This is a genomic window from Methylomonas sp. HYX-M1 (genome assembly GCF_040741385.1).
GTDB lineage: Bacteria > Pseudomonadota > Gammaproteobacteria > Methylococcales > Methylomonadaceae > Methylomonas > Methylomonas rhizoryzae.
Genome location: NZ_CP160405.1, coordinates 1,956,096 through 2,878,841 on the forward strand (window position 1 = coordinate 1,956,096; position 922,746 = coordinate 2,878,841).

805 protein-coding genes, 1 tRNA gene, 7 pseudogenes and 1 CRISPR repeat array (2 of these 814 running past the window's edge) are annotated in these 922,746 nt (G+C 53.6%); of the genes and pseudogenes, 393 read left to right on the plus strand and 420 right to left on the minus strand.

What is annotated here, in order from left to right; genetic code table 11:
• The 11 genes from AB0A83_RS08950 to AB0A83_RS09000 all read right to left on the minus strand — a co-directional run.
• Positions 1–152 carry the 5' portion of a F0F1 ATP synthase subunit alpha gene (locus AB0A83_RS08950; RefSeq protein WP_367156041.1) on the minus strand. Its footprint begins 1,282 nt before the window's first position, so the window shows 152 of its 1,434 coding nt (coding positions 1–152); the start codon lies at positions 150–152; its stop codon lies beyond the left edge, outside the window.
• Positions 142–900, minus strand: a complete 759-nt coding sequence (locus tag AB0A83_RS08955) for a F0F1 ATP synthase subunit delta (RefSeq protein WP_150047939.1) — start codon at positions 898–900, stop codon at positions 142–144. The genes AB0A83_RS08950 and AB0A83_RS08955 overlap by 11 nt, the downstream gene beginning before the upstream one ends.
• 25 nt (positions 901–925) lie before the next feature.
• On the minus strand, positions 926–1,192 hold the full coding sequence (locus tag AB0A83_RS08960) for a F0F1 ATP synthase subunit C (protein ID WP_150047940.1): 267 nt from the start codon (positions 1,190–1,192) through the stop codon (positions 926–928).
• A complete protein-coding gene (locus AB0A83_RS08965; protein WP_150047941.1) occupies positions 1,189–1,890 on the minus strand; it encodes a F0F1 ATP synthase subunit A in 702 nt (233 codons plus the stop codon). Before AB0A83_RS08965 ends, AB0A83_RS08960 begins: the two co-directional genes overlap by 4 nt.
• 32 nt (positions 1,891–1,922) lie before the next feature.
• On the minus strand, positions 1,923–2,198 hold the full coding sequence (locus tag AB0A83_RS08970) for an AtpZ/AtpI family protein (RefSeq protein ID WP_150047942.1): 276 nt from the start codon (positions 2,196–2,198) through the stop codon (positions 1,923–1,925).
• 2 nt (positions 2,199–2,200) lie between these two features.
• Positions 2,201–2,611 (minus strand): F0F1 ATP synthase subunit epsilon, encoded by a 411-nt coding sequence (locus AB0A83_RS08975; RefSeq protein ID WP_150047943.1) that lies wholly within the window; start codon positions 2,609–2,611, stop codon positions 2,201–2,203.
• Positions 2,608–3,981 (minus strand): F0F1 ATP synthase subunit beta, encoded by a 1,374-nt coding sequence (gene atpD, locus AB0A83_RS08980; RefSeq protein WP_150047944.1) that lies wholly within the window; start codon positions 3,979–3,981, stop codon positions 2,608–2,610. Before atpD ends, AB0A83_RS08975 begins: the two co-directional genes overlap by 4 nt.
• 181 nt (positions 3,982–4,162) lie before the next feature.
• On the minus strand, positions 4,163–6,643 hold the full coding sequence (hypF, locus tag AB0A83_RS08985) for a carbamoyltransferase HypF (protein WP_367156042.1): 2,481 nt from the start codon (positions 6,641–6,643) through the stop codon (positions 4,163–4,165).
• A complete protein-coding gene (hypE, locus tag AB0A83_RS08990; RefSeq protein ID WP_367156043.1) occupies positions 6,643–7,680 on the minus strand; it encodes a hydrogenase expression/formation protein HypE in 1,038 nt (345 codons plus the stop codon). The genes hypF and hypE overlap by 1 nt, the downstream gene beginning before the upstream one ends.
• A gap of 104 nt (positions 7,681–7,784) precedes the next feature.
• Positions 7,785–7,934, minus strand: coding sequence for a type II toxin-antitoxin system HicA family toxin (locus AB0A83_RS08995; protein WP_367156044.1), 150 nt, complete (start codon positions 7,932–7,934; stop codon positions 7,785–7,787).
• 2 nt (positions 7,935–7,936) lie between these two features.
• Positions 7,937–8,308, minus strand: a complete 372-nt coding sequence (locus tag AB0A83_RS09000) for a type II toxin-antitoxin system HicB family antitoxin (RefSeq protein ID WP_367156045.1) — start codon at positions 8,306–8,308, stop codon at positions 7,937–7,939.
• A 22-nt stretch (positions 8,309–8,330) separates the two neighbouring features.
• Between AB0A83_RS09000 and AB0A83_RS09005 the strand changes: the two genes are divergently transcribed.
• A complete protein-coding gene (locus AB0A83_RS09005) occupies positions 8,331–8,585 on the plus strand; it encodes a type II toxin-antitoxin system Phd/YefM family antitoxin (RefSeq protein ID WP_367156046.1) in 255 nt (84 codons plus the stop codon).
• A gap of 94 nt (positions 8,586–8,679) precedes the next feature.
• The gene (locus tag AB0A83_RS09010; RefSeq protein ID WP_367156047.1) at positions 8,680–8,877 is read left to right on the plus strand and encodes a hypothetical protein; all 198 of its coding nucleotides are present in this window, start codon (positions 8,680–8,682) and stop codon (positions 8,875–8,877) included.
• Positions 8,878–9,098: 221 nt separating this feature from the next.
• Here AB0A83_RS09010 and AB0A83_RS09015 read toward each other — a convergent pair whose 3' ends face one another.
• The 4 genes from AB0A83_RS09015 to AB0A83_RS09030 all read right to left on the minus strand — a co-directional run bounded on the left by AB0A83_RS09015 (position 9,099) and on the right by AB0A83_RS09030 (position 14,559).
• Positions 9,099–9,860, minus strand: coding sequence for a hypothetical protein (locus AB0A83_RS09015; RefSeq protein WP_367156048.1), 762 nt, complete (start codon positions 9,858–9,860; stop codon positions 9,099–9,101).
• Between the two features lie 596 nt (positions 9,861–10,456).
• On the minus strand, positions 10,457–11,359 hold the full coding sequence (locus AB0A83_RS09020; RefSeq protein ID WP_232056830.1) for a VPLPA-CTERM sorting domain-containing protein: 903 nt from the start codon (positions 11,357–11,359) through the stop codon (positions 10,457–10,459).
• A 73-nt stretch (positions 11,360–11,432) separates the two neighbouring features.
• Positions 11,433–12,173 (minus strand): hypothetical protein, encoded by a 741-nt coding sequence (locus AB0A83_RS09025; RefSeq protein ID WP_367156049.1) that lies wholly within the window; start codon positions 12,171–12,173, stop codon positions 11,433–11,435.
• Positions 12,174–12,279: 106 nt separating this feature from the next.
• The gene (locus AB0A83_RS09030) at positions 12,280–14,559 is read right to left on the minus strand and encodes a cytochrome-c peroxidase (protein WP_367156050.1); all 2,280 of its coding nucleotides are present in this window, start codon (positions 14,557–14,559) and stop codon (positions 12,280–12,282) included.
• Positions 14,560–15,038: 479 nt separating this feature from the next.
• Here AB0A83_RS09030 and AB0A83_RS09035 point away from each other — a divergent pair, with 479 nt between their 5' ends.
• From AB0A83_RS09035 to AB0A83_RS09045, 3 genes are all read left to right on the plus strand, one after another.
• Positions 15,039–15,299, plus strand: coding sequence for a hypothetical protein (locus AB0A83_RS09035; protein WP_367156051.1), 261 nt, complete (start codon positions 15,039–15,041; stop codon positions 15,297–15,299).
• Between the two features lie 156 nt (positions 15,300–15,455).
• Entirely contained in the window at positions 15,456–16,028 is a 573-nt protein-coding gene (locus AB0A83_RS09040) for a DUF2452 domain-containing protein (RefSeq protein WP_367156052.1), read from the plus strand.
• Between the two features lie 175 nt (positions 16,029–16,203).
• The gene (locus tag AB0A83_RS09045) at positions 16,204–16,623 is read left to right on the plus strand and encodes a transposase (protein WP_367156053.1); all 420 of its coding nucleotides are present in this window, start codon (positions 16,204–16,206) and stop codon (positions 16,621–16,623) included.
• Between the two features lie 318 nt (positions 16,624–16,941).
• Here AB0A83_RS09045 and AB0A83_RS09050 read toward each other — a convergent pair whose 3' ends face one another.
• A complete protein-coding gene (locus AB0A83_RS09050; protein ID WP_367156054.1) occupies positions 16,942–17,667 on the minus strand; it encodes a hypothetical protein in 726 nt (241 codons plus the stop codon).
• 180 nt (positions 17,668–17,847) lie between these two features.
• Positions 17,848–18,723: a Fic family protein gene (locus tag AB0A83_RS09055; RefSeq protein ID WP_367156055.1), complete on the minus strand. Its 876-nt coding sequence runs from the start codon at positions 18,721–18,723 to the stop codon at positions 17,848–17,850.
• Positions 18,724–19,046: 323 nt separating this feature from the next.
• On the opposite strand from AB0A83_RS09055, the gene AB0A83_RS09060 reads away from it, so the two are divergent.
• The 3 genes from AB0A83_RS09060 to AB0A83_RS09070 are packed head-to-tail and all read left to right on the plus strand — an operon-like array spanning position 19,047 to position 22,171.
• On the plus strand, positions 19,047–19,820 hold the full coding sequence (locus tag AB0A83_RS09060; RefSeq protein WP_190303291.1) for a hypothetical protein: 774 nt from the start codon (positions 19,047–19,049) through the stop codon (positions 19,818–19,820).
• A 3-nt stretch (positions 19,821–19,823) separates the two neighbouring features.
• Positions 19,824–20,378 (plus strand): hypothetical protein, encoded by a 555-nt coding sequence (locus AB0A83_RS09065; RefSeq protein WP_367156056.1) that lies wholly within the window; start codon positions 19,824–19,826, stop codon positions 20,376–20,378.
• Positions 20,379–20,392: 14 nt separating this feature from the next.
• Positions 20,393–22,171, plus strand: a complete 1,779-nt coding sequence (locus tag AB0A83_RS09070; RefSeq protein WP_367156057.1) for a bifunctional UDP-sugar hydrolase/5'-nucleotidase — start codon at positions 20,393–20,395, stop codon at positions 22,169–22,171.
• 184 nt (positions 22,172–22,355) lie between these two features.
• Here AB0A83_RS09070 and AB0A83_RS09075 read toward each other — a convergent pair whose 3' ends face one another.
• Together AB0A83_RS09075 and AB0A83_RS09080 are read right to left on the minus strand one after the other, a co-directional pair.
• Positions 22,356–24,599, minus strand: coding sequence for a PAS domain S-box protein (locus tag AB0A83_RS09075; protein ID WP_367156058.1), 2,244 nt, complete (start codon positions 24,597–24,599; stop codon positions 22,356–22,358).
• A gap of 13 nt (positions 24,600–24,612) precedes the next feature.
• Positions 24,613–26,265, minus strand: a complete 1,653-nt coding sequence (locus AB0A83_RS09080; RefSeq protein WP_150047987.1) for a thiamine pyrophosphate-binding protein — start codon at positions 26,263–26,265, stop codon at positions 24,613–24,615.
• A 363-nt stretch (positions 26,266–26,628) separates the two neighbouring features.
• Between AB0A83_RS09080 and AB0A83_RS09085 the strand changes: the two genes are divergently transcribed.
• A complete protein-coding gene (locus tag AB0A83_RS09085; protein ID WP_150047988.1) occupies positions 26,629–28,545 on the plus strand; it encodes a methyl-accepting chemotaxis protein in 1,917 nt (638 codons plus the stop codon).
• 136 nt (positions 28,546–28,681) lie between these two features.
• Here the strand turns inward: AB0A83_RS09085 and yeiP are convergent, their stop codons facing one another.
• The 4 genes from yeiP to trxB all read right to left on the minus strand — a co-directional run bounded on the left by yeiP (position 28,682) and on the right by trxB (position 31,849).
• Entirely contained in the window at positions 28,682–29,248 is a 567-nt protein-coding gene (gene yeiP / locus AB0A83_RS09090) for an elongation factor P-like protein YeiP (protein WP_150047989.1), read from the minus strand.
• 3 nt (positions 29,249–29,251) lie between these two features.
• Positions 29,252–29,977, minus strand: a complete 726-nt coding sequence (locus tag AB0A83_RS09095; protein WP_150047990.1) for an arginyltransferase — start codon at positions 29,975–29,977, stop codon at positions 29,252–29,254.
• Positions 29,974–30,669: a leucyl/phenylalanyl-tRNA--protein transferase gene (gene aat, locus AB0A83_RS09100; RefSeq protein WP_367156059.1), complete on the minus strand. Its 696-nt coding sequence runs from the start codon at positions 30,667–30,669 to the stop codon at positions 29,974–29,976. Before aat ends, AB0A83_RS09095 begins: the two co-directional genes overlap by 4 nt.
• 223 nt (positions 30,670–30,892) lie before the next feature.
• Complete coding sequence (trxB, locus tag AB0A83_RS09105; RefSeq protein WP_150047992.1) at positions 30,893–31,849, minus strand: thioredoxin-disulfide reductase; 957 nt, start codon at positions 31,847–31,849, stop codon at positions 30,893–30,895.
• Positions 31,850–32,027: 178 nt separating this feature from the next.
• Between trxB and AB0A83_RS09110 the strand changes: the two genes are divergently transcribed.
• From AB0A83_RS09110 to AB0A83_RS09165, 12 genes are all read left to right on the plus strand, one after another.
• A complete protein-coding gene (locus tag AB0A83_RS09110; RefSeq protein WP_367156060.1) occupies positions 32,028–34,346 on the plus strand; it encodes a DNA translocase FtsK in 2,319 nt (772 codons plus the stop codon).
• A gap of 5 nt (positions 34,347–34,351) precedes the next feature.
• The gene (locus AB0A83_RS09115) at positions 34,352–34,555 is read left to right on the plus strand and encodes a hypothetical protein (protein ID WP_367156061.1); all 204 of its coding nucleotides are present in this window, start codon (positions 34,352–34,354) and stop codon (positions 34,553–34,555) included.
• Complete coding sequence (locus AB0A83_RS09120) at positions 34,555–34,821, plus strand: SemiSWEET transporter (RefSeq protein ID WP_150047995.1); 267 nt, start codon at positions 34,555–34,557, stop codon at positions 34,819–34,821. Before AB0A83_RS09115 ends, AB0A83_RS09120 begins: the two co-directional genes overlap by 1 nt.
• A gap of 12 nt (positions 34,822–34,833) precedes the next feature.
• Complete coding sequence (gene cobO / locus AB0A83_RS09125; RefSeq protein WP_150047996.1) at positions 34,834–35,370, plus strand: cob(I)yrinic acid a,c-diamide adenosyltransferase; 537 nt, start codon at positions 34,834–34,836, stop codon at positions 35,368–35,370.
• Between the two features lie 66 nt (positions 35,371–35,436).
• Positions 35,437–35,841 carry a ketosteroid isomerase-related protein gene (locus AB0A83_RS09130; RefSeq protein WP_150047997.1) on the plus strand — a complete coding sequence of 135 codons (405 nt, stop codon included), beginning with the start codon at positions 35,437–35,439 and terminating at the stop codon, positions 35,839–35,841.
• Between the two features lie 153 nt (positions 35,842–35,994).
• Entirely contained in the window at positions 35,995–36,357 is a 363-nt protein-coding gene (locus AB0A83_RS09135) for a hypothetical protein (protein WP_150051896.1), read from the plus strand.
• A 247-nt stretch (positions 36,358–36,604) separates the two neighbouring features.
• The gene (locus AB0A83_RS09140) at positions 36,605–36,931 is read left to right on the plus strand and encodes a cold shock domain-containing protein (RefSeq protein WP_150047998.1); all 327 of its coding nucleotides are present in this window, start codon (positions 36,605–36,607) and stop codon (positions 36,929–36,931) included.
• 31 nt (positions 36,932–36,962) lie between these two features.
• The gene (locus AB0A83_RS09145; protein ID WP_150047999.1) at positions 36,963–37,607 is read left to right on the plus strand and encodes a DedA family protein; all 645 of its coding nucleotides are present in this window, start codon (positions 36,963–36,965) and stop codon (positions 37,605–37,607) included.
• 3 nt (positions 37,608–37,610) lie between these two features.
• Entirely contained in the window at positions 37,611–38,693 is a 1,083-nt protein-coding gene (locus tag AB0A83_RS09150) for an AI-2E family transporter (RefSeq protein WP_150048000.1), read from the plus strand.
• Between the two features lie 35 nt (positions 38,694–38,728).
• The gene (locus AB0A83_RS09155; RefSeq protein WP_232056831.1) at positions 38,729–39,460 is read left to right on the plus strand and encodes a DUF3530 family protein; all 732 of its coding nucleotides are present in this window, start codon (positions 38,729–38,731) and stop codon (positions 39,458–39,460) included.
• Between the two features lie 30 nt (positions 39,461–39,490).
• Complete coding sequence (locus tag AB0A83_RS09160; RefSeq protein WP_150048002.1) at positions 39,491–39,724, plus strand: TIGR02647 family protein; 234 nt, start codon at positions 39,491–39,493, stop codon at positions 39,722–39,724.
• A gap of 83 nt (positions 39,725–39,807) precedes the next feature.
• Positions 39,808–41,538, plus strand: a complete 1,731-nt coding sequence (locus AB0A83_RS09165) for an ATP-binding SpoIIE family protein phosphatase (protein ID WP_150048003.1) — start codon at positions 39,808–39,810, stop codon at positions 41,536–41,538.
• A gap of 1 nt (position 41,539) precedes the next feature.
• On the opposite strand, the gene mutM is transcribed toward AB0A83_RS09165, so the two are convergent.
• From mutM to AB0A83_RS09180, 3 genes are read right to left on the minus strand one after another with little or no spacing between them, the layout of a single operon-like run.
• Positions 41,540–42,352, minus strand: coding sequence for a bifunctional DNA-formamidopyrimidine glycosylase/DNA-(apurinic or apyrimidinic site) lyase (gene mutM / locus AB0A83_RS09170; RefSeq protein ID WP_367156063.1), 813 nt, complete (start codon positions 42,350–42,352; stop codon positions 41,540–41,542).
• A 5-nt stretch (positions 42,353–42,357) separates the two neighbouring features.
• On the minus strand, positions 42,358–42,981 hold the full coding sequence (gene hflD, locus AB0A83_RS09175) for a high frequency lysogenization protein HflD (protein ID WP_150048005.1): 624 nt from the start codon (positions 42,979–42,981) through the stop codon (positions 42,358–42,360).
• Positions 42,982–43,039: 58 nt separating this feature from the next.
• Entirely contained in the window at positions 43,040–44,242 is a 1,203-nt protein-coding gene (locus AB0A83_RS09180) for an EAL and HDOD domain-containing protein (protein WP_150048006.1), read from the minus strand.
• A gap of 128 nt (positions 44,243–44,370) precedes the next feature.
• Between AB0A83_RS09180 and AB0A83_RS09185 the strand changes: the two genes are divergently transcribed.
• The 3 genes from AB0A83_RS09185 (at position 44,371) to erpA (ending at position 47,291) form a co-directional block, all read left to right on the plus strand.
• On the plus strand, positions 44,371–44,580 hold the full coding sequence (locus tag AB0A83_RS09185) for a heavy-metal-associated domain-containing protein (protein ID WP_150048007.1): 210 nt from the start codon (positions 44,371–44,373) through the stop codon (positions 44,578–44,580).
• Between the two features lie 48 nt (positions 44,581–44,628).
• A complete protein-coding gene (locus AB0A83_RS09190; RefSeq protein ID WP_150048008.1) occupies positions 44,629–46,872 on the plus strand; it encodes a heavy metal translocating P-type ATPase in 2,244 nt (747 codons plus the stop codon).
• Positions 46,873–46,958: 86 nt separating this feature from the next.
• Positions 46,959–47,291, plus strand: a complete 333-nt coding sequence (gene erpA, locus AB0A83_RS09195; protein WP_150048009.1) for an iron-sulfur cluster insertion protein ErpA — start codon at positions 46,959–46,961, stop codon at positions 47,289–47,291.
• 147 nt (positions 47,292–47,438) lie between these two features.
• Here the strand turns inward: erpA and AB0A83_RS09200 are convergent, their stop codons facing one another.
• The 18 genes and pseudogenes from AB0A83_RS09200 to parC all read right to left on the minus strand — a co-directional run bounded on the left by AB0A83_RS09200 (position 47,439) and on the right by parC (position 69,226).
• Entirely contained in the window at positions 47,439–48,524 is a 1,086-nt protein-coding gene (locus AB0A83_RS09200; protein ID WP_150048010.1) for a chemotaxis response regulator protein-glutamate methylesterase, read from the minus strand.
• A gap of 8 nt (positions 48,525–48,532) precedes the next feature.
• The gene (locus AB0A83_RS09205; RefSeq protein ID WP_150048011.1) at positions 48,533–49,033 is read right to left on the minus strand and encodes a chemotaxis protein CheD; all 501 of its coding nucleotides are present in this window, start codon (positions 49,031–49,033) and stop codon (positions 48,533–48,535) included.
• Positions 49,030–49,872: a protein-glutamate O-methyltransferase CheR gene (locus tag AB0A83_RS09210; RefSeq protein ID WP_150048012.1), complete on the minus strand. Its 843-nt coding sequence runs from the start codon at positions 49,870–49,872 to the stop codon at positions 49,030–49,032. The genes AB0A83_RS09205 and AB0A83_RS09210 overlap by 4 nt, the downstream gene beginning before the upstream one ends.
• On the minus strand, positions 49,859–50,419 hold the full coding sequence (locus AB0A83_RS09215; protein WP_150048013.1) for a chemotaxis protein CheW: 561 nt from the start codon (positions 50,417–50,419) through the stop codon (positions 49,859–49,861). The genes AB0A83_RS09210 and AB0A83_RS09215 overlap by 14 nt, the downstream gene beginning before the upstream one ends.
• 11 nt (positions 50,420–50,430) lie before the next feature.
• Positions 50,431–53,667, minus strand: coding sequence for a methyl-accepting chemotaxis protein (locus AB0A83_RS09220; protein ID WP_367156157.1), 3,237 nt, complete (start codon positions 53,665–53,667; stop codon positions 50,431–50,433).
• Between the two features lie 303 nt (positions 53,668–53,970).
• A pseudogene (locus AB0A83_RS09225) lies at positions 53,971–54,531 on the minus strand (PAS domain-containing protein); the annotation flags it as partial.
• Positions 54,532–54,668: 137 nt separating this feature from the next.
• Positions 54,669–56,873, minus strand: a complete 2,205-nt coding sequence (locus tag AB0A83_RS09230; protein WP_150048014.1) for a chemotaxis protein CheA — start codon at positions 56,871–56,873, stop codon at positions 54,669–54,671.
• 4 nt (positions 56,874–56,877) lie between these two features.
• Positions 56,878–57,171, minus strand: a complete 294-nt coding sequence (locus AB0A83_RS09235) for a lipid asymmetry maintenance protein MlaB (RefSeq protein WP_150048015.1) — start codon at positions 57,169–57,171, stop codon at positions 56,878–56,880.
• Positions 57,172–57,250: 79 nt separating this feature from the next.
• Positions 57,251–57,619, minus strand: coding sequence for a response regulator (locus AB0A83_RS09240; RefSeq protein WP_150048016.1), 369 nt, complete (start codon positions 57,617–57,619; stop codon positions 57,251–57,253).
• 12 nt (positions 57,620–57,631) lie between these two features.
• The gene (locus AB0A83_RS09245) at positions 57,632–58,720 is read right to left on the minus strand and encodes a methyl-accepting chemotaxis protein (protein WP_150048017.1); all 1,089 of its coding nucleotides are present in this window, start codon (positions 58,718–58,720) and stop codon (positions 57,632–57,634) included.
• Positions 58,721–58,910: 190 nt separating this feature from the next.
• Positions 58,911–61,790 carry a bifunctional [glutamate--ammonia ligase]-adenylyl-L-tyrosine phosphorylase/[glutamate--ammonia-ligase] adenylyltransferase gene (gene glnE / locus AB0A83_RS09250; protein WP_367156064.1) on the minus strand — a complete coding sequence of 960 codons (2,880 nt, stop codon included), beginning with the start codon at positions 61,788–61,790 and terminating at the stop codon, positions 58,911–58,913.
• 229 nt (positions 61,791–62,019) lie between these two features.
• The gene (gene bfr / locus AB0A83_RS09255; RefSeq protein ID WP_150048019.1) at positions 62,020–62,487 is read right to left on the minus strand and encodes a bacterioferritin; all 468 of its coding nucleotides are present in this window, start codon (positions 62,485–62,487) and stop codon (positions 62,020–62,022) included.
• A gap of 111 nt (positions 62,488–62,598) precedes the next feature.
• On the minus strand, positions 62,599–63,384 hold the full coding sequence (locus AB0A83_RS09260) for an exodeoxyribonuclease III (protein WP_150048020.1): 786 nt from the start codon (positions 63,382–63,384) through the stop codon (positions 62,599–62,601).
• A 30-nt stretch (positions 63,385–63,414) separates the two neighbouring features.
• Positions 63,415–64,005, minus strand: a complete 591-nt coding sequence (locus tag AB0A83_RS09265; protein ID WP_367156065.1) for a membrane integrity-associated transporter subunit PqiC — start codon at positions 64,003–64,005, stop codon at positions 63,415–63,417.
• Between the two features lie 5 nt (positions 64,006–64,010).
• Positions 64,011–65,036 (minus strand): MlaD family protein, encoded by a 1,026-nt coding sequence (locus AB0A83_RS09270; RefSeq protein ID WP_150048022.1) that lies wholly within the window; start codon positions 65,034–65,036, stop codon positions 64,011–64,013.
• Positions 65,033–65,815, minus strand: coding sequence for an ABC transporter ATP-binding protein (locus AB0A83_RS09275; RefSeq protein ID WP_367156066.1), 783 nt, complete (start codon positions 65,813–65,815; stop codon positions 65,033–65,035). Before AB0A83_RS09275 ends, AB0A83_RS09270 begins: the two co-directional genes overlap by 4 nt.
• Positions 65,816–65,825: 10 nt before the next feature.
• Positions 65,826–66,965, minus strand: coding sequence for an MlaE family ABC transporter permease (locus AB0A83_RS09280; protein ID WP_367156067.1), 1,140 nt, complete (start codon positions 66,963–66,965; stop codon positions 65,826–65,828).
• Positions 66,966–66,988: 23 nt separating this feature from the next.
• Entirely contained in the window at positions 66,989–69,226 is a 2,238-nt protein-coding gene (parC, locus tag AB0A83_RS09285) for a DNA topoisomerase IV subunit A (protein WP_367156068.1), read from the minus strand.
• A 340-nt stretch (positions 69,227–69,566) separates the two neighbouring features.
• Between parC and AB0A83_RS09290 the strand changes: the two genes are divergently transcribed.
• The 3 genes from AB0A83_RS09290 (at position 69,567) to AB0A83_RS09300 (ending at position 71,657) form a co-directional block, all read left to right on the plus strand.
• Complete coding sequence (locus tag AB0A83_RS09290) at positions 69,567–70,223, plus strand: PEP-CTERM sorting domain-containing protein (protein WP_150048026.1); 657 nt, start codon at positions 69,567–69,569, stop codon at positions 70,221–70,223.
• Between the two features lie 92 nt (positions 70,224–70,315).
• Positions 70,316–70,954, plus strand: a complete 639-nt coding sequence (locus tag AB0A83_RS09295) for a hypothetical protein (protein WP_150048027.1) — start codon at positions 70,316–70,318, stop codon at positions 70,952–70,954.
• A 205-nt stretch (positions 70,955–71,159) separates the two neighbouring features.
• On the plus strand, positions 71,160–71,657 hold the full coding sequence (locus tag AB0A83_RS09300) for a cytochrome P460 family protein (RefSeq protein ID WP_367156069.1): 498 nt from the start codon (positions 71,160–71,162) through the stop codon (positions 71,655–71,657).
• Between the two features lie 212 nt (positions 71,658–71,869).
• Here AB0A83_RS09300 and AB0A83_RS09305 read toward each other — a convergent pair whose 3' ends face one another.
• Positions 71,870–72,814, minus strand: coding sequence for a histone deacetylase family protein (locus AB0A83_RS09305; RefSeq protein ID WP_367156159.1), 945 nt, complete (start codon positions 72,812–72,814; stop codon positions 71,870–71,872).
• A gap of 115 nt (positions 72,815–72,929) precedes the next feature.
• On the opposite strand from AB0A83_RS09305, the gene AB0A83_RS09310 reads away from it, so the two are divergent.
• From AB0A83_RS09310 to ppdK, 3 genes and pseudogenes are all read left to right on the plus strand, one after another.
• Entirely contained in the window at positions 72,930–73,382 is a 453-nt protein-coding gene (locus tag AB0A83_RS09310) for an NUDIX hydrolase (protein ID WP_150048030.1), read from the plus strand.
• A gap of 642 nt (positions 73,383–74,024) precedes the next feature.
• Positions 74,025–74,189 (plus strand): annotated as a pseudogene (locus AB0A83_RS09315) (transposase); the annotation flags it as partial.
• 455 nt (positions 74,190–74,644) lie between these two features.
• Complete coding sequence (gene ppdK / locus AB0A83_RS09320) at positions 74,645–77,377, plus strand: pyruvate, phosphate dikinase (protein WP_367156070.1); 2,733 nt, start codon at positions 74,645–74,647, stop codon at positions 77,375–77,377.
• Positions 77,378–77,396: 19 nt separating this feature from the next.
• Here ppdK and AB0A83_RS09325 read toward each other — a convergent pair whose 3' ends face one another.
• Positions 77,397–78,650, minus strand: coding sequence for a diguanylate cyclase (locus AB0A83_RS09325; protein WP_150048032.1), 1,254 nt, complete (start codon positions 78,648–78,650; stop codon positions 77,397–77,399).
• 230 nt (positions 78,651–78,880) lie between these two features.
• Here AB0A83_RS09325 and AB0A83_RS09330 point away from each other — a divergent pair, with 230 nt between their 5' ends.
• From AB0A83_RS09330 to thiE, 4 genes are all read left to right on the plus strand, one after another.
• Entirely contained in the window at positions 78,881–79,381 is a 501-nt protein-coding gene (locus AB0A83_RS09330) for a transcriptional repressor (RefSeq protein ID WP_150051900.1), read from the plus strand.
• A 211-nt stretch (positions 79,382–79,592) separates the two neighbouring features.
• The gene (locus AB0A83_RS09335) at positions 79,593–81,557 is read left to right on the plus strand and encodes a BRCT domain-containing protein (RefSeq protein WP_367156071.1); all 1,965 of its coding nucleotides are present in this window, start codon (positions 79,593–79,595) and stop codon (positions 81,555–81,557) included.
• The gene (locus AB0A83_RS09340; RefSeq protein WP_367156072.1) at positions 81,554–82,336 is read left to right on the plus strand and encodes a hydroxymethylpyrimidine/phosphomethylpyrimidine kinase; all 783 of its coding nucleotides are present in this window, start codon (positions 81,554–81,556) and stop codon (positions 82,334–82,336) included. The genes AB0A83_RS09335 and AB0A83_RS09340 overlap by 4 nt, the downstream gene beginning before the upstream one ends.
• On the plus strand, positions 82,333–82,953 hold the full coding sequence (gene thiE / locus AB0A83_RS09345) for a thiamine phosphate synthase (protein ID WP_150048035.1): 621 nt from the start codon (positions 82,333–82,335) through the stop codon (positions 82,951–82,953). Before AB0A83_RS09340 ends, thiE begins: the two co-directional genes overlap by 4 nt.
• A 74-nt stretch (positions 82,954–83,027) precedes the next feature.
• Here thiE and AB0A83_RS09350 read toward each other — a convergent pair whose 3' ends face one another.
• Together AB0A83_RS09350 and AB0A83_RS09355 are read right to left on the minus strand one after the other, a co-directional pair.
• On the minus strand, positions 83,028–84,065 hold the full coding sequence (locus AB0A83_RS09350; protein WP_367156073.1) for a hypothetical protein: 1,038 nt from the start codon (positions 84,063–84,065) through the stop codon (positions 83,028–83,030).
• Positions 84,066–84,115: 50 nt separating this feature from the next.
• Complete coding sequence (locus AB0A83_RS09355; protein WP_367156075.1) at positions 84,116–84,745, minus strand: hypothetical protein; 630 nt, start codon at positions 84,743–84,745, stop codon at positions 84,116–84,118.
• Positions 84,746–85,066: 321 nt separating this feature from the next.
• Between AB0A83_RS09355 and AB0A83_RS09360 the strand changes: the two genes are divergently transcribed.
• Positions 85,067–86,098, plus strand: a complete 1,032-nt coding sequence (locus tag AB0A83_RS09360) for a helix-turn-helix transcriptional regulator (protein ID WP_150048038.1) — start codon at positions 85,067–85,069, stop codon at positions 86,096–86,098.
• Between the two features lie 34 nt (positions 86,099–86,132).
• Here AB0A83_RS09360 and AB0A83_RS09365 read toward each other — a convergent pair whose 3' ends face one another.
• Genes AB0A83_RS09365 through AB0A83_RS09375 form a run of 3 tightly spaced genes read right to left on the minus strand, consistent with a single transcriptional unit; the run spans position 86,133 to position 88,768 of the window.
• Positions 86,133–87,692 (minus strand): SPOR domain-containing protein, encoded by a 1,560-nt coding sequence (locus AB0A83_RS09365; RefSeq protein WP_367156076.1) that lies wholly within the window; start codon positions 87,690–87,692, stop codon positions 86,133–86,135.
• Positions 87,693–87,737: 45 nt separating this feature from the next.
• Positions 87,738–88,469, minus strand: coding sequence for a class I SAM-dependent methyltransferase (locus AB0A83_RS09370; RefSeq protein WP_150048040.1), 732 nt, complete (start codon positions 88,467–88,469; stop codon positions 87,738–87,740).
• Positions 88,466–88,768: a DUF1244 domain-containing protein gene (locus AB0A83_RS09375; protein WP_150048041.1), complete on the minus strand. Its 303-nt coding sequence runs from the start codon at positions 88,766–88,768 to the stop codon at positions 88,466–88,468. The genes AB0A83_RS09370 and AB0A83_RS09375 overlap by 4 nt, the downstream gene beginning before the upstream one ends.
• A gap of 119 nt (positions 88,769–88,887) precedes the next feature.
• On the opposite strand from AB0A83_RS09375, the gene AB0A83_RS09380 reads away from it, so the two are divergent.
• The 5 genes from AB0A83_RS09380 (at position 88,888) to AB0A83_RS09400 (ending at position 91,427) form a co-directional block, all read left to right on the plus strand.
• Positions 88,888–89,211 carry a hypothetical protein gene (locus AB0A83_RS09380; RefSeq protein WP_367156077.1) on the plus strand — a complete coding sequence of 108 codons (324 nt, stop codon included), beginning with the start codon at positions 88,888–88,890 and terminating at the stop codon, positions 89,209–89,211.
• Between the two features lie 84 nt (positions 89,212–89,295).
• Positions 89,296–89,841, plus strand: coding sequence for a septation protein A (locus tag AB0A83_RS09385; RefSeq protein WP_150048043.1), 546 nt, complete (start codon positions 89,296–89,298; stop codon positions 89,839–89,841).
• The gene (locus AB0A83_RS09390) at positions 89,841–90,143 is read left to right on the plus strand and encodes a YciI family protein (RefSeq protein WP_150048044.1); all 303 of its coding nucleotides are present in this window, start codon (positions 89,841–89,843) and stop codon (positions 90,141–90,143) included. Before AB0A83_RS09385 ends, AB0A83_RS09390 begins: the two co-directional genes overlap by 1 nt.
• Positions 90,140–90,415, plus strand: coding sequence for a BolA family transcriptional regulator (locus tag AB0A83_RS09395; RefSeq protein ID WP_150048045.1), 276 nt, complete (start codon positions 90,140–90,142; stop codon positions 90,413–90,415). Before AB0A83_RS09390 ends, AB0A83_RS09395 begins: the two co-directional genes overlap by 4 nt.
• 4 nt (positions 90,416–90,419) lie before the next feature.
• On the plus strand, positions 90,420–91,427 hold the full coding sequence (locus AB0A83_RS09400; RefSeq protein ID WP_367156078.1) for a peptidylprolyl isomerase: 1,008 nt from the start codon (positions 90,420–90,422) through the stop codon (positions 91,425–91,427).
• Between the two features lie 82 nt (positions 91,428–91,509).
• Here AB0A83_RS09400 and AB0A83_RS09405 read toward each other — a convergent pair whose 3' ends face one another.
• Entirely contained in the window at positions 91,510–92,157 is a 648-nt protein-coding gene (locus tag AB0A83_RS09405; RefSeq protein WP_367156079.1) for a response regulator, read from the minus strand.
• The gene (locus AB0A83_RS09410) at positions 92,154–93,515 is read right to left on the minus strand and encodes a sensor histidine kinase (RefSeq protein ID WP_367156080.1); all 1,362 of its coding nucleotides are present in this window, start codon (positions 93,513–93,515) and stop codon (positions 92,154–92,156) included. Before AB0A83_RS09410 ends, AB0A83_RS09405 begins: the two co-directional genes overlap by 4 nt.
• A gap of 172 nt (positions 93,516–93,687) precedes the next feature.
• Here AB0A83_RS09410 and AB0A83_RS09415 point away from each other — a divergent pair, with 172 nt between their 5' ends.
• Both AB0A83_RS09415 and AB0A83_RS09420 read left to right on the plus strand, forming a co-directional pair.
• A complete protein-coding gene (locus AB0A83_RS09415) occupies positions 93,688–94,119 on the plus strand; it encodes a regulator (RefSeq protein ID WP_367156081.1) in 432 nt (143 codons plus the stop codon).
• A gap of 21 nt (positions 94,120–94,140) precedes the next feature.
• Complete coding sequence (locus AB0A83_RS09420) at positions 94,141–94,647, plus strand: DUF2380 domain-containing protein (RefSeq protein WP_150048050.1); 507 nt, start codon at positions 94,141–94,143, stop codon at positions 94,645–94,647.
• A 50-nt stretch (positions 94,648–94,697) separates the two neighbouring features.
• Here the strand turns inward: AB0A83_RS09420 and AB0A83_RS09425 are convergent, their stop codons facing one another.
• On the minus strand, positions 94,698–95,504 hold the full coding sequence (locus AB0A83_RS09425; protein WP_150048051.1) for a response regulator: 807 nt from the start codon (positions 95,502–95,504) through the stop codon (positions 94,698–94,700).
• A 52-nt stretch (positions 95,505–95,556) separates the two neighbouring features.
• Here AB0A83_RS09425 and AB0A83_RS09430 point away from each other — a divergent pair, with 52 nt between their 5' ends.
• The 24 genes from AB0A83_RS09430 (at position 95,557) to AB0A83_RS09545 (ending at position 120,206) form a co-directional block, all read left to right on the plus strand.
• The gene (locus AB0A83_RS09430; RefSeq protein ID WP_150048052.1) at positions 95,557–96,123 is read left to right on the plus strand and encodes a DUF447 domain-containing protein; all 567 of its coding nucleotides are present in this window, start codon (positions 95,557–95,559) and stop codon (positions 96,121–96,123) included.
• Positions 96,120–96,845, plus strand: a complete 726-nt coding sequence (locus AB0A83_RS09435; RefSeq protein WP_367156082.1) for a (5-formylfuran-3-yl)methyl phosphate synthase — start codon at positions 96,120–96,122, stop codon at positions 96,843–96,845. Before AB0A83_RS09430 ends, AB0A83_RS09435 begins: the two co-directional genes overlap by 4 nt.
• A 226-nt stretch (positions 96,846–97,071) precedes the next feature.
• Complete coding sequence (locus tag AB0A83_RS09440) at positions 97,072–98,433, plus strand: flippase (protein ID WP_367156083.1); 1,362 nt, start codon at positions 97,072–97,074, stop codon at positions 98,431–98,433.
• Positions 98,434–98,566: 133 nt separating this feature from the next.
• Positions 98,567–99,736 carry a DegT/DnrJ/EryC1/StrS aminotransferase family protein gene (locus tag AB0A83_RS09445; protein WP_150048054.1) on the plus strand — a complete coding sequence of 390 codons (1,170 nt, stop codon included), beginning with the start codon at positions 98,567–98,569 and terminating at the stop codon, positions 99,734–99,736.
• Positions 99,703–100,686 carry a hypothetical protein gene (locus AB0A83_RS09450; protein ID WP_367156084.1) on the plus strand — a complete coding sequence of 328 codons (984 nt, stop codon included), beginning with the start codon at positions 99,703–99,705 and terminating at the stop codon, positions 100,684–100,686. The genes AB0A83_RS09445 and AB0A83_RS09450 overlap by 34 nt, the downstream gene beginning before the upstream one ends.
• Before the next feature lie 312 nt (positions 100,687–100,998).
• Positions 100,999–101,310, plus strand: a complete 312-nt coding sequence (locus tag AB0A83_RS09455; RefSeq protein WP_150048056.1) for a hypothetical protein — start codon at positions 100,999–101,001, stop codon at positions 101,308–101,310.
• Positions 101,307–102,242 carry a ketoacyl-ACP synthase III gene (locus AB0A83_RS09460; RefSeq protein ID WP_367156085.1) on the plus strand — a complete coding sequence of 312 codons (936 nt, stop codon included), beginning with the start codon at positions 101,307–101,309 and terminating at the stop codon, positions 102,240–102,242. Before AB0A83_RS09455 ends, AB0A83_RS09460 begins: the two co-directional genes overlap by 4 nt.
• Entirely contained in the window at positions 102,242–102,475 is a 234-nt protein-coding gene (locus AB0A83_RS09465; RefSeq protein ID WP_150048058.1) for an acyl carrier protein, read from the plus strand. Before AB0A83_RS09460 ends, AB0A83_RS09465 begins: the two co-directional genes overlap by 1 nt.
• Before the next feature lie 52 nt (positions 102,476–102,527).
• Positions 102,528–103,199 carry a sulfotransferase gene (locus AB0A83_RS09470; RefSeq protein ID WP_190303294.1) on the plus strand — a complete coding sequence of 224 codons (672 nt, stop codon included), beginning with the start codon at positions 102,528–102,530 and terminating at the stop codon, positions 103,197–103,199.
• A 66-nt stretch (positions 103,200–103,265) separates the two neighbouring features.
• A complete protein-coding gene (locus tag AB0A83_RS09475) occupies positions 103,266–104,723 on the plus strand; it encodes a glycosyltransferase (RefSeq protein ID WP_367156086.1) in 1,458 nt (485 codons plus the stop codon).
• Positions 104,724–104,732: 9 nt separating this feature from the next.
• The gene (locus tag AB0A83_RS09480) at positions 104,733–105,674 is read left to right on the plus strand and encodes a glycosyltransferase family 2 protein (RefSeq protein ID WP_150048060.1); all 942 of its coding nucleotides are present in this window, start codon (positions 104,733–104,735) and stop codon (positions 105,672–105,674) included.
• A 7-nt stretch (positions 105,675–105,681) separates the two neighbouring features.
• Positions 105,682–106,437, plus strand: coding sequence for a glycosyltransferase (locus tag AB0A83_RS09485; RefSeq protein WP_367156087.1), 756 nt, complete (start codon positions 105,682–105,684; stop codon positions 106,435–106,437).
• Between the two features lie 35 nt (positions 106,438–106,472).
• On the plus strand, positions 106,473–107,453 hold the full coding sequence (locus tag AB0A83_RS09490) for an NAD-dependent epimerase/dehydratase family protein (protein WP_367156088.1): 981 nt from the start codon (positions 106,473–106,475) through the stop codon (positions 107,451–107,453).
• A gap of 2 nt (positions 107,454–107,455) precedes the next feature.
• The gene (locus AB0A83_RS09495; RefSeq protein WP_150048063.1) at positions 107,456–108,487 is read left to right on the plus strand and encodes a glycosyltransferase family 4 protein; all 1,032 of its coding nucleotides are present in this window, start codon (positions 107,456–107,458) and stop codon (positions 108,485–108,487) included.
• Positions 108,484–110,358 carry a nucleoside-diphosphate sugar epimerase/dehydratase gene (locus tag AB0A83_RS09500; RefSeq protein ID WP_150048064.1) on the plus strand — a complete coding sequence of 625 codons (1,875 nt, stop codon included), beginning with the start codon at positions 108,484–108,486 and terminating at the stop codon, positions 110,356–110,358. The genes AB0A83_RS09495 and AB0A83_RS09500 overlap by 4 nt, the downstream gene beginning before the upstream one ends.
• 265 nt (positions 110,359–110,623) lie before the next feature.
• Positions 110,624–112,072: an efflux transporter outer membrane subunit gene (locus AB0A83_RS09505; protein WP_367156089.1), complete on the plus strand. Its 1,449-nt coding sequence runs from the start codon at positions 110,624–110,626 to the stop codon at positions 112,070–112,072.
• A complete protein-coding gene (locus tag AB0A83_RS09510; protein WP_367156090.1) occupies positions 112,069–113,247 on the plus strand; it encodes an efflux RND transporter periplasmic adaptor subunit in 1,179 nt (392 codons plus the stop codon). The genes AB0A83_RS09505 and AB0A83_RS09510 overlap by 4 nt, the downstream gene beginning before the upstream one ends.
• Positions 113,240–116,377 (plus strand): efflux RND transporter permease subunit, encoded by a 3,138-nt coding sequence (locus tag AB0A83_RS09515; RefSeq protein WP_367156091.1) that lies wholly within the window; start codon positions 113,240–113,242, stop codon positions 116,375–116,377. Before AB0A83_RS09510 ends, AB0A83_RS09515 begins: the two co-directional genes overlap by 8 nt.
• A 41-nt stretch (positions 116,378–116,418) precedes the next feature.
• Complete coding sequence (locus tag AB0A83_RS09520; RefSeq protein WP_150048068.1) at positions 116,419–116,697, plus strand: hypothetical protein; 279 nt, start codon at positions 116,419–116,421, stop codon at positions 116,695–116,697.
• A gap of 2 nt (positions 116,698–116,699) precedes the next feature.
• Positions 116,700–117,494, plus strand: coding sequence for a TonB family protein (locus AB0A83_RS09525; RefSeq protein WP_367156092.1), 795 nt, complete (start codon positions 116,700–116,702; stop codon positions 117,492–117,494).
• 55 nt (positions 117,495–117,549) lie between these two features.
• Complete coding sequence (locus AB0A83_RS09530) at positions 117,550–118,245, plus strand: MotA/TolQ/ExbB proton channel family protein (RefSeq protein ID WP_150048070.1); 696 nt, start codon at positions 117,550–117,552, stop codon at positions 118,243–118,245.
• Entirely contained in the window at positions 118,229–118,639 is a 411-nt protein-coding gene (locus AB0A83_RS09535) for a biopolymer transporter ExbD (protein ID WP_150048071.1), read from the plus strand. Before AB0A83_RS09530 ends, AB0A83_RS09535 begins: the two co-directional genes overlap by 17 nt.
• Before the next feature lie 91 nt (positions 118,640–118,730).
• Positions 118,731–119,294 carry a thioredoxin family protein gene (locus tag AB0A83_RS09540; protein ID WP_367156093.1) on the plus strand — a complete coding sequence of 188 codons (564 nt, stop codon included), beginning with the start codon at positions 118,731–118,733 and terminating at the stop codon, positions 119,292–119,294.
• A gap of 405 nt (positions 119,295–119,699) precedes the next feature.
• Entirely contained in the window at positions 119,700–120,206 is a 507-nt protein-coding gene (locus tag AB0A83_RS09545) for an EF-hand domain-containing protein (protein ID WP_150048073.1), read from the plus strand.
• A gap of 138 nt (positions 120,207–120,344) precedes the next feature.
• On the opposite strand, the gene AB0A83_RS09550 is transcribed toward AB0A83_RS09545, so the two are convergent.
• The 5 genes from AB0A83_RS09550 to AB0A83_RS09570 form a co-directional block, all read right to left on the minus strand.
• Positions 120,345–121,331, minus strand: coding sequence for a GTP-binding protein (locus AB0A83_RS09550; protein ID WP_150048074.1), 987 nt, complete (start codon positions 121,329–121,331; stop codon positions 120,345–120,347).
• Between the two features lie 55 nt (positions 121,332–121,386).
• Entirely contained in the window at positions 121,387–124,557 is a 3,171-nt protein-coding gene (locus tag AB0A83_RS09555) for an efflux RND transporter permease subunit (RefSeq protein WP_367156094.1), read from the minus strand.
• On the minus strand, positions 124,550–125,926 hold the full coding sequence (locus tag AB0A83_RS09560; protein WP_150048076.1) for an efflux RND transporter periplasmic adaptor subunit: 1,377 nt from the start codon (positions 125,924–125,926) through the stop codon (positions 124,550–124,552). Before AB0A83_RS09560 ends, AB0A83_RS09555 begins: the two co-directional genes overlap by 8 nt.
• Complete coding sequence (locus AB0A83_RS09565) at positions 125,919–127,208, minus strand: TolC family protein (protein WP_232056834.1); 1,290 nt, start codon at positions 127,206–127,208, stop codon at positions 125,919–125,921. Before AB0A83_RS09565 ends, AB0A83_RS09560 begins: the two co-directional genes overlap by 8 nt.
• 99 nt (positions 127,209–127,307) lie before the next feature.
• Entirely contained in the window at positions 127,308–127,649 is a 342-nt protein-coding gene (locus AB0A83_RS09570; RefSeq protein ID WP_150048077.1) for a hypothetical protein, read from the minus strand.
• A gap of 316 nt (positions 127,650–127,965) precedes the next feature.
• Here AB0A83_RS09570 and AB0A83_RS09575 point away from each other — a divergent pair, with 316 nt between their 5' ends.
• The gene (locus AB0A83_RS09575) at positions 127,966–128,103 is read left to right on the plus strand and encodes a hypothetical protein (protein ID WP_190303295.1); all 138 of its coding nucleotides are present in this window, start codon (positions 127,966–127,968) and stop codon (positions 128,101–128,103) included.
• A gap of 55 nt (positions 128,104–128,158) precedes the next feature.
• Here the strand turns inward: AB0A83_RS09575 and AB0A83_RS09580 are convergent, their stop codons facing one another.
• Both AB0A83_RS09580 and AB0A83_RS09585 read right to left on the minus strand, forming a co-directional pair.
• Positions 128,159–128,923, minus strand: a complete 765-nt coding sequence (locus AB0A83_RS09580) for an ABC transporter permease (RefSeq protein ID WP_367156095.1) — start codon at positions 128,921–128,923, stop codon at positions 128,159–128,161.
• Positions 128,920–129,825 carry an ABC transporter ATP-binding protein gene (locus AB0A83_RS09585; protein ID WP_150048079.1) on the minus strand — a complete coding sequence of 302 codons (906 nt, stop codon included), beginning with the start codon at positions 129,823–129,825 and terminating at the stop codon, positions 128,920–128,922. The genes AB0A83_RS09580 and AB0A83_RS09585 overlap by 4 nt, the downstream gene beginning before the upstream one ends.
• Before the next feature lie 115 nt (positions 129,826–129,940).
• Here AB0A83_RS09585 and ppx point away from each other — a divergent pair, with 115 nt between their 5' ends.
• A complete protein-coding gene (ppx, locus tag AB0A83_RS09590) occupies positions 129,941–131,437 on the plus strand; it encodes an exopolyphosphatase (protein ID WP_150048080.1) in 1,497 nt (498 codons plus the stop codon).
• Complete coding sequence (locus AB0A83_RS09595) at positions 131,437–132,702, plus strand: hypothetical protein (protein WP_150048081.1); 1,266 nt, start codon at positions 131,437–131,439, stop codon at positions 132,700–132,702. The genes ppx and AB0A83_RS09595 overlap by 1 nt, the downstream gene beginning before the upstream one ends.
• Here AB0A83_RS09595 and AB0A83_RS09600 read toward each other — a convergent pair.
• Entirely contained in the window at positions 132,699–132,953 is a 255-nt protein-coding gene (locus AB0A83_RS09600) for a Rho-binding antiterminator (protein WP_150048082.1), read from the minus strand. The two genes, AB0A83_RS09595 and AB0A83_RS09600, sit on opposite strands and share 4 nt — an antisense overlap.
• A gap of 158 nt (positions 132,954–133,111) precedes the next feature.
• On the opposite strand from AB0A83_RS09600, the gene gspE reads away from it, so the two are divergent.
• The 10 genes from gspE (at position 133,112) to AB0A83_RS09650 (ending at position 159,851) form a co-directional block, all read left to right on the plus strand.
• On the plus strand, positions 133,112–134,818 hold the full coding sequence (gene gspE / locus AB0A83_RS09605) for a type II secretion system ATPase GspE (RefSeq protein ID WP_367156096.1): 1,707 nt from the start codon (positions 133,112–133,114) through the stop codon (positions 134,816–134,818).
• 189 nt (positions 134,819–135,007) lie between these two features.
• The gene (gene dhaL / locus AB0A83_RS09610) at positions 135,008–135,652 is read left to right on the plus strand and encodes a dihydroxyacetone kinase subunit DhaL (RefSeq protein ID WP_367156097.1); all 645 of its coding nucleotides are present in this window, start codon (positions 135,008–135,010) and stop codon (positions 135,650–135,652) included.
• 341 nt (positions 135,653–135,993) lie between these two features.
• Positions 135,994–146,025, plus strand: coding sequence for an amino acid adenylation domain-containing protein (locus AB0A83_RS09615; RefSeq protein ID WP_367156098.1), 10,032 nt, complete (start codon positions 135,994–135,996; stop codon positions 146,023–146,025).
• Positions 146,022–150,656, plus strand: a complete 4,635-nt coding sequence (locus tag AB0A83_RS09620) for an amino acid adenylation domain-containing protein (protein WP_367156099.1) — start codon at positions 146,022–146,024, stop codon at positions 150,654–150,656. Before AB0A83_RS09615 ends, AB0A83_RS09620 begins: the two co-directional genes overlap by 4 nt.
• A gap of 163 nt (positions 150,657–150,819) precedes the next feature.
• A complete protein-coding gene (locus AB0A83_RS09625) occupies positions 150,820–153,393 on the plus strand; it encodes a TonB-dependent receptor (RefSeq protein WP_232056835.1) in 2,574 nt (857 codons plus the stop codon).
• Between the two features lie 55 nt (positions 153,394–153,448).
• The gene (locus AB0A83_RS09630; protein WP_367156100.1) at positions 153,449–155,059 is read left to right on the plus strand and encodes an MBL fold metallo-hydrolase; all 1,611 of its coding nucleotides are present in this window, start codon (positions 153,449–153,451) and stop codon (positions 155,057–155,059) included.
• Between the two features lie 53 nt (positions 155,060–155,112).
• On the plus strand, positions 155,113–156,093 hold the full coding sequence (locus tag AB0A83_RS09635; protein WP_150048088.1) for a sulfotransferase domain-containing protein: 981 nt from the start codon (positions 155,113–155,115) through the stop codon (positions 156,091–156,093).
• A 107-nt stretch (positions 156,094–156,200) separates the two neighbouring features.
• Entirely contained in the window at positions 156,201–157,049 is an 849-nt protein-coding gene (locus tag AB0A83_RS09640; protein WP_150048089.1) for a cupin-like domain-containing protein, read from the plus strand.
• Between the two features lie 37 nt (positions 157,050–157,086).
• On the plus strand, positions 157,087–158,409 hold the full coding sequence (locus tag AB0A83_RS09645; RefSeq protein WP_367156101.1) for a PepSY-associated TM helix domain-containing protein: 1,323 nt from the start codon (positions 157,087–157,089) through the stop codon (positions 158,407–158,409).
• The gene (locus AB0A83_RS09650; RefSeq protein WP_150048091.1) at positions 158,409–159,851 is read left to right on the plus strand and encodes a methyltransferase domain-containing protein; all 1,443 of its coding nucleotides are present in this window, start codon (positions 158,409–158,411) and stop codon (positions 159,849–159,851) included. Before AB0A83_RS09645 ends, AB0A83_RS09650 begins: the two co-directional genes overlap by 1 nt.
• A 63-nt stretch (positions 159,852–159,914) precedes the next feature.
• On the opposite strand, the gene AB0A83_RS09655 is transcribed toward AB0A83_RS09650, so the two are convergent.
• From AB0A83_RS09655 to AB0A83_RS09665, 3 genes are all read right to left on the minus strand, one after another.
• Positions 159,915–160,133, minus strand: a complete 219-nt coding sequence (locus AB0A83_RS09655) for an MbtH family NRPS accessory protein (protein ID WP_150048092.1) — start codon at positions 160,131–160,133, stop codon at positions 159,915–159,917.
• Between the two features lie 308 nt (positions 160,134–160,441).
• Positions 160,442–160,954, minus strand: coding sequence for an RNA polymerase sigma factor (locus tag AB0A83_RS09660; protein ID WP_150048093.1), 513 nt, complete (start codon positions 160,952–160,954; stop codon positions 160,442–160,444).
• Positions 160,955–161,026: 72 nt separating this feature from the next.
• Positions 161,027–161,215: a hypothetical protein gene (locus AB0A83_RS09665; RefSeq protein ID WP_367156102.1), complete on the minus strand. Its 189-nt coding sequence runs from the start codon at positions 161,213–161,215 to the stop codon at positions 161,027–161,029.
• Positions 161,216–161,856: 641 nt separating this feature from the next.
• Between AB0A83_RS09665 and AB0A83_RS09670 the strand changes: the two genes are divergently transcribed.
• From AB0A83_RS09670 to AB0A83_RS09695, 6 genes are all read left to right on the plus strand, one after another.
• Entirely contained in the window at positions 161,857–163,545 is a 1,689-nt protein-coding gene (locus AB0A83_RS09670) for a cyclic peptide export ABC transporter (protein WP_150048095.1), read from the plus strand.
• Between the two features lie 140 nt (positions 163,546–163,685).
• Complete coding sequence (locus tag AB0A83_RS09675) at positions 163,686–166,076, plus strand: penicillin acylase family protein (RefSeq protein ID WP_367156103.1); 2,391 nt, start codon at positions 163,686–163,688, stop codon at positions 166,074–166,076.
• Between the two features lie 148 nt (positions 166,077–166,224).
• On the plus strand, positions 166,225–167,193 hold the full coding sequence (locus tag AB0A83_RS09680) for a FecR domain-containing protein (RefSeq protein WP_150048097.1): 969 nt from the start codon (positions 166,225–166,227) through the stop codon (positions 167,191–167,193).
• 232 nt (positions 167,194–167,425) lie between these two features.
• Positions 167,426–170,032 (plus strand): EAL domain-containing protein, encoded by a 2,607-nt coding sequence (locus tag AB0A83_RS09685; protein ID WP_150048098.1) that lies wholly within the window; start codon positions 167,426–167,428, stop codon positions 170,030–170,032.
• Positions 170,033–170,209: 177 nt separating this feature from the next.
• Positions 170,210–171,610 (plus strand): argininosuccinate lyase, encoded by a 1,401-nt coding sequence (gene argH / locus AB0A83_RS09690; protein WP_150048099.1) that lies wholly within the window; start codon positions 170,210–170,212, stop codon positions 171,608–171,610.
• Between the two features lie 65 nt (positions 171,611–171,675).
• Positions 171,676–172,089: a hypothetical protein gene (locus AB0A83_RS09695; protein WP_150048100.1), complete on the plus strand. Its 414-nt coding sequence runs from the start codon at positions 171,676–171,678 to the stop codon at positions 172,087–172,089.
• A 203-nt stretch (positions 172,090–172,292) separates the two neighbouring features.
• On the opposite strand, the gene mutS is transcribed toward AB0A83_RS09695, so the two are convergent.
• On the minus strand, positions 172,293–174,887 hold the full coding sequence (gene mutS, locus AB0A83_RS09700; protein ID WP_367156104.1) for a DNA mismatch repair protein MutS: 2,595 nt from the start codon (positions 174,885–174,887) through the stop codon (positions 172,293–172,295).
• 275 nt (positions 174,888–175,162) lie between these two features.
• Between mutS and AB0A83_RS09705 the strand changes: the two genes are divergently transcribed.
• From AB0A83_RS09705 to AB0A83_RS09750, 10 genes and pseudogenes are all read left to right on the plus strand, one after another.
• Positions 175,163–175,432, plus strand: coding sequence for a hypothetical protein (locus AB0A83_RS09705; protein ID WP_367156105.1), 270 nt, complete (start codon positions 175,163–175,165; stop codon positions 175,430–175,432).
• 97 nt (positions 175,433–175,529) lie between these two features.
• Positions 175,530–177,944: an EcoAI/FtnUII family type I restriction enzme subunit R gene (gene hsdR, locus AB0A83_RS09710; protein ID WP_367156106.1), complete on the plus strand. Its 2,415-nt coding sequence runs from the start codon at positions 175,530–175,532 to the stop codon at positions 177,942–177,944.
• Positions 177,945–177,983: 39 nt separating this feature from the next.
• Entirely contained in the window at positions 177,984–179,735 is a 1,752-nt protein-coding gene (locus AB0A83_RS09715; RefSeq protein ID WP_367156107.1) for an N-6 DNA methylase, read from the plus strand.
• Positions 179,732–180,787 (plus strand): YhcG family protein, encoded by a 1,056-nt coding sequence (locus tag AB0A83_RS09720; protein ID WP_367156108.1) that lies wholly within the window; start codon positions 179,732–179,734, stop codon positions 180,785–180,787. The genes AB0A83_RS09715 and AB0A83_RS09720 overlap by 4 nt, the downstream gene beginning before the upstream one ends.
• Positions 180,787–182,766 (plus strand): restriction endonuclease subunit S, encoded by a 1,980-nt coding sequence (locus AB0A83_RS09725; RefSeq protein ID WP_367156109.1) that lies wholly within the window; start codon positions 180,787–180,789, stop codon positions 182,764–182,766. The genes AB0A83_RS09720 and AB0A83_RS09725 overlap by 1 nt, the downstream gene beginning before the upstream one ends.
• Before the next feature lie 90 nt (positions 182,767–182,856).
• A complete protein-coding gene (locus tag AB0A83_RS09730) occupies positions 182,857–183,060 on the plus strand; it encodes a hypothetical protein (protein ID WP_367156110.1) in 204 nt (67 codons plus the stop codon).
• A complete protein-coding gene (locus AB0A83_RS09735) occupies positions 183,057–183,263 on the plus strand; it encodes a hypothetical protein (protein WP_367156111.1) in 207 nt (68 codons plus the stop codon). The genes AB0A83_RS09730 and AB0A83_RS09735 overlap by 4 nt, the downstream gene beginning before the upstream one ends.
• A gap of 8 nt (positions 183,264–183,271) precedes the next feature.
• A complete protein-coding gene (locus AB0A83_RS09740; protein ID WP_367156112.1) occupies positions 183,272–185,005 on the plus strand; it encodes an AAA family ATPase in 1,734 nt (577 codons plus the stop codon).
• Complete coding sequence (locus tag AB0A83_RS09745) at positions 185,002–185,859, plus strand: hypothetical protein (protein WP_367156113.1); 858 nt, start codon at positions 185,002–185,004, stop codon at positions 185,857–185,859. Before AB0A83_RS09740 ends, AB0A83_RS09745 begins: the two co-directional genes overlap by 4 nt.
• Positions 185,860–185,952: 93 nt before the next feature.
• Positions 185,953–186,194: pseudogene (locus tag AB0A83_RS09750) on the plus strand (HU family DNA-binding protein).
• 173 nt (positions 186,195–186,367) lie between these two features.
• Here AB0A83_RS09750 and AB0A83_RS09755 read toward each other — a convergent pair.
• Positions 186,368–187,780, minus strand: a complete 1,413-nt coding sequence (locus AB0A83_RS09755) for a PLP-dependent aminotransferase family protein (RefSeq protein ID WP_367156114.1) — start codon at positions 187,778–187,780, stop codon at positions 186,368–186,370.
• Between the two features lie 164 nt (positions 187,781–187,944).
• Here AB0A83_RS09755 and ilvE point away from each other — a divergent pair, with 164 nt between their 5' ends.
• The 4 genes from ilvE (at position 187,945) to AB0A83_RS09775 (ending at position 190,552) form a co-directional block, all read left to right on the plus strand.
• Entirely contained in the window at positions 187,945–188,820 is an 876-nt protein-coding gene (gene ilvE, locus AB0A83_RS09760) for a branched-chain-amino-acid transaminase (protein WP_367156115.1), read from the plus strand.
• Positions 188,820–189,323 (plus strand): DinB family protein, encoded by a 504-nt coding sequence (locus tag AB0A83_RS09765; protein WP_367156116.1) that lies wholly within the window; start codon positions 188,820–188,822, stop codon positions 189,321–189,323. The genes ilvE and AB0A83_RS09765 overlap by 1 nt, the downstream gene beginning before the upstream one ends.
• A gap of 165 nt (positions 189,324–189,488) precedes the next feature.
• Entirely contained in the window at positions 189,489–189,983 is a 495-nt protein-coding gene (locus AB0A83_RS09770; protein WP_367156117.1) for a cupin domain-containing protein, read from the plus strand.
• A gap of 29 nt (positions 189,984–190,012) precedes the next feature.
• Positions 190,013–190,552 (plus strand): hypothetical protein, encoded by a 540-nt coding sequence (locus AB0A83_RS09775; RefSeq protein WP_367156118.1) that lies wholly within the window; start codon positions 190,013–190,015, stop codon positions 190,550–190,552.
• Between the two features lie 578 nt (positions 190,553–191,130).
• Here the strand turns inward: AB0A83_RS09775 and AB0A83_RS09780 are convergent.
• The 10 genes from AB0A83_RS09780 to AB0A83_RS09825 form a co-directional block, all read right to left on the minus strand.
• On the minus strand, positions 191,131–192,129 hold the full coding sequence (locus AB0A83_RS09780) for a two-component system response regulator (RefSeq protein ID WP_367156119.1): 999 nt from the start codon (positions 192,127–192,129) through the stop codon (positions 191,131–191,133).
• Between the two features lie 3 nt (positions 192,130–192,132).
• Positions 192,133–197,079: a response regulator gene (locus tag AB0A83_RS09785; protein WP_367156120.1), complete on the minus strand. Its 4,947-nt coding sequence runs from the start codon at positions 197,077–197,079 to the stop codon at positions 192,133–192,135.
• A gap of 590 nt (positions 197,080–197,669) precedes the next feature.
• Positions 197,670–199,718 (minus strand): glycogen debranching protein GlgX, encoded by a 2,049-nt coding sequence (glgX, locus tag AB0A83_RS09790; RefSeq protein ID WP_367156121.1) that lies wholly within the window; start codon positions 199,716–199,718, stop codon positions 197,670–197,672.
• Positions 199,719–199,974: 256 nt separating this feature from the next.
• Complete coding sequence (locus AB0A83_RS09795) at positions 199,975–201,300, minus strand: HD domain-containing phosphohydrolase (RefSeq protein ID WP_150048110.1); 1,326 nt, start codon at positions 201,298–201,300, stop codon at positions 199,975–199,977.
• A 326-nt stretch (positions 201,301–201,626) separates the two neighbouring features.
• The gene (locus tag AB0A83_RS09800) at positions 201,627–203,969 is read right to left on the minus strand and encodes a molybdopterin cofactor-binding domain-containing protein (RefSeq protein WP_367156122.1); all 2,343 of its coding nucleotides are present in this window, start codon (positions 203,967–203,969) and stop codon (positions 201,627–201,629) included.
• Positions 203,970–203,980: 11 nt separating this feature from the next.
• Positions 203,981–204,433 (minus strand): (2Fe-2S)-binding protein, encoded by a 453-nt coding sequence (locus tag AB0A83_RS09805; RefSeq protein ID WP_150048112.1) that lies wholly within the window; start codon positions 204,431–204,433, stop codon positions 203,981–203,983.
• 75 nt (positions 204,434–204,508) lie between these two features.
• Entirely contained in the window at positions 204,509–205,342 is an 834-nt protein-coding gene (locus AB0A83_RS09810) for an XdhC family protein (protein WP_232056839.1), read from the minus strand.
• A 45-nt stretch (positions 205,343–205,387) separates the two neighbouring features.
• Positions 205,388–206,017, minus strand: a complete 630-nt coding sequence (locus AB0A83_RS09815) for an NTP transferase domain-containing protein (RefSeq protein ID WP_367156123.1) — start codon at positions 206,015–206,017, stop codon at positions 205,388–205,390.
• Positions 206,018–206,061: 44 nt separating this feature from the next.
• Positions 206,062–207,708, minus strand: coding sequence for a methyl-accepting chemotaxis protein (locus AB0A83_RS09820; protein ID WP_150048114.1), 1,647 nt, complete (start codon positions 207,706–207,708; stop codon positions 206,062–206,064).
• A 3-nt stretch (positions 207,709–207,711) separates the two neighbouring features.
• Complete coding sequence (locus tag AB0A83_RS09825) at positions 207,712–208,350, minus strand: hypothetical protein (RefSeq protein WP_150048115.1); 639 nt, start codon at positions 208,348–208,350, stop codon at positions 207,712–207,714.
• A gap of 252 nt (positions 208,351–208,602) precedes the next feature.
• On the opposite strand from AB0A83_RS09825, the gene AB0A83_RS09830 reads away from it, so the two are divergent.
• The 12 genes from AB0A83_RS09830 to AB0A83_RS09885 all read left to right on the plus strand — a co-directional run bounded on the left by AB0A83_RS09830 (position 208,603) and on the right by AB0A83_RS09885 (position 230,411).
• A complete protein-coding gene (locus AB0A83_RS09830; protein ID WP_367156124.1) occupies positions 208,603–211,251 on the plus strand; it encodes an MMPL family transporter in 2,649 nt (882 codons plus the stop codon).
• A gap of 697 nt (positions 211,252–211,948) precedes the next feature.
• Positions 211,949–213,967, plus strand: coding sequence for a TonB-dependent siderophore receptor (locus tag AB0A83_RS09835; protein WP_232056841.1), 2,019 nt, complete (start codon positions 211,949–211,951; stop codon positions 213,965–213,967).
• A 156-nt stretch (positions 213,968–214,123) separates the two neighbouring features.
• Entirely contained in the window at positions 214,124–216,133 is a 2,010-nt protein-coding gene (locus AB0A83_RS09840; RefSeq protein ID WP_367156125.1) for a TonB-dependent receptor plug domain-containing protein, read from the plus strand.
• A gap of 38 nt (positions 216,134–216,171) precedes the next feature.
• The gene (locus AB0A83_RS09845; protein ID WP_190303298.1) at positions 216,172–216,693 is read left to right on the plus strand and encodes a YfiR family protein; all 522 of its coding nucleotides are present in this window, start codon (positions 216,172–216,174) and stop codon (positions 216,691–216,693) included.
• Entirely contained in the window at positions 216,690–221,780 is a 5,091-nt protein-coding gene (locus AB0A83_RS09850; protein WP_367156126.1) for an EAL domain-containing protein, read from the plus strand. The genes AB0A83_RS09845 and AB0A83_RS09850 overlap by 4 nt, the downstream gene beginning before the upstream one ends.
• A complete protein-coding gene (locus AB0A83_RS09855; protein ID WP_150048122.1) occupies positions 221,777–222,616 on the plus strand; it encodes an HDOD domain-containing protein in 840 nt (279 codons plus the stop codon). The genes AB0A83_RS09850 and AB0A83_RS09855 overlap by 4 nt, the downstream gene beginning before the upstream one ends.
• Positions 222,617–222,762: 146 nt before the next feature.
• Complete coding sequence (alaC, locus tag AB0A83_RS09860) at positions 222,763–223,947, plus strand: alanine transaminase (RefSeq protein WP_150048123.1); 1,185 nt, start codon at positions 222,763–222,765, stop codon at positions 223,945–223,947.
• A gap of 36 nt (positions 223,948–223,983) precedes the next feature.
• A complete protein-coding gene (locus tag AB0A83_RS09865; RefSeq protein WP_150048124.1) occupies positions 223,984–225,294 on the plus strand; it encodes a homoserine dehydrogenase in 1,311 nt (436 codons plus the stop codon).
• Positions 225,295–225,297: 3 nt separating this feature from the next.
• Complete coding sequence (gene thrC / locus AB0A83_RS09870; RefSeq protein ID WP_150048125.1) at positions 225,298–226,392, plus strand: threonine synthase; 1,095 nt, start codon at positions 225,298–225,300, stop codon at positions 226,390–226,392.
• A gap of 52 nt (positions 226,393–226,444) precedes the next feature.
• A complete protein-coding gene (recJ, locus tag AB0A83_RS09875; RefSeq protein WP_150048126.1) occupies positions 226,445–228,190 on the plus strand; it encodes a single-stranded-DNA-specific exonuclease RecJ in 1,746 nt (581 codons plus the stop codon).
• A gap of 6 nt (positions 228,191–228,196) precedes the next feature.
• A complete protein-coding gene (locus tag AB0A83_RS09880; protein WP_367156127.1) occupies positions 228,197–229,720 on the plus strand; it encodes an ArnT family glycosyltransferase in 1,524 nt (507 codons plus the stop codon).
• A gap of 1 nt (position 229,721) precedes the next feature.
• Entirely contained in the window at positions 229,722–230,411 is a 690-nt protein-coding gene (locus AB0A83_RS09885) for a phosphatase PAP2 family protein (RefSeq protein ID WP_150048128.1), read from the plus strand.
• A gap of 26 nt (positions 230,412–230,437) precedes the next feature.
• On the opposite strand, the gene glp is transcribed toward AB0A83_RS09885, so the two are convergent.
• Positions 230,438–231,676, minus strand: a complete 1,239-nt coding sequence (gene glp / locus AB0A83_RS09890) for a gephyrin-like molybdotransferase Glp (protein ID WP_150048129.1) — start codon at positions 231,674–231,676, stop codon at positions 230,438–230,440.
• Positions 231,669–232,205 carry a molybdopterin-guanine dinucleotide biosynthesis protein B gene (mobB, locus tag AB0A83_RS09895; protein ID WP_150048130.1) on the minus strand — a complete coding sequence of 179 codons (537 nt, stop codon included), beginning with the start codon at positions 232,203–232,205 and terminating at the stop codon, positions 231,669–231,671. The genes glp and mobB overlap by 8 nt, the downstream gene beginning before the upstream one ends.
• Before the next feature lie 73 nt (positions 232,206–232,278).
• On the opposite strand from mobB, the gene AB0A83_RS09900 reads away from it, so the two are divergent.
• The gene (locus AB0A83_RS09900) at positions 232,279–232,773 is read left to right on the plus strand and encodes a molecular chaperone DnaJ (RefSeq protein WP_150048131.1); all 495 of its coding nucleotides are present in this window, start codon (positions 232,279–232,281) and stop codon (positions 232,771–232,773) included.
• Between the two features lie 398 nt (positions 232,774–233,171).
• Positions 233,172–234,161, plus strand: a complete 990-nt coding sequence (rpoS, locus tag AB0A83_RS09905; RefSeq protein ID WP_150048132.1) for an RNA polymerase sigma factor RpoS — start codon at positions 233,172–233,174, stop codon at positions 234,159–234,161.
• A 124-nt stretch (positions 234,162–234,285) separates the two neighbouring features.
• Here rpoS and dnaQ read toward each other — a convergent pair whose 3' ends face one another.
• The gene (gene dnaQ / locus AB0A83_RS09910; RefSeq protein WP_150048133.1) at positions 234,286–234,999 is read right to left on the minus strand and encodes a DNA polymerase III subunit epsilon; all 714 of its coding nucleotides are present in this window, start codon (positions 234,997–234,999) and stop codon (positions 234,286–234,288) included.
• Between the two features lie 12 nt (positions 235,000–235,011).
• A complete protein-coding gene (gene ppk1 / locus AB0A83_RS09915; protein ID WP_150048134.1) occupies positions 235,012–237,096 on the minus strand; it encodes a polyphosphate kinase 1 in 2,085 nt (694 codons plus the stop codon).
• Between the two features lie 123 nt (positions 237,097–237,219).
• Between ppk1 and cysM the strand changes: the two genes are divergently transcribed.
• From cysM to truA, 4 genes are all read left to right on the plus strand, one after another.
• Positions 237,220–238,110, plus strand: a complete 891-nt coding sequence (gene cysM / locus AB0A83_RS09920) for a cysteine synthase CysM (protein ID WP_150048135.1) — start codon at positions 237,220–237,222, stop codon at positions 238,108–238,110.
• A gap of 80 nt (positions 238,111–238,190) precedes the next feature.
• Positions 238,191–239,513: a 23S rRNA (uracil(1939)-C(5))-methyltransferase RlmD gene (rlmD, locus tag AB0A83_RS09925; RefSeq protein ID WP_150048136.1), complete on the plus strand. Its 1,323-nt coding sequence runs from the start codon at positions 238,191–238,193 to the stop codon at positions 239,511–239,513.
• Positions 239,510–240,037 (plus strand): L,D-transpeptidase, encoded by a 528-nt coding sequence (locus tag AB0A83_RS09930; protein ID WP_150048137.1) that lies wholly within the window; start codon positions 239,510–239,512, stop codon positions 240,035–240,037. Before rlmD ends, AB0A83_RS09930 begins: the two co-directional genes overlap by 4 nt.
• 2 nt (positions 240,038–240,039) lie before the next feature.
• On the plus strand, positions 240,040–240,843 hold the full coding sequence (truA, locus tag AB0A83_RS09935; RefSeq protein WP_150048138.1) for a tRNA pseudouridine(38-40) synthase TruA: 804 nt from the start codon (positions 240,040–240,042) through the stop codon (positions 240,841–240,843).
• Positions 240,844–240,925: 82 nt separating this feature from the next.
• Here the strand turns inward: truA and AB0A83_RS09940 are convergent, their stop codons facing one another.
• The 3 genes from AB0A83_RS09940 to AB0A83_RS09950 form a co-directional block, all read right to left on the minus strand.
• On the minus strand, positions 240,926–242,107 hold the full coding sequence (locus tag AB0A83_RS09940; RefSeq protein WP_150048139.1) for a pyridoxal phosphate-dependent aminotransferase: 1,182 nt from the start codon (positions 242,105–242,107) through the stop codon (positions 240,926–240,928).
• Positions 242,108–242,325: 218 nt separating this feature from the next.
• Complete coding sequence (gene mtaB, locus AB0A83_RS09945) at positions 242,326–243,612, minus strand: tRNA (N(6)-L-threonylcarbamoyladenosine(37)-C(2))-methylthiotransferase MtaB (protein ID WP_367156128.1); 1,287 nt, start codon at positions 243,610–243,612, stop codon at positions 242,326–242,328.
• 19 nt (positions 243,613–243,631) lie between these two features.
• On the minus strand, positions 243,632–244,861 hold the full coding sequence (locus tag AB0A83_RS09950) for a nucleoside recognition domain-containing protein (RefSeq protein ID WP_367156129.1): 1,230 nt from the start codon (positions 244,859–244,861) through the stop codon (positions 243,632–243,634).
• Between the two features lie 421 nt (positions 244,862–245,282).
• On the opposite strand from AB0A83_RS09950, the gene AB0A83_RS09955 reads away from it, so the two are divergent.
• Genes AB0A83_RS09955 through AB0A83_RS10055 form a run of 21 tightly spaced genes read left to right on the plus strand, consistent with a single transcriptional unit; the run spans position 245,283 to position 276,552 of the window.
• A complete protein-coding gene (locus AB0A83_RS09955; RefSeq protein WP_150048142.1) occupies positions 245,283–245,870 on the plus strand; it encodes a DUF4255 domain-containing protein in 588 nt (195 codons plus the stop codon).
• A complete protein-coding gene (locus tag AB0A83_RS09960) occupies positions 245,867–246,646 on the plus strand; it encodes a carboxypeptidase regulatory-like domain-containing protein (protein WP_150048143.1) in 780 nt (259 codons plus the stop codon). The genes AB0A83_RS09955 and AB0A83_RS09960 overlap by 4 nt, the downstream gene beginning before the upstream one ends.
• A gap of 60 nt (positions 246,647–246,706) precedes the next feature.
• On the plus strand, positions 246,707–248,890 hold the full coding sequence (locus AB0A83_RS09965) for a phage tail sheath subtilisin-like domain-containing protein (protein WP_150048144.1): 2,184 nt from the start codon (positions 246,707–246,709) through the stop codon (positions 248,888–248,890).
• 32 nt (positions 248,891–248,922) lie between these two features.
• The gene (locus AB0A83_RS09970) at positions 248,923–249,384 is read left to right on the plus strand and encodes a phage tail protein (protein WP_150048145.1); all 462 of its coding nucleotides are present in this window, start codon (positions 248,923–248,925) and stop codon (positions 249,382–249,384) included.
• A gap of 16 nt (positions 249,385–249,400) precedes the next feature.
• Complete coding sequence (locus AB0A83_RS09975; protein WP_367156130.1) at positions 249,401–251,359, plus strand: hypothetical protein; 1,959 nt, start codon at positions 249,401–249,403, stop codon at positions 251,357–251,359.
• Positions 251,352–251,864, plus strand: coding sequence for a phage tail protein (locus AB0A83_RS09980; RefSeq protein WP_367156131.1), 513 nt, complete (start codon positions 251,352–251,354; stop codon positions 251,862–251,864). The genes AB0A83_RS09975 and AB0A83_RS09980 overlap by 8 nt, the downstream gene beginning before the upstream one ends.
• Positions 251,861–253,114 carry a hypothetical protein gene (locus AB0A83_RS09985; protein WP_367156132.1) on the plus strand — a complete coding sequence of 418 codons (1,254 nt, stop codon included), beginning with the start codon at positions 251,861–251,863 and terminating at the stop codon, positions 253,112–253,114. The genes AB0A83_RS09980 and AB0A83_RS09985 overlap by 4 nt, the downstream gene beginning before the upstream one ends.
• A 23-nt stretch (positions 253,115–253,137) precedes the next feature.
• The gene (locus tag AB0A83_RS09990) at positions 253,138–253,305 is read left to right on the plus strand and encodes a hypothetical protein (protein ID WP_367156133.1); all 168 of its coding nucleotides are present in this window, start codon (positions 253,138–253,140) and stop codon (positions 253,303–253,305) included.
• A 14-nt stretch (positions 253,306–253,319) separates the two neighbouring features.
• Positions 253,320–254,366, plus strand: coding sequence for a phage late control D family protein (locus tag AB0A83_RS09995; protein ID WP_150048147.1), 1,047 nt, complete (start codon positions 253,320–253,322; stop codon positions 254,364–254,366).
• Entirely contained in the window at positions 254,363–255,004 is a 642-nt protein-coding gene (locus AB0A83_RS10000) for a phage baseplate assembly protein V (protein ID WP_150048148.1), read from the plus strand. Before AB0A83_RS09995 ends, AB0A83_RS10000 begins: the two co-directional genes overlap by 4 nt.
• Before the next feature lie 5 nt (positions 255,005–255,009).
• A complete protein-coding gene (locus tag AB0A83_RS10005; protein ID WP_150048149.1) occupies positions 255,010–256,683 on the plus strand; it encodes a hypothetical protein in 1,674 nt (557 codons plus the stop codon).
• A 2-nt stretch (positions 256,684–256,685) separates the two neighbouring features.
• A complete protein-coding gene (locus tag AB0A83_RS10010) occupies positions 256,686–257,081 on the plus strand; it encodes a GPW/gp25 family protein (RefSeq protein WP_150048150.1) in 396 nt (131 codons plus the stop codon).
• 20 nt (positions 257,082–257,101) lie between these two features.
• Positions 257,102–259,279, plus strand: a complete 2,178-nt coding sequence (locus AB0A83_RS10015; protein WP_150048151.1) for a putative baseplate assembly protein — start codon at positions 257,102–257,104, stop codon at positions 259,277–259,279.
• 7 nt (positions 259,280–259,286) lie between these two features.
• The gene (locus AB0A83_RS10020) at positions 259,287–261,740 is read left to right on the plus strand and encodes a phage tail protein I (protein WP_367156134.1); all 2,454 of its coding nucleotides are present in this window, start codon (positions 259,287–259,289) and stop codon (positions 261,738–261,740) included.
• Between the two features lie 51 nt (positions 261,741–261,791).
• Complete coding sequence (locus AB0A83_RS10025; protein ID WP_150048153.1) at positions 261,792–262,709, plus strand: hypothetical protein; 918 nt, start codon at positions 261,792–261,794, stop codon at positions 262,707–262,709.
• 15 nt (positions 262,710–262,724) lie between these two features.
• A complete protein-coding gene (locus AB0A83_RS10030; protein WP_150048154.1) occupies positions 262,725–264,425 on the plus strand; it encodes a hypothetical protein in 1,701 nt (566 codons plus the stop codon).
• A gap of 32 nt (positions 264,426–264,457) precedes the next feature.
• Positions 264,458–268,216: a hypothetical protein gene (locus AB0A83_RS10035; RefSeq protein WP_367156135.1), complete on the plus strand. Its 3,759-nt coding sequence runs from the start codon at positions 264,458–264,460 to the stop codon at positions 268,214–268,216.
• 5 nt (positions 268,217–268,221) lie between these two features.
• On the plus strand, positions 268,222–269,850 hold the full coding sequence (locus AB0A83_RS10040; protein WP_367156136.1) for a hypothetical protein: 1,629 nt from the start codon (positions 268,222–268,224) through the stop codon (positions 269,848–269,850).
• Positions 269,843–271,819, plus strand: a complete 1,977-nt coding sequence (locus AB0A83_RS10045; protein ID WP_190303303.1) for an ATP-binding protein — start codon at positions 269,843–269,845, stop codon at positions 271,817–271,819. Before AB0A83_RS10040 ends, AB0A83_RS10045 begins: the two co-directional genes overlap by 8 nt.
• A 3-nt stretch (positions 271,820–271,822) precedes the next feature.
• Complete coding sequence (locus tag AB0A83_RS10050) at positions 271,823–275,587, plus strand: DUF4157 domain-containing protein (protein WP_367156137.1); 3,765 nt, start codon at positions 271,823–271,825, stop codon at positions 275,585–275,587.
• Complete coding sequence (locus tag AB0A83_RS10055; RefSeq protein ID WP_150048159.1) at positions 275,587–276,552, plus strand: tetratricopeptide repeat protein; 966 nt, start codon at positions 275,587–275,589, stop codon at positions 276,550–276,552. The genes AB0A83_RS10050 and AB0A83_RS10055 overlap by 1 nt, the downstream gene beginning before the upstream one ends.
• A gap of 470 nt (positions 276,553–277,022) precedes the next feature.
• Here AB0A83_RS10055 and purB read toward each other — a convergent pair whose 3' ends face one another.
• The 5 genes from purB to AB0A83_RS10080 are packed head-to-tail and all read right to left on the minus strand — an operon-like array spanning position 277,023 to position 282,019.
• Positions 277,023–278,393, minus strand: coding sequence for an adenylosuccinate lyase (purB, locus tag AB0A83_RS10060; protein ID WP_367156138.1), 1,371 nt, complete (start codon positions 278,391–278,393; stop codon positions 277,023–277,025).
• A gap of 51 nt (positions 278,394–278,444) precedes the next feature.
• Positions 278,445–279,137 (minus strand): HNH endonuclease, encoded by a 693-nt coding sequence (locus tag AB0A83_RS10065; RefSeq protein ID WP_367156139.1) that lies wholly within the window; start codon positions 279,135–279,137, stop codon positions 278,445–278,447.
• Between the two features lie 2 nt (positions 279,138–279,139).
• Complete coding sequence (locus AB0A83_RS10070) at positions 279,140–280,480, minus strand: AAA family ATPase (protein WP_367156140.1); 1,341 nt, start codon at positions 280,478–280,480, stop codon at positions 279,140–279,142.
• Positions 280,467–281,567, minus strand: coding sequence for a tRNA 2-thiouridine(34) synthase MnmA (mnmA, locus tag AB0A83_RS10075; RefSeq protein WP_367156141.1), 1,101 nt, complete (start codon positions 281,565–281,567; stop codon positions 280,467–280,469). The genes AB0A83_RS10070 and mnmA overlap by 14 nt, the downstream gene beginning before the upstream one ends.
• Positions 281,564–282,019 (minus strand): NUDIX hydrolase, encoded by a 456-nt coding sequence (locus AB0A83_RS10080; protein WP_150048164.1) that lies wholly within the window; start codon positions 282,017–282,019, stop codon positions 281,564–281,566. Before AB0A83_RS10080 ends, mnmA begins: the two co-directional genes overlap by 4 nt.
• Positions 282,020–282,143: 124 nt before the next feature.
• Here AB0A83_RS10080 and clpS point away from each other — a divergent pair, with 124 nt between their 5' ends.
• Positions 282,144–282,467 carry an ATP-dependent Clp protease adapter ClpS gene (gene clpS, locus AB0A83_RS10085; RefSeq protein ID WP_150048165.1) on the plus strand — a complete coding sequence of 108 codons (324 nt, stop codon included), beginning with the start codon at positions 282,144–282,146 and terminating at the stop codon, positions 282,465–282,467.
• 10 nt (positions 282,468–282,477) lie between these two features.
• Complete coding sequence (gene clpA, locus AB0A83_RS10090) at positions 282,478–284,760, plus strand: ATP-dependent Clp protease ATP-binding subunit ClpA (protein ID WP_150048166.1); 2,283 nt, start codon at positions 282,478–282,480, stop codon at positions 284,758–284,760.
• 39 nt (positions 284,761–284,799) lie between these two features.
• On the opposite strand, the gene infA is transcribed toward clpA, so the two are convergent.
• Entirely contained in the window at positions 284,800–285,018 is a 219-nt protein-coding gene (infA, locus tag AB0A83_RS10095) for a translation initiation factor IF-1 (RefSeq protein ID WP_013819653.1), read from the minus strand.
• A 237-nt stretch (positions 285,019–285,255) separates the two neighbouring features.
• Between infA and AB0A83_RS10100 the strand changes: the two genes are divergently transcribed.
• From AB0A83_RS10100 to AB0A83_RS10120, 5 genes are all read left to right on the plus strand, one after another.
• Positions 285,256–285,879, plus strand: coding sequence for an inorganic pyrophosphatase (locus tag AB0A83_RS10100; protein ID WP_150048167.1), 624 nt, complete (start codon positions 285,256–285,258; stop codon positions 285,877–285,879).
• A 48-nt stretch (positions 285,880–285,927) separates the two neighbouring features.
• Positions 285,928–286,719: a TOBE domain-containing protein gene (locus AB0A83_RS10105; RefSeq protein WP_150048168.1), complete on the plus strand. Its 792-nt coding sequence runs from the start codon at positions 285,928–285,930 to the stop codon at positions 286,717–286,719.
• Positions 286,720–287,358: 639 nt separating this feature from the next.
• The gene (gene ald / locus AB0A83_RS10110; protein WP_150048169.1) at positions 287,359–288,465 is read left to right on the plus strand and encodes an alanine dehydrogenase; all 1,107 of its coding nucleotides are present in this window, start codon (positions 287,359–287,361) and stop codon (positions 288,463–288,465) included.
• A 23-nt stretch (positions 288,466–288,488) separates the two neighbouring features.
• Positions 288,489–289,388 (plus strand): LysR substrate-binding domain-containing protein, encoded by a 900-nt coding sequence (locus AB0A83_RS10115; RefSeq protein WP_150048170.1) that lies wholly within the window; start codon positions 288,489–288,491, stop codon positions 289,386–289,388.
• Between the two features lie 208 nt (positions 289,389–289,596).
• Entirely contained in the window at positions 289,597–293,517 is a 3,921-nt protein-coding gene (locus AB0A83_RS10120; RefSeq protein WP_367156143.1) for an amino acid adenylation domain-containing protein, read from the plus strand.
• A gap of 307 nt (positions 293,518–293,824) precedes the next feature.
• Here AB0A83_RS10120 and AB0A83_RS10125 read toward each other — a convergent pair.
• From AB0A83_RS10125 to AB0A83_RS10135, 3 genes and pseudogenes are all read right to left on the minus strand, one after another.
• A pseudogene (locus tag AB0A83_RS10125) lies at positions 293,825–295,636 on the minus strand (patatin-like phospholipase family protein); the annotation flags it as partial.
• Between the two features lie 25 nt (positions 295,637–295,661).
• The gene (locus AB0A83_RS10130; protein ID WP_367156144.1) at positions 295,662–297,077 is read right to left on the minus strand and encodes an Nramp family divalent metal transporter; all 1,416 of its coding nucleotides are present in this window, start codon (positions 297,075–297,077) and stop codon (positions 295,662–295,664) included.
• Between the two features lie 145 nt (positions 297,078–297,222).
• Complete coding sequence (locus AB0A83_RS10135) at positions 297,223–298,713, minus strand: RimK family protein (RefSeq protein WP_150048173.1); 1,491 nt, start codon at positions 298,711–298,713, stop codon at positions 297,223–297,225.
• Between the two features lie 116 nt (positions 298,714–298,829).
• Here AB0A83_RS10135 and AB0A83_RS10140 point away from each other — a divergent pair, with 116 nt between their 5' ends.
• Positions 298,830–299,921, plus strand: a complete 1,092-nt coding sequence (locus AB0A83_RS10140; protein ID WP_150048174.1) for a DUF2817 domain-containing protein — start codon at positions 298,830–298,832, stop codon at positions 299,919–299,921.
• The gene (locus AB0A83_RS10145) at positions 299,921–301,045 is read left to right on the plus strand and encodes a peptidase C39 family protein (protein WP_367156145.1); all 1,125 of its coding nucleotides are present in this window, start codon (positions 299,921–299,923) and stop codon (positions 301,043–301,045) included. Before AB0A83_RS10140 ends, AB0A83_RS10145 begins: the two co-directional genes overlap by 1 nt.
• A gap of 95 nt (positions 301,046–301,140) precedes the next feature.
• Here the strand turns inward: AB0A83_RS10145 and AB0A83_RS10150 are convergent, their stop codons facing one another.
• Positions 301,141–301,632 carry a DUF4124 domain-containing protein gene (locus AB0A83_RS10150; protein ID WP_150048176.1) on the minus strand — a complete coding sequence of 164 codons (492 nt, stop codon included), beginning with the start codon at positions 301,630–301,632 and terminating at the stop codon, positions 301,141–301,143.
• 411 nt (positions 301,633–302,043) lie between these two features.
• Between AB0A83_RS10150 and AB0A83_RS10155 the strand changes: the two genes are divergently transcribed.
• From AB0A83_RS10155 to AB0A83_RS10170, 4 genes are read left to right on the plus strand one after another with little or no spacing between them, the layout of a single operon-like run.
• Positions 302,044–304,143 (plus strand): flagellar hook-length control protein FliK, encoded by a 2,100-nt coding sequence (locus AB0A83_RS10155; protein WP_367156146.1) that lies wholly within the window; start codon positions 302,044–302,046, stop codon positions 304,141–304,143.
• A 46-nt stretch (positions 304,144–304,189) separates the two neighbouring features.
• A complete protein-coding gene (locus tag AB0A83_RS10160; protein ID WP_150048178.1) occupies positions 304,190–304,795 on the plus strand; it encodes a nitroreductase family protein in 606 nt (201 codons plus the stop codon).
• A gap of 21 nt (positions 304,796–304,816) precedes the next feature.
• Complete coding sequence (locus AB0A83_RS10165; RefSeq protein ID WP_150048179.1) at positions 304,817–305,851, plus strand: class 1 fructose-bisphosphatase; 1,035 nt, start codon at positions 304,817–304,819, stop codon at positions 305,849–305,851.
• Between the two features lie 6 nt (positions 305,852–305,857).
• Positions 305,858–306,562 carry a helix-turn-helix domain-containing protein gene (locus AB0A83_RS10170; RefSeq protein ID WP_150048180.1) on the plus strand — a complete coding sequence of 235 codons (705 nt, stop codon included), beginning with the start codon at positions 305,858–305,860 and terminating at the stop codon, positions 306,560–306,562.
• A gap of 79 nt (positions 306,563–306,641) precedes the next feature.
• Here AB0A83_RS10170 and AB0A83_RS10175 read toward each other — a convergent pair whose 3' ends face one another.
• The 7 genes from AB0A83_RS10175 to amrB all read right to left on the minus strand — a co-directional run bounded on the left by AB0A83_RS10175 (position 306,642) and on the right by amrB (position 314,609).
• Positions 306,642–307,274, minus strand: a complete 633-nt coding sequence (locus AB0A83_RS10175; RefSeq protein ID WP_150048181.1) for a bifunctional 4-hydroxy-2-oxoglutarate aldolase/2-dehydro-3-deoxy-phosphogluconate aldolase — start codon at positions 307,272–307,274, stop codon at positions 306,642–306,644.
• 209 nt (positions 307,275–307,483) lie between these two features.
• On the minus strand, positions 307,484–309,304 hold the full coding sequence (edd, locus tag AB0A83_RS10180) for a phosphogluconate dehydratase (RefSeq protein ID WP_150048182.1): 1,821 nt from the start codon (positions 309,302–309,304) through the stop codon (positions 307,484–307,486).
• 47 nt (positions 309,305–309,351) lie between these two features.
• Complete coding sequence (locus AB0A83_RS10185) at positions 309,352–310,716, minus strand: OpgC family protein (protein WP_150048183.1); 1,365 nt, start codon at positions 310,714–310,716, stop codon at positions 309,352–309,354.
• 116 nt (positions 310,717–310,832) lie between these two features.
• The gene (pgl, locus tag AB0A83_RS10190; RefSeq protein WP_150051919.1) at positions 310,833–311,543 is read right to left on the minus strand and encodes a 6-phosphogluconolactonase; all 711 of its coding nucleotides are present in this window, start codon (positions 311,541–311,543) and stop codon (positions 310,833–310,835) included.
• A 32-nt stretch (positions 311,544–311,575) separates the two neighbouring features.
• Positions 311,576–313,045, minus strand: a complete 1,470-nt coding sequence (zwf, locus tag AB0A83_RS10195; protein WP_150048184.1) for a glucose-6-phosphate dehydrogenase — start codon at positions 313,043–313,045, stop codon at positions 311,576–311,578.
• Positions 313,046–313,291: 246 nt separating this feature from the next.
• Positions 313,292–313,855, minus strand: coding sequence for an AmmeMemoRadiSam system protein A (gene amrA, locus AB0A83_RS10200; protein WP_332095593.1), 564 nt, complete (start codon positions 313,853–313,855; stop codon positions 313,292–313,294).
• Positions 313,833–314,609 carry an AmmeMemoRadiSam system protein B gene (gene amrB / locus AB0A83_RS10205; RefSeq protein WP_150048185.1) on the minus strand — a complete coding sequence of 259 codons (777 nt, stop codon included), beginning with the start codon at positions 314,607–314,609 and terminating at the stop codon, positions 313,833–313,835. Before amrB ends, amrA begins: the two co-directional genes overlap by 23 nt.
• Positions 314,610–314,761: 152 nt before the next feature.
• Here amrB and amrS point away from each other — a divergent pair, with 152 nt between their 5' ends.
• Positions 314,762–315,847 carry an AmmeMemoRadiSam system radical SAM enzyme gene (gene amrS, locus AB0A83_RS10210; protein ID WP_150048186.1) on the plus strand — a complete coding sequence of 362 codons (1,086 nt, stop codon included), beginning with the start codon at positions 314,762–314,764 and terminating at the stop codon, positions 315,845–315,847.
• 346 nt (positions 315,848–316,193) lie between these two features.
• Here the strand turns inward: amrS and AB0A83_RS10215 are convergent, their stop codons facing one another.
• A complete protein-coding gene (locus AB0A83_RS10215; protein ID WP_190303305.1) occupies positions 316,194–316,358 on the minus strand; it encodes a hypothetical protein in 165 nt (54 codons plus the stop codon).
• 178 nt (positions 316,359–316,536) lie between these two features.
• Between AB0A83_RS10215 and yfbR the strand changes: the two genes are divergently transcribed.
• A complete protein-coding gene (gene yfbR, locus AB0A83_RS10220; protein ID WP_150048187.1) occupies positions 316,537–317,142 on the plus strand; it encodes a 5'-deoxynucleotidase in 606 nt (201 codons plus the stop codon).
• Here the strand turns inward: yfbR and AB0A83_RS10225 are convergent, their stop codons facing one another.
• The 3 genes from AB0A83_RS10225 to AB0A83_RS10235 all read right to left on the minus strand — a co-directional run bounded on the left by AB0A83_RS10225 (position 317,143) and on the right by AB0A83_RS10235 (position 323,403).
• A complete protein-coding gene (locus AB0A83_RS10225; protein WP_232056843.1) occupies positions 317,143–321,468 on the minus strand; it encodes a transporter substrate-binding domain-containing protein in 4,326 nt (1,441 codons plus the stop codon).
• Between the two features lie 128 nt (positions 321,469–321,596).
• Entirely contained in the window at positions 321,597–322,652 is a 1,056-nt protein-coding gene (locus tag AB0A83_RS10230; RefSeq protein WP_367154029.1) for an HD domain-containing phosphohydrolase, read from the minus strand.
• A 187-nt stretch (positions 322,653–322,839) separates the two neighbouring features.
• Entirely contained in the window at positions 322,840–323,403 is a 564-nt protein-coding gene (locus tag AB0A83_RS10235; RefSeq protein WP_367154030.1) for a cytochrome c, read from the minus strand.
• A gap of 125 nt (positions 323,404–323,528) precedes the next feature.
• Here AB0A83_RS10235 and AB0A83_RS10240 point away from each other — a divergent pair, with 125 nt between their 5' ends.
• Together AB0A83_RS10240 and AB0A83_RS10245 are read left to right on the plus strand one after the other, a co-directional pair.
• Positions 323,529–325,193 carry a putative transporter gene (locus AB0A83_RS10240; protein ID WP_367154031.1) on the plus strand — a complete coding sequence of 555 codons (1,665 nt, stop codon included), beginning with the start codon at positions 323,529–323,531 and terminating at the stop codon, positions 325,191–325,193.
• Positions 325,193–325,789, plus strand: coding sequence for an alpha-ketoglutarate-dependent dioxygenase AlkB (locus AB0A83_RS10245; protein ID WP_367156160.1), 597 nt, complete (start codon positions 325,193–325,195; stop codon positions 325,787–325,789). The genes AB0A83_RS10240 and AB0A83_RS10245 overlap by 1 nt, the downstream gene beginning before the upstream one ends.
• A 49-nt stretch (positions 325,790–325,838) precedes the next feature.
• Here the strand turns inward: AB0A83_RS10245 and AB0A83_RS10250 are convergent, their stop codons facing one another.
• The 5 genes from AB0A83_RS10250 to AB0A83_RS10270 all read right to left on the minus strand — a co-directional run bounded on the left by AB0A83_RS10250 (position 325,839) and on the right by AB0A83_RS10270 (position 335,108).
• Positions 325,839–328,139 carry an acyl-CoA dehydrogenase gene (locus AB0A83_RS10250; protein ID WP_367154032.1) on the minus strand — a complete coding sequence of 767 codons (2,301 nt, stop codon included), beginning with the start codon at positions 328,137–328,139 and terminating at the stop codon, positions 325,839–325,841.
• A 40-nt stretch (positions 328,140–328,179) separates the two neighbouring features.
• On the minus strand, positions 328,180–330,486 hold the full coding sequence (locus tag AB0A83_RS10255; RefSeq protein ID WP_150048193.1) for a 3-hydroxyacyl-CoA dehydrogenase/enoyl-CoA hydratase family protein: 2,307 nt from the start codon (positions 330,484–330,486) through the stop codon (positions 328,180–328,182).
• Positions 330,483–331,622, minus strand: coding sequence for a thiolase family protein (locus AB0A83_RS10260; protein ID WP_150048194.1), 1,140 nt, complete (start codon positions 331,620–331,622; stop codon positions 330,483–330,485). Before AB0A83_RS10260 ends, AB0A83_RS10255 begins: the two co-directional genes overlap by 4 nt.
• Positions 331,619–333,958 (minus strand): alpha/beta fold hydrolase, encoded by a 2,340-nt coding sequence (locus AB0A83_RS10265; RefSeq protein ID WP_150048195.1) that lies wholly within the window; start codon positions 333,956–333,958, stop codon positions 331,619–331,621. The genes AB0A83_RS10260 and AB0A83_RS10265 overlap by 4 nt, the downstream gene beginning before the upstream one ends.
• 220 nt (positions 333,959–334,178) lie before the next feature.
• Entirely contained in the window at positions 334,179–335,108 is a 930-nt protein-coding gene (locus tag AB0A83_RS10270) for a LysR family transcriptional regulator (protein WP_232056618.1), read from the minus strand.
• Between the two features lie 69 nt (positions 335,109–335,177).
• Here AB0A83_RS10270 and AB0A83_RS10275 point away from each other — a divergent pair, with 69 nt between their 5' ends.
• Entirely contained in the window at positions 335,178–335,777 is a 600-nt protein-coding gene (locus AB0A83_RS10275; protein WP_367154034.1) for an FMN-dependent NADH-azoreductase, read from the plus strand.
• A gap of 22 nt (positions 335,778–335,799) precedes the next feature.
• A complete protein-coding gene (locus tag AB0A83_RS10280; RefSeq protein ID WP_150048197.1) occupies positions 335,800–336,663 on the plus strand; it encodes a pirin family protein in 864 nt (287 codons plus the stop codon).
• A gap of 872 nt (positions 336,664–337,535) precedes the next feature.
• Here AB0A83_RS10280 and AB0A83_RS10285 read toward each other — a convergent pair.
• The 14 genes from AB0A83_RS10285 to AB0A83_RS10350 form a co-directional block, all read right to left on the minus strand.
• The gene (locus tag AB0A83_RS10285) at positions 337,536–337,793 is read right to left on the minus strand and encodes a type II toxin-antitoxin system RelE/ParE family toxin (RefSeq protein WP_367154036.1); all 258 of its coding nucleotides are present in this window, start codon (positions 337,791–337,793) and stop codon (positions 337,536–337,538) included.
• A complete protein-coding gene (locus AB0A83_RS10290; protein WP_367154038.1) occupies positions 337,783–337,980 on the minus strand; it encodes a hypothetical protein in 198 nt (65 codons plus the stop codon). Before AB0A83_RS10290 ends, AB0A83_RS10285 begins: the two co-directional genes overlap by 11 nt.
• A gap of 54 nt (positions 337,981–338,034) precedes the next feature.
• Entirely contained in the window at positions 338,035–338,736 is a 702-nt protein-coding gene (locus AB0A83_RS10295; RefSeq protein WP_367154039.1) for a hypothetical protein, read from the minus strand.
• A gap of 155 nt (positions 338,737–338,891) precedes the next feature.
• Positions 338,892–339,647 (minus strand): DNA cytosine methyltransferase, encoded by a 756-nt coding sequence (locus tag AB0A83_RS10300; protein ID WP_367154040.1) that lies wholly within the window; start codon positions 339,645–339,647, stop codon positions 338,892–338,894.
• Positions 339,648–339,734: 87 nt separating this feature from the next.
• Complete coding sequence (locus AB0A83_RS10305; RefSeq protein ID WP_367154041.1) at positions 339,735–340,862, minus strand: zonular occludens toxin domain-containing protein; 1,128 nt, start codon at positions 340,860–340,862, stop codon at positions 339,735–339,737.
• Between the two features lie 194 nt (positions 340,863–341,056).
• Positions 341,057–341,389, minus strand: coding sequence for a hypothetical protein (locus AB0A83_RS10310; protein ID WP_367154043.1), 333 nt, complete (start codon positions 341,387–341,389; stop codon positions 341,057–341,059).
• 1 nt (position 341,390) lies between these two features.
• A complete protein-coding gene (locus tag AB0A83_RS10315; RefSeq protein WP_367154044.1) occupies positions 341,391–342,953 on the minus strand; it encodes a hypothetical protein in 1,563 nt (520 codons plus the stop codon).
• A gap of 117 nt (positions 342,954–343,070) precedes the next feature.
• The gene (locus AB0A83_RS10320; protein ID WP_367154045.1) at positions 343,071–343,289 is read right to left on the minus strand and encodes a hypothetical protein; all 219 of its coding nucleotides are present in this window, start codon (positions 343,287–343,289) and stop codon (positions 343,071–343,073) included.
• Positions 343,286–343,522, minus strand: coding sequence for a hypothetical protein (locus tag AB0A83_RS10325; RefSeq protein ID WP_367154046.1), 237 nt, complete (start codon positions 343,520–343,522; stop codon positions 343,286–343,288). Before AB0A83_RS10325 ends, AB0A83_RS10320 begins: the two co-directional genes overlap by 4 nt.
• 169 nt (positions 343,523–343,691) lie before the next feature.
• The gene (locus tag AB0A83_RS10330; protein ID WP_367154048.1) at positions 343,692–343,994 is read right to left on the minus strand and encodes a hypothetical protein; all 303 of its coding nucleotides are present in this window, start codon (positions 343,992–343,994) and stop codon (positions 343,692–343,694) included.
• Positions 343,969–345,399 (minus strand): replication initiation factor domain-containing protein, encoded by a 1,431-nt coding sequence (locus AB0A83_RS10335; protein WP_367154049.1) that lies wholly within the window; start codon positions 345,397–345,399, stop codon positions 343,969–343,971. Before AB0A83_RS10335 ends, AB0A83_RS10330 begins: the two co-directional genes overlap by 26 nt.
• Positions 345,389–345,580: a hypothetical protein gene (locus AB0A83_RS10340; RefSeq protein ID WP_367154050.1), complete on the minus strand. Its 192-nt coding sequence runs from the start codon at positions 345,578–345,580 to the stop codon at positions 345,389–345,391. The genes AB0A83_RS10335 and AB0A83_RS10340 overlap by 11 nt, the downstream gene beginning before the upstream one ends.
• 8 nt (positions 345,581–345,588) lie before the next feature.
• Positions 345,589–345,723 carry a hypothetical protein gene (locus tag AB0A83_RS10345; RefSeq protein ID WP_367154051.1) on the minus strand — a complete coding sequence of 45 codons (135 nt, stop codon included), beginning with the start codon at positions 345,721–345,723 and terminating at the stop codon, positions 345,589–345,591.
• 15 nt (positions 345,724–345,738) lie between these two features.
• Complete coding sequence (locus tag AB0A83_RS10350) at positions 345,739–346,020, minus strand: hypothetical protein (protein ID WP_367154052.1); 282 nt, start codon at positions 346,018–346,020, stop codon at positions 345,739–345,741.
• 12 nt (positions 346,021–346,032) lie between these two features.
• On the opposite strand from AB0A83_RS10350, the gene AB0A83_RS10355 reads away from it, so the two are divergent.
• The gene (locus tag AB0A83_RS10355; RefSeq protein WP_367154053.1) at positions 346,033–346,362 is read left to right on the plus strand and encodes a hypothetical protein; all 330 of its coding nucleotides are present in this window, start codon (positions 346,033–346,035) and stop codon (positions 346,360–346,362) included.
• Positions 346,359–346,697, plus strand: a complete 339-nt coding sequence (locus AB0A83_RS10360; protein ID WP_367154054.1) for a hypothetical protein — start codon at positions 346,359–346,361, stop codon at positions 346,695–346,697. Before AB0A83_RS10355 ends, AB0A83_RS10360 begins: the two co-directional genes overlap by 4 nt.
• Before the next feature lie 99 nt (positions 346,698–346,796).
• Here AB0A83_RS10360 and AB0A83_RS10365 read toward each other — a convergent pair whose 3' ends face one another.
• Positions 346,797–348,758: a methyl-accepting chemotaxis protein gene (locus AB0A83_RS10365; protein WP_367154056.1), complete on the minus strand. Its 1,962-nt coding sequence runs from the start codon at positions 348,756–348,758 to the stop codon at positions 346,797–346,799.
• A gap of 130 nt (positions 348,759–348,888) precedes the next feature.
• Positions 348,889–349,938 (minus strand): hypothetical protein, encoded by a 1,050-nt coding sequence (locus AB0A83_RS10370; RefSeq protein ID WP_367154057.1) that lies wholly within the window; start codon positions 349,936–349,938, stop codon positions 348,889–348,891.
• Between the two features lie 144 nt (positions 349,939–350,082).
• Here AB0A83_RS10370 and AB0A83_RS10375 point away from each other — a divergent pair, with 144 nt between their 5' ends.
• Positions 350,083–350,508: an HIT domain-containing protein gene (locus AB0A83_RS10375; RefSeq protein WP_150048200.1), complete on the plus strand. Its 426-nt coding sequence runs from the start codon at positions 350,083–350,085 to the stop codon at positions 350,506–350,508.
• Here AB0A83_RS10375 and dmeF read toward each other — a convergent pair.
• Positions 350,494–351,486 (minus strand): CDF family Co(II)/Ni(II) efflux transporter DmeF, encoded by a 993-nt coding sequence (dmeF, locus tag AB0A83_RS10380; protein ID WP_150048201.1) that lies wholly within the window; start codon positions 351,484–351,486, stop codon positions 350,494–350,496. The two genes, AB0A83_RS10375 and dmeF, sit on opposite strands and share 15 nt — an antisense overlap.
• Positions 351,487–351,630: 144 nt before the next feature.
• Between dmeF and AB0A83_RS10385 the strand changes: the two genes are divergently transcribed.
• From AB0A83_RS10385 to xseA, 3 genes are read left to right on the plus strand one after another with little or no spacing between them, the layout of a single operon-like run.
• A complete protein-coding gene (locus AB0A83_RS10385; RefSeq protein WP_150048202.1) occupies positions 351,631–352,062 on the plus strand; it encodes a YeeE/YedE family protein in 432 nt (143 codons plus the stop codon).
• A complete protein-coding gene (locus AB0A83_RS10390) occupies positions 352,059–352,472 on the plus strand; it encodes a DUF6691 family protein (protein ID WP_150048203.1) in 414 nt (137 codons plus the stop codon). Before AB0A83_RS10385 ends, AB0A83_RS10390 begins: the two co-directional genes overlap by 4 nt.
• Positions 352,469–353,806, plus strand: coding sequence for an exodeoxyribonuclease VII large subunit (gene xseA / locus AB0A83_RS10395; RefSeq protein ID WP_367154059.1), 1,338 nt, complete (start codon positions 352,469–352,471; stop codon positions 353,804–353,806). The genes AB0A83_RS10390 and xseA overlap by 4 nt, the downstream gene beginning before the upstream one ends.
• A gap of 36 nt (positions 353,807–353,842) precedes the next feature.
• Here xseA and AB0A83_RS10400 read toward each other — a convergent pair whose 3' ends face one another.
• A complete protein-coding gene (locus AB0A83_RS10400; RefSeq protein WP_367154061.1) occupies positions 353,843–357,721 on the minus strand; it encodes a DUF1631 family protein in 3,879 nt (1,292 codons plus the stop codon).
• A gap of 634 nt (positions 357,722–358,355) precedes the next feature.
• Here AB0A83_RS10400 and yjgA point away from each other — a divergent pair.
• Positions 358,356–358,901 carry a ribosome biogenesis factor YjgA gene (gene yjgA / locus AB0A83_RS10405; RefSeq protein WP_150048206.1) on the plus strand — a complete coding sequence of 182 codons (546 nt, stop codon included), beginning with the start codon at positions 358,356–358,358 and terminating at the stop codon, positions 358,899–358,901.
• A gap of 43 nt (positions 358,902–358,944) precedes the next feature.
• Here yjgA and AB0A83_RS10410 read toward each other — a convergent pair whose 3' ends face one another.
• From AB0A83_RS10410 to AB0A83_RS10420, 3 genes are read right to left on the minus strand one after another with little or no spacing between them, the layout of a single operon-like run.
• On the minus strand, positions 358,945–361,737 hold the full coding sequence (locus tag AB0A83_RS10410) for a PAS domain S-box protein (RefSeq protein WP_367156161.1): 2,793 nt from the start codon (positions 361,735–361,737) through the stop codon (positions 358,945–358,947).
• A gap of 32 nt (positions 361,738–361,769) precedes the next feature.
• Positions 361,770–362,438 (minus strand): TMEM165/GDT1 family protein, encoded by a 669-nt coding sequence (locus tag AB0A83_RS10415; RefSeq protein WP_367154062.1) that lies wholly within the window; start codon positions 362,436–362,438, stop codon positions 361,770–361,772.
• A 55-nt stretch (positions 362,439–362,493) separates the two neighbouring features.
• A complete protein-coding gene (locus AB0A83_RS10420; protein WP_150048209.1) occupies positions 362,494–363,423 on the minus strand; it encodes a ZIP family metal transporter in 930 nt (309 codons plus the stop codon).
• 303 nt (positions 363,424–363,726) lie between these two features.
• On the opposite strand from AB0A83_RS10420, the gene AB0A83_RS10425 reads away from it, so the two are divergent.
• A complete protein-coding gene (locus AB0A83_RS10425; RefSeq protein WP_150048210.1) occupies positions 363,727–364,263 on the plus strand; it encodes a J domain-containing protein in 537 nt (178 codons plus the stop codon).
• Positions 364,264–364,295: 32 nt separating this feature from the next.
• Here AB0A83_RS10425 and AB0A83_RS10430 read toward each other — a convergent pair whose 3' ends face one another.
• The 8 genes from AB0A83_RS10430 to nirB form a co-directional block, all read right to left on the minus strand.
• A complete protein-coding gene (locus AB0A83_RS10430; RefSeq protein WP_367154063.1) occupies positions 364,296–366,008 on the minus strand; it encodes a VWA domain-containing protein in 1,713 nt (570 codons plus the stop codon).
• Entirely contained in the window at positions 366,008–367,528 is a 1,521-nt protein-coding gene (locus AB0A83_RS10435; protein ID WP_367154064.1) for an AAA family ATPase, read from the minus strand. Before AB0A83_RS10435 ends, AB0A83_RS10430 begins: the two co-directional genes overlap by 1 nt.
• A 12-nt stretch (positions 367,529–367,540) precedes the next feature.
• Positions 367,541–367,897 carry a cupin domain-containing protein gene (locus AB0A83_RS10440; RefSeq protein ID WP_150048213.1) on the minus strand — a complete coding sequence of 119 codons (357 nt, stop codon included), beginning with the start codon at positions 367,895–367,897 and terminating at the stop codon, positions 367,541–367,543.
• Between the two features lie 29 nt (positions 367,898–367,926).
• On the minus strand, positions 367,927–369,837 hold the full coding sequence (locus AB0A83_RS10445; RefSeq protein WP_367154066.1) for a DmsC/YnfH family molybdoenzyme membrane anchor subunit: 1,911 nt from the start codon (positions 369,835–369,837) through the stop codon (positions 367,927–367,929).
• Between the two features lie 224 nt (positions 369,838–370,061).
• Positions 370,062–372,263, minus strand: coding sequence for a molybdopterin oxidoreductase family protein (locus AB0A83_RS10450; protein ID WP_367154067.1), 2,202 nt, complete (start codon positions 372,261–372,263; stop codon positions 370,062–370,064).
• 23 nt (positions 372,264–372,286) lie between these two features.
• Positions 372,287–373,204, minus strand: a complete 918-nt coding sequence (locus tag AB0A83_RS10455; RefSeq protein WP_150048216.1) for a PhzF family phenazine biosynthesis protein — start codon at positions 373,202–373,204, stop codon at positions 372,287–372,289.
• Positions 373,205–373,207: 3 nt separating this feature from the next.
• Positions 373,208–373,540, minus strand: coding sequence for a nitrite reductase small subunit NirD (gene nirD / locus AB0A83_RS10460; protein WP_367154069.1), 333 nt, complete (start codon positions 373,538–373,540; stop codon positions 373,208–373,210).
• Positions 373,540–376,080 carry a nitrite reductase large subunit NirB gene (nirB, locus tag AB0A83_RS10465; protein WP_150048218.1) on the minus strand — a complete coding sequence of 847 codons (2,541 nt, stop codon included), beginning with the start codon at positions 376,078–376,080 and terminating at the stop codon, positions 373,540–373,542. The genes nirD and nirB overlap by 1 nt, the downstream gene beginning before the upstream one ends.
• Positions 376,081–376,553: 473 nt before the next feature.
• Here nirB and AB0A83_RS10470 point away from each other — a divergent pair, with 473 nt between their 5' ends.
• Together AB0A83_RS10470 and AB0A83_RS10475 are read left to right on the plus strand one after the other, a co-directional pair.
• A complete protein-coding gene (locus AB0A83_RS10470; RefSeq protein ID WP_150048219.1) occupies positions 376,554–378,032 on the plus strand; it encodes an MFS transporter in 1,479 nt (492 codons plus the stop codon).
• Between the two features lie 2 nt (positions 378,033–378,034).
• The gene (locus AB0A83_RS10475) at positions 378,035–378,613 is read left to right on the plus strand and encodes an ANTAR domain-containing response regulator (RefSeq protein WP_150048220.1); all 579 of its coding nucleotides are present in this window, start codon (positions 378,035–378,037) and stop codon (positions 378,611–378,613) included.
• Between the two features lie 184 nt (positions 378,614–378,797).
• Here AB0A83_RS10475 and AB0A83_RS10480 read toward each other — a convergent pair whose 3' ends face one another.
• Positions 378,798–379,418: an outer membrane protein assembly factor BamE gene (locus tag AB0A83_RS10480; protein ID WP_367154070.1), complete on the minus strand. Its 621-nt coding sequence runs from the start codon at positions 379,416–379,418 to the stop codon at positions 378,798–378,800.
• Between the two features lie 159 nt (positions 379,419–379,577).
• Here AB0A83_RS10480 and fur point away from each other — a divergent pair, with 159 nt between their 5' ends.
• Genes fur through lolD form a run of 3 tightly spaced genes read left to right on the plus strand, consistent with a single transcriptional unit; the run spans position 379,578 to position 381,948 of the window.
• The gene (gene fur / locus AB0A83_RS10485; protein ID WP_150048221.1) at positions 379,578–379,994 is read left to right on the plus strand and encodes a ferric iron uptake transcriptional regulator; all 417 of its coding nucleotides are present in this window, start codon (positions 379,578–379,580) and stop codon (positions 379,992–379,994) included.
• Between the two features lie 12 nt (positions 379,995–380,006).
• Positions 380,007–381,254: a lipoprotein-releasing ABC transporter permease subunit gene (locus AB0A83_RS10490; protein ID WP_150048222.1), complete on the plus strand. Its 1,248-nt coding sequence runs from the start codon at positions 380,007–380,009 to the stop codon at positions 381,252–381,254.
• The gene (gene lolD / locus AB0A83_RS10495; RefSeq protein ID WP_150048223.1) at positions 381,247–381,948 is read left to right on the plus strand and encodes a lipoprotein-releasing ABC transporter ATP-binding protein LolD; all 702 of its coding nucleotides are present in this window, start codon (positions 381,247–381,249) and stop codon (positions 381,946–381,948) included. Before AB0A83_RS10490 ends, lolD begins: the two co-directional genes overlap by 8 nt.
• On the opposite strand, the gene AB0A83_RS10500 is transcribed toward lolD, so the two are convergent.
• Together AB0A83_RS10500 and AB0A83_RS10505 are read right to left on the minus strand one after the other, a co-directional pair.
• Complete coding sequence (locus tag AB0A83_RS10500) at positions 381,945–382,625, minus strand: 4'-phosphopantetheinyl transferase superfamily protein (protein ID WP_150048224.1); 681 nt, start codon at positions 382,623–382,625, stop codon at positions 381,945–381,947. The genes lolD and AB0A83_RS10500 overlap by 4 nt on opposite strands.
• A gap of 68 nt (positions 382,626–382,693) precedes the next feature.
• Positions 382,694–383,425, minus strand: a complete 732-nt coding sequence (locus tag AB0A83_RS10505) for a response regulator (protein ID WP_190303107.1) — start codon at positions 383,423–383,425, stop codon at positions 382,694–382,696.
• A 572-nt stretch (positions 383,426–383,997) separates the two neighbouring features.
• Between AB0A83_RS10505 and AB0A83_RS10510 the strand changes: the two genes are divergently transcribed.
• Genes AB0A83_RS10510 through AB0A83_RS10525 form a run of 4 tightly spaced genes read left to right on the plus strand, consistent with a single transcriptional unit; the run spans position 383,998 to position 388,415 of the window.
• Positions 383,998–384,711, plus strand: coding sequence for a response regulator transcription factor (locus AB0A83_RS10510; RefSeq protein ID WP_232056620.1), 714 nt, complete (start codon positions 383,998–384,000; stop codon positions 384,709–384,711).
• Positions 384,712–384,739: 28 nt separating this feature from the next.
• Positions 384,740–386,509 (plus strand): ATP-binding protein, encoded by a 1,770-nt coding sequence (locus tag AB0A83_RS10515; RefSeq protein ID WP_367154071.1) that lies wholly within the window; start codon positions 384,740–384,742, stop codon positions 386,507–386,509.
• 44 nt (positions 386,510–386,553) lie between these two features.
• A complete protein-coding gene (locus tag AB0A83_RS10520) occupies positions 386,554–387,783 on the plus strand; it encodes a hypothetical protein (protein ID WP_150048228.1) in 1,230 nt (409 codons plus the stop codon).
• Positions 387,753–388,415 carry a methylamine utilization protein gene (locus AB0A83_RS10525; protein WP_367154072.1) on the plus strand — a complete coding sequence of 221 codons (663 nt, stop codon included), beginning with the start codon at positions 387,753–387,755 and terminating at the stop codon, positions 388,413–388,415. Before AB0A83_RS10520 ends, AB0A83_RS10525 begins: the two co-directional genes overlap by 31 nt.
• Before the next feature lie 17 nt (positions 388,416–388,432).
• On the opposite strand, the gene AB0A83_RS10530 is transcribed toward AB0A83_RS10525, so the two are convergent.
• Complete coding sequence (locus AB0A83_RS10530; RefSeq protein WP_367154073.1) at positions 388,433–389,248, minus strand: spondin domain-containing protein; 816 nt, start codon at positions 389,246–389,248, stop codon at positions 388,433–388,435.
• Between the two features lie 438 nt (positions 389,249–389,686).
• On the opposite strand from AB0A83_RS10530, the gene AB0A83_RS10535 reads away from it, so the two are divergent.
• Positions 389,687–390,607 carry a DUF882 domain-containing protein gene (locus AB0A83_RS10535; protein WP_150048231.1) on the plus strand — a complete coding sequence of 307 codons (921 nt, stop codon included), beginning with the start codon at positions 389,687–389,689 and terminating at the stop codon, positions 390,605–390,607.
• Between the two features lie 82 nt (positions 390,608–390,689).
• Here AB0A83_RS10535 and AB0A83_RS10540 read toward each other — a convergent pair whose 3' ends face one another.
• Positions 390,690–392,408 carry a murein L,D-transpeptidase gene (locus AB0A83_RS10540; protein WP_367154074.1) on the minus strand — a complete coding sequence of 573 codons (1,719 nt, stop codon included), beginning with the start codon at positions 392,406–392,408 and terminating at the stop codon, positions 390,690–390,692.
• A 537-nt stretch (positions 392,409–392,945) separates the two neighbouring features.
• Here AB0A83_RS10540 and rpe point away from each other — a divergent pair.
• Together rpe and AB0A83_RS10550 are read left to right on the plus strand one after the other, a co-directional pair.
• Positions 392,946–393,620, plus strand: coding sequence for a ribulose-phosphate 3-epimerase (gene rpe, locus AB0A83_RS10545; RefSeq protein WP_190303318.1), 675 nt, complete (start codon positions 392,946–392,948; stop codon positions 393,618–393,620).
• A 288-nt stretch (positions 393,621–393,908) separates the two neighbouring features.
• Positions 393,909–394,406 carry a peroxiredoxin gene (locus AB0A83_RS10550; RefSeq protein WP_150048234.1) on the plus strand — a complete coding sequence of 166 codons (498 nt, stop codon included), beginning with the start codon at positions 393,909–393,911 and terminating at the stop codon, positions 394,404–394,406.
• Positions 394,407–394,456: 50 nt separating this feature from the next.
• Here AB0A83_RS10550 and AB0A83_RS10555 read toward each other — a convergent pair whose 3' ends face one another.
• Positions 394,457–395,689, minus strand: coding sequence for a dicarboxylate/amino acid:cation symporter (locus AB0A83_RS10555; RefSeq protein ID WP_150048235.1), 1,233 nt, complete (start codon positions 395,687–395,689; stop codon positions 394,457–394,459).
• A gap of 111 nt (positions 395,690–395,800) precedes the next feature.
• Here AB0A83_RS10555 and AB0A83_RS10560 point away from each other — a divergent pair, with 111 nt between their 5' ends.
• On the plus strand, positions 395,801–396,298 hold the full coding sequence (locus AB0A83_RS10560) for a YchJ family protein (RefSeq protein WP_150048236.1): 498 nt from the start codon (positions 395,801–395,803) through the stop codon (positions 396,296–396,298).
• A 32-nt stretch (positions 396,299–396,330) separates the two neighbouring features.
• On the opposite strand, the gene AB0A83_RS10565 is transcribed toward AB0A83_RS10560, so the two are convergent.
• A complete protein-coding gene (locus AB0A83_RS10565) occupies positions 396,331–396,798 on the minus strand; it encodes a peroxiredoxin (protein ID WP_367154076.1) in 468 nt (155 codons plus the stop codon).
• A gap of 3 nt (positions 396,799–396,801) precedes the next feature.
• Positions 396,802–397,338, minus strand: a complete 537-nt coding sequence (locus AB0A83_RS10570) for an ACT domain-containing protein (protein ID WP_150048238.1) — start codon at positions 397,336–397,338, stop codon at positions 396,802–396,804.
• Positions 397,339–397,616: 278 nt separating this feature from the next.
• Between AB0A83_RS10570 and AB0A83_RS10575 the strand changes: the two genes are divergently transcribed.
• From AB0A83_RS10575 to AB0A83_RS10615, 9 genes are all read left to right on the plus strand, one after another.
• Complete coding sequence (locus AB0A83_RS10575; RefSeq protein WP_150048239.1) at positions 397,617–398,621, plus strand: cytochrome-c peroxidase; 1,005 nt, start codon at positions 397,617–397,619, stop codon at positions 398,619–398,621.
• Positions 398,622–398,741: 120 nt separating this feature from the next.
• Complete coding sequence (locus tag AB0A83_RS10580) at positions 398,742–399,665, plus strand: sensor domain-containing diguanylate cyclase (protein WP_150048240.1); 924 nt, start codon at positions 398,742–398,744, stop codon at positions 399,663–399,665.
• 151 nt (positions 399,666–399,816) lie between these two features.
• Positions 399,817–401,721 carry a GumC family protein gene (locus AB0A83_RS10585; RefSeq protein WP_367154078.1) on the plus strand — a complete coding sequence of 635 codons (1,905 nt, stop codon included), beginning with the start codon at positions 399,817–399,819 and terminating at the stop codon, positions 401,719–401,721.
• A 92-nt stretch (positions 401,722–401,813) separates the two neighbouring features.
• Positions 401,814–403,925 (plus strand): sodium-translocating pyrophosphatase, encoded by a 2,112-nt coding sequence (locus tag AB0A83_RS10590; protein WP_150048242.1) that lies wholly within the window; start codon positions 401,814–401,816, stop codon positions 403,923–403,925.
• Between the two features lie 18 nt (positions 403,926–403,943).
• Positions 403,944–405,191: a hypothetical protein gene (locus AB0A83_RS10595; protein WP_150048243.1), complete on the plus strand. Its 1,248-nt coding sequence runs from the start codon at positions 403,944–403,946 to the stop codon at positions 405,189–405,191.
• Positions 405,192–405,219: 28 nt separating this feature from the next.
• Complete coding sequence (locus tag AB0A83_RS10600) at positions 405,220–405,345, plus strand: hypothetical protein (RefSeq protein ID WP_269473478.1); 126 nt, start codon at positions 405,220–405,222, stop codon at positions 405,343–405,345.
• Entirely contained in the window at positions 405,300–405,644 is a 345-nt protein-coding gene (locus tag AB0A83_RS10605; RefSeq protein WP_150048244.1) for a hypothetical protein, read from the plus strand. Before AB0A83_RS10600 ends, AB0A83_RS10605 begins: the two co-directional genes overlap by 46 nt.
• A gap of 154 nt (positions 405,645–405,798) precedes the next feature.
• Positions 405,799–406,461, plus strand: a complete 663-nt coding sequence (locus tag AB0A83_RS10610; RefSeq protein ID WP_269473509.1) for an RHS repeat-associated core domain-containing protein — start codon at positions 405,799–405,801, stop codon at positions 406,459–406,461.
• 23 nt (positions 406,462–406,484) lie between these two features.
• The gene (locus AB0A83_RS10615) at positions 406,485–406,877 is read left to right on the plus strand and encodes a hypothetical protein (RefSeq protein ID WP_150048246.1); all 393 of its coding nucleotides are present in this window, start codon (positions 406,485–406,487) and stop codon (positions 406,875–406,877) included.
• A 232-nt stretch (positions 406,878–407,109) separates the two neighbouring features.
• Here AB0A83_RS10615 and AB0A83_RS10620 read toward each other — a convergent pair whose 3' ends face one another.
• The 3 genes from AB0A83_RS10620 to AB0A83_RS10630 form a co-directional block, all read right to left on the minus strand.
• On the minus strand, positions 407,110–407,505 hold the full coding sequence (locus AB0A83_RS10620) for a TraK family protein (RefSeq protein WP_367154080.1): 396 nt from the start codon (positions 407,503–407,505) through the stop codon (positions 407,110–407,112).
• Positions 407,506–408,099: 594 nt separating this feature from the next.
• Positions 408,100–409,071, minus strand: coding sequence for a DUF3391 domain-containing protein (locus AB0A83_RS10625; protein WP_367154082.1), 972 nt, complete (start codon positions 409,069–409,071; stop codon positions 408,100–408,102).
• A 29-nt stretch (positions 409,072–409,100) separates the two neighbouring features.
• Entirely contained in the window at positions 409,101–410,315 is a 1,215-nt protein-coding gene (locus tag AB0A83_RS10630; RefSeq protein WP_150048248.1) for an HD-GYP domain-containing protein, read from the minus strand.
• A 253-nt stretch (positions 410,316–410,568) separates the two neighbouring features.
• Between AB0A83_RS10630 and AB0A83_RS10635 the strand changes: the two genes are divergently transcribed.
• The 3 genes from AB0A83_RS10635 (at position 410,569) to fba (ending at position 412,415) form a co-directional block, all read left to right on the plus strand.
• Positions 410,569–410,970: a hypothetical protein gene (locus AB0A83_RS10635; RefSeq protein ID WP_367154083.1), complete on the plus strand. Its 402-nt coding sequence runs from the start codon at positions 410,569–410,571 to the stop codon at positions 410,968–410,970.
• A gap of 68 nt (positions 410,971–411,038) precedes the next feature.
• Complete coding sequence (locus AB0A83_RS10640; protein WP_367154084.1) at positions 411,039–411,143, plus strand: PEP-CTERM sorting domain-containing protein; 105 nt, start codon at positions 411,039–411,041, stop codon at positions 411,141–411,143.
• Positions 411,144–411,392: 249 nt separating this feature from the next.
• The gene (fba, locus tag AB0A83_RS10645; protein WP_367154085.1) at positions 411,393–412,415 is read left to right on the plus strand and encodes a class II fructose-bisphosphate aldolase; all 1,023 of its coding nucleotides are present in this window, start codon (positions 411,393–411,395) and stop codon (positions 412,413–412,415) included.
• A gap of 58 nt (positions 412,416–412,473) precedes the next feature.
• On the opposite strand, the gene AB0A83_RS10650 is transcribed toward fba, so the two are convergent.
• Both AB0A83_RS10650 and AB0A83_RS10655 read right to left on the minus strand, forming a co-directional pair.
• Positions 412,474–413,367 (minus strand): hypothetical protein, encoded by an 894-nt coding sequence (locus AB0A83_RS10650; RefSeq protein ID WP_150048251.1) that lies wholly within the window; start codon positions 413,365–413,367, stop codon positions 412,474–412,476.
• A gap of 172 nt (positions 413,368–413,539) precedes the next feature.
• Positions 413,540–414,907, minus strand: a complete 1,368-nt coding sequence (locus tag AB0A83_RS10655; RefSeq protein ID WP_150048252.1) for a cytochrome P450 — start codon at positions 414,905–414,907, stop codon at positions 413,540–413,542.
• An 84-nt stretch (positions 414,908–414,991) separates the two neighbouring features.
• Here AB0A83_RS10655 and AB0A83_RS10660 point away from each other — a divergent pair, with 84 nt between their 5' ends.
• The 6 genes from AB0A83_RS10660 to AB0A83_RS10685 all read left to right on the plus strand — a co-directional run bounded on the left by AB0A83_RS10660 (position 414,992) and on the right by AB0A83_RS10685 (position 419,644).
• The gene (locus AB0A83_RS10660) at positions 414,992–415,666 is read left to right on the plus strand and encodes a transaldolase family protein (protein WP_150048253.1); all 675 of its coding nucleotides are present in this window, start codon (positions 414,992–414,994) and stop codon (positions 415,664–415,666) included.
• Positions 415,667–415,787: 121 nt separating this feature from the next.
• Positions 415,788–415,937 carry a hypothetical protein gene (locus AB0A83_RS10665; RefSeq protein ID WP_367154086.1) on the plus strand — a complete coding sequence of 50 codons (150 nt, stop codon included), beginning with the start codon at positions 415,788–415,790 and terminating at the stop codon, positions 415,935–415,937.
• A gap of 570 nt (positions 415,938–416,507) precedes the next feature.
• Complete coding sequence (locus tag AB0A83_RS10670) at positions 416,508–416,594, plus strand: RHS repeat-associated core domain-containing protein (RefSeq protein WP_232056866.1); 87 nt, start codon at positions 416,508–416,510, stop codon at positions 416,592–416,594.
• Positions 416,595–417,662: 1,068 nt separating this feature from the next.
• Positions 417,663–417,968 (plus strand): hypothetical protein, encoded by a 306-nt coding sequence (locus AB0A83_RS10675; RefSeq protein WP_367154087.1) that lies wholly within the window; start codon positions 417,663–417,665, stop codon positions 417,966–417,968.
• Positions 417,969–418,190: 222 nt separating this feature from the next.
• Complete coding sequence (locus AB0A83_RS10680) at positions 418,191–418,757, plus strand: hypothetical protein (protein ID WP_367154088.1); 567 nt, start codon at positions 418,191–418,193, stop codon at positions 418,755–418,757.
• A 638-nt stretch (positions 418,758–419,395) separates the two neighbouring features.
• Positions 419,396–419,644 carry a TNT domain-containing protein gene (locus AB0A83_RS10685; RefSeq protein ID WP_150048255.1) on the plus strand — a complete coding sequence of 83 codons (249 nt, stop codon included), beginning with the start codon at positions 419,396–419,398 and terminating at the stop codon, positions 419,642–419,644.
• Positions 419,645–419,820: 176 nt separating this feature from the next.
• Here the strand turns inward: AB0A83_RS10685 and AB0A83_RS10690 are convergent, their stop codons facing one another.
• Positions 419,821–420,819 (minus strand): IS5 family transposase, encoded by a 999-nt coding sequence (locus AB0A83_RS10690; protein WP_367154089.1) that lies wholly within the window; start codon positions 420,817–420,819, stop codon positions 419,821–419,823.
• Positions 420,820–421,043: 224 nt separating this feature from the next.
• Here AB0A83_RS10690 and AB0A83_RS10695 point away from each other — a divergent pair, with 224 nt between their 5' ends.
• The 6 genes and pseudogenes from AB0A83_RS10695 (at position 421,044) to AB0A83_RS10720 (ending at position 426,050) form a co-directional block, all read left to right on the plus strand.
• Complete coding sequence (locus tag AB0A83_RS10695; RefSeq protein ID WP_367154090.1) at positions 421,044–421,250, plus strand: hypothetical protein; 207 nt, start codon at positions 421,044–421,046, stop codon at positions 421,248–421,250.
• Positions 421,251–421,665: 415 nt separating this feature from the next.
• Positions 421,666–422,364 (plus strand): annotated as a pseudogene (locus tag AB0A83_RS10700) (RHS repeat-associated core domain-containing protein); the annotation flags it as partial.
• The gene (locus AB0A83_RS10705) at positions 422,361–422,813 is read left to right on the plus strand and encodes a hypothetical protein (protein ID WP_367154092.1); all 453 of its coding nucleotides are present in this window, start codon (positions 422,361–422,363) and stop codon (positions 422,811–422,813) included. The pseudogene AB0A83_RS10700 and the gene AB0A83_RS10705, both read left to right, overlap by 4 nt.
• Before the next feature lie 782 nt (positions 422,814–423,595).
• A complete protein-coding gene (locus AB0A83_RS10710) occupies positions 423,596–424,234 on the plus strand; it encodes a hypothetical protein (protein WP_367154093.1) in 639 nt (212 codons plus the stop codon).
• A 574-nt stretch (positions 424,235–424,808) separates the two neighbouring features.
• The gene (locus AB0A83_RS10715; RefSeq protein WP_367154094.1) at positions 424,809–425,234 is read left to right on the plus strand and encodes a hypothetical protein; all 426 of its coding nucleotides are present in this window, start codon (positions 424,809–424,811) and stop codon (positions 425,232–425,234) included.
• A gap of 285 nt (positions 425,235–425,519) precedes the next feature.
• A complete protein-coding gene (locus AB0A83_RS10720) occupies positions 425,520–426,050 on the plus strand; it encodes a transposase (protein ID WP_367154095.1) in 531 nt (176 codons plus the stop codon).
• 410 nt (positions 426,051–426,460) lie between these two features.
• On the opposite strand, the gene AB0A83_RS10725 is transcribed toward AB0A83_RS10720, so the two are convergent.
• Entirely contained in the window at positions 426,461–426,718 is a 258-nt protein-coding gene (locus tag AB0A83_RS10725) for a group II intron maturase-specific domain-containing protein (protein WP_150048258.1), read from the minus strand.
• A 290-nt stretch (positions 426,719–427,008) separates the two neighbouring features.
• On the opposite strand from AB0A83_RS10725, the gene AB0A83_RS10730 reads away from it, so the two are divergent.
• The gene (locus AB0A83_RS10730) at positions 427,009–427,521 is read left to right on the plus strand and encodes a hypothetical protein (RefSeq protein ID WP_232056623.1); all 513 of its coding nucleotides are present in this window, start codon (positions 427,009–427,011) and stop codon (positions 427,519–427,521) included.
• Here AB0A83_RS10730 and AB0A83_RS10735 read toward each other — a convergent pair.
• Positions 427,508–429,322, minus strand: a complete 1,815-nt coding sequence (locus AB0A83_RS10735; protein WP_367154096.1) for a putative bifunctional diguanylate cyclase/phosphodiesterase — start codon at positions 429,320–429,322, stop codon at positions 427,508–427,510. The two genes, AB0A83_RS10730 and AB0A83_RS10735, sit on opposite strands and share 14 nt — an antisense overlap.
• 164 nt (positions 429,323–429,486) lie before the next feature.
• On the opposite strand from AB0A83_RS10735, the gene tgt reads away from it, so the two are divergent.
• Positions 429,487–430,596, plus strand: a complete 1,110-nt coding sequence (gene tgt, locus AB0A83_RS10740) for a tRNA guanosine(34) transglycosylase Tgt (RefSeq protein WP_150048259.1) — start codon at positions 429,487–429,489, stop codon at positions 430,594–430,596.
• Positions 430,597–430,634: 38 nt separating this feature from the next.
• Here the strand turns inward: tgt and AB0A83_RS10745 are convergent, their stop codons facing one another.
• Positions 430,635–431,042, minus strand: a complete 408-nt coding sequence (locus AB0A83_RS10745; protein WP_367154098.1) for a bacteriohemerythrin — start codon at positions 431,040–431,042, stop codon at positions 430,635–430,637.
• 127 nt (positions 431,043–431,169) lie between these two features.
• Entirely contained in the window at positions 431,170–431,430 is a 261-nt protein-coding gene (locus AB0A83_RS10750; RefSeq protein ID WP_150048261.1) for a hypothetical protein, read from the minus strand.
• A 252-nt stretch (positions 431,431–431,682) separates the two neighbouring features.
• Here AB0A83_RS10750 and AB0A83_RS10755 point away from each other — a divergent pair, with 252 nt between their 5' ends.
• Complete coding sequence (locus AB0A83_RS10755) at positions 431,683–433,275, plus strand: phosphatidylserine/phosphatidylglycerophosphate/cardiolipin synthase family protein (protein WP_150048262.1); 1,593 nt, start codon at positions 431,683–431,685, stop codon at positions 433,273–433,275.
• A gap of 156 nt (positions 433,276–433,431) precedes the next feature.
• Here AB0A83_RS10755 and AB0A83_RS10760 read toward each other — a convergent pair whose 3' ends face one another.
• The gene (locus AB0A83_RS10760) at positions 433,432–434,352 is read right to left on the minus strand and encodes a TetR/AcrR family transcriptional regulator (protein WP_367154099.1); all 921 of its coding nucleotides are present in this window, start codon (positions 434,350–434,352) and stop codon (positions 433,432–433,434) included.
• A gap of 59 nt (positions 434,353–434,411) precedes the next feature.
• On the opposite strand from AB0A83_RS10760, the gene AB0A83_RS10765 reads away from it, so the two are divergent.
• The 10 genes from AB0A83_RS10765 to AB0A83_RS10810 all read left to right on the plus strand — a co-directional run bounded on the left by AB0A83_RS10765 (position 434,412) and on the right by AB0A83_RS10810 (position 448,425).
• Positions 434,412–435,134, plus strand: coding sequence for a VacJ family lipoprotein (locus tag AB0A83_RS10765; RefSeq protein WP_367154100.1), 723 nt, complete (start codon positions 434,412–434,414; stop codon positions 435,132–435,134).
• A gap of 239 nt (positions 435,135–435,373) precedes the next feature.
• Positions 435,374–436,027 (plus strand): TetR/AcrR family transcriptional regulator, encoded by a 654-nt coding sequence (locus AB0A83_RS10770; protein ID WP_367154101.1) that lies wholly within the window; start codon positions 435,374–435,376, stop codon positions 436,025–436,027.
• Positions 436,024–437,490, plus strand: a complete 1,467-nt coding sequence (locus AB0A83_RS10775; protein WP_367154102.1) for an efflux transporter outer membrane subunit — start codon at positions 436,024–436,026, stop codon at positions 437,488–437,490. Before AB0A83_RS10770 ends, AB0A83_RS10775 begins: the two co-directional genes overlap by 4 nt.
• Positions 437,487–438,614 carry an efflux RND transporter periplasmic adaptor subunit gene (locus AB0A83_RS10780; protein WP_367154103.1) on the plus strand — a complete coding sequence of 376 codons (1,128 nt, stop codon included), beginning with the start codon at positions 437,487–437,489 and terminating at the stop codon, positions 438,612–438,614. The genes AB0A83_RS10775 and AB0A83_RS10780 overlap by 4 nt, the downstream gene beginning before the upstream one ends.
• Positions 438,615–438,754: 140 nt before the next feature.
• Positions 438,755–441,859: an efflux RND transporter permease subunit gene (locus AB0A83_RS10785; protein ID WP_367154105.1), complete on the plus strand. Its 3,105-nt coding sequence runs from the start codon at positions 438,755–438,757 to the stop codon at positions 441,857–441,859.
• 96 nt (positions 441,860–441,955) lie between these two features.
• On the plus strand, positions 441,956–442,960 hold the full coding sequence (gene hlyD / locus AB0A83_RS10790) for a secretion protein HlyD (protein WP_367154107.1): 1,005 nt from the start codon (positions 441,956–441,958) through the stop codon (positions 442,958–442,960).
• Complete coding sequence (locus tag AB0A83_RS10795; RefSeq protein ID WP_150048274.1) at positions 442,957–444,690, plus strand: ATP-binding cassette domain-containing protein; 1,734 nt, start codon at positions 442,957–442,959, stop codon at positions 444,688–444,690. The genes hlyD and AB0A83_RS10795 overlap by 4 nt, the downstream gene beginning before the upstream one ends.
• Positions 444,687–445,817 carry an ABC transporter permease gene (locus AB0A83_RS10800; RefSeq protein WP_367154110.1) on the plus strand — a complete coding sequence of 377 codons (1,131 nt, stop codon included), beginning with the start codon at positions 444,687–444,689 and terminating at the stop codon, positions 445,815–445,817. Before AB0A83_RS10795 ends, AB0A83_RS10800 begins: the two co-directional genes overlap by 4 nt.
• 2 nt (positions 445,818–445,819) lie before the next feature.
• The gene (locus AB0A83_RS10805; protein ID WP_367154112.1) at positions 445,820–446,926 is read left to right on the plus strand and encodes an ABC transporter permease; all 1,107 of its coding nucleotides are present in this window, start codon (positions 445,820–445,822) and stop codon (positions 446,924–446,926) included.
• Between the two features lie 50 nt (positions 446,927–446,976).
• Entirely contained in the window at positions 446,977–448,425 is a 1,449-nt protein-coding gene (locus AB0A83_RS10810; protein WP_367154114.1) for an efflux transporter outer membrane subunit, read from the plus strand.
• A 395-nt stretch (positions 448,426–448,820) separates the two neighbouring features.
• Here AB0A83_RS10810 and AB0A83_RS10815 read toward each other — a convergent pair whose 3' ends face one another.
• From AB0A83_RS10815 to AB0A83_RS10835, 5 genes are all read right to left on the minus strand, one after another.
• Positions 448,821–449,318 carry a transposase gene (locus tag AB0A83_RS10815; protein ID WP_367154115.1) on the minus strand — a complete coding sequence of 166 codons (498 nt, stop codon included), beginning with the start codon at positions 449,316–449,318 and terminating at the stop codon, positions 448,821–448,823.
• Positions 449,319–449,691: 373 nt separating this feature from the next.
• Positions 449,692–450,273, minus strand: a complete 582-nt coding sequence (locus AB0A83_RS10820; protein ID WP_367154117.1) for a cytochrome c3 family protein — start codon at positions 450,271–450,273, stop codon at positions 449,692–449,694.
• Complete coding sequence (locus AB0A83_RS10825; RefSeq protein ID WP_367154119.1) at positions 450,274–450,858, minus strand: hypothetical protein; 585 nt, start codon at positions 450,856–450,858, stop codon at positions 450,274–450,276.
• Positions 450,859–451,408: 550 nt separating this feature from the next.
• Positions 451,409–452,329, minus strand: coding sequence for an EamA family transporter (locus AB0A83_RS10830; protein ID WP_367154120.1), 921 nt, complete (start codon positions 452,327–452,329; stop codon positions 451,409–451,411).
• Positions 452,326–452,976: a glutathione S-transferase family protein gene (locus AB0A83_RS10835; RefSeq protein WP_367154121.1), complete on the minus strand. Its 651-nt coding sequence runs from the start codon at positions 452,974–452,976 to the stop codon at positions 452,326–452,328. Before AB0A83_RS10835 ends, AB0A83_RS10830 begins: the two co-directional genes overlap by 4 nt.
• Between AB0A83_RS10835 and AB0A83_RS10840 the strand changes: the two genes are divergently transcribed.
• Positions 452,975–453,148, plus strand: coding sequence for a hypothetical protein (locus AB0A83_RS10840; protein ID WP_367154122.1), 174 nt, complete (start codon positions 452,975–452,977; stop codon positions 453,146–453,148). The two genes, AB0A83_RS10835 and AB0A83_RS10840, sit on opposite strands and share 2 nt — an antisense overlap.
• Positions 453,149–453,513: 365 nt before the next feature.
• Here AB0A83_RS10840 and AB0A83_RS10845 read toward each other — a convergent pair whose 3' ends face one another.
• Positions 453,514–453,642, minus strand: coding sequence for a 2OG-Fe(II) oxygenase (locus AB0A83_RS10845; RefSeq protein ID WP_197737355.1), 129 nt, complete (start codon positions 453,640–453,642; stop codon positions 453,514–453,516).
• Between the two features lie 525 nt (positions 453,643–454,167).
• Between AB0A83_RS10845 and AB0A83_RS10850 the strand changes: the two genes are divergently transcribed.
• The 6 genes from AB0A83_RS10850 to AB0A83_RS10875 are packed head-to-tail and all read left to right on the plus strand — an operon-like array spanning position 454,168 to position 460,074.
• Positions 454,168–454,812, plus strand: coding sequence for a DUF3047 domain-containing protein (locus AB0A83_RS10850; RefSeq protein ID WP_150048291.1), 645 nt, complete (start codon positions 454,168–454,170; stop codon positions 454,810–454,812).
• 2 nt (positions 454,813–454,814) lie between these two features.
• Complete coding sequence (gene arsS / locus AB0A83_RS10855) at positions 454,815–455,777, plus strand: arsenosugar biosynthesis radical SAM (seleno)protein ArsS (protein WP_367154123.1); 963 nt, start codon at positions 454,815–454,817, stop codon at positions 455,775–455,777.
• Positions 455,778–455,811: 34 nt separating this feature from the next.
• A complete protein-coding gene (locus AB0A83_RS10860; protein WP_367154124.1) occupies positions 455,812–457,962 on the plus strand; it encodes an FAD-dependent oxidoreductase in 2,151 nt (716 codons plus the stop codon).
• Positions 457,959–458,642 (plus strand): TIGR04283 family arsenosugar biosynthesis glycosyltransferase, encoded by a 684-nt coding sequence (locus AB0A83_RS10865; RefSeq protein ID WP_367154125.1) that lies wholly within the window; start codon positions 457,959–457,961, stop codon positions 458,640–458,642. The genes AB0A83_RS10860 and AB0A83_RS10865 overlap by 4 nt, the downstream gene beginning before the upstream one ends.
• A gap of 1 nt (position 458,643) precedes the next feature.
• Positions 458,644–459,435, plus strand: coding sequence for a sterol desaturase family protein (locus AB0A83_RS10870; protein ID WP_367154126.1), 792 nt, complete (start codon positions 458,644–458,646; stop codon positions 459,433–459,435).
• 3 nt (positions 459,436–459,438) lie between these two features.
• Positions 459,439–460,074, plus strand: coding sequence for a TIGR04282 family arsenosugar biosynthesis glycosyltransferase (locus AB0A83_RS10875; RefSeq protein WP_367154127.1), 636 nt, complete (start codon positions 459,439–459,441; stop codon positions 460,072–460,074).
• A 185-nt stretch (positions 460,075–460,259) separates the two neighbouring features.
• Here AB0A83_RS10875 and ssb read toward each other — a convergent pair whose 3' ends face one another.
• Both ssb and AB0A83_RS10885 read right to left on the minus strand, forming a co-directional pair.
• Positions 460,260–460,727: a single-stranded DNA-binding protein gene (gene ssb, locus AB0A83_RS10880; protein WP_150048302.1), complete on the minus strand. Its 468-nt coding sequence runs from the start codon at positions 460,725–460,727 to the stop codon at positions 460,260–460,262.
• Between the two features lie 37 nt (positions 460,728–460,764).
• The gene (locus AB0A83_RS10885) at positions 460,765–462,150 is read right to left on the minus strand and encodes an MFS transporter (RefSeq protein ID WP_367154129.1); all 1,386 of its coding nucleotides are present in this window, start codon (positions 462,148–462,150) and stop codon (positions 460,765–460,767) included.
• A gap of 300 nt (positions 462,151–462,450) precedes the next feature.
• On the opposite strand from AB0A83_RS10885, the gene AB0A83_RS10890 reads away from it, so the two are divergent.
• The 5 genes from AB0A83_RS10890 to AB0A83_RS10910 all read left to right on the plus strand — a co-directional run bounded on the left by AB0A83_RS10890 (position 462,451) and on the right by AB0A83_RS10910 (position 469,250).
• Complete coding sequence (locus tag AB0A83_RS10890; RefSeq protein ID WP_150048304.1) at positions 462,451–462,831, plus strand: hypothetical protein; 381 nt, start codon at positions 462,451–462,453, stop codon at positions 462,829–462,831.
• Positions 462,832–462,847: 16 nt separating this feature from the next.
• Positions 462,848–466,309, plus strand: coding sequence for an exodeoxyribonuclease V subunit gamma (gene recC, locus AB0A83_RS10895; RefSeq protein WP_367154130.1), 3,462 nt, complete (start codon positions 462,848–462,850; stop codon positions 466,307–466,309).
• 162 nt (positions 466,310–466,471) lie between these two features.
• Positions 466,472–466,705 (plus strand): FeoA family protein, encoded by a 234-nt coding sequence (locus AB0A83_RS10900; RefSeq protein WP_150048308.1) that lies wholly within the window; start codon positions 466,472–466,474, stop codon positions 466,703–466,705.
• The gene (feoB, locus tag AB0A83_RS10905) at positions 466,702–469,020 is read left to right on the plus strand and encodes a Fe(2+) transporter permease subunit FeoB (RefSeq protein ID WP_367154131.1); all 2,319 of its coding nucleotides are present in this window, start codon (positions 466,702–466,704) and stop codon (positions 469,018–469,020) included. The genes AB0A83_RS10900 and feoB overlap by 4 nt, the downstream gene beginning before the upstream one ends.
• Positions 469,017–469,250, plus strand: a complete 234-nt coding sequence (locus tag AB0A83_RS10910) for a FeoC-like transcriptional regulator (protein ID WP_150048312.1) — start codon at positions 469,017–469,019, stop codon at positions 469,248–469,250. The genes feoB and AB0A83_RS10910 overlap by 4 nt, the downstream gene beginning before the upstream one ends.
• 35 nt (positions 469,251–469,285) lie before the next feature.
• Here the strand turns inward: AB0A83_RS10910 and AB0A83_RS10915 are convergent, their stop codons facing one another.
• The 3 genes from AB0A83_RS10915 to AB0A83_RS10925 all read right to left on the minus strand — a co-directional run bounded on the left by AB0A83_RS10915 (position 469,286) and on the right by AB0A83_RS10925 (position 471,227).
• Entirely contained in the window at positions 469,286–469,573 is a 288-nt protein-coding gene (locus tag AB0A83_RS10915; protein WP_150048314.1) for a hypothetical protein, read from the minus strand.
• Positions 469,574–469,618: 45 nt separating this feature from the next.
• A complete protein-coding gene (locus AB0A83_RS10920; RefSeq protein WP_150048316.1) occupies positions 469,619–470,569 on the minus strand; it encodes a YncE family protein in 951 nt (316 codons plus the stop codon).
• A 61-nt stretch (positions 470,570–470,630) separates the two neighbouring features.
• Entirely contained in the window at positions 470,631–471,227 is a 597-nt protein-coding gene (locus AB0A83_RS10925) for an SRPBCC family protein (RefSeq protein ID WP_150048318.1), read from the minus strand.
• 127 nt (positions 471,228–471,354) lie between these two features.
• Between AB0A83_RS10925 and sbcB the strand changes: the two genes are divergently transcribed.
• Both sbcB and AB0A83_RS10935 read left to right on the plus strand, forming a co-directional pair.
• A complete protein-coding gene (sbcB, locus tag AB0A83_RS10930) occupies positions 471,355–472,785 on the plus strand; it encodes an exodeoxyribonuclease I (protein ID WP_367154133.1) in 1,431 nt (476 codons plus the stop codon).
• A gap of 217 nt (positions 472,786–473,002) precedes the next feature.
• Positions 473,003–473,416, plus strand: a complete 414-nt coding sequence (locus tag AB0A83_RS10935) for a hypothetical protein (protein WP_232056626.1) — start codon at positions 473,003–473,005, stop codon at positions 473,414–473,416.
• A 42-nt stretch (positions 473,417–473,458) separates the two neighbouring features.
• Here the strand turns inward: AB0A83_RS10935 and ppsA are convergent, their stop codons facing one another.
• Positions 473,459–475,855 carry a phosphoenolpyruvate synthase gene (ppsA, locus tag AB0A83_RS10940; RefSeq protein WP_150048322.1) on the minus strand — a complete coding sequence of 799 codons (2,397 nt, stop codon included), beginning with the start codon at positions 475,853–475,855 and terminating at the stop codon, positions 473,459–473,461.
• Positions 475,856–476,158: 303 nt separating this feature from the next.
• Here ppsA and AB0A83_RS10945 point away from each other — a divergent pair, with 303 nt between their 5' ends.
• On the plus strand, positions 476,159–478,261 hold the full coding sequence (locus tag AB0A83_RS10945) for an IPT/TIG domain-containing protein (protein WP_367154134.1): 2,103 nt from the start codon (positions 476,159–476,161) through the stop codon (positions 478,259–478,261).
• A 267-nt stretch (positions 478,262–478,528) separates the two neighbouring features.
• On the opposite strand, the gene AB0A83_RS10950 is transcribed toward AB0A83_RS10945, so the two are convergent.
• The 13 genes from AB0A83_RS10950 to efp form a co-directional block, all read right to left on the minus strand.
• Entirely contained in the window at positions 478,529–478,819 is a 291-nt protein-coding gene (locus AB0A83_RS10950; protein WP_150048326.1) for a hypothetical protein, read from the minus strand.
• Between the two features lie 459 nt (positions 478,820–479,278).
• On the minus strand, positions 479,279–479,752 hold the full coding sequence (locus AB0A83_RS10955; RefSeq protein WP_269473480.1) for a YaiI/YqxD family protein: 474 nt from the start codon (positions 479,750–479,752) through the stop codon (positions 479,279–479,281).
• A gap of 401 nt (positions 479,753–480,153) precedes the next feature.
• Positions 480,154–480,660 (minus strand): DUF4410 domain-containing protein, encoded by a 507-nt coding sequence (locus tag AB0A83_RS10960; protein WP_190303109.1) that lies wholly within the window; start codon positions 480,658–480,660, stop codon positions 480,154–480,156.
• A 1,239-nt stretch (positions 480,661–481,899) separates the two neighbouring features.
• Positions 481,900–482,838, minus strand: coding sequence for a hypothetical protein (locus tag AB0A83_RS10965; RefSeq protein WP_367154136.1), 939 nt, complete (start codon positions 482,836–482,838; stop codon positions 481,900–481,902).
• Positions 482,839–482,954: 116 nt separating this feature from the next.
• Positions 482,955–483,635 carry an NrdJb gene (locus tag AB0A83_RS10970; protein ID WP_150048338.1) on the minus strand — a complete coding sequence of 227 codons (681 nt, stop codon included), beginning with the start codon at positions 483,633–483,635 and terminating at the stop codon, positions 482,955–482,957.
• Between the two features lie 143 nt (positions 483,636–483,778).
• Entirely contained in the window at positions 483,779–484,510 is a 732-nt protein-coding gene (locus AB0A83_RS10975) for a DUF3800 domain-containing protein (RefSeq protein ID WP_150048340.1), read from the minus strand.
• 17 nt (positions 484,511–484,527) lie between these two features.
• Positions 484,528–486,678, minus strand: coding sequence for an adenosylcobalamin-dependent ribonucleoside-diphosphate reductase (locus AB0A83_RS10980; RefSeq protein WP_150048342.1), 2,151 nt, complete (start codon positions 486,676–486,678; stop codon positions 484,528–484,530).
• A gap of 269 nt (positions 486,679–486,947) precedes the next feature.
• Positions 486,948–487,148, minus strand: coding sequence for a hypothetical protein (locus AB0A83_RS10985; RefSeq protein WP_367154138.1), 201 nt, complete (start codon positions 487,146–487,148; stop codon positions 486,948–486,950).
• Positions 487,149–487,237: 89 nt separating this feature from the next.
• Positions 487,238–487,834 carry a PilZ domain-containing protein gene (locus AB0A83_RS10990; protein ID WP_150048344.1) on the minus strand — a complete coding sequence of 199 codons (597 nt, stop codon included), beginning with the start codon at positions 487,832–487,834 and terminating at the stop codon, positions 487,238–487,240.
• 16 nt (positions 487,835–487,850) lie between these two features.
• Positions 487,851–488,729 (minus strand): flagellar motor protein MotB, encoded by an 879-nt coding sequence (locus AB0A83_RS10995; RefSeq protein ID WP_150048346.1) that lies wholly within the window; start codon positions 488,727–488,729, stop codon positions 487,851–487,853.
• A gap of 2 nt (positions 488,730–488,731) precedes the next feature.
• Complete coding sequence (locus AB0A83_RS11000; RefSeq protein ID WP_150048348.1) at positions 488,732–489,484, minus strand: MotA/TolQ/ExbB proton channel family protein; 753 nt, start codon at positions 489,482–489,484, stop codon at positions 488,732–488,734.
• A 210-nt stretch (positions 489,485–489,694) separates the two neighbouring features.
• Entirely contained in the window at positions 489,695–490,672 is a 978-nt protein-coding gene (epmA, locus tag AB0A83_RS11005) for an EF-P lysine aminoacylase EpmA (protein ID WP_150048350.1), read from the minus strand.
• Positions 490,669–491,241 (minus strand): elongation factor P, encoded by a 573-nt coding sequence (efp, locus tag AB0A83_RS11010; protein WP_367154139.1) that lies wholly within the window; start codon positions 491,239–491,241, stop codon positions 490,669–490,671. Before efp ends, epmA begins: the two co-directional genes overlap by 4 nt.
• 74 nt (positions 491,242–491,315) lie before the next feature.
• Between efp and epmB the strand changes: the two genes are divergently transcribed.
• The 6 genes from epmB (at position 491,316) to AB0A83_RS11040 (ending at position 496,205) form a co-directional block, all read left to right on the plus strand.
• Entirely contained in the window at positions 491,316–492,302 is a 987-nt protein-coding gene (gene epmB / locus AB0A83_RS11015) for an EF-P beta-lysylation protein EpmB (protein ID WP_150048353.1), read from the plus strand.
• Between the two features lie 80 nt (positions 492,303–492,382).
• The gene (locus tag AB0A83_RS11020) at positions 492,383–492,649 is read left to right on the plus strand and encodes a hypothetical protein (protein ID WP_367154140.1); all 267 of its coding nucleotides are present in this window, start codon (positions 492,383–492,385) and stop codon (positions 492,647–492,649) included.
• Entirely contained in the window at positions 492,616–493,515 is a 900-nt protein-coding gene (locus AB0A83_RS11025; protein WP_367154141.1) for a response regulator, read from the plus strand. Before AB0A83_RS11020 ends, AB0A83_RS11025 begins: the two co-directional genes overlap by 34 nt.
• 5 nt (positions 493,516–493,520) lie before the next feature.
• On the plus strand, positions 493,521–494,438 hold the full coding sequence (locus AB0A83_RS11030; RefSeq protein WP_150048356.1) for a diguanylate cyclase: 918 nt from the start codon (positions 493,521–493,523) through the stop codon (positions 494,436–494,438).
• Positions 494,439–494,512: 74 nt separating this feature from the next.
• Entirely contained in the window at positions 494,513–495,238 is a 726-nt protein-coding gene (locus tag AB0A83_RS11035; protein WP_150048358.1) for a sulfite exporter TauE/SafE family protein, read from the plus strand.
• A 10-nt stretch (positions 495,239–495,248) separates the two neighbouring features.
• Positions 495,249–496,205, plus strand: coding sequence for a sigma-54-dependent Fis family transcriptional regulator (locus AB0A83_RS11040; protein WP_150048360.1), 957 nt, complete (start codon positions 495,249–495,251; stop codon positions 496,203–496,205).
• A gap of 65 nt (positions 496,206–496,270) precedes the next feature.
• Here AB0A83_RS11040 and AB0A83_RS11045 read toward each other — a convergent pair whose 3' ends face one another.
• From AB0A83_RS11045 to lepA, 8 genes are read right to left on the minus strand one after another with little or no spacing between them, the layout of a single operon-like run.
• Positions 496,271–497,014 (minus strand): PP2C family serine/threonine-protein phosphatase, encoded by a 744-nt coding sequence (locus AB0A83_RS11045; RefSeq protein WP_150048362.1) that lies wholly within the window; start codon positions 497,012–497,014, stop codon positions 496,271–496,273.
• A gap of 4 nt (positions 497,015–497,018) precedes the next feature.
• Positions 497,019–497,780 carry a pyridoxine 5'-phosphate synthase gene (pdxJ, locus tag AB0A83_RS11050; protein WP_150048364.1) on the minus strand — a complete coding sequence of 254 codons (762 nt, stop codon included), beginning with the start codon at positions 497,778–497,780 and terminating at the stop codon, positions 497,019–497,021.
• A 31-nt stretch (positions 497,781–497,811) separates the two neighbouring features.
• Positions 497,812–498,507 (minus strand): DNA repair protein RecO, encoded by a 696-nt coding sequence (gene recO / locus AB0A83_RS11055; protein WP_150048366.1) that lies wholly within the window; start codon positions 498,505–498,507, stop codon positions 497,812–497,814.
• 5 nt (positions 498,508–498,512) lie between these two features.
• Positions 498,513–499,400, minus strand: coding sequence for a GTPase Era (gene era, locus AB0A83_RS11060; RefSeq protein WP_150048368.1), 888 nt, complete (start codon positions 499,398–499,400; stop codon positions 498,513–498,515).
• Complete coding sequence (gene rnc / locus AB0A83_RS11065) at positions 499,397–500,080, minus strand: ribonuclease III (protein ID WP_150048370.1); 684 nt, start codon at positions 500,078–500,080, stop codon at positions 499,397–499,399. The genes era and rnc overlap by 4 nt, the downstream gene beginning before the upstream one ends.
• The gene (locus AB0A83_RS11070) at positions 500,077–500,454 is read right to left on the minus strand and encodes a DUF4845 domain-containing protein (RefSeq protein ID WP_150048372.1); all 378 of its coding nucleotides are present in this window, start codon (positions 500,452–500,454) and stop codon (positions 500,077–500,079) included. The genes rnc and AB0A83_RS11070 overlap by 4 nt, the downstream gene beginning before the upstream one ends.
• A gap of 31 nt (positions 500,455–500,485) precedes the next feature.
• The gene (lepB, locus tag AB0A83_RS11075) at positions 500,486–501,262 is read right to left on the minus strand and encodes a signal peptidase I (RefSeq protein WP_150048373.1); all 777 of its coding nucleotides are present in this window, start codon (positions 501,260–501,262) and stop codon (positions 500,486–500,488) included.
• Positions 501,263–501,274: 12 nt separating this feature from the next.
• Positions 501,275–503,074: a translation elongation factor 4 gene (lepA, locus tag AB0A83_RS11080; RefSeq protein ID WP_367154144.1), complete on the minus strand. Its 1,800-nt coding sequence runs from the start codon at positions 503,072–503,074 to the stop codon at positions 501,275–501,277.
• A 330-nt stretch (positions 503,075–503,404) separates the two neighbouring features.
• Between lepA and AB0A83_RS11085 the strand changes: the two genes are divergently transcribed.
• Positions 503,405–504,082, plus strand: a complete 678-nt coding sequence (locus AB0A83_RS11085) for a hypothetical protein (protein WP_367154146.1) — start codon at positions 503,405–503,407, stop codon at positions 504,080–504,082.
• A gap of 36 nt (positions 504,083–504,118) precedes the next feature.
• Here AB0A83_RS11085 and corA read toward each other — a convergent pair whose 3' ends face one another.
• Genes corA through AB0A83_RS11105 form a run of 4 tightly spaced genes read right to left on the minus strand, consistent with a single transcriptional unit; the run spans position 504,119 to position 509,935 of the window.
• A complete protein-coding gene (corA, locus tag AB0A83_RS11090) occupies positions 504,119–505,108 on the minus strand; it encodes a magnesium/cobalt transporter CorA (RefSeq protein ID WP_150048379.1) in 990 nt (329 codons plus the stop codon).
• Positions 505,109–505,166: 58 nt separating this feature from the next.
• Positions 505,167–507,059 carry a proton-conducting transporter membrane subunit gene (locus AB0A83_RS11095; protein ID WP_367154147.1) on the minus strand — a complete coding sequence of 631 codons (1,893 nt, stop codon included), beginning with the start codon at positions 507,057–507,059 and terminating at the stop codon, positions 505,167–505,169.
• Positions 507,056–509,611 (minus strand): YbcC family protein, encoded by a 2,556-nt coding sequence (locus tag AB0A83_RS11100; RefSeq protein WP_367154148.1) that lies wholly within the window; start codon positions 509,609–509,611, stop codon positions 507,056–507,058. The genes AB0A83_RS11095 and AB0A83_RS11100 overlap by 4 nt, the downstream gene beginning before the upstream one ends.
• Before the next feature lie 42 nt (positions 509,612–509,653).
• A complete protein-coding gene (locus tag AB0A83_RS11105; RefSeq protein WP_150048384.1) occupies positions 509,654–509,935 on the minus strand; it encodes a hypothetical protein in 282 nt (93 codons plus the stop codon).
• Here AB0A83_RS11105 and AB0A83_RS11110 point away from each other — a divergent pair.
• From AB0A83_RS11110 to AB0A83_RS11130, 5 genes and pseudogenes are all read left to right on the plus strand, one after another.
• A complete protein-coding gene (locus AB0A83_RS11110) occupies positions 509,934–511,580 on the plus strand; it encodes a SulP family inorganic anion transporter (RefSeq protein WP_150048386.1) in 1,647 nt (548 codons plus the stop codon). The two genes, AB0A83_RS11105 and AB0A83_RS11110, sit on opposite strands and share 2 nt — an antisense overlap.
• Before the next feature lie 4 nt (positions 511,581–511,584).
• A complete protein-coding gene (locus AB0A83_RS11115; protein ID WP_232056629.1) occupies positions 511,585–513,087 on the plus strand; it encodes an ATP-binding protein in 1,503 nt (500 codons plus the stop codon).
• Positions 513,088–513,093: 6 nt separating this feature from the next.
• Positions 513,094–513,621: a response regulator gene (locus AB0A83_RS11120; protein WP_367154150.1), complete on the plus strand. Its 528-nt coding sequence runs from the start codon at positions 513,094–513,096 to the stop codon at positions 513,619–513,621.
• 12 nt (positions 513,622–513,633) lie between these two features.
• Positions 513,634–514,035, plus strand: a pseudogene (locus tag AB0A83_RS11125) (sigma-54 factor interaction domain-containing protein); the annotation flags it as partial.
• Between the two features lie 318 nt (positions 514,036–514,353).
• A complete protein-coding gene (locus AB0A83_RS11130) occupies positions 514,354–514,488 on the plus strand; it encodes a helix-turn-helix domain-containing protein (protein WP_367156162.1) in 135 nt (44 codons plus the stop codon).
• Between the two features lie 13 nt (positions 514,489–514,501).
• Here AB0A83_RS11130 and AB0A83_RS11135 read toward each other — a convergent pair whose 3' ends face one another.
• On the minus strand, positions 514,502–514,909 hold the full coding sequence (locus AB0A83_RS11135) for a DUF2750 domain-containing protein (RefSeq protein WP_232056630.1): 408 nt from the start codon (positions 514,907–514,909) through the stop codon (positions 514,502–514,504).
• A gap of 423 nt (positions 514,910–515,332) precedes the next feature.
• Between AB0A83_RS11135 and AB0A83_RS11140 the strand changes: the two genes are divergently transcribed.
• Positions 515,333–515,539, plus strand: a complete 207-nt coding sequence (locus AB0A83_RS11140) for a hypothetical protein (RefSeq protein WP_150048388.1) — start codon at positions 515,333–515,335, stop codon at positions 515,537–515,539.
• Positions 515,540–515,680: 141 nt separating this feature from the next.
• On the opposite strand, the gene AB0A83_RS11145 is transcribed toward AB0A83_RS11140, so the two are convergent.
• Positions 515,681–516,202, minus strand: coding sequence for a PepSY domain-containing protein (locus AB0A83_RS11145; protein ID WP_150048390.1), 522 nt, complete (start codon positions 516,200–516,202; stop codon positions 515,681–515,683).
• Positions 516,203–516,249: 47 nt separating this feature from the next.
• Positions 516,250–516,885, minus strand: coding sequence for a LuxR C-terminal-related transcriptional regulator (locus tag AB0A83_RS11150; protein ID WP_150048392.1), 636 nt, complete (start codon positions 516,883–516,885; stop codon positions 516,250–516,252).
• A gap of 225 nt (positions 516,886–517,110) precedes the next feature.
• Between AB0A83_RS11150 and AB0A83_RS11155 the strand changes: the two genes are divergently transcribed.
• From AB0A83_RS11155 to galE, 5 genes are all read left to right on the plus strand, one after another.
• Positions 517,111–519,108 (plus strand): alpha/beta hydrolase family protein, encoded by a 1,998-nt coding sequence (locus AB0A83_RS11155; RefSeq protein ID WP_367154151.1) that lies wholly within the window; start codon positions 517,111–517,113, stop codon positions 519,106–519,108.
• Positions 519,109–519,458: 350 nt separating this feature from the next.
• A complete protein-coding gene (gene fabA / locus AB0A83_RS11160; RefSeq protein ID WP_150048396.1) occupies positions 519,459–519,974 on the plus strand; it encodes a 3-hydroxyacyl-[acyl-carrier-protein] dehydratase FabA in 516 nt (171 codons plus the stop codon).
• A gap of 11 nt (positions 519,975–519,985) precedes the next feature.
• Complete coding sequence (gene fabB, locus AB0A83_RS11165; protein ID WP_367154152.1) at positions 519,986–521,206, plus strand: beta-ketoacyl-ACP synthase I; 1,221 nt, start codon at positions 519,986–519,988, stop codon at positions 521,204–521,206.
• A gap of 45 nt (positions 521,207–521,251) precedes the next feature.
• Positions 521,252–522,109, plus strand: coding sequence for a tRNA 2-thiocytidine(32) synthetase TtcA (gene ttcA / locus AB0A83_RS11170; protein ID WP_150048400.1), 858 nt, complete (start codon positions 521,252–521,254; stop codon positions 522,107–522,109).
• Positions 522,110–522,127: 18 nt separating this feature from the next.
• A complete protein-coding gene (gene galE, locus AB0A83_RS11175; protein WP_367154154.1) occupies positions 522,128–523,174 on the plus strand; it encodes a UDP-glucose 4-epimerase GalE in 1,047 nt (348 codons plus the stop codon).
• A 76-nt stretch (positions 523,175–523,250) separates the two neighbouring features.
• Here galE and kdsB read toward each other — a convergent pair whose 3' ends face one another.
• From kdsB to prmB, 8 genes are read right to left on the minus strand one after another with little or no spacing between them, the layout of a single operon-like run.
• Positions 523,251–524,015 (minus strand): 3-deoxy-manno-octulosonate cytidylyltransferase, encoded by a 765-nt coding sequence (gene kdsB / locus AB0A83_RS11180; protein WP_367154155.1) that lies wholly within the window; start codon positions 524,013–524,015, stop codon positions 523,251–523,253.
• Positions 524,012–524,203 carry a Trm112 family protein gene (locus AB0A83_RS11185; protein WP_150048406.1) on the minus strand — a complete coding sequence of 64 codons (192 nt, stop codon included), beginning with the start codon at positions 524,201–524,203 and terminating at the stop codon, positions 524,012–524,014. The genes kdsB and AB0A83_RS11185 overlap by 4 nt, the downstream gene beginning before the upstream one ends.
• Entirely contained in the window at positions 524,196–525,197 is a 1,002-nt protein-coding gene (gene lpxK, locus AB0A83_RS11190; protein ID WP_367154156.1) for a tetraacyldisaccharide 4'-kinase, read from the minus strand. Before lpxK ends, AB0A83_RS11185 begins: the two co-directional genes overlap by 8 nt.
• Entirely contained in the window at positions 525,194–525,628 is a 435-nt protein-coding gene (locus tag AB0A83_RS11195) for a biopolymer transporter ExbD (RefSeq protein ID WP_150048410.1), read from the minus strand. The genes lpxK and AB0A83_RS11195 overlap by 4 nt, the downstream gene beginning before the upstream one ends.
• Positions 525,628–526,242 (minus strand): MotA/TolQ/ExbB proton channel family protein, encoded by a 615-nt coding sequence (locus tag AB0A83_RS11200; protein ID WP_150048412.1) that lies wholly within the window; start codon positions 526,240–526,242, stop codon positions 525,628–525,630. Before AB0A83_RS11200 ends, AB0A83_RS11195 begins: the two co-directional genes overlap by 1 nt.
• A gap of 33 nt (positions 526,243–526,275) precedes the next feature.
• Positions 526,276–527,430: an MFS transporter gene (locus AB0A83_RS11205; protein ID WP_150048414.1), complete on the minus strand. Its 1,155-nt coding sequence runs from the start codon at positions 527,428–527,430 to the stop codon at positions 526,276–526,278.
• A complete protein-coding gene (gene aroC, locus AB0A83_RS11210) occupies positions 527,430–528,518 on the minus strand; it encodes a chorismate synthase (RefSeq protein ID WP_150048416.1) in 1,089 nt (362 codons plus the stop codon). Before aroC ends, AB0A83_RS11205 begins: the two co-directional genes overlap by 1 nt.
• A gap of 2 nt (positions 528,519–528,520) precedes the next feature.
• A complete protein-coding gene (gene prmB, locus AB0A83_RS11215) occupies positions 528,521–529,450 on the minus strand; it encodes a 50S ribosomal protein L3 N(5)-glutamine methyltransferase (protein ID WP_150048418.1) in 930 nt (309 codons plus the stop codon).
• Between the two features lie 72 nt (positions 529,451–529,522).
• On the opposite strand from prmB, the gene AB0A83_RS11220 reads away from it, so the two are divergent.
• The 3 genes from AB0A83_RS11220 to AB0A83_RS11230 all read left to right on the plus strand — a co-directional run bounded on the left by AB0A83_RS11220 (position 529,523) and on the right by AB0A83_RS11230 (position 534,176).
• The gene (locus AB0A83_RS11220) at positions 529,523–530,401 is read left to right on the plus strand and encodes an HDOD domain-containing protein (RefSeq protein ID WP_367154158.1); all 879 of its coding nucleotides are present in this window, start codon (positions 529,523–529,525) and stop codon (positions 530,399–530,401) included.
• Between the two features lie 20 nt (positions 530,402–530,421).
• Positions 530,422–530,859 (plus strand): DUF1810 domain-containing protein, encoded by a 438-nt coding sequence (locus AB0A83_RS11225; protein WP_150048422.1) that lies wholly within the window; start codon positions 530,422–530,424, stop codon positions 530,857–530,859.
• Between the two features lie 179 nt (positions 530,860–531,038).
• Positions 531,039–534,176, plus strand: coding sequence for an EAL domain-containing protein (locus tag AB0A83_RS11230; RefSeq protein ID WP_150048424.1), 3,138 nt, complete (start codon positions 531,039–531,041; stop codon positions 534,174–534,176).
• A 291-nt stretch (positions 534,177–534,467) separates the two neighbouring features.
• Here AB0A83_RS11230 and AB0A83_RS11235 read toward each other — a convergent pair whose 3' ends face one another.
• From AB0A83_RS11235 to AB0A83_RS11245, 3 genes are all read right to left on the minus strand, one after another.
• Complete coding sequence (locus AB0A83_RS11235) at positions 534,468–535,583, minus strand: HupE/UreJ family protein (protein ID WP_367154160.1); 1,116 nt, start codon at positions 535,581–535,583, stop codon at positions 534,468–534,470.
• The gene (locus AB0A83_RS11240; RefSeq protein ID WP_367154161.1) at positions 535,570–536,805 is read right to left on the minus strand and encodes a hypothetical protein; all 1,236 of its coding nucleotides are present in this window, start codon (positions 536,803–536,805) and stop codon (positions 535,570–535,572) included. Before AB0A83_RS11240 ends, AB0A83_RS11235 begins: the two co-directional genes overlap by 14 nt.
• A 75-nt stretch (positions 536,806–536,880) precedes the next feature.
• A complete protein-coding gene (locus tag AB0A83_RS11245; RefSeq protein WP_150048430.1) occupies positions 536,881–538,539 on the minus strand; it encodes a DUF4331 domain-containing protein in 1,659 nt (552 codons plus the stop codon).
• A gap of 738 nt (positions 538,540–539,277) precedes the next feature.
• On the opposite strand from AB0A83_RS11245, the gene AB0A83_RS11250 reads away from it, so the two are divergent.
• The 3 genes from AB0A83_RS11250 to AB0A83_RS11260 all read left to right on the plus strand — a co-directional run bounded on the left by AB0A83_RS11250 (position 539,278) and on the right by AB0A83_RS11260 (position 545,250).
• The gene (locus AB0A83_RS11250; RefSeq protein WP_150048432.1) at positions 539,278–541,824 is read left to right on the plus strand and encodes a hypothetical protein; all 2,547 of its coding nucleotides are present in this window, start codon (positions 539,278–539,280) and stop codon (positions 541,822–541,824) included.
• Between the two features lie 13 nt (positions 541,825–541,837).
• Complete coding sequence (locus AB0A83_RS11255; protein WP_367154162.1) at positions 541,838–543,715, plus strand: GMC family oxidoreductase; 1,878 nt, start codon at positions 541,838–541,840, stop codon at positions 543,713–543,715.
• 728 nt (positions 543,716–544,443) lie between these two features.
• The gene (locus AB0A83_RS11260; protein ID WP_150048436.1) at positions 544,444–545,250 is read left to right on the plus strand and encodes a GntR family transcriptional regulator; all 807 of its coding nucleotides are present in this window, start codon (positions 544,444–544,446) and stop codon (positions 545,248–545,250) included.
• Here AB0A83_RS11260 and AB0A83_RS11265 read toward each other — a convergent pair.
• Positions 545,234–546,193 (minus strand): PfkB family carbohydrate kinase, encoded by a 960-nt coding sequence (locus AB0A83_RS11265; protein ID WP_367154163.1) that lies wholly within the window; start codon positions 546,191–546,193, stop codon positions 545,234–545,236. The two genes, AB0A83_RS11260 and AB0A83_RS11265, sit on opposite strands and share 17 nt — an antisense overlap.
• Positions 546,194–546,357: 164 nt before the next feature.
• Between AB0A83_RS11265 and AB0A83_RS11270 the strand changes: the two genes are divergently transcribed.
• From AB0A83_RS11270 to AB0A83_RS11285, 4 genes are all read left to right on the plus strand, one after another.
• A complete protein-coding gene (locus AB0A83_RS11270) occupies positions 546,358–547,188 on the plus strand; it encodes a hypothetical protein (RefSeq protein ID WP_150048440.1) in 831 nt (276 codons plus the stop codon).
• 283 nt (positions 547,189–547,471) lie between these two features.
• Positions 547,472–547,714 (plus strand): hypothetical protein, encoded by a 243-nt coding sequence (locus AB0A83_RS11275; RefSeq protein WP_367154164.1) that lies wholly within the window; start codon positions 547,472–547,474, stop codon positions 547,712–547,714.
• Between the two features lie 82 nt (positions 547,715–547,796).
• The gene (locus AB0A83_RS11280; RefSeq protein WP_150048442.1) at positions 547,797–548,060 is read left to right on the plus strand and encodes a PepSY domain-containing protein; all 264 of its coding nucleotides are present in this window, start codon (positions 547,797–547,799) and stop codon (positions 548,058–548,060) included.
• 378 nt (positions 548,061–548,438) lie between these two features.
• Entirely contained in the window at positions 548,439–549,272 is an 834-nt protein-coding gene (locus tag AB0A83_RS11285; RefSeq protein ID WP_367154165.1) for an FkbM family methyltransferase, read from the plus strand.
• Positions 549,273–549,596: 324 nt separating this feature from the next.
• On the opposite strand, the gene AB0A83_RS11290 is transcribed toward AB0A83_RS11285, so the two are convergent.
• A complete protein-coding gene (locus AB0A83_RS11290) occupies positions 549,597–550,067 on the minus strand; it encodes an Lrp/AsnC family transcriptional regulator (RefSeq protein WP_150048446.1) in 471 nt (156 codons plus the stop codon).
• A gap of 161 nt (positions 550,068–550,228) precedes the next feature.
• On the opposite strand from AB0A83_RS11290, the gene leuA reads away from it, so the two are divergent.
• A complete protein-coding gene (gene leuA, locus AB0A83_RS11295) occupies positions 550,229–551,956 on the plus strand; it encodes a 2-isopropylmalate synthase (RefSeq protein ID WP_367154166.1) in 1,728 nt (575 codons plus the stop codon).
• 200 nt (positions 551,957–552,156) lie between these two features.
• Here leuA and AB0A83_RS11300 read toward each other — a convergent pair whose 3' ends face one another.
• Entirely contained in the window at positions 552,157–553,740 is a 1,584-nt protein-coding gene (locus AB0A83_RS11300) for a PAS domain-containing methyl-accepting chemotaxis protein (RefSeq protein ID WP_150048450.1), read from the minus strand.
• 408 nt (positions 553,741–554,148) lie between these two features.
• Between AB0A83_RS11300 and AB0A83_RS11305 the strand changes: the two genes are divergently transcribed.
• The 6 genes from AB0A83_RS11305 to AB0A83_RS11330 all read left to right on the plus strand — a co-directional run bounded on the left by AB0A83_RS11305 (position 554,149) and on the right by AB0A83_RS11330 (position 561,111).
• Entirely contained in the window at positions 554,149–554,859 is a 711-nt protein-coding gene (locus tag AB0A83_RS11305; protein ID WP_367154167.1) for an EF-hand domain-containing protein, read from the plus strand.
• A gap of 131 nt (positions 554,860–554,990) precedes the next feature.
• Positions 554,991–556,310: a hypothetical protein gene (locus AB0A83_RS11310; protein ID WP_367154168.1), complete on the plus strand. Its 1,320-nt coding sequence runs from the start codon at positions 554,991–554,993 to the stop codon at positions 556,308–556,310.
• 146 nt (positions 556,311–556,456) lie between these two features.
• Positions 556,457–557,944, plus strand: coding sequence for an efflux transporter outer membrane subunit (locus AB0A83_RS11315; protein WP_232056632.1), 1,488 nt, complete (start codon positions 556,457–556,459; stop codon positions 557,942–557,944).
• Positions 557,931–559,208, plus strand: a complete 1,278-nt coding sequence (locus AB0A83_RS11320; RefSeq protein ID WP_367154169.1) for an efflux RND transporter periplasmic adaptor subunit — start codon at positions 557,931–557,933, stop codon at positions 559,206–559,208. Before AB0A83_RS11315 ends, AB0A83_RS11320 begins: the two co-directional genes overlap by 14 nt.
• A gap of 2 nt (positions 559,209–559,210) precedes the next feature.
• Positions 559,211–559,912: an ABC transporter ATP-binding protein gene (locus tag AB0A83_RS11325; protein WP_367154170.1), complete on the plus strand. Its 702-nt coding sequence runs from the start codon at positions 559,211–559,213 to the stop codon at positions 559,910–559,912.
• Positions 559,906–561,111 carry an ABC transporter permease gene (locus tag AB0A83_RS11330; protein WP_150048460.1) on the plus strand — a complete coding sequence of 402 codons (1,206 nt, stop codon included), beginning with the start codon at positions 559,906–559,908 and terminating at the stop codon, positions 561,109–561,111. Before AB0A83_RS11325 ends, AB0A83_RS11330 begins: the two co-directional genes overlap by 7 nt.
• 142 nt (positions 561,112–561,253) lie before the next feature.
• On the opposite strand, the gene AB0A83_RS11335 is transcribed toward AB0A83_RS11330, so the two are convergent.
• Positions 561,254–563,377 carry a YgiQ family radical SAM protein gene (locus tag AB0A83_RS11335; RefSeq protein ID WP_150048461.1) on the minus strand — a complete coding sequence of 708 codons (2,124 nt, stop codon included), beginning with the start codon at positions 563,375–563,377 and terminating at the stop codon, positions 561,254–561,256.
• 950 nt (positions 563,378–564,327) lie between these two features.
• Between AB0A83_RS11335 and AB0A83_RS11340 the strand changes: the two genes are divergently transcribed.
• Positions 564,328–568,098: a PKD domain-containing protein gene (locus AB0A83_RS11340; protein WP_367154171.1), complete on the plus strand. Its 3,771-nt coding sequence runs from the start codon at positions 564,328–564,330 to the stop codon at positions 568,096–568,098.
• Between the two features lie 333 nt (positions 568,099–568,431).
• Here AB0A83_RS11340 and AB0A83_RS11345 read toward each other — a convergent pair whose 3' ends face one another.
• The 3 genes from AB0A83_RS11345 to AB0A83_RS11355 all read right to left on the minus strand — a co-directional run bounded on the left by AB0A83_RS11345 (position 568,432) and on the right by AB0A83_RS11355 (position 573,094).
• On the minus strand, positions 568,432–568,578 hold the full coding sequence (locus AB0A83_RS11345) for an antitoxin (protein WP_150048465.1): 147 nt from the start codon (positions 568,576–568,578) through the stop codon (positions 568,432–568,434).
• A gap of 266 nt (positions 568,579–568,844) precedes the next feature.
• Positions 568,845–569,960: a YncE family protein gene (locus tag AB0A83_RS11350; protein WP_367154172.1), complete on the minus strand. Its 1,116-nt coding sequence runs from the start codon at positions 569,958–569,960 to the stop codon at positions 568,845–568,847.
• A 65-nt stretch (positions 569,961–570,025) separates the two neighbouring features.
• On the minus strand, positions 570,026–573,094 hold the full coding sequence (locus tag AB0A83_RS11355) for a cytochrome c3 family protein (RefSeq protein WP_367154173.1): 3,069 nt from the start codon (positions 573,092–573,094) through the stop codon (positions 570,026–570,028).
• Between the two features lie 363 nt (positions 573,095–573,457).
• Here AB0A83_RS11355 and AB0A83_RS11360 point away from each other — a divergent pair, with 363 nt between their 5' ends.
• From AB0A83_RS11360 to AB0A83_RS11385, 6 genes are all read left to right on the plus strand, one after another.
• A complete protein-coding gene (locus AB0A83_RS11360) occupies positions 573,458–576,085 on the plus strand; it encodes a vanadium-dependent haloperoxidase (protein ID WP_367154174.1) in 2,628 nt (875 codons plus the stop codon).
• Complete coding sequence (locus tag AB0A83_RS11365) at positions 576,082–577,167, plus strand: Ig domain-containing protein (protein WP_190303113.1); 1,086 nt, start codon at positions 576,082–576,084, stop codon at positions 577,165–577,167. The genes AB0A83_RS11360 and AB0A83_RS11365 overlap by 4 nt, the downstream gene beginning before the upstream one ends.
• 7 nt (positions 577,168–577,174) lie before the next feature.
• A complete protein-coding gene (locus AB0A83_RS11370) occupies positions 577,175–577,699 on the plus strand; it encodes a hypothetical protein (protein WP_150048472.1) in 525 nt (174 codons plus the stop codon).
• A 593-nt stretch (positions 577,700–578,292) separates the two neighbouring features.
• The gene (locus AB0A83_RS11375) at positions 578,293–578,556 is read left to right on the plus strand and encodes a YceK/YidQ family lipoprotein (RefSeq protein ID WP_197737356.1); all 264 of its coding nucleotides are present in this window, start codon (positions 578,293–578,295) and stop codon (positions 578,554–578,556) included.
• Positions 578,557–578,747: 191 nt separating this feature from the next.
• On the plus strand, positions 578,748–578,963 hold the full coding sequence (locus tag AB0A83_RS11380) for a DUF2905 domain-containing protein (protein WP_150048476.1): 216 nt from the start codon (positions 578,748–578,750) through the stop codon (positions 578,961–578,963).
• Between the two features lie 76 nt (positions 578,964–579,039).
• A complete protein-coding gene (locus AB0A83_RS11385; protein WP_150048478.1) occupies positions 579,040–579,816 on the plus strand; it encodes an HAD family hydrolase in 777 nt (258 codons plus the stop codon).
• Positions 579,817–579,941: 125 nt separating this feature from the next.
• Here AB0A83_RS11385 and AB0A83_RS11390 read toward each other — a convergent pair whose 3' ends face one another.
• From AB0A83_RS11390 to AB0A83_RS11400, 3 genes are all read right to left on the minus strand, one after another.
• On the minus strand, positions 579,942–580,583 hold the full coding sequence (locus AB0A83_RS11390) for a response regulator transcription factor (protein WP_150048481.1): 642 nt from the start codon (positions 580,581–580,583) through the stop codon (positions 579,942–579,944).
• An 88-nt stretch (positions 580,584–580,671) separates the two neighbouring features.
• Positions 580,672–581,289 (minus strand): NUDIX domain-containing protein, encoded by a 618-nt coding sequence (locus AB0A83_RS11395; RefSeq protein ID WP_150048483.1) that lies wholly within the window; start codon positions 581,287–581,289, stop codon positions 580,672–580,674.
• Positions 581,286–582,392, minus strand: a complete 1,107-nt coding sequence (locus AB0A83_RS11400) for a sorbosone dehydrogenase family protein (RefSeq protein WP_367154175.1) — start codon at positions 582,390–582,392, stop codon at positions 581,286–581,288. Before AB0A83_RS11400 ends, AB0A83_RS11395 begins: the two co-directional genes overlap by 4 nt.
• A gap of 108 nt (positions 582,393–582,500) precedes the next feature.
• Between AB0A83_RS11400 and htpX the strand changes: the two genes are divergently transcribed.
• From htpX to AB0A83_RS11415, 3 genes are all read left to right on the plus strand, one after another.
• Complete coding sequence (htpX, locus tag AB0A83_RS11405) at positions 582,501–583,376, plus strand: protease HtpX (protein WP_150048487.1); 876 nt, start codon at positions 582,501–582,503, stop codon at positions 583,374–583,376.
• Positions 583,377–583,420: 44 nt separating this feature from the next.
• Positions 583,421–583,648 (plus strand): DUF2835 domain-containing protein, encoded by a 228-nt coding sequence (locus AB0A83_RS11410; RefSeq protein WP_150048489.1) that lies wholly within the window; start codon positions 583,421–583,423, stop codon positions 583,646–583,648.
• A 284-nt stretch (positions 583,649–583,932) separates the two neighbouring features.
• Positions 583,933–584,121, plus strand: a complete 189-nt coding sequence (locus tag AB0A83_RS11415) for a (2Fe-2S)-binding protein (protein ID WP_150048491.1) — start codon at positions 583,933–583,935, stop codon at positions 584,119–584,121.
• A 171-nt stretch (positions 584,122–584,292) separates the two neighbouring features.
• Here the strand turns inward: AB0A83_RS11415 and AB0A83_RS11420 are convergent, their stop codons facing one another.
• Positions 584,293–584,739, minus strand: coding sequence for a beta/gamma crystallin domain-containing protein (locus AB0A83_RS11420; RefSeq protein ID WP_367154177.1), 447 nt, complete (start codon positions 584,737–584,739; stop codon positions 584,293–584,295).
• 506 nt (positions 584,740–585,245) lie between these two features.
• Between AB0A83_RS11420 and AB0A83_RS11425 the strand changes: the two genes are divergently transcribed.
• From AB0A83_RS11425 to AB0A83_RS11440, 4 genes are all read left to right on the plus strand, one after another.
• A complete protein-coding gene (locus AB0A83_RS11425; RefSeq protein ID WP_150048495.1) occupies positions 585,246–586,289 on the plus strand; it encodes a DUF2235 domain-containing protein in 1,044 nt (347 codons plus the stop codon).
• Between the two features lie 198 nt (positions 586,290–586,487).
• Positions 586,488–587,057 (plus strand): hypothetical protein, encoded by a 570-nt coding sequence (locus AB0A83_RS11430; protein ID WP_367154178.1) that lies wholly within the window; start codon positions 586,488–586,490, stop codon positions 587,055–587,057.
• A gap of 158 nt (positions 587,058–587,215) precedes the next feature.
• The gene (locus AB0A83_RS11435; RefSeq protein ID WP_232056633.1) at positions 587,216–588,091 is read left to right on the plus strand and encodes an endonuclease/exonuclease/phosphatase family protein; all 876 of its coding nucleotides are present in this window, start codon (positions 587,216–587,218) and stop codon (positions 588,089–588,091) included.
• 305 nt (positions 588,092–588,396) lie between these two features.
• Positions 588,397–588,936, plus strand: a complete 540-nt coding sequence (locus tag AB0A83_RS11440; RefSeq protein ID WP_150048498.1) for a hypothetical protein — start codon at positions 588,397–588,399, stop codon at positions 588,934–588,936.
• Between the two features lie 58 nt (positions 588,937–588,994).
• Here AB0A83_RS11440 and gspM read toward each other — a convergent pair whose 3' ends face one another.
• The 7 genes from gspM to gspG are packed head-to-tail and all read right to left on the minus strand — an operon-like array spanning position 588,995 to position 593,444.
• The gene (gene gspM / locus AB0A83_RS11445; RefSeq protein WP_367154179.1) at positions 588,995–589,501 is read right to left on the minus strand and encodes a type II secretion system protein GspM; all 507 of its coding nucleotides are present in this window, start codon (positions 589,499–589,501) and stop codon (positions 588,995–588,997) included.
• Positions 589,488–590,660, minus strand: coding sequence for a type II secretion system protein GspL (gene gspL / locus AB0A83_RS11450; RefSeq protein ID WP_150048502.1), 1,173 nt, complete (start codon positions 590,658–590,660; stop codon positions 589,488–589,490). The genes gspM and gspL overlap by 14 nt, the downstream gene beginning before the upstream one ends.
• Positions 590,653–591,558: a type II secretion system minor pseudopilin GspK gene (gene gspK / locus AB0A83_RS11455; RefSeq protein WP_367154180.1), complete on the minus strand. Its 906-nt coding sequence runs from the start codon at positions 591,556–591,558 to the stop codon at positions 590,653–590,655. Before gspK ends, gspL begins: the two co-directional genes overlap by 8 nt.
• On the minus strand, positions 591,558–592,145 hold the full coding sequence (gene gspJ, locus AB0A83_RS11460; protein ID WP_150048506.1) for a type II secretion system minor pseudopilin GspJ: 588 nt from the start codon (positions 592,143–592,145) through the stop codon (positions 591,558–591,560). The genes gspK and gspJ overlap by 1 nt, the downstream gene beginning before the upstream one ends.
• A complete protein-coding gene (gspI, locus tag AB0A83_RS11465; protein ID WP_367154181.1) occupies positions 592,142–592,510 on the minus strand; it encodes a type II secretion system minor pseudopilin GspI in 369 nt (122 codons plus the stop codon). Before gspI ends, gspJ begins: the two co-directional genes overlap by 4 nt.
• Positions 592,500–593,009 carry a type II secretion system minor pseudopilin GspH gene (gene gspH, locus AB0A83_RS11470; protein ID WP_150048510.1) on the minus strand — a complete coding sequence of 170 codons (510 nt, stop codon included), beginning with the start codon at positions 593,007–593,009 and terminating at the stop codon, positions 592,500–592,502. The genes gspI and gspH overlap by 11 nt, the downstream gene beginning before the upstream one ends.
• Positions 593,010–593,012: 3 nt before the next feature.
• Complete coding sequence (gene gspG, locus AB0A83_RS11475; RefSeq protein ID WP_150048512.1) at positions 593,013–593,444, minus strand: type II secretion system major pseudopilin GspG; 432 nt, start codon at positions 593,442–593,444, stop codon at positions 593,013–593,015.
• 155 nt (positions 593,445–593,599) lie between these two features.
• Between gspG and AB0A83_RS11480 the strand changes: the two genes are divergently transcribed.
• The 3 genes from AB0A83_RS11480 to AB0A83_RS11490 are packed head-to-tail and all read left to right on the plus strand — an operon-like array spanning position 593,600 to position 595,429.
• A complete protein-coding gene (locus tag AB0A83_RS11480; RefSeq protein ID WP_150048514.1) occupies positions 593,600–594,088 on the plus strand; it encodes a CDP-archaeol synthase in 489 nt (162 codons plus the stop codon).
• A gap of 16 nt (positions 594,089–594,104) precedes the next feature.
• Positions 594,105–594,863, plus strand: a complete 759-nt coding sequence (locus tag AB0A83_RS11485) for an endonuclease/exonuclease/phosphatase family protein (protein WP_150048516.1) — start codon at positions 594,105–594,107, stop codon at positions 594,861–594,863.
• Positions 594,860–595,429, plus strand: a complete 570-nt coding sequence (locus tag AB0A83_RS11490; protein ID WP_367154183.1) for a CDP-alcohol phosphatidyltransferase family protein — start codon at positions 594,860–594,862, stop codon at positions 595,427–595,429. Before AB0A83_RS11485 ends, AB0A83_RS11490 begins: the two co-directional genes overlap by 4 nt.
• Positions 595,430–595,439: 10 nt before the next feature.
• Here the strand turns inward: AB0A83_RS11490 and AB0A83_RS11495 are convergent, their stop codons facing one another.
• Genes AB0A83_RS11495 through AB0A83_RS11510 form a run of 4 tightly spaced genes read right to left on the minus strand, consistent with a single transcriptional unit; the run spans position 595,440 to position 605,538 of the window.
• Positions 595,440–599,051, minus strand: coding sequence for a PAS domain S-box protein (locus AB0A83_RS11495; protein WP_367154184.1), 3,612 nt, complete (start codon positions 599,049–599,051; stop codon positions 595,440–595,442).
• Positions 599,048–601,600, minus strand: coding sequence for a PAS domain S-box protein (locus AB0A83_RS11500; RefSeq protein WP_367154185.1), 2,553 nt, complete (start codon positions 601,598–601,600; stop codon positions 599,048–599,050). Before AB0A83_RS11500 ends, AB0A83_RS11495 begins: the two co-directional genes overlap by 4 nt.
• A complete protein-coding gene (locus AB0A83_RS11505; RefSeq protein WP_367154186.1) occupies positions 601,581–604,394 on the minus strand; it encodes a PAS domain-containing protein in 2,814 nt (937 codons plus the stop codon). Before AB0A83_RS11505 ends, AB0A83_RS11500 begins: the two co-directional genes overlap by 20 nt.
• A gap of 22 nt (positions 604,395–604,416) precedes the next feature.
• The gene (locus AB0A83_RS11510) at positions 604,417–605,538 is read right to left on the minus strand and encodes a two-component system response regulator (RefSeq protein WP_150048524.1); all 1,122 of its coding nucleotides are present in this window, start codon (positions 605,536–605,538) and stop codon (positions 604,417–604,419) included.
• A 443-nt stretch (positions 605,539–605,981) separates the two neighbouring features.
• On the opposite strand from AB0A83_RS11510, the gene hldE reads away from it, so the two are divergent.
• Positions 605,982–607,412, plus strand: a complete 1,431-nt coding sequence (gene hldE / locus AB0A83_RS11515; protein ID WP_367154188.1) for a bifunctional D-glycero-beta-D-manno-heptose-7-phosphate kinase/D-glycero-beta-D-manno-heptose 1-phosphate adenylyltransferase HldE — start codon at positions 605,982–605,984, stop codon at positions 607,410–607,412.
• Between the two features lie 199 nt (positions 607,413–607,611).
• Here hldE and nqrM read toward each other — a convergent pair whose 3' ends face one another.
• The 8 genes from nqrM to AB0A83_RS11555 form a co-directional block, all read right to left on the minus strand.
• Positions 607,612–607,806 (minus strand): (Na+)-NQR maturation NqrM, encoded by a 195-nt coding sequence (gene nqrM, locus AB0A83_RS11520; RefSeq protein WP_150048527.1) that lies wholly within the window; start codon positions 607,804–607,806, stop codon positions 607,612–607,614.
• Positions 607,807–607,896: 90 nt separating this feature from the next.
• Positions 607,897–609,117 (minus strand): NADH:ubiquinone reductase (Na(+)-transporting) subunit F, encoded by a 1,221-nt coding sequence (gene nqrF, locus AB0A83_RS11525; protein ID WP_150048529.1) that lies wholly within the window; start codon positions 609,115–609,117, stop codon positions 607,897–607,899.
• A 12-nt stretch (positions 609,118–609,129) separates the two neighbouring features.
• The gene (gene nqrE / locus AB0A83_RS11530; RefSeq protein ID WP_150048531.1) at positions 609,130–609,738 is read right to left on the minus strand and encodes an NADH:ubiquinone reductase (Na(+)-transporting) subunit E; all 609 of its coding nucleotides are present in this window, start codon (positions 609,736–609,738) and stop codon (positions 609,130–609,132) included.
• The gene (locus tag AB0A83_RS11535; protein ID WP_150048533.1) at positions 609,738–610,406 is read right to left on the minus strand and encodes an NADH:ubiquinone reductase (Na(+)-transporting) subunit D; all 669 of its coding nucleotides are present in this window, start codon (positions 610,404–610,406) and stop codon (positions 609,738–609,740) included. Before AB0A83_RS11535 ends, nqrE begins: the two co-directional genes overlap by 1 nt.
• Before the next feature lie 8 nt (positions 610,407–610,414).
• Positions 610,415–611,275 carry a Na(+)-translocating NADH-quinone reductase subunit C gene (locus AB0A83_RS11540; protein ID WP_150048536.1) on the minus strand — a complete coding sequence of 287 codons (861 nt, stop codon included), beginning with the start codon at positions 611,273–611,275 and terminating at the stop codon, positions 610,415–610,417.
• The gene (locus AB0A83_RS11545; RefSeq protein WP_150048538.1) at positions 611,268–612,467 is read right to left on the minus strand and encodes an NADH:ubiquinone reductase (Na(+)-transporting) subunit B; all 1,200 of its coding nucleotides are present in this window, start codon (positions 612,465–612,467) and stop codon (positions 611,268–611,270) included. Before AB0A83_RS11545 ends, AB0A83_RS11540 begins: the two co-directional genes overlap by 8 nt.
• The gene (locus AB0A83_RS11550) at positions 612,468–613,814 is read right to left on the minus strand and encodes a Na(+)-translocating NADH-quinone reductase subunit A (RefSeq protein ID WP_150048540.1); all 1,347 of its coding nucleotides are present in this window, start codon (positions 613,812–613,814) and stop codon (positions 612,468–612,470) included.
• Between the two features lie 187 nt (positions 613,815–614,001).
• Positions 614,002–614,730, minus strand: a complete 729-nt coding sequence (locus AB0A83_RS11555; RefSeq protein ID WP_150048542.1) for a metallophosphoesterase — start codon at positions 614,728–614,730, stop codon at positions 614,002–614,004.
• A 106-nt stretch (positions 614,731–614,836) separates the two neighbouring features.
• On the opposite strand from AB0A83_RS11555, the gene ispG reads away from it, so the two are divergent.
• The 6 genes from ispG to dhaK all read left to right on the plus strand — a co-directional run bounded on the left by ispG (position 614,837) and on the right by dhaK (position 625,456).
• Complete coding sequence (ispG, locus tag AB0A83_RS11560; RefSeq protein ID WP_367154189.1) at positions 614,837–616,057, plus strand: flavodoxin-dependent (E)-4-hydroxy-3-methylbut-2-enyl-diphosphate synthase; 1,221 nt, start codon at positions 614,837–614,839, stop codon at positions 616,055–616,057.
• 263 nt (positions 616,058–616,320) lie between these two features.
• On the plus strand, positions 616,321–617,262 hold the full coding sequence (locus tag AB0A83_RS11565; protein WP_150048546.1) for a hypothetical protein: 942 nt from the start codon (positions 616,321–616,323) through the stop codon (positions 617,260–617,262).
• Positions 617,263–617,265: 3 nt separating this feature from the next.
• Positions 617,266–618,384 (plus strand): flavin monoamine oxidase family protein, encoded by a 1,119-nt coding sequence (locus tag AB0A83_RS11570; protein WP_367154190.1) that lies wholly within the window; start codon positions 617,266–617,268, stop codon positions 618,382–618,384.
• Between the two features lie 238 nt (positions 618,385–618,622).
• The gene (locus AB0A83_RS11575) at positions 618,623–623,215 is read left to right on the plus strand and encodes a PAS domain S-box protein (RefSeq protein WP_150048550.1); all 4,593 of its coding nucleotides are present in this window, start codon (positions 618,623–618,625) and stop codon (positions 623,213–623,215) included.
• A gap of 425 nt (positions 623,216–623,640) precedes the next feature.
• Positions 623,641–624,456, plus strand: coding sequence for an HAD-IIA family hydrolase (locus AB0A83_RS11580; RefSeq protein WP_150048552.1), 816 nt, complete (start codon positions 623,641–623,643; stop codon positions 624,454–624,456).
• A 13-nt stretch (positions 624,457–624,469) separates the two neighbouring features.
• Positions 624,470–625,456 (plus strand): dihydroxyacetone kinase subunit DhaK, encoded by a 987-nt coding sequence (gene dhaK, locus AB0A83_RS11585; protein WP_367154191.1) that lies wholly within the window; start codon positions 624,470–624,472, stop codon positions 625,454–625,456.
• A gap of 379 nt (positions 625,457–625,835) precedes the next feature.
• On the opposite strand, the gene AB0A83_RS11590 is transcribed toward dhaK, so the two are convergent.
• The 8 genes from AB0A83_RS11590 to AB0A83_RS11625 form a co-directional block, all read right to left on the minus strand.
• Positions 625,836–628,193: a calcium-binding protein gene (locus AB0A83_RS11590; RefSeq protein WP_367154192.1), complete on the minus strand. Its 2,358-nt coding sequence runs from the start codon at positions 628,191–628,193 to the stop codon at positions 625,836–625,838.
• Between the two features lie 419 nt (positions 628,194–628,612).
• Positions 628,613–629,209, minus strand: coding sequence for a hypothetical protein (locus tag AB0A83_RS11595; RefSeq protein ID WP_367154193.1), 597 nt, complete (start codon positions 629,207–629,209; stop codon positions 628,613–628,615).
• Between the two features lie 272 nt (positions 629,210–629,481).
• Positions 629,482–630,408, minus strand: coding sequence for a hypothetical protein (locus AB0A83_RS11600; RefSeq protein ID WP_367154194.1), 927 nt, complete (start codon positions 630,406–630,408; stop codon positions 629,482–629,484).
• 601 nt (positions 630,409–631,009) lie between these two features.
• The gene (locus AB0A83_RS11605) at positions 631,010–631,204 is read right to left on the minus strand and encodes a hypothetical protein (RefSeq protein ID WP_232056635.1); all 195 of its coding nucleotides are present in this window, start codon (positions 631,202–631,204) and stop codon (positions 631,010–631,012) included.
• A gap of 163 nt (positions 631,205–631,367) precedes the next feature.
• Positions 631,368–631,772: a transposase gene (locus tag AB0A83_RS11610; protein WP_367154195.1), complete on the minus strand. Its 405-nt coding sequence runs from the start codon at positions 631,770–631,772 to the stop codon at positions 631,368–631,370.
• 265 nt (positions 631,773–632,037) lie between these two features.
• Complete coding sequence (locus tag AB0A83_RS11615) at positions 632,038–632,259, minus strand: hypothetical protein (protein ID WP_367154196.1); 222 nt, start codon at positions 632,257–632,259, stop codon at positions 632,038–632,040.
• The gene (locus tag AB0A83_RS11620; protein ID WP_367154197.1) at positions 632,256–632,477 is read right to left on the minus strand and encodes a hypothetical protein; all 222 of its coding nucleotides are present in this window, start codon (positions 632,475–632,477) and stop codon (positions 632,256–632,258) included. Before AB0A83_RS11620 ends, AB0A83_RS11615 begins: the two co-directional genes overlap by 4 nt.
• 279 nt (positions 632,478–632,756) lie before the next feature.
• Positions 632,757–633,053, minus strand: a complete 297-nt coding sequence (locus AB0A83_RS11625; RefSeq protein ID WP_150048582.1) for a hypothetical protein — start codon at positions 633,051–633,053, stop codon at positions 632,757–632,759.
• A 217-nt stretch (positions 633,054–633,270) separates the two neighbouring features.
• Between AB0A83_RS11625 and AB0A83_RS11630 the strand changes: the two genes are divergently transcribed.
• Positions 633,271–634,482 carry a glutaredoxin family protein gene (locus AB0A83_RS11630; RefSeq protein WP_367154198.1) on the plus strand — a complete coding sequence of 404 codons (1,212 nt, stop codon included), beginning with the start codon at positions 633,271–633,273 and terminating at the stop codon, positions 634,480–634,482.
• 56 nt (positions 634,483–634,538) lie between these two features.
• Here AB0A83_RS11630 and AB0A83_RS11635 read toward each other — a convergent pair whose 3' ends face one another.
• The 9 genes from AB0A83_RS11635 to AB0A83_RS11675 all read right to left on the minus strand — a co-directional run bounded on the left by AB0A83_RS11635 (position 634,539) and on the right by AB0A83_RS11675 (position 642,641).
• Positions 634,539–634,670, minus strand: coding sequence for a hypothetical protein (locus AB0A83_RS11635; protein ID WP_269473481.1), 132 nt, complete (start codon positions 634,668–634,670; stop codon positions 634,539–634,541).
• A gap of 150 nt (positions 634,671–634,820) precedes the next feature.
• Positions 634,821–638,165: an NAD-glutamate dehydrogenase domain-containing protein gene (locus tag AB0A83_RS11640; protein WP_367154199.1), complete on the minus strand. Its 3,345-nt coding sequence runs from the start codon at positions 638,163–638,165 to the stop codon at positions 634,821–634,823.
• A gap of 21 nt (positions 638,166–638,186) precedes the next feature.
• Complete coding sequence (locus AB0A83_RS11645; RefSeq protein ID WP_150048588.1) at positions 638,187–638,612, minus strand: ATP-binding protein; 426 nt, start codon at positions 638,610–638,612, stop codon at positions 638,187–638,189.
• A 15-nt stretch (positions 638,613–638,627) separates the two neighbouring features.
• Positions 638,628–638,960 carry an STAS domain-containing protein gene (locus AB0A83_RS11650; protein WP_150048590.1) on the minus strand — a complete coding sequence of 111 codons (333 nt, stop codon included), beginning with the start codon at positions 638,958–638,960 and terminating at the stop codon, positions 638,628–638,630.
• A gap of 297 nt (positions 638,961–639,257) precedes the next feature.
• Positions 639,258–640,961 carry an urease subunit alpha gene (gene ureC / locus AB0A83_RS11655; protein WP_367154200.1) on the minus strand — a complete coding sequence of 568 codons (1,704 nt, stop codon included), beginning with the start codon at positions 640,959–640,961 and terminating at the stop codon, positions 639,258–639,260.
• Positions 640,958–641,275, minus strand: coding sequence for an urease subunit beta (locus AB0A83_RS11660; protein ID WP_367154201.1), 318 nt, complete (start codon positions 641,273–641,275; stop codon positions 640,958–640,960). Before AB0A83_RS11660 ends, ureC begins: the two co-directional genes overlap by 4 nt.
• A gap of 347 nt (positions 641,276–641,622) precedes the next feature.
• On the minus strand, positions 641,623–641,925 hold the full coding sequence (gene ureA, locus AB0A83_RS11665; protein ID WP_150048596.1) for an urease subunit gamma: 303 nt from the start codon (positions 641,923–641,925) through the stop codon (positions 641,623–641,625).
• 63 nt (positions 641,926–641,988) lie between these two features.
• Positions 641,989–642,381 carry a type II toxin-antitoxin system VapC family toxin gene (locus tag AB0A83_RS11670; protein WP_190303321.1) on the minus strand — a complete coding sequence of 131 codons (393 nt, stop codon included), beginning with the start codon at positions 642,379–642,381 and terminating at the stop codon, positions 641,989–641,991.
• On the minus strand, positions 642,381–642,641 hold the full coding sequence (locus AB0A83_RS11675) for a hypothetical protein (RefSeq protein WP_367154202.1): 261 nt from the start codon (positions 642,639–642,641) through the stop codon (positions 642,381–642,383). The genes AB0A83_RS11670 and AB0A83_RS11675 overlap by 1 nt, the downstream gene beginning before the upstream one ends.
• A 115-nt stretch (positions 642,642–642,756) precedes the next feature.
• Here AB0A83_RS11675 and AB0A83_RS11680 point away from each other — a divergent pair, with 115 nt between their 5' ends.
• The gene (locus AB0A83_RS11680; protein ID WP_150048600.1) at positions 642,757–643,008 is read left to right on the plus strand and encodes a type II toxin-antitoxin system Phd/YefM family antitoxin; all 252 of its coding nucleotides are present in this window, start codon (positions 642,757–642,759) and stop codon (positions 643,006–643,008) included.
• Complete coding sequence (locus AB0A83_RS11685) at positions 643,005–643,265, plus strand: Txe/YoeB family addiction module toxin (protein WP_367154203.1); 261 nt, start codon at positions 643,005–643,007, stop codon at positions 643,263–643,265. The genes AB0A83_RS11680 and AB0A83_RS11685 overlap by 4 nt, the downstream gene beginning before the upstream one ends.
• A gap of 665 nt (positions 643,266–643,930) precedes the next feature.
• Here the strand turns inward: AB0A83_RS11685 and AB0A83_RS11690 are convergent.
• From AB0A83_RS11690 to AB0A83_RS11710, 5 genes are all read right to left on the minus strand, one after another.
• Entirely contained in the window at positions 643,931–644,269 is a 339-nt protein-coding gene (locus tag AB0A83_RS11690) for a transposase (protein ID WP_367154204.1), read from the minus strand.
• 65 nt (positions 644,270–644,334) lie between these two features.
• Positions 644,335–644,550, minus strand: coding sequence for a hypothetical protein (locus AB0A83_RS11695; protein WP_197737357.1), 216 nt, complete (start codon positions 644,548–644,550; stop codon positions 644,335–644,337).
• A 14-nt stretch (positions 644,551–644,564) separates the two neighbouring features.
• A CRISPR array of direct repeats spans positions 644,565–647,710; the repeat unit is 36 nt; unit sequence GCTTCAATGAGGCCCCGGCGGGAGGCCGGGGAATGC.
• Positions 647,711–647,925: 215 nt separating this feature from the next.
• The gene (gene cas2 / locus AB0A83_RS11700) at positions 647,926–648,222 is read right to left on the minus strand and encodes a CRISPR-associated endonuclease Cas2 (protein ID WP_367154205.1); all 297 of its coding nucleotides are present in this window, start codon (positions 648,220–648,222) and stop codon (positions 647,926–647,928) included.
• Positions 648,222–649,943, minus strand: coding sequence for a CRISPR-associated endonuclease Cas1 (gene cas1, locus AB0A83_RS11705; protein ID WP_367154206.1), 1,722 nt, complete (start codon positions 649,941–649,943; stop codon positions 648,222–648,224). The genes cas2 and cas1 overlap by 1 nt, the downstream gene beginning before the upstream one ends.
• Before the next feature lie 7 nt (positions 649,944–649,950).
• Positions 649,951–650,157, minus strand: coding sequence for a hypothetical protein (locus AB0A83_RS11710; RefSeq protein WP_367154207.1), 207 nt, complete (start codon positions 650,155–650,157; stop codon positions 649,951–649,953).
• Positions 650,158–650,228: 71 nt separating this feature from the next.
• On the opposite strand from AB0A83_RS11710, the gene AB0A83_RS11715 reads away from it, so the two are divergent.
• Complete coding sequence (locus AB0A83_RS11715; RefSeq protein ID WP_367154208.1) at positions 650,229–650,537, plus strand: ribbon-helix-helix protein, CopG family; 309 nt, start codon at positions 650,229–650,231, stop codon at positions 650,535–650,537.
• Entirely contained in the window at positions 650,525–650,872 is a 348-nt protein-coding gene (locus AB0A83_RS11720) for a type II toxin-antitoxin system PemK/MazF family toxin (RefSeq protein WP_367154209.1), read from the plus strand. The genes AB0A83_RS11715 and AB0A83_RS11720 overlap by 13 nt, the downstream gene beginning before the upstream one ends.
• Positions 650,873–650,929: 57 nt before the next feature.
• Here AB0A83_RS11720 and AB0A83_RS11725 read toward each other — a convergent pair whose 3' ends face one another.
• From AB0A83_RS11725 to cas7u, 4 genes are read right to left on the minus strand one after another with little or no spacing between them, the layout of a single operon-like run.
• The gene (locus tag AB0A83_RS11725) at positions 650,930–651,853 is read right to left on the minus strand and encodes a hypothetical protein (RefSeq protein ID WP_367154210.1); all 924 of its coding nucleotides are present in this window, start codon (positions 651,851–651,853) and stop codon (positions 650,930–650,932) included.
• Positions 651,837–654,722, minus strand: coding sequence for a type I-U CRISPR-associated helicase/endonuclease Cas3 (gene cas3u / locus AB0A83_RS11730; protein ID WP_367154211.1), 2,886 nt, complete (start codon positions 654,720–654,722; stop codon positions 651,837–651,839). The genes AB0A83_RS11725 and cas3u overlap by 17 nt, the downstream gene beginning before the upstream one ends.
• On the minus strand, positions 654,712–656,154 hold the full coding sequence (gene csb2 / locus AB0A83_RS11735; protein WP_367154212.1) for a type I-U CRISPR-associated protein Csb2: 1,443 nt from the start codon (positions 656,152–656,154) through the stop codon (positions 654,712–654,714). Before csb2 ends, cas3u begins: the two co-directional genes overlap by 11 nt.
• 3 nt (positions 656,155–656,157) lie before the next feature.
• Positions 656,158–657,372 (minus strand): type I-U CRISPR-associated RAMP protein Csb1/Cas7u, encoded by a 1,215-nt coding sequence (gene cas7u, locus AB0A83_RS11740; RefSeq protein WP_367154214.1) that lies wholly within the window; start codon positions 657,370–657,372, stop codon positions 656,158–656,160.
• Positions 657,373–657,523: 151 nt separating this feature from the next.
• On the opposite strand from cas7u, the gene AB0A83_RS11745 reads away from it, so the two are divergent.
• Entirely contained in the window at positions 657,524–657,802 is a 279-nt protein-coding gene (locus tag AB0A83_RS11745; protein ID WP_150048622.1) for a hypothetical protein, read from the plus strand.
• Between the two features lie 145 nt (positions 657,803–657,947).
• On the opposite strand, the gene AB0A83_RS11750 is transcribed toward AB0A83_RS11745, so the two are convergent.
• The 9 genes from AB0A83_RS11750 to AB0A83_RS11790 all read right to left on the minus strand — a co-directional run bounded on the left by AB0A83_RS11750 (position 657,948) and on the right by AB0A83_RS11790 (position 663,740).
• Complete coding sequence (locus AB0A83_RS11750) at positions 657,948–658,229, minus strand: type II toxin-antitoxin system RelE/ParE family toxin (protein ID WP_150048623.1); 282 nt, start codon at positions 658,227–658,229, stop codon at positions 657,948–657,950.
• Complete coding sequence (locus AB0A83_RS11755; protein ID WP_150048625.1) at positions 658,229–658,468, minus strand: type II toxin-antitoxin system Phd/YefM family antitoxin; 240 nt, start codon at positions 658,466–658,468, stop codon at positions 658,229–658,231. Before AB0A83_RS11755 ends, AB0A83_RS11750 begins: the two co-directional genes overlap by 1 nt.
• 607 nt (positions 658,469–659,075) lie before the next feature.
• Positions 659,076–659,255 (minus strand): HigA family addiction module antitoxin, encoded by a 180-nt coding sequence (locus tag AB0A83_RS11760; RefSeq protein ID WP_367154216.1) that lies wholly within the window; start codon positions 659,253–659,255, stop codon positions 659,076–659,078.
• The gene (locus AB0A83_RS11765; protein ID WP_367156186.1) at positions 659,171–659,380 is read right to left on the minus strand and encodes a transcriptional regulator; all 210 of its coding nucleotides are present in this window, start codon (positions 659,378–659,380) and stop codon (positions 659,171–659,173) included. The genes AB0A83_RS11760 and AB0A83_RS11765 overlap by 85 nt, the downstream gene beginning before the upstream one ends.
• Positions 659,381–659,411: 31 nt before the next feature.
• Entirely contained in the window at positions 659,412–659,666 is a 255-nt protein-coding gene (locus AB0A83_RS11770) for a type II toxin-antitoxin system RelE/ParE family toxin (RefSeq protein ID WP_150048629.1), read from the minus strand.
• 84 nt (positions 659,667–659,750) lie between these two features.
• Positions 659,751–660,719: a helix-turn-helix transcriptional regulator gene (locus AB0A83_RS11775; RefSeq protein ID WP_367154219.1), complete on the minus strand. Its 969-nt coding sequence runs from the start codon at positions 660,717–660,719 to the stop codon at positions 659,751–659,753.
• Between the two features lie 265 nt (positions 660,720–660,984).
• On the minus strand, positions 660,985–661,527 hold the full coding sequence (locus AB0A83_RS11780) for an MOSC domain-containing protein (RefSeq protein WP_367154221.1): 543 nt from the start codon (positions 661,525–661,527) through the stop codon (positions 660,985–660,987).
• Between the two features lie 886 nt (positions 661,528–662,413).
• The gene (locus AB0A83_RS11785) at positions 662,414–663,187 is read right to left on the minus strand and encodes a ParA family protein (protein WP_150048635.1); all 774 of its coding nucleotides are present in this window, start codon (positions 663,185–663,187) and stop codon (positions 662,414–662,416) included.
• A 64-nt stretch (positions 663,188–663,251) separates the two neighbouring features.
• Complete coding sequence (locus AB0A83_RS11790; protein WP_150048637.1) at positions 663,252–663,740, minus strand: zinc ribbon-containing protein; 489 nt, start codon at positions 663,738–663,740, stop codon at positions 663,252–663,254.
• 90 nt (positions 663,741–663,830) lie between these two features.
• On the opposite strand from AB0A83_RS11790, the gene leuS reads away from it, so the two are divergent.
• The 3 genes from leuS to holA are packed head-to-tail and all read left to right on the plus strand — an operon-like array spanning position 663,831 to position 667,972.
• The gene (gene leuS / locus AB0A83_RS11795) at positions 663,831–666,419 is read left to right on the plus strand and encodes a leucine--tRNA ligase (protein WP_367154223.1); all 2,589 of its coding nucleotides are present in this window, start codon (positions 663,831–663,833) and stop codon (positions 666,417–666,419) included.
• A gap of 4 nt (positions 666,420–666,423) precedes the next feature.
• Complete coding sequence (lptE, locus tag AB0A83_RS11800) at positions 666,424–666,942, plus strand: LPS assembly lipoprotein LptE (protein WP_150048641.1); 519 nt, start codon at positions 666,424–666,426, stop codon at positions 666,940–666,942.
• Between the two features lie 4 nt (positions 666,943–666,946).
• Positions 666,947–667,972, plus strand: a complete 1,026-nt coding sequence (gene holA, locus AB0A83_RS11805; RefSeq protein WP_150048643.1) for a DNA polymerase III subunit delta — start codon at positions 666,947–666,949, stop codon at positions 667,970–667,972.
• 27 nt (positions 667,973–667,999) lie between these two features.
• Here holA and AB0A83_RS11810 read toward each other — a convergent pair whose 3' ends face one another.
• Positions 668,000–670,105, minus strand: a complete 2,106-nt coding sequence (locus AB0A83_RS11810; protein ID WP_367154226.1) for a putative bifunctional diguanylate cyclase/phosphodiesterase — start codon at positions 670,103–670,105, stop codon at positions 668,000–668,002.
• A 323-nt stretch (positions 670,106–670,428) separates the two neighbouring features.
• Here AB0A83_RS11810 and grxD point away from each other — a divergent pair, with 323 nt between their 5' ends.
• Positions 670,429–670,740 (plus strand): Grx4 family monothiol glutaredoxin, encoded by a 312-nt coding sequence (gene grxD / locus AB0A83_RS11815; protein ID WP_150048647.1) that lies wholly within the window; start codon positions 670,429–670,431, stop codon positions 670,738–670,740.
• 37 nt (positions 670,741–670,777) lie between these two features.
• Here the strand turns inward: grxD and rnt are convergent, their stop codons facing one another.
• On the minus strand, positions 670,778–671,404 hold the full coding sequence (gene rnt, locus AB0A83_RS11820) for a ribonuclease T (protein ID WP_150048648.1): 627 nt from the start codon (positions 671,402–671,404) through the stop codon (positions 670,778–670,780).
• A gap of 91 nt (positions 671,405–671,495) precedes the next feature.
• On the opposite strand from rnt, the gene AB0A83_RS11825 reads away from it, so the two are divergent.
• Positions 671,496–672,281, plus strand: a complete 786-nt coding sequence (locus tag AB0A83_RS11825; RefSeq protein ID WP_150048650.1) for a VacJ family lipoprotein — start codon at positions 671,496–671,498, stop codon at positions 672,279–672,281.
• 76 nt (positions 672,282–672,357) lie between these two features.
• On the opposite strand, the gene AB0A83_RS11830 is transcribed toward AB0A83_RS11825, so the two are convergent.
• Complete coding sequence (locus AB0A83_RS11830; RefSeq protein WP_367154229.1) at positions 672,358–673,215, minus strand: PHP domain-containing protein; 858 nt, start codon at positions 673,213–673,215, stop codon at positions 672,358–672,360.
• Positions 673,215–674,867 carry an ABC transporter ATP-binding protein gene (locus tag AB0A83_RS11835; protein ID WP_232056867.1) on the minus strand — a complete coding sequence of 551 codons (1,653 nt, stop codon included), beginning with the start codon at positions 674,865–674,867 and terminating at the stop codon, positions 673,215–673,217. The genes AB0A83_RS11830 and AB0A83_RS11835 overlap by 1 nt, the downstream gene beginning before the upstream one ends.
• A gap of 474 nt (positions 674,868–675,341) precedes the next feature.
• Here AB0A83_RS11835 and AB0A83_RS11840 point away from each other — a divergent pair, with 474 nt between their 5' ends.
• Complete coding sequence (locus tag AB0A83_RS11840; protein WP_150048656.1) at positions 675,342–675,548, plus strand: hypothetical protein; 207 nt, start codon at positions 675,342–675,344, stop codon at positions 675,546–675,548.
• A 52-nt stretch (positions 675,549–675,600) separates the two neighbouring features.
• On the opposite strand, the gene AB0A83_RS11845 is transcribed toward AB0A83_RS11840, so the two are convergent.
• On the minus strand, positions 675,601–676,065 hold the full coding sequence (locus tag AB0A83_RS11845; protein ID WP_367154230.1) for a Spy/CpxP family protein refolding chaperone: 465 nt from the start codon (positions 676,063–676,065) through the stop codon (positions 675,601–675,603).
• 189 nt (positions 676,066–676,254) lie between these two features.
• On the opposite strand from AB0A83_RS11845, the gene AB0A83_RS11850 reads away from it, so the two are divergent.
• The 3 genes from AB0A83_RS11850 (at position 676,255) to AB0A83_RS11860 (ending at position 678,889) form a co-directional block, all read left to right on the plus strand.
• Positions 676,255–676,944 carry a response regulator transcription factor gene (locus tag AB0A83_RS11850; RefSeq protein WP_150048660.1) on the plus strand — a complete coding sequence of 230 codons (690 nt, stop codon included), beginning with the start codon at positions 676,255–676,257 and terminating at the stop codon, positions 676,942–676,944.
• Between the two features lie 2 nt (positions 676,945–676,946).
• Positions 676,947–678,428: an ATP-binding protein gene (locus AB0A83_RS11855; RefSeq protein WP_367154232.1), complete on the plus strand. Its 1,482-nt coding sequence runs from the start codon at positions 676,947–676,949 to the stop codon at positions 678,426–678,428.
• Between the two features lie 104 nt (positions 678,429–678,532).
• The gene (locus AB0A83_RS11860) at positions 678,533–678,889 is read left to right on the plus strand and encodes a hypothetical protein (protein WP_150048664.1); all 357 of its coding nucleotides are present in this window, start codon (positions 678,533–678,535) and stop codon (positions 678,887–678,889) included.
• Positions 678,890–678,961: 72 nt separating this feature from the next.
• Here the strand turns inward: AB0A83_RS11860 and AB0A83_RS11865 are convergent, their stop codons facing one another.
• Positions 678,962–679,228, minus strand: a complete 267-nt coding sequence (locus AB0A83_RS11865; protein WP_150048666.1) for a hypothetical protein — start codon at positions 679,226–679,228, stop codon at positions 678,962–678,964.
• Between the two features lie 381 nt (positions 679,229–679,609).
• Here AB0A83_RS11865 and AB0A83_RS11870 point away from each other — a divergent pair.
• A tRNA-Phe gene (locus tag AB0A83_RS11870) sits at positions 679,610–679,685 on the plus strand.
• Positions 679,686–679,848: 163 nt separating this feature from the next.
• On the opposite strand, the gene AB0A83_RS11875 is transcribed toward AB0A83_RS11870, so the two are convergent.
• From AB0A83_RS11875 to rpmH, 19 genes are all read right to left on the minus strand, one after another.
• Positions 679,849–680,007 (minus strand): hypothetical protein, encoded by a 159-nt coding sequence (locus AB0A83_RS11875; protein ID WP_367154235.1) that lies wholly within the window; start codon positions 680,005–680,007, stop codon positions 679,849–679,851.
• 601 nt (positions 680,008–680,608) lie between these two features.
• Positions 680,609–681,214, minus strand: coding sequence for a hypothetical protein (locus AB0A83_RS11880; protein ID WP_367154237.1), 606 nt, complete (start codon positions 681,212–681,214; stop codon positions 680,609–680,611).
• A gap of 20 nt (positions 681,215–681,234) precedes the next feature.
• Entirely contained in the window at positions 681,235–681,687 is a 453-nt protein-coding gene (locus tag AB0A83_RS11885; protein ID WP_367154239.1) for a Panacea domain-containing protein, read from the minus strand.
• Positions 681,688–681,876: 189 nt separating this feature from the next.
• On the minus strand, positions 681,877–682,560 hold the full coding sequence (locus AB0A83_RS11890) for a hypothetical protein (RefSeq protein ID WP_367154240.1): 684 nt from the start codon (positions 682,558–682,560) through the stop codon (positions 681,877–681,879).
• Positions 682,541–682,999 (minus strand): hypothetical protein, encoded by a 459-nt coding sequence (locus tag AB0A83_RS11895; protein ID WP_367154241.1) that lies wholly within the window; start codon positions 682,997–682,999, stop codon positions 682,541–682,543. Before AB0A83_RS11895 ends, AB0A83_RS11890 begins: the two co-directional genes overlap by 20 nt.
• A gap of 4 nt (positions 683,000–683,003) precedes the next feature.
• Positions 683,004–683,387: a hypothetical protein gene (locus tag AB0A83_RS11900; protein ID WP_367154243.1), complete on the minus strand. Its 384-nt coding sequence runs from the start codon at positions 683,385–683,387 to the stop codon at positions 683,004–683,006.
• Positions 683,384–684,925, minus strand: coding sequence for a YfjI family protein (locus AB0A83_RS11905; RefSeq protein ID WP_367154244.1), 1,542 nt, complete (start codon positions 684,923–684,925; stop codon positions 683,384–683,386). The genes AB0A83_RS11900 and AB0A83_RS11905 overlap by 4 nt, the downstream gene beginning before the upstream one ends.
• A complete protein-coding gene (locus AB0A83_RS11910; RefSeq protein ID WP_367154245.1) occupies positions 684,922–685,359 on the minus strand; it encodes a DNA primase in 438 nt (145 codons plus the stop codon). The genes AB0A83_RS11905 and AB0A83_RS11910 overlap by 4 nt, the downstream gene beginning before the upstream one ends.
• Entirely contained in the window at positions 685,353–685,508 is a 156-nt protein-coding gene (locus tag AB0A83_RS11915) for a hypothetical protein (RefSeq protein WP_367154246.1), read from the minus strand. The genes AB0A83_RS11910 and AB0A83_RS11915 overlap by 7 nt, the downstream gene beginning before the upstream one ends.
• Positions 685,509–685,517: 9 nt before the next feature.
• A complete protein-coding gene (locus AB0A83_RS11920) occupies positions 685,518–685,730 on the minus strand; it encodes a helix-turn-helix transcriptional regulator (RefSeq protein ID WP_367154248.1) in 213 nt (70 codons plus the stop codon).
• 120 nt (positions 685,731–685,850) lie between these two features.
• Positions 685,851–686,666, minus strand: coding sequence for a hypothetical protein (locus AB0A83_RS11925; protein WP_367154250.1), 816 nt, complete (start codon positions 686,664–686,666; stop codon positions 685,851–685,853).
• A gap of 12 nt (positions 686,667–686,678) precedes the next feature.
• The gene (locus AB0A83_RS11930; protein WP_367154252.1) at positions 686,679–689,810 is read right to left on the minus strand and encodes a type I restriction endonuclease subunit R; all 3,132 of its coding nucleotides are present in this window, start codon (positions 689,808–689,810) and stop codon (positions 686,679–686,681) included.
• Entirely contained in the window at positions 689,807–692,293 is a 2,487-nt protein-coding gene (locus AB0A83_RS11935) for an N-6 DNA methylase (protein WP_367154254.1), read from the minus strand. The genes AB0A83_RS11930 and AB0A83_RS11935 overlap by 4 nt, the downstream gene beginning before the upstream one ends.
• Before the next feature lie 72 nt (positions 692,294–692,365).
• Entirely contained in the window at positions 692,366–693,679 is a 1,314-nt protein-coding gene (locus AB0A83_RS11940; RefSeq protein ID WP_367154255.1) for a tyrosine-type recombinase/integrase, read from the minus strand.
• A gap of 336 nt (positions 693,680–694,015) precedes the next feature.
• Positions 694,016–695,356: a tRNA uridine-5-carboxymethylaminomethyl(34) synthesis GTPase MnmE gene (gene mnmE, locus AB0A83_RS11945; RefSeq protein WP_150048686.1), complete on the minus strand. Its 1,341-nt coding sequence runs from the start codon at positions 695,354–695,356 to the stop codon at positions 694,016–694,018.
• A 2-nt stretch (positions 695,357–695,358) separates the two neighbouring features.
• A complete protein-coding gene (gene yidC / locus AB0A83_RS11950; RefSeq protein WP_150048688.1) occupies positions 695,359–697,062 on the minus strand; it encodes a membrane protein insertase YidC in 1,704 nt (567 codons plus the stop codon).
• Positions 697,063–697,064: 2 nt separating this feature from the next.
• Positions 697,065–697,289, minus strand: coding sequence for a membrane protein insertion efficiency factor YidD (yidD, locus tag AB0A83_RS11955; RefSeq protein ID WP_150048690.1), 225 nt, complete (start codon positions 697,287–697,289; stop codon positions 697,065–697,067).
• Complete coding sequence (rnpA, locus tag AB0A83_RS11960) at positions 697,271–697,639, minus strand: ribonuclease P protein component (RefSeq protein ID WP_150048692.1); 369 nt, start codon at positions 697,637–697,639, stop codon at positions 697,271–697,273. The genes yidD and rnpA overlap by 19 nt, the downstream gene beginning before the upstream one ends.
• Complete coding sequence (rpmH, locus tag AB0A83_RS11965) at positions 697,640–697,774, minus strand: 50S ribosomal protein L34 (protein ID WP_150048694.1); 135 nt, start codon at positions 697,772–697,774, stop codon at positions 697,640–697,642.
• 454 nt (positions 697,775–698,228) lie between these two features.
• On the opposite strand from rpmH, the gene AB0A83_RS11970 reads away from it, so the two are divergent.
• Positions 698,229–698,774 (plus strand): PAS domain-containing protein, encoded by a 546-nt coding sequence (locus tag AB0A83_RS11970; protein WP_150048696.1) that lies wholly within the window; start codon positions 698,229–698,231, stop codon positions 698,772–698,774.
• Positions 698,771–700,261: a methyl-accepting chemotaxis protein gene (locus tag AB0A83_RS11975; protein WP_150048698.1), complete on the plus strand. Its 1,491-nt coding sequence runs from the start codon at positions 698,771–698,773 to the stop codon at positions 700,259–700,261. The genes AB0A83_RS11970 and AB0A83_RS11975 overlap by 4 nt, the downstream gene beginning before the upstream one ends.
• Here the strand turns inward: AB0A83_RS11975 and AB0A83_RS11980 are convergent.
• Positions 700,250–704,251: a hypothetical protein gene (locus AB0A83_RS11980; RefSeq protein WP_367154258.1), complete on the minus strand. Its 4,002-nt coding sequence runs from the start codon at positions 704,249–704,251 to the stop codon at positions 700,250–700,252. The genes AB0A83_RS11975 and AB0A83_RS11980 overlap by 12 nt on opposite strands.
• Before the next feature lie 447 nt (positions 704,252–704,698).
• Between AB0A83_RS11980 and AB0A83_RS11985 the strand changes: the two genes are divergently transcribed.
• Positions 704,699–705,865: an aminotransferase class V-fold PLP-dependent enzyme gene (locus tag AB0A83_RS11985; protein ID WP_150048702.1), complete on the plus strand. Its 1,167-nt coding sequence runs from the start codon at positions 704,699–704,701 to the stop codon at positions 705,863–705,865.
• Between the two features lie 58 nt (positions 705,866–705,923).
• Here the strand turns inward: AB0A83_RS11985 and AB0A83_RS11990 are convergent, their stop codons facing one another.
• The 9 genes from AB0A83_RS11990 to AB0A83_RS12030 all read right to left on the minus strand — a co-directional run bounded on the left by AB0A83_RS11990 (position 705,924) and on the right by AB0A83_RS12030 (position 714,796).
• The gene (locus AB0A83_RS11990) at positions 705,924–706,445 is read right to left on the minus strand and encodes a DUF1003 domain-containing protein (protein ID WP_367154259.1); all 522 of its coding nucleotides are present in this window, start codon (positions 706,443–706,445) and stop codon (positions 705,924–705,926) included.
• Positions 706,417–709,149 carry a glucosidase gene (locus tag AB0A83_RS11995; RefSeq protein ID WP_367154260.1) on the minus strand — a complete coding sequence of 911 codons (2,733 nt, stop codon included), beginning with the start codon at positions 709,147–709,149 and terminating at the stop codon, positions 706,417–706,419. Before AB0A83_RS11995 ends, AB0A83_RS11990 begins: the two co-directional genes overlap by 29 nt.
• A complete protein-coding gene (locus tag AB0A83_RS12000; protein ID WP_150048708.1) occupies positions 709,139–709,726 on the minus strand; it encodes a cytochrome P460 family protein in 588 nt (195 codons plus the stop codon). Before AB0A83_RS12000 ends, AB0A83_RS11995 begins: the two co-directional genes overlap by 11 nt.
• 120 nt (positions 709,727–709,846) lie before the next feature.
• Positions 709,847–711,355 (minus strand): FAD-dependent oxidoreductase, encoded by a 1,509-nt coding sequence (locus AB0A83_RS12005; RefSeq protein ID WP_367154262.1) that lies wholly within the window; start codon positions 711,353–711,355, stop codon positions 709,847–709,849.
• Positions 711,345–712,163, minus strand: coding sequence for an SDR family oxidoreductase (locus AB0A83_RS12010; RefSeq protein WP_150048712.1), 819 nt, complete (start codon positions 712,161–712,163; stop codon positions 711,345–711,347). Before AB0A83_RS12010 ends, AB0A83_RS12005 begins: the two co-directional genes overlap by 11 nt.
• Before the next feature lie 143 nt (positions 712,164–712,306).
• On the minus strand, positions 712,307–712,789 hold the full coding sequence (locus AB0A83_RS12015; protein WP_232056638.1) for a DoxX family protein: 483 nt from the start codon (positions 712,787–712,789) through the stop codon (positions 712,307–712,309).
• A gap of 98 nt (positions 712,790–712,887) precedes the next feature.
• On the minus strand, positions 712,888–713,655 hold the full coding sequence (locus AB0A83_RS12020) for a DUF2063 domain-containing protein (RefSeq protein ID WP_367154264.1): 768 nt from the start codon (positions 713,653–713,655) through the stop codon (positions 712,888–712,890).
• The gene (locus AB0A83_RS12025) at positions 713,639–714,511 is read right to left on the minus strand and encodes a DUF692 domain-containing protein (RefSeq protein WP_367154265.1); all 873 of its coding nucleotides are present in this window, start codon (positions 714,509–714,511) and stop codon (positions 713,639–713,641) included. The genes AB0A83_RS12020 and AB0A83_RS12025 overlap by 17 nt, the downstream gene beginning before the upstream one ends.
• Before the next feature lie 9 nt (positions 714,512–714,520).
• The gene (locus tag AB0A83_RS12030) at positions 714,521–714,796 is read right to left on the minus strand and encodes a DUF2282 domain-containing protein (protein ID WP_150048718.1); all 276 of its coding nucleotides are present in this window, start codon (positions 714,794–714,796) and stop codon (positions 714,521–714,523) included.
• A gap of 479 nt (positions 714,797–715,275) precedes the next feature.
• Here AB0A83_RS12030 and AB0A83_RS12035 point away from each other — a divergent pair, with 479 nt between their 5' ends.
• The 3 genes from AB0A83_RS12035 (at position 715,276) to AB0A83_RS12045 (ending at position 717,231) form a co-directional block, all read left to right on the plus strand.
• Complete coding sequence (locus AB0A83_RS12035) at positions 715,276–715,611, plus strand: tautomerase family protein (protein WP_367154266.1); 336 nt, start codon at positions 715,276–715,278, stop codon at positions 715,609–715,611.
• Between the two features lie 140 nt (positions 715,612–715,751).
• Positions 715,752–716,174, plus strand: coding sequence for a hypothetical protein (locus AB0A83_RS12040; RefSeq protein ID WP_367154267.1), 423 nt, complete (start codon positions 715,752–715,754; stop codon positions 716,172–716,174).
• A gap of 169 nt (positions 716,175–716,343) precedes the next feature.
• On the plus strand, positions 716,344–717,231 hold the full coding sequence (locus AB0A83_RS12045; protein WP_150048724.1) for a 4a-hydroxytetrahydrobiopterin dehydratase: 888 nt from the start codon (positions 716,344–716,346) through the stop codon (positions 717,229–717,231).
• Positions 717,232–717,349: 118 nt separating this feature from the next.
• On the opposite strand, the gene AB0A83_RS12050 is transcribed toward AB0A83_RS12045, so the two are convergent.
• Positions 717,350–717,697 (minus strand): FUN14 domain-containing protein, encoded by a 348-nt coding sequence (locus AB0A83_RS12050; RefSeq protein ID WP_150048726.1) that lies wholly within the window; start codon positions 717,695–717,697, stop codon positions 717,350–717,352.
• Positions 717,698–717,827: 130 nt separating this feature from the next.
• Here AB0A83_RS12050 and AB0A83_RS12055 point away from each other — a divergent pair, with 130 nt between their 5' ends.
• From AB0A83_RS12055 to AB0A83_RS12075, 5 genes are all read left to right on the plus strand, one after another.
• On the plus strand, positions 717,828–718,436 hold the full coding sequence (locus AB0A83_RS12055) for a M15 family metallopeptidase (protein ID WP_367154268.1): 609 nt from the start codon (positions 717,828–717,830) through the stop codon (positions 718,434–718,436).
• 107 nt (positions 718,437–718,543) lie between these two features.
• Positions 718,544–718,909: a hypothetical protein gene (locus tag AB0A83_RS12060; protein ID WP_150048730.1), complete on the plus strand. Its 366-nt coding sequence runs from the start codon at positions 718,544–718,546 to the stop codon at positions 718,907–718,909.
• Between the two features lie 89 nt (positions 718,910–718,998).
• The gene (locus AB0A83_RS12065; RefSeq protein ID WP_150048732.1) at positions 718,999–720,198 is read left to right on the plus strand and encodes a methylated-DNA--[protein]-cysteine S-methyltransferase; all 1,200 of its coding nucleotides are present in this window, start codon (positions 718,999–719,001) and stop codon (positions 720,196–720,198) included.
• 516 nt (positions 720,199–720,714) lie between these two features.
• The gene (locus AB0A83_RS12070; RefSeq protein WP_367154269.1) at positions 720,715–722,415 is read left to right on the plus strand and encodes a methyl-accepting chemotaxis protein; all 1,701 of its coding nucleotides are present in this window, start codon (positions 720,715–720,717) and stop codon (positions 722,413–722,415) included.
• Between the two features lie 102 nt (positions 722,416–722,517).
• Positions 722,518–724,077, plus strand: coding sequence for a DUF4080 domain-containing protein (locus AB0A83_RS12075; protein ID WP_367154270.1), 1,560 nt, complete (start codon positions 722,518–722,520; stop codon positions 724,075–724,077).
• Positions 724,078–724,097: 20 nt separating this feature from the next.
• On the opposite strand, the gene mobA is transcribed toward AB0A83_RS12075, so the two are convergent.
• Positions 724,098–724,709, minus strand: coding sequence for a molybdenum cofactor guanylyltransferase MobA (gene mobA, locus AB0A83_RS12080; protein ID WP_367154272.1), 612 nt, complete (start codon positions 724,707–724,709; stop codon positions 724,098–724,100).
• A gap of 26 nt (positions 724,710–724,735) precedes the next feature.
• Between mobA and AB0A83_RS12085 the strand changes: the two genes are divergently transcribed.
• Genes AB0A83_RS12085 through AB0A83_RS12095 form a run of 3 tightly spaced genes read left to right on the plus strand, consistent with a single transcriptional unit; the run spans position 724,736 to position 726,236 of the window.
• On the plus strand, positions 724,736–725,197 hold the full coding sequence (locus AB0A83_RS12085; RefSeq protein WP_232056640.1) for a DUF302 domain-containing protein: 462 nt from the start codon (positions 724,736–724,738) through the stop codon (positions 725,195–725,197).
• 37 nt (positions 725,198–725,234) lie between these two features.
• Positions 725,235–725,633 (plus strand): hypothetical protein, encoded by a 399-nt coding sequence (locus AB0A83_RS12090; RefSeq protein WP_150048742.1) that lies wholly within the window; start codon positions 725,235–725,237, stop codon positions 725,631–725,633.
• Between the two features lie 42 nt (positions 725,634–725,675).
• On the plus strand, positions 725,676–726,236 hold the full coding sequence (locus tag AB0A83_RS12095; RefSeq protein WP_367154273.1) for a hypothetical protein: 561 nt from the start codon (positions 725,676–725,678) through the stop codon (positions 726,234–726,236).
• A gap of 135 nt (positions 726,237–726,371) precedes the next feature.
• Here AB0A83_RS12095 and AB0A83_RS12100 read toward each other — a convergent pair whose 3' ends face one another.
• On the minus strand, positions 726,372–727,904 hold the full coding sequence (locus AB0A83_RS12100; protein WP_367154274.1) for a sulfotransferase: 1,533 nt from the start codon (positions 727,902–727,904) through the stop codon (positions 726,372–726,374).
• Positions 727,905–727,945: 41 nt separating this feature from the next.
• Here AB0A83_RS12100 and AB0A83_RS12105 point away from each other — a divergent pair, with 41 nt between their 5' ends.
• Positions 727,946–728,122 (plus strand): hypothetical protein, encoded by a 177-nt coding sequence (locus tag AB0A83_RS12105; protein WP_190303121.1) that lies wholly within the window; start codon positions 727,946–727,948, stop codon positions 728,120–728,122.
• Between the two features lie 10 nt (positions 728,123–728,132).
• On the opposite strand, the gene AB0A83_RS12110 is transcribed toward AB0A83_RS12105, so the two are convergent.
• From AB0A83_RS12110 to AB0A83_RS12135, 6 genes are all read right to left on the minus strand, one after another.
• Entirely contained in the window at positions 728,133–730,751 is a 2,619-nt protein-coding gene (locus tag AB0A83_RS12110; RefSeq protein ID WP_150048748.1) for a DUF3570 domain-containing protein, read from the minus strand.
• A complete protein-coding gene (locus AB0A83_RS12115; RefSeq protein ID WP_150048750.1) occupies positions 730,738–730,950 on the minus strand; it encodes a DUF4266 domain-containing protein in 213 nt (70 codons plus the stop codon). The genes AB0A83_RS12110 and AB0A83_RS12115 overlap by 14 nt, the downstream gene beginning before the upstream one ends.
• A gap of 283 nt (positions 730,951–731,233) precedes the next feature.
• Entirely contained in the window at positions 731,234–731,758 is a 525-nt protein-coding gene (locus AB0A83_RS12120; RefSeq protein WP_269473482.1) for a TlpA disulfide reductase family protein, read from the minus strand.
• A 144-nt stretch (positions 731,759–731,902) separates the two neighbouring features.
• Complete coding sequence (locus tag AB0A83_RS12125) at positions 731,903–732,328, minus strand: hypothetical protein (RefSeq protein WP_150048754.1); 426 nt, start codon at positions 732,326–732,328, stop codon at positions 731,903–731,905.
• 32 nt (positions 732,329–732,360) lie between these two features.
• Positions 732,361–733,200, minus strand: a complete 840-nt coding sequence (locus tag AB0A83_RS12130; protein WP_150048756.1) for a hypothetical protein — start codon at positions 733,198–733,200, stop codon at positions 732,361–732,363.
• Between the two features lie 8 nt (positions 733,201–733,208).
• Positions 733,209–733,895: a VPLPA-CTERM sorting domain-containing protein gene (locus AB0A83_RS12135; RefSeq protein WP_367154275.1), complete on the minus strand. Its 687-nt coding sequence runs from the start codon at positions 733,893–733,895 to the stop codon at positions 733,209–733,211.
• 621 nt (positions 733,896–734,516) lie between these two features.
• Here AB0A83_RS12135 and AB0A83_RS12140 point away from each other — a divergent pair.
• Both AB0A83_RS12140 and AB0A83_RS12145 read left to right on the plus strand, forming a co-directional pair.
• The gene (locus tag AB0A83_RS12140; RefSeq protein ID WP_367154276.1) at positions 734,517–735,428 is read left to right on the plus strand and encodes a PEP-CTERM sorting domain-containing protein; all 912 of its coding nucleotides are present in this window, start codon (positions 734,517–734,519) and stop codon (positions 735,426–735,428) included.
• Between the two features lie 216 nt (positions 735,429–735,644).
• The gene (locus AB0A83_RS12145) at positions 735,645–737,174 is read left to right on the plus strand and encodes a sulfotransferase (RefSeq protein WP_367154277.1); all 1,530 of its coding nucleotides are present in this window, start codon (positions 735,645–735,647) and stop codon (positions 737,172–737,174) included.
• Positions 737,175–737,196: 22 nt separating this feature from the next.
• On the opposite strand, the gene AB0A83_RS12150 is transcribed toward AB0A83_RS12145, so the two are convergent.
• The 3 genes from AB0A83_RS12150 to AB0A83_RS12160 are packed head-to-tail and all read right to left on the minus strand — an operon-like array spanning position 737,197 to position 739,424.
• The gene (locus tag AB0A83_RS12150; protein ID WP_150048760.1) at positions 737,197–737,931 is read right to left on the minus strand and encodes a DUF3581 domain-containing protein; all 735 of its coding nucleotides are present in this window, start codon (positions 737,929–737,931) and stop codon (positions 737,197–737,199) included.
• A 15-nt stretch (positions 737,932–737,946) separates the two neighbouring features.
• A complete protein-coding gene (locus AB0A83_RS12155; RefSeq protein ID WP_150048762.1) occupies positions 737,947–738,270 on the minus strand; it encodes a rhodanese-like domain-containing protein in 324 nt (107 codons plus the stop codon).
• Entirely contained in the window at positions 738,261–739,424 is a 1,164-nt protein-coding gene (locus AB0A83_RS12160) for a pyridoxal phosphate-dependent aminotransferase (protein ID WP_150048764.1), read from the minus strand. Before AB0A83_RS12160 ends, AB0A83_RS12155 begins: the two co-directional genes overlap by 10 nt.
• Positions 739,425–739,534: 110 nt before the next feature.
• Between AB0A83_RS12160 and dksA the strand changes: the two genes are divergently transcribed.
• The 6 genes from dksA to AB0A83_RS12190 all read left to right on the plus strand — a co-directional run bounded on the left by dksA (position 739,535) and on the right by AB0A83_RS12190 (position 746,958).
• Positions 739,535–739,957, plus strand: a complete 423-nt coding sequence (gene dksA / locus AB0A83_RS12165) for an RNA polymerase-binding protein DksA (RefSeq protein ID WP_150048766.1) — start codon at positions 739,535–739,537, stop codon at positions 739,955–739,957.
• A 26-nt stretch (positions 739,958–739,983) separates the two neighbouring features.
• Positions 739,984–740,892, plus strand: coding sequence for a tRNA glutamyl-Q(34) synthetase GluQRS (gene gluQRS, locus AB0A83_RS12170; protein WP_367156163.1), 909 nt, complete (start codon positions 739,984–739,986; stop codon positions 740,890–740,892).
• A 146-nt stretch (positions 740,893–741,038) separates the two neighbouring features.
• Positions 741,039–742,937, plus strand: a complete 1,899-nt coding sequence (locus AB0A83_RS12175) for a GspE/PulE family protein (RefSeq protein WP_367154278.1) — start codon at positions 741,039–741,041, stop codon at positions 742,935–742,937.
• Between the two features lie 13 nt (positions 742,938–742,950).
• On the plus strand, positions 742,951–743,787 hold the full coding sequence (locus AB0A83_RS12180; protein ID WP_150048772.1) for an HDOD domain-containing protein: 837 nt from the start codon (positions 742,951–742,953) through the stop codon (positions 743,785–743,787).
• A gap of 387 nt (positions 743,788–744,174) precedes the next feature.
• The gene (locus AB0A83_RS12185) at positions 744,175–745,503 is read left to right on the plus strand and encodes a L,D-transpeptidase family protein (RefSeq protein ID WP_367154280.1); all 1,329 of its coding nucleotides are present in this window, start codon (positions 744,175–744,177) and stop codon (positions 745,501–745,503) included.
• Between the two features lie 429 nt (positions 745,504–745,932).
• Positions 745,933–746,958 (plus strand): zinc-dependent alcohol dehydrogenase family protein, encoded by a 1,026-nt coding sequence (locus AB0A83_RS12190; protein WP_367154282.1) that lies wholly within the window; start codon positions 745,933–745,935, stop codon positions 746,956–746,958.
• Positions 746,959–746,989: 31 nt separating this feature from the next.
• Here AB0A83_RS12190 and AB0A83_RS12195 read toward each other — a convergent pair whose 3' ends face one another.
• From AB0A83_RS12195 to AB0A83_RS12265, 15 genes and pseudogenes are all read right to left on the minus strand, one after another.
• Positions 746,990–747,346 carry a hypothetical protein gene (locus AB0A83_RS12195; RefSeq protein WP_150048778.1) on the minus strand — a complete coding sequence of 119 codons (357 nt, stop codon included), beginning with the start codon at positions 747,344–747,346 and terminating at the stop codon, positions 746,990–746,992.
• A gap of 42 nt (positions 747,347–747,388) precedes the next feature.
• A complete protein-coding gene (locus AB0A83_RS12200) occupies positions 747,389–748,564 on the minus strand; it encodes an NnrS family protein (protein ID WP_150048780.1) in 1,176 nt (391 codons plus the stop codon).
• Positions 748,557–749,360: a ferritin-like domain-containing protein gene (locus AB0A83_RS12205; RefSeq protein WP_150048782.1), complete on the minus strand. Its 804-nt coding sequence runs from the start codon at positions 749,358–749,360 to the stop codon at positions 748,557–748,559. The genes AB0A83_RS12200 and AB0A83_RS12205 overlap by 8 nt, the downstream gene beginning before the upstream one ends.
• A 487-nt stretch (positions 749,361–749,847) precedes the next feature.
• Positions 749,848–751,245 (minus strand): FAD/NAD(P)-binding protein, encoded by a 1,398-nt coding sequence (locus AB0A83_RS12210; RefSeq protein ID WP_190303123.1) that lies wholly within the window; start codon positions 751,243–751,245, stop codon positions 749,848–749,850.
• A gap of 105 nt (positions 751,246–751,350) precedes the next feature.
• Positions 751,351–753,099, minus strand: coding sequence for a family 2A encapsulin nanocompartment cargo protein cysteine desulfurase (locus AB0A83_RS12215; protein WP_367154285.1), 1,749 nt, complete (start codon positions 753,097–753,099; stop codon positions 751,351–751,353).
• On the minus strand, positions 753,086–754,003 hold the full coding sequence (locus AB0A83_RS12220; RefSeq protein ID WP_150048788.1) for a family 2A encapsulin nanocompartment shell protein: 918 nt from the start codon (positions 754,001–754,003) through the stop codon (positions 753,086–753,088). The genes AB0A83_RS12215 and AB0A83_RS12220 overlap by 14 nt, the downstream gene beginning before the upstream one ends.
• Before the next feature lie 322 nt (positions 754,004–754,325).
• Positions 754,326–755,192 carry a serine O-acetyltransferase EpsC gene (epsC, locus tag AB0A83_RS12225; protein WP_367156164.1) on the minus strand — a complete coding sequence of 289 codons (867 nt, stop codon included), beginning with the start codon at positions 755,190–755,192 and terminating at the stop codon, positions 754,326–754,328.
• Between the two features lie 50 nt (positions 755,193–755,242).
• Complete coding sequence (gene cysK / locus AB0A83_RS12230; RefSeq protein ID WP_150048792.1) at positions 755,243–756,220, minus strand: cysteine synthase A; 978 nt, start codon at positions 756,218–756,220, stop codon at positions 755,243–755,245.
• A 329-nt stretch (positions 756,221–756,549) separates the two neighbouring features.
• Positions 756,550–756,729, minus strand: a complete 180-nt coding sequence (locus tag AB0A83_RS12235; protein ID WP_150048794.1) for a YezD family protein — start codon at positions 756,727–756,729, stop codon at positions 756,550–756,552.
• Positions 756,730–757,022: 293 nt separating this feature from the next.
• Positions 757,023–758,110: pseudogene (locus AB0A83_RS12240) on the minus strand (IS5 family transposase).
• A 268-nt stretch (positions 758,111–758,378) separates the two neighbouring features.
• Positions 758,379–759,764: a hypothetical protein gene (locus tag AB0A83_RS12245; RefSeq protein ID WP_367154288.1), complete on the minus strand. Its 1,386-nt coding sequence runs from the start codon at positions 759,762–759,764 to the stop codon at positions 758,379–758,381.
• 566 nt (positions 759,765–760,330) lie between these two features.
• On the minus strand, positions 760,331–760,405 hold the full coding sequence (locus AB0A83_RS12250; RefSeq protein WP_367156165.1) for a hypothetical protein: 75 nt from the start codon (positions 760,403–760,405) through the stop codon (positions 760,331–760,333).
• 59 nt (positions 760,406–760,464) lie between these two features.
• On the minus strand, positions 760,465–760,602 hold the full coding sequence (locus AB0A83_RS12255; RefSeq protein ID WP_367154290.1) for a hypothetical protein: 138 nt from the start codon (positions 760,600–760,602) through the stop codon (positions 760,465–760,467).
• 203 nt (positions 760,603–760,805) lie between these two features.
• Complete coding sequence (locus tag AB0A83_RS12260; RefSeq protein ID WP_367154291.1) at positions 760,806–762,059, minus strand: glutamate-5-semialdehyde dehydrogenase; 1,254 nt, start codon at positions 762,057–762,059, stop codon at positions 760,806–760,808.
• Positions 762,060–762,139: 80 nt separating this feature from the next.
• Complete coding sequence (locus AB0A83_RS12265) at positions 762,140–762,886, minus strand: Mut7-C RNAse domain-containing protein (RefSeq protein WP_150048800.1); 747 nt, start codon at positions 762,884–762,886, stop codon at positions 762,140–762,142.
• A gap of 239 nt (positions 762,887–763,125) precedes the next feature.
• Between AB0A83_RS12265 and AB0A83_RS12270 the strand changes: the two genes are divergently transcribed.
• The 4 genes from AB0A83_RS12270 (at position 763,126) to AB0A83_RS12285 (ending at position 766,408) form a co-directional block, all read left to right on the plus strand.
• Positions 763,126–763,833 (plus strand): Crp/Fnr family transcriptional regulator, encoded by a 708-nt coding sequence (locus AB0A83_RS12270; protein ID WP_150048802.1) that lies wholly within the window; start codon positions 763,126–763,128, stop codon positions 763,831–763,833.
• A gap of 548 nt (positions 763,834–764,381) precedes the next feature.
• Positions 764,382–764,900: a hypothetical protein gene (locus AB0A83_RS12275; protein WP_367154292.1), complete on the plus strand. Its 519-nt coding sequence runs from the start codon at positions 764,382–764,384 to the stop codon at positions 764,898–764,900.
• 52 nt (positions 764,901–764,952) lie between these two features.
• Entirely contained in the window at positions 764,953–765,951 is a 999-nt protein-coding gene (locus AB0A83_RS12280) for an IS5 family transposase (protein WP_367154089.1), read from the plus strand.
• Between the two features lie 181 nt (positions 765,952–766,132).
• Complete coding sequence (locus tag AB0A83_RS12285) at positions 766,133–766,408, plus strand: hypothetical protein (protein WP_367154294.1); 276 nt, start codon at positions 766,133–766,135, stop codon at positions 766,406–766,408.
• Positions 766,409–766,462: 54 nt separating this feature from the next.
• Here the strand turns inward: AB0A83_RS12285 and AB0A83_RS12290 are convergent, their stop codons facing one another.
• The 6 genes from AB0A83_RS12290 to AB0A83_RS12315 form a co-directional block, all read right to left on the minus strand.
• Entirely contained in the window at positions 766,463–767,584 is a 1,122-nt protein-coding gene (locus AB0A83_RS12290) for a DUF484 family protein (protein ID WP_367154295.1), read from the minus strand.
• Between the two features lie 90 nt (positions 767,585–767,674).
• The gene (acnB, locus tag AB0A83_RS12295) at positions 767,675–770,257 is read right to left on the minus strand and encodes a bifunctional aconitate hydratase 2/2-methylisocitrate dehydratase (RefSeq protein ID WP_150051966.1); all 2,583 of its coding nucleotides are present in this window, start codon (positions 770,255–770,257) and stop codon (positions 767,675–767,677) included.
• Positions 770,258–770,497: 240 nt separating this feature from the next.
• Positions 770,498–770,851: a nucleotidyltransferase domain-containing protein gene (locus tag AB0A83_RS12300; RefSeq protein WP_367154297.1), complete on the minus strand. Its 354-nt coding sequence runs from the start codon at positions 770,849–770,851 to the stop codon at positions 770,498–770,500.
• Positions 770,844–771,254, minus strand: a complete 411-nt coding sequence (locus AB0A83_RS12305) for a nucleotidyltransferase substrate binding protein (RefSeq protein ID WP_150048810.1) — start codon at positions 771,252–771,254, stop codon at positions 770,844–770,846. The genes AB0A83_RS12300 and AB0A83_RS12305 overlap by 8 nt, the downstream gene beginning before the upstream one ends.
• A complete protein-coding gene (locus AB0A83_RS12310; RefSeq protein WP_367154299.1) occupies positions 771,251–771,781 on the minus strand; it encodes a Uma2 family endonuclease in 531 nt (176 codons plus the stop codon). The genes AB0A83_RS12305 and AB0A83_RS12310 overlap by 4 nt, the downstream gene beginning before the upstream one ends.
• A 23-nt stretch (positions 771,782–771,804) precedes the next feature.
• A complete protein-coding gene (locus tag AB0A83_RS12315) occupies positions 771,805–772,815 on the minus strand; it encodes an isocitrate/isopropylmalate family dehydrogenase (RefSeq protein WP_150048812.1) in 1,011 nt (336 codons plus the stop codon).
• Positions 772,816–773,144: 329 nt separating this feature from the next.
• Here AB0A83_RS12315 and AB0A83_RS12320 point away from each other — a divergent pair, with 329 nt between their 5' ends.
• Positions 773,145–774,059, plus strand: a complete 915-nt coding sequence (locus AB0A83_RS12320) for an ABC transporter ATP-binding protein (protein WP_150048814.1) — start codon at positions 773,145–773,147, stop codon at positions 774,057–774,059.
• A complete protein-coding gene (locus tag AB0A83_RS12325; protein WP_367154302.1) occupies positions 774,056–775,336 on the plus strand; it encodes a hypothetical protein in 1,281 nt (426 codons plus the stop codon). The genes AB0A83_RS12320 and AB0A83_RS12325 overlap by 4 nt, the downstream gene beginning before the upstream one ends.
• A gap of 196 nt (positions 775,337–775,532) precedes the next feature.
• On the opposite strand, the gene AB0A83_RS12330 is transcribed toward AB0A83_RS12325, so the two are convergent.
• Both AB0A83_RS12330 and xrtA read right to left on the minus strand, forming a co-directional pair.
• Positions 775,533–776,933 (minus strand): mannose-1-phosphate guanylyltransferase/mannose-6-phosphate isomerase, encoded by a 1,401-nt coding sequence (locus AB0A83_RS12330; protein WP_150048818.1) that lies wholly within the window; start codon positions 776,931–776,933, stop codon positions 775,533–775,535.
• Positions 776,934–776,978: 45 nt separating this feature from the next.
• Complete coding sequence (xrtA, locus tag AB0A83_RS12335) at positions 776,979–778,478, minus strand: exosortase A (RefSeq protein WP_367154304.1); 1,500 nt, start codon at positions 778,476–778,478, stop codon at positions 776,979–776,981.
• A gap of 110 nt (positions 778,479–778,588) precedes the next feature.
• Between xrtA and AB0A83_RS12340 the strand changes: the two genes are divergently transcribed.
• Together AB0A83_RS12340 and AB0A83_RS12345 are read left to right on the plus strand one after the other, a co-directional pair.
• Positions 778,589–780,175 (plus strand): acyl-CoA ligase (AMP-forming), exosortase A system-associated, encoded by a 1,587-nt coding sequence (locus tag AB0A83_RS12340; RefSeq protein WP_367154306.1) that lies wholly within the window; start codon positions 778,589–778,591, stop codon positions 780,173–780,175.
• A 6-nt stretch (positions 780,176–780,181) separates the two neighbouring features.
• Positions 780,182–781,417 (plus strand): pyridoxal-dependent decarboxylase, exosortase A system-associated, encoded by a 1,236-nt coding sequence (locus AB0A83_RS12345; RefSeq protein WP_367154308.1) that lies wholly within the window; start codon positions 780,182–780,184, stop codon positions 781,415–781,417.
• Positions 781,418–781,420: 3 nt separating this feature from the next.
• Here AB0A83_RS12345 and AB0A83_RS12350 read toward each other — a convergent pair whose 3' ends face one another.
• Positions 781,421–782,365 carry an alpha/beta hydrolase gene (locus AB0A83_RS12350; RefSeq protein WP_150048826.1) on the minus strand — a complete coding sequence of 315 codons (945 nt, stop codon included), beginning with the start codon at positions 782,363–782,365 and terminating at the stop codon, positions 781,421–781,423.
• 315 nt (positions 782,366–782,680) lie between these two features.
• Between AB0A83_RS12350 and AB0A83_RS12355 the strand changes: the two genes are divergently transcribed.
• Complete coding sequence (locus tag AB0A83_RS12355; RefSeq protein ID WP_150048828.1) at positions 782,681–782,887, plus strand: hypothetical protein; 207 nt, start codon at positions 782,681–782,683, stop codon at positions 782,885–782,887.
• A 231-nt stretch (positions 782,888–783,118) separates the two neighbouring features.
• Here AB0A83_RS12355 and AB0A83_RS12360 read toward each other — a convergent pair whose 3' ends face one another.
• Positions 783,119–785,149 carry a S53 family peptidase gene (locus tag AB0A83_RS12360; protein WP_190303125.1) on the minus strand — a complete coding sequence of 677 codons (2,031 nt, stop codon included), beginning with the start codon at positions 785,147–785,149 and terminating at the stop codon, positions 783,119–783,121.
• A gap of 270 nt (positions 785,150–785,419) precedes the next feature.
• Here AB0A83_RS12360 and AB0A83_RS12365 point away from each other — a divergent pair, with 270 nt between their 5' ends.
• Positions 785,420–787,012, plus strand: coding sequence for a SagB/ThcOx family dehydrogenase (locus tag AB0A83_RS12365; protein ID WP_150048831.1), 1,593 nt, complete (start codon positions 785,420–785,422; stop codon positions 787,010–787,012).
• On the opposite strand, the gene AB0A83_RS12370 is transcribed toward AB0A83_RS12365, so the two are convergent.
• From AB0A83_RS12370 to AB0A83_RS12490, 25 genes are all read right to left on the minus strand, one after another.
• Complete coding sequence (locus AB0A83_RS12370; RefSeq protein ID WP_150048832.1) at positions 786,991–788,298, minus strand: dicarboxylate/amino acid:cation symporter; 1,308 nt, start codon at positions 788,296–788,298, stop codon at positions 786,991–786,993. The genes AB0A83_RS12365 and AB0A83_RS12370 overlap by 22 nt on opposite strands.
• 125 nt (positions 788,299–788,423) lie before the next feature.
• Positions 788,424–789,107 carry a hypothetical protein gene (locus AB0A83_RS12375; protein WP_150048834.1) on the minus strand — a complete coding sequence of 228 codons (684 nt, stop codon included), beginning with the start codon at positions 789,105–789,107 and terminating at the stop codon, positions 788,424–788,426.
• Positions 789,108–789,209: 102 nt separating this feature from the next.
• Positions 789,210–790,151 carry an ADP-glyceromanno-heptose 6-epimerase gene (gene rfaD, locus AB0A83_RS12380; RefSeq protein ID WP_150048836.1) on the minus strand — a complete coding sequence of 314 codons (942 nt, stop codon included), beginning with the start codon at positions 790,149–790,151 and terminating at the stop codon, positions 789,210–789,212.
• Positions 790,152–790,164: 13 nt separating this feature from the next.
• Complete coding sequence (gene rplI / locus AB0A83_RS12385) at positions 790,165–790,611, minus strand: 50S ribosomal protein L9 (RefSeq protein ID WP_150048838.1); 447 nt, start codon at positions 790,609–790,611, stop codon at positions 790,165–790,167.
• A 40-nt stretch (positions 790,612–790,651) separates the two neighbouring features.
• Positions 790,652–791,575 (minus strand): hypothetical protein, encoded by a 924-nt coding sequence (locus AB0A83_RS12390; RefSeq protein ID WP_150048840.1) that lies wholly within the window; start codon positions 791,573–791,575, stop codon positions 790,652–790,654.
• Positions 791,576–791,603: 28 nt separating this feature from the next.
• Entirely contained in the window at positions 791,604–791,834 is a 231-nt protein-coding gene (rpsR, locus tag AB0A83_RS12395; RefSeq protein ID WP_150048842.1) for a 30S ribosomal protein S18, read from the minus strand.
• Between the two features lie 23 nt (positions 791,835–791,857).
• Positions 791,858–792,295 carry a 30S ribosomal protein S6 gene (gene rpsF / locus AB0A83_RS12400; RefSeq protein ID WP_150048844.1) on the minus strand — a complete coding sequence of 146 codons (438 nt, stop codon included), beginning with the start codon at positions 792,293–792,295 and terminating at the stop codon, positions 791,858–791,860.
• A 159-nt stretch (positions 792,296–792,454) separates the two neighbouring features.
• Positions 792,455–793,321 carry a hydrolase 1, exosortase A system-associated gene (locus AB0A83_RS12405; RefSeq protein WP_367154309.1) on the minus strand — a complete coding sequence of 289 codons (867 nt, stop codon included), beginning with the start codon at positions 793,319–793,321 and terminating at the stop codon, positions 792,455–792,457.
• A gap of 83 nt (positions 793,322–793,404) precedes the next feature.
• The gene (locus AB0A83_RS12410; RefSeq protein ID WP_367154310.1) at positions 793,405–794,226 is read right to left on the minus strand and encodes a hydrolase 2, exosortase A system-associated; all 822 of its coding nucleotides are present in this window, start codon (positions 794,224–794,226) and stop codon (positions 793,405–793,407) included.
• A 28-nt stretch (positions 794,227–794,254) separates the two neighbouring features.
• Positions 794,255–794,497 carry an acyl carrier protein gene (locus AB0A83_RS12415; RefSeq protein ID WP_150048850.1) on the minus strand — a complete coding sequence of 81 codons (243 nt, stop codon included), beginning with the start codon at positions 794,495–794,497 and terminating at the stop codon, positions 794,255–794,257.
• Between the two features lie 439 nt (positions 794,498–794,936).
• Positions 794,937–795,665, minus strand: a complete 729-nt coding sequence (locus AB0A83_RS12420) for an alpha/beta hydrolase-fold protein (RefSeq protein ID WP_150048852.1) — start codon at positions 795,663–795,665, stop codon at positions 794,937–794,939.
• A gap of 3 nt (positions 795,666–795,668) precedes the next feature.
• Positions 795,669–796,619 (minus strand): acetylxylan esterase, encoded by a 951-nt coding sequence (locus AB0A83_RS12425; protein ID WP_150048854.1) that lies wholly within the window; start codon positions 796,617–796,619, stop codon positions 795,669–795,671.
• Between the two features lie 102 nt (positions 796,620–796,721).
• Positions 796,722–797,027: an integration host factor subunit beta gene (locus AB0A83_RS12430; RefSeq protein WP_150048856.1), complete on the minus strand. Its 306-nt coding sequence runs from the start codon at positions 797,025–797,027 to the stop codon at positions 796,722–796,724.
• A gap of 64 nt (positions 797,028–797,091) precedes the next feature.
• Positions 797,092–798,753 carry a 30S ribosomal protein S1 gene (gene rpsA, locus AB0A83_RS12435; RefSeq protein ID WP_150048858.1) on the minus strand — a complete coding sequence of 554 codons (1,662 nt, stop codon included), beginning with the start codon at positions 798,751–798,753 and terminating at the stop codon, positions 797,092–797,094.
• Between the two features lie 90 nt (positions 798,754–798,843).
• Positions 798,844–799,509: a (d)CMP kinase gene (gene cmk / locus AB0A83_RS12440; protein ID WP_150048860.1), complete on the minus strand. Its 666-nt coding sequence runs from the start codon at positions 799,507–799,509 to the stop codon at positions 798,844–798,846.
• Positions 799,509–800,822: a 3-phosphoshikimate 1-carboxyvinyltransferase gene (gene aroA / locus AB0A83_RS12445; RefSeq protein WP_197737358.1), complete on the minus strand. Its 1,314-nt coding sequence runs from the start codon at positions 800,820–800,822 to the stop codon at positions 799,509–799,511. Before aroA ends, cmk begins: the two co-directional genes overlap by 1 nt.
• A 12-nt stretch (positions 800,823–800,834) precedes the next feature.
• Complete coding sequence (locus tag AB0A83_RS12450) at positions 800,835–801,710, minus strand: prephenate dehydrogenase/arogenate dehydrogenase family protein (RefSeq protein ID WP_197737359.1); 876 nt, start codon at positions 801,708–801,710, stop codon at positions 800,835–800,837.
• On the minus strand, positions 801,703–802,806 hold the full coding sequence (gene hisC / locus AB0A83_RS12455) for a histidinol-phosphate transaminase (RefSeq protein ID WP_367154313.1): 1,104 nt from the start codon (positions 802,804–802,806) through the stop codon (positions 801,703–801,705). The genes AB0A83_RS12450 and hisC overlap by 8 nt, the downstream gene beginning before the upstream one ends.
• Positions 802,807–802,812: 6 nt before the next feature.
• Positions 802,813–803,898, minus strand: a complete 1,086-nt coding sequence (pheA, locus tag AB0A83_RS12460) for a prephenate dehydratase (RefSeq protein ID WP_150048864.1) — start codon at positions 803,896–803,898, stop codon at positions 802,813–802,815.
• Positions 803,899–803,904: 6 nt separating this feature from the next.
• Positions 803,905–804,984 carry a 3-phosphoserine/phosphohydroxythreonine transaminase gene (gene serC / locus AB0A83_RS12465; RefSeq protein WP_150048866.1) on the minus strand — a complete coding sequence of 360 codons (1,080 nt, stop codon included), beginning with the start codon at positions 804,982–804,984 and terminating at the stop codon, positions 803,905–803,907.
• The gene (gyrA, locus tag AB0A83_RS12470; protein ID WP_150048868.1) at positions 804,984–807,578 is read right to left on the minus strand and encodes a DNA gyrase subunit A; all 2,595 of its coding nucleotides are present in this window, start codon (positions 807,576–807,578) and stop codon (positions 804,984–804,986) included. The genes serC and gyrA overlap by 1 nt, the downstream gene beginning before the upstream one ends.
• Positions 807,579–807,700: 122 nt before the next feature.
• Positions 807,701–808,420, minus strand: a complete 720-nt coding sequence (locus AB0A83_RS12475) for a dienelactone hydrolase family protein (RefSeq protein WP_150048870.1) — start codon at positions 808,418–808,420, stop codon at positions 807,701–807,703.
• 4 nt (positions 808,421–808,424) lie between these two features.
• Positions 808,425–808,922: a low molecular weight protein-tyrosine-phosphatase gene (locus AB0A83_RS12480; RefSeq protein ID WP_367154314.1), complete on the minus strand. Its 498-nt coding sequence runs from the start codon at positions 808,920–808,922 to the stop codon at positions 808,425–808,427.
• A gap of 352 nt (positions 808,923–809,274) precedes the next feature.
• Positions 809,275–811,140 carry a M48 family metallopeptidase gene (locus tag AB0A83_RS12485; protein WP_367154316.1) on the minus strand — a complete coding sequence of 622 codons (1,866 nt, stop codon included), beginning with the start codon at positions 811,138–811,140 and terminating at the stop codon, positions 809,275–809,277.
• A gap of 379 nt (positions 811,141–811,519) precedes the next feature.
• Positions 811,520–811,843 carry a hypothetical protein gene (locus AB0A83_RS12490; RefSeq protein WP_367154317.1) on the minus strand — a complete coding sequence of 108 codons (324 nt, stop codon included), beginning with the start codon at positions 811,841–811,843 and terminating at the stop codon, positions 811,520–811,522.
• A 556-nt stretch (positions 811,844–812,399) separates the two neighbouring features.
• Here AB0A83_RS12490 and AB0A83_RS12495 point away from each other — a divergent pair.
• The 9 genes from AB0A83_RS12495 to AB0A83_RS12535 all read left to right on the plus strand — a co-directional run bounded on the left by AB0A83_RS12495 (position 812,400) and on the right by AB0A83_RS12535 (position 818,585).
• Entirely contained in the window at positions 812,400–813,485 is a 1,086-nt protein-coding gene (locus AB0A83_RS12495; RefSeq protein WP_367154318.1) for a hydrogenase small subunit, read from the plus strand.
• 2 nt (positions 813,486–813,487) lie between these two features.
• Positions 813,488–815,284 (plus strand): nickel-dependent hydrogenase large subunit, encoded by a 1,797-nt coding sequence (locus AB0A83_RS12500; protein WP_367154320.1) that lies wholly within the window; start codon positions 813,488–813,490, stop codon positions 815,282–815,284.
• A 62-nt stretch (positions 815,285–815,346) separates the two neighbouring features.
• Entirely contained in the window at positions 815,347–815,550 is a 204-nt protein-coding gene (locus tag AB0A83_RS12505) for a hypothetical protein (protein WP_150048880.1), read from the plus strand.
• Positions 815,547–816,242 (plus strand): Ni/Fe-hydrogenase, b-type cytochrome subunit, encoded by a 696-nt coding sequence (gene cybH / locus AB0A83_RS12510; RefSeq protein WP_367154322.1) that lies wholly within the window; start codon positions 815,547–815,549, stop codon positions 816,240–816,242. Before AB0A83_RS12505 ends, cybH begins: the two co-directional genes overlap by 4 nt.
• 120 nt (positions 816,243–816,362) lie before the next feature.
• The gene (locus tag AB0A83_RS12515; protein WP_150048884.1) at positions 816,363–817,043 is read left to right on the plus strand and encodes a HyaD/HybD family hydrogenase maturation endopeptidase; all 681 of its coding nucleotides are present in this window, start codon (positions 816,363–816,365) and stop codon (positions 817,041–817,043) included.
• A complete protein-coding gene (locus AB0A83_RS12520; RefSeq protein WP_150048886.1) occupies positions 817,043–817,339 on the plus strand; it encodes a HypC/HybG/HupF family hydrogenase formation chaperone in 297 nt (98 codons plus the stop codon). The genes AB0A83_RS12515 and AB0A83_RS12520 overlap by 1 nt, the downstream gene beginning before the upstream one ends.
• Complete coding sequence (locus tag AB0A83_RS12525) at positions 817,336–817,752, plus strand: hydrogenase (protein ID WP_150048888.1); 417 nt, start codon at positions 817,336–817,338, stop codon at positions 817,750–817,752. The genes AB0A83_RS12520 and AB0A83_RS12525 overlap by 4 nt, the downstream gene beginning before the upstream one ends.
• Before the next feature lie 201 nt (positions 817,753–817,953).
• On the plus strand, positions 817,954–818,352 hold the full coding sequence (locus tag AB0A83_RS12530; RefSeq protein WP_367154323.1) for a putative toxin-antitoxin system toxin component, PIN family: 399 nt from the start codon (positions 817,954–817,956) through the stop codon (positions 818,350–818,352).
• Positions 818,349–818,585, plus strand: a complete 237-nt coding sequence (locus AB0A83_RS12535) for a toxin-antitoxin system HicB family antitoxin (protein ID WP_367154324.1) — start codon at positions 818,349–818,351, stop codon at positions 818,583–818,585. Before AB0A83_RS12530 ends, AB0A83_RS12535 begins: the two co-directional genes overlap by 4 nt.
• Positions 818,586–818,693: 108 nt before the next feature.
• Here the strand turns inward: AB0A83_RS12535 and AB0A83_RS12540 are convergent, their stop codons facing one another.
• The gene (locus AB0A83_RS12540; protein ID WP_367156166.1) at positions 818,694–819,230 is read right to left on the minus strand and encodes a transposase; all 537 of its coding nucleotides are present in this window, start codon (positions 819,228–819,230) and stop codon (positions 818,694–818,696) included.
• A gap of 185 nt (positions 819,231–819,415) precedes the next feature.
• Here AB0A83_RS12540 and AB0A83_RS12545 point away from each other — a divergent pair, with 185 nt between their 5' ends.
• From AB0A83_RS12545 to AB0A83_RS12595, 11 genes are all read left to right on the plus strand, one after another.
• On the plus strand, positions 819,416–820,255 hold the full coding sequence (locus AB0A83_RS12545; protein ID WP_367154325.1) for a hydrogenase expression/formation protein: 840 nt from the start codon (positions 819,416–819,418) through the stop codon (positions 820,253–820,255).
• Positions 820,252–820,473: a rubredoxin gene (locus AB0A83_RS12550; RefSeq protein WP_150048894.1), complete on the plus strand. Its 222-nt coding sequence runs from the start codon at positions 820,252–820,254 to the stop codon at positions 820,471–820,473. Before AB0A83_RS12545 ends, AB0A83_RS12550 begins: the two co-directional genes overlap by 4 nt.
• Positions 820,474–820,475: 2 nt before the next feature.
• Positions 820,476–820,937 (plus strand): [NiFe]-hydrogenase assembly chaperone HybE, encoded by a 462-nt coding sequence (hybE, locus tag AB0A83_RS12555; protein WP_150048896.1) that lies wholly within the window; start codon positions 820,476–820,478, stop codon positions 820,935–820,937.
• The gene (locus AB0A83_RS12560) at positions 820,934–822,094 is read left to right on the plus strand and encodes a nickel-dependent hydrogenase large subunit (RefSeq protein WP_367154326.1); all 1,161 of its coding nucleotides are present in this window, start codon (positions 820,934–820,936) and stop codon (positions 822,092–822,094) included. Before hybE ends, AB0A83_RS12560 begins: the two co-directional genes overlap by 4 nt.
• 56 nt (positions 822,095–822,150) lie before the next feature.
• Positions 822,151–822,492: a hydrogenase maturation nickel metallochaperone HypA gene (hypA, locus tag AB0A83_RS12565; protein ID WP_150048900.1), complete on the plus strand. Its 342-nt coding sequence runs from the start codon at positions 822,151–822,153 to the stop codon at positions 822,490–822,492.
• Entirely contained in the window at positions 822,492–823,319 is an 828-nt protein-coding gene (gene hypB, locus AB0A83_RS12570; RefSeq protein ID WP_367154327.1) for a hydrogenase nickel incorporation protein HypB, read from the plus strand. The genes hypA and hypB overlap by 1 nt, the downstream gene beginning before the upstream one ends.
• 62 nt (positions 823,320–823,381) lie before the next feature.
• Positions 823,382–823,585: an addiction module protein gene (locus tag AB0A83_RS12575; RefSeq protein WP_367154328.1), complete on the plus strand. Its 204-nt coding sequence runs from the start codon at positions 823,382–823,384 to the stop codon at positions 823,583–823,585.
• Positions 823,582–823,893 carry a type II toxin-antitoxin system RelE/ParE family toxin gene (locus tag AB0A83_RS12580; protein ID WP_367154330.1) on the plus strand — a complete coding sequence of 104 codons (312 nt, stop codon included), beginning with the start codon at positions 823,582–823,584 and terminating at the stop codon, positions 823,891–823,893. Before AB0A83_RS12575 ends, AB0A83_RS12580 begins: the two co-directional genes overlap by 4 nt.
• A gap of 24 nt (positions 823,894–823,917) precedes the next feature.
• The gene (locus AB0A83_RS12585; protein ID WP_367154331.1) at positions 823,918–824,145 is read left to right on the plus strand and encodes a HypC/HybG/HupF family hydrogenase formation chaperone; all 228 of its coding nucleotides are present in this window, start codon (positions 823,918–823,920) and stop codon (positions 824,143–824,145) included.
• Positions 824,142–825,290, plus strand: a complete 1,149-nt coding sequence (gene hypD / locus AB0A83_RS12590) for a hydrogenase formation protein HypD (protein ID WP_367154332.1) — start codon at positions 824,142–824,144, stop codon at positions 825,288–825,290. The genes AB0A83_RS12585 and hypD overlap by 4 nt, the downstream gene beginning before the upstream one ends.
• Positions 825,291–825,428: 138 nt before the next feature.
• Complete coding sequence (locus AB0A83_RS12595; protein ID WP_150048910.1) at positions 825,429–826,145, plus strand: hypothetical protein; 717 nt, start codon at positions 825,429–825,431, stop codon at positions 826,143–826,145.
• 60 nt (positions 826,146–826,205) lie between these two features.
• On the opposite strand, the gene AB0A83_RS12600 is transcribed toward AB0A83_RS12595, so the two are convergent.
• Positions 826,206–827,486, minus strand: a complete 1,281-nt coding sequence (locus AB0A83_RS12600) for an NAD(P)/FAD-dependent oxidoreductase (protein WP_150048912.1) — start codon at positions 827,484–827,486, stop codon at positions 826,206–826,208.
• Between the two features lie 163 nt (positions 827,487–827,649).
• On the opposite strand from AB0A83_RS12600, the gene AB0A83_RS12605 reads away from it, so the two are divergent.
• The gene (locus AB0A83_RS12605; RefSeq protein WP_367154334.1) at positions 827,650–828,849 is read left to right on the plus strand and encodes a cation:proton antiporter; all 1,200 of its coding nucleotides are present in this window, start codon (positions 827,650–827,652) and stop codon (positions 828,847–828,849) included.
• A 178-nt stretch (positions 828,850–829,027) separates the two neighbouring features.
• On the opposite strand, the gene AB0A83_RS12610 is transcribed toward AB0A83_RS12605, so the two are convergent.
• From AB0A83_RS12610 to AB0A83_RS12625, 4 genes are all read right to left on the minus strand, one after another.
• Entirely contained in the window at positions 829,028–830,770 is a 1,743-nt protein-coding gene (locus AB0A83_RS12610) for a DEAD/DEAH box helicase (RefSeq protein WP_150048916.1), read from the minus strand.
• 96 nt (positions 830,771–830,866) lie between these two features.
• Positions 830,867–831,859, minus strand: coding sequence for a heme A synthase (locus AB0A83_RS12615; RefSeq protein WP_150048918.1), 993 nt, complete (start codon positions 831,857–831,859; stop codon positions 830,867–830,869).
• Complete coding sequence (locus tag AB0A83_RS12620; RefSeq protein WP_150048920.1) at positions 831,860–832,702, minus strand: HDOD domain-containing protein; 843 nt, start codon at positions 832,700–832,702, stop codon at positions 831,860–831,862.
• A gap of 17 nt (positions 832,703–832,719) precedes the next feature.
• Positions 832,720–833,601, minus strand: coding sequence for a folate-binding protein YgfZ (locus tag AB0A83_RS12625; RefSeq protein WP_150048922.1), 882 nt, complete (start codon positions 833,599–833,601; stop codon positions 832,720–832,722).
• Positions 833,602–833,693: 92 nt separating this feature from the next.
• Between AB0A83_RS12625 and AB0A83_RS12630 the strand changes: the two genes are divergently transcribed.
• Positions 833,694–834,128, plus strand: a complete 435-nt coding sequence (locus AB0A83_RS12630; RefSeq protein ID WP_367154335.1) for a protein YgfX — start codon at positions 833,694–833,696, stop codon at positions 834,126–834,128.
• A gap of 54 nt (positions 834,129–834,182) precedes the next feature.
• Here the strand turns inward: AB0A83_RS12630 and AB0A83_RS12635 are convergent, their stop codons facing one another.
• The 4 genes from AB0A83_RS12635 to dapA all read right to left on the minus strand — a co-directional run bounded on the left by AB0A83_RS12635 (position 834,183) and on the right by dapA (position 840,028).
• The gene (locus AB0A83_RS12635; protein ID WP_150048926.1) at positions 834,183–834,425 is read right to left on the minus strand and encodes a hypothetical protein; all 243 of its coding nucleotides are present in this window, start codon (positions 834,423–834,425) and stop codon (positions 834,183–834,185) included.
• Between the two features lie 3 nt (positions 834,426–834,428).
• Positions 834,429–838,367 (minus strand): phosphoribosylformylglycinamidine synthase, encoded by a 3,939-nt coding sequence (purL, locus tag AB0A83_RS12640; RefSeq protein ID WP_367154336.1) that lies wholly within the window; start codon positions 838,365–838,367, stop codon positions 834,429–834,431.
• A gap of 72 nt (positions 838,368–838,439) precedes the next feature.
• Entirely contained in the window at positions 838,440–839,150 is a 711-nt protein-coding gene (gene bamC, locus AB0A83_RS12645) for an outer membrane protein assembly factor BamC (RefSeq protein WP_367154337.1), read from the minus strand.
• Positions 839,147–840,028 (minus strand): 4-hydroxy-tetrahydrodipicolinate synthase, encoded by an 882-nt coding sequence (gene dapA, locus AB0A83_RS12650; protein WP_367154338.1) that lies wholly within the window; start codon positions 840,026–840,028, stop codon positions 839,147–839,149. Before dapA ends, bamC begins: the two co-directional genes overlap by 4 nt.
• A gap of 225 nt (positions 840,029–840,253) precedes the next feature.
• On the opposite strand from dapA, the gene AB0A83_RS12655 reads away from it, so the two are divergent.
• From AB0A83_RS12655 to AB0A83_RS12675, 5 genes are all read left to right on the plus strand, one after another.
• Entirely contained in the window at positions 840,254–841,018 is a 765-nt protein-coding gene (locus tag AB0A83_RS12655; RefSeq protein WP_367154339.1) for an exodeoxyribonuclease III, read from the plus strand.
• A 203-nt stretch (positions 841,019–841,221) separates the two neighbouring features.
• Positions 841,222–843,231, plus strand: coding sequence for a TonB-dependent receptor plug domain-containing protein (locus AB0A83_RS12660; protein WP_367154341.1), 2,010 nt, complete (start codon positions 841,222–841,224; stop codon positions 843,229–843,231).
• An 11-nt stretch (positions 843,232–843,242) separates the two neighbouring features.
• On the plus strand, positions 843,243–845,348 hold the full coding sequence (locus AB0A83_RS12665; RefSeq protein WP_367154342.1) for a TonB-dependent receptor plug domain-containing protein: 2,106 nt from the start codon (positions 843,243–843,245) through the stop codon (positions 845,346–845,348).
• Positions 845,345–845,926 (plus strand): YfiR family protein, encoded by a 582-nt coding sequence (locus AB0A83_RS12670; RefSeq protein WP_367154343.1) that lies wholly within the window; start codon positions 845,345–845,347, stop codon positions 845,924–845,926. Before AB0A83_RS12665 ends, AB0A83_RS12670 begins: the two co-directional genes overlap by 4 nt.
• A 227-nt stretch (positions 845,927–846,153) precedes the next feature.
• On the plus strand, positions 846,154–848,142 hold the full coding sequence (locus AB0A83_RS12675) for a TonB-dependent receptor plug domain-containing protein (RefSeq protein ID WP_367154344.1): 1,989 nt from the start codon (positions 846,154–846,156) through the stop codon (positions 848,140–848,142).
• 177 nt (positions 848,143–848,319) lie between these two features.
• Here AB0A83_RS12675 and ftsH read toward each other — a convergent pair whose 3' ends face one another.
• The 9 genes from ftsH to lgt all read right to left on the minus strand — a co-directional run bounded on the left by ftsH (position 848,320) and on the right by lgt (position 856,509).
• Positions 848,320–850,254 (minus strand): ATP-dependent zinc metalloprotease FtsH, encoded by a 1,935-nt coding sequence (ftsH, locus tag AB0A83_RS12680; protein WP_367154345.1) that lies wholly within the window; start codon positions 850,252–850,254, stop codon positions 848,320–848,322.
• 66 nt (positions 850,255–850,320) lie between these two features.
• A complete protein-coding gene (locus AB0A83_RS12685; RefSeq protein ID WP_367154346.1) occupies positions 850,321–850,803 on the minus strand; it encodes a flavin reductase family protein in 483 nt (160 codons plus the stop codon).
• Between the two features lie 314 nt (positions 850,804–851,117).
• Complete coding sequence (gene lysS, locus AB0A83_RS12690; protein WP_367154347.1) at positions 851,118–852,617, minus strand: lysine--tRNA ligase; 1,500 nt, start codon at positions 852,615–852,617, stop codon at positions 851,118–851,120.
• A gap of 40 nt (positions 852,618–852,657) precedes the next feature.
• Positions 852,658–853,038: a hypothetical protein gene (locus AB0A83_RS12695; RefSeq protein ID WP_367154348.1), complete on the minus strand. Its 381-nt coding sequence runs from the start codon at positions 853,036–853,038 to the stop codon at positions 852,658–852,660.
• The gene (locus tag AB0A83_RS12700; protein ID WP_232056645.1) at positions 853,028–853,357 is read right to left on the minus strand and encodes an NYN domain-containing protein; all 330 of its coding nucleotides are present in this window, start codon (positions 853,355–853,357) and stop codon (positions 853,028–853,030) included. Before AB0A83_RS12700 ends, AB0A83_RS12695 begins: the two co-directional genes overlap by 11 nt.
• A 309-nt stretch (positions 853,358–853,666) precedes the next feature.
• Entirely contained in the window at positions 853,667–854,113 is a 447-nt protein-coding gene (locus AB0A83_RS12705) for a hypothetical protein (protein ID WP_367154350.1), read from the minus strand.
• Positions 854,092–854,508 (minus strand): HEPN domain-containing protein, encoded by a 417-nt coding sequence (locus AB0A83_RS12710; RefSeq protein WP_150048954.1) that lies wholly within the window; start codon positions 854,506–854,508, stop codon positions 854,092–854,094. Before AB0A83_RS12710 ends, AB0A83_RS12705 begins: the two co-directional genes overlap by 22 nt.
• A 48-nt stretch (positions 854,509–854,556) precedes the next feature.
• The gene (prfB, locus tag AB0A83_RS12715) at positions 854,557–855,654 is read right to left on the minus strand and encodes a peptide chain release factor 2 (RefSeq protein ID WP_150048956.1); all 1,098 of its coding nucleotides are present in this window, start codon (positions 855,652–855,654) and stop codon (positions 854,557–854,559) included.
• 63 nt (positions 855,655–855,717) lie between these two features.
• Positions 855,718–856,509 (minus strand): prolipoprotein diacylglyceryl transferase, encoded by a 792-nt coding sequence (gene lgt / locus AB0A83_RS12720; protein WP_150048958.1) that lies wholly within the window; start codon positions 856,507–856,509, stop codon positions 855,718–855,720.
• A 153-nt stretch (positions 856,510–856,662) separates the two neighbouring features.
• Here lgt and AB0A83_RS12725 point away from each other — a divergent pair, with 153 nt between their 5' ends.
• The 5 genes from AB0A83_RS12725 (at position 856,663) to AB0A83_RS12745 (ending at position 860,155) form a co-directional block, all read left to right on the plus strand.
• Positions 856,663–856,974 (plus strand): pyrimidine/purine nucleoside phosphorylase, encoded by a 312-nt coding sequence (locus tag AB0A83_RS12725; RefSeq protein WP_150048960.1) that lies wholly within the window; start codon positions 856,663–856,665, stop codon positions 856,972–856,974.
• Between the two features lie 197 nt (positions 856,975–857,171).
• Entirely contained in the window at positions 857,172–858,830 is a 1,659-nt protein-coding gene (locus AB0A83_RS12730; RefSeq protein ID WP_367154351.1) for an ATP-binding protein, read from the plus strand.
• A gap of 122 nt (positions 858,831–858,952) precedes the next feature.
• Positions 858,953–859,405 (plus strand): nucleoside deaminase, encoded by a 453-nt coding sequence (locus AB0A83_RS12735; RefSeq protein WP_150048964.1) that lies wholly within the window; start codon positions 858,953–858,955, stop codon positions 859,403–859,405.
• A gap of 111 nt (positions 859,406–859,516) precedes the next feature.
• Positions 859,517–859,840, plus strand: coding sequence for a hypothetical protein (locus AB0A83_RS12740; protein ID WP_367154353.1), 324 nt, complete (start codon positions 859,517–859,519; stop codon positions 859,838–859,840).
• Positions 859,841–859,873: 33 nt separating this feature from the next.
• Positions 859,874–860,155 (plus strand): hypothetical protein, encoded by a 282-nt coding sequence (locus AB0A83_RS12745; protein ID WP_367154355.1) that lies wholly within the window; start codon positions 859,874–859,876, stop codon positions 860,153–860,155.
• A gap of 128 nt (positions 860,156–860,283) precedes the next feature.
• Here the strand turns inward: AB0A83_RS12745 and AB0A83_RS12750 are convergent, their stop codons facing one another.
• Both AB0A83_RS12750 and AB0A83_RS12755 read right to left on the minus strand, forming a co-directional pair.
• On the minus strand, positions 860,284–861,168 hold the full coding sequence (locus AB0A83_RS12750) for a carbohydrate kinase (RefSeq protein ID WP_367154357.1): 885 nt from the start codon (positions 861,166–861,168) through the stop codon (positions 860,284–860,286).
• Positions 861,161–862,042: an HAD-IIB family hydrolase gene (locus AB0A83_RS12755; RefSeq protein ID WP_367154359.1), complete on the minus strand. Its 882-nt coding sequence runs from the start codon at positions 862,040–862,042 to the stop codon at positions 861,161–861,163. The genes AB0A83_RS12750 and AB0A83_RS12755 overlap by 8 nt, the downstream gene beginning before the upstream one ends.
• Positions 862,043–862,304: 262 nt before the next feature.
• Between AB0A83_RS12755 and trkA the strand changes: the two genes are divergently transcribed.
• Positions 862,305–863,675, plus strand: a complete 1,371-nt coding sequence (trkA, locus tag AB0A83_RS12760; RefSeq protein ID WP_150048970.1) for a Trk system potassium transporter TrkA — start codon at positions 862,305–862,307, stop codon at positions 863,673–863,675.
• A gap of 52 nt (positions 863,676–863,727) precedes the next feature.
• On the opposite strand, the gene AB0A83_RS12765 is transcribed toward trkA, so the two are convergent.
• The 8 genes from AB0A83_RS12765 to AB0A83_RS12800 all read right to left on the minus strand — a co-directional run bounded on the left by AB0A83_RS12765 (position 863,728) and on the right by AB0A83_RS12800 (position 868,542).
• The gene (locus tag AB0A83_RS12765; protein WP_150048972.1) at positions 863,728–864,276 is read right to left on the minus strand and encodes a hypothetical protein; all 549 of its coding nucleotides are present in this window, start codon (positions 864,274–864,276) and stop codon (positions 863,728–863,730) included.
• Complete coding sequence (locus tag AB0A83_RS12770) at positions 864,264–864,788, minus strand: hypothetical protein (RefSeq protein ID WP_150048974.1); 525 nt, start codon at positions 864,786–864,788, stop codon at positions 864,264–864,266. The genes AB0A83_RS12765 and AB0A83_RS12770 overlap by 13 nt, the downstream gene beginning before the upstream one ends.
• 18 nt (positions 864,789–864,806) lie before the next feature.
• Positions 864,807–865,184 (minus strand): VOC family protein, encoded by a 378-nt coding sequence (locus AB0A83_RS12775; protein ID WP_150048975.1) that lies wholly within the window; start codon positions 865,182–865,184, stop codon positions 864,807–864,809.
• Between the two features lie 45 nt (positions 865,185–865,229).
• A complete protein-coding gene (locus tag AB0A83_RS12780; protein WP_150048977.1) occupies positions 865,230–866,003 on the minus strand; it encodes a TIM barrel protein in 774 nt (257 codons plus the stop codon).
• Positions 866,003–866,878 carry an NAD(P)-dependent oxidoreductase gene (locus AB0A83_RS12785; protein WP_367154361.1) on the minus strand — a complete coding sequence of 292 codons (876 nt, stop codon included), beginning with the start codon at positions 866,876–866,878 and terminating at the stop codon, positions 866,003–866,005. The genes AB0A83_RS12780 and AB0A83_RS12785 overlap by 1 nt, the downstream gene beginning before the upstream one ends.
• A 3-nt stretch (positions 866,879–866,881) precedes the next feature.
• Positions 866,882–867,424: a nucleoside triphosphate pyrophosphohydrolase family protein gene (locus AB0A83_RS12790; RefSeq protein ID WP_150048981.1), complete on the minus strand. Its 543-nt coding sequence runs from the start codon at positions 867,422–867,424 to the stop codon at positions 866,882–866,884.
• 77 nt (positions 867,425–867,501) lie between these two features.
• Positions 867,502–867,990 carry a hypothetical protein gene (locus AB0A83_RS12795; protein WP_367154363.1) on the minus strand — a complete coding sequence of 163 codons (489 nt, stop codon included), beginning with the start codon at positions 867,988–867,990 and terminating at the stop codon, positions 867,502–867,504.
• A gap of 3 nt (positions 867,991–867,993) precedes the next feature.
• Complete coding sequence (locus tag AB0A83_RS12800; protein ID WP_150048985.1) at positions 867,994–868,542, minus strand: FMN-binding protein; 549 nt, start codon at positions 868,540–868,542, stop codon at positions 867,994–867,996.
• Positions 868,543–868,766: 224 nt separating this feature from the next.
• On the opposite strand from AB0A83_RS12800, the gene AB0A83_RS12805 reads away from it, so the two are divergent.
• Together AB0A83_RS12805 and AB0A83_RS12810 are read left to right on the plus strand one after the other, a co-directional pair.
• Positions 868,767–870,230: a hypothetical protein gene (locus tag AB0A83_RS12805; protein WP_150048987.1), complete on the plus strand. Its 1,464-nt coding sequence runs from the start codon at positions 868,767–868,769 to the stop codon at positions 870,228–870,230.
• Between the two features lie 62 nt (positions 870,231–870,292).
• Positions 870,293–871,483 (plus strand): cytochrome-c peroxidase, encoded by a 1,191-nt coding sequence (locus tag AB0A83_RS12810; protein ID WP_367154365.1) that lies wholly within the window; start codon positions 870,293–870,295, stop codon positions 871,481–871,483.
• A gap of 200 nt (positions 871,484–871,683) precedes the next feature.
• Here AB0A83_RS12810 and AB0A83_RS12815 read toward each other — a convergent pair whose 3' ends face one another.
• Positions 871,684–872,466, minus strand: coding sequence for a YwqG family protein (locus AB0A83_RS12815; RefSeq protein ID WP_150048991.1), 783 nt, complete (start codon positions 872,464–872,466; stop codon positions 871,684–871,686).
• A 753-nt stretch (positions 872,467–873,219) separates the two neighbouring features.
• Here AB0A83_RS12815 and AB0A83_RS12820 point away from each other — a divergent pair.
• The 7 genes from AB0A83_RS12820 (at position 873,220) to AB0A83_RS12850 (ending at position 885,194) form a co-directional block, all read left to right on the plus strand.
• A complete protein-coding gene (locus tag AB0A83_RS12820) occupies positions 873,220–875,091 on the plus strand; it encodes a thiamine pyrophosphate-binding protein (protein WP_150048993.1) in 1,872 nt (623 codons plus the stop codon).
• 11 nt (positions 875,092–875,102) lie between these two features.
• Positions 875,103–875,861: an SDR family oxidoreductase gene (locus tag AB0A83_RS12825; RefSeq protein WP_150048995.1), complete on the plus strand. Its 759-nt coding sequence runs from the start codon at positions 875,103–875,105 to the stop codon at positions 875,859–875,861.
• Positions 875,862–875,869: 8 nt separating this feature from the next.
• Positions 875,870–876,676 carry a citryl-CoA lyase gene (locus AB0A83_RS12830; protein WP_367154366.1) on the plus strand — a complete coding sequence of 269 codons (807 nt, stop codon included), beginning with the start codon at positions 875,870–875,872 and terminating at the stop codon, positions 876,674–876,676.
• Positions 876,673–877,476 carry a citryl-CoA lyase gene (locus AB0A83_RS12835; protein WP_367154367.1) on the plus strand — a complete coding sequence of 268 codons (804 nt, stop codon included), beginning with the start codon at positions 876,673–876,675 and terminating at the stop codon, positions 877,474–877,476. Before AB0A83_RS12830 ends, AB0A83_RS12835 begins: the two co-directional genes overlap by 4 nt.
• Positions 877,477–877,604: 128 nt before the next feature.
• Positions 877,605–879,761 (plus strand): TonB-dependent receptor plug domain-containing protein, encoded by a 2,157-nt coding sequence (locus tag AB0A83_RS12840; protein ID WP_367154369.1) that lies wholly within the window; start codon positions 877,605–877,607, stop codon positions 879,759–879,761.
• A gap of 57 nt (positions 879,762–879,818) precedes the next feature.
• Positions 879,819–880,766, plus strand: coding sequence for an ABC transporter substrate-binding protein (locus AB0A83_RS12845; RefSeq protein WP_367154371.1), 948 nt, complete (start codon positions 879,819–879,821; stop codon positions 880,764–880,766).
• 6 nt (positions 880,767–880,772) lie between these two features.
• Complete coding sequence (locus AB0A83_RS12850; protein WP_367154373.1) at positions 880,773–885,194, plus strand: EAL domain-containing protein; 4,422 nt, start codon at positions 880,773–880,775, stop codon at positions 885,192–885,194.
• Between the two features lie 21 nt (positions 885,195–885,215).
• On the opposite strand, the gene AB0A83_RS12855 is transcribed toward AB0A83_RS12850, so the two are convergent.
• The 9 genes from AB0A83_RS12855 to AB0A83_RS12895 all read right to left on the minus strand — a co-directional run bounded on the left by AB0A83_RS12855 (position 885,216) and on the right by AB0A83_RS12895 (position 894,213).
• Complete coding sequence (locus tag AB0A83_RS12855) at positions 885,216–887,039, minus strand: ABC transporter ATP-binding protein (RefSeq protein WP_150049007.1); 1,824 nt, start codon at positions 887,037–887,039, stop codon at positions 885,216–885,218.
• Positions 887,040–887,578: 539 nt separating this feature from the next.
• Positions 887,579–888,406 carry an NAD-dependent epimerase/dehydratase family protein gene (locus AB0A83_RS12860; RefSeq protein WP_367154375.1) on the minus strand — a complete coding sequence of 276 codons (828 nt, stop codon included), beginning with the start codon at positions 888,404–888,406 and terminating at the stop codon, positions 887,579–887,581.
• Between the two features lie 20 nt (positions 888,407–888,426).
• On the minus strand, positions 888,427–889,296 hold the full coding sequence (locus AB0A83_RS12865; RefSeq protein WP_232056647.1) for a sulfite exporter TauE/SafE family protein: 870 nt from the start codon (positions 889,294–889,296) through the stop codon (positions 888,427–888,429).
• Positions 889,297–891,744, minus strand: coding sequence for a cation-translocating P-type ATPase (locus AB0A83_RS12870; protein ID WP_150049011.1), 2,448 nt, complete (start codon positions 891,742–891,744; stop codon positions 889,297–889,299). It abuts the gene before it with no gap.
• Between the two features lie 68 nt (positions 891,745–891,812).
• Positions 891,813–892,427: a hypothetical protein gene (locus AB0A83_RS12875; RefSeq protein ID WP_150049013.1), complete on the minus strand. Its 615-nt coding sequence runs from the start codon at positions 892,425–892,427 to the stop codon at positions 891,813–891,815.
• A gap of 98 nt (positions 892,428–892,525) precedes the next feature.
• Entirely contained in the window at positions 892,526–892,774 is a 249-nt protein-coding gene (locus AB0A83_RS12880; RefSeq protein WP_232056648.1) for a hypothetical protein, read from the minus strand.
• A gap of 45 nt (positions 892,775–892,819) precedes the next feature.
• A complete protein-coding gene (locus AB0A83_RS12885) occupies positions 892,820–893,068 on the minus strand; it encodes a metal-binding protein (protein ID WP_332095485.1) in 249 nt (82 codons plus the stop codon).
• A gap of 87 nt (positions 893,069–893,155) precedes the next feature.
• Complete coding sequence (locus AB0A83_RS12890) at positions 893,156–893,392, minus strand: hypothetical protein (RefSeq protein WP_150049016.1); 237 nt, start codon at positions 893,390–893,392, stop codon at positions 893,156–893,158.
• Positions 893,393–893,946: 554 nt separating this feature from the next.
• Positions 893,947–894,213: a DUF2892 domain-containing protein gene (locus AB0A83_RS12895; RefSeq protein WP_367154379.1), complete on the minus strand. Its 267-nt coding sequence runs from the start codon at positions 894,211–894,213 to the stop codon at positions 893,947–893,949.
• A gap of 101 nt (positions 894,214–894,314) precedes the next feature.
• Here AB0A83_RS12895 and uvrD point away from each other — a divergent pair, with 101 nt between their 5' ends.
• The gene (gene uvrD, locus AB0A83_RS12900) at positions 894,315–896,486 is read left to right on the plus strand and encodes a DNA helicase II (protein ID WP_367154381.1); all 2,172 of its coding nucleotides are present in this window, start codon (positions 894,315–894,317) and stop codon (positions 896,484–896,486) included.
• Positions 896,487–896,566: 80 nt separating this feature from the next.
• Here uvrD and pyk read toward each other — a convergent pair whose 3' ends face one another.
• The gene (pyk, locus tag AB0A83_RS12905; protein ID WP_150049022.1) at positions 896,567–898,003 is read right to left on the minus strand and encodes a pyruvate kinase; all 1,437 of its coding nucleotides are present in this window, start codon (positions 898,001–898,003) and stop codon (positions 896,567–896,569) included.
• 9 nt (positions 898,004–898,012) lie between these two features.
• Positions 898,013–899,026: a type I glyceraldehyde-3-phosphate dehydrogenase gene (gap, locus tag AB0A83_RS12910; RefSeq protein WP_150049024.1), complete on the minus strand. Its 1,014-nt coding sequence runs from the start codon at positions 899,024–899,026 to the stop codon at positions 898,013–898,015.
• A gap of 191 nt (positions 899,027–899,217) precedes the next feature.
• Between gap and AB0A83_RS12915 the strand changes: the two genes are divergently transcribed.
• From AB0A83_RS12915 to AB0A83_RS12925, 3 genes are read left to right on the plus strand one after another with little or no spacing between them, the layout of a single operon-like run.
• The gene (locus AB0A83_RS12915; RefSeq protein WP_367154385.1) at positions 899,218–900,516 is read left to right on the plus strand and encodes a hypothetical protein; all 1,299 of its coding nucleotides are present in this window, start codon (positions 899,218–899,220) and stop codon (positions 900,514–900,516) included.
• Positions 900,517–900,529: 13 nt separating this feature from the next.
• On the plus strand, positions 900,530–900,985 hold the full coding sequence (locus tag AB0A83_RS12920) for a hypothetical protein (protein WP_150049028.1): 456 nt from the start codon (positions 900,530–900,532) through the stop codon (positions 900,983–900,985).
• Positions 900,982–903,234, plus strand: coding sequence for an ATP-binding protein (locus AB0A83_RS12925; RefSeq protein ID WP_367154388.1), 2,253 nt, complete (start codon positions 900,982–900,984; stop codon positions 903,232–903,234). Before AB0A83_RS12920 ends, AB0A83_RS12925 begins: the two co-directional genes overlap by 4 nt.
• A 278-nt stretch (positions 903,235–903,512) precedes the next feature.
• Here AB0A83_RS12925 and AB0A83_RS12930 read toward each other — a convergent pair whose 3' ends face one another.
• From AB0A83_RS12930 to AB0A83_RS12955, 6 genes are all read right to left on the minus strand, one after another.
• A complete protein-coding gene (locus AB0A83_RS12930; RefSeq protein ID WP_150049032.1) occupies positions 903,513–904,763 on the minus strand; it encodes an alginate export family protein in 1,251 nt (416 codons plus the stop codon).
• 28 nt (positions 904,764–904,791) lie between these two features.
• The gene (locus tag AB0A83_RS12935) at positions 904,792–906,546 is read right to left on the minus strand and encodes a nitrate ABC transporter ATP-binding protein (RefSeq protein ID WP_150049034.1); all 1,755 of its coding nucleotides are present in this window, start codon (positions 906,544–906,546) and stop codon (positions 904,792–904,794) included.
• A gap of 10 nt (positions 906,547–906,556) precedes the next feature.
• Positions 906,557–907,570 (minus strand): ABC transporter permease, encoded by a 1,014-nt coding sequence (locus AB0A83_RS12940; RefSeq protein WP_367154389.1) that lies wholly within the window; start codon positions 907,568–907,570, stop codon positions 906,557–906,559.
• 88 nt (positions 907,571–907,658) lie between these two features.
• Positions 907,659–909,053 (minus strand): CmpA/NrtA family ABC transporter substrate-binding protein, encoded by a 1,395-nt coding sequence (locus AB0A83_RS12945; RefSeq protein ID WP_150049038.1) that lies wholly within the window; start codon positions 909,051–909,053, stop codon positions 907,659–907,661.
• Positions 909,054–909,686: 633 nt separating this feature from the next.
• Complete coding sequence (locus tag AB0A83_RS12950; RefSeq protein WP_150049040.1) at positions 909,687–911,792, minus strand: TonB-dependent receptor; 2,106 nt, start codon at positions 911,790–911,792, stop codon at positions 909,687–909,689.
• A 66-nt stretch (positions 911,793–911,858) separates the two neighbouring features.
• The gene (locus tag AB0A83_RS12955; protein WP_367154390.1) at positions 911,859–913,205 is read right to left on the minus strand and encodes a HupE/UreJ family protein; all 1,347 of its coding nucleotides are present in this window, start codon (positions 913,203–913,205) and stop codon (positions 911,859–911,861) included.
• 355 nt (positions 913,206–913,560) lie between these two features.
• On the opposite strand from AB0A83_RS12955, the gene AB0A83_RS12960 reads away from it, so the two are divergent.
• The 3 genes from AB0A83_RS12960 to AB0A83_RS12970 all read left to right on the plus strand — a co-directional run bounded on the left by AB0A83_RS12960 (position 913,561) and on the right by AB0A83_RS12970 (position 917,144).
• Positions 913,561–914,445, plus strand: coding sequence for an NAD(+) kinase (locus AB0A83_RS12960; protein WP_150049044.1), 885 nt, complete (start codon positions 913,561–913,563; stop codon positions 914,443–914,445).
• 3 nt (positions 914,446–914,448) lie between these two features.
• The gene (gene recN / locus AB0A83_RS12965) at positions 914,449–916,125 is read left to right on the plus strand and encodes a DNA repair protein RecN (RefSeq protein ID WP_367154391.1); all 1,677 of its coding nucleotides are present in this window, start codon (positions 914,449–914,451) and stop codon (positions 916,123–916,125) included.
• Between the two features lie 155 nt (positions 916,126–916,280).
• Positions 916,281–917,144, plus strand: coding sequence for a PilZ domain-containing protein (locus AB0A83_RS12970; protein ID WP_367154392.1), 864 nt, complete (start codon positions 916,281–916,283; stop codon positions 917,142–917,144).
• Between the two features lie 67 nt (positions 917,145–917,211).
• Here the strand turns inward: AB0A83_RS12970 and AB0A83_RS12975 are convergent, their stop codons facing one another.
• Together AB0A83_RS12975 and AB0A83_RS12980 are read right to left on the minus strand one after the other, a co-directional pair.
• Positions 917,212–917,931 (minus strand): DUF2490 domain-containing protein, encoded by a 720-nt coding sequence (locus AB0A83_RS12975; protein ID WP_367154394.1) that lies wholly within the window; start codon positions 917,929–917,931, stop codon positions 917,212–917,214.
• A 396-nt stretch (positions 917,932–918,327) separates the two neighbouring features.
• Entirely contained in the window at positions 918,328–918,642 is a 315-nt protein-coding gene (locus AB0A83_RS12980) for a hypothetical protein (protein ID WP_150049052.1), read from the minus strand.
• Between the two features lie 162 nt (positions 918,643–918,804).
• On the opposite strand from AB0A83_RS12980, the gene def reads away from it, so the two are divergent.
• The 6 genes in view from def to AB0A83_RS13010 are tightly spaced (at most 41 nt apart) and all read left to right on the plus strand, a layout consistent with a single transcriptional unit that may run on beyond the window.
• Positions 918,805–919,332, plus strand: a complete 528-nt coding sequence (gene def, locus AB0A83_RS12985) for a peptide deformylase (protein WP_150049054.1) — start codon at positions 918,805–918,807, stop codon at positions 919,330–919,332.
• 9 nt (positions 919,333–919,341) lie between these two features.
• Entirely contained in the window at positions 919,342–920,256 is a 915-nt protein-coding gene (locus AB0A83_RS12990; RefSeq protein WP_150049056.1) for a quinoprotein relay system zinc metallohydrolase 2, read from the plus strand.
• A 25-nt stretch (positions 920,257–920,281) separates the two neighbouring features.
• The gene (locus AB0A83_RS12995; protein WP_150049058.1) at positions 920,282–921,109 is read left to right on the plus strand and encodes a quinoprotein dehydrogenase-associated SoxYZ-like carrier; all 828 of its coding nucleotides are present in this window, start codon (positions 920,282–920,284) and stop codon (positions 921,107–921,109) included.
• 41 nt (positions 921,110–921,150) lie between these two features.
• A complete protein-coding gene (locus AB0A83_RS13000) occupies positions 921,151–921,438 on the plus strand; it encodes a DUF2845 domain-containing protein (protein ID WP_232056649.1) in 288 nt (95 codons plus the stop codon).
• A 35-nt stretch (positions 921,439–921,473) separates the two neighbouring features.
• Positions 921,474–922,106, plus strand: a complete 633-nt coding sequence (cysC, locus tag AB0A83_RS13005; RefSeq protein WP_150049060.1) for an adenylyl-sulfate kinase — start codon at positions 921,474–921,476, stop codon at positions 922,104–922,106.
• On the plus strand, positions 922,103–922,746 hold the 5' portion of the coding sequence (locus AB0A83_RS13010) for a DHH family phosphoesterase (RefSeq protein ID WP_150049062.1). 316 nt of this gene lie beyond the right edge of the window; 644 of the gene's 960 nt are visible here — the first part of the coding sequence; its start codon is at positions 922,103–922,105; the stop codon falls past the right edge of the window. The genes cysC and AB0A83_RS13010 overlap by 4 nt, the downstream gene beginning before the upstream one ends.

The following is a 922,746-nucleotide window of genomic DNA, read 5'->3' on the forward strand; positions in this document are numbered from 1 at the left end:
AGGCCTGTGCTGCCGTCGTCGAAGCCGATCAACTCGTCCATGCGCGCCGACGGCAGGCCGCGGATCCAGGCAATGCCGTCGCCGATGCCGGCCACGCAGCCACGTTCCGAAAGGCGCAAACCGAATCGGTAGGGTTTGCCGCTATCGCTCATGGTTGGCTTGGCGTCTGAAAAACGCCAATTCGTCAGCCAGATTGGCGTGTAATTGGCATTCGCCGACCACAGCCCGCAGGCCGGCGATCAGACTGGGGTCCTGCTTGAAACTAAACTGTAACGGTTTTTCCGCAGCGACCGACAGGGCGCCGTTCAACTGTTGCTGCATTGCTTCCGGCAGCGGATGTGCAGTAGCGATGTTGACTGCCGAGGCTTCGATCAGCATTGCGGCGGCTTTGCACAGCGAGGTCCGCTCATCATCCGTCAGTTGAGCCAGGTCTTCGAGAAAAACCTCGGCGATGCGTAGCGTCAAATCCACCGAAGCCAGCCGCTGCAACAGCGTTGCCGTTTGCCCGTATGCGGCAACGGCGGCTTCGCGGGCCAAAGCCGCCTCCCGGCTGGCGATCCGGCTTTGGCTGCGGCTACGGTATTTGGCTTCTTCTTCGGCTAAGGTTTGCTGGAGTTTATCCAATGCGTCGGCGCGTAACCGCGCCAATTCCTCGTCCAGCTCGTGTCGTTCGGCCTGCTGCCGACTATCCCAATCGGCCAGTTTGGTTTGATATTCCTGACGCAATGTTTCGGCTTCACGTAAGGTTTGCTCGGCCTGTTCGGATTGCTGGCGGATGCGTTGCTGGCGTGCATCCAGCAATGTTAGAGCCGGCCGGTACAACAAGCGTTGCAATAGCCAGACCAGCACCAGAAAGTTCAGAATTTCCAGAACAAAGGTTGTCCAGTCGAATGACATCATTGGCCGTTTCTCCGCCGCACCGGTATCAGTTGAGGAAATATTCCAGCAACGGGTTGCGAAACAACACGATCAAAGCTATCACCAGACAGTAAATGGCCAGCGATTCGATCATCGCCAGACCGATGAACAAGGTACGAGTGATGGTTTTTTCCGCTTCCGGTTGGCGAGCCAAGGCCTCCAACGCGCTGGCAATGGCTTTGCCCATGGCGATGGCCGGCAACATGGTGCCGACGGCGATGACTAGGCCGGCCACGCAGGTGGAAATCAGGCTGAACAAATGCAAATCGGTCATGAACTGTGCTCCTGGGAGGATGGGGAATCGGAGGGGGCGCCTTCCAGCGCGCCGGCAATGTAGATCAGGGCCAGCATGCCGAAGATATAGGCTTGCACTACCGCTTCCACGACGTGCAGCATCAACAATGGCACCGGCACCAGAAAGCCTGCGATCAGCAACACTAGCAGGGCTGCCATCTCCAGGCTCATGATGTTGCCGAACAAGCGAATCGCCAAAGCCAGGGTGCGTGTCAGTTCACTGACGATGTGAAATGGAAGCAGGATAGGGCTGGGTTCCAGATAGTGGTGCAAATGGCGGCGCCAGCCATGGTCGCGAATGCCGAACCAATGGGTCGATCCGAATACCAGCAATGCCAGCGCCGATGTGGCGGACAGGTCGCGGGTGGGGGAATGCAATCCGGGAATCAGTCCAACCAGATTGGCGACTAAAACGAATAGCCACAACGTCGCGACGAACGGCAACACCCGCCGCACTGCCGCTGTCGGCAGCACCTCGGCAATCGCGGCCTCGATGGCCACCACTACCGCCTCGACGCCGGCTTGCAGCCGACCGGAGCCGTGCCGGTTGGACCAATGGTACAGCACGGCCAGTGCGGCAAAAGCCGCCATCACGCCCCAGGTGGTCAGTACCGTGCCGTTGACGGCCAGCGGGCCAAGACCAAGCGAAACGTCGTCAGTGTGATTGGCGGTGTACATTGCATCCTTTCCTTCGGCGCGGCCGGTTGGACTCAAACATGGTTCCGGATGAAGCGAATTACATTATAGCCGCCGACCGCGATGCCCAGCACAATCAGACTCACGGTCCAACGCACCGAGTAACCCTCCGCCAGACCATCCAGCCAGCGGCCTAAATAGGCTCCCAGCACAATGGGCACCGCCAATAGCAGGCCCAGCGTGCCGCCGTAAAACAACATGCCCAGCCAAGTTGCCGGGCGTTGGGCTTTGTCGTTCAGCCGGCGCAAGTCGCGGCGGGTATGCTCGATCAATTTTTGGCGAAAACCCATGGTTACAACCCTCCTGCCGCATGGCTGGTCAATTCTGCCAAGCGCCGCATCAGCGACCGCTCGATTTCGGATAAGGTCGCGCGCGCGGCATGAATGTCGGAATCGGCGCGGGTCATTTCTTCTGCCAGACGTTCGCACAATAGGTCGGGATCGTCGCCGAGAAAATAACGCACCGCGGTTACGGTCAACCGATTGTCGGCGAAACGCAGCACGCCGCCAGGCATGGTTAAATAATGCCAAGCGCCGTTCGCTTCTTGAAACCGCGCCAAGCCATAACGCAACACGGCCACGCAAGGGACGTGGTCGGCCAGCAAGCCGAAGCTGCCGCCGGCGTCGGCGCCGATGAATTGCCTCACGTCTTCGAAGCGCGCGCTGCCGTGGCTGTCCAGTAAATCCAGGCAGAAGGTTTTCATGCCGGCATTCCACCCTTCATATAACAGTCGGCTTCGTCGAGCCGGTCATATTGGCCGGCGATGAAGGCTTCGCAATCGGTAATCGTTTGTGCCAACGGGACTTTCACTCCCGGCAAGCCGGTGTGGTCGGCAACCGTGACAAACGGCTGGGTCAAATAGCGTTGCAGACGTCTGGCTCGTTGCACGATGCAACGATTTTCCTGTGACAGTTCCTCGATGCCGAGCATGGCGATGATGTCTTCCAAATCGCGGTAGCGGGCAAGATGCTCACGCACCGCCCGGGCCACTTGATAATGCCGCTCGCCAACGATGTGGCGATCCAATATGCGGCTACCGGAACGGAGCGGGTCGATGGCTGGGTAAATTCCCTTGGCTGCTTGTTGGCGCGACAAAATCACCACGCTGTCTAGATGGCCGAGTATGGTCGCCACTGCGGGGTCGGACATGTCGTCGGCCGGCACGTACACCGCTTGAACCGAGGTGATCGCGCCGGATTTGGTCGAGACGATCCGTTCTTGCAATGACGCCACTTCCGTCAACAAGGTCGGTTGATAGCCCACGGTGGCGGGCATCCGGCCCAACAAACCGGAGATTTCGCTCCCGGCCTGGACGAAACGGAAAATATTATCCATCAGGAACAACACTTCGCTATTGAGCGAGTCGCGCAAGTATTCGGCGTATGCCAAGGCAGTGTAGCCGACGTGAAATCGCACCCCCGGCGATTCGTCCATCTGCCCGTAAATCAGCAGCGCTCTGGGCAGAACGCCGGCATCCGCCATTTCTCGCCACAATTCGTGACCCTCGCGCATGCGCTCGCCGACGCCGGCGTATACCGACACGCCCCGATTGCCGCCGACGGCGTGCATGAATTCCATCATCAACACTGTTTTGCCGACCCCGGCCCCGCCGAACAGACCGGTTTTACCGCCGCGCACGAACGGACAAAGCAGGTCGATGACTTTGATGCCGGTTTCCAGAATTTTGCTGGAGGGCAAAGTATCCGCCAACAAGGGAGGCGGGGAGAGAATGTTGCGGAATGCCTTGGCCGGCAAGGATTGACCGCCGTCCAGCGGCTCGCCGAACAAATTCAGCATGCGGCCCAGGCAAGACGGATCGACCGGAATTTGCAGCGCGTCGCCGCTATCGAAAACTGGCATGCCTCGATACAGGCCGGAAACCGAATGCAGTGCGATGGCTCGGATCAGCGTCGGTTCCAGATGCTGAAATATCACCAGCACGTATCGGCCATCGCCGTTGATTACATCCAGCGCCTGGCCTATCGGTGGCAGGTAGTGGCAACGCACGTCGACCACAGGGCCTTGTGCCGCTTCGACGATCCCGACTTTAGGTTTGGTGTGGTCTGATGGCATAAGGGTCTCGTTTTTTCCGCCGCATGCCGGCAGGTAGGATACTTTAGCACTTTGGCGGCGCAACAAACTATTGACGGCGCGAACGGATAATCGGGCGGCGACGATTGCCGAAAATACCGTTGTCGCAGCGGAAAACCTCAATCGGTAGGCAACGGACAAAAGCGATTCGTTCGGGGTTTTCTCAATCGAGGCTGACGTTAGCGGCAGCAATCGTGGCTTGGCCTAATGCCAATCCGCCGTCGTTGGCCGGATAGCGGCGGGGGATTAAAACGGTCTTGCCCCGTTCCCGGAGTTGGTCGGCCACGATTTCCAGCAATAAGCGGTTCTGAAACACGCCGCCGCTGAGTACGCATGTATCGACGGCGTGGGTTTGGGACAGTTGCGCCATTACGGCCACGGTGGCGTCGGCCAGGCTGTGATGAATGCGGGCGGCGATTTGCGGCTTGGGACGTTGGTGCTGCAAGTCGTCGAGCACCGCGAGCCACAGGCCACGCCAGTTCAAAATCGAAATGCCGCATGTTTGTTCCGGGCACCAGCTGTCAGGGTAAGGTATTTGGCCGGCGAACGCCGCCGCCGCCAGGTTTTCCAAGGCAATCGCCGCCTGGCCTTCGTAATCGGCTCGCTCGGCATGCAAATCCAGAGCGGCGGCAAACGCGTCGAACCAGCGGCCGACCGAGCTACAGCGCGGCGCGTTCAGATTTTTGGCTATCATCGTATCCAAGGTAGCCAGCGGCTTGTTCGCCAAACCTTGCAAGAACGGCAGATTGCCGAATTCCGCCAGCAGTTCGTCCCAAACCAAATAATGCCGGAGCTGGGCATAGGCGTTGCGCCAGGGTTCGCGCATGGCTTGGCCGCCGCCGGGCAGCGCAATGGGCTGGAAATGGCCTAAGCGGGTAAAGCTGCGGTAATCGCCCAGCAAAAATTCGCCGCCCCACAGTTCGCCGTTCTCGCCCATGCCCAGCCCATCGAATATCGCCGCCAAGACCGGCGGCGCATCCAGCGCCACGCCGTGTTCGGCCAGGCAGGCGGCCAAATGGGCGTGATGATGCTGGACGGTCAAGCAGGGCAAGCCTTGCGCTGCCGCCAAGCTTTGGCCGTATTGACTGGACAGATAGCCGGGGTGTAGGTCTATCGCAACCCGTTCGGGCCGGAAGCCGTGCAACTGCCGGTACAGCTCGATGGCGTGGCGGTAATCGGTTTGTACCGCAGCATTTTCCAGGTCGCCGATATGTTGGCTGACCACGGCCTGGCCGGGTCTGAGCAGGCAGAAGCTGTTTTTCAACTCGGCGCCCATCGCCAGCACAGGCGCGGCCTGCTCGAAACCGGGCGGCAACGGCAAAGCTTGCGGCGCATAACCGCGCGCCCGCCGCAGTAGGCGGATCTCGCCGTCCATCTGCCGCGCCACCGAATCGTCCAGCCGGTTGACGATGTCGCGCTCATGCAGCAGAAAAAAATCGGCGATGCCGGCCAGTTTTTGCCGCGCATCGTCGTTATCGGTGCATTGCGGCTCGTCGCTGACGTTGCCGGAGGTCAGCAGGATGGGATCGTGCAACTCCTGCATCAACAAAGTATGCAACGGGGTGTAAGGCAGCATGAAGCCGAGTTTGGCGTCGCCCGGCGCCACGCCGCCGGCCAGCGCTTCGCCGCGGGCGCGCAGCAGCACGATGGGCGCGGCCCTGTCTTGCAAGGCAAGGTTTTCGGCCGCGTCGGCTGCGGCAAAGCGATGCACCATGGCTAAGTCGCGGGCCATCAGCGCGAACGGTTTGGCGTAACGGCGCTTGCGCTGGCGGAGGGAGTCGACCGCCGCGGCATTGGTCGCGTCGCAGGCCAAATGAAAGCCGCCCAGGCCTTTGATGGCGACGATGCGGCCCTGGCGGAGCAGTTCGGCGGTTTGCCGGATCACATCGTCCATGCTGCCCAAGTCCGGCGCCGATGCCTTTGCGTCAAGCCGTTGGTGCTGAGCTGGTCGATGCATAAGCGGCTTGACTTGGAACCGCGAATTGTCCCCTGCAGCCTTCGACAAGCTCGGGGCGAACGGAACCATCCTAGTTTCGCTGCCGGTGGCGCCGCACGCGGGTTCGCTGCTGTTCTCGGCCGCTTCCAGCCACAAGCTCGGCCCGCAAACCGGGCAGCAGTTGGCTTGGGCGTGAAAGCGGCGGTCGGCCGGATCGTCGTATTCGCGCTGGCAGTCCGGGCACATCGCAAAGGCCGCCATGCTGGTGTTGGCGCGGTCGTAAGGCACGGCGCGGACGATGGACAGGCGCGGGCCGCAGTGGGTGCAGTTGGTGAAGGGATATCGGTAGCGGCGATTGGTTGGATCGGCGATGTCGGCCAGACACTCCGGGCAGGTGGCGGCGTCGGCGGCGATAGGCGTGGCGATGCCGTCTCGCCGGCTGGCGACGATGCGGAATTCGTCCGGCGCGGCTTGATTCAAATCCCGGCATTCCAGCGCGTCCAACCTCGCCAACGGCGGCAGTTCGCGCGGAATCCGGGCGATAAACCGCTCCAAAGCCTCGGCGTTGCCGAAGGCATGAATCATCACGCCTTCACCGTCGTTCCAGACCTCGCCGGTCAAGCCGCAGCGGCGCGCCAAATGCCAAATCGCCGGCCGAAAACCGACGCCCTGCACCACGCCGCGGGCGCGGATGGCCTTGCCCGCCATCAGCAGATGCGCGGCAGTTGCTCGCCTACCGGCCAATCGACGATGCGCCGGCCGCCGAAAGCCGTGGTCATTTGCACGAAACGGTGTGGATCGGCCACGACTTCGCCGATGATGGCGGCGGCGCTGCCCAAGGGATGCCGGCGCATCGTCGCCAGCAGCGTCTCGGCCGCATCGGCATCGCAGATGCAGACCAGTTTGCCTTCGTTGGCGACATATAAAGGATCGAGACCGAGAATTTCGCAGGCCGCCTTGACTTGAGCCTTGACCGGAATCCGGGCTTCGTCGATCACGATGCCGACCCCGGACTGGCCGGCCAACTCGTTCAATACCGCCGCCAAGCCGCCGCGGGTCGGGTCGCGCAGGCAGCGGATCGCGCTCGGCGCCGCGTTCACCATATCGGCCACCAAACCATGCAACGCCGCCGAGTCGGAAACGATGCTGGTCTCGAACTGCAAGTTCTCGCGACTGGCCATAATCGCCACGCCGTGGTCGCCGATCGAACCGCTCAGCAGCACCGCGCAACCCGCTGCGGCGCAGTCGCCGGAAATCTCGACGCCGTCCGGCACCAGGCCGACGCCGGTGGTGGTGATGAACACGCCGTCGGCCTTGCCGCGCTCGACCACCTTGGTATCGCCGGTGACGATGGGCACGCCGGCGGTCTTGGCCGCCGCCGCCATGCTGGCGACGATGCGCTCCAGGTCGGCCAGCGGCAGGCCTTCTTCCAGGATGAAGCCCGCCGCCAGATACAGCGGTTTGGCGCCGGACATCGCCACGTCGTTCAGCGTGCCGTGCACCGCCAGCGAGCCGATGTCGCCGCCCGGGAAAAACAACGGCGAAATCACATGGCCGTCGGTACTGATCGCCAAACGGCCGGCCGGCACGTTGAACAAAGCCTGGTCGTTGCGGCGATTCAGCAAGTCGTTGTCGAAATGCTTGATGAACAACTGATCGATCAATTGCGCCATAGCGCGGCCGCCGCCGCCGTGGGTTAAATCGATTTGGCCGGATTTGAGATTGAGTGATTGGGAATGGGACATGGGTTTGTATTATTGATGATCTAACAAAACGCTTAGATGTACGCATCGGGTACCTTTAAGAGGTCGCGACAATTGGATTGCAAAAAAAGGTACGCGGTGCGTATTTACTTGACTGCATGAAATGGTACCGTGGTACATCTGCCGTCGGGAAGGCGAAATTGTTTATGCGAACCGCGTTGCCGAACTTCGGTGAATCCCAACAGTTCAAGCAAAACCACAACTTCGCGAGGTTTAAGAACAGGTATGTTTCCCATGCTTAAGCGACGACTACATTTTGAGTTCCAACAAACTCGGCTTGAAGTACCGGCTCGCCATCCTCAAGCAACATTGCAACGACTTCCCGAAGATTTTTATTGAGCTCGGCCAACGACTCCGCTTGGCTGTGAGCGCCTGTAAATCCTGGAATAAAACCTACATATAATCCAGTGTCGTGACATTTTTCGATAATTGCGGTGTAAGTTTTCATATTGGCAAAACTTGGCTTTATGTGAAATACCGTGGGCAAAATCTGCCCGCTACATCTTATCGGGTTCATCCGCCCGACGCCGTCGGTATCGCCAAGTTTGGCATATGACTCCTGTTTTTTGGGCATAAAAGACCGCTTGATTAATCGCACGATGGAATCCATGAATTGTTACGGGGCGTTTGATATGCCGCAAATTAGCGCCAACGATTTGAAAACTAAAGGCATTGCCGCGATCGAATCGGCGCTGGTCTATGCGCCGGAAACCGTGGTGTCGGTGCAGGACAAGGAGCGTTTCGTGGTGATGGACATCGCCGATTACCATTATTTACGCGAATGCGAATTGGATGCGGCGCTGGCGCAAACCCGCGCGGATTTGACGGCCGACCGCTTCACGCAGGAGTCTCCGGAAGCGCATCTGGCTAGGTTGGACGCGCTGTAATGGCGTATGCGTTGGCCTTTACCGAGCAATACGGCAAAAGCCTCGCGCTTTATTCAAGCCCCATCCGGAATTACGGCAGACGTATTTAAAAACCTTGCAGTCACTGCAGGCCAATCCGTTTCATCCGTCGTTGCGCCTGCATCCGTTACAAGGCAAGTTGGCTGGGCTGCATTCGGTTTTCATCCATTTGTCTTATCGCATGGCGCTGGAATTGTTGAGCGAGGACGGCCGGATTATTCCTGTCAATATTGGCGTTCACGACGCGGCGATTGAAGACCGTAGGCGTGCTTAGCGAATGGGAAGCGCAACTTGTACCCTATAGGATATCGGTCGCGAACGATACCTCTCAGTTTGTTCTTCCTGAGCGGAATGGGTTGTACATCCCGTCCTGAACGTTTTATCGGTTGGATTCCCGCGTGTACAGCGCAAAGCAATTCAAGAGCAGGTTCGCTATCTGGAGATATTTGATAGTGCTGTGGGTCCGACCGTATAGCCTAACCCACAGCTATGACGTTAAGTCGATTGTTTTTTTCGGGTAGCGCCGATCAATCCGAATAAGCCACTGGCGAATAACCAGATTGCCGCAGGCACAGGGACCGTTGCTGGCGCGATACTCAAAGTGCCAAACGTTGTTGTTTTTTGGGTTGCATCAGCACCAAAAAATCTCCCCCAAGTAAACCCGACTATATTGGTCGCATCCGGCAATAACTGCAGATCGCCCACCAGTGTGCCGGCGCTAGCCAGATTGTCCACAACATTGACCAATTGGGCAAAAGTCTGTTGCCCAAAGCCGGGATTGTTGTCGACAAGATTCCAAGTGCCTCCCACTTTTTTCAAATACCAATCTTGCGGTGTCAGGTAAGGGGAGGGGCCGTCAACAGTGGTGAGACGGAATGCACCGCTAAGGCCGATCTGGCCGACATTTGAATCGGAGGTGTCCATCGTGGTGGCCTGAAGAGTTCCGGCGGCTCCGTAGTTAATCTTCGTGGAATTCGTATTGATTGATGACACGAATGTGCCTGATCCTCCAGTAATTTCGCTGCCTCCCGTCGTTGAGGCGTCTAACGCCGTTGTATTAAAGGAAGCATCAAAAAAAGTTGTTGGATAATAACCCGATCTAAGAAAGCCGGAATCCCATGTCCCGTTCAGCGTAATCGTTGCGTTACCGGAGATCAGCGTTGCACTAGCGGTTTCAGACAGAAAAACAGAACTCGCCATTATTACAGCCAGACCAGCAATTTTTGTTTTTTGAATAACTTTAAAATTGTGTTTCATTTTGATCCCTAAAACTGTATTTAATAATTAAATTTTCCTTAAACAGTACTGCCAAGTCACCCATACGCAGGATTTCATCAATCCGCGAGAAAGATGTCCGGATGCCATATGTAACGGCTCTCAAATACAGGTAACCCGGTTGTCTGATGCGCCCTCGGCGTTCCGGAACCGCCTCGCGGCGGCTAATGACTGTTCTGGCGGAGCGTCTGGCGGCTTCCACGGATTGCCGGCGGTATCGGGTGCCGGGTGGGACGTATTTTTTACGGCAAACTTGCAGGAGTGGCTGCTGGGGACGCTGGTTCGGTATATCGATGTATTGCGGGCCACCCAACGGGAGGGCTGTTTCACAGAGATGCTTGGGTGGTGTTGTTTGACCATATACATTCCCGCGAGGTTAAGTTTTCCACCGAATCGCTGCTCTAAACAGCGAAGCTGTCTGTAATCGGCCTCGCGGCGGCAATCGCTGCCGGGCAGGGAATTCCTCATCCGGGTTTAACCCGAGACCGGCGGCGTCCAAGCAGTTTTGAGGTTACCGCGACAACGCGGAAACCGTAACTACTGTAAAAAACGCCGCCAAGATCTTAATCGGGCAACTTTCAGCTCGTCGCCGCGGTTTTTCTGCGCATACCGATCAAGCCGGCCAGGGCGCTGCCGAACAACCAAACCGCCCCAGGCACCGGCACCGGGCTGGAAGTGATGTCCAACACGTAACCGTCGTGCTGTTGATTCCAATGGAGGCCGCCGCTGCCGCCCAAGGCGATGGTGTAGACGACGCCGGCTTCGGCCAGGAAGGTAAACGCGTTGACGCTGTCGACGCTATCGTCGTAGCCTACGACGGTATCCAAACCGGTGTTGCCGAACGGGTTGGTAACGCCGACCGGAATTTTCAGCGGCGGCAGATAAGGCGTTCCGGCTTCGGCATTGTTCCATGGGCCGTGGTGGGAATAACCGGTTAAATTGGTCGCCATGCCTTCGAACACGGTAACGCCGAAATTGGCGATCGGGCCGTTAATCGCGGACAAATTAAGGTGTACGTATTGGGTGACTTCCGACTTGAATAAGCCGATGTCGGTATTGTGCTTCCAGCCGGTACCGGACGCGTCGCGCCAAGCACCGCCGGCGGTATCGATGTCGGCATATACGCCGTAGTCGTCGTAGGCATCTTGTTGCGATACTTCCAACGCGCCGCCCGCGCCATGCAGGGTTGCCGCCCAGTTCAAGATAGGCGCGCCGACGTAACCGAACGGCGCATCGCCGTTGCTGGTGCCTACCCAACCGGGGTTGGTATTGGCGGAGTTACCGCCCGATGTGCCGCCAAAGCCCCATACCCAACCGTCTGTGCCATTGTCGCCGGCATCCGTGGCCAAATAAGCGGTGTGGTGATTGTAGGTGTTGTACATCACGTGGGCGGAAGCGCTGGAAACGCAGGCGGCAGACAGCGCGGTTCCGGTCAGCAGCACTTTGATAACTTTGGTCAGACTGGCATGTTGTTTCGACATTGTTGATTTCTCCATTATGAAAATAGGCGCCCTGACAACCCGGGCAAAGCGCCGCTTATTGCGACAAAAGGTGTTAAGCGATGCGTGGTTTAACTCTTTGCCACATCGGTAGGGCGATTGCCGTGGCAAACAAATACCAAGCGCCCGGCAACGGCACGGGCGCCGTCTCGATGTAGGCGGATGTGCCGACGTCGACGTAAACCGCCTCGCTGTCGCCGGGGTTTAAGCTGAAGTTGTAAACCACCGCGCCGCTCAAGCCGTCGGCAGAAAAATAAGGGGTAGCGGCGTAGACCGAAAGCCCGTTCGCCCCGGAATCGAAGCCGCCAGTAGCGTTGAAATAGTCCAGTTGGATAGCGCTTTCGCTATAGTCCCCGCTGACCGACGTAGACAAGTCGTAACTCAAGGTCACTTGAATATCGAAGGAATGGGCTGAGCTGTTCAGGAAGGTCAAGTCGAACAACCCCAGGTAGTAAGCATCGGCGGAGCCGCTGCTCGTGGAGCCGGAAATCGCCATGGTTTTCGTGAAACTGCCCGGCCCTATACTGGCCGAATAATCGCCGCTGGCATCGATAGGGGTAAACGCCCCATTCACCGCCTCGGCGTCGTTGAGGTAGGAAAGGCTTTGATCCAGCGCATAACGGCCGCCGATCTGCAAGCCCTGCCAATCCTCCGCCACGCCGCTGGTATTGACGATGCTGTCTATCGTGAAGGTGACGGTAGCGTTGCTGCTGAAGGTATTGGCTTGCGCGTAAGGTGCCGCGCAAATCAATAATGCGGTGCCGGCCATCCACCGGCTGAACTCTTTTTTGCTCATAAACTCTCTCAAAAACTGCGGTACGGCGCATTCGGCACCGCACGACTAGGTCGGTAAAGCCGCTTACGCCCGCTGCCGAAAATGCGGCTGCGGGCGTAAGCGGGCTTTAGTCGGGTAAATGCTGCTCGAATGGCACTAACGGTTCGGTTAATCCGTTTGCACCGGTTGCCGGAATCGTCAACAGCTCGTCCTTGGCAAACGCGCTGCCCAAGGCATTGCCGGCGACCACCGCGACTTCGTCTCCCTGATGACCGTGCGGAATCGCGATTTCCGGATGGTCGAACGGTGCCCGCTTGTAGCGCACCCGCTCGTCGGTCAGGGTTTTCAAAAAGGCAACGATTTGCGCGCGGGACTGCGCGCTATTGCTTGCATTCAAGGCAATGGACGGCATGAAGTTATCCTGATCCGGATTTTGGTTGTTGCCCAAGCGGGAATAAAATTCCAACACTTGTTCCAAGGTCGCCATGCTGCCGTTGTGCATGAAAGGCCCGGTCAGCTCGACGTTACGCAGGGTCGGCACTTTAAACGCGGCTTTGCTTGAGACGGCCATTTTTGCCGTATCTTTGTTGGCATTAGCCGCGGTGATCGTCGGGATATACGCCGCTAAACTCGGATCGCTGATGCAATCCCGATTGCGGGCTTGCCCTTCGCGCGAGCCATCGACCTGCAAACCGTCCAGCGCGGTAAAAATGTCCGGCAGTTCAAAATTATCGTTGTAGCTGAACAAGGCTCTGAAATCGCAGACCTTTTGGTTATAAACCACCGAATCGACCACGGAGTCGTAATTGCCCAGTAGATATTGTTTGTATTGCGCCGCGTAAGACAAAGGATTGCCGAAACTATCGTTGCCGCCAACGCCAAGGTCGTTATTCGGGTCGGCCACGCCGGTATTGGCGAAACCGAAGTCGATCAGCTGGGTGCCGGTTCGTATATCCTGCCGCCCCACCACGTTGCCGTGCGGGGTAATACCGCCTTCCTGTGCCGGGTAGGGCGCTCCGGGGCTAATCGCCGGTCCCATCGCGGTCGGCCCGAACGGAATGCGGAAATGCTCGGGACCGAAGAAGGCGCCGTCGGTCGGCGTCACCAACGCCGAGTTGGCGGCAATCGCCGCATTGGTCAACAAAGGTCCCGAATGGCACAAATTACAGTGATTGCTTTCGAATTTTTGTAGCCCGGCCTTTAGGGTTGCAATTTCCGCCGCGCTGTAGCCCATGCCTTCCCAGGTCGGCTCCATAGTGACCGGGTCGCGCGGGCTCAGGTCGATGGGCGCCTGATCGGACACCAAGGTCGCCTCGTAAAGCTGCAGCGCCAAGCCGAAGAACATCGAAAAGTTGGCTTCCATTTGGTTATAGGCACTGCCGCCGGCGGCCGGCGCGCCGAATTCGCCTACCCGGCTATACGACCAATATTTGGGATTGAAAGCCGCCATCACCAGGGCTTTATAAGTGGTGTTCAGGCCTTTTTGGGTACCCGCCACCAACTGCAAAGGCGCGAACACACTATCTTCGCCGTGTACTTGCTGGGTTTGCAAAGGCTGACGCGACAGTAGTTTACGTCCGACGTCGGCCAAATTACGCCCGACGCAAGCCATTTCGGTATCGCTTTGCACCGTGGCCACGGCCTGCGAAGCCAGCGAGGAATTGATCAAATGCAAAGGCTGCTTGACGACGCTACGGGCATTTTTTTTGATCCACACCCCGGCCTCCGCATCGCGCTCGCCCCAGTTGCTGCTACCGTTGAACACGTTGTTCGCCCGTCCGTCCCAGAAGTTACGATGGTTGAATACCGCGTTGATCATGGTCGGGGCGTTGCGAGGCTCCACCCGGCGGGTTCCGGTATGATTGACGCTAAACAAGGGATCGGCGCTACGGCTACAGGTATCGTTACTGCCGCTAAAGCGCGACGCGGTCTTGAACTGACCGCTAAACGTGCCGGACGATGCGCCGACGTCGTCGGTTTGGAATTTGACCCCGCTAGCTTGGTGAATAGGGTCGTTGAATTGATAAAACGGAAAATCGCTTTGCGTCAAGGTATAGTTGGGGCCGCCGTCCGCGCCGGACGCCGTCGTTTCGAAGCTGTGGGCGGTCGCAAGAGTACCCTTGTCGCCCGGATTCAATTGGTTTTTAACCCGCCGATCCGCACCCGCGTTGAAATGGCAAGAGCCGCACGCCATGCCGTCGCTACCGACGTTCATCTCCCAGAACAAGGCTTTACCCAGCGCTACCGCGATATTTTTGTTGGTAACGATGGGATCGGAACCGTCCGTCAATCCCGGCACCGGCGGCACCGGCACGTCGATCAACGGCATGGGTTTCGGCCCGTGGGCGAACGAAACTTGCGACACCAGCAAGGCTCCGCTCAGCACCAGTTTGTTTGTAAAGTGCATTTGACACCTCGTGTTAAACAGGAAAACGCGTGTGCGACGTTTAGTTAAATATTCGATAACGGCAACCCAAAGTTGCCGGATTGATGTACTCGAGCTTGCGACCGGCCGGCTAGGCTATTCCGATACGATATATACGGGATTAATCGGTCGAGCAGCCTTACTAAAGCAACTACCTTGCCATCGGCTAAATTGGATATTATTTTATTTAAATCAATTGCTTAAATTGAATCTAGCCATTTTGAATCGAAATAAAGCAATAACTATGTTATTTGCCGCAAATTCCGGCATATCGCTATGGACATTGCCCTGATTGCGTTGATAAGGCGGCTGGACAACGTTTCGGGATTGCCGACGCTGGCCGCTGAATCGGGCGGAAGCGTTATGCGTTCATCAGGGAGGGCTTGGCGTAGTTCGGCGATTTTCAGAATGCGGAGCCGGCGCGCGGTTGGCGCTTGTTTCATTCGCTACTGTCGCTTGCCATGAACAGCAAGATGCTCAACCCGCGCGAAGTGGTTGAACCAGTCGAAGCGGCTTATCGCCAGAGCGGAGCGCCGCTGGTAGAGGTAGAAGGTTTTGTCAGGCAAATCATCGGCTGGCGCGAATACGTGCGTGGCGTGTATTGGGGGCCAAGATACCGGACTACGCGCTGGCTTTTTGCCCCCGGCAAGCTGAGCCGCCATCCGCGCCTGAGCATGGTTTACCGCAACCGGTTTGCGCCGCACGGCGATTCATCGCTATAGCCATGATACTTAGGGAGCCAATAAGAGTAGAAAAATCTCCTTCCCCCTCCGAGAGAAGCTAAAAATTCCCTTCGCGCGGGTATAGACGTCCAAATTCACTACGTTGACCAAACCTGCCGGAAACTGTTTTTGCAAACTTACCGAATACTTGGAAAGATGAATTCAACGATTAAACCGGCAAATCCGCAGGGCAAGGGCTTGGTAGCGCTATTGGACAGCTTGCAACAAGCCAAGCAGCAACTGGTCGTACCCGCCAAGAACCTTCAACAAATCAGCAGCGACTTGTTCACCTCGCTGTTCGTGTTAAACAGCCGGATTCGCTTCAAACCGACCGCCGGGCAAACCTATTGGCTGTACTTCAAGGATACCCAGTACCGGCTGTCGCTGATCGCGCCGGAGCAATGGTCGCCGGCCCGATCCGGCCGCTACATCGGGGCGTGCCAATTACAATCCGATTTAACCTGGACCTTGGCGTTATCCGCAGATTGCGCCGATGACAGCGCGTTCCTCCAGGAAATCGCCGACCGCCGCCGCCAACTCGAACAACAACTGCAACAAGCCGAAACCATAGACGCCGCCTTGCCGGTGTATCTGGAAACCCTGCCGTACTACTCCCGCGTCCTCGCCTCGGCACTGGCCTATTCGCTGAAACAATCGATGCAAAAATCCGGAATTTCCGGCTTGAGTTATCGGCAGGCGGAAAGATTGTTAGCTGGGCCGGCGGAATAATCCATCCGCTAGACGCGTTGAGGGCGTTGCGTTTAATCTAGTGCTGGAAGGCCTGAGTCGACCCATACGAGACAACAGACAAAGTTTATCCAATGCCCTGGGGTGAGCCAATTGCCGACAGTAGGATGGGTAGAGCGAAGCGAAACCCATCAAACGAAACGCCGATAGATGAGATATGACAGATTATCGTCGACATCGCCTCAAAGGCGGTTGTTATTTTTTCACAGTCAATTTGGCGCAGCGAAATCGGACTTTGCTAACCGATAAGATTGAACTGCTTCGCGAGTCTTTTCGTAACGTAAAAGATCAACACCCGTTTAATATCGACGCGATTGTTGTTTTACCGGAGCATCTCCATACTATTTGGACTTTGCCGGAAGGTGATGATGATTTTAGTTGTCGCTGGCGGCTCATTAAGACCCACTTTAGTAAACAGGTCGAAAAAGGCGAGCGAATTTCCAAAAGCCGCGAAAGCAAACAGGAGCGCGGTATCTACCCTAAGGGCACAAGTGGCAAAGACGGTTTTGGGAGCATCGAATTAGAAACGAGGACGACTTCGTCAAGCATGTCGACTATATTCATTACAATCCAGTAAAACACGGTTATGTCCGTTGTGTTGCCGATTGGCGATATTCTTCATTTCATGATTTCGTCAAACGCGGCATTCTCCCGACAAATTGGGCGGGCGGCATATATCCTGAATTGGATTTGGCGTAATCGATGGTGTTTTTGATGGGTTTCGGCTAGCGCCTCTACCCATCCTACGAGCTAGACACGTTGAGGCCGTTGCGTTTAATCTAGTGCCGGAAGGTTTGAATCGACCCCAAGAGGTCTTTGGGCATAAGTTGATTCAGTGGCTGCTTTGGTTACAACAACAGTAAGCTGTAAATGATTCCTGCCCCTCATTCATAGCTTACAAAAGCTTGTCAGGGGTATAGCGGATACCAAATGAAATCCAGTGAGCTTTGTCGGGATCAGATATCTGCAACCCAAAGGTCGCGTCGATCTGGAATAAATTAGGTATGACAGAGTAACGTACCCCAGTTTGCCCATAAGCATTGCCATGGTTATCACCATACGTTTCTGCAATACCAAGCCAATTGGGATGCAACTTTAGCTCTGCACCGATACCCCAAGATGCGGTATTCAGACCCGATGCCTTATCCTTTAACCAGCCAACATTAGCGTGGATGATCAATTTGTCGTCACTCAGAGAGACCGATAGCGGGATATAGGCATAGGTATTGCCAAGCTGGTTAGGGCCTGGATTGATTTCCGGATGCAGAATGGTGCCAATACCCAAACCCAAGCCCCAGTCATTGGTTTCAAGTCGCCGCAAAAGGGTTTTAGCCTGGAATACATAGTCATTTGTGGTGGACTCGCCTTCATATTTTGCCACCCCACCTCCAATAGTGAATTCAAGATTTCCGGTAGGATTGCAAGCTGGAAGTGCCCATATCTCTTGGCTATCCGGATAGATGCGCAACCAGCTCTCAAGCTGGCAACTACCTCCCGTTGTGAGCCGGGCGTCATCAGTAACAAACGGACGGGCAGCAAAGGCGAAGGCGGGAATTAATAGGGCTGCGCAGGCTAAGATTGTTGGCTTCATCGTAAAATTATATTTGAAACCATGTTTCATTTGTCTCAAAGCGAGGAAATTTATAGTCTGCCGGTCAGCTTTCTAGCCAATTGCGGACTGATTCTAGCGGCATGAGTAGAGACTGCTTTTGGCCGATAGCAACCCCCAAAAATTCAAAACGCCCAAAATCATTCCCGCTTCCGGACACCGGCAAATTGTTACCTTAATCCCCTGCCGACCTTATCTGGCCTTATAGCGTGCTTCCAGTTGGGTCAGTTTCTGTTCGAGATCGGGGGGTACTAGAAAAACGAAGGCATTTCCATATTTGCGCTTGCTCAGGATATGAAACTCGTCCGCCATTTTGAGCAAATCGGTGCGCGCGGTTTGGTAGCTGAGTTTATGGGCGGCCTGATGTTGCTGGATGGTGTAGATGGTCGTCGGGTGATCCAGGGCATGTCTCAGAATCGCCAACTGCCTGTGGTTTAATTTGCCTTGTAAAGCCGAGCCTTCCAGGCATTGCTCTATCTCGAATATCTCCGCCGCTTTCTTCTCCAGATATTGATGTAAAGCGGTTATGGCTTTTCTGATGACTTCCAGTTGATGAACGATGAAATACGTCAAATCGTTATCGTCGGTTTCGGAATAAAGATAGGCTCTGCCGTATTGCGCCGGCGCTTGCTTAATGATTTGCGATATGGAAATAAACGCCATCAGCCAATAGCCCTGGCTTGCCATGGACCAGTAAAACAACGCCCTGGCGGTACGTCCGTTGCCGTCCACGAACGGATGGTCGTAACCGATCATGAAATGCAGCACAATCGCCCGAACAACAGGGTGGATGAATTCCTGGGCGTCGGTATCGTTGGCGAAGGCGCATAGTTTGGCGACTCTGTCCGGCAGCTCGGCAGCATCGGGCGGGGTATGCAGCAACACCGAGGCGGTGGCATCGACCACGTGAATATCGTCACCGGCTTCCCGATACTGACCGGCTTTTTGGGCGTCATCCAAGGTGTTTTCGGTCAGGACATCGTGCAGATGCAGAATCATAGACTCCGTCAGCCGTTCGTTTTTGACCTCCCGGATAAACTGCATGGCATGGTAATTATTGAAGATCATCTGTCCATTCCCGCCATATCCGCGTCCCTTCAGTAGCTGAACTCAAGGCGCATATCTTGAAGGCCTTGCTGATAAGAATGCCGTCCCGCTCGTTTTCCGCTGGAAAAAATTGAACTGGGAGCTTGCGCGATGAGTAAGCGTATTGATGGCGCGAACTACTAACCGGCTTTATCGTGCGCCTCCCGAACTCAATGCCCCATTCCCGGTGTGCGTCGGACCGTGTAATACGTTTCATCGAATGTTCACGCCTAAATCATAAGCCCATCACAAAAAATCCCTAAGCTGGCCGCAGTTTCGATAGCTAACCGACCGGAGGGATTTTTATGTTTCGCACTTTACTGGCCTCAGCCTGCTTGGCGTTGTTGAGCGGTCAAGCTTCAGCCGCTTTAACCAGCGGTGATTTGGCGTTTACGGCGTTCAACGCCGACGAAGACGGCTGGGCGATGACGACGTTCGTCGATATCGCCGCCGATACCACCATTTTCTTCAGCGACAACGAATGGAACGGCAGCAGTTTTAACAGCGGCGAATCGTTTCATAGTTGGCACACCGGCAATAACGCGATTTCGGCCGGCACGGTGATTCGCTTTAGCAACATCGACCAAGCCGGCCGTTCGGTTTCGGTCGGAACGTTAAGCGGCAGCGGCAGCAATTTCGGAATCAGCGCTACCAGCGAAACCCTCTATGCCTATTTGGGCAGCGATTACAGCACGCCCGGCATTTTTCTAACCGCTATCTCCAGCGAGGGCGATGTCAATATCGTGCCGACCGGGTTGAGCGCCGGGGTCAACGCCGTGGTGTTGACCGATAGTAGCGATTATGCCGAATACATAGGTCCTAGAAGCGGCTTGAGCGAGTTCGCCGATTATGCGGCCTTGGTCAACGATGCGGCCAATTGGTCGATTTTGGTCGGCGGCGATCAATCCCTGCAAACACCCGATACCGCGAGTTTCAGCGTGGCGCCGGCCAGCGTGCCGTTACCGGGCACGATTTGGTTGTTCGGCAGCGTTTGCGCCGGTTTGGCGGCCATGCGCTCGCATAATAGCCGCTTGATCGTAAAAGCCAGCGACCGTTGCGTCGCCTCGGCCGGGAGATAGTTTATGAACTTGCAAAAAGTGTGTTTGGCCGGCTTGCTGAGCATGGCCGCGACTTGTGCGCAGGCGGCTACCTTGACGGCCGACGGCGCTTGGTACGCCTTCGACGTTGACGAATGGGCGTCTTTGTCCGGCGGATTGGAATGGATAGATTTGGACGGCGCAGCATTGAGTTTCGATTTTAATTTGACGGCTCCGGCGTATTTGCGGGTGGTCGACGCCGGTTTCGCCGGTGACCGCTTTCAAGTGTTCGACAACGGCGATTGGTTGGGAGAAACCTCGGTGCCGGCCGCCAGCTACCCGGACAGCGTCGCAGCCGATTTCGACGCAGCATACGCCAATACCGCTTACAGCCGAGCCGTGTATTGGTTGGACGCCGGCAGTCATAGCATTAGCGGTTTGCTGAGCGGGTCCGCTACCGACGATTCCGGGTTAAGCATCAATGCAACCTTAGGCGCGGTCAGTGTGACTGCGGTGCCGGTACCGGCTGCGGTTTGGTTGTTCGGCGCCGGTTTGGGCTTGCTGAGCGGGGTTTCCCGCGGCCGTATCGGCAAGCGTTAAGCGGGAGGACGAGCATGACGTTGAAAAATTTAACCGGCGCCGCGGCTTTGGGTTTGAGTTTGGGTTTGATAGGCAACGCTTGCGCGGCGCCTTCCACCAGCCCGATCAAAACCATCAAAATCGTGGCATTTAACGATTTTCACGGCCAATTGGAATCGCCCGGCAATTTTCGCCCTACGCCCAGCGGCTCGGCGAGCATTCCGGTCGGCGGCGTGGATTGGCTGGCCGGCTACGTAGCGGAGCTGCGAAGCCGCAACCCGGACAGCATCGTGGTATCGGCCGGCGATTTAATCGGGGCAACGCCATTGGTTTCGGCTTTGTTTCACGACGAAGCTACCATTGAAACCATGAATCGGCTCGGTTTGGCGCTGAATGCGGTCGGTAACCATGAATTCGACGAAGGTAAAGCCGAGCTGTTGCGTATGCAAAACGGCGGTTGCCACCCTAGCGATCCTAATTCTTGCCGCGGTGCCGATGTCGGCACTCCGGTGCCGTTCGAAGGCGCCAAATTCAAGTTTTTGGCGGCAAACGTGGTAGACGCGGCCAGCGGCAAAACCTTGTTCGCACCTTATGCGATTAACGTGATCGGCGGCGTGCGGGTGGCGTTTATCGGCATGACTTTGAAGGAGACGCCGACCATCGTTACCCCCAGCGGCGTAGCCGGCTTGAGTTTCAAAGACGAAGCCGCCACGGTCAACGCGCTGGTGCCCAAGCTGCGCGCGCGCGGCGTGGAAGCTATCGTGGTGTTGCTGCACCAGGGCGGTACCATACCGGTGACCCAAAGCGAATCGACCATCAATAACTGCGACGAGGGCTTGGACGGTTCGCCGTTGCAAGGCATCGTCAATCAACTGGACGACGCGGTGGATTTGGTGATTTCAGGGCATACCCATCAAGCTTATAACTGCCGCTTGCCTAATCGGGCGGGCAGGCTGATTTCGGTCACCAGCGCCAACGCGCAGGGCAGGGTGCTGACCGACATCGATGTCAGCATCAACCGCGCCAGCGGCGAGGTGGTCGACGTGCAAGCCAACAACATCGTCGTCGACCGGAGCAGCGCCGATGTGCTTCCGAATACGGATATCAAAGCGATTGTCGACCATTACAAAGCGATTGCTCAACCGGTGGCTAACCGGGTGATAGGCAGCATTAGCGCCGATATCACCCGTACCGCGACGGCGGCCGGCGAATCCGCGCTGGGCGATGTGATCGCCGATGCGCAATGGGCGGCAACGGCCGCCGTCGGTTTCGGCGAGGCGGTGGCGGCCTTTATGAATCCGGGCGGCATCCGCGCCGATTTGAGTTTCGCCTCCGGCGCCGCCGCGGAAGGCGACGGCAAGGTGAGTTACGGCGAGGCCTTTACCGTGCAGCCCTTCGGCAACAGTCTGGTGACCTTGACCTTGACCGGGGCGCAAATTCATACCTTGCTGGAACAGCAGTTTACCGGCTGTACCGAAGGTTATCCCGCGGGCGCTCCGGCTAGCGGTCAACCTTTCAACCGGATTTTGCAAGTATCAGCAAGTTTTAGTTACACCTGGCAGGAAAAAGGCACGGCATGCGACAACGTCGATCCGGCCAGCATCAAAATCGGCGGTATCGAGGTTGAGCCGGATGCCGGTTACCGGATAACCGTCAACAGCTTTATGGCCGACGGCGGCGACCAGTTTTACGTCCTGACCCAAGGCACCGACCGGTTGGGCGGCGCGTTGGATTTGGATGCTTTGGAAAGTTATTTCCAAGCGAATTCACTGGTTGCACCGGGGGGGCGCGATCGCATCGGTTGGTTGCCGTAACCGCCGACGCAGGAAAAAGAATTAAGGAAGCTCGTCATACCGGCAAGGAACGCCGGGTTCTATTTTGCAGCACCGTGCTAACGATAAGGTCAGACCGGTTTTTTCAAACCTCAGCTTACTCCCCAGGCCCGTCCGGCCCGCTTTCGGACGGGCTTTTTTTGTTTGGGCGCGAGCCCATGCCCGATTAAGCGGATTTCCAACGCAGCACGACCAAGGTGACGTCGTCGTGGAAGTTATCGCGTTGGCAAAAGTCGACTAATGCGGCTAACAGCGCGTCAATCACGGCTTGCGGTTCGGACTCGCGCTCGGCGGTCAGGATGTGTTTCACCCGCTGTATGCCGAAGAATTCCTGTTGCGGATTTTCGGCTTCTATCAAGCCGTCGGTATAAAACAATACCAGGTCGCCGTCGTTCAATTGCGCGGTTTGTTCGGCGAATTCGACGTGCTTTCGTACCCCGATCAGCAGGCCGTCCGCGTCTAATTCCGCGATGTCGGCGTTGTTGGATGGGCACAGCAACGGTGGCGGGTGGCCGGCATTGGCAAAGTGCATCAAGCGCCGGGATAAATCGATCTGCATGTAAAACAAGCTGATGAAGTAATCGGCGTGGTCCAAATCGTCGAACAAGAATTGATTCAACGCGGATAAGGAGGCGGCCGGCGAAGCCGGGCTGCCGGTCTGTACCCGCAATGCGCTGCGAGTTTCCGCCATAAACAACGATGGGCCTATCGAATGGCCGGATACGTCGGCGATGACGATATCGACATGTTCGGCGTCGCGATAGAAATAATCGTAGTAATCGCCGCCGACTTTATCGGCCGGCAAGCAAACGCCGGTTATTTCGAACTGGTCGGTGGCAATGGCCGAGCTTGGCAACAAATTGGCTTGGATGCGCTGGGCGATTTTCAACTCGTTTTGTGCGACGGCCAATTCGACCTGGGCCTGACGTATGCGTTGCTCCGCCGCTTTACGGCTGCTAATGTCGTGAATGAAGCCGCTGAAAATATAGCTGTTGCCGAGTTTCAGCGGGGAAATGCTCAGTTCCACCGGAAATTCGCTGCCGTCGCGGCGTACCGCGATTTGTTCGATTTGCCGGTTCAAGATTGCGCTTTGGCCGGTTTTTAGAAATTGCTGCATGCCTTGCCGATGCGCGGCGCGAAACCGTTCCGGGATGATGAGCCGGTCCAGGCGCCGGCCTATGGCTTCCTGCGCGGACCAGCCGAACAGGGTTTCGGCGCGTTGGTTCCAATCGGTGACCATCCCGTAAGCATCCATGATTACGATGGCGTTGATCGAGCTTTCCAAGATCAGACGGGTGCGCTTTTCCGATTCGATCAGCGCGTTCTGGTATTGCATGCGGGCGGTAATATCTCTGTCTACCCCGCGCCATTTCAGCAGTTTGCCGTTGGCGTCCGTCAGCGGCAGGCCGGTGGATTCGGTGATGACCAGATGACCGTCCTTATGCCGGTAATGGTTGACCAAGGCGTGAAAGGAGCGCTGGCTGTTGGAGAAGGTGGTTTGGGCTTGCTTGTCCTGGGCCGTCAGCAGTTCGGTGTAGTGTTTGCCGATGATTTGCTGTTGGCTTAACCCTAGAATTTGTTCGACCGCGACACTGCTGTACAGATAATAACCTTGCGGATCTTGTTCCCACAGCCATTCGCCGGATAACTCGGCCATTTGCCTGAAGCGTTGTTCGCTTTCTTCCAACGCCATTTCGGTGGCTTTTCGTTGGCTGACATCGTCTTCGATCGCCAAAAAATGGCTGATTTCGCCGCGGCTGTTACGGATTGCGCTGACGCTTTCGTGCACCCAGTACAAATGACCGTCTTTATGTTTGTTCAACATTTCGCCCTGCCACTCGCCGGATTCGATTAGCGCATTCCACATCGCCCGGTAATCGTCGCCGCTCATTTTGCCGGATTGCAACATGGACGGCCGCCGGCCCAATAGTTCCTCGGAGCTGTAACCGGTCATCACGGTAAATTTGGGGTTGACGTAGGCGATAACCCCGTCGCGGTCGGTAATCATTACGGCGTTGGCGCTTTGTTCCACTACCCGGCGCATCACCAGAAAATCGTTGCTGGATTTGAGCGCTTGAATCACCAGTACAAAATCCTCGTCGCTAGCCTGCGGTAATGGCGAAATCGACAGCACCGCCGGAAAAGACAGCCGCTGTTTGGTAATGACTTTGGCCCCGAAACAATTGTCGGAAGCTTTCAGATCGCTCAGGGCTTGTTGCCAAATCGCCAGCTCCCGGCTTTCCAAGATCGCGGTCAACGGTTGATCGGCGAGTTCCGCTTCCTGATAACCTAATAACTGCGCAGCGGTGCGGTTGACGCGGCGGATGCGGGCGTCGGCGGCTTCGCAGCCGCGGCGGCCGATCCGCACGATGAGCAGGTTGAAATTAAGCTGTTCGAGCAGATCTTCCATGTCGTATCCGGATTTAGGCGCCGGTTTTGACTTTGTCGTGCATATGTTCGGCCAAGCGCCGCATTGCCGACGAGGTATCGCTGGGCGCCAGGCGCACGTTGATGATGCTGGGCATGTCGCGTTGGGCGATGCTAGCAAGCAACGCCTGTTCGAAACTTTGTTCGGTGTCGGCGACGAAGCCTTGCAGCGGCCCGAACAACTGACCTAGTTGCTCGAAATGCCAATCGCTGATGTCGTTGAACGGCCCTTCCAGGATGAAGCGTTCGGTGTTGTAGCCTTGATTGTTGAACACGATTACGATGGGCGCTAAACCGTAGCGAGCGTGGGTGGCCAACTCGGTGCCGGTCATTTGAAAAGCGCCGTCGCCGACCAAGATCAGCGCGCGTTTGTCGGGACGGGCGATTTGCGCGCCCAAGGCGGCCGGTACCGCAAAACCCATCGTGGTATAAAAGCCGGAGGATAAAAATTCGCTTTGCTCGTGTACGCGTAAATCGATGGACGCGAACATACAGTCGCCGACGTCGCAAACCGCGATAAATTCCGGAGTAAGCGCTTGGTTCAAACGGCCTATCATGCGTTGCATGCTGATCCGCTTATCGGCTAGCGGAAAGTCCGGGGCGCCGACGGCAGTCGTTTTGGCGACGAAGCGTTCGTCGTTGGGAGCCAGCGCGGCGACCAAGGCCGGTAAAAAGTCGGCCAGCGCTACTTTGGGATAGCGGTGCGAGCTGATCACGACCTCGTCCTGAGCGGCCCGTATCATATGCCGCGGGTTAAGTTTGGCGGTATAAATGCCGGTGTCTATGTCGTTCAAGGTGACGCCCAGCATCAGGACCAGATCGGATTGTTCGACCACGTAACGCGCGTACTCGGTGCTCATGGCGCCTTCGTAGATGCCGAGGTAAGCCGGGTGGCGTTCGGCGATTACCGATTTGCCGGTCAAGGTAGCGGCTACCGGTGCGCCGGTACGTTCCACCAGTTCAAGTACTGCGGTTTGCAGGCCGCGCCGGTGCAGTTCGATGCCGGCGACGATGCTGGGCGAATCGGCTTGGGCCAGCAGGGTCAAGGTTTCGGCGACCGCTTCCGCCAGCGCAGTAGGATCGCTGGTAAAGCCGGGCACGGCTTCCACCGGCAAGGGGTAACCCAGCGCGCCGACCTGATCGCGCGGAATTTCGATATATACCGGTTTGCAATGACGTTTGGCGGCGGCGATGGCCTGGTCGATTTGTCTGAAAGCGATTACCGGGTCCGACAGGACCACGGTGGCGCAGGTGATGCGTTCGAAGATTTCCCGTTGAAAATTGAACGGGCCGAAGCGGTGGTGCAACAAGGGATCGTCGATTTGTTCCTGCACGCCCGGCGCGCCGCTAATCACCACGACCGGCGACGCTTCCGCAAAAGCGCCGGCAACGGCATTGACCGTATTCAAAGCGCCGACGCCGTAAGTGACGGCTAAAGCCCCCAAGCCGCGGCAACGCGCGTAGCCGTCCGCGGCGAAGGCGGCACTATCCTCTCGGGTGGTTCCTATGTGGCGTATCGGGCTTTTGACCAACAAATCGTAAAAACCGAGCACGTAGTCGCCGGGTATGCCGAACATGTCCGTTACTCCCGCGGCATAAAGCCGGTTGAGCAGGTATTGGCCGATGTTTTCCAAATTATTCTGATTCATGGCTATGTTCCCCCAGGCTGTGCGTGCCGGTTAGCTGAAACAGTATCTGCGTTCCAGTGTGTTGTGTAATGAATGCAATGCATAGCAACACGGTTGTTAGAGCCTATGCCGGCGTTCGTCTTTCCGGCAATGCCGATTTGCCGCTTCAGTATATGCAATGAACATTCGATGTGGGGATAAGTTCCGCCGGCGGTTCAGCTTGGGCAAGAACGGTTCTGAGGAGGGGGATTGTTGGGATATTCCCTGAAAGCTCAACTACACTAAAATTTCGCTTATCCGGGCTGTCTCGTATCGCTAAGGTGATTGATTCGCCGGAGAAGGGATCAACACGTCGCTCAGCATATCCTGAAGAAGGGGGGACAAATGACGGTTAAACAAAGATTGATCTCGTTGGCCGGCTCGGCGTTGCTTGGCATCAGCGCCATAGCCGTCGTCGGCTACGTGCAATTGGGTAAGGTTTATGACACGGCGAGTTATGCAGGGTTGAATACCGTGCCTACTTATCGGAGCTTTTTCGATATTTTGGGACAGTTGGACAATTTACGCGAACGTTCCTTGTTTCACGTCATCATTACCGATGAAGCCGGTATGGCCGGCGCGGAGGTGAAGATCAACGATGCGCGGGCCAAATTGGATCAAGCATTAGCGGCGTACACGACGACTGCTTGCGGCGGTGCAAATTGCATGTCGGACGAAAAAGAGCAGCAAATGTTTGACGAAGTTAAGTCCTTGTTAGCTGCTTACGATATTCAGCGGCTGAATGTGCAAAATTTGTCCAAGCAAAATCGCACTAAAGATGCGGAGATAGCCGTCAGGGAAAATTTGATGCCGGCGATCGAGCGGTTGCAGGCCGCAATCTGGAAAGAGCTGGACTATAACTCCGAATTAGCCAATCAGGCTTTAGCCGATGCGGCTGTCGTCGGCAGCAGCGCGACCGGAATTTCGATTGCTATCTGGGTGTTGGCTTTGTTGGTGATCGGCATGATGAGCTGGCTGATCATTGTCAATTTAATGCGTCAGCTGGGCGGCGAACCGGATGTGGCCGCGCAAGTGGCGAACAAGATTGCGGAAGGCGACCTTTCCACGTCCATTCAACTTGCGGGCGGAGATTGCACGAGTTTGATGTATTCGATGAAGGTCATGCAGGACGGTTTGAAGCAAATCATATCTGAAATCAAAGATTTGGTGGCTGCGGCCAATCAGGGAAATTTCGACGTCAAGATGGATTTGCAGGCTAAACAAGGGTACGCCAAAGAGGTGGCGGAATTGTTGAATCAGTTGTCGGGCACGGTAGATACCGCATTTAAGGATACCATAGAGGTGGCTCAAGCCATGGAAAACGGCGATTTGACCAAGACGGTCACCCGCGAATATCAGGGGGCTTTCGAGCAGGTGAAACTGGGCCTAAACAATACCGTGGAAAAATTGGCGCAGACGATCAGCGAGGTGGCCATGGCGGCGGAACAGCTCGGTAACGCGTCCGAACAAGTCAACGCTACTTCGCAAGCTTTGTCGCAGGCTTCCAGCGAACAGGCGGCCGGAGTCGAGGAAACCAGCGCCAGCATCGAGCAAATGGCGGCGAGCATCAACCAAAACAGCGAGAATGCCAAAGTCACCGACGGCATGGCCAGCAAAGCGGCCAAAGAAGCGCATCAGGGCGGCGAAGCGGTAAAGCTAACGGTAGAGGCGATGAATGCGATCGCCGCCAAAATCGGCATCATTGACGATATTGCCTATCAAACCAATATGTTGGCGCTGAATGCGGCCATCGAGGCCGCTCGCGCCGGCGACCACGGCAAAGGCTTTGCGGTGGTGGCGGCGGAAGTGCGCAAGCTGGCGGAGCGTAGCCAAATCGCCGCACAAGAAATCGGCGAGTTGGCACAGTCCAGTGTCAAAACCGCCGAAGCGGCGGGCGGCTTGTTGGCCGCCATCGTACCGAGTATCGTCAAAACTTCGGATTTGGTGCAAGAAATCGCGGCGGCTTCGCAGGAACAAGCGGCCGGGGTCAGCCAAATCAATTCGGCGATGGGGCAAATGAGCCAAATTACCCAGCAAAACGCTTCGGCTAGCGAGGAATTGGCGGCCACCGCCGAGGAAATGACGGCGCAAGCCGAACAACTGCAAGCGTTGATGAGTTTTTTTCAACTGGCGCAAAAGACCAGAGAATCCCGTCCGGTGCACGCCGCCACGCGCGCCGGAAAAATGGAAAATCATGCGTTGCTTGCCTCCGCAAGGCCGGGCTTTTTTCGCGACGATTTGAAAAATTTCGAACGCTTTTGAGCGGTTGGTTTAAGTGGTCGCTTGGATAAGGCGAGCGGCGCCTCGTTCCGCGGTGCCGGAACGAGGTTGGTTCTGCGATTGGGTAGGTACGCTCGACAAAGCCTTCAAAATAGCCAACTTTGCCGGCAAGCCGGTTTTATGCGCGCGACGAAAACTTGCCGGTTTCGGTATTGACCTTGATCATTTCGCCGCTTTCGATGTATTCCGGTACTTGTATTTCCAGGCCGGTCGACAGTTTTGCGGTTTTGGTGCGGTTGGTGGCGCTGGCGCTTTTCATGGCCGGCGGCGTTTCCACGACTTCGAGGGTAATCGTGGTCGGTAACTGGATGCCGAGTGCGCTATCGTCCATCAGCAACATGATGATGCCTTCCAGGCCGTCGGTTAAATAGTCGGTTTGGCCTTCCAGATCGTCGGCGGACAACGCATACTGCTCGTAGGTTTCGCTGTTCATAAAATAGTAGGTGTCGCCGTCCTGGTAAGAATATTGGACGTTACAGCGCGAACAATCCGCTGCCTTGAGCATGTCGTCGCTTTTATACGTTTCGTCCAGCTTTTGCCGGGTTTTCATGTGGGTGAAACGAATTTTGTACAGCGTGGTAGCACCGCGCGAGGTCGGATTGCGAACTTCGATATTTTTGACGACATAGGGTTCGCCGTTGATTTCTATCGCGGTCCCTTGCTTGAGTTCGTTGGCTTTAGGCACTGCTTAATCCTCGTGAGTAGGTTGATGGGGTTGAACGGGTTGCCAGCTATCGCCGATTAGGCCTTGCAGCGGCTGATATTGATTTTTGTAGCGCATTTTACGGCAGTCCGCGATCCAAAATCCCAGGTATAAAAAATCCAGATTACGGCGTTTTGCTTCTTCGATCTGCCAAAGCACCGCGTAAACCCCGGGGCTGTATGCGTCGAACTGCGGATCGAAAAAGGTATAAACCGCCGATAAGGCATTGGCAAACGCATCCACCACGGCGACCGCCGCCAGTTTGCCGTCGATCAAAAACTCCACGAACCAAGTGTTGCACCAGCTGCTGGTCAAGAAATGCAGATAGTCTTCGCGGGTAATCTCCGGCCGCAGGCCGCCGTCGTGCCGCCTGGCGAGGTAAAGCCGGTAAAGTTCGAAATGGCGCTCGGTAAATTCCGGTGTCTTGATGACAACCTCTGTGCCCAGATTGCGTTTTTGGCAACGCTTTTGCGGGCGGCTGGGCTTAAAGGCGGCAACCGGGATGCGCGTGGGTACGCAGGCGTTGCAGCCTGAGCAATGCGGGCGATAGACCTGCTCGCCGCTGCGGCGAAAACCCTTCGCCAACAATTGCTCGTACAGCTGCGAATTCATCGCGAAACGCGGATGAACCACAATGGATTGCGACAAACGGTCGTCGAAATAGCCGCAGGCGGATTCCGAGGTCAGCCAAAGCGGAAGCGCACTGTTCATGACGACTGCCAAGCGCTATCCGCGGCGGGGTTGCCGCACCAATCCGCGATCAGGTCGGTGAATTGGGTCCGAGGTATTGCCTGCGCGCCCAGGCTAAGCAAATGGCCGCTGCTGACTTGGCAATCGATTAGCCGGTATCCCCAGTCTGTCAGCTGTTGCACGAGCTGAACGAAGGCTACTTTAGACGCATCCCGCTGGCGGTGAAACATCGACTCGCCGAAAAAAACCCGGCCTATGGTTACCCCGTACAATCCGCCCGCCAATACACCGTCGTGCCAAGCTTCGACACTGTGCGCGTAGCCCAAACGATGTAATTCGCTGTACGCGGCCAGCATGTCTTGCGTGATCCAAGTACCTTGTTGTCCCTCTCTTGGCGCGGCGCATTCTTGCATTACCGTCGAGAAAGCCTTGTCGAAAGTGACGTCAAAAGCCTGCCGGCGCAGGGTTTTGCGCAGACTGCGGGATACCTGCAATTTATCGGGGAACAGTACCAGTCTCGGGTTTGGGGACCACCACAATATCGGTTCGCCCGGTCCGTACCAAGGAAAAATGCCGTGCCGGTAAGCATTCAACAAACGTTGCGGCGACAAGCAACCGCCGTAGGCTAATAAGCCCTCCGGATCGCTTAAGGCGAGAGCGAGGGGCGGAAACGCTTGGCCAGGATTACGGGAGTCGAGTTGGACGAGTTGCATGTCAAAGGCTGACGGAGAACAACGGGCTATCTGCGCCGTAGCGGCCTGGCGTGTTTCGCTTGGTTGTCACTGCAAACCGCCGCTCGCAGGGTTTACGGTCTGCCGATATACCTGAGTGCGCTGATAATGTGAGGGACATGATGTCGTTCGTGGCGAAAAACCGAGACTAAACCCGGCGGCCGCTCGTGTTTGCCGGACGCCGGGTTAGCGGATGCGGATGGTATTATCCGGCTAAATCGTCCAGGTATTTTTCGGCGTCCAGCGCGGCCATGCAGCCGGCACCCGCCGAAGTAATGGCCTGTTTATAAACCGAGTCCATTACGTCTCCGGCTGCGAATACGCCCGGTACGCTGGTGGCCGTGGCGTTACCGTTGATGCCGCTTTTAACCACGATGTAGCCGTTTTGCATGTCCAGCTGCCCGGTAAAAATATCGGTATTGGGCGTATGGCCGATGGCGATGAATACGCCGTGAACATCGATTTGTTGCGTTGCATCGCTGTCTACATTTTTGATCCGTACCCCGGTGACGCCCATTTCGTCGCCTAACACTTCGTCCAGGGTATGGTTCCATTCGATGCGCACGTTGCCGGAGTGAGCTTTTTCCAGCAATTTGTCCGCCAGGATTTTTTCCGAACGGAATTTGTCGCGCCTGTGAATAACCACGACTTCGGAAGCGATATTGGCCAAATACAAGGCTTCTTCCACGGCGGTGTTGCCGCCGCCTATGACCGCGACCGGTTTGTTGCGATAAAAGAAACCGTCGCAGGTGGCGCAAGCGGAGACGCCGCGGCCTTTGAAGTTTTCCTCGGACTCCAGACCCAAATATTTGGCGGAGGCGCCGGTTGCAATGATCAGGGCGTCGCAGGTATAAACCCCCGAGTCGCCGGTCAAGCTAAACGGACGTTGGCTCAGGTCTGCGGTGTGGATGTGGTCGAAGATGACCTCGGTATCGAAACGTTGCGCGTGGCGCAGCATTCTGTCCATCAATTCCGGGCCTTGCACCCCGTCTACGTCGCCGGGCCAATTGTCGACTTCCGTGGTGGTGGTCAATTGACCGCCTTGTTGCATGCCGGTAATCATCACCGGCTTCAGGTTTGCGCGGGCGGCGTACACGGCCGCGGTATAGCCGGCCGGGCCGGAGCCTAATATCAATAATTTGCAATGTTTAGCGTCAGCCATGTTAGAGGGCTCTCCAGGATGCGGTTTTGAGATGGGAAAATTATACGGACAAACGGCGGGCGTTAAAACCGCAAAGCCGCTATCGGCCGGGCCGGAATTACGCTGAGTTCAAGCGGAATCTGCTGTTAGTCGTCTATAATACTGTTTTATCGGGATTAAACTTTGAGAGCATTGAAACATGAGTGCTGTGGTGGAAGAGAAAAATACGCGCGGATATAGGGAAATTGCCTTGCTGGCATCTTCTTGCGGCGGGCTTTTTTTACTGATTGCTTTGCTGACCTTCAATTCCGACGATCCGGGTTGGAGTCATAGCACCTCGTACCAAGACATCAACAACGCCTGCGGTTTGTTCGGAGCCTGGTTGGCCGATTTCGTGTTGAGCTTTGTCGGCTTGATGGCGTATTTGATGCCGTTGATGATTTTTTGGATAGGCTACGTGCTGTATGCCTTGGACAGCATTCAAGCTACGCGTTGGCAAATGTTGCTGCGGGCGGGCGGCTTCGTCGCTACCGTGGTTTCGGGTTCGGCAATTTTCTTTTTGCATTTGCATTTTTTACGCAGCAAGGTCGATTTACCGGAAAGCCCCGGCGGAATTTTAGGCAGGGAAATCGGCGATAATTTGGTACATCTACTGGGTAATTCGGGTTCTACCTTGTTGTTGTTGGGCATGTTTATGACCGGGATTACCTTGCTTACCGGCTTGTCGTGGCTGAGTGTTATGAATTGGATAGGCAAATTTGCCTTATCCTCGGCCACCGCCGTCGGTCGGCAAGCGGTGGCGGTCCCGGCCCGAAATCGCGAACCGCAAGCGAAAAAACCGGCGGTGCCCAGAAAACGGCGGGATGCGGAACAGGAGGAGGATGGCGAGAGCAAAGCGCAACGCAACGCTATCCAAATCCTTAAAGCTTCTAGCCGGGAAACAACCGCCGATACCGGGAAAAGCCCCGAAACCGCTAAAAGCGGCAAGAAGAAAACGGTTAAACCGGCGGATTTCCCTGCCGAAGTCTACAGCAATGCCTTACCGCCGCTATCCCTGCTGGAAAAGCGTGAAATCAAAGTCAAGCGCTATTCCGACAGCGAGTTGGAAGATATTTCCCGCCAAGTCGAAGAAGTGCTGCAGGATTACGGTATCAGCGCCGAAGTGGAAGCGGTTCTGCCAGGCCCTGTAATCACGCGTTTCGAATTGCGGTTGGCCGCGGGGGTTAAAGTCAGCCGCATCAGCAGTTTGGCGAAAGATTTGGCGCGGGGCTTGTCGGTTACCAGCGTGCGCATCGTCGAAGTCATTCAAGGCAAGTCGGTGATCGGCTTGGAAATTCCCAATCAAGAACGGGAAATGGTGTCGTTGCGCGATTTGCTGGAATCGGACGATTTCGAACGGGCCAAGTCCAAATTGACCTTGGCGATGGGTAAAGACATTTCCGGCAACCCTATTGTCGCCGATTTAGGCAAGATGCCGCACGCTCTGGTAGCCGGCACCACCGGTTCCGGTAAGTCGGTTGCGATTAACACCATGATTCTGAGCTTGTTGTACAAAGCCAAGCCGGAAGACGTGCGCTTGATCATGATAGATCCCAAAATGCTGGAGCTGTCGGTATACGAGGGCATACCGCATCTGTTGACGCCTGTGGTTACCGACATGAAAGACGCGCAAAATGCCTTGCGTTGGGCGGTAGGCGAAATGGAGCGCCGGTACAAATTGATGTCCAGCGTGGGTGTGCGGAATTTAGCCGGCTACAACCATGCGGTTAAAGAAGCCGAAGCGAAAGGCCAACCGTTGCGCGATCCGCTGTTCAGGCCGGAAACACCGGTGGCACTGGAAGATTATCCGCTATTGAGCAGCTTGCCGAGTATCGTCATCGTCATCGACGAGTTAGCGGACATGATGATGGTGGTCGGCAAAAAAGTGGAAGAGCTTATCGCCCGATTAGCGCAGAAGGCCCGCGCCGCCGGCATCCATTTGGTGTTGGCGACTCAGCGTCCTTCGGTCGACGTGCTGACCGGATTGATCAAAGCCAATGTGCCGACCAGAATTTCGTTCCAGGTGTCCTCGCGCATCGATTCCAGGACCATCATAGACCAAGGCGGGGCCGAGGCCTTGCTGGGGAACGGCGATATGTTGTTTTTACCCTCGGGGACCAGTATTCCGCAACGCGCGCACGGCGCATTCGTCGACGATCACGAGGTTCATCAAGTGGTGGAGTTTTTGAAACAAACCGGGCCGGCCGATTATCTGGAGGAGATCACTCAAGAGCGCAACGATAACGGCGAGGTGGCCGGCGCGGAAAGTGACGGCGGAGAAATGGACAGTCTGTACGACGAAGCGGTGGCTTTCGTGACCCAATCGCGCAAAGCCTCCATTTCCAGCGTACAGCGGCGTTTCAAGATCGGTTATAACCGAGCCGCACGCATCATAGAAGAAATGGAAAACGCCGGCGTGGTCAGTCCGGCCGAGACCAACGGCACCCGGGAAGTTTTGGCGCCGCCGCCACCCCGTTGAGACTTATGCATCTGGCGCTTTTAGGCTTGCTCGCCGTTTTGGCAATATCGGCAACTGCCGGTTGGTTAATGGTTGGAAACAAACAACAAGACAAGCCGGTGCGAGTCATGATGTTCGTCGGCTATTTCTGGTTGCTGACTTTTTTACAGCTTTTGTTGCTTGCCGCAGGATATTTTTTAATGCACCGTATTGGAGGCGTGGGCGTTTGATGGGGATTGTTCCCGATTTGGTGGGTTATCTGGCGGCGATTTTAACGACTGTATCGTTCGTACCCCAAGCCGTATTAACCTTGAAAACGCGCGATACCGAGTCTTTATCGTTCGGCATGTACGGATTATTTACTTTGGGCGTGTTTCTATGGCTGATTTACGGCATATTTTTACGCGATACGGCGATTATTTGCGCGAACGCGGTTACCTTTTTACTGGCGGCCACGATCTTGGCCGTTAAAATCCAAAACCATTTTCGCCGTTGAGGCCTGATTAAAATGAAAACGAGAGAGCGGCGGCACGGCGTAGTGTTGGTCAATACCGGCGCAGGTAAGGGCAAGTCGTCCAGCGCGTTCGGCGTGGCGTTCAGAGCGGCCGGCTGGGGTATGCAGGTCTGCGTGATTCAATTCATTAAAGGCCAATGGCAAACCGGCGAACATAATGCGGCGCAACGCTTCGATAACATCGAATGGCACGCCTTAGGCGACGGCTTTACCTGGGATACCCAAAATCCGGAACAAGACATTAAAACCAGCCGGGAAATCTGGGAATTCAGCAAGCAAAAGATTACTTCCGGGCGTTATGATTTAGTGGTGTTGGACGAAATCAATTATTGCTGCGGATACGGATGGATCAGCGGCCAGGAAATTGCCGATTTCATCCGTGACGAAAAGCCGCATTGGCTGCATTTGATTCTGACCGGCCGGAACGTGGCGGCGGAAGTAGTGGCGGTCGCCGATACCGTAACGGAAATGCAGGCAGTCAAACATGCATTTCAAGCGGGTATCAAAGCCGAACAGGGCATCGAATTTTAGGCTGAAAAATTTTGGCGATTCTGGCAGAATCTGCGTCCTTTTAAACCTTATGGTACGAGCGTAAGCATGCAGCAAGCTAAACAACTAATCGAGAAATATTATCAAGCCTTCAACAATGGCGACATGGATACTTTCTTAAGTTTGTTGACCGATGACGTGGTGCACGACATCAATCAAGGATCGCGCGAACAAGGTAAGGAAGCGTTTGCCAAGTTTATGGACAAAATGAACCATCACTACCGCGAGCAGCTGGTCGATATGGTCGTCATGGCTAACGAGGACGGTAGCCGAGCAGCTGCGGAATTTGTAGTGTTAGGCGAATATTTGAATACCGACGAAGGCTTGCCGGAAGCGAACGGCCAGACATACCGTTTGCCTGCCGGTGCATTTTTCGACATACGCGACGGCAAAGTTGCACGGGTTACCAACTATTACAATCTTGGCGATTGGGTTGCTCAGGTGGAGTCATAACCTAAGCTGTCGTTTCGCTCGGAGTTCCGCGGGGCTAGGATCATTCGTTGCCGATGGCGCGAATCTGGCATAGAATCCGGCCCGCGACTTTTCGGATAGGCCGAACATAACAACTATAAGAGGAGAGCAACAATGAGTGAAACGCAGAAAACAATGAGTGAAACGCAGAAGTTAGTGATTGCCGTTGTCGGAGTATTTGTAGTCGGTTTCTTGTTGGTTGGGGCCAGTAAAGAGCAATCTAACGAACAAAAAGAGGCCGCTTCCCAGATTCGGACATTGGTGGCCATGCAGGAAATGGCCAATCAAAAATGCCCGAAACTGATACAGAATAAAACCGGTTCGCAGGTATTCTTTCCAAGCAAAACCGATACCGATAAAGAAACCTACGTGACTTTGGAATGGACCGGCGAACAGGGCGATAATTTCAAAACCGCAACTTGCACTCTTCATCAGCAGTTAGGCGGCGTGTCTAAATTGGTGATCGACGGCAAAGTGTTGATCGATAAAAAATTCTAATGTATCCCGGCGTTCCATTGATACTTGGAACGCCTATCCTCTCGATCGATAAGATCTGCGTTGCAGATAGCCTGTCTTCGGCGACAAAATTTAGTCACTCTTCCGGACGCTGGATGCCGGATTCGAAAAGATCGCAGTGGCGGTTCGTATCAATTCATTTTTCGATTTCTAAACGGCGCGGGGCGGTTATGTCATTGCCGCCAAGCGAATGTTTGGGGCACGGGTGCCTGAACTTATGGAGCAAGGTATGTCGGATAATTTTCAAAAAGGTGTGCTAAAAGCTTGGAAGGACGATAGAGGCTTTGGCTTCATTCAGCCCGAGGACGGTGACAAAGATATTTTCGTCCATATCTCCGCATTGAAAGGCATGGCCAGAAGACCGGTTAAGGGCGACGTCATACTGTACCAAGTTGGCCCGGATGCCGGGGGTAAGTTCAAGGCGGTCAATGCGCGTATTTTAGGTGTGGACACGTTGCGAACGCCGACTAAGGCGTCGAAAAAATGGCTATGGATAGTCGCTATTATTCTTGGCATGTTGAGCGCTGCTGTCGCCGCTTTGCATTTGTTCTATTAGAACTACTCACTATTATGGTTTTGGACTACCCATGGATTTATTGCAATTCATATTCGATATTTTAATTCATATTGATAGACATCTGGCTAATATCATAAGCGAATACGGAAATTTGACCTACGCGATATTATTCATTGTCATCTTCATCGAAACCGGTTTGGTGGTCATGCCGTTTCTTCCAGGAGATTCTTTGTTATTTGCGGCCGGCGCGTTTGTTTCCATCAGTTCGTTGGAGCTCGGTTGGTTGATAGGTTTGTTGTCGTTGGCTGCCATTGCCGGGGATACACTGAATTATGCCATCGGTCGAAGCTTGGGCAGAAAAGCTTACGATATAGGCTGGATAGACCGTAAACATTTAGACCAGGCCCAGGCTTTCTATGATACCTATGGTGGAAAGACTATCGTGTTGGCTCGCTTTGTGCCGGTAATCCGTACGTTTGCGCCATTCGTCGCAGGTATCGGCCGAATGTCGTACGGTTATTTCATTGTCTACAATATTATCGGCGGCGCTGCTTGGGTATCCATATGTAGTATTGCCGGATATTGGTTCGGTAATATCCCGGTAGTCAAGCAAAATTTTGAATTGGCTATATTGGCTATAGTGTTGGTTTCGATATTACCTATAATATTGGAAATTATAAAATCGCGGCGAGAATCGGCTTCCGAATCGGGGTGAAGCGTGAGCGACTCACAAAAATGGTTGTTGATTGCATTGGCAATAGGTTTATGCGGCTTGATTTACTTATTGATGCCGATTTTAACTCCGTTTGCCGTTTCCGCAGTTTTGGCCTATCTTGGCGATCCGTGGGTGGATCGTTTGGAGGTAATACAGTATCGAGGCTTTCGCTTAAACCGAACAACAGCGGTTTTATTGGTATTCGTCGCAATTTTTGCCGCTGCGACAACGCTGTTTTTGATTATAGTGCCTACCGTCGAATATCAAATTGAAATATTCATTCAAAAATTGCCGTCTTATTTACATTGGTTCAATCAGTCTATTGTTCCTATTTTACAAAAATATTTGGGTAAAGGCATAAGGCCCATCAAAATTGATCAATTATTGAATTTGGTGCGTGGATATTGGCAAGACGGCGAGGCGGTATCCCAGAGTATATTACAATCCGTTTCTCATTCCGGCGTCATTGTGATCGGCTGGGTAATGAATTTGATTCTTATACCCGTCATTACGTTTTATTTGTTACGCGATTGGGATGTATTGGTTGCGGGCGTACACGATTTGTTCCCGCGCCGTTCGGCTTCCGTAGTGGCTTTGTTGGCTAGGGAGGCCGACAACGTATTGGGCGCATTTTTGCGCGGCCAATTTTACGTGATGCTCTCATTGGCAGGTATTTACAGTGCCGGCTTATGGGGGGTGGGTTTGGATTTGGCATTACCTATAGGCTTAACGGCCGGCTTGATCAGTTTCGTGCCGTATATGGGGGCGGTTGTAGGAATTATTAGTGCATCGATTGCCGCGTTACTGCAATTTCAAGATGTGTTTCATTGGTTCTGGGTTCTTGCGGTCTTTGCCATCGGTCAGAGCATGGAAGGCATGCTGCTGACGCCGTGGCTGGTAGGCAATAAAATCGGGCTCCATCCAGTTGCGGTGATATTCGCAGTTTTAGCGGGCGGGCAGGTGTTCGGCTTTTTTGGAATATTGATAGCATTGCCGCTTGCGTCGATCATAATGGTGTTGTTGCGTCATGCTCATAAACACTACACCTACAGCGATTTCTATAGCGGTGGTTCCTCTTATTTGTGAGTTTTTGGCGTTCACGCCTTTTATTCTTGTATTGTGTGTCCGCCTTTGCATGGGCTGGCGATAGTATTCGGGAGCTTGATTACGCCGGCGAAATACAGCAAATTTTGCCCATAGAGCAGGTGGTATGGCTGACAGCGCTTGACCATAAGTTTTTAGGGTTATTTCTTGACGCGGAAAAAACCGATAACGCATATGCGGTTTTGATATTGCACGATATTGGTCAACATCCGGATAGAAAACAGGTCGTTCATTTATTGCGTACCGAGTTACCCCTGCACGGTTTTGCGTCCTTGTCGGTGCAGATGCCGCTACGAGAAATAGGCGCGGGAGCGGAGGAATACTATCCGCTGTTTGACGAGGCCAATGCCCGCATCCAAGCCGGATTGGCTTATCTGCGCGAGCGTGGCGCAAAAAATATCGCTATCGTTGGATACGGTTTGGGAGCGAACATGGCGGCCTATTCTTTAACGGTTTCGGCTAAAGGCGTGTCGGCTTTAATAGCGATTAGTTTAGGCTTGCCCGATGCTGCGCAGCCGCAAACAAACGTGCAGGAATTTCTGCAACGGTTTGCGTTACCGTTTTTGGACATCTATGCGGAATTCGATTTGCCTGCCGTGCTCTACTCGGCCAGACAGCGTCGCGTCTTGGCACGGGAAAACCCCGCGTATTGGCAAATTCGCTTGGATGGCTTGGATCACTCTTATAAGGAAGACACGCAGTTGTTAGTCAAAAGAGTGCTTAGCTGGTTGAAAACTAATATAAATTAATTCTTCAATATATAGCATTGGAATTTAATCATGTCCTTAAATCATGAAATCCTCGACGAACTTCGTCTTTTAACCTTGTTCAATCTCGCCTCTATTCAGGAGGGGATAAAGGTGCATAGTGATGCAGATCCGGACATGATTGCCGCCGCGGAACGGCTTTGGCATAAAAATTTGATTACTCAGAAAGATGGCGGATATTTAACCGATTCGGGTATCGAGGCTGTTGAATGTATTCAAAAAGCTATCGATATCTTAAGTAATTGATAATAAAATCCGCCTTCTCTTCTGCTCGCCCTGTCAATCGTAGAATATATACAGAAAATATGGAATTTACATGAATTCCTACAATGCATGCTTGGCCTACTGGAATGGAATATAACCTATCAGAGCTTGAATCGACTGTGCAAGTCTTGCTATTAGTCGACGACTGGGGTAAGGGTAATATTCAAACAATTGAATTTATTTCTAAATGTGGGTACCAGTGCAAGGTCGTTACAAACGTTAAAAAAATCGATATTTCAATTGCAGAAATTGCTTCGGTAAGTATTTTATTAATTTTAGCCGAGCGAAATCTAGCCGAATTAATTCCGTTCATTCGAAAAAGTCTAAGCTATTACCTACCGGTTGTTGCCATTGTTAACGATCCTGATGATATTAAATTGGCTGCTTATCGTTGCGCCGGCATTGAAAATGTACTTGCATTTCCGTTTCATAAGGAAATGCTGCTGCTGAGTTTGGAGAGTGCGCTAAGGCTGGCTGGAAATCTCCGGCTCAATAATCCTCAGCAGCTGGAGAGAGAAGGGCAAAAACCGCAGTTTTCCCAAGAACAGGAAATCGCTGCAAAAATATTTAGCAATATATTGCAAAGCAACTATTTCAATACTTCATCGGTAAAGTCCATTATTTCTCCGATGTCTTTATTTAACGGGGATGTTTTGATGGTGGAAAAAACCCCGGATAACAATCTTTATCTGTTGCTGGGCGATTTCACCGGACATGGATTTTCCGCATCGATAGGTGCTACCCCTGTGGCCGATATTTTTTACGGAATGTCGCGCAAAGGATTCGACTTGCTGGCTATCGTACAATCGATTAACAGCAAATTATGCAAAATGTTGCCGGCCAATATGTTTTTGGCGGCATCCGCGGTTGCGTTGTATCCGGAATCTAAGGTATTGAGTGTGATTTCCTGTGGTTTGCCGGAACATTATTTAATTAATACTCTTGACGCGAGCTATATTAAAATAAAGTCGAAAAATGTTCCTTTAGGAATTTTAGAAGAACAGCAATTTGTGGTTAAAAATTTTAGCGTGACCAATAACCACAGATTGTATTTGCTGACCGATGGCGTTTTTGAAGCCCGCAATCAATGTGCCGAGCAATTCGGCTCGCAACGCGTTTTAAATGCACTCACTACGAATCCTGATAATGGTTTGGATGCGTTGCAGACTAGTTTGAAGGAATACACGCTGGGATCGCAGCAGTCGGACGATATTTCGTTGGTGCAATTGTGCTGCATTGTTGACCAAGTTCCCTGGATACAGCCGGAATGCGAGATTGCCTCCAAACATATTGAGCCTTTACGGTGGCAAGAAAGCATGATGTTTGATATTAAGACATTACGTAGCGTTAATCCTGTTCCGATTTTTGTTAATTCGTTAATCGATATTCAATGTTTGCAGCAATATAGGCAGGCGATATTTATCATCGTCAGCGAATTGTTTGCCAACGCTTTAGATCACGGCTTATTAAAGTTAAATTCCGGGACTAAAAAGTCTCCGGATGGTTTTTTAGAGTACTATCAATTAAAAGAACGGCGCTTGCATGAAAAGGAAACCGGCTGGATAAAGATGTCCTTTAACCATGTGCCTAGAGAAAACGGGGGACGGTTGACGATAAAAGTTGTCGATAGCGGCGATGGCTTCGATTGGAAAACTCGCTCCCATCCGGCTTTGGATGAGAACATGGGGTTTAGTGGCAGAGGCGTTAAACTGGTCGAAGCGCTATGTAGTGAAGTGACGTTTCACGGCCGCGGTAATCGGGTTACGGCGGTTTTCGATTGGAAAAATAGCCATTAATTCAAGACTGGCAACGCGGGCAATAGTAACTTGCCCGCTGGCCTATCTTGACATGGCGTACCGGTTCCGAGCAAACCGGACACGCCAAACCCTGACGGCCGTATACGGATAAGGATTGTTGAAAATATCCGGGTTTGCCTTGGGCGTTTAAAAAATCTCTGAGTGTCGTTCCGCCCTGTTGAATCGCTTGTCGAAGTACGGATTGAATTGAGTCGATCAGCACTAAGCATTCTTGCTCCGATAGTGTGCCGGCAGCGCGGTTGGGATTTAACCCCGCATGAAACAATGCTTCGTTCGCATAGATGTTACCAACGCCGACGACGAGCTTGGCGTCCATGATCGCGCTTTTCAACGGCACTTGCCGGTTGTTTAGGCGCTTGTATAAATAGGTTACGTTAAAATCTGCAGATAAAGGTTCCGGACCCAGTTCGGCTAGCAAAGGGTGTGTGTCAGGCGCGGTTGTCCAGAGCACGGCGCCAAATCGACGCTGATCGTTAAAACGTAACACGGTGCCGTCGTCGAAAACGAAGTCAATGTGGTCGTGTTTGCCAACCGTGCAATCGGCTTGAGTAATTCGCAGATTACCCGACATGCCTAGATGCAGCAGCATGGTTCCGGCTTCGGTGTTGAAAAGCAAATATTTTCCGCGACGAGTTATTTCATGCAATGTCGCATTGCTCAGTAAATCCGGCAATTCAGCAGGCACCGGCCAGCGGAGTTGATGTTGGCGTATCTCAATGTGTTTGAAGCGTTTCGTGGTGACGTGCGGCAAAATGCCCAGTCTAGTGGTTTCGACTTCCGGTAGTTCAGGCATGCTTATTAAATTTGAGTCAACAAATTGCGGGCTTCGAGTTGTAACTTTTGTCGGGCAAACAAAAAATGCCAGCGACTGCCGCCGCATTGACGCCACAACAAGGCGGAACGAATTCCGGCTAGTAATAACGTGCGAATTTTATTGACCGTGGTTTGGTTGCTTAAGTATTGGTGATCGCCATTGATCATGATGCGGGGGGGCAAGGTGCTGATAGTAGCGTGATACAAGTCTGCCAAATTGGCCAGGACATTTTCGTGCATGATACCGAATTGTTCCGCTTGTGCTTGGGCTTTCAAGACGCCGGAACGGATGTGTTGCAGCATGTCAGGATTTTGCCCCAGTTGTTTTTGTAAATGTAGCAGTTGTGCTGCATAGCGGGCTTGTTCCGGGTTAGCTACCATACGGCTAGTCAGTTGAATCTCTAATTGTTCCAGACCGTGCTTTACTCCGGTGAGCCCGCCGAACACGTCTACTACGCTGTCGGCATCGATTTTGAGGATACTGGATATGCTAGAGATAGTGGCGGCATTATCCGAATTACCTGTGGTGGCGAGTTGTCTAACTAACGAGCAAGCCTGAGCAATTCCGGCTAGGGCAATAGTTTGGTTGGAAAGCGATTTTAACGGCATGAACTATAAACAAGAAAGGTGGAGTTTCGAACGGAGTAAATACTATCGGCTATAGCGGTCAATGTAATAGCGGATAGATTTGATTGGCCCACCATTGTACCGCTTCCAGATAGATCGCCGCGATACGTTGTGGCGGTATGGAGTGAAATCTCGGCTCTACATCGTTCCAGCGTTCATAGGCTAAAGCGTAGTCCAGGGCTGCACCGGCATGACCGGATTTGACCAATATTGCTTGAGTGATCGGTTCCGATATAGGTAGTTGCTCTAAAACTTTCTCCAAGGACATGTCCAATATGCTATCCAAGCCGGAGAGTAAGCCGACTAAAAAAAAGGTTTCAGGCTCCTGATTCAGTTCCAGTGCTAGCAATTCGCACATTTTGGCTCTTATCAAGATATTTTGTAATACCGATGTCGGTTTTGCCGACATGGCAGACAAAGTTAAAATATTAACCCAGCGTTTTATTTCTTTTAATCCTAATATCGTTAATGCTTGTTGTATGGATTTTATTTTATTAGGAAGGGCAAATGATGCTGAATTTATGTAGTGCAGCAGTTTATAAGTTAAGCCTGCATCGATAGTGATAATTTTGCTAATTTCATCGAAACCGACATTGGGTCTGTTAATGGCGTTTAGCAATTGAATGGCTGAAGTTTGGCTTACGCTTAAACGCTTGCCTTCGACAATATGCGGCTTGCTGAAGAAAAAGCCTTGAAATAATTCGCAACCCCAGTTACGTAATAGATTAAACTCTTCATGCGTTTCGATTTTTTCGGCAAGCAATTTCAGTTTATAGGGCTTTAGCTTCTCGATAAGTTCGTGCGACTTGTTTAATCCGTTTGCAAGAACGTCAATTTTAACGATATTGCAAAATTCTAAAATGGGTAGCCATTCTTGAGTCAATTCAAAGTCGTCTAGGGCAATAACATAGCCTTGTTGCGATAGTTCCCTTAAGTTTGAAATTAAGGCGGAATCGATAACAACGTTCTCCAGTACTTCTATTACTATCCGGTTTTTTGGTAGTTTTAATGGAGTTTTATCCAGAATATTTTGTTCTGTAAAATTAATAAAGGCCAAGTGTGGACCGACCAGGTCTTTTAGGCCTATTTCTAATAGCAAATCTGTAATTACCTGGTTGGTAGCCGATGTGGCGCCGTCTTTTTGAGATAAATCGAAGTCATTGCCGCGGAATAGAATTTCGTAAGCGTAGGTATTCAGGTTTTTATCGAGTATTTGCTGGCGGCCGATTAGGAAGTCCGTCATTGGGTTTACTTAACCAAGTGCGTTGAACTATGATGGAGAATGTCTGCCTTATATCATGCACAGCGAAAGATAGTCTATAAGCTGGCCGGTTGAGGCGATTTTTGAACCATTATGATTGGAGGATGGATATGACTGAGTCGATAGCTATAGCAGTGGGAGGCATGAAATGTGGAGGGTGCGAAAACACCTTGACTTCAGCCTTATCTGCCATTGACGGCGTGTTGGCGGTAAAAGCGTCACATCAAGAAAAAAAAGTCGAGGTCGAGTTCGATCCCGCCAAACTGAGTATTGAGTCGTTAGAGGACGCGATCGAAAGGGCGGGTTTCTCGATAGAATAGCCGGAATATGTTGGATGGTCTCTTGACGCGACTAGCAGAGGGTTGTGAATGAATTTAAAAAATGATAATGCCGATACCGAAGTGCGATTGTCGATCTTAGGCATGCGTTGCGCCGGCTGTATCGCTGCTGTGGAAAATGCATTGGCTGGGGTATCGGGGGTTGAGGCTGTCAATGTCAATTTTGCCGACCATTCCGCGACCGTGTCAGGAGCCGCCGACCCGGCGCAAATGAAACGTGCTTTAAAACAGGCGGGGTACGATGCCGCAATCATGGAAGGACTGGAAGATCCTGCCGATGAGGAAGCTCAAGAAGCGCAACGCTACAAATCTTTAATGCAAAAAGCCGCGGTAGCCGGAGCGTTAGGTGTCCCCTTGATGCTGGGCGCTCATCTTGATTGGTTTCCGGAAATCGGTAAAGCCGGAAGTAGCGGCTTTTGGGGGGGGGTATCTTTGCTGACGCTGGTAATCCTTTGGTATAGCGGAGGGCATTTTTTCAGCGGGGCACTGAAGTTAGCTCGCGTTAAGCAGGCGAATATGGACACCTTAATCGCATTGGGTACCGGTTCTGCATGGTTTTACTCCACTATTGTCATAGATTATTCAGATAGCCTGCCGAGTCTGTCCAATCACGCCTATTTCGAAGCGGCAGCCACTATCCTGGCTTTCATTAATCTGGGCAGTGCTCTGGAGACTAGGGCTAGAGGTAAGACATCTGCGGCAATTAGAGCGTTGATAGGTTTGCAGCCAAGGACTGCTCGCGTGTTGAGGGAGGGTGCGGAAATCGATATTCCTATCGACCAAGTAGGCTTGGGGGAGACATTACGGGTTAGGCCTGGAGAAAAAGTCGCCGTTGACGGGGTAGTGACGGAGGGGCATTCAACCATCGACGAGTCGATGTTGACCGGCGAATCACTACCGGTGGAGAAAACCGTGGGTAGCAATGTTTCCGCAGGGACAATTAATCAAAGCGGCAGCTTTTTGTTTACTGCCCTCCACATAGGGCGAGACACGGCGTTAGCGCAAATCATCCAGAGCGTACGCCAGGCTCAAAATAGTAAACCGGCATTGGCAAAGCTGGCAGACAAGATTTCGTCGATTTTTGTGCCTGTGGTCGTTTGCATTTCCGTCGTAACTTTTATCACATGGCTGTTAGTCGGGCCTGAGCCGTCGCTGGGATATGCTTTTGTCACATCGATGACGGTACTGGTAATTGCTTGCCCTTGCGCGTTAGGTCTGGCGACGCCGATTTCGGTGATGGTTGCAGTAGGACGTGCCGCCCAGCTAGGCATTTTGATTCGGAAAGGCGAAGCCTTACAAACTGCCGGAAAGTTGACTTGCGTTGTATTGGATAAGACCGGAACGGTGACTGTAGGGAAACCGGTATTGCAGGAAACCGTGGCAATTAACGGTTTTACTCAGACTCAAGTGTTGCAATACGCTGCCAGCCTGGAATCCGGCTCCGAGCACCCGCTGGCAGCAGCGATTTTAACAGCGGCTCAGGTTGCAGGTATTCAACCGGATAAAGTGCGAAAGTTTCATGCAGAGATTGGCCAAGGCATATCCGGCCGGATTGCTAATCAGGATTGTTTATTTGGGAACGCGGTTTTAATGGAACGGCACGGTCTCGACTATTCTCCGCTCGAGCAAGAACTTCAGCGTCTGGCCGAGTTAGGACAAACGCCGATGCTTTTGTCGGTTGACAATATCCTGGCCGGAATTATTTCGGTAGCCGATCCTATCAAACCCGATTCGGCCGAGGCGATAGCGAAGTTGCAGAGCAGTGGCATACGCATACTGATGGTGACGGGTGACAATCAGGTCACCGCACATGCCATTGCGGCTCAAGCAGGTATAAAAGAAATCCGTGCTCAGGTGTTACCAAAGGATAAAGCATCGGTAGTCCGGGAATTGCAACTTGCCGGAGAAATTGTCGGCATGGTGGGTGACGGCATTAACGATGCTCCGGCATTGGTACAAGCGGATGTCGGCTTTGCAATCGGTACCGGCACGGACGTTGCCATCGAAAGCGCTGACGTTGTGTTATTACGCGGTTCACTACTTCGAATACCGGAAGCGATGGCGTTGTCAAGGTTGGCCGTTAAAAATATAAAACAAAATTTACTAGGTGCCTTTTTTTATAACACAGTCGGGATTCCGATTGCTGCAGGGTTGTTATATCCTGTTTTCGGCATACTGCTGAATCCAATGCTAGCCGGTGCTGCCATGGCAATGTCATCAGTTACCGTGGTCAGCAATGCCAATCGTTTAAGATGGGCTCAACTGGTGGAATAGCAAAACGTTTTGAAAGATAGTCAGTTGACGGATTCTTGATTAAAATACTAGGTAAATAGCTTTTATTTGGCCACTAGAGAATTGACATGACTAATCCGATAGTTTTTACCGACAGTGCAGCCAGCAAAGTTGCTGGTTTGATTCAAGAAGAAGGCAACGACAATCTCAAATTGAGAGTTTACATTACGGGTGGGGGATGTTCCGGATTTCAATACGGTTTTACCTTTGATGAAGAGGTAAACGAAGACGATACGCTTGTTGTCAATGGCGGAGTAACCGTATTAATCGATTCAATGAGCATACAGTACTTGAACGGTGCTGAAATTGATTACAAAGAGGATCTGTCCGGAGCGCAATTTGTGATTCGAAACCCGAATGCGACCACGACTTGCGGCTGTGGCTCCTCTTTTTCGGCGTAATCGATTTTACGAAAATCATCGTAGGAGCGACGCCCTTGTCACGAATAGCCTTTCGAATCGCGACGGAGCGTTGCTCTCACATCAATGCTTTTGATTGGCTAGGGCGCTTGCCGAGCTTTCATGCACGTTAGCCCGGCTGTGCTTTAATCAACCGGAGAGATCTTGTTTGCCATAGCTTTCTATGATTCCGGCAATAGAACTTAGCGGTACTTCTCTCTGAACGGCGCCTAATCTTACAGCTTCTTTGGGCATGCCGTACACAACGCAACTGTGCTCATCCTGACCTACAGTTTGCGCACCGATGTTATACATTTCTTTCAAGCCGCGAGCACCGTCATCTCCCATGCCTGTCATGATGATGCCGAGTGCGTTTTTTCCGGCCCATTTTGCGACTGAACGAAACAGCACATCTACCGATGGTCGATGACGGTTTACCAAAGGACCGTTTTGCACATCAACAATATATTGCGCACCATTGCGTTTTACCGACATATGCTGTCCGCCTGGAGCGATCAATGCGCGCCCTGGAATTATCCTGTCTCCGCTTGCGGCCTCTTTTACCTCAATTTCGCATAGTGAATTTAAACGAGCGGAGAAAGCAGCCGTGAATTTTTCAGGCATGTGTTGAACAATGACGATGCCGGGACAGATACGCGACAAATGTGTGAGTACAACTTCCAGTGCCTGGGTTCCGCCTGTGGAGGTTCCGATAGCCACGATTCGATCGGTAGTGGAGGACATTGCTTGTACAGCCTGATAATCATTTGGTTTCGAAACGGGCTGGCTGCGGGCGGAACTCATGGTGAGTGATTTCATTCGCCGCATATCCGTTAATGATGCTGCTTTGATTGCGTGTATGATGTCGTTGGCTTCGTCCTCTAAAAAGCTTTTTAACCCTGCTTTGGGTTTAGTGACTATTCCTACGGCACCTGCTGCGAGCGCTTGTAACGTCGTTTCCGCGCCTTTTTCAGTGAGCGTCGAACAAATAACCACAGGAGTGGGCCGAACCGACATGATTTTTTTAAGAAAAGTGATTCCGTCCATACGCGGCATTTCTACGTCGAGAACTACAACGTCAGGCCAGTCTTGGTTCATTTTTGCCATGGCGAATATCGGATCCGATACCGCTCCAACGACTTCAATCGCTTCTGTTTTTTCCAACATTTGCGTGAGTACTTGGCGCACAACGGCAGAGTCATCTACTATCAAGGTTCGTATTTTCTGTACCGACATATCAAATCCTAGTGCATAGCAACATGTTGGAGCCAAACGTATCCACTCCAAACATCGAAAATTACGTTTCGATGGCCGGTACCGCCCAGGTGAGCGACTTTAATAGTGAATCCATGCTGCCTTAGCAAGCTTTGTCCGGCGGTAATATTTTTGTCAGGCACACTGAGTGTGGGATGTCTTTGGTGGGATGGGAATTGGTCGCCACCTCCGAATATTTTTACCTCGTAATCGTGCGGCCAGGTACTTGACTTGTCTAGTTCTTGCAGGAACAGCATGATGGCATCGCTTGCATAGCGTCCATCTAAATCGCTGGAATCTTTGACTAAAGACCGCAGCGGTAGCAGATAATGACACATGCCGCCAATTTGTAAGCGGGGATGCCACATGGTGATGGCTACACATGAGCCTAATAATGTTCGAATTCTCGTTTCCCGGTCTCCGAAATAAAATTCTCCAGGTTGCAAGAAGATATCGATGTAAGATTCCGGCTTTCGGAATTGAGTATTCATGCAGGCTTTTGATAAATCGACGGCGCAATTTGCTGTAAATTAGTTTTCATGCCGCTCAGAGATTCGGAGTGGCTGACAATAAAATATCCTCCGGGAATCAAATGATTTTGAATACGGTCGACTAGGTTTTGTTTGGTTGGTACGTCAAAATAGATCATGACGTTTCTTAAAAAAATGACGTCAAACAAACCAAGGTCAGGAAGCTTATCTATCAAATTTGCATATAAAAACTTGACATGTTTACACAGGCTTTCTTCAATCAAAAAAAAGCCATCGAATTCGGCGCTTCCTTTAAGGCAGTATTTTTTTAAAAAGGGTAGTGGGATTTTTTCTGCGGCACATATTGGATAAAGTGCCCGCCGAGCTTTTTCGATAATTCTTGTTGAAATATCTGTTCCTATGATTTCCCAGTTTGAATAAGGGCAATGCTCGGAAACTAGCATGGCCAATGTATAAGCTTCTTCTCCGCTTGAACTCGCTGCACTCCATAGCCGAAGCGGTTGGCCGGAACTGCGTGTGGGGAAAAAAACAGACTTTAAGAATTCGAAATGTTTTGGTTCTCTAAAAAAATAGGTTTCATTGGTAGTTAATAGATCTATCATCATAAAACTTTCGTTTTCAAACCCCGGCTTTCCAAGCGAGCGGAAATAATCAGAGTAATTATCAAATCCATAATATCGAATACGCTTGTCGAGTCTACCGGAGACTAATGCTTGTTTGCTATCGTTGAGTACAATCCCAGCATGTTTATATAAATAGTCTTTTACCCAAAGAAATTCATCTTGTCTTAGGTTTACGCTATTAAAATTTTGATGGCTATGAGAATTAGACGTCACCATGCATCGTATCGTCAATTATCGTTTTACTAAGATTTGCCATCTCATCAATTGAGAGAACTCGATTAACATTTAACAATATGACGAAACGCCCGTCACGTTTCGCCATTCCGCTTATAAAATCGGGTCTAATTCCGGTGCCGAAGCTAGGCGGTGGTTCGATTTCTTGTTGAGGTATTTCGACTACTTCATTGACGGCATCGACGATGATACCGATATCTTGTTGTGCGTTATCATCCGCAGCGTTAGTTGTTTCAACAATGACTATACCTGTTCGTTTTACTATGTTGGTATTGCCCTTTCCAAAACGTGCTTTTAAGTCAATAACGGGTACCACGCTACCCCTTAAATTAATGACTCCTCGAATGAAGCTAGGCATCATGGGTACTTCTGTAATATTACCGTAGTCGATAATTTCTTTAATATTTAAAATACCTAAAGCGTATATTTCTCCGCCAAGAACAAAGGTTAAATATTGGCCGACAGCGGTAGCACGCGGTTCGGAATGCATGGGTAATTGATTACCTGTCGTTGTGGTGATTGCAGACATTTGTAATCTCCTTAAAATCGTTCAAACTTTTTGAGGTCAAATTCTCCATCATAATTTTTTTCAGAAAATTGACGGCTCGCCGATGCTGGCGTTTTAAAGTTTTCGACACCACGTATCGATTTTTGAGGTGGACGAATTGATAAGTTATTTCCCTGCCCATTCCCAATTTTGAAAAAACTCATCAAACCTTGCAATTGTTCCGTTTGGCTGGTCATTTGTTCGGCTGTTGCGGCAAGTTCTTCGCTAGCGGATGCATTCTGTTGCGTTATCTGGTTCATTTGATTCATCGCAGTGTTAACTTGGTTGACTCCAGCTGATTGTTCTTGCGATGCGGCAGCGATTTCTTGAACTAAATCTGATGTTTTTGCAATACTGGGGACGATTTCATCAAGTAATTTACCCGCTATCTCCGCAGTTTTGACACTGTTTTCAGCTAATTCGCTAATCTCTTGTGCTGCAACCTGACTGCGCTCTGCTAGTTTTCTGACTTCTGCAGCTACTACAGCAAAACCTTTCCCATGATCGCCCGCACGTGCGGCTTCGATAGCTGCGTTAAGTGCTAACATATTGGTTTGATAGGCAATATCGTCGATGATTCCAATTTTTGCCGCAATATCTTTCATCGCAGCAACCGTCTGTTTTACCGCGACACCACCTTCATTGGCTTCTTTAGCCGCTTTTCCGGCCATTCCATCGGTAATTTTTGCGTTTTCAGCGTTTTGGCTGATGCTGGCGGCCATTTGTTCGACGCTTGCACTGGTTTCCTCGACACTGGCGGCTTGCTCGCTGGATGATTGAGAAAGCGATTGCGAGGTCGCACTGATTTGTTCGGCAGCATTGCCTAGTTGACCTGCGGCGTTTATAACTTCAGAAATGGTTTTAGAAAGCTTTGATATTGTATTGTTAACAGTCTCTTTAAACTCTCCTAAATTCCCTTTGTAATTTCCATCAATTGTTCGAGTTAAATCGCCTTGTTCCAATCCCATAATAACGTCAACCGCTTCATTCAAAGGAAGAATAACGCCGTCTAAGGTGTCGTTTACCCCTTGAACGATTTTTTGATAGTCACCGGAATGTTTGCTGGCGTCAGCCCTGGTTTGTAAGCGACCTTCCACAGCAGCCTGAGAGAGCATATTGGCATCGGCCACCAAGGCGTTAACCGCGTCTATACAGGTATTGAGGTTGTTTTTGATGACATTGAAATCGCCGTTATAGCTGTCGGTAATTTTCGGCGGAATGGCGCCTTTGGCGATGCGGTCGACATAATCGGCGGCTACGTTCAACGGGCCGATGACGGCGTCTAAGGTGTTGTTTACGCCCTGAACGATTTTGCGGTAATCGCCTTGATACTGTTGCGCATCAGCGCGGGTGGACAAACGTCCTTCTATGGCTGCTTGTTCCAAGGCGGCTGCTTCGGCCACCATATTACTAATTGCCTCGATACAGTTATTCAGATTATTTTTGATGGTATTGAAATCGCCGTTATAGCTGTCGGTAATTTTCGGCGGAATGGCACCCTTGGCGATGCGGTCGACATAGTCGGCGGCTACGTTCAACGGGCCGATGACGGCGTTCAGGGTGTCGTTCACGCCTTCGACGATTTTTCTGTAGTCGCCTTGATGGTTGCCGGCGTCGGCACGGGTCGAGAGTTTGCCTTCGACTGCTGCTTGAGACAGCATCACGGCATCGGCCACCAAGGCGTTAACCGCGTCTATACAGGTATTGAGGTTGTTTTTGATGACATTGAAATCGCCGTTATAGCTGTCGGTAATTTTCGGCGGAATGGCGCCTTTGGCGATGCGGTCGACATAGTCGGCGGCTACGTTCAACGGGCCGATGACGGCGTCTAAGGTGTTGTTTACGCCCTGAACGATTTTGCGGTAATCGCCTTGATACTGTTGCGCATCAGCGCGGGTGGACAAACGTCCTTCTATGGCTGCTTGTTCCAAGGCGGCTGCTTCGGCCACCATATTACTAATTGCCTCGATACAGTTATTCAGATTATTTTTGATGGTATTGAAATCGCCGTTATAGCTGTCGGTAATTTTCGGCGGAATGGCACCCTTGGCGATGCGGTCGACATAATCGGCGGCTACGTTCAACGGGCCGATGACGGCGTTCAGGGTGTCGTTCACGCCTTCGACGATTTTTCTGTAGTCGCCTTGATGGTTGCCGGCGTCGGCACGGGTCGAGAGTTTGCCTTCGACTGCTGCTTGAGACAGCATCACGGCATCGGCCACCAAGGCGTTAACCGCGTCTATACAGGTATTGAGGTTGTTTTTGATGACATTGAAATCGCCGTTATAGCTGTCGGTAATTTTCGGCGGAATGGCGCCTTTGGCGATGCGGTCGACATAGTCGGCGGCTACGTTCAACGGGCCGATGACGGCGTCTAAGGTGTTGTTTACGCCCTGAACGATTTTGCGGTAATCGCCTTGATACTGTTGCGCATCAGCGCGGGTGGACAAACGTCCTTCTATGGCTGCTTGTTCCAAGGCGGCTGCTTCGGCCACCATATTACTAATTGCCTCGATACAGTTATTCAGATTATTTTTGATGGTATTGAAATCGCCGTTATAGCTGTCGGTAATTTTCGGCGGAATGGCACCCTTGGCGATGCGGTCGACATAATCGGCGGCTACGTTCAACGGGCCGATGACGGCGTTCAGGGTGTCGTTCACGCCTTCGACGATTTTTCTGTAGTCGCCTTGATGGTTGCCGGCGTCGGCACGGGTCGAGAGTTTGCCTTCGACTGCTGCTTGAGACAGCATCACGGCATCGGCCACCAAGGCGTTAACCGCGTCTATACAGGTATTGAGGTTATTTTTGATGACATTGAAATCGCCATTATAGCTGTCAGTAATTTTCGGCGGAATGGCGCCTTTGGCGATGCGGTCGACATAATCGGCGGCTACGTTCAACGGGCCGATGACGGCGTTCAGGGTGTCGTTCACGCCTTCGACGATTTTTCTATAGTCGCCTTGATGGTTGCTGGCGTCGGCACGGGTCGAGAGTTTGCCTTCGACTGCTGCTTGAGACAGCATCACGGCATCGGCCACCAAGGCGTTAACCGCGTCTATACAGGTATTGAGGTTATTTTTGATGACATTGAAATCGCCGTTATAGCTGTCGGTAATTTTCGGCGGAATGGCACCCTTGGCGATGCGGTCGACATAGTCGGCGGCTACGTTTAAAGGCGATATGATTGCGTCCAACATTTGATTGATGCTGGTAGACAAGTGTTGCATATATCCTTCAATGCCGCTTATATCAATTCTATTCTTTAGAAGACCGTTAATAATATCTTGCGTTATACTTTCCACTTTTTTAATGGCTTTTTCCTCATCGGTTACGTCAAACCATTCCACTGCATATCCGGTAACTTTTCCTTTATTATTTTTTAGTGGAAATGCAGTCAGCGCGAACGACATATCGAGTACTGATATAGTGGTTTTATAAGGCATTTTATTGACATCAGCAAAGATGTCTTTTTGTTTGTTCGGATCTTTGTGGTATTGATCTATATTTTGTCCGATAAGATTATTCGGATCGAACCTGGGAAATATCTGTTCCAAAGTTGTTTTGTGGCGTTTGAGTAAATCAATAACCGCGGGATTGGCATAAGTTATGTTGCGATCTACATCGCAAGTCATGACAGGTACGGTCATTTCTTTAACAATAGAAGCATATCTAGCCGTTTCAACTTCCATTTTTTGATACTCGGTAGCCCACCAAAACTCCAACATCGCGCCGGTAAACTCACCGGTATCGCGGACAAAAGGAGTAAGCGTAAAGTGAAACTTATCCGGGCCTAAGTCGAGTATTTTTGCCCAGCTTTTCCGATTGCGCAGATCTTCGAGGACTGTTAGCGGTATTAGGGAAAAGTTTTTCAACGAGGTGCCGGCGATTGAGGAAATGTCAAAATTTGGAATATCCGCATCGAACGATGCTTTGAACTTTTTATACAGTTCTATTGCTGCTTTGCTGGCATGAGTTGCTATTAAATTGCCATCAAAAAAAATAACTCCGTTGCTACTGTTATCCAGAAATTCATGGAATAAGTCGGCAGCTATGGTCGATTTGCTTTTTTCAAAAATATTGAGTATGCCCATAAAACATCCTCCAAGGATGAATAGTAAACTTGTTATTGAATGTGTTTCACATTTTCGCCTCTCGTACCGTCATTTCTCAACTACATGATGTACAAAAGGAGCGTTAAGCCGCAATTTGCTAAATAATGAGCACAGAGTTAAATATTTTTGGAACTAATTGCTGCTTGCGCTTTTACGGAGACAAAATCCAATAGCGTAGCCACATCTAAAATCAGTGCAACTTTACCGCTTCCCAATATAGTGGAGCCTGCCACGCCTTTAATATGCGTGAAAAGCTTGCTAAGCGGTTTAATGACAGTTTGGAACTCCCCTAATAATTGGTCTACGATTAACCCGGCCTTATTGCCCGCATACTCTACAACTACGATATTTTCCCGTTTAGGGGTTTCTCCCTCAATTTCGAACAATTGACGCAGTTTGATTAGCGGCAGTACTTCACCTCTTAAATCTACATATTCGCGGTCTTCGGTATCTTCCGGCAGAGCAACGCACTCAAGAATTCTGTCGAGAGGAATGACGAAAGTAGACGAACCGACTCCTACCATAAATCCATCGATGATGGCTAGCGTCAAAGGTAGGTGGATTCGCATTGTGGTACCCAGCCCTAATTGACTTTCAACCTCGATACGCCCGCGCAAAGCGGTAACGTTACGTTTAACCACATCCATGCCGACCCCGCGGCCGGACAAATTCGATATTTGTTGTGCGGTTGAAAAGCCGGGTTCAAAAATTAAGGCATATACCTCTTGATCGCTCAAAACTGCATTGGGGGCAATAAGCTCGCGTTCTATGGCTTTAGCTAGTATGCGATCACGGTTTAGACCGCCACCGTCGTCCATAACCTCGATTACGATACTGCCTGACGCATGGTAAGCATTTAAGCCCAATCTGCCGCGTGGAGGCTTGCCGCGCTCTCTTCTTACTTCAGCTGTTTCGATGCCGTGATCCATGGAGTTGCGCACCAAATGCATGAGCGGGTCGCCGATTTTTTCTACAACGGATTTGTCGACCTCCGTATCGGCGCCGTTGATTAGCAATTCGATATCTTTCCCTAGCTCTTTACTAACATCCCTAACCACTCTATGGAATCGGCTGAATGTGGTTCCGATTGGTACCATGCGCAGTTGGAGAGCACTATCGCGTACTTCCTCAACAAGACGCATCATTTCACCGGTAGCTTCATGCAGGCGCGCTTCCCTTGTTTCCAAGGCTAGCAAATTGACCCCGGCACCGGCTATAACGAGCTCTCCAATTAGATCGATCAATACATCTAAGCGTTCGGCATCTACTCGAATACTTTGATTTTCTTTGGCTTTGTTATCCTTAATTTGTTTTTGTTTGTCCAGTGCCGCATTGACTATGGGTTGTTGTACGGCGTGTTGTTCAACCAAAATTTCGCCGATAGGCTGTTTGGGTTTTACCGAAAGCGCGTCATTTTCCGGAATTCTGTTTTCGCTAACTTGCTGGTTTAAGGCTTCTTGAAGTTCGCGGTGAGTCAGTGCCCCGCTTTTGACTAATAATTCGCCAAGAAACGCATCGTCTTCCGGTAACTCCTTGATCAAGGCTATGAAATCTTCAATTTTGCTATCCATCGGCAGGATGCGGATAATGCTGGTGTCTCTGACGAATTCAAAAACGTTTTCTATTTCTTCTTTGCCGGCATTACTTTGCAAATTGATTTCAAATCCCAGGTAGCAGGATTCAGGGTCCATTTTTTCCGCGTCAGGCAGGCTTTCGCTAAGGGTAGAAATTTGCCTGATAGAGCCCAAGGTGCCTAGATAGCGAATAAACGACAAGGGATCCATGCCGTCCCTCAACGAGTCGACGCCAAAGCGGATGGATAGGTGCCAATTGCCGTTTTCAAAGTCGCCGCTTCCCAGACTTACAACTTGGCTTTGGGGTTCGCTTACAGTAATGGGTTTGTTGCTTGTAGCCGGTTGCGTCAAAAATACTTGTAAGCCTGTTATCAATTCTTGACCCGTGGCGATCATGTCCGGATCGGTTTCCATTTGACCATCCGCAACTGCCCGGATAAGCAAGGTGATGTAATCGCAGCAGGGGAGCAGAGCGGCGATTAATTCCGAACTGACTGATATAGTGCCGTCGCGTAAGGCATCGAGTACGCTTTCTACGACATGGGTAAACGCTACTATATGGTCAAGACCAAATAAACCGGATGAGCCTTTTATGGTGTGTGCAGCTCGAAATATGGCGTTGATTCGCTCGCCGGCATCGGACCCGTCTTCTAGGCTGAGTAGACCGTCCTCCATTTCTTGCAATAATTCCAGGCTTTCTACAGTGAAAGTGATTAATGCTTCCCGCATTTCGTCATCGATACTCATACGGCTACCCCTCGTTGCGAGCTAACACTACTTGATCGCCGAATGAAGCGGTTAAATTGGTTAGTTCTAGTATTTCCAATACAGTTTTACTGTGAAAAATGAAATGAAGTTTTTTACTTGCTTTATTCGCTTCACGCTTAATCAAAATCAAAAGTTGCAGCCCGGCAGTATCCATTTCTACGATCTTGGACAAATCGATTTCCAATTCATTTTCCGAATTAAGAAAATTTAAAAGCTGCGGTTTCAGCTCTGCTGCAGTAAAAATCGTTAGTTCATCTTCTAAAGTCAGAGTTTGCATGGTATGTAATCGAAATTGACAATATTGAAGAAATAGCGATTTCAGGGCAGTCTGTAAATGGCTGCAACTCTTAAATTCGCTAAGGCAAAATAAGTTTAGATACGGCCGCTAACATTTGCGCCGGCTGAAAGGGTTTTACCACCCAAGCTTTAGCGCCGGCTGCTTGACCTTCCTGTTTCTTAGTTTCTTGAGATTCGGTGGTTAACATGATGATAGGAGTGAATTTATAGGCCGCTAGCTTCTTAACTTCTTTAACAAAGGTAATGCCATCCATATTAGGCATGTTCACGTCCGAAATGATCAGATGTACTTTCTGGCCGGTTAATTTCGACAAGGCGTCTTTGCCATCCACGCCTTCGATAACATCGTAACCGGCTCCGGTAAGAGCGATTTTTACGACCTGCCTGACTGACGCCGAATCGTCAACGATCAAAATAGTTTTCGACATAATTTGAAAATCCTAGAAAAATGTAATTTCGTCATTGGTGGTGGAAGAAGAATTCGTGCCCCCGTGCGCATGATGTTCGCTTTCCATCGTGTAGCTGCTTCTTAAAGCGTTCAGCATGGCGTTAATATTCAGGGGTTTCAGTTTTTCAAGTTCCGTGCTGTGGCTAGCGTTTACGTGATGCGGAAATTCGTTAATGCTATCGCGGACATGGGACAGAATTTGTCCTATGCGATCTTGAAACTGGAACTGAATCAGAGATTGATCGATTTCTTGTTTTATTTTTTGGGCCGATACACCTAAATGACTTGAATCATTTTGCAAGTTTTCGAAAATCGAGCGCAGATCTCCAAGTACCGATTGTATGTTGCTTCTTGCGGATTCGATGGAGTTGATCTCGTTTTCAGCACTTTTTTCCACCGCACTGAGCGCGGCATTCATCGCATTATTAATTTGGTCGACTTTCGAGCCTATCATTTTCCCGGTTTCCCCGGATTGGTTGGATAACTTTCTTACTTCGTCGGCTACCACGGCGAATCCTCTTCCCGCTTCTCCGGCTCGTGCGGCTTCGATTGCGGCATTTAATGCAATCAGATTGGTTTGGTCGGCAATCCTTGCCACTTCTTTGGCCATGTTTTTTAGCTCGTCTATAAAGCCGGCCAGCGAGCGTATACGCTCCAGAACCAGTGTGTTTTGTTTTAGCGAGAGTTCTTGTGAGTTGACCACTTCTTCCAGACGGCTATTGCTGGATAGAAAAATATCTTCGTGACGTTCGGAAAAGGTGCTGCCGGAAGATTTTAAAACGTTATCGAGGTTGCGGGTAATGACTGCGAATTGAGTGGTTAAGTCTCCGACTGCCTGTTCCATCTGTAGTCTGGAGTTCTCGATATGCTGTGACCATGTGGGGATAATGTCTTCTGCGAACGCGTTTACGCTCCGTAAATAGTGCTTTACGGTGTCGAGCACGTCCGTTTGCGAAGATTTGTTATCGGTTTCGGTACTCTGTTTGTATTGGTTTTCTGCGCTACTGCGACCCAACCAAAAACCGATACTTCCGGCAAATACGACTGCTAAGAGCGAGATTGCAATTTCGATGATAGACATGACTTCCTTAAAATTCGTGTCGACGGACTAAGCTAGCCTTGTGAGTAAGGCATATCAAGAACAATGAAGGCAAACTGTGATGCTTTCAGGCATTTACTTTTACTAAATAAAGCTAGCGGCTTTGCCAGTTGCAGCACAGGTGAGTTTAGGCGACAAACGGCAGAGTGCAACGTGCGGGGCTAGATCAGGCCTATGTTGTTCGGTTCAGCATGATGTGTTCCCAAATCGCATCGACTTTGCCGCGCAGCTTATCGAATTCTTGCGGGCTGGCCACAGCGCGTTCGCCTTGTAAAATTTGATGGTGGGCGAAATTTCGGTAGGCTTTGTATGCTTCTTTTAGGGCATGTGCGTCGTCCGAGTTCAAGAAGCCGTCTTGAGTCAGTGACTCCAGAATTCTGATGTTGTCGGTATAAATTGTTAACTTTGCGTTATGTTGTGCTCTAGCCAGTACCCCGAATTGGACCAAAAACTCAATGTCTGCCATGCCGCCTTTACTCTGCTTTAAGTCAAACGCGTCTGCGGATTCATCGGCGAGGTGAGTGCGCATTTTTTCCCGCATTTCCGCTACTTGCTGTTTCAGCTGTCGGGTGTCTCTAGGTAAGGCCAAAATGCGGGCCCGGATGCTTTGGTACTCTTCTTGCATGTTGACATCGCCGCTAATAAATCGCGCTCTAACCAGCGCTTGATGTTCCCAAGTCCAGGCTTGATTGCGCAGATAGTCCTCGTAATGGTCAATATGGGTGACCAACAGCCCGGAATCGCCGTTCGGACGCAAGCGAAGGTCGCATTCATAAAGTATTCCGGATAGCATTTTGGTGTCCAAAATATGCCGAATCTTTTGACCGAGCTGGATGTAAAACTGCGCACAGCTGATCGATTTGGGGCCGTCCGTCATCGCCAAATCGTCTTGGCATCGATACAAGAACACCAAATCCAAATCGGAGGCATAGCCTAATTCGATTCCCCCTAATTTACCGAAACCGATGACGCCGAATCCGCTGATTTGTTGCGCGGATGCGCCGGGCGGGCAGCCGTATTTGTCAATTGACATTGACCAAGCACGCATCACGACTTGATCTAATACGACCTCTGCGATCCATGTCAAATAGTCGCTAACCACCATCACAGGAATGACGCTCATGACGTCCGCTGCAGCGACGCGCAGAACGTTGATGTGCTTGAACTGGCGAAGAGCAATCATCAAGGCTTCGCTGTCGCGGCTCTCCAACTTATCCAGCTCGCGTTGCAGGTCTTGCGCTAGAGCCGCTTTGTTTAACGGCTGATAAAGCGCCGCAGGATCCAGTAATTCGTCGAATAAAATCGGATACTTACCCAGGTAATCGCAGATCCAAGAGCTGGCGGACGCCAAGCGTACCAGTTGGTTTAGCGCGTCCGGGTTTTCCGCAAGCAAGGCTAAATACACGCTACGGCCGGAAACCGCGGAAAACAACGCCAATACCCGTTTAAGCGTGACTTCGCGCGTTTCGATGTTGGCAATGGTTTCGAGAGCCAAAGGCATCAAGCGATCAAGAAAGTTGGCGCCTTTGTTGGTCAACTTTTTGACCGCGCTTGAGGTTTTGAAGTCTTGTAGGGCTTTAAAGGTGTCCTCTGCATCGATATAGCCGCATTCTCCCAGTAAGGCCAAGCAGCGTACCGGATCTACGCCGCTCCAGATTACTTTGGACGATTGGTGCTGACGATCTTGTTCGGATAAAGAAAATACCTGCTCGAAAATGCCGTGCACGCCTTGCCGAACACTATCCAATCGCGCCTTGAAGCTAGGCCAATCGTTATAACCCAACGAATAAGCCAGTATCATTTGATAGGCTTCTTGCTTGGGCAGATCGTGGGTTTGTTTGTCTTGGAACGCTTGGATATGATTTTCGACCTGACGCAAAAAACGATAGGCTTCTGTCAATAACGACACATCGTTGTGTGTCATCAGCTGTAGCTCGGCCAAGGATTTTAATACCGCCTGAATTTCACGTTGCTGCAAACGGGGTTCCCGCCCGCCGCGTATCAGTTGGAAGGCTTGGCCTATGAACTCGATTTCACGGATGCCGCCGGGGCCGAGTTTGACGTTATCCAAACGGTCTTTACGTTTGAGTTCTTGGGTGATTTGAAATTTGAGCGCACGCAGTTCTTCGAACGCACCGTAGTCCAAATAACGGCGATACACGAAGGGTTTGATGATGCCGGCCAGTTGTTGGCCGGTGACGAAGTCGCCCGCTACCTGACGCGCCTTGATCATGGCGTAACGTTCCCACTCTCGTGCTTGGGACAGATAGTATTTTTCCATGCCGTCGAAATCCATCAGCAATGGGCCGCTGTCTCCAAACGGACGCAAGCGCACATCGGTTCGGAATACAAAGCCGTCTACGGTGGTTTCATCCAGCAATTTGATCAAGGAGCGGCAGATTCTGGTAAAAAACTCGCCGTAACTGATTTCTTTTCTCTCGGTTAACAGGCCGTCTTCGGCAAACCCGAAAATCAAATCGATGTCGGACGAGAAATTCAGTTCGGCGGCACCGAGTTTCCCCATGCCCAGAACGACGATATTGAGAGGATGGCCGGCGCGGCTGATAGGCGTGCCCCAACGCTGACAAGCTTGCGCGTAACAAAAATCCAACCCCGAGCGGATGCAACAATCGGCTAGCTCGCTTAAATCGGCCAGCGTTTCGTCCAGGTCCGCCCAGCCGGCTAAATCCCGCCAGGCGATGCGCAGCATCTCTCGCCGCCTAAACTGTCTTAGGCGTTTAGCTAGCGCGGCTTCGGAGTCAACTTCAAATTGTGCCGTGGTCGAGGCATAGCTTTGGCGTCGTACGGGCGAGAATAGGTCGCCGCTTTCAACTAAATCCTTGATTATTGCAGGTTCTTTCAGCCAATTTTCCAATACGAACTGACTGCATAAGCATACTTTCGGCGCCGATTGTTTGATTCTTTCGTCTCGGCATATGTCAAGATCGGCTGCGGACAGGGTAGCGGCCAACTTGGCGTAAAGCGGCTCGGCATGTTCGCGTAGGGTAGCGGGCAGATCGGCGGGTATGGGTAACACGGTATTTTGCGGCATGGGGATAAGCGATCTCCGGAAATCAAGCGGAGCGAAGGCCAAGCGACCGAGTGTCGCGAAGACGAGGACCGGGACGCTAACATCAATGCGTTTAAGTTAAAAAGGGTAGGTGCGCATTGATTCGCATTGTTGGCGGCATCGGGTCGAATACATTCAACCCTGCATTTGCTACAAACGGCTTAACTTTACGGCGATGGTGCTGACAGGCCCCGGTTCGCTTGCTGCGGTGTTACATTTGCGATTGCAGATAGTTTTGCAAGCCGATATGGCTTATCAGGTTTAACTGCTGTTCCAACCAATGGGCATGGTCGTGTTCGGTATCGTCCAACATGGCGCGAAGAATTTCCCGGGTGACGTAATCTTGCACGGATTCGCAATATGCCATGACCTTACGCAGATGCTGCACGACGGACAATTCGACGTTCAGGTCGTTTTTCAACATTTCTTCGACGTCACGGCCTACTTGCAATGGATCGCGCTTGGTCAAATCCGGCGTCCCTTCCAAGAACAGAATGCGTTTGATCAGTGCGTCGGCGTGGTTGGTTTCGTCTTGAACTTCGTGAGCGATGCGCTCGGATAGTTTGTGATAACCCCAGTTTTCATACATGCGCGAATGCACGAAATATTGGTCGATGGCGGTCAGTTCGCCGGCGAGCAAGTCGTTGAGATGAGCGATAACTTGATCATTACCTTTCATAAAACCCCCTGAGTTTTAAATTTAGTTGGAATCCTCGTCTGGTGCGCCAGTGTAACATTTCGTTAACCATGCTTTGAGTGTGTTTTTGGTGTGATCACAGGAAACAGGCCGTCAGCGGTCGATAGTCCACTGGTAGTCGACGGTAAGCGGGGCATGATCGCTAAAGCGTTGTGCTTTATAAATACTGACGGCTGTAGCCGAGCGGGCAAGTTCCGGCGTCGAAATGTGATAGTCGATACGCCAACCGACATTCTTCGTCCAGGCTTGGCCGCGATTGCTCCACCAAGTGTAGCAAGCCTCGGTTGCATCCGGGTGCAGCCGGCGATAAACGTCCACCCATTCCAATTCGCTTAACACCTTGCCGAACCATTCGCGTTCTTCCGGCAGGAAACCGGAGTTTTTCCGATTGCCCCGCCAATTTTTCAAGTCTTGTTCTTTGTGGGCAATATTCCAGTCACCGCAGATCACGATTTGCCGCCCGGAGTTTCTCAGCTGTTGCAGATGCCGGAAAAAGCGGGCCATGACGCTGAACTTCACGGCTTGTCGTTCCTCGCCGCTGGAACCGGAGGGCAGATACAAGGAAATCACCGACAGATTACCGAAGCGGGCTTCCAAATAACGGCCTTCCGCATCAATGTCCGGGTAGCCCAGGCCTTCGATGATGCAATCCGCCGGTAAGCGGCTGTATAGGCCGACCCCGCTGTAACCTTTCTTGGCGGCATAATGAAAGTAACCGTGGTAATTGTCGGGATTTTGCATGTGCGCCGTCAGGTCAGCCGCTTGAGCTTTGAGCTCCTGCAGACAAACGAAATCGGCGTTTTGCATGGTCAACCATGTGTACAAACCTTTGTTGGCGGCCGAACGGATACCGTTTAAATTCAGGGAAATTATGCGCATGGCAAGTGAGGCCGACGGTGGTCGGTAGGGTTATCGGCGTAGCAGTGACTTTACATTATCCGCGAGTTTGCCGCTCAATTGGTTCAAGCAGGTATTCAAGGCGGCGACTTGATCTGCGGCCGTATCGCCGCGAACGAGTTGCGCGCAATTAAATGGTGTTTGCACTAACTGCTTGCCCTGTTGGCTGATCAGCCAATCGGCGTTCAGGATTGCCTGGTTCAGCCCATCCCTGTGAAATTGCAGCACGTTTAGCGCGATTTTATAAGTAGTTTGGTCGGCCAGCGGCGAATGCGGCGGCAGAACCTTGGCGCCTAACGCGTTTTGCAAGTCGATAGTCAGAACCCGGCCGATGTTGTCGTCCAAAGGCTCGGCCCAGCGGTTGAATTCATCTAAGCGGTAGCGGTTGTCAGCGGTTGCATAAACCAGTTGCGCTCGGTCCAAATACGCCGGAATTTTGATCGGCCCGAGTTCCAGCGTCACGAGCAAAAAGCCGGCCGCCTCTCGTTGATGCGGCATCGGCAGCGGTTCCAGCAAAAAAAAATTAGCGGCCGGAGTCGAGGCGCAGCCCCATAAGGCGAGTAACAATATCGGAAAACAGCGCGGCAGAGGTATTGGTTTCATGGTGGCTAGTCGTCCTTTCCTGTCAACAGTGCTTCGGGGTGCTGCTGCACATAGTCGCTTAAATCACGAATCGCCTTGGCAGCCTGTTTTAGCGCGTTCAGCGTGGCGTTCAGCGACGAATCGGGACCGACCGCATTTCCCATGCTCTGCAAGGAGCTTTCGGCTTGGTTCAATGTAGCGGCGGCGGCCGACAGAGTTTTGTCGGCGCTGAGCAAAATTTGCGGCAAGCCGGCATGCAACTGCGCAATTACTGCCTGGGTATCTTTAACCAAATGTTCCGAATTGACGATGGTGGCGTGGCTGTCGCGCAGCAAGGGTTCCAGATTTCGATTGAGAATGGCCAAGGTGGTTTCCACTTGTTGCAAGGTATTGGCCAGCGAGACTTGGGTTTTCTTCAAGTCTTCCGAAGCCAACAAGCTGCGGATTTCGTGCAGGCTTTCGGCGAAGTCGCGCACGATTTGATCCAGCGGCAACTCCTTGAGTTTTTCCACTACTTCTTCGGCCGTATTGCGCAATTCGTCGGCAGTAGTCGGGATGCCGGGAATTTCCATCAAATCCTGGTAATTGAGCCCGGCATACAGGGCCGGTTTGTTGGGATAGACGTCCAGATCGACATACAGCAAGCCGGTCAAAAAGCTTTGCAGCTCCAAACGGGCGCGAAAACCCAGAGCGACCAATTTGTCGAGTTGCGCTTTTCTGTCGTCTTCGTTTTCGGCGACGGGTAGAGGCGATGCGCCGGAGCCGCTGATCCGCTCGGGTTCTATTTCGATGACCACAGGCTTGAATAATTTGTCGCGCTTTTTATCGAATTGCAAGGCAATATCCGTGACTTGGCCGACTTTTACTCCTTGCATTTTAACCGGCGCGCCTATTTCCAGGCCGTTCAGAGAAGATTCGAAAAACACCACGTAACGTTGTTTTTCCGGGCTGAACAGACTTTCGCCGCCGAACAAAAACAGGCCGCTGATTAACAGCAGCACGGCGCCGATGGTGAAACCGCCGATCGCAGTGGGACTGATGGATTTACTCATGTATCGGTTTTGGCTGGGGCGGACTGCGCTATGCCGGTACCGCGCGTCAAAAAGCGTATGATACGCGGGTCTTGGGCGTGTTCGAGGATTTGTTTGGGCGGTCCTTGGGCCAACATGGTTTTTGCCTCCGCATCCAACAGCACCGAGTTGGTGCCGATTGCGAATATGCTCGGTAATTCGTGGCTGATGACGACTACCGTGGTCCCTAAAGCGTCGCGCAAGCTCACAATCAAATCATCCAACAAACGGGCGCTGATAGGGTCCAGGCCTGATGAAGGTTCGTCGAAAAACAAAATTTCAGGGTCCAAAGCCATGGCTCTGGCTAAGCCGGCGCGTTTTTGCATGCCGCCGCTCAATTCGGCCGGATAATAAGTTTCGAAGCCGGCCAAGCCGACCAAAGCCAATTTGTACGAAACCATGTCGGCGATTTCGGATTTACTCAATTCGGTAAATTCGTTCAACGGCAAGGCGACGTTTTCCGCTAGCGTCATGGAACTGAATAAGGCGCCGCCTTGGTATAACACGCCGATACGGCGCATGATGCGGTTGCGTTGTTCCGCGTTGGCTTGCCAAAGGCTTTGTTGCTCGTAGAACACGTCGCCTTGCCGCGGCGTTTTCAAACCGATCATATGCATCAGCAACGTGCTTTTACCGCAACCGCTGCCGCCCATGACGATGAAGATTTCGCCGCGCGCTATTGTAAAGTTCAAATCGCGCTGCACGATGTAATCGCCGTAGGCCATGGTCAGATTGGAGACGCTGATGTGGGGATAGGTCATGGTTGGACGGCTAGATACCCAATTGATTGCACAGCAGGGTGATGACAGAGTCGGCCACGACGATGTAGATGATGCTGTCGACCACCGCGGCGGTCGCCGCATCGCCGACGCCGGCGGCGCTGTTTTCGCAGCGCATGCCGCGCATACAGCCCGCGCTCGCGATCAACGCGGCGAATACCAAGCCTTTGAATAAGCCTATCGCCAAATCGTCCAATTGCACCGCTTTGCGGATTTCGTAATAGTACTGAGCCGGAGCAATGTCGAATATCGCCAAGCTGACGATAGCGCCGCCTATGATGCCCATTAAGTCCGCATACAGGCATAACAGCGGCATCATCAGTATCAAACCCAGCATGCGAGGAAAGATCAGAAATTCGATAGGGGAAAGGCCCATGGTCCGTAAGGCGTCGATTTCGCTATTGACCTTCATCATGCCCAATTGCGCGGCATAGGCGGCCCCGGTTCTGCCGGACATGATCACTGCGGTCATCAGCGTACCCATTTCCCTAACGGTGCCTAACGCCACCAAGTCGGCGATATAAATTTGCGCGCCGAACAAGGCCAGCTGCACCGCGCCGACGAACGCCAAGATCAAGCCGACCAATAAACTGATCAAACCGACGATAGGCAAGGCGCCGGGCCCGGCATCTTGAATGGCGATCAGTACGTCCAGCCAACGGAAACGGGCTTTTCCGCCGAATGCGGCAGCTGCAGCCAGCATCAATTCGCCAATGAATTGCACGAATTCGGCGGTATGGTTGGCAAAGTCCACAACGAAGCGGCCGATTTTAGCCGGTGTCGATTCGGGTAGCGATACGCGTTGCGCGTCGCTACGTTCCGGCACCGTCAGGGCGAGTTGCAACAAGGCCCGCAGGCTATCCGGCAATTCGTCCAGCTCGGTGTCTATACCTTTTCGACCGGTGAATTCCAGCAGTTTGAACAGAAAACAGGGCAGACGGCTGTCCCAAGTCGTGACGGTGACTTTAATCTTGAGCGCGCGAGGTTGTCGCCGAGTTAACTCGGCGACATGAGTGTGTATATCCGGAATAGCGCTGCCGGTTTGCCAGTAACCGCTCAAATGCACGATTAAGCTGCCATTTGCGGCGTTTTCGTAGTGAATTCCGGCAGTTAGGGTGGGCGATTCCGGCATGAGCTACACGTTGCTAGAGGGGCTCATTCGCTGGTTGTGTACAGGGCGTCGACTTTTTGAAAGCCTCTGGGCAGTAAATTGCCGCGATTGGCTCTATGACCTGTGTATTGGGCAATGTCCTGGGGTTTCAAGGTCAGGTGGCGTTTACCGGAGACGATTTTCAGTTCGCCGCCGGTTTTGAACGCACACACCGCGACCAGCGCATCTTTGCCGGCCGCCAAATCGGCTGGCGGAATTTGGATCAGCTTGTTGCCTTTGCCCTTTGCCAATTCCGGCAAATCTTGCGCCGGAAAAATCAATAATCTGCCTTGCAAGCTGGCGACGGCGAGCAGCTCGTGTTCGCTCGCAATCGCCGCCGGGCTTATTACACCGGACTTGTCGGATAAGCTCAAAACCGCCTTTCCGGCTTTGTTCTTGCTGAATAACTCCTTCAATTGCACGCGGAAACCGTAACCGGCGCTGCTGCACAGCAAAACCCAATCGTCCGGCTGACCGCTGAACACATCGGTAAACAACGCGCCGGCCGGCGGATTGAGCCGCCCGGTCAACGGTTCGCCTTGGCTGCGCGCGGAAGGGAGGTCGTGGGTGCTGATGGTGTAGACCCGGCCGGTCGAGTCGAGCAGGTAAGCCGCTTGCGTGGTGCGGCCTTTGGCCGAGGACAAATAGCCGTCGCCGGCTCGGTAACTCAGGCTTTCGACCTCGATGTCGTAACCTTTGGCCGCGCGTATCCAGCCTTTTTGCGACAAGATGACGGTCACCGGTTCGTTGGCTATCAATTCGCTGGCGTCCAAGGCCTGTGCTGCGTCGCGTTCAACGATGGGTGAGCGGCGCGCATCGCCGAATTTTTCCGCGTCCCGCTTGATTTCGCTGCGGATCAGCCGGTTCAATAGATGTTCCGAGCCCAAAGTCGCTTCCAACTGCAAACGTTCTTGTTCCAGTTCGTCCTGTTCGCCGCGGATTTTTATTTCTTCCAGCTTCGCCAAGTGACGCAATTTCAATTCCAAGATTGCTTCGGCTTGCAGGTCGGTCAATTCAAAGCGCGCCATCAACACCGGTTTCGGCTGTTCTTCGTGGCGGATAATGGCGATGACCTCGTCGATGTTCAGATAAGCGATCAACAAGCCCGCCAGGATATGCAGGCGCGCCAAGACTTTGTCGAGGCGGTGTTGCAAACGGCGGCGTACGGTTTCGGTCCGAAAACTCAGCCATTCGCTCAATATCTGTTTGAGGTTTTTGACTTGCGGTTTGCCGTTCAGGCCGATCATGTTCAGATTGACCCGGTAATTTTTTTCCAAATCGGTGGTTGCAAATAGGTGCGACATCACGGCTTCGACATCGATGCGCTTGGTTTTGGGGATGATCAACAGCCGGGTCGGATTCTCGTGATCGGATTCGTCGCGCAAATCCTCGATCATCGGCAGCTTTTTAGCCAACATTTGGGCGGCGATTTGCTCCAGCAGCTTGGCGCCGGAAACTTGGTGAGGCAGGGCGGTGATGACGATGTTGCCGTCTTCCCATTCGAATTTGGCGCGCATTTTTACCGAGCCGTTGCCGCAAAGATACAGCTTTTGCAGGTCGGCGGCCGAGGTAACGATTTCAGCGTCGGTCGGATAGTCCGGACCTTTGACGTGTTGCAGCAAAATCTCCATCGGCGTACCGGGATCGTCCAGTAGCTGCAAGCAGGCGTTGGCGACTTCGCGTAAATTGTGGGGAGGAATGTCGGTGGCCATGCCGACTGCGATCCCCATGGTGCCGTTCAATAGCACATTCGGCAGACGGGCCGGCAACAGCGCCGGTTCTTGCAAGGTACCGTCGAAATTATCCGCCCAGTCGACCGTGCCTTGTCCCAGTTCGCTCAACAAGGTTTGCGCGTATGCGGTCAGGCGAGACTCTGTGTAACGCATCGCGGCGAAGGATTTGGGATCGTCCGGTGAGCCCCAGTTGCCCTGACCGTCGATCAAAGGATAGCGGTAAGAAAAATCCTGGGCCATCAGCACCATGGCTTCGTAACAGGCGGAATCGCCGTGCGGATGGTATTTACCCAGCACGTCGCCGACCGTGCGGGCGGATTTTTTATATTTGGCTAACGCGGTCAGGCCCAATTCGGACATTGCATAGACGATGCGGCGCTGCACGGGTTTGAGGCCGTCGCCGATGTGGGGCAGGGCGCGGTCCAAAATGACGTACATGGAATAGTCCAAGTACGCCTTTTCGGTAAAGTCTTTTAGCGGGAATTGTTCGAAATTTTCTAAGACACCCATGGCGAATGATGAGAAGTTAAATAAGCGGTGTTGAGTAAGAGCCGCCGCGCTTCGGCAAGGGTTGGCGGCTTTCGGCCTGTCATTTTACGGCAGTTATTTGCTGTGATTAATCGATTGTTGCATTCAGGGCGATTTTTGACCTGTCGTCATGCCCGCCGGCCATGACGACAGGTTTGTCAGGCTTGACATTAAATACCTGTCATTGCTGTCAGTTTTATGGTTGGAAAGTTAAATGGCTCAAGTTTCCAAGCCTTGAATGCGGAATGCAAAAGGAGAGTGGCATAAATGCTGCTTAACAGCAACCTAAAACTCCAAATTGTTCATTTCAAAGGAAGTCCACGTGAAGATAGCGAAAACACCTCTAGTGCTGCCGGCTTTATTGTCGGTGTTTGCCATTCAACCGGCGGCCGCCAACGTATTAATCGATGACTTTCAAACCTACCAAGAAGTGATCAACGGCGTGGACGGGCCTGTTCACATAAGCGCGACACATACCGATTTAAGCAATTTGGAACGAAGTTTGTCGGCCGCTGCCAATTCGCCATACGAAACCTATGTTGGCATCGATAGCGGTAATTTGGTCGTCAGCACCAACGACCCCGGCTCCACCAGCAGCGCTTCGGTGTTTTATGCATTCGACAGCATAGATTTCTCGTCCATGGCTACGGCATTGTTGTTCAACGTGGACGCGAAAGATGCCGGCCCTATCGGCATCGAGTTTATCGTCAATGCCGGTTCGGTTCATGCGGTTCAAATGATTACGCTTGCCGGGCACTATGCATTCGATTTTGCCGACTTTAGCAATCCGTTAGCGTTTTCCAACGTGCAAAGCTTGGAAATCAAATTTTCCGGAAGTAATGCCTGGGATGCGGCATTTAGTTTGCTCGCCACCGATACCCGTACAGGCTCAACCGTTCCGGAACCGAATATCGCCTTGCTCATAGCAATAGGCTTTGCCGGTTTCGCCGCTAGACGTCAGTCTCAATCGACCATTTAAACCGCGACAATTCATTCATTTCACAGGAAACCTTTATGGCACTCAGCAAATCAAGAAAAACGACTCTCGCCGCATGGGCGTTTGCGATTTTTATGTCTAATTGCGCTAACGCTGGCGATTTCAGCCTAGACGGTTTTACCGATTGGCAATCGGTCAGCGACAAAGGCAATAGCCTAGGGGCTACAGTGGCAACATCCCCTGTATTGGCGGGTTCCGATCTAAGCAATGCCACCCGGACTTTTACGGTTTACGCGACGGATGGCAGCGTATTGAGCAGGCAAACAGTGTTGGCCGATAACGGCGTGTTGTTGATATCCAATTCGATCAAGTCGGCCGGAAGCGGCTCGGTGCAATGGACATTCGATGTGACTGACTTAACGGCGTTCGGCAATGCCATTAGTTTTGCCATAGACAACATCGACTTGTCGTTGGATCTGGAATTAGTGGCTAACGGCAGCTCCAGCTCCGGGGTGCGTTCCGTAAACGGCAGCGGGCAGCAGTTGTTTAAATTCGACGAATTTTCGGACGACTCGGTATTTTTAAACTTAACCAGTTTAAGTCTGAACTTTATCGGTCCTTATGGATTCGATGCCAATATCAGTCCGATAACGCTGGTTAACATTATCGAAAATTCAGGTGGATCGCCGGTTCCGCTGCCGTCCGCTTTTTCTTTGATGGGCGCCATGTTGATCGTTGCCGCCGGCGCTTCGCGTAAAAAACTCGCCGCTTGACCGCTAATCCCTTTCTTTATCTCCTTACAGCCGCGCCACTCGCCGATTAAAAATACCGGCGGGTGGTTGCGACAAGCATCCCCCGATACAGGATTTCCGCTCAAGTCAAGCGAAAATGGCAGTTTTAATGTTAGCCGATCTGCGCGTATCTGGTTAAAATTCCCAGCGCTTCAGTCAACTACTCATACGGATTTAGGAGATTTAGATGAAACCAAGCATGTTCGCAGCAGTTCTATTGAGTATTGCGGCACTCGGTGCCGCACCGTTTGCCGGCGCGGAATCGGTCCCGGCCAATCCGCCGCAACCGGAATTCGGCGCGTACAAAGACTGGCGGGTGATCGGTATTTCCCATCGCCTGGACAAAAAATTGGTGCGGGTGATTTTAGGCAACGATATTGCCATCCAGGCTGCGCGCAGCGGTAGCACCAAGTCTTGGCCGGACGGCACCATTTTAGCCAAGGTTGGTTGGAAAGAATCCAGCCATCCGAATTGGCCACAAGCCGTGGTACCGGGTGAATTCGCTGGGGCGGAAGCCATGGTCAAAGACAGTAAAAAATATGCGCAAACCGGCGGTTGGGGTTTCGGGCATTGGGTTGCCGACCGCCTGGAGATGCACGATCAAGAAAAATCCGCGACGTGTTTCGCCTGCCATACGCCGATGAAAGATGCCGATTACGTGTACACCGTACCGGCCATGAAATAAGTGAGACCTTTTGTGCTGCAAATTTCGGCATTTGTCCGCTTGAGCTGGGTAAGGGGTTAATAACCGAAAATTGAGGCGCCAGCACCATAAGCGCGTGCTCACCCGAACACAGTGGGCACGCGTGGTAATCTGATTAAACCTTAGGGCTAGCAAGCCGAATGAGCGGAGTCGGTTTGCTAGTGTGTTCTGCTCCGCCCGGCCAGAGCACCTATTCAATCCACCGATTCAAGCCCGGCCATTGCCGCCACGTGGGCGGCGACGCTGGCTGGCAAAGCCGTGAGGTTATAGCCGCCTTCCAACGCCGACAGCATGCGTCCATCGCAACAACTGTCGGCTATCTCGACTAATTGTTGCGTGACCCAGGCATAATCGGCTTCGTTCAAGCGTAATGAAGCCAAAGGATCGTCTTTATGGGCGTCAAAGCCGGCCGAGACCAACAGTAACTGCGGCCGAAATTTTCGCACCGCCGGTAAGATAATCTCTTGGTATTTCTCTCTGAAGGCCGTACCGTCGGTTCCGGTGGGCAAAGCCACGTTGACGATGTTGCCCGCGCCGTGCTCCGACGGATGGCCGCTGCCCGGATAATGCGGCCATTGGTGGCTGGAAGCGTACATCACCTGGGGTTGTTGGTAAAACGCCGCCTGGCTGCCGTTGCCATGGTGTACGTCGAAATCCACGATGGCGATGCGTTGTAAGCCATGGTGATGGCGGGCGTACTCGGCGGCAATCGCAACGTTGTTAAACAGACAAAAACCCATCGGATAATTCGGCATGGCGTGGTGGCCGGGCGGGCGCACCGCGCAAAAAGCTTTGTCGGCGTCGCCGCTCATCAGCCGGTCGATTGCATCGCAAACGCTGGCTACCGCTCTGAGTGCGGCTTGTTTGGAGCCGGGCGAAGCGACCGTATCGGCGTCGAAGTGGGTGTATCCTTCGCCCGGCATGCCGTTCAATACCCTGGAAATCATCGCCGGGCTATGAATCAACGCCAGCTTGTCTTCGATGTCGGCCGGAATCTCGGCAGTGGCGCGGCGCAAACTGTTGAACGGCGGCCGCTGCATGACACGCTCTATCGCCCGCAGACGCTCGGCGCATTCGGGGTGGCCGGGGCCGGTATCGTGCAGCAGAAAATCGCTATGGCTGTAGTAAAGCATGGTCATCACCTTTACTCCTTGACGGTCAGAACGAGGCGATAGCTTAGCTCAGCTTAACTGGTTAAACGTTGGTCTAGCGATTAAAATCTTTAACTCCTCCGTCCAACCCAGAGTCAGGATTATGCCTATACCCGTTACCCCGTTGCTTGCCGCCGATATTTTGATCGAATTGGTCGATCATCCGCAACGCCCGTTCGTGTTGATAGAACGTGGCTTCCCTCCCTATGGCTGGGCGGTGCCGGGCGGCTTCGTCGACGTCGGCGAAACGGTAGAGCGTGCCGCAATCCGCGAAGCCAAGGAGGAAACCGGCCTCGACGTGACCCTGATCGCCTTGCTGGGGATTTATTCCAACCCGGAGCGCGACCCGCGCAACCACAGCGTTACCGCCGTATACGTGGCGCAAGCGCACGGCACGCCGGTCGCCGGCGACGACGCGAAAAATTTCGGTTTGTTTAGCTTCGACAATTTGCCGGAACAACTGGCGTTCGATCACGCCATGGTACTTGCCGACTATCAAGCCTATATCAACAGCGGCCGGGTAGCGCCGTTGCGCATAACCGGAAAGGACGAATGATCCGAGTCAGCATTTCGTATCCTCATCATCCGGGCCGGACGCTACGACATGGATTTACGATCTGCAGACGCACACGCCGATGGCAATCCTGCTTGACGTCCGCCTGGGTTCAAGGGTAGGTTAGGGGCCGCGCTGTCCGGCTCTGAGCCTGCCTTCGTCGCAATGTGCCATTTTTTGTGGCTATTTGCATTCTGAGCTTGGAATCAAAGCCACTGGGATGTAATGTTAAGTCCAGTTTGGTTTGGTTGGATTTCAGTGCTCGGAAAATTCACCGTTCGGTAGGGCAAGGCATGATCGTCTTGTCCCGACCCTTTTCTGACTTCGGCGCCTTCGACTTTAATGATCGCAGTAAAATGCATACCTGTCGTTCAAGATTATTTGCAATGCTTGATTGGGAGAGTAGCGACAGCCCTTAGCTTCTTGGGTTATTCGCTCGTTTCTCCGGCAATGCAAACATTTTACTCATCCGAGCTTCGCTCAAAGTCGCCGCCGGGAACGTGAGCGACGTGGCCGAAGCCGGCCATTTGCTGCACGGAAGAACAATTCGTGCAGGGCGCGCCGGCTATCAAGGCTTGGACCAACCCCGAGATGCCGACCGAAAATCCACCGGCCTGTGTCATTGCGATGCGCCCTGGCAAACTGGCCAGCCGCCGGGCCAAAGTCGAGCACGTGTTTCGGGACATTAGAGCCCGGTTTGGTTACGCCAAAAATCGCTATCGCGGTTTAGCCAAAAACGCCGCTCGATTAACCTTTTTGACCGCGATTGCCAACGTGCTGTGCGGCGATGCTATGAACGTCGCTGCCTGATTGCGTCGGAAATTTGAAAATAGGCCAGGAAAGGGGCTTGTTTGCGAGAGCAACAGGCTGCTTTGATGAAAATACGCTCGATTATTGAAGTTTTTGACCCATCTTAAGAAATGCTGTCGCTCAAAACGACAGTTTTTCAGAGGTTCCTTAATCGTTCTATTTTTGTGTCATTGTCGATAGGCGACTATGACTGGTAACGATCAAATAGCTGTCATTGAAACAGATCGAATGATAGACCGCAATGGGTCGTAACAAACCGATTATGCTTCTCTCAACCAAACTATGAATTTTCCGGCGGCGAAATTCCAAGCGTTTGATTGACCCAATGATTATAGTCCGCGGCCGCTCTTGCAGCCATTAGTCAAAATGTCGGCTGATCTTGGCTCAAACGGCCGATATACCCTGCACAAACTACTATAATTCCCCCAGTTTCCCCTAACTTTCCGAGGTCAGTGATGAACCCGCAATTTAGCTTTGCATTTGATAAAGGTGATGGAAAAAACAAAGCATTACTGGGTGGCAAGGGTGCCAACCTGTGCGAAATGACCCAGTTGGGCTTGAACGTGCCGCCCGGGTTCGTGATCACCACGGCGACTTGTTTGCAATATCTGGAAAACAAGCAATTGCCGGCAGGCTTGATGGAGGAGGTGCGTTGGCAAATCGGCCAAATCGAGCAAACTACCGGCAAACAATTCGGCGGCGCCAGCGAGCCGTTGTTGGTCTCGGTGCGTTCCGGTTCGGCGATTTCCATGCCTGGGATGATGGACACGATCTTGAATCTGGGTTTGAACAAGCAGACATTGGCTGCCCTGATCGAGATGACCGACGACCCCCGTTTCGCATACGACGCCTACCGGCGCTTCATTCAATTGTTCGGCAAGGTCGCCTTGGGCGTGGAGGACGAAAAGTTCGACGTGCACTTCAATGCGGTCAAGCGCAACGCCGGTATCAAGGCGGACGTCGCGCTGAATGCCGATCAGTTGCAGGAAATCAGCGAGCTGTTTTTGCAAGTGGTACACGAGGAAACCGGGCAGCCGTTTCCGGAAGATGTGTACGAGCAATTGGAAATCGCTATTAAGGCCGTATTCAACTCTTGGTTGGGAAAACGCGCCATCGATTACCGGCGCGAATTTCACATCACGCCGGCTATAGCCAACGGCACTGCGGTCAACATCGTGACCATGGTGTTCGGCAACATGGGCGACGATTGCGCGACCGGGGTCGGTTTTACCCGTAATCCGGGTACAGGCGTCAACGAGATGTACGGCGAATACTTGGTCAACGCCCAAGGCGAGGATGTGGTGGCCGGGATTCGCACCCCCAAACCGGTGCACGAAATGGCCAAAGAGATGCCCGAACAATACCGGCAATTGGTGGAGTTGCGCAACAAGTTGGAAGCCCACTACCGGGAAGTGCAGGATTACGAATACACCATAGAACGCGGCGTGTTGTATTGCTTGCAAACCCGTAACGGCAAAATGAACGCGACGGCCATGGTGAAAACCTCCATCGACATGGTGCACGAGGGCTTAATCGACAAAGATAAGGCTTTGCTCAGAATCAATCCGGAACTGCTCGAACAGTTGTTGCATCCGCAATTGGCTTCCGACCACGGGCGCGAACCGATCGCCCGCGGTTTGCCGGCGTCGCCCGGCGCGGCCTGCGGCAAATGCGTATTCGACGCCGATACCGCGGTCAGATGGGGTAAGGCCGGGGAAGACGTGATTTTGGTGCGCGAAGAAACCAAACCCGAAGACATCCACGGCTTTTTCGCCGCGCAAGGGGTGTTGACCAGTCGCGGCGGCAAGACGTCGCACGCGGCCGTGGTGGCGCGCGGCATGGGCAAGGCCTGCGTGGCCGGTGCGGAAGATATTCGGGTGGACGTGCGCACCCGCTTGGCCGTGGTCGGCGACATACAAATCAGCGAAGGCGATTTGATTACCATAGACGGCGGTACCGGTTGTATCTACATGGGGCGTATTCCCACCATAGCGCCCAAGTTTTCCGAGGATCTGAAAACCTTGCTCAGCTGGGCCGACGACACCGCGCGCTTGCGGGTGCACGCGAACGCCGACACGCCGGAGATGGCGCGCTTGGCCGCCAGTTACGGCGCCAAGGGCATAGGTTTGTGCCGGACGGAGCGTATGTTCAATGCAGTCGACCGGCTGCCGTTGGTGATCGATATGATTTTGGCTAGAGATACCCAGGAACGGGAAGCCGCGTTAGCCAAGCTGTTTCCGATTCAGCGCGACGATTTCCGGCAATTATTCGAGGCGATGTCGCCTTATCCGGTGACCGTGCGCTTGCTGGACCCGCCGATGCACGAATTCCTGCCGAACGAACATCAGCTGTTGGAGGAAATCGACGCCCTGAAGCACTATTTGACCATCGTCAAAGGCCAAAGGGTTACCTTGGAAACCCTGCACGGCCATGCGGATTTGCCGGCGCCGTTCCACTTGTTGAACGAGGAAACCATACTGGAAGCGATTGGGAAAAAGGAAATGATGCTGGCCAAGGTGCTGGAATTGTTCGAGGTCAACCCGATGCTGGGCCATCGCGGCGTGCGCTTGGGCATGAGTTATCCGGAAATTTACCGGATGCAAATTCGCTCCATTCTGGAAGCTGCCGCTATCTGCACCAAACAGCGTATTCCGGTAGAGCCGGAAATCATGGTGCCGCAAGTCATTACCGCGCAAGAGCTTAAAAAAGTTAGGGAGTACGTCGATCAAATCCGGGCGGAAGTCGAAGCGCAGTACAAAATCGATTTGAACTTTAAATTCGGCACGATGATAGAGACGGTTCGCGCTTGTACCCGAGCCGATCGCTTGGCGGAATACGCGGCATTTTTCTCGTTCGGGACCAACGACCTGACGCAAGCGACGTTTTCGTTTTCGCGCGAAGACGCGGAAAACAAATTCCTGCCTTTATACGAAGATTCCGGTTTGTTGCAGGACAACCCATTCGAAACATTGGATATATTGGGCTTGGGTAAGCTGATGAAAATGGCCGTGGAATTGGGGCGAGAACAACGGCCGGATTTGAAAGTGGGGATTTGCGGCGAACACGGCGGCCATCCGCGTTCGATAAAGTTCTGTCATCAATTGGGTCTGAACTACGTGTCGTGTTCCGCGCCGCGGATACCGGTCGCCCGATTGGCCGTGGCGCATGCGGAACTGTCCGGCCGATAAAGGCCGGAGATGGTCAAACTTATTGCGTAGTCAACGGTTTACATGGTTCGTATCCGGCGTATTTTGCGACTTGATTACGGCCGGAGTGTTTTGCGGTATACAGGGCTTGATCCGCATACAGCATCAAGTCCGCGCAATTTCGGTCTTCTTTGGGTATCAACGTTGCCACGCCTAAGCTGATCGTGACGTAAGCGGATATTTTCGAATCCGGATGGGGTAAATGCATACTCTCTACCGCTTGGCGCATCACTTCCGCCAGCTGGTAGATTTGCTCGTTATCGCAGGCGGCGACTACGCAAAATTCCTCGCCGCCGTAACGGGCGATCAAATCGCCGGAGCGTCTGAAAAAACGGCGCAAGGTCTTGGCTACCGTGCGTAAACATTGATCGCCTTCGGCATGGCCTAAACTGTCGTTATAAGCTTTGAAAAAGTCTATGTCGATCATGATCATAGATAATGGATACCCGTGTCTGGCCGCGCGTTTCCATTCCTTGCGTAAAAAGGCGTCGTAATAACGCCGGTTAGGCAGCAGGGTTAAGGCATCCAGGTAAGCCAGTTGCAGGTGAGATTTTGCTTTGTGTAAGCGCTTGTTGAGTCTGGATTGCGTCCAATAGGCAAACAACACGGCAACCAAACCGGCAGCTGCGATGAGTAGATGCGCCCGTTTCAAACGCTCTATACGGTCGGCGACAAAGCTATCGATATTGGCGGCCGGAATACTGACGCTGATGCCGCTGCGAAGATTGCCGGCGGGAGGGCATGTTGAACAGTTTTGTTCCGATTCAAGCGGGGCCATATAGCGGTAATAGGCGACACCGCCGATGTCGCTTAGCGATTTATATTCGCTCCGGCCGTTTTGTAGGGCGTGTAAAGCAGTACGTTCCCATTCGTCGACGGTATTTTCCGGGAGCGAGGGCTCTAACCGGGTAATGTGAAACTGGATGCCCGAATGACCGTGCTCCAATTCGGCAAGTTGCTGGGTCATATAGCCGGGAGCAATGAGAGTAAGCTCGCCGACATCGGAGGCTATGATGGTGCTTTCGTTAGTTTGTAAATTAGGGTCCGGCGGATTTTGTGCGGTAACCGGTGCGTAAACGCCGCCGTGCCGGGCATTCCATTCGCGCATCAGCAGAATGTGATGAAAAAACATTTCAGCCTGTTTATAGGCAATCTTATCGGCGTACTGTTTGTCGTCTTCGGCTTGGTAATAATAAGCACTGCCTACAATGAGTAACCAAAGCGGTATAAACACCGCAAAACCAGCGTCTTTCATGGTTAACGTCGGTATCGAGTGAAATGGGCGTGAGTGGAATGGGGCGCCGGAAGGTGTTTTCCGGACACGGGGTTAATGCAACTCGAAGCGGATTGATTATAATTCCAGCGCTTTATCGGGTTCATGAGATCGGTATTAAGCAAAAATTTGTGCAGCGGAGTTTTACCCTAGGTGAAATATAGAATACGGGCGAATGTTCGCCGGATAAATGAATTGTGTCACTATTTCAAATGATAGACGGTCCTTTTTTTCCGGCCCTTAAGGCCGAACACGATCATGCCAAATGTATCAGCGACGCCTTGTCGGAGGCCGAGCGTCTCTGTTTGGCGCGCGGCGTGCAATTGACGCCTATCCGCTTGAAAGTGTTGGAATTGATTTGGCACAGCCACAAAGCCATTAAGGCTTACGACTTGCTTGATCTCATTCGGCCGATCAACGATGCCGCCAAACCCGCCACGGTGTATAGAGCGTTGGATTTCCTGCTGGAACACGGCCTGATCCACCGTATCGAAAGCTTGAATGCGTTTGTGGGATGCCGGCGTTCCGGAACTCAACACGATCAATTGTTGCTGATTTGCAGATGTTGTCAAAACGTCGAGGAAAGATTGGCGGCGCCGGTCTTTGCCGCATTGGCCGACGAACTCGAACTAGCCGGGTTCAAAGCGCAATACAAAACCTTGGAAATTCAAGGCTTGTGCAAAAATTGCCGAGAGGCGGATGCCGAACGCTGAGGCGCGATGATTGCGCTAAGCTTGATCTAAATCAAAACGATCGGGAGCCGCAACGGTAAAATTAAACCATGTCAATGTTTCCTACCGTTGACATGATCCTCTTGAAAGATAGGTATTTGGGCGGGATTATCCCGCCCTTTTTTATCTATGCCGCCGGGTGCATCGACTATAATGCACCGTCCGCTTTGCCTTCCTTTATATTGCTGCCGCCATGCTGAATCCCAGTCAAAAACAGCTGATTGCCCAGGCTGGTTTGAATTTTTCCCATTTAACCGAATCCGGGTTTTGTGCCATATGTCGGCAGCCTGACTCGGTAGAGTCTTTAAGCGACGCCGAGTTGGTGGAATTTCTGCAATTGGCTAATGCTTTGTACCGAGGCGGCGAACCGGCGGTAAGCGACGCCGACTACGATTTCGTGTTTTTGGCCCAATTGCAAAGCCGGCATCCTGAACATCCCTTATTGGAAAGCGTAGAGCCGGAGCCGGTTTTCGCCGGTAAAACCGTGGATTTGCCGGTTACCATGCTGTCTACCGATAAAGCCTACAGTCTGGAGGAAGTCGAACGATGGGCGGCGAGAATAGAGAAGGCGGCGCAAGAGCGCGCTATGGATTTTGCCGAATTGATCATCAAGGTGACGCCTAAACTGGACGGTTACGCCGCCTACGACGACGGACATACGTTGTATACGCGCGGCGACGGCCGTAAAGGCACCGACATTACCCGCGTGTTCGAGCGCGGCTTGCAAGTTGCCAATCGCGGCGAACGCGGTTTGGGGCAGGGGGAAATCGTAGTCAGTCGCGCCTATTTCGACGCCAAGCTGTCGGCCTTTTTCGACAATCCGCGCAACTTTCAAGCTAGCGTGATAAAAGAAAAGGAACTGGACGAACATGCCGAACAAGCGATTAAGGACGGGGCGGCGGTATTTTATCCCTTCGCATTGTTGCCCGGCTGGCAAGGAAGCTGGCTGGAGTTGCGGGCGAATTTCAACGATATCGTCAAATCGATTTGGCACACGCTGGATTACGACGTCGACGGAGTAATTCTGGAGATCGTCGACGAGGCGCTCAAGCAATATATGGGGGCAACCCGCCATCATCACCGTTGGCAATTGGCTTACAAAGAAAACCTAGCCAGCGCCGAAGTAAGAGTCGTCGACGTGATTCCGCAGACCTCGCGTTCCGGCCGGGTGACGCCGGTAGCGGAATTGGAACCCGTGCGGCTGAGCGGGGCGTTGTTGTCGCGCGCTACCGCGCATCATTACAAAATGGTTTTGGAAAAGGGTATTGGGCCGGGTACTCTGATCCGCTTGGCGCGTTCCGGCGAAGTGATTCCGAAAATAGAACAGGTATTGATTGCAGCCGAGCCCAAGGTTCCCGAACACTGTCCGAGCTGTCGGCATGAATTGATCTGGGACAACGATTACTTGGTGTGTCCCAATAATCTGGCGTGTCCCGCCCAAATTGCCAACAGCATGGAGCATTTTTTTCGGGTATTGAAAAACAACGACGGTTTCGGTGCTGCGACGATCAAAAAGCTTTACGAGGCAGGTATCCGCCGGGTGGACGAAATCTACGCGCTCACTGCCGCGCAATTCGAAGCGATGGGTTTTGGTCCCAAGCAGTCGATTAACCTGGTCGAGCAATTACAGCGCAGCCGCCTGGAAGCGGTCGAAGATTGGCGGTTTTTAGCGGCTTTTGGCGTATTTCGCATGGGGCTGGGCAATTGCGAACGTTTGCTGGCTCATTACCGGTTAAGCGATATTTTTGGATTATCGGAAAACGATATCGTCGGCGTCGAAGGTTTTGCGGAAAAAACCGCAGCGGTTATCACCGAAGGGTTCGCCGCTATCAAACCGTTATTCGACGCGCTGTTGATGATCGGCTTCAATTTGCAAGCAACCCAGCGAGATGCGTCCGGCCCGAGCGGTCGCCCGCTGGCGGGCAAAACCTTGGTGTTCACGGGTACCCTGCATTCCGGCAGCCGCGACGAGTTGAGCAAGCAAGCCAAAGCCAAAGGCGCCAAAGTCGGCAGCTCGGTTTCGGCAAAAACCGATTATCTGGTTGCCGGCGAAAACGTCGGGGCGACAAAATTGAATTCCGCCCGCGACAAAGGCGTGCAAGTGATCAGCGAGCAGGAGTTTCTCGAATTGCTGGCAAGTGAAGGGGAACAAGCATGAGCGAGCGTCCTGTCGTATTGTGTTTTTCCGGTCACGACCCTTGCGGCGGTGCCGGCGTGCAAGCCGATATCGAAGCGATAGTCAGTCACCGCTGCCACGCAGTCAGCGTCATCACTGCATTGACCGAACAGGATACCGGTAACGTTAAACGGCTGTTTCCGCAATCTGCGGAGCATCTATTGGCTCAGGCCCGCACGTTGCTGGCCGATGTTACCGTGTCGGCGATAAAGATCGGTTTGCTCGGTAGCGCCGGGATTGCCGAGGCGGTCGGGGAAATTTTGCAGGAGTGTCCGGGGGTGCCGGTCGTGTTGGATCCGGTTTTGGCCGCCGGCGGTGGCATGGATTTATCCGAACGGCGTTTAATAGAAACGGTGCTAAACCGCTTATTGCCGCTGACTACGATTGTGACCCCCAACAGTCCGGAAGCCAGAAAATTGGCCGGTTTGGATGATTTGCCCGCATGCGGGACATTTTTACAGGATAAAGGCGCAAACTATGTGTTGATCACCGGCACTCACGAAAATAGCGAACAAGTAGACAACCTGTTGTTCATGCCGGACGGCTTACGCGAAGTGTTTCATTGGCAGCGTTTGCCGCACCATTATCACGGATCCGGTTGTACCTTGGCGGCGGCGATTGCCGCTTTGTTGGCGCAGGGCCTGGATGTCTTCAATGCGGTGCTGGAAGCCCAAGACTTTGTCTGGCAGTCTCTGGAAAATGCCTATCGTACCGGACACGGGCAACATAATCCCGATCGTTTGTTTTGGATAGAGCCATGAAATTTCCGGCTCGCGGCTTATACGCAATTACCCAGAGCGAAGGCAAATCCCCAAGCAAAATCCTGGCCGAGGTGGAGGCGGCATTGAAAGGCGGTGCCGCCGTGGTGCAGTACCGGGACAAACATCGGCAAGATGCCGCGGCCTATCGATTAGCGACCGATCTGACCGCTTTGTGCCACGCGTTTCAAGTGCCACTGGTGATTAACGACAGTGTCGATTTGGCGTTGGCGGCCGGTGCCGACGGCGTGCATTTGGGTAAGGAGGACGGCGAACTCCATGAAGCGCGCCGCCGCTTGCCGCCGGGGGCAATTATCGGCGTGTCGTGCTATAACGATTTGCAAAAAGCCGAACAGGCCGCGCGGGCCGGGGCGGACTACGTGGCATTCGGACGTTTTTTTCCGTCCGGTAGCAAACCTCTGGCAACCAAGGCCGAGGTAGAGACGTTGCGGCTGGCCAAACAGCGTTTGTCGCTGCCTATCGTGGCGATAGGCGGGATATTGCCGGACAACGCCGGCCAGCTGTTGCAGGCCGGCGCCGACGTGTTGGCAGTGATAGGCGGATTGTTCGATTACGCACCGGAGCAGGCGGCGCGAGATTATTGTGCGTTATTTACCTAGTGCTTGGTTGAAGATCATTGTTTTGCGTGCCTTTTCTATGACCCATGTCTATGCATGGTGTAGCAAGCCTATTTTCAAACGACACGATGCCTTTGTTGCAAAAGCAAGCTTAAAATACCTGTAACGAACAGCCACACAGACGCGGGTAAAGGGACTGCGGGGACACGGGGATTGTCGGTCGGAGTCAGGCCAATCACTTCCAGTTGTACGCCACCTGTCTGCGACAAGGGGTCTTTAAAGTAAGCGGCACTTTGACCGAATTCACCGTACATTCCCATGGCCAGAGCCATTGAATACATTTCGACGGTAAATTCCTCGCCGACGTCAATACTCGATAAATCCAGTGTGCCCGTGTAAGGATCAAATTTGACCTTATGAAAATGGGAGCCATTTGTTGAATCTGTTTCTTCGGCATAGGTCATCGGCCCGGATTTTTCCAACGAGGTGAAGCTCGGGTAATAAAGGCCGCCATATTGGTCGTGGATGCCTGCATGTTGATGAAATTCGGCAAATGGCTTCTCACCTAATGTAAATTCGTCTGAATTGTCCCAAGCTCTAATGTCGGTTGTGAAATCGGCAATTCCAGTACCAAAGTCAAACTCGGTTTTCAATTCCGCCGCAGTGATCGTGAATTTTAATTGCGCATCGGCACTGTCCTTCCTGAAGCTTTGGATAAAAGTGGTGTCGCTCGCCACCCCCCATATCTCAGGATCTCTGAAGTTCTTATTATATTCTGCATAGGACAAATATAAGCCGGTGTTTTCTACGGCAGCTTGCGATACGCTTTTGGGGGCGTAGTTTCCGTATTCGACCAATTCTCCGGCTATGTTATCTCCATCAAGGTTTTCATCAATGACTTGTCCGGTAGTCTTGGGATCGTTAGGGTTAACTTGACTGGTAAAGTAATGCCGGAACTCTGATGGAATATTCGCCAGGAAAAAGGTTTGCGGTTGAAAACTCACTAAGCCATAGTTGTTAGTTATCATGGTTGGCTTTCCCAGAGGCGTAACGCCGGGTGTCGTTAAAGCCGAGGCGTCGGGAATGTTTCCGCCCAGCATTACTGCCATCGGAATTGCAATTTGTAAGTATTTCGCGTTTTTCTTTAAGGTCATAGTTGTTTCCAAAATTAAAAAGATGCAGTGCTTTAAGAAAACAGTTGAAGCTATTGATTGCGCGGTCCATTGCAATCACATTTTTTGTCCGTCAGACAATCTTCGTAGGCTTTTTGTAAATCGCCGATATTAAAAATCGCCCCGCCCTTGCTGGGATTCACGAAGTTATCCTTGGGATTGGATGGTTCTCCGTTGACGTAAGGGAATTTGATGTCGCTGCACTTATTACCGTCGCGAAGTAAATCGACTTTTACTCGGTGGTTTTGCTTGCAACCGGTGCCTTCGTCATCTATCCATTGACTATCCAGTTCAACCGTCCAGGTTTCGTAAGCGCCGCTGTTGTCCAAAACGCGATGCGGATTACTGGGGCTGCGTGACCCATAGACGTATATCGGGCCGGCGGCGGTCGATAGTTTGTCAATTTTAATGTTGTGATTCGGGCTGGTATTTTTGGCCTTGATCTGGGCCGTGCATTGCTTGGCATTGAACTCGGCCCGGACCGGCATAGCGGATGCCAGACACAGTACGCTCAGCAAACCGAAGGATAATGCCCCTCGTTTAAGCGGCGATAATCCAGCTGGTTTGATCTGGAACGGTAAGTAGGGAATGCCAACATTATCCAGTGGGGAATTGGCAATTCGAATGTTGGAATGTGTTGCCGTTAAAATACGAAAACTCATGATTGTGCTCCTGCATAATTTCACTTTATGTTTTATCGATTGGTTAATTTGGCTGGCACCATTTTTTTAAGATAGTTTTGCCCGTTAGAAAAAAACACCGTAATTTGTTACCGTTTTCATTCTATCTACCGGTGAAATCGCTGCTTATAATTGTTTTTAATGGAAATTTAATATGTAAAAGACTGGACGGTGATCCTATTCGGGATAGATTGCGGTTTTTTTGCTAGGAGTTAAACCGTGCGGACATATAAGCATTTGAAACGCCGACAGGAAAATCATCTGCGTTTGCTCTGTAGTCTAGGTTTGGATTGGAGGGTACTTATGCCGGATTTATTTCAGGCCTTGCGGACCTTAGTGCCATTCCCACAAGCCAGCTTCGTTTGCTATAACGACCGACTGCAAGGCTTGGACGGATTTTCCGATTGGTCTTTTCCCAACGCGGAGGACGTCCAAGCGTTACTGGTTTCCGAGTATTATCAAAAAGACCGTATGCAGGAACTGTTTTTGTCCGGTAGGGAAATCGCTAAGCTGCCGCTGATCAGTCGTTCGGAGCAATGGTTGCGGGTGGGTTGGCATGAGTACCTAGCGCACGAATTTTACCGCTGTATCACCCAGCCTTCACAGATGCATCACCATTTGCATTTAAGGCTGATGAACAAGGATGGCATCATAGGCATTTTGACCATCAACAGACCCAGCAGCGAAGCTGGTTTTAGCAAGTCCGAAGAAGATACCCTATGGCGGCTGATCCCATTTTTGACTCGTGCGATGGAGCAACCTGTTAGCGAATGGCGGAACAATTGGGTAGATGTCGAGCAGGGGTTGATTGTTTTCGAATCCGCTAAAGTCTTGTATGCGGACGGTTTGGCGCCCAAACTCCTGGATTATGCCTTGGAGCGTCGCCAGCAAACCGGCCGTGGTTGGTATATCCCTCCCCTTAACCCGCTCTTGCAGCAGATTCTGAAAACCTTGGCAGAAAAACTGCCTGCCCGGATTGACGATGATGCGGATGCCGAACCGGCTATCGTTCGTCGGTGTAATCGTTGGGGACGTTTCGAGTTCAGAGCGCGATGGTTGGAAGCTGCGGCAGTCGGCAAAAGCGGTATTTATGCCGCTACTATACATCGCTTGGCACCGTTGCCGCTTTGCTTTTCAATCGGCTTGAAAAATCAGCCGCTATCCTTACGCGAGTCTCAAGTAGCCTTGGCTCTGGCACTGGGCGATTCCCATGCCAAGATTGCCGACAAATTGAATATCAGCGAACGTACAGTGATTGGCCATTCGCAACATATTTATAACAAGTTGAAGGTAGCCAACCGAGTGGAATTGGTGGCGGCATTGATTAGCGGCTAGTTACGCCGAGGATGTAAACAATATGGCGGCGGGGTTAGTTTTTAACCTTGGCGACCCACACCGAGTCCAAATTCAAGGTCTTTTTGATTTTCGCCGCGTAGGCCGCCGCATCGTATTGGCTGTTAAAGCCGTCTACGCTGAGCCTATACCAAACTTCACCCTTGTTTTCGGTCTTGCTGACCTTGGCCGGCACGCCTTTGCCGGCGTATTCCTCCGCCTTCCGTTTGGCATACCAGTCTTGTTTGAAAGCGATGAGATTCACCGCCCAGTTTTCCGGCTCCGGAGCCGGTTTTTTCGGCGCCGGTTTAGCCGCCGCCGTTACCGGTTTGCCTTTTTCCAGCGCGGCAATCTTGTTTTGCAACGATTCGATGGCGGCGCCCATTTGCATGTCTTGATCGTTTAATTTGGCAAATTGATCGCCCAGTTCGCCGACCGGTTTATCCGCCCCGCTGCCGGCGGGTAACAATTTGCTAAGTTCGGCGATTTGCTGGGAATTGACGCTATTGGTTCTAGCCAATTCGTCCAGTTGGTTGCGCAACATTTCTTTCTCGGCGGCGTCGGCGGCCGGTGCGGCGACTACCTGAGCCTGTAGCGCCTGGTAGGCTTCGACTACTTGTCCGACTTGCGCTTTAGCCACGTAGCCCTGATAACCCAGACTGCCGCCTACTATCAAGGCCAATACGGCCAAGCCGTTGGCGACATAGGCGGAAACCGGTTTTTTTTCCAGTAATTGATCGATGTTGCGCTTGGCTTTACGTTGTTCGCTTTGTAGTTTTTCCAAGTCTTCCAGGCACGAGTGCAACTCTTCTTTGTCGCTTTTTAGATGTAGGTCCTGGGTGATATGTAGCTGTTTTTGCTTGAGTTCTTGTAGTTGTTTTTCCAGGCCGGCGATGATTCCGGCGTAATCTACCGACGGCGCAATTGGCGGATTAGGCGGGGTATTTTCGGCGCGAGGGAGGTTAGACGCCGCCGGAATTTGCGGGACTTGCGGCTGGTCTGGTTCAAACGATGCGGGTTCCTCCGCCGAGTCGTCGAATTCGGCAACGATGTCTTCTGTCTCGGCCGACTCGGGCTCAGCGGCTGCAACAATCTCCTCGGCCGTTAGCGCTAACTCGGCTGCGTCTCGGGATGAGGCTGCCGCGCTTGGCCGGTCGTCTGCGGTAATGTCGAAGTCGGCCATTAGAAAATCGGCATTGTCTTCGGCCGTAACCTCAGTATTGTGGGAAAATTCGTCGATCTCGACCATTTGCTCCAAGACGTCGTCGGCTTCCCGGGCTCGAAAGGCTGCTGAGTTTGGTTGCGGCGGTGTTTCGTCAAGCATGTCGTCCAAGTCTTCGCCGAATTCGTCGTATTCCGGATCATCGATAGTCCGGCTGCCGGCCGGGACATCGGCTTGTGCCGGGATGTCCTCTTCGAAGGCGGGTTCATCGGCGGCACTAAAGGCGTTTTCGTCCAACAAGCGATCGATGGCATCGCTATCGTCCGCCAAAGACGCCTTGGGCAGATCGGCGTCATCCAGGTTGAACATGGAGTCTAAGTCGTCGGCGAAGTCGTCGGCCGATTTGGAACCTGATTTGTCTAGCTTTTCGGCCATGGTGAACCTCGTACCTTAACTTCGCCGGGAGATGGCGGCGACGGATTACTTGATAGCGGTTATCAGCGCGTTGACGTCGTGGCGCAATTTCAATTCCGGGTTTCGAAAGCCGGCTTGTTTCAGCTGAGCCAATGCAACCCCCTCCCGCATAATGTGGTTTTCCGATTCGTCGTTGAATAAATGGATGATCCAGTGTTCCAACAAATCCAAGCGGTTGATTTCCGTTAATACTTTGAAATAACCCGCGACCTCGTTTTGGGTGTTGCGCGTATGCGCCGCAGCATCGTCCAGCGCGTACCGATCGCCGTTGACGAATAATCCGCCCGGCTTCAGCACCCGGTATATTTCCGGAATAACGGCCGCACGATAATCGGCCGCAAAATTGTGCAGGGTATAGGCCGAAGCAATCGCGTCCGCGCCGGCATTCGGCAACGCGCGTAATGCGGTTAGCGCGTCGTTCATGCAGAACTCCAGGCGGCCGCTTTGCTCCCAGGCATGTAAACTTTGCTTGGCTTGATCTTGCATGGTGGCTGCGCTGTCTATGCTGTATACCCGGGTGTTATTGCAGGCGGTTAATAGCGACAAGGTGGTTATGCCGGTACCGCCGCCCAACTCGACGATAAGCTGCGGTTGTTGCCGAGTTTCGCAATATTTCCCGATTTCCAAGCCCACTAAACGGCTCATTTCAGCCGCGTAAGGACAAATCAACTTCAGCATTTGATATTCCTGGCCGATGATGCCGGTGAACATCGAATCGTAATGGTTATCGGCTGTCATGATTGAGATTTTAGTTTTTGTTTGGCGTCGTAGGCGGCTTGTTGTTCCGGGGTCGCTTCGGTTTGGAAACGGGACTTCCATTCGCTGTAGGGCATGCCGTAGACGACTTCGCGGGCCGTTTCGTAATCGATGTCCAGACCGCGTTCCCGGGCGGCCGCGGCGTACCACTTCGCCAAGCAATTGCGGCAAAAATCCGCCAAAATCATTAAGTCGATGTTTTGGACCTCAGGGTGCTGTTGCAGGTGTTTGATCAGGCTGCGGAAGGTAGCGGCTTCCAGTTCGACGGCTGGTTCTTGCATGTTATGGCTCCCATCGTAAAAGCGGGCATTCTAGCAGCAAAGTATTTCCGCTCATGTACATTTAGCGATATTCTCACTACAATTGGCCTCCCGATCGACAGCTCTGCCGACAGCGAATTGTGAACCCCATCATCCACAGCTCATCGTTGACTCCGTACGCTGCCGGGTATTTGAAGGCGGAACAAACGGGTGCGGGGAAAAATCAGAACGGCGCCGTTAGCGATCCTAACGCAGTCGCGCAGCCGGGCAGTCAGCTGGTACCCGCTTCTACGCCGGATCAAATCAAAAATGCCTTGGAAAAGGCCGGTTTAAGCCAGGAAGACGGTTATTCTCAATCCAATCCGAAAGCGCGCAAAGCCGTATCGGCTTACAACCAAATCCGCGATCAAGCGGCATTGACGCAGCTCGAACAGACGATAACCCGTGTCGATTATTACGCGTGAACAGCTAAATCATGCCTTGCTACCGCGTTTTACAGCTTCTCAGCTAATTTACTAGATAATTAATCCATCTTTCATACAGTACTAATGAAGCCTATTTTAGAATTCTTCCCGATTATTCTGTTTTTTATAACTTATAAGTGGTACGACATTTATATCGCTACAGGCGTTGTCATTGCCGCGACCGTCGTGCAAGTGGCGATTTACTGGCTGTTATATCGTAAAGTGGAAACCATGCAGTGGATTACGCTGGGGTTGATTTTGGTGATGGGCGGAGCAACCCTGTATTTGCAGGACGAGCAATTTATCAAATGGAAGCTGACCATCATCGAATGGTTGTTCGGTGCAGCATTTTTAACCAGTCAATTCATCGGCAACAAAACCTTTATCGAACGCATGATGGGAGCGAGTTTGACGTTGCCTGCGGTTATCTGGAAACGCTTGAACGTAAGTTGGGCATTGTTTTTTATCGGGGTCGGTTGCTTGAATCTATACGTGATGAACCATTACGATACCGACGCTTGGGTTAACTTCAAAACATTCGGGGTTCCCGGTTTGATGTTGGTTTTCATCGTCGTGCAGATGATTTTCTTGTATAAGTATGCGCCTGAAGAAACAGAGGTGAAAAAATAATGCTGTATGCGATCGTGGGTGAAGACGTACCGAATAGTTTGGAGCGTCGTTTGGCGGCTAGGCCGGATCATTTGGCCCGTCTCACCGCTTTGCAAAGCCAGGGACGCTTGGTTCTGGCCGGTCCGTTTCCCGCCATCGACGGCGAGGAACCGGGCGCGGCGGGATTTTCCGGTAGCCTTATCGTTGCCGAGTTTTCCAGCTTAAGCGAGGCTAGGCAATGGGCCGATCAAGATCCTTATCTGACTGCCGGCGTATACGCCGGTGTAACCGTTAAACCTTTCAAACAAGTATTGCCAAAATGACAGCAAATTCCATCAAACAGCTACTCGATCAAGCGCTTAAACCTGAATTAATTGAAATCATCGACGATAGCGCCGCGCATGCCGGTCACGGCGGCAATCAGCGCGGCGGCGGACATTTCAATGTCACCGTCGTTTCCGACCAGTTCGAAGGTAAGTCGCTGGTACAAAGACATCAATTAGTTTATCGAATTCTCGGCGACATGATGAAAGAGGAGATTCATGCCCTGGGTATCAACGCGTTAACCCCCTCAGAAAATAACAAAGGAAATTAACTACATGAAACTGAAATTTATCCCATTAATTTTGGCCGGCGTTGCGTTGTTGCCGGGTTGTTCAGAAGATAAGAACAAGGATGCCTCAACCGCCCCAGTGGTAGCCAGAGAAGACGCCGTTGCGTCGGTAAACGGTGTTTATATCAGCAAAAAAACCTTGGCGACTTTGGAAAAAGAGATCGCGGAACGTAGCCAAGGCCAGAGTTTTCCAAAAGAGCAATTATTGGAAGAACTCATTCAACGCGAGCTGTTGATTCAACAAGCGCTGCAAAAGCAATTGGACAAGTCGCCGGAAGTGATGGAGCGCATGGAGACGGTCAAAAATTCGCTGTTGTCGCAAGCCGCTCTGCAGGACTATTTGAAAGCCAATCCGGTTACCGACGACGAAATCAAAGCCGAATACGATTCTAAAATGGCCAACATGGGCGAGGAATATAAAGCCAGCCATATTTTGGTCAAAACCGAAGACGAAGCGAAAAAATTAATCGCCGACCTGGAAAAAGGCGGGAATTTTCAAGAACTGGCTAAAAAGCACTCCATCGATCCCATGGGGTCCGAAGGTGGGGATTTAGGCTGGTTTACCGCAGACCGCATGGTGCCGCCGTTCTCTGAAGCCGTGATTGCGTTACAAAACGGTCAATTCAGCAAACAGCCGGTGCAAACTCAATTCGGTTGGCATGTCATTCTGCGGGAAGACTCCAGAGCATTGACGCCGCCGCCGTTCGATGCGGTCAAAGAACAAATCAGGCCGATGCTGCAACGGCAAAAAGCACAAAACATGATAGAAAATTTGCGTAAAACCGCGAAGGTTGAAGTGTTGTTGCCACCCGAGCCGGCTCCGCAAACTCCCGCTCCGGCCGCACCGGAACCGGCCACTAGCACAGCGCCCGCGGATAGCGCGGCCCCGGCCGAGTCCGGTGTAGAAGGTTCGTCGCAACCAGCGGCTCCGGAGGTTATTCCACCGGCGGAAGAGCCGCAATCCGGCGCGGAAAAAGCGCAACCTGCCGAATAACGACGGCTTAGGGTAGGGGAAAGCTATTCCTCTACCCGTTCTCTTCAAACCCTATTCCGGCACGGAGTCGGTTCAACCCGCGCTAGTCGCACTCGAGCAAATCGATCAGGTTTAGTTTTAAGGCAAATCGGGTCAACTCGATGTCGCTGGCGACATCCAATTTGCGCTTAATCAAATAGTGGCTGTTGCCGACTGTCTTAGCGCTGATATGCAGGCGCTCGGCGATAGTCTGATGCGAGTAACCTGCGATTAACAAGCGCAAAATTTCGAATTCGCGTACGCTTAGCCGTTCGAGGTTTAGCTTATCATGACCGATTTTTTCCATGGCCAGTGCTTGTGCAACATCAGGGCTCAATGCCGGTTTCCCGCGGTTGACGTCTAAGATGGCATTGACCAAAATTTCCGGCGAGCTACTTTTGCTGACGTAGCCCAAGGCACCGGCTCTGGTGGCTTGTAGGGCAAACGCCGGCTTGACGTGCATACTGAAGGCCAAAATTCTGGCTGCCGGTTCGGCCTGCTTGATGCGAGAGATCGCCGTCAATCCGCTGACTCCGGGCATGGCCACGTCTATCACTGCAACATCCGGACTGTGTTGGCGGTACAGTAGATACGCACTGTCACCGTCGCCGGCTTGTGCGACGATTTGCATGCCTTGGTGTTGATCCAGCAGGGTGCGATAGCCCTCGCGCACGATGGGGTGATCGTCCGCCAATAAAATGCGAATGCTCATCCGCTCGCTCCGGAGCTGGATACCGGCAAGCGGATTTCCACTATCAAACCGTGCGGTTGCGCCAGAGATAACGCCATTTGTCCTTGCAGCGTCCGCACCCGTTCTTTGATGCCGATCAGACCTATGCCGTCGGAAATAGGCAAAGGCAGCTTCGCCGCGACCCCGTCGTCCTGAATGCGTAGTTTGACTTGCCCGATGCCGACGTCCAGTTCCACCTCGACGTGTTTTGCCTCGGCATGTTTAACGATATTGGTTAAGCATTCTTGGGCCGTCCGTAACAGCGTGACCGCTATTTCGTTGGCAATAGGCATGCAGTCGCCGTGTATTTTCAAGGTATATTCGGTTTGGGTAGCGCAAATCGGCTTCCATTCGTCGATTATGCTGCGTAAATTGCCGGCTAGCCCTAAATGTTCCAGTTCCAAAGGCCGCAGGCGCCGTAAGGTTTCGCGCAAGCTCGCCATTAAACGATTCGAATAGCGGTTGATTTGCTCGGCTTGGATGCCGACTTGGGCGTGCTTGTCGGCGGGTAGGCGCTTGAGTGATGCGGCAACCGCATTGATCGCGGTCAAGCATTGCCCGAATTCGTCATGCAGTTCGTGTGCAAGACTAGTCCGTTCTTGTTCTTGTACGGCCATGAGTTGGCCTATCAGACGCTGCCGCTGTTGCTGCAATTGTTGTTGACTTTCCGCAAAGCGGTTGAATGCACCGGCTATGATTTGCCATTCGGTTTGCTTGAAAGCGGGTAGGCGTTGAGCGGCGAGCTCTTGGTATTGCCAACGTTCTAAGTTAGCGGCGATAGTGCGGGCCGGAGCGAAGATTCGATTGATGCTGATAAAAATCATGATGCCGGCCGCGATGATGCTGCTTGCCGAGAGTTGTAGCAAGCCGGCGATTTGCTGCCAGGCTCGCTCGATGAGGGTGGTGCTATCCGCCCACACTTGCAGCTCGGCGACTGCGCGCCGGTTTACGGCCAACTTTTTGCCAAGTGGGGCATCGGGATGAAACAGCCATTGATAAGCGCGGGTAAAAGCGGCGGGCACCTCAGCGGCGTGCGCTACGGCTCCGTTACATAGATATTTGACCGATTCCGAGCGGTAATCGCTTAACTTGATGCAAATGCCGGCCGCGGGGCTGCTCTGTTTCCATACCTCGAAATCCGGAAACGGTCGGTTATTGCCTAATCCCGAACGCTCGCGGTTGAGTTGCAGCGCCAATTGTGCCGTCAGCGTGTCGGCGATGCGCTCGAGTTCCGCTCTTTGTTGCCGGTGACTGTCGTACAGCGTATAGGCGGCGATGCCGCTCAAGCACAATAGGCTCACCGCGGCGATTCGGCTACATAGGTGTAATTGCAGATTCATAACCTACCTGGAATGAGTGGCTCAGCGGCGATTTTAGAAAGTTAGCGCATCTTTGAATATTGCCGGCAGCCTATCGGGCAAATTGCCCGTGTTTAGAAGGAGGATTTCGGCTTACGAATACAGGGCATTCGCTTAATCTGTCGCTGAATTCTTAATCAACCGGGAGCAACAGATGAACGAATTTACGTTCGACGACAGCCGAATCGATTGGCAAACCTTAGACGGTTTCGAGTATTTACACTATCGGATTTTAAACATCGACCCCGTGCACGGGGTGATAGACGTGTTATTCAAGTTTGCCGCCGGCCGGCAGATCGTGTTGCACCGGCACAAAGTGCTAAACCATACCTTGGTGATTCAAGGCGAGCATCGTTTGTATACGCCGTCCGGAGACCTGAAGGAAGTGCGCCCTCAAGGCAGTTACACGGTGAGTCCGGCTAGCGATGAGCCGCATCGGGAAGGCGGCGGTGCTATCGATGCGATAGTGCTGTTTAGCATACGCGGCACGGACTCAGTATTTTATCAAATATTGGACGACGAGCAGCAGTTGATAGCCGAGTTGGGTTGGCAGCAATTCGCCGACCTTTATCACGCACAAATTTAGTTCGCTAGCTAGGCAGGCTATATGAAAGCTTTTATCGGAGCGAAGATAGCGGCGATTATTATCGCGTTCCATGCTGTTGTCGGTTACGCGGGTGCCGAACCGCGCATCGCGGTGTTGAATTTCGAATTGCGCGATTATTCGGCGTTACCGTACCGCGAAGCGGAAAGAACGCGAGTGTCGGCTATACGTCCCATGCTGGAACGCAGGTTGGTCGAGGAGGGCATTGCGCGATCGACTGTTGTGCCGATAGAGGAATGGAACGCTGCCAACCCGAGTGTCGGTTATCTATTCGCACACAACGATGCCGCGGCAGACTTCGGCCGCAAGCTACAAACGGATTGGTTGGTGGTAGGCCAGCTCAGTAAATTGAGCGATATGGTTTCTTATCTGTTAGTGCATGTGGTAGACGTCCATAACCGGCGGTTGAGCGCGGATTATGCGCTGGAGCTGAAAGGCAGCCATGCCGGGGTGTTGCAACAAGGCATAAAACGGATAGGTTCGCAAATAACCCGTGTCGTAGCCGAATAAACCGGATAGCCGGGTGAGTTCGCTCGCGTAGCAATACGAGCGTAAGCAGCTTAGCCGGCTTCCAAAACCCGGTAAAGCATTTCCTTGACAGTTTGCGGATTGAAGGGTTTATCGCAGATCCCGGAGACGCCGGCTTTGTACACGTTGCTCAAGCGGGTCTCGTTGTCTTCGCTGGTCACCATTAATATCGGAATCAAGGTGTTGCCCAGGTCTTGCCGGATGTATTGAATCATGGCTTGGCCGTCCATGACAGGCATGTTGAAATCGGTGACGATCAAATCGAACGCATATTGGTCTTGGGCGAAAAGCTCCGCCCCCTGTTTGCCGTCTACTGCCTGGGTAATATTTTGAATCCCCATGTTGTTCAGAACCCGGCAAATATGTTTGCGGGCCAAAGCGCTGTCGTCCACTACCAATACCCGGATATTGTCGATGTCGTAGTGTTCCAGATTGATTTCTTGGGGGTCTATGAATTCTATCGTGGAGCGTAGCGCGTGTTTTAAATCCTCGTGGGCGAACGGTTTGGGCAGTATCGCCACGACGCCGGCTTGGCGAATGGTGTCCAGCACGTTAAAGCTGGTTTCGCTGGATACCAGCATGAACGGAATATGCTGTAAGGTTTCGTCGTGTTTGATGTGTTCCACCAATTCTATGGCGGTCATGTCGGGCAAATACAAGCTACTGATGATCAAATCCGGCCGGTGGAATTTCAAATTTTCCAGGGCGGCCGCGCCACTGGCCGCACCTTCGATACGGCTGATGCCTTCGCTTTTCAAATGCTGCAATATGACTTTCAGTTGAACGGTCGACGGCTCAATCAATAAAATTGCCAGATCGTGGATGTTGATGCTCTGCATGTAATGTTATTCTTTATTAATTGATTCTATGGAAGAGTAACCAATTTTTCGAATGATACAAGAAATACTAGTGACTAGTGTCGGTGCTTGCGGTACCGCGCATATCGCTCCGATGGGCGTTCATCTGGTGGAAAACCGTTTTCATATCTTGCCGTTCAAGCCTGCGGCCACCTTGGACAATATTTTAGCGACCCGATCCGCCGTGATTAATTGTTGTGACGACGTACGCATATTTGCCGGTTGTTTGACCGGCCGGCGCGATTGGCCGCTACAGCCGGCGGAATACGTGAAAGGCTATTATTTAACCAATACCTTGGCCCATACCGAATTGGAGTTGGAAGCCGTGGAAGACGACCCGGTCAGGCCGAGGTTGATCTGTCGTCCGGTTTATACCGTCAATCATCGGCCTTTCAAAGGATTCAACCGCGCCCAGTTTGCCGTGCTGGAAGCGGCGATTTTAATCAGCCGCTTGAATCTGTTGCCGTGGGACAAAGTCATGTCGGAATTGGCTTATTTGAAAATCGGTTTGGAAAAATGTGCGGGCGACAAGGAACGGCAGGCTTGGGAATGGTTGATGGAAGCGATAGAACACCATCGACAAAACACGGTGGCCTTATGACCGGCATGCTGGCGAGCGTTAACAGTCTGGACGAGGCGTTGCTGGTAGCACCGCTAGGAGTGGACATCATCGATTTGAAACAACCGGCACATGGCGCATTGGGCGCTTTGCCGGTAGCCGAAGTGGCACGCATCGTTACCGGTTTGCCCGCGGCTTGCGTCGTTAGTGCTACCGTCGGCGATTTGCCGATGGAACCGGCGGTATTGTTGCCTGCGGTGCAGGCCATGGCCGAGACCGGGGTGGATTTTATCAAAATCGGCTTTTTTCCCGGCGGTGATTGGCAAGCCTGTCTTACCGCTTTGTCTGCCGTGACCGAGCGACGCATTGCATTGGTCGCCGTATTGTTCGCCGACTCGCAACCGGACTTTGGCATCATTGCGCAATTACGTCAGGCCAGCTTTCGCGGGGTGATGTTGGATACTGCGGACAAGCGGCACGGTTCTTTGACCGAGGCGATGGATTTTGCCGCGCTACAGAAATTTACCGAAATTGCCCGCAATTACCATTTGCTTACCGGTTTGGCCGGTTCGCTCAAAGTCTCGGACATAAGCAATTTATTGCCCTTGCAAGCCGATTATCTGGGATTTCGCGGGGCGCTGTGCCTTTCGGATTGTCGTACCGAAAGCGTTGATGCTTCTAAAGTTATCGAAATTAAGAGCTTATTGCCTTCATTTTACCGAGCCGGCGCGAGCCTTTGTGGTCGCCATGCGGCTGAAAGATGAACATTATTAGCGGGTTTTCGTTGTTCTGACGTTCCATGCTCGACCGATTGTGGTCCAGCGATGGCTCGCGTTGTGTTGTTGAGTCCGCTGCGTTAGAATTTTCCGTTGCCTGCTCAGCAAGAAAGCATGAAATATCCAGTAACTAAAATTCCGTATTGTCAATTGCCGCTCACGAATAGGGTGTATCACCGCTTGCTACTCGATTTGTTGTTTCGGAATCAATAAATTGATAAACAAAATCCAAGCTTTTTTGGGGCGTAGTGCGCTGAGCAGAGAATTGTCGCTAAATGCAATGGGCAGCGTGTTAGTCAAATTAGGCGGCACCGGCTTAGCATTGTTGCTGACGATGTTGCTCGCTCGAGTAATGGGGGCCGAGGGTTACGGAATTTATTCCTATGCATTGTCATTAGTGCTTCTATTGACGGTGCCTGCGCAATTAGGTCTGCCGAATTTGTTGGTACGCGAAACGGCAAAGGCTCAAGCTAATGAAGACTGGCAGATCATGCGGGGGTTGTGGCGCTGGTCGACTGGGTTGGCCGGATTGCTGTCGGTATTAATTGCGGCCGTCGCCTGGGCGGTGCTGATCGTCTGGGCAGACTCGTTTAATCCCGAACAGAGAGCGACTTTGGTGCCAGCGTTATTACTGATACCTTTTATTACTTTGGGAAATTTGCGCGACAGTGCTTTACGCGGATTGCGTCACGTGGTTTTAGGTCAATTGTCTGAAACAGTGCTGCGCCCCGGCCTATTGTTAATCGTTTTGTTGATACTAGGATGGGTTTGGCAGGATTACCGCTTTACTTCCGCCCAAGTCATGGGGGTAAATTGCGCCGCGGCGGGCGCGGCATTTGTCATTATTTCGTTTTTGTTGAATCGGAAAACCCCGTCCGCTTTCTTGGACAGCCCACCTTGTTACCATAGTGGGCAATGGCTTAGGTCTGCATTGCCGTTAGCTTTTGTGGTCGGTATGTTCATGATCAACCAGCATGTATCGGTGTTGATTTTGGGCTACGTGTGTACGCCGACAGAGGTTGGGGTATTCAAAGTCGCTATTTCACTATCAAGCGTGGTGATATTCGCCTTACAAACCATCAATGCCATTTTGGCACCCTATTACGCCCGATTTTATACGCAGCGGGATATGCAGCGCTTACAGCGCTTGGTGATGTTGAGCAGTAGGGCCGTGTTGGCCTTTAGTTTGCCGGTAGTAGCGGTTTTAATAATATTTGGCGAATGGCTTTTGCAACATCTCTTCGGTCACGATTATGTCGTCGGCTATCAGGCCATGGTGATTTTAGCCCTTGGACAATTGGTCAACGCCGCTAGTGGTTCCGTGGCGTTGCTGTTGAATATGACGGGGCATGAACGGGACACGGCCAAGGTAATTGCATTGTTTGCCGTTTTGAATGTCGGTTTGAACACGGTATTGATACCCGTACTGGGTCTAATCGGCGCTGCTTGGGCATCCGCCGTCAGCACTACCTTGTGGAATCTGGTGCTGTTGTGGTTTGTTTATCGGCGTTTAGGCGTTGTGTCTTTTGCCTGGGCGCCATCTAAAATATTTTCCCGCAGTCAATCGAATTCTTAAGCGGTTTAACGTTTGTGTGGAAAACTTGAACTTCGGTCTTTGTTCTATCTCGTTTCGTCTGTTGCCTGTCGCTTTGCTGCTGGCTATAAATTGTTGAGTAACCTATTTTGCATTTTGCCAGCCGCCTGTGATCATGAAACCAATTAGGAGCATAACCGACCTTGCTATAAACGGCGCCGCACCTGCGTTCGATAGCCCTTTGCACGTAGGGCGACCCAATATCGGCAGTAAACAGGCTTTTCTGGATTATGTTGACGACATATTCGAGCGAAGGTGGTTCAGCAACAATGGACCGTTGTTACAAGCGTTCGAGCAGCGTGTTGCCGATTTTCTGCAGGTGAAACATTGCGTGGCGATGTGTAATGGCACGGTTGCCCTTGAAATTGCAATTCGCGCTCTCGGTCTTAGTGGCGAAGTCATTATTCCGTCTTATACCTTTATTGCCACCGCGCATGCCCTGCATTGGCAAGCCATCACGCCGGTGTTCGCCGATATAGACTCCAAAACGCATACGCTAGACCCGGACGCCGTAAGAAAAATGATTACCCCGCGCACCAGCGGAATTATCGGCGTGCACTTATGGGGGCGCCCGGCGGCAGTCTCCGAATTGCAGGAAATTGCCCAAGAATATCGCCTTAATTTGTTGTTCGACGCTGCACATGCCTTCGGTTGTTCGCATCATGGACAGATGATAGGCAATTTCGGTGCCTGCGAAGTATTGAGCTTTCATGCCACTAAATTTTTTAATACCTTCGAAGGCGGAGCCGTCGTAACCAACGACGATGATTTGGCGGAAACGATGAAACTGATGCGTAATTTTGGTTTTGCCGGATTCGATAATGTCATTTATCCCGGAACCAACGGCAAAATGACTGAAATTTCTGCGGCTATGGGCTTGGTTAATCTGGATGCGATTCAGGAGGTCGTGTCAGTCAACCGACGCAATTACCTGGCGTATTGCGAACAACTCGCGGGTATACCCGGTATCGAGGTAGTGCGTTACGCAGAGTATGAACGCAACAATTACCAGTATGTCGTTGTAGAGGTTACCGAACACAGCGCAGTCGGGCGAGACGAGATCATTGCCGCGCTGCATGCCGAAAATATTCTTGCGCGAAAATACTTTTGGCCCGGATGCCACAACATGCTGCCGTATCGACAGCTGTTCCCCCATGCCGGATTGCTGTTGGCTAATACTAACCAAGTCGCCAATCGAGTAATCGTATTGCCCACGGGTACCGGTGTCGGCCTGGACGAAATTAAGGTGATTTGTTCGGTCATCCGTCTGTTGTTGGAACAATGATGGAATATATCAAGTTAACTCAGCGCCTTTCTGTCGCCTCCATTGTAGATTTGTGCCGCGATATTTTGGCTGGCATCGGTACCGCGGTGCAGTATATCGACGGAGAATCGAACATTTCCGAGATTGCCGGGGTTGCGGACGGACGCTGCGTTGCGGCAAATACCGTGTGTTTTCTCGAGAAAGTGCCGCGGCAAACTTTGCCGGTAGCGCTCAAAAACGCCTTGGTGATTACTCGTCCGGACCTCGTATCTTCATTGACGGGTTGCAATCTTTTGGTTACCGCCGATCCCCGAGCATTGTTCATAGATTTGCTCGATCGGTTGATCGTCTACCCGGGATTCAACAGTTTTTCTTCGATAATCGATGCTGTGCCGATGATTGATCCTGAGGCAGAGATTCATCCGTGTGCAATCATTGAAGACGGTGTCGGCATTGGTGCTGGAACCCGTATTGCGGCCGGTTGTGTGATCAAGCGGGGGACTTTCATAGGCAAAGACGTTACGATTCGAGAAAATACCGTCGTTGGCTGCGACGGGATTGCGCTGTATAAGGCCTTGGATGGCAGGGTATTGCGTTTTCCCCATGTGGCTGGGGTGATCATAGAGGATCAGGTCGAAATCGGCGCCAATTGTGTGTTACCCAGAGGGGCGATGAAATGTTCCCGGGTCGGTAGTCAATCGGTGATCGGCAATCTTTGCAACTTGGGTCATGCGGTGCAGATCGGACGCAAGGTTTGGATGTCGGTAGGCTGCTTGATAGGCGGCAACTCGGTAATCGGCGATGGTAGTTCGTTGGGACTAGGCGTTAATGTCCGGGACAATCTGCAGATTGGTCAAAACTGCTCATTAGGGATGGGGAGCGTGGTGGTCAAAAACCTACCGGATGGAGATTCCGTTTTTGGGAATCCGGCCAAACGCATGCCACGCATCAAGGCCGGACCGGAACGGTAAGTATCAGAGTGAAAATTTATGTTAAATAGCGCGGTGGTCGAATTTACATTTAAAGGTAACCGAACATATGTCCAAGGTCCGGATTTGTTCAACGTGATGTTGGCCGGATTTCCGGATGGGCTCAGGCGGCAGATACGATTTTCCGCGCATGATTTCGTGCATACCCCGAATTGTATGTCACACCTTACGACGGATAAGTCTGATTTAGCGGGGCTTAGCGATATTAAAGCGCGGTGTCAATGCGAACTCGACGGGATTGATTATTGGATGGCATTAACTGCGTTACAAACAGATTCCGCCGTCGGAAAACGGATGCCATACGACGAAGAGCGGGTAACGTCGCAATGTCGAATCGAGGGGGATGGCATTTGGCTGATAGGCGAGAGCCCTTTTAGCTTCATAGAAACCCTGGTGTCGATGAACAAATACCTACACCAGCAATTATTTCCGGATGCGGTCGGAAAATGGATCTTTACCCGTATCGACTTGGATCAGGAGTCTGACGCACAAAGCGGACTGGCATTGCTATTGAAACATAATCTGAACTATCGCCTGACCAAAAGCGAAATCTTGTTGGACGGCAAGCGATTAGGGGATATTTACTTTTCGTTGGTAGCGGCATGATCGGTATTCAAGCCATAGGCACTTATATTCCCGTTCAACGGATCGATAATCGGGAGCGGCTAAGCCAGTTTGCCGTCGATGAAAGTTTTCTGCACGACAAAATCGGTATGTTGCGCTTGGCGGTCAAAGCGGCGGACGAGGAAACTTCCGACTTATGTTGCAAGGCGTTTGCCGATTTGCAGCGAAAAGTCTTGTTCGATTCTGATGAAATCCAATGTATCGTGGTTTGCACACAAAATCCGGATGGGCGCGGCTTACCGCATACTTCGGCCAACGTGCACGGCAAGCTGGGTTTGTCGGACAGCTGCGCCGCGTTTGACATTTCCTTGGGTTGTTCGGGGTTCGTCTACGGTTTGTCGGTGATTCAAGCCTTCATGCAGGCCAATGGATTTGAAAAAGGGATACTGTTTACCGCCGATCCTTATTCCAAAATCATCGATGCGCAAGACAAGAATACCAGTCTGTTGTTCGGCGATGGTGCCACGGCAACGTTGATCGGCGGTCGCCCGTTATGGCAATCCGGCCGTTTCGTATTCGGTAGCCGCGGCTGCGAGTCCAGTGCCATACAAGTGGAAGAAAACGGCAAACTGGCCATGAACGGACGCGGCGTTTTCTCGTTTTCCGCGACCGAGGTACCCAGCAGTATCAGACGGGCCTTATCGGATAATAACCTCACGGAAAACGACGTTGATTGTTATTTGTTACATCAAGGTAGTCGTTACATAGTCGACACTATCGCCAAAAAGTTAGGTGTGGCGCCCGATAAGGTGCCGTTCGGCGCTGCCGATTACGGAAATACCGTATCGTCATCCATTCCATTGCTGCTGAACGAAAGTGCCGCTGACCACCGCATAGTGGTCGTCGCGGGATTTGGCGTCGGTTTGTCTTGGGCTAGCACGGTATTGTTCAAAACTGAAATAGGAGCGGATTAATGAATGTGACCCACGAAGAGCTAATCGTATTATTGGAAAACGTCGGTACCTCAGTCGACCTTGCGCAGCTCAAGGGCGACGAATTGTTAGAGGAGGCTGGGGTGGACTCCTTGGAAGTAATGAATTTTTTATTGGAAGTCGAACAGAAGTTCGGCGTCAAAATTCCGGATGCGGATATCGACAAGTTGAATACGCTTAATGACGTACGCAATTATTTGCAGCAAAAGTCTTAACTGAAGCCATCCTGTCCGGTCAATAATTCAAACGCGAATCCGCCATCAAATCATGAAGGGTAAAATCGATACGGCATTCCATATTGGTTCGGCATGTGTTCGATCAATCGGAAAACGCAAAATCTTCGGTATAGGGAGAAACAAGACCGGCACCAGCTCGCTGACGGTTGCACTGCAATCCCTGGGGTTTGCAGTAGGCCGGCAAATTTGGGGCGAGCGCCTATTGAAAAGCTGGGCTGTGCGGGATTTCAAGCCGATTATTCGGTATTGCCACACCGCACAGGCTTTTCAGGATGTTCCGTTTAGTCTGCCATACACTTTTCAGGCCATGGACATGCGCTTCAAAGGTAGTAAATTCATTCTGACCGTGCGCGACAATCCGGAACAGTGGTACAACTCCTTGACCCGCTTCCACAAAAAAATGTGGGGTGAACAGGTGTTAAGCAGTTTGAGCGAGCTTAAGCACGTGGATTATTGCTATCCGGGGTTTGCTTACGACGCCAGAGCACTGGTGCATGACGTGTCCGAAGACGATCCTTACAACAAGGAAATCCTGATTCGGCATTACAATTTTCATAACGATGTCGTAATGGACTATTTTCGTAATCGCCCGGACGATTTGTTGGTTCTGAATGTCGCCGAAAAAGGGGCGTACAAAAAACTAGGTGATTTTCTGGAAGTTCCTTGTCCGGCGGATGATTTTCCGTGGGAAAATAAGACCTAATTCCAATTCAAACGATTCAACCGAACGGCTGGCCGGATTTTTGCCGCTGATTGACGGAGCAACCCCGTGCAAAAAACTTTCTTGAATATTGGCTGCGGTAGGCAACACATTACCGGCTTCGTCAACATGGATATCGTCAAGCCATACGATAGAAAACTGGATGCGCGTAAAGGCCTACCTTTCCCCGAATGCAGTGTCGACGGCATATATAGCGAGCATTTTTTCGAACATTTGACGCAAGCGGAAGGTTTGGGTTTTTTGCGCGAATGCCGGCGGGTGTTGAAACCCGGCGGCGTAGTGCGAATTGCAATGCCGGATCTGGATGACCTCGTCAGACGCTATACCTCGGAGGACTGGCGCGGTGACGGCGACATGTTCAAACTCGGCTTCGATTGGGTGGAAAATCGTTGCGAGATGATGAATATCGCGATGCGGGAATGGGGACACAAGCACGTTTATAACGAAGAAGAACTGGTCAGAATTGCCCGGTATGCCGGACTCGAACCGATAGGGCGCTGCCGCCACGGTTGCAGCGACATACCCGAGTTGGCAGGCAGGGAGACTCGCAATAGCTCGAAATTGATCATGGAATTCACCTTGCCTGCGCGTTCGTCCGAAAGCCGGCCATTGGTCAGTGTGCTGATTCCAGCCTACCGCGCCGATTATTTTCGGCAAGCGTTAACCAGCGCATTGTCGCAAACCTATTCACATCTGGAAATCATCGTATGCGACGATTCCGCCAACAACAGCATCGAATCAATGACGCGCGAACTTGCGCAACAAGACGGCCGGGTGACCTATATTCGAAACCAGCCGCCGCAGGGTGGTTTGGGCAATTATTTAAACTGCTTTGCCCGAGCTAACGGCGAATTCATCAAGTTTTTGAATGACGACGATGTATTGGAGCCTAACTGCATTGAAAAAATGCTCAACGTATTTGCCGCGCATCCCGGAGTAACCTTGGTGACCTCCAAGCGGGTGTTGATCGATAGCCGGGGAGAACGTTTGCCCGATCTGCCTGCCACTCAACGCTTGTGCCGTGAGGACAGCGAAATGGATGGGATCAGTTGCGCCAATGCGTTGATTGCCGGGCAAATTAATTTTTTAGGCGAGCCTTCCACTGCGATGTTCAGGAAAATCGATTTGGCTTGGGTTAAACCGCACTTTATGAGTATTGGCGGCTTGATAGGGATTGGGGCAGGCGATGTCGCCATGTGGCTTAATTTGTTGGGTAGGGGGAATGGCTACTACATCGCCGAACCGCTCAGTTACTTTCGACTGCACGAACAGCAACGACAACAAGACCCAGCGATTCAGCAACAAGGTCAGCAGACTTGGCGTAAGTTTATTTTTCAGGGGCGCCGCTTGGGTTTGATGCCGCATTTGCTGGTTTGGGGCATTCGTAGCAGATCCGCCGGTTCGAACGTGTGGCGGACCATGCAGATTGTAACGTCGCCGCTATTTCTGATTCAGTTGCGTGGCTATTTCAGGATTGCAAAAGAACGCTATTTGCGTCGAGGATAACGGTCTGCAATGCGGCAAGCCTCATCCTGTCCCGGTACGCCGGCAGTGGCCGTGTTATTGTCTACTTATAACGGCGAACGGTTTCTTGAAGCGTTACTCGACAGTCTCATTGCGCAAGATTATCCGCATCTGGGTATTTGGGTAAGAGACGACGGTTCCTCCGACCGCAGTTTGAGCGTGCTCGAGCGTTATGCGGCAGCCGGAAAAATTACACGTTTGTTGCACGGTGGCAACGTCGGCGTTGTCGACAGTTTTTTGGAGTTGTTGCGATCGGCTGGCGACGAATATGCCTATTACGCGTTTTGCGATCAAGATGATGTTTGGTATCCCGGTAAAGTAAGCGCTGCCGTACAAACATTGCAGTCACAGGAGGACGGCAAACCGTTGTTGTATTGCGGGCGGCTTGAATATGTAAACCCGCAACTGGCGCCTCTTGGTTTATCTCCGGTTCCGGCAAGGATGGGGCTGGGTAATGCATTAGTCGAAAACGTTGTAACCGGTTGCACTAGCGTAATTAATGCCCAGGCTCGCCGGGTTTTGCTGGAGCGGTGGCCGCCGACCGTGCAAATGCACGATTGGTGGTTGTATTTGGTAATTTCCGCAGTTGGTCGCGTCATATACGATTCGCGCAGTTTTATTCGATACCGCTTGCACGATCACAATACCATCGGCGCCACGCTCAATCCGCTACAAGCGTTTAGCCGCAAACTCATCCGTTTCCTTCGACGAGATAAAAGTGGGGTTTTTGCCGCATCCGCTCAAGCCGCGGCGTTTGCCGAAATATACGCAGATTTACTGAACCACGAGCAAAAAACACTGCTAGAGCGGTTCCTGCTGGGTAAGCGTTCGTTGTTTCGCAGGATTAACCTGTGCTGCAACAAGCGGGTGTGGCGGCAAGGCAGATTGGAAAATTTGTTACTCAAAGGCTTACTATTGTTCAATAGGTACTGATTTGCACATGGCCGTCGCACTCCAACCTCAATTACTCTCGCTTTCCGTGGTGAGTCACGGGCAAGCCGGTTTGCTTCAACACCTGCTCGACGATTTGCTGAAACTGCCGCAGCCGGAGCGTTTTGAATTGATTTTGACGCGCAATATTCCCGAGGTGTGGCCATTTGAAATCGATCGGCTACCGTTTTCGGTGAAAGTGATTGAAAATTCGCAGCCCAAGGGATTTGGTGCCAACCACAATGCCGCTTTCCGGGCAGCCGCCGGCGATTGGTTTTGCGTATTGAATCCGGACGTTCTATTGCCGGAAGATCCCTTTCCTGAATTGTTGAACAGTTTGCATCAGGCCGGAGCGGCATTGGCGGCACCTGTCGTATTCAATTCCGCGGGTAACAGGGAAGATAGCGCGCGAGCGTTTCCGACATTGAGTAGTCTGGCTGCCAAAGCCTTAGGACGCGATGGCGCGGTTTATTCTAGTGATCCGCAAAATGATGGGTCTCCCGACTGGCTGGCCGGAATGTTTTTATTGTTTCGTAGCGCCGATTTCGCAAAGATTGGCGGATTCGACGAAGGCTTTTATCTTTATTACGAGGATGTCGATATTTGTGCACGTCTGCGCAAGGCCGGTTTTAAGCTCGTGCTTTGTTCCGGAGCTAAAGTTATACACGATGCACAACGCAGCAGTCATCACAATTGGCGTTATCGCTACTGGCACCTTGCCAGCATGCTGCGTTATTTCCTTAAACATTGGTGGCGGTTGCCGTGATGAACGTGGCGATTGGCTCTGAGCAAAGTTCCGGCGTGAGTGAACGGCAACAGTCGATTGCATTAGTGACGGGTGCTGGCGGATTCATCGGCCAGCGCTTGGTTGCGGCGTTGCAAGAACACGGCTATATCGTGCGCACCCTAAGCCGAGGGCTTGGCGATGCGAATAACCCCGAGCATTTTGCGCTGGATTTAGCGATGGATGACTGTCCTGCTGGGTTATGCCTAGGCGTCAGCATGATATTCCATTTAGCCGGCAAGGCGCACGATTTGGCCGCACACGTCGCCAATGTATCTCAGTACCGGCACGTCAACGTCGAGGGTACCCGCAAGCTGCTGGAAGCGGCCAAACAGGCCGGGGTGCCGAGATTCGTTTTTTTTAGCAGCGTCAAGGCGGTGGGCGATGGCCAGCCGCAACCGATGGACGAAACCGTTTCCGCGCCGGCCGACGGCCCTTACGGCGAGTCCAAATACCAAGCCGAACAATTGGTATTGCATGGCGGTTATGTGCCGCATCCGCTGGTGATTCGCCCCAGTATGGTGTATGGCAACACCGACAAGGGCAATCTGCCGATGATGATCAAAGCCATTCGCCGTGGTCTGTTCCCACCGCTGCCGGATACGGGTAATCGCCGCTCTATGGTGCATGTCGACGATTTGGTGCGGGCCGCCATATTAGCCGCCGAATCCGCACAGACCGCCGGCAAGGTTTATATCGTGACCGACGGACACGCTTATTCCACCCGGCAACTTTACGATGAAATCAGGGCGGCATTAGGTAAAGCTCCGATCGCTTGGGCGCTGCCGTATGGTTTGTTGCACGGTCTGGCTAGATTGGGCGACGGCATCGGCCGCTTATTGCAGCGGCGGTTTCCGTTCGATAGCGCCGCCCTGGATAAATTGACCGGCTCGGCGTGGTATTCGTCGGCCAGAATAGAAGCCGACTTAGGCTTTCGACCAACAAAAAATCTACCTAACTCTCTTCCGGACCTGGTCCGATTCCTGGATTCCCTCTAAGCGTGTTATTACAGTTTTTTCTGGTTTTTGTCTTGTCGGTCGTATTGACCGGTCTGATTCGAAATTATGCGTTGTCGCGCAAGGTATTGGATATTCCCAATCAACGCAGTTCGCATAGTCTTCCTACACCACGCGGTGGTGGCTTGGCCATTGTGTTGAGTTTTGCCGTCGGCGTGGCCTTGCTTGCCGGTCGGCAGGCGATTTCAGCGCAAACCGTCTGGATATTGGCCGCCTGTCTGCCGGTTGCCGTGATCGGTTTTTTTGACGACCATAGCCACATACCCGCTCGCTGGCGGTTTTTGATACATGCCGTGTCGGCATTGGTGGCGTTGTATTTGATGCACGGTATGCCCTTGCTGTGGATTCCGGCGCCGTTGGACGGCTGGTTGCATCGCTTGTGGATGGACTGGCATTGGTTGGGCTATCCGGTGGGAGCGTTTTTGCTGGTGTGGTTTTTGAATTTGTTCAATTTCATGGACGGTACCGACGGCATTGCGGCTTCGGAAGCCTTGTTCGTATCGGCGGCATTGGCCGGCTACAGCTATTTTCCGGATCCCGGTTTAGCCGCGACTGCGCTGAGTTTAAGCGCCGCCGCTTTAGGTTTTTTATGTTGGAACTGGCCCAAGGCCAAGATTTTCATGGGCGATGTCGGCAGCGGTTTTTTAGGATTACTGCTGGGATTGCTGATACTGTGCGCTGCCCGGCAAGCAGGCGTATTGCTCTATTGCGGTTTGATTTTATTCGGCCTGTTTATTGTGGATGCCAGCTACACCCTGTTGTATCGCATGCTTAGCGGTCAGGTATGGCATCAAGCGCATTGCTCGCACGGCTATCAACGCGCGGCCAAACGTTACGGCCATTTAGCCGTGTTATTGAGCTGTTGGGGCATTAATCTGGCTTGGCTGTTGCCGATTTCCCTGCTGGTGTTTTTGAATCCAAGTTACGCATTGGCCGGTTTGCTGCTCGCTTATTCACCCTTGTTGGTTTTGGTACGCCTTTTGGAAGCCGGCCGCCCGGAAACCGCCTTACCATGAGTTTTAAATTTCGCTCCAGAACCACGATTTTTCTGCACGACCTTGCCATGGTGCCATTGGCTTGGTTCGGCGCTTATTGGTTGCGCTTTAATCTGCAGCAGATTCCGGACTTCTTTTTCTATTCGGCATTGTTGTTTTTGCCGCTGGTGATCGGCATTCAAGTGTCGGCATTTTGGTTTTTCGGCCTTTATCGCGGCGTGTGGCGTTTTTCTTCGTTGCCGGATTTGATCCGGATCGCCAAGGCCGTAGCCAGCGGCATATTTCTAATCGCCGGCGTACTGTTTTTATTCGATCGTTTACAAGGGGTGCCGCGCTCGGTAATACCGCTGTATTTATTGATATTGCTGGCTTTGTTGTCCATTCCAAGATTCGGTTACCGGTTCTGGAAAGAACGCGCGTTCATCGAACGCACCGGTCAGCGGGCTTTGATCATCGGCGCCGGCGCGGCCGGAGAAATGCTGGTGCGGGATTTGATTGCCAATCCTTACAGCGGTTACATTCCGGTGGTTTTCGCCGACGACGATAGCGCCAAGTTCCGGCGGGAAATCCGCGGCATCCGCGTGACCGGCACTGTGCAACAACTGCCGCAGCTGATCGCGCAATGGGACATCGAAGTGGTGTTGATCGCGGTGCCTTCGGCCAGCGACAAAGAGATGCGGCGCATGGTGGAAGTTTGCGAAACCTGCGGGGTGCCGTTTCAAACTTTGCCGTCGGTGACCGAATTATTGAGCGGTACGGTTGGCAAAGCCAATTTGCGGGCGGTATCCATCACCGATATTCTTGGCCGAGACCCGGTTAATTTGGATTGGCAACGCATCCAGCTCGGCTTGCGGGGCAAAACCATCATGGTCACCGGCGGTGGCGGCTCGATAGGTTCGGAACTGTGTAAACAATTAGCGAAAGTTCAGCCTAAATTATTGATTATATTCGATCAATGCGAATTCAATCTGTACCGGATAGACGCCGATTTGCAGCGCCTTTCCCCGCAACTGAGCAGGCTGGCGGTGCTGGGCGATGTGACCGACGCGCTGGCCGTGCGCCAGGTGATAGAGGACCAGCGCCCGGATATCGTGTTTCACGCCGCGGCCTACAAACACGTACCGCTATTGGAAGGGCAGGTGCGGGAAGCGGTGCACAACAATTTACTGGGTACCCGTAATGTCGCGGAAGCCGCCATTGCCTGCGGAGTCGGACGCTTCGTGTTGATTTCCACCGACAAGGCGGTCAACCCGAGCAATGTGATGGGCGCAACCAAGCGAGCGGCGGAAATATTGTGTCAAAACCTGGATAAACCCGGCTCTACCCGCTTTACCACGGTGCGTTTCGGCAACGTGCTGGATTCGGCCGGTAGCGTCGTGCCGCTGTTTCGCAGTCAAATTCAAGCCGGCGGCCCGGTCACCGTCACCCATCCGGAGATTACCCGCTATTTCATGACCATACCGGAAGCCTGCCAGTTGATCATGCTGGCGGAAACCGTCGGCCAAGGCGGCGAAGTGTTCGTATTGGACATGGGCGAGCCGGTCAAAATCGTCTATTTGGCCGAACAAATGATCCGCCTGAGCGGCAAGCTGCCGGGTAAGGACGTGAAAATCGAATTCGTCGGCTTGCGTCCCGGGGAAAAATTGTACGAGGAGTTGTTCCACGGCGAAGAACAGTTGCTGGAAACGGGATATGCGAAACTGCGTCTGGCCAAGGCCCGTATCTACCAAAACGACCTTTGGTTCGCGCAGATCGGCGCATTGACCGACGCTTGCCGGCAGCGAGACCAGCGACGCATCCTGGACTTGCTGCACGGCTTGGTACCCGAATTTAAAACGGTAGAAAAAATCGTTAGTTCGGAGGAAGATGGGGGCGGCCAAGAACCGCTGTAAACCCTGAATCCGGCGAGCGCCGATACCCCGGCGCGCAGCACAACAGGCCTCGTGGCGCAATGGCTGCGGATTGACAAACCGGAAAACCGATTGTTGATTCGCGACGGTTTTGACCGGAAATCCAAAAAAATTCAGCTTCCCGGAGCCGCGCGGCGCGGTCTACGCGGTGTCTGAAGTTCAGTTAAATAAGCTGTTTCTAAAAAAAGGGTGGGGAATTCGGCGGCTGAAACGTCTTAGATAAATAAGACGTTTGCATTGCCCGGTCATGAGAGTTGCCAATCGCCGCCAGAGACTCAATCGCCAAAGCCCTAATTCTACTCGGAACCGTTTATACGCCGCGAGCGCACGCCAGCAGCGTTGGGCTAGCGTCTGGGCGGCGGCCTTGCTGATCGCGGGCTGTCAGCCGGTTACGCTGCACGAGCGTAGCGATTTGCAATTTCTTTTCGGCGGACAGTGGCGTGCCGAAGATCCGGTTAATCAGGCTTTGCCGCCGTCTTGGCTGGCGATTTTCGACGATCCGAGCTTAACCGCCTTGGTGCTGGACGGATTGCAGCGCAATTTCGATTTGCAAGCCGCGGCGGCGCGGGTCGACGCGGCCCGCGAGCAGGCGACCATTGCCGGAGCCGGCCGTTGGCCGCAACTGTTTTTCCAACCGGATTATCAGCGTAGCGAAAATGCCGACGGCAGCGGTTATGCGCCTACCGGTTCGTTCAGCGCCTTATTCAGCCTCAATTGGGAATTGGACGTTTGGGGCAGGATCAAAGCCGGCCGGCAAGCGGCACTCGAAGACGCCGAGGCGCTGGCGGCGGATTACCGGGCCGCTCGTTTATCGCTGGCGGCCCGTATAGCCCAAGTCTATTTCGAATGGCTGGAAGCGCAATTGCAAACGCAGGTGGCCGCTCAGTCCGTTGAGGATCGTAGCGTGATAGTCGGCTTGATTCGCGGCCGTTTCGACAAAGGTTTGACCCGCGGCTTGGACTTGCGTTTGGTTTTGACCGATCTGGCCAACGCCCAAGCGCAGTTGGCGCAAGCCAAAAACGACCTGCAGACTCTGGGCCGGCAGCTGCAAAATCTGATTGCCCGCTATCCGGACGACAGTTTGCAAGCGGGCAAACACTTGCCGGAACCGCCGGTAAGCTTGGCTACCGGTTTGCCGGCCGAATTGCTGGAGCGCCGGCCGGATCTTGCGGCGGCGTTTCGGCGCTTGCGCGCGGCGGATTCGCGGCTGGAGAGCGCGCAAAAAGCCTTGTTGCCCCGGGTAAGCTTGACCGCCGCCGGCGGCAGCGTCAGCCCGGCCTTGACCGATTTGCTCGACCCGCGGGCCGCGGCCTGGAATTTCGCGGTCGGCCTGGCGCAACCCCTGTTCACCGGCGACCGTTTAGAAGCCCAAATTCGTTTGAACCAAGCCGGGGTGCGCGAAGCTTACAATCGCTACCAGAGCGTTGCCCTCAACGCCTTTCGTGAAGTCGAGCAGGCCTTGGCGGCGGAGTCGCGATTAAGGGAGCAGGAAAGCGCCTTGCGGGAGGCCGTGGAACAAACCGAATCCAGCCGCAAATTGGCGGTTTATTCCTACCAGCAAGGTTTGATTCAAATTTTGACCCTGTTGGATAGCTATCGCAGCACCTTGAACGCGCAAAGTGCGCATTTGCGGGTTAAACGCCAATTGTTGACCAACCGCATTACCTTGTTGCTGGCTTTGGGCGGTGCGGTGTGAGCTTGAAACGTTCTTCCGTCAAAACCTTATTGCCGGTTGCAGTGTTGCTGGGCGCGGTCGGCGCCGCCTGGGCCATGATAGAGCTGAGACCGGGACGGATAAGCCAAGATGCGCAAGCGATTTTGCCGGTCGTGCAGGTGTGGCGTGCCGAACCGCAAACCCTGCGCTTGACGGTCGAAACGCAAGGCGTGGTTACGCCGCGCGAGGAAATCGATTTGATCGCTCAAGTCGGCGGCCAAGTGCAAACCGTGCATCCGGCCTTGGCCTCCGGCGGGTTTTTCGCCGCCAACGAGGTGTTGGTGCGCATAGACCCGCGCGATTACGACTATGCCATCGCCGCCGCCGAGGCCGGCGTGGCCGAGGCGCAACGGGTGTTGATCAACGAAAAGGCCCAAGCGGAACAAGCGCTGAGCGATTGGCAGGCGCTAGGGCAGGGCGAAGCCGGCGATTTGGCCTTGCGCAAACCGCAATTGGCCGAAGCGCAGGCCAAATTGTCCGCGGCGCAGGCGGAATTGGCCAAGGCCGGATTGAACCGCAGTCGCTGCGATATCCGGGCGCCGTTCGCCGGCAGAGTGTTGAACAAGCGGATAGGCCGCGGACAGTTTTTAAGCCCCGGCAGCCCGGTCGCCCGCATCTATGCCAATGACGTTGCCGAAATCCGCCTGCCTATCGCCGTCGACGACTTGGCGTTTTTGGCTTTGCCGCTGACCAACCCCAAAAACCCGCAATGGCCGCAGGTTCGCTTGCAGGCTGAAATCGGCGGCCGTAGCTTGCAATGGCCGGCGCGCATCGTGCGTAGCGAAGCGGCCCTGGATAGCGACAACGGTCAACTGTTTTTAATCGCCCAGGTGGACGATCCCGAGCGGGCCGTGGCCACCATGCCGCTATTTAGCGGGCTATTCGTGCAAGCGCAAATCGAGGGGATTACCCGCGACAAGCTGTTCGTACTGCCGCGCGCCAGTATTAACAATTTGCAGCAAGTCAAGTTGGTGAATGCCGACCGACGTCTGGAGTTGCGCCAAGTCCGAGTGCTGCGTAACCAAGGCGGTAACAGCATCGTCAGCACGGGACTAACGGCCGGGGAGCGGGTGGTGGTTTCCGAATTGCCGCTGGCGGTAGCCGGCATGCAAGTGCAGATTGCCGACGACGGGGACAGTGGGGTGTTGCATGACTAGCGCAGAGCCGGTAAAGCCGTTTTCCGGCGTATTGGCTTGGTTTGCCGGCAACCCGGTCGCCGCCAACTTGTTGATGTTGCTGATTCTGGCCGGCGGCATGATCGGGTTGCGCAGCGTGGACAAGGAAGTGTTTCCGCGTTTTAGCCCGCACCAAATCGAAGTCAAAGCGGAATTTCCGGGCGCGGGACCGGCCGAAATCGAACAATCGGTCTGCATTCCCATCGAAGAGGCGCTGCACGACCTGCCGGGCATCAAGCGCGTGCGCGGCACAATCTTTGCCCAGCTCTGCAAAGTAGAGGTGGAAATTCTGCCCGGCCGCGACCGCGATCAAATGCTGGCGCTGATCCGCGGACGCATACAAGCGATTTTGCGTCTACCCAAGGAATTGGAAACCATAGAAGTCGCCTTGTCCGGCCGCGAAGGCGACGACGGCGTGATTTGGGTGGCCTTGCACGGCGATACCGACGCCTTCGAGTTGCAGCAGTTCGGCGAAGGCATACAGCAGCAATTGGCCGCCATCCCCGGCGTGAGCCGGGTGCGCAATTACGGCGAAATCGGCTACGAAATCGGCATAGAAGTGTCGCCGGAGCGGTTACGCAAATACCGCTTGAGCCTGGGCGAAGTGGCGCAAGCGGTGCGCGCCGCATCGGTGGACGCGCCGGGCGGGTTGATCAAAAATCCGGACGGCGAGTTGCTGCTGAGAGTGCATGCCAGGGCCAGATCGGCCGACGCCTTGCGCGATCTGGTACTGAAAACCCTGCCGGACGGCAACCATCTGCGTTTGGCGCAGGTGGCGACGATACACGACGGTCTGGAGGAAAGGCTTTTTACCTGGCGGCACAACGGGCAAACCGCGCAAGGCTGGGAGGTGCACACCGAAAGCGACAGCGTGCAAGTGGCCCGCCAAGTCAAAGCGACGGTCGAGTCCATCCGGGCCGGCTTGCCGGAAGGTTTGCGCCTGATTTGCTGGTGGGACGATTCGCAAGCCTACGACGAACGCATAGCGACCTTGTCTGAAGACGCTCTTGGCGGATTCGTATTGGTGTGTCTGGTATTGACCCTGTTTTTACGCGCACGGGTCGCCTTGTGGGCCGGCGTGGGCATATTGACCTCGGTGCTGGGGGCGTTCTGCCTGATGCCGCTGCTGGACGTGTCGTTGAACATGCTGTCTTTATTCGGTTTTTTGCTGGCGATGGGGGTGCTGGTCGACGACGCCATCATCATCGGCGAAAGCATACACAGCCGGCAAGCCGAGGCCGGCGAGGCGCCGCTGCTTGCGGCAGTCAATGGCGTCAAGGCGGTCGCCTTGCCCGTCACTTTATCGGTGCTGGTGGTATTGGTGGCTTTTTTGCCGGGGTTGAATCTGCCGGGCTGGGCCGGGCAGATGATGAAACCGATCTGCGTCATCATGATTTTGACCTTGCTATTTTCCGTGATCGAAGCCTTATTGATTTTGCCGGCGCATCTGGTCGCGCCGATCCGGCAGGATGCTGCGCCAACCCGCTTGCAGCGGCTAAGAGCCAGGTTGAACCGGGGGCTGGACGATTTTGTGGTCAACATCTATCGGCCGCTGCTGGAGGTCGCGCTGGATTGGCGGTATTTGACGGTGGCGCTGTTCGCCGCGTTGCTGATCTTGAGTTGGGCCTTGGTGGCCGGCGACCGGGTACGGCAATCCATCAATCCGGACGTAACCAAGGACAGTTTTTGGGTGTCGATGCAAATGCCGCAAAGCACGTCTTACGCCGAGATGCAAGCCTTGGCCGGCCGGGTGGAACAAGCCTTGTTCGAGTTGCGGGCCGAATGGGACGCCAAGCTCGCCGGGTCCGGCCGCGGCAGCCTAGGGGAGCAAGGCATCATCGTCGGCGTCGAAACCATGGTTTGGGAACATATGGGCGGCATTTGGCTGGAGTTGTCCGCGCTGGGCCGGCAACACGTGCAGGTGGAACCGTTCATTCGGGATTGGCGGCAACGCATCGGCGACCTCGGTCAAGGTAAAGTCGATTTCATTTTTAAAGAAGGCGATCAAGCCTACGACATCGAGTTGACGCTGGGCGCGGACCGGCCTGAGTTATTGACCGCCGCAGCCGCCGAGCTGGAACGCTCGATCAAGGCTTATCCCGGCGTCTACGACGTGGTGGACTCGGCCGAATCGGGCAAGCCGGAAATCCACTTGCAGCTGAAGCCGGGCGCCGAGCGTCTGGGTTTGCGGCTGGAACCCTTGGCTCAGCAGGTACGGCACGCTTATTACGGCCAAGAAGTGCACCGTTTCATCCGCGGGCGCAAGGAAGTCAAGGTCATCGTGCGCTACCCGTTGGAGCACAGGCGATCTTTAGAGCAACTGCACAACCTGCCGGTCACTCTGCCTAACGGCAGTAGCGCGCCGCTGAGCAGCGTGGCCGAAGTGGCGCTGGTGCAAGGCAATGCCCGGATCAGCCGCGAAGATCGGCAGCGGGTGTTGAGCATCCAGGCCCGGGTCGATCCGACCCTGGGCGATGCTAATGCGCTGTATGCCGTCCTGGAAAAGCAATGGCTTCCGGCATTGGAAACGCAATTTCCCGGATTATCCGCCCGTACCGGCCAGCAACGTCAGGAACAGCAAGCGATGCTGGCGGCGTTCGGCGAGCACACCGTATTGGCTTTGCTGCTGATCTACGTGTTGATCGCGGTGCCGTTTCGATCTTACAGCAAACCCTTGATCTTTTTATTGGCCGCGCCGGTTGCCTGGAGCGGCGGGGTGTTGGCGCATTGGGCGTTCGGTTTGCCTTTATCCATGGAGTCCCTGGTCGGCATGGTGGCCGCCAGCGGCGTGGTGGTCAACGACAGTCTGGTGCTGCTGGATCATCTGCGCCAGCACGATGCCGGCGGAAAAAGTACCGAGCAGATGATCGTAGAAGCCTGCACTTTACGGTTTCGGCCGATTTTCCTGGCTTTTTTGACCAACTTTGCCGGTTTTTTGCCGACTTTGCTGGAAACCAGCCCGCAAGCCCAGTTCTTGGTGCCGATGACGCTGTCCTTGTCCGCCGGTTTGTTCGTCGGCATGGCGGCCAGCTTGATACTGACGCCGGTTTGTTACGCCGCATTGGGCGCAGGCGGCAAGCCGGCGGCGAAAATAGCCGAAGTTCGACCGTAACGGGGTAAACCGGATAACGGCGTTTTTAAGGGGGATATAGCATGCATAATCGTTTCAGTTCCGAGCATTCCGCACCGGAACCCTTGCCGGTACCGGACGCAGCGTTTCCCGCGGCGCGTTACTTTCAGGTGCACTTCGAATATTTGCAGCAGCAATTTCAACAGACGTTAAGCGCGTTGGAAGCTCTGCAATACCAGGTGCATCAATTGGAGCGGCGATTGGCGCAGGAAAACGCTAACCCGGCGCGCATTAAAAATTCCGCAGCGCATGCGGATTATCTGCCCAAGCCGGCTAAGCGCTTAAAAAAAGAGGCGCGATAGCCATGGGGCAAGCCGTACTTAATTGGCTCGCGAGGCTACGCGAGCAACGCATTTATTTGCTGGACGTATCCGCCTTGCCCGAGCCGGACAATAGCTGGTCGGTTACCGTGCCTCATACGGCCGTTTCATTACGCCGTTCTTTGGCCTTAACGGCGGTAGCCTTACTGGTCGCGTTGCTGCACGCTTATTTATTGTTTTGGTACGCCACTCGGCCGCAGCCCTTGCCGTTTTCCGCCGCCGCACCATTGCCGATGATCGCCATGGAATTGTCGGCGCCGCCGGCACCGCAAGCCGTGCAGGCGCCGCAACCGCCCAAACCGGAAACGCCCAAGGAAGCCAAACCCAAACCGGCTAAACCCAAAATCAAGCCCAAACCCAAAGTCGCTCAGGCCGACGACGCACCGAAACGCAAACTGGTTGAACCACAAGCAGAACAGCCACAACCGCAAAGTGTCGCGGCCGCGGCCGTGCCTACCCCGGTGCAGCAAGCCCCGGCCGCCCCCAGAAACGACGTCTACCAGCCGGTGGACAGCAACGCCGCCTATTTAAACAATCCCAAACCCGATTATCCGCTGTCGGCCAGACAGCGCGGTTGGCAGGGGACCGTGGTGTTGCGGGTACTGGTAGCTGCGGACGGCAGGGCCGAGCAGGTGAATGTGCAGCGTTCCAGCGGACACGAAGTGCTGGACGAGTCGGCGCTGGATGCCGTCCGCGATTGGCGCTTCGTACCGGCCAAACGCGGCGACGTGGCGGAGCCAAGCTGGGTCAGCATACCCATCGTGTTCAGTTTGCGTTGAACGCCGTGCGTGCGTAGCGCGCAACAGAGTTTTTTTCGAAATACAGGAGCATCGTATGAATTTTTCCGAAACCGCCATCGTCGATGGCACATTATGCGTCTTGGGGTGTTTTTCCCTGCTGACCTGGAGCGTCATCTTGCTGAAAGCCGGCGAGGTTGTCTGGCATCGCTACCGCAACTACCGCTTGCTACGGTCGTTCGAGCCGACCGCGTTGCACAATCCGGTGGTTGCGTCGGAAACCTTGGCGCAAATCGATGCCGATACCCCGGTAGGGCGTTTGTGGCAGGCCGGATACCAGACCTATCACCGGGCCTTGCACAAAACCCAGGCGCCGACCAAGTACAATCCGGCATGGCACGAGCTGATAGAGCGGGCTTTGAAACAGCAATTGCAAAAGGAAAAAGCCCGCTTGGACAGCGGCTTGGGCTGGTTGGCCAGTATAGGCACGTCCGCACCCTTCGTCGGCTTGTTCGGCACGGTCTGGGGGATTATGCATGCCTTGAAGGACATCAGCGCCCAGGGCAACGCCAGTCTGGAAGTGGTTGCCGGTCCCATCGGCGAAGCCCTGATCGCCACCGCGCTGGGTTTAGCGGTGGCGATACCGGCGGTGATCGCCTACAACTTTTTCCTGCGTCACAACCGCCGCTTAATCGCCCGCCTGGAGCATTTCGCCACCGATTACTTGCTGGCGTGCATTGAAAACGATTTGACCCGCTTGCATACGGAGATTGCCCATGTCCATGCAGCTTAACGACGACGAAGAGGGGGGTGAATTGAGTGAAATCAACGTCACGCCGCTGGTGGACGTCATGCTGGTTTTATTGATCGTGTTTATCGTCACTGCGCCGCTATTGACCCAAGTGGTCAAAGTCAAGCTGCCGAAAACCGAGCAAACCGAACCGACTCCGGATAAACACGTAGCCATTCTGGCGGTGACGGCGAGCGGCGAAGCCGAACTGGACGGCAAGGCCGTGCCCCTGGAGGCTTTGGAAGGCGAATTGAAAACCCTGCAGCAAATCGACCCGGATATCAGCATACAACTGCAAGCGGATAGGGGAGCAATCTTCGATTCGGTCGCCAAAGTCATGGCCAGCGCGCAACGTTCCGGGATCGGCAAGTTGTCGTTTGTGACGGTGGAGCAATGAGGCTGGTTTAGCCGAGCTGTCATTGTGCTTAGCCAAGTTCGCGTTGAGCGGACTATACTGATGCTTTTTCATAGGCTAGGGGAGAAGCTATATGGCTGCAACACCGTCTTCTATGCTGCCTTTGGGTACGTCGGCACAGCATTTTTATTTGCCGGATACCGTCACGGGCGCGCAATACGGCTTGTCGGAACTGAAGGGGACAAACGGTACCCTGATCATGTTTATCTGCAACCATTGTCCTTACGTGTTGCACGTCAAGGATCAGTTGATCGACATTGCCCGGCATTATGCGGACTGGGGAATCAATACTATTGCTATCAGTTCCAACGACATCGAGAGTTATCCGCAAGACGCGCCGGACAAGATGCGGGACATGATGGCCGAATGGGGCAATCCGTTTGCGGCCTATTTGTACGACGAGAGCCAAGCAGTGGCCAAAGCGTATCAAGCGGCCTGTACCCCCGATTTGTACTTGTTCGACGCCGAATTGCGTTGCGTGTACCGCGGGCGCTTGGATACCTCTACGCCTAAAAACGATATTCCGCCAAGCGGGGAGGATTTGCGCCAGGCTCTGGATGCGCTGCTTACCGGCCAGCCTATCAATCCCAATCAATATCCCAGCATCGGCTGCAACATTAAATGGAAAGACGCTTGAGCGTTTGCCGCTCCTTCTTTTAGCCGGCGCGTCGATACGGCCTTTCGAACGCGGTGTTTTGCCTGAGCAAGGCCGCACTGTCGACAATCGACCGGTACCGGGATTGCGTTAGGTGAAGCGGCTTAAGCCGCCGATTTGTTGGGGGGGCGGATTTAAATGGCGCGCTCGGCCGGCAAGGCGGAGCCGTCATCCTCATTTATCGAATGGCTCCGCAAGCCGTTACAAATCTTTACTCGATTTTACCTAAGCTAAGAATCCTACCGGCCGGCCGCGTACTAGAATCCTGTCGCGCGTTAGGTTTGGGCAACTCCCCCGTCCCTCAATCGACATGCGCCGCGTTGTTCCGCACTGAATTGGCAGTGCGGACGGCGTGCCTAAAACGCCCTTACTTAAGAGGTAAATACAATGACAAAACGATGGATAGCAACAGCAGGTTTGATGGCATTGGGGCTGATGGCGCAACCGGTGATGGCCGGCGGTTCGCAAACCGATCGCGCCACCGAATTTGCCGCTGCCGATACCGACAGCAGCGGCGGCTTGACGCTGGCCGAAATGCAAACCTATTTCTCCGCCAAGATCGAAACCCGCTTTACCGAGTTGGATACCGACAGCGATTCCGCACTGAGCTTAGAGGAGTTTACCGTCAACGAAACCGACCGTAGTTTGGCTTTCGCCACCGAATTGTTCAATTTGGCCGACGCCGATAACAGCACCTCGCTGGATTTGGACGAATTCACCGACATTGCGCCTAACAACAGCAACGGCGAAATCATCCGATATTTTGCGATGCTGGACCAAGACAGCGATTTATCGGTTAGCGAAGCAGAGTACACTGGCAGCCGTAAATCCGGTATGGGCCCGTTTGGTAAAATGAGCAAAAACAGCGGTAGACGCGGATTCGGCCGGCATTAAGCCGCGAAGTTTCGGTTTTAACCGTCTATGCCGGAAACGTAACGCGATTTGCCGATTGCATCCGGCCGAGTTGGTGCCACAACGCTTTGCGCCGCGCGTTAGCCTTAAGGTTATACGTGCGGCGTTTTTATGTGCGGATTAGGGACAATGCAGTTTGATTGCGTTGGCGTCGATAAATTCGCCGAAGAGAGTGGTTAACGTGTGCGCCAAAGGCCGGACATCGCCGCTGACTATGCAAACCAAGCGGCTGCGCCGATCGGAACCGGCTTGGATTGACAAGGTTTGCGGCGGATACAACCGCCCGGCTGCCGCCTGCACGGCAAACGGCGGCGCAGCGTCGTTCGGCGGAAAAATCACGGCTTTGATGCGTAGTAACAGGTCGCCGTGTTTCGCCAGCACGGTCGTCAAGCACTGTTGGAATTCCGGCCATGGCGGAGTGTTGGAAAAGTACAACGATAGACTTTGAAAGCCGTGCTCAGTAATAGCCGTAGCGTCCGGCATGCGCCGAAACAACGGTTTGTTGTAGGCGCTTAGGCGGTCGGCGGCAAAATGCTGCCGGTCCACCAGCCAGCGCGGCGTAGCCGGCGCCAAAAGTTGCAGCGCTTGGTCGACGGCGGCTTGTTGTTCGGTATCGGCCAGATCGGCATGAGTCAACAGCAAATAGTCCGCCCACACCACTTGCGCCCGCGCTTGCGGATAGCGTTGCAGTTGGTCGCAAGCAGACGGGATAGCCACGGTAGTGATGACTCGATCCAGCCGGTAATGCTTGCTCAGCCAGGGTTCGCGTAACAAGGTATCCAGGATGGGTTCCGGGCTGGCGACGCCGCTGGTTTCTATCAGTATGCGTTCGAAAGGTTTGTCCGCCGCTTGCTGCCAGGTCAGCCACAAGTTTTTCAAGGTCGGCGCCAGCGCGCCTTTCACCTGACAACACAAGCAGCCGCCGGACAACAGCGTTAGCGGCAGCTGTTGCCGCGCTAGCAAATCCTGATCCACCGGCGTCTCGCCGAACTCGTTAATCAGCAAGGCGGATTTCACCCCGTCCGCCAGTAAGCGATTCAGCAGCGTGGTTTTACCGCTGCCGAGGAAGCCGGTGATCAGCGTGACGGGAATTTTGGCGGTATGCATGAAATAGTGGGGTTGCAATAAGCATTCGATTTTAAGCGAAGAAGTAGTAAGGCCTCTATTTTTGGACAGGTGCTGAGTAATTACCGCCTTTTTTACATTTCTCTTGCGCTTGCAATACCAAGCTGTAAATCACCGGAAATACCAAAAGGCTTAAGACCAGCACGGTCAACATCCCGCCCAAGGCCGGTGCGGCGATGCGTTGGGCGACGTCCGCGCCGGTGCCGGTGGACCACATAATCGGGAACAGGCCGAAAATGTTGGCCAGCGAAGTAATCGCCACCGGCCGCACCCGCATGGCGGTAGCGGTTTCGCATGCCGCTCTGATTTCTTCCGCGTTTAAAGGCGCTGATTTTTGCGCCCTGAGTCCGGCGATTTCGATGTCGATGAAACTCAACACCATCACCCCGGTTTCGGCAGCGGTACCGGCTAATGCAATCAGGCCGACGTAGACCGTTACCGATAAGTTGTAGTCCAGCCAATATACCAGCCAGACGCCGCCGATCAGACTGAACGGTATGGTCAGCATGACGATGGCCGGTTCGCTGATATTGCGGAAGGTGCAATACAACAATATGAATATCAACAGTAAGGTAATGGGTATCACGATACGTAAACGTTGCGCCGCCCGTTCCATGTATTCGAATTGGCCTGACCAGGCTACCGAATAACCGGGCGGTATCGCGACTTTTTCGGCCAAGGTTAACTTGGCCTGTCCGACGTAGCCGCCGATATCCGAGGTTTTCAGGTCGACGTAAACCCAGGCGTTGGGCCGGGCATCCTCGGTTTTGATCACATCTGTACCGCGTTTGAAGCCGATGTCGGCAACCGCCGTCAACGGTATTTGGCTGCCGGTCGGGGTCGGAATCAACACCCGCCGCAAGGCTTCCATGTTGTCGCGCAAGTCGCGTGGATAACGGAGATTGACCGGATAACGCTCCAAGCCTTCCACGGTTTCGGTGATGTTCATACCGCCGATGGCGCTTTGAATGACATCTTGCACGTCGCCGACCGTCAAACCGTAGCGTGCCGCGGCCTGACGGTTGATGTCGAAATCCAGGAAATAGCCGCCTACCGCTCGGTCGCCGTAAGCCGACAGCGTATCCGGCAGGGTTTTGATCGCCTGTTCGATTTGTAACGACAGCGACTGCAACACATTCAGATCCGGTCCGGACACCTTGATGCCGACCGGAGTTTTAATGCCGGTGGAGAGCATGTCGATACGGGTCTTGATCGGCATGGTCCAGGCGTTGGCCAGGCCGGGAAAGCGAATGGCCTTATCCATTTGTGCCATCAATTGCCGCGTGGTTTTGCTTGGGTCCGGCCACTGGTCTTGCGGTTTGAGCTGTATCGTGGTTTCCACCATCATCAGCGGCGCGGAGTCGGTGGCGGTTTCGGCTCGGCCGATCTTGCCGAATACGTGCTGCACTTCCGGAAAGGTTTTGATGATTTTATCGGTCTGCTGCAACACTTCCTTGGCCTTGGTAATGGAGATGCCCGGAAAGGTGGTGGGCATATACAATATATCGCCTTCGTCCAGCGGCGGCATGAACTCGCTGCCGATTTTCGACAAGGGGTACAAGGTGGACAACATCAACAAAACCGCGATCGACACCGTAGCGACGCGCCAGCGCATCGCCCATTTCAGGATCGGCGCATGCAGCGCATGCAGAATGCGGTTGATTGGGTTACGTTGCTCGGGAATGATAGTGCCGCGCACGCAATAGCCGATCAATACCGGCACCAGGGTAACGGTCAGGATTGCCGCCGCTGCCATCGCATAGGTTTTGGTATAGGCCAAGGGACTGAATAGCCGGCCTTCCTGCGCCTGCATGGTGATGATCGGCAGGAAGGACACGGTAATCACCAATAGCGAGGAAAACAGCCCGGAACCGACTTCCCGCGAGGCGTTGCCTATCACGTGCCAATGCTCCTGCCGGGTCAATGCGGCGCGTTTTTTCTCGGCCGCTGCCGCCAAATGTTTATGGGCGTTTTCCACCATCACCACGCCGCCGTCGACCATGTCGCCTATCGCCAGCGCGATACCGCCCAGCGACATGATGTTGGCGTTGATGCCTTGCCATTTCATCACGATAAAGGCCATCAATAGACCCAACGGCAGGCTCAGCACAATCACCAGCGACGAGCGCAGATGCAGCAAGAATAGCGCGACCAGGCTGCAAACGATCAACAACTCCTGAGTCAAGGCCTCTTTCAAGGTGGCGACCGCGCGTTCGATCAGACTGCCGCGGTCGTAGACCGGGACGATTTCCACGCCTTCCGGCAGACCTTGTTTGAGTTCGTCCAGCTTTTTGCGCACGTCTTCTATGGTTGCCAGGGCGTTTTCGCCGAAACGCATCACCACTACGCCGCCGGCGACTTCGCCTTCGCCGTCGAGTTCGGTGACGCCGCGGCGTAGTTCCGGGCCAATCTGCACATGGGCAACGTCCTGCAAACGAATCGGTGTACCGTTGGCATTGACGCCCACCGGTATCGCATTTAAATCGTCTATCGATTTGATGTAACCCAAGCCTCTGACCATATATTCGGTTTCCCCGGCTTCCAACAAACGCCCGCCGACATCGTTATTCGAACGCTTGATTGCCATCATGACCGTGGATAAGGAAATGTCGTAGGCCTGCAACACATTGGGATCGACTTCCACCTGGTATTGCTTGACGTAACCGCCGACCGAGGCGACTTCCGATACGCCGGGCACGGTTTGCAAGGGATAGCGCAAATACCAGTCCTGGATGGAACGCAGTTGCGCCAGATCGTGCTTGCCGGTTTTATCGACCAGCGCATATTCGTAGATCCAGCCGACGCCGGTGGCATCCGGCCCCAAGGTTGGGCTGACGCTTTGCGGCAAGCGGTTTTTTACGTAATTGAGATATTCCAGCACCCGCGACCTTGCCCAATACATGTCGGTGCCGTCCTCGAATATCACATAGACGAACGACAAGCCGAAAAAGGAGTAACCGCGCACGACCTTGGCGTGAGGTACCGCCAGCATCGCGGTGGTCAAGGGATAAGTGACCTGGTTTTCCACGACTTGCGGCGATTGGTCGGCGTAATCGGTAAAAATGATGACTTGTACGTCCGACAAATCCGGAATCGCGTCCAGCGGCATTTGCCGGAACGACCAAAGGCCGCCGATTGCCAGGACGATAGCCGCCAGCAAGACTATGAAACGGTCTTTCAGCGCGCTATTGATGATGAAATCAGTCATGGTCATGCGCTCCCGATTCCATGGGCAAACTATTGACGTCGGGTGTTGGTGGCGCGGACGGCTCCAGCATTTTGGCAGTGGCTTCGCGCAATTTCGATTCGGAGTCGATCAGAAACTGAGCGGAGGTCACGACTTGTTCGCCAGCCTTCAGACCTTCAAGTATGGCAACATCGCCATTGGATGCCAGGCCCAGCGTGACCTCCCGCGGTTCGAACTTGCCGGGTGCGCGGACTACAAACACTTGAGTACCCGCCCCGGAGCGGACTACGGCTTCGGCGGGAATCGCCAGACTCTCCATCTGCTTGCTTGCCAGGATGGTCACGTCGGCAAACATGTCCGGTTTCAATAGCAAATGGGCGTTATCGAATACCAGCCGCACCTTGATGGTTCGAGTTTTGGCTTCCGCGTACGGGTAAATAAACGCCAAACGGCCTTTGAAGGTGCGGCCCGGGATACCGGCCAGCTGCATTTCTACCGCATCGTTTTCCTTGATCCAGGGCAGTTCGTATTCGTAGATTTCCGCATAGACCCAAACCTTGGACAAGTCGGCGATCATGTACAGCTCGGTTTCACGGGTTACGTATTGGCCTTCGCGGGCGCCGATGTTGATGACGATACCGTCTGCCGGGGTATGAATGTGAAGGCTCTTTTTAATGGTACGGCTGTCGGTCAACTCGTGCAGTTGATGTTCGGGCACGTCCAGCAATTTCAAACGTTCTCGGGCACTATTGACCAAATCTTGAGCACCGCGGCGGATTTCTTCGATCGGGCTGCGTTCCAGCACTTTCAGGTTGTTTAATGCCAGTAGGTATTCCTGTTGAGTGGCTACCAGTTGCGGCGAATAAATGCTCAATAAATCCTGATTCTTCCTGACCCATTCGCCGGTTTTATCGGCGCGTAACGTTTCTATCCAGCCTTCGGTTTTAGGATGCAGCCGTACAATCCGCTCTTCGTCGTAAGCGACCCGGCCCACGGCGCGCACTACATGGGTGAGCCGGGTCATTTTGGCAATTGCGGTCCTCACGCCTATGTTTTGCACGGTCACCGCATCGATGGTTAGGGCTCCTGCCGGCTCGCCGGTTTGCACTTGGTCTTCGGCATAAACCGGCAGATAATCCATACCCATGTTGTCCTTGGCTGGAACCGGGGAGGTCATCGCCGGATTCATGGGATTGCGATAAAACAGCACTTTCGGTTGGTTACTCGCGTGCTTGTCGGCATAGGCCGGTCCGTGCTCCGTGCTCCTAGCACCTTGGGCCGGCATTGGCGGCGTCGCCTGTGGTCGTTCCGAGTGTACGGCCAGCCAATAGCCGCCGGTCAATCCTATCGTCAGCGCCAGCGTAGCCGTTAACCATAGCGGCTTATTCATAGATGTCGTCCTCGCCCACAGTCGCGCACAGTTGCGCCAGCGCTTGATGAGCTTCCGTAAACGTTTTCCAGTATTGGGTTTCGTATTCGAACAAGGTGATTTGGCTGCGCACCAGATTCAGGAAATCGACGTTATTGACCTGATAGCCGGCCAGCATGGATGCGACCGTCTGCCGGGCCAGCGGTATGATGCCGGTATCGAACAAGACGAATTGTTGTTTGGCACGCAGGTACTCGCTATATGCTTGGCTGATTTCAGCGCGAATCCCGTTCCAGCGGTCTTGCAGGGCGTAGCGTTGCTGCAGCCATTCGCTGGTCCGCTGATCCACGGCTTTGGCTTGTTTGCCGGCGGCGAAAATCGGCACATTCATGCTGACGCCCAAGCTCAACAAGTCCGAACGCCGGCTGCCGTCGAGCATGTTGTTGCGGGCGCCGTAGCTGGCTTCGACATTGAAATCGGGCAGAACCTCTTTCCGGGCCAACTCCAGTTTGGATTGCGCGGCGTCTAGGCCTTTACGTTCGCTGGCCAGCATCGGTCGTGCGACGTGTGCTTGTTGATAGAGTAGGTCTTCGGGCTTGAGCTCCGGCAGTTCTAGCGGAATCGCGCGCGGAATTTGCAGCGCACTGTTGGCGGGTTGGTCCATCAGGGCGTTGAGTTTGGCCGCGGTGCCGCGCCGTATGGCGGACAAATTGATTTGTTGTTCCAGTAGTTTGGATAATTCCAATTGAGCCAGCAACACGTCCTGCTGCAAACCCTCGCCGACTTCGTATTTGCTGCGGGCAATGTCGACGAATTGCTGTAACAGCTTGTGGTTGTTGTCGACGATGTCCAGCGTCCGATCCAGATAAAAAATCTGCCACCATAGGGTTTGCACGTCGCTTAACAAACGTAAGCGCAATTCATCGGCATTCAGTGTGGCAGCCTCGGCTTCGTGCAGCGCAGCTTGCTCGCGTAACGCCAGTTTGCCGGGAAACGGGATGCCTTGGGACAGTCCGAAACCAATTTGCGTCATGTCTTCGGTCCGGGTGCTGAAGCTGTCGGTCGGCAGACTCATTGCATTGAAGCTGATTTGCGGGTCCGGCAGGCTGGCTTCCTGCGATGGTATGGCTGCCATCGCCTCGGCGCGAGCCTTGATTTGCGCCAGGTTGGGATTGTCCTGCACCACCTTTCGAGTGGCTGCTTCCAGGGTCAACAGCGTTTGCTCGCCGGCAGCGGCAATGCTGCAGACGCACATCAAAGCTGCCGCATACCAGGCAGGCTTCAGACTATAAAACAATGTCATGATGGTCCTCACTCGGTTGATAACAACGAGGACCCGACCGCCTCAATCACAGTCGAGCCTATCGTTTGCGATGGGTGCGAAACGACGCACCCGCAGAACCTAGCGAGAAAGAATAGGCGGTTTTACAGCCGGGGGAGATAGCAACGAAAGCAGTGCGGTGGTTGCCTTATCGTTAAAAAGGTCAGGACTGTGGATTAGGGTGAAGCCGAACGATGGAGTAATGGCGCAATCCAGGCAAATATGAAAACCGCAGCCGGCAACGTGCGCCTTGTCCGGCTGGCAATGACCGGCATGCAGCGAACCCGGACTGCCGTCGGCATTCAACTCTTCGCCGGCAACGATCAACTGGCTTGTGAGTTCGGAATAATGGGCAAAGACCAAGCCCACCGGCACGACTGCCAGCAACACGACAAGGACTGAAGGTAACCACTGCTTCAACATAATGCTTGCAAGTTTAGCGGAGGATGACTGTTAACGTGCAGTTTTTTCCTCACGCTTATCCAGTCCTGGCATCGGCTGAAATTTCCGAGCTTCATCTCTTTTCTTTGCCTCGATGGTGTGACGTTAGCCTTTGCTAATGCCGTGAAATTAGCCATGGCCTAAAACTTGTGCCTGCCTTGGCTTGTCGAACGGCGCGAGGCTGCGATATTTGCAGCCTTGCGGTTCGGCGATTGCACCGATAGCGGGCCGATCCGCCGAATATTTTGTGTTCAGGTCAAACGTCCGCCGCCGTTGGGCGTGTCGGGAGGGTAAGGGTATGGCGAGGTTGATAGTAGAAATCGTGATGCTGCTGAGTTTACTGGGCGGCTTGTTTTTTGTGACTCAGGTATTGGCGAAGGAACATAGGCAGGAGTTATCCGATAAAAAGCGGGAGGGTTCCGAGCCTAAGCCTTGAGGGCGACATTTTGACAGGGCTTTGCAAAAAGCCCTGTGCCGACAAAGCGGCAGTATCAGTTTTTAATGCCTATGCCTTTTTGCAGCAAAAACAAGCTGAGTAAGGTCAAAAAGCTGATAAAGCCGCCGGTGATTTGAAAGGCCAGGCCTATGTCCACGTCGCTGACGCCGATCAAGCCGTAACGGAAAGCGTTGATCATGTACAAAATCGGATTGCCTTGGGCGATGGTTTGCCAAATCGGCGGTAGCATGGCCAGGGAATAAAATACCCCGCCCAGGTAGCTTAGCGGCGTCAATACGAAGTTGGGAATGATGGAAATGTCGTCGAAACTGTCGGCGAACACGGCGTTGATGAAGCCGGCCAACGCGAACAGTGTGGCCGTCAAAATCAATACGGCAATGGTAATGCCCCAGTGCAAGACGCCGACGTGGGTAAACAACACCGAAATGCCGGCCACTACCGCGCCTACCATCACCCCGCGGGCAATGCCGCCGCAGACGTAACCGGTCAAAATCACCCCGTTGGATACGGGGGCGACCAGCAGTTCTTCGACGTGGTGTTGAAATTTGCTGGAATAAAACGAAGAGACCACGTTGGAATAGGAATGGCTGATCACCGACATCAAGATCACGCCGGGTACGATGTAATCCATATAACTCACGCCGAGCACCGTGCCGATACGATCGCCGATCAATTTGCCGAAAATCAGGAAGTAGAGTGCGGTCGTAATCGCCGGCGGCAACAAGGTTTGCGGCCAGATGCGGGTGAAACGGCAGATTTCCTTGTACAAAATAGTCCTGAAAGCGACGGAATTCTTCATTGCACCAGATCGATAAATAATTGTTCCAGACGGTTGGATTTGTTTTTCAGACTCAAGACGTCGATGTCCGCTGCCGACAGTTGTTGAAACAAGCGGTTCAAACCCAAGTGTTTCGGCACGGCTACCTCCAGGGTATGCGGGTCGGTCAATTCGATGCGGTAGCCGTCGATTTGCGGGGCGGCCTGCAATTCGCCGGCGATATCGAATACGAAGTGGTCGGTGTGCATGCGGCCGAGCAGGGCGCTCATCGCGGATTGCTCGACGATTTGGCCGTCGTCGATGATGGCGATGTTGCGGCACAGACTTTCGGCTTCTTCCAGATAATGGGTGGTCAGAATGATGGTGGTGCCGTCCTTGTTAACGTCTTGCATCATTTGCCACATGGCGCGGCGGATCTCGATATCCACGCCGGCGGTAGGTTCGTCCAAAATCAACAACTTGGGCGAATGCACCATGGCGCGGGCTATCATCAGACGGCGTTTCATGCCGCCGGACAAGCGGCGGGAGATGGTGTCGCGCTTGTCCCACAAATCCATTTGTTTCAAACAGCTTTCCACTTTGGGCAAGGCCTGTTTACGGGGTATGCCGTAATAGCCGGCCTGGATCAACACCACGTTTTTGACGGTTTCGAATTGATTGAAGTTGACTTCTTGCGGCACCAAGCCAATACAGCTTTTAGCCAGCGCGTTGGCCTTGTCCAAATCGTGGCCGTAGATGTTGACCTCGCCGCTGGTCTTGGTGACCATCGAGCTGATGATGCCTATCAAGGTGGATTTACCGGCACCGTTCGGGCCTAATAAGGCGAAAAAATCGCCGCTTTCTACCTCCAGGTCCACGCCGCGCAAGGCTTGGAAGCCGTTTTTGTAAGTCTTTTTAAGATTCCGGATGGATAAAGCCTTCATGGGGTAGTTTATAATGCCGCAACGATGAAACTGCGCCGCTAACTTAAGGGCCGCGAAAAAGACAACGGATTTTATCAGAAATCATACCTCCGGGCCTTCGAACAGGAATACCGCATTGCCAAATGCCATACCCTCCCATGTTGCCGCCGTCGATCTCGGCTCCAACAGTTTTCATATGATTATCTGTGCATTGACTGACGGCAAGTTGCAAATCATAGACCGCTTGAAGGAAATGGTGCGGTTGGCAGCCGGCATGAATGCTCAAAAAGTGCTGGATAAGGACACTCAAGAGCGGGCCTTGATCTGTTTGGAACGCTTCGGACAAAGAATCAGCAATTTTCCGCCGCACAGCGTGCGTATCGTCGGTACCAATACTTTGCGGCAGGCCAAAAATGCGGCGGAATTCATCGCCAAAGCCGAGCAGGCCTTGGGCCATCCGATCGAAATCATTTCCGGCATAGAAGAGGCACGGCTGATTTATCAAGGCGTCGCCCATAGTCTGGCCGGCAGCGGCAACAAACGCTTGGTGATGGATATAGGCGGCAGCAGCACCGAATACATCATAGGACAGGGCGCCGAACCGTTACAGAAAGAAAGCCTGAACATGGGCTGCGTGACCGTCAGTCAAGAATTTTTCAAAGACGGTGCGATTTCCAAAAAAGCCTTTCGCAAAGCCACTTTGTTTGCCGGGCTGCAATTGGAACCCTTTCAAGACACCTACCTCAGCGACAATTTCGACGAAGCGATAGGCGCTTCCGGCAGCTTGAAAGCGATCAGCGCCGTCTTGCAGACCCAGGGCTATAGCAATAACGGCATCACCATGGACGGCTTGGAAAAATTGGTCGGCTATTTGTTCACGCTGGAAAATATCCAGCAAGCCGTGTTGCCGGCCTTGAGCGTGGAACGCAAACCGGTGTTTTTAGGCGCGGTTGCCATTGTCTATGCCACTTTCAAAATTCTGAACATTCAGCAAATGACGGTGTCGGACGGCGCGTTGCGCGAGGGTCTGATCTACGATTTGTTGGGTCGGATTTACAACGACGATATTCGTACCCATACCAGCACGCTGATGGCCGAGCGTTACCATACCGATCGCCGCCATGCCGCCCAACTGAAAGACACTTTGCATTATCTGGTCGGCCAGCTCAGCCATCATCCCTGCTTCGAGGATAATCCGGATAGCGTGCACTTTTTGGAATGGGCGGCCGATTTGCACGAAATCGGCCTTGAGATTGCGCACAGCCAATACCACAAGCACAGCGCCTACATTGTCGAGAACGGCGATTTGGCCGGTTTTTCCAAGCAGGACCAGCTGTTGCTGTCGCGCATGATACGCACGCACCGCAAAAAGTTCAGCATGGCGCGCTTTGAAGACTTACCGACGCCCTGGCAGCGCAATGCGCCTATTTTAGCCATACTGCTGCGTGTGGCTTATCTGTTACACCGTAACCGGCATACGCTGCGCCCGGATTTTACTATCGCTATTTCCGGCAAGAAAATCGCGTTGGAGTTTCCGCCCCAATGGCTGGAGCAATCGCCGTTGACCTACGCGGATTTGACCCAGGAACAGGTTTACCTGAAAGAGGCCGGGTTCGAGTTAACGTTTGAGTAATGCTGCAACGGGAAAAACGGCTGGGATTGTTGAAGCGGTTAGCGGCAATCGGCTTGAGTTTGGCGGTTTTGTTCAACCTTCTGTTGATGTTTGCGATCGACGACACGCCGCTGCTGGAAGTGCCGCACGCTTGGAATAGGGACGATATAGAGCGGGCCAAACAGCTGTTGCAGTTGAGTCCTGAAGAACGCGAAGGCAGCAAAACCATTGTGTTGGATCAAAAGGACATCAACATTGCCGCTAGTTATCTGCTGAATCATTTTGTCGAAAACACCGTGGCAATTCAGATGGGCGCTAATCTGGTTTGGGTGCAAATCGCCGTTTACGTTCCCAAAACCGTGTGGGGACGTTATCTGGATTTCAGCTTCAAATTGCGGCAAACCGAGCAGGGCATTCGCATCAAGTCGCTCAAAATCGGCGAAATCTCCATCCCCGACAGCGCGGCCAACCTGATATTACCGTGGCTGGGACATCTGCCGCCATTTAATCAATATTGGCAACTCGGCGCGCAATACGTACAAGAGGTGCAATTTATCGAGCACGGCGTGCAAATTCGCTATTTGGGTGCCATGGTCGAAGCCGCCAAACAACTAGCCCGCAGTAAACACCGCGACTATCCGAATCTGGATTTTTACCAGCAGCAAATCAACGAAATCGTATTGCGCCACGATCCGGCCTGGCGCTTATCGCTGGCGGAATTATTGCAACCCCTGTTCGAAAGCGCCTATCGACGGTCGGACGCCGAAACCGCGATTCGGGAAAACCGTGCTGTGATCATTGCGGTCGGCAGTTACATCTTCAAACAGGACTTGCGCGGCTTTCTGCCGTTAGGCCTGGTGTATGCCAAAGACTACCCGGTGTACGCTTATAAGCGCGTCGACATTCCGCAGCACTTTATCGCCTCGGCTTTGCTGGCCACCGTGGACGCTAAATTATTGAGCGAACGCATAGGCGTGGACAAGGAATTGAGCGACGCCGAAACGGGCAGCGGTTTCAGTTTCATCGACTTATTGGCCGACCGCACCGGCACCCGCTTCGGCGAACTGGCGATTGCCAGTCCGCAAACCGCCCGGGCTTTTCAAGCCAAGATGGCCGGGATCAGCGATTACCAACAGGTGGTACCGGATATTCAAGGCCTACCGGAACAACTGGAACAACAAGCGTTCGCCGCACGTTTCGGCAATACCCAAAGTCCTTTGTATCAAGCCATGCTGGCGGAAATAGACAAGCGTATTGCCGAGCTGCCTTTATACGGCTTGCGTTAGCTAAGGCGCAGCTCTTGGAAGCGGGCGTTTTCGGTCAATACCGTCAGTTTGCTTACCCGGTTCAGTTCTATGCGTTGCTCCGGCGCCGGGCCCAGTACCAGCATTTCCCGGCGTTCGGGGGTGGTTTCGGTAGTCAGAGCAATGCCTTCCAGCATGGTGCCGTCGACCAAGTTCAGCTTGAGCCGGTAGCGATAGAGACAGGCTATCTCGATATAGTCGTGTAGCGCGCAAGGTATCGGCGAGGACGCCATAGTAGCCTCCGGTGTGTTCCAGGTTTAGGCAGGTCGTGCCTAGCCGGGTTTATTGTAAAACGGCCGACTCTGCGCGTACCGAACGTTATAATGGGTAAATCCGCCGCGCTCCGGCTATCGATCGGCGGCGGCTTCGATCACTATAGCGAGACCTTGCGATGGAAACGACTCCGGCTCCGGAAAAATACGCCGAATTTTTAAACGCGCTGAAGCGTAACGGCAAACTGTCCGACAGCGATCTGGCTAAAGCCCGGCGCATGCAAAAGGCGCAACAGGACGATTCCTTGCCCAAAATGTTGATCAAGCTGGGACTGTGTTCCGACAACGATGTCGCGGAAACCTTTGCGCAAACCCACGGCTTGCCGCGCTTAAAGCCGGAGCATTATCCGCCGCAATCGCCGTTGGACCAACAAGTGTCGCTGCGTTTTCTGAAAAATTACCACGTAGTTGGGCTGCAAGCCGAAAACGGCACTCTGGACGTCGGAGTCATGGATCCGGAAAACGACTATTTGCTTCAGGCTTTGCAATTGGCGACCGGTAAACAAATCCGTTTACACGTCGGCCAATTGTCGGAAATCGATGCCGCGCTGGAAATTCAGTACGGCGAAGGCAAGTCGCAAATGGATAAACTGATGGACGGCCTGAACGTCGAACAGGAAGACAACGAAGACCTGGAGCATCTCAAGGATTTGGCCAGCGAGGCGCCCATCATCCGCATGGTCAACTTCATTTTGCAAAAAGCCGTGGAAAGCCGGGCGTCGGACGTACACATAGAGCCGTTCGAACAAAGCCTGAAAGTGCGCTTGCGCATAGACGGCGTGCTGCAGGACATCGATTCGCCGCCGGTGGCGTCCACCGCCGCGGTGTTGTCGCGGATCAAGATCATGGCCAAATTGAACATTGCCGAGCGCCGCTTGCCGCAAGACGGCCGCATCAAATTGCAGATGGTGGGTAAAGAGCTGGATTTGCGGGTTTCCACCATCCCGACCTTATACGGGGAAAGCGTGGTAATACGTTTGCTGGACAAGGAAAATGCGGTGCTGGATTTCGCCGCTTTGGGCTTTGTCGGTAAACAGGCGGACAACTTCATGCAAGTGCTGGCGCAGCCGCACGGCATCATCTTGATCACCGGGCCGACCGGTAGCGGTAAATCGACCTCGCTGTACGCGGCGCTGAAGACCTTGAATACTTCCGAACGCAAGATCATCACCGTGGAAGATCCGGTCGAGTATCAGTTGGAAGGTATCAATCAAATCCAGGCCAAGCCGCAAATCGGCCTGACGTTTGCCTCGGCCTTGCGCTCGATCGTCCGCCAAGACCCTGACGTGATCATGATAGGCGAGATGCGTGATTTGGAAACCGCTAAAATCGCCGTGCAATCGGCCTTGACCGGCCACTTGGTGTTATCCACCTTGCACACCAACGACGCTGCGGCGGGTATTACCCGCTTGCAGGACATGGGCCTGGAGGAATATTTGCTGAGTTCGACCATTAACGGCATTTTGGCCCAACGTTTGGTCAGGCGTTTGTGTCCGTCTTGCAAACAGGCTTATCCGGTGTCGGATACCATGGTAGAAGAAATGCAGTTGCGCCGCTGGCAGCCGGAAGGCGAGATTCGGCTATACAAACCGGTTGGCTGTCCGGCTTGTAACGGCATCGGTTACAAAGGCCGCTTGGCCATCATCGAGTTTCTAACCATGAGCGACACGATACGCAAGCAAATCATGAAACACGACGAAGCCTTCGTGATCCAACAGCAGGCGATCGAGGAAGGCATGCAAACCATGTACGACGACGGCGTCGGCAAAGCCCTGCAGGGCTCGACCACGCTGGAGGAAGTATTGAGAGTGACGACCGAAACTTAGTCGGAATTCGGCCGGAAAAACTATACGGCGTGCGAATTTATTCGCGGCAACACCGCTTGGAGCGGATTAATGCGGCCTTACAAAGGCAGGCGGGCTTAGGCTGAATGGATACTTTCAAGTGAGGCTGTGCGCCGGATTGAGTTGTAACTCGGTATCATGCCTGCTGTTTTACCAATCACCGGAGTTTTTATGTCTATCAGCCCTGCATTGTTTCCCGATTTGATCGATACGGTCGCGCTTGTTATCCAACAAAACGCCGAGGAAGTGACGGCCTTGGACCAAGCGATCGGCGACGGCGATCACGTGTTCAATCTGCAACGCGGCATCCAGGTCTTACAAGAACACCGCAAGGAAATCGCCGAATTGGATTGGCCCTCGGCGTGGCAGAAAATCGGCACGATAGTCATGGCCGCTATCGGCGGAGCGTCCGGTTCTTTGTACGCCACCTTGTTCATCCATTTGCACAAGCACAGCAAGGCTTCAAACTGCGATTTAAACCACTTTGCCGACGCTTTTGTACAGGCAATAGAAGCGGTCAAGCAACGCGGAAAAGCCGATGTCGGCGAGAAAACCATGCTAGACGTATGGGTGCCGGTTGCGGCGGCGTTGCGGCAAGACGTCTCTGCCGGTAAATCCGTCGACGCTATTCTGGATCACCTTTGCCAAGTGGCGGCAGACGGCGTCGAAGCTACCCGCGATATGCCTGCAACCAAAGGTAGGGCGTCGTTTTTAGGCGAACGTAGCGTGGGGCATATCGACGCCGGCGCGAAAACCGCACAACTCATCATCCAAGCCGTTGCCAAGGTGTTGGCTGCGCAGCATTCATCGGTTTAATGGCGAGCCGGCATAAGAGAAAGCCTAGCTTGGCTGTTAGGCGAAATCCTGTGCCGGTTATAACGTAAGCCTTTTCAAATTATTGTACTCGGCGGATCAGGGTTAGAGAGCCTTTAGGCGATTCCTGCAATTTTGTCCGCTGGATGCGCTAACCGTAAAAGCTCTTGGCGACGAGAGGGATTTAGTTTTTCCGTTCCGGTCAGTCGTTCGAATCTCCTGAAGTCAACCTGGGGATTTTTTAGTGAGGTAATCAATTTTTCCAGTCGTCTCCAACGCAATCCTTTCGGCTGCAGTTTAGGCTGTGTTGCCGGCAAATTCGGGATGCGGCGTTCGATGGGTGAATGGCTATAAAACCTGAGCGTTTGCGTCCCGATGGGTGTATCGATCTTGAAAGACCTGGAGGCGAAGTGTTAGAGCTGAATTCTTGTTCGGATGCCGGCGGCTATGGTTCCGAGATATTGTCCGACGCCACCTCGTTAGCGGAGGTTTTGCAAAATCGAGCGGCATTGCACCCGTTACGCACGGCTTACACCTTTTTAAATTTCGGCGCGGGGGCTCAAGATGAGGTGAGCTACGGCGAATTGGATAGGCGGGCGCGTTGCTGGGCCGCCCGTTTACAGGCTATGGATATGCAAGGCCGGCGCGCGCTACTGCTATACCCGCCGGGTTTGGACTACATCGTCGCCTTCTTCGCATGCTTGTACGCCGGTTGTATAGCGGTACCGGCCTATCCGCCCGGCAGTCGGCGCCACATGCCGCGTTTGCGCGCCATATTGCACGACTGCGATGCAGCTTCGTTGCTGGCGACTCGCAAAGTGGCGGATGAAGTGTGCCGTTATTCGGCCACGGACGGCGAGTTTGACAAATCGGCTTGGTTGTTGACCGACGGCGAGCCCGGCGCGGACGCAAGCGACTGGTGCCGTCACAGGGCTAGTCCTGCCGACGTAGCGTTTTTGCAATACACCTCCGGCTCCACCGGCGAGGCCAAAGGCGTGGTGATCAGCCACGCCAATTTGCTGGCCAATCAAGCCTTGATTCGTCAACGTTTCGGCCACGACGAAAACGCTACCGTCGTCGGCTGGTTGCCGCTATACCACGACATGGGTTTGATCGGTAACGTGATGCAACCTTTGTACTGCGGCGCTCATGCGGTACTGATGGCGCCGCTGGCGTTTCTGGAGAAACCGCTACGCTGGCTGCAGGCGATAGCCGACTACCGGGCGCATACCAGCGGCGGACCGAATTTTGCCTACGACTTGTGCGTGCAAAAAATCGCCGAATGCGACGCCGCCGGCTTGGACTTGAGTAGTTGGCGCTTGGCGTTCAACGGCGCGGAGCCGGTCAACGCGAAAACTTTGGCCGATTTTGCCGGCAAGTTTGCGGCCTGCGGTTTCGACCGGCGCGCCTTTTACCCCTGTTACGGTCTGGCCGAAGCGACCTTGCTGGTAAGCGGCGGCGTCCGAGGCGCCGCTCCCAGGTTTCAGGCCTTCGCCAAATCCGCGTTGGAGCAACGCATCGCCCAACCCGTGTCGGTCGATGACGCCGATGCCCGGCTCATCGTTGCCTGCGGCCGGCCTGAGCGTAAGGAAGACCTGAAAATCGTCGATCCCGACAGCGGCGTGGAGTGCCGGGCAGGGCAGATCGGTGAAATTTGCTTGAGCGGCCACGCTATTGCTGCCGGTTACTGGCAAAAGCCGCAGGCCGATGCGCAGACTTTCGTCAGCGATGCCGGCGGCAAGCGCTGGCTGCGCACCGGCGACCTGGGATTCGTCGACGGCGGCGAGTTGTTCGTCTCCGGCCGCTTGAAGGATCTGATTATCGTCCGCGGCCGCAATTACTACCCGCACGACTTGGAACGTGCCGCCGAAGACGCTTGCGATGCATTGGTGCCGGCCGCGACGGTAGCCTGTTCGCTGCAGGCCGACCGGCGCGAACAGTTGATTCTGTTAGCGGAATTGCGCCGCGACCGCTTGCGTCAACCTAACTTCGAGCGCGAATTTACCGCGATTCGTAGCCGCTTGAGCGACGAATGCGGCGTGCAGCCCGACAGGATTATCCTGCTAAAACCCGGCTCGCTATTGAAAACCAGTAGCGGCAAAGTGCGGCGCCAAGCCTGTTGCCAGGCATACGGCTCCGGGCAGTTGGCGATCGTTGCCGCAGACGGCGAAATCGAAATCAAGGCTTCGAATTCCGGGCCGGACGCCGGTAACGATACCCGGATGTTGCTGCGCTTGAGCTTGAAAGCGCTGGAACAAAACACCGGGCAAGCGCTGTTAACGGCGCATTTGGCGCACAAAATTGCCGAGTTGGCGGCGTTGCCGGCCGGCATGGTCGATGCCGGCGCGCCGTTGACCAGTCTAGGCTTGGATTCCTTGAAGGCCGTTGAGACTAAATACTTCATCGACGAACTGTTAGATATCGATCTGCCGCTCGACCACTTGTTGGGCGACTCCAGTTTGTGCGATGCGGCCGAACTCGCCTTGCAGTTGCTCAAGCGGAATGAGGCAACACCGCAATCCGACGCGCAAACCGAACAACCGGTCTGTGCGATGTCCTTTAACCAGAGAGCGCTCTGGATGCGGGCCAACATCGAAGACGAAGCGGCGTTGTATCGCTTGACCGCCGCATTGCAAATATTCGGGCCGTTGGACAATGCGGCGTTGGCCAACGCCTGGATGGCACTATGCGAACGTCACGATCAACTGCGTTGCGGGTTCGGCTTGGACGAGCAATTGCAACCGGTCAGAAAGCCAACTACCGGAGCACCCGCACCGCTGGAACGTAAAAATTGTACGGATGAGGCTGAGTGCGAGCGCCATTTGCGGGTTTTTAACGAATCGAGCTTCGATTTGCAAAACGGCCCCCTGTTACGGGCTGCCGTGTTCAGCTGTAGCGAACACGAGCATGTCTTGGCATTTGTCGTTCACCACTTGATCGTCGATTTTCGTTCGCTGCAAGTGTTGTTGCAGGAACTAGCCGAGTTATACGCGGCCCAACGGGAAGGTGCAACCAAGCACTTGCCGACGCCGTCCGCCGCTTACAACGACTTCGTGCTTTGGCAACGCCGCTATTTGGCGAGTCCCAGCGCCGAGTGCGACCTGGCTTACTGGCGGGAGCAATTATCCGGCGACTTGCCGAGCTTGGGGCTACCGAGCGTATCAACACCGACACCGTCTTATCGGGCCGGCAGCGAAGTATTGACGCTGTCGGCCGAAACGCTGGCCGGTTTGAAACGGCTTGCCGCGGACTGTCGCACCACGCTTTACGCCGTATTGCTGACCGCGTTCAAGACCTTGCTTTATCGTTATAGCCACCAAAACGATTTGATTGTCGGCTCGCCTACCTTGGGCCGCCCTCAACAGCGTTTTGCCAATACGGTCGGCTATTTCGTCAATCCGCTGCCACTCCGTAGCCGACCGGAAGGTCATTTAAGGTTTTGCGCTTACTTGGCGCAAGTGACGCGAACGGTGGTGGAAGGGTTGGCGCATCAATATTATCCGAACGGCGTGCTGCTGGACAATCTGAGAAAAGAGAATGTCGCTGCTGATGCGCTCTATCGGGCCTTCTTCGTTTTACAGGATGCAACCGATAGCGTGGCGGCGGCGATGGCGCTAGGCAAGACCGGCCTGCCGATTCGTTGGGCTGGCTTGCGCGCCGATGGTCTTGCCTTTCGCGACGGCAGCGAAGAGTTCGATCTGACCCTGTTGGCGGCCGAAACGCAGGGCGAGTTATCGCTGTCTTTTCGTTACCGACTGTGCATATTGGAATCCGCAACCGTTGCGCGGATGACTAAACATTTTGAAACGCTTATTCGCGGCGTGTTAGACAATCCGGATTGCCGGCTAGGCGAATTGCCATTTCTGACAGAGACGGAGTACCGCGATCTGGCGGCCTGGAACGCGACCGAGCTTGATTGCCCGCAACGCTGCTGTCTTCACCACCTGTTCGAAGCGCAAGTCGATAAGACCCCGGATGCCGTTGCCTTGCGCTTTGAAGATAACCACCTCACCTACGCCGAACTGAACGCCCAAGCCAACCAACTGGCGCACTACCTGATCGAACGGGGCGTCGGGCCGGACGTGCTGGTCGGTATTTGTCTGGAACGCTCGCTGGCGATGGTGATCGGCTTGCTGGGGATCTTGAAGGCCGGCGGGGCTTATGTGCCGCTCGACCCCAGCTATCCGGCCGAGCGGCGGGCGTTGATACTGGCCGATGCCGGCGTCACGTTGTTATTGACCCGCGAAGCATGCTATGCGGAATTTGCCGACTCTGCGGACTTGACGGCGGCAAGAGACGGAGTCATCTATCTCGACCGCGACAGTTCGGCCATGGCCGGCTATCCCGCGACCAACCCTAAGCTGAGCCTGCATCCCTTGCATTTGGCCTACTTGATCTACACCTCCGGCTCCACCGGCCGCCCCAAAGGCGTAGCGGTGAATCACCGCAACGCGGTGCATTCCACCTGGGCTCGGCTGACGGGCTATGCCGACCCGGTCAACGCCTATCTGCTGCTGTCCTCGTTTGCTTTCGACAGCTCGGTGGCCGGCATCTTCTGGACCCTGACGCAAGGCGGCTGCTTGTGCCTGCTCTCTGACGACAACAGTAAAGACCCGGCAGCCCTGGCGGCCCTGATCGAGCAACAGGGAATTTCCCATCTGTTAGCCTTACCCTCGCTGTATGCGCTGCTCCTGGAGCAATCGCCGCAAGCCTTAAGCAATCTGCAAGTAGCCATCGTTGCCGGCGAGGCCTGTCCGACCGACGTGGTCAAACGCCACCTGGCCGTGCTGCCCGGCGCCAAACTCTACAACGAATACGGCCCGACCGAAGGCAGCGTCTGGAGCAGCGTCTATCAAGCCGGGGCGGATGATCTGGATCGGCCCCTAGCGATTGGCCGGCCCATCGCCAACGTCCGCCTTTACAACCTGGACCGGTCGCTCAACCCGGTCCCGGTCGGCGTAGCCGGCGAACTGTACATCGGTGGCGCCGGCATTGTGCCCGGTTATTGGCAACGCCCCGATCTGACCGCCGAACGTTTCCTCCCCGATCCCTTTGGCCCGGCCGGCGGCCGGCTGTACAAAACCGGCGATCTGGTCCGCTATCGCGCCGACGGCGCACTGGAATTCCTGGGCCGGATCGACCACCAAGTCAAGCTCCGAGGTTTCAGGATCGAACTGGGGGAAATCGAAGCGCACTTGCTCAAGCAAGTGGAGATCAAGGATGTGGTCGTCATTGCCAGAGAAGATCACCCCGGCGACAAGCGCTTGGTGGCGTACGTGGTGCCGCACGCGGCGGCGGCCGATACCGAAGCCGAGCAGGCCATGGTCGAGCGCCTCAAAGCCCGGCTCAAACATCAACTGCCGGACTACATGGTGCCCGGTGCTTTCGTGGTGTTGGACGCCATGCCGCTGTCCGCCAACGGCAAGCTGGACCGGAAGCAATTGCCGGCGCCGGATCTGAGCGAACAACTGAAAAAGGCCTATGTAGCGCCGCGCAGCGAAACCGAGCAAGCACTGGCACAAATCTGGCGAACCCTGCTGCGGGTGGAACGCATTGGCCGGCACGACCACTTTTTCGCACTGGGCGGCGACTCGATTCTCAGCATTCAAGCCGTCAGCCGCGCCCGCCAAGTCGGGCTGGTGTTTACGCCCAAGCAGTTGTTCGAGCGGCCGAGCTTGGCCGAATTGGCCGAAGTGGTGACGCATTGCGGTCAGACGCTGGCCGAACAGGGCTCGGTTAGCGGCAACGTACCTTTGACGCCGATCCAGCACTGGTTTTTCGAACAGGATTTCGTCCGGCCGCAGCATTGGAATCAGGCCTTGCGTTTGCGGATCAAGCCGGGTTTGACACCTGAACTCTGTGCCGCTGCGTTGAACAGTTTGATCGCTCACCACGATGCGCTGCGGCTGCGTTTCGAACAGGTCGGCCTGACTTGGCGGCAAGCCCATCAAGCGGACAAGCGGAACGCGGTATTGACCGTGGTCGATCTGTCCGCGCTGCCGGATCGGCAACGTCAGGCCACTATCGCCGCGCAAGCCGCCGCTTGCCAAGCCTCGCTCGATTTGGCGCAGGGCCCGCTGCTACGAGCCGTTTGGTTCGACTTGGGCGGCGGCGAGCGGGAACTGCTGATAGCGATCCACCATCTGGTGGTCGACGGTGTTTCCTGGCGCATCCTGCTTGAAGACCTGGATAACGCCTGTCGGCAGGGCCTTGCGCAGCAAACGCTTAGTCTGTCGACAAAAACCAGCGCGTTCAAACACTGGGCCGAACGGCTGGCGCAGCGGGCCGTAAACGGCGATTTCAACGGACAAGCCGAATACTGGTTGGACCCTCGCTACCGGCAGGCGCAAAGTCTACCGGTCGATTATCCGACGGGCGCCAATCGGGTCGAGCTGGAAGACAGCGTCGAATGGTGCTTGGATGCCGAACAAACCCGGGCCTTGTTGAACGAGGTCCCGACGGCCTACCGCACCCACATCGATGAGGTACTGTTGACCGCGTTAGTGCTTGCCTTGGGTGATCAAATCGACGTTACAACTCCCACTTATCTGTTGATCGACCGCGAAAGCCACGGCCGGGAACACCTGGCTGACGACCTCGACGTCTCGCGCACGGTCGGCTGGTTTACCAACGTCTATCCATTGCTGTTGACCGTTGAAGCGGACGACACGCCAATTGACGCACTGAAACGCATCAAAGAACAGCTGCGCGCCGTACCGGAAAACGGACTCAGTTACGGCGCGTTGCGTTACTTGTCGGCCGACGCCGACCTGCGCCAAGCCCTGAATGCGCAACCGGCGGCCCGCGTCATCTTCAATTACCTGGGACAACTCGATACCGCCTTGGCCGGTGACGCTCTGTTCGAAGCCAGTGTCGATACATCCGGTCCGAGCCGCGATTCGCGCGGCGAACGCCCGCACGAACTTGACGTTGTTGCGCACATCCAATCCGGCCAACTGCACTTCAGTTGGCGTTACAGTCGGGAACGCTATCGCCGCGCCACACTGGAACGCTGGGCCGACCGCTACCTGACCCACCTGCAAACGTTGATAGCACATTGCCGGCGCGCCGATGTCGGCGGTTATACGCCCAGCGATTTCCCGCTGGCCGGGCTGGACCAAGTTCAGCTGGATGAGTTGGCGTTCGCACCGCGTCAAGTGGACGACCTCTACCCGTTGACCCCGTTGCAACACGGGCTGTTGTTCCACAGCCGTTACCAACCGGACACCCAGGCTTACCGCATTCAATTGGCGTGCCGGCTCAACGGGCCGTTGCACACGACCGCCTTCCGGCAGGCCTGGCAACACCTGCTGGCGCGCCACGCCATCCTGCGAACCGGGTTTATCGAGCAAGGCCTGCCGCAACCGTTGCAACGCGTCGAACGCCACGCGAGCGTACCGATCACCGAACACGACTGGCGTAACTTAAGCGCAGAAGAACAGCAAATCCGTTGGCAAACCTTACAAGCCGATGATCGTTGCCAAGGCTACGATTTCGAACGCCCCCCCTTGATGCGGGTCAATCTGGCGGCTTGCGGGGACGAGCGTCACTACCTGCTCTGGAGCTATCACCACGTCTTGCTTGACGGCTGGAGCAGCCCGATTCTGGTCGAAGAGCTGTTCCATCTATACCGGTCACTCGCCGAAGGCCGCGCCGCCGAGTTAGCAGCCACGCGGCCGTTCCGCGACTATGTCGCCTGGCTGCAACGCCAAGATCAAGTCGCCGCCGAACATTACTGGCGAACGCAACTGGCGGGGTTCGAAGCGGCTACCGTTCTCGGCGTCGACCAATCTCCCCACAGCAAAGGCTCGGTCGGCCCGTTGCATCCGCAAGACCTCTGTCTGAGCGATGCGCTCAGCGCTCGCTTGCAAGACTACGTCAAACAACGGCGTTTAACCCTCAACACCCTGGCTCAAGCCGCCTGGGGTTTGCTGCTCAGCCACTATAGCGGGCGGCGCGATGTCGTGTTCGGCGTCACGGTCGCCGGCCGGCCGGCGGAACTGGCCGGTATCGAACGGCAAGTCGGGCTGTTCATCAACACGGTACCGATGCGGCTCAAGCTGGAGCCGGAGCAGAAACTGAGCGACTGGTTGCAAACCGTCTTCGAGCAAGGCCGACTTCAAAGCCGATACGACTACGCAGCACTGGCACAGATTCAAAACTGGTCGGACATTGGTCGCGGTCAGGCCTTGTTCGACAGCCTGCTAGTATTCGAAAACTACCCGCTCGACCAAGCCCTGCTGGAAATCGGCGGGCCGTTACGCATCGATCAAGTTGCCGGGCAAGACCCGACCAATTACCCGTTGACACTGGCCGTGTTTCCCGGCCCGCAACTGCGCCTGACACTGCACTACGATGCTGACCGCTTTCCCGGGGCGGTCGCGGCGCGGATGCTGGAACACTTGCAACACCTGCTAAACGCCTTCGCCGAACAACCCGAGGCCCGATTGGCCAATCTGCCCAGCCTGACCTCGGCCGAACGCCGACAAATCCTGCATGATTGGAACGCCACAGAAGTTGCCTACTCGCAAGAGCGCTGCATCCACCACCTGTTCGAAGCACAAGTCAAGCAAACCCCGGACGCCATCGCGCTGAGCTTCGAAGGCGAGAGCCTGAGCTACGCCGAACTGAACGCCCAAGCCAACCAACTGGCCCACTACCTGATCGAACGGGGCGTAGGCCCGGACGTGTTGGTCGGCATTTGCCTGGAGCGCTCGTTGGCGATGGTCGTCGGCCTGCTGGGCATCCTGAAGGCCGGCGGGGCGTATGTGCCGCTCGACCCCAACTATCCGGCCGAAAGGTTAGCCTTCATGCTGGCCGACATCGCACCGGTCGTGATCTTGACCCAAGCGAAATTTGCCGAATTGGATTTTGCCGGGGCTCCAGTGCTCAGTCTGGATAGCGATTGGACGCAGGTCGCGGCGTATTCCGCCGGCAATCCCCGTCCCAACCTTCAACCGAGCAACCTGGCCTATTGTATCTATACCTCCGGCTCTACCGGCCAACCTAAAGGCGCCGGCGTGCCGCATCAAGGCATTTTGAATCGATTGCAATGGATGCAGGCCGAATACGGTCTGGACAGCAAGGATGCAGTCCTGCAAAAAACCCCGTACAGTTTCGATGTGTCGGTCTGGGAATTCTTTTGGCCGTTGATGACCGGCGCCCGATTGGTCGTGGCACCGCCCGAGTTGCATAAAGACAGTCAAGGCTTGATCGAATTGATTCGCCGCGAACGTATTACCACGGTCCACTTCGTACCGTCGATGTTGCAAGTCTTCGTCGACACGCCGGGCGCCGAACGCTGCACCGGCCTGAAACGGGTGGTGTGCAGCGGCGAAGCACTGCCGGCCGATCTGGTACAGCGCTTCCAACAAAAACTGCCGGCCGGGTTGCACAATCTGTACGGCCCAACCGAAGCCTCGGTCGACGTCAGCTACTGGGCTTGTCCGCAAGATTGCCGGGAAACCGCGATTCCCATCGGCAAACCGATTAGCAATCTCCGTCTGTACATTCTCGATCGAAGTCTGAACCCGGTGCCGATTACTACCCCCGGCGAACTGCACATCGCCGGTATTGGCCTAGGCCGGGGCTACCTAAACCGTCCCGATTTAACGGCGGAAAAATTCATTCCGGATCCGTTCGGCCCGGCAGGCAGCCGCCTATACAAAACCGGCGACCTGACGCGCTACCGCCCGGACGGCAACATCGATTATTTGGGCCGTATCGACCACCAAGTCAAGATCCGAGGTTTCAGGATCGAACTGGGCGAAATCGAAGCCCAATTGCTTAAGCAGCCGGAGATCAAGGACGCGGTCGTCATTGCCAGGGAAGATCACCCCGGCGACAAGCGTTTGGTGGCGTATTTGACCTCGAACGATGACAGTGCGTTGTCCATTGGCGACCTTCGCGCCATTTTGGCCGAAGCCTTACCCGATTATATGCTGCCTAGCGCCTTTGTCATTTTGCCTTTGATGCCTTTATCCGCCAATGGCAAGTTGGCACGCGGCGCTTTACCTGCCCCTGATAGGGAGGCTGTGATCAGCCATCGCTACGAAGAGCCGCAAGGAACAAAAGAAATCGCGTTGTCTTGTATCTGGAAGGATCTGTTGGAACTGGAGCGCGTTGGCCGCAACGATCATTTTTTCGAATTGGGAGGTCATTCGCTGATGGTGCTGACACTGGTCGAACGATTACGTCGGCTAGGCTGGCTGCTGGAGCCGCGGGCGGTTTTTGCCTATCCGACATTGTCTGTTTTGGCGGAAACGATAGTCGATTACCAAGACAATAGTCCGGCTTTTGATATGCCGCCCAATTTGATACCCGAGCATTTCGGGCAGTCGTTAAACCTAGCGTATTTTGAGGAGTTTCGGGTATGAGCTTGCAGGAAGTTTTTGCAGAGATGCAGAAAAAAAATATCGTCGTCAGCGAGTTGGATGGCGAATTAGTCATTCGTGCACCGCAAGGCGCTGTCGATCAGGCATTAATGTCCACATTAAAAACGCATAAGCAGGATTTGTTGATTGCAATAAGAAACGGCGTTGTGATGGACAGGCATGCATCGGGAACGCCGAAAATAACCCCGGATATGCTGCCGTTACTCAGCTTCACCCAGGATGAGATCGATTTGATCGTGGCTAGCGTTGCGGAAGGGGTGGCCGGAATTCAGGATATTTATCCTCTGGCGCCGTTGCAGGAAGGTATTTTGTTTCACCATTTGCTGGAAACCAGGGGCGATCCGTACATCACTCGCTCCGTCATCGTGTTCGATAATCGCGCGCGTCTGCAAGGCTTCTTGGAGGCACTGCAGACGGTGATTGACCGACACGACATTTTACGCAGTTCGATACGCTGGAACGGTTTGTCGCAGCCAGTTCAGGTCGTGCATCGCCATGCCGTGCTGACCATTGAAGAATGGGCCCCTGAACCTAAAGAACGGATTTACCAATGCTTGATGGAACGCACCGATCCTCGCCGGCTCAGGATGGATTTGCAGAAGGCTCCGCTGTTGGCTGGCTTTGCCATTAAGGATAGCCAATCGGATGAATACTGGTTTGCGATGCTCAACCATCACATGGTGGACGATAACTATACGCTTCAGCTTATTTTGTCGGAAATCCGCTTGATACTTGAAGGTCGGCCCGAGCAATTGCCAGCCATACAACCCTACCGGAACTTCATCGCCCGTATGCGTGCGCTTTCTCAGGCGGATCATGAAAGCTATTTCCGGCGGCAGCTTGGTGACATCGACGAACCGACCGCGCCATTCGGGGTGCTGAATGTGCAAGGCAGCGGCGGACAAGTCGAAGAAGCTGTTCTATCGCTGGAAGCGGAATTGGCGCAACGCGCCCGCAACAGCGCCCGGCAACACGGCGTTACTCCGGCAAGCTTGTTCCATATGGCGTGGGCTTTGGTGTTGGGACAATGCAGCGGCCGTGATGACGTGGTATTCGGCACGGTATTGTCGGGCCGGTTGCAAGGCGGTGGCATAGGAGCGGACAGTGCGGTCGGCATGTTTATCAATACTTTGCCGATACGGGTTTCACTGACCGGCCGGACTGTGCGCGACATAATCGGCAGCATCTACGACAATTTGAACGAATTATTGATGCACGAGCATGCCACTCTTGCGCTGGCGCAGCGTTGTAGTGCTGTCCCGGCATCGTTACCCTTGTTCACCGCGCTACTCAATTACCGGCACTCCAGGATCGTTGCGGTATCCGATCAATCGGCGCTGCTGGAGTGGGAAGGGATGCGTGTGATTAGCAGCGAAGAGCGTACCAATTATCCGCTGACGCTGTCGGTTGACGATTTGGGGCAAGGTTTTAATCTTACCGTGCAATGCGTGAGCGGTATCGGTCCGGAACGTATCGGCATTTATGTTTGTACCGCCATCGACAGTTTGATAACGGCATTGGAACAGTGCCCCCAGCAAGCGGCGAATACTCTCTGCATTATGCCTGAGGGTGAACGACGGCGAATCTTGGATGATTTTAACGACACCGCTGCCGAATATTCCACCGAACAAGAGTTGCACGCGCTGTTCGAGGCGCAAGTGGGAAAAACGCCGGACGCGGTTGCGCTGGTGTTTGCAGAGCAGGCTTTAAGTTACGCTGAACTTAACGCCAAAGCCAATCAGATCGCTCATTATCTACGCTCCAAGGGCATAGGGCCGGATGTGCCGGTCGGCCTTTGCGTCGAACGGTCATTGGAGATGGTGGTCGGCATGCTGGGTATACTGAAGGCGGGTGGAGCTTATGTTCCGCTTGATCCCCACTATCCCAAAGAGCGCGTCGACTATATGTTGAAAGATGCGCGGATTGCCGTACTACTGACTCAACAGCATCTAGCGGCGGAATTAGCCTTCGGCATCAAGGATACGACTTATCTGGATGCCGATTGGCCCGCCATCCAACAATATTCCGTTGATAACCTTACGCAGTATGGCCACTCGCTGAATTTGGCTTACATGATCTATACCTCCGGTTCTACCGGACAACCCAAAGGCGTGATGGTCTCGCATTGTAACGCGCTGCAATCCACCGTTGCGCGGTTTACTACTTATCGCGCACCTGTTACCTGTTATTTGTTGCTGTCCTCGTTTGCCTTCGACAGTTCTGTGGCAGGACTGTTCTGGACGCTGGGGCAGGGCGGTTGTTTATGCTTGCCGGAAGATGAGGTCGCCAAAGATCCGGTTGCATTGACTGAATTGATCACGCGGTATCGGGTGTCGCATTTGCTAGCCTTGCCGTCGTTTTATGGTTTGCTGGTGAAACAAGCCGGAATCCGCTTAGAAACCCTGAAAACGGCTATCGTTGCCGGAGAAGCGTGTGCAATCGACGTGGTTAACCGGCATTACGCAATGTTGCCGAATGTACCGTTATATAACGAATACGGCCCGACCGAAGGTTCGGTTTGGAGCAGCGTATACCCTATCAGCCAGAACGATTTGGACCGGCCGGTATCGATAGGCCGGCCGATCAGCAACGTTCGACTTTACATTCTGGATCGCTACGGTCATCCGGTTCCTATTGGAGTTCAAGGCGAACTTCATATCGGTGGCGCAGGTGTGGTGCGTGGTTATTGGCGGCGGCCTGAATTGACCGCGGAAAAATTTATCCCCGACCCGTTTCAAGCGGCTGGCGGCAGGCTCTACAAAACCGGCGATTTGGCGCGTTACCGGCTTGACGGCAACCTCGAATTTTTAGGGCGTGTCGATCATCAGGTGAAAATCCGTGGCTTTAGGATCGAATTGGGGGAGATCGAGGCCCGTCTGATGGCGCAGCCGGATGTAGAGGACGCTGTAGTTTTGGCTAGTGAACCTCAGCCCGGAAATAAGCAATTGACGGCTTACGTTGTCGGTAATGCCTCTACAGAAAGGTTACGGGAAAATCTCAAATCCGCGTTACCCGATCATATGGTGCCGAACGCATTTGTGTGGCTGGAGCGGATGCCATTGACCGCAAACGGTAAGCTGAATCGTAACGCATTATTGTCGGCGGCAGCCAAAGACAAGGTGTCCGACATTCGGGCCGATACGCCTGTTTCGGAAACGGAAATTAAGCTGGCGGAAATTTGGTCCGGTTTATTGGGTGTCGAACAGATTGGCAGACATGACGATTTCTTCGATTTGGGCGGCCATTCCTTGCTTGCGATAGAACTGGTTTCAGCCATTCAAACAAATGTGGGTGTCGACGTTGCGCTGGTGGATTTGTTTGAATGCTCGACCCTGGTAGCCCAGGGCGAGTTAATCGACGGCAGTAGAAAAGACGATAAATTGCTCGATTTGGAGGCCGAAGCGAAACTAGATCCTGAAATTCGGCCAACCGCTTCGACAGCCGTCCCCGTAGTCGAGGCGCAAGCGATGCTGTTAACCGGTGCGACCGGTTTTCTCGGTACATTTTTACTGGCTGAATTGTTGGAGCAAACACGGGCCAACATCTATTGTTTGATCAGGGCTGTCAATGAAGGGGAAGCACAAGTCCGGTTGCAACGCCAGATCGGCCGTTATGCCCTGCAAGACCGAATCGATTGGAGCCGGGTTATTGCGGTGTGCGGCGATTTGGCGGAGCCTCGGCTCGGCTTGTCGGTATCTCGTTATGAAGAAATTGCCGGGCGGGTTGACGCTATTTATCACAACGGGGCGCAGGTCAACTTTGTCCAACCTTACCAAGCGTTAAAGGCCGCCAACGTATTAGCGACTGAAGCAGTGCTGCGTCTGGCTTGTTACGGCAAAGCTAAAGCAGTTCATTATGTTTCAACCTTATCGGTGTTTAGCGAAACCTCTTTCAATAATCCGTATGGCCATGGGGAGCAGGACGAGCCGGCATCCGGTGCAGACTTGGCTAATGGTTACGCCCAGAGCAAATGGGTGGCGGAAAAGTTGGTGAGATTGGCTAAGGACAGAGGGATTCAGGTAACCGTGTATCGGCCGGCGACCGTTGCCGGCGATAGCCGTAGCGGTGTTTGGAATACCGAAGATTATTTGTGTCGCTTGATTAAAGGTTGCATTCAGATCGGTTACGCCCCCGCAGAGCACCTACGTATGGATATGGCTCCCGTCGATTACATGAGCCGCGCCATGGTCGCATTGTCGTTGCAACCGAGTTCGGTTGGCGGTTGTTTTCATCTAAATCATCCTATCCCGCCTTATTCCGATGAACTGGTCAATGGGTTTAGCCGCTTGGGATACCGGCTGCATCGCATTCCTTATCGCGACTGGGTGAATAAGTTGCTTGAGATTGGCAAAACTCAGTCCAACGATTTTGCTTTATTGCCGTTGCTGCCGATGTTTTCGGAGCAAAAGCAAGATGATGCATCGGCGTTGTTGGAAGAGGATGCGATTCGCTACGATTGTAGAGCAACGCAAAGCACGTTATCCGAGTTAGGGATTGAGTGTGCTTCGCTAGATGACGAGCTACTAGGCCGTTATCACACATATTTTAGTCGGAATGGATTCATTAGGGAGCCTGACTATTACCATGGAAATTACTATAGCAATGGTTGCTGAATATGATTTGATCAAAACGATATGTATAGGTGGGGTAAAGTTTGCAGTAGCGCGTCTACCTTATTGTAAATGTAAAGCTTGTACTGACAACAACATACTGTAATTATTGATTTCGATTTTTAAAATTATTTTCAAACAGGACATATTTAAGGAAAACCACCGAATGGTTCACAATAAAAAAAATAACTTTTCGCCTAATAAAATTGTAATTAATCCAATATATAATATTAAAAATCGCTTTATAAAAGGAATGATTGTGTTAACGTTTCTTTATACTGATCCGGCGTCATCTGAACAAGTTGCAGGCGTAAAAATACAATTCGACATGCCTTCAAGCGATTTGGCATCCGCATTGAATAGTTTCGCAGAAAAAACTAGTATTGAGTTAATATATCCGGCTTACATTGTGCTAGATGAAAAATCTAAACCTGTTAAAGGGTATTATAGTATACAAGATGGTCTTAAGGAGTTGTTGCGGGGAACGGGGGTGGTTTATCGTTTGACGGGAGATAACAGTATTACTTTAGCTAAGGAAACTGTTTCCGAGCCTCAGTCGAGTAAAACGATGGAGGTAATCACCGTGACGGGTAAAGCTGTTCATGATGCTAGCAATCCTTACAACAAGGAGTATGCCGTATCCCATGCTAGTGCGGCCACTAAAACCGATACGCCGATTATGGAAACGCCTGTTTCCATACAAGTGTTGCCGCGAGCCGTAATGGACGATCAAAAAAGTTCACGCGTCGCGGATGCGCTGGAAAACATCAGCGGGGTGCGTCCGCAGTCGTCTTTGGGGTCGGGAGACGGATTTATTGTCCGCGGCTTTCGCACGGGTAATATCTATCGTAATGGTGTTTTGAGTAACGAAGGGGGATTCGGCAGCTTCGACACGGGAAATCTGGAAAGTATCGAGGTACTTAAGGGACCGGCCCAACTCTACGGCCGGACTGAGCCGGGCGGGTTGATCAATATTAATACCAAGAAACCTTTGGATACACCCTATTACTCGCTTGAACAACGATTCGGATCGTACGATTTATACCGTACCCAGTGGGATGCAACCGGTCCCATCAACGCTGATAAAACCCTGCTTTATCGTTTTACAGGTGCTTATCAAGACAATAAATCATTTCGGGATTTCGTTACCTCCGATCGGGTTTTGGTTAATCCCAGCATTACTTGGAGGCCAACCGATGCACTGGATGTTACCGTCGATGTCGAAGGGACAAATAAGAATGCGATGGCTGATTTTGGGATTCCGGTCATCGGTAATCGTCCTGCGGCTATTCCTATTAGCCGCAATTTGGGAGACCCGAATACTCCTTTAAGTGAACAGTCCAGTGTAAAAATAGGTTCAGAAATAAATTATCGTTTTAACGATAACTGGGCAATACATAATCGTTTTTTAGCGAGTTTGGCCGATGGAAATACAACGCAAGTCACTCCCGCGCCGGCGTTCAATGATGCTGTCGCACTAAATCAAGTTACCGGAATGATGAGTCGGAATATATTCAGGCAAACTAGTAGTCGGGAAGTGTATTCCACTAATTTGGATATCACGGGTAAATTCGACATCGGAGAAACAAAGCATGAAGTGTTAGGCGGCTTTGACTTTTATCGAGCATTCGATAAATACAACGTAGACGGAAGATGGAAGATTCCAGATCCGGCATTGGCAATCAATATTTATAACCCGTATCCTAGCTACGGCATTCCGCAAAGCACTTTCGACACTGCGCTGTCGACGTCCGATTACTTTGCTGGCGTGATAGGTAATAATCATGCGGTCACGTACAACAGTTGGTATGGTGCATACTTCCAGGATCAAATCACCATTTGGGATCGGCTGCATATCATGGGTGGCGGCCGCTACGATTGGGCTGAAACTGGTAGGGCCAACGCTTCCAATTTCGCAGATGCCGAACATCAGCTTGAAAATCTGGTCCGTGCCGACGGAGCGCTCATCCGTAAAGACGAAGGATTTAGTCCTCGTGTCGGCATTCTCTATCAACCCTGGCAACAGCTGAGCGTTTACGGCAACTGGACAACCTCGTTTGGCGCCAACAATGCCAACTCTGCCGACGGAAGAACATTCGATCCGCAAACCAGCGAACAGTTTGAAGCAGGCATCAAGACACAATTGTTCGATCAGCGGTTTCTAGCCACTCTCGCCTACTACCATCTGACTAAAGACAATATCTTGGTTAATGACCTGAGTACGTCGGATCCATTTGACAAAATAGCCAACCTGCAACGCAGTCAGGGTATTGAGTTGGATATGACAGGACGTGTGACGGAGGCGTTGAGCCTGATCGGTAGCTATGCCTTTACCGATGCACGCGTTATTAAAGACTTCGGCGGAGACACGGCAGGTAACCGTCTTAGTAACGTACCCGAGCATTCGGGAAGTATGTGGCTCAGATATGATCTTAACGGTTATGGCGCCCTGAACGGTTTGAGTTTTGGCTTGGGCGGTGTTGCTGTCGGGCAACGTGAAGGCGACAACGCCAATTCCTTTCAGATGCCCGGTTATGTGCGGATGGATACTTTCGCCGCTTACAGATGGGACACTAAAAGTGCCCGTGTGACGACTCAACTTAGTGTCCGTAATTTGCTGGATAAACAATATTATGCGTCTACCGATCCTACCGACTCCGCTGCTAACGTCGCTCCCCGGCTTGGTGTTTATCCGGGAGAGCCGTTGACGGTCGTGGGGTCCCTTCGGGTAGAGTTTTAGTAACAACGATGGTGAAAAGCGGTCAATCTGTTTGTTGTAGTCGGAGAAAGCTGGCATGAACCACAAACTTATATATCGCCTCGCCGACTCGACGGCGGTGGAAGCGCTAGTCGACAAGTGGGTGGCTTGGCCGCATACTTTTTCTCCGGTGCCGTACAGCTTGCATATGCTGAATTACCAAAAGAAAAACTTGAGTTCATATCTACAAAAGCCCGGCATTCACGTCGAATCCAGCGCTAATCCAAAGCTATTGGGTGGACCGTTTGTCAATGTTCCGGTCGAACGGACAGCCGAGATAGAGCAAATGCTGGAGCGGATGGACAAAGAGCACGGTGCCACTCAGCAAATGGCGCAGGATTTGATCGCTTTTCAAAACCTGCTGGATAAAGAAGCCACGGGCCAGAGTCTGGAACCGTATTATGCGGTGCTGCCGGAGTCGTTGCGCGGCTTTATCGAATTGCTGTACGACTATAACAATCGGCCTATTGTGCGTTGTATTGAAAGCTTGTTTTACAAAAGTACGCATTACAAAAAGCACTTGCAATCGTTGCACCTCTTTACCCAAACTCATGATCGCGCTAGGGCCTATTACATGAGCACGCCGCGCCTGCCAACGGACGATAGTATCGAATGGACTATACCGTTTGCGAGGACAGAGATCGACGAACTGTTTAAACTGGATAACCAGCCTCAACCTTTGAGTTATATCCGCGAGCTATTGGGACTCGATGCCGGAGACGACAAAAAATTGATCAGCCTATTGACCGACCGGCCCCCTTACATGGCGGAAAAATGGCAGGGCAGTGGTATTCGGGTTCGCTATTTCGGTCATGCCTGTGTATTGATCGAATATAACGACGTTGCGATTCTGATCGATCCTTTTATAGCGATACAACCCAGTCAGGGCGGCATAGAACGTTACACGTTTCAGGACTTGCCGCCCTATATCGATTATGTGTTGGTTACCCACGTTCATCACGATCACTGCGTGTTTGAAGCGTTGCTACGCCTTCGTCATAAAATCGGTATGTTAGTGGTGCCTAAAAGTTCCGGCATATTCTACGGCGACATATCGATGAAACTGTTGGCTCGGGAACTGGGCTTCTCCAAAGTCACGGAAGTTGATCCGTTAGATAGTTTTTCGTTTTCCGGCGGTGCTTGCATTGCGGTGCCGTTTCTCGGCGAACATAACGACTTGCCGTTTGCTAAAAGCGGCTACCTGATTTGTGCCGGTCCGCAACGCTTGCTGTTTGCCGCCGATTCCAACTGCCTTGACCGGCGCATGTACGAAAATCTGAGTGCGGAGTACGGCCCGATCCAAACCGTTTTTTTAGGCATGGAATGCATAGGTGCGCCGTTATCCTGGGTATACGGGCCGCTGCTGCCGAAATTACCCGAGCACAAGCATTGCCAGTCGCGGCGTTCCAAAGGCAGCGATGCTCATGCGGCTTTGAACTTGTTGGATGCAGTCCAAGCGGAGCGAGTTTATATCTACGCGATAGGCCGCGAACCCTGGCTGCAATATTTCATGGCATTAGAGCCGGAAGATGACGATCTTTATATTAAAGAAATAAGTAAAGTGTTGGAAGCTTGCGAACGTAAAGGTTTTGCCGATGCGCGAAGGTTGTACGGCAAGGATCAAATTTATTTGGGTGGTGAGCTTTAAATAAAGCAAACCACCGTTTTCCATGAATATAAACTTATAGGTCGCTTAAATAAATGGATCATTATCTTTATTATAAAAGAAAGCAGCTATCCAGATCTTATTTGTTGGCAACCGAATATACGAGTATTATTAAGGGCTATGTTCCCGAAGATAAACTCCCTTCTAATATTGAATACTTATCGAAGTGGATTGAATATCAATTCCTTCCGCATTATTTCGGCTATGTTCCGGTATGGCGTAGTTTTGTGCGAAAATTTTCCGGCAAGAGAACTCTGCCGGATTTCTGTGTTGTTGGACCTATAAAGAGTGGCACTAGTGATTTGGCAGTCAATATCATGTTGCATCCGAATGTGATACCTCCATTAGTTAAAGAATGTTTCTCTGCCGATCTTGAAAAATGGCGCATGTATTATCCCACAGAACGACAAAAGAGAAAACTTGCATCTAAATATGGAATTGCATTAACTCCGTTTTTGGCTCCTTATCTTCATTGGATGGAGCTGATTTATAATCTTTCTAAGGAACGACCGGAAACAAAAGTTGTTTTAACATTAAGAGATCCCGTTAAAAGATTTTATTCTCAATGGAAATGGGAAGTATATATGGCCGGAAAAAAACGCTCGGATAATTTATATTTTTTAAATTCGTTTCCGGCGTATGTGGATAAGGCGTTATCGGTTTTTCCGGATTATCCTATGTTTACTACTTGTGCTTGCGATCCAGTGCAAACAAGCATTTATTATAAGGCAGTTAGTTATTGGATAGAGTGTTTTGGGAAAAATAACGTATTAGTGTTGGATGCGCAAGATTATTTTTCAGATAGCAATAACTTTTTAAACAAAATATATGGCTTTGTTGGATTGCCTAATTTTGCAACCCCTCAGTTTAAAGATAGAGTCAATGAAAATCCTGTTGTACTGCCGCCGGCCGATGATGAAAGTGTTGGTAGATTATATGAATTTTTCGAGCCATATAATAAAAAACTTTGGAATATATTAGACAATGAATTTGATTGGGATGTTAAAGCGCAGTAGATAATATACCTAGACTATAACGCATCTAGCTATCAATAAGTGCTCTCACCCATTTTAAGTATGGGGCATATTGATGTCAGTATGATTGAATAACAGGAGGTTGAAAAATGTATTTGAGTGAAGAATTGCCATTACAGGTGGACAGAGTTAATGCGCCGTCGATTGAAGAGTTTAATAGATTATACGCTGAACCAGGTAAGCCCGTATTGATAACGGGGGTTGTTTCCGAGTGGGATGCCTGTTCGCTTTGGAATTCTCAATATTTTAAGTCAATTGCCGGTGAACGTTCAGTTCCTGTCAAACGCATGCGTAACGGCGCCTATCTCGGAGCGCACTCAGAGTTAATGAAACTGGCGAATTATTTGGAACTGGTTCATAAGGAGCCGATTGGTAATGAAAGAGTTTATTTAAGCGAACAAAGTGTAGAGAGTATTTTGCCGGAAGTCGTTGGCGACTTTACGGTTCCTGCTTACATTGATTCCACAAAATTCGTCGCGGTTTGTTATATCGGTAGCAACGTGCATTCGCAAATTCATTTTCACCCTTTCGGTAAGGCGTTACTGTGTCAGGTTTCAGGAAGCAAACGGGTAAAACTTTTCGCTCCAAATCAAACTCCTTACCTGTATCAGAAATTGCATTTTAGTAAGATTGAAGGAGAGCCGGTTGATTTAGAGAAATACCCCTTATATCAAAAAGCCGTATATTACGAATGCGAAGTTAAAGCGGGAGAAATGTTGTTTTTTCCAATTTACTGGTGGCATGGCGTGGAAACAACGGAATTCAGTTCTGCGGTCGTTTTTTTCTGGGATGATTCTCGAAAGTCGAGATGGTTACCTCCGGAGGGAATTCCCTGGAGATATGTACCATTGTTTGAACTAATGTCATGGCTCTTCAAAGGAAAACGTATGTTAAATGGCATGATGAAATCTGTTCGTGGAGATGCGCGGCGCTCTTAAATAGAAGAACGAAGCCAAATGAAAAGAGGATATTTCGATGCCTACGATGACAATAGATAAATTCAATGCTCGACGATTAGCCCGACTGAAAGCGCGCCGTAAGCTGTGGCTTGATGTTCATTTATATCTCGGTTTATTCGTCGGGGCTATATTGGCTGTTGTCGGTCTAACTGGTGGCATTCTGGTGTTTTATCAGGAAGCTCAGGAAGTCTTGAATCCGGAGTTGGCTATTGTCTTAGTTCCACCCGAAAATCAGAAAAAATTATATGCTTTGGACGAAATTATCGCGGCGGCAGAGTCAGTCAAGCCGCAGGGCGGTCGTCTTTTTAAAGTGTACTATCCCCGCAAGCCGGATGTCGCTTACAAGCTGCTGTACTTCGCCAAGGAGGCACAGCAGGCGAATAACGGCGACGGTTATTATAATTTCGTTGATAACGGTTATTACATCTTCGTTGATCCTTATACGGGTCAGGTCAAAGGTATACAGCTTTGGCATCCCAAGGGACGCTATTGGGGGCGACCCTTGGTTAGTTTCATTATGCAGTTGCATTGGTGTTTGTTGCTAGGCAAAACCGGCAGCATTATCAACGGTATCTTGGCGGCCTTCTCGATTATTTCACTGTTAACGGGTCTGATTGTTTGGTGGCCGCTGACTGGCAAATTCATGCAGGCATTAACCTTCAAGCTTCGGCCAGGGTCTGTACGTTTTAACTTCGATCTGCATAAAACCGTCGGCTTTTACGCAACTATTGTGCTCATGCCTGTATTATTTTCCGGTATTTACATGAATTTGCCAATTCAAATGAATGAACTAGTCAAACTATTTTCACCAGTCAATCGGCCCGATGTATTTAGCACTGTTCCGGCAGAGGTTCACAGCGGCGTGCCGCAAGCGGGTCAACAGCCGATAAATGCCGCGGACGCGGAAGCTATTGTGCAGAAAGGTTATCCGGCCGGTAAATTGTGGATGCTGAATGCACCGAAAAATCGTGAGGACGTCTATGTTGTAATGAAACGTGACCTAACTGAATTAAGCCGGTTTATCGGTTATCGTGATTTCGCTATCGATCAATATAGCGGTGATATTGTTAATATCTATGATAGAGGGACAGGCAGTTTTGGTGATGTTTTTATAGATTGGCAATGGCCATTGCACAGTGGTCATGCTTTCGGTTGGACGGGGCGGATTTTAGTGCTTTTTTCCGGCTTGGCATGCCCGGTTTTGTATGTAACCGGAGTAATTCGATGGCTACAAAAGCGCAAAGCCAAACAACTGAAGAAAGACAAAATAAACTGTCATATTACTGCAGAATATGAAATTGACCAATTAAAACACTGTCGGATATCAACATTTGAATAATGGGTTTTTCAATGTATCAATGTATTCTTTGTCATGGAGATTTGGATGATTCATCTCCATCTATCGTAATGTGTTCTGATTGTGGAATCAGTTATCCTATTATTGACGATATTAATATTTTTCTATTGCCGGATCCTTTTTCATCGTTGCAAGGTTTTGTCATGGAAATGGAAGAAACTCGGCATTCATTTGAAAAAATTATTCGGAATCTGGATGATTTTGAACAATATTATAATGCAATGGATCTATCGGACAGAATAGCGATGACTAAAAATGGGTTGTCAGGGAATACCAGTTTTTTGGAAGAATCCTGTCTACCTATTATGAATTTTTTACAAAACCTGCCTAGTCAAGATAATACCCTGGCTTGGAGCTCTGTAAAATCTGGTTTCACATTTCATGATATGTTGCCTTATTTTTATCAAGATTGGTCAGGGATGCCTGATTTATCTGAAGTAAAAGCTTTATTTAATGGAACTATTGCCCGGCATTGTAAAGATAGAGATTCTGTTGCGGTTTTAGGAGCCGGCGCTTGTGGATTATTATATAGTGTTGCCGAACGCTTTCGAGTGTCTTATGCGGTTGATTTATCTTTACCGACGCTATTAACTGCCAAAAAATTGATCGAAGGTGAGCCGTTGGCTTTTCATTTGGAGAAAGCCGACTGGCAACAGATTAATTTAACACCGCCGGAATCGACAGAAAACGATATTCGTTATATTGTTTCTGACGTCATGAACATGCCGTTTAATAGCGACTCGTTGTCTGTGGTTATTACTCAATATGTGCTCGATATTGTCAGCAATCCGAAACGATTATCAGCAGAAATTTATCGAGTATTGAAGGCAGATGGTTTATGGATCAATTTTTCAAACCCTTTTAAGGTACCAGGAGATCCGACAGAATTAGATCGAAGAAGAATAAATGAATTGCCTGATTTTTTTAGAAAAATGGGGTTTGATGTGGTTGATATGGGGATTGAGCGTTTTAGCTTGCTAAATTTAGAAAAGCTTTTCCCTGAGACTGGAAATACTAAACAGTTGGTGCATTTTTTTACCTTAAGGAAAATTCATACCGAACAGAATTCATTTAATACCGAAAAACCGATTCAACGATTTTTTAGAGCAAATGAAGCTGTTTGGTGTGAAGTACCCAGAATTGTAATGGATCGCGAGTTGTTTTTTGTCAGAAAAAAGTCATTCGATCAACTAGGTCGTGCTAGTGAACATATAGAAATAAGTGTGGCAGGGCAATCGTTTTCTATTCCTTCAGATATTGCGATGTTATTGGAAAAAATATTTGAATATTGTAATGGAAAAAATAATTTAAAAATGTTGCTAAGCATTTTGCAAAAAAATGGAATTTATTTAAATGAAGAAGAATTTTTACAATTGATTTACATGTTAAACGTGCAGCATTACTTAATCGAACTCAATGGATAGGACGGCTTATTATTATCTCGATCCGAAAACTGAAAAAAGCACGCATCCTTGCGCTTCTCGAACTTATTCCAACCCATCCTCCCGCATATGCTGCCGCAAGCTCAGCGGCCGCATGTCTGTCCAAACTTCCTTGATGTAATCCAGACACTTCTGCTTAGGGCCTTTGGGGCCGACGGCTCGCCAGCCGGCGGGAATGTCCTTGTATTCCGGCCAAATGGAATACTGCTCTTCATGATTGATTACGACTTGATAAATAGTGGTGTCTTCTTCGTCCCAACTCATTGTTGTCTCCGGTGTATGAGGTATTAATTCGCCGCATAAAATAGGCTTTAACGGCGTGTATCGGCTGACAGTCGGCTAGACAGATCAATCTACCCTAGCTCGGACTATAGGTTTGCTAAAAAAATAACTTCCCGAAATGACTTTTCCTGTTATGAGCGGCATGTGCATGTGGTCGGATTTTAGGCGCTAAGCGGCGTCATCGCTTCCTCCGTCATTTTTTAACGCGCCGACTGGGCTGGTCGGAAAGCTGGATGGCCCTATCGTTACCCTGCGTAGTGTAGTTAAGACGACTGACTAGTCCAATGTCCTCATATGTCGTTTAATTCGAGTTGGCGTCGCTTAAATTGCTGTTTGCAGTGCAATAAGGCCCGCGCCAGCAATTTCTCCACCGCGCTTTCGCTGATCGCCATTTCCTTGGCGACTTCCGGATAGGTCATCCCGTATACCCTGTTTAGGATAAAAGCTTCGCGCGCCCGTTCCGGCAGGCGTTCGACAATGGCAGAAAATATGGCTAGTTTTTCGTCGACTAACGATAGGTGCTCGGTAGACGGCGTTTCCAGTGCCGGCATTAGGGTCGGGTCGGCGTTGTTCTGATATTTTTCGACTACTTTGCGGTGCTTGATGTGGTCGTAGGCTAAATTGCGGGCGGTACGAAATAGAAATCCGCGCGGATGTTCGATGACTTGTTTCTGAATTTCACGCGAAAAGATGATGAAGCATTCTTGAACCAATTCTGCAGCGATTTCGGGACAATCTACGATGCGCGCTAGATGCTGTTGCAGTTCGGCTTGATGGTCTTGATAGATCGATTCTAGGGTCATTGCTCAATTCCTTATGCGGTTGACGGGTGGGCGGCTTAGTTGTTTGCCCCGGATTGCAAGTTGGCGACAGCCTTAATCCCTCTCTTTATCTTGCATTTTATTTTTTCCAGCGCCGGGGTGGTCAACGTAAACTTCACCATCGCTAAAGCAAGCTTTGCGCCAAATGTTAATCATTAGCATTACAGCGACGGAGTTTAAACTCCAAGCTGGTTGTGCCGCTGATTGAGGGATATGACCGGTTTTTATGGCGTTAATTAACATAGTTTATTTCGCTGTCTCGGTTTGGTTAATCCGATTGCAAATCGAACTGGGGGTTTTGTTTCTTATTGCCGTCTTACTCTAAGGCGATGGTGGGCGTGATGCGCCGTTGCTACTGCTTATTTATGAAAGTCATTGTGGGAGCGACGCCCTCGTCGCGACGAAGGCGTCGCTCCCACCGAAAAACTTTCATTTGCCGGGGGGATGCCGCTTTTTCATGAGCGTTAGGATGGTTACAAATTAATTCCCTGTTTCGCGTTGCAAGGATGTTCGCGTTCGTTCTGAGCAAAGTAAGCCCCCTTCGGGCGCGGGGGGTTAACAAGAAACAGGGAAAGGCTGCTATGGAGTTAATCTTGCTGTTTCTTGAGAGCTTGTCGAAAGATGGACGGGAAAATCGGAGCATCCACCGCGCCAAACCGTTCATGCATCGACCGAGCTGGGCACGCACGGTTTGGCAGGAACAGTCATTTCGCGAAGCAATTTTTAGCGAGATCCAGAGAGAAGACCCGTGTTGCTAACGCTTTCAGTAGTAGGGGGCATTAAGGCGTTCTAAGTGCCCAAGATTTTGCTAGCTGAATCCGGTTAAAGCATGAGCGTTGCATCAGTGTTGCGTTTTTTCACGACATAGAGTTTTCGAAAAGAAAATGTGGACATTTTTATGGCGGTCGTCGCCGCTTACCCTTTTGTTTGTCATGTTGACCGGAATCGTCAGCGGTTTGAGCAATGCCGGTTTAATCGCGTTCATTAATGGCGTATTGGCAGGTAAGTCCGAAGTATTTTTCGGTCATGCGGGGTTTGCCGGTCTGGTGGCAGTGGTGTTATTGAGCCGATTCGCCTCTCACTACGGATTGAATCGTTTCAGCACCCGGCTCGTGAAGAACTTGCGGTTACGCATTGCCGGTTTGATATTGCAAGCGCCTTACCCGGTATTGCAAACCATAGGTAAGCCGGCCTTATTGAGCCATTTGACCGAAGACGTGGTCAGCATTGCCGGCGCCAGCGAGTTGTTTCCGGTGATCTGCATCAACTTTGCGATCGTGGCGGGTTGTATGAGCTATTTAACCTGGTTGTCCTGGCAGTTGGCCGCGGTGCTGGCTTCGGCAATCGGTTTCGGCGTTTTGAGCTTCGGTGTATGTAACCGGTTTTCGCAGTGCCGTTTACGCGCGGCTAGGGAGGAATATGACGGACTTAGTCGCGGGTTCAGCGGCTTGACCGAAGGCGTGCGGGAATTGAAGTTACACCGCCGCCGCGCGCAGGGGTTTATGTCCGGCGCGTTGGAAGCGCATGCCGAAGGTTATCGCCGGCATTCCTTGGCGGCAATCGGTCATTTTTTGCTGATCAACCAATGGATACAGTTGTTGTATTACCTGACGATTGCGGCCATTTTGTTTGTGTTTCCGCATTGGCAAGCGCTGAATACGGAGGTCGTCGGCGGCTACGTTTTGGTTTTTCTATTCATGATGTCGCCGTTGACCGTTTTAACCAACAGCATACCGACCTTCGCCAGAGCCAAGGTGGCTTTGCAAAAGGTGACGGCTTTGGAGCGGAGTTTGGCGCAATCTTGCAGTTCGATCAGCGCAGGGATGCCGCAACAGCCCGAGTTTGAACACTTGATATTGAGTGGGGTGACTCACCAGTTTCATAGGGAAAAAGAAAATCGCAGTTTTACCCTGGGACCTATCGATTTAACCATCAGGCCCGGCGAATTAATTTTTTTGGTGGGCGGGAACGGCAGCGGTAAAACCACCTTAGCCATGCTGTTGATGGGGCTATATCATCCGGAACAAGGCGGCGTGTTCTGGAATGGGACGCGGGTGGATGCCGGCAACCGGGATGCGTACATGCAAAACTTTTCGGTCATATTTGCCGATTTCCATTTGTTCGACGAACTGTACGGAATCGATAGCCAACCGCATCAAGCGTTTATCGCCGACTATCTGGAACGTCTACAACTCAATCATAAGGTTGAAATCGCCAACGGGCGCTTTTCCTCGGTAAACTTGTCGCAAGGTCAGCGCAAACGCTTGGCTTTGTTGACCGCTTATTTGGAAGACCGGCCGATTTATATCTTCGACGAATGGGCTGCAGACCAAGACCCGGAATTCAAGCAGATTTTTTATACCGAATTGCTGCCGGCATTAAAGGCGCGCGGTAAAACGGTGGTGGCGATTACCCACGACGACAAATATTTCCGGCTGGCGGACCGTTGCATCAAATTGGAAGACGGGCAAATCGCTGCGATAGAGTATCCGCAGGTGCCGGACGAACGGGCGATTCAGCCGGTCGATCCCGCGCTTGGGGCTTGGTCGGAAATCACTCCCCTCAATTCTTAGGGACGATTTTTCCGACCAAATTCTAAAATGCAAAAGCGGTATTTTATCTCCTCATCCCGGACTACTTTCGGAGTGGAAAGACACTGTCTTTCGCGCGGAAGAGTGACTCTTATCGTTAACTGTTGTTCTCGACAACCATCATGACAAAGACCTACAAAGCCTGGCAAACAGTGTTAGTCGCCGTTGCATGCGCGACCGTTCTGGCGGCCGCAGCCGCCTATCTATGGCTGCGCCAGTCGTTACCTGCAGCGGACGGCGAGCAAGCACTGTCGGGCTTGGCCGAGCCGGTCCGGATCGAAACCGACAACTTGGGCGTACCCAGGATAATTGCAGCCGGCCGTAGCGATGCCGTCCGGGCCTTGGGTTATTTGCATGCCGGGGACCGTCTGTTTCAAATGGATTTGATGCGGCGCAAGAATGCCGGGCGCTTGGCCGAATTGTTCGGTGCTATCGCCGTCGGCAGCGACGTCAAGGCAAGAACCTACGGTTTTAATATGCGCGCCAAGCAGGTGTTGCTTAAATTGCCGGCAGCGCAACGCAGTTATTTGGAAGCTTATGCCGCCGGGGTTAACGACTATCTGCAACGCGCGCGGGCTTTGCCGTTTGAATTCGATGTATTGGCCTACCGGCCGGAGCCTTGGCAGGCGGAGGACAGCTTGCTGGTGATCTTCGGCATGTTCGACAATTTAACCGCCTGGGCGGAACAATACGAGCGCATGCTGACCGTCATGGACCAGGCCTTGCCGGCGGAGGTGGTGACATTTTTAACCCCGGACAGCGACCGTTACACCGACGCCTTGCAACAACATGCGCCGGCGCGGGTACCCTCCGGACCGTTGCCGATAGCGGCCTTGCATGCCTTGCTGAGCGAAAGTTTGCCGGCCGGCCGGGCCTTGGCGCACGCGCCCGAAGAAACTATGCCCGGTTCCAATGCCTGGGCGGTATCCGGCGCCAAAACCGCGGACGGCCGGGCCATCGTTGCCAACGATATGCATCTGGGCATTAACGTTCCCAATATCTGGTATCGGGTACAGCTCGAATACCCCGGCGTGCTGGCCGCCGGCGTGTCTTTGCCGGGAACCCCGTGTTTGGTGGCCGGCAGCAATCAGCATGTGGGCTGGGGCTTGACCAATCTGGCCGGCGATTTTCTGGATTTAGTGTTGCTGGAGGGCGATACGCAACGGGCCGGGCAATACCGGGTCGGCAGCGAATGGCGGAATTTCGAGCAGCGCCGCGAATTGATCCGTATCAAAGGCGAGGCCGATAAAGAATTGCTGGTGGAAGAAAGCCTGTGGGGGCCGGTGGCGCAACAGCCTTTACTGGGTCAAAAAGCGGCGATTCACTGGACGGCTTTGGATGTCGATGCGGTTAATCTGGACATATTGGAGTTGGAACAAGCCGGCGGTCTGCAGCAAGCCATCGCCGTCGCCAACCGGGCAGGCGGTCCGCAATTGAACGTGTTGCTGGCCGACTCCACGGGCCACATCGCCTGGACCCTGACCGGCAAATTGCCGTTACGCCGTTCCGGCGACGGTTCAATCGCCCGCTCGTGGGCCGACGGCGATGCGGCCTGGTCGGGATATCTCGCCGCCGCGGACATGCCGAAAAGCGTCGATCCGGCCGCCGGCTTTTTGCTGTCCGCCAACGATAGGCGCTTTGGGACCGAACTGCCGTATTCGGTGGGACGCAACTTTGCCAGCGGTTATCGGGCTTACCGCATCGATCAGCGCTTGCGGCAAATGAGCCGATTCGACGAATGGTCTTTATTCAATCTGCAGCAGGATACCTACAGCGAGTTTTATACCTATTACCAACAATTGGCGCTTAGCGTATTAACGCCGGATAAAACCGCCGGCAACGCCGAGTTGAACGGCTTGCGCAATTATTTGTTAAGCTGGAACGGTAGGGCCGATACCGATAGCTTGGGTTTGCCGCTGCTGATCGAATTTCGCAAACAATTGATAGCGTCGGTTTTTAGCCCGTTTTTGCAGCGCTGCCGGCAATTGGAACCTGATTTCGAATACAGCTGGAACTATGTCGATACGCCGCTGCAGGCGTTGCTAGACAGCCGTCCTCCGCAATTAGTGCCGGAACCGGCACAACACGATTGGCAAACTTTTATTTTGAGCCAATTGACCGCTGCAGCCGCCAATTTGCAAGCCGCGCATCCGGCTGTAGCATTGGCGGCCCTGAATTGGGGCGAGGTTAACCGGGCCGAGTTTTCCCACCCATTCGCTAAAGCTTTGCCGGCTTTGTCAACGCTGCTGGACATGCCGCGGCAAGCCTTGGCCGGATGCGGCGGCTATTGCGTGCGGGTAACGGGCGCGCGTTTCGGCGCCAGCGAGCGGCTGGTGGTGTCGCCCGGCCGTTTCGCGGAAGGCATTTTGCATATGCCGGGCGGACAATCCGGTCATCCTTTATCCGCTCACTACCGCGATCAGCAGCCCTATTGGCTGACCGGGTTGCCGTTACCGTTCGCGGCCGGAAATTCGGTGCATACCATGACGTTGCGTCCGCCCGGGACGCAATAGCCCCGCAGGCTGCTTTTCGCCCGGTGCGATTTGGCTAAACTAACCGGGAGTCAAGACCATCAGGCGGGAACGTGAAACGCGGCCCGCGCGAGCGGTGAGGCTCATCGCTAGGGCTTTCAGAGTGAACCAGTAAACGAAGTTAACGATTATGAACAACAATACCGAGCAAACCGATGCGGACGATAGTGTAGACGAGCAGGCGGCCGATTGGTTTGTCCTGTTGCGCTCGGAACGCGTTACCCGAGGCGACGAAGCCGAGTTCTTGCGTTGGTTGGAGCAGGCCGAGGCCCATAAAACTGCGTTTTACGAAATTTGTGAGATGTGGGGCGATGACGCCTTGCTGGAAAGCCTGACCACCAGTGCGGCCCGGCACGCGATAGCACCGGTTAAAAAAAAACGCTGCATTAACACTCGGCCGGTTGTGCCGGCTTTAGCGGCCGGCGTGCTAGTCGCGGCTTTATTGTGGGAGCCGGCGCGGATATATTTCGGCGCGGACTATTCCGTAGCGGTAGGGCAAACCCAGACCGTGCAATTGCAGGACGGTTCTAAAGCGATACTGAATAGCGGGAGCGCGCTGGCGGTAACGATGGATCAGAGTCAGCGCTCGGTGCGCTTGCTGAAAGGCGAAGCCTATTTCGAAGTAAAACCCGATCCCGATCTGCCGTTTGTGGTTCTAGGCCGGCGTTCGGCCACCCGCGTGCTGGGGACGCGCTTCATCGTCGATAGACACGGCGATTCCGACGAAATCAAAGTGTTGGCCGGTCGGGTGGAGGTTGCGGAAAACCGGCGTTGGAAACAACCCGTGGTTTTAAGTTCCGGTCAAGCGGTGACGGTGTCCGCTAACGCCATCGGCGAGCCGCAAAGCTTGTCTTCGACTTTATCCACCTCATGGATCAACGGATTTCTGGTGTATCAAAACGAAACCTTGGAAAACGTCGTCGGAGCCATCGGCCGTTATAGCCGAGCCGTCGTGGTATTTAAAGACGATTCCTTACGCACGCTGAAAATTAACGGCCGGCTGAACATTCGCGACAGCCGCGCCATGTTGGGCACGCTGCAAAGCACCCTGGGATTAAAAATGAGGTTTTGGGGCGACTGGTTGGTGGTGATCGGTTGATCCCGGCAATGCTTCGATGCGTTCCAGTCGTGCCGGCTCCGTTGCCTGTTCCGCGTTTGTCGCCGGCCGGACGGCGCTGTCAGCCCGGACTCGAAGTTTGTGAAAATGTGAAATCCATACCACAATGCTGCTAAGGTAGGGCTAGCTAATTTCCTTACTGCGGTAGAGTTTTCACCTCTTGGTCTCGGTTCGATTGATGGCCAAATACTTCAGCTTATAGAAATGGTGTGCTATGTGGCAGTGGGTTGCGGAATCGTTTGGTTTGAACGGCTTAATCCCCCATGGTTTTTGCATTCAATGGAACCCGGTCTTGCTGTGGACCCTGGTTGCATCCGATTCAGCCATTGTATTGGCGTATTTTTCCATTCCCTATGCGATCTGGCATTTCGTGAAAATGCGGCCGGACATTCATCACCGCAAGTTGTTTGTCCTGTTCGGATTATTCATCGTCGCTTGCGGCGTGACCCACGCCTTTGACGTCATCACCATTTGGCGTCCAACTTATTGGGCGAACGCCTTTGCCAAAGTGTTTACCGCATTGATTTCGCTCAGTACCGCCGTGTTGCTTTGGCGAATCATGCCGGCCGCGCTAGGCCTGCCGTCCACCCGGCAATTGGAACAAGCGAAAGCGGCCCTGGAAACGTTGAATGCGCAATTGGAACAGCGCGTCATCGAACGGACTGAGGCGTTAGCCGGCTCGAATGCGCAATTGCAGACCACATTGCAAGAACTGACAGAGCTCAATCAACTCTTGCATCGAGAAAAAGCGCTCTTGCGCAGCTTGCTCGACAATATACCGGATCATATTTTCATCAAGGCTTGCGACGGAATTTACCTCGATTGTAACCGCGCTTTCAGCGATTTTTGCGGCGTATCGGCCAACGAAGTCATAGGAAAAACGGATCGTGATTTTTATCTTGGCGGCCCATCGGCCGTGCCGGCCAACGACCAAGAGGTTCTTAACGCTGCAAGCGCAATCGTCAGCGAAGAATGGCTGGTGTCGTCCGGCGGCGTGCACTGTTGTTTCGAGACCTTAAGAATTCCCTTTCGTGACGGCCGGGACGGCGTATTGGGGCTTATCGGCGTTAGGCGCAACATTACCGAACGCAAGCACGCGGACCTCAAATTGCAATTGGCCGGCAAAGTATTCAGTCATGCGCGCGAAGGTATCATGATCACCGATGCCGGCGGCGCCATCCTCGAAGTCAACGAAACTTTCAGCCGGATCACGGGTTATAGCCGCGACGAGGTGCTCGGCAAAAACCCGCGCGTCATGCAATCCGGCCGGCACAATGCGGACTTTTACGCCGCAATGTGGCAGGCATTGCAGGAAAAAGGCCATTGGTACGGCGAAATTTGGAACCGGCACAAATCCGGCACCGTGTTTGCCGAAATGTTGACTATTAGCGCAGTCAACGACGCTGCCGGCAAAATCCAAAATTACGTGGCCTTGTTCACCGACATTACCCAGATGAAGGAACACCAGTTTCAACTGGAATATATTGCCCATTACGACGCATTGACCAACCTGCCGAACCGGGTGTTGTTGTCCGATCGCCTGGAACAGGCAATGATGGCCAACCATCGCCGCCATTGCATCTTGGCTGTGGTGTATTTGGATCTGGACGGATTCAAAGCGGTCAACGATAGTTACGATCATCATATCGGCGACGAATTGTTGATTGTGGTATCGCAACGCATGAAAGCTACGCTACGCGACGGCGACACGTTAGCCAGAATCGGCGGCGACGAATTTGTCGGCATTTTGGTCGATCTGGAGCAAATCGACGATTGCGAACCGATCCTGCAGCGATTATTACAAGCGGCTGCGCAACCGGTGTGGGTCAACGAAATGTCGTTGCAGGTCTCGGCCAGCATCGGCGTGACTTTTTATCCGCAGGACGAGGTCGATGCCGACCAGTTGATCCGCCACGCGGACCAAGCCATGTACATTGCGAAACAAAGCGGAAAAAACCGTTACCATTTTTTCGACATAGAGCGCGACGCGGCACTCAAAACCCGGCAGGAACGCTTGCAAGACATTCGTCAGGCTTTGGACAGCAATGCCTTGCGGTTGTATTACCAGCCTAAGGTCAATTTATTGACCGGCGGCGTGGTCGGTGCGGAGGCCTTGATTCGTTGGCAGCATCCCGAGCGCGGCTTAATCTTGCCGGCGGACTTTTTGCCGGTCGTTGAAAATCACCCGCTTAGTGTGGAACTGGGCGAGTGGGTGATTTGCACGGCACTCGGCCAAATCCGCGCCTGGCGCGAAATCGGTCTGGATTTGCCGGTTAGCGTTAACTTGGGGGCCAGGCAATTTCAGCAAGCGGATTTCGTTTGCCGGCTCTCGGGCTTACTGGCCCAATTTCCCGACGTGCCGCCGTCTTCGTTGGAGCTGGAAGTATTGGAGACCAGTGCGCTGGAGGATTTGGCAGCGGTATCGGAAAAAATCAAAACCTGCCGGGAAATGGGGGTGCGGTTTGCACTGGACGATTTCGGAACCGGATTCTCGTCGCTGACCTATTTACGTCATCTGCCGGTCGACACCTTAAAAATCGATCAGAGTTTCATTCGCGACATGCTGAACGACAAAGACGATCTGGCCATAGTCAACAGCGTAATCGGCCTTGCGGATACCTTTAACCGGCAGGTTATCGCAGAAGGCGTGGAAACTCAGCGGCATGCGGAGCGCTTGCTGGCCCTGGGCTGCCATTTGGCCCAAGGCTACGGCCTCGCCAAACCGATGAGCGCCGAACAACTGCCCGGCTGGGCGGTGCAGTGGCGCGCGCATTATCTTGCCCAAGGTGTCAGCGCGCCGGCAGAAGGGCCGCAAACATAGCGCAAATCAGAGGCCGAACGAAGCGGGCATGCATCCGTCAAGCGTCCGGAGTTTGATTCTCTAAAAAAGTGTTCAAGTCAATCGGCTTATTTGCGACTAACACGAAACGGCGTCAGGTTCGCACCAAACGGGATGTGCCCGGTATAATCCGGATTTTGTTTTGATAATCGTCCAATCATGAGTAGCGTAAATACCGAGAAATTATCCAGCGCCCGTTTTGCCGAAGCCACTGACGCATTCGTGGAGGAATTCACCGCCTCGGTGAGTTTCGATCAACGCATGGCGCTGCAGGATATTCAAGGTTCGCTGGCGCATGCGGCCATGTTGCATAAGATCGGCATTTTGAGCGACGCCGAGTTGGCCGCTATTCGGCAAGGCATGGCGCAAATTCAAGCGGAAATTGCGCACGGTGACTTCGTTTGGTCTATCAAGCAAGAAGATGTGCATATGAACGTCGAGGCGCGCTTGACCGATTTGATCGGCATCGCCGGCAAAAAATTGCATACCGGCCGCTCCCGTAACGACCAGGTCGCTACCGACATTCGCCTGTATCTGCGTGATGAAATAGCGGCAATTATGAGGCAATTGGAGCGCCTGCAAACCGCATTGCTGGATAAAGCCGAACAGGAAGCCGCTACCATCATGCCGGGCTTCACCCATTTGCAGGTCGCGCAACCCGTGACGTTCGGCCATCATTTAATGGCTTGGTTCGAAATGTTGGCCCGCGACAAAGAACGTCTGCACGATTGCGTCAAACGCATCAACGTGATGCCTTTGGGGGCCGCGGCGCTGGCTGGTACCAGTTATCCGATAGACCGCTATATGACTGCCGATTTGCTAGGGTTTTCCCGTCCGTCCAACAACTCCTTGGATTCGGTCAGCGACCGCGATTTCGCCATCGAATTTTGCGCGGCGGCAAGTCTGATCATGTTGCATTTGTCGCGCTTTTCCGAGGAGCTGGTGTTATGGGCCAGCGCTCAGTTCGACTTCATCGATATTCCGGACGCTTTTTGTACCGGTTCCTCCATCATGCCGCAGAAAAAAAATCCGGACGTGCCCGAGTTGGTGCGCGGCAAATCCGGGCGGGTGACCGGACATTTGATGTCGCTGTTGATGCTGATGAAAAGCCAGCCTTTGGCCTATAACAAGGACAATCAGGAAGACAAAGAGCCCTTGTTCGATACGGTCGATACCTTAATGAATTGTTTGCGGGCGTTTGCCGATATGGTGCCGCACGTGCAAGCCAAGCGTGAAAATATGTACCGTTCGGCGAAACGCGGTTTTGCCACGGCGACCGACCTTGCCGATTATCTGGTGCGCAAGGGCATGGCGTTTCGGGATGCCCACGAGGTAGTCGGTCAGGCGGTGCGCTTGGGTTTGGATAGCGAACGCGATTTGTCCGAATTAAGTTTGCCGGAACTGCAAGGCTTTTCTCAGACTATCGGTCCTGAGGTTTTTGATATTTTGACGCTGGAAGGTTCGGTCGCTTTGCGAAATCACATAGGCGGTACTGCCCCGGAACAAGTCAGAAAAGCGATAACGGCCGCACGCGCGTCAATGTCAGCGGCGTTCGGTTAAGAACTTTTTAAGCCGGCACGCGCACACTCTTGCTCAAAATAAATCCTAACGAGAAGGAGAGTGACATGTTAAAAATCGTTTTAATGTTTACCGCCGTGGTGTCGTTGATTTTTTCCGCCTGGGCCAGCGCCGACGGGGGTGGCCACCATCACGGTCATCACCATGGACATCACCATGGTCACCACGGCCACCATCACAATCATTGGCGTCACCATGGCGGAGTAGTTCGCGAATATGTTCCGGTAGAACGCGTGTATTATGGTGCGCCGGTGCCTTATTATGCGCCGCCGGTCGTTCAATATGCGCCGGTTCCGATACCCGCTCCGCGGATCGGTTATTACGACCAACGCACCGGCACCGGTCTGGTGGGCGGTGTAGTCGGTGGGGTAGTCGGTTATGAATTGGGTGGGGGCGACCCTTTGGCGACCGGTATCGGTGCGGCGGCCGGCGCATTGATCGGTAACGGCGGCTATCGGTAATACGGTTGGCTTGCCGAGGCGGTTGCCTGCGAAAGCGACTCAACTGATCGGCTGTTTTGTCCGGCTACCGGTGCTGGAAAAAGCTCGCAGGGCGTCATCTGCGGTTCTTTTTCCAGCTTTGTCGCTGAACAAAAATTCGGCGACATTCGGGGATGTTTATTTAAGGCAATCGCCTTAGCTCAATGCGTTTCGGATGTTGAAAGTTACATGTCTTTCAGCATCTTCTTCATCCGATAGAGCGTGTCTAACGCTTGACGCGGACTCAAATTGTCCGGTTCAAGCTGTTCCAGTAACACTACGGCCGGATGGCATTCCCGGCTGGTGAACAAATCGAATTGGTCGATTTCGCTGCGGTCCTGCTGTTCGATATAAGCCGTGTTTTCCAATTGCGCCAGTTTTTGTTTGGCATTGATTATCACCGATTGCGGCACGCCGGCCAAGGCCGCGACTTGTAAGCCGTAGCTCTGGCTGGCCGGGCCGTCTTTCACCGCGTGTAGAAATACGATCTTGTCGCCGTGCTCCATCGCATCCAAATGAATGTTGTGGATGCCGGTTTGCTCCTCGGCCAGCGTGGTCAGTTCGAAATAGTGGGTCGCGAACAGGGTAAAGGCTTTGACGTTGCGGGCCAGGTAATCGGCGCAGGCCCAGGCCAGCGACAAGCCGTCGAATGTGCTGGTGCCGCGGCCGATTTCGTCCATCAAAATCAGACTGTTGGCGCTGGCGTTATGCAGGATGTTGGCGGTTTCCGACATTTCCACCATGAAGGTGGAGCGGCCGCTGGCCAAGTCGTCGGAAGCGCCGATGCGGGTGAAGATTTTATCGATCGGCCCGCAACTCAAAGATTGCGCCGGCACGTAGCAGCCGATGTGCGCTAGTAGCACGATCAATGCGGCCTGGCGCATGTAAGTCGATTTACCGCCCATGTTAGGACCGGTGATGACCAGCATGCGCCGGTCGCCGGAAAAATCCAGGTCGTTGGCGACGAAGGGAATGCTGGACAGTTGCTCGACCACCGGATGGCGGCCGGCGACGATGTGGATGCCGGGCTCCTGGGTCAACACCGGCTGGCTCCAGTCCAGGGTTTCGGCGCGCTCGGCAAAGTTGACCAGCACGTCGAGCTCGGCCAACGCGCTTGCACATTGTTGCAAATCCAGCAAGGCTTCGCCCAGCGTGCCCAGCAAGTCGTCGTACAGGGCTTTTTCGAAGGCCAGCGATTTTTCCCGCGCGCTGAGTACCTTATCCTCGAACGACTTCAATTCCGGCGTGATGTAGCGCTCGGCGCCCTTCAGCGTTTGTTTGCGGGTGTAATGTACCGGCACCTTGTCAGCTTGGGCGTTGGAAATTTCGATGTAATAGCCGTGCACCCGGTTGTAATTGACCTTGAGATTGGCGATGCCGGTGGCGGCCCGCTCACGTTGTTCCATGTCGATCAAAAACTGGTCGGCGTTCTGGCTGAGGTTGCGCAGTTCGTCGAGTTCGGCGTTGAAGCCCGGCGCGATGACGCCGCCGTCGCGGATCAATACCGGTGGGTTGTCGATGATGGCGCGTTGTAGCAAGTCGACCAATTCCGGATGTTCTTTGAGTTGCTGGCGTAAGGCTTCTAAATGCGGGTTGTCACTGCCGGCCAGTTTTTGTTGTAGTTCCGGCAATACCGCCAAGGTCAGGCGCAGGGTCAACAGGTCGCGCGGTCTGGCCGATTTCAACGCAATCCGCGAGCTGATGCGCTCGATGTCGCCGACTTGGCGCAGGCTGGTTTGCAGGTCGCGATACAACTCGTGGTCGATCAGACTGGCGATGCAGGCGTAACGGCCGTTGACCACCGCCTGGTCGCGTAACGGCCGATGCAGCCAGCGCCGCAAACAGCGGCTGCCCATCGCGGTGGCGGTTTTGTCCAGTACGCCGAGCAGGGTGTATTGCAGTTGGCCGCTGGGGTGGCTATCCAGCTCCAGATTGCGGCGGCTGGCGGCGTCCAAGCTGATGCTGTCGTCGGCGTGCTCGACGGCGATGCCCTGGATGTGGGGCAGGGCGTTGAACTGGGTGTCGCGCACGTATTGCAACAGACAGCCGGCCGCGCAAATCGCCGCCGGCAGTTGCTCGCAACCGAAGCCCTTCAAGTCGTGGCAGTTGAATTGCTTCAAAATCAATTGCCGGCAACTGTCCAATTCAAAATGCCAGGGCGGCCGTTTGCACAGGCCCTTGCGCTCCTTGATGGCGGCCGGCAAGGCCAGATCTTCGCTGAATAGCAATTCGGCCGGATTCAAGCGCTCGATTTCCGCCAGCAACTGGCTGTCGTTTTCCAGTTGTTGCAACACGAACTTGCCGCTGCTCAAATCCAGGCAGGCCAGCCCAATCGATTTGTCGAAGCGGGCCAAGGCTAGCAACAGGTTATCCTTGCGATCTTCCAGCAGAGCCTCGTCGGTGACCGTGCCGGGCGTGACGATGCGCACCACCTTGCGCTCGACCGGTCCCTTGGATTTGGCGGGGTCGCCGATCTGCTCGCAAATCGCGATCGATTCGCCCTGTTTCAGCAAGCGGGCGATGTAATTTTCGGCGGCATGATACGGAATGCCGGCCATCGGAATCGGCGCTCCGGCTGAACTGCCGCGCGCGGTCAAGGTAATGTCCAGCAATTGCGCGGCGCGTTTGGCATCGTCGTAAAACAACTCGTAAAAATCGCCCATCCGATAAAACAACAATATCTCGGGATGCTGCGCCTTGATGCGCAGGTATTGCTGCATCATGGGGGTGTGTTGTGTTTTATCGTCTTGCTTGGTGCCTTGTATTTTCTGGATGTTCATTTATAAGAATATGATATATAAGTAATATTTCGTATTTTCTGTTGTCATTTCATTGTCGACACTTACCCGCACTTTACCGGTTGGTATGGTTTTTAGTATGGTTTTTTTCGGGTGATACTCGCGCCATTATTCGTTACAGGAAACCCATGCCAAAATGGAACCGCTAAAGCTTTGCTACCTGGACAGCATATGGCTTTTGCTGATTACCCTGGACTGCATTTGTCTTGCCATGGTAGGGGTGAGAACTTGGTTTTATAGATACAGAAGCAGCGTTGGTGGGTGCCTTCTATGTCATTTCCATCAGCTATTGTCGCCTTGGAGGCTTTGAAAAACCAGCGTGGTTCTGGCAGGGTTCTACATTAGAAGCAAAGCAAGCGAAATCAAAGGTAAAAGCCTTAGCGTTAAAACAAGAGGCGGCAAATTCTGAAAACGCTTATACAGTACGCGTGCTGTGCGATGAATATTTAGCCGGACATGTTTGCCGTCACAGAGCCCCAAAAGGCTCAGCTGAAATTACAAGACCTAAATTGACTGTGGCTTATTGAGCGCCGCATGATTTACGACGTATATCACCCACCTTGTTGGTTGAGTTAGACAAAAGCACCGATTAATTAGAGTCGTTTAAACCGTAAGGAAAGTCGCTTGGACAAACTAACCCTCAGCGAACGCGATATCTGCACCAAATTCATCACGCCAGCGATCCAGCAAGCAGGCTGGCAGCAGCATCAATTTCGTGAAGAAGTGCAACTTACCGATGGCCGCGTCATGGTGCGCGGCAAACTGGCGGCACGGATCAAAAATCCCGAGGTCAAGGGTGGGCCAAAACGAGCCGATTATGTGCTGTATGCAAAACCCAATCTTCCCATAGCGGTTATAGAAGCCAAACAGGCTAAATTTTCAGTAGGGCATGGCATGCAGCAGGCTCTGGCTTATGCCGAATTACTGGATGCCCCGTTTGCCATCAGCAGTAACGGTAACGGGTTTCTGCTCCACGATCGCACGGGACTCACTCAGCCCGTGGAGCGAGAACTTGCCCTGGAGCAGTTTCCCAGTCAGGATGAACTATGGGCCGTGCATCAACAATGGAAAGGCTTAACCGATTCTGCCGCCGTCAAGCTGATCGAGCAACCCTTTCACAGTGACGGCAGTGGCCGCGAACCTCGTTATTACCAGCGTGTCGCCATCAACCGGGCGATAGAAGCTATTGCCAAAGGCCGGCAACGGGCATTGTTGGTGATGGCCACAGGCACCGGCAAAACGTACACCGCATTTCAAATTATCTGGCGCTTGTGGAAGGCCAAAGCCAAAAAACGCATTCTATTTCTTGCCGATCGTAACATCCTGGTCGATCAGACCATGCAGCAAGATTTCGCCCCCTTCGGCGAAAACATGCACAAAATCGGTAATCGGGAGGTGAAGAAAAATTACGAGATTTATCTCGCCCTCTATCAGGCCGTTACCGGTAAGGAAGAATGGAAACAAATTTACCGGCAGTTTCCGGCCGATTTTTTCGATCTGATTGTCGTCGACGAATGCCATCGCGGTAGTGCGGCTGATGACTCGGCTTGGCGCGAAGTCCTGGACTATTTCACAGCCGCTACTCACCTAGGCTTGACCGCCACGCCGAAAGAAACCAAGGACGTCAGTAACATCCACTACTTCGGCGAGCCGATCTACACCTATTCGCTGAAACAAGGCATAGAAGACGGTTTTCTTGCTCCCTACAAAGTCATCCGTATCGTTACCGATGCCGATGCCCTGGGCTACACGCCGGAAAAAGGCAAAATCGACAAAAACGGCCAGGCCGTTGAACAGCGCCAATACAACACCAAGGACTTCGATCGCAATCTGGTTCTGGAAAAACGCACCCATTTGGTTGCCGGCAGGATATGGGAATACCTGAAAAATACCGACCCCAAAGCCAAGACTATCGTCTTCTGCGACGATCAGGATCATGCCGAGCGTATGCGTCAGGAACTGGTCAAACTGATTCCCGCCGCGGCCAGCAACCGCCGCTATGTGGTGCGTATCACCGGTGACGACAATGAAGGCAAGGCGCAACTGTCTTATTTTATCGATAACGACGAGCCTTATCCGGTCATCGCCACCACCTCCAAGCTATTGACCACCGGTGTCGATGCCAAAACCTGCAAATTGATCGCCATCGATCAAACCATCAATTCCATGACCGAGTTCAAGCAGATCATCGGGCGCGGCACCCGTCTGCGCGAGGATTATCACAAGCTCTACTTCACCATCATGGACTTCAAGGGCGCGACTCGGTTGTTTGCCGACCCGGATTTCGATGGTGATCCCGTGGTTATTTATGAACCCAAACCCAACGAGCCTGTGGTTCCGCCAGACCCGCCGCCCACCATTACCGAACCGACGCCACCAACCTATGTGTCCGGCGAGGAAGAACCCGGCGTTGGCGGAGGAACCGGTGGCGAGGGTCGCGTCAAATACGTGTTGGACGACATTAACGTACAGGTAGCCGTTGAACGTTCGCAATATTTGGATGCCGACGGTAAGCTGATTACCGAGGACTATCGTGTTCTTCTCAAGGAAGACATCAAAAAATCCCTGCAAGCACAATTCGGTTCCTTAACCGACTTTCTGCGCCGCTGGTCGGAAGCCGAGCGCAAGCAAGCCATCCTGGAAGAACTCAAAGATCTCGGTATCCCGCTGGAAGTCTTGCAGCAGGCCGTCAGCAATGGCGAACAACTAGATGCTTTCGACCTGGTTGCGCACGTGGCATTTAACCAAAAACCATTGACCCGCCGCGAACGTGCTAATCAGGTCAAAAAACGCGACGTATTTTCAAAATACGGCGATCAAGCTCGCGCCGTGCTCGAAGCCTTGCTGGAAAAATTCGCCGACCACGGCATTCAAGACATTGAAGACAGCAAAGTGCTGGAATTGCCGCCATTCGACCAAATCGGCACCAAAACCCAAATTCGCCGTGGCATATTCGGCAGCGCGGAAAATTTTGCGCTTGCCGTCCATGAACTGGAAAATGCGCTGTATCAAGAAGCCACACAACAAAAGTCGGCTTGAGCTATTGCCGCCGACGTATTTCAATATAAGCACTAAAACATGAATCTAAGCAGTACCATCAAATCCATTCAGGACATCATGCGCAAGGACGACGGCGTCGACGGCGACGCGCAACGTATCGGCCAATTGACCTGGATGCTGTTTCTCAAAGTATTCGACCAACGCGAAGAAGAATGGGAAGACGACAATGCCGACTACCAATCGCCATTGCCGGAAAATCTCCGTTGGCGCAATTGGGCTGCCTATAAAACCGATGACCAAGGCAAGAAGAAACCGCAAATCCAGGCCAGCGAACTGATCGCTTTCGTCAACAACCAGCTGTTTCCCACGCTGAAGGAAATAGACGCGGCGGACGGCCCCACCCAAAAAGTCATCAAGCAGGTTTTCGAGGATTCCAACAACTACATGAAATCTGGCCCGCAAATGCTGGCCGTCATCGAAAAGCTGGAAGAAGCCATCAACTTCCACGACTTCAAAGCCCGTATCCACTTGGGTGATGTCTACGAACAGCTGCTCAGCGACCTGCGCGGCGCCGGTAATGCCGGAGAGTTCTATACGCCTCGGGCCATCACGCAGTTCATGGTGCAAACGCTCAACCCCAACCTGGCGAAGCGCGAAACCGTGCTCGATCCGGCCTGCGGCACCGGTGGTTTTTTATCCGCCGCCATCGACCACTTTCTTCGCCAACTGAGCGATAAATCCGGTTCCGACGATAAACGCGCAATCGAGGATCTGATTCGCGGCATGGAGAAAAAGCAGCTGCCACATCTGCTGTGTACCACCAACATGTTGCTGCATGGTATTGAAGTACCCAGCCAAATTGAACGTCACAACACCCTGGGTAGGGCTTGGAACGACTGGAACGCCAACGAAAAAGTCGATTGTCTGGTCACTAACCCACCGTTTGGCGGTTACGAAGACAACGGCGTGGGTTCCGATTATCCCGGCGATCTGAAAACCCGCGAAACCGCGGACATGTTCATGGCCTTGATCATCAAAAAACTGCTGAAGGAAGACGGCCGCGCCGCCGTGGTATTGCCGGACGGCTTTATGTTTGGCGATGGCATCAAGGGCAAACTCAAAGAACTGCTGCTGAGCGAGTGCAACCTGCATACCGTGATTCGCCTGCCCAAAGGCGTATTTGCGCCTTACACCACCATCAAAACCAATCTGCTGTTTTTTAACAAAGGCAAGCCGACCGAAACCATCTGGTTTTACGAACATCCGTATCCGGCTGGCTACAAAAGCTATTCCAAAACCAAACCGATCCGCCTGGAAGAATTCGAGGCCGAAAAAGCCTGGTGGGGTAAGGCGGACAACGATTTCGCCGACCGGGTAGAAAGCGAGCAGGCCTGGAAAGTCGACTTTAAAACCTTGAAACAGCAAGCCGAAGCGGCCGCCAAGCCGCATTGGGACAAGGCCGAGGATTTGAATAATCAGGCCGCAAAGTTGGAAAACCAAGTCAGGGATTTGCGCGCCTCGCTGACCAGCGTCAATGATGCCGACTATCGCAAAAAAGTGGAAGAGCAAATGGCTGGCTTGCGCGAACAAGCTGACGCTTTGCGACTGGCCGCACGCGATGCCCAGGCCGCCGGCGATCGTCTGTACTGGCCGATCTACAATCTGGATCTGAAAAATCCCAATGCCGCAGCGGAAGAAAGCCACGATCCCGACGTATTGCTGGACAAATATAAAACCCTGCTCGGCGAAATCGAGGAAACCGAAAACCATTTAAAAAGCGAGCTGGCCGCCGCGTTGGCGCACCACTTTACCGTCGAGGCTGAAGTATGAAGCCCATCGCTACCGACCATCCTGACTCGCAAGCCCTGCTGACCGATATTCGCCAGCTGATAGGCCAAAGCCGCGCTCAACTCGCTACCGCCGTCAACAGTGCGCTGACCCTGCTGTACTGGCACATCGGCCTGCGCATCCAGCGCGAAGTGCTCAAAGGCGAGCGCGCCGAATACGGCGAACAAATCGTTATTACCTTGGCCAAACAACTGGAAACCGACTATGGGCGCGGTTTTTCCAGCAAAAACCTGCGCCACATGCTGCGCTTTGCCGAGGTGTTTCCAACCGAAGAGATTGTCTACGCACTGAGTAGACAATTAAGCTGGACCCATCTGCGCAGCCTGATTTACATCGACGATCCACTGAAACGCGAATTCTATATAGAAATGTGCCGAGCCGAACGTTGGAGCACCCGTACCCTACAAGGTCGGCTGGACTCCATGTTATTTGAACGCACCGCGCTATCACGCCAACCCGATGAAATATTGAGCGCCGAACTAGCCGCGCTACGCGAAACCGGCGAAATCATGCCCAGTCTGCTGTTGAAAGACCCTTATGTGCTCGACTTTTTGGGCCTGCAAGACCGCTACCTGGAAAAAGACCTGGAAGACGCGATCCTGCGCGAACTGGAAAACTTCCTGCTGGAATTGGGTGCCGGTTTTACCTTTGTCGCCCGGCAAAAGCGCTTGCAGATCGATAACGACGATTTTTACATTGACCTGTTGTTTTACAACCGTCGCTTGAAACGCCTAGTCGCCATCGACTTGAAACTGGGCGACTTCAAAGCCGCCGACAAAGGCCAGATGGAGCTATACCTGCGTTGGCTGGCGAAATATGAACAGGAGCCCGGCGAAGCCTCGCCGCTGGGCATCATTCTCTGTAGCGGCAAGAAGCAGGAACAAATCGAACTGCTGGAACTGGATCAGACCGGCATCCACGTCGCCGAATACCTGACCGAACTACCGCCCAAGGAAATTCTGCAACAAAAGCTGCATCAAGCCATAGCTCAATCACGGCAGCGGCTGGAGAACCGTAGCGAGGAGATGGACTGATGGATGCCCAGCAGTTTTTGGCGGAGTTCGGGCATATTGCTAATGCGCCGGGAGGAGTGGCACGGCTACGTGGATTAGTCCTGCACTTGGCAATAACGGGAAAGCTTGTGCAACAAATTCCGACCGAAGAACACGCAGAAATTCTTTTGGAACGCATGAAGCTTACAGCAACTAAGCTTTACTCGAAGAAGCGAAGAGAACAAAAAAAACAGCATAATGAGCAGCAAGTATTTACGAATAACTCTCTTCCGAATGGTTGGGCCTTGGTTGATCTGGGCGATTTGGGAGATTGGGGTGCTGGTTCAACTCCATCGCGCAGTAATTCAACTTATTACGGAGGAGGTATCCCTTGGTTTAAATCTGGTGAATTGAAGGCTGATTACATTACCAAGTCGGAAGAGTGTGTTTCTGAATTGGCGTTGAAAGAATGTTCACTCCGTCTTAACAGTCCTGGTGATGTCCTGATCGCAATGTATGGTGCAAACATTGGTCAGGCTTCAATCGTTGAAGTTAAGAGCACTACTAACCAAGCAATTTGTGCATGTACCCCGCATGAAGGCCTTAACAACCGCTTCTTGCTGTTGTTATTGCGTGCGCTACAAGATTACTTCATTAACTTGGGTGCCGGAGGCGCTCAGCCCAATATTTCAAAAGAAAAAATTGTTGCCACATCTGTAGGATTACCGCCAGAGAAGGAACAATCCCGCATCGTCGCCAAAGTCGATGAGCTGATGGCCTTGTGCGACAAGCTGGAATTCCAGCAGCAACAGCGCCGCAGCCTACAAAACAATCTGCGCCAGTCCACCCTGCAAGCCGTCGCCGCATCCACCAGTCCGCGTGAGCTGCAAGCCAACTGGACGCGCCTCGCAGACAATTTTGGCCGGTTATTTAACGGGCCGGAGGATGTTGGAGAGTTGCGCAAACTGATTCTCGATTTAGCAGTGTCAGGCTACCTGACTCAGCACGAGGAGTCAGACGAGCCAGCCGCCGACCTGCTAGATAAGCTATTGAGTGCTAAGCAGAAGCTTATGGCGAAAGGAACGGTAAAACATAGAAAACCAGTTAAAGCAGAGGAACTTCAGGAAACCATAATTCCCGTCCACTGGGAAACAATCACTCTTGATGAGGCCATCTCAACTATTGATGCTGGCTGGAGTCCCGCTTGTTTGCCGAGCGCGAGAGGCGATGATTCTAAATGGGGAATATTAAAGACAACTTCTGTGCAAACACTCCAATTTCTGCCGCACGAGCATAAGGAGTTGCCCGCGTCACTTGAGCCGCGTCCGCAGTATGAGGTTCAAGTGGGCGACATTCTAATAACTCGCGCAGGTCCAAAAAATCGTGTTGGTATTTGCTGTGTGGTGGATCAAGCACCACCGCGGCTAATGATCTCGGATAAGTTAATTCGATTTCATATCGTCGATGACCTAATTGATGCTCGCTTTGTTGCATTGTGTTTGTCTGCAGGGGAGTCCGGTCGCATTCTGGAACGATTGAAATCAGGGATGGCAGAAAGCCAAATGAATATCTCCCAGGACAAGTTGAGGGCAATCACCATCCCGCTACCGCCGTTACCTGAGCAGCTTCGCCTCTTGGCAAAAATTGAAGCCTTGATGCGTGTGATCGACAAGCTTGAACAACAACTGCATGATGAAACGGATTTGGGACGCCGCTTTGCTGTCGCTGCCTTTTCAAGCATCACCGGCATCACCGCCGAATCCGAGGAGAACGAACCTTTGAAAGCCCCCAAAACCGAACTGATAGCCCCGTTGCGGCTGGGCACTCCACCCAGCACCAAGGAACAAGCACCGCTGGCCGCGATACTCGCTCATCAAAACGGCGAAATGGCCGCCAAGGATTTATGGCAGCGCTTCGGTGGCGAGATCGATGCCTTTTATGCCCAGCTGAAATTGGAAGTCGACAAGGGCTGGATACTGGAACCCGAAGTGGCCAAAATGCGGCAGCTGGAGACCGCCTGATGCCGACCTGTTGGATCATCGCCGGGCCGAACGGCATACCCTTATACATAAGTCCGTCACCCCGGCATGGATTGCCGGGGTCCAGGCTGCATGGATAGCTCGAAGCCTGCCATCCATGGCGCTGGATACCCGCTTCCCGGCGGGTATGACGACATTTTTATTAACGCCGACCAAACCCGTTGTTTTATGAACGATGGCGACCGGCCCGAGTTGGTGTTTCGGCAACAGGCCGGCCAGCGTGAAATTTATCATTCCGAATTTTTCGAGTTGCTACAACAGGAGGCTCTGCAATGAGCGCACTCATTACCCCGACACCCGATCAGGACACTCAATCCATGCTCGATTGCCTGCGGCAAACCGTGACGACGACCTTGGAGCGTAAACGGCGCTTAGGCCAGTATGTCGTGATATGGCAGAACAATACGCCCGTTGTAGTCGGTGAGGACGCGCCAATCGAACTGCAACCAGCCAATCAACAGGCTCAAAACGGAAGGTAGCTCTCTGCATGCATCTGCAACGGATTAAAATCGGCGCATTCAAAAACCTGAAGGATGTGGAAATCATCTTCAGCGAGGTTTTTCAGGCGACATATGGAGAACCAAGCGAAAAACCGATTCGTAGCCATGCGGTGATTGGTCAGAACGGTACCGGCAAGTCCAACTTGATCGAAGCCATCATCACCCTGTTTAGGGATGTGGATTTGGACCGTGAGGCCGGTTTTGATTACGAGCTGGATTACAGCATTCGCGGGATTAAAGTACAGCTGCAAGCCGATTTGGCGAAACAGAAACGGCCTTTTGTCTGGGTGGACGGCAAAAAGGAATCACAAGGCTATTTGCTGGAGCACAAGGAGCTGCTGCCATCACATATCTTTGCCTATTATTCGGGCCGCAACGAGCGTTTGGAGGCGTTGTTTCAAGAGCATCAACGCCGATTCAATCGCCGGCAGGAGATTACCGCCGAGGAAGTGTTGCCGGAACAGTTGTTGCGCAATTTCACCGCTAGTGAGTCGGATATCCGGCTTATCGAGCAACTGCGCAAGCGCGAGGACAGCAAAACCTTAAGGCAGTTTGGCGACGATAAACTGCGTCGGCTGTTTTATTGCCGGGGCGGTCATAGCCAGTTGGTGTTGTTGGCTTGTTTGCTGTCGGACGATCCGGTGTTTACCAAGGTGATGCATAACCTGCACATCGAATCGCTGGAGTCGGCGTTGTTCGTGTTGAAACAGCCGCATCGCTTGCGCGGAGAGTTAAAGGACGACGATATTTTGGAAGGTGATCCGCGGTTTTGGTATGCGCGAGGCAATGTCGTTAGCGAGTTCCTCGACAAGTTGTGGCAAGTGGCCTGGGCGCCCATCGAGCATGAGGAAACCAAACTGATCGATTTCCGTGGCCGACGGGAACGCCAGAAGCAGCTTTACCTGTTCGTGCCTAGTAATGACAAGCTTAAAGAGCTGGGCAATCTGATCGGTGGTTCCGACAGCTTCTTTCGCTATGCCGAAGGAGCATATATTGGTGATCTGATCGAGGAAGTGCGTATCACGGTCAAAAAACGCGACGAACATGGCGGCAAGGTGAGCTTTACCCAGCTTTCCGAAGGTGAATTGCAAATTTTGACCGTACTGGGTTTGATGCGAATTACCCAGGGGAGCGAAAGCTTGTTTCTTCTCGATGAGCCGGATACCCACCTGAACCCCATCTGGAAATTGCGCTATTTCGATGACATCGAAAGTGTGCTGACGCCGGTAAACGGCATTGCTGGTCAAGGCGAGTCGCAAATCATTATTACCACTCACGATCCCATGATGGTCGGCAGCCTGAAACGCGAGCAAGTCCATATCCTGCGTAAGCAAGGCAACAAGACGCTGGTCGATACACCGGATGTCGATCCGCAAGGTATGGGCGTGACGGGTTTGCTAAAAAGCGATTTGTTCGGATTGTCGTCCACACTGGATGCAGAAACCGAACGGCGTTTGCATCGGCGCAATTATTTGTTTTCCCTGGATGCATTGCGAACGCCGGAAGAAAATGACGAACTCACTCGCCTGAGCGCCGAACTAGCCGATTTGGGTTTTTCCAATGCCGATTTTAAAGACCCTTATTACGCGATGTTTGTACGGAAGATGGCCCAGCACACCCGTTTTCATAAGCCGGCATTGTCACCCGAGGAGCAAGCCGAACAGGATGCGATTGCCGATGAAATCATCAACGCCATTCTCAAAGAGGACGATGCCCAATGATCTTTATCGATTTGGAAAATCGATTGCCGACCGATGCCGATATTCCCGGCTGGACACCATGGTCGGAACACAAATGGCAGGAATGGCTTGCAGAGTCCAATCGGCTGGTCGCGGAGATGGCCGCGCATCATGGTGCAGGAAACTTGCAAGATCGAAACAAGTTGATCGACGACAACAGTCATCACTGGGGCAAGCTTAAACCCTGGTTATTGGCGTTGTCCGGTGGCAAGTGCTGGTTTTCAGAAGCTCGAGATGTGTATTCGCATCTGGATGTGGAGCACTTTCGCCCGAAAAAAGCAGCTAAATCCGCGGACGGTGAAGACAGAGATGGATATTGGTGGCTGGCATTTGATTACATGAATTTCCGGGCTTGCGGCAATGTGGGCAATCGCAAAAAGGGCGGTTGGTTTCCGTTGAATGACGGATCCCTTTGTTCGTCGTTTGATAATCGGTGTGAAGAATCCGAAATTCAATATTTGCTGGATCCGATTGATTGCGGTGACGTCAACTTGCTGGCGTTTGATGAGGAAGGTAAGGCTATCGCCGCACCTGGAATATCCGAGTGGGAAAAATTGCGCGTGGCCGAAACAGTCAACCGGTTAAAGTTAAACGAGCATGAGCCTTTGACGGAAGCGCGTAGAAAGGTTTGGACTAAGGCTTCACGTTTGATTGAGCAGTACCAAAAAGCCAAATTCCAATGCGGTAATGGCGGCAACCCCGTCGCAAAAGAGAAAGCCAAAAGTTGTCTTCTCCAGGTAAGAGATATGACCAGGCCCGATGCCGAGCTGTCGTCGGTTGTCAAGTGGTGCGTGTTGCTGCGCAACGATCCGCAGTTGGCTAGGTTGTTGTCATGAGATTAGCTGACCGTCAAAGATTGAAGTAGAAACGGCTCATGTCCCCGATACCACTAAATCAACACACATTTTTTAACCCAAGGAAATACCAGAATGAACAAATCCGAACTTATTGACGTCATTGCCAGCCACGCCAACCTGACTAAAGCCGACGCCGGCCGAGCGTTGGATGCTACACCCATTCCATTCAAGCGGCGTTGAAAGCCGGTGATTCGGTGGCGCTGGTTGGCTTCGGTATTTTTGAGGTGAAAGAGCGTGCAGAGCGCACTGGCCGGAATCCGCAAACCGGCGAAGCGATTACTATTGCCGCTGCCAAGTTGTCGTCTTTGAAATAAGGAAAAGGAAGTCACACTGCCTCAATCAGATTCTGATTTCAAAGCGAAAAAACAGCGTTCACAGTGATTGTTTTATATCGGGGCGCATCATTGGATAAGTATTTATGTGCCTACGGCCCGCTTTCCTTTTCTGTCAACATTGTCGCTTGCTAGGTGCCGAAAGACCAGCCGCACTATTTCGCGCCGACCATTTGACCCAATTTGACCAGTGCCTGATTGAGCCGCTCGTCCCAATCGACCGCGCAGTTGAGGCGGATAAAGTTGCGGTATTTTTGCGTGGCCGAGAATATCGGACCGGGCGCGATGCTGATGTCTTGCGGCAACGCCCGCCGGCTCAGCGCCGTTGCATCGACGCTTTCGGGCAGTTCCACCCATAGCACGAAACCGCCCGCCGGCTGGGTGACCCGAGTGCCCGGCGGAAAATAAGCGCCGATGGCCGCCGTCATGCGTTCCACCGCTTGCCGGTATTGGTTGCGCACTTGGCGCAGGTGGCGCTCATAGCCGCCTGCGGCCAGCATGTCCGCGACTGCCAATTGCACAAGGGTTGGCGTCGCCAGATTGCTGACGTATTTCAGATACTCGGTTTGCTCATGCAGCGGCCCTGCCACCAGCCAGCCCACCCGCATACCGGGACTCAGCGATTTGGAAAACGACGAGCAATACAATACCCGCTCCTCGTTATCCCAGCTTTTCGCTGGCGACGGCCGTTGCAGGCCGAACCCCAGGTCGCCGTAGACGTCGTCCTCGATCAGCACAATCCGGTTGCGATTGACCAGTTCGACGAGGGCGCGCTTGCGCTCATCGCTCATGCAATAGCCCAAGGGGTTACTGTAGTTGGGCACCGCAATGCAGGCCTTGATCGGCCATTGCTCGCAGGCCAGTTGCAAGGCGTCCAGTGCGATGCCGTCGCGCGGATGGGTGGGAATTTCGATCGCACGTAGCGACAGTGATTCGATGATTTGCAATAGCCCGTAAAAGGTCGGCGATTCGATGGCGACGATGTCGCCGGGTCGGGTGGCGGCTCTTAAGGCTAGCGTTATCGCTTCCTGACAGCCATTGGTGATCAGGATGTCATTGGGGTCCACAGGACAGCCCTGTTCCGACATGCGTCGGGCGATTTGCCGGCGCAGTTCCGGCGCGCCCGGCGGGAATTCGTAATGGGCGAGGCGCTGGCCGTAGCGGCGGGCCACGCTAGCCGAGATTTGCGCCATTTTCCGGGTCGGCAGAAACGCCGCCGCCGGCACTGCCGCGCCCAATTGCACGATTTTCGGATTGTTGGCGGCCTTGATTAGCCGTAATACCAGCTCTTGCCCGGTCACCAGCGTCGGTTCGCGCGGCGGCGCCGACATGGCCGGTTCCTGCAGCGGCGAACGTGTGCGGGCTCTGACGTAGTAGCCGGAGCGCTGGCGCGCCTCGATATGGCCCTGATCTTCCAGCCGTCGCAACGCGCTGACTGCCGTCGCGGTACTGACCCGGTGCTGTTGGCTGAGCTGGCGCACGCTGGGCATACGTTCGCCCGGCCGGTACAGGTTTTGGGCGATGGCATTCAGCAAATGCTCGGCGAGGTTTTCGTAGCGTAGGTTCATGGGTGCTTGCAATACAGTTTGGACGCGGCGCCATGGCTACAGTATGCCTGGGTGTTAAACTGTATCGATATAATTAAGCCTTATTGCATCTGTAGTGGTTGTGGCATTTTAGTCTAAAGTGGTGCCTCCTTTAAACACCGGTAAAATACACTCAGGAGAATACGATGACTGACCGCGCCATATGCTGGTTGAACGGCCAACTGCTGCCTGCCGAACGCGCCGGAATTCCGGTCAACGACCACGGCCTGCTGTACGGCGACGGCGTGTTCGAAGGCATACGCTTTTACAAGCGTCGCGCCTTTCGCCTGCCGCAACATTTACAGCGTCTGCAGTTGTCGGCACGGGCGATTGCGTTGCAAATTCCGCTGGCCGCCGCCGAATTGATCGCGGCCATCGAAGGGCTGATCGCGGCGTTCGCCGAGGACGACGGCTACATCCGCTTGATGGTCACGCGCGGCGCCGGCCCGTTGGGCTTGAATCCCAAGAGCTGCGCATCGCCCAATGTCATTGCCATTGCCGACCAATTGACGATGATGGACATCGGCCAACAACAGGCCGGTGCGCGGCTGATCGTATCGTCGGTGCGCCGCTTGCCGGCCGACGGCCTCGATCCGCGCATCAAGAGCCTGAATTATTTGAACCACATTCTCGCCAAAATCGAAGCCAACCATGCCGGCGCCGACGAGGCGCTGCTGCTCAATGGCCAAGGCCGGGTCGCGGAAGGCAGCGCCGATAACGTGTTTATCGTACGAGACGGCCTTTTGCTGACGCCGCCGTGCAGCGAAGGGGCGCTGGAAGGTATCACCCGCGAATTGGTGTTAGAGTTGGCGCGGGCCAACGGCATCGAAGCTAACGAACAGCCGTTGGGCGTGTACGATTTGTACGCGGCCGATGAATGTTTCCTGACCGGCACCGGCGCGGAGCTGATTCCGGTCGCCAGCATTGACTGCCGGCCGTTGCCCGATTGCCCGGGACCGACGTTCCGCCGTTTGCGGCAGGCCTTTGTTGAAACCATAGCCGCCGAGTGCAGGGGAGCCTGATGAATTTGCCGGAACATTTTGCCTTGCAGGCCCGTTACAGCCAGTGGGTTAACCGGCGACTGTACGACGCTTGCGCGACCTTGGCGGACGCCGAACGCAAACGCGATAGGGGTGTGTTTTTCGGTTCGATTCACGGCACCTGGAATCATTTGCTGCTGGGCGACCGGTTGTGGCTGGCGCGCTTGCAGGATCAGCCCGCGCCTTACCAACGCTTGGATTTGCAACTTTACAACGATTTCGCCGAGCTGCGCGCCGCGCAATGCGCCAGCGATGAGACCTTGCTGGATTTGATTCTATGCCTGGGAGCTGCCGATTTGCAACGGCGCATCGCGTTCCGTAGCCTGTCCACCGGGCAAGACAAGGTATTGGCCGTGACCACCCTGTTGACCACTTTATTCATCCACAAAACCCACCATCGCGGTCAAATCACCGCGCTGTTGAGTCAAAGCGGTTGCAATTACGGTGACATAGATTTCATCTGCGCGCCGTTTGTCGATTATTGAGTCAGCACTAAAATACTGCGTTCGTCCTGAGATTTGCTGAGTGTGACACCTCGGGCTTCGACTAGCTCAGCCTTTATGTCCCAAAGGGTAAGAACGCTATACCCGCAAACAATGGAGCCGGATTAATAACCGCTTTCTCTTTCATGCGCCACCGGACCGTTTCACATGACTGAACCACCATTCCCAGACGCCGTCGCTGCCGAGCAAGTGCCGCCGCGGCCGAGAAAATCCCTGTATCCGCAAGCGATTCGCGACCTGTATGACCACGGATTGGCGGGGCGGGAAAAACGTGCGCTCGGCGACGCGTTCGGGCTACAAAACTTCGGCGTCAATCTGACCAAGTTGGCGCCGGGCGCGATTTCCGCCTTGCGCCATGCCCACGCCAAGCAGGACGAATTCATATACGTGCTACAAGGCACGCCGATGCTGTATACCGACGCGGGGGCGACGCTGTTGGCGCCGGGTCTATGCGCGGGCTTCAAGGCCGGCAGCGGCAACGCCCATCGCTTGGTCAACGAATCGGCGCACGACGTGCTGTATCTGGAAATAGGCGACCGCACGCCGGGCGACCGGGTCGACTATCCCGACGACGATTTGTTGGCGGTCGGCACGGACGGCGGTTGGCTGTTTACCCATAAAAACGGCAAACCGTATCCGTGAGGGCTAAACAAAACCCTCGCATTATTTTGATGCGCCACGGCCAGCCTAGCGTGGCTTTGACCGGCTGGCTGCGGGCGCGCGACTTGGCTCGGCTCGCCGAAGCCTATCGCGTCGCCGGCATCGTCGATGCGCCGCCGCGGGTTAGCCTTGACGTGTTTCAGCGCATCGGCATGGTGTTGTGCAGCGATCTGCCGCGTTCCCGGCAATCGGCACACGCGTTGAGATTCAGCGAAACTCCGGTCGCCGATGCGCTGTTCGGAGAAGCCCGATTACCGCATTTTAATCAAGGTTGTGTTTGCCTGCCGGTGGGCGTATGGCTGGTCTTGTTGCGCCTGCTATGGTTGGCCGGCTTTTCCCGCAATGGCCAATCGTACCGGGCGGCCAAACGGCGTGCCGGCTTGGCCGCGCAACGCTTGATCGATTTTGCCGAAGTGCACGGCAGCGTGTTGTTGGTGGGGCACGGTGTGATGAATCACTTGATCGGCCGCGAACTGCGCGCCCGGGGCTGGCGTTGCCGCCTGCGCCCTGGCAAGGATTATTGGACTTATGGGGTTTATGAGGCAAATTGAATAGTCGGGTTTGATGCCAACATGGGCGCCGGATTGTTATCGAAGGTTGGACAGTGCATGCGCTTACCGCATGGAGTCGCTATCGCATCGGTTTTTTCCCTGAGGTAAAAGAAAGTCCGTATCCAGCCTTAAGGTGTCGAACCGAACGTAAGCTCAAAATATTGCCGTGTCACGCCTGCCAGGGCCCGGCATCGAAAGGTAACCGGGCAGGGCGCGGATGCGCCGAAACCAGGCGACGATGTTGGGGTAATCGCTGGTGGCGATGCCTCCTGCCGGGGCCAGAGCCAGATAGGGATAAACGGCAAGGTCGGCAAGCAATCACCGGTCGTTGATCAGCTAATCGCGGTTTTCCAGATGGTCTTCGACGATGCCCAAGACCTTGTCGGCGGTTTGCTGAGCGCGTGCCATGTCGATGGTGCGGCTGAACTTTGCGTGTACTGATAGCATGGCCGATCTCGTTGGCAGCGAAGGAGCCAACGTCGCAGTTGGACCTTTTTCCTCGGTTATTGCCGATGGGCGCAGTGGCAGCGCCAATTCGGGTGAATACCAAATCTGCAAATTCGAACTGGGCGGCGGCATCAGACGCCTTGCTGCGTTTCCCGACTGTCCCAATCGGCCTTGATTTCCAAAATACGTGGCAGGCAGGTTTCGAATGCTTCGACCAGCGCAGGGTCGAAATGGCGGCCCGAGCCCTCGCGCACGGTTTTCAAGGCCTGTTCCACCGGCCAAGCCTCCTTGTAAGGGCGCTTCATGGTCAGTGCGTCGAACACGTCGACCAGCGCGACGATGCGCGCCGATGCGGGAATGGCTTCGCCAAGCAGGCCATCGGGATAACCGCTGCCGTCCCACTTCTCGTGATGGCGAAGTGCGACCTCGGCGGCCAACACAAATACCGGCGCGTCGCTGCTGGACAGGATTTCGTAGCCTATCCGGCAATGGGTACGCATGATGGCCCATTCGTCCGCATCCAGTTGGCCGGGTTTGCGCAACACCGAGTCGGGAATGCCGATTTTGCCGGTGTCGTGCATCGGCGCGGCTTGCTCCAGTAAAACGCAACTCTCCTTGGGCCAGCCGACGGCCTCGGCCAGTTGTCGGGCGTAAGCCGCGATGCGCCAGATATGCAGGCCGGTATCGCTGTCGTTGTAATGGCCGGCTTTGCCGAGCATGGCGAGGGCCTCGCCGTACGTTCTTTCCAAGCGTTTGGCCTGAACCAGCGATAGGTGGGTCCGCACCCGTGCCCGCACGATCCGGGGGTAAACCGGTTTGATCAAATAATCGACGCAGCCTGCGTCGAAGCCGGCTTCCTCTTTTTCCAATTCGGACAGTGTCGTAATGAAAATCACCGGGATGGCCTCGGTCGCCGGATTGGCTTTTAGGGCGCGGCAGACCGCATAGCCGTCCATTTCCGGCATCTGGATATCGAGCAGGACCAGACAGGGATGGTGCTTGCCCGCCAGCTCGAGCGCTTCCGCGCCGTTTCGAGCCAGCATTAACCTGTGTTCGTCTTTGAGCGTGTGGCGTAGGATGGCCAAATTGGTGGGCTCATCGTCAACGATGAGGATGGGGCCGTAAGGCATGGCTTACTCCGGTATCGATAAATTCAGGCGCTGCAACTGGCTGCGTACGGCGGCTTCCGCCGCGCGGAAATCGAAGTCGGCCAGTAGCGCGTCCAACTCGGCCAGTTGGATAGAATTCGGGTGCTGCCGCAGCCGGCCCAACCAGATTTCGGAATCATCGGGGTCGTTACGGTCGAGCGCTTCCAGCATGCCCTTGAATAACGCAAACAAGCCATTCCCAAGCGGGTCGGCAACCGGATCCGGCGAGGCAACGGGATTGTCGGCTTCCGGCCAAGCGTCGACTGCCGCGCGTACTTGATCTATCGCGGCTTGCAGCTCTGCTGTCAGTTTAATCGCCGTATCGCCCGCATTCAAGCATGTTTCTAGTTGGCGAGCCAATTCTGCGACTCGGGGTAGTCGCAGCGAACCAGCCACTCCGCAAAGTTTATGGGCCTGAGCTGCCGCTGCTTTCAGGTCGCCTTCGTTGCAGGCGGCTGCGATAGATGTTCCGCCCTCCACGAAAGCGGCGAGGAATTTATCCAGATAGGTGCGGTAGACGCCGAGCTGGCCCCATTGCCCGCGCGCGGCCGCCAGATCGATAGCCGGCAAGTCGGATTCACTGGCGTCGGTTGTCGGCAGCGGCGGCGGTACGCTTGCCGAACCTACGGCTGCGGTTGCGTCGCTCACGCCTGAGGTGGCCTTTCCGGCCAAGCATCCGGTCAAGCGTTGAATGGTTTCCATCATCTGCGCCACGTTGAACGGCTTGGCAATAAAATCGTTCATGCCGGAATCCTGCGCGGCATCGCGCAATTCCTGAAAGGCGCCGGCGGTCAGCGCGACGACGGGTAATTCTCGCCAGCGTTTATCTTCACGGATAACGCGGGTGGCGGCATAGCCGTCCAGGCGCGGCATTTGCACGTCCATCAACACGATATCCACCGCATCGGGATGGGCTTGCAGCCATTCCAGCGCGTCCTGGCCGTCGCAGGCCGTATCGACGATCGCACCATCCGCTTCCAGGATGCCCTTTGCCACTTCCCGGTTAATTTCGCTATCGTCCACCACCAGCACGCGCACGCCGGGAATGCGGCGATTGCCGGCGTTACCGAGCTGCGCCGGGGCTGGCCGAAAAAGTCCCTGGTCGCGTTGGTTCAGCGAGTCGGCGACGGCAGAGTAAAGCGTTGAGGCGGTGACCGGCTTGCTGAGCACCTTAACCACTCCCTCAATACCCGGCTGGGATAATAGTTCTTCACGCAAACGAGTGGTTACCATAAGCATGATCGGCGGGTCCAAGTCCCGGGGTTTTTCCTTTAGCGCTTGGCGTATGGCTTTAGCGGTATTTAGCCCGTCCAGCCCCGGCATTTTCCAATCTAATACGATAGCATCGTAAAAACGTTGGCTGTGCATTCTGGTCAGCGCTTTCATCAGGGCGGCCTCGCCGGAAGCGGCGGTATCGGCCAGCCAACCCAGAGAGTCGGTAACAACGGACAGGGCGTCGCGCACGCTGGCGCAGTCATCTGCGATCAGCAATTCGAGCCGAGCCAGTTGGGTTGGCCGGCGCTCCACGCGCTGGTCACGCTGCAACGGCAACACAAACCAGAATTCGCTGCCCCGGTCCACTTCGCTGGTCACTTGCAAGCGGCCGCCCATCAGTTCCACCAGTTGCATGCTGATGCTCAAACCCAAGCCGGTGCCGCCGAATCGGCGGCTGATGCTGCTATCGGCTTGGCCGAACGCCGAAAAAATCAGCGACTGCTGTGCGCTGGAAATGCCGATACCGGTATCGCGCACCCCAAATCGCAGCTGACATTGCTGTTTGTCCGCGGATTCCACACTAATGCGTAACTCGACTTCGCCGCGTTCGGTGAATTTGATCGCGTTGCTGAGCAAGTTGATCAATATTTGTTGCAGGCGCAAGGCGTCGCCAACCAAGGCGTCGATTTCGGCGGGTGGGGTGATGACCAATTCCAAGTCTTTGTTATGGGCGGCAGTCGCCATGATAGCGGCGAGGTTGTCCAGCAGTTCGGTCAGCTTGAACGGCGCGCGCTCGATTTCCAGCCGGCCGGCCTCGATCTTGGAAAAGTCCAGGATATCGTTGATCAGCGATAGCAGCGTATGCCCGGCATGGTGGACTTTACGCACCAAAGCCAGCGATTCGCCGTCCAGGTGGCGCTGTTCCAACAGATAGCAAAAACCCAGCACGGCGTTCATCGGCGTGCGGATTTCATGGCTCATATTGGCCAGGAAGGCGCTCTTGGCGTGGTTGGCGGCGTCCGCCAACGCCATGGCTTTTTCCAGTTCTTCGGTTCGGCGGGCAACCAACATTTCCAACTGGTCGCGGTGCAGTTTGAGTTCCTCCTGGATGCGTTTGCTGTCGGTAATGTCTTGAATAACGCCCACGGCGACCTGGCTTTTGCCATCCGTTCGGTTGACGCGATAGCGGCCGGCTACCATGATCCAGCGGATTTCGCCATCGGTACGCCGAATCCGGCATTCGAATCTGCCTTCGCCGCCGCTGGCAAACGCCTCTTGCAGCACTGCCGCTACCTTGGGGCGGTCTGCCGCCAACACATGTGCCAGGAATTTGTCGACTGACCATGCCGACGCCGTGTCGGAATAGCCGAAAATACGGGCGTGTTCGATCGATCGGTACGCCGCGCGCGTTTCCAAGTCGACTTCCCAGGCGCCGGTATTCGACATCTCCAAAGCAAAATGCAGCCTTGTTTCACTTTCTCGGATAGCAGTTTCCGCTTCTTTTAATTCTTGAATGTCGGTACAGGTGCCATACCATTTTTCAATGTCCCCTTGCGCATTTAACAGTGGCATGCCCCGGGCCAACCACCAGCGGTAAACGCCGTCCGCCCGTCGCAAGCGAAATTCCACGGAGTAGCTGTCATGATGCTGGAACGCGCGTTGCCAGGCTTCCCATGCGCGTTGCCTATCATCAGGATGAACGGCGTTTATCCAGTTATGGCCATAACTTTCTTCAACTGCAAGACCGGTATATTCGACCCAGCGGCGGTTGTGGTATACATTCCAGCCATCAGGCCGTGTCACCCAGACAATTTGCGGCATGGCCTCCGTTAGTACCCGAAATTCGCGCTCGGCTTCTTGCAGGCGGAGCTGAGTTTCGGCATCGTTGCGCAATCTCGATATTTCAAGGCATGATCCAACGCGAGCCAGTAATTCCCGCGCGCTGAATGGCTTGGTCAGATAGTCGTCGGCCCGGTGTTTCAAGCCTTGGATGCGTTCGTCCTCTCCGGCCCGGGCCGAGAGCAAAATGACCGGAATGGTACTGGTCTCCCGATCTTCGCGCAGAGCGCTCAGCAATCCGATGCCATCCAGGCCCGGCATCATGATGTCGGTCAGCACTAGATCGGGCCGACGTTGGCGCACTGCTGCCAGCGCCGCTAAGCCGTCGTGAACCGCCGTGACCGCATAGCCCTGCTGTCGTAAAAGCCGGGCAACATAGCCGCGCATGTCGACATTGTCGTCGGCAACCACGATGTGCGCGTTCAACCCGGTACTTAACTCTATTGATCCATCCGTTCCGGTTTGTTGGCTTGTGCCACATTCGTGTTCCGTTTCCAAGTCCCAACGCAACGCTTCCTCAGCGAAAAAATCGGCGGCCAGCGGATGAGCGTCCGTCGTTCGGGACGGACGAATCCGTTCCACCGGCAAATGTGCGGTGCCGGACAGGATAGTCGCGGTAAATGTGCTGCCGACACCCGGCCTACTCGTTACCCCGACTGCGCCGCCGTGCAAGCGGACCAGCTCCTGCACTAACGCCAGGCCGATGCCGCTGCCCTCATGGCTGCGCGAGCGCACGTTCGGCACCCGATGGAAGCGGTCGAATACGTGACTAAGTTGATCCGGCGCAATTCCCACTCCGGTATCGCGTACGGCTAGTTCGACCGAGGTTTCGCGCCAGCGCAGCGCCACCTCGATTTCACCGGAAAAGGTATGTTTGTAGGCGTTGCTGAGCAGATTGAGGACAATCTTTTCCCACATTTGCCGGTCCACATACACCGGTTCCGGTAAAGTCGGGCAGGATATGGCAAGCCGCAGACCCGCCTTGTCGGTAGCCGAACGGAATAGGCTGGCCAGTTCAGCGGTATAGGCGGCCAGATCGGTCGCTTCATAGGCCGCTTCCATCCGCCCGGCTTCGATGCGAGAAAAGTCGAGCAGCGAATTGACTAATTTCAGCAGACGCAAGCTGTTTCGATGTACCAGGCTAAGCTGCTCGTATGCGGTTGCGGCAGGCTGAGGGCCTTGCGGGGCAAAGCGGGCCAATAACTCTTCCAGCGGTCCCAGCATCAAGGTTAGCGGTGTGCGAAACTCGTGGCTGACGTTGGCAAAAAACTGGGTCTTCAGCTCATCCAACTCCAAGGTTTTGGCATACAGGCGCGACAATTCCTGATTGGCGCCCTTCAACTCCGCGCTGGCGGCCGCGATCTCTTTGCTGCGGGCGAACAGCTCGACTTCCATTTTGACGGCCTGGGCGCGTAAGGTGTCGTTGAGCTGGCTTTGCTCGACACCCTGCTGTTTGACGCGGATAAACTCGGTCAAATCTTCGGCCCGATGCAGCACATAGGCCACCTCGCCGTCCTTGCCCAGAATCGGGATATTGATCGGGCTCCAATAGCGCTCCTCGAAACCCGCGCCGTCGGGCCTGGGAATATCGTATTTTTGCACCGGCATCGTGTCGGGCTTGCCGGACTGCAACACCCGCTGCAAGGAGGCACTCAAATTGCGTTGGCCTTCCGCGGTCGGATCGTCGGGGTTGTCGGGAAAAACTTGGAACAACGTTTTTCCCAATATTTCCTCCCGGCAGGTCAACGTGGCTCGGGTGTAGGCATCACTGACCGCGACGATTTCCAGATTCGCATTTAAAACCAGATAGAGGTCGGGCGACGATTCGAACAGTAAGCGGAAATCCAAATTGTCATGGGTTGGGATGGAGTCATTCATTATTCGAAACGCCCGCCGGATTATTCCTAAGTAACTACGTCCCACTGTTTGAAAAAAATTGGCGCTAGCTGTAACGCACGCATCATAGGCCATAAGTCTCCATGCCAGAGTCTCTTTTCAAATGGTTGAGCGTTCTTACTTAATTTAGAAAACCATAATAGTCTTGATGACCTACCATCTTCTGCAACTTAGCAGCATCGGCCAGTCCAACCAACGTTTTGACCTGACAGCAAATAGCGCCATGAGAATGAGCCTGTTCCAATGTAAAAAGGTTTCTGTTTGGCGGATTTCATAAACGGATACGGTATCGAAAGCCGGGGCACTTAGCGTTATGTCAGGGGGGAGATTGCGCTCCGGGTTTCACTACATTGGCGGCGTCGGTCCTCGCAAAAGTGTGGTCAAAACTCGTAATTAATCCAGTACACCGTTTGTCATCCGATCTTAAAGGTTTGTTGGCTGCTGATGAAACATTATCAGAGCATTGGTATCGGCTGGTCGATAACCCGTCACTGCAAATGCCTCACCCAGTCATTGCCGACAGGAAATCAGCATGCTTGCGTTTGGGGTAAAGCGCATACGCCGGATTTTTGCTAGACGCTGATTAACATAGCGATAGAGCGGGATTCGGCTGTATAGCGGTTGGCGAGGAGGTCGGTGGCGCTGTCTAGCGCAACGCAGTCCATGGGCGAGGCTAGCGCGGTATCCAGCACGCGTCGCCAGTTCAGCGCTCGGTTATTGAAACTGTCCGGCAATTCGAATTCCAGTGATTCCCAAAAACTATTGAAAATAAAATAAAACACTTGGGTTTGCTGCAGTTCGGCGACCAAGATCGCCAAGCTGTGCGAATTGGCCGACCAATCCGCTTGGTTTAACTTAACCCCATGGTATTCGATGTGGATGCGTTGAAAGAATTGGTTCAACGTCGTGGAACTCGTGCTCTGCGAATACATGCTTTTACGCAACGCAATCAGGCTTTTTACGAAACGGTGAATATCGGCGTGTTGTTCCAATAACGACCAATCGAACCAGCTCAATTCGCTGTCGTGACAATAGGCGTTGTTGTTGCCTGCCTGGGTTCGGCACGCTTCGTCTCCCATGGTCAGCATCGGCGTGCCGGCGGACAACAAGTTCAACGCCAGAAAGTTTTTGATTTGCCGCTTGCGCAGGGCGTTGATGTGCGGGTCGTCGCTGGGTCCTTCGGCGCCGCAATTCCAGCTGTAGTTGTTGTCGCAGCCGTCGCGGTTTTTTTCCAGATTGGCGGCGTTGTGTTTGTCGTTGTAGGACACCAAATCCGCCAGGGTAAAGCCGTCGTGGCAGGTCACGAAATTGATGCTGGTTTCCGGATCTTTTTGCTCGTATAGGAAAATGTCGGGGCTGGCGAAGATGCGGTTGGGTAATTTGGCGACGCTGCCGCTGTCCGCCCGCAAAAACGAACGGATATCGTCGCGGAACTGGCCGTTCCATTCTTTCCAGAAGTCGCCGATGAAATGGCCGACTTGGTAAAGGCCGGCGGCGTCCCAGGCTTCCGCTATCAGCTTGCTGCCGGAGAGCACGGGATCGGTTTCTATGTCCCATAAAATCGGCGGGTTGGGAAATGGCCGGCCTTCTTCGTCGCGAGACAGGATGGATGCCAAGTCGAAACGAAAGCCGTCCACGTGCATTTCGGTGACCCAATAACGCAAGCTGTCCAATATTAAGCGTCTGACTACGGAATGATTGGCTTTCAAGGTGTTGCCGGTGCCGGAATAATTGCTATAGCTGCCGGTGTGCGGATCGAGGATGTAGTAGACGTCATTGGCCAAGCCTTTATAGCTTAAAACCGGCCCTCGGTGATCGCCTTCGGCGGTATGGTTGAACACCACGTCTAATATTACTTCTATGCCGGCTTTGTGCAGGGCTTTGACCATGTCGCGAAATTCGGCGATGGCGCCGAGCGGCGACGGGTCGGAACTGTAGGCGCTGTGCGGGGCGAAAAACGAAACCGGCGTATAGCCCCAATAGTTGACCAGACCGGGCGGTGCGTCTTGCGGGTCGAATTGAAACACCGGCAACAGTTCCACTGCGGTAACTCCGAGTTCTTGCAAATAGGGGATTTTTTCGATGACGCCGGCATAAGTGCCGCGCTTGTCGGCCGGCAGGCCGGAGCTTTGATGTTGGGTAAAGCCGCGCACATGCATTTCGTAGATCACCGTTCCCCGGAAGGGTTTGCGCAGCGGTGCGTCGTCGCCCCAATTGTAGCCGCGGTAATCGACGACTACGCTTTTCATGGCTTGCCCCCAATTGCATCCGGGCTGGCAAGCCGTTTTTCTTTGATAATTCGGGCCGACTGCGATGCCGCGCGCATAAGGGTCCAATAGCAATTTATCCTTGGCGCGCTCGGATGTGGCCGGTCCGCTGACCCGATAACCGTAGAGTTGGCCGGCTTTGATGTCCGGCACGAAGGCATGCCAGTAATGAAAAGTCGCTTGTCGGCAGGGATCGAAGTCTACGATGCGGGCGGGTTGCTCGTCGGCGATGTCGTCGAACAACAGCAGCTGTACCGCTGCGGCGTTTTTGGCGTAAATGCTGAAATTGGCACCGCCCGGCCTGAGTGTCGAACCTAGCGGATAAGAACTGCCGTTGGGGAAGAGTTCGGTCATGGCGGTCGACATCCTGAGAGAGCAAGGCGATGCCGGTTAGTTTAGTTCAAGCCCGGTCGGCCGTGCGCTTATCGAAGCTGTTAGATCGCTTTCGAATATCGCAAAAGGGATTGGATATGCGTAGGTTTCGGTTACATTCTCGGTGCTTCGAATTTCGGCAAGGCTGTCGGGCAGCGGTTTAGTGACGGCCTCATGATGCCAGACACATCGCCGCCCGAAATTTGCCGAAGCGAAGGAGGCAACACGGGGGCGAATGTCAATAAACCGATTCGCTACCGGTGCGTATCCTCAATACTAGCTTACAGCCGCTGTGTTTTAGATTCATGATCGCCAGAACGTGATTTTCGGTGACGATGTGGTCTTTCAAAAACACGGTGTCGTTGACCAGAATCTCCGCCGCCTCCATGCCGGGGCGCAGTTGATTCCAGGCCACTTCGATGATGGGGCGTGCCTCCATACTTTCAGTTTCTTGCAGCACTTGTAAAAAGGTTTCGACCACCAGCGGATCGTAAAAACTGCCGCTGCGGCTAGTCAGCATGTCCTTGGCTTGCGGGGCGGTCATTCTTTCCCCGCTGATAGCGCCGTCCAAATAATTCAAATAGTCTCTGACTACCGCCAAGATGCGGGCACCGACCGGAATCTCTTTACCCACCAGACCGAGAGGAAAGCCTTTGCCGTCGTAGTGTTCGTATTGCAAGCGGATGAAATCGGCCGCCGTTTTCAGCGGATCTATACCGGCGAGCAAGTCGTGACCCTCGATGGCATGATTCAAAAACGCTTTGTGCTGTTGTCGGTTCATCTGATTGATGGGCGTGTTCAACAAGCTATCGGTCAGGCTTATTTTGCCTAATTGCAGTAACAGCGCCGCGAACACGATACTTTTGATTTCATCGGCTTCCAATTGCAAGCAAGTCGCCACCCGGCGGGCATTTTCGGCGATGTATTTGGCGTGACCGCTTTTAATGCCGGGGCGCATTTCAATGATTTTGGCGAAAACCTTGATCGATTCGGTGTATTGTTTTTTCAGTTCGTTATGGGCTTGATCGACCATGCTCAGCGATTTTTTCACTTGCGCGGTGCGTTTTTCGACTTTTTCTTCCAAGCTGGCGTTGAGTTCTTCCAGTTCCTTGTTTTTGCTGTTGATAATGTCGAACAAACGGGCGCGTTCCTCCCTCGCCCGCTTTTGTTCCAGCGCGAAATGTACCCGGGTACGCAGGTCGTCATCGTCCCAGGGTTTGCAGCAGTAGCAAAATATCTGGCCGTCGTTGACGGCGGCTATCGTCGATTCTATGTCCGCGTATCCGGTCAGCAGCATGCGCATGGTATCCGGCCAACGTTTCGCCGCATGGCGCAGAAATTCGGCGCCGTCCATTTGCGGCATGCGCATGTCGGAAATGACTAAATCGAAGTTGTGTTGCTCCATTAGCGCTAAAGCGCTGACGCCGTTGTCGGCGGTTTGCAAATGATAGTGCGGATTGCGCAACACTCGGCACAGCGCTTTTAATACGTTGGGTTCGTCGTCTACCAGCAATATATTGGTAGCGGGCTGAATTGCCGTTCCCGGGAGACTGGTGGTGTTCATAGCGGCCTTTTGAGATCGGAAACTGGATATGTCCGTTTGCCGTGCTTTTTCGGTCGACTTTAACGCGGATTTGGAATGCGCGGACCGCACAAACTCGCCATGCGGCGGCGGATGCCATTGGAAAAGCCGCTCACGTTTTATCGAATGCCAAGAATAAATTAGCTATCGCTAACGGTCGAACCTAGTCGAATGCAGGCTGGAACGGTCAAAGCTTAGCACCGGCAGGCGGGCTTGGTAAGGATAAAATCGAATCGGCCATCATTTTTTAACACGCCGGAATCCGGCTCCTCTACAGCCGAGTGTATCCGGGCGGCTATAACGCTGCCTCAGTCGGGCATTAGTTGATCGCGTATCGGTAATTGGCGGATGCGTTTGCCGGTTGCCGCGAAGATCGCATTGCACAGTGCGGGGGCAATCGGCGGCAATCCGGGTTCGCCGATACCGCCCAAGGGTGTGTCGTAGGCGTCTGATGGCAACAAATGTATCCGAATCTCGCCTGGTGCTTCGTCCATACGCAGCAATGGATAATTATGGAAGTTGTCTTGCACGACGGCGCCGTTTTTAAAGCTGATTTCACCATGCATCGCTAGGGTCAGGCCCATGATGCAAGCGCCTTCGAACTGCGAACGGATTCTTTCCGGATTGACTTGCGGGCCGCAATCGACGGCAATATCCACTCGTGGCACCTGAATCTTGCCGTCTTCCGCGACGACGACTTGAACGATAGCCGCGACATAGGTGACGAAACTGTAATGGGCGGCCAGACCTAGGCCTTGGCCTTTCGGCAAATTGCGCCCCCAGCCGGCTTGGCCGCAAACGGTTTCTATGACACGGCGCAAGCGGCCGGTATCCACCGGGTAGCTTAGCGGCGACTCGCCTTGATTCCAGCTGTCGTTTAACTCGCGCGGATCGATGCGACGGGCCGGACCGAGCAAATCCAGTAAAAACTCTTTGTGGTCGCGGCCTGCGGTTTGCGCTAATTCGGCGACGAACGACTGAACGGCGTAGGCGCGCGGGATGTTGGATACCGAGCGGAACCAGCCGATGCGGGTGTGCGATTCGGCTTCCGGATTTTCGATGCGGATGTTAGGAATCGCATACGGCAGGTTGATGATGCCCATGCCCAGTTCGGCAGGCATCTGATGTTTGCTGTCCGGGCCGAAAGTGGCGGAAATACTGGGAGCGGCGCTACGGTGCAGCCAGGCTTGCACCTTACCGTCGGTGTCGAGTCCCGCTTCCAAGCGTTCCAACGACACGGTGTGAAAATAGGCGTGTTGCAGATCGTCTTCGCGGGTCCAAGTGACTTTAACCGGTTTGCCGCGCATCGCTTTGGACAGCAAAGCCGCTTCTATCACGTAATCCGGCATCGACTTACGCCCGAAGGCTCCACCCAATAGCGTGACGTGGACCGTGACTCGTTCTTCCGGCAACTTTAACCACTTGGCTACGCGTTCTCTGGACAGCTGCGGTGCTTGGGTGCACGCCCAAACTTCGCAATGGCCGTTGACAATGCGGGCTGTGGCGGCCGGCGGCTCCATGGGCGCTTGCGCCAGATGCGGCGCGTAATATTCGGCGCTCACCCGTTGGCTGGCCGCTTGCAGGGCCTGATCGACTTGTCCTTGTTCGCGCACGACTTTACCGGATTGGCGGGCCGCGGCTTCCAGTTGCTTGCGGTAGTCCGCCGAGTCGTAATGTGCGTGAGGGCTGTCCGTCCATTCCACGCTCAAGGCTTTGCGGCCTTGAATGGCGGCCCAGGTATTGGTGGCGACCACGGCCACGCCGCCCAAGGGGTGAAAATCTGCCGGCAGCGGGCTGCTAGGTAGTTCGACGACTTGCAAAACGCCGGGGACTTGCAGGGCTTTTGCGGCGTCGAAGCGCTTCGCCTGGGCGCCCAGAACTTTAGGCCGGGCGACTACCGCGTACAACATGCCGTCCAGACGGGTATCCATGCCGTATTGACTATTACCGGACACCATGTCGCGGCCGTCGTAAATGTTCAGGTTGCCTTTGCCGATGTAGCGAAACTCCGCCGGGTTTTTCAAGCGTAAACTTGTTCGTTCAGGGACCGGTAACTTGGCGGCTGCAATGGCCAAATCGCCGTAGCTCAGGGATTTGCCGCTAGCCGGATGTACTACCCGGTGTAATTCGGCTTTCACTTCGTTAACCGGAACCTGCCATTGAGCGGCGGCGGCGGTTTCCAGCATGTGTCTGGCGGCGGCGCCGACTCGGCGCATCGGCATGAAAAAATGCCGGGTGCTGCGCGAGCCGTCGGTATCTTGGTTGCCGAATTTAGCTTCGTCGCCGGGTGCTTGTTTGACGGTAACCTGCAGCCAATTGGCTTCCATTTCGTCAGCGACGACCAGGGGTAAGCTGGTGCGCACGCCTTGGCCCATCTCGGAACGATGGCAAATAATGGTAACGCTGCCATCTTCGGCAATGGCGACGAACACCAAGGGGTTATCGACCCAGCCGTGCGGCATCGCATCGGCACCGTATTTTTTCAGTTCGCTATCGGTTTCGGCAGCGTCGGCCAATAAAGCATCCGGGAAACCGGCCGCGAGCACGAAACCCGAGAGCGCCAGGTTTTTCAAGAAATCCCGTCGGCTGACGTTGACGATGTCGAACTCGGCGTCGGCGGCGGAAAAAGGTGCTGTGTCCTTGGCGATCATCGGCTGGTCTCCTACGATTTTGCGGCTTGTTTGATAGCTGTGCGTATGCGGGTATAGGTACCGCAACGGCATAAGTTGCCGCTCATGGCTTTGTCGATGTCGGCGTCGCTAGGATTGGGATTTTGCCTTAACAATGCACTGGCGGACATTAACTGACCCGGTTGGCAATACCCGCACTGCGGAACGTTGCCGTCCAACCATGATTGCTGCAGTTTGCGGCCTATCTCGTCTTCGTGCAGGGCTTCTATTGTGACGACGGTTTTTCCGGCTACTTCCGATAACGGCGTTACGCAGGCGCGGGCGGCCAAACCGTCGATATGAACGGTGCAAGCGCCGCATACCGATACACCGCAAGCGAACTTGGTGCCGGTTAATCCCAACGCGTCGCGCAAGACCCACAGTAGCGGGGTGTCGCCGGGCAAATCGAGTTGGCGATCGACGCCGTTAACGGTCAAAGTAATCATGGCAGCTACCTGGGTGTGCTAATTGGCGACCGTCCCTGTCGATGGGTTATCGGCGTTCAGTCTAAACGGTGCGCATCAGTCCGTAAAGTCGGCGCCGGCGCAAGCGCAATCGCTCAAGGGTTGTCCGTGCCCGCCGCGCTTCAGCATAAGCATTTCGCTGGCGATGGAGAGTGCGATTTCTTCGGGATGTTTCGCGCCCAGATCCAAGCCGGCCGGGGCGCGTATCTTCGCTATTTGTTCGCGGCCGATACCGGCTTGGGCCAAGCGGTGCGCGATCAAGCGCGCGCGTTTGCGGCTGGAGACCAAGCCTATGTATACGGCGGCGGAATTGAGCGCCTGGCTTAGCGAAGCGTAATCGCCTTTATGGTGAGTGGCGATCAAAACAAAGTCGCCGGGTTCCGGGCGCAGCAATTGGTAGCGCGGATCGTCGGCGATAATGCGGACGGCTTTCGGAAAGCGTTCCGGCCGCGCTTGCGGATCATCGACAATCACGTCGAAATTCAGGACGGCGGCAAACTCGCAGAGGCTTTCCACAATGCGGCCGTGACCCATCAGCCAGAGCTGCGGCTTGGGTAGCACGGCTTCGACGTAAACCCGCATATGGCCGCCGCACGGCATGCCGGCCCCGAATATTTCGTCGGTCAAATCGACGTCTACGACTTTGGGTTCGCCGCTTGCCAGACAATCCAGCGTAGTTTCGGCAATCATGCTCTGTGCGCAGCCCCCGCCTATCCAGCCGGCCAGCAGTTTACCGTCGGCAGCGAATAGGGCTTTTGCGGCCGGTTTCGCGGACGACGAGCCGACGATTTCCACTACCGTAGCCAGCGCATAGGGTGTGCGGTTTTGTTGCAGTTGCAATTGCAGGTTCAATAGATCGGTGTGATCGGTCATGGTTACTATGAAAGTCATGGTGGGGGCGACACATAGCCGCGATTCGCGAGGCCATCATCGCGACTATGCGCCGCTCCTACCAAACTCCCTTTCATTTGCCAGGCCTTCATGATCGTTAAGCGGAGTTTGCAGCAAATCGGCGGGCGTATCGATATCCAGCAAAACACCGGGATCGTCGCAGTCGATCAGTGTTACCCGCCCGTCATGATTTTGCAACACCGGTTTTGCCCCTTGGTCGCCTGTGAGACCTAACAGCTCGGCGCGCAATAACGGCGAGAATCCGACCGGGTGGCCGCGGCGACCGCGGTAAGCGGGAGCGGCGATCCAGGCGCCGGCATACATGGCCCGGGCGATTGCCGCGATGCTGGCCGGTTGTATCCACGGCATATCCGCTAAAGCGATCAGCACGGCATTCGAGGCGGGGGCGGCGGCAACTCCGCAGGCTAAACTGGCGCTTAGGCCTCGTTCGGCTTGTGCGCAGAACGCGACAGTCGCGCCCAGCGACAGCAAGCGCTCGGCCAACGGCTTGTCTTCCTGGCGTACCACGGCGATTACGCTACCGGTAGCGTGCAGTAAACGGCGGCAGGCTTGGCTGGCGACGGTTTCATCGCCGGTTAGCGGGTGTAACAATTTATCCGCGCCGAAACGGGTTGCGGAGCCGGCGGCCAATAATATACCGGTAACGTCGAGCATGCCTTATCGTATCAATCTGACGGAATCGGGGGAACAACCGCGGGTTAAAACAACGACGATTCGTCTATTTCTTTTTGTATATTGGCGCCCGCTTGGGCTTGCACGAACTGCCGCACCAAATCCTGTAGTTGTTTAGCCATGACCGAAAATTCGGTGCCGTAATTGGAGGCCTGGGTAACGACTTGGGTGGTTTGCTCGGCAATGTCGGCAATGGTATTCACCCGCGCCCGGATTGCCGCGACTTGGGTGTTTTGACCTTCGGTCTCGTCGGCAATGTGTTGATTGAGTTTGCTGATGTCGTCTATGGAATTTTTGACGGCTTTTAAGGCGACGTCGGCGTCCGCCGCCTGACCTAGGCTGGACTCGCTCTTTTCCACGCTGACGGCCATGGCGGCGGTCATTTGCTGGACGCGGCCCTGCAATTGGCGAATTTGATGATGGATGTTTCGTGTCTCCGCCTGAATACGGTTGGATAAGGAGCGCACCTCGTCGGCGACCACGGCAAAGCCGCGGCCTTGTTCGCCGGCGCGTGCCGCTTCGATAGCCGCGTTTAACGCCAGTAAATTGGTTTGTTCGGATATTTTATTGATGATGGATACCACGCTGCCGATGTCGCGGCTGTCGGCTTCGACGGCGGAAATGATGCCGCCCATGGAATGGACATTATTCGCCAAATCTTTAAATGCACAAACCGCGTCGCTCATTAGTCGAGTGACTTGGTCGGAGCGCTGGCGGGCATCGGCGGCGGCTTGTGCGGCTGCATTGGCGTCGTTGGAAACGGCGGCGGAGGCATTGGCCATTTTGTCGACCGCTTCGGCAATCAAGGCGATTTCCCGCCGCTGGTGAATCACTTGTTCTTTGCTTTGCAAAGTAACGTCCGACATGCGGATAGATTCGTCGGATAGGGCAATCGAAGAGTTGGTGACCAAGTTAATGACGTCGTTCAACTTGTTGATGAAGGCGTTGAAGCCGCGATTGAGCAGGGCAATCTCCAGGTGGCCCTCTTCGTCCAAACGGCGAGTTAAATTGCTGTCGCCGCTGGCGATGTCTTCCATCGCTTTTACCGCAACCCCTAAAGGCCGGCTGACTAGATGACGGATCAGCAACAGCAAAATGGCAATCGAAATGAGCAAAATTAAGCCGGAGTAAGCCAGTTGTCTCCGATTGAGTTGGTCCACGTACCGGTTCAGATCGCTAGTGTCGAATTTGGCGGCCAAAAAGCCTATGGTTTCTGGCGGTTTGCCGGCGCTGATCGCCTGGAAAACCGTGAAACTATCCGGCTGGCTGACGGTGGTATAAGCTTGCCGGCTCAGAATGTCGTGCCGTTCGGTTAGCGTGCTTAACAGGTCGCCGGCCGGGTTGCCGCCGGCTTTGTGCCATGCGCTCAATGGCTGAAATCGTGCGTCGACAACCAATAGTTGGATCAGATGGGAATCCGGGTGTTCGGCCAAGTCGGCATAAGCACGGGCGATAGCGTCCGGCCTGTTCCAACGGACGCCGCCGCGCATGGTCGATACCAATAACCGCGTTAGCTGTACGTTGTCGGCATTGCTGCGTTGAATCAAGGCTTCCCGCAAACCGGAGCCCGACGTGGCGATTAATAAACCGTAGCCCAGGGAAATCAGCGCGATTACGCCTACGGTAACCGTCTTGCCGATGGATAACTGTTTAAATCCGCTGACTAAAGACATAGCTCATTCCATTAAAAGGTCTAGGTTGACGCCGACGGTGGCTGCGCCTATCGGGGCTTGAGTATCAGGATCGGTCAAAGTAAAGCTCAATTGCGCTTGAAAGACTTGGGTGGATTCATCCTGATCGACTTCGCCGATATGAACGGCGCTTTGGCCCAGCAGAAAGGTTTGTTGCCATTTGGCTTCGTCTCCCTGCCAATAATCCGAAGTCGGATTGCTTTGCCCGACGTTCAAACCGTGCGCGTCGGTCACGAAAATTTCGGTGTACAACCCGTGGCTGCCGTCGCACAGTTGCCGCAGATACCGCGAAAGCGGCGTCGTTAAAGTCCGGTTTATCCAAGGCTGCTGCCTGCTTTCGATTTCCCGCCGCCATGTTTGATCCAAGGTTTGGATTTGTTGTGGACTTATGGCCTGATTGGCCAGATTTTGGGCGCGGATGGCTTGTATCACCAAATCGGTTTGCAAGGCGCCGAGCAATTGGCTTTGTAGCAAAGCGCGCATCCGCGCCGCATAATCGTTATCCAGCGCGGATGCCGGATTAAAAAATAAAACCAGCGACAGGGACGCGGCGATCAGACAGGTCGGCGCGTATTCTTTGCGGTTTTCGCCTTTTTCCCATCGCGAGCGGCTAATCTTTAACACATTCATTCCCGGTCGTTAATATTGGTTTTGATGCCCGAAAACTATAACTCAGTTTAAGCGCGGAGCAATTGGTAAAGCCGCAGAATCAGAGGCGCATAGGTTTCGGGATAAGCTAAAACCCCCTCGCTTCGCTAAGCGAATAGACAGCCGCGGGTATGGGCAGCCATGATTATTGGCTACGAATTGATCGGCTTTTGCTTATAATGACCGGTTGCATTTTTCGGTTGTGCGTTGGCGCCCGAACTTTCCCTCATGCCTGTAAAATCCGATACTATGCCTGCCTCCTCGTCATTTTTCGACCGTTTATTTGTGTCTTTTTGCCGATTGCCGCTACGTTTTCCGTGGTTGACTCTGCTGTTTTTCATCGGTTTGAGCGTGGCTAGCGGCTATTACACCGCCGGTCATCTAGGCATCAATACCAATACCAACGATCTTCTGTCCAAAGACTTGCCGTTCGTTAAAATCAGAGCCGAACTGGATCGGGCTTTTCCGCAGGATGCCGCGGCCATCATTTTGGTGGTGGAGGCGGAACAGCCGGAACAGCCGGAACAGGCCGCCTTGGCTGCCGGGTTTGTCCAGCGTAGCGTGTCGGCCAACCGCGAGTTGTTTCAATCGGCTTATATCCCGACGGATAACGCTTATTTTAGGCAGCAAGGCTTGTTGTACTTGAGCTTGCCGGATCTGGAAGCTTTAGCGGACAAATTAGTCAACGCTCAGCCCTTCATCGGTTATTTATCCGCACATTATTCGTTTGCGGGTTTAATGGACATCATCGGTTTGGCTTTGGAAGGCAAGGAGCAGGATTTAGTCATGCCGCTGGATCCTCTGCTAACGGCAATAGGGCAAGCCTTGACCCAGGTTAAAGCGGGGCAGGCCCACTTTGTGTCTTGGCAACAGCTGTTGACGGAAGATAGTTTCGGTGGCGAGCAAAACCGCCGTTTGGTGATCGTCAAACCACGGCTGGACTACGCTCAACTGCTGCCCGCCGCTTTGCCTATGGCTAATCTGCGCGAATTAGCCGTGCAACTGGCGCAACGCTTTCCGGGCGCGACGCTGAGCGTCACCGGCGAAATTGCCTTGGAGCACGAGGAAATGGAAACCGTCAACCAGGGAATGCTGTGGTCCAGCATCGTGTCCTTGTTTCTGGTTTGCCTAACCTTATATGTCGGATTTCGCTCGTTTAGATTGTTACTGGTGACGTTTGTCGCCTTGCTGGCCGGGTTAGCGCTGACGGCCGGATTTGCGGCGTTGGCGGTCGGGCATTTAAATTTAATATCGATTGCCTTTGCCGTGCTGTACATCGGCCTGGGCGTGGATTTCGCCACCCATCTGTGTTTGCGTTATCAGGAATGCCGCCAGCAGGGGATGGAGGTAGACGGCGCCATCGCCGATAGCATGCATAGCGTGGGAGCTTCGCTGTTTCTATGCGCGGCGACCACCGCCATCGGTTTTCTGGCTTTCGTGCCGACCGATTTTAAAGGCGTATCGGAATTGGGGATCATCTCGGGTGCCGGTATTTTCATCGGCTTGGCGGTTTCGCTTAGCATGCTGCCGGCTATGTTGAAGTTGCTGCCCGGCAAGAACAGGCAGCATAGGGCGGTTAAACCTTTGCCCGACTGGATTTACCGTTTTCCGTTCCGCTATAGACGGCCGATTCAAATTGCGGCCTTGCTTGTTGCAGTGGCGGGCGGCTTGACATTGACGCGCTTGAGCTTCGATTCCAATCCCATCAATTTGCGCGATCCGAACACCCAATCGGTAACGGCATTCAAAAAATTGTTGCGCAGCCAAACGGATTCGCCGTTTGCTACCTCGGCATTGGCGGATAGCTTACCCGAGGCGGACGCCTTGGCGGCTAAGTTCCGTAAATTACCGAGCGTGCACGAGGCCTTGACCCTGAGCAATCTGCTGCCCGAGCAGCAGGACGAGAAGCTCGATGTCATCGACAATCTCAATCTGATAATGCCCGGTCAATTGCAACGCTTCGCCGCGGCTCCCGAGCCCTCGGACGTGCGCGCGGCTTTGTTAAAATTGGCCGGGATTTTGACTAAGCTAGGCGAGCAAGCGGGCGGCGCGCCGAGCGCGCCGCTGTGGCTGAGTTTGCGGGAGGGCATACAGGGATTTGTCGGCGCGGCGGATGCCTCTGCAAACCCGGCACAGCTATACGCCGCGTTGCAACACAGCGTGTTGCATTTGTTGCCGCAGACTATGTCGATGTTGCGCGACGGTTTGAGCGCGCAAGCGGTCGGCATAGACGATATTCCCGACCCGGTGCGCGCGCAGTGGCTGGGTACGGACGGGCGTTACCGGGTATTGGTGTTGCCCGAGCAAGATTTGAACGACGCCGAACATCTAAAAGCCTTTGTCTCCGACATTATGCAAACTTTTCCTAATTCGTTCGGCTTGCCGATAGGCGACGTTACCTCCGGGCAAGCGGTAGTCGAGGCCTTTATCCAGGCCTTTTCGGCCGCTTTGGGCATGATAGTGTTGTTGTTGTTAGCCTTAACCAGAAGCTTCAAGTCGACCTTGTTGATCGTCTTGCCGCTGCTTTTGGCGGCCATTTTGACCGGGGCTTGTAACGTGTTGTTACAAAATCCGTTTAATTTCGCCAACATCATCGTGTTGCCGCTACTGCTCGGGATGGGGGTGGACAGCGGCATTCATATCGTCTATCGCCTGCAACACGCCGATAGCGACCAACACGCATTGCTGGAATCCAGTTCCGCTCGCGGGGTGTTTTACAGCGCATTGACCACTTTGTGCAGTTTTTCCAGCCTGGCTTTCAATTCGCACAACGGTACGGCCAGCATGGGGCTGTTGTTGTCCTTGGGAATCAGTTTTACGATTTTGTGCAGTTTGTTAGTGGTGCCGGCGTTTAGCGGGATGCGCGCGCAAAATTGAGCGATCGTCGGCGGTTTGTGGTTTTGCCGCTTAAACCGCCGCCCCTTCGTCTAAAGTAATGAGCCCTTCCTCTTCAAATCAGGCGGTTTAGCGTCCGCACGGTTTAAGCCGCTGTGCAAGCGGCTTTCTTCAGTTTGGGTATTTGCCCAGCGCTTCACACAAATTAACTTGCGTTCATGGTTGTGATTTGAAATCGCAAGCGCATAGGCTAGCCTTGTTCGGCTTATGTTACGCGTTACTTTTACTTTGTTAGATTTGACCGGCCGTTTTTCTTTACCTAAGCCGGTGCACTTCAAAGGGTTCGGAAAATAACAAGGAAACGCTACGCGATGCCTATTCTAAAGCCGGGTCTCGGCCCGACAGCCGAGTTTCTTTCTTTTGCTCAGCCCAAAGAAAGAAACCAAAGAAAAAGCCGCCCCGCATACCGCCTTAATCCTGCGCTTCTCGCCAAATGCTGCGATGCTCGGGGCGGTCTGAGGGGGAGTGAAAACCCCGCCTGCGGAGAATCTTCGCTTCGCGGTTTATGCATTCTGTAACCTGACAAAATAGAATTACCCAGGTCGAAATACTCTGCTTTGGCGGGTTGTTAATCTAGGGCGGTGTGATGAGTCGCATCCTAAACTATATTGTCTATACACTTGGTTTTGATCGATAGTTTTGTAGAGCAGGCTTAATTCGCCCACATTCAGAGTTTCGAGTGAAAAAAATCAATCGGCAGCCTTTGCTATTAGCTTTATGCTTGGCTTATGCCTTACCGGCATGGCCGGCTAACGAAGCGGATCCGGCGCTGTTGGACATGAGCGTGGAAGATTTGTTGCAGGTGCAGGTTACCTCGGCCGCCAAAAAATCCCAGTCGCTAAATGACGCTGCCGCGGCGATTTTCGTAATCAATAACGAAGACATCACGCGCTCGGGCGCCACCAGTATCCCGGATGCCTTACGCTTGGCTCCCGGGATGGACGTATCCAAAATCGACGCTAACAAATGGGCCGTCAGTGCCCGCGGTTTCAACGGCCGCTTCGCCAACAAGCTATTGGTGTTGGTGGACGGCCGTAATACTTATACCCGGGCCTTTTCCGGGGTGTATTGGGAGATGCAGGACGTGATGCTGGAAGACGTGGAACGGATCGAAATTATCCGCGGCCCGGGCGGCAGCTTATGGGGCGCCAATGCGGTAAACGGCGTGATCAATATTATCACCAAACATGCGGCCAACACCCAAGGCGGTGTGCTGGCAGCCGGGGCGGGAACCGAGGAACAAGGATTCGGCGCATTACGGTACGGGACGACATTGGGTGAAGACAATTACGCCCGGGTTTACTTCAAAGGCTTTAAACGCGATGAAAACACCCGTCGCAACGGCCAAGGCGCCGGCGACGGCTGGGGGAAGCTGCAGGGCGGATTCAGACTCGACTCGCGTTTGACTGCCCAAGACGAGCTCAAAGTTCAAGGCGACATTTATCAAAGCGACATCAACGAACGGTTGTCCATGCCGTCGCCGACGGCGCCTTTTGTCAGCCGGTTCAACGATGCCGTGCGGGCGGACGGCGGCAATGTGCTGGCGAAATGGCAACGCACCTTGTCGCCCAATTCCGAATATAGTCTGCAGGCCTATTACGATAGTTACCACCGCAAAGAGGGTTTTGTCGAAGAATGGCGCGATACCCTGGATATGGAATTTCAACATAGGACGGCTTGGCTGGACTGGCACGACCTCGTTTGGGGCGCAGGGTATCGCTACGAGATGGACGATTTCGGCGATACCCTTTATCTGCAAACCAGTCCCGGTAGCCGCAATGCGCAGTTATTCAATTTATTCCTGCAAGACGAGATGATGCTGGTGGAAAACCGGCTGTGGCTAACCGTAGGCTCAAAGCTGGAACATAACGACTATAGCGGCTTCGAATACCAGCCTTCCTTGCGTTTGATGTGGGCGCCGCACCACCAGCACCGGCTTTGGGTTGCTATGTCCAGAGCCGTTAGAACGCCGTCGCGGGCCGAGCAAAATTCGGCGCTGTTTGTGACGGCGCTACCCGGAATCGTGATTTCTCCGGGTTTGGAAACCCCGCCTGTAGTTGTGACCTTGCAAGGCAACCCGAAATTCGTCAGCGAAGAATTGGTCGCCTATGAATTCGGTTACAGAACCACGATGATCGATTCTTTGTCGCTGGATATGACGCTGTTTTACAACGATTACGACCGCTTTCGCTCCACACGCTTGGGCAAATTGCTCAACCGCGGAGATTATCTGGAGCAGCAGCTTTCCTATACCAATTTCAATCATCCTAAAACCTACGGCTACGAATTGGCGGCAGTTTGGCAAATGCTGGACTGGTGGCGTTGGGACGCCAGTTACAGTTATTTGAATACCCGGCTGGACGGTGCCGGCAACGTGGAAATTAATCAATCGCCGGCGCAGCGCGTGTCGTTGCGCGGCGCCCTTTCACCGCTTCCCGATGTGGATTTCGATGTTTGGCTGCGCTACGTGGATCGCAGCAGCGCCATCAATACCGACGGCGGCGTCGGTTTGATCAACATACCGGCTTACGTTACCTTGGATTTACGTTTGGCTTGGCGGCCGGTCAAACAGCTGGAATTGGCTTGTGTCGGTCAGAATCTACTGGAGGACAAGCACTTGGAATTCGTACAGGAAAATTTGACGTTGCCGACTGCTATAGACCGCGGTGTTTATTTTAAGGCGATGTGGGAGTTTTGAACGCATGATGCGGCGCTTGGAACCGGAGCCATTGCCGTTGACGCATGCCTGCGCGGGGTTCGGCAGTATGGATTGTCCCGCCGTTACCGGACAAGGGTTAAGGATGTGCAGGATCAAGCGTATCCGCCATCGGGCGCCTTGCGGCGAGACTCGCTCATGACACGGCTTGGTTGCTGGCTGCCATTGGTTTTCGCCGTGTTTGCCCAAGGCGTTTATGCCGATGCCTATCCCGCAGACGAGTTGCTGGATTTGTCGGTCGAAGAGTTGTTGAACGTCAAAATCACCTCGGTGGCCAAAAAAGCCCAGGCTTTGAACGACGCGGCGGCGGCGGTATTCGTCATTACCCAGGAAGACATCAAACGCTCCGGGGCGACCAATATTCCCGATGCGTTGCGGCTAGCCCCCGGCATGGACGTCGCGAAAATCGACTCCAGCAAATGGGCGGTGTCTTCGCGCGGATTCAACGGGCGGTTCGCCAATAAATTATTGGTTTTGATCGACGGCCGCAGCACCTATACCCGCACCTTTTCCGGGGTCTATTGGGAAATGCAAGACGTGATGCTGGAGGACGTCGATAGGATAGAAGTCATCCGTGGTCCGGGCGGTACGCTTTGGGGGGCTAACGCGGTCAACGGCGTGATCAACATTATCACCAAGCATTCGACCCGGACGCAAGGCGGTTTGCTCAGCGGCGGAATCGGCAGCGAAGAACAAGGCTTCGGCGCGCTTCGATATGGCGCCAAGCTGGACGAACGCACCAGCGGCCGGGTCTATTTTAAAGGCTTTAAACGCGATCAAAACCATTTTGCTAACGGTCGGCCCTCGGCAGACGGCTGGGAGAAGTTTCAGGGCGGTTTCCGGGTTGACTCGAATGTGAGCATGCAGGACGAAGTCAAACTGCAGGGCGATATTTATCACACCAACATCGATGAAATCTTATCCACGCCGCAATTGGCCGCACCCTACGCGACGACGTTCAACGACCGCGCCCATGCGGACGGCGGCAATATAGTGGCGAAATGGCAGCACACGCTGTCGCCTACCTCCGATTACAGCGCGCAAGTTTACTTCGATACCTACCATAGAGAAGATGGGTTTTTAGCCGAATGGCGCGACCAGCTGGATTTCGATTTTCAGCACCGGTTCGGCTGGTCAGACCGGCACGATGTTGTCTGGGGTGTCGGGTATCGCTACACCATGGACGATATTGACTCGACTCAGTATTTCCAAACGACTCCCGAAAGCCGCAACGATCAGTGGTACAGTGCCTTTCTCCAAGACGAAATGATGCTGGTGGAGGAAAAGCTGTGGTTTACCCTCGGTTCCAAACTCGAACACAACGACTATAGCGGCTTCGAATATCAACCTTCCGCCCGTTTACTGTGGGCGCCGCATCACCAGCACCGATTATGGGCGGCCGTTTCCAGAGCGGTGCGCACGCCGTCGCGCGGCGAACACAACGGCAAGGTTTTTTTTCGTACCTTTCCGCCGCAAACCATCGCACCCGGCTTAACCTCGCCGCCGGTAGCGCTGTACACCATCGGCAATGCCGAGTTTAAAGCGGAACATTTACTGGCCTACGAAATCGGTTACAGGACTACGATGATAGATGCGCTGTCATTGGACATGACCGCGTTTTACAACGATTACGACAACTTCCGCTCGGTGATGTTGGGCGACCTGATAACCCGTAACGGTTATCTGGAACAACAGCTGGTGCTGAGCAATGCCTTCAGTCCCAAGACCTATGGTTTTGAGTTAGCGGCGGTTTGGCAAATGCTGGACTGGTGGCGTTGGGATGCCAACTACAGTTATTTGGCTACCGACTTGGATCCCGGCAGTTCGCCACTAATACCGGTCAGTCCGCAACAGCGAATTTCGATGCGCGGCTTGGTGTCGCCGCGAGAAGATACCGATTTGGATGTTTGGTTGCGTTACGTCGATTCCGCGATGACTATCTCGGCCGATAATGCCAACGGTGAAAGAATCGATTCATATGTCACCCTGGATTTGCGGGCGGCATGGCGGCCAGTACCGGGATTGGAGCTGTCTTTGGTAGGGCAAAATTTAATCTCCAGCAAACATTTGGAGTTTGTGCAGGAAAATTTGACGCTGCCTACACTCGTCGACCGCGGCATGTACGCCAAAATGGTATGGGAATTTTGAAGCGGAGCAACGGCCGAATAACGCGTCGGCGTAGTCCGGTGGCACGGATTGCGTTCTATTTGTGGCTGGGTTTTAGTTTTACTTTCGGCATGCCCTGTGCCCTTGCGGTGGATGAACAAAGCGTGCTGGCGGCCTTGACCCTAAATTTCGCCCGGTTCACCACTTGGCCGGAGGCATCGTCCCAACCTCTCAACGTCTGCGTGATCGGCGATAATGTAGTACAGGAAGCATTCATGCCGCTGCAAGGGGTAGACGTCAACGGCCGGGCGGTATCGGTCAACAATATGTCGCGATTAACCAATTTAACATCATGTCAGGTACTGTTCATTCACGATTTAAAACGCAACGTCATGGCGCAGGTTTTTCAAGAACTGAAGGACTCGCCGGTACTAACGGTCGGCAACGGCTTGGATATATTGGATAATGGCGGCATGATCGGATTGGATAATGAAGGCGGCAAGGTAGTGATACACATCGATTTGAATCAAGTCAATCGTTCCCGACTAAAAATCAGCTCGCGTCTGTTGCAGCTGGCCGTCATTCGGGAAAACGATAAATGACCTGGGTGTCGAATGCCCCGATCAGAACCAAACTGATCACCATCATGACGCTGACCGCGTTGGTCGCCTTGTTAATGGCGACCTCGGCGTTCATCCTTTACGAGTATTGGGCCAAGAAGCAAGACACCGAACGGCAATTGGTGCTGATAGGCGACATCATTTCCTGGAACAGTTCCGCGGCCTTGGCCTTCAACGACGCCGATACGGCGCGGGAAATGCTGGCGGGCATGCAAACCCGCAAAAGCGTTTTGGGTGCCAGACTGTACGACAAAGACGGTCATTTGTTCGCGGAATACGTGAAAAGCGGTTCCGACTCGTCCATTTGGGTTGAAGACGATCCGGTCGCGCAAGTATTGCGGCGTACCCCGGATTTTGCGCAGATGTCGTGGTTGGAGCTGTTTTCGGAAAAAATCGCCAGTCTGTACCGGCATTATATTTCCGACCAAACCGGGGCGGGCGAATTTATCCGTTACGGTCAAAGGTTGGCTTACCGGGACAGCTACATTCATTACTACAAGCCGGTCTTGCTGTACAAAGAGTTGATCGGCGTGTTGGAGTTGGTCGACGACCAAAGCGAGTTGCACGCCATATTGCAGGCGTTTTATCTGATTGCGGCGGCGATCGTGATTTTGACGGCGATGGCGATTTTATTCGTATCGTCACGGTTGCAACGCATTTTTTCCGAACCCTTGTTGGCGCTGATGGACGCGATGCGGGCGGTAAGCGCGAAAAAGAATTTCCAATTCAGAGTGGAGCGCACAAGTTCCGACGAATTCGGCGATTTAGCCAGCGTTTACAACGAAATGCTGGCGGAAATTCAAGAGCGCGACGAACAATTAGCCGGTCACAGAGCAGATTTGGAAAGACAGGTGAAAGCGCGCACCGAGGAGTTGTCGATCAAAAATCGGCGGCTGGAGCAAGCGATTACCGAGGCTTTGCAGGCGAAGGAACAGGCCTTGGCGGCCAGCAAGGCCAAAAGTGAATTTTTAGCCATGATGAGCCATGAAATCAGGACGCCTATGAACGGCGTTCTGGGTATGACCGAGCTGCTGCTGGGATCCGGCCTGCAAGATCAGCAGCGCAAGTTGGCGGAGACCGCATTCCGCTCGGCCGAATCCTTGTTGAGCATCATCAACAATATTCTGGATTTTTCCAAAATAGAAGCCGGAAAACTGCAGCTGATAGAAACCGAGTTCGATTTGCGCCGCACCTTGGAAGACACCTTGGATATGCTATCCGAGCAGGCTAGGCGCAAGAGTATCGAGCTGATCCTGAATCTGCCGGCCGATTGGGGCTTCGTGGTCGGCGGCGACGCGGAACGTTTGCGGCAAGTGTTGATTAATTTGGTGGGTAACGCGATCAAATTCACCGAAGTCGGCGAGGTGCAGCTGAAAGTGAGCGGGTCCTTGCTCGACAGAAACAGCGAAAAAGTTTCCTTGTTGTTCGAAGTCATCGATACCGGCCCCGGCATTCCGCCGGAACATCAAGAGCATATTTTCGAGAGCTTTACTCAGCAAGACGGGACCATCACCCGCCGATACGGCGGTACCGGGCTGGGGTTGACTATTTCCCGGCAGCTGGTCGAATTGATGGGCGGCGAATTGAAATTAGTCAGCACGCCTAAGGTCGGCTCGCGCTTTTATTTCAATCTGATTTTACCGGTAAGCAATAAAAGCACGATTCAAACAGCGCAGATCAAGGAGCTGTTAGACGTTAACGTGCTGGTGGTGGACGACAATTCCACCAACCGGGAAATCCTGTATCGGCAACTGATTCAATGGGGGGCAAAAGTCACCTGCGTCAGCAGTGCGCCGAAAGCGCTGAAGTTGTTGCACGATACGGCGGCGGAAACGCATTTCAAACTGGCGTTGTTGGATTGGCATTTGCCGTTCATGGACGGTTTGTCCCTTGCCAAAGCGATTAAGGCCGACGCGCGCATTGCCGCTTTGAAATTAATCATGCTGAGTTCGGACAATATAGCGCTCAGCGATAAAGAACGCGAACACTTAGGCATTCGGTTTTTTCTTAACAAACCGGTGTTTCAAGACCGATTGCTGCATTGCTTGCTGCAGACTTTAGCGGATACCTCTACTTCGTACAACGATGGCTTGGGCCAGCAGCACGCGAATCTGTTCAGCGCTAAAGTATTGGTCGCCGAGGATAACCCGGTCAACCAAGAGGTCGCGAAACGGTTTTTGCAGCGTTTGGGATGCGAAGTCGAAATCGCCAATAACGGTGCCGAGGCGGTGCGCGCGGTAACCGTCAGCCAGTTCGACCTGATCTTGATGGATTGTCATATGCCGGAGCTGGACGGTTTTTCCGCCACCCGGCGAATTCGTACGTTAGAGTTGGATTCGCATCGCGAACGCGCACCGGTGATCGCCTTGACGGCCGACGTGCAAAAAGGCATACAGGACGAATGCCGTTTAGCCGGTATGGACGATTATCTCAGCAAGCCGTTTACCATGGATCAGCTGCGGCAAAGCTTGGAAACCTGGTTGCCCGGTGCTGCCAAGGAAGCCGGCGCATCAATGGAAAAAATCATGGAACTTACGCCTGCCGCTGCCGTCAGTTCCGCCATCCTCGAGGTCGGCACGGTGGCGCAGTTGCAAGCGATTTCCGATCCAGACGGCAGTACCTTGTTCGATAAAGCCGTGGGCTTGTATTTGGATACCGCTCCGGATTTATACGAACAAATCAAACGTGCGTTTCGCGACGGTCCATTGTCTAACGTCACCAAGCCGGCCCATACGCTAAAGTCCGCTTCGGCGAATTTAGGCGCCAAAGAATTAGCCGATGTCTGTTTGCAATTGGAAACTGCGGGCAGAGCCAATGACGAGCTGGCTGTCGCGCGTTTGGAGGAGTTGTTCGAACGGCGTTATCAAATCACTTTAGAGGCTTTACGCGAGTTGCAAACCTCGCAACAGGAGTTTTCGGCGGTATCGGCCGATGTGACGGTAGATTATGAACTGCCGGATTTCGAAATGACCAATATCACCATATTGGTGGTGGACGACGATCCGAATTTCCGGCTCATCACCCGTGAGCAACTGTCCAGGGTGGGATTCAAAGTCGAGGAAGCCGGTAGCGGTTACGAAGCGTTGGACAAACTCAAGCTGAGTATGCCGGATTTGATTATGTTGGACGCGGTCATGGAAGGTCTGGATGGCTTCGAAACCTGCAAAATGCTGCGCGAATACCCCGCCCTGACCGACGTGCCGGTGATTATGTCCACGGGTTTAGGCGACATGGAATCCATCAACCGGGCGTTCGACGTCGGAGCTTCGGATTTCATCATCAAACCGCTGAATTACACGGTATTGATTCACCACATCAAGTTCCTGTTACGCTCCAGCCGGGCCACGGCCGAATTGCGCGATAGCAAGCTGCAATTGGCTGCGGCACAAAGAATAGCTCGGCTAGGCTATTGGACTTGGAACGTTGAAAGCAATCAATTCATTATCTCGGCGTATTTGGCCGAATTGTTTCGTATCGACCCGAATGATTTTGCCGGCACTTTAAGCGCTTATTTCGAATTGGTTGCCCCCGACGATAGGCCAAAAGTGGAACATGCGATTTATTCCACCTTGGATGGAGAGGGCGGCGGAACCATAGAATACGCCTTGGCAGTGACAGCGGATAGTCCGATTATCGTGCGTCAGGAAACGGCTTTGGTCACGCAAACGAAAATAGTCACCGGTACGGTGCAAGACGTTACCAAGCTGAAGGCCACCGAGTTGATGATACATAACTTGGCGTATTACGACGAGTTGACCGGCTTGGCCAGTAGGGCCTACTACCACGAAAGGATAGAACAATACATCAAGTTGGCGCGGCGTAAGCAGGAGGCTTTCGGATTCTTGTATATCGACTTGGACGAATTCAAATACATCAACGACAGCTTCGGGCATAACGTCGGCGATCAGTACTTAATCGCGGTCGCGGAACGCATCCGATCCGTGATTCGCGACGTCGATTTTGCCGTACGCCTGGGAGGCGACGAGTTTTGCATTCTGGTGGATGCGGTTGCCAGCGAACGGCAGATTAACGAAGTGGCCGAACGCTGTTTGCAGGAAGTCAACCGGCCGCTAAACATTTCCGGCAATCATTTCAGACCGCGGGCAAGTATCGGCATAGCCTTGTTTCCCAGAGACGGTAGAGACGAACACGAGCTCATGAAGGCCGCGGATGCCGCGATGTATGCGGCCAAAAAAGCCGGCAAGCAACGGTATGCGACGTATAAGCCGGAAATGACCGAACATGCGATTAAACGGTTGAAAGACGAGCAGCTGCTACGGGAATCGGTCGAAAAAGAGCTGTTTGTGTTGCACTACCAACCGCAGATCAGTATGGCCAATGGCCGGATTGTCGGTTTGGAGGCCTTAATACGCTGGCAACATGCCGAACGCGGCATTGTGTCCCCCTATGAGTTTATTCCTTTGGCGGAAAGCCTGGGCTTGATCAACAAAATCGGCGAATGGGTGTTAATGCAAGCCTGTCGGCAAATGATGGAGTGGCGTGCGCACGGTTTGGAACAGGTCAGGATTGCGGTGAACATTTCGCCTTCGCATTTCGCCGATCCTAAACTATTAGTCACCGTGCGGGACATCCTTAAACAAACCGGCTTGCCTGCGGAACTCTTGCAATTGGAAGTCACCGAAAGCGTAATGCACGCCGACATCGATATGGACGTGTTTAGGGACTTAAAAGCTCTGGGGGTCAAAATTGCCATCGACGATTTCGGCACCGGTTATTCGTCGTTAGCGTCGCTGAAGGAATTGCCGGTAGATTGCTTAAAGATCGATAGGATTTTTGTGCAAGACGTTTTATACAATCCGCAAACTCCGGTATTGCTGGGTACCATCATCGGCTTGGCCAACGCCATGGACTATCAAATCGTAGCCGAAGGCGTGGAAACCCAGGAACAAGCCATGGTCATGATGGGTTTGGGCTGTGACGTGATACAGGGGTATTTTTTCAGTCCGCCGGTTGCGGTTGAACAAGTGCTGAAGTTGTTCCGGCAAAACTTTATGGTCAATGCAGCCGAACCGACAGACTCCTGGGACAACCCAATCGAGCATCCATGACCGACCGGATACGCGAGTTGGTGCTCCAGTCCAAACGAATTCCCGGTATTTCGGCTCAAACTCAGCGTTTGTTGACATTGATGCGACACGACGACTTGTCTATCGATCGATTAGCGGCCGTTATCGAAGAAAGCCCGGCGATGACGGCACGCTTGTTGGCGCTGGCAAATTCGGCGTGGTACGCGCCGGCACAACCTATTACCAGCGCCAGCGTAGCTTGTGCAAGGCTGGGATTGACGTTGGTGAAAGCGGTTTGCATCGGCCTGTCGGTTATTGCACCGTTTAGCGTTACCGCTTGCCGTCCGTTTGATATCAAGCGGTTTTGGTTGTCCAGTACATTGGCGGCCGAAGCGGCATACAGACTGGCCGCGCCCCTCGCCGATAAAGAGTTTAGCGATGCGGTGCACACCGGGGGTTTGCTGCATTGCTTGGGTTTGTTATGTATAGTGGATTTGTTACCGTTACGGATGGATGCGATTCTGCTCCGGGCGAGACAAACACCTGAATTGAATTTGTCTTCGCTGTTGCAGCAGGAAATCGGCATGGATTACGCGGAAATCGGCGGCATGGTCGCGAAAAAATGGGAATTGCCGGAGGTTTTGGTAGCGGTTATTCGTTATCACCGGCAAGCCGGCTACCGGGCCGCCTATCGGCAACACGTGCACTACGTTAGAATTGCCGCGGATATGGCGTCCGCACTTTATGCCCGGCAAGAAGAGTTTGTTTTCGACAGCGATGACAACCCGGCTATCGGAGCGGATGTCGCGGCATCGGTTTATCGGCAAATGCTGTTGGAGCAGCCCAAGTTCAACAGTCAAGCGGAGATCTTGTTTTAGTTCTCCGGCAGCCGAAGTCGGCGATTAGCCTTGGCGTAGTTGCGCAACGTGGAAATCCGCTTCAGTAAATTGACAAGCTTCGGCAACCTCAGTAACTTAGCGCGCTTTGTCCAACAGCTATCTTTAATTCCCCACAAGAGTTATTAATGGAAGAATTTCACCGCATCAGCCGCTTACCGCCCTACGTTTTTAACATCGTCAATGAATTGAAAGCCAAAGCGCGAGCCGACGGCGAGGACATTATCGATTTCGGTATGGGCAACCCGGACCAGCCCACGCCGGCGCACATTTTGAACAAGATGTTGGAAGTCGCGCAACGCGGCGATACGCATCGCTACTCGGTTTCCAAAGGTATTCCCCGCTTGCGTAAGGCAATATGCGGCTGGTACAAAAACCGCTTCGACGTCGATTTGGATTTCAACAGCGAAGCCATCGTGACCATAGGCTCTAAAGAGGGCTTGTCGCATTTGGCTCTGGCCACCTTGGGCCCTGGCGACGTGGTTTTGGTGCCTAACCCGGCGTATCCCATTCATCCTTACGGCGTCGTGATCGCCGGAGCCGATATTCGCCACGTGGCGTTGACGCCGGGCGTCGATTTTTTCGACGAGTTGAATCGAGCGATTTCAGAATGCTGGCCAAAACCGAAGATGTTGATTTTGAATTTTCCGGGCAATCCGACCTGTCAATGCGTCGAGCTGGATTTCTTCGAAAAGGTAGTGGCGATTTGTAAAGAGCACGGCATTTGGATAGTTCACGACATTGCTTACGCCGACATCGTGTTCGACGGCTATGTCGCGCCGTCGATATTGCAAGTGCCGGGAGCGAAAGACATTGCCGTCGAATTTTTTTCATTGTCCAAGAGTTACAACATGCCCGGTTGGCGGGTGGGTTTCATGTGCGGCAATCCGACCTTGGTCGCCGCCTTAACCCGGATCAAATCGTATATGGACTACGGCACGTTTACTCCCATTCAAGTGGCGGCAATCACCGCGCTGGAAGGGCCGCAGGATTGCGTGACGGAAATCAGCAACATGTACCGTTTGCGCCGCGACGTGTTGTGCGACGGCCTGAATAACATGGGTTGGAAGGTCGAAAAACCCAAGGCCACCATGTTCGTTTGGGCGCCGATACCGGAAGCGTACAAAGCGATGGGCTCTTTGGAGTTCTCCAAGAAGTTAATCATCGATGCCAAAGTAGCCGTTTCCCCGGGTATCGGTTTCGGTCAATTCGGCGACGATCACATCCGATTCAGTTTGATCGAGAACGAACACAGAACCCGGCAAGCGCTGCGCAGCATCCGTAATATGCTGAAAAAAGACAACGTAGTATAATCCGGCGAATTTTTGGATAAGCGTCAGGAGTTGGGTTTGAAGCCGGTAACTATAGGTATATTGGGATTGGGTACTGTCGGGGGCGGTACCGTCAACGTACTTAAACGCAACGCCGAAGAAATCGCCCGGCGGGCTGGACGTGAAATCGTGGTCGGCCGAGCTTCGGCCCGTCACCTTAACCTGCAGCGGATTTGCAATACCGAAGGTATTGCCTTGACGGCCGACCCGTTCGATGTGGTCAACGATCCTACGGTCGACATCGTCGTTGAGTTGATCGGCGGCTACGATTTGGCCAAGCAACTGGTGCTGGCGGCGATTGCCAACGGTAAACATGTGGTAACCGCCAATAAAGCGCTGATCGCGTTGCACGGCAATGAAATTTTTGCCGAAGCCAGTAAAAAAGGCGTAATGGTGACCTTCGAAGCAGCCGTGGCCGGCGGCATTCCCATCATCAAAGCCATTAGAGAAGGTTTGGCAGGCAACCGTATCGAATGGCTGGCCGGCATCATCAACGGTACCGGCAATTTCATCCTGACCGAAATGCGCGACAAAGGCCGGGATTTCGCTGATGTTTTGAAAGAAGCGCAGGCCTTGGGTTATGCGGAAGCCGACCCGACCTTCGACGTAGAAGGCATAGACGCCGGCCACAAGTTGACTATCCTGGCATCCATCGCCTTCGGCATCCCGCTGCAATTCGAGAAGGTCTATACCGAGGGCATCACCCGGATCACGCGCCTGGATGTCGAATATGCCGAGGAATTGGGCTACCGCATCAAAAACTTGGGTATCGCCCGTAAAACTGCCGAAGGCATAGAATTACGGGTACATCCCACTCTGATTCCCAAACGCCGTCTGATAGCCAACGTAGAAGGGGTGATGAATGCCGTGTTGGTTTGCGGCGATGCGGTAGGGCCGACGCTGTATTACGGTGCCGGAGCGGGCGCGGAACCGACCGCGTCGGCGGTAGTGGCGGATTTGGTCGATGTGGTGCGCGCCCTGACCAGCGACCCGGAAAACCGGGTGCCGCATCTGGCTTTTCAGCCCGAGGCAATCGCCGATATTCCGGTGGTGCCGGCCGAACGCTTTCAAACTGCTTATTACCTGAGATTAACGGCCGACGACAAACCCGGCGTACTGGCGGAGGTGACCCGCATATTGGCGGCCCATCAGATCAGTATCGAAGCATTGATTCAAAAAGAGCCTTTGCACGGCGAAGTCTCGGTGCCCATCATCATGCTGACTCAAAAAACTTTGGAACAAGAAATGAATGCGGCGATTGCCGAAATCGAAGCCTTGCCTACCGTTACCGGCAACGTCAGTCGCATCCGTTTGGAAACTTTAGGATAAATAATGGCAACACAAAAACGCTACACCGGAGTGATCGAACATTATCGCGACCGTTTACCGGTTTCCGCATCCACCCGGCTGATCAGCTTGGGCGAAGGCAATACGCCGCTGATTCAATTGCACAATATTCCGCGCATCATCGGCAAGGACGTCGACATTTATGTGAAATTCGAAGGGCTAAATCCCACCGGCTCGTTTAAAGACCGTGGTATGACGATGGCGGTAACCAAGGCCGTCGAGCAGGGTAGCCAAGCGATTATTTGCGCATCGACCGGCAATACCTCGGCGGCGGCGGCGGCTTACGCGGTGCGGGCCGGCATCAAGGCCTTCGTACTGATTCCGGAAGGAAAGATCGCATTGGGCAAATTGGCGCAAACCCTGATGTATGGCGCGCAAATCATTCAGATCAACGGCAATTTCGACGCCGGTATGGCTTTGGTCAAACAAGTGGCCGATCACGCTCCGGTTGCTATCGTCAATTCCATTAACCCGTTCCGTTTGGAAGGACAAAAGACCGCGGCTTTCGAAATCGTCGACGAATTGGGTAGAGCGCCCGATTTTCACTGCCTGCCGGTCGGTAATGCCGGCAATATCGCCGCCTACTGGAAGGGCTATAGCGAATACGCAACCGACAGTTCGACTCACCAAGCCGTTACCGATAAACGGCCGGTGATGTGCGGCTATCAAGCAGCCGGCGCGGCACCGTTCGTGGCAGGGCACATGGTGGATCATCCCGAAACCGTCGCCACGGCGATTCGCATCGGCCACCCGCAATCCTGGGATTTGGCCTGGAAAGCACAAAAAGAATCCGGCGGTTGGTTCGACACGCAGACGGACCAACAAATTTTGCGCGCACAAAAAATGCTGTCTCAATACGAGGGGATTTTTTGCGAGCCGGCATCCGCAACTTCGCTGGCCGGCGCCATGCAGGATTTAGCCGGCGGCAAAATTCCGGAAGGCAGTACGATAGTCTGTACCTTGACCGGTAACGGCATTAAAGACCCGGATACCGCGATTTCCCAATGTAAGGATGCTCACCCGGTAACGATAGAAGCATCGTTAGACGCGGTGAAAAAGGCGATTTTGGATTCGATGTAACTGACCGCTCGCTAACAAGCCGGCCTAAGCCGGCTTTTTTATTGCGTAATTTATGTATCTGCAAGGCGTTAAAAAAGCGATTGTCCGGCGCGCTCCGGCGCAAACTGCGGCCGATTTGGGCAGCTTGGATCCCATTTTGCTGCGCATCTTCACCAGCCGGGGGGTAAACAAAGCCGAGGACTTGGAACGGGGCCTGGCGAACTTGCCGAGTCCGTGGTTGTTGTCCGGGATTAACACCATGGTCGACCAACTGGTTAGCGTTGTCCGCGAAAACAAAGCGTTGAGCGTGGTGGCCGATTTCGACGCGGACGGTGCAACCAGCTGCGCGTTGGCCTTAAAAGGCTTGGCATTGTTCGGTGCGCGGCAGCTCAACTTTGTCGTGCCCAATCGTTTCGAATTCGGCTACGGGCTGACGCCGGAGATCGTCGAGTTGGTGCGAAAGCAACAGGCCGACGTGATCTTAACCGTCGACAACGGAATTTCCAGTTTGGAAGGCGTGGCCGCCGCCAAGCGGCTTGGGATCACGGTTTTGATTACCGATCATCATCTACCCGGACACGAACTTCCGGATGCGGATGCCATCGTCAACCCGAATTTGCCGGACGATAAATTTCCTAGCCGTAACATTGCCGGTGTCGGCGTGATGTTTTACGTGCTGACGGCCTTGCGGATTCGGCTAAGGGAGTTGCGTTGGTTCGAAACCGCCGGTATTGCCGAGCCGAATCTGGCGCAATTGCTGGATTATGTGGCATTGGGTACGGTAGCCGACGTCGTGGCCTTGGATCAAGTCAACCGCATTCTGGTGCACCAAGGTTTGTTGCGGATTCGTAGCGGTCAATGCCGGACCGGTATCAAGGCGTTGTTGGCAATTGCCGGCAAGAACCCCGGCAGCGTGCAAGCCGCGGATTTGGGCTTTTCGGTGGCGCCCAGGCTGAATGCGGCCGGCCGGTTGGACGATATGTCGCTGGGCATACGCTGTTTGTTGACGGACGATCCGGAGCTCGCCCGCGACATGGCGGTGCAACTGGATGCATTGAATCAGGACCGGAAAAGCATAGAAGAACAAATGAAGGCCGAAGCGCTGGCCTTGTTGTCCGGCATGCGCGCCATGGACGAACAGCACGCGCCGGCCGGCGTTTGCTTGTACGACGCCGGTTGGCACCAGGGGGTCATCGGTATTTTGGCGGCTCGGATCAAAGACCGTTTGCACAGGCCGGTGATTGCCTTTGCGCCGGCCGACAACGGTGAATTGAAAGGGTCGGCCCGTTCCATTGCCGGTGTGCATATCCGCGACGTGCTCAGCGATATCGCCGCCGAGCATCCCAAGTTGTTGAGCAAGTTCGGCGGTCATGCCATGGCGGCCGGCTTATCGATCAAGCTGCAGGATTATCCGCATTTCGCGCTGCAGTTCGCCGAAACGGTGGCGGCCAGATTAAGCGAAGTCGATTTGCAGCACAAAGTTTGGTCGGATGGCGAACTCGACCAACAGCATCTGAGTCTGGAATTCGCCGAGAACCTGCGCCAGGCGGCGGTTTGGGGGCAAGCTTTTCCTGAGCCGACTTTCGACGGTGTGTTCGACGTGTTTCAGTGCCGTATCGTTGGCAGGCAGCATCTTAAATTTGTCTTGAAAATGCCGTTCAGCAATTTGTTGATTGACGCTATTGCGTTTTTTGCCGAACAACCGGAGCATTGGTTGGGGTGCCGTAAACTACAAGCGGTCTATAAGTTGGACGTCAATGAGTTTAGGGGCGAGCGCAGTTTGCAACTGCAATTGCATTATTTAGAGCGGTTGGAGTAGCGATAAATGCTGGATAAAACCTTGCGCTGGGTAGATGCGCATCTGCTTCGGTTGTTGGCGTGGATATTCGGGCTGCGCGTGCTGTTTTTGTTTGTCAACGGTCTGGATTTGATCGGCGACGAAAGCTACTACTGGGATTGGTCGCGACACCCGGACTGGTGCTATTACAGTAAACCGCCGATGGTGGCATGGTTAATCGGCTTATTCACCTGGGCTTTGGGGGATTACACCGCGGTCGTGCGTTTGCCGGCGGTGTTACTCGGAACGGTTGGCTTGTTCTACTTTCACGCTACCTGTAAAGCATTCTACGGTGCGCGTGCCGCGGCGTTCGCATTCATTTTATTGTTGGCGACGCCGATCAACGTGATCGCCAATTTGCTGATGACGATAGACCCGCCTTTGTACTGTTTTTGGATCATGACTTTGTACTATCTGCGCCAAGCCTTGTTCGAGCGCTCGGACAAGGCTTGGTGGCTTGCAGGATTCTCCAGTGCCGCCGCGTTGTTGAGCAAACAAGCGGCATTGGCTTTGCCGGTTATGCTGTTGCTGTTTTTGCTCGCCAATGCGGCTTATCGGCACTACTTGCGGCGTGAATTCTGGTGGTATTTAGCGCCTATACTGATCGCGGTTGTACCGATATTGATGTGGAACCTAAACCATGACTGGGTGATGTTCGGTCATAGCAAAGGGCATTTCGCCAATCACGAACCGGCCGCGCTGACCAAGCATTTCAAATGGGCTGCAGACTTTCTACTGTATCAGCTGCTGTTGCTGTCGCCGCTGACCTTTGCTCTTGTCCTATCGACTTCGCTGATATGCGCTTACCGTTTCAAAAGTTTGAACGCCGAACAACGATTTTTATGGCTAATGGGCCCTGCTTTGTTGTTAGCCGTGTTGCTGTTGAGTTTGCTGCAAAAGGTACAGGGCAATTGGCCTATGCCGTTTTATTTCAGTGCCTTGATTTTACTGGCGGGCCGCTATGCGGATTCGATTTGGCAAAAAGCCTCGCACGCCGCGGTCTATGTCGGTGCGGTGCTGGTGTTGCTGACCTATGCGTTGCCGGTATTGTTGTCCTTACTTCCCATTAAAGATAGCGTTTGGGACCCAACCACCCGGTTTAAAAATTGGCAAGCGGTTGCCGCAGCGATTCAGATGGAACGGCAAAAAACTCAAGCCGATTTGCAAGACACCTTTGTAGTGGCTTTGGGCCACCGTTATTTAGCCAGCCAACTCGCGTTTTATTTACCGGATCATCCCAAAGTGTATCGTTACGAGGCTTCGGGGCAGATTGTGTCACAATACGAGGTATGGCCGGGGCCGGATGAATTTGCCGGCAAGAATGCTTTTATCGTCGGAGACGGCAATATGAAGTTGCCCGCGCCGTTGTATTCGGCGTTCGAACGCTTGGATTTAGTCGGGCAACTGCCTAACCCGAACCGAAAAGAATCAGAATATTTCATTTATTTCGGGCAACGACTGGGTAGCTGGCCCTATCCTGCGTTGCAAAAACGAATTTCGTCCAAGGACTAATATGCCGCATAGAGCTAGGCGTAGGGCGCGTTACGAATTGCTGGTTTGGTTCGCCGTCGTTTGTTCGACCAGCGTGTTGTTTTGGTGCACCGATTTGGATTACCGCGTGGCACAAATGTTTTATCAGGCGGGCCCGGCCGCTCAGCATTGGCCTTATCAACAGTTGCAGCCGGTTAAAATCCTCTACGATTACGCCTTTCCGTTTTGTGTCGTGGTCGGGCTGTCGCTTTTGTCAATTTCGATACTCGGACATTGGCATGCCTACACCCGGCGCTATCGTCGCAAAGCCTTGTATATATTGCTTGTAATCCTGCTAGGGCCGGGTTTGGTCGTGAACTTGATATTCAAAGATCATTGGGGGCGGCCTCGTCCTGTGCACGTGCAGGAATTCGGCGGCCAATACGCTTACGTTCCGCCCTTGAAACCGGGCAGTACTCCGGATAAGTCGTTTGTTTGCGGGCATTGTTCGGTGGGATACGCTTTTTTCGTGTTGTATTTTTTATCTCAGTCGCACAAAGTCATGTATTTCGTACTGACTCTGGCATTGGCTTGGACTTTGGGAATCACCCGCATGACGGCCGGCGGGCATTTTTTATCCGATGTGTTATGGTCCGGCTATGTGGTGTTCTTGGTAGCACATGCTTTGTACTACGGGTGGTTTTTGCGTATCAAGCCGGAGGGAGGAAATTAAGCCGTCCATGGCTACCCGCGGTGAATTTATAGCCAGTGATCGAACGGTTCCACGTTAACCATCTGGCCGGCCTCCACGTTAGTTAAGGCGCTGTCTAACACGATGAAACAATTGGCTAAACTCGCCACTTTGAGCTGGTGGGAATCTTGCCGGCCGGCACTGGCGACCGTGAATTCGCCATTTGCGTCTTGCGACAACACGCCGCGCTGAAACTCTTCGCGGCCGGGCGATTTTTTCAGCGGGGTGCTGCAACGGGCTTGTATTCGAATGGGTTTGGTTTGAATGCCCGTCATGCGCAACAACGCGGGTTTGACAAATTGCTCGAAAGTAACCAGCACTGCAATCGGATTACCCGGCAAGCCGAAAAACATACATCGGTCTAGCGTGCCGAAAGTTAACGGTTTTCCGGGTTTTATGGCCAATTTCCAGAAATTGACTTGGCCGCATCGCTCCAGGGTCTGCCTGACGTAATCGGCGTCTCCGACCGAAGCGCCGCCGGTGGAAATTAACACATCGAAATGGCTGGCTGCATCGTTAAGCGTTTGTTCCAGTCGCGCGGGATGATCGGGAATGACGCCTAAATCGCTGACTTGATAATGGGCATCGCTTAGCAGCCCGGCAAGCAGATAGCGGTTGCTGTCGTATATTTGGCCGGGTTGCAAGGTTTGGCCGAGCGGAACCAGTTCGTCTCCGTTAGAGAAAAAGCCGATTTTTATCCGCCGCTTAACACTCAATTCTCCGATACCGGCGGCGGCAAGCAAACTTAAATCTCTGGCACTCAGCTTGTGCGGAGCCGTTAATAGCCGTTCGCCTTGTTCTACGTCGCTGCCGGCTTCGCGAATATTTTTGCGTAGCTCCAGGCCGACGGGAAATTCCACATAACCGTCGGCGACGTTCACCTGTTCCTGAGCTATCACGCTGTCGATGTCGTCCGGAATCAGCGCTCCGGTAAAAATGCGTAGGCATTGGCGGCTAGGCACCTGTCCGGTGTAGGGTTTTCCTGCCCAGGATGTGCCGCACACCGTTAATCGCGCAAGTTTATCGCCGCTCAGTTGTGCGCTGGAAACCGCATAGCCGTCCATGGCGGATTGGCGAAAATGCGGTATGGCTATCGGGCTAAACACCGATTGCTGTAGGATGCGATTGAGTGCATGGGCGGTGGGGATGGCTTCTGAATCGTTTATTACCGGCAGTGAAGAAAACAGCAAGGCTTTGGCTTGCTCGGAAGTCAACAGATTTTGAGCGGGATAGCAAAGATTAGTCACGAGAGATTAGCGAGAAATGTTGACAAATGAAGTTTGCGATGGCGTGAGGATCGTTTAGGTTTAGGCAGGGTATTGGAGGCCGTGGGGCTATGTTTTGGTCGCTGGCGATTGCGATGATGCTATCGTCGTTCGGATACAGCAACGGTTTATCGAGTGCCGGGCGATGGAGCTCGATTTTGCTGAAACGTTGATGGCGAAACCCTTCTACCAAGATTATCCGCACATCATCGCTGCCGGCGATTAGCAGCTCAAGCTCTTTCTCCAGTTCTATTTCCTGCGGAGCGGGGAATTCCTCGATGATAGCCCGGCGAAAGGGCGATACCAGCATGACGGGAGATGCACCGGCTTTACGTAATTTATAACTGTCTTTACCGGCGTGATCGATTTCAAAGTCGTGATGACTAAGCTTAAGCGCTGCGACTTTTAATCCTCGTGCTTGCAAAATCGGAATCAGCGAGGTCAATAGAGTGGTTTTTCCGGTGCCGCTGAATGCAGCAAAACCCAAAACCGCCGGTTGGCTGGGCGCCATGGTGACTCTCCCGATCTCAAACATGCGTTATTTTACGGCATAATTTCAACAACTAGGATGCAAGCGAGGGAAAATGTTTCGTTTTTTGGTGTTGTTGATTTTAATCTTCGCCGTTTATCAAGCCAGTCGCTGGTTCAGCCGTTTGTCGGATCGGCAAAGACGACGGTGGGTTAAACAAGGTGGGCTGATAGGCGGTGCGGTCTTGCTATTATGGTTAATCGTCAGCGGTAAATTGAGCCTGTTGTTCGGGGTAATCATGTTGAGCCTTACCTTCTTGTTTCGCATCTTGGATTCGTGGTCGCGCTACGGCCCCTTGATCAGACAGCTGTGGCTGCGATTAAACGGTAGATCCCGACAATCCGGCGAAGGCCAAGGCAGTGCGCCGACAAATCGAGCTACGATGACCAGGCAGGAAGCCCTGAAAATCCTTGGCTTGGAGCAAGGTGCTTCCGAACAAGAGATTATATTGGCGCACCGTAGATTAATTGCTAGACTACATCCCGACAAGGGTGGCTCGGATTATTTGGCGGCGCAGATCAATCTAGCGAAAAAGATCCTGCTTAAATAATGCCGAAAGCCGCTCTGCGGGTGACTTGAGTCTTTTGGTTGTTAAAACAATCGCTTGCAGGCTAAACGATAGTGAGGCGCGGTTGCAACGGATATTTTTTCGTGAACTAATTAAAAAAAATACAGCAAAATCAATTGATAGCAAAAAAGTTTTAAAGTTATACTGAGTTCCGACTTTGAAAGCGATTTAAACTCTAAGCCATTGATAATTAATGTTTTTCTGTAAACGTATTACCGGACTCAGTATTTTAAGTCCATAGGGCCGCTTTTAAGGGCAAACAAGGGAAGTCAAATAATAAAGCATAAGCAGTTAGTTCGGGCTGGATAGTCCGATATACGGATGAAATTTGCCAGTATTGAAAGCCAATTAACTCAAGCATCAACACCTGGAGAAGAGTCATGATGGAAGAAGTAATAAATATAAATAAAGAACTGGATATGGATATTCCGGACATCATAGCCTTCGACGAGATTGAAGACGAGAATATTGAGGCCGATTCCAGTGAAAATATAAAAGTAAGCGATGAGAATGAAGCTGAAGAGTTCCATTCCGAAAGCGGATTCGATGCGACACGCGCTTACCTGAACGAATTAAGCAAGTCGCAGTTATTGACGGCCGACGAAGAAAAGATTTATGGCAAAAGGGCTTTGGAAGGAGACCCGGAAGCACGTAAGGTGATGATAGAGAGTAACTTACGCCTAGTTGTAAAAATTTCCCGTCGCTATCTCAATCGTGGTTTGCCCCTACTGGACCTGATAGAGGAAGGCAATCTCGGATTGATTCGAGCGGTAGAAAAGTTCGATCCTGATAGAGGCTTTAGGTTTTCAACCTATGCAACTTGGTGGATCCGGCAAACCATAGAACGAGCCATTATGAATCAGACTCGTACGATTCGGCTTCCGATTCATATCGTAAAAGAGATGAATGTTTATCTCAAAGCACAACGCAGCTTGGCTCAGCAACTCGATCACGAGCCCACTGCGGACGACATTGCAAAGCATTTGGACAAGCCGGTTAGTACGGTCAATAAGATGCTCAAACTGAACGAGCGCGTCACATCTGTCGATGTTTCTTACGGTAAAGAGTTCGATAAACCCTTATTAGAAACAATCTCGGAAGAAGAAAGCCGATCTCCGGCCGAAATTCTCCAGGAAGATTTAATTCAAACCAACGTTACCCAATGGGTATATCAGTTAGCGGATAAGCAGCGGGAAGTTATTTGCCGTCGTTACGGATTATGTGGATTTGAAAGTTCAACATTAGAACAAGTTGCGTTGGAATTAGGCGTTACTCGCGAGAGAGTTAGGCAAATTCAAATGGAAGGCTTAAAACGCCTAAAAGAAATTTTAGAAGATACCGGATATTCTTTTGATTCTATTTTTAGTTGAAGCCTGGGGTTAATTTGAGTTGATTGAATTTATTGGTTAAACAAGCGGTAATAGCCTTGTTTTATATAAGCAGTTATCGAATAACTTAACCAATAATAATTTCAATATTGATAGACAAGTTGCCTTATTCCTTTGGCCACATATTAATGCTACTAGATTTGCTAATTTTTTCCATTCTGGCGTAATGATTGGCTGATTCGTCGTCGGAAGCGCGAATAATCTTAATTTTGGGGCGTTGAGTCGGCAAACGCTCTATGACTTGGCTGACGGCAACTTCGACTTGCTTGCTTTCTTCAAGCAGCGAAGCTTGGCCGCCAGTCATGATCAAATACACGTCCGCTAAAATCTCCGCGTCAAGTAGTGCCCCGTGTAGTTCCCGATGACTGTTGTCTATTCCATAACGTTTGCACAGTGCATCCAAGCTATTGCGTGCGCCCGGATGTTTTTTGCGAGCGTATGCCAAGGTGTCGAATACCGTACAGCTGTCTTCTATCTTACCTAGCGTTCCGCCTAATAAAGCCAGCTCGTGATTCAGGAAGCCGACGTCGAAAGGGGCGTTGTGTATGATCAGTTCCGCGCCGGCCGTAAATTGCAAGAAATCCTCAACTATATCGGCGAAGCGTGGTTTGTCTTGCAAAAAATCATTGCTGATACCGTGTACCTCGATTGCGCCGGCATCTATTTCTCTATCCGGATTGACATACACATGGAAGCGGTTTTGCGTTAGTCTGCGGTTGATCAGCTCCACGCAGCCGATTTCGATGATTTTATGACCGTCCTTAGGATTGATACCTGTAGTTTCGGTATCCAGCACGACTTGGCGTAGCGAATTCTTCATTTTAGACAGTGTTTATTGGCAAAATTGCTTCAAAAGGTCGGTTTGAAGTTGAAAGATTGGCTTGTCGCCCGGCGTTGCCCGGCTGTATTGCCCGTTGCTTTGTAAAATCCAGGCTTGCGAATTATCGTTAAGGGCGGCGTTCATGTCGCTTAAAATGCGTTCGCCGATTTTTTTGTCGGCGATAGGGAAACAAATCTCCACGCGTTTAAACAGATTTCGGTTCATCAAGTCAGCGCTCGATGCGTAGATAGACCAATCGCCGCCGTTCATAAACGCGTAAATCCGAGCGTGCTCTAAAAATCGTCCGACAATCGAACGCACTTCGATGTTGTTCGAAATACCCGGAATGCCGGGGCGTAAACAACAGATGCCGCGCACGATTAACTTGATGTCTACCCCGGCTTGGGATGCGCGGTATAACGCTTGAATGGCTTGTTCTTCGACGACCGCATTAACCTTCATAATGATGCGGGCCGGCCTGCCTTTTTTGGCGTGCTCGATTTCCTTATCGATCATTTTGAGCAAGCCGGGATGCAGGGTAAACGGGGATTGCAGCAGCTTGTTGAGCTTGCTGACCTTGCCCAGACTGGTCAACTGCATGAAGACCCGGCGCACGTCTTCCCCCAGTTCTTTTTCGCAGCTGAACAAACCGTAATCGGTATAAAGACGCGCAGTTTTCGGATGATAATTCCCGGTGCCGAGATGCACGTAATTTCTTAAGGTATTGCCTTCCTTGCGTAAAACCAAGCACATTTTGGCGTGCGTTTTATAACCCACTACGCCGTACACGACGTGAGCGGCGGCTTCCTGTAGTTTGGCTGCTAAGCCGATATTGTCTTTTTCGTCGAAACGGGCTCTTAACTCAATGACCACGGTGACTTCTTTTCCGGCTCTGGCCGCTTTGATTAACGCGGCCACAATCGGAGAGTCTACCCCGGTCCGGTACAACGTTTGTTTGATTGCCAGCACGTCGGGGTCGGCGGCGGCCTGACGGATAAAGTCCACTACCGGTAAGAACGATTCATAAGGGTGATGCAATAAAATGTCTTGTTTTCGAATGGCAGCAAAAAAGTCTTTGTTGCGGCTGAGCGAAGGCGGGATGTTGGGTTTGAACGGCGGAAATTTTAAGTCGGTGCGGTCCACCAAACCGTAAATTGCTTGAATCCGGCTTAAATTGACCGGCCCGCTGCACAAGAACAAGCGGTCTTGGGTCAAATCGAAACGTGCCAATAAGAAATTGACGGTTTCGTCCGGACAGTTGGCGTCGATTTCCAAGCGTACCTCGTCTCCGTAGTTGCGCATGGCCAGTTCGCCTTCCACGGCTAACAGCAGGTCGTCTATCGCATCGTCGTCGACGAAAAAGTCGCTGTTGCGAGTCACTCGAAATTGGTAGCACCCTTTAACCGTCATGCCGTTGAACAAATCGGATACGAAAGCATGGATGATGGACGACAAGAACACGAAATCGTGCGGACCGCTATCGGTTTCGGAAACGGGTAGTTGCACGATACGCGGAAGCGCGCGCGGGGCTTGTAAAACGGCTCTGCCGCTGTTGCGTCCGAATGCGTCTTTGCCGGTCAAGGAAATAATGAAATTTAAGCTTTTATTCAGAATCCGCGGGAAGGGGTGAGCCGAATCCAGGCCAACCGGCGTCAGAATGGGCAGCAGTTCTTCGTTGAAATATTTTTCCAGCCAGTTTTTTTGCGACTCGCTCCAACGGTCGCGGCGTAGGAAACGAATGCGTTCGTTTTCCAGACGGGGGATCAATACTTCGTTCAAGACGCGGTATTGTTCGCTGACGAGCTCGTGGGCTTTGAAAGCAATTTTTTCCAGTTGTTCGTGAATGCTGAGGCCGTCCGCACTGATGGCGCTGGCGTCCATTTCAGCCATCTGCAACAAACTGGCGACGCGGACCTCGTAAAATTCGTCAAGATTGGAGCAAGAAATGCATAGATAATTTAGACGTTCCAGCAGCGGAAGACTTTCATCCAGTGCTTGCGCTAAAACCCGATAATTGAATTCGAGCAAGCTTTGTTCGCGATTGATGTAGTATTCGGGGTTGTTTAAATCAGGTATGCAAATTGCTGTGTTGTCCATATCAAACGCTAATAATCGGTCGCAATAGGGCGATTATAGAGTAATTGACGGCATGGTATTGTTACGGTTGCGGGGACGGCGTTTGGTATAATTTCGACTAATTCACTCAGTTTTTTACCTAACATGAATTTTCCTACCATAGAGTCCCAAGTGGGCAACACGCCGTTGGTGCGCTTACAGAGGCTTGTCTCAAATTCGAGCAATTCCGTTTTAGTCAAGCTTGAGGGCAATAATCCTGCGGGTTCGGTCAAAGACCGGCCGGCGCTCAGTATGATCAAGCATGCCGAACTACGTGGTGAGATTGTACCGGGCGACCGTTTGATCGAGGCGACCAGCGGCAATACCGGCATCGCATTGGCCATGGCGGCGGCGATCAAGGGTTATAAAATGACGTTGATCATGCCGGACAATATGAGCGCCGAACGTATTGCCTCGATGAAAGCCTACGGTGCCGAGATTATTTTGACGCCGGCGTCCGGTAGCATGGAAGCGGCGATCGATTTGGCGCGGGCCATGGAAGCGCGCGGGGAAGGACGAATACTCGACCAATTCGCCAATCCGGACAATCCGCGTGCGCATTACGAAGGCACGGGGCCGGAGATTTGGCGCGATACCGCCGGTAAAATCACGCATTTCGTCAGTGCGATGGGGACTACCGGAACGATTATGGGAACTTCCAGGTTTTTAAAGGAGCAAAGTTCCGCCGTGCAAATCGTCGGCGTGCAACCTAAAGGCCAATCGAAAATTCCCGGCATCCGGCGTTGGCCGCAAGAATATTTGCCCAAAATATTCGACGCCGAGCGGGTGGATAGAGTCATTGAAGTCGAACAGCTCGATGCGGAACACACCACGCGGGAATTGGCCGCCAAAGAAGGTATTTTTGCTGGCGTATCTTCCGGCGGCGCGGTGTATTGCGCGTTACAGTTGGCCAAAGAACTGGACAACGCCGTTATTGTGGCGATTATTTGCGACCGCGGCGACCGCTATTTATCGACCGGGGTATTTCCCAGCTAAACCGCCGTATCGGCGCAAAGGTCTCATTTTTTTAGTTTGTTTCCGGATTGGTTGCGGCGAATCCGGATGTTTATATCTGCATGTCTCATAAGAAAAAACTTCCTACAGAACCCGTCAACGTAATCATTGAGTCGTTATCACACGACGGCCGCGGCGTCGCGCACGTCAACGGTAAAGTTGTGTTCATAGACGAGGCCTTGCCCGGCGAAAATGTTGATTTTATTTATACCGATAGCCGTAAAGACTATGCCGAAGGCAAGCCGGTTGCCTTGCACCGGCGTTCCGAGCATAGGGTTGAGCCCGGCTGCCCGCATTTCGGCGTATGCGGCGGCTGTAGTTTTCAACACGTCGACGATGCAGAGCAAATTCATTTCAAAGAGGCATTGCTGCAAGAACAATTTAGCCGCATCGGCAAACTGCACATTCCGGAAATTTGGCCGGCATTGACCGGGCCGCATTGGGGATACAGGCGCAAAGCCCGGATGGGCGTCAAATGGGTGGCGAAGAAGCAAAGGGTATTGGTAGGCTTTCGCGAGCGGCGCAATCCGTTTCTGGCTGAAATTGACAGTTGTCGGGTCATGCATGCGAGTGTCGGGGACAAATTGACCGCTTTGGGCGAGATGATTGCCGGCTTGAGCGTCAAAGATAAAATCCCGCAAATCGAAGTAGCGATCGGCGACGACGAATGCGTGTTGGCATTTCGCATGCTAGTCCCGCCAAACCTCGACGATATAGAGCGTCTGCGCAGCTTCGGTCGTGAACATCAATTTTCTGTGTGTCTACAGCCTAAAGGGCCGGATAGCATTGTGCCGTTGCCGGGCGAACCGGAAGTGGTTCCGGGCTACGCTTTACCGGAGTACGGGATACGCTTTAATTTCCGCCCGGCCATGTTTACTCAGGTCAATTACGACATCAATCGGCAAATGGTGGCGCGTGCCATAGAGGCATTGCAGCTTAGTCAACAGGACAGGGTGTTGGACTTGTTTTGCGGCTTGGGTAACTTCACTTTGCCGTTAGCTAGCCAAGCCGGTCACGTCGTGGGCGTAGAGGGCGACTTGCCGCTAGTGCGGCATGCCAGGGAAAACGCCCGGTTAAACGGCATTCAGAACGTGGAGTTTCACGTCGCTGACTTGAGTAAAGATCTTAAAGACGCAGCTTGGTGTAAGCAAAAATTCAACAAGATATTGCTGGATCCGTCGCGTGCCGGAGCGTCGGAAGTGTTGCACAACTTTAAGCATTGGCAGCCGGAGCGTATCGTTTACGTATCTTGCAATCCTTCTACTTTGGCGCGCGATGCCGGAATCTTGGTAAACGAATTGGGCTATAAACTGGTTAAGGCCGGAGTGATGGATATGTTTCCGCAAACGGCTCACGTCGAGTCCATCGCCTTGTTCATTCGATGAATGTCGCCGGCAATAACGCCAATCGGTATGCGGACGGCGATAAACCGGCCGAATATCTGGATATCGATATAGCCCGGCAACGTTTGCGTTTGTTGCGACTTGGCGATGTCGAACTGGAGTTTGTCGTATCTACCGCTAAAAATGGCCCCGGCCAATTGAAAGGCAGCGAATGTACGCCAACCGGCTGGCATAGCGTCAGGGCAAAAATCGGCGCCGGTTTGCCGATCAACAGTGTTTTTACGGCCAGACGCCCGACCGGCGAAATATATACCCCGGAATTGGCCGCCCGATATCCGCAGCGCGATTGGATACTGACTCGAATTTTTTGGCTGGGTGGATTGCAACCCGGGCATAATCGTTACGGTGCGGTCGACACCGCGTGGCGCTACATATACATCCATGGTTGCCCGGACCATTTGCTGCAGGGCAAGCCCGAGTCGCACGGTTGCATACGCATGAAAAATGCCGATCTCATTTGTCTGTTCGACCGCGTACCGGTTGGTTGCCGGATTTATATCCATTAACCATGCCGCGTATCGTTTTAGGGCTGGAATACGACGGTAGCGCCTACGCCGGCTGGCAATGGCAGGCCGGCAAACCGACCGTGCAGAGCGAGTTACAGCGTGCCCTTAGTAAAATTGCCGACCAAGCGGTTACGGTACATTGCGCGGGGCGGACCGACGCCGGGGTGCACGCCATAGAACAAGTCGTACATTTCGATACCCCGGTGCAGCGCGATATGCGCGCTTGGCTGATGGGCGGCAACAGTCATTTGCCGGACGACATCCGGGTGTTGTGGGCCATGCCGGCCCTGGACGACTTCCATGCCCGCTATAGCGCAATTGCCCGGTACTACCGCTACGTCATCTTGAATCGACCGGTTAAATCGGCCTTGTTACGTACCCAGGCCACTTGGTGTTACTTGCCTTTACAAGCGGAGAGCATGCATATGGCGGCTCAAGCCTTGCTCGGCGAGCACGACTTTTCGTCGTTTCGCGCCCAAGGTTGCCAGTCGCTCAGTCCTAATCGTTATATGCACTTCATCGAGGTTTACCGGCAGCAAGACCGGGTGATTATCGATATTTGCGCAAACGCATTTTTGCATCACATGGTGCGCAATATCGCCGGCGTGTTGATGGAAATCGGCATGGGTAAGCAGCCCGTGGAATGGACCGAGACTCTGCTGGCTGTCAAAGACCGCAGACTAGCCGCGATGACCGCGCCGCCGCACGGTTTACATTTAGGCGGAGTCTATTACCCCGAACGTTATGGAATTGCCTGCGATCCTATTTTCGCCAAACTACCTGCTAGCGCCAAACGTTACGATTAACCCGGGGCTGAAGACTGGAAACCCGAGCTTTGCTTTATGCTCGGGTTTTTTGGGGGGGCGCCGCCGCCCGGCTGAGCGGTGCTTAGACGGCTTGGCGGATTCTTTCCAGGGCTTTTTCCAAATTAGCCATGCTGGTGGCTATAGAGATGCGGATATGACCGGGGCAACCGAATGCCGACCCGGGTACCAATGCGACCCCGGCCTTTTCGATCAAATATTCGGCAAATTGCAAGTCGTCGTCTATGCCGTTCAAACGTTCGATCAGTTTGTGTACGCTTGGAAATACGTAAAACGTACCGTCGGTCGGCAAGCACGCGACGCCGTCTATGTCGTTCAAGGCGGCTACCACGAAATCGTGGCGTTTTTTGAATTCCACCATCATGTTGTCGATGCAGCTTTGGTCGCCGTTCAGCGCGGTTTCAGCCGCGACTTGCGAAATCGAAGTCGGGTTGGACGTGCTTTGCGATTGAATGATGCACATGGCTTCGATTAAATCGGCCGGGCCGGCTGCGTAGCCGATGCGCCAGCCGGTCATCGAGTACGCCTTGGATACTCCGTTCAACACGATGGTGCGTTCGTAGAAATCCGGGCGGGCATTCAGGATGTTCACAAACTCGCCCTTGTTCCACAAGATATGTTCGTACATATCGTCGGTGGCGATCAGTATCTGCGGATAGTCCTGCAGCACTTCGGCCAACGCGCTTAATTCGTCCAGGCTGTAGGCCGCACCGGTTGGATTGGACGGACTATTGATGACCAGCAAACGGGTTTTATCGGTAATCGCGGTTTTTAACTGGGCCGGCGTGATTTTAAAACCTTGTTCCTGGCCGGCTGCGACGATCACGGGTACGCCATCGGCCAACAGCACCATGTCCGGATAGGATACCCAATAGGGAGCCGGGATGATGACTTCGTCGCCGGGATTAAGCAAAGCTTGCGCCAGATTGTAAAAACTTTGTTTGCCGCCGGAAGAGACTAAAACCTGTTTAGGTTGGTAACTTAAGCCGTTATCGCGTTTGAATTTGTCGATAACGGCTTTTTTCAGACCGGGTGTGCCGTCTACGGCGGTGTATTTGGTGAATCCTTGATTCAATGCTTCGATCGCGGCGGCTTTGATGTGCTCGGGCGTATCGAAATCCGGTTCGCCGGCGCCTAGGCCGACGATGTCTTTGCCGGCGGCGCGCATCGCGGCGGCGCGAGCCGTGATGGCTAGAGTCGGCGACGGCTTGACGGCTTTAACACGGTTGGACAGTGTGATGCTCATGGTTCCTCGAGTATGGTTCAAAAATTGGCGCGAATTATACGCCAGTTGCCCGCTGCAGCGAAAATGCACGAAAGTCGCGTTTATTGCTAGCGAAACGACAGTTTTTGCGCTAACCGACCCGCGGTTGGGGGGGAATCGGACTCGGTGCAAAAACCATCGCCGGACTTGCCTGCAAGTTGCGCTTGGTAAGGCGATTCAGGCTTGGCCGCGCGGATGGTTTAGGCCGGTTCCGCCCGAATAAATTGGTCGGCGATTTCCAGCAATTTTGCCGGGAACACTCGATTTTCCAGTAAGTTTGCCGGCAAAACCTCGCAAGCAACCCGCAAATAATTGGGGGTGTAGCCAAAATAGCGGATACGTCCGTCGCTTAAGGGTTCGGTTTGGCCTTCCCAAAGTACCTCGGCTTGGTTGCCCAGATTCCGTTCGGCGAAATCGCGTTTCATGGCATCGGCCAATTGGTGCAATTCGCGGCTGCGCCGGTGTTTGACCTCGTTGCGGACCTGATCGGGCAAACCGGCCGCCTTGGTGCCTTCTCGCGGCGAATAACTGAAGATGTGGATATGGCCGAAGCCTATCGAACGAATGAAATCCAGGCTGTCCCGCCATTCCTGTTCGGTTTCGCCCGGAAAGCCGACGATGATGTCGGTGGTGACATTGAAATTCGCTATCCGCGCCCTTGCGGAGTCTACCAGGTCGGCGAATTCGGCGGTTTTGCAGCGTCTTGCCATGCGGCGTAACACGCTGTCGCTGCCGCTTTGCAACGGTAAATGCAAATGCGGCATCAAGCGCGGGTTATCGAACAATTCGAAGAAACCTTCCGGCAGCTCCCAAGGTTCCAGCGAACCCATGCGCAAGCGCGGGATTTCGGTTTGCGCCAGAATAGTCCGAATCAATTCGACCGGATTGCTGCCGATGTCGCTGCCGTATCCGCCTAAATGCACGCCGGTGATGACCGCTTCGTTAATGCCTTGGCTATGCAAGGCGTTGATTTCGGCGACGATCTCCGCAATGCTGCGGCTGCGTTCTTCGCCGCGGGCCACGGTGACGATGCAAAACGTACAGCGGTAGCGGCAACCGTCTTGCACTTTGACGAAAGCGCGTTGGCGGCCGCGGTTGAATAAGGATACTTCGCCGGGTTCGGTCGACATGGCAGGCATACTGTCCATATCGAGTTCCGCCAGCGTTTTCTCCACCAGCAGGTGTTTGTCGTTATTGCCTATCACCAAATCCACGCCCATCAGTTGTTCGGTTTCGCTTTGATTCAAGGTGGCATAACAGCCGCTAACTACCAGTTTGGCTTGCGGGTTGTCGCGGTGGATGCGGCGGATCAACTGCTTGGATTTTTTTACCGCATCTTGGGTGACGGCGCAGGAATTCAATACGACTACTTGCGCGTCGTGAAGATTGCGGGTGATGCCGTGGCCGCGGATCTGAAAAGCTTGCGCCCAGGTTTCCAATTCGGCTTCGTTCAAGCGGCAGCCCAGGGTTTTTAAATGTATTTGCATAGGGTTGAATTGAAGGGGGTTAACCGTAAAACCAATAAGCTGTAGAAATCGCCGTGATCATCCCGGCCGCGTCGGCAATCAGGCCGCAGGCGGCGGCATGGCGGATGCGCTTGATGTTGACCGAGCCGAAATAGACCGCCAGCACGTAAAAAGTGGTTTCGGTGCTACCTTGCACTATGCACGCCAGGCGGCCGGCGAACGCATCGGCGCCGTGGGTTTGCATGGCGTCCAGCATCATCGCCCGGGCGCCGCTGCCGCTGAACGGCTTCATCAGCATGGTAGGCAAGGCGTCTACGAAACGGCTATCCATCCCCAAACCGGTTACCAGCCAGGCCACACCGTCGGTGGCGATTTGCAGGGCGCCGCTGGCTCTAAACACGGCGAAAGCCACCAGCATGGCCACTAAATACGGAATGATGCCGACCGCGGTGTGAAAGCCGTCGCGGGCACCGTCTACGAACAGTTCGTAGGCGTTCAAGCGGCGTAGCGCCGCGGCCGCAATGAAAGCGACAACCAGGCTGAACAGCAAAATCTGGCTAAGCGCCGCCGATTGTTGCAGCATTTGTTCGCGCGGCAATCCGGCGAAATAGCCGATCAGTCCGGCCAGCAACAGGCTGATGCCGCCCAAATAAGCGAGTAACACTTTGTCCCACAAGCGAATGTTCTGTATCCAAGCTACCGCCAGCAAGCCGGCCATCGTCGACGCGTAAGTCGCGATCAGGATAGGAATGAAGACGTCGGTCGGGTTGTGGGCACCCATTTGCGCCCGGTAAGCGAATATCGTGACCGGAAACAGGGTAACGGACGACGTATTCAAAACCAGGAACACGATTTGTGCATCGCTGGCCGTATCCGGACGCGGATTCAGGCTTTGCATGGCTTGCATGGCTTTAAGGCCTAGCGGAGTCGCCGCATTGTCCAGGCCCAACATATTGGCGGCGATGTTCATGGTAAGCGCGCCCAAGGCCGGATGATCGGTCGGGATTTCCGGCAGCAAGCGCCGGAACAAGGGATTCAAGGCTTTGGTCAGCAGCGTGACGAAACCGCTGTGTTCGCCGATTTTCATGATGCCCATCCACAGCGCCAGCACGCCGGCCAAACCTAAGGAGATGTCGAACGCCGTTTTAGCCGCTTCGAACATCGCGCTCAACAAGGTGCCGAATACGGCTTGTTCGCCAAGCAGCCAAAATTTTAGCGCGGCTATCAAGAACGCCGTAAGAAACAAGGCTGTCCAGATGAAATTCAACACAGTTAAAAAGCGTAGGCCGATACCGAACCGAACATTCTACCAATGAAAAGCAGGGTGCACGAAAAATATGCGGCCGGAAAATTTCGCCAACTTATTTGAAGAGCGGTTGGAAGAGAAACAGGCCGGCTAAACGATACGTTAGCGGCCAAATCTGGTGGGCGCCGTAATGCCGTAGCTCGAAACACGCGGCTTCAACGGAATCCGCCGGGGGCTTCATGAAATTTTAATGCAGTTTATTCCGGCAGGATTTTAAAACTCTGCTAAACCTAGTAAGCAGAATTTGAACTGAGGCACGGAATTTAGTTGGCTTGTTTGCATTAGCACGCTTTTTTCGACTTTGCTGAGTCGAACGGTTCACAAAAGCGGCTAATGAGCTTAGCTCATCAAGGCAAGTCATGTTAGGCCCGAACGAGGAGAGTGCATGGCGTCGTACCGCGGGGTTACCGGCGTATTATTGGCGTTGGAAGCGTTTTTGACCAGCCGGCTGCCCACCGAATTGAGCAGCGAGCCGACCAATGCCATCGTGCGCCTGTTGGGTAGCACCGACATTGCCAATAATCTGACCGGCAATCTGCTCGGCATTTACCTGCACCGCATGACCATAGACCCGCACGGCCGTCAGCGTACCTTCGCGCAACGCGGCAGCGATCTGTCCGCTCCTCAAGCCGAATTACCGGTCAACCTGCATTTTCTGTTGATTGCCAACGCCGGCAGCGCCACGATAGAGGCCGATCTGATGAGTTGGGCCATGGTGGAGCTGGCTAACGAATGCCAACTGGACGTTTCCCAGATTCAGGATATTGACGAGGACTGGGGGGCAAGCGAAATCCTGAACATCATGCCGGACGAAATGAGTACCGAGGATTTGATGCGGATATGGGACGTGTTTCGTTCCCCCTATACCAGCAGCGTGCCGTATGTAGCCCGTACCGTTCGACTGAGATTGCGGCAGCCGCGTAGCGAGGGGCCACCGGTTTCCACCCGAATATTCCCGGCAGGCGCGGTATGACGGCGCTACGGGTACTGGAAACCAATCTACTGTTCGCCAGCGACCTAATCGTTTGGTTAGACGGCACCAGCGCTACCGACCCTGCGCAGATGCAGCGTATCAATAGTACGGTGTCGGTGCTGTTCGACAATACCCGGCCGGCCGATTTGCGATGGCGCCACGGCGAAGGCAAGACCGCGTTGTGGCGGCGCGCGTCCGCCCGTATCGTGCCGGGAGAAGCCGGCGACGCCGACCGGCAAGCCTTGCCGGAAATCCCTTATACCTTGAGCGGCAGCGTCAGCGATAACCCGGGCAAATACAATCCCAGACGTTTCGAGATTCTGGCCGGCAACGCCCAAGGCCATAGCTTGGTGATGTACCCGACACCCTCGGGTACCGCGATAGGCCGTGGCGGCGCGTTGCGCGGCAATTTGCGCTTTGCGGCCGATAGTGCGCCTGCGGTCTGGGCGATATTGACGTTAACGGTCGATTTGGGCGTTGCCGGCAGCCTGTTGTTTCGCGCGCAGGCCGACCGGCACGGCGATTTCGTGTTGCCCATGCAGCGCTTGCCGCCGTTGCCGCAAGGCGTCGTCAACTATGCAGCCACGCTGTCGGTCCGGGCTCTGGCGGACGCCGCAGCCGATACGCCGTTGGACCCGGCCGATTTAACCGACATGCAATTAGGACGTTTGAATGCCGCGGGCTTTGCCGCCGCAATCGATTTAACCGTGCTGCCCGGCCAATACGCGCTGATTCGATCCCAGGGCCGGGACCATGTGGCCGTACAACCGATTTGAGCATCCCGATGCTTGAGTTTTTCTTGTCACCGTAGTTCCAGTTAATTTAAGGAGGGGAGCATGCCTGAATATCTTGCACCGGGTGTGTTTGTAGAAGAAGTCAGTTTTCGTGCCAAATCGATAGAGGGCGTGGGAACCAGCGTATCGGCCATCGTCGGTCCCACCCGTTTCGGACCGTTGCGCGGCAATCCGGAAGTTGTGACCAGTTTCGGCGAATATAGCCGGATCTACGGCGACATCCGCGATCTAACTTTAGACGGCAACCCCGTACTCAATCATACGGCTATCGCGGCCAAGGCTTTTTTCGACGGCGGCGGTAAACAATTGTTCGTGTCCAGAGTCGGTAATTTCGCCGGACCGGACGACGGCGTGGCCCGCAGCAATCCAGCCGTCACCGACGTGCGGTTTACCAGCCGATTTCCGGGAGCGATGGGTAATTTCACCTTGGAGCTGTTATGGCGCGACAGCGAAAACTTGTTGCGCCGGGAAGTCACCTCGGCACCGGCGCAAGGGGAATTGGTGTTTTTGACCGCCACCGGTTTGTCTAACGCCGTGCGCGCTCCGGGCATCGTCGCCCAATTTCCCGACGCGCATTTTCCGCTGGATTTCGTTGGATTAGTGTTTCGAGAAGGTGATCACTACACCATTTTCAATAACCGTTGTGTGATAACCACGGCGGACGGGGTAGCCGTCACCGGCACCGATTTACGCGCCAACGGCGCCGCCCCCGGTACGACAGGTCGGTTGATGCTGGCGGGTATGGTCGATGACGCCGATACCGACATCACCTTTACCCGAATGTTCGCGCGCAACCCCAGCAGCGGCCCTCTGGCCAATGGTACTTCGGCTGTTTTAACGTTTAGCGCCGAGACCAATTTATCCATCTACACCGGTTCGCCGCACTGGGGTACCTTGACTACCCTGCGCGGCACATTGAACGCGGCCGGGGATCTGTTCGTAGTGGACGGTACCGGCTTGAATCCCGGCGTGGCCGCGCCGGTTTCGATACGGCTCGCGGCCTTGGCGGCCGCGCCGGATAACGTGCGCGCCGTCGTGGTACAACGCAATTTCGATATCGCCGTACATGCCGGCGACGAAGACGACCCGGTTATTTACAGCTACGGCAATGTGTCCAGCGCACCGGCCGGCGATAACAGTTTGACCGAAATATTGGCGCAGACGCCGGACAAACGTTACGACCAATTGAGCAGCCCGGTCGCCTGTACTCTGGCCGACGATGCAACGGGCGCCGAGGTGTTGGCGGCCTTGTTCGATTTGTTCGAACCCGGCCCGTTGAATCCCGGACCTCTGTCGATTCACGGTCCGCGCTATTTGATCCGCATGAGCGGCGGCCACGACGGCGACGTGCCGGTAGCGGTGCATTACGCCGGGGTGGAGGACGAAGTCAACGGCAGCAGCGGCTTCATCGCACTGGAAAACATCGAAGATATTTCCATCGTCATGACGCCCGCCGCCGCCGCGAACGACGAGACCAGCCATCAGGCCATTGTCATGGAGATGCTGCGCCACTGCTTGCGCATGCGATACCGGGTCGGCATCGTCGATAGCCGCGCGGACATGACCATTTCCGAAGTGCGCGATTTCAGCTCCAACTTCGACGATTCGCGCCTGGCGCTGTACTACCCCTGGGTGGTGATTGCCGATCCGCGCGGTTTGTTGAGTACGGTGACTGTGCCGCCGGCCGGATTCGTCGCCGGGGTTTACGCCAATACCGACGTGCAGCGCGGCGTGCACAAGCCGCCGGCGAACGAGCCGGTGATAGGCGCGTTGCGCTTCTCCCAAGAAATCAACCGCTTTCAACAGGAATTGCTGAATCCCTACGGCATCAACTGTTTGCGCTCGTTTCCGGGGCGCGGACACCGGGTGTGGGGCGGCCGGACCTTGTCCAGCGACCCGGAATGGAAATACGTGAACGTACGCCGCTACTTCTTGTATCTGGAACGCTCCATCGACAAATCCACCCAATGGGTGGTGTTCGAACCGAACGGCGAACGCTTGTGGGATAACGTGCGGGCTACGGTCGAGAGCTTTTTGTACAACGAATGGTACAACGGCCGCTTGCTGGGAAGTCCTAAGACCGCTTATTTCGTGCGTTGCGACCGCAGCACCATGACGCAAAACGATTTGGACAACGGCCGCTTGGTCTGCGAAGTCGGCGTGGCGGCCTTGAAGCCGGCCGAATTCGTCATTTTCCGCATCGGCCAAAAAACCGCCGACGCCTAACGGCTTAACTCCCTATTGAAGAGGAATTCACCATGGCTCAATACAGACCCACGCCTTACGGCGCATTCAATTATCTGGTCAATCTGGGCGACGGCAGCGAAGGCGATGTACAAGGCGGCTTTTCCGAAGTCTCCGGTTTAAACGCCGAAGTCACCGTGGCCGAATACCGCAACGGCAACGATCCGGTCAACTATGTGCGGACCATTCCCGGCATACATAAAGCCGGCGACGTTACCCTGAAGCGCGGGGTGATAGGCGCCGACAACATTTACAGCTGGCTGGAGCAAATCCGCAACGGCGACGTCACCGCGCAACGCGACGTGGTCGTTAAATTGAAAAACGAAGATCCGACCAGTACCAGTGCGGTAGTGACCTGGACCTTGGTCAAAGCCATGCCGATCAAGTGGACCGGGCCGTCGTTGACCGCCAAGGGCGGCGGCGACGTGGCCATAGAAGAGCTGACCTTAAAAGTCCAGACCATCATCCAAAGCTGAGGCGGGGTAGCCGAGTATGGAATGGTTTGCCGGTGCCCGGGTAGCCTTGACGCCAAGACCTAGCGAACGCCGAGTCGCGGCGCTGGAAGTGGCGATGCTCGGCCATGCCCCGGGCCGGGCGCGGTTTCAACGTTTGGCGGCGATGCCGGCCGCGCTGGACGACATGCGGGCGGCCGGTTTCGGCCGGGCGGTCGACGAAATCCTGTTGTTGGCGCAATTGGAAACGGCGGCCGGCGGCAATTTGACCGCGCGGTGGTTGCGCGGCACCGCAATAGATAAAGACGGTTTGCTCGCCAACATGACTGTCGCCCTGCACCAACTCAGAACCGAACGGCTGCATAGCGAAGCGCTCGATTATGCGTTATTGGATACAGTCGCCGACAAGTTGGTGTTGACCAAGACCTTAGACGACGTGTTGCAAGCCGAATTGCTGGGCCCTTTGCTTAACCGGGAGGCCGTGGATAGCGCCGGTTTGTTAGCCCAATTGCAAGCAGCGTTGTCGGCTGTGCCGGCCGGCAACGATTTGCTGAGCGAATTCGTCGCGGCATGGACTGCGATGCCGAGTGTAGACCCGGCCGCGCTGGCCCAAGCCGCCGACTTGTTGCTGGATAGACTGATCTGGAGCCGCAGCCGCGGTTTGTTCCAATTACCGTTGCCGTTGCAGTCCGGCGCCGAATTTCGCGATTTGTTTCCGGATGCCGCAAGCGCCGCCACCCGGTACCGTAGCGTATTGGCCGGCGCCACGGCTTGGTTGCCGCAAGCCGTGACGGACTTTTTCGCCAACGGCGGCGACAAACTGTGGGTGATACGGATACCGGAAGATCAGGGGCAAGACGGTTTTCTTCCGCTGCCGGACACCGAACTGTTCGATACCGAACGCTTGCGCGGGCTGGCGCTTGCCTTGGTCGTGCAGGGCGTCGGCGTGTTGGCGATGCCGGACCTGGAGCGCTTGCAAGTGCCGCCGCGTTTGCCGGATATTCCGGGCCAACGCCTGGACGGCATAGCCCCCGAATTTTTACCGTGTACCCAACAGTCGAATACGCTGGGCGGCCCCTATCCGGCTATCGAGCAGATGCCGGCGCCGCGCGCCTTCAACCAATTGATAGGTTTACCGTTATTGACGGCGGCGGCGGACGGCATAGACATGAACCAAGCGCCGACCGGGGTGCTGCGCTGGCTGTTCAGCTTGCGGCCGGACATCCAATGCCTTTGGACCTTGCCTTTGAACTATTCCGGCGAACTGGACAGCCCGGTACTGGATCCCGCCGTATTGACCGAGCTGGCGGCCTATCAAGCGCAACCGGGCAGCGGTCAGGCGTTGCGGCATATGCAGTTTTTGGCGCCTTATTTGCGCGGCCCCGGCGTCGGTTTAAGCTCGCCGGTAGGTTTGATTGCCGGCCGACAATCCGCAGTGGCGCGTCGCGACGGGCCGTGGCGCTCGGTGGCCGCACAGCCTTTGCAAAGCGAGTTGTTACCCTACCCGTATTTGAATCAAGCCCAAACGCTGCAGTTGCGCGAGACGCCTGGCATAGGCGTGTTGCGTTATCGGCGCGCGGCGGGCGGAGCAAGTCAATTGGCGCTGGACGACGAGCGTCTGGTGGTACCGGCTTTGTTGGCAATCGACCATCCGCTGGACAAGCAACGGTACGACGGTTTCCGTTCCGCCGAAGTGATGCGTTTTCTGGGTTTTTTGCGCCGGCAACTGCAGGCTTTGGGCGAACAATTGATCTTCAACGTCGATGTGCGCGATCCCAGGCCGCGCTTAGTGTTGGAGCAGTTTTTCCGCCGCTTGTATCTGCAAGGTGCGTTGCGCGGTGGCTCCGCCGAGCAGGCGTTTTCGATTAAGCAAAGTGCGCCGCAGGAGGGCGCGATAGCGTTCGAGATCATGGTGGCGCCGGCCTTTCCGGTCGACCGGGTGTTTTTGACCTTCACCAACCTGGACGGCGAATGGCGCTCGGAGGTGACAGGTGGCTGAGATTTCGGAATTCATTGCGTTTCGCTTCAAAGTGAACTTGTACAACAGCGATCAAAGCAGTTTGCTGTGCAGCGGATTTTTCAGCGAAGTGACCGGGTTCGAAGCCACGATGGAGCCCAAGGTCATCGGCGAAGGCGGTTACAACTGGGGCGAGCATCACCGCAGCGGTCCGACCAAATTCGTGCCTATCGTTTTGAAACGGGGGGTAACCGACGTCAACGATTTGTGGGCCTGGTTCGACGCGACGACTAACCAAGCCAATTACGGATACCGAATGAGCGGCGAAATCATCGTCTATGCCAACCCCAGCGTCGACGGCGATGTGGTCACGGACAACGCCGTGATGGTCTGGAAATTGAGTGGGGTATTGCCGACCAAATTCAAAGGCCCGGATTTGTCGGCCACCGCCAGTCAGGTCGCTATCGAAGAACTGCATTTGGTGCATCAAGGTTTGGAATTGCAACGCCCGGTTCCGGCCGGTACCCAGGGCAGGGGGGCGGCATGATCGCCATTGAACGCGGCAAGCTGATACCGGTGAGCGGCGATAACGACAGTCCCGACCTGGACAATGCCATCGACGTGCAATTCAACCCGGTCAGCTTGAAAGTCAGCCTGTCCAATACCTTGAAGGAAAACGCCCGCAACGGCAACAGCCGCTCCGCGCAATTCGTCGACAAAAGCTCGTCGACCTTGAGCATAGAATTGATGTTCGATACCACTTATATAGAACCGCACAACAGCTCCGCCCAAGGTGCCGGGGATCCCAGTGCCAGCAGCGGCTCGGGTGGCGGCGACAAAACCATTGAACAAGGTTCGGACGTGCGGCTGCAAACCAAAAAAATCGCCGAAGCCTTCATCAAGCCCATTGCGGAAGGTGACAAACTGAAAGCGCCTAAACGCTGTCTGTTCCAATGGGGGGCATTCGAATTTTTAGGTTTGGTGCAAAGCTTTGACGAGACCCTGGATTTTTTCTCGCCGGAAGGCCGGCCGCTGCGCGCTACCGTGTCCTTGAAGCTGAGCGAAGACCGCTACCAATTCCGTAACCGCGAGGTCGAACAAGCCGAACGCGATACCCCAAGCTTGAGTCCGGCCGGCGCCGGCCCTGTGCCTGGCGGCAGCGGCGACCAAGCCGGCAATTGGCGCGACAACTCGCTGTATAACGGCATAGAGTCGCCACGCTTGCCCGAGGCACCGGTGTTGGCGTTGCCGAAAATCGGCATCGACGCTGCCATCGGCTTCAGTGCCGACTTCGGGGTAAGCGCCGGCATAGGCATAGGTTTGGGCATAGAAGGCGGAATCGGTTTGAACGTCGGCATCAGTCCGGGCGGCAGGATCGGCGCCAATCCGTCTTTGGCCGGCGCAAACTCTGCGGCTCCCGGTTCGGTCGCAGGCGCTACGGCGGTGGGTTCCGGCGGCGCGGCAAATACGGCTGCCAAAGCCAACCGGCCGGTGCCAGGCCCGGCCTTCAAATACGGTAATTCTTCCCGCTTGGGTACCGGCATAGAAGGTGCTTTCAGCCCGGCCGGCAAACCTTCCGGTTTGACGGCCGCCGCTTTGCAGAGTGGCAGCGTAGCCTTGCGTAGTCCGGCAGCGTCAACGGTAAGTGCGGCCGCTAAGGCTGGCGCTGCAAGCGCAGCTAAGCCGACCGCCGTTACGACCGCTACCCGCTCGGCGGCGGACGGCGGCAGCCGCAGCGGGGTTTCGGTGACTGCCTTGTTGAAAACCGCCGCCGACAGCGGTGTCGGTTTCGATTGATTGATGAGTAAACAGGAGGGCGTATGCCGGTATTGATAGACGAGGTTCAGCTGGAACTGACCGATAGCGTGACAGAATCCGGCGAAAACCGGCCGAGTGCCGAACAGTTGCCGTTGTCCGCCGCCGAGCACGAACTGGCGCAGATCCTGGACGTGTTGCGCCAACGCCAACAACGCTTGCAAATCGATTGAGGTAACGCAAACCCATGGCCGATTCCGCCTTTGTCAGCAGCCGCCCGACCATCAAGATAGACGGGCAAAAGCGCGAAGACTTGCAACAAGCCTTGCTGGCGATGCAGGTCAATTTGCCTTTGCACGGCTGCGCCCACGCCGAATTGCAACTGTCCAACTGGGGCAGGCCGCAAGGCGGCGATACCCCGGATTTCGCGCTGAACGATATAGCCTTGGGCGCCGGGATAGACATCGAAACCGGCGACGACCAGCCGCTGAAGCTGTTCAGCGGGGAAATCACCGCCATCGAGGAATGTTACGGCGAAGGCGCACCCAGCATCGCTTTATTGTTGCAGGACAAATTGCACCGCTTGGCGCGCAGCCGGCATAACCGCAGTTTCGAAGACCAAAGTCCGGACGAGGTATTGCAAAGCGTTGCCTCCGCCGCCGGTTTGCAAACCGACGTGGCCATGTCCGGCATCAGCGCGAATTGGCTGCAGTTGAACGAAAGCGATTTGGCCTTTTTGCTGCGGCTGGGCAAGCAGTTCGATGTGGCCGTGCGGCTGGACAACGGCCGGCTGCGGGCCAAACCGGAACAGGCCGATTCCAACCCGCTGGCCTTGAGCGCTCAGGACAGCGCGTTGAAAGTACGGCTGCTGGCGGATTTGAATCATCAAGCGCTGGCCAGCCTGGTCAATGGCTACAACTTGGCGACGGCGGAAGCGGTCGATTACCGGGCCGATGCGCTGAGTCCGGCGCCGCGCGGTACCCAAGCCGCGGCTGCGTTAGGCAATTTAAGCTGGCCGGGCGAGGAAATCGTGCCGCAGCCGGTACCGCGCAGCAGCAGCGAAGCCGAAGCCTACGCCAAAGCCGCCTTTCGCCGCCAGGCCAAGCGTTTCGTGCAGGGCGATATAGTCTGCCAGGGCGAGCCCAGCTTGAAACCCGGCCGCGAAATCGATCTGGACGGGGTGTCGCCGCGCCTGAAAGGTCTTTATCAAATCGTGCATTGCGTGCATCGCTTCGACAATAACAGCGGCTTCGAAACCCATTTGAAAGTCAACAAAGGCGGGTGGCAGCCGTGAACAGCCATACCTTGGGTAATCTACACAGTTTGCAGCTCGGCCAGGTTACCGACAACGCCGACCCGGACAGCCGCGGCCGAGTCAAAGTCCGCCTGTTCGCGACGGCGATGGAATTGTGGGCCAGCGTGGTGGTGCCGTCCGCCGGGCAGGGCTATGGCGTCAGCTGTATCCCTAAACTGGATGAAATCGTGGTGCTGGGTTTTATCAGCCCGGAACTGCCGCTGGTACTGGGTTCGTTGTGGGCCGGCAGTTCCAGCGCACCGGAAGACGCCGATCCGGTGCAAGACCATTATGTACTGCGTACCCCGGAACAAACCGTGCTGGATTTCGACGACGCCAACGGCCCGAAACTGGAGCTGAAAACCCGTTCCGGTTACAAGATTTCCATAGACGAATCCGGCGGCGGCGAAATCAGCATAGAACGCGCCGACCAAAGCGTCACCCTGAGCAGCAGCGGCATTGCGGTACGCAGCAGCGGCAGCGTCACGGTAGACGCCAGCAGCGTTACCATCAATGCCAGCACGGTCACGGTCAACGCCAGCACGGCCAGTTTCAGCGGCATTGTCCAGGCCAATACCGTGATCACCTCGTCGGTGGTTAGCGCTTCATACACGCCGGGCGCCGGCAATATTTGGTAACGATTATGACGCCGAATCCGAATTTACACGCCGTTCGCCTCAAACCGCCGTTTTTCCGCAGTGGCAGCCATTGCGGCCTTAACCGCTATCTGGATGCGGATTTCGTCAACCGTTTCAAATTGGATGTGCAGCGCCGTCAATTCGAGTCTGCGCAGTTTCAAGCCTGGCAACAGGAAGAGCGGCATAGCCGTCACGGTCAGGAGCCGGTGTTGCGCTTACCGTTGCACAGAACCTTTTATTTATTGAGTTGCGAAGTGGTGTGCGACCGCTTTGGCGAACCGGCTTTGGACCCGATGAAAATCACCTCAGCCGGTTTCGTGATCCGCCGCATCGGCACTGGCGCTACCTCGCAAGCCTGGTTGCTGGAAGACGGTCAAGCCCTGGGCTGGAGGCAAGCGCCCAGCGAATTGCGCGATCCCGATTTGCGCCGCCGCCTGTGTGCCAACGGCGTGCTGCATAAAGGCAACGGCGACGCGGCTTACAGCGGCGAGGAAGTGCACCCCTTGCACCCCCTGAAAACCCAGGACGCCAACGGCAAGACCCATACCTTGTTGTACGGTTTTGTCCCTTTGGGCGGGTTTTACTATCTGCGCGATGGCGACGCCGCTCAAGCCTTCGACCCGCAAGACCAGGCCGATACCCTGGCGGTGGCCGGGCGGATGTTGCCGTGGCCGTTCGGTTACGGTTCCGACGCGGCGCAAGTCTGGCAAAGTTATTACAGCGTACCGGTGGCGCAAGGCGTGCCCAACAAAAGTTTTTTCGAATTGTTGCGGGTGCTGGTCAACCGCTATCACCTGGGAGAAAGCGGCATCGCCGACAACGCGGCGCTGGAGGACCTGTGCAGTCGTTTGTGGCTGTTCGACGATGCGGTCCTGCCCTTCGATTTACGGGTGCAAGCCTACAGCGAATTGAACCAAGGCTTGTTCGCGCCTTATCGTAACCAAAGCCTGTTGAACTATCTGCAGCAATGCGCGGCGCGCGGCGGCGACAACCCCTTGGTGGCCTGGATTGTTCGTCAGGAGCAATTGGCCGACGCGGCCGGCGGCATAGACAAACTGTCGGGTTTCGAAGCCTTGCCGGCGGCGTCCGGCGGCGGGACGATCGCGCTGAGCCTGCGGGTTCTGTCCGCGGATGCCCAGGAAATTCGCGATCATTTGGGGCAACGCTTGTTGGATCAAACCCTGGCCAAGGTCAAGGAAATCCCCTTGCCCAAGTTCGGCCAAAACGCCGGCGACCTGTTTCAGGCCATACCGTTCGTGCGTTTCAAAAACGAATACGGTCAGGAGCAAATTCAATGGGCGCGTAGCGACGCATTCAGTGTCCCGTTTAGGGTAGCCGCCCCGTTCGATCCGGAGGCCAGCCGGCCGTCGATGATCCAAATGCCGGCTTTGTCGGACTTGCGCCGCGGCCTGGCCAAAGGCGCCGCGCTGATTACCCCGGCTGATACCTTCGATTTGATGAACAAATTGAAATTGAACAAGGGGGCCAGCGAAGATACGGTTAAAGATCCGTCCGGGCCGGAACTGGGGATACAGTGGATCTGTTCCTTCAGCCTGCCGGTCATCACCTTGATCGCGATGATATTGTTGATGATTATGGTGATTCTGTTGAACATCGTGTTTTTCTGGCTACCGTGGGTCAGGATCTGCCTGCCGTTCCCCAAAATCAAAGGAGGTTGACGATGGCACTGCCGATTCCCAGCATCATCAGCTGGCCGCTAGGCGGCTTGGACGCCGACGGTCGTCTGGAGTGGAGCCGAGACGACGCCAGCGTGCGCGAAGCCATGCTGAACATTTTATTGACGCGGCCCGGCGAACGCTTGCAGCGGCCGACGTTCGGCGGCGGTTTGCTGAATTTCGTGCACCAGCCGAACAACGAGACCACTCGCCATTTGATCGCACAAGTGGTGCGCAAATCGCTGCAGCAATGGGAACCACGGGTCGTGGTCGACGAAGTGCTGGTGCAGGCCAGCCCGGCCAGCGTGGCCGACGTACACATCAACATCCGCTACAAGCTGCGCCACAGCCAGCGCCCGGCGGAATTCGGCTTCACGCTCAATTTGAGCGTGCCGGCTTGACGCTGAACTGAGAGGCCGTTATGCCACTACCGGTACCGAATTTAGACGACAGGCGCTTCGACGATCTGGTCGCGGAAGCCAAAGCCCGGCTGGCCAACCATTTGCCGGAACTCACCCAAATTTCCCCCGGCGACCCGCTCAACAGTTTCATCGATTTATTCGCCTGGCTGACCGAAACCATCTTGTATCGAGCCAATTTGATCCCGGAGCGCCAGCGTCGGGTGCTGTTGAATTTGTTGCAGATTCCGGAGCGGCCGGCCCGGCCGGCCAAGGGTATCGTCAGCGTGGACGCCGGCCCGACCAGCGTACTGGCGGGGCCTTTGCTGGCGGACGGCAGCCAGCTCAGGGCCGGCAAGCAGGTGTTGACCGCAGTGGGCGAATTGCAGCCGACTTGTTTGAGTTTGCAAGTGTTGATCAAACGGCAGCTGCAAGCCACCGAATTGGCTGCCCTGGGTTTGACCTTGCAGGATTTGCAACAGCAATACGGCTTGCGCGCCGATCAGATTCCGCAGCCGTTCCAGCCGCGCCGCTTGGTGCCGGGCAAAGACAGTCTGGACTTGAGTTCCAGTCTGGATCGAAGCTTTTATCTAGCCTGCATCGCGCCCCGGCAGCTTGCCGAGCAAATGCCGGCCTTGCGCGATCAGTTGGCCGGGCTGATTTTCAATGTCGGCATAGCTCCGGCCGACGCGCTGGAAGGCGATAGCATTAACGAGCTGAATCCGCGCAAATTGGTTTGGGAGCTGATGACGGTGCTGGACGAACGCACCAGCTTCATCGAACTGGACGTGTTGGCCGACAGTTCCCGCGGTGCCCGGCAAGCCGGCGTGGTCAGGCTGCGCTTGCCGAAAAATGCGGGCTTGTTGCAGGCTTTTGCGCCGGCCGATCCCATGCAAAGCGGGTTGGGCGAATTGCCGCCGGAACCGGCCGACCAGGTGGCCGCCGAGCGGGTGGCATTCTGGTTGCGCGTGCGCAGTCCGGACTATCCGAATTTACAGCTGGCTTATCTGGGCATCAACGCGGTGGACGTATTGGCTCAAGGTCTAAAACAAGACCTGTTGGTCGGCATCGGCAGCGGCCAACCGGATCAGGTCGTCGCGCTGCCAGATAAAGACGTGGATGCGGCGACCTTGCAACTGGACGTGGAAGAAAACGGTAGCTGGGTGCGTTGGCAGCGGGTGGATTTTCTGGCCGGTCAGGCCGCCGACGCCAAGGTCTACCGCTTGAACCCGCAAGCCGGTTACGTATATTTCGGCGACGGCAGCACCGGGTTGAGGCCGCCGGCCGGCGCTAGAATCCGCGCCGCGGCGTATTTGTACGGCGGCGGCAGCGCCGGTAACCTGCCGGCCGGTTCCATCAAGGAACTGGTCAACGGCAGTTCGGCCTACAAGGTGCGGCACGATTGGCCGTTGAGCGGTGGTCTGGACGCCGAAACCGTGGATCAGGCCGAAAAGCGCATTCCGCAATTTCTCACCCACCGCAACCGGGCGGTGACGGCCCGCGATTTCAAAATCATCGCCGAAGCCAATCCGGTCAATCCGGTGGCTAGGGCCGAAGTGTTGCCCGGCTTTTTGCCCGGCGCTTCCATCCGAAGCGCCCGCGACGGGGTGCCGGGCGCGATCAGCGTATTCGTGCTGCCGCCCGGCCAACCGGCAATCGGACATACGCCCAAACCGAATCAAGGCTTGTTGAAAGACGTGTTTGCCTACTTGTTGCAAAGAGTGCTGGTCGGTACCGAACTGTACGTGTTGAGCCCGGAATTCGTACCGGTGGCGATCAGCGTGCGTATAGACGTACTGGACCCGGAAACGGAACAACAAACCCTGCGCGACGTGCGGCTGGCCTTGATCGATTATTTGTGGCCGTTGCCGCCCGGCGGGCCGCGCGGCGGCGGCTGGCCGTTTTATCCGCAGGAAAACGATGTGCGCCAGGCCGATTTGTTGCCGCAGGTGGCGCGCGTGGCCGGGGTTCAGGCCATACACGCGGTGGCTTTGTTTCAGAAAAACAGCAACGGCTGGCGACGTTTGAACGCCAACCAGGCGGTCGAACTGGCCAAATACCAATTGCCGGAGCTGATGGGCGTACGGGTGGAAACCGGCCCGGGCACGCCCGGTTTGCCGGAAGGCATAGGTCCGCTGGAAGGCCAGTCGCCCGCTACCGGCCTGGGCGTGGCGGTACCGGTGATTCCGGATATTTGTTGAGGCGGCGATGGACGTCAACAATACCCCATATTTTCTGTTGCGCGGCGCCGCCGACTTCGAGCAAGACAGCCTGGAACTGGCGTGGAATCCCAAAGCCCACGCGTTGACCTTGGCGCAAAACCAAGCTCTGCGTTTGCCGGTCTCCGACCCCGCCGCCGCGTTGCTCGCCTGGCGGAACGCCGAAGCGATGGCCGTGGACAGCTTCGGACAAATCGGCCGTTTGAGCGCGGACCGTAGCCGGGTGCAATTCGACAGCGGCCGCGGTTTTTTGAGTTTGCAAGACGGTGATTTGCGCGACGTGGCGGCCCCGGTCGGCGGTTTTACCGACCTGGCGTTCGCCGCGGTGTCCGTTCAGCCCGTTAGCGGTTACGGCCAGCCGGCCGGCGATGGACGATTGGCCTTACCGTTCAGCAACGGCACGGATAGTCATGGCTTGTTGCTGTTTCATTTGGCCAGACGCTGGCAAACGGCTTGTACCTGGAGTAGCCTGCCGGGCGAGGACGGCACCGAGCAACTGCCGCTTAGGGCTTGCATAGACGCGGAAAACCGGATATGGCTGATTTCCGCCAGCCGCTTGATGCTGTGTGCCGGCGAGCCCCTGCCATTACCTTACAGCCCGCAAGCCGTGCGTTTCGAACCCTTGCAAACCAACCCGCATCCGCTGCAGCGTTTGTGGCAGCAAAACCTGCCGGCCGGCTGGCAGGCCTTGGCAATCTGCTGCGATTTACAACAGCTCTATGTGCTGTGCCACGACGGCGCCGGTAGCCAAAGCGTGTTGGCCCGGGCACTGGCCGAACGCGGCGACGCGCCGTTTTCCGTCTATGCCTGCCCGGCAGAACTGCCGTTCGCGGTGGATTTGGCTTTGGCCGGCGATTCCAGCCTGCCGGTCGCTGACGGCGTGCGCTTGGCGGCCTTGGCGCCGCAAGCGGCCGGGGATCCCGATTTCGTTCAGCGCGATTGTCCGGTGTTGAGTCTGCATTGGGACAGTCAAGCCGAAACCGGTAGCGCCCGTCTGGTACGGGAGCGCTTTCCGATGTTGTCGCAACGGTTCGCCCGGTTCGTGGCCAGCGCCGACGGACAGTTGCGTTATCAAGCCCGAAGCGATGCCAGCAACCCGGCTAGCCCGCCCTTGGCGCGCGAACTGCACGCCTTGCGCAGACCGCAATATTTTGGCGAAGGCAGCGCGGTGATCGGCCCGTCGCTTGACCAGCAGCGTTTGTTTGACTCGTTGCAAGTCGACACTCACTGGCACCGTTTATATTTGGATGCCTGCATCCCGTCCGGTTGCGCGATAGGCATCGAAGTGCGCGCATTCGCCGACGGCGACGGACCGCGTCCGGCTTTCATCGAGCAAGCCGCGCCGGTATTGAATCCCATGTCATCCGAATTGCCGTTCGGGACAGGTTTGGCCGATGCACAGGCCGGTGGCGGCTTATACGAAATTTTGCTGCAGCGGCGGGATGGCCCGGTACGGCAGCTGCGTGGCCGTTATCTGGAAATCCGGGTCAGCTTGCGCGGCGACGGCCGCAGCTCGCCGGCCGTGCATGCGCTTAGGCTTTATTACCCGCGCTTTTGCTACCAGGAAAACTACCTACCGGAATATCTGCGCCAAGAATGGGCGCCGGACGCCAACCAAGGCCTGGGGCCGGCCAACGGTGCGGATTTGCGCGAACGCTTGCTGGCGGCTTTCGAAGGCGTGCTAACCCCGCTGGAAGGCCGCATCGCCGCCGCCGAACAGCTGGTCCATCCGGACGCCGCGCCGGCCGAACATCTACCCTGGTTGGCGGAAGCCCTGGGCGGGCAATGGCCGGCCCATTGGCCGGAAAGCCGTCAGCGTCGCTGGCTGGGCGATTTGACCTTGGTGCAGCAGTACAAAGGCACGTTGGCGGCCGTCAATCTAGCCTTGGATATTGCCAGCGACGGCGGGGTGCAGCGCGGTGAAATCGTGGTAATGGAAAACTTCCGGCTGCGCCGCACCATGGCGACCATTTTAGGCATCGATATGGATGACGCCGAACATCCCTTGACCTTGGGTACCGGGATGAGCGGCAACAGCATCGTCGGCGACAGTTTGATATTGTCCGAGCTGGACGCCAAAGAATTCATCGCTTTGTTCGCGCCGGAACTGGCCAGCGCCGAGGAAGCCGCCGCGGTCAAGGCCTTCTTCGAGCAATACGCCCATCAGCTCAGCGTGTTGCTGCACGGCCGGGCGGTCAAGCTGCGCAGCAATGTGGAGGCGGTGCTGGCCGAACAGTTGCCGGGACATTTGCAATACAAAATCATCGAAACCGAACGGCCGTTCGTGTTGGGTATCTCGCCGCTGCTGGGCGTGGATACCTTCGTCGAAACCGCCCAGCCGGCCAAACGGGTGACCTTGGACGACACTTATCTCGGCCGGGAGGGTGTGTTGAAAAACCCGGCGGCGTTTTCTCCGGAGGACATCAATGCGACGGCACACTAATTTCGCCCACCACTTTAGCGCGGCTGGCAGCCAGCCGTTTGCGGAGGCCGTATGGACACCTTAGACGATTTCAGCACGCTGCAGCAGGACGCCAGCCTATCGGAACCTTTGCGGCGGGTGGCTTACGAAGCCGGCATGATGCTGGGCTTGGAAGCCACCCGCGACGAGCAGGCTTACCATCGCCGCCGCTTGAGCCGGCAGCAGTATTGGCTGCACGGCTACGGCACCTTGGCCGGCATGGCGGTATCGTCGCAAATCGGCCCGCCGCCGACAGGTTCTTTGACCCCGGTGATTCGCTTGCTGGTTAGTCCCGGCATGGGTATAGACGGCTTGGGGCGCGAGGTGCTGATCAACGAGCATTACTGCGTCAGTTTGGGCGATTGGCTGCTGGCGCAGAGCGTCAGCGATTTGAGCGAAGGTTACGACGACGACCAAAACCAGCTATGGCTGAAAGTGTGCGTCAGGCAAAAAGATTGTCCGGTTGCTCAACAGCCGGTGCTGGCGCGCAAGCTGAATCTGAGTACCGACGCGGTGCAGCCCAGCCGGACCTCGGACAGCGTGCGGCTGGAACTGATTCCGGAATTGCCGCCGGCCCAAGCTGCCGAAGCGTTCGCACCCTGGGCGGTACATCCGCCGGTGGCGGACGCTTTGCCGACCCTTCTGGCCGCCGAACAAGCCTTGCTGCAAGACGTACAAACCAATAGCCCGCAGGATGCGCCGCAGCTGGAACTGCACGCCCGCTTGCTGCACGCCTTGGACAACAGCGGCGTCGATCCCGGCTTGATGGCGGAAGAATTGGAAGCCGGGGCACGTTTGCTGCTGGCGCGTATCCGTTTGAGCATCGCCGATTTGACTGCAATCGATTTGGCGGCCTTGGCGGCCGATGCGACGGCGATATCCATTAACAATCTGGTCAGGCCGTTTCTGGTCACGGCCAGTCAATTGGCTTGGCTGGCTCGCCAGCCGTAAGCTAAGGAGCTCGCTATGGCGGAAATTGCATTTCAACCCTTAGGCAATCCAATCGCGGCCGGCGTCAACGTCAACGACTTGAGCGTGGCCGACATCGATCCGCGCCTGACCCGCACCCATTATTTCGACGGCCGCCTGCTAACCGCCGAGGACCTGACCCGCGACCAAGTGTATCTGGACCAGCGTTTACGCGAATTGGGCAAGGTGCTGGGCAGCGGGGTGGTGTCCGGACTGGCCTTGCGTTTGGATCCTTTGACCGGGATGTTGACGCTGGAGCCGGGTTTGGCGGTCACGCAAGCCGGGCGGATGTTGGAATTGAGCACCCGCCTGACTGCCAATTTGCGCGACTCCGCCTTGCTGGCCGGCTTGAACAGCGGGGTGTTCGGCATGCTGAGCCGCGGCCTTTATGCCGTGGTCTTACGCTATATAGACGTCGGTACCGACATCGCCGAGGTGTTTCCGCGCGATTTGGGCGACAAACGCGGCGCGCAATATGCGTTGATCACCGACTCGGTGCAAATGGGGCTGGTACCGTTGCCGATTCCGCTGCCGCAGCAAAGCCCGCTGCAAATCCGCGCCAGGCTGATGCGTGAATTGCTGGGCGACGACAGCTTACACGGATTGTTGCCGGAAGACGCCGTGGCATTGGGCCTGGTGGCGATTCAAGACGGCGCTCCTCGCTGGCTGGACGCCGAACTGGCGCGTCACCCCTTGCGGGCGGAACCCGGGGTAGACAGCTTGCAACGCGATTTGGCGCGGATGTACGAAGGCTTGCTCAGCGATATTTTGACCAACCGCAGGGCCGGCGGTTTGACCGGGGATTTTCACGCCAGCGATTATTTTTCGCTGCTGCCGCCGGTCGGCAGTTTGCCCAAGGAAGCGCTGGATCCGGTGGCCGGAAGGCAGAGTTATTTTCCGGAAAATTATCAAGTGTCCATCGCCCCGTTACGCCAATCCGACCTGGAGCTGATCAAAGCCGAATCGTTGGCCTTGCCGCCCATCGATTTGAGCAACGGCGAGCCGGTAAACGTGGTGGTGCTGGTGCCGTTGTCCAACCTGGATTACGGCCATTACGCCGCGCAACTGGAGCGCGGTTTCGATCCGCAGATTCGCGCCTTGCCGCAACTGGATTTATTGAAATTGAAACTGTATCCGGTGCAACCGGTACACGCCGCGCCGGGCGACAGTCCGGTATGGGATGCGATTTGGCAACGGTTAGGCGACGCGATGCCGGTTTACGTCCGTCGTCCCAGCCGTGCCGCGGAAACCGCGATCAGCGGCATCGTGCTGGCTTTGGGAACGGCATTGCCCACGCTGCCGGAACCGAATGCCGGCCCCGCCGATGCCGGCGGCTTGATAGAAGACGAAGACAGCGTGTTTTTGCGCAGGGTCAATTTCACTATGCTGGCCGAAGCGCGTCCGCCGCTGAACGAGAGCGAAGAAACGGCGCTCAACGCCTTGCTCACCTCCAGCGCGGCTGCCGACGCCGCGGCCGTCGGTACGGCACTGCGGATTTTATTGGCGGTGGAACGGATTTACGATTCGGCCATCTGGCAAACCCTGCAGCAATTGGCACAAGCTAATAATCTGGCGGCGTTTTTGACCGCTTGGCAGGGCAAACCGGCCGAGCAAAGCAGCGGCGAGTTCGTGGTTGCCAACGGCGCCGGCCTGGGCTTGAATGCGGCTTTGCTGGAATTGTGGGCCTCGTTTCAATGAACCTTATCATCAAGCGGCAACGGGAGGCGGATATGGCAACGATATGGGTGAATCGACCGGCGGCCAGTTCCCGCGTATTGCAGCAAGTGCATATGTTTGCCGGCCGGCATTTGGGCGAAGAGGAATTCGACCGGGCGCAAGCCTACGCCGATGCGCGCTTGTCGCATGTGTTGCAAGGCAAAGCGGCCGGCATAGTGCACGGCCTGGATTTGCAATTCGGTCCCAGCGGTGCGGCCGAATCGGGGTTTAGCGTCAGCGCCGGTTTGGCTTTGGCCGGCAACGGCCACGCCTTGAGTTTGTATTACCCCTTGCGGGCCGAATGGCGCGAGTTGATAGCCCAATATTTAGCCGAGAGCGGTGCCTCCAACGCGGTAGGCGTGTATTACCTGTTGTTAAAGCGCTTGGACGGCCGAATCGACGCGCCGGGAGTAGATCCTTGCCAACGTACCGAACTGGATCCGACCCGCGACGTGCGCCGGGTGTTGGCCGGCAGCTTGGGCTTGCAACGCTTGACGATCAGCGCGGACGCCAGCGACAACCGGCCGCAAGAGCAGGTGGAAAACTGGCTGGCGGCGGACAGAGTCGATGCCGGCTTTTTGGCCAATTTAGGCGACGCGGTGCCCTTGGCATTGCTGGCGATAGAAAACGTACCCCCCGCTGAAGTGCCGGCCGGCGCAGCGCCGGCAGCCCGATTCAGGTTGAAATGGTTATCGCAAGCCGCAGGCCGTTACGAGGCGTTGCCCAATAGCGGTTACCGGGTGCTGTTGAATCAAACCGGTGCGGCGATGCGGCGCGTCATGCAAGCCGCGTTGGCGCCGGAAAATGTTGCGACGCCACTGGCGCAATTTCTGCAGGACAATTTACATCTGGATTTTTTGCCGGCTACCGGGCAATTACCGTTGGACTGGCTGCAAAACCCGGCTGCGCTGGCGCCAAGTTTGTTATGGCTGCCCGCTCACTTAGGGGTGGACATGGTGCCGGTGCCGGAGGAAGCGGTGCCGGAACTCCTGAACCGGCACATCGCCCGGCGGGTCATCGATTTGCGCCGGCCGGCCGGCGACAAGATACGCCTGTTGCTGGCGGTCAACGAGCCGGATTACCGCCACGATTTGCTGGACATTCCGCCGACCGATGCCAAGTTGCAAAGCGACGTTTTCCGCTTTTACATGCGCGCTTACGAGGCGTGGCGCAGTTGGCGGCAGCAATTCGACGTATTGTATTTCGTCGACTCGTCCAGCTTGGCGCCGTTGCCGGCCGACCCGGGCGACGTGTTGCCGGAAACCGAGGAACCGGCGGCCGAGGTCGAGCACCGGGTACTTGATGTCACTCAGTTTCGGAATCTGGACTTGCCCAAGCCGGAATTGCCGCCGGTCACGCCGGAGAGCGTTTATCAAGCCTTGATAAACCGCGGGCCGCGCAACGACGACAGCAGCATTCCTTACCCCTACAGCAACGGGGTGCCGGCCTTGCCGGTGTTCTACGATAACTGGCTGGTACATCCGGACGACGAGGGCTTGCCCGCCCACCCGCCGGAAATAGCCGAGCCGGCCGGCGACGGCTTGGTGGTGCAATATGCGGTGGCCTTGGTGGAGTTGGAGTCGATCGAAAACCAAATCCGCGCAATCCGCAGCCGGGTCGAGAAAACCCGCGATTTTCTGTTGTTGCAACGTCAGCAATTGGATTCGCAAACCGTGGCTTTGGCGGCTTTGGCCGGCGGGGTGGCCGGCGACGGCACCGGCTTGCAGGTGGCGCGCTGGTTGCCTTACGCCAGTTTGTCCGCCACTACTATTCCGAAAACCGAGACTCCGTCTGCATCCGCCGCGGTTCAGCCGGTGGTATCCACAGCGGTCAAGCCAATGTTTGCCTCCGTCTCCGCCGGCTTGTTCAATAGCGGCGGTGCCGTTGCAGCGCCTAGGGCCACAGCCACCAGCGCGCTGAGCGCCAATTTGTTGAATACCGCGCTGGCCTCGACCTCTTCGGTATCCAAATCCGGATTTTTATTGAACAGCAGGCCGGAAACGTTCTCGGCTTTCGAGCTGGGTATCAATAAAACCCGCTTGGACCAATTGGCCCGCATCACCAAGGAAGCGGTCACCACGCCGGCATTCGAAGCCAAGGAATACCGCTTCAGCGTGATCGACCATATCAACCCGGAGATCAACGAATACGCCAAGTCCTATTACGGCATGAAGGAATTGGTGGCGACTTTGACCGATTTGTTCGATGCTACCGACGCGTCGACCTTGCGCCGGCAAATGGTCAAAATCGGCGAAGTGGAAGGCGGCGATTCGCAGGCCAACGATCCCTTCAACCGGCCGAATAAGATAGAAGCGCCGGAGGTATTGGACGCCTTGGCGGCCAAAGCGGCCACCAATCCGACAAACAATCAGCTGGATCCCGGCCAATACAGCTTGTTGAAAGTGCAGTACCGTTACCATGCCCTGTTCAAGGCCGGCAAAATTCTGACCCAATGGATTTCGCTGTTCGAAAACCGATACAACGCCATCGAGCGCAAGTTGCAAGGCAAATTGCGCGAGCAGGCCAATAAGCTGGCGCAAATCGACAAGTTGGCCGGGCAAATTCGGGTGGCGAGGGAGACTTTGGAAAGCATGGATCGTTTCCGCATCGAGCAGTTGGGCGATTACGGCGTCGCGCAACGCTTGCTCGACGAAGACTGGCGCAAGGTTTGGGCCCGTAACAACGATAGGACCCGGATTTTAACCACCGGCTTGCGCGGTTTGTATTACGTGCGGGTACGCGGCACGCCGGTTAGTGCCGCCTTGGCCGATCCGTTGGATCTGCGCTACGGCAGCAGTCAAGACATCGTACCGGGTTGCGATTGGGACGAAGAAGTGGATTTGCCGGCGGCGTTGGATCCGTTTCTGGCGGCGGTGTGCGAAATTCCGATGGACGATTGGGCCAGCCTGAAAGGCTTGCAACCTAAATTACCGCCGTTCCAGCAATTCGATTATTTAGGGCAGCTGCGTCAGGCGCGTTTCCGGGCCCGGCCTAGCTTGCTACTGACGCCGGCCAATAGCGACACCTTGCAGGCCCGCTTGCAAACCGTACATCTGCAGACCCAGATCGTCATGCAACAGTGGTCGGCGTTCGCGCTGCCGGTTTTCGACGTCAGCAGTCTGCAAACCCAAGCGGCCGCCGCCAAGATTTTATCGTTGGAGGACTTGGCAACCGGCAGCGGACCTTTACGCAAACAAGCCCAGGATTTGCGCGATCAGCTGGAGCATTGCCAGTTTTGCTTGCTGGAAAAACTGAATGTGTTGCCGCCGTCGTTGCGCCTGCAGTGGGGCCAGTTAGCCGAAGACGATCGGATTCGGGTCGAAGACGTATCCTGGTGGCCAGGCATGGACCGGGCCGAAGCCGAAGATTTCAATGCGGTGCGTACCGTATCCGAGTTGATTGCCTGGTGGTTCCGGCAACTGGCCGGCGATGCTTCGGCGGCCGGACGCAGCGCGATGCGCAATATGATACGCGCGGTGTTGATCCACGCTTCGCTGGGCGATCCGCAGGAAATCGTGCGCGGCAACGTGCACGTGCCGCCGCGCACCGCCAGTATAGGGGAGCGCTTGCAAGTCAAACTGAACCGGGCGCCGCAGCCCGGCACGCGCTTGCAGCTGTTGGATACTCAACAGCAAGTGGTGGCGGTGTTGGCGGTCGAGGACCATACCCCGCAAAGTACCCGGGTCAAAATCGTCGACATGCTGCAGCCGGGCGTCAGCATCAATACCCGGTTTAGCGTAGTCGCAAATAAATTGACGCAACAGCGTTTGTAGCGGCCATGGCCAGTTTGACCGGCGATACGACCGTTATCCATCGGTTAACCATCAAAGCCGAACGCGCGTGTCAGACCAAGGCCGCGGCGGTCCGGGCGCAATTGCAAGGCGGCGATTGGCCGCAAGCCGGGCGCGGTGAATGGGTGTTTATCCGCAGGCTGCACGCCAAAGCGACAGCCCGGCAATTGCCCGGCCGATTGTTGCAGGAAACCCGCGCCGTCATGCAAAGCGGCGATAGCGGGCTGGTGGTGCGATTCGCCAATCTGGCCGAACTGCTGGCTGCGTTGGCGCTAGACCTGTCGACCGGAAGCGCGGAGATACCGTGGTATTGGCGGCGCTGGCAGCATTGGTTTGCTCTGCCGCAGGGTCGCCGTTTTGCCGCCTTAGCGAGCGACCACCCGGACGAGTTAGCGGCCGTAACCTCAGCCTTGGCCCGTAGCGACGCTTTAACCGGCGTCTGGCAAAGTATTGCACCGGCGCAAGCCGGCAATCTGGTTGTAGCGTTAGCCGCCAGAGCCGGCGTGCGTTTGCTGCCGACGGTGCCCGCAACAGGTAGTACGGACGTCGATCGGACCAGCGGTTCGGCGCCGGCCGGCGGTGATCCGGAATCATGGGTTCCGGCTCAAGCAATACCGTTGCAGGTGCCGCAGGCTCTGTTGGCCCGCTGGCAGCCTATCGTTGCCGCTTTGCCGGCCGACGACGCCAGAACGCGCTTGGCTGCGCTTTTGCTTGCGCTGGAGGCCGCGCCTTTGAGGCTGCATACCAATCCGGAAGCTTGCATCGCCGGCATCGTACAGGTTTTGACGGGTGCGACAGCGAGGCATGCGTCGTCGCGTAGCCAGTCGCATCCTTTAGCGCCGGCTACTAGGCAGGATGCATTGGCTGGCGAGGCGCCGATACCGGAGCAGCCGGCTTCTCGCCGGTTAAACGACGGCGAAACCGGCTGGCAACGCGCATCCGTCAGTAAACAACGAGACGAGGTAGGCCCTCGGCCGCCGACGCCGAGCAATCCCACTCACCGCCCGGCCACTAACGTTCGGCCGAGCGCACAGGCCGACGATGTTGGTGCCGTAGCGAATCGACAGCCGGCTAACGATACTCCCGAGCAAGGCGCAGAGGATAATAGTCTCGATGCGCTTGCGGAAAGCGAAGCACCCGCTATGCTGCCCGATTGCGACAGCTTTAGCACCGAGCAAGGCGGTCTGCTGTATTTGTTGAATATGTTGAATCGGCCGGAAATGCGCCGCTTGATGCTGGCGCATGCCGAAAGCCTGCCCAACGCCTGGATTTGGTTGTACCGCCTGGGGCAGCAACTGGATTTGCGGGACGACGATCCCTTGATCGATTACATCGCAGTGCAATTAGGCTGCCGCAGCCGGGCCGAACTTGCGCGTTTGCCGCCGTTGCCGGACAGTGCCCAAGTCCTGGATTTGGCCTGGCGCTGGTACGGTAAAGCCGAGGTTTGGCATCCGGCGTTGCTGCACTTGCCGGCGCAGATTTATTACACATCCAGCCATCTCGACCTGTATGCGGCGATGTCCGCGATACGGTTACCGGTGCGCTTGGCGGGACTGGACGTCGATCCCGGCTGGTTGCCCTGGCTGGGTAAGGTGGTCGCTTTTCATTATGACTAAAAAAACCAAAGCGCCCACCGACTTGATCGGACTGCACGCCTATCAGCGTCAACCCTTGGCCGCCTTGGTGCGGGTCGGTTTGGCGGACTATTGGCGGCGTATGATGCCGGGCGACGCGGAGTTGGCCGATCAACTGACCGCTCAAGCCGCCAGGCAGCTCAACCTAGAGGCCGTACCGGCCTGGGAGGCTTTGCGCGATGCCGCCACCGCGCAATTGAAGGCTTTGCCCGGCACGTTCGGACGTTGGCTGGCGGAGCAGCGCATCAGCTTAACCGACGCTTTTCTGCTGGCTTTGGTCGGCAGCGCCGAAACCGATTATCTGGTCACGTTAACCTTGAGCGAGTTGCAAGCGCCCAACCCGGGTAACCGGCTGGCGGTGCATCTGGCCTTGAACATTTTAGAGGAGTTATTCGGCGGTCCTGCCTGGGATGCGCTGGATATTCACGCGATGCCGTTGGTGCGTCGGCAGGTATTGATCTTGGACGGTTCCGGACCTTTATCCTTACGGCAACTGCGGGTGGAACCGGCGCTATGGTCGGTAATGTGCGCGCGGCCGGCGATTTGGCCGGGCTGTACACCCATTGCTTTGAGCGAGCGGGCCTTGTTGCCGGAACGCATCCGCCGGCAACTGCCGCACTTGGCGACTTTGCTGGCCAAAGGCAATGTGCGGGGTTTGGCGATTCGCGGCAACAGCGGTAGCGGGCGGCGGGCCTTGGCGGCCGAACTGGCCGAGTTGTTGGGCTTGCATGCGATAGAAGTTCCGGCGGATGTCTGGCAACAGCAAGCGGCCTTACCCTTGGCCTGCAAGCTGGCCGGCTGGCTGCCGGTGATCAAATTGCAAGTGCCGGCCGGAGAAAGTTGGCCGATGCCGGCTATAGAACCGGAGATTCCGCATACCGTGGTGTTAGGCATGACCGATGCGGTGTCAGGATCGGATTTGCTGGAGATAGAGCTCGGTGTGCCGGATTATGCCGAGCGGGCCGAGCTATGGGGACGTTATCTGAAACAGCCGGAATTGGCGCAACGCGCGGCCAGTGCCTTGTTGAGCGGGCCGACCATAGAAAAAGTCGCCGGCAACGCGGTGCTGCGAGCCAAGCAGCAAAAAGCCAAATTGAGTTTCGAACACATCGCCGCCGCCCGCCGCGACTTGGGCGCCGAACGCCTGCGTTTGCTGGCCGAACCGGTGCGGCGGCGGGTGGAGCGGCAGGCGGTGGTGTTTCCGCCTTTGGTGGAGCAATATTTAAACGATTTCATCGCTCGCGCCCATAGCCGCGAATCGTTGTGGGAAGCCTTGGGGGCTACCTTGCAAGCCTCGCACAATGCCGGCCTCCGAGCCTTGTTCGTCGGCGATAGCGGCACCGGCAAGACCTTGGCGGCCAGTTACGTGGCCACGGCGGTCGGTGCACCCTTGTATCGGGTGGATTTGGCGGCGATCATGAACAAATACGTCGGCGAATCCGAAAAGAATCTTGGCACCTTGCTGGATTTGGCGGCGGCGGCCGATGCGATCCTGTTGTTCGACGAAGCCGATTCCTTGTTCGGCAAGCGCACCGACGCGCAGCACAGCGGCGAGCGCTACGCCAACATGCTGACCAATTTTTTGCTGACCAGGATAGAAAATCATTCCGGCATCACCATCTTGACCACCAACAGCCGCGAACGTATAGACAACGCCTTTACCCGGCGCTTGGACGCCATCGTGGAATTTCCGTTGCCGGGTTTTCAGGAACGTTTCGATTTGTGGCGCAGCCATTTGGGTGAGCGTAGTCCCGGCGAGGATTTGTGCCGTACCTTAGCCAGTTATTGCGACATCAGTGGCGGACAAATCCGCAACGTAGTGTTGACCGCAGCCGGTTGCAGCCCGCCGCAACAACCTATCGGGGTCGAACCTTTGATGTTCGCCCTGCAGCGCGAATATCAAAAATTGGGCCGCAATCCGCCGGCACAATTAAAACAATTGAGGAGTTAGCGTATGGCCACTTTAGCGTCCACACTCCGTAAGAAAAAAGCCCGCCGCAAAAGCAGTCCGCCCCCGTCAGCCGGCGAAGAAAAAAAACAGCGCAAGCCGGCGTATCTGAAGCGCAAGATGGCGGTTAGTCAGCCTAGCGACCCGGAAGAGAAAGAAGCCGACAAAGTCGCCAAGGAAGTGTCCCGCGCCGGTAAATCCGGCGGCGAGGAAGAGGCCAAGGAAGACAAAAAAATGATTTCCAGCAAGCCGGTGCCCAGCGCCCAGCGCTTAATGCGCCGGGTCAACCGCGCCGCCGCTCAGCAAAACGAGGAAAAACAACAGGAACCAGCGGCTAAACGCGTGCGACGTTCGGTGGAAACCGAGGACAAGGAAGAGCAGCCGGTGCAACGGCTGTTTCGTAAAGGCAAAGAAGACATGGAACAGGCCGCCCGCCGACTACGCAGAGCCGCCCAACCGGCACAAGCGGAGCAGGAGACCAAGCCCGCCGCGGCGGCCAAATTAAGGCGCAGTGCCGATAAAGCCGGCGAGGAGCAGCAGGAGGTTAAAGCACAAGCCCGTTTATTCCGGGCCGAGGCGGAAGCGGAGGAACAGCAAGCGGCTGAAACCGGCGCGGGCGGCCAAGACGGCGTCGAGCAGGAAATCGAGCAACGCATCGAGAATACCCGCGGCAAAGGCGATCCCTTGCCGGAAGCGGTGCGCAAGGACATGGAGCAGCAATTTGGCCAGGATTTTTCCGCGGTCGTCATCCACAACGACGCCGAAGCGGCCGAGTTGTGCAAAAACCTGAACGCCCGCGCCTTCACCGTCGGCGACGACATTTATTTTGCCCCAGGCGAATTCGCCCCGGAAACCGAGTCGGGACGGGATTTGCTGGCGCACGAGTTGACCCACACGCTGCAGCAGGGGATGCAGGTGTCGCGGAAAATTTACAGGGCAGATAAAGGAAAAACAGCTACTAGTACCGGCAAAGCTGGCGGAAAATCTAAAGCTGCAGCAGCCGTCGCTGCTCCGGCGGATGAAGATCATTTCGACATCAACCAATCAGGACTGACGATAAAAGTAGACCTGGATCCTACCGGAAAAGTGGTTACGTTCGACAAATTACCCATGCCTCCCTTCAAAGTGCCATTCCACACCGGCACAATTACTATGAAGCGAGAATCTCGTGATGAGTCGCAAGACAGCAACAAGCAACGAGAGACATGGATGACCGCCAATAGTAGTCAGGCCATACAAGCGAAAGTAGCTGAAAAAGTTAAAGCCCTTACTGGAGATAGTGCAAACACGCAACAAAGTTATGTATTGAAACAGAAGCCAGCCGGTTATAACCAACAGGAACAACGATATGTAGGTAACCAGCCGGCGTTATCGCAAGCGCTTACTATCCCCAGTTGGGATAGAGCCGGTAAAGGCAAATGGTTTCAAGTAGATCATAAGCAAGAGTCACAGCTTGGCGGTCCGGATGGCGCAAACAATTTATGGTTACTTAACCAAGCGACCAATAAAAACAGCGGTTTTTCTATAAGGCGTAATCTTCGATCCATGGCTGCTAGAGTAGGTGAGCTAGAAAATGCCTCGGCTCGCGCGAAGGGACGTAAGGTTAGACCGGGTCTTGGTAACGCGGATACCATCATGGCTAACTGGACTATGAAGTTCAATTCCGGCGTTCCCGATTCCACCTTTAATCCTGGTACGTTGCCACCACACTATATATGGGAATCAAATGAAATTGTTGCAGGTCAGCATTTAGCCATAAAAGGCGTTCAACTTATTGCGGAAGATCCGAAATCTCTGGGCAATGAACAGCAAGTAATGTTGTTTCCGTTCGAAGGCGGAGGGATAGGCAAGAAATTCGCCAATAAGTCTGCGCCGGTGGGCGATGAAAAAAAATGGTGGGCAGTGTCGCCTTGGCAAGTGACTTCCAAAACTTTTTTAACTAAGCCCGAAGAAGCCGAGTCCGCACAATTTGGATCGTTGGAGTTGCAGCTTCCTTCCAATCGAGTTACGGAACCTCACACCGGAAAAGTGTCGATTACCCGAATTCCCGGTGCACAATATGCGGGAACACTGTCTATGGGAGATTTGATTCGCGCTCTTGGAGAGAAATTTGAGGCTAAACAATTTTGTCCGATACGTATCGATTCTCTTAGCTCGGGTCCTAACGGAATTGAAGCGCACGGGGAGGTCTTACCGACGTTACCGATTTTTAGCGGTGCAAATCTCGAATTCGAGATTGCAGAAGGTGGCTTCCGAGTTTATCGCGCATTCAGTTCGGATGACATCAAATTACCGCGTCCATTAAAAGTTAATGAAAGTACGCTTACAGTGGGGGTAAGCAGCAAAGACGGTTTGGTAGTTGAAGGCCAAGTTAACTTTGAAATTGAAAGAATGGGGCAAGGTTTCTTAGGCGCCGCGGTATCCACTGGCGAAGGGTTTGCACTTGAGGGCGGATTTGATTTTGACAGTAATCTGTTTGATCGGGCTCATATCGATGCGTCATATAAAAATGAAGAATTCTCGGTGTCCGGCGATATCGGTATCGATTCGCCCGATAAAATTAAGGGCATTAAGGCTGCGAGTGTTCATGTAGAGTATCAAACCGGCAAATTCAAGGCCGACGGCTCTGTGCAACCGGATATACCCGGTGTGCAGCAAGCGGATTTAACGATTGATTACACAGAGGAAGCTGGATTGACAGTTGGCGGCAATTTAGAGCTTACCGCTAATCCCGCCATACGCTCCGGATCGATCGCCGTCAAAGTCAATAAAAAAGGCGACGTGTGGAAAGTTTCCGCCACCGGTAGCGCCCAACCGGCGATTCCCGGCGTCGATAGCCAATTGACGGTCAGTTACGACGACGGCGCGTTTACTGCCGAATTCAGTGGCGCTTATAAACGCGGCATGTTGACGGCGCAAGTCACGGTCGGCGCCAGCAACCGGGCGGTCGGCGAAGACGGCAAGCCCAGCGGGGAGCCTTTGCCGGACGGCGCCTTGAACGTTTACGGCAGCGGTTCGGCCACCATCAAAATCGCACCTTGGCTGCAAGGCACAGCGGGAATTCGCTTCGACCCCAACGGTGAGGTGACGGTATCAGGAGAAATCGGTATCCCCAACAATGTAGAAATTTTTGCCCGCAAAGAACTGGAAAAATCGTTGTTCAGCGCCTCGGTGAAAGTGCCTATCGTACCGGGCATCGTCGCCGAAGTGGGCGGGGGCTTGTCCGCCAAAGCGGGTATCGGCCCCGGCGTGATAGACCAATTGCGCCTCGGCATAGAATACAACCCGGCCCACGAGGAAAATACCCATGTTACCGGCGACGCCCATTTGAAAGTGCCGGCGGACGCCGGATTGCGCTTGTCGGCGCGGGCCGGTATCGGTGTAGGTATTACCGGCGTCAGCGTGACCGGCGGCTTGGAAATCGGCGGCACCTTAGGCATAGAGGGTGCAGCGGAAGCCGGTGTGCACATCGATTGGACCCCGGCTACCGGTTTGGATTTAACGGCCAATCTGTCGATACACGCGCAACCGAACTTTACTTTCGACGTGTCCGGCTATGTGGAGGTCGAGGCGTTATTTTTCACCGTGTACGAAAACCGCTGGCAGTTGGCGTCTTACCAATTCGGCTCCGGTTATCAATTCGGTATCAGTTTGCCGATTCATTACCACGAAGGCCAGCCGTTCGATATTTCCCTGGACGACGTACAATTTCAGGTGCCGGACATTTCGGTCAGTGACGTCGTTTACGGTTTAATTGAAAGGATAGTGTGATGAATCAAGTGTTGGACTTGTTGAAGGAAGGCGTGTTGGCGCATAGCGCCGGCGACTTGGCGGAAGCCGCTCGTTTGTACGGCGAGGTGCTGGAGCTGGAGCCGGATAATGCCAGCGCTCACAATAACGTCGGCTTCGTGATGGCGCAGCGCCGGCAATGGCAGGAAGCGTTGGTGCATTTGCGCACCGCATTACGCTTGAATCCGGACATGTCCATGGCGCACTGCAATATCGGTCAGGTGTTGCTGAATACCGGCCAAGCCGGGGAAGGATTAGCCCACTTGGAGCAGGCTGTCGCTTGCGACCCGGAAAACGTGACTGCTTGGGACAATTTAGCCCGTATTCGGGTATTGTTGGGCGATTTTCAAGGCGGCGAGTATGCGGCGATACGCGCCTTGAAATTAAAACCGGACGATGCGCATTTACATACTCGCTTAGGCATCGCGGTGGCGGCGCAAAACCGTTTGCCGGAAGCCATAGCGTGTTATCAGCGCGCGCTCGAACTCGACCGGTTTTATGCGGAAGCCTGGGCGCAGTTGGGGATTACCCTGTTTTTAAACAATGACTTGGGTAGCGCTCGACAGACTTTGGAAACTGCGTTATCGCTTAGGCCGGATGATAATAATGCGTTACGCCATTTGGCATTGGTCGCGTTAAGTTCAGGGCAACGCGACCAAGCGCTCGATTTGTTCCAACAACTCTTGGATCGCGATCCGGAAGATCAGGCTTCGCGTCTGGATTTGGCAGTCATTTATTTATCCGCCAGACAAACCGAAGCGGCGGCTGAGCAATTAAACGGGATTTCCGGTGCGGTCAGAGATTCCAATAAATTCAAGTTTTATCAGGCGTTGACACTGCAGCAAGCCGGCGAGAACGAACAAGCTAAAACCTTGTTATGGCAACTTGCGGAATTGACCGACGATAGTTATGGGGAAAAAGCCCGGCAACTATTGTTGGTCGCTTGAGTTTTGCCGAAAAATTTATCTAAATTTGACGGCAATTTGCCCGCAAAAATTAACACGAACCTTGCAAGATTTGCTTAGAGGTTCATACTTTTTAGCGAGCACTACTGCGGTGTTAAACCCGGAAACATTCTAACGAATGCGGAAGGGCGTTGACGGGTGGAACAACTAAGCGGCAACGCGTGTCCTGCCCGAGAATCAACTGGAAGAGGCAATTACTACGCAAAGAGCGGGTACGGAAAGCGTCGGATTAGTACATAGTGACGTTTCGAGCGTAAGGTTCACACTTTATCTCGTTTTTTGAGCACGATTGGCTTTAACGATATGATAGGTCTTGGTTAGTGCGGTCTCACAGTAAAGTTCAGATGATTCGGAGGATTAAAGACCCCGTCAACGGCATCGGCGGTAGGCCGGTGGGCATGCGAAACTGCGACGTATGTTGTAAGTCCTCCACCGGCGTGCTCGCTGTTTTTTTACTCAGTTATTTTTCTAGCCAGCTCTGCAGCGTAACCGGTATAGCTATGCGGGGTTAAAGTCATCAACTCCGCTTTTGCCGGTTCCGGAATCTGTAATTTTTCTACGAACGCTCTCATGCCGTCGCCGGTCACGCTCTGGCCGCGGGTCAATTCCTTTAATTTCTCGTAAGGTTTTTCGATGCCGTAACGCCGCATTACGGTTTGAATCGGTTCTGCCAACACTTCCCAGTTCATATCCAAATCTTGATCCAGTGCCGCCGGATTCAATTCCAGCTTGGAGATGCCTTTCAAGCTGGATTGGATGGCAATGCTGGTGTGAGCGATGCCGACGCCGATGTTGCGCAACACAGTCGAATCGGTCAGGTCGCGCTGCCAACGCGACACCGGCAATTTGTCGGCCAGAAAGCTGAAAATCGCGTTGGCCAAGCCGAGATTGCCTTCCGAGTTTTCGAAATCGATCGGGTTGACCTTGTGCGGCATGGTCGAGGAGCCGACTTCGCCGGCCACGGTTTTTTGCTTGAAATAACCCAGCGAGATATAGCCCCAAACGTCGCGGTCGAAATCCAGCAGGATGGTGTTGAAGCGCGACAGGGCGTGGAAAAACTCCGCCATGTAGTCGTGCGGCTCGATCTGGATCGTGTAAGGGTTGAACGTCAGGCCCAGCGACTCGACGAAGTGTTGCGCGAACTGCGGCCAATCCACTTCCGGATAGGCCACGCTGTGGGCGTTGTAATTGCCGACCGCGCCGTTGATCTTGCCCAGCAGTTCGACCTGGGCGAGTTGTTGGCGCTGGCGTTGCATGCGCGCCACCACATTGGCCATTTCTTTACCGACCGTGGTCGGTGTGGCCGACTGGCCGTGGGTGCGCGACAGCATCGGTTGTTCGGCGCTGTCCAATGCCAGTTTTTTGATGGCATCTATCGTGGCGTCGATCTCGGCCAGCACCAGGCCGCGGCCTTCCTTCAGCATCAAGGCATACGACAGGTTGTTGATGTCTTCCGAGGTGCAGGCGAAATGGAAGAACTCGTTGATTGCGTGCAGTTCGGCGTTGCCTTTGACTTTTTCCTTCAAGAAGTACTCGACCGCCTTGACGTCGTGGTTGGTGGTCTTCTCGATGTCCTTGATGGCCTGGGCGTCGGCTTCGGAAAAATCGCTGACGATTTTATTCAGCACATTGCAGGCTTCGGCGGACAATGCAGGCACTTCGGCGATCTTGGCTTCGGCAGCCAGGGCTTGCAGCCAGCGCACTTCCACTTCGACCCGGTAACGGATCAATCCGAATTCGCTGAAGATGGGGCGCAAGGCGTCGACTTTGCCGGCGTAGCGGCCGTCGATGGGGGAGATGGAGGTGAGTTCTGAATGGCTCATGTGCGTGGTTCCTGAATATAAAACTAAAACGGGTAGCCGTTGGCGGTGGCTTTAAATTTGGCCGCCGGGGCGTGAAATGGGTTGAAACTGGCCGTCGAAACAATTACTGCAAGTACCCGGAAAAGCTTCGATCAAACGGCGGCGCATGTCAACATCGTCTTGGAATACCGTCATCCAGACGGACCAGAAGCCTCGTTGTATTGTCATTTCGACAATCTCGGTTCTACGTTCCTCGGTGTCGAAGGCTGCCAGTTGTGACTTTCGCTTAGCGGCATTTTGCCAAGCTTGTTGCCGATGCAGCCAGCGTTTGTCTTTGCTGGTAGGAGTTTGTTGGCCGGAAATTTGGCTATCAGGATGTTTATTCAAGCCCAGCGCTAGCCAAGTTGCTTCGATCTTTCGATTAATTGAATCGGTATGGATTTTATTCGGCAATACTCTGCCTTGTGAGTCGTAATTAAAGGCCATAAAGGTATTGTCGCTGTCGGGCCAAAGATAATCTTCTAAGTTCAATTGACCATGACCTTTGCCGGAATTGCAGTTGCCGCAGGCTAACAAAAAATTGTTCCAACTAAATTTAGTTTCCGGGTATTCATTTTTCGGTTTTTTATGTTCGACATGAATGCCGCTGGCAATCCATCGTTCGCAATATGAACAATATTCGCCTAGCCGTTCTATTAACGGCTGTTGAGCTCTTTCATAGGGATTTATTTCGCCTAGGTCTGTTCCTTTTTCAATCGGACGCATGGCTATTTATCTTTTGAAGCTAATACGGAATCGCGTTCGAATTTTAATTGTGCTGCGAATGCCGGATCATCGCTGAAAGGAATGGATAATTCGTCTAATTTTGACCGTAACTGCATGACTTCCATATCCGATTCGTTTTTTACTTCGTGCAATTTTCGATAGTAGGCTTCGGCAGCGTCCATCATGTCCAGATAGCGTTTGCTCTTTTGCGGAATTTCGACATGTTGCTGCTCTTCGGCAATATCTTCGATACTTTCGCTTTCAATCGCAATCGGCTGGGCTTTTTCCAAGTCCCAAAGTAAACAATCTTCACGTCCATACAGCGACTGGATAATAAATGGCGAATGGCTGCTGGCGACGAATTGGACTTTGGGAAAGGTATTCAATAAACGGCCAACGACTTCCCGCTGCCATTTCGGGTGCAAATGCAGGTCGATTTCATCGATCAGCACGATGCCTTCGGTTTGTTTGATGACGTCGGCTTCCAGTTGCGGATTCAGCGTCGCCATGCGGTAGGCGATGTCGGCGACCATGCCTATCATGTTGCGGTAGCCGTCGCTGAGGAGGTGGAATGGAATGGTTTGGGTTTTTCCCAGAATTTCCGTTTCAATCAGGATTTCGTCCCAATCGATGTCCCACCACGCTTGTTTGCCTCCTGGAATCATCTCAACAATGGCAATACGGACAGCCTCCAAAACATGGCGTGTTTCATTTTTCTGTAGTGCTGCCAACTCTTGAGTTTTAAACCACCGAAATAATATTTTCAAATTCGACTCGGAATTTAGACAATCTCGGTAACCGAGCAAACGAGAGCCGGGGCTTAGTGTTTTTATTTGTTTTTCTTCTTCATTAATTAATTTCCATAATCGACCTGTTCCATAATATGAAATTATCGGTAACCTAGTGTTCTCATTGTCAATTTTTAATTGCAATGCATAAAACGGAAGGTCCATCGGTATTTTATTTTCATTGAAAAAGCTAGATTTATTCGTCAATTTTGAATTAAGTGGATTAGAAATACTATCTATAGAAATAGTTATAAGGATAGAGGTTGGTGATGTAGTTTCTTTTATGGCGGTTTGGCCAGAAGTTAACAATTTGTAGTGAACATCAGAAGTGTCAATGGTTGGATTCGAATTTTCTCCCTGTTTTTCACTAATTAATACTCCAGAAAAATCTGGAAGATTATGCAAAAAAGGCACAAGGGATTTTCTCAGTGCATCCAAAACAGCCGTTTTGCCACTGCCATTATCACCAATAAGCAAAGTAAATCGGTTAGATAAATTTATTTCATATCTTTCAAAACAACGAAAACCTTCTAGTTGTAAATTAGTAATTCTCATTATCTTTTCTCTCAATTATCCCGCCACCTAAACACACCTCGCCCAAGTAAAACACCACCGATTGTCCCGGTGTGATTGCCCGTTGCGGTTGGGCGAAGCGGACTTTGACGCGGCTGCCGCTATCAATCGGTTCGACGATGCAATCTTGGTCGGGTTGGCGGTAGCGGGTTTTTGCGGCGCAACGCAGTGTTTCATTTAAAGGATGGCTGCCGCACCAGTCTAGTTGACCGGCTTCCAACGTGTTGTGCAGCATCAACGGGTGGTCGTGGCCCTGGCCGACGATCAAAACGTTGTTGTCCAGATCTTTGTCCAGCACAAACCAAGGTTCATCAGGCGCATCTTTTACGCCGCCTATGCCAAGGCCTTGACGCTGGCCAAGGGTGTAATACATCAAGCCGTGGTGTTTGCCGATATATTTGCCTTCCGGGGTGCGCATTTCGCCGGGTTGGTGGGGCAGGTAGCGTTGCAGGAATTCCTTGAATTTGCGTTCGCCGATGAAGCAGATGCCGGTGCTGTCTTTCTTGCTGCTGTTGGCGAAGCCGGCCCTGTCGGCCATGGCGCGAATTTCCGGTTTGTGCAGATGGCCGATGGGGAACAAGGTTTTCGACAAGGCTTTCTGGCCCATCGCGTATAGAAAGTAGCTTTGTTCCTTGTTGGGATCGAGACCTTTCAGTAGTTCGAACTCGCCGTCCCGTTCGCGGACGCGGGCGTAGTGGCCGGTGGCGATGTACTCGGCGCCAAGATCTTCGATCGCATAGTTTAGAAACGCGTTGAATTTGACGTGTTTGTTACAAAGTATGTCGGGATTTGGGGTGCGACCGGCCTTGAATTCCGACAAAAAGACCTCGAACACTTCGTCCCAATATTCGGCGGCAAAGTTGACGGTCTTCAGTTCGATGCCGAGTTTGTCGCAAACTTGCTGGGCGTCGGCCAAATCCTGCATCGCCGTGCAGTATTCGGTGCCGTCGTCCTCTTCCCAGTTTTTCATGAATAAACCGGTAACTTTGTGGCCTTGTTCTTGCAATAGTAATGCGGTGACTGAAGAATCGACGCCGCCGGACATGCCGACGATGATGTGTTTTGTCATGCTAAATCGAGAAAATTTCCGATTATGGTAAGTGGATAACGTTGACCTTTTAGGTACTGGTCTAAACTGATTTGGACTAAAGGGCTGCGTAACCGATGTTTTCGCATGTTAACTTCTTCCAAAGTTAACCAATGTGTAGCGATGATGTCGGAGTCTAGCGTTAGTTGTTCGGTTAATTGCGTGACGATTCCGGTGAAACAAAAGCGTAAAAAGGTCGGCGCATTTGAAGTTTTTCGCCAAAGCTGCACCCCAACCAATGCACTAGGCTCGAACTGCCATGCAGTTTCTTCTAAAACTTCGCGTTTGATTGCGGCAATCAAGTCTTCGCCGGGCTCTATATGTCCCGCTGGTTGATTGAACGCAACGCCCTGTTCCGTGGTCTCTTCAACCATCAAGTATCGGCCGTTTTTTTCGATTACGGCGGCGACCGTAACGTGAGGTTTCCAAGCCATTACCGATTAAAATGCAGTAAAAGCCGAACATTTTACGCGAATTGTTTTTTACTTGTGTAGTCATTGAAATTTGGCATTGAAGGCGCTATGTTAGAGCTGAACCCTAGAGAGACGCACCGAAACCATGACTGACTTCGATCCTTTAAAAGACTCTGATGGCGATATTGTCGTGCAAACTGCGAAACCGCAGTTGAAAAGACCGCCGTTGTACAAAGTCATTTTGCTCAACGACGATTTCACGCCTATGGATTTTGTAGTTCAGATACTCACCGATTTTTTTAGTATGAGTCAGGAGCGAGCCACGCAAGTTATGCTGCAGGTTCATACCCAAGGCGTAGGAGTATGTGGGACTTATACAAAGGATGTCGCCGAAACCAAAGTATATATTGTTAATGAATTTTCCAGGGAGCATCATCATCCGTTGATGTGCACTATGGAAGAAGCGTGAGAGGTAAGCCATGTTAAGCAAAGAACTTGAAGTTACGTTAAATGCCGCTTTTACCAACGCTCACGCGAAACGGCATGAATTTATTACTGTTGAGCATTTATTGTTGGCCTTGTTGGACAATGTAACGACCATTCCGATCCTTATCGCCTGTGGTTGTAATGTCAATGCCCTGAGGAGCGAGCTGACCCGATTTATAGATGAAACGATTTCGCTGATTCCGGAGGGTATACAACGAGAAACCCAGCCGACATTGGGGTTTCAACGAGTGTTGCAGCGTGCGGTATTTCATGTGCAAGCGTCCGATAAAAAGGAAGTGACTGGTGCGAATTTGTTTGTAGCATTATTTAGCGAACAGGATTCGCATGCGGTTTATTTGCTGAATAAACAAGACATTACCCGATTGGATGTTGTGAATTATTTGGCTCATGGGGTTTCTAAAATCGAGCAACAACCCAAAGCCGAGCATAACGAAGAAACCGAGAATGAGCGTGGTGGCATGGGTGAAAGCCTATCCAGTCCGCTCGAAAAATACGCTACCAACCTTAACGAAGAGGCTTTGAAAGGCAATATTGATCCGTTAATCGGCAGGGAGTTGGAAGTTGAAAGAACTATCCAAGTGTTGTGTCGCAGACGTAAAAACAATCCATTATTGGTTGGCGAAGCCGGCGTTGGTAAAACTGCTATCGCCGAAGGACTTGCTAAGCGGATCGTTGAAGAACAAGTACCGGAGATACTTTTAAATAATGTCATTTATTCGCTGGACATGGGGGCCTTGGTGGCCGGCACGAAGTATCGGGGGGATTTCGAAAAGCGGCTTAAAGCACTGGTAGCTCAGCTTAAAAAAGAACCCAACTCGATTTTGTTCATTGACGAAATCCACACCATTATTGGTGCCGGGTCTGCTTCCGGCGGAGTCATGGATGCGTCTAATTTGATTAAGCCTGTGCTGGCGTCGGGTCAATTACGTTGTATTGGCTCGACGACCTATCAGGAGTATCGAGGGATTTTCGAAAAAGATCATGCCTTGGCTAGACGCTTTCAAAAAATCGATGTAGTTGAGCCCTCGGTAGAAGATACTGTCAAGATATTGAAGGGACTGAAGACTCGATTCGAAGAGCATCATGGCTTGAAATACACGCAAGAAGCGTTAAGGGCCGCTGTCGAGCTGTCGGAGAGGTATATATCGGATCGGCATTTGCCGGATAAAGCTATCGACGTGATCGACGAAGCCGGCGCACGGCAACGCCTGTTTTCTCCATCCGAACGTAAAGAAGTGATAGATGCTTCTGAGATCGAAGAAATCATTGCCAAAATCGCGCGAGTACCTCCCCAGTCGGTTTCGTCTAGCGATAAGGATAAGCTGAGCAGTTTGGAGAAGAACCTGAAAATGTTGGTGTTTGGCCAAGACGAGGCCATAGCCGAAGTTGCTTCGGCCATCAAATTGTCTAGGGCTGGATTGCGAGATACCACAAAAACTATAGGTTCATTTTTGTTCGCTGGTCCTACCGGTGTTGGCAAAACTGAAGTCACTAAACAGCTGGCAAAGGTGTTGGGGATAGAGTTGATCCGTTTCGATATGTCCGAATATATGGAGCGTCATACCGTCTCTCGTCTAATTGGAGCGCCTCCGGGATATGTTGGCTTTGATCAAGGAGGCTTACTCACCGAGGCGGTAACCAAACATCCTCATTCCGTGCTGTTGTTAGATGAATTGGAAAAAGCGCATCCCGATGTTTTCAACTTGCTGTTGCAAGTGATGGATCACGGTACATTAACAGACAACAACGGACGTAAAGCGGATTTTAGAAACGTCATTCTAATCATGACAACAAACGCGGGAGCAACCGAAAGTAGTCGAGCATCGATAGGATTTACTCAGCAAAATCATGCGACCGATAGTATGAAGGTAATAGAGCGCACCTTTTCTCCGGAATTCCGAAACAGACTCGATGCAATAGTACAGTTCAAGGCTTTGGATGCCTACGTAATCGGTAGCGTGGTGGATAAATTTATTTTCGAACTCGAAGCGGTGTTGGCGGACAAAAACGTCACCTTAACATTGGAGCCCGACGCACGAATTTGGCTCGCAGAACATGGCTACGACGAGAAAATGGGGGCAAGGCCTATGGCGAGGTTGATCCAAGAAAAAGTGAAAAAACCGTTAGCGGAGGATTTGTTATTCGGCCGCCTAGTCAATGGCGGTCACGTACGAATCTATATAGAAAACGATCAATTGTCTTTCAATATTCAAAGTAAGCAGCTTGTCGTTTCTGAGCTCAACCAAATTGTATGATGAATCAGCGCAACCGCTAATCAATTGCTTAAAACAAGGTTAGCGGTTGCGGAAGGTGATGCGGCCCTTAGTCAGATCATACGGAGTCATTTCTACTCGGACTTTGTCGCCTGTTAAGATACGAATGTAATGCTTGCGCATTTTTCCGGAGATGTGGGCAGTCACAATATGACCATTTTCCAATTCCACACGAAACATCGTATTAGGTAAGGTGTCTATCACTTTGCCATCCATTTCGATTTGATCTTCTTTCGCCATCAGGTTAACCTCTAAAAAAAGCCCATTTTAACACGAAAGTGCAGCTGAATAGGCAATGATAGTTTTTAGTCCAGCTTTCAGCAGTCGATTTTGCCCCGACAAAATGCCTAAGCACTTGTTTAGCTGGCGGATATTTTGCGCGGTAAGGCCAAATTTCAAGCCACATAAACAGATTATTTCAATTTTAAAACACATAAACATGGTAGATTGTGTTTACCGTGTAAACATTGTTTAGAAATGAATATTCAACATAAAGCACACCCTTGGCATGGAATAAACCCGGGAGCTAACACACCGGACATTGTTACCGCGTTTATCGAAATCGTTCCTTCCGATACCGTAAAGTACGAAATTGACAAAGAAACGGGATATTTGAAAATTGATAGGCCACAGAAGTTTTCAAACATGATCCCCACGCTATACGGTTTTATCCCACGCACATATTGCGCGGAAAAAACAGCTGAATACGCGGAATTGAGATCAGGACGGACCGTAAGTAAGGGTGATGGGGATCCCTTGGATATTTGCGTATTAAGCGAACGAAGTGTCACCCATGGGGACATATTGTTGCAGGCGATCCCGATTGGTGGCTTTCGCCTGCTTGATGGTGGTGAAGCTGACGACAAAATTATTGCAGTGATGAAAGGCGATGAATTTTATCGGCAATGGCGTGACGTATCAGACTGCCCGGAATCTTATATTAATAGGCTAAAACATTATTTTCTCACCTACAAACACTTACCCAGTGAAAAAAGCATATGTGAAATTACCAATGTGTATGGACGCGAAGAAGCCCATGAAGTAATTAAGCGTTCTATGGCCGACTACGAATACCACTTTGGTTGCAAATATGTCGAATAGCCTAAGTCTTTGAAGTGTGTCAGGCGCATCGAATAGCTGCTAGTTGCGATGAATTTTGTCGAAGGCGAGTTGCGTTTGGCGGGTGCAATCGATAGGCGAATGATAGACCTATTGAAAGCGATCGATTCGACCGGATCTATCAGTCAGGCGGCAAAATTGGTTGGCTTAAGCTACAAAGGTGCATGGCAGATTATAGAAGGCGCAAATTCACGAGCTCCTAGAATTTTGATTAGCACCACCACAGGGGGAAGTAAGGGCGGAGGCACTTTTTTAACTGATGCGGGACGTTCTTTGTTGCTTTTATATAACAGGTTGGAAAAGCGGCATTCGGAATTTATCTCGCAACTAAATCAGGATTTGCTGGAAGATGTCGACACCTTATTGCTTTTGCAACGTATGGCTGTCAAAGCCAGTGCGATAAATCAATTATTCGGAACCGTTACTGAAATCGTTCATGGTGCAGTGAACGCGATGGTAACTGTCGAACTAAAAGATGGGACAAAGGTTGTCGTTACGTTGGAATTAGCTTCTCTGAGTAATATGGGGTTAACGACTATGTCCGATGCTTTTTTGTTGTTGAGCGACACCGACATCATATTAAGCACGAATCAAAACCAGAATTTTTACCCGCTAAACAATAAATTACGCTGTAAAGTCATTCGAATGGTTGAAGATGAACTCAGCACAACAACCTATGTTGGGTTACCGAGCGGGGAAAGCTTAGCGGTTTCTATGACTCACGAATGCATTCGCCAAATCGGACTCATTGCCGGTTCTCAAGTGTGGGCTTTGTTTTCCAGTGGAGCCCCGATTTTGGGAATTGCAGCCGATCACAAGTAAACTCCCTTCAACCACGCTGTTTTCCGCCTCATCGCATCATATTGGCGTTTGAGCATAGTTTGCCTTCGGCCAATTTTGGTCAGTTATTTTCTTACTGCTGCAAAACTGAGTTTTGTGCAGTTAGATCATTAGCAATTGTTGTATTCATGACATGCCTCGAATAATTAAAGGCGAATGGCGTGTTTGAACGGCGATGGGCAAAATTGTTGCACCGGCCTTGATTGGAAAGCAGCGAGCTTATGGGTATTGGCGTTTTGGCATGACGAAATTAGATACTGAAGCAGTATCTTTATGAAAATAAAAGTCTTTATGACTTCGAGTTTTTTGATGGCCGCTTAACAATGGAATAGCGGAACGGTACCCGAATCATGCGAGTTTCATTGCGGATAAAGAGGTTTAAATTTTGCGTCTATCAGCCGCCGATTTTTTAAACAATTGGCATCAAACCTGCTTTATTCGGCATAGATACAAATACTATTTGTATTCGAGATCGGCGCTTGATGGGTATTAGACAATCCTGCGACATGGCGAATGGCAGGCCCGTTAAATCGGATTTTATGTTCGACGCTACGATGTTCCCGGTCTTGATACGGATATTGAAATTTTGACCGCTCAGCGCATTCAAGAGGAGTTCGATTTATGAAAGTAGGGTTAATCAAGGAAATTAAAGTCAAAGAGAACAGGGTAGGCCTTACGCCGGAAGGTGTGTCGGTGCTGGTCGCGCACGGTCATGATGTGTGCGTGGAACAAAGCGCCGGGAAAGGATCCGGATTTAGCGATGACGCTTACCGGTCGGTTGGTGCCTCCATAGTGACTGTCGATCAGGCTTGGGCATGCGATTTAGTGGTAAAAGTTAAAGAACCTATCGCAGCGGAGTATGGTTATCTGAACAATCAAATTGTTTTCACCTACTTCCATCTTGCCGGAGTGCCCTGGGAGTTGACCGAAGCATTGTTAAACGGCAAGACTAGCGCTGTGGCTTATGAAACCTTGGAGGGGCCGGACGCTAGATTACCCTTGCTTGCCCCTATGAGCGCGGTAGCGGGTAACATGGCAGTACAAATGGGTTGTTACTACTTAGCCGCTTGTCATGGCGGTAACGGCGTCATGTTGGGTTCAGTGTTAGGGCGGCGCCATGGGAATGTTTTGATCATCGGAGATGGGATTGTCGGTACCCACGCGGCCCGCACGGCGATCGGCTTAGGCGCTAACGTAACGGTAGCCGGATTATTTCCGGAAAATGGGCTCAAAATGCAGCGGGAAATCTCGCCGTTGATCGAATATGTTATTTCCGAGCCGGCCACTATCGCAGAGCTTGTTCGAGATGCAGATTTGGTTGTTGGTGCGGTATTGATACATGGTGCTCGGGCCGCTCATGTCGTCACCGAACAAATGGTGCTCAGTATGCGGCCGGGAGCCGTTATCGTTGATGTCAGTATCGACCAAGGCGGTTGTATCGAAACTGCGCAAGCGACCACACACGATGCACCTGTCTACATAAAACACGGAGTCACGCATTATTGTGTCAGCAATATGCCGGGCGCTTATCCGAGAACGTCCACGTTAGCTCTGACCGAAGCTACCTTACCCTATGTTTTAAAATTGGCCGATCAAGGTATAGCGGCGTTAAAGCAAGAGCCCGGCTTTGCCAAAGCGCTGAATACCTATCAAGGGTATATCACCTGTTTGCCGGTTGCGGAAGCTTTTTCTGTTCCGGAGCGGTATCGCTCGTTTGCCGAATTTTGAGTGCGGATTGATTTCACCGGTTTATGAATCTGAGTCAACTGGAGTTGTTGCGTACCCTGCAAGAGACTGGTTTCAATCTAAGTAAGGCCGCTGAGCGCATGCATGTTGTGCAATCAGCGGTCAGTCGCCAATTGCAGATGTTAGAGTCCGAACTGGGCTCGCCGTTGTTCGAGAGGCATGGTAAACGCCTATTGGGACTTACGCCGTTAGGTGAACGCATCATGTGTGAAGTGGAGCGCATTCATCAGGCAAAAAAAAACATTCAGACCATGGCCGATGATTTTCGCGACAACCGAAGCGGCACCTTGCATGTCGCAACTACGCATGCCCAAGCCAAGTATTTGTTGCCGAATCCCGTTCAGAACTTTAGAGTCCGTTATCCGAGCGTTAAAATTTATATGGTGCAGTCTTCCCCGGGTGAATTGATCGACCTACTGCACCAACACCGAGCCGACATTGCGATTTGCACGGAAAAATTGGCCGAAGACGAACGTCTAGTGATACGGCCTTGTTATGAATGGCATCACGTGGCGATAGTGCCTAAAAACCATGTGTTGTTGCAAACGCCTATTGAGCTAACACATTTGGCTGCTTTCCCCATCTTAACGTATTGTCCCGGCTTTACCGGTAGGGGGGCAATCGATAAGTCCTTCTCAGACGCGGGCTTGCAGCCCGATATCATACTTGCCGCCGCCGACTCCGACGTGATTAAAACTTACGTTAGGCTAGGATTAGGAGTGGGCATCATCGCGGAAACTTCATACGAAGCGGAGAGAGATGAGGATTTGGTGGCGCTTTCGTTAAAACATCTCATCCCGCCGTCCGTTACCAAAATCGCCTATTTGCAGCAACTCTATTTGCCGTCCTATTGCCGATTTTTTATAGACGCATTACTACAGCAAGCACGCATTAGAAAACAATAAATCGATAAAACTGTATATTGTTCGGCAATTTTTGTTCTGTAAGCATATACTGTCAGACTTATGGGTATCCGACTGCCTCTGAGACTGCAAAACCCGGATCAAATTAGCATTTGCTGATTGAAAATGGTCTAGCTTAGGACTTTCAAAGAGGGAATTCTTCCAGCGGATCACGTCAAGGTGAGTATATTTCTTGGACGAAGACTAGCCGATGCAGCTGACTGAGAATCAAAAAGCCATTTGGTACGATCAAATTGCCAGACCGCATAGTCCTATGTACAACATAGGCGGTTATTTGCTGATATACGGTCATGTCGATAAAAATTTATTGCAACAAGCTATTCAGTGCCTGGTAACGGAAAACCCTATACTCCGTACTCGAATAACGCACACTCGAAACGGCCAACTCATTACTTCGGTGAAGTCTAAGCAGACGGTCGAGTTTCCGTTCTTGGATTTTTCAGCGGCGCCGGATCCGACGTTCAAAGCTAACGAATGGTTGTCTGCCAGATTTTCAGAAGCGTTTGACGTCGATGGGGATGGTTGCTACTGGCAATTTGCGTTGCTAAAGCTGACTGAGCGGAAATTTGCGTTGTTAACCAAATACCATCATGTCATTGCCGACGGTTGGAGTACCAAAATCGTCATTGACCGTTTGGCAACGCTTTATAATTGTTTACTAGCGCAAAACGAAATACCGCGCAACGGCGAAGAGAATTTTGCCGATTTCGTCGGTTTGGAAAAAAGCTATCTCGAGTCGCCGACCTATCAGCGCGACGCACAGTTCTGGCAGGAACAAATCCCGCAGATACCCGAACTGTTGCTGCGCGAGAAATATCAAGCGAATCGGCACGTCGAAGCAACTCGGGCAGTTCTTCATCGCTTTCGAATATCTCGTACACTGTACAATCAATTGGAACAATGGGCGCAGACGCGGCAGTCGACCTGTTATCACTTGCTGCTGACTACGCTGTGCGTTTATTTTGCCAGGGCGCACCAGCAACCGCACATTACGGTAGGTTTGCCGTCGTTGAATCGGGCCGGAGCGCGTTTCAAGAACGTGTTGGGAATGTTCGCCAGTTTGTCGCCGCTTTCCATAGACCTCGATTTCGAAACGTGTTTCGACGAATTATTGAAGCAATTTTCCGTAGCGATTCGAAAGGTACATAAACATCAACGCTTTCCGTTGAGCGCCATCAATCAACGTTTACATTTGTTGAAAAGCAAACGGGACAGTTTATTTGACTTGGTGCTGTCCTACGAACGCCAGGACTATTCGGTAAAATTCGGCCATGCGGAAGTTGAAGCCTGCCAATTGTTTAGCGGTGTCGCTCGCTATCCCCTAGCCGTAACAGTTTGCGAATTTAGCGCCCAGCGGGACGTGGAAATTGTGTTCGAGGCGGCGGAAACGTGTTTCAATCAAGACGAATTGGCCTATCTGTCCGCGCGCTTTATTGGCTTGTTGCAGCAAGTGACTGTCAGGTCGCAGTTACCGCTTTGGCAGCTGGATTTGGTGCCGTATAGCGAAAAAGAATATATATTTCATATATTTAATAGGCAACAGGAGCTGCCGGACTTCGTTGGCGTCATCGGCCAATTCAAGCAATGGGTAGCCAATACGCCGGACGCGGTAGCGGTTCGATCAGGGCAAAAGCAACTTACTTATCGCGAATTGGACGGATTAAGTGATCGCTTAGGCCATGAATTGCAACTTCGCCATTGCGGGACGGGAAGCGTGGTAGCGGTGTGCATGCCGCGCTGTCCGGAAACGATCGTCAGCTTATTGGCTATCTTAAAAATCCGGGCGGTCTATTTGCCTTTGGATTGCGAAAGTCCGCCGCAACGTATCGCCCACCTACTCAGTCAAGGGCAAGCAGCTGCGCTATTGGCGGTAACTCAAGACGGTGTATCGGTGTCCGGTTTGCACACCAACATCATCTGGGTTGACCAAAACATCTTACTGACTAGTTATCCCTTGAGTTTCTCTCATCCGCAACCGGAGGATACGGCCTATTTAATCTTCACCTCGGGCAGTACCGGGCAACCTAAAGGGGTAAAAATCCATCACCGTGCATTGTCGCTACGCTTAGCCTGGTTACAACAGCAGTTCGAAATCAGGCCGGGGGAGCATGTCGGACAAAACGTACAAACCCACTTTGACCCGGCGTTAATCGAAATCGGTTTATCGCTTACTCAGGGGGCCTGCTTAATATTGGCACCATGGCAACGTCCCACGCCGGAAACCTTTGCCAAATTCGTGATCGACGAAGCTATACACGCCTTGGCATTGGTGCCCGGCAGCCTAAAGGCTTTATTGCAAGGCTTACCGGGCGACGGGCGCATTCCTCTGCGGATCGCCTGTTGCGGAGGAGAAACTCTGCCCGCCGGTTTGGCGGCGGCTTTTATCAAAAGGACGGGGGCCAAATTGTTTAACGTATACGGACCGACGGAAACTACCATTTTGGCAAGTGCCTGGCAATGTTCGGTCGACGACGTGGAGCCTCTACCTATCGGTAGTCCGCTTGACCATACCTGCATATTCGTGGTCGATAAACGCATGCAATTGTTGCCGTTGGGCGTGCACGGAGAAATCGTCATCGGTGGCTCGGGCGTCGGTAAAGGCTACTTGAATCAACAGGCGTTAACCGCCCACAAATTTGTAGCGAATCCGTTCGATCAACAAAATCACGGCAGTGTGTACCGTAGCGGAGATTGCGGTTACATCGGTACCGACGGACGCTTGTATTTTTCAGAACGCTTGGACCGACAAGTCAAACTGGGGGGCTATCGCATAGAGCCCGGCGAGGTTGAATCTGCATTGCTGCAGCATGGCGAAGTGCAGCGCGCGGCGGTTACCGCGCACTGTGGAACAGGACAAAAAGTGCTGGTCGCTTATGTCGAATCGCAAGCCCCGAATCCTACGGATTTGCAGCATGATTTGTATGCCTTGTTGCGACATCGCTTGCCGGATTACATGATACCGAAACTCATCTCGGTTATGGCGGCTTTACCGACCACAACGGTCGGTAAAATTGCTTACGATCAATTGCCGCTGCCGGCAGTCTCTAAACAAGCGTCGTTGCCAAGGTTGCCGGCAAATGCGATGGAAGCTAAATTGCTCGAAATTTGGCGGCAGGTGTTAAAAAATCCGCAACTGAACGTCGAAGATAATTTTTTTGAGCAGGATACGGATTCGTTAACCGCGATCAGTTTGATTGTGGCCATCGAAAAAAGTTTTGGTTGCCGGCAAACGATAGCATTTTTGCTGGAATTTCCGACGATTGCCGAACAAGCAGCTCAGCTTTGCCATGCGCATCCGGAGCGCTTCGACCGGGAGTGTAAATTGCCTATTTCGGAACGGGAGTTGACCCATTTTTATTTGGCGGCTTCGGGCGAGGGCGATTTTTTTCGCTTTCGAGCGCTGGCGGACAAGTTGGGAAATTCTTGCAAATTACATATTCTGAATCCGCCGCGCGTCGATGACGGTGCCGCGAGTATCGAAGAGATTGCCCGCGGATATGCAGCCTTGATTGCTCAGCATAAGCAACACAAATTTTATCTCGGCGGATTTTCCATCGGCGGCATTACGGCATTGGAGACCGCTAGAATATTGGGATTGCACTATAACCTCAAGCCCGAATGCTTGATATTGTTGGATAGCGTTTATCCGCGCAGCCTGTTACGCTCGGGTCGTTTATTCTCGCTGCTGAAAATTTTGGTGAAGTCGCCTATTTTTCAATGGCTTAATCTGGACGACAGGCGCATGGCCGCGATGGTTAACGATCCCGCCATGCAAATGCAAATCGCCGGTTTGGCGCAGCATCGCTTGAGGCCGTACAAGGGCCGTGCCGTTTTATTGATAACCAGCGCTTTTTGGCCGCTGAAACGCTTATTGTTTTGCGGATGGACAACGATTTTCAAACAGCCGTTAGAGATGCGCAAAGTGTCCGGCATGCACGGCAGCATGTTCCTACCGTTACATTTGCCGACGTTGAGCAAGGCGATTAAAGCTTGTCTACAAGATCCTGCGCCGGTTTATCGCCCGGAACAGCGTTCGGTTGGAGCAAGGCATTACCCGGGCTCGGTTGCTCGAGTAGCGTCAGTGCGTAACGATAACCGATATCTGCGATGATGTGGGCTTTTGCATAGGCGGTTACTGCAAATTCGGCAACCGGCGGGCGCAGCAACAAATCGGCCGTATGATTCGGATTGCGCATTTTTGCCGCCAACGCGGCTAGTTTCCAAACCCGCTTTAGTAGTTCCATCAAGCTAGGCGGATGGGAAGTTGGCGAATTGATGGGATTGAAACGATTGCGTAGCCATTGCCAACCACTGAAGCCGCCTAATAAATCGGCATCGGCTTTCAAAGGTTCCAAGGGATCGACATCGACTGCGATAATCCTGCCGTGAGGTAAACGCCGGCGCATTTCGTCTATCGGCAAATTGTTCAGCAAGGCGCCGTCGACCAAAATGTTACCGGCTATCATTTGCGGTGGAAACAAGCCGGGTGGGCTGTTTGAAGCCAACAAGGCCGGCGTCAGCCGGCCGCTCTCGAATACTTCGAGCGAAGCGTCGCTAAGATTGCCGGCTACGCAGAAAAACGGCAACCACAAATCCTCGATTTCGACCTGTTTGAACAAGGCTTGCAGGGCAGCCGTGATTCGGGTTCCGGAAAATAGCGAGACTAAGGGCAGGGTGAGGCTATCGCGGGTCAGGCACAATTCGAGCAAAGCATTCAACAGGTCGGTAGGGTTTTGCCGCATGGCATAGTGTGCGGCCACCAAAGCCCCCATGCTGTTGCCGGCGATGTAATCGACCGGGACGGCTTTTTGCCGCATGGCTTTCAATACGCCGACATGAGCAAAACCTCTGGCGCCGCCGCCGCTTAAGACCAATCCATAGGCGCTTCCGCTCAACAAGCGGCCCAGCCGGGCAAAGTCTTCGGTATTGGCCGAACGCACATGGTAATGCGCTTCGACTTTTCTAAGTTTTAGCCAATCGGCGCTGTGTTCAATTGAAACGGTGTCGGCAAGGTGATGAATGACTAATCGAGGGCGCAGTTGTTGCTCTTGCAGGTAGGTGTCAATCTGCGCTTCCAGCGCAGAGACCTGCTTACAGTCGCCGGCTGCAACGACCAACACGATGTGATCCGCATGGCGCATGCAACGCCGGCTCCAGGCATCGAATACCGGGTCGGCTATTAGCAGTAAAAAGCGATTGGTATGTTCTCGAGCCGCCAGATAATCCGCCAGCATGGCATCTTCCGCATCGGTAGCGGCGCAGGCGGCATTGTTTTGCTGCAAATGCGCCCGATCAATCGTCTCGGTTGCGCCTTGTGTCCGCAACGCATCCGAAAGCTGCGAGACGAAAAGCCCGGTATTTACCGCATCGGACAAATTGATCAGGGCGATAACCGCTTTTCTATCCTCCGGTACCGGTGATGCCGCAGGCTCGAGGCGGTTTAGCTTAGCGAGCAAAAAGCGATTCAAGGCTACAGGATGACGCAACAACAAGTTTTCCAGTCTATCGATCGGCAGATAGGCGAGTAAGCTATCTCTGTTGGTCTGTAATGCCGCTTGATCCGGGTAAGGCATATAGTCATTTGCGCCTACCAGCCCGCCCGGTTCCAAACGATATGTTGGACGACTACCGGCATTGGCCGTTTTTAAGGTTAGGCATCCGGCAACCACGATGTAGAAGGCCGGCTGTTCGGCAGATAAAAGCCGGTTTACATCTTGCCTGGCGGGCACGAATTTGAGCGCGAGCTGTTCGCTCAAGTCTTGAGCGACGGGTGATGCAAGTCCGGAAAACGCCCCGCAAAGCCGCATCGTAACGGCCATGCGACATCGAATCAGCCGGGTCGTCAAACAGTCGTAACCGGCGAGTTCCAGCGAAGCTTCGTAGCTTAAGGCCGCCAAGCATGCGTCTTCGGGCCAATATAACCAAGCACTGTTCGCTACAACGTTGGCCCCGTATCGATGACAGGGATTGGGTCCGGGCGGAAACTCGCCGAATAGGCTGTCGAGGCGCGCCAAAGGCTGTTCGATAGTCACCGAATCGCGCGCGTTGAACAGCGTGACTTGGCCGTTGCCCAAGCAATACAGTCCGCCGGCCGGATCGCCGGGAGCAAACAGCGGCGTTTCGTAGTCGCTGCGATGATAGTGCGCCGACGCGGCCAAGAATGTCAACAAATCGGGGTGTAGGCCGCGAAACGCCGCAGATGCTGCCAAAATACGCTCGGTCTCTATCATTTGCGCCAGCAGGTGCGGCCTTGGGTTATAAGCGGAAACTGGCGTATAGATAGGCTGCCGCCAACGCCAGATACACGACAAAGCTCAAACCCAGCAACCAAGGCGTACCCCGGGGTTTGGCCCACTCCGGCAAATGTGCCGGTAACAAGCGGTAGTTGAGTAGATACAATGCCGGCGGAAACAGGATGGTTCCGCCAAAACCGATCAGCGCGCTGGTCAATATCAACGGGCCGGGCGCGTCCAGCTGCATGGTAAACGAGGTGATGACCGTCAACAAAGCCAAAAACAGGTAATACCAACGGCGGGCCGGCCAGTTTCTCGTGCGTGGGAACAACGTCTGCACGATGTCCGCCTGGATGCGGCTGACGGCGTCGGCGGTCGCCAACCAGGTGTCGGTCAAAAAAGCGGCGGCGACGACTAAAAACAGCAAACGGCCGATTTCTCCCCAACTGACGGCAAAAAATTGACTTTGCACCACCGCTAATTCGTACTCCTGCGGCAACAGCCCTTTGGGAAACAATAGGGCGTAGGCTAACAGACAGGTCATAAGCGTCGTCAGCAAGTTGCCGATAATGCCGATCATGATGTCCAGACTGAGAAAGCGTCTCCACAATTTCCATTGACCGCGGCTGTCCTCGTTGTCCTTGGGTAATATGCCGTCGCTGGAAACCGCTTCTTCGGCACCGCCCAAGCCGGTGATGCGGCCGATCAAGCCGGCCATGCCGGCGCCTTTGTCGCGCAGCCAATACGAATAAAACAGGATCCAAAAACCGCCCAAGCCGGCGAATGTAATCGCGGTTAGCAGTTTGCTGGCGTCGGAAGCTTGCCACGGCCTGGGCATGGCTGCTGTCGGACCCAATAGTCCGCGCACGAATTCGGGTAAAGTCGCTACTACGTCTTCTTGCATACAAGCCGATATCAGGCCGATCACAGTGACCAGCGCGACCAGTTTCATAAAGCGTTCAATCAGCGTGTAGACCACCCCGCTAGCCAATATCGCGCCGATGAATACCGCTATCGATGCGTAACCCCAAAACAGGCTTTGCTCGCGCTGGCTCCAGCCGTTCGGCCAGTGCGTCAATTCCGCCATTGCCGTCCCCCCGGCGGATGCAAAGGCGCCGAACCACAGGAACGAAACACTCATCAAAATCCACAGAAATATGCCGAAACCGCGGTGCAAGCGGATGAAGCCATGAAAAATGCTTTCCCCGGTCAACAAGGTGTAGCGGCCGATTTCCAAATTCAGCGGGTATTGCAGCAAACAGGCCGGCATCAGCAACCATAGAAACGTCAAACCGTATTTGGCGATCATGTAGGGCCACCAAATCAACTCGCCGCTGCCTTGCGCCAAAGCCATCCAGACCACGCCGGGTCCTAATGCCGCCCACCAGCCGGGAAAACGAGGAACGGGCTTTTGCGGTAGTTGAGCGAAGTCGGACATGTTCATAGGGGGCTGAAACAATTTTTGGGGCTGATTTTTTAAAATGCCGGATTAATAGTATCGGTTGGCCGAACGGGTCGGCGAAATGCCTAAACGTTAGCCGTGCGCGAATTATCAAAACCTCAGACGGTGAAACAAAGGCGGCTTAATTGGTTTCGTCGTTATCCAGACCGCGACTGCGATTTTCCATCCGGCGCAAGAATTCGGCCATGATCACGCGATATAACTCGTCGCCTAAATAGTTGTCTTCGACGCCGGCGTCGATGCTGGGATTGTCGTTCACTTCGATCACGAAACCCTTGCCGCCGACTTCCTTTACGTCGACGCCGTAAAAGCCGTTGCCTATCGGCTGGGTCGCTTTGAGCGCCGCATCCAATACGCCTTTAGGCACTTCGAATGTCGGCATCGTGGCGAAACCGCCGCTATCGGTGCGTCCGGAACCGTGCCGGTAAATTTGCCAATGATTTTTCACCATGAAATATCGGCAGGCGTATAAGGCTTTACGGTTAAAAATGCCGATGCGCCAGTCGAATTCGGTATATAAAAACTCTTGAGCTAACAATAGCGTCGATTGCTCGAATAGTTCGGCGACTTTGCTGTCCAATTCGCGCCGGTTGTTGACTTTAACGATGCCGCGCGAGAACGATCCGTCCGGAATTTTAATCACTACCGGAAAACCGGCATTTCTTTCCAGTTGGTCTAAATGGCTACGATTGTCTTTATGCAAAATCCAGGTTTTGGGCGTCGGTACTTTATGCGTGCGAAACAAATCCGCCAGATAGACTTTGTTGGCGCAACGTAAAATCGAGGTGGGATCATCGACCACTATCAAGCCTTCCGCTTCGGCTTTTTTGGCGCACCGGTAAGTGTGATGATCGATAGCGGTGGTTTCGCGGATAAACAAACCGTCGAATTCCGGAATCCTGCCATAATGTTTTTGAGTGATCAGCTCTACGTCTATACCCATTTGCCGGCCGGTATTGATAAATTTTTTCAGGGCGGAGCGGTTACTGGGCGGTAATTTCTCGGTAGGATTAATCAGAATGGCCAAATCGTAGCGGGCGTTTTTGCGAACGCGGCTTCTACGCCAGATTTTTTTGCTGAATTTGTCTAATGCGTCGGCAAACAAGGTTTGCATGGCATCGTCCAGCTGGCGCGGGGAAACGGCATTTAAATCGGTAATTTCCCATTGCTGGTGCAGGCGAAAAGTAATTTCCAATACCGGACAGGGAAAACGTTCGAATAGTCGCCGGGTCAGTTCTTGAAAATCGGCTTCCGGCGTACTGCCGAAATAGCTGTAAAGTTTGAATTCGCCTAATGGGCTGGGTTTTTTGAATGCGCGGGCCAAAGGTTGGCTGAATTCGTCCAATTGCAATCGAAACAGCGCGTTTTTGCCAAGGTCGTTAATGGTACGGACCGAAGGGATGACGTGGTGATTGCGCGCTTCAGCCAGTAACGAACAATAATAGCCGTCTGACAGATAAGCGTAACTGTTGCATAAATTGATGATTCGGGTTCGTTGTTCGGATTTGCTGTCGGTGGACGCTAAATAATTTTCGAAGCTGATGACTTGTTCGCTAGGATAATAAGGTCCCCAATCGGATAAATTATCGACGACCAAAAGTGTGGTGGCCATGTTTGCAGAGCAAAGAGATAGGTAACGGAAAGTGGCAGAATCGAACAGGATTGTAAACTAGGAGTAACATGTGAACACGAAATTTCTTATCTGCACTTTTGCTTGAGGCCCGGCTTATGACTGTGTGCTATCCGATTGTCGATGTCGGTTTGTTCCCGGCGAGTTACGAAACAGCGCGGCAGCATTGGTTAACGCGTGTGGCCGGGGTACCGGGCAGCCATCGGCATTTGGAATTTGAATGTCCGGGAGAAGGGCCGGCAGGCGAAGCCTTATTCACGGACAGCGTCTGGATGGGCAGCGACGACGCCGAGGCGGTATTGGTAATCATTGCCGGCACTCATGGGGTGGAAGGTTTCGCCGGCAGCGCAATACAGCTGGATTGTTTGCGTTTGCTACAACAAGGTCATCTGCAGCAACCGGACGGTGTGGCTTTGCTGTTCCTTCATGCGTTGACGCCGTGGGGCTACGCCTGGTGTAGGCGCTGCGACGCCGACGGCGTGGATTTAAATAGAAATGCGGTGGATTTTTCCGCTGCCTTGCCGATTAACGACGGCTATCGGCAATTGAAGAGCGCATTGTGGGCCGACGATGAGGCGTTACGCTTTAGCGCCCTGCAAGCATACGAACGCAACCATGGCCGGCGAGCCTTGGAGATTGCCGTGAGCGGCGGCCAATATCTGGATCCGGAAGGTCCTTTCTATGGCGGTCAAACCTCTGCTCACGGCCGCTTGGTCTGCGAAGACTTGATCGAACGCTACGCATTGGCCGAACGGCGCTTGGGCGTTATCGATTTACATACCGGGCTAGGGCCGTACGGCTACGGCGAGCTGATTTGCGATCATCCGCCGGATAGCGGTGCCGCCGAATTAGCCGCGCGTTGGTACGGCGATGCGCTAACGCTACCGCTGGCCGGTACCTCCAGTTCCGTACCTAAAACGGGTTTGTTGGATTACCTTTGGCATGCGGTCATGGGCGACTCCGGTTGTTACGTCACCTTGGAGTTCGGCAGCTACAGTACCGAGCAATTGTTCGACACCTTGTTGCGCGACCATAAGTTGTGGGCGGCAAAAGACAACGAAGCCGAGCGCATTGCGCATCGGCAAGCCATGTACCGGCATTTTTGCCCGTCCGATCCGGCATGGCGGGAATTGGTGTTATTTCGTGGACGGCAAGCCGTTGGGCAAGCCTTGGCCGGATTGGGTGCTTGATGCTGATTCGGCCGGCCGTATTGACGGATTTGAATGCATTGGTGAGTTTGGAGAATGCGTGTTTTAGTAGCGATCGTTTAAGCCGGCGCAGTTTTCGGCATTGGTTAACCACCGAAACCGAACACCGATTATTGTTGGTTGCGGAGATTAACCAACATTGCGTCGGTTACGTGCTGTTTCTGTATCATCCGGGCACCCGCCTTGCCAGAGTGTATTCGCTGGCAGTCGATCCGGAGTTGCGCGGCCAAGGCATCGCTAAAACCTTGCTGCAGGCCGGCGAACAAGCTGCCAGGGATAACGGCCGCTTTTATTTGCGCTTGGAAGTTAGCGTCGAGAATAGCGCGGCTATCGCGTTGTACCGGTCTTTGGGGTTTCAGCAGTTCGGTTTCTATCGGGACTATTATCAAGATCACAAGGACGCCTTGCGTTTTCAAAAGCGGATTCGCCGTTATAGCGATCAACCGCAACACCGTTCATTGCCGTGGCTCAAACAAACCACGCCTTTCACCTGCGGCCCGGCAGCCCTGATGATGGCGATGCGGGCGTTGGACACTACCTATCGGCCGTCTCGTGACGAAGAAATCAATTTATGGCGCGAGGCGACCACCATCTTCATGACCTCCGGTCACGGCGGTTGCCATCCGACCGGTTTGGCTTTGGCTGCGCAACGGCGCGGCTTTGCCGTGGAAGTGTGGGTCAATCAGCACGGGCCGTTATTCATCGACAGCGTTCGCAACGAAGATAAAAAGCAAATCATAGATCTGGTGGATAAGGGGTTTAAACGCGATGCGCAGCGGCAAAACATTCCTATCCATTATTCGAATGTCACCTTGAGCGACTTGACGACGGCATTCGAAAGCGGGGGAATTCCATTAATCCTGATCAGTACCTTTGCCATGGACGGGAAAAAAGCTCCGCATTGGGTAGCGATGAGCGGGTTCGATCAAGATTGTCTATACATGCACGACCCAGACCCGGACGAACGCCTGCAAAGCGACCTGGATTGTCAGTTCGTACCGATAGCCCGGGAAGACTTCGAACGGATGTCGTGTTTCGGCAAAAATCGCCTGCGTACTGCCGTTGTTCTACGTCATGCACTTAAACCGGCCGAGGCAACGGCGTAGTGTCCCGAGTTGTCAGGCTATCTGCGCGATCAGGTGTCGCTTCTTTCATGATTAACTTGACAACAGTTTCCCGGAGTTCCTGAAAAAAGCAGGAGTTACTGATAGTTTTTCCAGGGGTGACGCTGGTTGGGCTCCGAATCCTGTTGTCCCGGTGAAGGATGGGGGATGGGGGCTGGGCGGGGCATACCGTAATAATAAGGATAATTAAAGCCGCCCGACCGGCGGTTTTGCCGCTCCAAGGCTTCGGCCTGACGCTGTTGGGCAATTGCTTGCTGTTGCTGCGCTATGGCATTCTGCCGGGCTATTTCCAATGCGGCCGCTTCTCTTTGCCGTTGCGACTGTTGCTGTTCCAAGCTCTGTTGTTCGCGTTTTCTTGCATCGTATTCCTGTTGAACCGCATCCAACTTCGCTTTGGCCTCTACGTTGGCTTGAGGGTCGCTAGGGATTGTCAGTAAGCGCTGCTTGTCCGCACCGGAGCAAGGCGAGGGCTGGTAGACGATACGTCCGGATTGGTCGGTGCATTTGTACACTGCGTCCGAGTATGCCGCAGGGGAAAGCAAGATTAGCAATAGCAACAAGATACGCATAACACCAAGCTCCAAATCAACCCGGGGTGTTTTGTCGCATTGTAAGCTTGAATTAAACTTAACAGAAGATACTCAAAATATTCAGGCCAGCAGACGAAGTCGCATGGAGCCGGTGCATTTGGCGCGAGATTGTCGTTTCTGACAAAAAAATTCTCATTGGGAGCCGTTTAGCTTGGAAGAATAGGGTTGTTGACGTTTTTCCGGATAAACCGGAAAGAGTTATTGACGGCTAAATTTTCGATTCGGCAAGAGCGGGATTAGTGTCGCCAAGCGCGTAAAGGATGCACTAAAATTGTGCTTGCAATAATCGCTATCCCCCGTTACTAATACCGCTAGAGTAACGGCATCGGGCCATTCGGCGGATGATTTTGGCCGAATGAACGCGATCTTGGCAGGCTTAAGGCGGTGGGTATGGATCTAATATCGTTATCGGATACGGCTTTGCCGTCAACCCCAGCCAAAATCGATCCGCTCTTGGGCATGCCGCTAAAGTTGAATCAAATTATCGAGGCTAAATTGCTGGAAAGGCAAATAGCGCTGGACAACTTCACGTTACAAATCGACGGAAAAATCCTGCAGGTCAAAGCCGATAGGCCTAACGAGTTGCAATCCGGACAGACGTTACGGCTACAGGTGGTAAAGCTAGGCGCGAATCCGGAATTTAAAATTCTCCCGGAACCGGTCAAGAACAACACGCAACCGCCTGCGGCGCTTATTTTACGGACGATTGCCGTGGCACCCGAGGCCGGACAAGTTAGCCCTGCGCCGGCGGCTAATCTAACGGCCGCGCCGCTTACTTCCCAACAAGAGCTGGTCGCTCCGGTTGTGCGGCAAGTCAGCGAAGATAAACTCAGCTTGTCAAGTTTGGCGGATTCGGCTGCGAAACCAACTAAGACGCAGGCCTTCCCGGCAGCCGATACGCAAGCGGCGAAAGGGCCGGCCCTCGGCGAGGCGTCCAGAGTGCTTCCGCAACATTTACTACCACTGGCGAACGGTCAGCCCAGAGTGGCAACCGTTATTCAAGTATTGCCCGGCACGGTTAGCTTCCGAATCGAAGCCGTCGCGGAGTTGAAAACCGATACTGTGACTGTTGGCGCAGCGGAAACGGTTTCCAGGCCGATGGCCGGCCATGTCGCAAACCCCGCCGCTATTATTGTGACCGTAGATAACAAACAGCTGCAATTTGTCAGCGTTAAAGTACAAGAGGCGGCAAATTTTACACTAAAGCAGCCGCTCGATCCGGCTATTGCGCAACCGTTGCAGGTCACCGGTCCGGCAACCAATCGAACCGGTGTATCGCAGCCGGTTCGAATCGACGCTCCGGTCGCGCCGGTTTTCGCGCAGGTTAAACCGGATATGCCGCTGCCGTCGCCGTCGGTAGCGCCGTCATCTTTGCCCGGTTTGTCTTCAGAATCGGTTCAAGGGCAGAAGGCCCCGGAAGTGGGCGTTACCCTTGAACAAGTCAAGCTTGCTCCGCATCGGCAGGAGGTCTCATTCGTTAAAGTCGGCGAACCTTTGGCGGATTCCGACCGGGTTGACGAGCGCGTGCGCGTACCCGAATTAAGCGTCGGCAGTAAAGTTGAAATTCGGTTAAGCGTTACTGACGGCAACCCCGTCATCCAAGTAAGACCGCGGATCGACAAGCCCGAGGTGTTCGACGAACGGCAACTGGCCGCTGCAGTTCGCCGTTTGTTGCCGTTGCAAGATTCGCCGATACCGTTGATGCAGCAATTGCTGAGTCTCGAGCAAAACGCTCGTTTAGAACCGACGGTTGCCGAGACTTTAAAGTATTTGGCCCGTCAGATTCTCGATTCGGTTCCATCGTTACGGCAATTGACCGAGGCTAATGAATTGCGCCGGGTAGTGACTCAGTCGGGTTTGTTCATGGAAAGTAAACTCGCCGAAGCGGCAGCCGATAATGCGCAGGTAAATTTACAGGACGATCTGAAAGTCAAGTTGGGAAAGTTGATGCAATTTATCGAAAAAAGCCCGGCTTTACCCGAACCGGAGAAAACCGGTTTCCAGCGGGAGTCTGCGGAAGTGTTGCAGGAGACTTTGCGTAAAGCCGAAAGTACGCATGCCAGGCTATCGTTAGATCAGCTCAATTCTCTCCCGCGGGAGGATTCCGCAAAACAGAGTTGGATGGTGGAAATTCCTTTTTATAGCGACCAGCAGCCTAGCGCACTTAAACTGGTCATCGAACACGAGCGGCACAGCGGCTTGGACTCGGGAGAAGAGCGTAACAACTGGGCGGTCAGTATTAGCATCACTCCACCCAATCTTGGTACAATACATTGCAGAATTTCCTGTTACGACGGCTCCGTCAATACCCGGTTTTGGAGCGAAGTTTCCGCTACCGTGGATACTATCAACGCTCATTTGGATGAGCTCAAACGCCAACTCGAAGCAAAAGGATTAAAAATGGGATTTATGGAAGCTCATCAAGGACAACCTTTGCCTACCTCCGTCATTCGAACAGCTACGACCGGTTTGATCAGCGAGAAGGTTTGAACGATAGCCTTACTCTCGGACTCCAACACCCTACTGAAACTCAACTATGGATACCCGTCTTGCCATTGAATCGCGCCGCGCGGTAAAGCGATTCGATCCCGAATTCGAAATTAGCCGTGAAGAAGTCGACTCGCTATTAAGGTTAGCCCTGTTATCGCCGACGGCCTTCAATATCCAGCATTGGCGCTTTTTGATGGTGCGGGACAGCAATTTGCGCCGGCAAATCCGCAGCGCGGCTTGGGATCAAGCGCAAGTTACCGACGCGTCGTTATTGATCGTGTTATGCGCCGATCTAAAAGCCTGGGAAAAACAACCGGAACGCTATTGGCGTAACGCGCCTGCCGATGCGAGGGCTTTCCTTTTGCAAGCGATGCATAATTATTATTCAGACAAACCGCAGGTGCAGCGCGACGAGGCCATGCGTTCCTGTGGCATCGCGGCGCAAACCTTGATGCTGGCAGCCAAGGCAATGGGCTACGATTCTTGCCCGATGGATGGTTTCGACTTTGAACAAGTCGGACATTTGATTGCTTTACCGGAAGATTATGCGATCAGCATGTTTGTCGCCATCGGTAAAGCCCTGGAACCCGCGCAAGCCCGCGGCGGCCAACTTAGCTTAGATGAAGTTGTCGCAATCGATCGTTTCGCTTAATTCTCGGCATTTCCACCCACTATGAACCAGACGACTCAAAATACCGACCCGGTAACACTAACTCAATTCATTATCGAGCAACAACGCGGCTTGCCTGACGCCTCCGGTACCTTTACCTTGTTGTTGAACAATATCGGTACAGCCTGCAAACAAATTTCCCATCGCGTCAATCGCGGTGCGTTAATCGGCGTATTGGGTAGTGCCGGCTCGGAAAACGTACAAGGAGAAGTTCAGAAAAAACTGGACATCATCACCCACGACATCATGGTCAAGGCTTTGGATTGGGGCGGCCATTTGGGCGGCATGGCATCCGAGGAAATAGACGACCCGATTAAAATCCCTAAGCAATACCCGAAAGGTAAGTATTTGGTGCTGTTCGATCCCTTGGACGGCTCTTCCAATATCGATATCAATTTGACGGTAGGCACCATTTTCTCGGTATTGCGTTGCCGGGAAGGGATAGATCCCGAACCGGAAGATTTTTTGCGCAAAGGTACCGAGCAAGTCTGCGCGGGTTTTGTTTTGTACGGGCCGTCGACGATGTTAGTGCTAACTACCGGCAACGGTGTCAACGGCTTTACCTTGGATCAGGATATCGGCGAATTCATGCTGACTCACCGCAATATGCGCATTCCGGAAGAAACCAGCGAATTTGCGATTAACATGTCCAACCATCGCTTTTGGGAGCCGCCGGTACGGCGTTACATCGACGAATGTTTAGCCGGCGAGCAAGGCGTACGCGGCAAAAATTTCAATATGCGTTGGGTAGCGTCCTTGGTGGCCGACGTGTACCGGATTTTGAATCGCGGCGGCGTGTTTTTATATCCCTACGATTTGCGCGACCCTAACCGGCCGGGCAAATTGCGCTTGATGTATGAGGCTAATCCGGTTGCATTTATTATCGAGCAAGCGGGTGGTGTGTGCAGTACCGGAAAAGACCGGGTGTTGGATGTCAAACCTCACGACATACACCAGCGGGTTCCGCTGATTTTCGGCTCCAAAACCGAAGTGGAGCGCATCGTCGATTATTATCAACAAGCATCAGAAACGAATTAACCTCACGTGAGCACAAATCAAGTTATTTGCGGTAATTGCAGCCTGGACAATATCTGCCTTCCCAGAGGATTAACCCAAGCTGAAATCGATAACATCAGCAAGGTAGTAAAAGCTAAAAAAACCTTGCAACGCGGCGATTTTATTTATCGCGAGGGCGATAGTTTCAAAGGGATTTTGGCGGTGAAATCCGGTAGCGCAAAATTAATCGCCAACGATAGTCACGGTAACGAACACATCTTGAATATTTTGTTGCCGGGCGAATTATTAGGGTTCGACGGTTTATCCACGCAGCGGCACGGCTGCGCGGCAGTAGCGTTGGAAACCATGACGTTTTGCGTGTTGCCGGCCGATAGTCTGGACCAGTTGTTTCAAAAATTGCCCGGTCTGACCCGCGAATTGTTTCGTCATTCCGGGGAAAAGATGGAAGAAGATAAAAACTTGTTGGTTTTAAGCAAACGGCCGGCCGAGGAGCGTTTAGCCTATTTCTTGCTGAGTTTATCCGAGCGCTTGAAACGGCGCGGATTTTCGTCGTCGGAATTCAAACTGTCGCTAACCCGGCAAGAAATCGGCAACCATTTGGGGTTGGCGCTGGAGACTGTCAGCCGCTTATTGAAAAAATTTCAAGACGAGGGACTGATTGTGGTGCAAAACCGTTTTATTCAAATTACCGATCAAGCCTTGTTGAAAAACTTGCTACAACCTTTCGATTAGCCGCAAACGGTATTGCGAGGGCAAAGCGGTATAAACAAAGCAGCCTGGCCGAAACGGCGATTTTCGGCCAGGCTTGTTTTTAGGAGACTTTAAGTGCCGCGGCTTCGGCGGCGCGGCGGCTGATTTCCGCCCAGTTTGCGGTATCGACTAACTCCGCCGGCGCCATCCAAGAGCCGCCGACGCAAGCGACGTTGTCCAGCGCCAGATACTGCGGCGCATTCTTTGGATTCACCCCGCCGGTAGGGCAGAAGGTGACTTGCGGTAACGGGCCGCCGATGGATTTCAGCATAGGAATGCCGCCGGCGGCTTCGGCCGGGAAAAACTTCATCGCGGTGATGCCTTTTTCCAATAAACACATGACTTCGCTGGCAGTGTTGACGCCGGGTAAAACCGGTACGCCGCAGTTCAACGCGGCATCCAGCAGGCTAGGCGTAATACCCGGACTGACGATAAATTGCGATCCGGCCGCTATAGCTTGTTCCAAGGTCTGGGTGTTGATGATGGTGCCGGCACCGACTATAGCGCCAGGCACTTCCGCTTTAATGCGGCGGATACATTCCAGCGCAATGGGGGTGCGCAAGGTAATTTCCAAGACTTTTAGGCCTCCGGCTACCAGTGCTTGCGCCAAAGGTACCGCGTGTTCTATGTGATTAATGACCATGACCGGCATCACCGGCGATGTATTCATGACTTCGCTTATCGTGACTGACATCTTCTCGTTTCCAGTATTGAGTGATTTTCTTGTTATTGTAAGTCGGCTCGGGGTAGATCGGACGCATTTTAGGGACTAGCGCGTCGAGGTTGCGGCAAATTGATCGGTTTAACCGGTTTTGGCGCAAGGCCGCCGAGCTTAAAATTCGGCACGCGACCTAGCAACTTGGTGTGTTTCGGAGATCCGCGCCGTTAAGTGCATTAATTCCTTTAATCTACGAAGAACAAATTGGTTGCGCCCGTTTCCGCTGTCGAAGCATGGGCGCGCATTGCGCCGAATAATTCTCTGCCCATTCCAAAATGATGGCCGGTCGCGCTATTGGCTGCCGGTACCCGCGCCGCGAATTCTTGCGGGTCCACTTGAACGTTGACTTCCCCGGTTTGAGTGTTTAATACGATGAGATCCCCGTTGCGTACTTTAGCCAGCGGGCCGCCGTCGATACATTCCGGCCACATATGAATCGCAGACGGTACTTTACCGGATGCACCGGACATTCGTCCATCCGTTAATAAGGCGACGTGAAAACCGCGGTCTTGCAGCACGCCCAGCACCGGGGTGAGTTTGTGCAGTTCCGGCATGCCGTTGGCGCGCGGACCTTGAAAACGCAATACGACGATGACGTCTTTTTCCAACTCGCCGCGTTTAAACGCCGCTACTACATCCAATTGGTCGTCGAATACCATTGCCGGTGCGGTTACGACTTGATGTTTCTCGGCAACCGCAGAGATTTTGGAGACGCCGCGGCCTAAATTGCCGTGCATCACGTGTAAACCGCCGCTATTGGCGAAGGGTTTGGCTACGCTGGCGATGATTTCCGCATCTAAGGTTTGCGCAGGTCCTTCCTGCCAGGCTAGTCGACCGTTGTCCAGTGTCGGTACTTGGCTATATTGGGCCAAGCCTTTTTGGTCGCCTATCGTCAAGATGTCGCCGTGTAACAGCTCGTGTGCCAACAATTCGCGGATCAACAGACTCATGCCGCCCGCCGTTTGAAACTGGTTCACGTCGGCAGGACCGTTGGGATAAATTTTGGTTAACAACGGAATGATTTTAGACAAGGCGTCGAAATCGTCCCAATTGATGATGATACCGGCCGCTCTGGCGATGGCGATCAAATGGATAGTGTGATTGGTGGAACCGCCGGTTGCCAGTAGTCCGACAATCGCGTTGACGATGGCTTTTTCATCGATCACGTGAGCGATAGGCCGGAAATCTGCGCTGGCGGCGGTGAATTTCAATACTTGTTTGGCGGCGGCTTTGGTCAGTTCGTCTCGTAAAGCAGTGTTGGGATTGACGAACGAGCTTCCGGGCAGGTGTAAGCCCATGATCTCGACCATCATTTGGTTACTGTTGGCCGTGCCGTAAAAGGTGCAAGTACCGGGACTGTGGTAAGACTGAGCCTCCGATTCCAGTAATTCTTTTTCGCCGATTTTACCTTCGGCATATTTTTGCCGGGCACGCGATTTTTCTTTGTTGGACAAGCCGCTAGGCATAGGACCGGCGGGTACGAAAACCGCGGGTAAATGCCCGAAGCTCAATGCACCGATCAATAGTCCGGGTACGATTTTGTCGCACACCCCCAGATACAACGCGGCGTCGAACATGTTGTGGCTAAGGCCTATAGCGGTAGCTAACGCAATGACATCCCGGCTGAACAGCGACAGCTCCATGCCGGGCATCCCTTGAGTAACCCCGTCGCACATTGCCGGAACTCCGCCGGCGAATTGCGCTACCCCGCCAGCCTCGCGCACAGCCGCTTTGATGAGTGCCGGATAATCTTTATAAGGTTCATGAGCGGACAGCATGTCGTTGTAAGCGGATATGATGCCAACGTTAGCCTTGGGGCTATGCGACAGTTCGTCTTTTTCAGCCGCCGAACACACCGCAAAGGCATGAGCTAGGTTGGCGCACGGCAATTGGTTGCGTTGCGGCCCGGCCGATATCGCCGAATCCACGCGAGCCAAATAGGCTTGTCTGCCATCTCGGCTGCGGTTAACGATTTCTTGAGTGACTTGTTCTAGTATCGGGTGCATTGAGGATGATTCCGGTTATCGAAGCTGGCATTACGGCCTGCAAGAGGCTATAGACTGTCCGGCAGGGCGATGGGTTGTTCTGGGGGTTGATAGGCTACCTCTTCGGTATCCAAGGCTTGCTCGTCGGGAGGCACAATGACTTTATCCTCCAAAGGAAGCTCGGCCATGGTTAAATCAGGCTCTGAAGACTGTTGTATGACCATCAAAGGACTGAGCGTAAGTAACAATAACGCGCCGGCCAGTAGTGCTTGCGAAGGCCAATAATGAATCGGCCGGATAGGGGCGGCGGATTGCTCGGGTAGCTTTTTCCAGGGTTTTTGATCCAGCCAATGCAGCGCCTGAGCGAACAATAACATGATGCCAAGGCCGGCGACATTGATCCATGCGCTATTTAATAAGTTAACTTCGATGTTATCCAACAGCATGCCGCCGACAAAGGCCAAGCAGGTTCCGAACATAAACATCGGTAGGGACTGTTGGCCGAGTATTACGATTTTATCGGCTATCCTGCTGTGTAGCCAATGTTGATGACGCTGCATAAAACTGTTAACCAAATAAGTCATGGCTAAAAAGTGCAAGTAACGTAAAAAACCGAGCTGGCTTTTACTCAACAAAGCGGCCCAATTTTCGCGTAATTGTGCGAACCAGGGTAAGTTGTCGTAGCCTAACGGATTTTCCAGTGGAAAACAAAAGACAACGTAGATGAGGCACAGGCTTATCAAGCGGCGATTAGCGCTTGGAACCGGCAGCCAACCGCTGCTAAGCGCAAAACCGGTAAAAAAAACCAGTTGCCAGCAAAATGGATTGAAGTACCAAGCGCGATGAGACACGGGGTCGGCAATCAACTCCCAGCCATGATAGCCGGCGCTTAGGTATAAAGCCAGGGAAAACGCAAGCGGTAGCGCGGTATGAAACGTGGATAAGCACCAGACAACCGGCAACCAAAGCAATATGACGAAATACATCGGAAGAATGTCGATGAAATTTGGTACATAGCGCAGGCTGGTTAAGGCTAGTACGGCGTTTGCGGTATCATCGAAAAAATATTGCAAATTATCCAGTTGCCAGTTTTCGCCGATCAGGTTGAGATGGCGCATGCTCAGTAATAAGGTGACCATCAGTATGAACAAAGCGATATGCGCGGCATAAATTTGTGCACAACGAAACAATACGCGCACCGAGCCTATCGCCAGGCCGGCATTACGGAAAGAACGGCCGTAAGCGATTGCGGCGGCAAATCCCGATAAAAATACAAAGGTCTCCGCCGCATCGCTTGGCCCCAAGCGAGACGGGGTAAAATCAAACCAGGGGTTGCCGGGCATATGGTTGATGAAGATTACCAGCAAGGCCAGACCGCGAAAGAAATCCAACTGTAAGTTGCGCGGCGATACGGGGCGTTCGTCAGATTTCATAGGATTATCCTGTAGTGGATGCGTGCATAGACTAATGCGATAGACTTAAACAGCCCTGAATACAGCCGGGCCGACTGCTTGTTACCCCGCAATAAAACAGTCGGCAAAGCTGGAGGTTATGGCGCCCAATAAAGTTCTACCGGCACTTGTTCTTGGTGCAAAATGGCGCGTATGGGCATGTCCGCTATCGGTCCCGGTTTTTGCGCCATGTTGAAGACCGCCAATTTGTCTTCGCCGGTGAATAACACGACGATGCGTTCGGTTTTCATCAAGGCAGTTAACGTCAATGAAATGCGTTCGGTATTAGGCCCTGTTACGTCGCTTTGCATGGCGTTGATAGCGGCAGTCAATTGCTCGCCATCCGCTTTCAATGCGCCTTCCAAGCCTTTGGCAGCGGGAAATAGCGAAGCTGTATGACCATCGATCCCCATGCCTACGATGGCCAGGCTAAACGGTTGCGGCAGTTTTTGGTAATTCGCTTCCGTTTCCGCTTGGCCTTTGACCGCGGTGGGCGCCGAATTTTTCATGCCTGTGAAGGTGGCCGATTTGGCGTTGTTTATTAATAAATTGCGCTTGATCAGCGCTTCGTTACTGGCGCTATGATCGCTATCGACCCAACGTTCGTCGACTAGGGCAATCTTAATTTTTTTCCAATTCAAATCGGTTTTGGATAAAGCCTCATACAAAGGTGCCGGAGTGGTCCCGCCGGATACTAACAAGGTTGCCGCACCGTGTTTGCTTAACGCTTCGTGCAAAACGTCCTGACATTCCGCAGCCAGCGCCGTGATTAAGTGTTGTTTTTGTTCGAAAAAGAATTCTTTGACCATGATCATTAAATCTCTCAATAAGGATGGCGTGTTTATTCTTCCCAGGCGCGTCCGTCTCGCGCCAGTAATGCAACCGATGCCAACGGCCCCCAACTTCCGGCCGGATAGGGCTTGGGCGAGGCATGCGTGTTTTCCCAGGCGTCTTGAATAGAATCCACCCAGGTCCAAGCCTGTTCTATTTCCTCGCGACTCAAAAACAAGGTGGGATTGCCGCGCAGGGCCTCCAGAATTAATTTTTCGTAACCTCCGAAAATTCGATTCTTTTTGAACGTTTCCGAGAAGCTCAAATCCAGTTTGGTTTGTTGTAATTTGATGTTGCCATCGATTCCCGGGACTTTGTTCAACATCGTTACATCGACGCCTTCATTCGGCTGTAAATGAATGACCAATTTGTTAGCCGGCAAACTGCGAAAGCTGTCTCTGAATATGTTGTGCGGTAGGTGTTTAAAATTTACGACGATTTCCGTACGTTTATTGGGCATGCGCTTGCCGGTACGCATGTAAAACGGTACGCCGGCCCAGCGCCAGTTGTCTATATCGACGCGAATTGCCACGAAGCTTTCGGTTACGCTTTGCGTGTTTGCACCTTCTTCTTCCAGATAGCCCGGTACTTGCTTGCCTTGAATAAAGCCCCCGGTGTATTGACCCCGTACCGTTTTTTCTTCGATGTTTCGGGAGGTAATGGGCCGTAACGCTTTTAACACCTTGATTTTTTCCATGTGTATGCTTTCAGCCGAAAGGTCGGCGGGTGGCTCCATTGCAACAAAGGTCAGAATCTGTAACAAATGGTTTTGCAGCATGTCGCGCAATTGTCCGGTTTTATCGAAATAATCCCAGCGGCCCTCAATGCCGATGTCCTCGGCGACGGTAATTTGAATATGGTCTATCGTGTTATGGTTCCAACAGGTGTAGAACAGCGAATTGGCAAAGCGTAAAGCCAGTAAGTTAAGAACCGTTTCTTTCCCCAGATAGTGGTCGATTCGATAGACTTGATCTTCATGGAATACGTCCGCTACCACGTCGTTAATTTCTTGAGACGATTTTAGGTCGTGGCCTATCGGTTTTTCCATGACCATACGCGATTCGCGGGTTAACACCCCGCAATGTTGCAGTCCTTGGCAGATGCTTTTGAACAACAGCGGCGATACGGCAAAGTAGTTGACCATGACGCGCTGGTCCGGGGCGACGACGTCATGCAATTGCCCATATTCGTCGTGTTTAGTTAAATCGATTTTCAGATAGGACAATCGTTTTGAGAATCGCTCCCAGATCGCGTCGTCGATTTCGTTATTCAGGAAAGCTTCCAAGCTGTTGCGCGCGATGACGATAAAACCGGCACTGCACTCTTCCAAACGGTCTACCCCTATGATGCGGGTATCTGCTTCCAGTAGATTGTGTTTTTCGAGGCGATACAGGGAAATGAGAAGTTTACGTTTGGATAAATCGCCTAAAGCACCGTAGATCACCAGATCGCAGGGCTTGAAAGAATCTTTTATCGTCATGTCCTAAATAGTATTGAGCGGAAATGATGTGCTGTGTCGTATCGACACAGAATGCATCCGCAAGCGGAAAATTCCCCTATTATAAGGTTCCATGTCGGATGCAAACAAGGTTATTAACTCAGCTTTAACACTGTCGCGGGGTAAGGGCGGACTTGGACTGGGTGTTGACCGGGGAATAGAAACGGGGAAAAACTAGGGTGTGCCGGTTTATGTCGCTATTTACCGACCTGAAAATTCCAAAGCCGGTTAGAACGTTTGCGTGCTATATCGGAAAAATCGTATTGAATCCGACCAATAGTGTTTGGGTAGTCCCGCTTTGGTTTTGAGCTGCTCTATAAAGTCTTTCGGAGCCGGCAACTGATGCCAGACGACCGGTAAATAAGTTGCGCGGCGGCGACCTTCCGTGAGTATGACGCCGTCTTCGCCGGGACGTAATTGCTGTAGTAAAGCATTTTCCGATTCGGCGGCAATCGGCACGGCTGCGCTTAACACCGATATATGTAAATCCACATTCTGCATTTCCGTCGGCGTAATGGGAGGGAAGCGCGAATCGAGAAATGCGGCCGCGAATGCGTTTTCCGCGACATCGATAGCCAAGGGCCGAACGGCTTCCAACATTCCTATGCAACCGCGCAACTGACCGAGCCGCTCCAGGGTGACGAAACTGGCCATTTTCTCCGATAAGCGAGCGGGAAGGGCGGCCGGGTCAACGCTTAAAGGCCTACCGGTTTCGATGCCGTGTTCAATAGATGCGCGGGCGAGTTTCAACAGGAATTGTTGTTCGTCGTCATTCAACCACATAGGCGCCATAACCTACCACCCGATGTTTGTCTCCGGCGGTATCGCCGGAATTTCTGACGTCTATTGCTTTTATCGACAACGATTTTTGCTCAAGCAGTCTAAGTAAGCCGGATACCGGCACGCAGCCGCAGGCCGCGTCGGGAGTTAACCGGCGATAATTCAAACTTTCTATCAATTGACTGGTCCGGCGGTCTTTGGCTTGCGCGCTGTTGTAATCGAGGTAGTGGCTTAAATCCGAGCTGATCACTATCAAGGTTTCGCTGCCGCCCCATAGCAGAGCCAATGCTTGTGCTACTTGCTCAGGGGTGGCATCGCCGGCAATTAACGGGATCAACGCGAAGTCGCTTAAGCTGGCCTGTAAGAAAGGCAGGTGTACTTCTAAACTGTGTTCCGCGCTATGCGCTTGTTCCAAGTAGCTTACAAACGACAGTTCACTCATTTTTTCGACAGCAACCCTGTCGACCGGAACCGCGCCCAACGGTGTAGCGAAGCTATCGGCATGGCTTAAGGCCAATCCTCCGAATGCTACTCTATGCGACGGTCCCAGTAATACGACCCGCCGAATGCGGTCGCGGGCTTTGCGTAAGCGCACATAAGCACTGGCCGCTATCGGTCCGGAGTAGATATAGCCGGCATGAGGGACGATAATGGCCTTTGGCGGAGCCGGCTCTGCATCGCCGGTTAAGAATTTATTGAGCATATCTTGCAATACGCTGGGATCGGCCGGATAAAAGCTACCGGCTACTGCGGGATTTCTCATCATAGCGGCCTCCGCAGACTCGCGGGATAAGGTGTTTTGAGCGCTCTATGCGCGTATGGATTATGGTATATGCCCATCATTGCGGCAATGGGTTTATGCATGGGGAAGGATTCGGTTCGTTTGTTTTTTAAAATCCGCTTGAGTGGGGGGGTAGTATGGCTACATTAATTGATTCCGGAGTAGCGGTTACTCGATATTGGCACAGCTTGGACGACGGCCGGGTGCAATGTGATTTGTGTCCACGCTATTGCAAGCTACACGATGGACAAAGAGGACTCTGTTTTGTAAGACAAAACCTCGACAAGCAAATCGTGATGACCAGTTACGGCCGCTCCAGCGGTTTTGCGATTGATCCCATAGAAAAAAAGCCGCTCAATCATTTCTTGCCGGGTACGCCGGTTCTATCGTTCGGAACAGCGGGCTGCAATTTGGCTTGTAAATTTTGTCAAAACTGGGACATTTCCAAGTCCAGGGAGATGGATACGCTAACCGGTTCGGCAGCGCCGGAGCGAATCGCTCAAGCCGCTAAAACCCATCATTGCCGTAGCGTGGCCTTTACTTATAATGATCCGGTGGTATTTCACGAGTACGCGATCGATACTGCTCAAGCTTGCCGGGAACTTGGGATAAAGTCGGTCGCGGTCAGCGCGGGTTATGTTTGCAGCGAGCCGCGTATTGAGTTCTATCGGTATATGGATGCGGCCAATATCGATCTGAAAGCGTTTAGCGAGGAGTTTTACCAAAAGGTTACCGGTGGCCATTTGCAGCCTGTGCTGGAAACCTTGCTTTATTTGAAACGGGAAACCCAGGTTTGGTTTGAGTTGACGACGTTGCTGATCCCGGGACTTAACGACTCGGTATCCGAGTTGGAAACGATGTCTCAATGGGTGGTAGAGCAATTAGGGCCGGATGTACCCATGCATTTCACCGCCTTTCATCCGGATTGGAAGATGCTGGATAAACCGGCTACTCCGGCTGCCACGCTATTGATGGCGCGAGACATAGCCATAAAGAACGGGATTCGATACGCCTATGTAGGTAATGTACATAATAAGGCGGCCGATAGCACGTATTGTGCGCAATGTAAGCGAATGCTGATAGGCAGAAACTGGTATCAGCTGTCGGAATGGAATTTGGACGAGCACGGCGCTTGTCGCTTTTGCGGCAGTATTTGTGCGGGGGTTTTTGAGGCGGCTCCCGGCGCTTGGGGCAGCAAAAGACTGGCTATTCCAATCAATTAATGCTTTTTCGGCCGTAGTTAGCTACCATAATCCACGGTTTTTTGTTGCGACCAAGCTCAAAAACCGTTTTGATGCAAGGTTGCCTGTTGAACAGCCGTTATAGGCACTTTAATCAATCTCAAAAACAATAATTACATCGATAATCACCATATTGGGAGCCTATATGATTTCGGCCGCTATTTACATACTGACAATGTCCTTTGCCGCTTACGTGATATACAGCGTGAGCAATAATAAATAGTATTATTCGCGCACAAAAAAAGCCCTCACCTTGAGCGGAGTGAGGGCTATGGAGTGTGCAGAGCTTTAGGTACTGCGAGGTAAAACTACAGAGGCAGGGAGAAAATCATTTGTCCAACTTGTCTCGCTTTAAACCCAAATTAGTGGAAAGAGAAGCGGCTCCGAACAATAGGGTGGAATAGGCGAATTCGCCGGACATTAAAACGTGTATACCTGCTAACACCGTGATGCCGGTAATAACGTCTTTTAATAAATCGGATTCATTGTTCATAAGTATCTGGGTTTAAATTACTTTTTGTTGGGCACGGCTTAACTATATAACTATGAGAGTTATTTACAATAGGATGGTTGCTTCATGGCTTGTTTCTTATTTAGAAACAAAAGAGCGAAGGCGAGTGGTTGTGCCGATCAAATCGCAGCGGGTCAATTTGTAAATTTCGTTAACAGCGATGAACGTTAGCGAAATCAAAAGTAGTTTTTACGCTTATCTTTCCAGATTACGCTGGATTAAGCGTTGGGGCTTGAAGCGCAATGCGTTGCAAGAAAACGTGATGGAGCACAGTTGGGAAGTCGCGGTAATTGCGCATACCTTGGCGTTGATCAAAAACCGTTATTTCGCCGGCGAGGTGGACGCCAACGCCGTCGCATGCGCCGCTTTGTACCACGATGTTACCGAAGTGATTACCGGCGATTTGCCGACGCCGATTAAATATCATTCCCCGGCGATCCTTAGCGCGTATCGCAATATCGAACAACAAGCCGAAACGGAATTGCTGAATTTGTTACCTGAAAGGCTGCGCGCGGATTTTCGGCCGTTAATTTGTCATCACTATTTATCTGACGACCAACAAGTTTTGGTCAAAGCCGCCGACAAAATCTCGGCTTATTTAAAGTGTCAAGCCGAATTAAAAGCGGGCAATACCGAGTTCGAACTGGCCGCGCAGCAGTTAGCAAAGCATATTCACGAGTTGCAACAGCCGGAAGTCGTGTTTTTTATGCAGGTTTTCGCACCCAGTTGCGGTTTGACATTAGATGGTTTGATGCAGATCGATTGATCATCCGATATTTTTGGCGTTTTCGGCGGATAACTGCTGAATCAAGCTCTGATAATCATTCAAAGCTTGTTTGATGGCTACAATGTCAAAGCTGTCGATGTAGGTTTGCAGTGTCGACGCATAGTCTTTGATACAGCGTATGTTTTGAGTATTGCCAAGATTAAGTACCGCGTTGGCGAATTTTTCGATTTCCGCCATATTGTTGTTCCGGCTGATCACGCTGCAGTTGGCCGCCAGATTTTCCAAGGCCTCCAGCACGGCGGGTAACGCGTTAAGTTCCGACGAATTGAGGCTCAGGCCTACGGCAGACTCGGTTTGCGCTTCTTGCGACTCGTGCGCTAAAAAGCGTTTGAGTTCGGTAAATAAATCGCTTTTCAATACCGGTTTCCGCAAATAACCGTCGAAATTGGAGTTTTTCGCTCGTTCGTAATCGTCTTGCATCACGGATGCGGTCAACGCAATGATGGGGGCGTCGGAAAAGGCTTTTATCTTTTCGGCCGCCTGATAACCGTCCATGACCGGCATGCGTATGTCCATCAAGATCAGATCGATATCGCCTTGACGCGCCCGCTGTACGGCTTGTAAACCGTTTTCCACTTCGAACACGCGCAGAGGCGTTTCGGAAAAACACTCCCGCAGCAAACTACGGTTATCTTCCACATCGTCCACTACCAAAATGCTTGCCGGCTGAAATTCGACCGGCACGTCTGTTTTAATCCGTTGCGGTTCCGGATTGATGGTGGAAATATCGACGTCCTTGAAATGCAGGGTAAAAGTAGAGCCGGTATTGGGCTCGCTTTTCAAAGAAATCGTGCCGCCCATCATTTCTGTCAAGCGTTTGCTGATGCCCAAGCCCAAGCCGGTACCGCCGTAACGTCTGACGTCTTGGCCTTCCACTTGTTCGAAGTCGTTGAAGATAGCTTCTTGTTTGTCGGTGGAAATGCCGATACCGCTATCTTCCACGTCTATGTATAAATCCACCCTGCTGCGGATACGGTCTTCGTTACCGTAACGCGCGCGCAGACAAACATGGCCTCGTTCGGTGAACTTGACCGCGTTGCCGATCAAATTGAATAAAATTTGCCGTAAACGAGTGGCGTCCAGCAATAAATTCTCCGGAATTTTAGGGTCTATATCCAAAATAAAGTCCAAATCCCGCTCGCGCATTTTCATCATGAAAATTTGTCCCAATTCAGTAAAAAGCTCGTGCGGGTTGCAGACTTTCTTTTCTATGCGCAATTTGCCGGCTTCAATTTTGGATAAATCCAAAATATCGTTGATCAGTGCCAGCAAGGTATGGCCGGCCGATTGTATGGTATTGACGAACGATTTTAATTTGGCGTCTTTAACCTGTTCGCTAAGCAGTTCGGTAAAGCCGATGATGGCATTGAGCGGCGTGCGGATTTCGTGGCTCATGTTGGCGAGAAACTGCGATTTTGCCCGGTTGGCGTTCTCCGCCTGCAATTTGGCGTTTTGCAAAGCCAATTCAATCGATTTCCTAGGGGTAATGTCGAAATTCACGCCGATGATGGTGACGGCTTGTTTTTCCATTTTGGTGCTTCTAGCGCCGCTGTATATGTTGCGAATTTCGCCGTCGGGGCGAACAATCCGGAATTCGATGTGGTCCTCGCCGCGGCGGATGCGTAATTTTTGAATCGACTGCTGCACGGCCGCCCGGTCGTCTTTATGTATGAGTTGTAACCAGTCCTGGAGATTCAACTCGCTGGAAGGTTCGAGTCCGTATATTTCCAGCATCTTGTTGTCGAAAATGACTTTAGGCGGGCTATTGAATACGATTTCCCAAACGCCCAACGACGCCACGCTGGTGGCTAGCCCCAAGCGTTGATTGAGTTGCCGCACTTGCCGCTCGCTTTCCTGCCGCCGTTTGATTTCGCTCAACAATTTGTGGTTGCGAAAAAACACTAGCGCGAGTATCAAAAGAAATGCGCTGACGATTTTGGCTAACAACCAATAATCGGTTTTGGGGGCAAACCGTTCCTTACCCCAAATATTATTGATGCGTTGATGCTCGGTTTGCGAAATGGCATCCAGCGCCCGGTTGAGCAAAGGCACTAAGGGCTCTAACTCCTTCCTGACCCCAAAGCCCATTTCAGTGGCAAATTCGGTTTTACCGACGATTCGGACATTGTTGTAGCCTTGATTGGCGATGTGATAACTGGCTTGTGCCAGGGTACAGAGCAACGCGTCGACTTTGCCGGTAGAAACCGCCGCCAAACCGTGTTGAATAGTTTGCACCTCGCTAAACGCGATGTCGGGATAGGCTGCTTTTAGAGCGGGGTTATAGCCGTAGTTTTCAATCAGCGACAGTTTGCGGTGTTTGATTTGCTCGATATTGTCCACATAGTCTTCGTCATCGCGCATCACGATCACGACCGGACTACTTAAATAAGATCGCGTAAACACCCATTGTTTAGCCAGATTCGAATTGACGGTTTCGGAAATGATGTCTACTTCGCCGGCTTGCGCCTTGGCTAGGGATTGCGCCCAAGTCGCGGTGGGAATCACCTGGAAATCTATGCCTAATATTTGTTCCAACAGGCGCAGATACTCGGAAACGATGCCGATGTATCGGCCTTGGTTGTCGAAGCCTTCGTAAGGCAGCCAATTGGGATCGCCTACGAAGCGCAGGACCGGGTGGGCATTTAGCCAGGCCAGTTCGGCGTCGTTAAGTTGCAGAGTGGGGGAGGAAAACTCCTTAAAGCCGAACCATTGCTCGGCAAGTCGGCGATGTTCGTATTCGGGGACGGCCGCCAGCGCTTTTTGTACGATCGACAATAGTTGCGGCTGGTTTTTGCGCACCGCCATGCGCAACATGCGGATGTCGCTGGTGGCAAAGGGTTTGAACGGCTGAATGCTGCTGATGTTTTGCTGTTGCAATAAGTAATGCATGACAGGATAGGATTCGAGCAACACGTCGGCTTTACGCTCTATGACCGCATGCACGGCGGCCATCAGGCTGTCGGTTTCCAATATCTTCAATCCGGGCATGCGTTGCTTGATTTGCTGAATTTGCGCAAAATCCTTGGGTATCGCGATAGTCTTGCCGTTCAAGTCTTCCAAGTTGTTGGCGGAGATGCTTTCGTGTACGAAAAAATAGCTGAGTATTTGCTGATAAGGCTCGGTAAACGCCAGAAATTCGTTGCGGTCGTCGGTTTGATAAAGAGCCGGCAGCAAATCGATACGGCCTTTGCGCGCTTCTGCGAGTAAATCGCTCCAATCGTTAAATTGCGGGGTGAAGTTCAAACCGGAATATTTGCCGATCAAACGGATCAAATCCGCGCTGTATCCGGCATGTCTGCCTTTCTGGTCCATGAAATCGTAGGGAGCCCAATCGCGCTCCGCACCGTAGATGACTACCGGATGGGCGTTGATCCAGGCTTCTTCCTCGGGCGATAAAGCGATTTTGTTAGCTTGGCCGCTGCGGTTGGTCGAATAAAAAAAACTTTCTTCGACGCTGTCTTTGTCCGCAAAACCCAGCCTACGGTAATCCTCGGCCGCCAGTTGGTATCGGGAAGGATCTATGCTGCCGATAGGAATCAATTCCGGGATGATCATTTGCCGGGTATTGGCCGCCTCGTATTGCAGATAGGCGGTTGAAAGGGCCGGATTATAGCTTCGCCGGATTAAGTCTATGATTTTATCCGGATGTTCCAACGCATATCGCCAACCTTTGCGGGTAGCCCGACTAACGCGAGCGATTCGGCCGGCGTGATCCGTCAACTCTTGCTGTGTGGTAAATAAATTGTCTCCGTAGAAATCGATACCGTAGTTTTGCGGGTTGATGATGTTGATGTCTATATTCCGTTCCTGCATCAAGAAAGGCTGCGAGGTCGAATAAGCCGAAACCACGTCGATTTTTCCGGCGATGAAGTCTTGATAGACGTTGTCGGAAAACGGGACTTCGCGTATTTTGTCCAAACTACCCAGCGTCTTCAGCAGCAAAGCGTTCAAAGACGCGTCCCCTTGGTTCGTCGTATTGAAAGCCAAGGTTTTACCGGCCATTTCGTAGGGACTGACTATGCCCGAATCGCGGCGGGTCAGAAATACCAGCGGCGAATGTTGAAAATACTGGTCGACCAGCAACACCGGACGACCTTTCAAGTGGTATATCAACAAGGTGCTATCGGACACGCCGTATTGGGACTCGCCGCGTAAAACTTGTTCGACGAAATCTTGGCTAAAGTCGATTTCTTTGAGGCTAACCTCCAAGCCTTCCTCTCGGTAATAACCTTGTTGGATCGCGGCGTAATAACCCGCAAATTGGAAGCTGTGCCGCCATTTCAATTGAATGGCGATTTTTTCCAACTCGCCCGCCCACGCGGAGCAGTGGAAAAAGCACGCTAGAAAAAGCAGCAGGACATAAACGAGCGTAAGCAGAGAGGAGCGGGAGTAGTGTCGGCCTGCCATCATGGGATGCGGGCTTGGAAGCGTTGTCACTGCGAAATAGCGATGGTAATAAACTCGTCTAAATGCTCTTGAAAAATATCCACCAATTCGGGGTCGAATTGCGTTTCTCTATGATCGAGCACGTAGGCAACGGCGTCTTCTATTTTCCAGGCTTCTTTGTAATGGCGTTTGTGGGTTAACGCGTCGAATACGTCCGCCAATGCGACGATGCGGCCGTAAATATGGATGTCCGGCCCTTTCAAACCGCGCGGATAGCCTGTACCGTTCCATTTTTCGTGATGTTCGTGGGCGATGATGGCCGCGGCCTTGATGAGCTTGCGGTCCGAATGCGACAACAAGCTGTAAGCGTTGATGGTATGCTTTTTCATCAAGGAAAACTCGTCTTCCGAATAGCGTCCCGGCTTATGCAAAATTTCCAACGGGATGGTCATTTTGCCGATGTCGTGCATGGGCGAAGCATGGTAAAGCAGATCCACGTCCTCGTCGTTCAAACAGGGATGGTATTTGGCCAGTAGCGCTGAAGTTTCCGCGACCCGTTTGATATGCTTGCCGGTTTCGTCCGAGGTGGCTTCCATCAATTCCGCCAGGATGAAAATCATCTCTTTTTGACTGTCTTCCAATTCGCTTAATAAGCGGTTTTTTTCATGCTTGGCCTTGGCTTTGAGATTGATGTTGTGTTTGAGCAAGAGCTCGCGAGAATGGTACAGCTCCAAATGCGTGGCGACTCGGGACAATAATTCCGCGGCATGAAAGGGCTTGGTGATATAGTCGACCGCGCCCATCGAAAAACCTTGGGTGATGGAATCAACGTCGACTTTCGCGGTCAGGAAAATAATGGGTATTTCCTGAGTGGTGGGGTTTTCTTTTAATTTTTTACAGACTTCGAAGCCGTTCAAGCCGGGCATCATAATATCCAACAGAATCAGATCGAAGCTTTCGCCGACTTCGAATATGAGCCGCAGGGCCTCGCCGCCGTTCTGTGCGAACGAAAATTCGTAGTTCTCTTCCTTGAGAATATTCATGGCAACTCTGATATTGTCGACTACGTCGTCCACAATCAGGATGCGACTATTTCTAACCATCGTATTCACCTTTACTGTATCGTTCCTGACTTTAGCGATTGAAGATCGGCAAAAGTTCGCGTTGTCGTAGACCTGCGTCCGGGTGACCCGCAAGCCGATTCGCAACTATAGACACTGCCGCTAAAGATTCAAGCAGTCGGGATAGTCGGCAACGCGGCAAGACGGGTTAGAACAGCTCAGCTCTCCTTTAGTTCTGCCCGCTTAGGTATTCGGCAACCGTGCGGATATCTTCGGCGGATAGCGATTTTGCCAAGGCGTTCATAGGGCCTGCTTGTCTGCTGCCGCTTTTAAAATCTTCCAGTTGCTTGATCAGATATTTCACCTGCTGGCCCGCCAGGCGGGGAATTTGCCCGTTTCCTTGTAGTTGCTGACCGTGGCAGCCCATGCACATCGCGACCTTGTCGGCACCTGCGCTGGCGCCGGATTTGGGTTTGTTAGGCGCTAGTCCGGCGAAATACGCGGCTAAATTTTGTATATCGGCGTCCGACAAGTCGGCGGCTATCGGATTCATGCTGGGGTTGTTTCGTTTGCCGGTCTTGAAGTTTTTTAACTGCGCTTCCATATAAGCGGCGGTTTGACCGGCCAAATTAGGCCATAACGGGCTATTGCTGACGCCGTTGGCGCCGTGGCAACCCTGGCAGGCGGCCGCTCGGGTCTTGCCGGCCGAGGGGTCGGCAGCCAGGCCGGAGGAGCTTGCGATCAATAATAGACCGAGCGTGATTGCCGATTGTTTGCCGAAATTTACGTTCATTGCTTATACCTCAGTGGCTTGATATACAATTCGGATAGTCGATGAGTCGCTCGGCCGTTAGACATCATAAGCGGGCTCAACATGTCCGACAATCACACTCGTTTAGCCTTCAACACAGGATAGCTATGTCTTGGCTCGCGCAATTACTTCATCAAGATTCAGTCCCGCACGCAATGTTGATCGTCAGTTTGGTCGTTTCGACCGGGCTAGTGTTAGGACGCTTGCAAGCGGCCGGTATTCGCTTGGGAATTTCCGGGGTTTTGTTCTCCGGATTGGCGTTCGGCCACTTCGGCTTGAACATCAATGCAGAGGTTATGCATTTTCTACGCGAATTCGGACTGATTCTTTTTGTTTACGCGATCGGTTTGCAAGTCGGCCCCGGTTTTGTATCGTCCTTTTTTAAGTATGGCATACGTTTGAACGGATTAGCGGCCGGCATCGTGATGTTAGGCGCAGCCGTTACGCTTGCGATTAGCTGGGGCGCCGATATTCCGATTCCGGTGGCCGTGGGGCTGTTTTCCGGCGCCACTACCAACACGCCGTCATTGGCGGCCGCCCAACAAGTTTTGGGTTCAATGTCGGGAGTGACTGCCGAAACGCTGAAAATGCCGGGTCTAGGCTATGCGGTGGCCTATCCTTTCGGTATCGTCGGGATCATCTTATCGATGCTGGTCGTCAAGAAACTCTTCAGCGTCGACGTCAGTGCGGAAGCGGACGAATTCGCCCGGCATCAACAACAGGTTGCCTTGCCTATTTGGCGCGATCTAGCGGTCGAAAACCCTAATTTGAGCGGGCGTAAAATCGCCGAGATTCCGTTTTTCGAAGCCATGGGCGTCGTTATTACCCGCATTTTGCCCAGCGGAGCAGGCGAAGTGGCTATCGCCAATCCGGATACTGTACTGCAGGTCGGGGATGTCGTCAGACTGGTCGGCGACATCAGCCATCTGGAGCGTATGGAAATGCTGGTAGGCCCCAAAGCCAATGTTGTCTTGCACGAGCTGAATACGACTTTACAGAGTAAGCGCCTGGTGGTTACCAACGAAAGCGCCATTCATCAGACGGTGGGGCACTTGTGCGTTCGCTACGGCGTGACGATTTCGCGGGTGCATAGACCGGACGTGGAATTTTCCCCCAATCCGGCGGTCAGGGTGCGGTTCGGCGACGAATTATTGGTTGTCGGCAGTCCGGACGCCCTGCAAGCGATCGAATTGGCATTGGGAAACTCCTTGGAAGAATTGAGTCATCCGCAAATCATGCCGATTTTCATCGGAATCACTTTAGGAGTCATCCTAGGTAGCTTACCGATTTATTTGCCCGGGGTCCCGTCTGCGTTGAAACTCGGTATGGCCGGCGGGCCGCTGTTGGTAGCGATACTTTTAAGCCGCATCGGTAATTGGGGCACGATGACGTGGCATTTGCCGAAAAGCTCCAACATGATCTTAAAGGACGTCGGCATCGTGTTATTTTTGGCGTGCGTCGGCTTGCATTCCGGTGACCAATTTGTCGAGACTCTGGTACAAGGCGACGGATTTATTTGGATGGGATGGGCGGCCTTGATTACCCTGCTGCCGCTTTTACTTGTCGGCTTGCTGGCCCGGTTTGTGTTTAAGATTAATTTTTTGTCGCTCTGCGGCTTGCTTGCAGGCAGTATGACCGACCCTCCGGCCCTGGCTTTTGCCAACACCTTTCATCCCTGCGCCGCGGTGTCGATTGCCTATGCCACGGTTTATCCGCTAGTGATGATATTGCGTATTTTGGCGGCCCAACTCATGATTTCGTTAACGATTTGATGGTTGGCGACGGCGATAACTTGTTGCCGATGGACGGCGAGCTCTATTGTCGGCGCCAGTTTATTCAAGCGCGGCGCGCGGACGAACTTTTCGAAAACTTGCTGAACGGCTTGGCTTGGCAGCAGGAACAATTAAAAATCTGCGGCAAATGGATTTTGGTGCCGCGCTTAACGGCTTGGTACGGAGATCAAACCGCGAGTTACCGCTATTCGGGTGTCGAACACAGCCCTATACCCTGGACATCGTTGTTGACCGAGTTGCGCAGCAGCGTTGAGTTGGCTTGCGGTCACCGTTTCAATAGCGTGTTGGCGAATTGGTATAGAAACGAGAGGGACTCGATGGGTTGTCACGCCGACAACGAAAAAGAGTTGGGAATAAACCCGATGATAGCCTCGCTAAGTTTCGGTGAAACGCGTTTATTGCGTTTTAGACACAAAAATAAACGGTTGCGCCTGGACCTGGAATTGGCACACGGCGATTTGTTACTGATGGCAGGTAGCATACAGCATCATTGGCGGCACGAATTGCCCAAGTCGAAAACGGCGAAAAGCGCCAGAATCAATTTGACCTTTAGACATATCGTTAGAGACGAATAAAAGCCGGCGCGCGGTTGCAGGAAGTACGGCAATAAGCGAAGACGGCGAGCTATCGCGGTGTCAACGCCAAATCCGCCGGGTCGAAGTCATCCACCTTGATAGCGTTTGCCCGGGCCGCGTTGGCGGCGCGTAGCCTCTCGGCTTGTTCGGCGTCGATGATCCCGGCATTCAGGGCTGTCGCCAGCAAGGCCTCGTCCGGATAACCGCGCGCTAAGCGGCCTTGTTTTTGTGCATGTTTGACGGCGGATTCCGCGGCTTCTGCGGCTATTACCGCTTTGAAAGCATGTTCGATGCGCCCGCTCGGGTCGTTCGCCGACGGACTCAGGAAAATGCCGGCGGTTAAATCGTCGCGGCCGGGGTTGTCTGTCATCAATAGCTGTGCCAATTGGCCGCACAAGCGATCGGCCGGCGGTGCATAGGGTTTGCCGAACGGAAACAGCAAGCTGCGCAGCAGCAATGTCGGAATACGGGTGGGGAACAGCCAAAATGATGCCAAGAGGCTTTGTTGCGCACGGTGCAAACTGTGTTGACACGCCCAGTCCAGCAAGGGTAGGGCGGCCGGCGGCGAGCCTTGGTCTTCGAAATGCTTCAAGGCGCAGCAGCACAGATACAGATAGCTGAGTACGTCGCCCAAGCGCGCGGAAATGCGTTCCTTGCGTTTCAAGCCGCCGCCCAGCGCCAATAAGGCGAAATCCGCGCTCAGTGCAAAGGCGGTGCTCAGTCGGTTGATGCGCCGGTAGTAACGGCGGGTGTGGCGGTCGCCGGGAGCGCGGCTGAAATAACAACCGCCGAATCCATAGTAGATCCCGCGTAGCAGATTGCCGAGCAGAAATGCGGTGTGCCGGCGTAAGACCCGGTCAAACTCGATCAGACCTCGGTTCGAATCCGGGTTATCCAAGGCCTGCATTTCCGCTTGTACGAAGGGATGGCAGCGCACCGAGCCTTGACCGAAAATCATTAAGCTGCGAGTCAGGATGTTGGCGCCTTCCACGGTAATCGCCACCGGCACCACTTGATAGACCCGACCCAGGAAATTGTTCGGTCCCAGGCAAATCCCGGCGCCGCCCAGGATGTCCATGCCGTCGTTGACGGTTTTGCGCATGCTTTCGGTCAGGTGGTATTTCAAAATTGCCGAAATCACCGCCGGTTTCTCCCCGGCGTCCAAGGCGGCGCACGTCACCTGCCGGGCGGCGTCCGTCAGATAAGTGGTGCCGGCCATGCGGGCCAATACTTCTTCTATGCCTTCGAACGCTCCCAAGGGGACACCGAATTGCCGACGGACGCGGGCGTAAGCGCCGCAGAAGCGCGACACGGATTTGGCCGCCCCCACGCTCAAGGCTGGCAAGGAGATGGCGCGGCCGGTAGCCAGGCATTGCATCAGCATTTTCCAGCCGTTGCCGCATTGCGATTGCCCCCCGATCACCCAGTCCAGCGGAATGAACACGTCTTTACCCCAATTGGGTCCGTTCTGAAAGCCGGAGTCCAGCGGGAAATGTCGTCTGCCGATACTGACCCCGGGCGTGTCGGTGGGAATCAGGGCGAGAGTAATGCCGATTTCATCGCGTTCGCCCAATAAATGTTCGGGATCGTACAATTTGAAGGCCAGACCCAATACGGTGGCAACCGGCCCTAACGTGATGTAGCGTTTCTCCCAGTTTAGGCGTATCCCCAGTACGCGGGGTTCGGCGCCGAACGGGGCGTAACACACCACGCCCGTATCGGTCATCGAGGCGGCGTCGCTGCCGGCGACCGGGCTGGTCAAGGCAAAAGCCGGCAATTCCAGGCCTTGCGCCAGGCGCGGCAGATAATGGTTTTTTTGTGCCTCGGTACCATAGGCCAACAATAACTTGGCAGGGCCCAGGGAATTGGGCACCATCACCGTGACGGCCGCGCTGGTGCTGCGGCTGGCGATTTTCATGACGATTTGCGAATGAGCGAACTCGGAAAATTCCAGTCCTCCATAGTGTTTGGGAATGATGATGCCGCAAAAGCGCTGTTCGCGGATGTAGTGCCAGACTTCGGGCGGCAAATCCCGGCGCCGGTGGGTGATGTCCCAATCGTCCAGCATGGCGCACAAGGTTTGGACCGGGCCGTCCAAAAAGGCTTGCTCTTGCGGACTTAAACTTGGCGCCGGTAAGGCGTGCAACTTGCGCCAGTCCGGCTGCCCGGTAAACAGTTCCGCGTCCCACCAGGGTTTGCCGGCTTCCAAGGCTTCCCGTTCGGTTTGCGAAATCGGCGGCAAGCTGCGGCGCATGGCGTTGAAAACAGGCCGTACCATCACACGGCGGCGTAGCGGTCCGATCAGGCCTACGGCCAAGATCAGCAATCCGGCACTTAAATACAGGTTCATGACGGGCGTCTCCTACTGGGGTGGGCGGCGCGCAACTCGGTCAATTGCGCAGGGGTTTGCCGGTTTCCAACAAATGTTGCAGCCTGGCTTGGGTGCTGCTTTGTCGGACCAAGGCATCGAAGGCGGCTAATTCCAAATCCAGAATGTCCTGCTCGCTCAGTTCTAAATTCATATCGGTATCGCCCCCGGTCAAGACGCGTGCCAAGCGGGTAGCGATTTCGACGTCGTAATCGCTGATGTTGCCGGCTTTACGCAGATTGCGGATTTGCATGTCCAAAGCCGCCGCGCCGCTGGCGCCCGGTAACCGGTAGCTGTAAGGGGTAGGCGCTTGATAGCTTGGCGCGCATTGCAACACCATAGCTTTTGCTTGTGCCAAAACCCTATCGCGGTTCATGACGATGCGGTCGTCGCGGCCGAGAAATAAGCGGCTTTGCGCTTCGGCGGCGGAACTACTGACTTTGGCCGTCGCGATCAGCTCGAAGGTTTGGGCAATGGCCGGCATCGGCCCACCCGGCCGTTTGTTGAATTGCAGCCAACGCCCCAGCAGCTCTTTACAGCCGCCCCAGCCGGGGACCAAGCCGACTCCTGCTTCCACTAGCCCCATGTAGGTTTCGGCGTGTGCGCATAGCGCATCGCAATGCAGCAGGATTTCGCAGCCGCCGCCCAAGGCTAGGCCGGACGGCGCGCCGACCACCGGAAACGGTGCGTATTTCAAGGCGCGAAAGCTGTTTTGTCCCAAACGGACGATATTGGCGATGGCTTCCCAATCGCCGGCCTGCAACGCCGGGGCGATCAAAGCCAGATTGGCGCCGGCGGAAAAGTAGTCGGTATCGCTGTATATCACCAGGCCGGCAAAGCTGCCGCGCAGGTCGGAAACCAATTGCGGCAGCAAGCCGAGCAGGTCGGGGGCCAGCGTGTTCATCTTGCTATGCAATTCCAAACAGGCTACCTCGTCGCCGATGTGCCATACGCTGGCCGAAGCGTTGCCCAGTAGCGGCCGGCTACCCCGTTTGATGTCGCTCAGCAATAGCGTGCCCGCCGGTCGGACGATAGGGCGATAATCGTAGCCGGGGCCGCGGCACTCGGCTTGATGCTTGCCGTAACGGTAGACAGGGGCGGCATTGTGCAGCCAGTCGGGAATTTCAAAGCCCTCGGCCGCCAGGCGCGCGACAAACCAATCGGCGCCCAAAAAATCCAGTAGCTCGAACGGCCCGTAGTGCCAGTTGTATCCGAGGCGCATGGCCGCGTCTATCGCCTCGGGGGTATCGGCAATTTCCGGAATCCGGCCGGCGGCATAGCAAAGCGTGTGCGCCCACACCTCCCAACTAAAGCGCCCTAACGCGTCGTCGGAACACAGAAATGCGCGTAATTCGGCTGCGGAGTGGCCGATTTTCAAGCGCACTTTTCGGACGTTGCGAAATTCGCCGCTGTTCAAATCGACGGCTTGCCGGTGTTTGCCGCCAGCGTCGTGGTGCAAGCGGTAAAATCCGCCTTGGCCTTTGCGACCGCTATAGCCGGCATCCAACAAGGCTTGCAAGCGGTAAGGCACCCGGCACAGCGGCGTCAACGCGTCGTCAGCCGGCAGCATGCGGCTGAAGCCGCCCAGGATTTTCGGCATCAAATCCAAACCGACCAGATCCAACAAGCCGAACACCCCGGTTTTCGGCACGCCGAACAACGCCATGGCCGCGTCGCAGTCTTCTATGGCAAGCAGGTGGCGTTCGGCGGCGCGGAAGGCGATCTGTAGCCAATAGGTGCCTATCCGGTTAGCGATAAAACCAGGGGTATCGTGGCAGCGAATACAGCCTTTACCCAAATCGGTCGCGGCAAATTCCTCGATGCGCCGCTGCAGGCCAATATCCAGCTCAGGATGGGGTACGCATTCCAGCAAACGCATGTAACGCGGCGGATTGAAAAAATGGCTGATCATGAAGCGGCGGCGAAATTCCGCCGAACTGTCCTGCATCAGCAGACTTAGCGGCAGGGTGGAGGTGTTGGACGAGATCAAGGTGTTGGGGCCGCAATGCGCGTGCAAGCGTCGGTAGAGTTCGCGTTTGACCTCCAGTTGCTCCACTATGGCTTCTATTACCCAATCGGCATCCTGTAAGCGGTGTAAATGATCGGCTAAATTGCCGGGACGAATGCGCTTGGCGTAGCCCGGCAGCATTAGGGGCTTGGGTTCGGCTTTCAACAGGCGGGCTATCGCTTGTTCGGCCAATGCGTCGCGCGGTCCTTGTTCGGCCGGGACGTCCAACAGGTCCACGTCGGTACCGGCATTGGCCAAATGCGCGGCTATCGCGCTGCCCATCACGCCGGCACCGATGACTGCCACCCGTTGTACTTTCATGACACGTTCTCCAGAACGGTCGCAATACCCTGGCCGCCGCCTATGCATTGCGTGGCCAGCGCATACCGTCCGCCGCTGCGTTGCAGCAAAGCGGCAGCCTTGCCGGTAATGCGCGCGCCGCTGGCCCCCAAGGGATGTCCCAGGGCGATGGCGCCGCCGTCCGGATTCAGTCTGTCGGCGGGGATAGGTAGTTCTTGCAACACGGCCAATACTTGGGCGGCGAAAGCCTCGTTCAACTCCACCACATCCATGTCTGCCAATTTCAGGCCGGCTCGTTGCAAAGCCTTACCGCTTGCCGCGACCGGACCCATGCCCATGATTTCCGGTTGGCAGGCGGATACCGCGGTCGCGACGATGCGGGCTAGTTTCGGCAGGTGGCGCCGGTCGGCGTAAGCTTCGCTGCACACCAATACTGCGGCGGCACCGTCGGTTAACGGCGACGAAGTGGCGGCGGTAATACTGCCTTGTTCCAGAAAGGCCGGGTTTAGCGCCGCCATGGCTTCCAGGTTCGATTCGGGCCGTGGGCAGCCGTCGTCGGCTACCACACGGCCGTTAGCCTGAACGGTGACGATTTCGTCGGCAAAACAACCCGCGCTTTGCGCTGCCGCGGCTTTCCGTTGGCTGTCGAGCGCGAAGCGTTCTTGCGCTGCGCGCGCGATGCCATAGCGAGTGGCCAAGATCTCGGCAGTTTCGCCCATGCTCATGAAGGCGCCGGGAAAATCGCGGTACAGGTCGGGATTGGGCAACGGGTTGAAACCGCCCATCGGTACCCGGCTCATCGATTCCACGCCGGCGCAGACGAAGGCTTCGCCGGCGCCGAGGGCTATGGCGCCGGCGGCCATGTGTATCGCTTGCATAGAGGAACCGCAAAAGCGGTTGACCGTGGTGCCTGCCACGCTCATCGGCAATCCGGCCAGATGCACCAACAAGCGGGCCATATTCATCCCTTGTTCGGCTTCCGGAAAGGCGCAGCCCAGAATTAGATCCTCGATGTCGTTAGGGTCGACGCCTGAGCGAGCCACCAAGGCTTTAACCACTTGCGCGGCCAGATCGTCCGGACGCAGCCCGGCTAATGCGCCTTTGTGTGCGGGTGTGAACGGGCTTCTAAGATAGGTACTGATTACGACCTTGTTCATGATAGATTCTCCTCATATTCCGGGGAGGCAAGTGCCGCCGAAGCGAGCTGGGAGTGCCGGCAGCGGCTTAGAAACTCGTCGATGCGGCTCCAGGTGTGATCCAAATTTTCCATCAGCGCGCCATGGCGTTCGGCACGGATGCTGAGTAGCTGTTTGTAGCGGGCGCCCAGGCGTTTGTAGACTATAGCGGAACTCACCGGATCCACCACCGGGTCCTGATTGGCGTGCAACAGCAACGTAGGGGCGCTTACCCCGGGCAGTGCCGCTTCCAGTTGTTGAATCAAGCGGCGCAGTTCGTAAAGCGCGCGCACCGGCACATTTTTATAGTTGATGTCGGGGTGTTCGCTGTCGTGTTGTAAAAACGGTTTTACCCCTTCGAAACTGGATAGCCATTTGACCAATTTGTTGGTGCCGTGCAATAGCGGCACCAACATGAAGCGGTTGTCTTCGAATTTGATCGGTACGGCTACCGCGACTATGCCTTGAACATCTATGTGTTGCCGGGCGGCAAAGGTCATGGCCAGCGCCGCACCGGTCGAAAAGCCGATCAGGAAAATTTTATCGCAGGAGTATTTGAGGATGTTGTAGCCGCGCTTGACGCTGTCCAGCCAGTCCTCGCAACTGAAATCGCGCAACGCGTAAGGGGAGGTACCGTGTCCCGGCAAGCGTATACCCAATACCGTATAGCCTTGCTCGGCCAAATAGTGGCCGTACTCGCGCAGTTCCGCCGGGCTGGCAATCAGCCCGTGCACCAACAAAATGCCGTACTCGTTGCTGTTGACCGGGCTGATGAAAAAGGGCGCCGGATCGGCGCATGCGGTTTCCTGTTGGTCCAGGCTGTCGAAATGCGCTTGGCTGTAGCACTGTACTTCGTGTTTCAAGGCAATCTGTTCGTCTTCGAACAGCCAGGCGGCCATTTGCTGTGCTTCCAGATCGTGGTATTGCGCGTCGGCTTGGGCTAGGGTGTCTCGAATCTTGCTGAGCGGCGCGACTTCGTTTTGATAAACCGCGATGGGGTTTTCCAAACGGACCCGGTCGAAATCGTGGTCTTCCAACAATTTGGGCAGAAAATGCAAATAACCTTCTTGTTCCAACAACAATCCGGAGGCTTGCGCCTGTTCGATGAACTGGTTGAAACGGGCGTTCTGGTTATGCAGCAAGTTGGCGTAATCGGCCGGCGACAGCAGACTGTCGTGCAGATAGATGTCCGGTTGGTTTTGCAAGTGTTTGATGGCGATGTACAACACCGTGTAAAAATGCCGTTTTTCGATGTGCGCCCGGCCTTCGCCGATGTAACGCATGATCAAGGTGGATGCCAAGTGGGCCAAGTTGACGGTTGCATTGCGGTATATCGCGACCATGTACCGGTCTCGAGAACAATTGGCGTTACGAATGAAATAGCGTCCCAACAGACGTTCTTTCCAATTGCGCGGCGACCGATGGAAATTGAACACCTGGTCGGCGTCTTGGATGGTAGGCACTACTCGGCCCATTAAACAATGCATGCGCCAATCCCACACACAACACGGGTCGATCAACTTGCCCAGGCGTATATCCATGTCCGTGTCCTTCAGCAAGATGTTGCCCTCGATCAGCAGTTCTTCCTGCTGGCGCAAGCTCATGTGGTGAGAGAACAGTTCCACGCTTTTGAATAGCAGGTTTTCGGAGTTGCGTATCGGGTAGAAAGTGATATTGGCCGGCACGATCAATGTCGGTTTTTGCGCCACCGCGCGCAATTCGTCCAAACTGTCCATCGCCAGCCACTGCCGCCAGCGTTCTTGCTCGGCTTGATCGTTGCGGGCAAACGCCTGTCTGATGACGGTTTTGATTGTTTCCACGCCTTGCGCCAATACCGCCGGGCCGGTGTGGTGCTTGCGGCGGTCGCCGGTCATGCGCGAATAAATGCTGTACCGCCCTTGTTTGTCGATCACCCGCCGGTCCTTGACCATGCCGCCTTCCGGAAAAATGACAACTTTGCGGCCCTTGAGGATTTGTCGGGCCAGCAGCGGAAACAGGCGGGGATGATCGTGCGGGTAGACGCCGACTCGTTTCAGATAACGCGCCAGTACAGTATCTTCGGCGAAAAATTCGCCGGAAGCGATGGCGCAGGTCAGCGCGCCGACGTGTTCGTGTATCAACAACTGTGGAATGAAGGTTTCGAAGCGGGAAAAGTGATTGAACAAAAAGATGTCGCCTTGCATCAGCGCACTTTCCTCGGCGTGTAGCCGTAGTTTAACCCCCAGCAAGTTAATGGCGGCGTTGATCAGTTTGACGGAATGGCCGTATAGCGCCTGATCGATGTCGGGCCAGTCACTTGGATATTGCATCCTGTTCATGTGCACCTCCGAGAGGGGGGCGATATGCCGGGGAAATCCCGGTCAATCGTCAGAGTAAGCGGTTGTGACGGTAAAACTTCCGGTTTTCGCCTTTAACCGTATGCGGGTTAGTCCGGTGTCGGTGCCAATTAGTTTCCCGAGTGAAATGCTGGGTTGAATTTGTTGATGGGGTTCACAGTGTCTGCAGCGTCCTTGTCAGGACTGAGCAAAAAGGTGCCGGCTACGGCGTCTGCAGGAATGCGGTCAACGCGTCTAAAAACGCTCTCGTCTTGGTTGGCATCAGCCGGCGACCGGGAAAAACCGCCCAAACCTCTACGCTTGGCCACTGCCAATCCGGTAGAAGCCGCTGCAACTCGCCCAGCGTCACCGCGTCTTGCGCATAGTTTTGCGGGGCTGCCACAATGCCTCGGCCCAGGCGGGCCAGTTTGACCAACACTTCCGGCGAATTGGCCGACAGCGCCGCCGGCGGCAAACCTTGCCAGGTGTCGCCGTTGCGCGTCAGCTGCCACGGGCCGGGTTCGCGGTTAGCCGGTATCAGCTGCAATACAGTGTGTTCCAACAATTGCGCCGGATTGTCGGGCGTACCGCGGCGTTCGAGATAACTCGGCGCCGCGTAAAGGCCGAAAGCCTGCCGATACAACAATTTAGCCGCCAGCGCGCCATCGTCCGGCAAAGAGCCGACTCGCACTGCCAAATCGTAACCCTCTGCCAATAAATCCACGCGTCGCGGTGAGAGATCCAGTTCGAGTTTCACCTCCGGATAACGTTCGCCAAACTGCGCCAATAGCGGAATTAAGGTCAATTGCGTCAAATCGCCGGGCAACGAAATTTTAAGCCGGCCGGATGGGGTGATTTGCCGGTGGGCTGCCCAGGCGGCCGCGGCGCTGGTTTCCTCGTCGATTTGTCGGCCGTGTTGCAACAACCTGAGTCCCAATTCGGTTAGCGCCAATTTACGGGTGGTGCGCAGTAGCAAACGTTCGCCCAGACGTTGCTCCAACAAGGCGATGCGCCGCGATAGCGAGGATTTAGGCCAGCCCAGCATCGAGGCAGCTTTGGAAAAGCTGCCGCAATCGGCCACCTTGGCGAACAACCATAAATCGTTGGGTTGCACATGGATCAATTGTTGCTCTGGCGGAACATTGTTATTCATTTTGCCCTCTTATCAGCGAGTTTGTTCCGAATTATAGTTAATTCACACTATTACTTGTCGGAGACGACTATGAACATCTTGCAAATCAATGCCAGTATCAATGGCGAGCGTAGCCATTCCAGCCGCTTATCCGATTTACTGGTCGACAAATTGCGGCGAGTAAACGCCGGCAGCTCGTTAACCCGCCGCGATCTGGTGCAGACGCCGGCTCCGGTATTGGACTCGACGGCCTTACAAGCCTTGTTTACTCCGGATGGGCAGCGAGACGCGGCGCAGCGCGATACCGTCGCGGGATTCGACCGGCTGATCGACGAAATCCAGCGGGCAGACCGAATCGTATTGGGCGTACCTATGTACAACTTCGGCATTCCGGTTCAGCTCAAAGCCTGGCTGGACGCCGTTGCGAGGGCCGGCGTAACTTTTCGCTATACCGCGGACGGCCCGCAAGGCCTGCTGAACGGCAAAAAGGTGTATTCGGCGCTAGCGTTCGGCGGTCGGCATAAAGATACGCCTAACGATTTGGTAACCCCGTATTTGCAAACCATGCTGGGTTTTTTAGGTCTTACCGACTTGACTTTTGTTTACGCGGAAGGCCTTGCCATGGGAGAAGAAAGCCTGAATGCGGCCTTACGCGACGCGCAGGCAGAGATAGCGGCCTTGGCGCTGTAAATTCATGTTCCGGGAGAAATTTATGCACGTTGAACACTTGACGCCGGTTCTAAACTCCAGAACCGTAGAACAATTGGTAGTGGGGCAGGCTACTGCCGACGGCGCCGGGGTCAAACTGACCCGGATGTTCGGACAAGGTCTGCATAAGCGGCTGGATCCGTTTCTGATGTTGGATGCGTTCGGTAGCGATCGGCCGGGCGATTATATTGCCGGTTTTCCGGAACATCCGCATCGCGGTTTCGAAACCCTGACTTATTTGCTGAACGGTCGCATGCGGCATAGCGACAACGCCGGGCACAGCGGTTTGCTAAAAAGCGGCGGCATTCAGTGGATGACGGCCGGACGCGGCATTGTGCATTCGGAAATGCCGGAGCAGCAAGACGGTGTGTTGGAAGGGGTACAATTGTGGATCAATCTGCCGGCTGCCGCCAAAATGCAAGCGCCGGGCTACCGCGACGTGCAAAGCGAAGAGATTCCCGAACTGGAATGGCCTGGCGGCGGCAAACTGAGAATCATCGCCGGCACCAGTCACGGTCAAGCGGGCGCGGTGCAAAAACCGCTGACCGAACCCTTGATTTTGGACCTGCATTTGCCGGCGGGCGGCGAATTTTCGCAACCCTTAGCAGCAGACCGCAACGCCTTCGTTTACGTTTACCGCGGCGAAATGCTGATTGCGGAACGCAAAATTGCCGCGCAACAGTTGGCGATTTTGGCCAATCGACCAGATTCAGACGGAGTGATGCTGAAAGCCGTTACCGGCGGCAGAGCGCTCCTGTTTGCCGGCCGGCCGCTGCGCGAACCCATCGTACAGCACGGCCCGTTCGTGATGAACACTGCCGAAGAAATAGAAACAGCGTTTGCCGATTATCGGGCCGGACGCTTGTGAGAAAACCGTGGGCGTAATGCACCAATGCTGCTGAAACGGTAATGCCGAGGAGATCACAAGCCTTGAACCAGTTTTTAGCGCGATACTTCGCATAATGTATATTATGTCAAATTGCGTATTACAGGAAAATTTTTCCGAATGGCATAAATGTTGTTCATTTAGATGGTTTTGAAACAAGGAGTCAAAACCATGACGTATGTTTTTGTTGATGACAAGAGTTCATTTAAACAATGGCGACAATGGGCCGGATACACCATTGACGATTGCGTCAAGGTGTTCCAAGTTAACAAGAGAACGGTTTCAAATTGGGAAAAAGGCATCATTCAGCCGCCACGAGCGGTTTTCATTTGCCTACAGCTATTCAGTGGTCGATTAGACTTTTTAGGGAAACACTGGAGCGGATTTCGATTGGCGCAAGACGGTTGCATCACATCACCAGACGGTGATCACGTGTGGTGGTATGAAATCAAAAGCATTCAATACCTATACATATCCGCCAAAAAAGACCGAGCAGAAACACTCCGCATACTAGAAAGGCAAAATAACTGCAGTACCGTGAGCGCACACACTACCCGCAATGTCATAACATTTTCTTCGAAGTCGTGCTCTTCAAAGTCGTGACCGCTGCACTGCGTTTGCGTGTTCCGCGCCGGTTACAGTCTCCCGCGGTGTATTGAGTGTGGCCAGCGGCGCTACTTTTCCCGGCACGGTAGCCAGCGCCATACCAAGTCATTTGCGGGTTCAGAATAGCAAAACAGACCAGGCAAGTTATCGCCGGCGGTCATTAGTGGGTGGCAAGCGGGGCGAAGGGTGTTCTGACGCAACCGCCCTGCTAAAGCTGGGCGGTCGCTAGAAATGTGATCATCCGGCGATTAGCTGTAAATGTCCGAGCGATGACCAACGGCCACCACCAGAATTTTGAGCTTACTGTCTTCGATAATGTAAATAACACGGTAATCGCCGACTCTAATACGGTAAAGATCGATAGGCGATTGTAGTTTCTTTACGCCCGATGGCCGGGGATTTTCAGCAAGGTTATCAATAGCAACAAGCAGTCGGCGGCAAACATCTAGCGGTAAGCGGGAAAGGGATTTTTCTGCCGATGGCTTATAGGCAATGCTATAGGCCATATTTTGCTTTCAGTTCTTGATGGGATACTTCGCCCTCTTCTTTCAAAGCAAGTTCAGCGGCTTTCACGTCCAGAGCGTCTTCCAGGTATTCAGAAAGCAGGTTGTCCAGGAAAGCTGGGACATTTAAGCCGGCTAGCCTTGCGGCTTCCATTAGCCGGCTTTCGATGGGTGCGGGTAGTTCGATCATAAGCCACCTTTTTGGGTTTGGATGGATTTATGGTAACAGGTTTATGGTAACGCGTTACCCCGCCGGCAAACAACAAACAAGACGACCAGAGCCACCATAAGCCAAATCCAGCGAGACAGATTGGTCAGGCGTAAAGTACAAATACAATTTATCCAAACGATACCCATCGCCCGGAGAGCCATACTGGATCACATCAACAGTCACGCCATTAAAAGCACTACAATCCAGCTCATCGGGCAAATAGTACCTATCCCCATAAACAAAATAACTGCGCTTGGTGTTCACGTCAAAATGCAATTTGCGCTTATGAACCCGCCAACCTTGAGCACAGAACCTGCCATTGGATTTTCGTAACGCGTTACCATTATTTAAAAATTCAGTCGCTCTAAGCTCAGCCTCAAGTCGAGAAACTTTCTTGCGCTCCGCTATCAGCTCATCAGACACATCGGAAAGCTTGCGATGAGCAGCATTGGCAGAAAGCAACTTTGACTGTAAGCCTTGGACTTCGAACTGCAAACGCCGAATCCGATTTGCCATAGCCTTGTAAGTATCATCAGAGGAAACGGCAATTTCAGTAACGTTACGTTTATTGTCGTCTGCCGGTTTAGCCAGATCAACCGAATTAGCAAGACTTTTGCGCTGACGATACGCGCGTTGAATTTCCGCGCGGCTCTTGGCTTGCCCGGTAGATGGGCGTCCCACGGGGCGCTTAGAGGCAAATAAATCAATTGTTTGTTTGTCGGCGTGGTCGATCATGGCGGTAACCCGGTTACTCAAAAGTTGAATTATAGTAACGCGTTACCATAATTAAGTCAAGAGTTTTGGTAACGCGTTACTTAAATTAATGCGCTCTCGGTAACGTTATTCAAGACCAAACACATTCTAACGCCGGCGGCGTGCTCGGAGCTGTGCTAGCCGCCGGCGGGTATCGATTCCCTTTGCCCAAATTTCATCCTGTCGAAAACCCGCTTACGGCAAGCGCCGGTAGCATAACGCTTGCGACCCGATACCGGTCGACCGCACGCACAGGCGCACTGCTTCACATCTTTTTGCCGATTGGAAACGGCCCGCGCCAAGGCCAACGCCATGCCGTAAGGCACGCCGTTACCGATGGCTCTTGTCAATGCGCCACGCGTAAAGGCCGGTATGTCAAAGCCCGGCGGCAAGCCTTGTAATTCTGCGATTTCCGACAATGGCCGATCATCGTTGGCTAAGACGGTAGGGTTACTCGCTGGCTGCTTTTTACGATCAATGAGTAACGTCGATCCGTCGCGCGATCCGAATTGAATATGACGCAAACGGCGTTGTTGCATGCCGAAATCAGAGGCGTTAAGGTCAAGGCGTTGCCACCGGTAGCCGTCGATTCGTATATCAGGCACCCCCGGCACGTTTTCAGCCAACCACCATGCCGGTTGCGCTTGAATGACGATCCGGCGGAAATGATCCAACATTTCGACGCCCTCACCGCTTGGCCGATCCCGTCGGGCTTTGGAAAAATCCTGACAAGGCGGACCGCCAATAACACCATCAAACCGGCCTGACGGGACGTTAAAGCGGCGTATGTCGCCGCCATAGATCAAATCAGGACCGCGAACGACGCAAAACCCGGAATCTTCAAAACCGCGATCTAGCAACCCGATACCGGGAAATAAAGATAGAACCAGCATAACGTTACCCCGCCGGCATGAACACGATCCGGATAGTAACGGGAACGGCGTTACTTGTCGAGGTCGTTTCGTACCTAGTCGGTAACGTTATTCAAGACCGAACACATAAGGTTGCTCTTCGGACTTGGGAACACTGGAGACTGCGACGGGATGAACGACGCGTTGCGGCGGTTCCGAGCCGCTGTAGCTGGCTTTAGCGGTGCCGGTATAACTGGCGACGATTTCACCATCAACTTCGCATTCACGCTCATAGCCGACCCATTTGCACCAGGTATCGGTTATCTTGCGGATACGACCGACTGAGTTGACCAGGACAAACAACGTATGCCCCCTACCGCCGTAATTTTCCAGCGTGCCGGCTAGTCGCCATTCGGCACTATAAGGCCGTGTATCGGGTTTCGGTGTACTCGCTGGCTGTGCGGTCGGTACACTGGTGGCTTGCTGTATTTGCTGGTTTGCGCTTTCTTTTTTGGTGGTGGCTTTTTTAACGTTTTCGCCGGTTTTGATAAATGACCAGATGGTTACGGCGACCGCCAAGCCGGCGATGATGGCCCCGGCTTTGAACGCGAACGAGCCAAACACAGTGCTTTTTACGATGCGGGTTTCGTTGACCGCCCCACCTTGGGCGTGCATATGGGTTTTGTAGTATTGCCACACGTCGGACTTGTATTTAACGTTTTCAGACCGGATAACCGCGTTCTTCGGCGGCTTACCGTCGCTGGTGATCGATGCGCCGCGCTTGCAATACCAACGAATACACGCATCTTCGCGGCCTAAATCCAGGTGCTTAACGCTGATTATGGTCGTTTCTATCAGGTCGCGGATTGGTTTAGCCAAGTCGGCCACGTCTTGGGTAATTAATACAATATCCATCGACCGCCCGTTTTGGTCGCTGTGGTGGCGATGTTCTTTAAACACCGCTAGTTCATCGACCGCGATGTTCTTGGCTTGCTTGCCTTGCGGCCATTTGCGCCAACATTCGTCTATGGCCAGTAAGCAGCCCGCCGGGAGGTTGCTTAACTTGAAGTCGAATTGCTCGAAGTCGATAAACTGGATAGTTGCGGCCGGAAATTGGCCGGCTATCACGTCCATTTGTAGAGGTAGATTGGTCACGATTGGCCGCCCTTCCCTTAGCGCTGGCAATAGGAATAGTTCGGTGGCGGTGTACGATTTGCCTCCACCCGGTAATCCGGTTATGCCTGTTATACCTGCCATGGATCCGCCTTGCGGGTGATGTTTAAAAGCCTCCGCGCTGCGCTTGGCCCTGCGGGGTTGAGTTCGGGATTTTGCATGCGGCCTGCGGCGAACCCCTAAGAGCTTCTAAAATTCCGCTTTAAAGCGGAATTCAAGAATCTCTAAGGGTACTGCCTGAGTCCGCGTGCAAAATCCCGATTGTTTCGATTCGAGCGTTAACCAACGACCGGTAGACGACGAATCGCAAATCGAATTAAATACGCCAGCCCCAACGCGGCGACGGCTTGCGGGACTTGGAACAGTTCCAGGAAATAGCCTAGCGCCCCGGTGTAGTTGGTGTTGACTTTTCCCAGGTAGGTCGAGATTCCTGAACCGTCAATGACACCTTCAACAATGGTCATCAAGGCGGAAAACAGCAAAAACAGCAGGTTTTTGATAATCGAAAGCATGGCTTCAAACAAGCCGGCAATCACCCCGGCAAAATATTCCGCGCCGTAGGTGATCCATTCAATGAGCTTTGCGAAGAAGTCGGAAACGATTTGACCCATGTTAGGCGCTCCAAATAATCAACAAGAACGCTATCGCGATCAAAATGTTAAAGATGGTGGCAATCGCGCCGCGATTGTTCTCGATCAAATCGCAATGACCGGTTACGTTGTGGTTGCCGTAACCTTGGTCTGATAAATCGGCGATTAAGGCAGGGCATTCGCCAGATGCGCCCATGCTTAAGGCATACTTGGTTTTGAACGCTGTGATTCTGTCGCTTATGGTTTCCGCAGGGCCGTTGGTGCAGTCGCCACCGCAGGCGGTTGATAACGCGTCTTTTATGGTGGCTTTGCCGTCGGCTACTCCGTCTCCCGGGGATTGGCCGGAGAAGTTACCCCACTCTATCGGTTGTTGTTCGGTGCCGTTGTCTGTGTCGGTATCGGTTCCGCCGTCACCTACCGGATCGCCGGAGCCATTAACGACGTTATTCACCACGTTGTTGTTAATCACGTTATTCGTCACGTTGTTAACGGTGGTTGTCGTTACCGTAGTGTTTTCGGTGATGTTAATAACTTTGTTTGCATCCGCTTTCTGGAACTCGATAGTCTTTTCTGTCGTTTCCGTAGTGGTGGTTGGATCACCGGTTGCAGGATCAGTACCGTTAGCGTGCTTGACTGTCCGGTCGCCGCGGATAGAATCGGGCAGGGGATCATCGGCTATAGTGTCTTCAGATTCGGGTTCTATATCGTGCTCTAATAAATGTTCCAGTAGCGGGACCGCTTTAGCCGGATCTTGCGAGAGCTTTTGTTGCGCATCTTGCGCTATTTCATCAGACGGGATAGGCTCCCACTGATTAGGGCCTACACACTGATTTACATCACTTGAATAGGTATACCCATCCGGACAGTGCGGATTCGATTTACACGTATGAGACGCTGAATCCCAATGATAACCGGGAAAATCAGAGCAATCTTCAATTAGCATGGTAGTCGTAAACCAATAGGTTACACTGCCACGAAAATACCCTTTAAATGCATATCTTGTAGACAAGCTTGGAGATACGACCAGCTCAGTAATATTGCAATCCGTCGTGTTATATGCCGCTTGACAATCGCAAGTTGCCGCCGCTGCCGCTTCAGATATTGAATCATAGTAACGCTTACCACCACATTGCTGACGAGGAGGATACTGTACGTCAACATAAGAATCTGGCGTTTTCTCATCGACTGTTTGGGGCTTCGTGTCACCAGGGACTTCTTCGGCCGGAAGTTGAGTTTCCGGGTCTAAAGCATATGAAATACCAAGAATAGCAAGAGTTGCAGCCGAAACAGCCGGATTCATGCGACCCGCTACGCCGACTGCTTTTGAAAGATTGGCGGGAGTTATGGCGCGGCTCACGTTGGCTGTTACGGTTTTTCCGGCGACGCTAATCGGATTGGTGGCTTTACTGATTGCGCCACCGACATAATCGGGCACGTTTTGCAACAACGTCGCTAGCCCCGGTTTCGCCACGATACCCGAAGGGGTGCGGACTAGAATAGAACGCCCGCTTTTCCATATAACTGCGACCGCATGCGCGGACATGGATTGACCCAGCAGCAACAAGACAAGAACGATTCTAATCATAACTTGAAGATATAGAACGGCAGGTATAGACCGACGACGAACGCCGCGAAATAATAGAAATGTTCCATGGCCTCACCCGGTTAAGGTGTACCGCCCCGGAGGGCGGCACGGTTGAGATTAACGCCAGCCCAGGCGGCGAGCGATCATTGATCCGCCTTTCAGGAAAATTCCAACGGTAATCATGCCGGCGAACACGGTGGCCATCGCGGTGCTAATCGCCGACAGATCGACGGACGCGGTTAACGCCGCAAGACCCGTTTCGCCTTCAGCAAAGGCCGGAGCGGCTAACAATGATGTAAAGACCGCTGCCAAGGTCACTAAAGTAGATTTTTTCATGGTTTTTTACCTGTAATTTGTTGATAAATAAGACGCCCGCCCCAGGCAAACACCAGGACAGGCAACGAGATGGAAAACCCCGCCCCCATACACTCAGCAAACGTCAACGGATCGATTTGGGCGAAGTCGAACGGCAAAGGCTGTTCAACCGCTTGCCAGGGCTGCGAGCATTGCAACGCGCCATTGACATCGACCGTTATGGTTTCCGGGCAGACGGGGACGAGGTTTGGCATTAGGGATTACTCCGCTAATTCGATCAGGAAATGGCCTTTGTTGTTCGGATCGAAACCCGTGAAACTGGCCTTGGTCCTAGTTCTGTGTCTACGCCAATAGCGATTAGCCTTGCGGCGTAGGTGGTTGAGTTCTTGCCGTGTCGGTCGGTGCGCTTGCATATCGGCGGCCTTACTTAACCGGTTCGGCTTGGCCGTTTTTGTCTAACGGCGTGACCATGGTTACCATTTCGGTATAAGCGCCCTTGCCTATCGCGACGGTTTCGGTTTGTACCTCGCAGACGACCGGACCGGAAAAATTGATTTTCTGCATTTTTTCTAACAGTTGCGGTTCGCCGCGCATTTCGATTCCGGCAAAGCCGCGCTGATTGTCGCTAGACTTGAGTTTGGCGACGCAGTAGATCGTGACGTAATCGTAGGCTTGGCCGTTGAAGTCGCCTTTACTGTGCTTATAGCCCATTACCCGCATTTGCATGGTATATCTCCCCTTGGTGGTGATTTAAAAACGGAATCCTAATGTCGGTTTCCAAGTGAATTTGTTCGGTGTGCAAGCATTCGCTTTCGTCGCAGCCGGTTTGGTAACCCAGGACTTTTTCTAAAGACTTGGGTAGTTCCTCCTTACCGTGCGTGAGTTTTTGCAGAGCGGTTTCTGGCCCATAGAACTCAACCAAGGCCCAGATGTAACGCCCGAATTGGTGGCGCGTGACTTCCAGCGCCTTAATCAAGGTGCTTTCGGCTTGCCGTTTGTAGGTTTTAACGCGCTCTTGGACCTGGTGGAATCGCGCAAGGGCCGGATATGCGCCGGCAAGGTATTGACCCGGACGCAGCAAGGCATCGAAGGGAATGATGCGGTCGTCGTTTTTTAATTCCAGCTCTACCCGTACCCAGTTGGGATACTTTTCGTGGAAGCCCTTTGCCAGTTGAAGCCCTTTTTCGTAGATGCGAAGCAGCTTGCCGCTTTGACGATTGCCGATGTACAACGTGCGGCCTTTGCCGTTTGGGTTAATCCAGTTGCCCGCCTGTTCGATGTTGGGTTGCCGGGAACGATTAGAAAACAGGCCGGCGTGGTACATGGCGAGATAATCATCTAGCGACGTGTCGCTATTAAAGTTGTCGGCGGCTAGGTCAATCCGGGTCAGTTTGGCACCCGGTATGCGTTGCAACAAGTCGTATAGACGTTGTTCCCAGCCTTCACGCGCGGCCATTAAGCCTTGGCCTTTGACAGTGACGCTTATCGAATCACGCTGGCCGCCGATGCAGACGAATCCCCAACCGTTTTCGCCCAAGTCGTAGGCGTGCTTGTAAAAGTTAAGGCCATTTTCCCGTTGATGCGTGACGCCGAAGCCGAACACATCGAACAGTTGCGCGGATAGTGCCATCACATAATCGTGATCGGTCAGCGCAACATGACCGGTGTGAAGGTCTAACGGAAAGGCGCAGCTTTTGAATGTGAAATTAACCCAGTCAACGAAGGAATGGCGACCGTTAAACGCTTTATCGGGACGCGGCACACGTACAAATACGACCTTTGCGCCTTTGCCTACCGCCTCAACTTTTAAGAGTTCTTTAGCTTCAATACTGGGAAGGCGATCACTAGAGGCGGAGCTATCGGTTCCCCCCCTGTTAGTAATAGGGGGGAGGCTTGCGCCGCCCGCGCCCACTTCGCTCCGCTCGATGTGCGCGCGCAGCGAAGCCTTAGTCCTGAATTTTTTCGGGGTGATCGAGGCGCTACGCGCGGCATTGGCCGCGTAATCTTTAACCCGTTCCGCCATGGTCAGTTTGCGCGGCGGTTTGATTTTGTCGCGTAGACGCTTGGGTAAGGCGTCGAAAAGCTCTTGTGCTTGCTCCGGAGTTAGCACGTGGTCGGTATTAACGGCCATCAGCCCCCCTTTCAATCGCGATTACAGTATCGACTTCGGGATTCCACCAGATCAGGCGCAGGACTTCGTTATAGACTTCAGCCCAGTCTTCGAAATCCATTAGGGTTGCACTGGCATCATAGGTTCTTAAGCAGAACTCGGAAAAGTCGGAGGGTTTGAGGTTGTTGGGTTTATTGGCCATGGCTGCACCTAAAACGGTAGGTCGTTGGCAGGATCGATGAAAATGAAGCGCGCGCCGTTACAGCAACGGCAATAGGTCACTTCGCCGAGGTCGATAAATACCCAACCGCGGCCCAGGCAGGCGGGGCATTGGATTTTAGTCATGGTTGCCCCCTTGCCCTACTTCGGCGGCACTATGGGCAAGGGAGCGGGCACCACCGCCGAAAGAGTTAACGCCGTCAAAGCGTTATCGTGAATAGCCAATAGTTTGATTTCCGCTGTCTGAATGTGGACCGTAAAGCGTCCTATCGGAATTAATAAGTTCATGCCTTCCAGCTTTCCAAGCTGCAAGCTGTATTCCCGCTCTAACTTTTCTACGGAATCCGTTTCCGAAGCGTAACGGCTAAAGCTATTAACGACGTAATCGATGACGTCTTTTATGTGGCGTTCGCTTATGTTCATTGGGTGCCCTCAATGCTAAAAAAACGATGTCAATATGACAACGTTGTAAATAATAAATCATTGCAAGCAAATAATGTCAAGCGTAATGTTGTCGCTATTAAAACAGGAGGATTTATGGGATTACTAGACCGTGAGTGGTATCACAATGCAGTGAAGGAAAGAGACTCAAAAAATCAACAGAATCTGAATAACCGAGTCCTAGACCACATGGACCTAAGTGCTTACGAAAAACCAATGAAAAGAAAAAAAACGTCTTTTATTGGCTTGTTATTGCAATTAATACCTTACGTCACAACCATCATTTTAATAGCAATATCTTTAGAAACGGCCTTAAAACCATGAAATCAATTACAGAATACTTAGATGACTTAAAAGAAAAAACCGGTAGCGATTACGCAAGTGCAGCCCTGTTAGGGTGCGACAGATCGGTTATATCAAACATCAGAAAAAGAGGAGCAATCGCCGAAGAAAATGCCATCAAGATTGCCGACGCTCTTGGAGTAGATAGAGCCGAATTACTTATAGCGACCGCGATTGCACGAAGCCACGGCCCAGTACGCGAAGCTTGGGAAAAAATTTCTCAAAAGAAAGGAATGATCGCTAGCTTAGTAATTGTATTTCAAACATTTAATACTCTAACGAGCAAGATAGGCGACGTATTCTGTATATTATGTTAAATAATATCGAGATATTTCACTAACGCCTTTCGCAAAATTGAGCATTCTGCTGAACAGAAACTTACGGTTACAACAAAATGCAAAAAGGCGGCAGTATTTCTAGCTCAAGGTAAATTTAGCGACTAGCTGATGCAAACGTTCGCATACCTCGGTCAATGACGATGCACTGACCAGATTCGATTCCGAAGCTTGCGTAGTTTGTTTGGACAAAGTTGCCGTGCGTTCGAAGTTGTGCGCCAAACTGTGAATCACCTCGGATTGGCGCACCGTCGCTTCGCCTATTTGTCCACTCTGCATGTAAATTTTATCCATGCTTTCCTGAATATTTTTGAATATTTCTCCGACCATTTGCATTGAATAAGCCGTTTTATTCGCCGATTGCTGCTGGTTCCCCATCAAAATCACCGTAGCATTGGTAGCTTTACCCAGTTGATGGACTAAAGCCTGAATTTGCTGAGCTGATGCTGCAGTATTTGCCGCCAGATTTCTTACTTCTTCCGCCACTACAGCAAAACCTCTACCATGCTCTCCGGCACGTGCGGCCTCGATAGCCGCATTTAAAGCGAGTAGATTGGTCTGTTCTGCAAAGGTTTGTATCATGTTCAACACCGTTTCGATCGCCTTTGCGTCGCCCTGCAATTGTGCGAGCGACTCGGCGCTGCTATGAATAACGGCCGCCAAATCGTCCATTTGCTTTTGGGTCATTTGAATACTTTCCACTCCTTTGCTGATCAGCGATTGAGCGGTATTCGTCCCTTGTTGAGCTTTGTTGGCGTTTTCGGCCACGCAGCAGAAGGATTTGGCTAAATCGTCCATCTGCCAAGCGGCCATTTCCGTCGCTTGCTGTTGATCGGCTATCACGCTCTTTAAATTGAGTGCCACGTGTTCCAAGCTGCCGCCGAAAGTGCGGATCGCAGCGGATTCGACGTCAATTTGTCGAATCATTAAATTCAAATAGGCGTAAAGTTTGGCCAACGAGTCTTCCAATAGCAGAATTTCCCGGATTCGGCTTCCTTTAGCCTGAAAAGTCGTTCTTAAGTCCCCGTCGGCCAAGTGAGTTAAATAAGCGGTCATACGGCTTATAACCCCAGCCAAATGCCGAATACCCCATAACGCGGCGCAACACATTCCAAAGATAACCGCTGTACAAACGAACATCGTGCTGTATAACACGCGCTGTACGTCTTGATAGTGTGTGTTTATGTCTTGCTCCAAATCGGCAACAACCCCTTTGAAATCTTGCATTGCTTGCCCGATGTTGGTTTGAATCCGGCTTTTTTTCTCAACCAAAGCCTTGGCATTGTCCAGATCTTTTGCATAACGTTGCGCTAACGACCGAATTTCGGCTATCGGTTCGGAGCGCAATGCGTCCGAATCGCTATCAGAATGTTCGGTATCGCTATTCGACGTATCGGCCGTTTGCGCGATCTTTAGTGAGGGTAACTGAGTCAACTGCATGATCAAATCGTTTAGGCCGTTGACCTGATTCAACAAGCGGTCGTCAGGCGCAGTAGCACCCGAGATAAAAAAGCGTTGGCGCAATCGCCCCAAAGCTTGCAAGTCGGTTTGTGCCTGACCAATGACTAACCAATAACGTTTTTGCACATCCAACATGCTTGAGTCGGCTTTTTCCACATAACGCAATAATGCACGCAATTGCGCCGCCAACTGTTGTTCGTTATTGATGAGCAACAGCTGGGGTTCGGCCAATTTGCCGACCGCGCGTAATTCCGGTAAAGCGATGTCGACAAACCGGGTCAATGATTCTACCAAGCGATTTTTTACCGTGTCAGGCAAAGCGTCGCGGCCGAGAAATTCGGTCTTCAACGCATCGATGTTTCGTTCCAAATCGGTTAAAACCGTAGCGTCACCGCTATATAGATAGGCATAAACCTGTTGATTGATGTCATTGTAAATCCGACTTTTCTGTTGGCCGAAAAACTCGACTGTCTCGAATGCCGTATTCAATTGATTCAGTGACCAAACTACCGCCGAACCGAAACTTGTTAAAACCACCAGCAGCAGCAATGTGACTATTTTGGAGATTTGACTGATTTTCATTGGGAGCGTAAGCCGCAAGAGTACGGGAGCCCGCCAATTTATTGCCGATAGATGACAAAAATATGACAACGACGCTTTACGCCTTAAATTTGAGACGTAGCGACAAATTTATGTTTTTTCGTAAAAGCGATTAAGGACTGTTGAAACGAATATAACGCCTAAGCGGCGAACCGCTAGTCCAGAGAAACGATTCCGTGTAGTAATGCATCAAAGCCAGATAACCTATGAGGCCGATTGATATCGCCTTATGCCATTCTGTGGCGAACAAGGTTTGTGCGATTGCGTTAATCCAACTGTCGCCGTAGGCCTGCAAGATAAAAGTTAACAAGAACGACAACAAGGGCAATACCAACCACGCCGGCAATTTCATGCTTTTTGCCAGACGGTGCAAGTCGTTATCCGGACGGCTACCGTGTCGGTTGATGTCGTGGTTGATATAAAAGCTGTAAGCGGTAATGTCGTGCACCAATCTCGGCATTAAAATCGCGAAAAAATAGTAGCCTAGGCTATAAACCAAACAGCTTGCGACCACCAACAAGCAATTTGCCCATAAAAACGCCAAGCCCAACTGGCTAGAGACATAACGCTGACAAAACCAAGTGCTACAAAGAGATGCCGCGCAGAAAATCCAAGCGAGATCCGCACACCATTGGGCTTGTTCCGACGTCAGGCTGTTTTTCAGAAAAACGCCGAAATAAATGGCTATGCCGGCGGCTATGCCCAGCCAAAGTTGCAGGTAGAACGCATGATTGGGTAACCGGCATACCGCTTTGGCGACACCGTGCTGTTGCTTGAGTACGTGATATACGGTCCAACAAGCGCTAAATAAATACAAGGTATGATGCGATAGCCATAAACTGCCGAGACCGAATACCAACACGATTAGACAAGTGATCCCGATCAATTTGCCGCGGTAGCGCTGGCGATACTCTTTATGGCTAAACAGTAATAGATTACTGGCGAGAATATGCGGGGTTCCGAACAATATCTGGAACAACAGGTAATGCCCGGGGCTGCTAGGTAACGTATCGAGTAACTCTCGGTTAAACAGCCAACTGTCCAGACCTATCGTCAACAAACAGAGCGGAACTATAGCGTATAAACCCAGTAGAAATCGAAACGAAATATAAGCCCCGTCCCGTTCGGACGAAGCGGAGAAAACGTAGCTTGGGGTAGACATATTCCACCTTTATTGCGTTTGTGATCTGAACTAAATATCTAAATCCGATTTACCTTTCAAAGGCTTACTTATTACCATAACGCATTTTACGGCGGTCTTCAAGCGTTACAATAAAGCCTTTTTCAACTGGTCGATACGATGGTTATGGAGAATTTTCAGCTAGCCGCTCAATTGCAGACAGACAGTATCGAGATCGGCGATTTTCCGCTTTGCCGAGTGCTGCTCATCAACGACAGTCAATTTCCTTGGTGCGTGCTGGTACCCAGACGGGAGGACGTTAGGGAAATTTACCAATTGGCGGAGGTGGACAGGCAACAACTGATGACCGAGTCCTGCATGCTGGCAGAGACCCTAAACCATTTATTCGAACCCGATAAAATCAACATCGCCGCGATCGGCAATTTAGTACCGCAACTGCATATCCATCATGTGGCGCGATACCGCGGCGATAAGGCCTGGCCGGCACCGATCTGGGGTAAGTTCCCTCCCCTGCCCTACAGCGCTGCGCAAAGTTCGGCCAGAGTCATGCAATTACAGACCGCTTTGCGGCACGCTTTACTCACGATGTGAATGGCAAGATGCGTGCTGTTCCGGCCGACATTCGGCGCCGTTGCAGGTGTTCACTTCGATAGTGAGATGATCGAGATGGACGAAGCTGCGCAGCAGATTTTTGTAATACGTGGGTGACTTCGGCGCCTGCGTCACCAGCATGATGATGGCCGCATGGTGCGACGGACTGATCCGCCATACGTGAATGTCGCTAACGATGCACTCGCCATCGTCTTCCAACGTTGACTGAATGGCCTGCAAGTAGTGCTCGTCTATGCCGTGATCCAACAGCAACGGGCTGGTTTCCTTAATCAATCCCCAAGCCCATACCAAGATGACGCCGGCCCCGACAAACCCCATGGCGGCGTCCAACCAGGTCCAACCGTAATATTTGCCGGCCAACAAGGCGACTATCGCTAGTATCGAGGTTAAAGCGTCCGCCAATACATGCAAATACGCTGCTTTCAGGTTATGGTCGTGGTGGTGATGGTGCTCGTGTTTGTCGGAATGGGCGTGATGATGGCTATGATGATCGTGCGCGTGTCCGTGATCACTCAGTAATAAAGCGCTTAGTAGGTTGATGCCTAAACCGATAGCCGCGACCAAAATGGCTTCGTCGAACAAAATCCGCTCCGGCACGATCAAGCGTTCCGCCGATTCGGCAATCATCATCAAAGCGACTACGGCAAGCGCCACCGAACTGGCAAAGCCGCCTAAGACGCTGACTTTCGCCGAACTAAAAGCAAAGGTCCGGTCGCCTTCGTGTATCCGGCTGTATCGATAGGCAAAAATAGCAATCATGAATGCCAGCACATGCGTAGCCATATGCCATCCATCCGCGAGTAACGCCATGGAATGAAAGTTGAGCCCGGCCACGATCTCCACTAACATCGTCGCAAATGTCAGTAACAACACCCATTGGGTACGCGTTTCGCTCTTGCGGTTAATGCGGGAAAAGTCGTGACTATGTTGCCAATTGCTGATTTGGTGTTCGTGCATAAAGCTCCTTTACCGAACAAAGTAAACCGGATTTCGATTTTAACCCATGCATGCAGTTCCTTAGTTGACGGCTGCACTCGGCCGCTGCAATCTCAGAGGAACCACCGTAAAATAGCCCGCTAGTTTCAATCAAGAGGAAGGAATTTGCAAAATTTCACCCCGCTTTCCGCATTTTTAGGCGGTTCGTTAATTGGTTTAAGTGCTGTTCTGTTGTTATGGTGCAACGGCCGTATCGCCGGAGTCAGCAGCATAATGAATGGTTTATTTCAGCCCGACCCGGCAAATTACTATTGGCGCGCGTGTTTTTTGCTCGGCTTATTGGCGGGAAGTGCCGCTTGGTTTCAATTGACCGATGCGCAACTCCCCATTCGGCAAAATGCTTCATCGGCCTTGATCGCAGCCGGCGGCTTTCTGGTTGGTCTCGGCACCCGCATCGGCAGCGGTTGCACCAGTGGACATGGCATCTGCGGCATCGCCTTATTGTCGGTTCGTTCTATTCTTGCCACCCTAACTTTTATGCTGACCGGCATATTAAGCGTTTATTTAGTGCGTCACGTGCTGGGAGTTTTAGCATGAAAGCGTTGTTTGCCTTCCTGGCCGGATTGCTGTTCGGTGTCGGGTTGGCCCTTTCCGAGATGGTCAATCCGCAGAAAGTGTTGGCATTTTTAGATGTAAGCGGTAATTGGGACCCCAGTTTGGCTTTAGTCATGGCGGGCGCCTTAGCCGTAGCTGTTACGGGTTTCCGTTGGGTGCTCAGACAACATAAACCGATTTTTGCCAGCCGCTTTCATTTGACCGACAAAACCGGTCCGGACCGGCGCTTACTGATGGGAGCGGCATTATTCGGCGTAGGCTGGGGCTTAACCGGCTACTGCCCCGGCCCGGCTTTTGCCGGCATCGGTTTGGGCAATACCGATGCGATTGTCATGGTGCTCGGTATTTACGCCGGTTTTGGAGTGGCAAACTTTTTAGGCCGTAAACCTTGACCGCTAAAGACGCCGTTTATACCGTTTCGGAACTCAATCGGGAAGCCAAGCGTTTGCTGGCGCAGCATTTTTTAACCGTTTCCGTTCAGGGCGAAATCTCCAATTTCAGTGTTCCGGCATCGGGTCACTGGTATTTCAGTTTGAAAGACGCGCAGGCACAAGTTCGTTGCGCCATGTTTCGCGGCCAACAAAACCGTTTCACCCCTATGCCGCGAAACGGCGACTTAGTGGTCGTCAACGCTCAAGTGAGTTTATACGAGCCGCGCGGCGACTATCAATTAGTGGTGGAACAGCTCGAACCAGCCGGCGACGGCGCGTTGCGGCTGGCATTTGAAAAATTAAAAGCCAAACTTTACGCGGAAGGGTTGTTCGACGAAACCCGCAAACAAACTTTACCGTTAATTCCGCGTACCATAGGTATCGTCACCTCGCCTAGCGGTGCGGCCATACACGATATACTCACCGTACTAAAGCGCCGCTTCCCCGCCGTACCCGTGATAGTTTACCCGGCCGCCGTCCAGGGCGACGCTGCGAAAGGCGAGATTTGCCGCGCCTTACAACTGGCCAACCAACGCATGGAAGCCGACGTATTGATCGTCGCGCGCGGCGGCGGCAGTTTGGAGGACCTTTGGGCTTTTAACGAAGAAAGCGTGGCCCGCGCTATAGCCGCCAGCAAAATACCGGTGATCGCCGGTATCGGCCACGAAGTGGACTTTACCATCGCTGATTTAGTGGCCGACCTTAGGGCAGCCACGCCGTCGGCCGCCGCCGAACACGCAGTTCCGCATCAACAAGAATGGCTGAGCGGCTTTCAATATATGGAACAACAGCTTGCACAGCGTTGGCAACGCAAACTGCAGCAATTAATCCTGCAGTTATCTTGGCTGAATAAGGCGCTGAAAATACAACACCCGGGAGAAAAACTACAGCGCAACGCGCAACGCTTGGACGAATTGGAGCAACGTCTGACCTTGACCATGCAAAATTGCACAAGCTATCGAAGCCGGCAATTTGCATTGACGCGGCTAGCCTTTTACCGGCAACAACCGACGCGGCACCTCTTATTCTTAAACCAACAACTGCAAAACATCGAAAGGCGTTTGCAGCAGCGCGTGGCATTTAAATTGACTACTTTGACACAAATACTAGGCGGAACCAGCCAAACCTTAAACGCTGTCAGTCCTTTGGCGACCTTGGAGCGAGGCTACGCCATCGTCAGAAATGCCCGGGATAAGATCGTTAAGTCCGCCGGCGAATTAGCGGAAAGCGATTTGATTACCACCCGTTTTGCCAATGGCAGCGTGGTTAGCGAAGTCAAAAAAATTCAACGCTGATCGCGCAGTTAGCGGCGTTATCGCTCAAAAGAAAAATCAAATCTCCCAAAACCGGTCGTCGTTCAGCATATCCAACGGATTATCGGGTGCCGGTATGATGGTCAACTCGGCAAGCGGAGCCGGCTTGTGAATATGATAACCTTGCCCGTAATCGACGCCTATTTCCTCCAATATTTGCTGAATTTCAGCATTCTCGACATATTCGGCTATCGTTTGCAGCCCCAGGGAATGAGCGATTTCGTTCATTGATCGGACGATGGCCACGTCGGCTTGGTTGTGGGCTAAATCCTTTACAAAAGCCCCGTCGATCTTCAGATAATGAACTTGCAGGTTTTTCAGATAGGCGTAGGAGGAATAGCCGGAGCCGAAATCGTCCAGCGAAACTTTGCAGCCGAATTGCTTAATGGTTTCTATAAACCGAATAGTGAATGCAATATTTTCCGAAGCGACGGTTTCAGTAATTTCGAACGTGAGTTTTTGCGCAATCAAGTCGCTTAAAGCCGCCAATTTAGCCACTAAAAACTCCAGGAAAGTTTCGTTATTAACCGATTGCCCGGAAAGGTTGATCGCAAATCCGTCTATGCGGCCAAACTCGTCGGCGCGATTATTGATCCATGCCAACACGTCTTCGATCACCCAACGATCGATTTCAGGCATACGTTGACAACGTTCCACCGCCGGTATGAAGGTATCCGGCGGAATGATACGCCCCTCCTCATCTCTTACCCCCAATAAAATTTCGTAGTGCGTATGCCGGCCTCGATTCTGCCCTATCGAGGTAATCATTTGGCAGCGCGTAAATAATCTGTTTTCGGCAAATATTCGATCGATTCGGCCTATCCATTCGTGAATACTGTTCTGACGGCGTATGTCTTCGTCGTCCGAAGCAAACGCCAGCACCCGATTTTTCCCGGATTGTTCCGCCAACATGCTGGCTGAGTCGGCTTGTTGCAGTAATTGTCTGACGTCAAAACTATTTTGATCGCAAAACACCAGGCCTATGCTGACGCCTATGGCATAACTGTTGTCTTGCCATTGAAAATGGTTGTCCGCCACACGATCGGCTAGCTCGGTGGCGCGCCCGAATGCTTGGTCCAAGGTGCAATTTTTAAACAATACCGCAAACGATTGTTCGCCTAAACGCGCCAAAAAGTCATGAGCCGGCAGTTGCGCGCGCGCCAAGTCGGCGATTTTTTTAAGTAATTGTTCGCCGCCGGCTAAACCGCAGACATTGGTGATCAACCTGAAATCTTGAACTTCGATATGGCACAAAGTATGCCCGGACTGGCCTAAATTACTAATTTCGTGCTTGAATTGCTTGATAAACTCTTCCCGAGTCAAGGTATCGGTAACCGCATCGGTAATTGCGCTGGCGACGACTTGCTGATGCATGTTTTGCAGCATCGCTTCCGTCACTCTTTCTATTAACGGTACGTCCAAGTTTTCTATAGGTTTGGCGGCGTAAGTTCGCAGCATGGCGGCCAACTCGTTGGTACTGAATTCGCGCTTGTTCAATCCTTCGCGGTTAACGAATACGTATCTTTTCAGAAATTCGCCTATCCAAATCAGCTTCATCGGCTCACTGCTGCCGTCTTGCAACGTTACAGATAGCCAATCGCCGACATGCATTTGTTTAACCTGCAGTAAAAACGAATCGGTTACTGTAGGGAAAGGATCGACGATTTCGGTTGGCTGAGGTTGATAGCCCACTTTCATAGCCGGCTTTCTAGCAGCGTTTTCGCCTACTCCCAATAACGTAACGGTAAGCTCGGAAATGAGTTGATGGTGTAGCCGGGCGTCGGCAAAGATCGATTTGAGCTTATCGTCGATGATCCCCAGGGTGCGCTGTATATCGCTGCGCTTCATCGTTAAGGTGGCATCGTCAGCGTTGAACCAAGCCAATAAATCGTCCAACACGCCCCAATAGGCCGCGCGTTCTTCCGGCCGCTGTTCTTTGGTCAGTTCGGCGACAGTCAACAATTGCTGCCAACCCGTCTCCAGTAATTCCACAATCACCGTCGGAATCCGGGCCTGCAACAAACGCTCATTCAACGCTTGTTGCACGGCATGTCTGGCAAATTCCAGCTTTTGCCGTCCTTCGTAAACTTCGATCAAGCGATGGATCACCACTTGAGTCGATTTGGTTACTTCGGTTGCCAACCATTTCAATTCGTGCGCCACTTCTTTAAACGTATCGGGATTGGCTGTCGATTGTTTGACGATTTTGCCGATCAACTCGTCGACCGTCTCCTTGACTCGAACGGTTTTCACCGCTTTGTTACGCTGTATTGCCGAGTCCAGCAGCATCAATTGATTGACAACCTCGCGTGCGGGATGCTCGTCGTCTCCGAAGAAATCGATACCTTCCAGGCACAGCGTCAGTAAAGGTAATTGCATGGTATTCAGATAACGTTTTAGCAGCGGAGAAACATAGCTGTAACTGCCGACGGCATCGAAGAAATGATCCAGCATCTCGATACAACTGGTATTGCTACCGCTAAAGGCCTTGGCCGCTCCTTCGGCATTAGCCAGCAATTTGGAGAGCTTTTCTTTGCAGTCTATCGGTTGTGAAAAATCGAAATTACTAGCCAGCAAAGTGAGCTGAAGCCGATTGATAGCCGCCGTTAAATCGGACAGAGGGTAATATGCGCCGGGTTGCTGCGCTGCCGATGCCGGCGTGCTTGGGGTTGTAGACGAGGCGACAAACTGATTCAGGGTTTGTAACGCGTGGATCAGTTTGGCGGAAACCGCTTCCGATACCTGCTGGCCGGCGCCGACAGTTACCGCTTGTGCCGGCCGAGCGCCGGCCGTAGCGCCAGGATTTATCCCTTGGCTGGCTAATGAAAATTCTATTGGTACCACATTTTCGTTATCGAAGTAGAAAACGGGCTGAGATCCGCGCGTGACCACTACCGGAGCCGGCTGAAGCTCGCGGGCCAAGGCCGATTGTCCTTGTAAAAAGTCTTGTGCCTTATGAAAAAACTCGGGCAACCCCGAACGCAACGTGGCGTGAAAAACTTTGTATACCATCAAGTTCAAGTCGTTACTCATTTTTAGCGACAAAGTCAGCTCACGAAAACTGTCGCATAGCACTGAAGGTCTTAGCGGATTGCTTGATGTAGCCACCGAGTGGCCGTAGATACGGGCCAGCTGCCAATTGATTGCGTTGAGGCTTGCTTCGAATTGAGCATCCAATTCTCTGATGATGGCGGAGATATTCAACCAATCTTCGAATTCGCTTTTATCGACCAACTGCATAGAAGTGCTATCGATGACAATGTCATTTTTAACGGCTTTTTTTTCCTCGATAAATTCGACTTGACTGCATACCGACTCGGAAACCGCGTCGATAATTGCTTGCCGTCTTTCCGACCAATCGGAAATGAAATCGTCAAGCTGCGACTGATTGGCAAAATACAGCTTTTGACTGTTGTAAAGAACGATATTGGAATGAAGGGACTGAAAAAATTCATTGAGCAACAACGGGATATTGGCGGTTAGAAACTCAAGGAAACGTTTCTCCCAATGGGCTTGTTCGACTTCTCTGGCCGATTTGGAAACGCCGCCACTCTTTTGCGATTTACCGGCGGTTCTTGATTCTTTCAACAATGCGCTATACGCCAACGGCGGCATATGATCCACCGCAACACCGACACCGGACGGTTTGACATGCACGATTTCCGCATCGACTTCGAAGGTATCGTGCTCTTGAACCACAAACCTTACCAGCACCCGCTGCTTTGCCGACAACGCTTTAAGATAATCGCCGCTGTTATCGACTTCCAGAAAAAAACCGCCCATACAGAAATCCACGATCCGGCACGGAACCGCTTTATCTTTTCCGATGAGCATGGAAGGTAATGCGATGGCATACCTTAAGTGGCGTCGTTGACTATGAGATTCCAAATCAGACATTCATTGCGAATTGAACATATACGAGCAGGCTGTCGCGCGATTAAACGCTCGGCGCTGACTGAAGCCGGTCGCTCTGCATAAATTGATAATGGAAAATCCTATTCATCTTTCAAAAAATTATTGAAATGGTCTATCCATACGCTTGGAATTAGCCGTTACGTTAACGCAACGACGTCTACAGAGTACTACCGTTCCAAACCCGAATCCAGGCTCTGGGTATTTTATCGCTCGGCCAGACAGATTACCGTAGAGTTTAGAAAAAACTTTGATCTTTGTCCTGTAGCAAGCTCATCACTATTGCCGGCAGTTTTTACGGAATGTCTGATAGAATTCGCCAGTCGCATGTCGGTATGTCCGTTGCCTGTGGTGACGAAAGGTACTAAACCCATTCCAAAACGGAAGATCTTGGCTCTCCGGAGCTTATGACTTCTTCAAATCCCGCTGGAGGTGGATGTGTCCTTATCGGAACAAGCGCTGATAGCAATGCTGGGAATAGCGCTATTTCTTTGGTGGTTGCCAAAAACAAAATCGGCGATCACCCACAGTAAAGCGCGGACGGCCGATTGGCCTAGTGTAATTTTGCCGCTCAGCGTAGTGGTTGCTTTTGTAATTTTGTTAATTACTCTGTTAAGAAATGACTGAATACGAGGATTTCGACGAAGACGGCGAGGAAAGTGTCGAATATTACGCCATTCGCCCCAACAAAACCCAATTGAAAAAGGAATTGGGGGCGATTTTCGACATGGTGGAAGCGATAAGCCGACATAAGCCGGAACAAATTCGGGAATTCGGCTTACCGGAAGCGATAGAATCGGCGCTGCTGGACGTTGCAAAGATGGGTAAAACGGCGGCCCGTAAGCGCTCGCTGAAATACATTACCGCGCAACTAAAAGAGTTGGAATTGGTGGATCAGGTTAAAGAACATTTGGATCGAATCAGCAACAAAAGCGCTCACGCTGTTCGCGAACACCACCAATCCGAACGCTGGCGCGATCTGCTATTAAGCGACAATGGCAAGGAACAGCTGACTCGTCTTGTCGATGAGTTTCCGGATGCCGACGTGCAATATGTCAGGCAATTGCAACGCAATTCCCTGAAAGAGCTGGAGCAAAACAAACCACCGAAATCGGCGCGTTTGCTGTATCAATACGTAAAAGAACTGGTTTCCAACGCCCATTAGACTTCGCACCCTCCGGCTTACACGCACCGGTGCATCATCATTCCTAGGCCGGCGGTGTGGATTTTCTTTCCAAGAAAATAATCACTTTGCGGAACAAATGCCCGCCGGAATCGAAGATTGCGTTGATCAGTACTTCTTGACTGTAACGCTCTCCGGATGCTTGCCGTGCGACTAACAACCCTCGCCATTTTCCAGTGGCGGAAATGGCTTGATCAACGGCCTCCGGCATCCCGGCCTGCTGCTCTGCACTGACTAGAATGTTTGGAATGCGGCCAATCGCATGTTCCCGGCGATAACCCGTCAGATTTTCGTAAGCGGGATTGATATTGAGAATTCTATTGTCGGCATCGGTTATCAGCATGGCCTCGTTGCTGTTCTCGAACACCGAAGCCGCTAATTTCAAAGCATCTTCATGCGCTTTACGCTGGCTAATATCGCGCGCGAATCCGACTGTCCCCAAAACCTTGCGCTCATCGTCGAATAGCGGGGCTTGGTAAATTTCCTGCCATTGCTCCTGTCCTTTAAACGACAGACTTTCTTCGCGGTATCTGCGCTGACCGGAACGCATTACTTCGCAATCTTGCTCATAACACTTTTTTGCAATCCGGCCGGGGAAAAGATCGAAATCCATTTTGCCGATTACCTGGTCGGCGTCTATGCCGTATCTTTCGATGAAGCGGCGGTTCACCGCCAAATATTTACAGTTTTGGTCTTTTAGCCAAACGACGAACGGAAAGTTATCGAGCAATGCGCGTTCGTAATATTGCTTGTGCAGCAAATTGCGCTCCGAGTTGCGTCGTTCGGTAATATCGTTGAAATACCAGATTCGCCCGTAACAATTGTTTTGTCTATCCAGAATAGGCCAGGTAAAGCGCTCCAAGACCAAACCATTGATCAGTTCAATCTCATCTCGACTCGCTTGATCCGGATGCGCATACAAATATGCGACTTGCTCGGCAAACTGATCGGGATGTTTGGTTTTATCGGTGACGAACGCCAATTGAGCTTCGTCGTTAACGTCATCGGCTATTTCGGGAGGAATTTCCCAAAACTCGGCGATACGTCGATTCTGTAACAACTTTTTACCTTGGGTATCGACCGCCAGAACGCCGGCCGGAGACGAATCCAGCAAGGCTTCCAGAAAAGTGGTACGCCAGGTGAGCTGATCTTCGATGCGTTTACGCATCGTAATGTCTTCGTATGTTCCCAATAAACCGATAATATCGCCGTTACTATTGCGCAACGGAAACTTAGAAGTCCGCAGCCATATTAAATCGCCGTACTTATTGATTTGCGGCTCTTCGTAAGCGAAAGCGCTTTCACCGGTTTCGATGACCCTCACGTCGTCGGCTCGATAGCGTTCCGCCATCTGCCACCAGACTAAATCATCGTCCGTTTTACCGACCAGTTCGGCTACCGAATCACAGCCGGCATCCATCGCGAACAGGTTATTCGCCCCCTGATAACGCCGCTCTTTGTCCTTCCAGAAGATTCGAATCGGTAACGTTTCCAGTATCGTATTTAAAAAAACGTTCGAGTCGGATAAGGCCTTGCCTATCCGCGTTTGCTCGGTTACGTCTAAAAATATCGTTAGGTACTCGTTCTCGAATACCCCGCTGAGTTGGCCTGTCGTAGCAATCACGTGCCGGATCCCGCCGTTTTTACACTTGACTTCCATTTCTACCGGCTCAAACTCCACTCCCGGCCGGCCGGCATTCCCTAAGCGTTTTACCCACAATTGTTGCATCCGATTTCTATTGGCGCTGTCGGGAATGGCTTTTTCCCACCAATCGCTCAAGCTCGGAATATCGCGAACCGTATAACCGAATGTAGAGATAAATGCCGGATTCAATAAGGTGATGCGCTGTTCTGCGTCGATCAGCGCATAAGATACCGGGGATACGTCGATAATCGATTGCAGCCTATGCTCGCTGGCGGCTAATCGGGCACTGGTCTGCCGGGTATCGTGCAAAATCAACGCTAACAAGGTCCCCAACGCCGAAAACACCATTTGGAATAACCAATAGTTGACCAAGCCGCTTTTTTCAAAATCGTGCGCAAAATAGCCGTTACCGGATGCAGCGCCCAATAGTGCAGTCACTGCTGTCACAATCGCCACCCATTGCACGCCATGCCGAGCAAAACGCGTCGCCCCCCAGAACATGACGACGAATATCCAGTAATCGCGGGCAAGATCGCCCAGTTGCGCCTGGAACATGCCGAGAAAAACATCCAGCGCCGTTACTACGGAAACCGTCAAAAAAGCCAAGGTTTCTTTCAATCGCTGCGGAGTAAACCATTCCTTGGGCCATTGGCGCCAAACCAACAGGACCGGGACCACCGAAATTACGCCTAACACGTCGGACATCCACCAGTGCAGCAATGCAATCGGTAATGCTTCCACGGGTAATAGATCTTGGCTCATGATCGCCACAGGGCCTACGCTGGCACTGATGAAGCTGCAGCAGATCGAGATGATGCCCAGATAATAAAAGTGCTCCGGCTTGTTAAGATCCGGAGAAAATTTTGTCGTGTGCGTCAGCCACCACGTCGCCAAAAGCGGCTCTAAGGTATTTCCCACCGCTATGGCTGCGCTCAATCCCCAGCCGTCGTTGACCATCAGGCCTGCGACAAGCGCACCGGCAAATATTCCCGGCCAAACTCGCGGACCTTTTAAAATCAACACGGCAAGAGCCAGGCCCGACGGGAACCATACCAACGTCACGTTGCCTTCTGCCGAAAAGTAATTTAAGACTAATTTTCCTAATGCGGCATATAGCACGGCCATCGATACCATTCCCAATACGTCCTGCCATCGGTATTGCGGAAAAACCATGCGTGCCACCCAATTTCCGATTCAGTCTTACACTAGACAAACGCCGAGAAACATATTTTGTCCCAAACCCAAGTCGGCAGCGAAATCAGCGCCCGATAAGCCGCGCTGAGTGCCAAAACGATAAAAATAATACCGCTGATTTTTTTTAACAACGATAAACGCATGCGTTTCAACAGGGTTTTACCGGCCAAAATGCCTAAACCCGAGGTAAGCGCCAAGGCTAGAGTAGCGCCTGTCCAAACCGCCCACGGCTCTGCCGTGGAACTTAAAGCCGCTACTGCCAACTGCGTTTTATCGCCAAATTCGGCTACCGTAATCAGCGTCAATGTGGTCAAAAACATACCGCGCCGGCTGATTTCGACCACCTCCTCTTGTTCTTCCTCCGCGTTAGCGAAAATAGCGTGTAAGCCAAACCCGGCAAACATCAGCGCTACGCAAGCTGCCAGCAAATACTCGGGCAACCATTGCGCCAAAGCAGCGCCAAACAATATGGCTAAGGTGTTTAGCGTAGCAAATGCGCTAACCGCTCCCCAAAATACCGGTGCGCTACGATGTTTCGAAGCCAACACCATGCAAACCAACTGACTCTTATCGCCAATCTCGGCCGCTGCAATCACGACAAAACTGCTAAAAATGGGAAACAACGCCTGCTTTATATCGGCCGTATGCCAATAACCGAACCAATTGATCGTCAATTCCATGTGTGGATTTTTCGGAAAATAATGAAAGCTCTAGTTGCCTGGGCCCGTTAAACCATCAACCGATTATCTTGTCCAGTATCATCATGATGATGAAGCCGCCCATCAACGAAAAGGTCGCAACCCTGGAACGGCCTTTGGCATGCGTTTCCGGAATAATTTCTTCACTGATGACAAATAACATCGCGCCGGCCGCGAATCCCATCGCTATCGGTAAAAACGAAGAAAAAACCGTCACCATGGTGATGCCCAACAATCCACCGACCGGTTCCACTAAGCCGGTCAAGGTCGCGATACCGACAGCCTTCCATTTGTCGTAACCTAAGCCGACCAACGGCAAGGCGACGGCCAAGCCTTCCGGGATATTTTGCAACGCGATGGCAATGGCCAGCACGCTGCCGTTGTGCAGGTCCCCGGTGCCGAAACTTACTCCGACCGACATGCCTTCCGGAAAATTATGTATGGTTATCGCGATGATAAATAGCGAAATCTTTTGCAGGGAATCCAGGCTTTCTTCGGCAACCGTTTCAAAATGCAAGTGCGGCAGCTTTTGATCCGCGAAATGTAAAAACAGCGCACCCAACAACATGCCGACCGAAACAACCAGCAAACCTTTACCCGGCCAAGCTTGTTCGCCAAAGTCAATTCCCGGTACCAACAAAGAAAACGCGGTAGCCGCCAACATCACCCCCGCTGCAGCGCCTAACATGCCGTTAAACAACCGCGCCGATATATCTTTCAGGAACAAGGCCGGCAAAGCGCCCAACCCTGTCGCCAAACCGGCCAAAATACTTGCGAAAAACCCTATGACGACTAACGAACCGAAAAGCAGATATAAACTACCGAACACCAGTATTTGACTCAACAAAAACGCGCTCAACCACGCCGCCCATCGCTGCGGTTTCGGTAATTCCATCACCCTGGAATACAGAGGGTAAGCCTGTAATTGCTGCACCCGATTGGCAAAAAACAGTTCTAAGTCAAACATAAGTATCCTTATCGCACGTGAGTGAAAAACCGATTATACGCAAGGATTTAATCCCACGATGAAACACTTACCCAAGCCGTGCCGCTTGACCTTTTGCAATAAGCTTTACTTTGTCGAAAAAATTACATTTTGTGCGTTTTCCCGTGCCTCATCGGTAATGAACGACTAAATATCCATTTCAGGCCGTTAGCGCTTGCTTCCGACAGACGCCGGATAGCGCTGTTTTCACAAAGGCTCGGATTCTTGGTATTCAATTTGCTGCTGATTGAAAAACCTTTTCAATCAGCCAACCGGAGAAAAAGCATGCATCACAGTCCGTGGCCGGAACAAGAAGAGCTATGGGTCATTTGGAACGGCTCGCTCGGCATTGTCGATACCGTGACGATCGGGCGGATTGAAGCCGGGCCGGCTGGCCGAAACGCTTGGCTGGAGGAGCCTTACGATATGGTCGGACCGTTTAATCTCGATGAACTTGAGGCAAAAGGTTGGATGGATTTTGCCGCTTGCGCGGTCATGTCGCGGCAAAAATGGCAAGACGATCAAGTGGCGTTGCGTCGGGAATCCCTCAAACAACGCCGCGCGGCGCAGGCAAGGCTATTCGAGTACCAAACACGCTACAACCAAAGCCGAATTCAACCGCCAAACCACGACCGCCGACTCAGCGACCGGCAACATCGCCAAGTCCTGAATTTGCCGTTAGACGGAGCGCTCGATCCCACCCAGATCAAAACCGCTTTTCGGCGGCTGGCTCAGAAGGCCCACCCCGACGTCGGCGGCAGCCATGAGCAGTTTATCCGGATCACCGAGGCCCGCAATGCGTTGCTGGAACGAACGGCGTGATCGGCGGGCGATAAGTTTAGCTCGGTCATCTCCTAATCAAGTTCCTCTGCGCCGGACTGCATTCCGTTGAACCGATGCAAAGGCTCGCACAGGGCCTCCAAAGCCCGGCTGCGCCAGTTGCCCAGCAACAGTCCATGAATGCGCAAGCCTTGTTGGCGTTTTAGCGTTTCGATGCGCTCAAACGCCGGAGCCTGTAAAGGGAAGCGTCCGTCGGTAATCAGGAGAATATCGGCATTTAGCCAAGCTTCGTTGTGTTGTTTGGCCAAGGCGTTCAGTAAAGGTTGTACGACGTCGGTACCGCCGTGAAAGCTATGTTGCAAAAATTGTAATAGCTGCTTCAAGCCACCGCGGGTTAAATCCAGTTCGTGCTCCAGTATCTGCTGCGGCCCGCTAAATGCGTAAATATGACAAGCCCGGTGTTCCGCGTAGGCCAGCCGCAACACCTCCAACACAATGGCTTTGGCGATCGTTTCCGGTGCGCCGTGCATAGACGCCGAGGTATCCAAACATACAATGATGGGTCCGGCCCCCAAGCCGCCGGGTTGGACTTGCGGCGGGCATTGCGCGTCCACATCCAAGTCCTGCTCCTCCCAAAGCGGCTCAGGCAGCAAACCATGGCGGCAATAAGTCAGCAAGCGCCGCTCCGCTCGACGCGCATGCCATAACCACTTGAGTTTGGGATGCCCCAGTTGCGACAGTTCGCTGGGTAGCATGCGCGTCAAGTCGTCGTCTAATTCGATGCCGCCGGTTTCCATAGGGGGGTGGGGATTATGCTGCGGCCGCGGCTCGGGGTACGGGCGTCGTAACGGCGCGACGATGCGTTCGGCCAGTGCCTGTAAGTTCTCCGTGCCGATTGAACGGCGTAAACGTCCGATCAGCGCAATCAATTCGACCAATTCCGGCGAGTCCTGCAACAAACGCCGATAACGCACGATGTCGCGCCAGCCGTGCACGGCTAACACACCTTGAGTCAAATCCCAACCTCGGCCCAGCAAGCCGCCCAATTCGGCGTACACGGCCGATAGTTGCTGCCAGGTTTGTGCCAGTTCACGCCAGTTGCGTTCGAGAGGTTCGCTCACTATTTTCTCTATCTCAACGCCGGGGCCTGAAGAAGTGCTGCCTGACGGCGGGGTTGCCGCTACGCTGCCATCGGTATTTTCATTTTGGGCCGGGCTAGGTTCGCTTGGCAAATCCGCCAGCCCGGGGGGCAGCGAATTCAAGCTCAATCGCGATTCGTCGACAACGTTGTTTGCTTGCGGCAATGGTTCGGATGGGCGGGTGGGGGCCTGTGACGATAAGTTAGGCTCACCCCCGCCGCCCGAGCGTTCGACGTGGTCGGCCAGCCCTTCCGGATCGGCGAACGACGAGTCTTGGTTTTTGATTTTCTGGCGCTGGGCCAATTTGTCGACGAAACCGTCCGGTTTCAGAGCGAAATAATCCTCGGCGCTACCTATACCTTCCAGTAGATCCAGCAAGATGCTGTCGGTCAGCTCCGCTTGGCCGCGGCAATACTGCACGATTTCCAAGGTTTCCAGGCGCATCAAAATAGTATGGCGAATGTTGCGTTCCGGCCAATCGGTGGCGTCCGGCTCCGGTAATTGACCGGCCAGCAGACAAGCGCGCCAGTGCAGCACCGCAGCGCTGCGTGCCAATAATTCACCGTGGCTATGGGTAACGACCGGGCTATAAAGACTGTCCGGCAATGCGTCCAGCAAGGCAAAGCGGGTTTCGAAGCGGCGAAACATCAGCCGAGTTGCGGCAAACCGGCGTAACCGTCGGCCACCGCCTGCAGCCGGGCAAGCAATTGTGTTACATGCCGCAAGGCTTGTTGCAAGCCGGCCGCCGCCGTTTGCGCAAACTCGGCCGGCAGCCATAGCGGATCGCGCAAGGTAGCGGCTAACGAATCGACTTGGTTTTGCACGCTGTCGCGCAAAGCGGTCAGCTCCACCGTCAAACGTCCGGTTTCGGCTAGCCGCGCGGCGATGAAGGCCGAACTGTGTTTTAACGGCTCCATGCACGGTGCATTTTCTATCCGTTCGATGAAGCGGTTGGCCGGATTGGCGACGTATTGGTCCAGGTGTACCCATTGGCCGTCCAAATGCGTCTGTTGGTACAAGCGGTCGAAAAAGCGCTGCGCCAGTTCCTGCTTGCTGTAACCCGTACCGTCATTGCTGCGCTCCTCGGTGCCGGGTGGAGCGAGGTACAAAAGCTGGCCGTCGCGCATGACCGCATTATGGGTGACGGGCTGTAGAGTGGTGCGGCCGTCGGCAGCGATAAATACCGGCCGGCCTTGATGGTCCAGCCGTTGCACTTGGCTGTGACTGTCGCGCTGCAAGGCGGCTTCCCAAGTCGCCACCAATTTGTCCAGGGCCGGCAAGCCTAACTGGCTGCCGGTGCCGACGTAACGGCAGTACCATGCGAATAGCATTTCGCGTTGTTCCGGATCAGACCACAGACAATGTTGCAGCAAACCGCAATCCCAAATCGACACCTGCCGCCTGTCGTCGGTAAACGCGGCGACTTTCAGCAGTTTGACGGCCTTGCGCCAGCGCCGATCCGAGACCTGTAGGCCGTTTTGTTGCAGAAATTGCCGTAACTCTTGAAGCAATGTTAATACCTGCTCCGGCAAGGTCACTGTGACGGCGTCGGCTTGAATTCGGGCAATCTCGTCGCGACTGAAGCGCAATCCGGCGTCAAGCTGAGCCTTGGTTTCGGTTAACTGTAACAACGCGACAAACTGCGCATCGCTGACCGCCTGCACCTGATAACGGCATAAAAACCGGTCGTACAGGGCAAGCAAGCTATCATCCTCCGGCAACTCGTTGCTGGCGGCGATCACCGAGATCAACGGCACTTTGAGCCGGGCATCGCCGTTGTCGAATTCGCGTTCGTTCAATAGCGTCAACAATGCATTCAATATCGCGCTGTTAGCCTTGAAAATTTCGTCTATGAAGGCAATGCTGGCGCTAGGCAAATAACGTTCGGTCAAGCGCAGATAGCGGTCTTCCTCCAAGGCCTTGATCGACAGCGGCCCGAATAGCTCTTCCGGCACCGAAAATTTAGTCAGCAAGCGTTCGAAGTAACCGCCGTCGCTGAACGCCAAATGCAAACGCCTGGCCATTTCGCTTTTAGCGGTACCCGGCTGGCCGAGCAATAAAAGATGTTCGCCGGCCAACGCGGACAGCAAGGCCAAACGCAAGGGTTCGTCGCGTTCCAGCAAGCCGGCGGCGAGTTGGCGGACCATGGTTTGGATGCGGCTTTTCATCGACTTGCCTAGCTATTTATCCGCTAACTGGTAACCCGGCATCGAGCCGGCCACAACCGAGACGAAGACGAAAGGCTCACTGCCGGAATTCAAAGCACCGTGTACTTCGCCGACTTTAGCCACCGCGATGTCGCCGGGTTTCAGTTTCATGCTTTGCCGGCCACCCAAATAATAATCCGCTTCGCCGGAAATGACCGTCCAGGTGTCTTGCCCGCCCGGATGGACGTGGGCGGCAATTTCCTGACCGGGCGCGACGTGCCAGGCGACGATGGCGGCGTGCTCGGTTTGCAATACCAGCGAGCGAATGGGATCGTCCGCACAGGGTTGCAAATAATCTTGCAATATAAAGATACGCTGGTCCGCTTGCATGCTTTATGCCTCGCTAGGTTAAGGTTGAATCATTTACCGAAAATCCATTTGATGTGCTTAATCATGTCGTCTAGGGAGTGGGCTTTGATGGTTGCCATCAATTCGCCGACATCGAATGCGTGGTGGCGCTCGTATACCACGCCGTGCTGCGGCGCGTCGGCCAGGCCGGTTTCGCGGGCGTGCTCGACGAAACCTTGGTTTTTCCAGAAAAACGCCCCCGGCATCGTGGTCGGAATCACTAATACGAAGAACAGCGAACGGCCGAACACCGCGGATATCAGCATCGCCATCGCCAACGCTAGCGCACAGGCCAGACCGAAACCGCCGGAAACGCCGGTTAGCGATAACATCCAGGCTTGAACAACGGCATAGGCTAGCAGGCCGTTACGCAGCCAATAGGATTTACCGTAAAACGTGGTTTGTTGATAGTGCGAAGCGGCGCCTTCGTTGCCCAGGGCTTGCATGTCGCGGGCATGCATCAGGTGTCCGAACGCTTCCAGGCTGAGCCCTGTAGCGATGACGGCGGCCAAGCCGGCGCTCAGCGCTGGCAAACCCGCTGTTGACAGCGGCAATTTCGTCAAAGCCGCCACCGCGACGATCAAGCCGCCAAGACTGAGCATGCTGCCGAAAAACGCGGTACCGGTTTGGTAATGGTTCCAAAACGGCCGGGCCGGAATCCGGTACAGTTTGTACATGTAAAACAAGCCGACCGGGCCGCCGATCAGCGCCAACATGCCGAACATCCCGGCAATAAAATCGGTGAACCCGTTATCGAACAGTGCAAACGCGCTATAACCCAGCAATCCGGTGTAAAACGCCGACACCCCGGCAATCTCCCGGCTGACCGGCGACAGACGCAAATTGTTGAATCCGCGGTAGAAACGATGCGGCTTGCCGAGATGCATATTCAATTTGTACAGTCCCAAGCTGCACAACAACACGACGCTCGCCAATAACGGGGCGAACACCGGGGATTGCTTGACCAAAGCCAGTTCCGGCAAGCCGAGGCTAGGGCCTAGCAGCATAAGCAAGAAAGCGCCGAGTGTGCCTTGGGTACACAGGGTGAAAATCACGTGCGCGCTCTCGTGACTGGTCAGCAATTTGCGCAAATTCCAGTGCATCGCTTCGCCGTGCTTGCGGTCCACCACCGGTTTGAATAGACCGACCTGATCGTCGCGGTGATATTTGACGGGCATACTGTCGGTGCGGGTCATTTCCCGATGGGTGGAACGGGTTTGCTGAAACCGGATGTTGGGGTGGGTAATCTCGGCGCTGGGAAAGCCGGGAATCTCGGTTTTGGCCTGCACCCGCCCTTCCGGAATGTTTTCGACCACGCCGAAATCCAACGCATTACCCAAGCAGGCACTGACGCAAGCCGGCTTGAGGCCGACTTCCAGACGGTCCACGCACATATTGCATTTACTGACCTGACCTTTGACCGGGTCCAGCTGCGGCGCATTGTAAGGGCATACCCAGGTACAGTAGCCGCAGCCGAAACAGATTTCCGGATCTTGCAGCACCGCGCCGTATTCTGTGAATTTGGTGTAAGCGCGGGTCGGGCAGCCTTTCAAGCACACCGGATCGTCGCAGTGGTTGCAAGCCATCGAAATATTGATGCGCTGATAATTCGGATAAGTCCCACCTTCCACGAAGCCGACCGAACGAAAGGCGATGTGGGCCGGATTGTCGTTTTTCTCCGAACAGGCCGATTCACAGGCGTGGCAACCTATGCAATTGTCGGCGGTAAAGAAAAAACCGTGTTGCTTATACCGATTGGGATTGTCGCCGATGCCGCTGTCGCCGTTGATATTCAGGCTCTTGCCGTGCAAATCGTCGCCTGCCTTTGCCAACTCGATGTCTTGTCCGTAGCGGTTTTGCGTTTTGGTTTCCTTATCCCACAAAAACGCGTAGTCGGGTTCGTCGTTTCTTACTTCAAACATAGTCAATCTCGATTACCGGCGAAATGCGCCGAAAATTTGGCCGACCCGGGACAAACAAGCCCGAGTGCCGTTCGATTCGTGGAGTCGCGCCGCACCCGCGGCGCCGTGGTATGCCGATTGCGCATCGGCGAGCGGAACGCTAATTGCCGCTCGTCTGACTCGAAGGCAAAGGTTCCGGCTTAACCTAATCCCAGCCGGCGACGGCGCTGTCGTCCGGCAAGGACTCAATAAGCCCTTAGTTCTTTGTTCAAGCGCGCGGCTTGCAATTGGTCGATGTGCTCTATCCGCACCGCCGACTGTTTGAAAGCCGGTTGACGCGAATGCGGATCCAACAAGCCCAAGGTCAACCGGTTGACGCAGTCGAAGAAGTGAAACGGGATGAACACCATGTTCTTCGGCACGCGCTGAGTCAGCATAACCATCACCACCGCGTCGCCGCGCCGCGATACGGCTCTGACGTAAGACTGGTGGGTAATCCCCAATTCGGCCGCCGCGTCCGGGTTCATTTCCATGAACGGCGTCGGGCTGAATTTGTTGTTGTTGCCTATCTTGCCGGTCCGGGTCCGGGTGTGAAAATGTTCCACCAACCGCCCGGAATTCAGCCAAAACGGAAATTCGTCGTCCGGCACTTCGTTATTGTCGATAAACGGCAACGGAATCAATTTGGCCATGCCGTCGGCAAAACTAAAGCTGGCCGGCTCGGTATACAGGCGCACGCCGGCCGTTTGCGGGGCTTCTCCGTTTCGGGCTTGTGCCTCCGTATAAGGCCATTGGATGCCGCGCTTTTCTTCGATCAAATCGTGATCCATGCCGGAGATGTCCAGTAAGCGGCCTTTGGACAACGCCTTCATTTCTGCAAACACCTCGGCCGGTTTCTCCGGAAAGTGGATTTTTCGCCCTTGTTCGAAACGTTTGGCCAGCTCGTTGAAAATGTCCAAATCCGATTTGCTGTCGGCGTGCGGCGGTTTGACTTGACGAACGATGTTGACCCGGCGTTCGGTATTGGTATACACGCCCTCTTTTTCTGCCCAAATCGCCGCCGGTAAAAACAGGTGCGCGTATTCGATGGTTTCCACGTCGACGTAAGCGTCCTGCACCACCAAGAACTCGAGTTTTTCCAGAGTCTTGCGAATTCGTGCGGTGTTAGGCATGGAGGTCATAGGATTGGTGGCCACTAGCCACAAGCCCTTGATTTCGCCGGCTTCGATCGCCGGAAAAATATCGGTTTCGGTCAAGCCGCGTTTTTTGGGGAAAAATTCCGCGTCTATGCCCCAAAAATCGGCGATTTCCTGCCGGTCTTCGGTTTTTTCCAGCGCACGGTAACCCGGCAACCCGGAGCAAGACGACCATTCGCGTGTGCCCATCGCATTGCATTGGCCGGTGATGGACAAACTGGTGCCGCCCGCCTTGCCTATGTTGCCGGTGATCAAATTCAGATTATTGATGCCGACCACGCCGTCCGAGCCGTGGGTGCTTTGGTTGATGCCCATGGTCCAGATGCTCATGGCCTTGTCGGCTTTAGCGTACATCCGCGCTACCAAACGGATGGTATCTTCGTCTATGCCGCAAATCTTGGCAGCCGTTGTCGGATCGTATTTCTGGACTTCTTTTTCCAGTTGCTCGAAGCCGGTGGTATTGGCTTCGATGTAGGCCCGGTCTTCCAAGCCCTCGGCCAAAATCACGTGCATCATGGCGTTTTGCAACACCACGTCGGTGCCGGGCGTGATCGCCAGGTGGATGTCGGCGTTTTGCGCCAGCATGGTTACCCTGGGATCGACCACGATCAACGGAAAACCCCGCTTTTCCTGGGCTTCCTTCATGCGCCAGTAAATGATGGGATGTTGTTCCGGCAAATTCGAGCCCCAGGCCATCAAGCAGTCGGTGTGCTCGAAATCTTCGTAACAGCCGGGGGGGCCGTCGGAACCGAAAGAACGTTTATAGCCGGATACCGCCGAGGCCATGCACAAGGTCGTGTTGCCGTCGTAATTGTTGGTGCCGATCACGCCGCGGGTCAGTTTACCCAGCGTGTAAAATTCCTCGGTCAGCAATTGCCCGGTAGACACGATTGCGAACGAGTCGCGCCCGTAGCGGGTTTGGATGCGGCGGATTTGTGCGGCCATATGATCCAGCGCCGCATCCCAATTCACCATATCGTAGCCTTGGTGGATGGCGTGGCGTAGCAAGGGTTTTTCGCCGCGCCCTGCCGCTTCGAACACTTCGTGCTCGAAAATGCCTTTCACGCATAACTTGCCGCGGTTTACGTCGGCGCCGCCGACCCCGCGGTTGGCAACCGGCTGACCGTCTTTATCGGTGCCGATTTCGATAGAACAACCGGTAGAACAATAGTTGCAAGTGGAATAGGTCCACTTGACGACTTGTTTGTCGGCGATGACGATCGGGTTTTTCTGATTGCGACCGAATAACATAAGCTGTGGCCTCGATAACTCTATTAATCAGGTAAATGAATCCACCCGTCCGCAAAAATCACGGCGCGGCCGCCGATGCGCACCATCAGCCTTTCCTGCTGCTTATTGTCCATTTCCAGCTGTAGCAAGCTGCGCCGGGTTTTGATTTCGCCGCGTTCTACGGAAAAAGTGTGGGTGCCTTTTTGGGTATGCTCGAACGAGCACAGATAGTGGCAAAAGGCCGGCATCGCGCTGCCGACCGGCGGATCGTCGTATAAGCTGATGTTGGGGCCGAACAAGCGAGCGTTGAAATCGGCATCCGGATTCGGCGATTTCGGCGCGAACAGCAAAATTTCCTGCGCGGCGGTTTGCGGTGCGATGGATTGACTCCAGGCCGCATAGTTGAAACGAGCCTTGCGCACCGATTCGTAATTCCATACCGGCACGATCAAATACGGCATGCCGCAAGAAACCAAGCGCGGCGAGTATTTTTTATGATCCAAATCGGAAATTTGCAGGCCTAGAAACTGGCATAACTCTTCGTCGGTCGGGGCGAAGCGGTCGATGATGGCATCGCCTGAGCGGCTGAACTGAATGAAGACCGGCTTGCCGTCCCGGCTGGTCACGTTAGCCTCTATATCGCCGACGTTTTGCCGCAAAACCAAGTGAGTAAGCTGTTTGGGCAATTGCAGTTCGCCGCTTTCCGCCAACACGTATGCCGTGGCAATTACCGGGTGACCGGCGAAGTCGATTTCCTTGAACGGCGAAAAAATGCGCATGCGCCAAGTATTTGCTTCGTCCGGTAAACGCGACACGAACACCGTTTCCGATAAATTCAATTCGCGGGCGATGCGCGCCATGGTGTCGCCGTCCAAACCGTCCGCGGCCGGAAATACGGCAATTTGTGCGCCGTTGAAAATCCGGTCGGTAAATACGTCGGCAATGTAATACTGATAATTCATGCGTTATTCCCCCAACTGGATTTCAACCCTATCGCCGTTAATCCGGGCCGGATAAGCCGGCACCCTGACTTGTGTGTCTTCGAAACACACCCCTGTGGTCAAATCGAAATGTTGTTTGTACATCGGGGAAGCCACCATCAGCTTGCCGCCCAGGTCTCCTATCATGCCGCGCGACAGTACGTTGGCGTCGCTAAACGGGTCGAAATTACCGATGGCGTAGACCGCTTTCGGCCGGGTCAGATAAAAAATCGCCACTTGCTTGCCTTTGACCAACGCGCAGACACCGGAGTCCGGCTGCAAATCGTCAATATGGCAAACGTCTATCCAGGTTGTCATTAAGCAATCTCCTCTTGAGCTGTGCGCAGTTGTTTTTCTTCCGGGGTTGCCGGGCGGATTTGACCGCGTTCTTCGACGAATACCACGTTTTCGTCGGCGGCATCGCTATTAATAAAGTGGCGAAAACGTTTTAGCTTGCTTTCGTTTTCCAGCGTGGTTTTCCACTCGCATTGATAGGTATCGATGACGTACTGCATTTGCTGTTCCAGTTCGGCGCAAATGCCCAATTTGTCGTCGATGATGACCGAACGCAAATAATCCAGCCCGCCTTCCATGTTTTCCATCCAAACCGAGGTCCGTTGCAAACGGTCCGCGGTGCGCACGTAAAAAATCAATACCCGGTCGATGTATTTGATCAGAGTTTGTTTGTCCAAGTTAGTTGCAATCAGGTCGGCGTGGCGCGGTTTCATGCCGCCGTTGCCGCATACATAAAGATTCCAGCCGTTCTCAGTGGCGATCACGCCTATATCCTTGCCCTGCGCTTCGGCGCATTCGCGGGTGCAACCCGACACCGCCATTTTGATTTTATGCGGCGCGCGTAAGCCCTTGTAACGGTTTTCCAGCTCGACCGCAAGACCGACGCTGTCGTCCACCCCAAAGCGGCACCAGGTGCTGCCGACGCAGGATTTCACGGTACGTAGCGATTTGCCGTACGCGTGGCCGGATTCGAAGCCGGCCGCAATCAATTCGGCCCAGATCATCGGCAGTTGCTCGACCCTGGCGCCGAACAAGTCCACCCGTTGCCCGCCGGTAATCTTGGTGTACAAGCCGTATTTTTTCGCCACTTCGCCCAGCGCAATCAGCATGTCAGGGCTGATTTCGCCGCCGGTCACTCGGGGTACCACGGAATAAGTGCCGTCTTTTTGCATATTGGCCAAAAACGTGTCGTTGGTATCCTGTAGGCCCAAGTGCGGCGTTTCCAAGACGTATTCGTTCCAGTAGGAGGCCAAAATGGAACCGATCGCTTGCTTGCAGACCTCGCAGCCCAAACCGCGGCCGTGTTTGTCCAGTAGTTCGTCGAAGGTTTTGATTTTTTCAACCCGAATGATGTTGTACAAATCCTGCCGGGTGTGCGGAAAATGCTCGCATATGTCGGTATTGACCTCGAAACCGGCTTTTTTCAATTCGCAATCCAGTACCGATTTCAACAGCGCCCCGCAGCCGCCGCAGCCGGTTCCGGCCTTGGTTTCCGCCTTCAGCTTGGGTACGGTGGTGCAACCGGCGGCAATCGCCGAACAAATATCGCCTTTCGAAACCGCGTAGCAGGAACAAATTTGCGCGCTTTCCGGTAAAGCGTCCGGCCCCAAGCCGACCGACTCGTCGTGGCGCTGCGGTAGAATCAAAGAATCCGGATTGGCCGGCAGTTCGATACCGTTCAAACTGTATTGCAACAAGGTGCTATAACCGTTGGCATCACCGACCAGCACGGCACCCAGCAACAATTTGTTGTCGGCACTGGTCACCAGGCGCTTATAGATTTCGCCGCGGCCGTCTTGGTAGGTATAGACCAGAGAGCCTGCGGTTTTGGCGTGCGCATCGCCGATGCTGGCCACATCAACGCCCATCAATTTCAGCTTGGTGCTCATATCCGCGCCGGTAAACTCAGCCGATTCACCGCTCAAGTCGGCGACCACGGTGCGGGCCATGGTGTAACCGGGCGCAACCAATCCGAAAATTTGTCCGTTCCACAATGCGCATTCGCCGATCGCGTAGATGTCCGGATCGGAGGTGCGGCATTGGTTGTCGATGACGATGCCGCCGCGCGGGCCGACCTCCAGTCCGCAGCTGCGGGCGATGTCGTCGCGCGGCCGGATGCCGGCAGAGAACAATATCAGGTCGGTTTCCAACACTTCACCGTCGGCGAAATTCATTTTGTGCAAACAGGTTTCGCCGTCGTCGATCAAGGTGGTGTTTTTGCTTAGATGCACTTTTACGCCCAACGCTTCGATTTTGCGGCGCAACATCGCACCGCCGCCCTCGTCCAGTTGCACGGCCATCAGGCGCGGCGCAAATTCGACCACATGGGTATCCAGACCTAAATCTCTGAGGGCTTTGGCCGCCTCCAAACCCAACAAGCCGCCGCCGACTACGGTGCCGACTTTGGATTGCGCTGCGGCGGCTTGGATTGCTTCCAGATCTTCTATGGTTCTGTAAACCAGGCAGCGTTCGCGTTCGTGGCCGGGAACCGGCGGCACGAAGGGGTAAGAGCCTGTCGCCAATACCAACTTGTCGTATGCAATCGTTACCCCGTTGGCAGAGGTTACCGTTTTGTTGTTCCGATCTATGCCGGCGGCCCGATCGCCCAACAGAATTTCTATGCCGGTTTCTTCGAAAAAACCTTCCGGAACCAGCGATAAATCTTCTGCGGTTTTGCCGGAAAAATACTCGGACAAATGCACCCTATCGTAGGCCGGGCGCGGTTCCTCGCAAAAAGTGACGACTCGGAATTGCTCTTTGGCGGCGCTATTGGCGAATCCGGCCAGAAAATGTTGTCCGACCATACCGTTACCGATAACAACCAAGGTTTGTTTGTTGTTCATGCCAACCTCGAAATAATAAATTTGCTGACTCCGGCCCCCGCTTGAAATTGCGCCGGCTCGTGGATTTCAAGAGTGCTTCCCGCTCGTTCGCATTTTTTTGGAGCAAAAAAAAAGGCGACCCGTTTTAGTTGCATATGTGCAAAAAAACGGACGCCTTTGTCCAGGTAACAATGACAAGATAAGCTCAGCGGGAGACTTAATCGGATAAAAGCAATATATATACCAGTTTATATTATTATTTTAATTCAATTAGTTAATGATTTCAATAAGCATACGATTGACAGCAACGCACCGATCTGGCCAGAGACACCGCTTAAATGAACCAAATTGGTGCGCACTATTCGAGCATTAGACGGCTCCTGAGGCGTGTTGAATTGAATCCAAATTGCTTTCTTTTTACGCAACCGTTTTAATGTTGCGTGCCAACACCTTTCTCGCACAAACTGTATCGGTTTTGTTTATTGGATTATTTCATGCCAGTTATCCCTTTCGACCTGCTTTCCATGCAAGGAAAAACCAAAATCCTGCACATGAGCTGGATGGCTTTTTTCATCAGCTTTGTGATTTGGTTTAATCACGCCCCGTTAATGGTGTTGATCCAACAGGACCTGGGCATCAGCAACGCCGACGTGGAAATCATTCTGTTGCTTAACGTGGCTTTGACTATTCCGGCCCGCGTCATTATCGGCTTGGTGGTCGATCGATTCGGCGCCAAAATCAGTTATAGCGTACTGCTGGCCATTTGCAGCATTCCCTGCTTCATGTTCGCGACAGCCGACAATTTCGCCGAGCTGGCTTGGTCGCGGTTTCTGCTCGGTTTCATCGGCGCGGGCTTCGTGGTCGGCGTGCGCGTTATCGGCGACTGGTTTCCGTCCAGCCAAGTCGGCACGGCCGAAGGCATTTACGCCGGCTGGGGAAATTTCGGCTCGGCTATTGCCGCCATTTGTTTGCCGGGCTTGGCTTTGTATTTGGGAGAAGATCAAGGTTGGCGCTACGCGGTCGCGGTTACCGGCGGCATGGCCATCATTTTTTCCGTCGTCTACTATTTCAAGGTCGAAAACTTGCCGCCGGCGCTAGCGGGCTTGAAAGGTAAACGCGCCAGCAGCATGGAAGTCAGCAGCATTAACGACCTGTTTTTGTACGTCTTTAGCCTGCTTCCCCTGTACGCCACCTTATCGCTTCTGACCTGGAAGCTTTCCGCCCTGGCGGATCCCATCCTGTCGCCGTCCTGGGCCGCCGGCATCCATGCCGTGATTTGGGCCGTGTTTCTGCTGCATGCCAAACATCTGGTCAACCACAACGCCGAACGCCTGAGTCAACCGGTTCCCAGCATTCACCAATATCATTATCGGCAAGTAGTGATATTGGCCATCGCTTATTTGATTACTTTCGGTTCCAAATTGGCCGTGCTGTCTATGTTGCCGATGTTTTTCTTCAATACTTTCAACCAAACTCAGCATATCTCCATGCTGAATGCAGGTTTATTGGCTTCCAGTTTCGTGGTTACCAATATTTTTGCTCGACCGGCAGGCGGCTTACTCAGCGATCAAATCGGCCGTAAATTATCGTTGACGCTGTTTATCGCCGGATTAACGGGCGGCTATTTGTTGATGGCCTTGATTTCCGAGCAATGGTCGGTGAGCGCGGCGGTCTGCGTGACCTTGCTGTGCGCGATTTTCATGCAAGCGGCGGAAGGCGCCATATTCGCCTTCGTTCCCTTAGTCAGGCGAGCTATCACCGGCGAAGTGGCCGGTATCGTCGGCGCCTACGGCAACGCCGGCTCCATCGTGTTTTTGATCGTGTTAACCTTCGTTCCGACCAACACGTTTTTTTTAATGTTAGGCTGCTGTTGCTTGCTGTTGCTGGGATTGTTGTACTTCCTGGAAGAACCTAAAACCTTTATTACAGAAATCCTGCCGGACGGCTCCGTCGTCAAAATCGAGCTGGAGTGACCATGACAGCGCTGAAAGTGTTAGTGGTCGATGAGTTCGAATCCGACCTGATGCTGGAAAAATGCTTGCAGCAGCACGGCTACCAAGTAGCTACGCTGAAGCTGCAGTCTTTGAATTTGCCGGAAGTCATCAAGGCCCTGCAACCGGACGCGGTGGTATTAAACCTGTACAGTCCGGACGACCTGATCCTGAAAATGGTGTTGGACATCAATCAGCTTTATGCCGTACCGGTCATCATGTTTGCCGAAGATCAGCAAACCGAAACCATCAATAAAGTGATCAAAGCCGGGGTCAGCGCTTATATCGTAGACGGCTTGGAACCCAAGCGTATCAAAGCCATCATCGATGTGGCCATCGCTCGTTTCCGCGAGCAACAAGCGCTGAAAGAAGAACTGCAAAAAGCCAAAACCCAACTGGAGGAACGCAAGTTCATCGATCGCGCCAAAGCGATTTTGATTAAGTCGCAGAACTATACCGAAGATCAGGCCTACCACGCGCTCCGCAAACTGGCGATGGACCGAAAGATTTCGATGGGCGAAATGGCCAAAAACGTCATCGCAATGGCGGAATTGTTGAAATAGTGAGCGGGTGCCGGGTTCGCCATGCTACGCGCCCAGCTGCAGGCTTGCCCGCTAGGCTTGAGCGCGTTTCCGCTAGCCGGCGAAGGTTAAGCCGCCAGCGCTTCGTACGCTCGTCGGCTAGGGTTGCCACAACGATAGTGCCTATCCGGTGTCGAACGGCAGGAAAATTACGCGACTACGATTTTTATTTGCCCGCATCCTTGCTGTTGGCGTTGGCAGAGCCGGACTCGGCTTTGCCGTCCGCTTCCGATTCCGAATCGAATATGCCGGAAATTTTTTCCCACAGGGTTTTATCTTGCCCGCCTGCCGATTTGGCGGCTTCGTTAATTTGAGTTTCGGCGCTATCTTCCAAGCCGCCTTTAGCCGCATTCACCGCCTCGCGGGAGCGCTCTGCGACGGCGGCGGTGTCGGGGTCCGAGCTAAACAAACCGGTAATTTTTTCACCCATGGTGCTGTCCAACTCTCGTTTGGGCACATCGACCGTGGTCTCGGTGGACTGCTTGACGACCGGCATTGCGCTGGGGCGAAAATCGCCTTGCACGCCGACCAGATTTTCGCCGGAAAAATACAAGGAAATGCGTTTTTGCATACGCGCTTCCCCGCCGGGCTGATCGGAATACAAATAATCCCAACGCTGTTCGTGAAAAGTATCGGACAGCATCGGCGACCCCATGATGTAAAGCACCTGCCTTTTCGTCATGTTCGGCCGTAGTTGATCTACCATGGCCTGATCGACGATATTCCCTTGTTCGATGTCGATGCTGTAGACGCCGGGTAAATTAGAGAGTATGGTTTGGCAACCCACAAGCGCAAACGGTACTGTAGCAGTTATAACAAGAGCGGCTATTTTCATGTATCGGGATCAAGTGAGAACACACGGCTTCTCCATTATCCCATAATTCAGCCAACGGCTCGGGCGAAAAACCGCTACAATGCCGCGCCACCGATTCAAGAGAATGAGCTTATGGAAACACAGGAATTACGCAACGCCGGTCTCAAAGTCACGTTACCGCGGGTTAAAATCCTGGAAATTCTGGAAAAGCAGGCCGATGACAAACATCTGTCCGCCGAGAAAGTTTACAAAATCTTGCTGGCGGAAGGCGAAGATATAGGTCTTGCAACCGTTTATAGGGTACTGACCCAATTCGAAGCGGCCGGCTTAGTCAATCGCCATCATTTCGAAGGCGGCAACTCCATTTTCGAATTGAACAAAGGCAACCACCACGACCATATGGTCTGTGTCAAATGCGGTAAAGTGGACGAATTTACCGACGAAGTCATTGAAAAACGCCAAGCGGAAATTGCAAATCGGTTGGGTTATCAACTCACCGAGCATAGCTTGTACCTATACGGCTATTGCCACGACTGCAAACGCCCCTAACACCCCTACTCCATGTTCAAACCGCTGATTCTATATATCGGCTTACGCTATACGCGTGCCAAACGCCGGACGCAATTCATTTCCTTCATCACCTTAACTTCGGTTCTCGGCATCGCCTTGGGTGTCACCGCTCTGATCACCGTGCTGTCGGTGATGAACGGCTTCGAAGCGGAATTGCGCGAGCGCATTTTGGGCATGACCGCCCACACCACGGTTAGCGGGCGTTTCGGACAACTGGACGATTGGCAAAGCGTCGCCGCGCGCCTCGACGGCATGGAGCATGTGGAAGGCGCCGCACCTTATATTCAAGGCCAGGTGATGGTCAATGCCGACCGTCAAGTCAGCGGCACCCTATTGCAAGGCATCTTGCCGGATTTCGAACCTAATGTATCGGAAGTCGGGGCCAACATGAAACTGGGCCAACTAAGCGATCTGAAACCGGGCGAATTCGGCATCGTGTTAGGCGCGGAGCTTGCCGGTTACTTGGGCGTATTCGTCGGCGATAAGGTGACTATCATTACCCCGCAAGTGAATTCTACGCCGGCTGGTATCTTGCCGCGTTTGAAACGCTTTACCGTGGTCGGCGTGTTCAAAGTCGGCATGTACGAATACGACCGGAACATGGCGCTGGTGCATTTGGACGATGCCGCTAAATTGTTCCGCCTCGAACCGGCGGTGACCGGATTAAGGCTGAAATTGGACGACTTGTTCAATGCGCCGCTAATCACCCAAGATTTGGCCGACGCGTTAGGCTCGGATTACCGGGTCAGCGATTGGACACTAGCGCACAGCAATTTCTTCCGCGCGGTACAAACCGAAAAACGGGCGATGTTCATTATTTTGCTGCTGATCGTCGCAGTAGCGGCGTTCAATATCGTCTCGACCTTGGTGATGGTGGTAACGGACAAACGCGGCGACATCGCTATTTTGAAAACCCAGGGCCTGAGCAACGGTTCGGTAATGGGCATTTTCGTCGTGCTGGGCTGCGTCATCGGCAGCATAGGCACGTTTATCGGCACCTTGGGCGGGATAGGCTTGGCGCTCAATGTTCAAACCATAGTCCCGGCCATAGAAAAAGCCTTCGGCCACAAATTCATGCCGGCGGACGTGTACTACATCAGCGAAGTACCGTCCAAATTAATTTGGAGTGACGTGTATTGGATCACTGTAGCTGCGTTCTCGCTGTCGCTACTGGCAACCTTGTACCCGGCTTGGCAAGCTTCGCGTATCAATCCGGCCGAGGTACTTCGCTATGAGTGATTCGATCATTCTGCAATGCCGGCAGTTGACCAAGCGCTACAACCAAGGCGACTTGAACGTCGACGTGCTCAAAGGCGTGGATTTACAGGTGACCGCCGGTCAACGGGTCGCGATTATGGGCGCGTCCGGATCGGGCAAGAGTACTTTGCTGCATCTGCTGGGCGGTCTGGAGAAACCCACTTCCGGGAGCGTCACGCTAGACGGCGAAGACCTTGGCTCCATCAGCGCCGGCAAATTAAGCCGGCTGCGCAACCGGGCCCTTGGCTTTATTTACCAGTTTCATCATTTGTTAGGCGAATTCAGCATTTTAGAAAACGTCGCGATGCCGTTATTAATCGCCAAACAGCCAATCAAAATCGCGCAGGAAAAATCCGCCGACTTATTGACGCGCGTCGGCTTAAGCCATAGATTGCAACACAAGCCGGGCGAATTGTCCGGCGGAGAACGGCAGCGCGCCGCTATCGCCAGAGCCTTGGTCAATACCCCCAAGTGTGTACTGGCAGACGAGCCGACCGGAAATTTAGACAGCAAAACTGCCGATCAAATTTACCAATTGATGCTGGAATTGAATCAGGAGTTACAGGTGAGCTTTTTGGTAGTTACCCACGACTCGGAATTAGCCGGGCGTATGGATCACGTTCTACACATGGAGGACGGCATGATAGTAGGCCAATCCGCAAACCGTAGCGATTAAGCCAAAACCGTTAATGCGGCACTGCAATCGTCGCCGACGGCCACATCGTACAAGCACCAATCCGCTATCGTCCCGCATTGGGGCGGTAGCGACAAGAACTTGGGAACGCCCTCCGTACTCGTCACCACATCGGTAACACCATTGCCGATACCGGCACCGACCGCCTTCAGCAAACTTTCTTTGCGAGTCCAAAACCGGTAAAAAGCCGGTATTTGCAATTGATCCGGCAATCGCCGCCAATAAGCCAGCTCGTCCGCGGATAAACATTCTTGCGCCAGCAAGCCAGGCTCGTGCCGCCGGTTCCACATCTCGATGTCCACCCCCAACTGTCGTTGCCCGACTGCGAGCAGCATACGATCTCCGGAATGCGATAAATTGAATTGCAGTGCCAAGGCTTGTTGTTGCCGGCCGATTAAATAAGGTTTGCCGAAAGCGTGACGGGCAAATTCGATTGCTTCGGGGGCCATATCCAAGTAAGCGGCCAATAAAACGCGCAATTTGCCGTGACAAATCGCGTAACGGCGGCGCAACTCTTCGAATTGAAAGCGTTGAGCGGCTTGCCGCTCGTTCGCCGACAGCAGGTGCCAATAACGTGGGAAAGCGCCGTCGTCGGCCACCAGACTTTCGAGATGCAAATCGACGCCGGCAACGGTTTGGAATGATTTTTGTTTAAACACGCGCTTTTATTGAAAAGTTCCTATTTTGCAGACGGGATGCATGCCGGGCTCTTTCGTCAAGCTAGCACTCAATTCAACCGAGCTAACAATTCGCTTTCCGCAGCCTTTAAATTTTCGAATTTGGCAGATAACAAGACATATTGTTGTTGGGCTTTAATCATGTCCGCGTCCATCAGATGCTGTTCCAAAATTTCGGCGACGGCGCGAAAGTCGGCGAAACCGAAAAAACAAAACGATCCATGTAATTTATGGGCAACCTCCCAGGCTTTAGAACATTGGCGGTCGCGCAAGTATTGCTCCAAACTGACGAATTGCGACGGTACCTCTTCGAACAGCTTTTGCAGATACTTGCGTCCCATTTCGCGATTGTTCTCCAAGCGATTAAGCACTGCGCTAACGTAATAATCGCCGTTTACGCTTTCGCGCGGCTTGCACCACTGACCGATGACGCGCTCCAAGTCGGCCAGCACGATAGGCTTGATCAAACAATCGTTGAAGCCGTCCTCGATAAACAAATGGGGTTGGCGACGCTGCACGTGTGCGGTGATTGCGATAATCGGGGTCAAACGGTTTGCCGATGCCATTCTGGCTTTTTGCACCAGCTCCAGACCGCTGATGCCGGGCATGTTGACATCCAGAAAAATCAAGGAATAAACGGTTTCCCGCAAGGCTTCCCAAGCTTGGGTGCCGTCGCTGGTCGACGTCACCTGATTGGTCCAGGTGTTGAGCTGCTCGGCCAACAGCCAACGATTCATTTCGTTGTCGTCGGCAATTAAAATGGACAGTTCGGTTTCAGTCATATTTACTACCCATAATTGAATGCGCTTGCTAACCCCATGCATGCTAATAATTGATTCCGTTTCAGCCGATTGGGTTGAGCGTAAACACCTACAGCAAAACTGCAGGCAAAGCTTCCAGCAAACTGCTGGCACGGAAAAAAGCTTCACTATTTCCAATAGGAGACTTGGCTGAGAGATAGGCTCACACCAGCCTCGTCTAAAGCGGGACTTTTTCAGCTAGGCGGCCGCTTCGTCCCGGTAAAGCCGGGCAATAGCGCAATAAATCCCAATGGAGCGAGGTCGACAGCTATCGTCAAACCTTGAATACGCCTACAGGCTAACGCTAAACGCTTATTAATTACAATAGCCTGCAATGTAAAAAATCCATTTGCACTCTAACATTTGAATTGCGCATGCCTAAAAACATAAATATCACGGATTTCTCACGAATGTTTGAAACTTCCGTGATAAGCATAAACGCGATATTCGCCGATAATGTCCCGTCTATTCGCAGACTCCAGCCAGCAGCTTTCATCGTTTGTTAGCCTAGCGGCCTAACCCTATCCTGTTTTGCGATCATGAAGGAAGGCACTGTGATCAAGCACATTTTGCTAGTCGAAGACGATCCCGGCATCGCCTGGCTGTTGACGGAGCCTTTACGCGACGAAGGTTATTCGGTCGAGCATACCCCGGACGGAGAAAGCGGACTGCAACGTTTGAATAGTCAACGTTACGACCTGCTGATTTTAGATTTGATGTTGCCGGGCATAGACGGCCTGGAAGTATGCCGGCGCTTACGCGCCGCCAGCAACTACACACCCATCATCATCGTCAGCTCCAAATCCGCGGAAGTGCAACGCGTGGTTGGTTTGGAGATGGGGGCCGACGATTACATAGCCAAACCTTTTTCCGCACTCGAACTGGTAGCCAGAGTGCGCGCCTTACTACGCAGGGTGGACGCTCTAAAACACACCCACTCCGTTTCGGAGGAAACCGTAATCGTAATAGCCGATTTGCGAGTGGATACTCAAGCGCGCAGCATCCATCTCAATGGCCGGCCGGTATCGTTAACGGCGCGGGAATTCGACTTGCTGCATTTTTTCGTGCGTCATCCGAACCGGACGTTTACCCGCTTGGAATTGTTAAATCAAGTCTGGGGTTATTCGCACGACGGTTACGAACATACCGTAAACTCGCATATCAATCGCTTGCGCGCCAAAATCGAGCGTGACCCGGCAAATCCGAAACGCATTTTGACGGTATGGGGCATAGGTTACAAATTCGCCCCGCAAGACGAAACCGCCTAATAAACCGGAGCTAGAGGGTTCGCGCGCTATGACGTTGAATTTCCAAAACCGCATCGCGCTGTTCTTTGCCGGTTTATTCATGGCCATTCAAACCTTGACCATCGTCAGCGTCTACCAAGTATCGCGCGACAATCTAATCCGCCAACTGGCGCAAAATCTGATGTACGCGGAACAGGTATTTCAACGTCTACTGCTGGAGCGCGGAGAGCGAATTGCCGGGGAAACCCGCATATTAGTGGCGGATTTCGGATTCCGCTCCACCCTCGGTAGCAGCGATGCTAAAACCATCGCTTCGGCGTTGGAAAACCTAGCCTTACGGATTAGGGCTCAACGGGCTTTTTTCATTGATTTGACAGGAGAAATCGTCGCCGACACGCAAAATTCTTTACAAGATAGCGGCTTCGTGTTTCCGGATGCCTTGGCGGAAGCGGAAAATAGCGGTAAAGCCGTGGTATTCGGCGTTTTGGACAACAAACTTTACGAATGGACAATCGTACCGGTTCTGGCGCCGCTTCCCATAGGTTGGGTAGCGATTGCCCAGCAAGTCGATCAAAGACGGGTAGAACAATTTAAACAATTATCGCCGTTACCCTTAGAGATTAGCATGGTCGAATTAAGCGCCGGTCAAAGCCGCATTTTGACCAGTTCATTGCCAGAAAAAATGCAAGGCAGGCTAACGCAACAATTATTGAACGCGGATTTTGTGCAAAACCGTCCGGAAGCCGCGATGGCATCGGGCGATTTCGACTACATTAGCCGCATCCAGCGTTTGCCTAGCGCTGCGCTAGATCCCACGATCGTTGCCGTCTTACAAATCGATTTTAACCGCGCTCAAGCCCCTTACTGGCCGCTGTTTAACGCCACCGCCGGCTTAATGCTGCTAGGGTTGCTGGTCGCCTTGGCCGGCAGCGTGCTGATAGCCCGCAACGTATCGCGACCGGTTAGAGCGCTGGCCGGCGCGACGGAACGCATGTTGCAAGGCGACGTGAATACGCAGATTCCGGTGAATAGCGACGACGAATTCGGCCGTTTGGCAGAAACCTTTAATCGCGCCGCGGCGTTGGCGGCCCAGTGCAGCGAATTACAAATGAAAGATCGGCAAAGGCGCGAATGGGTCGCTACCGTTTCCCACGATTTACGCACACCTTTGACTTCGTTGTACGGTTTTTTGGAAACCATGCAACGTAAAGCGGATAGCCTACCGCTGCAGGAACAACAACAATTCTTACAAACCGCCTTAAGACAAACCGAAAAAGTCAGCCGATTGGCGCAAGAATTGTTCGAACTGGCCAAACTGGAATGCGGCGAAACCGGATTAAATCCGGAGCACTTTTGTCTAGCCGAACTACTACAAGACGTGAGCCAAAAATTTCAGCTTGCCGCGCAGCAACGGCAAATCGACTTGACGGCGGAACTCCGCCCGGAGTTGCCGCCGGCTGATGCCGACATCGGTTTAATCGAGCGCTTGTTGACCAATCTGATAGACAATGCATTAAGACATACGCCCAACGGCGGTAGCATACACATATCGGTTACAGCCGATCGAACTCGCTTGTGGATTAACGTCCGCGATTCCGGTGTCGGCATCGCCCCGCAATATTTGCCTACTCTGTTCGACTGGAGCTCGCCTTTATCCCGTAAGGCCAGAAATCAAGGCGGCGGGTTCGGATTGTTGGTGGTAGACAAAATTGCACGTTTACACGGTGGCAGAATCTACGTGGATAGCAGGTTAGGTCAAGGAAGCGAATTCCGATTCGATTTGCCGATAGCCTCGTCTTCATGTGCCAAGCAGCGTTAACGGATCGCTTAGTTGCTCGATTTCGCACCCCCTCCCCCGGCGGCTTGGCCGCTACTGCCTTCCTTCTGAGCATCGGTTGCGCATTCGATTTACACGCCGAACCGTCGTTCCCGGAGCTTGACTGGCATGGTTTATTAGACTTGCGTTTTATGTCCGGCAACGCGCAAAACGGCGAATTGCAAAACGGCTTAGGAAAGTTTAGATACGGCACAGACAGCGAGACGATCCGCATTAACGAAGCCGCAGCCAGCCTAAAAGCCAGCCTGAATTGGGACTGGTCGGGTTTCTTGACAATCAAATATGCCAATCGGCAGCAGCAAGCGCTCGATGTGAGCGAAGGTTTTTTCGCTTACCGCCCGGTACCGCTCGGAGCATGGAATTTCAACGCCAGGCTGGGGATGTTTTTTCCGCCTATTTCCTTAGAGAACAGCGGCACTGCTTGGAGCAGTCCTTATACCTTGAATTCCTCGGTGATCAATGCCTGGGTCGGGCAAGAACTGCGCAGTTTCGGCGCCGAAACCCGCTTGGCTTATCGTTTAGCGAACGGCGGCCATATCGGTCTATTCGCCGCCGGCATCGCCAACAACGATACCGCCGGCCTACTTTTGGCTTGGCGGGGCTGGAGTTTAAGCGATTATGAAGCGACGCTGCACGACCGGCTACGCCTGCCGGTCGGCGTCGGTATAACACGGCATTTCCCCAAACAAGCCGCTTACACGCGCCCTTTCGTGGAAATAGACGGTAACGCCGGCTATTACGCCGGACTGACTGCCGACCTTCACGGAAAATTTACGTTAAGAGCCCTTTATTACGATAATCTGGCCGAGCCTACCGGCCTTAGGGAGGGCCAATATGCTTGGCATACCCGCTTTTGGTCGTTAAGCGTCAAGACCGAACTCCCCGGGCAAATTACTTTGATAAGCCAAGGCCTGCAGGGTAGTACCGAAATGGGCGAAACCCGCAACGGATTTAGAGCGGTCGACGCCGGTTTTTGGGCGGCGTCGCTGCTGCTCAGCAAATCGCTTGGCCCACACCGCCTAAGTCTACGCCACGAATATTTCGGTAGCGGTCAAAACGACTTTATGCCGCAAGAGGACAATCGCGAACACGGATATGCGCTTACGGCAAACTACAATGTAACCTTGGCCCGACGCCACCAGTTCAATCTGGAATTCAGCCGCATCGTCAGCAATAGACCGTCTCGCCTTAATCTAGGACAGCCCGCCGATCAACAGGAATTATTATGGCAATTTGCTTATCGCGTATTTTTTTAAGCATGGCTGGTGCGATGCTGACGCAGGTCTCGAACGGCCTGGAACTTTCCGGCACGGTAACGGACGGCGAAAATCCGGTAAGCCACGTCGTGGTAAGCGCGCACCCGCAACCGGCAAGCGCGGTTCAGCACCCCTCGCTCAAAGCGGTGTCGATAGAGCTGGATCAAAAAAGCCGCGAGTTCGTCCCGCATATTTTGGCCATTAAACGCGGCACACCGGTTTATTTTCCGAATAGCGACGATATCAAACACCACGTCTATTCTTTTTCGAGTACCAAGCGTTTCGAAATCAAACTGTACAGCGGAACGCCGGTCGAACCCATCGTGTTCGAGCAAACCGGTATCGTCACGCTGGGCTGCAACATTCACGATTGGATGTTGGGCTATATCTACGTTACCGACGCCGAATATCTGACGCAATCGGACCGCGAGGGCCGGTGGCTTTTAGCCGTGCCATCCGGCCAATACCGAGTCACGCTGTGGCACCCGGACGCCGAGAACGGAGAACATACGCAAACGATCGACATTCGCCGCAACACACTCCTGCATCATCATTTACCGTTAAAAACCGACCAACCGACCGGTAAGCCGCCGGCTAACCTGCAATTGCAGGTCTACGACGGCGGCTTTTAGCGGATTGTCCAACGGCTTTAACCGGTTATTGCCGCAGGTTTGCGACGGCGCCACATCACGGCGGGCAGCGCGCTGCAGAACAACCAAACAGCCGCCGGCAACGGCACTTGCGATACCGCGCTAATACTTAGTAACGGGGTGGCCGTTCCCGGCAAATCGGTAAAGTTATAACCGCCCGGCGTGGCTAAACCGGCATATGCGGAGAAATCGTGGTCGAAACTAATAAGCCCATTTTGCGCAGGGCTTACCGTTGCATTCGATCCCACCAGGAAAGCCGCGCCTTCCGCAGCGTCGAGTTCGGTTCCGGCGTCCCAAATTCCCGCGCCGGTCTCCACGAAATTCAAGCCGAGAAAATGTCCCATCTCGTCGAACAACTGAATTTCCATCGGCTCGTCGTTGCCGATAAATCTGTCGTTGGACGGAACCACCATGGCGAAATAGCTTAAGTAACGGTTTTTTACCGGATCCAAATTTAGCGTGATACTTCCGCTGCCGCCCGGCAAAAAGATTCCGGGACCGAAAGCATTCACCGTAGCGCTCGCCGAACCGCTCACGCCATCGGCATAAGCAGAGGCAAACGCTGCGGCCAAACCGCTGCTATCGCCTAATTCGGCAACCGCTTCAATCGCCGCCGACGCCGCACTACCCTGGTCGAAAGCATCGTAAGAACCGTCGTGAAAAGCTAAAAATACCGGACTTATCGCAACACCTTGGGCGGACGACAAATTCGTTACCGTAAACGTCACCTCTGCAGCGTGCGCACTCGGATAAGGCCAAATGGCATTGGCCAGAATCAACACCGGTACCCATAAAGTTTTTTGAATTAATCTCATCGTAAATCTCCTTAAAAATCCTCTGAATTGGATGCCTTTAGGCAATGAGATTTTGCCGGGAAGTTCTCACAAAATCGTCACAAGAGATTCAAATCGTCGTGACCATGCGCGAAAAATCAGCTTGCAGACGGGTTTAGCGGATTCCGGCCGAAAGACTTCGGAAGTTGCCTACGGTTTGTCCGTGTGTTTAAAATTTGTCGGCACTGTTTTATCGCATTTCCAAATTGCCATTCAAACCACGAGGGCAACGACGCCTCCGCCGCCAGACGTGGCGAAATAGTACAGTATCGGTAGGATGATCGGCATTGAGCGTAGGATTTTGCTTACGAAGCCGTTCGGCTCCCAGCAATGCTATACTTGCACCCATTACCGATGCGGCCGGGAAACGGCCCGGTAACGTTAGTGAAAGAGATTGCACGAACAGTAGGAGATTTAAGGATGCAACAACCTGATGTCGACAATTCCCCCCAAGACGAGTCCAAGGCGATGGTATCTCGACGCAGCTTTTTCAGCCGTCTGGCGGCTGGCGCCATTTTGTCTTTAGCCGTACCGGGAATTGCACACGCGGCAAAAGTCGAGACAATTCGCAAAGACAAGGGTCGGAAAGCGCGTAGCGCGGTCCGCCTGCCCAAGCAAAAAATTCGCGTTTCAAGCAAACATAAAAGCGGCAAAATTTCGACGGCGTCTTTGAAGCGCGTGAAAAACAGCGCCGGACGCGTCAATAACCACTCCAGGGTACGCGACGTTTACAGCAAAAAATCCAACCGGATCCTTACCACCGAATATAAACGTAGCGTAACCAGTCCGAACGGGCAGCAATATGCGCGGGTTCAACCGAACCGCTTTAATACATCGATCTATGAGCCGGAACAAGATTCGTTGATACTCGCTAACCGATCCAGATTGGACAGTCATAGATCGTTGGCCATTCAAAATCCGCACACCGGCGACAGATTAAACGTCACTTATTTTGAGCGCGGCCGCTATTTAAACGACGCACTCGGCGAAATCTCCGTGTTGTTGCGCGATTACCGCACCGGAGACATACATCCGGTAGATCCGCAATTACTGGATCAATTGCACGATTTAAAACAAATATTGGATCTCAGTCGGCCGTTTAACGTGGTATGCGGTTACCGCTCGCCGTTAACCAACGCCAAGCTGCACGCCGAACATACCGGCGTTGCCAATAACAGTTTTCACATGTACGGCCGTGCGGTCGACATACGCATAGAACGCTTCGATTTGCGCCGCATCCATAACGCGGCAATCGCCATGCACAGGGGGGGCGTCGGCTATTATCCCGAGTCGAATTTCATCCATCTCGACACCGGTACCTTCAGAACCTGGTCGCTTTAGGTTCTCCTTTCCGCGAGCATTGTAATGGATGCCGGCTGATCAAATTCGCGAGCCAGCCGGATCGGCTTGACTGTATCAGCCGTTAAGGGCTTACAGTCAGGTCTGCGCTGCTGGACAATCTTAGCGAATCGTTGGGTTTAGGCTCCGACGCTTGGATGTTTTGTAACTGTTCCAAAGCTTTACGCAGATATTCGTCTTGTCCGTATACGTCCGGATAAAAATGCAACTGGTCTTTGTGGTCGACGTAAGTCGTGCCGTAATAAAACAATACCGGCACGGAGCGCTTTAACGTGACGTGACGGGTTTTAGCACCCGTCATCGCTTGTTTGATGCTTTCTTTATCCCACTCTTTTTGGCCGCCCAAAACAAATTCGGCTAGTTGCTCCGGCTGAGAAACCCGCACACAGCCGTGGCTCAAATCTCGACGCGGGCGATTGAAAGCCGACTGAGCGGGCGTATCGTGTAAATACACGTCCGCCGCATTAGGAAATACAAATTTCACCCGTCCCAAGGGGTTCTTTTTTCCCGGTCTCTGCCGGGCACGGAGGTAACTGCCGCCACCTTGATCTTCGCGGTTATAGTGTCTAACCAATTCGATATCCTGACTGGCTAAGTAGGCTTTGTTGCTGACGGTTTTAGGCAAAATTTCCTTTTTGAAGATCGTCGTGGGTATATTCCAATACGGCATGAACTCCAAATATTTCATTTCTTCCCATAACACCGGAGTTTGATTTTCCGGCGCTTTGCCCACAATCACTTTCATGTTCAGCGGCGCTTGATCGTCCGTGGAATTGAAAGCCCATAGCTCGAACGCCGGAATATTTACCACTATCATCGGTCCTTCGGTCGGATCGGGAATCCAACGCGCCCGCTCCATAGCCAATTCGATACGCGAAATTTTTTCCGCAGGGGACTGAGCCAGCAAGGCTGCAGTGGCGTTTCCGACTACCCCGTCCGCTTTCAACCCCGCTTGCCGTTGCAGTTTTTTTACCGCGTCGGCCAGATCGGCATCATAGCGTTCGCTCGCCGCATCCGCAGGATCGGCCAATACACCCAAACTGTGCAACCGGGATCTTAACTCGGCAACATTGGCATGCTTGTCGCCCGGTTTTAGCGGTTTAGCGAAAACCAATTGGCCCCTGGCCGCGATAACCGCTTGCCGCCTCAGCTCACCGAGAATGTGTTTGAGTTGCCGATACTGGCGCGCTTTGGGTTCAAACTCGCTAACCAGATCGGTCAGGCGTTGTTGCGTCAGATACTGATGCAACAGCGACGCTAAGTCCACATCCGGCTTAGGCGCAATGTGCGCAGGCATGGGCATGCTTCTGGGATCCACCCTTCCCTGACGTAAATCGCGCAAAAATCGCGTTAGCGAAACAGTCAAAGCAACGTCGTAACTTGCCGTTGTATTCGCGTCCAAAGGGGGGTGTTCTATCCATTCGCGCACGGAATCGACATCGTAATTCAGTGGGCTTAAGCCGTCTGCTTCGGCATTGGAGAGTAGCGCGAGTAAATCCGTTAAATTTTTTTCCGGCGCATGTTTGGAAAACCAAATCGGTTGGAACTCGACTTTTCCATAGATACTTTTAACCACTTCGCCTTCGTTTTTGAAATCGGCGCGGCGCAACAGCGGATGGCGTTGGCTGGTTAAAATGATGCCGATCGGCGAATCGGCGGGTATGACAATTTCATTGGCCAGCAACGGCGGAAAGTCGGGGGCGGGGAGCGCTTGAACCCCGCCTATTTCATCATCGGCCAACACAAAACTGGCTTCGCCGAAATAAAAAACGCAGGCGATCACGGGTAACCAAGAGCTGCTTAGCCGCCGGCGGCCGGCTGAATTAACCGCCGATTTGCGTTTAAGAGTACGCCGCATTTTTCCAAAACCGGAGCGTGCCAACTCTATAAAACCGTATCGAGCAAGAACGCGAGAAGTGCTTGTCATTGTTTGCGCCGACCTAAAACATAGCATTGATAAATAACACCGAATTCAAACCCAATAGAAACCCGGGCAAGTTGTAAAGATTATCGGCCGGCTCGGCCCGATCTGAATACCCAGTTTGTTTGCCCGGCTAGCTAAAGCATACCTGATAGCTAACCTCAACCGATCCCGAACTTGCTGTTTCATTGCAACCCGCCATAGGCTGCATTTCGGTAAGCGGCGATAGCTAATTGTAAGCTAGTTCTAAGCTTTATGTGCATGCCGCAAATTACTTCTTCATCAGTTCGCTTCTTTACACTGCGCTTGCAGCCTAAAGGCCGTTTCGATACGATAGCGCGCTTTTTAATCGCATGGCCGTAAGTTACGCGGCCGTTTTTTATACCCGACGAGGATCAAATAATGGCCGACTTAATTGCACCTTCCATTCTCTCCGCCGACTTCGCGCGCCTGGGCGAAGAAGTGGACAATGTCTTAAAAGCCGGCGCGGACATCGTGCATTTCGATGTGATGGACAATCATTTCGTGCCTAATCTGACCATCGGGCCTCTGGTTTGCGAAGCCTTGCGCAAACACGGTGTCACCGCGCCTATCGACGTACATTTGATGATAGAACCCGTCGACCGCATCATTCCGGATTTCGCCAAAGCCGGCGCCAGCTATATCACCTTCCACCCGGAGGCCTCGCGGCATATCGACCGTTCCTTGCAAATGATCCGGGATCACGGCTGTAAATCCGGTCTGGTATTCAATCCGGCCACGCCGCTGTCCTATTTGGATCATGTGCTGGATAAGGTGGACATGATTTTATTGATGTCGGTCAACCCCGGCTTCGGCGGCCAATCCTTCCTACCGTCCGCCTTGCCTAAACTGCGTCAAGCTAGAAAAATCATAGACGACAGCGGTTTCGACATCCGCCTGGAAATCGACGGCGGCGTCAATACCGCCAACATCCGCGAAATTAAAGCGGCCGGCGCCGATACCTTCGTGGCCGGTTCGGCGATTTTCGGCAAACCCGACTATAAAGCCGTGATCGACGAAATGCGCGCCGAAATGGCCAAAGCCGGCCAATAAGCCTCGCGCCGCTCGAGCGTAATGCTTGAGCGGCTATGCGGCACTTTGGTATTTGCCGCACACCGACTCGCCTCGCCTGTTTCGATAGCAAACTACGCCGTCTCCACCTATTTCTCCGCATTCTTTCCTCGATCACCAAGTCAAGTCGCAAGGCTGCCGCAATTGAGCACTGGCGTTGAATCCGCCACGGGATTATCCTGATACACGGCAATCGCCAAGCGATGCCGCAATCCGCCGCCGTTTTCCAGCGTTCAATCGGCCGGCAACCGCTTACAAGAGGAGCAACCGATGTCACAATTATTAGAAAAAAATCAGGAAGCGCCGTTTTTTCGCGCCGTCAATCAAGACAACCAAATGATTTATTTGTCCGACTTTCGCGACGAGAAAAACGTGGTGCTGTATTTTTACCCGAAAGACGACACGCCGGGCTGTACTATCGAGGCCAACGACTTTACCGCGCTAGCCGAGCAATTTGCCGAACTGGATACCGTAGTCGTGGGCGTCAGTAAAGACGATTGCGCCAGCCACCGCGCATTCATCGGCAAATACGGCTTGAACGTTCAGCTGTTGGCCGATACCGGCGGCGACTTGTGCGATAGCTACGGGGTTTGGCAGGAAGTGGAAAAAGACGGTGTCAAAAAGTGGAAAATCGTCCGCTCGACCTTCGTCATCGGCAAAGACGGCAATTTGATGGAAGCGATGTATGCGGTCAATCCGGAAGGCCATGCCCAAGCCGTCCTGGATCTGCTGAAAGCCGCACAAGCTCCGGCTGAAGCCGAAGCCTAAAGCCCGAACGGCAGCGGCGCGGATAACCCTCCGGCCGCTGCCTGGTCGGTTTATTTGGAATTCACCAGACGTTGCACGATTAAGCTGCCGACCATATCGCCTTCCACGTTGACCATGGTCCGAAACGTATCCAGCAGCCTGTCGATAGGCAACAAAATGGCGATGGCTTCCGCCGGCAGGCCGACCGACTGCAGCACCATCACCATAGTCACCATGCCGGCACTGGGAATGCCGGGCGCCCCTATCGCCGCCAAAATCGAGGTAAAAAATACGATCATTTGTTGAGCCAAATCCAGTTCCACCCCGGCCAAGTTGGCGACGAACAAGGCAGCCGACGCTTCGTACAAGGCGGTACCGTCCATATTCGCGGTAGCGCCTAAAGGCAGCACGAAACCGGCAATGCCGGGTTTGACATGCAGATGCTGCTCCGCACAGCGCAAGCTAATAGGTAGCGTTGCCGAACTGGAGCTGGTGGCAAACGCGGTAATCAAGGCCTCTTTGGCGCCTTGGAAAAACCGCCCCGGCGTGACCCTGGCTATTGCATACAACAGCAGCGGCAATACTACGAAGCCGTGCAACAAGATCGAGCCTAAAACCACTGCGACAAATTCCGCCAAACTGCGCAGCACCGAAAGCTCTTGAGTGGCCAACAGCTGGGTCAGCAGCGCCAAAATCCCGAACGGTGCCAGCCGCATGATCCACGCTACCATGTTCAACATCAATTCCAGGCCCTCTTGCAACAACTGCAGAATGTTGCGGTAGCGTTCCCCGCCCACTACCAGCGCAATGCCCAATAACAATGCAAACATCACGATGGCCAGCACGTTGCCTTGCGCCAGGGCGGCAAACGGATTGACGAATAAACCGTGCAAAAAGCCGGCGACAAATTCGCCAAAGCTCATGTGTTGGGCGGCAATCTGATGCTCAGCTTGCGCAAACATCGCAAGTTGCAAGCCTTTGCCCGGTTGGAACACATTCGCGGCAAGCAGTGCCAGCAACACGGCCAAGGTCATGGACAACACGAAAAAACTCAAGGTGGAAATCCAAACCCGGTGCAGTTGCTCGTGTTGGCGCAAATTGGCTACCCCAACCGCAATCGAGGTGAAAACCAAGGGTACCAAGATCATTTTCAACAAGTCGATAAACAAGGTGCCGACCAGCGAACACAAATAAATGCCGAATTCCACGCCGGCAGCCTGCCGGCCGATAGTGGCAAATGTCAGCCCTAAGGCCACCCCAATTGCCGCGCCCACGAAGATTTGCGCGTTTAACGATATTCGCACCTATTACCTCCTATCCGATAACACTTTCCGACTCGCCGCTTCGAGCTTCACGGCCTGGCTACACAGGAAAATCCGCGTTGTTCGACGCGAATATCCGCTAAAATTTGCGCCATGAACGAATCCAATCTCGATAAAGACCTTTGTTTATGCGGCTCAGGGCGTAGTTACGCGGACTGCTGCGCGCCTTATCACAACGGCAGCGCGGCGGCCCCGACCGCCGAAGCCTTGATGCGTTCGCGCTATACCGCTTACATCCAGCGTAACGCCGAATATTTGCTGGCCAGTTGGGATCCCGGCAGCCGGCCGATTGCCATTGACTTCAGCAAAGAAACCGCCGATTGGCAACGTTTACAAATCGTTGCCTGCAAAAAAGGCGCGAGCGGCGACCGAAAGGGTATCGTGGAATTCAAAGCCTATTACGCTCAGGACGGGGTAGCCTGCGTCATGCATGAAATCAGCCGGTTCGTGAAAAACGGCGCGCACTGGCAGTATTTGGACGGTGTCATCAAAGCCTCCGGCAAAATCAACAATACCGTAGACACGGGCCGCAACGCCCTATGCGCCTGCGGCAGCGGCAAAAAATTCAAACGTTGCTGTGGCCGGGCTTAATCGCTTCGCCCCCTACCGCACGCCATTGTTCGCTATAACGCGAGTACGGCTTGCAGCACCTCTTCGGCATGGCCTTTGACTTTTACCTTACGCCACTCTTTTTGCAGTACGCCCTGCTCGTCGACCAAGAAGGTACTGCGCTCTATGCCGCGTACCTGTTTGCCGTACATATTTTTCATTTTGATGACGTCGAACAGCTGGCACAAACTTTCCTCCTGATCCGCCAATAAATCGAACGGAAATCCCTGTTTGGTTTTAAAACCCTCGTGCATTTTCACGCTATCGCGCGACACGCCGAGAATCACCGCATTTGCCTGTTCGAATTGATCGCTCAAATCCCGGAAGGCTTGACCCTCTTGAGTGCAACCGGGCGTGTTGTCCTTGGGGTAAAAATACAAGACCAGCCGCTTACCGCGGAAATCGGCCAGGGCCAGGGTTTTATCGCCGGTGGCCGGCAGCTGAAAATCGGGAACGGCTTGTCCAAGAGTTACGGTAGTCATGGCTTAACGTTTAATAGGTTCGAGAATGGCGTCGATATTCAAACCGTCGCAAAAATCCAAAAACTCTTCGCGCAAAGACAAGATGCGCACATGCGGCGGAACGAGCAAGGTAAAACGCGTGGAAAACACCGCGTTGTCGGCAATGGCGGCGGGATGCAAGCTGGCTTGAATTTCGTCTATCAACACGCCGCGTCCGCATAAAAACGATGTCACCGCATAAAGCAAATCGCGTTTTTCCACCGAAATCGTCTCCAGCGTATAAGGCACGCCTTTTTCGTAAACCGGCTGTTCCTGCTCTTGATCCTCCGGACGTAAAAAGGCGACTTGCACGTGGAAACGATCGCCCAGGGCCGCCAGCAAACCCTCCAGCTTGGCGACGTGATTCCAATTGCCTTCCACCAATATGTACACGGAAGTCAGTTCGATCAGATTGGCGGTTATCAACTCCAATACGCTGCATTGGCAAGTGCTGATCGCTGAAAGTATTTCGGGAAGAAAGCCCTCGGTCTTGTTGCCGAGAACGCTGATTGCAAGCTGCATATGTAAGATCCCTGTGAATAGTGTCCAAAAGTGTAACATCAATCGCATAGGCTTAAACTACCGAGTAGCGAGGAACCGATTTCTCCGCTTATGCAGGGGTAGTCGCACGGCCGAATAGGCAGGAAAAATCCGAACGCGCACCGGCCGGACATAGGCTGAACCGGCCGACGAACTCGGTAGGACTCGCCTTGAGTGCGAGCCGAATAACATTTACCTAGTCCTTGGCAATACCTTACAATTTGAACTCGTTACTTACAATAACAACTTCGGAGGATGACATGTTTAAGATTCAGTTACTGGTCTCTGCAATCGCTTTGGCCGGTTCGCTGTCCGTGATGGCGGCGGACGCCTTGCCTACCACTGCTCCGGCTCCGGCCGACAACCCTACGACACCGGAGAAAGTAGCGTTGGGGCAAATGCTTTACCACGACCCGCGCCTGTCTTCAACCGGTACCGTAGCCTGCGCGTCTTGCCATAACACCATGGCCGGCGGCGAAGACAACCGGCCGAATTCCATGGGCGTCAACGGTCAAACCGGCGGACGTAGCGCGCCTACCGTTTGGAATGCGGCGTTCAATGCCGTGCAATTTTGGGACGGCCGCGCCGCCAGTCTGGAAGAACAAGCCGCCGGCCCGGTCACCAACCCGATAGAAATGGGCATGAAAAGCTGGGACGACGTGGTTGCCCGCCTAAAAACCATCAAGGGTTACCAAGTTGCGTTCGAGAAAGCCTTCGGTCAAAACTCGATTAGCAAAGATAACGCCACCAAGGCCATAGCGGCTTACGAAAGAACCCTGATTACCCCCAATAGCCCTTACGACAAATACGTCAGCGGCGATACCTCCGCGCTGAGCAAACAGCAAGTACGCGGCATGCAAAAAGCCGTTGAACTCGGATGCACCGGTTGCCACAGCGGTCCGGCATTCAACGGACCGGGAAGCTTCCAAAAATTCCCAATGCATAAAAACGGCTATTTTGAAGCGCAATACCACTTCAGCAAAGACAAAGGCTTGGCCGAAGTCACCAAAAAAGACAGTGACGAACATTTCTGGAAAGTGCCGACTTTACGCAATATCGCTTTGACCGCGCCTTATTTTCACAACGGTTCGGTACCGACCTTGGACAAAGCCGTCAAGCTGATGGCTAAATTGCAATTGGATAAAGACCTGCCGGACGAAGACGTTGCCGACATCGTCGCCTTTCTGAATGCGTTAACCGGCGAATTCCCGGAACAAACCATGCCTAAACTGCCAGCCACACCCGGCTCTACCTTCAATCAATAGATCGGGCCAGCGGAAAAAGGGGACATGCAAGTCCCCTTTTTTTGCCCGCCTTAGCGTTTTACCGGACCTGGCCCGCAAATCCGTGAGCCGAACGCGGCTCGCTCACCCGCATATTTAAAAATGTTTGACACCCAACCCTTTTTCCAATGCCTGCTCAACAGCATCAGCGATAGCATCGCCGTCATCGATCGGGAGGGGGTTATCCATTACACCAACAAGAGTTGGGACAAATTCGGTTCCGACTCCGACAACTTGTTGCCCAGGAGTTGGTTCGGCAGCAATTACTTGAAAGCCTGCGACGACGCGGCCCGAGCCGGCGACCAGCTGGCCGCGCGAGCGTCTGACGGCATCCGTAGTGTGATCGGCGGTCTCAAAGAGTCCTTTCTTTTGGAATATCCTTGCGAATTTCAAAATATTCGCTATTGGTTTCAAATGCAGGTCAATCCTTTGGAATGCGTAAGTTCGGGCTATACCATCATCGCTCATCAAGACATTACCGAACGCAAGCGCACCGAAGAACAGATATTGGCACTGTCGAAAATAGACTGCTTGACCGGCATTTCCAACCGCCGCCATTTCGACGAATTCTTGCGTAGCGAATGGAAGCGCTGCCAGCGGCAAAACCAGCCGATTTCGTTGGCGATGCTGGACATCGACCATTTCAAGGCCTTGAACGACAACTACGGCCACGTGTCCGGCGACGAATGCTTGAAAAAAATCGGTGCGGTACTGAGCCGTTATACCCGCCGGCCCAGCGATTTATGCGCACGTTTCGGCGGCGAAGAATTCAGCGTAGTACTGGGTAACACCGCACTGGACGAAGCCGAACAAATCGTAGAATCCCTGTTATCCGATATTCGCTCGTTAAAAATCCCTAACGTCAAGTCTCCGATTGCGCCTATAGTCACAGTCAGCGCCGGCTTGACGACCGTTTGGCCCACTCGGGATATCGACGAAACCAGCGGAGTGGAAGCCGCCGACATCCTGTTGTATGCCTCAAAGGCCAAAGGCGGCGACCAAATCAGCTGCCGGATTTTAGCCTGAAGGTTGCGATGGGTTGCCGTCTGCCGGCCTCCGTCATCGCACTGCAGCAATGTTCTGCAAAGATACGTTAAAGCCGCTCAGCCCGCTTGCCAAATTCCCGCGATTGGAGTTAGGTTAGGTCATTCCATCTTACCGAGGCCGAGGTTAAATCATGCACGAACAAACCGTCGAATTCCGGCCCGTATTGCGCAATACCTCGCGCATCAGCCGTAGCAAACTGTTTTTCGCCGTTTTTCTGATCAGTTTGGCCGTCTCGCAAACCGCCGTGTTCATGCAAACGCCGCAATATCGCAGCTCCGCCACGCTGCTGACCACCTCGGCAACCGACCTGGACCAAGCCAGTCCGGCGGCGGATCTGCAGCACCTCGGCATACAAACCGAAATCCTGCTAGGCTCCGCGATTATGGAAGCGACCGTAGAACGCTTGCAGGAAGTTACCCGCCACGCCGAATCTTGGGAGCCGCAGACTTTACGCCGTCAGTTCTCGGTCTCGGCCGAGCCGGACACCAATTTGTTGCACCTCTATGCGGATGGCCCGGAACCTAAACGTCTGGAGTTGGCCCTGGACGCTTGGATAGCCAGTTACCTGAAAGTACGCGGCGACGCTACCGCGGAAAATTCCGACAAATTGGCCGGTCAATTACACGGGCAACTGGAGCGTACCGAACGGCAAATCGCCGAGCAGCGGCGCCGCATCGAACAGTTCGGCATGCAACACAACATTCTGTCCGCCGAAAGCGGCGACAACCAAGCGCACGCCCGCTTGCAAGGCTTGAATAAAGCGTTGAACGACGCGCTGGCGGCGGAAGTTGGCAGCAAGGCCAAACTCGATACCCTATCGGCCGCCATTAGCGAAGGCCGGCCGGTGGTAGCGGAGTCGGATTCGCAAGCAATGGCGGTGCTGTTGCAGCAAGCCGAAAAATTGCGCGACCAGATGGCGGAGATCGAAGGCCGCTTCACCGCCGACTATATCGCCTTGAATCCCAACCTGAACCGAGTGCGCGAGCAATTGGCGGAAATCGAACGCAAAATCGCGGCGAAATCCGAGCAAGGTCAACACATGGCATTACAAGAAGCGCAAAACGCTTATCTGGCCGCCAAACAATCGGTCGCCTCGCTAAAAGCGCAACTGAACGCCCACAAACAAGCGGCAGCCGAATACGCCTCCGGCTTTTCCGAACAGCAAGCGATGCAGCAAGATCTCGCCAATTTGGAAACTGTGGCGCAAGGCATCAAACAGCGTTTGGCCGACATCGACATCAAACAACGGCAAACGTATCCGCAAGTAGAAGTCGTCTCCTGGGCCAGCTTGCCGGATCGGCCGATAGGCCCGGACTATCCGCTCGAAGCCGGCTGGGCGGCCGGCGGAAGTTTCGCCTTGGCGCTAACTGTGGTACTGCTTTGGGAATTCTTGCGGCGCGCCGAACAACCTGAAATTCCCACTGCCAAAAGCTTGGGTTGGCGTCCGCCGGCGCAGGCCCAACCGGCCTTGGAAGCCGCCTATTATCCCGCCCAAAATGGATTGGCCGGCCCTACTTTTGCTGCGCTGCCGGCGGTGGATGGGCCGACCGAAATGAGCCGGAACGAAGTGCTGGCGCTATACCGCGGTTCGGAGCCGCCGCTGAACGCCGTGGTGGCTTTGCTGTGCAACGGCTTGAGTTTGGCCGAGATCGTCAGCTTAAGTCCGGACTGCTTGAACGCCGAAACCCTGATGATCATGGTGCCGGGCCAACGCAACCTGCCGATGACCGCCGCGGTCGCTCACTTGTGCCGGCTTGGCGCACACTTTGCCGAGTGGCCACGGGCCGAGGCGCTGGATAGTCTGTTGTGCAGTTTTGCGATCGACTTCGGCTTGCCTACGCCGCAAGTCAATGCGGAAGCCATTCGCCACACCTATTTACTGTACTTGGTGCGCCAAGGCATCAAGCTGACCGATCTGAACAAAATCGCCGGCGCACTGAGTTCGGAACGCCTGCAACTATTGAGGCGTTATTCGCCAGCACTGGCCGGCCTGCCCTTTCAAGCCATAGACCTGGACTTCATCCCACCCGCTTGACGCGCATTGCTTACGCGGCAAATTCGCTAAACGTCAAGGCTTGGCATAAAATTCGGCTGTCCTATTACAACAACCAACAACGGGGTAACACTGTGGCAGACGCATCGCTGGCAATCGTTTTCGCATTGATCATGGCTTTGGCCGGAATCGGTTTCGTACTCTGGCAGCTGCGACGAGTGCTGGCGTATCCGCAGGGCAACGACACCTTGCGCAGCATTGCCGCGGCGATTCAGGAAGGCGCCGCGGCGTTTTTGCATCGCGAATACCGAATACTGGCGGTATTCGTCGTGGTGGTTGCCGGCATCATCGCCGGCTTTTTGCAATGGCAAACCGCCGCCGCCTTCGTGCTCGGCGCCGTGGCTTCGGCCGGCGCCGGCTACCTAGGCATGTATACCGCGGTGCGCGCCAATCTGCGCACCGCCGAAGCCGCCAGCCATAGTCTGCAACTGGGCCTGAAAGTCGCCTTCGGCAGCGGTGCCATCATGGGCATGTCGGTGGTCAGCTTCGGGCTGCTGGGTATGACCTCGCTTTATCTGATTTTCGCGGACGACCCCAACCGGCTCAGCTATATTACCGGCTTCGGTTTCGGTGCCAGCAGCATCGCCTTGTTCGCCAGGGTCGGCGGCGGCATTTACACCAAGGCCGCCGACGTCGGCGCCGATCTGGTCGGCAAGGTCGAGCAAGGCATACCGGAAGACGACCCGCGCAATCCGGCGGTCATCGCCGATAACGTCGGCGATAACGTCGGCGACGTGGCCGGCATGGGCGCCGATTTGTTCGAAAGCTACAGCAGTTCGGTCATCGCCTGCGCCACGTTGGGGCTGACAATAGGCGCCGAACAGGCCGGCGGCTATGTGGCTCTGCCGTTCCTGGTCGCGGCGGCCGGTATTGTCGCCTCCTTGTTCGGCATCTTCATCGTGATTGGCGAAAAAGACCTGCATGTATCGTCCACCTCTAAATTCGCCGCCTTCTTTTGCAAATACGTCAAACACGTCGACGAAAACGCCAGTTTGAAAGATTTGCTGGACACCCTTAGACACTCGGTTTGGGCCTCGTCCGCCGCGGTATTGCTGTTAAGCCTGCTCACCGTTCTCTTGTCGGGCGTCAGCTTTTACTACTGGCTGGTGATTCTGGTCGGCCTATTGGCCGGCAACGGCATCGCCCATGCCACCGAATACTACACGGCCTACACCGAAAACCCGACCCGCTCGATTTCCGAAGCCAGCGAAACCGGTGCCGCAACCACCATCATTCAAGGCTTGGCGGTCGGCATGATGAGCACGGTGTTTCCCGTGATTATCGTCGCTATCGCTATTTTGCTGAGCATTTGGCTAGGCTTCAAAGCCGACGGCAGCTTATCGGCCGGTCTGTACGCCGTCGCCTTGTCCGGGGTCGGCATGCTCAGCACCTTGGGCGTTACCCTGGCCACCGACGCCTACGGTCCGGTGGCCGACAACGCCGGCGGCATCGCCGAAATGAGCCATATGCCGGCCGAAGTCCGCCAGCGTACCGACGCCTTGGACAGCTTGGGCAACACCACCGCCGCCACCGGCAAGGGATTCGCGATCGGCTCGGCGGTACTGACCGCGCTGGCGTTATTGGCCGCTTACGTCAGCGCCGCCGACGTCGAACAATTGAATTTGCTGGACCCTACCATGCTGCCCGGCATCCTGATCGGCGCCATGCTGCCCTATTTGTTTTCCGCGCTGACCATGATGGCGGTCGGCAAAGCCGCCCATGCGATAGTGTTGGAAGTGCGTCGGCAATTCCGGGAAATTCCGGGCCTGATGGAAGGCACGGCCAAACCGGATTACAAAACCTGCGTCGGCATCAGCACCAACAGCGCCTTGCGGCAAATGTTGCCGCCCGGCCTAATGGCTGTTACCGTACCGTTGCTGATCGGTTTCGTCTTGGGTAAAGAAGCCCTGGCCGGTTTATTGATCGGTACCACCGCTTCCGGATTTTTATTGGCCGTAATGATGGCCAATGCCGGCGGTGCCTGGGATAACGCCAAAAAATGGATAGAAACCGGCCAATTCGGCGGTAAAGGTTCCGACGCGCACAAAGCGGCGGTGGTCGGCGATACCGTCGGCGATCCCTTCAAAGACACCTCCGGACCGGCGCTAAACATTCTGATCAAATTGATGAGCATAGTCAGCCTGGTGTTCGCGTCGGAGTTCGGCGCCGGCTGGCTCAGTTTTTAAGGTAAAAGAGTCGAACGCATGAACAGAATCGTTAATTTCCTTGTCGCGCTGCCGTTTATCCTCAGCCTGAGCGGCTGTTCCAGCATAGGCAAGGGCTTTGCCGAAGCCTTGCTGGAAAAGCAGGACGAAGAAGATACCCGTTTGTGCGAAATTACCGGCGAACGCTTCAGCGGACTGAAACCGCAACTGGAAACACCGGGCCGCAAGATGAAAGTGCTGATGGTGCACGGAGTCGGCAATCATCTGCCCGGTTATTCCACCCAATTTTTGGAGAAGCTGTCCAAGGAACTGGACTTGCCCGTCACCGCCAAGGCATACAAAAACATCACCCTGGCCGATCCTAAAGCCCCGGACAAGCGTCTGGGCAATTTACGCATCAATCGTTATTTGGATAAAGACCAGCAGCAAGAATTGCTGTTTTACGAACTGACCTGGTCGGAAATCACCGCCAAAGACAAGGAAGTGCTGTCCTACGACAACTCCGGCGAGCAGTCCTTCCGCCGTGCCGAAGTCAACGATTTGCTGAAAAAGTTCTCCAACGACACCGGCCCCGATCCTATCATTTACTTGGGCGAAAAGCGCGACGACATCCTGACCGCGTTCGCGCAGTCGTTTTGCTGGATGATCAACGGCGACTGGAACAGCCTGCCGGACGACGTGCACCAAGTCTGCTGGTCCAAAAACGTCACCCCGTTCTACAACGACAGCTACGCCTTCGTATCGCACAGCCTGGGCAGCCGCATCACCATAGACGGCTTGCAGAGTATCGCTTCCATTTTGGCGAACAACGACAACGCCGCCTATTCCACCGCCTTGTCCAATGTTTTGAAAAACAAATCGGTACCGATTTACATGATGTCCAACCAATTGCCGATGCTGCAATTGGGCCGCAAGATTCCGCCCGTCACCAACCGGCAAGCCGAATACTGCCAACCGGAAGGCGGCAAGTATGCGGAGCGCATTTTAGCCCGGACCAACATCATCGCCTTCAGCGACCCTAACGACTTGCTGAGCTACGCCCTGCCCCACGATTTCGTCAACAAATATTTCGACTCCCGGTTGTGCATAGACGTGACCAACATCAACATCAACGTGGCGAAAATTTACGACGCATTCGGCTTGGGTAAATTGGCTAATCCGCTCGACGCCCACGTCGGCTACGACACCGACGACCGGGTCATCGCGCTGATCGCCAAAGGCATTGCCAATCCCTACACGGCACCGATCGTCAACGAACGTTGCCGTTGGATTAAAACCATCGAGTGAGCCTAGCGTTCGACAGCGGGCCGACCGCTTGGAATCCGCATCGAGCGGCGCCGAGGTACAAACCTTCGGTTACGACGACATGGATCGCGTCACCGACGCCTTGGGTAATTGGGCCGGCAAACCTTTGCTTACGACGCCGTCGGCAACCGCCTGAGTAAAAGCGAGCCATCGGGCCTGACGCAATACGGCTATGGCGCCAACAACCATCGCTTGGACAGCCAGACCGGCACGGTTAACCGCAGTTACCAATACGACGCGGCCGGCCATTTGCTCAATGAAGGATCGCTCGGGTTTGTCTACGACAACAGCGGCCGGCTGCTGGGCGCTCACCTGTCGGGTACGCCGATCAGCGTGTACCTTCACAACGCTCTGGATCAGCGGGTGGCCAAATTGACGGTGAACGGCCCCTCGGTATCCGTCTACGACGAAGCCGGACGCCTGATCGGCGTATAGCGAAAGCCGGTTAACCGAAACGATTTGGCTGGACGACATCCCGGTCGCGCTACTCAAATCGCAAAGCAACGGCAGTGTTGCCTTAGCCGGTTACATCCATACCGACCACCTGGGTACGCCGAGAAAAATCACCGACCCCAGCAGCAATACCCTGATTTGGCAATGGCAAGGCGCACCGTTCGGTGAAACGGCAGCCAACGACGACCCGGATGGTGACGGCAACCACTTGGCCTTTAACCTGCGCTTCCCTGGGCAGTATTACGATACGGAAACGGGAAAGCATTACAATGTCCACCGAAATTACGACCCGGCGTTGGGCCGGTATATCCAGAGCGATCCGATTGGGTTGGCTGGCGGAATTAATACCTATACCTATGTTGGGAATAATCCTATTTCAAGGATTGATCCGTCTGGATTACATTGGTCTGACAATGCAATTGATGGGATTCTCAATAGTGATTTATATCAAAATTTGATTAATCGAATAAGACCACCTAGCCCAAGTAATCCTCCAAACGCTGATATTCAAAATTATATGCAGCAATTTAGAAGTTCAAATACTTTAGATTGTTATGAAATTTCAAGAAAAATATACGATTTTGCAAAGGGCGGTAATATTTTGCATGTAGAACCGGTTGTACCTGGCATGCTTCTTATTCCAGTCAATAAAGGTTACTATCAAGGCTATTACCATGATGTTTATACGGATGGTCAGTATGTTTATGACCCTGAATTCGCATCAACACCAATCCCAAAAGGAGATTGGACTCGCATAATTAAAAGCATAAACCCAACTGGCGTAACTATTTCTAAGTGATTTATAGGTAAATTTGGACCGATATGCACGTTAAAAATATTTCGGAAAACGATTTTATAAAAGTGCTTTCTCAAATAGGAGAACTAGAAAATGCACTTATTCCAGTTATGGCATCGGACTCTGATAAATATATTGCACCAGTAGTTAAGTGGCGCTGGAAAAACGAAAAGGCAAATCTTGAGGCTGAATTAAAAGAAATAGTAAATAGATATTCTGGGATGCGCTGGTATATTAGTAGGTCTGAAGGTGGTAGTTGGTTTCTAACTATTAAACAATTAATGACCGAGTTAGAAGGTAATATAACCATGCAATTTCAAGACTTTTTAAATGAATGGAGTAAAATAAATTCTGACATCTGCTTACAAGCCCATGAAGAAATTTTGCTTCTCGCAAAATATATTGCGACTGAAATCTAAAGGTCGTACGGCCGTACGGCGGATTAACTTTGTGCCGGGGTGTAAGGCAATGGGATGGACTCCTCCCACCTAGCGGCATCGAACTCGATAACGTGCGCTAAATTTGATGGCCGATAGGATGTGCCGACGCAAGGAGGCGCATCGCTCGCGACCGTTGCGCCTCGCCGCTGGCTCGGTACAACCTATCCGAGGTGTGTACCTTATCGCCCCGTATGTCTTACGGCCTTACCCATCAAACCAAATCCTCCTTGTTAGGGTTCGGATTCCACACAAACCCCTTGACCTTGTCCGCCGCCTGCTTGGCGGCGGGCTCCGGCTTTTCGGCCTGCGGCGTTTCCGGCTTATCGCCCTTTGCCTGCCTTCGCGTCTGCCCCGGATTCAAAATCAAGCTATTCGCATACAGCCGGAACGCCTGATAGCTGAACGGCACTTTGCCTTCCTCGTACAACAGCCGGTAAATCTGCGCCACCGTCCAGCCGTCGTCCAAGGCCTGTTTGATCTCATCGCGCAACCTCATAAACAGCGCCCGGTTATAGCCTCTGGCGTTTTGTTTGTTTTGCAGCACCCAGTCTGCCAAGCATTCGGAAAGCGGTTTTTCCGAAGCCTTGCCCGATAAATTCTCGTTCATCAACTGTTCAAAAACCGTTCACAGCCAAGGGTACGCTCCGCGTACCTTCTGGCTTTTCCCAGCGGGAAAGGCCCCCCATTTGGTACGCATTGCGTACATCCATCTATGACTTGGCCGTCGATTTAATCTCACTATCCGGCTCGAAACGGCCTAAGATCGCGGGTGAAAACCACTGACTCGCCGTGGCGCCAGTGACTTTGTTGCTTGCGGGGTAGCGTAAACCCTTAGCCCTTTCCAACTATAGCTTTCGAGACTCAACACCTTCACGGTCGGCATTATCCGTTAGCATTGTTCCTCGCCTTTCGTACCTACGCATCAAGCAGCCTGCTACCAGGCTGCCTGCAAGGCTAGATACTCGGCAGTTACCGGGCCGGGGTTCTCACCCGCTAGATTAAGCGGCATTGCCCAGCCGTAACAGGCTTTGCTAATCGGAGCTTGTAGATGGCGATGAAAAATATGCTGGACAATACCTACATTACCGACCGGGTGAGCGGAATTCAGCCCGGCGCGCCGCGCTTGGTGCAAGCGGGGTTTAAATGCGAATTCTAAACGTCGCAACCGGTACAAATTTAGCGATAGGCGGGGGTGGCCCGGCTAGCTGTCAGTTTGGCGTTTGGCCTGCTGTGTCAGCAGATCTAAGATGGGCTCGTCGGCCGCTAAAATGCGCGCAATGGCTTGCGCTTTGGCGGCCGACAAATAAAGTCTTAATTCCTGCGGGTTTTCCAACAAACGTTTATGCGGATCGGTCAGTAGCCGCACCGTTGCTCGCCGCGGGGTTTGTAGCCAAATCGTCTTCACCATGGCCAGTTCGCCGCCATTCAATTCTACGATGTCGCCCGGTTGGTACAGCCCCAAAGCGTCAATGAAATGCGCCGCCAGTTGCGGATCGTAGCTTTTGAGTTTTGGACCGGCCAGTAAGGCCGCCGCGCCGGCAAATCCCGACTCGCGACCGGACGGAGTTTCCAGCGACAAGGCGCAAAAGTCTTGAATAAAGTTGATTGCGTTTCGGTTATCGCTAGCAAGCGCCGCGGCCGGGCCTGCATCACTTTCCGGCAAAGCGGATCGAAACAGGCGCAAACCATCCTTACACAACTGCAACGCTTCTTCTTGCTTGGCTTTCCAAACCAATCCCAAGGCTAACAGCAATAGCGCTTTCGCCAGGTCCGCCACCTGCCGGTTCTGCAAGATTTCGGCTTGCAAGCATAAAAGCAGCAGATCGTCGCCATGGGTTTTAAGGCCGGAATGCAATTGCGCTACGATCCGGTCGCCGCCGTCTAGGGCCGAACAGTGTTCGTCCGGGCCGAAGGCCTTGTCTAATTCGGCCGCACAATCAAATAGCCAGACTTGCAGTGGCTCGGGGGCGGGCATCGTTTGCACCGGCACCCAATCGCGGCCTTTTTCGGTATCGATTTTAACCTGCCGGCAGTAGGCTTGAATTTGCTGAACGTCGGCCAGGGAGACAAGCAAAAACCGAGTCCGGTAGAACGGCAAATCCCACCAACTCCGGTCGAATCCGCACACATACATCCCGATGGTTAATTGCTTGGCATCGATGATTTTAATCATGCCGCTTAACTCCGTTGCGCATGAGAAAGCTAAATACTCGGATAAGATTGGGTAAATACCCCTTGTTGCTGCAGCGCGATCAAATCGATCCCATGCTCCTGCGCTCTGACGATTTGCTTGATCCGATACGGCTGGCCGCGTTGATCCAGCGGCTTTGCAGCTAAATCCAGTATTTTCCGCTCGCAAGGTTCGAGGCGCTCGTTCAACAAAATCAGTAATTTCGGTTTCAACCGGTCGTTGCGGTTCTGTTCCACCACCAAAGCCACCTCGCCGCTACTCAATTCCGCCAAATTGCCTTGCGGGTAAAACCCGATGCAGTTGATAAATTCGGTCACATAGCTGCTGTCGTATTCCTTTTTCATGCCGTCGACCAGTATTCCCAAGGCTTTTAAATGCGGTATGCCTTTTTTATAAATCCTATCGCTGGTAACCGCGTCGTAAGTGTCGACCACCGTCACTATCCGCGTGTACTTGGACAGCGTAGCGCCCTCCAAACCGCGCGGGTAACCGCCGCCGGCCAATCGTTCGTGGTGGCAGTAAGCCACATCCACCGCTCCCGGATAGAGATTGCGGGCCGACATCAAAATATTGCGGCCCAGTACAGGATGGTTGCGCATGATGACCAGTTCCTGTTCATCCAACCTGCCGGGTTTGTTCAGAATGTGCAACGGTACTTTCATTTTGCCCACGTCGTGCATCAAACCGCAAACGCCCAGGTCCCGGAGCTCGGCAATAGGCAAGCCTAATTCGCGCCCCAACAAAATCGCCATGACGCAGACATTCATGCTGTGTTGCGCGGTGTATTCGTCCTCTTGTTTCAACTGCGTCAACAACAACATGGCGTCACTTTGCGCCAACACGGCATTCACGGTGTTTTCCACGGCTGCTTTAACCTGCTCCACGCTGAACGGATTGCCGAAACGGATGTCGTCCAATACCGTTTTGATTAAGGAGCCGGTCTGTTGAAAGGTAGTGGCGGTTTGGTCGAAGGCCCTGGCAAAACTGAGCTGGGTTTTAGCGTCCGTGGCGCGGGTTGGGATATAACCGTGTTGTTTTTTCTGCAATTTGACGTCGATAAAGACGTAATCGCAAACCTTTTGTATGGCTTGAATATCGGCTTGAGTACGGATATCGACCACATCCAACAAAAACGGCGAACGTTTATCCAGGGTTTCGAATCCGGTCACACGCATGCCGATTCTTAATTCATTGACGTGTATACGGGTCTCGTCTCGTTCGCTCATAAACCAAGTGAATTAATATTTGCTAATACAAATTATTTTACTGCATGGCGTAGCGCGGTCCGCCGTTAAAATCCGTGACACAACCATCATCACGACAAACTGCTTATAGACCACAGCGGTTAAAAATTCCATTGCCGCTTATAAGGAATGGTAGACGCGAAAATCCGGCTTGAATATACTCGCCGTCGCTACATTTAAACTGCTGGGCCCGTAGTCTCACGATAAAAAAATTAGTGCAAATCAGGAGACATGCATGAAATTTCAATTCAATACAGTCGGTTTATCGGCGTTAGCCTTGCTATTGACCAATCAGGCGGCGCCAGCAAGTACATGGACTTTACCCGATTCCGCGTTCCCATTGTCCGGCGGCAGTTATAGCGTTTCGTTCGATTCCGCTTACGCCGGTGCGGCCTCGTTGAGTTTCGATTTGCGCGGGCATTTGACGCTGGACGGAGCCGGTAACTGCTGTAGCGATACCTTCATACTGTCGGTGAACGGCACGGAAATTTTTAGCGGTCAGTACGCACTGGGCGGCGGCGGCGAGAACGTCAATTTGTTTGCACCGGCGGGTAGCAGCGTCGATACCACCCTGACCTACCCGAACGAAGTCACCGGTAACGGCGGCGAAGTTTTGATCGATACCTGGTCAGCCTAATCGCCGGCCACAATGTCATCAGTTTCGACTACGGCGATTTGCAAGGCCTTTCGGACGAAGGCTGGGGCGTGAGCAATATCGAGGTCATCTCCAGCGTGCCTGTGCCCGCGGCACTCTGGTTGTTCGGCTCGACTTTGTTTGTCTGGTCCGGATTGCGTAAAACGCGCACCTAATCTACCCGGCGAAGGTTGCCCGTCGCAAATCCCGACCCCGATGGGCGAGTCCAACCGTCCATCGCAGTCGATAACTCCGACACCTTAATCCCCGCTAACGTTAAAATTCGCCATTCAAGCGAATCAAACAGGCATCGCCGCGTGATTCCGACGGCGGCCCGCCTGCGCTTTTATCGCGTTGGCTGCCGGTTTATAAGCTTGCCGGTACGACACACTTTTCTCGCAACATCCATTCCTGGAGTATTCGAAATGGCGTTAATCGCGCTAAGACAACTATTGGACTATGCCGCCGAACACGGTTTCGGCGTGCCGGCATTCAACGTCAGCAACATGGAGCAAGTCCAGGCCATCATGCAAGCGGCCGATGCTTGCGACAGCCCGGTGATCATGCAAGGCTCGGCCGGAGCCAATCGCTATGCGGGGGAGATTTTTCTGCGCCATTTGCTTCAGGCCGCGGTCGAGCGCTATCCGCACATCCCCGTGGTCATGCACCGCGACCATGCCCCGACCCCGGCCGCTTGCGCGCAAGCAATCCAAAACGGCTTCAGTTCGGTGATGATGGACGGCTCCTTACTCGCCGACATGAAAACCCCGGCTTCGTTTGAATACAACACGGCTGTGACAGGAAGCGTCGTTGCAATGGCACACGCTTGCGGGGTTTCCGTGGAAGGCGAAATCGGTTGTTTGGGTTCGTTGGAAGCCAGGCCGGACGCAGAAAATCCGCCCGACCACAGCCGATTGTTGACCGACCCGGACGAAGCGGTCGCATTCGTCGAACAGACGGGCGTAGACGCGTTGGCGGTGGCAATCGGCACCAGCCACGGCGCCTATAAATTCAGCCGGCCGCCTACCGGCGACGTGTTGGTGATCGCCCGTCTGCAAGCCTTGCAACGGCGCTTGCCGAACATGCATTTCGTCATGCACGGCTCCAGCTCGATACCGCAAGAGTGGTTGCAGGTCATCAACGACTACGGCGGCGATATTCCGGAAACCTACGGCGTACCGGTAGCCGAAATCGTGGAAGGCATCCGCTACGGGGTGCGCAAAATCAACATTGATACCGATTTGCGCATGGCCTCGACCGGCGCTATCCGCCGTTTTGTCGCCCAAGCCGACAACGCCGCCGAATTGGACGCCCGTAAGATCTACGCCGCCGCCCGCGACGCGATGCAAGCCTTATGCGCAAGCCGTTATCGAGCGTTCGGCAGCGCCGGGCACGCCGGTAAAATCAAAGCGTTGCCGTTGAGCGAGATGGCCAAACGCTATCGCTGACCTCGTTATGCAGAGCCGGGCAGACATTCGAAGCGGACGGAAAGCAAGCGCGCACCGATCAAGCTTTGCAATAAGACGGAATCCACGTGCGCTCAATTAAATGCTCGGCCAAGCCGTTAAAATCGAAACCCTCGCCATCCCGGATCATTTGTTCGATGTCGAATAACCGGCCGACTTCCGGTATGTCGGCGAAAAACAGCTTATAAAACGGCTTGACCAACCATTGAGAAATTTTAATGCCGACAGAGCCGATGAAATTGCGCCGTTGCCCGACATGAGCGATTTCGTCGACGGTAATCTCATCCAAAATGGCTTTCAATCGTTCGCAGACTTCCGGTTCGTCGGCCAACACCTCGTCGAACAACCGATATAAATGACAGTAGAAAGTCACCCCCATCAATTCGGTTACAAAAGCCGGTGCATCCATCAAAAAGCCCGGCAACTTGGGAAATTGTTCGTATATCCATTCCTGATACGGCGGCAGCGGTTGCCATTCCACTTTGTCCAAGCCGCAGGTCAGCAACATTTCGTGAAAAAAACGCACATGGCAAAACTCTTCCGCCAAATGGACCCGGCTGATTTTATCTTCCACGCTGTGCGAGTTGGCCATGTCGGGTACCACGTCCCAGGCGCCTTTGATGCCGACCCACTCGTGACGGGCAAATTTATAAATGCCGGTGAGCAACAAAGTTTTTTTATCCAAACTCGCGGGATCGTCCTTCAATTTGACGCAATTGCGGTAAAACGCGTCCGGGTCGGCCAACGGCGTGCGCAGTCTGACCGGGTTGTCTTGAAAATATTGCAATCTGGCGCGCTTGTTGGCCAAATCCTGTTCGGCTTCGAACAACTCACCGCTGTGTTGCTGGGAGAACGCCCAATAATTTTCGAAATTGTCTTGGCGTTGTTGCGCGGTGGACGGCGAAAACACTGAACGGTATTTGACGGATGTCATGAACTATTGCTCCGGCTTTTGGAATGAATCTCGCATCATACAAGCATCGCCCGGTGCGCTCAATCGCGCTGAAATGACGGAAGTGCTTGAACTTGCGCTAAAAATAACCCGACTACGCGGTAGGAAAAGCCGCCCGGTATAGGCTGCGGACTCTATCGCCGGGAATTCGGCCTCAGCCGGCGGCCTTTATTTTTCCTGTAATCGGCCTGTCCGGCTTCAGGGTAATCCCTATCGCTTCTTGGGCGCAGATGTCGGTTTGGAAGCTGAACACCCGAAAAAACTCGGCGATGATCAACAGCATTTCCAATTCGACGAAGTGCCGGCCCAAACAATTGTGCAAACCGCCGCCGAACGGAAAATACGCATACTTGGGGTGCCGGTCCGCGCCGTCGCCGGTAAACCGCTCCGGGTCGAAGCTATCCGCTTGATCCCAAAAGCGCGGATTGCGATGCGTGGCATACATGCTGAACATAATCGTCGTGCCTTTGCGAATGGTGTATGGACCTAACCGGATATCCGCCGCCGTTTGATTGGACAATGCGGTAGTTGGCGGATAAAGGCGCAAGGTTTCCTGAATCGCCGCTTTGGTATAAGGCAACCCGCTCAACACCTGAGCCGCAGTAGCGTCGGCGGGCAAGGCGCGCACCTCGGCCCCGACCTTTTCCCGCACCTTCGCGTGCTTGCCGGTCAGATAGAAGAACCATAACAAGGTATTGATGGTGGTGTCCTGGCCGGCGTAGAACAAGTTGACCGCCTCGTCCTGCAGCAGGGCTGCGGACATTTTATAGCCGGTGTTACGATCTTCGGCCTGCATGAACAGCGAAATCATATCCTGACCGGGAACAGCCGGCCTGTTGTCGATTTGCTGCCGGATGAAATCGCGCAGATAGGCCACCGCTTGCCGGTACCGCCGGGTTCTCAGCGGCAGAAAGCGCTTCAGCCGGCCGAACATGATTTCGGTGCCCAATTGCGGTAGCAGCTCTTGGCTGATGGTATCTATCACCCGGATCAACTCGGCGCTGTTACTCAGCTCGTCGACCGAGCGGCCCAATAAAATCCGGATGAAGATGCGTTGAATCAACAGCTTGATCCGCGCGCTCAAATCCACCTCGGTTTGCCCGGCAGTCTGCATCTGCCGCAGCATCGCCCGGGTTTCGGCTGAAATGATAGACTCCCAGCTTTTGACGGCATCCTTGGTAAACCACGGCTGCAGCAATCGCCTTTGCTTGCTCCACAAGTCGCTACGGCTATTGACTAAGCCGTCGCCGAAAAAGGTTTTTTTGGCTTCGTAAATAAAATCCCGGTTCAACAAGCCTTTGCCTTCGTAACCGTACAACTGCTCGATGGCCGCCGGGTCGCATACGAACAAAATTCGCTTCGCGAAAAATCGTCCCAGCACCAGATCTCCGTGGGCACGGTGTATCGAGGTCAGCGCGGCGATCGGTCGTTTAATCGAACGCAGCATAGGCAAAATGACCGAATGTTCCTGAAGCGGTACGGCTTGGCCAGGGTTGGTCGGCGGCGAAATGGTTGAATGCATAGTCGGTCTGTCGAGGCGAGATTGCTTTTACCGGACGCATTTTAAATAATCCACGTCCAACTCAATAACAACTTTCCGCGCCTCATGATCGAACTTTACTTAGACAGCGCCGACTTGGCGGCAATCAAACCGCTGGCCCCGTCCCTGCCGCTAGCCGGGGTCACCACCAATCCGACCATACTGGCGGCCGGCGGCCTGGGCCTGAACCGGCTGCTGCCGCAGTTGCTCGATATTTTGGGCCCAAGCAGCCGCTTTCACGTGCAAGTCGTAAGCGAGACGGTCGAAGGCATCGTGCAGGAAGCCGAACGCTTGCACCGCTTGCCGTTCGACATCGTAGTCAAAATTCCGGCTCACGCCGCCGGTCTGGCGGCGATCAAACTCGTCAAGCAGCGCGATATTCCGGTGTTGGCGACGGCGATCTACAACGTGCAACAAGGCATGTTGGCCGCATTCAACGGCGCCGATTATCTGGCACCGTATTTGAATCGCATCGACAACCAGGGCTGCGACGGCGTCGGCGTGGTCGCCGATCTGCAAAACTTGGTGGAGCGCTACCAATTGCCTTGCAAACTGCTGGTCGCCAGTTTCAAAAACGTGCGGCAAGTGTTGCAAGTGATGCAGCTCGGCGTCGCCGCGGCGACCTTGCCGATAGACATTGCCAAACAAATGCTGGGCCAGCCCGCTACCGACGCAGCAGTGCGAGCCTTCGCAGACGACTGGCAAGCGGCGTTCGCCGGCAAATTGTCGTTCGAAACCTAAACGGAGGCGGTGGCGATGGCGCTCAGCTGGTGGCATGAAGGCGACTTGGACGGTTTCTTCGGCTTGTTCGTCGATAACCTGATCCAGCTCATTCTCATCGTTCGGCCGCATTCTGCCCGGCGTGGCTATCAGCTTGCTGGTGGGCAACCTGTTTTACGCGCTGCAAGCGAGGCGGCTGGCGCAGGAAAGCGGCCCTAGCGATGCCACCGCCCTGCCCGGTCTGATCGGCTTGTGGCGCCTAACTACGACTACGACGCCGGAGGGCGGCTGATCGAAGCCCGCTACCCGAACGGTATAGACCAAACCCTGGTCTGGAACGCCGACGACTCCTTAAACAAAATCGCCCACAAAAAGGGCGGCACCGTCACCCGGCCTAGCGGACAAAGTTGCACCGGTAGTAATCAAAGCCAATACCAATACGACAGCTTCCAGCGCCTGAATCAAATTCAGGTCAACGGCACCACCACCGGCCAATACCGCTACGACCATCAAGGCCGGCGCATCCAAAAAACCGAAGGCGCTACCGTTACCAACTATTTGTACGACGGCCCGAACATCTACGCCGAATACTCGGGTACAAACTGGTACAGCCCGAGTGCCGTCTACGTGCAAGCCGGCCTCGACCAGCCCTTGGCCCGGCTGACCGGCAGCGTCGCCAGCCCGCTGGCCGCCGCGCTTTACTACCACCAGGACGGCCTGAGTTCCGTGCTGGCCGTAACCGACGCCGGAAGGCAGTCACCGCCACGCAACGCTTCGACGCCTTCGGCACCCAGATCGGCGGCGCCAATAGCGTGCGCCCATACGGGGCTACAGCGGACGGGAACCGGATGCCAGCGGGCTGATTTACTACCGGGCCCGCTATTACGACCCGAACCAGACCCGCTTCACCCAAAGAGACCCGCTAGGCTTTACAGACGGCATTAACTGAGCGGGACGGGGTTTATTAACCCCGTCCCAAACGTTTCAAGGTAAGGTAAACGTTCCGGCGCGGGTTAATCGACCTTAAAGGCCGTAAGGCGGAACGCATCGCGGTTCCGCCGTATGGTGGCACTGGGATTGCCGATCGCCTACGACCGGCGGCGGATGATTGAGATATTGCCGGTGATTCGCGGAGCCATTCGCTTATTGCAGACCCGTAGGTTGGATGAGCACAGCGAAATCCGACATTTCGGAGCGTTTTGCCGTGAATTTTAGGTTGAATTTTTCCGGTTGCCGTTGGTTTGGGTTTGGCTGGGGTGATTTGGCGGAATGCGCTATCGCTTTTCCGCCCTACGAAAGACGTGACAATCTATGCCGAATTATCGACGTTATCGGCTGCCGGGCGGTTGTTATTTTTTACGGTGAATTTGCTAGCCCGCGTAGGTGCGATTAGCTTCGAGTAATCGCACGAATGTTTCAACTTCCGTTCCTCCGATTACGCTTTGCTAATCGGAGCTACGAACTGAAATTAATTGAGCTTGCGAAAAAAATACCAAAACACTGGATCCATGCGGAAGCCATGCAATATACCAGTTGATTTATGAAAATATTTTATGGAAAGGTTGGTGGATTGCTGTTTTATTGAGTTTGAGAAATATTTTTCGACAATAATATCGCTATCCGTTCTTCGAAAATTGACACTTGTGAAAGAAGTCGTATTTCCTGTAATTATAGTTTGGCGCAAGAAGTTTTATAATTCTTGATACTCGTTCAATTGCAATCTTCGTTTGACAAAACTCATCAGTAATGCAGGAATAGATATAAAAAAGTTCAATTATTATAAAAAAGATGCTGACGCAGATGTTCATGGTCTGTGACGTGTGGGTTACACTAGCGACGAGTTTTAAAACAGTTGGATGTATTTACCTATGTTAGCTAGTGAATCATAAAAACTACAACTATTTACTAAAGTTTTATTACACTGTAGTTAACCAGTGGTGAATAGTTTATTGAGAGGTGGCCATCAAATTTACATTTCTCAAGTCGAAATTAAATTAATTCAATTGGAGAGATCGCAGTGAAAACACTAATCCAGCATCTTATCGCTTGCGAAGCACTGTTACGCTCTGTAGGCGAGCTGTTCTGGGCAAATAAAATACTAGCTATTTTAAAAAAAGGCGGAAGTAATTTTGATTTTTATCTTTTAGACAATTTATTATCTTGGTATGGAGGTATGGGGTCATTTAATGATTTACTTATTTCTGAATACAACGATCATTTAGTAGAAGGAAGAGATGAAAAAAAGCTGAATGATGAGCTAAATCGGCTGAGAGACCTAATTTATGAGGATGCCTTAAGACTAAAGGGCCGTAGGTGCGATTAACACAAAAGGCCGTAAGGCGGAACGCATCGCGGTTCCGCCGTATGGTGGCACTGAGATTGCCGATCGCCTACGACCGGCGGCGGATGATTGAGATATTGCCGGTGATTCGCGGAGCAATCCGCTTATTGCAAACCCGTAGGTTGGATGAGCACAGCGAAATCCGAGGTGGGCCGATTTACCCATAGATGCTAGATAATGATGAAGCAATTTTCGTAAAAAATAATGTGTATTTTTAAAAAAATATTTAAATATTTTGCAGTAGCCTTAATTTTGATTGGTATTTTTATATCAATATTAAATAATGATAATATTGCCTCGTTAATTCATTCCGAATTAAATATTTACCAACAGGTTACTGCTGGAAAGGCAAAAATCAAAAAACCGGCTAATTGGATAATGACTTTCAAGAAAGATAATGATGGTAGTGCTTTTGAAACTGGATATTTTTATGGAATTGTTCCGGCTATTTTTTTCAAAAATGAATTTATTGGTATAAAATATTTTTATATCTTTCATGATATAAAAGATGCAAATAAAGAAATTATTTTTGCCGGGCTTGATGATAAGCATATCGCTAAGGCGAAAGAAATGATAAAAAAAGTTCAAGAAAGTGAAGTATCTAGTAAATATGATATTAAAAATATTAGTGGATTTAACGGGATTGTCATTAAGTCTAATGATCGAGAAATTATTTATTCAGTTACTATTCCTGATCTATCGTTATATATAATGTTAAATTCTTTGGATGATTTGAAAGATTTTAAACTTTCGTTGGAGTCTTTATCGTGAAGACCGTAAGGCCGTAAGGCGGAACGCATCGCGGTTCCGCCGTATGGTGGCACTGGGATCGCCTACGACCGGCGGCGGATGATTGAGATATTGCCGGTGATTCGCGGAGCCATTCGCTTATTGCAGACCCGTAGGTTGGATGAGCACAGCGAAATCCGACATTTCGGAGCGTTTTGCCGTGAATTTTAGGTTGAATTTTTCCGGTTGCCGTTGGTTTGGGTTTGGCTGGGGTGATTTGGCGGAATGCGCTATCGCTTTTCCGCCCTACGAAAGACGTGACAATCTATGCCGAATTATCGACGTTATCGGCTGCCGGGCGGTTGTTATTTTTTACGGTGAATTTGCTAGCCCGCGTAGGTGCGATTAGCTTCGAGTAATCGCACGAATGTTTCAACTTCCGTTCCTCCGATTACGCTTTGCTAATCGGAGCTACGAACTAATCACCGGAGGTTCCGCCGCCATTCCGTATTTGCCAGTCGCATTGCCGATGGTAGACTTGGCTACTACTGCATCGGGGGAAATGCCATTAGGGGTTGGGGGTGTACAGAAAGCGGACGACATGTTCTGGCCCCCAAATCGAGGGTTTGACGGTCCATCTGCCCCCGCAACCTTAATTCCAGGTGCTCGAGTCGATAGATATGGTGAACTTTGTTGCGCCAGAAGGAACGCCCTTTCCTGAGAGGGCATTGCCGGAGTCTTATATATCTCTGCAACTAAATACTTATGAAGTCGTTAAGCCCATACAAGTAGATGCGGGTCCAACTGTCCCTTGGTTTGATCAACCCGGAGGGGGGATGCAGTTTGAGTTGCCAGTTACGGTCAAAGAACTATTGGATTCTGGACATTTGAAAGAGTGTTTAGATAACCCAATCTGCCCAAACTTGTAGGGCGCAGTGTTTAATTGCAAAAGTACGCTTATTTATTTTTATCTTAAGGAACCTCTGAAAAACTGCCGTTTTGAAAATCAGCAGTGTAACTAACCGGTTAAAACTCAATAATCGACTGTATTTTTCATCAAAACAGCCGATTTTTCGCTGCCCAAGTCCCTTATCCGGGCCATTTTTCAAACTTCAGACGCAATCAGGCAGCGACATTCATAAGCGTCACCCCGAAGCACATTGGCAATCGCGGTCAGAAAGGTCAGGCGAGCAGTGTTTTTGGCTAAGCCCCGATAGCGGTTCTTGGCGTAGCCAAAGCGGATCTTAATATCCCGGAACACATGTTCGACCTTGGCGCGGCGGCTTGCCAGTTCTCTGGCTGCCGCGCGCAGTAATTGAGCCTCTTCGCTGTCGTCTTTCGTCAGCTTGGTTAGTTTGCCAGGACGCATCGCAACCACGCAGGTCGGTGGATTTTCGGCGGGCATCTCCGGGCGCTTTTCCAAGCCCTGATAACCGGCATCGCCGTGCACGAACTGTTCCTCGCCGTGCAGCAAGTGGGCGGCTTCGGCTACGTCGCTGACGTTGCCTGAGGTGACCTTGAGCGTATGCACCAAGCCGGTTTCGTGGTCAACGCCGATATGAAACTTACTGCCGAAAAACCATTGATTGCCCTTTTTGCTGGAATGCATCTCGGGGTCGCGTGACTGGCTTTTATTTTTGGTCGAGGTCGGGGCAGCAATCAGGCTGGCATCGACGATGGTGCCGGCTTTTAGAAACAGCCCGCGATCCGCCAGCGTTTGGTTGATGGCGTTGAAAATCTGCTCGGTTAGCCCGTGGGTTTCCAGCAAATGCCGGAACTGCAATATCGTGCTTTCATCGGGCACCGTTTCCAGGCGGATGCGGCAAAAACGCCGTAGCGATTCAATTTCATACAGCGCGTCTTCCATGCCCGGATCAGAGTAGTTGTAGACAATCTGCGCCACGTGAACATGCAGCATCGCACTCAAGGGAAACGGTTTGCGACCACGCCCTTGGCCGGATGCATAATGCGGTTCAATCACCGCCAGCATGACGGACCACGGCAATAAGTCTTCGAGTTGATCGAGAAACTTTTCACGCCGCGTGACTTTGCCTTTGTTGGCGTATTCGGCGTCGGCAAAACTGAGCTGTTGATATTGATCCATGCGCGCTATCTCGAAATCGGGGCTGTTGATGAATTATATCGCTCGCGGGGTATTAATCAGAGGTTCCTTAACATACTGTCTTTTCAAAGACAGTTTCGTTAAAAAGCAACAAGCGAATTGATAAAATTGAACACTATTTCTTCGAATTCTATATCCACCAAGAATGTAGACAACGAAGCTGGCATTTTATTTTTTATCAACATTTTGAATCGGTAAAATAATTTATGAGTAGAAATTATTTACAATTCGATCCCGATAAGGGTTATCCAGCAAGGGAAGACATTTACTACGAATGCGGTAAGTGTGGTGGTGTAATTCCTAGCAAGCCTCAAGGTGGTATCGGGTGCCAATGCCGCAACATTTTTATAGATGTCGATGCGGGAAGAGTTTCAATAAAAGACGAATCTAAATTTAAAATTTTTATCACTTGACAAATTTAAAGGCCGTAAGGCGGAACGCATCGCGGTTCCACCGTATGGTGGCACTGGGATTGCCGATCGCCTACGACCGGCGGCGGATGATTGAGATATTGCCGGTGATTCGCGGAGCCATTCGCTTATTGCAGACCCGTAGGTTGGATGAGCACAGCGAAATCCGACATTTCGGAGCGTTTTACCGTGAATTTCAGGTTGAATTTTTCCGGTTGCCGTTGGTTTGGGTTTGGCTGGGGTGATTTGGCGGAATGCGCTATCGCTTTTCCGCCCTACGAAAGACATAACAATCTATGCCGAATTATCGACGTTATCGGGTGCCGGGCGGTTGTTATTTTTTACGGTGAATTTGCTAGCCCGCGTAGGTGCGATTAGCTTCGAGTAATCGCACGAATGTTTCAACTTCCGTTCCTCCGATTACGCTTTGCTAATCGGAGCTACGAACTACCGGGCCCGCTATTACGACCCGAACCAGACCCGCTTCACCCAAAGAGACCCGCTGGGCTTTACAGACGGCATTAACCCCTATAGCTACGTCCACAACAACCCGGTTAACTTTAATGATCCTAGTGGATTGTTGGCCAAATCAGTAATGACTTTTGTCGATACTCAGGCTACAAGCTATGTCAACGCGCGTAATGAGCTGTATGGGACTATTGGTGGGTATTTGGATAATACTGCTAAAAGTGTATGGAACGTGATAGACCCGCCTGGTCCTCATGAGTATGATTATAAATACACTTATTGCAATAACTGTTCTGCTTCAATGGTTGCTAATATTTCAAACTATTTTTCTGTGCCTTTTAATGAGGCTCCGCCTCAAGGACATATCGACTTGCTCGGCAACAACCCGATTGAGCATACCTTTAACGGCACAACTTGGGTAAATGCAACCTTACCCGGCCATATTTTTGATGGGCAAGTCGTCGGCACTACATCGACAGCGGCAAATGGCGATGTAAGCGTAGATGTACGGGGAACGGGCAATGGCTTTGCCCCTGGTTTAAACAATGCAATAGGGGCCTTTCTATTTGGGGTTGTGTTGCCAGTGAATACTTACATCAATGTTAAATATGATGAAGTGGAAACTTATATTGATGAGTTAACGCAATGACATACGTATGGGTAACCAACATTATTATGAGCCTTCGTTTAATAATAGGGGTGTTTTATGTGTTGATTGTGGTGGGTTGTAAATCCGATTCCAGGCCACCTGCTTTCAGCTTTGAAGTTTATACGACTAAAGAAACACGATATGACGTCGTTTCATTAGTCGAAAAATTTGCCTTACGCGAACACCTCATTCAATCGAGAAACTATAGAATTCCGACGCCTGATGAATCAAGAATTTCAATTAACTTTGCTGATAAAGCGCAAAAAATTGCCTGGCTGTTTGTGGATAATGGAAATTTAAAAAATGAAGATCATGTGGAAATTCGAATTTATCCGCTGTCTGAGTCGACCATGTGTGAGATTTGCAGGAAATTCGAAGCGAGTGATGAGATGAAGATGATTCAGGAAAAATTTGAAATCAAACAGGTTGTGAAAAATGGAGAGTGGTGAAAATTACTTCATAATCTAAGGCCGTAAGGCGGAACGCATCGCGGTTCCGCCGTATGGTGGCACTGGGATTGCCGATCGCCTACGACCGGCGGCGGATGATTGAGATATTGCCGGTGATTCGCGGTGCCATTCGCTCATTGCAGACCCGTAGGTTGGATGAGTACAGCGAAATCCGACATTTCGGAGCGTTTTGCCGTGAATTTTAGGTTGAATTTTTCCGGTTGCCGTTGGTTTGGGTTTGGCTGGGGTGATTTGGCGGAATGCGCTATCGCTTTTCCGCCCTACGAAAGACATAACAATCTATGCCGAATTATCGACGTTATCGGCTGCCGGGCGGTTGTTATTTTTTACGGTGAATTTGCTAGCCCGCGTAGGTGCGATTAGCTTCGAGTAATCGCACGAATGTTTCAACTTCCGTTCCTCCGATTACGCTTTGCTAATCGGAGCTACAAACTGGCTGCCGGAAACCGGGCCGAAGAGACTGTTCGATCGTTGATCGAGGGCGGGTCACTGCTGCAATGGTCTACGCGAGGGATTTAGAAATCCAAGCTCCGATGCGGCATCCAGTGACCCAAACCCGAGGAGCCCCTCAGGTGTGTTTTCATGATGTATTATCCTTTGAAAAGCACGGTTGGATAATACACGCTTCGATTAGCGAACGCGTAATCGGAGGAATGAAAATCCAAACATTCGTACGATTACGCAAAGCTAATCGTACCTACGCGGGCTATCCTACGATCTTGCGATATTGATCGACCTTGTAATTTTAAATAGGCTATCTAATGTCCAGTAATTTACAACTTAAAAAAATGATTCGCCTTAAATGTTTCGATGCCCTTGAGCTTCGAGGCTTTAAGCGATTTCGTAAAGAATGTGTTGATTGGTTAATTCATGATGGATTCCTTTGTTGGATTGGCCTGAATACTGCCGTATATCCCGATCGTGTTGAGATTATTCCGTTTGTTGGCTTACACGTAATTCCCATTGAGAAGCTATTTGCGCTTAAAGTTGGAAAATATCCTGTTAAATATGACCGTAGTATTGCCACTTATTCAGTGAATTTAGGTTCATTAGAAGCAATAACTCCTGGTGAGAGAGCATTTGCTTTTAACTCGCAGCAAAGCCAAAATTTTATTGAATCGGAGTGTAAACGCTTAGCTGAGCTTTATTCTACTGTGGGATTGAGTTATGCATGCTCCATTGCAAATTACGAGGCTCTGTTACCATTACTTCAAGAGAATATTGAAACGCTTGGTGGATATCCTGAAAGATTTGCAGCATGTTTATATTTGCTGGAGAAGAAACAGGAAGCGTACGAATTTACAAAGAATTTTTTGATACGACAACCGGATTATTTTGAAGGTTTTGCTAATCCATTCTTAGAGAAAATAACAAAAGAAATAAGGGCCGTAAGGCCGTAAGGCGGAACGCATCGCGGTTCCACCGTATGGTGGCACTGGGATTGCCGATCGCCTACGACCGGCGGCGGATGATTGAGATATTGCCGGTGATTCGCGGAGCCATTCGCTTATTGCAGACCCGTAGGTTGGATGAGCCCGCGTAGGTGCGATTAGCTTCGAGTAATCGCACGAATGTTTCAACTTCCGTTCCTCCGATTACGCTTTGCTAATCGGAGCTACGAACTGGCTGCCGGAAACCGGGCCGAAGAGACTGTTCGATCGTTGATCGAGGGCGGGTCACTGCTGCAATGGTCTACGCGAGGGATTTAGAAATCCAAGCTCCGATGCGGCATCCAGTGACCCAAACCCGAGGAGCCCCTCAGGTGTGTTTTCATGATGTATTATCCTTTGAAAAGCACGGTTGGATAATACACGCTTCGATTAGCGAACGCGTAATCGGAGGAATGAAAATCCAAACATTCGTACGATTACGCAAAGCTAATCGTACCTACGCGGGCTTTATTAGTCCGAAGAAAGGTTAAAACCACCGGCTTTAGCCGGTTAGCTTTAGCATTTAATATCCAAAATAAGCAAAATGTTATTGATTGTTTACAATATTTTTAGCTATTTAAACAGACATATTACTAGCAGTATTTTTGTAATACCGTTATTGTTTTTGCTGATTTTTTTTATTTGGAACAAGATTGATAATAGTTGGTTTGAACTATCTAGCCATGAAAAAAAAACTTTACTGGAATATAAAATTGAAACAGGAGCGGACTATATCTATTGCATGAAAGCAAAAATTTCTGACGAAACATATATCAAGATTATTGAAAATAGGAAATTTACAAAAATCCAAGTACCAAATAAAAGATTTCCTAGTAAATGCAAAGGTGTTCAATGGTGGGATATTGCAAACAATGCTCTACCTGAATTTTCAAATGAAACTACTAAAGATTCATTAGAGTTGATAGCAAAAATTAATGACGTGATTTATTTTACGTCAGAAGCTTGGTGAAAGGCCGTAAGGCGGAACGCATCGCGGTTCCGCCGTATGGTGGCACTGGGATTGCCGATCGCCTGCGACCGGCGGCGGATGATTGAGATATTGCCGGTGATTCGCGGAGCCATTCGCTTATTGCAGACCCGTAGGTTGGATGAGCACAGCGAAATCCGACATTTCGGAGCGTTTTGCCGTGAATTTTAGGTTGAATTTTTCCGGTTGCCGGTGGTTTGGGTTTGGCAGGGGTGATTTGGCGGAATGCGCTATCGCTTTTCCGCCCTACGAAAGACATAATAATCTATGCCGAATTATCGACGTTATCGGGTGCCGGGCGGTTGTTATTTTTTTACGGTGAATTTGCTAGAACGGAAGAATACATTATTGGTTGACCGGATCGATTTGTTGCGGGAATCGGTGCGGCATTGCAAAACGGCAAAGCCGTTTTACATTGATGCTTGGGTGGTACTGCCGGAGCATATGCATACCATCTGGACTTTACCCGAAGGGGATGAGGATTTCTCAGGTCGCTGGAAAATGATTAAAACGCTGTTCTCTAAAGGGTTACCGGTTAGTGAACGACGTTCCCAAGTCAGGGTAAAAAGAGGCGAGCGTGGAATTTGGCAAAGGCGGTATTGGGAGCATTGCATTCGCGACGAACGCGATTATGAACGCCATATGGATTATTTACATTTCAATCCGGTGAAACACGGTTGGGTAACCAAGGTAAGCGACTGGCCTTATTCCAGCTTCCACCGTTATGTAAAACAAGGCTTTTATTGTCAGGATTGGGTAGGCGGTAACGATTCGGAAATGGAACGTTACGAACGGTGAGCCGATTAATATGAATATTTCGGATCACCAATTAAACCTATTTCGGGAAATCGCCCCGTTACCCTTGGATGGTTTGCTTGAACCGGAAGAAGTCGCCAGGCAATTACGTTATTCGAAAGCAAAAAACTAAAAAACGCTAGTTGGGTTACATAAAAGGCTTGGTAATTTAATAGGCAAACGATTTCGATGCCTGCGGTCGACTCAACAGGATAGTGAATGCGAAATGACGGTTGCGAAGAAACTATTGAATAGCCTCGGCAAACGAAAGGCCGGCAGTGGGTGCAACGCGCCTACCATGACTTTTTTGAGTAATCACGGAACTGGTTGGCCGCTAATTTTGTGCCGCCCGATTTAGAGCTCCGATTAGCGAACGCGTAATCGGAGGAATGGATGTCGAAACATTCGTGCGATTACGCAAGGCTAATCGCACCTACGCGGGCTTTTCCCAGTACACCATTGGAATTGCGATAGTGAAAGTAGCCTGACCAACCGCGAAGGCTGGTATTCATACTGCCTACAATATCTTCCAATGGTATCGCCGTACGTTTGCGTGCGGTCAACTGCGTTATACGGTCTTTGATTTTCGCAAGCGATTTCGGTGCCGGGCAGACATGCGTATAACTTTTGCCCGACTTCAATCCCTTGCTTACTCCGATGGCAAAACCCAAGAAATTAAAACTTTCTTATTTGACATCCACAATACGGGTTTTGGTCTTGTTCAACTCAAGATCAAGACGGTCCTGCCGTTGCAACGCTTCTGACCGTCAATTTGGCCACCCGCTAATCCAAGGCGTTGTGAAGATCAGCGTACCCGACAGGTTAGTGCTCTGCAGCCGGGCCGCGTCGTATTGATAACGCCGGTTAACCGTGCCGGTTTGGCTTGCCTACACGGTCATGCAAAACAGCACACAATCTAAGGATATAATAATCGGCTCGGTTAACTTCGTTAGTTTCAGTTATGACATTGTTGTTGCAATACTTGTCCAGCTGCTGGTTTCTGAATAATCCGGCGCATTTAACGCCAACCCGCAGTTTTATGTGGAAAGTCGTCGCTTTTTATTTGCTATCCGGCATTATCGTGGAAAGTTTGATCGCCGATCCGGCAGACGGTACCTTGGAGGTGTTGTTACGAACGGTAATGGCTTTTTCGACCATCGCGACGTTGCTGGTCCTGATGAAAAAATGGCAGTACTACTGTCATTTGTTCACGTCGATTTTTGTTTGCGAGAATTTCATCATGACCTTGGCGATAGGCGCGGAAATGTTGGATCTTTGGATGGTCATGACCCATCAATCCTATCGCGAAGAGGTATCGATCGGCTTTGGGATAGCGCTAGTGGCTTGGTACATCGCCATCGTCAGTTATATTTTCAGGCAATTTTTCGGTTACCGCACCGGTACCAGCGTGATTACCGCATTTGGCTATTTCGTGATGACTTACGGCTTGCCCATGCTGTTTATGGACATTTGATTACTATCGATTGCGCATACCAACTACGCAGATCTGCGGGCGATAGCGCTTTTGCAAAGTGATAACCTTGAGCTTCCCGGCAGTGGTGGGACATGATCCAAGCTAATTCTTGCTGGTTTTCGACGCCCTCCGCCAGCATTTCCAAGCCCAAGCTGTCGCCCAAGGCGATTATGGCTTTCACTATGGCTTCATTGGCGGGCGTGTTGTGAATGTCGCGCACGAAGGATTGGTCGATCTTAATTCTATCGATAGGGAACCGACGCAAATAACTCAAGCTGGAATAGCCGGTGCCGAAATCGTCGATTGCCAGCTTTACCCCGAGCGCCCGCAGATCGGTTAAAGTCTTGATGGCCAGCTCCGCCCTGCTCATTACCCCGCTTTCGGTAAGCTCCAGTTCCAAATAGGCCGGATCGATTCCGCTATCGGCAACGATTCGTCGTACTTTATCGGCAAAACCATCGGCTTGAAATTGCACGGCGGAAATGTTGACCGCCACTCTCAGCGGCGGCAGGCCTTGTGCAATCCATTCCAAATGCTGCTGTACCGCTTGTTTTAACGCCCATTCGCCTATCGGAATGATCAAGCCGGTCTCTTCCGCAATCGGTATGAAAACCGCTGGCGAAATGCTGCCTAAATTCGGATGATTCCATCGCAACAAGGCTTCTACGCCTATCATGCAATTTTGTTTGAGATCGACTTGCGGTTGATAGTACAGCGACAGCTCTCCACCGTCTATCGCCATGCGCAGCTGCGTTTCCAACGACATGCGGATGTCGTCTTGTTGTTCCATATCCGGCGCGTACAGTAGGTAACCGTTTCTGCCGCGTTGCTTGACTTCGTACATGGCAATGTCAGCCTTGCGTACCAATTCCTCCGCGCTGTCTTGATAATCCTGGTACAAGGCGATTCCCATGCTGGTCGTGACGTGAATTTCGCGTTCGTAAATCGGGATAGGTTGACGGAGTTGTTCGGCAATATCGCCGACTATGCCGCATACGTCTTGAGAGGATTTGACGTTTTGCAGGACGATCACGAATTCATCGCCGCCCAAACGGGCGACGGTATCGCTTTGCCGGACGCTAGCGGCCAGCCGGGAGGCGATGTTTTGCAGCAATTTGTCGCCGAACGCATGTCCCATCGAGTCGTTGATGGCTTTGAAACGGTCGACGTCTACGAAGATCAGCGCCAGTAAATGGCCCAGCCGTTTGGCATTTTGACAAGCCTGCAGCAAACGGTCCTTGAACAACAAGCGATTAGGCAGTCCGGTCAACAGATCGTAATGCGCCATGATGAACAGTTCGCGCTGTTTGCGGTGGGTTATTTCCTTGAGCAGAGACAGGCCGGTAGCCATGCCGACATAAACGCCACGGTCGTGGATAATGAATCCGTTTACCATGTGGCGAACGCCGGAATCGATGATGATGCGCGCCACGTCGTCGATGCCGGTTTTTATGTCGACTACGATGGGTTGCTTATCCATAATCTCGCTAATCGCTTTTTTGCCCAAGAGATCGCGAGAAAACGGCCGTAAGAAGATGTCGGAAATTTTACCTCTATCGATAATGCCGACCGCATTGTGCTTGTCGTCGACTATCGCGACCGCCTGCAAGGTTTCGTCGGATACGAAACGTTGCAAGACCTGCAGACAGCCGCTATCGGCCATGACAGGCTCTACATACAGAAGCAAGCTCGCGACTTTGCCGACGCAGGCATCGCCTTCCGTTATCGATTGAAAGTGATCGTTCCTGTTTAAAACATCCTGCAATGCGAAATCGAATGAGCCTTCCGGAAGTAACATCATGCTGAGCTAACACCAACCAATAACCTGTTTCTATGATGTCTCGCCAATGTAACAAGCTTATGACAACGCGTTGGCGAGAAACGACTCGCCGATCCGTTTTAGCGAGCTGGCATGATAGGGCAAAAATTCGGATAATTCGTCAGTTAACATTCAACGGTAACTTCATGGAATTCACCCTTAAAAGCCGCGATGGAAAAGCTCGCCGCGGCCAACTGACCTTCTCTCGCGGGATCGTCGAAACGCCGATCTTCATGCCGGTAGGCACTTACGGGACGGTTAAATCGCTGACGCCGGAAGACCTGGACGCGCTCGGCGCGCAAATTATTCTCGGCAACACTTTTCATTTGATGTTGCGCCCGGGCATGCAGGTCGTGAAAGCGCACGGCGACTTACACGATTTTATGCGCTGGCAGAAACCGATTTTGACCGACTCCGGCGGATTTCAAGTCTTCAGTTTGGGGGATTTGCGGAAAATTTCGGAGCAAGGCGTAATGTTCAAATCGCCGATAGACGGCGGCAAAATCTTCATGGGCCCGGAAGAATCCATGCAGGTGCAGCGGGATTTGGGGTCGGACATCGTGATGATATTCGATGAATGCACCCCCTACCCCGCCACCTTTCAGCAAGCAGCCGACTCCATGCGCTTGTCTTTGCGTTGGGCCGAACGCAGCAAACTGGCTCACGACGGCAACGATTCTGCGTTATTCGGTATCGTACAAGGTGGGATGTATCCGGAGTTACGCGACGAGTCCATTCGCGGATTGACCGACATCGGTTTCGACGGCTATGCAATTGGCGGCTTGTCGGTTGGCGAACCCAAGCATGAAATGCTCGCCACCCTGGACGGATTAATGCCGAACATGCCGCATGACAAACCGCGCTATTTGATGGGGGTGGGTACTCCGGAAGACTTAGTGGAGGCGGTCAGGCGCGGGGTCGACATGTTCGATTGCGTCATGCCGACTCGTAATGCTCGTAACGGCCATTTATTCACCCGCTACGGGGTAATCAAAATTCGCAACAGCCAATACCAATTCGATACTCGGCCCTTAGACGAACATTGCAGTTGCTATACCTGCCGAAACTATTCGCGGGCTTATCTTAAACATCTGGACAAATGCAAGGAAATGCTGGGATCGCGGCTCAATACCATCCACAATCTGCATTATTATCTGGAATTGATGCAAGGTATGCGCGATGCGATAGAGTCGCACCGCTTCGACGATTTCGTTAAAGAGTTTTACGAATTACGCGGTATTTCGGCTTGGTGTTGAGCCGCGGCGGAACGGCCAATTCATTCGTTTCGGTAAAATCAATCAAGCTTCAGCGCCGCCGAATTCAATTTCACATGTGCGGCCAAGGCCGCGTCCATGGTGGCAACGTGTAAGGCAAACCACTGCGGCAATCGCTCTTTGACGAAGGCCCGTCCGAACGGAATCAAGCCTTTGTCGATTCGGGTTTGAAATTGTTTGAATTCCGACAGTACCCGTTGATGCTCGCCTTTGTGTTCGCTTTCCGCCGGAAAACCGGACTCTTCCATCAAACGGTTTTCGCTGTCGAAATGCCGTTCGGTATGTTGGTAGAGCTGCTTGAACAAGGCCGGAAATTCGGCGTTACTCGCGCTATCCAATTGATTGACCAGCGCGATGAACTCGCCATGGTCGGTATCGATTAAGGCTTGGCCGGTTAATGGAATGCTGTTTTGCTGGATTAAGGACATAAGGTTTGCGGTAAGTGAATGACGCCGAACTCCGGTAAGCAAATTATACGCCCACAAAGAAATCCCCCTAAAAAGGGGGATTATCGGTATCTGGATTAAGTGTTCAGCAATGTTAAATAAACTTCGATCAAGCCAGTTTTTCGGGATTGAACAGTTGTGAGTGAGGCAACATCGCCCGTACGTCTTTTGTTAGAAACCTTTCAAGGCCGCGGCCCAAGCGGGAAGCCAATATGGAGATCGCTTGGTCTTTGGGAATATAAGCCATCGGTTCTTTGCCATTACGGTGTTTAGCCAAGGCCCTACGTACAGTAGAACATAGATAGCATTCGGTGCCTGCAGGCAAGGTGGAATCTAAGTCTCTGATCAAGTGAGGGGTTATTTTATTCATAAAAACCTCCTATCTACGAGAGAGATGTTTGGCCAGTCCATTAGCACGGTAAAAGCCGCTATCCGGACCTGTTATTTGAAAAAAAATAACGGTTTAAAATTATCAGTTTCGTGAATGAAGTCAATAAGATTTTTGTGCATTTCCTTGCTCCGGACGATTGACAGATAAAAAAATGCCGTTCTCTAAACGGCAGTTCTGATACGAAAGCCTATTTGGTGCATAATTCCGCTTAGCTTGAGTTTGGATCGCACTATGCCAGTAGCAGAACAATACGCAAAACCGGTGTTTGGAAAGCTGGGAGGTTTCTTTCAGCGGGTTAACGATTTTAAAGATACGTTCAGCCTGCGCTGGGGGCGAATAGAATTCGACATGCATTACGGCATGTCCGCCAATCTGAAAATCATTTTGCGGGTATACCGCGAGTCGATTTGCGAAACCTTTGTCGTCGATACCGATGCTTTCGACGTGCATTGGGACCGCCACAAACGGGCTAGCCGGGATTTTTTCGTACACCCCTATTCCAATCAGTTCGGAAAAATTAATTGCATTAAATTTGCGTTTGTCGTGCATCTGGGCGAGCGTTCAATTCCGTCGCGCAACGAATACATATTCATGGATTGGTACCAACTGCAAGACGGCTTACATCAGCAACGCACCATTAGCGACGAGCACGCAACCGTCAACCATTACCGCACCTACGAACTGGACGCCGGACAGTTGCAAGCGGACGTGGATTGGTACAATCATCATTTCGAATCCTTGCATCTGATTCCGAAATTTACCAAGGGTCAGCAATACCACCCTTATCATCCCAAACGCTTCATCCACGATCATATCGATAAAGTCATTATCGCCAAGCGCGACAATCCGAATCGTTTGTGCACGATTAAAGTCAGTGTGGATTGCATAGACGACAACGACTTCGTCAATCATTTGGTACACGCCAGTCACCAAGGCGTATGGGTTCAATGCGTGGTGGATTGGCGCAAGATGACCTTGACCAACAGCCCGACTTACGCCAATTTGAAGCGTTCCGGCGTAGAATTGGTCGGGGTGTTTTGCACGCCCAAACATCACCTGATCGAAGTCGAACCCGACATGCATACCAAATTCGTCATTTTCAACGATGAAGACTGCATCCTGGGTTCGTTCAACATCACCTTCGATCGTTGGTGGGCCAACTGGGAATCCGGCATGACGTTTCACTCCAAGGGTGTATGCCGTTTGCTGGACAACATTTTTCAAAGCCAGCGCGGCGGGGTTATCCAGAAATACGGCATCGATCCTCTGGCGCCGTTCAATTTGCTGTATACCTTCGGCCGGCAGACGATGGCCAACGGCAAGCTGTATAGGCCGCATCACGCCATTTTGGCGGAAATTCACCGGGCTCGGCATTCGATCAAAATCTGCTTGTTTCTGATTGGCGATTTGTTGGGCGACCACAACGACAGCGTGATCAACGCCCTCGTTCAAGCCAAACAACGCGGCGTCGACGTACAAATTCTGTTCAACGGGCATCTGGCCAGACAAGGTCGGGTCGGTGTGGAACGACCGATGCACGAAGAACAAAACCGGCCGTTGCTGCCTGCGGTGCAGCGCCTGAAATGGGCCGGAATCAGAGTTGGCTTGGTGTACGGGCGAGACGACCTTCCGGTACCCTACTCACCCATCCATTCGAAATACTGCGTCATCGACGACTACATCGTCATAGAAGGCAGCTTCAATTGGTACAACACCTCGGTGTTCTCGCACGATTTGATAGTCATCGCAGCCAATCACGACGTTGCTAAACCGTATTTATACGAATTCGAGCAAATTCAACGGTTATTCAGAGTCTTTTTCTAAACCGGCCGGCGCCGAGCTCGACAATTTGGTACTTGAAAGTCGGAGCTAGAGCCGGTCTTGCATCTGGCAGCAACGAATGTCCAGGTTATTCCGAACCGGCACCTGTTGCGATAAAAACACTGCTTTCATCCCAGGCCGGTCATTGCTTCCTGTCGCTCAGTTGCCATTCGGCCCGTATGCCCTCATGAACACGTCGACGGCACGAGCGACCACGTCGTGAATCAAATCAGGCGGGAGTTCATGCAAGATGTTCAGCAACCAAGGTTCGTATACTTCCGACTCCAATAAGCCGCGAAAATGCATCGCTGCAATCCGCGGGTCCGCCGAACGCAACCGGCCGGCTTCGATGGCGGCGGCAAAATAATCTTCCAGATATTTCATGCCCAATGCCGGGCCGCGCTCGAAAAAAAGCTTACCGATCTCCCCACTACCCGACGCGGCAATAATCATGCGTCTTACCGCTAATTTTTGTGGCGTGAAGAACGTGCTCAGCACGCGTTCACCTACTGCCTTTAGCGTTGTGGCGATGTCCTCGGAGGGTTGGAGCAATGCAACCGTCAAACGCAATTCATCGTTGTAAACGTATGGCGATTCGCCCTCGCATATCTTCTGCAACATTCCCTTGTGGTGGTCGGCGGAGGACTCCACCAATGCCAGGAACAACTCATTCTTGGCGCTGAAATAGCTATATAAAGTGGCTTTGGACACACCAGCCAACGTTGCGATATCCGACATCGTCGCGCGTTCGAAACCTAATTTCTCAAATGTAATCTTTGCCGCATCCAAAATAGTCTGACGACGTTCCGGGCTTTTTTTTCTCAATGTGGGCTCCTTAACTAAACCGATGAGTTCATTTTTGCTTGACAAAGGGAATCTGTCAAATCTAATATTAACCATACCGTATAGTTTAGTTATTGAAAGGCGCGACCCTTCAATAATCCGACGTGCAAGATTTGGAATTCTGATTTCAATCGAGCCGAGATATTTGCGTCGCGCCGGGATATGCCTGGCTAAAAGCCTTGAGTCGCGCTTCGCAACATCCGCGAACGCGTCGATGGTTTTTGCGAGTACGGACAATGAGGCCACTTTTGCTTTTTACCCAACCCGTCCCATGAGGATTAATTACCATGCATCGTATGAGAACTGAAACAATTTGCGCGGTCGGCGCGCTGGCTCTGCTATCCGCTTGCGCTTCAACGCCGACAACGGACCCTAGAGACCAGTACGAAAACTACAACAGAAAAGTTCAGTCGTTTAACGACGGTCTGGATGATTATGTGATGAAACCGGTGGCGGAGGGCTACAAGTGGCTGATGCCGGATTTCGCCGATCAAGGGATTAGTAATTTCTTTAGCAATATCGGCGAAATCGGCGTGATCGCCAACGATGCCTTGCAAGGCAATTTTTCTCAATCGGGTGAGGATAGCGCCAGATTCCTGCTCAACACGACCGCCGGCTTGGGCGGCTTCATTGATGTAGGCGCCATGCTGGATTTACCCAAACACGACGAAAGTTTCGATAAAACACTCGCGGTGTGGGGGGTGGACACCGGTTCATACCTGGTGTTGCCGTTGGTCGGTCCCAGCTCGACTCGCGGTCTGGGCGGCTTAGCGGGCGATGCCGCGTTCAATCCGACGACCTACCTTGGCGTGTCGTTTGCAGTATCTGGGGTTTCGGGAGCGGTTCGCGCCATCGATAAACGTGCCGACAATTTGGAAAAAGGAAAAATCATCGACGAAGCGGCAATAGATCGTTATGAGTTTTTCAAAAATGCCTATTTTTCTCGAAAAAATTATTCAGTCGACATAGGCGATGCTCAGGAAGCGCCGTTATTGGAGCTCAACGGTTCCGCGGACTGACTGTGCTTGAAGGGCCTGGGTCAAACCGGGTTGGACTATGCGCATAGTCCGCATTCTAGTGACGTTAAGGTTGTCCCGTGTTTTAAACCATCTAGTTTTGAGGGAAGGAATTGGCCTCGTTCAACCCGGCACCGGCAAGGCTCCATCAGCCAATCAAAATTTTTATGCCGCGGTACTTGCCAAAAAGAGTTTGTTCGGAAATAATAAAAACGAAACGTTTTATTTTCCCGGAGCAGACCATGACAGCGACAACGCTTAACAAACCCAAGGTGGGACGGCCGAAAGCCGGTACCGAAGCCGAGCGCAACGATCATTTGCTGGATCAGGCCCTGGTGTTGTTCATGCGCGAGGGCTATGCCGCCGCCAGCATCGCCAAAATCGCGGTGGCGGCCGGGGTTTCGACCCGGACCATTTACGAACGCTATAAAAACAAGGCGGAATTAATGCTGGCGTCAGTCGATAGGCTGGTCGAAACCGACATTTCCGAAATGCAAGGTATCGAAAATTTACAGGATCTGTCGTGCCGCGACGGCTTGATCGCGCTCGGCGAAAAGCTGCTGGGCAAAGTCATGCAGCCCGACATGATCTCGTTTTACCGAATGGGCGTCGCCGAAGCCTGCCGGTTTCCGGAACTGAGTGAACTGATCAAGAACACCGGCCCCAAGCGCATTCAAGAGATGATCGCCGCTTACCTGCACCGGCACGCCGGGGATACCGGGTTGTCGGCAGCGGAGTTCGAGCCGGCGGCGGCCTTGTTTTTGGAAATGTTGATTGCCGAGCCGCGAAACAAAGCCTTGTTCGGCATTCTGGAAACAGATTGGGATGCTCGCGCCCACGTCGAATTCGTAGTGCAGGTGTTTTTATACGGTATCGCCGGCCGGAGGCCGTCATGAAGGCCGCGATCATGACCATATTGGCCGGCGGCGCGCTGGCCGGCTGCAGCGTGTTCCCCGATTACGTTCGACCGGCCGTCGACACGCCGGCGCAATGGCAAGTTCGGCGCACCGAGGCCGACGGCGCGGCGGAACGGCTGGACTGGTGGCGCCAGTTCAACGATCCGGTGTTGACCCGCTTGCTACAGGCCGCCGAACAGGATAATCCGACGCTGGATCAAGCGGTGGCGAGCATTGCTTCGGCGCGCGCCAACCTAGCCAGTGCCGAAGCCGGCGGCATGCCCAGCTTGACCGCGAATGGCGCATTCAGTCGTTCCAAGGGGGGCTCATCTACCGGAACCAGCGCGCAAACCACCGGCACTAGCGGGTCAAGCTTCAATAGCGGGATTACCCAAATTCTGTCCGGCAGCCTGGACGCCAGCTGGGAGCTGGATTTGTTCGGCAAATTTGCCTTCGGCCGCCAAGCCGAGCAGGCCCGGCTGGATGCGGCCGAAATGACCCGACACAACGCTAAAGTGAGTCTGGCGGCGGAAGTGGCGAGTGATTACGTCGGTTACCGGGCCTGCCAACTGACGGTGACGGCCTATCAAAACGCGATCGCTTCAAAGCAAGATACCGCGCGCTTGACCGGCGTCCTGGCCGGCGCGGGTTTTTCGTCGCCGGCCGACGCGGTCTTGGCCGAGGCCAGCCTGCACGCCAGCGAATCCAGTCTGATCGCCCAACGCGTCGAGTGCGACAACACGGTTAAAGCCTTGGTGGCGTTGACCGGCCTGGCCGAGACCGAGTTGCGCGCTTGGTTGGATCGAGGCAGCGGCATACCGACCCCGACCCAATTCCGGGTGGATAGCGTGCCGGCCGATCTGTTGACTCAGCGTCCTGATCTGGCAGCCGACGAGCGCAAGCTGGCGGCGGCCAGCGCCGACATCGGCAACGCGGTTGCCAAGCGCTATCCCAGCGTCAGCCTGACCGGTTCGATCGGCAAGCGCAAAACCGAAACTACCGGCTTGACCCTGAGCAGCAACACCTGGTCGATCGGCCCGACCGTGACCTTGCCGATCTTCGACGGCGGCGAATTGCGCTCCAAGGTCGATAGCGCCGAAGCCGCCTATGCCAGCGCATGGGCCAGTTACCGGAGCGACATTCGCGCCGCGATCAAGGAAGTCGAGCAAGCCTTGGTCAATCTGAACGGCGCCGAGCAACGGGAACGCGTCGAAGGCCGTAGCGCCGAGCAATACCGCCAGTATTTTCGGGCGGCCGAGCTGAATTGGCGGGCCGGCGGGCTGAGCCTGCTGTCGTTGGAAGATGCGCGCGGGCAAATGATCACGCAAGAAATCAGTTACATCGCGCAACAACAAAATCGCGTGCGGTATTGGATCGCGTTGTACAAGGCTTTGGGCGGCGGTTGGCGCGCCCAGGATACGCAATTGAGCGCGGGCGAGACCCGGAGCGAGGAGTTACTATGAATATCCATCAAACATTTTCGTTACCGACCTGGATTGCCGGCCTGACCTTGGCCGGACTGAGCATTGCGTTACCGGCCCTGACCAGCGCGCCGGCGCCGGCGCCGGCGGCGATCGCCGCCAGATCCAAGGCGGTGCTGGCGGTCGAAACGCTGACGCCCAGTCGGCAAGACTGGCCGACCACGATCAAGGTCAACGGCGCGGTGGCGGCTTGGCAGGAAGCCAAAATCGGCGCCGAAATCGGCAGTTTGCGCATCAAGCAAGTCTTGGTCGATGTTGGCGACCGGGTCAAGCGCGGCCAGGATTTGGCGGTGTTGGCCGACGACACCGTCGTTGCCGAACTGCACAAGCAACAAGCCAGCGTCGATAAAAGCCGGGCGAATTTGGCCAAGGCCCGCGCCGACGCCGCCCGCGCCCGCGAAATTCAAGACAGCGGCGCGCTATCGTCGCAGAAAATCGACGAATACGTGATCGCAGAGCAGACCGCCCGCGCCGATCTGGCCTTGGCGGAAGCCGAGTTGGAAAACCAGCGGATTCGCTTGCGCCAGACCCACATCGTTGCCTCGGATGATGGCGTGATTTCGGCGCGCGGCGCCGGCATGGGCGATGTGGTGACGGCGGGCACCGAGTTGTTCCGGCTGGTGCGGCAGGGACGGGTTGAGTGGCGGGCCGAGGTCAACGCCCAGCAGCTCGCCCAAATTCGGCCCGGCCAAACCGTTGAATTGAGCTTGGCGGACGGCGGCCGGGTGAGCGGCACTGTGCGGATGACCGCGCCAACCGTGGACGACGCTACCCGCAACGCGCTGGTTTACGTCGATATTCCCAATGCCGCCGCCAAACCGGGCATGTATTTGCAAGGCAGCATCGCCGTCGGCGAACAGGCTGCCTTGGTAGTGCCGCAGACCGCGCTGGTGTTACGGGACGGCCGCGATTATTTGTTCGAAATCGCCGAATCCTCGGTCGCCACCGGGACTCAAACGGTGATACAGCGCAACGTGGTGACCGGCCGCCGGGTCGGCGACTGGGTGGAAATCCGCGAGGGGATTGCCGGCGATGCCCATTTGGTTGCCGGCGGCGGCGCGTTTTTAAAGGACGGCGACATCGTCAACGTTACGCCCAAGGTCTAAACCGGTTCTAAGCCATCCGTCAGTTAAAGCGCCGGCGGGCGCCTGCCAACGGCAGCTTTTTCAACCACGATGCCGAACGCATCACCATTTATCAGCGCCCAAGCGCCGCATCGAGCGGCTTCGGGCGCGGGAGTAAAGTCATGAATTTTTCCGCATGGGCCATCCGTACGCCGGTGCCCAGTATATTGTTGTTCGTGGTGTTATCGATTCTGGGCGGCTTGGGTCTCAAGCAATTGGGCAAGCAAAACTTCCCGGATATCGAAGTGCCCATCATTACCGTCGCCGCTACTCTGGAAGGCGCGGCGCCGGCGCAGTTGGAAACCGAAGTGGCGCGCAAGATCGAAGACAAGATCGCCGCGATCGGCGGCGTCGAGCACGTGCGCACCACGATCACCGACGGTTCGGTTTCGATCAAGGTCGAGTTCAACATCGATAAAAACTCCGAAGAGGCGCTGAATCAGGTGCGCAACGCGGTTGACGGCGCCCGCTCGGAATTGCCGTCGGCGATGGCGGCGCCCATCGTCTCCAAGACCACGACCGCCGGCGGCGCGATTTTGACCTATGTGGTCAGCGCCGAAAACATGGACGAAGCGGCCTTGTCGTGGTTCGTTGATAACGACGTCAGCAAGCGCTTGTTGGCGGTGACCGGCGTCGGCAAGGTGACCCGCACCGGCGGCGTCGATCGCGAGGTGCACGTTGACCTGGACCCGGTGCGGATGGCGGGCTTGGGCGCGCTGGTCAGCGAAGTAGCGACGCAACTGAAAAAAGTACAGCAGGACGCATCCGGCGGCCGCGGCGACATCGGCGGCGGCGTGCAAGCGGTGCGCACCCTGGGCCGGGTGGCGACGGCCGGCGAGCTGCGCAACCTGGACATTCCGCTGGCCAACGGCAGCCACATCAAACTGGACCAAATCGCCGACATCAGCGATACCATCGCCGAGCGTTCCACCTACGCGACCTTGGACGGCAAGCCGGTGGTTGGCTTCGACATCGTCCGCAACAAAGGCACCAGCGAAGTCACCGTGGCGGAAGCGGTGCGCGCGGCGCTGGCCGAGTTTGCCGCCGCGCATCCGCAAGTGCAAATCCGCGAGGCCTTCGACACCGTGCAGCCGGTCGAAGACAACTTTACCGGCTCCATGCATTTGCTCTACGAAGGCGCCTTCCTGGCTGTCATTGTGGTCTGGTGGTTTTTGCGGGATTGGCGGGCGACGCTGGTCGCGGCGGTCGCCTTGCCCTTGTCGATTTTGCCGACCTTCGCGGCGATGTGGTATTTCGGCTTCAGCCTGAACATTCTGTCGCTGTTGGCCCTGGCCTTGGTGGTGGGGATTTTGGTGGACGACGCCATCGTCGAAATCGAAAACATCGTCCGCCACTTGCGGATGGGCAAGACGCCATTGCAAGCGGCGATGGACGCCGCCGACGAAATCGGCTTCGCGGTGATCGCCACCACGTTTACCTTGGTCGCGGTGTTCTTGCCGACCGCATTCATGGGCGGCATACCGGGCAAATTCTTTCGCCAATTCGGCATGACCGCCACCGCCGCGGTACTGGCATCGTTGTTGGTGGCGCGCTTGCTGACGCCGATGATGGCGGCCTATCTGCTGAAGCCGCATCCGGAACGCGATAGCGGCGACAGCCCGGTGATGCGCATTTATCTGCGGGCGGTCGAGTGGTGTCTGAGCCATCGAATGACGGTCGGCGTCGGCGTGGTGGTGTTCGTGGTGGGTTCTTTGAGCTTGATGCCCTTGCTACCCAAGGGCTTCGTGCCGGCGGCGGATAACAGTCAGACCAAGGTTTCGTTGGAATTGCCGCCGGGCAGTTCGCTGGCGCAAACCCGCCGTGTCGCCGTCGAGGCCGAACGCCGCTTGCGCGAATTGCCCGACGTCACCCAGGTGTTCACCGCGGCCGGCGTCTCCAGTAGCGGTGGCGGCGGCGCGGATGCCGCGACCACCAACTACGAAGTGCGCAAGGCCACCTTGACCTTGAGTCTGCGCGACCGCGCCGAACGCCCGTATAAACAAGCGGCGGTCGAGGCGGCGATTCGCGAGAAACTGGCCGATCTGCCCGGCGTGCGGGTGGCCGTCGGTGCCGGCGGCAGCGGCGAGAAATTGCAACTGACGCTGGCCAGCGACGATCCGCAAGCCTTGCGCCGGGCCGCCGATGCGGTCGAGCTTGAGTTGCGGCAACTGCGCGGTCTCGGGAACATTACCTCCAGCGCCAGCCTGCAACGCCCGGAGATTCAAATCACTCCGGATTTCGGCAAGGCCGCCGAATTGGGTGTCACGGTCGAGGCCTTGGCCGACGTGGTGAGGGTCGCCAGTTACGGCGATTACTCCAACGTGATGGCCAAACTGAATCTGCCGCAACGGCAAATTCCGATTCGGGTGCGGCTGGCCGAAACCGTGCGCCACAGCTTGGACGAAATCGGCCAACTGCGGGTGGCCGGACGCGGCGGCAGCGTCAGTTTGGCCACCCTGGCCGACATTCGCCTGGCCGGCGGCTTGCAGCAAATCGACCGGCTGGACCGGATGCGCAATACCACGTTCGACATCGAGTTGGGCGAGCGGGCGGTCGGCGACGTGTTGGCCGAGGCCATGCAATTGCCGACGCTGCAAAATCTGCCGGCCGGCGTGCGCACGATAGAATCGGGCGATGCGCAACGGATGAACGAGTTGTTCGGCAGTTTCGGCGGGGCGATGGCCATTGGCGTGTTGTGCATTTATGTGGTGCTGGTATTGTTGTTTGGCGACTTCAGTCAGCCGGTGACCATTCTCGGCGCGCTGCCCTTATCGCTGGGCGGGGCTTTTCTGGCCTTGCTGATGACCGGCGGCAGCTTCGCGATGCCGAGTGTGATCGGACTGTTGATGCTGATGGGCGTCGTCACCAAAAACTCGATCCTGCTGGTCGAATACGCGATGATTGCCCGCCGCGAGCACGGTCTGAGCCGGCTGGACGCGGTGATCGACAGTTGCCGCAAGCGGGTGCAACCGATCCTGATGACGACCATCGCGATGGGCGCCGGCATGCTGCCGATCGCGCTCGGCCTGGGCGCGGACCCGAGTTTCCGGGCACCGATGGCGATTACCGTGATCGGCGGCTTGCTGACATCGACCGCGCTGAGTCTGGTGGTAATTCCGGTGGCCTACACCGCGATCGACGACCTGTTGAGTGTCGCCCGCCGTCTTTTTGCTTCGGTTCGGCGTGGCATGGGTGAAGCCGGGTTGAATTACAGTTTGGGCGAGTAGAACAATGCCGCTAAATTGTACTGCACCGATCCGGTCAAGCATTGCGGACAACAGCGTAACCCTCTCGCATGTACCTATCATTGATGAGGCATCCTAGTGAAAAAGACCCTATCTTTCGTCATCGTTTTATTCGCCATTGCGGGTAGTACAGTCTGGGTTTATCGCACGTATCGAGGCGAAAATAACACCTTGCCGACACTGTACGGCAATGTCGACATACGCGAAGTCACCCTGGGTTTTCGCGTTTCCGGCAAGTTGGCGCAACTGCACTATGACGAGGGGGATAAAGTCGAAGCCGGCGCAGTGCTGGCCAGGCTGGACGACGAGCCTTATCGCCTTCAGGCCGCCAGCGTTCAGGCTCAGGTTGACTCGTTGCGGGCGCGTCTGAAGCTGCGGGAAACCGGCAATCGGCCGCAGGAAATTGCCCAGGCCCGCTCGCTGGTCCGCGAGCGCGAAGCCACCGCCGTCAATGCCGAGCGTTTGTTCCAGCGGGCCGAGGACTTGCTGGCCGACAAAGGCGTCTCGGCCCAAGAGCGCGACAATGCGGAAGCCAACCATAGAGAGGCCCAGGCGAGGCTCAAATCCGCGCGCGACAATTTGGCACTCCTGGAAGCCGGGTTTCGCAGCGAGGATATTAGCCAAGCCAAAGCCGATCTGGCTCAAACCGAAGCGGCATTGGCAACTGCCGGACTGCAATTGAACGATACGGTATTAACCGCACCGGCCGACGGCGTGATTCTCACCCGGGCACAAGAGGCCGGCGCCATCTTGCAAGCAGGCACGCCGGTTTTCACGCTGTCCCTGCTAAATCCGGTTTGGGTACGCGCCTATATCCATGAGCCCGACCTGGGGCGCATCCATCCGGGCATGCAGGCCGAAATCCGTAGCGATTCCTCGGCCGACAAGCACTATAAGGGCCGGATAGGTTACATTTCCCCTCGTGCCGAATTTACCCCCAAGACCGTGGAAACCGAGGAATTGCGCACCTCGCTGGTCTACCGCTTGCGCATCGTCGTGGAAAATCCCGACGACGGGCTGCGCCAGGGCATGCCGGTAACCGTCACGCTCGATGAAAGTGCGGCAGGCACGGTAATTCCATGACGGGCGATGCGCTGGTAACGCTCGATTCTGTCCGGAAAAACTTCCCGCTTGCGGCCAAACCGGCGTTGGACTGCGTCTCGGCCGTCATCAGGCCCGGCCAAATTACCGGCTTGGTCGGGCCTGACGGAGCCGGCAAGACCACGCTCATCCGGCTGATGGCCGGATTGCTGGCACCGACGTCCGGCACTATTTGCATAGACCATTGCGACCCGATTCGCGATGCGGACAAACTACGTGCCTTCATCGGCTACATGCCGCAAAAATTCGGCCTCTACGAAGATTTGTCGGTGCTCGAAAACCTCGAACTCCACGCCGATCTGCGGGCGCTAATAGGTGACGAGCGCGTCGCCACCTTCAAGCGTCTGCTGGCATTTACCGATCTGGCCCGCTTCACCAACCGATTGGCGGGAAACCTGTCCGGCGGCATGAAACAAAAACTCGGCCTGGCCTGCGCGCTGTTGGGCCGTCCCAGGTTGCTGCTGCTGGACGAGCCCAGCGTGGGCGTCGATCCGATTTCGCGGCGCGAATTGTGGAAAATGGTGCATGAACTGATCGCTCAGGGCATGGCGGTAGTCTGGAGCACCGCGTATCTGGACGAAGCGGAATTGTGCGCGGAAGTGCTGTTGATGAACGACGGACAATTGATCTTCTCCGGCAAGCCGGCGGATCTGACCCAGCGTATTCACGATCGCAGCCTGCAAATCAGACGGCTGAGCGGCAATCGCCGGCAATTGCTGGCTAGAGCGTTGCGCCGGCCCGAAGTTTCGGATGGCGTCATTCAAGGTCACGCCGTTCGGCTAGTGCTACGCGGCGGCGCGGGCCGTCCTCCCCTCGATGAACTCGATGCCGGCGACGCGGCGGAACTTGTAACCGTCGCGCCGCGCTTCGAGGATGCGTTTATCGAGGCCTTGGGCGGCGGCCCCGGCGGCGATTCAGTGCTGGCACAAAGCCTGCAGCCGCTGCTCGGCGATGCCGATACGGTGGTGGAAGCGGTAGCGCTAAGCAAACGTTTCGGCGACTTTATCGCGACCGACCAGGTCAATTTCGCCGTCAAACGCGGGGAAATCTTCGGTCTGCTCGGTCCTAACGGCGCCGGCAAATCGACGACCTTTCGCATGATGTGCGGACTACTGACGCCTACCTCCGGGACGGCGCGCGTCATGGGCATCGATCTCAAAACCAGCGGCAGCGAAGCCCGGCAACGCCTGGGTTACATGGCGCAGAAATTTTCGCTATACGGCAATCTCACCATCGAACAGAACCTGAAGTTCTTCTCCGGCGTATATGGTTTACGCGGTACCGGGCAAAAAACCGCCGTAGCGAAAATGATCGAAGTATTCAAGCTACAACCATACCTTGGCACGACTCCCGATACCCTGCCGCTCGGATTCAAACAGCGCTTGGCGTTGGCCTGCGCCGTCATGCATCAGCCGGCGATTCTGTTTCTGGACGAACCCACTTCCGGCGTCGACCCGGTAACCCGCCGCGAGTTTTGGACCCATATCAACGGCATCGTCGAAAAAGGCGTCACCGTCATGGTGACGACGCATTTCATGGACGAAGCCGAATATTGCGACCGCATCGCCTTGGTGTATCGCGGCAAAGTCATCGCGGCCGGCTCCCCCGATCAACTCAAGACACAAATCGCGTCGCCGCACAATCCCGATCCGTCGATGGAAGACGCGTTTATTGCGCTGGTGCAACAACATGCCGCGGAGGTCCCGATATGAAATCGCCCGTGTCCTTTCGCCGGCTGCGCGCCCTTTGCCGAAAGGAAACCTGGCAAATCCTGCGCGATCCCAGCAGCAACCTCATCGCCTTCGTTCTGCCGGTGGTGATGATGTTTATCTTCGGTTACGGCATCAACCTCGATTCCACCTCCGTACATATCGGCTTGGTGCTGGAAGACACCAGCCCGGAAGCGAGGCGCTTTGCCGACAATCTTTACGGCTCCGCTTATTTTGTCGTACACGCCGCCGAAACTCAGGCCGAGGTTGAGCAGGCGTTGATAGAAGGCCGGATCCGCGGCTTTGTGGTGGTGCCGGCGGATTTTGCCGAAAAACTCAAGCAGCCGGCCGGCACCGCGCCGCTGCTGGCAATAACGGACGGCACGGAACCCAACACCGCCAACTTCGTGCAAAACTATGTAACCGGCGCCTGGAGCGGTTGGCTGCGGCAACGCGCCGGCGAACGCGGCGAAACGCCGCCTGCCGCTATCAGCATCGAACCGCGCTTTTGGTTTAACCCCTCCGCCGACAGCCGGAACTACCTGATTCCGGGATCGATTACCATCATCATGACCGTGATCGGCTCGCTATTGACCGCGCTGGTGGTGGCGCGCGAGTGGGAACGCGGCACAATGGAGGCGCTGCTGTCCACGCCGGTTACCCGTACCGAATTGCTGTTAAGCAAATTGCTGCCTTATTACCTGCTGGGCATCGTCTCGCTGTTCTTGTGCGTCGGGGTTGCGGCCTTAATGATGCACGTGCCGTTTCGCGGTTCGCTGCTGATCTTGTGGGCGATAGGTTCGCTGTTTCTGGCCAGCAGCCTTGGCTTGGGGCTGTTGCTCTCCACCGTGCTGCGCAACCAGTTCGCCGCCGCCCAAGCCGCCCTCAATGCCGCCTTCCTGCCCGCCATGATGCTGTCGGGTTTCCTGTTCGAAATCCGCAGCATGCCCGCCGTTATTCAGGCCGCCACCTATCTGATCCCGGCCCGCTATTTTGTAAACGCCATGCAAACGCTTTTCCAAGCCGGCAACGTGGCGCCGGTTTTATTGGACAGCGGACTGTTTCTGGTGTTTGCCGGCAGCTTTTTCATCGGCTTGACGGCGCTAAAAACCCATCGCCGTTTGGAGTAATCATGTTTGCACGTATCCTGACGCTGGTCGTCAAAGAACTCGAAATGCTGCTGCAAGAGCGGCAAAGCCGCATGGTGTTGATAGTGCCGGTATTTCTGCAACTGGCGCTGTTCCCGTTTGCGGCGACGTTGGAAGTCAAAAACAACACGCTGGCCATCTTTAACGAAGATTCCGGCCGCGAGTCCGCGGAATTAATGCAGCGTTTCTCGCAGGCCCGGGCCTTTAGCGAACTAATCACGCTTTACAGCGAAACCGAGGTGCGCAATGCCATTGACAACCAGACAGCGCTGATCGTGATCCGTTTTCCCCAGGATTTTTCGCGCGCCCTCGCCGCAGGCCGCACACCGCGGATTCAGGCCATACTCGACGGCCGCCGCTCCAACAGCGGCCAAATCGCTCTGGGCTACCTGCAACAAATCGTCAACGACTACAGCAATGAACGGTTTGCAACCGCGCAAAAATACCCACCGTCAAGCTTGGTTGTCCGGCATTGGTTCAATCCCAATCTGGATTATCTCCGGCACATCCTGCCCAGCCTGATCGCCCTCATCACCTCGATCAACGCACTCATCGTCACCGCGCTTTCGGTCGCCCGCGAACGCGAACAAGGCACGCTCGATCAATTGCTGGTCTCGCCGTTGACGCCCGCCATGATCATGATCGGCAAAATTATTCCGGCCGTATTGGTGGGGGTGATGCAGGGAACCATTATTTTGCTGGCCGCCATTTTCGTCTACCGCGTGCCGTTTGCCGGATCGTTGTTGCTCCTTTACGGCTGCATGATTTTTTATTGTCTGGCGCTGTCCGGATTCGGGCTGTTGATTTCATCGGTTTGCGCGACGCAACAACAAGCATTTCTGGGGTTGTTTTGCTTTGTGATGCCGGCCATCCTGCTATCGGGATACGCCTCGCCGGTCGACAACATGCCGGGCTGGCTGCAAATCCTGGACTGGATCAATCCGCTGCTCCATTTTATCGTCATCGTAAAGGGCGTTTTCCTCAAGGACATAGGCCCTATGGCGCTGTTGCCCAACATCTATCCACTGGTGATTATCGCCATCGTGACCTTGAGTGCGGCCAATTACTTATTCCGCCGCCGCTTGGCTTGAATGTTGAAAACCGTCGGCTACTCAATTAAGACTTCAAGACCAATACGCCTATGAAAATAAAAGCCGCGACTCCCGCATTGTTCATGCTTCTGGCCGGCGGATGTATCGTTGGTCCGGATTACCGGCCTCCGGATTCCAATGCACCCGCACAATGGAGCGGCCAGCTTTCCAAGGAAATCGCCAGCCAAAACGATAGGCCGGGCGACTGGTGGAAGCTGTTTGGCGATGCCGAATTAAACGCCCTGATCGAGCGTGCGGTTACGGCCAACCTCGACCTACGCATCGCCGAATCCCGCGTCCGTCAGGCCCGGGCGCAGCAAGGCTTTGCCGAGGCGGACTTATGGCCGACGCTGAGCGCGTCCGGCGCCTATGCCCGGCAAAAACAAAGCGAAAATCAGCCTATTCTGGGATCGCTGCCTACATCCTCCAACATCCCGTTTGAAAACGATGTTTACAAAGCCGGCTTCGACGCTGCGTGGGAAATCGATCTGTTCGGCGGCAAACGCCGGGCAATCGAAGCGGCAACGGCCGAGTTGAGCGCGATGGAATACGGCCGCCGCGACGTGCTGGTCAGCTTGCTATCCGAGGTGGCGCGCTATTACACGCTAACTCGGGGCGCACAGCGGCAGCTGGCGATACTGCAAGACCGGATTAACGCACAGCAAGAAACGGTCAAGATTATCCGCAGCCGCGTGAATCACGGATCGGCGGCGGAATTGGAATTACAACGGGCGCTGGCGCTGCTGGCGAACATACAATCGCAAGCGCCGGCGCTCGAGACCTCGCTGCAATCGTCGATTCACCGCCTGGGCGTGCTGCTGGGGCAAAATCCCGCTGCCTTGAGTGCGGAGCTGGGCGTAACGGCGGCTATTCCGGCAGCGCCGCCCCAGGTGCCGGTCGGGCTGCCGTCGGACCTGCTGCTGCGCCGCCCCGACATCTTGCAGGCCGAACGCTTGCTGGCCGCCGAGACGGCCCGCATAGGCCAAGTCAAAGCCGAGCTGTTCCCGAAGTTTTCTCTCACCGGATCGGTAGGTGCCACCAGCGTCAGCGTCAGCGACTTTTTCCTGCCCGCTAGCCGCACCTGGTCTATCGGTCCAACTGTGCAATGGCGGATTTTCGATGCCGGCCGAGTACTCGCCAATCTCAGCGCTCAATCGGAGGCGCAAGACCAGGCATTGCTGAATTACCGAAAAATCGTCCTCACTGCCTTTGAAGAGGTTGAGAACGCCCTGCTAGCCTATGCAAAAGAGCAAGAGCACTACCGCTTGCTGCAACAAGAAGTCAGCGCAAACCAAAGGGCTGTCGAGCTCGCCAACCAACGCTATGCCAAGGGCTGGTCTGGTTATCCGGATTTACTCGACGCACAACGCGCGTTGTATTTGTCCCAAGATGAACAGGTACGCAGTGAACGTACAGTCAGCTTGAATCTGGTTGCCCTCTATAAAGCGCTGGGCGGCGGCTGGGAAACGGACAGTGCTCAACCTTTTGAAACAAAGTAACCGATAGTTTTGGCACGTCCAATTTCGGCACTAAAGTGTCGGGCGGCGAATATCGGCTAAATAAATTTCGGCCATGTGCATTCTGAGCTTGGAATGAAAGCCGCTGGGATGTAATGTTAAGTCCAGTTTGGTTTGGTTGGATTTCAGTGCGCGGAAAATTCACCGTTTGGTAAGGCAAGGCAGGATCGTCTTATCCCGACCCAAACCGGCCGGCCACTGCTTTTGTGGGGCTGTGGCTGGTTGCTGGCGTTGAGCGGTCATTCGCTTTTGGGAGCATCAGAAGTAGGTAATAGTTATAGCGCCACGATAGCGAATGTCGTGCTCCCAAGATTAGTTGAAAGCCGTCATGGTGGATTGCTTATCGGCGAAATCAGCCTTTATCCCTTGTACGGCCATCATAAAAACATCACATTAACCGGGGTATGGGGATTGGCGGATGACCAGCGCCAATAGTCCGGTTTTTCGACGTAATTTTTTCTTACCGGGTTTTCGTGGATATCATTGAGTTTTTGGCGATAAACCGCCGGATTTTTGATTTTCTTGGGCGCGTTGGTATTTTGCCAAAATTGATACTGCCCAGCTTCGTCGGTAAATAACGGCAAAATGCGCGGCTCGTGGGTTTCGATGTTTTGTTTCAGTTGTTTGGAGGTGAAACGTTTGAAATCCCGTATAAAGCCGGCGACATCCGGGGAGGTTACGATCAAATGCAAATGATTCAACATGAACACGTAACCGTTGAGTTGCAAGGCTTTATGTTCTTGGCAATAACGGATCGACTCCGCCAGGATTTGCCAGCGGTCGAAGCGATCGAACAGATAATACCAACGGGCGACCGTCAACGTGACGTAGTAGGTGCCGGCGTTTAACTCTGTTGCTATGCGTGGGGAGGGCATGATTAATCAGGTCACCATTCATAACTGGCCGCTTAAAGGGCCAAAGCCGGAAATCGCAAACATCCGCCAGGCGGCGCGATACGTTCAAAATCGCAGCCGGACGGATTGTTCAATCCGTTCGTAACGTTTGCATTACCTTCCAACTGGCTTGAAACGTTCAGGACGGGGTGCATACCCCGTCCCGCTCAAAATTCACCGCTTGGTAAGGCAAGGCAGGATCGTCTTGTCACGACCCCTTGTTGACGTTCGAAGGTTGGCACTTAATGTCGGCAGGCAGCCAATGAGCTGACATTCAACGTAAAACTCAGCCGCGTAGCGTTAGCGAAATCGGTTGGAGCGTTGGGTTGGGCGTTTAATTTTAATCTGACCCCAATTATTCATCATCTTCATCTTTCTCTTCGATTTCCACGCGACCATCCGTATGGCACGTCAAACAACGTGCCATTTTACCCAACCGATGCGCACCTTCACCTTCTTCCATAAGATGCCTGACGATAGAGTTATCGAGCAAATGTGAACGCTCAAAATCGGTACTGAAATCGTGACATGCCGTGCATGAATGGGTGCCGGTGGCGCGGAATATGAATTCTCCATGTGGGTTCGCCATAGCTCCAATGGTTATTTGCGCCAACGCCCCGCGATGCTCGGTGTGACAACCCGTGCATGGCTTCCCCTCGCGGATTGTTTTCTGATGAAATTCGGATACATTTGGTTTTGATCCGGCAGCAAAGCGCTTGTTATCATGGCATGAGATACATTTGTCTACGGTAGTCCCTAGGAAAGGCTGATGACATGCACTGCAAGTTGCGATGTCCGAATGGTAACGACTCAAATTGCCAGGCGCCCAAAGTGCCTCTGGATAGTTAAGCGTCCCCCAAACAACCCAAGCAAGCAGAAGAGTTATGATAATGACGACAAAGGGAAGGGTGCCGGGCGGTAGGGGAGAAAAGCGCATTTAAAGTCCGCCTAAATACAGGGCGCCGAGTACGTGGGTTATCACCAGCACTAAAAATATCATCACCATTGGCACATGAATAATCTGCCAAATCCTGAAGGTTTCTTCGTCCGATGCCAAATCAAAAAGCCTGTCTTCTATATCCTCTTGAGAAAGCCCCTGACTTATTAGTTCCTTGCGCTGAGCATTCAATAAACTTATCGCCTTTCGATGCACTGCCACGCCAATTAATCCACTCACGGTAACGACTCCCATCGCCAATAAAGCAAGCGTTGGAACTAAGGCATGAAAGTGCGGCCCTGCGTGAATCACAATCAATATTGGCCCGACAATACCCGCCACCTGATGAACCAGAAACCAGCCTTTAGGCCAGCCAGCCTTGCCGCCATAGCGTTTTTTTACTGAATAAACGAACACTGTTAGGATAACAGCAAATCCGACCCAACCAACTACATGCCCTATTTGGGTATGTCCAAATTGCCACCCAGATTGAAAACTGAATAGCACTTCGATCAAGAAAGCAACCCCAATGGCTGCTAAGACACAACTTATCAAGATGAGAAATCGTTTGGTAATAGTGGTCATATTCCTATTTTCTGAGAATCGACAAGAAACAAGCAGTTCTCCTTTAGTTGTTTTGGAGGTTGTGATGTTAGCCGTTCCCCTATCGCTCAGCAAGGCCTTTGAGGCGCAGCTTGTTCAACTGAATGTGCTAACGCCAACAATCTCGCCGTGTCATAGCCATCTATTACCGGTTGGTTGGCGCGATAACCATCGGCGGCAATGGGCTCGTTTGCCGTCATTCCGCAATGATTGTTCTGTGGCGGGTTTTGGCCGATAACGGCCATTACTCCCAACCAACTTTTACACATAACAAGCTATTACACCCAGTTACAATCCAACCGTGTTTTGCACAAAACTGTGCAGTCTGAAAACATGAGTCGAGCTGCTTTCCAAGCCTAGAATGCAAATAGCCTAAATTTCATCTCGCATAGTGTTCAAAAACGCCTGTAGCTCGCACACAGTATCGCGGGTTGATCCGTACACAATGAAATGCCCGGTATTTTCGACGACGAGCTGGCGAACGTCGTGGACAGATGAGCCTAGAGACGATTCGTCAGCCGGTTGAGGTGCGTCATTCCCCCACGCCTCGCGCCGCTGCCGGCTTGGCCGGTGAACCGCGCGAGCTGTTCATGAATACGATAGCCCCGATGATGATCGCCGCTGCGCTCAGGATGTGCGGCGTTAGCGGTTCTTGCGCGAACCAGTTGCCTAAAAAAACCGCCACCAGCGGATTAACGTAGGCATAGGTTGCAACCAGCGAAATCGGCGCATTCTGCAGCAACCAAGCGTAAGATGCGAAACCGATCATCGAGCCGAATACGATCAGATATGCCAAGGCCAGCCATGAGTCGATCGATACTTGGGCAAGGCTGAAGACACTCCATTTTTCGCTGAGGACGCTGACCACCAACAAGGCCAATCCGCCGGCCAGCATTTCCGCGCCCGTCGTCATCAACGCCGATTTCGGTAAATCCGCGGTCTTGCTGTAGATAGAACCGGCTGCCCAAAGCAAACTGGCCAGTAAAAGCGCCGCCACACCGGCCATGTTTAACGGCATACCGTCCGAATACGCCGTCGGTCCGACCAGAAGGTAAATCCCCGCGAAACCGATGAACAGACCGGCCAATACGCGTAGCGTCGGTCTGACGCCGTTTGGCCTGAGCGCGTCGGCAATCACCAGAAACAGTGGTACGGCGCCGATGATCAGCGCGGCAACGCCGGACGGGACGGTTTGTTCGGCCCAACAGACCAAGCCGTTACCGCCGAGCAATAACAAAGTGCCGACAATGGCGGCCGAACGCCACTGCCGCCAGGTCGGCACGGCATCGCCGGCCAGACGCCGCCAAGCCAGCAAAAGGATGCCGGACACCACAAAACGCAATCCGGCCGACAAAAATGGCGGCAGCGTCTCGACTACAAAGCGGATCATCAAATACGTCGATCCCCATACCAGATAAACGGCCAACAACGCGCCCCAAACCTTCGCCTTCATTCTTCGAACGCCGGAATGATTTCGGTTTCCGCTTGCCCCGCTGCTATCCATTCCTTGACAGCCGGATGATTTAGCACCGTATCGACGTAAGCTTGAGCCACCTGCCCCGCTCCCAATCGGTAACTATGAAAGCGCAAGGCGACCGGTGCGTACATGGCATCGAGAATACCGAATCGGCCTAACAGCCAGGGGCCGTCGGCGGCGTAGGTTTCCCGGCATTCGAGCCAGATGCGGTCGATCCGCTCGACTTCTTTGTGAACAACGTCGGGCAACACCTTGGCGGCAGGTTGGCGGCGGCAATTCATGCCGCAGTGGCTGCGCAGGTTAGCAAAACCCGCATGCATTTCCGCCGCCAGGGAACGGGCTTTGGCGCGCTCAGACGGTAATGCAGGCCATCCCTGGGTTTGCGGAAAGCGTTCGGCCAGATATTCCAGGATAGCCAGAGAATCCCATACAGTCAGATCATCGTCCAACAGCACCGGCACCTTGCCGGCAGGTGAAAACTCGGCGATGCGGGCCGGCGAATCGTCGCGATACAGGGGAATTCGCACCTCCTCGAACGCTATGCCGTGGTGTTTCAGGAACAACCAGGGACGTAACGACCAGGACGAATAATTTTTGTTGCCTATGATTAAGCTTAGTGCCATGGCACATCCTATCGGTTGGAAAATCGGTAAAAGGGTTCTCAATGCGAATCAACTGAATTGCTTGCGCTCCCGCGATGCCTGGCGTCAGACCGGAACGATAAGCGCATACGCCAATCAGGCGGTGACCGAACAGCGTGAGTCAATCGCCGCCGGAGCGGTGAATTTGCGTTAATTCCATTACTTGTTAATTGAGAGTTTGCGATCCGGCGTCAAAACATTAAACCAGCGGGACGGATTTTACCGCCCCGCCGTTCCGGCGGCACCTTGCAATTATTGACGCGTTGATTGTCGGCCGCTTTGCTGCCTAACCGCTCTTTCGCAGTCATAGCAAATCGCCTGACGACCTTGGGGTCTTCGCCGCTAACACTCTCCGATACGTAAATCAGTAATATCGCCGTCAGACCGGCGGTTACAACAGTTCACTTAGTTGAATATCGCATGACGACTGCTCCTGCGTCGAATAAAAGCCGGTATGACAATACTGATAAATTCGATATTCGAGACTCCGATTCTTGCGATTAAATTAGATGCATGCCGTTATTCGGCATCGTGAAAGATAATGCCCGGGGCGTAGCGCTGACCGGAACGGATACGACTCACGCCACGGCGCATAGTGACGCCGCCTACCCTGTAGGGGGCGGCGCTGCACGGCGAATATGCCTGCATCGCCCTGTTCACTTCCGCTGGGGATACAACGCGCGATGCAATTCAGCAATTACATCCGCTAGCGGATAACGGAAATACCGGTATTCGCCCCTGCCGAAATCCTGTCTTGCCATGATGACGCGACTTCGGAACAGTAAATCATTGTCGTAGAGTCCAACTAAAAACCGACAAAGTGGCGGCGGCAGTATTCGGTTAATGACGGTGTAACACCAGGCTGGACTGCTTATCCGGAGCTGCTCGATGCGCAACGCACCCTGTACGTATCAAGACGCACAGGTCGCAGTGAACGTACCATTACCTTAAATTTGGTTTCTCTGTATAAAGCGCTGGGCGGCGACTGGGAAACGGAAAAAATCACGCCTTAACCTAACCTACACTTTTTTGCTAACTTCAAAGGTCACCAAGTTTAGAAGCCGTCTCGCATAACCTCTGTTACAAATTCATTCCCCGCTTACGGATTCGGGGAATTTCCCGGCGCCGGATTGGGTCGTATGCAAACCGAAGCGCTCTTATCGGAACAAGCTTATGAAAGTGTTATTTTTTGTCCTGTTGAGTTTCTTCAGCACGTTCTCTTCGCCGGCTCAGGAGCGGATTTACTTGGGCGAATTCGGCAACTACCGGCTGCAAGGTTGGGAAACCAAAGCATTCCACGGCCACACCCAGTATGGTTTTGGAATTGCCGCAGGCCAGCCCGCCTTGATCGCCGAGAGTCGCGATAGCGCTTCCGGCTTGTTCAAAACCCAAAGCGTCGATCTAACCCAAACACCGTTCCTGAATTGGTCTTGGCGCATAGAGCGGCGTTTGTCCGGACTCAACGAACAAAGCAAGGGCGGCGACGATTATGCGGCGAGGATTTACGTGCTGGTCAAGGGTGGCTGGGCCTTTTGGCAAACTAAGGCCATCAACTATGTCTGGACTGGTTCCAGCCCGCAAGGTAGTCAATGGCCTAATGCTTATGCCGGTCGGCAGGCGATGATGTTGGCGGTTCGCGATGCCTCCGCCCCCTTGCATACTTGGCTTACGGAAAAACGCCAGGTAAGAGAGGACTTTAAAACCCTTTTCAACCAAGACGTTGCCGCCATAGATGCCATCGCCATTATGACCGATACGGACGACAGTCACGGTACGGCTTCCTCAGCCTATGGCGACATTTGGTTTTCCAAGGATTAAGCATGCGCGATGTCACGCCTTTTTTAACAAATAGCGACTTTCCGCCGCTACGCCGCGGCGCGCTGCAAGTGCTGCAACTCAATCTGGGGTATTTGTGCAATCTGAGCTGTGTACATTGTCATGTCGATGCCGGCCCTAAACGCAAAGAATCGATGAGCGCGCAGACTATCGCGCAAGCCTTGGCCTTTGCCCGCGCCGCCGCGGTGCACACCTTGGATTTGACCGGCGGGGCGCCGGAAATGCACCCGAACTTCCAAGCGTTAGTGGAACAAGCCCGCGAACAAGGCTTAAACGTTATCGATCGTTGCAATTTAACGATTTTGCAGCATCCGGACTACCGGTATTTGCCCGCGTTTTTAGCCGAACAACGGGTCGAGATAGTCGCTTCCCTACCCTGTTACCTGCAGGACAATGTAGATACGCAACGCGGCAAGGGCGTTTTTGCCGACAGCATCGCCGCACTCAAGCATTTGAACCGGTTAGGCTACGGCCGAGTAGACAGCGGCTTGGCGCTGAATCTGGTATACAACCCGCAAGGCCCTACGCTGCCGCCCGCACAATTGGGTTTGGAACAAGCCTACAAAAACCATTTGCAACAAGAATACGGTATTGTCTTCAACCGTTTGTTTGCCATGACTAACATGCCTATCCAACGTTTCGGCAGCACCTTGCTGAGTCAAGGTAGACTACCGGCTTACCTGGATTTGCTGAGGCAAAATTTCCGGCGCGAAAATTTGTCGAATTTGATGTGTCTTAATACGTTAAGCGTCGACTGGCAGGGCTATGTTTACGACTGCGATTTCAACCAAATGCTGGCCATGCCGCTCGGCGGTTTCGACGCTGCCAGGCGCCATATCGCCGAACTGCAGGTCGCCGATTTGCCGGGCGCCCCCATAGCAACGGCCGGGCATTGTTTCGGGTGTACCGCCGGGCAAGGCAGCAGTTGCGGCGGTGCGTTAGCGTAAGCCGGCGCCAATGTTATTGAATTGAGGGGTTGCCATGACTGCATCCAAAATAAAGCTGGCCTTGTTACTCGGCGTACTGATTGCGATGTTTTTGCTTTCCGATCTGCCGCATTACTTAACGCTGGAAAATTTAAAAGCGCAACAAAACGAAATCGAAGCCTATCGCCTCAACCATCCTTTTGCCGCAATGATGGGGTATCTTGGCCTGTATATCGCGGTGACCGGCCTTTCTCTGCCCGGAGCGGCGGTGTTGACCATTGCCGGCGGCGGCATTTTCGGCTTGTTCTGGAGCACCGTGCTGGTATCGTTCGCCTCCAGCATAGGCGCTACCCTGGCATTTTTGGCGGCCCGGTTTTTGTTTAGAGATTGGGTACGGGCTAAATTCGGCTCCCGGCTAAAAGCGATAGAAGCGGGTCTGCAACGCGACGGGCCTTATTATTTGTTCAGCTTGCGCCTGGTACCGATATTCCCGTTTTTTCTGATCAATCTGGCCATGGGCTTGACGCCGATGAAAACGGCTACGTTTTACTGGGTCAGTCAGGCCGGCATGCTGGCGGGCACGCTGGTCTACGTCAACGCCGGCACTCAATTGGCGCAAATCGAATCGGCGGCCGACATCATGTCGTCCGGCCTGATTGTCTCGTTTGCCTTGTTGGGTTTGTTTCCGCTGTTGGCCAAACGCGCGCTCGACTATCTGCAACAACGGAAAATTGTTGCCCGCTGGCCCAAACCGGCCCGTTTCGATCACAATCTGGTGGTCATCGGCGGCGGTGCCGGCGGTTTGGTCACCGCTTATCTAGCCGCCGCGCTAAAAGCCAAGGTTACCCTGGTCGAGAAAGAGCGGATGGGCGGCGATTGCTTAAACACCGGCTGCGTGCCGTCCAAAGCGTTGTTGAAATCGGCTCAGTTAGTCGCGCTAATCCGCCGGGCCGGCGAGTTCGGCCTCAAAAACGCCTCAGCGGAAGTGGATTTTCCCGCGGTAATGCGGCAAGTGCGGCAAGCGGTCGCGCAAGTGGCGCCGCACGATTCGGTAGAGCGCTACCGTTCATTAGGGGTAAACGTCATACAAGGCACGGCGAATATCGTATCGCCATGGCAGGTCGAGGTCAGCAGCGCCTCCGGGGTAGAAACCCTCAGCACCCGCGCCATCGTCATTGCCGCCGGCGCTCATCCCGTAGTCCCCGTCATCCCCGGACTCGAGCATATCGACTATTTAACCTCCGATACGATTTGGAACCTGCAACAACTGCCGGATCGACTTTTGATATTGGGCGGCGGGCCTATCGGCTGCGAGCTCGCACAAGCGTTTGCCCGGTTGGGAAGCCGAGTCACCCAAGTGGAAATGTTGCCGCGTTTGCTGATCAAGGAAGATCCCGAAGTATCCGAATGTATTGCCGCTAGCCTGGTCGCCGACGGCGTGGACTTGCGTCTAGGCCACACCGCGAAACGTTTTGATCATTCGACCGGACAGGCACGCATAATCGCCGAATGCGCCGGACGGGAAGTGGAAATCGCATTCGACCGGGTCGTGTTGGCGATAGGCCGAGCCGCTACTGTGGAGGGTTACGGCGCGGAAAACTTGGGGTTAGCGTTATCCGCTCGACGCACTATCGCTACGGACGCTTATCAGCGCACCAATTACCCTACTATTTTTGCCGTCGGCGATGTGGCAGGGCCTTACCAGTTTACGCATACCGCGGCGCATCAAGCGTGGTATGCCGCAATCAACGCGCTGTTCGGCCAAATCAAAGCGTTTCGTACCGATTATTCGGCGGTGCCTTGGGCCACGTTTACCGACCCTGAAGTGGCCAGGGTCGGACTCAACGAACAAGATGCCCAGTCCGAAGGCGTCGCTTACGAGGTTTCGCACTATTCATTAGCCGACCTGGATAGGGCGATAACCGATCGCGCCACCGCTGGCTTTGTAAAAGTTTTGACCGTACCCGGTAGCGATAAAATTTTAGGCGCCGCCATCGTTGGCCGGCATGCGGCCGAATCGATCGGCGAATTTGTGTTAGCCATGAGCAACGGCCTAGGATTGAACAAAATCCTAGGCAGCATACACATATACCCTACCCTGGCCGAGGCCAACCAACACGTAGCCGGCGTTTGGAAACGCAATCATGCCCCCCGCACGTTGCTCACAATTTTGCAGCGCTACCATGCCTGGATGCGCGGCATATGACAGCCTCCATCAGCATTGTGATACCGATTTACAATGAAGCCGCAGGATTAAAAGCGCATTTGACCGGTTTGCAAGCCTTGCGTCCGGATTGCGAAATCATTGCGGTAGACGGCGGCAGCAACGATTCCAGCGCGGCAATCGCGCTGCCCTTAGTCGACTGCCTGCTCGGCAGCCCGCGCGGCCGAGCCCGGCAGATGAACGCCGGCGCGGCGCTGGCCCGTGCGGACATAGTGCTGTTTTTGCATGCCGACACGGTGTTGCCGCCGCAAGCGCCGCAAACGATTCGTCAAGCGCTGGCTAACGACGGTGTTTGGGGCCGCTTCGACCTCGGCTTCGCTAGTGCGGAGCCGATTTTTACCGTGATCGCGGCCATGATGAACTGGCGCTCGCGACTGACAGGCATCGCGACCGGAGACCAGGCGATATTCGTGCGCAGAACCGCGTTCGAAGCAGTGCGGGGATTCCCGGAAATCCAGTTGATGGAAGACATTGCGTTGAGCAAGCTCTTAAAATCGCTTGCCCCGCCTTGTTGTTTGCGGGCGAAAGTGCTCACCTCGGCCCGGCGTTGGCGACAATTCGGGGTTTTACGTACCGTTATCGCGATGTGGGTCTGGCGTTGGCGTTATTTTTGCGGCGCCGATCCGGCGTTGTTGGCCGCTGAATACTATAAGGACTCTTAATATGGAAGCTGCACTCCGCTTTGGCGTGTTTTTCGTAATCTTCGCCGTCATGGCAAGTTGGGAATGGTGGAAACCGTTGCGCCAGCCGCGCTTGGCGCGAATCCGGCGCTGGCCTATCAATTTGGGTCTGGCTGCTTTGAATACCGTGTTACTGAGAATCACGCTCGGTTCGGCTGCTTGGTCGGCCGCACAAACGGCTAGTGCCTATGGCTTCGGGCTGTTTAATTTATTCCGTCTACCCGAAATTCCAACCGGCTTATTGAGTCTGCTTTGCTTGGATTGTGCGATTTACGCCCAGCATGTCGCAGCGCACCGCTGGCAGTGGTTTTGGCAATTGCATCAAGTACACCACTCGGATTTAGACTTCGATACCACCACGGCACTACGCTTTCATCCCTTCGAAATCGTTTTGTCCATGATTTATAAAGTGCTGGTGACGGCACTTTTGGGCGTACCGCCGGCGGCAGTGGTGGTATTCGAAATCGTGTTGAACGGCTGCGCATTGTTCAATCACGGCAATGTCAGCCTGCCGGCGGCTTGGGAAAAGCTTTTGCGTCAATTGCTCGTCACCCCGGCCCTGCATAGGATTCATCATTCTTCGCTACGTTCGGAAACGGACAGTAATTATGGTTTTTGCTTATCCTGCTGGGATCGTTGCTTTGGCACCTTATGCACAAAAGCGAGTTTGCCCGCTGCCGAGATTACTATAGGATTATCCGAACTTCGCGATCCGCACCGATTAAGTTTTTTCCGGCTTATAGTGCTACCGTTTCACTTTAAACGTAAGTTTTGACGCATGGATTATTTGTTTCCCGATAGTGTGTTGTTGATTTTGTGCAAAGCGCCGGTACCCGGCCAAGTCAAAACCCGCTTGATTCCGGCGCTCAACGCACAAGAAGCCGCCGCCGCACATAAGCATTTAACGCTGATGACGTTGGAACGCGCGCTCGAACAACGATTATGTCCGGTCATACTGTATTGCGCGCCGGACTGTTCCCATCCTTTTTTTCAGGAATGCGCGAAAACTTACCCCCTGATCTTAAGAAGGCAAAGCGACGGCGATTTAGGCGCTAAGATGCTGGATGCCTTGAGCGTTGCCTTGTCAACCTACCGGCACGCCTTGTTGGTCGGCTGCGATTGCCCAAGTTTGGCGGCGGATGATTTGCGCTACGGTTTGGAACTGCTGAGCGCAGAGCAAGATGTAGTGATTGCGCCCAGCGAAGACGGCGGCTATACCCTAATCGGCATGAGCCGCGTAGTGCCGGAGTTGTTCACCGATATGCCATGGGGTAGCGAGCAAGTCATGCAAGCGACTCGGCAATGCGCCGGCAAGCTGGGTTTACGCTTGCATGAATTGGCCTCGCAATGGGACATCGATACCGAAGAAGATTGGTTACGCTACGTGCGCAGCCGCCGTAGCGAGCCGGGTTAGCCCTTTGGTAAACCGCAGCAGCGTCGACAATATCCGTAAGTTCATCGGGCATGGACTGCTGCGCGCCCTCGCAACAACCACGGCATTGCTCCCATGAAAACTCTCGGAATAACCTCGGCCGCGAGAACCATGGAACCTCCATATAGCCCTGTTACCGTTCGTTTTATTGAAGCTGGAACGCGAATTTAAAACGGAATATCGTCATCGAAATCGTCGTAACTGGCAGGCGACGGCTGCGAGGACATAGGCGCAGACGCAGGCGGGCGGTTATCGGCGTCACGGCCGGGCGGCGGCGCGGTGTCGGCATAACTGGCCGTCCCGCCGCTACGGCTGTCCAACATATTCATCGTCTCGCCAACGATTTCGGTCGTGTAGCGGTCCTGGCCGTCTTGCCCCTGCCACTTCTGCGTCCGAATCCGCCCTTCGACGTAAACCTGACTGCCCTTGCGCAGATAGTCGCTGGCAACTTTGGCCGTTTGGCCGAAAAACACGACTCGGTGCCACTCGGTCTCTTCCTTGCGCTCTCCGGTGTTACGGTCTTTCCAGCGCCGACTGGTGGCCAGACGGATAGTGGTAATCTGATCGCCGCTGGGCATGAAACGTACTTCAGGGTCTGCACCCAAACGCCCGATCAGCATGACTTTGTTCAACATGTTGCACTCCGTGAGTAAAATTCAAGTCAAGGACAACTCAGTGCCATTGCTTTAAAAAGACGTTTAATTCGTTCTTGTTCAACACTTGGCTGTCGATTTTCAAGTATGCGGTATTTTCTTCGAAGTGCAGCCGCACTTCTTCGATGCCGTTGATGGCCAATAACCGGCGGGAAAACTCGCTGCCCCGTTCCGGTTCGACCTCTTTCAACGACAACAACAAATTCACCAAATAGCGCGGCGGCGACATGAAATATGCAACGGCTACCCAGCTGGCGGCAACCGCCGCGGAAAACACGAACACCGACGTAGGGCCATACTCGCCGTAAAACCAACCGCCACAGGCTCCCCCTAGAAATGCACCGATAAATTGAGCGCTGGAATAGATACCCATGGCGGTACCTTTCAAGTCCCCCGGCGCGGTTTTGGAAATCAACGATGGTAACGTTGCTTCCAGCAAATTGAAGCCGCAAAAAAACACCCATAAGCAGGCAATCAAGCCGGCCAAGTCTCTGCCGAACAACACATAGCCGAGATTGGCGATGACTAATGATGCAATCGCGCCGATAAACACCGGTTTCATCCGGCGTTTTTTCTCGGCGACGACAATGAAGGGTATCATTGCCGCCATTGAAGTCACCAATACCGGTAAATAGACCAACCAATGTCTGGCGCTATCCAAACCGGCGTCGCGCATCATCAACGGCACGACGACGAAGCTGGCCATTAGGATCAGATGCAGTGCGAAAATGCCGTAGTTCAAACGCAGCAAGTCGGCATTGGCGATGACCGAACTCAATTCTGACGGGATGTACTCGGCGTCGCGATGCACGGAAATTTTTTCCGGATTCGGCACTACGAACAACACAACCAAGATCGCCAAGATCGCCAAAAACGCGATTAGCCAAAAGATGCCGGCGATGCCGAAATGGTGGGCGACGACCGGTCCTAACGTCATCGCGACCCCAAAAGAAACGCCTATGCTGGCGCCTATGGTTGCCATGGCTTTCGTGCGGTTTACTTCCTGAGTCAAGTCGGCGACCAAAGCCATGACCGCCGCCGAAACCGCGCCGCAACCTTGCAAGGCGCGTCCGATTAAAATGCCGTAGATGTCGCCGGCTAGAGCCGCCACCACGCTACCTAGTAAAAACAGCAATAAACCGATGATAATGACCGTTTTCCGATTGAACTTGTCGGATAACAAGCCGAAAGGAATTTGCAGGATTGCTTGCGTCAAACCGTAAATTCCCATGGTTAAACCGACCAGCTTGGGCGTCGAGCCCGGCATTTGTTCGGTAAACAAAGACAATACCGGCAACAGCATGAACAATCCCAGCATCCTCAGCGAATAAATGCCGGCTAATGACACTGTCGCCCGCTTTTCCATCGCGGTCATTGAACCGGAAACATCCTGAACCTGTGTCAAAACCCACTCCTCGATTTGTCTTGATGTTGAAGCCGGCTATAGTACCAGTTTTACCGTTTTCCTCTCCAGCATCAGATGCGTATCGGGGGTTATTCACCAAGGTGGAAAGGCAGCGGGTTAATTTTCCGATAATATATTCACGCCAAAATTGCGGCGCGACGTCACTCGCGTCGATAAGCATTTCGGCGAATAGCCTGAGCTATACTGCTGCGTTACGGTTCCAGTGAAATTGTGGATGATCGAGCGGCTGCGGGATTTTCGCCGACTGGCTGGATTGGTTAACCCACTTTGAGATATTTAATGGCTTATCCCGGATTCAATTTATTTCCGGCGGCTGTGGCAACGTTGTTGACGACGGTTGCTTGTTCCGCAGTTATTCCCGCTTCAGGACCCTTCGACAGCTTTGCCGCTTACGCGGAGTCGGTGTTCAGACGTCAAAACGAATTGAGCAGCCGTTTGATGATGTTAAGCGCTTCCAACCTACTTCAGGACACCGAACAGCTCGACGACGCCGAGCACGCGATGAACGACGCTTGCCATCTGTTGACCGAATACGCGGAGCGGGAAAATGCCGGCGAATCCATCAGCCTCATGTTCAAGCGGCAAGTCAAAGACAGCATAGAAGTTTGCGATCTGCAAATACACCAGCTGGAGCAAATGTTGCTGACCTTAGGTCATTGATAGCGCCAGAGCCGACATGAGCGCAACCGAAAGCCCTTCTTTAGCCAGCGGTATTGCCGTCATACACGCCAATCAACTGGAAACCTTACGCGACGTAGTCGAATACTGGTTGCGCGAGCACCCGCTGGCTCCGCTGGAAAACGAAGTGTTCCTGGTGCAAAGCAGCGGTATGGGGCAATGGTTAAAACAAAACCTAGCCCTGAATCGTTCGCTGGGGATTGCCGCGGCGCTGAAATTTCAACTGCCTTCGTTATTCGTTTGGAGCGTTTACCGGGCGGTTCTTGGCGAGCAGATTCCTAAACAGCAAGCTTTATCCAAAGCGCCCATGACGTGGCGGCTGTTTCGGCTGTTGCCGAAATTGGTACAAAAACCCTCGTTCGCCGTTTTGGCCGAGTTTCTGTCCGGCGACGCCGACCAGCGCAAACGCCGGCAATTGGCCGAACAATTGGCCGATTTGTTCGACCAATACCAAGTGTATCGATCGGATTGGATGGCCGACTGGGCTCGGGGCGCCGATCAATTGCGCGACGCACACGGTAACGCTTGCCCAATCCCGGACGATCAAGTTTGGCAAGCGGCTTTATGGCGCGAAGTATTGCTGGATTTGGGCGAAACGGCCGACTATGCCAGCCGCGCGGCGGTGCATACGGCCTTCCTGCGGCGAATCGGCGATTTGTCCGAGCGACCGCAGTCGTTACCGAGACGCATCGTTTTATTCGGCCTGTCGTCTTTGCCGCAGCAAACGTTGGAGGTGTTGGCACAATTGGGGCAATTTTGCCAAATCGTATTATTCGTACAAAACCCGTGCCGTCACTACTGGGCGGATATCATAGAAGACAAGGACTTATTGAAGGCCAAACAGCGCCGGCAACGCCATAAAGCGGGCATGAGCGATAGTCTAAATCCCGAAGCGCTGCATTTGCACGCCAACCCCCTCCTTGCCGCTTGGGGAAAACAAGGCCGGGATTACATCCGTTTGTTGGACCAATTCGACGACACTGCCGCGTATGCCCATTGGCCCTGGCCGCAGCAAAAAATCGATTTGTTTCAAGATTACGGGGAAGAGGGGCAGCGCACGCTGCTGCAACGACTGCAACAAGCGGTGCTCGATCTGGAGCCATCGCCGGCACAACCTTTAGTCTTAGACGCCTTGGATAATTCGCTCATCTTCCATGTCGCCCACAGCCCGCAACGCGAAGTCGAAATTCTGCACGACAGCTTGCTGGCGCGTTTCGAATCCGCCGTAGCGGCCGGCAAACCTTTAGCGCCTCGCGAAATTGTGGTGATGGTGCCGGACATCAATCTATACGCACCGCACATCCGCGCCGTTTTCGGGCAAATTTCCGGCGACGATCCGCGCTATATTCCGTTTAGCCTGGCCGATCAACAACAGCGAGGCGCACATCCCTTACTGGCTGCCTTGGAGATTTTGCTCGGCCTGCCCGAATCGCGTTTTCAGGTTAGCGAATTGTTGACATTGCTGGAAGCTCCGGCTCTTTGTCAACGATTCGGGATTGACCGGCAAGCGGTCGGAAAAATTCGTTTGTGGCTGGAGCAAGCCGGCATTCGTTGGGGCTTGGACGCCGAACAGCGGACACTAAGCGGAGGGATGTCTAACGCGTTGCCCGAAAATACTTGGCAGTTCGGTCTGCGCCGCATGTTGCTGGGTTATGCGGTCGGCGCCGGCTCAGCGTTTAAAGGGATTCAGCCGTATGATGAAATCGGCGGTCTGGAGGCTCAATGGCTAGGTCCGCTATGCGACTTGCTGGATCAACTCACCGCCTATTTCAAAAAGTTGCACGAGCCGCTTTGCGCCGCGGCATGGTCGGAACGCTTACAGGCGTTGCTGGACGATTTTTTCCTGTCCGACAGCGAACGCGACGCGCAAATGCTGGATACCTTGAGGCAAGCCCTTACGAACTGGCTACGCGCCTGTACCCAAGGCGGTTGCGACAATTCGGATACCCTATCGCTGCAGGTGGTACGCGAAGCTTGGTTGTCGGCGATTGACGAACCCAATTTGCAACAACGTTTTTTGAGCGGTAGCGTCAATTTTTGCACCCTGATGCCGATGCGAGCCATCCCGTTTCGGATGATATGCTTGCTCGGCATGAACGACGGCGCTTATCCGCGCAGCCATTACCCGCACGGCTTCGATTTAATGGCGCAACGCGGTTTTTACCGGCCCGGCGACCGCTCGCGCCGCCAAGACGATCAGTATTTATTTTTGGAAGCCCTGCTGTCCGCGCGCGAAACGCTTTATATCGGCTGGGTCGGCCGTAGCGTGCGCGACAATAGCGTAAAACCGCCGTCGGTATTGATCGGTCAATTGCGCGACTTTATCGAACAGAGTTGGCGTTTGCCCGGCAATCGATCCTTGCTGGCGGCCATTACTCCGGAGCATCCCTTGCAACCGTTCAGCCTGGAGTACGTCAAGCCGGGTAGAGACCAACGCTTATTCACTTACGCAAAAGAATGGTTTGCAGCAGTTGCCCAAGCCGATGCATCCGAAGTTTTTGCCGAGCTCAACGGCGCGGATTACGAACTGGGTGTGGAACAGTTGGCTCAATTCCTTAGAGCACCGGTCAAAAGCTATTGCCTGCACAGCTTGAAGCTCTGTTTTGCCGGCGAAACCGCAACCAATCAAGACGATGAGCCCTTCGGCTGCGAGGTTGACGACCGCTATGTACAAAGCGAAACTTTGTTGCGCGACTTATTGAGTGCCGAGACGGGCGAGTCGGCGCGGATTTTAAGCGAGCGGCACCAGCAACTCGTCGGCCAAGGCAAGCTGCCCTTGGCGGGATTTGCCGCAGCTGCATTCGACAATATCGCTCATCCGGCCTCTCAAAGCCGACAACGATATGCGGAGTGGGTCCAAAAACTCGACTCGCCGACTTATTCCCGGCAAATCAACAAAACGTTTCACTTACCAGGCGAAGTCACCGTCAAATTTGCCGCCACATTGTCCGGCCTCAAATTGGACAGCGCGGCAAACGTTTATCACTTATCGCAGGTCACCAGTCAATCCTTGTATCAAAAATCGCATATCCAATATCACAAGTTGCTGCGCGCTTGGATAGTCCATATAGCCGCCAGCGCGGACGGCCTGACACTGCAGAGTACGGTAATCGGCTCGGACGGCACGGTGGTGTTTTTGCCTATCGATGAGCCTACAGCAGCCGAGTTGTTTCAAAACCTGTTGCAAAGTTGGCATGCGGGAATGCTGCAACCCTTGCCGATTGCATGCCGAACAGCGTTTGTCTGGTTAAGCGGCGAAGGCGATCAAGCTTTAGAGCAGGCCAGGGTTCAATACCATGGCGGCGATTGGAATGCCGGCGAAGTGCATTTCGACCCTTACCTTGCCCGGTTTTTTGCCGACTTCAACGACTTAATCAACACCAGTTCGCCCAATTTCGAAGAGTGGGCCTTGCGCTTGTACAGCCCTATTCTTGCTTACGCCCACGCTGTCGACTGTTAATACGCGACTTTAGCAATGAGCGCCACGAACGGCGAATTGATTGTTTCTTTGTTCCACAAGGCGATGCGATTTACTTACTGCAAAGCACAAAGCCGTTATGCTATAGTTCGCTTTAATGAGAACCATTATTAATTGTCTTTTGGCTATAGGTGGCGACGCATTATGATGACTTCACTCAAGATGTTAGCGGCCGGCGATTCCGGCCGCATTGTCGGTTTCGATCAGGCAGGCGGCGCGTACCGCAAAAAACTGCTGGCCATGGGCTTGACGCCCGGCACCGAATTCACGATCACGCGTTTTGCGCCGATGGGCGACCCGGTGGAAATCAAATTGCGCGGATTCTCGCTGTCGTTACGTAAAAACGAAGCTTCGGTACTGATGATAGAAAAATTATGAGCGACGGTTTTACCGTAGGCATTGTCGGCAATCCGAATTGCGGCAAAACCACCCTGTTCAATGCCTTAACAGGCGCCCGTCAGCATGTCGGCAACTGGCCGGGCGTCACGGTAGAAAAGAAAACCGGCGAATACCCATTTCGCGGCAATCGAGTTTACGTTGTCGATTTACCCGGCACTTATTCGTTGGAAGTCGACGACGACAACGTATCTTTGGACGAAAAAGTCGCCCGCGATTACGTAGCTTCTCGAACAGCCGACATCATCATCAACATCGTCGACGGCTCCAACATCGAGCGCAACCTGTATTTGACCACGCAACTGATCGAAATGCGGGTGCCGATGATATTGGTGCTCAACATGATGGACGCCGTCAAAAAACGCGGCATCAAGATCGATTTAGCCGAGTTATCCCAGCATCTGGGCTGCCCGGTCATCGGCGTTACCGCAGCGACAGGCCAAGGTATAGCCGAATTGAAGCAAGCGATAGAACAAGCGTGTTTACAACCGCAAACGCCCCGGCTGTGTGTTCCCTACCATTCGGCTATCGAAGCGGCGGTCGCACAACTGACCTCAAGGCTGGCTTTTTTGTCGGTTCGCTACGACGCCCGCTGGTTGGCTTTACGCTTACTGGAACGCGACACTTTGGCGAAACAATTGGCCGATTCGGAAACCTTGGTTCATGCCGAAACCTTACGCAAACAAATAGAATCGGCAACGGACGACGAAATCGACATTCTGGCCGCCGACGCCCGCTACGGTCTAGTCAATCAATTGGTGCAAGCCGCCGTTTGTAAATTGTCCGAAGTTTCGCGCCATACCAGCGACAAAATAGACGCCGTCGTGTTAAACCGCTTTCTCGGCATCCCGATATTCTTGTTGGTCATGTACGCGATGTTCATGTTCACGATCAACGTCGGCAGCGCCTTCGTCGACTTCTTCGATCAAGCGGTCGGTGCCTTGCTGGTGGACGGCTTGAACGCAGGGTTGAGCAGCCTCGACTGGCCGGATTGGCTGGTGGTTTTGTTGACCAACGGCATAGGCGGCGGCGTGCAGGTGGTCGCTACCTTCATTCCGATCGTTGGATTTCTATTTATTTTCCTATCGGCGCTGGAAGATTCCGGCTATATGTCCAGGGCCGCGTTCGTGATGGACCGCTTCATGTGCTTAATCGGCCTGCCGGGTAAATCGTTCGTGCCTATGATAGTCGGGTTCGGTTGCAACGTGCCGGCCATCATCGCCACCCGCACCTTGGACAATCCGCGCGATAGGATTCTGACCAACCTAATGAACCCATTCATGTCCTGCGGTGCGCGCTTGCCGGTCTATGCGTTGTTCGCGGCGGCGTTTTTTCCGGTCGGCGGACAAAATCTGGTGTTCGGCCTGTATTTATTCGGCATATTCGTAGCGGTATTGACCGGCTTGATCATGCGCCACACCCTGCTGCAAGGCGAACCCACCCCGTTTTTAATGGAATTGCCGACTTACCATTTACCTACGCTACGCGGGATTTACATTAAAACCTGGGACCGATTGAAAACCTTTATTTTCAACGCAGGCAAAGTCATCGTCCCCATGGTATTAATTTTAAACATACTCAACTCGTTGGGTACGGACGGTAGTTTCGGCCGGGAAAACAGCGACCAATCGGTATTGAGCCAAATCGGCAGAACATTAACCCCTTTGTTTAGCCCCATGGGCATCCGTGAAGATAATTGGCCCGCCACTGTCGGAATTTTTACCGGCGTTCTGGCTAAAGAGGCCGTCGTCGGTACTTTGGACGCCTTATATAGCCAGATGGCCGAAACCGGGGAGGCAGAAGCCGCACCGGAGTTCGAATTAAAACAGGCGCTGTTGGCCGCGTGCAAGACGGTGCCGGAGAATTTGGCCGATTTGGCCGACAAAGTGCTGGATCCCTTGGGTTTAGGCATTGCAGCCATTTCCGACGCCGCTCAAGCGGCAGAGCGGCAAGAAGTTAAAGTCGCAACCTTCGGCGTGATGCAAAACCAATTCGCCGGTAAAACCGGGGCCTTCGCGTATTTGCTGTTTATCTTGCTGTACGCCCCGTGCGTGGCGGCCAGCGCGGCAATTTACAAAGAAACCAGCCCTGCCTGGGCCGTATTCGTCGGCTGCTGGACGACTTTTCTAGCTTATATGGCGGCGACCGTGTTTTATCAAGCCGTTAACTTCGCGCAACAACCCGCCCTAGCCGTTTTTTGGATAGTTCTATTTACTATTTTGTTTGTAGCGGTAATCGGGATTTTGCGCTATTACGGTAGCCGGCAACCCAATCAGCGGCATGGGGCGCTAACGTGATCTTGTCGGACTTGCGCAACTATCTTCAAGACAAGCGCCGGGTCAGTTTGAACGATTTAGTGTTGCGTTTCGGCGTGGACGCCGATGCGATTCGCGGCATGTTGGGTAAGTGGATTAACAAGGGCAAGGTTAGATTGAGTCCTACACAATCCAATTGCGGCAGCAGCTGCTGCAAGTGCGATCCTCTATTAACCGAAATCTACGAATGGGTGGACGACGGCAGTAAATAGCCGAACGTCCGAATGCCCTTTTTCGGCCCTCCCGTTTATTGCTCGCTTAACCAGCCCTGCAATGCATCGATGATTTCCTGCGCTTGCTTTTCGCTGGAAATGTTGAATTTGGATTTTTGCTGATATTCGCCGTTCCGTTTTTGATAGCGGCGTATGCTGAATCGGTCGGCGCTATATTGGTTTTTGCTGGGCTCCCAATCTTGATAACGGAAAATGACCGTCGCCCAAGCCCCTTTGCTGAGGATTTTTTTATCCAACTCTTTTACGGTCTCGATACCGCCGTCTTCGTAGCGTATCGTCAATTCTTCAACGGTCTCTGCCATAGTCTTTTACACGGAAATTAAAACGGCGCGCAGTGTATCACGCGGTTAAGGGCTGATAAACTCCCCGAATGCCCGGCTACCCTCGCCGGTGGCAATGGTGTTGACCACTGTCAACGATACCGCGTCTATCACCGATACATTGTTGTCAAACCAATTGGCCACATAGATTAAATGGCCGTTCGGATGAGTGCTGATACCTTCCGGCTTGTCGCCCACCGGAATCACTGCCACGGTTTTAAGCGAGGCGGTATCGATGGCGGAAACGGTACTGTCGTCTTGATTGGTGACGAACAACAGCTTGTCGTTCAGCGCCAAAGTAACGGCATAAGGCCGAGCGCCGACTTTTACGGTCGCCAGCCGTTTCAAGCGTTTCGTATCCAAAACGGTCACGTCGTCGCTTTCTACGTTGGCGGTATACAAACGTTTACCTTGGCTGTCCACCGCTATCCCGAAAGGGTGGGCACCCACCTTGGTGGTATTGCGTATGGTCAATTTATTCAGATCGATTTGCGACACCGAATCGTCCACCCGGTTAGCAACGTACAGCCATTTGTTATCCGGACTAACCGTCATGCCGGACGGCGACTTGCCCACGCTGATCACGGCTTTTTGCACAAACTTTTCGGTATCGAATACCGCCACCGAATGTTCGTACCAATCCGCTACGAACACCCGTTCGCCGCTGTTATCCACGGCAATCCCTAACGAGGCACCGCCGACTTTGACCTTGTTTAAAATTTGGAAGGAGTCGCGGTCCATCACCGCGAAACCGCCGCCTTCCGGGGTGCTGAAATAGATGTGGCGACGCGGCCCATTGACTGCAACACCGGCCGGTTTGCCGTCGATTTTGACAGTCTGCACCACAGTTTGCGATGCGGTATCGATCACCGATACGCTGTTATCAAGCTGATTGGTGATGAAGGCGAAAGGCTGGGCCGACGCTACTTTGCTGATCAATGTCAGCAGTACGATAGCGGCAAACGAATAGTTGGGCATATTGGGCTCGAAAACGCATACGGCTTTCAGCGGCGCACGCCGAAAGCCGTTGCAGACGCGGTTAACGTTTTAACTCGGTGCTGGCTTTAGCGCTGCTGCCGGGGGCCACTTTTTTAGCAATGGCTTCCAAACCCGTAGTCAACACGTCGGTAACCGCTTTGTCGGCAGCTTCTTCGTTCAGTTCGGCCGGCGGATTGTTGTTGACGTAGGCGCGGTAATAAGTGGCTACCCACTCCACTTCGGCCTTACCGCCCTTATCCGCCACCGAAATCTCGGCCGCATAGTTGCCGACCGGCAATACGGGCAAGGCCTCGTCCTGGCCGGCGTGCTTGATAGTACCGGTCGAGCTCATGTCGGTGATTTTGTATTTGTAAGACATTTTGGCATCGTCATAGGCTTTCAGCTCTTCTGTAATGGTACCGTCGGCCAAGGTCAATACCCGCACGGAGCCTTTGTTGTTGCCGGCGTCGGCTTTGACGCTTTTGATGCCTGGATGCCAAGACATATCGTCGTAGTTTTTAATCACGTCCCAAACTTTAGCGGCCGGTGCGTCGATGGTGATAGTGGCGGTCATTTTGCCTCTGACCGGACCGTGTGCGTTGACCAGACCGCTGAACAGCAACAACGCAGCCGAAACGAATAGCGAGGTTTTTTTCATAATTCTTTCCTATCGGAGTCTCATAAAACTAGCCGGCAATTATAAAATAAAATCCCGATGCCGAGAGCCGCAAAAGCCGCTTTGCGGAAAAAATCCCAGGTATTTGCTAAGACTTTACATTCAGGCCATGAGCGCAAACAGTTTTTTTTGGCACGATTACGAAACCTTCGGCACCGACCCGCAACGCGACCGGGCCAGTCAGTTTGCCGGCATACGCACCGATACGGACTTCAATCCCATCGGCGATCCGGTCATGCTGTATTGCAAACTTGCCGACGACTACCTTCCGCACCCGCAAGCCTGCTTGATCACCGGCATCACCCCGCAAACGGTCAACGCGCAAGGCTGCTGCGAAGCCGAATTCATCGCCCGCATTCACGCGGAGTTGGTGCAAGCAGGTACCTGTAGCTTGGGATACAACAGCATCCGCTTCGACGACGAAGTCACTCGCAATCTGCTGTACCGCAATTTTTTCGACCCATATGCACGGGAATGGCAAAACGGCAATTCGCGCTGGGATTTGATCGACGTGGTGCGAGCCGCTCGCGCGTTGCGGCCCGACGGCGTGGAATGGCCGCTGGACGAGGATGGAACGCCTAGTTTTCGGTTGGAGCTGTTAACCGCCGCCAACGGCATAGGCCACGCAGCCGCGCACGACGCCTTGTCGGACGTCTACGCCACCATCGCTCTGGCCAAATTGATACGCCGCAAGCAAGCCAAGCTGTACCAGTACTTGTATGTAAACCGCAGCAAACAAGCGGCGCTACGCTTGCTGAATGTCGGTAGCTTTACGCCCCTGGTGCATGTCTCCGGCCGCTACCCGGCCAAAAACCACTGTATCGCCATCGTGTTGCCGCTATGTCTGCATCCTAAGAATCAAAACGAGGTTGTGGTTTACGACCTTAGCGTCGACCCGACGGCCTTGCTGGAACTCAGCAGCGATGGAATCAAACAGCGTTTATTCGTGGCGAATGATGAACTGCCGGACGGCGTTGCCCGCATCGCGCTCAAAACCGTGCACGTGAATAAATCTCCGGTGTTGGCGCCGCTCAAGGTAGTGCGCCCGGCCGACGCCGAGCGATTGAAGATCGACATCGGCTTATGCCAACGGCATTTGGCACAGATCCAAGCCGGATTCGGCCGCGAGTTGCAGACCAAGCTGCAGCAGGTATTCGTGCGCGACCCTGCCGATCCGGCGGACGATCCGGACTTGCAGATCTATAGCGGCGGTTTTTTCAGTCAGGCCGACAAAGCCGCCATGCAAACCATACGGCAAACGCCGCCGGCTCGATTAGCCGAATTGAACCTGCAGTTTACAGACACCCGCTTAGCGCAAATGCTGTTTCGCTACCGAGCCCGCAATTATCCGCACACTTTGAGCGACGCCGAACGAGCCGCTTGGCGCGCCTTCCGTCGCCAACGCTTGCAGGTAGACGGCCCGGACAACGCTCCGGGCGTCTACCTGCAACAATTGCAAGACCTGGCGCAGCAACCGGGAGTAAATCTCGAAATTCTTGAGCAATTGCGGGTTTATGCGACCCAACTGCTCGCCGAGTGAACTGTCGGGTTTACGCTAACCCGAGCGCGCGCTGCATAAAAACCCGCGCGTTTGCTACAAAAATCCGCGACAACGAATGCGGCGTTATCTGTTATTCAATTAAAAGTACGGGCATTATCAAGCGCTTAAACGGCGAACCAATGCAAGGAACCCGTCATTTTCCTGCGGCCTGAAACTTGCTTTCAGTAATACGAAACCATTCAGTTTAGAGGACAATATGGCCTTATATATCAGCTCGATGATGCCCGACAGAGCATTGGAAGACAGCGTGGTGGCCAAAGCCATCATCAAAGTTGCACGTGAGTTGGCTGCATTGCGCAATCATCCGGCCCAGCAGCGCAGCCCTACGGTGGACATCGTTTACATGCTACCCGGGGTCCACGAACAAGCCGATTTTCTGGGATTAAGATTGCGGGCCTACGACCAAGAAAGCCTGATCGCCCGTTTCGAAGCGGCGGTGCCGGCCAACATGCTGCAATCCGAGCGAGCCGAGGAATACGTCCACGCGGTGATTCTGGACGCGATAGACGCCGCCGCCGAATTCTTTACCGAACAAAAGGTGTTGTTCAACGCCAACGAACACATGCAGATGTTTACGCCTGTGCAGGAAGTGCAAGCCACGCTGCATTGACAAAACCGACATAAGGCGTGCCGGGATGGAACGGCTACGGGTTCAACTCGCTTCTCGGCGGCGTTCCAACGCGACAATCCGTTGGGTGGTTTTCAGCACGGTATCCGGATTCAAACTCATCGAATCTATGCCGATTTCCACCAAGTAGTCGGCCATTTCCGGGTAATCCGACGGTGCTTGCCCGCATAAGCCGGAATGCTTGCCGTTGCGCCTGCAGCCTTCCACGGCTAACTTAATCAGGGTCTTGACGCCGGGATCGCGCTCGTCGAAATCGTGAGCGACGATTTCCGAATCCCGGTCCACGCCCAGCGTCAATTGCGTCAGGTCGTTGGAGCCGATGGAAAAACCGTCGAACAATTTGGCGAACTCGTCGATCAAGATTACGTTATTCGGAATCTCGCACATCACGTAAATCTGCAAACCGTTCGCACCGCGGCGCAAACCGCATTCGGCCATATAGGCCAACACCTTCTCGGCTTCCTCAATGCGACGGCAGAACGGAATCATCAAGATCACGTTGTGCAACCCCATGTCATCACGCACCCGTTTCATGGCCGCGCACTCCAGCGCGAAACCTTCGGCATAGGCCGGGTGCACGTAACGCGACGCTCCGCGAAAACCTATCATCGGGTTGGCCTCGTCGTGCTCGAACCAGTGCCCGCCCAGCAAGGTCGCGTATTCGTTGCTTTTAAAGTCGGACATTCTGACTACCACCGGCTTGGGATAAAACGCCGCGGCGATGCTGCCGACACCTTCCGCCAGACGCTGCACGAAAAACTCCGCCGGCCGCTCAAAACCCGCAGTCAAATCTTGCAGTAACGCCAGTTCGGCTGCGTCGGCGACTTTTTCCGGATGCAGCAAAGCCATGGGATGAGCCTTGATGTATTCGGTGATGATGAACTCCATCCGCGCCAAACCGACCCCGTCGTTGGGCAAAAAGCTCAGTTTAAACGCCAATTCCGGATTGCCCAGATTCAACATGATCTTGGTTTTCGGCCGCTCCATCGCGCTCAAATCGGTGCGCAGCACGTTAAATTCCAAGTGGCCGGCATAAACCTTGCCGACGTCGCCTTCCGCGCAGGACACCGTCACGGTTTGCCCGTTAGTTATCGCCGCCGTGGCGTTGTCGCAGCCTATCACTGCCGGCACCCCCAATTCGCGGGCTATGATGGCCGCGTGGCAAGTACGCCCGCCGCGGTTGGTGACGATAGCGGCGGCGGTTTTCATCACGGGCTCCCAATCCGGCGTCGTCATATCGGCCACCAGCACCTCGCCTGGCTTAAAATCGGTCAATTGCGACAGCCGGGTAATCACCCGCGCCGTCCCGTGTGCAATTTTGCTGCCGACTGCGTGGCCTTTGACCAGCACCTCGCCACGTTGCAGCAATTCAAATTGCTCCAGCCATTGGGGTTCTCGCTGGGAAGCCACGGTCTCCGGGCGAGCCTGCACGATGTACAACTTGCCGTCCAGCCCGTCCTTAGCCCATTCCATGTCCATCGGCCGGCCGTAATGCCGTTCGATCTTCAGCGCGAAATCGGCCAGTTGCAGCACGTCGGCATCGCTGATGCAAAAACGGGCGCGTTCGGCGGCCGAGGTTACGATGTTGCGGATAGGCTCGCGGGTGCTGCCGTCGCTGTAGACCATCTTGATTTTCTTGGCCCCCAAATTGCGGCGCAGCACGGCACGGAAACCCTGGTTGAACGTCGGTTTATGCACGTAAAACTCGTCCGGGTCAACCGCACCCTGCACCACGTTTTCTCCCAAACCGTACGCGCCGGTGATGAATACCACATCTTCGAAGCCGGATTCGGTATCCAGCGAAAACATCACCCCGCTGGCCGCCAAATCCGAACGCACCATTTTCATCACGCCGATAGACAAACCGATTTTGAAATGGTCAAACCCCTGATCGATACGGTAATGAATCGCCCGGTCGGTAAACAAACTGGCAAAGCAGCGTTTGCAGGCATCCAGCAGCGCTTGTCCGCCGCGTATGTTCAAATAAGTATCCTGTTGGCCGGCAAAACTGGCGGTCGGCAGGTCCTCGGCCGTGGCGGAACTGCGCACTGCGACGGTTAGCTGGTCGCCGTATTCGCGCTGCAATTCGGCGAATGCGGCTAAAATCTCGGCCTGCAAATCCTCAGGCAGCGGCGCTGCGTATACCAGTTCCCGCGCTTGTCCGGCCCGGCGGGCCAAATCGGCCACGTCGTCGGCGTCTACCCTATCCAGCAAGGCGTGCAAATCATCCCACGCCCCGGCTTGATCCAACAGATAACGGTAAGCCTCGGCAGTGACCGCAAAACCGTTCGGTACTATTACCCCCTGCCCGGCCAGTTCTCGATACATTTCGCCCAGCGACGCATTCTTGCCGCCAACCAGCGGGATGTCGTGGATGGTCAATTCGTGGAACCAGCGGATATAACGGGCGGGACTGCTCATAACGCGCTCCTTGGCTTTAACATAGGGTCGAGCAGCCATTTTCCCCGCCGGGCGTACGGAATTGCAAGGGTAAATCGTATCGAAATCTTGGCGCTGGCCGGTATCGCTTTGAGAATTTCTTGTACGCTAAACACACGGCATCCATCGAAACGTTTTATCGTCTGCGCCGAATCCAGGTTTTTCGGCGCATGCTCGGCAGCCAGAATGGTCAAAATAACCACAAATTATTTAATGAAAAAATCATGCAAAGATTTGCTTAGCCGCGCATAATTAGTATTTCCTAAAATACTTTTGGAGACTGACATGGCTAGACTCCAGCACTTTGCGTTCCTGATGTTAATTGTTGTTTTCACATCAATTTATCTTCCAGCCAACGCCGATGCCCATTCCAAGCAAACACCCAGCATCAGCGCTTTATCTCCCAACTCCGGCGCCCCAGGGCAAACCTTAACCATAACCGGCGAGAATTTAGGCAACAAGCCCGGCAAGATTTTGTTGGGTGGTAAGCGCTTGAACAAATCCGCCGTCGGTTCGTGGAATAACCAGCAAGTGACCTTGACCCTACCCCAGGGCAGCGGCAGCATATCGGTACGTTTGGTGACCCGCGCCAAGAAAAAAAGCAACGCCCTCGAATTTCAGTATCAAACCGGTAATAACTCGGGCGGCGGCGACACTACCACCGATTTGACGTTTTTCCGCAATTTCAAACTGCTGGCGAGCAACGACTTAGGGATGCATTGCGTCGACAAAGACTTTACGGTGTTTTCGATTTTACCGCCCTTCAATGTCGTCAACGCGCAGGTCGTCGCGCAGGATGCGGCCGGAAAGCCGCATGTGTTGAATAGTTCCGCCTTGCAGTTGCGTTATGCGCCGGTTGCCGATAGCCAAGGCTCGATCAATAGCAGTTCTTTGCATAAAACCAATTTTTGGGATCAAGCCGCAAATAGCGATAAATCCAATGCCGAACTGTTATACGGTGCGGCATTGGCCGAAGGGCAAGGCTTGTTGGGCTTATACATGCCAAACGATACTCAGGACGACAGCTTGCGTTCCCTGAATTGGAACAGTTCGCTGAATTTATTTTCCGCTACCGGCATACCGATTTTGCCGACCGACGATAACGGCAACAACAATCCTTACCCGATGCTGCGGATTAGCGCATACGACAAAAACAATCCAAACGTCGAACTGGCCTTTGCCGACATAGTCGTACCGGTTTCCGACGAAACCACCTGCAGCAACTGCCACGCCACCGGCAAGAAAGCCGCGCAGGGGCAAAATTGGTCGAACGCGGCCGATTTGGAAGTACAGACCCGCAGCAATATCTTGCGCTTGCACGACAATCGCCACCGTACCACCTTGCAGGCCAACCAACCCGTGTTGTGCGCCAGTTGCCATTATTCCCCCGCGTTGGATTTGGCCGGCAACGGCCGTCCGACCGGCAATCAAGTCGGCCACAAATGGATGTCCGAAGTCATGCATGCGTATCACGCCGGCAACAAAATCAGCCAAGTGGACGGCAAAACCATTTACGACCAACCGGCGCCGGTCGCGGGTTTAGACCCCGCGTTAAACGGTGTGCCGGCCCCGGATCAGCAAGCCTGTTATCAATGCCATCCGGGCACGGAAACCAAATGTTTACGCGGGGCAATGACCGATACGGTGACTTGCCAAAACTGTCACGGCGGTATGCAAGCCGTGGGTGCCGTCAACAATTTAAAGACATACGGTACTATCGACAAACGCACTACCGACTTGAAACGCAAGGCCTGGTCGGACGAGCCGCGTTGTCAATCCTGTCACACCGGCGATGCGGTCAAACATCTGATACCCGCCTCGGCAAAGCCGGCGATCAATGCCGATCTGGCTACCGACGGCATACGCTTGCTGCACGCATACGACCGCAACGATCCGGCCGCCTCGCCGCTATTGGCCGGCAATAAACGCTTCGCCGAGAACGACGGCAAGTTGTTCCGCTTTAGCAAAGGCCATAGCGGCATTGCTTGCGAAGGCTGCCACGGCAGCACCCACGCGATTTGGCCGGGCGACGCGGCACATCCCAATGACGACATTACGGCTACCGACTTACAAGGCCACGTCGGTACAATCAGCGAATGCTCGACTTGCCACAAACCCGGCAGTTTGGTGCCGACGTTGGCCGGACCGCATGGCATGCACAACGTCGGCGATAGCCGTTGGGCATTGGACGAAGACCGCGGTCATCCGGCTTTTTACGAACGCCAACCCGGCGAATGTAAAGCCTGCCACGGCCAAACCCTGCGCGGTACGGTATTGTCTCGCGCCGCTGCCGACAGAACCTGGAACACCGAATGGGGAACCAAGACGGTCAAACGCGGCGAACCGGTCGGCTGCTACACCTGTCATAACGGGCCGGACGACGACTAAGTCGGGCGCATTCAAAACGGCGGGCGCTCAGGCGTCCGCCGGCTTTATCGGCAGCCCTGATCCAACGCTTCGAAAAACGAGTTAAAAAACCTTCTCCCCCTCTTTCACATTCGCACAACACGATCCATAGCTACCGGCGTTATAAACAGCCTTTCAAGCCAATATTTGCCATTGATGCCCGACACTCTTTCTGTTGGCCCAAGAATCTAAGCAATGCCAACTAGGATTAAAATGTCGTTGTACTTGTTTCTGATGCTGGAAATCGCCTCATTTGTACTGATCCATGAATTGCTTGGCCGCACCGCAAAAACCATGAAATTTGTTTTCGGCCTCTTGCTTGATATCGTTCCATTCGGTTTTGTTGATTTGATTTAACGTATGCAAGTATTCGGTTAATTCCGTCTTTTGCGCTTCCAGTTTATGCAATTGCTGATCGAATTCTGTCCTGGCGTCGGCCGCCAAATGCTTAGCCTTGGCTTTCAACAAATCGGCCTGGGCAATCCATTCTGCCAACTGCGCTTCGATTAGTTGGCGAAAATGCTTAGCTTGCTCGCTCATGAAGGTTCTCCAGTGATATGGATGTAAATTTGACCGCATTTGCTAGCAGCGTTCGGCCGGCAGTCCGGCACAATGGCTGCACCGAAACGACAAACCGTTAGGTGTCAGCTGCAAGCACTGGAACGAGTACTAGCATAATGAGAACATTGATCTGCGTCGAAGCGATTACGCGCCACACGCATCTCCAGTCGTGCATCTCGAATTGGCTTGACCATCTCGGCTATCCGCAATGGCATGGTCGGCAACCTGCTTTTGATCGGTCGGCGGATTGTTGCTGCAGCCGTACACGAGAGTTTGGAAAGGGCTTTTTCCTATGTCAAGAAAATCAAGGCTTTTCGTTGTGGCTGTAAATTGTTGCGGAACGAATCCGGATGACCGAAGCTCGCATTTAGCGCAAATCGCAACTTTCGGACAGATCGCGGCGCCGACTAAAGGTTAACGACAACTCTCGACCGCAGTCTAGCGCGTGTCGGCCTGCCGGGCCAAAAACCGATCCAATTGATTGGCAAAGTTTTGCACATCGCGCGCACTGAGCGCCGCCGGCCCGCCGGTATCGACGCCGCTGGCGCGCAAGCCATCCATGAAATCCCTCATTGCCAAACGTTCGCCGATATTCTCGCGGCTGTAGGCTTCGCCGCGGGTATCGATGACATGACCGCCCTTGGCGATGGCCTGCGCTGCCAACGGAATGTCGCCGGTGATCAGCAAATCGCCTGCCGCTATGCGCCGGACGATCTCATTGTCGGCCACATCGAAACCACGGCCGACCTGCAACATGCGGATATAGCGCGAAGGCGGTATCGGTAGCGATTGGTTGGCGACCAAGGTCGTCATAACCCGGCAGCGTTCCGCCGCCCGAAACAGAATATCCTTGACCGCCTTGGGGCAGGCGTCGGCATCGACCCAGATTTGCATGGTGAGTGTGGGTTTCATTGATCGTGGTTTATTATTTGTCGCTATCGCGACGGTTAATCTACGTCGATTCACGGATCGACAGCCGAATTTCTTTCGATTGCGTCGCCAGCGGATTCGCCCGAAGCAGCGAGGTACAAGCACATGCCGAGCGAGCTAAGTCGCATGGGATGGCCAGTCTTTGGATACATTCTTTTTTGGCCGAGCACAATTTCGCCCGGCGCGGATTTGCGCGTCCGCTAGGCTGGCTTACAGGGCGAAAACCTGCGATGGCTTTCGTAGCGAAAGAATCGTAGTTGCCGGTTCACGAACCGGCGTAAGCGCGCCTTAGTGCAAGCCTAAAAAACCAAGGCGTTCGAAATAAAACATACGGCTGGTTATGCCTCGCTACGGGTGTTGACGAAGCCGAGACGGCTGTCGGCTTATCGCCTATTTGCCGTGGCCTGTTCAACGATATGTTTTGAGGCTTCTTCCAGCAAAATCAGCGTCGAGGTTTCCTCGCCGCCAAAATTTCTAAAAGTCTCATATTTGGTTCCCGGTGCGATTTCCAAGCCGGTGAAGCGCTCCGCTCCGTCGTAATCGACCAACAGCTTGCCGTTTTTCGTGTATTTGGCGTTATAAACCAACGATCCCCTGCCAGCGCCAAAACCTATAGTCAAGCGCAATGCAGCGTTACCGGGATCGAATTCCGAAATCGCTACATCCAGGTGGGTGGCATTCTCGTCGGCGACAACATTAAATCCCTCGGTTAAAAGCGAAGCCTGAATATAACGCGTAAGTTTATCGACAATCTCAGAATGTGCGCCCGTGACATTGAGCTTAATATCCTTGCCATAACTTGAAACATTTTCCGGCGATGCCGTTTTTAGTTGGTGAGTTGAACAGGCCGCTAAAATCAACACAGATAAAATCAAAGACGATAGTTTCACATCTACCTCAGTTTTCGTTAAACAAGCTTGGAATCCAACGCGATGCCTAATTTGCATTACGAAGCAAACCGTTTTCACATCCGCACGATAAAACCGGCGGTAAAACAGGCAACGCGCGAGCCAAACCATTACAGCAACTCTATACCAATTTGTACATGCGTCCGATTACGCATATGCGAATAGCTACTGTGCCGGCTACCGGATCGCTCCTGAATTATCGACAACCGCTTGTCTCAGTAGCGTCGCTATCGCGGCGGATGCTTTTTGAATGCCGGTTCCCGCACCGACAAGCGGGATACTTTTCTTTACTTGTCCTCGGCAATTGCTCCTGCATTGCTCTACCTCCTGCATCCATGCAGTCGAAAGAAAAGTACCCAAAAGAAACGACACCCGGCATTCCGCCTAGCTCACTCGGCTCATCCCTGAGCCTCGCCCTTCGGATGCTACGCATGCAAATCGGTTGTCCTGCCGATTTGTCCTGCGCTTCTCGATTTTGCCGAGGGTTTTCCGAAGGGGCTTCCCAGCCCCTGCGTAAAACGCGATGCATCCATGCATCGCCCCTTCGGGCTAATCTCGTCAAAATCCGCGATGCTCGGGGCGGAATAACGGGACCAACCCCGAACCGGTCTCGCAGGTAATCAGCGGCTTACCGGGCAGCAGAATAATGCTCATTGGTTTGCTTCCCGCCAGCCGGCGTTAAATCGGGCTTCACGATATCTAAACAACTAATACAGTTTCTGGTTCCCAAACTCCAGTTTGGGAACTTTATCTTGAAAGCTCCAGCTTTCGTTAATTTAATCGAGAAGCAACAGCTTCCAAGATCAGGTAACCAAGCCGGAGCTTGGTTACCAGTCAAAAATGGCCGCAACGCGGCCGCACCTTTTCGCGCGAAGCGCATATCAAATCCCCTTATGCCGCGCCGAGCACCGGAGGGTTTGGGCGGATCAGCCCGACAGGGGCGCGGCAGGGATGCCGCGCGTTTTCGGAGGGCTAGGACAGCCCTTCCGAAAACCCCGCACAAACCCGGAGGAGCGCAGGATTCAAGCGGCATGGGGTGTCGTTTCTTTTGGATACTTTTCTTTGGACAAGCAAAGAAAAGTATCGCGGTTGCCGGTCCGCGAACCGGCGTTAAATCAGACTTCGCGCTAGCGAAACCATTAAAACAACGGAATTTAATTAATACATGCGTCCGATTACGCTAACGCTAATCGGACCTACGCGAGCTACGACCCTACAATCCTAATTCTGCTTGCTATCTTCAACATCTAAACCTTTAGTTACACTACCGACATATCTAATATCTTTGTTTCTAAAAGTTTTATACAAAAAAGAAAAAAAATCAAAGAACTCATAAATTTCATTACCAAACTGATATTCCTTTGTATTTTCTTTAACCACTGACTTCCCTAATAACGAAGCCGCCTCATCTGAATCGATTACGAAGCCATGATCCTTATAATGATTTGTTAAATGATTTGCTAGAGTCGCTTCATTCCATGGTTCAGGCAATTTTTTTCCTTTTAATAACCTTTCTGCGTATTGAACCGCAGATTCATTTATACGCTCAAAATACCCAAGATCTCGAATGTTTAAGTTGTCAGTAAGATATTTAGCAAACATATCCGAAGACTCTGGAAACTTACAAGCCATTCCTGCAATCTTCTCCATCGCATTCGAGAGCCCAGATGCTGGAAAGCCAGAAAATTGTGGATCAATAGGTCCGAGTTCACTTAACAGTCCCATGTGAAGCTCATGTCCCCCCAAAGAAATGAGTGTAGCTGCGGATTTCGCTTTGCGCGGTATTGATATAACGAATTTAGACTTACATAACCTCTTACATGTCTTACTTATGAGATAAGCCGGTTCAATTCTACCTCCCCCACTTTGCAACACCAATAAAATATCACTTTCTTTCTTTAAGTCTGAAATTGCTTGATATATTTTATTTGAATGAGATTCACTAATAGATCTTAAATTATCAAAAAGAAAAATAACCCTATAACAGTTTAACTCATACTTTGAAATTAATTTCTCTATATACCTAGAAACCCACAGTTTTATCTGTTCATCTGTTAAATCATCCCTAAACACATCAAGCATGTCATTAAAATTAGAAAAGTCATATTCTCTAACTTTATCAGCTTCATCTGCTTGGTTTTGACTTATATCATCAGACATTTACAAACCTTATATTTCAGTTTTTAACTAAGATCGGGAGACCGTACATGCGACTGACGCAGCAATCGCATTAATACCATCCAGCAAAAGGCGCTCCGCTTTTCCAACCTACAAAATCACCCACACTTCGACTCCCCACAATTCAAACAAGTCATACACCCATCCATCAACACCATCGCCTTAGTCGAACATTTATTACAAAGCACCGCCTTTTCCGGAAACGCCTGCCCCTCGCTGGAACCGTGCAAAGCCTCGAACTCGCGGCGCTTTTCGTCCAACAACTGCTGATGATGATCGCTGAGTTTCTCCGGCTTGATCATGCCGATATGCTTTAGGTGCGACTCGATCGCGGAACCGATTTCGGCGACCAAGGACGGCATGAACACGCCGCCTTTTTTGAAATAGCCGCCGCGCGGGTCGAACACCGCTTTCAGCTCTTCCACCAAAAAGGTGGCGTCGCCGCCCTTGCGGAATACCGCCGAGATCACCCGGGTCAAGGCCAGTACCCATTGGAAATGCTCCATGTTCTTGGAGTTGATGAAGATTTCGTAGGGCCGGCGCTCTTCGTGGGCGGTGTCCTGGTTGAGGATGATGTCGTTGATCGTGATGTACAAGGCGTGCTCGGACTGCGGCGTCTTGATTTTGTAAGTGGAGCCGACCAGCACTTCCGGCCGCTCGACGTTTTCGTGCATCGACTCCAGCGACGGCTTTTCCGCTTCCGGTTGGGCGGTTTCGGCGCTGTCCTTGCTCAGCACTTTGTAGCCGACGATTTTTTTGCTGATTTTGTGTAGGGTCATGTTACTTGCCTATTAAATTTGTCTGTTGAATTCGTTTGTTACCGAACTTGACTAAACAAGTTGCCAAACAGATAATGCCGCCAAGGATTGAGGATACTCGGTCGACCAAAAGCCTCGGTGGTTACATCGGGGCTTTTTGTTTTTCAGGGGTAGCATTTCAGTCCGTAACCATGCCTGTCGCCCCGAACGTTGGTATAAAATTTTTCGTTGACGATTTCGAATGCCCTGTTGACTTGCTCCGGCCTCAAATAGTGCAACCCAATCGGGCGTGCGACCAAATCGGCCAATTGCAATCCGGCGGAATTGCTTTTCTTGTCGGCAAATACCAATTGGAACGGTAATGGCTTATGCAGGTAGTTATCTCCGGCGCAAATGCGCCGAAACTCCAGCTCCAATTCGTCGTCTTCCACTTTGCCGCGTTGTTCCACGACGATGTGGGTCACAAAAGTTTGTCGCAAACAATAAAAAATCCGTTCCAAACCGAAGCGCAAGCCGATATGGTAAGGATTCTCCGTAGCCTGATGTTTTTGCCGGTAACGTTGTTTATCGATTACGGAACTGATTAAGGTAAACGGCGATTGCTGAATGATTAACGTCAATTCGTTTAAAAAATCGGATTTGAGCTGCCGACTTTTCAAGAAAGCAAAACTGCCGCGATCGCGACGAATATCGGTTTCATGCAAAACCACCTGATCATGGCCGAAATGCTTGAGTTTGAAGGCTTGAATCAACGGCACAACGGTACTCACGTAATCGATTTTCTTGAAAATACAAAATACCAGCACGAATATCGGATAACTCGGGTCGATACTATTCAAACCGTGGTCACCGCTTTCATCGACATAAACGATGTAATCGGAAAATGGACCGTTCATGCGATTGCTTCGCTCGATCAAAACTTCCCGTAATACCCTTCCTTCAACGCGTCGAACAAGTTGGCGGCGGTGTGGATTTCGCCGTCGTATTCCACTTCCTCGTTGCCTTTGAATTCGACCACGTGGCCGTCTTCCAGCGTGAACTGGTAGGTGGTGTTTTCCAAATCCGATTCCTTGACCAACACGCCCTGGAACACTTCCGGGTTGAAGCGGAAAGTGGTGCAGCCTTTCAGGCCTTGTTCGTAGGCGTATTCGTAGATCGACTTGAAGTCTTCGTAGGGGTAATCGGTCGGCACGTTGGCGGTTTTGGAGATCGACGAATCGATCCAGCGCTGGGCGGCGGCCTGGATGTCCACGTGTTGCTTGGGGCTGATGTCGTCGGCGGCGATGAAGTAATCCGGCAATTGCTGTTTCGGATCGTCGCTGTAAGGCATTGCGTCGGCGTTGACCAGATGGCGGTAGGCCAGCAGCTCGAACGAGAACACGTCGATTTTTTCCTTGGATTTTTTACCTTCGCGGATCACGTTGCGCGAGTAATGGTGAGCGAAGCTGGGTTCGATGCCGTTGCTGGCGTTGTTGGCCAAGGACAGCGAGATGGTGCCGGTCGGCGCGATCGAGCTGTGGTGGGTAAAACGGCAGCCGGTTTCGGCCAGTTGCGCGACCAGCTCCGGCTCGGCTTGCGCCAGTTTTTGCATGTAGCGGCTGTATTTGGCGTGCAGCACGCGGCCGGGGACCTGATCGCCGAGTTTATAGCCGTCGGCTGTCATTTCCGGGCGCTTGTGTAGCATCTCGCCGGTGACTTCGAACAATTGCTCCATGATAGGCGCCGGGCCTTTTTCCTTCGCTAGTTCCAGGCCGGTTTTCCAGCCTTCCACGGCCATGACCTTGGTGACTTCCTCGGTAAAGTCCAGCGATTCGGCGTTACCGTATTTCAGGCCCAGCATGGTGATGGTCGAACCCAGGCCCAGATAACCCATGCCGTGGCGGCGCTTGCCGGTGATTTCGTCGCGCTGTTTTTGCAGCGGCAAACCGTTGATTTCGACCACGTTGTCCAGCATGCGGGTGAAGATGCGCACGGTCTTGCGGTAATTGTCCCAGTTGAAGCGGGCCTGCTCGCTGAACGGCTGTTCGACGAAGCGGGTCAGGTTGATCGAGCCCAGCAGGCAGGAGCCGTAGGGCGGCAGCGGCTGTTCGCCGCAGGGGTTGGTGGCGCGGATGTGCTCGCAGAACCAGTTGTTGTTCATCTCGTTGACCTTGTCGATCAGGATGAAGCCGGGTTCGGCGTAATCGTAGGTGGAGGACATGATGATGTCCCACAAACGGCGGGCCGGCATCACCTTGCTGATCCGGCAGGCCACCAGGCCGGCGTCGTTGACCACATAGCCTTTTTTGTTGGGCAGATCGCGCCAGATCACTTTTGCCGCGTCGTCCAGATCGATCTGGTCGGCCGTTAGTTCGCGCTCGGTAATCGGGAACGACAGCGGCCACGGGCCGTTGTTTTTCACCGCTTCGACGAATTCGCTGGTAATCAACAGCGACAGGTTGAATTGGCGCAAGCGGCCGTCTTCGCGTTTGGCGCGGATGAAATCGACCACGTCCGGGTGGGCCACGTCGAAGGTGGCCATTTGCGCGCCGCGGCGGCCGCCGGCCGATGACACGGTAAAACACATCTTGTCGTAGATGTCCATGAACGACAGCGGCCCGGAGGTGTAGGCGCCGGCGCCGGATACATAGGCGTCGCGCGGCCGCAAGGTCGAGAATTCGTAGCCGATGCCGCAACCGGCTTTCAGGGTCAGGCCGGCTTCGTGGACTTTATGCAGAATGTCGTCCATCGAGTCTTCGATGATGCCGGACACGGTGCAGTTGATGGTGGAGGTGGCCGGTTTATGCTCCAGCGCGCCGGCGTTGGAGACGATGCGGCCGGCCGGAATCGCGCCCTGGCGCAAGGCCCACAGGAATTCCTTGTAATGCTGTTCGCGCAAGGCCTTGGTTTTTTCGACGTCGGCCAACGCGCGGGCGACCCGTTTGTAAGTGTCGTCGATGCTGGCGTCGATGGCCTTGCCGTCCTTGGTCTTCAAACGATATTTGCTGTCCCAGATGTCCAGGGAGGCGCTTTGCAGCGGAATTTCAACGTTAGCCGGCGATACGACTTGTAGTTTGGCAGTCATGCGTAGGTCCCTTGTTAGCTGGAGGTGATGAATGATGTATTACCCGAAAATTCCGCTTAGTCTGTTGTGCCGACATAACCGGCAACTGAGCATAGGATTTAGCTTTTCACTGTATATAGTGTTTTTTAGGAATGTTAGCACAAGATATTGTGCCTGATAGGGCTTTTTTTAGCTGTGGCAGCGGGGAAATTATTTATGGGTTTTAGTTCAGATACTTAGCGCAAAATGGTTAAGTCATGAAAAAATTCTTGACTTAGCGTTATGAAAAGCTAACGTTTATTACCATTCCTGCCAAACAGTCCGAAAATAATGATGGCCGCAACCACCATGCCGGAATAGACCATGTTTTGGCGCGATGCCCCGAATAGATAGGCAATGCCGGCCCCCAGTCCCATGCCCAGTCCGCTAAACGCCATACTGCGCATTAGGCGGCAAAGCGTGCAGTCTTCCGGATAATGTTTCATTTTCATATGGTTCAAAGGACGCTAGGGCAATGAGTGAACCCAGGTTATATCGGTTACCGGTCTGACTATGATCAAACCGGCAAATGCCGGAAGGGCTATAAATTCAGCATGCCGTTTTTTGCGCGTAATTGCTGCCACTGTACTCGCACGATATGTTTGATCAACAATTCCTGGTCTTCTTCGCGGATATGGGTGAAATCGACGCTGATTTGGTAATGTTCGGGCTCCAAACTGGGGTTTTCTCCCAAACGGCAATCCACCACTTGACCGTATATTTGGATTAAGGCGAGAGTGGTGGGCAAATAAATCTCGATGGCCAGATTTTGGCCGATGTCCATGGCTTGGTTATGATGAAAGGCTATTCCCGAGGCACTTAGATTGACGTCTTGGCAATTTTGCGCATTGACATTGCTGCCAACGAACATAATCGCCTGAGCGACTGCGTTGATTTTTGCATCCAACACTTTGTACAGTTCCACGCAATCCTTGTTATCGCCGGCTATGCGCTGCATGATCAGCAGGGCTTCTTGCGAAAGCACATCCATGGTCGCCGCCAAGGAATGATTGGGCGAAAAATGCCCCGCGGCTTGCAAGCCTTTATCCGCTGTCGCTTGATCGATCAAGCGGTAGGCTAAACTGACATTGTCGTCGATGCGAAAAAAACGCCGCCTCTCGGTTTGAGTATTCTGCATGGCAAGTTCCTAAAATTTAGAGTTTCGGGTCCGTAACACTGTCGGATTGAATAATTTCCGGCCCGCCGCCGTTGTCGCTATCGATCTCGTTACGGGCAATGACGATTTCCACCCGGCGGTTGATCGCGCGATTTTGCGGGGAATCGTTAGCCACTAAAGGCTGGGTGTCCGCATAGCCTTCCACCAAAAAGCGTTTAGGATTTATGCCTTTTTTGTCCAGCAAATATTGAGCGACCGTGACCGCCCGCGACGAGGATAGCTCCCAGTTGGAGCGGTACATGATGGTTTTGATCGGCACGTCGTCGCTATGGCCGGCAACGATGATTTTGCCTTGCGATTGCGCCACCGAATCGGCAATTTTATCCATGACCGGTTCGAAACCGGGTTGCAGCACCGCGCTGGCCGAGGCAAACGAGCCTTTTTCGTTAATTCTGATGACGATTTTGAAACCTTTGGTTTCTACCGTCACCATGCCGCGCTCGATTTCCTCTTTCAAGCGCTCTTTGATTTTTTCAGCCTCTTCCTTGATTTCTTCCAGCTTGGCTTCGATGATTTTTTGCTTAGCCAGCTCCATGGCCTCCGGCGACTCGTCCATTTTTTCCGATTGCTGTTGAGTCGATTGTTTGATTTCCTCCAGCGGCGTCGGCGTCACTTGTCCCGGGGTGAAATGTTGCTCGATGATACTGGTTCCCATCGGAATGTCGTCGACCGGTATTACCCGTTGCACCCCGAATGCCTGCTTCAACGAGTCGGCCACGTGCTTGAATTTCTGCACGTCCATGCTGGCCATGGACAGCAGCAATACGAAAAAACACATCAGTAACGACATCAAGTCGGCAAAAGTCGCCAACCACATCGGCGCTCCTACCGGAGGACATTTAGGGCAATCGGACATGGTTAATCCTCGTTACGTTTTTTCTCGGCCACATAAGTATTCAAAAGAGTTCGCAATACTTTGGGATTGGTACCTTCCTGCAAATTGGAGATAAAGTTGATCACCAGTTCTTTGTTGGCTTTTTCGTAATTGAGTACGGACGCCAATTTATCGATCATAGGCAGCGCAAACACGTTGGCGATTAATGCACCATATAAAGTGGTCAGCAAGGCAACAGCCATAGCAGGGCCGATCGCCGACGGGTCGGACATGTTGGCCAACATTTGCACCAAACCAACCAAGGTGCCTATCATGCCCATGGCCGGTGCCAAATCGGCGACACCTTTCCACATGCCCTGCCCGACTTCGTTACGGCTGACCATTAAATCTATATCCTGTTGCAGCAAGTTTCTGACGAACTCCGGATTGTAGCCGTCCACGCACAAGCGTATGCCTTTTTTCATAAACGGATCGGATACTTCGGCAGACTCCAATGCCAGTAAACCGTTTTTACGTGCTATATCCGCCAGGGTAACGGCTTCTTCTATCAGTACGCTAGGATTGACTTTTTTATTCATGAAAGCCCTGCCGACTACGCCGAACGAGCGCAAGAAATCGTCTATGGGCAGGCGCATTAACGACACGCCGAAAGTACCGCCGAATACGATTAAAATAGACGGCATGTCAACAAACAACATCAGATCGCCTCCGGTCAGGATGGCTGAAGTGATGATGGCGACGCCTAATAAAAAACCCACTAAAGTTGCTAGATCCACTGGCACTTCCTCGGTTTATTTTGCTTACATTGATGAGACGCGCTTAGGATAGCCGAATTGCGTAATTCAGACTGTTTTTTGGCAATTTCGCGTTGTAGGAATTGCGCCGGGAAACGTTTATGAGGGCTGGCGTGCCGGGCAGCAAACATTTCGAATCGCATTGCCAGTGGCATGCGCAGCCAAATCGCACATTTAAAATTTAGAGCACGCTCAGGCACGCCCGATAGGAAACGCCAATACTTGTGAAATATCTTGCGCTTGACCGGCGACCATCAGCAATCTATCCAAACCGATGGCTACCCCACTGCAATCGGGCAGGCCCTGCGATAACGCAGCCAGTAAGCGTCGGTCTTTGCAGACCGGTGTTAGGCCTTGGCGGGTTCGAAATTGAATTTCGGCGTCAAACCGCGCTTCTTGCTCAACGGCATCGCGCAGTTCGTAATAGCCGTTGCCAAGCTCGACGCCGTTAATGAACACTTCGAAGCGTTGACAGATGCGCGGGTCGGCCGGATGCAAGCGCGCCAACGAAGACTGTACGGACGGATAGTCGTATATCAAGCAAATCGTGTTTACCGGCAGACGGTTTTGCAGATGATGACTGAACAACAAGTCCAGCCACAAGGCGTGATGATCGCCGCATAGCTCGGCGGCCTCCGGCAGGCCGATTTGTTCGGCAAAGGCGCGGTAAACCGGCGCATTGAAGTCCAAAGGATCTATCCCTGAGTAGCGCAGAAACCAATCGCGGTAGCTGGCGCGTTCTACCAACAGCTCAGGAAAAAATGCCGTTAAATAGCCGGTCAATAATGCGGTGACTTCATCCATCAGACGCTGCAGATCGAAACCGACCCGGTACCATTCGAGAATGGTGAATTCCGGATTGTGATAGCGCCCGGCTTCGCCATTGCGAAAGGCTTTGCAAATTTGATAGATGCTGCCGGTTCCGGCCGCCAGCAGCCGTTTCATCGCAAACTCCGGCGAAGTTTGCAGAAACAGCGTTTGGGGCGTTGTTCCCGCATAGTCGGCGCGGAAAAAAGCCAGATTAGGATCGGTTCCGGTGGTATGGCACAGCAGCGGCGTTTCGACCTCCATTACCTCGCGCTGCGCGAAGAATTGGCGAATAGCCGCCAGCAGACTTGCTCTGGACTTTAGCTGACTCAGGTCCGCAGTCGGCTGCCAGTCCTCTGTCACTGTTCTTTGGCGCGGGACACGTATTCGCCGGTACGGGTATCCACGCGAATCACTTCGCCGATTTGCACGAACAACGGTACGCGCACTACCGCGCCGGTTTCCAAGGTGGCCGGCTTGCCGCCGCCGCCGGACGTATCGCCTTTCAAGCCCGGATCGGTCTCGGTGATTGCCAGTTCGACGAAATTAGGCGGGGTCACCGACAACGGCGAATCGTTCCACAAGGTCATGGTGCAAAGATCTTGCTCTTTCAGCCATTTGATCGAGTCGCCGACCGCACTTTTATCGGCTTGGTATTGTTCAAAGGTATCGGGAACCATGAAGTGCCAGAACTCGCCGTCGTTATAGAGATACTGCATGTCGATGTCGACTACATCGGCCCCTTCCACGGTATCGCCGGATTTGAAAGTACGCTCGATGACACGCCCGGTTTTCAGGTTGCGGATTCTTACGCGATTGAACGCTTGGCCTTTGCCGGGTTTGACGAATTCGTTTTCGATGATGGAACAAGGATCGTTGTCCAGCATGATTTTTAAACCACCTTTGAATTCGTTGGTGCTGTAAGTCGCCATTTTTTCCTCGTGAAACAAACAATAAATCCGGCGATTATAATGGATATGGATTTTAATCGGAAATTGGAGCTCCATTGACCTTAGCAAGCGACCATTGGCAGCGGCAACTCGCCGAAGCATTTTCCAGCGTGGAAGCGTTATGCCATTACCTGCAACTCGACCCCAGCACTATATCGGCCATTTCCAACGTTAAAAGTTTTCCACTAAAGGTTCCCCTATATTTCGCCGAAAGAATCGAAAAAGGCAACCCGGACGACCCGTTGCTGCGGCAAATTTTGCCGGTTCGAGACGAATTAATCGACTATCCCGGTTATAGCTTGGATCCCGTAGGCGATTTGACGGCGGTTGCTCATCCCGGGGTAATCCAAAAATATCGCGGCAGAGTGCTGTTAATTACGACGGGGGCTTGTGCAATTCACTGCCGCTATTGCTTTCGGCGCCATTTTCCATATGCGGACTTACAGCTGAGCAAACGCAAAATCGCCGCGGCCGTTCAATACATCTCCAGCCTCAGCGATGTGACCGAGGTCATTTTGAGCGGTGGCGATCCGTTACTATTGGGCAACGATGCCTTGGCCGACTTGATCGAGCGATTAGGCTGCATAAGTCGAATTCGCCGGATCCGCATCCATACTCGGGTACCCGTCGTCTTGCCGGCACGCATCGACGCCGGTTTACTCGAGATTTTCCAAAAGGTGTCCGCTCGAATCGTTATAGTCTTGCATGCCAATCATCCCAACGAGTTAAGCCCGGAGGTGGCGTCGGCATGTCAAAAACTCAAGTCGTTGGGCCTGACTTTATTAAATCAAAGCGTTTTGCTCGCTAAGGTCAACGACGACGGCTCAACCTTGATAGCACTCAGCGAACAACTTTTTGCATTGGGCATTTTGCCCTATTACTTGCATTGCTTGGACAAGACCCGCGGCGTCGGACATTTCGAAGTTAGCAGCGACACCGCCGTGCAGTTGATGCAAGTACTACGCGAGCACTTGCCGGGCTATCTGGTACCCAAGCTCGTTCAGGAACAAGCAGGGGCTGCATATAAAATACCGATTGGTTAACACTCGGCGGCGGCAGGGCGATTGTCCCCAATCCACTTGCGGTTTACTATTTACCCGAGTTTGTTTTTCAATGTCGCCGCATGATGCTAAAGGCCGGGCCTGATTCCATTCGTTATGTACGCCTTGCCTTGTTACTGGCAGGCGTAGACTTTGCTTTAGAGTTAAGCAAGCAATTGTGCGCTGCAAAGGGAATTGCTATCGAATTACCGGCGCTACTGCACGCTTCTTTAGGCCTGGCCATACTAACCCTGCTGTTTGGCGTTCGTGCACGCTTACACGGCGATATCACCCGAAGCTCCGCCACGCATAAAGAATGTTTTTCCAAACTGCCTTACCCGGCGGTCTGATGGATGTACAGATGCCCGTGATGGACGGTTACGAAACAACCCGCAAGTTACGCAAGCTGCCGCACTGTGCGACCTTGCCGGTCATCGCGATGACCGCAAACGTGATGAGCGACGACAGAAACAAATGTTTATTGTCCGGCATGGACGACTTTATCGGCAAACCCATTTTGCCGCAAACCTTGTATAGCACGTTAGCCAAGTGGATAAAACCACGCTGTTATCAACAAGAAATCCCGGCATACAATGCAAGCGACAACGACCTGCCCAATTTGTATGGGATAGATAGAGAGATCGGACTCCAACATACTGCCGGAGACAAATCGGTCTATTTAAAAATCTTGCGAAAATTCGCCGATAATCATGCGGCCAGTATCAGAGAAATTGAACAGGCTTTGCTCTCCGGCAATTTGCACTCCGCCAAACAACTCACGCATACTCTAAAAGGTCTATCGGCTTCTTTAGGCGCTCTCGAATTGCACGGACACGTTTTGCACTTGGAAGAAATGCTACAAAATTCCGAAACCACAACAGCCTCTTCCGCACTACAAACGGCATTAGCTATGGCTGCGCAAGAACTAAGCAGAGTTGTCGGTCATATCCGTACTGCACTGCCCGGGCCGCAATTGCTAACCGCCAATCCGGAGCGGGCATTTTCTCCATTAGAAAAGCGCCGCCAACTCAACTTGTTACTTAGCAAATTGCAAGCCTTCGATTCAGACGCCGATCAACAGTTGGAACGCGTGCTTGCGGGAATAGAGGATCAAACAGTCACACAAGAATTATTGAAAATCAGAAGCCAAATCGCCCATTACCGCTTTGTCGAAGCCTCCGACGCGTTGTCTCAGCTCCTTGATTCTTGTGAATAAACTTCATGGATAAAAAAACTGACAATACCATTTTGGCGGTCGACGACAGCCCGGAAAACTTGGATTTGATAAAAAATATTTTGGAGCCGTTTTATACGGTGAAAGTAGCCACGTCCGGTAGTTTAGCGGTGCACATTGCCCAAAAACATAATCCGGACTTGATTTTGTTGGATATTATGTTAGGCGACGCAAACGGCTTCGACATATGCCATTTGCTAAAATCCGACGATAAAACCCGGAATACTCCGGTTATCTTTCTAACAGCCAAACGCTCGGAAGCGGACGAAGTACAAGGATTTAAAATCGGCGGCAGCGATTACATTACCAAGCCATTTTCTCCCGCCATTGTATTAGCCCGAGTGAGAACGCAAATACAGCTGAAGGCAAAAACCGATTTATTGGAGAAACTCGCGTCACTGGACGGTTTGACCGAAATTCCCAACCGGCGCGCGTTCGATGTCGCACTGGATCGGCAATTCAATCAAGCGCAACGCACGCGGACGCGATTGTCTTTGTTAGTACTCGATATTGATTTTTTTAAATTATTTAACGACTATTACGGACATCCTATCGGCGACGATTGCTTACGACGGGTGGCGCGTGCTTTAACCGTACACACCCAACGCCCGGGAGATTTAGTTGCCCGCCTGGGGGGCGAGGAATTCGCAATCTTGTTACCGAATACCGACATCGACGGGGCTATAATGAGGGCCGAACAATATCGATTGGCAGTGGAACGCCTGAAAATTCCTCACGCCGTTAACAGCCCGCTGCCGCATATAAGTGTTTCGATCGGAGTGGGCACGATTGAACCCCACTCCGACGGACATGCTGCCGAACTCTTTCAAGTCGCCGATGCAGCCCTCTATCAAGCTAAACATTCCGGGCGCAATTGCGTTGCACGACATTTCAGGATGGCTTGATTTTAGCCGTGATTGCCTGACAATCCTGTCTATAATCCTAGCTGCCGGTTTCAAATACCTTCTACACAAGGCTTATGCATCTTTATCTCGATTTCAATGCCTCTTATTTAGCCGCTTTTATTATCGGGCTGTTTAGCAGTCTTCACTGCATCGGCATGTGCGGCTCCATTATAGGAACATTGACTTATAGCCTGAGCGAAGAGCTGCGCAGCAACAAACGCATCCTGTTCAGCATCGTTTTGAGTTACAACTTAGGACGAATCGCAAGCTACGCCTTGGCCGGTACGGTGGTGGGAACGTTGGAAGCATTTTTGACCTTGCCCTTTACTCAAGGTCACGCGCACCGCGTGTTGCAACTGTTATCCGCGTTAATCATGACCGGCGCGGGACTTTATATCGGCGGCTGGTTTCCGCGCTTTGCCTACATAGAAAAATTGGGTGCCCGGTTTTGGAAGCTCATAGAACCTTTCGGCAGACGCATGATCCCTGTGACTAACAAAACCCAAGCATTACTGTTTGGCATGATTTGGGGATGGTTGCCGTGCGGACTGATTTATACCGCCCTGGCTTTGGCCGCCACCACAGGGAACATTCTACATAGCGCGATGACTATGCTAGCATTTGGGCTCGGCACTTTACCTGCAGTAGTGGGAGTCGGTATAATGACCTCGTGGCTAGCGCGGATATCCAGAGTTCAATTATTTAAGCGAGTAGTCGGTATTTTATTTATCGTATTCGCGCTACTGGCCGCTTTCCCTTGGCTTAATCCAATGCGTGTCGAACACATTATGACGTTTTGAGGGGTTTACAGTGGATCATTTCAGTTCAATCATTGGTCAATCTCCGGCTCTGGAAGCGTTGATACGCAGTGCCCGCATGGTAGCTGCGACCGATGTAACGGTATTGATAAAAGGGGAGACCGGTACCGGAAAGGAAGTGTTAGCTAGCGCCATTCAAAAAGATAGCAACCGGGTAAACAAACCCTTTATCACGCTCAACTGCGCAGCTTTGCCGGAAGGACTGGTCGAATCGGAAATATTCGGTCACAAAAAAGGCGCTTTTACAGGGGCGTTTTCCGACAAGCAGGGTTTATTTCAAGCAGCGGACGGTGGCACCTTATTTTTGGACGAAATCAACTCCTTACCGCTCACCATACAAGCTAAATTACTCCGTTTCTTGGAGTCCGGGGAATGTATGCCGGTTGGCGGAACAAAACCGTATCGGGTCGATGTTAGGGTTATTGCCGCTACCAATGCCGATTTGAACTCGCTGATCGATTCCGGGGAATTTAGACGCGACTTATATTTTCGGCTGAATGTAGTACCTCTTGAACTTCCCTCTTTGTCCGAACGCAGCGAAGATATCGATGCCCTAGCTAAACATTTTTTTAGCCACTTCGCTAAAACCCATTCTTTAGATGCGCCTACATTCAGTAAACAGGCATTAAAGACCTTGAAAAGCTATTCTTGGCCCGGTAACGTCAGAGAATTACGCAATCTGTGCGAGCGCCTGAGCATATTGTTAGCGGGACGGATGATTGAACCAGAAAATTTACCGCACGAATTCACCAATTCAGTTTCAGTACCCGCAACTACTAACTTCAAATTGCCGGAAATGGGCATTCAATTGGATGAGCTGGAAGCCAACATGATCCATCAGGCCTTGGCTAGAACCAACGGCAATCGCAGTAAATCCGCACGTCTATTGGGAATCTCCAGAGACACCCTGCTTTACCGGATTCAAAAACACGGCTTAGCAACGCATTAGCCGTTGATCAAAATCGGATTACGGGTCTAAGACCTGCCTCCGGCCAGGCTTGTCACAAACAAGCCTTAATTCTTCCTTCTGATCCACTGCACCGTACAATTATCGCTGCGCCCTTGCGAGCGTAAAATTGCCAATTGTGCCAATTTTCTGAGTTCCGCCTTACCGCTCGAAGGCTGCGCCAACTGCAATAACTCAGATTCTTTAATGGACTCCCAAAATCCGTCGCTACATAAAATGAAAGTTTCACCCGGCAGAATAGGCTGGAACTGTTCAACGTCTACATAAGGCGGAGTTAACGCATTGATGCTGCGAGTTAGCCGGTTTTGTTCCGGATGCACACCCATTTCCCAGCCGGTCAACTTACCCTCTTCGTAAAGTTGCTGAATCCTCGAATGGTCTCTACTGCGCCATACTATTTTGTCCGGTGTTAATCGATAGATACGCGAATCCCCACAATGCGCGGTAACGGTGCGCGCGTCGTCCAAATACAATATCGCACAGGTGGTATGCGCGTCGGCGGCAAGGTTATCATCGGCAAATAGTTTGCGCATGCCGGACGCCGCAGCATTCATCCAAGCACCAAAAACTGTTTGAATGTCCTCGGCTATTCGCGGTTGAAAGCTTGCCGCCAAGGATAAAACGGAACGACAAAAATACTGCGATGCTTTTTCGCCCGCTTGATGACCACCCAGCCCGTCTGCAACGATAAACACCGCATAATCGGAGCAAACACGATGGGCCATACAGTCTTGATTGACAGATCTGTCTCCCGCGGAAGTCAATTGATAAAATTCAAGAACTTCCTGCATCGTGCTATGACTCGGCACGCGCTGCCCGCATTATTTTCTTCATATCCTTTACCGCTTGCGCCAAACCGCTGAATACCGATTGGGCAATGATAGAGTGACCGATGTTTAATTCGACGATAGAGGGGATTTTACAGATCGCTTCTACGTTGTATACATTCAAGCCGTGGCCGGCGTTGACTTGTAAGCCGGCTTGATGAGCGTATTCCGCAGCACGTCTGATACGCTCCAGTTCTTGCTCCTGTAAAAACGGTGTTTCTGCATCGGCAAAACGACCGGTGTGCAATTCGATGACGGGTGCTCCGACTTGTATCGTAGCGTCTATTTGGGCTAACTCCGGATCGATAAACAAGGAAACCGCTATACCCGCATCGGCCAGCAAGCCGCAAACATCCTGCATTTTAGGTAAAACGGACACCACATCCAAACCACCTTCAGTGGTCAACTCTTCGCGCCGTTCCGGTACCAAGCAACAGGCTTGAGGTTTTATCCGGACAGCAAAATCGACCATGGCGTCCGTCACTGCCATCTCTAAATTTAATTTAGTTTGCAGAGTTTGCTTAAGTAACAATATATCCCTGTCTTGAATGTGCCGCCTGTCTTCGCGTAGATGGGCCGTGATCCCGTCGGCTCCCGCCTGCTCGGCAATCAACGCGGCTTGTATCGGCTCCGGGTAACGTGTTCCGCGCGCCTGCCTGAGTGTTGCGACGTGATCAATGTTAACCCCTAACAACACGGTTTGTTTATTTGCAGTCGGTAAGTTATTCACTTTTCTCCATTATTAATTCGCTAAACCGCAATTACATGAACTTTATCATTTGCGCTAAAACTTCCCTGCTTTTCAATTGCTTTCCAAGCAAATAATAATCCAGCACCTGCCGACACAGCGTCTTGGTTTCTTGTAGCTGCACGAGACTAAGCGCTTGCCTGTTATTCAAAGCTCTAAGAGTTTGCATACTGATACAGCCCTGTGCGTCCTGGATCAACCCTTGATCACCATGAAAACGGTAGCGTTCGCTCGCTTGACTACTAGAAACGGCGGCTTCCGGCAACATTCCGTAACCGAGCGCCTCAAGCAAGTCTAATTCGAAATACCTCAAAATCTCTTCGACCGCATTGTTACCGGTTAAATGATCGATACAATTGCGATAATTAATAAATACTTCGGGGTATGGATCATGCGGATACAATAATTTCTGCAGCAACTCGTTTAAATAAAATCCACAGTAAAGCGATAACTGCCTAAGCTCATAGCGGCAAGCCAACTCTACGTCCGTTAATAGTTTCACTTCATGTTTATCCAAAAAAGAGATATTTAAGAGCGAGAAAGGCATTAAAACGCCGGCAAATTTGGACTTGGGTTTGCGTACGCCTTTAGCCAACACCGAAATAATGCCGTAATCTCGGGTAAATAACTCGATGAATACGCTGGTTTCCCGATAAGAACGTTGATGGAGTATAAAAGCGGGCTGCAAATAAACCGCAAAAGCCGACATTGGCGTTATTGATTGTCCGAAAACCCAAGATTGTGCAAGGCCCGCTCGCTATCCGACCAGCCTTTTTTGACCTTGACCCATAGCTGTAAAAAGACCTTATGACCCAGCAAGCGCTCGATATCGATTCGGGCATCCGTGCCGATTTTCTTTAACATTTCGCCTTGTTTGCCGATGACAATACTTTTTTGACTGCTGCGCTCGACCCAAATATTGGCATAAATTTTACTGAGTTCCTCAAAATCTTCATAGAGCTCAATATCAACAGTCAAGGAGTAAGGTAACTCATCGCCTAACCGGCGGGTCAGTTTTTCGCGAATGATTTCCGCAACAAAAAAGCGCTCAGACCTGTCGGTAATTTGATCGGCAGGAAAAATCAAATCGGCTTCAGGCAACAAACTCATAATATATTGTTCCAACACATCGAGTTGTTTGTCCTTTAACGCGGAAATCGGAACGATATGGCGGAATGGATATTTTTGGGCAGCAGTCGCAAGAAATTCCATGAGCTCCGTTTTGTCTTTCAATTTGTCGATTTTGTTGATCGCCAAAATAACGGGTATGTCGGCATTGTGCAGCTTCTGAAAAATACGCTCGTCGTAGTCGTGCCAAAACGCACCATCTAACAACCAAACCACTAGGTCAACGCCTAACAAAGTGCTATCCGCCGCTTTATTTAGATAGCGATTAAGTGCCTTTTTTTCATCGCCGTGCATACCCGGGGTATCTACAAATATTGCCTGGCCCAGGTCGGTAGTTTTAATGCCGAGAATTCGGTGTCGGGTGGTTTGCGGTTTTCTGGAGGTAATGCTGAGTTTCTGCCCCAGCAAATGATTCATTAGGGTAGATTTGCCGACATTCGGTCTACCGATTAATGCAACATATCCGCAATTCATGCGTTTTTTTGATCCAATAAAATTAACATGCTCTCGGCGGCGGCTTGTTCCGCCCTTTTGCGCGATATTCCCGTGCCGCTAGTCGTTTGTTCGCAAATAGCCACCCGGCATTTGACCTCGAAAGTTTGCGCGTGGTCCGCACCGGTCATACTCACCAATTCGTAAATCGGTAACTCCTTTCTGCGAGCTTGCATCAATTCTTGCAGGCGAGTTTTCGGATCTTTGTTCCAACTGTCCAATTTTATATTGGAAAACTTTTCCGCAAACAATTCGAGTACCCAATGGCGGCACACGTCTATACCTTGATCCAGCAGCAACGCGCCGATGATGGCTTCCAAGGCGTCGGATAATATGGAATCCCGGCGAAAACCGCCGCTTTTTAATTCCCCGGAACCCAATATTAGATAGTCGCCTAAATGATGTTGGCGCGCCAATTCGGCCAATGAGGTTTGATTGACCAAACTCGCCCGCAATCGACTTAATACCCCTTCTCCTGCACCTGGAAATTGGGAATAGAGCCACTCTGCGATGACGAAACCGAGGACGGAATCGCCTAGATATTCCAGACGTTCGTTGTTTTGTGCCCCGGCGCTACGGTGGGTCAACGCCGTTTTAAACAGCAAAGGTTGACGAAATACTAAACCCAGTTTTTGGGCTAATAATTCCGGATGCTTTATCACTGGTCTCCTGCTTCAAAGCCTTCGTGAAACTCCACCAACACACTCAGGTTGCCGAATATGGGTTCCACACGTTCGTATTCGATGTCTAACTTTACATAACCGGGTTGAGCGATTAAGGTAATATCGTCGTCGGTTACATATTCGACATAATTCAAATTAAAGCGTTTATGTAAACTATCTAATATCTGATTTCTGGACTGGCTAGCGATGTCCGGAGTTTTTTTCAAGGCTTCGACCGCATTGGAAACTTTGCTGTTATTGATGTAAAGAGGGGCGATTTTTAGGATCAATAAAGTAAAGAAACCGATTAAACATAACAAAAACACCAGCGAAATAAAGGTCAGCCCGCGCTGTGATTTGATATGAGAAAACATGGTGCAGCCCCCGAATGGTTGTTAGTTGTTATTAGCGTAATACTGTACCGAGTCGATTAAATGCAATACCGTTATTCTCCCAGTCCCAGTTCATCCAGATAAAAAAGGCCTTGCCGACTAAATTCGCTTCGGGGACCGTACCCCAATATCGGCTATCGTTGCTATTGTCCCTGTTGTCCCCCATCATGAAGTAGTGCCCGTCCGGTACGACGAACACATCTTCTACCGAAGACACGCCGGAATTGATTAAAATCGAATGCTCGACGCCGGCCAAATTTTCACGCAATTCTTGGGCACCGGTCATGCTTCTACCTTGCCCCACGCCTTGATAGCGGCCTATGGGGGTCTGGCTGATCAATTCGCCATTGACATAAAGCTTTTTTTCGAAATATGCGACTCTATCTCCGGGCAAACCTATCACCCTTTTAATGTAGTCGATGCTAGGTTGTTTAGGATAGCGGAATACCACGATATCGCCGCGTTGCGGCTCGCCCAGTTCGACGATTTTGTCGTTCAATACCGGTAGCCTGATGCCGTAGCTGAATTTATTCACCAGAATAAAATCCCCTACCAGTAACGTAGGCATCATGGAGCCGGAAGGAATTCTGAACGGTTCAACCAAAAACGAGCGCAACAACAATACGAACAAGACGACCGGAAAAAACGAGCGGGCATATTCGACCAAAATGGGTTCGTTATCGGTCGGATAAGATTTTCTATTGGCTTTCAGATATACATAATATCCCCCCCATACCGCTCCGGTGACAAAGGTGGCCACCACCAGATAAAACGAAAAATCGTGGTCCATAACTCGTTGCCTTTAGTCTTTATTAACTTGCAATACCGCCAAAAACGCTTCTTGCGGAATTTCGATACTGCCGACCTGCTTCATGCGTTTTTTACCGGCTTTTTGTTTTTCCAATAGTTTTTTCTTACGGGTAATATCGCCCCCATAACATTTTGCGGTGACGTTTTTACGCATCGCCTTAACGGTCGAACGCGCGATGATCTTCGAGCCTATGGCCGCCTGAATCGCCACCTCGTACATTTGCCTAGGGATTAAATCTTTCATCTTTTCGACCAAATCGCGTCCGCGGTTTTGGCTTTGATCGCGGTGCACGATGATGGATAAGGCATCGACTTTATCGCCGTTTATCAAAACATCCAATTTAACCAACGGTGCCGCATCGAAACGTAAAAACTCATAATCGAACGAGGCGTAGCCGCGGCTAACCGATTTCAATCGATCGAAAAAATCCAACACCACTTCGCTTAACGGCAACTCATAGCTCAATGACACTTGGCTGCCGACGTATTGCATATTTTTTTGCATGCCGCGCTTTTCTATGCACAGATTAATGACGTTACCCAAATAGGCTTGCGGAACCAAAATGTTTGCCAGAATGATCGGTTCGCGCACTTCGGTGATGGTTCCGACATCCGGAAGTTTGGCCGGATTGTCCACCATGACGATCTCGCCGTTATGCGTTTCCACTTCATAGACCACAGTCGGTGCCGTGGTGATCAAATCGATGTCGTATTCGCGTTCTAAACGTTCTTGTACGATTTCCATGTGCAGCATGCCCAAAAAGCCGCAACGGAAACCGAAACCCAAGGCTTGGGAGGTTTCCGGCTCGTAATTCAGTGCCGAATCGTTCAAACGCAATTTATCCAGGGCTTCGCGCATTGCGACAAAATCGTCGGAACTCACCGGATATAAACCGGCGAACACTCTAGGCTGGACTTTTTCGAAACCGGGCAGTGCATCGGTAGCCGGATTATCGGTTAAGGTAATAGTGTCCCCGACCGGCGCACCGAAAATGTCTTTAATGCCGGCAACGACAAAACCAACCTCACCGCTTAGCAATGCCGGTTTTTCGATTTGCTTGGGGGTGAATACCCCTAGTTTCTCGACTAAATAAGACTTACCGGTTGACATGACCGTGATTTTTTGTTTTCGCTTCAAAGCACCGTGCATTATCCGCACCAACGAAACCACTCCCAAGTAATTATCGAACCAAGAGTCGATAATCAAGGCTTGCAAGGGTTTGGTCTCATCGCCGGCGGGTGGCGGAATCTTTTGTATCAGTTGTTCCAAAACCGAATGTACGTTCAGACCGGTTTTTGCGCTGATTTGGCAAGCGTCGTCGGCCGGAATACCGATAACGTTTTCGATTTCCTCGATGACTCTTTCCGGCTCAGCCGATGGTAAATCGATTTTATTCAAGACCGGAACGACTTCCAATCCTTGCTCGATAGCGGTATAGCAGTTAGCGACGCTTTGCGCTTCTACCCCTTGAGCGGCGTCTACCACCAATAACGCGCCTTCGCAGGCGGCTAACGAACGGGACACTTCGTAAGAAAAATCTACATGGCCCGGAGTATCGATAAAATTGAGCTGGTAAGTTTCGCCGTCTTGCGCGCAATAATCCAAGGTTACACTTTGGGCTTTAATGGTAATACCGCGTTCCCGCTCGATGTCCATGGAATCCAAAACCTGGGCCTCCATTTCTCTATCGCTCAATCCTCCGCAAATTTGAATGAACCGGTCGGCCAATGTCGATTTCCCGTGATCGATATGGGCAATGATCGAAAAATTTCTGATGTGTTTTTGATCCACTTAAGATACTTATGAGACTTTAGATAAGGAAATCGATACCGAACGAGTAATCCACGTCCATGCCGACATTCTACCGGCATTACTCGAATATTCCGTTCGAGCGCAATCAACCATTGTATTTCTCATGAGATATACAAGCAACTAGCCGCGTCAATTATTTCCTTTTTAGCACGCATCCCGGAACGTTGGAAACCGGGTGTTTTAACAAGGCAAATCAATTTGATAAGCTTCCTGCAATCATCAAAACATAAAAATCCGTACCATCGCACAAGCAAAACGCTTGGAATGGTTTATCGTGCTGAAACTTTATCAACTGTAACAGGTAACGCTATGAATCAATTGGCTTCCAAACGAATCGCAACACTATTATCTATGATGCTTGGCCTGTCATCGGTCTCCGCCAACGCCGCGGTGTTGACCGAATCACTGAAAGACAAACTCAAATGCGGCAAGGTCGACGGGGAAAAAGTGTGCAGCATAGAGACCCGGGGGCAATACAATTTGGTCGCAAAAATTTCCGGGCAGGATTTGCAAAACGCCGAATTAACGCCCGCTCAAATCAACGAAGAGTCGACGATAGAAATAGCCTTGGGTGACTTTGTCTTCTCTTCCAGCATGGCAAATGCCGATCGTTTTAGCGCCAATGGCAGCAAACTGGTGAGTCGTTGGACCGAAACGACCGAACGCTGCATAGACGCCGAATGCAACAAAATTAAATTGGTCCGCCATGCAACCATACAGTTTAATGCCAACAACAAAGGTGCGGTACTGAAGGTCTTCGGCAGCAGCCTCAACAACGACAACGACTCGTACGGCTACCGAATCTTGTCCGATCTATGCGATCAGCAAGGCGACGGCACCGAACTAAACGAAACGGCAACCTTAACCATCGACGGTAAGGAAATAAGCGCAACATTTACCGGCATCTGCAAAGTGAAAACCAAATCCGTCACTAAAAACGGCGAGACTTTCGAACTGTGGAACAGCCGCATTACAGCGAAAGACTGATATCCATGCGATCGGCTAGGCTGGCATTCAGCTGTCTTAGAGCCAGCCCGATCGCTTTAAACGCCAATAAAGCAATAAGCTGCCGACGGACACGCCGCCCAATATCGCAGGATAACCGTATTCCCACTGCAATTCCGGCATATGCTGGAAATTCATGCCGTAAAGACTGAACACCATGGTCGGGATTGCCAGAATTGCGCCCCAACCGGCCAAACGTTTTACCACTTCGTTTTGGCGTACGGTTTCGAAGGTTAAATGCACTTGCATGGCGGCAACCAACATTTCCAACATGCCGTCTATCGCCCGGTCTATCCGATTGATGTGGTCGCCGATGTCACGGAAATACAAGCGCACGTCTTTATGTACCGCCAGATCATGGGTATGAACCAAGGCATTGCAAATATCGATCACCGGCATGATGACGCCTTGCATCCGTATCAATTCCCGCTTCAACGCATACAAACCTTCCAATGTTTGCCGGCTGGGTTTATGGGCGAAGATGGCGGATTCGAGCGCATCGAAACGGGCTTGCAGACCATCCAGCACCGGCGTGTAGTTATCGACGATAAAATCCATGATTGCATACAAGGCGAAGCCGGGGCCTTTGGCCAGCTGATGCGGCGAGGCTTCGCAACGAGCTCTGACCTTGTTGTGACTGACGGAAGCACCGTGCCTTACCGTTACTAAAAATCTCTGGCCGACGAAAAAATGCGTTTCGCCGTATTCGATTTCCTGCTGCCCCAATACGGCGGTATGCAATACGATGAACAAGGAATCGCCGTACTCCTCCAGTTTGGGGCGTTGATGGGCGGAATGCGCATCTTCCACGGCTAACTCGTGTAAGCCGAACACCCGTTGAATTTCACTCAAGATACGCGGATTGGATTCCCGTAATCCCAACCAAACGAAGTGGTCCGCTTGCGAGAACACTTCTTCCAGATTGTCCATATCAACCGTGCCGGCATAGTTTCCGTACCGATAGGCTGCGCCTTTTAATATCAAGTCGTTATCTAAGCTTTTCGCCATCCCTTACTCCAAAATACCGCAAAATTCAAATTTAAGCCGCGTCCGGCAGTGCAATTGCTTAGTTTTTCTCGGCTACTTTAAACTCCGTGACTTCCACCGGCCGCCCCATACACAAGCGCATATAAACCCGTGCGGCCGCGATGCCGTTAACGACGAACGCTATTGTGATAGGCAGGGCAAACCAAGGATGTTGACCACTGGCATGCGATAGCAACAAGTCTTCGCCCAAAAACGCCGGAGTAATCGGAAAACCGACCAATCCTAAAAAGCTTAGAAACAACAACAACGAAAGGCCGGGTTTGATTTCCGCGAATGCCCGAAACCGAAACGAGGAATGGGAAAAATCGTCGCCCCTCAACATCCGCTCCATGACGATTAACCCCAGCAACCAACTGGGCACGATCCCGCTTAAAAACAGCGCAATATCCCCCAGCGCACTGGGTACCATCAGCCACACGGCCAGCGCAGCCAGCATGCTGCTGATGGCAACATTATTCCATACCTTGAATGGATGATGCTTCTGACTGAAGGCGCTGGTGGAAACCAATACCATCAGCAGCGAAACCGGCATCGACAAATACGTACCGGCAACGGGGCTGGTTTCAAAAACCGCGATCATCAGCCAAACCAATAAGGCCGCGCCTATCAAACATTTAACCCGGATACTCAACCGGTTCATTGCCGAGCCGAGGTTTTTTAACGGTTCCCAGCAAATCTTTCTGATCAGGTGTTCCAACAGCCCTTCCTGCAAAGCGAATACGTACAGGCTATTTTGCAGCACTTCGGGCAGCACCTGCCGTAGCGAGCTGGGTAGATACTCCAAGCGTTGCGGGTCTTTGATGTAAAAATCGCCATTCACCGCGCCTTCCACCCGTAACAAGTGCGCGACGATAGACGGCGAAACCAGCAATTGATAACAACGCAGGAAGGCATTACTCATAAAATGCAATAGCACCAAATTCTCCAGACCGAACGACAATTCGACAAACATCAAGCCCACCTGTGCAATCGAAGCGTAAGCGACTTGCCCTTTGATATTCGATTGTGCCCGCTCTGACACGCCGGCTATCAGCACCGTCAGCATCCCTATCGCAAAAACCATTAAGCGGGTTAAATAGTGGTAGCTCCAAATCGGCATGGTTCTCAGCAATAAAAACACGCCCAAGTGAATAGACAGAGCACCGTAGAAAATGGCGCTGGATGGGGTCGGTCCTTCCATAGCGCGCGGCAACCAAAAGCAGAACGGAAACTGTGCGGATTTTCCGGACGCAGCCAAGATAATCAGACAAGAAAGCAAGGATAGCGCCGCGTAACCGGCCGGATCGGCGACGGGATGATTGAACAAGCCGGCAATTTGGCTGAAATGCTGGCTTTCGTGGAACAGCAAATGACTCATCCAGGCGCCCATCAGCAAACCGACATCGCAAAACCGGTAAATGGTATAGGCGCGTAACGCATTGCGCACCGGTTGCCAACGGTGACGATAAAACGCAATCAACAAAAACGAGGAGATGCCGACCACTTCCCAGCCGGCGAATAACATGTCTATGCTGCCGGACAACACGATGACGTTCAAGCCGAAGGCGAAACCGAAGATGGTTTGGAAAAACCGCCTATAGCCGGTATCTCTATGCATATAAACCCGGCAATACTTGACGATGATGGAAAAGATTGCCCAGACGCAAAACAAATAAGCAGCACTGACTTTATCCAAATAAAACAGAATCGGAAACTGATAGTTGTCCTGCCGGTACAACACAAACCATTGGTATTCGAAACTGGTAAAACCCGAAGCGGCCCAGCACGCCATTAAGGCAAGCACGCTAACGCCTTTCAGGCGCGTGATCCACACAGTGATCCTAGCGATCTTGTGTTCCCGTCCGTCGCTGAAAAACATGGCTATCAACCCCAACAAAGGCAGCAATATGCTGCTCAGCAATAACCCGCTCATCCGGCTCTCCCGGACAATTGATGTACCGGAATGGTACGCGATCGGCCGGCTATAATTTTCTCCGACTTTTTGCCGGCAGGTACCGACCAATCCACGGGTATGTCGATAGGTTGCCAAGCGCCGCTGCGGTAAAGCTTCAACTGATGGGAACCGGGTTCGCAGACCGTCAAACGCATCCATTCGTTGTCTACCCATTGGCGCAAATCGCCGATCTTGGCAAGCGCCAAATCGACAATACGGCTTTGCTGTTCCACCACCAACAACAAGCGCGCCGGTTCGTGAACTTCTATCATTTGCGACGGCAAGCCGGTACGCAAATCCCCCTCCACACCGTTAGCCACGCCCAAAAGGCCGATCACGTTATGCGGCAACTTGGTTCCGGCGCCGTAAACCGAGTTATCGATGCGCGAAAACAGATATTCCAGATTAATGCCGCCGCATACAGGGAAAACCGCCGATAAAATTCCCGCCAAAATTTCGCCGTTTGAGTCCGAATCCGGGTCATATGACTGTAAAAACGCCCGCCTATCCATAAATAGCTGCCTGGTCAGGCTGCGCCGCCCCACGACAGCGTATAAATTGTTGGAATGGTTTAATTCAGGCCTAGGCTCGAAAATAGACGCCGAGCGTTCGAGTACGTGTCGATGGGCTTGCTCGTTATCCGGCGAGCGCGGACCTAATTCGAACCAGCGGCAACGTTCGCGGGCATTACGCTGAAGCGCTTTGTGCATGCTGTGCTGAAAGTCGTGAAAACGTTTATGCGTAGCGCTATCCGACACCGGTTCGTCGAAATAAACGATTTCGTCCCGGCTGGTATTGTGCATGGCGGCGATAAAATACGTGCTAACCGGAATATCTATGCCCTGCTCGCGTAATAAGTCACGCACCTGCGGCTGGTTGGCCATCCAGGCGAATGCTCTGGCATTGGGCGCGCCGGGTTTGCCTGAGCAGGCGCCGCAGTCGTAGGCCGCAAAATGCGGGTTGTTGACGCTACTGGAACCGTGTGCGACGGCGACCACCCACTCGGCGAAATGCTTGGTCAAGCCAATATTACGCAGTTGGCCGCCCACTTTGTCAGCCATTTCCTCAAGAGAAAATCCCAGTAAATAACCTTGTTCATTGGTTTCGTCGGATTCGCGCAACAAATGCAAGCGACCGTGCGCGCCAACCTCGCTAAGCTTCGGAATACCGGGCAATTGGGTGGCCGGTTTAAATACGTTCCAGGCCATGCGCGCGGCATATGCCAAGCCCAAGGTTTGCGTGTAAAGCCAACCGCGCGCCAGCGAATGCGCGGAAAAATGCATATCGGCCATAGTTTGCTGCGCATCTTTTGAGTTCCGGCCGTGCAACCCGGACTCTTTAATCAAATGCCGCGGTTTGACCACTACCGGGCATTGTGCCACCGGATAAACATCGTCGAGGCCCTGATACAAAAAGTCTATGCCGAAAAATCCGGGGGCACCAAAGGTTTCCAGTTGCGGGTCGATTTCCTCCAAATAGCGGCGCAGCGAACATTCCCTGTCGTCTATACAGAATATCGCTTGTACGCTCGGCGTCTTAACCGGAATTTCCGTCCCCTGTTGGCGTTGCATCGCGGCTAACAGCTCGAGGTGCAACGTCCATTCCATCGCCTCGTGCCAAACCCGCAATTTCAAAGGCACTTCAGGGGCTAAATATGTTTCGTTGAGCAAGGGTGTGCTTTGAAGTTCCACCAATCGACAAACCGGCATGATCCGGTGTTTCTTTTGAGATACAAACGCCAATTCGGCAATCAATTCAACTGCTAACAACTGTTTCAGCGAAATGCTCCGCACAGCCAGCAATACCTGAGGGTTGGTTTCTATGATCCGGACCATGCCGGACCAGCCGGGATGAGCGAGCAGTACCTCCAATAAATATTGGGTGTAAAGCGATTCGTCTCCTACCATGGTCTCCAGGCACATCCTTATTGCTTGCTCCGGGTTACCCGACAACAATTCACGCGCGCCGGAGCGATGAAACGGCACCAACGGGATTAAACTATTCAGCGCTAACCGGGCGACACATTCCCAAAAGCTCTCGTCTTCTTTAGGCAGTACCCAACGGCTAATCCCTTGATCCAAAAAATTGGCCAACAAACGAAACACAATGGGGTGGACCAAGGCGTTCAAATCCAGCTCCAGCCGGTTGGTCCAAGCGTTGCGCAAACCGTTGTTAGCCAGCGAAATCGGCGGATAATGGCTGGTTTTATCTTCAACAAACAGTGTTTGCTTGAACGCCGCAGCCGTGTTTTCGGATATGCCGGCCTGTGCAATCGCCCAATCCAACGACGCAGGATGGATGCGGCCTTGCCGGTAGCGCTGTTGATAATCCTGCAAGGGCAGATAGCTAAAGGCTCCGAAAACCTTGGCCGCGACCGCAACGCCGTTATGGAACGGCAAATGTTGCACGGCATGCAAGGTGTTGTGGTGAATGAAATCTTTGATCGGTCCTTGGGTAGGCAGCCAATGAGCGATGTGCTCTATAGCGGCATCCAAATCGAAAGTGCCGCCTTGCGAATGATGTGGGGTCATACAGTCAATTAAACTCCTGAATCAATGCAGCACAAGAGTCTGCTAAAACGATACTGTTACAGCACTGCCTATGCCAACACGTAAACTCGTGCTGCCACGCCGGATGGCATGAAATTTCACCCGGAGACATGAAAGCCCCAGCCTTGCATTCGGCTCAAATAAACCGGGCCCATTGGTTGAATTACCCCGCCGGTGCCTGGAATACTCGATTCCAGCCACCACAACGAGCAGTTCGTTGCCAATAAACCGGGCGACGGCGACCTTCCAATGAACTGGCATGGAAATGGCTGTTTTGGAGTTTTCAATCCCATCGAGATTCATCATGCAACCATCTTCTTCGGCTACTACCCCCAAGACCGGACTACCCGGATTGGTGGAAAACTGGCGTAGCGATTTGCTGTCGGGCTTTTTGGTTTTCTTGATCGCGTTGCCGCTTTGCCTGGGAATTGCCATGGCTTCAGGTTTTCCGCCAATGGCCGGCATCATCAGCGCGGTAATCGGCGGCTTGATCGTGTCCCGCATCAGCGGTTCGTACGTAACCATCAATGGCCCGGCTGCGGGTTTGATCGTGGTAATCTTGGACGCCGTGCAGTCGTTAGGCCACGGCGACGCGATGACGGGCTACCGCTACACCCTAGCGGCTATCGTAGTGGCCAGCGTGTTGCAAATCTTATTGGGCTTATTCAAAGCCGGTAAATTGAGCGCCTTTTTCCCAACCTCCGTGGTTCACGGCATGTTGGCCGCTATCGGCATTATCATCATGGCCAAGCAAATCCACGTGTTGCTGGGCGTCAAACCGCAAGCGAAATCCCTGCTGGGGACCATAGCCGAAATTCCGCATTCCTTGGTCGAGATGAACCCCGAAGTATCTTCAATCGGCTTAATCGGCCTGGGTTTGTTGATCGTTTGGTCTTTGCTGAAAAACAAACGTTTGAAAATGATTCCGGCGCCGATATTGGTCGTGATTATCGGTTTGGCGCTGGGGCAATTTTTCGATTTGGATCACGAGCACAAATATTTGTTTTTACCGGACACCGAATTTCTGCCGCATCACGAATACAGCATAGGTCCCGCCTTTTTGGTTTCGGTACCCGAGCATTTTATGGCCGGCTTTTACTTTCCCGATTTTTCCGCGATGGCGACTCCGGAGTTTGCGATAGCCGTGATCACTATCTGGCTGGTCGGTAGTCTGGAAAGTTTGCTGAGCGCCGCGGCCGTCGACAAACTGGATCCTTACAAACGCAATTCCAACTTGAACCGCGACTTGACTGCGGTCGGTACCGGTAACTTGCTGGCCGGTTTACTCGGCGGTCTGCCTATGATCGCCGAAATCGTCCGTAGCTCGGCCAACATCAACAACGGTGCCAAAACCGCTTGGGCCAATTTTTTTCACGGTTTGTTTTTGCTGATCTTCGTCGCCTTGTTTCCACGCTTGATTCACGAAATTCCACTATCCTCCCTGGCTGCCTTGCTGGTCTTCACCGGTTTCCGTTTGGCTTCGCCGAAAGAATTCGCCAAAACCTTGCAAGTCGGGATCGATCATTTTACGGTATTCGTGGTAACCATCATCGGCGTACTGGCCACCGACCTGCTGATCGGCGTCGGCGTCGGCATCGTCGCCGAATTGCTCATTCACTTGCTGCGCGGTTTGAAATGGCACAACGTGTTTTCGCTGGCATACCACGTCAAGCAAACCGATCGGGATACCTACCACATTACGGTGAGCGGTGCGGCGGTATTTTCCAATTTCATCAGTTTAAAGAGCTTATTGGCCGATTTTCCCAAACGGCAAAAAGTGTATTTCGATTTGAGCGATACCGATTTAATCGATCATACCGTCATGGAATTCATCCACCACTTCAGCGAAGACTACAAACACGCCGGCGGTTATTGCGAAATCGTCGGCCTGCACAACCACGAGCGGTTCTCCGACCATCATTTGGCGGCACGGCGTAAATCCAACAGCTGATTTTATGCCATTATCTTATGCCGGACGCGAGAGGCTCAGCCCGCGTCCGCCGCATCCCGACTTCAAGGCGAATCCGACCATGTTGCAATTACTGCTCAGACCGATCATCTTCGTTACTCTGATCATGGGGATATTGGTATTGGGCGAGCTGTTAGCCATAGGCAGACTGACTTGGTTAAATCACCAGCGCATCAACAAAATAGAGACCGACATCGGCAAAGGCCATAGACTACAACAAACCATTTTCGAGCTATTGCAGTTGCAGGCCAAACTGGCGATGCACCAGAGCAGCAATCACGGTACGGCGGAGGAAATCGCCGATGTAGAAGCGCACCTGGTGGACTTGTTACGCAATTTCAACGGCGCCCATTTCAGCGTGCCGGTCGATTTACACGACTTGCAAGACAAATTCGCCAAAGCGTTCAAAGGCGATTCCGACGCCCTGATAGACACGGTCAACCTGATACAAAAAGCCTTGGATCAACAAACCGAAGAAGAGGAAAAGCTGCTGATCAGCATTGAAGACAATAGCCAATTGGAGTTGGAGTTGGCGGTGGCGCTGCCGCTGCTATTGTTCTGGGTCGGACATTATTTCTTCCGCACCAACGTCCTGGAGCCCTTACACGCGCTACGGCATTTGCTGTCCGGTTTGGCGGAAGGCGTTAAAAAACCGATAGCGCTGAAAACGTCCGATCCGGTCATTCGCGATTTGTTCGAACGTTACAACCTGCTGGTCGCCCATCTTATCGAACTGGAACAAGCCCATCTGACCTATACCAATCGTTTGGAAACCCAAGTGCGTAAAACCAGCCACGAATTACTGGAACAGAGCCAGCGCCTGGCCAAGGCCGAACGTTTGGCGGCCCTGACCGAAATGGCGGCCAGTACCGCGCACGAATTGCGCAATCCTTTAGCCATCATTCAGCTGGCTTTGGAAAACATGCAGAGCGAAACCGCCGATCCCGACATGCGCGAGCGCATCGGCCTGCTGCATCAGGAAGTCAACCGTCTGACCAAACATTTGAACGACTTGCTCAGCAACGCCCGTAAAAGCAGCGAAGCGGCCCAGCCTTTAAACATCCGGCAGATCGTTAAAGAAATAACCAGCTTATTGAGTTACCAGGTGCCGGACACTATTATTTTCGACATTCAATGCCGATTCGACAGCGTGGCGACCCTGCCGGAAACCGAATTCAGACAAGTGTTGCTGAATTTGCTGCAAAACGCCGTACAAGCTATAGGCGAGCGTGCCGGTACGATTACGGTGGAAATTTCTCAGGCCGGCCGGCAATTTTCCTTGGCTGTCACCGATACCGGCGGCGGCTTCACAAGCGATATATTGCAACAAGGCATACGCCCGTTCGTAAGTCTTAAAGAAAAAGGCAGCGGTTTGGGCTTAGTGATGGTGCAACGCTTCGTTCGCGAAAACCACGGGACGCTGAAATTGGAAAACACGCCCGCAGGTCACGCCCGCATTGCCTTGACTCTACCTTTGGTGCCGGCTTAATTGCTTATGATGACTAATACACTGCTGATCATCGAAGACGAAAATCTGCTCGCCGCCGAATTGGCGCGCTATTTTCGCAAAGCCGACTGGGAGGTCAGCGTGGTAGCCACGCTACAGCAAGCCGAAAATTTCTTTCGTGATCAAAGCATAGACCCGCTGGTGGTGTTATCGGACATGAGTTTGCCGGACGGCAATGCCTTGGACTTACTGGAAAAGCTCAAACCGGAAATCGACAGCAGCGAGTGGGTGTTTTTAACCGGTTACGGTAGCGTGGCCGATTCGGTAAGAGCGGTGCGGTTAGGCGCCTACGACTTCATCGAAAAACCCTGTTCGTTGGATAGATTGAACCTCTTGGTGGAAGGTGCGGCACGTAGCGCCCGTGCCCAGCGCCGCCTGCAGCAACAAGCCGAGTCCCAGCACGGCCACTATAAAATCGATAGCTTGATCGGCGATAGCCCGGCCATGCTGCAATTGCGGGCGATGTTGCGACAAATCGTCAAAGTACCGTTTTCCAGTTTGATCGTCAGCGGATAAACCGGCACCGGCAAGGGCATGATAGCCCGCATCCTGCATTATTCCGGCGCGCGCGCCCAGGCCCCGCTGGTGGAAATCAATTGTGCCGCCCTGCCGCGCGAGCTGTTGGAAGCGGAATTGTTCGGTTACGAATCCGGCGCCTTCACCGGCGCCAAAAAACGCCATCGCGGCTTGTTCGAACAAGCCCATACCGGCACTTTGTTTTTGGACGAAATCGGCGAAATGGATTTGGATTTGCAAAGCAAGTTGTTGAAAGCGGTCGAAGATCTGCGCATACGCCGCTTGGGCGGCGAAACCGAAATCAGCGTCGACGTGCAAATCATCGCCGCCACTAATTTGGACTTAGTGGAAAAAGTCAACGCCGGCTTATTCAGACGGGATTTGTATCATCGCTTGAACGTGGTCAACGTGAAAGTACCGGCTCTACGCGAGCGCAAACAGGATTTGGAACAATTGGTGCCGCAATTCGTTGCCGAATGCAATCGCAAGTCGGCCAAATCGGTGTCGCTAATACCCGACACGGCTTGGCAATTGATCAAACGCTACGATTGGCCCGGCAACATCCGCGAGCTGCGCAACGTACTGGAACGTTGTGTGTTGTTGGCCGCCGATAATAAATTGCCCGCCGAATGGCTGCAATTGCAAAGCCTGCAAACCCCGGGCAATCATGCTATGAGCGCGACCCAAGAAGGCTTGTTCATACCGCTGGACGGCAGCTTGAGCTTACACGAGATGGAAAAATTCATCATTCAAGAAGCCTTGAACCGCACCGATGCCAACGTTACCGCCGCGGCGCGCATGCTGGGCACCACCCGCGAGACCCTACGCTACCGCGTGCAGAAATATCATTTGAAATGTAAGTTTTAAAGATAGCGCCGCTTCAATCGCCGACGGTAAAGTCGCGCGATTCCATCATGTTTTCCAGCATGCCGAACAAGCGCCGCGGACTGATCAAACAACCGCGTCCGTTAGCGCGCGGCATGATTTCCACGCTGATTTGCTGCTGTACCAGACGCTGCAAAATGTTGTAGACGAAATAGTCGATAGAATTCGCGACCGCCGGCAGATCGGCCCATTCCCCGCTGGCGGCTTGTTCCGCAAACCACTTGTAAGGCCATACCGGCTGAGTTTCACAACCGTCTACTTCGCGGGTAATCCAGTTCGGCCCGTCTTTCAAACCCCACACTTCGTCGGTTTCGAATATCCGATATAAAAAATATTCCAACAAATCGTCATCCGACATGGAAGGAATGGCGGCGATTTCATCCGTATGAGGTTCGTAGCGCATAAGTCTTCCTCTATAAGCTTTAAAACTATCATTCAGCAAAAATTACACCACGCTCATTAACAAGGCATAATCGATGCATCTATTTGAAATTTAAACCTATTTTTTATATGGTTTTGAAGTATTCCCTACCAGGCCACTCGGAAATTGTCGCAAACTCCACAAGAAATGCGCGTTATTTGAGTTGAAAATAGTTCGATTCGTCGACTGATATAGCCAAGCCGCCAATATCGCCTAGGTTTCCCTCGCGCCGGCTGATTGGTAAATGCAATGGCATAGCTATTGCTCAAATACAGTCGAGGATTGCCGGCAGTTTGCTGATTAGCGCAAGTGCGAAACGGTAAGCAACACCGGCGCGCAGTTGGCGATATTAGCTGACTGCGAAATCCTGCCCCGCTTCTATAAGACAAAAAAGAGGAACATGACATGGCTGAATTTTACGTCGAACTCAATCCGCAATCTAACGGTGATCATGTGGTGCATTTTGCCACCTGCAGTCATTTGCCCGCACAAGATACGATTCGTTACTTGGGCTCTATTTCCAATTGCGGCAGTGCCTTGAAAAAGGCCGGTCAAACATACAAACAGGTGAATGGTTGTCCTGAATGCGCAAGCGCATTTTATACGGCTTAACTAGCCCGAAATTTACGTCCGATTTTTAATGCGCTCAACCCCGGCTACCCGGATTTGTAACTGCTAAACCAAAATCGGACGTAAATGACTAACCGGCCCGACTCGATTGCATCCAGCCTGCTTTCAAAACGGTGAATTGAGTTAACGCTTTTCGTCGGACTCTTCGCCAACTTCCCATTCCTCGACAGCAACTTCAATGATTTTACCGCTGGCAGCATCCACTTCCACCTTGGTTTCCATGCCTTTGCTGTCCAAAATGTCGAACTCGTAAGAGGACGACCCGTTTTCCTCCACCTCGTATTCAACTTCCTCGACTTTACCCGGATAAGCTTTCAACGCAATGGCCATAGCCTCTTGCTCGCCAATCTTAAGATTCTTTTTAAATGCCGGTGAGTTGGGATCGCTGACCTCGCTTTCGGTCTCGGTAATTTTTCCACTGTCGGCAGCGCAGATAAATTCCCATTCGTTGCCGTCGGCGTCGCGCAATTCCAATTCATAAGCGCCTTTACCGCCTGTAACGAGTTTTTCCAGTTTAAGCAAGCTTCCGGACTTGGTTTTCTGAACAGCCTTGATACATGCTTCGAGCGCGTCACCGCTAGCGAACACATCAACAGTCAATGCCGAACCCAGGGTGATTGCACCCATCAATAATGCTTTATTCATGACGAGTCTCCTATAAAGAAAAAGGAAAAATTCCTGTTTTTCGGGAATCATACCTGCTTGTCGCTTATCAAGCCATGAGTTTTTGCGAATTGCCGCATGTCCGGCTTGGTTTCCAGCCCTAATTTAATTTTGATTTGAGTCTGGCAGTTTGAAACCGTTTTACGACTGATCTGCAAAAACTCGGCAATCTGTTGCAAGGAGCATCCATCGGCCAACATGCAAAACACATCGAATTCTCTGGAGCTTAAGCATTCGAACGGCAGCAATAAGCGCTTGATCTGCCTAACGGCCAAAGGCTGGGCAATGCTATGGTCGACATGCAAACGCTGCCGGGCAACGGTTTCTTTGACCAGCATAAATTCGGTCAGGCTTTTTTCACCATTAAGCAAGGCATATACGCCTGGCCTTAAAAACCATAACGCGTCAGCTATCGGGTTCGACAGCACCACCGCGATTGCGCATTCGGGCCGCAATGCGCGGCATTGATCTATATAGTCTATTGACTGTGCTTGATCCCGGCTGGACAACAGTAGCAAATCCACGCAATGCGTGGAATACTCTCTCAAATCGAACCGCTCCATCACTTTGACGACCAAACCGGCAGGTAGGAAATCGTTAACTGTCAGGCCGATTTCCGCCAAAGCTTCACCTACCACTAACAAATCCACATGCAAATTTTCCAAGATGCTTTCTCCGCCATGACTTGGAATAAGATTGTATCCGCTCGTGTCTTGCGTTTAACCAATCGGTACTGCAGAAATCAGCAATAACGCGGAAACCAGCCGTTGGCTGCGACAAAAAAGTTCGATCGCTTCAAAACCCTTTAGCTTTCAAGCCGGCGCGATATATTGATAGAATTAGCTTATTTACTAGTTAAGCCTGCACCCGGCTACAAAATGGAGGTATTGATGCACGGCCTTGCGGTTAGAGGCAGTTTGATTTTGCTATTGGCCATCTTATCCTTAAACTGTAGCGGTCCGGTTGCTCGCGTCTCCGAGGAGTTTGTACCGGAAGTCCCCTTGCGAAACGGTGAATTACCGCTTACAGCCTTCGCCGCTTTACCGTTGATCCAGAATTTAGCGCTATCTCCAAGCGGAGACTACACCGCATTTATTCAAAACACCGAAGGCCATAGCGCATTAGTGACCCAAGATCGCAGCGGCCGTAACTCGTGCGTGGTATTGAGCACCGATAACGACAAATACCACATCCGCGGCTTTACCTGGGTCAATGATCGGCGCCTGTTAGTCAGCGTCTGGTATCCGGACCACGCTGCCGATCTAAAATTTATCCAAACCCGAATGTTTGCCGTCAACCGCGACGGCAGCGAGCTGAAAAGCGATTTAGTAGAAATCAACATCCCCTCGTTCGCCGGCAGATTTCACATTCCTCAATTTCAAGACACGTATGCGCTGATTCCGAAAGACGACCGCCATATTTTACTGGCACTGGACCAACGGCAACCCGGCGCTCCCGACATGTACCGCCTGGACGTTTACAGCGGCGAGCGGAAAACCGTAGCCGGCAATCCCGGGTTTGTACGGCGCTGGCTAGCAGATTTACAAGGCCGTGTCCGTATCGGCATCGGCATTGTCGGCAGCAAAACCATGCGCGTCGTGCATAGAACCAACGACGAAAGCGACTGGCAAACCTTGTTCGAATTCGACGCCCTAAGCGGCGATGCCATCGCTCCGCTAGGTTTCGATGAAAATCCCGAGGCCTTGTACGTAACCAAACAGCATCAAGGCAAAGCTGCCGTATTCAAAATGCGGGTGTCTGCCCCCCAGTCTGCTATGGAACTTGTCTATGCCGATAGCAAATACGACGTCAATGGCATATTGGTTTACTCCGCGGCCGGCGATCAAGTATTGGGCATTCGCTACACGGCGGACACCGAGAAAACTGTTTATTGGCATCCGCATGCCGGCCATTTGCAAACCGCCATCGACACAGCCCTGCCCGATCGGGAAAATACCATCATCAGCAGCGCCGGATCTCAACACATCCTGGTATCCTCCAGCGCCGCGCAGGCGCCCGGCTATTACTGGCTGGATTCCGGCAACAACAGAATGGGTAAGCTGATAGACGCCTATCCCTTATTGTCCGGGCAAACCCTGGCCCAATCTCAATCGGTGCATTTCAAAACCCGGGATGGTCTGGAATTGGAGGGCTATTTAACCCGACCGACGCGAATTAACGCCGTCAGCCCTGCCATCGTCTTTCCTCACGGCGGCCCTTGGTCTAGGGACAGCCACGGCTTCGACATTTGGACGCAATTTTTTGCAAACCGGGGCTGGACGGTATTGCAGTTGAATTTTCGCGGCTCGGCCGGTTACGGCCGCGAGTTCGAAAGTGCCGGCTTTCGGCGTTGGGGCCTGGAAATGCAAGACGACATTAGCGACGGCGTGCATTGGCTGCTGGAGCAAGGTCTGGCAACGCCCGGCAGGATTTGTATCGTAGGTGCCAGCTACGGCGGTTACGCCGCGCTGATGGGCGCAATCAAAACTCCCGAATTATACCAATGCGCGATCAGTTTCGCCCCGGTTACCGATTTGCGGCACTTAATCGAGGAATGGAGCGACATGCGTTGGCAGGATCACCGCTTACGTTCCGAGCAGGCCGAACATGCGTTGGGCCGTTGGTGGTCCGACCGAACCCGCTTGAAAGAAACCTCTCCGCTGGAACAAGCAAGCCGCATGCGCACCCCGCTTTTGTTGGCGCACGGCGCCGACGATTGGACCGTGCATGTCGGGCATTCGCGAGACATGGTCGATGCATTGGAAAGCGCCGGTTTCAAGGATCTGGTCTATCTGGAGTTAAGTCAAGGCGATCATTATTTAAGCCGCGAAGCCGACCGTACCCGCTTTTTCTCCGAAATGGATAAATTTTTACATCGTTTCAATTAGGGGCTAATGCCGAACTCTAAAAAGGATATGCCTGCGCAAAGATACGCGAGTTTAATCGTCTCCGCTGCCCGCATTGACCGGCGGCCTAAAATTTTCGCCGGCTATTTCGCCAAGCGCCAAATCAATACCGGTCAAATTCCTACTGCCTGCGCAGAAACCATAGCGCCCATAAACTCATCAATTCCATCGCCTCTATCCGGCGAACACGGAAAAATTATATTTAAACCATAAGCTTATATTAAGTCCGGCACTATAAGTCATCCTCGGCAAATAAAATTCGAGCTGATTTTTTAACCCGACTATTGGATAATGGGTAGTGTTTTCAGCTTTTGAATCAGGTAAATAATTAGATGGAGAAACAGCATAGTTTCACGCGCGACCAATTATTGATGTCCGGCCGCGGCGAATTGTACGGCCCGACCAACGCGCAACTGCCCATGCCGCCGATGCTGATGATGGATCGCATCATCCATATTTCCGACGAAGGCGGCAAATACGGCAAAGGTGAAATTATTGCTGAACTGGATATCAAACCCGATCTGTGGTTCTTCGATTGCCATTTTCTCGGTGATCCGGTGATGCCCGGTTGTCTCGGCCTGGATGCGATGTGGCAACTGATCGGCTTCTATTTGTGCTGGATGGGCGGCCCCGGCAAAGGTAGAGCGCTAGGCTGCGGAGAAGTTAAATTCACCGGTCAAGTGCTGCCCAGCGCACAAAAAGTAACGTACAAAATCGATTTGAAACGGGTGATTTTGCGCAAGTTGGTCATGGGGATAGCCGACGCCACCATGGATGTCGACGGCAAACTGATCTACGAGGCCACGGACTTACGCGTCGGATTGTTCACCTCTACACAAGACTTTTGAGGATACACCTTATGAGACGCGCGGTTGTAACTGGCTTAGGTATAGTCTCCAGCATCGGCAATAATCGCGACGAGGTCATCGATTCGTTGCGCAGCGGCCGTTCCGGCATAGTCCATGCCGACATATACCGGGAAATGGGCTTTCGCAGCCATGTGCACGGGCCGATCAATCTCGATTTGGATGCGGCGATAGACCGTAAAATCAAACGCTTCATGGGCGACGGCGCCGCCTACAACTATCTGGCCATGGAACAAGCCATTGCCGATTCCGGGCTTGCCGAAAGCGAAGTCTCCAACATTCGCACCGGCTTGGTGATGGGGTCCGGCGGCCCGTCCACCTCCAATTTAGTGGATGCGGCGGACATTTTGCGTTCCAAAGGCGTCAAGAAAGTCGGGCCGTACATGGTGACTCGCGCCATGTCCAGCACCAATACAGCTTGTCTGGCAACCCCTTTTAAAATCAAGGGCGTCAATTACAGCATCAGCTCGGCCTGTGCCACCAGCGCGCATTGCATAGGGCACGCGATGGAGCTGATTCAGCTCAACAAACAAGACGTGGTGTTTGCCGGCGGCGGCGAAGAATTGCATTGGACCATGTCGGTATTGTTCGACGCGATGGGAGCTTTGTCGTCTAAATACAACGACACGCCGGAAACCGCTTCCCGCCCATATGACGCCAGCCGCGACGGCTTCGTGATCTCGGGCGGCGGCGGCGTTTTGGTGATCGAAGAACTCGAACACGCCAAAGCCCGCGGCGCCAAAATTTACGCGGAACTGGTCGGCTACGGCGCCACCTCGGACGGATACGATATGGTGCAACCTTCCGGGGAAGGCGCGATTCGCTGCATGCAAATGGCAATGTCAACCGTATCGGACCCGATCGATTACATCAACGCACATGGCACCAGCACCCCAGTGGGCGATATGCGCGAATTGGAAGCATTGCGGGCGGTCTTCGGAGCTGGCGACGTGCCGGCGGTCAGTTCGACCAAATCGCTGACAGGCCACGCGCTTGGCGCCGCCGGGGTTAACGAAGCGATTTATTCCTTGCTGATGATGCAGGAAAACTTTTTAAGCGCTTCCGCGAACATCACCGAATTGGATTCCGAAGCCAACGGCATTCCTATCGTGCGCGAATACCGCGAAAACGCCAGGCTAAACACCGTGATGTCCAACAGCTTCGGTTTCGGCGGCACCAACGCCACCCTGATATTTCAGCGTTATAACGGTTAACCCTTGTCGGCCGGATTTTCGTTCCGGCCGCCCTACTCTGCCAGCATGAGCGAACTCGAACAAAAATCCCGCACCCAGTTCAACAAACTGCAAAAACGCCTGAGACGCAACGTCGGCGAAGCCATAGCCGATTACAACATGATAGAAGACGGCGACAAGGTGATGGTGTGTTTGTCCGGCGGCAAAGACTCTTACACGATGCTGGACGTTCTGTTGAATTTACAGAAAACCGCGCCGGTCAGTTTCGAGATCATCGCCGTCAATCTGGATCAAAAACAGCCGGGTTTTCCTGAGCACGTGTTGCCGGAATATCTTAGCGCCATCGGCGTGCCGTTTCACATCATCGAACACGACACCTACAGCATCGTCAAAAGAATCATTCCGGAAGGTAAAACCACCTGCAGCCTTTGTTCCAGATTGCGGCGAGGTACCTTATACGGATTCGCGAAACAACATGAGGTTACTAAAATCGCGCTGGGCCACCACCGCGAGGACATCATGGAAACCTTTTTCCTGAACATGTTTTATGCAGGAAAATTAAAGGCCATGCCGCCCAAACTGCTTAGCGACGACAAACAAAACATCGTGATTCGGCCCTTAGCCTACTGCCGGGAAAAAGACATCAACCGCTTTGCCGCGTTTAAGAAATTTCCTATCATTCCGTGCAATTTATGCGGCTCGCAGGAAAACTTGCAGCGCACCGCGATGAAACACATGCTGGCGCAATGGGATAAACAATTTCCGGGCCGGTTGGAAACGATTTTTGCCAGCCTGCAAAATATCGCCCCATCGCAAATGTTAGATACCGGCTTATTCGACTTCGCCGGCCTGTCAGTCGACCCGGATTTTGCGGCGCTACGCATTCCGTCGGACGAACCCGGCCTGGACATACTAGAACGCTAACAACCATGGGCATCCGCAATGCAACCTACAATTCTGGTGACCGGCGGTGCCGGTTACATAGGTAGTCACACCTGCGTCGAACTGTTGGAAAACGGCTACCAAGTCGTCGTAGTCGATAACTTATGTAATAGTAAAATAGAATCCCTGCGCAGAATCGAGCGCATCACCCGGCGTACCGTCGCCTTTCATCAAATAGACATTAACGACGTCGATGCGCTGGATAAGGTATTTGCCGAGTATTCGATAGACGCCGTCATTCACTTCGCCGGTTTGAAAGCCGTCGGCGAGTCGTGTCAAATTCCGCTGAAATATTATGGCAACAACATCACCGGTACCTTGGTGTTGCTGGAGACGATGACGGCGCACCAGGTAAAGCGTTTGGTGTTCAGCTCCTCCGCCACGGTTTACGGCGACCCTCATCAGGTACCGATAAGCGAAGACTTTCCGTTACAAGCGACCAATCCTTACGGCCGCACCAAATTGTTCATCGAGGATATTTTACGCGACACGAGTGCCGCCGATGGTTTACAGCAAACCGATCGGCCCTGGCAAATGACTCTGTTGCGCTATTTCAATCCTATCGGCGCACATAGCAGCGGCTTGATCGGGGAAGATCCGAACGGCATTCCCAACAATCTGATGCCTTATATTTCCCAAGTGGCGATAGGAAAACTAGCGCAGCTCTCGATTTTCGGCAACGATTATCCAACGGCGGACGGCACCGGCGTGCGCGATTACATTCACGTCGTCGATTTGGCGCAAGGACACATCAAAGCTTTGCAATTCCTGCTCAAGCAGCCGTTCGACACCGGCATTTGCGAGGTATTCAATCTGGGCACCGGTAACGGCTATAGCGTGCTGGAGATGCTCAACACGTTTAGCGAAGTCAGCGGCAAACCCATTCCTTACCGTATCGCCGCGCGCCGATCCGGCGATATCGCCACTTGTTTCGCCGATCCATCCCGTGCGCAACGCTTGTTAGGCTGGAAGGCCGAACGGGATCTGTCGCGAATGATGCAGGATACTTGGCGCTGGCAAAGCCAAAACCCCAACGGGTTCGACTAAGCGATTTTCGATATAGGCTTTGCCGGCACCGGCCCGGCTTAAACCGGCAGAGTGCGCCAGATGCAAAGCCAGGCGGTTAAATTTGCCCCAGGCTCAACGCTACTCGCCACAAATCGTCTTCGGTATCGACCCCGGCTTCCGGAGTTTTATCCACCACCCGGACCAGTATCTTTTCGCCGTGCCACAAGATGCGCAGCTGTTCCAGCGCTTCCACACTTTCCAGCGGCGACGCCGGCCATTCGCAGTAGCGTTGCAAAAAACCGACGGTGTATGCATACAAGCCGATATGCCGCAAATACGGCATCTTACTGTTGTTTATTGCAGGATGGGCGGGAAAAGACGACCTATTCCACGGTATCGGCGCCCGACTGAAATACAAGGCGTAACCGTTTTTATCCAATACCACCTTGACTGCGTTGGGATTGAAAATTTCCTCCGCGTCGCCAATCCTAGCCGCCAAGGTGGCAATACCGGCCGCTGACTGGCCGGCCAACGCCTGCGCGGCGTCACGGATGTAATCGGGCGGAATCAAGGGTTCGTCGCCTTGCAGATTGACCACGATGTCGTCTGCCCGCCAGGCCAAACGCTGTGCCACTTCGGCAATGCGTTCGGTACCGGACTGATGATTGGGATCGGTCATCACCGCCTTAATTCCCAAAGCCGACACGGTATCGAAGATGCGGCTGTCGTCGGTAGCCACCACGACTTGCTCGGCTTGCGCCTGCACGGCCCGCTCGCAGACGTGGGCAATCATCGGCTTGCCGGCAATGTCCAGCAACGGCTTGCCCGGTAAGCGGGTGGAGGCGTAGCGGGCCGGAATGACGACTTTAAACGCAGTCATTGGCGCAAAGCGTCGGCTTCTTCGAAACTCAATGGGCGGGCTTCGTCTTCCAGCATCACCGGTATGCCGTCGCGGATGGGAAAAGCCAAATTATCGGCTTTGCAAATCAATTCTTGCTCTTGTTGCCGATAAAGCAGCGGGCTTTTGCACAACGGGCAAGCCAGTATGTCGAGTAATTTTTTATCCATGGCGTTTGCTCTTCAATAAAGACAATAGATTGTCGGAAAATTCGGCGGGCAATTCGGCGCTTATCGGCAGATACCAGTGCTGAGCGCCAGCGAACGGTGCGCATTTGACCGCGTCTTTTTCGGTCATGATGACCGGGCGGCCGTCTTTAAATGCCAGATCGGCGGCGGTATAGGCGTAATGGTCCGGGTAGGCTTTCGCGCTGCATTGCAAGCCCGCGGCCAGCAAGCTTTGGAAGAAACGTTGCGGATTGCCTATGCCGGCCACCGCGTGGCAGGTCTGACCGGCAAACTCCGTCAAGGCCTTGCGTTCGCCGCTTTGCAAATTGACCAATTCCCGGCCACTGCATTGCATCGGCAGTTCGCCTTCCAGCAATTCGCCGCCACCGTTGACGATAACCCAATCGACTTGTTTGATGCGCTCTTGCGGTTCTCTAAGCGGCCCGACCGGCAAACAATAGCCGTTACCGAAGCGGCGCTGGCCGTCGATGACCGCAATTTCGATATCGCGTTGCAGCGCATAATGCTGCAAGCCGTCGTCGGAAACGATGATATCGCAGGGATGATGCGCCAACAAATAACGGCCGGCGGCCGGCCTATCCGGACTGACCACGACCGGGCAGCTGCAGCGGCGCGCCAGCAGAACCGCTTCGTCACCGACTACGGCCGGGTCGCTATCGGCAGTCACCGGCTTGGGCTGCTGTTCTTCCTTGCCGGCATAACCGCGGCTAATCACGCCCGGCGTATAACCCTGCCGCTTCAAACATTCGACCAGCCAGACCACCAGCGGGGTCTTGCCGGTACCGCCCACCGTAATATTGCCGGCTACAATCACCGGCACCGGCAAGCGGTCGCTTTTCAGCCAGCCTTTGGCATACAAGAAACGCCGCAACCGAATCGCATCCACGTAAAACATCGATAAGGGCATAAACCAGGCGGAAACATACATTTCCTTGTACCAGGCATCTTCCAGCCAGCGGGTCAGGGATTTCTTCATAGTTTTTCCGGCGGGTTGATGGCAAAGGTTACATGCTTGAAGCCGGCTTTGTTGGCGGCTTCCAACGCGCTGACCACCGCTTGGTGCGGGGTTTTACCGTCCGCGTTGATGACGAACGGCCATTGTCCGGCTTCGCCCGGAAGCCGGGCCAAGGCATTTTTCAAGCCTTCCGGGCTTTGCTCCGGCAGCAGTTGCGGCTTGCCGTCGTCGCCCGACAATGCGTAACGGCCTTGGGCATCTATGAACAAATTGACGGTTTTCCCGGCATATTCGCTATCTTCGCCGCCGGCTTCCGGTAAGTTGATTTTCAAATCGGTGTGGTGGCGGAAGGTAGTGGCCAACATGAAAAAAAACAGCAACACCAATAACACGTCTATCATCGGTATCAGATTGATATCCACCGGCGCGCGTTTCTTGCGGCGAAAATCCATCAAACGTCCTCACGCTGGCCTTGCATGATGTCGATCAGACGTAGCGATTCTTCTTCCAGATGAATCACTCTATCGTCGACTACCCTCTCGAAATAACGGTGGAAAAACAAGCTGGGGATGGCCACAGTCAAACCGGTAGCGGTACAAATCAAGGCTTCGGAAATACCGGCGCTCAATACGCCCGGGTCGCCCATGCCGCCGACCGCGATGTCGGAAAATACCCGAATGATGCCGTCCACGGTACCCAACAAGCCCATTAATGGCGTCACCGCCGCCAAAGTGCCCAATAAATTCAGATAGCGTTCCAGCTCGTGCGCCACTTGGCGACCGACTTCCTCTATGCTGGTTTTCATGATTTCCCGGCCGTGTTTCCGGTTCAGCAAACCGGCGGCCAATACCCGCCCTAGCGGCGAACTCATCCTAATGCGGCGTACGGTGGCGTCGTCCAATTTGTTTTCCCGGTGCAATTGCCAAATATACGGCACCAGCTCCGCAGGAATAATGCGCCGGCGGCGTAACGACCAGAAACGTTCACCGATAATGGCCATAGACGCAATGGAACACAACAGCAGTGGCAGCATCATCCAGCCGCCGCTTTTTACGATTTCGAACACCTATCACTATCCTCTTATGCTAAGCCTATGATTTTAACCCAATGCCGGGACTTTTTGCCGTCCGACCCCAAGATAGGCCACCAGTAAACCTACGCCGGCCGCCAACGCGGCAATCACGAAGACCGAGCCGCCGCCCAAACGCTCCCAACAGTAGCCGCTGTAAAAACTGCCGATCATGCCGCCTAGCCCGAAACTGAGGCTGGCATATAAAGCTTGGCCTTTACCTTGATGGCGGGCGCCGAAATAGTGCCGAAGCAGCTGCATGGCGACCACATGGGCGATGCCGAAACTGGCCGCATGCAAGGTTTGAGCGATCAGAACCCAGGGCAAATTGCTTGGGTAATAGGCGATCAGCCACCACCTGAACACCGTCAATCCTAAGCTTATCAATAGCAAACGGCGTAAGGACAGATAGTTCAATATGCCGGCCACCCATACAAACAACAGAATTTCCGCCGCCACGCCTAAAGACCACAATAGCCCGGTCCAGGTAGTACTATAGTGAAATTGCTGTAAGTACAAGGAATAAAACGCGTAATACGGCCCGTGCGAGATTTGCAACAGCAGGTAAACCAGGAAAAACGCCAGCACTTCGGGGCGCCACAACAGCTGCCATAGACTGCCTTGATCTTGATGTTTGACGTTTGCTACGACCTCCGGTATCGATAAGGCCGTCAACCAGTTAGCCGCCAACAAGGCCAAAATCACCGCGGGTAGCGTGTGCACCGGAACGAACTCCAACAAGCCGCCCACGCCGAGCACCGCGGCGATAAAACCCACCGATCCCCACAGCCTAACCCGGCTGTAGCGCTGCGGTTCCGTCTGCAGATGCAGCAGCGTGGCCGCCTCGAATTGCGGCAGCGTCGCATTCCAGAACATGCTGTAACAAAAGGTAACCAAAGCCACCCAGTAATAATCGACCGTATACAAAAATCCGGCAAAACTAACGGCGGACAAGGCGCTGCTCCAGCGAATCAGTCGCAGGCAGGAACCGGTTTTATCGGCCAGCCAGCCCCATAAATACGGGGCAACGATTTTGGTCGCCACCAAAATACTGATGATTTCGCCGATTTGCCGGGCACTGAAACCGTTCTGCTTCAGATATAAGCCCCAATAGGGCAAGTAAGTCCCTAAAGCGGCGAAATAAAAGAAGTAGAAGCCGGATAAGCGCCAATACGGCAAGGCCATCAGCGCAGTATCGGCAAGCCGCTGGCCACGTGCAGGTTCTGCGCCCTGTGCCTGAGCAAATGATCCATCAGCACGATAGCCACCATCGCCTCGGCAATCGGCGTGGCGCGGATGCCGACGCAGGGGTCGTGCCTGCCCTCGGTCACCACCTCGATGGGCTCGCCCCTTACGTTAATACTGCGGCCGGGCAGGCGCAAGCTGGAGGTCGGCTTCAAGGCAATATGTGCGACCACGTCCTGACCGGTGGAAATGCCGCCCAGGATGCCGCCGGCATGATTGCTCAAAAAACCCTCGGGGGTGATTTCGTCGCGAAACTGCGTGCCTTTGGAAGCCACGCAGCCAAAGCCGTCGCCTATTTCCACACCTTTGACCGCATTGATGCTCATCAAGGCATACGCCAATTCGGCGTCCAGACGGTCGAAGATCGGCTCGCCCAGCCCGGGCGGTACCTTGCTGGCCACCACGTCGATTTTGGCCCCTATCGATTCGCCTTCCTTACGCAACGCATCCATGTAGGCTTCCATCTCCGCGACTTTGCCGGCATCCGGGCAAAAGAACGGGTTGTTGGGAATCTCGTCCCAATCGAAAGCCTCGATTTTGATAGGCCCGAGCTGGGATAAATAGCCGCGCACCCGTATCCCGTGCTGCTCGAACAAATATTTCTTGGCGATAGCACCGGCCGCTACCCGCATCGCGGTTTCCCGGGCCGACGAACGGCCGCCGCCGCGGTAATCGCGAAAACCGTATTTATGCTGATAGGTGTAATCGGCATGGCCGGGACGAAAACTTTCGGCGATTTTGGCGTAATCTTTGGAACGCTGATCGGTGTTTTCGATCAGCAAGCCGATGGGCGTGCCGGTGGTTTTGCCTTCGAACACGCCCGACAGAATTTTTACCTGATCGGCTTCCCGCCGTTGCGTGGTATGCCGCGAAGTACCGGGCTTGCGCCTGTCCAAATCGATTTGCAGATCGGCTTCGCACAATTCCAGCCCCGGCGGGCAACCGTCGACAATGGCGCCTAAAGCCGGGCCGTGGCTCTCGCCGAAGGTAGTGACGGTGAATAATTTTCCTATGCTGTTTCCGGACATGCTTATACCGCGCTTGCGAAAAGAGAGTGATATTCGGCGACTTGCCGGGCCGTCAACAGAAACACGCCGTCGCCACCGCGTTCGAATTCCAACCAGTGAAACGGCACGCCGGGAAACAGGTCTTGCAAGGTTTGCGCGCTGCTACCGACTTCGACGATCAAAATGCCTTCGGAGGCTAAATAGTCGTTGGCCGCCGCCAAAATGCGCAACACCACATCCAAACCGGTTTCGCCGCCGGTAAAACCCATTGCCGGCTCGGCGTGGTATTCGACCGGCAGGTTTTCCCATTCGCTAATCGCTACGTACGGCGGATTGCTGACTATCACGTCGTAAGGTTTTTCCGGCAGATCGGCAAACAAGTCGGAGCGGATCAACGCGACTTGCTCGTCCAGCTCGTGCTTTTGCACGTTGATTTGCGCCACCGCCAACGCATCTTGCGACAAATCGACGGCATCCACTTGCGCCTCGGGGAAGGCGTAAGCGCAGGCAACGGCGATGCAAGCGCTACCGGTGCACAAATCCAGAATGTTGAATACCGATTCTTCGTCTATCCACGGCTCGAAGCGCTGCTCTATCAATTCGGCGATCGGCGAGCGCGGCACCAACACCCGTTGGTCCACGTAAAACGGCAAACCGGCAAAAATCGCCTCGTTAGTCAGATAGGCGGAAGGAATGCGCTCGACGATGCGGCGCTCGACCAAAGCTACTACGGTCTGGCGTTCCGCCATGCTCAGCGCGCAATCCAAATAGGCGTCGGCTAAATCGTAGGGTTGATGCAAAGTGTGCAAAACGATGGCGGCCGCTTCGTCCAGCGGCGCTACGGTACCGTGCCCCAAAAACACCTGATATTCGGCGAACCGGCTCGCCGCCCAACGAATATAGTCTCTAATGCTGTTCAGGCTTGTGATAACATCCGGGGACGTGATGGTCATGAGATTTAGCGATCGATAAAAACGGCCGATTTTAAACCAAACCCCAGTGCTTGTCCGCATAAAGCAACCGCGATGACCGAGGCCCCTTCCCGCGTCCCCCCACACAAACTGGCGAAAAACCGATTATTTCTGGATTGCTACAAATATATGCAGTCCGACAAACTGGCCTTGCCGACCATTCCCGACGTCTCGGTCAAGATCCGCCGCGCCATCAACGAGCCGACCGCCAACAGCAACAAAATCGCCCGCGTAGTGCAAACCGATCCCAGCATCACCGCCCGTTTGATCAAGATTTCCAACAGCCCGTTGTACCGCGGCCGGAGAAAAATCGAAAGCTGTCCGGAGGCCTTGACCCGTTTGGGCTTGAAAGCCGCCCAAGACATTATCACCGTATTCGCCCTGAAAGCCGTGTTCAACGCCAAAACCGCGGTGATTCGCCGCAAAATGCAGGAACTTTGGTCGCACAGCAGTCACGTGGCGGCGATCAGCGCGGTGTTGGCGCACAAAACCCCCGGCTTCGATCCGGACCGGGCCATGTTGGCAGGCCTGGTGCACGACATCGGCATCGTCCCTATCTTGGCTTATGCGGACCGCCAACCCGACATTTTGACCTCCCCGACCGACTTGGCCGACACGGTGCGCGAACTGCGCTCGGAAATCGGCGTGCAGATCATCCGCAAATGGGATTTTCCGACCGACTTCGAAGACGTGGTGATACACGCCGAAAATTGGTTTCGCAACAGCGGCGATCAAGCCACCTATAGCGACATCGTGATGATTTCCCAATTGCACAGTTTCATCGGCAAAGTGGACGTGAAAAAAATGCCGCGAATGGACGATTTGCCGGCCTACAAAAAACTGGCCGCCGGCAATCTGGACGCGGATTTGAGCATCAATATTCTCGATCAAGTCAAAGACGAGATCGAAAGCATTCGGACGATGTTGAATTAAAGCGCCGGAGCCAGCACGCCGTGGAGACAAACGATCCCTATCATCTGCAACGCTTCCTGACTGCTCAAGCCGCAAGCTACGAGCGAGCCCTTCGCGAACTGCACGGCGGGCGTAAACTCACGCATTGGATTTGGTACATATTCCCCCAAGTAGCAGGCCTTGGCCATAGCCCTACCGCCCAAGAATACGCCATCCATTCCAAGCAGGAAGCCATCGCCTATCTGGCTCACCCCGTACTCGGTCATCGCTTGCGCCAATGTTGCGCGGCTTTGCTGGAGCACTCCGGCAAGCCCATCGCCCACATCATGGGTTATCCGGACGATTTGAAACTACGCTCGTCGATGACCTTATTCGCCGCGGTTTCCGAAGCGGACAACATTTTTGCCCGGATATTGGCGACTTTCTACGCCGGAAATAGTGACGCCAACACTATCGCCTTCCTGTCGGCGGACGATTGATTCGGCAAGCGCCCCAAAGCCCCCGCCGCCGCTATTCCCAAGTTTCAGTCCAAATAGCCGTACTAGCGTTTGAAACGGCAATTTGTGCAAAGCTAGCGCTTTTTCCATACAAACATTCCGAGAAAAAACCCAGCTAAGGTAAGCTATATCAGTACGCTTACTATCTGCATTGTTGGTCGATGAAGTCTCCAAAAAGCAATCTGTCCGAATTTTATCGTAGCCTTTGGTTGACCTTGTGCGTCATTATCCTGACGGCTTTGGTATTCGGGCTTTACGTACTCGCGGAAAAACACATCAATCGCGCCAACGAGCTACGCTACTCATCCCTACTGCTGGCAGACGAATTGCGCCAGTCTTCCGATGACTTGACCAGAACGGTACGCAGCTACCTGATTACCGGCAACCCGATATACAAACAGCATTTTCAGCTAATTCTCGCTATCCGCGACGGCAAACAACCCCGCCCAAGCGATTTTCATCAAGGCTTTTGGAATTCAAGCTCTGAAATGGACGACAAGCCCGAGCCTGAGCAAAAAAAGCTTTCCTTGTTGGAAATGTCCCGCCAAGCCGGATTAACGGAACAGGAATTCGTCAAATTCGCCGAAGCCAAACACCGTTCCGACCGATTGACGCAAACCGAATTCGAAGCGATGAAACTCATAGAGTCGACTCCGTCGCCCACGGATGCACAGCGCATTACGGCCAGCTTAATGTTGCACAGTGAAAACTATAGTCAAGCCAAAGCCGACATCATGCGCTCTATCCACGAATTCAAGCAGTTAACGGCTGAACGCACATTAAACGCTGTGCGTGACGCCGAATCGAGGGCATTCGTGTTCCTATCGTTATCCGTGCTGTGCGGCGCATTGTCCATTTTCATGCTTTACCGGATCCATCGCACGCTTTACGCCGTGTTGGGCGGGTCGGTCGATGCCTTATACGAACAAATCAGCCGATTAAGCGGCTCCAATGCGCATTCCGCCATCCGGATCGGCCCAGGCCTGGAAAACAGCATCATGGCATGGATACTTCAGACGCAAGAGCAACTGGCCGTCATCGACGGCGAGCGCAAAACGGCCGAAGCGAAGAATTTGCGTATGACTCAACTCTATGCCGCGTTGAGCCAATGCAATCAAGCCATCGTGCGTTGCGAAAATCAGGAGGAATTATTTCCGCAAATCTGCCAAGACGCCGTCATTTTCGGCGGCATGAAAATGGCCTGGATAGGCTTGTTGGAAACCGGCGGTACCCGGCTCAAACCGGTTGCCTGCTACGGTAGCGGTACGGACTATTTGAACGGCATTGAAATCTCGATTGACGAAAACGAAGCCATAGGCCGCGGCCCGACCGGAACCGCCATGCGGGAAGACCAACCTTTTTGGTGTCAGAACTTTCAACACGATGCGCTGACAACCCCCTGGAAGGAGCGCGGTACAAACTACGGCTGGGGTTCCTCCGCCAGTTTGCCGCTGCATAAAAACGGCTGCGTGATCGGCGCTTTGACACTGTATTGCGCCGAACCGCATGCATTCGATGAAGCAGTTCGTAAATTGCTGTTGGAAATGACCTCGGATATCGATTATGCGTTGAACGCCTTCGAACTCGAGGCTCAGCGAAAATTGACCGAAATCGCGCTTGCCGAATCGCTCCATCTTCAACAAACCATCATCAATACCGCACCGGTAAGAATCTTTTGGAAAGACAAGTCGTTTCGCTATCAAGGCTGTAACCCGGCATTCGCCAGAGACGCGGGGGAAAACTCTCCCGAAGCCTTGCTAGGCAAAGACGATTTCCAATTGTGCTGGCGTGAACAAGCCGCCTTGTATCAGGCCGACGATAGGCAAGTCATGACGTCCGGCGTTGCCAAGCTTTCATTCGAAGAACAGCAAACCACACCGAACGGCCAGACCATATGGTTACGGACTTCGAAAGTACCGCTACGTAACGCCGACCGGGAAATCATCGGCATTTTAGGCATGTACGAGGACATCACGGAACACAAACTTGCGGTGGAACGGATCAATTATCTGGCAAACTACGACCCTCTCACCGGATTGCCGAACCGCGTACAGCTGGATAATCGCAGCCAGTACGCCATCAAGCTAGCCCAACGCAACCGTGAAAAACTGGCCGTGATGTTTCTGGATCTCGATCACTTTAAAACCATAAACGATACCCTGGGACATAGTATCGGCGATGCGTTGTTAGTCGAACTAGCCAATCGGCTACTGGCAGTCCTGCGTGCCGAGGACACCGCCACCCGTCTGGGCGGAGACGAATTCATTTTACTGCTGCCCGACATCGAAACCATAGGCGCGAAGATTTTGGCGCAAACCTTATTGACTACCTTGTCCGAACCCTATCGAATCGAACAATACGATTTAACCCTAACCGTTTCGATAGGCATCGCTCTCTACCCGGAGGACGGTAAAGATTTCGAAACGCTAGCGAAAAACGCCGACTCCGCCATGTATTGCGCCAAGCGCGAGGGCCGCCAAAGCTACCGTTTTTTCAGTGCGGAAATGGAAGCCCGTTCGAGCCGAAATTTAAAGCTGGTGAATGCCCTGAGGCGAGGGCTGGAAAATCAAGAGTTCCGGCTATGTTACCAACCGCAAGTCGATATGCGCGACGGCCGCATCATCGGCGTGGAAGCTTTGCTGCGTTGGGACAGTGCCGAACTGGGGCCGGTGTCGCCGGCGGAATTCATCCCCATCGCGGAAGATAGCGGCTTGATACTACCGATAGGCGCATGGGTCTTGCAGACCGCCCTGCGCCAAATCAAAATTTGGCTGGATCAGGGGTATGCACCAATGACTATGGCAGTCAATTTGTCCGCGCTGCAGTTCGGCCAAGCGAATTTACCCGAACTGGTGGAAAATCTATTGTCCGACATCGGCCTGGCCCCGGCGTTTTTGGAATTGGAATTAACCGAAGGGGTTGCCATGCAAAATCCGCAAACTGCGATTGCCATGCTGGGTAGTTTGCATGATTTAGGCGTGCGCCTGTCGATTGACGATTTCGGAACCGGTTACTCCTCCCTAAGTTATTTAAAGCAATTTAAAATTTACAAACTCAAAATCGACAGATCTTTCGTCCGCGACATCGGCAGCGACGCCGAAGACCGGGCCATAGTCAATGCCATCATCAACATGGCGAAAAGCCTGGGATTAAAAACCATCGCCGAAGGCGTAGAAACCACCGAGCAGCACACTTATTTGCGCGAGCAAGGCTGCGATGAAATGCAGGGTTATCTATTCAGCAAACCCTTACCTGCCGACCAACTTCAATTACTATTACAAACACCACAATCGGCGTAAGCGGATTTCTTTTAGTTGCTTAGATGGCGGAAATACCGTAAGCGCCCTTAAATCCCCGCCAGCCGGCAGCATCTGTGCCTCACATCAACTTGATTGAGATAGCGGCAGATGTGCAATATTCCGGTTCAAAACCGACATATCCGTCGAGGCCTCGTTGCCTTGGAACGTAACGTTGGCCGATTCGGCAATATGAAATCAGACTCTGCAAGCTTTGGGTAGAGAGAGGATCGGTCGCTTACGATTTTGCTGTATCGCCGGCAACTAAGGTAACCATGCCGATAGCCTGTACGCTCAGGCCAACGCCGTTTGCAACGCGAAATAAAAATAAGCCAATCCGCACAAGCCTATCAGTTGCGAGCCTAAACCGCGCACCAGCGGAGCCAGCCCAGGCCGGACGGCATCAGTCGTCTTGACGGCCGCCAATACCCCGTATACCGGTACCACCACGGCTAAGTGTCCCAATTCGACCCCGCCGCTAAATGAGGCAATTGCGGTAAGCAACTGTGCGGAAGGCAATTCGGCAACCGTTTCCAACAAGCCGCCGGCAAAACCCAAGCCGTGAAACAGACCGAAGCCGAAGGCTATCCAGTAACGCGACTTACCGCGGCTGCATTCCGGCCGGCACACATTCTGCACCGACACGGCCACTATGCTGAATGCGATCACGGGCTCCACGATACGCGGCGAAAGCCGCAGCCAATCCAATACGGCTAAACTCATGGTCAAGCTGTGCGCCAAGGTAAATATCAAGACGATCAACCCTAATTCGCGCAAGCTGCCGACCGCCAACACCAAACCGATCACGAATAATATGTGGTCGTAGCCGCTCAATATATGCTTAACGCCGTGCACCAAATAATCCCAGGCAAAACTGCTAACCACACTGCCCGCTTGCAAGTCGAGCGTCAACGGCTGGTTATGACTAAACAAGCCTTCCGTCAACAAACTGCCGTCCCGGACGACTCGCGCTCGATAGCTAACCTCCCAAGGATTGCCGGGCGCAAAGTCTATTTCGCGCAACAAATCTTGGCTGAGCAAAACCCGGCTAACCTCGGGCGGCAACGGATACAGCAAGCGGTAAGCCGGTGCGCCTTTAGGTGAAGCCGGAACAGCCAGCGCGGTACCCGACAATAGTTCGCCATCCGCCTCGACCCGCACGTGCCGCAGCAAATAATCCGCATGCTTGCCCAGCACCGTTTCATCCATCATACCGCCGGCCGATTGCGCTTGTGCGGCCACTAACACCTGCTCCAGCGCGACGGTAAAATTCAAGACTAGCGAGTCGTTTACAAGTTGCGCTTGCAAACTGCCTTGGGCAACCGGATGAGCGGACAGCGGCGACGAAAAGAACAAACCGGCGCATAGCCATAACAGCAGGCCCGCGCGAATCCGGCTAACGATGCACATGAAAGGCCTGGTAATCCGCGTTCAGGCGTTGCGCCCGCTGAAAATATTCTTGCGCCTGATTGACGATCCCATTGGCTAAATAAATCATGCCGGCGTGAGCGTAGAGATGGGCATCCTGCCAACCGTAACTGAGGGCGCGCTGCATATGGACCAATGCCTCCTTAAACCTGCCATCCCGAAATAAAGCCCAAGCCAAAGCGTCGCGGGTACTCGGGTTATCGCGTTGTTGTATGTCCAAAGTAGCCCAATGTACGGCAGCGGTGCCATTGAAATAAGCGTCGGCATAGAGCGTTGCAAGGTGATGATAATACTGGGTATCGCCGGATTCCGCGGCCTGTATAAAGGCCCGCAACGCCAAATCGTGCCATGCTTTGGCCAAATCGTTGCGACCTAAATACAGATACAAATCGCCCAGGGTTTGAAAAAGCGCCGGTCTGCCGGTACAAACGGCCAAACGATGATAAATGCGCAAGGCTTGCTCATAACGGTGGCGCGTCGCCAGCCATTCGGCCCAATAATCCTCGGCCAGCCAATAACCGGAATAAGCGTTCAATGCCCAACGATAATGCTGCTCCGCACTATCCGCCTGTCCCCTGCTCAAAGCCAAGTAGCCGCGTTGTAGTTCCAACCAGGCGTAATCGCGCATTTGTTTGGCCGACAGATTATCCGCAGCCAATTGGTAGGTTTGATCAGCAGTAGCGAAATCACCGGTTTTGCTCTGCAAATAGGCCAATTGCGCCAGAAGCGCCCAGTCCTGCTTGTGCGACAAAGCCTGCTGCAAAGTGCTTTCCGCATCGGCAATCCGCCCCTGCTGCAAGGCTACCTCGACTGCCAAACCGGTCAGATCCGGATCGTAGGCGAGGTCACCGTGCCGGACTAAGTAACGCTCGGCGGCAGCCGGCTGATGCAAGTAGCTTTGCCATTTTGCCGACAGAAATTGCAATTCGTCGTTGTCGGGATGACTCGACAACGATGCATGCAACTGTCGAGCGGCTTGCAACCCGTCCAACGGCCGGCCGCTCAGCCAACTCAACTGGACAGCGGCATAAGTCCGTCTGACCGTCTGATCCTCGCCGGCGGTCGCGGCTGTACTGATTTCGCTATACCGCAGCCAATCGCGCTGATAAGCCGTGGCATCGAACACGCCGAAAAAAGCCAGATAACAGGCCAGGCCGGCCAATAACGACGCAGCCGTGCTTATCATTAATCCGCATAGCCACATCGGCCGGCCCTCGTTACGATGCGTTTCGACCCCGCAGCCGCCGTACCGAGCTGCGTAGCGTGTTTAATAAAACGGCTATTGCCAAGGCTCCGCCAAATATGGAAATTCGCTTAGAAACGCTTTGTCGTTTTTAAGCGGATTAGGCACGGTTTTCGGCTCTATCGGCGCCGACGCCCACAATGCCGGATTGTTCAAGGTTTCCACGCTACAGGGTTTACCGCCGCAACCTTCCTGCATATCCAAGAACAAGGACAAAAAGCGAGTCGCTACCTGATCTTCGAAGCGCCGTCCGAACGGCCAGCTGCCGTTGGTGTCCATGTCTATCGAAGCCACGTTGGGCACAAAGATTTCAAATGTTTTCGGCGGTTTGATGTCCAAACCTTTGACGTTCCAACTGTTGTCCGGCATGTTGACTCGCTGGAAAAAGCATTTTTTCGCCCGTTTGAACGCATCCAGCGGCAAATCGTAAACTTTATAAACCGAAACCGGCGAGTCGGAATGGTCGAAACAACTTTTCAACCCCAATGCGCCGATAGACGGGCCGAAGCCCCAACCCAAATGGGCGAAGCGTTTGACATAAACCTCGGCCAATTTGACATTGTCGGCCAACTGCTTTTCGTCTTCGCGCAAATTCAAAGCGGCGTCCAGAAAGGGTACGCCGTCGACGTCGGTTTTCTTGTAATCGCTCAAGCGGTTGTTGAAACCGGCCACAGGAGACGGCATGGAATCGGCGCCACGCAATTTGGCCAGCAACGACCATTGTTTATGATCCGGTATCGCTTTGGCCTTGGCCGAAGCTTTCAGTACCCAACTTTCCCCCCAGGCCCTGACCACCCGCTCGGTTTCCGGCGTTTTGGTCAAAAACTTCAAAGGCATTTCCAGCACGATGGCGTTCACGTCGCCGCCGGCTCGCGCGTCTTGCCCGCTATAGACAAAGCGAAAATTACCGTTTTCGTCCTTGTAAAATTTGTCGCCCTTCCACTCGAAAGGCTGTTTCGGCATGTCTTTTTTGAAGTTGATACCCCAATCCGGCAGGTTTTTATCGAAATTGAAAAAGCTGTTGCCTTCCAACTCGATCAACGTTTTAGGGATTTTAGCTTCGGCCATTTTTTTGTTGGTAACCGGCAATTTGTAATATTGCGGCACGTAGTTGATGGAGCGGAAAAAGCCGGGCAAATCGTTGAAAAACGCATCGTCGCGCCCGCCGACAAAAGTTTTGACGACGAAACCGTCCGGCGTTTTCAGGTTAATGACTTTATTGGTGTCCACCACCTGCGAAAAATCGCCGCCCGGAAAACCTAAAAAGTCCACCTTGGCCTGATTGTCTTTGTTAAAGGTAACCCGAACTTCGGACGGTTTGAAGTTAATGTATTTTTTGCCGACCGCTTCGGCGTATTTCAACAGGCTGCCCAAGCCCACCTCGTCTCCCATAGCCAACGAAGCGCGCGGGTCCGGATCGAATTGAATCCTGTACAACAAATCGGTATCGAACACCCCCGTCTTAGGAACGGAAGCGAAGGTTAAAGCCACCACGACCTGCTCGCCCTGGCTCTTATCGTCGCTAGGAAAACCGAACAAGTCGTATAAATCGGCCGGACTCGGCGCAATATCGGCAAATATCGAGTTGATAGCGTTGGGATCGTTATGGTCGGCGGCCCACGCCGGAGCGGCAAGCAGGCCACAGCCTACTATCCAAGGCGTTAAACATCGCGCGAATCGACAAGTGCTTCGCATTAGTCTTCTCATAGCCGTACCCTCTTGATTGTAATTGAGTGACCGCTGTCCATACGCACCGTATGCCCGAACCGTTAGAACCACCTCCAAGATGCCGGCATAACCTCCTTGCCTAAAAGCTAGTGTGAGCTGCAGAAGTTGTCAAATACATCACATTTTTTTTCGCCGCATAAAAACATCCGTAATTTCGCCACTAGAAATACGGAAAAGGCGAATTTAATGGCCTGGCCCGAAAAGCCGCTTTTTCGACAATTTATTAGAAATACTTCTCAAATCCTTGAAATCCCGCCAATTTATTGCTCATATTATTTTTTTATTGGCAAGAGCGATATTTTTATTTGTAAAAAAAATTTTGGTCTATGCTTCACATAATCCGACACAAAATGGCTTGCCAACGAGCTTTGGCAACTCGGCTTACTGATTCATTCACCACGGATAAGCCAAGACCGCCGTGCGGCACACGCAAATCAATTCGGCACTCAAGCGACGCGATGAAAGGAGCACTTACTTTTTAAATGATCTGCCGATGGGCTAAGGCGTATCGTTGATCCGTAGGAAGGTCACGATATGCAATATAGTTTAGGTGTTAGTCATCAAGCTGTAGGCTTGCCGGCCCGCTATGAGAATCAAGCAAAAGATAACGATAAAAAATAACGGTTCCAAGCCGTAACCCGACAAAGGTGCGAAAACCAACAACAAGCGTGCCTTTGCTACTACAACCTAGACAGGAGGACGATCATGAAACCCATAGTCAAAACCGCTTTGGCCGCGCTGATAACGGCCCTAGCCATGCCTGCATATTCCATAACGCATCCGCCCTGCGGCTCCGGCGCCGGGAAAGTCAAGGACGAAGCCCTTTGCGCCAACCGTTCGGCGGATAGTTTGAAAGGTGCCGATGACGATTATTTTGTCGATATGGACTACGGCGCCAGCAAAGACCCCGAGGCCCTGGCGCGCTTGCTCGATCCTTACGTACCCGGCATCAGCCCTAAAGATGCGCACGACGCCGTGGTGCGCGGCCGCAACAACTGGATAGTCTGGACCGCCGGCAACGACAAGTTTTGGGACGGCATCAGTAAAACCAGCGTCGGCACCTTGGACTTTCTGAAAGTGCTGTCCAACCACCCGTCGCTCAAATTCAGCCGCGACAACCGCTGGGATTACCTGGGCTTGGTCAACGAACCCTGTTTCAAAAAATCCGCCGGCCCGCGTGCGGACCGCTTCGGTTTGTGGCTGGACGAGCGTAGCGCCGACTGCGCCGCCGATCCGTTCGAAGACGAGAAAAAATACCCCGGCGTAGAAATAGGCGCCCGCGGTAAAACCGTGCCGGTCGGCTCTTATTACGGCTATGCCACCGGCATCGTCGGCTTACGGCTGTTTCCGAATCCGGATTTCGACGAAAAAGCCGCTAAAGCCTGGGACCCGGAAAAGTTTTACAAAGACGAAAGTTACTACAACAACAAAGACTTGGTACGCCCGTATCGGGTAGGCATGTCTTGCGGCTTTTGCCATGTCGGGCCCAACCCCAGCAATCCGCCCAGCGATCCGGAAAACCCGAAATGGGAAAACCTGAACTCTAACCCCGGCGCCCAATATTTCTGGATAGACCGCATTTTCTCCTACGATGCCGATCCGTCCAGCTTCCCATACCAGTTGTTCCATACCTCCCGCCCCGGCGCATTGGATACCTCGCTGGTCTCCACCGACTACATCAACAACCCGCGCACCATGAACGCGGTATATAGCCTGGGCGCGCGGATGAGCAACGCCTTGAAGTTCGGTCAGGAAAAACTGGCCGGCGGCGGCCTGAACAACAAGCAGTTCAACGAACTAGGTCTGCCCGCCAGCAGTCCGCTGAACAGCTTTTTCAAAGCGCCGGCCACCGTTTGGACCCCACGGGTACTGAAAGACGGTGCCGATTCGGTCGGCGCCTTGGGCGCATTGAACCGGGTGTTCGTCAACATCGGCTTGTTCAGCGAAGAATGGACCGAGCATTTCAGGCCCTTGGTCGGCGGTAAAAAAATCAGCCCGTTCCCCATCGCTACCGCGCGCAAAAACTCGTCGTATTGGTTGGCAACTGAAGCGCAAACGCCCGACTTGGCCTTGTTCTTCCTGGCTACTGCGCAGCCGGATTATTTGAGCAAAGCGCCGGGCGGCGACAAATTTCTGAAAGCGTCGGAAGACACCATGAAACGCGGCAAAGACGTGTTTGCGGAAACCTGCGCCCGCTGTCACTCCAGCAAATTGCCGGAAAAAGCCTACAGCTTTTTCCCCAATGGCTGCGTGGGCTCGGACTACCTGGGCTGCTGGGATAAATACTGGAAATGGACCAAAACCGACGAATTCAAAACCGAGATGAAGGCCATCGTCGCCAAGGAAGATTTCCTCAAAGACAACTTCCTGTCCACCGAACTGCGCGTGCCGGTCAGCCTATTGCAAACCAACGCCTGCAGTCCTTTAGCCACCAACGGCCTGGCCAACAACATCTGGGACAACTTCACCTCGCAAAGCTACAAAGACCTGCCTTCGGTCGGCAAATACACCGTACACCACCCGATCACCGGCGCACCGTACGACTATACCTTGCCCGGCGGCGGCCGTGGCTTTACCCGTCCGGCGTCTTTGATCAGCGTGTGGTCGACCGCTCCGTATTTGCTGAACAACTCCTTGGGCAAATTCTATGCCAGCGGTTCGGTCGAAGACCGGATGAAATCCTTCGACGACTCCATTCACCAATTACTGTGGCCTGAAAAACGTAGCGGCAACCGCGACATCGTGGTCGTCGATTCCGCCAATCCGGCCGAACGCAAGGTACTGAAAGGCCAAGTCGACGTGACCACTACCACCAGCTATCTGCGCATACCCAAAGGCTATCTGCCGGACTTGCTGCAACCTTTGGTCGCGCCGTTCAGCTTGCTGAAACCCTGGGCTTTCGACAAAGAAGGCGTCGAGATCGGCCCTATTCCCAAAGGCACCCCGGTCAACCTGATCTCCAACATGGATTTGGACCCGAGCGATCCCAGACACGTGATCAAATTGATTAAAGTGCTGAAAGACGTCAAAAAAGCCTTGAAAGCCATCCCGCCCGGCGCCAGCGACGCGGAAGCCATCAAGGTATTCGACGACCGCAACATCGTCGACGACATGTTGAGCGTCAGCAAATGCCCCGATTTCGTCGTCAACCGCGGCCACTACTTCGGCACCGATTATCTGGCCGAAGAAAAAGACACGGCTTTGAACGACGCGGACAAAGAAGCCCTGATCGAGCTTTTAAAAACATTCTAAGGGAGACGCTACGATGACCAACAATGCAGAATACGATTACATCGTAGTGGGTTCGGGTGCCGGCGGCGGCACCCTGGCCGCCCGTCTGGCGGAAAACGGGCGCAAAGTGCTGGTGCTGGAAGCCGGCGGCGATCCTTTGAAAATGCAGGGCGGCGACGCGATTTCCGACGAAAACCGCTTGCCGGAAGACTACCAAGTGCCGGTGTTTCATGCCATTTCCAATGAAAACAAAGCCATGCGTTGGGATTTTTGGGTAAGGCACTGGGGCGATACCCAATTGCAACGCCGCGACGAAAAATACCGCGACGTCTGGGACGGCGAAAAAGTGGACGGCGTGCTGTATCCGCGCGCCGGCTGCCTGGGCGGCTGCACCGCGCACAACGCCATGATCACGGTCTACCCGCATAACGACGACTGGAACTACATCGCCGACTTGACCGGCGATTACAGTTGGAATGCCGACAACATGCGCGGTTATTTCGAAAAAATGGAGAACTGCCACCACCGGCTGCCGACTTACCGCTGGGCGGCTAAAGTCGGCATCAACCCTACCCGGCACGGCTTCGACGGCTGGTTGCAAACCGAAAAAGCCATCCCGCTGGAAGCCTTGGGCGACAAAACCCTGGTACAAACCCTGAAAGAATCGGTAGCGGCGGTCTGGAAAAACATCGATACCGATCCGATAGAAGGTGCGGAATGGTTCGGCGAAAGCCTGGGCGATCCCAACGACTGGCGCTTGGTGGAAAAAAATGCCACCGGCTTGCGCTACCCGCCGTTGATGACCCGCAACCATACCCGGCTCAGCACCCGCGACCGCCTGCTGGAAGTGCAGCAACAACATCCCGACAAACTGCACATCGAGTTGAACGCCTTGGTCACTCAAGTGCTGTTCGACGACGACAACCGGGCCATAGGCGTCGAGTATCAAAAAGGCGAAAAACTCTACCAAGCCCATTATGCGCCGTCGTCCGAATCCGGCGAGCTCAAACAGGTTTACGCCGGCAAAGAAGTGATTTTGTCCGGCGGCGCCTTCAACACCCCGCAACTATTGATGCTGTCCGGTATCGGCCCGAAAGCCGATCTGGAGCGCTTGCATATTAAGGTGCGGGTGGACCTGCCCGGCGTCGGCACCAACCTGCAAGACCGCTACGAGGTCGGCGTGGTCAACAAAATGAAGCAAGACTGGGAGGTGCTGAAAGGCGCGCGCTATAGCAAAGGCGATCCGCAATTCAGCGAATGGGAAAGCCAACGCAAAGGCGTGTACACCACCAACGGCGCGGTACTGGCGGTTATCAAACGTTCGTTGAAGGAGCGCAAGTTGCCGGATTTGTTCTGCTTTGCGTTGTTGGCGCGTTTTCAGGGCTACTTCCCCAACTTCTCGCAATGGATACCGGAGCTGAACTACCTGACCTGGGCGGTGCTGAAAGCCCACACCAACAACCGGGCCGGGGAAGTGAAACTGAAATCCACCGACCCGCGCGAACGGCCTTACATCAACTTCAAGTATTTCGAAGAAGGTACCGAGGACGGCGGCGAGGATTTGGAATCGGTAGTCGAGGGCGTCAAATTCGTGCGCAGCCTGACCGCGCCGCTGATTGCCGACGGCATCATCGAGGAAGAAGCTTTTCCGGGTAAAGATGTGCAAACCGACGATGAAATCCGCGACTTCATCCGCTACCAATCCTGGGGCCACCACGCCTCCTGTACTTGCCCTATCGGCAGCGACATCGACGAGTACGCGGTATTGGACAGCAAATTCCGGGTCCGCGGCGTCAAAGGCCTGCGGGTAGTGGATGCCTCGGTATTCCCGCGCATTCCCGGCTTCTTCATCGTCTGCGCCATCTACATGATCGCCGAAAAAGCCGCCGAGGTGATATTGTCGGAAGCATAAACAAACAGGTGCCAACAGAACCGGCCGGCGCGCAGTAATGTGGGTCGGCCGGTTTCAATCCCATATTTGCCATCTCCTCTTCCGGCGCGACGCCCGTTGATAAATACTGTTTTTCCTAATGGAAAATCCGGGTTAGGTTGTTAAAGCGGCTAAGCATTGGGGGGTTGGACGCATCCAGCCCCATACCAGACACAAATAGTTCGAACACGCTCAATGCGTCAGCAAACGGGAAACCAGTCCGTCCAAAGAAAATCCCCGGTTACAATACCAACCGGCCCCGCAGGCTGATTGGCTATAAAGGCCGATTCAAGCCGAACGCGGGATTCGATGCCGGACCGATTATTCAATCCGTCCGTAACGTTTGTCACAATTTCAGAGCACTTGAAACGTCAGGAACGGAATTGCAAATCCCGTCCCGCTTCGCGGCCCTGCCGATTTGTCGTAGCGCCAACATCCAAACAGCGTGACGGCGTTAAATGATTCCGTCGCGATAGTGACTCTGGAATCGACAGCCTTTCATATAAAGCATGCTTTCGATTTCAGGATGTTATCGCGACGGGATGCTTTCTTTTGGTAGGTTTCTTTACTCTACCACCTTAGAATAAGCGGTAATTTTATTTACCGGACCGGTGGGTGATTGGCCTGATTTTATGTCCCCATTTCACAATGACGAAGAAATCGGTCGTATTGCAAGCCACTTGTATCTTTAACGACGTTCAGTGAGTTTCATGAGCCCGAATTCATCCGCCGTCAAGCCGCAGCATCAGGCCGCCAACGACGGCGCCGCCTTCATCGACAAAATCCGTCCTGACAGCGGCGTTGCCGAGCCGGTTTACAAACAATTGCTGCGCCGCATCGTGCAACTGATCGAATCCGGCGAACTCGGCGACGGCTACAGCCTGCCGTCCGAGCGGGCCCTGGCCGAAGCCCTGGATTTGAGCCGTACCACGGTGCGCCGCTGCTACGAACAGTTGCGGGCGCAAGACCATATCGACACCCATGGCCGCGCCGGGGTAACGGTGAAAGCGCCGCCGCGGCGAATCGCGCCGGAAATGGGACGGTTAAAGGGCTTTACCGAAGAAATGCGCGAGCTCGGCATGCTGGCGTCCGCTCAAATCCTGGAGCAAGGCATCGTCGAAGACCGCACGATAGCCTCAATTTTCAATCGGCCGGCATCCAACCGTTTTTTAAGAATTGTGCGGCTACGCCTGGGCGACGGCAACCCGATGTCGCGCGAGGTTGCTTGGTACGATTTAACCCCGGCGCCGCTGTTGGCGCAGTGGCACGGCGAAGGTTCCGCCTATCAATTTTTACGGGAACGCTGCGGCTTGAGCTTGCAGCGCGCCGAGCAAACCATCGAAGCCGTGATCTGTAACGATGCCGAAATGGCGGTGTTCGGTTTCTCGGAACCCGGCCCCTGTTTGCTGCTGAAACGAAAAACCTATGCCGACCACGGCACGATGGTCGAATACGTCGAAGGCACCTTTCGCGGCGATGCTTATACCTATCGGATCGAACTCAAAATGCCCGGCTGATTCGGCGAATCTCCGGCGCTGGCCGGTTACTCATAAATTCAATCAACGTCTCGCTGCTCGGCAAATGCGCCAAAACTCCGTCGCGCTCGGCGACATAAGCGCCGCAAGCATTGGCCGTAAGCAAGGCTTGCTCTGCCGGGTATCGATCCTGCGCCCAAAGCCATCCGGCACTGAACGCATCGCCGGCGCCGGTGGCATCGCGGACCTCAACCAGCCAGGCCGCTACGTAAATCACTTCCTGCCGCCCCAGCGCGACGCAGCCTTGCTCTCCCAGCGTCACGATCAGCCAATCGCCTTGCCAATCGATGCCGACGGCCATAGCCGGCAGAGTATGCAACCATTGTTGCGCGGACAGTGGTGGCCGGTCGCCACAAGCAAACAGCGCCACCGCTTCGGCAGCATTTAAGATCAGGGCATCTGTAAGCGCCAGCAATTCCGGCGTCATCGGCCGCCACGGCGACGGATTCAGCAGCGTGTAAATACCCAGCCGGCGCGCGGCCGAAAACGCCGCCACGACCGGCTCCAACGGTATTTCCTGCTGGGCGTAAATGCGGCGAGGACGCGACCGGTTCAGAGCGTCCAGCACGATGGACGACGTCAAACGGTTATTGGCGCCGGGAAACACGGCAATGACGTTGCCGCCACGTGCGTCGATCAAACCGACGCCGTAGCCGGACTGTGCAGCGCAGACAACCAGCCAGCGCGTATCGACACCCATCCGCGATAAATCGGCGCTAATTTGCCGGCCGGCATTATCATCGCCGACCGGCAGCAGCAATGCCGTCTCCGTCCCCAGCTTGTGCAAAGCCACGCCTACGTTTAAACCCTTGCCGCCGTGTTCCTGCCAATAGCGTTCGGCCAACAAGGATTGCCCGGCACCGGGCAAATCCGGCAGTTGCAAGCAATTGGCCTGTACATAGCTACCTAACACCAGCGTTGGCATAACCGTTTCCTGAGGCGATTGACACTGGACTATAGCCTAAAGGCAAATCCCGGCTTTTTACACCGCTAATTTTGGTATTGTTTTGGTATCTATATGGCTTTACACTCGTTGCCGACGGTAACTGGAGGCAGCGCACCGCATTTTCCGCTTATCCAGGAGCACTCATGAATCGATTTCAATACACCACGCTGGCGTGCTTGCTAGTCGCAAGCTCTTCCGCCTGGTCTTACTCAACTTCAGTCGAAGCCGGAGCCAGCGCCGGTTTTTCGTCAGGAAACTCGCTGGATAGCGAGCTCAACCGCGATGCCCGAATTGACCATCCGTCCCTGGCTTCGGCCCTGGCAACCGCCGAAGGCTATGCCGCCAGCGCCTTTGCCTACGCCGACGCCGGCGTGCTCAAAGCCTACGCGGCAGCCAACGTCGAAAACGGCATCCTCAATTCGACCGCTAACGCCAAGTCGATCTTTAGCGACACCATCAAACTTACGGGTTCCGGCAATGCTCGATTCATTCAAATTTTGCTGAATTTTAAGGTGGAGGGCGGCATTAGCGGAATCGGCGCGGCTTCGGGCTTCGTCGAACTGAGCGGCAGCCACGGCAAAATCGACTTCACACAAAACTATTACAGTTCGCCCGCCTATAGTTGCGGCACCTGGTCCGGCGACACCGGCGCTTGCGATGGTAGCTCAATCTTCTGGGTTCCCACCAACACCGAACTGACGATTAGCGGCTTGCTGCAGGTCGGCGCAACCGCCGACGGCTACGGCGGATTGTTCGATCCGGACAAGCGGCGTGCAGTGACTGATTTCAGCCATACCGCGCTAACCTTTATCAGCGTGCTGGATCCGAATTATCAGTTGACCAGCCAAAGCGGCTACAGCTACGCCCCGGTGCCTTTGCCGCCGGCACTAGCCTTGTTCGCTGCCGGCCTGACGGCGCTGATGCCGAAACGATGGGTACGGTTTGCGTTGCGGCTGAATCGGTCCTTGGTTTAGCAGCACGAGCGGCAGTCAGCTCGGTTATGTAAACCAAAACGTCCGGCTGCTACTTATGCGCAACCGGATTAAATGAATGTTCACGCATACCGGTCGCGGTTTCGCCCCGGTAGCCGGCGTCACAAAGTGTGGCATATAACGCACTTTGGCCGGCACCTCCCGCTAACTTTCGTCGCCAACACCGCCAATGCACCGGACTATCCGTGCATCGCTCAGGCTTTCGCGGTCTGTGGCTTAAAGTTTGCTGCGGCAAAAGACGTTTCATTGCCGACTATGTCTTGTCATGACTGTGTTTCATCGCCAACCGTTGACGCAGGTGCTGGAGGAGATCAACCGCTACCGCAAGGGCCGCATCATCGCCGTCAATCCAAAGCTGGCGGGAGGCGTATTCAACAACGGCGATCCTGATGCAGTGCTGGCGGCGCTAACCGCCACGCTCAAGCCAAAGCCTTGCGGCTGCCGGGCGATTTGGTGTTGTTGTATTGATGGGATCGGTGGAAATCTCGCACAGAGAGCCGACGGATAAAATTTTTTTCGCCACTAAGGGTAAGCCCGAATTCATAGCGTCTTTGTCGGTAACAGCATCCATCGACAAAGGAGATTGACGAATGAAACTGGTTGGCGATCCATCTCTGGCTGAGTTAACTCTAGGCTTGCTGCTGTCGATGTACGGCATCACCGGCAGTATTTTGGTGTTTTATGCCGAAATCGACGAATGGCTGCGCCCGGAGCTACTGCGGGTTACTCAACCGGACAAAGGCCAATACCGGCCTTTGTCCGAAATTTTTGAAGCCGGCAAAAACGCCATGCCGCCGCAGGCTAAACATACTTTTGCGGTGTATCCGCTTGACGCTAACGCCGGAGAGCCGTAGTAGATCGGAATTATCCGCATAAAGTCCCGGTTGTTAGAGCGCTAGGTAACCATAAGATGATTTCGGCCGTAGATCGCGCAGTTGAAGCGGATCGGAAGAAAAGCCGATTAGGTATGACAAATAGACTCTTAGAACTTGCTTTTTCAAGCAGCGTCCATTCCCCAATACAGTCGGAACAACGGACCTGCGCAAGCAGCCAGGAAGAACTTTTTTCTAGCCCATTCGCTGAATCCCCTAATTTCTTTACATAGATCAAATTGGGCGGCGGGCAAATGCATTCCAATGCTTAAAGTCAAGCAACCGGCGGTGTAACCGTCCGGTTTTTCCGGCGTTAGCTGGCCCGTAAACCACTAGCCGAAGAAGCGAGGAACCAACCCTATGAAAACCTTAATTAACAGCATGATTCCCAAACGACTGCTTCCGATTGCCCGTAAGGCATATTGGACGCTGTTTGGATCGAAAAGAATTGATCTTTCGAAAGAGTATGAATCGTTGAATGCGCTGCAAGCATTAAAGTGCAAAATATCCTACAACCGATATGGCGGCTACTGCGTACCACTCTCCTCGCACCACCGCCCTGCGGCACAGAAAGTTCTTGCCAAGGCTGTATATGAACCCGACACCATCGAATATATGTTGGAAAACTGCCAAAGCGGTGATGTTGTCCATGCAGGAACTTATTTCGGTGACTTTTTACCGGCACTGGCGAAGGGCATTCCCGGAAATGCAAAAGTATGGGCATTCGAGCCCAATCCCGAGAACTACCGGTGCGCGAGAATTACCCTTGATCTTAATGGCATCGAAAACACGGTGTTAACCCATGCCGGTCTTGGAGAAAAGCAAGAAACTCGATTGATCAAAACCAGGGATGCTAACGGCCTCGCTTTGGGGGGAGCAAGCCGGATAGTTTCCGGAAACACGAGCGACGAAATAGGCACGGAGGCTGTCCGTATCGTCACGATAGATGATACGGTGGAATCAGACAGAACGGTTTCAATCATTCAACTCGATGTTGAAGGTTATGAAAAAGAGGCATTGGCGGGCGGGTTGAAAACCATAAGAAGGTGCCTCCCTATTATCATTCTTGAGGTCTTACCTAACAGTACTCTTTTAGGGAGTGAGTGGTTTTCGAACAACATTTTGAGCCTGGGCTATAAAAAAATCCAGGACTTACATGGGAACTCAGTATTCTCGTATAAGGCGGCTGACTAAAGTTTCAGCCAACAAACCAAGTTGGTATGTGGTTTTACTTTCAGTAGTCCGATTCCCCAAAATTGCAACCTTGAGATAGCCTGCCGAGTAAACGGTTGGCAATCGCCCACAATGAAGGCAGCCGAATGGCTCCGGATTTTGTGCAGATTACTATGAAAGTCATGGTGGTAACGACACATAGCCGCGATTCGCAAGGCCTCATCGCGACTATGCGTCGCTCCTACCAAACTACCTTTCATTTGCCGGGGCGATTGCCAGGCCTTCATGATCGTTAAGGGAACAAAAAGTCCAGGCAGTCGGGTAAATGTTTTTCAGGAAATCGCCTTATGCCGTTGCAACCGGCAGTGCGGTTTTATCGACCACCCGCCGCAACACGAAGCTGGAATGCACGCCGGATACGCCGGGAATGCCGGTGATGCGTTTCAGCAGCAAATCCTGATAAGCGTCCAAATCCTTGACCGCTACCTTCAACTGGTAGTCGGCGGCCTGGCCGGTGATCAGCAGGCATTCCAGCACCTGCGGAATTTCGGCGACCGCAGCCTCGAAGGCTTCGAAGCGTTCCGGGGTGTGCCTGTCCATCGAGATTTGAATCAATGCGGTCAACGATAAACCTAACGCTTTGCCGTCCAAAATCGCCCGGTAACTGCGAATCAGCCCGGCTTCTTCCAATGCTTTGACCCTGCGTAAACAGGGCGACGGCGATAATCCGATGCGGTCGGCCAAGTCTTGATTGCTGATGCGACCGTCGCTTTGCAAGATTTCCAGGATGTGCTTGTCGTATTTATCTAATTGCATACCAGGATGGCTGTTTTATTTAAGCAATAAAATTGCCTAAAACTAAAAATCTACAGATGATTATAGCTAGTTTTAGGCTAACTGCAGGATAAAACGCAATCGACTAGCGCGAACCTTGGCTTAAGCTATCCACACGATTTTATCCTTCAGGAGCAGCCGCCATGTTAGTCGATCCATCCGTCAAATACCGATCATTTACGCCGCCGGCCTTGCCCGACCGGCAATGGCCCAATCGCAGCATCCGCCAAGCACCTATCTGGATGAGCACCGACTTGCGCGACGGCAACCAAGCACTGTTCGAACCGATGGACGCCGCCCGCAAATTGCGTTTGTTCCGCAGATTGTGTGCAATCGGTTTCAAAGAAATCGAGGTAGCGTTTCCGTCCGCGTCGCACACCGATTTCGACTTCGTGCGCAGCCTGATCGAACAACAGCTGATTCCGCACGACGTCAGCATAGAAGTGCTCAGCCACGCCCGCGAACCCTTGTTGCGCCGCACCGTCGCCGCTTTGCAGGGGGCCGGCCGCGCCATTGTGCATATCGTCAACCCGACTTCGGCACAATTTCGCGACCTGGTGCTAAGCATGAGCCGCCGGCAAGTATTAGACATGGCGGTCGACGCGGTGCGTTTGGTACGCGAACTGACCGCCGCCCAAGCGCAAACCGAATGGCGTTTGCAATACAGTCTGGAGGCTTTTACCGCCACCGAAGCCGAATTCGCGCTGGAGGTCTGCGACGCGGTCAGTGCCGCCTGGGACGCCACGCCGGACAATAAAATCATCTTGAATCTGCCGGCCTCGGTGGAAACCGCCACGCCCAATCTGTTCGCCGACCAAATTGAATGGATGCACCGGCGCATCGCCCGCCGCGATAGCGTCATCTTGAGCATACATCCGCACAACGACCGCGGCACCGCGGTGGCCGCGGCCGAATTGGCCTTGATGGCCGGCGCCGAACGAGTCGAAGGCTGTTTGTTCGGCAACGGCGAGCGCACCGGCAACGTCGATTTGGTGACCTTGGCGATGAATTTGTACACGCAGGGCGTGGCGCCGGGCCTGGATTTTTCCGACATCGACGCCGTGGTGTGCGATTACCAAGCCTGCACCGGTTTGAACGTACCGCCGCGCCAGCCTTACGCCGGCGATTTGGTGTTCACCGCTTTTTCCGGCTCGCATCAGGACGCGATAAAGAAGGGCCTGGCCGCACAACAGCCCGGCACGGTCTGGAACGTTCCTTATCTGCCGTTCGATCCCGCCGACGTCGGCCGCAGCTATGACGCGCTGATCCGCATCAACAGCCAATCCGGTAAAGGCGGCGTGGCTCATCTATTGGAAGCGCGTTACGGCATGGTGTTACCGCGCCGCATGCAAATGGAATTCTCCCGCGCCGTGCAAGACACTGCCGACCGGCACGGCGGCGAGATAGCCCCCGAGAGCTTGTGGCAATTATTTTCCCAATGCTACCTAAACACCGATAAGCCGCTACGTTATCGGCACCACGAGTTGTACGAGACCGCTCAAGGCCAGGGCATACGCTTGAGTGTCAACCTCGACGGCAATCCACGCGAAATCGACGCGGTCGGCAACGGTCCTCTGGACGCCGCGCTGCATGCTTTGAGCGGTATCGGCTTTGCGGCGACGGTGCGCAGTTTCGAACAACGTTCGCTCGCCCCCAGCAGCGTCGCCGGCAATGCCGCAGCCTGCGCCTTTGTGGAACTGGCGTCGGTTAGCAGCGGTAACATTCGTTATGGTGTAGGCATAGACGCCAATATCGTCACCGCTTCTCTGCGGGCCTTGTGCAGCGCGCTGAACCGTTTGGCGACATCAGTGCAGCGGCAAGCCACGCACCCGGATATTGTCCCATTGCCGGCCAAGGTCTCTGCGGCCTAGTATCGGCGCAATCATCCGGGCAATAACGCTTGCAGTCATTAACCCGGCCCCCTTACAGACCGTTAAGTCCGAACGGAATACTGCTAATAAACGGGGCCGGGTTAATCGTGGATTGCGTTTGCCGCTCAGTTCCTCGATCTTATCGCAAAGTTGTACCGGGCCAAACCTGAGAAAACACTCGTCTTTTCAGTGGAAGAAAGTCAGTTCGAAGGCTCTTCGAATTGCTCCACCATCATATCCAGTTCTTTGCTGAGTGCGGAAACGCTACCGCTATTTTCGCTCGCCAAACCGGCATGTTCGGTGGTGGAACGAGCCAGATTGCCTATCGCTTCGACGGCTCGGGAAATATCCTCGGCCACCGTTTGTTGCTGATCGGTCGCTGCGGCGATTTGCACGATTAACTGATTGATAGCTTCCACCGACTTGGCGGTGTCCTGCAGTAATTGGCTGGAATTTTTACCGTGCTCGGCACCTTGCGCCGCCATCTCGCGTACCGAGGCCATTTCTTTGACCGCATTGCCGACTCCCGATTGCAGCCCGCCTATCATGCTTTGAATCTCTTCCGTCGATTGTTGAGTCCTCGCCGCCAAAGTTCGCACCTCGTCGGCGACCACCGCAAACCCACGGCCTTGCTCGCCGGCCCGCGCGGCTTCGATTGCCGCGTTCAACGCCAACAGATTGGTTTGTTCGGCGATACCTTTGATCACGTCCAATACCCCGCCTATCCGTCTGCTGTGTTCCGACAACACCTGTATCACTGCTTCGGCTTGTTGTACCGCTGCCGTTACGTTGGCCATCATATCCAGCGTCTCGTTGACGGTTGCCAGCGTCTGCAACGATTGCCGGCTCACCTCGTTAGCGGAAATTGCCGCACTCGAAGCATTTCTCGCCACTTCGCCGACCGATGCGCTCATTTGATGTATCGCCGCCCCTACTTGGTCGATTTCCGCCTGCTGTTGATTCATCGCCGAACTGACCGCGGCAATCGCTTGGTAAGTGGAATTTGCCTTCCCCGCCAAGGGCTCGGTTGCTTGTATTAACCGGCGAATAATCGTTCGCGATTTGGCTTTCATCATTTTAAGCGCGAATAATAACTGCCCCACCTCGGTACCATCGTCGGTATAAACCTGTTGCATGATCGGATTGTCGACCACCCGCCTGGCTTCCGAAGCCGCTCGGGCAAGCGGCCTCAGCATCAGCCGCATCCAAAACCAAACGACCACCGAAATGCCGACAAACAGTCCAATTGCTCTTGCCGGCTCCACCCAACCCAGTGCCCCCGCTACGCCGATTATCGATGCCAGACTGAAAACCAAACCAAGATTTAATCTTGCCGGTAAGCTGAATCTGTCGAACCGTGAGGTGGGGCTGTTACCGGAATTCAATTTCGCGTAAACGCTCTCGGCACGTTCGACCGCGGCTCGGTCGGGTTGCACCCGCACCGATTCGAAGCCGATGATGCTGCCTCGGTCAAAGCGCGGAGTAACGAAGGCATCCACCCAATAATGATCGCCGTTTTTGCAACGATTTTTCACTATGCCCATCCATGGCTTTCCGGCTTTGATCGTTCGCCACAAGTCGGCAAACGCCTCTTTCGGCATATCCGGGTGACGGACGATGTTATGCGGCTGCGAGAGTACCTCTGCTTGCGTATAACCGCTGACTTTTAAAAAATCGTCGTTAACATAAACGATGCGACTGGCAGGATCGGTCGCCGAGGTAATGATAGTGGAGGGGCCGTAGGTGATTTCCCGTTGCGTAACCGGCGGGCTATTCGTTTTCATTATTTTATCCTTTCGTCCTGATGGTGGGGATTATCCAAAACTCAAAACGGCATCGAGCAGATAAGGTGCAAGTATAGTTGCTAACAAAGCCATAGCGACTCGACGATATAAACGCAGCAACGATTCGCGCCGCCCTCCCGGGAAACGGGCAAATGCTTGCCGCTTAGGCGGCAATATTTTTCACAAGACAATAACCGGCCGGCGTTTCACCCCATCGAAACGGTTAACAAGGCCGGTCTCGCCGTTTTTTCTTAACTTTTCTTTACCCAACTTTACCCTTAACCCACTATTTTACAAGGAGTTTAGGCCGATAACTTGCTCGCATCCTCTTGTAGCCCGAGCACAGGCTGCAACCGGGGCGCCGGGTTAGCGGCGCAAAAATCAACAATCGATACAGGGGTAACGTCCATGAACATCAACAGCCTCAGCAGTACCCATTCCGCGGCCGCCATGTCCGGCATGCGGCCCATGCAACGGCCGGATCCTGGCAAAATGGCCGAAGATTTATTTTCCAAACTGGACAGCAAAGGCCAAGGCTATATCGAAAAATCGGACTTGGAAGCGGCTTTAGGCAATATCGGCAATTCCAACAGCACTCATGCAAGCAATTCGGCCGACGAAATGTTTTCCGCGCTGGACGGCGACGGCGACGGCAAAGTCACGCAGCAGGAAATGGCCGCTACTTTCGAGAAAATCGCCTCGGAACTGGACGGGCCTTTTCCGCGCATGCGCATGCAAGGCCAAGGCGACATGCCGCCTCCGCCCCCCGAAGCGGGTCAGGAGCAACAGGACCCAGGTTTTAGTAAAGAGCAATTGACCGAGCTATCGCAAAGCAGCGACACGGGCGATAGCAAAATGACCGAAATGTTCGGCCAATTGGCGGAAAATTTCGACGCAGCCGACAGCAATGGCGACGGTAAAATCAGCCACGACGAAGCCATGGCTTACCAACAAGCCAACGATAGCTCGCAATCCGTCGACGACACCGGCAACAGCCGGACAGACGGCAGCCAATCCGACACCGACCGGCAATTGCTAAAAACCATGATGGATTTGTTTCACGCTTATAGCGGTTACGGCGATAGCTCGGAAAACAACGGCTTTTCGGCTTCCGCATAAACCCGGCAAGGGCCGTAGCCCGCTGGTACTAGCCGGTAGCCGGGGATTTACCCGTTTTTACCTACACTGTAACCGGGTTTGCCGGTAAAACAGGCATAATGGCGTCGTCGTTCACTGCAGTGTCACCGCCTATGTCCGTTTTACCGCTCTCGTTCGGCCGCCGTTTGGCAGCGGCTGCCTTGATCCTGTCGACCGCAGCCTGCAGCCAGCGCCCAGCGTTATTGTCGGCAGACGAACAACAGGCAAAAACCCAAGCCATGATCGCCGACGGCGGCTATTTCGCGACCGGCCGGCACGAGGTGATTGCCGCACAAGACCATTGGCGCCGCGCTGCCGACATCGTGGACGTTTCGGTACTCGTACCCGCCATGCCCGGCCAATACCCCTTGATCGTGTATTTGCCGGGTTTGGGGGAACAAGCGGATGCCGGCAAATTGTGGCGCGAATATTGGGCTAAAGCCGGTTACGTGGTGGTTAGCCTGCAGCCTAAAGAGATCGCCGACGCCCTGATTCAAATCGGCCCGCCGCCCGCCGCCACGGAATCCGGCGGCTTTTGGCCCGACTTCGGCGGCCGGACCGACGAAAGCGACGAAGAAGACGACGAACAACGCGGCAAACGCCGGGCGGCAGACGCCCGCGCCAGCGAACTGCGCTATATCGGCCATCAATTATTCGCTGTCGATGCCTTGCAAAAGCGCCTGGATTTGACGTTATGGGCGCTCGAGCAATGCCTGGAACGCAGTCGCAATCGCCAAGGTTTATACGCCAAAGCCGACCCGCAACGCTTGCTGTTGGCCGGTTACGACCTGGGCGCGCAAACCGTCGCCGCCTTGATCGGCGAACGTAACGGTCCGGCGCCGGCTTCAGCGCCGCCGACGGCTTTGGCCGCCGTGTTGCTCAGTCCTAGCGCCGACCCGGCTCTAGGTACGGCCGCCCAGCGTTACCAAGACATTCAGCGCCCGTTTTTAGCCGTTACGTCGGACATCGACCACGATCCTTACGCGATCAGTTCGCCGCAAATCCGCACCGCTATCTGGCAATACGCCCCGGCCGGCGGCAAATGGTTGCTACAGCTCAAAAATGCCGAACACCGATTGCTGGCCGGCACCGGTTTCGCTCTGCCGGGCGCCGAACACGGTCACGACCGCGGCCGTGGTCGCAACGGACCGCCCGCCGGCGGCCCGCCGGGCTACACCGGCAGCGCGGGCTTCGGCGGCCCTGGAGGCCCCGGCGGCGGTCACGGCGGTCCTCCCGGCGCGGGACGCGGGACCGGCGGACCGGATGATGAGGACGGTGAACCGGGCGGCGCCTCAGCCGCGATTGCGGCCATCTACTGCGTTACCCTGGCGTTCTTCGACGATATCGCCAAACAGGATAATTTCGCCGAGCTGTGGTTGCGGCAAAATGCCGGCCCTTGGCTGGGAAAAACGGGGCGATTACAATGGAAATAAACCTCCAAGCGGCCGCCGGACGGTTAACCGACCGCGTCACAGCGCGTGCAACGGAACCTAACGAAACTGGCGCGCGTCGTAGCGCTGCCTAACCCTTAGCCGATCATCGCCCCACCCTGTCGCAATCGCTTTCGCGCTCACACGGCATGAACAGGACAAAACCGCAGCACATGGAACCCAACACCGCCCGCATCGTCGCCATCAGCCTCAGCATGCTGCTACCGGGCTGCATGCTGGGGCCGGATTACCAAGCGCCGTCCCCCGAACTGCCTAACGCTTGGCGCCAAGCCGGCCATTCCGCGCCGGCCGCTGCAGCGGCCGATGACCCACGCTGGTGGCAAACCTTTGACGACCCGGTGTTAAGCCGTTTGATCGTGATGGCACAAACCGGCAACCGCGACCTGAAACAAGCGGCCGCCCGCGTCGAGGAAGCCAAAGCCCGCCGAGAGCTGGCGTTCGCCAATTTACTGCCGACCTCGTCGCTGACCACCTCGGTCAATCAAACCGGCAGTGCCAAAGCCGCCGGAATCAGCGCCGGCTCCACCGGTATCGGTCGCACTTTCGAACATTACAGCCATACCTTGAGCGCCAGTTGGGAGCTGGACCTATTCGGTAAATTGCGCCGCAGTCTGGAAGCCGCCGAAGCCACGGAACAAGCCGCCCAGGAAGATCTGTACGCGGTACTGGTCAGCTTGTATGCGGAAGTCGCGCAAACCTACATCGAATTGCGCGGCTACCAGGAGCGGCTGACCATCACCGAAACCAACTTGGCCACACAAACCGACACTTACGAGATTACTCAATGGCGGCAGATGGCAGGCTTGAGTACCCAACTGGACGTCGAACAAGCCAAAGTCACGTTGGAAAATACCCGCGCCAGTTTGCCCAGCCTGCGCAGTTCGCTGCAGCAAGCCAAACACAACCTGGCGAAATTGACCGGCCAAGCCCCGGACGCCTTGTACCAGTTGTTGGCACGGCCGGCGCCGATTCCGGTCGCCAACCGCGACATCGCTCTGGGCATACCGGCGGATTTACTTAGGCAACGCCCGGACGTGCGGCAAGCCGAACGCAAGCTGGCGGCGCAAACTGCGCAAATCGGCGTTGCCGAAGCGGCCAATTACCCGGATTTCACCCTGTCCGGTTCAATCGGGCTGGATTCTTTGGCCTTTGCCAATTTGTACACCGCCAGTGCCAAAGCCTTTCAAATGGCCGCCAAATCCGCGTTGGTGCTGCTGGACGGCGGGCGGATTCGCGCTAACGTAGCGATTCAGAGCGCGCTGCAACAACAAGCCTTGGGGTTTTACGAACAGACATTATTGACCGCGTTGAGCGAGGTGGAAAACGGCCTGATTGCTTACCGGGAGGAAAGCCAACGCCAAGACGCACTGAAGGTCGCGGTGGAAGCCGGCGATAACGCCCTGGCCATCGCCAAATTGCAATACCAAGCCGGCACCAGCGATTTTCAAGCGGTGTTGGAAACCCAGCGCGCCCTGCTCAACAATCAATTGCAATTAGCGCAAAGCCGGGCCGACCTCGCCAGCTATTTAGTGCAAGTCTACAAAGCCCTGGGTGGCGGCTGGCAAACCCGCATCACACCGCCAACAGGAGAACAGGAGGATCATGAACGATCATAACTCACCCGACTCGGACGATATCGCCGACGTTCTAGGCATGCGTCCCACGCCATCGCAGCCGCTGCGCAAAGGCCTGGCTTGGCTTTTGGCCTTGGCCTTGGGACTTGCAATTTGGCTGGCATTAAACGGCGAATCCGAAACCGTCGCTTACCAAACCGAAAGTGCGCGCCGCGGCACGTTGTCGGTAACGGTCAGTGCTACCGGCACCCTGGCGCCGCTCAAGGAAGTGCAAGTCGGCATCGAGGTATCGGGTACCATCAAAAGCGTGGAGGTGGATTACAACGACCAAGTCGAAGTCGGCCAGGTGTTGGCCAGGCTGGACACTACCCGGCTGGAGGCACAATCGCTGCAGGCGCAGGCCGCCTTGGCGGCGGCCAAGGCCAAAGTGCAGCAAGTGCAGGCCACGGTCAAGGAAGCCGAAGTGCAACTGGCCAAACTGTTGAACGTAAGGGAACTCAGCGGCGGCAAAGTGCCGTCGCAGTACGACCTGGACGCCGCCGAGGCCACCCTGGCCCGCGCCCGGGCCGACCAAGCTTCCGCGACCGCCAGCGTGGAACAGGCGCAAGGCACCTTGAACGTCAATTTGACCGACTTGACCAAAGCCGTAGTCAAATCGCCGATCAACGGCGTGGTGCTGACCCGCTCGGTGGAGCCGGGCCAAACGGTTGCCTCGCAATTTCAAGCGCCGGTATTGTTCACCCTAGCCGAGGATTTGACGCAAATGGAATTACAGGTCGACGTGGACGAAGCTGACGTCGGCTTGGTCAAGCCCGGCCAGCACGCCGAATTCAGCGTGGACGCCTACCCGGATCGCACTTTTCCGGCCGAAATCGTGCAAGTGCGTTACGGTGCCGAAACCGTGGACGGCGTGGTCACTTACAAAACCGTGCTACGGGTGGACAACGCCGAATTGTCGCTACGCCCCGGCATGACCGCGACCGCCATCATCACCGTGGAACGCCACAACGACGCACTATTGATTCCCAACGGCGCCTTGCGTTTTACCCCGCCTAAACCGGCGACCGAAGACGAAGCAAACGGCGGCATCTTGGGCGCCCTGCTGCCGCACCCGCCGCGCTCGGAAACCGGTCGGGCCGTTTCGGCGGCCAGCGACAACCGGCAAACGCTATGGACATTACAAAACGGTAACTTGACCGCCGTCGAAATCGACAAGGGCGCCAGCGACGGCCGCTATACCGAAGTCGTTTCCGGCAATTTGCCGGAAGGCGCCGCCATCGTCACCGGACTGGCAAGCAAACCGTGAGTATGAGCGGCCCGTTGCTGGAATTGCAAGCCGTACACAAACGCTACGGCAGCGGCGACGCCGTCATGCACGCCTTGCGCGGCGTCAGTTTGCGCATATTTCCCGGCGAATTTTTGGCCGTTATGGGACCAAGCGGCTCGGGCAAAAGCACGTGCATGAACATCTTGGGCTGCATGGACCAACCCAGCGCCGGCCGTTATTGGTTTCGCGGCGTCGACGTCGGCGGCCTGTCGCGCGACCAGCGTACCCTGCTGCGCCGGCATTATCTGGGGTTTATTTTTCAAGGCTTTAATCTGCTGAACCGTACCTCGGCCCTGGAAAACGTGGAAATGCCGCTGATTTACCGCGGCATGCCGGCCAAGGAACGACACGCCGCCGCGTTGCAGGCTTTAGACACGGTCGGTTTGCGCGGCTGGGAACGTCACATGCCCAACCAGCTGTCGGGCGGTCAACAGCAGCGGGTAGCCATCGCCAGGGCCATCGTCACCCGACCGTTGCTGCTGCTGGCGGACGAGCCGACCGGCAATCTGGACAGTCAACGCAGCCGGGAAATCATGCAATTGTTGAGCGCCTTTAACCGCGACTTAGGCATTACCGTGGTCATGGTTACCCACGAGGCCGACATGGCGGCTTACGCCAAGCGGGTGGTGCTTTTTCGCGACGGTTTGATCGCCCAAGACGGCGCGGAGAACGGAACATGCTGAGCGTGGCTTTCAAACTGGCGTTTTTGGCCTTGCAGCGCAATTTGCTGCGCTCGGTCCTGACCATGCTGGGCATCATCATCGGCGTAGCCGCGGTGATCGTGCTGGTCACCCTGGGCAGCGGCGCCACCCTGCAAGTAACCCAACAAATCTCCAGCCTGGGCAGCAATTTGCTGATGATCAGCGTCGGCAAACGCATGGGGCCGGGACAAAGTTCGTCGGCCCCGGCGTTTCGCCTGGCCGACGCCGAAGCCATCACCCGCGAGATGCCGGAACTGCAGGCGGTAGCGCCTCAGTCCTCCGCCTCCAGCACCGCGATTTACGCCAACCAGAACTGGGGTACCACGGTCACCGGCGCTACCGACCAGTATTTCATGGCGACCAATCGGGACGTATCCGCCGGCCGTTTGTTTTCGGCCAGCGAAGCCCGCTCCGGCGCAGCGGTGTGCGTCATCGGCGAAACGGTGCGCAGCCAGTTGTTCGGCGGGCAAGAACCTATCGGCGCCCGCATCCGCCTGCAAAAGCTGGCTTGCGAAGTGATAGGCGTGCTGACCGCCAAGGGCCAATCCAGCATGGGTACCGACAAGGACGACCTCGTGGTCGTGCCGTTGCGCACGTTTCAGCGCCGCATCGCCGGCAATACCGAAGTCCGGCTGATTCAAGTCTCGGCCAGAGACGGCGTATCCACCGACGACGTCAAGCGGCAACTGCAACAACTGCTGCGCAACCGCCGGCATTTGGCCGCCGACGAAGACGACAATTTCAACGTCACCGATATGAAGGAAATCGCCGCGATGGTGTCCGGCACCACCAAAATGATGACCAGTCTGTTAGGCGCAGTAGCAGCGGTCAGCCTGCTGGTGGGCGGCATCGGCATCATGAACATCATGCTGGTGTCGGTGACCGAACGCACCCGCGAAATCGGCATCCGCCTGGCCATAGGCGCCCTGGAGCGGGAAATCCTGCTGCAATTTCTGGTGGAAGCCGTGGTGCTGTCGTCCACCGGCGGCCTGATCGGCATTTTGTTGGCCTTGGCCGCGTCGTCGCTGCTGGCCGGCGTGCTGCAAGTGCCTTTGGTACTGAATCTACCCATCATAGTGGGCGCATTCGCCTTTTCCGCCTCGGTCGGCATCGCCTTCGGCTACGTCCCGGCCCGCAAAGCCGCCCGGCTGGACCCTATCGAAGCGCTGCGGCACGAATAGCCGAGCGAATGCCAAAACGAATGCGCGCGATTTTGCGCGGTCAAAACCGTATTGAAATCTACAACCGGCTCTGAAATGGTTTAATCATCCCGGACACTTCGAAAGACACTGTTTATACTGTCTTTAGAGGTGAATGTGAGCGCTAAGCGCGCCGGCGTCGCGCTTTGCCGCTCGCTTCCTGGGTATGCTTGGTTTTGAAGGTCTGCCGTTTGGCTTGCTGTTTATCTAACGGATTTGGTAAGCCTTTCGGTTGATAGCCGGGAATCAAATGCTGCTTGCCGTTGCCGATCAAATCCGCCCGGCCCATTTGCTTCAGCGCCTCGCGCAGCAACGGCCAATTGGCCGGATCGTGGTAGCGCAAAAATGCTTTGTGCAAACGGCGTTGTTTCATGCTGCGCGGTATCGAAATATCCGGGGCGTTGCGGCCGACTTTATGCAAAGTGTCCTTACCGGAGTGATACATGGCGGTGGCAATCGACATCGGCGACGGCAAAAACGCTTGCACCTGATCGGCGCGAAAACCGTTACGCTTCAGCCACAGCGCCAGATTCAACATATCGGTATCCGTCGTGCCCGGGTGGGCGGCAATAAAGTACGGGATCAGGTACTGCTCCTTGCCGGCTTCCTTGGAGTATTTATCGAACATCGCTTTAAAGCGGTCGTAACTGCCCATGCCCGGCTTCATCATTTTCGACAACGGCCCTTGTTCGGTATGTTCCGGGGCGATTTTTAAATAGCCGCCGACGTGGTGGCTGACCAGTTCTTTGACGTAGGCCGGCGTTTCCACGGCGATGTCATAACGCAAGCCGGAGGCGATGAAAATTTTCTTGATGCCGGGTAAGGCCCTGGCCCGCCGGTACAGCTTGATCAGCGGCGTTTGATCGGTATTCAGATTTTGGCAAATGCCGGGATACACGCAAGACGGCTTGCGGCACGACGCCTCGATGGCCGGGTCTTTACAGGCCAAACGCCACATATTCGCGGTAGGGCCGCCCAAATCGGAAATGTGGCCGGTAAAGTTCGGCGATACGTCGCGTATGGCTTCGATTTCCCGAATGATGGAGTCTTCCGAACGATTTTGAATGATGCGGCCTTCGTGTTCGGTAATCGAACAAAAACTGCAACCGCCGAAACAACCGCGCATGATCAATACCGAGTGCTGAATCATCTCGAACGCCGGGATGTTGGCCTTGCCGTACTGACGATGCGGCAAGCGCGAATACGGCAATTCGAACACGCCATCCATCTCTTGGGTGGTCAAGGGCAAAGGCGGCGGATTGACCCACACTTCGCGGTTATCGTGACGCTGAATCAAAGCCCGCGCGTTACCGGGATTGGTTTCGCCGTGCATCACCCTGGAAGCGTGCGCGTACAAAATCGGATCGTCCTTAACCGCGTCGTAATCCGGCAAACGAATCACGGTTTGCCCGCGCTGACGGTTGGCGATCGGTTTGAATTGAATGACTTGCTCGCCGGCATCGGCCTTTGCCGAGGTTTCGCAGGCCGGCTGCTCCTGATACGGATTGACGTGCGAAATCACCGCGCCCGGCGCATCCAGCTGGGTGGAATCTTTCTCCAACCAGCCCTGCGGTACTTGCTTGACGAAGTGCACGGTGCCGCGTATGCCTTTCAAATCGTGAATGCTTTCGCCTTTGGCCAGCCTGTGGGCAATCTCTACGACTTGCCGTTCGGCGTTACCGTACACTAGCAAGTCAGCCTTGGAATCCAACAAAATCGACTTGCGTACCTTGTCCGACCAATAATCGTAATGGGCGATGCGCCGCAAACTGGCTTCTATGCCGCCGATGACGATAGGTACGTTTTTATACGCCTCGCGGCAGCGGTGCGAGTACACGTTCACCGCTCGATCCGGACGCTTGCCGGCGGCACCGTCGGCCGTATAGGCGTCGTTGGAACGGATTTTCTTATCCGAGGTATAACGATTGACCATGGAATCCATATTGCCGCCGGTTACCCCGAAAAACAATTTGGGCTGGCCTAATTTTCGAAAATCTTCGGCGCTGTGCCAGTCCGGCTGGGAAATGATCCCCACCCTGAAGCCTTGCGCTTCCAGCACCCGGCCGATCACGGCCATGCCGAAGCTGGGGTGATCCACGTAGGCGTCGCCGGTGACCAAAATTACGTCGCACGCATCCCAGCCCAAAGCCTGCATTTCCTCGACGCTCATCGGCAATTGCGGCGCCGGCCCAAAGCGATGGGCCCAAAATTTACGGTAGCCGAAGATATTCGGTGCGTTGTGAATCATAGAAAACTGCCTGGCGGTAATGCGTGAGGGTTACAGCAATGAAAGACCGTTAACAATCGGCTTATCGGACGTTGAGCGCAACCCGGATCCGACACGGCTTACGCGCAGAAGGTTTTGCGGCACCGGCTCCATTGACCGCCTGCCGCACTGCAAGTGCATTATTTTCCTCGAATTTACTCCCGGCGTCCAATTGAATGCCTGTAACTTTCCGCACCGGTATTTATTAATCCCGGCAAACCACGCCGAAACGCTCAGCATTGACGCCGGCGGCACCAACCATGCGACCGGTTTACCCGCGGATTTTTAACCATGGGCAAATTACGGGATTTACCCCGGTTTATGACGAAAAATCAGGCATTCCACACAATTCTTTCGCTAGCAACCCCCCTGAATCATTCGGCTATTTAGCATCCGGCAAATGGTCACCCAAAATGCGGATTATCGCTCACACCGTTCCCAGGCCGGCACACCCACTCCAAAAATTTGCCGCAAGCATCAAGGCGAAAGCGACCATGTCAAAATCTAAGCGGTTAAAACTCAATCGAAATTTCACATTTTCCTCACTCTCACGACACACTAATCAAGCTTACCCAAGCCGTTATCTATCACTTATACCCAGTCGCTTTACTTATGAAAAAATCTCCAATAGTTCGTACAAACCGGTAATTATTAATTGATACAGGCATAACAATTGCCTTTGCATGCTTGGTAAACATCAGTTTATTCGCTAGCTGATGCCCAACAGCGATCGATACCGCGGCACTTGCCACCCCGAGAGCCGCGGGCGCGGTTGCCGGCCTTGGCGTTAAGCATGCCGGATTTTTCCGGATTTGCCCGCGCAGGCCGTTAACGGAATTGGCTCTCGGCCAATTCGTATTCAACCATCAGGGAGATACTTTGCAATGAGATACAGACCGATAACCCGATTTCAGGGCGGCACAGGCAAATCCATGGCCTGCACCGCGCTTCTGTTGGGCTTGCTAACCAATCCGCTATACGAAGCGGATGCCGCGTCCAAACCGTTAAAGGCCACGACCAAACGCATTAACGGCGAAATCGCACTGGTAGGCAAAACCGCTCGCAGCATTCCGCAAGGCGCCAAGATCACCGTCTTCGATGCCGGCAGCAACACTATTGTGTATAGCGGAAGCACCGATAGCAAACGGGCTTTCAACATCAAACTTTCAGGTAGTTCAACCACGCCTTGCCTGCTGCGCATGGAAGTTACCAATCCCGGCGACAATACCGTCACCCGGGCCTTGGTCAAAGTAACCGGCGCCCCGGCAAGTTGCGCGGTTCCCGAGATGGGCATCGCCTCGCCCAGCCAAGACCTCGAAATCGTCGCCGGTCAAACCGTGGATTTTACCGCCGGCTCTATCAGCGTCGGCAAGAAGTCTAAAAAAACCGCAGCCGCAGCCGCCGCAGCGACATATGCTTGGTCGTTCGGCGACGGCAGCCAGGACGGCTCCGGCACCAGTGCCAGCCACACTTACACGATTCCCGGACGCTATAAAGTCACCCTGAGCGGCTGGCTGGACGAACAGTCCGTCAAGGACGCACTGGTGGTTTCGGTGATCCCGCCCACCGGCAGCAATCCCTATCCTAAAGTCGCCGAACAGCCGGCGCCGCAGCCGGCTTCCGGGATGCCCGGCGCCGACGGCAGCAACGATACCGATGCCTACGTGGTCATGCCTTTCGAGGACACCGGCATGCAAGGCGGCAGTCAAGTTACCCTACCCTTCAACAGCTTGAATCCTTACAACGCCTTGAACGCGCAAGTGTTGAAAAAAGTGCCGCGCAAACCCATCATTGTTTCTTCCGACCAAGTCGGCGTGTTCTACTCCGCCGCCTCCAACCCATTGGATCCCTTGGGAGCCAACTCCATCAATTCCACCAGCCAGAACTTGTTCGCCGACCAAACCGCCGGTGCCAATTTTGATCCCGACACTACCTTGTGCGTTTGGTCGTGTTTGCCGACTTACAACAGCGACGGCTCGTTAAAAACGGCCGGTAAGGAAACCAAATTGATAGCCGGCCACGATTATCAAGACGCGGTGCTGGCCAAAAGCGAGTTCTGGGACCGCTCGTATCAACCCTGGGATAAACAGACCGGCGCGGCGAATCCCGTGCAATACGGGCAAGCCGGCATAGACGGTCACAACCGAGTGACTTTCAACGGCGTACAAGCCATGACCAAACCGGACCAAGGCATAGCCGGCCACGTCGACGGCGGCACGGGCAAACGCGCCATGCCGGGTATCGCCGATCCCTACAAACGCAACGACCCGCAAACGTTCGATTACAGCAGCGATCAAAGCGCATTCGTAGCGCAAAACATTCCGGCCAGCGACATCGACGACCAAGGCCGGGTCAATCCTTATCCTTTGATGCGGGTCGAAGCCAAAGTCGGCGGTCAACGCGTTGCGGCTGCCGACGCGGTATACACCACGGCTTCGGAAACCCGTTGTCGGGAATGCCATAGCAAGGGCCAAATGGCAGCCGACGATCAGGTATGGCGCACTCCGGTGCATGAAAGCGAATTGCGCAATGCCGACGGCTCTCCGGGCCCGGCTACCGGCAATGGCAGCTTCTTGGAAGGGCAAACCCCGGCTACGATTCCCAGCCTGAGCGGCGATTTGTTCGCCGACTTTACCAAGTACGGTTACGGCCCGGCCATCCACAACCGTTTCGACGACCAGCACGTCGCCTTGACCGATAAAATCGACAACCGCCCACCCAACGTTGGCAAAAACTACGATGCCAACGGCTTGCGTACCGACCGGGTAGTTGAATCGCGTTACTGGAATTTAACCGCTAACGCAGCTTGCACCAAAGGCCAAACCGATTGCAAACTGCAACTGCGCTTGAAATTCAAGGCTGCGGAGGACTACGGCGACAAGGACGACTGGAAGGCCCAGGAAAAAGCGGCACTATTCAACGCCGCACTGATGCACGATTACATGACCAAGTATTACTACAATCAGGCATACGGTGAGTTAAACCTGTACGGCAATGCTTACCCGGCGCTGGATCCGGCCGCAGCCAGAACCACGTATGCCACCACCTTTGCCGACCAAGCCGAAGAAAAAGGCAAAGGCTCATTAGGTGCGGCCTGCGCCGGCCACCACACCAGTCAGTTGAAAGCCGACATCGGCGCCGGCGCGCAAGCTTATCAAAACGGCCTGTCCAACTTCTCCGGCACCATGCACGCCTTTCACGGCAAATTACAGGTTTATAAAGACGGCGAGAACAAGGGCCGGTTGATCCGCGACGAACGCGGTCACCCGTTAATGTTCGGCGGCCGTGGTTGGGACTCCATGCACTTCGACGAGGCCAATATCCGGCAAAAAGCGGCTGGAACGGTCAACGCGGACGGCAGCTTGGTCGATCCGAGCAAGGAAACCCGCAACCTATGGGATACGCTGAAAAACAACTGGGCGCCGGATCGGTTTCCCATGCATCCGCAAGGTCGATTGCTGTACCCATTCGGCGAACAAGTGGCTATGGATGAAAACTGCAGCAACTGCCATACCGGCAAAACCGAACACGGTTACCGCGACATTCACCATGCCGCCGGTCTTAAATGCGACAATTGCCACGGCGACATGCTGGCGGTCGGCAACAGCTATCCCAACGAGCAATACAATTACGCGTTAACGGCCGGCAGCCTGAAATTAGGCGATGACGATCCCGATACCCTGACCCAACTGGATTTCAGACGATATTGGATAGACGAACCCGATTGCGGCTCCTGCCATATGGGCGACGCCAAATCCGGCGATTTCAGCCCCGGCGTGATGAAAACCGCCTGGAATGCCGCCGACCCGGCAAAGGCTTCCAGAATACCGATGAACGCCCGTTTCGCCGTGATGCCGCACGAAGAGGAAAGACCGGAAAAAGCCACGGCAACCCAAACCGAAGTCGACCTGGGCTTAGCCGCCAAGGTAGGCGATACCTTCTATCGCAAAGTCAAGTTATCCCAGGCTTTGTACCGGAAAAGCGGCGACGTGCACGGCTCCGGCAGCGGAGGCGACCTGAACTGTTCGACCTGCCACGGCGGTTCGCACGCTACCTGGCCCAATCCGGAACCTAACGCCAACGACAACCTAACCGCGATACAGCTGCAAGGTTACGAGGGCAAAATCATGGAGTGTTCGGTTTGTCACGTCAAAGACGATTTCGTTACCGGCTTGGTGGCGACGGACGGCGGCGATGCCAGCCATGAGTTTCCGAACGGTGCCGGCGTTGCCCAGGGTATTCGAGCCGGCAATGTGGTCACTCCGGCAAGTTCCAGAGCCTATCTGGCCGGTCCGCACGGCATGCATCCCGTCAACGACGCCTCCTGGTACAAACACGCCGAAGGTGCCGCGGCCAGCGCCAAACCCAAAAAGATCAACGGCGGCTGGCATAACGACATGGCGAAAAAGCCCGGTCCGGACGGTGAAGACCAATGCGCCGCCTGCCATGGCGCCGACCACAAAGGCACGCGCTTGTCTAAAACCCAAGTCGAAAGGACGCTGACCAACGACAAAGGCAAGCCGGTTAAAGTCGCCAAAGACCAAATCATCGGCTGCGATCTTTGCCATAACTTGAAAAAGAGCTTTATCGGCGCCCCGGATCCCAAATCGCCGACGGGCGGTTGGCCGGCGGCTAAAGACCACGCACCGCGATTGCCGGAACCGTTCGACAGCAATCCGGACGAAACGGAAGGCCATAGCTAGCCTTACGGCTTAACCGGCAAAACGAAAAGGCGCAGGGATGCGCCTTTTTTCGAGGTTAGATGCAGCCGGAACGCAGCAAATAACGCCGGACAAGCACAAAGCATGGCTGGAAAGCCGATTGTCCTGGGTAGCCAATTACTGCCATTGATTAAGCCAATATGATGTATTCCAGCCTCCAATCTTGGATTTTCAACCCCTCAAGTGGGTAAAAAAGCCCGGTCATTGGTACCAATACGGCATCAACGGCTATTGCGTAGGCTGCAATCGGCAAGTCCATACTAGGCTAAGGAAATCGGCGGGTATGCAGGGCCCCAGCCCCGCGAAAAAATCGCTTTAATCCGCCGGTTTAGGCGACAAGATTACATCGCCGGTCTCCGGGTCTTTACGGATGAAAACTTCCTGGGTTTCGAAGCGAAACGCCGCCGGTAGTCGAACGGCTTGGCTGCGGCCATTGTTGAACAAATTAGCGATTTGGCACATGGTGGCTCCAAGAATATAGTCATCACGCTTCAAATTTCGGTTTTGCTTCCCTCACCCCATCCCTCTCCTGGAGGACGAGGAGCGGAGGTACCGAAATTTGTAGCTGATGTAGACGACACAATTATTCAAGCCGGTTTTTAACCACGAATTACAAAAAATGCCGGTCATTCCGGGCGGATGGTTGTGCGCAGGCGAGAAATACGATACCTCTCGTCTTGCAAGCTTTCAATCAAGGCCGGACAGGTGCCGGAGCTAACTTCCTGCTACTACCGGGTCTTGTTACCCATATAAGCAATGCCGAACGGATTCAAGCCGACATGTATGGTGTGCAGGTATTTGGGACTGGCGGGATCGCGGATGTCGTACACCGTCACCACTCCGCTGATTTCGCCGGGATCGTGGCCGGAATGAGATATGTACAATTTGCTGTCGTTTTTGGTGATCGCGATATTGTGCGGCACGTCTTCGTCGGTTTCTTCCGAGCCTTCCCCGGTATCGGTTTTGCCGATCACCGCATTGCCGGTCACGCCGATCGCCTGCAAGCCGTCCACGCCCTTGCCGGTGATGTTGGTGGTGAAAAAGATCTTGTCGCTATGGGTCCAGCCCGTTCCGTGGGCGTTGGGAACGTCGATGGGATCGTGCAAGGGCTTCAAATCCTTGGTATTCAACACGTAAACCTTGCTGTTGGTTTGGCAGGCCACATACACCACGGATTTTTTCCAACCTATGCCGACGTGCGGATCGCCGCCGACCTCGGCTTGGTGGGTCAATTTGCGTTTCTTGGTATCGTAGCGCAGCACGTAACCTTTGCCGTCGCTGGTACCCAGCACGGTGACCAGGGCGAACTTGCCTTTGTTGTCGATGGCGATGTCGTGCGGTTTGCCGCCCAAATCGATCAGCGTTTGCGGAATATTAAAAGTATCCAGCGTCGCCAGGGTTTTCGGTTTCAGTACCGAAATGGTTTTATCGATGTCGTTGACGGCCCACAACTGCTTGCCGTTGGGATCCACCCACATATGGAAAGCCCCCTTTCCTACCGGCACCGAATCCAGCAACTCAAAGGTCTTTGCATCCAGCATGGTCACCGCGCTGTTGGTTCTATCGTTGACGTAGATGCGGTTCAGCTTGGGCACGTAACTGACGTACATGGGATCGGGCGGCCGAAAACCCGGTACCGCCAGCGAAACCGTGTCCGTCACCATATCGGTTGCGACGTCGATTACGGTCAAGGTGCCCGAGGTTCGGTTGGTTACCAAGATCTTGCCGGTATCGGTGGGATCGGCGGCGAATACGGGCCCACTAGCCAGACTAGCGCACAGCGAGCCAATAACAGCCGACTGCCGCGCCAATCGTGGCAGCTGAATGACAGTTTCGATTTTCATAGTTGGTTTCCCTCGGTTGACTAATGGATTCCGCCGCCCGGCGGCGGAATCGGCTGGGCACTCGTTTACTTTTGAAAGCTTTGTTCCAGGCTGTGGCATACATCGCAGCCGATATATTGGCCGGCTTTGATGGACACCGGTTTGCCTTTGCCGTTGCTGAAGCGTCTATCCACGGCTGCTTTCGACAAGCGGGTACCCTTGTGGTCGGCCCCGTGACAGGCGGCGCATTGATCGCTCTCCGCGCCCATGCCCGGTTTTTTGGCGAATTGATTGTGATAACCGCCGTCATGGCCGCTGCCTTGAGTGTCTTGCCACCAATAGGGGTCGTTGACCGGGTGCATGTTGTGCGGGCCGGCCAAGATGCCGGTGCCGTAACGCACCCCGTCCACCGCGCCGGTTTTGAATGCGTCGTCGCTATGGCAGACGTTACACTCCAAAATCGTGCCGGTATGCCCTTGCAGTTGCAAGGCCGTGACGTTGTCGTTGGCGTAGGGACTAGGATTAGGCCAGGTAGCGTGGGTCGGTCCGTGGCAGCTTGCGCAAGGCAAGGCGCCGTGACGATCCACGCTGTTGCGGAACAGGCCGCGTTCGCAAACGTTGTTGCCCGCGCTCAAAGTGTCCGTATAAGTGCCCAACGGACAGGCTTGGCCGTCCTCGCTGACCTCCACGGGATGGTACCCGCCGACGCTGCTGAGCTTGGGGGTCAAATTCTCGGCAAACCGTTCGTTTTTCGCCTCCAGGATGACGAATTTACCGGTGGTCATATCGTAGCTGCGCCGCAGTACCGGTTCGTCGCCGTTGCCGGTATGGCAGGAGGCGCAGCTCGGCAAGCCGTCCCGATACGGGTGTCTGGGATATTCGTCGAATTTAATAGGCAGGTTGTTATCCGGCGGATTTTCCGAGGTCGACCGGGATACCATGGCGCTGGCCCCGGCCTGCACCACCATGTCGCCGTGGCAATCGATACAGTTGACGCCCGCCGCCGCCATCACGTCGCGTTGGTATTTGTCGCGCTTGCCCTGATGACAAAACAAACAACTACCTTCCGGGGTGCCGGCATCTTTAACCTGAAACAGCAGCGGATGAGCCGAATCGAGTTTTTGGGTCAAATCGGCCATTTTGAAGCCGCCGCTGACCGGCAAACGCTCCAAACTCCCGGTGTAATCGGCGTTTAACGTTCCCAACATGCGGCCGTGGGTGTTGTGCAAGGAATTCGAATATTCCGGACAGGAACCGCCGCCGGCCGATACCCAATCCGCCTGCATCGGCTCCCAATTCTCGTTGACTTTAGGGTCGGAGCGGTGGCAGAAATTGCCGCAAGCATCTTGGGTGCCGTTAGTCGCCGGCCGGCCCATGATGGTCCAGCCGGGCCAGGCCGCCTCGCTCATCCAGGACGGAGGATCGTTCAAGCCGCGCGCAAAGGAATAAGTGAAATCGTGCAGCAAGGCGATATTGCGCATGGCCGCCTGCTCGATCACGTCGCGTTCGTCCTTACGTTGAGCATCCAAATCCTCCGGTTTGACGAAGGTCGGGATCTTGATTGCGAATCCTTTGTATTTGGCCAGCTCGCTGCCTTCCGCGGCATTGGCTACGTCTTGGCGCAGCTGGTCGTAAAAGGCTTGGTCGGCACCGATTTTGCCGTAGCTATGACAATCGGCGCAGTTGAATTCGGTACTGACGCCGACCACGGCGTCGCCTGTCGTCAATACCTTGCCGTTCGCTTCCGCCTGTACCCGCATCAGAGGATAGGGATTGTGCCGGCCTTGATCGTCGGTCGGAAACAACACGATGCCGTCGGCTTCGAACACGTTGCGCTCGGCGTCGAATACGTTGAAAGCCTGCGGATCGTTGGCGTGATAAGGATTAACGATGCCCGGCATGGCCACACCGGTCGGCTGCAGATAGCCTAACCACGTCTGTACCTCGCCTTCCCAAATCGAATAGGCGGTGCCGTCGTAATAACGCTGCCCTTCGTCCGGCAAAATTTCGTATGCGCCGAAGGTGTTGGCATCGCTGTCGGGATCGAACTGGTTGAATTGGCCGAAACTGCAAGTTGCCGAGTTAATCACGTGGCCCGTGCCTTTCACCGTACCCAAAAGCTTGCCGCGTTCGGTCGGTTCGCCGTATACGCCTTGGTTGCCGCCGGTAAATTCGCACGGATCGTAAAAATCGGATTTTTTGATTGTCGCCTGCGCATAACGGCTACCCACCGGATAGTTCTGGCTGGTCGAATTGATGGATCCGGCGCCCACCGGGTCGGCCGGGTTCGAGGCCGCCGAGAAGCGCACCTGCACATCGGTTTGCGACATGAACACCGGTTTGTCGCCGCCGACCGAGCCTTTTTTCAGCACGACCGCGTCCAGCCAGTTGATCGGGTACATTTGCGGCATGCCCTTGTAGCTTAGGTCGTGGAATTCCATGCTGAACGGCGTGAACGGCAAAACCACGTAGCCGTCGCCGGCAATGCCGTTGCCGACTTGCGTCTGCTCGGCGACTTTGGCCGGAATGTCCGGCGGCGAGCCGGCGGTAATCAATACGCGGTCCGAACAGCGGGCGCCGCTGATGTCGGATGCGGTAAAGGTCACCCAGAACCGGGCATCGCGTGCCAGATTAAAGCTGACCGGCCCGGTTTCCTTGCCGGTGGGACGCGCGTCCGCCGCGCCGCCGAAATCCCATTCGTAGCGCAAATACGCGCTTCTGGCCCGTTTCACATCGCCGATAAAACTCAAAGTGGCACCGTTGGCTATGACCTGGTCATTCGCCGGCCGGATGATTTGGCATAGCGGCGGCGCGTCCCGCCCTTTGCACCCGGTTGCACCCTTTACCGGCTTGACCAGCGCTTTTCCGCCCGATTCCACCCGCACCCGGCACGGCAGAGCCGGCAAATCTTCCAGCAATAACTCGGCTTTGCCGCTAGCGGTAGTCGACCGGGCGATTTCCTGATTCATGTAATCGTCGTAAACGACCACTTGGCTATCGTTGCTCTTGATCGAAAGCTTGAGAGCGCCGGCGACGTTAACCGCCTTGACCGCTTTAGGCTTGGCGAAAGCGGTTTCGGCCGCGCAGAGCATCCCTAGCAGAATGAATAGCGGCCCCATTACTTTCATCGGTAGCGGCAAATATACGGTATGCAATTCGATCTCCCTTGCGGATTAACTTAAACGAAGTTAGCTTGCTGATTTTCTAAGTGACCACACCTGCCGACGGTGGCCGCAGCCGGGTATTTGAGTTGCAAAGCAAACAGCGGACCATGACTCAAGAAACGCGTTAGTTCTCTGCAGTTTGTCGGGATAAACCGAGTTACAAACATTCTCCGGCCGGCATACGGCGATTATTAAATTGCGGGATATAACTCAGCACACCAAGGGATATGACGCAAACTCGGCTATCGAAGTCAGGATTCGGCCGTGTACCGCTGCATCGATTGCCGATGCTCTTTAAATGGTCCGCATATTGCTGTCGCTATAAGACTCACTAGATCACCTAGCCCCGCTTTTATGCACAGCCCACTCATTTCGTCCTGCTACCCCGCCCCGCAAATCCCGGGTAAATTTTTGTTTGCCGTTGGCTTTATTTGTCTGATCTTCAGCCTATCGACCCAGTCGGTTTGGGCCATGGAAAAGAGCCAAAAGCAATGCTTTTCGGCCTTGCAAGCGGCCCATGCCAAGGTGTTCAGACTGGCCGGAAATCATGCGGCCGCGTGTTTGAAGAAAAGCCAACGCAGCGGTGCCGATCCGGAAAGCTGTTTATCCAGTCCGACTAAGGCCTTGCGTAAGGCGCAAATGCATACCGAAGCGGTATTGGCGAATAAATGCGAACTGTTGCCGGAAATAGGCCCGAATAGCAGCGAAGCCATCAACGCCACGACTAACTTGCTCAAGCAACTATTCGGCGACGACTTGAATTCCGCACTGGCGACGGCAACCGATAGCGCCGGGGAAAAATGCCGCAATGCGGCGGCACAAACCCTGAATCAATTGCAAAAATTGGAATTTGCCGATTATTTACGGCGTAGCGCCAAGAGCCTGAAGAAAAATCGGATGGAATCCAGCGAAGACTTGGCGGCCTGTCTGGAAACAACCTCAGTTGCGCTGAACAAAGCCCGCAACAAGGCGGTCGCCAAGCTGACCAAGGCTTGCGAAGGCGTCGATCTGGCCGACGCACTTCCCGGCCGTTGCGCCTCAGCGCAAAACGCGGAGGCCCTCGCCCAATGCGTGGTAGGAGAAGCCCATTGCGGCTTGAGCGAGCGCTTGAATCTTTCCGACAATCTGCAAGTCAGCGGCCATACCTTCCAAAACGGCGTCGCCAGCCATTATTGCGGGGTCAAGCCGGAATCGGCATTCAGCATAGCCAGACAATGGAACGAAGAAAATCTGGCGGCCATCCGCATCGATACGCCGCGCCCGCCGGTACACGCCCGCAACCTGTTTCATCTGTCGGCCGCCATGTACGACGCCTGGGCAGCTTACGACGACATCGGCAAAGGCTATTTCGTCGACGAACGCATCGTATCGGACACGCCGCAACAAGACCGGGAAATAGCCATCAGCTTCGCCGCTTACCGGATACTGGCGGCCCGTTACTCGTCCCCTTTAGCCTTGGGTTACGCCACGTCGCAACAGCGATTCGCCGCCTTGATGAGTCGCTTGGGCTTGGATCCCGCTTATACCGACAGTCAAGCAAACAACCCGGCCGCGGTCGGCAACCGCATCGCCGCACGCATATTGGCCGCAGGCATGGAAGACGGTTCGAATCAAGCCGGCAATTACAGCGACTCCGGTTACCAAGCGGTCAACAAACCGTTGATCGTCAAAGAACCGGACATTTTCCTCACCGATGCGAGCGACCCTGCTTACCAGTTGAATCCTAACCGCTGGCAACCCTTGGCACTGGATAAAACCGTGACCCAAAACGGCATCCCGCTACCGGACAAAATCCAGACCTTCATCGGTTCGCAGTGGGGCGCCGTCAGCCCGTTCGCCAGCCAAAACGCCGGCGAGGAGCTGAACAAGCAGGATTATGGGCGGCCGCCGTTGCTGGGAACCGATAGCGACAGCGAATACAAACGACAGGCTTTACAAGTTGTACGCATGTCCGGTTACTTAAGCCCCGACGACGATACCACCATCGACATCTCCCCGGCTGCCCTAGGCAACAACGCCTTGGGCAGCAACGACGGCCATGGTTACGCCAAAAATCCAGTCACCGGCCAAGCTTATGCACCGCAAATCGTCAAACGTGGCGACTTCGGCCGGGTATTGGCGGAATACTGGGCCGACGGCCCAACTTCGGAAACGCCGCCCGGACATTGGAATTTGATTGCCAACCAAGTAGCCGATACCGCCGGCTTCACTCATCGATTCGCCGGGCAAGGACCTAGTTTGGACCGCCTGGAATGGGACGTAAAAACCTATTTCGCCTTAAACGGCGCCACCCACGACGCCGCCATCGCTTCCTGGGGCGCCAAACGCATTTACGATAGCGCCCGTCCCATCACCATGATTCGCTATATGGCAAAGTTAGGCCAATCTTCCGATGCCACCCTACCCTCCTACCATCCGCAGGGCATACCGCTGGAAGACGGCCTGGTGGAATTAATCAGCGCCGAATCGGCCGCCAGCGGCCAACGCCACGCGCATTTGCTAACGGCCCAAGCCGGCGGAACGATCGGCGACATCGCCATTTTGGCCTGGCCGGGCAGCCCGGACGACATCCACAACCAATACAGCGGCGTCCGCTGGGTACTCGGCAAAGCCTGGGTACCTTATCAACGCAAGACCTTCGTTACCCCGGCTTTTCCGGGTTATTGCTCCGGCCACAGCACCTTCAGTCGGTCTGCGGCGGAAGTACTGACCGCCATCACCGGTAGCCCGTATTTTCCGGGCGGATTTGCGGAAACCGTATTTGCCAAAAACAGCTATCTCATCCACGAACAAGGCCCATCCGAGAACATCCGCTTGCAATGGGCGGGTTACTACGACATGTCGGATCAAGCCGGTCAATCCCGCCTATGGGGTGGAATCCATATCGAAACGGACGACTTCGCCGGCCGTCTGGCCGGCAGCGTAATCGGCAAAGCCGCGTTTCGCAAAGCCCAGTCTTATTTCGACGGCAGCGCCCAATGAATATCAACCCCGGCCGAATAACAACGACCCGCCTGGCACCGTTAGGCTTAGCCCTATGCTCTCAGTTAGCGAACGCGGCGCCTAGCCTGTTGCACAGTTTGCAGCTTGGCCTGCAAACGGACACTCCGGTATACGATGCCGCCAGTAGAACCTACCGGCAAAACGCCACCTTGAAAAACCTCTCGGATTCGGCGATAGCTGCGCCGATTTCCTGGGTACTGAAAAATACTTCGCCGCCCGCTACTTCCTTAGCCGTCACAGAGGCCGACGGGCAAACCATAGACGGCTACCCTTACCGTGTCGTCATGGAACAGGGCCAATTGGCTGCCGGTCAACAAATCGAGGTTTCGGTGAGTTTTGCAGCCACCCATCCGTTCAGCCCGGCGGCCACTCAAACGCTAACCCTTTTGGCCGGCAAGGTTTTTAAAAAACAATACACGCCGTCCGACCCATCCCACTTCAGCGTCAGTTACGACTTGGTCCGCTTGCCGGCGGGTAATCAGCGTCCCATCGCGGTTGCCAAAGCGGTGTGGGAAAACGGCATCGTCAGCTTGAACGGCAACCTATCCTCCGATGCCAACAGCGGGCAAACCCTAAGCTATCGCTGGAGCTTATCCGCCATACCGACCGGCAGCGCTGCCGCCATCGAGCAGACCGATGCCGCGCAAACCCGGTTTACCCCGGATCTGACAGGCGATTACGGCATCAGCTTACAAGTCAACGACGGCTACGAAGACAGCCTGATCGACACCATCACCTTGACGGTCAGCGAAACCGGCGGCAGCGTCAGCAACCGTGCGCCTACTATCACCTCTACGGCCAACACCAGCGCTACCGGCACCCGCGCTTACAGCTACGCGGTGCAGGCCAACGACCCGGACGGAGACGCTCTGACGTTCAGCTTAACGACCGCACCGTCCGGCATGAGCATAAACGCCGAAACCGGCCTGATCGGCTGGACGCCGATGCAACCGCATCACGACGGCGCTACCAGCCGGGTTGTGCTCAAGGTCAGCGACGGCAAAGGCGGCAACGCCAGCCAGAGTTTCGACATCGCCGTCAAGATTTGTACCTGCCTTTGATTTATCTATGAACAACTATTTGAATCCGTTGTTGCCGCGGTTATTGCTCGCAGCGTTGTTAACGCTGACAGCGGCCACGCCCACTGCTTATGCCGCGCTCGATAGCCACCCCTGGAACATTCAAGGTGTTTTGTCGGTAAAAGCCAGTCTCGGCGCAAAAACCGCACAACTCAAGAAACAAAGCCTGGAAGCCTTGCACGCCGAATTTGCGCCCGATCACAGTTTTAGCTTAAGCGGCGACCAATTCGAATTGATCGGCAGCTGGAGCGAACAGAAAAAACGTTGCAAATTGGTTTTAGACGGCAACAGCGTAGCCAAGATCATCAGCACGATTAAAAACGACCTGGCCGCGCAAACCGGCCTGAAAACCTCTCTCCTGCTGAAAAGCTATAAAGCCGGCTGCAAGTTGAGCAAGAGCGGCGCGGTGCTGAACGGCAAGATCTCGGTTAAAGCCAAACTGGCTTATCCCGAATACAGCAGCAAGACCGGTAGCCTGCAGCTGGATTATCTGTTCGAAGGCGACCCCGAATGAAGCTGCTTGCAGCGATACCGTAGCGACTGAGCGGCGCAATCCCCTTCAAGGCTAGATTCGGCCACAATCGGCAACAAGCCGCATACCGGCGTCTTCGCGCACTCCGGTCCTTGCCGATGAACACCCTAACATACAGCGGTAAATCGGCCTTCCAAACGACACCAACGTCAGCGGAAATAAATCTCCCTTACCGCGCATTGTTGTGCCAATCAAGCTTTTTCGGCGCACCACGAGTATGCTCTGTCCGAAATGAACGAAAAGCCCCGTCAATCCGGTATGTATTCCGCCGAAAATCGCCTAATCTACGCCTGATTCGCTGACGCCATTTGCGGCAAAAGCTTCCTTACGATGTGATTGACACTCCGATCAGCCCGCCCGGGGACCAATGAAAAGCACTAGCGCCAAAACTCTATGTCGATGGCAAATCCCCCTTTTTCGATGGACGATTTGCCTCCTTTAAAAAGACTACAGGCATGGATAAAACCGACAATTCAACAAACAAAATGCCTCGTTTCCTCGACAAGCCAATAAATACACGGTGCAGCAAGCGCCTTTCAACAGCGAGACTCAGGACTGCTCGGGGTTTCAGGCTATTGGCCTGGCAAACGGTTTGTCTAACCAGCCTGTGGGGTTGCGCCACATTCAATACCTTAAACGATACCGAAACCCCGTTGCTTCAACGCCAATACATTTACAGCGGTACCCGCTTGGACTGGGCCGCGATAACCGAAAACGCCATCGCGTTACGAAAATTCAACGTCAAGCCTCCCGCATACCCTTTAGCGGATTTGCCGCTTAGTTTTACCTTGGACTCCTTATTCTTGCCCTTCGCGCTCTGCACCGAATTTTTTCATTGACCGCGCAAAACCACTTTTGCGTATGATGGGCCGGAAACTATCGGCAGAAATTGCCAACCCAAAGGCTAGTGCTCCTTTAACCGCAAACACAGCGTTTAAGCTTCCGCTCGGTTGTTTGAAGCAACGCCAAGAAATCCAGCGAATTTTGATAGATTGTACGTTCCGTATAAAACCGTTCTTAAGAGGTATAGATGGACTTGGGTCGAATGCTGATCAGCGGCGGACTAGCTATCGTGTTGCTTGGCTTGGCGATTAAGTACGCTCCGTGGCTATTCGCCTGGTTCGGCCGTCTGCCGGGAGACATACGCATCGAAAATCAAAACAGCTATTTTTTCCTGCCCGTTACTTCGATGGTCGTCATCAGCTTAATACTATCCTTGATCGTAACTCTGTGGTTGCGCAAGTGACAGACTGCGATTCGCTTAATCACTCAGTTAAAATAGGCGGTTTTTCTTCCCCTACCAGACGCAAGCACCCAGCATTATGATTTCTTCTACCTTATGGGCTTTCGATTTCGACGGCGTTATCTGCAATAGCGCAGTCGAAACCGCAATAACCGGCTGGAAAGCTGCCGGCCAACTGTGGCCCGACATGCGCTCGGACATGCCGGAGGATCTAGTGGACAAATTCCGCCGGATACGCCCGATTATAGAAACGGGATACGAAGCGATTCTGGCGATGCGCATGTTGCACGTCGGCGACACTATCGGCAGCATTTACCAAGAATATCCGCAAAAAACCGAACAATTGCTGTTACAAACTCAAGTCACCGTCTCCGAGTTGAAGCAATTATTCGGCGACACCCGGGATAACTGGATAGCTTACGACAAAAGCGGCTGGATAGGCATGAATCCCTTGTTCGACGGGGTGGTTGACAAATTGCGCAATCTGCAACGCTACGACAATTGGTTTATTGTGACCACCAAACAAGAGCGCTTCGTCCGCAAAATTTTACGCGCTAACGGCATCGACTTAGCCGATCAACGCATCTACGGGCTGGACCGCAACATGCGCAAACCCGAAATTCTCAAAGAGTTAATGGCCGGGCACTCGTACCGCGCGCTACATTTTGTGGAAGACCGCCTGCCTGCCCTACGCGAAGTGCAAGACGATGCTGAATTGTCCGGCAGTCAATTGTTTTTGGCACTATGGGGTTACAACACGCGAGAAGACAAAGCTTTAGCCCCGCAATTGGGAATCAAACCTATCGAGTTGCAGCAATTTTGCGCCGGGCCGGTTAATGAAGATGCTGCAGGTTGATTACGGGAATACGAAGAAACAAACTACACGTTAATATCTTCTAACCTGGAAATCTGTTTTTCGGTTAAAAACGGTCATTTTGCGACATTCACGCAGCTGAAAAACATGTGCAAATAGCCTAAAAACTAGCGGAACGATTCGAGCTCTTTTAAGCGAATCGCTAAACGCAACCGGTCGTCCACCTCGAATTTTCGAAAAATAGACGACAAATGCGCTTTGACGGTGCGTTCGGAAATCTCCAAAGCGGTTGCGATAGTGCGGTTGTTTTCTCCTTGCCTAATCATTTCGGCAACCTCCAACTCTCTGGCCGATAACGACTCGACCATGCGTACCAACCGGTCTTTATCGACCGGGGAAGAGTGTTTGCCGCCATGACTAGCGTATTTGCCCGATAATACGTCGATGACTTTGGGAACCAGCGCACGCTTGATCCAAACGTCACCCTTGAGAATGCTGTCCACAGCCCGTAATAAAACGACGGAAGCCTCGGCTTCCTCGCAATAGCCAGCCGCGCCGCGGGCAAACACCTCGATTTGTTTATTCTCCGGCCAGCATGAGCCGATAACGAGATAACGCGCTTGTCTGTTATTCAACAGACCGAACAGACTAGCGTCTTCGTCCAATTTCTTTGCTTCGACTATGACAACATCGGCCTGATGCTCTTTATGCGCATTGAGCAAACGGTTAACGGAATGCTGATTGATCAAAGCATGCGTCCAGGGGGCGATAAGTTCGGGGTTATTGGAAAGAATCAGGATACTAGCCACGGCAAAAACTTAGGCGCTCGGTGAGCATAGGCGACGACACAAAAAATGAAGGGGGGAATATAAAAGTGTAAGCATAGTCACTAGCCGCTCAATCGGCTAGAGCCGACTCAAGCCAGCGGGTGCGTAACTTGTCTTTGTGGATATATAACCACTGCAAGGCAATAATCGGAATAGCGGATTCTATCTCCCCGCGCTCCAGCAGCGCAAAGGCTTCGTGAGACTCAACGGCACACACCCGAATATCCTCGCCTTCGTCGGCTAAACCGTGCACTCCGCCGACGGTACGGGCGTCCACCCGACCGCAAAATAAGGTGATGTATTCCGAACAACCGCCCGGCGTGGTAAAAAATCGCTGAATTTCGATCAAATCCAGAATCCGGCAGCCGGATTCTTCCTGTGCTTCCCGGTATGCCACCTGTTCCGCACTTTCGCCGGGTTCGATCGCGCCGGCCACAATTTCCACCATCCAGGCTTTTTCCGGTTGCAATATCGCGCCGACGCGGAACTGCTCAATCAACACGACTTGGTCGAGATCGGGATCGTACAACAAGACCGCGACGCAATTGCCCCGTCGAAACAATTCTCGAGTAATGGGCTCGCTCCAACCGCCTTTAAACAAGGTATGCGTGACCGTGTATTGATCCAGCCGAAAAAAGCCTTGGTAGGCGGTTTCTTGATTCAAGATTTGAAAGCGTTTGGTGGTCACTTTTTGTATTCAACCTTATAAATGACGCCTAATTTATCATCGCTAATCAGCAAACTGCCGTCCGGCGTCTGCAATACATCGACCGGCCGCCCCAGAACTTTCCCGTCCGGCTGCAGCCACCCACTAATAAAAGCTTGCTCGTCGACAGGTTGTCCTGAACGAAATTTGACTAATGCGATTTGATATCCCTGGGGCTGGCTCCGATTCCACGATCCGTGCTGAGCAACGAACAATTGCCGGGCATATTGCTCCGGGAACTGATTCCCCGTATAAAACCGCATGCCTAACGGTGCGACGTGCGCTTTATAGCGCCAGAGCGGCGGCTTGAATTGAACGCAGGCCTTATCCTCGGCTAACTCCGGATCGCGTATCGTCCCGGCATGACAATAGGGAAAACCGTAATGTTCGTGACTGCCTGTCCATTTGTTTAGCTCGTCAGGCGGCGCATCGTCACCCAGATAATCGCGACCGTTTTCGTTAAAAAACAAAGACTGGGAACCCGGTTCCCAATCAAAACCCACGGTATTGCGAATGCCGCTTGCGAGTATTTGAAATTGACTGCCGTCCGGATTGATCCGAAACAGCGAGGCAAAACGCTTGTCTTCAAGCTTGCAAATGTTGCAAGGGGCGCCGATAGCGCTGTATAGCTTGCCGTCCGGCCCGAAACGGAGATATTTCCAGCCGTGGTGTTTATCGGTGGGCAATGTATCGTAGACGACTTTCGGCTCTCCCGGCTGCTCCGGATGAGACTCGATATCGTCGAATCGCAAAATACGATTGACTTCGGCAACGTAAAGCGCCCCACTTTTATAGGCAACGCCGTTGGGTAAATAAAGATTATCAGCCACGGTAAAACGCTGTTCGGCCACACCATCGCCGTTAGCATCGCGCAGAGCGTACACTTGCCCTTCTCGCGAGCCCACAAACAACACACCTTTGTCGCCCAATGCCATTTGCCGGGCATTCGGCACATCGTCGGCAAAAATGGATATTTTGAATCCGTAAGGCAGGCGCAAGCGGCTCAACACCGCGTCGTGCTCGGGTTTGGCGGCTATATTCAATGAAAATGCCCATAAAAACAGCACCCAACTCAATCCTTTCATTTTTTAGCCCCCTCCAATAAACTTTGCGCCATATTACCACTCCAACTCTTGAAATCGAGCAATCGATACCCAACTCGCTTCCATCACCACACTATAAGGATAATTAATATGTTAAGAATTTTGCTGTTTTTAGCTACCAACGTGGCCGTCATGATAGCCATCAGTATTATTTTCAGTGTTCTCGGCTTAAAAAGTACCTTAGACGCTCAAGGCGTCGGCCTTAACTTAGACGCGTTGCTGGTCATGTCCGCCATCATCGGCATGACGGGATCGGTCATATCGTTATTCATGTCCAAGTGGTCGGCCAAAAATGCCATGGGCGTGCACGTTATCGAGCGCCCTCAAAATCAAACTGAACAATGGCTGGTCAACATCGTGGAAAAACTGGCTCGGCAAGCCGGAATAGGTATGCCGGAAGTCGGAATTTTTAACGCGCCGGAACCGAATGCGTTTGCGACCGGCGCCAATCGGGACAGCTCTCTGGTAGCGGTGAGCACCGGTTTATTGCAAACGATGTCCGCCGACGAAGTTGAAGCGGTGTTAGGACACGAAATCAGCCACGTGGCTAACGGCGACATGGTCACCATGGCGCTGATGCAAGGCGTGGTCAACACCTTTGTATATTTCTTCGCCACGATAATCGGCCATATCGTCGATCGTACCGTATTTAAAACCGAACGCGGCTACGGACCGGCATATTATGTAACCCAAATGTTGGCGCAAATCGCCCTTTCCATTTTGGCCAGCATGCTGGTCATGTGGTTTTCCCGCTACCGCGAATTCCGTGCGGATGCAGGTGGCGCACAACTGGCAGGACGGCAAAAAATGATTGCCGCGCTGCGTGCGCTGCAACGCTCTCACGAGCAGCCCCAACTGCCGGGTGAATTAGCCGCATTCGGCATCAATGGCGGCGGCGTACAGCGCTTGTTTATGAGCCACCCGCCCTTAGAAGAACGCATCGAAGCATTGCAAAGCCAACGTTAACAAAAAGCAGGGTCGGTCGTTACGGCCGACCCTTTCTATAGTCCATGCCACGTCAATTCATTCGATTTTCCATCGACATCGATTACGAGCGCTACCTGAGCGTTTATCAAGGCTTTACTCAATCGATCACCGTCGTCGCCGAGGACGGCCGTAGCCTCAATTTCCCCGCCGGAAACATCCGACGCTTTCTGACTCGATCCGGCATTCAAGGCAGGTTCGAGATGGAGCTTACCGATCGCAATAAATTCATTGCGCTTAGAAAACTTGCTTAGACAGGAAACCAAGGGCATTGCGGATTCCTTGTCCGATAGTTCCTACGGGAAGCGACTTTCCTGAAATTAAATCCCGCAAACACACAGTTATCCAAAGCCCTACGCTCTTTTCGATACCGAATGGGCCGGATAGACTTCCATCCGCTCGAGTACAGCTCAGGTAAGCCAAGCTGCTACGCGTCTAGCATATTTTTCGAAATCCATAAAAAAATTTGCACCTACCTCTTTACAATTAAATGATAATAGTTATCATTAATCACAACAATTGAAGTGTGAGGTTTCCCATGTACGTTTGTGTTTGTAAAGCCGTTACCGATAGCCAAGTTTCGCAAGCTATAGCTCAAGGCGCTTGTACCCGCCGGCAGCTGATGCAATGCACAGGCGCCGGCGGTGTTTGCGGTAAATGCAGCCAAAGTATTAAAAGTTTACTGGACGAAAAGCTATATCAGCCCAGTCTCGCGCAACCCGCCTGATAAACCTCAATATCAGGCGTTGCCGCGTGCTCGGCCGCCGGCAACGGCAACGGCAACGGCAACGGCTTAAATTTTCATCCCAACAATCAAAACGGCATACTGTCAGGCGTTTGTCCTCGCGCTATTTGTGTCTCGCCTCTATCCCCTCCTTCAACCTTCAACCCGAACCGCTTAGTTGCAAGTTATCTGCAAAGAACGCGTTTTTTTGCGGAAATTAAAATCGCTAAGATCGTGGATGTGAGAGTCCGCACCGAACAACAACTCTTTATCTTCCATCGCGTCTTTTTCGGTTAAACCCAAAGATTTCAGCAATTCCGGGTACTTTTCCATTTCCTTTAGAGTCAGTTTGAAATTCAAATTTTCAAATAGCACAACGCGCGCATTGGGTCCTATTTTTAAACTACTTATCCGGGAATCCCAGTCTTTACCTTGAACATTGCGCAAATTGTTTAAACTTTGCGTCCCCTTTAGCCTGAAGGAATCTCCGCCATACTGGCTTTCCGAGAAAAAATCCGCCCAGCAGCCATCCTCGGCCTGAGTCGAGCTGACGCTCGTCGCCAATATCCCTATCAGTACTATCATTTTTCCCCATATTGTTTTAATGCTTGGATTATTCATCGCCGGTCTCCTGGTCATGAAGCGAAATACCGATAGTCGGCTATCGGCGTCTACATGCTCGACAGTTGGCGGCCTCAGTATCTATGTCCTCTTGTCGGTAAAGGCTGCGGCTCAATTTCATCAGCCGCTTCATTATCGATCAAAAGTTCACGCTGTATAGACCTAACCGTGTCGCCGTACAGAAAATTGCACCATCATTTAAGCCAACCCCCTTCTTCGCATCATTTCGAAGCCAACCATAGTAGAAACGCTAATTTGATCTAACAATCGTGAAAAATATCCATAAAAACCCAGCCAATTCGCTTCGCTTCGCATAAGCATGCGGCATGTCAAGGAACTTATTTAGTGACATTTGTCAAGCGACTCTGTTAAATTAATCGCAATTTACTTACCCATTAGAGAAGCGAACTTACGGGCTAAACCGTGCTTTGCATTGCCCACCCAGCCTAACGCGTTCTCGATACCCTTTTCCATCAACAACAATCAATAAGAAAGCGGAGGGTGTTATGAAGAAAAAACTTGTGGTCTTTTGCGACGGCACATGGAACGAACCGGACAAAAACCCTACCAATGTTGCCAAATTATTCGAGGCAACCCTGCAGGAAGACCAAAAGGGGATACCGCAAGTCGTGCATTACATCCAAGGAGTAGGCACGCATTGGTACGATAGGATGATGGGAGGTATGTTCGGCTGGGGGATTTCCGAGAACGTCAAAAGCGGCTACCGTTTTTTATGCAGCAATTACAACCAAGGCGACGAAATCTATTTGTTCGGTTTTAGCCGAGGTGCCTATACCGCCCGCTCTCTGGCCGGATTGATCCATAACATGGGCATCTTGCGGCGCGAGCATTTCGACCAAGTCAACCAAACCTACGCACGCTACAAAGACAAATCCCCGGATTGGCATCCAACCGGTCCCAAAACCCAACAATTCCGTAGTGAATTCACCCACGGCGGCGAAAAAATCCGTTTCCTGGGCGTTTGGGATACGGTAGGCGCATTAGGCGCGCCTTACGGCCTGATATTAGGCTATTTGTGCGACTTGCTGTTCTCCTGCCGTTTTCACGACACTAAACTGAGTTCCAGCATTTTGAGCGCCAGCCACGCCATATCCGCCGACGAACACCGCTGGCCGTTCCGCCCGACCTTGTGGCAACTGGGAGCCAACCATAACCCCCAAGACTTTATCGAAGAATGGTTCCCCAGCGTGCATTCGGACGTCGGCGGCGGGTATCCGGAAACCGGCTTATCCGATAAAGCCTTGGTTTGGATGGCGGATCAAGCCACCAAACAAGGTCTGAGCACCCAAGTCAAGCTGAGTCCGAGCCCGGAGACGGCGCACAATTCGCAAACCCGTTATTACCAATATGCCACGTTGATCGCAGTGAAATGGCCGGCAACCGCGTTGATCGACCTTCCCGGCAAAGTCTTTAAAAACTGGCCGGCTTGGTTTTACGGAAAATTAAACGAGATTGGCTTACTGGCGGAACCCGACATCGCGGAAAAGGTCGCACGCATTCAAGCCAACGGCGATTATTGGCGCCGATAACCCCACACCTCGCCGCGTTAACACCGGCCAAACAGGTAAAGCAGCGAATCGCATCGCTCGCTGCTTTACCCAAATCGGACGTATTGCGCAAATTACCGATGTATAGCCTAGCCTCCCGATCCGCAATCGATGAGCAGCGTGTTTAAAACTCTTCCCAACTTCGCGTCATCACGCCAAGCCTAAACATCGTTCAAACAGATGCTCTACAAACCGTTCATCAGCGCCTGTGCGATAGCGTTGACTATCGCCGCCTTGTTGCCTTACCTCCGTGCAGTCGCCCAGGGCCGCGTGCTAGCCCACGTGTTTTCCTGGGTGATCTGGGGGATAACCACATTTTCGGTATTTCTGGCTCAACTGGCCGAACACGGCGGAATCGGCGCCTGGCCTATAGGAGTTTCGGGCAGTCTGACGATCACGGTTGCTGTACTGGCTTACCGGCAACGCAAGGCGTTAGATATCGCTCCCAGCGATTGGTGTTTCTTTGTAACCGCCTTATCCGCGTTGCCGCTATGGTACTGGACCGACGATGCTTTCACCGCGGTATTAATTCTGACGGCCGTTGACATCCTGGGTTTTGCCCCCAGTTTTCGTAAAGCTTACCGGCAACCTGATTCGGAATCGCCTGGATTTTTCGCGCTGTTTTTGCTGCGCAACATTTTGGTGATATTGGCTTTGGAGCATTATTCCTGGACGACCGTACTGTTTCCGGCGGCGGTTGCCGCAGCCTGCACCGCCATGATCGGTCTGATTTTGCGTAAACGGCCTTAAATCCGCCCCTTAAATTTCCCGCCTGCCGGTTGGCATACAAACCTATTACCTGTCTAATCGAACGCCAATCTACAACGCTCAAGCTAATCTAGTCCGACTTGGCAAAACGCGATCCTTTTGCAGCCACCCCCGCCTTTCCGTCACAAACGCCGTTTACAATGGCCGCCCCACCGTTCGCCTTGCTTTGCGCCATGGAGTTTTCGCTGCTGACTTTGAATCTGCATACCTACCAACAACATCCTCGCCATTGCAGTTTCGAAACCATGCATTTGCACGAGCGCGAGGTGCGGATCATTGCCGAAGCGATGGCACATTTACGGGTCGACATAGCGTGTTTTCAGGAGGTTGGCGAATATCTGCACGATCCTATCACTCGTCCCTACGGCGAATCCCCTTCCAACATGGCGTTTCGGATTTGCCGGCGCTTGCGCAGCTGGGGCCATTGGTACCATCAGCATCAGGATTGGAGCCACGTCGGCTTTCAGCGCTGGCGGGAAGGCACGGCGATTCTCAGCCGCCATCCGATGCACCACAATTATGCGGATTACGTGTCCTATTGCCGGCGCAAAGACAACTATATGTCGCGCAATGTGACGCTCAGCTGCATAGACTTACCCCGGTTCGGTCTGCTGCATGTGGCCAACGTGCATTTAAGCTGGGCGCACCACGGTTTTTTCGAGGAATACGGTCGGCTGCGCGGTTTGATCGAATCGCGCCGCCATTTCGGTGTCAGAGCCGATTTGATGGTCGGCGATTTCAACGCCCCGGCCGGCGAGCACGCCTATAACCACATCGTCGGCAACCGCGAGTACGTGGACCAGTTTTTCGAACTACACCCGCAACGGTTTTACGAACCGACCTTCCGCGGCCAGATCGACGGTTGGCGGCACAGTCCGCCCAAGCGCATCGATTACATTTTCAAACGCAACGGTCAACCGATCAAAGTGAGCGCTATGGAAGCGATTTTCAACGACCGCTTTTACCCGACCGTATCGGACCATTTCGGTTATCTGGCCCGCTTCGAAACCTGCTAAGGATATGGTTGCAAACAACTTCCCTATGTCGCAAGGTAAGGATTTTTCCGTTCGTTCCTAGCCCTTCGTCCCCGCTCATCAGAGCCTTGTCGAAGCATGAATGGTTTGGCGGGAAAAATAATTTCGAGCAGTTATTTTTCACCGGAGCCAAGCCCCGCCTAAACAAAGACGGCGCGGCCGGCAAGCCGGAAATCCCAATGCGCTTGAGCGACGTCCTGTCAACATCCGGTAACCACAAGGTCATCACCTTGTCACGCTCGACGCCGACAATCGCCAGCCTCTACACGACTATCCGGTGATTGGCGATGCGTATACGGCGATTGGTTTGTCTATTGCTAATAGCGGCCGCGGGCTGCGCCGATCGCGCCGTGCAGCGTTCCGATGCGCAATCGGCCTTGTCCGGCACCGATTACTTCGTCAAAAGTTACCGGCAAGACGCGGTCAACGCCGGGCGGCAAACCCTGGAGCAATATTTACTGTGGGTCACACGTTTTTACCAGGGTTGGGATATCTATCCGAGCGGCTGGGAGCAAATCCAGCGGAACCTGCTGGAACCGCTGCCTGACGACTCGAACCGCACGGAGCTTGAAGCGAAGCTGGAGCACTTGGGACGCAGCATTGCCGCCGAATGGGCCAAGAACAACGCCACCCGCCGCATCCACACCCGCCATGTCGCCATTTGGGGGCGAGCGTTGCAAAGAGCGCAAGCACTCGGCCAAGCCCCGGCGATGATAGAGCGCATTACGACCGACGTGGACAATTTGCTGGAAAACAAGATCAGCGCCGACGTGATTACCGAAAACCGCTTTTATGCCGAGGATGACGTGTTGAGCGAATATCCTTGACCCGGCGGCAGTCCGGCTAGGCTAGCTGCTTTGAACCGAAAGCATGTGGTGCCGGCCGCTATCGTTGACTATCAAACGCCCCTAGCCGCAACTTGCCGGACACCAACCCGTCTCCGGCGCTCGTCAATTCCGCTTCTCCCACCGTTATGCCGTGCTGGTGTAAAACCGCCAGCCAAGCTGCCAGACGGTCGAAGGTCAGCGGTTGCAAGCGAACGTCCACGTCGCCGCCGTCGCCTAGCTGCTGCTCGGCAATCGCATCAGCCACTTGCATTTGCCGGCTGCTGTCGGCCAGGGTTTGCCGAATATCGGCCGACACCGCGACCGCTTCGCCGGCCGCATCGCGTAAGGGTTTGACCCTGGCGGCAACCTTGCTCAGATGTTGCAACACGTCTCGTTGCGCCTGAATTTGCGCGTACAAAACGGCGTTACGGGCCACTTGCGGCGAATACAGCCAAAAATAACCCAGCACGATCAGAACTGCCGCGGCACCGGCCACGCATAAACCGCGTTCGCGCGCCGATAACGCCTGCCAACGATCCGCCACTGCCGGACTAATGAAGCGCAAAGCTCACCTCGCCCGAATTCGCCCCGGACCCGGAATCAAACTGCACGCTACGCCCCAAAGCCTCCAAGGCTTGCTGCAGAATCTCCGGAGTTTGTCCCTGCGCCAAACGCATGCCGACTTGCAGCCGGCCGTCGACGTAAACCAGCGTGTGCAGTTGTCCGCCGACTTGGGAGGTAACGACGCTGCCCAAATCGTAGAGCAGCCGCAAAAAGCCGCTTTGATTCAGCTGCGCTTGACTATTCAACGCGTCCAACTGTTGATCTGCTTGTATTTTCAAATTCACCAAGCGCTTGACTTCGGGAAAGGTGGCCGTGAACAGCGTTTGACTCTGCGCTTTGAGTTCGGCCAGTTGCCGTTGTTGTTGGCCGGCCAGATACCATTGCCCGGCCACTTGCAGCGCGCCCGCCAGGGTCAGGATCAACAGCGCCGGCGCCCAACTGCGCAGGCTGGCGGGCGATTGATTTTTTAATGCGAATTCGCCGCTCAATAAATTGAACGGCGCCGCGTGCGCTAGTTGCTCCCGGTACAACAGCAAGGGCTGCCGCCATTCCTGCGGTACGCAGACGAACTCCGCCGCGTCGGCCGCCTGCCGGCTCCATAGCCGGCACTCGCCTTCGGCTTTGCCTTCTTGATACAACCTTTGCAACACACCCCACAACCATTGTCTATCCCCGCCGCCGCCCAAAGCCCTGCCGTAACGCAATACCGCGCGCTCGGCGTCGTCCGCGGCGAATGCGGTTTGTCCCGCATGCAGCGGCAACAGCAAGGGTTCCGGCAGGCATTGGCTCACTTGAATGCCGGCTTCGGCAAACCTCTGCAGCCGGACGGCCAGTGCCGCCCTATCCACCAAGGCGACCGCCAGCGGACCGTTACGTTCGGGCCGCTGCCACACCCAATGGTATTGCTCTATGCCGTCCGCCAAATAATCTTCCAATGCAAAAGGTAAGGCCTGTTTGATTTGCGCAAACGAACGTAGCGGCAAGTCCAATTCCAACAGCAATACCGCTTCGGCCGGCCACACGGCGCAGACCTCCCGTTGCTCGGCAGCTTGCGCCAATGCTTGTAAGGTGCCGGACTGCACGCCCCGATCTACGGCCGGCAAATCCAACCATTCGAAGCTGCCGCCGACCGTTTCCCGGCATAAGATCGGCTCAGCCATCGAAATTCGCCACCCGAGCACGGCGATTAAACCACACCTGCCCTTCGCCGCCGGTTTGTAAGCGGCTTTCGAAGCGTAGCGTCACGCCGCCGAAGCTGACCAGGCCTTGCAGCAGGTAATGGCGATTGCCGACCGTGATCCCGTTATTGCCTATGCCGCTACCTAGCACGGCTTCGTCCTGTAAAAAGGCCGCCACATCCTTGAACGGTTTGCCGGCCGCCCGGAAAATCGCCTCCGCCAAATCCTCGCTGATGTCATCGGCCAGACAGCGCAACAACAGCGGCGGCGCGGTGTTGACGTTGAGCGGCAGATAAGCGTCGATTGCACTGAGATAAGGCCGCAACTTGGCGTACTCGGCCGGGCCTATGCCTTTCACCAAACGTAATTCGCTGAGGTCGGCAAAATTGCGGTTAGCTGCCCGATAAGGCGGATGCAAGCGCGAATAGACCTCGTCTTCCGCGCCGGCGGGATAACGAATCTCGCTATCGGCATCCAGCCAGTCGACAATCGCGTCGGCTATGGCCGGGTCCAGCTCCAGATAACGCAACAACCGCCGTAGCCGCTGCAGTTCTTGGGTTTGCAGTTCGCCTTCCACCAGCAAATTGTTCAGATTGAATGTGTGTTGTTGCGCCAAAAGCCGCCCTTTCAGTTCCACGTTGCCTTGCTCTTGCAATTGCACATTGCGGCCGGCAGCGTCGCCGGCTTGCAAAATTCGCACGGCCCAATCTTCCAAGGCATGCGCATAAACCCAAGCCTGATCGTTGCGCAATTGATTGTCGGTACGGCGAATATCCAGCTGCCGCTCGCCGGACATCGACAACACGCTGACGGTGGCCAACGCCAGTACCAGCAGCACGGTGAGCAACGCCACCCCGCGTTGGCGGACGAGTACCGGCATCAACGCAAACCGAACACACGCCGCAGCGTGCCCAATCCCGGCAGTTCGACGTTGACTTCGACCGCCCGCGGCAAAGCCGCGCCGGCAACCGGCCAATAGCCGGACCAGTCACCGCCGTAAAAACGCAGCTGCAGACTGCGCGCCTCGAGAATCCGCCGTTGAACGATGCGGCTTTGCGGGGTTCTATCCAAGGCATTCCACACCCCTCGATATAACATCCCGTTTCTAAACCGGTACACCACGCGCTGTAAATTGCTGCGCCCGCCGGAATCGGGCAACCATTCCGGCGTGCTGCGGGTCAGGCTCAAAACATCCTCGCCCATCCCGCCTTGGAACGCGGTGAGGCTGTCGCCCAGTTCGTCGCGTACCGGACGGGCCACGGCTTGTTGCAAATCTTCGTTCAGCCAATAAAACGCCTGCTGCACTTCACGCAGTTGCCGGGCCCGGTTTTGGGTGTCCAGCCGGGTTTGCATGACCGCGCGTAAACCGCCGTAGGCCATCGCCGCCATGATGGCGAATACCGCCATCGCGATCAGCAGTTCCAGCAAGGTAAAGCCCGCGCCGTGCTTGCCTAGCCGCTGCTTCATGAGCCGGCCGGTAAATAGTCGATCAGACTGGCATAGGCCGAGGCGTCGCCTTCCAGAAATACATTGATTCGATAGCGTTCCAGCCCCTGCCCTAAAGGATGCAAAGCGGCGCGGTCGGCTCGCCAGTGCCAGCGGCGTCCGCCCATGTCGTCCCGGCCTTCCGCGCTTTCCGGCCGGGAGCCGGATAAACGCAGTTGTAGCATTTGATTGTGCGCGATTTGTTCGGCGATGAAGGTGTTTTCCAGTACCCATAGATTACGGGTGTTATAAGCGGCGATTTTTAGCAAGCCCAACATCAAAATCGCCAACAGCGCCAAGGCGATCAGCACCTCCAGCAAAGTAAAGCCGGCGGATTTAATCGGCATGTATCGTTTCGCCCGCCAGCGTCCAGCCTTCGTCGCCGGTGTTGTTGAGCCAAACCGTTGTACCGGCCTGTTGCACCGCGATTTCCACCGCTACGGCGCCAGCCGGCGCCAGCACGAATTGCGGTTTGCCACCGGCCGTGACCGGCAATAATTGCGCTGGCAAGCGTTGTCCCTGGCCGTCCAGGCGCAACAGCAAACCCAACCCGGCCGGCAGTTGCCTGGGCCTGAACAGGGAGTCACTGTCTTCCAGCCGCCAAGCCGCATTGCTATGGCGGAAAAATCGGTAAGCCGATTGACACAGCTCTACCGCTATGGCTTCGCCGCGCAGCTCGGCTTCCTGTTCGGCCAGTTGCAACAAGGCTTGCAAGCGCTCGGCTTCCTGGCGCTGCCGTTGCTCACTGCCGTCGTTGCCGATTGCCAACACCGCCATGGAGCCGATCACGCCGATTAATACCAACACCACCAGCAGCTCGATCAGAGTAAAACCGCCGCTTTTCACCGCTTATTTTTGCAGCCAATTGCCGATGTCGGCATTCGCTTCCTCGCCCCCTTCCACCCCGTCGGCGCCAAATGAATACAAGTCGTATTCGCCATGCTGGCCGGGTTTCAAATAGTAGTAAGGACGGCCCCACGCATCGGCCGGCAACGCATCCAAATAACCGCCTTGCTTCCAACGCGCGCCGCTCGGCAGATTGACCGGTTTTTTCACCAACGCCTCCAAGCCTTGCTCGGTACTGGGGTAGCTGAAATTATCCAGACGGTACAAATCCAAGGCCGCACCTATCGCCCGGATGTCTTGCAGCGTGCGGGTCGCTCTGGCTTCGTCGGGTCGTCCCATGATTTTGGGCACCACGATGGATGCCAAAATGCCCAAAATGACCACCACGATCATCACTTCAATTAAGGTAAAGCCGCTGTTTCTATTGCCCTTCATAACTATCCGCTAAGCTTTTCACATCTCCGGCTCAAGCCGGCTTCCGCGAAAATAGTATGAAAATAAGGTGACACGGGTATGACAGAAACCGATTCCACTCGGACAATACGCTCAGGGATAATGGCTTTAACCATCCATATATTATCGATCGACCTATGTGCCTACAGTGCAGCCTCATCGCGCTTTTATTGGTAGCCGTTGCCAACGGCGCGCCGGTAATGGCCGGCTACCTACTAAAACGCAGGTTCGCTTGCCCGGTCGACGCCGGTGTGCATGCAGCCGACGGCAGACCGTTGTTCGGCCGCTCGAAAACCTGGCGTGGCCTGCTGGCGGCGCTGGGTTGTAGCGCCGTTTTCGCCTCCGCCTTGAATGTGTCTGCGGCTTTGGGCATGGTTTTCGCCGCTTGGGCCATGGCCGGCGACTTGTTGGCCAGTTTTTGCAAGCGGAGGCTCGGTAAAACCGAAAGCAGTCAGGCGCGCGGTTTCGATACCGTGCCGGAATCCCTGCTGCCGGCGTGGCTGCTGAGCGACGAATTGAGTCTGGGTGCGTGGGACGTCGCCGCCGTGGTGGTGGCGTTTTTTCTGATGGAAGAGTTTTTGTCGCCGCTGTTGTATAAATGGCATATCCGGCGGCGGCCTTATTAATAACAACGTGGTTGGCATGAGCGATACATTGCGGGTACTTACCTATAACATTCATAAAGGCTTCGACACCGGCAACCGCCGCTTCGTGTTGCAGCAAATCCGCGACGCCCTGATCGGCGCCGACGCCGATCTATTGTTCCTGCAGGAAATCCAAGGCCAACACCAACACAAGGAAAAACACATCAACGGCTGGCCGGCCGCGTCGCAGGCCGAATTCATCGCCGAAGGCGTATGGCCGCACCACGTGTACGGCAAGAACGCCATATACGACGCCGGCCACCACGGCAACGCCATCGTCAGCCGTTATCCGTTCGAGGCCTGGGAAAACATCAACGTCTCGCCGTTCAGTTGGGCCAGCCGCAGCCTGTTGCACGGCGTGATCCGCTTGCAAAACTCCACTACGCCCTTGCACGCGGTGTGCGTGCATCTGGGTCTAATGGGTTTCGAACGGCGCCGGCAGTTGCAAGAATTATGCGTCCGCATCGAACAACACGTGCCGCACGATGCGCCGCTGATCGTGGCCGGCGATTTCAACGACTGGCCGCAACAGGCGGAGCGGCAATTTCACGCCTACCTGGGCTTGGAAGAAGTGTTCCGTAAAACCCACGGCAGGCACGCGCGGACTTTTCCGGCCTGGCTGCCGTTGCTGGCCATGGACCGTATTTATTTTCGTGGTTTGAATCCGTTGAGCTGCCAACGTTTATCGCATGCCCCCTGGCATTTGCTGTCCGATCACGCCCCTTTGGCGGCCGATTTCTCCCTGCGAACGCCATGAAATCCGTACCCGGACGTTGGACTGCGCCCAATCTGTTGACCGGCTTTCGCTTCGCCGCCGCGCCGGGCTTGCTGTGGCTGGCCTGGCACGGCTATGCCTTGGCCTTCATGAGTTTGTTGGCGCTGTGTTTCTTGTCCGATTTATTGGACGGTTTCGTCGCCCGCCTGACCGGGCAAGTCTCCGAGTTCGGCGCGATGCTGGACAGCTGGGCGGACGTGGTGAATTATTTGACCATCGCCCTGTGTTGCTGGTGGCTATGGCCGGACATTTTCGCCGCGGAATGGCTGTACTTCGGTTTCACGGTAGCCAGCTGCATTCTGCCGGCACTGACGGGCTATATTAAATTCGGCTGTTTCACCAGTTATCACACCTGGGCGGTGCGCATAGCCGCCGCGGCCATGGGCTTTGCGCTGTACGTATTGTTTTTCGGCGGCCCGCTGTGGCCGTTTAAAATGGCGGCCGTGCTGTGTTTGCTGGCGGGCGGCGAAGAAATTTTATTGACCTTGCTGCTGTCCGAACCCAAATCAAACCTGCGTTCGCTGTGGCATGCGTTGAAAAGACGGTGACGGCCAGTAATCAAATGGATCCGCCGTTCACCGGCATGCGCTTTCTTAGCATTTCCAAGGCTTTGCCGTAATCGAAACCCATGACCAGCCGGATGAATTCCTCCGCTTGCGGACCCAGGAATTTTTTTAGCAAACCGGTTTGCGCTTCCACCAGTTGGCGGGCCTTGGCGTCGCCGATAAGCAACATCTGCTCCAAATCGAGCAATATCAAGCGGATTTGGTTCCGGTCTACCGACGCGTCCATCGCCTCGCTTAGCTCGGCGGGAAATAGCGTACCTAACGCGGTACAAAACCCATGCAGCGCTTCATCCAATTGTTCGATCAATTCGTCGATTGCTTCGGCGTTACGATTAAACCTAAAAGCCTTATCCAATTCCGTGGCTAGTTCTTGCACCTTGATAATGCCCAGATTACCGGCGGTGCCTTTCAGCGTATGGGCAATACGCCGCGGCTCATCCGATTTTCCCGCATCCATCGCCGAGCGCAGCTTTAACATATCCTCGCTGTGATCGTCGGCGAACATTTTCAACAACTCCAGATAGGTGGTGAACCGGCCCGACAATAACTTAAGGCCGCGGTCGCGATCCAAGTCCGGAATACGGCCTAACAGAGCGGACGGCTCTTCTGCAACGACAGGCATCGCCAAGCTCGGCTGTAGCGTGGTAGGCAGCCAGCGAAACAACGTGGCGTAAAACTGATCCGGCTCAACCGGTTTGGCAATAAAATCATTCATGCCGGCCGCCTGGCATGCCTGCCTATCCTCGTCGAATGCATTGGCGGTCATGGCCAAAATCGGCTTATTTTCCCAGCCCGGCAGGGCACGGATAGCACGGGTGGCTTCCAAGCCGTCCATGCCCGGCATCTGCATGTCCATCAGGATCAAATCGTAATCGGTGAGGCGGGATTTGCTCAGCGCAACCGCTCCGTCCTCAGCAACATCGACCAGCACACCCACCATACGCAACAGTTCCACCGCAACTTCCCGATTAACGGCATTGTCTTCGGCCAGCAGGACATGCGCTCCGGCTTTTTCGTGGCGCAAGCGTTTCTCGACATCCTTGACGGCACGATCCGCAAGCGACCCGGCAATGCCGCTGCCGTGTTCGACACGGACGGTCAACCAAAAAATACTGCCTACACCCAGGCTGCTGCTGGCGCCGGTTTCGCCGCCCATCAATTTCGCCAGATGGCGGGTGATCGCCAAGCCCAAGCCCGTGCCGCCGAATTTACGGGTGGTGGACAGATCGGCCTGCTCGAAGGCTTGAAACAGTATCGGCAGTTTTTCCGGCGCAATCCCAATCCCGCTATCTTCCACTTCGAAGCGTAAATGCAGGCGCTTGCCGTCGTCTTCCAGCACTTTGGCACGCAAGATGATGCGGCCTCGTTCGGTAAACTTGACGGCGTTGCTGACGTAATTGAGTAAGGCTTGACGCAAGCGGGTCGGATCGCCGCGTAGCCATATCGGAACCGCGTCGGCTTCGATAGCAATGGTTAGGTTCTTCGCCGCCGCTTGGTCGAATGTCAACGATTGCACGTGATCGAGAATATCGTATAGCTGAAAATCGCGATGCTCCAGCTGGATACGGCCGGCTTCGATTTTGGATAAATCGAGAATGTCGTTGATGATGGACAAGAGATGCTGGCTGGCGCTCTCGATTTTAGCCAAGCGTTCGGCTTGTTGCGGACTTAATCCTTCGCTGCGCAACAAATGGGTAAGCCCGAGGATAGCGTTCATCGGCGTGCGAATTTCGTGGCTCATATTGGCGAGAAAGGCGCTTTTGGATACGTTGGCCGCTTCGGCGGCAATTTTCGCCTCTTCGAGTTGATGGGTACGTTCGGACACCAATTGCTCGAGATGGTTACGATGCGCATCGAGTTCGGCGGTAATGCGTTTTTTCTCGGTGATGTCTTCTTGTATCGAAACATAGTGGCTGATGCTGCCGTCCGCCTGACGAATCGGCGTGACTATCGCAAAATCGATGTACTCGCTACCGTCCTTGCGGCGATTGTAGAATTCGCCTTTCCAGGAATTGCCGGAGGCTATGGCCTCCCATAGCGACGCGAAGTTTTCCCGCGGCGTCTTGCCCGATTGCAACAACTTGATGTTTTGGCCTATCACTTCCGCGCGGTCGTAACCGGTTTGCCGCAAAAAATTGGGATTGACGTAAACGATGTTGGCGTCTAAATCGGTGATGACAATGCTCTCCGGGCTTTGCTCCACGGCCATGGACAACTGAAGCAGTTCCCGGGCCGAGTCTTCGGCCGCCTGTTTTGCATTGATGGCGTCTTCCATCAACGACAGCAATGCCATATGCGCGGAATGCTGTGCGCCCACCGCGTCTTGCAATTCCTTTTCGACCCTCTTGCGTTCCGTGATGTCGCGGCAGGTCACCACCGCGCCGACGATGTTGCCGTTCGCATCGTGAATAGGCGCCATGTTGTAACTGCCCATCCAGGACTCGCCGGTATCTTTGCGCCGTAAGCCGTATTCCTGATCGGTAGCCGATTCGCCCCGCAAGGCTCTCGGCATCGCCCACTGTTCGAGCGGGGCCGGTTCTCCGGAAGGTAGAAACGTTTCCAGCAGCCTGGGATAGTCGGCAAAGTTTTTGGCGCATTCCGCTTTACCGTTGAAGCGGTGAAAAGCCGCAAAAGCGTCGTTGACATGAATAAAACGCCCTGCGCAATCGGTGATGAACAACGCTTCGGACATAGCGGCCATCGCCGCTTCCAAATACGCTTGGCTGGCCTCGGCCTCTCGACGTGCGGTGTTGGCATCCTCCAGGCGGTTGAGGGCAGCCAACCTGGCCATGCTTTGCGTCTGCAAGGCGGCGGCCTGGGCTTCGGCTCGCTCCCGTTCGGTGCGCTTGCGTTCGGTAATGTCGCGGTGAACCGCCATGAAACCGAGCACTTTGCCGTGCGGCGCCACAATCCGGGTCCCGCTGGTTTCGGCCAAAAATTCGCTGCCATCCTTACGCCGGTAACGCATTTCGAAAACCGCGGTATCGCCGCCCGTTTCGAGCCGATAGCGGCGAATGCCTTGTTCGATAAAGTCGGCGGGATCGGCATACAACATCCGGGTGCTGTGGCCGCCAGCCTCTTCCGGCGTATAACCGAACATTTGCGTAAACGCCGGATTCACCAGCTTGATGCGGCGCTCGGTATCGGTAAGGGTGGCAGCGTCCAGCATGCCGTCGAAAATCGAGTGGAACAGGATTTCGCTTTCCTGCAATTGCCGGTGCGCATCCATCAACTCGCGGCGCCTATCCGCCTCGTATTGCTGCGAGCGGCGTTGCGACTCGGCCAATACACCGGCCAAAATGCCACTCAGTATCAGCATGCTCCATTGCAGGAGATTATGGCTTTCGGTAATCGCCCAGTGCTCTTGAGACGGGACAAAATAATATGCCGTCAGCAATCCGGTACAAGCGGTCGTAACCAGACCAGGCCCCAAACCGCCTAACATCGCTATGGCGATGACCGCCGGCATGAACAAAATCAGTAACGGACGTTGGCCGAATACGACAACCAACTGCATGCGAACGGCGAACATCAGCAACGGCAATAGTATCGCCAGAACATAGGGAAGCAGACGTGGGCGCGGCGGTGGGAACCCCCGGATCACGGCGAATTCTCCGGCGGCACATCGGCCTGATCCGTAAATGACACGTCGTAGGGCGGCATGCGTCCTAGCTCTGCCGCCAAATCGTTCACGTGTTGCTTGAGCCGAATCATCGCCAGTTCGCGGTCGATCCCGGCGTTATCGAAACGCTCCAATTCCAGGTTACGGTGTTGCAATTCTTCCGTTTGCCGACGGAGCTCCCGTTCGGCTTGCTTGCGTTCGCTGATGTCCAGCGCGAAGCCTATCCGTCTCATCGGTTTACCGTCCGGCGCCCGGGTAACCGTAATATCCAACAGCACCGGAAAGCGCTCGCCGTTCTTGCACAGATGTTCGGATTCGAAACTGGCATGGCCTAACCGGTCGGCGTCGAGTATGCGCGGCCTGACTGTTTCCCAACAATCCTCGGGAAACAAGGTCTCGACCGGTTTGCCCGCCAATTCTTCGGCAGAGTAGCCCCGCTGCCGGGCAAAAGCGGGGTTGACGGCGAGTATGGTTTGGGTGGCGGGATCGCCTATCGCCACGCCGAACTCGGACTTTTCGAAAGCTTCCCGCCATAACTCCAGTTGCGCTTCGGCTTGTTTGCGCCTGGAAATGTCCTCTACTACCGATATGAAATAATCCGGACTGCAGTCGGACTTGTCGACCAAGGACACGCTGAGATTGACCCAGACGATGCTGCCGTCCTTGCGAAGGTAGCGTTTTTCCATCGTATAGTGATCGATACGTCGTTCCAGCATTTGCCTGACGCATCTTAGATCCGCCGCCAGATCGTCCGGGTGAGTGATGTCCTGGAAAGTCTTGGCTAACAGTTCGGCGGCCGAGTAGCCGACAATATTGCAAAGTTTTGCATTGACTCGCAGCCAACGGCCGTCCGGCGCGACCAGGGCAATTCCCACCGCCGCCAGTTCGAAGGTGGCTTCGAATCGGTTTTCGCTTTCCCTAAGCCTGGAATCTATCCGTTGCCGCTCGCCTATCAAACCGGCTACTCGGGTTAATAATTCGTCGACTCTGAACGGTTTGATCAGATATTCCTGAACGCCGGCTTGCAGTAAGCGTATGCGCAACGCGTCGTCGGCCTTGGCGGAGAGGACCAGGATGGGTACATCGGCAAATTCAGGTTGCCGGCGCAGTTCGGCAATCATCGTATCGCCGCTCATTTCCGGCATCATCAGGTCGGTCAAAATCAGGTCCGGCATCAGCGATAACGCTAACGTAACGCCTTGCCGGCCGTTAGCCGCGCCGGCAACCCGATAATAAGGTTGCAGACTGGCGGCGATGAAGGTTTGCAAATCGGCGTTGTCTTCTACCACCAAGATCAATGGCGCGTCCCGGCTGTCCGCTGTAGTTGCGGCAGCTGCCGGCATGGGACGCGCTAGCGAACTCTCGATAGCCGCCCGATTGCCTATGAGAGCGTCGGACCGGCTTGCCGCCGCCAATGAGATACCGGCCGGGGCGGTAAGCGGCAAACGCACCGAAAACAGCGCTCCGCCACTGGGAGCCTCGCCTAGCAGCGCGCTACCGCCGTGCAACGCGGCAAATTCGCGGACGATAGCCAAGCCCAAACCCGTTCCGCCGTGCCGGCGATCGGCATTGCCCTCCAATTGGCGAAAACGCTCGAATACCGCCTCGCGTAAATCGGCCGGCACGCCGGGACCGTTATCCTCAACTTCTATCACTGCCGCCGCATCGGTCCGGAGGAGTCTAAGGTCGATATAGCCGCCATCCGGCGTGAATTTGAATGCGTTGGACAATAGGTTGAGCAAGATGCGCGCTACTTTTTCAGCGTCGACTTCGGCATGCAACGCAGCGGGCACATTAACTACAAAAGCAATACCGCGTTCATTGGCCAAAGAGTCAAAATACGCCGCAGTAGTTCGGGTTAATTCCGCTAAATCGAGGCGCGCATAGTGAATTTGCATGCTGCCTGCTTCCAGTTTGGCGGCGTCGAGCAAATCGGAAACCTGACGGTACAGCAGCCGGGCATTCCGCAACATCATCTCTGTTTCTCTCCTTTCCGCCGTATCGCCGTTAACCATGGTTAGACGCTTTTCCAACGGAGCCATGATTAGGGTCAGAGGCGTTCGCAGTTCGTGACTAACGTTGGCGAAGAATTGACTTTTCAATTGGTCGAGTTCCAAGGTTTTCCGGTACAGCCCGGTAAGCTGTTGTTGGCTACGTTCGGCCGACAACCTCGCCTCCTCGCTGTTGCGCATAGCCCGCTGCAAACGCTCGAACAACCAGGCGAACAAACCGCCCATTACGGCAAACAATGCGATAGAAGCCAGTGAGGAGGTATCCACCACGGTCAATGCAAATTGCGGCGGAATGAACACGTACCAAGCGAGCAAGGTGGAGATTGCCGTACCGGTCAAGCCGCCGCGCAGCCCGCCCAGCCAGGCACTACAAAAAGCGGCGGGGAAAAATAAAAACCACACGTAAGGTTTGATGTAAGCGTCCCAAAACAGCCACTGCAGGCCGCAGGCCGTAAAAGGACACAGGAGCGCAAGCGAAATGCCGAAACCCGGGCTTTTGTCAGGATTTCTGTTCGTCATGTAAAAAAGTCAATCTGTACGGCTGTTCGCGCCCCAGTTCTTGCGATAGCGCATTGATCATTTTTTTCATCTCTATGATGCGTAATTCCCGGCCTACGGTTACCCGGTTGAAGCGTTCGAGTTCGGCGTTACGCTTGCGCAACTGTTCTTCGGCTTGTTTTTGCAACGTGACGTCGATGATGACGCCGTCGAGAAACTCGGCTGAACCGCTCGCATCGTAACCGGCCCTGCCGTGATCGATAACCCAACGGATGCCGCCGTCGGCGTGGCGGATACGGTATACCAGGCGATACGGCTGACGACAGGCAACGGCAATGCTTACCGCTTGTTCGACGCCGACCCTGTCTTCGGCGAGCACTATCTCGGTCCAGGTCAACGGGGAATCGCCGGCCAGAAAAGCACAGGCTTCATAACCGACCAACAGTTTCACGCCGTCGGATAGCATGATCATGCGCCAGGGGGGATTTACTTCGCTGCGATAGACGGCGCCGGGCAAATTGTCGGCCAAGGTTCGGTAGCGTTGCTCGCTTTCCGCCAGTCTTAATTCCGCCTGTTTTCTATCGCTGATATCGATGTGAATGCCGGACAACAGGACAATGTTGCCGTTTTCGTCGCGTTGAGCGCTACCTTTGCAATACAGCCAACGTATCTCCCCGTTATCCTCGCGGCGGATACGAAACTCGGTTTCGAACGGTTCGCCCCGCTCGATGTGCCGCTCCCATTGAGCGTCGAACAGATTCAGATCGTCGGGATAAAGTCGAGCGCGCCAGTCTTGGTAGCTATGCTGACTGCTGGGCACCACCCCGTAAAGTCTTTCGCATTCCGGCGACCAATAGATCGAGTCGTCGAGCAAGTTACGTTCCCAAATACCGACGTGCCCGCCTTCTTGCGCCATGAGTAAGCGACGTTCGCTGGCGCGTAAGGTCCGGGCGGTTTTATTGGCTTCGTCGCGGGCCGTTTGTGCGTCTTCCAGTAAGTTAACCATGGCCACTTGCACCTGTTGCGCATCTTCGGGTTGCCAAGGTTCGGCCGTCTCGGAACTCCCGGTATATGGGGGAGGACGGCCGAGTTCGCCGGCCAAAGCGTTAATCTGTTGCTTCATGGTCAACATGGCCAATTCTCGGCCGACGGCGATGCGGTTGAAACGCTCCAGCATTTCATTACGTTGATTTAGCCGGGTTTCCGCCATTTTACGATCGGAAATATCGTGCTGGACCGATAACCAAACCGGGCCCCAAACCGGCATTTCGTGACGGGATATATCGGCATAACTCCAGAAAATGCTGCCGTCCTTGCGGCGGCTGAGCCATTCTCCTTGCCAACGTCCGCTTGTCCGAAGTTGTTCGATGATCTGACCGGCAACTTCCGCCGGTGTTTGCTTCGTGGTTTGCGCGCTGAGCATGGCAAGATCACGTTCGAGCAGTTCGTCGATCCGATACCCGAACATGGCAGCAAAGGCCGGATTGGTAAACAAAATACGTCCGTCGCCGCCAATGACGTTGATGCCCTCGGTAAGGTGGGCGAGTATTTCCGCTTGCAGCTGCACCGCCTGTTGCGTCCGCTGCCGTTCCTCGATTAACTTAAGCTGCGCCTGCTGATCCTGCAAGGTGAGCAAGGTACCGCCGATCGCCAACACCAACAGACAAATCAACAGCAGTCCGGCCGAGTCTTTACTGGCATTGGCGTAAAACTCGGCGCTATCTTTTTTGACGATTAAAAACCAATCCGTACCGGGTACCGGGTAAGCTACGGCAACCGACGCTTCGCCGCGGTAATCGACGCCGCTGATCAATTCTCCGGGCTGTTTAGCGCCTTGCAGTAATTGACTTGACAGCAAATCGGCATCAACCAGCGGCTGGCGCAAGGACAGAGCCGCGTTCTGACGGTAACGCAATGCGCTGAGGTATAAGGCATCGGCGCCATCCCGGCGCAGCAGCAAGGATTCGCCGCTAGCTCCTGCATCCGGCCCTGCTTGCAACAGGGTGAAGAGCCGGTCAAGCGGTTCGGTGCGCAACACTACGACCGCCAATATTTGTTGATCGGCGCCAATAGGCACGACAAAATCCAAATGAATTTTCCGTTCGGCATCCGGATAGAGTTCGGTACGGACAACGCCGCCTGCCGCGCCCGCTTGCTGAACCGCCGCGAGCAGCGGCGGCGAAATATCTTCCGCAGTCGCTTTCGAAGACCAAAGTTTACGTCCGGACGGGTCGAGAAATAAGGCGGAAGCAAACCCCATGGATTGCTCGTATTCGCTCACCCAGATGCGTAAGTGTGTTGCGGCGGCTGCATTGCCAAGGATAAGCCATTGCTGTAGCAACTGCGCAAAATAGGCATTGCCGCGTAGATAGGCTGCATTCTTAGCATATTTTTCCAATTCGTCGGCAATACCGGCTGCATTGCGATTTGCAAAGGCTTTAATACGGGCCAGCTCGTCGCGCTGTTGCTGTTGCCAGTGATAGGTGATGCCGAAAGCCCCGGAACCGATGACGCACAAAGTCAACAGAGTGAAGGGCAGCCAGCGGCGAAAGCCCGCTTGCGACGTATAGGCGGCTGTTTTTAACGGTCTAAGTTCGAAACGCCGCAACAATCCGTACAACAATAACGAAGTGGCTGCTACGTACAACCAGCCTTTCAACATGCTGACCACGGCAAACTGGGCGGCATCTTGGATCAACAGTTTTAAAGCCCCGTCGGAAAGCAAGATCCATAGTGCGCCGAATACCGCGTATACGGTAACGATCAGTAAAGGCCCACCGGCATTGGCCAAGCGCTGTTTGGGGGAATCGTTCATGGCCGAGCGCTACACTCCGCTCTTAAGTATTCTCGGCTATGGCCACAAACTCATCGAAACCAGCCAAAAACGCGTCGGTCACGTCCGGATCGAAATGCCTTCCTTTTCCTTCAGCGATAATAGCCCGCGCGCGTTCATACGGCAGCGCCGGTTTGTAAGGCCGCGACGACACCAAGGCATCGAACACATCGGCCAGCGCCATGAGCCGGGCGGAAATAGGGATGGCATCGCCGACCAGACCGTCGGGATATCCGCTGCCGTCCCACTTTTCGTGGTGCCAGCGCGCGATTTCCTTGGCGATGCGCAAGAAGGCGACCGGTTGTTCGGCGTCCCGTTCCGCACGCTCTATGGCATCCGATCCCAGCTTGGCATGGGTTTTCATCACTTCCCAGTCTTCGCCAGCCAGTTTGCCGGGATTCAGCAAAATATTGTCGGGAATACCGACTTTACCAATATCGTGTAGCGGCGCCGATTTGACCAACATCGCAATATAGGCTTCCGTCAGAAAGTCGGCAAAGCGCGGATGCGATTGCAATTTATTGGCCAGAAGACGAATGTAGCCCTGAGTACGATGAATATGATTACCGGTTTCCGGATCTCGAGTTTCCGCTAGATGCGCTAAGGCCCGTATGCTGACGGTCTGTACCAATTCGTTTTCTTTCATCCGCTGCTGGACCTCGGCTTCCAGCCAGGCTTTATCATCCCGTAATCTGTCCCGTGCTTGCTTAAGCTCAAGATGAGTCCGAACTCGCGCCAACACAACGGGCGCCATAATGGGCTTGGTAATATAATCCGCCGCGCCTAGATCGAATCCGGCCAATTGATCTTCCTGGCTATCAAGAGTGGTAATAAAGATGACCGGAATATCGTTGGTGAGTGGATCGGCTTTCAGTCTGGCCAAAACGGTAAAGCCATCCATGCCCGGCATCATGACGTCTAACAATATCAACGCAGGAAGCGGTTGCACGTTTGCCAGTTCTAAAGCACGTTCGCCGTTATTGGCTACCCTAACTCGATAAGTCGTTTGCAACAAGGCATCCATGAGCGCCAAATTGTCCGGTGTGTCGTCTACCACCAAAATGGTCTGAGTGTCGCTGGATGCTTTATTTAAAGTAGGAACGCAAAGCTTGCTTTCTTGTTCCATTATCACAATACCTATTATGCAAGGATCTAAGTGAATTATCCCGCGCAGACTGAGACGCGCCTACTCGGGCTTGAATTCGCTACTCAGTACAGAGAGAAACGCGATGATGACCGCATGCCGGGAGACAACTCCAATATCCCTTTGAAGGAATAAACAGCCGCAAAAGTTAATGCTGCTTGCTAGTTTGGCCACCCTTTACAAAGCCTAGCCCAAATCCATTAGCAATAAAGGGTTTTGCATAATAATCGTAAACGGTTCGAATTCGCAAACCGCTGCAAAATTTTGTGAGGCGCTATACAGAGTCATAATATGCCGGCTGTCGCTTCCGTTATACGAATTCATTTTCTTCATAAGCAAATGCCTCTCTCAGCGCGTGCCGCCGCGGCCCGACCAGGATAGTAGCGTTATAATAGCGAGGTTATTTATAAAATGCTTCAGACCTTATGCACTTACCGAATTACTCCGCCGCGCGAGTCTTAGTTGTCGGCGACTTGATGCTGGACCGTTACTGGCACGGCCCGACCTCGCGGATTTCCCCGGAAGCGCCGGTGCCGGTGGTACACGTCAAACAACACGAAGAACGGGCCGGCGGCGCCGGCAACGTTGCGCTGAACATTGCCGCGCTGGGCGCCAAAGCCTCCCTGTTGGGTTTTGTCGGCCAAGACGAGGCAGCCGCGGCCTTGGAAGCTCTATTGAAAAAAGCCGGGGTACTCTGTCTATTTCAAGCGATTGCCAATTTTCCGACAATCACCAAATTACGGGTCATGAGCCGACATCAGCAATTGATCCGGCTGGATTTCGAGGACGGTTTTCAGCACGTCGACACCGATCCTTTGTTGCATTTGTTTCATGCCGAACTCACTCAATCCCAAGTCGTAGTGTTGTCCGATTACGGCAAAGGCACCTTAAGTCAGGTGCAACGATTCATACAGTTAGCCCGGCAAATGAAAAAGCCGGTATTGGTGGATCCCAAAGGCAGCGATTTTTCAATTTATCACGGCGCAAGCTTGATTACCCCGAATCTAAGCGAATTCGAGGCAGTGGTCGGCCCTTGCCACGGCGAGGCACAAATCGTCGAGCGCGGGATGAACTTAATCAGGGAACTCGGTTTGGATGCCTTGCTGGTTACCCGCGGCGAACACGGCATGACCTTACTCAACCACGCTGCCGAACCGCTGCATTTACCGACCCACGCCCGTGAGGTATTCGACGTCACCGGCGCCGGCGATACCGTCATTTCGGTCCTGGCCGCCAGCCTGGCCGCAAAAACTCCGCTGGCGGAAGCCACTCAGCTGGCTAATGTCGGCGCCGGCGTCGTGGTCGGCAAACTCGGCACAGCCACCGTCAATATCGACGAATTGGCCACCGCTTTACAAAGCCCGCGCGCCCGGCACAAAGGCGTGTGCAGTGGGCCGGAACTGCTGGCACAGCGTACCGCAGCCAAAGCCAACGGCGAAAAAGTGGTCACCACCAACGGCTGCTTCGACATCTTGCACCCCGGCCACGTCCGATACTTGCAACAAGCCAAAACCTTGGGCGACCGTTTGATCGTGCTGGTCAACAGCGACGACTCGGTCAAGCGTTTGAAAGGCCCGGAACGGCCGGTCAACAATCTGGAACACCGTATGGAAATGTTGGCCGCTCTGGAGTGTGTGGATTGGGTGGCAGCGTTCGAACAAGACACGCCCGAGGAAGTCATAGCCCAACTGCTACCGGACGTCCTGGTCAAAGGCGGCGACTACACCGACATCACCGGCATAGCCGGCCACGCCAGCGTGCTGGCTGCCGGCGGAGAAGTAAAAATCCTATCGTTTATCGAGGGACATTCGACGACGGGGATTATTCGGACGATAAAAGAAAAGCTGCAAAGTTAAATCACCTTCACTTTGAAGTTGAGCTATCAAAGTAAAGTACAAACAGGGTGAGTAACATTTGCAAGCTCACCCGGACGGCTAAACTGGTAATAGACAGATACCCGTATTTCGACGGAATCTTACCGGCAAGGGCTTTCACAACACTAAAACCGCTTTTAAGATCAACCATTGCCGGACGCCGGACCGGCAAACGCTTCAATCAAGCCTGACAATCGCTGCCTGCGGCCAGCTGTTCGGCTTCGAGTTTTTTCCTGGCATCGCATTTTTCCTTGCAAATGCAGTTACCTGTCCCTCCGCAGGAGCCTTTGATCGCGTGGCGGCCGAATATCACGCCTATCGCCATAATAGCCACCACTACCAACATAAATAAAAACGTCACTAAAAAATAACTCATATCCGCTCTCCAACAAAAACGTGCCGGAACAAAAAACGAGGAGAACCGCTTAGGTTACTCCCCGTTTTAATAGTTCAGCAATAAACCGGGTTAGCCGCCGAAGTCGTCCAGGAAGATGTTTTCCCTATCCACTCCGTTTGCCAACAACATGTTGATTACCGACGAGTTCATGATCGGAGGACCGCACATGTAGAACTCGCAGTCTTCCGGTGCCGGATGGTTTTTGATGAACTCCTCGAACAACACGTTATGGATGAAGCCGGTATAACCGGTCCACTCGTCTTCCGGCAAAGGATCGGACAAGGCCACGTGCCATTTGAAGTTATCGTTTTCGCGTTGCAGCATGTCGAAATCTTCGACGTAGAACATTTCGCGTTTGCTGCGGGCACCGTACCAGAAGGTAATTTTGCGTTTGGATTTCAACCTGCGCAACTGGTCGAAAATGTGCGAACGCATAGGCGCCATACCGGCACCACCACCGATGAATACCATTTCGGCGTCGGTATCTTTCGCAAAAAATTCACCGTAAGGACCGGATACCCACACTTGATCGCCGGGTTTCAGGTTAAAGATGAACGAGGACATGATGCCCGGCGGCGTGCCTTCCGGCGCGTTAGGCGGCGGCGTGGCGATACGCACGTTCAACATGATTTCTTTCTCTTCCGGATAAGACGCCATCGAGTAAGCGCGCAAGGTGGGCTCCGTCACCTCGGATACATAACGCCACAGATTGAACTTGTCCCAATCAGGACGGTATTCCTCGGCGACCTGCATATCCGCGTACTTGGATACGTGCGGCGGACATTCGATTTGTATGTAACCGCCGGCGCGATAGTTGATCGCTTCACCTTCCGGCAATTGCAACACCAACTCTTTAATGAAAGTCGCGACATTGTCGTTGGATTTAACCGTACACAACCATTTTTTGACGCCGAATACGCTATCCTCGACTTCGACTTCCATATCGGTTTTAACCGCTACTTGGCAAGCCAGACGCTCGCCGTGCGCCGCTTCGCGCTTGGTAATGTGCGACAACTCGGTCGGTAAAATATCGCCGCCGCCTTTGTGCACTTTAACCTTGCATTGGCCGCAGGAACCGCCGCCGCCGCAGGCCGAAGAAACAAATAGTTGATTATCCGACAACGCGTTCAATAATTTGGCGCCGGCCGGCACGTGTATCTTCTTTTCGTTGTTGATCAGAATTTCCACATCCCCGGCGGCTACCAGCTTGTTTTTGGCGCCGATGATCATAAACACCAGCGCAATCACGATAGCCGTGAAGAAAATAACCCCTAATGCAATTTCTAGCATTACGATACCCTTTTACAATTGAATTCCAGAGAACGCCATGAAGCCTAAAGACATCAAGCCTGCGGTGATGAAGGTGATGCCCAGGCCTTGCAACGCGGCCGGTACATCGCTGTATTTCAGTTTCTCGCGCACGCCGGCCATCAAGGTGATCGCCAGCGCCCAACCGAAACCGGAACCGACGCCGTACACCACGCTCTCGCCGAAGTTGTAGTCGCGCTCGATCATGAACAAACTACCGGCCAAAATCGCGCAGTTCACAGTGATCAGCGGCAGGAAGATACCCAGCGCGTTGTACAAAGCCGGAACGAACTTATCCAGAAACATTTCCAGAATTTGTACGATCGCCGCAATCATGCCGATACAGCTCAACAAGCTTAAAAAGCTTAAATCCACGCCGGTGATACCGAGCCAGGCCAGAGCGTCTTCTTTCAACAAGGTTTGATAGATGAACTGGTTGGCCGGCACGGTTAGGGTTTGCACCACCATCACCGCAACGCCCAAGCCCATCGCTGTGGAAATCTTCTTGGACACCGCCAAGAAGGTACACATCCCCAGGAAGAACGACAGGGCCAGGTTTTCGATGAAAACCGCTTTAACAAATAAGGCAATATAGGCTTCCATTAGTGATGCCCTCCTTCACCGTGAGCAATGGCCATAATTTTGAACTCGTTGTGTTCGACTTGTTTCGGTTTCCAAGTACGGAAGGCCCAGATGATCAAACCGATCACGAAAAACGCGCTAGGCGGCAACAACATCAAGCCGTTCGGCACGTACCAGCCGCCGTCCTTGACCAAGGGCAACACTTCGAAGCCGAGCAGTTTGCCCGAACCCAAGGTTTCACGCACCAGCGCCACCAGAATCAAGATCAAGCTATAGCCGGCACCGTTGCCGATACCGTCGATAAAGCTTTGCAGCGGCGGATTTTTCATCGCATAGGCTTCGGCGCGGCCCATGACGATACAGTTGGTGATGATCAAGCCGACGAATACCGACAGTTTTTTACTGACGTCGAACGCAAAGGCTTTCAACAACTGATCCACCACGATCACCAGCGAGGCGATGATAATCATCTGCACGATAATCCGGATGCTGCTGGGGGTGTGCTGACGCACGGCGCTGATCGCCGCGCTGGAACAAGCCGTTACCGAAGTCAGGGCCAAGGCCATGATCAGCGAGGTAGACATTTGCGAGGTTACCGCCAATGCGGAACAAACTCCCAGCACCTGCAAGGTGATGGGGTTGTTGTCGACCAACGGCTCGAATAATACTTTTTTGGTTTCTTTGTCCATGACGACTCCTAACCGTTTGCTTTGATTTTGTTCAGGTAAGGCGCAAATCCTTCCGGCCCCATCCAATACAATATAAGGTTACTGACGCCGCGACTGGTCAACGTAGCGCCGGCCAAACCGTCAACTTTGTTGACCGCGTCGGGACGGCTGGTATCGACCGTGCCTTTCACCAAGGTCAAAGCCACTTCGCCGTTATCGCCGTAGACTTTTTTCCCTTTCCACAGCGCCCGCCAGTTGGGGTTGACCACTTCGCCACCCAGGCCCGGGGTTTCGCCTTGATCGTACAAGTTAATGCTTTGTACCGTTTGGCCATCAGCTTCCAAAGACAGGAAACCGTACATCGTCGACCACAAACCGTAACCGTTGACTGGCAATATGATGGATTGCAACTTGTCACCGCTTTTCACCAGAAACACCTTAGCGACTTTCGCTTTACTACGAATGCTGGCGATATCTTTATCCGCAGGAATCGCTTCATTTTGTGCGGGGTCTTTTGCAGCCTTGCGTTGATCATATTCATCCACATTGCCGTCAACATATTCACCCGTCGCCAGATCGACCAACTTGGCTTCGATGCGTTCTTTAAAAGCCTGATCGATGTCGGTGCCTTCATCCAGCAAACCGGCCACGTCCAATATGTTTTTCTTCATGTCCAAGGCTTTGTTGTGCGACTGCAAAGGCCTCAAGGCAACGGTTGCTATCGACACCAATACCGCGCATACCAGGCACAACGCCAATGCAACGTTGATGGTTTTTTCCAGACTGTCGTTGCTTAACGCCAGGATACGATCGGCATAAACTCTGAACTGCTCGTAATATTTACAAAGCTGCTCGTTATACTTGCAGGTTTTTTTCTCGGCATTAAGCATGGCGTTTAATCCTTCTTCTGATATTTGCTTGGACGACAAAGTAATCAATCAACGGCGCAAACATGTTGGAGAAAAGAATTGCAAGCATCACGCCTTCCGGGAAAGCCGGATTGACGACCCTGATGATAACAATCATCAAGCCGATCAAAATGCCGTAAACCCAGCGACCGGTATCGGTATTGGCCGCGGAAACCGGGTCGGTAGCCATGTAAACGGTACCGAACGCGAAACCGCCTAATACCATATGCCAATACCAGGGAATCGCAAACATCGGATTGGTATTGCTGCCGATCACGTTCAACAAGGTCGACATTGCGATCATGCCTATCAGAACGCCGCCCATAATCCGGTAGGAGGCAACGCGGGTATACAACAAGAAAGCCGCTCCCAACAAGCAGGCCAAGGTCGAGGTTTCACCCATGGAACCGGGAATAAAGCCTAAAAACGCTTGCAACCAGCTAAAGCTACCTTTGATAGCTTCCAATCCGCCGGCGGATGCCATAGACAGCGCGGTTGCTCCACTGTATCCGTCTACCGCGACCCAAACCGAGTCACCGGAAATCGAAGCCGGATAGGCAAAGAATAGAAATGCGCGTCCGGTCAATGCCGGGTTTAAAAAGTTTTTGCCGGTACCGCCGAATACTTCTTTACCCAATACGATACCGAAGGAAATGCCTAAAGCAACCTGCCACAAAGGCATGTCCGGCGGCAAAATCAAGGTATACAGCATCGAAGATACCAAAAAGCCTTCATTGACTTCGTGTTTGCGCACGGTTGCGAACAACACTTCCCAAACGCCGCCCACGGCCAGCGTGGTGAAATAGATAGGGAAGAAGTACAGCATGCCGTGTACCAGACAGGATAAGGGGTTATACGGACTGTAACCGAACAACACCATGGGAATGCGGCGCCAATTTTCTATGGATTCTTTCCCTAAAGACTCCATGGCCAGATTAGCTTGGTAGCCTGTGTTGTACCAGGCCATCAATATGCAAAACGCCGTGGCAATCACTACGAAAGTCATGGTACGTTTCAAGTCGTTGCCGTCGCGAACGTGAGTTTTGCCGCGCGTTACATCAGACGGGGTATAGATAAAAGTATCTACCATCTCGTAGAGACCGTAGTACTTCTCCAACTTGCCGCCCTTTGTAAAATGCGGCTCTATGCTATCTAAAAAGTCTCTAGCCGACATTTATCCTTCCTTCTCGATTTTGGTTAAATTTGCCCTAAGCACCGGCGCGAAATCGTGCTTACCCGGATCGACGAACGTAAACAAAGACACGTCTTCTTCGTCCAATTCCAAGCAACCCAAGGCTTGCGCGGTGTCGGTATCGCCAACCACAATCGCTTTTAATAACGGGGTTGCCAAGATATCCATAGGCATGACGGTCTCGTAAACGCCAACCGGAACGATGGCGCGGTTACTGCCGTTCTTATCGGTAGTCAGCGGAAATAAACGATTGTCTTTGCGGTCTTTGCTGGACACGTACACGTTCATCGCGGAATATTTTTGAGTGCCCGGCACGATCCAACCGAAAAATTCGCGGTCGCGCCCTTCTTTCAACACCGAGACTTGCAAACTGTATGCGCTCAAAAACGCCAAAGGCCCGCTGGCTTCGTGTCCGTACAATACCGAACCTGAAATCACCCGATTTTCGACTTCTTCCAACTCGCCCGCAACCAAATCGGTTAAATTGGCGCCCACGCGCGTTTTGAGCAGACGCGGTTTTTTGACGGTCGGTCCCGCTAAAGAAACGACGCGCTCTACGTTGAGATGCCCCGTGGTAAATAAGGCGCCTATTGCCATCACCGCTTGATAATCGATGTGCCAAACGAATTTGTGCGCGTTTACCGGGTCGATAAAATGGATGTGGGTGCCGGGCAATCCGGCCGGATGCGGTCCTGCGAACACTGCCGTTTCTATACTTGGCAGACTGGGGATATCGGCACCCGCCGCTTTACAAACATAGGTTTTGCCGGCGGATAGTTTCGAAATTACGCTCAAACCGTTGACAAAATCGCTTTGTCTCTCCTTAATGACGACGGCAGGATCGGCTGCCAGCGGTCGGGTGTCAATGGCACAGACAAATATCGAACTCGGTGTCGAGTCGGCTGCAGGAACCTTGCCGTACGGGCGGGTACGAAATGCGGTCCACAAGCCGGATGCCGTCAAGTTCTCTTTCACCTGTTCCGCAGTCAAGGCGGATAATGCCGATTCGGCATATTTGGCAAACGTCTCTTGTTGCTTTCCTTGCAATTCAATCTCTACCGACAACAGCACCCGGCGTTCGCCGCGGTTAACGGCTTTTACCACTCCGGCTCCGGGAGAAGTAAAGTTAACGCCGGGATTTTGCTTGTCGACGAACAACACTTGGCCCAGCTTAACTTTGTCACCCTCGGCGACCAGCATTTTAGGTTTAAGTCCGACGAAATCGGCGCCCAGTACGGCAACCGACTTAACGTCGTTACCATTGCTTATTTGTTGATCAGGCTTACCCGTAATGGGTAAATCCAACCCTTTCTTTATCGTAAATTGCATAGTTGATACGCCTGCTCTCCAGACAAATTGCAGCCAAAAGCCCTTTGAGAACCACTACACCCCAAGGACGGTTCAAGACATAAAACCGCACCATTACATCACAAGTTCAAGGCTTTCTCAACGCCGAAGCCCCAGCCTAACCCTTACAAAAAACTTTGGTTTTAACCGCCTCTATCCGGGTAAAACCTCAAAGCTCGACAATCTTGTTCACGTCAAAATTAGCCACCGTCCGCCTGCCGACGTAACCACGCGTGTTGCTTAAAATTCGGGCATCGGCGATGCGGTAATCCCCCAAATTGTGTACGTGGCCGTGAAACCAAGCGGCGATCTCGTATTCGTGAAACAAGGGCTTCAAATCGTTGCAATAAGCAATTTTTTTCAAGGAGTTGGGTGTTTCTATCCAACTCCATTCCGTCGGTGCGTGATGGGTGACGACGATAGTGCGCCCGACAAACGGCTGTGCCAATTGCTGCTGCAGCCAGTTTTTTGCGTCGTGATGCAGAGCGGAAAATTGCTCCGGACCGAAGCCGGAATCGCCAAAGCGTATCTTGCGAAAGTCATTCAAAGTCCGCTCCAATGCCTCGGCTTTTTCCGGGCCTTCGATAAATAAATCGGACCATAAGGTACACCCCAAAAACCGATATCCTTTAAAAAGGAAACAATCTTTTTCCAGGAAATGAATATTGCTGCCGGCACATTCGGCGCGCAGCATCGCATAAACCGCATGATATTCGTCGCCGTAAAACTCGTGATTGCCCGCCACGTAGACTACAGGCTTGTTTATCGCTTTCAACCAGGCGACGCCTTGCGCCAGAACGCCAATGTCGCCGGCCGCTACTACAATATCCGCATCATTGTCGGGCAACGCTTGTCCGCCGAATTCCAAGTGCACATCAGAAAAGTAATTTATCCGCACATTTAGCTCTTTCGTGGATTCGGTAAGGGGGTATAATTTTAAAACCTAAGTGATTTGCTTGGTATTTTTTCAGATAACTTAGCTTTTTTCCAACTCGTGCAATTCTATGTCGATTAACCCCAGAAAACACACGCAGCAAGTATTAATCGGTAACGTCAAAGTCGGCGGCGGCGCCCCGATTGTGGTCCAGTCCATGACTAACACCGATACTGCCGACATTGCCGGTAGCGTGCAACAAATTATCGAGCTGTCGGACGCCGGCTCCGAACTGGTGCGAGTCACCGTCAACAACGAGGAAGCGGCGCAAGCAGTACCGGAAATCGTTAATAAATTAGCGCAAAAAGGCTATTCCGTACCCCTTATCGGCGATTTTCATTTCAACGGCCACAAGCTATTGGAAAAATATCCCGATTGCGCGCAAGCCCTTGCCAAGTACCGCATCAATCCCGGCAATGTCGGTAAAGGCAAAGCCCGCGATCCTCAGTTCCAGCAAATGATAGAGTTCGCCATCCGATACAATAAACCGGTACGCATAGGCGTTAACGGCGGCAGTCTGGATCAAGCGGTGCTGACCCGGTTGCTGGACGAAAACCGTAGTTTGGCCGCACCCAAAGAGTTGCCGGAAATTACTCGCGAAGCCATCATTCTCTCCGCGCTGGAAAGCGCAGCCAAAGCGCAAGAACTGGGATTGGGCAAGGACAAAATCATCTTGTCTTGCAAAATCAGCGACGTACAAGAGCTGATCAGCATTTACGAAGACCTGTCGCGCCGTTGCGATTACGCCTTGCATCTGGGCCTAACCGAAGCCGGCATCGGTTCTAAAGGCATAGTGGCCTCATCCGCCGCTTTAGGAATTTTGATGCAGCAAGGCATAGGCGACACGATACGCATATCGCTGACCCCGGAACCGGGCGCGGCACGCACCAAAGAAGTCGTGGTCGCTCAAGAAATTTTGCAAACCATGGGGTTTCGCGCGTTTACCCCCATGGTCACCGCTTGCCCCGGCTGCGGACGCACGACCAGCGATTATTTCCAGCGTCTGGCCCAGGATATTCAAGGCTATTTGCGCGAGCAAATGCCGGTGTGGCGCGACAAATATAAAGGCGTCGAAGACATGAAAGTCGCCGTGATGGGCTGCGTAGTCAACGGGCCGGGGGAAAGCAAAAACGCCAATATCGGCATCAGCCTACCCGGCACCGGCGAATCTCCGGTCGCGCCGGTGTTCGAAGACGGGGTCAAAACCGTCACCTTGAAAGGCGACAACATCGCCGGCGAATTTCAAGCCCTGGTCGAACGTTACATCGAAAGCCATTACAGCACTCACTAAACCGTCATAACCGGGCGAGGCTTTTACTCAAACGCCTCGCCTCCCCGGCTTTGCTGCATACCCTATCGCGCGCATAGCCGACAAAGTCGAATCCGGACCTGCCATCTTGTCGGAATTCCTACACCCCGGCTTTTCTTGAAACCCAAAATCGGCGTGCGCAAATACCATAAGCTACTGAAAAAATGGAATTTTAAAATAACCACAAAATTTGGATCAAAATTTGTAAACAGCTTTGACACATTCCCGTTCATCTCTGTTTACCCATGCCGCAACCCGAATACATTCACTACCTTTACCCACCGAAACAGCCGGTCAGCAAACCCGAAATACCGACGCTAGCCATCGGCAAAAAATACCGATTACGTCATTTCCAACACGTAAACGGCGTACAGCACGGCTTGATAGGCGATTACCGGCTGAACCTGCAAACGGCCGAAGTAATACCTTTTTCGGGCCGGAACGATGAGGCAGTATCCGGCTATTTTTGGGACAGCCATTGCGATTTGGAGGCTTTGAGCCAGCATGTCGAGATAGATAGACAAGCCAATGCCGAATCTTTAAAAAAATACCGGCTGGACAACAACCGCTTGGAAATTCAATTAGCCGCCTTGCACGGCCCTGTCGTCGCGGCGACCGGTCAAAGCGCCCTACTCAGTTTGTCTCCGCATTTCGAAGTCCGCTACACCACCGATGCTTTTTCCGCTCAACTTAGCCTGTTGCACCTGGTACAAACGCGCAGATTTTTTACCTTCGCTAACGGGAAAAGCTTGTACATCCTGGACAGCGGCGAAGAAGACCAAGCCGTATTACATCTTTCCAGTGCAGAGGCGCAGCAGCCAATGGCCTGGTCGTCGCCCGTCCAGCAGCAAGGAGGCAGCCAAATCTATCGAATCACTAGCGAAATCTCTCAAGCCATACCGGCTGCCATCGACAATCAGCCGGTCGTCGGATTAACCGTACTGGAACGTTACAGCAGCTATTGGTTGCAGCGCGCCCTGCCTTTCAATAGCGAATCCATTTGGACACCGCTAGCGCCTCCGATAAGCTGGGGCTGGAGCATCCGGGTAGGCCGCCGCTACGACGGTGAATGGGACATCATGCGTAGAAAACTGATGCTGCCGATTTCGGGCGCCGACGGTTTGCAATTACCGTTGTGGCAGCGAAATAGCCTGGCCTGCGCCGGGAATCTTGTTCCGGAGGACTAAGCCATGTTGCAAGTCGCGATTGTGGGAGGCGGATTATCCGGATTGGCCTTAGCCGAGCGCTTGCAAAAAGCGCAGCTCCGGTTCGCGGTATTCGAAGCCCGTAATCGTTTCGGCGGCCGCATTTTGAGTCATACCCCGGACTCGCAAACCGGCGAACCGGCCCCTTTTCGAAACGACTTAGGCCCTAGCTGGGTTTGGCCGGACACCCAACATCGCATTGCAGAATTCATCAATCGCCACGGCTTAAGCACCATGGCTCAGTGGCAACAGGGTCTATCCCTCTACCTGCCGGACAGAAAGGCAAACCCGCAGGCCTTCAAAGATTCTACAACCTATGCCTCGGCCCGCCGCATCGTAGGCGGCAGCTATCGCTTAATCGAGAGCTTACTCTGCCGCTTGCCGCCTAATAGCCTGCATTTAAACCATCGCTTAACCAGCCTGCTGGATCGGGGCGATCACGTGGAGCTTAATTTCGAACTGGCCGGACGCACCATTATAGTCCGCGCCCGACAAGTCGTTTTAGCCATACCGCCCAGACTAATCGGCACCGGCATCGACTTTCAGTCGCCTTTAGCCGACCCCATGCGGAATGCGATGCAAGCCACCCCAACCTGGATGGCCGGCCAGGCCAAAGCGCTGATTTATTATGCCGAGCCGTTCTGGCGCGCAGCCGGCTATTCCGGCAGCGCTTTCGCCCCATATCAAGGCGCCGCGCTGATGGAAATTTTCGATGCCGGTTCCGAAAGCGGTCACATCGCCGCGCTCTCCGGCTTTTTTGCCTTGCCGGCCGCATTGCGCCGGGAATACCGTGAAGACTTGGAAGCTTTGATCACGGAACAGCTAGTCCGTTTATTCGGTGCCGCAGCTGCCAAACCACTGCAAATTTTGCTGCAAGATTGGTACTGCGAACCTTATACCGCCAACTTGGACGACGAAACCCCGCTAATCGAGCATCCTCGTTACGGCCATCCTTGGCTACAGCTCGACCATTGGAACGATAAACTCTATTTCGGCGCTAGCGAAACTGCCGCGGAATACGGCGGCTATCTGGAAGGCGCTTTAGCGGCGGCACAACGCATCGGCGATGCCCTGGAACTTACTGCGTTAAGCCTAGCCGGCTGAGATTCTGCCGTTCCGCACAGCGGGGATGCCGGTCATACCATTTTATTAATAGACCCGCCTCCGCTTCTTCATTAACCGCAATTGTCCGTCCGTAATCTCCTACACTATAATGCCGGCTAACACATTGATTATCGGTGAAGCAAGTGGGGGATAGACCGTACGACAATGCGCGCATGGATAGGCGCTTTTTTTCCGCCAGCCACTGCCCTTGTCGGCAACGCACTCGCGGGAAACCGGCTTGAACAAACTTAAGGCGCAAGATAGGCGCCGGGACCACTCCTCTTTTTCAAACAATGGCTCTAAACAGAAGCCGTTCCCTATAGACCTGGAGCAGCGCTTTTCCCGCATGGCGGCGCATCTGCCCGGTTTTGTGTTTACCTTCCGTTTTTCGCCGGACGGCCGTTTCAGCTTCCCCTATGCGAGTAGCGGGATACGCGATCTATACGGTTTGCAACCGGAACAAGTGGCGGAGGACATGGGGCCGCTGCATGCCATGGCGCACCCGGACGACCGCGAAATGATCGAGGCCGCGTTCGCCGACGCGGGAAAAAATCTCGGGCTGTTTCACATCGAGTTTCGCATCATCCACCCCGACAAAGGCGTACGCTGGCTGGAAGCCAAGTCCGCACCGGCACCGCAGCCGGACAGCGGCCTCGAATGGCACGGCCTCATGCTGGACATCACCGAGCGCAAGCAGGCCCAGCAGCGCCTGGAATTGCTGGAGCGCGCCATAGACCTGTCGTCCGATGCCATCTTCCTGCTGGGCGAGGATTTTCGTTTCTTATATGTCAATGCCGCCGCCTGCCGATCGCTCGGCTACCAGCGAGAACAACTGCTGACAATGACGCCGCTCGACATCAACCCGCGCGCCACACCGGAATTGTTGCAGGAAATACAGTCCACGCCGCTCAATCAATCGTTCATGTTCGAAACCTGGCATCGCAACAGCGACGGCCAGCTATTTCCGGTCGAAATCAATGCTACCCACTTCGAGGATAACGGCAAGCTCTTCGGTCTGACCGTGGTACGCGACATTAGCGAGCGCAAGCGCATCGAGCAAGCCTTGCAATCCAGCCGGGTCGCGCTGGAGGAAGCTCAGCGCATCGGCCATATCGGCAGTTGGGATGTGGATATCGTTAACGATGTACTGACCTGGTCGGATGAAACCTTCCGCATCTGGGAAATCGACAAAACCCGGTTCGCGGCGACTTTCGAGGCCTTTGTCGACACCGTGCATCCCGAGGACAGGGAGCGCGTGGTTCAGGTGTATAACGCATCGATTCGTGGAGGCAGCCGCTATGAAGTCGAGCATCGTCTGCTGTTTCAGGACGGCCGGGTCAAATACATACTCGAACGCGGCCAGCCCTACTACGATGCCGACGGCAAACCGGTACGCTTTATCGGCACTTCACTGGACATTACCGAGCGCAAGCACATCGAAAACACCTTGCATTTCATCGCCCAGCGCGGCTGGCAAGTGGATGGCGAATCGTTCCTGACCGCGCTTGCCCGCTACCTGGGCCGTACCCTGACGATGGATTATGTCATCGTCGACCGATTAACAACAAACTCGTCCGTTGCCGAAACCGTGGCGATTTATGCCAAGGGCAAGGTATTGCCCAATATGCAATATAACCTTAAGGGAACGCCTTGCGCCAACGTGATCGAAGGCACGCTGTGTTGCTACACGGAGCGGATACGGCAACTGTTTCCGGAAGATGGACTGCTGTTGGAAATGGACGTCGAGAGCTATGCCGGTCTACCGCTGCTGGATTCCTGTGGCCGGGTGGTCGGCCTGATTGCCGTGATGGACGGCAAACCCATGCACGACATCGCCGAGGTGACCTCGCTGCTGCAACTGGTGGCGACCCGCGCGGCCGCCGAGCTGGAGCGCGAACAGTCGGAACGCCTGCTACAGGAATCCCGGCAATTCCTGGACCGGGTGATCGAGACCATCGCCGACCCGGTGTTCGTCAAGGACAGCGAGCATCGCTGGGTCAGGCTGAATCAAGCCTTTTGCGATTTCATCGGCCAGCCGATGGAGGCCCTGCTGGGCCGATGCGATTACGATTTTTTTTCCGCGCGCGAGGCCGCTATATTCCGGGCCAAGGACGAAGCCGTGTTCGCCAGTGGCATGGAGGATGTCAGCGAGACGACATTTACCGACCGCCTGGGCACCCCCCACAGCATCATCGTCAAAAAAACCCGCTGCAGCGACGAGCGCGGACAACAGTTCCTGGTGGGCACCATCCTGGATATTACCGAGCGCAAACGACGCGAGCAAGAACTGGCCCGCCTGCACTATGCCATCGACCACATCAAGGAAGCGGTTTATCTGATCGACGAACAGGCCCGCATTCATTACATCAATGCGCATGCCTGTCAGGGCTTGGGTTACGGCAGGGATGAGCTGCTGGGCTTGAGCGTCCCGGATGTTGACCCCGACTATCAGCATGCCGTCTGGCCCGCGCATTGGCTCGACCTCAAAACTCACGGTTCGCTGACCTTCGAAACCCGCCACCGCACCAAAGACGGGCGGATTTTCCCGGTCGAGGTGGTTGCCAATTATATTGAATCGGACGGCCAAGGCTACAACATGGCCATGATCCGCGACATCAGCGAACGCAAGCGGATGGAATCGGCGCTGGCCGAACGCGAACAGGAATTCCGCACGCTGATCGAAAACCTGCCGACCTATGTATTGCGGCTGGATCGGGCCTTGTACCACACTTACGTCAATCCGGCTTTCGTAACCGCCGTGGGCCTGCCCGAAGCGGAAATCCTGGGCGCGCATGTCAGCGCATTCTGGCGCGCCACCAATGTCTCTATCGATGCCTACATCGCCTTACTAATGCGGGTGCTGACGTCCGGCACCCGCGAGGATGTGTCGCTGGAATGGCGCAACGGCAATGGCGGCGTGTACAGTCATCTGGTGAGAGTTTCGCCGGAATACAGCAGCGGCGGCGAAGTCCGCGGCTTGCTGGTATTGGGTTTCGACATGACCAAGCATAGACGGGAGCAACTGCTGGATGTCGAACGCCGACGCGTGTTCGAGCGCATGGCGCAGGGCGGCGACCTCGGCGAGGTCCTCACGCAGATTGCCCTATACGTCGAGTCCGCCAGCCCGGGTTGCCGTTGTCGCATCCAACTACTGGATCAAACAGGCCATCGTTTGATCCATGGCGCGGCCCCGTCTTTTTCCGTTCCCTGCCCCGCGCATAGTCAAGGCGTCGGCGTGGACGACGAGGATAGCGGCTGCGTCGTTGCCTTCGGCCGCGCTGAACCCTTGATCATAAAGGACATGCGCCTCGCCGGCCATTCGAAAAATTGCCGTTCGTTTGCCCGCAAAACCGGCATGGTTTCCAGTTGGTCGGATCCGATTATCGGCTCCTCAGGCCAGCAATTGGGCATCGTCACCCTTTACCGCGGCCAAGCCGGCGAGCCAAACGAACTGGATATGGGGAGGTTACGCTACGCCAGCCATTTGAGCGCCATCGCCATCGAACGCAAACGGATCGAAGAGCGGATGCAACATCAGGCTAGTTACGACACCTTGACCGGATTGCCCAATCGACGCATGTTTCGCGACCGCTTGCACGAAGAAATCGGCAAGGCCGGGCGCAACGGAGAAAGCCTGGCCCTGCTATTTATCGATCTGGATCGCTTTAAGGAAGTCAACGACACGCTGGGTCACGAAATCGGCGACCTGCTGCTGGTCGAAGCCGCTCAGCGCATACGCGCCGGCATTCGCGAAACCGATACCGTGGCCCGGCTGGGCGGCGACGAATTCATCGTCATCCTGCCGCGGGTGGACGATATGTCGCACCTGGGCCGAATCGCTCAAAACATCGTCAATGCCATGACCAAGCCGTTCAGTCTCGATACGCACACCGTGTATGTCTCCACCAGCATCGGCATTGCCGCCTACCCTTTCGATACCGACACCGCCGACGGCTTGATCGCTTGCGCCGACCAAGCCATGTACGCCGCCAAGGAACAGGGCCGCAACGGTTTTAGTTTTTTCACCCCCGCCATGCAACAACAGGCGCAGACCCGGTTGCTGCTTGCCAACGACCTGCGCGACGCCCTGGCCAAAGGCCAATTGCAAGTCTACTACCAACCCATCGTCGATATCGCCGGCGGAGCCATCGTCAAAGCCGAAGCCCTGCTGCGTTGGCGCCACCCTCAGCGCGGCATGGTACCTCCCGACCAATTCATTTCGATAGCCGAAGAAAACGGCCTGATCCACGACATCGGCGACTGGGTGTTCCGTCAGGCGGTGGAAACGGCCGGACGCTGGAACGCCGACGGTCGGGCGGCCCGGAAAATCAGCGTCAATCTGTCGCCGCGCCAATTCATCAAGGGCGACTTCTATATCTCCTGGTTAGCCTATCTTGAGCAAACCGGAGTTCCTCCCGAACATATCGTGATCGAGATCACCGAAGGCCTGCTGCTGGATGACCGGCCCGAAATTCTGCAAATTATCAATCGTCTCGGCCACGCCGGCATGCAAGTCGCACTGGATGACTTCGGTACCGGTTATTCGGCAATGGCCTACCTGAAGAAATTCCCTATCGACTACCTGAAGATAGACCGTTCGTTTGTGCGTGACCTGGAAAGCGACCCTAACGACCGTGCCATCGCCGAAGCCATCGTGGTCATGGCGCACAAGCTGGGATTGAAAACCATTGCAGAAGGGGTGGAAACAGCGGGACAGCTAGACCTACTGGCGGCCGCGGGCTGCGAATTCGTGCAGGGCTACCTGTACGCCAAACCTATGCCGGCGGCGGAGTTACTGACCTTTGCGCTGGAGGCCGCTCCCTTGCCCTAAACTGCGTTCTGCTCAGGTAGCGGGATTACCCGTTATCTTCCGGCCCAATGCAGACAACTTGGACCTTTGCTCATCGCTCAACAACAGGACCGCTCGCCCATTTTTCCGTTCCACGCCACTGAATTGGATGGCTTGAGGGCCATGACAATCCGGGCTGTGTATGTAAATTAACTAATGAGGCAATCGGCAAGCGGACTAGCATGTAAGTCGGATTGCTTATTTCAAGCTGCCAACCGCTGGACAGCAAAAGCGGCAATATGTCATGCTGAGCCCATCATCTCGAATAGTCATGATTCAGCCAACGAGAATTAGGCGACAGGGGGCGGGTCAATTCCGGTCCTAATGTTTACTTCAACGGGGGAAGCTGAAGACTGATCTTGAATATCACTTGACCGCATGGATAATCCGGCTCCCATTAGCACAGCATGCAAGCATTCAACAACATCGGCGGCTTGATCGTCGACATGGACGGCGTCCTCTGGCACGGCGACAGACCGCAACCGGGCTTGACGGAATTTTTTCAAATCCTAACGGCATTGCAATTGCCTTACGTTCTGGCCACCAACAACGCCAGTCAGACAGCCGATCAATATCTGACTAAATTAACCAACATGGGCGTAGCCGGTTGCGAACCGCAAATTCTGACATCCGGCATGGCGACCGCTCACTATCTGGCGCAACATTATCCACCCGCGCAAACCCGCATCTTTACGATAGGCGGAAGCGGCGTTCAGGTTCCCTTGCGCCAACACGGCTTCGTACTTACCGATTCGGACGACACCTCGCCCGGCAATCGAGCGGATCTGGTAGTCAGCGGCTTGGACAAGGCACTGACCTGGGACAAACTGTGCGCCGCCGCACTCCATATACAAGCCGGCGCCCAACTCATAGGCACCAACGGCGACGTATCGCTGCCGAGCGAACGCGGCTTGTTGCCGGGCAACGGCGCCACCCTTGCCGCACTTTGCGCCGCAACGGGAGCAAAAGCCACCGTCATCGGCAAACCCGAGCCGGAGTTTTACCGGCAAGCCATGGACATACTAAACGTTGCGCCGCAAACGGTCGTCGCGGTCGGCGACCGGCTGGACACCGACATTTTGGGAGCGGTCAACACCGGCATACGTAGCTTGCTGCTGCTATCGGGAATTTCCAGCCCGGCTGATCTGGCGCAACTCGATTATTCGCCCACCTGGATCATGCGCGACATAGAAGAACTCACCACTGCCTTACAACAACTATAAACCGGAGGTAAGCATGAAAAAATTCCTCGACAGCCCGGCGACCCTGCTGGACACCAGCTTACGCGGCTTCGCCAAAGCCCATGCCGACATCGTCGATTTACATACCGAACCGAACTATGTGTGCCGCAAACAAAACAAACCCGGCAAGGTTGCCTTGATTTCCGGCGGCGGCTCCGGCCACGAACCCCTGCACAGCGGTTTTGTCGGCTACGGCATGCTGGACGCCGCCTGCCCCGGCCAAATATTCACCTCGCCCACCCCGGATCAAATGCTGGCTGCCGCTCAAATGGTCAATACCGGCGCAGGCGTACTGTTCATCGTCAAGAACTACGCCGGCGACGTGATGAATTTCGAAATGGCGGCCGAAATGCTGGATTGTCCCAACGCCACGGTAGTGGTCAACGACGACATTTCCCTACCGAAAAACCACAGCATCGGCAGGCGTGGCGTAGCCGGCACCACCATCATCGAAAAAATCGTCGGTGCCGGCGCCGAAGCCGGCCTGGATTTGGCCGCCTGCCAAGCGCTGGGTGAACGCGTGGTCAGAAACACCGCATCGATGGGCGTCGCACTCACCAGCTGCACCGTGCCGGCGCTAGGCCATCCGACGTTCGCCATCGCGGACGACGAAATGGAAATCGGCGTCGGCATTCACGGCGAGCGCGGCCGGGAAACCGGTAAAATCGCGCCGGCAACCGAAATCGTCGCCCAAGTCGCCGGCCACATTATCGACGAACTCGCCCCCAGCGCCGGACAATCCATCCTGCTGCACGTCAACGGTTTCGGCGGAACGCCGTTGGTCGAACTGCATTTAGTATACGAACTGGCCTGGCAATTTTTGAGCGGACGCGGCTTGCACGTGCAGCGTTCACTAGTCGGGAATTTCACTACCTCGCTGGACATGGCCGGATGTTCGCTCACCGTCACGCTATTGGACGACGAATTGCGGCAACTTTGGGACGCGCCGGTCAACACCGCCGCCTTGCGCTGGGGATGTTAAACGGGGGAATGCCCGGCAATGCAAATTAGCTAGCGCCGGCAATACCGTTACAAACGACGTCCCGAAATTGAAAGAATGCCATTTATAAAACGCTGTCGGCATTTAAGCCGCTATCGCGACAGTTGAATTTAACGGCTGTTCCTGTCCCGTAACGACAGGTTGTAGGGATAACGCCGCCTCACGTCGCATCCAGCCTATGAGTCTTGGACGGCAAAGCGCGGTTCATTGGCGGCCAGCGTTGAAGTTAAGAGCGTTTCACTGATAAAGCGCCCCCGGATAATCCGGGGGGCATTGACTCCGACAACAGTGGCGCCTTCACCGCGAAAGCGGAAACAATTGGCTAAAACCCAGCGTTCCGCTACGGTTCATCAGCAGTTATTTACACCACGACAATATCGGCCGCCGTAATAGACGGCGCCCCGACCAGCGTGACGATTTCTTGAGCCTCCTCAGCGCCATTACCGTCTGCGTCGTAATACAAAGTACCCGTGGCGGTATCGTATAAAACGAAGTCGTTTTCGTCCGATGCCAAGACGCTATCGGTCGCTACAAATCGATCTTCTGACAACGATCCCATTGTTATAAGTCGAGTAAAAATTGCTTGACTTAATTCAATAGTATCGCCTTCCGAAGTGAAGTCAGTAATCACGTCCGAATTACCATCCCCTAACAGGGTATTGAAAACGAATCGATCATTCCCGGCTCCCCCTGTCAATACGTCGTTCCCGGCTTTTCCAATCAATACATCACTACCTGATCCCCCATTCAAGTAATCATTCGAGTCACTACCTGTAAGATTGTCATTACTATCGCCCCCTATCGCCACCCCTCTAATCACCGTGCCGTCGGCCAGGCGGATTTCCTTCACCGGAAAACCGTTGAAGTAGTTTTGGATGACTACGCATTTTTGTTCGAAGCTGCCGTTCTCGGCTTTGACCCGAATGTCCAGGTTGTTGCCGTAACGGCGCAGTTCGATGGCGTCCGCGCCGACGCCGCTGGTCGCGCTGAATTCGACCACGTCATCCACGCTGGTGCCGCTCGCGGATCTGATCCACTCCCAGCCGTCCACGCTGTCGAACACGAAACGGTCCGCACCGGCATCACCGTAAAGGTTGTCGCTACCGGCTCCGCCGTTCAACACGTCGTTGCCGTCGCCGCCGTATAAGGTGTCGTTGCCGGCATTTCCCAGCAATATGTCATCCCCGTTACCGGATGAAAAATTGTCCTCACCGTTTGAACCTAGAAAAGTATCATTACCGTTTGTAGAGTGATTGAAACCAAGCGACTGCGATAAGCTAATGACATCGACAGAACTGGGTAAGGTGCCGAGCCAGTCGGCGATGGCCTGAACACTGTTCCAGCCATTCGAGTTAAGTTGAGCACCCGCATATTTATGCAGCTCCAACAGGTTAATAAACGCTTGTTCAGAGTTGACATGTCTGTCGGTTTCCAGACGCAAGGTCATAGCGGAAAAATCTAGCTGAATCCCGTTAGCGTCAACTTTAAGCGTAATCTCATCGAGATACGGCTTCAACCGGGTCTGCAGCAGCAAACTGCTGTAAACCGATTCTTTCAAATTATCGTAACTGCGCTGAAGCAGATCTTGAGTGGTGGTCCAAAGATTGACCGTCGCTGCTGTGCTACCGGCAGGTACCGTATTGAACGTCCTACCATTGAAATGCTCCAGTATCGTCAGTTTGTCGACCCAGGTTTGATAGAGGGCGCTGCCGGAAGTGACGTTTTGCACGTTGACGCTCAAATTGTGGCCGGCGTAGGCCCCGGTGAAGGTGGCGGCCATGGTACTGGTGTCGCTCCAGGCTTTGACGATTGCATCCAGCAGGGCTTGTTGGCCGCTACGGTCGGAGGCGGCGAATTGTTGTAGCAGACCGGCCAACGTCGGCGACAAGCTAGCCGCTTCGCGTAAGTCACGTACTTGTCCAGCGCCCTGCATGTCGGGCAGCGTGGCAACGGCACTGGTGTCAAGGTGGTCGTTGAACTGACTGTGGAAGGTGTCCTGCACCAGGTTGATGTCGCCCAGGTTGCCACTGACCTCGCCCAGAGTTCCGCTGCTGCCGTCGGTTTTGACGAAGCTGCCGATGTCGGCCAGTTGGTTGCCGTTGGCCAGGATTTGGCTATGTTCAGTGCTAGCAACATTAATCGCGGCGATGTTTTGACTGGCCAAGGTAAATAGTTCGTTGCTTTGGCTGACGCCGTCCTGGTTCAGGTCGCGCCACAGGCGCAGGCTGGCGAACTGGGTGTCGTTGGCATCGATTTTACCGTCGGCGTTGCTGTCCAGATCGCGCAAGGCATCAAAGCCGTCGGCGGCCAGTTGGCCGTTGCTTTTGACAAACGCATCGCCGAACAACTCGCGGCCTGTGTCGATCTTGCCGTTGGCGTTTTTGTCCAATACCAAAAAGGCATCATCGGCATTCACCCAGCCGGTAGCGGTTTTGATGCCGTCGGCGTCGTGGTCGAACAGGATGGGGTTGGTGGCACTAACGCCGGTAGTCTCCAGGCCGTCGTTATCCAGGTCTAATACAAGGGGATCTCGACGGATGGGAGCGGTGGCGACGGTGGCGGAGGTGAATAAAGTACTAGTAATTTCGTTAATATGTTTTTGCCATTCTCCAATATTGCGTAAAGCGGCAAGAGAATCAATTAAATCACCTAAAAAACTATCTAATTGAGAACCGGGAGCAAAATAGCCGCTTCCAAACATCCCATCGCGTTCAGGCAACTCCAGTCCTGCAAATTTTAATGCTTCGTCAGCTGCAAAGTTTGAGTTCTGTGACCATGGTTTGTATGGTATATTTTCTTGCTCAATATTATTAAATCCTTGTTTCACGCGCTCCCATTCTTGGGATAAATCATCGCCGCTTTTAATGATCTCCATGTAATTTGGATCATATGGTTCATTATAATCGCCAATTTCTGGTCTAATAGCTCCAAATGGTATTTCTTGCCCTGTTTCGGCATCGATTAGAGCCACAAATTGATCAAGAATATCTTTTGATTCAATTGAAGGATATGCCTGAGCTATAAATTGATCACCATCTGAATTTGTATAAATAATTGCTTTGTGAAAGTTATTCCATGGTGTTGGTAAACCAGGAATATATGAATATCTACCTCTATTGTTTCCATTGTCTTTTCCTTTTATAGATACGGCTCAAAAATAGTTGCATTAATAAATTTCACCCTGTCTAGCTCATGCCACACTTGTATTTCTAAAACCAAGCTAGACCAAGTCCACCAATGTTCACGTAAAGCAATAGTTGCATAAAAATATGGATAATTTAGTTTGATTGAGCTTGGATATGAAAAATGACTTTTATGCATTGAAATATCAAACCCTAAATCCTTTATATTTTTTAATAACCCTTCTTTCTCACAACCAATTGAAAGATATTTTTTAACGACTTGGTTTGCTATTAAATCCCGTTCTTCTTGCACTTTTCCACAGTTATATAAATTATTTTTTATATCTCCATAAGTACAAAACCTATTTCCGCAGTTGTATTTATTTTCTTTATTTTTTTCTAAACAAATTTCTTCTGTTCTTTCCAGCAATACATTCTTGATTTTTACCATTTCTTTAATTAAATAATCAATCTCCTTCTTGTCGCAAACTTTCAAAACTTCTTCTCCTGAAGTCAATGTCGGAAAGGTAAAAATCATACATAAAGCCATAAGGCGCAATAACCAACGGGCATTGCGCCGTATTTTTATTTCTTTCTCATTATTTAGTTTCATATAAATCTCCGTCAATTTTTATCCGGCCGAAATAACAAGGCGCAACGATAAGGTTGACGGCTCGGTCTTCTCCGTCCGATTCGCGCCCGGATACGTAGCGGGTGGCAATCTAACAAAACTCTTTGTAAGGATGTCTTTACATGTTCCGAGGAAAATGTTTGCCTGCCTGAATCCGGATAGTCGCTGCTGCCTTCATACCGCCAAAATCCAGCCGAAAAATATCGGGTCAATATCGGGGTCAGGTCTTGCATTAATACATTTTGTTGGCCTTTTCATGCTGCCATCCTCCAAGCTTGATCATTTGCCGCCCCTCCAACCGGCACGGTGTTGAAAGTACGGCAGTTGAAGTGTTCCAGGATGATCATTTTGTCGGCCAGGGAGGTGTACGCGTCGCTGCCGGCAGTGACGTTTTGCACGTTGACGCTCAAATTGTGGCCGGCGTAGGCACCGGTGAAGGTGGCGGCCATGGTGCTGGTGTCGCTCCAGGCTTTGACGATTGCATCCAGCAGGGCTTGTTGGCCGCTACGGTCGGAGGCGGCGAATTGTTGTAGCAGACCGGCCAACGTCGGCGACAAGCTAGCCGCTTCGCGTAAGTCACGTACTTGTCCAGCGCCCTGCATGTCGGGCAGCGTGGCAACGGCACTGGTGTCAAGGTGGTCGTTGAACTGGCTGTGGAAGGTGTCCTGCACCAGGTTGATGTCACCCAGGTTGCCACTGACCTCGCCCAGAGTTCCGCTGCTGCCGTCGGTTTTGACGAAGCTGCCGATGTCGGCCAGTTGGTTGCCGTTGGCGAGGATTTGGCTGTGTTCAGTACTACCGACAGTAATCGCGGCGATGTTCAGGCTGCCCAGCGTGAACAGTTCGTTTGTCTGACTGACGCCGTCCTGATTTAAATCTCGCCACAGGCGCAGGTTGGCGAATTGGGTGTCGGAGGCATCCACCACGCCATCGCCGTTGCTGTCCAGGTCGCTCAAGGCGTCGAAGCCGTCGCTAGCCAAGTGCCCGTTGTTTTTGACAAAGGCATCGCCGAACAGCTCGCGGCCGTTGTCTATGCTGCCGTTGGCGTTTTTGTCCAGCACCAGAAACGCGTCGTCGGCGGAAACCCAGCCGGTGGCGGTTTTGACGCCGTCGGCGTCGTGGTCGAAGTAGATGGGGTTGGCGGTGTCGATACCGGTGGTTTCCAGACCGTCGTTGTCCAAATCTAACGTTAAAGGATCGCGGCGAGGTTGGATAACGGTGGCTAAGGTGAAAAGATCGTTGATGGATTGCTCTATATCATATGGCGTTGGTAAATTTAGCCCAATACAATGTCCTATGTTTATGAGAGAGTCGATGATAGGAAATAGCTCTTTAACATGTGTCACCCACTCATCAAGGTTACCAATTCCGGTAAGGCCGTCAAATATTGAAGTCCAAAAAGTCTCTTTGTAGCTATCTGATGTATTTTCATACGCAATAAGTAGAAGCCCTGTATATCCAGAAAACTGAAGAAAACCAATATCAGCGAAACCGGCTAAATACCCAAACCCAGAAAGAGTATTCGCTGTTTGACTAAATACTTCGGCTAACTCTTCTCCAAGTTGACTATTAGGAATAGTTCCATCTTGTGTTTTTGCAACCATATCCGCTGCTGCTGCGACCCAAACTGGCTGACCAAGCAAATATGCAGCCGCCGCTTGACCAGTTTTTCCACCATATCTTTGCGCAATAATAGCGCCAATTGTTCTAGCAACTCCAGTTACTGTTTGTATATTTTCAAGCGTCTCAGACATACATAGTTCCTTTCAGTAAAAATTAATTTTAATAAAAAATAATCCAGCGCACTAAAATTATAAATATCCCAAAAAGCATAAAGTATCTACCAATTTTTAGATCGGAATATCCACCCACACCAAGTATCAGGCCCACTCCAATAAATATGAATATAAACCCAAAACCAAAACCCTGAACTCCTTCTTCAGCGATATGTTTAACTATTGATTTAATCGAAGCCATTTACAAGAATTTTCAAGAAAAAAGTCATCAGAAGGAACCAAGGCCGGGGTGATAATGGGGTCCGGTCTTGCATTAAAACAGTAAGGCGCAATAACCAGCGGGCATTGAGCCGTATCTTCAAACTACTCAAACTCATATAAATCTCCGTCATTTCCTGCCCAATTTAAAGGATAAACCCCGCGCTCGACCCATAAATGAAAGGTCGAGTACGGCCAGTCTTTTTCTGCTTGACCCAGCCATGTTTCACCGGGTTATAGTGGATACAGTTCAGATGCGCTTGAAAATCTGCTTCATCTCTTATTACATGCTCCCAGTAACGCCTTTGCCAAATGCCGCGTTCTCCTCGTTTTATTCTAATGACTGATCTTCGCTCGGTTTTTGGTATTGCCTTGGAAAATCCAATTTTTATCAAACATATTCTTGTTGCGTAATCGGTATCGTTTTTCGGCAATTCAATCAAACAATGCATATGTTCTGGCAATACCACCCAGCCGTGAATTTTAAATGGGTGATTCGCCTTTACCGATTTGATCGAATCCCGTAAAAATTGAATATGTTGTATCAACATGTCATTATTTTTTCTTTGCAATAAATTGATCGTAAAAAAATAGGTTACGCAGGATGCCAAATTCGTCGGTAATCCATTTTTTTAATATCAATACCAAATTTATTAAATACGACGCAATGCCGCTGGTTATTGCGCCCTACGCGGGCCGGGCACATCGATAGAGGCGCTCTTGAATAGTTCGACGAGCTAGTCCGTGGTGTAAAATCCTTCGGATTTGGCGTTGTTGATTCGTAAATCGTTCAGAATATCTTGCAGCGTCATACCCTTAACCTCCTATCGAATGTTGGCCGTCGAAATCAAAATGAACTGCTTTTACATTTTCGCGCCACCTGTATCCCATGTAGCCATAGCACGTTAAGGCTTCTTTCAGTGTATCAATCAATTCCTGTTCTGGTACGCCTTCCAACCGACCGTGAAACAGTAAGTTCCAAGTGATTTCTTGATCATAAGTTTTGATGTTACCGATCGTTTTGGATGATAAATTCACGTGAACAAACCGCCCTTGCCAATACAAAAGAAAAAATGAGGATACCTGGCGTTTTCCCCAATCCCACCGCCCAAAGAAATCAACGCAATATCTCTATCACGATCAATTGTCCATTCATGGGGTGGAAAAATGGGTCTGTTACTTAACGGATCAGCGACTTTACTGAAATCGATACGTTTTAAATCGGCTTCCGGGATCTTTTCGTTTACAAAACTCATCTTGTTATCCTGTTGCGTGTTGTGAAATCGGCTGTGACCATTGGGATCGGTTTTTCGGTCTTTTGTATATTCGGGCCATGCCGGTTGAATTCTACGGCTTTTAAATTTTAATTCCGCACGTTAGAGCATGATTTGGGTCACTAAGATAAGTATCTATCAATCATTGGCTTATCGAGAACAGTTTTATCCGCTCAGCGTAGCCAGTGACAATTTCGTCAGTCTGTCGCGCCAAAACTGGCAGACAAAATGGCAGCTACAAGCCCGCAAGACAAAACCTGTCTAGGTTTTATCTTGGTTACTTTTCAGATAAGCATTGCCGAATAATTCGCAGCCATTATCTATGGTGCCGTTACCGTTTTTATCCAACACCAAAAATCTATCGTCCGCACCCTCCCCAGCGGTGGAGGTTTTTATTCCGTCGGCATTGTGATCGAAATAAAATGGCGACTGCTGACGAATATTGAAGTACAAACCTGGTCCGAGGCGGCGCCCCTGGTCGACGGGTATCGCTGCCGATGGGAGATTGAAATGTTTTTCAACATCTTGAAAAACGGCTGCAAGGTGAAAGCCTTGCAATTAGCAGCCGATGCCGCGCATCGAATTGGCGCTGAGTTTGTTCATCGCAAAGGCTATTGAAAAAGGATACAAGCCAGTGCCATTACGCCATCGACCTTTTCAAATTTCCGGGAAACTTCTGCTTGTTCAATATCTTGAGATCAAGCCGACGCGGAGCGCGTTGTGCAGGGTCTAAGCTTGAGTACGTCTTATACTGTCGACGAATAGGAGATGTGCAATGCGGCCAGCGAACAAAATCCGCGCATGCTTAGGGTTTTTATCCTTGCTATTGGCAGCGTTTAGCGCCAATGCTCATGCTCAAGCCGATACTGCAGCGGTTACCGTTTACCTGTTTTGGGCCGACGGCTGCCCCCATTGCAGCCGTGCGATCAGTTACCTAGAAACCTGGTCGGCGCAGGGTGACAGTCCGCCGATCCGCTATTTGGAATTGACCCGGGAAGCGGATAACCGAAGAGTCTTTTCCGTCATCACCGAACATTTCAGCATAGAGCATCCCGGCGTACCGCTAACCGTCATCGGTGAACGCTTTTTTCAAGGCTTTAGCGACGACGGCACCAGCGGAGAAGCGATTAAAACCGCAGCGGCAGACTGTTTACGCTCGGCTTGTAACGACATCGTGCATTCCCTATTAACCGGTAGTGAGGGTTTACAAGCGTCCGCTCGTCCGCCTGCGGTTCCGAAGGTATTAAAACTACCGATATTCGGCGAAGTATCGATTGCCCACGTTTCGTTGCCGGTGTTGACGGTTATGCTGGGGGCAATCGACGGCTTTAACCCATGCGCGATGTGGACCTTGATTTTTCTGATCAGCTTGTTGATAGGTTTAAAAGACCGCTTGCGTATGTGGGTGTTGGGTAGCGTGTTCATCATGGCGTCGGCAGCGGTTTATTATTTGTTTATGGCCGCTTGGCTCAACCTGCTACTGTTTCTGGGCATGTTGCTATGGATACGCTTGCTGACCGGCGTGCTGGCCTTGGCAGGCGGAAGTTATTACTTACGCGACTATTTCACTAATCCGGAAGCGGTTTGCAAGGTGACCAACAGCGCATCCAGGCAACGAGTATTCGCCGGTTTACGGACGCTGGCCGGCGAACGCCGTTTCCTTTTGGCGATAACCGGGATAGTGCTGCTGGCTTTTCTGGTCAATTTGGTCGAGTTAATCTGCTCGGCCGGTATCCCTGCGGTATACACTCAAATACTGGTGTTAAGCGCGCTACCCAGTTGGCAGTATCACGCCTATTTGGGACTTTATATCCTGGTGTTTATGTCGGACGACTTATTGATATTTTTCGTCGCCATGAAAACCTTGCAGTTAACGGGGTTGACCGGTACTTATGCACGACACGCTCAAGCGGTAGGCGGAGCGGTGTTGCTTGTGGTCGGCCTGTTGCTGATTTTCAAACCGGAATGGCTAACGTTTACGGGGTAGACGCCGGACCGCTCCCAGACACGGGAAAAATCCGGCTGCATCGCCGACTTTCCGCGTTACCAATCCTTAAATTTGAACTGCTTCAGCCGTTGTTTAAACTTTTCCTTATCCTTGAAATAAATAACCGCCAGAAAAACCGCCGGCCATAACAAGAACAGAAACAACTGGCTCAAAGTGGCAAAACTCATATCGGCAAACCTCTACTATGCGGCGGGTTGATGACTATGCTCGTGTTTGCCCCATAGTTTCAGAAACCGGCCGGGATAGTCAAATAACGTCAAAAGTCTGCTGACGCGGAAAGACGGGTCGGCATCTTACCGGTTTTTCGTGGATGCTACCTACCTCGCCGCTGCGGATTTATCACAGACCAATCCGCCCAATTGTCTTATCAACAGCACATAAGCCAACAAATTTGGCGGGCTGTTTTTCTTGTTTTCCAAATACAAGCTTTTGTATTTATCCACGGCCGCATTATCTATATGCCCGGCAAGAAATTGGCTACAGGAACTTGCCGATGCTTTCACCATGTTGACCAACAATTGAGCGACAAAGTCTTGTATGTCGGCTTGCAAAGTATTGCAAATCGCTCGCACCCACTGATCCCGCCTCGGCATCTGCGCCAGTTGACGTTCCAAATCTCGCGTGCCTAGTTGTTCGTCGATATCCGCGATGAGGATTTCTAAGGCATTGAAGGTTAAATCGGTTTTATTCGCCAGCGCAGTCATGAACATGAAATCGGCCATCTGCCGCATCAACGCCGCCCGTTCCGCTAGCGGCCTAGAAACGCCGACACCGCAGTAGGCTTGACTGACGCTTTGCAATGGCTGTTGCGCGTGTTGGCGCAAATGCTGCCGATAACGCTCTAATTCTCGACGATAATGCACGATGGTATCGTTATCCGGCGTCAATGCCTGTTGGTGCGAAACCGCCCAGCGACAACAGCGGATTAAGGCTTGCTCCAACGTCAAAAGCATTTCGTATTGAATATCCGCAGCCGCCTGATTGTTGGCGGCTTCGACTTCTTCGCGATAGTGCGGCGCGTCGAAAATCTGATCCAGAGCCAAGTAGCTCAACGCATAATTGAGCAAATTGCCGTTTTGACTATCTTCCTGCACCAAAAAACTGCTGCCGGCTTGATTGATGATGCGGTTACTAATGACGGTTGCCTTGATTTGTGCGGCTAAGGGATGTTCGGAAAACCACGCCTTAAAATTTACCGCTAGAGCGGGCGGGAAATAGTCCGCCAGGTATTGGTCATAACAGGCCGCCTGCAATAAATCGCCGTGCTCCTCCAATTGCTTGGTCAAATACATTTTCGCCGACGCCATCAGCACCGCCAACTCGGACCGGGTTAACGCATGATCGGAGCGGGTTTTGATTTCCTCGTCGGTAGGAAAGGCTTCCAACTCTCTGTCCAACAATCCGCAGGCCTCCAAGCGCGCGGCGACTTGCATGAACAAGGCCGGATTTTCGGCGCAACGACGCTGATCCAAAGATAAACACAAACTTTGCGCGATATTGTCGGCTATCACCGATTCACAGACCGCTTCGGTGAGATCGGCAAACAATTGCCGATAGTCGGCAAGCAATCCTTTGCCGACCAAACCGGAGAGCAAGATTTTTAAATTCACTTCGTGATCGGAAGTATCGACACCGGCCGAATTGTCCACCGCATCGGTGTTGATTCTGCCGCCGCGCAAGCCGTATTCCACCCGCGCCTTCGGCGTAAAGCCTAGGTTGGCGCCCTCGCCGACCACCAAAGCCCTTAAATCGCAAGCGTCTATCCTGACGTTGTCGTTATTGCGGTCGCCGACCTGTTCGTGCTGTTCCGCAGCGGCTTTCACATAGGTGCCTATGCCGCCCAGCCACAACAATTCCACCGGTGCTTTTAACAAGGCCTGGATTAACGATTCGCCGTCGATAGCCTTGAACCGGATGCCCAACCATTTTCTGATTTGCGGGGAAAGTGAAATATCTTTGTCGGCTCGCAGATACACGCCGCCGCCCGCAGAAATCAGTTTTCGATCGTACTCGTCCCAACTGGAACCGGGCAACTCGAACAAACGCTTACGCTCGTTATAAGCCGCCTCGAGGTCTACCGGATCGGGGTCGAGGAAAATATGTTGTCCGCTGAACGCCGCCAGTAAGCGTATCTGCCGCGACAACAGCATACCGTTGCCGAACACGTCGCCGTCCATGCTGCCTATGCCGACGACCGTGAACGGTTCGGTTTGAATGTCTTTGCCGAGTTCCCGAAAATGCCGCTTGACGCATTCCCAAGCGCCGCGTGCGGTAATGCCCAAAGCTTTGTGATCGTAACCTTGCGAACCGCCGCTGGCGAAGGCATCGCCCAACCAGAAGCCGTACTCGTGCGCTACGCTATTGGCCATATCGGAAAACCGGGCCGTTCCCTTGTCGGCGGCCACCACCAAATAAGGGTCAGGATCGTCGTGAGCCACAATTTCGGCCGGACAAAGCACCTGCTCGCCGCAGAAGTTATCGGTCAAATCCAGCAAGCCGCGAATCAAGCGCAAATAAGCGGCTTTGCCGGCTGCAGCAACATTTTCGTACCCACGGCCGTTTTTCACCACAAACCCGCCTTTAGCGCCGGTCGGTATGATCAAGGCGTTTTTGCTGATCTGAGTTTGCATCAAATCCAGAATTTCGGTGCGAAAATCGTCTATCCGGTCCGACCAACGGATGCCGCCGCGCGACACTTTGCCGCCGCGCAAATGTATGCCTTCCATGTCGCAGGCGTGCACATAGATTTCGTATTGGGGCCTGGGTGCCGGCATATCGATAACGCCCAAGCTATCGATTTTGATCGCTACAAAATAGTCGTCGCTGTCTTTGCGCAGATGAAAATTACTTCTAACGCTTGCGTCGATCAAGTTAAAAAAGGTGCGCAAAATGCGGTCGTGGTGGATGCTGTCGACGGCCGCCATGTTTTCCAACAAGCCCAATCGTAGTGAAAACAAGGCCTGTTCTTCGCGCCGCGACGGCTCCTGCCAACTCGGTTCCGGTCGAAACCGGGCCTCGAAATAATCGAACAAGCTTTTAGCAACCCGTGGGTTTTCCAGCAAGGCCTGCTGGATAGTGGTAACGGAGCTGCGGTGATCCAATTGCAGAAGATAGTTGCGGTAGGCGCGCAACACGTCGCAGGCTTGCCAGCTCAAACCGCTTAAAAGAATCAACCGATTGAGCGGGTCATTCTCCAGACGGCCGGCGCAAATCCGTTGCAAAGCCGCCAGCAACAAGGATTTGATCCGGTAAAACGGCATACATCCCGAGCCGGCCGCTCTAACGATAAAACTCTTAAGCGTGACGCGCTGATCATTGACCGAAAAACCGAATTGAATTTGATCCACTACCCGCAAATGCAAATTTTCCAATACCGGAATGAATTCGTCCAAATAACGCTCTTGCAAGCAATAAAAATGCAAGCGATATTCGGGATGATATTTGTCCGGCCTAACCCAGCTAACCAACTGTTGCCCACTGTTAAATGCCGCCTGCACATGCAAAATATCGTTTAGCGCAAATCGGGGAGAAATATACGCCTGGTACTCTATGACTAACTGATCAACGTAACTATTTTTCAAACCGGACCACTGTTTGGTACCTAGCGCTCTAACGGCAAACCGATCCAGATTATCCAACCATGCGTTATTCCGTGCTTGCATATTTATTTCTTGCTTAATTAGTTAATTCAGATATTTTATAATTTCCAAAACATTTTGGTCGCCTACTCGGCTGTAGGTAACCGAATCCATAACCGAGCGAATAAAAAACAAACCCATTCCATTCTCTTTGGGATCCTCGAAATCCGGCTCAGGCACCTTGTTCAAGTCAAATCCTTGCCCGTGATCGAATACCTTGATATCCAATATGTTATCGTGCAAATGTATTCTGATCCGTACCGAATTCTCGTTGTGTTCGTCCTTGGCATGCTTAATCACGTTGGCCGTGGCTTCAGTCAATACCAGATTCAATTGATAGGCTAACGCATCTTTATCGCCTGAATAATTATCCAGTTCTTTGACTATGCGCTCGCCTATACTACCAATCAAATCCAGATATTTAGTATGCGTAGGTATTAATACGTCGACTTGTATTATTTCAGAGCACATAATTTTATACCCTGGCTATTCGTTGCTTACTTCACTGACGCCGGCATAAATTTCAAAAACCCGGTTCAAACGGGTTAACTCGAACATGGAGCCGACTTGCTGTTGAATATTCGTCAAAACAAACCGTCCCGATCTAGCTATAGTATTTTTATGCCCGGACAATAAAGCGCCCAAGCCGGAACTATCGATAAACCGCACATGTTCCAATTGCACGATGATATTCTGCTCGCCCCGCTCTATAAGGCGTAAAATATAGTCTTTTAAATCCGCGGAATTATGCGCATCGATTCTTTCGTCCAATACGGTCAACACGTTAAAATCGTTTGATTTCGATAAATTCAAATTCATTTTTTATTATTAATCCCTATAGGGTTCAGTTATAAAAGCTTACACGCCAAGCGTAGCAGCTGTTCGTCTGCTTTTCGAATCTGGGGCAACCGCCGCGGCCGATAGTTCACCGGCCCGGCTACAATTTTTACACCTGCATGCGCCCTCCCCCATTGCTTGAGCGACGGGTAAAACGCTTCATCGATCTTCTGCACAGGAGCGGCTCTACTGCCACGCGGACTTTCCTGAGGCCATACGGCGCAACGGGGTAAACTTGTTGCCGTAGTCATTTGATTGATCGGTCACGGCAAAATCTCATCAAAACAAAAAATACCGCTGCGCCATCGGCAACAACACCGCCGGTTCGCAGATCAACAACACCCCATCCGCCTTGACCTGATACGTTTGCGGACAAACCTCCATCACCGGTTGGTAGTCGTTCAGCTTCATATCGGATTTACCGATGTTGCGAGTGTTACGCACCGTGCCGACCCGTTTTTGCAAACCCAATTGCCCGGCCACGCCTGCCGAAACCGCAGCTTGCGGCAAAAAGATCATCGAATTGTTGGCGGCGGTGCGGCCGAAGCTGCCGAACATCGGTCGGTAATGCACCGGTTGCGGGGTGGGTATCGAGGCGTTGGCGTCGCCCATCGGCGCGGCGGCGATCAGGCCGCCTTTGATGACCAGGCTGGGTTTGACGCCGAAGAACGCCGGTTGCCACAGTACCAGGTCGGCCAGTTTGCCGGCTTCGATGGAGCCCACTTCGTGGGAAATGCCGTGGCTGATGGCCGGGTTGATGGTGTATTTGGCGATGTAGCGTTTGATGCGCTGGTTGTCGCTGCTGGCCGGATCGTCGGCCAGTGCGCCACGTTGCGCCTTCATTTTATGCGCGGTTTGCCAGGTACGGATCACCACTTCGCCAACCCGGCCCATCGCTTGCGAATCCGAGGAAATCATCGAAAACGCGCCCAGGTCGTGCAGGATGTCCTCGGCGGCGATGGTTTCGCGGCGGATGCGCGATTCGGCGAAGGCCACGTCTTCCGGGATGCTGGGGTCGAGGTGGTGGCAAACCATCAGCATATCCAAGTGCTCGTCGACCGTGTTGACCGTGTAAGGTCGGGTCGGGTTGGTCGACGACGGTAAGACGTTGCTCAGGCCGCAGGCTTTGATAATGTCCGGCGCGTGGCCGCCGCCGGCGCCTTCGGTGTGATAGGTGTGGATGGTGCGGCCTTTGAAGGCGGCGAAAGTGTCTTCCACAAAGCCCGATTCGTTCAAGGTGTCGGTATGGATCGCCACCTGCACGTCGTATTCCTCGGCCACGCCTAGGCAGCAATCGATCGCCGCCGGGGTGGTGCCCCAGTCTTCGTGCAGTTTCAGGCCCATGGCCCCGGCTTGGATTTGTTCTGCCAACGCGCCGGGCAGGCTGGCGTTGCCTTTACCCAGCAAACCAAAGTTCATCGGCAAACCGTCCAGCGCGGTCAGCATTTGTTGCAGATGCCAGGGGCCGGGTGTGCAAGTGGTGGCGTTGGTGCCGGTGGCCGGGCCGGTGCCGCCGCCTATCATCGTGGTGACGCCGGAGCACAGCGCTTCTTCAATTTGTTGCGGGCAGATGAAATGGATGTGGGCGTCGATGCCGCCGGCGGTCAGAATCTGGCCTTCGCCGGCGATGACTTCGGTGCCGGGGCCGACGATGATGTCCACGCCCGGTTGAATGTCGGGATTACCGGCCTTGCCGATTTTACAAATCCGGCCGTCCTTGACGCCGACGTCGGCCTTGACGATGCCCCAGTAATCGATGATCAGCGCGTTGGTAATCACCAAATCCACGGCCTGATCGTTGCCCAACTGGCTTTGGCCCATGCCGTCGCGGATCACCTTGCCGCCGCCGAATTTCACTTCGTCGCCGTAGACGGTGTAATCCGCTTCCACTTCCAGAATCAAGTCGGTGTCGGCCAGCCGCAGGCGGTCGCCGGTGGTGGGGCCGAACATGTCGGCATAGGCTTGTCTGCTGATTTTGCTCATGCGTGTTTCTCCAATGCACCCATTACTTCGCCGCGAAAGCCGTAGACTTTACGTTCGCCGGCAAACGCCACCAACTGCACCTCGCGCTGCTGGCCCGGTTCGAAGCGCACCGCCGTGCCGGCCGGAATATCCAGTCGAAAGCCGCGCGCCGCTTCGCGATCGAAATGCAAGGCCGGGTTGGTTTCGTAAAAATGATAATGCGAGCCGACCTGAATCGGCCGGTCGCCGCTATTGGCGACCAGGACTTTGACCGTAGGGCGGCCGGCATTGAGTTCGATATCGCCAGCGGCAGGGAAGATTTCTCCGGGGATCATATTGGGCTCCTTTTAATCGTTTTTCCGCGTGGGCTCGAAACTCGTGCCTACGCTACGTTTTGTAAGTCGTTTTGCTAACGGAAGGTTTTTCTCCCCTGATGCCGCGCCGAGCACCGAAGGTTTTGGACGGAATTGCCCGTTAGGGGCGAGCAGGGATGCATCGCGTTTTCGGAGGGCTAGGAAAGCCCTTCCGAAAACCCCGTTCAAAGCCTTTGGAGCGCAGGGACCAAGCGGCATGGGGTGGCCTTTCTTTTGGTGACTTTTCTTTGGCCAAACAAAGAAAAGTCACTCGGCTGTCGGGCCGAGCCCCGACTTCAAAATAGTTGTCACGCCAGCGACACAAACAATCAAACAATCGGCTCATGCACCGTCACCAACTTGGTCCCGTCCGGAAACGTCGCCTCCACCTGCACATCCGGAATCATTTCCGCCACGCCGTCCATCACGTCGTCGCGGGTCAGTAGCGTTCGCCCGTAACTCATCAACTCCGCCACGCTCTGGCCGTCGCGCGCGCCTTCCATGATTGCGGCGGAGATATAAGCCACGGCTTCCGGGTAGTTGAGTTTCAAGCCTCTGGCTTTGCGGCGCTCGGCGAGGAGGGCGGCAGTGAAGAGGAGGAGTTTGTCTTTTTCTCTGGGGGTTAGCTGCATGGTTTTGTGTTGTTAAAGTAGAGTTTTGTAAGCTGGCTAGGGATTAACGTATTAACGCCGAATTTAATCGGAGCACCCAACCATATCGGTTTGCGCAAAATCGTTGCCTTTGAACAATAGAGGTTTGCCAAGCTGCTTGGCCAATGCGTAACTGCAGCAATCGCCGAAGTTTAGTTTGGCCGGATGCCGACCTTTGCCGAATTCGCGCCATGCCGATCTGGCCAGCGCGGCCTGTCCTCGATCGAATCCGACCACGTTAACCGCCAGTTCCGCGAGTAATTCGTCCAGTTTTTCCGCACCCGCCAGACCTTTTTTGTGTTCGATGACAATAGCCGTTTCCAACAAACTGACCGCGCTCAAATAGAGTTCTTCGGCATCAACGAGTTGGTTTAACAGTTGATCGGCATCTGCTTCCATCAGCAACACCGCGATCAAGGCGGATGAATCGACGACCATCAATCGTTACCCCATAAACCGTTTTCGCTGCTTGCATAGCCCAAAATAGCGTCCGTTGAACTGGTATCCAGCGTCGGCAAGTCGGCGCAAGCTTTAGCGATTCGAAGTAAGGTCCGCTTCTTGTTCTGTTTGTCTAAATTGCTCGTTTCAGCGGCGCCATCTACAGCAATCGCCTCAATCGGTATTTCGTCGTGTTCGGAAATAATCGCCAATAAACGATCCACGTAAACGTCTTTGAGTTTGATCTGAATGGTTGTCATCGCTAATTGCTCTTATGCGGTGTAGGTTAGGCGCGGTTGAGCCTGTTTTCCAATTTGCAGTCCCCAACCGTCGGGGTTAAGCTATGGTACACTTTTTTGTACAGCAGGAGCATCCATGGACGCCATCAGTTACAGCGCCGCTCGCGCCAATTTAGCCAAAACCATGGACAAGGTTTGCGCCGACCATGCCCCCATCATCATCACCCGCAAAAGCGAATCTCCGGTGGTGATGCTGTCTTTGGAAGATTTCCAAGCCATGGAGGAAACCGCCTACCTGCTGCGTTCGCCCGCCAACGCCCGCCGCTTGCTGGAATCCATCGCCGAGCTGGAATCCGGCCAAGGCGCGGAGCATGAGTTGATCGAGTGAAAATCAGGTTTTCCTCCGACGCCTGGGACAGCTACCTATACTGGCAAGCCACCGACAAGGCCATTCTTAAACGTATCAACCAATTGATCAAGGAAATCCAGCGCCAGCCCTTCGAGGGCATCGGCAAGCCGGAACCTTTGCAACACGGTTTGTCCGGCTACTGGTCGCGGCGAATTAGCGACGAGCATCGGATCGTTTATAAGATTGCCGGGAATACGTTGTTGATTGCGCAGTTACGGTTTCATTATGAGTATTGAGTTTCGGTTGTGTCGCTGCCGCGACGGTTATTTTAATGTCGGTTTCACGAAACACATCCATGTGTTTCGCCCTGCGGGTGCTGCGCATGCAAATCGCCTATCCTGCCGATTTGTCAGCCCGACAGCCGAGGTACTTTTCTTTGGACGGCCAAAGAAAAGTACCCAAAAGAAAGACCGCCCCATGCCGCTTGCATCCTGCGCTCCGAAGGGTTTGAACGGGGTTTTCGGAAGGGCTATCCATAGCCCTCCGAAAACGCGATGCATCTATGCATCGCCCCTGCGGGCTGCTCACTCGGTACATCCATGTACCTCGCCCTGCGGGTGCTGCGCATGCAAATCGGCAATCCTGCCGATTTGTCCGTCAAAACCCTCCGGTGCTCGGCGCGGCAAAAGGGGACCAAAACCATCCCGGATTTAAAATCGAAAAAATGAATCTCGGTAGGTCCGATTAGCAAAGCGTAATCGGACGCATGTTAATCATCCCCTTCCACCGCCAAATCCAAATCTCCGCCCCAATTCTGCGGATAAATTCCCCTTTCCACATACCGATGAAAACTGGAATACGGCCACTCGACGGCTCTGCCGACGTGCCCATGTTTGACCGGATTGATATGCACATAATCAACATGGCGTTCAAAGTCTGTTTCGTCGCGTATCGAATGCTCCTAAAAATGCCGCTGCCACACTCCTCGTTCGCCAGCCATTTTTCTTACGTTGGACCGATACTCGGTTTTTGGTAATGCCCTTGAAAATCGGCTTTTGATTAACCGCCAGCGTTTGCTGAAATCCGCATCACCCGGTGGCAACGTCCAAACTGCATGCATGTGTTCCGGTAATACCACCCAGACATCGATTTGAAAAGAGTAACGCTTACGCACCGCACGCACCGTGTCTCGCAATAAATCGATTTCCCGGATCAACAAATCGTTATTCTTTCTCGCCAACAAATTCACCGTAAAAAACCATGTGCCACCCAGAATAAAAGCGCGTCGGTAATTGGGCATGGTTTTTTAGTGTTTCAAGAGTTTGAGTGTTTGTTAGGTTTAAACATTCGTCCGATTACGCTTCGCTAATCGTACCTACGGTCCTTTTTAGCATCCTCGATATTTAAGGTTTCGCTGTCGTCGGCATTTATTAATTGCACCAGAGCATAATTTTCCAAAACATTTTCAATCTTTTCGAAGGTGTCAATATCCAGTTGTACCGCGACTCTCTGGCTGTCTTCGTTAACGATATATTGCCTTTTAAATTCCATAACCGTCTCCCGGGAGAGGTGAGTGGTCACGATACCTATCCACTAGCGAAAAATCAAACCGGCGGGTGGCCGGGGAAGGCTAAATCTGAAAAAGAAGAAACATCGCCGGAACTGGTGCTTCAATGAGGCCCCGGCGGGTGGCCGGGGAATGCCATCTTTACTTGCACCTGCGCCGCCCATTATATGCAGCTTCAATGAGGCCCCGGCGGGTGGCCGGGGAATGCTTAACGCAAACTGTACGGTTAACGAGCTGGATAGCTGCTTCAATGAGGCCCCGGCGGGTGGCCGGGGAATGCGGACAGGTAGCGGAAATACGCTTAGGTCCATACCCGGCTTCAATGAGGCCCCGGCGGGTGGCCGGGGAATGCCGCCCGGTTCCGGTGCGCCGGCCAACGGCAACAATCAACGCTTCAATGAGGCCCCGGCGGGAGGCCGGGGAATGCACGCTAAAAAATCGCTGTAGCTAGCGGAGAACATAGGCTTCAATGAGGCCCCGGCGGGAGGCCGGGGAATGCTGGTATGCGTCTTCTTTCATTTCCAGCACGACCTTGCTTCAATGAGGCCCCGGCGGGAGGCCGGGGAATGCATCGCGATCCGCTGGATGTTTTGTTGCGGGATGAGGCGCTTCAATGAGGCCCCGGCGGGAGGCCGGGGAATGCAAAATTTAATTCAAAATATATTTGGCGAACCAAAAAGCTTCAATGAGGCCCCGGCGGGAGGCCGGGGAATGCTCCAGTTCGCCCAGGCTGCCGCGTATCACGTCCAGCGCTTCAATGAGGCCCCGGCGGGAGGCCGGGGAATGCGAAGAAAAAGCCGGCTGGGTAAGGTCTGCAAACGGCATGCTTCAATGAGGCCCCGGCGGGAGGCCGGGGAATGCCCAGCTGCAATGCATCGCCCCAGTCGGCGCTATTCGCTTCAATGAGGCCCCGGCGGGAGGCCGGGGAATGCTTGACGGTAACGTTAAGTTTGGTGGCAGTCCTGGGGCTTCAATGAGGCCCCGGCGGGAGGCCGGGGAATGCGTCTGAAGCCGATCAACAGGAACTACAGGAATTCGTGCTTCAATGAGGCCCCGGCGGGAGGCCGGGGAATGCGCGTAGGCCAAAATCGAATAAAGCAAAATTTGGTCGCTTCAATGAGGCCCCGGCGGGAGGCCGGGGAATGCAAGTACAGCAAGGCATTCAACAAGGAAATGTACGCGCTTCAATGAGGCCCCGGCGGGAGGCCGGGGAATGCATTGGGGCGGTGTTGGGGAAAAGGTATGGATAGATATGCTTCAATGAGGCCCCGGCGGGAGGCCGGGGAATGCCATTGATCTAAAAACCGGTGAAAATATTTCCAAGTATGCTTCAATGAGGCCCCGGCGGGAGGCCGGGGAATGCTGCGCAGCATGGACACTACGAAGCCAATGCCGGTCAGCTTCAATGAGGCCCCGGCGGGAGGCCGGGGAATGCAAGCGTGCAGTTCAAGCTCGCGAATTTCGGCATCCTGCTTCAATGAGGCCCCGGCGGGAGGCCGGGGAATGCCGTTGTATGCATAAGCGCCGGTCACTGCCGACCAATGCTTCAATGAGGCCCCGGCGGGAGGCCGGGGAATGCGGTGGAGTTGCTTATGCAGCTATTTACGAGGAGGAGCTTCAATGAGGCCCCGGCGGGAGGCCGGGGAATGCCCGCGACGGCAGCTGCTAATACAATGTCGAGTTAGGAGGCTTCAATGAGGCCCCGGCGGGAGGCCGGGGAATGCAACCTATCACTAGGATCTATATCATCATCAACGGCAGGCTTCAATGAGGCCCCGGCGGGAGGCCGGGGAATGCTCTAATTATTCGCACTACAGGGCGACCAGCTATCATGCTTCAATGAGGCCCCGGCGGGAGGCCGGGGAATGCAGTGCCGTGTTATGCGGCGGGAGACTACAATGAAAACAGCTTCAATGAGGCCCCGGCGGGAGGCCGGGGAATGCATCTTTTTTGACTGTTGCCATGATTTTTCTCCTTTTTTGCTTCAATGAGGCCCCGGCGGGAGGCCGGGGAATGCACCGATGAATACACGATCTCCATTATCAGTCGGAATGCTTCAATGAGGCCCCGGCGGGAGGCCGGGGAATGCGTGGCCAGTGCGGTCGTTACCGTCACGTGCCTGTGGGCTTCAATGAGGCCCCGGCGGGAGGCCGGGGAATGCGTTAGGCAGCATGCGCTTTCGTTGCGTGTCAGACAGCTTCAATGAGGCCCCGGCGGGAGGCCGGGGAATGCGCACAGCATTGCCAGAGCAATGCACATCGAACAGACTGCTTCAATGAGGCCCCGGCGGGAGGCCGGGGAATGCATTGGATCGTCCGGGCCGCTGTCGACGGTGTACAGGCTGCTTCAATGAGGCCCCGGCGGGAGGCCGGGGAATGCGTCCGGCGTGGCTTACTACGGCAGCGTGCAAGTCGGCGCTTCAATGAGGCCCCGGCGGGAGGCCGGGGAATGCGCTGCGCATCGTTGATAGCGATAGCCGTATCTTCGAGCTTCAATGAGGCCCCGGCGGGAGGCCGGGGAATGCCTTGAATGCAAGCTAGAGGGAGCGATTACCTGATGGAGCTTCAATGAGGCCCCGGCGGGAGGCCGGGGAATGCGCGACTGGGACAGCTACTGTCCGCCGGATACGGTGGCTTCAATGAGGCCCCGGCGGGAGGCCGGGGAATGCCGCCAGGCGAAACGTCGGATTCCGCACAAGCCGCACCGCTTCAATGAGGCCCCGGCGGGAGGCCGGGGAATGCAAGCCGTCGCCGCCGGCTACGTGGAAATTACCCTAGCTTCAATGAGGCCCCGGCGGGAGGCCGGGGAATGCTGGGTTTAAGCAAATACCGGATGCAGCACGCTATGGGCTTCAATGAGGCCCCGGCGGGAGGCCGGGGAATGCGATCCTGATTAACCTGAAAGCCTTCCGGAAAAATAGCTTCAATGAGGCCCCGGCGGGAGGCCGGGGAATGCCCACCCTAGACCTAGATCCTGATCTTGTACTTGAAGCTTCAATGAGGCCCCGGCGGGAGGCCGGGGAATGCCCTCGCCTAGCGTAATCACCGCATCCGCTTGTACTTCGCTTCAATGAGGCCCCGGCGGGAGGCCGGGGAATGCACGAAAGCGAGCAAGCGGAGTTTGACCGATTATTTAGTGGCTTCAATGAGGCCCCGGCGGGAGGCCGGGGAATGCAGCGCGGGCTGGAGGCCTTGATTGGCGCGGCCTGCGCGGGCCGTTTGCGAGGGCTGAGCCAAACGGCTGGTCAAATCTAGCCGAAAAGGCCGTCATCCGCCAATCAAAATATCTAAGTGCCTGATTGTTAAAGAGCAACGGGCTTGCGAGACCTGCCCGGCTTTTACGCGGCACCGCAGCGCTCGCGACGGCTCGGCAACTCTTGCTGTCCATCGTCACACGATCACCGGCTGCCGTTCCACCACCTCAAAATCCTTGCCCAAACTGACCACCGACGGCTTGACGGTTTCCGCCGGGCCGATGTTGACGATCAAGATGTGGTCTTCGTTATGGTGAATGATGCCGTCCAACAGCGCAATCAATTCGGCGTGGCGCTTGCGGCTGAGCCGGCATTGGAACACCGACAGTTGCAGCCATTCGCCGTAGCCTTTCATCAACCGGAATACCCGGCGCCAGCGCTTGGGGTCGCGGATGTCGTAGGTGATGATGTAAAGATGTTCGTAGGCCGCCATCAGCGCGTGGTGAAATTGGGATATTCCGGCAATTCGCCGAGCAAATAGCGGCCGAACAAGCGGGCCTGGATTTCGAACAGGCGCCGGTAATCGACTTTATAGCCGAACAGCGGATGGGTAATCTCCTGGCTCATACGACGTTCGAAGGCGGCGATGAAGCGCTTGCGGCCGCCGTCGTTCAAGTTGACGCTGCCGGCGGCGCTGACGAAATCGGTGGGACGCACCTCGCCGTTGTTGATGACTTGCAATACGGTGGAATCGGCGACTATGGGCCGGAACGGTTCCATCAAATCCAATGCCAGCGCCGGCCGGCCATAGCGCGGCTGGTGGTAAAAGCCGCGATACGGGTCCAAGCCGACCGCGCTCAAATTCATGGTCCAGGTGCGGGTCAGCATGGCATAGGCAAACGACAGCAAGGCATTGACCGGATCGGTGGGCGGTCGCCGGTTGCGGGTGTTGAAGTCAAAACTCAGCTGCTTGCTGTCGTCCGGTTTTTTGATCAGCTGATCGAAGGCGGCGAAATACTGGGCCGCCGCCCCGCCTTCTATGCCCAGCAATTGTGGCAAGTCGGTAGCGCGCAAGGCTTTGTCGGCTAGGTTTTTCAGGGCGTCCAGCAAGGGTTCCACCGGCGCGTCGGAGCGCCAATTGCGCCGGGCCAGCGTGCGGCTGTTCTGGATTTTGGCGCGCACCAGATTGCGGGCAATCGCCAGACAGGTTTTGTCGTCGAAACTGGCTTTGTACTGGGCGGTGCGCAACTCGACGTTCTTGTGGCCGGTGCCGACGGTGTGGCCGACAAACCAGCCGCCGTAACTGTGCCAACTGACCGGAATCTCGCGCTTCATCAAATCTTGCAAACACGGCGTGGTGATGTAGACGTTGCCCATCACTACGACTTGGGAAACATCCACCAGCCGCGCGGTCTGCACCTTTTCGTCGTCGATGCTGATTTCCAGTTCCTCGCCTTTTTTACCGATCTTGGCCTTGTAGGCCTGCACGTAAACCGGCAGCGCTTCGTCGCGCATCACTGCCAGCGGCCGGGGCTCCAGGTCGGCGTGGCGCAGATAATTGACTTCGTCTGGCAGACAAATACCGACCAGCGAGCAACCGGCGCATTTCGGGCTGTCTCGTAGCGGATCGGGAATGTGGCCACCGGCGGCGATCAGGCGCAGGCCGTTGATGGCGTTGGCGGTGAGTTGCTGCAGTTCGTCGTCGAACGTCACCCGCACCCGCTCGCGGCTTTGCACGAAGTACAAGGCACCCTCCTCGCAGACGTAACCGTGTTCGCGCAAAACCATGCCTTGCACGCAAAGTTGCACCCGCTCCGGGTCGTAAGCGCCGCGCGCCACGTGCGGGCGCTTGCCGCGCTTGTAATCGATCGGTGTGACCACGCCGTCCTCGGCTTCGATCAAGTCCAGTTTGGCGATCAGGCCTAAGCGGTTGGACGACAAGGTAATCGAGCGGCCGTGCAACTTCTCGGTGTCGTCCAGTTCGTCGGCTTCCGGAAAACGCTTGGACGGCTTGTCCACCCGGCGGTGGGCGTGGTCGCCTTCCACGGTGTCCGCCGACGCCGCCCATTCGCCTTGCACCCATTCCAGATAGGCCAAACGCGGGCAGTACTGGTATTCGTTGATCATCCGCGCCGGCAACAACGGCATGTCGCCGGACAATTCCGGGAAGGGCAGCGGTAGTTCCAGTTGAATGGGCGGGCGTTCGTCGGACACGGCTTGGCTAGTCCTCCAGCCAAAATATTTCCAGCAATTCGCCGTCAAGGTCGAATAGCCACCATTCGATGACCCGGCCTGTAGGTACCCGGTGTAAATTGCCGGCTTGGTCCGCAAATTGGCCGACTGCGAGGCGAATGTCGTCGGGCACCAAAGGGTGCCAAAGGGGAATGGGCGTTTCCTCTGGCCAGTCGTTCGTGCTTAGCTCAGTCATAGGGGAAGGTTTTGTGCGTCAGGGTTGTCATAGAATTTGTCCGTCGTTTTGTCGTTGTAATGGAATCCACTATGTCCGCCATCAGCCTGCGTTTACCCGACGATGTGGAAGCCAATCTCAAAACCGAAGCCCAACTGGCAGGCAAAAGCCAATCGGAAATCGCCCGCTTGGCGATCACCGAATACCTGGCCCGCCGCGAGCGCGAGCGGTTTATGGCGGAAATGGTGGAAGCGGCACGCGCCTTGGCCAACGATCCGCAAGCCAGGGCGGAAGCGCTGCAAATTGCCGCGGATTTCGACGCGGCGGACGATGGCCTGGACCGTTTGATTGCCGAAGAGCGCGCCGCCGGTATCGACCCCGACGAAAAATGGTGGGAATGATGAAGCGCGGCGAAGTGTGGACCGCCAATCTGAATCCCGACAAGGGCGCCGAAATCGGCAAGATCAGGCCGGTGCTGGTGTTGCAGGACAACGCGATGATTACCGGCGGCCTGCCCACGATTGTGGTGGTGCCGCTGACCAGCCAGTTTCGGCCAAGCTTGGCGCCGCTGCGGATACCGATTGCACCGCAAGGCCGGCTGAAAGCCGACAGTTACGTCATGGCCGAACAACTGCGCGCCATCCACCGCTTCGGCGCAGGCCCGCTCGCCACCGTCACCGCCGAGGAACTGGCGGCGGTGGAGAAGAGTTTGCGGGGGGTGATGGGGTTGTGGTGAGTTTGCGCGCTCTAGGCCGCTACGCATATCTAAATTCAGAGTTGCTAACACCATATGTCATCCCCTTGTTTGCTGCCAAACCAACTGGGCCGGACGAAATAGACCATAGCCTTGCCCGAATTCAGAACGGATGGAGCTGTAAACAGCAGTGACACCTCGTTGCGCTAAATCCTCTTCGTTTTCCAAATTGGCAATTAACAGAGACCTCAAAGTATCCAAACTTATTGGTGCTTGCCATAGAGGCCATCGGAAGGCGTTTTCTCGATTAAGGCGAACAAACCCTGAAGTGGTTAATCGGCCTCGTTTGTCGGGAAAGACCGGGTACAGCGGGAGCGATTCCAACGCCAAACGCACGGCGGCGCTGACACTAGTTGGTGCCTCTTCTCCCGGTTTTTTGTGCCGCAATGCATATATTCGTTCGGCGGCCGGATCCCATCCCAACGCGTGTTGCTTATCTCGGTATAACCATGGACCGAATAGTGCTTCACGAATTTTTTCAATTTGATCTTTTTTAAAAGATTCAGCCAACTCTAGGGCGCTGCTGAGAAATTTTTGTTGACCTGAAGTCATGTAAAACGCGGTTGGTTTGACTAGGCCCTTGGCATTGTCAACCGCCATTTCAGACGCAAACGCCGCAAGGTAGTCACAAGACCGACGATTGACACTGCTAGCATCGCTTAGAGATTGCTGAAGAACTTGGCAATAGTCCGATTTTTGGACACGGATGTCATCCGCCCAAGCGAAAACCTGGTGGGATTGTTGCATCAGGTGATCGCTTAACAATCCAGTTAGAGAATCTCGGTCAACAACATCCGATACCTCCAAAACGGCAATCCAATCGTCTTCTCGGCGCCATGCCAATCTGGCTTCTCTCAGGACGGGTATCTCAGCGCACAAGCGCAATAGGCCAAATGCGGCTAACGCGCCAATCGGACTACTGCCGGTCAAGCCACTCAACTCGATGTCAGTCGTTTGTTTCATTCTTGCTCTCCCATTCCGAATGCTGTTGATCGGCTAATCGCACGAGAGTCTCTAAAAAGCTCAAGCCCCAATAGCCGTAACGCCTTATCAACCGCCAAAACAACTCCGCCCACCCGGCATCAAGCCGCTCAAGATTATGTACCCCGCAAAAATGTATAGACTGGTTGTCGAAGGTTAAATCGATGTCGGTTCCTTCGTCGGAAATCGCCGGCATCCATGGACGACCATGGCCGTGATGGCTGCCGACCAAGTATTCCGTCAATTCCGGGTCGCCAGAAAACTCAAGGAGTTGGGGATTTGCCCGTAATAGAGCCACGCTATAGCATTCGTGGCGCTGGCCGCTAGGGTATGCTGCAATTTTCCGAGCTAGTTGGCGAGCGATTCTATCAGCCGCGTTAATGCCGCTTTTTGCCAGCCATTTATCGTGTCGGGCCACCCCACCTTGTAACATCGCCTGAAATCTTGGGTCAGCCTTGCCTAGGTCGTGATAAAGCGCCGCTTTTTCGATGCTGGCAACAAGATCAGGCGGCAAGCCTAGGTCGAGTGAAAAATCCCGCGCCAAACCGGCAACTCCTCGGGAATGTTGTTCCAAACCAACTTCTCGGCTCAAGGACAGCGCATCACCGTCATCAACCAGCGTTTGAGCAACATTGCGCTTCGAAACTAACAATACGCCCTTGCTGGCATCGCGCTCTGCATAAGGGATTGCACTAAATTTTTCTCGTAACAAGGCTTCGATTACTGTTCGATAGTTTGACGATAGGGACTCGCTATCTAAGGCGATTCGCAAAACTTCGTGGTACAAAGCCGCTAATTCGGTCTCGCCGTCATCCAGTCGCGGTTGCCAGTTTGCAATTAATCTTTGAATTTCAGCCACGACATTGTCCGAGCCGGATTCGAACCAATACGAAACCAATGCGGGATGCAAACGTAGATAGTATTTTCCTCGCTTTGTCAGGCAATCCAGTTCGGCAACATCGCTGACAGGTATTGTTTTGGTTGGATACCAGCCGAATTCATCCGCGCCGCCGTAAATCGCTGGTAATACCACCAGATCACCCGGTCGTACACGATTGGCGGAAACCATTTCTGCGCCATTCGCACCGCGCCAAACAGCAACCGGTTTGCCGATCTCGGTGAATTCGATTGTTTCGCCGGTCTCAGCTAGCCCCTCTAAATCGTTGGCATCGGCTTCGCCTATTTGGTGCAAAAATGCTCGGAAAGCTGACAATGGAATTGCCAAGGCTTCGTGGCTGGCGGGAGGTAACGCTTGAAGTATCGCCAAATCCTCGATCAGAAAATTTTTCGGCACATCGGCTCGCCAAACCACTTGCACATCTTCTTCTCGGCTATTCGGTCCATGTAACAACAAAGCGGGATCTGGCGACACACGCGGGTTTGGCGAAGTTTGAACTAGAACATCAAGATGAGTCGGCAACAACACCGGCGCGTCAACCGGCAACATGTAAAGTGACGAGACATTGCTCTTCGCCAGCAATCCGTTAAGCCTTAGGATGCCAAAATCGAATCCTTTGCTTTTTTTGCCTTTAATCTTTTCGCTGTGTTCGTTAAGCCATTTCCAAGTTTCAGTGAGTGCCTTACCGTATATCGGATCATCCTTATTTGATTTGGCATGGATAACGGCTGCCAGGCAATGCGGCCTTTCACCTAACCGGTTAAGTCGGCCGAAACGTTGCCGTAACGCATCCAGCGCGGCTGACTCTGTCACTAATCCGTCGAAATCCAGGTCGGCGCCGACTTCAATTGTCTGGGTGGCAACTACAAATAACGGTTTTGAATTCCCTGCCTCCGCTCCGCTACGACCCGCTTTCATTCTCGGCAAGTGTTTTTTTAGTATATGGTCTCGATCTGCTGGCCGGAGTCGTCCGGTCAGTAAGATTATCTCGGCCGAATCCGATTGCCTTTTCAATCTCTCGAATACTTCGCGCGCAGTAGCGACACGATTAGCAACAACACCAATTACCGGAGCAGGCAAAGTTTTTCCAAGCTGTGCGAACAGGTCGATAGTCTTATCAGCGAGTACGCTAGCTAGCGCACTAGCATCCTTGACTTCTTCAAGCTCGGCAGGCTTCGCGCTTTGCAAGCGTTGTTGTAATAGTTCATGCCCATAATCTTTGTCGTTCAATTCGAACGCATTTGTTGCGTCGCCAGGTGTTGCGGTCATTTGCACCACGGCATGCGGAAGTCGGATTTGCCGTTCACTCCAATCGGCAGATCGATAACGAGCAACGGCTTTCAGAGTTTGTAAGAATGGCTGAGACATATGCGCTTCATCAAGCAGAATCAGACTATCCATCGCCGTCAAGGCTGCATGGATTGGGCGCATGTTGGCGCTCACGCCGTACCCTCGAAACAATAGGCGCGATCCGACTTGGTCCACCGTTGTCAAAATAACTGCCGGTTGTAGTGGATTGCCGAGAAAGGCTCGTTCCATTGGCAGGCCGCCGCGCAATCGTCGGACAACTAAAGGTTGCTTGGCTCCCTCACCGGCCAAATTTAATAATCCGGCTGCGGCGTCAGCCAGAATACCGCTCCCGCCCTGAGCGTTGGCAAGCGCTTCGGCTATTTTTATGGCGCGCTGGTAGGCTTCGTCTACGACTAGACGACGGTCGACTACGAAGAAAATCCGCCGGGGCGCTCGTCGTTGCGCGGGTGGTTGTGCCGCTTCCACGATTAAATGGAAAAGCGCGGCATCTAAAGCTGCCGTTTTACCTGCTGAAGTTGGTAGGTTCAAAACCTGCGGCCAAGTCCCAGTTTCGCCAAGCTGTTTCGCCAAGCGCGCTTGCCAAGGAAACGGTGGTTTGCCGTGCAACGCCATGAAAAATGCATCGAAATCTTCAACCCGCATGAGCGATCTCCTTAGGCCGATACGGTCGGCATAAACCCAAACCTAAAAACCGTCCGGCACCCAATATCACCGGGCCGCTTACGGGGCGATCGAAACTAAGCTCGATATGAGCCAACAATTTATCTTTCAGATAACAGCAGCGTTGCAGGTCGACACTCTGTTTGAATTCTCCGGCTAGCGGCACAGCGTGGAACTTACCGGCGCGAACAATATTGACGCTAACCGGTTCGGGCAGACCGATGTCTCGACAGTTTTGAGCTATCAACGCCAACACATCCTTTCCGGCGTGTTTTTTGGGATGACGGCCGAATGCTACCGGCGTTACCGAGGCCCAGTGCTGACTGGAATCGATATAAGTATCGGGCCTTAAGGTTTTAGCAATGTTTGCGAACGCCTCGCTCTCTATCAAACTTAATCGCCAAGTTCCCAAAATACCCAGTTTTAAAGTTTCCAATCTTTTCAAGCCTTGTTCTAACTGTTTACGCTCGGTAGCGGCGGCATTTTCCGGGAATAAAACCGCAATACCCATGATGTTCCCATCGGCGTGACGATGGCCGACATTCGGCAGTGGAATAACAGACATATGCGGCTCTGGTGAAGGATTACCGTTTTCCAAATGACCGCTGATACTCGCCGGCAACGGATCGGCACAACATGCCAACAACGCACTTCGCAGCAGCGAACATAAACCGAACGCAGCTTCCAGCGGCAAACGGCAGCCCTGTTCCTTGCGTAAAACATAAATGCGTTGATAAAAACTCCGCTGAATCGAGGCTTCGTTTGTTCCCACCAATCGGTATTCGCTGATTCGTCCCAAACGAGGCTGTAAACCGGCATTTTCGACGCGACGCAAATGTAGGCTTTCCAAATATTCCAAGCGGCCTTCCGCAGTTGTCCGCAACAAAATAGAACCTCGAGGATCGGGTTCCAAAGTGGGCGCTTTTTGCGAGGGGGCATCGAGATACACAGCGACGCGCACCGGCGACATCGAGTGTCCTAAATAACTAACGTTTTGAGCGACCTCTTGCAAGGCTTGTTCGGTTGGTGAGTCGATTGCAACTTCGTCCCAAATAAAGTAAACGTGGCTATCGGTGGGCGTAAACGCCGGAAACCAGCGAGGTTGCCGCGACCGTCGATCCGGGAAAAGTTTAATGGTATTTCTTTTGGGATCATTAACCGGCACAAACACGTCGTGAGTGTCGCGCCCTAGCCCTTTAATTTGCGGAGGGTCCGCGTAAATCTTGGGCTCAGGGAGGGTTTCCAACCATTGCAAGGCTTGACGGACCGATTCGCCCAATTCGCATTCTTGGCAGGCCGCAACCAAAGCGGCGAATAATCGTGCCGGATGCGGCGGCCATTCGACCTTTCGCCTGTCGTCATGGCAGGCCGCTATCACCCGCCCCATCAAATATTCCACTTCCAGGGCCAACATCGCTTATGCCTCGGACAAATGGCCGGCTTGACGACTCTTCCTGACCAGTTCCAGTAAATCGGAGGTTGGCTGCAACCGGATTTTTTGGGTGTTCCACACTAGGCCCAATTCCGCCGCGTTAGCCACCGCAGCATTAAACAAAGCGTCGGCTTCTTCAGTAGTCAGCGTAAAACGACGACTTTCGCCGTAATTATCGAGCAATTCGAAAGTAAATTTTCCGTCGGCAACCAATAGGCATCGAGAGCGCAAATCGTAGCCGTTTTCCAACTGGTGAACGATTGCCGTCAGCCCTAATGCCGCTAAAACCGTTCTGGCGGCGATATTGATTTGCGCGGACAACTCGCCATTGACCGGAAAATTCAATCGGCGCAAGGCGGGCAGCGAAAGCACGGTGGTTTGATGGGCGTAATCAATGGTTACGCCGCCACGAATATATTCGTCTCCTTTCTCGTTTTTTTCGATGGTCGGCGGAATATTGGAATGATTGACTTCAGACGGTTTGATTTTGACCGCTTCGCCTTTTTTATCAGTCTTTGCCATAGCCTTGTCGGTAGTCCAGCCGCCTGATTCAGTTGCATAAATTTCAACGGTTTTAATACCGAGCGGATCGAGCCGGGAACTGGTTAGTACACCGGCTTCAGCTTTGATGCCGATAATCTCCGAAACCAAGGCTCGTTGGAATTTATTGCCTAAACCGCCAGCAGAGCCCGTCGAATCCCAGATACCGAATACCAGTGCGTGCGGGCAATACAGATATAACGCGGTTGCATTACGCTGGTTCGCGGCGGCGTAAGCTTTAGCAATGTCGGTTTCGGGGAATTTTTTTCCTTCTAACAGGCTATCCCGAAAGATTGCGTCGGCAATTCGATGCGGAGCGTCTAGCGTGGTAATTTCGCCAACGTCCGCAAATTCGCCGCCAAAGTCCACCGCCAATAACGGAAAATTTAATTGGCCGGCTTGATGGGCTTCCTTCAATGCCTGTTCCATGCGATTGGCTTGCGACTGCACAGAATCCAGCAACACGGTTTTAACCACTTCGCCGCCGTCGATTAGCCGGGTTTCCCAAGCGTATTTACCTTCCGAGTGCGTCGGCGGAAAAACTTTGCTACCTGGTCCGCCAGCCGGTTGAAGTCTGGCAACCAGCCGGATTGCTGAACAACCCGAGGTAACAGCGGAAGTAAGCGTTTCTAAGTTTAATTCGACGGTTTCTTGGCTCATCTGGATTTCCTTTGGTTGGTTTATGACGGTGAGTGCTTTCGTGCTCTAACTTACAACGTCTCGGTCTCAAAACCCGATACCGAGATTTTTATTATTGAAATTTCCGCCTATGAGGCCGTGGCGCTTTCACGCCACGGAAATTTAAATAAACATGCGTAACTTGAATAATCACTATGCTTACTTCAATGAAGCCCAAGCTGCACATATCTTTAAAAGCTTGGGAAATGTGTATCGGGGTGTCCCAAAAAATTTACTTGCGCCGAACAATGATATTGATTTCTATGTCATCGCCACTGGATTTAGCGCTCAAGCTTTGTGGCTTGTTCTCCGCAATCGAATTGAGAAAATTATTTATGGCGCGAACAAAAAATTGTTGCAAAAGATGCCGCATGCATACCTCCCGAGAAAAGTGAAGTCAGGTGCACAGTAGCGGCGTAAAAACAAAAAGTCAAAAATTCTTTAAGCAAAGAGACTATTCTAAACGACTATTTAACCGCTATGAGGCCTATTTACCCACTTAAAGCAATCTACGCTAGCGCATGCCTGTTGTTGCTCATTACGGCCAACGCCGCTCGTTACCGCGCTATCAGCCGGGCAAATTCCTCGTAGACGATTTCCCGCTTGGCGATCAGCACCACGTAGAGCATGGCGGCGTCGTAGCGGTAAATGATGCGGTACTTGCCGACGCGTATTCGCAGATATTCTGGGTTGCCGACCATTTTCAGGGATTCGGGCGGTTGCGGTTCCTGCAACAACGCCAACAGTTTGATTTTGATTTGTTTGGCAATGCGCCGATCCGCTTCCGCCAGCTTGCGCAGGCTGCGCTCGGCGCTCTTGGTGAAGTCGATTTGGCGCATCAAATGCTATCCAACAAGCTCCGGCCGGCTTCGGTTCCGATATAGCCTTCTTGTTCGGCGGTTAGCGCCAGGCTGTGCAGGCATTTGTCTTCGAACTCCAGCAACTCCTGATAGCGGGAAGACGACACTAAAATGGCGAAATCTTTTTGATGTTTTTGAATTACCACCGGCTCCTGTTGAGCATTGTTCAGCAATTCGCCGAATAACTGTTTGGCTTGAGTGGCATTGACGGTTTTCATAAAAGTCTCCCGGCTAAAAAAATGATTATTTTGTTCATTTTAATCATTTGGCGGTGGCAGCGCACAAGGCTTATTGAGGATTTCGCAAAAAATAACTTCCCGAAACGACTTTTTCCGCCTAACCGTTCGTACTGAGCAAAGTAAGCGCCCTTCGGTCGCATGGCGTTAACAAGAAACAGGGAAAGGCTGCTGTTGAAAGTTTATTCTGTGGGGGACCTTTCCAGCGAAGGCCGAATAAGCACGGTGTCCTGTGCCCGTTCTCTGAGTGCGGTCTGGCGACGTCAGCGAAAATGGTGAACCGAAGGTATCCCGCTGAGAGAATGAGCATGATGACGTCCCATTGCTGGAAGGGTTATTTTTAGTCTCTTGAGGAATTTGCCCATGGCTATGCGCGTCATCAAAGTATTGATATTCAGCCCCCCAATGCGCCGGTCTTGATATTGGCAGCAGCAGTTGCATATTCTGGCCCAAGTTGAACATTCATCCTGGCGCAATCTGAACACCGATTCTGGTTTCAAGCTGAACACTTTTTTGGATTTTCCAGAATCGGTGCAAAACGGCGTGCAAAACTTTCCAGGGTAAGTAAGGCTAATGTGACAAAGTAGATTTAAACAGCCGGCTGCTGAAACGGCCGAATTCTCGGTACTATGGTTTCGCGTTGGGTGCGGATGACGATGCGCATGTCGTATTCGCTTTGCAGGTTTAGCCAGAACCGAGGTTCCATGCCGAAAAACAAACCCAGCCTGAGGGCGGTATCGGCAGTGATCGGGCGTTTGCCATTGACCAATTCGCTGATTCGACTGGGGGAACGTCAATATCCGCGGCGAGCTGACGGGCGGAGATGCCCATCGGCTTCATAAAATCCTCCAGCAAGATTTCGCCGGGGTGTATTTCATCAAGTAGTTCAATCATGTTTCACCTAGTGATAGTCCACAATTTCGACCTAGTAGGCACCATCTTCTCGCCATGCAAAGCGAATCCGCCATTGTTCGTTGATACGGATGCTGTACTGCCTACTGCGATCGCCTTTTAAAGATTCGAGCCGGTTTCCGGGTGGAATGCGTAAGCTGGCCAAGTCGGTAGCGGCATGCAGCTGCAAAAGCTTGCGCCGAGCGACGCGCTCAATGTTTTTAAATTGCAGTACCAACTCGCTATTGAAAAGCGCTTGGGTATCGGAGCAAGCAAACGAATGAATCATAGCCGCAGATTATTCTGTTATTCGGAATCTGAAAATCGGAATTTTCTAAGCAGCGCTCTTGAACACGCACCGTGCTTTGCCATTTCACCGGTACAACGTCAGCATCCGCTCCGCCTGCTCGCGCACCAATTCCCGCAAAAATCCCGGCGCCACCACTTCCACCTCGGCGCCGTATTTCAAAACGTCCATCAGCAGTTCTTCGTGGCGGTTGAAGGGGATGCGCAGTTGATAGCGGCCGTCGGTTAGCCACTGGCATTGTTGTTGGCTGTGCCAGGTTTCGTCGGACACCCAGCGCCCGGCCTTGGCGGAGAAGTTGAGAACGGCGGTGTGTTCAGGCGTGCCGGCGAAGATGCCGTAGGACGAGCCGAAGTGTTGTTGCAGGGTGGTCGGGTCCAGCAGTTGCGCCGGTTCGCCGCTGGCGGTTGCCGATCTGATCCGGTCCAGCGCGAAGGTGCGCGGCTCCTGACGTTGGTGGCAATAGGCGTCCAAGTACCAGTTATCTTTGTACAAGATCAGGTTTTGCGGCGATACCGGCCGTTCGCTGGTCTGGTTGTCGCTGCGGGCGTGGTAATCAATCAACAGCCGTTGTTGTTCAAACAGGGCTTGGACCAAGGTCAGAAATAAGTCGTCGTTGCGGTTGCGGTAAGCCTGGCTGAGGATTTTGATGCGGCCCAGTTGCGGGGTTTTGACGCCCGGTGAGTGGTCCAGCAGTTTCTCCAGGTGACTGCGGAGTTGGCCGATTTCGTTGCGAAGCAAGCCCGGCGCCAGATTGCCTAACAGATGCTGGCAGGCGACCAGGGCTTGCAGTTCCTCGGCGCTGAGCCAGATGCCGGGCAGTTCGAACGGGTGGCGCGGGTCGTCGCGGTCGTAGTAATAACCGGCACCGCGGACGCAGAGCAGCGGCGCGTTCAAGCGGTCGCGCAGTTCGTCTACCAGGCGTTGGCGGGTGGCTTTGGAGCAAGCCAGTTCGCGGTCTATTTCCGGACCGGGAATTGGTGTGCGGCGGTGTTTGAATAGGTTGTGGAGTTTGACGATTTTGTCGAGGTGTTGCATGCGGCTGTCCTTGCTGGAGGCGTCAAGGGCGATGGTTTGGTTAGTCGCCGAACGTCTAGTCTAGCGCCTGCGACGTTCGTCCGTAATCGAACGCGGAGAATTCTAACGTGTTATGTCGGTTTGTTGCGAGCCGGGCCATGGCAAGCAACTTTACCTGTAACTGCAGTTTCAGGTATAGGCGGACAAAATCAACCAACAAAGTCGGCTTGGTTATGCTTGATTCGCAGAGAATGGGCAGGATCGGGGCAATCGGCAATTGCCGGTATCAGCCGACTGCTGCCGCCTTGTCCAAAATGGCGTGCAGGCGGATTGGGTCGCCGACGCGTATCAAACCACCGGCCGAAATACGCGCAGTCATGCCGCCGTGGCCGCGTAGCGCGTTATAGCTGCCGAATCCCAATTCCGTCGCCAGTTTGGAGCAAGGATCGCAGGGACCTGTGACGTGTATCCGCACTTCGTCGCCGATCGACCATTCCAACTCGGTATCCGGAAACGGCGAACGCATCGCCAGCAAATTCAGCCCGGATACCAGCAGATTGCGGCGCAAGCGGGTGGGATGCAGATGCTCCAGGCCGCACCAGGCGGCCAGGATGGGCAGATGTTCGGCTTGAAACAAGCTGAGCTCGCGCTTGGTCGCTGGCTTGCCGCTGCGCAGATTGGCCGAACGGCGGTCGCCGAGCAAGCCGCGGCCGGGTTCGGCGACGGCTTGTTCAACCATGATTGCCGGCGCCGCGCGGCTAGGCCGCAAAATGACGGCCTCGACTCGGCCGTCCGCGGAAAATTGTTGACTGAGCTCGCGTAAGTTCATGTGGAATTAGGCTGAACGGTGGCGCTACGGTTTTGTTCGGATTCCAGGAACGTGCGCTTTGTCGGTTTTACACATGCGCCCGATTACGCTTTGCTAAAAGAAATCTACTACGCCCTATTCCGCTCCAACCCTGCGCCGTTCGGTACGACATCAGCGGTTTGAAGGACGAAGTAGACGTGTTTGAAGCAAAAGCGTTTCAAACCACTGTTTAGCAACTCTCCGCCGGACATGGTCAAGCTGCGGCCCGGACATCGCGAGTCTGCTGCCGGTCGGGCAGCCTCCAACGACTCAAATGGGATGGCGATGGCGCACGGCGGCTGAGCCCCCGTGCGCGATAGGAACGGCTAATACTTGAACTCACATACGAACGTGTGGGCGTTTTCCTCGTCTTTCTTCAACGTTCCTTCCTTGCACAACCGCGACTCCCCTAATTTAAAACAGTCATCGGTTCCACCCGCATCGCACCGACAAGTATGGGTTGTCGAATCGCACACGAAGGCGGTCTGGATCTCGCCGGGTTCGAATCTGGGCTGGGCACTGCGTGACTGCGCGCTAGTTTGATATCCCAGTAATAGCACTACCAGCATGCCGGAAATTAGTCCGAATTGAGCTTTCATATCTGTTCTCCAAATGATTCAGGTCTTGATCTCCTCGTATCTGCGTTGCAGAACGATCATAGAGAACTACGTGCCGTCGACCCTTTTGGATGCATACAGGCCAATCATTAGGAAAAAAGCTCGCACCGGCATCAAAGAACGAAAGACTAGCTCTGGGACAACGAGCAAAACAAAAAGATGACAGCCGATTCTGAACACAGCCGTCGGCTTCGGTTATAAAGCGCTTTCAACATCCGACCGGGCAATTAAGGATTCGTCCGGCAGGCATCTCAACGATGCAATTCAACGTGCAAGGCGCGATATTCGTCGGTCAATTTATGCGACGGTGCGAAATGAATCAAAGGCTTGGCATCGCTGTGCGACTCTCTGACTTTTACCGACGTCGAAATTTTAGTATCCAATACCGGCAAACCTTCGGCCACCAAGTCTTCGACCAATTGGCGCGGAAGATTGGCCTGCTTTTGGTATTGATTGACCACTACGCCTTCGACGTGCAGGCCGGGATTATGATCGGCTTTGACTTCGGCTATCGAGCGCATCAAAGTGTATAAGGCCTCTCGGGCGAAGGTATCGCAATCGAAGGGAATCAGGCATTTTTCCGCTGCGATTAATGCGGACAAACTGTAAAAATTCAGGATGGGCGGCGTATCGATATAAACGCTGTCGAAGCCTTCCAAACGCTCCAAGGCTTCTCTTAGTTTGTAGATCTTATGTCTGGATTCCAAACGGCTTTGCAAGCCTTCCAAATCGGGATGTGAAGGCAATACGTACAAATTGGGAAACGGGGTTTCATGGATAGTGCCGTCCAGAGTTTCCTTGCTGCCGCCGAACAAGCCCAAACCGAGACTGTCCTTGAAAAAATGCGCAATGGTTTTTTCCGAATCAGTGACCTTGGCACCTAGCAGATACTGCGTGGAATTACCCTGCACATCCAAATCGATAACCAGGGTTTTTTTACCTTCGATGGCGCTGATGGCAGCCAAATTACAGGTAATAGTGGATTTGCCGACCCCGCCTTTCTGATTAAAAATCACCCTGCGCATAATCGCCCTCGATGTTCAAGTTATAATAATTAAAGGCCGCATTATAAGGTTAATACTTGCCATATCAACAACGTGTAAATGCGTCGCCGCCACAAGCCGGGCATTTAGGAATCATGCTGGTGGATTTAAAAGCGATTTCCTTGCCGCATGCGTCGCAGGTAAAAGTACCCGGCCCCGCCACTTCTCCGCTTTTGTAGGGGTGATATTGCCGGGCTTCCATTTCCAAGGCTGCCAGCTTGAGCTTGGTTTTATCCGCCAAACTCATAAATGCGTCCAACGCAAAATTCTCCAGCAAATCGATATCGAATTTCAGCCATTCGGACAGTGAGTCCTGCTCTTTGTTCGGAGCCGGCGCAGTGGCAGCATGCTGAATATCGCGCATCAGAAAATCGGCGATTCTATTGATTTCTTCCTGAGTATGCCCACCTATTGCGCTGGTTTTTTCTTTGGCTTTTTCCAGCGCGTCGGCAACGGAATGCAAGGTATCGTCCAATGCTTCGTAAAGGTGTTCCATCAACTGATCGTAGGCTTTTGTCAGTTTATTTTCGCCCATGGTGTCTCCCGGTGTTTTATTGACCGAACGCTTCAGATTTAAGCGTCCGTAAGGTATTCTAGCGCCTTTTTACAGCAAAAGACGACTAGGATGGAAGAGCACTACACACCGTCGGCAATCGAACAAAAAATACAAGCCGAATGGGAAAAATCGGGGGTTTTTACCGCGACGGAAGATACCGGCAAAGAAAAATACTATTGCCTGTCGATGTTCCCCTACCCCAGCGGCAAGCTGCATATGGGGCACGTGCGCAATTACACCATAGGCGACGTCATCAGCCGCTTCCAACGCATGCAGGGCAAGCACGTGCTGCAACCCATGGGTTGGGACGCCTTCGGGCTACCGGCGGAAAACGCCGCAATGCAGAATAAAGTACACCCGGCAGACTGGACCTATTCCAACATCGACTACATGCGCGACCAGCTGAAACGCTTGGGTTTCGGCTACGACTGGACCCGCGAGCTGGCTACCTGCGACCCGGAATACTACCGCTGGGAACAGTGGTTCTTTCTGCGCCTGTTAGAAAAAGGCCTCGTTTACAAAAAAACCGCTCCGGTCAATTGGTGCCCGCACGATCAAACCGTACTGGCCAATGAGCAAGTCATAGACGGCTGCTGCTGGCGTTGCGACACCCCGGTCGAAAAGAAGGAAATTTCGCAGTGGTTTTTGAAAATCACCGCTTATGCTCAAGAATTATTGGACGACTTGCAAAAACTGCCCGGCTGGCCGGAACAGGTTCGCACCATGCAAGCCAATTGGATAGGCCGTTCCGAAGGCGTGGAAATGGATTTCGCGGTCGAAGGTTTCGCCGAGCCCATCCGCATTTACACCACCCGCCCGGATACCGTGATGGGGGTTACTTACGTAGCGGTAGCCGCAGAACACCCGGTCGCGCTGCACGCCGCTGCCGTCAATCCGCAGATTGCCGCCTTCATAGAATCGTGCAAACAAATGGAAACCTCGGAAGCCGCGATGGAAACCATGGAAAAACGCGGCATCGCTTCCGGCTACACGGCTGCTCATCCCTTGACCGGCGAGCAGGTGCCGGTCTGGATCGCCAACTTCGTATTGATGAGCTACGGCACCGGCGCGGTGATGTCGGTACCGGCCCACGATCAACGCGATTACGAATTCGCCCGAAAATACGGCATCAGCATTAAGCCGGTCATAGCCGCTGCCGACGGTTCCGACGACAGCACCCACGAAAAAGCCTTTACCGATAAAGGCGTACTGAAGAATTCCGGGGAATTCGACGGCTTGGATTTTAGCGGCGCCTTCAAGGCGATTGCCGACAAACTCATCGCCTTGGGCAAAGGCGAACGTAAAACCAACTTCCGCCTGCGCGATTGGGGTGTATCCCGCCAGCGTTATTGGGGCGCACCGGTGCCCGTCATCTACTGCGGCGATTGCGGCATGCTGCCGGTGCCGGACGAGCAACTGCCGGTCACGCTGCCGCGCGACGTCGTGCTCGACGGTTCGCAGTCGCCGTTGGCCGCGCATCCCGAATTCCCACACGTAGCTTGCCCCCAATGCGGCAAACCCGCGCGGCGTGATACCGATACCTTCGACACCTTTATGGAGTCATCCTGGTATTTCGCCCGCTACGCCAGCCGCGATTGTCATACGGCGATGCTGGACCAACGCGCCGACTATTGGTTACCGGTCGATCATTACATCGGCGGCATCGAACACGCGATTTTGCATTTGCTGTATGCGCGGTTTTACACCAAGTTGCTGCGCGACCAAGGCCTGATTGGCTGCGACGAGCCGTTCAAAAACTTGCTGACTCAGGGAATGGTAGTCGCGGAAACCTTCTATCAACTGGACGAACACGGCCATAAACGCTATTTCAACCTGACCCAAATCGAAGTCGAACGCGACGCCAAAGGCAAAATCGTCGCGGCCAAACTACTGGACGACGGCTCGCCCGTCACGGTAGGGGCCATCGAAAAAATGTCCAAGTCCAAAAACAACGGGGTCGACCCGCAATTGTTGATCGACAAGTACGGCGCCGATACGGTACGGCTTTACACCATGTTCACCTCCCCACCGGATCAATCCTTGGAATGGAACGATGCCGGCGTGGAAGGCGCCTCCCGCTTTTTAAAACGTTTGTGGCGCTTGGTTTACCTGCACGTCGCTTCCGGTTTGCCTCAAAGCGCGGCAGACAAAAACACTTTCAGCGACGAACAAAAAGCCTTACGCCGTCAACTGCACCAGACTTTACAAAAGGTCAGCGACGACATGGCGCGCCGACACACCTTCAATACCGCCATCGCCGCGAATATGGAATTGGTCAACGCATTGAATAAGTTCGAAGACGACAGCGCAAACGGCCAAGCGGTACGCCAAGAAGCCTTGGAAGCCGTAGTATTGATGCTGTCGCCGATTGTCCCGCACATCGCCCAAGCGTTATGGCGCGAACTCGGCCATGCCGACGACATCGTTGTGCGCGCCTGGCCTACGCTGGACCCTTCCGCACTGGTACAAGACAGCATAGAGATGGTGGTGCAAGTCAACGGTAAGTTGCGCGGCAAACTGTCGGTAACAATTTCCGCATCCAAGCAAGAGATCGAAGCTTTGGCGCTGGCGGACGACAACGTGCTGCGCTACATCGAAGGCAAGCCCATCAAAAAACTGATCGTCGTCCCGCAAAAACTGGTGAACATCGTTGTTTAAGTCCATGCGTTCAACCAAAGCAACACAACAGCTCAGCGGCATCGTGCTGGTTTTAGCCGCCTTGTGGCTAGGCGGCTGCGGATTTCATTTGCGCGGTTCGCTGGCCCTACCCAGCGAACTGAAACAATTATTTCTGTTCGGCTCTTCCGCGGCTTTAAAAGACGAAATCAAAAACATGCTGCGGGTTTCGGACGGCAAAATCGTCGCCTCGCCCAACGAAGCGGGCGTCGTGGTAAAAGTACTGAAAGAAGACCTGCGCCGGCGGGTGTTATCGGTCGGCTCCACCGGTAAATCCAGCGAGGTGGAGCTGAATTACTATTTGCGCTTTCAGTTTTACGACAATCAGGAAGCGCCGCTGTTGGACGAGCAAACCCTGGAAATCAGCCGCGACTACTTCAACGATCAAACCGCATTGTTAGCTAAAGACAACGAGGAACTGGTCATCAAAAAAGAAATTTACCGGCAAGCGGCCCGAATGTTGATGTTGCGCGCCCAAGCGGCGGTCGACAGCATTAAACGCTAAGCCCATGCGTTTAAAACCCGAGCAGTTGGACGCGCAATTGCAGCGCGGACCGAGTCCGGTCTATTTGATCAGCGGCGATGAGCCGCTGCAATCAGGCGAAGCTGCCGACGCCGTCAGATTAGCCGCCAAACAAGCCGGCTACGACGTCCGCGAAGTCATCGGCATAGAACAAGGCAATGAGTGGCCGTTGCTGAGTTTTGCAGCCGACAGTCTGTCGATTTTTTCCGATAGAAAGCTAATCGATCTGCGCTTGCCGTCCGGCAAACCGGGCCAAGACGGCAGCAAAACCCTGATCGCCTATTGCCAAAATCCGCCGCCGGATACGATATTGCTGATAACTTCCGGCAAATTGGACGGAAACGCAGTGAAAGCGCAGTGGTTTCAAGCCATAGACAAACTCGGGGTTATCGTGCAGGTATGGCCCTTGCAAGGCGGCGAGTTGTTAAATTGGCTGCAACGACGTAGCGAAAAAAGAGGCTTGACGCTTAGCCACGACGCCCTTAAAAATCTGGCTGTTAGGGTGGAGGGCAATTTACTGGCCGCAGCCCAAGAAATCGAGAAACTGTTTATTCTGTACGGCACGCACTCGATAGACCCTGCGAAAATCGAATACGGCGTTGCCGACAGCGCTCGCTTCGACGTATTCAGATTGACCGACTATCTACTGGCCGGACGGCTAAACCGTGCGACTAAAGTACTCGGCGGCTTGAAGGCCGAAGGCGTCGCCGCACCGATCGTACTGTGGGCGTTGAGTAGAGAACTGCGCATCCTTTGCAACGCTAAAAGCGAACTGGAAGCCGGTGCCTCGGTAGACAGCGTTTGCCGAAAATATCAGATTAGGGACAAACGCAAACCGGCTACGCTGGAAACCATGAAACGCCTGCGGTCTGAAGATTTGCAACGGCTCGTTTCGTCCTGTGCCCAAATCGACCGCACCATTAAAGGCCAGCTGCCCGGAGATAGCTGGGAAGCCTTATTTCAACTGTGCGTCGGCATCTGTAGACCCGATCTGGGGCTGCAGCACCATTAACCAAGCGCATCAATCAAGCAGCCACTCTCAAACCTGCGTCTTCGATTGAAACAATCGGCAAAAATCTTCTATCTTGGCCGGCGCCGCATACCAGTAGCCTTGGGCTTGGTCGCAGCCGTATTCTTCCAGCAATTGTACTTGAGCGGCCGTTTCCACCCCTTCCGCGATAACCTTAAGTTTCAAGCCGTGCGCCAAGCCGATGATCGAACGCACGATACAGGCGTCGTCCGCATCGACCAAGTCTCCAACGAAGGATTTGTCGATTTTTAAGGTATCGACCGGAAAGCGCCGTAAATAACTGAGAGACGAAAAACCGGTACCGAAGTCATCTATAGCCAATTCGATCCCCAAGCCTTTCAGCATCTGCATTTGTTCTATCGCACTCTCGACGTCGTCCATTAAAGCGGTCTCGGTCAGCTCCAACTGCAAGCGGTTACTCGGAAAACCGGTTTCCTCCAACACCCGCTTCACATCGGCAAACAAACCGGCATGCTTGAATTGTCTGGCGGATAAATTAATGGCGATCTTTAATTGATTTAATCCGCTAAATTCCGGACGGGAAAAATCCCGGCAGGCCTTTTTTAACACCCAAACGCCCAGCTCCGCGATGATGCCGCTATGCTCGGCAATCAGGATAAATTCGTCCGGGCCTATGGCCCCCAATTGCGAATTCCAACGCAACAAGGCTTCGGCCCCGCATATCCGGCCGGTCTTTAAGTCTATTTCCGGCTGATAACGCAAGGAAAATTCGTCTCTGTCCATCGCTTTGCGCAAATGACTCTCTATCGTCATGCGCCGCATCGCTTTGGCATTAGCCGCCGCATTGTAAAACTCGAATTTGTTGCGTCCGTGGCGTTTGGCGGTGTAAAGCGCGTCGTCCGCATGTTTGATCAATTGAGGGGCATCGGTAGCGTCGTCCGGGTATACGCTAATGCCGATACTGGCGCTGACGAATACACTATGGCTGTCGATGACCAAAGCTTGTTTGACGACATCTATGATGCGCTGAGCAATGTCTCCGGCGTCTGCCGGCGTGTGCAATTGCAAACTGATAATCGCGAATTCGTCGCCGCCCAATCTGGCCACGGTCTCCTGCTCGCGCAAACACGCGTTGATGCGCCGGCCGACTTCGATCAACAGCTTGTCGCCTATCGTATGCCCCAAGGTGTCGTTGACGTGCTTAAATTTATCCAAGTCTAAATACATGACCGAAAACAAGCCCCGATTACGTTTGGCATAGGCAATCGCCTGATCCAGACGCTCGCTGAATAAGCTCCGGTTAGGCAAGTCGGTAAGCGGATCGAAATAAGCCATGTGGCAGATAAGCTGTTCCGAATCTTTACGGTCGCTGATATCGTGTATAACCGACACGAAATTGGTCACCTTATCGTGCTCATCCAACACCGGCGCTATCGACTCCAGACACCAGAACAAATCGCCGTTTTTTTTGCGGTTTAAAAACTCGCCATGCCAAGCGTTTCCGGAGTGTAAAGTCGCCCATAGCTGTTCGTAGGTTTCAGCCGAAGTCAGATCCGACTTAATCAGATTGACTTTTTGCCCGATTACTTCGTCTCGCCGGTAACCTGTGATAGAAAAAAACGCCGGATTACAATATTGGATACGGCTGTCTATGTCTGTTATCACGACCATTCCGGAGCTGTACTCAATCGCCGACGACAACTTGCGCAACTCGTGCAGAGTGATTCTATGACTTTGAACTTCGTCGGCCAAAGCCCGATTCGCCGCCATCAATTCGGCTTGGCTGGGTATCGCCAATGCTTGGGGAATCAACGGCCAAATAAGCAGCGCGGTTGCTACGGAACTGACGGCCGTCGCGGCCTTGACTATGCCGGAAAGCCAATAATCCGGCACCCATATATTCCATATGCTAAGCAAATGCGTGGTACCGCAAAGAAAGATAAACAAACCGAAACCCGCGTAAATCCAGCCGAACTGTATGTCTTTACGCTTGATCAATAAATAAAACAGCGCGAACGGAATCGAATAATAGGAACAAACGATTAACGCATCGGATACGACATGCAACCACAACAAATCGCTTTGCCACAAATAACAATGGCCGTGCGGCAAAAAACCGGAAAACTCGTCGTAAGCAAAGGGTAAAAAGTTCATGACTCTCACTGAGTTACTGCATGTCACAAGCCGAGCAAATCGATCGGCGCAGCTATGGCGCTAGGCGCAGCTTACCGCACTTTTTGTGAAATCAAAACCGAGACATTGAGTCGGCGCAGCCTAAATTTTAGAAAGGCAAATGCAATCACCGCAAGTAAACGACAACCCTAGGGCTGCCATGCGGTCGGCTCGGTTTGATCCGCCGATCGCTTGCAAGCTCAATTCGATACCGAAAACGTAATTCAGTCTTAACCGCTTGACGTTTCAAAAGCCGACAATTCTTGATAGGATTGCTGGGTTTTCAATTTATTCGGATGAAAGTCATGAGCGTAGTCGAAAGAATACAAGAACAACTCACCAGTTATCCGGTGGTGCTGTATATGAAAGGCACTCCGGATTTCCCGCAATGCGGTTTTTCCGGCCGCGTAGTACAGGTGTTGCAAGCCTGCAATGCCGATTACCGGGCCATCAACATTTTCGAGGAACCCGAAGTTCGCGAAGCACTGAAAAGCTATTCCAATTGGCCGACCTATCCGCAGCTTTACATCAACGGCGAACTGGTAGGCGGTTGCGATATCGTCATGGATCTATACAACCGCGGCGAGCTGGAAAAAATGCTGGTAAAACCGGAGTAAGCAACAAATGGCGGCTCGCGAGAGCGGGCCGCACACATCAAGCCGCTGCTAAGGCCGACAACTTTTTCCACCGGTTATAGATGATGCAAAACAATTGTGCAGTTTGCTCGGCATCGTAAAGCGCCGAGTGCGCACGCTGATTGTCCCATTCCAAACCGGCCGCTTCGGCAATTTTTGCCAATACGGTCTGCCCGAACACCAACCCCCCTAAGGTGGCGGTATCGAAGCTGCTAAAGGGATGAAACGGACTTTTTTTGCACTGGGTCCTGTCGATCGCAGCGTTAAGAAAATTGATGTCGAATGCCGGATTATGTCCGACCAAGATCGCTCTTTTACAATCGTTGCGTTTTACCGCGGCGCGTATCGGCAAAAACAATGTTTGCAAAGCATCTTTTTCTTCAATAGCCATCCGAAAAGGATGATACGGATCGATGCCGGTAAACTTGAGCGCCGCCTCGTCCAGCTCGGAATTCTTGAACGGAACGATGTTGCAATGATGCTTTTCGGTAATGCGCAACCAGCCGTTTTGATCTTGTTCGACGATTACGGCCGCCATTTCCAACAGCGGATTTTTTTTGGCATTGAAACCGGCAGTCTCGATATCGACTACCACGGGTAAATAACCGCGAAAACGGTCGCCCAGTGGAGTGAAGCAGTTATCCATATTGCTACATTGGCTAGAAAAGAAGGTAATATGGTATGTTACGTTAAGTTTTCGCCGCTTTAAACAATAAACAGGTTACGAGGTTACATTTATGCCATTCAAAAGAATAGGATCATTGATTGTGCTTAGCCTTTCGACGATTCTGAACGGTTGTGCGACAACGGCCGTGCACGACAGCAAAGATCCTTACGAGAATTGGAATAGAAGCGTCCAGTCGTTCAACGACCATTTGGACGACTACGTGATGAAACCGGTCGCACATGGCTATCAATGGATTACCCCGTCGTTCGTCGACCGGGGCGTCACCAATTTCTTCAGCAATATCGACGACATCGGCGTCTTCGCCAATCAGGCGATGCAGGGCAAATTTGCCGAATCCGGTCTGGATGCGGCCCGCTTCCTGATTAATACCACCGCCGGTGTAGGCGGCTTGGTCGACATTGCCGGCATGCTGGACCTTGGCAAACACAACGAAGACTTCGACCAAACGTTGGGAGTTTGGGGAGTGCCTACCGGTCCTTATTTGGTCTTGCCTTTCTTTGGGCCAAGCTCCCCGCGCGGCATTTTCGGTTTAGTCGGCGATGCGGCCATGAATCCCTTTACATACGCCGGCTTTTATCTCAACCCGAATTGGATAGGTTCCGCCGTATCTATCGGGGCGGGTGGTTTAAAAGCCGTGGACACTCGCGCGGATTTGTTGAGCATCGAAAAAATCGCCAGCGAAGCTGCTATCGACCGTTACGATTTCTTCAAAAACGCCTACCTGACCCAACGCAACTACTTGGTCAACGACGGCAACGTACCGGAAGACGACGTGTTGAAATTTCAGGAATTGAAAGACGAAGGCTACGGCCCGGTTTCGCCAAACCCTTATTGATTCCTTTGTAACGCCCTTAGAAAGTCGCCGTAGCGGCGACTTTCTAAAATCCTTTACGCTCCAATCGCGCTTAGCGCTATGGCAAAAGCGATTGCACCGCACTGCCGAACAACTGCCAAATCGGCTGCAAGCCCGCCGGCAACGGCGCTAATTTTCCCAATTCCACCCAGGGGTTGTCGGGATTGTGAAAATCCGAGCCTATGGACGCATACAAGCCGTGTTTCAAGGCCAATTGGGCGCTAAGCCGAATATCGTCCGGCGACGACCTGCCCGTGACCACCTCTACGCCGACACCGCCCACTTGCTTGAACGCCGCCAGTACCCGATCGATCCACTTATGGCTCAAGTTATAACGCAAGGGGTGGGCTAACACCGCGACGCCGCCTGCCGCGTTAATCCACGCCACCACTTCGTCCAACTCGGCCCATTGGGTAGGCACGTAACCGGGCTTACCCTTGCTTAAGTACTTGTCGAACGCATCCTGCTGATCTTTGGCCTTTCCGGCCTGCACCAAAAAATCCGCAAAGTGCGAGCGGGTAATTTCCCCGGTACTTGCCAGCGCGCGTACCGCCGGATACGCGTCGGCGATGCCCTTTTTGGCCAGCTTCTCGGCCATTTTTCGCGCGCGTTGCCCACGAAGCTCGCTTTGCCGAGCTAAGCCTGCCGCCAACACCGGATGCTTGGGGTCGATGTCCAAACCAATCACGTGTAAACACTGATTGGCATACAGAGCGGAAACTTCGATGCCATTTAACAGGCAAATGCCTAACTGTTCAGCGGACGCCGCCGCTGCTTCCAACCCGAACGTAGTATCGTGATCGGTCAGCGCCAACACCGATACCCCCTTGTCTTTGGCACGCATCAGCAATTCAGCCGGCGACAAAGCGCCGTCCGACGCGGTAGAGTGACAATGCAAATCGAAAACCGGGGACATTACTGATACTCGCCGTACAGTTTGGCGTATAAACCGTTTTGTTGAATCAAAGCCTCATGCCTGCCCTGTTCGCAAATACGCCCTTCTTCGAACACGTAAACATGATCCGCTTGCTTCACCGCACTCAAGCGGTGGGCGATAATAATGGTGGTGCGGCCTTCCAAAAAACCGGCCAGCGCGGCGTGCAGCTTGAATTCGGTTTCGCTGTCCAACGCGGAAGTCGCTTCGTCCAAAATGACTACGGACGGCTTGCTGACGATCATGCGTGCAATCGCCAACCGCTGTCTTTGCCCACCCGACAAGCGCACGCCCTGCCTGCCTACCACCGTATCCAAACCACGCTTCATCTCCATCACCGTCGTGCCCATCTGCGCCAACTCCAACGCATGCCAGAGCTCGGCATCGTCGACATTCCGCCCCAAAGTCAGATTATCCCGAATCGAGGCGTTCAACAAAGCCGGATGTTGCAAAACGGTAGCGACATGCTCTCTAACCACATCCAGGCCGATACCGGACATCGGCACGCCATCGAAATAAATCATCCCGCTAGCCGGCGGATATAAACCGATCAAGGTTTGAGCCAACGTGGATTTACCGCCGCCGCTGGCGCCGACCAATGCAATTTTACTACCCGCTGCTATCGCCAAATTGATACCGTTCAGCACCGGTTCGTCCCGGTAACTGAAATACAAATCCTTAACGGTAACGCCGACCGTTTTCTTGTTAAGAAACGGATTAAACACATGCGGATAGTGCGGCTCGCGGTTTAAGCGGGTCAGTTGATTAACCCGAATCAGGGCTGCTTTAGCGGCGTAGAATGCCTGCTGAATCCCCAAAATCTCTTGCACCGGAGCCATCATAAACCACAAATAACCGAATACCGCCAGCATCTGCCCTATGCTCAAATCGGAATACAACACCATCAGCATCGCCGTGGCGCGAAAAATATCGAATCCGAATAAAAACGTTAAAAAACTTAATCTGGCCGCCGCGTCGCTCTTCCAGGCGAACGCTATGGAATGTTCTTTAACGGCTCTCGCACTTTCCATCAATTGCAAGCCGTAATGTTGCTCACGATTGCTGGCACGAATTTGGTGTATCGCTTCCAGGGTTTCGCTTAAAGCCTGTTGAAACACGCCGTAGGCTCGGTTTTCGTTGGCTTTTAGATCTTTGATTCTGGAACCGACCGCTTTGGCCAAATAAATGACTACCGGGTTCAAAAAGATGATGAACAATCCTAATTGCCAGTGCATCCACAGCAAGATAACCGCGGTACCCAACACCGTGAGAATGGCAATCAACAATTTACTGATGGTGTTGCCGATGAAATTGTCCAAAGTGTCCAGATCGGTGACCATATAGGCCGTCACGGTACCGCTGCCCAAGCTCTCGTATTCGGACATCGATATGCTCTGCAAGTGCCGGATCAAGCTTTGCCGGATGCGAAAAATGACGTCCTTGGCTATCATCGAAAATTGCCGGGTCTGCACGATATTCAACACCAAAGCGAACAAGCGCAACAATAAACTGACGATCAACACGCCGGCGATATAGACTGTCGGTTGACGCCAATCGGCCGGCAGGTAAGGATCGACGCTGTTTAAAATCAAACCGGGTTTGTTGAGTAAAACTTCGTCGACCAACAAAGGCATGATCAAAGGTACCGGCACGGCGGCCGCAGTGGCCAGTACCGCTATCAAGTGGCCGGTGATCAGCTTTTTTTTATGTCTTAGGGCGATTGCGAATATATAGCGCCAAGAATATTCGTAGGAGATGGACGGTAGCTTAGTCTTCAAATGTCTTGGCGCGGTAAAAGTTGAAGCAATCCATGGACAATGGTGATTTTGCCGTCTGGTAAAATGGGTAGTCTGCGCTTGGGATTATAATCCCTTAGCCACTCGGCTAAAACCCTTGGCCGATTTGAATATTCCCATCATCATTCACGTCCGGACTATCCTAAGCCATACTCGTCCTGTTTCGCTTTGCGTAAGCAATTTACCGACATTTGCGTAGGCTTGACTCATGCATTGTTTCTTACAACGCGGTGACATCGGCGCGCAAAAACTGGTAGATTGCCGGCTTATTTTTCCCGCTGTCCAAGTTTACGATTGCAATAGGAACACCGCATGGCTAACGATAATAGAGACGACAAAAAGAAAGTTGCTTTAAACCAAGCAACGTACGACGAATTGAAAACTTTTACCCGCTTGAATGCGCTGAAATTGCGCGTCACGATAGACGTAATGGTCGAATTAATGTTGAAAGACGAGGCGTTGCGTCAACGTATCGTAGAGTTCACCTTGGAAAAGCAGGAAGCACAAAAAAAAGGCTAATGCTGACGGCATCACCTGCGACGGCGGCCTTTTCCGCCGCCGCCGGCTTAGCTCAAGGTTTGTTAGCTTGCCGATGCCCCTTCAAAACCGCCAATTGTTCGGCGGTCAATAATTTAAATACGGCATTGTCGGCTGCACTGATCTCGCCGAGCATGTTCGAGTGCAGTTGCGCGAGCTTTGCAATCATGGGCGCAGCCTTATCGCTGCTGTAATCGTTGGAAAAACTCAAGGCGAGCAACGCTTCTTTGGCTTGGTGTTCTTGCTTGCCAAGATCTTGCATGGGTTGCCGGCGGCTTTTCAGCAACTCGGCCAGCTGGTTTTTTTGTTCGTCGCTTAACGCAATCCCTGTTAAATACGGCGGCAGGTGTTCGCCGGGTCCGACGGCACCGGATTTTCCCATGCCGCCCTTACCCTCCATGCTCATAGCGCCGTGAGGACAAGGCGGCTCTCCCGGCATGGGTGGCATCGCAAAGACGGCGGACGAACATAACAATACAGCCAACAGCAATTTTCTCATCGGTCACTCCTGGAAATTTTACGGATACTCAGTGACAGCTAGTAGCGCTCACCGTCGGCGGACAGTATCGTCTTTACACGGTAAAACGCTGTTATTACGGTGTAAATTTAGGTAAATCCCGGAGTAAGCGATTGGTCTCTCGGTTACCGGCGATTATCATGACAACGTTTACACAACCAGGGGACTCACGTGACGAACACGCAAATCTTAATCATAGACGACGACATCGAACTGACTGCACTCTTTCAGGAGTATTTGGCGCAAGAAGGCTTTCAAGTGACGGCATGCCATGACGGCGGCAACGGCTTGGAAATGGCGCTTTCCGGACGCTTCGCCCTGTGCGTGCTGGACATCATGCTGCCCGACATCAAAGGCACCGAAATTCTGACCAGAATACGTCAACAAAGCGGCTTGCCCATCCTGATGTTTACCGCCAAAGGCGACGACGTCGACAGAATTATCGGCTTGGAATCCGGCGCCGACGATTACGTACCCAAACCTTGCTCGCCGCGCGAATTGGTGGCGAGGATCAAAGCGATACTACGCCGCACCGAAGCCTTAGAAACCGAAAGCAAAGGCCCGTTGACAGCAGGCCCCCTGCAAATCTGGAGCGATAAACGCAAAGCGCGCTGGTTCGAGCACGACTTGGAACTGACCAGCACCGAATTCAATTTGCTGCAAACCTTGGCATTGAACGTCGGCCATATCGTCAGCAAACAGGAACTGTCCGAAAAAGGCCTAGGCCGGCCGCTGGCCCGCTTCGACCGTAGCATAGACGTGCATATGAGCAGCATACGCCACAAACTCGGCAGCCAGGCCGACGGCAGGTCCTACATTCAAACGGTTCGCGGCCAAGGCTATCAGCTGGTCCGAGACTAGGCATGGGGCGATTGTTTTGGAAGTTTTTCTTTTCGTTTTGGCTAGCCGTGTTGCTGGCCGGCATCGGCGTCGGTAGCGCCGTATGGTGGCGACATAGGGAACAACTGAATGCCCGGCAACTGACGGAGATGCATATAGACCGGCACGCCGACGCCTGGGTATCCGCTGCCGCCAATGTATTGCGGCACGGCGGCATCGATGCGTTAAGCCAATATTTGTCCGAACTCGGCGAACCGCACAATCCTCCGGTGTATGCAGTCGACGACACAGACCGCGAATTACTTAGAAGAGAAGTCAGCGCAGAAACGCTACAACATGCCCGCGCCTTGTACTTGCGAGCCGCTTTTCCCAAGGCCATTCAACTGATCCAGGCCGCGAACGGCCATAGCTACTTGCTGTTCGCCGCGTTACCTGAACACGGTTTTCATCCACCGCACGAGCAGGATGTCCAACGCGGCATTCCTCCCGGGCCGCCGCCGCATGCCGGTCACGGCGAATTCGGCCCGATAGAATTCGGTGGCAAACCGCCCGGGGTGACGCACCCAAGACCGCACGAGCCACCGTCACCTTGGTTACCTATTACCACCGGGCTTATCGCCAGTCTATTGTTCAGCATGGCGTTGGCCTGGTATTTCGCTACGCCGATCCGCGGCTTACGACAAGCGTTCGCAGCGGTGGCGGAAGGCAAGCTGCAAACCCGGGTCGGCCGCTCATTGGGCAAACGCAGAGACGAACTGGTCGACTTAGGCTTGGCTTTCGACCATATGGCCGAACAAATCGAAAACTTGGTAGACGCGCAACAACGCTTGTTGCACGACGTATCTCACGAATTGCGTTCGCCGTTGGCCCGCATGCAGGTAGCGATTGGTCTGGCTCAACAGCAACCGGACAAAATTGCCGCCAGCTTGGAGCGTATCGAACGCGAATCCCAGCGAATTAACGAACTGGTAGGCGAATTATTGATGCTGTCCAGATTGGAAGCCGGGGTCTGCGACGATGCATGCATCGATGCCGATGTCGGCTGCTTGCTGAAAGACATAGCCGAAGACGCCCGTTTCGAAGCCGAATCCAAGGGGATTAGCTTGACATACCGCAGTGTTGCCGACGAATTATACGGCTCGATCCGCGCCGAACTGTTGTTGCGAGCCGTGGAAAACGTCTTGCGCAATGCGGTACAACATTGCCGCGCAGACGGCGAAGTGGAAATGATCGTAGATTATCAACCTTCCCTACAGTGCTTAAAGATAACGGTAAACGATCAAGGTCCAGGAGTAGCGGAAGCGGATTTGCAAGCCATTTTCATGCCATTCTTCCGGAGCGGGAAACGCGTCAGACCGGATAGCGTGGGCTTGGGCTTAACCATTGCCCAACGTTCCGTATCGGCACTAGGCGGAAACGTCAGTGCCCGCAACCGGCCGACAGGCGGCTTGCAAGTCGCTATCGAATTACCCTTTACCGCTACGATGGCTTCCGGCGTAATCTAATTTTGAAGTCGGCGCAAACCGCGCCATTCATATAGCTCTCCCATTCGCCGCCGTTGCAAACATGCCAAGCACTCTATAGCACCTCAGGACAACAGGAGACAACGATGTTTAGACCATTGATTTTTACCCTAAGCTGCCTGAGCTTATTAGGCTTTAGCAACGTCTCCTGGCCGGGCGGGCGCCACGCTCACGCCCATTCCGGCTTTGGCTTTTATGTTGGCGTACCGTTTTGGCCCCGGCCCTATTACCTCTACCCACCCTATTACGACTACGCCCCACCGGTCATCACGGTCTTGCAAGATCCGCCGGTTTACATCGAGCGCGAACCCGCCGCCGCAGCCGCCGGTCACACCTATCCGCAAGGTTACTGGTATTACTGCTTCGATCCACAGGGATATTACCCCGTTGTGCAGACTTGCCCGGGTGGCTGGCAAGCGGTCGAACCGACTCCGCCCCAATAACCGCACTGTGCTTATAACAGAAATCCGATGAACTCGCGTTTACCCTTTCTCTGCTTGAGCCCATGCTCAGCGCTATTCGCTTGCGCGCACCATACTTAGCGGCCCAAGTATTACGGCCCTACCCGCAATAGCATGCGGTTCGACCCATTTCGCTACGATGACGAAATGTGCCGCCGATATGCCGCCGACTAGACCGGCATAAGCCCTACGCAAGCCGCCGCAAACAGCCAACTCGGTAGCGCGGTCGCCGACTCCGCCCCTAGGCGCGCTGGACGGAACGGCAATAGGCAGTGGTGACGGCGCGGCGATAGGCGCGGACAGGATGGTTACCGGCAGCATCGTCGGCAGCGGATACGGTCGCAGCTCGGCTTACGCTAGCCAACAAAATACGACAACGCCTACATTCAATATATGTACGGCCAAGGCCACAAAGTACCAATTTCAGAGCGCATCGCCAAGTCACCCGCCCCGACTAGCCGTTTCATACCGCCCCCGCGCCTCCCGGAACCCCACCACCGCCTTCGCGTGAGTGCAACAGACGCGACGCATGATGACAATCATCCGGCCAATGAAAAGCGCTGACGCTGAAAGCACACTCGTGCGCTTAGAAAACTATTTTTTACAACACCGCAGTAGTTCTCATAATGAGTTTCAGGAAAATAAGCGAGGTTTTTCTTGACTGAAGCATGAAACTCCTGTTTAATGTGCGGCTGTCACAGCGCCCAGGTAGCTCAGTCGGTAGAGCAGAGGACTGAAAATCCTCGTGTCGGTGGTTCGATTCCGCCCCTGGGCACCATTTTTCCGCACGCAAAAATCCCCTAACACACTGAACGGTAATGATAATTTCGGTTTTCTATATCCGCCGTTTCGCGTGTAATTCAACGGCTACGAAAACAACAGTTTGAGCACGGCGCGCTGGTCTTCAAATCGCCCGGAATGCTATATTTTCAAGGGGTTAACTAATCGATTCGATACATCTCGTCGAAGCCGGGTAGCGGTTGCTTTGCTGCGGCCAGTTGATCGTTCAGCACCAGCCGTTTTTTCTCCAGCGCATTGATTTGATTATCCGGCCCGGCAACCCCACGGCGGTTCTTTATGCTGTCATTGCACGGCATCACCGCGCTTCGCGGTCATTTAAGACAACCCGCTCACCGCTAGCGGGCTTAGCCACGCTATAAGCCGGATGCTAGCCCAAGTCGACCGCTCTCTGCTTGTCGAATAGCCGGTAACCAAGCGCCACACTTTTCCACCGTCCGCCAATACCTCGACAAACATACCGCTTCCGTCAATTTGCGCCTATGCAACAGCTTCATCATGGTTACAGCCTAACACGACGGACACATCGCATATTGATTTTTTTAAAATCGAAAATAGATGCCCGCTTACCTATGCTTGCGCCCTGATAACATCGATTTTCTAACCCTACATCAAAGATGTTCGTGCCCGATTCGGACAGACTTGGCAGGATTTCGCAAGATCAATCCGAAACACGCTTTTGCTAAATAACTGGTATTTAATGGATTGCTTCGGAACCGTCCGGAACCGCTTCCGACTTCGATACAGAATATAGAAAACAATAAAAACAGCATAAAAAACAATTTATTACAAACATCGTCATTTCACGATGGGCACAATTATGGGCACTCATTATCTGAAGAAGCACACATTTGATAATCAAACTGGCAGATCAAATTCGGACAATTTCCGACTTTGCTTTGACTATTGATTGGCGAACGCCTCCAAAAGCTCTTCATTTTCGATTTGTAGCTGGCGGATGATTTCCTGGAGGCGATGGCACTCTTCAGGTGAAAAGCACCTAACAACTGCGGCATCTTGATGTTTGGTGATTTTTCGCCCCATAGGAAACAAGTTATGCGCAGGATCAACCCAGACTATATGAAAGGTGTTATTCCACAAAAAACCATGGACGCGTCCGTAGTTCTTTGAGAGCGACACTTCAAACGCCCGCGCCGTAATTTCTTTCGCTTGATCTGCTGCGGCCGCTTCATCCCGAGTCTCAACGAATAGTTGCTGCTTGACTCTCTCAATTACGGAAACAGGAAAAGCGTTCTTGATCGACGTATCGGAGTTGAATATCGACTTGGGCCGTAAACTCGGATGTGTCTGTTGCGCTATCTGACGTTCAGTAGCCGATTGAAGCTCGGACATGCACCAGAAGAACTTCTGGTAATACTGGGACTCAAGTCCGTGAAAGAAGAACTCTTCTGAGTCCCAATCTATGTAGACAAAAGACAACTTTAGCTTCTCTTCTGAAACTCGCTTGGCATCGCGATCTGCGATATTCGCATATCGATTATCGGCCATTCGAAACAACTCAACTCAACTCAACTATTGAGCTTGCCTGAGAAAAAGGATTTCATGGACTCCTTGCCAATTATTGCGCTACTGCCCGCCGATTCCGGCAATTCACCACGCGCTTCGAGCCATGGCGTCTCGCGATGAGTCATCGTGCTTAAAGCCGCTCCATCGTAGCGACCGTAAGCGGCAACGATTTCTCTCAGATATTCTAAGTGCTCTGTTTGAGGATCAGGAACTTCATTAGAGATTTGACGCCACTTGTAGTGCTGATATTTCCAATATAAAGGCTTTACAACCGGACCGTGCTGCCACGCTTGAAATTCCTCTGGAAACAACTCGTCACCTTGAGCCAAAGCATAACCTTGGGCGTAGTAACATAGCTTTTGAAGCTTCATGGGAGACGGACTTTCATCGAACATCTCTCGATGAAGATAAATAATTGTTTGCTCTACGATTTCTAACTCGTTTGAGATTGTCATTTTCTGTCTCTGCTAACTATGCGACTTCTTTATTGGCGAAAATACTAGCACATATACAAGCTAGTGGCGTTGTTAGTGATATGCACAAGAGGCGTATCATTCGAGAGATATGACGATGGATCATTGACTAAGGAAGAAGGAAAATCCGCCAAAGGCATCGGATTTATTCGTTCAATTTTGACAATCAATTCAACAATTCAACAATTCTTCAAGCTCAGCAAATTTCACATCAAGCCGTTTGAGCGTTGCAATCATCCCGCGATTGGCATCATTCGCATAACGCAACTGTTTGAGCATCATTCTATTGTAAGTACGCCAATGCATCCCTTTGGGTTTGCCCCCTAGTGGATTTGCAATTCCAACCGCCCAACCCAATTTCGCGCGGATTTTATTGGCGCCACGATGTCCACGATCTCCCTTGTCTTCACGTTGGCTTTGATACGCCAATTGGTAGCAATGCCGGCAAGCGTAGTATTTGCCGCCGGAATATAGTATCGCCACCCGACGCCCACACCCGACAGCCGGGCAAGTAAACCAATAACGCACACCGCCATAATGGCAGGGCGTGGTTTGCAGTCGAACCGGATAATCCAGCGGCTCCCAACTTTCTGAACCAGGCGCGCGATAGTCGTAGATCAGACGCAAATACCCTGTTTCCACCTTAGCCCCGATCGAGGCGATCTTTTCCCCATTGCGTGACCATTGCCAGTTGATATGACTGCCAGGAAATAACAGCCCATCCCGCTGCCAGCGCCGAATATCGATTTGCCGATAATCGTCCGTGACATTTGCGCCAAATTTTCGACCGCTACCGAATCCACCCATTTTTATTTTTCCGAAATCATTAGGCAAATTAACCGATTTGTTCACCATCAAAATCGGCTCCTTCCCTTGCCGGCTCTAGCGTAGACGGTGTTTCCAAGATCGGTATTTTTTCGGCCAATTCTGCGGCGACTAATGCCTTGATGTGGTCTTCAAACTCGTCGTCATTGTGTGCAAACGGATTATTGTGGTGACTGATAATCCGTTGCGACAAGCGATTGACCAAGGGATTCTCGCCATTCAGTTGTTGCACCACCACGGTTAGAGGCGTCGGGGCTTTGCCTGCCGGCTTGCCGACCAAGTATTGCCCTAGCCAAGCCCGCGCTTGGGCATCGCCCTGTTTGGCGGCTGCGACCGTACTGGTCACGACGGCTTGCCAGTCCTCCAAGGTGACTGTTTCCAACAAGGTCGACATATAGTCGGCTTCCGTGCGGCGGTGCTTGGCGGTGCCTTTGATAAAGTGTTGCGGTTGCTGTTTGCGTCTTGCCATGGGTTTACCTCTTCGAATTGAGTCCAGGCCAGCGTTGCCGGCCGGTACGTTGATCGGAATCATCGGGTTTTGGTGCGAAGCCCTCGCAGCGCCTGGGAATGTCATCGACTGGGTGGTAATGGCTTTCGGCCAGAATCTCGCCACGCCAAGCCGCCAGACAACGCCCTTTGCTGGTCTGGTTGCTGCACTCACGGCAATAACCCCGATCATCCAAGGCATCGCGTTGCTTGGTGAGGGTTGAATCCGGGCTGATTTCGGAAAACTGCCCAGTATCGCTAGTGCCAAAACTGTCAAAAGGCTCATCGACTGGGCTTTTGGCAGTTAAGGCAGTAGCAACGGGCGCCACTTTTGTCGAATCCAAGGCTTTAAGACGTTGCAAATAATTCATGACTGTAAACCTTTCGGGTTGGCTTCATAAATTGTCGCCGTCCGCCCAGCCGTTTCCTGTCGGTGACTGCGCAGCCAATCCAGATCGGTCAGGAGTTCGAGGGCATCCGCGACCAATTGCCGGTCTGATAAATGAGCCCAACCCGGTCGCCACACATCGCGACTGGAAAAGCGAGTTTTCAAATCACCTTTTCGAATCCGCTGCAAAATTGCCTTGGCGGCTGCCACTTCGGGCGACGATACGCTGGCATAAGCCCGTTGCGCATGGGTTTCCAAATATTCGGCCCAGGCCAGGGCTTGCAAGGTGGTGCGCTCCGTGACCGGGCCGTGTTTACCTTCAGCCAAGTGCAGAATCAGCGCCAGCCCCGGCACAAGCTTGCGGTATTTCGCCAAATGGGATTCCATGGCGGGATGTAACTCGCCATTGCGCAAACGGGTTTCCAGTTGGGTGCGCCATTCCAGAAAAATTTCACCGCCCGCATCGTCAAAGCGCAAATACGGCAAGCCATCGGGTTGACCGTTGTGATCCGTATCCTGTAGGGCACCAACCTGTTCCGGTTCCAATTTGTCCAGATAATCGAAGACGCGGTTCGCTTCACGTTTGGCATCACTATCTGGAAAACGATCGACGTTGCGCCATTCGCCGCCAATATCCGGCCAGACCAACAGGCCGAAACGCTGGATCAAACCATCATCGCCCGATCCACCGCGTACCGCATGCCGAACGTAGTCGGCAATTCGGCCCGGTTGCGTTGAACCCAATAGCGATAAACAAACGGCCGGAATATGCAGATTCATGCCGCGCATGATGCGGTCGAAGGTATAAGGACTATCCCCATTCCAACCGGTCAAGTAAAAGCCACGGGCTTCGGCGTTGTCTTCACGATCCAAGGCTTTCAACAACGACACCAGTTCGTCGCGAAACACCAGTAACCCATTGTGATTTTGCCTGTGTAATTCCCCTAACGCGGCGGCGGTGGTGTCATTCGCAATGTAGCGACGTAACGCGGGCGCTTCGATTTCCGCATCCAGTAAGTATTGGGATAAATCGGCATTGGCATCCTTGGCCAATAGCTTCCTGGCCGCTTTTTCACTTTCATCGGCCCTTAATTTAAAAAGCTTGGCAGCGAACTTGTGATCCTGCATTTCCATCCGATGCAACTCGGTGGCTTGCGCGGCCAAGCGTTTCAACGGTGACAAGGCCGCTTCCATTGCGGGCGATTTCAGCACACCCGGTCGACCAACCACCAAGGCCCATTGATTCGGCGTGACCGTCCAGTCGGTTTGATTTTGCGGGCGCATGCCCATTTTCCGCCCTAACACCGTGCCCAACGCGGCCATAATCGTAACCGCTACAAAATCCGGGGCGCACTGCACACGGTCCACAATATCGGCCGCCCACGGTTTCAAGGTATCCGGTAGCAAGGCAAAATCGAATGCCGCGACCGACGGCAAGCCATCCGGTAACGGTTGTGGCTCTGGCCAATCAGCCAAAGGATCGGCAAAATTCAACTCATCTAAACGCGCCAGCAAACTCATCGGGACACCTCCGAGTGCAAACGCATCACACTCTGAAACGCCTGCTGAACACGTTGATGATCCTTTTCCGATAATACCTTGCCTGCCAGTGTATCGCTCCAGGCCAACGCCAATATCACTGCCTCCTGCACTAACAGCGGAAACAATTCATAGGCACTGAACTTGGGAAATCTTGGTTTGGGTGCGTAAGGATTATCCAGTCGATCCGGAAAAAGATCGGTCATTTGCAAACCCACCGCTTGCAAGACTTGCGACACGCTACAACCGGAAAAACAGTGAATCAGAATCCGATCATCCGCTTCGCGAATAGCCAATGACGGCGAGCGATCATAATGCGCCGGACAACGCGCCAGCCATTTGCCTGCGCCCGTGACTTTGACCAGTTCCAGCCGATCCAACAAATACTGCGTTTTGGCTGAAACGGTGCTTACCATAAGCCACCGCCTATTTGACTCAGCCAGGTCGCCCAACGAAAGCAGTGGCCTTTCAATGCGGCCAGCTTTTCGATAAACTTGAATTTCAGAATCGTTTGTTGAGCCGCTTGGGTGTCCCCACACCCGGCGGCTTGTTTGTTTTTGATCATCACGCCCCCTTAGCCGGCCTTGCGGCTTTTTTCGATTTGGGACGCCAACCAGGCATCGATCTCGCTTTCCAGCCAACCGACCGATTTGGCCCCCAAAGAAATGGGCGCCGGAAAGGTTCCGGCTTTGATGCGTTCGTAAATAGTGGAGCGGGACAGCCCGATGCGGGCTTCGACTTGTTTGCGTCGCAGAATTGTCAACGCGGCTTGGATTTGTTTTGCCATGTTTCGCTTTCCTCGAATGTGGTTAAAGCATTCCGGTACAGCCCGGAACATGGCGTATTTATATTGTCACGACTTGATTACAGCACCGCAGTTGCGTTGCCTAATGCCGCAATTGCGGAACTATTGATTGCGCAAGTTGCGCTTCGCTTCAGGGAATTTGCGAGATAAGTTGCTTTTCGACAATCCACCGTAACCGCGGTAATGCTCATCTATAGCTTCGATTAACTTTGCCTCGCTTTCAAAAGAAGGATGTTTCTCGACATCGGGTACATTCCCAGCGATACAATCCAGCAATGCAGCAATAATATTTTGATAAGTGGTTTCGGCGCGATCTCCAGGGACATTTGCATTCTTTAATTGATCAGTAAGTGCATCAATCATAGCCCGCAGCTGATCCCGCTCTAATTCGACCTCTCTCTTGATAGCTTCAATTTCCCTGATTCGAGCATTGGCTTCGGTTAATTTTATTTCCTTGGCATCATGAGCCGATTTAAGGGTGCGATATGTTTCAGCGTTGATACCAGAATGAATGTTGCGCTCGATGTCATCAAAAAGAAAAGCTGGCCGCTCAGTTGGAGCAATTTTTTTCGCCCATTCTTTCAAATCCAGGCCATAGACATGCCGCCTTTCGTATGCAACATGATCATTCGCCTTGCGCCCATCCTCCCGGCAAGCTTGTATTTCACCGGCATCGATTGCGGCATGAATGGCACGAATACGTGGTTCAAGGCATCTTATGTAAGGGTGGCGCAATATTGCCCTGCCTAATGCGTTAGACTGGCCAATAGGTACAGCAAGTCTCAATTCTTGTTCAAGCCTATCGGGAGGTACGCCGCACCATAGTGCTGCAGCTACTGGAACGTGGTAAACCGAATAGCAGGCTTGTAAAGTGGCGCAGCTATCGTTTTCCCATGGTTGTTTTGCTCTGCCAGTCATTGCCAAACAATCCTAAACTGTATTTTGAAATTTCATGTGTTGTTCTCTCAACGCCTCATACAACTGCGCCGGCCCCAATAAAATATCCCTCAACCCGCTACGCACCTTCTCAGAATCCAAGGCCTGCTTGCTCATCGTAGTGTGCGCGGCGAAGGCATCGATGATGGCGTTCATCAGTTCATTCGACAAATCGGGGGAATTGGCGAATTGCTCCTTGGTATTATTGGCCGCCTGTTTGACCAGAATTTGCGATTCCAGCAGTTTGCCCTTGATCACGTTGTTGACGTAAACCAGCCGATCGTCATCGGTCAATTCCCCCTCGAACAAGTCATTGACCCTGGCGATGATTTCCACCAAATAGGCTTTTTCCTTTTCCTGAACCGAACCCGTGCCGGCACCGCTCATGGGTTCCAGTTTTTTATAGTCACCCGTTTCCAGGGCTAAATCACGTTTGCCGGTGCGCTTCAGATTGTGGTGGGTCAAAATGACTTTGGATAAATCAACCCCTTCGCGTTCCCGCCCAAACTCCAGCAGCGGCAACAAGCGCCGGTAGAAGATGAAGCGCTTTTCGATAGCGGTGTTGCCGTAATCGAAGATTTGCGACAGGAAGGCATACATCCGCTGAAAAGCGGCCATGTCGTGCTTGAACAGTATCAGGGCATCCAGTTCGTTTTGCGCGTCTGCCGCCGCTTTGCCGTCTTCCTTGGCCTTGGCAATGGTTAGCTTATCCTGTGCTGCTTTGAATCGAAGCAACAACCGCGACACGACCGGTTCCAGCGCGCCGGCCAGCTCGCTTTGTTTGGCATTGGGATTAAACTCGACTTCCACCACGCGATTGACTTCAAACTCGTCATAAAATCCGGCCGCATCCAGCTTCATGCGCAAATCGAACACCAGATGCGGGTCAGTGACGTTCGAGAGTTCGGCGGTTTCATAATAGGTTTTGAAGGCGGTGAGAATGTCCTCCGGATCGTTGACGAAGTCCACCACATAGGTGGTGTCTTTACCCGTATAGGCACGATTGAGGCGGGAAAGTGTTTGCACAGCGGCAATACCGGCCAGCCGTTTGTCCACATACATGCCGCACAGCAAGGGCTGATCAAATCCGGTCTGAAACTTATTCGCGACCAACAGGATTTGATAATCGTCGGTGTTGAACGCCTCGCGTATGTCTTGCCCTTTCAGGCTGGGGTTCATGGTTTTACTGGTTTCGCTGAAGGGGTCTTCGCCGGATTGCGGGTCGTTCACTTCGCCGGAAAAGGCCACCAGTGTGCCGATTTTGTAGCCGTTTTCTTTAATGTATTTATCAATCGCCAACCGCCAGCGCACCGCTTCCAAGCGACTGCCAACCACCACCATGGCCTTGCCTCTGCCATTCAGCAACGGGGCGACGTTTTCGCGGAAATGCTCGACGACGACCTGCACCTTTTGGCTGATATTGTAGGGATGCAGCCGCACCCAGCGCATGATGCCTTTCAGGGCTTCGCTGCGCTCGACTTCCTTGTCGTCCAATTCTTTGCCGTCATGCGCCAGTTTGAAGGCGAGTTTATAAGGTGTGTAGTTCTTCAACACATCGAGGATGAAACCTTCCTCGATAGCTTGGCGCATTGAATAGACATGAAACGGCGCGGGCAGATTATCAGCACCGGCCGGCAAATCCGGACGGGGGCGACGACCGAACAACTCCAAGGTCTTGGCCTTGGGGGTGGCGGTGAACGCCACATAGGTGATGCCGTTTTCGGCGGCACGGTTGGTCATTTGCGCGGCCAGCAGGTCTTCGGTGCTGACTTCGCCGCCGTCCGTCAATTCTTGCAACTCTTCCGCCGACAATACCGCTTTCAGCTTGGCGGCCGCTTCGCCGGTTTGCGACGAATGCGCTTCATCGGCAATCACAGCAAAGCGTTTGCCGTGGGTGGCGGCTTGCTCCTGCACGGTCTTGAGTGCAAAGGGGAAGGTCTGGATGGTGCAAACCACGATTTTCTTGCCGCCCGATAATGCCGTTGCCAACTCCCCGCTTTTACTGGCCGATTCACCTTTAATGGTGGCGACTACGCCGGCGGTGCGCTCGAAGTCGAAAATCGCTTCCTGCAACTGGCTATCCAAGACGTTGCGGTCGGAGACGACCAGCACGGTATCAAACAGCTTTTCATGGGCGGCATTGTGCAAATCGGCCAGAAAATGCGCCGACCATGCAATGGAATTGGTTTTGCCGGAGCCGGCCGAATGCTGGATGAGGTATTTACCGCCCGCACCTTCCTGCAACACGGCGGCCAGCAGCTTGCGGGTGCCGTCCAACTGATGGAAACGCGGGAAGATGATTTTCTTGATCTGGTTTTTCTGGTCTTTCTGCGCGACCAGATAACGCCCCAAAATCTCCAGCCAGCTATCCCCAGCCCAAATGTCTTCCCAAAGATAGGCGGTGCGATGACCATGTTCATTGGCCGGATTACCGGCTGCGCCGTTGTCGCCCTTATTAAACGGCAGAAAGCGGGTGGCCGCGCCTTCCAGCGCCGTGGTCATATAGACTTCGCTATTGCTGACCGCGAAATGCACCAAAGCCCCATTGGGGAAGGACAGCAAGGGTTCGGGGTTGCCTTGACCTTTCGGCCGTGGCTCACGGTCGAAGCGATATTGGTCAATCGCATCATCCACGGATTGGGTGAAGTCGGTTTTCAGTTCCGCCGTGGCTACCGGAATGCCGTTCAGAAACAGGCCAATATCAATGGCGTTTTCGTTATGCAGCGAATAGCGCAGTTGCCGCACCACGCGCAGCCTGTTGGCTGCGTAGCGGGTCAAAATATCCGGATTGATCGCCAGCGCCGGTTTGAACTGGGCGAGCGTCAAGGGTTGCCGCAAGCCGATTAATTCAATGCCGTGGCGTAAAACATCTAACGTGCCGCGTTGATTGATGGAATCCCGCAGCCGGCCGAGCAACACCTCGCCGGCCTGTGCGCCGTGGTTCTTTTCCAGTGCTTCCCATGCCTTCGGTTGGGTGTCTTTTACCCATGCCAGCACATCATCAGGAAATAGCGCCCGCGCTCGGTCGTATTTGGCCGCATCGTTTGGCGAATACAGCCAGCCATGGGCGGCGAGGTGTTCGCAGATTTCATTCTCGAAATTGACTTCCCTGTGCAGATTGCTCATGCGGCGGCTTCCTCCGGTAATGTCGTAGAGACTAGACCACGCACGTCAATCTTGCCGGTGACGGCGGCGGAAATGAGAGCAATGCGACGCTCTTGTAGTAACGCAATCATAGAATTCGCATCTTTGGTTTGGCCGATAGAAAGATTCCCGGCCATTGATTGTATAAGTGCGTCAATCTTGGTTGTTTCTCTATCAAGGAATGTCGCGATTATTTGTTGTTCCTCATATTTTGGTATTGCAAGAAGGAAATTGCCAATTTGCGCTTCGTTAAGAGACGGAACTGCGCCAGGGTTGGCAATCAAATCAAACCTAACGAGACTCATTGCATATTTAATAAAATCAACATCATATTCGGGTTGGCGAACAACTAACCCCATCATGTTGTTATCAATGCAAGCATCTTCGCCGAGTAGGCGAATTCTTCCTAATAACAGTGCCGCTCCAACTTTGGCAAAAACAATGGATTTTGGTGGAAAAATAAAGGCTCCAAGCTGTGCTGCCGTATTACGGGTAATTGTATTTTCGCTTGGTAGCAAAATACCATCACTACCTGCCTGAGCAAGTGCATTAACTTTATGGAAAGAAAGCTCTTCGCCCTCTATCCCTTGTTCATTATGAGGAAATCCCGCACCACCTTTGAGACGACCGAGATGTTTGATCGGGACGATAGCCCAATGATCTGGAATTTTTCCAAGCCATTCAATGCCACTGTCCTTGTATTTTTCGTAATGAGGAAAATTTATGGCCGAAACCTGCTCAAGCATGGTCAAAATGTGTTCAGTTACACCCTTTAAATAAACATCTAGCTCGGCTAATTGTCGCGTCGTTTCAAAGATATAGAAATGCCGATTGAACGGGATTTCATAGCCGACTTTGGTTTTATCGTGGTCTATCCACGCATCCGGCGCGTGAGGCAGCACTTCGCGTTTGAAGTAAGCTTCCACATCGTCCGACAGCGGCACGTTTTCGGTATCGCGTAAGCTGGAGTCCGGTTGCGGCTTGCCTTTCAGCTTGCCCTTTTCGCCGAGCAGTATTTTGCCGTTTTCATCTTTGAGCGGGCGTTCGACGGTGATGGTGCGATAACCAAAATCGCTATTCTTGAAGATTTTTGAGATGGGTTTCTTGCCATCGCTAGCTTCGATGAATTGTCCGAACAAGCGGGTGATTTCGGCGATATGCTGGTCCGACAATTCCTTGCGCTTGGAGCCAAGACTTTTGCGCATCTTCTGCCAGAAACCACTGGCATCGATCAGTTGCAGCTTGCCTTTGCGGTGCTCCGGTTTGCGGTTGGAGAGTATCCAAACATAAGTGGAAATACCGGTGTTGTAGAACATATCGGTCGGCAAGCCGATGATGGCTTCGACCAAATCGTTTTCCAGCACATAGCGGCGGATCTCGCTTTCGCCGGAACCAGCGCCGCCGGTGAACAAGGGTGAGCCGTTCAGGACAATGCCAAAGCGACTGCCGCCGTCTTTGGCTGGGCGCATCTTGCTGATCAGGTGCAACAGAAACAGCAGCGAGCCGTCGGAGACGCGCGGCAGGCCGGGTCCGAAGCGGCCGTTGTAGCCTTGCTTTTCGTGTTCGTTGCGGATTTCTTTTTCGACCTTTTTCCATTCCACCCCAAACGGCGGATTGGACAGCATATAGTCAAACTTCTTGAGGATATGGCCGTCGTCGGAAAAGGTATTGCCGAACACGATATTGGCGACATCCTGCCCCTTAATCAGCATATCGGCTTTACAGATGGCGTAGGATTCCGGATTGAGTTCCTGTCCGAACATGGTCAAACGCGCTTCCGGATTATGCTCTTCCAGATATTCGCCGGCGACTGATAACATGCCGCCGGTGCCGGCCGTCGGGTCATAAATGGTGCGCACCACGCCGGGCTTGGCCAGCACGTCGTCGTCTTCAATGAACAACAGGTTGACCATCAATTTAATGACTTCGCGCGGGGTGAAATGCTCACCGGCGGTTTCGTTGGAGATTTCCGCAAACTTGCGGATCAGTTCCTCGAATACCAAACCCATTTGGCTATTGCTGACGGTTTCGGGGTGCAAATCGACATGGGCGAAGCGTTCCGTCACCTGATAGAGCAGTCCGGATTTGGCCAGGCGATCCACTTGGGTGTAAAAGTCGAAGCGCTCGAAAATGTCTCTGACCTCAAGCGAAAAGCCTTGGATATAGGAAAACAGGTTTTCCTTAATATGATCCTGATCGCCCATCAGCTTTTTCATGTCCAGCGGCGAGGTGTTGTAGAAGCTCTGGCCAGCCTTGCGCAGCAGGAAGGGTTGAGGGTTGATGCCGAGCTTTTGCTTATCGGCGTATTCGGCCAACACAGCCTCTTTGGTGGCTTCCAGCACACAGTCCAAACGACGCAGCACAGTGAAGGGCAGAATGACTTTGCCGTAATCGGATTGTTTGTAATCGCCGCGCAGCAGGTCAGCCACTGACCAGATGAAGGCGGAAAGGGATTGATGGTTCATGGTGTCCTTATTAGTTTTGTGGTGCATCAATGCCGGAAAAAGCATAGCCAAGCATCACATCCTGTTGCTAATTTAATTTGCGTTGTAAGCCTTGCCAAAGCGGCCGATGATCACTTTGCGGTTTTCTTCGATTTGGCTGTCGACAAAATCCGCCCACCATTTCAGCATCTCTCGGCGCTGGTCGGCATATTGGGCTTTATTGTAAACGCCACGTATGCCTTTAGTCTCATGCGCCAGTGATTTTTCTATCCAGTCGGAATTGAAGCCGGCTTCATGTAAATGGGTGGATGCGGTGCGGCGAAAGTCGTGAATCACAAAGTTTTGCACGTCGGCGTCGAAACTACGCACCGCGACATTCAATGTCGATTTCGATATTGGTTTGTCCAGGCTGTGCGTGCTGGGAAATACCCATTCGGAGCCGCTAGCCAAGCCCTTTAACTCTTCAAACATCGCCAGTGCCTGTTCGGTTAAGAACACCACATGGTCTTTATCTTTTTTCATGCGCTCGCCGGGGATGATCCAAAGCCCCTGATCAAAATCAATTTCATCCCAGCGCGCTTCGATCAATTCGCATTTGCGCACCATGCACAGGATCAATAAATGCAGCGCCAGCTTGTGGGAACGCTTAATAGATGACTGGTAAATGGCCCGCAGCAACTTGCCGATTTCCGCCGCGGTTAAAGCTACGTCGCGGCTTTTGGCGGTGGCGATAAATTTGGCTTCAATCGCCGCCGCCGGGTTGAATTTGGCTTTTTCTCTGGCAATGGCGTAGGCAAAAAGGCGTTTCAGCACATTGCGGGTTTGCAAGGCCATTTGATCAGCGCCACGGGCTTTGACTTTGTCCGTGATTGCAAGGACATCAGTGACGGTGACATCGCCAATTTGTTTTCCGCCAATGGCGGGAATGACGTCCTTTTCCAACACCCGATGGATATTACGGGGATTGCTGTTGTTCGGCTCGACGATTTCAGCATACCAACGCCGGGCAAAAGCCTCGACCGTGTCCTCCGCCTGAATCGCGGCTGTTTTGATTTGCTGCTTCTGGATTGCTTCCCGGCACCAGTTTTTCAGAAATGCATCAGCCAATTCTTTGGCTTCGGGTTTTACATCATTGGGTATTGCATCACCCCGCTTCAATGCCATGGGCGACAATCCGCGGGTAACCAAAGCGGCGCAATCCGCTCGCCACTGGCGGGCTTCGGCCAAACTGTAAGCCGGATATTCGCCCAAGCTGACTTTTTCCTGTTTGCCAAATAGTCGGTAACGCAAGCGCCAAACCTTTCCACCGCTCGGCAATACCTCGACAAACATGCCACCGCCATCGGATTCTTGAAAAGCCTTTTCCTTGGGCTTCAAGTTACGCAATTTGACTTCACTAAGCGCCATAACCATCTCCGTCGATATGTGCCCATGAAATAGCTTGATCATGGGCACAGCCTAAAATCATGGGCACATCGCCTAATTATTTTAAAAACAATAATTTACGACTAGTTATGCACCCTTGCGCCCTTAAACAGTTGGATTCCCCACCCTATGTTAAGGGCGCTAGGGCACAGAATTTGTGCCCAGGAGAAGCCAGACGTTACCGCATGGGCACAGTCTTGGGCACAATTTTAGGCGGATTTGACAGGATTAAGCAAGATCAATTCGAAACAAAAACACATTAAAATATTGGTTTTTAATGAGTTTTATGGAAGCCTTCGGAACAGACTGGAAGCGTAGCTATTTTCCGATACAAAAACTGGAGAAGATTTCGCCCAACAGATCGTCGACGCCGAACTCGCCGGTAATCGACGCCAAACCGGTTTGAGCTTGCCGCAACTCTTCGGCAACCAATTCCGGCGCCGCAGCTTGCATCTGCGCCTCGGCGTTCGCCAGCGCCTGTTCCGCGCCAAGCAAAGCTGCCACATGCCTGCGACGGGCAACGAAGGCATTTTCGCTTGCGTCGCTAAACCCGGCGCAACGTTTCAGATGGGCGCGCAACAACTCCAAGCCCTGCCCGGTTTTTGCCGATAGCCGAATCTCTACCCCGTACTCGGATTCGAGCATTCCGGGCGCTTGCCCGATTAAGTCGATTTTATTGAATACCTTGACCAGGGTTGCGCCGGCCGGCAAGCCTAAATCCCCGGGCACAGCCGAATCGTCACTCGCATCGATCAACTGCAATACCACGTCGGCCTGCCGGATTTCGCGTTGCGCACGGCGCACGCCTTCTTGCTCGATTGTACAGTCGCTGTCGCGCAACCCAGCAGTGTCGATGATGTGCAACGGCATGCCGTCGACCTGTATCCGTTCGCGCAACACGTCGCGGGTGGTACCTGCCATCTCGGCCACGATGGCCGCATCGTAACCGGCCAGCGCGTTCAATAAACTGGATTTGCCGGCATTGGGCCGCCCGGCCAACACTACGCTAATGCCGTCGTGTAACAAGCGTCCTTGCTGCGCACTCAGTTGAATGATCCGAACCCGGTCGCGCAAGCGCTTGATTCGCTCGGCAACCAGCCCATCGCTCAGAAAATCGATTTCTTCGTCGACGAAATCGATCGCCGCTTCGATGAACACTCGCAGTTCGATCAATTCGTCGACCAATTCGCTAACCTGTTGGGAAAATACGCCCTGCAAGGATTGCTGGGCCGAGCGAACGGCTTGTTCGGTACTGCTGGTGATCAAATCGGCTATCGCTTCGGCTTGCACCAAATCGATTTTGTTGTTCAAAAACGCCCGTCTGCTGAATTCGCCCGGTTCCGCCATGCGTGCGCCACACTCCAATACCCGCCGCAATAGCATGTCGAGCACGATCCGGCCGCCGTGAGCTTGCAGCTCCAACACGTCTTCGCCGGTAAACGAGGCAGGCCCCGGAAAATACAACATCAATCCGGAATCGATCAGGCCCGCAGCGGAGTCGCGAAAATGCCGGAATACGGCGTATCGGGGTTTAGGCAGTTTACCTGCCAGTCGACGAGCAATTTCGGCCGCTCGCGGGCCGGAAATGCGGATGACGCCAACGCCGCCGTTACCCGGCGGCGTGGCGATGGCGGCTATGGTGTCGCCGTCCTGCAGCATGTTTAGTGGTGATGATGAGCGTCTTCTTCTAAAACATGCTTGGTGATATACCACTGCTGAATAATGGACAGGGTGTTATTGCAAATCCAGTAAAGCACCAAACCCGATGGAAAGAACAGGAAAAACACCGTAAATACGATGGGGAACATTTTCATGACTTGGGCTTGCAGCGGATCGACCGGTGCCGGGTTCAAACCTTGCTGAATTTTCATCGTGATACCGTAGATAATCGGCAACAGATAAAACGGATCTTGCACCGACAGGTCCTGAATCCACAAGGCAAATTCGGCCTGACGCAGCTCAACGGTTTCGATCAACACCCAGTACAAAGAAATGAACACCGGAATCTGCACCAGTATGGGCAAACAGCCACCCAAAGGATTGACCTTTTCGCGCTTGTACATGGCCATCATTTCGGTGTTGAAACGTTGCCTGTCATCGGCATAACGTTCTTGTAACTCCTTCAATTTAGGCTGAATTTTGCGCATCTTGGCCATGGACTGGAAACTGGCCTTAGACAGCTTGAAAAACAACGCTTTGATGAAGAAGGTGACCCCTAGAATCGCCACGCCCCAGTTATCCACGTAGCCGTGAATCTTGTTCAACAGCCAGTAGATAGGCTTGGCGATGACCGTGAGCCAGCTGTAATCGACGGTCAATTCCAGACCCGGCGCCAAAGCTTCCATCACAGGTTGTATTTTCGGGCCGGCAAAAAGTTGCGCGCTAAATTCGCCCTCGCCGTTGGCGGGAACGGTCAAATCCGGGGAATAAGAGCCGATTACGAAGCGAGCGTCATTCAAGGATTTGGTATAAAAATGGTTTTCTTGATCCGCCGCCGGAATCCAGGCGCTGGCGAAATAATGTTGAATAAAACCGCTCCAGCCGCCCGGCGCAGTCAGCTCCAGGTTTTTATTGGCCATGTCCTCGAAATTGATTTTTTGGAACTTTTCTTTATCCGTATAAAGCGCGCCGCCGGAAAAAGTTCTGATAAAGTTGTTGCTTTTATCGCTGTGCTCCAGCCGCAGCAATTGGTTATATTGTCGCCCGGTCCAAGCGGTGCCGGATTGATTGCTGACTTTTTGCGTCAATTCGACCGCATAGCTGCCGCGCTTGAAGGTAAATAGTTTGGTGATGCGCAAACCGTTAGCATCGCTCCAAGTCAAGGGTACCGCCAGCTCTTGTTCGCCGTCTTTAAGCTGATAAACGGCTTGTTGCGCTTCGAACACTGCGTGATGGTCCGGAGCCGTAGCGGAATTTCCGCTGGACACCAAACCGCTTTGGGCTAGAAAAATCTTGTCTTGATCAGCGCTCAATAACCGGATGGGGGACAAGTCTTTTTCCGGTGCCTGCATGCCTATCAGCTGATAAGCTTTTTGCACGTAGCCATTGACTTTCTCTTGCGGATAGTTGAGTAAATCCAAGTTAAGCAGGGTGCCGCCTTCGGTATCGATTTCCACCGTGACGACGTCGGTGACTACTTTTACGATTTTCCGGCTAGCTTGCACGGCGGCGCCATTAGCCGGTGCCGCGGCCTGAGCGGCGGCTCCACCGTCCATGGCTAAACTTGCTTCGGGCGAATCGGCAACCAAAGGCTTATCGGAGACTATAGCTTGAGGTTTCGGCCCATAATCGATCTGCCACGACTCCCACAGCATATAAGAGATCATCAGCAGAGCCATGATCAGCAAAAATCTAATGTTATCCATCGTTATTTACTCGGTTTTTCCGGAACAGGATCGATACCGCCCTCGTGAAAAGGGTGGCATTTCAGTAATCGTCTTAGCGTTAGATATGAGCCTTTCGCAGCGCCGAAGCGTTGAATAGCTTCCAAGCCATAACTTGAGCAACTGGGGTAAAAACGGCACCGCGGCCCCAGCAAGGGGCTAATGCAGTATTTGTAAACCTTGATCAGGGTTATGAGCAGGAATCGCATCGATCTACCAATTTAAGCCAATGCCGTTCCAATGACTTCCTCAAAATGTGCGGGTCCGCGTTGGCCGCTTCCCCGCGTGCCAAAACAACAATATCGATATTGATGATTTGTTGCCGTTGTAGTCTAAAGCTTTCCCGGACAGTTCTTTTGATACGGTTCCTTGCGACTGCTTTTTTGATGGCTTTTTTGGCAATCGCCAAACCCAAGCGCGGATGCTCCAGAAGGTTGTTGACGGCCAATACGGTAAAGTACCTGTCGCTGGACTTTACCGGATTTGTAAAGACATTTTTGTAATCGGCTGGCGTCCTGAGCCGATAAGCATCGGGAAAACAGAATTCTTCGGCCGCCAATTAGACGGTCAAAGAAGCGCGGCCTTTTGCTCTACGCGCATTAAGTACTTTACGGCCGCCTACGGTTGCCATTCTGGCACGGAAACCGTGAGTTCTGACGCGTTTTAGTTTGCTGGGTTGATAAGTTCTTTTCATGAGTTTTTGCCTAATTGCTAGCAGGTAAAAAGATGGCGGATGATACGTGAACAGCGGACGGACTGTCAATTTCAACGTGCGCGAGCATCCTGATTGACTTCGATTTACCCCGGCTCCAACCCCGGACCTTTCTGTGTTGAAGGCTTTAACCGAAAACCATGAATCCGCGGCAATCGTAAACCGCCAAATACACGAACCAAGCCGGCAAGCATCTTCGAATTACTGCCTATCCGCGATTTACAAAGCCTCGCGGCTATCAAACCGTCATCACTGTTCCGGTTGCTTGTCTTGGTGATCGATCGTTAGAATCCCAACATATTCTAAGATTTCGGTCCATAATTTTGAGCGACTAGCCCTAGCCGGAATTGCTACCGGTGCGCTAGCCGAATTCTTTCAATTTACCTTTTTCTCTGTTAGGGACGAGGTCCCGAAGGATCTGATGCGGAATGGATAAATGAAACCAAAAATCACGCCTAATAATAACGAAAAGCAATTGGCGCCCGACGATTTTATCGTCTCCAAAACCGACACCACCGGGCTTATCACTTACGCAAATCGCATTTTCATGCAAATTTCCGGTTACTCCGAGCGCGAGTTATTGGGAGTTCAACATAACCTGATTCGCCACCCGGACATGCCCAGAGGCGTGTTCCGCTATATGTGGGACGCCTTAAAAGCCGGCGACGAATTCTTCGGATTCGTCAAAAATTTATGTGCCGACGGCAGCTTTTATTGGGTATTCGCCAACATCACCCCGGATATGGATAAAAACGGGCAACTGCAGGGCTATTACTCGGTACGGCGCAACCCGCCGCGCTCGGCTTTGGACGTGATCGAACCCTTGTATCGCGAAATGCTCGCCATAGAAAAAAGTAGCGACCGCAAAGACGCCCCCTACAAATCCATGGAGTATTTAAAACAACGCGTGATAGAAACCGGCTCCCACGATTATCATCACTTGGTCTTGAACCTGTATAAACCCAACGGAGGCACTCGATGAAAAACGTCAGCGCCAATATTCCATTCTTAAAAACCCGCGCTAACTATTCCATTGCCGGCATTTTACTCAGCACCGTGCTCATTTACGGCCATCAATTGTTTAGCGCGGGCTTTTCCTGGCTTTATAGCCTACTGGTCCTGCCGTTACCTTTGATCGCATTCGACGCTTGGCGCAACAGCAAGCAACAACTGGAGGTATTGGCGCGCATCGAACAGGTCCTGGTGGCGACCAATAAGGGCGAACTCTATCATCGCATCACCGAAACCCGCGGCATGGGCGAGATCGGCAAAGTGGCATGGGAATTGAACGATACCCTGGACATCATGGAGTCCTATTTCAAGGAGGTAAACACCTGCTTCAAAGAAGCCGCCAAAGGCAACCGCTACCGTTACTCGCTGGCCGACGGCTTTCCCGGCTTGTTGAAACAGTCGGCCATCCACATCAACCGCGCGCTGGAACACATGCACGAGAACGACAGATTGATGATCAAACGCCGATTGGCTTCCGGCTTGCATGCCTTGAACACCAATAATTTGTCCGACAATCTGAAAGCTTGTCAAAACGATTTGGCCAACATCACCGAACAGCTGCAAAAAGTGGAGAAAATTGCCTCTCAAACCGGACGCAACGCCGACGCCAGCTTAGGCACGGTGGATTTGATCAGCGCGTCTTTGCACGACATCAACAGCAATGTGCATTCGGTTTCCGGCGTGATCACGGCTTTAATCAACGACAGCAAACAAATCACCGAATCCCTGTCCATGATTACCGGTATCGCCGACCAAACCAATTTGCTGGCGCTTAACGCCTCTATCGAAGCGGCCCGCGCCGGCGAACACGGCCGCGGCTTCGCCGTTGTAGCCGACGAAGTAAAAAACTTGTCGGAGCATACCAAGACTGCGGCCATGGAGGTATCCCGCACTATCAATGCCTTCAACAAGCGCGTCGCGCAAATGCATACGGAAGCGGAAAGCTCCGCGGCGTTGTCTCAGCAAATCATGGAACAGGTCAGTTCGTTTCGAAAACAATTTTCGGATTTATCCCATTCAGCCAAAGAATCGACCCGCTACATCAGTTATGCCGGCGATAAGTCCTTCGGCCTGCTGACCAAATTAGATCACATCATTTACAAACAAAACGGCTACATTGCGATTGCCACCGAGACGGAATGCCCCGAGTACAAGGCGATTATGGTCGACAATCACAACTGCCGCTTAGGCAAATGGTATTACCAAGGCATAGGTTACGAGAAATTCCGCGCCACCCGCGCTTACAGCAATCTGGATTACCCGCATCAGCAGGTGCATTTGACCACGCAATTCGCCTATCAGACCTCCCGCGGCAATTGGGAGGACGATCCGAAAAAGCTGGATGAAATCATCAAACAAATGCAACTTTCCGAGCAAGCCAGCGCGCAAGTCATGAAATTCATCGACGAGATGATAGAGGAAAAGAAACGCTTCAATCCCGAACAATTAAACGCTTAAAGACGTCGGCGGCTTTGGCTTCCACAAGCCGCCGGCTGTCAAGCAACGCCAAACCCAAGGCAGCCAGTTCAACAAACTCACGATCAACCAAAACGACCACAGCAACATGACCAGCCGGTAGCAAACCATAGGCACGGACAACACGAACGCGCCGGCCGGTGCGGAATCCACTCGGTCCTGATACCAATTCAACTCGCCGGTCGCCGAATGGTTTCCGGCGATAAACATAGTGGCTTCGCCGAGCAGCGCTTGCCGCAGACTTGCCGCCAGCAACAACAGACCCGCGAGCGACAGCACGAGCAAACCGATTTGCAGCACATGGTATTGCCAGCGCACTTGCGGGATGCAGCGCTCCCGCAAACCGACGGCAAGCAGCCAGACCACCGGAAGCAGGGCCGCTTTGGTCGGTAGCTGGCTCAGTCCCAGCAGTAAAATCAACCAATGCCCGGCTTTTAACGGCGTAGCGGAAGCCTTACCCAACCCCCATGCCAATAGTGCGGCCAAGGCTACAATACCCCAAAACGCGTTGGCCGGCCCTAATCCGGGCCCCGCGGCAAACAACAGCCAGCGCCCGTCGGCCGGCACGATACGAATATGATGGTTCACACTCGGCATACCGAGATCGACTGCCGGCGAGCGCAGCAACAGACTTTGCGCTTCAACCGTCCGCCATTCCAAACCGATTTGCTGTTGCCCTGGCCGCAGCGGAAAGCGAATGTGATCGCCGCTTAAGCGTATGGCTTGCACAACGCCGTCGATACTGACCTGTTGCAGTTGGGCTCCGGGCGGAAGTTTTATGCTGTGCAGACCGCCTTTGGAACTGCGCAAGTGCACATCCAGCACGGCTGACTGATCGCGGTCGCTTTGAGTAAGCGTCAGGTCGCTACGCTCTATGGTTAAGGTAACACCCGGTGCCGGCTTGGGCCTACTGATCTGTAAAATCACTTTTTCGCCCGGCCAAGGCCGCCATTCCGGCAAATAGTCGGCGCCCTGCTCACGGCTTAGTACCGGAATTCCCGCGCTTTGCACATGCCAGAGCGGGGCGATGTCCGCTCGCCATACTTCGCTCCAATCGGCGGCATCGGCCGCGGTTAGTTCGATAGTGTCACGCTTATCCAGGCTGGACTGCCATTCCATGCCGGATTGCCCGGCCGGCATAGTGACCACCGCCTTCCCGTCCTGCACCCGCACGTTAGCGCTGAGCACCGACTCCCCGGCCAGCAGCGGTACTTCAATCAACACCGGCCGCAGTTCCTCCCCCTGGTGCAAAACGCGCGTAGTCACCCGCCAATCCAAATCCAAATGCAGCTCCCGCTCCACGCGTAAAAACGGTCGCATCGTCTCCATATCGCGTTTAGTGCCCGGATCGCGCGGGGCATTCCGATTGAATTCCAATTGCGGACCGACCCGACCGTTGTCTTGAAATCCGCTTACCGTCCAGCCATCGCCTATACTCCGCCCCTTTTGCGGCACTAACGGCAAAACCAACACGAATCTATCTTGTAGCGGATAGGCGCCGTGCATGACCACGCGATTGACCCCCGCCGGCACCTTTAGCCAAAGCTGCTGTTGCTGCCGGATCAAACCGCTTGCCGGCATTCCGTTCAAGAGCACGTCGTTCGGATACCATTGCTGCCTGTCGCCCGGAATCGGTACCGCTAGCTCGGTTTGAGCATGGACTTCCAGCTCCAAGCGCAATTGCTCGGAATCCAGCCCAACAACCAAGTCGGAAATTTGCGCGCATTCGGGCAAACAGTCCGGCGCCTCCAGCAAACGGGTTTTCAATTCCTGCAACAAGTTGGCATCCGGAATCTGCGCATACAAATCGGCATTCGCCAAGAAAAGTACCAGCGCCAGACCAACGCAAGCCGGATTAGGCAGAAATTTGCGCCAATCGCGAGGCCAACCGAATAATTTGACGGCCAACATCAGCGTCAAACCGGTCTGCACAATGCGTAACAACTGCAGGGCCAACGGCGGCAAATACCACAAGCCGAGCTGGTGTGCGCCGTCCACGCTGCCGTTCCAGCTTAAATGCACCGTGTGCCAATGCCATTGCGGAATACCGGGACCGGTTTGCAGATTGGCATCGGGATCTACCCGTTCGAATGTGTCCGCATCTCCACTAATGGCGGGGCCCGCCGGCATCGCCCGCTTGAGATGAGATTTTTGGGCAAACAAGCTTACGGGTGGCCCTGCTTCCATGGCGTCCGCCATAGGCGCGGGGATAGAGGCTTGCTCGGCCATGGCCACCGGGACAGGCGGCCGGGCCGGACTATCCCCTTGCGGATACAAACTCAGGCGCAGCTGTCCTAGCGCAAACGGCAGTAGCAACAGTAACAGCGCTAGATAGCATACGTTGCGGTATCCCTTAAGCCACAAGACCCAACGCTGCTGAGGAAATTTGCGCAGCAAATGGAGTGCGACGAATAAATGCAACCAAATCCAGCGCGGCGCATCGGGCTCCTGCCAAATCAATAACAGCGCGATGGCCAACACGGCCCCCCAACGCCACGTCCACAGCTTGGCTGCGGCAAACACGATCAAGACTATCAGGAATAAGTCCGATAAACGCCAATCGAACAACCAACAGGCCGGCCGATTATCGACACCGCTGACCGCCAGCAAACGCCAGCCCGGAGGAATATTCAATTCCGCCTCGGCTTGCTGAAAGACGTGCCGCCACCCGGTCGCATCGATGCGCCCTATGCCCTGTTCCAAGCGGCTATCGGCCAGCATTTCCAGAGAACCTCGCCTGATTTCCACACCGCGCTCGCCGTCGGCAAGCGTGGTAATCAATTGATTTTTGCCGTCCAGCAATACTTGCCCCAGTTGCATGGCCGGCATCGCGTTCAGCCGCCATTCCCTATTCATGGTGCCGCTAATCCGGTCGCGTACCGTGTAACCCGTTCCGGCGAAATCCAACCAGATATTGCGCGTGAGCGACAGCTGATTGGGTGCCGAATCGGGATCCCCGCGGCTGACCGGTTGAAAGTGCATGCTCTGACCGGCTTGCACCCTGTAAGTCGGCAAGGCCTGCCATTCCGCCGGAACGTTAGTTTGACTGGGGTCGACTTGGGTAACCCCGGCTATCTCCACAACCCGCAACTTCGGTTCGGCCTGAAACGACCAAAGTTCCACCGACGGCCAAACCGACGCCTCGGCAGGCGGCAAGGTTAAGGCGCTCGGTTGGTTCGGATAACGCGCGTTGAGGTCCAGCTGCCATCGACCGGCACGTATTTGCACCCGCAGATGTCCGTTGGGTTCTATCCGTGCCGGCAAAGGACTATGTATGCTGACCGGAACGAAACCGGGCAACAAGGCATAGGCAAGATCGACGTCTCTTACCTTGCCGGAGACGTTCAATTCCAAACGGGTCGAAACCTGTAAGGGATTGTCGTCGCTTATCCGCCTGAAAACCTGTAAGTCCAAGCTATCCGCAGTCGCGGCCTCGGCAACCGCCCCGGCGGCCAACCAAAGGGTTTCGGCTTCGATATGCGGGTAAGACAAAGGCCGGCCGTCGACCGCAACCCCGATCAAGGCCGTAGCTTCCGGCAAGGACAAACGCTCCGGCAGTGCGTTCCAGACAAATTCGCCGCTCACCGAGACCCGCGCCGCCGCCGACCAAACGACCGGCCTACCGTCGCGTTGCAACACAACCGCTGGCGTTCTTTCCAGCGATACCCGTTGCGGCCAATGTTCGCTATCCCCCGGAAGAGTGATCCAGCCGGCACGGTGCAACTGCCATTCGCCGTGAAAATGTCCGCCGGTCCGCGTTAAATCGAGCTGCAACCGGCTGGGCCAGACACACAGTTTTTGCTGAAAATCCTGATAGCCGAACGGACATGCCAAATCGACTTGATCGGACAAAACCCAGGGAATCCAAGGCTTTAAAATATCCGGCACTCGCTGCTGGTCGAACGCCGACGCATACGGCACAACGGCGAAAACCGAAACGAGCAACAGCAAGAAGCGACGAACGACAAGCATGGCAAACCCTCGTGTGATCAATCGGCTGACTGGACTGGTAAACATTATGCAAAAACTACCGCGGCAGCCAACGCTTCAACGCCGTTGACCGCCCGACGGCGAATCGATACTCCGGCGAAAAGCGAGCTCCGGCGGGTTAGGCAATGTTCCTCTCGTCGTTATTGAATCGGCTCGGTTCGCGCTACGCGATAATCACTTGAATATCCGGCGAATTAACGAGTTTCAGGGCCGAGTGCAAGCAAATTGTAGGTAACGGCTTTGCATTCATCGAACGAGAGACTTTATTCAAAAAATAATACTTCAAATCGTTCCGAATCATTCGGTTTGAAAAGCTTTTTTATCGTTGGCATCAAAGCGGAGACTGAGACCTAGACTTGCCCAAAAGCGGCAAATATGCCAACATCCCGCGGTTTCAGCGCTATCAACCCACTAACTAGGAGAAGCCAGATGGCAGGTCGCAACCACTTATTTGTCCCCGGTCCTACCAATACCCCGCACGAAGTTTTGAGCGCGATGCACGTGCCCATGGAAGACCATCGCTCGCCGATTTTTCCCAACCTGCTGAAACCGATTCTGGCCGACCTGAAACACGTATTCCGCACCGAAGCCGGCCAATGCTTCGTTTACCCGGCCACCGGCACCGCCGGCTGGGAAGTGGCGCTGACCAACTGCTTGAACCAAGGCGATAAAGTGCTGATTTATCGCTTCGGCCAATTCGGCCATTTGTGGGCCAACGCCGCTAGAAATTTGGGTTTCGACGTGGAAATGCACGAAATCGAATGGGGCAAAGGCATCCCGCTGGACCACTTGGAAGCCCGCCTGAAAGAAGATAGCGGCCACAGCATCAAAGCGGTGTTGGCCACTCACAACGAAACCTCCACCGGCGTGACCAGCAATATTCCCGGCGTCCGTAAAGCCATGGACGCCGCCGGCCATCCGGCCTTGCTGTTCGTGGACGGCGTCAGCTCCATCGCCAGTATCGACTTTCGGATGGACGAATGGGGCGTGGACGGCGCGATCAGCGGCTCGCAAAAAGGCTTTATGCTGCCGGCCGGCTTGGCGATTTTGTGCTTCAGCCCAAAAGCCCTGGCCGCCGTCGAAACCAGCAACTTCCCGCGTTCCTTCTTTTCGCTGAAAGACATGGCCGCGTCCAACAAAGACGGTTACACCCCGTACACCCCGTCCACGCCGATGCTGCACGGCTTGAAAAAGTCTCTGGAATTACTGCTGGCCGAAGGCATGGACAACATTTACGCCCGCCACCACCGCTTAGGCGAAGGCACCCGCCGCGCTGTGGCCGCGTGGGGCTTGAGCATTTGCGCCCAACCCGGTTTCGAATCCGACACCGTGACCGCGGTGGTAGTACCGGCCGATAAAGACGCCCGCGAGGTCATCGCTACGGCTTACCGAAAATACAACATTTCGCTGGGCGCCGGCCTGAGCGAAGTCGCCGGCAAGGTGTTCCGCATCGGCCACATCGGCGACATGAACGACGTATCCATGCTGGGCGCGATAGCCGGTGTGGAAATGGCGCTGTTGGACCACGGCTTCGACATCAAGGCCGGCAGCGGCGTCGGTGCAGCGCTGGACTACTATCGTTCCGAGTTGAAATAATCCTTTGCGCTACGGCCGGACTCTCATAAGCCGAGTCCGGCCGGTTCGTTCACCGTCTTCAGCCCTGCTCGTTTTCGCCAACCGCCGACAGGTTTTGCAAGCGCCGCTCCAATTCCAGCAGTTTTCTGTAACAGCGCACGCTAACCTCGTAATCCAACTCGGCCCGCTTTTCCGAGTAGTTGAATTGGTGGTTTTGGCTGATCAGCAAAAAACCGGTAATCAGCACCGCCTCTATCGCCAAAACAATGCTCAGCAAATCATAGGGAAAGCTGTCGAAACGGCCCAGCAACGGGCTATCGCTTTCGTTCAGGCCTATCCACAGCGAAAACCACAGCAAATGCAGCACGATGAATAACGGCCGGCTGACGAACGCGGCCACCCGGTCGGCCAGCCGTTCCAGCCAGGTTTTGTCCGCCGCCAATTCTTCCAATGCATATCTGAATTCGCCCAACGCTTTATGGCAGGCGTGGTTTAGGCAAAACACCACGTCGGCCGGATTCTCGCCGCCGCACGCCGGACACTTAATGCTGGCAGCCCGATTGGCTTCGGTATCAAGCTGCGGTGTCGACTGATTGCGCATATTGCCTCCCCTGACACGCTCCTAATTGCAATTCGCGGCCCACCTCGAACCCGGCGATGTCGGCGTCGTGGCAGCGCATCAATAAATTTGCCAACAGTCCGGTCCAGCCGGTTTGATGAGCCGCCCCCAAACCCAAGCCGTTGTCGCCGTGAAAATATTCGAAAAACAATAGATGCTCGCGCCACAGCGGATCGGATTGCCACGGACTGTCGGCCGGAAACGCCGGCAGGCGGCCGTCGGCATCCGGACGGTACAAATTAGTCATGCAACGCGCCAAACCGTCTATCACTTGCCTTAAACTCAAATCGGCGTCGGCCAACCCGGGCGCGGCGACTTTGTATTCTTCGCCCAGGAAGCGGTTGAATTTTTCCAAGGCCAAAATCAGGGCGTAATTGGTCGGCAACCATACCGGCCCGCGCCAATTCGAATTGCCGCCGAACAAGCCGGAATTCGATTCGCCCGGCACATAGTCGATCAACGCCCGGCCGACGCCCGGCAACACGCCCAAATCCCGGCGCTCGGCGTGCCGGCGGCTGAGGCTGCGGATGCCGTAGGGCGACAAAAATTCGGCCGGGTCGAACAAGCGGCGGACGATGGCCGGCAACATGGTGTGGTCCACCAGCGCCAGCAAGCGTTCGCCGGCAGCGTTTTCGTGTGCCGGACAGGCGCAGATGAAGTTACCGTGAAATTCGCCGCCTTCGTGATCATCCAGTAATTGACGAAAACGTGGCACGTTGGCTAAAAGACGCTGGTCGACGATTTCGCAGGCAAACAGCGGGATCAGCCCTACCCAGGAAAATACGTCGACCCGGTGGTAGCAGCCATTCGGTTCGACCAGCAAATCCTTGAAGAAACCGTCCGCCGCATCCCACAGCGACACCCCGCTGCAAGCGTTGCCGGCGATACTGTCGGCGATGTGCAAAAACTGCTCGTAAGTCTGTATGGCTGAATCTTCGTAATCCGGATCGTCTATCGCCAATTCCAGTGCAATCAAGGTCATGTTCAAGGCGAACATGGCCATCCAGCCGGTGGCGTCCGCTTGTTTCAAGCGGAAACCTGGCGGCAAACTCATGGAGCGGTCGAATACCGAGATATTGTCCAAGCCCAGAAAGCCGCCTTCGAACACGTTCAAACCGTCGCCGTCCTTGCTGTTGATCCACCAGACGTAGTTCATCAGCAATTTGTGAAACACCCGCTGCAGAAAATTACGGTCGCCCTGCCCGCGCTGCCTGCGTTCGGCCCGAAAGACCTGCAAGGCCGCCAAGGCCTGCACCGGCGGATTGACGTCGCCGAACGCCCATTCGTAGGCCGGAATCTGGCCGTTGGGGTGTAGATAATTCTCTTTCAGCAACAGCTCCAACTGGTCTTTGGCGAAATCGACGTCTATCGCGCTAAAAGCGATGCAATGAAAGGCCAAATCCCAAGCCGCAAACCACGGGTATTCCCATTTATCCGGCATCGAGATCACGTCGCCGGCCCGCAGATGCAGCCAGCGCGCGTTGCGCCCGGATTTGCGGCTGTGCGGCGGCTGAGTATTGCCGTCGCCGCGCAACCAGCGCAACACGTCGAAATGAAAATACTGTTTCGACCAGATCATGCCGGCCATCGCCTGCCGAAAAATACGCCGGTCGTCGGCCTCGGCGTCCGCCAACAAGCCTGCGTAAAACAGGTCGGCTTCGCGCCGGCGCAAACCGAACACAGCCGCCGCGTCGTTCAACGGCTTTTCCTGCGCCTGCGCGCTCAAGCGCAAAACGATACAGGTCTCGCTGCGCCCGGCCAGCGTCACGCTGTAACGGGCGGCAAACTTGGTGCCGGTCGCCGCCGGATTAACCGCCGCGCCATCGCCTTCGATCAAATAGCGGTGGAACGCATCTTTGACGTAAGGGCTTGCGTTCGTCCCGCCCCACAGCCGCTGGTGGTTGCTGTCGTTTTCGCTGAACAGCCACTCGTCGGCCGACTCACCGTACAAACGATAAGCGCCCAAGCGCGCGTGCTCGGCTTTCACCGACCAAGCGCTATCGCCGGCCGATTCCAGTTGCAACAAGGGCTTGGCGGAATCGGCCTCGCCCCAGCTCCAGGTATTGCGGAACCATAAAGTCGGCAACACTTGCAAGGTCGCTTGCTGCGCCCCCCGGTTGGCGACGGTAATCCGAATCAGCAGATCGTCCGGACTGAGTTTGGCGTATTCGACTTGCACGTCCCAGTAACAATCGTCGGCGAACACGCCGCTATCCAATAGGCTAAAAGGGGCTTGCTCGCGGCCGCGTCTGGCGTTTTCTTCGATCAAACGCGCGTAGGGATAGGCCGCTTGCGGATATTTGTACAAATAGTGCAGATAGCTATGACTCGGAACCGCATCCTTGTAGAAATAGTATTCCTTGACGTCCTCGCCGCGGTTGCCTTCGTTGCCGGTCAAGCCGAACGCTCTTTCCTTCAAGATCGGGTCGCGGCCGTTCCATAACGCCAGCCCGAAACACAAGTGCTGGTTTTGATCGCAAATGCCGCCCAGCCCGTCCTCGTTCCAGCGGTAAGCCCGGGAACGGGCTTGATCGTGCGAGAAATACTGCCAGGCATTGCCGTCGGCACTGTAATCCTCGCGCACCGTGCCCCAGGCCCGCTCGGCCAGATACGGCCCCCACAACCGCCAATTTTCCCGGCCCTGCCGTTGTTGTTCCAGGCGATGTTGCTCTGCGTTATTCACCATGACTTTTCTCCGGCATACGATCCGCATCCAAGCCGGGATAACCCGCCACGAACACCCAATCGTTAGATTTGGCCGGCCTATGACAAGCCGAACAACTGTCCTTGAAACCTTTGGAAACATTGGTTTGCGGCTGGTCGGCGTTAAACAACGCCCATCCCCAGCCTTCGCCCCAATGCCGGTTGCCGGTAAACCGCTGCCGGCCGTCTTTAACCATCACGAACCAAACCCTAGCGCGGCCCGCCCAAACCGCGCGGCCGGTCGTCAGTTCGCCGCTTTCGACCGCCCGAATTTCCTTGACCAGCACGGTACCGTCCGGAAACCGTCCGGTGCGGCGGTAGTGCCTTACCGCTTGCGGCTGTGCATATACGTCGTGAAAACCGTGGCCGGGCGCATTGAGGTCCGCCACCAGCCAAGAACCTAAATGCGTCCATTGACCGCGCACGTCGGGCGGTAGACGGATTTCGCCGTCCCTGCCGACGTAACTCCCGAAAGTAAGCGCCGACAAATCTTCCGCGATAACCGCAGTCGGCTGTACCAGCGTTACAGTCAATAACATACCCAGTAAATTTCTATACATTTTGCAATCTCCCCTGTTCTAGCTAACCATCGCCGGCCGGATTCCGGTGGCTTCATCGTTTCATCGATCCAGTTTCGCCGCTCCCGGCAGACCGGCCAGTCCAAGCATATGATTTGCGGCCTAATCGCGGCCGATCTCCGTGCCTATCCAATGTTCGGCCGCGCGCAACGCAAACGCGTATATCGTCAACGCCGGATTCACCCGGCTACTGCGCGGCAACACGCTACCGTCCACCACGCTCAGATTGTCGAAACCGTGTACCCGGCCGTAATCGTCTACCACCGAGCCACGCGGGTCGCACCCGCAGATCAAGGTGCCGCAGGCGTGCGCGGTACCGGTGAGCGGAATAGCTTGGCTAACGCTGAGGTACCCGGCCCGCCTCAGCACTGCACAAAAATGTTTGACCATGCCCTTATGTTCGCGTTGCGCAGCGGGCAGCCTGGCCGGGTCGTAGTCCAAGGTCGGCAAGGGCTGCTCGCTCTGTGCGTCTATTCGATTGTCTAAATGGGAACCGTCCTCGGTCTGTAGAAAAAAACCGTAAGCGAACCTGCATAAAAAACGGGCCAAAACCTTCGGCACGCAGCGCGGCAGCAACGCGGCCAACGCATCGGGGCCGAATCCCAAAGGTTGTACGCTGCTATGCGGGAAGTCGTCGTTCAGCCATAGCAAGGTCTTGCGCAAGCGGTCGGTTTTACCCACCGGCGAAAACGCCAACACCGCCGTCAACAGGTGGCGCTTGAAAAACCGCCCGACCAAACGGGCCGACGGTAATTCTTCATCCAGCCCGCTGCATTGCAAATAGGCTTGCAGCAAACGCGGCGAATGCATCGCGCCGGCCGCCAGCACCACCTGTGCGGCTGCAAACCGGCTACCGTCTTCCAGCTCCACCCCGGCGACGCGTTGCGGGCGGCCGGGCTCGCCGAGCAAGCGACGGACCGGATGACCGACCCGCACTTCAACCGCCGCTTCGGCCGGCAACTGTTGCAACAGGCTTGGCCCGTCGGCTTTCAAGCCCAGCACCGAGGCAAAACCGTCGAAATGAGCGGCCTCTTGCGGATGCTGCAAGATGCACTCGTGCAATGCCAGAGGTAACGCTGCGCTACGCCAACCGCTAGCGGACGCCTCGATGCGGCGGTCGAATTCGACCAAATCGGCCTCGACCTCGAATTGACGCACGTCGAGCAAGGCTTCGGCTTGCCGGTAGTAAGGTTCCAGATCGGCGTAACTCAACGGCCAGCCCAAACACTGAAACCGGGGTTCGGCGCGAAATTCGTGCTCGGCAAAACGCAGCAGCGCGGCCCCGTACCATTTGGTCTTGCCGCCGACATTGAAGTATTCGTCCGGCACCAGCCGTTTGCCGCGCCGGTCGCGCCAGGTTTGTTTGTTTTTGAATAGCCCTTGCCGGATCACTTTGTCGCAATCCAGGGTGGAACCGTCGCGCGGCAAGGCCGGACCTTTCTCCAGCACCAGCACCCGCTTGCCTGCCAAGCCCAAGCGATAAGCCGCCGCACAACCGCCGGCACCGGAACCGATCACTAAATAGTCGTACTGCATAATGCCCCCTGATGCCGAGCGGGAACCGGCCCGTTCGGCTCTCGCATCATACTTGGCGCCGGTTTCAGCCGCCATGGTCGAAACCCGGATACAAGGTCATGCCGCCGTCCACGTACAACGTCGTGCCGGTCACGTAGTCGGCGTTGTCCGACGCCAGCCACACCGCGGCCTTGGCAATATCGTCCGGTTCGCCGATGCGGTTGTAGGGAATCAACTTCAACAGGTCGTCCACCTCTTCCGGGGTATCGCGCGCTTCCCAATTGATCGGGGTTTTAATCGCCCCCGGAGAAATGCCGTTGACCCGGATTTTGTAGCGCGCCAATTCCTGGGCCATGGTTTTCATCAACATGCTGACCCCGCCTTTGGAGGCGGCATAGTTCACGTGCCCGGCCCAGGGAATCAAGTCGTGCACCGACGACATGCAGATGATTTTGCCGACTGAGCTGGACAGTTCCGGCTGCGGCCCGCGCCGCATGAATTCGCGCGCGGCTTCTCTGGCGCATAAAAATTGCCCGGTCAAATTGACCTGGATGACTTTGTTCCACTGCGCCAAACTCATGTTGACCAGCATTGCATCCTGTTGCAGACCGGCGTTGTTGACCAGTATGTCCACGCTGCCCCAATGACCTATCATCACGTCGAACATGCTCTTCACTTGATTTTCATCGCCCACGTCGGCTTTGAAGATCATTGCCTCGCCGTCGTTGGCACGGATGCGATCGGCCAGCCGGTCGGCCTTGTCGCGGCCGTCCAGGTAATTGATCATCACTTTGGCGCCGGCATCGGCCATGGCTTGGGCCACCGCCTCGCCGATGCCGGTGTTGCCGCCGGTTACTAAAGCCCGCTGCCCTTGCAGCGGGCGAAAAATAGGATGGGTGCTCATAAAGTTCGCTCCGAAAAATGTCATTGTCTGCATCGCTTGGCTCCGAATGAGTAGCTGATCGGCAAACCGGCTGCGCGTGATGGCGCCGATTCCCGCAGGCAAGTCGGCATAGTTACACCGCTTGCCGAACTCCCTACCGCCATCTAACGCTCCGGCAAGAAGCGCTTGCACACCCAGGCATCCAGCGACCAGGCTCCCGGCCCCTGCAGTACGCAAACCAGCAACATCAGGCCCCAAATCTTGTGTTGCTCTATGCCTGCCGGCCCCAAGTCCGGATAGGAAATCACCGCGGCCACATTGAAAAAAAACAACAATAACGCGGCAGCTCTGCCGCAAACGCCAAAACTCAACAGCAAAGGCCCTAGCAACTCCACCGCCGTACCCAACACAGCCGCAACATCCGGCGGCAAAAGCGGCACCTTGTATTCGTATTCGAATAAATACAGGGTACTGTCCCAATTTCGAATTTTGGTGAGGCCCGACACCCAAAAGGCGTACGCGACCCAAGCACGCAACAATAAATTACCCAAAGGGGCCAAACCGTCCAGGCCCTTGCCCAGCCGAAACACAAACGCGCCGGGGCGCGGGGCCGGCCGGACTATCCCGGCCATACTGCGACTATTCATACTGTGGTCTCCAAAATGATTGACTCGTGCGCTACGGCGCCGACGCAACCCGCAAGCGGTATATAGCGGCCGCACGATTAACCGGCGGCGTTCGCGCCTTAGTGAATAAGGCATTCCACCCATAAGCCGGCCGGCATCCAACGCTGCAACGCGGCATGCACGTCGAAATCGGCCGCGCAGCCCAAGGCAAAAATCGTGGCCTGCACCAAGGTCCAGCCCAGGGACAAAGCCAGCAAGAACTGATACTCCGCGGCCGCAAGCGGGCATATCAACACTTGCTCGCCCTGCCGGAACAGCAACAAGTGACAAGCCCCTTGCCGCCAATCGACGGTCTGCAGCGGCGCACCGGGTTGATTGCATTGCCAGATCTGATCGATCGGGTAGGGCGACGACAAAAATCGCGCACTGGGATGCAACTTGAACGCGGCCCGCCCCAAACTCTGCGCTTCCGCAGCCAACAAAACAGTCAAGTCCATAACGCCGGCGTCGGCGGCGTGGCAAGCCTGGTGCCAGGCCCATTCCAATCTGGCGGTGTCCGGCAGATAAGGCAGCTGTTCCAAGCCCGGAAATACCACCAACCAGTCGGAAAACTGCCTGCCGTAATCGATGAGACTGGCGGCGCGCGGCGGCCGGCTTTGAATGAACTCCCGGGCCGCCCGGTCGAAAAATGCCTTGCCGACCAGCTTATCTACCACCGGGTACACGGCTCGCAAACTCTCGGTCAAGCCGGTCAGCGTGTTGTTGCGATAGATGGACAAGCGCTGCTGCGGAGTAAACCCGGCCGCCACGATGCCGTCCGCCGCGCCGGATATGCCCGTCAACAATTGCCGGCTGACCTCGCGTTGCAATTCAAGCAGCCTGTTCATACTCGCACTCCCTCACAGCGTCCACCCGACAGGCTTCGGCCAACAAGGTTGGTAACGGCGGCAAATTCGCATCCCATTCGATCAAGCTCGGCTTGGGACCGAAAAGGCGGCAGGCGCTGCTATACAAAGCCCACACCGCCTCGCAAACCGGGGCGTCGTGGGTGTCGATCAAAATCGCTTGACCGTCCACCCGGTTTACGCTGTGTCCGGCCAGATGAATTTCCGCTATCGGCGCCGCCTCCAACTCGCGCAAATACACCTGCGCATCCCAGCCGTGGTTGACGCACGACACGTACACGTTGTTGACGTCCAGCAAAATCGCGCAGCCGCTGCGCCGCGCCAATTCGTTCAAAAACTGCGCTTCGCCGTAGTCGGAAAAATCGAATTGCAGATAACTGGAGGGATTTTCGATCAGAATTTGCCGGCCCAGTACATCCTGGGTACGTAGCACCCTCTCGGTGACGTGCTGCAAAGTCGCTTCGGTATAGGGCAAAGGCAGTAAATCGTTCAGATACACCCCGCCGAACGAACTCCAGCACAAATGCTCGGAAATCAGACCGGGTTCAATCCGTGCGGCCAATTCCCGCAACTGTTGCAGATGCCGTGTGTTTAAGGGATCGACCGAGCCCAGCGACAAGCCGACCCCGTGCAAACTGATGGGGTAATCGGCGCGAACGCGTTCCAATTGGCGCAGCGGCGCCCCGCCCTTGCCGAAGTAGTTTTCGCTATGCACTTCGAACCAACCAATAGCGGGCCGGGTTGCCAGCACCTCGGCGATATGAGCGGAGCGTAGCCCGATCCCGGCCCGCGCCGGGATCGCCACGCCATGACGCGGGGTTGAGTTGATATGCGTCATGGCCGTCACTTATTTGCTTTCCGGCGCGGTGGTGGTGCCGCCGACGATGCGCTCGCAAGTGCCTTTCGGCAAGGCGACGAACGCATCTTGCTGGCCGTCGCTCATCGAATGGCCGGCGCAGGCGTTGGACAGGGTTTTACAGTCGTTCATGCCGGCTTTGACCACGCCGTAGCACTTTTCCATGTCCGGCTTATCGCCGGCTACAGCCTGCCCCTGCATCCCCAAAGCGCCCAAGGCGATGACGGAAGCCAAAGCGGACGATACGATGCTGTTAACGTTTTTCATGAGAGTTCTCCAAATAATTGATTGTTGTTTAGTCATTGTCTGCGGCCTCGCCATGCGAAACTTTCCGCGACATTTCCTTTATGGCAATCGGCGTGCCAGCCTTGGAGAAGGATAATTTATTAATTAATATCAAATAGTTAATAAACATCCACATCAAAATCCACCGGTAATTACCCGGCCCGCCGCCACCAACTACCGTGGCGGCCGCGAATATTGGTGGGAAAGGAAATGGCGATTAGCCGTGAAAATCGGTTGCCGGGCGTAGTCGGCGGTGCGGGTAAAAGCCCGGCCGGCACGGATGCGGCAATGGCCGTCCCTTGCAGCCTACAGTCCGATCTGATTCAATTGCGGCGACGGAATGCTGCCTGGTTAATCGTTTAATTTTTTGTTGGTGCGCAATAGCGCAAAGGAGATCTGTAGTGCCAAGTGTGTTAATTGAAGTAAGGAGACAGTACACCCAACAGCAAGAGGTGGCGCTCATGGAAGCTGTTCACATGGCTCTCCGTGACGCTTTCAAAATCGTGCCCGGCGATAAAAACGTTCGGCTCATTGTTCACGAGCCTCACCGGTTTGCCTATCCTCCGGCCAGAGAGAACCCGGACTTTTACACCCACATCAGTATCGACGCATTCGCCGGACGCTCTCTCGATGCGAAGCGCAATCTTTACAAGGCAATAGTCAATAACCTAGAACCACTTGGCATCCCTAAAGATCACGTAAAAATTCTTCTCCGGGAGATCCCAAAGGAGAATTGGGGAATTCGTGGTGGCCAGGCTGGCTGTGATGTTGAACTGGGTTTCAAGGTTGAGGTGTAACTCGCGCTCTAACATTGAGATCGAGAGGGGCGCTTTGCTAGCAGGGGCACTCTACAATCAACCCGACCTGCCAAAACCCCGTCGGATTATTTTTTCGCTAGGTCTGTTAACCATCCGCACATAAAACAGGAAAAAAACCAATGAGCACAGTACTGTGGGCAAATAGCCTGATCGAAGGCAATGTTGAATCCGACCAAGCGGACAAATACGCGCTGTTCAAACACTTGGACAAGCTGGACAAGCTGTGCCGGTCGGCCGGCTTACGCCCGTTGTCGGAGATCTGCGATTCAACCGACGCGAAATACAATCTCGACGAAATCGAATTGCCGGCTGGCATGGCATCCACCGATGAGTTGATGGCCCGGGACGGCGTATGGATCGATGCACAGGCTGCGGTCCAACTTCTGGAGACTTTGCTTGCGGAAATTAAAACCAGGAAGACTCGCTTCGGCTTGTTGTCGGATAGTCACGAGGAAGTGGTAACCGAGCTTGGCGAAGCTATTGAATTCGCAAGGGCAGCAGCAAGCAAGAACGCGAGGTTTAACTTCGCGATGGTAATGTAGCCGTGAACTCTAACCCTTACCTCAACGGGTTCCGGTGACTCTTCTAATGCCATTGTGCTTTGGAGTCACAATTCTCTAAGTTACACGAGACCTAGCCCCGCTCGCACTGTTCACCGCTTTTCATGTCCCCTCCCCATTTTTGTTTAACTTTAGGCCCCTAGCACAGCCAATGGCAAACTTGATATTTATCAATTACAGAAGAGACGACAGTTCGCCAGCCGCGCGCAGCCTCAGAGAAAACCTTATTCAGGCATTCGGCGACGAGGTGTTCATGGACGTCGACGAAATACGAGTCGGCGACGCTTGGCCGGCGGAGTTGGGCAATGCGCTGCAATCCGCTAAAGTGCTGCTGGTCGTCATCGGGCCCACTTGGCTCAAGATTGCCGACGCCTACGGGCGTAGGCGCATCGATCAAACCGACGATTGGGTGCGCACCGAAATCGAAACGTCTTTAGCGCGAGAAATTCCCGTCATTCCCGTGCTGGTGGGCAGGGCAACCATGCCTCCCAGGGAAGCCTTGCCGGAATCAATCGCGGATTTAGCCAGCCAGCAATACATCGAGCTACGCGAAGCCCATTGGCACCGAGATCTGATGCCGCTCATCGAGCGGCTTTCCGGACAACCGCTGTCGTTAAAACGAGTGGGCGAGCCGGTTCCGGTTCCGCAATGGCGCCCCGGCCGACTGCCGGATAGACTGCCGCGTGCACTATCGCCCGCCGAAATTCAGGAGTGGCTGGCGGCGCATTCTTTCTGGAAAATCGTTACCAGCCCGCTACCCGGCGAATACCCGAAAACGCGGACCGAGCTGACACGGGCATTCAAATTCGCGACGTTTTATGAAGCGCTGGAGTTTATGCGGTTGGCGGCACCGTTTATCGATCAAACCAATCATCATCCGCGCTGGGAAAACGTGTTCAAAACCGTGACGGTCTGGCTCACTACCTGGGATATCGGACATTCCCCTTCCAAACTCGACATCGAGCTGGCCGAGCATCTGGATGAGATATGGAAGAAAACCGGAGCAACGATCCAGCCCAGCGCGAATGCGTCGGTTTAGCCGATCCGCCGTCGCGATAAACCCTGATCTGCTGAAATGGGTAACGATAATTCGTTAATTCTGCATTTCACCGACAACCGACCGTCGAACGGCAAATAAGCGAAATAAAAAACCGGCGTCAGCCCAATTTGAAGCCGACGTAAAATCCGGCCGCACCACCGACACCGCGACTGACGAAATGGGAAAGCCTGTCCAGCAGGAAGTTGCCGGATGCCTTGGCCGCCCCCGCAGCGTAATCGGCGGCTTGTTCCAAAGCCAAACCGTTTATGGTGATTACGCCGTAGTATTCGGCGGCAAACAGGGAGACGACAAGGCCGCCGCCCACGAACAAGGCAAGCTTCAGCATCTTCTTGGCGAAATAGCCGACAGCCATTCCCAAAACAAACGGTGCTCCCAAATTACCGAGCAAAAAAGTGGAAGAAAAAATGTCGTCCGTTGGCATTTCGGTATGCGTATTTTCGTACATATTGGCGAGAGTTAAAAAGGGCGTTATAAATAGGTTTTATCACATCACCTGTTGCTTATGTCCGAATTAAACCGCGGACGGGCGGTTCAACCGCTAGATCCGCAGTCCTAACCAACACCGGGAGAACGGTATGCGCATCGAAGAAATGATCAAAGCGATACAAAAAGAATTGGGAGTCGACGTCGACGGCAAAGCCGGTACGGAAACCTGGGGCGCGATATACGAGCGGTTAGTGGACAAGCAGATAGACGGACAAAAACCCTCGGCCGCGATAGCACCGGTAGACAGCCGTAGCGAAAAGACCATAGCCGGCCTGCTGCCGGAGGTGCGGCCCATCGCTCGCGCCTTGGTCCAGAAGGCGGCAGCCTCCGGAATTACCATCAAGATCATCAGCGGCCTGCGCACTTACGCAGAGCAGGACGGCCTTTACGCTCAGGGCCGGACCGCACCCGGCAACATCGTTACCAACGCGCGCGGCGGATTTTCCAACCACAATTTCGGCATCGCCTTCGATATCGGCGTGTTCGAAGGCAATAAATATTTACCGGACTCGCCAAAGTACAAAGCCGTGGGCGTCTTGGGCGTGGAACTGGGACTTGAATGGGGCGGAAACTGGAAAACCATCGTCGACCAACCTCACTATCAATTACGCCCGGCATGGGCCGGCACGCTAACCGAAAAGCAAATGCTGAGCGAGTTGCGTACCCGGCATAATAACGGCACCCCGGTCTATGCATGACGAAACCGCAACGGCGACTAGACACCACCTAACCGCCGTTAGCCCCATATCTATGCCGGCATTGTTGCCTATCGAATTTCAACATAATTATCGCGCGCCCCTCACTTATGAAATTAACAACTCTTCTCCTCGGCAGCCTAACGGCCTTGCCGGCCTTCTGTTCGGCGAATGGCGCGGTTCTGGTCACGGAGCAGTTCGTGATCGTCATTGCCGAACATTGCCCTGAAGGCGAGGTCAGCTGCACCGACGTCGGCTACACAGGCGTCAACCGCAAGACGGGCGAAGCGATTGCCCTTAAAGGCGAGGCTTGGGTTCGCATGTGCGCCGACGGCATAACCCCTTGCGGACATTTAGGCTGGCAGTTCAAAAATGGCGATTTCATCTATAAAGTCCGAGAAACGCCGCCGGCACTCACAGTCGAACGCGGCGGCAAGAATTTGCTCAAACAAAACGCGGTCTGGACGGATTACTAAGGCTATGCGCAAGCGCCGGCCTTGGCTGTGTAGCGTTCGATACGCCGATCGTTTACGTGCCCGCTCACTTCGTCTTAGAGGTTAACGTTGTGAATATCATCCGCTATACCCTGTTCGATACGGCTTTCGGCTCCTGCGCCGTGGTCTGGAAAACGGTGCAAGCCGACTCCGTCGCGGTTGTCGGTTTTCAATTGCCGGAAGCAAGCCCGCAGCAGACGCTAACGCACATGCTCGGCAAATGGCCCGCAGTCGAGGCTAACCGTTTACCGACAGCAATTAAAAACCTAGTCAAACAGGTGAAATTGCATTTGAGCGGTCAACCGCAAACATTCGCCGACATCGTGCTGGAAGTGGCCGGAGCCAGCCCCTTTACCCAACGGATATACGCTGCCGCCCGCGCCATTCCTGCAGGCCGCACCCTGACCTACGGGCAGCTGGCCGAGGCTGCCGGCAAACCCGGCGCGGCGCGGGCGGTCGGGTCCGCCATGAGCAAAAATCCGATCCCGCTGTTGATTCCCTGCCACCGGGTGATAGGAAGCGGCAACAAACTATGCGGATTTTCCGCCCACGGCGGACTGGATACCAAGGCGAAAATGCTGGCGTTGGAAGGCGTAAGCTTGGTGCGCCGCCAGCCGATAACCACGCCGAACGCCCTCAAGCGTGCCGCTCGCCAACTGGCGAAACAAGATCCGCGCCTGGCCGAGCTGTTATCGCGTCCTCTCCAATTCAACGTACTGACGCAAGAATCGCCATACCTGACGTTGTTGACTGCCGTCGTGCACCAACAACTAACCCCCAGGGCCGCTAAAAGTATCTTAGACCGCATCGCCGCGCTGTATCCCGAGCATGTTTTGCCGGCCCCAGCCCGTTTGCTTGACACCCCGGATAGCCAATTAAGCGCGGCCGGGCTCTCCCTCTCCAAAACCCGAGCCTTGAAAGACATTGCCGCCAAAGCCCTGGACGGCGTCATACCGTCGCTTGACGAAATCGCCTTACTCGGCGACGAAGCGATTATTCGCCGCCTGACCGCGATCCACGGCGTAGGCCGCTGGACCGTGGAAATGCTGTTGATTTTTCATTTGGGCCGCCCGGATGTGCTGCCGGTAGACGATTACGCATTGCGTAAAAGTATGGCGGCCGCTTTGGCATTGCCGCAAATTCCCACGCCCAAACAAGCCGCGGAACTTGGCGAAGCATGGCGGCCGTATCGGACAATAGCATCGCTGTATCTTTGGCAAGCCAACAACAGCCCCTACTCTTCCGCCAACCAGGGAAATAATGCACTTTGAACGTTCAGCCTAACTTGTAATAAAGCCATGTAACCTATTAATTTTATAATTATTTTTAAGTTTTTGACGGCTCAGCTTTATAACGTTTGGACAGGTACATTATTCTTTTTGGCCGTTCCGGCCCGCTTTACCGAGTATTGCAAGCCCCCTCTTTAAAGCGCTGCTTTTAATTTGCCAACGCGCTACCGACACTTAAGATTTAGTGAGGGTTTTCTCATAATTAACCGATTTCGTTAAAGTAGAAGTTAATAATCCTAATTAGCCGCCGCTAAATTGTAAGCTATACTTCGGCTGCCTGCCTCGGAAGAGCTAGACCTGAATGACACTGCTGATGGTTGAGCACCGGACGTTTCCGGTCGCTTAACGTTTCCCGGCAGTGTGGTGCTTGTTAAGTTTTTCCTTTTTAAAACGAGACAGTTGGCGTTAACTACAACAATTAATACACGCGTTTATTCGGAGTTTAGGATGATTATGATGAATTGGCACTCGGTTGGGGTTAAAGTCGTTGCCATAACCATGTCAGTGCTCACTGTGGTCGGAATCGGGGTTCTAATCATCTTTTCCAACGCCCAAAAGCAAAATCTGATCGACAGAAAAATCGAGTCCTCTCGCCAATTGCTATTAGTATCCGAATCGGTTCGCGACAACGCCATTCAAAAATGGGCTATCGGACTGTACACCCCCGAATTGCTTATGCAGCAAATTCAAGGCAAAAGCAATGCGGAAACCAAGCAATTAATCATGGCGACCATCCCGACGGCAAACGCTTGGGATGCGATCGAAAACAAAGCTAAAGAGGGCGGCTACCGCTTTAAAGCGCCGGCCATGAATCCGCGAAATCCTCGCAACATGCCCGACGACATAGAAAAACGCGCCATAAGTTATTTCAGCAACAACCCGTCCGCTAGCGAATTCACCTTTGTTGACGAAGAGAAACAAGAAATTCGCTATTTGCGCCCGGTCAAACTGGTTAAGCAATGCGAGGTCTGCCACGGCGATCCTAAAGAATCGGCAACCCTGTGGAACAACGACCAAGGGAAAGATCTATTGGGATATTCGATGGAAAACTACAAAGCCGGAGACCTTCATGGCGCTTTTGAAATCATCACGCCATTCGACGTCGCGTTAGCCGGGTATAAAAAAGAAATGGCTTACGCTATCGGTTTTTTATTCTTGGGCTTGTTCGTCATAGGCGGTACCGGCTATTTCGTAATGAGCAAAATTATCATCAGCCCGTTGACCGATCTCGCGCTGAATCTGCAACAAATCTGCAGCGGCGAAGGCAATTTACGTGCCCGATTAAAATCCAACGGCAAATCGGAATTCGCCTGGGTAGCCTCCAGCTTTAATTCTTTTGTTAAAAAAATCGCCAAGACCGTTGACGAAATCAGTATCACCAGCGAAAAACTGGCCAATGCTTCGCATAAACTGGCCACCATCACTCAAACGACGCAAAAAGGTGTGGAGCGGCAATTGCAGGAGACCAATCTGGTCGCCAACGCGATGAAGCAAATGACCTCTACCGTGCAAGAAGTGGCGAGAAATGCCGTCAGGGCATCCGAGGCAGCGGAGGTTGCCGACAAAGAAGCCTCTACCGGCAAAAACATCGTCACGGAAGCTGTTAATGGAATCAACAGCTTAGCCTCTGAGGTCGAAAACGCGGCCAATGTGATCCATGAACTGGAAAACGACAGTAATAGCATAGGAGAGGTATTAAGTGTTATTCAAGGCATCGCCGAACAAACCAATCTACTCGCCTTAAACGCCGCTATCGAGGCCGCTAGAGCCGGCGAGCAAGGCCGCGGTTTCGCAGTAGTCGCAGATGAAGTCCGTACGCTTGCCAGCCGCACGCAAAATTCGACCTTGGAAATCCAGCAAACCATAGAGCGTTTGCAAGGCCGCGCAAAACAAGCGGTATCGGTTATGGACAACGGCCGTAAACGCGCCGCCTCCAGTGTGGATCAAGCGGCATCGGCCGGCGAATCCATCGCCTCCATTAGCCGGAGGATAGACACAATCAACGACATGAATACTCAAATCGCCAGCGCGGCCGAGGAACAAACCGCGGTAGCCGAAGAAATCAACCGCAATATCGGCAACATTAGCCATGTCTCGGAAGAAACGTCGTTAGGCGCCAAAAACACTGCCGATGCTTGCCACGAGCTTTTGGAATTAGCCAATCAATTGAGTATGGCGGTTGGAAGTTTCCGAACTTAGCCCCTTCAGAACTCAGCTATAGCCTATATTCGGTTTGCCCACCCGCTTGGGTGGGCTGTACCATTTAAGTCGCTACGATTTCGACTTCAAACGACTTAAATAATGCCGGACATCCTGTTAACCACGCTTAATGCCCGTTACATCCACAGTGCATTCGGGCTGCGCTACCTTTTTGCCAACATGGGTGCGCTGCAGCCTAAAACCGAGTTGATGGAATTCGGCATCAAGCAAGCAGCCATCGACATTGCCGAAACCCTCTTGTCCAAACGCCCCGCTATCGTCGGTTTCGGCGTTTACATCTGGAATGTGGCGGAAACTCAAGCCGTAATAGCGATACTCAAACAAGTAGCCCCGAATCTAGTTATCGTACTCGGCGGACCGGAAGTGAGTTATCCGCCCGACCTTCCCGATTGCGCGACTTGGGCGGACTACATCATTACCGGTCCCGGCGAAATCAGCTTTCCTAAACTCTGCGAACATATAGAGGCGAATTCGAGACCTAACGGCAAAATCCTCATTGGAGAGCCGCCCGTATTAGCTAAATTGCCTTCTCCATACCCCTACTACAGCGATCCGGATATTCTCCATCGCATCATTTATGTCGAAGCATCGCGCGGCTGCCCGTACAAATGCGAATTTTGCTTGTCATCCTTAGACCTGACCGCCAAAGCGTTTCCCTTGGAAGAATTTTTAGGGCAACTGGACTCGCTATACCAGCGCGGCGCCCGCCATTTCAAATTTATCGACCGCACGTTCAATCTAAAAATTGCCGCAAGTATCGCCATCTTGGAGTTTTTTTTAACTAAAAACCCAGCCGAATTATTCTTGCATTTCGAAGTAGTGCCGGACAATCTCCCGGAAGCGTTGAAACGTACGATTCAACAATTTCCCCCCGGTTGCCTGCAGTTCGAGGTAGGCGTGCAAACCTTGGATCCCAACGTGCAGCAGCGTATCAGCCGTAAACAAGACAACCAGCAAACGCTAGGCAATCTGCGCTGGTTGCGTCGTCACACGGGAGTTTATATTCACGCCGATTTAATCGTAGGTTTGCCCGGCGAGTCCTTAGCCGAATTCGGCCTCAGTTTCGATCAGCTCATCGATGCCGCCCCCCAAGAAATCCAGGTAGGGATACTCAAACGCTTGCGCGGTGCCCCGTTGAATCGGCATATCGAAGCATTTCAGATGCGGTTCGACCCGAATCCGCCGTATTCAATCTTGAGTACCCGGGAGATTTCCTTCCACGATATGCAACGACTCAAACGCTTTGCCAAGTATTGGGATTTGCTCGGCAACTCCGGAAGGTTCGTCTACACCCTACCCTTGATATTGGGCCATCATGCCTTTGAACGCTTCTTGGCATTCAGCGATGCGCTATACCAATCGAGCCAACAAACGCACGGCTTCAGCCTAAAACGTTTATTCGAATGGGTTTACCAGGTCATGGCCATGACTATGCAAATACCCGCTGCGGAGATTGCACAAGCACTTTTGCGGGATTTTGCAGCTAGCGGGGAAAAAGGCACGCTGAATTTCAACCTCGATCAGCCGAGTGAAAACCGAAAACCTGCTGCCGCCAACAAACGGCAACTCGCGCATAGTCCGGATAGAATTGAAAAAGCCTCCCAGTTAAAACGGGACACAGAGGAAGGCTTAACCGGATAGTCATCAAAAATGTTCAACGCTTAACCCGGCACCTTGCCGGATTCGGACAGCTCTATCTCCAGCTGCGCGAGCTCTTCCAAGCTGTTGATATTCCTAAACGATGCAGCACAATCGGCAAAATCGACCTTGCGCCAACGATGCGTGACTATCCAGTCTTGCAGTTTACGCGCCCCGCCGTGCAGATAAGCGTCCAAATCGGCGGCCAACGAAATGCGTACCGCCATCACCGTAGGATGCAGCCGATTTCCGTCGTACGCCACCGCAATCTCGGTTTCTGCCGTCACGCCGTGCAGCAAGCGCCGTAAATGCTCGGCGGTCAACAATGGCAGGTCGCATGGGATCACCAGTAACACTTCCCGTACACTGCGCTTCATCACCGCTAACACGCCCGCGAGAGGTCCGTCGAACCGATCATTTTCATCCGCAACGACCGGAAAACCGAATTGCTGATACTGCGCTTGATTGCGGTTGGCACTCAGGAAAATATCGTCGGTAATTTCCGTCACGCTTTTCAGCGAAAAACACACCAAGGGCTTTCCTAGCAACAACTGCAGTCCTTTGTCGTTGGTCTGCATCCTTTTAGATTGCCCGCCGGCCAATACCACCGCACTGATTTTCTTTTGCTCTTGCATGATGTAAGCTAAATGAGATGTGGAATATGCTCGCGATCATTGTCGGCTTACCAATACTCGCCAGTTGCACCGACACGGCTGGACTCGCACATGTATACAGCGAGCGAGTCGATTACTACGAACTGGAAACTTTAAAACCTTACGACGAAGTTTTGGCCGAATTGGAAGTAGCCATTGCCGAACATAACTTTCGCATCACCGGCCACAGCCGGGTCGGCAAAGTGATCAGAGAACGCGGTGCCGACAATTTCCCGGAATACGATACCGTGCAATTTTGCAACCTGAGCTTAGCCAAAACAATACTGGAAATTACCCCCAAGGCAATCGGCTATATGCCCTGCAATGTCGTGACCTACCAAATTGCAGGTAAAACCGTCATAAGAACGCATTTATTGCCGGAAGATACCGATAATCCCGCATTCAATCGTTTTGCGGCAACCATGAACCCGGAATTAAAACACATCGTCGATTTTGCCGCTCAACAGTAATATTGTTGTTTAACACCATTCCATTACTTCGCCCGATATGATTAACCGAAAACACCTGACCGTCATACTTGCCATCGTTCTAAGCGGCTGCGCCGGCTCGCCGGACACACCGCCGTCCGAAGACAGCGTAGCGGCACAAGAGGCTCCAAGACTAAACGATTACCCAACCCGAGACCGGGTCGATTACGTGTTGGAATGCGTCGCTAAACACGGCGGATTGAGTTACATCAATCAATATGCCTGCGGCTGCAAAATCGACAAAATCGCCGAGCAGTTGACGTTTGCCGAGTTTGAAGGCGCTAGAACGTTCTCGCAGATGCAAAAAACCCCGGGCGAGGCCGGCTCCGCATTCAGAGACCCTAAGCAATCCAAGGATTTGCGCACACGACTGAAAGAGGCCGAGGCCGCGGCGGAACAGGCCTGTTTCGTCAAATAACGCCCGTACACGCAACAATTGTCGACGCTCGTGCCCCGTGCAATGTCCTTTATCCCCAGCGAATTGCAGTATCCGAAAGTCAAATTGCTGATTGTCGGCCTGCTGACGTTGAACGCCGTGTTTTACGCGGTGTTCGACAGCTTAACCAGTACAGTGGATGCAGTAACCTGGCTGGTTTTGTTAGTACTGTACGAATTGGAGACTAACGGCATTACTTTTAGTCGGGCTAAATACCTGCGCGATGCGTTAATTGCCGTCATCGTCTGGGTATTTTTCAGTTACTGGCATGACAGCGAATGGCTGGACGTTAGCAATTCCTTATTATGGTTTGCGCTAATAGCCTTAATGGAATTAGAGGTACGCAAACCCCATTGGGTTGTACAACACTCAAACTTGTATTGGCTAGTAACCCTCGCCGTCTTTTCCGGCTTATTAGCCATGGGCGGCATTTGGTTGTGGCGGCAAGCCTGGTTGGACGCTTACGACGCAATCTTATGGATCATTGCGTTCGGCTTTATCGAAGTCGACATTTTGCATTTGCTAAAACGCGACAAGCGCCACCCTAACGCGCATGAAAGTATGACAACTCACCCCGGGCACTGAAAGCATTGCCGGTGGGAACTACGCTCCGCCGTGATCCGAAACGCTTTTCGCAGCGAGGGCGTCGCCCCTTGTATAACTTTCACAGTCATGTTGTTTCGAACGGTTCAGAACAAACATTTAAATTTAGCCGGCAGGCTACCGGTAACCAAGCTCGGCAATTAAGGTCGAAAAATCCTCATCGCAAGCGGCGAAAGCTTCGGGGTAGCGGTGCCAGCGGCCGAGCGCGGAACGATACAAAGGCTGGGATACTTGATGATAACTGGGACTGGCAATCACCCGTTTAGCGGTCTGACGGTGAAACTCGGTCACGTCCTGTTGCCAAATCAAGCCAAGAAAAGCAAACAAGGCCTGAAAGGTGACGGCAAACTCCGTAACCGCCGCTTCGTAGCGCAGTTCGCAACAAGCCATTCGCAAACGCGGTTTGACGAACAGCCACCAGCGCATCACTTCCAGATACAAACGTTGCGTGTCCCGCCAATCCAGCAGATGCACGCTGACCGCGCTGGCCTGCAAGGTCTGCATGAAACAGCTCAAACAGACGTCGCGCGGATCGCGCTGCACGAATATCAACTTGGCGTCGGGAAACACCGCGTCGAGCAAACCCAGTTCCAGCGTATTCAGCGTGGTTTTATCGACGAACAGCTTTTGCTTGGCGACAGCGCCATAACGTTGCTCGGCCTTGTGCCAATAGCAACGGCGCAATCGGCGGATGCCGTCGGCGCCTACCCGTTCCAGTTGATCGAACACCGTACCTTGCGGGCCGGCCATGCGGTTCAGTTCCAGGCGTAAAGCGGCCGCCAGTTCGGTTTCGTCGGCCACGAATACGCCGCTGTGCGCCGCCACTACTTCTTGCACCAAGGTCGTGCCGGAACGTAAAAAGCCGACGATAAACACTGGCGCCGGTTCGTCCGGCGCGATCTCCTCCACTGGGTTAGCCGGCGACGCCCCTCGTTGCAGACGGTCTCGATAATCGGCCAGCATCTGGGGAATTTGCCGTTTGTCGAAGGCTTGCCACTCGGGCAATTGCCGGCCGATGGCGGCGGCGGTCTGCAACTGGTCGAAAGCGGCGGCATATTCACCCTGCTTATCCAATACCAAGGCTAATTCCTTATGCGCCCGGTAGACAATTTCGCCGGGCAAGGCTTGCTCGTCTGCCAATAGCCGATGCAAACGCTGCCGCGCCGCCGACAAGTCGCCGTGTTTCGCTTCCAAACCGGCCAGCAGCAGAGGCAAAGCCGGTTGGTTTGGCGCCAAACTCAAGGCCAAACGCGCGGCGGATAAGGCGACTGGGATGCGATTGGTGCGTTCGTAGGCTCGCGCCAACAATTGCAAACTCAACGCATCGGGTTTTCGTAGTGCTGCCGCTTGCTGCAGCAGATGAATGGAGCCCTCGTAGTCGTGACAATCCTGCAGCTGAGCGGCTAAGGCGTTAATTTCGGCAAAATTTTTGGTTTTCTTCGCCCGTTTCAGCAAACATTGACCGGCTTGACGCAAACAGGCTAGCCCTTGTTGCTGCCTGTCCAGCCAAAACAGAGTTTGCCCAAGATAAGCCAAGGGTTTGGCCTCGCCCGCTTGCTGTTTAACGGCCAGTTCGAAACAGCGCACCCCGTGCTCGAGGTCGCCGGCGTTGACCGCGGCGATGCCGCGTTGAAAATAATCGTTTGTCATCGGTTGAAGCGACTAAGCCTTGGCAGGCATACTCTTAAGCGATGGTTGCGAACAAATTTTACGACGCTCAGGAGCCGCACTCATTGGCCATGTCGCAGGACACCCGCATCCACCAGGTATCGATTGTTCAGACTCAACGCTTTGCTTGCAGTCTGGATTCCGGCACCCGTAGAGCGCGTAAGCGAATCCCTGCCGGAACGACGATGAACCTACAGTGAACGCCGCGGCTTAGAACATGTAACTCCAGTTGGCGGACAGCGCACCGTCGCGCTCCAGCTGATAACCGTTAACGTCGTCCATGACCGGCTGCCGCCATTCCACGCTGAAAGTATTGCCGACGAAGTCGCCGCCGGGTACCGACGCGTTGAGGCCGAAACCGACGTCCCAATAACGACCGCCGTAGCTGCCGGAATAATCCATGGGTCCAATCGGCACGTGCGAACCCTTGGGATAACCGCCGCGTATGCTGCCTATGTCGGTATAAATGCCGCGCAGCGTGGCGTGCAGCCAATCCATCATCCGGTAGCCACCCCAGGCCGTGCCTTGCAACTGATCGCCCAAAGTGTAGCCGGAGTTGTTTTGACCGGTACGCACGGTGGCACTGAATTGCGCCCCCCACGACAAGCGTTCCCACTGGCCGGTATAGGTCAGGCTGGGTTTGAAATCCCAGGTGCCGCTGCCGATTTGCATGCCGTAATGGATGTAGCCGATATCGAAACCGTGCGCGCCGCGTAATTGGGTATCCGATTTACCGGTAGGCGCGGTAAAGCCGGCGGTGGCGTGCACGTGCTGGCCTTGATTTTCGAATAGCTTGAACAAAGCGTAAATGCCGGTGTCGCCGATTTCGCCGGTGATGTGTTCGTGTTTGGCGTGACTTACGGCTATCCCAAGATAGTTATCCAGCCCACCCGCACTCGGCGCCCCGGCCAAATCGCGCATATTCATGTGCATGTCCATAAATTGGGGCATCAGCATCAAGGTCAGCCAATCGGTTGGTGCGTACATCAAATCCAGCATGTGCATGTGCATGCTCATTTCGGCCGGCGCCACGTAACAGGGATTGTTACCGCAGCCCTGGGCCACCACCTCGGCATCGCCGACCGGGCGGGTTTCCCGCAACAAATCGCCGGCTTCGCGGCTGTACTGATAGCGATAGCCGACCATGAACTGGTCTTTAGCCAAGGTATGGCCGAACATCACCCCGGACGGCAGCGGCGCACCGTGCATCGCGTGTTGCGCATGACCGCCGGCGCCGAACAAGCCGCGGCCGGCGGCAGCCATGTTGACGTTCAACACGCCGTTGACCGTATAATAATCGAAATCCGCGTACGCACCTTCCCCGCCGCCGCCCAATTTCAGCGAACCTTGGTGACTGTAATAATCGAAACCGGCTTCCAGACTGATGCCTTTAACGAATTCTTTTTTAACGCTAACACCACCGCCCAAGGCGCCGAATCCCGACAAGCGGTGGTCGCTGGAAAAATACCCCGGCAATTTGCCGTTAGCCAACACCAGATAAGGCGTATAAAAATCGGCCTGCTCTTGCGAGTAATAGCGGATTCTGGGGGTGACACTCCAACCGCTGCCCAGCGACTGCACCCAATCGGCGTCGAAGGTATGGGCTTGAATCCCCCAATTGTCGTGAAAAAACCGGTATCCCACGTGCAAGGACGCGTCCAAGGGCTCCACGTATTGCACGAAGCGGGCATTCCAGTTGAATTGGTTACGTTCTTGCGGTCGTCGTTCGAAATACGAGGTAACCGCGTAAGCATAGAGTCCGGAATCGGCACCGAATAACGAATCAACAACCGATTGTTGACCAGCATCCTGGGTAAACGCCATCACCGCTTTATATGGATTACTCATGTAGCCGGTAGCGTGAGTGTAGTTGCCGCTCAACTCCACCCAAGCATTTTTAGTCAACACCTGTGTCAGATTTAAATTGAAGCCCCAATCCTGGCGCCGGCCGGTAATCAAGCGAGTTCCGTACTGTTGAACCGTCTTGATATCCATGTCGTAAGAATCAGCGCCTTCCGGAGCGACGGAAATATAGCCATTCGCATGATGATCGACCAAAGCGTTGGTCGTGCTGTTGGTGTAACTCACACCGTAACCCAAACTGGTCAGCTTGCGATTGAAGTCGAAGCGTCCGCCGAGATTAAAAAAGCGCGATTCGTAATCGGGCTCATAAGAAATCCCGCCACCGACATTGATAGACGCGTCGTCGAAATCGTAACCTAAGGAAAAATCCCCTTGGCGGCGGGTTTCCGGCGAAGCCTGAGCCATGGTATGCGTGAGTTGCCGATCGATATAGGATTTTCCGATAAAGGTATTCAGATCGAAGGCGTAACCTAGGGGGTCGAGCTGTTTATTGAACAATAATAATGTGTTGGTATTGGCTAAATAGGGAGATGCGCCACTGACTACCCCGTTTTCAAAATTGTGGTTAGAGTCCGGCCCGCCACCATTAACATTATTAAAACCGAAGATTGCCGGCGCTGTAGCTACCGGCGTTGCCCCGGCCCAAGTATCCTGGCTGAAATTGGCGTTAAATCGGATTCTATCGGTCAACGCCGATTTGATGCTGCCGGACAAACTATCCGCTTCTATCGGCCGAAAATGCTGCGGCACGAACACTTTACGCGGGGCTAGATTATTGGTTTCGGCTTCCACCGAATAAACCTGCCTATCGCCCTCCTGATAACGGCCGTATTGAACGGTAAATTCAGCGTCTTCGACCGCGTGCACCGGTGCCGGCAACAAGCCCGGCAACAGTAAGGCCGCGGCGGTTAACGCTTGTAGCGCGCCGGCTTCGTTGATTTTGTCCGCTTTTTTAATAACAGCCACAACCGCCTCCGGTCGCGCTGCTGCCGCTAGTGTAAGCAGCTTCCCGCGCGCTGTAGCCGTGGTTACGGAAAGCGGCTTGGGCCGGCGAAGGTTCGAACGCCATTTGTTCTTTGGCTAAATTGCCGCGCTCCCAAGGCTGTATATCCGCGCAACCTGCGCCCAACGTACATAAAACGATGATCAATAGTCTAAAAATCATGTGTAATCTCGGTGTATCACTGTCCTGTCCGTGCGAACCGTATGATCTGGGGGTTCGCCTCCCACTGTTAGGCCGGTCCGCACAGAGATTTCGGCGGCAAAACTTCCCAGTATCATCGTTACTCGCCCAGGCCGTTCGCTCCCCTTGGGGGGCCTCAGTCATGTCAAAGTACCAGCGACTGGGCGCTTGGTGGTTTGATTTCCCCGTTTGCCCTAAACCTGTCGAAGGATGGGGGAGAACATTCATATGAATCGATATAACGAAGCGATTGCTGCGCAAATCCTTACCGGTTTTTTTCCGTCGCAACTCCTCCGGTTTCCGCGATTGGCTCGCTCAGCAGCTTCTCTAGCTCTAGTTGCAAAGCTTGGGTTTCTTCGGCTTTAAACCCTAGTTCCACCCGGTGGATTGTGCCGGCCCGGTCGATCAGATACGAAGACGGCATGGCTTTCACGTCAAACGCTTGCGCGCAATCACGCGCGGCAGTGTCGTAGGCGATTTGAAATGCATGCGGGTTTTCCGCCAGAAACCGCTCGGCGTCCTCGCGCTGCTCGTCCAAATTGACCGCGATGACCTGCAACCCTTGGCTCCGGTATTGCTGCTGCAAGCGGCTCATGAACGGAAACGACTTGCCGCACGGCGGGCACCATGAAGCCCAGAAATCGACGTATAGCACTTGACCGCGGTAACTATTTAGTTTCTTGCTCACGGATACGTCATCCATGCCCAACGTACAATCCGGAGCCGATTGCTTACCTGCATAGGCGAACCCTACAGATAGGAAATAAGTTAAAAAAAATAAATATTTCACGTGACAATTTGCGCCTTCAGGTTCGTTACGGCCATTCGAAAATATCCCATTTTAAAGTTGCTAATTAATTTTAATAATAACGAGAGAATACATAGTACTTATGTACTCTCCCAGTAATCGAAAAATAGCCGCGCCTTAAAATATTTACGGCTGAGTCAGCGTGGCGTTAGTCGTAGTGGTTTCAGTATTGCTGGCATTGTAGCAATGGTATTGAATCCTATACGAACCCGTTGCCGCTGCGGTTTGAGTGGCTATTAAGTAATAATTACCGGAGCCGGCGGATAAAGTGGCAAATGCACTATAAACAGCATCGGTTTGAACGGTATCGGTTATGTGTTGGGCATTACCGTCTTTGAAAACAGTCAAGCCCATCATGCCGGTGTTGATCGCTAAATCAGCTACTTGAGCCTTAACGTAGGTTGTACCGGTCGGACAAGTTAATTTCAATACCTGTGTGGTTTTATTAACGATAATACCCGAGTAAATATGTGCCTGAGCCGTATTCACGAAAACCAAGGAACATAGAATGGCAGCTGATTGAATTAACCTGTTGACAATTTTTTCTCTCATATTGTTTACCCAAATTTAATTTAAAACATCGATTAACGATTTTGTAATTTCATTGCCGCAAACTGTCTGACTGTTTCGTCTTCGTCTCGCAGCATTTGCCGTATCAACGCAGTACTTTCGTCGATATGTTGCAGCGCCATCAAACGAACCGACACCTCCGGATCGTGCAGCGCCTGTTGCAATTGGGCAGACGCTTGTTGCTCGCCTTCCCAACGTATTAAGGCGGCCAAAGCTTGGCTTTTGACTTCGACGTTATCCTCCGCAATCGCCGCCTCGAATATTTGTCTGACGTCCCGATCCTCCGAATCGGCATTGGAAGCCAGATAGGAAAACGCTTGAGTGCGTTGGTCCGGCGTGCCGGATACAGCCATCTGTTTTCTAAATTCTAATTTTTGCTCGTCGCTAGGTTCGTCGCCTTCTTTGGAGTACGCCGACGCACTCGGGCCCGACGCCGGATGATGAGGTTCACCAGAAGTGCAGCTCGTATCGACCCCGGTTATGGCGCTGCCCAATAGCCATACCTCCAGTGCGCTCGTTGAATTCCGTCCCTGAGTTTCGCGAACCGCCATGTCGACCTTGCCGTCCAGCAAGCAATGCAATAGTTGTTGAATGGAATCAGCCACGCAGGTCGCTGAGATGATGGCAACCGGCAAAACGGAATAATGAATCCGCAAGTCTGTTTGCGACTCGATGCTTTCCAAAGCCGACTTGAGATCGGCGTTGCTTGCCCGAAAAAAGTATTGACCGTCTTGTTGGCGAAACTCGACGCTGCCGTTCGGAACGTCGACAGCGCCGACCGCCATAGACCACAGCGATAGGACGACTAGGGAAAATCCACGCACGGTACAACCGCTTCTATAACGGGGGAACATCAGGCTGATTAAGCCGCCAAGGTTCTCTTACGAGACAAGGTACCCAAGCCGGCTAAAGCGGTACCGAACAACCAGACAGCCGCTGGAAGCGGTACTTGAGAAACTTCGGACACATTGCCGTCGATGGTGAATTTATAATCATGCGGATACGTGTTGTAAGGCGCATAATCTTCGTAACCCAACCAACCGGCAGACATTAGCTCTCCCGGCAAAAATGCGATCGGATCGTTCAGCGTACCGTTTACGGTAATCAAATAGTCTCCGGACAAACCGCTAAAAACCGCGCCAGGATCGGAGCTTCCCGTCGGAAACAGGGACGCCGAGCCTAGCCAGCCGTCTTTCAGGGCTACACCGAAAACGTTATAACCTATGTCCAAATTTTTAAAGGTTTGCGTGCTCTCATCAAAATACGCATGGGTGTCCGCGCCAACGCTGTAATTGACGAAAGCCCAATCCGAATCATCCGGTTGCCCGGCAACGTATGAACCATCAACCTTTTGCCAAATGGTCAGGGTAGCGTCGAAACCGTCGGACAACGTATCCATAACAATGGTTACGTCGCCGCCGTCAGCATGAAACCAGTAATATTCGACAGCATTCGGAGCTTGGTGGGTACCTTCATAAGTCAAAGTCGCCGCTTGCGCTCCGGATGCCGACGCGCCCAGCACGGCGGCCGCTAATAGTAATTTTTTCATTGAAATCTCCATAACGTTGAAAAAACACGGCGGACAATTCCAGCGCCGCCGCGCGTTAAAATTCGGGTCTATTTGCCCGTCCCTGGTCCGCACTGGAAATTGCATTAACCATGCCTGTTATCTGAAAATCAGATTAACGGATTAAATGAGCCGCCGACCGTTTGAAGAAAGTTGTTTATTAACGCCTACTTATACGTAACTTTTACGTCGAACATTTCTTAGATCAGCCTTAACCAGCCGTTTTTAACGCAAGATTCATCGTTCGATCCCTGCGTCCAGAAAGCAGTCAACCGGTGAAATCACTTATTGAAATAGGCGAAATAACATAGTTTGCAGTTAAGCCGATTTCACACACCAAGCGATCAACCATTAGGCGCGGCTTCCGACTTGTGGCGCCGATTTTGCTTTTAACGGACGTCGGCGCAGCGGAATATCTTTCCAGCTTCTCCGAACCTGAATCCGCATCAATTCAATTAGGGCGTACGCCGGGCTGCGCTTGCAATAGCTAGCGGTGTGGCCTCCGTACGGCGTTTGACGCGGCAATAGGTCAATGATCAGATCCGATGCGGCGGGGGCGTATCGGCTGGTCGGGTTAATCCAAACATTTAGCGAGAATTTTCGATGATCGAACCAACCAAACTGGCGAAAGCCATAGCTTACGCCGTTGCCGGCTTAGCGCTCAGCACCTCCGGCGCTTCGGCTAACGTGACTACCATGTACAATTTGTCCAGCAGCTACGGCGCAGACAACAGCGGCAACAACAGCGACCCGTTTAACTACGGCGGCGGCACCGACGGCTGGACCAACGCCGGTACCGGCGCAGCGGTCGGCGACGGTACCGGTGCGTCAAAATGGGCCGGTACTTCCGGCGCCAACAACGTCGCCTTCGGTTATACCGGCGCGCATTTGAACTGGGCGGTCGAAATCAGCGGCGGCAACGGCGGTAGCGGCGAGATTTCCGCTGCCGATTCTTACGCCCGTTACGGCGTGTACGCCGACATCGACGTGGCCAAAGGCGCCTGGAGCGATGCGGCCGAGAGCGGCGCGTCCGGCTGGCGCCACGATCTGGACATGGGCTTGTTCAAATCCGATACCACCGGCTTGGTCACACTGAGCGCGGTCGGCATTCAGCAAGCAGGAACCGCTTTCGGTTTCACCATTTTCGACGGGGTGGATTCGGTGACCAACTACAACCATCACGGCGGCTGGAATAGCGGCAACAACGCCGGCGGCATTACCGCCAGTTCGTCACCCTACCCTAATGCGATCTTTGCGGGAACAGGGTTGGATGTTGCCGACATCGTGGCTTACAGCGTCGGCGGTGCTAACCCCAGCAACCTGAATACCATCACATTCAACGCCCTGGCCGGCCATACCTACACCATCTTCATCGGCGGCTACCGCAACGGTGAGTGGGGCGACACCAACGACGGCTACGCCCTGACCGTATCGCAAGTGCCGGTACCGGGCGCAGTATGGTTGTTCGGCTCCGCGCTGGCCGGCTTGATCGGCTTAAGACGCCGCCAGGCTTAAGCAACCCTCACGATCTGAACGCGGTTCGCCTTGCAGCGATTTTCTGCAAGTGCGAGTCGCATCGGCTCGATGTGTGCCGGAACGCTAATGCCATAGCAGCCTATCATGATCGTCGGTTGACAAAAGGCTTAAATGCCGCGCCTAGACGAAAACCGGGCAATCTGCATTCGGTCTGCCCGTCCATTAATATGTTTGACCGTAAACTTATCCTAAAGCATGAGCGACTATTTGCGCCTCGGCCACACCGCCATCCAAAACAAGAATCTGCCCGAAGCGGTGAATTGGTTTAGCCAAGCCGCCAAACAAAATCCTAAAGATCCGCAAACCCTGGCTTGCCTCGGCCAAGCCTTATGCTGGCAAGGCGAAAAAGAACAAGGCTTGGGTTATTTACGCCAATCCGGGCAGCTGCTGGGCAAAAAAGCGCGCAAATCGCGCGAGGTGGGTTTGCTGTTGGACTTGGCCGACCAACTGCAACATTGGAACGATTACGCCGGTGCCGCCGAACTGTGCAAGCAAGCCGTGCAAATCAACCCGCAGCAAGTACGCGGTTTTCAGCTGCTGGCCTTGTCGCATTCGCGGTTAAATCAGCGCAAACCGGCGGTAGCGGCCGCTAAACAAGCACTGCGCCTGGTGCCGGACAATCCGATGTTGGCCATCTTGTTGGCCACCGTGGAAATCGAAGACAAGCAATACGACAGCGCCAACGCACGCTTACAAAAAGTGTTGCAGAATCCGTTGCTGAAACCGGAGGAAAAATTTCGCGCGCATAAGGAAGCCGCACGCGTGTTGGACAAGCGTGGCCTTTATCAACACGTTTTCCCGCATCTTTACGCTGCCGGCGAAATCGCCCCCGTTTTGCCGGAAGTCAAGCGGGTAGACCGGCATTTCGTGCCCCGTTTGCTGGCGGAATACCGTGCCGGTTTAGATAGCAAACTGTTAAGCCGCTGGTCGGAAGCCGATTTTGCCGACTCGTTGCCCGCACCGGTATTTGTTGTGGGCTTTATGCGCAGTGGCACCACGCTGACTCAAGAAGTATTGGATGCCCACCCGGACGTGGTGGTCGCCGACGAAACCGACTTGCTGCAGTCGGTAGTAAAAGAATTAAACCGCCTGTATCCGGATAGTCCGGGCGTAGTCGAACGCTTGAAACGGCTGGATCTCGATGCCGCCAAGCGCCTGCGCAAGAGCTACTGGCAACGCGCACGGGCGATGTTCGGCACCGAGGCGGACCGTAAACTACTGGTAGACAAGACCACGATGAACAGCATCGACGTCGGCCTGATCAATTGCCTGTTTCCGGAGGCCAAATTGATTTATTTGTTGCGCGATCCGCGCGACGTCTGTTTGAGCTGTTTCATGCAGACCATGATCCCTACGCCGTCAACGGTGCACTTATTGAACTGGCAGGATATAGCCCGTTTTTATGCGCAAGTCACCGGCAATTGGTTGTATCTGAAGCCGCAGCTCACCATGAACTTCCGGGAATTGCGCTACGAAGACGTGGTAACGGATTTTGAAGCCACCTTCCGCGGCATGTTTGAGTTCATCGGTCTGGAATGGAACGCCAAAGTCAGCGAGTTTTACAAACCGGTTGCCGGCAAGGCCGTGGCCAGCCCCAGTTTCAGTCAAGTCGCCCAACCTTTATATTCCTCTTCGCTAGGCCGCTGGCGGCAATTTAGCCGCGAATACGAGTCCATCCTGCCGGAGCTGCAGCCGTTTTTAAGCGCCCTGGCCTACCCGGATTAATTTTCCGCAGACGGCGGGCCGATTAACCCGCCGCCAGTTCCGAATCCATATTGGCAAGAAAACCGTTTTTCCGCGCCAGATAATTGTCGACGAAAGCCTGCAGCGGTTCCGCCTCGTATTCGCGCAAACCGCTGACCGCCAGCTTTTTGAAGCCGGTACCGACCACTTCGCCTTGGGCAACGATTTGAAAGTGCAAATAAGCGGTTGCCCGTTTGCCGTTGACTTCCATTTCCGGCTCCAGGGTTTCCAGACTCGGGTTTTGCATGTCGATCCGGCGCATGTTCAGGGTCATGCTTTCGTAGATCACCAAGGGCCGGTCGATGTTGAACATGACCTTTTCCTTGGCCAGCAACGGCACCAACACATAGGGAAAATTTTGTCCGGAAAAAGCCACGTAATCGCGGATCAAGGCTTCCAACATCGCCTGATCCCGGTTGATTTTGCCGGAACGGTGAATTTGTAAATAGGTCTTGCCTTGCTTGTCGGTAACGTCGAATTGTTCGGCGTTGGTATCGGGAAAATCCAGCAATACTCCGTCGCCGACCATGCCGGAAAAAACGAAATGCATGTTTTCACTGAGGCCGTATTTTTCCAACACCAGTGAAAACAGCAAATCGCCCGGCACGCAGAAGCGCTTGGCGTCGACATCGTGCAAGGGGTTGAAGTCGTGCGCGACTTCCTTGGCAAAATTACTGGCCTGTTGCGCCGAGATGCGGATGCTAGTGTCTTGCTTGTCGTAATAGGCTTTTAAAAACATATTGTTGTTATTGTTTTAATACCGGGGGATTGTAGAATCGCAAGCCATCGACCAGGCGTCGATGCCGCCTTTCAGATTGTATAAACGATCGAAACCGTTTTGTTGCAAAAACTGGCAAGCCTGCTGGCTGCGCATGCCGTGATGACAGATCACCACGATGTCCTTGGCGGGATCCAATTCCTGCAAGCGCTCCGGCAGGGATCTCAGCGGTATCAACATGCTACCGTCGATACGGGCAAAGGCGAATTCGTTCGGTTCGCGCACGTCGAGCAAGATCAGCTCGTCGCCTTGTTGTAAGCGTTGTTGGACTTGTTGGGCACTGTATTGGGTTATCGGCATAGGAATCGTTCCAGTCGGTTAATCGCAACGGACATTCTATCGATAGATGCCGTGTATGCAAACCGGATATAGCGCTCAGCGGCATAGCGACCGAAATCCTTCCCGGGCGTTACCGCCACACCTTCCTGTTCCAATAACTCGCGGGCGAAGCGGAAACTGTCGTCGGTAAAACGGCTGCAGTCGGCGTAAATGTAGAAAGCACCTTGCGGTTTAACCGCCATGCCGAAACCCAGTTGCGTCAGTTTTGCATGTAAAAAGTCGCGCCGCGCCTCAAATTCGCTACGCCTACGTTCCAATTGCGCCAAATTGTCCGGCCCAAACGAGGCTAAAGCCGCATATTGCGAATGGCTAGGCGCGGAGATAAAGATGTTCTGCGCCAAGCGGTCGGCCGCTTGGATAAATCTTTCCGGCACCACCAGCCAGCCCACCCGCCAGCCGGTCATGCCGAAATATTTGGAAAAACTGTTGATCACGAACGCTTCATCGCTGAACTGCAAGGCAGTGACCGCGTTCTCGCCGTATACCAAGCCATGATAAATCTCGTCCGAATAAAACGCCCCGCCCAATGCCAGCGTGGTATCCAGCACGGATTGCAACGCTTGCCCGCTCATGACGGTACCCGTCGGGTTGGACGGCGAAGCCACCAACACCCCTAGCGTTTGCGGCCGCCAATGTTCGCGTATCGCCGCTTCATATAAATGGTATCCGCTAGCGGCGTCGACCGGAACATGACAAGCGGTCGCGCCCAATAAACGTAAGAAATTGGCGTTGCAAGGGTAGCACGGGTCGGCCATGATCAGTTCCTGGCCGGGATTCAAACTAATTCCCAAGGCCAACAACAACGCACCGGACGCCCCCGGCGTAACGAAGACCCGCGCCGGATCCAACTCGACGCCGTAGCGTGAGCGGTAAAACTCGGCGATTGCCGCCCGCAATGCCGGCAGTCCGGCCGCCGGAGTATATTTGACTTGACCGTCGGCCAACATTCGGCAACCTGCTTCCAGCACCGCCGGCGGGGTCGGAAAATCCGGTTCGCCGATTTCCATATGCACGACATCTCGTCCTTCGGCCTCCAATTGCTTGGCGCGCTGCAACAACTCCATTACGTAAAATGAAGAGATTCCTTGCATTCTATCGGCAAGCGGTAAATTCATGGCCTTGGTCCAAGTAAATCAGCCGCGGAATGATAACAAACTTCTTGCTTGCGCCCCTGCATTCTGATAAAAAGCCCCGATTTTTTTAAAGACATTTCAGGAGTCAATGGATGAATAGTTCCCCGTCGGATTTCAGCATCAAGCCATACGAAGAAAAGGAAGGCGAAGAATACATGAACGAAGCGCAATTGCAGCACTTCGCCAACATCCTGAACAAATGGAAAGCCGAATTGATGGAAGAAGTCGACCGCACGGTGCACCACATGCAAGACGATGCCGCCAACTTTCCGGACCCTAACGACAGGGCCACCCAAGAATCCGAATTCAGCTTGGAATTGCGCACCCGCGACCGCGAGCGCAAACTGATCAAGAAAATCGAAGAATCGCTGAAAAACATCGAATCCGGCGACTACGGCTACTGCGAAACCTGCGGAGTCGAAATCGGCATCCGCCGCCTGGAAGCCCGTCCGACCGCCACTTTGTGCATCGATTGCAAAACCTTGGATGAAATTCGCGAAAAGCAAATGGGTTAAACCTGCCGCACCCCACTAATCCCTACATCGGCCGGTTCGCCCCTTCTCCTACCGGCCCACTCCATCTAGGCTCGCTGTACACCGCTCTCGCCGGCTTTCTGGACGCTCGCCATCACGGCGGCCAGTGGTTGCTGCGCATCGACGACCTCGATACGCCCCGTAACATCTCCGGCGCCGCCGACGACATACTGCGTTGTTTGCAGCGTTTCGGCTTGCAGTGGGACGGCGAGGTCTACTACCAGAGCCGGCACGTGGACGCTTACCAGCGGGAATTAACCGGCTTGGCCCGGCACGACTTACTCTACGCTTGCCGCTGCAGCCGCAAGGATCTGGCCGAACACGCCGTCTATCCCGGTTATTGCCGAGACTTGGGGCTACCGCTGGAACCCGGCACAACCTGGCGCCTGAAAACACGAGACCGACTCATCGCCTTCGAAGACGCCATACAAGGTCATTTCGAGCAAAACGTCGGCTTGGAGCACGGCGACTTTGTGGTTCGCCGCAAGGACGACATCGTCGCCTACCAATGCGCGGTGGTCGTCGACGACTACCTGCAAGGGATAAGCCACGTGGTGCGCGGTGCCGATTTGTTGGAATCCACCATCAAACAACGTTATCTGCAAACTCTACTCGGCTATCCGCAACCGCATTACCGCCACTTACCGGTCATCGTCGACGCCCAAGGGCAAAAGCTCAGCAAACAAACCTTGGCGACGCCGGTAGACGAGCGCAATCCCCGGCAAACGCTATTTTTGCTGCTGCAATTATTGCGGCAAGATCCACCGTCCGGCTTAAACGAAGCCACGCTCGCCGATCAATTGGAATGGGCAATCGTTCATTGGCAACCAAACCGGTTGTCCGGCCTACGCGCTGTGCAGCCTGAAACGCAGGAATCGCCTAACCTCGGCGGCATCCAACCACAAACCACGCGCTAAGGAAAAGACCAACTGCCGGTATCGCAAGGCCTACATTCTCGAAACCTGCTTGCGCCGGCGGCTTTTCAAACTAGAATTAGCACCTCGTCGGATCCGCAATTGATCACCCAACACACTATTCACTCGCTGCCTAGCGTAGCTCTACTATGACAACGGAAAAGTCCGGCCTCCCGACCGATAAAACACCATTCATCGATACGTTTCTCGACTTACTACTGACAAAAGGCATCATCGATGCCGACAAACTGAAATATGCACGACGGGTACAAAGCAAACTCGAATCCCCCAAAGTGATTTTGGCGGTGCTATGCGAACTGGGTTACACCAGCCATAGCCAGTTAATCCATGTTTTTCAAAATCACCGGATCAAGGTCAAATTAGGCACTTTTTTGATCGAATTCGGCTTTATTGACCGCGCAGACCTACAACTGGCACTGGCAGCGCAACAACAGGAAGCGAATCGAAAACGCCTGGGCGAAATTCTGGTCGAAAGAAACCTGATTTCCGAAACCAAAATGCTGGAAATATTGGCTGTCCTGCAAGGCATACCCTCGATCGATCTCAGTGTATCCAGAGTAGACCCGGCACTGCTGTCCAAACCGATGCTCAAATCGGCCATCAAACACTGCTTTGTGCCGATCGAAAAATCCAAGGAGGGCGTCATGGTGGCCTTCGCCGATCCGATGGACAGGGAGGCTATCCGAACGGCCGAAATTCTGTTTGCCACCGACGTGATCCCTGCTGTAGCCAAACAATCGCAAATTCGCCGGTTTTTGCTGCAATACGAACGCAACCTCAATCAGGAAAAGCACGCGTTGTCGGAGCAATCGGCCATCACCATCGTCAACCAAATCTTCGACGATGCACTAAGGCAAGGCGCCAGCGACATTCACATCGAACCGCTGGAACTCAAGTTACGCATCCGATTCCGGGTCGACGGGTTAATGATGCACCATCGCGACTTTCCGTCCGAATTGGCTCAACCCCTGATGAGTCGGCTGAAAATTTTGGCAGGCGCCGATATTGCCGAAAAACGGCGACATCAGGACGGTCGGATACTCTACGAACAAACGGCCACCAATCAAACGGTGGACATGCGGGCGTCGTTTTTTAGCACGATCAACGGCGAAAAAGCGGTATTGCGCTTACTTAACCGTAAAACCGAATTACTGGACATTCGCGAAATCGGCATGGCCCCCTTGATGCTGGAACGGTTTATCCAAGATTCTCTGGACGTACCCACCGGCGTCATCATCATTACCGGCCCGACCGGCTCAGGCAAAACTACCACACTGTACAGCGCCTTGGACTACCTGAATACCTCGGAAGTCAGCATAGTAACCGCGGAAGATCCAGTGGAATATGTAGTCGACGGCGTGGCGCAATGTTCGATCAATCCGAAAATCAATTTAACTTACGAAGAAACCTTGCGACATATCGTCAGACAAGACCCCGACATCATCGTGTTGGGCGAGATCCGCGATCGATTTTCGGCCGACACCGCGATTCAAGCGGCACTAACCGGTCACAAGGTGTTGACCACTTTTCACACAGAGGACAGCATAGGCGGCTTGCTTCGGCTGCTCAACATGGAAATCGAAGCGTTCTTGATCTCCTCCACCATTGTCTCTATCGTCTGCCAACGTTTGGTGCGCCGGGTTTGTCGCCACTGCGGCGAAACCGTCGCCCCCGATCAGACCTTGTTGCACCGCCTAGGCCTCAGCTTAAGCGACATGAGCGGGGCTAAATTCATGCAAGGGAAGGGTTGCGAACACTGCCGCTACACCGGCTATTCCGGCCGGGTTTGCGTATTCGAACTGTTGACGCTGAACGAAATGGTCAAAGACGCGATTCTGCGCCGGCAAACGTCCTACGAAATCCGCCGGATTAGTCTGGAAACCGCCGGGCTAGTCACCTTGATCGAAGACGGACTCGTCAAAGCCGCCGCCGGGGTAACCACATTGCAAGAAGTGCTGCAAAATCTGCCCCGCTTCGGTAAACCGCGCCCATTACACGAATTACGCCGTTTACTCGGCACCCGCTAATCACCAAAACCCAATGAACGAAAAATCGCTAACCGAACTGATCGACGCTTCCATTGCTTCCGGCGCTTCCGCATTGCCGGTGTTTCCGCGCGCCATCGCCGAACTGCGCGCGGCGTTAAAAAACGAAAACAAGACCTTGGACGAAATCGCCAAACAAATTGCAATGGATACCAGTTTGGCCGGCCAAGTATTGCGCGTCGCCAATTCGTCGTTTTACGGCGGCTTAAATAAAATCAGCACCGTCAAGGAAGCCATTGTCAGGCTAGGACTATCCCGAGTCGTGCAAATCGCCACGCTGATGATACAAAAAGGCCAGTTCTCCTCCAAAGATCCAGGCTTCTCCGCCGCAATGACCAAATTATGGCAGCACAGCGCCGCAGTAGCCTTAGGTAGCGCCTGGCTGGCTAGACATTTGGGATTTGCTGCGATCGAGGAAGAAGCCTTTTTCGCCGGTTTATTCCATGACATTGGCGAACTTTTATTGTTGAAATGTCTGGACGAAATCCGCGCTCAGAATCCAAACCTGCATTTACCGAACGATCTGATTCTGGAAATCATCCGTAGCCAACACGAAACCAAAGGAGCCTGGTTGCTCAACGCCTGGAACCTGCCCGACGCTTACGCTCAGGTAGCAGGCAGCCATCATCAACCCATCACTGAAACTACCGGAACCATCGAATTAATTGTCAGAACCGCCGACACTGTGGCGTACAAATTGGGTATTTCAATCCGCCCGCAAACTGAACTGATGGTTTCCGCCAGCGAAGAGGCCTCGCGGCTAGGTCTGAGCGATATCAAATTGGCCGAGTTGGAAATAGCCTTGGAAGATTCTGTAGCCTTGTCAAGCTAATGGGGAGCGCCCATGTTACGACTTGAAAAGGCGACAGCCGAACCGTTGAATATCGCATTTTCCGCTTAACGGCCGAGACTGACTTACCCCGAAATAAAGGTTGGCCGGTTAAGACACTGCGAAACTTTGTTATATGCAACGACGCCTGAATCGATGGCGCTACGGTCGAGCCAAGGCCATTTATCTAACGATCATGAAACCGCTGCATCGCCCCGGCACATGAAAGGTAACCGGATAGTGAGAGCGGCCCCGCCGATCGCGACCATGGCGTCGCTTCCGCCGCCGCATTCACAAAACGGCCCTCATCCGGTCCTAATCTGCGCCTCATCGATTTTTAATTCCCACAGCTTACGATTGCAACATGGTTAACAACTGCTCTCTATACCGATGCTGCCCGAGTTACGCACCAACCCCAAGCGCCGCTACCTATTCCCGCTACTATCCGCTGTTCTGCTGTTAAGCGGCTGCCAAAGCCTACAACCCGTTTCGATCGAACAGGCACCCGCGCCAACCGCGCCGGCAACCGACGCGGTCGCTATCCATCGGTTTCCGCTACCGGCCGATCAGAACCTAATCGGCGGCTTAGCCAGCCTGCAAAGCCGCCACCACGACACCCTCTCCGACATCGCTCGGCACTACGGCCTGGGCTATACCGAAATCAGCCTGGCCAATCCGCAACTCGACGCCTGGAATCTGCAAGACGGCGACACGGTGTTGCTGCCCATGAGCTTCATTGTGCCGGAAGCGCCGCGTAAAGGCATCGTGCTGAACCTGGCCAATATGCGGCTGTTTTACTACCCGTTAAAACACCACAACCGGGTGGAAACCTATCCGGTGGGCATCGGCCGGGACGGCTGGAATACCCCGGTAGGCTTGACCGAAATCATCTCCAAGCGTAAAGACCCGGTTTGGAGCGTACCGGAATCCATTCAGCGCGAACACGAGGCGTTGGGGGATCCCTTGCCCAAAGTGGTCAAAGCCGGTCCGGACAATCCCTTGGGCGCCTACGCCCTGCCCTTGGGGATTAACGGCTATTTGATCCATGGCACCAACAAACCTTACGGCATAGGCATGCAAGTCAGCCACGGCTGCGTACAACTGTATCCGGAAGACATCGCGGCCTTATTTGAGCAAGTCAAGATCGGCACGCCGGTGCGCATCGTCCATCAACCGTATTTAATCGCCTGGAAAGACGGCGCGTTGTATTTGGAAGCCCATCCGCCGCTGGAGAAGTGGGCCAAATCGACCGCAAATCTGCAACAGGACGTCAAGGAAAAACTCCGCGGGCAAGCCCTGGTTTATCAAACGCCAGTGGATTGGAATAAAGTCGAACAAGTATTGCAGCGCAGCGACGGGGTACCGACCCCGGTTACGGTCGGCAGTCCGGACGCCGCGGCATTGCTGACCGACGCCACTCACCTTAATCACCCGGAACGTTTTTTCGCCCAACCGGAAATCAACGACATCGGCGACAACGACTGGGCTCTGAAAGCCTCCGGTTTCGAAACCGAAACCGAAGCACAAAAGTTCGCCGCGATGTTAAACCATCAAGGCCCGCCGATTCCGGCCCGCAAAGTGTTTATAGACGGCAGCTACCAAGTGGTGGCCGGTCCTTTCAAATCCAAACAAGCGGCCAAGCGCGCCAGCAAGCGCATTAAAGAAAACTTCGACATTCAAGCCAGCACTGTGGCTCCCAAACCGACGTTGAACAACTGAAGGTCCGAAACCTGCTGCATCGCCCCGGCGAGTGAAAGATAATCAGTTGGAAACAACACCCCTGGTCGCGACAAAACCATTACGCCTGCAAGAAATTTGATAGTCATGTTCAGGAAGCTATGATTGACTCTGAGTCCTGAAAGTCGCCATATTTTCAATGTCAATCGTCCGAGCTATTGTTCCGCGAGTTTTAGATTTAAAACCTACGAGCAGTCGGGTCTAGAAAAATCGCGCTCGCCCAGAGTTTATCGAAGGGTGAGTGCCTGCTAGACCGTCGGTACTTCGACTATGCTCAGTACGAACAGCCTAAAACACACGCCAGCTGCGCTTTGTCGGTTAAAAGGGTTTATCGGGAAATTTCGCAGCCCTGCCGCCGAAGTTTGCAAATTTCGGATACGCTTACTACCACAATCCAACCCGGAGGCCGACATGCGCGCCATGCTATTAACCCGGCTATGCCGATTGGCAGATACCCCGGAACCATTAGCAGCGATGGATTGGCCGCAACCATCCCCCGGACCCGGCGAGGTTTTGCTGAAAATTTCGGTTTGCGGAATTTGCCATACCGAATTGGACGAAATCGAAGGCCGCACCCCGCCGCCGCGCTTGCCGGTCATTCCCGGCCACCAAGTGGTCGGCCGGGTGGCGGAACTGGGCGCAAACGCGCGCGCAGTCCGGGAAGGCGACCGAGTCGGCGTAGCCTGGATATTTTCCGCCTGCGGCCGCTGCCGGTATTGCTTGGCCGGTAACGAGAACCTGTGCGCCGAGTTCGTCGCCACCGGCCGAGACGCCAACGGCGGTTATGCCGAGTATATGACGGTCCCCGCCGAATTCTGTCATCCCATCCCGGCCGGTATCTCCGATTTACACGCCGCCCCGCTGCTATGCGCCGGCGCCATAGGCTACCGCTCTTTGCGCTTAAGCGGCATCGCGAACGGCCAACGTTTAGGCTTGACCGGCTTCGGCGCATCCGGGCATCAGGTACTGTCAATGGCCAGACATTTGTATCCGGACAGCGAAATCTACGTATTCGCCCGTAGCGCCGAAGAGCGCCGCTTCGCCCTCGAGCTAGGGGCGGTCTGGGCCGGCGATACGCGCGAACCGGCGCCGCACAGATTAGACAGCATCATCGATACCACCCCGGTCTGGACGCCGGTGGTGGAAGCACTGGCTAATTTGGCCGCCGGCGGCCGCTTGGTGATCAACGCGATCCGCAAGGAAGGCAACGCCGGCGCTTGGTTGCAGCTGGATTACGCCAAACATTTATGGCAGGAGAAGGAAATCAAGAGCGTCGCCAACATCACCCGCCGCGACGTGCAGGAATTTTTGCAGTTAGCTGCCGACATCCCGCTACGGCCGACGTTGCAGACCTACCCCTTGCAAGACGCCAATCCGGCGCTACAGGCGCTGAAAAAAGGCGACCTACGCGGCGCCAAAGTACTGCAAATCGCTTGAAGTATTGGTCGACGAGGTCATCGACGCGTCGTTATTCCGTCAACAAAGTCGCTATTGCAGCCTGCGCGTTGCACTGGGCAATAGTTTCGGCAAGCTGTGCCTCAGTGAGTTTGTGCTGGATCGATTGAGTTCCGCACCAATTGAATGGTTGGTATTCTTTTTGGGCGAAAGTCGCAATTTGGCATTTTTTAAACGGCGAATTCTTAAACGGCAATTTAGCGTCGGGTGCCAAGGGCTCCAGCCCTTCCGAGCTAGGTACATAAATCAGAAAATCCCCTTGCATCGCCAATACCGCACGGTATTGGCGAGCGACGGTGAAATAAAGAGCACCTACTACAATGTCGGCTTGTTTTAACCAGAGATTTTTGTTTTTCTTGTGCTTTTTCATGGCTAATCCGGATGGGCGACTAATCGCGAGAACCGGTCGACCCTATCCCGGCCGGCCGTCCACCCGCGGCGCCGACAAGATAGGCCCGTAATGCACCGCAAACAGCGAGAACGCCGCCAGCCAGCAGTAAGCCGAGGCAACCAAAAATCCCGGATACCATGCCGGAAACAGAGCCGGTAACAACACCCTGAACAGCGCCGCCAGATTAATCACCACGAAAGCCAGCGCAATCACGTTAGACGCTTTCAAAGCCCTACCGGTATGGCCTAAGGCCACCCGCGCCATCATGCCTAAGGTCAGGATACCGATGCCGCCCACGGTAAAGGCATGCAAGGCCAACACCGACGGCACCCAGGAAAATGCCGATAAAGCCATCAAGCCGAAACCGACAATCACCCAGGCATATCCAATGTATAGAACCCACAGCAGCGGTACATACCAAATCCGCCGGTCGTACCAGTCTGCCACCCGCAATACGTTGACCACGGCGGCAGTGAGGGCCGCCAAGGCCAAAACCCAGCCGGTCACGCCTAACATCACCAAGCCGAACGCTGCTAGCCCGGATGCCAACGCCGCTGCATCCCATACCGGGTTGCGTATGCAGATCACGCCCGACAGACCGCGCTCGGTAAAAAACGGAAACACCCGGCCGGCGATCAGCAAAATCATCATCACCACGACCGTCACCAGCACATTCAAGCCCAAATCCACACCGGACTCGGCCAGTCCTAATAATTGCGCGTGCATCAGCGCATTTCCCAATGCCATCAAACCCAACATCGCCACGAACACCAAATTTCTATGGTTAGCGGTGGCCAGCAAAGGTTTAATCACGAAATACCCCAAGCTCGGCAAAAACGCGAAATCCAGCGCGGCGATCAACACATCCGGCAGCATCTCGGCATAAAACGGGGTCACCCGACCGTAAATCCACAGCAAAAACAACCCGGCTAACTGGTCAGGCGACACCGTTTGCCGGCCGGTCCAATTGCTGACCGCAGTCAATAGAAACCCGGCGATCACCGCACTGGTATAGCCCAACATCATTTCGTGGGCGTGCCACAAGCTATGCGGATAATAATTGCCGAAGTGTGCAGAGCCGCTGGCCATGGCATTCCACAACGCAATCAACGCCAAAGCCGACAAACCCGCCAAGGCAAAAAACGCCCGAAAGCCCATTGCGAACCAAGGGTAGTTGAACACCGGTTTGTCACTCATGCGTGCCTTCCTCCAGCCAATCGATTTCATGTTGCGAGAATCCGGCGATTATACGCACATCTCGGTTAAACGGCCCCTTGGGTTTGCCGGGAAAATAAGCCAACAATTTTTCCTTGAACACCTGTTCCGGCGCCAGCCCCTGCCGGCGTGCCAACGCGGTCAACCAATAGGAACCGCGCTCCACGTGGCCGATTTCGTCGTGATAAATCCGGCTCAAAATCGCCACGCCGTCATGGTCGCCCAAATCCCGCAATTTATCGATCATCGCCGGTGTCACGTCGAGGCCGCGTGCCTCCAGACAGCGCGGCACCACGGCCAAGCGGGCCAGAATATCCTCGGCGGTTTGTTCGGCGTGCGACCATAGGCCTTTATGTGCCGGCAAATCGCCGTAATCGTAGCCCAAACTTTGTAAATGCTTGCGCAGCAAGGCGAAATGCTCGGCTTCTTCAGCGGCGATTTTCAGCCAATCCAAACAAAACTCAACCGGCAAACCGCGAAACCGGTAAGCAATGTCCCAAGCCAGATAAATCGCCATGAATTCGATGTGCGCCAGGGCGTGAAAGAACGCCGCCCTGCCCTCGCTGGTATCCAGCCGCCGGCGCGGCATGTCGCGCGGCATCAGTAGCAACGGACGTTGTGGGAAACACGTTTCGGCGATGGGCCGCGGGCACGGCGGGTCTGCAAACGCCAGACCGCCCTGCTGCGCCAGTCGTTGTGCCTCTATAGTCAGGGCGATTTTTCGCTCGATGTCGGCATCGAACAAACACTGCTCGGCCAAGGTGAAAAAGTTGTTCAATCCAGCTCCCAAGATATAGGCCTTAGCCTGCGACCATTCGATTAATCGATTATTGTAACCGTAATTTTATAGCGAGAATTCGGCGGGCGGTTGCCGTAAACGGCGTGACGATACCGGTGTGTTATCCGGCATTCCTCGTGGAATAGACGACCATCAAGTTGCAAACCATATCTGCAAATGGCGGGGCTTCGGCATCTGTAACGGCCTGATGTTGCCGGCCGGCCAAAGCCATGGTGCGGCTTAGATCGAAGGCGGCTCGCTCGGCCCGGACTCGTAGAGACTCAGGAATGCCGGGATACCGGCATAGCGGCGATGGAAACAATGGGGCGCAACCGGTCGGCGTCATCGGCCTCAGGTCGCAACAGCTACGGCGTTCCGCCCGCAGGTTAGGTGAACGGCCGACAACCTATGACTGCGTCGCCAGCAGACCACCTTACCTCCGGCCCGCTGGTACAAGCGACCACCGGCTCCTAGCGGCTACGGCTACTCATTTGAACGACGCCAACAGCACAGTAGCCAATTGTTGTGCCTGTAAACGAATTTCCGGCACTGCAGTGGTTTCCCACAAACTACCTTTTTTCGGAGGACCTAGGGTATAAACAAGTTCAGACTGCCGTCCTTGCCGGTCTATCAACGCGCCGTCCGCCGCAACCGCCAGGCCGAATCCCAGGTTATCGACAACGCCCAGGCCCTTCTCGACCAACTGAGTAATCAATGGTTCTTGCAAGTTCCGATAGTCGCACTCGCTGCCCGTACAATTCATGATGCGATCGACAGATAGACTGTAACCGTCCGGTTGCGCGCGACTACGAATCCGCACGCATAACCTCCCCGCATGCTCGACTATCGATTCGATACGCCCTTTGTGAAACTGCAGTCCACCGTTACGCTCCATGTCTTGCAAAGCGGCAAAAGACTGCGGTGCAAGCCTGTGTCTGTGATTATCCCAATAAGGGCGTAAATGCCGTATAAAGCGCTTTTGCTCGACGTCCGACAGGCTTTGCCAGAGCATGGCGCTATGCGGCCTTAATGCGTCGATCAGGCCGCGCCAGTTGTTTCGATACGGTCCATCGGCGTTTAACAACTGCCTGAAGCGGCGTAGCCATACACCCAGCGATGCGGGAGCCGGCTCTAACCAATATGGGAGAGATTGGCAATCGGCATGACTGGTCGGCCGCAATCCACGTCTGGAAAGCACATGAATTCGTCCGGCAAATCCCGTTTGCTGCAAGCTCAGCACCCAATCGACCATGGTCAAACCAGCCCCGACGATCAAACACGAATCGATGCCCCGCCAGGACAATTGGTCGGCATCGTTCCAGGGATTAGCGACAATCGCCGCCGGATCGACAGCGTTTGCTTCGACCGGCACCGCCGGCGGAAAATTGCCCACCGCTAGCACCAAGCGGTCTACCTGCAACTTATCGCCTTCGGCTAAATGCAAGGTTATCGTCCCGTTGCCAAGGTCGACGGCGACCACGTTACCGGCGATAGTCTCCAAGCCTGCCTTACCGGAATTTTGCGCCGCACTCACCTGCACGATGTCCGTGAGATAGTCGCCGTACAAGCGTCTGGCAACAAAACTATCGGCCTCTAAAGCCGAATAGGTACCGGGCTTGCGGCCGGTTCGTGTGCGGCTTCGCGCCCATTCCAAGAAATGCTCAGGCTGCTCGGCAAACGCGCTGATTTTACCGGCCGGCACGTTCAAATAATGACAGGGGTTGTCGGTACTGTAAGCCACGCCGCGAAACATCTGCCGAGGTTTGCGCTCTATCAGTTTTATCCGCATCGGTTCGCGCGCTTGCCGGATCAACTGAACGGCCAACATCGTCCCGCTGAATCCGCCGCCCACAATGCCAATGACAGGGACCGGCCGTTGAACCATATGTGTTTTCCTTTGTAGTCGGCTGATTCGAAATAACGAGCATTGCGGCTGCGGGCTACGGTCACGAATCCTGCTCGCCAGCGTGCGCAAGGACATCGACCCTGATCAAACCCGCCTGGAACCGCATTGCAGCGCCTTGACCTGCGCAACCAGTCGGTCAATTTCGTCGTAGGTATTGTAAAAAGCCAACGACGGCCGCACCGTCGCTTCCAGACCGAAACGGCGCAGAATCGGCTGGGCGCAATGGTGTCCGGCCCGCACGGCGATACCGACCCGGTTTAGGGCTTTGCCGACCTCGAGCGGATCGTGACCGGGCAGAACGAAGGACAGTACGCTGGTTTTTTCCGCGGCTGTACCGATCAAACGCAAGCCGGGCACGGTTCGCAAAGCGTGCAAGGCATAATCCAGCAGCTGGTGCTCGTAACGGGCGATATTGGCCAATCCCAATTGACTGACATAGTCCAGCGCCGCGGCCAAGCCTACGGCGTCGGCGATATTGCCGGTACCGGCCTCGAAGCGGGCCGGCGCAGACTGATAGCGCGTCTGCTCGAAAGTGACGTCGGCAATCATGTTTCCGCCGCCTTGCCAGGGCGGCATGCCTTCCAGCAGCTCGGCTTTACCGTACAACACGCCGATACCGGTCGGACCGAAGATCTTATGGCCGGAAAATACCAGCCAATCGCAATCCAGACTTTGCACGTCCACCGGCAAATGCGACACCGACTGCGCCGCATCCAGCAGTACTCTGGCCCCAACCCGATGCGCCAGCGCTATCATTTCCGCCGCCGGCGTGATCGTTCCCAAGGCATTCGACACATGAGTAAACGAGACCAATTTCGTCCGGCTGTTCAAAAGCTTTTGATAATCGGACAAGAGAATCTGACCGTCGTCGTCGACCGGAATAACTCGCAGTTGCGCGCCGGTTTGGGCACAAAGCAGCTGCCACGGCACGATGTTGGCATGATGTTCCAGCCAACTGACGACGATCTCGTCGCCGGCCTGCACCTGCTCTCGGCCCCAAGTTTGCGCCACCAAATTGATCGCTTCGGTAGAGCCGCGCACAAACACTACTTCGTCCGCCGAGGCGGCATGCAAAAAGCGCGCGACCCCGGTGCGGGCCTGTTCGTAGGCATCGGTGGCGCGGGCCGCCAGCTCGTGCGCGGCGCGATGAATATTGGAATTTTCCCGGCGGTAAAACGTCGCCAGCCGATCGATCACGGCCTGCGGTTTTTGCGTGGTCGCGGCATTATCCAGCCAGACCAGGGGATAACCGTTAACGCGTTCGGCGAGGATAGGAAAATCCCGGCGTACCGCCTGAACATCGAACGATGGGTATACGCCGGCCGGCCCCGGCGAGTTGATTTGGCCGGTGCCGGTTTCGGCCAGAAAGTAATACCCGCCAGCCTGTCTTGACCGAGTCGAGTCGGATTTGAGTGCAGCCTCAAACACGCTTGCACACGCCAAACCTTTGGCAGCAAAAGCGGCCAATTCCAAGGCGTCGACATCGGTTGGTTTGCACGCATCGCCGCCGGCCGGCGCGGTCACGGCGGAAATCGGGAATACGTTCGGTAACGGCGGCGTCACCGCCGCGTGGATTTGCACCGAATCAGGCAATACTTCGGAATCGATTCCCGGCCGACGGCCGAAACCGGGCGGAACGGATTGCAACGCCGTTAACGCCGGCACTGCGGCCGAGACCGGTCCGACGTGAGACTGAGCAGGGTTCGGCCAGACCTGGAAATACCGGTTAGCCAGCTGCGCCAGTCGTTCCGGGTCCGGCAGGCATTGCGGCGGCTGAGCGGCATTCACTGCCTGATTCGCCAACGCTTCCAACGCGGAATTAGCTGTAATCATAGTAATTTTCCACTTCGACGTTTTCCAGCACCCCTATCGCATCGTCGGTCAGGACGGCGAGCGAGCAATACAGCGATACCAAGTAGGAAGCAATCGCCTTGTGATTGACGCCCATAAACCGCACCGATAACCCCATGCTCAATTCGTCGGTCAGATTCGGCTGGTACAGCCCGACCACGCCTTGCCGGCTTTCGCCGGTGCGCAACAACAAGATGCTGGTTTTGCCGTCGATGATTTTCAATTTGTCGGTGGGAATCAACGGCAATCCGCGCCAGGTTAAGAATTGCGAGCCGAACAAAGCCACAGTCGGCGGCGGCGTCCCACGGCGGGTGGCTTCCCGGCCGAACGCCGCTATCGCTCTGGGATGTGCCAGAAAAAATGCCGGTTCCTTCCAGACCCTGGCAATCAACTCGTCCAGGTCGTCCGGCGTCGGCGAGCCTTTACGGGTTTGCACTTTTTGCTCGGGCGCGATGTTATTCAACAGACCGTATTCGGCATTGTTGATCAATTCGCTTTCCTGCCGTTCTTTGATGGTTTCTATGGTCAGACGCAACTGCTCGTGAATCTGGTTATGCGGGCTGCTGTACAGATCGGCCACCCGGGTGTGCACATCCAATACCGTGTTTACCGCATTTAAACGGTATTCGCGTCCCCATTCCTCGTAATCGACGAAGGTTTGCGGCAGCACTTTTTCGTCCAGACTGGAACAATCCACGGCAATGCTGGTTTCGCTCTTGACTTTGTTGACTCGGTATATACCCGCTTCGACCGGTACCCACGGCAATAGATGCACCAGCCAGCGTGGCGTGATGGTACCCATCATAGGCACGGTTTTGGTGGCGTTCGACAGCGTTCGCGCCGCAACGTCGCCTAATGCGGTGTGAGCTTGATGAATATCTGACATAACAACTCCCTGATTATCGATGATGAACGAAAAAAATCGCGCTACAAGCGCTTCATCCGCCAGATCCAACCGTGATTCGGCTTTGTTTTGGCCAAAAAAAAAGCCCATGAACTGTTATCGTCGTTAAAACGATAACAGTTCATGGGCTTCCGGTCGTCCGGTCAGCGGATGATGGTTTTACAATACTGCCAGCAATCCAGGCCTGTCAAGCAGTAATGCAATATAAATCAATCTCTTATCTCATATTTATATAAGCAGAGCGAATAATTGCAATTCGCGCTATAACATAAAAATTTACCGAACCCAGACATCCGGCTATCCGTCAAGCGACAGCGCATACCTCGGTACGAACTTGCCCTTGGCTCACCCGGCTACCCGGAGGGACGTCGTGGGTTAGCCAGACGTTACCGCCGATCACCGAACCCCGACCGATGGTGATGCGGCCCAAAACGGTCGCGCCGGCATATATAACGACGTCGTCTTCGACAATCGGATGCCGGGCATGGCCTTTTACCAACATGCCACTGCCGTCCTTGTCGAAGCGTTTGGCGCCGAGAGTAACCGCCTGGTACAAGCGGACCCGACTGCCTATCACCGCGGTTTCCCCTATCACCACCCCTGTGCCATGGTCGATGAAAAAACTGTCGGCGATTTGCGCACCCGGATGAATATCGATGCCCGTGTCGGCATGCGCCACTTCGGCAATTACTCTGGCCACTAGCGGCGCTCCCAAACGGTACAACGCGTGGGCTACCCGATGGTTCAGCGAGGCAGTGATCCCCGGGTAGCAAATCAGGACTTCGTCGGAACTGCCAGCCGCCGGATCTCCCTGGTAAGCGGCTTGGATATCGCTATCGATCAACAAGCGGATTTTCGGCAACTGTTCGGCAAACCCGCAAACAATTGCCGCCGCCGCCGGCGAAACCTCGATCGCCTCGCCACGCTGTTCGGCGGTGAAACGCAATTCCAAGGCCACCTGCCCGTATAACTGACGCAGGGTGCTATCCAAAGTATGGCCTACGAAATAATCGATGCCGTCCTCGTTCAAATCGACCTGTCCCAGGCGATTGGGAAACAAAGCCGCACCCAGACTGTCGACCAACGGGCGCAGCACCTTGCGCGACGGTAGTTTAGGCGGGTGATCCAAACGCCTACGATTTTGCAACGAATTGACGCGCACGCTACGCAATTGCGCCACCAGTGCGTCAATCGGTAAGCTCAACGCAGCTCCGACTCGACTCATACCGCCACGCCTTGCGCGTCGAACAAGCCTTCGAATAAGGCCGAACTCAAATAGCGTTCGCCGGAGTCGGGCAGGATCACTACGATGGTTTTACCGATGTTTTCATCGCGTTTGGCGACACGCACCGCCGCCGCGACGGCTGCGCCGCAAGAGATCCCGGACAATATACCCTCGTCGCGGGCTAGCCGCCTCGCGTATTCGATGGCTTCGTCGTTGCTAACCTGCTCGATCGCGTCGACCAGCGACATATCCAGAATATCCGGCACAAAACCAGCGCCTATCCCCTGAATCTTATGCGGCGCCGGTTGCAGTTCCTGGCCGCTACGCGCTTGGGTCAAAATCGGGCTGGCTTCTGGCTCCACCGCCACCGAAACAATCGGCTTACCCTTGGTTCGTTTGATATAGCGCGACACGCCGGTTATGGTGCCACCGGTGCCGACGCCAGCCACGAAAATATCGATTGCGCCGTCGGTATCGCGCCAGATTTCCGGTCCTGTGGTTTGCTCGTGGATGGCAGGATTCGCCGGGTTTTTAAATTGCTGCAACAGCACGTACCGGTCCGGTTCTGAAGCGGCGATTTCTTCGGCTTTGGCGATTGCGCCTTTCATCCCCTTGGCGCCTTCGGTCAAAACCAATTTGGCGCCGTAAGCGACCAACAATTTGCGCCGCTCTATGCTCATCGTCTCCGGCATGGTCAAAGTCAGCGGAATGCCGCGGGCGGCAGCGACGAAGGCCAGCGCGATGCCGGTATTGCCACTGGTCGGTTCGACGATTTCTTTGCCGGGTCCCAACAAGCCGCGCTGTTGGGCGTCGTTGATCATCGCCGCGCCGATACGGCATTTCACCGAATAACCGGGATTCCGCCCTTCGATTTTGGCGAGCAACGTGACCGGCGCGCCGCCTGTGATGCGGTTGAGTCTGACTAGCGGGGTATTGCCTATGGACTGGGAATTGTCCGGGTACCAAAACGACATGGGGTTGTCCTTGCGCCGACTAGACGCGGTAACATGGGTTAAAGTCAATATCTGCTTGCGTCGGCGGCGCATCGAGGCTCGCTGACCGACCGCCCCATATTAACAATCAATGCCTGAACATGAAAATCAAATAAATACAATCACTTTGGGAAAACCGGCCTCTGATCGTTGGGAAGACCCGCAGCATGTTTTTACCGGCTGCCGATTCGGCTTCAAGTGGAATTGACCTTACCGCTAGCACAGCCGTAACCCTTGGCACAACGGCTACTCTTGCCTTGCACGCACACTACGTCACACCGGCGACAGCGCAACAGACCGAGAACTTATGATCATTCCGCCGTAACGCTCTTGACCCTAAACTTTTCGTGTTTTTCTATCTGCACGATGCGGCCGTCGTGCACCACGATTTCAACCGACCCAAACCGCATACCGCGCAACATCGCCACGATACTTTGCGCCAATTGTTGCTGGCCGGAATCCGAAAAATCGAAATCGACGGGTTTATTCATAAGGCCTCCTGCATTAGTGATGGACTCTAGCCGCTATTGCGGCGCAATGTTATGCAAAACGCCCGGATGTGCAAAACGTTAAATATCGATGTGCATTTATCAATTTTCGATAAGACCCTTCTCGTTAACAGGGTGTTGAAATTTGCCTATATGCCTTCGGCTTCAAAACCATTTTTTGGTTTTGTTGGGCTTCTGGAAGCCCGATCAGGCCTCAAAAACCGGTTTTAGCCGGTTATATTCGCCCCGAAGGGCGTTAAATTCCGCCTTTTGGCGGATTTCAGGCGCACCACCGCCTAGGCGGTACTGTATCGCCAGCCGAAAATGGTACCCATGCGCGTCAGGTTATAGGCGGCAAAGGTAAAAATCGTTTGCGCGGCGACCTTCTTTAACCCCGGAACTTGGTTTGGCGTAGCGGGCCGACCGTCTTGGCCCAACCGAAGACTTCTTCGATCCGCTTGCGGACGTTGAGGCTTTTCCGGTAACCCTCATGCCGTGTGGTACGTCCGTCGATGGCCGAACCTTTTTCCTTGCTGGCGACATGCGGCGTGACTTTGCGCTGGCGTAACTTGGCGACAAAATCCTGCGTATCGTAATTTTTGTCGGCGGCCAAGGTCGCGCCCGGTTTGTGGATCGTGCGTTTGACCATGGCATGGGCCGCCTCGCGTTCTGCGGTGCCGGTGGCCTGGGTGACTTCGACGTCGACGACCAAGCCATTACGGTTCTCCATCAAGGCATGACCGAGGAAAGCCAGCTGCGATTTGTCGCCCTCGCTCTTTTTGTACAGCCGAGCATCGGGGTCGGTGCGTGATGCGTGGGTTTCGTTACTGCGTTTCTCGCCCTTGAAGTTGACCGTGGGATTGCGGCCGCCATCTTCCGGCGGCGGGGTCGAGCCGTCTTTCTTGACGAAACTCTTGTGCGAGGCCCAGGCTTGAATCAGTGTGCCATCTACGGAGAAGTGCTCGTCGGAGACAAGCTTTTTCCAATCCGCCAAGGCCAGTACCCGTTCGAAAAACAAGCGGCTGATCCGTTCGTTGAGCAAACGGTCGCGGTTGGCGCTGAAGGTCGAGTGATCCCATACCTCGTCGTCCATCGTCAAGCCGACGAACCAGCGGTACAAGAGGTTGAAGTCGATATGCTCCACCAGTTGCCGTTCCGAACGGATGGAAAATAGCACTTGCAACAAACTGGCGCGCAACAAGCGTTCCGGCGGAATGGAATCTCGACCGCGACGAGCGTAGAGCGCGTCGAACTCGTCGTTTAGCGTGGCGAGCAACAAGTCGACCACTTGACGCAGCTTGCGTAGCGGATGCTTTTTGGGAATCCGGCTTTCCAGGGTTCGGTAACTGAACAGGTCTTCTTGAGTAATGTCGGCGCCGCGCATGGGGTCAATGCAATAGATTGGAGATAGAACTATTTTATCATTTAGAACAATACTTTATGATTTACCAACACATCTGACTCAACCAGCCAATGCGGGTTACAGGGGAGATAAAATCAACAGCCTGTTAAGAGACCTCATGGAGTGGAGGCAATACGCGGGGTTATTTTAGGAATGGCGTAAACAGGACAGTCCGAAACAGCGAATTTAACTTGCTGATAAGGGATATTCAATATATTTCGGATAATTGCAAGATGCTAGTCCATCAATATTATTTATTCGCTTTTATCAAGTCCAATACCTTAACTGAAACATCATTTAGCATCGCCTTAAGTTGCTCGAAAAATAGCTTGTTATCCTGAGTACAAAACGCTTCCAAACTGTAGCAATTGGGATTTTTCACTGTCCATATCTCATAGGGCCGCTCTTGCTGACTGGCACCGGATTCGCTATAAAGGAAATTCTTAAAATACAACAGTTTCATGGAAGCCAAGTCAATGACAGACAAATTAACGCTGCTTTCTACGCAAAATCTACCGTTTATAGTACATTCTCGAAATTGAATCCTATTAATGCGAACCGTCACTAACGACTTCAATCCCAACTGTTCGGATTGAGCTAATAACTGTGAAAAATCGCCAAAAATAAATGGTTCCGTTAGGTTATTGCTACTAAACGCCACCTTAATCGCCGTACCAAAGTAAGAAACAAAGTCGAAGCATGAAAGCTCGCTTTGGAAATAATTCATACATGGTTGCCATTTTGCTTCGGTATATTCACCATAGATTTCCCCGGCCAATACTCCTACCGGCAAATACATCAAATAAAGCATCAACGGCAAGGCGCAGACCTGTCCGGCACCTAAACATGCCCTGGCAATATCTTGTCCAGCCGCGGGATAACTATATTGCCCGGGATTGCCAATACCGGTGAAACGACTCATCCCGCGCAACTCCCATGGAGGGGATACAAAATTATTTTGATATTGAACGAGAATCCCAATCGGCATCAGGTTTTTTTCCGTTAGAACGGTATCTGTGGGCTCTAGCAACTCCGTCGAAAAAGGGATGGTATTAGCGAAATAGCTAGCCGCTATATTCTTTGCTACCTCGGACTCGTCTATCGGATCGTTCACTTTTTCACAAGACGGAGGCACCCAAAATCCGGAATCCATACAATTTGCCAGCAATGACCCGGCATACAGTATTTTTCTATCCGCACCGACGTTTAGTAGAAAATGCTTTTCCAATTCTACCGCTATACTATTATCCTTAAAAGCATATGAAATAACATTTATATCATATACCCCAGGATTAGCATAAAAATAAACCCAACCTTGCTGTTTAGTTTGCTCGGAAAATGAGGCTATTTTATCGGTAGCGGGATAAATTTTCTCCGGCAAGCCATCTTCTGACAAATTCGAAATTTTAACCGTCATCGTTGCGCCGTATCCGCCCGAAATGAGGTTTTCGGAAATATCGACAAGTTTACCGGTCTCATCTTTCGCCGTTAGCCGAATCAAAATTACAGATGCGCTATTGTCAGCTTCGCTAATCAGCTGGCCCGGTAACTTTACACTGACATTTGAACATGCCATACAGATAAGCAACAATACCGGAAATAATAAAATATTATTGATTAAATTTTGTAAACGCATAACAAAACCCAGCCAACATCCATCACGAGTTTATATAAAACTTCAACCACCCTTTGTTATCGGTATACGCCCATAAAAAAATAATTTCAACCGAGTAGTTATGTAGGAATAATTACAAGCGATTAAACCCAATCCTGGTTGAGTTCGCCGAAACAACTCATCCACACAAATGAATAGAAACGGTTTTTACTACCAATCATAAGTTTTATTGATATGCAGCAGACATTGCGTGGAAATTGGTATTCGTTAACTTGCCTGAACCGGTTTTTGTTGCCAGATTATTTGTTGGCGTTACGCTACTTCGAGCCATACGCCGCGGGTTACTCATTGCCATGCAGTTAAGGCATAATCATTCGCCCTCAGATTCTATGGTTTTTTCAAGCGATATGGTTGAGGCAGGTAATTTTCTTAACGTGGCATAGGGCATCGGCTTGTTGCCAAAGCGAGCATGCGATGCGTAATAATTTTCTGGCGATAATCACCAGCCGGTTCCGATTAGCGCAGCGTAATCGGAGAAATGAGTAAATACATGCGTCCGATTACGCTGCGCTAATCGAACCTATGGCCTAGTTGCTTACGATCAAGCGACCGGCGCTGTCGTAGACGTAGCGGGTTTGCCCGGCCCCGTTGGTTTTCAACACCCCCCGCCGGCCGTTGTCGTAGCGGTATTGCTCGCTGGTAGCGGCTTGGGTGAATGTGATCAGGGTACGGTTGGCGCCGTAGCGATAGGCAAAACTGCCGTAGCCGGTAATAAAGCCGGAAGGTCGTAGCGGTAAGCAGCGGTATAGCCCTGAGTGCCGTTAGCCGGCGGAGTCGGAGTGATGTATTCATTAATCATGCGGTTGTCGTTGTAGGATGATTTCCGATTTGCGCCGCGAATCAGCTACAACATCAGATTAAACCGCCGCACGGTCGTAGGCGATCCGCAATCCAAATGCCAGCATACGGCGGAACCGCGGTGCGTTCAGCCTTACAACCCTGGTGTGTTGGGCTAAAAGTTCGATTTGGCTTGACAGCTTCTGAGGGGCTGCTCTTACCCATTTACTCCCGCAAATGCCCGTCCCCCACCGCCACCCATTTGTAAGTCGTCAAGCCCTCCGGTCCGACCGGGCCGCGTACGTGCAGTTTGTCGGTGCTGATGCCGACTACCGAACCCAGGCCGTAGTCGCCGCCGCCGGAAAGCCGGGTGGAGGCGTTGATCATCACCGAGGCCGAATCGACTTGCTCCTCGAACTGACGAGCTAAGCTGAGACTCTGGGTGACGATGCCGTCGGTGTGGCCGGAGCCGTAACAGTTGATATGGTCTATCGCCTGCTGAATGCCGGCGACGATTTTTACCGACAAGATAGGCGCCAAGTATTCGGTGGACCAGTCATCCTCAGTGGCCGCGGCGACGCCGGGCAGCAATTGCAGGGTTTGCTCGCAGCCGCGCAGTTCGATCTGTTGGGCGGTAAACGCCTGGTGCAGCAACGGCAATAAGGCCGCCGCGCATTCGGCATCGACCAGCAAGGTTTCCAGAGCGTTGCACACCTGTACACTTTGGAATTTGGAATTGACCGCCAGCGCCACCGCTTTGTCCGCTTCGGCGTCGGCGGCCAAATATAAATGGCAGATACCGTCGTAGTGTTTGATCACCGGTATCCGAGTGCCTTGAGCGATGCGCTGAATCAGGCTTTTGCCGCCGCGCGGGATCAGCACGTCGATGTAGCGGTCCATTTGCAGCAACTCGCCGACCGCCTCGTGGCCGGGGCTGCGCAGGATTTGGATGGCGTGTTGCGGCAAGCCGGCGGCAACGGCGCCTTGCACCATGGCGTCGGTCAGGATGGCGTTGGTTTGCAAGGCTTCGGAGCCGCCGCGCAAAATCACCGCGTTGCCGCTTTTGATGCACACCCCGGCCGCATCGGTGGTGACGTTGGGGCGGGATTCGTAAATCATGCCGATTACGCCCAGCGGCACCGATTTTTTATACACCCGCAGCCCGGCCGGGTTAGTGTGGCCGGTCAAAATGCGGTTGAGTGGATCGGGCAGTTGCGCGACTTTTTTCAAGCGCGACAGCATGTAGTCGAACATGTTGTCGTCCACGGACAAGCGCTTCAGCAGGGCCGCCGATTCGCCGGCGGCGCGGGCCGCATCAACTTCTTCGGCGTTGACCGCCAGCACTTGCGCCCTAACCGCGACCAAGGCTTCGGCCATTTTCGCCAAGGCCGCGTTGCGTTGCGCTTCCGATGCGGGCGCCAATTGGCGGGCGGCCGCGCGGCTTTGTCGGGCAAGGGTTTCGATAGCGGAGATCGTCATCAGGGATACCGGGATAGATAAGCGGAGGGAACAAGCGCCGCAACACAGCGGTTAAAGCAAACTTGCCGGCCGAAAGCCGGTTATTTTATCAAGTTGCGCAAGCGTTGCTTCATCTTGGCGACATGGGAACCTTCCCAGTAAATTCGCCGACACGCGCTACAGCGGTAAAACACCTGGTAGTAGCGTTGGGTTTTGGCCTGCAAGTCGTGCAACACCTCGGCTTTCTCGACCGGTTCCATCAGGCCGTTACAAGCCAAACAACGGCTGAAGGCGTCTATGCCGGCGTATAAGTCGAAACGGCTCAGTACTTCGTGCAATTGCCGCTCCGGCTCTACCGCTCTGACCCAATAGCCGTACTCGATGATTTTAGCGAACAGCAAACGCCTGTCCCGGGTCAGCACGATACGCTGTTGCGAAGCGGCGATGGCGGCGATTTCGCTGTCGCTGTAGTCGTTGCGGTATAAGCAATCGAAGCCCAGTAATCGCAGGCGCTTGGGCAATTTGCCCAAGTTGACGTCCACCACAAACGCCGGCCTACCGGGCAAAGGCCGGCGCAACACGGAAGGTAAGTCCTGAGCGAACCGGGAAAACGCCGGATATACCGCTACTCTGTCGCCGGGTTGCAAGCGGTAGTCGAAGCCGGCAATCCGTCCGTTTACCACCAGTAAACCGACTTCTGTGTGCGGCACGCCCAGCACTTCGATAGGATCTTTTACCCCTGGAAAGCCGTTGAATCGATAGTCCAAACTCCGCTGCCGCTTGGCAAGCGGCAAGAAATCGTTCAGTTGTGCGTAAAAACGGAACTGAGCAGTATGTTCGGTCGACATAGCGTAATAGTTAACACCTCGATAAACCCAACGGTAATCCAACGCACATAACCGGAACGGATGAACACTCCCAAGCCTATTATTGGCTGAGCCGCGCTTATCGCTATTGATTCAAGCGCCGGCTGGCATGGAGCGTAAATCATAAACCGACTTCCGTGCAAAATCGCCACAAAGCACAAACCAGCCCGGCTAACGATTATCATAGGTCAACTCAATAATGACTTGGAGGGAACCATAGTATGGAGCACACCATCACGCCTACCGCTCATTCATGTGCTGCTTGCGTCAAGCAGCAACATTGCCCGAAGCAATATTATTATTCCGAATCCTCGCTTCGCAGAGAAAACGTATCCCAGCAAATTTATCCTCACGGCAAGCCCTTATTTCATCAAGGCGAGAGAGTTAAACATCTTTTTTACTTGAAATCCGGTTCGGTAAAAAAATTTTATACCAATCCGGACGGCGACCAACAAATAGTGAACTTTTATTTCTCGGGCGAGATTATAGACCCTATATATTGCTGGCTGGAAGCTTACCATTCGTGTTCCGCCGTATGCTTGGAAAGATCGATTGTATGTCTATTCCAGCTGCAATCTTTTTTTACAAATCCCGATAAACTAGATCGAATTGCCAAGGATTTTCATGCAGTATTTCAGTCGGAATTGAAACATCAACATGAAACTCTGTTATCCGTAGGCCAAAATGTCGCCCACAAGCGGCTGCTAATGTTTTTATTTGAATTAATCGATAGGCAACACTTGGCGCACAACAACGCTGCCAATATAAAATTCACAATGTCCCGTGACGAAATCGCCAACTATCTAGGCCTTGCACCCGAGACAATCAGCAGAACAATATCAAGCTTCGCACGCAAGGGCCTTATATCCGCAAAAAAGAAAAATTTAGAAATATACGATCTTGAAAAATTATATCAATCCATTAATTAACACGATGGCGATTATTATCCTACAAAGAAATCAATATATTGCATCATGGCAACTGAATAAAAACTTTAGACTTTCAGTCTAACGTTCATGAAAGCACGGCATCGCCCCGGCAAATGAAAGTCGACGCTGCTCTGTCGCTAGTGTTTTGGACGGCAGCCGCGTGATTTTCAGAGTAATGATCGGTTGATACCTATGACAACCATTGCTGTTGCTCCTACTGCAGGGGCCGCTTCACACCTATTCATTGCTAAAGCGCTACCCGCCTTTGCACCGGACCTGAACAAGAGACCGTTACCTGGAAAATCAAACCTTGCAGCGACATCATTTGTATACCGGGCCTTAAGACCGCTGCTTTTATCGGCTCTACAATCCTGATCCCGCCTAAGTCTGCACACTGACCTAGTAGGATGAACCGGGAATGCTTAACACTTTTTTCGGCTGAATTGACATTAGTCACCAAGCTCATTCGCTTAGTTGCTAAGTTAGCCGTCAAGGCGAAACGCAATTCAACATTTGCCTTGTACCCCCTCAAATAATGGAGATTCGATATGAGTAAAAAACTCTTGGTGAAACTGTTGCTGACCGTTTCCGTGCTATCGATTGCAAACTCTCAAGCAGCCATTCAAACGATCAATTTCGATACCGATGCCGGCGGAAACCCGATAGACGCGCCTAATTTATTTAATAATGCCGCCTCGTTGACCGAACTGTACGCCGACCTAGGTGTACACTTCAGTTCGTTGAATCGAGTGGCGCAATCTACGGTAATAATAAAAGATGGTATTGAAGTTACCGAAACAAGCAATGTAATGCAGGTTGCGAATAGCGGGATGGGATCCATATTAAACGAAAACGCCAATTTCGGTCACAATGCCAAAAGCGGGGATAATTTTTTGGCATTTAATAAACAAAGTGAATCAAATACTAACTTTTGGCGCATTAGTTTCGATGATCCCATCGGTTATTTCGGCATCAGCTACAGCAATGGACAAACAAGTAACTACTATGAATATTTTAATATTGAAGCTTACGATGTTAATGGCGACCGTATAGGAACCTCTGATTAATACCCCGCGAGCGATATAATTCATCAACAGCCCCGATTTCGAGATAGCGCGCATGGATCAATATCAACAGCTCAGTTTTGCCGACGCCGAATACGCCAACAAAGGCAAAGTCACGCGGCGTGAAAAGTTTCTCGATCAACTCGAAGACTTATTGCCGTGGTCCGTCATGCTGGCGGTGATTGAACCGCATTATGCATCCGGCCAAGGGCGTGGTCGCAAACCGTTTCCCTTGAGTGCGATGCTGCATGTTCACGTGGCGCAGATTGTCTACAACTACTCTGATCCGGGCATGGAAGACGCGCTGTATGAAATTGAATCGCTACGGCGTTTTTGCCGCATCCGCCTGGAAACGGTGCCCGATGAAAGCACGATATTGCAGTTCCGGCATTTGCTGGAAACCCACGGGCTAACCGAGCAGATTTTCAACGCCATCAACCAAACGCTGGCGGATCGCGGGCTGTTTCTAAAAGCCGGCACCATCGTCGATGCCAGCCTGATTGCTGCCCCGACCTCGACCAAAAATAAAAGCCAGTCACGCGACCCCGAGATGCATTCCAGCAAAAAGGGCAATCAATGGTTTTTCGGCAGTAAGTTTCATATCGGCGTTGACCACGAAACCGGCTTGGTGCATACGCTCAAGGTCACCTCAGGCAACGTCAGCGACGTAGCCGAAGCCGCCCACTTGCTGCACGGCGAGGAACAGTTCGTGCACGGCGATGCCGGTTATCAGGGCTTGGAAAAGCGCCCGGAGATGCCCGCCGAAAATCCACCGACCTGCGTGGTTGCGATGCGTCCTGGCAAACTAACCAAGCTGACGAAAGACGACAGCGAAGAGGCTCAATTACTGCGCGCGGCAGCCAGAGAACTGGCAAGCCGCCGCGCCAAGGTCGAACATGTGTTCCGGGATATTAAGATCCGCTTTGGCTACGCCAAGAACCGCTATCGGGGCTTAGCCAAAAACACTGCTCGCCTGACCTTTCTGACCGCGATTGCCAATGTGCTTCGGGGTGACGCTTATGAATGTCGCTGCCTGATTGCGTCTGAAGTTTGAAAAATGGCCCGGATAAGGGACTTGGGCAGCGAAAAATCGGCTGTTTTGATGAAAAATACAGTCGATTATTGAGTTTTAACCGGTTAGTTACACTGCTGATTTTCAAAACGGCAGTTTTTCAGAGGTTCCTATAGGGTCCAATTGGTCCGCTTACTCATACGGATCTCAGTATTTTTCTACCATGAGCTTCAAAAGCAGCACTGAGATTGCCTATATCGATATTGGCCAAGGAATATATTGTTGCGGACCCAATGCCACTGTAAGTACGGAACCCGGCAATTGGTCTAAAACTTACGACGATTTACTATTCGGCAGCTTCAGCGACGCGCCTTTATATATTTACGATATCAGCGGGAATTACAACGTTCCCTTACCGGGAGCGATTTGGATGATGCTGAGCGGCTTGCTTGGGATTAGCCGATTGATGACACCTAAGCGTTTTGCCTTGGCAGGCTAATCGTATGCGGCCGTCACTGAGATGAACTCTCGGCGACGGCCGATACCGGGAATGTCAGACAGTGCAAGCCTGCTCGCTGGGAATATCGCCGGCATTGACCACCCGATTGCGGCCGTCGCGCTTGGCACGGTAAAGCGCGGTGTCGGCGGCATGCAGCAACTGGGCGGCCAGCGCGGAAATCGAGGCTTGTTGAGTTCGGCTAGCATCGAATGTTGCGGCTCCCACCGACAAGGTCACCGAAATCTTGCTTTCAGCATAATCGAGCATTAACGAGGCAATACAATCGCGAATTCTCTCGCCGATTTCGCCGGCAATCCTAGCGTCAGCCTCCGGCAGCAAAACCACAAACTCTTCCCCGCCGTACCGCGATAAAACGTCGCTATTACGCAAATGCTTTTTAATGGCACAGGCTACCGAACTTAATACGTAATCGCCGGTTTGGTGGCCGTAGCTGTCGTTAATGCGTTTAAAGAAATCGATGTCTAAAAACAAGCAAGACAGCGGTTGTTGACTGCGCAGGCTACGTTCCAATTCTTCTACCAAGCGTTGTTCCATGAAGCGGCGATTGTTCACGCCGGTTAACGGATCCAAAAAACTGGTGCGGCGCAAGGTCTCGAAATTCAGCGTGTTTTCCAGGCAAACACTAATGACGGAGCCTAAATGGGCAATAAAATCGGTCGCCATGGTTTTAACGAAACGGTCTTTTTTTCGGCTGCCCAAATTCAAAGAACCCAAATACCTGCCACGCCTGACCAAGGGAACCAAAATCACCGACGACGGCGGTTCGGAAAATCCGTGAAAAAACGGCGCATATTTTTCAGGATGATACAAGCCTAGCACCGGCTGCAGCCTGAAATCGAAGAAACGTTTAAACAAGCCATCGTTATCGACCAGCAGCAATCCGCTTCTGGCATGCGACTCGTAATTGTTTTGGCTAAGACACTCGGCGATTTCGCCATTGGGATCGAACAAATATAAGCTGACGACTTCCAAATCGAACAGAGATTTGCACTCGTCCAGGATGAACTCCAAGATTTCCGCCAGCGAGTTTAAACCCAATAGATGCATTTCAAACGATTGCAAACGTTTGAGCGTCAGGCTGTTGTGTTCTACGCGCTGTAAGATGCTGTCCAGGTGACTTTGCAGTACGCGTAAATCGTAGGTAATATCGTTCAAAGTCTTTGATCTGATTAAATTGCTGCCGGTAAAGACTAGCAGCAATCTAAAAAAACGCTCTATCCCCTTTCGGGAACAGAGCGTTAACGTTTAAGCCACTTGTTCGGCTATGGACTTATAACTGCCGATTTGATCGAAATTCATGTAGCGATATGTATCGGCACTGGTTTGATCAATCAACGCCGCGTATTGCATGTATTCTTCCACGCTAGGTATTTTTCCCAGTAACGAGCAAACCGCGGCTAATTCCGCCGAGGACAAGAAAACGTTTGCCCCGTTCCCCAAGCGGTTAGGGAAGTTGCGGGTGGAGGTGGAAACCACCGTAGCGCCCTCCGCCACCCTGGCTTGGTTGCCCATGCATAGCGAACAACCCGGCATTTCGGTACGGGCACCGACTTTGCCGAAGGTTCCGTAATAGCCTTCTTCCACCAATTGATTTTGGTCCATTTTGGTCGGCGGAGCCACCCATAGTCGGGTCGGCAGCGCATTGGCTTTTTCCAACAATTTCCCGGCCGCGCGGAAATGACCGACGTTGGTCATGCAAGAACCGATGAACACCTCGTCGATTTTGGTACCGGCGACTTCCGACAACGGCTTGATGTCGTCGGGATCATTCGGGCAAGCCAGCAGCGGCTCGGTAATTTGATTCATGTCGATTTCGATGACCTCGGCATATTCGGCATCCGGATCGGCCGACATCAACAGCGGATTTTCCAGCCAAGCTTGCATGGCTTTTATCCGGCGCTGAATGGTTCTCGTATCGCCGTAACCCTGCGCAATCATCCATTTCAACAACGTGATGTTGGAGTTTAGGTATTCGCGGATTGGCGCTTCGTTGAGTTTGATGGTGCAGCCGCCGGCCGAACGTTCGGCCGAAGCGTCGGACAACTCAAATGCTTGTTCCACTTTTAAATCGGGTAGACCTTCTATTTCCAAAATCCGCCCCGAGAACACGTTTTTTTTGCCCTGCTTGGCAACCGTCAACAAACCGCGCCGGAGGGCCGCATACGGAATCGCATTGACCAAATCGCGCAAAGTGATGCCGGGCTGCATTTTGCCGGTGAAACGCACCAACACGGATTCCGGCATATCCAACGGCATCACGCCTGTGGCGGCCGCAAACGCAACCAAACCGGAACCGGCCGGAAACGAAATCCCGATCGGGAAGCGAGTATGCGAATCGCCGCCGGTACCGACCGTATCCGGCAGCAGCATCCGGTTCAACCACGAGTGAATAATGCCGTCGCCCGGCCGCAACGAGACTCCGCCGCGGGTCATGATGAAATCCGGCAACGTATGTTGCATGGTGATGTCTACCGGTTTCGGATAAGCGGCGGTATGACAAAACGATTGCAACACCAGGTCGGCGGAAAAACCCAGGCAGGCTAGGTCCTTCAATTCGTCGCGGGTCATGGGACCGGTGGTGTCTTGCGAGCCCACCGTCGTCATGCGCGGTTCGCAATAGCTGCCGGGCCGCACCCCGGGTAAACCGCAGGCTTGTCCGACAATTTTTTGCGCCAAGGTGTAACCTTTGCCGGTGTCGGCAACGGCGGCCAAACGCTTGAACACGCTGGACGGACCAAGCCCCAAGGCTTTGCGTGCCCGGTCGGTCAGGCCGCGGCCGATGATCAGCGGGATTCTGCCGCCGGCGCGTACTTCGTCCAGAATCACTTCCGTTTTCAGCTGGAATTCGCAGATTATTTCGTCGCTGCCCGGTTCGATAGACTCAGGGCAGGCGTGGCGCTTGACCACGCCTTGGTAAGGATAAATGTCGATCACATCGCCCATGGCCATAGCACTCACGTCGCATTCGATCGGCAACGCACCGGAATCTTCCATGGTATTGAAAAAGATCGGAGCGATTTTGCCGCCTATGCACACCCCGCCGGCCCGCTTGTTGGGTATGTACGGAATATCCTCACCCATGTACCAGAGCACCGAGTTGGTCGCCGATTTACGCGACGAGCCGGTGCCGACTACGTCGCCGACGTAGGCCACCGGAAATCCTTTGGCTTTTAGGTCGTTGATCTGTTGTTCGGCGTTGCTGATGCCGTCGCGCGGCATTTTCAGCATAGCTTTGGCGTGCAACGGAATGTCCGGCCGCGACCAGGCATCCGGTGCCGGCGATAGGTCGTCGGTATTGGTTTCGCCGCTGACCTTGAACACGGTGACCGTTAGTTTCTCCGGCACTTCCGGCCGGCTGGTGAACCAATCGGCGTCGGCCCAGGATTGCAACACCTGTTGGGCGTAAACATTGCCCGCTTGGGCCTTTTCCTGCACGTCGTGGAAGGCGTCGAAAATTAGCAAAATTTGCGCCAGCGCTTTGGCGGCGATCGGCGCCAAGGGCGCGCGATCCAGCAATTCGATCAACGGGGCGACGTTGTATCCGCCGAGCATGGTTCCCAGCAATTCGGTGGCTTTTTCCGGCGTAATCAGAGGGGACGCAGCCTCGCCTTTGGCAACTGCGGTTAGGAAGCCGGCTTTGACGTAAGCGGCTTCGTCCACCCCGGCCGGAATCCGGTAAGCCAGCAAATCCAACAGAAACGCCTCCTCTCCGGCGGGCGGCTGTTTCAACAATTCAACCAGCGCCGCCACTTGCTCGGCATCCAGCGGTTTGGGAACGATGCCATCGGCGGCTCGTTCGGCGACGTGTTTGCGGTATTGTTCTAACATGGACATATATTGGTTTTATGTAGATAGATTAATTGACTCATCGTTACGACGCTGCGTTTAGCGATGATAGAACGATGCACGTGTAATGTTTTCTTTACTATGAAAGACATGGTGGGAACGACACATAGCCACGATTCGCAAGGCCATCATCGCGACTAGGCGTCGCGCCTACCAAACTACCTTTCATTTGCCGGGGCGATTGCCAGACCTTCATGATCGTTAGGTTAAAGGCAAAATTGCTTAAACACCATCAGCCACGGATGCCAAGCAGGTTTGCCGTTGATAAATAACCAGTCCCACCCGATCAATGTGATCAAGCAAATCCCGATTCGATAACTGTTGATATTGGTTCAAATCGACCGTATAGGGCAGTAGCAAATCGTCGATTTGATCTTCGATCTGCATCAATTCGGCGAAACTCAGGAGCGGGCCTTGCAGCGTCAAATCGATGTCGGAACCGCGCCGATAGTTACCTTTGGCACGAGAACCGTACACCAGCACTTGTCGAATCGCCGGATGGCGGGCAAATACGCTTACCAGTTTCTGTAGCGTGACCGGCGGCAAACCCAGGCGTTCGGCGAGTGGTTCATTCATCGCAATAGCGCTGCATATCCGTCCGCAAAGCAACGAATAGTGGCAGGTAATCGGCAAAGATAGCGACTACCAGCGATTCCGCCGTTTGCTCGTCGTAGGTGTGAGAGGACAAGTTGCGACTGCCTATCATTGCCATCCAGCCCTCGCCGTCTTCGATCAAACCCGCCTTGAACGCCGCACGGGTAGCATCTTTGGAGCCTTTGAGCGAAAAATCGCCCTGGTCGTACAAAAAGTCTTTCAGTACGTTCCAGGCCAGCTCATGGGTAAACTCGAACGCCTGAATCACGCCTTGCTTTTCCAGTTTCGACAACGGACGCTGCCGCGCCAGTTCGGCGGCGTCAATCAATAGCGTCAAGGCTTTGATGAAATTGCTGAAGCGCTGTTGCCAGCGAATATCGGTCATGTTGGCTCGCCATCGCTCAAGGCATTGTTGCTATTCGCCATAATCTGCTGCTCCAACAGAAAGCTCAGCATGTCTTCGTTTTCAACCCGAGCATAAATCTCGGCGACGCCGAAGGTCAAGCCCACCGCTTCCAACGGCACGTCGTCACCAAGAAAATAGTGATTGGATATCCAACCCTCGCGACGCCGGGTGGATTTTGACAATACCTCGACGACCAGTAGCGGCGCTTGGGTGTAATACTCGTGGGTCGAGGTATCTTGGCAAACCACCATCCCGTCGGGATAGAACAGATATTGACCCATTTTGATTTTCAAATCGGAGGAAAACGGTTCGCAAGATTTGCCGCGCAAGTGCACGTGCAAAGCCGCCGCGATATTGCCTTTGATGCGTTCGTGATTCCTGCCGGCCCCAGACATTGCCACCAACTCGCCGTCGTCATACTCGCGCTTGGTATCGCTGAGCAATTCCACCGCCGGATCATCCTCAATGGACACCCAAGGTTTGCCGAATTCAGGTTGCGCGCTCATAACCGCTTCCGCCGCGGATATAATCACCCCATCGCATCGACGATGGCTTGGCCCATTTCCTTGGTGCCGTATTGGCTGGCCGGATTCAAATCCGGAGTAACGTAAACACCTTCGTTGACCACTTTTTCGATGGCCGTTTGCATCCGGTTTGCCGCGGCATGCTCGCCCAAATGGTTCAACATCATCACGCCGGCCATCATCACCGCGGTTGGGTTGGCGATGTTTTTGCCGACGATATCCGGTGCGCTGCCGTGCACGGCTTCGAACAGTGCGGCATCCTCGCCGATGTTGGCGCCGGGTATCAAACCTAATCCGCCGACCAATCCGGCGGTAAGATCGGACAAAATATCGCCGAACATATTGGTAGTAACAACCACGTCGAATTGTTCCGGCTTCATGACCATGTGCATGCAAGCTGCGTCGATGATCTTTTCATCGAATTGGATGTCGGGATATTTTTTAGCGACCTCGCGGGCGGTATTCAAAAACAACCCTTGGGTAAATTTCAATATGTTGGCTTTGTGGCATACCGTAACTTTGTTGCGGCCGTTATCGATTGCGTATTTGAACGCATATTCGACGATACGTTCGGAACTCGCTTTAGTCACCACGGCCAGACTTTCCGCAATATCTTTTTGCGGGGTCAGATAATGCTCCAATCCGACATACAAACCTTGGGTATTTTCCCTGACGACGACGATATCGACGTTATCGAAGCGCGTTTTAACGCCGGCCCAATTTTTGGCGGGGCGCACGTTGGCGTACAAATCGTATTTTTTTCGCAATTCGACGTTGATGCTGCGAAACCCCTCGCCGACCATGGTCGTTAACGGACCTTTGAATGCAACGCGGGTTTGATCTATCGATTCCATGGTTGCGTCCGGCAGCGGCGTACCGGTTTTTTCGTAAGCCGACATTCCGGCTTCCGCCTCGTGCCAATGAATTTTCGCGCCGGATGCGTCAATGACGGAAACCGCGGCTTCCATAATCGAAGGACCGATACCATCACCTTTGATCAACGTGACGTTGTGCATTCATACTCTCCTGAGTTTTAAATGGGAAATCATACCAGCTTAGCGTTAGCGCCACAGCCGTAAAGACGGCCGGGCTCTGGACAGCAAGCGATTTTTATCGGAAAAGCAAGATACATACCTTTTGCGAGAAAGCCGAAATCGACGCGCTCCGCCATCAACCGCTCTGTTTAACGCACCAATAACGACAAAAACAGTTGGTCTTGATCCACTTTGGCGCACAGCGAGGTACAGGTAATAATCCGAATGTCATTTCGCCGTTTACCGATAAACGCTTCCGGTATTTCCGTTCCGCTTGGTTACAATGTCGCTATACAACCACTGGCACCACTATGATTGAAGTCAAAGACCTCTGTTTCGATTATCCGGGCCTGCGCGCGCTGGACGAGGTGTCGTTTCGCATGCCGCAAGGCAACGTGACCGCCTTGGTAGGCCCGAACGGCGCGGGTAAAACCACCTTGATGCGTTGTATAGCGGCCCTGGAGCAGCCATGCGCCGGATCGATCCACATCGCCGGTATCGACGTTTTGGAGCAGCCCAGGGCTTGCCACCGCATCATCGGCTACCTATCCGATTTTTACGGTTTATATCAACGTTTAACGGTCAAACAATGTTTGTATTTCGTCGCACGCGCTCAAGGCCTGCCGGATAACGATTGCGAAACGGCCATTGCTCAAGTCTGTCAATGGTTATCGCTAAGCGAACGCTTGGAGATGCGTCCGGGCGAATTGTCGCGCGGGCTACGCCAGCGGGTTGCCATCGCCCAAGCCATCATCCATAAACCGAAATTCGTGTTGCTGGACGAGCCGGCTTCCGGTTTGGATCCGGAAGCGCGCCACGAATTGGCCGGATTGTTTTTGGACTTACAGCGGCAAGGTATGACTTTACTGGTTTCGTCGCATATTTTGGCCGAATTGGAGAGCTATTGCAGCGACATGCTGATTTTGCGTCAAGGACGCATCGTAGAGCAAACGGTACTTAGACCCCGTAAGCAACAGATTACGATACGCTTGCAGTTGGCGGTAGCCATAGCGGAGTTAACCGAGAAACTTGCACGGATTGACGCCATACAAGCGGTCGATGTCGAAAATAACCAAACCGCTTGGTTGCTGATGCCCGATGACAAACAACAGCAACACCTCGTTCTGCAAACGTTGTTGGCGCAAGGCTTGCCGGTTTGCGAATTTTCCGCGGAATCACCCACTATGCAAGACGCTTATCTCGCATCGATTAGGCAATCCTCATGAATCTGAATCCGGAGTTTCAACGCCAACTTTTTTTGGAGTGCTCGCAAGCGCGCTTAATCGGCATTCCTCTGGTCCTAGCGGTTTTATTTACCTTCTCCTATATCGTCGACGGCCATCAACTAGGCCAAGCCAGCGCGCGTATGGCAACGTTTATCTTTACCTTGTCTACGTTGCTGTGGGGCTGCAAACAAACCGTAGACGCCGTCATTGAGGAGTTTCGCGAACGCACCTGGGATACGCAGCGCCTATCCGCGCTCGGCCCGTGGGAGTTAACCTGGGGGAAATGGCTGGGAAGCACCGTCATGGTGTGGTACGTCGGCACCGTCTGCTGGCTGGTGTATGCATTGAGCTCTGCTGCTACACACGACCTATTGAGCCGTTTATTTTTCGACGTCACCAGCGGTTTACTGATACAAGGTTTAGGTTTATTGCTGGGAATACTGGCGGCTAGACGCGGGCAATTAAAAAGCAGTGCCGTCTTCATCGGCGTGATCGTCGGCATTTTTCTGATCGTCGACAACTTCGGAGATCTTTCGTTGCTTAGCGAACACCGCGTGTCGATTTGGCATGGGCAAGTGATAGACAGCCACATCTTTCACAGAACCAGCCTGCTGTTAGCCTTGTTTTGGTGCGCGGTCGGCAATTACCGGTTAATGGCGCAAGAGCTGGGCCTCCGCGCCATACCTTGGATCTGGGGAGTTTTCTGTCTGTTTATGAGCGCTTATTTAGGCGGCTTCATCCCCAGTTCCGCTTACACCTTCGCATTAGCGAGCTTTAGCGTATGCAGCGCGTTGACCTACCTGGGAGTGATCGTTGAGAACAATCAGGCATTACGCTTCAAAAGACTATTTGGCTTTATCGTGCAACGGGCTTGGCGACGGGCGCTCGAAGAAGTACCTATTTGGTGGATCAGCCTACTGTTCACCCTAGTCTCCGCATTGGCGTTAAGTATTTCCGAGCACCCGCTGCAAACCTTCGGTAGCTATTTGCATATTTATCCGTTCGCCATGTTGACTATGTTGGTGCGCGACTGCGGCTTGTATTTATATTTTTGTTACGGGAGCAACCCGGAACGCGCATTGGGTTTGACGATGTTAACGGCTGTGCTGTTGTACGTGATATTGCCAGGTCTCTTTAGCGCCCTGGGTCAAGTCACATTAGCCGCTTTATTCTTGCCGTTAAAGGCGAATTCGGCAGCCTGGGCCGGCTTATGCGGGGCATTGCAGGTCGTTTTGGTTTTACGTTTGCTATATGGGCGTTGGCGGATCAAAACCTGACGCTCACCAAATCCAGGCAAGCGTCCTGTCCTGAAACCGGACAGATATTTTTGAGAACGCCTTTTTAAAAAAGACTTGGAAAAGTCTGCGAAACCGTTTAGTAGGCCGAATTTATTCGTACCATAACGCGCTAAACAGCGGTTTTTGTACGAATGACCGCGCCTATGGGCATTAACGCGTCCCTGCGAGAAGGTAGTTACACTCTACCGTAGTTATCCTGAAAACGGACTATATCGTCCTCGCCCAAATAACTGCCGGATTGCACTTCCACCATCTCCAAAGGAATCACGCCGGGATTTTCCAAACTGTGGATAGCGCCGACCGGAATATATATCGATTCGTTTTCGGTCACCATAATGTCTTCGCCGTCTCGATGAACCCAAGCGGTACCTTTTACTACCACCCAATGTTCGGCGCGGTGATGGTGTTTTTGCACCGACAATTTGGCTCCCGGCTTGACCACAATGCGCTTGGTCTGGTGCCTGTCCCCGGTATCTACCAAGTCATAATGTCCCCAGGGCCGATAAACTTTGCGATGCATATGGGCTTCGCTACGCTTCAAGGCTTTCAATTGGTCGACGATAGCCTTGACGTCTTGAACCTTGTCCTTGGACGCCACCATGACCGCATCGTCCGTTTCGACAACGACTAAATCATCGACCCCGACCACGGCAACCAATTTACCGCTGGAATGAATATACGAATTGTGGGTATCCAACGCTAAAACGTCGCCTTTGATGGCGTTACCGGCATGGTCTTTGCCGGTTACGTCCCATAGCGCGGACCATGAACCGACATCGTTCCAGCCGGCATCCAACGGAATCACGGCCGCTTTGTCGGTCTTTTCCATCACGGCATAGTCGATCGAATCGGCAGGGCAAGTACTGAAAATCTCTTTATCCAGGCGGGTAAAATCCAAGTCGGTTTTGGCGGCGGCCAAGGCCTGCTTGCAAATCTCCAACATTTGCGGATTAAATTTCGCCAGTTCTTGCAGAAAATTACCGGCGGTAAATGCAAACATACCGCTGTTCCAATAGTAATCTCCGCTAGCGATGTAGCTCTGTGCGGTCTCCAGATTCGGTTTTTCCACGAATGCGGCGACGTTAAACGCATGTTCGGACACAGGCTTGGCGGTTTTGATATAACCGTAACCGGTTTCCGGATGGGTTGGCACTATGCCGAAAGTCACCAAATAGCCTTGCTTGGCCAATATTTCAGCTTGTGCGATTGCCCAATGAAAGGCAGCCGGGTCGGCGATAACATGATCGGCAGGCAGAATCAGCAACACATCGTCGGCCGAAGCCGCGCTCAATGCCGCCATGGCGACCGCCGGCGCGGTATTTTTGCCAATGGGTTCCAATATGATTGCCGCGGGTTTGCTGCCGATTTCCCAAAGTTGTTCGGCCATCATGAAACGGTGGTCTTCGTTGCAAACGGCAATCGGAGCTTGCAATCCGGGCACCCCCTGCAAACGCAGCATGGTCTCCTGTATCATGGTTTTGCCGGATACCAGAGGTAAAAACTGTTTGGGGTATTGACCGCGCGACAAAGGCCAAAGGCGTGTTCCGGATCCTCCGGAAAGTATCACAGGTATCATTGCAACTATTCCCTCTTTCTTGAAATAAAAACCGTACCGACCGGGTCAGCTGCAACAAGCCGCAGCGATACGCTCCAGGCGAGACCGGGATGCCGGCATGTTTAAGGCGGAAGTTTCGGTGTACAGCACGACCATCAGCTCCGGCGCGGAATCGGCCTTGAGCCGTTTGAGCAATTGTAGCCATTTTGCGTAATAGCGGTTTGCGGTATTGACCTCGCCTACGCGGTACCAGCGAAATACCAATAAATCTTGGTTGCCGCGTTTAAGCACCGACGCTTGGGCACTGACGCTCTGATTCGCGGCCTGCCATTCAACAATGTCCTGCCGGGTAATGCGCCACCCCGATTCTTCTTGGTTAACCAATACGTTTTGCGAATTAATCAATTCTCCGCCGGCCGATTCGTCGCCGAAATTCGCGACATACACTCCGTTAACGCTAGCGTCTACAGCCACGAAACGCTTGGCTTCAGCCATGACGCCGGGAAAACTTGGGGACCATCCCCATTGCGGTTCACTGACGTCTATCCCGGGAACCCGCTGCAGCAACTGCTCGGGAATTGACGGCTGTATCGATTGCAAATCTTTCAGGGCAACGGCCGTTAACGGCCAAACGCCGACGATCGCCATGCTCAGAGCGCTAACGGCTATCCATCGTTGAGACGAGGAATTATTGCCGATCACCGCTGCAGACGGGCCTTTTGCGGGGTTTGGCTTAGGTTCGTCGTGCCAAAACGAGCCGCCGTAAAACAGCAACAACATGACCAAACCGAAAAACAACCAGCCGTATATCACGTGGTCCACCCCCGTCGCCAGTTTCATGCTGCTCAAATGGCCTATCATGACGATCATATAAGCTCTGAAGCCATTGGCAACAATAGGCATTAAAATGGACAAGGCGATGAAAACGCTACGTTTTAAATAGCTGGTGTAATTCAGATAAGCGTAAATCATGCCTAATGTCATTGAGGCGATAAGGTAGCGTATGCCGCTACAAGCCTCTACCACCGACCATTGCCCGGAAGCCAGCGTGAAATGCAAACCTTCTCTCACCACGGTAATGCGGGTTAACTTCAGCATTTCCACCACAAATGTGGCGGTAAACTCCATCAGATACGGCACGAAATCCTCGCCGAACGGCACCATAAAAAACAAGAACATCAGCGGAAACAAGCTTGCCGAAACAAACTCCGTCCCCAAAATAGTCCATATCATCGATAGCAATAAACCGACCAAAGCAAATTGTTCGACAACCAACACATTGGCCAAATTTGCACACAGCCATAAAAAGCCGCAACCCGATATCGCCAGCCAAGCCGATAAATTGGGTGTCGGAACGAGTGGTCGATATTGATCTTTGCGCGACCAAATCAGCCAAAGGCTGGCCGGGATGACTAAAAAACCATGGGCGAACGTATCGGAGCGATACCAGATACTGACAACCGACTGCCAACTAGGCCAATATACGCAAACAAAAGTCAACAATAGGGCCGACAAGGCCAGTGCCGGCGACCGCCAATAGTCCGGTACCGCCGCTACATTCAGCATTCTGCCGTCTCCAGTTTCATGGGTAGTATGATTAAGCTGCATTTCGGTAAAACCACTATATTCTGCTAGGATATTTTCAATTTTTCAGTAACGGAATTATTAAGTCGCCCATGGCTACCTTGTTTCACCATTTACTTTTCGACAATTTGACCCGTTCTCCCCATGCCGACGCCATTGTGCAAAAGGACAGCCGTATTAGTTTCGGACAATTGGCGGAACAAGTGGCGGTCCAAGCCGGCGCCTTACAGAACTTGGATTTGGCCCGCCAACAACGGGTTGCCATTTATTTACCTAAACAGTTGGAGACGGTTACCGGCTTTCTTGCCACTTCCTTGGCCGGCGGCGTATTTGTGCCGGTGAACCCGGTATTAAAAGCATCTCAAGTCGCGCATATTCTGAACGATTGTAACGTCAAAATCCTAATTACTTCGAAAAGCCGCTTGGCATCTCTGGCAGAGGCTCTAAACGGTTGCACGGATTTACATACCGTCGTCCTGATCGACGCTAACGTTCAACAAACCTCCGAAAGCCATTATCGGCTGCTTGACTGGGCAAGCTATTTGGCTGGCGCGGCGAATCGCTCGTTACAACCGCAGATTCAAATCGATACCGATATGGCGGCCATCCTGTATACCTCCGGCAGCACAGGCAAACCCAAAGGCGTGGTATTGTCGCATCGAAACATTGTAGCCGGCGCGCACAGCGTCGCCGAATATCTAAAAATCGAGGCTAGCGATAAATTACTCGCGGTATTGCCGTTCAGTTTCGATTACGGTTTAAATCAGCTTACCACCTGTTTGCTCAAGGGTGCATGTTGCGTCCTGATGGATTATTTGTTACCGCGCGATGTGGTAACCGCCTTGGCAAAATACCAAATCACCGGACTGGCTGCGGTACCGCCGCTTTGGGCGCAATTATCCGAGCTGGAATGGCCTGCACAAATCGATAGTCATTTACGCTACATGACCAATTCCGGCGGCAAAATGCCTAAAGCCGTATTGCAAAAGTTACGCAGCAAAGCGCCTAGCGCACAATTTTTCCTGATGTACGGCTTAACCGAAGCCTTTCGCTCGACCTATCTGCCTCCCGACCAAATCGACATCCGCCCGGATTCCATGGGCAAAGCGATTCCGAATGCAGAGATTATGGTGGTGCGCGAAGACGGCAGTTCGTGTGCAGCTCACGAGCCCGGCGAATTGGTGCACCGCGGCTCCTTAGTCAGCCTCGGTTACTGGAACGATAAGGACAAAACCGCGGAACGGTTTAAACCAGCACCGGGACAGTTGTCCGGTTTGCCGTTGACCGAAATCGCCGTATGGTCCGGCGACACGGTCACCATGGATGAAGAAGGCTACCTTTATTTCGTCGGCCGCAAAGACGATATGATAAAAACTTCCGGCTATCGAGTCAGTCCAAGCGAAATTGAAGAAGTGATCTACGCTTCCGGTATGGTCAAAGAAGCGGCGGCTATCGGAATCGAACACGCCACATTAGGGCAAGCGGTGGTGGTCGTGGTCAGCCCGCAAGACCCAACCGCATTCGACTCGGAAGCCTTATCCGCATGTTGCAAAGCGCAACTACCCAACTTTATGGTGCCGGCCAAAATCGAAATGCAAGCCAATCTTCCACGCAATCCCAACGGCAAAATCGATCGTAAAAGCCTAACTCAGCAATACGCAGACTTATTTCAACAGTAACCGCCTATGACTCCCACCTCCCCTAAGCACGCCGCGATGACGACTTTTCCAGTCATTAACGGCGAACTAACGGTCGGCAACCTGCCATTGTCCCGTTTAAGCCAACGTATCGGCCAGACTCCGTTTTACGCTTACGACCGTGGCGCACTCAGCAACCGGGTGGCTCAATTACGCCAAGCCATGCCGGCCGATCTAAAAATTCATTACGCACTCAAAGCCAATCCCATGCCGGCCGTCGTGCAACACATGGCCGGCTTGGTAGACGGTTTCGATTTGGCCTCCGCGCTGGAAATGAAAGTGGCGTTGGATACCTGCATGCCGGCGGAGCAGATCAGTTTTGCCGGCCCGGGAAAGCGCGAATCCGAGTTACATCAGGCCATTGCCGCCGGGGTAACCATCAATATCGAGTCGTCGCAGGAACTCGAACGCATCTGCGGGCTGTGCCGGCAAACCGGCTTTAACGCGAAAGTGGCGGTGCGCATCAATCCCGCATTCGAGCTTAAGGCGTCGGGCATGAAAATGGGAGGCGGCCCCAAACAATTCGGCGTAGACGAAGAACAAGTGCCGCAAATGCTACAACGCATTAAAGAAATGGGCCTGGACTTTCAAGGTTTCCACATTTACAGCGGTTCGCAAAATCTGAAGGCCGAAGCGATTATCGAAGCCCAACAAAAAAGCCTGAATCTAGCGGCTCAACTCGCCGAACACTGCCCTTCCGCCATCAAGAAACTGAATATAGGCGGCGGCTTCGGCATTCCGTATTTTCCGGGCGATACGCCGTTGGCCATCGATCAAGTCGGCAACGCCTTGGCCGAAGCAATGCAAGTCGCCAAACCCAGCCTGCCGAATGCGGAAATCATCATCGAATTAGGCCGATATTTGGTAGGCGAAGCCGGTATTTACGTAAGCCGAATTATCGACAAGAAAATATCCCGCGGACAAATCTATCTAGTCGTGGATGGCGGCTTACACCATCACCTAGCCGCATCCGGAAATTTCGGTCAAGTCATCCGCAAAAACTACCCGGCGGCTATCGGTAACAAAATGACTGAGCAAGATTACGAAACGGTGAGTGTAGTCGGGCCGCTCTGTACTCCACTGGATTTGCTTGCCGACAGAATGTGGTTGCCTAAAGCCGAAATCGGCGATCTAGTGGTGATCTATCAATCCGGCGCTTACGGATACACTGCCAGTCCGGGAAAATTCCTGAGTCAACCCGATGCCGTGGAAGTATTGGTTTAGAGATCAGCCGTGCGTTTTACCTATCCATTCGGCAATGTCATGCCAGATGACCGGGGCTTGCAAATCGCGCAACAGCATGTGATAGCCATTTTCGTAATAGCTGACCGTTTTGTTTTGCATCCCGGCCGACAGCAGCGATCGGATGAATAATTCGGTTGGTTCGGCCGGCACTATTTGGTCTTTTTTTCCGTATAGCAGCAAGGTGTTGACATTCAATTTGTTTGCCGATGCCAACGCGGTGTCCATGAGGTCGGCCAACCCGGAAATTGCGTCTACGCGCGTCTCTTTTATCACCAGAGGATCTCTCCCCAAAGCGCGCAACATTTCGATGTTGTCGGAAGGCATAATGTCCAATCCTCTACCCGTCAACGTGACCCAAGGCAAAGTGTGCGACAAAGCCCATAGTAACGAGGTCTGGTACCAAGGCATGGTTTTTCGTCCCCATACGGCAGGCGCCGACAGGATAACCCCATCCACACTAGGCTTTGGATTGACCGTCATCGCCGCAATGATGACGGCGCCCCCCATACTTTCGCCCAATAAATAAACCGGTACGCCCGGGTGCTCCTCTTTCACTAGTGCGGAAAAATTAGCCACGTCCGCCGCATAGACCTCGCTACCCGCCCACATTCCCGTCCTAGGACTTTCTCCGAAACCTCGCTGATCGTAGGCGTAACAATAAATACCTTGTTGTTGCAGATATTCGGCCGCAGGGCTAAAAAACCGTCTGTAATCGTTGAATCCGTGCAACGCGACCACAATCGCCTTAGGATGATTTGCTTTCCAACGACTCAGTTTCAATCCTATACCGTCGGCGGTCACGAACAAATCCTCTAGCAAGCGTCCGCCGTGAATGGCGGAAGCGCCGGTAACCGGCGCTACCGGAGTGCAAGCCGGCATTAACATCATTAAAATCAAGGTGAAATATCGAGAAACAGCGAAACTCATAGTTGCAACATCTATTTAAGTAAAGCGCGCTGATGTAGCTAACCAGCGAAAGACAGGCGTAAAATCGGACAGCAATGCATCGACTTATATCGTTTCCATGCCCGAAACGCCGTTACCAGTATACCGAGAGTTTTCGGATTACCACCCAACATTGCCACGAAAATGCGTTGCGCAAACACATAATTTGAAAAGCACTCGGTAAAAATCCCCTTACTTGCACACAATTATCGACGTTGTCAGGGGTTAGAAAAATTTCCTTGCCCATGCAATATCGTATCGATATTATAAAGGCTTAATCCTAGTTAGGAGCCACCCATGAAAAAAATAATAATCAGCCTAATGATTACAGCGGCAGCCTTTTATAACCAGCTTAGCCATGCTGATGAAGTCTTGTCAGACCAAGCAAATACAGCAGGCAACGTTTTTAACAACGAACCCACGATCAGTCTTCTTACCGAATTTAGCATTTACGCTTTTATTTCGGGCATTTATGCTGTTTATTGGTGGAAGCACCGTCTATAGCTAACGTTAGAGCGCTAGATTCTTCTACTTTAACGTTTGGTAGCAGTGTGCTTATGTAGAATCTGTGAATATGTCCGGATAGCCTCTGCGCCGCTGTTTCCCGGAGCGTACCCGCTATCAAATTTATAGTGTGGACGCGATAACCGATGATGCAATTCCGGACAAAAATTTCCGAACATCAAAAATAATGGTTTAGCCCTACAACTAAAAAAACCGGAGCGTTCCCTTATGTCAGCGGATACTGAAAATCGTATCGCTCTGGTCGCAAACAGCCGCCGATTTTTTCGATTTCGGCAAACAGATTTTCAACAAGCCTGCCGTCGTACGCTTACTTTTTTTAGGCTTCCAGGACAAGCTGCCGTTGATAGCTAACCTTGTTCGCAACAGACTCCATTTCTTACCGTTATTTTTAGAAAAATAGAGTTTTAAGCGTTGTTTTTCGGTTAAGTTATCCGAGCTCCAACCAATTTCCAGCTCATTCCCGAAAGCAACAATTTCACCACCATTCGGCGTAAGCAAACTCACGCTAGGGTGGTCGCTCTGAGCATATTGATCCGATACCAATAATTCGGAAAGCTTGCCGCCGTTCATGCTTCCCCAACCGGTGGCATTATCGTAGCCGACGGCGGCTTTGTACTTGAGATTATCGCTGTTGTCCGCGACATCGTGAAACGCAAGCCCGTATGCGTCACTTTTGCCTATGGCATACAAACGATGGTTCATAAAACCTATTTGGCTAAGGCTTGCTTGTTGCCGTAGCCGATTGATGTTGGCGGTGTACGCCGCCCACAACGGTGCCGCACTGCTGGTGCCACCGTAAACAGACCAAAACCCCTGGTAGTAAATCGCATAGCCGGTATCCGGATCGGAATTCAATGCGACATCCGGCACATTGCGTTTTTGCTTGGAAGCTAAACCGGACATCCCTTGTTGGTAAGTCGGCAAAGACCAAATCCGGCTTACCCCGCCGCCGCCCGCACCATCGGCTGCCGAACCGGCATTCCAGGTAGTTTCGCCGGCATAGCTACCGTCGAGCGAAAGGCTAAGCTGCGTTCCACCCACGCCGGTAACATAAGGTTGAGAGGCGGGATCGTCAACACTCAGGCTACTACCGTCATCGTAGGCTCCCGAATCTCCGGACGCCGCATAAAACGATTGACCTTGCGCCGCCATCTGCTGAAAAATCTGATGTTCCGATTGCAAAAAACCGGATGTATTACTGCCTTCGTCAGAGCCCCAGGAACAACTAATCTGTTTCGCCGTGTTGTCGTCAGCAATCCGAGCTAACAGATGCAGAAATCCGCTATCGGTATTGGGGCCTTCGTAAACCAAAATCTTACTGCCGTAGGGTGCCAACGCCATTTGCAGTTGAATATCCAAGGTAGTTTCGGAACTGTCGTCGTCAGCCCATCCGGGCTTGAACGCCCCGCCGTCGACTTCTACGCGGCTGACGCTAATATCGGTTAACGAAAAGTAATTCCGATAAAAGTCGATATCGCTATTGAAATAATCCGCTAAAGCCACGACGGCCAGGGTTTGCGGAAAATCGGACGCCGTCCTTTGCACCTCGATGTCATATGCGTTTGCAATATCGCTAGGCGACAAACCGCCTTGCGGCCCGCTGCCTATGTCCTTAGCCGTCAAGTTTGCAGGTTTCGCATGAACCTGCTTAAACTTCGGCTTTCGCACCGACCAATCAGTTAAACCGGCTAGGTGTACCACGCGAGCCGCCAACTCGGCGGAAAATTCCGGCTCTTGATCCGGCGCAAAAAACTCGCGGCCGGTCGTGCTCCTGTACCGTTGCATTCTCACCTTAAATTCGCGTTCCACCTGCCAGGTTTCGGCTTGCAGGCTTAGCAATTGGCTAGGCTTGTTTGTATTGCTTACTCGAAAGCCTTTGGCGGAGAATTCCCGGACCACTGCGTCGTAATCGGTTTTCGTCGGGCCGAAACGTTCGGCAAATTGTTCCGAAGTAAGAAATTGCCCGTATATCGGATCGGCCGGGTTATTGACGCGGGCGATAAAGTCGAGCAATTCGGCGGTATTCCTTAACGGCAACGAAACGCTGAGATTCAGCGTTTGCTGTTCCGGATTTCGCGCTAAAGTCCGGGATTGTTTGACGGCTTGGGCCGGAACATGGCCTTGTAGACGTATGCGGCCGGAGTCTGTCGCGCAAGTAGCACCGGCGTAAACAAACGCCAGCAAACCCAAGGCGATGCCGGAGAACCACCGCATCAGGCGTTTAGCATCACAATCGATCACAATATTTTCCATAATGAATTCTTTCTTTACGCCCCTATTCCGTGAAGAAGTCGAGAATTTCGAACGGATGTAAGCCGGCGCATCGTCACCCTGCCGCAAACACGCGAGATGCTACGCAGAAGAACGCTAAAGCACAGACATTGAATACACGGACCAGCATATGAAGCACTTTTCTACATTTATCGTTGCCTTCAAATAAAACGGCATGCCGCGTGCTTAAATGTATCAGCAATTTCATAAACCCTGTAACCCAACCTACACTATTGCGCCATGAGCACAGAATCAGACGCCGTTCTAGCCTACCACCAACGCAGCAAACACCAACTCAATGCCTACGCCAAAGGTCCGGCATCCCTGGATTGGGACGATCAACCCAACCCGTTTCGCCGATTTCATGGCTGCGAAATCGTCCGATTGCCGACGCCGGGGAGAGATTTGAATTGTTCATTCGGCGATTTAGACCGGCCAAACGCCATCGCTCCGCAGCTTTTAACGGCGGATAACCTGGGCTTGTTGCTGGAACTGTCCTTCGGCTTATCGGCTTGGAAACAACTGGGGCCGGACCGGTGGGCCTTACGCTGCAACCCTTCCAGCGGCAATCTGCATCCGACCGAGGCTTATCTAATCTGCACCGACGCCGCTTTACTGGAACCCGGAGTTTACCATTACGTCAGCCACGACCACCATCTGGAACGCCGGGCTCGCTTTGCTCATCCGGGTGCAGAACCAACGTTATGGATAGGTTTGTCTTCGGTACATTGGCGCGAGGCCTGGAAATACGGCGAACGGGCCTTTCGCTATTGCCAGCACGACACCGGCCATGCGTTGGCTTGCTTGAGTTACGCCGCCGCTTGCTTAGGTTGGACAATCGAATTGTGTAGCGAAGTGGGGGACGCCGAACTGGCCGGCTGGCTTGGACTCGACAGAACAACCGATTTCGTGGAACACGAATCCGAAGCGCCGGATTTGTTATGCCGTCTACATGTAAGTCACAGTGCCGATACACCCGGCGACGTTCAGACTTTGTTGCAAACATTACAAACTGCTATTTGGTTCGGTACAGCCGTCGCCCTGAGCGGCAGGCATTTCTATAAGTGGCCAATCATCGACGAAGTCGCCGCACAGGCCGTCAAACCCAAAACGTCGGCCGAACGCTTCCCACTCCCTCTATTGCCCATGCCTAAACCCAGCCACGACCTGCCGGCCGCTCAATTAATCCGGCAACGCCGTAGCGCGCAACATTTCAACGGCAAGGCAGCAGCCATTGCTCTGGCGGATTTTCAGCGCATCATGTTAGCGCTGCTACCCAACGACAAACCGCCGTTCAGCGCTTGGAATTGGCCGCCGCAAGTACACTTATTCATATTCGTGCACCGCGTGGACGGCTTGCAGCCGGGCCTGTATTTTTTACCGCGTACCGCAGACTGCTTGGATGAAATCAAGTCGGCATTTTCGGCCGAATTTGCCTGGCAAGCGGTTGAGGCACCTTTCGCATTGTATTTGTTGGTTGCCGGTAACGTGCGCCAGGCGGCTAAAACCTTGTCATGCCACCAGCCCATCGCCAGCGATAGCGCATTTAGTTTGGGGATGTTGGCCCGGTTTTCGGACAACGTAAACGACCAGACTTGGCTGTATCGCCGCTTGTTTTGGGAATGCGGTCTACTAGGACAAATTTTATATCTGGAAGCCGAAGCCGCCGGCATCCGCGGAACCGGCATCGGTTGTTTTTTCGACGACGCGGTTCACGGCGTGTTGGGCTTGAAAGACAATACTTGGCAAAGTCTGTATCACTTCACGATAGGCGAACCTTTTGTCGATAACCGCTTGCAAACCTTTCCGGCTTACGCGCATTTATCGGCCTGAAGCGAGCGTTTTTCCAAACGTTCCAACAGAATCGCAATCAACATGTCGTTCATCACATTGACGCCGGAACGACAACGGGCAATGATCCAATCGATGGTGGTTATCAAAGGGACCGCGGTAACCACTAACGTTTCCGGCAAACCGGCGCTGCCGAGTACCAACGGCAAGGCAATCAACCCGGCTTCCGGAATGCCGGCAATGCCAACCCCGACCATGATTGCCGAGGCCACGATAACCAATTGCTGGCCTAAATTCAGGTCGAAACCGACGGCTTGCGCTAAAAACAAAGCCGCCATCGCCTCGTATAAAATGATGCCGTCGTTATTCAAATTAGTGCCGATGCAGACCGACAAACGCGCGGACCGCTGAGAAATGTGCATGTGCTCGGTTAAACAGCGTAAAGTGACCGGCATGGTCGCCAAACTGCTATTAGTCGACAGTCCGGTCACGATCGCATCGGCACCTTTGCCGAAATACTGCCTGATCGGCATCCCACCTCCCCATTTGGCCATGCAGGGATAATAAACCAAGGCATGCAAGGCCAAACCGCCCAGCAGCGTGACCAGAAATACTGCAACCAATTCGAATACCGCCAAGCCGGCTTTGCCGACCACTTGAGCCACGACGCCGAACACCGCGAACGGAATGGCTTTAACGACCCACATCAGCATCAAAATCAAAGTCTGATAACAAAGGCCGATTAATTTTTCCAGTTGCGCAATCCCGGACACGTGTTCGTCGGTGGCTTGTCGTTTTAATTGACGTAACGTAGCGCCTGTCAGCAATGCGAATAAAATAATCGCGATGACGTTGTTTTTAATGAAGGGATCCAGCAAGCTTTCCGGTATGTAACCGGCGATGTTTTTCACAGGACTTAAGGACAAGCCATTCGCGCTAGCCTGACTTAGCGGTTCGGTCATTCGAACGTTCAATTCCGGCAGACGACCGTTCCAAGAGCGGCCTGGGCTTAAGCTGTTCATCAAACTTAAACCAATCAACATCGCAACGCTGAGGTTAAGCGCACACACCGACAATAAACGCCGGCCGTGACGCAAGGAAATATCCGTATTAAGCATCGCCTCCAGAATAGCAAAGAATATCAACGGGGTTGCCAGCGCTTTTAACAACCGTATGACCAACTGACCCAGTTGGCCTAAACTGGCATTATCCAGCCAACCGAAGCAGTAACGTTGGGTACCGAATGCAATGCCTAAACCGGCGCCCAAAAATACTCCGACAAGTACTTGCAAGTAGAGCGGTTGCTTGTGCATAAATGACAAAGCCATAAAGTGATATTTCCAGTGCAAATTCCGACCGATTTAACAGCCCGACTCAATCGTTGCCATATCTGCCGACGCTTCCGCTTGGCTTAGCTTCGATTTTGATTTAACGGCTGTTTCGCCCAGCATTGTTAACGTTCGGCATCGTACAGCGGTAACCAAGTCGAATCGGGTAATTTCTCGTCCATCTCATTTCCCGGCGCGCAACGATGCGAAAAATACCGAGCACTAAAAGGGCCTTGATACTGGCGACTCATATAGCTAGTCAAGTAATAATCCAACGCGTGCTTGGCTGCTAACTCATTCGCTATACCCAACAATTTAGCGGCTCGGTAATCGCGCTGAATGGCTTGGCATTCGGCAAGCGCCTCGTTTCCTTCCCCACGTACATGCATGCTTTCGTGAACCAACAAGTGCAGGCTGAAGATCTCCTCGCGGCTAGCCCGTTGCGGGTGCGAAACATAATCCATTAATCTTTGACACCAACCGTACTGAAACACAACAGCGCCGGACTCCAAGTTTGCATGGCCTACCGATAACGATTCGTTGTCCAGCATCGTATCGGCGATCGAATTGCAATGCACATCGGCCGGACGGTTGTCCGCTAATTGACTAGCGACTTGTGATAGTAAGCGCTCGAAACGCCAAATTTCGAACGGCTGCCAAGCGCAAACCAACGTTAATGCGAGGCAAACCGCCAGATACGGCTTATAGATGGGTCTGGGCTTATTGTACCCGCGCCGTGGGATTTTAGCGCCGATGATTTCTCGAACAGTCAAGCAAGCGAACAATAATGCGGCCAGTATCCAAAGCATGGTTGGAAAATTTAGCGTTAGCTAAGAAAGCTATAGCATCCGTATTCTGTCAACCGACTGGAATCCGAATAACCGGCTAAATCGGCGGCCTGATACTTAGGGCTACGCGTTTAGCCATTCCATGTACAGCTGAACGCCTTGTTCCACCGTTTTGAAGCTATGAAGGCATCCCGCCGCCCTTAGCTTGTCTAGGTTGGCTTGAGTGTAACTCTGATAACAGCCCTTCAGATGATCCGGAAACGGGATGTATTGAATGCGGCCGCGCCGGTGAAATTTAAGCACGGCATTAGCCACATCATTAAAAGTCTGACTACGGCCGGTACCGCAATTGAAAATGCCGGAAACTTGCGGGTTGTCTAAAAACCACAAATTAATGTCTACTACATCGTCCACATAGACAAAGTCCCTACGCTGTTCGCCGTCTCCGTAACCATCGCAGCCTTGGAACAAACGCACTTCATCGGATTGTTTGATTTGATTGTTCAAATGAAAAGCAACGCTGGCCATGCTGCCTTTATGAGCCTCGCGCGGACCGTAAACGTTGAAATACCGCAACCCAACCACCGGCGCGGTCAAACCGGATTGTCGGCGTAAATATTGATCGAACTGAAACTTTGAATAGCCGTATACGTTTAGCGGGCCTTCGAACGCCGGTTCTTCGCGAAAGCTTAAATCCGCGCCGTAAACTGCAGCGCTGGACGCGTAGATAAAGGGGATTTTATGGCTTTGGCAATAATGAAACAGCGCTTTGCTGTATTCGTAATTGTTTTCCATCATGTAACGACCATCCCACTCGGTGGTGGTGGAACAGGCGCCTTGATGAAAAATCGCTTGTATGATCTCCGCACGAAATTCGCCTTGTCGGAGCTTTTCCAAAAAAGTGGTGCGGTCGAGATAGTCGGCAATTCGACAGTCGACCAAGTTTTTGTATTTGATCCCGTTAGTTAAATGGTCCACCACCAAAATGTCATCGTAACCGCGGGCATTCAAGCCAAGCACTAAATTGCTGCCGATAAAGCCGGCACCGCCGGTTACGATGATCATAGTTGCCTAATAATTACTCGGCAACGATTTTGACGGTCAAGGCCACGTCGACATCGGTGTGTAAATGGAACGAAATTTCGTAGTCGCCGATTTGACGAATGACGCCGTTAGGTAAACGAACCTCGCTTTTTTCCACTTTTACGCCCGCCGCGGTAACCGCTTCGGCTATGGCTTGGGTGCCGACCGAACCGTACAACCGACCTTCGTCCCCGGTTTTATGCGCGATTGTAACGGCCAGTTTGCTCAAAGCTTCGCCCCTTGCGGTAGCTGCGGCTAATTTTTCAGCCGCTTGTTTTTCCAATTCAGCGCGGCGCGCTTCGAATTCTTGGATTTTTGCCGGTGTCGCTACGGTAGCTTTGCCTTGCGGAATTAAATAATTTCTACCGTAACCCGATTTGATTGTGACTTTGTCGCCCAAACTACCCAAATTGGCGATTTTTTCCAGAAGTATAACTTCCATCGTTAATTACCTCATCGACATGTGTCGAAAAATGGCCGTGTCAAACGGCCGTTGAATTTGAAATTTTATCTCGTAAATTCAGCCAATTATCGGTTAACCCGCACAGGGCTACGATGATCATTACATGCGGGATCATCGTCAGCGTTAGGTATAAAAACGGCACCATAAAACGATTACCCTTCATCTTCGCAAAGCAGGCATGCAAAACCGCAGTTCCAATGCAGGTATAAAGCACCAACATGACCAAGAGGACATTCCAGCACATTTCCGCCAACCTGCCGTTGGCTAAAACCGCAATAGCGATCGTCAAAGCCGTTGCAAGGGCTAACTTGGCGTGGCCTTTGATACCCAAAAACTCGGACCTGAATCCACCCGGGTTATAAAGCAAGGCTTGCCACCAACGTGCTAAAAACAAACCGAACAACAATCCGAACACGCTACCCGCAGCTATCGCTCCGGTCATAAAATGCGCGAACACCTGTACAGACTTCTTAATGTCTTCAATCGATACTTCCGGTCTAGCTTGCAGCATAGGCTGAGCCATTGCTGCCAACACGCTACTCCACAGTTGCGCCGGGTGCTGCTGTATCAGATAAAAGCCGATAACTGCAACTACACCAAGCAACACTGCCAATTCAATGGCCACTCCCATGTGCCGACCTTCACGCAACACAATGGAAATTAACCAAACCGGCGTCCATAGTACGATGCCGTATATCAACGCGAATTGGTAACCGATCTGTAAAATCGTACTCAGTACTGCAGCAGCCAAACAGGCACACAACAGTACATACCAACCTTCTTTACCCCCTCTACGCAAAGTAACCAATGCGACCGAGGCTGAACTTACAATGCTTGTTACGATACTTACCGCCGGGAAAGGCATAGACAGCAACGCGGTTACTGCTGCAACGGTCATTGCCTGCAGCCGACCTTTCATAATGTAGGTCGCTAGAAAACGCACGACTTTCCTCTAGCCGGTCAACGTAAGCTTACTGATGCGCGTCGCAAAACGGCAACAACGCCAAAAACCGGGCTTGTTTGATTGCGTCGGTCAACTGGCGTTGATATTTCGCGCTGGTTCCGGTGATCCGGCTAGGTATGATTTTGCCGGTTTCGGTGATGTACTCACTCAGCAAATCCAGATTTTTATAATCAATCTTGATTGCGTCTTCACCGCTAAAGCGGCAGCCTTTTCTACGTCTTACGTTGTTACGTGCCATCTTGATAGTCTCGAGTTAAATGTTTATTCGGTTTCAGCGGTAGATTCCGCAACGACTTCGCCTGCGTCGGAAGTACTTTCTTCCTGCTCTGCGTCGCTGTCGTTATCATCTTTAACGCGCGCAGCGGATTTGTGCCCATCGTTACCGCTGGTTGCGATTATTGATGGTTCGGTTATCGCTTCTTTTTGCAACAAGGTCAGACTACGCAAGATAGCATCGTTAAAACGGAAGCCGGCTTCCAATTCTTCCAACGTTTCTCTACCGCATTCAATGTTCATCAACACGTAGTGTGCTTTATGGATTTTTTTGATAGGGAAAGCTAAATGCCTACGCCCCCAGTCCTCCAAGCGGTGGATTTTACCGGAAGCTTCTTCGATAATGGATTTATAACGTTCTATCATGGCTGGGACCTGAGCGCTTTGATCAGGATGCACCAAGAACACGATTTCGTAATGACGCATGATTTCTCCTTACGGGTTAAATAAGCTTCCCGTTATTAACGGTGAAGCAAGGAAGCGGGGAGCGATCCCCAAAAAACCGCTTATTATATTGACAGCCGGAACGCTTGGAAAGAGCTTTTACACCCAGCGCTCGACAAATTGAATGCCTAAAGGCGCATTTCAAACTTTCCTTAACCAATCCAAAGTCAGCTCCGCTACTTGATCCCGCCAGACTCGGGTAGAAAAGGTATGATCGGCTTCGGGCAAATCCCGCCGCGTTATCCTTGGATCGGCCAATAATTCCTGCCAAATAAAGTCTTGCCTGACTGCGTCGCGAAATTCGTCTGCGGTCAAATCGCGTCCACTCAAAATAATCAGAATATTACAACTGCTTCTACGTAGACATTCACGGACGCGCTCCGGTAACGGTAATCGCTGATCGACAGTACCTGCCGAAACCTGCGCGATGAGTTTATTGCCGCCGTTTAACGCCTTACGCGTAAAATCAAACAAACTGCGCAGAGATTGCAAATAATCGAAGCGCAAACCAAACACTTTCCGCCACAAATCCGGATTAGTTAAACGCTTTAGATAATAATGCTTCAAATAACTCTTAGCCGCGCCTTGCTGGGTGTAAACCCAAGGATTCAGAAGCACCATACCGCTTACTCTATGATCCTGATAGACGTAAAACGCCGAAGCCGAGGCCGCGTCGCACAACCCCCACAATACGACTCGCGCCAACCCCGGCTGATGTTGATAAAAAGCGTCAATGCCGCTACGAATATCGGCGTCTATGTGCTCGAATCCGGCCGAAAGACCGGTCGAATCGCCCATGCCGCGCACGTCGAAACGCATGACCGGGATGCCGTTTTCAGCCAAATACCTGGCCAACAACACGAATTGCCGATGACTGCCGACTCGGTATTGCGGCCCGCCAACGACAATCAACACCCCTACCGTGTCGGATTCGACCGAAACCGGACAATGCAAAATGCCAATCAAATCCGCCTGTTCGCAGTTGAAAACTATCGGAATTTCATTCACTCGCATGCTACTGACGCTCGTTATTAATTTAAGTTTTCCAAACGATTTTTCCGTATTTCTATACGTGGCACAATGCTGCGATATCAACCGAGGTCAACTAAAACGCTGATGGTCAATGGAATCAGATCCGGCACCGTCACAATATCTTGACTGCTCCAGAAACTGTCGCCCGCGACGCTGTTCCCAGCGGTATTAATCGCTACATCCTGCAACTTGCGAACAAACTGCTGCGCCTGCGCACTGAGCTCGTTTACGCCGGACGGAAGCACTTCGATCAACGCAACCGATTGAATCGATGCAACCCCATTCAAATCGGCCTTCGCCGCAAGCAACGGAAGCACCAACTCCGGATTCAGCGAATAACCCGCCACTTCAATAACTTCGCCGCGTTGCAATTGCTTTTTTAGCTCGCCAGTCGTTTCCTGCGGCAGTTCCGGATTCATCATCGCTGCCGCCACCCGCAAACGTAAAAACTGGGTAAGAAACACTTCGCCGTTCAACACGGGTTGCCATGCGATTAAACTGTCGAGTGCCTTGCACCCGCCGCTCTTAATCAAATCGAGCGCGAGCAAGGCTCCGGCCCTTAGACTCCAAAGCGTTATCCGCTCGGCACCTTGCCCGACCAACCAGTCCAACGCCTCCAACAGGTTATCTTGCCAAATCCGCCAAGAAGCATCGACAAAATCGCCGGCACTATCGCCGGTTCCGAATAAATCGATTGACAACACTGCATAACCTTGCCCTGCGAGCGCATCGGCTTGCAACGCCACCATTCGCCTGGACTTATTCATTTCTTCCGCGAAGGCCGGCACGTGCAAAATAGCGCGTCTACTGCCAGGGTTGGACGCCGGCCGATACGTCGCGAACAACGGGCCGGAGCGGCTTTCCAGAAAAAAAACTCGCATACGCCTAAAGAAAAATTCTCAAGGCCTATCAGGCTTGTAACTTGGTATCGACAAAGTCGACCAAAGTACCCAGCGTTTCGAACACAGAAGCATTGATTTCATCGTCGTCCACCACAAAACCGAACCTGTCTTCCAAAGCGGTAATGATGCTTACCACCGCCATGGAATCGAACTCGGGGATCGCTCCGAGTAAAGGCGTGTCTTTAGATGCTTGCAGAGGGCTTTGAAAAACCGTTTGCAATAGTTCAACTACTGTATCGATGGTTGACATTTTTGTTATACCCAAAATGTATGCGCTAAAAGTAAAGAATTATTTTTGTGCGGAATGAATTTAATGATTGCGGGCCATAGCAGACAAAACGCAGGAACGATTAAGGGTGCGAACAATGCGCTCATACCACTAGCAAAACAACTCGTTGCCTCGGCCCGAACGCCAGCAACCACGAAATCATAGCCGCAATCATCGAGACCGTAGTCATCAAAATCGGCCGCAAGTGAATTGTGGCGGCTTGAATTACGGCTTGCAACCGGTTTTATTGATTTTTGATCCGAATTGAATTGGCAAACCCCACAAGTAATATGCGGTTCTTGGCAAGAAGATCAAACAGAAAATCTATCCGGCCAATGGGCAAACAGGTGATATACACACTATTAAGATGATTTTTTGATCAGACCGGAGGAACTTGTCCGCTCTCTACTTTTCCGCGGATTTAGAGATATAACGGCGCCATTTGCCGCCAGAAATAACCTTGATGCGCACGGCCGTTCCATTCGTAAAACGCGTGCTGAATACCTTTGCCGTGCAGAATATGGCTCAATTCCCGGTTATTTTGTAAAAACGGATCTTCTTTGCCGATAATCAAAGTGATATCCATTTGTCGCAGATATTTGAGCTGATCTTCGCAATGCAAATTAGGCAAAAAATGACTGGGATTATGGAAATATACGTTATCGTCGTAATAGCCGTCGAATAAATCTTTAAAGTGTTCGACATTCAAGGTCAAATCGAAGCGGCCGGAAAAGGCTACCAATTTTTGAAACAAATGCGGGTGGCGAAACGCAATGTTGGCCGCATGATAAGCTCCCAGACTACAGCCATGTGCGATAGTACAAGGGTGCGGATTTTTGGCGTTCATGTACGGGATGACTTCATGTATCACGTAATCTTCGAACAGCATATGCCGCTTGATCCTATCTTCAGGTCGGCACCAAAAGCAATAAAACGTTTCATGGTCAATGCTATCGATGCAAAACAGCTGCAAATACCCGGCATTTATTTTGTCGCGTAAGGTATCGACGATTCTGAGGTTCTCGTATTCGTAAAACCTGCCGTCACGGGTAGGAAAAATCAAAACCTTGGCCCCCGCATGGCCGAAGACTAAAAATTCCATATCGCGCCGTAAACGGGCGCTATACCAATGATGATATTCTCGATTCATGAATCAATGCGACAGCCCTGCAAAAAACTCGCGAAGCTCTTGCAACAATAGTCTTTCTTGTTCCGGTTGATTGGCATATTCGAAATGACCGGCTTTCAATACAAACAAGCTTTTAGGCCCGGCCCAAGCATTGTAGACCGCAAACTGTCCGGCGGGCGCCACCATAGGGTCGAATAAAGCCGCAGCGACGTGTACAGGCTGGGATGCGAACAGCGCTGCGGTAGCCGCATCATAGTAGCGTAAAGCGTCAGGAAAATGACCGTTACGCCGAGCATACGCCGCTACCGAGGCAGCACTGCCGATGCAGGGCAAATTCAGACGCAGAGGCTGGTTGCCGAAAGTAGGTACGTTTAAGTGCAAACGCTTGATGCGCTTATCCCATGGGGCCGCTAAGGCGCCGATTCCGCCACCAAAGCTAATGCCCATATAACCAATCGATTCGGCGGCTTCGGGATAACGCTTCTGCATCAACGTAACGGCCAACCATAAGTCGTCAACGCAACCGCCAATAATGTAGCTATCCTTGTTGTCTATATCGTGCAAAACGTGATACTGAGGTTGCTCGGCAACCCTATCGCATCGGCTACGCGACAAGCCTCGAAAACACGGAAATAAATAGGCGGTATGCGGAATGTTAAAATGAAAATCCGGTCGATCGCGACCGCCATACCCATGTCCGACGACAATACATTGTTTCACGGCTTGTTGTACCGGCTGCAACAACCATCCGCCGATGACAAAATTATCGGTTGAGCGAAACCGTATATCGAACATAGCAAACCCGCAGGATTCGCCTTGAGCGACCAATTCGGAGTCTACGGTTGCCTGCAACGCTCTGCAGTAACGCCGACTCCAGAAATCGACGAAATCATCCGGAGGACACGGCGCTTCCACGGATAACAAGCGATTTAAATCGTATCCGTGACTAGGATCGAAATTAAAACTGTGTTGCAAAGGACTACAGACAGCGACTAATGAAGATGGTTGGAATAGCGTAGACAGCAAACGTTGCCCCTAAAGCATAGGCGGCCACGCTTACTGAGCCGACTCATCGATTCAATCGACAATTTTGAATTTTTCGCGAGAAGCATCGACCATATCGCGCAATTCCTTACCGGGTTTAAAATGCGGCACGTGCTTTTCCGTCAGCGCTACCGATTCGCCGGTTTTAGGGTTACGACCTAAGCGAGCCGCTCTATGATGTAAGGAAAAGCTTCCGAATCCTCGAATTTCTATTCTTTCTCCGCTCGCCAATGTCTCGCTCAAATGATCTACAACGCATCTGACAGCCAATTCGACGTCTTTAAGCGGAAGATGCGGCTGTTTGCGCGCCAACGCTTCTATCAGCTCTGATTTTGTCACATTCAACCCTAAGTACTCGAGAAATGGAGCGCGCGGTTACAACCGTAGCGCTCCTAGACAGACGTTATTTGTCTATTTGTTTGAAGATATCGCCTAAAGTAGCGGTACCGGCAGGCTGCTGTGAATAATCTTTTATAGCATTCGCCTCTTCTTCTACGTCTTTGGCTTTGATAGACAAAGAAATTGACTTGGTTTTTTTATCGACGCCGATGAATTTGGCTTCGACTTCGTCGCCTTCTTTCAAAAGAGTACGGGCATCTTCTACCCGATCACGCTGAATTTCAGAGGCTTTCAAATAACCTTCTACATTGTCGGCCAAAGTAACCAGCGCGCCTTTCGCATCGACTTCTTTGATCACGCCTTTAACGATACTGCCTTTTTCATTCAGGGCGATGTAGTTTTGGAAGGGATCTTGTTCCAATTGCTTGATGCCGAGAGAAATACGCTCGCGCTCCGGATCGACCGCCAAAATAACGGTTTCGACTTCATCGCCTTTTTTATAGGCGCGAATGGCTTCTTCGTCGTTTTCGTTCCAGGAAATATCCGACATATGCACCAAACCGTCTATGCCGCCTTCCAAGCCGATGAAGATACCGAAGTCGGTGATCGATTTGATTTTGCCGCTGATTTTGTCGCCTTTGTTGTGAGTGGCGGCAAATTCGTCCCATGGGTTGGAGCGGCATTGTTTCATGCCCAGCGAAATACGGCGGCGTTCTTCGTCGATTTCCAGTACCATGACTTCGACTTCGTCACCCAATTGCACCACTTTGGATGGATTGACGTTTTTGTTGGTCCAGTCCATTTCCGAAACGTGCACCAAACCTTCGACACCTTCTTCGATTTCCACAAAGCAGCCGTAATCGGTCAGGTTGTTGACTTTTCCGAATACGCGAGTGCCGGCCGGGTAACGGCGGGCAATGTTTTGCCATGGATCTTCTTCCATTTGCTTCATGCCCAAAGACACGCGGGTTTTGTCTTTGTCGAATTTCAAAACCTTAACGTTAACCTCCTGACCGATCTCTACACACTCGGAAGGATGACGAACGCGGCGCCACGCCATATCGGTGATATGCAACAAACCGTCGACGCCACCCAAGTCGATAAACGCACCGTAATCGGTGAGGTTTTTGACGATACCGGTAACAACAGCGCCTTCCTGCAGGGTTTTAACCAATTCTTCACGCTCGGCGCTGTATTCGCTTTCGACGACGGCGCGGCGAGACAGCACCACATTGTTGCGTTTTTGATCGATCTTGATAACTTTGAATTCTAAATCGCGATTTTCCAAAAATGTGGTATCGCGGATAGGGCGAACGTCAACCAAAGAGCCCGGCAAGAATGCGCGCAGGGCGCCCACGGCTACGGTGAAACCGCCGCGAACTTTGCCTGTGATACGGCCAACCACAGTTTCTTGGGTTTCGAAAGCCTTTTCCAGCTCCGCCCACGCTTTGCTTTTCTTCGCTTTATCGCGGGACAACAGAGTGGAACCCAAGCCGTCTTCGAACATGTCGAGCGCCACTTCGATTTCGTCGCCGACGTTGACTTCCAAATCGCCGTCAGCATTTAAAAACTGCCATTTCGGAATCACGCCTTCCGATTTCGCATGCGTGCTGACAATGACGAATTCGTTTTCGATATCGACAACAGTACCGATTAACATGGCGCCAGGACGCATTTCGGTCTTGGCAAAACTTTCTTCTAACAACTGTGCAAAGCTTTCGCTCATTTTAACGTTCCCAAACTTGTCTAAACCCAAACAAGCTTTCATTCAAAATAAAAAATTAAAAAATAACTGCTCTGACAAGCAGTCGCCATATTAGTCCTGTCGGACCAAATTCATTACCGCTTCTATCACCTGCCGGATGGGCATATCCGACGAATCGATAAAAGTAGCGCCTTCCGGAATCACCAAAGGCGCAACGGCACGATCGCTATCGCGGCGATCGCGCTCTTGAATCTCTTGAGTTATTTGCGAAAGGTTAGCATTAACTCCTTTTTCAATCAACTGCTTATAACGTCTAACAGCGCGCTCTTCGGCGCTAGCGGTTAAATAAACCTTAAATTGCGCATCCGGGAACACCACGCTGCCCATATCCCTACCGTCGGCCACCAACCCGGGAAGTCGTTGAAAATCCTTTTGTTTTTGTAGCAAGACTGCGCGCACTTGCGGATATGCCGCAACCACCGAGGCCGCTTTACCGGTCGTTTCGCCGGCAAGCTGTGCGGTAATATCGTTGCCGTTCAGCCTAACGTTCAATTCATCTACGCAATCAAATTCCAAGCGCATCTCATCCGCCACTTGCAACACGGCGTCGACATTTTCCAACGCTACACCGGACTGCAGCGCGGCAATCGCTAAAGAACGATAAATCGAGCCGCTATCCAGGTAATGCCAACCCAACAGATTTGCGACCGTGCGACTGACAGTGCCTTTACCGGCTCCGCTGGGACCGTCTATGGTCAATACGGGCGCCTGAACCATTAAAGCGTACTCAACTTCAAACCCAATTGCGTGGCTAAGGCGGGAAACTCTTTAAACGAGGTATTAACGTTCGCACAGTCCTTGATGGTAATAGCGGCACCAGCCCGCAACCCGGCAATCGAAAACGCCATCGCGATTCTATGGTCTCCGTGAGAATCCACTTCGCCGCCGCCCATCGCTCCGCCGTTGATGATCATGCCGTCTTCGGTCGGTTGCGCATCCACCCCGAGAATTTGCAAACCGTCCGCCATGACTTGGATCCGGTCCGACTCCTTAACCCGCAATTCTTTCGCCCCGGTTAAAACCGTTTTTCCTTGCGCGCAAGACGCAGCCACAAACAACACCGGAAATTCATCGATCGCCAGAGGCACCAATTCCTCAGGAATATCTATACCGCGCAATTGTGCGCTGCGCACCCGCAAATCGGCTACCGGTTCGCCGCCGACTTCCCGCTGGTTCATCACCTGAATATCGGCCCCCATTAAGCGCAGAATGTCAATTACGCCGGTACGGGTAGGATTGATGCCGACGTGTTTTAACGTCACGTCGGAATTCGGCGCAATGCTGGCCCCTACCAAAAAGAACGCAGCCGAGGAAATGTCGCTAGGCACGTCGATTTCGGTTGCAGTCAACTTGCCTTGATTGGTGATACTGGCGGTGCTGCCCTCGCGCCGTACCGGATAACCGAAACCGGCCAGCATTCTTTCGGTATGATCCCGTGTAGGTGCCGGTTCCGTGACACTGGTTTCCCCCTGGGCATACATGCCTGCCAACAACAGGCACGATTTCACTTGTGCGCTGGCAATCGGCATCGTGTAATGCATGCTCTTGAGTTTGCCGGCTTGACCTTTAATGTGCAAAGGCGCGGTGCCGTCCGCTTGGGTTTCAATCACGGCCCCCATTTGCGCCAATGGCGCCGTTACTCTGCGCATCGGCCGAGACTGCAAAGACTTGTCGCCAACCAAGGTACAATCGAAGGCTTGCCCGGCCAACAAGCCGCTCAATAGGCGCATAGAAGTTCCCGAGTTGCCTAGGTCCAAAGGTTTATCGGGGGCCTTCAACCCGTGTTTACCCACGCCGTGGATAGTCACTTCGCCGTTGACCGGACCTTCGATGTTAACCCCCATCGCGCGGAAAGCCTCTAACGTAGACATCGCGTCTTCGGCGTTTAAAAATCCGCGCACATGGGTAACGCCTTCGGCAATGGAGCCTAGCATGATCGAGCGGTGCGACATGGATTTATCGCCCGGTACGCGAATTTCGCCGTTTAAACTTCCGCCGGGTTGAACTTGAAATGTAATGGATTGAGACATATTGCTTAGTGATTATTCATCAAACGTATCGAGAAAACGTTGCCGCGCGCGATTGGCGTAACTAAAAGCAGCATAAAGTTCTTGTTCTTGACCGGCTTCTATCATTTGTTCGATACGATCAAGTTCGCCTTTCAGATTTTGGATCAACGGGATGATTTCTTGCTTGTTGGCCAGACAAATGTCCAGCCACATCGTGGGATCGCTGGACGCAATGCGGCTGAAATCTTTAAAACCGCCCGCCGCATATTTAAAAATTTCGCGTTGCTCATCTTTTTTACCCAGCAGGCCCACTAAGGCGAATGCCAGGATGTGCGGCAAATGGCTGGTAGCAGCCAGCACGGTATCGTGGTGTTGCACGCTCATGGTAGAAACGCTGGCCCCCACCCGCCGCCACAATTCGCTTATGGCATGTAAAGCAGCGGCATCGGTGTTCTGCAGCGGGGTCACGATAACGCGCCGATTTTGAAATAGCTCTCGGTTGGAAGCCTCCACACCGCTTCGTTCGGCGCCGGCTATCGGATGAGCCGGAACAAAGTTAGCCGGAACCTCACCGAATACCGATTCCAACGCGGCGATAACGCTACCCTTGGTGCTGCCGACGTCGCTATACACCGTTTCCGCCTGCCAATACGGCCGAATTGCCGCAAACACGCTTGCCATGGCGCCGACCGGCGTGGCCACTATAACCAAATCGGCGTGCTCTAGCGCCTGCGAAATTTGGCTGAAATAGGCATCTATGACCCCCAATTTCAACGCAGTCTGCAAATTCGCCACATCGCTGTCGCGGCCGAATGCAACGATTTCATGAGCCAATCCCAGACTACGCACAGCTCGGGCTAAAGATCCGCCTATCAAGCCGGTACCGATTAAGCACAAGCGCTTAAACACCTTGCAGGACCTCGCCTAGAGCGGAAATGAACACTTGGTTCTCACGCTCGGTGCCTATGCTAATACGCAAATGATTGGGCATTTGGTAATTGGCGATGGGCCTGACGATCACGCCTTTTCCAAGCAGGGCTTGGTATACGGGGCCGGCATCCCTTTTCAAATCGACGGCTACGAAATTCCCAGACGAGGGGATCCAGGTTAATCCCAAATTTTCAAAGGCAGCAATCAGTTGCAACATGCCTTGATTATTGCAATCCACTGAGCGAGCCAAATAATCGTCGTCCGCCAACGCAGCCTCTGCGGCGACTAAAGCCAATAGATTACTATTGAAAGGCTGCCTGACCCGATTCAACAAATCGGCCACTTCCAACGACGAAATCCCGTAACCGACTCTCAATCCCGCCAAACCGTAAGCTTTAGAAAACGTGCGCGTCACGATCAAGTTCGGATAGCGAAGCGGCCAGGCCAAGGCGTCCGAACGCAAAGTCGGTAATACGAATTCGTAATACGCTTCGTCCAGCACGCAAATGACAGTGCTTGGCAAACCGGCAATAAACCGCTCAACGTCCTGAACCGACAGCAAAGTACCGGTTGGATTGTTCGGGTTAGCGATGAAAACCAGCCGAGTCTTGTCGTTAACCGCGGCCGCCATGGCAGTTAAATCGTGGCCGTAATTCTTGGCGGGAATTTCCCTAACCTTGGCCCCTGCTGCTTGGGATAAAATCGGGTAAAGTGCAAAGGCGTGTTGGGAAAAAATCACTTCATGCTCGGTACCGACGAAGGTTCGCATCGCCAGCTCCAGGATTTCGCTGGAACCATTACCCAAGGTAATCTGCTCCGCTTGCACGCCAAACTTGACCGACAACGCGGATTTCAGCGAAAAACCGCTGCCGTCGGGATAGCGGGTCAACTCCGGCACGGCCGCGTTGATAGCCTCGGCCACCTTAGGGCTTACGCCCAACGGATTTTCATTGGAGGCTAATTTGACGATTTCGGTTAAACCCAGCTCCCTTTGCAATTCTTCAACCGGTTTGCCCGGCACATAGGGCACCAATTGTTGCACGCCGGGCAAGGCAAATTCTAAAAATCGATTCATGTAAGCTTAGATCACCGCTTTGGGGTAAGAGCCCAGAATTTTCAAGATATTGACGTTGCTTTGCAAGGCATGCAGCGCCTTGGCTACGTTGGGATCGTCTCTATGGCCTTCAATATCGATAAAGAACACATAATCCCACAGGCCTTGCCGGGAGGGCCTGGATTCGATGTGAACCATGCTGATATTGTAATCGGCAAAAGGTCCGAGAATTCGGTAGAGAGCACCGGCGTGATTGGAGGTCGACACCAATATCGAGGTTTTATCGTGTCCGGTCGAAACCGGTTGCAGTGCGCCTATGACGATAAAACGTGTGGTATTGTTGGCCTCGTCTTCGATATTTTTTTCGACGACGTTCAAATCATACATTTCCGCCGCGCGTAAGCCGGCGATTGCCGCTTTGCTGGGATCCAACGAGGCCATGCGGGCCGCTTCGGCATTGCTGCTGACCGCGGTACAGCTTACCCCCGGCAAATAGGTGTTCAACCACTGCCGGCACTGAGCTAACGATTGTTGATGCGAAAAAACTTCCTTGACTTGGCTTAGGTCATCGAACTTGCCCAGCAGATTCTGGTGCACGCGAATTTCGACTTCTCCGCATATTTGCAAAGGGCTTTCGATAAAGCGATCCAAGGTATGCGCGATGACACCCTCGGTAGAATTTTCCACCGGAACCACGCCGAATTGGCAGTGTCCGGTTTCGACCACTTGGAAAATTTCGTGTATGGTCGAAACCGGAATGTCTCTGACAGCGTGTCCGAAATGTTTAAAGGTCGCTTGTTGGGTAAACGTCCCTTCCGGCCCCAAATAAGCCACTTCCAAGGGTTTTTCCAGTGCCAGACAGGCGGACATGACTTCCCTAAATAAATGGGCCACCGAATCGGGATTTAACGGGCCTGGATTGAGTTCTTTGACGCGCCGCAGTACTTGCGACTCGCGATCCGGCCGGTAAAAGCTAACGGTTTCGCCCTGCGCTTGCTTGGTACGGGCAACTTCCAGAGCACAATTCGCCCGCTGGTTGATCAACTGCAAAATTTGCTGATCGATGGCATCTATGCGCTGCCGCAGTTCTGTTAACGGAATAATATCGCTCATACTCGATTAATGGGTACGCTCGAACTCCGCCATGAAATCGATCAAAGCATCGACACCGGATTCCGGCATGGCGTTGTAAATGCTGGCCCGCATACCGCCTACCGAGCGATGCCCGGCTAAAGTGCTCAAGCCGTTTTGTTCCGCCAGTGCCAGAAACTCCTTGTCCAATCCGGCGTCGGCTAAGACGAAAGGAATGTTCATACGCGAGCGGCAATGTTTGGCTACCGGATTGCGGTACATGCCGGAACCGTCTATGGCTTGGTACAGTTTCTCGGCTTTGCGTATATTGCGCCGTTCTATTTCTTCGACTCCGCCCTGCTCTTTCAACCACTGCAGAACCAAGCCCAGCAAATACCAGTTGTAAGTCGCCGGGGTATTCAGCATGGAGTCGCTTTTTGCTTGTTGGGCAAAATTAAATACTGCGGGTACCGTTGCCGGCGCCAAATCGGCTAGGTCTTCGCGGACGATAACCACAGTGACGCCGGACGGCCCCATATTCTTTTGCGCTCCCGCGTAGATGATGCCGAATCGGCTGACATCGACAGGCCTGGACAAAATATTGGACGACATATCGCAGATCAAAGGAAGGTCGAAAACGGCGGGCACTTGGTTAAACTCGACCCCGTGTATGGTCTCGTTGGAGGTATAGTGCAGATACGCAGCGCCGGAATCGACATCCCATTGCTCGAAAGGCGTAACATCGGTAAAGCCGGTCGCTTCCGAACTGGCCGCGATTTTAACCGTGCAATATTTGCCGGCTTCCTTAATGGCGGCGCTCGACCAAGCGCCGGTATTGACGTAACAAGCCACGCTATTGCCGCGCAAAATGTTTTGCGGAATCATCGCAAATTGCGCAGTTGCGCCGCCTTGCAGGAACAACACTTTGTAGTTGTTCGGCACCCCAAGCAAATCGATTAAGTCTTGCTTCATTCGTTCGGCAATAGCCATGAAATGCGGGCCGCGATGGCTCATTTCCATCACCGACATGCCACTGTCTTGCCAATCCAGCATTTCTTGCCGGGCTTTCAGCAATACCGACTCCGGCAGCATCGACGGCCCCGCGCTGAAGTTATAAATCCTGGTCATTATTCCTCTTCCCCATCATTTCCATGTGCACAGTCCAACGTTTCGCCGTCCTTATCGGCCTCCTCGTCTTCCAGACCCTCGATCTTATCCACCCCGACGACTTTTTCGCCTTTATCCAAACGAATCACGGTCACCCCCTGGGTGTTGCGTCCGACTATCGAAATCTCGTTAACTCTGGTTCGTACCAAAGTGCCGGCATCGGTGATTAGCATGATTTCATCGCAATCGCTCACCAATACCGCGGCCACGACCGAACCGTTTCGCTCCGAGGTTTGAATGGCGATTAAACCTTGTCCGCCGCGTTTATGCTGAGTGAACTCCTCTATCCGGGTTCTTTTGCCGTAGCCGTTTTCGGTAATATTCAACACCGTACCTTCAGCCGAAATAATCAGCGAAATCACTTTGCTGCCGTCTTGCAGGCGGATGCCCCGCACCCCGGCTGCCGTCCGGCCCATAGAGCGCACGTCGGTTTCGTTAAAGCAAACCGCTTTGCCGTCGCTGCTGAACAACAACACGTTTTGCTGACCGTCGGTTAAAGCCACGCCAACCAAAGTATCGTTATCGCGTAAATCGATGGCAATCTTGCCTTTGGCCAATTGGAAGGCGAAGTCGGTCAACGGCGTTTTCTTGACCGTTCCGCTGGCAGTCGCCATAAAAACGAATTTATCGTCCGCATATTCGCGCACCGGGAGCATGGCATTGATTTTTTCGCCTTCTTCCAGAGGCAATAAATTGACGAACGGCTTGCCGCGCGACGCTCGGCTGGCGACCGGCAACTCGTAAACTTTGAGCCAATACACTTTGCCGCGCGACGAAAAACACAAGATAGTATCGTGGGTATTGGCGATGATCAGTTTGTCGATAAAATCGTTATCTTTGGTCGCCGCGGCCGATTTCCCCCTGCCGCCGCGGCGTTGGGCTTTGTAATCGGTTAACGGTTGGGTTTTGATGTAGCCTTCGTGCGACATGGTGACCACCATGTCCTCTTCGGTAATCAAATCCTCCGCGGAAAGATTCGAATAGTCTTGGATAATTTCAGTACGCCGCGCGTCCGCATATTCGGCTTTGATTTGTTCCAGCTCTTCGGTGATGACTTCCATCAATCGTTCGTCGCTTCCCAAAATATGCAAAAACTCGTCGATCAGTTTCAACAATTCTTGGTATTCGTTGATGATTTTTTCCTGTTCCAAGCCGGTTAAGCGGTGCAGGCGCAAATCCAAAATAGCTTGAGCCTGAGCTTCCGATAAACGGTATAGCCCGGCCACCAACCCGAACTCCGCCGATAAGTCTTCCGGACGAGAGCGATCGGCATCCGCTCTATCCAATAAAGCCGCTACCAACCCCGCGTTCCAGGTTCTGGCTAATAACCCCGCTTTCGCTTCTTGCGGGTTCGGCGAATGCTTAATCAGCTCAATCATTTCGTCGATATTAGCCAGTGCGACTCCCAAACCTTCTTGGATGTGCGCTTTTTCCCTGGCTTTGCGCAAGCTGTATATGGTTCGGCGAGTGACGATTTCACGCCTATGGTCTATGAACGCCAGCAGAATGTCTTTCAAATTCATGCAATGCGGCCGGCCGTCGTACAAAGCCACCATGTTGATGCCGAACACCGTTTGCATTTGCGTTTGTTTATACAGATTGTTCAACACGACGTCCGGCACTTCGCCGCGCTTCAATTCGATCACCAAACGCATGCCGTCCTTGTCCGATTCGTCTCTAATCGCCGAAATACCGTCGATTTTCCCTTCTTTCACCAAATCCGCAATTTTGATCTGCAACGTGGCCTTGTTGACCTGATACGGTAATTCGGTAGCCACAATTTGTTGCCTGCCACCGTCGCCTATGTCTTCGAAATGACAACGCGCCCGTAAATAAATCCGCCCGCGCCCGGTGCTATAAGCTTCGTGAATACCATCTGCGCCGTTGATGATGCCGGCGGTCGGAAAATCCGGACCGGGCACCCATTGCATCAAATCCACGATCGACAGTGTAGTGTCCTTGATTAACGCTAAACAGGCGCTGACGATTTCGCCCAGATTGTGCGGCGGAATATTGGTAGCCATGCCTACCGCGATCCCGGAAGAACCGTTGATCAATAGTGTAGGCACCTTAGTCGGCATGACGGTCGGCTCCGATTCCGACTCGTCATAGTTAGGGACGAAATTGACCGTCTCCTTATCTAAGTCCGCCAACAACTCGTGAGCGATTTTAGACATGCGCACTTCGGTATAACGCATGGCCGCAGGCGAATCGCCGTCTACGGAACCGAAATTGCCTTGACCGTCTACCAGCATATAACGCAAAGAAAACGGCTGTGCCATACGAACGATAGTGTCGTAAACCGCGGTATCGCCGTGCGGATGGTATTTACCGATCACGTCACCGACCACACGGGCCGACTTTTTGTAAGGCTTGTTCCAATCGTTGCCAAGTTCGCTCATTGCGAAAAGTACGCGTCTGTGGACAGGCTTTAAGCCATCTCGGACATCCGGAAGCGCTCTACCCACGATCACGCTCATGGCGTAATCCAAGTAAGACTGTTTCATCTCGTCTTCGAGATTAACAGTAATGATTTCTTTGGCGAAGTCTGACATGGGTCCTTGTTGGTAATTCAGTCAAGCGCAATGGCTCGAGCCAGGCATCTCCGGTAAGACTCCATTCCTCGCCGCAGTACCCTACAAAAGGGCGGGATTATAGCAAAGGAGACAGCTTCTAGTTAGGCAAAAATCTCTTCGAAAAAATTGCGCATCGTCAGCCATGATCGCTTGTCGGCTGAAGGCTGATAGACGGTTCCGAATCCGGGATCGTTCGCCAGCGGATTGGTAAACGCGTGCATGGTCGAACCGTAAACATGCACTTGCCAGTCGGTACCGGCCCGGGTCATTTCCGCTTCGAAAGCTTGTACTTGCTCAGGAGTCACCATGGGATCGTCGTGCCCATGCAAAGCCAGAACCTTAGCTTTTACACGTGGCTCAGGAATGTTGGCCGGCGGTATCAACAAACCGTGAAACGATACCGCTCCCATGAGATCGGCGCCGGTACGCGCCAAGTCAAGTGCACATAAACCGCCAAAACAAAAGCCTATTGCGGCAATTTTGCGATTATCCGCCCACGGCAACATTTTTGCCGCGGTTAAGCCGGCGGTTAAGCGGCGTTGCAACATAGCCCTATCGTGCATGAACGGCGCCATCAACTTGGCGTTTTCCTCAGCGGAGCGGCCTAAAACGCCTTTCCCGTAAGTATCGACCGCAAACCCTAAATAACCGAGTTCAGCCAAAGCCCGGGCTTTGTCGGCCACGAATTGATCTCGCCCCAACCATGCGTGATGTATCAACACCAAAGGTCGCATGCCGGTCAACGCATCGTCGTAAGCAAAAAAGCCTTCCAGCACCGCATCGCCGTCTAAATAATCGATGGTATTGGCAACGACCGCCATAGTTCTACCCCGCTTGCTTGGATAACACGCCCTCGCGTGTTAAAAATTCTAATAATCCTTCCGCTGCCGCTTCGGCCATGTCCAGTACCCGTTCGAAACCGTAAGCTCCGCCGTAGTACGGATCCGGTACTTCACGTTGATTGAGCTGGGGGGCGAAGTCCAACAGATATTTAATTTTATCTTTATGCGTTTCCGGACAAATATCCTGCAATATCGAGAAGTTATCGCTATCCATTGCCAAAATGACATCGAATTTTTCAAAATCCGCCGCCGCTACCTTGCGCGCCCTTAGATGCTTTAACTCGATTCCACGATCGCGTGCCGCTTTTTGTGCCCTCAGATCCGGAGCGTCGCCCACGTGATAGGCATGAGTTCCGGCGGAATCAACCTCGAACAAATCCGACAAGCGCCGTTGCGTGAGCAAGGCTCTAAACACCCCCTCAGCAGTTGGCGAGCGGCAAATATTACCCATACAAACGAAAAGAATCCCAATTTTTTTCATACACTTACAATCAAGTTATAACTATTTTTTAAAAAACACAGTACGGAACTAAGCACAAGACATTAACCGGCGATACATTCATTTCGGTGCTTGCCGGGAAGTTCCCCTTACCTTAATCATCCTCTCACAATTTTAACAAAGGGTAACAGGAGAGCGAATTGCTACTACAAGTTTAGATCCACCTCGGATAGCCGGGTAAAAAACCTTTATATACAAAGCTAGCCGGGATGCTTTAAAACAGAAATTAACCGCTCTTAATCCACCGCCGCAGCCCCGAAAAATGCAAAGCTAAGTGGGAGCTGCAACACCGCTGCGGCGAAGGCGGCGCTCCCTAATGACTTTCAAAGCATGCCTAACGCCGGTAAATTTCGCTGCCTACCTTGAGGGCACGTTTGGCGAGGGCCTTGTGCGGACCGGATTTACCGAGTATGAACAGGCTGTGCGGCAACGACAGCCGGGCCAACAGTTGTTGAGTCAGTTTTTGTTCTTTGGCGAAAACATCTTTAGCAAACACCAAAACGTAGGTTTTTGCATCCGGATAGTGTTGCATCGGTTTTTCGGCCAACCACAGGCGTTTAATGCCGGTGACCGCAGCGGCAGCCTGACGCAGTGCGGCCAGGGTTGCGGCGTCGACTTGCGGTTCTATCAAACTATCTTTGTGGCTCAAGTGTTGGCGCTCCAGGTCGGCGGCCCGGTTGACGTCCATTTGCCGGTCGGCCCGGTGCTGCCATTGTTCGGCCTCCGCCTGCTCGCCTCGGCTGCGGTGGAAATGTTCCAGCCAGCGGTAGCCGTCCAGCGCCAGTTCCGGCTTGGCTTCTATTGCGACCTGCATGGCGGCGACGCCTATCGGATTATTGCGCTTCAACAACAGCCGACCGATCACGAAATCGGCGTCCGGGTCGGCCTGCATGGCGCGGTAACGCTGGTACAGCGGGAGCGGATCTTTATCCGATTCAAATTCTTCGGTCAGCGTCGCCAGCCGCCACAGCTGTTCCGCCGTCATAGCGTCGGCGGGGATTTGCGCCAGCTCGGCCAGTTGCTGCCGACCTTGCCGGCAATACTGAAATCGTTCGCGCCATTGCTCGCCGTGGTGTTGTAACCACAGCCGGTCGAAATCGGCCAATACTCCGGGCAATTGTTGCCCCAGCCAAACCTCGGCAGCCGACAGGGCAGGCATTTTCGGCAGGGGCGCATCGATTTGCAGGGCCTGCAGCCGGTCGTACAAAGCGGGATGGGTATCGTAATGACCGGTTTGCACCGCCAACGCTTCGACGACCTTTCCGCGCAATTCGTCGATCGAGAACGGTGTTTCCCGCAGAAAGTCGCGCAGGGAACCAAACGGCGCCACCGGTTGTTCGTTGCGCTCGGCCTGTTGAAAAAACGGCGTCCAATAGCGCTCGTTGACCAAACCGGCGACAACGTGACTGTTGACTAATGCTTGGGCGGCGTCCGCGCTGCTGGTCAACTGCGCCGAGACGGCGTCGGCGGCAAATTCGTTGCTGCGCGCTAACGCGAACGAATAAGCGGCGAAAGTTGGCGCATACCAATCGAAAAAGCGCCGCATCAGCGAGGCACCGATGTTTTGCTGGTGCGCCAAACCTTCCATAATGCGTTGCCATCCTAGCCGAACCCGGTAAATCCAGCCACCGAAGCGGCTGTGCGCGGCCGATAAATGCCCCAGTTCGTGCGCGATTACCGCATCGGCCTGGGCCGGCGTCAGGCTAAGCAGCAGTTCCAAGCCGAGGATCAAGGTGTTTTTCGGCCAGCCGAATACGCCGAGGCGCGGGGTTTGCACAATCGCCGCATTGGCTTCCGGCGTCAAAATTACTTGGTGGATGCGCGGCGCGTCGAGCCGGCGGCTCAAGCTTTTCAAGCGTTCGAACAGTTGCGGATAAGCTTTGGCTGTCAGCCGGTAGCCTTCCGGCGCTTCGAACCGCACCCACAAGGCTCGCAGCAACACGTAAATCATCCCCACGATCACGATGATCAGTTTTTTCTTCAGCAAAAAAATCACGAAGGTGGTACTGACCAGCGCAGCCCAACCGATGCCTGCACTGAGGGCCAACAGAATAAACAATACGCCGAATATCACCGCATAACCCAACAAGGCTAGTAAGCCTACCTTGGCGCGGTAAGTACCGGGCCTCTCTTGCGCTTCCTGTTCGGCGCGTCGGATCAGGGCCTCCAGGCGTGCGCGTTGTTCGGCGGTGGTTTTCATGCAAGCTCCTTATAAACGTACGACGTGGCAGTTGCCTGAGGCATTTTGCCGGTTGGAATACCTCATTGGCTCTAACGGAAATAATACGTCGATTTTAACTTTTAGGGTAGTCAGTCAGGAGGAGCTTAAACGACTACCGACATACCGGCAATCGGATCTGGCGCGGCATGCGCTACCATCAATCGCGCTCGTGCCGGTTATAGATAAGCTTCGATGGTGAAAGGGCGCTCCTTGGCGATTCGAAAGCCAATTCGCGGGAGGACGGTCGTTGAAAAATTTTCATAGTAAACCCTTCAACAAACCGCTGCCGCAGGCTGGCATTCGCCGGGAGCAACCCGGCCTATGCAGCGTTACAATCGAGGCGGCGACAGTCACGGATTTACTGGTTATACCAATTCGGCCAATTATTCCAGTTGCCCCAGTTGTTCCAGTTCGGCCAGTTGGCCCATTGAGCCAACATCGAGCGGGCTTTATTTACGGCCGTATCCGTTTCCGCGGATTCGCAAGCGGACGGCGGCTCAGCCTGTTCGAGCAAATTTTGCCGCACAGCCTGTACACGGGTTTCCAAGGCTTGTTGTTGCCGGTGGCCGGCATTAGCGGGATTGAGCGGACTCGCTAAACAAACCAGCCCCAGCGTGCGCAACAAGTAGGTCAAAAATGCGCGGCAACGGTTGCGACTTAGGGATGCGGATGCTTGCTTCATAACAAAATCTCCGGGTCTGAAAAGGCGAATACAGGCTAGGCTATCGACGCGGTTAGCGATAGGAAATGGAAGCGAATTTACTGCCGCCGCACTCGTCTTAAAACTCCAATGGCCGGCAGTGTAGCTTAACTGCGCGGATTTGCGACAGCGAAAATCGCCTGCCACGCTCTCGGCCATGGCGAATCGAAACCCATTCTCGCCACCCACCTACTCCAGCAGTTTGAGACGCCCTTCAATCAGACCGAGTAAAGGCAGCAAACGCCGCTCCGGATATGTCGTTTATCGCTCAAACAGACAAGCGGCATGTAACAAATGTCGGATAAATCACCAACGGCGAGCACCACTCGCCCGCTTTTATCCTACAAATTTCATGGTATTATCCGCCTCGCCATTTAGGCACAAATGTTGCGGTATTTGTCGCGGTCTGATCGGGCTGCGGGCTGGCCGCAACTCGATCCATAACAATAACGACAGCGTTGCACGCCATCAGCACAACAGCGGGAGCTGAACGGTATCGGCCAGGCTAGCGGCGCAAACAAGCCATGCAGGAGCTTACATGATCGAAACCTTTTACGACGTGATGCGTAGGCAGGGCATCACCCGCCGCAGCTTCTTGAAGTTCTGCAGCCTCACCGCTGCCTCGCTGGGTTTGTCCCCGGCCTTCGCCCCGAAAATCGCCCACGCGATGGAAACCAAACCGCGCATTCCGGTGTTGTGGTTGCACGGGCTGGAATGCACCTGTTGCTCGGAGTCGTTCATCCGTTCCGGCCATCCTTTGGCCAAAGACGTGATTCTATCGATGCTGTCATTGGATTACGACGATACCATCATGGCCGCCGCCGGCCATAACGCCGAGGCTATCGTCGACGAGATCGTCGAAAAATACAAAGGCAATTACATCCTGGCGGTGGAAGGCAATCCGCCGCTGGCCGAAGACGGCATGTACTGCATCATCGGCGGCAAACCCTTTGTCGATCAATTGAAATACGCGGCGGAAAGCTGCAAAGCCATCATTTCCTGGGGCTCCTGCGCCTCCTGGGGTTGCGTGCAGGCGGCCAAGCCGAATCCGACCCGCGCTACGCCGGTCCATAAAGTACCGGGCTTGGCCAACAAGCCGATCATCAAAGTGCCGGGCTGCCCGCCAATTGCCGAAGTGATGACTGCCGTGGTGGCTTACATTCTAACCTTCGACAAATTGCCGACTCTGGATAAACAAGGCCGGCCGCAAATGTTCTACAGCCAGCGCATCCATGACAAATGCTATCGCCGTCCGCATTTCGACGCCGGCCAGTTTGTCGAGCAATGGGACGACGAGGCTGCGCGTCAAGGCCAATGCCTGTACAAAATGGGTTGCAAAGGCCCGACCACCTATAACGCTTGCTCGACCGTGAAATGGAACGAGGGCGTGTCGTTTCCGATTCAATCCGGCCACGGTTGTATCGGCTGTTCCGAAGACGGCTTCTGGGATAAAGGCAGTTTCTACGATCGCCTGACCGGCATCAACCAGTTCGGCATCGAAGCCAACGCCGACGTGGTCGGCGGCAGCGCGGCCGGCTTGGTCGGTGCGGGCATTGCCGCGCACGCCGGTCTGACCGCCCTGAAAAACGCCAAACAAGCCGACAACCATCCCGGAGCTGAATAACCATGACCGTCACCAATACCCCCAACGGTTTTCATCTGGACGACGCCGGCCGCCGCGTAGTGGTCGACCCGGTCACCCGCATCGAAGGCCACATGCGTTGCGAAGTCAACATCGACGCCGACAACATGATCCGCAACGCGGTATCCAGCGGCACCATGTGGCGCGGGCTGGAAGTGATCCTGAAAGGCCGCGACCCGCGCGATGCCTGGGCCTTCGTGCAACGCATCTGCGGCGTCTGCACCGGCACCCACGCCTTGACTTCGGTGCGCGCGGTCGAAGACGCGCTGAAAATCAAGATCCCGGAAAACGCCAACTCAATCCGCAACATCATGCAGTTGAGCTTGCAGGCGCACGACCACTTGGTGCATTTCTATCATTTGCACGCCTTGGATTGGGTCAATCCAGTCAACGCCTTGAAAGCCGATCCGAATGCGGTGTCGGCATTGCAGCAACAGATTTCGCCGAGCAACCCCAAGTCATCGCCCGGCTATTTCCGCGATACGCAAAACCGGCTGAAAAAATTCGTCGAATCCGGCCAGCTTGGTCCGTTCAAAAACGGCTATTGGAGTAATCCGGCCTATTTGCTGCCGCCGGAAGCCGATTTGCTGGCGGTAACCCACTACCTGGAAGCCTTGGATTTTCAAAAAGACATCATGAAAATCCGTACCGTGTTCGGCGGTAAGGATCCGCATCCGAACTGGCTGGTCGGCGGCGTGCCTTGCGCGATCAATATCGACGGCGTCGGCGCGGTCGGCGGGGTCAACATGGAGCGTTTGAATCTGGTGTCGTCCATCATCGACCGCACCATCACCTTCATCGACCAGATCTACATTCCGGACCTTTTGGCCATCGCCCAATTTTATAAAGGCTGGCTGTACGGCGGCGGCTTATCGGGTTCCAGCGTGCTGGCGTACGGCGACATTCCGGACAAAGCCAACGACTATTCGGCCGCCAATCTGTTGATGCCGCAAGGCGCGATCATCAACGGCGATTTAAGCAAGGTGCACGAAGTCGACGTGCGCGATCCCGAGCAGATCAAGGAGTACATTCCGCACTCCTGGTACAAATACGCAGACGAATCCGCAGGTTTGCACCCTTGGGACGGCGTGACCGAACCGAATTACAAATTAGGCGCTAAAACCAAAGGCGACCGCACCCACATTCAAGAGTTGGACGAATCGGCCAAATACTCGTGGATCAAAGCGCCACGCTGGAAAGGCCACGCGATGGAAGTCGGCCCGCTGGCCCGCTACGTAGTCGGCTATGCCCAAGGCCACGAGGAAATCACCGAGCAGATCAATTTCGTGCTGAAAACCCTGGATGTCCCGGTCAGCGCTTTGTTCTCGACCTTGGGCCGTACCGCCGCGCGCGGTCTGGAAGCGCAATGGGCCGCTGGCAAAATGCGCTACTTCATGGACAAATTGATGACGAACATCAAGGCCGGGGATTTGGCGACCGCCAACGTCGAGCGCTGGGATCCGGATACCTGGCCGAGCAGCGTCAAAGGCGTCGGTTTTACCGAAGCGCCGCGCGGCGCGTTAGGCCACTGGCTGAAAATCGAAGACACCAAGATCGCCAACTATCAATGCGTGGTACCCACGACCTGGAACGGATCGCCGCGCGACGAACAAGGCAACATCGGCGCCTTCGAAGCCTCGTTGATGAACACAAAAGTCGAGCGCCCGGAAGAACCGGTGGAAATCTTGCGTACCTTACACAGTTTCGACCCTTGCCTGGCCTGTTCGACCCACGTTATCAGCCCGGACGGCAGCGAACTGACCCAGGTTAAAGTGCGTTAATCCCGAAAACTCGACAACGGGTAGGCACAGCCTACCCTGCGGTACTACCTAGCGGAGTCACTATGAACAAATTACTTTTCGCCACTGGCTTGCTACTGGCTGCCGGTACGGTCCACGCCCACAGCCATCCTGGCATCGATAGCTTTAGCCATGCTCTGGAGCATTTTGCCTTAAGCCAACCGGCCGGCTGGAGCGACGCTCACTGGATCATTCCCACCGTGTTAGCCGCTTTATTGTTGGCTTGGCAGCTGCGGAGACCGCAATGAAAGCGCCGGACGCTCCGGTTTACGTTTACGAACTGCCGGTCAGGCTGTGGCATGCGGTCAATGCGCTGGCCATCGTCGTGCTGACTGTCTCCGGCTACTTGATTGCGTCGCCGTTATCGTCCCCGGCCGGCGAAGCTTCCGCCAATTTTCTGATGGGCTACATTCGCTTTGCGCACTTCGCCGCCGGTTACCTGCTGGCAATCGGTTTAGTGGGGCGCTTGTACTGGGCTGCGGTCGGTAACGAACACGCCAAACAAATTTTCCTGCCGCCCTTGCTCAGCCCACACTTCTGGGAAGGCGTGTGGTGCGAAGTCCGCTGGTATTGCTTTCTGGAAAAACAACCACGGCATTACATCGGCCACAATCCGCTAGCTATTTTGGCCATGCATTTCGTGTTCGTCTGGGGCGTGCTATTCATGATTTTCACCGGCTTTGCCCTGTACGGCGAAGGCGAAGGTCAAGGTAGCTGGCAATTTGCCCTGTTCAGCAGCTGGCTGTTACCGCTGTTCGGCGACAGCCAGACCGTGCATACCTGGCATCATCTGGTGATGTGGTTCATCGTTTGCTTCGTGTTAATCCATATCTACGTGGCGATACGCGAAGAAAAATTATCAGGACAAAGCATGCTGGCTACTATTGCTACCGGCTGGCGCAGCTTTCGCAACGACGAACCGATAGACGATGCCCACTAAGCAGTTTGCGGTGGATGCGCTTTCCCTTACCGTCCCAACCTCGGGCTGGCAAATTCCGGGGACGATAAGTTCGGTGCATCCGCCCCACTATATCCTAAACCGCCACGCAGGCCTACCCGTATGAAGGAAGCGGTCAACATTCTGCTGCTCGGCATCGGCAACCTGCTGTGGGCGGACGAAGGCTTCGGCGTGCGGGTCATCGAGCATCTGCAAAAACACTACTGTTTTCCGGATAACGTTCGAGTGTTGGATGGCGGAACCCAGGGTGTTTATTTGATCGAGCACGTGCAAAATGCCGACGTACTGGTGGTGTTTGACGCTGTAGATTACGGCTTGGCGCCGGCCACGCTGAAACGCGTCGAGAATGATGACGTGCCCAACTTTTTAGGCGCCAAAAAAATGAGCCTGCACCAAACCGGCTTTCAAGAAGTCTTGGCGATGGCGCAGATGCTAGGCCAATATCCCGAGCGTTTGTTGCTGATCGGTGTGCAGCCGGAAGAATTGGAAGATTACGGCGGCAGCCTGCGGCCGGCGGTCAAAGCGCAAATCCAGCCGGCGATCGATCTGGCCCTGGCCTATCTAGCCGAATTTGGGGTATCGGCGCAGCGGTTGGATAGCGCCGCCGAGTTGGACGATCCGGCATTGAATATGCATCGCTACGAGCAAGAGCGCCCCGATGCCGAGCTTGCCTGCCGGCTTGGCGACGAACGCGTGGTTCGCTCCGCCGCATTCGAAATACGTCCACCGCACTCTTTAGAGGACGCCATGCAAGTGGATGTCGACTACCGGGGAAAATACTGATGTGCATAGGCATACCCATGCAAGTCGTGGAAACAGGCTTAGGTTCGGCAATTTGCGAGTATCGCGGCCAGCTGAGCCGCATCGACATGATGCTGGTTGGCGACCAGCCGGTAGGCACCTGGATTTTGGTGTTTCTGGATACCGCCCGCGAAGTGGTCAGCGCGGAAAAGGCCACGCAAATCAGCGACGCCCTGGAAGCCATGCGCTTGGCCATGCAAGGACAAACCAACATTGACCATTTATTTGCCGACTTAGTCGACCGCGAGCCGGAACTGCCGGAGTTTTTACGCCGATGAGCGCCTTACTGGAACAGCTGCAAACCCGCCACGGGCTACCGCTGCTGGACGCCGACAACTTCGACCTGTTCGTTTACGGCCACGCCGACGTCGTGCTGTTTTTCGCTAACGATCCGGGTATATTTCCGGAAAGCCACGACGTGGCCATCGTGTTGCCCGAGCTGCTTAAAGCCTACGCCGGCCGCTTGCACGGCGCGCTGATTGCCCGCACGGTTGAGCGCGAACTACAAGCCCGCTACCGTTTTACCGGCTGGCCTACCCTGATATTCCTGCGCCGCGGCGAGTATTTGGGCGCGATTACCGGCATCAAGGACTGGCAGGAATACGGCCGGGAATTCAGCCGCATCTTGGCCTCGCAGCCCAGCGCGCCGCCGGGGTTTGACATCGGCAAGGTGTGTAGCGGGCAGGCCTGAATTTTATACGTTGGAAAACCTGTAACTTTTTATAGCTCCCACGCTCAGCGTGGAAGCCAGGCTTGAACCGCTCCGCGGTTCCCTGTTGAGACTAAGAGTCTCAACAGCTCTTTAACAATTTGGTGTCGCTATCGCGAGGAAAGTCGGATATGGCGGCTTTTGTGCTTACATGATACTGTATTCAGTATCATGGTTATTGTAATGGACACCAACGTCCTGTTTGCGGGACTGTATTCGAGAAACGGCGCGTCGTTCAAGGTACTGCAGCACTTGAATGCCGGTCGTTTGGAGTTGAGGCTATCAACCCCTTTGTTGTTTGAATACGAAGATGTGCTCAAACGTAATCAAACTTTGTTAGGTCTCAGTGACCGCGAAATCAACGTTGTCCTCGACAATATCTGCGGATTTTCTAAACATCAAAGGGTCTATTTTTTGTGGCGGCCCTGTTTGCCGGATGCTAAAGACGATTTAGTACTTGAACTGGCTGTAGCGGCTAATGTTGCAAGTATCGTAACCCATAACGTCAAGGACTTTGCCGGAAGCGAAAAATTTGCCGTTGAAGCAATCACCCCAAAAACATTACTGGAGCGTTTGAAATGAGTGCATTAAGCCTAAGACTCCCCAATTCCGTTCATAGACACGTCAAAGAATTTGCACAAAAGGAAGGGGTTTCCATTAACCAATTCATCGCTAGCGCCGTGGCCGAAAAGGTATCGGCATTGGCAACTGAGGATTACTTGAACGCTCGTTCCGAGCAAGCGGATAAAAATGCGTTTGATGCTATTTTGCAAAACGTTTGCGACAGACCACCATTAAGCGGCGACGAATTTTAAAGTTTCCGTTCCCTCGCCCGGAGTGAAAACGAGGAGTTAATTAATAGGTTTTTCCCTCTCGTTCCCACGCGCCGCGTGGGAACGCAGGTTAACCGCGCTGCGGTAAAGCTAAAACCAATCGCGATAAACCGGTAACAAACCCGCCAACCCAGCATAATCGCGGGCGCTGGAATATCGCCAATGCTCCGGCAAATCGACGTAACCGCGTTTGACCGGGTTGAGGTGGATGTAATCCAGCTTCTGCTTTAAGACTTCGGGATTATCGATCGACTGCGGATGGCTGCCTTCTTCCCACAATTGATATTCCCTGTCGGTTTTATGCGCTTTGCGAAACCATTTGAGTTGGGCCAATAGCCGTTCGGCTTTGCTTTCGTGTAAATAGTCGATCAACTGGCGGGCGGTGTAGGATTTGAAATGGGCGAGTTGGTTGGCTAGATCGTCGGCTTGTATCAGTAAATGCATGTGATTTTCCAATATCACATACCCGTAAATTCGCCAGCCGTTCTGTTGCTGGCGATAATGCAAAGCGTCCAGTACGATTTGCGCGGTGGCCGGGCGGGTGAATAGCGGTATCCAGTTCAAGACTGTGCAGATCAAAAAGTGCGGATGCTCGGACTGGAGAATACGGTATCGGCTGCGGCCCATGGAGTTGACCTTGCTGGTTTGATTGGATTCTATGTTACCGCTGGCGCGGTTAATCTGCATTCCCACGCGGCGCGTGGGAACGAGGAAAACGACAACCGCGTTAGCGACACCGAATAAACAATTACCCAATGCCGGAGACGCTTCGCTCATCCAGCCAACAGTTTAATTCAACAGAAAACCGAAACATGACAAGCATACCCCTCCCAATTTTCGGCCAAGGCTCCCAACCCGCCGAAGAAGACGGCGCCGAGCTGGATTACCTGACCATGCCGGAAGAAATGGCCATCTATCGGATGCCGCAGATCTCTTCCGACTTGAAAGCGCCGGAACTGGCTCCGGCACGGGCCGTAGCCGAGTGCTTGCAGCAGGCATTGCTGGCTTATCCTGAGGTAATGCCGGTCATCGATCTGACCGGTTTGGATTCGGCGAACCGCGCGTTTATCGATGAGTTGCTCGGCGAGGGAGAAGTCAGTGCCCTGGGTGCAGGCGGACTGCGGGTGCAGGAATCGGTTTTGGCCGGAGTATGGCGCTCGCAACAGCTGGTGGGGCAACAAGTGATTGCCGACTGCCTGGAAGTCGGCGTGATTCCACAAGCCTTGTTGCTGTCCGCGTTCGCCGACGCGGCAGCGCAGGTCGAGACCGATATCGTCAACTTGCCGGAAGGCGTGATGAATGCGTTGCCGCTGCTAGCGGAACTGAATGCCAAGATTGCCGAGTACCGGCCCGGCACCGAAGCTCACGTCATCAATTTAAGCCTGTTGCCGCAAACCGAACAAGACTTGGCTTTGCTGGAACAACGCTTGGGCAAAGGGCCGGTAACGATATTGTCGCGCGGCTACGGCAACTGCCGGATAACGGCGACCGCCACCCGTAACGTTTGGTGGGTGCGCTATTTTAATTCACAGGACACGTTGATTTTGAACACATTGGAAGTCAGCGACATGCCCAACGTCGCCTGCGCCTCTAGCGAAGACATCGCCGACAGCGCCCAGCGGCTGGAGGAAATATTGAAGGTTTATCTATGAGCGAGAGCTTTTTCTCCGGCGCTTACGGCGGCGATGCCGCACGGCTGGATGCTAAAGCCAAGCTGGAATGCAAGATTTGCTGGCACGTGTACGACCCGGACTGCGGCGACGAGGTGTGGCAAATTCCGCCGGGTACCGCTTTCGCCGATTTGCCCGATCACTGGAGCTGCCCGGAATGCGGCGCGCCGAAACGGGATTTCCTGTTGTTGGAATCGTAAGCGTGGAATGGCAGGACAGCTCACAAATCCAACACGCGTTGGAAGCGCGCTTTAACGCCATATTGACCGAGCGGATGCAGGACGTGCCGTTGCTCAATCCAAAATTGTCGGTGCAGGCGTTGCCGTTTTACCCGTTTAACGGCGACTGGGTTGGTATATTGCTGACACCCTGGTTCATGAACCTGCTGTTACTGCCAGGAGCGCATAGCGATTGGGTTGCTCAAGCCCCAGGTTGCAAGTTCGAGTGCGCTTTTCCGTACGGCTCTTTTACGTTTACCGTTGCCGAAGAAAAAGATTTAGGCCGTTACGGACTATGCTCGCTGTTTTCGCCGATGTTCCAATTCGAAGATCAAAAGGCGGCAGTCGCCGCTGGCGAAGCGGCGTTGCAAGGCCTGTTGAGTGTGCCGCAACAACCAATGAGCCGTAGAGATTTACTGCGCGGACAGTTCGGCCCTGCTAAATGAGTCCCGGCGGCGAATTAGAGATTCTGTTACGCCATCGCGGCGGAACAGCGCAGTCCACGAAGATTAGCTCGACCCGTCCGCTGGCAGCGCGGGTGCTAATCGGCAAAACGCCGAACGAAGTATTGGCGCTGGTACCCATGCTGTTTTCGCTATGTGCCGATGCGCATAGCTACGCGGCTTTAATGGCGTGTTTAGCTGCATTGGACCAAGCGTACGACGAGGAAACCGATTTAGCACACGTACAGCTGCTATATGCCGAAACCTTGCGCGAACACGTCTGGCGTATCTTGCTCGACTGGCCTGTTATGCTCGATGAAGCGGCCGACAAATCCGCGCTGGCCGGTGTGCTGAACTGCAGCCGCCGTTTTAAATCGGCCTTATTCGTTGAAGCAGCGGCGTTTAGCTTGGATGCAAAGTCGTCGTTAAACTTCAGTGCCGCAGCACTGGTTGCGGACGAATTGGTTCATTTAATCGATGCCGCAGTATTCTCCGGCTGCATGACCGAGTTCGCGGCGTTGCAGTATGAAGAGGATATGCGGTCTTGGTTGGCGGGCAACAACAGTTGGGCAGGTCGAATCGTACAGCGCTTGTATCCCTGGGGCTGGCAAGCCGCCGGCTGCAACCCGATAGCAGCACTACCGAATTTGGACAGTTATGAACTGCTACAGCGACTGCGCGCGGACGATGCCGAAGCGTTTTGCCTTACGCCGACTTGGCAAGGAGTGTGCTTCGAGAATACACCTTACAGTTTGCAGCAGTCACCGTTGCTGGCGGCATTGCGTGTTAACTACGGCAACGGTCTGCTCGCCCGCTTCGTCGCTTTGCTGCAAGAGGTCAGTCTGTTTTGTGCTCACTTACGCACAACTGAATCCAATGTGCTTTTGACCGATAGCGTGGGTGACGGCGACGCCGGCTTGGCGCAGGTACAGGCGGCTCGCGGCGTATTAATTCACGCGCTGGAACTGCGCGATGAGCGGGTGTACGATTACCGCATCGTGGCGCCGACCGAGTGGAATTTTCATCCGCAAGGTGTCGCGGCGCGCGGTTTAGCCAACTTACGAGCGAAGGACAATGAGGAGCTACGCCGGCAAGCGCAATGGTGGATACAAGCGATAGATCCCTGCGTGCCGTATCGGTTAACTTTGGAGGAAATCTAGCATGCGCCCAATAGCCGCTATTTAACTGTTCTAACCAACCTGACGCGATAACCACCATGCACGAAATGTCGCTCTGCGAAAGTATTTTACAAACCCTGGAGCAGCAGGCGCCGCTACAAAACTATGCCAAGGTAAAAACAGTCTGGCTGGAAATTGGCGCTTTGGCCGGGGTGGAAATCGAAGCGTTAAAGTTCAGCTTCGATCTAGTGGTAAAAGGCTCTCTGGCCGACGCGGCCAAACTGGAAATTATCGAAATACCGGGTGAAGCCTGGTGTATGCCGTGCGGGCGCAACGTGCCGGTCCGGCAGTTATACGACGAATGCCCGCTATGTGGCAGCCATCAGATTCAAGTGAGCGGCGGCGATCAAATGCGAATTAAAGAATTGGAGGTAGAGTAATGTGCGGCGTCTGCGGCTGCGGCGAGGGCCTGAACCACTCGCATGAACACGATCACGATCATCAACACGGCCACGCGCATGCGCATGGCCATGGCGAACATCACCATCACGACCATAGTCACGGCCCGGAACACGCTCATGCGCCGGGTTTGACGCCGACGCGCATGGTGCAAATCGAGCGTGACATCCTGGCGGAAAACAATCGCTACGCCGGCCAAAACCGCGACTATTTCGCCGAGCGAGCCATGCTGGCTTTGAATTTGGTATCCAGCCCCGGTTCCGGCAAAACCACTTTGCTGACTGAAACCGTGCTGCGTTTGAAAGACCAGATAGCGATGGCGGTAATCGAAGGCGACCAGCAAACAGCCCGCGACGCCGACCGCATCCGCGCTACCGGCGTGCCGGCCGTGCAGATCAACACCGGCAAAGGCTGCCACCTGGACGCACACCGGGTCGGTCATGCCCTGGAAAGTCTGAATCTGCCGGAAAAAAGCCTGCTGTTCATCGAAAACGTCGGCAATCTGGTTTGTCCGTCCGCCTTCGATTTGGGCGAAGCCCACAAGGTGGTGATTCTGTCGGTCACCGAAGGCGAGGACAAGCCGATCAAATATCCGGACATGTTTCATGCCGCCGATTTGATGATTTTGAATAAAACCGACCTGCTGCCGCATCTGGATTTCGACGTGGCACAATGCATCCGCTACGCCAAACAGGTCAACCCGAAAATCCGCGTGTTGCAGCTTTCTGCCAAAACCGGCGAAGGCATGGATAACTGGCTGCAATGGCTGCGGGCGGAGTTGGCGTTGCAGGGGATTGGCTATGCCTGACGCCTGCATTTCAAACTCGAAAGATAGGGTATAGTGGCTTTGAGCAGAGTAGGAGTATCGCCATGACCATAGCCGAAATCAAATCGCTCCCCGTCAGCGAACGCATGTTGTTGATGGAGGAAATCTGGGACAGTCTTTGCCGAGAGCCGGAGCCGATCGCCTCGCCGCAATGGCACCAAGAGGTGCTCAACGGCAGAATGGAGCGCCTCGCCTCGCATCAAGCCAAATTGCTGACGCTGCAGGAGTTGAAAGACAGCAATCGATGATCGCTAAAGAATTGCTGTTTTTAGAAGAAGTGGCCGCCGATTTACAAACGGGCAAACGGTTTTACGACGCCAGCCAACCTGGAGTCGGTGGATACTTTTTCGACAGCCTGATTGCCGATATTGAATCCCTGCACTTATACGCCGGCATACATGAAAAGCAATTCGGTTTATTCCGCATGCTGGCCAAACGCTTTCCTTATGCGATTTATTACGACGTTACCGATTCGGCGATTATCGTCGTTGCGGTGCTCGATTTACGGCGTAATCCGATCCGGATCGCAAGCCGGTTAAATAGTCCAACGTCTTGACGTTGTTATCACGAGATTTTGCTGATGTGCCTAGCCCTACCTGCCCAAATTGTTGAAATAGCACCCGCCGGCGACATGGCCACCGCATCGGTGGACGGCGTTAAGGTCGAGGTGTCGCTGGCATTGGTGGAAGACATCAAAGTAGGTGATTATGTATTGGTCCATGTCGGTTACGCCCTGAACAAAATCGACGAAGACGAAGCCCTGAAAACCCTAGCATTGTTCGCCGAAGCCGGCTTGACCTCGTCATGAAATACATCGACGAATTCCGCCAGCGCGACGTTGCCCAACAACTGGCCGGCGCGATTGCGCACAGCGTCGATCCTGACCGCCATTATCGGCTGATGGAGTTTTGCGGCGGCCATACCCATGCCATTTTCCGTTACGGCGTGCAGGATCTGATGCCGGCCAACGTCGAATTCATCCATGGCCCCGGTTGCCCGGTGTGCGTGCTGCCGACCGGACGCATCGACAACGCCATCCAACTGGTGCGCGAGCACGAGGTGATTTTATGCACCTACGCCGATCTGATGCGGGTTCCGGCCAGCGAGCGGCAAAGCCTGATCAAAGCCAAGGCGGCCGGCGGCGACATCCGCATGGTTTACTCGACTCAAGATGCGCTGAATATCGCCCGCGACAACCCCGACCGCCAAGTGGTGTTTTTCGCCATCGGTTTCGAGACTACCACCCCGCCCACCGCCGTTGCCGTCAAGCAAGCGCAGGCCGAAGGATTGAAAAATTTCAGCGTATTCTGCAACCACGTACTGACCCCGGCAGCGATGCAAGCCATCTTGAACGCTCCGGAACCGGTGCAGATCGACGGCTTTCTCGGCCCGTCCCACGTCAGTAGCGTAATCGGTAGCCGGCCCTACGAAACCTTCGCCGAGCAGTACGCCAAACCCATCGTCATCGCCGGCTTCGAACCGCTGGACGTGATGCAATCGGCACTGATGCTGATCCGCCAACTCAATGCTGGCCGGCATCAGGTCGAAAACGAATACAGCCGCGCCGTCACCCGCGACGGCAACAGCAAAGCCCAGGCGCTGGTCGCTGAAGTATTGGAATTGCGCCCGCAGTTCGAGTGGCGCGGCCTGGGACTGATTCCCGACAGCGCGTTACGCATCAAACCGCAGTACGCCGAATTCGACGCCGAACGCCGTTTCGCGATGCCGGCGATTAAAGCCAGCGACGTCAAAGGCTGCGAATGCCCGGCCATTTTGCGCGGCGCCAAAAAGCCGCAGGATTGCAAATTATTGGGAACCGTCTGCACCCCGGAAAACCCGATGGGCTCGTGCATGGTGTCGTCGGAAGGCGCTTGCGCGGCCTATTGGAGCTATGGCCGGGTCAGAAATCACTCAGCAGGTAAATCGCCAAACGGATTAGCGCTAAGCAACTGATGATTGATGACTTGACCGTGCTGCAGGTCTTCCGAATATAAGCGGTCACAATCGGCCGCCAACCCGGCGCCGACGATCAGCCTGCGTACCAGGAAAAACCGTCAAGCCGCAGCAGTTTAACCGTATCCGGAGAAATTTATGAAACTCGATCGTTCAATAATATGGTTGTGTTTGTCGCTGGGATCCGTCGCACATGCGTCCCCGGTTTCGTTGGCCTTCGACAGTTTACCGAGCGCCCAAGGCTGGGAATACTTCGGAACCTGGGGTGAGCAAGGTCAATACCTGCAACCGGAAACGGAAGTTTTTCAGACACAAAACGATACGTTAACTCAAACAAGCTCGGTAAACGAAGGCGCCCGCTATTTTTACCGTTGGACCTTCGATCAAGCCTATTCGCACGGCTTCGAAATCGACATCCGCGCCAGAGTAGTCGATTTCGACCCGCAATCCGACAGGACGGGCTTCCAATTTCAGCTAAGCTCGCAACCACTGGGCTCGGTGCTCTCGCTATTTTTATACGACGCCTATCTGGATTGGTTTTACGTGTCGCAATCGGGAACGGTCAACAGCGTCGTTTACGACAATAGTCAATTTCACGACTATCGATTCCGCGTGACCGATGCCGGGTGGTTACAATTTACAGTGGATGGGCAATTGATCGCGACACAAAGCATAGCCCCCGGTGCGTTTGTGCCTTATCAAATTTATTTCGGCAATCTGACGGGTGATAACAGTGCCAACGTCGAAATTGCCCGCTTGAGCGTTAAACCCGTGCCTGTGCCTGCCGGCCTAGGTTTGCTTATGATCGGGCTTGGCTGCATGATCAGCTTCAGTAAAAAACCCGGGGGATCTTAGGCTGTGAAGGCTTGATAAAGCCGCGGCAATCAGCTGCCGGCTAGGCTCCCCTATGACCGGTCACGACATCAAATACGTCGATTCCGGCTCCTGCGCGGCCTCCAAAATTTGTTCCATACTGACTTTGTCGTAACCGCCCGATAACAGCACGATGAACCGCTCGCGCAACATCGGACTGTTCCGCGAGCGCACAATAATGTTATTGGCATCCTGCTGTTCCAAAATTCGGTACCAGTTGTAAATCATTTTAAAGATGCGTTCCATCGGCTCGCGAATGCGCTGTTCGTAACGCTGCAAGCGGGCGGCGCCGAAATCGCCGCCCGCCGCTACCCCCTCCAAGATGGTTTCCGCAGCGTATACTCCGCTACGCATCGCCAACGTAACGCCGGCGGAAAATACCGGGTCGACGAACATCGACGCGTCGCCGACCAATACGAAACCATCGCCGTGAAAGCGTTCAGTGGTATAACCGATAGCCGAAATCGTCTTGACGTCCATCGCCTGCTCGGCGTGCTCCAGCCATAGACGTATGCAATCGCAGCCGTCTATCGCCGCGCGAAGACGTTGTTGCGCAGTTTCCCCCAAGCGTTTGGCATATCTCGCATCCAACACCGCACCGACGCTGACCACGTTGTTGCGTAGCGGAATATACCAAAGCCAGCCGCCGTCTATGCTATGAATATCGGTCGTTACCGAACCTTCCATGACTGCGCCGAAGCTGACGAAATCGTGCGGATTGCGGCGAAAACCGCCGTTGAAATGGGCGAAATGGCTGATCTTGTTTAACTCCGGCAACGGCCGCCGCCAGCCGAACCTGCGCGCGATCAAGGATTCCCGCCCCGACGCGTCAATCACGACCGGCGCATGGATCGGCCGTGCTTCGCCCCCTATCGGCCCGGCGGTCACGCCTATCGCCGCGTCGCCGTCGAACAGCACTTGCGTTACCGACCATTCGCGCCGCACCTCGACACCGCACGATGCGGCGTGTTCCAAAAGTATTTGGTCGTAACGAGCGCGTTCGACATGGTAGGTATAAGGCCGTTCGAAATAGTCCGGATACTCGGCAGTTAACAACAGCACCTCAGGCTTTTGATTGAACATGCCGAAGTGAATACCCTGCTTAACCGTAAAGCCTTCGGCTTCTATTTTTTCGGTAACTCCCAACCGGCGCCAAATTTCCCAAGCGGCCGGCAGCATCGATTCACCGATTTGAAAGCGTGGAAAGCGCTCGCGTTCGAACAGCACCACCCGTAAACCGGCCTGAGCCAGCAAAATTGCCGCACTACTGCCGGCCGGACCGCCGCCTATCACTACGGCGTTGAAATATTCGCCTGATGTCATCGGATTTCTCCCTGATTGGTGATACCGCCATCGGTAACACAAACGCCTCTACAAAATAACACGCCAGCAGTCGGCTTGTGCGAGCGAATAAACCGCGGCCATAGCTGCGGCCAATCCATGTTTGTCATAATGCTCGGTTTCACAATGCCGATCACTATCCGTCATGTCCACCAGCGAAATTTTCCTGATTGCAATCTCCAGCATTTATACCCTGCCTTACCTGATTTGGCGCATCGCCAGAACCGACTACTTCGCCCCTTTGGTGGTGGTGCAAATCGGTACCGGCATCTTGTTGGGGCCGGGGGTGCTCGGCGCGGTTTATCCGGAATACTACAGCTTTGTTTTCAATCCTTCGGTGCTGCAAGCCTTGAACGGGATCGCCTGGTGGGCGGTGATGCTGTTTGTTTGGGTGGCCGGCATCGAACTGGATTTGGGCAAAGCCTGGGAATACCGCTTGGAGAGCTCGGTGACTGCGGGCTTGGCCCTAGGAGTTCCTCTGCTATTCGGATGCGCGGCAGCCATGCTCATCCAGTTTTATCCGGGCTGGATAGGCGAACGCGCCATGAATTGGCAGTTTATTTTAGGCATAGGTATGTCCTGTGCCGTCACCGCATTGCCGATATTGATTTTGCTGCTGGATAAACTGCGGATCTTGCGCCACCCCCTCGGCCAGCGCATCCTGCGGTACGCCAGTTTAGACGATATTGCAATCTGGGCCATATTGTCGATCATCCTGCTGGACTGGACCCGAATCGGCAAGCAACTGACTTTTCTAGTGCTATTTCCTCTCTTCGCTTATGGCGTGCGCCGCTTGATGGCTTGGCTGCCGGAACGCGACCGCTGGTATCTCGGCATCATCAGTCTGGCTTTTTTCGGCCTGGGCGCGGATTGGGCGGGCTTGCATTTTATGGTTGGCGCCTTTTTGGCCGGCGCCATTCTGGACAGCGCCTGGTTCGAACATGGCCGGATGGACCAATTACGCCAAAATTTGTTGCTGACGGTAATGCCGGTGTTCTTTCTCAGTACCGGGCTAAAAACTCACTGGTCGTCCGGCGGGCTCGAAGTGCTTATCGCCGCCGGCGTCCTGCTGATTGCGTCCGTCAGCGGCAAATTACTGGGCCTTAGACTGGCCGGAAAACTGTTGAACTGGCAACCGGGCGAAGCGTCCATCATCGGCTGGCTATTGCAAACCAAGGCTTTGATCATGATTATTTTCGCCAACGTGCTGTTGGACAAACAAATCATCACCGGCCAAACCTTTACCACCTTACTAGTGATGGCTCTACTTAGCACCATGTTGACCGTACCGGCAGTCGCGCCCAAGCTGGCCCGCCTGCAAGGCCGTAAGAATACCCCGGAATAACCCGGGACTTAACGGTTATGCCGTCTTTAGTCTATGGGATTTTTATTGGCCGGGGACGGCCTCGTGATTACCGATCAAACCCATTTAGCCGCGCCAGCCGAATCCGATGAACTGGCGCCGCCTTTGGGCTGTGGTATAAACCGGCAGTTTACCTAACCCGCTTCTTACACGGAACCGACTACTCGCTTCCCGCCGACTTGCCGCGTTTGGATGAGGAACCCACGCGCTTTTTGCTTTTGTCCTTTTTAACCGAAGCTTCGTCCAACCGGGAAATATTCAACGCCTTACCGACCACCCTCACCTTCTTCAGCGCTTGAAACAAATCTTTAGGCATGCCGGCCGGTAGCTCTACCGTGCTGTATTGATCCTCGATTTTGATACGGGCGATATGATCGCCGTCTATGCCTATCTCGTTAGCAATCGCACCGACGATGTTGCCGGGTTTCACCCCGTCGCGGTGACCGACTTCGATGCGAAACACTTCCATTTCCACCCCTCCCGCCCGATTGGTATTCCGCTCGCGCTTTCGGCTGCGCTCGTTTTTACCGCCCTGGTCTTTCGCTTCGTCGCGGGCGTAATCCTTAGCCGCTTTCTTGACGGTGTCTTTCAGCAGCAGCGGGGTATCGCCCTGCAGCAATTTGGCCAACGCCGCCGCAATATCGGTTGCCGGTACGTTATGTTCGACCTGGTATTGGTTGATCAGCTGACTGTAAAAGCTCAACTCTTCGGCCGCCAGGGTATCGGTAATCCGTTGTTTAAACCGCTTGACCCTGGCATTGTTGATGAACTCGGTAGACGGCAACGGCATTTCTTCCACTTTCTGCCGCGTCGCCTGTTCGATATTGGCCAACAAGCGTTTTTCCCGCGGCGATACGAACAAAATCGCGTCACCGGTACGCCCCGCCCGCCCGGTGCGGCCGATGCGGTGCACGTACGACTCGGTGTCGTACGGAATATCGTAATTGACCACGTGAGTAATCCTATCCACGTCCAAACCGCGTGCAGCCACGTCGGTAGCAATCAAAATATCCAGCTTGCCGTTTTTCAAATGCTCTATCGCCCGTTCCCGCAAGGCTTGCGACATGTCGCCGTTAATCGCCGAGGCGGAAAAACCGCGCGCTTCCAATTTTTCGGCCACTTCGACGGTCGCAGTTTTGGTTCTGACGAAAATAATCATGCCGTCGAAATTTTCCGCCTCCAAAATCCGGGTCAAGGCATCCATCTTGTGCGGGCCGCTGACGAAACAATAACGCTGACGAATGTTTTCTGCGGTAGTCGTTTTGACTTTAATCGTCACCTGTTCGGGATCGTTCAAGTATTGCTGCGCGATTTTACGAATCTCCGCCGGCATGGTGGCGGAGAACAAGGCCGTTTGTCGATCGGATGGCGTTTGTTCCAGAATCCATTCGACATCGTCGATGAATCCCATACGCAGCATTTCGTCGGCTTCGTCCAATACCAGGGTTTTCAAGTTATCCAGCTTCAAGGTGCCGCGGCGCATGTGATCCATCACCCGGCCCGGCGTCCCCACGACCACGTGCGCGCCGCGATTCAGCTGACGCAACTGGGTGGTGTAATCCTGACCGCCGTAGATCGGCAATACGTGAAAACCTTTGATATGAGCGGCATAACTTTGAAAGGCCTCGGCCACTTGAATGGCCAATTCCCGGGTCGGCGCCAACACCAAGGCTTGCGGTTCTTTTTGCTTGACGTCGATGCGGGTCAAAATCGGCAATGCAAACGCCGCGGTTTTGCCGGTTCCGGTCTGCGCCTGTCCTAGCACGTCTCGTCCGGACATCACGAACGGGATAATGCGGGCCTGAATCGGCGAAGGCGATTCGTAGCCTACGTTTTGCAATGCTTTAAGTACGGGTTCGGAGAGATTTAAATCTTGAAAGGAAGGCGCAGGGGTGTCTGACATCAAATAATACCTGTAGAAAAAAACATGCCCGCGAAATTGCGGGCACAGCAACTATTGTACCTTAAATCCGGCCGAAATTAACTAACGCGTTGATATTTAGGTAAAAGCACGCCACTTATCGGCCGAATAGTGCAAGCAAATAAACAGAAAAAACTGGCAACCGAATATCAGGTTGGCCATCAACAAATGCAAGGGCTGGGCGACGGCCGGAAAGCCCAAGCGGTCCAGGCTCACGCCGGCCAAGATCGCGGTTAGGATCAAACCGACCAAACCGTAAGCAACCCGGCGCAACAAATCTTGTACCTGGGTGTGTCGATAAACCTGCCAAGCCAGCCACAGGTTGGTAAACAAAATCAGCGACGAAAACGAACGATGCACGTAAAAAATCAGCGGAAAACTGTCGCGCCAATATTCGCGCTCGATGTAAGCGTGCTGGTGGGAAATAAAATCCACCGCTTCCCGTACCTGCGTACCCATGGCCACTTGCAGCAAGGTCATGGCCATCGCAACGTTAAGGACCAACCGAAACCGCGCACTGACCCAGACGGTATTCAATGCACTAAGCAGCTCTTTCTGCGATCGGCTAATGGCGTAAATCAGCAGGGCGACGATGAATAGCGCCAACAACATGTGCAAGGTAATCATCAACGGTTTCAAATTGCTGGCGACGACTGCCGAACCTAACCAGCCTTGGAATCCGACCAGAAAAAACGCGCTCAAAGACAAATAAAAAGTGGCTTTGTCGGTCCTTAGATAGATGCGCGAAGCCCACGCGGTCAAAAACACCAAGAGGCCGGTTGTCGCCCCGATCAAACGGTTGGTGTACTCGGTCCAGGTTTTGACCGGATTGAACAAGGTGCTTTGGTAGCCTCGCGCCGCGTAAATTTCGTGATAATTGGTCGGCAGTTGGGCTTCGTCGGTCGGCGGTATCCATTGGCCGAAGCACGTCGGCCAATCCGGGCAGCCCATGCCGGCACCGGAAGCACGCACAATGCCGCCGACCAAGATCACGAAATACACGGCACAGATGGTCAACGTGCCTAAACGGCGAAACCGGGACGCGGCTTTAGGTTCTATTACGGCTGTCATTTATCGCAACATGGATTGAGCTAATTCGATTTCTTCGGATACACCTTCGATTTCCAGAATCTCGGCGTCCGCTTGCAGACCCACCTTGGCAAAGGCCGCTACCGAACGCCAATCGACCCGGCAGGCCGGATGATCGGTGCCGGCGATGCTTTGCAGGAAGGCCACTTGCACCAGATCGACATAATCGGCGGGACCGTCATGGTCGCGCTGAAATTCGACATAGGCAGAGGCTACCAGTTTTAACTCTTCCGGAAAATTCCAGGTATCCATGATGATTTTTCCCACGTGCGGATGAGCCTTTTCCAACAGTTTTTCCAAACGCGACGGGCTGTCCTTAAACTCCGGAATTTTTTCCACCAAGGTCAAAATCGGCAGCTTGCCGATTTGGTGCAGCAAGCCGGCCAACATGGCCTCGTCCGAGTTCAAATGCGGCACGAAAGTCGCTAAAGCCCGACAAATGGCCGACACGTTCACCCCTTGTTCCCAGATGGAGCGGAAATAGCCCTCCAACAAAGGACTGGTGGGTTTGAACATCTGCTGCATGACCAAGCTGGTTACCAAGGTGCGAATGGTACTGTTGCCCAGTCTGGTCACCGCCATTTGGATGTTGCTGATTTCGTTAGCGCCTCGGTACAGGGGACTATTAACCACTTGGATCAGCCTTGCCGACAAAGCCGGATCGGTCACGATGATTTCCGAAAGCTGCTGAGCCGATGCCTCTCCCTTGGAAACCGCATCGCGTACTTTAATTGCCACGTCGGGCAAGGTAGGCAGCACCAGACGATTAGCTTCCAACTCGGTTCGGACGTGGTGCAAAAACTCTTGAACGGATTTAAATTGCATAGTTAGCTATCCAGCGCTTACCCGGAAACGACCGTGACCGGCGTGTGATTTTGATCGCTAAGTATAAGTTGTTTCCCGATCTCATCAAGCGACTGTAAAACCATCAGGAGCGCTGTCTCGGCTTGATAGGATTGTACCGCCAGCACGTCTCCCTGCTTAGTTTGGCCGTCGCTTGCCAAAACCTTGTAATCACCAACAGGCAATGACGCCGCTACCCGCCCTACCCATAAAGCGCGCTTACTCTTGCCTAAATAATGGGTGCGGGCCACGATTTCCTGGCCGGTATAACAACCCTTGGTAAAACTGACTCCACCTAATCGGTCCAGATTCAACATTTGCGGAATGAATTGTTCGGATTGTTCGAGCCCGAACCAGGGGACCCCGGCCAACACGTCCCAATAGCCCCACTGCGCGTCGTCCCCGTCGGCGCTTATAGGCTGTACGGCCTTGGTCAGTATTAAATAACGCAGCGGCCCGCCCGGCAAACAGACCCACAGATTGGCGTTTTCCAAGTGGCAAGGGAAAAGCCTATCGGCCGGTGCGCGCGACTCCGCCGCCTGCTCCGGGCAACAGCCGAATAAACGCCAGCCGCCGTCAACGGCAAGATTGACCCTGGAGCGCAACACGTACATCTGCAAGCGCTTGGACACCTTTTCAGCTAGGCTACGCGGCAGTATCGCTAAAAAACCGTCAGGCGATTTGACCAGCAACACGGTGCTGATTACCCGCCCTTGCGGATTGCAATAGCCGGCAATACCGGCGCAGCTTGAGTCGATTTCCTTGACGTTACAAGTCAATTGGCCTTGTAAGAATGATTCGGCATCCGCACCTGTAATTTCGATGACCGCAAAATGCCGTAACGGATAATAAGTAGCGGAGTTTGAGTTTGCTGGATTCATGAGCTAGTAATAAAAAACGGGATTCTCACTGCCAATCTTAGTTGGACAGCCGGTTCATTTTACCGTCAGATGACAACAACACCGATCGGAATATGCCGAAATATCTCAATTCCTTACAAGAATTCGTCGTAACCGATTCGCCGCGCTTGCAATGTTTCATTCACTTATTGCATTCGTGCGCATTACCGGCGTGTTGGCTGAACGATCTGTCCGGCATTTGGCGCGGCGGATTGACGATCGCACTCCTCTGCTCGTGGTGGCGCTCGGTAAAACGGCAGCGAGCAAGCGGTTTCCAACTGCGTTACCGCGCCGGCGCTTGGCAATACGCCGAGCCCGGCCAAGCGTTTGAGCCGGCCATATTGTTGCCCGGCACCACGCTGACTCCTTTCGCGATATTTCTGCACATTCGCTGCCACGGCCGTAAAAAATATCTGCCTGTATTATCCGACGCCCTACCGGCCGGAAGTTTCCGCCGCCTGATCGCCTGCTTGAAATTCAGTATCGGTAGACAGGCGGACAAGCGCTAAACCTGAACAAGCTCTCGTACGACGGCGCGAGCAGTACCACTACCCGCGCTTCGGCTAGCTTTCTCTCTCAGCCAAAGCCTGCAAACGCGCCAATTCCTGCACCAAATTATTTGCCGGAAACGACTCTCCGGCCCGGGTATACCAATAGTGCGCATTGGACAAATCGCCCTCCAGCCGATGCAGATAAGCGTGGATCAAGCAGCTTACAGTATCCGAACGGACTTGCACCGCCCTGTGGGCAGCATCCCAATCGCCGCGCTCAAGCAGCGCCAGAATCTCCGCGGGATGGGCCGACATACACTATCCGACCCAAACTCTGGCATTACGGAACATCCGCAGCCAGGCGCCGTCTTCCTGCCATTGCGCCGGATGCCAGGAGTTTTGCACCGTCCTGAAACAGCGTTCCGGATGCGGCATCATAATCGTGAAACGACCATCGACGGTGGTCAAGCCGGTAATGCCGTTTGGCGAACCGTTGGGATTGGCGGGGAAAACTTCGGTTTCCTGGCCGTAATTGTCTACATAACTGACCGCCACCTGCGCCTGCGCCGGAATGGCCGAGCCGAATTCCGCCCGGCCCTCGCCATGGGCGACGACCACCGGCAGCAGCGAGCCCTCCATACCGGTAAAGAAAATAGACGGCGAGGCCTGTATTTTCACCATCGCCACCCGCGCCTCGAACTGCTCGGACAGGTTGCGTTTGAAGGCCGGCCAGTGTTCCGCGCCTGGGATGATCTCCTTCAAGCCGGACATCATCTGGCAGCCGTTGCACACGCCCAGACCGAAGGTATCCGGGCGGGCGAAAAAGGCGGCGAACTCGTCCCGCGCCTTGGCATTGAACAATATCGACTTGGCCCAACCGCCGCCGGCACCGAGCACGTCGCCGTAGGAAAAACCGCCGCAGGCCACCAAACCCTTGAATTCGCCCAGGCTGACCCGGCCGCCGATAATGTCGGTCATGTGTACGTCGATGGCATCGAAGCCGGCGCGGTCGAAGGCCGCCGCCATTTCGACGTGGCCGTTAACGCCCTGCTCGCGCAGAATCGCCACTTTCGGTCGGCCGTCATTGTTCCCGGCAACGGGTTGCACTTCCGACATCGCGGCGGGTCGTCCGCTAACGGCAAATTTGACACAGATGTCGTCGTTGATGTCGTAAGTCAACACCGCCGACAGACCGGGATCGTTATCGTCGGCGATGCGTTCGAACTGCTGTTTGGCGCAATCGGGATTGTCGCGCAAGGCCTGCATCTGGTAACTGACCTCCGACCAGGTTTGCTGCAACTCGGTGCGCGAGGCACTATAAAGCTGCTGGCCGGCTTTGAAGATGCGCAACTGCCGGCCATCGACGACGCGGCCCACCACGAAGCTGTGGTCGTCCAGGCCGACCTGATCCAACAGCCGGGCGACTCGATTCAAGTCGCTGCTTTTGATCTGCAACACCGCGCCCAATTCCTCGTTGAACAGCGCCGAAAGCGTATCGCCGGGCAAATCGGACAAATCCAGATCGACGCCCTGGCGGCCGGCGAACAGCATTTCCGCAACCGTTGCCAGCAAGCCGCCGTCGGCGCGGTCGTGGTAAGCCAGAATCAGACCTTGCCGGTTCAGGGCTTGGACAGTGTCGAAGAAACGTTTGAACAGGCCGGCATCGTCCAGGTCGGGCGCCTGGCTGCCGAGTTGGTTATAAACCTGAGCCAGTACCGAACCGCCGAGGCGGTTTTTGCCTAGTCCCAAGTCGATCAGCAACAAGACGCTGTCCTCATCGCGCAATTCCGGCGTCAGCGTGTTGCGCACGTCTTGCACCGGCGCGAAGGCGGTGATGATCAACGACAGCGGCGCCGTCATGGTTTTATCGGTTTGTTTGTCCCGCCAAACGGTTTTCATCGACAAAGAGTCCTTGCCGACCGGTATCGCGATGCCCAATTCCGGGCAGAGTTCCATACCAACCGCTTTGACGGTATCGAACAAGGCCGCGTCTTCGCCGGGGCTGCCGCAGGCCGCCATCCAGTTGGCGGACAGCTTGACGTCGTTCAACTTGCCGATGCGGGCGGCGGCCAAATTGGTCAAAGCCTCGCCGATAGCCATCCGCCCCGAGGCCGGCGCGTCGATCAACGCCAGCGGCGTACGCTCGCCCATCGCCATCGCTTCGCCGGTGTAGGCGTAAAAGCCGGACGCGGTGACCGCGACGTCGGCCACCGGCACTTGCCAAGGGCCGACCATCTGGTCGCGCGCCACCAAGCCGGTGACGGAACGGTCGCCGATATGGATCAAGAAGCTTTTGTCGGCAACGGCGGGAAACGCCAATACCCGTTTAATCGCTTCGGCCAGCTCGACTTGATCTAAAGCCAAATCCGGCAAGGCTTTGTGCAGCCGTTGCACATCGCGGTGCATTTTCGGCGGCTTGCCGAACAAGACCGACATCGGTAAATCGATGGGCGCCGAGTGGCCGAACCATTCGTCGCTCAGGGTCAAATGCTCTTCATCGGTGGCGTGGCCAATCACCGCGTACAGGCAGTGCTCGCGCTCGCAAAAGCTTTGAAACAGTGCCAGGGATTCAGGCTTGATCGCCACCACGTAGCGCTCCTGGGCTTCGTTGCACCAGATTTGCATCGGCGACATACCTTTGTCGGCGTTCTGCACCTTGCGCAGTTCGAAGCGGCCGCCTTTGCCGGCGTCGTGAATGATTTCCGGCACCGCGTTGGACAAGCCGCCGGCGCCGATGTCGTGGATCGACACGATCGGCGAGTTTTCGCCTAGCGAGTTGCAGTGGTTGATCACTTCCTGACAGCGGCGCTGCATTTCCGGATTTTCCCTTTGCACCGAAGCGAAATCGAGCTCCGCCGCGCTGGCGCCGGAAGTTTGCGACGAGGCTGCGCCGCCGCCCAGACCGATCAGCATGGCCGGCCCGCCCAAAATCACAATCAACGCCCCGGCCGGTATGGTCTGTTTTTCCACCAGCATTGGCCGGATGTTGCCCATGCCGCCGGCGATCATGATCGGCTTGTGGTAGCCGCGGTACTGGTTGGCCTCGCCGTTTTCCGCTGGTTGTTCGAAGCTGCGGAAATAGCCGGCCAGATTGGGCCGGCCGAATTCGTTGTTGAAGGCCGCGCCGCCGATCGGCCCTTCCAGCATGATGTCCAACGCCGAGGCGATACGTTCCGGCTTGCCGTTGTCGACCTCCCAGGGTTGTTCGAAACCGGGAACTCTCAGATGCGACACGCTGAAACCGGTCAGGCCGGCCTTGGTCGCGGAACCGCGACCGGTGGCGCCTTCGTCGCGAATCTCGCCGCCGGAGCCGGTCGCCGCGCCGGGGTGCGGCGAAATCGCGGTCGGATGATTGTGGGTTTCCACCTTCATCAAGATATGCGCGGCTTCCTCGACGTAACCGTAGCGATGGCTATCGGCGTCGCGGATGAACACCTGTGCGGTCGGACCTTGCAGTACCGAGGCGTTGTCCTTGTAGGCCGACAGCACGCCGTCGGGATGCAGGCTGTGGGTGTTGCGGATCATCGCGAACAGCGATTTGGCCTGCTCTTCGCCGTCTATGCTCCAACTGGCGTTGAAGATTTTGTGGCGGCAATGCTCGGAGTTGGCCTGGGCGAACATCATCAACTCGACATCGGTCGGGTTGCGGCCCAGCCGGGTAAAGGCCTCGGTCAAATAATCGATTTCATCCGGCGACAAGGCTAAGCCGAGTTGCAGATTTGCCTGTTCCAAAGCCGTACGGCCGTTTTCCATCAGCGTTACGGATTGCAATGGTTTGGGTTGGTGTTCGACAAACAACACCAATTCGGCCGGATCCGAAACCGCTTGTTGCGTCATTCTGTCGTGCAACAACGTCGCTAAGGCCTGCAAATCGCCCGGCTGCAATTGTGCGCTTGCCAGTAACCGATAGTGAATACCGCGTTCGATACGGCTTACTTCTGCCAACCCGCAACGCTGGGCGATTTCGGAAGCCTTGCTGGACCATGGGGAAATCGTTCCCAAGCGCGGCACCACCCAAATGCGGTGCACACATTCGCCCTCGGCTACGGCAAATTCCGCTTGGCCGGCGTGCGCGTCATAGTCCAGCAAGCCGGACAAAATCCGGTAAGCCTCCGGCTGCAAGGCTTCGCCGGTTTGCACGAAATGCACGAATTCGGCGCCAATCGCCTTGACGCGGCTATCGATGGCTCGCAAACGGTCTAGCAGTTTTTCGATTCGAAACGAAGAAAGTGCGGATGAGCCTGGGATCGTCAACATGGGGATCTGATGGTACAAATGGCAAAAGAGTAAGCCGGTTGAATCCTGAACGGATAACCGATGGTGAAAACGTTAGTTTTCCGGCGCAGCCGGAGTTTGAGGATTTTGCGACGCGTCTTCTTTGACCGTATCGTTAATCGCGTCGGTAATCAGTTGCAGCAGACTGTTCGCGGTCGCGTCGGAAAGGCTGTGCCCGGCACTGTCTTGCACCGTCACTTCGGTCAATTGCGGACCGACCTCCTGCGTATTGATCCTGAACTCCTGCTCTTGGCTGGGGTCGTCGCCGAATAAAAAAGTGAATTCGTCCCAAATACTGGCATCTTGCGCTTTAACCGCATTGGGATCGAATTTGATATAAAAATACCCTTTTTCAACGTTACGCTCGACGATTTCCAGCTTTTGCCGGCTCAATGCCCGCGCCACCATGCGTACCGCTTGCGCGTGCGGCTGATCGATCTGCAGGCTACTGCCGGCACCGGAAGCCGAAGCCGTAACCGGTTTTTCGGCCGGTGCGGCAGCCGCTTGCGCGGTTTTTTCCGGCTGTTCGGCGGACTCGGCTTGCCGCACCGGTTCCGCCACCTCGGCAGGCGCGACTCGGGCGGACGGCGTCGGACTTTTCAAGCCGCGATTTTTCAAGTCGTCCGGTACCGTCAGCTCGGGAATTTCATAGGTGAATTGGTAATCCCGCTCCTTGTCGGGAAACCAACTTTTGATGGTACTACAAGCGCTTAAACCCGCCAGCAAAACCCCGGCTAAACCGCCCCGCCGCACCCAGGTTCTCATGCCGCTAAAACGCCGGCTTGCCGCATGGCCGCTTTGACCGACTCGACGCATTCCTCGCTCAGCCAAGTTAAAGGCAAGCGTATACCTTTGCCCATTAACCCCATTTCCGCGACCGCCCATTTGACCGGAATCGGGTTGGATTGAATGAACAACTCGCGATGCAAGCCACTTAAGCGCGCATCCAACGCTTGCGCGCTTGCCCGCTCGCCGCGGATTGCCGCGGCTATCATGTCGTGCAACAATTTTGGCGCCACGTTGCCGGTTACCGTAATACTGCCGTTGCCACCCATCAGGCAAAACTCCATGCTGGTGGCATCGTCGCCGGAATAGATGGCAAAGTCGTCGCCGGTCAGCGCGCGAATTTGCGTCAACCGTTCCAGTTTACCGGTCGCTTCTTTGACGCCGACGATATGGTCGACCGCCGCCAAACGCCCCACCGTTTCCGGCAATAAATCGCATCCTGTCCTGCCGGGCACGTTATAGAGAATTTGCGGGATATTCACCGCTTCGGCAATGGCTTTGTAATGCAGATACAAGCCTTGCTGGGTAGGCTTGTTGTAATAAGGCGTCACCAACAAACAGGCATCGGCGCCGAGTTGTTGGGCTTTACGCGTCAGCGCTATCGCTTCGCGGGTACAGTTGGCGCCGGTACCGGCGATCACCGGAATGCGGCCGTTCGCGCATTGGATAATGGTTTGAATGACGTGACAATGCTCGTCGTCGTCCAAGGTTGCGGATTCTCCGGTGGTACCGACGGCAACCAAAGCATCCGTACCTTGCTCGATATGGAACTCCACCAATTTCTTCAAGCTAGCGTCGTCTACCGCGCCGTCTTCCGTCATCGGGGTTACCAAAGCAACGATACTACCTTGAATCATGCAAATCTCTCGTAAAACGTCGTCAAAAACAGCCGGCATTATAACAAGCTAAGGGCAAACTCAGAACGATATTCGCCGAGTACAAAGGTAAAACGCGGTTAACGCGCCATACGGATGGTCGAATGGCGCCAAGATTTAAACCGACACAGCCGCTGTAGCCGTTATACTCTCGCCCTTGCCCAATCGCATCCCGAATCGTTCAAATTAGCCCGCTTGGAATCAACCATGAAAATCGTCTCTTGGAACGTCAACGGCATCCGCGCCGTTAAAGACAAAGGTTTTGCCGATACCCTAGCGCAGTTAAACGCCGACTGCTTGCTACTGCAGGAAACCAAAGCCCAGGACGAACAGGTAGTCACCGCCCTGGCCGACATCGACCACTACCATGTCTACAGCAACTCGGCCGACCGTAAAGGCTATTCCGGAGTCGCGATTCTCAGCCGCACCGCACCCCTGCGCATAGTGCACGACATCGGCGTAGACGAGCACGATCAAGAAGGCCGGGTGATCGTCGCCGAATTCGACCGGTTTTATTTGTTGAACGTGTACGTGCCCAATAGCGGCGATCAATTGGTACGCTTGGCTTATCGGCAAACCTGGGACGCCGCCTTGCTGACTTATATACAACAGTTGCGATTGCAAAAGCCCGTAATCGCCTGCGGCGATTTTAACGTGGCGCATAGGGAAATCGATATCGCCCGGCCCAAAGCCAACTACAACAAATCCGCCGGCTACACCCAAGTCGAAATCGACGGCTTCAGCACGCTGCTGGCGGCCGGCATGGTGGACAGCTTTCGGCATTTTCATCCGGATACCGTCGCCTACAGCTGGTGGAGCTACCGAGCCAATGCCCGGGAAAAAAACATCGGCTGGAGAATCGATTACGTCTTGATCGATGCCGCATTGCTGAACCGTATTTCGGCAGCCTTCATCCTGCCCGAGATTCAGGGTTCCGATCATTGTCCGGTGGGAATCGAACTGACTTTGTAAACCGGTGCTCATGGCCTTCGGACAACAAGTCCGTAGCCTTGCCTCAAGGCTAGCTCCTACCCCAACTACCGTCGAATTTATGTGACGTCAATCAAAATAAGGCCGGCCAAAAGCGAATTCATCCCGGCTAGACTATCGGCAAATCCTTTAAAAATTTCGATTGATTCGCATTTTATCGCCTCTGCCATGCCCGACGACTCACAATGAGACACTCAAGGGGAATCGTTCCACCACTCTCTTTGCTGACACTGGGCTTGGCAGTGATGGCCGGAGCCGCCGCCGAGGATTTGACCGCGCTGTCCATAGAAGAACTGATGGAAGTGGAGATCGTCAGCGCCGCGCGCTTAGGGCAAAAATCCACAGAAACCCCGGCCTCGGTTTCCATCATCGGTGCCGAGGACATTCGAACCTTCGGTTGGCGCACACTGGCCGAAGCGCTGAACGGCATCCGCGGACTTTACGTCAACAACGACCGTAGCTACAGCTATCTCGGCAGCCGGGGTTTTCTGCATCCCAACGATTACAACTCCCGGGTGTTGATCATGATCGACGGCCAACGGATGAACGAAAACATCTACGACGGCGGCTACATCGGTCAAGAATTTTTGTTGGACGTCGATTTGGTGGATCGCATCGAATTCGTTCCCGGTGCCGGTTCGACCATTTACGGTGCCAACGCATTTTTGGGCATGATCAACGTGGTGACAAAAAAAGGCGCCGCCATCAACGGTTTACAGATCAACGGCCAAGCCGCCAGCTTCGACACTTACCAGGGCCGGGTCAGTTACGGCACGCAACTGCAAAACGGCACCGACGTATTGATTTCCGCATCGCGCTTCGACAGCGCGGGCATAAAGAATTTGTATTTCCCGGAATATGACTCGCCGGCCACCAATAACGGCATCGCCCACAAACTGGACGGCGAAAAATCCGAACGCCTGTTTGCCCGTCTGGAGCATCAGGGTTTTACCGCCAGCGCCGGCATGGTCAGACGGGTCAAACAGGTACCGACTGCAGCTTACGAAGGCATTTTCAACGATCCGACATTTTCCACGATAGACAGGCAATTCTTCGGTAACCTGAAATATCTTGCCAATCTAAGCGAAGACACCCGAATCCAGGCCCGCGGATTTTACCAAGGCTACGACTATTCCTCCGACGAAGCTTACGACGTGGACAACAGCGTTGTCATCAACCGCGATGCCGCCAGCGGTCGCTGGTGGGGCGGCGAACTGCAGTTGACCACCACGGCGCTCGAAGACCACCGCTGGCTGCTGGGCCTGGAATACCAGTTCGACCAGCGCCAGCACATGTTCGATTACGATATCCAACCTTATTTGTCTTACCTGGACTCCCACAACAGCGGGCATCGGCTTGAATTGTTCGCCCAAGACGATTACCGGCTGACCGACCAACTGATATTCAGCGGCGGCCTGCGGCTGGATTACCATCACATGCTGAACAATCTGCAGCTCAACCCACGCTTAGGCTTGATCTGGAATCCCACGGATTCCGCCACCTACAAACTGCTGTACAGTTCCACCTTTCGCGCGCCCAACGTCTGGGAACGCCAATACCAACTGTATCCGACCGCGGCGAATCCCAATAATACCGAAGAGCGGATCAAGAGCTACCAAGCCGTGGCGGAATGGCGCACCGCCATGGGTTTAAAACTAACCGCCGACTTGTTTTACAACCACATTTCCCGCTTACTCGAACAGGAAAGCATAGCGGGTTACGGTTCAACCGGCCCCTTCGTCAACGCGGATGCCCACGATATCTACGGTATCGAACTCGAAGCCGAAAAACGCTGGGATAACGGCCGCTTGTTCAAAATTTCCTACACCCATAACGAATTCGATGCCTCCGGCCACGGCGACGGCGAAGTACACAACGCCGGCACGGCCAACGATTTGTTCAAATTGCACTACGCCGAACCGCTGTTCGCCGATCGGGCCAAAATCGGCATCGAAAATGTTTACATAGGCCCCCGGACCACGCCCCAAGGCACTGTGGCAGACGGCTATTACCAGTTGAATATCAGTTTGACCAGCGACACGCTTTGGCGCGGCGTAGACCTTGGCTTTAGCCTGTATAACGCATTCGACAGCCACTATCCGATGCTCGGGGGCACCGGGCCGGCCGACATACGCTCGGCTATACTGCCCGGCAACGGGCGTGAATTCCGTTTCAAGCTGCAACTGACATTTTGACGACAACTCGTATGGATATGACTAGTCCGGTACATCGCTGTATTTCGACCTTGGCTTGGCTATTGTTCGCTATCGGCAGCAAAGCCGGCTTGGCCGCCAACGATTATCCAATCGAGCCGGGCACCGCAAGCCTAGTCGATCTCGAGATCGAACAGTTGCTCGATCTCGACATTAGCTCCATTACCAAAACCTCGAGCAACAGCAAAAAGGTACCGGCCGCGCTTTTCGTATTGAACCACGAAGACATTCTGCGAACCGGCGCCACCAGTATCCCGGAAGCCTTACGCATGGTGCCCGGGCTGCACGTCGCAAAAATCAACGGCGGCGGCTGGTCGGTATCGGTACGCGGCATCAACAGCCAATTCGGCGATCCCTTGCTGGTGCTGGTAGACGGGCGTAGCGTCTACACGCCGCTGTTTTCCGGAACCTGGTGGGATCAAATCGACGTGCTGATGGAAGACATCGAACGCATTGAGGTGATACGCGGGCCCGGTACCAGTTTATGGGGCGCCAATGCGGTCAACGGGGTCATCAATATCGTCACTCAGTCGGCGCAACAAGCCAAAGGCATGCTTGCCTCCGCCTATTACGGCAGCGAACGCTACGGCGGCGGATTGCGTTACGGCACCGACTTGGGTGACGGCGGATTTCTTAAAGTATTCGCCCGGCATGGCGCATTCGACGACTCCCGCGCCCGCGGCAGCCGCGAAAACGCCGGCGACTCGGCCGGGATGAGCAAACTCGGTTTTCGGTTCGACAAAGATGTCCAAGGTGGGCACAAATTAATGTTGCAAGGCAACGCCTTCATCGGCGAATCCGGTGGTGCCAGCCAAACCTTCCCGGCGATGAACGGGCCTGACAAACCGGCAATAACGCCGCCCTATAGCGTTCAGTTACCCACAGAGCAAAACTTTCACGGACATTCCATACTCGCGCGCTGGGAGAGCCAGCAAAGCGCCGATTCGACGACCGCGCTGCGCTTTTATTGGGATCAACACAGCCGCCGGATTAATTCGATAGACGCTAACAATCAGGTCGACACGGTAGACATCGATTTTCAGCACAACCTGCGCTTGAACGCGGCCCATATGCTGGTGTGGGGCAGCGGTTACCGGGTCAACAGCAGTCACACCGATGAAGAGATCTATTTGAGTCTAAACCCCAGCGAGCGCACCGACCGTATCTATAGCGTGTTCGTACAAGATGAAATTACCCTGGTACCGAATAAATGGACCTTGACCCTAGGCAGTAAATTCGAGCACAACCCGGTCACCCAATTCGAAACCGAACCCAACATTCGCTTGAGCTGGACGCCCGACGAGCGGCATACCCTATGGAGCGCCGTTTCTCGAGCGGTACGGTTGCCTAACTGGCTTGAACAAAACGTGTTGTTCAACGGCACGATTTTGCCTCCCGCCGGCAACGGTCCGGCTACTCCGATCAACCCGGCGGTATTAGTCAGAATCCGCGGCAATCCCGACATGTCGGCGGAAAAAATGCTGGCGTTCGAAGGCGGCTGGCGCGCGCAATGGACGCACAATTTCCACACCGATTTCAACTTGTATTATTACAATTACGACGACTTTCATACCTACAATCCGGCAAAACCAGATACCAGCACCCTGTTTTCCGGTTACGTCACGCAAACTTTCGAGGTGGGCAATTACGCCTTCGCCCAAGTGTACGGCGGCGAAATCAATGCCGATTGGCAAATTGCGGACGACTGGAAATTGCGTGCCGGTTACAGCCATGCCGAGGATCAATTCGGCATCTCCGCCACCATGCCTAGCGCCATCGCAGCCAGTGTAGGCAACTATCCCGCCAACAAAGCCAGCCTATGGTCCATGCACGAATTGAGACCGGACCTCAAACTGGATCTGATGTGGCGTTTCGTGGACGCTACCGCACCGAGTTGGTTGTCCGCCGAGACCGTTGCCAACCGAAGCTACCACGAAGTCGATGCCCGGCTGGCTTGGCAATTAGCGCCCAACCTGGAGATCTCCCTAATCGGCCGCAACTTGTTGGACAGCGTACATTTTGAAACCACCAGCTACTTCACCCAGGTGGCGACCGGCACGCAGCGGGAAGTGTACGCCACAATCAGGTGGCAGCCTTGAGTAAGCGCTTCGGGCTATTCAAGCCCTGCTCTTGTTGTCAATTGACCGGCCGGCGGCTGTTGAAATACCGGCTGCCCGTCGGCTTAATCCTGCTGGCACTATCAAGCAACGTCAGTTGCGAGAGCGGTAGCGAATCGGCGGTCAAGGTCGCCTTTATCTATAATTTCTTCAAATTTATTCAATGGCCTAATAGCGCCAATACCCAGGAAGGCTACACTCTTTGTATTGTCAACGCCGCTGAGCTTGGTGGCGCCGTTTCAGCCCTTAACGGCAAAACGCCGAACGACAAGCCGCTGACTCTTTTGACGGAGGTGAGCATAAGCCAAATGAAAACCTGTAACGTGTTGTTCGTTGCCGATAACGGCCGTAACAATCAAGATCTTAGCGCGCTGCAAAACCTGCCGGTGGTCACCGTCGGCGACGGCGATAATTTCGCCGCACGCGGCGGCATGATAGGCTTAATCAAAACCGATAACCACCTGGGTTTCGAAATCAATCTGGATGTCGCTAATCAGGCCAACGTCAAAATCAGCGCGCAGCTTTTGAAACTCGCCAAACATATTTATTCGACGAAATGATCGGCTTGGCGTATGGCATTTTCGCCGGTATAACAACACGATGCTACGGCAGACGGCATGATTTAGCCCGTCTATTCTCTGCGCAATCGGCACCACCCGTAACCGGAACACCGAGAAACCATGCGCTGTTTAAACTGCTGTGCTCAACTGTTTATTTATGCTGGTTAGCCGCAGGATCCAGCCAAGCCGCCAATCAAGCCCCTAGCGACAGCGCTACCGCGGAGTTATTGGATTTCAGCATAGAACAGCTGGTCGAGTTGGATTTAAGCTCGATAACCAAATCCCTAGGCAGTCGCAAACAGCTTCCCGCCGCGTTCTACGTAGTCTCCAGCGAAGACATCCGCAGACTGGGCGCCACAACAATTCCCGAAGCATTGCGTCTGGTGCCCGGCGTGCACGTCGCCAAAATCGACGGCGGCCGTTGGTCGGTGTCGGTGCGCGGTTTCAATAGCCAATTAGCCGAAACGTTGCTGGTATTGGTGGACGGACGTAGCGTGTACACACCTTTATTGTCCAGTACCTTCTGGGATCAGTTGGACGTCATGATGGAAGACATCGAGCGCATCGAAGTCATGCGCGGCCCGGGCGCCAGTTTATGGGGCAGCAACGCGGTCAACGGCGTCATTAATATCGTCACCAAGTCCGCACGCAGCACTCAAGGCGGATTAGCCTCGGCGTTTTACGGCAACGAGCGCTACGGCGGCGGAATGCGCTACGGTTTCGAAGCCGGCGAAGACGCGCATGTCAGCGTGTTCGCCCGCCACGCCCAGCACGACGATTCCAAAGCCCGCTTCAGTAGCGTCGACGCCGGCGATGCCGCGCAAATGAGCAAATTCGGCTTTCGTTACGACAAAGACTTTTTCGGCAACGCCGATTTATCCGTGCAGGGCGCGGCATTTACCGGCGAATCGAACGGCGCGAATCAGATTTTCCCGCATATCATAACCCCGCAAGTACCGTCGGTTCAGCCACCTTACAACATTCAACTGCCGACCGGCGACGAGTTCTCCGGCCATTACCTCATGGCGCGCTGGCAGCAACGGCAGAGCGCCGACTCCACCACGGCATTGCGCATTTATTGGGATAGGCACAATCGCCGCTCGCCCGCTTTAGACGTCAGTTATCAAGTGGATTCGATAGACCTCGATTTTCAGCATAATTACCGGCTCAATCCCCTGCATTATTGGGTTTGGGGCGCCGGCGTCCGCTTCAATCACAATAATTATCAACCCAGTCTCTATGTGGCGCTGTCACCTGAAAAACGTACCGACCGGATTTACAGTTTATTCGCACAAGACGAGATCAGCTTGCTGCCCAATACCTTGAAACTGACGCTGGGCAGCAAGTTCGAACACAACCCCGTCACCCAATTCGAAATTCAACCCAACATCGGTTTATCCTGGAGCCCTGACGAAATACATACCGTATGGGGCTCGATAGCGCGGGCGGTGCGTACCCCCAATTGGATAGAGCAAAACGTACAATTTCAGGGCTACCTAGCCCCGCCTCCCGACCCGGCACAGCCGGTTTCTCCTGCCAATCCGGTCACGTTGATTTCCATCAACGGCAACCCCAGGATGACCACCGAAAAATTATTGGCTTTTCAATTGGGCTGGCGCGCCGATTGGCAGCGCACCTTCGATACCGATTTAAGTTTGTATTACTACAACTACGACGACGTCCGCTCCTATAACAGCGGCGGCTTGCAAACGGATACCTTGTTCTCGGGCTACGTCGTGCTACCGATAAAAATTCAAAATTACGGTTTCAGCAAGATTTACGGCGGCGAACTGAGCGCCAACTGGCAAGTGAGCAACGCCTGGCGGTTACGCGCGAGTTACAGCTATTCGCGCGAAGAAATCGGCCTATCCAGCACCTCGCCATCCGTAGCCTACGTCACCAGCGCCGGTAACTATCCGGTGAACAACGCTTCCGTATGGTCTCAACTGCAATTGACGAGCGATTGGAGTTTCGACCTCAATTGGCGTTTCGTGGGCGGCAAGTCCAATAACGTGTTTTCCTATAACACCTTACCGACCCAAAGCTACCACGAGCTGGACGCCCGTCTGGCTTGGCAGCTGAACAAAGATGTGGAATTCGCCTTGATAGGACGAAATCTATTGGAAAGCGTGCATTTCGAAGCGAACAGCCACTATCAGTCCATCGCTACCGGAGTACAACGCCAAGTGTATTTCAGCGTGAAATGGCAGTTTTAGGCAACTTACAGCCCAGTTTCGTAAGCCGGTGCCCGATTTTTTCAGTCGGTTAGCGTATTTCAATGGTTGAAAAACGCTTACCCAATGCCAAGTCGGGCGCCTTGTCGCATTGCGCGAGACCTCTCACGCCGGTACTGAGCATTTGCATCAGTCCAGGCTAGCCATAACGACGATAATCTAGCTTTTGGGGCTACTGCCCAACATAGCGGCAATGTCTTCGCGCTGTACGACCTCTTTTTCCTGTAACAGCGCCGCTAAGCTATCCAGTGTGTCCCGCTGTTTGGACAAAATTTCCATGGCGCGACTCTGAGCATCTTCAACCAAGACTTTAATTTCCGCGTCTATCAAACGTGCAGTTTCTTCGCTGAAATTGCGCTGTTCACTAACTTCCGACGGCAAAAATTGCAGTTGTTGCCGCCGGCCGTATATCAACGGTCCCAGCTTCTGACTCATGCCCAAATAGCAAACCATGTTATGCGCAATCTCGCTGGCCTTTTCCAAGTCGTTTTGCGCACCGGTGGAAACACTCTCCAAGGCCAATTGTTCCGCGACTCGGCCACCCAGCAAGATCGCCATTTGATCTTTCAATTCCTGCTCTGTGGATAAATACTTTTCTTCGACCGGTAACTGCAAGGTAAAACCCAAGGCGGACACGCCGCGCGGAATGATGGATATTTTATGTACCGGTTGTCCGGTAGGCACGGATTCTGCCACCAATGCGTGGCCGGCTTCGTGAAATGCCACCCGACGTTTCTCTTCCGGACCAAGCAGCCGGTTTTTCTTTTCCGGTCCGGCCAAGATACGATCTATTGCCGCCTCGAAATCGGCCATGGTTACTTGCTCGCGTTCGTTTCTGGCCGCCAAAATCGCCGCTTCGTTGGCAATATTGGACAAGTCCGCGCCGACGAAACCGGGCGTTCGTTTGGCGACTGTGGCTAAATCGACGTCTTTCGCCAATTGCATAGCCTTGCTATGCAGCTTCAAGATAGCCATCCTATCGAGCAAATCCGGTTTATCGACCACGATTTGCCTATCGAAACGCCCGGCTCTCAACAAGGCTTTATCCAAAATTTCCGGTCTGTTGGTCGCGGCCATCACGACTACCCCGGACGTGGAATCGAAACCGTCCATTTCGGTCAGCAGTTGATTCAAGGTTTGTTCGCGCTCGTCGTTACCGGCCAAGCTGACCGGGCCGCTACGAGAGCGGCCAATCGCGTCCAGTTCGTCGATAAAGATGATACAGGGCGCGGTTTTGCGAGCTTGCTCAAACAAGTCTCTAACCCGGGCGGCGCCGATGCCGACGAACAATTCGATGAATTCCGACGCGCTGATGTTGAAAAACGGCACGCCCGCTTCCCCGGAAACCGCCCGCGCCAACAGGGTTTTACCGGTACCGGGTGAACCTACCAACAACACACCTTTAGGCATGCGTCCGCCCAGCTTTTGCAATTTTTCCGGCGATTTTAAGAATTCGATGGTTTCTTTCAATTCCTGTTTGGCACTGTCCGCACCCGCCACATCATCGAAAGTAATCTTGCCGTTTTCTTGCTGAATCTTGATTTTATTACCCAAATTCAAAAAAGAGCGGCCGGCCCCGCCCGTCATCCGCGGCAGCAACCACATCCAAATCGCGGCAAATATCGCTATTGGGATAATCCAATTGAAAACGATGTTTCCGAGCCAATTTTCTCCGCTCCTTACCACGTACTCGACTTTGTGATCCTGCAAGTGCTTAGTGAGAGACTCGTCCCACAACGGGATGGTAAAGAAATATTTGCCGATTTGTTTGTCGTCGTCTTTTAGGGTGCCGTTGATAAATCGTTGGGTAACGACGGCTTTATCGACTTTATCCGCATTGACCAGCGATAAAAACTGGCTGTAGGGAATCTCGCGGCCTTGCGGTTTTTCGCCGCCGGCCAGCAAGGTTGCCAACAGCACTAACGCCAACACGTAAATCACGAAACGGGGCGGTCGGCTAACCGGATTCTCGGCAGGCGCCGGCTTTCCTTCCGCCGGTTGAGACGAAATCCAGCGATTCGCCCAAGCCCACCATTTGATGACGAATTCTTTACAAACCCTGTAAAACTCGAAAAAGTTTTGCTTATCGTTCATAACGCTATCGGCTCCGTACCCATACACACTCATTCAAAGACCGCCAGCAGGCTCGGCCGTTCCCGGTCATTCGGATTTTAAATACCGGTAAGCACTATGGTAATACAACAACGGTTCGCCTTCCCGACAAATCACATTTTCAACTTCGCCTATGACGATCCAATGAGTACCGGCCAATATTTGATTCACTATTTTGCATTCCAGGGATGCCAACGCGCAGCTCAAAACCGGCGTGCCGTAATCGCCTACCTGCCAATCGACGCCGGCAAAACGCTCTTCTTGAGTGCTTCCCCCGGCAAACCGATTGGAAACCGCTTCTTGATCAGCCCGTAAAATGTTGACTGCGAAGCGTTTTTCCTGCAACACCACAGCCCCCGTATCGGTGTGTTGATTTAAACAGACCAAAATTTGCGGCGGGTCCAAGGAAACGCTGCTAAACGACGTCGCCGTCATGCCTTTCGCGCCTTGTGCCGACTGAGCGGTCACGACGGTGACGCCGCTAGCCCACAACTTCAATGCGCTTTTAAATTGATTTGGATCTACGCTCATGCTGTTCTCGTCTACCGATGTTAATGGAGGCGCCGAATGATGTCGATTTTATAAAACTCAGCGCGGTTAAGAATAATCAGATACGTGTACCGACGGGAGATTAAGCCAATCTCTCGTTTGTTTTCCCGAATCGGCATCGCTGCAGTTTGAAAAGGCCGATTTACCACGCTTATCCCCTCCCTGACGCTCATCAAGCCGGCTAGCCGCCGGGCACGCGGCTTTGGGAGTCGTTACCTGTCGTTATACTAGCCCGAAACCGGAGATTTAGCCCGTCGCAGGTAGGCGCGCTCCGAATCGTGGTTTATCGGAGAGTTCTAAACGGCTTTAGGGCGCATGTGCGGAAACAACAACACATCGCGAATGCTCGGCGAGTTGGTAAACAACATCACCAGCCGATCAATGCCTATACCCTCGCCGGCCGTCGGCGGCATGCCGTGTTCCAGCGCGGTGATGTAATCGGCGTCGTAATGCATGGCTTCGTTGTCGCCGGCTTCTTTTTCCTCGACCTGTTTTCTGAAGCGCTCGGCTTGGTCTTCGGCATCATTCAGCTCGGTAAAGCCGTTGGCAATCTCGCGGCCGCCGACGAAAAACTCGAAACGGTCGGTGACGTGCGGATCGCTATCGTTGCGGCGTGCCAGCGGCGACACCTCCACCGGATAGGCGGTGATGAAGGTCGGATTCATCAAGCGATGCTCGACGGTTTTCTCGAAAATCTCGATTTGCACCTTACCCAAACCATAACTGTCCTTGACTGGAATCTTCAGATTTTCGGCAACCTTGACCGCCGCTTCGCGCGTGCTCAAATCGTCTAGCGTCAATTCGGGATTGAAGTGCAGGATGGATTCCAGCACGGTCATTCGTGCGAACGGCTGGCCGAAATCGTAAGTCTCGCCCTGGTATTCGATGGCGGTGTTGCCGACAATGTCCTCGGCTATGCCGCGCAGCATGGCTTCGGTCAAATCCATCAAGTCGCCGTATTCGGCATAGGCTTGGTAAAACTCCAGCATGGTGAACTCCGGATTATGCCGGGTCGACAGACCTTCGTTACGGAAGTTGCGGTTGATCTCGAACACGCGTTCGAAACCGCCGACCACCAAGCGTTTCAAGTACAGTTCCGGAGCAATCCGCAAATACAACTCCATGTCCAGCGCATTGTGAAAGGTGGTAAACGGCCGCGCGGTGGCGCCGCCGGGGATGACTTGCATCATCGGCGTTTCCACTTCCAAAAAGTCGCGGGCCACCAGAAAGTCACGAATGTAGTTGACGATCTTGGAGCGCATGGTAAACGTCTTGCGGGCCTCGTCGCTCATGATCAAATCCAGATAGCGCTGGCGATACTTGATCTCCTGATCGGCGATGCCGTGGAATTTTTCCGGCAAGGGCCGCAGAGCTTTGGTCAACAAACGAATGTCATCGACGCGCACGCTTAATTCACCGACCTTGGTTTTGAACAACGTCCCTTCGGCGCCGAGAATGTCACCGATGTCCCATTTCTTGAACTGGTCGTTGTAGACACCTTCCGGTAAATTATCGCGGGCGATATAAACCTGAATCTGCCCGGACATATCCTGTAAATGACAGAAACTGGCCTTGCCCATGATGCGGCGGGTCATCATCCGCCCGGCAATCTTGACCCGGATCGGTTCGGCCAACAATTCCTCTTCGGTTTTATCGCCGTACTCGGCCAATAATTCGCCGGCCACCACGTTGCGGCGAAAATCGGTTGGAAATGCAGTGCCTTCTTCGCGTAGCGCGGTTAATTTTTCGCGGCGCTGTTTAATCTGTTCCTGTTCGTCGTGTTCGAGTTCTGACATGTTTTCTTAGTAAATTTCTAATGCTTAATAAATAATTTGGTTACGCCAATAATTTCAATTTCTCAACAAAATATCCGGCACTTGGACAATTGGGATGCTGAGCAGCACGAACTACGCTGAAATTATGGTGTTTGATAAATCTATCGGCAAAAGCGATTTTGCTGCTTCCGGGACCGCGACCAATAGTCTGCAAGCCAATTTCCTTTAATCGCCCCCAGGGCATAGAGGGCATCTGTTCCGGATATTCTTCAAAAAAACGACCTTGCTTAGTCCAGCTTTTCATCGCTTCGGTATCGGCTAAAAACCAAGACTCAATCGCTTTTCGGGCAATGACCACCAAATCAATATTATCGTTACCGATAATTTCTTTGCGTTTACTAATACACGGGGCGCATTTTTCCGGATCTAAATCAGCCAACACTACAATCACTATCGCTTGAAACCAGAAAAAAACCATTAAATTTTCCGGTATACAATAAATCCATTGCATCGATAATCAATGCGGAATCCGTGGCATTCTTACCAGTGGTATAGCTGAATTGTTGAATGGGCTGAATGGCATGTCTGTTTAAAACCGTTTTCCATGGCGCAAGTTTTTGACTAGTCCAATCTCCGTAACAACGCCTTGACGTCGTATCCCCATATCGTGCCGCCTCCGTCAAAACCGCATCTATCGCTTTAGCCTGCGCATTATCGGCATCGATTAACAAGGCAAAGCGCTTGGTATCGGGGAATTGCATTTATTGACCTTTGGAATAATCAAAGAAATAGCTCAATATTTCAAAATCGGCTCTTTGGTTGGCATCTGCCTTAGCTGAACGGGGAAACCGCACTATGGCCCACCCAAATACTTCGGCCATCGGCGAGAAACACGATTAACTCCCGAAGGGTAAAATTGGCGGAACAGGCTCCGAAAGTCAACGGCAAAAGCATTCATTCCTAGCCTCTAGTAAAATTTGTTAATTTCCTTCCACCAGTTTAGTCTGCATCGTCAATTCCAGCTGCTTTCGTCCTGGTTACTACACGCACCGCGCGGCAACAAGGACAAACTAAGCAACCCGATTTAAATCGTTTAATTTCGCAAGCATATCCCAATCAATTTTATATAGATACATATCCTCAATATATATGCCATCTATATAATTTCTTCCCATTCGATTATTAGCTAATTGAGCCCCTGTCAAAACACTGTTCCGCATTGCATTGACTATACGGTTATGAATACTAGACACCCTAATATCATGCAAGGAAATAACATCTTCATCATCCGAGCAAGCCTCATAAATATCATTAATTCTTTTATACAAACTTCTAGGCCCTTCGCTTCCCACCAGAGGAGATACTATGGTCAGCTCCCAATTTTTTTCTTCCACATCCTGTATCCAAAAAGCGGCGGCAACCTGAACACCTGACTCGTCCAATTTTTTTACCAAGCTTTCACCCGCTAGGCGCATTGCGTCCGTAAACCATTGCGTCATAAATACTTCTTTAGCCATGGCAATACTCCTGATTCGTTTTCGGTAATAGCCAAAAATAAATCCCTGGCATCCTGTCTTTGAATAGAATGATCATAACGAGACTCCTCCGACCATTTATTGGCCAGAGACCAACTCAGCTTGAAATTAACATCTTTACTTTCTTGCAATATCAGCTCTTGTTTTAATCCTGCGGTGATAAGCAGTTTAGTCAGATCATGGGTATAACTATCGTTAGCAAGTTTTTTATCCGGAAAATCGAATTGCTTAATTTGCTTGGCAACACAAGCTTTCAAAATACATTCCAAAGCATACCCAGCGAGATAATAAGCGCCATGATAACACTCGGCTTTTAAAAGAACTTCCGCTTCTTTTATTCTAATAGCAGATAATAATTCCAGCTCATGCTTATTCATTTATATGAATTCTCTGGCTTGCTATTTGTTTTCACCTAGATTATGACTTTACAACCCACTCTTCAAACTGGCTTCGATAAACTGATCCAGCGCGCCATCCAATACCGCCTGGGTGTTGCCGGTTTCGACGTTGGTGCGCAGGTCCTTGATCCGCGATTGGTCCAGTACGTAGGAACGAATCTGGCTGCCCCAGCCGATGTCCGACTTGGAGTCTTCCAGGGCTTGCTGGGTTTCGCTACGTTTCAGCATCTCCATTTCGTACAGCTTGGCTTTGAGTTGCTTCATCGCCGTGTCTTTATTTTTGTGCTGCGAGCGGTCGCTTTGACACTGGGTCACGATGCCGCTGGGACCGTGGGTTATCCGTACCGCCGATTCGGTCCTATTGACGTGCTGACCGCCGGCGCCGCTGGCCCGGTATACGTCGATGCGCAAGTCGGCCGGATTGATGTCTATTTCGATGTCGTCGTCGATCTCCGGGGAGACGAACACCGAGGCAAACGAAGTGTGACGGCGGTTACCGGAATCGAACGGCGATTTGCGCACCAGTCGATGCACACCGGTCTCGGTTCTTAACCAGCCGAAAGCATACGGACCTTCGAAGCGAATCGTCGCGCTCTTGATGCCGGCGACCTCGCCCGGCGATTCCTCGATCAATTCGGTTTTAAAGCCTTTGGCTTCGCCCCAACGCAAATACATGCGCTCTATCATCGAAGCCCAATCCTGGGCTTCGGTACCGCCCGATCCGGCTTGAATATCCAAAAAGGCGTTGTTCGGATCCATTTCACCGGCAAACATGCGCTGAAATTCCAATTGCGCGACCTGCTTTTCCGATTCCTCCAAATCGGCGACAACCGTATCCACCGTATCGGCGTCGTGTTCTTCCACCGCCAGCGCCAACAATTCGTCGGCATCGTTTAAACTTTGCTCCAGCTCGCGCAAGGTCTCGACGATGCCTTCCAACATGGCGCGTTCGCGTCCCAAGGCTTGGGCGAGTTCCGGCTTGTTCCAAATCGCCGGGTCCTCCAATTCGCGCATGACCTCGATTAAACGTTCGCTTTTTGCATCGAAATCGAGATAAACCTTCAACGACGCGCAGCGTTCGCGTAAATCGGCAATTTTGTATTTGATCGGATTGATTTCTTGCATGCGAGTGTCACGCTGTTTTCGCCGACAGCACGGCAAACTGAAAAAACCAGCGATTATAAACGATTAGCCGACGGATTTGCGCCGTTCCCGCGTGAGCGAGAAAGCGACGCACGCCAGCCCGGCCAACACGAACGGCACGCTCAACAACTGTCCTGTGGTCAAGGTCAAACCGTTGTCGTACATTGCTTGTTCGGTTTTAAAATATTCCAGCACGAATCGAACGCTAAACAGCAAGCTAATAAAACAACCGAACACCAAGCCTTGTTTCCCCGCGAATTTTTTATAAAGCTGTAAAGTGGTCGCATAGATAAACAAATAGCAAAAGGCTTCGTACAACTGAACCGGGTGGCGCGGCGTCCAGTCGATACGCGCAAAAATCACCGCCCAAGGCTGCTCGGAAGCGATGCCGAGAATTTCAGAGTTAAAGAAATTACCGACACGAATCAAGGCCCCGGCTAACGCGGTCGGAATGCAAACCCGGTCCAACAACCACAGAAAGCCGTCGCCGTATTGGCGTCTGTACAGAAACAACGCCGCAATGATGCCCAAGGTCGCGCCGTGACTCGCCAGCCCGCCTTCCCAAACGGCCAGGATCTTTAGCGGATGCGACAAATAATAGCCGGGATCGTACAGCAACACGTGTCCCAAGCGCGCGCCGACGATGGTCGCCACCACCATGTACCATAACAAGGTATCCAGCTCTTCGATTTTTTTTCCTTCTCGCTGATAAATCCATTGCATGGTCAGAAAGCTACCGACGAATCCGGAAGCAAACATTAGCCCGTACCAGCGAATTTTCACGGCCCCAAAATCAAGCAGAACCGGGTCGATATTCCAGATAAAAAAATGATCCATAACGATATTCAGTTAAAAAGTGAATGAGCCCAAGGTTCGGCTTTTGCCGTAAACGCCGAACGCACGGCGTTTACGGCGGCTACGGCTAATTCCGATCATTTTACCTGCGCCGCTCTGCTATCATGCCACTTTTATCACTATACGCCGATTACAATGTCTGAATTCGAAAACGTCACCATCGTCAAAAAAGCCAATGTTTATTTCGACGGCCGGGTCGTCAGCCGCACCGTGATCTTTGCCGACGGCAGCAAGAAAACCCTGGGCTTTATGCAGCCGGGAGAATATACCTTCAACACCGAAGCCCCCGAGCTGATGGAAATCCTGGCAGGCGAGATGGAGGTGCTGTTACCCGACCAAGCCTGGCAAACCGTAAGCGGCGGCCAATCCTTCGAGGTGCCCGGCAACGCCCGATTCACGATGAAAGTCAAAGTTGCCAGCGATTATTGCTGTTCTTTCTTGTCCTGATCGTACCGGCACTATCCTGCAGCAGCGCTGCAGGATGTTCACCTAAACCGCTCACTCGTCTTCGTTACGTCTCCGTTTATCGCTTATCCCTCGGGCTTACCGAATAGTCACTCTATCCAAAGCAACAATAACTGCACGCCTCGCAGCCGCAAATTTGAACTACGCTTTACCGGATTTTGTGGTTACCGAGTACAAACATGGCGCAAAGCGAACAAATTCTAATCGGCCATTTGGTGGAAGTGCGCGGCGACGGCATGGACGCCCGCATCGTCGCAGAGCATTCCACTTCCGCGCCGCTCATCCGCATCGGCGAGCAGGAAATTCTGGCCGGACACCTGGGGTCCTACGTGGTGATCCAACAAACCCAAATCAAGGTGTTGGCCCTGGTTTATAAAATGTGGGAGCGCGACCGTTTCGACCAGCAAGGCAATCGCTACAGCGATCGTTTTATCGCGCTGATTCCGGTAGGTGAAATCAACGAAACCAACACCTTTATTCGCGGGGTACGTCACTATCCTACCCCCGGTGCCAACGTGTTTGCGGTCGGCTTGGACGAAATCAATGCCATCTTTTCCAAATTTCGCGATTACCAGTTTTTCATCGGCCAATTGGCCTCGCATAAAGACTACCACCTGAGCCTGGATCCAAGAGCCTTGTTCGGCCGCCATTTCGCGATTCTCGGTCAATCCGGTTCCGGTAAATCATGGACAGTCACCAGCCTGATTCAACACACGATCAAGGCCATGCCGAAAACGCATTTGATCATGTTGGATCTACACGGCGAATATTGCTGGAAAACCGCAGACGGTCGCGTCGAATCCGCCTTTCCCACCGAACGGGTAAACTACGTGGACGCCATGGACTTGGAAATGCCGTATTGGATGATGACTTACGCCGAGCTGGTCGATTTATTCATCGACAGGGACGACAAAGGCGCTTCGATGCAAATGGCCTTCATGCGCGAGATTTTACAGCAGCTCAAACGCAAGGAAGCCAAACAAATCGGCTTGAGCGGCGTATCGATAGATACCCCGATTTATTTTTCGTTGGCGGAAATGTATATGCAATTCAAGACAGCCAACGAAGAACGCAAGGATTTCGGCAAAACTCATGGCGCTTTATTCGGCCAATTCGACGAATTCCTGGTCCGCATGCAAAGCCGCTTCAACGACGTGCGTTACGACTTTTTGTTGAAACCCAAAAAGCGCAACACCTCCGACAGCATGGCCGATTTATTGCGGCAATTCGTCGGACTGGGCGATAAAAAAGCCAACATCACCGTGGTCGATCTAAGCTCGGTACCTACCGACGTGCGCCCGGCGGTTTCCGCCCAAGTCGGTCGCCTGGCTTACGAGTTCAACTACTGGAATCCCCACCGGCGCGAATTCCCGATCACCTTGATCTGCGAGGAAGCCCATGCCTACATTCCGCGGGAGAAAGGCGGCCCATTCGAAGGCACCAAGAAGATGATGGAACGGATCGCCAAAGAAGGCCGCAAATACGGAGTGTCTATCGGCGTGGTCAGCCAAAGGCCGACCGAGTTGTCGGAAACCATGCTGGCCCAATGCAGTTCCTTCATTTGCTTGCGTACCACCAACCCGGACGACCAGGCTTATATACGCGGTTTAGTGCCGGAAGCCGAAGGCGACTTGACCGATATTCTGACATCGCTGGGCAGAGGCGAAGCCCTGGTTTTGGGCGAAGCCGCGCCGTTACCGACCCGGGTGCAGATTTACCGTCCAAACCCGGAACCGAAAAGCAACGACGTCGATTATTACACCGGCTGGCGCGAAGGCCCGGACGAACTGGACGTCGACGACATCGTCAACCGATGGCGGACGCAAACTCGGCAGTGATGGCCAAGCAAGCCCGGCACCCGGTACCGCCAAATGCTGTGGAATGAGTCATTTGTCCAGCATTTGCATGAGCCAGCGCGGACACCCATCGTGCCCACAGTGATGATATGTTTGGAGAGGATATGAACTACCTGGAGCTATTAGCCGTTGCCTTTGCCGAAGCGGAAACGGGTTTTGCCGAGGGAGGCGTTCCGGTCGGTGCCGCACTGTTCGGTGCCGACGGCCGCTTGCTGGGAAAAGGCCGCAACCGCCGGGTGCAAAACAACGACCCGTCGCTGCACGGCGAAACCGACGCGTTTCGCAACGCCGGCCGGCAAAACGATTATCGGGATAAGATCCTGGTGACGACCTTGGCCCCCTGTTGGTACTGCTCCGGTCTGGTCCGCCAATTCAACATCGGCACCGTCGTAATCGGCGAATCGGTCAACTTCGCCGGTCATCCGGATTGGCTGCGCGAAGCCGGCGTCCAAATCGTCGAACTGAACGATCCCGGCTGTATCGCGCTGATGCGGCGCTTCATCGAACAATCGCCGGCGATCTGGTATGAAGACATCGGTCTAGCGCCTCCTCGTTAAGCGCAAATGCCAGTGCAAGCCGCTTATCGGCAGAGATGCAAGCTTGCCCATATAGAACCCGAGTCGAGGCGGAAATTTAGAAGCCCCCTTAACCTTTACAGGACTCACATCATGTTCAATAAATTCGCTACAACATGCTTGTTAATTTCTACTGTTCTTTCTCCGTATGCCTACGCCGACACGGTCAGTTGGGCTTCTTGGGTTGGCCAAGACGGCTCGTTTGTTCAAGACGGCAAGCCGATAGACGTGAGCTATTCCGGCCAGTACGCCTGGACAGACTTTACCAGCGGCATCTTCGACGATGTACCCGGTTCGTTTACCAACGCCGTTTATACCAATACTCCCGGCAGCAACGGCACAATTGCGCTGACCGGAACCGGGGAAGGTCGCTTCACTTTTTCGCACGCAGTGACTAATCCCTTGCTCGCGCTGTAGAGTGTGGGTCAGCCCGGCTATCAGGTTAGGTTCGTGTTCGACACTAGCAATTTCGAGATAGTGTCAGAAGGCGCCGGTCACTGGGGCGGCGGAAGTTTAGTTCAAGACGGCAAGCGGGTAACCGGGGAAGAAGGTAACGGCTTGATACAGTTTTACGGCAGTTATACGAATATTCATTTCCAGCTTCCGGATTACGAATACTACTACGGCGCTACTATCGGCGCTCCTACCTCGGCCGTGCCCCTGCCCGGCTCGATTTGGCTAATGGGCTCAACGCTGCTGGGCTTATTGAGTTTGAAGCGTCACAACGCTTGACCGGGCTTGCCCCACCTCGTTGCCGGAATAGCAGCGCTTTTGCCGATTACCTTGGGCCCGCCAGCCGCCCGCCAACGTTACATCCTGGGCGGACATCTGATCCAGCTGGGCTTTATCTACCCGGCCGTTCAAATCTCCCACTCGGTTACAAAATCCCGGTAAAACGCCGGATCGTGTACCGTAGCGCCACGGCGGCCGACCAAGGCCGAAGCGAAAGATTGGGCGCGTTGCAGGCTCAAGCTCAACGGCCAGTGCAGTTGCAAGCCCAGCAACAGAACCGCGGCAAACGCATCGCCGGCCCCGACGGTATCCACCACTGGCATGCTCTGCGCCGGAACGACCTCGACTTGATTGCCGCCGGCATCCATGGCAAGCGCACCTTGCTTGCCGCGGGTCACCACCAAGCCCTGCAACCGATAATCGTCGATAAACCGCCGCATCGCCGTTTCGACAGGCGCGTTGTCCGCTTGCAGGGCGGCCAATTCCACATGGTTGAGTTTTATCCAATCCGCTTCGCCGGCTAGTGCCAACACCTCGGCTTTTCGCCACCAAGGTTCGCGCAGGTTGACGTCCAAAAACACCAAGCCGGTGCAACCAGCTTTCAAGCGCTCCCACGCCTGCCGAGACACCGGATTGCGTAAGGCCAAACTGCCGTGGTACAGCAAGCCGGCCGCCGGCAAGGCCTGTAACGTCTCGTCGGCGATGAAATCGTAGGCCTGTTCGGGAACGATCAGATAGCCGGGCTCGCCGTCGCTAATGTCGACCTGCACCTTGCCGGTGGGATGCACGCTATCGGTTTGTAAGCCGGCCATGTTCATACCCCATTCCTGCATCGCCTGTTTAACCTGTTTCCCGGTCCCATCGTCCCCGACTCGGCTGATGAACAAGGGCTGTTGCCCGAAGGCTTGCAGATGCCAAGCCACGTTAAACGGCGCGCCGCCCAGCACCGCACTGCCGTCCGGAAAATGGTCGAACAACACCTCGCCGAAAATGTATAACGCCGGTTTAGCCATAGTGTTGCATCCAGGTTTGGGTATGCGGTAGAAAATGGGCGACGCCTTCCAAAATGCCGGCGGCGTAATTGCCGTTCAAACCCATAAAACCGCCTTGCGCCAAATACAACGCCGCTTCGGTGCCGTTTTGCCTGGCCAATTCTTGGGCTTGAGTTTTCACCGCGTCGGCCGCATTAGCGACTAAAACCGATTGCACCCGGCTGATCAATACAGGCAAATCGTTACCGCTATCGCCGGCGAATACGGTTTGGCCGGGGTCGATGCCAAGTTGCTCCATCAAGAATTCGACCGCGTGGTACTTGGTTGCGCTGGACGGCAGCACGTCCAGCAGCACCACTTGCTCGGCTTCGTCCAGACTGTAGATCACCTCGGCTTTAACGCCGCAATCGGCGATGCGTGCCTGCATGATCTCCAGCAATTCGGCCGCATCCCTATCTAAGTTTAAATAGTAACTCAGCTTAAAACGGTTTTGCTTGCCCGGCTCTTGCAAGGTTAACCTAGGCAGGTCCGCGAATAACAAGTGCAAACTGGCGTGATCGTGCCCGCGCCAATCGGCTGCGATCCGGCTTTCCCAGGCCTCGAAAACCTGCCAGCTGCTGCCATCGAGCCGGTACACGCTGCTGCCGACATCGCCGACTACATAATCCGGCAGCGGTAAGCCGAAATCAGCAATCGCTTGCTGTACCAAGGTTTTATCGCGGCCGGACACGTAAGCGACTAACACCTCGGGCCTGGCCGCCAACGCCGCAAACAGCGGCCGGGCCGACGGCGATTCCGGCGCGTTGCCGTTCGGTAACAGGGTTCGGTCCAGATCGGTACAAATCAGTATGCGTTCTATCATCGCCACGTCCCGATTAACGGCTAAACGCCGCATGTTGCCTGCTATCCTACTTAATTTTAAGCGGGCGCGACTTGGTTTTTTCCCAGCCGCTAAGCTTAAAGCGGTCACGCTACCCCAAAGTCCACTGGTTCCGGCATATCAAGCCAAGCGATAATTCAATCCTAAGTTGCAATCACTAAGTTGTCGACGTGTACAGCTCAGGGGATCCGGTTATAATTTGCAAACCCGTCTATCCTACCTGTCTGATATACGTCTGCGCTATCGCATCATCCATTTCCGAATATCTTTTGCTTTCATGAAAATTGTCATTCTGGGTGCCGGTGTTACCGGTTCTTCGGTCGCCGGCGCACTCGCCAGCGAAGAGAACGATATTGTGGTTATCGACAAGAATCCGCAATTGCTGTCAGCGCTTAAAAGCAGACTGGATATCGCTACGATAGAGGGCAACGCGGCCCATCCGACCATATTGGAACAAGCCGGAGTCGGATCGGCCGACATGGTCATTGCGGTTACCGACCGCGATGAAACCAACATGCTGGCCTGTCAAGTCATCAACACCTTGTACGAAAAGCCCAAAACCATCGCCCGGGTTCGCGCCATCGACTTTCTAAACCATCCGGAGCTGTTCAAACCCGGCGGCATCGACATCGTCATCAGCCCGGAACAAGTGGTCACCGAATCCATACACAACCTGATCAAATACCCCGGCGCACTGCACGTTTCCGAATTTGCCGAAGGCATGGTGCGCTTATTTTCGATCCGGGTCGCCTTAGCCGGCTTTTTGACCGGCAAACGCATTCAAACCGTCAAGGAAAAGCTGGCCGACAGTATGATTCGAGTGGTCGCCATTTTTCGCGACGGCAAAGCCATACCGGTCAACGGCGAAGCGGTGATCACCGCCGGGGATGAAGTTTTTTTCGTCTGCCCACGCGACAAAGTACGTAAGACATTGATGGATTTAAACAAATTGGAGTCGCCAATCAAATCCATCATGCTGGCCGGCGGCGGCCACGTCGGCAAGCGCCTAGCGATTGCCCTGGAAAACAACTATCAAGTCAAAATCATCGAACAAGACATCAACCGCGCCAAAGAAATCTCTAACGATCTTCGTAAAACATTGATTTTACATGGAGACTGCACGGACGAATCCTTGCTGCAAGAGGAAATGATAGAAGACATCGATTTGTTTTGCGCGATCACCAATAACGACGGCATCAACTTGATTTCCGCAGGTTTGGCCAAAAAGTTAGGCGCCAAAAAGGCCATCTGCCTGATCAATAACAATTCCTACTTGAAACTGCTGGACAACAGCGAAATCGATTTGGCGATTCAACCCAAACTGGAAACCCTGGGCGGCATTTTAAAACACGTACGCAAAGGCGACGTGGTCGGCGTCAGTTCGGTCTGCGGCGGCAGCGCGGAGGCCATAGAAGCTATCGCTCACCGCAGCCAAAACGATACCGCGTCGGTGGTTGGGTTGCGGGTGGACCAAATCAATCTGCCGGAAGGCGTTATTCTTGGCGCCTTGATTCGCGACCACGAAGTGATTCCGGTACACCACGATACGGTATTTTCCGACGGCGACCACGTAGTCATGTTCGCCTTGGAAAAGAAATTGATCAAATCGATCGAACACTATTTCCAGCCCATCGAATCTTTCAACTAAGACCCAAAACCCAAAATCCGGTCAATTGGGTAAAGTTTTCGCCGCAACTCTCCTAAGAACGCGCACCGTCCAAACCGTCGATGATGGCCAAGGTTTTTCGCGGCAGCGCCAGCGCGTCGTTGCGCAGCAAAGACAACTGACTGTCTTCGTGTATCGCAGTCAAAAACTGAATTAACGCTAGCTCGCTCTGCAAGCGCTCTTGCTCGTTCCGGGTTTCCCACATTCTGTTCAGCAGCTGTTTGGCGTGATGGTGAACGGTAAATGCCACGGCATCCGGTAGATGCGCGTAACTGCTTTTCAGAGAGTCTTTCAAGTTATCCAAAGCCTGCAGATATTCCTGATAATCGCGCAAATCCTGTTTGCAGCGGATTTTCACCATTTCCAATTCGCTTTGGTGTTCGGCTTGCGCCATAGCCATTTCGTGCGCCAAGCGTTGAGCCTGTTTTTTCAGTTGGGCGACCAAAGCCTGTTCCGCCAGCGCCTGTTGTCTGCGCAATGTTGCCACGTCTTCCTGCCGGGAAAGCCGCCATAGCAAATTTTCGTCCAACTTAGCCCGGCAAATCCCCAGAACATCGGACAACCAGCGTTCTAACCGCGGCATAGTAGTTTTTGCCGCAAGGTCAACATGGCTTGGGTATCCGCCAGGCGTTTATGCCGTTTCAAGTCTTTCCAGGCCTGCTCCAGCTCGGCCTCGGGAACCATGACTGCTATTTCGGCCCGAATCGATTGATACAATTGCCGGCTTTGTTTTTTGTTATCCGCGGCCAGCAACCGGCTACGTTTGATTTGCAACCAGTAATGCTGTTGACTCTTTTCCAAACAGGCCTGCCTCTCGGCATCCTGACGTCTTACCGTTAACGACGCCAATTGCCGCTGCGCAACAGCTTTCCGATCGAAAAAGTCAAACAACCCGAGCGCAATCGCACGTACCACGAGAAAAACGCCGAGCACCAGCATCCAGCCAAAACCCAGCAATAGCAATTTATTGGCCCAGGCATAGCAAAAATCGGCTGCTAGCGGAATGTCGAATCGCCAGCAGAAAAAGCCGGTCAACATCAAGCCGATAGCCAAGCTGCAAGCCAACAATACGCCGTACACAATAGCCTTAACCATGTTCGCTCCGATCCGACACTAGGTACCGCGCTCGATAAACTCCAGCGCATTGCCGTCGCGGTCGCGGCAAAACAAGGCTTTTCGTCCGGATATGCTGGTCGTATACGCTATGCCTTCGCGGTCCAAGGTATCGCGCAAAGCGTCTACCGAATTGCAATGTAAGGCCACATGCCGGTCTCTGCCGCCGTGGGCCGGACGGCCGGTAGTCGGATCGGGATTATCCAATTCCAACAGATGAATTTGCTGCTCGCCGATTTGCAGCCAAGCACCGGGAAAAGGCAAATCGGGCCGTTCGGTCGGCGTCATGCCCAACACGTCACGATAAAACCGCAAGGATTGTTCGGCATCGGAAACGATTAAACTGGCATGGTGTAGGGTGAGTGCGAATTTCGACATGACTGCCATCCGGGTGTATTGATACGGCTATTATAGCCCGCCGTTCTAACGGCTTTGCAGCCAGCTCAAGCTGTCTACAGTATTTCCTGTCGGTTTATATTCCGCGCCTACCCAACCGCAATAGTTAAGTTTCCGCAACAAATCGAACAAGGCATCGAAATCGACCGTGCCGCTGCCCGGTTGTCCGCGTCCCGGACAATCGGCAAACTGAATATGGCTTATCTTGTCGATGTGCCGGGCCAAAAACTGCGTGCAATCCTGCTGCATGCGGCTCATGTGATAAATATCGTATTGCAACCCCAGATTGGGATGAGCGAGTTCTGAAAACACCGCCAGCATTTTAGCGTGGTCGTCCAGCAAAAAACCGGGCATATCGACACTATTGATCGCTTCGAACACGGCCGTAACGCCAATCCCGGCCAAGCGGTCGGCCGCAAGGCGCAAATTTTGGATAAAAGTCGATAAATAATCGTTTAGACGAGCACGATTCAAACAGCGGCCGGGCAGTATATTCACCAGCAAAGCATCGAGGGTAACCGCATAGTCGCAGGCTTGTTGCAAACCGTCTAAAAACCGCTCACGCTTTTCCGGCACGGCCGCCAAGCCCTCCCCGCCCTGTAGCAAATCATCGGCCGGGACATTAAACAAGACCATGCGCAAGCCGTGTTCATCCAATAGGGCTTTAATCCGCTCGGCCGGCAATTCGTAGGGAAACTGGATCTCCACCGCCTGAAAACCGTGTCGTTTCGCTGCAGCGAAACGTTGTTCCAGCGGCAACTCGGTAAACAGCATGCTCAGATTGGCACAAAACCGCAGCATTACCGGTTCGAGTAAAGATTGATCAAGGTAGCGGGATCCTGCTCGGCATAGCCGCGGCCGGCGTGCAAGCGCATCAATTGCGCGGCTAACGCGGACATCGGCACCGAACACTCGTGTTCCGCAGCAATCTGATCGGCCAGTGTTAAATCTTTCAATAAAGTCTTGACTCGCCATTTTACCGAGGCGAAATCCTCGGCTGCCATTTCCGGCCCAACGATTTGCAACGGTTTGGAATCGGCGAAACCGCCGGTTAAAGCGTGCGGGATTTGTGCACTATCGACACCCGCCCGTTTGGCCAGTGCCATCATTTCCGCAATCACCATCACGTTGCAACTGACGATCATTTGATTGCAAATTTTGGTGATCTGGCCACTCCCTACCGGCCCCATGTGGGTTAATCGACTGTACAGCGGCGCTAAAACCGTGCGGGTGACGGCAATATCCGCCGCATCGCCCCCGGCCATGATGGCCAGACTGCCTTGCTCGGCCCCAGCCGTACCGCCGGATACCGGCGCGTCTACCCAGCGCATGCCGGATTCGCCGGCCGACGCCGCTAAGCGTCTGGTCGCATCCGGTGCGATACTGGACAAGTCGATCACCAGCGTGTTCGGTTTGGCATGCGGAAAAAGCTCCGCTGCCGCGATCTGTTCCACCGCGGCAGTATCCGCCAAACATAGCAAAACCACGTCGACCTGCCTCAGCAATTCCGCCACCGAATCACAGATACCGGCCCCGGCTTGTGCCACGGTAGCCAGTTTTTCCGCCGTCCGATTCCATACCCTAACGTCGAAACCCGCAGCCAGTAAACGCAAGACCAAAGGTTGCCCCATCAGCCCGATGCCGATGAAGCCTAAAATGTGTTTCGAACCCATCATCGCTTATTCGTACAGCGCATCGCTTAAATCCGGGGCAGGCGGCAGGGTTTCTCGCGCGATACGCTCGCCGTAATCGCCGCCGGACCGGCCCTGCGACAGGCTATTCAACAAATTGGCGTGCACCATTTCAAAAGCCTTGTCGAAATCGGCATTGACGAAACCGCGTACCAGTTGCACACAAAGCATATACAGCCCGGAGTAGTGCACGGTTTCTCCCGACGCGCACAGGCTGATTTTTTCCGACAACGCTTTGACGATAGACAACACCGAGCCGTCTTGCCGCCAAGAGGCCGGAGTAGCCAGCACATCGCCGCCGGAACAAGCGATTGCCGCCAACGCGTTATAGGCCAAATCGACCAAGCCGGCCAAAATTTTCACCAAATCCCCGGCGGTTAAGGCCTTGAAAGTTTCGCTGGCGCAATCCATCAGTAGCGCCTGCCGCATCACGACGTCCATATCCGCCAGATGCATGCTGTCCGGATAAACCGGCTGCACGATGCCGAAGCTGTCGTGAAACTCCCTGACTAGTTGTAAGTGCTTATTCATGATGTCCTCCTATTCGCAAACACATTGTCGATTTTTCGCGAAGCAACCGGCTACGCATAAGTTACAGCACAAGAGAGTTAGCGCGCCCGTTTGCGCGCTTGTAGCAAAGACAGCGCAACAATCACGATCAAAGCCAATAATGACGTTTCCAACAGTAAAAACGCCGCTATTTTGAAATACACGAAATAAGGATGCGCATAACGGACCAACCAACCGGCCGCCTCGTCGGCGATGGCTGCAAAATAAATAACCACGCTGAGCCAAACCTTTGCCGGAGTCGGCAAATCCGTCATCAGCATCAGATGGGTTAAGGTCAACACCAGCATACCCATCGCAAACAAATGAAAATGCGTAACTTCCAATAAGCTTTGATAGCTTTTAGGCTGCGTGAATTGTGCCTCGTCCCCCAAATAATAAGCCAGAACCGAATCGCCGCTCAGACTCATTTTGTGAAAGTACATCAAGCCGTTGCTAAGCCAAAGCAAGGCCACGTAACCTAAAAAAAGCAAAATCAAGGTGTTGATCAACAGTTGGCGATTCTGCTCGCCGGTGACAAAAAATCGCATGGCTTATTGAGTCTTTTTCAACATGACTTGGTAAATCGCCAATAGTTTGCGAGCCCCGTTTAACGCAGCCCGCGAACTTAAGGTTGCACCGGAAACCGCTTGCACGTCTGTATCGAAGCTCAACTTCTCCAGCGGCAAATTCAATAATTTGGCATACCAACGATCTGGCGGCTGATACTCCGGCGGCTCGTGAAACGCCAGGATGCGCAAGTTGGCTAAATTGCCGGCGGCATCGACCACTAACAACATCGTTTCCGGCTGAGTACGCACGTTATGCGATTCAATCATCGCATAACCGACAATTTGTCCTTGTTTTTTACCGACAAAGACGCTGATTAAGTTGGACTCCAATTTACTTTTGGCCAACTGTTCAATTTGCACTATCTGACTTTCAGTGGGAAACAGCGATAACAATTCCACGCTGGCATCCGTTCCAAACGCCATTTCCAAAGCCTCGTCCTTGCTGAAATAAACCGTTGAAAAACAAGGCATTGCAAATACGACAACACTAAGCGCTAAAACAAACCGGCGTAACGATTCGAAACTAAGCATGAGTCACTCAAGATAAAAAACACTAAATATCATACGAAATTGCCGCCGGCTTTGCCCGCACTATTGCAGCCCCCGGGTACATTTTAGGTGTCGTATGCGTAACACCATCAAATTAACTAATATGAGTACGGCGCATAATTGACTTACAAATGATAATGATTTGCGCTTAATCTTTTAACCCTTTAAACTGCAAGCATATTAAACCGATATTGAGGCCGTTAGACATGACTTTCCAGAAAAAACCGACGAATTCTTTGTATTTAGCCGCATCCATAGGTTTGTTATGCAGCAATGTTTCCATAGCCGAACAAGCACCGGCAAGCATGGAAGAAATGTGGAAAATCATCCAACAGCAACAAAAGGAAATCGAATCGCTGAAAGCCAAAAGCGCCCAAAACGAGCAACTGAAACAGGAAGTCCGCGATCTGAAGCAGGCACAACAAAACTCCGCTTCCGGCACTGTGGTTGCCGCGAATTCCCCGTCAGCGGGAAAAGGCGAACTGGAACGCAAAACCGACGTACTCGCTAGCGAAGTGGAAAAACTGAAAACCCAGTTATTCATTCCGGAAGCGCGCGAATACAAAAGCGAATACGGCTTGGGCCCCGCGGCGTCCAATGTCTATCGCGTCAATCGCGGCCTATCCATCGGAGGTTACGGCGAGGCGTTTTATACCAATTACACCGACGAAAAAGCCTCCGGCGCCAGCGACTCTTTCGATTTGCAACGCGCCGTCTTATACGCCGGTTACAAATTCAACGATTGGATCATTTTGAACAACGAAATCGAATTCGAACATGCCTCAACCGGTGAAGGAGCCGAGGAAAAAGGCGAGGTATCGGTGGAGTTCTCGCAATTGGATTTCTTGCTCGACCCTAAATACAACATCCGCGCCGGTTTGATGCTAGTGCCCATGGGCTTCATCAACGAGATGCACGAACCCACGACATTTCACGGCAACCGCCGCCCGGACGTGGAACGCTTCATTATCCCGTCCACCTGGCGTGAGATGGGTGCCGGCTTATTCGGCGAAATCATCCCCGGCTTGCAATACCGGGTCTATGCGATGAACGGGCTGAACGCCCGCAGCTTCGAAAGCGAAGGGATACGCGAAGGCCGCCAAGGCGGCAGCCAGGCTTTGGCGGAAGATTTTGCATTTACCGGCCGGGTGGACTACTCGCCGGCCGTCGTGCCCGGTTTGATGGTGGGCGGCTCGGCTTTCATCGGCAACTCCGGACAAAACGAACTGTATCTCGGACGCAAACTCGATGTTGCCACCCAATTGTACGAAGGACACATGCAATACCGTTACCGGGGTTTGGAACTGCGGGCATTGGGCGCTTGGGGACAAGTTAACGATACCGAAATACTCAGCCAAGCAATAGGCGAAACCATAGGCAAGGAAAGTTTCGGCTGGTATGCCGAAGCGGCGTACGACATCATGCCGCATCTGTTGAAAGACAGCACCCAATATCTGGCGCCGTTCTTCCGCTTTGAAAAATACGATCCTATGGCTGCCGTGGCAGCCGGATTCGCCGACAACCTGGGCCTGGACCGCTGGATTTATCAAGGCGGCCTGAGCTACAAGCCGATAGACAACATCGTCATCAAAGCCGATTACCGCAACATTCAAGCCAAACAAGACTCTCCTGCCAACGAGTTCAACTTGGGTATAGGCTTCATTTATTAAGAGGCTAAGCGCCCGGCCTCGGCCGGGCTCCCTATTTGAACTGCGAAGTTTTTGGAGTATTTATGCGAAAAACACTCAGTCACTCACTTGTGCTGCTAACAATAGCCGCATCCACGGCTTCGGCTGAGGTACCGACCTTGCCGGGCAGCGCCAATTTAAGTCTGAAAGCAAAACTGGGTCAGGAATTGTTCTTCGATACCAATTTATCGGAACCAGCCGGCCAAAGTTGCGCCACTTGCCACGATCCGGCTATGGCGTTTACCGATCCGGACAACGGCGTCCCCACCTCGCAAGGCGCATTGGTCACGTTGCAAGGCAATCGCAACACCCCTACCGCCATGTATTCGGCGTACGCGCCGGAATTCCATTTAAACAACGAAGACGGCTTGTATTACGGTGGACAATTCTTGGACGGCCGCGCAGCTACTTTGGAAGAACAAGCCAAAGGGCCTTTTTTAAACCCTTTGGAAATGGCCAATCCCGATATAGCCAGCGTGATTGCCAAAGTACGTAACGCCGACTACGCCTCTATGTTCGAAGCAGTATTCGGCAGCGGGGCTTTAGACGACGACATCAAGGCCTATCAACGTATGGCGCAAGCCATAGCGAGCTTCGAAAGGTCGCCGGTGCTCAACCGTTTTAGTTCCAAATATGATTTTTATTTGGCGGGAAAAGCCAGACTGACCGCCAAAGAAGCGAGAGGACTCAAGGTCTTCGATGAAGAAGACAAGGGCAATTGCGCCGCCTGCCATCCGAGCAAACCAAACTCTGACGGTACGCCGCCGTTGTTTACCGATCATTCTTACGACAACATCGGCGTTCCGAAAAACCCGGACAGCCTGTTCTACGCTCTGCCCTACGACCTAAATCCGGACGGTGAAAATTTCGTGGACAAAGGCCTGGCCAACAACGTGCCGCTTGCCGGAGAACGCGGAAAAATCAAAGTTCCGACCTTGCGCAACGTAGCGGTTACCGCCCCCTACATGCACAACGGCTATTTTAAAACCCTGGAAGGTGTAGTGCTGTTTTACAACAACCGCGACATACGCCGAGAATGCAAGAATACGCCGAACGACACCGAGGCGTTGAAGCGTAAATGCTGGCCTGCGCCGGAAATTAAGCGCAACGAAAACTTCGACGAACTTGGCGAGCTTAATCTTACCGCGCGTGAAAGAAGCGATTTGGTGGCTTTTTTGAAAACCCTGACCGACGGCTATCGCTCTTACTCGCCCTGGCCGTATAAACGGCCTTAGAACTTGCAATACCCCTTTTGGTTAGTACCTAAAAGTTGAGGAGCGGCACGTTGCCGGACTGCAGAAACCGCAAAGCATCGCTCCCAGCCCTCTTGCATGCTTCTGTTAAACGCCTTGGTTCGCGTTGATCTTGAACTAAGGCCCCTTCCCTCCGATGCCGTTGGATCATCAACGACTAGCCCCCGCCCTCGCCACAGTCTTCAATAACATTGTAATATCATCCAGGCATCGTCGAAACCGGCGGCTCTTGCATCACTTTCCCTCACCCAAAAATACAACATCCCCATGTCGCCCCACATGGCGTCGATATCCTCGTCGGAATCGAATTGCAACAACAAGCGCCAATCATTGGGGTGCGCTTTCAATGCTTCGGCCTGCTTACAGTCGTAACCTTCCGAGTTACCGCAATACACGCCGCCGCTTGCCAATTGACACTCCTCTTCCATCGTATCGTTCTGTATCGCGTATGGAAATCCGCCGATTTGATGCCTGGGACCCGCGCCGTAATTACTGTCTATGAATTCATCATATTCCGTGTCTTCTTCCCAGTCCAACCGGTTCGGATCAATGCGCCGGCTATCCGGGTAACTGATAAAAGGCTCGGACTTAAGGTATTTAATTTTCTCGGACAGATACTCGGGAGCTAAATCGCTAGGCGCTTCCTGAAATTTCAACTCGCCTAAACCGTTTTCGTAAATCACCGCCCAACCGCCTTTATCGTCGGGATCGAATCCCCAAGGCCATTCGTGCAAATCGTAAAAAAACAATAAGCGGCCTATTTCCGGCAACCAATCGATAGCGGAATTTCTATTTATTTCGGCCAAATCAATTTGGCCAATAAAACCAAGCGGTTTATCGTGCTTTCTCGGCCAAAGCACATGAGTTGCCACCAAGGGCTTCCCGCCAAGAAAACTCGACATTTCTCCGTCTGCAGTTACCAAACGCAAACACTTATTCCCCAGTGCCGAGATTTTCTCATTCATAATTCGGATACCCTCTTCCAGTTTATGCAGCAAATGTAAACTTATGTTAATTCTACAAAAATCACGTATTACATTGTTTTAACGCAAATAGTTTTCGCTGTAAACCCTTTTAAAATACTAACAACAATCACCTGCGGCAAATATATAATTTTTGCTTTAGCTCAGCAACGGAAATAGCCGTCGGCTTAGTATGGCTTGTTGGCGCTAGCGCCTTATTCAACTTAAGCCCAAACTGAACACGCTATCCATAGCCTCGGGTTATTAGTCCATGCCATTTCATACATATGTATTTGCTGAACTTTATTTCACAATAATGGTGTCTTATAAACATGAATAGTTAACTAAGCAGCTATGTCGCCACACAGACTGGAAATCGTAGCGGCATTGCCCACCGCTAAAATCCGCATCGTTAACGCCGGAAAATTCAACACCTACTGTTCAGTGCCACCAGCGTTTAGTCGTCAAGCCCCCACTCAGCCCCGTAAAAAGTAACGGTATTCACCCGAAAAGCAGCCGCGGAGTCTCAAAACGCTGACCAATATCGAAATTTGCGAAATGCATGGCTGTTCTTAGCACGCAGAGCGGACAAAGCCCACATTTTCAAAAACCGGTAACAGTTAATCTGCGGCGAGAGCCCTAGGCTTGTTTGGTGCTAGTACAACTCGACTATCCGTTCCCGAACAGACCGGGTAGCCGCCGAAACCGAAGCACCTTTTCAGTTGATTCCACATCCGACCAGCGAGGTATTTTTACATGAGTGCACAAATTTCTCTGATCCGCAAAGAAACACCCTTAACCGAAATACATCCGGAACTCAAGCTTGCTCCGTCTATCGATCAAGCCGACCTGCTGGTCGCCTATTTGGAACAAATGGGCATAGAGTTCGTTTTCGGCGTTCCGGGCGGCGCTATCGAACCTCTTTACAATGCGCTCGCCCGCAGCACCCGCCGCGGCGGAGTTAAACACGTCCTTGCCAGACACGAAGCCGGCGCGGCGTTTATGGCGGACGGTTATGCGCGAGAAACCGGCAAAATCGGCGTTTGCTGTTCTACATCGGGTCCTGGGGCAACCAATTTGATCACGGGGGTTGCCTGTGCTTACGACAACAACATTCCCATGCTAGTCATCACCGGTCAACCGGCATTGCCGGCCTTCGGAAAATATCCTTTACAAGAATCCTCGTGCACCGGCATCAATACACTGGGCATGTTCAGACACTGTACCCGGTATAACTCTTTGGTCTCTCACCCCAAGCAGCTGGAAACCAAGCTGGTTACCGCTTTACAACGCGCGGTTCGCACACCCCGCGGCCCGGTGCACTTGACGGTACCCGTGGACGTATTTCGCAGCCCTACCACCATTCAGAGGCCGAGTTACGACCTGCATGAATTGTTGGCTCCGGCATCGATGATTGACGCCGACGCGGTAGACCATTTAGCCGAAAAGCTATCCACATCCCAAAAAATCGTTTTGCTGATAGGCGGCGGCTGCGGCGAAGCAATCGGCTCGATCTTGCAGTTCGCATCGTTAAAAGGCACGGCAATAGTCACGACGCCGGACGCTAAAGGACTGGTCAATCCCAGACATCCTTTGTTTAAGGGCGTGTTCGGGTTCGGCGGTCACGAAACGGCGGATGCCGCGCTCAGAGACAACTCAGTCGATTTGATACTGGCGGTCGGAGCCAATATGGGGGAATGGAACAGCGGCGGTTGGAGTGAAAGCTTGTTGAACGAGCGTTTGGTTCACATCGACGAGTCCGAAGAAAACTTGGCCCGCACGCCTATGGCCCGGCTGCACGTGCGCGGCAGGATTTTGTCCGTTTTTAGCCGTTTAGTCGAAAATTTACATAACCGGCATAAACCCGATGACTTCGACTATGCACGCAATCGCGCCTCTCGCGACAGAAATGCAATCCAAAACGGAGATCCTCTACGCTTATTAGCGGAACAAGATAAATATGAAAGCGACGCTATTCCGTTAAAACCCCAGCGACTGATGCGGGAGTTAGGTTTACATCTTCCACCCAGCACCCGCTTTTTAGCCGACACAGGCAATAGTGTATCCTGGTCGGTACACTATCTGCATCCGTCTATTGACAGACGGGTTGGAGAGCGCCGAATGGGTGGAGGCGGACGTAAAACCACGCCCGGACAACGTAAAAACGATGGCGGCTGGCTACGGGTAACCATGAACTTTGCCGCCATGGGATGGGCCATAGGCGGTGCGGTCGGCACTGCAATCGCAGACCGTAAACGCCCGGTGGTCTGCATCACCGGCGACGGTAGCATGCTGATGAACGGTCAAGAAATTTCGGTAGCCGTCGCCGAGGAACTCAGCATCATTTTCGTCGTTCTCAACGACCAATCGCTCGGCATGGTCAAGCACGGCCAACGGCTAGCCAGCGCCGAACAAATCGGCTGCGAATTACCGCCGAGCGATTTCGCGGCGATTGCCCGTGCATTAGGCGCAGAGGCATACACTATCAAAACGCCTGACGACCTGATTGCCCTGGACTTTCAAGCAATATGCTCCAGAAAAGGCCCCACCTTGTTGGATGTATTGATAGATCCCGAAGAGGAACCGCCCATGAACGTCAGAATGCGTGTATTGACGTCCGGCAAATAACGAGGATCGTCATGGGAAAATTACTCGATAAAACCGCCCTGATTACCGGTGGGTCCAGTGGCATAGGCCTAGCGACGGCTAAATTGTTTATTGCTCAAGGCGCTAAAGTGGCCATCACCGGCAGAGACGCCAGCCGATTGGCAACCGCAAAAAAAGAATTGGGTGCCAATACCCTAGCCATCACTAGCGAAGCGGGCAACCTTGAGGACATCGATGCCCTGCTGGCACACATCGAACGTCAATTCGGCCATTTGGACATATTGTTCTTGAATGCCGGGATTGCCGAGCCAACCCCGCTGGAATCGGCAAGCGAAGACCAATTCGACCGCATCATGCAAGTCAACCTAAAAGGTGTTTTTTTTACCATACAAAAAGCCTTACCTATACTGCGGCCTAACGCATCGATTGTCGTCACCACGTCGATAACCAATCGTAGCGGTACCGAAAACTTCAGTTTGTACGCCGCCAGCAAAGCCGCGTTGCGTTCTTTAGTTCAGTCCTTAAGCCTCAGTTTGATCGGCAAAAATATTCGCATCAATGCAGTCAATCCCGGCCCCATCGATACCGAGGGTTTCAATAACATTCCGGTACCCGACGAAGTTTTTCAGGCCATCAAAAGCGACATCGAAGGCCGTTCTCCCAGCAAGCGGCTAGGTACTGCCGAAGAAGTTGCAAAAGTTGCGCTATTCTTGGCATCCGAAGACTCGTCCTATGTCGTAGGCGAAGAGATTGTCGTCGACGGCGGGATATCCCTGGTTTGCCTACCTTAGGAGCAACAATGAGCGGCAGCAACGCCCCACACACCATTCGTACCCAAATCTGGCTGGAGGAACCCGAACCCGATAACCCATTCGCCACCCGCGCCGCCTATTGCAGAGGCTACGACGTCTACGGGGAGATGCTGGGTCACGCCCGTTGGTCCGATATGCTTTATTTGCTTTTTAAGGAGGAAGCACCCGGCAAAGCCCAAGCGGATTTGTTGGATAGTTTGGCCTTGGCTTTAGCCAATCCGGGGCCGCGCGACGCTTCGGTGCATGCGGCGATGTGCGGCGGCGTGTGCGGCTCCAGCGCCGCGTCGTCGCTGATAGCGGCATTAGCCGTTGGCGCCGGCCATTTGGCAGGCGGACGCGAGGTGTTTTACGCCGTCTCGGGCTGGCATCAGTGCGGTAAGGATTTAGCGGCTTGGAAAAACTTTTTTACCAGCCCAAAATCGACCGAGGCCGACATCTGGCCGGAAATCGATCACCCGCCCGGCTTCGATCCCTATGGCGTCAGCACCGGCTTAACTGTAATCCAAACATTGGATTGTCTGGCGGGATACGCAGTCGGCTCCATTCTTCCTTGGTTGCACGCTAATTTACAAGCCATGGAGGCCTTGGCCGGCAAACCGCTCGCACTCTCCGGAGTGGCGGCGGCAGCGTTGGCGGAACTCGGTTTTTCAGCTCAGCAAAGCGAAATGCTGTTTCTGTTACTGCGCTTGCCCGGTGCGGCAGCGCATGCACTGGAGCAATATCCTTTGGGTTACAAAAAATTTCCTTTCGGTACGGTCGAATTAGAAAACGATACACAGGAGTCAACAGCATGAACGGACCGGAACTACTAAAACAACACGTTGGCAAATTGAGTAGCCGGATGGGAACCTTTTACCCCGGCGAACGCGTCGTGTATCGCGGCCGGGATCTGCTACACGAGCTCAACGACATGGATTGGCTGGCACTGTATTTATACGGCATTACCGGCAAAACGTTCGGCCAGGCCGAAATGAAGTTGCTGCAAGCGATTTGGACCTACACCAGCTATCCGGATGTACGCTTATGGAATAACCGCATCGCAGCGCTGGCCGGCAGCACCCGCAGCACCGGTACTTTAGGGTTGGCTGCGGCGTTGGCCGTATCCGAAGCCGAAATATACGGAGGAGGGGTGTTTCGGCGCGCGGTAGTCTTTTTAGAACGCAGTCTGCGGCAAATGGCGAGTGGAAGCGATTTGGAAACCTGTGTCCGCGAGGAATTTGCCGCGCATCGCAGCATCGGCGGGTATGGCCGCCCCTTAGTCAACGGCGACGAACGTATCGTGCCATTGCTCGAATTGGCCAAGCGCTTGGGCTTAAACGAAGGCCCTCATCTGAAACTCGCTTTTGAGGTCGAAGACTTCTTGTTGCGTGGCCGCTGGCGCATGAAGATGAACTATGCCGCCTTGATCGCCGCATTGGGCAAAGACTTGGGCTTAAGCGTCGACGAATTATGTCTATTTATTTTTCCGTTGTTTTTAGCCGGCATGCCTCCCGGTTATATCGAAGCCCGACAACGCCCGGAAGGCACTCTGTATCCCATCCCCTGCCCCGACGTCACCTATGACGGCCAAGCTAAGCGGCCTTGGCATAAATAGAATTCCGCCTACACTGCATATCTAAATAATAAATCCAACCGACGCCGGCTTGGCATAGCCTCCCGCCAAAACCCCGTCAGGTTGGAACTCCCGCCTGCTTGGCAACATTCCACAATCAGGACGCATATATGTCTAACCGTTTGATGTTATTAAATATTTGCGCCTGGTTGAGCTCTGCGGTTTGGGCGCAACCGGTGCTACTCGAAGAGGAAGAAAAAGCCTTATCGCAAATCTATGGCGATGAAGAAATGGTCAGTATCGCCAGCGGCTACAAACAACCCATCTCCAAAGCGCCTTCGATTGCCACGGTCATTACCGCCGAGGACATCAAACGCATAGGCGCAACCGACATCGACGAAGTCCTGGAAACCGTACCCGGCTTGCACGTGGAACGAAATACGATAGGTTATAACCCCATCTATACCTTTCGCGGCATTTATTCGGCGTTCAACCCGCAAGTGCTGATGATGATAAACGGCATACCGATTACCAATAGTTATACCGGCAGCCGTAGCGAAGTTTGGGGAGGCATGCCGATACGCGATATTGCTCGCATCGAAGTGGTCAGGGGACCGGGTTCCGCAGTGTACGGGGCTGATGCCTTCGCCGGCGTTATCAACGTCATCACCAAAACCCGGCAAGACATAGAAGGCAACGAAGTCGGCGGCCGCGTGGGTAGCTTCGATACTTACGACGGCTGGGCTCTACACGGCGGCGAATGGGGAGGCTTCGACGTCGCGCTGGCATTCGAATACCACAAAACTCAAGGCCAAAATTCCATCATCGACGCCGACCAGCAAACCCAATTCGATCAAATTTTCGGCACCCACGCATCGCTGGCTCCCGGACCCATCAACTTGTCCCGCGACAATATCGACGCGAGAATAGACATTTCCCGCGGAAATTGGCAATTTCGCGGAGGCTTGCAACATCGCAGCAACTGGGGCAGCGGCAGCGGCATCGCTCAAGCCTTGGACTCCATCAACCGCTATGCCAGCGACCGTTGGAACGCCGATATCACCTATCATACCGACGAGTTGGCGGAAAATTGGGATTTGACCACGCAAGTCAGTTATTTCGAAACCAGTCAGGAAATAGAAAGGAATTTAACCCTTTTTCCGCCCGGAACCACCTTGCCTATCGGCTCGAATGGCCAAATAGACCCGACCGGCGTGCCCGTCACCTTTCCCAACGGTTATATCGGCAATCCGGAAGTCTGGGAGCGACATGTACGGATTAGTCAGATGTTCGCCTACAGCGGTTTTCAGCATCACCAACTGCGTAGCGGAATCGGCTTTAATTACGACAGTTTATTTAAGGCCAGAATTTCGCAAAATTTCGGCATAGATCCGAACACCGGCCAACCCATTCCTACTCTACCGGGCATTCCCATCATCGACGTTTCCAATACGGATTCTACCTTCATACCCACGGTAGATCGTAAAGTGGCTTATTTATTCGTGCAGGACCAATGGAATTTCGCCAACGATTGGACCTTGACGGCAGGCGCCCGTTACGACCGCTATTCGGATTTCGGCAACACGTTTAACCCCCGCGCGGCATTGGTGTGGGAGGCAAGCTACGATTTAACCGCTAAATTAATGTACGGTTCGGCATTTCGCGCGCCATCGTTCCAAGAAATGTATATCATTAACAATCCGGCGCAATTGGGAAATCCGGCGTTGAAACCGGAAACCCTGGATAATGTGGAACTGGGTTTCGACTACCGGCCTCAAGAAAACCTGCGCCTGGGATTAAATTTCTTCAATTATTGGTGGAAGGATATTATCCGCTTCGTTCCGGACAGCAACACAACCAGTGCAACCGCACAAAACGCCGGAAACCTACAAGGTTACGGCACGGAATTCGAAGTGGAATGGCAGGCCAACGACACCCTCAAATTGATCGGTAACTATGCCTACCAGCACAGCCGCGATCAGGCACTGAATCACGATGCCGGTTACGCGCCGCATCACCAAATTTATTTAAGGATGAACTGGGAGTTTTTCCCCGACTGGATTTTTTCCCCACAAGCCAAGTGGGTGGTAGACCGCAAGCGCAGCTTCGGCGACAGCCGCGAACCTATTGCCGACTATACTTGGGTAGATTTGACCCTACGTAGACAGAATTTAGCAAAATATGTTGATATGGCGTTCTCAATTCGCAACCTTCTTGACGTCAGCGCCCGTGAACCCAGTCTGGCCGGCAACCCAACTGCCGCTATTCCAAACGACTTGCCTTTGGCTCCGCGTAGCTTTTACGGAGAAATCAACATCCATTTCTAAATTTGCCCGTGACCTGCCTTATCGCGTCAAAAAGGACTATAAAATTCAGGAGCGCCATTGACCATTCGCGCCGTACTTACGCTGCTGTTTTGGTGGTGTTTTCTGCCGATATGCAACCCAGCGCATGCAAAACCGCCTACCGTAGGCGTGATCTATCCGGAAGTTCGAGAACCTTACCGCACGGTATTCGAGGAAATCGCACGCGGCATGGAGCAAGAACTCGGCAGCGCGGTCATCCACTACCAACTCAGCGAGAGTCAAATCACCAACCCCGCCGTGCTGCAAGAACAACTGCGCGCAGATAGCATCGATGTAGCAGTCACTCTCGGCCGGGCCGGAGTTTATGTCGCAAAATCCCTGGATCCGGCACTGCCGATAGTGATAGGCGCCACCGTCATTCATCCCAACGAAGTCCCGTCCAACGCGACGGCAATTAGCTTGACGCCTGCGCCGGAAGCCATGTTCGCTTATCTGAAGCAACTGGTTCCGGAAATCAAAAAAATCACCGTCATTTACGACCCCAGACAATCCGCCTGGGAGGTCGATCATGCCGTGCAAGCCGCAAAAATTTTGGGGCTACAATTGAATGCCCAAGCTACCGGAAACTTAAAAGATTCGTCCGATTTGTACCGTCAGTTGCTGGATACGGCTCAAGACAGCACGGAAGCACTATGGTTGCCGCGCGAGAACGCAGCGATGGACGAACAATCCTTATTACCCGAAATACTGAAAGAAGCTTGGGAAAAAAATTTTGTGGTGTTTTCCAGCAATCTGGAGCATGTACGCAAAGGCGTGTTGTTTTCTCTATTCCCGGATAATTTCGGAATGGGCCGCAGCTTGGCGAATTTAGCGCTCCGAAAAATGCGCGGCGAGCAGACCGGTTCGACCGTGCAGCTATTGAAAGATTTGCAAGTCGCGGTCAATTTACGGACAGCCGATCATTTAGGCCTGCGCATCACCAACCAAACCCGGCGCGAATTCGCCCTGGTTTTTCCAACGCCTTAACCATCAATGAAACACTTGCCGAACCCCAAATCGAAACGGGCGACCTTCTTACAACAGCTGACCATTTCGTTCTCGACCGGCTTATTCATATTCGCCCTGCTCTCGGCATTTGCCATTTCGACCTTGAGCTACCAAATCGTCCGCGACAAATGGATAGCCCAAGGCCTGCAAACCACGGAAACCTTTGCCGCGCAAAGCACACTGGCGCTATTGTACGGCAGCCAAGAAAACGCGGAAGATCCTGCTCGGCGTTTCCTGGCTTTCCCGGACGTGCTGGGCGTCGCGGTATTCAACGACAAACACGAACCGTTGCTGGAGCGCGGCCAAACCACCGTGCCGTTGGGCCTAAGCAACAGCGGCTGGCCGGAAAAGCTGCAATTAAGCCAGGAAACCGAGCAGGCGTGGTACTTTAGCGCCCCGGTGTTCGCACGCATAGGCAGCGAAGCCGAACATTCCCCCTTCGAAGCACAGATTCCGACTTCGGAATTGATCGGCTACGTGCGTTTAACGTTAGGCAAGCAATCGCTTGCCGGCATGAAAAAGAAAATTTTATTGACCACCTTGGTGGTGTCCATCTGTGCCGCCGTGCTGTTTTTGTTGATATTGCCGGTTATCACCAAACGCCTGACGTCGCCCATCCAGCAACTTGCCAACAATATGGGCCGCGCATCGGCGGGCGAAAAAAGAGTTCGGGCTCGCCTGAGCGGCCCGAAAGACATCACCAACATGTGTGCCGCCTTCAATTCGATGATGGACGTGTTGGAAAGCCGCGAACGCGAACTGGAACAGGCAAGAGACAAAGCCCTGGAATCGGCACGCTTGAAAGGCGAATTTGCCGCCAATGTCAGCCACGAACTACGCACCCCGCTTAACGCGGTGCTGGGCATGTTGGAACTGCTGCAAGACATGGGGCTCACCCCACGACAACTGGAATATTCCACGATCGCGCGCAACGCCGGCGAATCCTTACTGAAACTGGTCGAGGACATTTTGGATTTTTCGCGAATCGAAAGCGGCGTGCTCAAGCGTCAACCTGTGGATTTCGTCATTTACGAAACCCTGGACGAGGTCGTCGAGTTGATGTCGGCACAAGCCCAGCGCAAAAATCTAAGGCTGCATTACTCCATTGCCGATGACGTTCCCCTGGTGGTCAACGGCGAGGCCTCGCGCATTCGGCAGATTTTGATCAATTTGGTTGGCAACGCATTGAAATTTACCAAACAAGGTTCGATTACCATCGGCGTGCGTTGCGAGCCGACCGACGATCAATCCCTGTTGGTCCGCTTTAGCGTTACCGACACCGGCATCGGCGTACCGGCCGCCGCGCAAAAAAACATATTCGACGCCTTCGTGCAAGCGGACGGCTCCACGACGCGCGCTCACGAAGGCGCCGGTCTGGGCCTGGCCATTTGCCGGCAATTGGCCAACCTGATGGGCGGCAACATCGGGGTAGACAGTCAATTAGGCCAAGGCAGCACCTTCTGGTTCACCGTGCCGCTCGACCCGCCCAAGGGAATAGAGGTTTTATCGGAAGCCCGACAAGCTTATTTTGCCAACCTAAGAATCTTAGTCGTTACCGACAACGACAAAATGCGCCAATTTTTAGCGCAAAGCCTGGACCATTGGCAGATTCTGCACCGCCACAGCGGCAGCGGCATCCGCGCCATCGATGCGTTAAAGTCGGCCTGCCGGCAGGACGAGGCCTATCATTTTGCGATCGTTGATTTAAAGGATGCCGGCGACAACAGCTGGCTGGACATCATTCCGCTAGACCCCAGTTTGGCGGCGTTGAAAATCATCATCTTGACCGAACAAGATCGAATTTCCACCAAACGTTTACCCAATGTGGCCGCCACGTTCCCGAAACCCATACAAATATCCAGGCTGTACGATCTGATTTTGACCGTGGGACAAAGCCTGAGTACAGCCTTACACTCTCATCCGACGGTGGAAAATTCCGAAAGCGACGGCTTAGGCGGCCGGGTGCTGATCGTGGAAGACAACAGGGCCAGCCAGATTGTCGCTTCCGGAATGTTGGAGCGCCTGGGCTGCGAATACGAGATAGCCAACTCGGGAACGGAAGCCTTGGAATGGCTGGCCAGCAAACCCTTCGACGTCGTGTTGATGGACTGCCACATGCCGGGCATGGACGGCTTCGAAGCCACCCGCCATATCCGCTTATTGGCCAGCCCGATTGCTCGTATACCTATCATCTCCATGACCGCCAATACCCAACAAGGCGATAGCGATTTATGCAAAGCCGCCGGAATGGACGATTATTTGGCCAAACCCATTAAATTACAGCCGCTAAAGCAGAAATTATTGGAATGGCTACCCAAGCGCAATGCCACCACACTTGCGCCGCCGGCCACAACCTACAATTTCGACATTCACGCCTTGCACCAGTTGCGAGAAGAAATCGGCCAAAATTTCAATCGTTTGGTAGAGGTTTACCTCGAAGACGTACCGCTGCAAATCGAACAACTGAGTGCTGCACTGGCAGCCTCCGACCCGGTGCAAGTACGCCAATTGGCGCACAATCTGAAAGGCGCAAGCCGTAATTTAGGCGCGATTCAACTCGCCGCGATTGCCCGGGAATTGGAAGAAGCCGGCGAGGCTTCCAATCTAGCCCAAGGCGAAGCGTTACTGAGAAAAATTCGCCAGCAATTCACCTTTGTCGAACAAGTATTGTCGGAAGAAATTGCCGGCGAATCGGTGTACGAATCCATCCATGTGTGTCACGGGCCGAGAATTCTGGTTGCGGACGACGACCGCACCATGCGCTTCGCGTTGCAAGACGTGCTGGAAAAAGACGGCTATTCGGTGGAACTGGCGGGTACCGGTCATCAAGCGGTGAATAGCTGTAAAAAAGAAATGCCGGATTTAATTCTAATGGACGCGGTGATGCCGGAAATGGACGGTTTCGAAGCCTGCAAAATTATCCGCGCCTTGCCCGACGGCTTAGAAGTACCGATTTTGATGATCACCGCGTTGGAAAACGAACGCTCGGTGGAATTAGCCTTCTCGATGGGGGCTAACGATTACATACCCAAGCCGATTCACTTTACCGTGATGCGCAAGCGTATTTCCCACCTGTTGGAAGCCAGACGCAGTCAAAACACCTTGAACCGCTTGGCCTATCACGACACGCTCACCAACCTGGCCAATCGCACCCAATTCATGGACCGCTTGAACTCGGTCATCAAAACGACCGGCAGTCAGGAGCACATGCACGCCGTGCTGTTTCTGGATCTCGACAGGTTTAAGCTAACCAACGATACCATGGGGCACGACGTTGGCGATCAGCTACTGCAAGCTACTGCGGAACGAATTCAAAGTTGCGTGCGCAAGGGAGACATGGTTTCGCGTTTCGGCGGCGACGAATTCATCCTGCTGTTGGAACGCATCGGCCACTCCCAAGTCGCTGCGCAGGTTGCGGATAAAATCTGCAATACCATCGCCAAACCGTTCGTAATGATAGACCAGGAGTTTTACATCAGCGCCAGCATCGGGATTTCCTTATACCCGGCGGACGGCGAAGATAGCGGGCTGTTAATCAAGCATGCGGATACCGCCATGTACCGCGCCAAAGAACAAGGCAATACCTTTTGTTTTTACGAAGAAAGCATGGAGTTTGCCGTTTCCAAAAAACTACGCCTGGAAAGCGATTTGCGCCGTGCCTTGCAGCGCAACGAATTTTCGCTGCATTACCAGCCGCAAATCGCTCTCGACAACGGAAAAATTATCGGCGCCGAAGCCTTGATTCGCTGGCACCATCCCGAACGCGGCATGATCTCGCCGGACGAATTCATCCCGGTCGCCGAAGAAATAGGCTTGATCGACACGATAGGCGCCTGGGTGTTGCGGGAAGCTTGCCGGCAAAACCTGGTGTGGCAACACGGAGGCTATCCGGCCTTGACCATAGCCGTCAACGTTTCGGCCAAACAATTGGACCAAGAACATTTTGCCGAAAAGGTATTCGCCATCGTCTCGGACATCGGCTTGGAACCGGAATACGTCGAATTGGAATTAACCGAAAGCCTGTTCATTAGGAATCCCGAAGGTAAACAAGACGTGCTGCGCAAATTACGGGCGTTCGGCTTGCAAATATCCATAGACGACTTCGGCACCGGTTATTCCAGCTTGAACCAATTAAAAAGGTTTGCCTTCGACAAGCTGAAAATAGACCGCTCTTTCGTCGCCAATATCACCAACGATTCGGATGCTGCCGCTATCGTTTTGGCTATCATTTCCATAGCCAAAATCCTCAAATTCAAAGTCATTGCCGAAGGCGTAGAAACCGAAGAGCAAGCCGGCTATTTGACGCAACACGATTGCGACGAAGCGCAGGGCTATTTGTTCGGAAAGCCGATACCGGCCGACCAATTTACCGAGTTGTTATTGCGGGGAAACGCCGCACAAGGATAATCAATTCAGCCGGTAAGCAACTCAGGTTTGCTCTGCCGGCATTTCCGGCAAGAAACCGCCGGCTTGCATAGTCCACAAGCGAAAATAATACCCGCGTTTAGCCAATAACTGCTCGTGACTGCCGTCTTCGACGATTTGGCCTTGGTCGAATACCAAAATCCGGTCCAGATGCGCGATGGTCGACAACCGGTGCGCAATCGCGATCACCGTTTTACGCCCCATGGCGCGGTCCAGATTATCCTGTATGGCTTTCTCGGTTACCGAATCCAGGCTGGAGGTCGCTTCGTCCAAAATTAAAATCGGCGCGTCCTTCAACATAACCCGGGCGATTGCAATCCGCTGGCGCTGGCCGCCCGACAATTTGACGCCTCTTTCTCCAACCAGCGCCTGATAACCATCGGGCATCGCCGCAATAAATTCCTGGGCGTTAGCCAAACGGCTTGCCCGTTCGATCTCGTCGTCCTCGGCATCCAAGCGTCCGTAAGCGATATTCTCGCGCAAGCTTCTGTGAAATAAGCTGGGATCTTGCGGAATCAGGCTCACTTGCCCGTGTAGCGACGCTTGCGTGGCTTTGCCTATGTCCTGACCGTCTATCAGAATTTGCCCGCTTTGCGGCTCGTAGTTACGCAAAATCAAATTCACGAACGTCGATTTCCCGGAACCGGAAAATCCGACCAAACCCACGCGCTGACCGGCCTCCACACAAACATTCAATCGATTGAACACCGGCCTATCGGGCTGATAAGCGAAACTGACATCGCGAAACTCGATGCGGCCTTGCTTGATCTGCAAAGGCCTGGCGTCGGGAACGTCTACGATTTCGTGAGATTTGACGATGGTATCGACGCCGTTAGCCACGTTACCGATATATTCGAAAAACTCCAAAAATCGCCGCGTCAGGTTGCGGGCGTCGCCGATGATCAACAGCGCCAAGCTGGCGCACATGGCGAAATCGCCGGTGCCGATTTGCCCGCGTTGCCAAAGCCATAATGCATAAGCGGTCGCACCGATTTTCAGCACGGCAGCGGCGGTGAATTGAAACCAACGTACCCGTTCCATGTACCAGAACGTGCGCCGCCCTTGTTTCACTTCGGTTTCCAGATAGCCGTTCAGGTATTCGCGCTCGTAGTCCAAGCGGGCGAACAATTTGGCGTTTAACATATTGGTTACCGCATCGACTATCTTGCCGTTCACCAAACTACGGGTCGCGGCATAATTTTGCGCATAAGGCTGACAGCGAGTCGCCAGCCAATAGGACAGCAACACATATAACAACACCCATCCCGCCACGAACCAGCCCAATTCGCTGTGGGCTTGAAACAACAACACAATAGAAACCGCAAAGGTTACCGCGATCGGCCAAAAATCGCACAACACCGACCAGGTGGTGTGATTGACGCTCATGGCGGTTTCGCTAATCCTATGCGCCAAGCTCCCGGCAAAGTGATCGGCAAAATAGCGTGGGGAATGCTGCTGCAGATAGGCGTATAGCAACTGGTTAGTCCGTTGCCGCAAGCGCGGCCCTATGACTATCAACAACGCACCGCTGGCTCGGCTGAACAGAATTTCCGCAATGTTCAGAGCGACCAGCAATAACAGCGGTTTTTCGAATGCCTGCCAGGACAAGTTGCTTACGCTGTGTTCTGATACGGCGTCCATCAGCGCTTTTATCGCATAGGGCACCAGAATGCTACCGGCGGCCTGGCCCGCCTCCAATACCATCATGGCTAGCACCAGCCACTTAAACCGCTTTAAGCAATATAAAACGAAACGAAAAGTACCGGTCGGCAGGTCCGGGGCGTCGGCGGAACGTTGAAAGCGGCTTTTGCTGGATTCTGAAGACATACGGAGTAACAATTCGGAGGTGGCTATGAGATCGCGGCATTACTTTTCAACAACATTGAGTTAGATATCCGCTTTTATCCCCATATTCTGTGTATAAAATTGTAGACAACATGTAAAATAACACAGTTTGTTATTAAATATCATATAATTACACAATTGTTCAAACTTGCGCCAACTTCTAAATCTATTGCCGCGTCCACGAATTTTCTGCGTAGCGGAGCTGTAATTTGACGATATACAAGAGATTGCGACTTATCCCCATTTTCTGTGGATAACACTGTAGAAAAACTGAAACAAATGCAAAAAGTCATATATTTATCAATTACTTGCTACAAATTGATCACTTTTTATACAACTTAACGCCGGTAACAAGCAAGCCACGGCAGCGCGTTTTTATCCATATAACCGAAAATATTCCCGCACATATCCACAATAACTGTGGATAAACATGTAGACAATCTGCTCGCTAGGGTGAGTTATTATTTAAAATCAATATGCTATATAAACTGACACAAATTGAACAAACCTTGCAGGCGCGCTTAACGGTACCCGTCTTTATAACTCGGGTAGAGAAATCGATAACCCAACTCGCGTAACCGCCGATTCGAACAACGCTTGTTTTGCGCGGAACCTACCGCTAATTCCAGAGCTTGAGGCCGCGGGTAACCGTTGAGGTCCGCTATCCAACAGAGCACGTCCCAAATCGGGGCCGGCTCATCGTCGCTAGCTAAATAGCATGACTGCAGCAAATCGCCCGCCAGCAATTTTTCGCTTAAAAACAGCAACACCCCGACACAATCGTCGCGATGAATTCTATTGCTGAAGTAAGCCGGTTGATATTGCACCGCGTCCGCGCCAGCCGCTCGATGCGCTAAACGATTCCTCCCCGGCCCGTAAATCCCGGAAAATCTGACCACGCAGTGTTTATCGCTATCCTGATACAACAAATTCTCGGCGGCAAGCAAGCAACGCCCCGTCGCGGAAGCGGGCTGGGCGGGACTTTTTTCGTCGACCCATTCCCCGTGGTTTTGCCCGTAAACGCTGGTGGAAGAAACGAACAACCACTTGGGCTTGCGGTCGAAGCGGGCAAAATGCTGCAACACATTGTCGACAGCGGCGTAGTACAAAGCGCGATACGTCTCGTCGTCTCGCTGATCGGGCGCCACTACGTAAATCACCAGCCGAAAGTCGGTCGGTAGACGTTGGATGGATGCCGGACGGCAAATGTCGGCTAACAGCACGGAAAAATCGACGGGGACCTTAAGAGGGTTGCGTTTTACCGCCGTGACCCGGTAGCCGCGAGCGGCTAACGCATTTGCCAGCGCAAGGCCGATGTCGCCGCAACCGATGAGTAAGATATTCGTCAAAACGGCTCAGTTAACGCTCATCACATCGCCTGCAACGTTGCGATCATACCGGCGATGTAATCCATGATTTGAGCCAGAAAGGCATCTAAAGCGTCCAACTGCCCTTTGACCCAATTCAGAAACGTACTGTGGCGAAAGTCTTGGTCGGAAAAAAAAGCCATGCCTTTATGCAAGGTATTCAATCCCATGAACATCATGATCAGCGCCGCGAACTTCAGCATGAGCCCGCGCAATTTGGCGCTAATCTTGCCGAAGGCGATACTGATAAACAGCATCATCGGCAAGGTACCGGCACCAAAGGTCAACATCAGCGCTCCCCCTTCCCACAAACTGGTAGCGCTGGTGGCTTTCACGGCCATCGCAAACGTCAACGGGCAAGGCATCAGGCCGTTTAGCAAACCGGCAATCCCGGCACCTGCGATCGGCCCTTTTTGACTGGCCGAAACATAGCCTTTGCGCCACAACTGCATGGGTATCAAACGTATCGAGCCTTGAAACGGAATCCAGCCGAGTATGCCCATCGCCAACAAGATCACTATCGCGCCTATAAGCATTTGCAGAATGCTTTGCAACTTGCCGAACAAACCGCTGGACACCAACACCACCCCCAAGGTGGCGGCTAACACGCCCACCGCGGTATACACGCTGATCCGGCTGACTTGATAAGCCAGATAAGGCAGATAACTTCTGTTGGCGCCCGACTTCATGAAATAACCGGAAACCAGCGCGCCGCACATGCCTAAACAATGTCCGCTGCCCAAAAAGCCGGCGATAAACGCCAAAGAATAATCGAACCCGGTAGCCGCGGCCAATTCCGTCATGCCGTGCATGGCATGGTTCATATGATCGCCGTGCATGGAGTGATCCATACCCGCCATAGAGTTTTCCATTTACTTACTCAGCCGCAAAGAATTAACGATAACCGAAACCGAACTCGCCGCCATCGCGGCGGAAGCGATCATGGGATTCAATTTACCTAAGGCCGCAACCGGAATGGCGATGGTGTTGTAGCCAAAAGCCCAAAACAGGTTTTGCTTGATGACTCGAATCGTAAAGGCACTCAATTCTATGGTATCGGTCACCCGGGAAATGTCGCCGTGCACCAAAGTCAAATCGGCCGACTCTATGGCCACGTCGGTACCGCTACCTATCGCAAAACCGACGTTTGCCGCGGCCAAGGCCGGTGCGTCGTTGATGCCGTCGCCTATCATGCCGACATGTTTGCCTTGCATTTGCAGTTGCTGAATGATTTGCAGTTTTTCTTCCGGCTTGGCATTGGCCACGACATCGGTAATACCTACTTTATCGGCAATGTAATACGCGGTTTTTTCGGTGTCGCCGGTCACCATCAAGGTTTGTATACCTCTATCGTGCAAACGTTTGATAGCGGCAGCCGCTTCGCTACGCGCATCGTCCGCAATGGCAAAAATGGCCGCCGCTTCACCGTTCACCGCCATGAAAACCGGGGTTTTGCCCTGACCGGCATAACATTCGGCCTGCTCCTCCAGTACGGCAAGCTCGACCTGTTGGCCGAGCATCCATTGCCGATTGCCTAACAGTAGCTTGTAGCCATCCACTTCCGCTCTTATCCCCCGGCCGGTTTCGCTGTAAAAATAATTGCAGGTTTGCAACTCGACATTACCCTGCCGAGCGAATTCGACGATAGCCTTGCCGAGAAAATGCTCCGATCCGTATTCCGCCGAAGCGGCCAATTCGACGATTTTATAATCCGCAAACGCCGAAACGTTGTACACCGCGCTGACCTTGGGCCTGCCTTCGGTAATGGTTCCGGTCTTATCGAAGACGATGGCATTCAGCTTGCTTGCAATTTCCAGACTCTCGCCGTTGCGGATATACACGCCTTTTTTCGCGGCTTGTCCGGTGCCGACCATGATCGCCGCCGGCGTCGCCAGACCCAAAGCACACGGGCAGGCAATCAATAACACCGTGATCGCATTGCCGAATGCTACCGCAAACGGCGCACCGCTAAGCAACCAACCGGTCAAAGTCGCCCCGGCAATCCCCATCACCGCCGGCACGAACACCGCCGAAATTTTGTCGACTTGTTTTTGAATCGGCAGCTTAGCCGCTTGCGCCTGATCCACCATGTGAACGATGCCGGCCAGCACGGTATCCATCCCCACCGCAGTCGCTTCCACCTGCAATACCCCGTTACCGTTCACGCAACCTCCGATTACGGTATCGCCGACGTTTTTCACAACGGGCATGCTTTCGCCGGTCACCATCGCTTCGTCCACCGTGGACAACCCGAATACCACCGCACCGTCGGTCGGGATCCGCTCGCCGGGACGCACCAACATCAAATCGCCTACCGCAATATCATCGACATCGACGACGATTTCCTTGCCTTCCCTCAGCAACGTAGCGGTTTGCGGCTGCAAGTCCACCAATCGGCGAATCGCTTCTCCGGCCTTGCCCTTGGCCCTTTCCTCCAAAAATCGACCCAACAATACGAAGGTGATAATCGCCGAAGCCGCTTCGAAGTAAATATGGCCTTGCCGGCGAAACAAGGCGGGCAGACTGTATCCGTAGGCCGCCCCCACGCCTAAGGCAATCAAGGTATCCATGTTCGCGGCGTGCTGTTTGAACAGACGATATGCTTTGCCGAAAAACTGCGCGCCTGCACCGAATACAACCGGGGTGGTCAAGGCGAATTGCAGCCAGCGCATCCAGGTCGATATCCGCATGGACATGGCAATACCGACCACCGGCAGCGTCATCAGCCCTGCGGATGCAAATCGACGCCGGGCTACGTCAATTCGCTGCCGCTCCTTTTCGATTAACCTCTTGCGCTGCGACAAGGTATCCACGAAAACGGCGCTGTACCCCAATTTCTCGATGTGCTCCACGACGTCGGACTTACTGAGGTTACCTTGTACGCTAACCGATTGAGTCGCGAAATTAACGCTGGCATTTTTTACCCGCTCATCCCGGTTCAACACCATTTCTATCAATAGCGCACAGGAGGCGCAACTCATGCCTTCTACCGCCAAATCGATGTCCTGCACCGGCCCGTCGAAAGTCTTTCGCTTGTTTTTCCTGGCTACCGCTTGCTTTTTAGCGATGTTTCCCAACACCGCATCCAACATGATCAACAAATTTTTGACCGGCAAGCGGCCTGAATCGAATTGAATCACTACCGAGCCGATGCCGAACACCGAACGCACGCCGCTAATCTCGGGGCGTTTTTTCAGCAAAATCTCGAAGATGTATCCGCGCTCCGGATCGTTTTTCAAAACCGGCGTGACAATGCGCAATCGGTTGCGCAGTTGATGCATAACGCGAAAATGTTTGAAATCGGTCTGAGCGGATTCCATGAACGTCCTCTAAACGAAAACCTGCGTGCTGTCGCCGCTATAGCAGCGGCGAATCGAAAGATGATGGGTTATTTGGGCCTACGCGAACGAACTAACAAGAAGAACATGTAGAAAGTCGCTAACCATTCGTAACGGTGGGCGATAGGTTTGACCAGCCATTGTTGGGTGATGCGGTTCCAGTGAACTTTGATCAGGTACAACACCAAAATGTCGTTCAAAAAATCGATGACCGCTTTTTCCGGGTCTTTAAATAAGGCTTTAGGCCCCCGGGTACCGATTTTACCAAGCACTCTGGCGGCTTGCGCCGTTTCTTGCGCGGCTACGATTTTAGCGTGCAACCAGCGGTTGACCCGGCTGTTTTTAAGTTTGGATTTCAGGTTGAAGCGGGATTTATTTTGCAATTGAACGACTGCACGCGGATCAAACCAACCCTGCTGCTCCAGATCGGTCAATGCGGCGGAGAGTTGCCGTGCCAACTGAATGAAATTACAACGCTTTTCATCGTAACGAATAACCAGCTTCGCGGAACGGCGAAACAGTTTAACTTGATAAACACCGTCGAAACCGCATAGCTTATCGGTAATAAGCTGAACAACATTGGCTTGAGTGGCGCGCGCAGGAACTTGGAAACGAACATGCCCGCTCCCTCGGTAGCGCAGTACGAATTCTTTTTGGATTGCCATATTCCCTACACCGGAAATGCAAGACGGGCGAACCTGATTTCAGATACGCCCGTCCGGTAGAACTACATTGCGAATCAATACGATCGAATCGAACTTAATCAGTCTTCCTTGGCTTCGGCAACGATGTCTTCCAGATTTTCTTTTTGGTGTAGGACGAAATCCTTACCGGCGTCTATGGTCTTGCTGGCTTTGGCAATGATTTCTTTACGATATTTATAGACCAAGCAACCGGCTATCACGCCCAAGCCGAAGACTAACGCCGGGTGTTTCGCGGCTTTGCCCATCAGTTTGCTGCCGGTAGATACCGTGGCCGTTGCCAAGGTGCCGGCCATGACTTGTTTACCCATAGATATGTTTTTGGAATCGTGATTGTGTGCCATATAGACCTATACTCAGGAGTTGTTGTCAGGAGAGTTTTCGCTACCCGCTTGTTCTTGAATAATTTGTTCCTCGTGCAGCATCAGATAAATGCCTTTGCAGCCTTCGCAACAAAAGCATTTTTCTCCTTCGACGGTTTTTAATTCAAACCCATCGACTTCCACATTCAACCCGCACAAGTCGCACTGCTTTTTGCTATCACTCATCGCCAAATTATTCGAAATACTTACAGTAGCCGGAAAACCAGAGCGTTCCAGCCGCATTATAGCCTTCCTGAATAACAACACAACCGAGCGGACCATTTAGGCCCCCATTCGGACGGTTTCGAAATTCACGTAGCCTCGACTCTATTATCGCAATAGCTTTTGTTCCAAATTACCGGCCGTGGATTTGGCCACCGCCCTGCTGGACGCTTTCATCAACGCTATGCGTAAGGCACCGGTCAAGCTAGCGCTCAAGCCCAGACGCATGGCGATTGCCGGGACTAAAATCATCGATGTCAATGCCAGCCCCGCACCGAGTAATAAAGCGCCGGTACCCATGGAATCGGCAGCGGCTAAGTTCGAAGCGACCAGTTCTTGCGTCATATGTTAATCCTCTAGTGTGACAAGACTACTAGGGATTACAGCAGTAAAAATGCCAGATGTTAATTAACTGTTTTACAAATGGAAACAAAATAACACACAAGACTAACGCGACAAAAATGAGTGATATGGCTCAATTAAAATCAGTCAAATAACATAGTTTAAATACATATACCCCCTTCTCAGCACTTCGTAATTCGGCAACGCCGCATCTGTCGGAAAGCGCAGTGAATACGGCCTCGCAGGCTTAGTGACAGCCTGCTACCGTCAAAAACTCTGCCAAATACCCCACCACTGCCGAAATTTAAATGCGGAAAGCCCTACTTCTTACATCCCCGAAATTAATCGGTTATTTGAATGTAAAGCGGCGTAAATATTCAGCGGGTGCTCCAGCCTATCTCGGAGCAGCGATAACCTGAAACGAATGAAGAGGTAGGAACCGGCAAAGAAAGACAGGCGGCTAGACTTGTTGACAACGTCCCGCCAAGCGGGGGGACGCTAATTCGAAGCGGCCCCTGCCGCAACGGGCTTGCAGCAGGGACAAGGGTAATATGCGATTAATGCGTATCGCTACTGTCTTCGGCTGCCGGTTCGGCAGCGCTTGTACCCTCGGGATCAAGGGTATTTTTAGCGAATCCGGAATAAACCGGACACCATCCGAAAAAGCTGGTAGCAATCAGCGCGCACCCCACTATTAACAGTAAGACTTTAGCGGTAAACAAGGACACGGCAAACAGCACGATACCGGCTGCCATGCGAATTTTTTTGTCTTTGCCGCCAATGTTGTACTCGAATTTGGTCAAGCGTTTATAATCAAAATTCATTTTCGACCCTCTCTGTTTTATTTTTTGTTACATATCCCGATTCAAAGCTCTCCGGCCAAGAGTCGCAAATATACACAGCTCATAGAATTCTCTCAATAGAAATGGACGTTTCCAGCATCATTGCCCCGTTAAACGACGCCCAACGCCAAGCCGTTTCCGCTCCGAATCAAGCTATGTTGGTGCTGGCCGGCGCCGGTAGCGGCAAAACGCGGGTATTGGTACACCGCATCGCCTGGCACATCAAAATCAACCAACTATCTCCCTACCACTTGTTGGCAGTCACCTTCACCAACAAAGCCGCCAACGAAATGCGCAGCCGTATCGAAGAGTTGCTGCAGATTTCCGCTCGCACCATGTGGATAGGCACGTTTCACGGCTTGGCACACCGCTTGTTACGGCAACACACCCGGCAAGCCCGCTTGCCCGATAATTTTCAAGTCATGGATAGCGACGATCAGCTGCGCATCGTCAAACGCCTATTGAAAACCTTGAATATCGACGATAGCAAATGGCCGGCCAAACAGGTGCAATGGTTTATCAACGCTCAGAAAGAAGAAGGCGTGCGCGCTCGTCATATGCACGACAGCGCCGATTTCTTTCAGCAACAGATGCTGTCCTTATATAAAGCCTACGAGGAGTTATGCGAACGTTCGGGTCTGGTCGATTTTGCCGAGCTGCTGCTAAGAGCGCACGAAGTCCTGCGCGACAACCCGGACTTGCTGGAGTTTTACCGCCAGCGCTTCCAGCACGTGCACGTCGACGAGTTTCAGGACACCAACACCATACAATACGCCTGGCTGCGCCTGTTGACCGAGGGTAACAACAATCTGTTCGTGGTCGGCGACGACGATCAATCGATTTACGGCTGGCGCGGCGCGAAAATCGAAAACATTTTTAACTTCCGCAAACATTACCCGGATCACCAACTGGTCAGACTGGAGCAAAACTACCGTTCCACCGGCCACATTCTTAAAGCCGCCAATACCCTGATCGCCAACAACGACGCCCGCATGGGTAAAGAACTGTGGACGGACGCCGGAGATGGCCAAAAAATCTCGCTGTATTCGGCATTCAACGAACAAGACGAAGCCTATTTCGTCATCGAAAAAATTCGCCAATGGATCAACGACGGCGGCATGCGTAGCGAAGCGGCCATTTTATACCGTTCCAATGCCCAATCCCGGCAATTCGAGGAACGCTTGATGACCACCGGCATCCCTTACCGGGTTTACGGCGGCTTGCGTTTTTTCGAACGTATGGAAATAAAAAATGCCCTGGCTTATCTGCGCTTAGCCAGCCATAAGGACGACGATGCCTCGTTCGAGCGGGTGGTCAATACGCCCGCCCGCGGCCTCGGCGCGAAAACGCTGGACGACATGCGTACACTAGCGCGTTCGGGCAACCTGTCGCTGTGGCAAGCGGCGGAACGGATGATTGCGGAGAATCGTCTGCCACCGCGCGCGGCCGGCGCTTTAAAACGTTTTCTGCAATTGATTGCGGAGCTGACCGGCGAAATTGCCGGCTTGGCCCTACACGAAACAGTGCGGCTGGTCGTCGAGAAAAGTGGTTTGATAGAACTCTACCAAAAGGAAAAACAGGATAAAGGCGAAGCGCGGGTCGAAAATCTCGAGGAGCTGGTCAACGCGGCGCGTCTGTTCGACGCCGATAGCTTAAACGACGAAAATCTCAGCGAAATCGACTTGTTTTTAACCCATGCCGCGTTGGAAGCCGGGGAAAACCAGGCGGAAGCCGACCAAGACTGCGTACAGCTGATGACGTTGCATTCGGCAAAAGGCTTGGAATTCAAGCTGGTGTTTATGGTCGGCATGGAAGAGGGCTTGTTCCCGTCCCAGCAAGCGGTGGACGAACCCGGCCGGCTGCAGGAAGAACGCCGTTTATGTTACGTAGGCATTACCCGGGCCATGGAACAACTGTATTTAACCCACGCCGAATCGCGGCGCTTATACGGCAAAGACAATTACCCATCCCCGTCTCGGTTTTTACGGGAAATTCCGCCGGAATCGCTGCAGGAAATCCGCTTGCGCGCCCAAGTCAGCCGCCCCGCCGCTCCAGCATTCCACTCTTCGCTCGGCAAAACCGCCATTTCCGGCGGCCGCTTTCGCATGGGGCAAAGCGTGAAACACGAAAAATTCGGCGAAGGCGTGGTGCTGCAAACCGAGGGCGAGGGCGAACAGGAACGCGTACAAATCAATTTCCGCAATGTCGGCATCAAATGGCTGATGCTGGCTTATGCGAAATTAGAAACCGCATAAAACCCTCGAAAACGCCGGACACAAAAAAGGGATGCAGCTGACGCGGCATCCCTCTAAACCGGTTAATCAGTGCCGGAAACTCAATCTTCGGTGACTTTGATGACTTTTAGCGAGTTGGTTCCGCCACTGGCGCCGGTCAGATCGCCTTTGGTTCGAATCAATGCATCACCCGGCTTGACCACTCCGCGCTTTTTCAACGCCGTGATCAGACATTGGGTAACGCTTGGAGACGCCATCTCTTCCCGGGAAAACGGAATAGGAAATACCCCTTTATAGAGCGTAACCCGCCCCAGGGTCCGTTCATGACTGCTGAACGCAAAGATAGGAATATCGGAACTGATTCGCGACATCCATAACGGCGTGGAACCTGACTCGGTCAGCGAGGCGATACCGGCAATCTCGGTATGGTTGGCCATGTACATGGCCGACATCGCAATCGCTTCGTCGATACGGGCGAAGTTATCGGTCATCCGGTGCATGGATTGAGTCACGCTGGGTTGTTTTTCGGTTTCCAGGCAGATTCGCACCATGGCTTGCACGGTTTTGACCGGATGCTTGCCGGACGCGGTTTCCGCCGATAGCATGATCGCATCGGTGCCGTCCACGATGGCGTTGGCGACGTCGAACACTTCGGCCCGGGTCGGAATCGGGTTTTCTATCATCGATTCCATCATCTGCGTCGCCGTGATCACTACCCTGTTCAACTCGCGCGAACGCTGGATCAGCAATTTTTGCGCCGCCGGCAGGTTGGCGTCGCCGATTTCGACCCCCAGATCGCCGCGCGCCACCATGATGGCGTCGGACGCCAGGATGATTTCGTCGATCACTTCCATCGCTTCGGCCCGTTCAACCTTGGCGACCAGACCCGCATAGCAACCTTCCGCTTCCAGCAGCGCACGGGCTTCGTTCATGTCTGCGCCGGTGCGGGGAAATGAAATCGCCACGTAATCCGCGTTGATGATGGCGATGGTTTTGATGTCTTCCTTGTCTTTTTCGGTCAGAGCCGCCGCCGACAGGCCCCCGCCCAACAGGTTGATACCCTTGTTGTTGGACAAATCGCCGCCCACCACCACGGTGGTGTTGACGCGGGTGTTATTTTCGACGTTGACCACATCCAGCACCACCCGTCCGTCGTCCAGCAACAAGCGGGTGCCGGGTTTGACTTCGCGCGCCAGCGGCTCGTAACTGATACCGACCTGGGTATTGTCGCCGTCCAGTTTGCCCAGATTGATGTCCAACGCAAACGCCTGGCCTTCTTCCAGCCAAACCTTGTTTTCCTTGAAGCGTTCGATGCGGATTTTCGGGCCTTGCAAATCGGCCAGGATGCCGACCCTGCGGCCGGTTTGTTTACTCAGTTCTTTGACACGGTTGGCGCGGTTAATGTGATCCTGCGCCGAACCGTGCGAGAAGTTCAACCTGACAACGTCTATACCGGCCTTGAACAAGTCCTCAAGTACACCGGGCTTGTCCGTGGCAGGTCCCAGCGTAGCCAGGATTTTTGTTCTTCGTAACAGCATGTAAATCCTTTATTTAGCGTTGAACAATGCAACAGTCGTATCCAACATACGGTTTGAGAAACCCCATTCGTTGTCGTACCAAGACAACACTTTGACGAAGTTGCCGCCGGTCACTTTGGTCAAGCCCAATTCGTAGATGGAGGAATGCGGGTTGTGGTTGAAATCCATGGAAACCAACGGCTCTTCGTTGACCGCCAAAATACCTTTCAGGGAACCGGCGGCCGCTTCTTTCAGAATGCTGTCGATTTCTTCTTTGCTGGTATTACGCGAGGCTTGGAAGCACAAATCCACTACGGAGACGTTGATGGTGGGTACCCGCATCGCGAAACCGTCCAATTTGCCTTTCATTTCCGGCAACACCAAACCTACCGCCGCGGCAGCGCCGGTTTTGGTGGGGATCATCGACTGAGTAGCGGAACGGGCCCGGTGCAAGTCGCTGTGGTAAACGTCGGTCAAGACTTGGTCGTTGGTGTAGGAGTGAATGGTAGTCATCAAACCGTGATCAACACCGATAGTGTCCATCAACGGTTTAACTAAAGGTGCCAAGCAGTTGGTGGTGCAGGACGCGTTGGAAATGACGGTATCGGACGCTTTCAGGGTTTGGTGGTTGACGCCGTACACAATGGTGGCGTCGACATCGTTACCGCCAGGCGCGGAGATAATGACTTTTTTGGCACCGGCCGCGATATGGGCGGAGGCTTTGGCTTTACTGGTAAAGAAACCGGTGCACTCGTGCACCACGTCGATACCCAGTTCGCCCCATGGTAGCTTTGCAGGGTCTCTTTCCGCGAAAACCCGGATTTTATCGCCATTGATCACGATGTAATCGCCGTCGACGGACACCTCGAACGGAAATTTGCCGTGCACGGTATCGTATTTGGTCAGATGCGCGTTGGTTTTAGAGTCACCCAGGTCGTTGATCGCGACGACTTGAATTTCGTTGGTGCGACCAGATTCGTACAATGCACGCATCACGTTGCGTCCGATGCGACCATAACCGTTAATTGCAACTTTAATTGCCATAAGAGTATTCTCCGGGTGAGTGTAAAAAATTATGCGTGAGAAGCGACGCGCTAAACGTCGAAAATGAGGAAAATTGTAGCAAATCCGCCCATCCAGCGTCCACCCGAAAGCACATCCGCGTCCGGGTTGCCGGTCCCAATGAGAAACCGCCGGGTTGGACGACATCGTATATACTCATGGGGTTATCGTTAATGCCTACCATGCTTCCGACCGCCAATTTCCAACGACTCCCGCCAGGCCAACTTAACCCGGCTACCAATCTCGGCGCAGACTGGCGACGCTACCGGTTGGCAATGTTATGCTGCGTCAGTCTGATCGGTACGTCTAACGCTCACGCCAACCCGAAGCTTCCGCAGCTTTCTTTTCACACCTTCGGCACCGGCGGTACGGTTTACGTGCCGGAAGGCAACGCCGATTTCATCCGGGACGTCACTCAACTCAGCGGGCCATCCGCAGGACAATGGTCGGTGGCTGTGGATTCTCTGATTGGCGGGCAAATCAACCTGAAGTTCGGTGAAAAATTCGAACTGGTCAGCCAGGCGGTCAGCCGGCACCGTTACGACGATAGCTACCGTCCCGAATTAATGTGGGCTTTGGCCAGATATTCCCCGCGTCCGGATTTGGACTTGCGCGGCGGCCGTTTAGGCACGGATTTTTATATGCGCTCCGATTCGCGCTTGGTCGGTTATTCCAATCTCACGATACGCCCCTCGGTAGACTACTACGGCGGCGTGCCCTATTACTACTTCGACGGCGTCGACGCTTCCTTCAGTTATCCTGTAGGCTCCGGTATCTTGCGCAGCAAAATTTTCGCCGGTTTCAACGATGAAAAAATCCCGCTGGAACTGACGCCCTCATGGAGATCCGACAACTCCTTGGTTCTGGGCGGCAGCCTGGATTACATCATCGGTAGCTGGCAGTTTCGCTTCGGCTATTTTCAAATCGACAACCGCCGCAATCTGCCCGGCTCGTTCGAGACCTTGCTAAACGTCCTGCGCACCACCCCCACTCCCGGAGCGCTGGCAGCCGCCAATGCGTTGGCCACGGCGGACAGCACCGGGCGGCATTTTTCCGCCGGTCTGATCTACGACGAAGGACCGCTGCAAATCCAGTTGCTGATCAGCGGCGTCAAGCAGGACAGCGCTTTTTTACAAGAAAGCGTATCGGGCTATTTGCTCGGCGGTTATAGACTGGGCGACTTTACCCCTTATGCCGGCTTATCCTGGAGCAGTTCTACTCCCGCCCGGCTAAACTCGACCGGCTCGGCCGGATTGGATGTCTTGGTGAAAAGCGCCATCGCTCGCACCGGCCTGGATCAGCATACCTTTACCTTGGGGCTGCGCTGGGACTTTTATCCGGGCATGGATTTAAAAGCGCAATGGGATGTCATGCAAGGCAGTCCGGACTCACGTTTGCTCTACCGCTGGGAATCCGGCGATTGGAACGGACGCATGCAGGTGTTGTCGCTAGCCCTCGACTTTGCATTCTAAGCCTTCCATGCCCGTGACACTGCCGAAATCAATCGTTTTTGCCTTGGTCGGCTTAGCCTGCGATGCAGTCTGTGCGGATGTCGCCGTCATAGTCAACTCGGAAGCCGGCATCTCGGCGCTGGCGCGCGAAGAACTCGTCAATATCTACATGGGCCGTTTGCGGCGTTTCCCAAACGGCGAAGCCGCATTACCGCTGGACTTGCCCGCCGGCTCACCGGAAAAAGCCCAGTTTTATCGCGCCCTGGTAAACAAAAGTCCGGCCGAGATTGACGCTTATTGGGCGCGCTTGTTATTTTCCGGACGCACGTCGCCACCCGAAGCCGTCAACACTGCCGATCGCATGCTGGACAAAGTCGCCGACAACGCCAATGCCGTAGGCTATGCGGATTTAGATGCCGCACTCAAACGTTTGCGCACCGACAAACGCATCAAAATCGTCTTGGAACTCCCCACTCCGCCTATGCCATGAAGCCGGTATTCAAACCCCGTACCATACTTGCCCGCACCGTTTTGATTCTAGTATTGGCTTCGCTAGTGACCTGCGGCGGCTTTTTTCTGTCCGCGTCGTGGGTTATTTCCGAATTGTCCTACCGTCAAGCGCATACCCGTTTGACCGAATTACTCGATACCGTAGAGCGCACTGCCAGTATCGCTTGCTATCTCTCGGATAAACCTTTGGCCGCGGAAGTCGTTCAAGGCTTGCTGAGTAACCGGGAAATCGCGGCCGTCACCATCATTACCAGCGATACCCGCGAAATTCTAGCCGAAGCGTCTCGAACTTCGCCTACCCAAGCCCCTCCCGAAACCTTGGCCCCGCTGAAACGGGCCATCGTTTCGCCATTCGCGCCGGAGCAGACCGTCGGCGAACTCACCATCATTCCCGATTTCGTCGAAATAGATCAACGCGCCCAAAGTAACGTCTATTTCGTAAAAGGCTTGTTGATCGCCGGACTGTTGATACTGAACCTGGTGGCCGTAGCCATGGTGTCATTGATCATCATCAGACCGATTAAACGCGTATCCGGCCAATTACACGCGATGGATGCGGTCGCCGGCGACACGCTAGCGATTCCGTCCGGACATAAAGACGACGAAATCGGCAGTCTGGTCAACGACATCAACGCCCTGGCCAGCCGTTTGATGTCTACGGTCAAAACGGAACAAAGCTTGCGCCGGCAAAGAGAAGCGGGCGAGAAGAAATACCACGCCATTTTCGATAATGCCGACGCCGGTATCTGTCAACTGGACGGACACGGCAGCGTCAGCTCTTACAATCCGGCGTTTGCGCGGCTGACCGGCTTGCAAGGTCAAAACGTAGTCCTGACCGCCTTAGCTTGCGATCATCCCGAAAAGCTGAACCTTGCGCTGGACACCTGTTTAAAAACCGGTCAAACCGTCACCGATACCGTCAAACTACTCGAACGTCCCATTTGCCTGCAATTGACCTTTACCGCGATTCAAGCCGATACGGCGCAATGCATCATCAGCGACGTTACCGAACTCACCCTCGCCAAGCAACAAGCCGAAAAAGCCAGCCGCGCCAAATCGGAGTTTTTAGCCAGCATGAGCCACGAACTTAGAACACCGTTGAACTCGATTCTCGGCTATTCGCAGCTGCTGAGTCTGGACACCCAGCATTCGGATTACGTGCGCGATCAAGCCAACGAAATCAAACGCGCCGGCTATCACCTGTTATCGCTGGTTAACGATTTGATCGATCTGGCCCGCATCGAATCCGGCAAAACCGAACTGTTCATCGAAACCGTCACGGTGAAATCCGTGTTGACCGACAGCCTAGCCATCGTCTCCCCGCTGGCCTGCGAACACGACGTTACCGTGTCCAATCAAATCGATATCGAAGACAACATCGGCGTACTAGCGGATTATTCCCGCTTGCGCCAAGTGCTGGTCAACTTTTTGTCGAACGCAATCAAATACAACAAACCCAACGGCTACGTGACCCTCAGTCACCAATTCAACGGCCACAACATTCGGATCAACGTCACAGATACCGGCATCGGCATCCCCGGCGACCGCCAGCACCGGATATTCAATTCGTTCGACCGGCTTGGCAAAGAACGCGGCACCATCGAAGGCACCGGCATCGGCCTGGTCATTACCAAACGGCTGGTCGAAGCCATGCACGGCGAAATCGGCTTTGTCAGCATAGAGGGCCAAGGCAGCACGTTTTGGGTGGAATTCGAACGCCGCCTGAAAGCCCAAGCAAGACCGAAAGTAGCAGCCGCGCCGAAACTCAAGTTAAAGCTAACCGAGAATGCGACCACCAAAGGCCGCTTGTTGTTGGCGGAGGACAACATCGCCAACCAACGTCTGGCCGGCATGGCGTTGAAGAAAATGGGCTATATCGTCGATGTAGTGGACAACGGCGAGAAAGCGGTGGCGGCGTTCGACTTAGGGATTTACGATTTAATTTTAATGGACTGCCAAATGCCTAACCTGGACGGCTATCAAGCCACCACGGCAATTCGCCACAAAGAAGCCCGGCTGGCAAACGCCCATCCTCTGCCCATCATTGCGATGACCGCCAACGCGATGGAAGGCGATAAAGAAAAATGTTTGGCCGCCGGCATGAACGATTACATTTCCAAGCCGATAGACGTGATGCGGCTGGAAGGTATCCTCGACTATTGGCTGCAACGTTCGCAAGACTCGGCAAACGACCCGGCACAACCCCCGGTACCGCGCCCCATCGATTGAACCACCAAGCCGGACACACTATGGTTCCCCGGACAATCGGCACTCACCGTCTTATCCCTTGAAAAACCGCAACGCTCCCAAAGCGCGTTACGGTTTTATCGGGCGCCGGGGCGGCATCTCAATACCCGGTGCCAATCCGCATGGGCGCAAAAAACCGCGCCCACCCTTTTTGAGCGGAAGAACCGAAAGTTACTGGTGAATTTCAAAAACCCGGCTTAATGTTTCAACCGGCCCTATCAATGGCCTTCGCTTGGCTGGAACGGCAGCGGAAAGTCAAACTAGAAACTAACGTTGGCTTGTAGCCAGATTTTCTGGGTATCGGTTCCGAATGTATCGGCGTTGTAATTGGCGTATTTAGCCAATAACGAATAGTGTTTGCCGAATTTTTTCAACACCGAAAAATCCCATTCCTTACCGTATTGATCGACTCCGGTGTCGTCGGAAAAGTCGTGGTAAACCCCGGTCAGGATCAGACTGTCGTTCATCATTTTATAACTGACGGTGGCGAACACGTCGCGAATACCGTCGGCCGGGGTCACCAGGAACAAGTCCGCCCAACCTTGGAACGCATGGTTGGTGCCCAGCGGGGTTTGGAAAGCTTTACCGGCGCCAAAGCCGTTCAATTGCTCGATCGCGCCGGACGCGGTCAAGCCGAAAGCGCTCAAGCCCGCCATCAAGTTGATGCGGTCCGCTTGATAGTGCTTGGGATTGTCCGCATAATCCGATTGCTTACCCCACTCGGCCGTGTAGACGGCGTTGACGGTATCGAAGAACTGCGGCGACTTACCGTCGAAACGCAAGCCGTAGGTTTGCGAAGACTTACCGAAGTTTTCTTTTTGCCGGTAATCCAACCAATAACCGTAACCGATCAGATTCCCCCAATCGCCCACTTTGTAATTCAAGTTCAAGATCGGCGCGTTAATGTCGTCGGTTTGACCGAAAATATTTTGTACGTGATCGATGTAGCCGGCATTGACCGTCAAGCCGAACAGGGTTTGGTTTTTATGGGTGACCAGGATGGAGTCGTAGGTCATTTCCATTTGCCGCCAACCGACGTTACCGATAAAACGGTCGTCGTCGAATTTGATGCGCTGGCGGCCCACTTTGACTAAGGTATCGGCTATGCCTTTGTAACTCAACCAGAATTGGTTCAATTCGCTGATGTCCGGATCCACCACCGTAGAATATTGGGTTTTCTTGTTAACGACGCTGTTGTAATCCTCTTGCAACGCGTAATTGCCTTCGTATTCCGCATAGGCTTGCAAGTCGTAAAAGGTCGGCGACAACAAGCCCAAACGCAAGCGCGCGGTATTGGCGTTGGCGGTTTGGTCCTTGCCGGCGTCGCGGTCTACGTTTTCCCAGCGATAGTTCAAATCCATTTTGATCGCACCGTTATTACCGTAATGGTAAAAATTCAAGGCATCTTCCACTTCCTTGGTGAAATCGGCTTGCGCCGATCCGGCGGCCAGCATGGCCAACAATGCAGTCGGCCCTAATCGGCCGGGTAAGGATTTGAGTGGTTTTGGCATACGGCCCCCTTGGTAAGAACGAAAAAAATCAGTGTGTGTGGTCGCATTCATTCAAGAACGTCAACAAGCTTTCCCGGTAGTAGTAATAATCGGGATGTTCCAGTAAGGCTTTACGGCTGCGCGGTCTAGGCAGATCGATTGGTTGAATTTTGCCGATTTTGGCGCGCGGACCGTTGGTCATCATCACCACCCGGTCCGCCAGCAATATCGCTTCGTCGACGTCGTGGGTCACCACGATGGCGGTCACGTGGGTACGCTCCCACACCTCCATCAATACTTCCTGCAGTTCCCAACGCGTTAACGAATCCAGCATGCCGAACGGTTCGTCCAGCAGCAACAACTTGGGCGACAGTGCGAAAGCGCGGGCGATACCAACCCTCTGCCGCATGCCGTTGGACATGTCGGCCGCTTTCTTGTGTATGGCGTCGGCCAAACCGACCCGAGTCAGATAATATTCGACGATGTCGATGCGTTCGCCCTTAGTCGCATGCGGATAGACTTTGTCCACGCCCAACATCACGTTCTCGAACGCGGTCAACCAGGGAAACAAACTGGGCGCCTGAAACACCACGCCGCGGTCCGGGCCGGCGGTGGTAATCTCCCGGTTGTCCAAAATAATTCCACCTTCGGAAATTTCGTTTAAACCGGCGGTCATGGACAGCACTGTCGATTTACCGCAACCGGAATGGCCGATAATCGAAACGAACTCGCCTTTTTTCATCCGCAAATCGAAGCCGTCCACCACTTTTACGGTACTGTTGCCGTCCGGGGTCGGATAGATTTTAGACAATTGCGAAAATTCCAGATAACGCGGTCTGCCCAAGTCTTCCTGACTCGGTTTCAAGGCCGAGGTGTCCGACTTCCAGTCGTTGCTGGTGTTGGGCCTGACGTTAGGCAGCGCGATCTGATCGTTGGTCTCGGCCGCTTTCTCCATGCCGATGTCCATCAAATAGCGGGTGATTTGCGCCCGCAGGCGCTTGAATTCTTCGTTATGGTTAAGGGCGGTGCGGTCGCGCGGCCGTTCGATGTCGATATAAAAGCTAGGTCCGAAGGTAGCGTCCGGACCGGGGTTCAACGGGATTACCCGGTCGGCCATATAAATGGCTTCGTCGACGTCGTTGGTAATCAAAATGACGGTTTTTTTGTCCTTATCCCAAATCTGCAGAATCTCGTCCTGCAAGTTACCGCGGGTCAACGCATCCAACGCGCTCAAGGGTTCGTCTAGCAACAAAATATCCGGATTGGCCGCCAGGGCTCTGGCCACGTTCACCCGTTGCCGCATACCGCCCGACAATTCGGCCGGGCGTTTGTCCATGGCTCGTCCCAGGTTGACCATCTTGACGTATTTTTCGGTATGTTCCCGGCGTTGCCGCGGCGTCCAATCTTTAAAAATCGCGTCGACCGCCAAGGCAACGTTCTCGTATACCGTCAGCCAAGGCATCAACGAATAGTTTTGAAATACCACGCCGCGATCGGGACCCGGCCCGCTGATCGGCTTAGCGTTTTTCAAGACTTCGCCGCGATCGGCTGCTATCAGTCCGGCGATTAACGATACCAAGGTGGTTTTTCCACTACCGGAAAAGCCGACGATGGCAATGAACTCACCTTCCTTGATGTCCAAATTGATGTCTTTTAACACGGACGCCCGCTCTTTTCCCTCGCCGTAGGATTTACAGACATTGTTCAATTGCATCAGCGAGGGGCGCAGGTCCCGGGCCGGTTTCACGGTCGATTCTTGTTTATGCATAGCTAGATTGATTACTTTTGCCGGTGCTGCTGTCATGGCGCGTCCCTCAGATTTTGCTGAACGAGAATACGGCTTGCAGAGAGTGCATGATGCGGTCCAGGACGAAGCCGATGATGCCTATGGTGAACACCGCCACCATGATGCGTCCTAGCGAGCTGGAACTGCCGTTTTGAAATTCGTCCCATACGAATTTGCCTAAGCCGGGGTTTTGCGCCAGCATCTCCGCGGCGATCAACACCATCCAACCCACCCCCAATGACAAGCGCATGCCGGTGAATATATAAGGCAGGGCCGACGGTAAAATAATCCGCTTGATCTGGGTCGGCCAATCCAGACGTAAGACCTTGCCGACATTGACCAAATCGCGGTCGATAGAAGAAACGCCGACCGCAGTGTTGATCAAGGTCGGCCACAACGAACATAACGTGACGGTAATGGCCGAGGTCACAAACGATTTGGCGAACCAGGAATCGTCGGTCGTCACGTAAACCGCACTAACAACCAAAGTGACTATCGGCAACCAGGCCAGCGGCGATACCGGTTTGAAAATCTGAATCAAGGGATTGATGGCGGTATTGATGACAGGGCTCATGCCGCACAAAATGCCGAGCGGAACCGCAATCAGACTGGCAATCAGAAACCCGGCAAATACCGTCTCCAAGCTGGTGCCGATTTGGTCCAAATAAGTCGGTTTGCCGGTGTACGGGCGAATTTTGACTTCGGCGTTCGGATCCTCGGCCAGCTTGGCTTGATTGCGTTCCTGTTGGCGTTGATAGAAAGCCTCTTCCTTGGCTTTTTCCACATAATGCTCGTCGACCAGTCCGCCGGCTTCGTGCCAAACGGCAACCGGTCCCGGTATCGTACCTAAACTGGTGTTGACTTTGGCGGCCGACACGCTCCACATGCCTAAAAACAGCATGAACGCGATCAGCGGTACCCCCATAATCAGCCACAATTGCCGAATTTGTTGCGCAGGGTTTTCGCCGGCCGCGATTTTAACCAAAGGCACAAACCAGGTCAGGCCGGTTATGGTCAGGAATTTGATCAGTTTGTTAGTCATAGTGATTTACCCAAAAACATGTCGAGGCGGGAAAAAAGTGCATCCCTGCACCAACCGACATCCTGTCGCGAGCACCCACCAGAGTTGGTTATTCGACGACTTTGCCGTCTACTACTTTTTGTTTACCTTTCAAGCCGATAGCGAATTTAGCCAGGTAATCGTTCGGTTTGGTGGCGTCGTAAACGATGCCGTCGATGAATTCTTTTTGCGGGGGTTTGATGCCGGTTTCGGAATCCGCCGGAAAATCGCCGGCTTTGGCTTTGCCTTCGGCGATCAGTTCTTTAGCCGCCGCCATATAGAGGTCCGGGCGATAGACTTTTTTCGCGGTTTCCATGTACCAATTGTCGGGTTTGAATTCGTTGATTTGTCCCCAACGGCGCATTTGGGTCAAGTACCAAATCGCATCGCTGTAGTACGGATAGGTCGCATTATTTCTAAAGAACGTATTGAAATCCGGCATCGGGCGTTTGTCGCCTTTTTCGTATTCGAAGGTACCGGTCATGCTGTTGGCCAACACCTCGGCATCGGCACCGACGTATTGCGGTTGCGCCAACATTTCGACCGCTTCCATCCGATTTTTGTTGTTTTCGGCATCCAGCCACATGGCCGCCCGGATCAAGGCCTTCAACACCGCTTTATGGGTGTTGGGATATTTATCCGCCCAAGCTTGGGTCACGCCGAACACTTTCTCCGGGTTGTCTTTCCAGATTTCGTAGTCGGTGACCACCGGCACGCCTATGCCTTTGAAAACGGCTTGTTGGTTCCAAGGCTCGCCGACGCAATAGCCGTAGATGGTTCCGGCTTCCAGGGTTGCCGGCATTTGCGGCGGCGGAGTCACGGACAACAACGCGTCAGCGCTGATTTGGCCGACGGTTTCTTGCGGCGGTGCGTAAAAACCGGGTTTGATACCGCCGGCCGCCAACCAATAGCGCAATTCGTAGTTGTGGGTGGAAACCGGGAACACCATGCCCATATTGAAGGCCTTGCCTTCGGATTTGAATTTTTCGACGACGGGTTTCAACGAATCGGCTTTAATCGGGTGTTTAGGTTTGCCGCCTTCCATAGGGATGTGGGCTTTCATCTGATTCCAAATATCGTTGGAAACGGTCACGGCATTACCGTTTAAATCCATGCTGAACGCGGTGATGACGTCCGATTTGGTGCCGAAACCAATTGCCGCGCCCAAGGGCTGACCTGCCAACATATGCGCGCCGTCCAGCTCGCCGTTAATCACGCGGTCCAACAACACTTTCCAGTTCGCCTGAGCTTCTAATTGCACAAACAAACCTTCCTGTTCGAAAAAACCTTTTTCAGCGGCTACCGCTAACGGCGCCATGTCGGTCAACTTGATAAAACCGAATTTCAAGTCTTCTTTTTCCAAACTGCCGGCAGCTAGCAGATTGGTAGAAAAAGTCAGCGCAGACAAGGCTGCGGACATCGCCAGCAAGAGTTTCTTCGGAGCAAACGTTTTGTTGGTAATCATTGAGGGTGGTCCTATGCGAAGAAGCGGAAAATAAAAAAGGCGTCGCCGCGATATGAGATTTCTCACACACGACAGACGCCTTTGTCCGGTTTGCTCGACTACGAGCAGGTGTCGCCCCCACCATTGGGGCTATGACCTTTACTTAGCAAAGGAGATGCCAACTCAAAACAGCCAATTATTTTCAAAAAAATAAAATGATAATAATCAATTATTTATATAACAACGCCATGAATAGGACTAAAAACGCTCCATCCGGAACTGTGTAAATTTCGCTACAACAGTGGGCTTTCGCACACGATTGAATCATTTCGGGCTAAAACCGCACATCCATGGTGCAAATAGTCATGGCATGCAATCCACTCTATACAAGTAGGTAACTATTCAGCCATTCCGGATAGCGATGCGAGTCACGAATTGCGGCGTCGAATCGCGACTCGCGTCGCTCCTACCTCTTCTTTCGTTTCAGGCCATCACAGCTCCGAGATAAGCTGGAGCACCCTGCAACCCATCCCCCGAATTCGCACCATAGAATTAACCCAACCCCTTAAATACCGTCCTAGCTGCGATGAACCGGATCGTAAACGCCGGCCCACCGACATAACCTTGGCTGAAGTCCTAAAACCGATATGCGGTTTAAAAGTTAATGGTCACCGTACCTCTGACCATGCGCGGTTCCACCGGGTGGCGCAAGATGCCGGATTGCGGTCCCGCAGCGTTGGGATACTGGTAATCGTAGGCATAGGCGATGTCGCTGCTTTCCGAACCCAGCAAGTTGAATACGTCCAATTCCAATTTGTAGCGTTTTTGCTTATAGCCGGCACCCAAATTGACGATATTGGTATCGCCGGCCCAATACTGGCCGGCTTCGTCCAACGGCACGTGGCCGAAATGACGAAAACGCAAGGTCCCGAACAAACCGTTAGGCGCCGTCACCGTTACCCCGGTACTGATCACCCTACCGACCGAATTGGGTACGGACGAGCCGTCGTCGGCATAACGGGCGGTAGTCAAGGCGTAATCGGCGTCCAGGGTCAACCAATCGGTAGGCTGGTAATAGTTGGTCAGTTCAACGCCGTAGCGGTGGGATTTGCGGTTGACGTCGGTGGTACCTTCGTCGCCGACGAACACCAATTCCTGGCTGGACTCCAACCACCATAACGCGAAGGTGCTATTCAAGCCAGGCACGTAATTGGTGCGTATGCCGAATTCGCCGCCGCGCGACCAGGCCGCCGGGGTAATCCGGGCCTGCTCGCTCCCCAGGGCGGCCCCGGTAGTCGGCTCGAACCGGATGGTGGTGCCGCGGGCATCGTTGGAATGATAGCCGTAACCGATATTGAAGAAGTACTCGGTATCGTACCAGGGACCTAACACCAAGCTAAGCTTGGGGCTGACCATTACCTTGCCGCGGCTGCCGGAATTGGCGGAATTGACGCTGACCAAGCCGCTGCCGGTATCGCGCACATTCACATCGTTGTTGATGAAATCGCCGCGTAAGCCGGCAATGGTGCGCACTTTTTCGTGCCAATGGGTATGATTTTTAAAATAGGTACCGATAGTCGTTACCCCGACATCGCTCAAGCTGACGGTATCGAGGATTTGCCGTTGGCTGGTATGGTACAAACCCAAGCCCATGATTTCGTCGTGCCGAAATTGCAGGCCGACGCTGTTATCCATCTCGAAGCCCAGTAATTTGTTGTAGCGGGTATGCTCGATATTGCCGCCGGTTTGCACCCGCCGCTCGGTTTGCAGAATCTGATCGCCTTGCGGACCGCTGGTAAAGCCGCTGAAGTTGGAATATAAATCCAGATCGGTATACAGCGTGTACAAGTTGGCGTCGTTTTTCCAATTGTCGCCGAATTGCCAAAAATTCGCCGACAAGCTGTAGCGGTTGCTCTTGCCGCCGTCGCTCGGATCCATAGAACCGTACAAACCCAACGCTCCGCTATCGATTGCCGATTGCGGAATCTGGTTGGTCGCGGTCCAACTATTGCTGTAGGCCTTACCGTTAATCGACAAGCCCCAATCGTGCTGATCCAAGGTGTATTTCAACATGCCGTTGAATTTTTGCGAATCTTCCGGCACCTGCCAGACACCGTTATATAAATTGAATTCGCCGGCATATAACAAATCGCCGTCGCCAACCTTGGATGAATGCGCCGCCAAGGTGCGGTAATAGTCGAACTCGCCGGCGGTGAATTTCAACAAGCCTTGCTCCAACTTGTTCATGGTAAACATCTTGGCGTAACCGGCCGCGGAGAAATCGCCCACCTCGGCATAATACGGGCCTTTACCGTATTCCACCTTGCTGACCAGTTCCGGAATGATGCTGTTCAAATCCATATAGCCTTGGCCGTGCGCATGAGTGGTCATGTTCATCGGAATACCGTCGACATAGGTGGTGAAATCGGTACCGTGATCCAGATTGTACCCGCGCAAAAAATACTGATTGGCCTTGCCGGACCCGCTATGCTGGGTCGCCACCGCCCCCGGCACTACTTCTATCAATTCGCCATTGCGCGACAACGGCCGGTACTCGAATTGTTTTTGACTGACTTCGCCTTGCGAGGCGGTTTCGGCGATGCCGATCAAATCCTTGCCGCGCCCCTCTTCGACCTCGACGGTGTCCAACTCTTCTACGTTGTGCGCGCCGGCCACCCCGGAAAACGCGCCGAGTGCAAGGCCTAAGCCGAGCGCTAACGGCGTCAATTTGAAAGCGGAATGTGTATAAATTTTGCTCATGATGCCCTCATGGTTTGATCTTCGATCCGATTGAGAAAAATGCTGTGATAAAAAATGGCCGCCGTTTCAGCCGGACGAGGCGAATTGACGATAGGCGTAAGCGAGTGCCATGCGATTAGCGCCATTGGCACCGGCAGCCGGACCCGCAAAAACTAGGGATGAAGCGTCGAAATCGGCGGATGCACAGCCGGCGGCAGATAAGGAAAAGTCGGCGTCGCGATCGCTACGAACTAACTGCAGCGGCGCAGCGGCGTTGCTAGCGACTGAAGTACACGGAGAACAACCGAAGACTGCAGGCGTTTGAACGACACTGTCTTCGACAAAAAAAGGAAGCGGCGGGGTAACAACGGGAGGACATATGGGATTGGCAAGGGATAGTAGCGGCGGAGAGGTTTGACCAACCGCATCGCTACGCGCGCTTTTTCCTGGCGTCGCGTTGATAGTGGGGTAATAACGCTTGAATTCGATGCCCGGGGTATCGGCCGAGTCGATCCTTGCATTCAAGGCGGTTAATTGGCAATAGACCGCCTCGCTCCCCCCGCGCTCGGCTTGAAACCGGGCCGGATGATCGGACGCCGCCGCCGTTCCCGCTGCGGCTTTGCCTTGCGGCGTCTCGGCCTGCAACGTTTCGGGAATCTCGAAATGGGAACTTGCTCGCTGAAACCCGGGAGCTGAAAATCCTGCATCGGCCATAGCCGGAAAACCCCGGACCTGCGCAAACAAGGCAAAATAGTCGACGTTTTGATCCACGCGAACGGCCGGCGAAACCTGCGCCGTTCGCTCGGGAAACTGAGTCTGCGCGATTTTAGCTAAGGCGGGCCCTGAAAACAAAACCGTCACCAAGCAACCAACAGCCAATACCAGCAACTTCGCCACCAACATTCCGGCTCCATGCAGCAACAAGGTCGCCAACATGAAGCCTGCCGTGTAAGAAATTAAACCGGCAGAAGCCGAAATCTCCTGGCCGTGGGCAAAACCGTGAAAAAACGCGAAAAACGCCACGATAACCGCACTCGTCCGGTTGCTGAACCGTACATTGCGCACGATCAACATGCTGAAAGCGGCGCAGGACAACAACACGATATTTTCCACATTGGGCAACGCAAAACCCGCCGCTCCGGCAAAACCGCCCAAACTCATCACGCCGACAAAGGTCATGGGCAGCATCCAAACGGCGTGACCGCGCAACTGAGCGGCCCAGACGCCGACCGCCAACATGGTCAGCACGTGGTCCCAGCCGGTTAAAGGATGCGAGAAACCGCTACTGAGACCTACGCCGTCCAACGACATCAACCGACCGGCGAGCAGTACCGCCGCCAACAACAAAATCGCAGCACGGTAAGCAACGCTGCGTCCGCTGGAACGCTGCCCCGCAATCCGGTTACCGGTCAAACCGCGCCACACTTCTTTCATCACCGCAATCGTCAATTCGACAAAATGTTAACTAATTTGCTTTCAAAGCGCGGCATTCTACCCGCACCGGCGCGCAGAAATCCAGTTTAGAGCAGCAGCCTGCTCCGCCTTCAGCCGGCCTCGCTTACCGATCAACTTCTTCGGCGGATTTTTACCTAACGCGCATGAAGGCCCGGCAAATGAAAGGTAGTTGGTAGGAGCGGCGCCGCTACGTGACTTTGATGTAACCACTCGGTGTTTGGCGCGCCCCCGCTTGCTATTGCCCACCCAGTCTTTCGATATTGCCCTTAGCCAGCTACGGTTTTATTTGTATAATCCGGCGCACTTTCAACCGACGCACCCGCTCTGACACGACATGTCCCTAACCTTCCCCCGTATCGGCATCATCGGCAAATTCGGCGATCCGGGCATTTCTTCCGCATTAGCCGATTTGTTCCGTTTTTTGCATGAACGGGGGCATGAAGTCGTCATGGACAATCACAGCGCCGACTTGTTGTCCGAAGCCGGCATCAGCGGCCTCCACATGGAGCGGTTGCCCCAACATTGCGATTTGATCATCGCGGTCGGCGGCGACGGCACTTTTTTGGCGGCAGCCCGTGCCGCGGCGGATTTTGAAATCCCTCTCATCGGCGTGAATTTGGGGCGTTTGGGGTTTTTGGCCGATATTTCCCCCGACCAATCGGGCAACCGCCTGGAACAAATTTTATCCGGGCGATTCTTGACCGAACGCCGCTGCTTGTTGCAAGCCTCCATCATCCGCGACGGCCAGGTGATCCATAGGCAAACCGCGGTGAACGAGGTTGTGGTTCACCGCTGGGTCACGCCGAGCATGATAGAAATCGTCACCAGCATCGACGGCGTTTACCTGAATACTCAGCGCTCGGACGGCTTGATCGTGGCGACGCCAACCGGCTCCACCGCTTATTCGCTGTCCGCCGGCGGTCCGATATTGCATCCCGCCTTGAACGCCTTGGTATTGGTCCCCTTGAATCCGCATACCTTGTCCAACCGGCCTATAGTCATCGCCGACGACGCCGTGATCGAAATTCGCTTCAACCAAACCCGGCAAATCAACGCCTTGGTCACCTGCGACCATTTGGAAATTCCGGACGTATCGATAGGCGACAGAATTCTGATCGAAAAGGCCGAAAAAACCATTACTATTTTGCATCCCAAAGACCACGACTATTTCCACATCTTGCGCAGCAAATTGAATTGGAGCGGCGGCAACCCCGCTTAAGTCATGCTTTTAAATCTGAACATCATCGATTTAGCCGTCGTCGATCAACTGGATCTGGATTTGGACCCCGGCATGTCGGTATTGACCGGGGAAACCGGCGCCGGAAAATCCATCTTGTTGACGGCCTTGGGACTGGCTTTGGGCGACCGCGCCGATTCCGGCTATGTGCGCCCCCATTGCAAGCGCGCGGAAATCAACATCGAATTCGACCTGAGCGATGCGCCGTTGGCCGGTCAATGGCTGGCGGAACACGAGCTGGACGACGACGGCCAGTGCTTAATCCGCCGGACGGTCGGCGAAGATGGCCGCTCCAAAGCCTATATCAACAATCGGCCGGTCAATTTACACACCTTGCAGGCTCTGGCCCGGCTGTTAGTGGAGATTCACGGCCAACACGCCCATCTGACCCTGCTGGACAGCGAAGCCCAACGGCGCTTGCTGGACGATTTCGCCGACCATCAAGCGCTTTTACACGCGCTCAACGATTGTCAAACCGCCTGGAAAAACGCGCACAAAACCCTGCAGCAGTTACTTAAAACCGGCAGCAACCAAGCCGAGCGCGAAGAACTGTTGCGCTATCAATTGGACGAATTGCGCCAATTAGATCTGCAACAATTCGACTATGCCGCGTTGACCGAGCAACACCGCAAACTGGCTAATTTGGGCAAAATCCTGAGCGAGGGCCAGCAACAATTGCAAATCTTGTACGACAACGATCAGCAATCCGTGGCCGATATGCTGGCGCATGTGCTTCATGCGTTGAGCGATTTAAGCCGGTACGCCGGCGAGTTGCAGCCGCTGGTCGAATTGCTGACCGAAGCGGACATCCAAATTCAGGAAGCCAGCCAACAACTGCGGCGTTTTTTAGACAACCAAGAAGCGGACCCGCAACACTTGGGTTGGCTGGAACAACAGCTGGGCGTCATCCAGAGTTTAAGCCGCAAGCATAAAGTCCAACCGGAAACATTACCGCAATTGGCCGACGAGTTGGCCGCGGAACTCGACGGCATCAGCCACAGCAGCGAGCGCATCGAAGCCTTGCAGCAAGACTGCAGCCGCTTGCAAGCGCAATATACCCAATTGGCGCAACAACTCTCGGCTAGTCGGGCGCGGGCCGGCGCCGAACTGCAGCAACGCATTTCCGCCACTATCAAAGAACTCGGAATGCCGCACGGCGAGTTCATAGTCGAATTACGTCCCTTGCAAAATCGCGAACCGCAACTGAACGGTTGGGACACGATAGAGTTTTTGGTGAGCACCAACCCCGGTTTGCCGGCCAAACCCCTGGCAAAAGTCGCCTCAGGCGGCGAATTGTCGCGCATCAGTTTGGCGATTCAGGTCACCACCAGCAGCGATAAAACCACCCCGACCATGATTTTCGACGAAGTCGACAGCGGCATCGGCGGCGGCATCGCCGAAATCGTCGGCCAAAAGTTGCGCCGGCTAAGCGCCAACCGGCAAGTGTTGTGCGTCACCCATTTGCCGCAAGTCGCCGCCCAAGCCCATCAACATTTATTCGTCGCCAAAAATCAACGGGCGGAAGTCACTGCCTCGACGGTAAAACGTTTGAACGAACAAGAACGGGTAGAGGAAATTGCCCGCATGCTGGGTGGAGTCACCATTACCGAAAACACCTTGGCTCACGCCAAGGAGATGCTGGAATCGTCGAGCGACGCCTGAGCCGCTCGGCTTTCGGATTTTAAAGCCTATAATTTGCCGGCATGATCGAAGCTTTTATCCGTAACAACCCGACAGCCTAACGCTCGGTAAACGACCATCCGGTGAGCATGCCGCTTACACTGTTGAGGCTACTGTTAATTTCGGACGCGATTGCCATGAGCAAAGAACCTGTCAAAACGATTAATCGCCGGCTTGCTTACCGGGTTTATGATCAAGCCCATTTGATTTTCAGCAAGCTGGAACAAGAGCCGGAACAGCTCCCGCCAGCGGTAAGCGCATACCCGCCAATCCCTGTTTTGCCTAATTCCAAAGCCAAGGAAAACGACACTCTGCGCGTCAATATCAGTAGCAACGGCGTCGCGTTTACCTGCGAGCAACCCTTGTACCCCGGCGACATGTTGCGGGTGCGGATTTTTCTATTGAGTACGCAGACCAGCATCGTCACCTGCTGCCGGGTGATTTATTGCAAACCGAGCAACCCGTTCGAACTCGACCGTTATCCTTATACGGTCGGGGCACAATTCGTCAACCTGGCTACCGGCGACCGCGAGGTGTTGCTGCGTTACGTCCGCCGCCACCAAAGATTTCAATGGTTGCGCCGCAGCCTGTTGAGTGCTTGCCTGTTGATCGTGCTGCTTTTTCCTATCGATACCGCCGACTATCTCTATTCGGTTGCGGAAATCGCGATAGAAAGCCTGATCGACTTAGCCCTCGCAACTTACGAATCCAGCCAATTCCATTTATATAAAGCCATCGAACGGACGCTGGCCACCGACAGCCGGCAAACCGAGATGCTGCTGTTTTATCTCACCTTACTTGCCGGACTGACACTAGGCTATTTAATCTGGCGCACGCTTCCCGGTAAACTGGCCGACGCGTTCTACCGGCTCGGCTGTTACCTTACCCGAAAAAAATCCAGCCTGGCTTACGCGTGGAGCGAACAATCGGCGCTGGACAAAGCTAAAATCATCGCGGTCGGCCTGCTCTCGGTTGGCGGCTATGCCTTCTTGTCATTTTGATTTGGATGGACGCTGCGTCGAGCGCCTTACCGCCGGCGGCATACGCTTTTAACAAGCCTGGTTAACGCTAAAATTGGTAGCGCAGGTTGAATTGGACATTGTGGGTAAAGACGTTGTCGAGGCCGGGCAAACTATAGACATATTGCCCCAGATAACCGAGGTCCGCACCCAGCGCCTTGTCGAATTGATAGCTCACCCCGCCCAACGCTCGGTTTTCGCTAAAACCGCTTCTGCCGTAATCGTTGCCGTTCAGATACCAAAGGGTTTCGTCACCCGCATAAACGCTGAGTTTATCGTCTATCCAGGCCAAGGGATAACTGACTTGCACCAGCTGCCGAAGCCGGATACCCAACTCGCCGCAGTCCTGCCGCACCCGTTCTTCCAATCGAGTTCGACTGGTAAAACGCCAAGCATCGGCAGAGGAATTCCATAAAAAATCTTGATAGGGCCGGCTTTCCTGATAAGACGCTTTACCCAGCGGATGCCCCCAATCGTGCACATAGCCCAGCCAAACACTGGCGTGTTGATTTAACCCATAACCTATCTGCGCAAACGCTAAATTTTCCGCCAAGCGCATACCCTCCGGGTTATCGTCCCGGGTCCTCGCTTGTTCCATCAGTAGCCAACGGACATCCGCCAAGTTAGCCGACACGGCATGCAAACTGCCGGACAAGGTTAAAGAGGACCAGGTCCCGCCCATATCGTCGGTCAGTGCTTGGGCTATCGGCACATACGCCAAACCGAAAAGCGGCACTGTTTTTATGCATTCCAAAATTTTTTTTCGCATTGAGCCTCCTTTGTCGCGGCCTACACAAACTGAGCGGTGGCGTCGAACAAATGCAAGTTGTCCGGAACCGGCGGAGACGGTTCCACCGATGTCATCCGATCGGGTTATTAGCGGAATACGTGCCAAACGCGAATCCGTTATGCCATGCGGGCGCAAAGCCCGGACAAAGCCGCTTGAGGGTGCATATAAACCGGCATAGCCGGTTGATTTGCTCGGACTACAAAGCCGGTCAGCCGGCAAGATTGGCTGCGAATTTAAAAAGCGCCGCGCTCAAACAGCAGAGCACAAGCTTGAGGAGGGATTAAAAAGAGGGGAAAAGATGCAACGACTTTGACCGATGTTCGAATCGATACGACTTGGATCGAACATCGGCTATCGGAAAATAGCGCGGATAAATTATTTTTTCTCGTCGCTTTTGGTCGATTTATCAGCGGATGGAGCCGGAGCCGGTTTATTGCCGGCACATTTGCCTTCCATCGCTTTGGCGTCGGTGGATTTTTGCATCATCGCCCCACCGCATTTGCCTTCGCCGCAAGCGCCGTCTTTCATCTTGGAAGACGCATCTTTTTCCGCTTCCGCGCTCAGCATGTAACCGGAGGTTAAATCCGACAATGCAAAAGGATTGGCGTCGGGTTGAGCCGCGTTAGCCGCAAACGGCAGAAGCGAAGCGCCGATAGCCAGAGCGAACGGTGTTTTTTGGATTTTTTTCATAGTAACTCCTGATGGTTGATCGATTAATTCCCCGGCATGTCAACGCGGGCGTTATAAACGCGCGGCTACTATCACAAAAAAGCCCAATGATGTAAAGGTGAGCCAATTCTAATAAACCACAGTATACTGAACGCATCTTTCTAGTAGCCAATCTGGGAACCTATGCTTAGCAAACCGGAAATTCTGCAACTCGGGGCCGCTGCATTGCGTCAACACGCCAGCCCCGTTGACGATTTTAAAAGCCCGGAGTTCCAGCAGTTATTGCAAACGTTGCACGAGCGAATGCTGGAAAACAATGGCGTGGGCATCGCGGCTCCACAGCTTGGCATAGGTAAACAAATCGTCATCGTCGCTTCCCGCCCTACCGCGCGTTATCCCCATGCCCCGGAAATGCCGCCGGTCGTTATGATCAATCCGTATTACGAAATCGTGGATCGCACCATAGGCAAAGACTGGGAAGGCTGCCTGAGCGTGCCCGGCATCCGCGCGCTAGTACCCAGATTCCGCGCACTCAGAGTCTATTACCAAGATGCCGCCGGCACGGCAAAGCAACTACTGTTGCAGGATTTTCCGGCTAGGGTGTTTCAACACGAATACGATCATTTGCTGGGTTTGGTGTATCTGGACAGAGTGGAAAACAACCGCGACATCGTCTCCGAATCCGAATTTTATAAATTGATCGCCGCTTAACAACTCAACATGCGCTTATTGTCTTTTTGTATTGGCTTGATGCTGGCTGCGGACGCCTACGCCTTGCCGGCCTTAAAAATAACCGAAGCCGCGCCGGGCGTATATGTCCACCTTGCCGAGCATCATTGGCCCGACCGCGAAAATCACGGCGAAATCGCCAATATCGGCTTCATCGTCGGCGACCGTTGCGTCGCCGTGATCGACAGCGGCGGAAGTCCGCAACAAGGCTTGGCACTGCGCAACGCCATCACCCGCGTCACCAGCACGCCTATCTGCTACGTCATCAATACCCACGTGCATCCCGACCACATCTACGGCAATCTCGCGTTCAAACAAGCGGGAGTTCGGTTCGTCGGTCACGCCAAGCTGGCCCGCGCCATGGCTACCCGTGCCCCGCACTATCTGAGTAAAGCCGACGACATGTTGGATATTCGGGTAAGCGCCAAAAACATCGTCGCCCCGGACATCGAAGTCCAAGACCGCATGCGCATTGACCTAGGCAATCGGGAATTGCTGCTGACCGCTCATCCGACCGCCCATACCGATAACGATTTAAGCATTTACGACGCCAAAACCGATACCTTGTGGGCAGCCGATTTACTATTCTTGGAACACGTTCCGGTCATCGACGGCAGCATCACCGGTTGGTTGACGCAACTGCAACAACTGGAAAAACAACGCTATCGATTGGTAATACCGGGACACGGCCGCTTGGTTCGCGATTGGCCGCAAGCGCTGCAAGCCGAGCGGGCCTATTTAAGCCAACTGGCCGACGAAGTCAGGGGTATGATCAAGCACGGTAAAACCCTGGAATATGCCATGGAACACGCCGCTTGGTCGCAGCAAAGCCAGTGGCAACTGTTCGAACAATTCCATAGAAAAAATGTCACACTCGCATTTGCGGAATTAGAATGGGAAGACTGAAAACCATTGAACATAGAGAGCGACAATGAGCAAATTGTATAAGGTAATCGGCTTGTGTTTATTGATGCCAGTCATCGCCTTTGCCGAAGGCGACGAGCGCAACTGGGACAATTTGCTGAAAAACCAGTATTTCGCCGGCAAGGCTATAGAAGAGTCCAACCCGATTATCGAACTGGAAGCGCCGTACCGCGCCGAAGACCCGGCGATCGTTCCGGTAAAAATTGTCAGTAAGATTGCGCAAACGCCGGCCCGCTACATAAAAAAGGTATGGGTTTTGGTGGATAACAACCCCTTTCCCTTCGTAGGCGAATTCGACTTCTTTCCTGAAAGCGGCAAGGCTGACCTCGCCATGCGGGTAAGGGTCAATACCTACAGCAATATTCGGGCGATTGCCGAAACCAACGACGGCAAACTGAGCATGGCCAAAAAATACGTGAAAGCCAGCGGCGGATGTTCCGCACCGATTGGCGCCGATCTGGACGAAGCGATGAAGCGTTTGGGTAAAATGAAGTTTCGTTTGGACGAAGGCGTCCCATCCGGTCAGGCGGCATTAGCGCAGTTGATGATCAGCCATCCCAACATCACCGGCATGCAGATGGATCAAATGACTCGTTTCGTTAGAAAGTCGCATTTCGTCGATCGGTTGAAAGTCACCTTCAACGACAAACCGGTTTTGCAAGCTAAAATCGATATCGCCATCAGCGCCGACCCCAATTTCCGCTTTTATTTCGTACCGGACAAACCCGGCGAATTAAAAGCCGAATTTACCGATATATCCTGCGAATCCCCTATAGACCGGGCAGTCTGCGCCAAGGGGCAAAGTTACAGTCAAACCTTTCCGGTCCAACCTTGAAGATCTTGCCAACTCTGGTTTTAAGCCTTTGCGGCCTTGCCTTGTCTAACAACGCCCATGCGTTTCGTTGCGGTCACGAATTGGTGCGAATAGGCGATCACAAACTGGACGTGCTGGACAAATGCGGCGAACCGGCGACTGTAGACAGACGTAGCGGCATACGCGGCAGCCGCTTGCGCCATCCCTACGGCGCACTGCAGCTGGAGCAATTCGAAGAAGTCGAAATCGAAGAGTGGATCTACAATTTCGGCCCTAGGCGTTTTCGGGAGTACCTACGCTTCGAAAACGGCATTTTGAAAGATATCGAACAACTGGATTACGGCCGCTAACTGTCCCCTCCCTTTACCATCAAACGCCAGATACTATGGAACCTAAAAGCAGCAACACCGTTTGGCATCACGCCACCGTTACCCGTCTGAGACGCGAAGCGCAAAACGGCCACAAATCGGTCATTCTATGGTTTACCGGCTTATCCGGGGCCGGAAAATCGACGCTGGCGCATGCGGTCGAAGAACGCTTGCACCAACTCGGCTGTAGAACGTTCGTACTCGACGGCGACAACGTCAGGCACGGTCTGTGCGGCGATTTGGGCTTCACCGAAGCGGACCGACAAGAAAATATTCGCCGCATCGCCGAAGTCGCCAAACTGATGCTGGAAGCCGGCACAATTACCTTAACCGCCTTTATCTCCCCGTTCAGAGCCGAACGGGCGCTGGCCCGCAAACTGGTACCTCACGGCGACTTTATCGAAATTTACTGCAGTTGCGATCTGACTATCTGCGAACAGCGCGACGTAAAAGGCTTGTATAAAAAGGCCCGACAGGGCGAGATTCAGCACTTTACCGGTATTTCCTCTCCGTACGAAGCGCCGGAAAAACCGGAGTTAACCGTAGATACCGGCGCCCAAAATCTCGAGCAATGCGTAGACCAAGTGCTAAAACTGTTGGCTGAACGCGGCGTCCTTGATTCCGCAACGCTGGCAAAGGCCGCCCCATGAATTTCGATGTATTTAACGGCGATGCCGACGGAATTTGCGCGCTGATCCAGCTGCGCTTGGCCGAACCGCGCGCAGCCAAATTGATTACCGGCGTCAAGCGCGATATCAGTCTGCTAAAACAGGTAGACCCGGAAACCGCCAAGCAAGTAACCGTGCTGGATATCGCCTTGGAAAAGAACCGCGAGCCTTTAACGAAGTTACTCGACCGGCAAGTCGAGGTGTTTTACGTCGACCACCACAATCCCGGCGCAGACATACCCAAACACCCTGGGCTACAACCGCTAATCAACACGGATCCCAATGTTTGCACCAGCCTGCTGGTCGATCGGCATTTAGAGCACCAATTCTCGGCATGGGCGGTGACCGCGGCATTCGGCGACAATTTGGCAAGCAGCGCGCAAGCCCTGGCCAACCGGATCGGACTCGAGCAAACAGCCAGCGAAACTCTCAAACAATTGGGAATCTGCATCAATTACAACGCTTACGGGGAGAGCGTCGCGGATTTGCATTTTCCGCCGGAAGAGCTTTTCGAACTGATGCGACCCTACCGGTCTCCGCTCGATTTCATCGCCGAGCACGACGAACTATTTCGCCGCTTGAGTGAAGGCTATGCGAACGATCTGGCCTTGGCTTGGCAAGT

Coding starts and splice junctions, on each gene's coding strand:
- serC (WP_150048866.1), bottom strand. CDS start 804,984: ATGACCAGGATTTATAACTTCAGCGCGGGGCCGTCGATGCTGCCGGAG.
- AB0A83_RS09120 (WP_150047995.1), top strand. CDS start 34,555: ATGGGGATTGTTCCCGATTTGGTGGGTTATCTGGCGGCGATTTTAACG.
- ftsH (WP_367154345.1), bottom strand. CDS start 850,254: ATGAACGATAAGCAAAACTTTTTCGAGTTTTACAGGGTTTGTAAAGAA.
- AB0A83_RS10045 (WP_190303303.1), top strand. CDS start 269,843: ATGACTAAAAAAACCAAAGCGCCCACCGACTTGATCGGACTGCACGCC.
- AB0A83_RS11550 (WP_150048540.1), bottom strand. CDS start 613,814: ATGCAATTTACGATAAAGAAAGGGTTGGATTTACCCATTACGGGTAAG.
- yjgA (WP_150048206.1), top strand. CDS start 358,356: ATGACTGAATACGAGGATTTCGACGAAGACGGCGAGGAAAGTGTCGAA.
- gspG (WP_150048512.1), bottom strand. CDS start 593,444: ATGAAGGGCAATAGAAACAGCGGCTTTACCTTAATTGAAGTGATGATC.
- infA (WP_013819653.1), bottom strand. CDS start 285,018: ATGGCGAAAGAAGATCAAATCGAAATGGATGGCAAAGTGATAGACACC.
- AB0A83_RS10635 (WP_367154083.1), top strand. CDS start 410,569: ATGAAATTTCAATTCAATACAGTCGGTTTATCGGCGTTAGCCTTGCTA.
- dhaL (WP_367156097.1), top strand. CDS start 135,008: ATGTCTATCAGCCCTGCATTGTTTCCCGATTTGATCGATACGGTCGCG.
- AB0A83_RS11120 (WP_367154150.1), top strand. CDS start 513,094: ATGATGACTAATACACTGCTGATCATCGAAGACGAAAATCTGCTCGCC.
- AB0A83_RS10445 (WP_367154066.1), bottom strand. CDS start 369,837: ATGTTTGAAGTAAGAAACGACGAACCCGACTACGCGTTTTTGTGGGAT.
- AB0A83_RS11325 (WP_367154170.1), top strand. CDS start 559,211: ATGAGCGGCCCGTTGCTGGAATTGCAAGCCGTACACAAACGCTACGGC.
- AB0A83_RS10730 (WP_232056623.1), top strand. CDS start 427,009: ATGACATTGTTGTTGCAATACTTGTCCAGCTGCTGGTTTCTGAATAAT.
- rpsA (WP_150048858.1), bottom strand. CDS start 798,753: ATGAGCGAAAGCTTTGCACAGTTGTTAGAAGAAAGTTTTGCCAAGACC.
- AB0A83_RS10040 (WP_367156136.1), top strand. CDS start 268,222: ATGGCCAGTTTGACCGGCGATACGACCGTTATCCATCGGTTAACCATC.
- mobB (WP_150048130.1), bottom strand. CDS start 232,205: ATGGCGCCCAGCCAACCGGCGGTTTTGGGTTTTGCTGCATTCAGCGGC.
- AB0A83_RS10455 (WP_150048216.1), bottom strand. CDS start 373,204: ATGAATTATCAGTATTACATTGCCGACGTATTTACCGACCGGATTTTC.
- AB0A83_RS12780 (WP_150048977.1), bottom strand. CDS start 866,003: ATGCTGCGGTTTTGTGCCAATCTGAGCATGCTGTTTACCGAGTTGCCG.
- AB0A83_RS09885 (WP_150048128.1), top strand. CDS start 229,722: ATGCCGCATAGAGCTAGGCGTAGGGCGCGTTACGAATTGCTGGTTTGG.
- trxB (WP_150047992.1), bottom strand. CDS start 31,849: ATGGCTGACGCTAAACATTGCAAATTATTGATATTAGGCTCCGGCCCG.
- AB0A83_RS12815 (WP_150048991.1), bottom strand. CDS start 872,466: ATGAATGAGAAAATCTCGGCACTGGGGAATAAGTGTTTGCGTTTGGTA.
- glnE (WP_367156064.1), bottom strand. CDS start 61,790: ATGCCGCAAAATACCGTGTTACCCATACCCGCCGATCTGCCCGCTACC.
- clpS (WP_150048165.1), top strand. CDS start 282,144: ATGACTGACTTCGATCCTTTAAAAGACTCTGATGGCGATATTGTCGTG.
- AB0A83_RS10955 (WP_269473480.1), bottom strand. CDS start 479,752: ATGAAACCCACACTCACCATGCAAATCTGGGTCGATGCCGACGCCTGC.
- AB0A83_RS10785 (WP_367154105.1), top strand. CDS start 438,755: ATGAATTTTTCCGCATGGGCCATCCGTACGCCGGTGCCCAGTATATTG.
- AB0A83_RS11750 (WP_150048623.1), bottom strand. CDS start 658,229: ATGCGCCAAATCGACTTCACCAAGAGCGCCGAGCGCAGCCTGCGCAAG.
- AB0A83_RS10105 (WP_150048168.1), top strand. CDS start 285,928: ATGAATTTTGTCGAAGGCGAGTTGCGTTTGGCGGGTGCAATCGATAGG.
- AB0A83_RS11100 (WP_367154148.1), bottom strand. CDS start 509,611: ATGACCCCACATCATTCGCAAGGCGGCACTTTCGATTTGGATGCCGCT.
- gap (WP_150049024.1), bottom strand. CDS start 899,026: ATGGCAATTAAAGTTGCAATTAACGGTTATGGTCGCATCGGACGCAAC.
- AB0A83_RS11360 (WP_367154174.1), top strand. CDS start 573,458: ATGCACAGCCCACTCATTTCGTCCTGCTACCCCGCCCCGCAAATCCCG.
- AB0A83_RS10290 (WP_367154038.1), bottom strand. CDS start 337,980: ATGATCGAACTACCCGCACCCATCGAAAGCCGGCTAATGGAAGCCGCA.
- leuS (WP_367154223.1), top strand. CDS start 663,831: ATGGAAGAGCACTACACACCGTCGGCAATCGAACAAAAAATACAAGCC.
- AB0A83_RS09065 (WP_367156056.1), top strand. CDS start 19,824: ATGAACTTGCAAAAAGTGTGTTTGGCCGGCTTGCTGAGCATGGCCGCG.
- AB0A83_RS11710 (WP_367154207.1), bottom strand. CDS start 650,157: ATGACTGAGCTAAGCACGAACGACTGGCCAGAGGAAACGCCCATTCCC.
- fur (WP_150048221.1), top strand. CDS start 379,578: ATGGAAACACAGGAATTACGCAACGCCGGTCTCAAAGTCACGTTACCG.
- AB0A83_RS10305 (WP_367154041.1), bottom strand. CDS start 340,862: ATGGCAGGTATAACAGGCATAACCGGATTACCGGGTGGAGGCAAATCG.
- AB0A83_RS09180 (WP_150048006.1), bottom strand. CDS start 44,242: ATGACGGACTTCCTAATCGGCCGCCAGCAAATACTCGATAAAAACCTG.
- AB0A83_RS09500 (WP_150048064.1), top strand. CDS start 108,484: ATGAGTTTTAAATTTCGCTCCAGAACCACGATTTTTCTGCACGACCTT.
- AB0A83_RS12895 (WP_367154379.1), bottom strand. CDS start 894,213: ATGAATTTTGATTATAAACGCTTGACCAAATTCGAGTACAACATTGGC.
- AB0A83_RS12015 (WP_232056638.1), bottom strand. CDS start 712,789: ATGAATAGTCGCAGTATGGCCGGGATAGTCCGGCCGGCCCCGCGCCCC.
- AB0A83_RS09165 (WP_150048003.1), top strand. CDS start 39,808: ATGCATGCTTGGCCTACTGGAATGGAATATAACCTATCAGAGCTTGAA.
- AB0A83_RS08955 (WP_150047939.1), bottom strand. CDS start 900: ATGATGTCATTCGACTGGACAACCTTTGTTCTGGAAATTCTGAACTTT.
- AB0A83_RS12600 (WP_150048912.1), bottom strand. CDS start 827,486: ATGACATCAGGCGAATATTTCAACGCCGTAGTGATAGGCGGCGGTCCG.
- AB0A83_RS09015 (WP_367156048.1), bottom strand. CDS start 9,860: ATGAAACACAATTTTAAAGTTATTCAAAAAACAAAAATTGCTGGTCTG.
- AB0A83_RS09235 (WP_150048015.1), bottom strand. CDS start 57,171: ATGCAAACTCTGACTTTAGAAGATGAACTAACGATTTTTACTGCAGCA.
- lptE (WP_150048641.1), top strand. CDS start 666,424: ATGCGTTCAACCAAAGCAACACAACAGCTCAGCGGCATCGTGCTGGTT.
- acnB (WP_150051966.1), bottom strand. CDS start 770,257: ATGTTAGAACAATACCGCAAACACGTCGCCGAACGAGCCGCCGATGGC.
- AB0A83_RS09555 (WP_367156094.1), bottom strand. CDS start 124,557: ATGACTGATTTCATCATCAATAGCGCGCTGAAAGACCGTTTCATAGTC.
- AB0A83_RS10650 (WP_150048251.1), bottom strand. CDS start 413,367: ATGACATCCGTCAAATACCGTTCAGTGTTTTCGCCGTCCACCGCGCAA.
- AB0A83_RS11245 (WP_150048430.1), bottom strand. CDS start 538,539: ATGCGAAGCACTTGTCGATTCGCGCGATGTTTAACGCCTTGGATAGTA.
- xrtA (WP_367154304.1), bottom strand. CDS start 778,478: ATGCTGAATGTAGCGGCGGTACCGGACTATTGGCGGTCGCCGGCACTG.
- AB0A83_RS12850 (WP_367154373.1), top strand. CDS start 880,773: ATGAAACACTTGCCGAACCCCAAATCGAAACGGGCGACCTTCTTACAA.
- AB0A83_RS12415 (WP_150048850.1), bottom strand. CDS start 794,497: ATGTCAACCATCGATACAGTAGTTGAACTATTGCAAACGGTTTTTCAA.
- AB0A83_RS11500 (WP_367154185.1), bottom strand. CDS start 601,600: ATGACGAACAGAAATCCTGACAAAAGCCCGGGTTTCGGCATTTCGCTT.
- AB0A83_RS09955 (WP_150048142.1), top strand. CDS start 245,283: ATGGCGTCGTACCGCGGGGTTACCGGCGTATTATTGGCGTTGGAAGCG.
- AB0A83_RS10080 (WP_150048164.1), bottom strand. CDS start 282,019: ATGGCTTGGAAACCTCACGTTACGGTCGCCGCCGTAATCGAAAAAAAC.
- AB0A83_RS10055 (WP_150048159.1), top strand. CDS start 275,587: ATGAATCAAGTGTTGGACTTGTTGAAGGAAGGCGTGTTGGCGCATAGC.
- AB0A83_RS11540 (WP_150048536.1), bottom strand. CDS start 611,275: ATGCTTAATGCCGAGAAAAAAACCTGCAAGTATAACGAGCAGCTTTGT.
- AB0A83_RS12410 (WP_367154310.1), bottom strand. CDS start 794,226: ATGCGAGTTTTTTTTCTGGAAAGCCGCTCCGGCCCGTTGTTCGCGACG.
- AB0A83_RS09565 (WP_232056834.1), bottom strand. CDS start 127,208: ATGACATTGTTTTATAGTCTGAAGCCTGCCTGGTATGCGGCAGCTTTG.
- AB0A83_RS09820 (WP_150048114.1), bottom strand. CDS start 207,708: ATGTCTTTAGTCAGCGGATTTAAACAGTTATCCATCGGCAAGACGGTT.
- AB0A83_RS09785 (WP_367156120.1), bottom strand. CDS start 197,079: ATGAATGACTCCATCCCAACCCATGACAATTTGGATTTCCGCTTACTG.
- AB0A83_RS09580 (WP_367156095.1), bottom strand. CDS start 128,923: ATGAAGAATTCCGTCGCTTTCAGGACTATTTTGTACAAGGAAATCTGC.
- aroA (WP_197737358.1), bottom strand. CDS start 800,822: ATGTCTCAATCCATTACATTTCAAGTTCAACCCGGCGGAAGTTTAAAC.
- AB0A83_RS09140 (WP_150047998.1), top strand. CDS start 36,605: ATGTCGGATAATTTTCAAAAAGGTGTGCTAAAAGCTTGGAAGGACGAT.
- AB0A83_RS11240 (WP_367154161.1), bottom strand. CDS start 536,805: ATGTGGCTATGCGGATTAATGATAAGCACGGCTGCGTCGTTATTGGCC.
- AB0A83_RS09880 (WP_367156127.1), top strand. CDS start 228,197: ATGCTGGATAAAACCTTGCGCTGGGTAGATGCGCATCTGCTTCGGTTG.
- AB0A83_RS11790 (WP_150048637.1), bottom strand. CDS start 663,740: ATGGGCGAAAATAAACTGACAAAAGCCTACGATCAGTTGATGGAACAC.
- AB0A83_RS11970 (WP_150048696.1), top strand. CDS start 698,229: ATGAAACCAAAAATCACGCCTAATAATAACGAAAAGCAATTGGCGCCC.
- AB0A83_RS09715 (WP_367156107.1), top strand. CDS start 177,984: ATGAATCTAAGCAGTACCATCAAATCCATTCAGGACATCATGCGCAAG.
- AB0A83_RS11915 (WP_367154246.1), bottom strand. CDS start 685,508: ATGATCAAAAACAAACAAGCCGCCGGGTGTGGGGACACCCAAGCGGCT.
- AB0A83_RS10320 (WP_367154045.1), bottom strand. CDS start 343,289: ATGAAAAAATCTACTTTAGTGACCTTGGCAGCGGTCTTTACATCATTG.
- AB0A83_RS11105 (WP_150048384.1), bottom strand. CDS start 509,935: ATGATGAATCTCGATGGGATTGAAAACTCCAAAACAGCCATTTCCATG.
- mutS (WP_367156104.1), bottom strand. CDS start 174,887: ATGAACATCCAGAAAATACAAGGCACCAAGCAAGACGATAAAACACAA.
- AB0A83_RS12755 (WP_367154359.1), bottom strand. CDS start 862,042: ATGCGGCGTTTAGCCGTTAATCGGGACGTGGCGATGATAGAACGCATA.
- AB0A83_RS10475 (WP_150048220.1), top strand. CDS start 378,035: ATGACAGCGCTGAAAGTGTTAGTGGTCGATGAGTTCGAATCCGACCTG.
- AB0A83_RS10840 (WP_367154122.1), top strand. CDS start 452,975: ATGGCACATCCTATCGGTTGGAAAATCGGTAAAAGGGTTCTCAATGCG.
- AB0A83_RS09460 (WP_367156085.1), top strand. CDS start 101,307: ATGATCGGTATTCAAGCCATAGGCACTTATATTCCCGTTCAACGGATC.
- AB0A83_RS10805 (WP_367154112.1), top strand. CDS start 445,820: ATGTTTGCACGTATCCTGACGCTGGTCGTCAAAGAACTCGAAATGCTG.
- leuA (WP_367154166.1), top strand. CDS start 550,229: ATGTTAGTCGATCCATCCGTCAAATACCGATCATTTACGCCGCCGGCC.
- AB0A83_RS10915 (WP_150048314.1), bottom strand. CDS start 469,573: ATGGCAGAGACCGTTGAAGAATTGACGATACGCTACGAAGACGGCGGT.
- AB0A83_RS11810 (WP_367154226.1), bottom strand. CDS start 670,105: ATGAACTTTTTACCCTTTGCTTACGACGAGTTTTCCGGTTTTTTGCCG.
- AB0A83_RS09040 (WP_367156052.1), top strand. CDS start 15,456: ATGAATTCAACGATTAAACCGGCAAATCCGCAGGGCAAGGGCTTGGTA.
- AB0A83_RS10470 (WP_150048219.1), top strand. CDS start 376,554: ATGCCAGTTATCCCTTTCGACCTGCTTTCCATGCAAGGAAAAACCAAA.
- lepB (WP_150048373.1), bottom strand. CDS start 501,262: ATGGACCACGATTTTTCGTTTTATCTGGTGGTGGCCACCTTTGTCACC.
- cobO (WP_150047996.1), top strand. CDS start 34,834: ATGAAAACGAGAGAGCGGCGGCACGGCGTAGTGTTGGTCAATACCGGC.
- AB0A83_RS10070 (WP_367156140.1), bottom strand. CDS start 280,480: ATGAGAATTACTAATTTACAACTAGAAGGTTTTCGTTGTTTTGAAAGA.
- AB0A83_RS09110 (WP_367156060.1), top strand. CDS start 32,028: ATGAGTGCTGTGGTGGAAGAGAAAAATACGCGCGGATATAGGGAAATT.
- AB0A83_RS09085 (WP_150047988.1), top strand. CDS start 26,629: ATGACGGTTAAACAAAGATTGATCTCGTTGGCCGGCTCGGCGTTGCTT.
- pheA (WP_150048864.1), bottom strand. CDS start 803,898: ATGAGCGATATTATTCCGTTAACAGAACTGCGGCAGCGCATAGATGCC.
- AB0A83_RS09525 (WP_367156092.1), top strand. CDS start 116,700: ATGGGGCAAGCCGTACTTAATTGGCTCGCGAGGCTACGCGAGCAACGC.
- aat (WP_367156059.1), bottom strand. CDS start 30,669: ATGCAACTCGTCCAACTCGACTCCCGTAATCCTGGCCAAGCGTTTCCG.
- AB0A83_RS11650 (WP_150048590.1), bottom strand. CDS start 638,960: ATGAATTTGAATTTATCGAAATCAAACGATTTTAACGTGTTGACCGTA.
- arsS (WP_367154123.1), top strand. CDS start 454,815: ATGCGCGATGTCACGCCTTTTTTAACAAATAGCGACTTTCCGCCGCTA.
- lolD (WP_150048223.1), top strand. CDS start 381,247: ATGAGTGATTCGATCATTCTGCAATGCCGGCAGTTGACCAAGCGCTAC.
- AB0A83_RS12200 (WP_150048780.1), bottom strand. CDS start 748,564: ATGAGTGACAAACCGGTGTTCAACTACCCTTGGTTCGCAATGGGCTTT.
- AB0A83_RS09075 (WP_367156058.1), bottom strand. CDS start 24,599: ATGGAAGATCTGCTCGAACAGCTTAATTTCAACCTGCTCATCGTGCGG.
- AB0A83_RS09620 (WP_367156099.1), top strand. CDS start 146,022: ATGAGCTTGCAGGAAGTTTTTGCAGAGATGCAGAAAAAAAATATCGTC.
- AB0A83_RS12505 (WP_150048880.1), top strand. CDS start 815,347: ATGAACAAATTACTTTTCGCCACTGGCTTGCTACTGGCTGCCGGTACG.
- AB0A83_RS12595 (WP_150048910.1), top strand. CDS start 825,429: ATGAAACTCGATCGTTCAATAATATGGTTGTGTTTGTCGCTGGGATCC.
- AB0A83_RS10750 (WP_150048261.1), bottom strand. CDS start 431,430: ATGAATAAAATAACCCCTCACTTGATCAGAGACTTAGATTCCACCTTG.
- AB0A83_RS10175 (WP_150048181.1), bottom strand. CDS start 307,274: ATGTCAGTCACGATAAGCGAAGTCATGAATACATCGCCGGTGATGCCG.
- AB0A83_RS11940 (WP_367154255.1), bottom strand. CDS start 693,679: ATGGCGCTTAGTGAAGTCAAATTGCGTAACTTGAAGCCCAAGGAAAAG.
- AB0A83_RS11660 (WP_367154201.1), bottom strand. CDS start 641,275: ATGATCCCCGGAGAAATCTTCCCTGCCGCTGGCGATATCGAACTCAAT.
- AB0A83_RS12025 (WP_367154265.1), bottom strand. CDS start 714,511: ATGACGCATATCAACTCAACCCCGCGTCATGGCGTGGCGATCCCGGCG.
- mutM (WP_367156063.1), bottom strand. CDS start 42,352: ATGCCTGAACTACCGGAAGTCGAAACCACTAGACTGGGCATTTTGCCG.
- AB0A83_RS12710 (WP_150048954.1), bottom strand. CDS start 854,508: ATGAATAAGCATGAGCTGGAATTATTATCTGCTATTAGAATAAAAGAA.
- atpD (WP_150047944.1), bottom strand. CDS start 3,981: ATGCCATCAGACCACACCAAACCTAAAGTCGGGATCGTCGAAGCGGCA.
- AB0A83_RS09325 (WP_150048032.1), bottom strand. CDS start 78,650: ATGAAAGACGCTGGTTTTGCGGTGTTTATACCGCTTTGGTTACTCATT.
- AB0A83_RS11480 (WP_150048514.1), top strand. CDS start 593,600: ATGTGCCTACAGTGCAGCCTCATCGCGCTTTTATTGGTAGCCGTTGCC.
- AB0A83_RS11765 (WP_367156186.1), bottom strand. CDS start 659,380: ATGATTGAACTACTTGATGAAATACACCCCGGCGAAATCTTGCTGGAG.
- AB0A83_RS12625 (WP_150048922.1), bottom strand. CDS start 833,601: ATGAATCCAGCAAACTCAAACTCCGCTACTTATTATCCGTTACGGCAT.
- AB0A83_RS12855 (WP_150049007.1), bottom strand. CDS start 887,039: ATGTCTTCAGAATCCAGCAAAAGCCGCTTTCAACGTTCCGCCGACGCC.
- AB0A83_RS11220 (WP_367154158.1), top strand. CDS start 529,523: ATGACCGAGGCCCCTTCCCGCGTCCCCCCACACAAACTGGCGAAAAAC.
- AB0A83_RS11485 (WP_150048516.1), top strand. CDS start 594,105: ATGAGCGATACATTGCGGGTACTTACCTATAACATTCATAAAGGCTTC.
- AB0A83_RS09245 (WP_150048017.1), bottom strand. CDS start 58,720: ATGTCTATCATCGAAATTGCAATCTCGCTCTTAGCAGTCGTATTTGCC.
- AB0A83_RS11720 (WP_367154209.1), top strand. CDS start 650,525: ATGGTGGGAATGATGAAGCGCGGCGAAGTGTGGACCGCCAATCTGAAT.
- AB0A83_RS12730 (WP_367154351.1), top strand. CDS start 857,172: ATGGCGCAAAGCGAACAAATTCTAATCGGCCATTTGGTGGAAGTGCGC.
- AB0A83_RS11020 (WP_367154140.1), top strand. CDS start 492,383: ATGATGCTAAAGGCCGGGCCTGATTCCATTCGTTATGTACGCCTTGCC.
- AB0A83_RS09430 (WP_150048052.1), top strand. CDS start 95,557: ATGATACAAGAAATACTAGTGACTAGTGTCGGTGCTTGCGGTACCGCG.
- AB0A83_RS09720 (WP_367156108.1), top strand. CDS start 179,732: ATGAAGCCCATCGCTACCGACCATCCTGACTCGCAAGCCCTGCTGACC.
- recN (WP_367154391.1), top strand. CDS start 914,449: ATGCTTTTAAATCTGAACATCATCGATTTAGCCGTCGTCGATCAACTG.
- AB0A83_RS10185 (WP_150048183.1), bottom strand. CDS start 310,716: ATGAAATCTGACGAACGCCCCGTATCGCCGCGCAACTTACAGTTGGAT.
- AB0A83_RS11885 (WP_367154239.1), bottom strand. CDS start 681,687: ATGACAATCTCAAACGAGTTAGAAATCGTAGAGCAAACAATTATTTAT.
- AB0A83_RS11975 (WP_150048698.1), top strand. CDS start 698,771: ATGAAAAACGTCAGCGCCAATATTCCATTCTTAAAAACCCGCGCTAAC.
- AB0A83_RS10490 (WP_150048222.1), top strand. CDS start 380,007: ATGTTCAAACCGCTGATTCTATATATCGGCTTACGCTATACGCGTGCC.
- AB0A83_RS12535 (WP_367154324.1), top strand. CDS start 818,349: ATGAGTGCATTAAGCCTAAGACTCCCCAATTCCGTTCATAGACACGTC.
- AB0A83_RS10165 (WP_150048179.1), top strand. CDS start 304,817: ATGAACCAGACGACTCAAAATACCGACCCGGTAACACTAACTCAATTC.
- AB0A83_RS10430 (WP_367154063.1), bottom strand. CDS start 366,008: ATGTTTCGCCGCTTCGAAACCCGCTTTGCCTTGCTGGACGCATTGCCG.
- AB0A83_RS10820 (WP_367154117.1), bottom strand. CDS start 450,273: ATGCGCTTTTCTCCCCTACCGCCCGGCACCCTTCCCTTTGTCGTCATT.
- AB0A83_RS12325 (WP_367154302.1), top strand. CDS start 774,056: ATGAATCTGAATCCGGAGTTTCAACGCCAACTTTTTTTGGAGTGCTCG.
- AB0A83_RS11855 (WP_367154232.1), top strand. CDS start 676,947: ATGGGGCGATTGTTTTGGAAGTTTTTCTTTTCGTTTTGGCTAGCCGTG.
- AB0A83_RS10140 (WP_150048174.1), top strand. CDS start 298,830: ATGACTGTGTGCTATCCGATTGTCGATGTCGGTTTGTTCCCGGCGAGT.
- gspE (WP_367156096.1), top strand. CDS start 133,112: ATGGAAACGACTCCGGCTCCGGAAAAATACGCCGAATTTTTAAACGCG.
- glgX (WP_367156121.1), bottom strand. CDS start 199,718: ATGACCGAACTCTTCCCCAACGGCAGTTCTTATCCGCTAGGTTCGACA.
- AB0A83_RS12750 (WP_367154357.1), bottom strand. CDS start 861,168: ATGGCTAAACCGGCGTTATACATTTTCGGCGAGGTGTTGTTCGACCAT.
- lpxK (WP_367154156.1), bottom strand. CDS start 525,197: ATGAAGAAATCCCTGACCCGCTGGCTGGAAGATGCCTGGTACAAGGAA.
- AB0A83_RS12935 (WP_150049034.1), bottom strand. CDS start 906,546: ATGACAGCAGCACCGGCAAAAGTAATCAATCTAGCTATGCATAAACAA.
- AB0A83_RS12355 (WP_150048828.1), top strand. CDS start 782,681: ATGAAAAAAATAATAATCAGCCTAATGATTACAGCGGCAGCCTTTTAT.
- parC (WP_367156068.1), bottom strand. CDS start 69,226: ATGGGTGTCTTAGAAAATTTCGAACAATTCCCGCTAAAAGACTTTACC.
- AB0A83_RS09810 (WP_232056839.1), bottom strand. CDS start 205,342: ATGACTTTCATAGTAACCATGACCGATCACACCGATCTATTGAACCTG.
- AB0A83_RS09740 (WP_367156112.1), top strand. CDS start 183,272: ATGCATCTGCAACGGATTAAAATCGGCGCATTCAAAAACCTGAAGGAT.
- AB0A83_RS11900 (WP_367154243.1), bottom strand. CDS start 683,387: ATGAATTATTTGCAACGTCTTAAAGCCTTGGATTCGACAAAAGTGGCG.
- AB0A83_RS12480 (WP_367154314.1), bottom strand. CDS start 808,922: ATGAAAAAAATTGGGATTCTTTTCGTTTGTATGGGTAATATTTGCCGC.
- AB0A83_RS10355 (WP_367154053.1), top strand. CDS start 346,033: ATGCTAAAAAAACGATGTCAATATGACAACGTTGTAAATAATAAATCA.
- AB0A83_RS12630 (WP_367154335.1), top strand. CDS start 833,694: ATGCCGAAATATCTCAATTCCTTACAAGAATTCGTCGTAACCGATTCG.
- dapA (WP_367154338.1), bottom strand. CDS start 840,028: ATGATTCAAGGTAGTATCGTTGCTTTGGTAACCCCGATGACGGAAGAC.
- AB0A83_RS11420 (WP_367154177.1), bottom strand. CDS start 584,739: ATGAATAATCCAAGCATTAAAACAATATGGGGAAAAATGATAGTACTG.
- rplI (WP_150048838.1), bottom strand. CDS start 790,611: ATGGAAGTTATACTTCTGGAAAAAATCGCCAATTTGGGTAGTTTGGGC.
- AB0A83_RS12370 (WP_150048832.1), bottom strand. CDS start 788,298: ATGGCTTTGTCATTTATGCACAAGCAACCGCTCTACTTGCAAGTACTT.
- AB0A83_RS12265 (WP_150048800.1), bottom strand. CDS start 762,886: ATGTCGACCGAACATACTGCTCAGTTCCGTTTTTACGCACAACTGAAC.
- AB0A83_RS10245 (WP_367156160.1), top strand. CDS start 325,193: ATGGTTGGCGACGGCGATAACTTGTTGCCGATGGACGGCGAGCTCTAT.
- AB0A83_RS09200 (WP_150048010.1), bottom strand. CDS start 48,524: ATGTCGGTACAGAAAATACGAACCTTGATAGTAGATGACTCTGCCGTT.
- AB0A83_RS11570 (WP_367154190.1), top strand. CDS start 617,266: ATGTTGCAAGTCGCGATTGTGGGAGGCGGATTATCCGGATTGGCCTTA.
- cas3u (WP_367154211.1), bottom strand. CDS start 654,722: ATGCGGGTTGAAGATTTCGATGCATTTTTCATGGCGTTGCACGGCAAA.
- amrA (WP_332095593.1), bottom strand. CDS start 313,855: ATGGCGCCTATGTGGTTGAATGACGACGAACAACAATTCCTGTTGAAA.
- hldE (WP_367154188.1), top strand. CDS start 605,982: ATGCACTTACCGAATTACTCCGCCGCGCGAGTCTTAGTTGTCGGCGAC.
- AB0A83_RS10815 (WP_367154115.1), bottom strand. CDS start 449,318: ATGCCCTCCCCACGCATAGCAACAGAGTTAAACGCCGGCACCTACTAC.
- AB0A83_RS10660 (WP_150048253.1), top strand. CDS start 414,992: ATGATCGAACTTTACTTAGACAGCGCCGACTTGGCGGCAATCAAACCG.
- purL (WP_367154336.1), bottom strand. CDS start 838,367: ATGTTGACGATCCCAGGCTCATCCGCACTTTCTTCGTTTCGAATCGAA.
- def (WP_150049054.1), top strand. CDS start 918,805: ATGCTTAGCAAACCGGAAATTCTGCAACTCGGGGCCGCTGCATTGCGT.
- argH (WP_150048099.1), top strand. CDS start 170,210: ATGAGTAGCGTAAATACCGAGAAATTATCCAGCGCCCGTTTTGCCGAA.
- AB0A83_RS11095 (WP_367154147.1), bottom strand. CDS start 507,059: ATGAGCGGGTTATTGCTGAGCAGCATATTGCTGCCTTTGTTGGGGTTG.
- AB0A83_RS11045 (WP_150048362.1), bottom strand. CDS start 497,014: ATGCAGGAAGTTCTTGAATTTTATCAATTGACTTCCGCGGGAGACAGA.
- AB0A83_RS12685 (WP_367154346.1), bottom strand. CDS start 850,803: ATGAGCGTAGATCCAAATCAATTTAAAAGCGCATTGAAGTTGTGGGCT.
- yidD (WP_150048690.1), bottom strand. CDS start 697,289: ATGCGATTCCTGCTCATAACCCTGATCAAGGTTTACAAATACTGCATT.
- AB0A83_RS12915 (WP_367154385.1), top strand. CDS start 899,218: ATGCCTACCATGCTTCCGACCGCCAATTTCCAACGACTCCCGCCAGGC.
- AB0A83_RS09805 (WP_150048112.1), bottom strand. CDS start 204,433: ATGATTACTTTGACCGTTAACGGCGTCGATCGCCAACTCGATTTGCCC.
- AB0A83_RS09480 (WP_150048060.1), top strand. CDS start 104,733: ATGCGGCAAGCCTCATCCTGTCCCGGTACGCCGGCAGTGGCCGTGTTA.
- AB0A83_RS11340 (WP_367154171.1), top strand. CDS start 564,328: ATGGCCTGCACCGCGCTTCTGTTGGGCTTGCTAACCAATCCGCTATAC.
- AB0A83_RS09310 (WP_150048030.1), top strand. CDS start 72,930: ATGCCTATACCCGTTACCCCGTTGCTTGCCGCCGATATTTTGATCGAA.
- AB0A83_RS09815 (WP_367156123.1), bottom strand. CDS start 206,017: ATGCTCGACGTTACCGGTATATTATTGGCCGCCGGCTCCGCAACCCGT.
- AB0A83_RS10865 (WP_367154125.1), top strand. CDS start 457,959: ATGACAGCCTCCATCAGCATTGTGATACCGATTTACAATGAAGCCGCA.
- AB0A83_RS12605 (WP_367154334.1), top strand. CDS start 827,650: ATGTCCACCAGCGAAATTTTCCTGATTGCAATCTCCAGCATTTATACC.
- AB0A83_RS09365 (WP_367156076.1), bottom strand. CDS start 87,692: ATGGCCGAAAAGCTAGACAAATCAGGTTCCAAATCGGCCGACGACTTC.
- AB0A83_RS10130 (WP_367156144.1), bottom strand. CDS start 297,077: ATGTCCGACTTCGCTCAACTACCGCAAAAGCCCGTTCCTCGTTTTCCC.
- AB0A83_RS09405 (WP_367156079.1), bottom strand. CDS start 92,157: ATGAGCATTCGCATTTTATTGGCGGACGATCACCCCATCGTGCGCGAG.
- AB0A83_RS12765 (WP_150048972.1), bottom strand. CDS start 864,276: ATGCCGCGGTTAGAACGCTGGTTGTCCGATGTTCTGGGGATTTGCCGG.
- AB0A83_RS10065 (WP_367156139.1), bottom strand. CDS start 279,137: ATGCGTCCGATTGAAAAAGGAACAGACCTAGGCGAAATAAATCCCTAT.
- AB0A83_RS12525 (WP_150048888.1), top strand. CDS start 817,336: ATGAGCGCCTTACTGGAACAGCTGCAAACCCGCCACGGGCTACCGCTG.
- AB0A83_RS09350 (WP_367156073.1), bottom strand. CDS start 84,065: ATGACCTTAAAGAAAAACGCGAAATACTTACAAATTGCAATTCCGATG.
- AB0A83_RS09025 (WP_367156049.1), bottom strand. CDS start 12,173: ATGAGCAAAAAAGAGTTCAGCCGGTGGATGGCCGGCACCGCATTATTG.
- AB0A83_RS09775 (WP_367156118.1), top strand. CDS start 190,013: ATGCGCCACGGCCAGCCTAGCGTGGCTTTGACCGGCTGGCTGCGGGCG.
- AB0A83_RS12840 (WP_367154369.1), top strand. CDS start 877,605: ATGTCTAACCGTTTGATGTTATTAAATATTTGCGCCTGGTTGAGCTCT.
- AB0A83_RS10935 (WP_232056626.1), top strand. CDS start 473,003: ATGGCCTTATATATCAGCTCGATGATGCCCGACAGAGCATTGGAAGAC.
- AB0A83_RS11620 (WP_367154197.1), bottom strand. CDS start 632,477: ATGAGTTTTGTAAACGAAAAGATCCCGGAAGCCGATTTAAAACGTATC.
- era (WP_150048368.1), bottom strand. CDS start 499,400: ATGAATTGCGGATATGTTGCATTAATCGGTAGACCGAATGTCGGCAAA.
- AB0A83_RS09670 (WP_150048095.1), top strand. CDS start 161,857: ATGTGGACATTTTTATGGCGGTCGTCGCCGCTTACCCTTTTGTTTGTC.
- AB0A83_RS10795 (WP_150048274.1), top strand. CDS start 442,957: ATGACGGGCGATGCGCTGGTAACGCTCGATTCTGTCCGGAAAAACTTC.
- AB0A83_RS09005 (WP_367156046.1), top strand. CDS start 8,331: ATGCCGCAAATTAGCGCCAACGATTTGAAAACTAAAGGCATTGCCGCG.
- amrS (WP_150048186.1), top strand. CDS start 314,762: ATGGCTACATTAATTGATTCCGGAGTAGCGGTTACTCGATATTGGCAC.
- AB0A83_RS10830 (WP_367154120.1), bottom strand. CDS start 452,329: ATGAAGGCGAAGGTTTGGGGCGCGTTGTTGGCCGTTTATCTGGTATGG.
- alaC (WP_150048123.1), top strand. CDS start 222,763: ATGGAAGAATTTCACCGCATCAGCCGCTTACCGCCCTACGTTTTTAAC.
- AB0A83_RS09990 (WP_367156133.1), top strand. CDS start 253,138: ATGCCGGTATTGATAGACGAGGTTCAGCTGGAACTGACCGATAGCGTG.
- AB0A83_RS09185 (WP_150048007.1), top strand. CDS start 44,371: ATGACTGAGTCGATAGCTATAGCAGTGGGAGGCATGAAATGTGGAGGG.
- hypB (WP_367154327.1), top strand. CDS start 822,492: ATGTGCGGCGTCTGCGGCTGCGGCGAGGGCCTGAACCACTCGCATGAA.
- nqrM (WP_150048527.1), bottom strand. CDS start 607,806: ATGAGTTATTTTTTAGTGACGTTTTTATTTATGTTGGTAGTGGTGGCT.
- AB0A83_RS09730 (WP_367156110.1), top strand. CDS start 182,857: ATGGATAGCTCGAAGCCTGCCATCCATGGCGCTGGATACCCGCTTCCC.
- cybH (WP_367154322.1), top strand. CDS start 815,547: ATGAAAGCGCCGGACGCTCCGGTTTACGTTTACGAACTGCCGGTCAGG.
- AB0A83_RS10265 (WP_150048195.1), bottom strand. CDS start 333,958: ATGAACAGGATGCAATATCCAAGTGACTGGCCCGACATCGATCAGGCG.
- AB0A83_RS10035 (WP_367156135.1), top strand. CDS start 264,458: ATGGCAACGATATGGGTGAATCGACCGGCGGCCAGTTCCCGCGTATTG.
- AB0A83_RS12665 (WP_367154342.1), top strand. CDS start 843,243: ATGGATATGACTAGTCCGGTACATCGCTGTATTTCGACCTTGGCTTGG.
- AB0A83_RS12105 (WP_190303121.1), top strand. CDS start 727,946: ATGGTTGCGAACAAATTTTACGACGCTCAGGAGCCGCACTCATTGGCC.
- AB0A83_RS10280 (WP_150048197.1), top strand. CDS start 335,800: ATGCACGTTGAACACTTGACGCCGGTTCTAAACTCCAGAACCGTAGAA.
- AB0A83_RS09095 (WP_150047990.1), bottom strand. CDS start 29,977: ATGAACAGTGCGCTTCCGCTTTGGCTGACCTCGGAATCCGCCTGCGGC.
- AB0A83_RS12925 (WP_367154388.1), top strand. CDS start 900,982: ATGAAGCCGGTATTCAAACCCCGTACCATACTTGCCCGCACCGTTTTG.
- AB0A83_RS09635 (WP_150048088.1), top strand. CDS start 155,113: ATGGATCATTATCTTTATTATAAAAGAAAGCAGCTATCCAGATCTTAT.
- AB0A83_RS11270 (WP_150048440.1), top strand. CDS start 546,358: ATGAATCGATTTCAATACACCACGCTGGCGTGCTTGCTAGTCGCAAGC.
- AB0A83_RS09370 (WP_150048040.1), bottom strand. CDS start 88,469: ATGACAGCCGATAACCATTACGATTCGATGTTCACCGGCATCATCGGC.
- AB0A83_RS10550 (WP_150048234.1), top strand. CDS start 393,909: ATGTCACAATTATTAGAAAAAAATCAGGAAGCGCCGTTTTTTCGCGCC.
- AB0A83_RS10300 (WP_367154040.1), bottom strand. CDS start 339,647: ATGCTGGTTCTATCTTTATTTCCCGGTATCGGGTTGCTAGATCGCGGT.
- AB0A83_RS12220 (WP_150048788.1), bottom strand. CDS start 754,003: ATGTCAGATATTCATCAAGCTCACACCGCATTAGGCGACGTTGCGGCG.
- AB0A83_RS12875 (WP_150049013.1), bottom strand. CDS start 892,427: ATGGCAATCCAAAAAGAATTCGTACTGCGCTACCGAGGGAGCGGGCAT.
- AB0A83_RS11315 (WP_232056632.1), top strand. CDS start 556,457: ATGAACAGGACAAAACCGCAGCACATGGAACCCAACACCGCCCGCATC.
- AB0A83_RS12115 (WP_150048750.1), bottom strand. CDS start 730,950: ATGATTTTTAGACTATTGATCATCGTTTTATGTACGTTGGGCGCAGGT.
- AB0A83_RS11980 (WP_367154258.1), bottom strand. CDS start 704,251: ATGCTTGTCGTTCGTCGCTTCTTGCTGTTGCTCGTTTCGGTTTTCGCC.
- AB0A83_RS12055 (WP_367154268.1), top strand. CDS start 717,828: ATGCGCATCGAAGAAATGATCAAAGCGATACAAAAAGAATTGGGAGTC.
- trkA (WP_150048970.1), top strand. CDS start 862,305: ATGAAAATTGTCATTCTGGGTGCCGGTGTTACCGGTTCTTCGGTCGCC.
- AB0A83_RS10625 (WP_367154082.1), bottom strand. CDS start 409,071: ATGATTAAAATCATCGATGCCAAGCAATTAACCATCGGGATGTATGTG.
- AB0A83_RS12100 (WP_367154274.1), bottom strand. CDS start 727,904: ATGACAAACGATTATTTTCAACGCGGCATCGCCGCGGTCAACGCCGGC.
- AB0A83_RS11640 (WP_367154199.1), bottom strand. CDS start 638,165: ATGCAAGCACGGAATAACGCATGGTTGGATAATCTGGATCGGTTTGCC.
- AB0A83_RS10735 (WP_367154096.1), bottom strand. CDS start 429,322: ATGATGTTACTTCCGGAAGGCTCATTCGATTTCGCATTGCAGGATGTT.
- AB0A83_RS12655 (WP_367154339.1), top strand. CDS start 840,254: ATGAAAATCGTCTCTTGGAACGTCAACGGCATCCGCGCCGTTAAAGAC.
- bamC (WP_367154337.1), bottom strand. CDS start 839,150: ATGAGAACCTGGGTGCGGCGGGGCGGTTTAGCCGGGGTTTTGCTGGCG.
- AB0A83_RS11925 (WP_367154250.1), bottom strand. CDS start 686,666: ATGACTGGCAGAGCAAAACAACCATGGGAAAACGATAGCTGCGCCACT.
- AB0A83_RS11780 (WP_367154221.1), bottom strand. CDS start 661,527: ATGAACTTACGCGAGCTCAGTCAACAATTTTCCGCGGACGGCCGAGTC.
- cysM (WP_150048135.1), top strand. CDS start 237,220: ATGAATTTTCCTACCATAGAGTCCCAAGTGGGCAACACGCCGTTGGTG.
- AB0A83_RS11250 (WP_150048432.1), top strand. CDS start 539,278: ATGAAACCCATAGTCAAAACCGCTTTGGCCGCGCTGATAACGGCCCTA.
- AB0A83_RS10530 (WP_367154073.1), bottom strand. CDS start 389,248: ATGAGATTAATTCAAAAAACTTTATGGGTACCGGTGTTGATTCTGGCC.
- AB0A83_RS12635 (WP_150048926.1), bottom strand. CDS start 834,425: ATGTCGGCCCATCCCGCGGAGATTCTGGCGCTGCTTGAGCGCGGCGAT.
- AB0A83_RS12035 (WP_367154266.1), top strand. CDS start 715,276: ATGGAAGCTGTTCACATGGCTCTCCGTGACGCTTTCAAAATCGTGCCC.
- AB0A83_RS10985 (WP_367154138.1), bottom strand. CDS start 487,148: ATGAAAATGAAACATTATCCGGAAGACTGCACGCTTTGCCGCCTAATG.
- aroC (WP_150048416.1), bottom strand. CDS start 528,518: ATGTCCGGAAACAGCATAGGAAAATTATTCACCGTCACTACCTTCGGC.
- AB0A83_RS11930 (WP_367154252.1), bottom strand. CDS start 689,810: ATGAGCAATCTGCACAGGGAAGTCAATTTCGAGAATGAAATCTGCGAA.
- AB0A83_RS09070 (WP_367156057.1), top strand. CDS start 20,393: ATGACGTTGAAAAATTTAACCGGCGCCGCGGCTTTGGGTTTGAGTTTG.
- AB0A83_RS09485 (WP_367156087.1), top strand. CDS start 105,682: ATGGCCGTCGCACTCCAACCTCAATTACTCTCGCTTTCCGTGGTGAGT.
- AB0A83_RS09960 (WP_150048143.1), top strand. CDS start 245,867: ATGACGGCGCTACGGGTACTGGAAACCAATCTACTGTTCGCCAGCGAC.
- AB0A83_RS12830 (WP_367154366.1), top strand. CDS start 875,870: ATGAGCGGCAGCAACGCCCCACACACCATTCGTACCCAAATCTGGCTG.
- AB0A83_RS12145 (WP_367154277.1), top strand. CDS start 735,645: ATGAGCGACTATTTGCGCCTCGGCCACACCGCCATCCAAAACAAGAAT.
- AB0A83_RS09695 (WP_150048100.1), top strand. CDS start 171,676: ATGTTAAAAATCGTTTTAATGTTTACCGCCGTGGTGTCGTTGATTTTT.
- AB0A83_RS09300 (WP_367156069.1), top strand. CDS start 71,160: ATGAAACCAAGCATGTTCGCAGCAGTTCTATTGAGTATTGCGGCACTC.
- AB0A83_RS09410 (WP_367156080.1), bottom strand. CDS start 93,515: ATGAATCTGCAATTACACCTATGTAGCCGAATCGCCGCGGTGAGCCTA.
- AB0A83_RS12075 (WP_367154270.1), top strand. CDS start 722,518: ATGCCGGACATCCTGTTAACCACGCTTAATGCCCGTTACATCCACAGT.
- AB0A83_RS10215 (WP_190303305.1), bottom strand. CDS start 316,358: ATGAACAATGAATCCGATTTATTAAAAGACGTTATTACCGGCATCACG.
- AB0A83_RS10515 (WP_367154071.1), top strand. CDS start 384,740: ATGACGTTGAATTTCCAAAACCGCATCGCGCTGTTCTTTGCCGGTTTA.
- pyk (WP_150049022.1), bottom strand. CDS start 898,003: ATGCTGTTACGAAGAACAAAAATCCTGGCTACGCTGGGACCTGCCACG.
- AB0A83_RS11255 (WP_367154162.1), top strand. CDS start 541,838: ATGACCAACAATGCAGAATACGATTACATCGTAGTGGGTTCGGGTGCC.
- uvrD (WP_367154381.1), top strand. CDS start 894,315: ATGGACGTTTCCAGCATCATTGCCCCGTTAAACGACGCCCAACGCCAA.
- AB0A83_RS10150 (WP_150048176.1), bottom strand. CDS start 301,632: ATGCGTATCTTGTTGCTATTGCTAATCTTGCTTTCCCCTGCGGCATAC.
- AB0A83_RS10860 (WP_367154124.1), top strand. CDS start 455,812: ATGACTGCATCCAAAATAAAGCTGGCCTTGTTACTCGGCGTACTGATT.
- AB0A83_RS09455 (WP_150048056.1), top strand. CDS start 100,999: ATGCCATACGACGAAGAGCGGGTAACGTCGCAATGTCGAATCGAGGGG.
- AB0A83_RS12995 (WP_150049058.1), top strand. CDS start 920,282: ATGAGCAAATTGTATAAGGTAATCGGCTTGTGTTTATTGATGCCAGTC.
- AB0A83_RS11140 (WP_150048388.1), top strand. CDS start 515,333: ATGGCTGAATTTTACGTCGAACTCAATCCGCAATCTAACGGTGATCAT.
- AB0A83_RS11030 (WP_150048356.1), top strand. CDS start 493,521: ATGGATAAAAAAACTGACAATACCATTTTGGCGGTCGACGACAGCCCG.
- AB0A83_RS09240 (WP_150048016.1), bottom strand. CDS start 57,619: ATGTCGAAAACTATTTTGATCGTTGACGATTCGGCGTCAGTCAGGCAG.
- AB0A83_RS09375 (WP_150048041.1), bottom strand. CDS start 88,768: ATGCAAGAACCAGCCGTCGAACTGGAAGCCGCTACCTTCCGCAGCCTG.
- efp (WP_367154139.1), bottom strand. CDS start 491,241: ATGGCGACTTACAGCACCAACGAATTCAAAGGTGGTTTAAAAATCATG.
- AB0A83_RS11230 (WP_150048424.1), top strand. CDS start 531,039: ATGAAGTCTCCAAAAAGCAATCTGTCCGAATTTTATCGTAGCCTTTGG.
- AB0A83_RS10030 (WP_150048154.1), top strand. CDS start 262,725: ATGGCGGAAATTGCATTTCAACCCTTAGGCAATCCAATCGCGGCCGGC.
- AB0A83_RS09855 (WP_150048122.1), top strand. CDS start 221,777: ATGACCGACCGGATACGCGAGTTGGTGCTCCAGTCCAAACGAATTCCC.
- AB0A83_RS11400 (WP_367154175.1), bottom strand. CDS start 582,392: ATGAAAGGATTGAGTTGGGTGCTGTTTTTATGGGCATTTTCATTGAAT.
- AB0A83_RS12350 (WP_150048826.1), bottom strand. CDS start 782,365: ATGAGTTTCGCTGTTTCTCGATATTTCACCTTGATTTTAATGATGTTA.
- AB0A83_RS10270 (WP_232056618.1), bottom strand. CDS start 335,108: ATGAATAACAATGTTCCGCCAGAGCAACAATTGATCCATGTGCAACCC.
- htpX (WP_150048487.1), top strand. CDS start 582,501: ATGTTAAGAATTTTGCTGTTTTTAGCTACCAACGTGGCCGTCATGATA.
- AB0A83_RS12580 (WP_367154330.1), top strand. CDS start 823,582: ATGATCGCTAAAGAATTGCTGTTTTTAGAAGAAGTGGCCGCCGATTTA.
- AB0A83_RS10260 (WP_150048194.1), bottom strand. CDS start 331,622: ATGAACAAGGTCGTAATCAGTACCTATCTTAGAAGCCCGTTCACACCC.
- AB0A83_RS09680 (WP_150048097.1), top strand. CDS start 166,225: ATGAACAACAATACCGAGCAAACCGATGCGGACGATAGTGTAGACGAG.
- AB0A83_RS10570 (WP_150048238.1), bottom strand. CDS start 397,338: ATGCAGCTTGCAATCAGCGTTCTCGGCAACAAGACCGAGGGCTTTCTT.
- AB0A83_RS09830 (WP_367156124.1), top strand. CDS start 208,603: ATGCCTGTAAAATCCGATACTATGCCTGCCTCCTCGTCATTTTTCGAC.
- AB0A83_RS10685 (WP_150048255.1), top strand. CDS start 419,396: ATGGTGAACTTTGTTGCGCCAGAAGGAACGCCCTTTCCTGAGAGGGCA.
- AB0A83_RS08960 (WP_150047940.1), bottom strand. CDS start 1,192: ATGACCGATTTGCATTTGTTCAGCCTGATTTCCACCTGCGTGGCCGGC.
- AB0A83_RS11985 (WP_150048702.1), top strand. CDS start 704,699: ATGGCAGGTCGCAACCACTTATTTGTCCCCGGTCCTACCAATACCCCG.
- AB0A83_RS11595 (WP_367154193.1), bottom strand. CDS start 629,209: ATGAAACTAAATAATGAGAAAGAAATAAAAATACGGCGCAATGCCCGT.
- AB0A83_RS10720 (WP_367154095.1), top strand. CDS start 425,520: ATGCCGAATTATCGACGTTATCGGGTGCCGGGCGGTTGTTATTTTTTT.
- AB0A83_RS09355 (WP_367156075.1), bottom strand. CDS start 84,745: ATGAGTTTTCGTATTTTAACGGCAACACATTCCAACATTCGAATTGCC.
- AB0A83_RS11770 (WP_150048629.1), bottom strand. CDS start 659,666: ATGATTCATTCGTTTGCTTGCTCCGATACCCAAGCGCTTTTCAATAGC.
- AB0A83_RS10440 (WP_150048213.1), bottom strand. CDS start 367,897: ATGCAAGCGGACCAGCGTATCTTTATATTGCAAGATTATTTGCAACCC.
- AB0A83_RS11155 (WP_367154151.1), top strand. CDS start 517,111: ATGCACGGCCTTGCGGTTAGAGGCAGTTTGATTTTGCTATTGGCCATC.
- AB0A83_RS09755 (WP_367156114.1), bottom strand. CDS start 187,780: ATGAACCTACGCTACGAAAACCTCGCCGAGCATTTGCTGAATGCCATC.
- AB0A83_RS12835 (WP_367154367.1), top strand. CDS start 876,673: ATGAACGGACCGGAACTACTAAAACAACACGTTGGCAAATTGAGTAGC.
- AB0A83_RS09335 (WP_367156071.1), top strand. CDS start 79,593: ATGCTGAATCCCAGTCAAAAACAGCTGATTGCCCAGGCTGGTTTGAAT.
- AB0A83_RS11070 (WP_150048372.1), bottom strand. CDS start 500,454: ATGTTTTCTCATATCAAATCACAGCGCGGGCTGACCTTTATTTCGCTG.
- ssb (WP_150048302.1), bottom strand. CDS start 460,727: ATGTTGAACAAAGTCATGCTGATCGGGCGTTTGGGTGCAGACCCTGAA.
- AB0A83_RS09940 (WP_150048139.1), bottom strand. CDS start 242,107: ATGAGCATCACACTGTCCAACCGTGTTAAAGCCGTCAAGCCGTCGCCG.
- AB0A83_RS11545 (WP_150048538.1), bottom strand. CDS start 612,467: ATGTCGGCTAGAGACTTTTTAGATAGCATAGAGCCGCATTTTACAAAG.
- AB0A83_RS11835 (WP_232056867.1), bottom strand. CDS start 674,867: ATGCCTTTGTTGGTCGACGAAGTTTTACTCAACAAACCCGGTTTGATT.
- AB0A83_RS11995 (WP_367154260.1), bottom strand. CDS start 709,149: ATGGTGAATAACGCAGAGCAACATCGCCTGGAACAACAACGGCAGGGC.
- AB0A83_RS11335 (WP_150048461.1), bottom strand. CDS start 563,377: ATGATTCACAACGCACCGAATATCTTCGGCTACCGTAAATTTTGGGCC.
- AB0A83_RS11910 (WP_367154245.1), bottom strand. CDS start 685,359: ATGGTAAGCACCGTTTCAGCCAAAACGCAGTATTTGTTGGATCGGCTG.
- AB0A83_RS12070 (WP_367154269.1), top strand. CDS start 720,715: ATGTCAGTGCTCACTGTGGTCGGAATCGGGGTTCTAATCATCTTTTCC.
- AB0A83_RS10695 (WP_367154090.1), top strand. CDS start 421,044: ATGAGTAGAAATTATTTACAATTCGATCCCGATAAGGGTTATCCAGCA.
- AB0A83_RS12315 (WP_150048812.1), bottom strand. CDS start 772,815: ATGCACAACGTCACGTTGATCAAAGGTGATGGTATCGGTCCTTCGATT.
- AB0A83_RS10810 (WP_367154114.1), top strand. CDS start 446,977: ATGAAAATAAAAGCCGCGACTCCCGCATTGTTCATGCTTCTGGCCGGC.
- cysC (WP_150049060.1), top strand. CDS start 921,474: ATGGAACCTAAAAGCAGCAACACCGTTTGGCATCACGCCACCGTTACC.
- AB0A83_RS12090 (WP_150048742.1), top strand. CDS start 725,235: ATGATTAACCGAAAACACCTGACCGTCATACTTGCCATCGTTCTAAGC.
- dhaK (WP_367154191.1), top strand. CDS start 624,470: ATGAAAAAATTCCTCGACAGCCCGGCGACCCTGCTGGACACCAGCTTA.
- AB0A83_RS10425 (WP_150048210.1), top strand. CDS start 363,727: ATGCATCACAGTCCGTGGCCGGAACAAGAAGAGCTATGGGTCATTTGG.
- AB0A83_RS11290 (WP_150048446.1), bottom strand. CDS start 550,067: ATGCAATTAGATAAATACGACAAGCACATCCTGGAAATCTTGCAAAGC.
- AB0A83_RS11825 (WP_150048650.1), top strand. CDS start 671,496: ATGCCATTCAAAAGAATAGGATCATTGATTGTGCTTAGCCTTTCGACG.
- amrB (WP_150048185.1), bottom strand. CDS start 314,609: ATGATGAGAAATCCCGCAGTAGCCGGTAGCTTTTATCCGGCCGATCCC.
- AB0A83_RS09385 (WP_150048043.1), top strand. CDS start 89,296: ATGAAGCCTATTTTAGAATTCTTCCCGATTATTCTGTTTTTTATAACT.
- zwf (WP_150048184.1), bottom strand. CDS start 313,045: ATGACGATAAAAGATTCTTTCAAGCCCTGCGATCTGGTGATCTACGGT.
- AB0A83_RS12150 (WP_150048760.1), bottom strand. CDS start 737,931: ATGTTTTTAAAAGCCTATTACGACAAGCAAGACACTAGCATCCGCATC.
- AB0A83_RS09515 (WP_367156091.1), top strand. CDS start 113,240: ATGACTAGCGCAGAGCCGGTAAAGCCGTTTTCCGGCGTATTGGCTTGG.
- AB0A83_RS09360 (WP_150048038.1), top strand. CDS start 85,067: ATGCCGGATTTATTTCAGGCCTTGCGGACCTTAGTGCCATTCCCACAA.
- AB0A83_RS09115 (WP_367156061.1), top strand. CDS start 34,352: ATGCATCTGGCGCTTTTAGGCTTGCTCGCCGTTTTGGCAATATCGGCA.
- AB0A83_RS11505 (WP_367154186.1), bottom strand. CDS start 604,394: ATGAACGATTCCCCCAAACAGCGCTTGGCCAATGCCGGTGGGCCTTTA.
- AB0A83_RS09800 (WP_367156122.1), bottom strand. CDS start 203,969: ATGATCGCCAAGGACACAGCACCTTTTTCCGCCGCCGACGCCGAGTTC.
- AB0A83_RS09985 (WP_367156132.1), top strand. CDS start 251,861: ATGATCGCCATTGAACGCGGCAAGCTGATACCGGTGAGCGGCGATAAC.
- AB0A83_RS09595 (WP_150048081.1), top strand. CDS start 131,437: ATGCTGCAACGGGAAAAACGGCTGGGATTGTTGAAGCGGTTAGCGGCA.
- AB0A83_RS11675 (WP_367154202.1), bottom strand. CDS start 642,641: ATGACAACCATTCAGATCAAACTCAAAGACGTTTACGTGGATCGTTTA.
- AB0A83_RS11580 (WP_150048552.1), top strand. CDS start 623,641: ATGCAAGCATTCAACAACATCGGCGGCTTGATCGTCGACATGGACGGC.
- cas2 (WP_367154205.1), bottom strand. CDS start 648,222: ATGGCGGCCTACGAACATCTTTACATCATCACCTACGACATCCGCGAC.
- AB0A83_RS10135 (WP_150048173.1), bottom strand. CDS start 298,713: ATGGCCACCACACTTTTGGTCGTCGATAATTTATCCGATTGGGGACCT.
- AB0A83_RS10345 (WP_367154051.1), bottom strand. CDS start 345,723: ATGACTAAAATCCAATGCCCCGCCTGCCTGGGCCGCGGTTGGGTATTT.
- gspJ (WP_150048506.1), bottom strand. CDS start 592,145: ATGAAGCAGCGGCTAGGCAAGCACGGCGCGGGCTTTACCTTGCTGGAA.
- AB0A83_RS09615 (WP_367156098.1), top strand. CDS start 135,994: ATGGCTATAAAACCTGAGCGTTTGCGTCCCGATGGGTGTATCGATCTT.
- AB0A83_RS12270 (WP_150048802.1), top strand. CDS start 763,126: ATGGAGCACACCATCACGCCTACCGCTCATTCATGTGCTGCTTGCGTC.
- AB0A83_RS12940 (WP_367154389.1), bottom strand. CDS start 907,570: ATGACTAACAAACTGATCAAATTCCTGACCATAACCGGCCTGACCTGG.
- AB0A83_RS11300 (WP_150048450.1), bottom strand. CDS start 553,740: ATGAAAACGAATAGCCCGCCGGTTACGCAACGGGAAATCACCTACGGC.
- truA (WP_150048138.1), top strand. CDS start 240,040: ATGCCGCGTATCGTTTTAGGGCTGGAATACGACGGTAGCGCCTACGCC.
- AB0A83_RS12885 (WP_332095485.1), bottom strand. CDS start 893,068: ATGCGGCTGGAACGCTCTGGTTTTCCGGCTACTGTAAGTATTTCGAAT.
- AB0A83_RS10435 (WP_367154064.1), bottom strand. CDS start 367,528: ATGAAAAGCCGCATCCAAACCATGGTCCGCCAACTCGCCGCCGGCTTG.
- AB0A83_RS11715 (WP_367154208.1), top strand. CDS start 650,229: ATGTCCGCCATCAGCCTGCGTTTACCCGACGATGTGGAAGCCAATCTC.
- AB0A83_RS09205 (WP_150048011.1), bottom strand. CDS start 49,033: ATGAATACTCAATTCCGAAAGCCGGAATCTTACATCGATATCTTCTTG.
- AB0A83_RS09400 (WP_367156078.1), top strand. CDS start 90,420: ATGAAACTGAAATTTATCCCATTAATTTTGGCCGGCGTTGCGTTGTTG.
- AB0A83_RS10050 (WP_367156137.1), top strand. CDS start 271,823: ATGGCCACTTTAGCGTCCACACTCCGTAAGAAAAAAGCCCGCCGCAAA.
- AB0A83_RS09060 (WP_190303291.1), top strand. CDS start 19,047: ATGTTTCGCACTTTACTGGCCTCAGCCTGCTTGGCGTTGTTGAGCGGT.
- recC (WP_367154130.1), top strand. CDS start 462,848: ATGAGCGCAACCGAAAGCCCTTCTTTAGCCAGCGGTATTGCCGTCATA.
- hisC (WP_367154313.1), bottom strand. CDS start 802,806: ATGAATCGATTTTTAGAATTTGCCTTGCCCGGCGTGCAACAATTGGTG.
- AB0A83_RS11680 (WP_150048600.1), top strand. CDS start 642,757: ATGGACGCCATCAGTTACAGCGCCGCTCGCGCCAATTTAGCCAAAACC.
- AB0A83_RS10900 (WP_150048308.1), top strand. CDS start 466,472: ATGATGACTTCACTCAAGATGTTAGCGGCCGGCGATTCCGGCCGCATT.
- AB0A83_RS09275 (WP_367156066.1), bottom strand. CDS start 65,815: ATGACCTATCCCCACATCAGCGTCTCCAATCTGACCATGGCCTACGGC.
- AB0A83_RS10800 (WP_367154110.1), top strand. CDS start 444,687: ATGAAATCGCCCGTGTCCTTTCGCCGGCTGCGCGCCCTTTGCCGAAAG.
- AB0A83_RS11085 (WP_367154146.1), top strand. CDS start 503,405: ATGAATCAATTGGCTTCCAAACGAATCGCAACACTATTATCTATGATG.
- AB0A83_RS10020 (WP_367156134.1), top strand. CDS start 259,287: ATGGACGTCAACAATACCCCATATTTTCTGTTGCGCGGCGCCGCCGAC.
- AB0A83_RS09970 (WP_150048145.1), top strand. CDS start 248,923: ATGGCTCAATACAGACCCACGCCTTACGGCGCATTCAATTATCTGGTC.
- AB0A83_RS11285 (WP_367154165.1), top strand. CDS start 548,439: ATGAAAACCTTAATTAACAGCATGATTCCCAAACGACTGCTTCCGATT.
- corA (WP_150048379.1), bottom strand. CDS start 505,108: ATGGCGAAAAGCTTAGATAACGACTTGATATTAAAAGGCGCAGCCTAT.
- AB0A83_RS10450 (WP_367154067.1), bottom strand. CDS start 372,263: ATGTTATTCGGTCGCAATCAGAAAAACCCGATCGTCATCGCCGACAAA.
- AB0A83_RS12545 (WP_367154325.1), top strand. CDS start 819,416: ATGACAAGCATACCCCTCCCAATTTTCGGCCAAGGCTCCCAACCCGCC.
- mobA (WP_367154272.1), bottom strand. CDS start 724,709: ATGCAAGAGCAAAAGAAAATCAGTGCGGTGGTATTGGCCGGCGGGCAA.
- cysK (WP_150048792.1), bottom strand. CDS start 756,220: ATGTCGTTTTGGTACCCGGACAATTCCCAGTCCATAGGCAATACCCCG.
- hypE (WP_367156043.1), bottom strand. CDS start 7,680: ATGTCCCATTCCCAATCACTCAATCTCAAATCCGGCCAAATCGATTTA.
- AB0A83_RS11330 (WP_150048460.1), top strand. CDS start 559,906: ATGCTGAGCGTGGCTTTCAAACTGGCGTTTTTGGCCTTGCAGCGCAAT.
- AB0A83_RS09050 (WP_367156054.1), bottom strand. CDS start 17,667: ATGAAACATGGTTTCAAATATAATTTTACGATGAAGCCAACAATCTTA.
- AB0A83_RS10825 (WP_367154119.1), bottom strand. CDS start 450,858: ATGACCACTATTACCAAACGATTTCTCATCTTGATAAGTTGTGTCTTA.
- AB0A83_RS12495 (WP_367154318.1), top strand. CDS start 812,400: ATGATCGAAACCTTTTACGACGTGATGCGTAGGCAGGGCATCACCCGC.
- AB0A83_RS09520 (WP_150048068.1), top strand. CDS start 116,419: ATGCATAATCGTTTCAGTTCCGAGCATTCCGCACCGGAACCCTTGCCG.
- AB0A83_RS11670 (WP_190303321.1), bottom strand. CDS start 642,381: ATGGTCGTCGATTCATCCGCCTTGATCGCGGTGTTGCTGATGGAAGCA.
- AB0A83_RS11410 (WP_150048489.1), top strand. CDS start 583,421: ATGCCACGTCAATTCATTCGATTTTCCATCGACATCGATTACGAGCGC.
- AB0A83_RS10025 (WP_150048153.1), top strand. CDS start 261,792: ATGGACACCTTAGACGATTTCAGCACGCTGCAGCAGGACGCCAGCCTA.
- AB0A83_RS09340 (WP_367156072.1), top strand. CDS start 81,554: ATGAGCGAGCGTCCTGTCGTATTGTGTTTTTCCGGTCACGACCCTTGC.
- AB0A83_RS09270 (WP_150048022.1), bottom strand. CDS start 65,036: ATGAGTAAATCCATCAGTCCCACTGCGATCGGCGGTTTCACCATCGGC.
- AB0A83_RS12060 (WP_150048730.1), top strand. CDS start 718,544: ATGAAATTAACAACTCTTCTCCTCGGCAGCCTAACGGCCTTGCCGGCC.
- AB0A83_RS10745 (WP_367154098.1), bottom strand. CDS start 431,042: ATGTCCTTAATCCAGCAAAACAGCATTCCATTAACCGGCCAAGCCTTA.
- AB0A83_RS09330 (WP_150051900.1), top strand. CDS start 78,881: ATGATAGACGGTCCTTTTTTTCCGGCCCTTAAGGCCGAACACGATCAT.
- AB0A83_RS10285 (WP_367154036.1), bottom strand. CDS start 337,793: ATGGCCTATAGCATTGCCTATAAGCCATCGGCAGAAAAATCCCTTTCC.
- AB0A83_RS09765 (WP_367156116.1), top strand. CDS start 188,820: ATGAATTTGCCGGAACATTTTGCCTTGCAGGCCCGTTACAGCCAGTGG.
- yidC (WP_150048688.1), bottom strand. CDS start 697,062: ATGGATAACATTAGATTTTTGCTGATCATGGCTCTGCTGATGATCTCT.
- AB0A83_RS11260 (WP_150048436.1), top strand. CDS start 544,444: ATGAGCCCGAATTCATCCGCCGTCAAGCCGCAGCATCAGGCCGCCAAC.
- AB0A83_RS12660 (WP_367154341.1), top strand. CDS start 841,222: ATGAGACACTCAAGGGGAATCGTTCCACCACTCTCTTTGCTGACACTG.
- AB0A83_RS11605 (WP_232056635.1), bottom strand. CDS start 631,204: ATGGCTTCGATTAAATCAATAGTTAAACATATCGCTGAAGAAGGAGTT.
- AB0A83_RS11990 (WP_367154259.1), bottom strand. CDS start 706,445: ATGCGCAATCAGTCGACACCGCAGCTTGATACCGAAGCCAATCGGGCT.
- AB0A83_RS11365 (WP_190303113.1), top strand. CDS start 576,082: ATGAATATCAACCCCGGCCGAATAACAACGACCCGCCTGGCACCGTTA.
- AB0A83_RS12865 (WP_232056647.1), bottom strand. CDS start 889,296: ATGGAAAACTCTATGGCGGGTATGGATCACTCCATGCACGGCGATCAT.
- AB0A83_RS10710 (WP_367154093.1), top strand. CDS start 423,596: ATGTCCAGTAATTTACAACTTAAAAAAATGATTCGCCTTAAATGTTTC.
- kdsB (WP_367154155.1), bottom strand. CDS start 524,015: ATGACTGCGTTTAAAGTCGTCATTCCGGCCCGCTACGCCTCCACCCGC.
- ppsA (WP_150048322.1), bottom strand. CDS start 475,855: ATGAGCAGTCCCGCCCGTTATATCCGCTGGTTCCACGAATTGACCATC.
- AB0A83_RS12300 (WP_367154297.1), bottom strand. CDS start 770,851: ATGAATGAACCACTCGCCGAACGCCTGGGTTTGCCGCCGGTCACGCTA.
- AB0A83_RS08995 (WP_367156044.1), bottom strand. CDS start 7,934: ATGGGAAACATACCTGTTCTTAAACCTCGCGAAGTTGTGGTTTTGCTT.
- AB0A83_RS11490 (WP_367154183.1), top strand. CDS start 594,860: ATGAAATCCGTACCCGGACGTTGGACTGCGCCCAATCTGTTGACCGGC.
- AB0A83_RS12040 (WP_367154267.1), top strand. CDS start 715,752: ATGAGCACAGTACTGTGGGCAAATAGCCTGATCGAAGGCAATGTTGAA.
- AB0A83_RS12735 (WP_150048964.1), top strand. CDS start 858,953: ATGAACTACCTGGAGCTATTAGCCGTTGCCTTTGCCGAAGCGGAAACG.
- AB0A83_RS09465 (WP_150048058.1), top strand. CDS start 102,242: ATGAATGTGACCCACGAAGAGCTAATCGTATTATTGGAAAACGTCGGT.
- AB0A83_RS10230 (WP_367154029.1), bottom strand. CDS start 322,652: ATGGTTAGAAATAGTCGCATCCTGATTGTGGACGACGTAGTCGACAAT.
- prmB (WP_150048418.1), bottom strand. CDS start 529,450: ATGACCATCACGTCCCCGGATGTTATCACAAGCCTGAACAGCATTAGA.
- AB0A83_RS10835 (WP_367154121.1), bottom strand. CDS start 452,976: ATGGCACTAAGCTTAATCATAGGCAACAAAAATTATTCGTCCTGGTCG.
- AB0A83_RS10975 (WP_150048340.1), bottom strand. CDS start 484,510: ATGAACGGTCCATTTTCCGATTACATCGTTTATGTCGATGAAAGCGGT.
- AB0A83_RS12190 (WP_367154282.1), top strand. CDS start 745,933: ATGCGCGCCATGCTATTAACCCGGCTATGCCGATTGGCAGATACCCCG.
- AB0A83_RS10525 (WP_367154072.1), top strand. CDS start 387,753: ATGGCAATTTGCTTATCGCGTATTTTTTTAAGCATGGCTGGTGCGATG.
- AB0A83_RS11920 (WP_367154248.1), bottom strand. CDS start 685,730: ATGGCAAAACAAATCCAAGCCGCGTTGACAATTCTGCGACGCAAACAA.
- AB0A83_RS09930 (WP_150048137.1), top strand. CDS start 239,510: ATGAATGTCGCCGGCAATAACGCCAATCGGTATGCGGACGGCGATAAA.
- AB0A83_RS12255 (WP_367154290.1), bottom strand. CDS start 760,602: ATGATTAATGAATACATCACTCCGACTCCGCCGGCTAACGGCACTCAG.
- AB0A83_RS12610 (WP_150048916.1), bottom strand. CDS start 830,770: ATGTCAGACACCCCTGCGCCTTCCTTTCAAGATTTAAATCTCTCCGAA.
- edd (WP_150048182.1), bottom strand. CDS start 309,304: ATGCACCCGATACTAGAACAAGTCACTCAAGAAATCGTTAACCGCAGC.
- AB0A83_RS11830 (WP_367154229.1), bottom strand. CDS start 673,215: ATGTCCCCGGTTTTCGATTTGCATTGTCACTCTACCGCGTCGGACGGC.
- thiE (WP_150048035.1), top strand. CDS start 82,333: ATGAAATTTCCGGCTCGCGGCTTATACGCAATTACCCAGAGCGAAGGC.
- AB0A83_RS10325 (WP_367154046.1), bottom strand. CDS start 343,522: ATGCCAAACCTCGTCCCCGTCTGCCCGGAAACCATAACGGTCGATGTC.
- AB0A83_RS12030 (WP_150048718.1), bottom strand. CDS start 714,796: ATGAAAAACGTTAACAGCATCGTATCGTCCGCTTTGGCTTCCGTCATC.
- AB0A83_RS09530 (WP_150048070.1), top strand. CDS start 117,550: ATGAATTTTTCCGAAACCGCCATCGTCGATGGCACATTATGCGTCTTG.
- AB0A83_RS10005 (WP_150048149.1), top strand. CDS start 255,010: ATGACGCCGAATCCGAATTTACACGCCGTTCGCCTCAAACCGCCGTTT.
- AB0A83_RS10980 (WP_150048342.1), bottom strand. CDS start 486,678: ATGACTGCCAAACTACAAGTCGTATCGCCGGCTAACGTTGAAATTCCG.
- AB0A83_RS09550 (WP_150048074.1), bottom strand. CDS start 121,331: ATGCATACCGCCAAAATTCCCGTCACGCTGATCACCGGCTTCCTCGGC.
- AB0A83_RS09630 (WP_367156100.1), top strand. CDS start 153,449: ATGAACCACAAACTTATATATCGCCTCGCCGACTCGACGGCGGTGGAA.
- AB0A83_RS10390 (WP_150048203.1), top strand. CDS start 352,059: ATGAAAGCGTTGTTTGCCTTCCTGGCCGGATTGCTGTTCGGTGTCGGG.
- AB0A83_RS11195 (WP_150048410.1), bottom strand. CDS start 525,628: ATGGATTTTCGCCGCAAGAAACGCGCGCCGGTGGATATCAATCTGATA.
- AB0A83_RS10845 (WP_197737355.1), bottom strand. CDS start 453,642: ATGCAGGCATATTCGCCGTGCAGCGCCGCCCCCTACAGGGTAGGCGGC.
- AB0A83_RS11935 (WP_367154254.1), bottom strand. CDS start 692,293: ATGAACCATCAATCCCTTTCCGCCTTCATCTGGTCAGTGGCTGACCTG.
- AB0A83_RS11890 (WP_367154240.1), bottom strand. CDS start 682,560: ATGGTGAACAAATCGGTTAATTTGCCTAATGATTTCGGAAAAATAAAA.
- AB0A83_RS09215 (WP_150048013.1), bottom strand. CDS start 50,419: ATGTCTGCAATCACCACAACGACAGGTAATCAATTACCCATGCATTCC.
- AB0A83_RS12095 (WP_367154273.1), top strand. CDS start 725,676: ATGTCCTTTATCCCCAGCGAATTGCAGTATCCGAAAGTCAAATTGCTG.
- AB0A83_RS10595 (WP_150048243.1), top strand. CDS start 403,944: ATGAACAGAATCGTTAATTTCCTTGTCGCGCTGCCGTTTATCCTCAGC.
- AB0A83_RS10770 (WP_367154101.1), top strand. CDS start 435,374: ATGACAGCGACAACGCTTAACAAACCCAAGGTGGGACGGCCGAAAGCC.
- ald (WP_150048169.1), top strand. CDS start 287,359: ATGAAAGTAGGGTTAATCAAGGAAATTAAAGTCAAAGAGAACAGGGTA.
- AB0A83_RS12805 (WP_150048987.1), top strand. CDS start 868,767: ATGACTTTCCAGAAAAAACCGACGAATTCTTTGTATTTAGCCGCATCC.
- AB0A83_RS11350 (WP_367154172.1), bottom strand. CDS start 569,960: ATGAAAATCGAAACTGTCATTCAGCTGCCACGATTGGCGCGGCAGTCG.
- AB0A83_RS10680 (WP_367154088.1), top strand. CDS start 418,191: ATGTGTATTTTTAAAAAAATATTTAAATATTTTGCAGTAGCCTTAATT.
- AB0A83_RS12540 (WP_367156166.1), bottom strand. CDS start 819,230: ATGGGCCGCAGCCGATACCGTATTCTCCAGTCCGAGCATCCGCACTTT.
- AB0A83_RS10965 (WP_367154136.1), bottom strand. CDS start 482,838: ATGTCTGATGATATAAGTCAAAACCAAGCAGATGAAGCTGATAAAGTT.
- AB0A83_RS11895 (WP_367154241.1), bottom strand. CDS start 682,999: ATGGCAAGACGCAAACAGCAACCGCAACACTTTATCAAAGGCACCGCC.
- AB0A83_RS11205 (WP_150048414.1), bottom strand. CDS start 527,430: ATGGCCTTGCCGTATTGGCGCTTATCCGGCTTCTACTTCTTTTATTTC.
- AB0A83_RS09570 (WP_150048077.1), bottom strand. CDS start 127,649: ATGTTGAAGCAGTGGTTACCTTCAGTCCTTGTCGTGTTGCTGGCAGTC.
- AB0A83_RS10350 (WP_367154052.1), bottom strand. CDS start 346,020: ATGAACATAAGCGAACGCCACATAAAAGACGTCATCGATTACGTCGTT.
- AB0A83_RS12010 (WP_150048712.1), bottom strand. CDS start 712,163: ATGAGCACCCATCCTATTTTTCGCCCGCTGCAAGGGCAGCGGGCTTTA.
- AB0A83_RS12160 (WP_150048764.1), bottom strand. CDS start 739,424: ATGAATTTACCGCTTGCCGATAGAATGCAAGGAATCTCTTCATTTTAC.
- AB0A83_RS11345 (WP_150048465.1), bottom strand. CDS start 568,578: ATGTGCCAAATCGCTAATTTGTTCAACAATGGCCGCAGCCAAGCCGTT.
- rpoS (WP_150048132.1), top strand. CDS start 233,172: ATGATGGAAGAAGTAATAAATATAAATAAAGAACTGGATATGGATATT.
- AB0A83_RS11840 (WP_150048656.1), top strand. CDS start 675,342: ATGGCTAACGATAATAGAGACGACAAAAAGAAAGTTGCTTTAAACCAA.
- AB0A83_RS11185 (WP_150048406.1), bottom strand. CDS start 524,203: ATGGATAAAAAATTACTCGACATACTGGCTTGCCCGTTGTGCAAAAGC.
- AB0A83_RS11430 (WP_367154178.1), top strand. CDS start 586,488: ATGCTCTACAAACCGTTCATCAGCGCCTGTGCGATAGCGTTGACTATC.
- AB0A83_RS11310 (WP_367154168.1), top strand. CDS start 554,991: ATGTCCGTTTTACCGCTCTCGTTCGGCCGCCGTTTGGCAGCGGCTGCC.
- AB0A83_RS09840 (WP_367156125.1), top strand. CDS start 214,124: ATGACACGGCTTGGTTGCTGGCTGCCATTGGTTTTCGCCGTGTTTGCC.
- AB0A83_RS10995 (WP_150048346.1), bottom strand. CDS start 488,729: ATGTCCGATTGCCCTAAATGTCCTCCGGTAGGAGCGCCGATGTGGTTG.
- AB0A83_RS09470 (WP_190303294.1), top strand. CDS start 102,528: ATGAAGGGTAAAATCGATACGGCATTCCATATTGGTTCGGCATGTGTT.
- AB0A83_RS10365 (WP_367154056.1), bottom strand. CDS start 348,758: ATGAAAATCAGTCAAATCTCCAAAATAGTCACATTGCTGCTGCTGGTG.
- AB0A83_RS12340 (WP_367154306.1), top strand. CDS start 778,589: ATGGCTACCTTGTTTCACCATTTACTTTTCGACAATTTGACCCGTTCT.
- AB0A83_RS10400 (WP_367154061.1), bottom strand. CDS start 357,721: ATGTCTGATTTGGAATCTCATAGTCAACGACGCCACTTAAGGTATGCC.
- AB0A83_RS12980 (WP_150049052.1), bottom strand. CDS start 918,642: ATGAAAAAAATCCAAAAAACACCGTTCGCTCTGGCTATCGGCGCTTCG.
- AB0A83_RS12520 (WP_150048886.1), top strand. CDS start 817,043: ATGTGCATAGGCATACCCATGCAAGTCGTGGAAACAGGCTTAGGTTCG.
- AB0A83_RS12950 (WP_150049040.1), bottom strand. CDS start 911,792: ATGAGCAAAATTTATACACATTCCGCTTTCAAATTGACGCCGTTAGCG.
- gspK (WP_367154180.1), bottom strand. CDS start 591,558: ATGCCGGTACTCGTCCGCCAACGCGGGGTGGCGTTGCTCACCGTGCTG.
- hflD (WP_150048005.1), bottom strand. CDS start 42,981: ATGCCGTTAAAATCGCTTTCCAACCAAACTATTGCCCTAGCCGGAATT.
- AB0A83_RS09535 (WP_150048071.1), top strand. CDS start 118,229: ATGTCCATGCAGCTTAACGACGACGAAGAGGGGGGTGAATTGAGTGAA.
- hypF (WP_367156042.1), bottom strand. CDS start 6,643: ATGGCGGGCAAGGCCATCCGCGCCCGCGGCGTGGTGCAGGGCGTCGGT.
- AB0A83_RS12320 (WP_150048814.1), top strand. CDS start 773,145: ATGATTGAAGTCAAAGACCTCTGTTTCGATTATCCGGGCCTGCGCGCG.
- AB0A83_RS11775 (WP_367154219.1), bottom strand. CDS start 660,719: ATGCAACACCTCGACAAAATCGTCAAACTCCACAACCTATTCAAACAC.
- AB0A83_RS12890 (WP_150049016.1), bottom strand. CDS start 893,392: ATGACGCAAGAACTGGTCGCTTCGAACTTAGCCGCTGCCGATTCCATG.
- AB0A83_RS11380 (WP_150048476.1), top strand. CDS start 578,748: ATGGACTTGGGTCGAATGCTGATCAGCGGCGGACTAGCTATCGTGTTG.
- AB0A83_RS10505 (WP_190303107.1), bottom strand. CDS start 383,425: ATGACTGAAACCGAACTGTCCATTTTAATTGCCGACGACAACGAAATG.
- AB0A83_RS10410 (WP_367156161.1), bottom strand. CDS start 361,737: ATGGTTTTTCCGCAATACCGATGGCAGGACGTATTGGGAATGGTATCG.
- AB0A83_RS12785 (WP_367154361.1), bottom strand. CDS start 866,878: ATGATGGGTTCGAAACACATTTTAGGCTTCATCGGCATCGGGCTGATG.
- AB0A83_RS12515 (WP_150048884.1), top strand. CDS start 816,363: ATGAAGGAAGCGGTCAACATTCTGCTGCTCGGCATCGGCAACCTGCTG.
- AB0A83_RS09030 (WP_367156050.1), bottom strand. CDS start 14,559: ATGCACTTTACAAACAAACTGGTGCTGAGCGGAGCCTTGCTGGTGTCG.
- ispG (WP_367154189.1), top strand. CDS start 614,837: ATGTCGATTAACCCCAGAAAACACACGCAGCAAGTATTAATCGGTAAC.
- AB0A83_RS10565 (WP_367154076.1), bottom strand. CDS start 396,798: ATGACTACCGTAACTCTTGGACAAGCCGTTCCCGATTTTCAGCTGCCG.
- ilvE (WP_367156115.1), top strand. CDS start 187,945: ATGACTGACCGCGCCATATGCTGGTTGAACGGCCAACTGCTGCCTGCC.
- nqrE (WP_150048531.1), bottom strand. CDS start 609,738: ATGGAAGCCTATATTGCCTTATTTGTTAAAGCGGTTTTCATCGAAAAC.
- AB0A83_RS09280 (WP_367156067.1), bottom strand. CDS start 66,965: ATGCCGGAATCGCCCACCCTAACTGCCGGAATTCACTACGAAAACGCC.
- AB0A83_RS12990 (WP_150049056.1), top strand. CDS start 919,342: ATGCGCTTATTGTCTTTTTGTATTGGCTTGATGCTGGCTGCGGACGCC.
- AB0A83_RS09625 (WP_232056835.1), top strand. CDS start 150,820: ATGGTTCACAATAAAAAAAATAACTTTTCGCCTAATAAAATTGTAATT.
- gspI (WP_367154181.1), bottom strand. CDS start 592,510: ATGCCGATTAAATCCGCCGGCTTTACTTTGCTGGAGGTGCTGATCGCC.
- AB0A83_RS10310 (WP_367154043.1), bottom strand. CDS start 341,389: ATGGGTCAAATCGTTTCCGACTTCTTCGCAAAGCTCATTGAATGGATC.
- AB0A83_RS09725 (WP_367156109.1), top strand. CDS start 180,787: ATGGATGCCCAGCAGTTTTTGGCGGAGTTCGGGCATATTGCTAATGCG.
- AB0A83_RS10120 (WP_367156143.1), top strand. CDS start 289,597: ATGCAGCTGACTGAGAATCAAAAAGCCATTTGGTACGATCAAATTGCC.
- AB0A83_RS12560 (WP_367154326.1), top strand. CDS start 820,934: ATGAGTCCCGGCGGCGAATTAGAGATTCTGTTACGCCATCGCGGCGGA.
- AB0A83_RS11745 (WP_150048622.1), top strand. CDS start 657,524: ATGCGTAACTTGAATAATCACTATGCTTACTTCAATGAAGCCCAAGCT.
- AB0A83_RS12155 (WP_150048762.1), bottom strand. CDS start 738,270: ATGCCGATAACCCAATACAGTGCCCAACAAGTCCAACAACGCTTACAA.
- AB0A83_RS12130 (WP_150048756.1), bottom strand. CDS start 733,200: ATGTTCCCCCGTTATAGAAGCGGTTGTACCGTGCGTGGATTTTCCCTA.
- AB0A83_RS12770 (WP_150048974.1), bottom strand. CDS start 864,788: ATGGTTAAGGCTATTGTGTACGGCGTATTGTTGGCTTGCAGCTTGGCT.
- AB0A83_RS09260 (WP_150048020.1), bottom strand. CDS start 63,384: ATGCGCATAATTTCCCTGAATTTAAACGGTATCCGTTCGGCCGCCAAC.
- AB0A83_RS11865 (WP_150048666.1), bottom strand. CDS start 679,228: ATGCTGCCGGTAACCATCCTGTCCGCGCCTATCGCCGCGCCGTCACCA.
- AB0A83_RS10950 (WP_150048326.1), bottom strand. CDS start 478,819: ATGAGCGAGCAAGCTAAGCATTTTCGCCAACTAATCGAAGCGCAGTTG.
- AB0A83_RS10375 (WP_150048200.1), top strand. CDS start 350,083: ATGGAGAATTTTCAGCTAGCCGCTCAATTGCAGACAGACAGTATCGAG.
- mnmE (WP_150048686.1), bottom strand. CDS start 695,356: ATGCTGCAGGACGGCGACACCATAGCCGCCATCGCCACGCCGCCGGGT.
- galE (WP_367154154.1), top strand. CDS start 522,128: ATGCAACCTACAATTCTGGTGACCGGCGGTGCCGGTTACATAGGTAGT.
- AB0A83_RS12960 (WP_150049044.1), top strand. CDS start 913,561: ATGTCCCTAACCTTCCCCCGTATCGGCATCATCGGCAAATTCGGCGAT.
- AB0A83_RS09645 (WP_367156101.1), top strand. CDS start 157,087: ATGCCTACGATGACAATAGATAAATTCAATGCTCGACGATTAGCCCGA.
- AB0A83_RS10765 (WP_367154100.1), top strand. CDS start 434,412: ATGAGAACTGAAACAATTTGCGCGGTCGGCGCGCTGGCTCTGCTATCC.
- fabB (WP_367154152.1), top strand. CDS start 519,986: ATGAGACGCGCGGTTGTAACTGGCTTAGGTATAGTCTCCAGCATCGGC.
- AB0A83_RS09420 (WP_150048050.1), top strand. CDS start 94,141: ATGAAAGCTTTTATCGGAGCGAAGATAGCGGCGATTATTATCGCGTTC.
- AB0A83_RS12575 (WP_367154328.1), top strand. CDS start 823,382: ATGACCATAGCCGAAATCAAATCGCTCCCCGTCAGCGAACGCATGTTG.
- AB0A83_RS10145 (WP_367156145.1), top strand. CDS start 299,921: ATGCTGATTCGGCCGGCCGTATTGACGGATTTGAATGCATTGGTGAGT.
- AB0A83_RS12085 (WP_232056640.1), top strand. CDS start 724,736: ATGCTCGCGATCATTGTCGGCTTACCAATACTCGCCAGTTGCACCGAC.
- AB0A83_RS09540 (WP_367156093.1), top strand. CDS start 118,731: ATGGCTGCAACACCGTCTTCTATGCTGCCTTTGGGTACGTCGGCACAG.
- AB0A83_RS12050 (WP_150048726.1), bottom strand. CDS start 717,697: ATGTACGAAAATACGCATACCGAAATGCCAACGGACGACATTTTTTCT.
- AB0A83_RS12775 (WP_150048975.1), bottom strand. CDS start 865,184: ATGTCGAAATTCGCACTCACCCTACACCATGCCAGTTTAATCGTTTCC.
- AB0A83_RS10850 (WP_150048291.1), top strand. CDS start 454,168: ATGAAAGTGTTATTTTTTGTCCTGTTGAGTTTCTTCAGCACGTTCTCT.
- AB0A83_RS11145 (WP_150048390.1), bottom strand. CDS start 516,202: ATGAATAAAGCATTATTGATGGGTGCAATCACCCTGGGTTCGGCATTG.
- AB0A83_RS11725 (WP_367154210.1), bottom strand. CDS start 651,853: ATGAAACAAACGACTGACATCGAGTTGAGTGGCTTGACCGGCAGTAGT.
- AB0A83_RS12310 (WP_367154299.1), bottom strand. CDS start 771,781: ATGAGCGCGCAACCTGAATTCGGCAAACCTTGGGTGTCCATTGAGGAT.
- AB0A83_RS10295 (WP_367154039.1), bottom strand. CDS start 338,736: ATGATCGACCACGCCGACAAACAAACAATTGATTTATTTGCCTCTAAG.
- AB0A83_RS11275 (WP_367154164.1), top strand. CDS start 547,472: ATGACTGTGTTTCATCGCCAACCGTTGACGCAGGTGCTGGAGGAGATC.
- AB0A83_RS11130 (WP_367156162.1), top strand. CDS start 514,354: ATGGAAAAATTCATCATTCAAGAAGCCTTGAACCGCACCGATGCCAAC.
- AB0A83_RS12365 (WP_150048831.1), top strand. CDS start 785,420: ATGAGCACAGAATCAGACGCCGTTCTAGCCTACCACCAACGCAGCAAA.
- nqrF (WP_150048529.1), bottom strand. CDS start 609,117: ATGCTAGAAATTGCATTAGGGGTTATTTTCTTCACGGCTATCGTGATT.
- AB0A83_RS10155 (WP_367156146.1), top strand. CDS start 302,044: ATGGATCTAATATCGTTATCGGATACGGCTTTGCCGTCAACCCCAGCC.
- AB0A83_RS10615 (WP_150048246.1), top strand. CDS start 406,485: ATGCACGTTAAAAATATTTCGGAAAACGATTTTATAAAAGTGCTTTCT.
- AB0A83_RS09395 (WP_150048045.1), top strand. CDS start 90,140: ATGACAGCAAATTCCATCAAACAGCTACTCGATCAAGCGCTTAAACCT.
- AB0A83_RS10010 (WP_150048150.1), top strand. CDS start 256,686: ATGGCACTGCCGATTCCCAGCATCATCAGCTGGCCGCTAGGCGGCTTG.
- hypD (WP_367154332.1), top strand. CDS start 824,142: ATGAAATACATCGACGAATTCCGCCAGCGCGACGTTGCCCAACAACTG.
- bfr (WP_150048019.1), bottom strand. CDS start 62,487: ATGAAAGGTAATGATCAAGTTATCGCTCATCTCAACGACTTGCTCGCC.
- gspL (WP_150048502.1), bottom strand. CDS start 590,660: ATGGCTGAGCCGATCTTATGCCGGGAAACGGTCGGCGGCAGCTTCGAA.
- AB0A83_RS12210 (WP_190303123.1), bottom strand. CDS start 751,245: ATGGTTCAACGGCCGGTCCCTGTCATTGGCATTGTGGGCGGCGGATTC.
- AB0A83_RS09975 (WP_367156130.1), top strand. CDS start 249,401: ATGGAATGGTTTGCCGGTGCCCGGGTAGCCTTGACGCCAAGACCTAGC.
- AB0A83_RS11135 (WP_232056630.1), bottom strand. CDS start 514,909: ATGCGCTACGAACCTCATACGGATGAAATCGCCGCCATTCCTTCCATG.
- AB0A83_RS10705 (WP_367154092.1), top strand. CDS start 422,361: ATGACATACGTATGGGTAACCAACATTATTATGAGCCTTCGTTTAATA.
- AB0A83_RS12305 (WP_150048810.1), bottom strand. CDS start 771,254: ATGACCGATATTCGCTGGCAACAGCGCTTCAGCAATTTCATCAAAGCC.
- AB0A83_RS11370 (WP_150048472.1), top strand. CDS start 577,175: ATGAACAACTATTTGAATCCGTTGTTGCCGCGGTTATTGCTCGCAGCG.
- AB0A83_RS12195 (WP_150048778.1), bottom strand. CDS start 747,346: ATGAAAAAGCACAAGAAAAACAAAAATCTCTGGTTAAAACAAGCCGAC.
- AB0A83_RS12020 (WP_367154264.1), bottom strand. CDS start 713,655: ATGAACAGGCTGCTTGAATTGCAACGCGAGGTCAGCCGGCAATTGTTG.
- gyrA (WP_150048868.1), bottom strand. CDS start 807,578: ATGTCAGACTTCGCCAAAGAAATCATTACTGTTAATCTCGAAGACGAG.
- AB0A83_RS10755 (WP_150048262.1), top strand. CDS start 431,683: ATGCCAGTAGCAGAACAATACGCAAAACCGGTGTTTGGAAAGCTGGGA.
- AB0A83_RS12800 (WP_150048985.1), bottom strand. CDS start 868,542: ATGCTTAGTTTCGAATCGTTACGCCGGTTTGTTTTAGCGCTTAGTGTT.
- AB0A83_RS10715 (WP_367154094.1), top strand. CDS start 424,809: ATGTTATTGATTGTTTACAATATTTTTAGCTATTTAAACAGACATATT.
- AB0A83_RS11025 (WP_367154141.1), top strand. CDS start 492,616: ATGTTTTTCCAAACTGCCTTACCCGGCGGTCTGATGGATGTACAGATG.
- AB0A83_RS09265 (WP_367156065.1), bottom strand. CDS start 64,005: ATGAAACCAATACCTCTGCCGCGCTGTTTTCCGATATTGTTACTCGCC.
- AB0A83_RS10585 (WP_367154078.1), top strand. CDS start 399,817: ATGCACGAACAAACCGTCGAATTCCGGCCCGTATTGCGCAATACCTCG.
- AB0A83_RS11425 (WP_150048495.1), top strand. CDS start 585,246: ATGAAGAAAAAACTTGTGGTCTTTTGCGACGGCACATGGAACGAACCG.
- lgt (WP_150048958.1), bottom strand. CDS start 856,509: ATGGATCATTTTTTTATCTGGAATATCGACCCGGTTCTGCTTGATTTT.
- AB0A83_RS09735 (WP_367156111.1), top strand. CDS start 183,057: ATGAGCGCACTCATTACCCCGACACCCGATCAGGACACTCAATCCATG.
- AB0A83_RS10160 (WP_150048178.1), top strand. CDS start 304,190: ATGGATACCCGTCTTGCCATTGAATCGCGCCGCGCGGTAAAGCGATTC.
- AB0A83_RS10370 (WP_367154057.1), bottom strand. CDS start 349,938: ATGTCTACCCCAAGCTACGTTTTCTCCGCTTCGTCCGAACGGGACGGG.
- AB0A83_RS09655 (WP_150048092.1), bottom strand. CDS start 160,133: ATGAGTTGGGACGAAGAAGACACCACTATTTATCAAGTCGTAATCAAT.
- yfbR (WP_150048187.1), top strand. CDS start 316,537: ATGAACGTTAGCGAAATCAAAAGTAGTTTTTACGCTTATCTTTCCAGA.
- AB0A83_RS10990 (WP_150048344.1), bottom strand. CDS start 487,834: ATGCAGAATACTCAAACCGAGAGGCGGCGTTTTTTTCGCATCGACGAC.
- AB0A83_RS09505 (WP_367156089.1), top strand. CDS start 110,624: ATGAGAGTTGCCAATCGCCGCCAGAGACTCAATCGCCAAAGCCCTAAT.
- AB0A83_RS12740 (WP_367154353.1), top strand. CDS start 859,517: ATGTTCAATAAATTCGCTACAACATGCTTGTTAATTTCTACTGTTCTT.
- AB0A83_RS12585 (WP_367154331.1), top strand. CDS start 823,918: ATGTGCCTAGCCCTACCTGCCCAAATTGTTGAAATAGCACCCGCCGGC.
- AB0A83_RS10335 (WP_367154049.1), bottom strand. CDS start 345,399: ATGGCCGTTAATACCGACCACGTGCTAACTCCGGAGCAAGCACAAGAG.
- AB0A83_RS09965 (WP_150048144.1), top strand. CDS start 246,707: ATGCCTGAATATCTTGCACCGGGTGTGTTTGTAGAAGAAGTCAGTTTT.
- erpA (WP_150048009.1), top strand. CDS start 46,959: ATGACTAATCCGATAGTTTTTACCGACAGTGCAGCCAGCAAAGTTGCT.
- AB0A83_RS10575 (WP_150048239.1), top strand. CDS start 397,617: ATGTTTAAGATTCAGTTACTGGTCTCTGCAATCGCTTTGGCCGGTTCG.
- AB0A83_RS09675 (WP_367156103.1), top strand. CDS start 163,686: ATGACAAAGACCTACAAAGCCTGGCAAACAGTGTTAGTCGCCGTTGCA.
- ppk1 (WP_150048134.1), bottom strand. CDS start 237,096: ATGGACAACACAGCAATTTGCATACCTGATTTAAACAACCCCGAATAC.
- recO (WP_150048366.1), bottom strand. CDS start 498,507: ATGTCGGCTTTTGCGGTTTATTTGCAGCCCGCTTTTATACTCCATCAA.
- AB0A83_RS12180 (WP_150048772.1), top strand. CDS start 742,951: ATGAACGAAAAATCGCTAACCGAACTGATCGACGCTTCCATTGCTTCC.
- cmk (WP_150048860.1), bottom strand. CDS start 799,509: ATGGTTCAGGCGCCCGTATTGACCATAGACGGTCCCAGCGGAGCCGGT.
- AB0A83_RS11235 (WP_367154160.1), bottom strand. CDS start 535,583: ATGTGCATCGTTAGCCGGATTCGCGCGGGCCTGCTGTTATGGCTATGC.
- AB0A83_RS11115 (WP_232056629.1), top strand. CDS start 511,585: ATGCCATTATCTTATGCCGGACGCGAGAGGCTCAGCCCGCGTCCGCCG.
- rfaD (WP_150048836.1), bottom strand. CDS start 790,151: ATGATCATCGTAACCGGCGGTGCCGGCTTTATCGGCAGCAATTTAGTG.
- AB0A83_RS12215 (WP_367154285.1), bottom strand. CDS start 753,099: ATGATTACAGCTAATTCCGCGTTGGAAGCGTTGGCGAATCAGGCAGTG.
- AB0A83_RS12135 (WP_367154275.1), bottom strand. CDS start 733,895: ATGAAAAAATTACTATTAGCGGCCGCCGTGCTGGGCGCGTCGGCATCC.
- cas7u (WP_367154214.1), bottom strand. CDS start 657,372: ATGAGCCAAGAAACCGTCGAATTAAACTTAGAAACGCTTACTTCCGCT.
- mnmA (WP_367156141.1), bottom strand. CDS start 281,567: ATGACAAAACACATCATCGTCGGCATGTCCGGCGGCGTCGATTCTTCA.
- AB0A83_RS12475 (WP_150048870.1), bottom strand. CDS start 808,420: ATGGCGGTCGTTGCCAATACCATCGATTATTTAGACGGCGATGCGGTG.
- AB0A83_RS11635 (WP_269473481.1), bottom strand. CDS start 634,670: ATGAGTTTTGCCACTTTGAGCCAGTTGTTTCTGTTCTTGTTATGGCCG.
- AB0A83_RS10250 (WP_367154032.1), bottom strand. CDS start 328,139: ATGAACCTGTATTTAAGTGCCGGATTGCTGATCTTGGCCGTAGGCCTG.
- AB0A83_RS10775 (WP_367154102.1), top strand. CDS start 436,024: ATGAAGGCCGCGATCATGACCATATTGGCCGGCGGCGCGCTGGCCGGC.
- AB0A83_RS10620 (WP_367154080.1), bottom strand. CDS start 407,505: ATGAACGAGAATTTATCGGGCAAGGCTTCGGAAAAACCGCTTTCCGAA.
- AB0A83_RS09685 (WP_150048098.1), top strand. CDS start 167,426: ATGTGGCAGTGGGTTGCGGAATCGTTTGGTTTGAACGGCTTAATCCCC.
- AB0A83_RS09600 (WP_150048082.1), bottom strand. CDS start 132,953: ATGGCGTCCTCGCCGATACCTTGCGCGCTACACGACTATATCGAGATA.
- AB0A83_RS10240 (WP_367154031.1), top strand. CDS start 323,529: ATGTCTTGGCTCGCGCAATTACTTCATCAAGATTCAGTCCCGCACGCA.
- AB0A83_RS12185 (WP_367154280.1), top strand. CDS start 744,175: ATGCTGCCCGAGTTACGCACCAACCCCAAGCGCCGCTACCTATTCCCG.
- AB0A83_RS12000 (WP_150048708.1), bottom strand. CDS start 709,726: ATGTATAGAAATTTACTGGGTATGTTATTGACTGTAACGCTGGTACAG.
- AB0A83_RS10580 (WP_150048240.1), top strand. CDS start 398,742: ATGTTTGACACCCAACCCTTTTTCCAATGCCTGCTCAACAGCATCAGC.
- AB0A83_RS09660 (WP_150048093.1), bottom strand. CDS start 160,954: ATGACCCTAGAATCGATCTATCAAGACCATCAAGCCGAACTGCAACAG.
- ureA (WP_150048596.1), bottom strand. CDS start 641,925: ATGCAGCTAACCCCCAGAGAAAAAGACAAACTCCTCCTCTTCACTGCC.
- AB0A83_RS12880 (WP_232056648.1), bottom strand. CDS start 892,774: ATGGGTAAACAAGTCATGGCCGGCACCTTGGCAACGGCCACGGTATCT.
- grxD (WP_150048647.1), top strand. CDS start 670,429: ATGAGCGTAGTCGAAAGAATACAAGAACAACTCACCAGTTATCCGGTG.
- AB0A83_RS09080 (WP_150047987.1), bottom strand. CDS start 26,265: ATGAATCAGAATAATTTGGAAAACATCGGCCAATACCTGCTCAACCGG.
- AB0A83_RS09770 (WP_367156117.1), top strand. CDS start 189,489: ATGACTGAACCACCATTCCCAGACGCCGTCGCTGCCGAGCAAGTGCCG.
- prfB (WP_150048956.1), bottom strand. CDS start 855,654: ATGCAAGAAATCAATCCGATCAAATACAAAATTGCCGATTTACGCGAA.
- AB0A83_RS09045 (WP_367156053.1), top strand. CDS start 16,204: ATGACAGATTATCGTCGACATCGCCTCAAAGGCGGTTGTTATTTTTTC.
- AB0A83_RS10235 (WP_367154030.1), bottom strand. CDS start 323,403: ATGAACGTAAATTTCGGCAAACAATCGGCAATCACGCTCGGTCTATTA.
- AB0A83_RS11860 (WP_150048664.1), top strand. CDS start 678,533: ATGTTTAGACCATTGATTTTTACCCTAAGCTGCCTGAGCTTATTAGGC.
- dksA (WP_150048766.1), top strand. CDS start 739,535: ATGAATAGTTCCCCGTCGGATTTCAGCATCAAGCCATACGAAGAAAAG.
- AB0A83_RS10945 (WP_367154134.1), top strand. CDS start 476,159: ATGGCTAGACTCCAGCACTTTGCGTTCCTGATGTTAATTGTTGTTTTC.
- AB0A83_RS10870 (WP_367154126.1), top strand. CDS start 458,644: ATGGAAGCTGCACTCCGCTTTGGCGTGTTTTTCGTAATCTTCGCCGTC.
- AB0A83_RS12820 (WP_150048993.1), top strand. CDS start 873,220: ATGAGTGCACAAATTTCTCTGATCCGCAAAGAAACACCCTTAACCGAA.
- AB0A83_RS11755 (WP_150048625.1), bottom strand. CDS start 658,468: ATGAAAACCGTCAATGCCACTCAAGCCAAACAGTTATTCGGCGAATTG.
- AB0A83_RS12330 (WP_150048818.1), bottom strand. CDS start 776,933: ATGATACCTGTGATACTTTCCGGAGGATCCGGAACACGCCTTTGGCCT.
- AB0A83_RS12550 (WP_150048894.1), top strand. CDS start 820,252: ATGAGCGAGAGCTTTTTCTCCGGCGCTTACGGCGGCGATGCCGCACGG.
- AB0A83_RS10330 (WP_367154048.1), bottom strand. CDS start 343,994: ATGCAAATGCGGGTAATGGGCTATAAGCACAGTAAAGGCGACTTCAAC.
- AB0A83_RS12930 (WP_150049032.1), bottom strand. CDS start 904,763: ATGCCAAAACCACTCAAATCCTTACCCGGCCGATTAGGGCCGACTGCA.
- rpmH (WP_150048694.1), bottom strand. CDS start 697,774: ATGAAAAGAACTTATCAACCCAGCAAACTAAAACGCGTCAGAACTCAC.
- AB0A83_RS11110 (WP_150048386.1), top strand. CDS start 509,934: ATGCAACCATCTTCTTCGGCTACTACCCCCAAGACCGGACTACCCGGA.
- recJ (WP_150048126.1), top strand. CDS start 226,445: ATGTATCTGCAAGGCGTTAAAAAAGCGATTGTCCGGCGCGCTCCGGCG.
- AB0A83_RS10920 (WP_150048316.1), bottom strand. CDS start 470,569: ATGCCCAACTATTCGTTTGCCGCTATCGTACTGCTGACATTGATCAGC.
- AB0A83_RS10925 (WP_150048318.1), bottom strand. CDS start 471,227: ATGAAAAAAACCTCGCTATTCGTTTCGGCTGCGTTGTTGCTGTTCAGC.
- AB0A83_RS11305 (WP_367154167.1), top strand. CDS start 554,149: ATGAACATCAACAGCCTCAGCAGTACCCATTCCGCGGCCGCCATGTCC.
- lysS (WP_367154347.1), bottom strand. CDS start 852,617: ATGTCAGAACTCGAACACGACGAACAGGAACAGATTAAACAGCGCCGC.
- AB0A83_RS09665 (WP_367156102.1), bottom strand. CDS start 161,215: ATGTTAATTAACGCCATAAAAACCGGTCATATCCCTCAATCAGCGGCA.
- tgt (WP_150048259.1), top strand. CDS start 429,487: ATGGAATTCACCCTTAAAAGCCGCGATGGAAAAGCTCGCCGCGGCCAA.
- AB0A83_RS10560 (WP_150048236.1), top strand. CDS start 395,801: ATGAACGAATCCAATCTCGATAAAGACCTTTGTTTATGCGGCTCAGGG.
- AB0A83_RS11880 (WP_367154237.1), bottom strand. CDS start 681,214: ATGGCCGATAATCGATATGCGAATATCGCAGATCGCGATGCCAAGCGA.
- AB0A83_RS12975 (WP_367154394.1), bottom strand. CDS start 917,931: ATGCGAAAAAAAATTTTGGAATGCATAAAAACAGTGCCGCTTTTCGGT.
- AB0A83_RS10360 (WP_367154054.1), top strand. CDS start 346,359: ATGAAATCAATTACAGAATACTTAGATGACTTAAAAGAAAAAACCGGT.
- AB0A83_RS09850 (WP_367156126.1), top strand. CDS start 216,690: ATGACCTGGGTGTCGAATGCCCCGATCAGAACCAAACTGATCACCATC.
- rlmD (WP_150048136.1), top strand. CDS start 238,191: ATGTCTCATAAGAAAAAACTTCCTACAGAACCCGTCAACGTAATCATT.
- AB0A83_RS10415 (WP_367154062.1), bottom strand. CDS start 362,438: ATGGAATTGACGATCAATTGGTTCGGTTATTGGCATACGGCCGATATA.
- AB0A83_RS10100 (WP_150048167.1), top strand. CDS start 285,256: ATGAATATTCAACATAAAGCACACCCTTGGCATGGAATAAACCCGGGA.
- AB0A83_RS12235 (WP_150048794.1), bottom strand. CDS start 756,729: ATGAATAAACCCGTCGATTTCGATTTTTCGGATTCCGGCCAGCAACAA.
- AB0A83_RS12620 (WP_150048920.1), bottom strand. CDS start 832,702: ATGCAATTTAAATCCGTTCAAGAGTTTTTGCACCACGTCCGAACCGAG.
- AB0A83_RS10275 (WP_367154034.1), top strand. CDS start 335,178: ATGAACATCTTGCAAATCAATGCCAGTATCAATGGCGAGCGTAGCCAT.
- ureC (WP_367154200.1), bottom strand. CDS start 640,961: ATGAGCAAAATCAGCAGACAAGCCTATGCCGACATGTTCGGCCCCACC.
- AB0A83_RS12810 (WP_367154365.1), top strand. CDS start 870,293: ATGCGAAAAACACTCAGTCACTCACTTGTGCTGCTAACAATAGCCGCA.
- AB0A83_RS12700 (WP_232056645.1), bottom strand. CDS start 853,357: ATGCAATTCCCCGATACCAAGCGCTTTGCCTTGTTAATCGATGCCGAT.
- AB0A83_RS12945 (WP_150049038.1), bottom strand. CDS start 909,053: ATGATTACCAACAAAACGTTTGCTCCGAAGAAACTCTTGCTGGCGATG.
- dnaQ (WP_150048133.1), bottom strand. CDS start 234,999: ATGAAGAATTCGCTACGCCAAGTCGTGCTGGATACCGAAACTACAGGT.
- AB0A83_RS10875 (WP_367154127.1), top strand. CDS start 459,439: ATGGATTATTTGTTTCCCGATAGTGTGTTGTTGATTTTGTGCAAAGCG.
- mtaB (WP_367156128.1), bottom strand. CDS start 243,612: ATGCAAATACATTTAAAAACCCTGGGCTGCCGCTTGAACGAAGCCGAA.
- AB0A83_RS09035 (WP_367156051.1), top strand. CDS start 15,039: ATGAACAGCAAGATGCTCAACCCGCGCGAAGTGGTTGAACCAGTCGAA.
- AB0A83_RS08975 (WP_150047943.1), bottom strand. CDS start 2,611: ATGAAAACCTTCTGCCTGGATTTACTGGACAGCCACGGCAGCGCGCGC.
- AB0A83_RS12970 (WP_367154392.1), top strand. CDS start 916,281: ATGAGCAAAGAACCTGTCAAAACGATTAATCGCCGGCTTGCTTACCGG.
- AB0A83_RS09145 (WP_150047999.1), top strand. CDS start 36,963: ATGGATTTATTGCAATTCATATTCGATATTTTAATTCATATTGATAGA.
- AB0A83_RS12490 (WP_367154317.1), bottom strand. CDS start 811,843: ATGAAGCAAGCATCCGCATCCCTAAGTCGCAACCGTTGCCGCGCATTT.
- AB0A83_RS12725 (WP_150048960.1), top strand. CDS start 856,663: ATGTCTGAATTCGAAAACGTCACCATCGTCAAAAAAGCCAATGTTTAT.
- AB0A83_RS12280 (WP_367154089.1), top strand. CDS start 764,953: ATGGATCAATATCAACAGCTCAGTTTTGCCGACGCCGAATACGCCAAC.
- AB0A83_RS09130 (WP_150047997.1), top strand. CDS start 35,437: ATGCAGCAAGCTAAACAACTAATCGAGAAATATTATCAAGCCTTCAAC.
- csb2 (WP_367154212.1), bottom strand. CDS start 656,154: ATGTTGGCCCTGGAAGTGGAATATTTGATGGGGCGGGTGATAGCGGCC.
- fabA (WP_150048396.1), top strand. CDS start 519,459: ATGGAGAAACAGCATAGTTTCACGCGCGACCAATTATTGATGTCCGGC.
- AB0A83_RS11415 (WP_150048491.1), top strand. CDS start 583,933: ATGTACGTTTGTGTTTGTAAAGCCGTTACCGATAGCCAAGTTTCGCAA.
- AB0A83_RS08965 (WP_150047941.1), bottom strand. CDS start 1,890: ATGTACACCGCCAATCACACTGACGACGTTTCGCTTGGTCTTGGCCCG.
- AB0A83_RS09305 (WP_367156159.1), bottom strand. CDS start 72,814: ATGACCATGCTTTACTACAGCCATAGCGATTTTCTGCTGCACGATACC.
- AB0A83_RS12955 (WP_367154390.1), bottom strand. CDS start 913,205: ATGAAAGAAGTGTGGCGCGGTTTGACCGGTAACCGGATTGCGGGGCAG.
- AB0A83_RS11435 (WP_232056633.1), top strand. CDS start 587,216: ATGGCCGCCCCACCGTTCGCCTTGCTTTGCGCCATGGAGTTTTCGCTG.
- nirD (WP_367154069.1), bottom strand. CDS start 373,540: ATGACAACCTGGATAGACGTTTGCCATATTGACGATTTGCAGCCGGAC.
- pgl (WP_150051919.1), bottom strand. CDS start 311,543: ATGGTCAAAGAATTCTTTTTCGAACAAAAACAACACTTAATCACGGCG.
- AB0A83_RS12790 (WP_150048981.1), bottom strand. CDS start 867,424: ATGAATAAGCACTTACAACTAGTCAGGGAGTTTCACGACAGCTTCGGC.
- AB0A83_RS12005 (WP_367154262.1), bottom strand. CDS start 711,355: ATGGCGGCTGAAACCGGCGCCAAGTATGATGCGAGAGCCGAACGGGCC.
- AB0A83_RS11630 (WP_367154198.1), top strand. CDS start 633,271: ATGCGGCCAGCGAACAAAATCCGCGCATGCTTAGGGTTTTTATCCTTG.
- AB0A83_RS10255 (WP_150048193.1), bottom strand. CDS start 330,486: ATGAAAGTACAACGGGTGGCAGTCATCGGTGCCGGCGTGATGGGCAGC.
- nirB (WP_150048218.1), bottom strand. CDS start 376,080: ATGAACAACAAACAAACCTTGGTTGTTATCGGTAACGGTATGGTCGGA.
- AB0A83_RS10420 (WP_150048209.1), bottom strand. CDS start 363,423: ATGTTTGACTTAGAACTGTTTTTTGCCAATCGGGTGCAGCAATTACAG.
- thrC (WP_150048125.1), top strand. CDS start 225,298: ATGGCAACACAAAAACGCTACACCGGAGTGATCGAACATTATCGCGAC.
- AB0A83_RS12615 (WP_150048918.1), bottom strand. CDS start 831,859: ATGACAGCCGTAATAGAACCTAAAGCCGCGTCCCGGTTTCGCCGTTTA.
- AB0A83_RS09190 (WP_150048008.1), top strand. CDS start 44,629: ATGAATTTAAAAAATGATAATGCCGATACCGAAGTGCGATTGTCGATC.
- AB0A83_RS09585 (WP_150048079.1), bottom strand. CDS start 129,825: ATGAAGGCTTTATCCATCCGGAATCTTAAAAAGACTTACAAAAACGGC.
- AB0A83_RS12125 (WP_150048754.1), bottom strand. CDS start 732,328: ATGAGAGAAAAAATTGTCAACAGGTTAATTCAATCAGCTGCCATTCTA.
- AB0A83_RS12285 (WP_367154294.1), top strand. CDS start 766,133: ATGAGCTTCAAAAGCAGCACTGAGATTGCCTATATCGATATTGGCCAA.
- AB0A83_RS12825 (WP_150048995.1), top strand. CDS start 875,103: ATGGGAAAATTACTCGATAAAACCGCCCTGATTACCGGTGGGTCCAGT.
- AB0A83_RS09445 (WP_150048054.1), top strand. CDS start 98,567: ATGAAACCAATTAGGAGCATAACCGACCTTGCTATAAACGGCGCCGCA.
- AB0A83_RS09575 (WP_190303295.1), top strand. CDS start 127,966: ATGGCGAGGTTGATAGTAGAAATCGTGATGCTGCTGAGTTTACTGGGC.
- AB0A83_RS09220 (WP_367156157.1), bottom strand. CDS start 53,667: ATGCAACACTTGTCTACCAGCATCAATCAAATGTTGGACGCAATCATA.
- AB0A83_RS09995 (WP_150048147.1), top strand. CDS start 253,320: ATGGCCGATTCCGCCTTTGTCAGCAGCCGCCCGACCATCAAGATAGAC.
- AB0A83_RS11320 (WP_367154169.1), top strand. CDS start 557,931: ATGAACGATCATAACTCACCCGACTCGGACGATATCGCCGACGTTCTA.
- hypA (WP_150048900.1), top strand. CDS start 822,151: ATGCACGAAATGTCGCTCTGCGAAAGTATTTTACAAACCCTGGAGCAG.
- AB0A83_RS10890 (WP_150048304.1), top strand. CDS start 462,451: ATGGCTTATCCCGGATTCAATTTATTTCCGGCGGCTGTGGCAACGTTG.
- AB0A83_RS09390 (WP_150048044.1), top strand. CDS start 89,841: ATGCTGTATGCGATCGTGGGTGAAGACGTACCGAATAGTTTGGAGCGT.
- AB0A83_RS12420 (WP_150048852.1), bottom strand. CDS start 795,665: ATGAATCGAGAATATCATCATTGGTATAGCGCCCGTTTACGGCGCGAT.
- AB0A83_RS12140 (WP_367154276.1), top strand. CDS start 734,517: ATGATCGAACCAACCAAACTGGCGAAAGCCATAGCTTACGCCGTTGCC.
- AB0A83_RS09900 (WP_150048131.1), top strand. CDS start 232,279: ATGTTTCGTTTTTTGGTGTTGTTGATTTTAATCTTCGCCGTTTATCAA.
- AB0A83_RS11645 (WP_150048588.1), bottom strand. CDS start 638,612: ATGTGCTCTGAAATAATACAAGTCGACGTATTAATACCTACGCATACT.
- AB0A83_RS12260 (WP_367154291.1), bottom strand. CDS start 762,059: ATGACGATCTCCGCTATCGAAACCCTTGCCCGACAAAGCCGCGCGGCC.
- AB0A83_RS09745 (WP_367156113.1), top strand. CDS start 185,002: ATGATCTTTATCGATTTGGAAAATCGATTGCCGACCGATGCCGATATT.
- AB0A83_RS11265 (WP_367154163.1), bottom strand. CDS start 546,193: ATGCCAACGCTGGTGTTAGGTAGCTATGTACAGGCCAATTGCTTGCAA.
- AB0A83_RS09545 (WP_150048073.1), top strand. CDS start 119,700: ATGACAAAACGATGGATAGCAACAGCAGGTTTGATGGCATTGGGGCTG.
- rpsF (WP_150048844.1), bottom strand. CDS start 792,295: ATGCGTCATTACGAAATCGTGTTCTTGGTGCATCCTGATCAAAGCGCT.
- ttcA (WP_150048400.1), top strand. CDS start 521,252: ATGAGCGAACTCGAACAAAAATCCCGCACCCAGTTCAACAAACTGCAA.
- AB0A83_RS11440 (WP_150048498.1), top strand. CDS start 588,397: ATGCGTATACGGCGATTGGTTTGTCTATTGCTAATAGCGGCCGCGGGC.
- AB0A83_RS12530 (WP_367154323.1), top strand. CDS start 817,954: ATGGACACCAACGTCCTGTTTGCGGGACTGTATTCGAGAAACGGCGCG.
- AB0A83_RS11690 (WP_367154204.1), bottom strand. CDS start 644,269: ATGCCCAATTACCGACGCGCTTTTATTCTGGGTGGCACATGGTTTTTT.
- AB0A83_RS10690 (WP_367154089.1), bottom strand. CDS start 420,819: ATGGATCAATATCAACAGCTCAGTTTTGCCGACGCCGAATACGCCAAC.
- AB0A83_RS10115 (WP_150048170.1), top strand. CDS start 288,489: ATGAATCTGAGTCAACTGGAGTTGTTGCGTACCCTGCAAGAGACTGGT.
- AB0A83_RS11565 (WP_150048546.1), top strand. CDS start 616,321: ATGCCGCAACCCGAATACATTCACTACCTTTACCCACCGAAACAGCCG.
- AB0A83_RS10315 (WP_367154044.1), bottom strand. CDS start 342,953: ATGATTAGAATCGTTCTTGTCTTGTTGCTGCTGGGTCAATCCATGTCC.
- rnt (WP_150048648.1), bottom strand. CDS start 671,404: ATGGATAACTGCTTCACTCCACTGGGCGACCGTTTTCGCGGTTATTTA.
- purB (WP_367156138.1), bottom strand. CDS start 278,393: ATGAGCCATTCAGAACTCACCTCCATCTCCCCCATCGACGGCCGCTAC.
- AB0A83_RS10630 (WP_150048248.1), bottom strand. CDS start 410,315: ATGAGCGAACGAGACGAGACCCGTATACACGTCAATGAATTAAGAATC.
- AB0A83_RS11035 (WP_150048358.1), top strand. CDS start 494,513: ATGCATCTTTATCTCGATTTCAATGCCTCTTATTTAGCCGCTTTTATT.
- AB0A83_RS09795 (WP_150048110.1), bottom strand. CDS start 201,300: ATGAACACCACCAGTCTCCCGGGAACGGCAATTCAGCCCGCTACCAAT.
- AB0A83_RS11280 (WP_150048442.1), top strand. CDS start 547,797: ATGAAACTGGTTGGCGATCCATCTCTGGCTGAGTTAACTCTAGGCTTG.
- AB0A83_RS09560 (WP_150048076.1), bottom strand. CDS start 125,926: ATGAATAAGCCGCTATGGTTAACGGCTACGCTGGCGCTGACGATAGGA.
- AB0A83_RS09425 (WP_150048051.1), bottom strand. CDS start 95,504: ATGCAGAGCATCAACATCCACGATCTGGCAATTTTATTGATTGAGCCG.
- AB0A83_RS12375 (WP_150048834.1), bottom strand. CDS start 789,107: ATGCTTTGGATACTGGCCGCATTATTGTTCGCTTGCTTGACTGTTCGA.
- AB0A83_RS12175 (WP_367154278.1), top strand. CDS start 741,039: ATGACAACGGAAAAGTCCGGCCTCCCGACCGATAAAACACCATTCATC.
- AB0A83_RS10970 (WP_150048338.1), bottom strand. CDS start 483,635: ATGACCCTACACAAAATCAGCAAAAAAATCGTCGGCTACAAAGTGCTG.
- AB0A83_RS12485 (WP_367154316.1), bottom strand. CDS start 811,140: ATGAAAACCACCGCCGAACAACGCGCACGCCTGGAGGCCCTGATCCGA.
- holA (WP_150048643.1), top strand. CDS start 666,947: ATGCGTTTAAAACCCGAGCAGTTGGACGCGCAATTGCAGCGCGGACCG.
- AB0A83_RS12045 (WP_150048724.1), top strand. CDS start 716,344: ATGGCAAACTTGATATTTATCAATTACAGAAGAGACGACAGTTCGCCA.
- clpA (WP_150048166.1), top strand. CDS start 282,478: ATGTTAAGCAAAGAACTTGAAGTTACGTTAAATGCCGCTTTTACCAAC.
- AB0A83_RS09650 (WP_150048091.1), top strand. CDS start 158,409: ATGGGTTTTTCAATGTATCAATGTATTCTTTGTCATGGAGATTTGGAT.
- AB0A83_RS10535 (WP_150048231.1), top strand. CDS start 389,687: ATGCAACAACCTGATGTCGACAATTCCCCCCAAGACGAGTCCAAGGCG.
- AB0A83_RS10015 (WP_150048151.1), top strand. CDS start 257,102: ATGCCACTACCGGTACCGAATTTAGACGACAGGCGCTTCGACGATCTG.
- dmeF (WP_150048201.1), bottom strand. CDS start 351,486: ATGCACGAACACCAAATCAGCAATTGGCAACATAGTCACGACTTTTCC.
- AB0A83_RS11905 (WP_367154244.1), bottom strand. CDS start 684,925: ATGAGTTTGCTGGCGCGTTTAGATGAGTTGAATTTTGCCGATCCTTTG.
- AB0A83_RS10780 (WP_367154103.1), top strand. CDS start 437,487: ATGAATATCCATCAAACATTTTCGTTACCGACCTGGATTGCCGGCCTG.
- AB0A83_RS11785 (WP_150048635.1), bottom strand. CDS start 663,187: ATGCGCAGGGTGATTTTTAATCAGAAAGGCGGGGTCGGCAAATCCACT.
- rpsR (WP_150048842.1), bottom strand. CDS start 791,834: ATGGCACGTAACAACGTAAGACGTAGAAAAGGCTGCCGCTTTAGCGGT.
- AB0A83_RS12795 (WP_367154363.1), bottom strand. CDS start 867,990: ATGCGATTTTTTGTCACCGGCGAGCAGAATCGCCAACTGTTGATCAAC.
- AB0A83_RS09210 (WP_150048012.1), bottom strand. CDS start 49,872: ATGGTGACGTCTAATTCTCATAGCCATCAAAATTTTAATAGCGTAAAC.
- AB0A83_RS12705 (WP_367154350.1), bottom strand. CDS start 854,113: ATGGCTAAAGAAGTATTTATGACGCAATGGTTTACGGACGCAATGCGC.
- fba (WP_367154085.1), top strand. CDS start 411,393: ATGGCGTTAATCGCGCTAAGACAACTATTGGACTATGCCGCCGAACAC.
- AB0A83_RS09160 (WP_150048002.1), top strand. CDS start 39,491: ATGTCCTTAAATCATGAAATCCTCGACGAACTTCGTCTTTTAACCTTG.
- ppdK (WP_367156070.1), top strand. CDS start 74,645: ATGAACCCGCAATTTAGCTTTGCATTTGATAAAGGTGATGGAAAAAAC.
- AB0A83_RS09415 (WP_367156081.1), top strand. CDS start 93,688: ATGAACGAATTTACGTTCGACGACAGCCGAATCGATTGGCAAACCTTA.
- AB0A83_RS11845 (WP_367154230.1), bottom strand. CDS start 676,065: ATGAGAAAATTGCTGTTGGCTGTATTGTTATGTTCGTCCGCCGTCTTT.
- feoB (WP_367154131.1), top strand. CDS start 466,702: ATGAGCGACGGTTTTACCGTAGGCATTGTCGGCAATCCGAATTGCGGC.
- AB0A83_RS09435 (WP_367156082.1), top strand. CDS start 96,120: ATGACCGGCATGCTGGCGAGCGTTAACAGTCTGGACGAGGCGTTGCTG.
- AB0A83_RS09135 (WP_150051896.1), top strand. CDS start 35,995: ATGAGTGAAACGCAGAAGTTAGTGATTGCCGTTGTCGGAGTATTTGTA.
- AB0A83_RS10655 (WP_150048252.1), bottom strand. CDS start 414,907: ATGCATTCAACCATTTCGCCGCCGACCAACCCTGGCCAAGCCGTACCG.
- AB0A83_RS09295 (WP_150048027.1), top strand. CDS start 70,316: ATGTCTAATTGCGCTAACGCTGGCGATTTCAGCCTAGACGGTTTTACC.
- AB0A83_RS10340 (WP_367154050.1), bottom strand. CDS start 345,580: ATGGCCAATAAACCCAACAACCTCAAACCCTCCGACTTTTCCGAGTTC.
- AB0A83_RS11535 (WP_150048533.1), bottom strand. CDS start 610,406: ATGGACAAAGAAACCAAAAAAGTATTATTCGAGCCGTTGGTCGACAAC.
- sbcB (WP_367154133.1), top strand. CDS start 471,355: ATGAGCGCAAACAGTTTTTTTTGGCACGATTACGAAACCTTCGGCACC.
- AB0A83_RS12245 (WP_367154288.1), bottom strand. CDS start 759,764: ATGCGTTTACAAAATTTAATCAATAATATTTTATTATTTCCGGTATTG.
- AB0A83_RS09640 (WP_150048089.1), top strand. CDS start 156,201: ATGTATTTGAGTGAAGAATTGCCATTACAGGTGGACAGAGTTAATGCG.
- AB0A83_RS09055 (WP_367156055.1), bottom strand. CDS start 18,723: ATGATCTTCAATAATTACCATGCCATGCAGTTTATCCGGGAGGTCAAA.
- AB0A83_RS12345 (WP_367154308.1), top strand. CDS start 780,182: ATGACTCCCACCTCCCCTAAGCACGCCGCGATGACGACTTTTCCAGTC.
- AB0A83_RS11385 (WP_150048478.1), top strand. CDS start 579,040: ATGATTTCTTCTACCTTATGGGCTTTCGATTTCGACGGCGTTATCTGC.
- AB0A83_RS09000 (WP_367156045.1), bottom strand. CDS start 8,308: ATGGATTCCATCGTGCGATTAATCAAGCGGTCTTTTATGCCCAAAAAA.
- AB0A83_RS12870 (WP_150049011.1), bottom strand. CDS start 891,744: ATGGAATCCGCTCAGACCGATTTCAAACATTTTCGCGTTATGCATCAA.
- AB0A83_RS11610 (WP_367154195.1), bottom strand. CDS start 631,772: ATGTTGATACAACATATTCAATTTTTACGGGATTCGATCAAATCGGTA.
- AB0A83_RS09020 (WP_232056830.1), bottom strand. CDS start 11,359: ATGTCGAAACAACATGCCAGTCTGACCAAAGTTATCAAAGTGCTGCTG.
- AB0A83_RS12500 (WP_367154320.1), top strand. CDS start 813,488: ATGACCGTCACCAATACCCCCAACGGTTTTCATCTGGACGACGCCGGC.
- AB0A83_RS08970 (WP_150047942.1), bottom strand. CDS start 2,198: ATGGGTTTTCGCCAAAAATTGATCGAGCATACCCGCCGCGACTTGCGC.
- AB0A83_RS09780 (WP_367156119.1), bottom strand. CDS start 192,129: ATGCCTTACGGCCCCATCCTCATCGTTGACGATGAGCCCACCAATTTG.
- AB0A83_RS11510 (WP_150048524.1), bottom strand. CDS start 605,538: ATGGAACAAGAAAGCAAGCTTTGCGTTCCTACTTTAAATAAAGCATCC.
- AB0A83_RS09230 (WP_150048014.1), bottom strand. CDS start 56,873: ATGAGTATCGATGACGAAATGCGGGAAGCATTAATCACTTTCACTGTA.
- AB0A83_RS12275 (WP_367154292.1), top strand. CDS start 764,382: ATGAGTAAAAAACTCTTGGTGAAACTGTTGCTGACCGTTTCCGTGCTA.